The organism is Pseudomonas cavernae (assembly GCF_003595175.1).
GTDB classification, from domain to species: Bacteria; Pseudomonadota; Gammaproteobacteria; order Pseudomonadales; family Pseudomonadaceae; genus Aquipseudomonas; species Aquipseudomonas cavernae.
In genome coordinates, this window is the sequence record NZ_CP032419.1 from 3300528 (window position 1) to 4214452 (window position 913925).

Sequence of the window (913925 nt, forward strand, 5' to 3'; positions counted from 1 at the left end):
CCTCGGCCAACTCGACCAGCACCGCGGTCTGGGTGACATCGCGCCCCTCGACGTAGAACGCCCGCTGGATGCGCTTGACCAGCGGCCAGGCACTGGCCGGATCGAGGCTGCGGGCGGTAACCAGGGCACGACAGGCCGGCTCGGTGTCGTAGACGAAACCCTCGGGCAAGGCGCCGTCGAAACGGAACGGCTGGCCGCTGGTGCGCAGCACCTCATGCCAGTGCTCGAGGATGTAGTTGCGGGTGGTCGGGTCGAGCGCCGCTCCGCCGCCGGTGCGCAGCCCTCCGGCCACCAGATGCAGCGGCACGCCGGCCGTCTGCGCCTGCTCGGCGAGGGCTTCGACCACCGGGGCGAAACCCCAGCACCAGGAACACATCGGGTCCATCACATAGAGCAGGCGGGCGTGCATCGGTTCAGGACTCGGCTTTCAGTCGCGGGTTATAGCCCAAAGGATGGGGCTGATTGCGCGCTTTGGCCAATTCGATCTGCTTCTGCCGCTCGCGGGCGCCGGCACGGGTCTTCTCGCTCAGCGAATCCCAGCAATGCGGGCAGCTGATGCCGGCGACGTAGTGCAGCGACTGGCGATCCTCCAGCGAAATCGGCATGCGGCAGGCGTGGCACTGGTCGAACTCGCCCTCGCTGAGGTCGTGGCGCACGGTCACCCGGTTGTCGAACACGAAACAGTCGCCACGCCAACGGGTCTGCGCCTCGGGCACTTCTTCCAGATATTTGAGGATGCCGCCCTTGAGGTGGTAGACCTCCTCGAAGCCCGCACCGAGCATGTAGCTGGAGGCCTTCTCGCAGCGGATGCCGCCGGTGCAGAACATCGCCACCTTCTTGTGCTTGGCCGGATCGAAGTTGGCCTTGATGTACTCGGGGAACTCACGGAACGACTTGGTTTGCGGGTCGATCGCGCCTTTGAAGGTGCCGATTGCCACTTCATAGTCGTTGCGGGTGTCGATCAGCAACACCTCGGGGTCGCTGATCAGCGCGTTCCAGTCCTGCGGCTCGACATAGGTGCCGACCTGACTGTTGGGGTCGACCCCCTCCACACCGAGGGTGACGATTTCCTTCTTCAGCTTGACCTTGGTGCGGTAGAACGGCTGCTCGTCGCAGTACGACTCCTTGTGGTCGATATCGGCGAAGCGCGGATCGCGTTTGAACCAGGCAAGCAAGCCGTCGATGCCCGCGCGGCTGCCGGAGACTGTGCCGTTGATGCCCTCTTCGGCGAGCAGCAGGGTGCCCTTGATGCCGTTGTCGAGCAGGGTTTGCAGCAGGGGTTCGCGCAGCGCGATGTAGTCCGTCAGGGTGACGAACTTGTACAGCGCCGCCACGACAATGTTCTGAGTCATGCGGGGTACTTCCTTCCAGTGGTCGCCCGCGTAAAGGGCGGACCGGGTGATAAACAGCAGCGCCGGCTATTGGGCCGGCGCTGTCGGGAAGTTTACCAGAAAGAAGGCGCCGTCGACCTGCGGCCAAGCGGCGCAGAGCGGCTCAGGACTCGAGCTTGCTGCCGCCCCGGCAAGTCGGCGAGTCCGGCGCGCCACCTTGCACGGCCCACTCCTCGGGAGTGTAGGTATGCAAGGCCAGGGCATGGAACTGGCCCATCAGTTCGCCGAGGCTGGCATAGACCTTCTGGTGGCGCTTGACCGCATTCAGGCCGGCGAACACCGGGCTGACCACCACCGCCTTGAAGTGCGTTTCCAGGCCACGGCTGTGCATGTGGCTTTCGTCCAGCACCTCGAGATGCTGGGGTTCCAGCGCGGCCAGCGCCGCAAGGATGCGTTCACGCATGGACATGCAAGGCTCCACTTACGGCTTCTTGGCCGGCGCCGCCGCTTTCGGCTCCAGCTCGCTGGTCATGTCCTCCAGCAGCTTGTTCACTTGTGGAACCGCCGACTCCAGCTTGGCCTGGGTCAGTTGCGCGGACTGCGCAGTCAGTTCCGGCATCTTCTGCAGCATCTTCTTGCCCAGCGGCGATTCGTAGAAGGCCAGCAGATCCTTCAGCTCCTGTTCGGTAAAGTTACTGGTGTACAGCTTGACCATGTCCGGCTTGATCTTGTCCCAACCGACCGCCTTGTCCAGCGCGGTGTTGGCCTTGGCCTGGTAGCTCTCCAGCACAGCCTTCTTGGCCTCCGGCGCCTTGGTCTGGGCGAAGCGCTGGGCGAACATCCGTTGCACCTGGGAGTACACCGGCACCGTCAGTTTGTCGGCATGCGCCAGTTTGAGAAAGCGTTCGGCATTGGCGGCATGACTGGCCGCATCAGCGAACACCTGGCCGCTGACAGCAACGAGGAGAACGGCAGTGCAGAGCGCGCGAATCGGAGTCATCAGGGTTCCTTATCTTCTCAGGAGAGGCCATTCGCCAGGGCGAGCCTCGGGGAGGCCATTCTGCGCCCAGGCCGCGCGGCGCTCAAGCGGGCGAAGACGGGGCTGGCGCGGCAGCAGCGACGAGGCATTCAGCACGGAATGTAACATTGCCAAAGTGCCAGTACTTGCCCATCCTTTAGGGGGATAGGCATGCTCTACGCCCTTCGCCAGGCCGACCTGCCGTTGCGACAGTGGATGCGTCACCTGATTGCGCCAGTGCCTGGCCCGTCTTGAACCGCACACATGGACGTGCACGATGAACAGCCTCAGCTCCATGCCCCTGCAGCCGCTGTGCGATGCCCGCGGCCACTTGCTGCCTGCCGCCATCGGCTGGTCGCCGCGCCCGCAGGTGCATTGCGCCCTGCCCCGCAACCTGTTCCGACGCAAGCGCTGGAATCACTGGTGCATCACCACGCCGCGGTGGATGCTGTCGCTGACCCTCGCCGACCTCGACTACCTGAGCTACGGCGGCGCCTACTTTCTCGATCTCGACAGCGGCCACGCCGTCGCCCACCGTCAGCTGCGCGCCTTCGGCCGTGGCTGTGAGCTGCCGGATACCGTGCTGGAAAGCCACGAGTTCCACCACCCGCACCTGCATCTGAAGGCCGATGCCCAGCCCGGACGGCTGCGACTAACCGTGGCCGCGCCGGATATCGGTGGCCAGCCGCTGCATGTCGCCCTCGACATCCAGCGCCCGGCGCACCTGGACTCGGTCAACCTGGTGGTGCCCTTCGCCGGCAACGGCTTCCATGCCACCTCCCGCCACCTCGGCCTGCCCGCCAGCGGCAGCGTGCAACTGGGGCAGCGGCAGTACAGCTGTGAGCTTGGGCAGAGTTTCGCCTCGCTGGATTTCGGCCGCGGCGTCTGGCCCTTCCATACCCGCTGGAAACGCGCCGCCTTTGCCGCACCCGGCGGCATCGCCGGCAACTTCGGCTCGGGCTGGGCCGATGCCAGCGGCCTGTCGGAAAACGCCCTGTGGTTCGGTGGTGAGCTGATGCACCTGGATTGCCCGGTGAGCATCGAACAGGCGCCGCATAGCCCGCTGGCCCCCTGGCAGCTGTCAACCGCGGACGAGCGCGTCGCCCTGACCTTCACCCCCCGCCAGCTGCATCAGGCGCGCCCGCAGCTTGGCCCCTTCTACGCCGGCACCAGCCAATGGTTCGGCCACTTCGACGGCATACTGCGCGGCCCAGATGGCGAGCGCGTACCGGTGCGCAAAGCCCTCGGCTGGCTCGGCAGCACCAACGCGCGCTGGTAGCCCGGTTTTTTTAAACCGACGGGCGAGGAACCCCGGGGCAACGAAGCGGCCTAAACTGCCGGAAGAGCCTCCGGAGAACCATCATGAGCCGCACCGAAACCGACAGCCTCGGCCCCATCGAGGTCGCCGCAGACGCCTACTGGGGCGCCCAGACCCAACGTTCGCTTATCAATTTCGCCATCGGCCGGGAGCGCATGCCGCTGGCCGTACTGCATGCCCTGACGCTGATCAAGAAGGCCGCGGCGCGGGTCAACAGCCGCAATGGCGACCTGCCGCCGGATATCGCCCGCCTGATCGAGCAGGCCGCCGACGAAGTGCTCAGCGGCGAACATGACGCGCAATTCCCCCTGGTGGTGTGGCAGACCGGCAGCGGCACGCAAAGCAACATGAACGTCAACGAAGTGATCGCCGGCCGCGCCAACGAACTGGCCGGCAAGGGCCGCGGCGGCAAGAGCCCGGTTCACCCGAACGATCACGTCAATCGCGGACAAAGCTCCAACGACTGCTTCCCCACCGCCATGCATATCGCCGCCGTGCAGGCGGTGCAGCATGACCTGCTGCCGGCAATCGCCGAGCTCTCCGGCGGCCTGGCCGAACAGGCGGCGCGCCACATCCGCCTGGTGAAAACCGGCCGCACCCACATGATGGACGCCACCCCAGTGACCTTCGGCCAGGAATTGTCGGCCTTCGTCGCCCAGCTCAACTACGCCGAACGCGCCATCCGTGCCGCCCTGCCGGCCGTCTGCGAGCTGGCCCAGGGCGGCACGGCGGTGGGCACCGGACTGAATGCCCCGCACGGCTTCGCCGAAGCCATGGCCGCCGAGCTGGCGGCGCAGTCCGGCCTGCCGCTGGTCAGCGCACCGAACAAGTTCGCCGCCCTCGCCGGCCACGAACCGTTGGTGACTCTGGCCGGCGCACTGAAGACCCTCGCCGTGGCGCTGATGAAGATCGCCAACGACCTGCGCCTGCTCGGCTCCGGCCCGCGTGCCGGCTTCGCCGAGGTCAAACTGCCGGCCAACGAGCCCGGCAGCTCTATCATGCCCGGCAAGGTCAACCCGACCCAGTGTGAGGCACTGTCGATGATCGCCTGCCAGGTGCTTGGCAATGACGTCTGCATCAGCTTCGCCGCCAGCCAGGGTCATCTGCAGCTGAATGTGTTCAAGCCGGTGATCATCCACAACCTGCTGCAGTCGATCCAACTGCTCGCCGATGGCTGCCGCAACTTCCAACAGCACTGCATCGCCGGGCTGGAGCCGGATGCCGGGCAAATGGCCGCGCATCTGGAGCGCGGGCTGATGCTGGTCACCGCGCTGAACCCGCATATCGGCTACGACAAGGCCGCGGAGATCGCCAAGAAGGCCTACAGCGAAGGCACCACCCTGCGCCAGGCCGCTCTGGACCTCGGCTACCTGAGCGAGGAACAGTTCGACGCCTGGGTGCGGCCGGAAAACATGCTGGAGAGTGGTAACCATGGCTGAGGCAATGAAAAGCGGCGCCACTCCGCTGGAAGGTGACGGCAAACGCATCCTGATGATCTTCGGCACGCCCAAGGCCGGCAGCCTGTGCCATGCCCTCGGCGAGGCCTATGCCCAGGGCGCACGGAGCGAGGGGCATGTGGTGCGCCAGCTGCGGCTCGGCGAGATGGCCTTCGACCCGGTGCTGCGCGGCGGCTACGACCACAACCAGAACCTCGAACCCGACCTGCTGGAGGCGCAGCGGCAGATTCACTGGGCCGAGCATCTGGTGTTCGTCTATCCGGTCTGGTGGGGCGGCCTGCCGGCGCTGCTCAAGGGCTTCTTCGACCGCGTATTCCTGCCCGGTTTCGCCTTCAAGTACCATGGCCGCTCGCAGCTGTGGGACAAACTCCTGAGCGGGCGCACGGCCGATCTGCTGGTCACTCTGGACACCCCGCGCTGGTATTTCCGCTGGATCTACGGCGCCCCGGCGCATCGGCAAATGGTCCGCACCATCCTCGGCTTCTGCGGCATCAAGACCCGTCGCTTGGCCGAGTTCTCGCCGGTACGGCCCTCCTCCGAAGCCCAACGGCAGGACTGGCTACGCCGCGCGGAACAGCTCGGCGGGCGTGTTTGAGCCGGGGTTAGAGTTGTGCGGCGAGCCGCGCCCTCCGGGCGCGCAGGCCGGCCAGCAGCGACGGCCCCAGCGCGGTGAGCGCCGAACCGAGCACCACCAGCAAGGCACCGGCATAGGCGAGCCCGTTCACCTGCTCGGGCTGCACATGCTCCGGCCATAGGCTGGCGGCCAGGGCCACCGAGGCGAAGGTCACCAACGGCGTGATCGCCAGCGTGGCGCTGACGCGCGAGGCTTCCCAATGCGCCAGTGCTTCGGCGAAGGCGCCATAGGCGACCAGGGTATTCAGGCAGCAGGCCAGCAGCAGCCAGCCCTGCAACGGGCTGAGGACGAGCACCTGCTGTGGCTGAGCCCAGGGCGTCAGCACGGCGGCGCAGGCCAGGTAGATCACCATCATCACCTGCACGGAATTCCAAACCGTGAGCAACTGCTTCTGCGCCAGGCCATAGAAGGTCCAGACGAAGGCCGCCAGCAGCACGATCAGTACCCCGGTGGTGTAGGCCGTCAGCGACGACAACAGTTCATCAAGGCGCTGATTGAAGAACAGGCCGAAACCCAGCAAGAGCAGCAGCAGACCGGCGCCCTGGCCGAGGCTGAAGCGCTCGCGAAACACGAACAGGCTGCTGACCAGAAACAGCACCGGTGCCATCTGGATCACCAACTGCGTAGTACCCGCGCTGAGCAGCTCGAGGCCGAGCAGATAGAGCACGTAATTGCCGGTCAGACCGGCGATGGCCACCAGCAACAACCAGCGGCCCTTGCGCCCCAAGGCACGGAAGCTCGGCAGGCGTCTGCTCGCCGCCAGATAGCCGAGCAGGATCGAGCCCGCCACCAGCAGGCGATACCAGGTGACAGTGATCGGGTCCATCGCCGGCAGGACTTCTTTGAGCTGGATCGGCAGCATGCCCCACAGCACCGCGGTGATCAGGGCAAGGAGCAGGCCGTAGAGCCAACGGCCGGAAGAAATATGCATGGCAGCCTCGAAAGGACAGGGCTGCAACAGTCGAGATAGACCTGCGCCAGCCGCAAAGCGGCATTCTAGGCCTGGGCCTGCGACTGACACAGAGACAGTTGGATCCCCGTCTTCCCAGCAACTGTACCGCTGCAGCTGGCGGTTTTCGCCAAGCACTTGGCGTCAAAACCGCACAAGTCGACTCATTTGCGGCGATATGGCGACCAAAAGAAACCATTTGTCGCCAACACCGGCACCTCACAGTCGACCGATTAGACTTAATTCTGCAGTTTCATAATTGTGTAGGTTTGGGAGTGGTCGTCATGTACGGGCAACGGGCGTCAGATCTCAGCGCCAGCACGCATTACCGCAGCGAGCGGATCAGTGCGGTGAACGGCCAGTATTTTTTCTCGACGCGTGAAGGGACTCTGGAAGGCCCGTATTTCACCCGCTTCGATGCGGAGCGGGAGATTGGTCAGTACGTCCGCCGGCAGATCCAGGCCAGCCAGCTGCTCAAGCACCGCAGCCGCTAGCCGCAAACCCTTGCCCCCATAAAAAACCGCGCCTGAGCGCGGTTTTTTTGTTTCATCACACGGCTCAGTTATAGGCCTCGAACAAGCCGGAAGCGCCCATGCCACCGCCCACGCACATGGTGACGATGCCGTAGCGCAGCTTGCGCCGCTGCAATTCACGCACGATGTGGCCGACCTGACGCGAACCGGTCATGCCGAACGGGTGGCCGATGGAGATCGAGCCGCCGTTGACGTTGTACTTGTCGTTGTCGATGCCCAGACGGTCGCGGCTGTACAGGCACTGCGAAGCGAAGGCTTCGTTGAGCTCCCACAGGTCGATGTCGGCGATCTGCAGACCCTTGGCCTTGAGCAGCTTGGGCACCGAGAACACCGGGCCGATGCCCATCTCGTCCGGCTCGCAGCCGGCAACGGTGAAGCCGCGGAAGTACGCCTTGGGCTTGAGGCCCAGCTCCAGCGCCTTGTCCAGGCTCATCACCAGCGTCATCGAGGCGCCGTCGGACAGCTGCGAGGCGTTGCCGGCGGTGACCGAGCCATCCTCGGCGAACACCGGTTTCAGGCCGTTGAGGCTCTCGATGGTGGTGTCCGGACGGTTGCAGTCGTCGCGATCGACCACGCCTTCGACGATTTTCTGCTCGCCGCTGGCCTTGTCCTCGACCAGGTACTTGACCTGCATCGGCACGATTTCATCGTCGAACAGGCCTTCGGCCTGGGCCCGCGCGGTGCGCTGCTGGCTCTGCAGGGCGTAGAGGTCCTGTTGTTCACGGGTGACGTTGTAGCGGCGGGCGACGATTTCGGCGGTCTGCCCCATCGGGTAGTAGATCCCCGGATGTTCCAGCTGCAGGCGCGGGTTGACGAAGTTGTCGCGGTTGACGCTCTTCACCGTCAGGGTGATGGACTCGACGCCGCCGGCGACGATGACGTCGCTGCAACCGGAAGCGATCTGGTTGGCGGCGATGGCGATGGCCTGCAGGCCGGACGAGCAGTAGCGGTTGAGGGTCATGCCCGCCACACCGATGCCCAGACCGGACAGCACGGCGACGTTGCGGCCGATGTTGTGGCCCTGGGCACCCTCGTTGGAGCCGGCGCCGACCACGCAATCGTCGACCAGCAGCGGGTCGATACCGGTGCGTGCCAGCAGGGCGTTGACGCAGTGCGCCGCCATCTCGTCCGGACGAGTCTGGTTGAACTTGCCGCGGAAGGACTTGGCCAGGCCAGTCCGCACGCTGTCGACTATCACCACTTCACGCATGGCACACCTCGTTTTGTTAGCTGGTTGTTATTAACTGATTGTTGTGAGCTGAAGCTAATGGATGAAAACCGGCGTCGAGAATAAGACTTGCCCGCCGCCGGCCGCGACGATTATTCATCCCGCGTATGCGCGCCCATCCCACGCCCGGGTTCAAGCGCGTGCGAAGGCCGCTTCCAGCGCATCGTTGAGGGTGCGCAGCACCTTCACCCGGGCATAGCGCTTGTCGTTGGCCTCCACCAGGGTCCAGGGCGCGATGGCCGTGCTGGTGCGGTCGACCATGTCGCCGACGGCATCGACGTACTGGTCCCACTTGTCGCGGTTGCGCCAGTCTTCCTCGGTGATCTTGTAGCGCTTGAAGGCGATCTGTTCGCGCTCCTTGAAGCGCGCCATCTGCGTGTCCTGGTCGATCGACAGCCAGAACTTCACCACCACCACACCGTAGTTGTGCAGCTGCTCCTCGAAGTCGTTGATCTCGCTGTAGGCGCGCAGCCAGTCGGCCGGTGAGCAGAAGCCCTCGACCCGCTCGACCAGCACGCGGCCATACCAGGAACGGTCGAAGATGGTGAACTGGCGCTTGCCCGGCACGTGCCGCCAGAAGCGCCAGAGATAGGGCTGGGCGCGCTCCTCCTCGGTCGGCGCGGCGATCGGCACGGTACGGTATTGGCGCGGATCGAGCGCACCGGTGACGCGGCGGATCGCCCCGCCCTTGCCGGCCGCATCGTTGCCCTCGAACACCGCCATCAAGGCATGCCGGCGGAAGCGCTTGTCGCTGATCAGCTTGGCGAGGCGCGCTTGTTCGCCCGCCAGCTGCTTCTGGTAGGCGTCCTTACTCAGGGCCAGGCTGAGGTCGAGGCTATCCAGCAGCGCGCGGTTGTCCAGGCTGGCCACCAGCGGTGCGGCATGCGGCTGCAGCCGCTGCGGCTTGTCGGCCTGCAAGGCCGCCTGCAAGCCTTGCAGGAGAATGCGGCCGACACTCAGGCTGCGGTAATAGGGATCGGAACCCTCGATCACGTACCAGGGCGCATATTCGTGGCTGGTGCGGCGCAAGATGCGCTCGGCGCCGCGCACCATCTTGTCGTAGACCTTGGTCTGCTTCCAGTCCAGCACGCTGACCTGCCATTTGTGCCGCGGATCGTTTTCCAGCTCTTTCTGGCGCTCCTTGAGCTTCTTCTTCGAGAGGTGGAACCAGAACTTGAAGATCAGCGCGCCTTCGTCGCTGAACATCCGCTCGGTGCGCACGATCTCCTCGATGGCCTGCCCCATCTCGGCGTTCTTCAGCCGCCCCTCGACGCTGCCGATCAGCATCTGGCTGTACCAGTTGCCGAAGAAGATGCCGATCTTTCCCTTCGGCGGCATCTTGCGCCAGAAGCGCCACTGCGGCGGCCGCGACAGTTCCTCGTCGGTCGGCAGGAGAAAACTCTCGGCCTGGATCAGGCGCGGGTCCATCCACTCGTTGAGCAGTTTGACCGTCTCGCCCTTACCCGCGCCTTCGATGCCGTTGATCAGCACCAGCACGGGGAAGCTGGCGCGCTGCTTCAGCTCGAGCTGCGCCTCCAGCAGCGCTTCGCGCAATTCGATGACCGCGGCTTCGTAGGTTTCCTTGTCGATGGCATGGCCGATTTCCGCTGATTCGAACATAGAACACTCCCTGACTAGACCCGTTCAGCCTAGCGGATGAGGCTGCGCTCTGTGTAGTCCAGAGCGCCGCTGTGATCGGCTAGAATGCGCGTCCAGCCAGCGAGTGCCGTTATGTCCGAGCCCCCTTCCGCCACCTTCAGCCATGCCCAGATCGACTGGGACGACCGGGGTTTACCGCGCTCCAGGGTATTCGGCGACGTGTACTTCTCCAGCCTCGACGGCCTGGAGGAGACCCGCCAGGTGTTTCTCGCCAACAACGAGCTGGCGCCGCGCTTCGCCGCGCTGCCGGAAGGTGGTCAGCTGGTGATTGGCGAGACCGGTTTCGGCACCGGCCTGAATTTTCTCTGCGCCTGGCAGTTGTTCGAGCAAAGCGCCCCGGCCGGCGCCCGCCTGCACTTCGTCAGCGTCGAGAAGTACCCGCTGAGCCGCGCCGACCTGCAGCGTGCGCTGGCCCTGTGGCCGCAGTTGGCGGCCTATGCCGAGCCACTGCTGGCGCAGTACGTGGCCATCCACCCCGGCTTCCAGCGCCTGCTGTTCGCCGAGGGCCGCGTGGTGCTCACCCTGCTGATCGGCGATGCCCTGGAATGCCTGGCGCAACTGGATGCCCGGGTCGACGCCTGGTTCCTCGATGGCTTCGCCCCGGCCAAGAACCCGCAGATGTGGAACGCCGAGCTGTACGCCGAACTGGCACGCCTGTCCGCCCCCGGCGCGACGCTGGGCACCTTCACCAGCGCCGGCTTCGTGCGTCGCGGACTGAAGGAAGTCGGCTTCGAGATGAAGCGGATGCCCGGCATGGGCAAGAAATGGGAGGTGATGAAGGGCCGCTTTGCCGGTCAGTCGCAAAGCGGAGGCAAGCCCTGGTTCGCCCGCCCGACCTTTGTGCCAGCGAGGCGCGAGGCGCTGGTGATCGGCGCCGGCCTGGCCGGCTGCGCCACGGCCGCCAGCCTGGCCGCCCGTGGCTGGCAGGTGGGCCTGCTGGAGCGCCACGCCGAACTGGCGCAGGAGGCCTCGGGCAATCCGCAGGGGGTGCTCTATCTCAAGTTGTCGGCCCATGGCACGGCCCTGTCGCGGCTGATCCTCAGCGGCTTCGGCCACACCCGCCGGCTGCTCGAACGGCTCAAACGCGGCCAGGACTGGGACGCCTGCGGCGTGCTGCAACTGGCCTTCGACGCCCAGGAAGGCGCGCGCCAAGCCAAGCTGGCCGCGGCCTTCGCCCCCGAACTGCTGCGCCCAGTCGAGCAGGCCGAAGCCGAAAGCCTGGCCGGGGTCGCCTTGGCCAGCGGCGGCCTGTACTTCCCCGAAGGCGGCTGGGTGCACCCGCCGGCGCTGTGCCGGCGGTTCGCCGAGCACGCCAACATCCGCCTGCTGACGCACCGGGAAGCCCTGGAGCTGCGCCGCGACGGCGCGCTCTGGCAGGCCTGGGCCGGCGACCGCCTGCTCGCCGAGGCGCCGGTGGTGGTGCTGGCCGGCGCCGCCGAGGTGCGCCGCTTCGCGCAGACCGCCGAGCTGCCGCTCAAGCGCATCCGCGGACAAATCACCCGCCTGCAGCAAACCGCCGCCAGCGCGGCGCTGCACACCGTGGTCTGCGCCGAAGGCTATGTCGCCCCGGCACGCGACGGCGAGCACACCCTCGGCGCCAGCTTCGACTTCGCCAGCGACGACCTGACCCCGACCACCGCCGAGCACCTGGGCAACCTCGGCCTGCTGGCGGAGATCTCCACCGACCTGGCCGCGCGCCTGCAGGTCGCCCAACTCAGCCCCGAGCAGCTCGAAGGCCGCGCCGCGTTCCGCTGCACCAGCCCGGACTACCTGCCGATCGTCGGCCCGCTGGCCGACGCCAGCGCCTTCGCCGCGGCCTACGCCGTGCTCGGCAAGGATGCCCGGCAGACGCCGGACGCGCCCTGCCCCTGGCTCGACGGTCTGTACCTCAACAGCGGTCATGGCTCGCGCGGGCTGATCACCGCGCCGCTGGCCGGCGAGTTGCTCGCCGCCTGGCTGGACGACGAGCCGCTGCCGTTGCCGCGCGCAGTGGCCGAAGCCTGCCATCCCAACCGCTTCCTCCGGCGCCGGTTGATCCGCGGCCAGTGACGCGCCCAGCCCGCCGGCGCCGCCGGTGCTTGGCGAACGATTGGATTGCGCCCTATTGATCCAGGTCAGCACCACGCCGAGCGCAGTGGGTTTGAATGACCACGTTCAACATCAGGGCGAGAGTCCCGTCGTCTACGCCTTAGAACCTGTCTCGGATCTCGCGAGCTAGAGCGAGACAAGGCAAAAACAGCCGAAGAAGCGGAGTTTACGAGTTGTAAATGAGCATTCTGAGGCTGTTTTTAACGCCGTATCGCCGACGCGCAGCAGATCCGAGACAGGTTCTTACCCGAGGGCGTGATCAGCCGCGGAGTACGACTCTTCTGCCCCACCCGGAGGATGGAGGATCACCATGTTCCAACCCGGTCACCTGCACTGCGCGTCCCGCGGTCACGGACAGCGCTTCGATCTGCACCTGCGCTACAGCTTGCGCGACGAGGTCGAGAACGGCCGCTGGGTGGATTTCGACCTGCGCGGCAGCATCGCCGGCCGGCCCTTTCACGAACGCTTCGAGCTGCCGCGCGAACTGGCCTGCAACTTTGCCAGCGCGGCCATGCGCGTGGCCAGCAAGCACGGCCTGCGCCTGCCTGCCGGCACGATGCTGTTCTTGCGCGACGACTATGAGGCGATGTTTTGCGACCTGCGCCGCCGCCTCAAGATCAGGCCCGGCGAGCCGCTCGATCTGCAGCGCCTGGCCGATCTGACCCCGGCGCAGCCGCGCTGCGCGGTGGCCGAGTCGATCATCCGCCACTGACCCGGCGCGGCAGCGGTCATCGTCACCTGGTTGAATTCCACTCACCTCGCCAGCATACTCCCCCCTGTATACATACCCCCATGGGTATACGGGAGAAGCAGCATGACCAGCCCCAACCCCAGCCAGCAGGACGCCATGCTCAAGCGCCTGGCCCGCGTCGAGGGCCAGATCCGTGGCATCCAGGCGATGATCCGCCGCGGCGACGAGTGCGAAGCCATCGCCCAGCAGTTCTCGGCGGCGCGCAAGGCCTTGGACAAGGCCTATCAGGAGATGCTCGCCTGCTTGCTGGAAGAGACCATGCTCGATCCCGACCGCAACGACGCCGAGACCCTGGCGCGGGTCCGCGCGATCTTCACCAAATACACCTGATACTCCCCAGGAGTACCTGAAATGACCGACAGCGTATGCCTGATCGATGCCCAGCACTTTGCCGCCGTCCGCCAGCAAGGCCGGGTGCGCTTCCTGGTCGATGTGCGCAGCCCGGCGGAGTTCCGCGCCCAGCATGTGGCCGGGGCACGCAACGTGCCGCTCGACCGGCTCGACCCGGCGCAACTGGCCACCCAACTCAAGGGCGAAGGCCTGCAACGCGGCGACGAACTCTACCTGCTGTGCCAGAAAGGCCAGCGCGCGCGCCAGGCCGCCGAGCGCCTGCAGCACTTGCTGCCCGGCGTGCAGGTGATCGACGGCGGCACCGAGGCCTGCCTGGCCTGCGGCCTGCCCGGTGCAAGCGCGGCTAGCGGCGTGATCAGCCTGCAGCGCCAGGTGCAGATCGGCGCCGGCAGCCTGGTGCTGCTCGGGGTGACCCTCGGCACCTGGCTGCACCCGGGCTGGTACGGCCTGTCCGCTTTCGTCGGCGCCGGGCTGACCTTCGCCGGCCTCAGCGACACCTGCGGCATGGCCCTGCTGCTGGCGCGCATGCCCTGGAATCGCTGATGCCAGCCATGCTGCTGGAGGCCCTGGGCATCGGCACGGTGCTCGGCCTGCTGCTCGGCCTGACCGGTGCCGGCGGCTCGCTGGTCGCCCTGCCGCTGCTGCTCAGCCTGCACCTGCCGCTGCGCGATGCCATCGGCGTCAGCCTCGGGGCGGTGGCCCTCACCGCCCTGATCGGTGCGCTGCCACGGGCCCGCCAGGGTCAGGTGGCCTGGCGGCCGGTGCTGTTGCTCAGTCTCAGCGGCCTGCCGGGCAACGCCCTGGGTCAGTGGCTGGGCCGCTTCGTCCCCGAAACGCTGCTGCTGATCGGCTTCTGCCTGCTGGTGCTCTGGTCGGCCTGGCGGATGTGGCGCAGCGCCGGGCTGCCGCGCCCCGGCCAGGGACCGCTGCGCAGCCTGCCGCTGGTCGCCATCGGTCTGGGTGTCGGCCTGCTGTCCGGGTTGATGGGCGTCGGCGGCGGCTTTCTGGTCGTTCCCGCGCTACTCTGGTTTACCCCGCTGTCGATGCTGGCCGCCGCCGCCACCTCGATGGCGGTGATCGCCCTGGTCTCCGGCGGCGGCTTCCTGCTCTACCTGAGTGGCGCGCAGCCTTCACCGCTGCTGCTCGGCGGTCTGGCCGCCGGCGGCGCGCTCGGCGTAATGGTCGGCAACCAGCTCGCCCTGCGCCTCGGCGGGCAGTTGCTGCAGCGTTTGTTCGCCCTGCTGCTGGTGGCCACCAGCCTGTCGCTGGCCGGGCAAAAGCTACTGGGAGGTGCCTGACATGCTGTTTCGCCAACTGTTCGATGTCACCAGCTCGACCTACAGCTACCTGCTCGCCGATCGGGGCGAGGCGCTGCTGATCGACCCGGTCAAGGACAAGCTGGACGACTACCTGTGCCTGCTCGGCGAGCTCGAATTGCGCCTGGTGCTGGCCGTCGACACCCACACCCACGCCGACCACATCACCGCGCTCGGCGCTCTGCGCAACGCCACCGGCTGTCGCAGCGGCTTCGGCGCGCAGAGCGGCAGCACCTGCGCCAGCTTCACCTTCGCCGACGGCGAGCGCCTGGCGTTCGGCCGACGCGAGCTGCTCGCCTGGTACACGCCGGGGCACACCGACGACTCCTACTGCTTCCTCCTGCCGGTCACCGCGCATCAACCGGCCCAGCTGTTCAGCGGCGATACCCTGCTGATTCGCGGCACCGGCCGCACCGACTTCCAGAACGGCGACGCCCGCCAGCAATGGGCCAGTTTGCAGCGCCTGCTGAGCCTGCCGGGCGACACCGAGCTGTGGCCCGGCCACGACTACAGGGGCTGGACCCGCTCGAGCATCGGCGAAGAAGCGGCGCACAACCCGCGCCTGCAGGTCGCCGATGGCGAGGCCTATGCGGCGCTGATGGCCGGACTCAAGCTGCCCAACCCACGGCTGATGGACATCGCCGTGGCGGCCAATCGCGCCTGCGGCCAGAGCTGACGGGGCCTGCCAACTTACAACCAACCCGCAAATCCTCCGGTCGGACCCTGTGTGCCCTGGTTGGCACACATCCTCCCCAACGGCCCAACCGGTAAGGCCGGCGCCGCCGCCTTGCTGACGGCGCTCAAAGATCTAAGAGCCTGTTTACGATCTGCTGCGCGTCGGCCATACGGCATTGAAATCGGGCTCAGTAAGCCGCTTGCGGCTAACGCACTTCAGTGCGGCCCGGAGGGCGAGCGCAGCGAGTCATGCTCATTTACAACGCGTAAACTGCGCCACTTCGCCGATTTATTCGCTGGCGCTCACCCTACGGGCCAGCCTTCGGCTGTTACTCCCGCTGGTCGTTGCGCCTTGTCTGGCTCTAGCTCGCAAGATCGTAAACAGGCTCTAAGGAGGCTTGAAGGCCGGCGCGCATGAGAGCAAAGTGCCATAAAAAAGCCCCGGGGCAACATCCGGCGGCCCCAATGAGGTTCGCGGATGCCTCGTCTGTTCCTGGCCTTGCTGCTCTTGTGCTGTGCCATTCCGGCCTCGGCCTCAGCGTCGTTGCTCGCGCCGCTGGATCGGGATGAACTGCGCCTGTCGCTCGGCCCCTACCTGAGCTATCACGAAGATCCCAGTGGCCAGCTCAGCCTCGAGCAGGTGCGAGCCCTGCCCAACGCCGCCTTCATCCCGATCCGCAACCAACACGCCAACCTCGGCAAGAACACCTCGACCTGGTGGTTCAAGGTCCGCCTGAACAACCTGCGCGCGCATGACCTGGCCGGCTATGTGGAGGTCAACTATGCGCTGCTGGATGACTTGCAGCTGTATCTGATCGGCCCGGACGGCCAGATCAAGCGCCAGGCAAGCGGCGATCGGTTCGCCTTTAGCCAACGCCCGGTACAGGTGAACAACTTCTGGTTCCCGGTCGCGCTGCCCGCTGGCGAGACCACCCTGCTGCTGCGCGTGCAAAGCACCAGTACCATTTTCGTCCCGCTGCTGTTCAGCACCTACGCCGCCAGCGCAGCCGCCCAGGAATTCCTGACGGGCATGAACGGCGCCTTCTATGGCGTGCTGTTCGCGATGTTCTGCTACAACCTGTTCCTGTTCTTCTCGCTGCGCGAACCGAGCTATTTCTGGTACCTGGTCTACATCCTCAACATCGGTCTGCTGGCCGCCAGCTTCGACGGCCTGCTGTTTCAGTTGCTGCCCGACCAGATCGCCCTGCAGTCATTCGGCATCAATCTGTTCATGTACCTGCATTGCCTGGCCGCGCTGCAGTTCAGCCGGCACTTCCTGCATACCCAGCGCTTCATCCCGCGCCTGGATCGCCCCTTGCAACTGTTGATGCTGTTGGTGCTGGCCTGCGCGCTGACGGCGCCCCTGGTCGGCCTGCGGGTGTGGAACATCATGGCCAGCCTGGCCACCCTGCTGGTGTCCGTGTGCCTGCTGCTGGGCGGCAGCTACGCCTGGCGCCACGGCCTGCGCTACGGCTCCTACTACATTCTCGCCTGGGGCGTGCTGCTCGGCGCCGTTATCTTGGCCACCTTCGGTTCGCTGGGCCTCGACCTGAACGGCAGCTACGGCTCGATGGTGGCGAAGATCGGTGTCACCATCGAGCTGATTACCCTGTCCTTCGGCCTCGCCGACCGCATCAACCTGCTCAAGGAAGAAGGCTTTCTCTCACGCCAGGCCGCCGAACAGGCGGAGGTCGAGAGCCGGGCCAAGAGCCGCTTCCTGGCCAAGATGAGCCATGAGATCCGCACGCCACTGAACGGCGTGCTGGGCATGCTGCAACTGCTCAAGGAAACCCCGCTGGATCGCAGCCAGCGCTTCTACGTCGACACCATCGCCAGCTCCGGCAGCTCGCTGATGGCGGTGATAAACGACATCCTCGACTACGCCCGGATCGAGTCCGGCAAGCTCAGCCTCGAGCAGATCGAGTTCGACCTCGAAGAACTGCTGTCCGACACCCTCAGCCTGTTCACCGCCCAGGCGCTGGAGAAGAACCTGCGCCTCTACCTCAGCCTCGAGGGCGGCGTGCCGCGACGCATTCAGGGCGACCCGACGCGCCTCAAGCAGGTGCTGATGAACCTGCTGAGCAACGCCCTGAAATTCACCGCCGAAGGCCACGTGGCGATCAACGTCTGCCGCCGCCAGGGCGCCCATGGCGCCGAACGCCTGGTGTTCGCCGTCAGCGACAGCGGCATCGGCATTCCCGATCAGGTACAGACCCAGCTGTTCAAGTCCTTCGCCCAAGGCGACTCCAGCACCACCCGCCGCTATGGCGGCAGTGGCCTGGGCCTGGTGATCAGCAAGGAATTGGTGGAGATGATGGGCGGCCGTATCGAGGTGCAGAGCAGCAGCGGCCAAGGCACGCGCTTCAGCTTCGATATCCCCCTGGACGCCACCAGCCAGAACGACGAACTCGGCGAGTTGCTGCACGGCCGCACCGCCCTGCTCTGCTCGCTCGACGGCCTCGGCCTCGATGCCCTCAGCCGGGTGCTGGGGCGCTGGGGCATGCGCACCGAGCGCTGCCAGAACCCCGAGCGGCTGCTCGACTATTTCGATGACTTCGCCGTGCCGCCGCTGTTGGTGCTGATGTCGCCCTGGCCCGGCAGCGTGTCGCTGTGGCTCGACTCGCTGCGCCCGCGCCTGCAGCCCGGGCTGCGCGTGCTGGTGCTGTGCCCGCCGCAATTTTGTCAGGCGCTGGCTGGCGCCGAAACTCTGCGCCTGCTCAACCTGCCCTTGCCGCTGACGCTCATCCCGCTGCGGGAAACACTGCTGGAGCTGTACCAGGAGCGGCGTAAAGTACCGCGGCCAACCCCGCGTGCCAGCCAACCCGACGGCGATACCACCCCCTGCATCCTGGTCGCCGAAGACAACCCGGTGAACCAGCTGGTGGTCCAGGGCTTCCTGAAGAAGCGCGGCTATAACGTGCGCCTGGTCAACAATGGCCGCGTCGCGGTCAGTGAATACCAACGCGCGCCGCAAGCCATCCAACTGATCCTGATGGACTGCGAAATGCCGGAAGTGGACGGTTTCGAGGCGACCCGGCAGATCCGCGACCTGGAGTGCCAGCTGCACCTCGCCGCGGTGCCGATCGTCGCGCTGACCGCGCACATCCTCGACGAACACCGCCGGCAAGGCGCCGAAGCCGGGATGGACGACTTCCTCGGCAAGCCGCTGGACGGTGCCCTGCTGTACGCCACGCTGGACCGTTATCTGCTCGGCCAGCCGCTGGCCAACGGCTGAAAGCTGAGGGTGAGGCTCGGGGCTGTTAGGTTCTGTACGAAAAGTCGCCGAGCGAAGGTCAGGCAAGGCAAAAACAGGCGAGGACGCGGAGTTTACGAGTTGTAAATGAGCAGTCCGAGCCTGTTTTTAACGCAGCATCACCGAGCGCAGGCAGTTTTCGTACAGAACCTCTAGTATCGGCGCCCGTTTTGGAGAATAGCCATGCTGATCCCCCACCACTTGCTGGAAGCCGGCACCCTCACCCGCCTGATCGAGGACTTCGTCACCCGCGAGGGCACCGACAATGGCGACGACACCGAGCTGGAGACCCGCGTGCAACGGGTGCGCCGGGCGCTGGAGAAAGGCGAGGCGGTGATCGTCTTCGATCCGGAAAGCGAACAATGCCAGCTCGCCCTCAAGCGCGATGTGCCGCGCGAGTGGCTGGAGCAGGGATAGCCGGGTAGGTTGGGCTGAGCGCAGCGAAGCCCAACAGCGGGCGGCACGCTGCGTTGGGCTTCGTCGCTGCGCGCCTCAACCCACAACCTACGGCTGGGAAAAACGCGGACCGAGCAGCACGATGCTGGCGCCCAGCACGCACAGCGCTACGCCCAGCCAGTCGCTGGCCAGCGGCCGGGTGCGTTCGATCAGCATCAACCAGAGCAGCGAGGCCACGATATAAATGCCGCCATAGGCCGCATAGGCGCGCCCGGCATAGGCCGCCTCGACGCGGGTCAGCAGCAGGGCGAACAGCGTCAGGCTGAGCAGACCGGGCGCCAGCCACCAGGCGCTCTTGCCCAGGCGCAGCCATAGCCAGAATGTGTAGCAACCGGCGATTTCGAACAGCGCGGCGAGGAAGAACCACAGATAGTTGAGCATCGGCGAAACTCACGGTGAGGGGTCGAGCGGCATAGCCATCAGGCGAAGCGCGCTCAGCCGCGCAGATTGCCTTCCCGCTCCCAGGCGCAGCGCACCCGCAAGCTGTCCTCTTGCGGGCTGTGAAAGCCCTTCTCCGACTCCCAGCGGAAGGTATGGGTGCCGTTCAATTCGGTTTCCAGATGGACCACGGCGCTGGCCCAGTACAGGCGCTTGAGCAGCGCCTCGAACTGCTCGACCCAGAGCTTCCACTCGTACTCCACCGCGCGGTAGCTGGCGCCGAAGTGGATCACTTGGGTCTGGTACAGCCCTTCGCCCGGCTGCTGGCAGCAGGAGAACATCTCGCGACCGAGAAACGGCCAGGCATTGCCGGCCGGCAAAGCCGCCAGTTCACGCTGGTTGGTGGCTCGACGCACACGCCGCTGCTCCGGATCGGCGGACGGCCAATCGCGAATGCAGCCATAGACGATGGATTCGGACTCCACACGAACACTCCAGAAGCAGAAGGCAGCCTTCTAACACAGGCCAGGCCCTTGGGAAACCGCGGTGCCTGCAAAGCATGCGGCGGTTGGCGCAGACAGAAAAAAGGCGCCAACCGGCGCCTTTTTCTCACAACGGCGTTAGCCGACGAAGCGCGTCGCCAACCAGAACAGGCCGGCTGCCAGGCACACCGTGGTGGGCAGGGTCAGCACCCAGGCCAGCAGGATGGTACGCACGGTGCCACCCTGCAGGCCGCTCTTGTTCGCCACCATGGTGCCGGCCACGCCGGAAGACAGCACGTGGGTGGTCGACACCGGCAGGCTGAACACGTTGGCCATACCAATGGCGCAGGCGGCGGTGATCTGCGCAGCCATGCCCTGGGCATAGGTCATGCCCTGCTTGCCGATCTTCTCGCCAACCGTCAGCACCACGCGCTTCCAGCCGACCATGGTGCCGATACCGAGCGCCAGGGCGACGGCGAAGATGACCCAGAACGGCGCGTATTCGGTGGTCGCGGTGAGGTCTTTGCGCAGCTTGTTGAGGTCGGCCTTCTCCCGCGCGGAAAGGCCTTCGAGCTTGCCCACCTTCTTCGCGGTGTCATCCAGGCAGAGCAGGTAGCGGCGCACCTCGATGCGCTTCTCGGCATCCAGGGCGTTGTAGTCGGTGACGTTCTTGAGATCGGCGAGCAGGGCGGCGATGGTCATCTCGGTCTGCTTCGGCTCGCAGCGGAACAGCTCGGGCAGGTCGGTGTCATTGCTCTTGCCGAGCGCCAGGTAGTCGCCGAGGGTCGCCTGGTTGCGCTCGTAGAACTGGCTCAGGTGCAGGGTGGCGTCGCGGGTCCGCTCGATCTGGTAGGTGGTGCTGTTCAGGTCCAGCACGAACAGGCCGGGCACGATGCCGATCAGCACCAGCATGATCAGGCCGATGCCCTTCTGGCCGTCGTTGGAGCCGTGCACGAAGCTCACGGCCATGGCCGACAGCACCAAGACCAGACGATTCCAGAACGGTGGATGCTTCTTGCCCTTGATCTCCTTGCGGCTCTCCGGGGTGTTGTGCATCTTCGACACCGGCAACCACCACCTCAGCCCCAGCAGCAGCAACGCGGCGACGGCAAAACCAGCCATCGGCGAGAGCACCAGGGAAATGCCGATATCGATCGCCTTCTGCCAGTTGACCCCATCGGCCAGCGAAATTTCGCTGATCAGCGCGTTGGCCAGGCCGACGCCGAGGATCGAGCCGATCAGCGTGTGCGAACTGGACGCCGGAATGCCGAAATACCAGGTGCCCAGGTTCCAGGCGATGGCCGCCGTCAGCAGGGAGAACACCATGGCCAGGCCATGGCCGGTGTTGACGTTGATCAGCAACTCCACCGGCAGCAGATGGACGATGGCATAGGCCACCCCGACACCGCCGAGCAACACCCCTAAGAAGTTGAAGATACCCGAGAGGATCACCGCCAGATGGGCAGGCATGGCATTGGTGTAAATCACCGTGGCCACTGCGTTGGCGGTGTCGTGGAAGCCGTTGATGAACTCGAAGAAGAGCACGAAGGCCAAGGCCAGCACCAGGCTCACGAGCACCCAGGCATCAAGCCCGCTGAGAAGATCGAACATGAGGTTGTTTAGACCCGGTCAAAAGGGGGCGCGATTATGCCAGATAAAGGCGGTGAAAAAATCCACAAACTGCTGGCTGGTAACACTAGCAGGCCAAATGCCAGCCGCGAGGCCCGGCGCCCCTTGCAGGCCACAAGCCTGTGCGTTTAAGTGCAAGCAACAGAGTCAGAAGGATGCCTCTGCGAAAAAATTCGCAACACTCACAGGCCCCCTGTTTCAGCGTTCTGGCCGCGCGGTTGCAGGCGCCAGGCCAGAACACTCAGCAGCAGAGCGAGCACGGTCAGGACCATGAACGGCAGTTGGTAGTTACCGGCCAGGTCGCGCCCCAGACCGGACAACACCGGGGCAAGGCTGCCAATGCTGTAACCGGCGAACAGCATCATCGCCGTCCAGCGACTGACCGCCAGCGGCGTGTGCACCTCATATAAAGGCAACACCAGCGACAAGGCGAAAGAGCCACTGAGACCGAAACCCAGTAGCACCGCCCACAGCTCGGGCTGGAAGGTCGGTAGGAAGGTGATCATGCCCAGGCATAGGGTCGAGGCGAGGCCACAGATCACCAGCAACTGGTAACGATTGTCGAAGCGCTGCGCCAGCCAGGGCAGGACATAAGCGCTGACCAGGCCGACCAGCATAAAGGTGCTGAACAGCGCATTGCTGTGCAGCAGCGTCAGCCCGGCCTCGTGGTAACGCGCCACCAGCCAGGTGGTCAGGGCATAGAACAGCCCGGCCTGGATGGCGAAGAACGCGGTGATCAGCCAAGCCCGCGGCTCGCCCCAGGGCAAGCCGCCGCCACCCACCTCGTCAGCACTCTCGCGCTGGTTCGGCACGCGCAGCCACAACGCCAGCGCCAGCAGCGCCGGCAAGGCCCAGGCCGCCAAACCAAAGGCCCAGTTATCGCCCAGCAGCTGCGTCACCGGCGCCGTCAGCACCGCGCCGCCGGCTCCGCCGAGGGTCATGCCGAAGGAATACCAGATGACCACGCGGCCGACATGGCCGACGAAGTGACGCTTGATGAAGCCGGACAGCAACGGCCCGGCCACGGCGATACCTATGCCGACCAGCGCCGCACTGCCGATCAGGATCGGGCTGGAATGCCCGCCCAGGCGCAGCAGCAAGGCGCCGCCGATCAAGCCCAAGCAGCAGAGGATGGTGCGCTCCAGACCGAAACGCATGGCCAGTCGCGGCGCCAAGGGCGCGAGCAGGCCCATGCACAGCACCGGCAAGGCGGTGGTCAGGCTGATCAGCCCGCGGCTCAGGGCCAGTTCGCTGGCGATGCGTTCGATCAGTGGGGCAAGCGAGGTGATGCCGGGGCGCAGGTTGATCGCCGCCAGCATCAGCGCCAGCAGGAGCATGGCGCGCGATAGGGGTTGCACAGGAGCTCCAATGCCGTATTGGCCATCCAGGCCGATGACAGCCACCCTACCCCCCGACCCGCTGCCGGGCAAGCCCGGCAGGGAAAAAGTTGACCAACCAGACAGCAGAAATATCAGCCTTGCTTGGCCTTCGCGCGCATCTTCTCGGCCATGTTGGCCATCTCGTCGTAGAGCGCCTGCGGGTTCTTCTGCTTGAGCGCCCAGGCGGCGCGGCCCATCTCGTGCGGCAGGATCATGAACGCGCCCTTGGCGACTTCCTGGTAGATGTAGTCGGCGATATCCGCCGCGCTGATCGGCGAGCCCTCGAGCAGCTTGCCAATCTGTGATTTCATCGCCGGGGTCGGACCGCGGAAGGAGTCCAGCAAGTTGGTCTGGAAGAACGACGGGCAGACCACATGCACGCCGATCTCCTGTTGTTTGAGCTCCACCAGCAGGCTCTCGGACAGCGCCAACACCCCGGCCTTGGCGACGTTGTAGTTGCTCATCGCCGGGCCCTGCATCAGCGCCGCCATCGAGGCGATGTTGATGATCTTGCCCTTGCTGCGTTCGAGCAGCGGCAGGAAGGCCTTGCAGCCCTTGACCACGCCCATCAGGTTGATCGCGATCTGCCAGTCCCAGTCTTCCAGTGACAGCTCGTCGAAGAAGCCGCCCGAGGCCACCCCGGCGTTATTGACGATGATGTCGATGCCGCCGAATTTCTCCTCGCAGGCCTGGGCGAAGGCGGTGAGCTGGCTGTAGTCACGCACGTCGCAGCGCTGGGTGAAGCCATCGCCACCGGCCTCGCGCACCAGCTTGAGGGTTTCCGCCAGGCCCGACTCGTTGACGTCGCCCAGCGCCAGACGGCTGCCTTCGCGCGCCCAGCGCAGGGCGATTTCCCGACCGAGGCCGGAACCGGCGCCAGTGATCATGATGCGGTTTTGCATGGTGAGGTTGCCTTCTCGTTGTTCGGTTGATGAGTCTGGAGCTAGATGAACCGCAGTGTAGCGAAGGAAATAATCGGCCCCACTCACCATCAGATTGCTGAATGCCCCAGGCAAACCACGGCCTGGGAAGCATCTGAGCCGCGCGGGCAATGCCACTCAACGCCGCCCCTTACGCCAGCGCAGCCACAGCCAGCCATAGACCACCAGGTTGACCAAGATCACCGCACCGCCCAGCCAGAGCTGAACCTGTACGGTCAGCCCGGGAGGGTAGATCAGCGGAATCAGATAATGCTCGACGAAACCCGTGGCATAGCCGGCTTCGCCGGCGGCCTGGCGCAGACTGTTCTCCAGCGGCGTCAATGGGCAAACCAGATGCCGCAGCTCCACCAGCGCACCCCAGCCCGCCGCCGGCAGATGCAGCCAGGCCAGCCGGGGCCAGCGCAGCACCAGCAGGCCGCCGCACAGCACGAAGAGGATGAACAGCCCGTGCACCACGACCACCGCATCGGCCGCCAGGCGGTACCACCAACCGATATCCATCAGCCAATCCACGCCGTTTGCCCAGTGGAGGTTCAGTTATCGATCGGCGCGGGACAATGCACAAGCAAAAAGGGCAGCCCGAAGGCTGCCCAAGTGGCTCAGAGAGGTAGTGCTCAGTGGGCGACCGCACCAGTGGCGCCCAGGCCGGTTTGCGAACGGACGAACTGCGAGAAGAAGCGCGAACGCTCTTCGCTGGCAGCCTTGGAAGTGTCGGTGATCGAGAAGAACCAGATGCCGACGAAGGCCACAGCAATCGAGAACAGCGCCGGGTACTCATACGGGAAGATGGCTTTCTCGTGGCCGAGGATCTGCACCCAGATGGTTGGGCCAAGGATCATCAGCGCCACGGCGGTGATCAGGCCGAGCCAGCCGCCGATCATCGCCCCGCGGGTGGTGAGCTTCTTCCAGTACATGGAGAGGATCAGTACCGGGAAGTTGCAGCTGGCCGCGATGGAGAATGCCAGGCCGACCATGAAGGCGATGTTCTGCTTCTCGAACAGGATGCCCAGGCCGATGGCCAGCACACCGAGCACCACGGTGGTGATTTTCGAGACGCGCAGCTCATCCTTCTCGTTGGCTTTGCCTTCCTTGATCACGCTGGCGTACAGGTCGTGCGACACCGCCGAGGCGCCGGACAGGGTCAGACCGGCAACCACTGCGAGAATGGTGGCGAACGCCACGGCCGAGATGAAGCCGAGGAACAGACTGCCGCCTACCGCATCGGCCAGGTGCACCGCGGCCATGTTGTTGCCACCCAGCAGGGCGCCAGTCGCGTCCTTGAACGCCGGATTGGTGCTGACCAGCAGGATCGCGCCGAAGCCGATGATGAAGGTCAGGATGTAGAAGTAGCCGATGAAGCCAGTGGCCCAGAACACGCTCTTACGCGCTTCCTTGGCATCGCTGACGGTGAAGAAGCGCATCAGGATGTGCGGCAGGCCAGCAGTACCGAACATCAGCGCCAGGCCGAGGGAAATCGCCGAAATCGGGTCTTTCACCAGGCCGCCGGGGCTCATGATCGCCTCGCCTTTCGGGTGCACCTTGATGGCTTCGCTGAACAGGGTGCCGATGTCGAAGTTGACATACTTGAGCACCATGATCGCCATGAAGGAGGCGCCGGAGAGCAGCATCACGGCCTTGATGATCTGCACCCAAGTGGTCGCCAGCATGCCGCCGAACAGCACGTACATGACCATCAGGATGCCCACCAGGACCACGGCGACGTGGTAGTTCAGCCCGAACAGCAACTCGATCAGCTTGCCGGCGCCGACCATCTGCGCGATCAGGTAGAAGGCTACCACCACCAGCGAGCCGCTGGCGGACAGCACGCGAATCTGCTTCTGCCCGAGGCGGTAGGAGGCCACGTCGGCGAAGGTGTACTTGCCGAGGTTGCGCAGGCGTTCGGCGATCAGGAACAGAATGATCGGCCAGCCGACCAGGAAGCCGATCGAATAGATCAGGCCGTCATAGCCGGAGGCGTACACCAGGGCGGAAATCCCCAGGAAGGACGCCGCCGACATGTAGTCACCGGCGATCGCCAGACCATTCTGGAAGCCGGTGATGCTACCGCCGGCGGTGTAGAAGTCGGCGGCCGACTTGCTGCGCTGGGAAGCCCAGTAGGTGATGTACAGGGTGAAGCCGACGAAGACGACAAACATGACGATGGCCGAGACGTTGAGCGGCTGACGCTGCACCTCGCCTTCGATTGCGCCGGCGGCCCACAGAGCCGGGGCGATGACCATCAGGCCAAGGGCGGTGAGAATGCGCGCGATCATTGCTGCGCCTCCTTGAGAATTTCCTTGTTCATCTCGTCGAACTCGCCGTTGGCACGTTGGACGTAGATACCGGTCAGCACGAAGGCGGAAAGGATCAAGCCCACGCCGGCGGGGATACCCCAAGTGATCGGCGAGCCCTCGCTGATCTTGGTCCCGAGCACTTGCGGCTCGAAGGCGATGATCAGGATGAAGGCCACATACAGGCCGAGCATGATGGCTGAGAGTATCCAGGCGAACCGCTCACGCTTGGCTACCAGTTCGTGGAAACGCGGATTCTGGTGAATCCGCTTGTAGATGCTGTCGTTCATTTTGTTGTTGTCCTCCGCAGCACGGGTTGCTGGTGAGTCAACAATAGAACTCCGGACGGCGCATGACAGACGACCTTAGTAGTAGTCACGACCTTAGTCGTAGGGCACCCGGCGGGATGCCCAAGAGTCTGCTCACGGTCTCGGCAGTGAACGAGCCCCTTATGGGAGAGGGGGCAAAAGCGGCTTCTGTGGGCCCTATAACCCCGCCCTGAAATGGTTCAAAAGATCGTGAACAGCCTCTCAGGCTTGAAGGAGCCGTCTACCGTGGCGCGCACGAGCCTCCCTATCGCCATTAGGGCACTCTATAGAGCCCATGTATAACCGCCATTTCCGCTGAGCGGCGCGCCTGACTACTGTAGCCCTCAAGAAAGAACGATTCTCATCAAGGGGCCGCCAGCATGCTCAAGACCATTACCTTCACCCTGATGCACTTCTGCATCGCCTTCAGCGTCGCCTACGCGCTGACTGGCAGCATCACCGTCGGCGGCCTGGTGGCGGTGGTCGAACCGCTGTGCAACTCGGTGGGTTTCTACTTCCACGAGAAGTTGTGGAAACGCTTCGAGAAAGACCCGCAGGCCGGCGCGGCGATTCCCCAGCATGCCTGGCTGCATCACCACGCCTGATCCGCTGCGCAGCAGTCGACGAATCCGCTAAGATGCGCGGCTTTGCCACTTCAGCCGCGCAGCCCTATGACCGCCCAAGCCCGTTTCCCGGTTCTGCCCTACCTCGTCGCCTGCCTGTTCGCCCTGCTCGCCCTCGCCGGCCTCTGGTATGGCCTCGGCAAAGCCGAGATCCTGCCAGATGCGGCCACCCCGACGCATAAGCTGCAATGCGCCTCCTACACGCCGTTCGATAAGGACCAGTCGCCGTTCGACCAACCCTTCGCCCTGCGCCCTGAACGCATGGATGCCGACCTCGCCCTGCTCGCCACGCGCTTCCACTGCATTCGCACCTATTCGATGACCGGCCTCGAGGCCATTCCCGAACTGGCGCGCAAGCATGGCCTGAAGGTGATGCTCGGCGCCTGGGTCAACGCCAATCCGCTGGATAACCGCACGGAAATCGATGCCCTGATCGAGGCGGCCAACGCCTACCCGGATGTGGTCCAGGCGGTAATCGTCGGCAACGAAACCCTGCTGCGCAAGGAAGTGACCGGCGCGCAGCTGGCCAAGCTGATCGGCGAGGTGCAAAGCCAGGTCAAGCAGCCGGTGACCTACGCCGACGTCTGGGAGTTCTGGCTCAAGCACCCGGAAGTGGCGCCGGCGGTGGATTTCCTCACCATCCACCTGCTGCCGTACTGGGAAGATCAGCCGACCGGCATCGACGCCGCCCTGGCCCATGTCGCCGAGATCCGCCAGGTGTTTGGCAACAAGTTCGCGCCCAAGGACATCCTGATCGGCGAGACCGGCTGGCCGAGCGAAGGCCGCCAGCGTGAAACCGCGCGGCCCAGCCGGGTCAACGAGGCGCGCTTCATCCGCGGCTTCGTCGCCATGGCCGAACAGAATGGCTGGCACTACAACCTGATCGAAGCCTTCGACCAGCCCTGGAAGCGCGAAAGCGAAGGCGCCATGGGCGGCTACTGGGGCCTGTTCGATGCCGACCGCCAGGACAAGGGCGTACTCGCCGGCCCGGTCTCCAACCTGCCGTACTGGCCGCAGTGGCTGGGCGCCGGCGGCCTGATCTTCCTCGCCACCCTGCTCCTCGCCGGACGCCCGGCCTCGACCCGTGCCGCCCTGCTGCTGCCGCTGCTGGCCGCGCTGGGGGCGGGCTGCATCGGCCTGTGGGGGGAAATGGCGCGCGTTACCAGCCGCTACTTCGGCGAATGGCTGTGGGCGGTGCTGCTGGTGGGCCTCAACCTGATCGTGCTCGCCCATGGCGCCCTCGCCCTGGCCGCCAAGCAGGGCTGGCGCGCCCGCCTGTTCGCCTGGCTGGATGCCCGAGGCGGCTGGTGGCTGCTGGCGGCCGGCTTCGCCGCGGCGGTGATGATGCTCAGCCTGGTCTTCGACCCCCGTTATCGCTGCTTCCCCAGCGCCGCCCTGCTGCTGCCGGCGATGGTCTACCTGTGCCGCCCGGTCGCCGCGCCGCGCCGGGAAATTGCCGTACTGACCCTGATCGTCGGCGCCGGCATCGCGCCCCAGCTGTATCAGGAAACCCTGCTCAACCTCCAGGCCATCGGCTGGGCCCTGGTCAGCCTGCTGATGGTGGCCGCCCTGTGGCGCAGCCTGCGGGTACGCCACAACTGAGAACCTGTCTCGGATCTGCTGCGCGTCGGCGATACTGCGTTAAAAACAGCCTCGGAATGCTCATTTACAACTCGTAAACTCCGCTTCCTCGGCTGTTTTTGCCTTGTCTCGCTCTAGCTCGCGAGATCCGAGACAGGTTCTGAGCGCCTGATTTCCGTGTAGGAGCGAATTTATTCGCGATAGGGGGCAGCGCGGAGCTGCTCTTGTTCGCGAATAAATTCGCTCCTACGGTCGCCTGTACAGCCTCATACGGTATCGACCTTCAGGGAGCCGTCACCGAGCATGCCGGTGATGATGGTGGCGCTGTCCCCAGCCGAGATGATGCCCCCAGCGCCCGGCGTCACCCCATAGTGGGCGGCCAAATCCACCCCCTGCAGTTCGATGTCCTGCACCTTCGCTCCGTTGGCGACCGCGCTGGCGCTGATCAGCGAGTTACCGCCGGCGACGCTGAAACTGAGGAAGTCATCCAGCGAGTCGGCCGTGGCCTGCACGCCCTGCAGCAGATCGGCGAGGTTCAGCACATCCTTGTCGGCACCAGCCGCCAGAGTGAAGCCGCTGACCACATCCTGCCCGCTGTCGCCGGCCTGCCACTTGAACACGTCCTGGCCGGCCCCCCCGTCCAGCACATCGTCGCCAGTGCCGCCAAGGAGAATGTCATCGGAATCCCCGCCGATCAGGGTATCCGCGCCTGCCCCCCCGTCCAGATAGTTCGGATTGGCGATGTGACCGATCAGGGTGTCGTTACCACTCCCACCCAAGGCACCTTCAATAGAGATATAGATATCGTTAGCAGCAGAACCCTGGCTGCCAGTTCCATCTAATAGATTAACCAAGACACCCGATGTGTCGTCCCGATAGTCCACCAGGTCGAAAGACTCGGCGCCATTGATCAAGTCTGGATTAGAACTGGCAGCAATCACGTCATCGCCGGCAGTTCCCGTCAGACTGAAGGTATCTCCGGAGCTCTCTGCGACCACATGCACGCTGAGTGTCGAACTTCCAGACAAGTCACCATCGCCGTCCTGGCCAACAATGCTGAACGCATACTGGTGGTCATCCGGGAGAATGGTCTTCGAATAGGAAAACTCCTCGACCCGCACCCCGGCGCTAGGCGGCGCATCATCCACATCGATCCTGACCACTAGATAGGTGAAGGTGATCGTCGGGTCGATGGTCACATTCCCGGATGCAGTAATGGTTATCGCCGAAGAGCCGACCTGCAGCGGCACCGACGATGCGGTTGGCGGGGTCGCGCCCCCATAAGCAGCCCAGGTGATCTTCGCCGCACCGGCATTATTGGTCAGATTCGCCTTGAAGGTCAGGCTGTCGGCGCCACCCGCCTGGTAGTACAGGAAGCCGCGGTTATCTGGAACCGCAGCGGCACTGCCGAGACCGAAACCGTTTCCGGAGACATTCAGGTAATCCCCTCCCGAGCCGCCACCATCATTAGGGTTGGTAAATTGCTGAGGGGAATCACCGGTGAACTTGAGGCCGTCAAACGCCCAGCCCGCCGCGCCACCGTTTGCTGTCGCGATAGGCCCGCCGGAGTTTAGCCCCGCGAAACTAATGCTCGTGCTGGAGGAGGCATCGGGCTTGCTAAGCGTGAAACTATAAGTACCGTCAGCCCTAACCGTAAGATCAAACAGATCCTCACCGGTATTCGATTCAGCTAATAACGTCGTGCTGACAAAGTGTCCACTGCCGTCATTATTCTGGATCGTCGTATAACTCACCCCCGCAATACTTGGCCCGAGGATAGTGAAACTATTTAAGCCATCGGCCCCTGGAGCGACAAAGAAAGTTCCGTTCACTGTGCCGAGTTGATTGGGAAGAGTTGCATCGACGAACGAGCCTAATTGCGGCACGTCGTCGACTATGTCCACGCTGATCGTGCCGGTCGCCGTGTTGCCGTTGGCGTCGGTCACTTGGTAGGTGAAGGTTTCCGTGAACTGGATGTTCTCGCCGTTATTGCCTGTGGGTAGATTCACCGGCGAGGTCAGGGTGTAGGTGTAATTGCCGCTGCTGTCGATACTCAGAATGCCGTGAGCGCCACTGCCCCCCCCGGAGAAACTGTAACCTCCCGCCCCGCCATTGGCAGTCAAGATGCCGGTAGCGATTTCATCGGCGCTGGCCGGATCGCTGCCAATCCCATCCAACGCCGCCTCGCGCACGTTGGTGTCAGCGTTGCTGCCCAGCTCGGTGGTGACGGTGATGTTCGCCACGTCGATGGTCAGGGTGGTGGTGCTGAGATCGCCATCGGCGTCGACGATGGTGTAGGTGAAAATATCCGTCGCCCCCGGCGGCGCCACGCTGTTGGCGGTGCTCTGGTAACTGTAACTGCCGTCGGCATTGAGGATCAGCTTACCCCAGGTGCCCGCCACCCCGACGCCGCCCAAACCGCCACTGGCCGGCGTCACGGTGTCGCTGCCGGCCTTGACGCCCACCACCGCACTCGCCCCGACGCCGTCAGCGCCGAAGCCGTCGGCCACCGAGCCAGTACCGATCCCGGTGACCAGGTTGCCCTGGACTTCCCCGCCCTCGATGAGCTGCGCACTGTCGGCCTGGGCCGAGGGCACGTCGTCGACGATGCTGACCACCAGGCTGCCGGTGCCAATGTTGCCGTTGGCGTCGGTGACCGTGTAGGTGAAGCTTTCCGTGGTCTGGGTGTTCTCGCCGTTGTTGCCGGCAGGCAGACTCACCGGCGAGGCCAGGGTGTAGGTGTAATGGCCGCTGCTGTCGATGCTCAGGCTGCCGTAGAGGCCCTGGCCGTCGCCAGCGATGGCAAAGCTGTAACCGCCGACCCCGCCGGCGGCGGTCAAGGTGCCGCTGGCGATCTCATCGTTGCTGGCCGGATCGCTGCCGATCCCATCCAACGCCGCCTCGCGCACGCTGGTGTCAGCGCCGCTGCCCAGCGCGGTAGTGACGGTGATGTTCGCCACGTCGATGGTCAGGGTGGTGGTGCTGAGATCACCGTCGCCATCCTCGATCGTGTAGACGAACACATCCATCGTGGCCGCCGTGATCTGATTGGCGTGCGCCTGATAGCTGTAGCTGCCGTCGCCATGCAGGGTGAGGGTGCCGTAGAGGCCGTTGATCGCCTGGCCGACGTCGCCGTTCACCGCGGTATTGAGATCGCCAGCCGCCGCACGCACGCCGACCACCCCTGCGCCCGCGGCAAAGCCGTCGGCACCGGCCTTGTCGTTACCCAATACCCCGGCAGCGGCAGTGACCGTGAGCAGCCCTCCTTCGCTGGCGGCACCCTGGTCGGCAACGGCTGTCGGCGCATCGTCGAGGATGCGGATGTCCAGGCTGGCGCTGTCGGGCGAGCCGTTGCTGTCGGTGGCCAGCACGCTGAACTGCTTGAGAATGCCGGCGCCGCTGACCAGCGAGTTGTCGGTCAGGCTGTAGCTGTAGCTGAAGGTTTTGCTGTCCGGGTCGTAGCCGGTGATCGCCAGCGATCCCTGCGCATCGCTGATGCTCAGGGCCGTGAACACGCCGTTGCTGAATACCGTCTGGCCATTCAGCGTGACGCTGCCGAGGCCGTCAGGCGCAGTCACGCTGAACGTGCCGTGCTGGGTCAGCGCCGCTGGGCTCGGGCTGCTGCCGTCGGCCAGGTTGGCCTCATACAGGGTCAGTTCCGGCGCCTCGGCATCCAGGCCGCCGACCGTCACCGGATCGTCCGCCCCGGTGATGTTGATGGTCAGCTTGGCCGTGGAGATATCGCCGTCCTGGTCCCGCATGGTGTACAGCAGGCTGTGGCTGACCGTACTGGTCAGGGCCAGCACATCCGGGTCGTTGTTGGCGAGGGTGAAGCTGTAGTCACCGGTGTTCGGGTTCAGGGTCAGCGTGCCGTAGCGCTGCAACTCGGTGATCGCCGTGCCATTGGCCGAGTCGTTCCACTGGACGAACTGCTTGCCGTTGTCGGCGCCAGCCAGGTCGTTGGTTAGGACATTGCCGCTGACACTATTGCTCGGGGCGCCGGCCAGCAGATCGCGGATGTCGTCCACCGCGGTCGGCCCATCGTCCTTGAAGCTGAGCAGATGGCCGATGCCGATCGAGCTGGTGGCCGAGTCACCGTCGTTGTCGGCGACCTTGCCGGTCAGCTGGATCAGATCCGCCGCCAGCGTACCCGACGGTTCATCCGGGTCGCTGGTGGAATGCACGATGGCGCGTTGCTGATCGAGGCTGACCACACCCGTGCCGGCATCCACGCTGAGACGGAACACCAGCTGGCCGCCAAACTCGGTGCGCCCCTCGACCGCCGTACCGGCGGCGTTCAACACCAACACGACTTTCTCGCCGCTGGCGGTATCGACCAGGCCGGTATCCGCGCCCGGGTTAGCAATGCCCAGGCCGTAACTCAGGGACTTGAGCCCGTCGGCCCCGGGCTGAACGGTGAAGATGCCGCTGAAATCGCGTTGGGCATCCTCATGAAAGTTGCTCTCATCGACTTGCAGTGGCGCGCCCCAGGTCACGCTGACATTGACGTCGTTGTAGTCCCAGTCGGCATGCGCGGTCTGGTCTTCCCAGTTCTGGTTGCCGGGGTCGGCGGTGTCCTGCAGGTGCGCGCCGCCGGGGTTGAGGCTGGCATCGCTGAACAGCACATTGGCGCCATCTGCGCCGACCAGCGCCACGCCATTGAGGAAGGCCTGCCATTGGCCACCGACCAGTTGGAAGCTCAGCGCGTCGCCATCGTCCAGGCCGCCGTTCTGGGCGCCGTTGGGGATGATGAAGAAACCGACGTCTTCCGGGTGAACGCCGTTGAGACTGGCCCTAGCGTCCGGCGCCTGACCCTTGACGTCGGCCCACAGCACCTTGCCGCTCAAGGGTTCGCCGTTCTCGCCCTTGAGGTAGTAGCCGTAGCTGTTGTGATAGCCGGCAGCGCTGCCGTTAAAGGTCACGTAAGAGTCATCGCTGAGCGCGCCGGCCTGAATGGTCGGCACATCGTCGTCGATCGTCACCTGCAACTCCGCGCTGGCGCTGTCGCCATCGCCGTCAGTGAGGCTGTAGCCGATCTTCAGGGTGAAGTTGTTCTCGTCCTGAGCATCGGCGTGCAGGATCGGCTTCAGCAACTCGACCCTGTAGGCACCGGTCGCCAGGTCAGTGACTTGCACCCGTACCACCGCACCGCGCTCGGTGGACAGGGTCAGGGTGTTGGTCGCGGCATCCCAATCGGACGCGGTGACATCCTCAGTGCCCAACTTGGCCGGCCCGTTGAGTTCAATGGACTTCGCCCCATCGGCCCCGGCCGAGTAATCCAGTTGGCCATGGATGCTGGTCGCCTCGCCCGGCACATCACCGAGTCCGACGCCGGGAATCCCGCCGTTGAGCCCTTCATCGTCGAGCGGCTCGGCGGCCGTCACGTTGCGGGCCAGCGGCACGTCGTCCTGCACGTCGATGACGAAGTAACCGGCATCGAAGCTGTCCGCCAGTGGGTCGCCATCGCCGTCGGTAGCGGTGATCAGCCCGGAGAAGTCGATGCCCATGCCCGAAGCGCTGAGCAGTTCGCCGTCCTCTCCATCCTGGACCAAGTGATCCAGCGGCCCCAGCAGGGTGAAGACGTAGCTGCCGCCCGGATTGACCTGCAGGCTGAACACGTCATAGGCCCCGGTCGCACCCGATACGAAGGCGGTCAGCAAATTGCCGTCCAACCGGTAGTGCAGGTCCATCCCACCCGAGGTCAGGTGCTGATCGGTCATGGTTAGCCGCGAATCAGCGTCCAGCTTCAGCCCCATCGCGCCCGGGCCATCGGCGCCGAAGTCGACCATCGCCTGCAGAGCGCCCGGCCCGCCCGAGACCTGCAGTTCCTGCCCCTGATCGTCATTGCCTTCGTGGGGACTGTGTAGGGCATCCTCATTGGCAACCCCGCCGACCGGGTGATTGCCAAGCCCGGCCAGCACCGGCACATCGTCCTCGACATCGATGACGAAGCTGCCATTGCTGAACCCGGCATTCACCGGGTCGCCATCGCCGTCGGTGGCGGTGAGCAGACTGGAAAAGTCGATGGCCCGGTCGGAGCCGCCAAGCAGCTCGCCGTCTTCATCGCCATCGTGAACCGGGTGATCCAGCGGGCCCAGCAGGGTGAAGGTGTAACCGCCGTCGGCGCGCACCTCCAGGGTGAACACCGCATAGTTGCCGGCCGCGGTGCCTTGCACCGAGGCGGTCAGCAGGTTGCCGACCACCTGATAGTGCAGCGCCTGACCACCGGAGCTCAGGTGCGGATTCTGCTCGCTCAGGGCTTGCAGGGCCGTCGCATCGCCCTTGAGGCCGAACACCCCTGGGCCATCGGCGCCGAAATCCACCAGCGCATGCAGCGCGCCGCTGCCGCCGTGGACCGACAGGGCTTCTCCGGCATCGTTATTGCCATCGTGGGGCGTGCCCAGGGCATCCTCGTTGACCACGCCACCCACGGGGCTGAAGCCATAGCCGTGCTCGACCAGCACCGGCGTATCGTCATCGACGTTGATCACCAGGGAGCCCAGCGTCGGAGCGATGTCGCCGTCACCGTCGGTCACCTGATAGTTCAGGGTGAACAGCTGATTGTTCTCGTCCTGACCGGCCGCATGGGCAAGCGCAGCCAGTTGCTCGACGCTGTAGGCACCCGTGGCGCTGTCGAGCGTTACCCGGATCACCGTGGTGTCGCCCTGTTTGATCAGCAGGCTGCCCTGAGCATCCAGCTCATAGCTGAACCCCAGCGGCGCGCCGGAGTCCAGCCAGCGGATGGAGCCGGCGTTGTCGGCCCCGAAGTTGTGGCCCAGCGTGCCCTCGAGGTTGGCGGTATCCGGATCAACATCTTCGATGCCGCCCAGGTTGCCATGCGCCAAGGCATCGTCATCCAGTTGCACCAGCGCATTGCTGCCCACCTGCGGCACGTCGTCGACGATGTCCACCCAGATCGTGCCGGTCGCCGTATTGCCATTGGCGTCGGTCACCTGGTAGGTGAAATGGTCCCTGCCCTGTTCGACCTGAGCACCGTCGCTGGCAGCCGGATTGCTGTCATACGGTTTGGTCAGGCTGTAGGTGTAGCTGCCATCCTGAGCGATGTGGATCACGCCGTAACTGCCGACACCGTCGCCAACCAGCGCGTAGGTCAGCGGGCCTATACCTGTGGCGTTCAGCTGGTTGTTCGCATCGGTTTCCCCGGCATGCCCCGGCAGGCTGCCGGTCACCGTGCCCGCCGCCAGGTCCTGGCCATCCTGGCTCAGATCCAGAGCCTGCTCGTAGACCTTTACGTCATGGTCGTCCGGAGCTTCCAGGCCGCTGTCGCTGAGATTAATGGTCAGCGTGGTGGTCGACAGATCGCCGTCAGCGTCCCGGATGCTGTAGACGAACATGTCGCTGACCGCCGCGTTGATGGCGTTGGCATGGGCCTGGTAGCTGTAACTGCCGTCGGCATGCAGGGTCAGGGTACCGAACTGGCCGGCGATCGCTATACCCACCCCCGAAGTGACCGCCGTGGCGGTATCACCGCCAGCCGCGCGCACGCCCACCACCGCATTAGCTCCGGCGCCGTCAGCGCCGAAGCTATCGGCCACCGAGCCGATCCCATCCACGCTGAGCACGTTGCCCTGGACTTCTGCGCCCTCGATGACCTGCGCGCTGTCGGCCCTGGCCGAGGGCACGTCGTCGACGATGCTGACCACCAGGGTGCCGGTGCCGCTGTTGCCATTGGCGTCGGTGACCGTGTAGGTGAAGCTTTCCGTGGTCTGGATGTTCGCGCCGTTGTTGCCGGCTGGCAGGCTCACCGGCGTGGCCAGGGTGTAGGTGTAATTGCCGCTGCTGTCGATGCTCAGGCTGCCATAGAGGCCCTGGCCGTCGCCAGCGAGGACAAAGCTGTAACCGCCGACCCCGCCGGCGGCGGTCAAGGTGCCGCTGGCGATCTCATCGGCGCTGGCCGGATCGCTGCCGATCCCCAGCGCCGCCTCGCGCACGCTGGTGTCAGCGCCGCTGCCCAGCGCGGTGGTGACGGCGATGTTCGCCACGTCGATGGTCAGGGTGGTGGTGCTGAGATCACCATCGGCGTCGACGATGGTGTAGGTGAACGTATCCGTCGCCCCCGGCGGCGCCACGCTGTTGGCGGTGCTCTGGTAGCTGTAACTGCCGTCGGCATTGAGGATCAGCGTGCCCCAGGCGCCTGCCACCCCGGCACCGCCCAAACCGCCGCTGGCCGGCGTCGCGGTGTCGCTACCGGCCTTGACGCCCACCACCGCATTCGCCCCAGGACCGTCGGCGCCGAAGCCGTCGGCCACCGAGCCAGTACCGGTCCCAGTGACCAGGTTGCCCTGGACTTCCCCACCCTCGATCACTTGCGCACTGTCGGCCCTGGCCGAGGGCACGTCGTCGAGGATGCTGACCACCAGGGTGCCGGTGCCGCTGTTGCCGTTGGCGTCGGTTACCGTGTAGGTGAAGCTTTCCGTGGTCTGGATGTTCGCGCCGTTGTTGCCGGCTGGCAGGCTCACCGGCGTGGCCAGGGTGTAGGTGTAATTGCCGCTGCTGTCGATGCTCAGGCTGCCATAGAGGCCCTGGCCGTCGCCAGCGAGGACAAAGCTGTAATTGCCGACCCCGCCGGCGGCGGTCAGCGTGCCGGTGGCGATCTCATCGGCGCTGGCCGGATCGCTGCCGATCCCATTCAACGCCGCCTCGCGCACGCTGGTGTCAGCGCCGCTGCCCAGCTCGGTGGTGACGGTGATGTTCGCCACGTCGATGGTCAAGGTGGTGGTGCTGAGATCGCCATCGGCGTCGACGATGGTGTAGGTGAAAATATCCGTCGCCCCCGGCGGCGCCACGCTGTTGGCGCTGCTCTGGTAGCTGTAACTGCCGTCGGCACTGAGGGTCAGCGTGCCCCAGGCGCCCGCCACCCCGGCACCGCCCAAGCCGCCGCTGGCCGGCGTCGCGGTGTCGCTGCCGGCCTTGACGCCCACCACCGCATTCGCCCCGGGACCGTCGGCGCCGAAGCTGTCGGCGAGCGTGCCCGTAGCGACTCCAGTAACCACGTTGCCGCCTACGCTGCCGCCTTCGCTCACCGTGGCGGTGTCGGCCTGGGCGGCAGGCAGGTCGTCGAGGATCTCGATGGTCACCGTGGCTGAGGCCGTGGCCTGACCATCGTCGAGCGTGACGCTGAAACCATCGGTTTCCGCCTGGCCATCGGCGTCCGTGGTGCTGCTGGTGAGGGTGTAGCTGAAGCTGAAGGTGCCCGCGCCGTCATAGCCGGTCAGCTCGACCGTACCGTGAGCGGTGTCGAAGGTCTGGCCGACCAGACTGGCCAGGGCCGTGGTGGACAGATCCGCCGTCAGGCTGCCGATCTGGATGCTGGTCAGGCTGCCCAACCCCTCCGGATCGGCGAGGTGAAAACTGCCAGTGCTGACCTGGCTGCCATCGCCGGCGCTCGAACCCGCGGCCAGGCCGGCTTCGCTGACCAGCGCCCGGCCGCCTTCGACATCGACAGCGCGGACACTCACCTCGGGCGCGTCGTTACGCCCGGTGATGGTGATGGTCAGGGTCGCGCTGCTGGAATCGCCGTTGCCATCGGCAATGCTGTAATCGAAGGTCAGGGCGACCTGCTCGCCTTCCGCCAATGCCTCGACCGCCGGCGTGCCGTTGGCCAGCACGAAGTCATAACGGCCGTCCGCATGCAGGGTCACCAGGCCAAACGGGGTGTTCAGCTGCACATCCGCGCCGGGCTGGCCGCCTGTCCAACCGAGGAAACGGGTAGGCAGATCGGGACCGCTCAGGTCATTGACCAGCACATTGCCGCTGACGCCGGCCTCGCCTTCGGCCAGCTCGGCGGAATCGGGCAGGGCCACCGGTACGCCATTGGCAGGCGCTACCGGCGGGACAGGCGTCACCGGCGGCACAACCGGGGGAATGGCGACCAGTTCGGGGTCACCCGCCACCTCGAGGTCGGGAAACTCGGGGCCAGCATTGATCCCTGCGGTCGGGAAGCCGATCTGCGGGTCGACCGAGCCAGCCACCGCATCCAGCAGCACGAACGAGTGTCCGCCGCCGGCACCGCCCGCCCCCCCACTGCCGCCACCCGGGCCGGCCGCCGTGGCCTCGGCTTCCTGGGTCGGGTCGACACCCGCCGCGATGGCCGCCTGCAGCTGCTCGACGTCGGTCAGGTCCTGCTCGCTGGGGGTCACCGGCGCCGCATCCTGGGCCGGCGGAGCGGCGTCCTGTGGGCCGGCCAGCAACTGCTGGGTCAGCGCCATGCTGCTGTCGCGGCCGAGGGTCAGCTCCTGGCCATTGCTCAGGGCAATCGCAATGGCGCCGGCGGCGCCTGTGGTCAGCTGCTCGCCCACGAATACGCGGTCACCTTCAGTCAACAGCCGCCGCGTTCCATCGCCTGCTACCGCAAAGACTTCGCCGACAACCTGCCTGACGACCCCGATCGAAGTAGCCATGATCCCTTCCTCTATACAGCTGCCGACCCGTGCCGGCATCTATTCCAAAAGGTCGAGTCACCCTTCAAAACCGCTGTCAGAGGAAGAAAAAAATCCGGTGAAATGGCACGACTCAGATCAAAAAAAACAGCGCGACAAAAAAATGCCACTTCCGTTTTGAGCCGACAACCTCACCAGATCCGTCCCCTCCTGGACGCTCTAAAACGGTGTTCGACCACCTGTTTAACCGCTGAAACCCGCTAAAACAGCCGCATTCACGGCCTTCGAGAAGAAAGAGTGTGCTCGTTTTCACAGAGTTCATAAGACCAATTTCTCATAACGCTTGTAACAAACTCGTCTTAGCCAATTCGAATAGTTGTTCCTATCTTTGATGTTACACACACAGAGAAAACGCTTTCGGTAAAACGCCAAAAAAATGGCACAAAGGGAAGCAGTCTTACACGAGGAATAGCAAAATGCGCGTCATGCCCCCTATTTGCAGCAGCATGCTAATGGCGATGGCCTGCGCTCAAACCCAGGCGATGACGCTCGCCGACGCCATTCAGAGCACCGTGGACAATCACCCGGAAATCCAGGCCAGCGTGAACAGCCGGTTGTCTTCGGAGGAGGAAGTCAAAATCGCCAAGGGCGGCTATCTCCCTACCCTCGATGCCTTGGCCGGATACGGTCGCGAGCAGAGCGACAACCCCGATACGCGCGCCCAAGGCAACCACCACAAGGAAACCCTGAACGCCAGCAATTCCGAGCTGCGCCTGCGGCAGATGCTGTTCGACGGCTTCAACACCCCCAACGAAGTGGCGCGCACCAAGGCGGTGAGCAACTCGCGGGCGTACTTCATCCAGGGCACCGCCGAAAGCCTGGCGCTGCGCACCGTGGAGGTCTATCTGGACGTCCTCAAGCGCCGCGAGATGGTGGACCTGGCCAAGAACAATCTGCAGGCCCATACCCGCATCAGCGACCAGATCGGTCTGCGCAAGGAGCGCGGTGTCGGCAGCTCAGCCGACTTCGACCAGGCCGAAGCGCGCCTGGCCCTGGCGCAGAACAACCTCTACACCGAGCAGGTCAACCTGGCGGACGCCGAGGCCAATTTCTTCAGCTCCGTCGGGCGCATGCCGGACGAGCTGGTCAGCCCGGGCACGGTCAAGGGCGAGATCCCCGCGGATCAGCTCAGCGCCCGGCAGATGATGATGGACAACAACCCGCTGCTGAAATCCGCACAGTCCGATGTGGTCGCCGCCCAGAAGCAATACGAAGTGGCCAAGTCGCCTTACTACCCCCGTTTCGATGCCGAGTTGGCGACCAATGCCGACAACGACGTGGGTGGCGAGGATGGCCATGACAACGGTTGGCGCGCCGGCGTGGTGATGAATTACAACCTGTTCAACGGCATGCGCGACAAGGCCCGCCTGCAGTCCTCGGCGTACCAGATCAACCAGGCGATGGACATCCGCAACAACGCCCTGCGGCAGATCAACGAGAACGTCATGCTGGCCTGGAACGCCATGGAGAACGCCCGCCTGCAAACCCCCAAGGCCCGTGAGTACGCCGATTACACGGCGCGGGTTCGCGAGGCCTACCAACAGCAGTTCAGCCTCGGTCAGCGCACCCTGCTCGACCTGCTGGACAGCGAGAACGAACTGTTTACCGCCAACCGTCGCTATGTCGATGTGCGCTACACGGAGGAGTTCTCCATGTACCGCCTGCTCTCGGCCACCGGCGAACTGTTGCGCAAGCAAGGCACGGTGCTGCCGGCGGAAGCCACGGCGCTGTCTGCGGTGAAGAGCGAGGCCCAATTACCGGAACTGAAGTAGGTTCCCTGCGCCGGGCCCGGCGCACCCGTGGGAACCTGGGAGTAGTCCATGACTAGCATGGAATTGGCCGGCTCCGCCGATCTGCGGCTCAGCCATGACGACCCGTTACTCGATGGCCTGTTGATCCTCTGCAAGCTGCACGGCTGCCTGGCCAGCCGCAGCAGCCTGAGTGCCGGCCTGCCCTTGCCCATGCAGCGCCTGAGCGCCGACCTGCTGCCGCGCGCCGCCGCGCGCGCCGGTTTGCAGGGGCGACTGCTGCGCCGCGAACTCAAGTCCATCTCCCCGCTCAACCTGCCGGTGCTGCTACTGCTCAAGGGCGGCCGCAGCGCCGTACTGCGCCAGTGGGGCAGCCAGGAGCTGGCGCTGATCCTGCCCTGCGAGGCCGACGGTGGCGAGCAATGGGTAACCAACGAGCAACTGGCCGCCGAGTACAGCGGCCAGGCGCTGTTCGCCCGCCCGCGGCATGAGCTGGAAGAGCTGCGCACGCCGCTGCTGCCGCGGATCGAGGCCTGGTTCCGCGACACCCTCAAGCTGTCGCGCTGGCTGTACACCGACTCGATCCTGGCCAGCCTGCTGATCAACCTGCTGGGTATGCTGATGCCGCTGTTCGTCATGCAGACCTACGACCGCGTGGTGCCCAACCAGGCCACCGCGACGCTCTGGGTGTTGGCCATCGGCCTGTTGCTCGGCACCCTGTTCGAGTTGCTGCTGCGCGTGCTGCGCGCGCACCTGCTGGACCTTGCCGGCAAGAAGACCGACGTGGTGCTCTCCGCCACCCTGTTCGAGCGCATCACCGGCATGGCGCTGAAGGCCCGCCCGGCCAGCGTCGGCGGCTTCGCCCAGAGCATCCATGACTTCCAGGGCCTGCGCGAATTCCTCACCGCGGTAACCCTGACCAGCATCATCGACCTGCCCTTCGCCCTGCTGATGATCCTGGTGATCGGCCTGCTCGGCGGCTGGCTGGTGGTCATCCCGCTGCTCGCCTTCCCGCTCACCATCGGCTTCGCCGCGCTGATCCAGACCCGTCTGCGCGACACCGTGGAGAAGAGCCTGAGCCTCGGCGCCGCCCGCCAGGCGCTGCTGATCGAAACCCTCGGCGGCCTGGAAACCCTGAAGGCCTGCGGCGCCGAAAGCGAGCGCCAGCACCAATGGGAATCGACCCACGGCGCCCTCACCCGCCTGGACGCCCACGCGCGCTTCCTCTCCGCCCTGGCCACCAACGGCACGCTGTTCATCCAGCAGTTCTCCGGCATGGCCACCATCGTCGCCGGGGTCTACGCCATCATCGCCGGCGACCTCAGCGTCGGTGCCCTGGTCGCCACCTACATGCTCGGCAGCCGCGTGCTCGCCCCGCTCGGGCAGATCGCCGGGTTGATCACCCGCTACCAGCAGGCGCAGCTGACCATGCAGAGCACCGACGCGCTGATGGCCCTGCCGCAGGAGCGTCAGGCCAAACAGCGGCCGCTGGAGCGCACCGTGCTGCGCGGCGATCTGGCGGTCAGCCAGGTGACCTTCAGCTATCCGGGGCAGAACACGCCGGCGCTGGCCAATGTCAGCCTGCAGCTGCGCGCCGGCGAACGGATCGGCATCATCGGCCGCAGCGGCTCCGGCAAGAGCACCCTGGCACGCCTGCTGATGGGCTTCTACAGCCCGGACCAAGGCCAGCTGCTGCTCGACGGCCTCGACCTGCGCCAGCTCGACGTCGCCGACCTGCGCCAACAGATCGGCTATGTCGCCCACGACCTGCCGTTGCTGGCCGGCAGCCTGCGCGACAACCTGACCCTCGGCGCCCGCTACGTCAGCGACGCGCGCATGCTCGAAGTGGCGGATCTCACCGGCGTTAGCGAACTGGCCCGCCAGCATCCGCAAGGTTTCGACCGCCCGGTCGGCGAACGCGGCCAACTGCTCTCCGGCGGCCAGCGCCAGGCCGTGCTGTTGGCCCGCGCGCTGCTGCTCGACCCGCCGATCCTGCTGCTCGACGAACCCACCAGCGCCATGGACAACTCCAGCGAAGAGGTGCTGCGCGCGCGCCTGCAAACCTGGGTGCAAGGCAAAACCCTGCTGCTGATTACTCACCGCAGCTCGATGCTCAGCCTGGTCGATCGCCTGCTGGTGCTGGACAACGGCCACATCGTTGCCGATGGGCCGAAAGACTCGGTGATCGAAGCACTGCGCAAGGGCCGCATCGGCCCGGCGCCGGTATAGGAGCCAGGCATGGCGATGATCCAAGCCGTACGCGGCTACTTCGCTGGCCTGCGCCGGCACCGGCAGGACACCGAGTTCATGCCGGAAGTCGAGGGCGCGATGCTGGAAGACTCGCCCTGGCTGGCGCGCATCACCGTCTGGGTGGTGGCCGTGCTGCTCCTGGTGGCACTGGTGTGGGCCAAGTTCGCCGTGCTGGAGGAAGTCACCAGCGGCGAAGGCAAGGCGATTCCCTCCAGCAAGGTGCAGGTCATCCAGAACCTCGAGGGTGGCATCGTCACCGAGATCTTCGTGCGCGAAGGCCAGGTGGTGAATAAGGGCGACAAGCTGCTGCGTCTGGACGACACCCGCTACCAGTCCAACAAGGGCGAAAGCGAAGCCGACCGCCTGGCCCTGATCGCTCGCGTCGAGCGCCTGGCGGCGGAAACCGAAGGCCGCGCCCTCGCCCTGCCGGAAGAAATCGCCCGTGCAGCGCCGCAACTGGCCGCCGACGAACTCGGCCTGTACGACTCGCGGCAACGCCGCCTGAGCAGCGAGCAACGCACGCTCAACGAGCAACTGCGGCAGAAGAACCAGGAACTAGCGGAATTCCGCTCGAAGCAGCAGCAATACCGCTCCAGCCTCGGGCTGCTCCAGCAGGAACTGAACATGTCCGCCCCGCTGGTGGGCACCGGCGCCATTTCCGAAGTGGAAATCCTCCGTCTGCGCCGTAGTGCCGTGGAAGTGCGCGGCTCGCTGGATGCCACCACCCTGGCGATTCCGCGCGCAGAGGCGGCGATCAACGAGATCAAGAGCAAGATCGAGGAGTCCGAGCTGGCCTTCCGCTCCGATGCCGCCAAGGATCTCAACGCAGCGCGCACCGAACTGCAGAAGATCACCGCCACCAGCGTCGCCATCGAGGACCGGGTCAGCCGCTCGACCGTGGTCTCGCCGGTGCGCGGCATCGTCAAGCAACTGAAGATCAACACCATCGGCGGCGTGGTGCAGCCGGGCAGCGACATGCTGGAAATCGTGCCGCTGGAAGACAACCTGCTGATCGAGGCGCGCGTACGCCCGCAAGACGTCGCCTTCCTGCATCCTGGGCAGAGCGCCACGGTGAAATTCACCGCCTACGACTACACCATCTATGGCGGCCTCAAGGCCAAGCTCGAACTGATCAGCGCCGACACCGTCACCGACGACAAGGGAAACAGCTTCTACCTGATCCAGGTCCGCACCGATAAGAGTCACCTGGGCACCGACCAGCACCCGCTGCTGATCATCCCCGGCATGATCGCCAACGTCGGCATCATCACCGGCGAGAAGAGCGTGCTGGATTACCTGTTGAAGCCAGTCCTGAAGGCGCGCTGGGAAGCGCTGCGCGAGCGGTAGGATGGGTTGAGCGCAGCGATACCCATCAATCCGTACCCGCATGGGTATCGCTGCGCTCAACCCATCCTACGAGTGATTGCGCCGAAAGGTCTCCTCGCCCATCGCCGCGATCTGCCCGTCGATCAATGCCTCGAACGGCGCCAGCAGCGCCGAGCCCCATAGCCCGGATGCAATCCGGGAAGCGGAGTTGCCTGCATCCAGATTGCACCCGGGCTACTTGCTAACAGTCGTTCTTCTTCGAAACTGATCCGTATCCATCCGTGCTGGACTGGCTGTGGCCCAGAAATGCCCCCATAAAATAAATAACCATAAATAACTTCCGTACCGCGCAAAATAGCCAGACGACATTACCTATTCAAAACCGTAATACTTAATATCGCCAATTGATTTTATTACCCGCCTGACACATCAAACATCCCTACTAAGCTGCATGAACGCCTTGATCAGACCAAAGCCCCACGCAAACCCCGCCAAACCATTCCGCAAAATAGAAAACCACACTAACAGTAATATCAATTCAGAATACTTAATTGCAATGGCGAATTCATTTAACACCCCGAACAACCCGAAGGAGGAAATATAAAAAACAACATTACCATGCCACCAAATTAAATTGAGGAGCGCGCCATGAACAGAAAAAGCGTGAACTTAAAAAAACATCTATTAGTACTTTGTACCGCATTTTCCTTAATGGCAGCGTTTGGCGCCCAGCCAGCTTTTAGTGCGGACATTCTCTATATCGGCGACGGGGGCGCAGGTGGGGATAGCAGTATCAAAAGATTCGATGCCGACACGGGGCAATTTCTGGATGACGATATAAACCCGGCGAACGACCCGGACGCTTTCGTGCATTCAAGTCAGAGTGTTCCACTCGCCGGCCCACGGGGGCTCCTATCATCCGGCGGCAGTCTCCTGGTCGTTAATCAAAACGTTAACCTCAATATCCCCGGAGAAGTCCTGCGCTACAACATCCAGACCGGTGAGTTCCAAGGCAAACTGGTTGCCTCTTCCGCGAAAAATTCGCCCTTCGCACCGCGTGGCATCGTTCTGAATCTTGAGAACACCTTGTATGTGGCAGACCTGGTTTCTTCAAACGGGAAATCACCCGGCAAGGTGCGTACCTATAACGCAGCCGGAACATTCCTTCGTGAACTCAAACCTGAACGGTTCCCCGCCGTGGACTGGCATCCACGCTCGGTGGTATTCGGTCCCGATGGCTTGCTCTATGTCTCTTTACGCAATCTTCGCCAGAATGGACTCGGCGGCCATGTGGTGCGCTTCTCGCCCGACGGGAAATTTGCCGGCATCTTCATCGCCGACAAGGGTGGGGTCGGCAAGCTGAACAGGCCTGAGGGCTTGGTCTTCGGGCCTGACGGACGCCTGTACATCACGAGCTTTGCGGCCGATGGCACGGATACCGACGCCATCCGCATCTACGACGGAAAAGGTCTGTTCGTCGATAAGATCGATCTATACCAGGTGGGCGAGCCACGCGCCTTTGCCCAAGCGCTCCTCTTCGGCCCTGGCGGACAACTGTTCGTCCCCATAAACAACACCGGCGAAGTACGTCGCTACGATGTGGCGAATAAGTCCTTTGTGCCTTTCGTGGCTTCTTCCGCCAGCGGTGGACCGCTGAAAGAGCCGTGGTATCTGACCTTCGGCTTCACCACCCCAACGACTCTGCAATACCAAGGCGTATCAGGCACAGGCGCTAAGCTGTTGCGCTGCTTCTGCCAAGATGGTTCGCACATTGATGTATGCGCCAACCTGGATTGCGCCTCATCTCCGGAAATGGATGCCATTTGCGGACCGGCCTGTCAGCCAAATGGTGGTGAATTGGGGACAGCATGCTTTGAAAATGACCCCGTTTGTGCTTCGCAATCTAACTCAGCAAATCAAACACTTGATCTGACTAAAAAGCCGGCTGCCGATCTGATTAAAAGATGAGGCTGCGCGTGTTTTTTTGAAAATTAACGGAGCTAAATTAGCGACATATAAAAATATCCGTGGCCCGCGCCAGCATGCAGTCAATGCCAATTGGCCAAATCCGGAATGCCCATTCAGAACGGGCATTCCGGAGTATTAAACTTATTAGCTGCCAACTCCCACCCAGGCCAACACTAGGCGCCCACATTCATTCGCCGCGTTCGGCATGATTGCGCCTAAAGGTCTCCTCGCCCATCGCCGCGATCTGCCCGTCGATCAAGGCTTCGAACGGCTGCAGCAAGGCATCGAAACGCTGCGGCGCCTCGATGATGTCCAGCGCCACGACTATCGCCTCCAGGGTCGACAGCGCGCCGGCCATCGGCGCCTTGCGCAGCCGGTAGCGCGAACTCAAGCCCGCCGGCAGGCTGACCCGCGGCAGCGTCTCAAGCAGCGGATTGCAGTGCAGCAGCTTGCGCGCCTTGCGCCAGGTGCCGTCCGGCACCACCAGCAGCAGTGGCTGCGCCTGCTGCTGCCCGGCGAACTCGGCCAGCGGCACGGCCTGCGCATCGGGGAACAGCAGGCACGGCCGATAGCCCGGCTGCGCCAGGCGCGCGGCCAGATCATCGAAGCGCTCGCCCACCACCAGCTCGGCATTACGCAGGCCAAGAGCCGCCAGCCGCGCGGTATTCAGCGCGTGTTTGACTTCGCTCGGATGCTGCAGGATCAGCAGCCGCGTGCGACTGTCGACTTGCGCAATCAGCGCGCACAGGCAATGGTTGAGCGGACGGGTACAACGGGGGCAATGTGGGCGTGACATACAAATTCTCCCGGGCCTCGCAGTGTGCCATAGGCACAGCAGCGACACCGGGCAAACGAGGCACAGCATGAGCGAACCCTTGCCGGCGCAAACCATCAGCGTACATATCCGGCGCCATGTGCAGGCGGTCTACGACTTCGCCTCGCTGCCGGCCAACTTTCCGCTCTGGGCCTCCGGGCTCGGCGGCGGCCTGCAGCAGGTCGACGGCCAATGGTTCGCCGACACCGCCCTGGGCCGCGTGCGTATCCGCTTCAGCGAAGCCAATTCCTTCGGTGTGCTCGACCACTATGTCTACCCCGCGCCCGGCATCGAGATCTATGTGCCGCTGCGGGTGATCGCCAACGGCAGCGGCTGCGATGTGGTCTTTACCCTGTTTCGCCAGCCGGGCATGGACGATGCGCAGTTCGCCGCCGATGCCGAATGGGTCCGACGCGACCTGCAAAGCCTCAAACAGTTGCTGGAAAGCCGCTAACCAAGAGCTCGCCCTGCCCTATGAGATAACTGCAGCGCGATCAACCGCGCGGGTCGCCCCCGCCCCCCACGGCGAGAACAGGCGAGCCTGGGGTCACAAGACATAGAACCAGATCGCGACAAAGTGCAGCACGCTCCCGGCAACGACAAACAGGTGCCAGATGCCATGCCAATGGCGGAAGCGGTTGTCGAAGGCAAAGAAGACGATCCCGACGGTATAGAAAGCCCCGCCGGCGGCCAACCAGCTAAAGCCCACAGGACCTAGGGCGGCGATCAGCGGCTGGACCGCCACCAGGACGATCCAGCCCATCAGCGCATAGATCACGATGGACAAAACCCGCGCCTCGGAGCGCGGTTTGAGCTCTTGCAGCATGCCGATCAGCGCTAGCCCCCAGACGATGCCGAACAGCGACCAGCCCCACGGCCCACGCAAAGTCACCAGGCAAAACGGCGTGTAGCTGCCGGCAATCAAGAGATAAATCGACAGGTGATCGAGCTTGCGCATGATCGCCTTCGCCCGCCCCTGCACGCTGTGATAGACCGTCGAGATGCTGTAGAGCAGCAGTAAGGTGGCGCCGTAGATCGCGACGCTGACGATCTTCCACGGGGAGCCATCCAGGCTCGCCGACACCAGCAGCCAGACCACGCCGATCAGGGCCAGGACCGCCCCGACCAAGTGCGTCCAGGCGTTGAGTCGTTCCCCGTGATACATGCGTTCCTAGCCTCAAGCCGCTGCACTAACCGTCTTCTCAATGTAGAGCGTGACGGCAAGGAAATACCCGGCCGGGTGAAGGGCCGCTCCGCGACGAATAAGCACCGGGTTGGCGTAATCGGGCGCGGATCGGCGTCACCGGAACGCTAGGGTCTGTTGACGTTTCGATCCGAACCGCGTTGCCGCGCCAAATGGCGCCAGGCTAGGCGCGGGACGCAGGGAATGGTCGTTCCCTTGCCAAGTCCCGCAACGACGCATGGCGCCATTTGCCGCGCAACCCGAAGGGACGGGCCTGTTTTTGCGCGGTGCCGCGTTGCTCATCGTTCATTTGGAATACCAAACCACTCTCCTCGCGCCTTGCCCCGCGCAAAAACAGGCTCCGCCGCGGCCGGAGCGAAACGTCAACAGACCCTAGAGGCGCGGTTAGGACGCCGACACCGTCCAGGTGATGAAACCCGCGTTGACGGCGGTGAAGACCAGCGCAATCAGGAAGAGTGCATCGGCTACCCGTTCGATTCGATAGTTGCGCCGAGTCTTGCGCGTGCGCAGGCTCCAGTACGCGATCAACGCAGCGGCCAGGTAGATCATGGCGTTGGCGGCCAGGAGATCATCGCCGAGCAGGTTCACCTTGCGCAGGGTCAGCACCACCTGAAGGATACCGATGACGGTGATGCATACCCCCACCATGGCGGCCGAAGCCGAGAATATATGCACGCAGATGTCGTCATCGAGCGTGGTCGGTTGCTGTTGTGGCTTCATAGGGGCTGCACCTTCCAGTCGCGGACAGGATTGGGGAGACCGTGCGGAATCACCATAGCGGTGAACGCGCCTTTCGACGAGCGCCCACCCTGGGGCTCCCGGCTCGACGCGGCCCGAAGCAGGCAGGCGACTCGCAGAAAAAATCGTCAACGGCAGCGGCTGCGCTGTGGTCTTTACTCTGTTTCGTCAACCGGGCATGAACGACGCCCAGTTCACCGCCGATGCCGCATGGCTCCGGCACGACCCGCAAAGCCTCAAGCAACTCTTGAAACGCCGCTGAACACTCACCCAAGAGCCGCACCCCAAAGCCGCACCCAGGGGCCACACCAAGGAGCCGCACGATGATCGTCGTCCACCACCTCAACAATTCCCGCTCGCAGCGCGTGCTCTGGCTGCTGGAGGAACTGGGCCTGCCCTACGAGATCAAGCACTACCAGCGCGACCCGCGGACCATGCTGGCCCCGCCCGCACTGCGCGCCGTGCATCCGCTGGGCAAGTCGCCGGTGATCAGCGACGGCGAGCTGACCCTGGCCGAGTCCGGCGCCATCCTCGAATACCTGGTGGAACGCTACGGCAACGGCCAGCTGCAACCCGCCGCCGGCACGCCCGAGCGCCTGCGCTACCGCTACTGGCTGCACTATGCCGAGGGCTCGGCCATGCCGCCCTTGCTGCTCAAGCTGGTGTTCGACCGCATCGAGCAGGGGCCGCTACCGTTCTTCATCCGCCCGATCGCCAAGGCCATCGCCGGCAAAGCCAAGAGCAGCTTCATCCAGCCGCAGATCAACCAGCACTTGGACTATCTGGAAGGGGAACTGGGCAAGAGCCCGTGGTTCACCGGCGAGGCGTTCAGCGCCGCCGACATCCAGATGAGCTTCCCGTTGGAGGCCGCGCAGGCGCGCGGTGGGCTGAACGCCAGCCGGCCGAAGCTGAATGACTTCCTGCAGCGCATCCACGCTCGTCCGGCCTACCAGCGCGCGCTGGAAAAGGGTGGGCCATACCAGCTGCTCGGTTGAGGCAGGCAGAAACAAGGAGCATTGGCAATGCGCTGATTCGTAGATACCGTCTTGTCACTCAGTGGGCAAGGGCCAGGCGAGCATCAAAGGGTTGGCCCGACTTGAGTACGCCATAGGCGATGTGCAGCAGTTTGCGCATCGCCGCGCAGACGATCTGCTTGCCGGCTTTGCCGCGGGCTCGCAGGCGCTGTGCCAAGGCTTTGATCGCCGGCTTGTGGCTCAGCGAGACGACCGCCGGCATGTACAGGCCGGTGCGCAGACGAGCCGAGCCCACGCGGGAGATGCGCACGCGGCCCTGGTACTGGCCCGACTCCTGCAGCTTCGGGTTCAACCCGGCGAACGCGGTGATCGCCCGGACATTCTTGAACTGTAGCGGATCGCCCAGCTCCGCCAGGAGCAAGGCGGCCGTCTGCTCGCCGATGCCATCGATGCTGACCAGCAGATCGCGCTTACCGCGCAGGTCCGGATCGTCATCGATGTGTGCCCGGATGGCCTGCAGGGTCTCGGCAATCTGCTGCTCGACATGCTCCAACACCGAACGGATCGAATCCTGCACGCTGGCATCGGCGACATCCAGGCGATTGCGCTCCATCTGCTCAATCTCCTTGAGGTCCTGCAGACGCCGCACCAACGCGCGCAGGCGGCGTATCGCCGGTGGCTCGGGCTGCCAGGCGCGTAGCTCATCCACGTGCCGCTGGCCGTAGCTGGCCATCAGCTTGGCGTCGACCTGGTCCGTCTTGACCCGCTGCAGCTGGCTCCGGGCGTAGCTGGCAAGCTGCGCGGGATTCATCACACAGACCCGGTAGCTCAGGCCGTGCAGGTGTTCGGCCAGCGCCTCGTGATAGGTGCCGGTGGCCTCCATCACGATCCAGGCACCCGGCTCGGCGTACTGCTGCAGCCACTCCTGTAGTACCTGGAAACCCGCGGCGTTATTGGCCAGCTTGGCCTTGGTGCGGTACTTGCCATTCGCCTGCAGGGTGGCGATGTCGAAACTGTGCTTGGCGATGTCGATGCCGACGATGCTGAACATGAAGACTCCTCAGCTAATCCATTCAGGATGATCATCACTGCACCCGGCCCTACCTTGTGAATGCGAGCTCTCACCTGTGGTGGGCCCTAGATACCGTTCGGACTGTTCGAGTGAGTGTGGAGGGCTGGAGCACTATCTACAAAGCTGGCTCGAGGCCTTAGGGTGGGTACGACTTCCAGGCCCTCCCCCGATGATCAGTCGGGGACTATCCCCCTCACGGGACGATAGTCGAGATACAAGGGTGGGTTAGCCATAGGCCTAACCCACCAATCCTGCTGGACCCCGGAGTCCAGGGCAGCAGCGCTGGTGGGTTACGCCGCTACGCGGCTAACCCACCCTACGAAAGCGGCGTTCAACGCTTAACAAGCGCATAGCCCTGGAAAGGGGGCAGACCGAAGCCAGGAACTTTGGCACGGGGCCGCGGCATTCAGCCGAGGCCTTGCGGCCGCGCGCGCTTTTTCAGGAAACCGACCAAGAGCCGGGCGGAGGACGGCAGGCTCAAGTCATCGAACGCGACCGAGACCGGGCTCTCGTCTTCGATGGTGATTTCGTACTGCTGAACATCCCTGGCCTGCGCGGAGAAATAGACGCCCGAGCTGGCGATGCCGCTCGCCTTGACCAGACGTTGGAGTTCTTGCGCCTCATCCTGGTCAAGGACGGCGGTGTCGAGCACGCAGCCTTTGACTACCCCGACGAACCCACCTGATTGCACAAAGTGGACTTTCATTCATCTGTCCTCGACGGCCACTCATTACACCTGGATGCCAACCTGTTTCCACGCGGCCTTGACCGCCTTTTTCGCCACCGCGCCGTATTTCGGCATGCCGGCGATTTGCACGCTCACCCGGGCGCAATCGACAAACTGGCTGGACGAGGTGAGTTGCACCAGGGTCTCGTACCAGATCCGCCCGGCGACGTCCCAGGCATTGCCGCCGAGCGCCTTGGCCACCAGCACGAAAGCCCGGTTGGGAATCCCCGAGTTGATGTGCACGCCGCCGTTATCCCGCGGGCCAGTATAGAGCTTGGACATGTGCGCCGGCTGGGGGTCATTGCCCAGCTCGGGGTCGTTGACGAACGCCGTGCCGGGCTTCTCCATGTCGCGAATCCCGCGCCGGGTGGGCGCCGGCACCAGCACCTCGGCGCCGATCAGCCAACTGGCATCAGCGGCCGTCTCGCCGTGCCTCCACTGCCGCACCAGGATGCCGAACACATCGGCAAAGTGCTCATTGAGCGCGCCCGACTGACCGAAGTAACTCAGGTTGCTGGTGAACGACTGGACCCCGTGGCTCAGCTCGTGGCCGATGACCTCCAAGGAGCGGGTGAAGCGTTGGAAGATGCTGCCATCACCATCGCCGTAGGCCATTTGCTGGCCATTCCAGAAGGCGTTGTTCATCGGCGTGAACTCGCCACAGTAATCCACCTCGGCGACGTGCACGGTGGAAATCAGGCTCATGCCGTTGGCGTCGAGCGAGTTGCGCTGGAACAATTCATGGAAGAAATCGTAGGTATCCCCGGAGCCGTCGTAAGCCTCGTTCACCGCCGGATCGGCCACACCGTTCTGGCCTTCGGCGCGGACCAGCGCGCCGGGCAACTGGTCCGTGTGCCCGGCGTCATAGACCAGCCGGTGCTTGCTGCGCGCGGGCGACATGGTCGCCAGCAAGCCCGGCATGGCCTGGGCCGTGGTGCGCACGGCACGGAACGTCTTGCTCGCGGCGAGGTTGGCGATCGCCCGGCAGCGCACCTCCGGGTCGGCCGACTGGGCCAGGTGCTCGATGATGTACGGCGGGATGATGCAGTGGAGCGGATCACGTGCGCACATGGGCAACCCTCCTCGTGTGGAACGGGTGACAGCCGACCAACACACTGCGCCCGCGTGGCGCCCTGTCTGGGCCGGGCCCTGCCGAGGCTTAGTGAATATATAGGACGAGCGCGGCGGAAAACCCAATCGGCCGGCGATGGCGCCCACTCAGTTGCGCCCTGGCTGAACTAAGCGGCTTTAGCTCTGATTGAGCTGCGCCTTGAGCAAATCGCGAAAGGTCTGGATCAAGGGCTCGCGCGAGCGGCCGCGGCGCAGGATCAGGGAAAACGGCGCCTGGTAGCCGAAGGTCGCCGGCAGCAGCACACGTAAGCGTTCCTGTTCGACCCAGGGTTGCGCGTAATGCTCGGGCAGGTAGCCGATGTAGGCGCCGGACAGCACCAGAATCAGTTGCGCCTCCATCGATTCCACCGTCGCCGCGCTGTGCTTGAAGCCGTGGCGGGCCAGTTCGGCCTGGCTCCAGTAGCCGCGGCCGACCATGCGCTGCTGGGTGATGACTTCGGCGGGGATGCGCCGTTCGGCGAACAGCGGATGGCGTTCGCTGCAGTACAGCCAGTGCTGCTCGCGGTACAGCGGCTGGTAGACCAGGCCGTTCATGCGCGTGGAGAAGGCGCCGATGGCCAGATCCAGGCGGTTGTCGAGCACGCCCAGTTGCAGTTCGTAGGGGCTCATCACCGACAGGTGCAGGTGCACCGCCGCGTGCTCCTGGCTGTAAGCGCCGATCACCTCGGCCAGCGGCAGGGCCGGGTCGCTGACGGTGGAATCGAGCACGCCGAGGTTCAAGGTGCCGCGCAGCTCGCCCTTGAGCGCCGCCGAGTAGCGCTCGAAACCTTCCAGCTCGCCGAACAGGCGCAGGGTTTCCTGGAAGAACAGCTCGCCCTTGCTGGTCAGGCTGAAGCCGCCGCGGCCGCGATGGCAGAGGCTCAGGCCCAGCTGGCTTTCCAGTTGGCTCATGTAGGTGCTGATCGCCGAGGTGGACAGGTTCAGCTCCTGCTGCGCGGCGGCGAAACCCTGGTTGCGCACCACGCTGACGAAGATGCGCAGCAGCTTGAGATCGGGCAGAGCCTGGCTCATCGGGGTCATCCGTTTGCATACATGGAAAGTTTCAGGTGGGTTAGCCGCGTAGCGGCGTAACCCAGCATCGATGCAACCAGGCATCGCCATTGCCAGCCTGACGGCCGGTCGGTGGGTTACGCCTTCGGCTAACCCACCCTACGCGAGACCATGCAAGCCACTAACTGGGACAGAGCCTTTTCGTAGGATGGGTTGAGCGCAGCGATACCCATCGACCGGCACCGACTTGAGTCTGCCATTAGTTTAGAAATCTCTGAACTAAGTTTTTGCCGCCAGCGATTTTACCCCCGCGCATCCCGGCCAAGAATCCGCCTCACCACTATTACAACCACAACACCGTGAGGCCCCCCGTGGACAAGATCCTCCACCAGCCCCTGGGCGGCAATGAAATGCCCCGTTTCGGCGGCATCGCCACCATGATGCGCCTGCCGCATATCCAGACTCCCGAACAGCTCAACGCCCTCGACGCCGCCTTCGTCGGCGTGCCGCTGGACATCGGCACCTCGCTGCGTTCCGGCACCCGCTTCGGCCCGCGCGAAATCCGCGCCGAATCCGTGATGATCCGCCCCTACAACATGGCCACCGGCGCCGCGCCGTTCGACTCGCTGAACGTGGCCGACATCGGCGACGTGGCGATCAACACCTTCAACCTGCTGGACGCCGTGCGCATCATCGAGCAGGAATACGACCGCATCCTCGACCACGGCATCGTCCCGCTGACCCTCGGCGGCGACCACACCATCACCCTGCCGATCCTGCGGGCGATCAAGAAGAAGCACGGCAAGGTCGGCCTGGTGCACATCGACGCCCATGCCGACGTCAACGACCACATGTTCGGCGAGAAGATCGCCCACGGCACCACCTTCCGCCGCGCGGTGGAGGAAGACCTGCTCGACTGCGACCGCGTGGTGCAGATCGGCCTGCGCGCCCAGGGCTACACCGCCGAGGACTTCAACTGGAGCCGCAAGCAGGGCTTTCGCGTGGTGCAGGCCGAGGAGTGCTGGCACAAGTCGCTCGCCCCGCTGATGGAGGAAGTGCGCGCCAAGGTCGACGGCGGCCCGGTGTACCTGTCGTTCGACATCGACGGTATCGACCCGGCCTGGGCGCCCGGCACCGGCACCCCGGAGATCGGTGGCCTGACCACCATCCAGGCGATCGAGATCATCCGCGGCTGCCACGGCCTGGACCTCATCGGCTGCGACCTGGTCGAGGTCTCCCCGCCCTACGACACCACCGGCAACACCTCGCTGCTCGGCGCCAACCTGCTCTACGAAATGCTCTGCGTGCTGCCCGGAGTGCAGCGGCGCTAAGAACCTGTTCAGGATCTCGAAAACTCCCCTCTCCCACTTGTGGGAGAGGGGCCGGGGGAGAGGGCTGCCGGCAACAGGCCCTCTCCCCAACCCTCTCCCGTAAACGGGAGAGGGGGTACACGAACAAAACCCCCGAGTGGAATAACCCACAAGGTGCCGCTCGCAAGGGCATAAACAGGCGCTAAACGCCAGAACCATCTATTGCGTGTGCGATGACCCGCCCGGACCAGCCAGCCTTGGGTCCGGGCACCCAGCGCTCGCCCGACGAGCGACAACAATTACAAAAGTAAGAGGGTACCCATCATGGCTTTGGATCTATTCGTCGTCCTCCTCTATGTCGCCGCCATGCTGGCGCTCGGCTGGTACGGCATGCGCCGCGCCAAGACCCGCGAGGACTACCTGGTCGCCGGGCGTAATCTCGGCCCCGGCTTCTACCTCGGCACCATGGCCGCCACCGTGCTCGGCGGTGCCTCGACCATCGGCACCGTGCGTCTCGGCTACGTCCATGGGATTTCCGGCTTCTGGCTGTGCGCCGCGCTCGGCCTGGGCATCATCGGCATCAGCCTGTTCCTCGCCAAGCCGCTGCTGAAGCTGAAGATCTACACCGTCACCCAGGTGCTGGAACGCCGCTTCAACCCCACCGCCCGCCACGCCAGCGCGGCGATCATGCTGGTCTATGCGCTGATGATCGGCGCCACCTCGACCATCGCCATCGGCACGGTGATGCAGGTGCTGTTCGGCCTGCCGTTCTGGGTTTCGATCCTGCTCGGCGGCGGCATCGTGGTGCTCTACTCCACCATCGGCGGCATGTGGTCGCTGACCCTCACCGACATCGTGCAGTTCCTGATCATGACCGTCGGCCTGATGTTCATCCTCATGCCCATGTCGATCAGCGACGCCGGCGGCTGGGATGCGCTGGTGACCAAGCTGCCGGCCAGCTATTTCGATTTCACCGCGATCGGCTGGGACACCATCGTCACCTACTTCCTGATCTACTTCTTCGGCATCTTCATTGGCCAGGACATCTGGCAGCGGGTGTTCACCGCCCGTAGCGAGAAGATCGCCAAGGTCGCCGGCTCCGTCGCCGGCATCTACTGCGTGCTCTTCGGCCTGGCCTGCGCGTTGACCGGCATGGCCGCCAAGGTTCTGCTGCCGGATCTGGACAACGTCAACAACGCCTTCGCCACCATCGTCCAGGTCAGCCTGCCGGACGGCGTCCGTGGCCTGGTCGTCGCCGCCGCCCTGGCCGCGCTGATGTCCACCGCCAGCGCCGGCCTGCTCGCCGCCTCGACCACCGCCGCCCAGGACCTGTGGCCGCTGCTCAGCGGGCGCAAGGGCGAGGAAGGCAGCGTCCACGAGAACCGCATCTTCACCCTGCTGCTGGGCCTGGTAGTGCTGGGCACCGCGCTGGTGGTCAGCGACGTGCTCAGCGCCCTGACCCTGGCCTACAACCTGTTGGTCGGCGGCATGCTGATCCCGCTGCTCGGCGCCATCTACTGGAAGCGCGCCACCACCGGCGCGGCGATCACCAGCATGGTCCTCGGCAGCCTCACCGCCGCCCTGTTCATGGTCAAGGACGGCCTGGAGGCGAACACGCCGATCTACTACAGCCTGGCCATCGGCGCCGTCAGCTTCGTCGCCATCAGCCTACTGTCGCGCCGCCCGGCCCCGGCCGCCAGCCTGGCCTGACAGTCGAGGCGCGACCCTTGGCTCCCCTCGCCCTGCTCTCATTTATGAAGAGGGGGGAGAGGAGCTGGGGGAGAGGGTAAGCGGGCAGGCAAAGGCGCTTACCTGAGCGCTCAGCCCCTCTCCCTAACCCTCTCCCCAGAGGGAAGCAAAAAGCCCTATGAGTCCGTCCAACACTAACTTGGACATAGCCTAAGGAAGACCCTATGACCACCTGCGGCGAATTCCTCGTCAAACAACTGGAAGCCTGGGGCGTCGACACCGTGTTCGGCATCCCCGGCGTGCATACCGTCGAGCTGTATCGCGGCCTGCCGGGCAGCAAGATCCGCCACATCACCCCGCGCCACGAACAGGGCGCCGGTTTCATGGCCGACGGTTACGCCAGAGTGAGCGGCAAGCCTGGCGTGTGTTTCATCATCACCGGCCCGGGGATGACCAACATCCTCACCGCCATGGCCCAGGCCTATGCCGACTCGATCCCGATGCTGGTGATCTCCAGCGTCAACGAGCGCGAGCGCCTCGGCCTGGGCAAGGGCTACCTGCACGAGCTGCCCAACCAGCGCAACCTGACGGCCGGGGTGACGGCCTTCAGCCACACCCTGATGAGCGTCGAGGAACTGCCGGCGGTGCTGGCGCGCGCCTTCGCCGTGTTCGACAGCGAGCGGCCGCGCCCGGTGCACATCGAGCTGCCGCTGGACATCATCACCGCCCCGGCCGCGCACCTGCGCGTCGTGGCCAAGCCGCAGCTGCTGCGCCCGGCGCCCAATCGCAGCCTGCTGCGCGAGGCGGCGGCGCAGTTGCGCCAGGCCAAACGGCCGCTGCTGCTGATCGGCGGCGGCTGCGTCGAGGCCGCCGCCGAAGTACGCGCGCTGGCCCAGGCCCTGGACGCGCCGACCGCGCTGACCATCAACGCCAAGGGCCTGCTGCCGGCCGAGCACCCGCTGCTGCTCGGCAGCAACCAGTCGCTGCTGCCAGTGCGCCAACTGGCGCTGGACGCCGACGTGGTCCTGGCGATCGGCACCGAGCTGGGCGAGACCGACTACGACGTGGTGTTCGACGGCGGCTTCAAGATCGGCGGCGCGCTGATCCGCATCGACATCGACGCCCAGCAACTGCTGCGCAATGCCATTGCGCAACTGGCCATCCAGGGCGATGCGCGCCTGGCCATGCGCATGCTGCTGGCCGACCTGCCGGTCGGCGAACTCAGCGCGCACAGCCCCGGCGCCCGCCGCGCCGCCAATGCACGCGCCGAGCTGGCCGAAGGCTTCAGCGGCTGGGCGCACTACCGCCAGCTGTTCGACGGCATCCTCGCCACCCTGCCGGACGCGCGCTTCGTCGGCGACTCGACGCAGACCGTGTACAGCGGCAACCATCTGGTCGAGCTGGACGGCCCACGGCGCTGGTTCAACTCCTCCACCGGCTACGGCACCCTCGGCTACGGCCTGCCGGCGGCACTCGGCGCCAAGCTGGCGGAGCCGGCGCGGCCGGTGATCTGCCTGATCGGCGACGGCGGCCTGCAGTTCAGCCTGCCGGAACTGGCCAGCGCGGTGGAGGCCAAGGTCGGCATCGTCGTGCTGCTGTGGAACAACCACGGCTATGGCGAGATCAAGCGCTACATGCAGCGCCGCGCCATCACCCCGCTCGGCGTGGACATCTACACCCCGGACTTCCTCGCCATCGCCCGGGGCTTCGGCTGCGCCGCCGAACGCGCCCGCGACCACGCCCATCTGCACGAGTTGCTACGCAGCGCACCGGCCGACCGGCCGCTGCTGATCGAGGTGCTGGAGGCGCCGCCGTTCGTGTAGTGAGCTCTTGCAGGTTGGGTTGCGGGGCGAAGCGCCGAGATACCCAAGGTGCGACGGCCCCGGAGCTTCAGGCTAGCCAATAGCCCCGGCTGCGCTGGCTATCGCTGCGCTCAACCCAACCTAGGTACCTACAAGCCCCGCGCGCCGGCCATGGGTTGCGGCGCTTGTCTCTCGATTGAATCCGACGAAAGGGCTGGCTTTCTGCCATAAGGCAATTTACGCCCCCTGAGACTTGGGCTTTAGTCTTACCGTCATTGACGTTTTGAGCGGCAGCGAAGAACGCGCCGCAGGACTGTCAGCGTCAAGCTAGCGCTGGGGAGAACAACCTCCATGGACCAAGCATTCATGTGAGGTGGGAGCGCCCAATTGGCAGCCGGGGGGTAGGTATGCCCCATGAAAAGCAAGGCTTGGAAAGCTAGGTCGAAGCGTTTTAAGGATTCAGCCGAGGGCGAAGCCAGACGCTCATTTCTCAAATTGTCCGCCGCGGCCATGGCAGCGCCGCTGCTCCTGAGAGCGCGCAACAGCGCTGCCGTGGAGTGGGTCACCACACCCCAGCCGATCTTTCCCCCCAGCCCGACCACCACGCCCTGGCTGGAGGAACTGCCCAGGCAGATCGTGCCGATCGTGCCGCTCGACCCACTAATAACCCCGCTAACCCCGAGTCCCACTGTGGAGGCGAATATAGCCGGCGGCGAAGCCGGGCGAGACCCGCACCAGCGTTACGCCGAGCTCACCACAAGGTTCGGCGCGCCGCAGCTCTATGAGTTGGAGGCCGTGGAGAATCCCGCCTGGGTGACCCATCCGGACCTGCCCTTGCAGACCGTCTGGGCCTACCGCAGAGCCACGCCCGACGCGGGCGTGCCCGCTACACCGCCGGACGCCACCGTGCCCGCCACCATCTTCGCCCGCTACGGCACGCCTATCCTCTGCCGCATCCACAACAAACTGCCGCCGGATCACGTCGGCTTCGGCAGCCCCGAGATCTCCACCCACCTGCACAATCTGCATACGCCGTCGGAGAGCGACGGCTTCCCCGGCGACTTCTACAGCCCGACTCATGCCGGGCCGACCCTGACTGCGCCCGGGGGATTCAAGGACCACTTCTACCCCAACATCTATGCCGGCTACGACGAGCAGAAAACGCCCCTCGGCGATCCGAACGAGGCCCTGGGCACGCTGTTCTTCCATGACCACACCCTGGATTTCACCGCGCCAAACGTCTACCGCGGCCTGGTCGGCTTTTACCTGCTGTTCGACGAGCTCGACTCGGGCGACGAGCGCGATCCGAACCCGGGCGCGCTGCACCTGCCGAGCCATCCCTACGACTACCCGCTGGCCTTCGGCGACCGGCGCTTCACCCCGCAGCCGGGCGGCCAGCTGTTCTTCGACCAGCTGCATGCCGAGGGCGTGCTGGGCGACAAGGTGGTGGTCAACGGCAAGGTCGAGCCGGTGTTGCCAGTCGCCAGGCGCAAGTACCGCCTGCGCCTGCTCAACAGCGGCACCAGCCGCATGTATGAGTTCTATCTGGTCACGGGGAACAATGCGGTGCAGCGCTTCGACTACATCGCCAACGACGGCAACCTGTTGCCGGAAACGCTGCGCGATCAGACCAAGGTGCGGCTTGGCGTGGCCGAGCGCGGCGACATAGTGGTGGACTTTGCCAACTACCCGATCGGCACCGAGCTCTACCTGGTCAACCGGATCCGCCAGGACAGCACCCGTGGCCCCAAGGACGTCAAGGCGCCAGGCACCCGCGTGCTCAAGTTCATCGTCGATCGCGACCCGCCTGAGCCGGACATGAGCGAGGTGCCGGACAAGCTGCGGGACTTGCCGGATCTGCCCGCCGACATCGCGGCATTGCCGGTGCGGCGCTGGGAGTTCGATCGCAAGAATGGCCTGTGGGTGGTCAACGGGCAGCTGGTCGACGTGGACAACCCGCGGGCCAAGGTCAAGCAAGGCAGCGCCGAGGTCTGGGAGTTCGTGGATGACGGCGGCGGCTGGACTCATCCCATCCACAGCCACTTCGAGGAAGGTCGCATGCTCAGCAAGACCATCGATGAGATCGAGGTGCCGGTGCCGCTGCACGAGCGCGGCCGCAAGGACGTTTTCGTGCTGGAGCAGACCATGACCATGCGGGTGCTCTTTCGCTTCCGCGATTTCAAGGGCAAATACGTCATGCACTGCCACAACGTGATCCACGAGGACCACGCGATGATGGTGCGTTGGGACATCGTGGGCGAGGGCGAGGAGGACGTGGGCGAGGACGTGAACGATGACGTCGATGTGGACGTGGACGTGGACGTGGACGTGGACGTGGACGATGACGATGACGACGACTGAACGCTGCGCGACAACGACGCTCATGAGCTTGGAGGAATGCAGATGAACACTCGCAGAAATCTATTGGCCGGCATCGGCGCCCTCGGCGCCGCCGCGCTCGGCTGGGCCGCCTGGCACGAGGCCGGCGAAGCACCGCAACGCCTTCGCAGCGCCGCCGCTGGCGGTCGCCTGCCGAACACGCCGCTCTATACCCACGAAGGCCAGGCGGTGCGCTTCTACGACGACCTGGTCCGCGACAAGGTGGTCGCCATCAACATGATGTATGCCTCGTGCACCGGGATTTGCCCGACCGCGACGGCCAACCTGCGGCTGGTGCAGCAACTGTTGGGCGAACGCCTGGGGCGCGACGTCTTCATGTACTCGATCACCCTGCAGCCCGAGTTGGACACGCCGCAGAGCCTCAAGGAATACGTCGCGCTGCACCATATCGAGCCGGGCTGGTTGTTCTTGACCGGTGCGCCCGCCGACATCGAGCAATTGCGCTACAGCCTCGGCTTCTACGACCCCGACCCGCTGGTCGACGGCAACAAGGCCAGCCACTCCGGCATGCTGCGCATCGGCAACGACGCCTATGAGCGCTGGACCATGGCGCCCGCACTGGCCACGCCCAAGCAGATCCTCGCCACCATCAATCATGTGGACAGATCCAGGGTGCACAGGGCTTAGGGCGACGGGCGACGGGGGTAGCGCGGCAGGCGTGGCTGCAGAGCGGTACCCTGGCGCAAGCCAAGCGCGGCCACGAACTGGCCTAGGGCGGCGACCAGTGGGCCGCCCGCGCCGCCGGTTCGCCACCGGCGGTGCAGTGTTCTGCGCCTGCAACGGCACCGCCGCCAACGGTCATTCCAACCCACCGCCCGCTCACCGAGGCGGGGTCGAGCGCAGCGATAGCCAACGCCACCGCGGCTATTGGCGAGCCTGAAGCACCGCAGCCGCGGCACGTTGGGATCGGCGCTTCGCGCCTCAACCCAGCCTCCGTGTCAGCAGCGGCGTACCTGCCATAGCTCACAGGCTTAACAGTCGATATCAATGCGCCATAACGGTCTATAAAACCCCTTGCAGAACAGCTATTTGCATACTTATCAAGAACAATTCCGATTTAAACTAGCTATTGACACTCTTAGCAATACATCTCAATTCAACAGAGGAGTTTGACGTTTTGCGGGGCGTTGGGATGCACAGGCGAGGGTGCTGCACCCCATGCCAGAGCCAACACAAGGACGGAGAAAATCATGGACGGTGAGCAACGCACTCACATGATGGAGCCTCCACCAACCGGCGCTTTCCCGGCCCATCAGCGGGCCTCTTTCCGGCAACTCCATACCGACCGTTTGTCCGTTGTCGTCAACGCACAGCCCCTTTACGACTGAGCGCTGATACGCGAAAGCGATTCAGGGGAGTTCGGCTGCGGGCGTCATCCCAATGCCCGGTCGCCGAGTTCCTGGTTCGAACACGGAGCTGTGCCGCCATACCAGGTGCGGGACGGTAGTCAGCGAGGAGCAAACCGCCTGAGAGAAGAACCGCCATGAAAGCTACAGGCTTGAGGCACAGAAAAGGTCAACTGCCGAATCCGCCAGACTCAACCGATGTCGAGGCGCGCCGCACGTTCCTTAAGCTCGGCGCTGCCGCCATGCTGACGCCGCTACTCCTGAACGGGCGCCGCGCCGGCGCCGATGATGATCCAGAGCCCCCGGTATTCCCCCCGAGCCCGCCCACGACTCCGTGGCAGGAAGAGCTGCCCACCGCGATCACCCCGCTGCCAGCGCTCGCCGCCCTGACCCCCGCCCCCACCGTGGCGCCGAATATTGCAGGCGGTGAAGCGGGGCGCGCCCCGCACCAACGCTATGACGAGCTGATCAGTGCGCTCGGCGTAGCGCCGCTCTTGTACGAGCTGAAGGCCAAGGAACAGCCCGACTGGGTGTTCAACCCGGCCTATCCGCCGCAACCGATCTGGGGTTACGAAGGCACCACGCCGGGTGCGACCAGCCCGGGCCCGACGATCTTCGCCCGCTATGGCCGGCCGATCCTCTGCCGCATACGCAACCAGCTGCCGCAGAATCATGTCGGTTTCGGCACGCCCGAGATCTCCACCCACCTGCACAACTTGCATACGCCGTCGGAGAGCGATGGTTTCCCAGGCGACTTCTACAGCGCGAACAAGGCCGGCCCGACCCTGACTGCGCCTGGAGAATTCAAAGACCACTTCTACCCGAACATCTATGCCGGTTACGACCAGCTGCAAAACCACATCGGCGACCCGAACGAGGCCCTGGGCACGCTGTGGTATCACGACCACACCATGGACTTCACCGCGCCGAACCTGGTGCGCGGTTTGTTCGGCTTCTACTTTATTTTCGACCCGCTTGACCCGGGTAACGAGCGTGATCCAATCCCCGGCGCCCTGCGGCTGCCGAGCCACCCCTACGACTACCCGTTGAGCTTTGCGGATAAACGCTTCGATGCCAACGGCATCCTGTTCTATGACCAGTTCAACCCCGACGGGGTGCTCGGCGACAAGGTGGTGGTCAACGGCAAGATCGAGCCGGTACTCAAGGTGGCGGCGCGCAAGTACCGCTTCCGCCTGCTCAATGTCGGGCCCAGCCGTTTCTATGGCCTGTCCCTGGTGACGCCGAGCAATGTGCGGCAGACCTTCACCTACATCGCCAACGACGGCAACCTGTTGCCGGCGCCGCTGCTGAACCAGACCCTGGTCAGCTTTTCCGTGGCGGAGCGCGCCGACATAGTGGTGGACTTTTCCCGCTACCCGATCGGTACCGAACTCTATCTGATCAACCGGCTCCGTCAGGACAGCACCCGCGGACCCGATGGCACTGGCATCGGCAGTAATGGCCCGCGCATCCTCAAGTTCATCGTCGACCGCTTCCCGCCGGTGCAGGACCTGAGCCAGGTACCGGCTGCGCTGCGCCCGCTGCCGCCACTCAGTCTCGCCGAAATCGCCGCCGCGCGAGTGCGCCGCTGGGATTTCGACCACGACCGCGGGGTGTGGGTGATTAACGACAGGCTGTTCAACGTGCAATCCGCGCGCGCCCAGATCCCCCAAGGCGCCGCCGAGGTGTGGGTACTGATCAATGACGACGACGGCTGGCAACACCCGATCCATATCCACTTCGAGGAGGGGCGCATCCTCAGCAAGACCCGGGAGGGGAGAAACGTGGCGGTGCCGCTGCACGAGCGAGGCCGCAAGGACGTCTTCTTGCTCGGCGAGGATGAGACCCTGCGGGTGTTCATTCGCTTCCGCGACTTCCTCGGCAAGTACGTCATGCACTGCCACAACCTGATCCACGAGGATCACGCGATGATGGTGCGCTTTGACATCGTGGCGCAAAGCGGCAACCCAGGCCCCGGCGGCGGAGGTAGCAGCGGCAGCGGCTAAGTGAGGCGGCAGCAACGCTCACAGGTCAGGAGGATTGCAGATGAACACTCGCAGAAATCTCTTAGTCGGCATGGGCGCCGCCGCGCTCGGCGTGGCCGCTTGGTACGGGGCCGGCGAAGAACCGCAGCGCGCCCGTAGCGGCGCTGCGGACGGCGGCTACTTCCCGAACACGCCGCTGTATACCCACGAAGGCCAGGCGGTCAGGTTCTACGATGAGCTGATCCGCGGCAAGGTGGTCGCCATCAACATGATGTACACCTCGTGCACCGGGATTTGCCCGACCGCGACGGCCAACCTGCGGCTGGTGCAGCAACTGTTGGGCGAACGCGTGGGACGCGACGTGTTCATGTACTCGATCAGCCTGCAGCCCGAACTGGATACGCCGCAGATCCTCAAGGAGTACGTCGAGAGGCACCACATCGAGCCCGGCTGGTGGTTCTTGACCGGCGCGCCCGCCGACATCGAGCGACTGCGCTTTAGCCTCGGCTTCTACAGTCCCGACCCGCTGGTCGACGGCAATAAAGCGAACCATTCCGGCATTCTGCGCATCGGCAACGATGCCTACCAGCGCTGGACCATGGCGCCCGCGCTGGCTGAGCCGGAGCAGATCCTCGCTACCATCAATCATGTGGACAGGGCCGTCGTGCTTACGGCTTAGAACCTGTCTCGGATCTGCTGCGCGTCGGCCAACGCTGGTTCCAATCCACCGCCCGCTCACGTAGGTTGGGTTGAGCGCAGCGCTAGCCAACGCAACAGGCCAGTTGGAGCCGTTTGATGTTGGGTATCGGCGCTGCGCTTCTCAACCCAACCTACGCTCGTTTCAGCCGCCAGCACACGTAGGGTGGGTTAGCCGCGCAGCGGCGTAACCCGCCACAGTGGAGGACCAGATGAGAATCGTCAGCCGCGACCAGTGGTTCGCCGTCGAGCAGCGTCACGACGGCATCAGCCTGATCCACGAGCCCTACGTGCGACCCTTCTACCGCTGCAACATGTGGCACATCCAGGGCCGCGACCGCGACCTGCTGCTCGACTCCGGTTCCGGTCTGGTCAGCCTGCGCGAGCAGCTGCCGTGGCTGACCGCGCGGCCGCTGCTGGCGGTGGCCAGCCACACCCACTTCGATCATATCGGCGGCCATCATGAGTTCAGCGAGCGCCTGGTGCATCCGGCCGAGGCGGACATCCTCGCCGCACCGACCAACAGCAGCACCCTGGCCGCGCTGTGCATCGGCGAGCAGATGTTCGAGGCGCACCCGGATTGCCCGCTGTGCTACGCCGAATACCGCGTCAAGGCGGCGCCGGCGACGCGGTTGATCGAGGAAGGCGAGGTGCTGGACCTGGGTGATCGGGTACTGGAAGTGCTGCATACCCCCGGGCATTCGCCGGGCGGCATCAGTTTGTGGGAAAGCAAGACCGCCACCCTATTCAGCGGCGACATCATCTATGACGGCCCGCTGGTGGAGGATGCCTATCACTCGAATCTGGCGGATTACGCGAAAAGCCTGGCGCGGCTGCGCAAACTACCGGTGCACACCGTACATGGCGGGCATTTCCCGAGCTTTTCCGGAGCACGCCTGAACCAGCTGATCGACAGCTGGTTCAGAGCCCACGATTAGGCGCGTAGCTCAGTGGCGGCGACGCTGCTCGGCCAGGCGACGCTGTTCGTCACTGCGAATCGGAACGGGCTGAAGACGTGGCGTTTCGCTCAGGCCCAGCGCTACACCCAATTGCCTCAACCACTCGTTAAGTCGGTGTTTCATGCTGCACCCCCTTTCCGGGAAAGATGGTCGGGTGGCCCGTGCTTCTTGGACCACCCTAGTCAGGAGCTTAGTTGCTCCGGGCAGGTTCCAGAATATGCCGCCGCGAAAAATCCCTGTTGATCTGGATCAAGCCGCCGAACGGTTGCCCGCACCACCGATCCGGACCCTTCTGTGGACAATGCCTACCGCGCCTTTACCGCCCGCTGGTTGGACAGGTAGATATTGTCCGCTTGCAGCGTCTCGCCGGTCTGGACCGCGCTCAGCCACTCCTCGGTACTGACCACCGCGGCGAAGCCCGTGTGCATCACCAGGGTAAAGACCTTGTGGATCTCCTCGGCCGTGGCCGAACCCAGCTTGTTGGCGTAGGACACAGAGCCGGCGGCATCGTGCAGCAGCTCGACGTTCCAGCCCTCGTGCCGGGCCTGGCGCGCGGTGGAGTCGTCGCAGTTGTGGGTCATGTAGCCAACCACGCTGAGGGTGTCGATCTGCCGCTCCCGCAGCCACTGGCCGAGGCCGGTACCGGTCAGGGCGCTGGCCAGGTTCTTCTCCACCAGCAGATCGTGGGGCCGGCCGGCCACCAGCGGGTGCAGCTCGGCGCCCTGACTGCCGCGGGCGAAGATGGGCGAGGTCTCCGGCGCCAGGTGCTGCACCAGTACCACTGGGATGCCGGCGGCGGTGGCGGCGTCCATGGCCCTGGCGATATTGGCCAGGGACTGGTTCACGTCTGGGTATTCGATCAGCAGGTTGCCGGTGACGTACTCGTTCTGCACGTCGATCACGATCAGGGCGCGTTTGGGGGACTGGGACATGCTGGAACTCCTTGGCGGGTTGTCTGTGGAGCGCATTCTTCGCCACGGGTGCCGTTACCCGTGAGTGGCCCGGATGCCAGATTCCGCTAATATCGGGCCAACCCCGAAACCGGAGCCCAGCATGCCGGAGCATGTCGTCGCGGTGGTCGCCTTCGACCAGATCAGCCCCTTCCACCTCTCGGTACCCTGCCTGGTGTTCGGCGAGTTCCGCCCCAACACGTCGCCCTTCGAGTTGCGCGTGTGCGCCGCCGAAAGCGGGCCGCTGCGCACTACCGCGGGTTTCAGCATCGCCGTCAGCCATGGCCTGGAGGCCCTGGAAAGTGCCGCCACCATCATAGTGCCGAGCTGGCGTGACCCCGCCGAGCGACCGCCCCAGCCACTGCTGGATGCCCTGGTGGCCGCCCACCGCCGTGGCGCCCAGCTGGTAGGGCTGTGCCTGGGCTCCTATGTGCTGGCCGAGGCCGGGCTGCTGAATGGCCTCAGGGCCACCACCCACTGGGCCTGGGCACAGGATTTCGCCCAGCGCTATCCACAGATTGCGGTGGACCCCGATGTGCTCTACCTGGAGGACGGCGGCCTGCTGACCTCGGCCGGCACCGCCGCCGGCATCGACTGCTGCCTGCACCTGCTGCGCCGGCACTGTGGCGCCGAGATGGCCAACCGCGTGGCCCGACGTCTGGTGGTACCGCCCCATCGCCAGGGCGGCCAGGCGCAGTTCATCGAACAACCGCTGCCGGCCAACGCCCGCGACGACCGCCTGAGCGCCCTGCTCGACTGGGTGCGGGCCAACCTGGACCAGGAGCACAACCTCGATAGCCTGGCCCAGCGCGCACTGATGAGCCGGCGTACCTTCACCCGCCACTTCCGCCAACTCACCGGCAGCACGGTCGGCGACTGGCTGCTGGCCGAGCGCCTGGCCCTGAGCCAGCGCCTGCTGGAAACCACCGGCCAGAGCGTCGAACAGATCGCCGGGCTGGCCGGCTTCGGCTCCCCGGTGTCGCTGCGGCACCACTTCGGCAAAGCCTTCGGGGTGTCGCCCTCGGCCTGGCGGCAGAGCTTTCAGGGCGCCTGAAGGCGGCCCTGCTGCAACTCGATCCAGGCGCGCAGGTTGGCGCCGAGCATGCCCTTGCGCCACATCAGCCAGGTGGTGGTGCGATCAAACGGCGCCGCCAGCGCGTGGGCATCCACGCTTTCGCGGCCCGGCAGACTGGCCAGCATGGAACTCGGCACCAGCGCCACACCGCCGCCGGCAACCACGCAGGCAAGCATGCTGTGGTAGGACTCGATCTCCATGATCTGCCCCATCGCCACGCGCGAGGCGGCGAACCAGGCCTCCAGCCGGCGCCGGTAGGAGCAGCGCGGGCGGAAGGTGTACACCGACTCACCGGCCACGTCCGCAGCCGAGGCTACCGGCCCGTGCCCGGCCGCGGTGATCAGCACCAGCTCCTCCTCGAACAACGGCAGACCGTCCAGCTCGGCGTACTCCATCGGCCCGTCGATCAACGCGGCATCCAGGCGCCCGCCGATCAGGCCTTCCACCAGCTCGCCGCTGGGTTGGGTCTGCACCTGCAGGTTCACCGCCGGGTAAGCTCGGTGATAACACGCCAGCATGGCCGGCAAATGGATGGCCGCGGTGCTGTACATCGAGCCGATGGTGAAATCCCCGGCCGGCTCGCCGCCCTTCAGCGCCGCCTCGGCCTCGGCCTGCAGGGCGAACAGGCGCTCGGCATAGCTCTGCAGCACCTTGCCGGCGGCGGACAACTGCAGGCGTTGGCGCTCGCGCAGGAACAGCTCGACGCCGAGGCTCTCTTCCAGCTGGCGCAGGCGGGTGGACAGGTTCGACGGCACGCGGCTCATGCGCACCGCCGCCTTGGCGATGGAACCTTCCTCGGCGACCGCCTGGAAGATGCGCAGCTGGCTCAGCTCCATGGCTGTCTCCATTCTCAAATACTGAACAAGTTGTTCTTTATTATTCGTTTTTACAGAACAAAGCAAAGCCCTAACCTGCCTTTCCGATGATCGACTCCGGAGAGGCCGCATGTCCCCGCTCGTTAGGATTTTCGCCAGTGTGCTGGCGCTGTTCGTCGCCATGGGCGTAGGCCGTTTCGCCCTCACCCCGCAACTGCCGCACCTGATCGCCGAAGGCCAGGTCAGCCTCACCGGCGCCGGCCTGGTGGCCGCCGCTAACTACCTCGGCTACCTGCTCGGCGCGCTGGAGGCGCTGTATGCCAGCTCCGCCGCCCAGGCCCGGCGCCGGCTGTTCGGCGGTCTGTGGGCCTGCGTGCTGATCACTCTGGCGTCGGCCTGGGTGCAGGGTTTCTGGGCGCATGTCGGGCTGCGCTTCGGCGCCGGCGTGGCCAGCGCCTGGGTGTTGGTGGTGGTCACCGGCGTCAGCCAGCAGCTGGCGGTGCAGGCCGGCAAGCCGCGCCTCGGCGGGCTGATCTTCACCGGGCCGAGCCTCGGCGTGCTGGTCACCGGGCTGATGGCCCTGGGCATGAACCAGCACCAGCAGGACTCCGCCGCACTCTGGCTGCTCTACGGCCTCACCGCCCTGCTGCTCAGCCTGATCGCCCACCCGCTGCTGCCCCGCCCCGTCGAGCCGAGCGGCGCCCTGCCCGTCACCCCGAGCCGCCGCCCGCGCGCGCTGTATCCGCTGCTGGCGGCCTACAGCCTGGTGGGTTTGGGTTACATCATTCCCGCCACCTTCCTGGCGCAGATGGCCGCCGCGCGTTTCCACGGCCAGTGGCAGGCCGACCTGTTCTGGCCCTGCTACGGCCTGGCGGCGACGCTCGGCGTGGTGCTGGTCAGCCTGCGCCGGCAGACGCCCGGCGGCACCGGGCGCTGGCTGATCGGCGCGCTATGGCTACAGGCCCTGGGCATGCTGGCCTGCCTGCTGCCGGGGATGGCCGGTCTGGCACTGGGGGTGCTGCTGTGCGGCGGGCCCTTCCTCGCCGGCATGCAGTTGGTCATGCAGCATGCCCGCGAGATCGACCCGCACGGCCAGCAGCGCAATGTCGGCCTGCTCACCGCCGGCTTCGCCCTCGGGCAGTTGACCGGGCCGCTGCTCGCCGCGCTCAGCAGCCACTTCAGCGGCGGACTGCAGCCGGCGCTGTGGGTGGCCGGCGCAGCGATGCTGCTGGCCGGGCTGTTGATGCTGGCCCGGGGAAGCAGTACCTGTGGCGAATTCATTCGCGAAGCCAGCCCGAAGGCGGCGCAACGAGGGGCATTACACGGATGAAAACTCACCATAGCCGTGAATCTGCCGGGCCACGACAGGAGCCGATGCATGCACTCACCTTTCGAGCGCCGCGGTCAGCAGAATATCCGCCCAAAGCGATAGCAAAACGGTTGATCTAACCCGCTCTAGCCGAGGGCATGTCGAGATCAGGGAGAAAAGAGCTTAGGTTTCCGTGCGTAATACGGCCACAGCTAGTCATCTTTGGAAAGGTGGCGCAGATCCGCAATCACCGGGTCCATCGGATCGCCACCGTGGAACAGGAACCGCGCCTCGCCATTGCGATTGAACGCGTACACAGCACTGGAGTGCATCACGGCATAATTGCCTGCTTCGTCCTTGGCTCCGGATTCGTAGAGGCTGTAGTAGCGCCGGGTCAGCGCATCGAGTGCGGCCTTGTCACCGGTGAGCCCGATAAATTGCGGTCCGAAAGTGTCGGTGAAGTGGCGCAGCGTCTGCGGATCATCTCGTACCGGATCGACCGAGACGAACAAGACCTGCAGGTCCTCCCGCGCCTTGCCATCCAGCTGTTTGGAAACTGCCGCGAGATAGGCGAGCGTCGTTGGGCAAACATCAGGGCAGTGCGTGAACCCGAAGAACAGCAGGGTGGGCTTGCCGAGGTAGTCCTTGGCGCTCACCAGGCGCCCGTTCTCATCCGTCAAGTTGAACTCAAGCGCTGGCATGAAGCCCGTGATGTCCTTGGTCTGCCAGCCCTGCTCACCGCAACCGGCGAGTAGCAGCGCAGTGAGCACAGGAAGTAGCCACTGGCGCATTCTTCACCTCCTATTGCGACGCCCTCGAAGGTCTTTCCAGATGCCAACTCGAAGTCTTGAAAATAGGTTGGTGGTTCTCGCCCTTCCAGCCACAGATCGACGAGCACTGCGCCCCTGCGGCGTTTAGCGACGTGGGATATTGTACCGTGGCTGGGGTTATCGCCCTGCGGTTGGTTAATCTCCACGACCACAGTCTAGGCGATTACGCCGTCCGGTTTGCTCGTCACAGACGACGGGCGAGGCGCAACCATCCCGACGAAGACCCTGGGGCTGGTGGTTCCAGCCGGCACAACGGTCGCCCTTGAATGCCGTGGACTAGGATTACTACAGCAGACCCGAGGGGCCCGCTCCAGCGAGGGCCTCGGGTTTGACGGAGGTAACCCCAGTGAAGCCAATCGGCATCAGCCCACCCCGGTACCCAACGCCTAGAGGCGGCCCTGGGCGGATCGCCTTAGTCTGGACGTGGAGACTGGCGATCGCCGGGCTCCTGGTCCTCGCCCTGCTGTCCGCCGGCCAGGCTACCGAGACCAATACCCGTGCCGGCTTGACGATCTGGCCCGAGCCAAGGCCAGTGCCGGAAGTCCAGTTCGTCGATGGCGAAGGCAAGCCGCATACCTTGGCCGACTTCAAGGGCAAGGTGGTGCTGCTCAATCTCTGGGCCACCTGGTGCGTCCCTTGCCGTAAGGAAATGCCGACCCTGGATCGGCTGCAGGCGCAACTGGGTGGCCCCGATTTTCAGGTGCTGGCCCTGTCCATCGACCTGGATGGGCTACAGGTAGTACGCGACTTTTATAAGGAGGTCGGTATCCAGCACCTGGGAATCTATATCGACGAGAGTGCCAGCGCTATTTCGAGCCTCGGCGCATTCGGCCTGCCGGCCACCTTGCTGCTGGACCGCCAGGGCCGGGAACTGGGGCGCAAGCTCGGCGAGGCCACATGGGACAGCCCGGAGGTCGTCGCGTACCTGCGGGAAGTGATTGCGACGAGCAGGGGGCAATAGGCGGCCATGAGCCTGGGTGACATCGGTATTCTCAGCGCCTTCGCGGCGGGGATGATCTCCTTCCTGTCGCCCTGTGTGCTGCCGCTGGTACCCGGCTACCTGTCCTATGTCGCCGGCCGGTCGGTGGACGAACTGCAGGTGCTGGCAAGTCGGCGCGAACGGCTGGCCGTGCTCGCCATGAGCCTGAGCTTCGTGCTCGGCTTTGCCACGGTCTTCATCGCGCTGGGGGCCAGCGCCACCGCCATCAGCCGATTGCTGCTCGCTTATCGGCAGGAAACCAACCTGATCGGCGGAGTGATCGTGATCGCCTTCGGGCTGTTTATCACCGGTCTGATCCGCCCGCGCTGGCTGCAAATGGACGTACGCTTCGTCCACCGCCTCAAGTCCACCGGCGGGCCGCTGGCCGCCTATGTGCTCGGCGTCGCCTTCGCCTTCGGCTGGACACCCTGCATTGGCCCGATTCTCGGCAGCATCCTGACCTTGAGCGCCTCCCAGGGCTCCACCGGCGCCAACGGCATTACCCTGCTGTCCATTTACTCGCTGGGCCTGGGCCTGCCGTTCCTGCTGACCGCGCTCTTCACCAACCATTTCCTGGCCCACCTGAAGCGGCTCCGGCGATGGAGCCGAACGATCCATCTGGCGGCCGGCATCGTTCTGATCCTCATGGGAGTGGCGATGGTCACTGGCCAATTGACGGCCTTCGCCTACTGGCTGCTGGAGCTGTTCCCGGCCCTGGGCAGGATTGGCTGATCCCAGGCCGGCTGTCATCGTCCTCCTGACCCGCCGTTAATGGGGGAATCGCCAGGTTCCTGTCCTTCTGCAGCGCTTCACCCGCAAGATTCTCTGCGTTGCCGCAACGGCTGCCACATTCTCCGCTTGACCTTACCCTTACGGCAGGGTTCACCCTCATGGGAGAGAAAGGTAGTCGGAGGTCGGCCGTGACCAATACGCTCCCGAATATCACTGCTGTGCCGCCCGCCAGTCCCGTCCAGCAATGGAGGTTGGGTGTGGCGGGCATGACCTGCGCGTCCTGTGTGGCGCGTGTCGAAAAGGCCCTGATTCGCGTGCCGGGCGTTACTGCCGCCAACGTAAACCTCGCCAGCGAGGCCGCCACGGTCGAACTTGAGGCCAACGCTTCACTGGCGGCCCTGCTCCAGGCGGTGGTGGGTGCGGGCTATCGCGTAAAGGAAGACCAACTGGACTTGGCCATCGCCGGCATGACCTGTGCCTCGTGCGTCGGTCGTGTCGAGAAGACCCTCCTGAAGGTGCCAGGCGTATTGGCGGCCACGGTGAACCTGGCCAGTGAGGCGGCGCGGGTCCGGGTGGCGGCTGGGGCGGTGTCGACGGCAGCGCTGATCCAGGCGGTAGCGGCCGCTGGCTACGAGGCCCGCGCAGCGGCAGCGGCAGTGGCGGTAGCCGCGCCGCCGCGGCACGACTGGTGGCCGGTGGCACTGGCCGCCGTGCTGTCGCTGCCGCTGGTGGCGCAGATGCTCGCCGCGTTGCTGGGTGTGCAGTGGAGCCTGCCGGGCTGGGTCCAACTGCTGCTGGCCACGCCGGTCCAGTTCTGGCTGGGTGCACGCTTCTACCGCGCCGGCTGGCGGGCCTTGCGCGTCGGCAGCGGCAATATGGACCTCCTGGTGGCCCTCGGCACCAGTGCGGGCTACGGGCTGTCGGTCTACCAGTTAGCTGCACACAGCGGCCCAGGCATCCCGCACCTCTATTTCGAGGCGTCCGCGGTGGTGATCACCCTGGTCTTGCTCGGCAAGTGGCTGGAGGCACGCGCGAAGCGCCACACGGGCGACGCCATTCGCGCGCTACAGGCGTTGCGGCCGGACACCGCCCACGTGCGACGCGACGGCGTGGATTACGAGGTGCCGGCAAGTGCCCTGGTGGTCGGCGATCTGGTCGTGGTGCGGCCGGGCGAGCGGGTACCGGTCGATGGCGTGGTGCGCGCCGGGCGCAGCCATCTTGACGTGTCGCTGCTGACCGGCGAAAGCCTGCCGGTGGCAAAGGGGGATGGCGACCCGGTAACCGGCGGTTCCATTAACGCCGAAGGCCTGCTGCTGGTCGAAACCACGGCGGTCGGCGCGGAAAGCACGCTGTCGCGGATTATCCGCCTGGTCGAGAACGCCCAGGCGGCCAAGGCGCCGATCCAGCGCTTGGTGGATCGGGTCAGCGCCGCCTTTGTCCCGGTGGTGTTGGTGATCGCGGCCATGACGCTGCTGATTGGCTGGTGGGTGACCGGCGAGATTGCTGGCCCGTTGATCAACGCGGTGGCGGTGCTGGTAATCGCCTGCCCCTGCGCACTGGGCCTCGCCACGCCGACCGTGATCATGGCCGGCACCGGTGTCGGCGCGCGCCACGGCATTCTGATCAAAGATGCGGAAGCGCTGGAGATCGCGCACCGGGTGGGCGTCGTGGCCTTCGACAAGACCGGCACGCTGACCCAGGGCAAGCCCCAGGTGACGGCGCTGGAGGCGGCGGATGGCGACACCCCCGGTTTGCTGCGACTCGCCGCGTCGGCGCAGACCGGCAGCGAGCACCCGCTGGCACAGGCGCTGCTGGACAAGGCCCGGCAGGAAGGCGTGACCTTGCTGCCGGCGTCGTCAGTGACGGCGTTGCCCGGACGCGGCCTGGCCGCTGGGGTAGCAGGCCGCGAGCTGCGACTCGGCAGCTCACGGCTGATGCAGGAACTAGGCGTGGACCTGTCATCGCTAAGCGCGTCCGCGTCGGCGTTGACACAAGACGGGAATACCCTGTCCTGGCTTGCCGACGTGACGGCACGGCCGGCTCTGGTGGGCTTGATCGCCTTCGGTGACGTGCTGAAACCCTCCGCTCAACTGGCCGTGGCCCGCCTGCGCGAACTGGGCATCCGCACGGTGATGATCACCGGCGACAACCAGGGGGCGGCCGCCAGCGTGGCCGCAGCACTTGGCCTTGACGAGGTGCGCGCCGAGGTGCTGCCCGGCGACAAGGCGGCGACGGTGCAGGCGCTGAGGGCCGAGGGTGCAGTGGTGGCGATGGTCGGCGACGGCATCAACGACGCGCCGGCGCTGGCGGCGGCCGATGTCGGCATCGCCATGGCGACTGGCACCGATGTGGCCATGCACACCGCCGGCATCACCCTGATGCGCGGCGACCCCGCGCTGGTCGCGGACGCCGTGGCGCTGTCCCGCCGCACTTATCAGCGGATTCTGAAGAGTCTGTTCTGGGCCTTCGTCTACAACCTGGTCGGCATTCCACTGGCTGCGTTCGGTCTGTTGAATCCGGTGGTGGCCGGCGCGGCGATGGCGATGTCCAGCGTCTCGGTGGTGACTTACGCCTTGCTGCTCAGACGCTGGCAGCCAACACCGCGCGAGCTGGCCTGACTCGGCGACAGGCGAAGCGGGAGGGTTACATGCACATTGGCGAAGCGGCAATCGCAAGCGGTTTATCCGCCCGGATGATCCGCTACTACGAACGCATCGACCTGATCCCATCCTCACGGCGCACACCGGCTGGTTATCGGGTTTACCGCGACAACGACCTCCAGGTCTTGCGCCTTATCCACCATGCACGCGACCTGGGGTTCTCGGTGGGGCAGGTTCGTACCTTGCTGGCGTTGTGGCGGGATCGGACTCGGCCCAGGCCATCGCCCGGTGCTACCTCGCTGCCTTGCAGGCACGCATCGCTGCGCTGCAGGCCACCCGCGATGCCCTGGCGTTTCTGGCCGAGCATTGCGACGACCTTGAGCGCCCCCTTGGGCCGACTCTGGATGAACTGGCCGCTTATCCTCACCTGAAAGGAGCACATCATGACCTGCGATAAAGCCACACTGCTTCGGTTAGGCATCGGCGCTGCTGTCCTCTTGGGCGCAGCCTATGTTCTGTTCCCGGCTTTCCAGGCCTGGATCGTGGCGGCTGCGCCAGTCCTGCTCTTGCTGCTGTGTCCGCTGATGATGTTCTTTGGTATGCGCGGTATGCACAGCAACACGTCAGCTACTGACGACACCCAGAAGGTTAAGCCGATCAAGCGCAATCCAAGCGATGAGCCGTAGTGCCCGCGCCAGTCGCTCGCAGGGCGGAGCGACACCTTTTGTGATCCTGCTCGACACTGGCACGAACACCCTTAGCCAGCCGTTGTATCCGTATGAGGGTTCCTTAAGGAGATGTAATTGTTCAGCCTCCTTGAGGTGCTCCTTTGAATTGGAGGTTGGCCCTCGGCGCCTGAGTCAGGCGCCTCTTTTACCGCCCAGGTACGGAGCAGGCGTGCTTCAACGAATGATCTTGGAGGACTGACGATGCAACGGAAACAGATGCTACGCGGGGCAATTCCGCTCGGATTTCTGACGGCCTTCACGCTACTCACGGCCTGTGGTGACGCTGCGGTGACCCTCATCCATGTGCACGGGCTGGCGTTCAGTCCGGACGGTCAGCGACTGACTATCCCCAGCCACCAGGGACTGGCCATCTACAGCGCAGGGCGCTGGAGCAAGGCCGCCGGACCGGAACACGATTACATGGGCTATGCCGTGACTCGCCGGGCGATCTACAGCAGCGGTCACCCGGCTCAAGGCAGCGGCCTGACCAACCCCTTCGGCGTGATCAAGAGCAGCGATGACGGACGCACCTGGCAGCAACTGGGCCTGCAGGGCGAGGCGGACTTCCACCTGCTGGCCAGCGGTTTCGACAACGGCGCGCTCTACGTTTTCACTGGCCGTCCGAACTCGCGCATGAGCGCCCCCGGCTTGTACTTCAGCCTGAACGATGGCCTCGACTGGCAACGCGCAGCCGCGCAGGGGATCGCTGAGGTGCCCGTCGCACTGGCCGTGCATCCGACCGACAGTAAGACGGTCGCGCTGACGACCAGCACCGGCTTGTACCTGTCACGCGATGCCGGCCAGACCTTCCAGGCCCTCAGCCAAGGCGAACAGGCGGTTGGCCTCGCCTTCAGCCTGGACGGCAACAGCCTGTGGTTCGGCAGCTATGGCAACGCCGCGAAGCTCTCGAAAGTGGAGCTGGCAACCGGTCAGGTCACCCCGCTGAGTGTGCCCGAACTGCACGAAGATGCCGTGGCCTACCTCGCGCAGAGCCCCGTCCAGTCCCGGGAGTGGGCGATGGCTACATTCAAGCGCGATGTTTACCTGTCGACGGATGGCGGCAAGTCCTGGAGCGCGATCGCCAAGGCCGGTAAGACGCTGCAATGATCGGCAGCTGGCCTTGAGCGATTACGGACGCGAACAGGGCGAGATGAGTGAGTGGGCCTTGTCCCGTGCCAGGCAGGGGCAAGGCCAGTTACGGTTCGGACCCGATTAATGCGGCAGGGGGGAGAACAGCGCGCGGAGAAAACCACCCCACGCCTGCCAGGGCGGCAAGAACATCGGGAGACGCTGCCGATAGGCCAGGTATGCGTCCCCGAACTGCTCGCACAATCGCGATTCTTCGCGTTTGGCCAGGCGCACATAGGCGTAGATGATCAGGGGGAACAGCAGTACCGTAATCACGGTCGGCCAGTGAATGATCTGCCCGAACACGGCCAGCATGATCCCGGTGTATTGCGGATGGCGGACCAGTCCATAAACCCCTTGGGTGGCTAGCCGGCCCTCCAAGCTGGCGTGATAGACCTGGACCCAGCCGCGGATCACCAGCATCAGGCCGATGACGATGAAGACGCCGCCCAGCAGCATCTCCAGCATGGCCCCGGCACTGCCATAGCCCAGCAAGGTAGCCCACAAATGGCCGGTGAAGCCCGTTAGCGGTAGCTCGATGCCCAGGAAACCCGTTAGCAGATAAATCGTCAGCGGGAAGCCGTACATCTCGGCATACAACGCGATGATGAAGGCTTGCACCAAGCCGGCGCCGGTCCAGTCATGCCAGCTGCGCGGAGCCACGAAGTGATAGAGCAGCCAGGAGGCAATCAGCACCATCACCAGCACCCACCCCCAGTGCCCATAGTGCAGGGTGAAGTCGCTCATGGCCGGACGCCTCCTCGACAGCCGCAGTGAAGCGGGATGCCGCGCTTTAAGCCTGGGGAATCGCGGTAGCGACCCTGCGAACGGCGCCGCTACCCAGGGAGCAATAGCTCATGTCGCCCGAACTGAGGGACTGGGACGGTCGGCGTGAACCAGGCCACTATTGCGCCTTGGTGTCGCCCTTCGGGGCCTCCTTGTCCATGTGCTGGTTCATGTTCTCCATCATGGCATTGCAGGTTTTCATCATCGTGGACATCTCCTGCATCATGTCCATCATCGGCATCTGGTTGCCGTCCATCATGTGCATGTCCTCACCCTTCTTGGTCTCGGAACTGCCTTGGGCGGGGGTCTTGGCCTGTTCGGCAAATCCCGTGGAAACAGTTCCAAGGGTTAAGAAGGCAGCAAGGGCGGTGTAGGCAATAGCGTTACGCATGGCGGCTCTCCTGATCTAGGACCTTGGTTTCCGGCGGGCTCCGGGCAAGCGACTGCTGAACTTGCCAGGAGGTAGGGGCCAAAGCCTTCTCGGCCCACTCCCCCCCTTCTCCCACGCCCATTTCTGAGCGAAAGGTAAGGACGGTAGTGGTGTTGTAAAGGGGAGTGCGTTGGTTACGAACAACTTCTACCCGTCCCTTTTTCAAGGTTGGACCTTGCCATTGTGGCAAGGTCAAGTGCCGGTTTTGCTCACCCCTACCACTCACTAGCAATTAGCCCTTGAGCGGATATTCAAAACAGAGCTTTTTTCTTTCTCGGTTGCTACCCGTGAACCTGGAGGCCCGCTGGCACCCAGTCCGTAGGTCGGATGCAACCCGACGTCGCTGCCTACGGAGTTCTCGCGGGTTTCACCCGCCCTATAGACAGGGGCGCTGCGCGCCCCTTTTCGCGAATGAATTCGCTCACAGGATCACTTCCACGGGGGCTCCGCGTCCCCGCCCCTACTTGCCCGTCTTGATCCTGGTCCAGGTACGGGTGCGGATCCGCTCCAGCTTCGGCGGCAGCATTTCCACCGTATAGAGCCTGGCCTGCACCTCCGCCGACGGGTAGACGTGGGGGTTGTCGCGCAGCTCCGCCGAAATCAGCGCATCCGCCGCCTGGTTGGGGTTGGCGTAGGCGACGTAGTCGGAGATCGGCGCCACCACTTCCGGGCGCAGCAGGTAGTTGAGGAAGGCATGGGCCTGCTCGACGTTCTGCGCGTCCTTGGGAATGGCCAGCACGTCGAACCAGGCCGCGGTGCCCTCTTTCGGGATGCGGTATGCGACCTTCACGCCGTTGCCCGCCTCCTTCGCCCGGTTCGCCGCCTGCATGGCGCCGCCGGACCAGGCCAGCGCCACGCAGACCTCGCCGTTGGCCAGGTCGGTGACGAACTTCGAGGAGCTGAAATAGGTCACGTGCGGACGCAGGCGGGTGAGCAGTTCCTCGGCCTTCTTGTAGTCCTCGGGGTTGCGGCTGTTGGGGGACAGGCCGAGGTAGTGCAGCACCTCGGGGATCACCTCGGTGGGCGAGTCGAGGAAGGCCACGCCGCAGCTCTGCAGCTTGGCCAGGTTGTCGGGATTGAAGATCAGCTCCCAGGAATCCACCGGCGCGTTCTCGCCGAGCACGGCGCGCACCTTGTCGACGTTGTAGGCGATGCCGTTGGTGCCCCACATGTAGGGCATCACGTACTGGTTGCCGGGGTCCTTGGCGGCCAGCACTTGGAGCAGCGCCGGGTTGAGGTTCTTCCAGTTCGGCAGCTTGCTCTTGTCCAGCGGCTGGAACACCCCGGCCTTCATGTAGTTGGGCAGGAAGCTGTCGCTGGGCACCACCAGGTCATAGCCGGAGCGCCCGGACAGCAGCTTGGCTTCCAGCACCTCGTTGCTGTCGTAGACGTCGTACTTGGGCGTGATGCCGCTGTCCTGCTGGAAGTTCTTCAGGGTGTCCGGACCGATGTAGTCGAACCAGTTGTAGATGCGCACCACCGGCTCGGCGGCGGCCTGCAGCGAGACGCCCAGCAGGGCTCCCGCGACCAGCAGCTGGGCATTCATCGGGAAGCTCCTTCGAAGCCCTGCAACACGTTGACGGCGTTGACCCCGATAGCCTCCACTGCATAGCCGCCTTCCATGATGAACAGGGTCGGCAGGCCGAGGGCGGCGATGCGCCGGCCCATCGCCAGGTAGTCCGGCGAGTCCAGCTTGAACTGGGAGATCGGGTCGTCCTTGTAGGTGTCGACGCCGAGGGAGACCACCAGCGCGTCGGGGGCGTAGGCGGCGATCTGGCGGCAGGCGTCGTCCAGGGCGGCGGACCAGCCGTCCCAGCCGGTGCCGTGGGGCAACGGGTAGTTGTGGTTGAAGCCCGTGCCGGGACCTTCGCCGTGCTCGTCGGCATGGCCCAGGTAATAGGGGTATTCCACCAGCGGATCGCCGTGGATGGAGGCGAAGAGCACGTCGCTGCGCGAATAGAACAGCTCCTGGGTGCCGTTGCCGTGGTGGTAGTCGACGTCGAGGATGGCCACGCGCCGGGCGCCCTGGTCGAGGAAGGCCTGGCTGACGATGGCGGCGTTGTTGAAGAAGCAGTAGCCGCCCATGAAGTCGCTGCCGGCGTGGTGGCCCGGCGGGCGGCACAGGGCGAAGGCGGTATTGGCGCCCTGGCGCATGTGGTCCTGGGCGGTCAGCGCGACCTGAGCCGAGCTGTACACGGCCTGCCAGGTGCCGGCGGTGATCGGCGCCTCGGTATCGAAGCAGTAATGGCCGAGTTGGCCATGCAGGGCCGTGGGAATCGGGCCGTCGCGGCGCAGACGGCGGGCCGGGAAGGTCGAGGGCAGCATGTCGCAGCTGTGCCCTTCGGCGGCCCAGCGCGCCCAGGCGCCCTCGAGGAACTCGACGTAGGCGCCATCGTGGATGCGCAGGATGGGCTCGATGCCGAAGTCCTGCGGCGCGATCACCTCGCCGAGGTTCTGCTGGCGCACCCGAGCCAGCACCGTATCGGCACGGCTGGGCATCTCGAAACAGGGCTGGAGCTTGCCGTCGACCAGTTCGGATTGGCCGAAGTGGAGACGATGGTCATCGCTGTACACGGTCAGCATGGAGGCCTCGTGAGTCTTGTTGTTGGTGAGGCCATTCTGCACAGGGCCACGGCCGGGCAGAACAGCGGCAACGGCCAAAAGGGGATCGAAATGGCCAAAGCACTTGGCCGCATGATGCCGAGGCGGTCACGAATCCATGGCGGCGAAGGGGCGCGCGATGCGTTCCTTGGCGAATGAATCCGCCCCTGTAGGGCTGGTCGGCCTCGGTGCCCAGCGAGCAGCGGCCTCAGCCGCGGAAATGGCTGGGCGGCTGGCTGCTCCAGCGCTGGAAGGCGTGGCGCAGGCTGGCGGTCTCGCTGAAGCCGAGCGCCTCGGCGATGCGGTAGATGGGCAGGTCGCCCTGCTGCAGCATTTCCTTGGCACGGGCGAAGCGCAGCTCGTCGAGCAACTGCTGGTAGCTGGTCTGCTGCTGTTGCAGGTGGCGGCGCAGGCTGCGCGCGGAGCAGCTCATCAACCGCGCCAGCTCCTCCAGCCCCGGCGGGTCCTGCAGGCGCGCGGCGAGCAGCGCGCGCACGCGCTCCAGCCAGGCGCGACGGGCGGCGAACTCGGCGTTCTGCCGGCGGCACTGTTCGAGCATTTCCTTGTGGGTCACCGGGTCGGCCAGGGGCAGGCGGCGGGCCAGCCAGGCGGCGTCGAAGCCGATGGCGCTGCGTGGCGCGGCGAACTCCACCGGGCAGCTGAAGCCGCGCGCGTAGGGCCGGGCCATGCCGCCGCCGGCCGGGTAGTCCAACTGCACCGCACGCAGCGGCAGGGGCTGGCCCAGCAGGTCGGCGCAGATCACCTTGAGCGAGCCCAGGCACAGCTCGGTGTTGAAGGGCCGCAGCGCTTCGTCCTCGCTGTAGTCGGCGGCGGTCAGCCAGGCGGTTTCGCCGTCCGGCTCCAGGGTCAGGCGGAAGTAGGTGCCCAGCAGCACCGGGTAGCCGAGGCCGATGCGCAGGGCTTCGCCGAAGGTCGGCGCCGAGAGCATGGCGTAGCCCAGCAGGCCGTAGGCGGAGATGCGCGTGCGCAGGCCGAGGGCGAGGCCCAGGGCCGGGCGCGGGGCCAGGCGCACGGCATTGGCATAGACCTGCTGCTCCTGCTCGGGGTTGACCAGGCGTTGCAGCTCGGCCAGGTCCTGCTCGCTGATGCCACTGCCCGCCAGCACCTCGCAGGCGGGTATGCCCTGCTCGCCCAGCAGGGCGGCGGTCAGGGCCGACATGTGCAGCGAGTTCAGCCAGGTGGCGCGGGAGAATACATGCTCGACCATAGGCCCGCCTGTGGCGCCACCCTTATTGGATGGCTTCCGTGGGTTCGCGCTCCTTGCGCCGATAGGGGAACACGTCGATCACCTTGCCGGCGCGGATCGCCTCTTGCAGGCTCTTCCAGTAGTCGGCGTCGTAGAGGTCGCCGTGCAGCTTGCTGAACAGCCGGCGCTGGCCCATGTCGGCGAACAGGAACGGCGGGAACTCCTCGGGGAACACGTCGTTCGGCGCGATCGAGTACCAGGGTTCGGAGGCCATCTCATCCTCCGGGTAGCGCGGCGGCGGAATGCGGCGGAAGTTGACCTCGGTGAGGTAGCTGATCTCGTCGTAGTCGTAGAACACCACGCGGCCGTGGCGAGTGACGCCGAAGTTCTTCAGCAGCATGTCGCCGGGGAAGATATTCGCCGCCGCCAGCTGCTTGATCGCCAGGCCGTAGTCCTCCAGCGCCTCGTGCACCTGCGCCTCGTTGGCGTGTTCCAGATAGATGTTCAGCGGCGTCATGCGCCGCTCGGTCCAGCAGTGGCGGATCAGCACGGTGTCGCCGTGCTCGATTTCCACCGTGGACGGCGCCACTTCCAGCAGCTCGGCCAGGCAGTCGGGATCGAACTTGGCCTTGGGGAAGCGGAAGTCGGCGAACTCCTGGGTATCGGCCATGCGCCCGACCCGGTCGACGCTCTTCACCAGCCGGTACTTCTCGATCACCGTGTTGCGGTCGACGTTCTTCGACGGCGCAAAGCGGTCCTTGATGATCTTGAACACGGTGTTGAAGCCCGGCAGGGTGAACACGCTCATGACCATGCCGCGCACCCCGGGGGCCATGATGAACTTGTCGTCGGTGTTGGCCAGGTGGTTGATCAGCGCGCGGTAGAACTCCGACTTGCCGTGCTTGTAGAAGCCGATCGAGGTGTACAGCTCGGCGATGTGCTTGCCCGGCAGGATGCGCTTCAAGAAGCCGATGAACTCCGCCGGCACCGGCACGTCGACCATGAAGTACGAGCGGGTGAAGGAGAAGATGATCGACACCTCCGCCTCGTCGGTGATCAGCGCGTCGATCTGGATGCCGTGGCCTTCGCGGTGCAGCAGCGGGATCACCAGCGGCCACTGCTCGTCGCGGGTATAGACACGCCCGACCAGATAGGCGCCCTTGTTGCGGTAGAGCACCGAGGAAAACAGTTCGATGCACAGCTCCGGATCCCTGCACACCCAGTCCGGCAGACTGGCGCGCAGCTGGTTCTCCAGGCGTTGCAGGTCACGCGGCAGGTCCTCGAACGGCATGCTAAAGCGGTAGTCGGCGAAGACCTGCTCGAGCATGCCGCCGAGGTTGACCCGCGGCAGGTAGCTGCGGGTCTGCGCCGCCCGCTCGTGGCTGCGCAGCGACGGCCGGGTGGTGTGGATGAACATGCAGCCGTCGCTGATCTGGTCATGACTGAACAGGCCGCAGAAGATCGAGTTGTACCAGGTCTCGGCCAATTCATCGTCGAAGCGCAGGTCGATCAGGTTGATGTAGGCGCTCTTCACCAGCGGCCACAGCTGCACATCGAGCAGCACCGCGGGGTCGTTACTGCGGCGCAGCCGCATGCCGACTTCGCTGACCTTCTCTTCGTAGAGGTTGATCCGCGCCGCCGCGGCCCGCTGGGTTTCCGCCCACTGGGCCTGCTCGAAACGGGCACGGGCACCATCGGTGATCTGGCGGAAATGTTCGCGATAATCGTCGAAGCCATCGAGGATCGAACGGGCAATATCGGCGGCCGGCCATGGCTGTGGCATGAGAAAGTCTCGGCAGGTAAACGAAAGCCGAGCTTAGCCAGATGCCGCGCCAAGAGAAAGTCAGGCGAGGCCCTGCGCCCGCAGAAACTGCTCAAGATAGTCGATAAATGCCTGCACCTTGCGCGTCGCCCGGCGATGGCTGGGGTAAACGGCGAGGACCAGCGGGCCGAAAGCGTCCGGGTCGAAGTCGTACTCCGTCATCACCTGCAGCAACTGGCCGCTCTCCAGATAGGGCTGCACGCTCCACAACGGACAAGCGTGCAGACCCGTGCCCATCAGGGTATTGGCCAGCAGCAGGTCGTAGTTGTCGCTCTGCAAGCGGCCTTGCGGCTGCGGGACGCGTATGCGCACCCCAGCCAGGGACATCCACCAGTAGCTCTGGTCCAGCGCCGGATGGCGGTAGATCAGCCACTGATGACGGTCGAAGGTTTCCGGGCTCACCGCCAGCGGATTGGCCGCCAAGTACGCCGGGCTGGCGCACATGACGATGCGATTTTCCCCCAAGGGTTTGACGATCAGCCCAGGCAGGTCACTACGCCCTTCACGCAGGGCCAAGTCATAACTGCCATCGGCCAGATCGACGAAGGCATCGCTGAGGTCCACGCGCAACTTGATCTGCGGATGGGCGACGAGAAAGCCGGCACAGGCCTGATCGAGAAAGGCCCGACCGAAGGCCAGCGGCGCGGTCAACCTCAGGTTGCCATGCAAACCGTGCTGCAGCTGGCCAATCTCCTCGCCCGCCTCATGCAGGCGCTGCAACACCTGACGGGCGGTTTCCAGGTAGAGCCGGCCAGCCTCGGTCAGCGCCGTGCGCCGGGTGCTGCGCTCGAACAGTTGCGCGCCCAGGTCGGCCTCCAGGTGGCTGACGGCCTTGGTCAACGCCGAGGGGGTCTTGCCCAGCTGCTCGGCCGCACGGCTGAAACTGCCGTGCTCGGCGGTGGCGACAAACATGCTCAGGGCGCCGAGCTTGTCCATGCTGTCTTTCCTGTTTGGCAAAAAGGTTTTGCGCGCCAGCGGTGTTCTGCCGGCCCGCGCCATTCGTTAGTCTCGCGGCCAGACCAATAAAAACTAGAGGCTGTTTCGATGCAACGATTTATCCCGAACCTGTTGGTTGCCGCAATGGCTTTTTCCTCGATGGAAGCTATGGCCGCCGCCGATCTGCTGTTGTTCAACGGCAAGGTGTTCACTGCCGAGCCCGGCCAAGCGCTGGCGCAGGCAGTTGCCGTGGAAAACGGCAAAATCCTCAAAGTCGGTAGCGATGCAGAGATCAAGGCCCTCGCAGACGCCTCGACCGAGATTGTCGACCTGGCCGGCAAGGTGCTGATGCCCGGCATGATCGACGGCCACAGCCATCCGATCATGGCCGCCCTCGACGGCATGGGTTCGACCCTGCTGGATGAAGTCAAACCGCTGCCCGAACTTGAACAGTGGATCATTGCCGAGGACAAGGCCGGTCGTGCCCGTCGCGCCGACGTGATCAGCATTGCCGGGGTCAGCTCGGCGTACTGGGAGCAGAGCCATGAACTCGGGCAGCTCTTCAACCAGGGCCGCTGGGCCGAGCAGCCGCTGGTACTGAACGGTATCGACGGGCACACCGGCTGGGCCAACCAGGCCATGCTCAAACGCCTGAAAATCGACGCCGCACTGGTGAAAAGCCTGCCGGAGAAAGAGCGCAACTACATTGCCCACGGGGCCGATCTCACACCCACGGGTTACCTCGCCGAGAACGGCTGGGACCGCGTCCGCAGTCAGCTGCCCGAGCACGGCGAAGAAGTGATGCTGGAGGCCACCCGCCAGGCCGTGAAGATCAACAACCAATACGGCGTCACCGCCTGGATGGACGCCGCTACCAACGCCGGCGCCGGCGACTCAGTGTTCGAACTGCGCCCGACCGAGCAGAGCGTTGGCGTGCTGCCGCTCTACCGCAAGCTATCGGAGTTGGGCGAACTGAATGCCCACGTCGCCGCCCTGCTGATTGCCTACCCGAAAAGCAAGCCGGCTGAACTCGAGGCTTTGGCCAAGGTCATGCAGCAGTTTCAAGGCGTGCCGAACCTGACATTCCCCGGCCTCAAGATCTTTTCTGACGGCGTTCTGGAGTTCCCAGGCCAGAGCGCCGCAGTGCTCGAACCGTTCAAGAACAGCCAGAAGAAGGGCGAACTGCTGATCGACCCGGCAAACTTCGGCAAATTGGTCGCAGCCGCGGAAAAACACGACTGGATCGTGCATGTGCATGCGGTCGGCGACCGTGCCGTGCGTGAAGCGCTGAATGGTTTTGAATATGCCCGCAAGCTCAACCCAACCCCGCTGCCACACAGCATCGGCCATATCCAGCTGATCGACCCGCAGGACTTCCCGCGCTTCAAGCAGCTCGGGGTGATTGCCGACATGCAACTGCTCTGGGCCACCGCCGAGTCCTACACCGAGGAACTGGTGAAGCCTTATATCAGCGACTCCGCCTACCGCTACATGTACCCTGCGCAGTCCTTGCGCAAAGCCGGCGCGGTGATTGCCGGTGGCAGCGACTGGCCGGTCTCCAGCCCTAACCCGTGGAACGCCATCGCCCAGGCCGGCACCCGTAAAGGCCCGCTCGGCGTACTCAACAGCGCCGAAAGCATCGACCGCGAAAGCATGTTCTACGCCTACACCATCAACGCCGCCAAAGCCCTGCGTCTGGACCAGCAGATCGGTTCCCTGGCGCCCGGCAAGCAAGCTGACTTGATCGTCCTCGACCGCGATGTGTTCAAGGTCAGCGACGACGAGTTGTTCGAGACCCAGGTGCTGAAAACCTACTTCGCCGGTAAGCAGGTTTACGCCCCCGAGTCCTGACAATAACTCCCCTGCGGCCAACCTGGCCGCTGCCCTGAATAGCCAAGCTCCTCGCACTGCGAGGGGCTCGGCGAAGCCTTGTCCGAATCTGCCCAAATACTCACAACAACAGGGAAATTTGCATGAATGCTCTACCGATTCTCGCCCTTGCCGCTTTGGCTCTGGCACCGCTGTGCAGCGCCCAGGCGATCGAACTGAATGATCAGTTCCGCCTCATCGTCACCCCTACTATCGTCAGCGATTACCGCGCCAGCGGCCTCTCGCAAACCCTCGGCGACCCGGCCGCGCAGCTGAATGTCGTGCTCAGCCACGCCAGCGGCCTGTATGCCGGTGTGTGGACCTCGAATGTCGACTTTGGCCATGACTCCAGCACCCGCCAGGAAATCGAGTATTACGCCGGCTACTACTGGCAAATTACTGACGACATCAGCCTCGACACCTACTACACCAAGTACGACTTCCCCCGCGAAAGCGATTTCAACCAGAGCGATGTGCAGGCCCTGCTGGATGTCTACGGCGTGCTGCTCGGTGCCAAATTCGCCAACAACGTTATGGGCCCGGAGATCTGGGACGAAGAAGAAGAGAACCTCATTCACCCCGCCGGGAAAGACGAGGACCTGTCCTCATTTTTGATCGGCTATCGCACCCTGTTGCCGGCAGAGGTCGGTTTCGAAGCCCGCTACGAATACGTCGACTACAAGGACGACGTATTTTTCAGCAACGACGGCAGCAGCCGCCCCGACTACCGCAACTGGGAGATCAAGCTGAACCGCGACTTGATCGGCGTGACCTGGGGCCTGAGCTACATCGATACCGACCTGTCGAAAACCGAGTGCCAAAGTTTTACCGGTTTCGACGACCTGTGCGGCCCGACCGTAGTCGCCAGCGCCAGCAAGACCTTCTAAGCGCAGCGCAAACCACCACGAGCGGCGCCGGCGGGGTGAGGTCCAGCGACTTAACCCCACCTGAATCCACCGCGTCCGCATTCCGTTACTAGCTGTTTTGCCCAGCGCCCCACGTCAGCGACTGTTTTGGCCGTGCCATCCGCAACTGGAGCGGCGTGCGCAGACTCACCGAATAAAAGCAGCCCATCCGCCTGCACCCCAAGGAAACCACCCTCATGACCCAGGTCAACGATAGCCCGCAGCGCGCGCCCCTGATCGAGCAACGCTCGATCGATTACATCCCCGAGGATGAGCGCCATGGCAGCCTCTACAGCCAATTCAGCCTGTGGCTCGGCGCCAACCTGCAGATCACCGCGATAGTCACCGGCGCTTTGGCCGTGGTGCTGGGCGGCGACGTGTTCTGGTCGCTGATCGGCCTGCTGGTCGGCCAACTGTTCGGCGGCGCGGTAGTCGCCCTGCACGCCGCGCAAGGGCCCAAACTCGGGCTGCCGCAGATGATCTCCAGCCGCGTGCAGTTCGGCGTCTACGGTGCGGCCATCCCGATTGTGCTGGTGTGCCTGATGTACCTCGGCTTCAGCGCCACCGGCGCGGTGCTGTCGGGGCAGGCCATCGCCCAGTTGATCGAGGTCAGCGACAGCACCGGCATCCTGATTTTCGCCGCCTGCATCGCGCTCCTGACCCTGTTCGGTTATCGGGTCATCCACCTGGTCGGCAAGGTCACCAGCGTGCTCGGCATCATTGCCTTCGCCTACCTGTTCACCCGCCTGCTGACCCTCAACGACATCGGCCTGCTGCTGGTGAACCGCCACTTCGACTGGAGCTCCTTCCTGCTGGCGGTGTCCCTCTCGGCGTCCTGGCAGATCGCCTTCGGCCCCTATGTGGCCGACTATTCACGCTATCTGCCAAGCAAGACCTCGTCCTGGAAAACCTTCGCCGCCGTCGGCCTCGGCACCGTGCTAGGCGCCCAGGCCTCGATGGTGCTCGGGGTGTTCGCTGCAGCGTTGGCCGGCGCGAACTTCCGCGGCCATGAGGTGGCCACCATAGTCGGGCTCGGCAGCACCGGGGTGATGGCGGCCCTGCTGTATTTGAGCGTGGTGCTCGGCAAGGTCACGGTCTCCACCCTCAACGCCTACGGCAGCTTCATGTGCATCGCCACCATCATCAGCGGCTTCCGCGGGCGCCTGCAGATCGGCGCCGTGCAGCGCATGTTGTTCGTGCTGGCGATTGTCGGCGCGTCCACCGCACTCGCGCTGCTCGGCCAGGACTCGTTTCTGGGCACGTTCAAGTTCTTCATCCTGTTCCTGCTGACCTTCTTCACGCCCTGGAGCGCGATCAACCTGGTCGACTACTACTTCATCAACAAGGAGTGTTATGACATCCCGGCGCTGTCCGACCCCGAGGGCCGCTACGGCCGCTGGAATCTGCTGGGGATCGGCGTCTATGTCGTCGGCGTGTTGATTCAGCTGCCCTTCGTCGACACCCACTTCTACAGCGGGCCGCTGGTCGCACAACTCGGCGGTATCGATATTTCCTGGATAGTCGGTCTGGCGGTGCCGGGCCTGCTTTACTATCTGGCGGCCCGCCGCACCGTGCGCGCCATGCCCGAGCGCATGGTGCTGCCGACGGACCCGGCGCTGGCCGGGCAAGTGCGCGCCCAGGAAGGCTGAAGCAAACGCCGCCGACATGATTGTCGCGCCGCGCGCATGGCCGGCGGGCGTCGCTCGATCGGCGCGGCTGCGGCGCCGGCCACCCGCGGTGCGCGGATTGAATGGCTCGCTCCGCGCGCCGAACTGCCGGTGGTTGCGCTGGTAGGATTGGCATTTCTTTTTGAGCCGTTTCGCTCGGCTGGTCCAGGGGGACCTCAGCATGCAGATTCAAGCCCACAAGGCTTTGGATGTGGATCAGCAGCAGCGCGTCATCGCGGGCTGGGAACAGCATTACCAGCAGATGTCCCCCGGCGCCTTCCGCGGTCAGATCGTGCACCTGGAGCTGGGTGGGGTGGCGGTCTACGAGGAGCGGATGAACACCCGGGTCGAGCAATATTTTCATGCTCCGGCCAGCTCCCTGGTGTTCAGCTTCGATGCAGTCGATGGTTCGCTCTATCTGCTTAATGGCGAGAGCCAGAACACCTGGATCACCCCGGAGAACTACAAGGAAGTGGCGGTAGTGCTGGACCAGAACTACCTGAGTCGGCTCGCGGGCTTGGACCTAAGCGTTCTGGACGGGCTGTTCCTCACGCCCTTGCGATCCCAGCACAGCCGGCTGTTCGGCCGCTGGCTGAGCGGTACCCTCGGGCGCTTGCTGGCGACGCCCGATCAGCTCGCCGAGGAAAACCTGGCGAGACAGCTGGTCGATGACTGTCTGTTTGTTCTCGAGTGTTCGACCCGGACGCTCGACGATTCTGGCCTGAGGCGTTTGGCGCGCGATCGCCAGGTCGTCCGCAAGGTCTTCGAGTTGGCGACCGCCTTTCCCGATGAGCATTTCAATGTGCTGCAGCTGGCGAGTGTGGCCAGCGTATCCGTTCGCCAGCTGCAGAAGAGCTTTACCGCCTTCATCGGGGTCGCGCCGAACCACTGGCTGCGGCTGCGCCGGTTGAATGCGGCGCATCGCGACCTGCTGCGCGCCTCGCCGGGGGAAACCACGGTGGCCGAGATCGCGATGCGCTGGTCGTTCTGGCACCTGGGGCGTTTCTCCGAGGCCTATCGCCAGCTGTTCAACGAACTGCCTAGCTGCACGCTGCTGCGCCGTTCCTAAGCCGCAGGCGCTGGACTGAGGCGCCGGCGTTTCCTCGGCACTCCCCTGGCTGGTGATGCCCTCGGCCCGGCGGGCCGCGCGCGGTCACCCGCTCGACCGCTTGGATCTCAATTCTTCGGGCAACCCCGCTGGCCCATGGCAGCGCCTCGGCGACCGCGGAGCCAGGCTTGGCGCTGCCTGCGCAGCCGGCGCCGATCCGGCGTGCGCCAAAAAGGGGCGCTAAAACTGGCGCAAAGCGGATAGAGGCCGGCCTCGCCTCGGCGGCAGAATTTCTTCGACTTATTGAAGCCGGGCGGCACTAGGACGCCCCGGCAATCCACCTGCATGAGGCGTTATGAAAGGCAATCTGGATCGTCTGAGCCAATGGTTGAAGGACAACAAGATCACCGAGGTCGAGTGCCTTATCTCGGATCTGAGCGGCATTGCCAGGGGCAAGATCTCGCCGACCAACAAGTTCCTCAATGAGCGGGGCATGCGCCTGCCGGAGAGCGTCTTGTTGCAGACGGTCACCGGCGACTACGTCGAGGACGAGGTCTATTACGACCTGCTCGACCCGGCCGACATCGACATGCACTGCCACCCCGACGAGGGCGCCGTGTTTCTGGTGCCTTGGGCCCTGGAACCGACGGCCCAGGTCATCCATGACACCCATGACAAGCAGGGCCGCCCGGTCGAGCTATCGCCGCGCAACATCCTCAAGAAGGTGCTCAGACTCTACACGGAGCGGGGCTGGAAGCCGATCATCGCGCCGGAAATGGAGTTCTACCTGATTCAGCGCAGCGATGACCCTGACTATCCGCTGAAGCCGCCAGTCGGCCGCTCCGGGCGCCAGGAGACGGGGCGGCAGTCCTACTCGATCGAGGCGACCAACGAGTTCGATCCGCTCTTCGAGGACATGTACAACTGGAGCGAGGCCCAGGGGCTGGACTTGGACACTCTGATCCACGAGGAAGGCACCGCGCAGATGGAGATCAACTTCCGCCACGGCGATCCGCTGCACCTGGCGGATCAGATCTTCGTCTTCAAACGGACCCTGCGCGAGGCGGCCCTCAAGCACAACGTCAGCGCGACCTTCATGGCCAAGCCGATGACCGGCGAACCGGGCAGCGCCATGCACCTGCATCAGAGCGTGGTGGACCTGCAGACCGGTCAGAACATCTTCTCCAACCCCGACGGCAGCATGAGCGACCTGTTCCTGCACCACATCGGCGGTTTGCAGAAATACATTCCCGAGACGCTGCCGCTGTTCGCCCCCAACGTCAACTCGTTCCGCCGCTTCCTGCCGGATACCTCGGCGCCGGTGAATGTGGAGTGGGGCGAGGAGAACCGCACCGTGGGCCTGCGCGTACCGGACTCGGATCCGCAGAACCGCCGGGTGGAGAATCGCCTGCCGGGCGCCGACGCCAACCCCTACCTGGCCCTGGCGGCGAGCCTGCTGTGCGGTTTCGTCGGCATGATCGAAGCCGTCGAGCCCAGCCAGCCCGTGCAGGGACGCGGCTACGAGCGGCGTAATCTGGCCCTGCCGCTGACCCTGGAGGCCGCGCTGGAGCGCATGGAGCAGTCGGCGATGCTCAAGGAGTACCTGGGTAGCCGCTTCACCAAGGGCTTCGTCGCGGTCAAGCGGGTCGAGCACGAGAACTTCAAGCAAGTGATCAGCTCCTGGGAGCGGGAATTCCTTCTGCTCAGTGCGTGAAACCCACGGGCGTCCTCCAGGACGAAATCGGTCCTGCGTGAATCTATTCCCCAACCTACCTAGGACAAGGACAGGCGAATGAAACTTCCATGCCCAACGATTCTGTTCGCAGCCCTATGCGCCCTGAGCGGCCAGGCTTCGGCGCAGGATGTCGTGAATATCTACAACTGGACGGACTACATCGCCGAAACCACTTTGGCGGACTTCCAGCGGGACACCGGGATCAAGCCGGTTTACGACGTTTTCGATTCCAACGAGACACTCGAAGGCAAGCTCCTGGCGGGGCACACCGGCTACGACGTGGTGGTGCCCAGCAACCATTTCCTCGGCCGGCAGATCAAGGCCGGGGTCTTCCAGAAGCTGGATCTGGCCCGGCTGCCTAACTGGAGCAACCTCGATCCGAAGCTTCTGGAGCGCCTGCAGGTCAACGATCCAGGCAACCACTATGCCGTGCCCTATCTCTGGGGCACCAATGGCATCGGTTACAACGTCACCAAGATCAAGCAGCTGCTGGGTGTTGAGCAGATCGACTCCTGGGCCGTCCTGTTCGAACCGGAAAACCTGAAGAAACTTCAGGCCTGTGGCGTTTCCTTCATGGACTCCGCAGACGAGACCTTTCCCGCCATGCTCAACTATATGGGGCTGGACCCCAACAGCAGACGCCTGCAGGACTACAAGGCGGCCGAGAGCAAACTGAAGAGCTTGCGTCCTTACATCAGTTACTTCCATTCCTCCAAATACATCACTGACCTCGCCAATGGGGATATCTGCATCGCCTTCGGCTACTCCGGCGACGTATTCCAGGCCATGAGCCGCGCCGAGGAGGCCGGTAATGGGGTCCAGATCGCCTATATAGTGCCCCGCGAGGGCGGCAATCTCTGGTTCGACATGCTGAGCATCCCGGCCGATGCCAAGAATGTTGAACAAGCCCATGCCTTCATCAACTACCTGCTGCAGCCGGCGGTTATCGCCAAAGTCAGCGAGCATGTCGGCTACGCCAATGCCAATACCCAGGCGGATGCGCTGATGAACGAGCAGGTCAGGCATGACCCCTCCATTTATCCCCCGGCAGCGGTGCAGCAGAAGCTCTATGTCTCGTCGGAGCAGCCACCCGAAATCATGCGTTGGATTAATCGCTCGTGGAACAAGCTCAAGTCCGGCCGCTAATCCGCCCTGCCGGGTGGCTGCGCCAACCCGGTAAGTTGACAGGTACCCTCAAGATGTCTTCCACGCTTATTGCACCTCCAACCTATTATTTCGCCACCCGCAATCGCAGTCTCGACTGTCCGCCGCTCGAAGGCTCGGCCCAGGCCGATGTCTGCATTGTGGGCGGCGGTTTCACCGGCCTGAACACCGCCATCGAACTGGCCGAGCGGGGCCACTCGGTAATCCTGCTGGAGGCACGCCAGATCGCCTGGGGCGCCACCGGCCGCAATGGCGGGCAACTGATTCGCGGGCTCGGGCACGATCTCGGCCGATTCCACAAGTACATCGGCAGCGAGGGCTGCCAGACCCTTGAGCGGCTGGGGCTCGAGGCCGTCGATATCGTCCGCCAGCGTGTGCAGCGGCATGCCATCGACTGCGATCTGCGCTGGGGGCACTGCGAGCTGGCCAACACGCCTCGGCACTATGCGGGGCTGATCCGCGAGCGGGAGGCGCTCGAGCAGCAGGGCTATCCGCATGAGGTCAGCCTGGTCGAGCCGCACGAAATGGCCCGGGTGGTCGGCTCCGAGCGCTATGTCGGCGGCCTGATCGACAACGGCTCGGGCCACTTGCACCCGCTCAATCTGGCTCTGGGGGAGGCCGCCGTCGCTCAGGGGCTGGGCGTACGGCTCTGCGAGGACAGTGCGGTGACGCGCATCGAGTACGGCAGCCGCATCCGTGTGCATACCGCCAGAGGCCAGGTCCAGGCCAAGAGCCTGGTGCTCGCCGGCAATGCCCACCTAGGCAATCTCGAACCGGCGCTGAGCGGCAAGGTGTTACCCGCCGGCAGCTATATCATTGCCACGGAACCCTTGGACCCGGTCCTGGCCGAGACCCTGATCCCCGCTAACCGGGCGCTATGCGACCAGCGCGTCGGGCTGGATTACTATCGTCTGTCGGCAGACCGGCGCCTGTTGTTCGGCGGCGCATGCCGTTACTCCGGACGCGACCCCAGCGACATCGCTCGCTATATGCGCCCGAAAATGCTCAAGGTGTTTCCGCAGCTGGCCGATAAACGCATCGAGTTTCAGTGGAGCGGAATGATCGGTATCGGCGCTAACCGGCTGCCGCAGATAGGCCGCTTGGAGACGCAGCCGAACGTCTACTATGCCCAAGCCTATGCCGGACATGGGCTCAACACCACGCACCTGGCTGCCCGCCTGCTGGCCGAGGCGATCAGTCGGGAGCGCAGTCATGGGTTCGACCTGTTCGCCCGCGTGCCGCACATGACCTTCCCAGGCGGTCAGCGGCTGCGCTCTCCGCTGCTGGCACTGGGCATGCTCTGGTACCGACTCAAGGACGTGGTGGGGGGCTGAACAGTCCCCCTGGCGGGGAGAGTGCCGCGGTGGGGCAGGCAAAACGCTCGTCCTCGTCAGACCCCGCAGGGAAAGCGGGCGTCTGTTCAAGCCTCGCTAGGCGAACAGGCATGCATAAAAAACCGGCTCAATGGCCGGTTTCTCTCAACTGTCCCCGTGCGCCTGCTGGGCGCTGGAAAACCTGATGTAGCTGTAGGCTGTGGGCATGGCGGGAGGCTCCGGGGACACTGGAAAGCCTCGTTATACCTTTGCCTACTTCTTCCCGCTGATGGGCGTGCTGGTCGGCGCGCCGTTCTTCGCCGAAGGCTTGACCCTGAACAAAGCCGGCGGTGTGCTGCTGGGGCTGCTGGGCGTCGGCCTGCTGACCCGCACCGGTCCGGTGGCCTTCGATATGGATTTGCTCTGGGGCGCCGCCGCCTGCTTGATCGCCACCACCTGCTACGGTTTTGCCGGCTTTCTCACCCGCCGCTGGCCCGGTCTGGATGGCCTGGATAACCGTCTCGCCGCCTGCAGCAGCATGTTCGGGGCAACCTTGTGCCTGCTGCCGCTGTTCGCTTATTCCGTCATCAGCCAGCCACCGGCCAGTTGGGGCGGCAGCAGCGTCTGGCTGGCGCTGGCCGGTCTCGGCTTCGTCTGCACCGCCTTCGCCTACATCATTTACTTCCGCCTGATCGCCGATGTCGGCCCGCTGAAGACCCTGTCGGTGACCTTTCTGATCCCGCTGTTCGGGGTGCTCTGGGGCGTGCTATTGCTGGACGAACGACTGTCTTGAGCCTACCTCTACGGCGGCGTGTGGATCGGGCTGGTGCTATGGCTGGTAGTGAAGCCGGCGGCAGTGCCGGCGACGGCAGAAGAGTCGGCGTAGGGCGGATATGCCGCTTGCGGCTTGTCCGCCGCAGAAGCTGGACAGGACTTCGCTATGCCCACCCGCTCCGGCTCCTCAACCCCCGCACAGCAAAAGGCCGCCCGCTGGCGGCCTCGAGCAAAGGAGCCTGCCTAAGAACCTGTTCAAGATCGTCGCGAGCGCAGGTCAGACAAGGCGAAAACAGGCGAGGACGCGGAGTTTACGAGTTGTAAATGAGCAGTCCGGGCCTGTTTTCAACGCAGCATGGCCAAGCGCAGCAGATATTGAACAGGTTCTTACTGCACCAACTCCTGCTCGCTGAACATATCGCTGAACAGCATGCTGGAGAGGTAACGCTCGCCGGAGTCCGGCAGGATCACCACCATGGTCTTGCCCTGCATTTCCGGGCGCTCGGCCAGACGCACCGCCGCCGCCATCGCCGCGCCACCGGAGATGCCGCAGAGGATGCCCTCTTCGCGCATCAGGCGCAGCGCGACGGCCTTGGCGTCATCGTCGGTGACCTGCTCGACGCGGTCGACCATGCTCAGGTCGAGGTTCTTTGGCACGAAGCCGGCGCCAATGCCCTGGATCTTGTGCGGACTGGGCTTGACCTCATCGCCGGCCAGGGTCTGGCTGATCACCGGCGAGCCAATCGGCTCGACCGCTACCGACAGGATCGGCTTGCCCTGGGTCAGTTTGATATAGCGCGACACCCCGGTGATGGTGCCGCCGGTGCCGACGCCGGCGACCAGCGCGTCGATGGCGCCTTCGGTGTCGTTCCAGATTTCCGGGCCGGTGGTCTTCTCGTGGATCGCCGGGTTGGCCGGGTTATCGAACTGCTGCGGCATATAGTACTGCGCCGGGTCGCTGGCGATGATTTCCTCAGCCTTGGCGATCGCGCCCTTCATGCCCTTGGCCGGCTCGGTCAGCACGATCTCGGCGCCGAGGGCCTTGAGCACCTTGCGCCGCTCCAGGCTCATCGACGCCGGCATGGTCAGCAGCAGCTTGTAACCGCGGGCGGCGGCGACGAACGCCAGGCCGATGCCGGTATTGCCCGAAGTCGGCTCGACTATGGTCATCCCCGGCTTGAGCATGCCGCGCTCCTCGGCGTCCCAGATCATGCTCGCGCCGATCCGGCATTTGACCGAATAGCCCGGATTGCGGCCCTCGATCTTGGCCAGGATGGTCACGCCCTTGGGGCCCAGGCGGTTGATGGCGACCAACGGCGTATTGCCGATGGATTGGGCGTTGTCTGCGTAGATGCGGCTCATGCTTGCGTGTCCTTGGCTAAAAGCGAGAGCAAGAGCCTAAGCCCCTCCCCCCGAAGCGTCCAGTGCAGGGATTGGCCAGACCGCCGGTGCCATTCAGTGACTGAATACGCCGGCTGCGTTCACAGTCGACCGGCTCGCGCGGTATAGTCACCCTTTAATTACTGAACCGCCCGGTTTGCACCAGCGCGCTATCGTTTCGAGGATTTTCCGATGAAGTTCGAAGGCACCCAGTCGTACGTCGCCACCGACGATCTCAAACTCGCCGTCAATGCCTCCATCACCCTGCAGCGCCCGCTGCTGGTCAAGGGCGAGCCCGGCACCGGCAAGACCATGCTGGCCGAGCAACTGGCCGAAGCCTTCGGCGCCCGGTTGATCACCTGGCACATCAAGTCGACCACCAAGGCGCACCAGGGCCTCTACGAGTACGACGCGGTCAGCCGCCTGCGCGATTCCCAGCTGGATTCCGACAAGGTCCACGACGTTCGCAACTACATCAAGAAAGGCAAGCTGTGGGAGGCGTTCGAGTCCGAGGACCGCGTGATCCTCTTGATCGACGAGATCGACAAGGCCGACATCGAGTTCCCCAACGACCTGTTGCAGGAACTCGACAAGATGGAGTTCTACGTTTACGAGACCAACGAGACGATCAAGGCCAAGCAGCGCCCGATCATCATCATCACCTCGAACAACGAGAAGGAACTGCCGGACGCCTTCCTGCGCCGCTGCTTCTTCCACTACATCGCCTTCCCGGATCGCGACACCCTGAAGAAGATCGTCGACGTGCACTATCCGAAGATCAGCGGCGAGCTGGTCAGCGAAGCCCTCGACGTGTTCTTCGACGTGCGCAAGGTGCCGGGCCTGAAGAAGAAGCCCTCGACTTCCGAGCTGGTCGACTGGCTGAAGCTGCTGATGGCCGACGACATCGGCGAAGCCGTGCTGCGCGAACGCGATCCGACCAAGGCCATCCCGCCGCTGGCCGGCGCCCTGGTGAAGAATGAGCAGGACGTGCAACTGCTCGAGCGCCTGGCGTTCATGAGCCGCCGCGCCAGCCGTTGAGAATCGGCTGATGGTCTGCTGCGCGTCGGCCATGCTGCGTTGAAATCAGGCTCAGCAAGCCGCTTGCGGCTAACGCGCTTCAGCGCGGCCCGGAGGGCGAGTGAAACGAGTACTGCTCATTTACAGTCGTAAACTCCGCTTCTTCGCCTGATTTCGCCTTGCCTGACCTTAGCTCGCGAGACCATAAACCGATTCCGCCACCTAGGAGGAGCTGAACCATGCATAGCGGCAGTTGCCTGTGCGGTGAGGTGAAGTACCGGCTTGATGCCCCCATCAAGTCGGTCACCCATTGCCATTGCTCGATGTGCCGCAAGGCCCACGGCGCGGCGTTCGGCAGCTACGGCAACGTCCGGCGCCAGGACTTCCACTTCACCCAGGGCCAGGACTCGGTCGCCGAGTACCACTCCTCGCCCGGGGTGACGCGGACCTTCTGCAAGCACTGCGGCTCTACCCTGCAATGGTTCAGCGAGCTGCCCCATCCGGATTGGCTGTCGGTGGCGCTGGGCACACTGGATACGCCGCTGGGCACAATCCCGCAGAAGCACATTTTTTCCGAGTCGAAAGCAGACTGGTATGCCATCGCAGATGGCCTGCCACAAGAAACCCGCTCCTAGCCCGCGCTTTTGGCGCCGGCCCGAATACATGAGGGTGCAGCCATGCTGCTCAACCTATTCAACGAAATGCGTGCAGCCAAGGTGCCGGTGTCGGTGCGCGAGCTGCTCGACCTGATCAACGCGTTGAAACACAACGTGGTGTTTGCCGACATGGACGAGTTCTACTTCCTCGCCCGCACGGTGATGGTCAAGGACGAGCGCCATTTCGACAAATTCGACCGCGCCTTCAGTGCCTACTTCAAGGGCCTGGACAAGCTCGACGACCTGCTCCAGGCGATGATCCCCGACGAGTGGCTGCGCAAGGAATTCGAGAAGCACCTGACCGAAGAAGAGAAGGCGCAGATCAAGAGCCTCGGCGGCCTTGACAAGCTGATCGAGGAGTTCAAGAAGCGCCTCGAGGAGCAGAAGGAAAAGCACGCCGGCGGCAACAAGTGGATCGGCACCGGCGGCACCAGCCCGTTCGGCTCCGGCGGCTTCAACCCGGAAGGCATCCGCGTCGGCGACGCCGGCCAGCGCCAGGGCAAGGCGGTCAAGGTCTGGGACCAGCGCGAGTACAAGAACCTCGACGACCAGGTCGAGCTGGGTACGCGCAACATCAAGATCGCCCTGCGCCGCCTGCGCAAGTTCGCCCGTGAAGGCGCGGCGGAAGAGCTCGATCTCGACGGCACCATCGACCACACCGCCAAAGACGGCGGCCTGCTCAACATCCAGATGCGTCCGGAACGGCGCAACACGGTGAAGCTGTTGCTGCTGCTCGACATCGGCGGCTCGATGGACGCCCACGTCAAGGTCTGCGAGGAGCTGTTCTCGGCGTGCAAGACCGAGTTCAAGCATCTCGAATACTTCTACTTCCACAACTTCGTCTATGAGTCGGTGTGGAAGAACAACCTGCGCCGCACCAGCGAACGCACCTCGACCCTGGACCTGCTGCACAAGTACGGCGCCGATTACAAAGTGGTGTTCGTCGGTGACGCGGCCATGGCGCCCTACGAGATCACCCAGGCCGGCGGCAGCGTCGAGCACTGGAACGAGGAGCCGGGCTACGTGTGGATGCAGCGCTTCATGGACAAGTACAAGAAGCTCATCTGGATCAACCCCTATCCGAAGGACACCTGGAACTACACCTCCTCCACCGGCATCGTCCGCGACCTGCTCCACGATCAGATGTACCCCCTGACCCTGCGCGGGTTGGAAGACGGGATGAAATTCCTGACCAAATGAAGAAGGGCCCGCAAGGGCCCTTTTCCATTTACGAGGTCATGCCTGGAGGGGCTGAAGCGGCCAGAAGTGGACGCTTACACGGCTGCAACTAAGTTCGCGGCTGCGCCAACGCTTCTGGCCGACAGCAACTCAGCCCCCGAACTTCTGGCGGTATTCCAGGGGCGTCAGCCCGGTCAGTTCCTTGAACATGCGGCGCATATTGGAATCGCTGCTGAAGCCCAGTTCCGCACTGATGGTACTGACCGGCACAGACGTGAACATCAGACGTTCGCTGGCCTGGTTCAGTTTGATGCAGCGGGCGTGCGCCGCAATCGAAACCCCTGTTTCGCTGCTGACTTTGCGCGCCAGCGTACGTTCGGACATGCCGAGTTGTTCCGCCAATCGCTGAACGGTGACCTGCTCAGCCGGCAACTGCTCAACCAGCGCATGCAGTTGGCGGAGCAATTTGCTGGATTGCTCGATCAGGCTCATCGACCGAAAGGCGCTATGCGGCTGAACAGGCCGGGGCAGCACCATCAGCTTGTTCAAGTCACGTAAGACATCGGGGCTGACATGCCGCTCTATCAGCTCCTGGGCAATAGGCAAGTAGCCATTAACGCCGGAAGCCGTGGCGGATTGCGCAGTGACGACGCAGTTGCGCTCGCTTTGCCACCTAACCTTTTCATAGCGCTTGAGCATTGCCTCGGCTAGCCACCAGGTCACGGTCGCAGCCTTGCCGTTCAAGCGTCCGCTCGCCGCCAGCAGGCAAACCCCAGTGCAGTAACTCCATAGTTGCAGCTTCCTTGAGCAGGTTGCCAATGCGCAGACGAGGTCTGCATTCGCGGCGACAGTATCAACGACCTGCTGCGGTGATTCGGCCCAAAAACCTGGGACCAATATTGCGTCGAGGTTGGCGTGATCCAGCGATTCGGCAGCCTGCAAGGACACCCCTTGGGTGTACTCGAAAGTGCCTGGCTGTAGCGCGACGAATTGCGTAGCGAAGAGCGTACGCCCTGCACGGCGATTAGCGGCCTGGAGCAGGTCGGCGAATGCGAACAAACCTGCAGGCATGCAACGCGGGAAAAGCAGCAAGCCCACTCGAAGCGGTTTGGTCATGGCAGAAAGCGAATCGATAATGTCTTAACCTGCCATTCTGTGCTTTATCCATCGCCGACACAATGGAGCCTCTTAACGGAGGCTTCGCCATGAAAATCCATCAACTACGCAACGCCACCATCATCGTGGAATTCGGCCCTAACCGGATTCTCATCGATCCAATGCTGGCGCCACAGAACGCCCTTCCTCCGCTGCGAATATTCGGCACGAGGCAACGCAACCCCTTGGTCGAATTGCCTGCGTCTACAGCGCCAGCACTTGAGTCCATCACCCACTGCTTGATCACCCATTGCCAGAAAGGCCATTTCGATCATCTCGATCGAGCGGCCAAAAGGTGGTTGCGCGACACCCAAGTGCCGGTCATCTGTACGCCGCACGATGCCAGCCATCTGGCCAAGCGCGGGTTGAATGTTAAACCTCTACCAGAAAACCATGGGCAGCCCAGCCCGTTCCTCGGAGGTCAGATCCGTACGGTCCGCTGTACCCATGGCCGCGGGCTGGTCGGAAAGCTCATGGAGCACGGTGTTGGCTATTTGATCGAAGCGCCGGGTGAGCCAAGTCTCTATCTGAGTGGCGATACGGTCCTTACGCCCGTCATTCGGGCGTTCATAGCGAACCATCGTCCACAGATATCTGTGGTACCTGCCGGTGGTGCAAGGTTCGATTTGGGTGGCGACATCATCATGGGCATCGATGACGTAATCGAGTTCACTCGCTTGGCAGCTAGCAAGGTGGTTGCCAATCATCTCGAAGCGCTCAGCCACTGCCCTGTGACGCGCGCCGCTCTAGCTTGTGCCGCAAAGGAGGCGGGAGTCGATTCCCAATTGTGCATTCCAAAGGATGGCGAGGTACTGGATTTCCCGGCAGCCATGTCGGCCGGGTGAGGCCCTGGCCTTTCTGGAATGACCGCACGGGTTGCCCCGCCTCACTGAAACTTCTTTTGCGGATTCGGCGAGTGAGAGGCAGGCTCGCAACCGCCCCCAAGACGGGCCCCTTGGGCCCGCCTGCATTGCCGGCTGAGATTTCCTGACCACAATATTTTCCGGGCGTTCGGGTCTAACCAGCCTCTTTTAATGCAAAGCTTTCTCATTTATATTCTGCGGCCTTTTGTGTCCATTACGGCTGTGCCGTAAGGCCAAGTCGTAGGGTCCATCTTGCAACTCGATCCGCTCAAGCCATCCCTGCTCGCCGAACTGGTCCGTCACTACGACGAACTGGTCGATCAGCTGCGTCGGCGCTTTGGCGATCGCGGCTTCGCCCATGAGGTGGTGCACGATGTCTGCGTGCAACTGCTGGAGGGGCCTGAGAAGCAGGCGGTGCGCTCGCCGCTGGCGCTGCTGCGCAAGATCGCCCATGACGTCGCCATCAACCGCTACCGCAGCGACACCCGGCGCCAGGCCTGGATAGTCTCGTTGCCTGAGCTGCCTGACACGCTCTGCCCGGCGGCGGCGCATGACCGCCAGTACGCCGCTCAGCGTGATCTGGAACGCTTGGTTGAGGCTATCGCCGCGCTGCCGAAGCGCTGCCAGCAGGTGTTCGTGATGCACAAGATTCACGAACTGCCGCACGCCGAGGTCGCCGCACGCTTGGGCATTTCCCGCAAAACCGTGGAAAAGCATCTGCGCCTGGGCCTGGCGGCGTGCCGGGCCAAGCTCCATTTTGAGGAGGACCGGGAATGACTTCAGGGCCGCGTCACGACGAGCAATACGCCCGGGAAGAAGAGGCCCTGGCCCGGCATCGGGAGGAGCTGCGCAAACGCTTTCCCCTCCCCGACCTGCCCAAGCCCGCCCAGCGCGTCCGCCACAAGGCTGCGCAGGCCCTGGCGATCCTGGCCTTAGTGGTTGGCGGGCTACTCTGGCTCGACCCGGCTTATCGCCACGAACAACTGACCAGCGCGGTTGGCGAACGCCGCGAAGTAACCCTCGCGGACGGCAGCCGGGTCACCCTGGATACCGCGACCGATCTGCAGATCAGCTGGCACCTGCGCTCGCGGCAAGTCCGCCTACAGCGTGGTCAGGCGCTGTTCGAAGTCAGCCCCGCCCGTTATCGACCCTTTCTGGTTGAGGCCGGCGCAACCCGCGTCCGCGTGGTCGGCACCGTGTTCGCGGTCAAGAACCTGGGCAGCGACGTGCAGGTCAGCGTCACGCGAGGCAAAGTTTCGGTACGCGGCAGTCAGGACTTCGCCAACGAGATCTTCCTCACCGGCGGCCAGCAGGTCCTGGCGCATGCCGGCCAACTCGGCGCGCCGACCACGGTCGACGCCAAGACGCAATTGGCCTGGAAGGACGGCAAGCTGATTTTCGCCCGCACGCCGCTGAAGCAAGCCCTTGGCGAAATCCAGCGCTACCGCCAGGCGCCGCTGCGCTTGATGAATGAGCCATTGGCCGAGGGGCAGTTGGCCGACCTGGAGATTTCCGGCGTATTCAACACCGCGCAGACCGACGCGTTCCTCGATCTGTTGCCGAGCATTCTGCCGGTCAAGTTGATCCGCGAGGCGAATGGCGCGGCGACCATCCAGGCGCGATAAGTCGAAAAAGTAGGTTTTCCAAAAAAAGTGCAAATCCCGGGTAGGGTTTTGCGCTCGTCGCAATGGCTACCTCCTTGAAGACCCATTTTCCCCAAGGAGTAGTTGAAGTGAATCACCCTTCCCGTCATGCCCGGCTGCGACTGTCCCTGCTGGCAACCGGCATGCTGCTGGCCTTCTCGTCCCATGCGCAAACGGACCGGGTGAACCTCGACCTTGCCGCCGAACCACTGGACCAGGCGCTCAACAGCCTGGCGCAACAGTCCGGCGTGCAAATCCTCTTCGCCAGCCAGATCGCCGCCGGCAAGCAAGCGCCGGCGCTCAAGGGCAGCTTCACCCCGCGTGAGGCGCTGGAGCGCCTGCTGGCGGCCAGCGGCCTGAGCGTCCAGACGCAAGGCGATGACACGTTTATCGTGATGCAGAACCCACCCGCCACCGCTCAACCCGACTCGGCCGCCGCACCGGACGACGCCATTGAGCTCGAGGAAGCGCTGGTCAGCGGCGACCGCATCCATAGCGACCTGATGAGCCCGACCCGGCAGATCACCGTAATCGAGCGGGAAGAGCTGAAACAGCTGCGCCAAGGCTCGGACAATCTGGCCGGCGTGCTCAGCAAGATCGTGCCGGGGATGGCCGATTCCAGCCGCACCATCACCGATTTCGGCCAAACCCTGCGCGGGCGCAACATGCTGGTGTTGGTCGACGGCGTGCCGCTGAACACCAACCGCGATTCGTCGCGCAATCTGTCCAATATCAATCCGGCCAACATCGAGCGGGTTGAAGTGTTGCGTGGCAGCAGTGCCATCTATGGCAGCGGCGCGCCCGGTGGCATCGTCTCGATCACCACCCGCCCGGCTGGCGGTGAAACGCGCGTGGAAACCAGTGTCATCGGCACCACGCCATTGACCCGGCTCGGCGATGCCGGTCTCGGTGCCGAGCTCAATCAGGCCTTTTCCGGCAGCCAAGGCCAGGTCGATTACGAATTCAACCTCGGCGGGCGGCGCATCGGCGCGTCGTACGATGCCCATGGCAATCGCATCGCTCCGGAGCCCAGCCAGGGCGATCTGTTCGACTCGAACATCTACAGCGTCGGCGGCAAGTTGGGCTTCCGGATCGATGAATTGCAGCGTCTGCAGTTCTCCGCCAGCCGTTACGATGCCCAGCAGGACACCGATTTTGCCGCCGACCCGGCGGTGAAGAAGTTCCCCGCAGGCTCGGTTCCAGCCCATGCCCTGAAGGGCCTGCAGCTCGACGAGCAAACCCGCCTGACCAACAACCTCTATGGCGTGGAATATCGCCATGAGGATCTGTGGGGCAGCGAACTGTCCACCCAGGCCTACTACCGCGACTATTTCACCCGCTTCAGCCCGTTCGATGCGCGCGCGGTTTCCACCCGCGGCGGCAACGTCGATCAGGTCAGCCAGAACTCCGAGGTCAAAGGCGGCCGCCTGACCATCACCACCCCGTTCGACAGCGAGCGCAACACCCGCTTGGTCTGGGGCGCGGATTACAACGAGGAGCGCAGCAACATGCCGCTCGATGTGTTCAATCCGGCGATCTACGACGCTAGCGGCACCCTGGTATACGAGAAGACCGGCTCGCTGACCTACATGCCATGGGTCACCACCAAGACCAGCGGCGCCTTCGGCCAGTTGCAGCACAAGTTCAACGAACAGTGGTCGGTGGAAGGCGGCATGCGCTACGACTATGCCACCGCCGCGTTCGACGATTTCCAACCGCTATCGCAATCGAAACTAGCCCAGCCGAAAACCGTCCAGGGCGGCGACGTTGATTACGACGCCACGCTGTACAACATCGGCGTGGTCTACTCGCCGGTTACCGGGCAGGAGCTCTACGCCTCGTTCAGCCAGGGTTTCGAACTGCCGGATATCGGCTTGCAGCTGCGTAACGCGACGGCCAGCTTCAACATCGACTCCTCCGATCTCGAGCCGGTCAAGACCGATAACTACGAACTCGGCTGGCGCGGGACGTTCAGCAACCTGCAAACCTCGCTGGCGGTATTTCAGTCACGCTCCAAACTCGGCGCCGTGCAGAGCTTCAACAATGGTTTGATCCTGACGCGCACCGAAGAACGCATCCATGGCGTGGAAGGCCAACTGGATTACTTCAGCGATGATTCGGTCTGGGGCACCGGCGCTACCTTCACCTGGATCAAAGGCCGGGAGAAGCCGCAAACCAGCAATGACTTCCAGGACATGACCGGCTATCGCATTCCGCCGCTGAAACTGACCGCCTACGTTTCCTACAGCCCGATCGCGGAATGGAACAACCGCCTGCAAGCCACCTACTTCGGCAACGAGGACTATCGCCTGGACGGCAAGACCAGCTTCGGCCGTCGCGAGGTCAGCACCTACACCACCGTCGACCTGATCAGCCGCTACGAGCTGGACGGGCAGAACAGCGTCACCGTCGGCATCCAGAACCTGTTCAACCGCTACTACTACCCGCAGTACAGCCAGCTACTGCGCAGCAGCGACAACACCAGCCACCTGCCGGCAGCGGGCACGGTGCTCAGCGTGGGTTACAACCACGACTGGTAAACAGCGCAGCCATGCCAACGGGCCCCGCGGGGCCCGTTTTTATTTCGCTGTCTAGGTGCTGAGAAATAGAGCGTTACCGCCAGTGCCGCTGCTCGTGCTGGATGATCTTGTGCTTGCGGCCGACCCCGAACGTCCAGCCGATGCCGAGCGCCAGCAGCTCCACCAGCCAGGCCAGCAGCAACGCACAGCCGAGGCCCCAGGCGATCGCCTGCGGCTGCAGGAGGATCTGGTAGTTGTAGCCCTGCCAGGTCTCAGTCAGCAGCTGGCGATCCGCCGTCACTGCCACATGCCAGGCCCGCGCATACCAGGGGCCCTGCATGGCCGACCATTCGCCCTCGAGCTGGGCGAAGCGCTCGACCAATTGGGCAACGCTCTGCGCGTCGCTTTGCATCACCGGATCGTCGCTGGCGCGGTAATGCGCCACCAGCGCATGCAGGTCGCCCTGGAAGAAGCGCTGCGCGGTTTCGCGGAAGCCTTGCAGGCTCCGCTCCGACTCCAGTCGATGGGCCTCGACGCGCTGGCCATAGTCGTTGATGAACCCCGGCACCTGCACGCCGACCAGCAGGCCCAAGGCGAACAGCACCAGACGCAGATAACTTCGCAGCATCATTTCTCCCGTCGCCCGGCACCACTCCGGGCTTGTCCGTCCATTCAGGTCCGTCCCTGCGCCACGCACTCGCCGCGCCGCCACAGACTCCATTCGCCCGGCTGGTAGATCGTCCAGCTCTCGTTGGCGGTCAGCGGCTCGGTGGCGAGCACGGTCACCACATCGTTGGGCGTGGTTTCCGCCTGGAAATCGACGATCACCTCGACATCCTTCAGGCGCGCCGGGCCGAACGGCGCGCGACGGGTGATCTGCGCCAGCTTGCTCGAGCAGAAGGCGAACAACCAGTCGCCGTTGCTGAGCAGGCAATTGAATACACCTGCGCTGCGGTAGTCGGCGCTGGCCCCGACCAGGATCGGCAGCAGGCTTTCCACCGCCACCGGCTCGGGAAAAGCCGCGCGCACCCGGTTGAGCAGGTCGCAGAACGCCGCCTCGCTGTCGGTGTCACCCACCGGCCGATAGAACCCCGGCGCCGGCTGGAAATCCGCCAGCTGGCCGTTGTGCGCGAAACACCAGTTGCGCCCCCAGAGTTCGCGCACGAACGGATGGGTATTGGCCAGGCAGACGCGGCCGACATTGGCCTGGCGGATATGGCCGATCACCGTTTCGCTCTTGATCGGATAGCGCTGCACCAGCTTGGCCACCTCCGACTCGACGCTCGCCGCCGGCTCCTGGAACAGGCGCAGGCCACGCCCTTCGTAGAAGGCGATGCCCCAACCATCGCGGTGCGGCCCGGTGCCGCCGCCGCGCTGCATCAGGCCGGTGAAGCTGAAGACGATATCGGTCGGCACATTGGCGCTCATGCCCAACAATTCGCACATGGCTCAGAGTTCTCGCTGCAAAGCGTGGCGTAACAGCTCGGCTTCCCGCGTCAGGCGCGCCTGCAGGGCCTGACGACCGAACGGCAGGAAACGGCTCACGATGCGCCAGGCCAGCGCCGGCAAATCCCCCGGCCGGCGTGGGATCAGGTGCAGATGCAGGTGCGGCACATGCTGATTGGCCACCGGGCCGTCATTGATCAGCAGGTTGATGCCGCGGGCACCATAACCGCAAGCCCGCAGCGTGCGGCTCAGGCGCTCGGCCAGGGCCAGCAGGCGCTCGCGGGCGGCGGCGGACAGGTCACTGAGAAACGGCGCATGCTCACGGCTGATCACCAGCACATGGGCCGGGCGCAGCGGATAGATATCGAGGATGACCTGAAAATGCTCATCTTCGTACAACCGATGAGCCGGCAGCTGACCGCTGCCGATGGCGCAAAACACGCAGTTCATGGAGGGTTCCTTGAGCGGGATGGTCCATGCTGCAGGGCCGCCCCTCAGGGTGCAAGCCTACAACCGCGGTTCGATGCGCAAGCGCCGCTCGCCGTTGCTGTCCAGGCGGGTGTCGGCCTGCGGCGCCGCTTCGCGCGTCTGCACTTCGCGCAGAGTCGGTTCGTCTGCGGCCGGCGGCGCCGTCTTGGCGGCCTGGCGCTCCTTCCACCAACGCTCCACTGGCCAACGCAGGGCGACGAACAGCAGATAGACGGTGAAGGCGAGCATGCCGTACATGGCCAGGTCGGCCACCGCATGCCAGGCGTTGTTGCCGACCTTGAACAGCAGATCGAGGGCGGTCACCGCGATGGACGGGGCGAACAGCTCCTTGCCTGGGTCGACAATGGTCGGCGAGAACAGCAGCACCGCCACCAGCAGGCGCAGCGGCTCACGCAGATAGCGCCACATCCAGCCCGTCAGACGGCACCACACCAATAGACAGCCGAGCGCGGCGATGGCATAGCCGCCCCAGGCAAGCAGATAGTCGTTCTCGGTCATGGCTGTCCATGGCTGGGCTGGCAAAAGGGCGCTTATCATAACGGCTTTTCGCCGCCCCGGCGCCCCTGCCGTCCGCCGCAGCCAAGGAGCAACCCATGTCGCAAGCCCCCATCGCCCGTCTCGAGCCAGGTGCCGATCCCTACCGTTGGCTGGAAAACCGCGACGCGCCGGAAGTGCTCGACTACCTCAAGGCCGAGAACGCCTACCTCGATGCCGAACTGGCCGAGCAAGCCGAGCTGCGCGAGACGCTGTACCAGGAAATCAAGGCGCGCATCCGCGAGACCGACCTGTCGCTGCCGACGCCCTGGGGCCCGTGGCTGTACTACACGCGCACCGTCGCCGGCGACGAATACCCGCGGCACTACCGCTGCCCGCGCCCGGCGGACGACTCCCTGAGCGTGGATGAGAGCGCCGAACAGCTGCTGCTCGACCCCAATGCCCTGGCCAAGGGCGGCTATCTGGCCCTCGGCGCCTTCAGCATCAGCCAGGACCACGGCAAGCTGGCCTACAGCCTGGACACCAGCGGCGACGAGACCTACCAGCTGTTCGTCAAGGACCTGGCCAGCGGCGCCATCACCGCCCTGCCCTTCGCCGACTGCGACGGCAGCCTGACCTGGGCCAACGACAGCCAGACCCTGTTCTTCGGCGAACTGGACGACACCCACCGGCCGCACAAGCTGTATCGCCACCGCCTGGGCACGGCGACGGCCGAGCAAGTGTTCCACGAGGACGACGGCCGCTTCTTCCTCAACTGCTACCGCTCCAGCTCCGAGCGCCAGCTGATCCTGCTGCTCAACAGCAAGACCACCAGCGAGGTCTGGGTGCTGGATGCCGACCAGCCCGCGGGCGCCTTCCAGTGCCTGGCAACCCGCGAGGAAGGCCACGAGTACTACGCCGACCACGGCCAGCTGGACGGCGCCTGGGCCTGGCTGGTCCGCAGCAATCAGAGCGGCATCAACTTCGCCCTCTATCAGGCTGCCGACAGCGCGCCGCAGCGCCCGCACTGGCAGGAACTGATCGCCCACGACCCGGCGCTGATGCTCGAAGGCGTCAGCCTCAACCAGCAGGCCATTGTCCTCAGCTTGCGCGAAGGGGGCCTGCCGATCGTCGAAGTGCGCGCCCAGGGCCAGGCGCCGGCCCGCGTGCAACTGCCGGATGCGGCCTACAGCCTGTACGTGCAGGACAATCTGGAGTTCCACAGCCCGGTGATCCGCCTGCGCTACGAGGCGCTCAACCGCCCGGCGCAGATCCGCCAGCTGGACCTCGCCAGCGGCGCGCAGAAGGTATTGAAGGAAACCCCGGTGGAAGGCCCGTTCGACGCCGACGCCTACGAGAGCCGGCGCCTGTGGGCGACCGCCGTGGACGGTACGCAGGTGCCGATCAGCCTGGTCGGCCGCCGCGAGGTGCTCGCCGCCGGCCAGCCGGCGCCGCTCTATCTCTATGGCTACGGCGCCTATGGCGAGAGCCTCGACCCCTGGTTCTCGCACGCGCGCCTGAGCCTGTTGGAGCGCGGCTTCGTCTTCGCCATCGCCCATGTGCGCGGCGGCGGCGAGTTGGGCGAAGCCTGGTACCGTGCCGGCAAGCTGGCCTACAAGCAGAACAGCTTCAACGACTTCATCGCCTGCGCCGAGCACCTGATCGCCGACGGCTACACCACGGCCGGCCAATTAGCCATCAGCGGCGGCAGCGCCGGCGGCCTGCTGATCGGCGCGGTGCTCAACCAGCGCCCGGAGCTGTTCGCCGCGGCCATCGCCGAGGTGCCCTTCGTCGACGTGCTCAACACCATGCAGAATCCCGAGCTGCCGCTGACCGTCACCGAATACGACGAATGGGGTGACCCCAGCGATCCGGCGGTGCATGCCCGTATCCACAGCTACGCGCCCTACGAAAACGTCCGCGCCCAGTGCTACCCGGCGCTGCTCGCGGTGGCCGGCTACAACGACAGCCGCGTGCAGTACTGGGAAGCGGCGAAATGGGTGGCCAAGCTGCGCGCGACCAAGACCGACAGCAACCTGCTGCTGCTCAAGACCGACCTCGGTGCCGGCCACGGCGGCATGAGCGGGCGTTATCAGGCGCTCAAGGATGTGGCGCTGGAATACGCCTTCCTGCTCAAGGTGTTGGGCTGAGGCGGCACGAAACGGCACGCCCAGATGCGAGCCTGGAACTCCGTAGGATGGGTTGAGCTATGCGATACCCATCTTCCGGCGCCACCCAGCGGTTCATTCTCGACACAAAACTCTTCGCGGCCCGACCTACCGCGCGTTGGGTATCGCTACGCTCAACGCCAACCTACAGCTGCTACGAACTGAATCACTCCCACACGCGTCGCGCCTTGGCCTTTGGCGGGCGCTCGGGCTCGGCACCCTCGAGGTTGCGCTGGCGCTGCTCCTGCAACAGCGGCAAATCCTGATCCCTGGACGGCGGCGGCACCGCCGCCGGCGGGCGGATGTCGCCGTTGTTGAGCAGCGGCGGCTGGCGCGGCGACACGCTCGGCACGTCGTACGGCACGACCTGCTGATAGGGCGTCGGGGTTGGCGTGCCGGGCGAGCCCGGCGGCGTGGCACTGGGCATCGGCAACATCGGCCCGGCGGCCATGGCAGCGCTGGCCGCCAGAGCGCTCAGGCCCAGTAGTCTGGTGTAGAAGGCGTGCATGCTTGGCCTCCGTGGAAAGCCGGCATCCCTGCTATTGGGCAGCCCCTGTGCTTGCCCGGCAGGTAGCCGCATCGAGCGGCTGCTCTCGGGTTAGACTACGCCGCCTCATGCCAGCACCGCCAGCCGTCCTCGCCCTTTCGCCCCGCCACCACGAGATCACCATGAAGCAGCGCTTTGTCTTGCTCGACACCGCCCCGATTCCCAATGACGGTGGCGCCCTGTGCCTGTTCGAATACGGCCCGGATTTCGTCATCAAGATCCAGGGCGGCGACGGTGGTCAGTTGATGAACACCCGCATGCACGGCTCGGAAGACGCGCTGGCGGCTATCCCCTGCCAGCGCATCGCGCAACGCCCGCAGCCGCGCGTGTTGATCGGCGGCCTGGGCATGGGCTTCACCCTCGCCTCGGCGCTCAAGCATCTGGGCGGCGACGCCCGGGTGGTGGTCGCCGAACTGGTGCCCGGGGTGATCGAATGGAACCGCGGCGCCCTCGGCGCCAAGGCCGGACGACCGCTCGACGACCCGCGCGCCGAGGTGCGCTGCCTCGATGTGACCGAGGCGCTGCGCGCCGAGCCACAAGGTTTCGACGCGATCATGCTGGATGTCGACAACGGCCCCGAAGGGCTGACCCAGCACAGCAACGATTGGCTGTATTCGCCGGCGGGCCTGCAGGCCTGCCGGCAAGCGCTGCGCCCCCAGGGCGTGCTCGCGGTCTGGTCGGCCAGCGTCGAGCACGGCTTCTGCGCCAGGCTGCGCAAAGCGGGCTTCAAGGCCGAGGAGCACCAGGTCTACGCCCATGGCAATCGCGGCACCCGGCATACCATCTGGATCGCCGAGAAGCTCAAGGCCTAAACTGAAGGCAACATTAGTATTCCGGCAGGTGCCCGCATGAGCCTCGACAAAACCTCCAACCAGTCCCTAGCGGAAGCTCAGCGCCGGCGCGAAGAAGGCTATCGCGAGAAAGCGCTGAAGATGTACCCCTGGGTCTGCGGCCGCTGCGGCCGCGAGTTCTCCGGCAAGCGCCTGAGCGAGCTGACCGTGCATCACCGCGATCACAACCACGACAACAACCCGCCAGACGGCTCCAACTGGGAGCTGTTGTGCCTCTATTGCCACGACAACGAACACGCTCGCTACACCGACCAGCAGTACTTCGCCGAGGGCTCGACGGCCACACCGCAGGCGCCGAAGACCACGTTCAAGGCCTTCGGCGGCCTGGCCGAGCTGCTCAAGCAAAAGGACGAGGCCGATTGACCACGCATTCCGGCTGAACGCCCGCGCGGCGGCGCGGTCCCTGATAAGACAGGGACACTCCGGAGAATTCGTCATGATCGACAGCATCGACCTGACCCGCATGATCGAGTCGCAGAACGTACATGGCTTGGAGCGCGCCGCGTCATTGGCCGGCGGCTTGCTGCTGGTGGCCAAGGGGTTGCGCCGCGGCGGCGTAATCGGCCTGCTCGAACTCGTGGTCGGTGGGGCGGCGCTGGCCCGTGGGGTGACCGGACACTGCCCGGCCAAACACTACCTCGCGGAAACCCGCGCCGAACTGGAGCAGATCCGTGGCGGGCTGGATGCCGCCGGCAAACGCCTGGCCGAGCTAGGCAAAGCCGCCAAGGTCTGAGCGCAGCCCCTTCCCCAAACCTTTCTTGCCCATATGACGACGTAGCCCGGATGCAATCCGGGCTACGAAATGTCACGTTGTAGGATGGGTCGGGATACCCAGCACATCGGCTCGATGGGTATCGGCGCTGCGCGCCTCGCCCCATCCTACGGAGCGCTCAGCCCAGCCCTTCCCTTGCGGGGCAAGGGAATACATGCGCTACGTCCCGTTCCTCACAACCCCGCCTTCAGCCGGCTGAAGGCGCGGGTCAGCGCACGATTGAAGGCCCGTTCGTTGTCGTTCTTGGTGTACAGCCCGGCACGCACCGTCGCCGGCGGATAGGTACCGGGATCGGCGAGGATCGCCGGTTCCACGCTGGCATCCGCCGCCGGCACCGCGTTGGCGTAGTAGATGCTGTTGGTGATTGCGCCGATCACTTCCGGGCGCATCAGATAGTCCATCAGCGCCAATGCCGCCTGCGGGTGCGGCGCATCGCGCGGGATGACCATGGCATCGAACCAGATCAGGCTGCCCTCGCGCGGGATGCTGTAGTGCAGGTCGTACGGCTTGCGGGCTTGCTGCGCCTGGCCGGCGGCGATCGCCACGTTGCCGTTCCAGGACATCGCCAGGCAGGTGTTGCCGTTGGCCAGGTCGATGATGTTGCGGTCGTTGTCGAAGTAGCGGATGTACGGCCGCACCTTGGCCAAATGGGCCTCGGCCCGCTTGAGGTCGTCGAGGTTCTGCCGGTTGATGTCCAGGCCCAGGTAGCGCATGGCGGCGGCGAACACCTCGTTGGGATCGTTGAGGAAACTCACCCCGCAGTCGGCGAAGCGCGACACCACCGCCGGGTCGAGCAACATGGCCCAGCTGTCCAGTGGCGCGTCGGCCATGCGTGCCTTGATCGCCTGCGTCTGATAACCCAAGCCCGTGGTGCCCCAGACGTACAGGCCGGCGTAGCGGTTGCCCGGATCGAAGGCCGCCATATGCCCGGTGAATTCCGGGGCCAGGCCCTGAAAATGCGGCAACTGGCGCTTGTCCAGCGGTTGCAACGCACCGCTGGCGATGGCGCGGGTCAGGTGCTGGCCGGCGGTCAGCACCAGGTCGTAGCCGCTGCGCCCGGTGAGCAGCTTGGTCTCCACTGTTTCCAGCGAGTCGAAATGGTCGACCACCACCTTGATCCCGGTACGCGCCTCGAAGCTGGACAGGGTGTCCGGCGCCAGGTACTCGTTCCAGATATACAGGTTGACCTGTTTCCCCGGCTCGGCCGCCAGCGCATTCGCGCAGGCGGCCAGGCCTAGGGCCAGCAGGGTTGCGTGCAGTTTCATCGGGGCCTCCTAGGCGCGCTTGGGCGCGGCGTATTGCGGCATGGTGATGCAGGCGACGTTGCCGCCACCGAGGAGGATCTCCCGCGAATTCTCGATACCGATGATGCGCTGCTGCGGGAACAACTCGGCCAGGGTGGCCTGGGCCACGCGGTCGTTGGGGTCGTCGAACAGCGGCACGACGATCGCCGAGTTGCCGGCGTAGTAGTTGATATAGGACGCGCAGATCTGCGTGCCGGCCTGGCGCAGGTGGGTGCCGTCGTTCTGGTCCAACCCTTCGGCCTCCGCCGCCGTCCACTCCAGCACCCGCGGTTGCGGTAGCTTGTGCACCTGCAGCTCGCGGCCCTGGACGTCGCGGGTACTGCGCAGGATGTCGTAGGCCTCCTGGTAGATTTCCCACTGCGGGTCGCTGCGGTCGTCGGTCCACTGCTGCACCACCACGCCGGGGCGAACGAAACAAGCCAGGTCGTCGATATGGCCGTCGGTTTCGTCGAACTTGCAGCCGCGTGGCAGCCAGATCACCTGCTCGGCACCCAGGTAGTCGCCGAGCCGGCGGGTCATCTCGGCCTTGCCCAGGTGGGCGTTTCGGTTGCGGTTGAGCAGGCACTGCTCGGTGGTCAGCAGGGTACGCTGGCCGTCGGTCTGGATGCCGCCCATCTCGGCGATGAAGGACGCGCGGTAGCGGTCGAAGCCTTCGATCTCGAGGATCTTCTGGGCGATCTGGTCGTCCTTGTCCCAGGGGTAGTAGAGGCCGCCATCCAGGCCGCCGTAGGCGTTGAACTCGAAGTCCACGCCGCGCACTTCGCCGCTCTCGTCATTGACCAGGAAGGCCGGGCCGCTGTCGCGGAACCAGGTGTCGTTGCAGCTCATCTCCACCACCCGCACATGGGCCGGCAGCTGGCGACGGGCGTTGGCGTACTGGCTGGCCGAGGCGCACACGGTGGCCGGCTCGCTGCTGGCGATGGCGCTGACGATCTCGACCCAGACCTTCTGTGCCGGTTTGGCGCCATTGCGCCAGACGTCCGTGCGCTCCGGCCAGCCGAGCCAGCAACCGGCCTTGGGTTCGAATTCGCCGGGTAGGCGGAAGCCGTCGGCTTTGGGAAGAGAGGTCAGGGAACGGGCCATTGCGGGATACTCGTCTGTGGCTGAGGAATAGCCCGACAGTACCCGTGGCTGAGCGCCCGCGACCAATGACCATTATCGCGGGACTGGTGAATTCAACTCACAGGTCGACCAGCTGATCAGTGAACCACTCGATAAACTGCGCCACCGCCGGCTTGTCCAGGCGCAGCCGCTCGCAGACCAGCGCGTACTGCCCGAGCGACGCCACGCTGGCGGCGAACGGCCGTACCAGGCGACCGCTGGCGAGGTCCTCGGCACTGGTCAGGTTGTCACCGATGGCCACCCCCTGGCCTTGCGCCGCCGCTTCCAGGGTCAGCCCGGCATGGCCGAGATAGAGATGGCGCGTCGGCTGGATATCGCCGGCATGGGTGGTCAGCCAGGCGGTCCAGGTCTTGCCGTCCTGGTCGTCGTGCAGCAGGCAGTGGCGGGCCAGGTCGCGCGGATGCTTGAGCGGCGACTGGTTGAACAGCCCCGGACTGCACACCGGAAAGAACAGCAGGGTCGGCAACGGCCGCACGAAGTAGGCGCTGGCATCCGCCGGGCCGGTGCCATAGGTGATCGCCAGGTCGATCTCCTCGCCGGGCAGGGTCGCTTCCAGCGGCTGATCGTAGAGGTGCAGGGTGATCTGCGGATGGCGTTCGGTGAAATCAGCCAGACGGCCGACCAGCCATTTCTGCGCCAGCTCGGCGGTCACCGCGACGCGCAGCTGTGCCTGCGAGCCGGGGTCGCGCAGTTCGTCGCAGGCCTCACCGATCAGTTCGAAGGCCTGCTGCAGGCTGTGCAGCAGCCGCCGCGCCTGCGGGGTCGGGCGCACCTGACGGCCGACGCGGACGAACAGCGGCGTGCCGAGCTGCTCCTCGAGTTGGCGAATTTGATGGCTGACCGCGCTGTCGGTGACACACAGCTCGGCGGCGGCGCGGCCGAAATGGGCGTGGCGTGCGGCGCACTCGAAGGTGCGCAGGGCGGTGAGGGACGGCAGACGGCGCATGCGCTGCTACTTCAGCAGGGGCGTGTCGAGCACCTTGGATGGCCCGCCGATGAGGTTTTCGCTGATCTCGATAAAGTCCTTGGTGCTGGCCTTGTCCAGACGCATCAGGCCGCGGGCGACATCGTCCAGCGAATAACGCTTCTGGCTGCGCTGGCGAATCTCGCGATCCAACTCCTGCAGCAGCAGCACGGCGCGGGCGGTGACCGGACCGCTGGCCTGCTCGCCACGCAGGCTGTCGACCTTGCGGCTCCACTTGCTCAGCTTGTCGCGCACTTCCTGGTAGCGGCCCTCGGTCATGCCGCCGGCACGGCGCACCAGCTCGATCGCGTAGTACTCGGCCAGGCCTTCGCTGATCCAGTCGCTGCGGTCGGTATCGCGGATGCGGCTGAACACATGGACCAGTTCATGCACCAGTGAGCTGGTGCCGTTCTCGCTGACCAGCGGGCGGTCGGTGTGCATGAACAGCGAGTTGGGTGCGGACAGGCCGCCGCGCCACATCGGGTTGCCGGCGCCGACCACCAGCAATTTGTCCGGGTCGCGCGGGAACACCGCCTGGACCTGCGGCCAGACGAAGGTCAGCAGGGTCAGCACATCCATGCGCCGCATGCCTTCGCCGAGCGGCGCGGCGACAGTGACATCGGTCTCGCCGAGACGGGTGCGCCGGGAGCCGATCTTGCCGGCGAGAATCCAGCCGGTGGGGCGGTCGAGCAGACGCGCCGGGTTGTCGATGCGAAAACGGTTCTTGCCGATCCGCGGCCAGCCGGTTTCCACGCTCTTCCAGCCTTCGGGCAGCTCGAACTGCAGGCGCGCGACCAGCTGCACACCGTCCTGTTGCCGCAACTGGGCGCTGGGTACCAGATCATCACCGCGCAGCAGCGCCCAATCCTTGGTCATCCGCGCATCGAAGCTGCCGGACTGGCGCGGATGGCTGATTTTCACCCGATAGCTGAGGCTGCTCTCGCCTTTGCCCGGGCGCCAGGTGCCCTGCTGATCGGTCCCGGCCTGCCATTCGCCGTCGGCCTTGAAGTCGCTGTAATAACCCTTGTCACCGAGGTCGAAACGCAGGCTCTGCACCACCTGCCCTTCCTCCAGAGTCAGGCGCACCTCGGCCTGATCGCTCTCCGGCAGAAAACGCACGTGGTAATCCAGATCGACCTTCTTCGCCGCCCAGGCCGGCGAACTCAGCGCCAGCAGCACGACAGAGCACAGATTCAGACGCAGCGACACGATGACTACTCCTTGGCGGGACAGGTCCACAAAAACGGGCGGCACATGATGCCAGAGCCACGCCGGCGCATCTGCCGGCAGACTGCCAGCACGCCGGCCGGGAAGCGGGCTCGCAGGCTGGTGGAAAACGTAGCGAGCGAAGGCTAGACAAGGCGCAACGACCAACGGGAGTAACAGCCGCAGGCTGGCCCGAAGGGTGAGCGCAGCGAATAAATCAGCCGAAGAAGCGGAGTTTACGAGGTGTAAATGAGCATGACTCGCTGCGCTCGCCCCTTCGGGGCCGCACTGAAGTGCGTTAGCCGCAAGCGGCTTGCTGAGGCTGACTTCAACGCTGTATAGCCGAGCGCAGTAGTTTTCAACAGTCTGCTAGCCGGCGCGGAAGATCATGTAGTCCTCCCAATCATCCTCGGCGACCTTGGTTTCGCTGAGCATGTTGCCGGACTGGGAGATGCCGGCCTTGTGCACGGCCTCGGGATCACCGCAGATCAGCGGGTGCCAGGGCGGCAGGTCCTGGCCTTCGGCCACCAGACGGTAGCCGCAGGTCGGCGGCAGCCAGCGGAACTCGCTGGCCTGGCCGGGGCTGAGCTGGATGCAGTCGGGGACGAATTTGCGCCGATTGGCGTAGTCGGTGCAGCGGCAAGTGTTGAGGTCGAGCAGTTTGCAGGCGATGCGCGTGTAGTAGACGCTGCCGTCGTCCTCATCCTCGAGCTTCTGCAGGCAGCACAGGCCGCAACCGTCGCACAGCGACTCCCACTCGTCCTGATCGAGCTCGGCGAGGGTTTTGCGTTTCCAGAAGGGTTCGACTTTGGCGGCCATGGCGACTGACGAGGGGCAGGAGAACTTGAAGGGCCGGCAGTCTAGCGCCAGGCCAGGCGCAGGCCAAGGCTGGCGCGCCGAATGGCGGCGCTCCCGTGCGGGTGGAGGGTGCGCGACCTGACGGCTGGGCGTTGTAGGTTGGCGTTGAGCGTAGCGATACCCAACAAACGGCAGATCAGGCAACAGCGGGCGTCAGGCTGTGGATCGCGCCGGAAAGATGGGTATCGCTGCGCTCAACCCATCCTCGAAACTCAGGCTCTGCGGCTCACACGGTGCGGCTCAGTAACCGCGGGCGAAATCCACCTGGCCGCGCAGCGCGCCGCCGGCCCGATAACGCGCCAGGTTGTCGAGAAACAGCTGGGCCATCAGCCGCGGCTGGGTCGGCGCCGAGCTGTGGCCGGTCACCAGCAGGCCATAGGCGGTCCAGAACGGATGGCGCGGCGGCAACGGCTCCTGGCGGCAGACGTCGATGATCGCGCCGGTCAGGTAGCCCTCGCGCAGGGCCATCACCAGATCGGCATCGACCACCGCCGAACCGCGACCGACGTTGATAAACAGCGCACTGGGCTGGAAGCGGGCGAACAGCGCGGCGTCGAAGATATCCTGGGTGTCCGCGGTATCCGGCAGCAGGTTGATGACGTAATCGGCCAGCCCAACCAACCGCCCGAGCTCGGCCAGCCCGGCCACCTCGCGGAACGGCGCCAACGGCCGCGGCGTGCGGGCGACGCCGTACAGCTCGATGCCGAACGGCGCGAGGAACTGCGCGACGCTCAGGCCGATATCCCCGCAGCCGACGATCAGCACCCGGCGCCCGGCCAGACTGTGCGGCGGGCGGTTGTCCCAATGGCGTTCGACCTGGCTGGCCAGGCGCGCCAGCACCTCGCGCTCATGGTTGAGGATGTAGGTCAGCACGTACTCGGCCATCACCTGACCGAAGATGCCGACCGCGCGGGTCAGTTGGTAGGCGCGCGGCAGGTCCGCCGCCAGCAGCGGGGTGATCCCCGCCCAGGTCGACTGCAGCCAGCGCGGCGTCTGCCCGCGCCGCAGCACGGTGGCGAGCAGATCCGGCTGGCCCAGCCAGATCGAGCAGTCGCCGGCCCAGTGCGCCAGCTCGGCAGGGTCGGCGCTGGCGTGCAGCTGCAAAGCGGGCTCGGCCGCGCTCAGCAGTTCGGCATACAGGGCATGGTCGTGTTCGGCAATCAGGACGCGCATGGAAACCTTCGGAACGACGCCGGCATGGCCACCGATGAAGACGGTCACACCGGGCGGAAGCGGATAAATGAATAAACGGAGTGGCGCCGGTGGCTCAGAACCTGTTTAAAGTCCCGCAATCCGAGAGTCGGCCCTGGCCATCGGTGGAAAATGCTTCGCAGTTTTCCACCCTACGCGACTGGCAGTCTGGGTAGGGTGGATAACGCTTTGCTTATCCACCAGCACGCCGGCAGCACATGCTCACGGGCGAGACCTTGAACAAGTTCTCAGACCGGATCGTTGCGCCGTAACAGCTCTTCCGGCAGATGCTGTATGTAGTCCTCTTCCGGCGGCGGCATCTGCAGGTGGAAGCCCTGCTTGTCGAGATTGTCCAGCACCTGCTGGATATCTTCGCGGGCCAGTTGGCGCTCGGGCGTGAGGATCATGTCGAAGGCATGCTGGGGCGTACCGAACGCGCTCAGCAGTGCCTCCGGCACCTTGCTCATGGCATCGGCCCGGAGTACGTAGAGGTACATCTCGCGCTTGCGCGTGCTTCTGTAGATCGAGCAGATACGTTTCATGCCTGTTCTCCCGGCGGTTGGCCGGCCAGCGTGTCGAGCAATGCCTGGCCCATCAGCTCGCGGCGCCAGCCACGCAGGGACTCCGGCAACTGATAGGGGCCGTTGGGAAAGCCGCTTTTCAGCAGCGCTTCGAGGGTTTTCTTGCGCAGCATCAGCTCCGGCGCCATGTCCAGGCGCTCGGCCTCGCGCTGGCCGATGGCGCGCAGTTTCTTCAGCAGCGCCGAGGCTTCCAGCGGCAACGGCTCGGGCAGCGGCGCGGGCCAACTGTGCGGCGGCGTGGCAGCGGCGTCCTTGATCAGCTGCAGGAGGAATTCGCCATCCTGGCGCACGGTCTTCGGATGCATGTCGTCGATGCGCGCCAGGCTGACCAGGTTGTCCGGCTGGTAACGCGCCAGCGGCCACAGCGAATTCTCCCGCAGCACGCGGTTACGCGGCTGATTGCGCGTCCGCGCCTCGCGCTCACGCCAGGCACACAACTCACGCAACACGGCGAGCTGCGCCGGGGCCAGCTTCCAGGCCAGCTTGGCGTCGCGGTAGGCGTCTTCCGGGGCGGTGACCCGTAGCTGGTTGGCGACCAGCTCGGCGCCGTCCTCCAGTACCCAGGCGTTCTTGTCCTGCGGCAGCTTGGCCTGCAGGGCCTGGTACACCTCGGCCAGATGCAGCACGTCCTCGGCGGCGTAGCTGACCTGAGTCGCCGACAGCGGGCGCTGCAGCCAGTCGGAGCGGGTCTCGCCCTTGGGCAGTTCGATGCCCAGCAGCTCCTGCACCAGCCGCGAATAGCCCATGGAGAAGCCCAGATTGAGGTAGGCGGCGGCGATCTGGGTGTCGAACAAGGGTACCGGCAGCGCGCCGGCCAGGCGCTGGAACACCTCCAGATCCTCGCTGGTGGCATGCAGCACCTTGACCACCGCCGGGTTCTCCAGCAGGGCGGCGAAGCTGCTCCAATCGCCGATCAGCAGGGGATCGATCAGATGCGCCCGGCTGCCATCGCCGACCTGCACCAGGCCGGCCAGCGGATAGAAGGTGTCGACCCGCACGAACTCGGTGTCCAGCACCACATAAGGCAGGCGCTGCCACTCGGCGCAGTGCCGCGCCAGGCTGGCGTCGTCGCGAATCCAGTTAATTTCGATAGCCACGCGGCTCTCCCATGCAGAATGCCGCGCAGTATATATCGCCCCCACTAATCCGCGGACATTCGCGCCTGTTCGAGCCTTGCCGGGCCTGCGCCCGCTGCCTATGCTGCCGACGCCTGTCCGACAAGAATCAGAATAAGGGAATGCCATGAAAAAACTTCTGGGCCTGATCGCCCTGCTGCTCGCCGCCGCGGCGGTCTACCTCGCCCTCACCCCCAGCCCGATCGATCCGCTGGCCTGGGACGCCCCCAAGGCGCCGGCCATGACCGGTGTGCTGGAGCCCAACGACACCCTGATGAAGGCCGAGCTGCTCGCCCAGGGCCAGATCCATGGTCCGGAAGACAGCGCGGTGGACGGCCAGGGCCGCATCTACGCCGGCCTGCACGACGGCAAGATCGTCCGCCTGGGCAGCGACGGCAGCCCGCAGACCTTCGCCGACACCGGCGGCCGGCCGCTGGGCATGGACTTCGACGCCGCGGGCCAGCTGATCGTCGCCGACGCCTACAAGGGCCTGCTGCGCATCGACCCGCAAGGGCAGATCAAGGTGCTCGCTACCGAAGCCGACGGCGTACCGTTCCGCTTCACCGACGACCTGGACATCGCCAGCGACGGGCGCATCTACTTCACCGACGCCTCGGCCAAGTTCCAGCAGCCGGATTACCTGCTCGACCTGCTCGAAGCCCGCCCGCACGGGCGTCTGCTGCGCTACGACCCGGCGACCGGCAAGACCGAGGTGCTGCTCAAGGATCTGTACTTCGCCAACGGCGTGGCGCTGTCGGCCAAGGAAGACTTCGTGCTGGTCAACGAGACCTACCGCTACCGCATCACCCGCTACTGGCTGCAGGGCGCCAAGGCCGGCCAGCACGAGGTGTTCATCGACAACCTGCCGGGCCTGCCGGACAACCTGCAAGGCGACCGCGCCGGCACCTTCTGGGTCGCCCTGCCGTCGCCGCGCAAGGCCGACGCCGATTTCCTCCATCGACATCCGTGGCTGAAGGCGCAGATCGCCAAGCTGCCACGCGCGTTGTGGCCGAAGCCGACCCGCTATGGTCTGGCCATCGCCGTCGACGAACAGGGCCAGATCATTCGCAGCCTGCATGACACCAGCGGTGCGCACCTGCGCATGGTGACCTCGGCCAAGCCGGTCGGCGACTATCTGTATCTGGGCAGCCTGGACAACGACCGCCTCGGCAGGCTGAAGATTCATTGAGTCGCACAGCTTGTGTAGGGTGGGTTAGCCGCGTAGCGGCGTAACCCACCAGCAGTGCCGCCATGGACTCTGGCGTCAAGCAGGGTTGGTGGGTTACGCCTACGGCTAACCCACCCTACCAATCTGGTCAGCGACATTTCCGGCGTCAGCCTGATGTTCCCGGTCGAAGCCAACGGCGTGTTCCTGCAAACGTCTGAACCCGCGGTCGAGGCCCTGAACGCCCGCGGCTGGCGCTTCTACACCTTCATCGGTGCCGTCGGCGCGCGCTTTATGTGTTGGTGGGATACCGCAGAAGAGCGGGTACGGGAGTTGGCGCGGGATATCCGGGAAGTGATGGGAACCGCTTAAGGTGCACGGAGCTTATATAAGCCGGTTACAAGCCAGAGAGCCTAATCGCCATCGGATATAGCTTGTTGGGCCTTGCGCAAGCAATTAAGTCTAGACAGCCATGAGCGCCCACTATGCTTCATCGTGCCGCCGACCAAACTTGGCGAGGGCTTATCGCCCATGACACAAGGTTGAGAACGAGGAGGATAGCACCATGGTCAAAATCGAAAGCAGCTTAGTCATCAACCGCCCCGTCGAGGAGGTGTTCGCCTTTGTCTCCAATTACGAAAACCTCCCCCGTTGGAGATCGATTGCCTTAGAAGTCAAGAAGACTACAGAGGGCCCCAGCCGCGTGGGCACTAGCTACACAGGAAAATTCAGCTTTCTGGGCCTACCCTTCGAGGGAGTCTTTGAGGTCATCGAACACGAGCCGAGTCGCAAGTGCACGATCAAGACCACCACCCGACCCTTTCCACTCGAGACGCGCTACAGCTTCGAGCCGGTGGAGAATGCCACCCGCCTCACCTTCGTCTCCGAGGGCTCGCCGGGCGGTTTCTTCAAATTGGCCGAGCCTCTGGTGGCGAGCATGGGAAAAAGGCTGTTCGAGGCCGATCTGCATAATCTGAAAGAGCTGCTGGAAGCCCAGGCCCTATGAACGCCTGAGACGACTAATCAAAGAATCAAAGGGGACAGCTTTATTTTCTGAGGCCGCCAAGGTTTGGAAAAATAAATCCCCCTTACCCCTTATTACTGCTTTACCCCTTATGTGTTCGTGGGATACCGCAGAAGAGCGCGGGCGCATTGACTCGAATACGCTACAGGAGTTTGTCATGCCCCTCGCCCAACTGCTCACCCCCGCGCAACTGGCCAGCCGCCTGGGCCGGCCTGGCCTGGTGATTCTCGACTGCCGCTTCGCCCTGGAAGATATCGCCTATGGCCAGCGCAGCTATGCCGAAGGGCATATCGCCGGCGCCCAGTTCGCCGACCTCGAGCGCGACCTGTCCGGACCGATCGTCAAGGGCGTGACCGGCCGCCATCCGCTGCCGGAACCCGCGCCACTGCTCGAACGCCTGCGCGTCTGGGGCGTCGATAACGCCAGCGATATCGTCCTCTACGACGACGGCCCTGGCGCCTTTGCCGCCCGCGCCTGGTGGTTGCTGGCCTGGCTGGGTAAGCGCGAGGGCGTGTACCTGCTCGATGGCGGCCTCAACGCCTGGCGGGCGGCCGGCTTGCCATTGACCAGTGAGCCCCCGACCCGCGCATCCGGTAACTTCCAAGGCCAGCCCGACGCCAGCCTGGTGCTCAGCGCCGAGCAGCTCCAGCAGCGCCTGAGCGACCCGCAGTTGACCCTGCTGGATGCCCGCGGCCTGCCGCGTTTTCGCGGCGAAGTGGAGCCCATCGACCCGATTGCCGGACATATTCCCGGCGCCCGATGCGCCACGTTCACCGACAACCTCGGCGGCGACGGCCGTTTCCTGCCTGCCGCGCAACTGCAGCAGCGCTTCGCCGCCCTGCTTGCCGGCAAACCGCAGCAGGAGCTCGTGGCCTACTGCGGTTCCGGCGTCACCGCCTGCCATAACCTGTTCGCCCTGAGCCTCGCCGGTTACCCGTTGGCACGGCTGTATGCCGGCTCCTGGAGCGAATGGATCACCGACCCCGCACGCCCCATTGCCCAAGGCGACTAGCAAACGGCCCTGGGCCCCCGGCGAAGTTGTCGCGGTAGGATGGCGTTGAGCGCAGCGATACCCATGCTGCCGGTACTTGATGGGTATCGCTACGCTCAAGCACATCCTCCAAAGGTCCCGTGCCTTGGCACTTCGGTCAGCTAGCGAGTGCCGAATTCGAGTGTTTTTTCAACGCTCTGTTAAGCACAGCGGGCTATATGGTTCATAACCAAAATGTGGAAATGATTTAAAAACAGCCCTTTACAGCGGAAATATCCCACTAGACTTCAACGTGAGCGGCTAACCCCGCTTCCGGTGGGGCCTTTCTGAGAATGACTAAAAGAAGCTGCCATGCGCCCCGGCCTCACCGGCACCCTATTCGCAGAGGCTTATATGGGTATCGCCGCCAGTGAGCTACGCCAGCACGTCATCCGCCCTACCCTCCTCTACCTTGGCTGTCATTCGCCCAGCGCCGAAGCTCTGCTGCTGGGTGTAGCCGCCTGCCAGTCGGCACTCGGCAGCGCCCTCGACGACCAGCAGGGCCATGGCCTGTACCGCATCGCCGAACTGCGCCACCAGCAGCTCTGGGACCAACACCTGGCACTCGATCCGGATCTAGCCAGCCAGGTGCGCGGGCTGGCCAGTCAACACGCCTTCCTCACCGCTCCGCATCTCGAACTGACAGTCAACCTGCGCTATGCCACGGCCATTGCCTGGCTGCTGGTGCAGGCGGAAAAGACCCAGCTGCCGGCCGCCGACGATCTGCTCGGCTTCGCCCGGGTGTGGCGCCAGGTGTTCCAGCCCCAAGGCCGGGTGCGTGACTTCATCCACGCCTGGCGCCATTGCGTGGGCAACCTCAGCCACGTCGCCTGAGCGTCTTACCCCATACCGCAAAACAATCCCGAAGCCTGTCCGATTGCCCGACAAGATCGCGACAATTGACATCATATTGACTGCATTTGTCCGACAAAACCCCGAAAATAGGTCGCTAGCAAGCCTGGAGGATTCCTGCTAGTTTCCGCCCCGCTTTATGCCTCTAGGAGTCACCAATGAAACACCTCTGGTCCAAAACCACCCTCGCTCTGGCCCTTGGCGCCATCGCCAGCCACAGCCTTGCAGGTGGCTTTGCCATCAACGAACAAAGCGTCAGCGCCATGGGTACCTCCTTCGCGGGGCGCTCCTCTGCCGCCGATGATGCCACCACCGTATTCGGCAACCCGGCCGGCATGTCGCGCCTGAAGCGCGAGCAGGTCAGCGCCGGCGCCGCCCTGATCTACGCGAAAACCGATATCGATGACGCCCGCAGCTTCCCGGGCATCGGCAGCAACGACGGCGATATGGTGCCGCTGGTCGCCGCGCCCATGGGCTACTACGTCAAGCCGCTCGACGACAACTGGACCTTTGGCCTCGGCATGTACGTGCCGTTCGGCCTGATCACCGACTATGAGAGCGGCTTCCAGGGCCGTTATTTCGCCGACCGCAGCGAAGTGCGGGTGATCACCCTGCAGCCCACCCTCAGTTACCGCTTCAACGATCAGCTGTCGGTCGGTTTCGGCCCGACCATCAACCGCATCGATGGCGAGCTGACTTCCGCCGCCCTCAACCGCGCGACCCCAGGCAGCAATGACGGTAAGGTCAAGGTCAAGGGCGACGACACCGCGCTCGGTTACAACATCGGCGTGCTCTACCAGATCACCCCGCAGACCCGCGCCGGCCTGACCTATCACTCGATGGTCGACTACAAGCTCGAAGGCGACACCCAGATCAACGGCACCGGCTTCGGTCCGTTCAACGGTCGCGAGTTCGACGCCTCGCTGAAGCTGAAGACCCCGGAATCGGTGGACTTCTCGGTCACCCACGAGCTGAACGCCGACTGGACCCTGTATGCCGGCAGCACCTGGACCCGCTGGAGCCGCCTGGAAGCGATCGTGGTCGAAAACGAAGGCGTACCCGCCCCGCTAACGCAGACCCTGAGCCCGATCCGCGAAGAGCAAAACTGGCACGACACCTGGTCGCACGCCATCGGTGCCGCCTACAAGCTGAACCCGCAGTGGGTCCTGCGTGCCGGTCTGGCCATCGATCAGTCGCCAGCCAACAACCAGGACCGTTCGCCGCGCATTCCGACCAACGACCGCAAGGCCATCAGTTTCGGTGCCGCCTGGAGCCCCAGCGATGAGGTCACGGTCGATCTGGCCTATTCCTACCTGCAAGAGGACGACGCCAAGATCGATGAGGTCAGCCCGACCAAAGGCGCCTACAGCTCCACCTTCAAGAACAGCGCCCATGGCCTGGGCGCGCAGCTGACTTACCGCTTCTAAGCGGTTTGTGCGGCCCTCCCGCGATGCCCCTAAGCGTCGCGGGAGACAAGGCTGCCCGGCCTGCCTCTTAGCGGGCGGCCGGCGCAGCAGTCCCCGCCCCCGTCAAAGCCCGGCCTTGGCCGCGGCCTCCTTCCTCGCCGCCAGCGCATCGTTGGCTTGCACCCTGAACAGATCCGCGCTGGTGAACAGCCGTTCACGCAGGCGCTGGGTTTCTGCCTGCACGTCGCTATCGCTCATGCCGCTGCCAAGCAACGAGGCCAGTCCCTGGCGATACGCCTCGTAGCGCTGGCGCCAGGCTTGCTCAGTCTGCAGCTCAGCGAGCAGCCGCTCGACCGTGACGGCATCGTGGGTTTGGCTGAGCGTGCTGCGCATCTGCGCTTCGCTGGCGCCCTCGCGCAGCAGTTGTTCGCTTTCCTCCTGCTCGGCCAATGCCTGGGCCTGGCGGTCCGCACTGGCCCGCTCGGCGGCCGGCAGCCGCGCCCGCAAGGCCGCCTCCGCCTCGGTCCGGGCGCTGGCGGACAGATCGCTGCGTTGCGCCAGCGCCAGGCTGTCCAGGGTATAGCGGGACAGCGCCTCTTCCCGACCGAAGAACGCCGCCACGGCAGCCGGGGTCATATGCTCGCGACGCAGCGTGGCCCAGCGCTCGGCGTCGTCGCGGATGGCCTGCAACTGGGCTTCTGGATCGCTGTCAGGCTGCGGCAGCGGCGGCGGCAACTCCAGGCTGGCGCGCTTGAAGTCGAGATAATCGCCGAGCAGACGCGACATCTGCCCCAGCGCCGGCTCCTGCAGGCGTCCGTTGGCATCGGTAATCAGCCGCGCGACCGCCTGGTCCAGGCCAACCTCATCGGCGCTACCGAGGAAGCGGTCGAAGTAGTCGCGCAGCTCCAGATCCACCCGCAGGTTGCCGGCGGCATCGGTCTTCAGGACGCCAGTCTGCGCACGCGGCCTGCTGACCACCGGGCCCGAACTCTGCGGCCCAACGGCGGCCGCCGCCACAGCCACGGGATATGCTGGCTGGCTGGTGCTCACCGCGACGCCCGGGGCTGGCGCAGCCAGCGGCACAGGCGCGGCGCTCGGCCACGACAGGTACAGGGTCAGGCCCATGGCAGTAGACGCCAGAGCCAAGGCGCCGCCCAGCAACCCTAAGTGTCGAGACATATCCCCCTCCTCGCCCCTCGCCATGCAACCACCCGCAGGCATCCGGACGCCCAGTGGAGGCATGCCCTTAGAGCCTGTTTACGATCTCGCGAGCTAGAGTCAAACAAGGCGAAAACGGCTGAGGAAGCGGAGTTTACGCGTTGTAAATGAGCATTCCGAAGCCGTTTTCAACGCAGTTTGACCGACGCACAGCAGATCGTAGACAGGCTCTTAGCGGGCATACCGGCCGCCGAGACTGCCATAGCGACAACCCGGCCACTAACCCCGAACGGGTGATTGTCAGTACGGATACGGATGATTGCCACTCACCTGGCGGGGTGAACCAAGGCTCAGGGTTTGGAGGCGATCGCCTGCTCCAGGGCCGCGCGCAGGCTGTCGCTGTCCGGTTTGGTCAGGCTGGAGAAGCTGGCCACCACCTTGCCCTGGCGATCGACCACATATTTGTAGAAGTTCCAGCGTGGCGCGCTGCTCTGCTCGGCCAGGTCCTTGAAAAGCGGAATGGCCTCGTCGCCGGTGACCTTCTGCGGCTCGGTCATGGTGAAGGTCACGCCGTAATTGACGTAGCAGATCTTGGCCGTCTCGCTGCTGTCGGCGGCTTCCTGCTTGAAGTCGTTGGAGGGCACGCCGAGCACTTCCAGGCCCTGGGCTCGATAGCGCTTGTACAGCGCCTCCAGGCCCTTGAACTGCGGGGCGAAACCGCAATGGCTGGCGGTATTGACGATCAGCAGTGGCTTGCCGGCGAAGCGCTCGCACAGGTCGATGCTTTCCTTGGCGCGCAGTTTCGGCAGTTCACCCTGCAACAGCGCCGGGCAGTCGGTGGCGAGTGCCGGGCCGGCCAACGCGGCGAGCAGCAGCGCGGCGAATAACAGACGTCCGTTCATGGTGTGAATCCTGTCCTGGTGGCAATGAATCAACGCTACTCCCCCGCACCCATGGCGGCAATCGACCTGGGTTCGCCGCACCTGCCTGTAGGAGCGGATTCATCCGCGAACCAGGCCACTCGGCACTGTCCCCATCGCGAATAAATTCGCTCCTACGGTCAACGATTCATGCGCGGAGTAGACCTTAGCAAGCCCCCATGCCCAACTGCAGCAAGGCCAAGCCGCCCTGCTGCCAGCCCCACCAGATCAAGGTCAGGAGCGCCACGCCGAGCGCCAGCGCCAGCAGCCCGCCGCTTGGGCTGCTCATGCCGCGCCCCCTGCCGTCTGCAGGCGCGCTACCGGCTGCTCGCGTACCGGCCAGTTGAGGGCGGCGGCCAGCAGGCTGAGGAGGATGGAGATCTGCCAGACCAGCTCGTAACTGCCGGTGTGGTCATACAGATAACCGCCCAGCCAGCCGCCGAGGAAGGCGCCCAGTTGATGGAAGAGGAAGACGATACCGCCGAGCATCGACAGGTTGCGCACGCCGAACAGGGTCGCCACCGTACCGTTGGTCAAAGGCACCGTGGACAACCACAGCAGGCCCATGGCGATGCCGAAGGCATAGGCGCTCCAGACGCTCAGCGGCAGGCTGATGAAGGCCAGGATCACCACCGCGCGGATCAGGTACAGCGCGGTCAGCAGGCGCGGTTTTGACATCCGCCCGCCCAGCCAGCCGGCGATGTAGGTGCCGAAGATGTTGAACAGCCCGACCAGCGCCAGCACCGTGGTCCCGCTCTGCGCCGGCAAATGCTGATCGACCAGATAGGCCGGCAGATGCACGCCGATGAACACCACCTGGAAACCGCAGACGAAGAAGCCCAGCGCCAGCAGCCAGAACCCGGAGTGCCCCGCCGCCTCGTGCAGCGCCTCGCGCAGCGTCTGCTCATGGCCCTGCACCGGCAGTGGGCGATCCCTGAGCATGCCGGCCAGCGGCACGATCAGCGCCACCAGCAGCCCCAGCGCCAGCAGCGCCGCAGACCAGCCGAGCCAACTAATCAGCCCGAGGGTGCCGGGCAGCATGGCGAACTGGCCGAACGAGCCGGCCGCCGCGGCGATGCCCATGCCCAGGCTGCGCTGGTCGATGGGCAGGGCACGCCCGACCACGCCGAGCAGCACCGAGAACGAGGTGCCGGACAGGCCGATGCCGATCAACAGCCCGGCGCTCAGCGACAGCGACCAGGGCGAGTCGGCCAGGCCCATCAGCATCAGACCCAGGGCGTAGAGAATGCCGCCGACGACCACCGTTTTCGTCGCCCCGAAGCGATCCGCCAGCGCCCCGGCAAAGGGTTGCGCCAGCCCCCAGATCAGGTTCTGCAAGGCGATGGCGAAGGCGAACACCTCGCGCCCCCAGCCGAAATCCGCGCTCATCGGCGCCAGGAACAGGCCGAAGCCATGACGGATCCCCAGCGACAAGGCGAGGATCAGGGCGGCGCCGAGCAGAACCCAGCCGGTGGTGCGCCATGGGGAAGTCATGTTCTGTCCTTTGCTCACAGGGGGAATCGGCTGGCTCGTGGCTGGCCAGCGCACCTAGCGACAGCTTATATCCCTGCAGCCAGACCGCCATCAATCACAGTTGCCGACGGATCGGCCGACACAGTTGGCGCCGCCCTTCAGGTCAGTGCCAGCACCAGCAGCACCGCGCACTCGCTGAGCTCCACCAGCGCCCCGGCGGTATCGCCGGTGGTGCCGCCCAGGCGTAGCAACAACGCGCGACGCAACCAGGCAAATAGCGCCAGGCCGCCGGCCAGCGCCAGCCCACCGGCCCAGCCGCACAGCAGCATGGCCAGCGTATGCGCGCCCAGCAGCCAGGGCAGTGCACGGCGCGGCAGATGCTCGGCCAGCGCCTGGCCCAAGCCGCCGGCGCGCACATAGGGCGTGGTGAGAAACAGCAGCGGCAGCAGCGCCCGCGCCAGCCAGGGCGCCAGCAGCAGCGCCAGCCACTGGCCGCGTTCGAGCAGAGCGACCAGGACGGCGAACTTGAGCAACAGCAGCAAGACCAGGACGACCACGGCGATCGGCCCGCTGCGCGGGTCCTGCATGATCGCCAGGGTGCGCTCGCGGTCGCCGAGGCCGCCGACCCAGCCATCGGCCGTATCGGCCAGGCCGTCGAGGTGCAGGGCACCGCTCAGCAGCACCCAGGCGCTCAGCAACAGCGCGGCCTGGAGCAGCAACGGCGTGCCGGCGAGCAGCAGGTGCAGGCCGCACAGCGCCCCGCCGAGCAGCAGACCGACGAGCGGATACCACAGCAGCGAGCGGCCCAGTTGCTGCGGCTCCGGCATGCCGGGCAGGCGCACCGGTAGACGGGTGAGGAACTGCACGGCGATCAGCGCCGGAATCAGCCAGCCCATCAGACAGGCGTCTGCGCGGGAACGGCAGGCGTCAACGCGATCAACTCGCCATGGCCGACCGTCACCCTTAGCAGCTGTTCGCGCGGCAAGCCGCGGGCGCGCGCCAGCAGCAGGCGGATCACCCCGCCGTGGCTGACCAGCAGCACACGGCGGCCGGCGAATTGCGCGGCCAGGCGCTCGATGGCGGCGAACACCCGTGCGGCGAACTGCACCATGGGCTCGCCCTGCGGCGGCGTGCAGGCATAGGGCTCGGCCCAGAAACGGCCCAGCGCGTCGGCCTGATCCTCCATCAGACTGGCGGCGCTGCGGCCCTCCCAGGCGCCGAAATGCAGTTCGCGCAGATCGGCCTCCAGCAGCAGCGGCACGCCGTGCTGCTGCGCCAGCTCAGTGGCGAAGGCGGCGCAGCGCTGCAGCGGCGAGCTGACGATGGCATCCCAGGGTCCGGCATTGGCCACCGCCGTGCGCATCTGCGCCCAGCCGCTGGCGGTCAGCAGGTCGTCGAGGCTGCCGCGAAATACGCTGCCCAGCTCGGTCTCGCCATGGCGCAGTAGATCGAATTGAGCGGTCATTGGCCGCGATCGGCCACCGCCGCCTCGGCGAAGGTGGCCATCTCGTTGTGCAGGCTGCAAGCCAGTTGCAGCAGCGGCACCGCCAGCGCCGCGCCGCTGCCCTCGCCGAGGCGCAGGCCGAGTTCGAGCAGCGGCTCGGCTTCCAGCGCCGTCAGCAGCAGGCGGTGACCGGGCTCGGCGCCGCGGTGGGCGAACAGCAGCCAGGCGCGGCAGGCGGGGTTGAGGCGCACCGCGCACAGCGCCGCCACCGTGCAGATGAAGCCATCCACCAGCGCCAGCACCCCCTGCTGCGCGCAGGCCAAATAGGCGCCGGCCAGCGCGGCGATCTCGAAGCCGCCCAGGCAGCGCAGAGTCGCCAACGGGTCGCCGAGCTGTTCGGCGTGCAACGCCAGTGCCCGCTCGATCACCGCCGCCTTGTGCTGCACGCCGGCCGCATCCAGGCCGGTGCCCGGGCCGACCAGCGCGCGCGCCGGGCAGTTCAGCAAGGCGCAGGCCAGGGCGCTGGCGGCGCTGGTGTTGCCGATGCCCATCTCGCCGCCGATAAACAGTTCGGCACCGGCCTCACAGGCCCGGCTGACGCTGGCGCGACCGGCGGCCAGGGCTGCCTGCAGCTGCGCCGCGCTCAGCGCCGGCTCGCGGGCGAAATTGGCGGTGCCGGCGCCGAGGCGCAGATGGCGCACGCCGGGCAGCGCGAGTCCTGGGTCGGCGCTACCCAGGTCGATCACCTCCAGCGTGGCGCCGAGCCGGCGCGCCAGCACACTGATCGCCGCGCCGCCGCCGACGAAGTTGCGCAGCATCTGCCCGGTCACCGCCTGCGGATAGGCCGACACGCCCTCCTCGACCACCCCGTGGTCGCCGGCGAATACCGCGATCCACAGGCGTTCGACCTGCGGGCGCTCGCGGCCCTGCATGGCCGCCAGTTCGACCGCTACCCGCTCCAGTTGGCCTAGCGCACCGGCCGGCTTGGTCAGCTGCCGCTGGCGCGCCAGCGCGCGCTCCCGCACCGCGCCATCCAACGGGCGAACCGCTTGCTGCCACCAGCTCATAACGCCTCGCCCTTGAGCAGCAGCGGCAGGCCGGCGACGGTGAACAGCACCCGCTGGCAACGCTCGGCCAGGGCCTGGTGCAGCCAGCCGGCCGCGTCGACATAGCGGCGGCTCAACTCGCCGAGCGGCACCACGCCGAGGCCGGTCTCGTTGCTGACCAGAATGATCCGCCCCGGCAGTGCGCCGAGGGTTTCCAGCAGGGCCTCGCGCTCGGCCTGCAGGCGCGCTTCGTCTTCCAACATCAGCAGATTGGTCAGCCACAGGGTCAGGCAGTCGACCAGCAGGCACTTGTCTGCTGCCGCCTGCTCGCGCAGTACGCGGGCCAGTTCGACCGGCTCCTCGATCAGCCCCCAAATGGCCGGGCGGCGTGCGCGGTGCTGCTGGATACGCACGCTCATCTCGCCATCCAGCGCCTGGCTGGTGGCGATGTAGGTGACCGTCAGGCCGGACTCGCCGGCCAGCTTCTCCGCCAGTCGGCTCTTGCCGGAACGGGCGCCGCCGAGGATCAGTTCACGCATCTTTCATCTCGTTCCATATTCGTGCATTCGTAGGCTGGATCGCGCTTTATCGATCCACCAGCCGGGGTCACCCACTGCAAGGTGGATGTAAAAAGCGCCATCCAACCTACGTCAGGCCGCACAACTGCTTGAGCCTCTGGGTATCCAGATGCGCCTCCACCAGATCGGCCAGGCGCTCGATATCGCGCTCGCGCAGGGCGTGGTAATCCACCGTCTGCACCTCGCGCAAACCGGCCCAGCGCAGCAGCGCGGCGCAGGCCGGCGGCGACTCGAATAGGCCGTGCAGGTAGGTGGCGACGATCTGTCCGTCCGCGCTGATGGCGCCGTCCTGACGGCCATCGGCCAATTGCACAGCTGGACGCTCTAACGCCGCCCCACTGCTGACCCCGGCGTGGATCTCATAGCCGCTGACCGGCGCCTGTTCCAGGCACAGTTGACCGGCGACGTTGCGCAACTGCTTCTGCGCCTCCAGCACGGTCTCCAGCTCCAGCAGGCCGAGGCCGGGGCTGGAACCGGCGGCGCCTTCCAGGCCCAGCGGGTCGTGCAGTTGGCGGCCGAGCATCTGCAACCCGCCGCAGATACCCAGCAGCTTGCCGCCATAACGCAGATGGCGCTGGATCGCCGCCTCCCAACCCTGCGCACGCAGAAAGGCCAGGTCGGCGCGCACGCTCTTCGAGCCGGGCAGGATGATCAGGTCGGCCGGCGGCAGCGGCTGGCCGGGACCGACGAACTGCAGATCGACCTGCGGGTGCAGGCGCAGCGGGTCGAAGTCGGTGTGGTTGCTGATGCGCGGCAGTACCGGCACCAGCACCTTGAGCAACCGCTCGGCCTTGGCGCTCTGGCGCTGGTCGATAGCGTCCTCGGCTTCCAGGTGGAAATCCATCAGGTACGGCAACACGCCGAGCACCGGCTTGCCGGTGCGCGCCTCCAGCCAGTCGAGGCCCGGTTGCAGGAGGGCAAGGTCGCCGCGAAAGCGGTTGATGACGAAGCCCTTGACCCGTGCCTGCTCGCTGGCCGAGAGCAGTTCCAGGGTGCCGACCAGATGGGCGAACACGCCGCCGCGGTCGATGTCGGCGATCAGAATCACCGGGCAATCCACCGCCTCGGCGAAGCCCATGTTGGCGATATCCCCCGCCCGCAAGTTGATCTCCGCCGGCGAGCCCGCGCCCTCGACCATCACCACCCGATAGGCGCTGTCGAGGCGCCGATGCGAGGCCAGCACCGCCTGCATCGCCACTTGCTTGTAGTCGTGGTAGGCCGCCGCCTCCATGCTGCTGATGGCGCGGCCGTGGATGATCACCTGGGCGCCGGTGTCGCTGTTGGGCTTGAGCAGCACCGGGTTCATGTCGCTGTGCGGCGCCAGCCCGGCGGCCTGGGCCTGCACCGCCTGGGCGCGGCCGATCTCGCCGCCGTCGGCGGTCACCGCGGAATTCAGCGCCATGTTCTGCGGCTTGAACGGCGCCACCTTGACGCCCTGGCGCTTGAGCCAGCGGCACAGGGCCACCACCAGGGTGCTCTTGCCGGCGTCGGAGGTGGTGCCCTGCACCATTAAAGTCGTGCCCTGTACCATTAATGAGGTCATTGCGGGAATTCCTTGAGGGCCTGGTGCAGACGTTGCCAGCCCGGCTCATCCGCCGGCAGGCCGAAGCGCAGGCTGGCGGGCTGGTCGAACAAGCGCGCGAGAATGCCACGGCGAGCGAGAAATTTATGCAGCTCGGCCGCGCGCGGATCGGCCCGCCACTGGAACAGCGCACAGCCGCCCGTGGGTTGCAGGCCGTTGGCAGCCAGCAGGGACGCCAGGCGCTGGCCCGCGTGCCGCAGGCGCTCACGCTGCACGCCCTGCCCTTCGCCATCCTGCAGGAGCGCCATGGCCAGGGCCCGCGCCGGCCCGCTGACCGCCCAGGGGCCGAGCAGCTCGTCGAGCTCGGCGAGCAGGGGCTGGGCGGCGAGGACGAAGCCCAGGCGCACACCGGCCAGGCCGAAAAACTTGCCGAACGAACGCAACACGATCAGCCCCGGTAGGTGGCTGTGCGGCGCCAGGCTCTGCTCGGGGGTGACATCCATGAAGGCTTCGTCGACCACCAGCCAGCCGCCGCACGCGGCGAGGCGGGCGTGCCACTCCAGCAGCAGTTCGGGAGCCAGGCGCTGGCCGGTGGGATTGCTTGGGTTGACCACCACTAGCACGTCGAGGCGCTCGATGGCGCGCCGTGCGCCGGCCTCGCTGATTTCTTCCAGGCGATGTCCTGCGCGGCGCCAGGCCGCCGCGTGTTCGGCATAGCACGGTGAGATGATCCCCACTCGGCCACGCGGGCGGATGCGCGGCAGCGCCTGGATCGCCGCTTGCGAGCCGGCTACCGGCAGCAGTGCGGGCGCCTGGTAATACTGGCGGGCCGCCTGTTCCAGGCCATCGTTGGCCTCGGGCAGACGCGCCCAGGCGGCTGGCGGCAACGCCGGGATGGCGAACGGCCAGGGCGCGATGCCGGTGGACAGGTCGAGCCAGTCCGCCTCGGCGATGCGGTAACGTTGCGCCGCCGCTTTCAGGCGTCCACCGTGCTCAAGCATAAAGATGACTCCCCAAGGCCAGCACCAGCAGCCACAGCCACACACCGCGTTGCACCAGCGCCAGCGCCTGCTCGATATGCGCCGGGCCGGCCGGCTCGCCTTCGCCCAACACCGGCCGCGTGTGCAGTTCGCCGTGATAGATGGCTGGGCCGCCGAGGCTGACGCCCAAAGCGCCGGCGCCGGCAGCCATCACCGGCCCGGCGTTGGGGCTGTCCCACTGCGGCGCCTGAGTGCGCCAGCAACGCAGCGCCAGGCGCGTCTGGCCGAGCAGCGCATAGGTCAGCGCCACCAAGCGCGCCGGCAGGTAGTTGAGGCCGTCGTCGATGCGTGCGGCGGCCCAGCCAAAGCGCTCGAAACGGGCGTTGCGATAGCCCCACATGGCATCCAGGGTATTGCTCAGGCGATACAGCACGACGCCCGGCGCGCCGAGCAGGGCGAACCAGAACAGCGCGGCGAACACCGCGTCGCTGCCGTTCTCCAGCACCGACTCGGTGGTGGCGCGGGCGACGCCGACGTCGTCCAGTTCGCTGGTCTGCCGGCTGACCATCAAGCCGACCCGCTGACGGGCCAGGTCCAGATCACCGCCGCGCAGGGCCTGGGCCACCGGCAGCGCATGCTCGCCGAGGCTGCGCAGGCCGAGGGCGGCGTACAGCGCCAGCACCTCGACCAGCCAGCCGATCTGCGGCAAGCGGCTGAGCAGCCAGGCCAGCCCGGTCAGCGGCAGCACCGCCAGCAGCCAGGCCATCACCCCATGGCTGCGCCAGCCCATGGCACCCTCCTCGTAAGGACGATTCAGGCGCCGTTCCAGACCCTCGGCCAACCTGCCGAACGCCACCAGCGGATGCCCGCGCTTGGGTTCGCCGCACAGGGCATCCAGCGCCACGCCGGCCAGGCCGAGCACAGCCACGCTCATGGCGTTTCTCCCCAACGATTCTCGAACAACAGCTCCTGCAGCGGCCGCGGTGTGGCCCAGCCCTGCTGCGCCAGCATCGGCTCGGCATAGAACTCCGTCACCGGTCCCAGGCACAGCACCGCCTGGGCCTTGGCGCTGGGCGGCAGGCCGAGCAGTTCGCCCAAAGCCTGTGGCTCGAACAGCGACACCCAGCCCAGCCCCAGGCCTTCGGCGCGCGCCGCCAGCCAGAGATTCTGGATGGCGCAGGCCAGCGAGGCCAGGTCCATCTCCGGCAGGGTGCGGCGGCCGAAGATGTGTCGCTCTCGGCCATCCATCAGCGCCACCACCAGCAACTCAGCGCAGTCGCGGATGCCCTCGACCTTGAGACGCATGAACTCGTCCGCACGCTGGTTCAGTGCCTCGGCGGTGCGCCGCCGCTCGGCTTCCACCAGGCCATGGATGGCCACGCGCAGCGCGGGCGCGGTGATGCGGATGAAGCGCCAGGGCTGCATCAAACCGACGCTCGGCGCCTGGTGTGCGGCTTCCAGCAGGCGGGCCAGCAGTTCCGGCGCCACAGTGCCGCCGCTGAAATGGCGCATATCGCGGCGTTCGGCGATGGCGCGGTAGACCGCCGCGCGCTCGGCCGGGCTGAAGGCCTGTGCGCTCATGGGCGGAACAGCGCCGCGGCCGCCAGCGGATTGGATGGCAGGTAGAAGTGGATGTAGGACGCCGTCAGCCGCCCGAGGCGATAGACCGCCTCGGCGGTGCGCCGGTAGTTCGGGCACTCGCCGCGGGCGATGGGTTGCAGCCCGCAGTCCAGCGCCGAGTGGTGATAGGTGTGCCCGCGCAGCCGGCCCTCGGGGAACTCCACTTCCTGCAAGGCCAAGGCAGTCAGGCGCGGCTGCATGGTCGCCGCCCCCGGCAACAGGCCGAGCATGGCCCCGGACTGGCCGTCCCGGTCGGTCAGCGCCTCGAGCAGGTAGAGCATGCCGCCGCATTCGGCATGGATCGGCTTGCCGGCCGCCTGGTACGCCTGAATCGCCGCGCACATCGGCGTGTTGCCCGCCAGCTGCGCCAGGTGCAGTTCGGGATAGCCGCCGGGCAAGTAGAGGCTGTCCACTTCCGGCAACGCCTGGTCGCTGAGCGGCGAGAAGAACCGCAGCTCGGCGCCCAGCGCACGCAGCAGGTCGAGGTTGGCCTGGTAGACGAAGGCGAACGCCGCATCGCGCGCCACACCGATGCGCACCCCGGCCAGCAGCGGCTCCGGAGTTGCCGTCGCGGCTGCGGCGAACTCCACCGGCGCCGGCAGGCCGGCCTCGGCGCTGGCGGCCAGGGCATAGGCGGCGGCATCCAGGCGGGCGTCCAGATCGGCCAGTTCCTCGGCCTGCACCAGGCCCAGATGGCGGCTCGGCAGCTCGACGGCGGCGCTGCGCGGCAAGGCGCCATACCAGCGCAGGCGAGCCGGCAGGCAATCGCGGAGGATCTCGCCATGGCGCACGCTGCCGGTTTTGTTGGCCAGCACTCCGGCGAACGGCAGATCCTGCTGGTAGCTGGCCAGGCCGTGGGCCATGGCGCCGAAGGTCTGGGCCATGCCCGAGCCGTCGATCACCGCCAGCACCGGCACGCCGAAACGCCGCGCCAGGTCGGCGGCCGACGGCGAGCCGTCGAACAGGCCCATCACCCCCTCGATGAGAATCAGGTCGGCCGCGCCCGCCGCCTCCCAGAGCAGGCGCCGGCTCTCGTCCGCGCCGACCATCCACAGGTCGAGCTGATACACCGGCTGGCCGCTGGCGCGGGCGAGGATCATCGGGTCGAGGAAGTCCGGGCCGCACTTGAACACCCGCACCCGTCGCCCTTGGCGCGCATGCAGACGGGCCAGGGCGGCGGTGACGGTGGTCTTGCCCTGGCCGGAGGCCGGCGCGGCGATCAGCAGCGCGGGGCAGCTGCGCGGAGCACTCATCGCCGCAGTTCCTGTCGAACGCGCCTCTGTAGGAGCGAATTGATTCGCGACCGGGCTAGCTCGAACGGGCCTGTTATCGCGAATAAATTCGCTCCTACATTAATAGGCATAGCGTTGCCGATACGAAGGAAGCTCAAAACTCGATCCCCTTCTGCGCCTTCACTCCGGCCTTGAACGCATGCTTGACCAGCGTCATCTCGGTGACGGTATCCGCCGCCTCGAGCATGCCCGGCAAGGCGCCGCGGCCGGTGACCACCACGTGCTGCAGCGGCGGCCGCGCCTCGATATCGGCGAGCACTTCGTCGAGCTCCAAGTAGCCGTATTTCAGGGCGATGTTCAGCTCGTCGAGCACCACCAGGCCGATGTCGTCGTCATTGAGCAACTGCCGAGCCACCGCCCAGGCCTCGCGCGCCTTGGCGATGTCGCGCTGACGATCCTGGGTCTCCCAGGTGAAGCCTTCGCCCATCACGTGGTAGCTGACCTCATCCGGGAAGCGCCGGAAGAACGCCTCCTCGCCGGTGCTCGCCGCGCCCTTGATGAACTGCACCACGCCGACCTTGAGGCCGTGGCCCAAGGCCCGAGCGACCATGCCGAAGGCCGAACTGCTCTTGCCCTTGCCGTTGCCGCTGTGCACCAGCAGCAGGCCGTATTCGTCCTGGGCCTGGGCGATCTTGTCGTCGATCAGCGCCTTCTTGCGCTGCATGCGCGCCTGGTGGCGGGCGTCGCGCTGCGGGGATTCGCTCATGGTTTGGCCTCGACTCGTTGCTGCTGGAAGAAGGCACGCGCGCCGATATACAACGCCGTCGCCACGCCGACATAGAGCGCCAGGTTGGCGAGGAAGCGTGGGTAGTACCAGCCGATGCGCGGCAGGAAGGCGGCCAGGGTCGGCTCCGGATAACGCCCGGAGAGGAAGTAGAAGCCGCCGCTGGACAGCAGATGGCAGACCAAGGCGCTGACCAGCACGGTCAACGCCAGCACGGCCAGGCTGCGCAGTTCGTCGCGGTGCCAGCCGGCGTACAGGCGGCCGCCGCCCCACAGCGCGGCGTAGGCCGGCACGAGAATCCAATAGGCCGGCGAGGTGCACCAGTCGTCCACCGTGCCCAGCGCCACCATGCTGAAATCCAGCGCCGTGGCTTCGAGAAACAGCGCCGGGAACACCCAGCGCGGCTTGAGCAGCACGCCGGCGAGGAAGAACACCGCCCAGGACGCACTGGGCAGGTTGACCGTGGCGAAGTGCTGGCCGCGGGTCACGGCCAGCAGCAGCGCCAGGACGAGGCCGATCGCCAGTTGGCTGCGAGGTGATAAGTGCATTCTTCCGTTTTCCTTGTTGAAATCCATTTGCAGGCGACAGGCCGTTTAAAAAGGCGATGGGCCTGTTAAGGGTTGAACAACGTAGGGTGGGTTAGCCGCGTAGCGGCGTAACCCACCGCTTTTTCAACGACCGGTCACAGCGCCTGGTAACGCACGGTGAAATACACCGCCTGGCCCGGCTGGTTGAAACCGTCCGCGGTTTCATAGTCCGCATCCAGCAGGTTGGCGACGCGGGTCTGCAGACGCCATTGCGGGTTGATGCGATATTCGCCGCGCAGGTCGAGGGTGGCGAATCCGGCCAGTTCGTTCTGGTTTTCCAGATCGTCGAAAGTGGAGTTCTGCGCGCTCAGGCTGGCGCCGACGCTGAGGGCGCCGAAGGCGCGATCGACATCGAGGTTGAAGGTCTGGCCCGGACGCCGGTTGAGGTCCTTGCCGTAGAAGGCGATGCCGGTACGGCTGGAGCGCTTGGAGCGGTTTTCCGCGTCCATCAGGCTATAGTTGGCATTCCACGCCCAGCCGAGCAGCTCGCTGCCGAGCACCAATTCGATACCGCGAATCCGCGCCTCGTCCACGCCCTCGGCCTGGCTCCTGCCGTTGACCGTGATGGTGGCGATCAGGTTGTCGATCTTGGTCCGGTAAGCGTTCGCCGCCCAATGGCCCCAGGCGTGCTTGCCGGCCAGGCCGACTTCAACGCTGTGGGACTTCTCGGCGTCCAGATCGGGGTTGCCGAAACCCGGGTAGTACAGCTGGTTGAAGCTCGGTGCCTTGAACGCGGTGCCGTAGCTGGAGGTGAAGCGCAGCTCGTCGCTCAGCGCATAGCCCCAGCCGATATTGCCGGTGTCGTGCTCGCCGAACTGCTCATCGTCGTCGTGGCGCAGACTCAGCTGCCAGTCCTGGCGGCCGACCTGGCCGAGATACTGGACGAAGGCGCCCTTGTCGTCGCGCGAATCGACTGCATAGGCGGTGCTGCCGTTGACCTCGTCGCGCTGGTAGTCGGCGCCGAGGGTCAAGGTGTGGCCGGCGGCGAGGCTCAGGTCGTTCTGCCAGGACAGCGAGTCGCGGCGGCTGTCGAAGCGCGAGTAGAAGGCGCCGTCCTGGAAGGCGTCGGACTTGTCTTCGCTGCGCCCGGCTTGCAGGGTCACCCGCCAGGGCTCCAGCGCAGCGAAGCGCGCGCGGCCGCCGACCACCTTGGTCACGCCGTCGGCATTGGCGCCGAAGCCGGCTCTGCGCCTGCTGTTCACTGAGTCGTAATCGTTGTGCGACTTGGCCTGCAGGACGTTGCCATCCAGTTCCAGGCCGTTGGCGAAGCGGTAACCGGCATTCGCCGAGCCGGACAGGTTGCGGTAGCCGTCGCTGTCGTCCTCATAGCCGCTGACGCCGGCCGGTTTGACGTTGATGCCGTCGGTATCCAGGCCGCTGACACCGAGGCTGTACCAGCCCTGGCCATGGCCGCCGCTGACCCCGGCGCTGCCTTGATAGCTGTCGTGGGTGCCGTAACCGGCGGAGAAGAACGGCTTGGCGCCCTCGCCGCCACCCTTGCGGGTGAAGATCTGAATCACCCCGCCGATGGCCTCCGAGCCGTACAGGCTGGAGCGCGGGCCGCGCACCACCTCGATACGCTCGATCAGCTCCACCGGCAGATCCTGCAGAGCGGTGCCGCCGCTGGTCACCGAACCGGCCTTGATCCCGTCGATCAGTACCAGCACGTGGTTGGAGTTGGTGCCGCGCATGAACAGCGAGGTGGACTTGCCCGGGCCGCCGTTGTTGGCCAGCGACACGCCCGGCACCTTGCGCAGCAACTCCGGCACCGACTGCGCCTGGCTGCGCTCGATCTGCTCGCGATCGATCACCGTGACGGCGGCGAGGCTGTGTTGCTCAGCTTGCTCGGTGCGGGTGGCGGTCACCACCTGCTGGTCGAGTTCGAGGGTTTGCTCGGCCGCCAGGGCCGACAGGGAAAGGGAGGAAACCCCGCACAACAGCAGCGCTGTCGGCATCAGGGTGGACTTGCTCATTCTGGTTGTGTGCTCCGTCGCGCTCACCCGCGCGACTCAGGCCGGGAAAGGCATACGGAGAACACAGACGCACGGACGCGCAACGGCAGCCCACACGCCAGACAGCGCCCTCCGCGATGCCGTGGACTGCGACAGGCCGGTCTCCGGGCTCACGAGCGAATCCAGTCGGACTCCCAACCGCGCCTTCCCATGCCTGCGCACAGTGGCCTGATTGCGGTTGTTGACTCGTCTACCGTTGCGGGGGCAGCGCCGGAATTGTGCCGCGATCATCGCGAAACGCACCGGCTTCCCTGTTTCACCCTCTGGCCGATGGCCGGGGTACCTGAAGCAAGGCGCGCAGGGTAGTGGCAGGCGGCGCGGGCGTCAACGCGCGGCGTGGGGCTGGATGAGGGAAATTCATGACGCCGTGACGAAAAAGGCCAGCACCGGGTGGCGCTGGCCTTGGATTGGTGGACCGAAGGAGGATCGAACTCCCGACCTCCGCATTGCGAACGCGGCGCTCTCCCAGCTGAGCTATCGGCCCGAGGCAAGGCAAAAATTAGCGCGTCTTTTAGGGCTTAGGCAAGCCCGGTCAGCGCTTGCGGCAGAGGGTCAGGCCGTCGCCGAGCGGCAACAAGGACAGGTCGACCCGCTGATCCTGCTTGAGCCACCGATTCAGTGCCTGGATCGCCCGGGTGTCGGCGCTGTCGGGGCTGGTTTCCAGTACCCGTCCGCTCCACAGGGTGTTGTCGAACAGGATCAGGCCGCCACGCCGGGCCAGCACCAGGGAGTGCTCCAGGTACGCCGGGTAGTTGGCCTTGTCGGCGTCGATGAAGATCAGGTCGAAGCTCTCGCTCTGCCCGCCCCGCTCCAGCGCGCCGAGGGTTTCCAGGGCCGGCGCCAGGCGTAGGTCGATGCGTGTGCTGACCCCGGCCTCCTGCCAATAGCGCTGGGCGATGGCGTTGTAGTCGCCGGGCAGGTCGCAGCAGATCAGCCGGCCATCCGCGCCCATGGCCTCGGCCATGCACAGCGCGCTGTAACCGGTGAAGGTGCCGACTTCCAGCAACTTACGGGCGCCGGTCAGCTTGACCAGCAAGGCCATGAACTGCCCCTGCTCCGGGGCGATCTGCCAGCGCGCCATGGGCATCGCCTGGGTTTCTTCGCGCAGGCGAGCCAATAGCGGGGTTTCGCGCAGGGAGACATCGAGCAGGTAGCGGTAGAGCGCATCGTCGAGGCTCAGGGTCCGGGCGGTCATACGCGCACCTCGCGATCAGGGATGACGGGCCAGGCTGGGCGGCGCCAGCACGCGCTTGGCATCCACATAGCTGTTCTGCCAGTAAGCGCTGGCCAGGCTGTCCAGGCGCACCGTGCCACCACTCGAGGGTGCATGGACGAAGCGCCCCTCGCCGACATAGATGCCGGCATGGCTGACCTGGCCACCGCCATTGGTGGCGAAGAACAGCAGGTCGCCGCTCTGCAGCGCGTCGCGGCGTACGCTTGGGGCCCGCATGGCGATCAGCTCGCGGGTCGAACGCGGTAGCAGGATGCCGGCCGCATCGCGGTAGACATAACCGATCAGGCCGCTGCAGTCGAAACCGCCGTCCGGGGTATTGCCGCCATAGCGGTACGGCGTGCCGACCAGGCCGAGGGCGCGAAACAGCACATCGTCGGCGCTGGCATTGCTGGCTGGAGGGGTAAAAATCGGTGATTTTGACGGCGGGCTGCTGGCACAGGCGCTCAGCAGCGCAAAGAGGACAAGCAGGATGAGGCGGGCCTTGGCGGTCATGAGCGGGCGGTCCTGAGCCTGGATGCGCCCTACTCTGCCGGGAGGAATGCACGCACGCAAGCCTGGGGCTTGCATGCGCTGGATTTAACGATGATTGCCCGTGTGGCCGTTGGAGGCCAGGGCCAGCGCGCGCTTGGCTTCGATGAAGGTGCGGCTCCAGTACTTGTCGTCCAGGCTGTCGATCCGTACCCCGCCGCTGCGGCTGCTGGAGGAGTGGATGAACTGGTCATCGCCGAGGTAGATGCCGGCATGGCTGACACGCCCGCGGCCGCGGGTGCTGAAAAACAGCAGGTCGCCCGGCTTCAGCTCGGAGCGCGCCACCAGCGGCGCATCGAGGTCGATCATTTCCCGGGTCGAGCGCGGCAGTTGCAGGCCGGCCTCTTTCTTGAACAGGTAGCCGATGAAGCCGCTGCAATCGAAGCCGGAAGCCACCGAGGTGCCGCCATAGCGGTAGCGGGTACCGATCAGCGACAAGCCATGGGCCAGGATGCTGTCGGCGAAGGTCGGCAATTCGTAGGGTTTGGCCTGGCTGAAGTCCGGCAGCGGCTCGAGCGCCGGCTCTTGCTCGAGGGCAACCTGCGCGGCGAAGGGAGAATCGGATTCTTGTGTGGTTGGCGAGTGACCGGCACAAGCCCCCAGAAACAATGCAAGTGCAAAAGGCACGAGGGGTGCGAAGCGCTTTAGCATGGGCACGACCGTGTCGAGAATTCTTATGAAGGCGCGAATATGCCTTCTGGGAATTTCATTTGCAAATTTTATCGCCTTAGATGTGACCCAGCAGTTTTGGGAAAACATCTAAGGCCCGCCCTGGCAGACGGATATCGACGAATCCGCTGATTTCGGTCACGGAAGGGTTGATTTCCACGGTAACACCGCCGGCCGCACGGGTGCGCAGCACCGGCTCGATGATATAGGGGAAGCTCGCCGTGGTGCCCACGCTGAGCACCACCTCGAAGCCTTTGCGCAGTTCGGCGTAGAGCCGCTCGACGGCCTGCTCCGGAAGCATTTCTTCGAACAACACCACCGGTGGACGCAGGATCCCGCCGCAAACGCCGCACTTGGGCGGCAACGGCCGCTGCAGATGCTCGGCCAGCTCGGGACTTTCGGCGCCGCAGGACTGGCAGTACAGCGGCGCCAGCTCGCCATGGATCTCGATCAAGCGCTCGGGCGGACTGCCCGCCGCGCGGTGATAGCCGTCGATGTTCTGCGTCAGCACCCAGCAGCCGGGCTTGCGCCGCTGCAGTTCGGCGATGGCCTGGTGGCCGGCGTTGGGCTGCGCGCCCAGGCAGGCCTTGCCCAGCTCGGCAAGGTATTTCCAGCACAGCGCCGGGTCGCGCCGCAGCATCGGCCCGGACAGGGCCTCCTCGATCGGCAGGCCTTCGGCGGTCGTGCCGTTATACAGGCCGCCGAGACCGCGATAGGTCGGCAGGCCGGAGTCGGCGGACAGCCCGGCGCCGGTGATGATCAGAATGCGTTCGGCCTGGGCGATGGCCTTAGCGACGCGCGCGATTGCCTGGTCCATCTCGATCCCCTTTCGTAGGGTGGACGACGCTCTTTTCGTCCACCGAAACATCGATCTGGTGGATGGATAAAGCGTCATCCACCCTACAGGTTCAATGATTGACCGTATGCGCCAGCATCACCGACAGCTGGCACAGCGGCCGGCCGCTTTGCACATGCCACTGGTTGAAGGCGGCCTGCACCGCCGCCAGCTCCTTCTGGCTGGTCGGCGCCTTGTCGACGACTTCCTGGGCCTTGAGCGCCGCCACCATGTCGTCGGTGGGAATGAAGGTGTCCTTGCCGAGCATGCGCAGCAGGCGCGGTGCGGACAGGCCGCCGAGCTGGCTGCCGTGCTTGGCCAGGTATTTCCACAGGCCGACGATATCGGTCACCGGCCAGTCGGCGATCAGCGCGCCGAAGCTGCCCTGCTCGCGCGTCACGTCGAGGACGAACTGGGCGTTGCGCGGCACACTCTTGAGCTTGCCCAGGTGGCGAATCAGCCGCGCGTCCTGCATCAGCCGTTCGAGATGCTCGGCGCCCATCAGCACCACCTTGTGCGGATCGAAGCCGAAGAACACTTCCTCGAACGCCGGCCACTTGGCATCCACCAGGCTGTGCTTGAGGCCGGCGCGGAACACCCGCAGGGCGATCATCGACAGATAGCGGTCGTCGCTAAGCTGGCGCAGTTCGTCGGCGGACTTCGGCACCGGCAATCTGGCCTCCAGCGCCGCGGCCGAGCCGAAACGGTTCAAACAATATTCATGCAGCCATCGGTAGTCGCGCATGGGCAGTCCTTGCAGGATCGTAGGATGGGTTGAGGCGCGTAGTGCCGATACCCATCGCTGCGGGATCGATGGGTATCGCTGCGCTCAACCCATCCTACGCAATAAGCGGTATGGCAACTGGTCAGAGACTCATCACATCGAGAAAACGCGGCGTGGCATTGTCATCGATGCGCAGGCTAGTGAAATCGAACAAGTCGCGATCGGCCAGTTGCGAGGGCACCACGTTCTGCAGGGCACGGAACATGATCTCGGTGCGCCCCGGCGACTTGCGCTCCCAGTCCAGCAGCATCTCCTTGACCACCTGACGCTGCAGGTTCTCCTGCGAGCCGCACAGGTTGCACGGGATGATCGGGAATTCCTTGAGCTGGGAATAGGCTTCGATGTCCTTCTCGCTGCAATAGGCCAACGGACGGATCACCACGTTGCGGCCGTCGTCGGACAGCAGCTTGGGCGGCATGGCCTTCAGGGTGCCGCCGTAGAACATATTGAGGAAGAAGGTTTCCAGAATGTCGTCGCGGTGGTGGCCGAGAGCCATCTTGGTCGCGCCGATCTCGTCGGCGTAGGTATACAGCGTGCCGCGGCGCAGGCGCGAGCACAGCGAGCAGGTGGTCTTGCCTTCCGGGATCTTTTCCTTGACCACCGAGTAGGTGTCTTTCTCGATGATGTGGTAGGGCACGCCGATGGATTCCAGGTAGGCGGGCAGCACATGCTCGGGGAAGCCCGGCTGCTTCTGGTCCATGTTCACCGCAACGATCTCGAACTTGATCGGCGCTACCTTCTGCAGATAGAGCAGCACGTCGAGCATGGTGTAGCTGTCCTTGCCGCCGGACAGGCAGACCATCACCTTGTCGCCGTCCTCGATCATGTTGAAGTCGGCGATTGCCTCGCCAGCCTGGCGACGCAGGCGTTTTTGCAGTTTGTTCTGATTGACCGAAAGGGTGCCCATGGCGCACTAAAACCCGCGAGGTGTGACGAAAGCCGGCTATTTTACGCACAAAGCCGCTATCACCCCAGCCCCAGTGCTAGTGTCCTGAATCAGGCGTAGCGGCTTGGCCGCGCGCCATCATGGTGGTTCGTGGTGACGACTGGGCAGGCAACCAACGTCTCGGCTCAACTCTTCAACGCAGTTCCGGAACAGGACACCAGGCTCCGGCGATGAACAACGATCTCGATTACGGCCTCGATCTGGCCGACCAACTGCTGATCCTGCTGCGCGAGGCGGCCCAGGGCTGCAGCGAGTATCAACTGATCCAACAGCTCAAGGCGCGGCATTCCACGCATATCCCGCACCTGCCGCTGACCGACAAACTGGTGCTGTTTCGCACCCACTTCCTCCTGTTCAACGCCCTCTATCGTCTGCGCGAGCGGCTGTGGAGCGAACAGGCCGGCCATCTGCAGATCAGCGCGCTGCATATCCAACTGCTGCCCTACCAGACCGGCAGCGTCGGGCTGAGCGAGCACGACCCGCTACGCGACTACTACCTGGACCTGCACCACCTGCGCGATACCCGCGAAGAGGATGTGGAGAAACTCCTGACCAGCTTCTGGAAGCGCATGCAGGGGGGCGACGAGAAGCAGGCGGCGCTGGAACTGCTGGGCCTCGATACCTCGCCGGAAGCGCTCAATCTCGCCACCATCAAGCGCCGCTACCGCGAGCTGGTCAGCCTGCATCACCCCGATCGCGGTGGTAGCACGTCGCGGCTGCAATCTCTGAATCAGGCGATGGAAATTCTTGAGCGCTATTACTGACGGCATTTAGAGAGCTATTTGCTCTAAAGCCACGCCCCGCGCGGCCTCCAGCCCATGCCTATACTCGACATACGGTCGCGTAGGTTCGGCCCTGCACCTGGTGGCGCTGCTCACGCGCGCCGGGCGCAACGCTGGGGGGCGATCGCTATAACAAGAGGAGTGTTTGGCATGATCCATCACGTTCTGGGGCTTTTCACCCATCCCGACGAAGAGTGGCAGGAAATCCGTGGCGAGGAAGAAAGCATCAGCCACATGTACCTGACCCACATCCTGATTCTTGCTGCAATTCCTGCGGTTTCCGCCTATATCGGCACCACCCTGGTGGGCTGGACCGTGGGCGATGGCGCACCGGTGATGCTTACCCAAGCCAGCGCGCTGCAGATGACCACCCTCACTTACCTGGCCATGCTCGCCGGGGTAGCGGTGATGGGCGCCTTCATCCACTGGATGGCGCGCACCTACGATGCCAGTCCAACCATGGCTCAATGCGTGGTATTCGCCGCTTATACCGCTACCCCGCTGTTCATCGGCGGCCTTGCGGCGCTCTACCCGAACCTGTGGCTGGCGATGGCAGTCGGCACCGCGGCGATCTGCTACACGGTGTACCTGCTCTATGTGGGCATTCCGACCTTCATGGGCATCCACCAGGACGAAGGTTTCCTGTTCTCCAGCTCGGTGCTGGCGGTAGGCCTGGTGGTGCTGGTGGCGATGATCGCCCTGTCGGTGATCCTCTGGGGCTCGGGCGTCGGCCCGGTGTACACCAGCTGAAACCTGCTGCTGTGCTCGACGAAACCGCCACCTGGCGGTTTCGTCGTTTTTGGGCTGCCGTGGGCGAGGCGCTTGGGCATAATCCGCGCCATGCCCGAACACATCCAAGCCCGCGTCGAAGCCTGTTATCAGCAGGCGGAAACCTTCTTCAAACGCCCTTTCCCCCGCCCGCAAGTCTGCTTCAAGCTGCGCGGCCAGAAAGCCGGCGTCGCCCATCTGAGCGAAAACAAGCTGCGCTTCAATCCGCAGCTGTACCGGGAAAACCGCGAAGACTTCCTCAAACAGACCGTGGCCCATGAAGTGGCGCACCTGGTCGCCCACCAGCTGTTCGGGCCGAAAATCCAGGCGCATGGCGAGGAATGGCAACTGATCATGCGCGGCGTCTATGAGCTGCCGCCGCACCGCTGTCATAGCTATGCAGTCAAACGCCGCCCGGTCAGCCGCTTCATTTATTTGTGCAGTTGCCCGGACGGCGAATTCCCCTTTTCCGCCCAACGCCATGCGCTAGTGAGCAAGGGACGCAGCTATTACTGCCGGCGCTGCCGGAAGACCCTGGTCTTCAGTGGCCATCAGCGCACCGAGTAATCGGCCTGGCGAATGCGCCATATCGGCATTGCCACAGCCGGACCGTAGGATGGGTTGAGCGCAGCGATACCCATGCGGCGCGGATTGATGGGTATCGCAAGCTCAACCCATCCTACGCGTTACGCCGGCAACGTCCTCAGCCGATCACCTTCCCCGCCTTCAGTTCGGCGATCTGCTCGACGCTGTAGCCCAGGCCGCGCAGCACCTCTTCGGTGTGCGCACCCAGCGGCGCGCCGACATGCCGGGGCGCCGGCAGGCCGGTGGAGAACTTGATTGGACAGGCGATCTGCTTCTGCGCCGGCATTGCCCCACGCGGCACTTCGGTGACCAGACCACGCGCCTTGAGCTGCGGATGCTCGACCGCCTCGGCCAGGCTCAGCATCGGCTCCACGCAGGCATCCAGACCGGCGAACAGCTCGCACCACTCGGCGAAATCACGCAGCTCGAACTCGACCTGCAATTCGCGCTTGAGCGCCTGCTGCTCCTCCGGCCGGCGCGACAGGCCGCGCATCGCCAGTTCCGGACGGCCAAGCGCGGTGCACAGCTGCTGCATGAACTGCGGCTCCAGGCTGCCGACCGACAGCCAGCGGCCGTCGCGGGTGCGGTAGTAGTCGTAGAAGCTACCGCCGTTGAGCGCCTGGCTCTCCATCGTCGGCTCCTCGCCGCAGGCCAGGTAGCTCGCGCCGCCCATGGCATGCAGGGTGAAGGCGCAGTCGGTCATGCTGATATCGATGTACTGCCCTTCCCCGCTCTGCTGGCGTTGGATCACGGCGGCCAGCAGGCCCATCACCGCATGGAAGGAGCCGCCGGCGACATCGGCCACTTGCACGCCCAGCGGCAGCGGGCCGCTTCCCAGGCGCCCGGTCTGCGCGGCGAGGCCGGACAGCGCCAGGTAATTGATGTCATGGCCGGCGCGATCCTTGTACGGGCCGGTCTGGCCGTAACCGGTGATCGACACATAGATGAGCCGTGGGTTGATCGCCTTCAGCGCCTCATAGCCGACGCCGAGCTTGTCCATCACCCCCGGACGGAATTGCTCGAGGACGATGTCGTACTCGAGCACCAGCTGCTTGACCACCTCGACCGCCTCCGCACGCTTGAGGTCGAGAGCGATGCTGCGCTTGTTGCGGTTGAGATAGGCATGCCCGGCCGACACGCCACCGTCATGCGGCGGCATCACCCGCAGCAGGTCGGGGCGGCTCGGCGATTCCACACGCAGCACCTCGGCGCCCATGTCCGCCAACAACAACGAGGCAAACGGCCCCGGCAGCAGGGTAGAGAAATCGAGAATCTTCAGGGACGACAGTGGGCCTTGCATGGCAACTCCTTTGGCTCTCACTTCGCCGCGACTGCGCGGCGAAGCAGGGTTGATCGATATTCGCTATTCCCAGTGCAGCGGCTGCGCGCCGCTCAAGGCCGCGACCTTGGCAGCGAAGCGCTGCTCCAGCACGTTGCGGCGAATTTTCATGGTCGGCGTCATGCAGCCGTTGTCGATGGTCCAGGCCTCGCGCACCACCAGCAGGCTACTGATCCGCTCGTGCGGCAGCAGGCGCTGGTTCAATGCGTTCAGGGTGGCGAGCAGGTCGCCCTCGACTTGCGCGCGCGCCGCTTCACGGGCGGCCGGCGCCAGTTCGATCAGCGCCAGCGGCTGGTCCAGGCCGCTGCCCATCAGGCACACCTGCTCGACCCAGGTGCTCTTGGCGATCTCGCCCTCGATCGGTGCCGGCGCCACGTACTTGCCCTTACTGGTTTTGAAGATGTCCTTGAGCCGCCCGGTGATGGTCAGATAGCCGTCGGCATCGATCTCGCCCTTGTCGCCGGTGTGCAGCCAGCCATCGCGCAGGGTTTCGGCGGTTTTCTCCGGATCGAGGTAATAGCCGCTCATCAGCGCGCGGCTGCGGAACAGCACTTCGCCGCTGTCGTCGATGCGCATCTCCAGCCCCGGCATCGGCCGGCCAACCGTGCCGAAATGTACCTGGCCGGGACGGTTGAAGGTGCCGTAGGCGAAGTTCTCGGTCATGCCGTAACCCTCGCAGAGGGTCAGGCCGATGCGCTGGTACCAGTCGAGCAGCGCACGGGGAATCGGCGCCGCGCCGGACACCAGGATGCGCGCCCGATCCAGCCCCAGGCCGCGGCGCACCTTGCGCGCCACCAGGGCACCGAGCAGCGGAATGCGCAGCAGCCGCTCGAGCTTGGCGGCCGGCAGTTTCTCCAGCACGCCCTGCTGGAAGCGCGTCCACAGGCGCGGTACGGCGAAGAACACAGTCGGCCGCACGTGGCGCAGGTCCTCGGCGAAGGTCTCGAGAGACTCGGCGAAGTTGACCTGGGCGCCTGCGCACAGGCTTTCGAACTCGACCAGGAAGCGCTCGGCGGCATGCGACAGCGGCAGGTAGGAGAAGTACTGGTCGTCCGGGCCGATATTTTGCTCGCTCGCCGCCCCCTGCGCGGCGAACATCATCGCCCGCGCCGACAGCATCACCCCCTTGGGCTGGCCGGTGGTGCCGGAGGTGTAAAGGATGCTGAGGATTTCCTCGGGCTGCTGCTCGTGCGCCACGGCCAGCGGCTCGTGCTGACGCAGCAGCTCGTCCCAGCGATATTGCGCCGGCAGGGTCGGGTACGGCATGGCGATGCGCTTGACCTCGGCCGGGATCGCCGCGTCGAGCTTGTCCTGGCCGTCGAGCTTGCCGAGGAAGATCGCCTTGCACGCCGAATGGCGCAGCACGTAGTCGATGCCTTCGGCTGACTGGGTCGGGTACAGCGGCACGCTGACCAGCCCGGCGAACATCATCGCCAGATCGGCGATGAACCATTCGGCGCAGTTCTTCGAGAACAGCGCCACCCGATCACCCGGCTCGCAGCCCTGAGCGCGCAGCGCCGACGCCAGGCGCCGCGCTTGATCGTCGACCTGGCGCCAGGTCAATTCATGCCACACCCGCTCGCGCGGCTGGCGCAGCCAGACCGTGTCCGGCTTCTGCGCCACCCACTGCGCAAAACGCTGCAACGGCAATTGCTCAGTCATCGCTCAACCCTTCTTCTTGTTGTTGGGAGGGAACAGCATAGGGCGCGCGCGGCGCCCAGTACGTACTCTGCCTTCATGAACGAGGAAGACAAAGCGAGGCTGCGTAACGGAACGTTGCACTACAGCTTGAACACCCGCTGCGCATTGCCGCGCAGGAATTTCTCCTGCACTTCGGGCGTCAGGCCCAGTTCCGCCACCTGCGCCATGCAGCGACTCAGCGATAGCTGCGGGAAGTTGCTGCCGAACAGCACCTTGTCCTGGCCGTAGCTCTGCATGAACTGCAGCAACGGCGCCGGGTAGTAGCGCGGCAGGTAGGCCGAAGTGTCGATGTAGACGTTATCGTGCTTCCAGGCCACGCCGATCATCTCGTCGGTCCAGGGGTGGCCGATGTGCCCGGCGACGATGCGCAGCTCGGGGAAGTCCAGCGCCACCTCGTCCAGGTAGGGCACCGGGCGGCCGGTCTCGGACGGCATCAGCGGCCCGGTGTGGCCGACCTGGGTACAGAACGGGATGTCCAGCTCGATACATTTCACATACAGGGGGTAATACAAGCGGTGATTGGGCGGCAGCTGCCATAACCAGGGCACGATGCGCAGCGCCTTGCAGCCCAGCTCGCTGACCGCCCGCTCCAGCTCGCGCACCGCCGCCAGCGGCTTGCTCAGGTCGACCGTGGCGACGCCGACGAAGCGCTCGGGGAAGGCGCGGGTGAACTCGGCGATCTCGTCGTTGTTGTACACCCAGCACTGCGGCCGGCACCAGGCGGCCAGCATCAGCTTCTCTACCCCGGCCTTGTCCATCTCGGCGACGGTCTGCTCCGGACTCAGGCGCTGATCGAGCAGATGCCCGGAGCCGGACTTCTCGAACAGCCGAACGACTTCCGGCATCAGCTCGCGGGTGCGGCCGTTGGCCGGTTGGGCCCAGGCATCGATGGCAAGGTTCATGGGTGACTCCCTGGCAGGGTGAAAAACCAGCATGTGACCGGGCGGCGGCCCGGCCGCCAGCGGACTACAGCTTCATGCCGCGGCTGATGATCTCCTTCATGATTTCCGAAGTGCCGGCGAAGATGCGCTGGATGCGCGCGTTGGCGTACATCCGGCAGATCGGGTATTCCCACATATAGCCCCAGCCGCCATGCAGTTGCACGCCCTCATCGACCACCTTGCCGAGCAGCTCGGTGGTGAACAGCTTGGCCTCGGCGGCGACTTCCGGGGTGAGCTTCTTCTGATTGTGGTCCATCACGCAGCGGTCGACGAATACCTGGGCCACGTCGATCTGGGTGCGCATCTCGGCCAGCTTGAAGCGGGTGTTCTGGAACTGTGCCACCGTGCGGTCGAAGGCCTTGCGCTCCTTCACGTAGTCGATGGTGGTCTGCAGCGCCGCCTCGGCGCCGGCCACCGCGCCGCAGGCATTGGTCAGGCGTTCCTGGGCGAGCATGTTCATCAAGTAGAAGAAACCGGCCTTGGCGTCGCCCAGCACATTGGTCTTGGGCACCTTGACGTTGTTGAAGAACAGCTCGGCGGTGTCCTGGCTCTTCATCCCCAGTTTCTTCAGGTTGCGCCCGCGCTCGAAACCCGGCATGCCGCGCTCGACCAGGAACAGGCCCATGGCGTGCTTGTTGGCCGGGTCGGTCTTCGCCGCGACTATCACCACGTCGGCCAGCAGGCCGTTGGAGATGAACACCTTGGAGCCGTTGAGCAGGTAATGGTCGCCCTGGTCGACGGCGGTGGTGCGCATGCCGGCCAGGTCGGACCCAGCGGACGGTTCGGTCATCGCCACGGCGAGAATGGTTTCGCCACGGATGATGCCAGGCAGCAAGCGCGCCTTCTGCTCGGCGTTGCCGTACTCGGCGATGTAGGGACCGCAGAGCGCCGAGTGCAGCGGGATCATGAAGCCCGGCTCGTTAATCTTGGCCAGCTCCTCGCACATGATCTGCTCGTAACGGAAGTCCTTGAGCCCGGTGCCGCCGTACTCTTCATCGGCCCAGGGCAGCAGGAAGCCCATCTCGCCAGCCTTCTTCCACACCGCACGGTCGACCACCCCGGCCTCTTCCCAGGTCTCCTGGTGCGGTACCACCTCCTTGTGCAGGAAGGCACTGAAGGCGTCGCGGAACATGTCGTGCTCGGTTTCGAAATGGATGCGCTGCATGGGTTGGCCTCTGCGGTTTTTGTTCGTCCCGCAGGTTAGGCAGCCCTCCCCCTGCCCCTCAATGACCCAGCCGCTCAGGCTCGATTGACCCTTTCGCTCAGTGCCCGACGAGCGCGAACCTGTAGGAGCGAATTCATTCGCGATGAAGGCGGCGTCGATCGCGGATAAATCCGCTCCTACAAAAAGCGCGAAAAAAAGCCCGCATCGAGGCGGGCTGTGCGAGCTGTCCCCCTCGTGAGGCGACAGTAAAGGAAAGGTTGCCCTCGGCCGGGGCGGTCGTCAGGCCAGTTCGTGGGCCGCAGCTGGCGCCGGCGCGGCGAGACGCCCGCCGCTGGCCAGTTCGCGCTGCAGGGTGTCCTCGTCCAGCTCCTTGCACCACTTGGCGACCACCAGGGTGGCCACGCCATTGCCGATCAGGTTGGTCAGCGCACGCGCCTCGGACATGAAGCGGTCGATGCCGAGGATCAGCGCCAGGCCGGCCACCGGCAGATGCCCGACCGCGGACAGGGTCGCGGCCAGCACGATGAAGCCGCTGCCGGTCACCCCGGCGGCGCCCTTGGACGCCACCAGCAGCACCGCCAGCAGGGTCAGCTGATGGCTGATGTCCATCGGCGTGTCGGTGGCCTGGGCGATGAACACCGCGGCCATGGTCAGGTAGATCGAGGTGCCGTCGAGGTTGAACGAGTAGCCGGTGGGGATCACCAGACCAACCACCGACTTGTTCGCGCCGAGCTTCTCCATCTTGCTCAGCATGCGCGGCAGGGCCGACTCCGACGACGAGGTGCCGAGCACGATCAGCAACTCCTCGCGGATATAGCGGACGAAGCGCAGGATGCTGAAGCCGTGCGCCTTGGCGATGCCGCCGAGGACCACGAGGATGAAGAACACGCAGGTGATGTAGAAGCACAGCATCAGCTGACCGAGCTGCACCAGCGAGCCGACGCCGTACTGGCCGATGGTGAAGGCCATGGCGCCGAAGGCACCGAGCGGCGCGACCTTCATGATCATGTTGATGATGCCGAACATCACCTGGGCGATGCGCTCGATGAACTCCAGCACTGGACGGCCATAGTCGCCCATGCGCTGCAGGGCGAAGGCGAAGATCACCGAGAAGAACAGCACCTGGAGGATATCGCCGCTGGCGAAGGCGCCGACTATGGTGCTGGGGATCACGTTGAGCAGGAAGGCGATGGTGCTCTGCTGCTCGCCGGCCTTGGCGTAGGCGGCGATGCCGCTGATGTCGAGGCTGCTCGGATCGACATGCATACCGGCCCCCGGCTGCACCAGGTTGACAACCACCAGACCGATGACCAGGGCGATGGAGGAGACGATTTCGAAATACAGCAGCGCATAACCGCCGGTCTTGCCCACCGTCTTCATGTTCTGCATGCCGGCGATGCCGCTGACCACGGTGCAGAAGATGATCGGCGCGATGGCCATCTTGATCAGCTTGACGAAGCCATCACCGAGCGGCTTCAGCGCCACCCCGGTGTCCGGGTAGAAATGCCCGAGGGCAATACCGATGGCGATCGCCACCAGCACCTGAACATAGAGACTCTTGTACAAGGGTTTACGGGTCATGACAGGATCCTCAGGGGCATCGCCAGGCATCTATCCGCGATGCCCGCGCTACCGAAGCGCTAACCCTCCTGCACTGGAGGGATTTGTTGTTACCTGCCACCCGGGCAGGCCTGCTGTGCTTATTGCAAGCCCTGAGCCACCCCTGAAAAATCCAAGTAAATCCTTTAAAAACAAATAGTTGAGATAATAATCCGAAACAATCCCCCCGCCCTTTTGGCGGGTTCCCGCCAAGTACGCCAGCCGCATTGGCGGATTTCCCCCACCCACCGCAAGGCCGGCTTGTGGTCCACCGTTGTGCTGCTTACCATCGAGCCGCCTTGTCGACGAGCCCACTCCATGCGCGAACGCACCATCGCCAGCCATTTCGTCTGTGCCGCCCTGCGCGGTGCCGAGCAACAGGGGTTGGACATCGTCGCGCTGCTGGCCGGACTGAACATCCAGCCGGCGGTGCTCAACGAACCGCGCGCCCGCATCGCCCCGGAGCAGTTCACCCGGCTGATGCAGCGTGTGTGGGATGTCCTGGTAGACGAGTACATGGGCCTCGGCCGCCAGCGCAGCAAGCCCGGCACCTTCGCCATGGCCTGCTACACCCTGATCCATTGTCCGACCCTGGAAAAAGCCTGGACCCGCGGCATGCTGTTCTACGGGCTGTTCCCCGACGCGCCGACATTCTCGCTGCGCCGCGACGGCGACAGCGTCTGGCTGGAACTGGACGACAGCAACCTGCGCGATCCCGATCACTTCCTCGCCGAGAGCCTGCTGCTGATCTGGCACCGCCTCGGCAGCTGGCTGATCGGCCAGCGCATCCGCCTGCTGGAAGCCCGCTTCAGATATGCCGAACCGGCCCATAGCGCCGAATACGACCTGCTCTTCCCGGCGCCCCGCGGCTTCGCCGCCGAGCGCACCGGCTTGCGCTTCCAGGCCCGCTACCTGGACATGCCGCTGCTGCAGGACGAGCGCACGCTCAAGCAGTTCCTCAAGAACTCGCCGGCTGACCTGCTCGCCCGCCCGGACGGCGGCGACAGCCTGACCAGCCAGATCCGCCGCTTGCTCGGTCGCGACTGCAACCACTGGCCGGATCTGGAAAGCGTCGCCCGCCAACTGCACACCAGCCCGCAAACCCTGCGCCGCCATCTGCGCGAAGAAGGCAGCAGCTTTCAGGAACTCAAGGACCATCTGCGCCGCGACCTGGCGATCTACCACCTCGGCCGCGACAACCTGGCGATCCAGGACATCGCCGAACAGCTCGGCTTCTCCGAACCCTCGGCCTTCCACCGCGCGTTCAAGAAATGGACCGGGCTGACCCCCGGCGCCTATCGGGCGCATCAGGACGCTTGAGAGCCTGTTCACGATCTTGGCCGAAGTGTCAGGCGGCTAAAAATAACTAGCCATCTCGCGGACCAGTCCCCTCTCCCGTTTACGGGAGAGGGCTAGGGAGAGGGCATTAAAACCGCTTGCCCTCTCCCCCAGCCCCCCTCCCACGAGTGGGAGAGGGGAGTTTTCCGAGAGCCGAAACAGGCTCTGAGACGTCCCCAGGCCGCACAGTCGCCTTGCCCGGCCCACACGCGGGCGCACTCCGTCTGGCTTGAACGCATCCTCGGCCACCTCACCTATGCTTGCTCATTCCGCCCTACTCCCCCGCTGACGCGACAGGCGTTCGGCAATACCTAGAGGAGATGCACTGATGAAGCGGCAGATGAAGAGACTGACTTGGCCGAGCGGGCTGCTGGCCGGGCTGCTGGCGCTCGGCACGCAGACGGCTCTGGCCACCGACCAGGTGACGGCCGACCAGGTGGTGGGCGAAATGGAACGAGTCTTCGGGGTGACCAAAGGCGAGCGGCGCAATCACACCAAGGGCACCTGTGCGCTGGGCGAGTTCGTCGGCACGCCCGAAGCGGCGGGCTATTCACGCTCGGCGTTGTTTTCCGGAAAGGCGGTGCCAGTCATCGCGCGCTTCTCCCTGGCCGGCGGCAACCCGAAAGCGCCGGACAGCGCCAAGAGCCCGCGCGGCATGGCGCTGGAGTTCAAGCTGCCCGCCAATGGCCTGCAGCACATGACCATGCTCAACATCCCGATCTTCGGCGCCGCGCAGCCGCGCACCTTCCTCGACCAACTCGTGGCGATGCGGCCCGATCCGCAAACCGGCAAGCCCGACCCCGAGAAACTCAAGGCGTTCGTCGCCAGCCACCCGGACAGCCAGGCCCTGGCGCAGCTCATGGCCAGCTACAACCCGCCGCCGAGTTATGCCAACAGCGCCTACTTCGGCATCCACACGTTCAAGTTCATCGACCGCGATAACAAGACCACCCTGGTGCGCTGGCGCTTCGTACCCGAGGACGGCGAGAAGCAGCTGTCCGCGGCCGAGTTGCAGGCCCTGCCGGCGGACTTCCTCGAGCAGCGCCTGATCGAACGCAGCCAACAGGGGCCGATCCGCTGGGACATGTGGATCAGCGTCGGCGAACCCGGTGACCCGGAAGACAACCCGACCCTGGCCTGGCCGCAGAGCCGTAAGCAGGTGAAAGTCGGTACCCTGACACTGGCCTCGGCGATGCCGCAGCAAGGCACCGAGTGCGAGAAGATCAACTTCGATCCACTGGTCATGGCCGACGGCATCGCGCCGAGCAACGACCCGATTCTGCTGTTCCGCTCCCCGGCCTATGCCACCTCGTTCGGCAAACGCCTGAGTGGCCAGTGAGCGACTGGAGATAGCCAACCTGCGGACTACCACCAGTGCCGGCCCGGCGTCCCGGACTTTCCTGAAGGCAAAAAAAACGGGAGCCCACTGGGCTCCCGGACTCAAGCGTTGAGAAAACGTCCGCCACCGACATCAGCAAAGCTCTGGTGGCGGACTACAACCTCACCTGCGCTCAAAATGGAACGCAGGTGCTAGTTTGACAAAATGTTGCAGCGCCATCCGTTGCGCTTTGTTAAGGGTTTGCAAAGAAATGTAAATGCGGCCCCGGCTGGCCTCGCCGCGCGACGCCCGGCAGAATGCCGGGATGAATCCTCTGCCCGCCTGCTGCACGCCCCCGCTCGCTCACTGGCCGCTGCCCCAACCGCTGGCCGGCGCGCAGCTGGTCAGCACGCGCTTCGATGCGGCGTTGCTGGCCCCAACGGACTTCGACCTGAGCCAAATTCCGCCACCCAAGGGCGCCAGCAAGCGCCAGACGGAATTCCTCGCCGGTCGCCTGTGTGCCCGCGAGGCGTTGCGCCAGCTCACCGGCACCGGCTCGACGCCGGCCTGCGGCAAAGATCGCGCGCCACAGTGGCCAACCGGGATCAGCGGCTCGATCACCCACAGCCGCGGCTGGGCCGCCGCGGTGGTGGCGCGCAGCACGGACTGGCGCGGCCTCGGCCTGGACATGGAACAGCTGCTGAGCGCCGCGCGCGCCGCGCGCCTGGCCGGCGAAATCCTCACTCCGGCCGAGTTGCAGCGCCTGGCGCAGCAGCCCGCGGAACAGCAGGCGCAGTTGGTCACCCTGACCTTCTCGCTCAAGGAAAGCCTGTTCAAGGCGCTCTATCCGCTGGTGCTCAAGCGTTTCTACTTCGAGCACGCCGAACTGCTGGAATGGTCGGAGGACGGCCGCGCGCGCTTGCGCCTGCTCTGCGATCTGTCGGCGGAATGGCGCCATGGGCGGGAGCTGGAAGGCCAGTTCAGCCTGTTCGACGACCGCCTGCTGAGCCTGGTCGGCATCCCGGCGCGCTGACGCCGTGTGCGTAGCCCGGATGCAATCCGGGCTACGGACTGCGCCTGGTCGGCATCGCCACTGCTTAGCCGCTCTTATCCCACGCCCGCCACCGCGGCCAGAGCCACTTGTAGGATGGGTTGCGCAACGCGATACCCATCTTCCCCGGCGCACCGCTCGGTGGGTATCGCTGCGCTCAACGCCAACCTACAGTACATGGCCCGGAGGCAATCGCTACGCCCTACTCCTCCGCATCATCCGACCGCCGCTCCTGGCGCCGCGGCCACACCAGACTGAAGCGCGCGCCGCCCAGGCTGTCGCTCCGATCGATCAGCGCCCGCCCGCCATGCCAGTAGATGATCCGGCGGACGATGGACAGGCCCAGGCCATGCCCGCCGGACGCGCGAGTGCGGCTGTTGTCCAGGCGCAGGAAGGGCTGGAATAGTCGCTCCCGCTCGCTTTCCGGCACCCCCGGGCCATCGTCCTCGACCTCCAGCCGGCAGCGGCGCGAGCCGACCTTGTAGCTCAGGCGCACGCGCGTCTCGGCGTGACGCATGGCGTTGGTCACCAGATTCTGCAGGGCGCGGTGCAGGTAACGCGGCTCGGCCTCGACCAGCGTGCCGATATCCGCCGCCGGGCGCATGTAGCCGCGCTCGACCCGCACGTCGGTGCGCAACGGCGCCAGCTCCGCGATCACCTGGTCGATCAGCGCGTCGAGGTCCACCAACTGGAAGCTCAGCGCCGGCGAGCCCTGCTCCAGGCGGGCGTAGGTGAGCATCTCGTCGAGCAGCGTGTCGAGGTCCTGGATGTCGCTGTCCATGCCATCCATGTATTTGCGCCGCGCCTGCTCGGTTTCCGCCTCGCCAATCATCTCCAGACCGAAGCGCAGGCGCGCCACCGGCGTGCGCAACTCGTGGGACACCGCGCGCACCATCTCCCGTTGAATCATCAAGGAGCTCTGCAAATGCTCGGCCATAGCATTGAAGGCCGCCGCCAGACGCCCGACCGAGTCCGCCCCGCCGGCCGGCACCCGGGCCTCCAGACGGCCACTGGCGATGCGCGTGGCCGTGCTTTCCAGCACCTGCAGGCGCTGCTCCAGCTGGCGCACGAGGAAATACACGATCAGGCCGATCAGGCTCAAGGCCATAGCACCGATCAGCACCAGCAGTTCCGGCGGATAGGGGTTCATCTGGTACAGCGGGCCGATTTCCAGCACCCAGGGGGTGCCGACCACGCCGGCAAACACGTGGATCGAATCGCCGCCGCGGCCCAGCGCCATCACCGTGTCGCCCTCCTCCACCCGGCGGCGCTGATCGGCATCGAGCTGGGCATCTTGCAGACGCAGCAGATGCAGGTCGAAGCCGAACTGCTTGGCCTCCTTCAGCGAGGCCAGGCGCTGCGGCTGCTCGGCCACCGGGTAGCGCACCAGCTCGTCGGCCAGCAGGTAGACCGTGGCCCGCGCCAGCTGCTCGCTGATCTGCTGGATCTCGCCCACCAGCAACAACTGCTCCTTGGCGCTGATCAGGCTGTAGACCTTGGCCGCGTGTGGGCCGGTCTGCTGCACTAGGACCTGGCCGCTGAGCAGGCTATTGCGTGCGCCGCTGTCGAACGTCTGCGTCTGCAGCGGCTCCAGCGTCAGCGGAATGCCCAGCAAGCGGCCCCAGATCACCGTCGCACGGCGCCGCTCGACCACCGTCATGCTCGTCAGGTTGTCCGCCATCAGGCTGAAGGTGCCGCGCGCCAGGCGCTCGCGGTACTGGTCGGAGCGCACCTCGTTGACCAGGTGCACCGCCAGCACGCCGAGCAGCGCCACCAGCACCAGGGCGGCGAGCATGCCGCCGTAGATACGCAGGAAAATCGAATTCATGGCCTGGCCATCTGCTCAGGCGTCGGTCAGGGCGACGCCGATACCCTATTCAAGCCCTTCGGCCGCTTCGGCGACGAACAGGTAGCCCTTGCTGCGCACCGTCTTGATCAGCCGCGGATGCATCGGGTCGTCGCCGATCTTCGGGCGGATGCGCGAGATGCGCACGTCGATGGAACGGTCCTGGCCGTCGTATTCGATGCCACGCAGGGCGTTGAAGATTTCCTCGCGGGAGAGGATGCGCCCGGCGTTGGCCGCCAGCAGCCACAACAGGTCGAACTCGGCGCTGGTCAACTCGATGCTCTGCTCGCGCAGCCAGGCCTCGCGCATGGCGTTGTCGATCACCAGCGGGCCAAATTCCAGGCGCCGCTGGCTCTCGCCGCCGTTCTCGGCCGGCTCGCTGCGCCGCAGCAAGGCGCGGATTCGGGCCAGTAGCACACGCGGGCGCACCGGCTTGCACACATAGTCATCGGCGCCCATTTCCAGGCCGAGCACCTGGTCCATGTCGTCGCTGCGCGCGGTCAGCATCAGGATTGGCCCCTTGTACTGGCCGCGCACCTTGCGGCAAATGGTCAAGCCGTCTTCACCCGGCAGCATCAGGTCGAGCACCACCAGATCCGGCTGCTCCTTGAGTATCCGTGCCGCCGCCTGCGCCCCATCGGACTCGATGGCCACATGCAGGCCGTTGCTCTCGAGGTACTCCCGAGTCAGCTCGGCCAGCCGCTGGTCGTCCTCGACGATCAGAATTTGCCAGGCTACTTGCTCCACCACCGTCTCCACCTAATCAAAGCGTGGGCATTGTAGCAACGCTCAGCGCCATAGAGGGCGAGGCGACGCGCGAGGGCACAAATGGGCGGTGAAAGGCAACCGGCAGAACCCTATATATTGTGTCCGCTCGACAGACTGCCCAGTCTCGATTGGACGCGAAAAATGACCGCACACCCCACGACGAACGGCAGCCCACGAACAACCCCAGCAGCCATGGGGGCTGACGAAAGTTACCCCAAAGTAACCCACAGATTTATCCACAGGCGCAGGCGAATTGTCGACTTGCCATCCCCAGAACACCGCACTATCTTGTATCTCCATCGCGCCAAACACCTACATGTTGGGGTTTGGTCAAAAATGAAACACAAGAAAAAGTTGCACCAAAGGCCGCCGTCCAGCCCCGAAAAAGTGCATAGAACAGTTTCGACACACCGGCCAGGCGCCACCGCGCCGGCCAATGCCCCGCCGAACGCGAGCGACGCGCCGGGGCGGTGATTCAGGTGCTGCGCCGACTGCGTACGCACCACTAGATCTAGTAGTACCGGCCCTAGGCCGGTAGCAGTGACTTGAGAACCAGGGAAGTGCTTGAGTCGTGGCCCTCTCTGACCTCTTGGCGATTCCACACACCCGGCCGGTGCGCCGTGTGCATGGCGTTTTTGAGCGGAACGAAAGCCGGCACCTCAAGTGTCCAGACCAATTAGAGAACACGGAGACCTTCATGCAGACCGAAACCACTCGTGAGAACCCGCAGGCCGGCGTCCAGCCGGTCGCCGATGCGAACCAGGATCTGGCCGCGACCGCTCCCGGTCAGCTGCGCGTGATCAAGCGCAACGGCACCGTGGTGCCCTACACCGATGACAAGATCACCGTAGCCATCACCAAGGCGTTTCTCGCAGTGGAGGGCGGCACCGCCGCCGCTTCGTCGCGCATCCATGACACCGTCGCGCGCCTGACCGAACAAGTCAGCGCCACCTTCAAGCGCCGCATGCCATCCGGCGGCACCATCCACATCGAAGAGATCCAGGACCAGGTCGAACTGGCCCTGATGCGCGCCGGCGAGCAGAAAGTCGCCCGCGACTACGTGATCTACCGCGAATCGCGCAGCCAGGAGCGCAAGCGTGGTGCCGCCGGCAGCGACGTCGCCCAGCCGCACCCGTCGATCCGCGTGACCCACGCCGACGGCAGCGTTGCGCCGCTGGACCTCGGCCGCCTCAACACCATCATCCGCGAAGCCTGCGAAGGCCTGGCCGAGGTCGACGGCGAACTGATCCAGCGCGAAACCCTGAAGAACCTGTACGACGGCGTAGCCCAGAGCGATGTCAACACCGCCCTGGTGATGACCGCCCGTACCCTGGTCGAGCGCGAGCCGAACTACAGCTACGTCACCGCCCGCCTGCTGATGGACACCCTGCGTGCCGAAGGCCTGGGCTTCCTCGGCGTGGCCGAGAGCGCCACCCACCACGAGATGGCCGACCTCTACGCCCAGGCCCTGCCGGCCTACATCGAAAAAGGCATCGAGTTCGAACTGCTGGACGCCAAGCTGAAGACCTTCGACCTGGAAAAACTGGGCAAGGCGATCAACCACGAGCGTGACCAGCAGTTCACCTACCTCGGCCTGCAGACCCTGTACGACCGCTACTTCATCCACAAGGACGGCATCCGCTTCGAACTGCCGCAGGTGTTCTTCATGCGCGTGGCCATGGGCCTGGCCATCGAAGAGAAGCAGAAAGAAGAGCGCGCCATCGAGTTCTACAACCTGCTGTCGTCCTTCGACTACATGAGCTCGACGCCGACCCTGTTCAACGCCGGCACCCTACGTCCGCAGCTGTCGTCCTGCTACCTGACCACCGTGCCGGACGACCTGTCGGGCATCTACAGCGCCATCCACGACAACGCCATGCTGTCGAAATTCGCCGGTGGCCTGGGCAACGACTGGACCCCGGTGCGCGCGCTGGGCTCCTACATCAAGGGCACCAACGGCAAGTCCCAGGGCGTCGTGCCGTTCCTCAAAGTGGTCAACGACACCGCGGTGGCCGTGAACCAGGGTGGCAAGCGCAAGGGCGCCGTCTGCGCCTACCTGGAAACCTGGCACATGGACATCGAAGAGTTCATCGAGCTACGCAAGAACACCGGTGACGACCGCCGCCGCACCCACGACATGAACACCGCGAACTGGATTCCGGACCTGTTCATGAAGCGCGTGTTCGACGACGGCCAGTGGACCCTGTTCTCGCCGAGCGAAGTGCCGGACCTGCACGACCTGACCGGCAAGGCCTTCGAAGAGCGCTACGAGTACTACGAAGCCATGGCCGGCTACGGCAAGATCAAGCTGCACAAGACCATCGCCGCCAAGGACCTGTGGCGCAAGATGCTCTCCATGCTGTTCGAGACCGGCCACCCGTGGCTGACCTTCAAAGACCCGTGCAACCTGCGCAGCCCGCAGCAGCACGTCGGCGTGGTCCACAGCTCGAACCTGTGCACCGAGATCACCCTGAACACCAACAAGGACGAGATCGCCGTGTGCAACCTGGGTTCGGTGAACCTGGTCAACCACATCGTCGACGGCAAGCTGGACCTGGCCAAGCTGGAGAAGACCGTCAAGACCGCGGTGCGCATGCTCGATAACGTCATCGACATCAACTACTACTCGGTGCCGCAGGCGCAGAACTCCAACTTCAAGCACCGCCCAGTCGGCCTCGGCATCATGGGCTTCCAGGACGCGCTGTACCTGCAGCACATCGCCTACGGCTCCGATGCGGCCATCGAGTTCGCCGACAAGTCCATGGAAGCGGTCAGCTACTACGCCATCCAGGCTTCCTGCGACCTGGCCGACGAGCGCGGCAGCTACTCCACCTTCGACGGTTCGCTGTGGTCCAAAGGCATCCTGCCGCTGGATTCCCAGCAAATCCTCATCGAAGCGCGTGGCCAGAAGTACATCGACGTCGACCTGACCGAGTCCCTGGACTGGGCGCCGGTGCGGGCCCGGGTGCAGAAAGGCATCCGCAACTCGAACATCATGGCCATCGCGCCGACCGCGACCATCGCCAACATCACCGGCGTGTCGCAGTCGATCGAGCCGACTTACCAGAACCTCTACGTGAAATCGAACCTCTCCGGCGAATTCACCGTGATCAACCCCTACCTGGTTCGCGACCTCAAGGCGCGCGGCCTGTGGGACTCGGTCATGGTCAACGACCTGAAGTACTACGACGGCTCCGTGCAGCAGATCGAGCGCATCCCGCAGGACCTCAAGGACCTGTACGCCACCGCCTTCGAAGTCGAGACCAAGTGGATCGTCGACGCCGCCAGCCGCCGCCAGAAGTGGATCGACCAGGCGCAGTCGCTGAACCTGTACATCGCCGGCGCCTCGGGCAAGAAGCTCGACGTGACCTACCGCATGGCTTGGTACCGTGGTCTGAAAACCACCTACTACCTCCGCGCCCTGGCCGCCACCAGCACCGAGAAGTCGACCATCAACACCGGCAAGCTCAACGCCGTGTCTTCGGTGATCGACGAGGGCCTGCAAGCCGAGCCGAAGCCGGCCCCGGTGCCGCAAGCGTGCAGCATCGACAACCCGGACTGCGAAGCCTGCCAGTGATGTAGGTCGCGGCTCCCAGAGCGGACCGCGCGTTGTTGCCCGGCAGGTCGGCCCCCATCACGTACTTCAGTACGCTCAGGGGCTCCGACCTACCAGGCGCCTAGCGCTGCCTCGCTCTGGAAACCGCTGGTACTGAGTAGCACGCTTTTCCTCCCCTCTCCCGCCTGCGGGAGAGGGGCCGGGGGAGAGGGAAAGATCCAGCCCCGCGGACCACCCTCCCCTCACCAGACTTTTGCTTTTGCGTGCACCACCAAAAGCACCCGAACATTGCCGACCGGCGACGACCCGGTCCTCAAGCAGGAGAACCCGCCATGCTGAGTTGGGATGAATTCGATAAAGACGACGGCGCCGAAGGCGCCACCCAGAACGCCAAGCCGGCCGCCGCCGTGATCGACCTGAGCCTGGAAAAACTCGATAGCGAGGGCGGTGTCGCCGCCCAGGAAGCGCGCGCCGTCAGTGCCGACGACTCCGCCGCCGTGGCCCGCGCCAAGGCCGCGCTGGATCAGCTCGACATCGCCGAAGGCCTGGCCGAGCTGGAAGGCTCCTCGGCCCGCGTCGCGGTCGACGAGAAGCGCATGATCAACTGCCGCGCCGACCTCAACCAGCTCGTGCCCTTCAAGTACGACTGGGCCTGGCAGAAGTATCTGGATGGTTGCGCCAACCACTGGATGCCGCAGGAAGTGAACATGAACGCCGACATTGCCCTGTGGAAGAGCAAGGACGGCCTGACCGAGGACGAGCGCCGCATCGTCATGCGCAACCTCGGCTTCTTCTCCACCGCCGACTCGCTGGTGGCCAACAACCTGGCCCTGGCCGTGTACCGCCTGATCACCAACCCGGAGTGCCGCCAGTACATCCTGCGCCAGACCTTCGAAGAGGCGATCCACACCCACGCCTACCAGTACTGCATCGAGTCGCTGGGCATGGACGAAGGCGCGATCTTCAACATGTACCACGAGATCCCCTCGGTGGCGAAGAAGGCCTCCTGGGGCCTCAAGTACACCCGCTCGATCTCCGACCCGACCTTCACCACCGGCACCGTCGAGACCGACAAGGAACTGCTGCGCAACCTGATCGCCTACTACTGCGTGCTGGAAGGCATCTTCTTCTACTGCGGTTTCACCCAGATCCTCTCCATGGGCCGCCGCAACAAGATGACCGGCGTCGCCGAGCAGTTCCAATACATCCTGCGCGACGAATCCATGCACCTGAACTTCGGCATCGACGTGATCAACCAGATCAAGATCGAAAACCCACACCTGTGGGACGCCGCGATGAAGGACGAAGCGACCCAGATGATCCTCCAGGGCACCCAACTGGAAATCGAATACGCCCGCGACACCATGCCCCGCGGCGTGCTGGGCATGAACGCGGCGATGATGGAGGACTACCTCAAATTCATCGCCAACCGCCGCCTGTCGCAGATCGGCCTGAAAGAAGAATACCCGGGCACCACCAACCCCTTCCCGTGGATGAGCGAGATCATGGACTTGAAGAAGGAGAAGAACTTCTTCGAGACTCGCGTGATCGAGTATCAGACTGGTGGGGCGTTGAGCTGGGATTGATTGGAATCTGAGTAGCGCAAGGATGCGCTAGCGGTTGAGAGACAGTGATTCAGAAGGGCAGAAACAAGAAACCCCTGGAAACCAGTGAGATGACTTCCAGGGGTCTTGACCGGAACGGTGAAACCGTTTCGGGCCGCAACCGAAGGGACTTCAGTTACGTTGCTTTTTGGGTAAAAGCGCAGCGCAATTATGGGGACCTCTCGTGCGGTGTCAACGGTTTGATTAGAGCGTTTTGCTCTTATCCGACCAGAGCGTTCACGCTCGAAAAATCTGTACAGCACCCACACGCAAGAGGGCTACACCATGCCGCACAATCTGTTTATTTCGTACGATCTCATCGCCCCAGGCCAGAAGTATGACCGGGTAGCAGCAAAGATTAAGACCTTGGGAAACTGGGCCAAAGTCCAAAAATCTTTCTGGTACTTGAGCACTAATCTCAGCGCCAAAGACGCAGCCAGCGCCATCTGGTCCGTACTGGACTCTAACGACAGTCTCATTGTCGTAGATGCCAGCGCCAATGATGCCTACTGGTACAACCTCACACCCGAGTCCGCCCAGTTCATACAGCGCCACTGGGAATCAAAAAACTACGCCTAAGCTCTATGACCGAAAAGGGCGCTCAACGCAGCGCCGCATTAGGTCAGAAAAATAAAAAGCGGGGCTAATAGCCCTGCTTTTTTCCGTCAGCAAGTAGCCCGGATATCGCTCAACGGCGAATAACGCGAAGCGTTATCCGCCGATGGGGTGGGGTTAACTTTTGATCGCTCCCACGCTCCGCGTGGGAATGCAGCCCTCGACGCTCCAGCATCCACCCGTCAGCAACTACGCGCCGGGGGCCACGTGGCGACGCAGAGCGTCGCGGGCTAGGCTCCCACGCGGAGCGTGGGCGCCAGCAGAGATCGGAAGCCTGGAGCGACCACCTCCTCACCTACCAAGCCAACCGATTCAAGGACGAATCCGATGGGCCGCAGCCGCTACGTCATCACCGAACCAGAAAAACCGCACTTCCTCACCTGCACGGTGCTGGAGTGGCTACCGCTGTTCACCCGCCCCGCCCTGGTCGACATCCTGCTCGACTGCTGGCGCTACCAGCAGGCACACCAAGGCTTGCGCCTGTATGGCTATGTCGTACTGGAAAACCATCTGCACTTCGTCGCCCAGGCGCCTGACCTGAGTAAATGCGTCAGCGGGTTCAAATCCTTCACGGCCCGCCAGATCATCGACCATCTGGAGGATCGAGGCGCAGAGCGCTTGCTGGAGCGGCTGCGCTTCGCCAAGCGTGCGCACAAGGATGATCGTGTGTATCAGCTCTGGCAGGAGGGCTCGCATGCGGAGCTGGTCTACAGCCCAGCGGTGATGCGTGAGAAGCTCGACTACATCCATCACAACCCGCTGAAGCGGGGCTATGTGGATCGGGCGGAGCACTGGCGCTACTCCAGCGCCAGGAACTACGCAGGGCAGGCAGGGTTGATTGAGGTCGACCGCTGGGAGGCGTGACGCAGAGCGTCACGGGCTGCATTCCCACGCGGAGCGTGGGAGCGATCCTGATCACACCGTGCAGAGCGACGACGCAAACAACTGCGCCCCAAGCCACCCCGCCAGATAAACCCCCACGCCAAACGCCAGATGGGTCACCAGGCTTCTCAGCCGGACCTGCCGGGGACTCGGCATCCTCGAGGCCGCCAGGCCCATGCCGAACGCTGGCTGCATCAGCAGTAACGGCGCGGCGACGCTGACCAGCCCCAGGAGCAGCGCCGGCAACAGCGTCGGCCGACACAACCACTGCGGCCCCACCACTGCCACGAACAGGCTCACGAAGATCACCCCGATCAGGTAATGACAGACCCAGCCGAGCGGCCGCTCGCCAGGCATCGCCTGCGCCTTGGCGATCGACGCATGACGGAAGCGCCCCTGGCGAATATGCCCTAGCCAGCGCCCGACCAGGGCATAGTCCAGCGACGGGATGCCGAAGAAGCGCCGCCGCAGCAGCGCCCAGACGTCCATCACCAGGGTCGCGCCCACGCCCAGCAGAATTGCCCGCACGATCATCTCGACTGTCATGCCTACCTCCTTCTACCCTGTCTGAAAGGCCGTTTTCAGTAGCCTGCCAGTTCAAGTCGACTTGAGGTCAAGCATGAAAGAGATGGATATTGGCAAGGTCTCGCGCTGGTCCGGTCTGCCGGCGTCGACGCTGCGCTACTACGAGGAGAAGGGGCTGATCCGCTCCATCGGCCGCAACGGGCTCAAGCGGGTCTTCAACGAGTCGGTGATCCAGCGCCTGTCATTGATCGCGCTGGGCCGCGCGGCGGGTTTCTCCCTGGACGATATCGCCGGCATGCTGGCGGCCGACGGCCAGCTCGCCATCGACCGGGCCCAGCTGCAGGAGCGGGCCGAGCAGCTGGACCGCACCATCAAGCGGCTCAGCGCGGTCCGCGACGGCCTGCGTCACGCGGCAACCTGCCCCGCCGAGAGCCATCTCGAATGCCCCAAGTTCCAACAGCTGATGAGTCTGGCCGCCCGAACCGCCGCCAAGGAAAGATCGCATCCCCGATGACTGCCCAGAGCCGAGGCCACGCCGGCTAGCGCGCCCGCAGAACTCTTCGGTGTTGCTCCGCAGGCAAGACGCTACAGCGCCGCACGGGTTAATCTCCTTCGCTGGAACAGCAGGCCGGAGGTGCCGCATGCAGATCGAACACTTCACCATCGATGAACGCTTCTGCGGGCCGCCCAAGTCGGGCAATGGTGGTTACACTGCTGGCCGCATGGCCGCGCATTTGAAGGGCACGGTGGCCGCGCGGTTGAAGGCGCCGCCGCCGCTGGGCGTCGAGCTGCGCCTCGAGTCCAGCGACAGCGAGGCGCGGCTGTTCGACGGCACGACGCTGCTCGGCGAGGCGAAGCAGGTCACCCTGGAGCTGCAGCCGCCGCCCTCCCCGTCCCATGCCGAGGCGGAAGTCGCCGCGCAGGCGTTTCCCGGTTTTGAAACCCACAACTTCCCCGGCTGCTTCGTCTGTGGACCGGAGCGTCCGCCGCATGACGGCCTGCGGATCTTCCCCGGCCCGCTGCATAGCACCGCGACCCTCGCCGCACCGTGGTTACCGGACGACTCGCTGGCCGACGACGCGGGTAACGTGAAGCCAGAGTTCATCTGGGCCGCGCTGGATTGCGCCGGCGCCTTCGCGCTCTACCCCATTCCCGACGGGCTGGCCATCGTGCTCGGTGAGTTGGTGGTCTCCACCCTGGACCAGGTCAAGCCGGGGGAGCGCTGCGTGGTGCTTGGCTGGCCGCTGGGAAGCGACGGCCGCAAGCGTTTCGCCGGCACCGCCCTGTATGGCGCCGACCAACGCCTCGTGGCCATCGCCCGCGCGGTGTGGGTCGAAGTGTCGGCCAGCAGCTGGAGCTAGGTAGCCCGGATCTCGCCGGTGGAAAACGCTTCGCGGTTTTCCACCCAACGCGGGGTGGCGTGACGTAGGGTGGACAACGTTTTACTTGTCCACCATCGATGTTCCCGGCAACGCAACGCTCAAGGATGAGCCGCCATGTCCAACTACCGCCGCGCCCGGGTGCCGGGAGCGACTTCATTCATCGTTCCCACGCCCCCGCGTGGGAATGCAGCCCGGACGCTTCCGCGTCCACTCCACGGAAGGAGAAGCAAATGGGCAGGAGCCGCTACACCATCACCGAACCCAGCAAACCCCACTTCCTGACCTGCACCGTTCTCGAATGGCTGCCGGTGTTCACCCGCCCCGACGCCGTACAAATCGTGCTCGACTGCTGGCGCTACCAGCAGATGCATGAGGGGCTAAGGCTCTACGGCTATGTGGTGCTGGAAAACCATCTGCATTTCGTAGCGCAGGCGCCAGACCTGGGGAAATGCGTCAGTAGCTTCAAATCCTTCACGGCCAGGCAACTGCTGGCGCTTTTGGACAGCAGGAAGGCCACTCGCCTGCTGGATCGCCTGCGGTTTGCCAAACGGGCGCACAATACGGATCGCGAGTTCCAATTCTGGCAAGAGGGTAGCCATGCCGAACTGGTGTTCAGTGAGGCGGTACTCAAGGAGAAGCTGGACTACATCCATCGCAATCCGGTCAAGCGCGGCTACGTGGATGAACCGGAACACTGGCGGTATTCGAGTGCTCGGAATTATCTCGGGCAGGCTGGGCTGATCGAGGTTTTCCAGCGCTGGTGAGCCTGGGGATGACGCGGAGTGTCGAGGGATGCATTCCCACGCGGGAGCGTGGGAACGATGCCGACTGGCCGTGCGGGTCGTTGGCCGAGCGTCCAGAACGCCGACTGCCATTAACGTCTGGTAGCAAGCGGCGTATCGTAGGAATCTCATCCCCCGTGGAGGAGTCGCTATGTTCCAGGTAATGCGAAACGGCGAGAACCGCATCGACGTAGATTTTGCCGGGAAGCTCGACAGCGATGGCATGAGAGTCGCCCTCGATGAGCTGAGCCAAAAAGCCGAAGGCATCGAGCATGGCCGAATGCTTTATCGAGTCGGTGATTTCGCGCTGCCTACGCTGGGCGCAATAGCCGTCGAGCTGTCGCGCATTCCGCAACTGTTCAGGTTTGTTCGGCGCTTCGACCGCATGGCAGTCGTTGCCGACAAGGAATGGGTGCGGAAAGTCAGCGAGGTCGAGGGCGCGCTGATTCCGGGTCTGCAGATCAAGGCATTCGATCTGGGCCAGGAGGCGGAAGCCGAAGCCTGGTTGCAACGTTAGCGAGGCAGCCGGGGCCTCTCCGGTGGAAAACCCTTCGCGGTTTTCCACCGGCGTCGGTGAGGCCTCAAGGCACCCCAAACACCACCGTCCAGTAGATCCCCGCATCACTCTTCGGATCGACCGCATAGGCGGCGCCCAGCTCGCGGAACTGCGGATTCATCAGGTTGGCGCAATGGCCGGGGCTGGCCAGCCAGCCGTCCACCACCTTGCGCGGGGCGTCCAGCCCGGCGGCGAGGTTCTCGCCGATCTGCCGGCCGCTGTAGCCGGCGAGCTCCGCACGGTCGGCCGGGATGCGGCCGTCGCGGTCGCGGTGGTCGAAGAAGTTGCCGTTGGCCATCGCCCGGCTGTGCGCCTCGGCGGCCGCGCCAAGTTCGGTGCTCCAGCCCAGGGCCGGCGCCGCGGCGAAATCTTGGGCGCCGCAGTGGCGCCCTTGCGCCCGCGCCGCGTTGACCTGTTCCAGCAAGGCGCGCCCTTCCGCCTGCCAGTCGCCCAGGCGCCCGCCGAGCAGCGGCCGCGCCAGCACGATGCGCCAGTCGCGACCCGCGCGGCTGACGCCGATGTCGACGAACTGCGGGTCCAACACCACCTGGCAGAAGCTCTCCTGCAGCGCCGTCATGGCCGCCTGCGCATCGCGCGGCCCGGACAGGCTGATCGCCTGCACGTTGACCAGCGGATAGGCGGCGCGGGCCAGGGCCTGCTGTAAGTCCAGGTCACTGCCGGTCGACAGGATCAGACGCGGATCGGACGTCAGCGGCGTCAATGCCTCGGACGCAGACCCGGCGCAGCTCTGCGGCTGGGCACGGTAGGCGTTGATCGACTCGACCAGTTGCGTCTCTTCGCTCGCCGCGGCAACGGCGGCGAGAAGCGCGCCCACCAGCAGGGCGAGCGGACGCAGGACGGGCGGAACGGCAGGCATGGCAATCCTCCTTCGACGGGCTTCGCGCCATGATGCGCGCGGCGACCGTTGCGGCCAATGCCCCACGCGCACGACGGAGCCTTTACGCCAGCAAGGATGACGCCGCCAGCGACCAGGCCAGTGAGGTAGCCCGGGCCAGTGGAAAACGCTTCGCGGTTTTCCACCCTATGCGGCTTCGAGGCCGTTCGGCCGCTACACCGGCATGATCGCGGCCGACAGGTATACTCCCGCGCTTTCTCCCTCACTCGGCTCGCCGCGGACTGTCATGACTTCCAAACCATCGCCTGATCACTCACTCGAAGCCCAGGCTGCCGAAACGCCAGCGCTCGACACCAGCGCCGCCGTAGAATCCAGCGCCGCCACGACCGCCGAGCCGGCCCCAGCCACCAAGTCCACTATTCCGACCTTTGCCTTCCCCTTTTCACCCGCCACTTTCGCGCCGGGCAAGAACGACAATCAGCCCTGGCACCAGAAAGGCAATAAATCCGGCCACGAAAAGAAGATCGGCCCGGCGCCCAACGGCACCCGCCGCTCCATGGGCAAGCGCTAAAGCTGCGGCGCGGGAGTCGGGAGATATCCCCGGCGGAAAACGCGTCGCGGTTTTCCACCCTGCGCGTTAAGTCAGTTGGTCGATCAGAACCGCGTTGGTGTAAATCAGGCTGCCGTCACTCGCCCGATGCCCGACCAGATGGAACTGGCCGCGTTCGTCGCGCAGATAGACGCGGAATTTGCAATCGGAGAGGGGGCCGCATTCCTCCGGCGTGATCAATTCCAGCGTGGTCGTATCGACATCGACCATGGTTTCCCGCTCATGGGTCTTCTGCAGCTGTTCTTCGGCCTCTTCTAGACGCAAATGGTTGTCGCCAATGACCTGAAAATGGAATTCCCCCAGCGGGGTGGACTTTTGGTCGTCACTGGTTTTGCACCAACCTTCGATGGTCAAGGTAGCCATGGCGGGATCTCCTGCAATGAACGCCTGGGCACTGTCACACCCATTTGTTCAATCTTAGACAACCCGCAAGGGGGGCGTTGCTCCGTTGTCCTCGTGTTGGGCCAGGTTTGGGCGGCAGCGACATCGGCCTCGCCCAAACGCGGCGAAGAACGGTCGCCCCCGCGCCGGCCGCCTGGGCCGACAGATGGGCGGCGCACTCCCACGCTTCGCGCGGGAAGCTCTGACACAGAAGGCGACGCAGAGCCTCGCGGTCCTGTCGTCGAGTTGGAACGTGGGGGCCACCAGCACAGGCCATCCCTGGGCCAGCGTTTGAATCGCCCAATGATTGCGGTAGGCTCAGCAGCTTCTTTGAAAGGAGTTACCCCCATGGCCAAAGCCACTGCCCGTCACATCCTGGTTGCCAGCGAAGCCAAGTGCAACGAACTGAAAGCCGCTATCGAAGCCGGCGCCGACTTCGCCCAGGTCGCCAAAGAGCACTCCACCTGCCCGTCCAGCCGTGACGGTGGCAACCTCGGCTCGTTCGGCCCGGGGCAGATGGTCAAGGAATTCGACACCGTGGTGTTCAGCGCGCCGCTCAACGTCGTGCAAGGCCCGGTGAAGACCCAGTTCGGTTACCACCTGCTGGAAGTCACCAGCCGCCAGGACTGATTCGATCGCGCCCACGCAACACCGTGACGCAGAGCGTCACCGGGCTGGCTCCCGCGCTAGAACGTGGGAGCCAGTATCCCGAATCGCTCGGCTAGCTAAATCGGCTAGCTAAATTCGCATGGCCCATTGAGCGCGCCCACGCGCCTCCTGGGCATGATCCTGCAACACCTGGGCGCAGAGCCGCTCAGACTAGACCGCCCCGCCCTGCCAGCATCAGCCCCAGACCTACGAGAATCGAACCGCAGACCATCGGCACCAGCCGGCGGCCGTGCTTGGCCGAGGCGGGGTCGAAGAGCAACGAGGAAAAGAACACCGCGGCGAGGTCGGCCAGGGAGAACACCAGGTTGACGATGGTGCCGAGGATCAGGAACTGCATCCAGGTGGGCGCGTCGTTGGCCGGGTGGACGAACTGCGGCAGGAAGGTGAGGAAGAACAGCGCGGTCTTCGGATTGAGTATCTCCACAACGATACTGTCGCGCAGGACGCCCAGCCTGGCAGGCTCGGCGGTCGAGTCGCCACGCCTGCCGAAGATCATCGAGCCGCCGAGCCAGATCAGGTAACCCGCGCCGGCGAGCTTGATGGCGAGGTAGGCGAACGGCGCGTGCTGCAGCAGCGCAGCTAGACCAACGGTGGCGGCGGCGATATGGACGTAACAGCCGAGGTGGATGCCGAGCGCCGCCATGAGCCCCGCGCGCCGGCCGTGGGCGAGCGTCTGGGTGGTCATGTAGAGGATTGCGGGCCCAGGCATGCAGGCGAAGGCTAACGTTGCGAGCGCAAACGGAAGCCAGGTTTCCGGCAGGGTCATGGCAGTCACTCTTACCGATGGAGAAATTCGCTTGTGGCGTTGCCGGGGTCGCACCCTATCGGTGCTTTACCCGTGGTGCGGAAGGTTATGACTGGGCCGAGTGCGGCGATATACGGCAGCTGCCGTATTTTTGCGGAAGATAAAGACGGGCAAGCTGGAACCTCCCCCGCAGGCTGAGGGAGAACGATGGCTAGTCGGCGGGCGACCTCCCCAGCAAGCGCGAAGGCCTGGCCGGTGGCACTCAGCCGGTCGGCAGGCCCAGCCGCACGGCGTAGGTGGCCAGTTCGGCGGTGCTGTGCAGGTCGAGTTTGCGCATGAGGTTTTCGCGGTGTTTGCGCACGGTGAGCGGGCTGATGCAGAAGCGTTCGGCGATGTCGCGCGCCTTAGCACCCTGGGCGACGAGCGTGAGGATCTGGCGTTCACGGCGGGTCAGCGGCACCGGCGAGACGACGTCCGCCTCCGGCGCCATCGTGGCCTGTCGGCGGTCGTGGCCGTCCACCGCGAAGCGCACGGCGGCCGCCAGGTAGGTCCGATTCTGGCGGATGGCCTGGATGGCCTCGGCCAGTTCGCCGGTCTCGTCGTTCTTGGTAAGGTAGCCGTGGACGCCGGCCTCGAGCACGGACCGGATGGTGCCCAGTTCGACGTTGGCGGTGAGCACGAGGATCTTCAGGCGGGGGAACTGCGCACGCAGGTCGCGGATGAACTGCAGGCGGTTCACCCCGGGCATGCCGAGGTCGAGCAGCAGGAGGTCGACCGGCTGGGCACCGAGGGCGGCATGAATGCCGGTACTGTCGGCGGCTTCGCCGACGACGCTGATATCGTCCAGCGTGGAGAGGAGGAATCTCAAGCCTTCGCGCACGATACTATGGTCATCTGCGAGCAGCACGCTGAGCGGTCGACTCCCTTTCATTGTTGTTCTCCCTTGAGACGCCGGTATGCAGAGCACCCGTCAACGTACATATCTCGTCGACCTGCTGTTTCGCCAATCCTATGCGGTGCTGTTCGCCAACTTCGTCATCCCGATCCCGGTGGCCTACATCCTCAGGAACACCCTGCCCCTGAGCGGGCTGCTCATCTGGATCGCCGTCATGTTCGCCCTGACGCTGGGCCGCATCCTTGTGGCTCAGCGCTATTTCAAGCACGGCAACCGCTCGACGGCGCCGATGCGCTGGGCCTGGTGGGCCTGGTGGGCGACCGTGCTGTCCTGGTTGTCCAGTCTGCTCTGGGGCTGGCTCGGCTGGGTCGGCTTCGCCAATGGCGATCCGCAGTTGCTGGCCTTCACCTGCATCGTCCTGACCGGCCTGGTGTGCGGCGCGACGCCCTCGCTGTCGGCGTTCCCGCCGGCCTATATCGGCTCGCTGACGGCGATGTTGCTGCCGGTCACTCTACATTGCCTGTCTCGTCAGGGGGAGGTTTTCGCGACCTACACCTTCTTCCTCATCTGCCTCGCCGGGGTCAATCTGTACTACAGCCGGGTGACCTACCGCTCGATCTGCGAGACGGCGCGCCTGCGCCTGGAGAATGTCGAGCTGGTCGGCCGCCTGGAAGAGGAGCGCGACCGCGCGCGGGCCGCCGACCAGGCCAAATCGCGCTTCCTCGCCGCGGCCAGCCACGATCTGCGCCAGCCCATCCACGCCCTCGGTCTGTTCGTCGGTGCGCTGGCCGCGCTGGCCGGGCGCGGCGATGTGCCGACAGCAAAGGCGCGCGATATCGCCGCACGCCTGCGCGCGGTGATCGGCAATCTCGGCGGGTTGCTGAACGGTCTGCTGGATATCTCCCGCCTGGATGCGGGCGTGGTGGCGGTGTCCCGCGAGCCAGTCTCGCTCGACCGCCTGCTCACCGATCTGCACCACGAGTTCGCCGGTACCGCGCAGGAACGCAACCTGCGCTGGCGGGTACGGCAGACCGACCTCTGGGTCGACAGCGACCCGGTGCTGCTCAAGCGCACGCTGGACAACCTGCTCGCCAATGCCTTCCGCTATACGAGCCAGGGTGGCGTTCTTCTTGGCTGTCGGCGGCGAGGGCAGGCGGTGGAGATCCAGGTAATCGACAGCGGCCCCGGCATTCCCACCGACCAGCAGGCGGCGATCTTCGACGAGTTTGTCCAGCTGCATAACGCCGAGCGCGACCGCACCCAGGGCCTCGGTCTCGGCCTGGCGATCGTTCGGCATACCAGCCGCCTCCTTGGGCATGTTGTGCGACTGGTCTCCGTCGAGGGGCGTGGTTCGATGTTCTCCGTCTCCGCCCCGACTGTCGAGGCGCCGGACACTGAGCCGCAAATGGAACCCTGGCCCGCGGCTGACCAAGCACTCGGCATCATGATCGTCGACGACGAGCAGGACGTGCTGGACGCCCTGCGCGAGCTGCTGGAGGCCTGGGGGCACCGGATCTATGCCGGGCTCTCTGCGCAGCAGGCCTGCCAGCAGCATGCCGATGCCGCCCGCAACGGCCCGGCCTCGGTGCAGCTGATCCTCACCGACTATCGGCTGGGCAGTGACATGGCCGGCAGCGAGGCGATCCGCAGGATCCGCGCCTACCTGAAGCGCGCCATTCCGGCTGTCATCATCACCGGTGACACCTCGCCCGCGCGCATCAAGGAGGCCTCCGACAGCGGCCATCGCCTGCTGCATAAGCCAGTCGACGCGCAGGGCCTGCGCGAGGCGATCGAGGCCAGCCGGCAGTGAGCAGGAAACGCAGTACTGGAAAATCCTCGGTCAAGTCATTGCTTGGCTAGTGCCTGTAACTGCGAGAGCGACTAAAATCGGCGCCCTACTCCGTAGTTCTGGATTCCCGCCGGTCGCCCCCCGCCTGAGCGAGTAGCCGGCGAAGCCAGACGAGCGACAATTCCCCATCCGCACAGATCAAGAGAGCAACCATGGGCGCACAGTGGAAAGCCAAACCCAAAGAAGCCGCCGCCAATGCCAGAGGCAAGATCTTCGGCAAACTGGTGAAAGAGATCATGATCGCCGCGCGTAACGGCGCCGATCCGGACATGAACCCCAAGCTGCGCCTGGCCGTGCAGCAGGCCAAGAAGGCCTCGATGCCCAAGGACACCCTTGAGCGCGCCATCAAGAAAGGCGCCGGCCTGACCGGCGAGACGATCAACTACGAACGCACCCTCTATGAAGGCTTCGCGCCGCATCAGGTGCCGGTGATCGTCGAATGCCTGACCGATAACGTCAACCGCACGGTCGCCGAGATCCGCGTGCTGTTCCGTAAGGGCCAGTTGGGCGCCTCCGGCTCGGTGAGCTGGGACTTCGACCATGTCGGCATGATCGAGGCGGCGCCTGAAAACGGCGCCGATCCGGAACTGGCCGCCATCGAGGCCGGTGCCCAGGACTTCGAGCCGGCCGAGGACGGCGCCACCCTGTTCATCACCGAAATGACCGATCTAGACGCCGTGTGCAAGGCCCTGCCGGAGTTCGGTTTCATCGTGCAATCGGCGCAACTCGGTTACCGCCCGAAGAACCCGATGACGCTGAGCGCGGCCGAGCTGGAAGAAGTCGAGGCCTTCCTCGAGGCCCTCGACGCCCATGATGACGTGCAAAACGTCTATGTGGGCCTGGCCGGCTAAGCCTCGCCAGCACCGCTAACGCCCCTACCATGGGGGTACCCGCGACAGCCGCTGAGTCATGATCGTTTCCGCACGCTCAAGGCGCAGCGGCTGTTTCGCAATCGGCGTGCGCTGCGAGGCTTGGCTGGCCGCCCTGTCGCTGGAACAACTAATACCCACTATCGAGCCGAATGATTTCTGCTTGAACCGAGCCCTGCATAGCCTATGGGCATTCAGTCGAATGCCTATTAAGCAGGTGCTCAGATGCAACGCTCATTCACCCTTTTCTTGGCCGCCCTCATCCTGATGCTCAGCGGTTGTGCGGCGCAGCCCAGCCCTTCCGAGCGGCCCTATACCGAGGCGCAGGTCAAGCAATTCGCCCTGGAGATGCTCAGCCGCAGCAGCCTGTCGTACGAGGACTACGACAAACTCAGACGCGCCCTGATGAATCCGGCGCACCGGATGTCCAACTCGATCAAGGACATCGACGCGCAGCAGAAACAGATTGGCGGCCGAGGCTGATGGACGGTGCCCCACGCGAGCAGAGTCCGCGCACGACGCTCACTCCGCCTTGAGGCCCAGCTCCTGACGTAATTCGCGGGCGGTGAGCCTCTTCGCCGAGATGCCGGTGCCGTAGTCGAACTGCTTCGCGCTGCTGAGCGGGCCGACTATCACCGGGTCGAAACCGGCATCCCGGACCAGACCAGCCGCGATCCGCAGGGCTTCGGCGTCATCCGCGGCAAGGGGGATGGCGAGCTTCTCGCCGCGGCGATGCGCTTGGCTGCGCAGGTTGCCGGCGGAAATCGCGTTGAAGGCGCGCACCAAGCGCACACCGGGAAGAAAGCCCTTGGAGGCGAGCCCGGCCCCGAGCTCGCGCGCTTGCTCCGCCATTTGGCCATCGCGAATCGGAATGGGGTTGCCGGCGTCCAGCACGATTTTGCCGGCCAGTTCCTTGGCGTAGTCGCGACCGATCTGCGGCGTGGCGCCGTAGGGCACCGCGAGCATCACCACGTCACCGAAAACCGCAGCCTGGCGCGGCGTGCCGGCCCGCGCCTTGGGACCCAACTCAGCGGCCAAAAGCTGGAGCCGCTCAGGGTGCCGCGAGGCGATCAGCACTTCATGCCCGGCATCGACCCACAAGCGCGCCAGCGCGCTGCCGATATTGCCCGTGCCGATGATGCCAATCTTGAGCGGCTGGCTCGCCACCGTCGGCTGCTCGCCCTGGGCTTGAACCAGGCTGGCCGCCAGGATCAGGGTAAGCGCCAGAAAGCGGGCGGATATCGGCTTGAAGATGCTCGCTGCAGTGGTCATCGCGGTTTCCTCCCGTGCTGCTGCATCACGCACGCATCACGCCCGCAGCATGCAGATCGGTATAGCAAACGCCGCTCGGGTAACCCGGCTGGACACGCGTTGATCGTGTTCCAAGGACGAATGTCGGCAAGCCGCCCAGCCACCGACTTAGCGAGCTATTCTTGACTACAAGCATTCATGCAGGCTGGTGCAGCCTGGGAGGTGGTAATGGCCAAAGAGCGTTCAGCTTCTATCTAGAATCCAACCACGCCCTGGAGATCCCCTCATGAAAAGTCTGGACAGCAAAAAACAGGCAAAGAAAAAGCCGCTTAAATCCGCCCACGATAAGCGCATGGCCAAACGCGCGAAGAAAACCGGTACCACGCTGCTGGGCAGCCACGCGGCTACTCCGTAACCCCTCCTGCCACCCGGCACATCGCGCTTGCGCTGCGCCGGGTGCGCTCAGCTTCTACTCCCTATCAGTCTCTGCACGCATGGCCAGCGACGAACCTTGCGCGGGTCTGGTCGCGCGCCCTGCGCATGCCCGAGCAGACACGACTAGGCTGTTTAAGGCAGGCTCCGGGGCCGAGATCCGGCAAGGTGGATGGGATGCGGAAAATGGGCAAGTGGATGGCGATCGGCATGGCGCTTGCGCTGGCCGGATGCGCCTCGCACTCCTGCGATGAGCCGCTGAGCGGCAGCCCGTGCCGCGAGGAACGCCTGCTGCATCAGAACGATATGCTGCAGGCCAAGCTGCTGCTCGCTTCCGGCGATCCGGAGAACTACGAACTGGCCAAGGCGCTGCTCGACCGCGCCGCCACGCAGGACACGACCGGCGAAGCGGAGTTCTATCAGGCGGTACTGATGATCCGCCAGGGCCCGGAGGTGGACGAAGTACTGGCGCTACTGGAGCGCGCCGCCGGCAAGGGCCATCCACATGCCACCGCCCTGCTCTACAAGGTCTACGCCGAACCCTATCTGCTCAGCACGGCCGATCCGCGCAAGGCCAATGCATACCGCGCCGCCTACGCCAATCTGGACGTGGCGAAGAGCGGTTATCCATCATTCGAACAGGCCCTGAAGGTGGTCAATGCGCTGGTGACCGAGCCGCCGGCCACTGCCGCCGCACAGCCGGAGCCCGCGCAATAACACCCCATCTGGAACTGGCCGAAACCGGAAGTGCCGCTCCGGGCTGCGTGGCCGCGGGGCGCAAATGACATCTGTTCCGGCGGATGATCTGACCCCGCTGAAGATAGCCGCAGCCGCCGAGTGGCGACTCTTGCGGCAAGTCGGCGGTGTGCCTGATCCACTCGGCGGTGCACGAACCCGGGCCGACCACCGAGCAGAAAAAACATAAATGCCTAGGTAAACCGCCCTGAGGCGTGTAAGGTGATCTCACTGTGCTGCATGTGTCACCGTAAATCGACCTGCTTAGATCTCGATCCAATCATTCCCTCGGTTTCTTTACTCTTTGCACTCAGTCGCGGCTTGGGCTTTTCCAAGACTGCGTTCACTTTGTTCAAGGAGCATCAACATGTCCGATCGTCAAACTGGCACCGTCAAGTGGTTCAACGATGAAAAAGGCTTCGGCTTCATCACCCCGGAAAGCGGCGCTGACCTGTTCGTTCACTACCGCTCGATCCAGAGCGCTGGCTTCAAAAGCCTGCAAGAAGGCCAAAAGGTCTCCTTCACCGCAGTGAAAGGCCAGAAAGGCATGCAAGCGGATGACGTTCAGGTGATCTAATCACCCCGTCATACCGAGAAAACCGGCCTCGTGCCGGTTTTTTTATTCGGGTCGCAGCCTGCGGCCCACTTTCCTGAAAAGAGGACGAATACCATGCGCGTCAAGGGATCCAGCAGTAAACCCAAGCCAGCCCCGGCGGTGGAAACTCGCGAATCCATCGAAGCTCAGGTGGCCGCCTTTCTTAACTCTGGCGGCGAGATTCAGGAAATCGCTCGCGGCGTGAGCGGCCAGGTGTATACACCGACCCGTCATATCAGCCTCGGGAAAAAGTGATTCGCCCCGCAGCCTCGCGCCAGGCCTCCCGACGGAGCCTGTGCGCAGGGGCAAGCGGTTAGCCCCTATCTCAATTCGCCGCAGCCTGCTGCGGGAAGTCTTTCTGCCCCGAGTCCTTGCCCTCCGCCTGGTGAGTTCGACCACCGCGCTCAATTCGGCGTCCAGCAACAGAACGAAGATCGCCCCCGACACTACCGTACATGGCGCTGTAGTCGGCGAAGTTCTGCACGTCGTACCCAAGCCGAGCGAGGCGATGCCCCAGACGAGCACCGCCAGCACCGAGCCGGGAGCAATGAAGCAGAATTTCTGCTTCACGTCCGGGGTGAGGTAGTAGGTCAGCGCCACCGCCATCATCCCAAACGGACGACAGTGTCACCGGCAAGGCAGCGGGCAGGCGTCAGCTCAGCTCGATGCGGTCGGCGTGGATGACGATCAGACCCTGCTTGTACAGGCCGCCGATGGCCTTCTTGAAGCTGCCCTTGCTGACACCGAAACGGTGGCTGATCTCCGCCGGATCGCTCTTGTCGCTGACATAGAGCACGCCACTGTTGTCGCGCAGCTGTTTGAGGATGTTGTCACTCAGGGCGTCCGGCGCATCCTTGCCGACCGCCTGCAGACTCAGGCTGATCTTGCCGTCGGCGCGCACTTCCTTGATGAAGCCCTGGTCGCGGAAACCGATGCGCAGCGGCTTGAACAGTTCGTTCTTGTGCACCAGCGCCCAGTGCTGGTTATCGAGGATGACCTTGATGCCCATGGGCGAGGATTCCGCCGCCAGGAATTCCACCGGCTGGCCGACCCGGTAACTGGGCGGGGTCTTGTCCAGGTAGCGGTCCAGCCGGGCGGTGGCGGTGATGCGCCGGGTGTGCTTGTCCAGGTAGACGTGGACCACGCAGTAATCGCCGACCTTCAGCTGGCGCTTCTCCTCCGAGAAGGGCAGCAGCAGATCCTTGGGCAGGCCCCAGTCGAGGAAGATGCCGATGCTATTGATCTCCGCCACCTTGAGGCTGGCGAACTCGCCGACCTGCACCTTGGGCCGCTCGGTGGTCGCGATCAGACGGTCGTCGCTGTCGAGGTAGATGAACACGTTCAGCCAGTCATCGACCTCGCTGGGCACGTCCTTCGGCACATAACGGTTGGGCAGCAGGATTTCGCCATCGCTGCCGCCATCCAGATACAAGCCGAAGTCGGTCTGCTTGACCACCTGCAAACTGTTGTAACGCCCCACTAACGCCATATTCACCACCCCTGCTGCGAGGCCGATATTCTACCCGAGTTTCACTCGCGGCCACGGCGGGCATGACGCGTCCGTCGCCTTGGCCGATAATGGCCAGCCCTCCTTCCGAGCCCGACCGATGACCAGCCCACGGCCCCAAACCCCTCTGCACGGCGTTACCCTCGAAGCCGTGGTCACCGCCCTGGTCGACCATTACGGCTGGGCCCGGCTCGGCCAACTGATCGCGATTCGCTGCTTCCAGAGCGACCCGAGCATCAAATCCAGCCTGAAATTCCTGCGCAAAACCCCGTGGGCACGCGAGAAAGTCGAAGCGCTGTATATCCAACTCAAGACTCAGTAACCCTCCCGCCTGCGCCGAATACCTGGGCGCAAAACATCTCCTTACATTCTTTAACCGGCTTCTTTTGCACGGGCGTACTGGCGGCTAGCAGAGAGTTATTTCACACTCATGACACGTCGCTGAATTCTGGCAATTACTGTTGTCCAACGGATACTCGCTGCCCAATCTCAGGAGCTCCTGTGCGCCCTACTAGCCGTTGGTTGCAACTGCCCCAGGGTTCTTCATTACTGGCCCTCAGCGTCCTCTTTCTGCTCATCCCTCTGGCCAGCCGCTATTGGCTGGGCTGGTCGGGCGGCTTCGGTTATTTGTCCGACCTGGGTGTCGGCAGTTTGCTAATTCTCCTGCTGCACAACCGCTCGCTGCTGCTCGCCGTGCCGGTGATGCTGGTCTGGAGCCTGTTCACCCTGGGTACTGCGGAGTTGCTATCGGCCGTCGGGCGGATGCCCGAATGGGGTGACATCAAATACCTGACCGACCCGCAGTTCGTCAGCCATTCCACCGAGGGCGGCGGCATCACTCACCTGTGGCTGGCATGCAGCCTGGGCCTTGGCATAGTGGCCTGCGTGCTCACCGGCTGGCGCCGCCCCGCGGCCAAGCGCCTGCCGGCTTACTGGTATGCTCTGCCGGCCGTGCTGCTGGCCAGCCATGCGGGCGGTCAGTACGCCAACCCCAGCGAAGCCGACCAGTGGAAGCAGTTCAATCTGCCGCACAAGCTTCTGGCCGAGGGTTTCAATGCCGGCCAACTGGCGCTGGAAGATTGGCTGGACGGCGATACCCCCGAGCTGCCGCCGGACATCGCCGGCCTGACCCGGCTTGACCTCAGCGGCACCCGCCTGCTGCCGGCGCATGGCAAGGCGCGCAACGTCTTGATCGTCACCCTCGAAGGCATTCCCGGCGCCTACATCGCCCCCAACCGCGCGGCAATCAACAGCAGCTATCACGAAGACCTGATGCCCCGCCTCAGCCAGTGGGCCACGCGCAGCATGAGCACGCCGGACTATGTCCTGCATGCGCACCAGACCATTCGCGGCCTGTACTCCATGCTCTGCGGCGACTACGACAAGCTCGACAGCGGCACGCCGAAGGGCGTGGAGATGCTCAACAACGAGCTGCGCAACCAGCAGTGCCTGCCCGCGCAGCTGCGCGAACAGGGCTTCCGCACCCACTTCCTGCAGGGCGCCGGGCTGCGCTTCATGGCCAAAGACAAGATCATGCCGCACATCGGCTTCGACAAGACCCGCGGCCGCGACTGGTTCAAGAACAAGCCGTACCTGGAATTCCCCTGGGGCATGGACGACAAGGCCTACTTCGAAGGCGCGCTGACCTACGTCAAGCAGCTGCGTCAGCAGAAGAAGCCATGGATGCTCACCCTGCTGACCGTCGGCACCCACCAGCCCTACTCCGCGCCCGACGAGTACCTGGCGCGCTACCCCAGCGCCAAGCAGGCGGCCATCGGCTACCTCGACGATGCCGTCGCCGACTTCCTCGCCGGGCTGGAGAAACAGGGGGTATTGAAGGACACCCTGGTAATCGTCACCTCGGACGAATCCCACGGCGTCGAAGACGTGCGTCTGGCCTCGGCCTGGGGCTTCAACCTGGTATTGGCGCCCGAGCAAGCTCAACTGCCGGCATTCAAACGTGGCGTGTACGGGCATGTCGACCTGACCACCTCGGTGCTCGACTACTTCGGCTTCAGCGTGCCGTCCAACCTCTCCGGCCGCTCGCTGTTCCGCGACTATGCCAGCGGCCGCGAGATCATCTCCTACACCAACGGCCTGCTGCGCGAGCACGATGGCAAAGGCACCCTAGTCGAGTGCAACTTCCAGCAGGTGTGTCGGCGCTATGCCAGCGACGGCTTCATCGCCGACCAGGCCCGCTATCTCGGGCGCTTCCGCGGCAAACAGGCGCGCCTGGTAGCCCTGCGCGCCGCTCAGCTCGACCAGTCCCTGACCAGCGGGCAGATCGGCCAGCAGTACCAGTTCGCCAACCGCGAGCGCATCCGCCTGAGGGAAACCCTGGGCAACGACTGGAGCGACAACCTGATCGGCGCCCAATACCTGGAGCTGCCGAAAGGCACCCATACCCGGGTCAACCTGAAGATCCGCGCGGTACGCCTGGACAAGCAAGGCGCCAAGCTCTTGCTCAAGACCAAGGAGTTCGACCGCGATGTGGCCGCACTGGTCCCCGAACTGCCGCCACTCAAGCCCGGCAAGACTCTGGAGCTGAGCTTCGGTTTCGACAACCTGGTGACCCGCAAGGCGTTCTCCTTCCACCTGCTCGGCCAAGGCCGTGGCGCCATCGAGATCGCCGACTTCAGCGTGATTACCGAACCGCTGCTGGGCGACGAGTTGCTGGAGCTGGAGAAGACCGAGAAAAGCGCGCTGGCGCAATAATCCGCCGTACCGCGCAAATAAATGGAGTCCCTTTGTTGCGGTCTTGATCCCCCTATTTCCGCCCCAGCGCCGGCACATACATCGAACGCTTCGGCTCGGCGAACACGCGGCGCAGCATCGGCTCGAAGAATTCCAGCGGCTTGGTCGGGTAGTCCGGGTCGAAGGCTAGCGCGTCGTACCTGGCGCAGAACTCCACGGTGCGCTCGAAGCACGGGTGGTCGCGCAACTGGTCGCGCAGGTTGCGATCCTTGCCCAGCAGATGGAAGAAGTAATAGCTCTGCACGATGCCGTGCTTCTCCACCATCCACAGATTCTCCTCGCTGACGAAGGGTTTGAGGATGGCGGCGGCGATGTCCGGGTGGTTGTAGGAACCCAGGGTGTCGCCGATGTCGTGGAGCAAGGCGCAGACTACGTACTCCTCGTCCTGGCCGTCCTCCCAGGCGCGGGTGGCGGTCTGCAGGGAGTGGCTCAGGCGGTCGACGGCGAAGCCGCCACAGTCGCCTTCGAGCAGCTGCAGGTGGGCGAGGATGCGATCCGGCAGATAGGGGCCGTAGTGGGTGCGGAATTCGCGGCTGATGATTGCCCAGTCCTCGGCGGTACCGTCTTCCATGTGGGTAAATTGAGCGCGTTCGTGCTGCATCACAGAGTCTCTCTCTTGTTGTTATGGGGATGCCTCTCCCCGTGGCCGGGGAGAGAGAACGCCGGTACTCAGGTGTCGTAGCCGGGCATCTGCCGATCGAGCTTGCGCAGCAGCGCCGGCCAGGCCAGCTGGCCGTAGCGGCCGAACATGCCGGTCATGCACATGCTTTCGGTGGTGGCGCGCGCTTCGTCGGAAGCCTTGTTCAGCGGCCGGCCCATGCTCAGCGCCCGCACCTGCGCGGCGCAGGCACGTTCGAGCATGTGCATGCGCACGAAGGCCTCGGCGACGCTGGCGCCGACGGCCAGGGTGCCGTGGTTGCGCAGGATCATCAGGTGCTTGCCACCCAGGTCGCGCTGCAGGCGTTCGCGCTCCGCCAGGTTTAGCGCCGGGCCTTCGTAGTCGTGGTAGGCCACGTCGCCGGTGAGGAACATCGCGGTCTGCGACAGCGGCAGCAGCCCCTCGGCCAATGCCGACACGGCCACCCCGTCAGTGGTGTGCAGGTGGATGACGCAGGCCGCGTCGTGGCGCACCTGATGCACCGCGCTGTGGATGGTGAAGCCGGCCTTGTTGGCGCTGTACGGCGAGTTGCCGATCTGGTTGCCGTCGAGGTCGATCCTGATCAGGTCGGAGGCACGGATCTCGTCGAAGGTCATGCCGAACGGATTGATCAGGAACTCGTCAGTGGTACCCGGCACCCGTGCGGAGATGTGCGTGGCGATCAGGTCGCTCCAGCCGAACAGTTCGACCAGCCGATAGCAGGCGGCAAGGTCGACGCGGGCCTGCCACTCCAGGGCCTCCCGATCGCGGACGGGGCTGGCGATCTTGTGCAGGTCAGTCATTGCTGCAGCTCCCTATCAGTTGCACCTGCACGTCGCGCGTACCCTCGAACGGCGCGCGGCCGTGGCAAGTCAGCACGTTGTCCAGCAGCAGCACCTCGCCGGCCTGCCAGGGCTCGGAAACGGTGGCCTGCGCATAGGCCAGGCGCAGGACCTCGACCAACTCCCGTGGAATCCGCGTGCCATCGCCGTACTGCACGTCGTTCGGCCGCGGCTTGTCCTCGCCATAGTGCTCGATGAAGGCGTTCCAGGCCTGGCTGCCACTCGGCAAGGGGATCAGGGTGGCGATCTGGTTGAACCAGTGGCGACTGCCCAGCACCGGATGGGTGATGAAGCCGGAGTTGCGATAGCTGGTCTGCAGGCTGCCGTCTTCCAGCCACTGCCATTCCAGACCCATTTTCTCGCAGGCGCTCTGCGCCTCGGCCGGGTCGTCGGTGTAGAAGGCCTGCTGCCAGGGCCGGTGCAGGCTGGTCAGGTAGGAGTGCCAGCCATCGGTGGGGAGACGGCCGTCGCGGAAGTTGCGCTTGTACAGCACCCCGCGCTGGCGCACCTGCTCGAACAGCTGTTGCGGCACCAGCGCCTCCAGGCGACGGATATCGCCGATGTTGGTGGCGCCGCCGGAAGATGGCGCGACCCGGCAATAGAAGGCGACCTTCAGCGGCCAGTCGGGCAGGTAGGACATCTCCTGGTGCAGCGGCAGGGTCAGTTCCTTGTCGAAGCGCGTCGCCTCGAACACCTTGCCAGCCACCACCGCACGCGGCGTACCACCGCCGTTGTAGCCCATGTCGGCACTCGGATAGTGCGCCATCATGGTGGAGAAATCCGCGGTTTCGCGGATCGGAAAACCACGGAAGCGCAGCGCGCCATACACCTTGAGCAAGTCTTCGAACGCCTGCTCGTGGGCGACGAACCAGGCGTGGAAGGCGGCGAAGTCTTCCTTCAGCCGCGTCGACGCCGGGGTGACGAACAGCGGGATGCCTTGCGGGTGCAGCTGGACCCGCACCTCAGCGCCCAAGGCGGGATGCACGGCGGGAAGGGCGAAATCGGTTTCCAGCGCGGGTGAAACGGACAGCGGGGATGCCAGGGTATTCATCGAACGGGCCTCGACATTGTTGTTGTTCTCAGCGCGCCTGGAGCGCGACTGGGCCTGCCACAGCCGGCCAATCGATCACATAACGATCAATTGATAATCCAAACTATGTTTTGAGAAGCTAGCCACGCCGGGTAAGCTTGTCAACGCTCCGAAAGCAGGAAGATCCCCGTCGATGAAACCACCCCTGAGCGAGCTCGAAGGCCACCGCGGCTACGTCGCGCCCCGCTATTCACGCGGGCTGCGCACCACCCGCATGCTGTTGGAGTCCGGCCGGCGCCTGCTGCGTCAGCACCCACTGGACCAGGTCACGATCAACCAGCTGTGTGCCCACGCCAAAGTAACCACTGGGGCGTTCTACAGCCGCTTCGACAGCAAGGAGTCCTACTTCAAGGCCCTGCAGACCCTGGTGCTGGCCGAGTTGCGCAGCGCCATCGCAGCCCGCATTGAGCTGCTCGACTCCCGCCCCTGGGGGCTGCGCGAAGCCCTGGAGATGCTCACCCGCAACACCCGCCTGTGGGCCTACCGCCACGAGGGCGTGCTGCGCGCCTCGCTGATCCAGCGCGCGCACGATGGCGACGATCCATTCAAGCAGCTGAATCAGGACTACCTCGAACAGGCCGTCCCGCGCATTGCCCGTCTGCACCCGGCCGGCTCCTCCCCCGCGCTGGAGTTGCGCATCCGTTTCGCCTTCCAGATCATGATGGGCACCCTGGTGTTCGCCCTGGTCAACCACGGCGGCATCTACAACCTGAACGACCGGCGCCTGGAGCAGGAAATGGCTCGTTCGTTCTACCAGTACATCACCCAGGAACTGGAAACCGAACAGCCATAGCGCACGGCTATTCTGCGTCCAGCCCCACCCTCAGCAGCTCGCCATCGCGCTCGTCGGTAAGCAGGTAGAGATAGCCATCCGGCCCCTGGCGCACCTCACGGATGCGCACGTCGAGACCTTCCAGCAGGCGTTCCTCATGCACCACCCGGTCGCCGTCCAGCTGCAGGCGGATCAACTCCTGCTCGACCAGCGCACCGATGAACAGGCTATGCCGCCAGGCGGGAAAGCGATCGCCATCGTAGAAGGCCATGCCGCTGATCGCCGGCGACTTTTCCCAGACGTATAACGGCGGTTCGGTACCGGGCACAGTCTTGCCCTTGGCCTCTGGGATCGGCAGTAGCGAGTAGTTGATGCCGTGGGTCGCCAGCGGCCAGCCATAGTTCTTGCCGGCCTGCGGGATGTTGACTTCGTCGCCGCCGCGCGGCCCGTGCTCGTGGGTCCAGAGCAGGCCGGTCCAGGGATTGAGCGCCGCGCCCTGCTGGTTGCGATGACCGTAGGACCAAATCTCCGGGCGGGCGCCCGGGCGGCCGACGAAGGGGTTATCGTCCGGCACCCGGCCGTTGGGAAAAATCCGCACCACCTTGCCCTGCAGTTTGTCGAGGTCCTGCGCGGTCGGTCGCTGGTTGTTCTCGCCAAGGGCGATGAACAGGTGGCCGCTGCGGTCGAACACCAGGCGCGAACCGAAGTGGATGCCGCTGGAAAGTTTCGGTTGCTGGCGGAAGATCACCTGGAAGCCCTCCAGCCGGCTGGCGTCATCGGCCAGCCGGCCGCGCCCCACCGTGGTGCCCGCCAGGCCCTGGTCGCCACCACCCTCGGCGTAGGTCAGGTAGACCAGCCGATCCGTGGCGAAGCCCGGCGACAGCGCCACATCCAGCAGACCGCCCTGGCCCTTGGCGTAGACCTGCGGCACCCCGGCCAACGGCTTCGACAGCCCGCCGTCGGCACGGACGATGCGCAGGCGCCCCGGCCGCTCGCTGACCAGCATGTCCCCGCCACCGGGCAGAAAAGCCAGCGCCCAAGGGTGCTCCAAACCACTGGCGACCACCTCGCTGGTCACCCGGCCCAGTTCGCTCGGGTGCTCGCTCACCTCGGCCTGGGCCAGGCCGGCGCCCAGCAAAGTCGCCAGACTCAACAAGGTATGTCTCAACATGAGCTGCTCCTTGGTTATCACGCAAGGCCGGTAAGGCAAGAGCCGCCGGCGCCTGGCTGTTAGTCAAGCATGTCTAGAAGTGTCGGGCGGCGTGGACGGCTCGACGATCGCCTTCAATACTTGCCACCTGGTCAGCTGTTCTGAACCTTGCCGCGGCCCTCCGGTCATTTTCCAAGACGGTCTTGAAACCAGGCTCCACAACCCTACACAGGAGGAGCGCCATGAGTACCCGGGCACGCCCTGTATCTGCTTCAGCGCCGCTCGCTCCGCTACTCGCGCGGCTGCAGCAGGTGCGCGCCACCAGCGAGCGTATCTGCGCGCCGCTGGCGGTGGAGGACCAGGTGATCCAGAGCATGGCCGATGTCAGCCCGCCGAAATGGCATCTGGCGCATGTCAGCTGGTTCTTCGAGGCCTTCCTGCTCAAGCCCTATCTGCCGGGTTACCGGACGCCGAACCCGGCCTATGACCACCTGTTCAACTCCTACTACGAGACTCACGGCACACCCTTCCCACGCCCCCAGCGCGGGCTGCTGTCACGACCGACGGTCGCCGAGGTGCTGGCCTATCGGCACCACGTCGACCGGTGCCTGGGCGAATTGCTCGACGCGCCGCCAGCCGCGCATGCCGAGGAGATAAATCGGCGCATCGAACTGGGCCTGCAGCATGAGCAGCAGCATCAGGAACTGCTGCTCATGGACATCAAACACATCCTCGCGCAGAACCCGCTGTGCCCGGCCTATCGCGACGACCTGCCGGTGCCGCCGACCACCTCATCGAACAAGCTGACCTGGCACAGCTACCCGGCCGATCTACGCCAGATCGGTCACGCCGGCGACGCCTTCGCCTTCGATTGCGAGCGCCCGCGCCACCGCGTGTTCGTCGAGGCCTTTCGCCTGGCCAGCCGACCGGTCAGCAACGGCGAATACCTCGCCTTCATCATGGACGGCGGTTATGCCCGGCCGGAACTGTGGCTGGCCGATGGCTGGACGCTGATCAACCAGCTCGGCTGGCAGGCGCCCCTGTATTGGCGGCATGGCGACAGCGGCTGGGAGGAAATCACCCTCGGCGGCCGGCGCCCGCTGGATCACCATGCACCGGTCTGCCACCTCAGCTTCTACGAGGCCGATGCCTATGCCACTTGGGCCGGCATGCGCTTGCCCACGGAGGCCGAGTGGGAAGTGGCGGCGGTCGACGCTCCACGGCAAGGCAATTTTTACGAAAACGACTACCTGCAGCCGGTCGCCGCGACTGCTCAGGCCGGCGCGCTGCAGCAGCTGTTCGGCGATGTCTGGGAATGGACCGCCAGCGCCTACCGCCCCTACCCCGGCTTCCGCCCGCTGGCCGGCAGCCTCGGTGAGTACAACGGCAAGTTCATGAGCGGGCAGATGGTCCTGCGTGGCGGCTGTTGCGTCACGCCCGGCGAACACATCCGCGCCACCTACCGCAACTTCTTCTACCCACACATGCGCTGGCAGTTCGCCGGTCTGCGCCTGGCCACGGAGGCTTGAGCATGGCCAACAGCGTGCACTTTCATGATCAACGCCAGCAGGCCGCCGGCATTAGCCTGCGCGAGGAAGCCCTGGCCGGTTTCGCCGCCAAGCCGAAATGGATCTCGCCGAAACACTTCTACGATCGCCGCGGCTCGGAACTGTTCGAACAGATCTGCCAGCAACCCGAGTACTACCCGACCCGCACCGAGGAAGCGATCCTCGCCCAGGCCGCCGGCGCCATCGCCGAGATCGCCGGCCACCACGCCAGTCTGGTGGAGCTCGGCAGCGGCGCCAGCCGCAAGGTGCGCTTGCTGTTGGAGGCCATGCACCCAGCCAGCTACCTGGGCATCGACATCAGCCAGGACTTCCTGCTCGCCAGCACCACCTGCCTGGCCGGTGACTATCCCTGGCTGGAAGTGCATGCCGCCTGCGCCGATTTCTCCCAGCCGATGCAACTGCCCGACGGCTTCGACGGCGCCCACCCACTGGCGTTCTTTCCCGGCTCCAGCATCGGCAATTTCACCCCCGCGCAGGCCATCACGTTTCTCGGCAACCTGCACAACCTGCTGCCCAGGGGCGGCGGCCTGTTGATCGGCGTCGATCTGGTCAAGGACCGCCAAGTGCTGGAAGCGGCCTATAACGACAAGGCCGGGGTGACGGCGGCGTTCAATCGCAACCTGCTCGAACGCATCCGCCAGGAACTGGACAGCGACATCGACCCCCAGCGTTTCGTCCACCATGCGTTCTTCAACGAACGCGAGTCCCGCATCGAAATGCACCTGATCAGCCCGCAGGCGCAACGGGTGCGAATCGAAAGCGAGGCGTTCGGCTTCGCCGCTGGCGAAAGCCTGCACACCGAGAATTCCTACAAATACACCGCGGAAAGCTTCTGCGACCTGGCCGGTGCGGCCGGCTTCAAGGCCATCGCCCGCTGGAGCGACGCGCGCCAGCTGTTCAGCGTGCACTACCTGGAGCGCGAGTGACTCGACGCCAGCCTCGCCCATTTATCTGAACTTTTCCGCTGCTGCGCCCGTATCTCTGCCGACCTGGACCGGCCCCGGAAGAAGCCGAAGCCGCGGCTGCCCCGGAGCACCGAACAGAATCCGCAGTGGGCCAAAGAGCCTGTCTCGGATCTCGCGAGCTAGAGCGAGACAAGGCAAAAACAGCCGAGGAAGCGGAGTTTACGAATTGTAAATGAGCATTCCGAGGCTGTTTTTAACGCAGTATCGCCGACGCGCAGCAGATCCGAGACAGGCTCAAAGAGATCAACAGCGGATGAAACTGAAGAGAAAGATGCTGCAGGGCAGTCTTGAACTGCCCCGCACTGGTTCAACAACCCGCCTTGCGCGGCTTATTCAGAGGCGGAGCCGGCGCCAGCTGCCGGTTTGCGCCGCTTGAGCGGGGCCATGCCGTCCTGACTGACCAGCGCCGGCTGGTCGCTCTTCGGGCGAGCAGGTTTGCGCTTGGCTGGAGCCTTGCTCGGGGCCTTGGCGCCGGCTTTGCTCTCGACCTTTTTCTTCTTGGTACCGGCGGCCTTGCCGGAGGCCTTGACCTTCTTCGGCCCCTGATAGGTGCCTTTGAGTTCCTTGATGGTGCGGCGCTCGAAGTTCTGCTTGAGGTAGCGCTCGATGCTCGACATCAGGTTCCAGTCGCCATGGCCAATCAGCGACACCGCCAGCCCCTCGCCACCGGCACGTCCGGTACGGCCGATGCGATGCACGTATTCGTCGCCGCTGCACGGCATGTCGAAGTTGATCACCAGATCCAGGCCTTCCACATCCAGGCCGCGGGCGGCGACGTCGGTGGCGACCAGCACCTTGGTGCCGCCCTGCTTGAGGCGCTCGATGGCCAGCTTGCGGTCCTTCTGATCCTTGTCGCCATGCAGGACGAAGGCCTTGAATTCCTTGGCCACCAGCCGGCCGTACAGGCGATCGGCCTGGACCCGGGTGTTGGTGAAGATGATCGCCTTCTGGTACGTCTCGTGATTCAGCAGCCACTCCACCAGTTGCTCTTTATGGTAGGCGTGGTCGGCGGTGATGATCTGCTGACGGGTCCCCTCGTTGAGCTCGCCGACGCTGTTGAGCTTCAGGTGCAGCGGGTCCTTCAGCACGGACCCGATCATCTCGCGCAGCCCGGCGCCGCCGCTGGTGGCGGAGAACAGCAGGGTCTGGTGCGCGCGTTTGCATTCGCCGGCCAGGCGCTGGACATCCTCGGCGAAGCCCATGTCGAGCATGCGGTCGGCCTCGTCGAGCACCAACACCTCGACCTGCTCGAAATCCAGATGACCGGCGTTCAGGTGCTCGAGCAGACGTCCCGGTGTGGCGATCAGCACGTCCGGCACCTTGCGCAGCATGGCGGCCTGCACCTTGAAGTCCTCGCCGCCGGTGATCAGCCCGGACTTGATGAAGGTGAACTGCGAGAACAGTTCGACCTGCTTGAGCGTCTGCTGCGCCAGCTCGCGGGTCGGCAGCAGGATCAACGCACGGATATTGACCCGCGGCTTGGCATCGCCCATCAGGCGGTTGAGCATGGGCAAAACGAAGGCCGCGGTCTTGCCGCTGCCGGTCTGCGCGATCACCCGCAGGTCACGCCCCTCCAGCGCAGGAGGAATGGCCGCTGTCTGCACCGGCGTCGGCTCGGCGAAGTTCAGCTCGGCGACGGCTTTGAGCAGGCGTTCATGCAGGGCGAATTGGGAAAACACTGGGGTTACCTCGGCGGAATCGGAAAAAGCAGCTGTATAGGGTAACGGTTGTCGCTGCAATTGGCCGCTTTTCTTCACACGCCAAGCGATTGGCGAGAAGAGTAATTCTCACTCAAAAAAAACAGAATTCTGACGTTGACCGGTGCTACGCTGAGAAAACGGGCCAATATCCTGATCTACTTTAGGAAACCTTCTCGCTTGCATGGACTCCAACGCGGGTAGATTCAGCTGGCCATGGCCCCCGGAGAAGCAAGCATGAGCAAACCCGCCTTGATCTACTATGTCGCCGCCAGCCTCGATGGTTATATCGCGCGCCCCGACGGCCGAGTCGATTGGCTAAGACCCATGGAGGACTCCGCCGAAGACCATGGGTATAACGAGTTTTATGCAAGCGTCGACGCCCTGCTGATGGGCCGGGTGACCTACGAGACCATCCTCAAGTACGCCGACCAATGGCCCTATCCGGGCAAGACCTGCATCGTCCTCACCCGCGCGGCATTGCCGGCGGCGACGGCCGACGTGCATATCTGCCACTGGAAGCCTGCCGAAGCGCTGAACAAGCTTGGCGATCTTGGCTGCAAACGGGTCTGGCTGGTGGGTGGCGGCTCGCTAGCGGGTAGCTGCTACTCCGCCGGGCTGCTCGACGAATTGGTGGTCAGCGTAGTGCCACACATGCTCGGCGCCGGCATCAAGATGTTCGCCGCCGGCCTGGAACGCGGGCTCACCCTGCACACCCAGCGCAACTTCTCCACCGGCGTGGTGCAACTGCATTACCACGTGCAGAGTGAAGCCGCTTGATCACTCTGCACATCGCCGCAGCCTGTCTATTCGATGACCAGCAGCGCCTGCTGCTGGTGCGCAAGCGCGCCACGCGCATGTTCATGCTCCCGGGTGGCAAGTGCGAGGCGGGCGAAGCCCCGCTCTGCGCGCTCAAGCGCGAGTTGCGTGAAGAACTCGATCTGACTTTGCAGGATGCGGCCTTTCAAACGCTCGGCCATTTCCGTGCGCCGGCGGCCAACGAGTTGGACACCTGGGTTGCCGCCGATATCTTCGTCGTCCACCTGCCGCACACCGTGCGGGCCGCGGCGGAACTCGAGGAACTGGCCTGGCTCGAAGCCGGCGCCGAGCAGCCTGTCAATCTCGCCCCGCTGCTGCGCGATCACGTGCTGCCGGCCCTCACCTGGGGCTGAGAGCCTCAGAGCCCTTGCCGCGCCTGCTTGCGCAGCAGGCGCACGCTGTCCCAGCCGGTCAACAGGATCGCCAGCCAGATCGGCGCATAGGTCCACAGCTGGCGCGGATCGAAGACCTCACCCAACACCAGCACCGCGACGCCAAACAGCAACACCGGCTCGACGTAGCTGAGAATGCCAAACAAGCCCATGGGCAGCAGGCGGCTGGCCGCCATCATCGCGGCGAAGGCCAGGGTACCCAGCAGCCCCAGGCCCGGTAGCAGCCACCAGAGCTGTGGCGACTGGCCGAAGGCATCCGCTGGCGCATAAGTCAGGATCAGCCAGATCGCCACCGGCGCCAGCATCAACATCTCCAGAATGAAGCCAGACAAGGCATCCAGCCGCATCCAGCGGCGCAGCATGAAATACGGTGGATAACCCAGCGCGGTGACCAGGGTCAGCCAGGAAAACGCCTGGGTCAGCCACAGCTCGTGCAGCACCCCGAGCAGCGCCAGCAGTACCGCCAGGCGCTGCAGCGGGCGCAGGCGCTCGCCGTAGAACAGCCAGCCGGCCAGCACCATCACCAAGGGCAGGAGGAAGTAGCCCAGCGAGACCTCGAGCATGCGCCCCACCAACGGCGCCCAGAGGAACAATCCCCACTGCACACCGATCAGCAGCGCCGCCAACGGCAAGGCCGCGAGCAACAATGGTTCGCGCCGCAAGCGCTGCGCCACCGACGCCAGCACCGGCCACTGGCGCAGCAGCATCACCAACAACAGCACGGCCGGAATCGACCAGAGCACGCGCTGGGCGAAGATCTGCACGCCATCCAGTGGCGCCAACTCGCGCACATAGCCCGGCATCAGGGCGAACAGCACCGACGCGACCAGCGAAAAGCTCACGCCACGGCCGGACAATCTCATGAACGGCTCCGCTGGCGCACAGGGAAGAAAGGCAGGGGCATGGCGACTCTCACAAAACGGCCGATGACCTTACCCGAGCCCAGTGCTGAGCCCAACCCCGAAGGACCATTGAAGAGAAATAAAAAAGCCGACCAACCGGGGGAGCCGGTTGGCCGGACAAGCGCGCCCAGGAGCCTCGGGCGCGAAGAGGGAATCAGCGGGTCAGCGCAAGCGATCGCGGATCAGGCGACTTCGGCCAGGCGGGTTTTCGCCTGGGCCAGGCCCTTCTCGAAGAACTCGGCGCCCAGGTTCAGGCCTTCGGCATGGATGAAGCTGACATCGTGAATGCCGATGAAGCCCAGTGCCTGGCGCAGGTAGGGCTCCTGGTGATCCAGGCTGCTGCCGGCATAGATGCCACCACGGGCGGTCAGCACATAGGCGCGCTTGTCGCTGAGCAGGCCTTGCGGACCGGTTTCGGTGTATTTGAAAGTCACCCCGGCACGCAGCACGTGGTCCAGCCAGGCCTTCAAGGTGCTGGGAATGGCGAAGTTGTACATCGGCGCCGCCAGCACCAGCACGTCGGCGGCCAGCAGTTCGTCGGTCAGGGTGTTGGAGCGTGCCAGCGCGGCCTGCTCCGCTTCGCTCTGCTGGTCGGCCGGCTTCATCCAACCGCCGAGCAGGACCTCGTCCAGATGCGGAACCGGCTGCTGAGCCAGGTCGCGGACGCTGACCTCATCGTTGGGATGAGTCTTTTGCCACTGGGCGATGAATTCATCGGTCAGCTGGCGGGAAATCGAACCTTGCTGGCGGGCGCTGCTTTCAATCACGAGGACCTTGGACATGCTGGCGGACTCCATCGAATGAGTGGTGGGTGTCGATGGAGCGCAGATTATCCATGCCTATATCGATAAAAAAGCGCAATAAACCGCTAAGAACAATCAACTAATTTGATTTATCCAGGTGGCCGTTTTAGTCCCCGATCAACACTCGCCAAGGACTCGCGATGGGTGCTACTTCGGATTGCAGGTGACTTTGATCCGCAGCTTGATGACCTGGCTCTTGAAACTGCTGGTCAGCAGCGCACTCTGGCCTGGAGCGAGGGCGGCCTTGCGGGTGCGCGGCGACTCCGGGCCATTACGGAACACCACCTTGCACTCGGCCGCAGCCTTGCCGTAGTTGTACAGCTCAATGCCGGCCATGTTGACGTCGATGGCTTGCGAACTGGCCGACACCTCGGCGCCGTTCAGCTTTTTCTCCACTTCGATGGGATAGGTGGCGGCCAACGCACCCACGGGCAGTAGAGCGAACACCACACAACACAGCTTATTCATCGGACAGGTCTCCAACCGGGGGCAGCCAGCTTAGGGCAAGCGCCGGCGCAGATGAAGGCCTTTCAGCTTGCCGTCGGCATTGCTGGAACCTGTCGATGTCCGACCGCTAACTCGGCTTGCAGGTCAGCTCGATACGCATCCGGATGATCTCGCTCTTGAAATTACCCGTCAGCGTCGCCTGTTCCCCAGGCTCGAGGATGACCTTGCGCACCCGCGGATTTTCCGGACCGATGTTGAACACCGCCTTGCAGGCCGCCGCCATCTTGCCTTTGTTATGCAGTGACATGACGCCCATATTGAACTTGAGCGAGGTGGCCTGGTAAGCCACGTCGGCACCGTTCATGTGCGGCGTGACATCGATGGGAAAGAAGGTGGCCAGCGCGGTCGCCGGCACTAACAGCGCCACGGCACCAATAAGTCTGTTCATGATCGACCTCCGACACGGCATCTGGTCCAGCGTCCATCACGGCTGGAAGGCCTGTGACGATCCCATTTTACGCCGCTCGCACCAGCCCGGAAGATGTTGGGCATACGGCCGGCGCGAGGGCGTAAAGCCCAGAAATATCGAGATAAGTGCACTAAAACTGAAAAAAGCAAATCAATACATTTGTTTTATAGATATAAGCACCCTAGGATCTGAACCGGGCTGCAACGCGCCTACCCGCGGGACTCCGGGCCGAGGCGGGCCCTCTGCCGTTTGCGCCGCCGGAGTCGCCGCCCAAGGCATGAGCGGGGCTGCCAGCCGACGCCCATGGTTTGTTTGCTTCGACCACGCATCACTACAGGCCCCCGACATGAGGAACTGGCGATGAAAGCTCCCCGCGTGACCCTGGATCAATGGCGCACCCTGCAGGCCGTGGTCGACCACGGCGGTTTCGCCCAGGCCGCCGAGGCGCTGCACCGCTCGCAATCCTCGGTGAGCTATACGGTGGCGCGCATGCAGGATCAGCTCGGCGTGCCGCTGTTGCGCATCGATGGGCGCAAGGCGGTGCTGACCGAGGCCGGCGCTGTGCTGCTGCGCCGCTCGCGGCAACTGGTGAAGCAGGCCAGCCAGCTGGAAGACCTCGCCCACCACATGGAGCAAGGCTGGGAAGCCGAAGTGCGTCTGGTGGTCGATGCCGCCTACCCGATCGCCCGCCTGATGCGCGCGCTCAGCGCCTTCATGCCACAGAGCCGCGGCTGCCGCGTGCGCCTGCGCGAGGAGGTGCTGTCCGGGGTCGAGGAAGTGCTGCTCGAAGGGGTCGCCGACCTGGCCATCAGCAGCCTGAACATCTCCGGCTACCTCGGCCTGGAAATGAATACGGTGGAGTTTGTCGCCGTCGCCCATCCCGAGCATCCGCTGCATCTATTGCAACGGGAGCTCAGCTTCCAGGATCTGGAAAGCCACCTGCAGATGGTGATCCGCGACTCCGGTCGCCAGCAGCCGCGCGACGTTGGCTGGCTCGGCGCCGAGCAACGCTGGACAGTCGGCAGCCTGGCGACCGCAGCCACCTTTGTCAGCAACGGCCTGGGCTTCGCCTGGCTGCCGCGCCACCTGATCGAGCGCGAGCTGCGTGAGGGCCTGCTCAAGCCGCTGCCGCTGGATCGGGGTGGCAGCCGCCATCCGCATTTCTATCTTTACTCGAACAAGGACAAGCCGCTCGGGCCGGCGACGCAGATCCTCGTCGACCTGATCAAGGCCTTCGATGGCGCGCCCCTGGATGCGCCTTTCGCCTCCCCCCTGCCGCCAACCTGACCGCCTCGAGAGACTGCTCATGTCCTACTTCGACTACCAGGGTTGCCAGCTGCACTACGAGGATTACGGCCGCGGCGCCCCCGTGCTGCTGGTCCACGGCCTGGGCTCCAGCACCCATGACTGGGAATACCAAATCCCCGTGCTGAGCCGCCACTACCGGGTCATTGTCCTCGACGTCCGTGGCCATGGGCGCTCGGCCAAGCCGCGCGAGCGCTACAGCATCGCCGCCTTCGCCGAAGACGTGGCGGCGCTGGTCGAACACCTCAAGCTGGAGCGCGTGCACTTGGTCGGCATCTCCATGGGCGGGATGATCGGCTTTCAGGTCGGCGTCGACTTTCCGCAGTTGCTCAAGAGCCTGACCATCATCAACAGCGGCCCGGAAGTGAAGGCCAAGAAGCCCGGCGACTACCTGATGATCGCCCAGCGCTGGACGCTCTCACGCCTGCTCAGCCTGGAGCAGATCGGCCGCGGCCTCGGCCGTCTGCTGTTCCCCAAACCGGAACAGGCCGAGCTGCGCGAGAAGATCGAACGACGCTGGCCGCGCAACGACAAGCGCGCCTATCTCGCCAGCCTCGACGCCATCATCGGCTGGGGTGTGCGCGAACACCTGGCGCGCATCACCTGTCCCACTCTGGTGGTCACAGCCGACCACGACTACACCCCGGTCACGCAGAAGGAGGCCTACGTCCAGGAGCTGCCGAATGCACGCCTGGTGGTGATCACCGACTCGCGCCACGCCACGCCACTGGACCAGCCCGAACGCTTCAACACCACCCTGCTCGACTTCCTCGCCGAGGTCGAACATGCCTACCAACCCTAGAAAGAGCCCCACCCCATGCTGAAGAAACTCGCTCTCGCCGCCTGCACCTTGCTGTTCGCCGGCAACCTGCTGGCTGCCCCCACATCGAATGAAAAGCAACCACACGTGCTGCTGACCACCAGCCTCGGCGAAATCGAAGTCGAGCTGGACGCCGCCAAGGCGCCGATCACGGTGAACAACTTCCTCGCCTATGTGGACAGCGGTCACTACGACAACACCATCTTCCACCGGGTGATTCCCGGCTTCATGGTGCAAACCGGCGGCTACACCGCCGACATGAGCGAGAAGTCGACCCGCGCGCCGATCAAGAACGAAGCCGACAATGGCCTGCATAATGTACGCGGCAGCTTGGCGATGGCGCGTACCTCGGCGGTCGATTCGGCCACCAGCCAGTTCTTCATCAACCAGAAGGACAACGCCTTCCTCGATCACGGCGCGCGCGACTTCGGCTATGCGGTGTTCGGCCAGGTGGTACGCGGCATGGAGGTGGTCGACAAGATCGCCCAGACCCCGACCACCCTGCGCGCCGGCATGCGCGACGTGCCCGCCCAGCCGGTGCTGATTCTCTCGGCCAAACGGCTTTGATTCAGAAACTCACGGCATAAGAACCTGTTCACGATCCCTTCCGCAGGCGGCGGAGTTGCCACTTTTGCCCCCCTCTCCCCCTGCTTCATAAAAGAAAGGCGGGAGAGGGTTGGGGAGAGGGCCGAGTTGGCTGGCTGACACCCTCTCCCCCGGCCCCTCTCCCACAAGTGGGAGAGGGGAGTTTCCGAGATCGTAAACAGGTTCTAAGGCTGTGCCGATTGCCAGGCGCGCTCAGCGCGCCTGGCCCAAGCTAAAGGAAAGCCCTGCGGCGAGTACCTAGCGATGCTGTTCCGTCGTTTCGAACGTCTGATCGACTTCTTCCGTCCCGGCCCCGCCGGCGCCCCGCCGCGCAGCGTGTGGCGCTTCTACCTGCACTACCTGCGCCAGGTGTGGCCGAGCTTCGCCGCGCTGCTGGTGGTCGGGCTGATCGTCGCGCTGATCGAAGTGGCGCTGTTCAGCTTCCTCGGTCGCCTCATCGACTTGGCGCAGAGCAGCTCCAGCGGCGAGTTCTTCCAGGCCCATCGCGGCGAACTGCTGTGGATGGCGGTGGTCGCCCTGATCCTGCGCCCGCTGTTCAACGGCCTGCACGACCTGCTGGTGCACCAGGCGATCAACCCCGGGCTGACCACCCTGATCCGCTGGCAAAACCACAGCTATGTGCTCAAGCAGAGCCTGGCCTTCTTCCAGAACGACTTCGCCGGGCGCATCGCCCAGCGCATCATGCAGACCGGCAACGCCCTGCGCGACTCGGTGGTGCAGGCCATGGACGCGCTCTGGCACGTGCTGATCTACGTGCTCAGCAGCCTGGTGCTGTTCGCCGAGGCCGACTGGCGGCTGATGCTGCCGCTGCTGCTCTGGGTGTTCGGCTACGGCGCCGCCCTCGCCTACTTCGTGCCGCGGGTCAAACAACGCTCGGTGGTCGCCTCGGAGGCGCGCTCGAAACTGATGGGGCGCATCGTCGACGGCTACACCAACATCACCACCCTCAAGCTGTTCGCCCACACCCGCTACGAGCAGGGCTACGCCCGCGAGGCGCTGCAGGAGCAGACGGAAAAGACCCAGCTGGCCGGCCGCGTGGTCACCAGCATGGATGTCACCATCACCGCGATGAACGGCGTGCTGATCACCACCACCACCGGCATGGCCCTGTGGCTGTGGAGCCAGGGCCTGATCAGCGTCGGCGCCATCGCCCTGGCCACCAGCCTGGTGATCCGCATCAACAACATGTCCGGCTGGATCATGTGGGTGGTCAACGGCATCTTCGAGAACATCGGCACGGTGCAGGACGGCATGCAGACCATCGCCCAGCCGCGCACAGTGCTCGACCGCGAGCACGCCCCGGCGTTGCTCGTGCACGCCGGCGGCGTACGCTTCGAAGACGTGCACTTCCACTACGGCAAGCCCGGCGGGGTGATCGGTGGGCTCGACCTGGAGATCCGCGCGGGCGAGAAGATCGGCCTGATCGGCCCGTCCGGCGCCGGCAAGTCGACCCTGGTCAACCTGCTGCTGCGCCTCTACGACCTCGAGCGCGGGCGCATCCTCATCGACGGCCAGGACATCGCCGAGGTCGCCCAGGAAAGCCTGCGCGCACAGATCGGCATGGTCACCCAGGACACCTCGCTGCTGCACCGCTCGATCCGCGACAACCTGCGCTATGGCAAGCCCGACGCCAGCGACGCCGAGCTCTGGGAAGCGGCACGCAAGGCGCGCGCCGACGAATTCATCCCGCTGCTGGCCGACGCCCAGGACCGCCATGGTTTCGATGCCCACGTCGGCGAGCGCGGGGTCAAGCTGTCCGGCGGCCAGCGCCAGCGCATCGCCATCGCCCGTGTGCTGCTCAAGGACGCGCCGCTGCTGATCCTCGACGAAGCCACCTCGGCGCTGGACTCCGAGGTCGAAGCGGCGATTCAGGAAAGCCTGGAAACCCTGATGCAGGGCAAGACGGTGATCGCCATCGCCCACCGCCTGTCGACCATCGCGCGCATGGACCGCCTGGTGGTGCTGGATAAGGGGCACGTAGTCGAGAGCGGCAGCCATGGGGAATTGCTGGAGTTTGGCGGCCTCTACGCGCGTCTCTGGCAGCACCAGACCGGGGGATTCGTCGGGGTGGAGTGACAAGGTGCATCGCGTCGAGGTTCGCCTGCAATTTCATGACATGTGACGAACGGTCGCACCCCCTCAAGCGCGGGCGATTGCCGGCGCCTGCTGGGGCGTCGAATAGGACTAAAGTCCGGGGTCGAATGAACTTCCCGGCTCTCCCCGGTCAGATGAAGTCCATGTAAGCGAAACCCAACAGAGGAAAAAAGCCTTATGAAAATGGCCTCGGTTGTCAGCGCCGTGATCTCCAGTCTAGCGCCCAGCGTATTCGCCCAGGACGGCGTGCAAACTCCCGGCGCGGGCCTCCCCGTCGAGGAATACCACTACGGGATGGAAATCGATGTACAGAAGGTGCTGCACCGCACCGACACCTCCGACAAAACCGGCGCCGTGCCGGTGACCCTGGTCTACGAAGACAGTGAAGGCGAGGTGCACAAGATCCGTTTCCTCGAATGGGGCGGCACCACCAGCACCGAAATCCCCACAGGCATTGCCTGATCAACCCTGGCGATAGGGGAGCAGTTCGCCCGCCTCTTCGGCGTAGGCCTGCACCCCGACGCGCTCCTGCTGTAGAAAGTCTGCCACTGCCGCACGCAAGCCTGGATGAGTCAGGTAATGCCATGAGCGCGTCAGCACCGGCTCGAACCCACGGATCAGCTTGTGCTCACCCTGGGCGCCGGCATCGAAACGCTGCAACCCCTGGCTGATCGCGTAGTCCATGCCCTGATAGAAACAGGTCTCGAAATGCAGTCGGTCGAACTCGGCCAGGCAGCCCCAATAACGACCGTAAAAACTTTCACCATCGACCAGGCTGAACGCCATCGCTACCGGTCGCGAGCCTTGCTTGGCCAGGACCACACGAATCGCCTCGGGCATCCGCTCGGCCAACAAGCTGAAGAAGCTGCGAGTCAGATATGGCGCCTGACCGCGCACGTGGTAGGTGTTGGCATAACAGGCATAGACGAAATCCCACTCGGCTTCGCTTAGCTCGTGGCCTTGCCGCCAGTCGAAGTCGATGCCCTGCCCCGCCACCTGCTCACGTTCCTTGCGTATCTGCTTGCGCTTGCGCGAAGCCAGGGTGTCGAGGAAGTCCTGAAAGTCACGGTAACCCCGATTGTTCCAGTGGAACTGGCAGCCAAGTCGCTCCAGCCAGCCCTCACGCTCGGCGAGCAGGCTATCGGCCAAGGGATCGGTGAAGTTGATATGCACGCCGGACAAGCCCCGTTCGGCCAGATCCTCCACCAGTTCGTCGAGTAGCTCCCCCGCCGCCTGCGGAAAACCCAGCAAGCGTGGCCCGCGTACCGGACTGAACGGCACAGCGCCGAGCAGCTTCGGGTAATAGGCGATGCCGGCGCGCCGGCAGGCATCCGCCCAGCCGTGATCGAACACGTACTCGCCGTAAGAATGGCTCTTCACATAGGCCGGCATGGCCGCCTGCAGTTGGCCGGATGGCGCCACCAGCAGCCGATGGGCCGGCCGCCAGCCGCTACGCCCGCCGACGCTGCCGCTGTCCTCCAGCGCCGACAGGAAGGCATGCCGCAGGAACGGCTGCGGCTCGGCCAGCAGGGCATCCCAGGCCTGGGCCGGTACGGCGGAGAGCGAGTCGAGAATCTGCACGGGCATGGCCATCATCCAACGGGGCAACGACGGCGAGTCGCCGCAATGCATGCATGATAACGGCAATGCCGTCTGCGCCCAGCCTGCCCCTGGCGCTGTCCGTTCCCCGTAGCCCAAACCGGAGCACCTGCCTATCGTTCCCACGCTCCGCGTGGGCATGCAGCCCTGGACGCGCTGCGTCCACAGCACACCGGCGGGGACGCAGAGCGTCCTGAGAGGGGCTCCCACGCTGGAGCGTGGGAGTCATCAAAAAAAGCACAAAAAAAGCCCCGCACGAGGCGGGGCTAAGCAAAGGAGCACGACGGATGAAAATAGAACTTAGAACACGTATTGCATGCGCATCACGAAACCGTCGCCATCGTCGTCACCCGCGCGGTTGGTGATCTTGTCGGTCTTGGCCTTGGTGTACATGGCGCCAACCTTGACCGCTTCGTTGGCGTACCAGTTCACGCCCAGGTTATGCACCTTGGCTTCGGTGTCGTCAGCTTGGCGAATGAAGGTGGTGTTAACGGCTGCGACTTCGTTGTCGACCGAGAAGGTGTCATAGCGGTAGTAGACTTCCCAGGCGCCGAGTTGCTTGTTGGCCGGCTTGATCTTGTCGAACTTGCCCATCTTGTAGTCGCGCGCTTCGCCGGTCAGGGTGTAGGCCGCCTGGACGTAGAAGCCATCGCCTTCCACATCGGACTGTGGGCCAGCCGATTCAGTCTCGCGCTTGATCCACTCACCCTGCAGGGAGAACGGGCCGGTGGCCCAGGCCGCTTCCAGGCCCCAGGCGGTGTCGTTGTCCCAGAACTGGTTAGCGGCGTTGCTGCCACCGAACACGGCACGGTTACCGTTGGCGCCGGCGTCATTACCGCCAAGCGTTTGCACGCCGCGCATGCCCAGACGCGAACGGTAACGCGCATCCGCACCGACCACATCATCGAGCCCGCGCTGGGCGAAGCTGGCGCCGAAGTGCAGGACATTGCCGGCTTCAGCCATCGGCGCGAATACGCCACGGGCGTTGAATTGCTTGACGCTGTCGCCGTCGACGTCGTTGATATCTTTGGAGAAGACACCGGCGGACACATAGGCATAGTTGCTGATCAGGGCCATAGCCTGGGCACCCATGCCGTTCTCGTGACCATTAGTCCAGTCGATGATGTCGTACACCGCGTTACGCTCCAGGGCCGTTACCCACTTGGAGCTGGTGGCCTTCTCCAGACCGAAGTCCGGATCGAAACGACCAAATTTCAGGGTGATCGGGTTGAAGCCGGTGTAGGCGATGGACGCTTCGTCGAAGTAGCCATCATCCGCGCTACCGGCGTTGTGCGAGAAATCGTAGTTGATCTGGTAGGCCCAGTCGGTGAAAGCCACGCCACCCAGTTCGAGGAACGCGCGACGGAAGTAAGCGGCATCAGCGGTATTGCCGTTGGCCGTGTAGAAACCGTCGAAGCGGCCATAGTCGGCTTGCAGACGGCCACCCAGTTTGAAGCCGAAAGCCTTGTCCGTGGTCGCCACTTCCAGGCCACCCTTGGTCTTGACCACGATGTCGGCGCCGTCAGTGGTCACGGTTCCGGCGAAAGCCTGGGCGGAAACGGCCAGAGCCAGGACGCCGGCGGCGAAACCAGCCCCCATGCCACCTAAGGTGTGCTTGCGAATCATCAAAGAGTTCCCCTATTGGTCTTTAGCGTTGGAAAACACTCGGGCATCGAGGCCGTTGGTGTTGGAGGGGAATCTTGGCGGCGGGTTATTGCAGCTCGGTTGCCGATATATAAATGTTTTATGACAAAGGAACTTTCTTACTCCGAATTGAGATAAGAGAAGAACCGCTCTAGCCCGCGGGTTGGCGTCCAGCGCGCACGTTTCCGCGGCAGCACCGCGAGCTCAGGGCACTGTCACAAATACGCGCTTGGCTGTAATAAAAGGGCGACTACCAGTCCAGGCTCAGCCGGCTGGCGAAGCGCCGCGGCTCGCCGCTCAAGGGATCGATGAAGGCCAGCTCCTGAGCCAACAGCTTGAGCGGGCGCGCATAGTCGTCAGCAGCGCCCGCGACCTCGGTCAGCTCGGGGTAGAAGCTGTCGTTGCAGATCGGCGCCCCCAGCGCGGCCAGATGCACACGCAACTGATGCTTCTTGCCGGTCACCGGATAGAGCGCATAGCGCCACCAGTCGCCATGGCGCTCGCGCACCTCGATGCGGGTTTCCGTGTTCGGCGTGCCCGCTATTTCCTGCATGCGGAAGAAGGGTTCGCCGGCGTCCAGCCGCGTGCGGCGCAGGAGCGGGAAGTCCAACTGCGGCAAGGCCGGGGCGATGGCCTCGTAGCCCTTGTCGATCCGCCGCTCGCGGAACAGCGCCTGGTAGCGCGCGCGGCTCGCCGGGTTGGCCGAAAACAGCACCAGCCCGGCGGTATGCCGGTCGATCCGATGCAGCGGCACCAGTTGCGGATTGCCCAGGCGCTGGCAGAGGCGCGCCTGCAGGGTCTGCTCGACGTACTCGCCAGCCGGCATCACCGGCAGGAAATGCGGCTTGTCGGCCACCACCAGATGCTCGTCGACATGCAGCACGGTTTCGACGAAGGGGATCGGCGTCTCGTTCGCCACCTCGCGGAAATACTGCACGCGCAAGCCGACCCTATAAGCGTGGCGCGGCGTGATCAGCTGGCCCTCGCCATCCAGCACCCGCCCGCGCGCCATGCGGTCGAGCCAGATCTCGCGGCCGATCGCCGGGAAGTGCGCGCACAGGCAGTCCAGCACGGTCGACCATGCGCCCTGAGGCAAATGCAGGGTGCTGGCACGGACTGGGGAAGAGATGGACATGCGCGAACGAATCTGCAGGAGATGACAGGCCGGCCAGTATACGGCAGCCGGCGCCGGCCGGCGTGCCGCCCCGCTGGAATGCCGGTAGCTACGAGCGACGACGAACTGCCAGTGATTTTCACGAAATTTTCACCGCCAGCCGACTAATGATGATGACGGCTGAAGGACCAGCCCCCCATCGAGCCCACTCACGTGGGCTTTTTAATATCTGCACGACCGTGCAGAGTGGGCGGGAACGCGGATTGAAACTATCTTCAATTCGACAGTCCGTCAGGAATTGCCCGGATGACCAGCGATGTGAATATCGATCCCCATCAGCCCCTGTTCGACGTGTCGCCCGACCGAGGCCGAGCCTGGTGGCAAAGCGCGCTCGGACCGTTGCGACGGCTGAATCGCTCAACCTTGTTCGGCATCCTGGCCACCCTGGTTCTTGGCATGACCATGGCTTTCGTCGGCCAACTGGTCAGCACCCGCATCGAGCATGCCTCAGCCGAAAGCGCCGGCGAGGCCGCTGCTCTCTATATGGAGGCGTTTCTCGAGCCCTATGTGCAAGAACTAGGGGGCGAGAACGATCTCTCCGCCGCCAGCATCCAGGCCATCGACCGTCTGATGTCGAGCACTTCGCTCAACGAGCACATCGTTTCGGTGAAGATCTGGCGGCCGGATGCCACCATTCTCTACAGCACCGACAAGAGCGAGGAGCACAAGAACTACCCCAAGGAGGAGATCGCCCGGGCCGCGCGGGGTGAGATCGTCACCAGCCTCAGCCCGCTCGAGGCAGAGGAGAACCACTTCGAGCGCAGCCTGAACGAACCACTGTACGAAACCTATGCGCCCTTGCGCCAGTTCGGCACCGGCAAGATTCTCGCGGTGGGCGAGTTCTACGAGCAGAAGCACGAGATCGTCAGCCTCCAGCAGGAGGTCTGGGCGGTGATCATCGCCGCGACCCTGGCGATGATCCTGCTGCTGTTCTTCATCGTCCGGCGTGGCGACCAGATCATCGAGCAGCAGCAGCTGGCCCTACGCCAGCAGATGCAGGAGCAAGCGCAATTGCACCTGCAGAACGCCGCCCTGCAAGACCGGATCACCACCGCCAACCACGAATTCTCGCGCATCAGCGAATTGATCCTGCGCCGCCTCGGTGCCGATCTGCATGACGGCCCCGCCCAGCTGCTGAGCCTGATTCTGCTGCGCCTGGACGAGCTGGCCGAACTGCAGGAGCGCTATCGGCTGGACAGTGCCCACCAGGACAGCGACACCGTGGAAACCATCCGCAGTGCCGCCCAAGACGCCCTGCGCGAAGTGCGCAACCTCTCGCGCGGCCTGGCCCTGCCGGAAATCAATGAGCTGACCCTGAGCCAGGAGCTGGCGCTGGTCACCCACCGCCACGAGCAGCGCTCCGAAACCAAGGTCGAACTGCACCTCGACGGACTGCCCGAGCAGATCCCCCCGCTGCACAAGATCTGCCTCTATCGCTTCGCCGAGGAGGCGCTGAACAATGCCGTCCGGCATGCCGGCGGCAAGGGCCAGAGCCTCAGCGCAAGCTATCGGGACGGCATTCTGGAACTGGTGGTAGCGGACGCCGGCCCGGGGATCAACCAGTCCCCCCCCGCGCAGGCCAGCCACGAGCGTTCCCGCCTGGGCCTGGAAGGCATGCGTTACCGAGTCGAGTCGCTGGGTGGCCTGTTCAACATCGACTCCCCCCCTGGCCAGGGCACCCGCGTCAGCGCTCAGTTCACGCTCTGATCAGCGCTTCGAATCGTCGTCCGGTTCATCACGCGGCGGCAGGCGGCTGCTGATAGCCGCCGCGCGCTCGTTGGCCCAGTGCTGGCGGGCCGCGGTGACTGCCTCGACGCGATTACGCGCATGCAGCTTGTTCATCACATTGGTCATGTGGTGTTTGACGGTTTTCTCGCTGAGACCGAAGGTGTCCGCGACCTCCCGGTTAGTCCGCCCCAGTGCGACCTCACGGATGATGTCTTCCTCGCGCGGAGTCAGCTCCACCTTGCGGCCCCCCTGCTCCCTGGCATGACTGAGGTTGCTGAGCACGCGATTGGCGAACTGCGGGGTGATGAACACTTCGCCGGCGGCGACATTGCGCACCGCCTGCACCAGATCCGGGCCGCTGATGCCTTTCAGCACATAGCCATGGGCGCCGGCCTCGAGGGCGGCATAGACGTCATCCTCGGATTCCGACACGGTCAGCATCAGCACCTTGACCGTCGGCTGGGCAACGGAAATGGCGCGCACGGCGGCGAAGGTGTCGCCGGGCATGTTCACGTCCATCAGCAGCACATCGGGCTGCAAGCGCTCGGCGATGCTTTGCGCCTCATCGGCGGAGCCGCCCTGCTCCACCACTTCGAAATCCTTGACCCTAGCCAAGGTCGAGGCGACCCCCTGGCGCAACAAGGGGTGATCGTCAACGATGCCGATCCGTATCCTGGAAGTCATGGTGTCCCTCTGTATTTCTTGGATTGGCGAAAACCAAGCCTTGCTCACCCTCCCCGGCGATCCAGCTTGTTTTGAGCAGTATGCAGCAGATTACTCTACCGTCTACCGGCGCGCGCCCCTATCGTCAAGAGCAAGCCGTCAGGGGCCGGCACCGACGATTGCCTCGTCCGCCTCCAGCGAGGCCGGCAGGCTGTCGCGCAGGAACTCCACCCAGGTCTTGATCTTGGCGTCCAGATACTGCCGCGAGGGGTACAGGGCATAGACGTTCAGCCGTTGCAGCCGATAGTGCGGCAGCACCCGCACCAGGCTGCCGTCGCACAGGCCGTCGACGGCCGAATACACCGGGAGTACGCCGATGCCCATGCCGCAGCGGATCGCCTCGGTCATGCCGTCGCCGACGTTGACCTGGAACGGTGAATTGCCGAGGGTGATCATTTCCTGGCCGAAAGGGCCGTCGAACACCCACTTGTCCAATGCAATCACCGGACTGAGCAGCCGCAGGCAATCGTGCTCGGCCAGTTCCGCCAGCGCCTTCGGCTGGCCGCAGCGGGCGAGATAGTCCGGCGAGGCGCAGAGGATGCTGTAGGTCTTGCCGATGCGCTGCGACACCAGGCCGGAGTCGGGTAGCTCCGTGGCCACTACCACGGCCACGTCATACCCCTCGTCGAGCAGGTCGGGCATACGGTTGGCCATGGTCAATTCGACCGTCACCGCCGGGTAAAGCTGGCGGTATGCGGCGATGGCGCGGATCACATAATGCTGGCCGATGCCGGTCATCGAATGCATCTTCAGCTTACCCGCCGGCCTCGCGTGGGCATCGCCGGCCTCGGCCTCGGCTTCGTCGATATAGGCAAGAATCTGCTCGCAACGCAGCAGATAGCGCTGGCCGGCCTCGGTCAGGGCGATACGCCGGGTGGTGCGGTTGAGCAGCCGTGCGCGCAGGTGCGTCTCGAGGCTCGCCACCGCGCGGGAAACATAGGCGGTGGTGGTGTTCAGCTGCTGGGCAGCGCCGGTGAAGCTGCCGGTTTCCGCTACGCTGACGAAGGCGCGCATGGTTTGCAGAGTGTCCATAGACGGCCCGATTGGAGAAGGGAGGCGCGATTGTGGCATACCGGATACGGTCGATTATTACAGAATCGACAATAAATCATCGCAGTTTGCCCAGCTTATGCCGCTATCCCGGTCTTTCTACAATGCCGTCCCATCTGCCCGAGCATTTGCGGCATTTCTCTCCCCGCCCAGGACCAGCAAGCGTGTCGTCACGACTCCCACGCGGACTGACTTTCGTCAGCGCCTTTGTCATTTTCTCAATAATCGCCGGGTGCATGAGCACTGGCGGCATCGCCCCGCACGAGCAGCATCTTGACGCCGCGCAACTGGCCACCGATGCCGCCATCCAGGCCGCCAACCGCGATGCCGGCTGGCCGCAGGAGCGCTGGTGGACCCAGTACGGCGACCCGCAACTGGACGCCTGGATCGACAACGCGCTGCAAGGCAACCCGACCCTGGCCGAGGCGGCGGCGCGCATCCGCCAGGCACTGGCCATCGCCGGCGCGACCGAGGCCGCCGAAGCGCCACAGGTCAACGCCGAGGTCAAGCTGCAGCGCCATCACTGGCCGACCGACTTCTTCTACGGCCCCGGCGAGTTGGCCGACACCACCAGCTGGAACAACGAGGCCGCCCTCGGCCTCAGCTATGCCCTGGACCTCTGGGGCCGCGAGCGCAGCAATAGCGAGCGCGCACAGAACTTCGCCTACATGGCCGCCGCCGAGGCGCGGGCGGCGCAGCTGGAGCTGGAGAGCAACATCGTCCGCACCTACGTGATGCTCTCGCTGCGGTACGCCCAGCTGGACATCGGCCACGCCATGCTCAAGCAGCAGCAGGAGCTGCTCGAGCTCGCCCAACGCCGCCTGCGCGGCGGGCTCGGCACCGAATTCGAGGTCAGCCAGGCGCAGGTGCCGCTGCCGGAAACCCACCGCAGGATCGACGCCCTGGAAGAAGCCATCGCGCTCAACCGCAACCAACTCGCCGCCCTCGCCGGCCAGGGACCGGGCGCCGCGGCGGCGATCAAGCGTCCACAGCTGAAGCTGGATGCCGCTCCCGGTCTGCCTTCGCAACTGCCCGCCGAACTGCTCGGCCGCCGCCCGGACGTGGTCGCCAGCCGCTGGCAGGTCGCCGCCCAGGCCAAAGGCGTGGACGTGGCCCGCGCCGGCTTCTATCCCAATGTCGACCTAATCGCCAGCATCGGCTACAACGCGGTCCAGGGCAGCATGCTGGGGTTCTTCAAGGGCAGCAAATTCAACTACTCGGTCGGCCCGGCCGTCAGCCTGCCGATCTTCGACGGCGGCCGCCTGCGCGGCGAGCTCGGCGAGGCCGCGGCGGCCTACGACGCGGCTGTCGCGCAGTACAACCAGACACTGGTGAACGCCCTCAAGGACATCTCCGACCAGCTCATCCGCCTGCACTCGGCCGAGCAACAGGCGAAGTTCGCCGCGCAGTCGGTCAAAGCCGCGCGCACCGCCTACCAGCTGGCCCAGGAGGCCTACGAGGGCGGCCTGACCGACTACCTCAACGTGCTGCAGGCGCAGACCAGCCTGTTCCAGCAGCAGCTCACCCAGCAGAAGGTCGAGGCCACCCGCCTGGCGGTGCGCGCCGATCTGCTGGTGGCGCTCGGCGGCGGCCTGATGGCGAGCGGCGACAGCCCGCCGCCGGCCGGGCTGGTGCCGCAGACCGTCCCGGTCAAGGCACCTTGAGATGAGCCAGCCCATCGACCTGTCCCCCGCCCCGCCCGGCCTCGAGGCGCTGCGCCGCGCGCTCTACGAGTGGGCGCGCAGCGACGGCGTGACCTGGGTCTACATCGCCAAGGTGCTCAGCGCCGCCTTCCTCACCCTGTGGCTGGCCATGCGCCTGGAACTGCCGCAGCCGAGCACCGCCTGCGTCACCGTGTTCATCGTCATGCAGCCGCAGAGCGGGCAGGTGTTCGCCAAGAGCTTCTACCGGCTGATCGGCACTCTCATCGGCCTCAGCGTGATGATGGTGCTGGTCGCCCTGTTCGCCCAGGAGCGCGTGCTGTTCCTGCTCAGCGCGGCGATCTGGATCGGCCTGTGCACCGCCGGCGCCGCCCGCTACCGCGACTTCCGCGCCTATGCCTGCGTGCTGGCCGGCTACACCGCCACGCTGATCGGCATTCCCGCCACCACCCACCCGGAAGCCGCCTTCATGCAGGCGCTTTGGCGGGTGCTGGAGATCAGCCTGGCGATCGGCTGCACCGCCCTGGTCAGCGCCGTGCTGCTGCCGCAGACCACCACCGCCGCACTGCGCAACGCGCTCTACCTGCGCTTCGGCACCTTCGCCGGCTTCATGCTCGACGGCCTGCGCCAGCGGCTCGACCGCCCGGCGTTCAGCGCCGGCAACGTGCGCTTCGCCAGCGAGGCGGTCGGCCTGGAAGCGCTGCGCACGGCAAGCACCTTCGAAGACCCGCACATGCGCCTGCGCAGCCGCCGACTGGCGCGCCTGAACAGCGAGTTCATGACCCTGACCACGCGCTTCCACGCCCTCTATCGACTGCGGGAACGGCTACGCGGCCAGGGTCGCGAAGCCCTGCTGGAAACCCTGCAACCCTGCCTGGCGCCGCTTCTGGCGCTGTTCGAACAACTGCGCGAACGTCCGCCGACGGTCAATGACGCCGCCCGCCTCGCCGACCGTCTGATGGCCCTGGGCGCCGAGTTGCGTGCCGGCATCCGCACCGCCCGCGCGCAGCTCGGCGCCAGCTATGGCGATGGCGATGGCGATGGCGATGGCGAAGCCCTGCTCGACTTCGACAGCGCCGCCGAACTGCTCTTCCGACTGGTCGACGACCTGCACAACTACGCCCTGACCCATGCCTCGCTGGCCGCCCACCACCATGAACGCGAGCAGTGGGAGCAGGGCTTCACCACCAAGGCCAACCCGCTCGCCGCGCTGGTGGCCGGCGCCCGCACCGGGCTGACCGTCCTGCTGTTTGGCACCTTCTGGATCTACAGCGCCTGGCCCAGCGGCGGCACCTTCGCCCTCAACGCGGTGGCCATCCTGGCCCTGGTGTCGTCGTCGCCGAATCCACCGCGCATGGCCCTGCAGATGGCCGGCGGTACCGCCATCGCCGCGGTACTCGGCATCGCCGTCGGCCTGTTCGTGCTGCCGCGCATCGACGGCTTCGTGATGCTCTGCCTGGTGCTGGCGCCGGTGTTCGCCTTCGGCGCCTTCCTCAGCACCCGCCCACGCTGGGCCGGCCTCGGCGCCGGCCTGCTGATCTTCTTCAGCACCGGCACGGTGCCGGCCAACCACACGCTGTTCGACCCCGCCACGCTGATCAACACCTACCTCGCCCTGCTCCTGTCGATGCTGATCTCCGCCGCCCTGGTCGCCGTGGTCCTGCCGCCCAATGCCCCCTGGATGTGGCGCCACCTGGAGCGCGACCTGCGCCGGCGGATCGTTTACGCGGTCAGCGCTCCGGCGCAGAACCTGGTCACCGGTTTCGAGAGCGGCACCCGCGATCTGGTGGTGCAGGCCTACGGCCTGGCCGCGGCCAACCCGCAGGTGCAGCGCGACCTGCTGCGCTGGATGTTCCTGGTGCTGGAGGTCGGCCACGCGGTGATCGAGCTGCGCCGCGAGCAGGCCGTCCTGCCGGAACGGCCCGTCTACGCCGAACGCAAGCCCTGGCGCCGCGCCATCCGCGTGCTCGGCCGGGCGCTGATCCGCCTGTTCGTCCAGCCCAGCGCGGATAACCGCCAGCGTGCCCTGCTGGCCGTCGAGCGCGCCATCGCCAGCGCCCAGGCCGCCGCCGAACCCTACGAACTGCACTTCGAGCAGGCGCCGGTGCGGCGGGTGCTGAGCTACCTGCACTTCATCCGCACCTCGCTGCTCGACCCGCAGTCGCCGCTGCCACCGCTCCTCGAACCGGAAGCCGACCATGCCGCGTGAAATCGCCCTGCACGGTGTTTACCTGCCCACCGTGACCCTGTTGTTCGTCGTCGCCCTGGTGCTGAGCTGGGGCCTCGACCGCCTGCTCGCCTGGATCGGCCTGTACCGCTTCACCTGGCACCCGGCGCTGTTCCGCGTCAGCCTGTTCGCCTGTCTCTATGGCGGCATGGCCCTTTATGTCTATCGCTAACCCATGAGCCCGAGCATGACTCTCAAATCCGTCTTCAGCGTATTGGTAACCCTGATCATCCTGGTCGCGGCCGTGCTGATTGGCCGCAGCCTGTGGACCCACTATATGGACTCGCCGTGGACCCGCGACGGCCGCGTGCGCGCCGAGGTGATCAACGTCGCCGCCGACGTCTCCGGCCTGGTGGTGGAGGTACCGGTGCGCGACAACCAGGCGGTGAAGAAGGGCGACCTGCTGATGCAAATCGACCCGGCACACTACGAAATCGCCGTGCAACAGGCCGAAGCCCTGGTCGCCTCGCGCAAGGCCACCCTGGACATGCGCCGGCTCAACGCCAAGCGCCGCGCGGCGATGGACGGCCGCGTGGTCTCGCGCGAGAGCCTCGACGACGCCAGCAACACCGCCGCCGCCGCCGAGGCCGATTACCAGCAGGCGCAGGCCTCGCTGGCGGCGGCGCGCCTCAACCTGGAACGGACCCGCGTGCTGGCGCCGGTCGACGGTTACGTCACCAACCTCCAGGTGTATGCCGGCGACTATGCGCGCGCCGGCGAGGCCAAGCTGGCGGTGGTCGACCGCAACTCCTACTGGATCTACGGCTACTTCGAGGAAACCAAGCTGCCGCACCTGCGCGTGGGCGACCCGGTGGAGGTCCAGCTGATGAGCGGGCAGCAGATCAAGGGCCATGTGGACAGCATCGCCCGCGCCATCTACGACCGCGACAACCCGCAGAGCCGCGAACTGATCGCCGACGTCAACCCGACCTTCAACTGGGTGCGCCTGGCCCAGCGCATCCCGGTGCGCATCCATATCGACGAAGTGGCGGACGGCGTGCTGCTGTCCGCCGGCATGACCGGTACGGTGATCGTCCACCCGCGGCGCGAGGACAACGCCGAGACCGCGCAGTAGTCCTGCGCCCCTGCGAATCAAGCAGGACGCGCCGTACGCGCCGCTTACCCGGGTTATGCACGCTGCCCTGCCGGAAGCGATTGTGGCGCCCCCTACCCAAGCGCCCCGCGCCGGCTCATTGATCCGGATCAAGATCCGCCCCGGCGGTTGGCGTAGTTTGGAAACCCTAGAAGGTCGTTTCCCCTCCCTGAGCGACCTCCCTTCTGGCCTTCCCTTGGAGCGTGCGCGCTCGTTGTCGAGGGAAGGCCGTTTTATCGCAGCCGGTCCGAGAAGGCGCGAGGAGCGGGCCATGCGCCTCGATAATCCGTGAACTCCGCCCCTTTTCCGTGGCGCACGCGGCGCGATCCCGTCCGCCTGACCTGAACCCATCGCATCGAGGCTGCTGTCATGAGCGCAATGCGTCGTCCGCTTCTCTATTCCATCGTCCGCGGTAGCCTGGTCCTGCAGATCCTCATCGGGCTGTGCGCCGGCATCGCCCTGGCCCTGCTGTGGCCAGCCGCCGCGCTGAAGGTCGCGCTACTCGGCAAGGTGTTCGTCACCGCGCTGAAGTCGGTGGCGCCGATCCTGGTGTTCGTGCTGGTGATGGCCGCCATCGCCAACCATCGCCAGGGCCAACAGACCCACATCCGCCCGATCCTCGCCCTCTACGCCATCGGCACCCTGGCCGCAGCGCTGGTCGCGGTGGTCGGCAGCTTCCTGTTTCCCTCGCACCTGGTACTGGCCGCTCCGGACAGCGGCATCACCGCGCCCGGCGGCATCGCCGAAGTGCTGCAGGGCCTGCTGCTCAGCGCGGTGGCCAACCCGGTGCAGGCGCTGATCGACGCCAACTTCATCGGCATCCTGGCCTGGGCCATCGGCCTCGGCTTCGCCATGCGCCAGGCCGGCGAGAGCACCCGCACCCTGCTCGGCGACCTGGCCCACGGCGTCTCGCTGATCGTCAGACTGGTGATCCGCTGCGCGCCGCTGGGCATCTTCGGCCTGGTCGCCGCGACGCTCGCCGAGTCCGGCTTCCATGCGCTGTACGGCTACCTGCACCTGCTCGCCGTGCTGCTCTGCTGCATGCTGTTCGTCGCCCTGCTGGTCAACCCGCTGATCGTGTTCTGCAAGATTCGCCGCAACCCCTACCCGCTGGTGTTCACCTGCCTGCGCGAAAGCGGCATCACCGCCTTCTTCACCCGCAGCTCGGCGGCCAACATTCCGGTCAACCTGCAGTTGTGCGAGCGCCTGGGCCTGCACGAGGACACCTATTCGGTGTCGATTCCGCTCGGCGCGACCATCAACATGGCCGGCGCAGCGATCACCATCACTGTGCTGACCCTGGCCGCGGTGCACACCCTGGGCATCCAGGTCGACCTGGGCAGCGCCCTGCTGCTCAGCCTGATCGCCTCGATCAGCGCCGCCGGGGTGTCCGGCGTGGCCGGCGGCTCGCTGCTGCTGGTGCCGCTGGCCTGCGGGCTGTTCGGCATCTCCAGCGAGATCGCCATGCAGGTGGTGGCGGTCGGCTTCATCATCGGCATCCTCCAGGACTCGGCGGAAACCGCGCTGAACTCCTCGACCGACGTGCTGTTCACCGCGGCGGGCTGCATGGCCGCCGGGGAGAGCGAGGAGCTGTCGCAGCAGACTGTTACGGAGGAGTGACGGCGCGCCAATCCGCCGGCTAGCCGGGCAGATCCTTGCGACTCCCTGGCTGGCGCCGTTGCCGGCAGGGACTAGATGGGCTGACGCCCGTTGACTTCGACGGTGATGTGCACCAACTCCTCGTGCACGCGCAAGCGCTCCTTGAAATAGTCGGGACTGCTGGCGCCTGAGGTGACCAGGCTAACGATGCAGGCGTATTTGCCTTTGCCGACCCGCCAGACATGCAGGTCGCTGATCTGCACCGGTATCGGGCAGGCTTCGATGACTTCCCGGATCTCCGCCACCACCGGCGCATCCATTTCCGCATCGAGCAAGACGCGCCCGGTCTCGCGCAGCAATCCGTAAGCCCAGGACGCCACCAGACCGGCGCCGACTATCCCCATGACCGGGTCGAGCCAGCTGGCGCCCCAGTACTTGCCACCGATCAGCGCCAGAATGGCGAGCACCGATGTGGCCGCATCCGCCATCACGTGCAGATAGGCGGAGCGCAGGTTCAGATCATGGTGATGGTCATGATGGTGGTGATGCCCATGAGCGTCATGACTGTGGCTATGGCTATGGCCGCCCCTGAGCAACCAGGCGCAGGCCAGATTGACCAGCAGACCGCCGATGGCGATGGCGATGGCTTGGTCGTAATGGATCGGCGACGGCGCGATCAGCCGCTCGACGGATTGATAGAGCATCAAACCGGCGACCATGACCAAGGCGATGGCGCTGGTGTAGCCGCCCAGCACCTCGATTTTCCAAGTGCCGAAGTTAAAGCGCTGGTCATGGGCAAAGCGCCTGGCCGCGGCGTAGGCCGCAACCGACAAACCGAGCGCCAAGGCATGGGAACTCATGTGCCAACCGTCGGCGAGTAGCGCCATCGAGTTGAAGAACCAGCCCCCGGCAATCTCGGCGACCATCATTACGGCAGTGAGGACAACCGCCCAGAGGGTGTTCCTCTCGGCTAGCGGGTTCCCCTCATCAAACACATGAGAGTGGCTCCAGGCCTCGGTAGAAGCTGCAGGCGACATTTGATACCGTCCAGTGAGAAATCACGAAATATACTATACCCCAGTATATATTCATCACTGCCCAGGAAGACCAATGGCACATACCATTCACGAAAAAAAGCGCTTGCTGACGCGCATTCGCCGCATCAAAGGGCAAGCAGAGGCCCTGGAAAAGGCCCTGGAGCAAGAGGCTGAATGTATTGCGGTGCTTCAGCAGATTGCCGCGATCCGCGGGGCCGTGAACGGCTTGATGACCGAGGTGCTGGAAGGGCACATCCGCGAACACCTTGGACCGGAAGCCATCGCCCCGGAGCAACGCAAGGAAGATCTGGAGCAAGTGCTTTCGGCACTGCGCTCCTACCTCAAGTAACCACCGCAGCAAACCGCCTCGCAGTTACAGGCCGGTCGAACCGCAACCCCTCGCCCCGCGACCTTTTCCCCGCCCCCACTTACACTAAGCAGAGGCGGTGGGCAGGCTCGAGCCTTCCCGAAAAGCCCTACTGCCTCGAAGGAGCCTCGATGAACAAAGCCAGTTGGTTGGCGGTGCTATTGTTGGCCGGCCAGGCCCCTGCGGTTTGGGCGGCCACGGTGCTCAAGTGCGTGGACCGCAACGGCAATATCACCTTTACCCAGGCCACCTGCCCGCCCGAGCAGACCCTGGATGCGGTGATGCAGCCGCACAACGAGGCCCCGAGCGGCAGCGGCGAGCCCGTGCCGCTGGCCAAGCCGCGGCCGCCAGAACCTGAACCGCAAGAACCGCCGCCGCTACCGCCCGCCAGCACGCCGAGCGAACAACCGGTGGTGCAAGACGAGGACCGCTATCAAGACGACTACGACGAGGGTGCCGAGTATTACGACCCGGACTACGTCCACCGCCCAAGGCCCTATCGCAATCACCAGCGCCCGTACCCACCGCCTTATCCGCACCCGCTACCACCGCCCCACCCGGTCGAGCCGCCGCGACCGCAGCCCAAAGGCGTGGGTGCGCCACGCAATGCGCTAAAGCACACCGGGCCGCAACTCGAGGAAGAGCAGATGCGCTAAGAACCTGTTTCGGATCTCGCGAGCTAGAGTCAAACAAGGTAAAAACGGCTGAGGAAGCGGAGTTTACGAGTTGTAAATGAGCATTCCGAAGCCGTTTTTAACGCCGTTTGGCCGACGCGCAGCAGATCCGAGACAGGTTCTTAGGCGCGGCAGAACCGCTGACGCACTCGCCTCACGCGATCGCCAGCCACTTGCCGGTGTCATCGCCACGCAACTCGGGCTAGCCTAAGGCTCCTTTTCCCCCCGCAAACGGATGCCGCCATGCCCACCGACTCCCCCAGCCCGTTCAGCCAGGAACCCCTGAGTGCCGTCGAAGTGCGCATTCTCGGCTGCCTGATCGAGAAGCAGGCGACCACCCCGGAAAGCTACCCGCTGACCCTCAATGCCCTGCAACTGGCCTGCAACCAGAAGACCAGCCGCGAACCGGTGATGAACCTCGATGCCGGGCCGATCGGCCAGGCGCTGCGCCGCCTGGAGGGGCGCGAACTGGTGCGTTTGCAGATGGCCAGCCGCGCCGACCGTTGGGAACAGCGCGTCGACAAGACCCTGGAACTGGTGCAGCCGCAGTTGGCGCTGATCGGTCTGCTGCTGCTGCGCGGCCCGCAGACCATCGGCGAACTGCTCGCCCGCAGCAACCGGCTGTACCAGTTCGAGGACGGCGAGCAGGTCCAGCACCAGCTGGAGCGCCTGAGCAGTCGAGGCCTGGCCACCCTGCTGCCACGTCAGAGCGGCCAGCGCGAGGATCGTTACATGCACCTGCTGGGCGACCCGTCCGACCTCGATGCCCTGCTTGCCGCCCGGCAGAGTGAGGTGACATCCAGCGGTAGCAACAACGCCGATCACGAGGAGCGTATTCAAGCCCTGGAAGCGCGCGTGGCGGAGTTGGAGGAAAAGCTGACGCAGTTGCTTGGGGACTAACGGCCTTTGCGCCGCGCGCAACGCCGGTCCGAACCCCTGACACCGGGAATAACAACCCATCTGGGGCGGGCTCCAGGGCACAGCCCCCTCACCCTAACCCTCTCCCGACGGGAGGGGACTGGCCGGAGCTGCGTTCATGCACCGCGCCCATGTGGGCGCCACGGACAACTCTCTCTCCCTTCGGAAGAGCTTCGTAGGATGGGTTGAGCCTGCGATACCCATCGAACCGCCATGATGGGTATCGCTGCGCTCAACCCATCCTACAGGCTGCGGCTATCGTCACATGCCGCACCGGCTCAGGCCGATGAATCAGCCTCGCTGCGACATTTCGTCACCGGCTCGCGAGCGGCCATGCATTGCCCCTAGAATGCTCGGCTCTTCCCTGCCTACCGCCGCCATGAAAGATTCCGACGCCTCACTGCTGGACTGGCTGAAACGCTTCCGCCCGATCTCCCTCAACACACCGCCGCGCGAATGGCTGCGCGCGGCGCTGGGCGCCTTCTGCGGGGTGCTGCTGGCCGTGCTGGCCTGCACCGAGGTGTTCGGCCTGGAGGTCGCCCTGCGCGTGGCAGCGCCGCTGGGTGCTTCGGCCGTGCTGCTGTTCGGCGTGACCAGCAGCCCGCTGGCGCAGCCCTGGTCGATCTTCGGTGGCAATCTGGTAGCGGCACTGATCGGCGCCAGCGCCGCGCACTGGATCGACCACACACTGCTCACTGCCTGCGCCGCCATGGGCCTGACCATCATCGTCAGCTTCGCCCTGCGCTGCCTGCATCCGCCGAGCAGCGCGGTGGCGCTGATCATGGTGCTGTCCGGGCCGCCGCTCAGCGACCTCGGCCTCGGCGCGGTGCTGCCGGTGCTGCTCAGCTCGGCGGTGCTGCTGACGGTGGCGCTGCTGTACAACAACCTCAGCCGCATGCCCTACCCGCGCCAGCCGGTCAAAGTCAGCCAGCACCAGACCGCCGACCTGCCGCCGAGCCAGCGCCTGGGCTTCACCCCGGGCGATCTCGACCATGCGCTAGAAGACTTCGGCCAGTACCTCGACATCACCCGCGAGGATCTCGAGCAGCTGATCCACCACACCGAGCAGCACGCCCTGCGCCGCAGCATGGGCGAGATCTGCGCCGCCGACATCATGTCCCGCGATGTGCAGACGGCGCGCCCGGACACCTTCATCCAGCACGCCTGGCAGATGCTCAACGAGCACCACCTCAAGGCCCTGCCGGTGCTCGACAAGCAACGCCAACTGGTCGGCATCGTCACCCTGGTGGACCTGCTCGGCCACTTTCAGCTTGAGGGCAACAGCCTGTTCCAGCGCCTGAAATACCTGCGCGGCACCAAGTTGCGGGCAATCATGTCGCAGCCGGTGATCAGCGTGCGGCCGCACACCCACCTGGTCGAGCTGGTGGCCCTGCTGTCCGATCAGGGCCTGCACTACCTGCCGGTGGTGGATGACGGCAACCATCTGGTGGGCATCGTCAGCCAGACCGACCTGATCGCCGCGCTGTCCCAGCGCTGGCTTAAGCATCTGCTGCAGCAGCGGGTGGCAACGGCCTAAGAGTCTGTCTCGGATCTGCTGCGATCGGCGGGCTTCACCCGCCCTGCTCCTGCACCCGCACAGATGGCCGGCGGGGTCGCCGCTGCTAGCGTGCCAATGGCATCGGCACGCAGAGAATGTCGCGTTGCAGCTCGCTCAACAGGGTTTCCGCGACGCTGCCGAGCATCATCTTCTTCAGCCCGCTGCGCTCGTGAGTGCCGATCACCAGCAGGTCGGGGGCGAGTTCCTCGGCCAGTCGCTTGAGCACCACCACCGAAAAGCCTTCCTCGATCCGTACCTGAGCGGCCGGCAGTTCCAAGCGCTGCTCGCGCAGGAAGCGCTGCAGGCGCGCCTCGATTTCGGCCTCGGCCGCCTGCGTGCCGCGGGCGAGGGTTTCGCCGTCGCTGCCGGCAAACAGCTGTTCCCCTTTGACGAAAGCGTCGAACACGTGCACGACGTTCACCTCACTGCCTTCCAGCAGGCCCAGTTCACGACAGGTCTGCACGGCCAGGGCGGAACAGCGCGACAGATCGGTGGCCAGCAGCAGGCGCTGGTAGTCCGTCTCCGGCGTGGCGCCGACCCGTAGCACCGGCAGACGGCTGCTGCGGATGATCCGCTCGGTGCTGGTACCGGTGAAAATCTCGCGCAGCAGGCTCTTGCGGTGCATGCCCAGCACCAGCAGCTGGCAGCCGCTGCCCACCGCCGTCTCACTGACGGTCTGCTCGATGTCGCCGACCAGCACCAGTACCTGCGGGCGCCGCCCGGCGATCAGCGCCAGGCCCTCGACGCGGTTTTCCAGCAGTTCGCGGGCATCGCTGAGGCGCCGCTCGATCAGCGCCCGCGGACCGTCATCATCCACCACATGCAGCAGCGTCCAGTCGCAGGCGAAGCGCCGGGCCAGCAGGGCAGCGCGCTGCACCGCGCGATCCGAACGGGCAGAAAGGTCGGTTGCCACCAGTAGTCTGTTCATCTGCGTCACCTCGCTCGCGTCCGTTGGCTAGTGCTGGCGTTATTCCACCGCAGGCAAAGCCCGGAGCTGTTCATACAAGTCAAGCCGCAGTCCACTTAGAACCTGTCTACGATCTGCTGCGCGTCAGTCAAACTGCGTTGAAAACGGCTTCGGAAGCCGCTTGCGGCTAACGCACTTTAGTGCGGCCCCGAAGGGGCGAGCGAAGCGAGTCATGCTCATTTACAACACGTAAACTCCGCTTCCTCAGCTGTTTGATTCGCTACGCTCACCCTGCGGACCAGCCTGCGGCTGTTACTCCGCTTCGCTACGTTGCGCCTTGTTTGACTCTAGCTCGCGAAATCGTAAACAGGCTCTTAGGCCGCCTAGGCTGACTCTTGCAGCGCGGCAGCCAGGGCGATGCTCAGCAACATCCTGTCGAACGGCTACGAATGCGCTGTGCTCAATGGCCAGGTGGCGCCCGATGCTGGATGCCGGCAGGCTCGACCCGCCGCAGCTGATCATCCAGCGCTTCGCCTTCGCCGCGGCGCTCAAGGCCCATGAGCTGTTCGGCAAGGCCGCGGGCAGCCGGGCGCTAAGGTGATCCTCGACATGGCCTGAGCTGTAAACCGGATGGCTATCGGCGCCCGTTTCGTAGGGGGCTCTCGCCGCAGGCAGTGCACCATCGTAAGCCCAGCCGGTGCATTGCTCTAGCGGGCGAATGACAGCCTACGCAGGCACCCTCAGGAGTTCTGCTTGCGCAGCTCCGCCAACCGCGCCGTCAGCGCCTCCAGCTCCGGAATCGCGGCCTCCGGCAGGCGCCGCAGCACGCCCTGGGTCACCCGCATCTGCCGCAGGAAGCGCCGGCACCTCCAGCACAGCGCCAGATGCGCACGCACGCTGATACGCTCGCGCAGGCGCAACTGCGCGTCGAGATAGTCGCTGGAATGGGCCACCAGTTCCTTGCAGCTCAACATTGGCCGGTCTCCTCGAAGTGCTCCAGAGTGGCAAACACCTTCAGGCGCGCGCGGTGCAGCAACACCCGGACATTGGAGAGGGAAAGGTCCAGAAGATTACAGATCTGCTGCAACTCCAGACCCTGCCGCTCGCGCAACAGCAACACGCTGCCCTGCAACTCGGACAGGCTGCCCAGGGTCTTTTCCAGGCATTCGCGCAGCTCGTCCTCGGCCAGCAGCGCCTCGGGCGAATCCTCGTGCCAGGCCGACGGCGGGCTCTGCCAGTGGCCGTCGGCGGCGAAGCGCTCGGCGCCGATGTTGCCGTGCGGGCCTGGCAGGTCATCGAGCAGCACCTCGCGACGGTGGTGTTTGAGGCGGGATTTGGCGGAATTGGCGGTGATGGTCAGCAGCCAGGTTTTCAGGCTGGAACGGCCCTGGAAGCCGTCGAGATTGCGCACCACGGCGAGCCAGGCGTCCTGCACCACTTCGTCGGCATGGCGCGCACCGACGATGGCGTAGGCCACTGCGCGCATGGCGCCCTGGTAGGCGCCGACGAGCTCGACATAGGCCTGCTGCTCGCCGGCGAGCAGGCGGGGCAACAGGTCGGCGTCGGTCATGGGCATCCCCGGGTTTGCTTTCTATCTCCCCTCTCCCACTCGTGGGAGAGAGGCCGGGGGAGACAGACAACAGCGGCCCTCTCCCCAATCCTCTCCCGCCTTTCTTTTACGAAGCAGGGGGAGAGGGAGCAGACCGTAGGATGGGTTGAGCGCAGCGATCAGCCCGCAACTATGGGTTTCGCTCACTCACCCCATTCTAGTCAGCGCTTGCGCAGAATCACGCTACCAATCGAGTAACCGGCGCCAAACGAGCTGAGCACGCCCAGCGCGCCGCTCGGCAAGTCGTCCTGGTGTTTGTGGAAGGCGATCACCGAACCGGCCGAGCTGGTGTTGGCGTAGGTGTCGAGGATCACCGGTGCCTCGCCCGGCTCGGCGTCGCGGCCGAGCAGCTTGCGGGCGATCAACAGGTTCATGTTGAGGTTGGCCTGGTGCAGCCAGAAGCGCTTGACGTCGCCGACGTTCAGCCGGTTCTCGGCCAGATGGGCGGCGATCAGCTCGGCGACCATCGGGCAGACATCTTTGAACACCTTGCGGCCTTCCTGCACGAACAGCTTGTCGCGGGCGCCGATGCCCTCTTCCGCCGCACGATTGAGGAAGCCGAAGTTGTTGCGGATGTTGTTGGAGAACTGGGTCAGCAGCTTGGTGCCGACCACGTCCCACTGATGCTGCGAGGTGGCCAGGTCGGCGCGCTCGACGATCACCGCTGTGGCGGCATCGCCGAAGATGAAGTGGCTGTCGCGGTCGCGGAAGTTCAGGTGGCCGGTGCAGATCTCCGGGTTGACCATCAGCACCGCGCGGGCCTGGCCGAGCTGCACGGCGTTGGCCGCGGCCTGCAGGCCGAAGGTCGCCGAGGAGCAGGCGACGTTCATGTCGTAGCCGAAGCCCTGGATGCCCAATGCGGCCTGCACTTCGATGGCCACCGCCGGGTAGGCGCGCTGCAAATTCGAGCAGGCGACTATCACCCCGTCGATGTCGGCGACGGTCTTGCCGGCGCGCTCGAGCGCCTGCTTGGCGGCGCCCACGGCCATCTCGCAGAGGATGCCCCACTCGTCGTTGGAGCGATCGGGAATGCGCGGTGTCATGCGCTGCGGGTCGAGGATGCCGGCCTTGTCGATCACGAAGCGGCTCTTGATGCCCGAAGCCTTTTCGATGAAGGCGGCGCTGGATTCGGTCAGCGCTTCCAGCTCGCCGCGCTCGATGGCGGCGGCGTTGTCGGCGTTGAATTGACGGACATAGGCATTAAAGGACTCGACCAGCTCTTCATTGGAGATGCTATTTGCCGGGGTATAGAGGCCGGTACCACTGATGACGACGTTATGCACGGTCGTTCCTCTCGAGAGGTTATTGATCGGAATGGCGGCTATTGTGCCCCAAAAAGCAGGGAAATCCCCATACTTCCCGCTTGGTGTTCGTCAGTGCATCATCGTCGGCAGTTTTGCCCAAATCGCCCTATAGATGAGGAAAACAGCATGGGTAGCACAGTCCAGATCAGTGCCGCCGATGGCAGCGGCCAGTTCAGCGCCTACCTGGCTTTACCGGCCAGCGGTAAAGGCCCGGGGGTGGTCATCGGTCAGGAGATTTTCGGCGTCAACGCCAGCATGCGCGCGGTGGCGGATTTGTATGCCGAGGAAGGCTACGTCGCCATCGTTCCCGACCTGTTCTGGCGTCTGCAGCCGGGTATCGAGCTGGGCTCTACGGAGAGCGACTTCCAGCAGGCCTTCGACCTGTTCCAGCGCTTCGACCCGGACAAGGGCATCGACGACATCGCCGCCACCCTCACCGCCCTGCGCGCCCTGCCGCAGGTCGAGGCGCAGGTCGGAACCGGCTTCGTCGGCTTCTGCCTGGGCGGCAAGCTGGCCTACCTGACCGCCGCGCGCACCGACGTGGCCTGTTCGGTGGGCTACTACGGCGTCGGCATCGAGCACAGCCTGGCCGAAGCCGCCAACATCCGCGGCCGCCTGCTGCTGCATCTCGCCGAACTCGACCAGTTCTGCCCGGCCGCTGCACGTCAAGCCATTCAGGCCGGCCTCGGCGGCCAACCGCAGATCGAGCTGTACAGTTACCCTGGCGTCGATCACGCCTTCGCTCGGGTCGGCGGTCTGCATTACGATAAGACCGCCGCCCTGCTCGCCCACGAACGCAGCATCGCCGCACTGCGCCGCGCAATCGGCCCGCACTACGACCTGGCCGCGTTGTGGGAAGAACACACCCGCCAGGAATTCGCCAACCGCGACGTGCCGGCGACCATGACCACCATGGTCGATGAGCCCTACGTCAACCATATTCCGACCATGACCGGCGGCGTCGGCTACAAGAACCTGAGCCGCTTCTACCAGCACCATTTCGTCCACGGCAACCCACCGGACACCCGCCTCACCCCGCTCTCGCGTACGGTCGGCGCGACCCAACTGGTGGACGAATTCCTCTTCAGCTTCACCCACACCACCGAGATCGACTGGATGCTGCCGGGCATCGCCCCCACCGGCAAACGGGTGGAAATCCCCATGGTCGGCGTGATCAAGTTCCGCGGGCCGAAGCTATGCCACGAGCACATCTATTGGGACCAGGCCAGCGTGCTGGTGCAGATCGGCCTGCTCGACCCGCAGCTGCTGCCGGTCGCCGGGGTAGAGACCGCGCGCAAACTGGTCGACGAGACGCTGCCGTCGAACACCCTGATGGCGCGCTGGAAGGACAGCGAAGGCAAGTAGCTGGCGCACACGCAGGGCCGCTCGCTTGCGGGCGCCCCTTCGGCGCCAAGCCATCCACGAGCGCCCGTCTTCGGTATATCCTGCGCGCCTTTTTTCCCTCCCAGGACTCCGGCCATGAAAGAGCAACTCGTCGAACTGATCAGCAAAATAAGCTCGGGCTGTATGGGCGCCGAGGAGATCGAGCAGATTGCCAGCGACGCGGCGCAGGCCTATGCCGACCCGCAGGCCTTCCTGCAGGCCAACCCGGACATCAATTACGACGACAGCTTCCCGATCCCGCTCGGCGAGTGGGTAGTGGTCGGCAGCCTGCCGGATATCGTGCTGTTCCAGGCCGACAGCTACGACCAGCTGTTCGAACAGATCGTCGCCTCGTTCGGCAAGGACGTGGCGTTCGTCCTCAAGCCCAAGGATCTGCGCAAGGTCGAGCCGCTCAAGGCGCTCAACCGCATCCAGGTGCAGATGAGCAGCCTGTATCCGGAAAAGGGCGGCTACGTGCTGGTGGATTTCAGCGAGCCGCTGGATGACGAACTGCAAATCGCGCTGGTCTACACCTGCGACCTCGAGCGGGTCATGGCCCTGTGCGTGGAGATCGGCATCTACGCGGCGCCGGCCTATGAAAGCCTGCGCGCCGAATTGTCGGAGTAGTCCAGATCTGCAGGGCGAGCACGCTACGCCGCGGCCCTCGCCCTTTGACCGCCCGCCCGATCATCGCCCAGACTCGTCGGGCATCGCCTCGCCACGGAGTCCCGCCATGTTCGGCACCCACGATCTCGCCCTGTTCATCCTCTCCGCCCTGCTGCTGAACATGGCCCCGGGGCCGGACTCGCTGTTGATCATGACCCGCAGCGCCAGCCAGGGCTGGCGCGCCGGTTCGGCCGCGGCGCTGGGTATCGGCGCCGGCACCTGCGTGCACATCCTCGCCGCCGCCCTCGGCCTTTCCGCCCTGCTCGCCACCTCGGCCACCGCCTTCACCCTGGTCAAGCTGATCGGCGCCGCCTATCTGATCTACATCGGCCTGCGCATGCTGCTGGCGCAACGCCCGAACTCAGCGCCGAACAAAAACCCATCGGCGCTCGAGGCGCTGCCCTACCGGCGCATCTTCCTCCAGGGTTTTCTCACCAATGTGCTGAATCCCAAGGTGGCGCTGTTCTTCCTCGCCTTCGTGCCGCAGTTCATCGCTCCCGAGGCCGAGCACAAGGCCCTGGCCTTCGTCCTGCTGGGGCTGATCTTCAACCTCAGCAGCCTGCTCTGGTGTCATTTCCTGGCATTCTTCACCGCCTACGCCCGCAGCAAATTGCGTGTCAGCCGTTCCGCTAAGCTCTGGTTGACGCGCCTGATCGGTGGGCTGTTCGCCGCGCTCGGCGTCAAGCTGGCGCTGGCCGAACACGCCTGATACTTCGGAGAAAACCACACCCATGGCCCTGCACATCTGGCTGCTCTACCTCACCGCCGTCATCGGCCTGTCGCTGACGCCCGGCCCCAACGGTTTGCTCGCCCTCACCCATGGCGCGCTGTACGGCCACCGCCGGGCGCTGTGGACGGTGGCCGGCGGCGTGCTCGGCTTCGTCGTGTTGATGGCCTTGTCGATGTTCGGCATCGGCGCCCTGCTGCAGGCCTCGGCCGATGCCCTGACGCTGCTGAAATGGGCCGGAGGCGCCTACCTGATCTGGCTCGGCATCCAACTCTGGCGCGCCCCGGCGCTACATCTCAGCGCCCCGGCCCAGGCCGCGCGCAAGTCCGCCCCGGCGATGCTCCGGCAGGGCCTGCTGTCGGCCGTGTCCAACCCCAAGGTGATCCTCTTCTACGGCGCCTTCCTGCCGCAGTTCCTCGACCCGCAGCGCGACCTCTGGCTGCAGTTCGCGGTCATGGCGCTGACCTTCGCGGTGACCGAAGGCTGCACCGAATACCTGTTGGCGCGCCTCGCCCACCGCGTCCGCCCCTGGCTGCAACGCAGCGGCAAGGCCTTCAACCGCTGCTGCGGCGGGCTGTTCGGCCTGATGGGCGCGGCCTTGCCGCTGACCCGCTGAGCACGGTTCGACCGCCCCGCCGATGGGTATCACTGCGCTCAACCCATCCTATGAGTAGACAGCCAAACCTTCAGGGTGAGGTCGGCTGCGGCTTTACCAGCGGCGTCTGGCCGTCCGAGAACAGCCAGGCACCAGGCTCGCCGGTTGCGTCTGGCTGGCGTTGCGGGTGATGCGGTGCAACTGGCCGGGCGCCTCGTACCAGGCATCGCCCGCCTTGAAGCGCTGCACCGCGCCGCCGTCGAGCGCGGACTCGACTGCGCCGCTGGCCACCACCACGAACACCGGCCCCGGATGGCTGTGCGGCCGCGACTCGGCGCCGGGGGCGAAGTCGACGCGCAACGCCTTGGCCTGCGCACTCGCGATGGCCGGCAGCTTCGCCGCGGCCAGCGGCGTGACCTCCGCGTCGCCGGCGCCACCGCGGGCCAACGCGCGGCACTGGCCTGGGCCGAGGCGCTGACTCTGGTGGCCGAAAAGCACGCGCCGGAACCGCACGCACCGCGCCTGGCGCGGGCGCGGATGAAGGAGGACGGGGCGTTCGACACGATCCTGGCCACGTACCGCTGAGCGTCGCGCGCTCAAGCAGAGCGACAGCGCGAGCAGAGCGTTAACGGCGCCGCAGCGGCTCGAGCAACGCGTTGAGGCCGTTGTGGTCGATCTCATGCATCAGCGCCAGCAGCCGGCCGAGCTCGCCCTTGGGGAAGCCTTGGCGGGCGAACCAGCCGAGGTAATTGCCGGGCAGATCGGCGATAACGCGGCCCTGGTACTTGCCGAAGGGCATGGTGCGGGTGATCAGGAGTTGCAGGTCTTCGGGGTTCACGGAACGTCTCGCCGGAAGGGAATGGATGGCGGCCGCATGGTGCCATGCGGGTTAACGCAGCGCTGGGGAAAATACCCGCCACGCCGCGATACGCGGGCTCAGGGCTGGTCCGGGCGGATGGCGAAGCCTTCCTTGTTCTCGCTGACGATGCGGAAGCGGTAACTCTCCCCCGCCGCCACCTGCACCGCCCGCTCACGCCGCAGACGGCCCTTGCCGCACAGCGTTTCGTCCTGCTCGTCCGCGGCGATGCCCACCACCCGTGCGCCCGCCGGCACCTGAAAGGTCGCCACCTCACCCACGCCGATGCGTGCAGCCACCTGACGATCCACCAGCACCGCCACATAGCAACCGCCGCCGAGCATGCCGAGATCACGGTTCACCACGATCTGCCCGCTGCCATCCACGGGTTGCTGGTAGGCCAGCAGGCGGTCGCCGGGCACCGCCTTCACCTGCTCGAGATCGGCGCGGTAGGACGAACAGCCGGCCAGCAACAACAGCGGCAGAACAGCAAGAATCGAACGCATGGAGCCCTCCTTGGGCAGGTGACGGAGCCGCTTCAGTATTGGCCGTACTGGGTAGCCGCTCAAGCAAGTTCTTATCGACCGATCTGGCCGAAGCGGCGAAGCGATTCTGGTGAGGCGATGAACGCGACTGCCACTGAGGTTTGCCTGCTCGCGGCTTGATAGACAACAGCGGATTCGTAGGTTGGGTGGAGCGCAGCGATACCCAACGAGGTTTCGATAGCGCGGCGTTGGGTATCGTCGCTTCGCTCCTCACCCCAACCTACGGGGCCAAAGTTACAGGCAGATGCGGAGCGTCTGGGGCGGTATTCTCACGCGGCTCGTGGGAACGATCGAGCCAGCGGCCGGCCGAGTTCGTCCTCTGCACGGGCGAACCTGACCAGGCAAGGAATGCCTACACCTCAAACAGACCTATCTGAGCGCCCGCGGCCAACCTGTGCTATGGCAGTTGGACATTCCAACTCCAAGCACAGGAGGACCAGACCATGCCGCAGGCGGTGCTGCTCGATATCAGTGGCGTGCTCTACGAGGACGACCAGCCCCTGCCGGGGGCGGTCGAGGCGGTGCGGGCGTTGCAGGCCAAGGGTTGCCCCTTGCGTCTGGTCACCAACACCTCCCGCCTCGGCAAGGCGGCCATCCACCGGCAGCTGACCGGCATGGGCTTCGCCGTGCAACCTGAGCAGATCTTCAGCGCGCCGCAGGCCGTGCTTCGCCACGTGCGGGAACACGGCTTGCGGCCCTATTGCCTGATCCATCCGAACCTCGAAGAAGAGTTCGCCGACCTGCTCGATCCGCCGGCCCCCGATGCGGTAGTGCTCGGCGACGCCGAGATGCGTTTCGACTACGCCCACCTCGACCGCGCCTTCCAGTTGCTGATCGCGGGCGCGCCGCTGATCTGCATGGGCGACAACCGCTACTTCCGCAGCCACGGCGCCCTGCATCTGGACGCCGGCCCCTTCGTCCGGGCGTTGGAATACGCGGCGGGCAGCATCGCCTTAGTGCTCGGCAAACCGGCCGCGGGGTTCTTCGCCAGCGCGCTGGCCGACCTCGGAGTCAGCGCCGAGCAAGCGCTGATGATCGGCGACGACGTGGCGGCGGATATCCAGGGCGCGCTGGCGGCCGGCCTGCACGCCTGCCTGGTGCAGACCGGCAAGTACCGCCCCGGCGATGAACTGAAGGCGCCGACGGCCGGGCTGGCGAGCGATCTGGCCGAGGCGGTGGTGCGCTACTGCTGAGCAAGCTAGGGTGGACTCGCGCAGCAGTACGCCGACGGAGTCTGGATCAGGCTCAGCGGCGAACTGTTCGCTGGCGCTCCTGAGCCCGCCCTAGGTGCTTCATCCCAGCCCCACTACCAGGACACAGCCAACATACTGCAACCGCAGCAGCGCGTTGGCGCCCCTCTCCCATTTATGGGAGAGGGGCTGGGGGAGAGGGTAAAGGCCGGCCAAAACGCCAACCTGTGCGGTCACCTCAGCCGCGAATCCGCGCCACCAACCGCGCCTGCAACTTCTCCAACTCGGCCACGTCGGCCTTGTTGGCCGCATGCATGCCCAGCCCCTGCCCCGCATAGCGCGGCACGATGTGCATATGAATGTGGAACACCGTCTGCCCGGCCGGCGCACCGTTGAACTGCGCCACCTGCACGCCCTCCGGCTGCAACTCATCCACCAGCACGCGGGTGAGCTTCTGCACCGCCAGCATCATCTTGCACAGGTTGTCCGGGTCGATATCCAGCATGTTGCGCGCCGCCGCGCGCTTGGGGACCACCAGCGTGTGACCGTAGGACTGCGGAAACAAGTCGAGAAAGGCGAGCACATCGTCGTCCTCGTAAAGTTTGAAGCAAGGTGCGTCGCCTTTGATGATCAGGGCGAAGATGTTCTGCGGGTCGTAGGTGCCGTGCAGGCTCATGGTGGTCTTCCGCTGCTAGGGGTCAGAGGCCGCCAACCATACCGGCTTCGCGCCTGCGAGAAAACGCCCCTTTGCCTCGGCTTGCCCCTGAAATCGCGCTGGCTCATGCAGCTTCCCAGGACGTGCCGACGCCGCCCCTTCCCGTCCCGAGGTGCGGTCGGTATCTTCAGCCTCCGCGCCACCGGAATTCCGCACCATGTACCGACTGCTAACCCTTGCCCTGCTGATCTCGCTCTCGCTCGCCGCCCAGGCGCAAGTGGAGGTCACGGCCGTACAGCACGCGCGCATCGGCCAGGTGCTGGCGGTCAAGGTTTCCGAGGACATCGCCCCCGGCGACTACGAAGCGCTGATCAAGGGTCTGCGCACCCATCCCGGCAAGTTCGCCCGCAAGATCCTCCTGCTCGACAGCATCGGCGGCAGCGTTGCCGAAGCGGTGCGCATGGGCCGCGTGCTGCGTGAGTTCGGCTTCGACGCCCTAGTGCCGCGGGATGGCATCTGCCAGGGCAGCTGCATCTACCTGCTCGCCGCCGGCAACCAGAAGCTCGTGCGCGGCCCCGTGGGCCTGCACCGTCCCTACTATCCCGGCGGCGACTCGGCGCGCGATCTTTCGCCCAGCGCTGGCAATCCGCTCCACTATCTGCGCGACATGGGCGTGGCGCCGAGCCTCGCCCAGGACATGCAACAGATCGCCCCACAGCGCATGCGCGAACTCTCTAAGGACGACCTGACGCGCTACCGCCTCAACTGAGCGAGGCGCGGCGTTAGCTAGGCAGCCTGGACATCTATTGGTGGAAAACGCTGCGCGGTTTTCCACCCTACGAGGGTCTGAATTTCACGTAGTGTGGACAACGCTTTGCTTGTCCACCGCCGCGAAGGTTCAGGTAGCACCGAACGCTCCAACGACGATTATCGCTGCGTTGACCTACGCGGCCCCACCCTTCCTACGCAGCAAAAGCCCCTCTCCCCCGCCCCTCTCCCGTAAACGGGCGAGGGGAGAAAAGCGAAGCGTCACGTCTCGACGCCGCTCCACTGTTTGTTCATCAGAACCACTGATCGTTACGCTTGCGCCGCACCCGCAGCAGGGCGGGCAAGATCAGTCCGGCGAACAGCCCGGCACCGGCGATGCTGCCGCCGTAGATCATGTAGCGCATCAGCACCTGCTTATTCTCATCGCCCAACTGCGCCTGCACCTCGCGCAACTCGGCGCGGGCTTGGCTCAGTTCGCTGTCTAGCGCGGTGCGCGCCGCCTGCAATTCGTCAATCAGCACCTTGCGCGAATCCAGCGTCTCCTGCATGCCCTGCACGCGGGTCTTCCAGGTGTCGTCGATGCCTTTCAGCTCGGCCTGGAGCTCGGCCACCTTCTGGTCCAACTGGGGCAGGCGCTCGGCTTGGCCGGGCACTTCCTGCAGATCGCGGCTGGCAATCCACACGGTGTCGCCATTTTCGCCGCGCACCTGGCTGTAATCCTCCTGGGTGCGCAACAACTCGACCTTCTGCCCGGAGCTGAGCGTCCCGACAATGCGATAACCGTCGGTCGGGCCACTGCGCACATAGGTAGTCAGACTATCGCTCACCCAGCGCGCATTGTTGGCGGTCTCCTCGGCCTGCGCCGGGGCACCGGCCGCGAGCAGGCCGCCTAGCAGGTAGGCAGCGATGGCGCGGATCTGGAGCGGGGAAACACAGGCGGGGAAATGACGGGATCGGGGCATGGGGCAATCTTCACATGACAATAGAACGAATCCCGGCGAACGGGCGCGATAGAAGCCGGCCAGGCGAATTGTTGGAGTGATGGAAGACGGGAGGGTTGTGGCCAGGTAGCGAATGGCCATGCAATCCACCCGGTGGACCGACAGCAGACAGACACCTGGCGTCTGGGTGGAGTTCACCCGCGGCAATGCCAGTGGATAAGCGGTATGAAGTGGCCAATGGCTACACAGCCAGGCTGTGGACTGTCCATCAAAGCAGGCTCGAATCCACGTGCATGCCTGCCTAATATGTCGGGTGTTCAGCAGTTCTGGTTCAGCCTGAACAACGACAGGCTTGATTAATATTCTCCAAAATAAGCAAGGCAACGCCATGAACGACCTCCCCCTGCAAGACATCGCCGCGCCGGAAGGCGTCTGCTACGGCTGCGGCAGCCGCAATCCACACGGGCTGCACGTCAAGAGCTATTGGCATGAGGATGGTGTGCATGTCATGGCCGAGCATGTGCCTGAGGCCAAATATTGCGGCTGGCCGGATCTAGTGTACGGAGGGCTGATCGCGATGCTGGTGGATTGCCATTCGAACTGGGCAGCGATGGCCTACCACTACCGTGCGGAACACCGCGAGGCGGGAAGCCTGCCGCGCATCGACTGCGTCACTGGCAACCTCGGCATCAAGTTCATCAAGCCGACCCCGATGGGTCTCCCGCTCACCTTGCGGGCGAAGGTAGAAGGTGATGTGGGGCGCAAGACTCGGGTGATCTGCGAGGTTTATGCCGACGGCGTGCTCACCGCGGTGGGCGACTCCATTTTTGTTCGCGTGGATACCGAGCAATTGGCAGCCGCCGCCCATGGCCGCGAGGGTTCACGCTAACTGCTTGCTTGCCTCGATCCATAGTTCGTTGAGCGAAGTCGCCTGACATGCATTGGTGGACAACGCTTTGCTTGTCCACCGTCATGAAGGTTCAGGCGACACCGAACACACCTTTCAGAAGGCCGAGCGGAATCGTTGCGTGAGAGCCGCGATGGACCAGAGATGGCCCTTCGCGGCGGGCCCTGGAGCAGGATTGAGTGAGGGGAGTCGAGCGCAGCGAGACCCGGATGGAGGGGCACAGACCTTTTGGTCCCTTTTGGGGCAATGCCAAAAGGAACTCGCCCAGCAGGGCGAAACCTGGGTTAAGGGTCGAGGGAAGGCCAAGCCCGAACGCCGGGGTCATGCACGATGGGTATCGCTGCGCTCGACCCATCCTACGGTTGCGACGGCAGAGCGTGGGAGCGATCGAACGATCGATCGCAGTGCTCAACCCACCCACGCAGGCAAAAGCCCCTCTCCCCCGGCCTCTCTCCCGTAAACGGGCGAGGGGAGAAAAGCCTCAGGCTTCGACCTGACTCCACTGCTTGGACAGGCGCTTATCCGACACCGCCATCTTGGTGCCCAGTTGCTGGGCGAACAGCGACACCCGGTACTCCTCCAGCATCCAGCGATACAGCACCAGTTCCGGGTCGCGTTTGCCTTCCTGGGCGTGTTTGGCGACGCGGGCTTTGTATTGCTCCCAGTAGCCGGCCAGTTCGCCGCTCCACACGCGGTCGCGCTGGAGTTGGGCGCCGATCTTGTCCAGACGCTGATCGATGGCCTTGAGGTAGCGCGGCACTTCCTTCAGCCATTCGCCGGGGGTTGCGCGGACGAAGCCGGGGTAGACCAGGTTGGCCAGTTGCTGCTTGATGTCGTTGAGCGCCATGGCCTGGGCCAGGTCGATCTTGCCTTTGAAGCGCTTTTGCAGGCCGTGCCAGAGCTTGAGGATCTCCAGCGTCAGGCGAGCCAGGCGTTCGGCGTGTTCGGTCCAGTTGCCACGCTTTTTCTCGGCCAGGGCGGCCAGGGTGGCGCCGTCGCGGGGAAGCAGGCTCTCGCCTTCGAGGATGCAGCTGTCCAGGCTGGCCAGGAGGATGTCCTCGACCAGCGCGTCGACGCGACCCAGTTCGCGATACAGCAGGCCGAGTTCGGTGAGGCCCGGCAGTTTGCCGCGCAGGAACTTGGCGGGTTCGGCCAGTTGCTGCAAGAGCAGGCGCTGCAGGGCGCGGCGGTGCTGGAATTCGGCTTCGGCCTGGGTCGGGAAGCGCTCTTCCTTGACCACCCCGCCCTCCTCCACTAGCGCCGGGAACACGGTCATGGAGAGGCCGGCGATCTTCTGCTGGGTCTTTTCCGCGACCTGGGCGAAGGCCTTGGCTTCCACCGGTTTCTGCGCCTTGTCGCTCTGCGGGATGGCCAGCGCGGCCTGGCTGGCTTCGGCGAAGCGGGCGGTCAGCTCGGCCAGGTCGCGGCCTTCGCCGAGGAACTTGCCTTGGGCGTCGACCACTTCGAGGTTCATCTGCAGATGGTTTTCCAGCTGGGCTTCGGCTTCCTGCCAGGCCTCGTCGGACACCCGCGCGCCGGTCATGCGCAGCAGTTCGCGGCCGAGCGCCGTGGGCAGCGAGCCGTCGGCGAAGACGATCTTGCTCAGCGCGGCGCCGACGAAGTCCGGCACCGGCACGAAGTTCTTGCGCAGCGCCTTGGGCAGGTTGCGCACCAGGGCCACGCACTTGGCTTCCAGCAGCCCCGGCACCAGCCATTGCAGGCGCTCGGCCGGCAGTTGCGGCAGCAGCGGCGCCGGCACGCGCAGGGTCACGCCGTCGCGCGGGTGGTTGGGCTCGAAGTGGTAGCTCAGCGGCAGTTGCAGTTCGCCGAGGCGCAGGCTGTCCGGGTACTGCGCGGCGGTGACTTCCTTGGCCTCGCGGGCCAGTACGTCTTCCTCGCGCATGATCAGCAGCTGCGGGTTGCCGGCGCTCTCGCGCTTGTACCAGCTCTCGAAGCTGGCGGTCTGGTAGATGTCCGCCGGCAGGCGCGCGTCGTAGTAGGCGAACAGCGTTTCTTCATCGGCGAGGATGTCGCGGCGGCGCGCCTTGGCTTCCAGCTCGTCCATGCGTTCGAGCAGTAGGCGGTTGGCGGTCAGGCACTTGGCGCGGCTGTTGATTTCGCCACGCACCAGGCCCTCGCGGATAAACAGCTCGCGCGCCACGGTTGGGTCGATGGGACCGTAGTGCACCGGGCGGCGGCCGACCACGATCAGGCCGTACAGGGTGACTTGCTCGAAGGCCACCACTTGGCCGCGTTTCTTCTCCCAGTGCGGTTCGAGGTGGTTCTTCTTGACCAGATGCGGGGCCAGCGGTTCGATCCAGTCCGGCTCGATCTTCGCCACCATGCGCGCGAACAGCTTGGTGGTTTCCACCAGCTCGGCGGTCATCAGCCATTGCGGGCGCTTGCGGGCGATCACCGTCGAGGGGTGAATCCAGAAGCGCCGCTGCCGCGCGCCGAGGTAGTCACCGTCCTCGGTCTTCTGGCCGATCTGGCTGAGCAGGCCGGAGAGGATGGCCTTGTGCACCTTGGCGTAGTCGATGGAGCGTTGGGCCTGCTCATCCTTCGGTGGAAGAGCGCTGCGCGCATCTTCCACCCTACGCGGCGCCTCGGCGGGGCCGCTCTTCGTAGGATGGCGCTGAGCGGAGCGATGCCCATCACCCTGGGCGGCATGGGTATCGCTGCGCTCCCCCCCCCCTACGGCGCGTTCGTGGCCGACCGCGGTGGACAAGCCTGCGGCGTTGTCCACCCTACGGCCTGCGGGGCGTGAATCGGCCTTGTGGTTGCCTGACAACTGCAGTTCGCGGGCGATCAGCACCAGCTGGCGGTGGGCGTCGCGCCATTCGCGCAGGCGCATGTAGTTGAGGAAGTTCTTCCGGCACCAGCTGCGCAGCGGGTTAGAGCCCAGCGCCTGGCGCTGTACCTCGAAACCGCGCCAGAGGTTGACCAGCGCGGCGAAGTCGGAATCCACGTCCTTCCACTGCGCGTGCGCCTGGTCGGCGGCCTGCTGGCGGTCCATCGGCCGTTCGCGCGGGTCCTGCACCGACAGGGCGCTGGCGACGATCAATATCTCCTCGAGGCTGCCCTGCTTGGCGGCTTCCAGCACCATGCGGCCGAGCCGCGGATCGATGGGCAGGCGCGCCAGCTGGCGGCCGACCGGGGTCAGCTGGCCCTCGCGGTTGACCGCCGAGAGTTCCTGCAACAGGGTGAAGCCGTCGCTGATCGCCTTGCCTTCCGGCGGTTCGATGAAGGGGAAGGCCTCGATCTCGCCGAGGCGCAGATGCAGCATCTGCAGGATCACCGCGGCGAGGTTGGTGCGCAGGATTTCCGGATCGGTGAACTCCGGGCGGCCGAGGAAATCTTCCTCGCTGTACAGGCGGATGCAGATGCCCGGCTCGACCCGCCCGCAACGGCCCTTGCGCTGGTTGGCGCTGGCCTGCGACACGGCCTCGATGGGCAGGCGCTGGACCTTGGCGCGGTAGCTGTAGCGGCTGATGCGCGCGGTGCCGCTGTCGATCACGTAGCGGATGCCCGGCACGGTCAGCGAGGTCTCGGCGACGTTGGTGGCGAGGACGATCTTGCGCCCCGGCAGAGGCGCGAAGATCTTCTGCTGCTCGGCCGGGGTCAGCCGCGCGTACAGCGGCAGCACTTCGGTGAAGCGCAGGTTGGCCTTGCGCAGCGCCTCGGCGGCCTCGCGGATCTCGCGCTCGCCGGGCAGGAACACCAGCACGTCGCCGGGGCGCTTGCCTTCGCTGCGCTCGTGCACGGTGATCTCGTCCAGCGCGGCGAGGATGCCCTGGTCGATAGTGAGGTCGTCGAGCAGGCTTTCGCCCGCCTCGTCCACTTCGGCGGCCAGCGGCCGGTACCAGGTGTCGACCGGGTAGGTGCGGCCGGAGACCTCGACGATGGGCGCATCGTGGAAGTGCTTGCTGAAGCGCTCCAGGTCGATGGTCGCCGAGGTGATGATGACCTTGAGATCCGGGCGGCGCGGCAGCAGGGTCTTCAGGTAGCCGAGCAGGAAGTCGATGTTCAGCGAACGCTCGTGGGCCTCGTCGACGATGAGGGTGTCGTACTTCTCGAGGTAGCGGTCGTGCTGGGTTTCGGCCAGCAGGATGCCGTCGGTCATCAGCTTGATCAGCGTGCTGTCCTTGCTCTGGTCCTCGAAACGCACCTGGTAGCCGACCAGCTCGCCGAGCGGCGTGCCGATCTCCTCCGCCACCCGCGTGGCCACGCTGCGCGCCGCCAGCCGGCGGGGCTGGGTGTGGCCGATCAGGCCGTGCTGGCCGCGGCCGATCTCCAGGCAGATCTTCGGCAGCTGGGTGGTCTTGCCCGAACCGGTTTCGCCGGCGATCACCAGCACCTGATGCTGCTGCAGCGCGGCCTTGATCTCGTCGCGCTTGGCGGCGATCGGCAGGGCGTCGTCGTAGCGCATGGCCGGCACGCTGTGCCGGCGCGCCTCGACCTTGGCGCAGGAGGCCTGGAAGCGCTCCAGCCACTGCGCCAGCTTGGCCTCGTCCGGCTGCGCCTGCTTGCGCAGCTCGTGGAGCTGGCGGCGCAGGCGATGGCGGTCGGCGAGCATGGCCTGGTCGAGGTTTTTCAGCAGGTGGTCAAGGGCGGGAATCGAATCGGTCATCGGACACAGGCGCGCGGTTTTTCAGAGGGTCGCGATTGTCGCAGATTTTGCCGGGGGCGCGGTCGCGTGGGCGTAGGTTGGTGCTGAGCACAGCGAAGCCCAACGCCACGGGACCCGACTCCACACGTTGGGCTTCGACGCTGCGCGCCTCAACCCGACCTACGGCGGCTCAGGCTTGTAGGATGGGTTGAGCGCAGCGATACCCATCAATCCGGCAAGCGATGGGTATCGCAGGCTCAACCCATCCTACGATTGCCTCCCACGGCTCGTCCCGTTCAGCTTTCCTGAATGGCGACGTAGCGCGCGTGGGCGGTGAGCACGTCCTGGCCGGCGCAGCTCAGGCGCACCGGCAGATTGAGGCGGGCGCGGCCGCGTTTGCGGAGTTGCTCGAGGAAGCCTGGCCAGTCCTCGGGCAACACGGCTTCGGCGGCGAACTCGGCGGCGGCCGGCGCGAGGTAGTCGCATTCGAAGTGCTGGATCACCAGCGCGGCGGCAATGCTCTCGCGCCGCATGGCGTCGAACAGCAGGGTCCAGCCGGCGGCGATGGCCAGGGTCGCCAGGCTGCCGCCGAACACCGTGTCGTGCGGATTACGGTTCGGCGCGTGCGGCGCGCTCAGGCGCAGGCGGCCGGGCGCGCTCGGCTCGACGCGCAGGGCCATGGCCACGCTCAGGGGAATGTGCTCGTGCAGGTAGCGCGTCAGCGCTGCGGCGCGCGCGATGTCCACTTCGGTCAGGTCGGTCATGGCGTTCGGGCATGGCTAGGGATGCCCTCTATGGTATGCCCCGCCATACCGGCGGTCGACCACGGCGCGCCGGCCAGTCTCAGCTGCGCGCCCTGCCTGCGCCGGACGCGGAAACGACAAAGCCCCGCCGGAGCGGGGCTTTGTCGATCAAGCGAAGACTCAGGCCTTGGCGGCGATCTTCTTCAACTCTTCGTCGCGCAGTTCGCGGCGCAGGATCTTGCCGACGTTGGTGGTCGGCAGCGCGTCGCGGAACTCGACGGCCTTCGGCACCTTGTAGCCGGTAACGTTGGCGCGCATGTGTTCCATCACCTGCTCCTTGGTCACCGTGGCGCCCGGTTTGGCGACCACGAAGACCTTGATCACCTCGCCGGATTTCTCGTCCGGCACGCCGATGGCCGCGCACTGCAGCACCCCTGGCAGGGTGGCGAGCACGTCTTCCAGTTCGTTCGGGTAGACGTTGAAGCCGGACACCAGAATCATGTCCTTCTTGCGGTCGACGATGCGCATGTAGCCGTCGTCCTGAATCACGGCGATGTCGCCGGTCTTCAGCCAACCATTGGCGTCGAGGATCTCGTCGGTGGCTTCCTGGCGCTGCCAGTAGCCCTTCATCACCTGCGGGCCCTTGACGCACAGTTCGCCACGCTCACCCATGGGCAGGTCGTTGCCGGCATCGTCAATGACCTTGCACTCGGTCGACGGCACCGGAATGCCGATGGTGCCGACCTGGATGTGCTGGAACGGATTGACCGACACCACCGGGCTGGTCTCGGTCATGCCGTAACCCTCACAGATGCCGCAGCCGGTGACCGCCTTCCAGCGCTCGGCGGTGGCCAGTTGCAGGGCCATGCCGCCGGAGAAGGTGGCCTTCAGGGCGGAGAAATCCAGACGGCGGAAGTCCTCGTTGTTGCACAGGGCGACGAACAGGGTGTTGAGGCCGACGAAGCCGGTGAACTTCCACTGCGACAGCTCTTTCACCGTGCCCGGCAGGTCGCGCGGGTTGGTGATGAGGATGTTGTGGCCGCCGATCAGCATCATCGCCATGCAATGGAAGGTGAAGGCATAGATGTGGTACAGCGGCAGCGGGGTGATGAGGATTTCACAGCCTTCGTTGAGGTTGGAACCCATCAGCGCCTTGCTCTGCAGCATGTTGGCCACCAGGTTGCGGTGGGTCAGCATGGCGCCCTTGGCCACCCCGGTGGTGCCGCCGGTGTATTGCAGCACGGCGATGTCATTGGCCTGCGGGCTGGCTTCGCGCACGGCACGGCCGCGAGCCTTTGCCATGGCCTCGGTGAACTTCACCGCCTGCGGCAAGTGATAGGCCGGGACCATCTTCTTCACGTACTTGACCACGCTGTTGACCAGCAGGCGCTTGAACGACGGCAGCAGGTCGCCGACTTCGGTGACGATCACGTGCTTGATGCCGGTCTTCGGCAGGACCTGCTCGGCCAGGTGGGCCATGTTGGCCAGGCACACCAGCGCCTTGGCGCCGGAGTCGTTGAACTGGTGTTCCATTTCCCGCGCGGTATACAGCGGGTTGGTGTTGACCACGATGAGGCCGGCGCGCATGGCGCCGAACACTACCACCGGGTATTGCAGCAGGTTGGGCAGCTGCACGGCGATGCGGTCACCGGGTTGCAGGTCGGTGTGCTGTTGCAGGTAGGCGGCGAAGTTACCGGAGAGCTCGTACAGCTCGCCGTAGGTGATGGTCTTGCCCATGTTGCTGAATGCCGGCTTGTCGGCAAAACGCTCGCATGACTGTTTCAATACCGCCTGAACATTCGCGTACTGGTCGGGATTGATCTCGGCAGCAACCCCGACGGGGTACTTGTCCTTCCAGAAGTTCTCGGTCATGGAAGCCACTCCTAAGCAACAGCTAATCGTCACCGCGCAAGGCGGTTGGTTGTTGTGTTTTTCGATCGTTTCCGCCCGTGGGGGCAGGAAAAAAGCGCGCCGAGAGTAGCAGCTTTGCCCAGTAGCGAATAGCACCAAACCCGGCCCTCCCAGTCAAAAAAAAGACCGAAAGCCAGGCTTTCGGTCATTTCTTATGCAAAGCCCTGAACTAGCCGATGAATGGCCAATCGACCGGCCTTCTGGGTGCCGGTCCAGGGCAAGGTTCAGAGCCTGTTCACGATTTCGCGAGCTAAGGCCAGACAAGGCGACAATGGCTGAGGACGCGGAGTTTACGAGTTGTAAATGAGCAGTACTCGTTGCACTCGCCCTTCGGGCCGCGCTAAAGCGCGTTAGCCGCAAGCGGCTTTCCGAAGCCATTTTCAACGCCGGATGGCCGACGCGCAGCAGATCGTGGGCAGGTTCTCAGGCGATATCGCGCAGCTCGCGGCGCAGGATCTTGCCCACCGGCGTCATCGGCAACGCCTCCTTGAGGACGATCTGCTTGGGTACCTTGTAACCGGTGAAGTTCTCTTTGCAGTAGGCCTTCAGCTCTTCGACGGTGAGGCTGCGCTCGCGCGGCACGACGAACAGCTTGACCGCCTCGCCGGACTTCTCGTCGGGCACGCCGATGGCGGCGCAGCTGGCCACTTTCGGGTGGGCCATGACCACGTCTTCGATCTCGTTGGGATAGACGTTGAAGCCGGAGACGATGATCAGGTCCTTCTTGCGGTCGACGATGCGCACGAAGCCGTCCGGGTCGATCACCGCGATGTCGCCGGTCTTCAGCCAGCCGTCGGCATCCAGCACCTCCGCAGTGGCGTCGGGGCGCTGCCAGTAACCCTTCATCACCTGCGGGCCCTTGATGCACAGCTCGCCGCGCTCACCGAGCGGCTGTTCGTTACCGTCGTCGTCGATGACCTTGAACGCCGTACCCGGCACCGGAATGCCCACGGTACCCAGACGCCCCAGCTCGCCGCGCGGGTTGGAACTGGCCACCGGCGCGGTCTCGGTCAGGCCGTAACCCTCCACCACCGCGCAGCCGGTGGTCTGCTGCCAGCGCTCGGCGGTGGCCTTGACCAGCGCGGTGCCGCCGGAGTTGGTGAGCTTGAGGCCGGAGAAGTCGAGGTTCTTGAACTCCGGATGGCTCATCAGCGCGACGAACAGGGTGTTGAGGCCGAGCAGGCCGGTGAAGCGCCACTTGCTCAGCTCCTTGACGAAGCCGGCGATGTCGCGCGGATTGGTGATCAGCACGTTGTGGTTGCCGTTGACCATCATGCACATGCAGTTAAGGGTGAAGGCGTAGATGTGGTACAGCGGCAGCGGCGCGATGATGATTTCCTGACCCTGCTTCATCAGCGGGGTGCCATCCGGGCCGAGTTGGCCGAGGCAGGCGTCGACCTGCAGCATGTTCGCCACCAGGTTGCCGTGGGTCAGCATGGCGCCCTTGGCCACTCCGGTGGTGCCGCCGGTGTACTGCAGCACGGCGATGTCCTCGAGGCCGACCTTGATCGGCTTCAACCCGTGGCCCTGGCCCTGCTTGAGCACTTCTTTGAAGGCCAGCGCCTGCGGCAGATGGTAGTCGGGGACCATCTTCTTGACGTGCTTCACTACGCTGTTGATCAGCCAGCCCTTGAGCGCCGGCTGCAGGTCGCCCATGCGCGCCTCGATCAGGTATTCGATCTCGGTGTCCGGCAGCACGTCCTGGACCAGATGGCCGAACAGGTTGATGTACACCAGCGCACGCACGCCGGCGTCCTTGAACTGGTGGCGCATCTCGCGTGCGGTGTACAGCGGGTTGGTGTTGACCACGATGAGGCCGGCGCGCATGGCGCCGAACACGGCGATCGGGTACTGCAGGATATTGGGCATCTGCACGGCCAGGCGATCGCCAGGCTTGAGATCGGTGTGCTTCTGCAGATAGGCGGCGAAAGCCCCGGACAGCCGGTCCAGCTCGGCATAGGTCAGGGTAATGCCCATATTGCTGTAGGCCGGACGGTCGGCGAATTTCTTGCACGAACGCTCGAACACCTCGATGACCGACTTGTAGGCCCCCAGGTCCAGTTCGTTGGGTACGCCGGCCGGGCGTTTGTCGCTCCAGAACTCAGGTTGCATTGTTGTTATCCCCATTACCTGAAAGTGTGTCGGGCCCACGCATTAGCTTCTGTACGAAAGCCTCCGAGCGCAGGTAGTTTTCGTACAGAACCTAGGGCTGCCCGGACGTTAGCAGCTATAACCAGGGGCGCAAATAGTTGGCGGCGGGTAATAGACCGTGTGAATCTTGCGTCTAGCGGCCCGGAATGATTGCCCCCTGCGCGATATAAGAACAGGCTGCTTTATTAAGTACACCCTGCCTTCTGGCTAAGTGACCGTTGATGCCTCGACTCTCGGGCCTGCTGGCCCTGATCACCGCCCTGTTGTGGCTGCCGGCCGCCCATGCCGCGCCCCCGCTGCGCCTGGCGACCCTGGATTATCCGCCCTACAGCTCGCAAGCACTGCCGAACGGCGGCAGCATCGTCGAACTGGTTACCCGCGCGTTCGCCAGTCAGAACCAACCGGTGCAGATCGACTTCCTGCCCTGGGCGCGGGTGCGCGCCGACCTGCACGCCGGCCGCTATCAGGGAGCGCTGGCGCTGTGGCCGCGGGAAGTGATAGAGGAGAAGCTGATCGCCTCGCGGCCGCTGTTCTACAGCGAGCTGGGCTTCTTCGTGCGCCGTGACACGCCCGTCGAGTTCACCAGTCTGGATCAGCTCACGGGCCGCAAGGTCGGCATCGTGCGCGGCTACGGCTATCCGCGCGATGTGCTGCAGTCGGGCTTTCGCGGCGAGGAAGCGGTGGACGACCTGAGCAACCTGCGCAAACTGGCCGCCGGGCGCTTCGACCTGGTGTTGCTGGAGCGAGTGGTCGGCAATTTCCTGCTCGCCCGCCATGCCGAATTGCGCGGCCAACTGGTCTGGCAGGGCACGCCCCTGGCGCGCATCCCGCTGTTTGCCGGCTTCCTCCCGCCGCGCCCCGGCGAGCCGGATTGGGCGGCGATCTTCGAGCGCGGCCTGCGCGCCCTGCACGAGAGCGGCGATTACATGCAGATCATTCGCCGGCACAACAGCGTCACCCCCTGAGAGCCTGCCCACCATCTTTTGAGCAGAACTTGCGGGTAACGCCTCTCGGTAATTTTGTGCGTTTGCCCACCTCTCTCTGCCCCGGCCGCTCTTGCGCCAGTGGCAGCGGGGAATTTTCGAGATCGTGATCGGCCCCTGGGCAACCGCCGAACGGGCTTCACCTGATTCCGACCGCCATGCACAATGCGCCGACCTCCGGGCATAAGGAACCGCCATGCGCCACGATGACTTCTGGCTGACCGCCAGCGACGCCGCCCCCCTGTTCGTCAACCGCTGGCTCGGCGAACAGCCGCCGAAGGCGGTGCTGATGCTTGCCCACGGCATGGCCGAACACAGCGGCCGCTACGCCCGCCTCGGCGCGGCGCTGGTGCAAGCCGGCTACGCGCTCTACGCGCCGGACCAGCGCGGCCACGGCAAGACCGCGCAACGCGGCGTGCTCGGCCTGTACGCCGAAAACGGCGGCTGGCAGCGGGTGGTCAATGACCTGGCCAACCTCAACCAGCACATCCGCCACCACCACCCAAACACCCCGGTGATCCTGCTCGGTCACAGCATGGGCAGCTACATCGGTCAGGCCTACCTGCTGCAGCACAGCGCCGAGGTGCAGGCGGCGATCCTCTCCGGCTCCAACTACCAGCCGCTGGCGCTGTACCGCGCGGCGGCCGCCATCGCCCGTTTCGAGCGTTGGCGCCAAGGTCCGACCGGGCGCAGTGCGTTGCTCGAATTTCTCTCCTTCGGCTCGTTCAACAAGGCGTTCAAGCCCAACCGCACGCCGTTCGACTGGCTCAGCCGCGACCCGGCGGAAGTCGACAAGTACGTCAGCGACCCGCTGTGCGGCTTCCGCTGCACCAATCAGCTGTGGCTCGACCTGCTCGAAGGCCTGCAGCAGATCACCCCGGTCGCCAACCTGGGCAAGATCGCCCACGACCTGCCGCTGCTGGTGCTCGGCGGCGCGCGCGACCCGGTCAGCGCCGGCCAGCGCCTCGAAGACCTGGCCAACGCCCTGCGCCGCGCCGGCCTGCAGCGCGTCGAGCTGAAACTCTACCCCGAGGCGCGCCATGAGCTGTTCAATGAAAGCAACCGTGACGAGGTCAGCGCCTTCATCATCGCCTGGCTGGACACGGCCCTCGCCCCGCAGGCGCATGTGCCGAATCTGCAGAGCGCCTGAGGCGCAGCTTTAGTGCTCGCCCCCGGGTTGTGATAAAAGACCCGGGCCATTTCAGCGCGCCGCGCAGCCCTCAGTCCGCTACGCGGCGCAGCCCACCGATTGTTAGATAGAAGGTTCCCAAGCCATGCCGCAAGTCAGCAACATCCCTTACGCAGAGCTCGAAGTCGGGCAAACCGCCAGCTACAGCAAGACCGTCGAAGAGCGCGACATCCAACTGTTCGCCGCCATGTCCGGCGACCACAACCCGGTGCATCTGGATGCCGAATACGCCGCCGCCACGCCGTTCAAGGAGCGCATCGCCCACGGCATGTTCAGCGGTGCGCTGATCAGCGCCGCGGTGGCCTGCGAGATGCCCGGCCCAGGCACCATCTACATCGGCCAGACCATGAGCTTCACCCGTCCGGTGAAGTTCGGCGACACCCTCACCGTGCGCCTGGAAATCCTCGAGAAGCTGCCAAAGTTCCGCGTGAAGGTCGCCACCCGCGTGTTCAATCAGAACGACGAACTGGTGGTCGATGGCGTCGCCGAAATCCTCGCCCCGCGCAGCAAACAGACGGTCACCACGCCCGAACTGCCGCCGATCAGCATCGGCTGATGGCCTTGCGGGGCGAGCCAGCTCGCCCCGTTTCCTCTCTTCCCGCTCCCTCCCCCTGCCGTGCACAACCGTTCAGCGGTTATTGTTTGGCTATGTCCCTGTTACGTGTTGCGCAGTTTTTTGTAGGGAGGGTTAGTCGCGTAGCGGCGTAACCCACCAGCGCTGCCGCCCTGAACATCGGTGTCCAGCAGGGTTGGTGGGTTACGCCTGCGGCTAACCCACCCTACGAATCTGCGCACAACCGTTTAGCGGTTATTTTTTGATCAGCTTGCAATTAATTAAATGCTTATTTAAATAAAAGACATGCCAACTCGCCGAACCTGTTTCGGATCTCGCGAGCTAGAGTCAAACAAGGCAAAAACGGCTGAGGAAGCGGAGTTTACGAGTTGTAAATGAGCATTCTGAAGCCGTTTTTAACGCCGTTTGGCCGACGCGCAGCAGATCCGAGACAGGTTCTCAGAGGCCAGCCATGTCCATGCCCCGCGCACCCGGCCGCCCCAGCGGCGATCCCCAGCAGCGCGAAGCCCTGCTCGATGCCGCCCTCGCCGCCTTCGCCCACACCGGCATCCACGCCGCCAGCCTGCGCAACATCGCCCGCCAGGCCGGGGTGACGCCGGCGCTGGTCAACTACTACTTCGGCACCAAGCAGCGCCTGGTCGAGGTGGTGGTGGAAGAACGCCTGCTGCCGCTGATCCAGAGCCTGGGCGAGCGCCTGCAAGCGGCCGGTGACAGCCCGCTGGAACTGGTCGAGGTGTTCGTTCGCGGCCTCAGCGAGACGGTCAGCCAGCATGCCTGGCTGCCGCCCTTGTGGGTGCGCGAGATTCTCTGCGAAGGCGGCCTGTTGCGCGAACTGCTGCCGCAGCGCATCGCCCCGCTGGTGCCGCTGCTGCTGGCCCAGCGCTTCGCCGCGGCACAGGCGCGCGGGGCGCTGAACCCGCAGCTCGACCCGCGCCTGCTGGTGGTTTCGCTGATCGGCCTGACGCTCCTGCCCTATGCCGCCGCGCCGCTGTGGCGCGGCATCTTCGCCAACCCGCAACTGGGTGACGAAGCGCTGATCCAGCACACCCTCGCCCTGCTCGAACGCGGGCTGGAGGTTCCCCATGCGCCCTGAATCGCACCCAGTTCTCGCCCTGCTGCTGCTCGCCACCCTGACCGGCTGCGAGCCGCAGGCTCCGACCGCGCTGCTCGGCACCCTGGAATGGGACCGCATCGCCCTGCCAGCCGAGTCCTCGGAGCGCATCTTGCGCTGGGCCGTGGCCGAGGGCGAGCAGGTGCAGGCCGGGCAACTGCTGCTGGAACTCGACCCCAGCCGCCAGGACGCGCGCATCCGCCAGGCCGAAGGCGCGGTGGCCCAGGCCGCGGCCAGGCTGACCGAGCTGAGCAATGGCGCACGCCTGGAGAACATCGAGGCGGCGCAGGCCACCCTGGCCAGCAGTCGCGCCACGCTGATCGACGCCGAGCGCAACTTCCAGCGCATCGCCGCCCTCTATCAGCGTGGTCTGGTCGCCATCGCCGAGCAGGACAGGGCTCGCGCCAGCCGCGACCAGGCCCGCGCCGAGGTCAGCAACGCCGACGCGCGCCTGCGCGAATTGACCAACGGCACCCGCCCGGAACAACTCGAGCAGGCTGCCGCCGCGCTGGAAGCGGCGCGCGGCCAACTGGCGCAGCAGCAGGTCGATCGTGCGCACCTGAGCGTGCATGCGCCGCGCGCCGGGCGGGTCGATGCGCTGCCGTTCAAGCCCGGCGACCAGCCGCCGGCCGGCGCCGTGGTGGTCAGCCTGCTGGTCGGCGACGCGCCCTATGCGCGGGTGTTCGTCCCCGCCCCCCAACGCTCGCGGCTGGCCATCGGCGACCGCCTGCGCGTGCAGGTCGAAGGCGTCGAGCTGGTGTTCGACGCGCGGGTGCGCAGCATCCGCAGCGAAGCCAGCTTCACGCCGTTTTTCGCCCTCACCGGCGACGACGCCAGCCGCCTGGTGTACCGCGCCGAACTGCTGCTCGAAGGCGACGCCGCGCGGCAATTGCCCGCTGGCCTGCCGCTGAGCGCCGAGCCCAGCGAGGATGGAGAGTGACGATGAACGGCGCCGAGCTGGTGATCCGCGCCCGCGGGCTGAGCAAGCGCTTCGGCCAGCTGACCGCGGTCGACCACCTCGACCTCAGCGTGCGCCGCGCCGAAGTGTTCGGCTTCCTCGGCCCCAATGGCAGCGGCAAGTCCACCACCATCCGCATGCTCTGCGGCCTGCTGCTGCCCAGCGAGGGCGAGATCGAAGTGCTCGGCTGCCAGATCCCGCGCGATGCCGAGGAGCTGAAACGCCACATCGGCTACATGACCCAGAAGTTCTCCCTGTACGAGGACCTCAGCGTCGTCGAGAATCTGGAGTTCCTCGCCACAGTCCAGGGCCTGGACAAGCGCGCTGGGCGTCGGCGCATCGCCGAACTACTGGAACGCTACTGGCTGGCCGACCGCCGCGACCAGCTGGCCGGCACCCTCAGCGGCGGCCAGCGCCAGCGCCTGGCCCTGGCCGGCGCGGTGCTGCACCAGCCCGCCCTGCTGCTGCTCGACGAACCGACCAGCGCGGTCGACCCGCAGTCGCGTCGCGAATTCTGGGATTCGCTGTTCGAGCTGGCCGAGGCCGGCACCACCCTGCTGGTCTCCACCCACTACATGGACGAGGCCGAGCGCTGCACCCGCCTGGGCATCCTCGACACCGGCCGCCTGGTCGCCGACGGCAGCCCACGCGAACTGATGGACGCCCTGCCCGGCCACCCGCTGCTGCTCGAATGCGCCCAGCCGCGTCAGGCCCAGCGCGCGCTGCAGGGCATGCCGCAGGTGCTGGCGATGGCGCAGATCGGTGCCGCGCTGCGGGTGCTCGGTGCCACCGCCGACGCCCGCGAACAGATCGAACAGCGTCTGCGCGAGCAGGGCATCGGCGCGCAGGTGGAGGAAACCGAGGCGAACCTGGAGGACGTGTTCGTCAGCGTCACCCGCAAGCCGCTGGCGGAGGCGCAGACCCCATGAACCTGCGCCGTCTCGCCGCCATCGTGCGCAAGGAATTTCGCCAGATCCGCCGCGACCGCCTGACCCTCGCGATGATCGCCGGCATCCCGCTGATGCAACTGGTGCTGTTCGGCTACGCCATCAACCTCGACGTGCGCGGCCTCGACGCCGCCGTGCTGGACCAGGCTAACAGCGCCCGCTCGCGCGAAGTGGTGGCCGAGATCGGCGCCAGCCAGGTACTCAACCTGCGCTACCGCCTGAGCACGCCGCAGCAGATCGACGAATTGCTGCGCCAGGGCCGGATCAGCGCCGCGCTGGTGCTGCCGGAAGACTTCGAGGCGCGCCTTGAGCGCCCGGACCGCGCGCCGCTGCAACTGGTGGTGGATGGCTCCGACCAGACCGTACAGGCCGCCGCCCGCCAGCTGAGCGCCTACCCGCTGCCGGGCTGGCCGCAGCGCAGCGGCGTGGAGGTGGTGAACTTCTACAACCCCGAGCGCCTGGCGCCGATCAACACGGTGCCGGGGCTGGTGGGGGTGATCCTGACCATGACCATGGTGCTGTTCACCGCCATCGCCCTGGTCCGCGAGCGCGAGCGCGGCAACATGGAAATGCTCATCACCACGCCGCTGTCGCCCTGGGAGCTGACCCTCGGCAAGGTGCTGCCCTTCATCGGCATCGGCCTGATCCAGGTGACTGTGGTGCTGGTGGCCGGCTACCTGCTGTTCCAGGTGCCGGTGCGCGGCTCGCTGCTGCAGCTGTACCTGGCGGCGCTGCTGTTCATCATCGCCAGCCTGGCGCTCGGGGTGTTCATCTCGACCCTGGCGCACAGCCAGTTCCAGGCCATGCAGATGGCGTTCTTCACCTTCCTGCCGCAGATCCTGCTGTCCGGCTTCATGTTCCCCTTCGCCGGCATGCCCAAACCGGCGCAGTGGCTGGCCGAGCTGTTGCCGCTCACCCACTTCCTGCGCCTGGCGCGCGGCATCATGCTGCGCCAGGCCGGCCTGCTCGAGCTGTGGCCGGAGATCCTTGCCCTGCTGGTGTTCGCCGCGCTGATGCTGAGCATCGCCGTGACCCGCGTGCATAAACGCCTGGATTGAGCCGGCGGCACTCACGGTTGACGTACCCTGTAGGTTGGCGTTGAGCGCAGCGATACCCAACAAGGAGTGCGCAGCACTCCCCATGAGTTGCCAGCCACCCCGCTAGCCGGTTCTGCGAACCGGGTGTTGGGCATCGCAGGCTCAGCACCAACCTACGTCGAGGCTGTGCCAACCGAACCGGGGAATTTCAGGCGAAAAAAAGGCGACCGAAGTCGCCCAAATTGCCTTGCGTGCCCGTTACTGAACCGATTAGCCCTGCCTGCGCTTGTGCGAATCGCTCCAGATGAAATAACCGACGCCAACGAAGAAGGCGCCCATCAGTAGCACCGTGCCGATGCCGGCGATCACCACCGTATCCATGAACATGTGAGCCTCCCGCGCTGTGCTTCGTTTCGATGGGTTCAAGATACCGAGGCGGGAGCGCGGGAGAATTGACCTGGATCAATAGAGGCGAGGGTTGCGACGCCGCAGGCGGGACAGAATGCAGAACGCCCGGCGAGTGCCGGGCGCTTGCATCTCTACTGGGTTCAGGCGGCGAAGCCGCCATCGATGGTCAGGCTGGCGCCGGTGATGTAACCGGCTTCCGGGCCGGCGAGGTAGGCGACGAAGCTGGCGATTTCTTCGACCCGGCCGTAGCGCCCCACGGCCATCAGGCCTTTGAGGCTATCGGCGAACTCGGAATTTTCCGGGTTCATGTCGGTGTCGACCGGGCCCGGCTGCACGTTGTTCACGGTGATGCCGCGCGGGCCGAGATCGCGGGCCAGGCCGCGGGTCAGGCCGACGATGGCCGCCTTGCTCATGGCATAAGGGCCGCCACCGGCGAACGGCATGCGTTCGGCGTTGGTGCTGCCGATGCTGATGATCCGCCCGCCCTCGCCCATGTGCCGGGCCGCCGCCTGGCTGGCGACGAACACGCTGCGCACGTTGACCGCCAGGGTGCGGTCGAAATCTTCCAGGCTGAACTCGTCGAGCGGCGCAATCGCCAGCACCCCGGCGTTGTTGACCAGCACATCGAGACGCCCGAAAGCGTCCACCGTGGCCGCCACCGCGCCGCGCACGGCCTCGGCGTCGGCACTGTCGGCGCGCAGCGCCAGGGCCCGGCCACCCGCCGCTTCGATGCTCTGCACCAAGGCGTCGGCCTGTGCTGTGGAGCTGGCATAGGTGAAGGCGACGCTGGCGCCTTCGCGGGCCAGGCGCTTGACGATGGCCGCGCCGATGCCGCGCGAGCCACCTTGAACCAGGGCGACCTTGCCGGTGAGGGTGAGTGCGTTAGCGGTGGTATTCGACATGATCTGTTCTCCAAAAAGTCAGGCGAGTTGCCTGGTGTGGGCGCAGTATCCGGCGAGAATTACTTACCGATAAGCCATCAATCGCTCTATTCTTTCGATACTAAAAGTTTACGGTGCCCGCCATGGAAACCCTCAACAGCATAGAGTGCTTCGTCCGCAGCGCTGAGCTCGGCAGCTTCGCCGAGGCCTCGCGGCAGCTGGGTCTGACCCCGGCGGCGGTGGGCAAGAATGTCGCCAAGCTGGAAAGCAATCTCGGCGTGCGCCTGTTCCATCGCAGTACCCGCAGCCTGAGCCTGACCGAGGCTGGCGAGCGCTTCCGCCAGGAAGTCAGCGGCGGCTTGCAGAGCATCCAGAGCGCCATCGCCAATCTGGCCAACGTCGGCGGGCAACCCGCCGGCACCCTCAAGGTGAGCATGGGCAGCAGTTTCGGCCGCGACTACATCCTGCCGCTGCTCGGCGACTTCCTCGCCCGCTACCCGGCGATCACCCCGGACTGGCATTTCGACAACCGTCAGGTCGACCTGATCGGCCAGGGCTTCGATGCGGCCATCGGCGGCGCCATCGACCTGCCGCCCGGGGTGGTCGCCCGCCAGCTGGCGCCGGCGCACCGGATTCTGGTGGCCTCGTCCGCCTATCTCGCGGCACGTACGCCGATCCGCACGCCGGCCGACCTGGCCGAGCACGACGGCATCCGCCTGCGTTCGCCACAGACCGGACGCATCCGCTCCTGGCCGCTACGCAACCGGGGTCATGAACAAGCGGCATTGGAGATGCGCACGCGGATGATTCTGAGCGACCCGGAAGCCGCCTGCCAGGCCGCCCAGATGGGCCTGGGCGTGGCCCTGGTGAGCCTGCCGCACGCGCTGATTTACCTGGAGCGCGGGACTTTGCAGCGGGTGCTGCCGGACTGGTATGCCGATGGCGGTTCGCTGGCGTTGTATTTCGCCGCGCAGAAACTGCTGCCGGGCAAGACCCGCGCCTTCGTCGACTTCATCGTCGAGCAGTTCCGCGAACAGCGCCTGGCCGAGCGCTTCTCTGCGCTGTGAGAGGCTAGCGCTTCTTCGGCTTGCCCTTGGACTTCTTCTTGCCCTTGCTCAGCGGCATGGCCCGTTCGAAGGCCTGGCGCACCTCGTTCAGGCGCTTGTCGTTGAGATCGTGAATGCGCTTGTCGCGCTCGACGCTAAGGTCGATCAGCTTGTCATCGTTGCTCATGCGGGCGACCAGATCAGGCGGAAAGTCAGGTTCAGGCGCGGCGCGCAGGCTTTGCGCGTCTTCGCCACTTGATGTTGCCAATGATGCTGTGTCGCGCCGGCCATGACCAGCAGCGATCCGTGGCCGAGTTCCAGCGAATGCTCGATGCGCGTCTGACCCGTGCGGCGCAGGTCGAAACGCCGACTGCCGCCGAGACTCAGCGAGGCCACCAGTGGATTCGGTCCCAACTCGGCCTCGTCGTCGCTGTGCCAGCCCATCGAGTCCTGGCCGTCGCGGTAGTAGTTGAGCAACACGCCATTCAACGGCTGGCCGCATTCGCCCTCGACCCGTCGGCGGATCTCCGCCAGCAGCGGCGTCCAGGGCAACGGCCGATGCAGCAAGCCGGAATAGCGATAGCTGGCCTCGGCATCGCCGTACCAGGCGAGCAGCCGCGGCACCGGGTGGTTGCGCCCGTGGATAGTCACCTGCGGCTGCTGCCAGGGCGTCTGCGCCAGCAGTTCAGCCAACCAACGCTCGGCCGTGGCAGCTTCCAGCCAGTTCGGATGAAAGCGCAGCTCGGCGTTCGGCAGCAGCAGCGGACTATCGGCAAATAGGCTCACACCACCCCTCGCAGCTCAAACTTCGACATCCACCCACAGGCCTTGGCGCGGCAGGTTCTCCAGCAGCGCCTGGTCTTCCTCGGCCACCTCGCCGGCGGCCAGCTGCTCGGCGCTGTAGCCCTGGCGCTGACGCCGACGCTGTTCCTCGCGCAGGCGCTCGGCGACCTCCGACGGGTCGCGCTGCTGCAGGCCAACCCCGCCCTGCTGGGCACCGGCCTGCGCCGGCGTCACCGGCTGGATGTCCGGACGCGGTTTGACCGGGTCCTGCTGGGCAGTCACCGGCTGCAGGCTGTGGGGAATAGGTGGCAGCATCTTCGCGCCTCGCGGGCGTTCCTCCTTTGGTCAGACTGTCGGCCGCCTGGCCATCGCCTTGAGATTGCGCTCACTACACTTGTCTCTCAAGTCGTCCCGCGCGTCTTTGAGCCTGTTTACGATCTGCTGCACCGCGGCCATACCGCGTTAAAAATGGCCTCGGGTTGCTCATTTACCGCTCGTAAACTCCGCTCCCTCGGCCATTTTTGCCTTGTCTGGCTCTAGCTCGCGAGATCGTAAGTAGGCTCTTTGGCCTTGGCGGCGGCCTTCCGTTACCATAGCCGGCTTTTTCAGACGGGAGACAGGCATGGCGCAGTATGAACCGGGGCAACGCTGGATCAGTGACAGCGAAGCGGAGTTAGGCTTGGGCACCATCCTCATGCAGGATGACCGCATGCTCACCGTGCTCTACCCGGCGACTGGCGAAACGCGCCAGTATTCCCTGCGCAATGCCCCGCTGACCCGCGTGCGCTTCGCCCCCGGCGACGAGATCACCCACTTCGAAGGCTGGAAGATGGCCGTCCAGGAGGTCGAGGACATCGACGGCCTGCTGGTCTACCACGGGCTCAACGGCCACCACCAGGAAACCAGCCTGCCGGAAACCCAGCTGTCCAACTTCATCCAGTTCCGCCTGGCCAGCGACCGCCTGTTCGCCGGCCAGATCGATCCGCTGGCCTGGTTCTCCCTGCGCTACCAAACCCTGGAACACACCAGCCGCCAGCTGCAATCGACGCTGTGGGGGCTGGGCGGCACTCGCGCGCAACCCATCGCGCACCAGCTGCACATTGCCCGCGAAGTTGCCGACCGCATCGCCCCGCGCGTATTGCTCGCCGACGAAGTGGGCCTGGGCAAGACCATCGAGGCCGGCCTGGTGATCCACCGCCAGCTGCTCTCCGGGCGCGCCAGCCGGGTGCTGATCCTGGTACCGGAAAACCTCCAGCACCAGTGGCTGGTGGAAATGCGCCGGCGCTTCAATCTGCAGGTCGCGCTGTTCGACGCCGAGCGCTTCGCCGAAAGCGATGCCAGCAACCCCTTCGAGGACTGCCAATTGGCGCTGGTGGCGCTGGAGTGGCTGGTCGACGATGAGCGCGCCCAGGACGCCCTGTGCGCCGCCGGCTGGGACCTGCTGGTGGTCGACGAGGCACACCATCTGGTCTGGCACCCGGAACACGCCAGCCCGCAGTACAAGCTGGTCGAGCTACTGGCCGGGATCATCCCCGGCGTGCTGCTGCTCACCGCCACCCCGGAACAGCTCGGCCAGGACAGCCACTTCGCCCGCCTGCGCCTGCTCGACCCGAACCGCTTCCACGACCTCGAGGCGTTCCGCGCGGAAAGCGCCAACTACCGGCCGGTCGCCGAGGCGGTGCAGGAGCTGCTGGATCAGGGTCGCCTGTCCGAGGCCGCGCACAAGACCATCCATGACTTCCTCGGTGACGAAGGCGAAGCCCTGCTCGCCGCGGTCAGCGCTGGCGATAGCGGAGCCTCCGCCCGCCTGATCCGCGAACTGCTCGACCGCCACGGCACCGGCCGTCTGCTGTTTCGCAACACCCGCGCCGCGGTGCGTGGCTTCCCCGAGCGCCAGCTGCATCCCTACCCGCTGCCCAGCCCGGACCAGTACATGGAGCTGCCGATCGGCGAGCACGCCGAGCTGTACCCGGAAGTCAGCTATCAGGCCCAGGTGGAAGGCGGCGAGGAAGAGCGCTGGTGGCGCTTCGACCCGCGCGTCGACTGGTTGATCGACACCCTGAAGATGCTCAAGAAATTCAAGGTGCTGGTGATCTGCGCCCACGCCGAAACCGCCATGGATCTGGAAGACGCCCTGCGCGTGCGCTCCGGCATCCCGGCCACGGTGTTCCACGAGGGCATGAGCATTCTCGAGCGCGACCGCGCCGCCGCCTACTTCGCCGACGAGGAATTCGGCGCCCAGGTGCTGATCTGCTCGGAAATCGGCAGCGAAGGCCGCAACTTCCAGTTCAGCCACCACCTGGTGCTGTTCGACCTGCCGGCCCATCCGGACCTGCTCGAACAGCGCATCGGCCGCCTCGACCGCATCGGCCAGAAACACACCATCCAGCTGCACGTGCCGCATCTGGAGAACAGCCCGCAGGAGCGCCTGTTCCAGTGGTATCACCAGGCGCTGAATGCCTTCCAGGCCACCTGCCCGACCGGCAACGCTCTGCAGCACCAGTTCGGCCCGCTCCTGTTGCCGCTGCTGGAAGGCGGCGATGACGACGCCTGGCAAACCCTGGTGGACGAGGCCGCGGCCGAGCGTGAGCGCCTGGAAACGGAGCTGCACGCCGGTCGCGATCGGCTGCTGGAACTCAACTCCGGCGGTGCCGGGGAAGGCCAGGCGCTGGTCGAGGCCATCGCCGAGCAGGACGACGAATACGCCCTGCCGATCTATATGGAAGCGTTGTTCGACGCCTTCGGCATCGACAGCGAGGACCACTCGGAAAACGCCCTGATCCTGCGCCCCAGCGAGAAGATGCTCGATGCCAGCTTCCCGCTCGGCGACGACGAAGGGGTGACCATCACCTACGACCGCGAGCAGGCGCTGTCGCGCGAGGACATGCAGTTCCTCACCTGGGAACACCCGATGGTGCAAGGCGGCATGGACCTGGTGCTGTCCGGCTCGATGGGCAACACCGCGGTGGCGCTGATCAAGAACAAGGCGCTGAAACCCGGCACCGTGCTGCTCGAACTGCTGTTCGTCAGCGAGGTGGTGGCGCCGCGCAACCTGCAGCTCGGCCGTTATCTGCCGCCGGCGGCCTTGCGCTGCCTGTTGGACGTCAACGGCAATGACCTGGCCAGCAAGGTGTCGTTCGACAAGCTCAACGAGCAACTGGAAGCCGTGCCGCGCAGCAGTGCCAACAAGTTCGTCCAGGCCCAGCGCGAGCCGCTGAGCCAGCAGATCAACGCCGCCGAGGCCAAGATCGCGCCGCGCCACGCCGAGCGCGTCGCCGAAGCCAAGCGCCGCCTGGATGCCGATCTCGAGGAAGAACTGGCGCGCCTGACTGCCCTGCAGGCGGTCAACCCGAGCGTGCGCGACAGCGAACTGGACGCCCTGCGCAACCAGCGCGAACAGGGCCTGGCCATGCTCGACAAGGCCGCCCTGCGCCTGGAGGCGATTCGCGTGCTGGTGGCCGGCTGAGGCCTTGCTCCCCTCTCCCACTTGTGGGAGAGGGGCTGGGGGAGAGGGTCGCGTTAACAGCCCCTCTCCCCAACCCTCTCCCGTAAACGGGAGAGGGAGCACTCCCCATCAAACCCGCGTCCTACAGGTTGTAGGATGGGTTGAGCGCAGCGATACCCATCACTCCGTGGCGATGGGTATCGGCGCTGCGCGCCTCAACCCATCCTACGATCAGTCCATCAGGCCGCAGCCAATCCGGCGCGCATGGCCGCCGCATCGCGGCTGAAGCAACGCGCCGCCTGTACCAGCGCCAGCATGGTCAGGAACAGCGCCAGCGGAATCAGGTACATCGCCCCGTGCAGCCCCACCGCCTTGTGGGCCTCGCTCAGCACCGCCACCCCCTCGGCCGCCATCGCCGCGTGGGCGAAGTAGTCGGACAGCGAACCGACCACCAGCGGCCCCATGCCGCCGCCGAGCAGATACAGGCCGGCGAAGAACAGCGCCATCGCCGTGGCGCGCAGCCGCGGCTCGATCACGTCCTGAATCGCGGTGTACACGCAGGTATAGAAGTTGTAGGAAAACAGCCAACCGATGCTGAAGATCGCCACGAACACGGCGATGTCGATCTTGCCCTGCGCCAGCGCCGTACCGGTGGCGACGGCGGCGATCAGCATCGACAGCGCGCCGAACAGCAAACGGCCGCGCTCGGAGCGCTGGTGCAAACGGTCGGCGATCCAGCCGCCCGCAGTCAGGCCGAACAGGCCGGTGACCCCGACGATCACCCCGGCCGCCACCGCCGCCTGGCCCAGCGGCATGAGGAAATAACGCTGCAGCATCGGCACCATGAAGGAGTTGCAGGCATAGGTGGCGAAATTGAAGGTCAGGCCGGCGACCACCAGCCACCAGAAAGTGCGGATCGCCAGGACCTTGCGCAGCGGCCGCTCGACCGGCTGCGCCGCCACCTGCACGGTTTCCGCCGCGCCGCGCCGCGGTTCACGGATGAAGAACATGAACAGCGCCAGCAGCAGCCCCGGCCCGGCGGCGATGAAGAACGGCGCGCGCCAGCTGTCGAAGGCTTCGACCATGGCGCCGATGGTGAAGTAGGCCAGCAACAAACCGAGCGGCAGGCCGAGCATGAAGATGCCCATGGCCCGCGCACGCTGCCGGCTGGGAAACAGGTCGCCGATCAGCGAATTGGCCGCTGGCGCGTAGCTGGCCTCGCCGATGCCGACGCCCATGCGCACCAGCAGAAAGCTCCAGAAGTTCCAGGCCAGACCGTTGACCGCGGTCAGCCCGCTCCAGGCCAGCAGGCCCCAGCCCATGATCTTGCGCCGCGCGCCGGTATCCGCCATGCGCCCCAACGGAATGCCGGCGATGGCATAGATGACGGTGAAGGCGGTGCCGATCAGGCCGATCTGCAGGTCGCTGAGCTGCCACTCGATGCGGATCGGCTCGATGATGATGGCCGGAATGGTGCGGTCGAAGAAGTTGAACAGGTTGGCGAGGAACAGCAGGAACAGAATGCGCCAGGCATTCGACGCGAGGGGGGCTTGCGACATCGGCGGGCTCTCTTGATGTTGTCCTTAACCGCCCCAGGCTAACCCAAAAGCACGGGCCTGAGCGGTAGAACCGGCAAACTAGAGCCTAGGGCGGCGCCTGTCTGCAACCATTCACCTGGCTGATGGCAGAGGATGGCGCCCCCCGCCTCAGCCCAGCGCGGCCAAGGTTTGCCGCCAGTCCGCCAGCCACCCCAGGCCGGCGCGGGTATCGCGCTGATCCGGCTGGTACTCGGCACCGAGCCAGCCGCGGTAGCCGCTGCCCTGCAAGGCGCGCAACGCCGGCTCGAACGCCAATACGCCGCTGCCCGGCGCGCCGCGCCCGGGGCAATCGGCGAACTGCACGTGACCGATGCGCCCGCTCAGCTGGCGGATCGCCGCCGGCAGTTCGAGGCCCTGGCGGGCCATGTGGTAGAAATCCAGCTGCGCGGCGAAATTAGGGTGATCGACCGCGCGCAGCAGCTCGTCCAGCTGCGCCGGGGTATTGATCAGAAAACCCGGCATATCCAGCGGATTGATCGCCTCGGCCAGCAGGCGAATACCCAGCAGCTGGAACTCTTCGGCGGCCAGGCGCAGGTTGCTCACCAGGGTTTCGAGCGCCTGCTCGCGGCTGACGCCCTCGGCCAGGCGCCCCGGCAAGACATTCACAGCCAGTGGCCGCACCATCGCCGCATAGGTCAGCGCCTCGCGCAGCGCCGCGGCAAACTCCGCCCGGCGCGCCGGCACCGCCGCCAAGCCTGCACCGCCGCTCAGCAGATCGCCCGCCGGCACATTGATCAACACCAGCGGCAGGCCGGCGGCCGCCAGCGCTTCCTTCAGGCGCAGCGCCGGCAGCTCGTAGGGGAACTGGATCTCCACGCCGTCGAAGCCGGCGGCGGCCGCCGCGACGATGCGCTCGACCAGCGGCAGTTCGGTGAACAGCAGCGACAGGTTGGCGGCGATTTTCATGGGTGCTCCTCACGATAGAGCTGCACCAGGGTCGCCGGATCGCGCGCCAGGTTGCCCTGACTGGCGTGCAGGCGCATCAGTTGCGCGGCCAGCCCGCTCATGGGCGTGGCGCGGCCCTGCTCGCGCGACAGCTTGACCGCGGTATCCAGATCCTTGAGCAGCGTGCGCACGTGCCACTTGACCGGTTCGAAGCGGCTTTCGGCCATCTGCGGCGCGAGGATCTGCAGCGGCTTGGAATCGGCGAAGCCGCCGGCCAGCGCCTCGGCGATCAGGCTGGCATCGACCCCGGCCTGCTCGGCCAGGGCCACCACTTCGGCGATCACCAGGGCATTGCAGGCGACGATCATCTGGTTGCACACCTTGGTCACCTGGCCGGCGCCGACCGCGCCCATGTGGGTCACCCGCTGCCCCAGGTGAGCCAGCACCGGGCGCACGCGCTGCAGATCCTCGGCCCGGCCGCCGGCCATGATCGCCAGGGTGCCGGCTTCCGCCCCCGGGGTGCCACCAGACACCGGCGTATCCAGCCAGCGCATGCCCGTGCGCGCCTCCAGTTCGGCGGCCATCGCGCGGGTGGCGGCCGGCTCCAGGCTGGAGAAATCGACCAGCAGCTGCCCGCCCCGGGCGCCCTCGACTATGCCAGCGGCGCCGAACACCACCTCGCGAACCACCGCCGTGTCGGCCAGGCAGAGCAGGACCAGATCCGCCGCCTGGCACAGCTCGGCCGGAGTCGCCACTTGCTGCGCGCCGGCGGCCACCAACGGCGCGCATTTGTCCGGCGAGCGGTTCCACACCGTCAGCGGATAACCAGCGGCGAGTAACCGGCGGCACATCGACAGGCCCATCAGGCCGATGCCGGCAAAGGCGAGGGAAGGTAAAGCGACAGTCATGCGCGGGACTCCAATCCATAACGGTGCGACGGGCTAAATGTAAAGGGCCCGCTCGCGGCGGGCCCTACAGCGCAAACGTGCGAGTGGCAAAAAGGCCTAGTCGCCCCTGAGCAAGCGGTCGAGGTCCACCGGTTCGCCGGGGTGGGCATTCAGCTTCTCGCGAATATCCTCGAACATCGCGTCGAAATCTTTGTGGCTACGCACCACCGGGCCGAACTGCGGATGCAGGCCATGCTTGGCAGCAACCCGGGTGGCGACGCTGGCGAAGTTGTACGCCGTATCGCGGCGCAGCTCGAACTCCTCCTCGAACGGCTTCGCGTCGATCTCGCCGACCATGCGAAAGTGCATGAGCGCACCCTCTTTCGGATCTTGGCGCACCTCATAGAACAGATCGATGGCAAATTCCTGCTGGCCCAAACCCGGCAAGTTGGTGAGATGCAGATGACCCGGTGCAAACATGACAACGCTCCTTAGCGTGGGGAAACTCCGTGCATTGTGGCAGCCGTGGCCGCCATGCAGGGAAAACATCCTCCCAGTCTAGACCAACCCTTTCAGTGGCGCGTCGGCGCCTCGGCGCGCTCCTGAATCAGCACCCAAGGCGCCACCACCACGGCCCACAGCCGCGGATCGCGCGTCAGCAGGTCTTCGGCACGCGCCGCCTCGACCTTGCCCACCTGCCCGCTCGCCAGCCAGGCGGCGACGCTGGCCGGGTCGTTTTCTGCCACCGCCAGCGCGACGGCGATCAGGTCCAGGGCCGGATCGACCCACAGCAAGGCGCCGCGGGCAAAAAAGGGTTGCAGTTCTTGCCAGCTGATCGGGGCGGTTTCGCCAAGCAGCTTGGCATAGAGAGTGCTACGTTCTTCTGTCATGACTTGCTCTGTTATAGCGGTTGCGGGTTAGCAAAAAAGGCCGCCATGATAGCGCCGGTCACCAAGCCTGATCGCCGTTTTTCTATACGTTTGTTGCGATTTGGCGACACCGACCCGGCCAGTTCGCCCGCCTCGGCTTCCAAGCCATTCGGCGGGGCCCTACACTGTACCGGTACAGTTACCGGGGGTCTGACCGGGACGTTTCCATAGGAGCCTGACGGGTAGCTCGCCAGGACAAAAACTAGAAGGGTATGAGTGGAGCACATATGAATAACACCATCCGCCACACGCTGCTTTGCACCGCTATCGCCGTCATCGGCCTGAGCGGTTGCTCGAAAGAAACCGACACCATCAAGATCGCCCTGGCAGGGCCGTCCACCGGCGCGGTTGCGCAGTACGGAGAGATGCAGTTCATCGGCGCGAAAATGGCCATCGAGCAGATCAACAAGGCCGGCGGTGTGATGGGCAAGCAACTCGAAGGCGTGGTCTACGACGATGCCTGCGATCCCAAGCAAGCCGTGGCCGTGGCCAACAAGATCGTCAACGACAACATCAAGTTCGTGGTCGGCCACCTGTGCTCCAGCTCCACCCAGCCGGCTTCCGACATCTATGAAGATGACGGCATCCTGATGGTCACCGCCGCGTCCACCAGCCCGGACATCACCAGCCGTGGCTACAAACTGGTGTTCCGCACCATCGGCCTGGACAGCATGCAGGGCCCGACCGCCGGCAACTTCATCGCCGACGTGATCAAGCCGACCAACGTCGCCGTGATCCACGACAAGCAGCAGTACGGTGAAGGCATCGCCACCGCCGTGAAGCAGACCCTGGAAGGCAAAGGCGTCAAGGTCTCCCTATTCGAAGGCCTGAACGCCGGCGACAAGGACTTCTCCGCCATGATCGCCAAGGTCAAACAGTCCGGTGCCGACTTCGTCTACTACGGCGGCTATCACCCGGAACTCGGCCTGCTGCTGCGTCAATCCAAGGAGAAGGGTCTGAACGTCCGCTTCATGGGTCCGGAAGGCGTGGGTAACAAGGAGCTCTCGGCGATTGCCGGCGAGGCCTCCGAAGGTCTGCTGGTCACCCTGCCGAAGTCCTTCGACCAAGATCCTAAGAACCAGGCGCTGGTCGAAGCCTTCAAGGCCAAGAACGAAGACCCGACTGGCCCGTTCGTGTTCCCGGCCTACGCCGCCGTTCAGGTCATCGCCGAAGGCATCACCAAGGCCGGCGACACCGACACCAGCAAGGTAGCCGCCGCCCTGCGTGCCAACAGCTTCGAGACGCCGACCGGCACCCTTGCCTTCGATGACAAGGGCGACCTCAAGGACTTCACCTTCGTGGTCTACCAGTGGCACCAGGACGCGACCAAAACCGTCGCGCAGTAAGCCGTCTGCATGAACCCGAAACCCACTGGCCAGTATGGCAGTGGGTTTTGTCTATCCGCGTGTTACGGACTTCCGCTGCGTCACAAGCGCCGCTGTGCGTGAGGTCCGAGGAGTTAGGCAATGCCTGAACTTAATCACTACCTGCAGCTGTTAATCGACGGTCTGTCGGTGGGCAGTACCTATGCCCTGATCGCCATTGGCTACACCATGGTCTACGGCATCATCGGCATGATCAACTTCGCCCACGGCGAGGTTTACATGATCGGCTCGTACATAGCCTTCATCGCCATCGCCGGCTTGGCCATGCTCGGCTTCGACAACCTGCCGCTGATCATGGGCGCAGCCTTTCTCGCCAGCATCATCGTCACCAGCGCCTATGGCTACAGCATCGAGCGGGTGGCCTATCGTCCGCTGCGCGGCGGCAACCGCCTGATTCCGCTGATTTCGGCGATCGGCATGTCGATCGTCCTGCAGAACACCGTGCTACTCGCCCAGGATTCGCGCGGCAAGGCGATTCCCGACCCGATGCCCGGCGGTTTCGACCTGGTCGCCGGCGGCGCCGTGTCGGTGTCCTACATGCAGGTGTTCATCTTCGTCATCACCTTCGTCGCCATGTACGGCCTGACCCTGTTCATCTCCCGCTCGCGTCTGGGCCGCGCCTGCCGCGCCTGCGCCGAAGACATCAAGATGGCCAACCTGCTGGGCATCAACACCAACAACATCATCGCCCTGACCTTCGTCATCGGCGCCGCGCTGGCGGCGGTGGCGGCGGTGCTGATCAGCATGCGCTACGGCTTCATCAACCCCAACCTGGGCTTCCTCGCCGGCATCAAGGCCTTCACCGCCGCCGTGCTCGGCGGCATCGGCAGCATCCCCGGCGCCATGCTCGGCGGCCTGGTGCTCGGCGTGGCCGAGGCCTTCGGCGCCGACCTATTCGGCGACCAGTACAAGGACGTGGTGGCCTTTGTCCTGCTGGTCCTGCTGCTGCTGTTCATGCCCACCGGTATCCTCGGCCGTCCGGAGGTTGAAAAGGTATGACCCCGACCATGCACAAACCGCTCAAGACCGCGTTTTTCAGCGCCCTGCTGGTACTCGCGGTAGCCTACCCGGTACTCGGCCTGAAACTGACCACGGTCGGCATCCGCCTGCAAGTCCATGGCGCCAGCGCCGCCACCCTGTGGACCATCGCCGCCTGCGCGGTGGCGATGTTCATCTGGCAGCTGCTGCGCGAGCGCCTGGCGGCCAGTTGGAAGGCCGCACCCAACCTGCCAGGCATCCCGGCCGGGGTCAGCCACAAGCTGACGCTGCCGTCGACCCAGCGCTGGATCATCTTCGGTTTGATCGTCGTCGCCCTGGCCTGGCCGTTCTTCGGCTCGCGCGGCGCGGTGGACATCGCCACCCTGGTGCTGATCTACGTGCTGCTCGGCATCGGCCTGAATATCGTGGTCGGCCTCGCCGGTCTGCTCGACCTCGGCTATGTCGGCTTCTACGCCGTCGGCGCCTATACCTATGGCCTGCTCTCGCACTACTACGGCCTGGGCTTCTGGATCTGCCTGCCGATCGCCGGGCTGATGGCCGCGTTCTTCGGCTTCATCCTCGGCTTCCCGGTGCTGCGCCTGCGTGGCGACTACCTGGCCATCGTCACCCTCGGCTTCGGCGAGATCATCCGCATCCTGCTGCGCAACATGACCGAGCTGACCGGCGGCCCCAACGGCATCAGCAACATCGACAAGCCGTCGCTGTTCGGCCTCAGCTTCGAGCGCGTCGCCACCGACGGCATGCAGACCTTCCACGAGTTCTTCGGCCTGCCATACAACTCGATCAACAAGGTGATCTACCTCTACCTGATCGCCCTGCTGCTGTCGCTGCTGGCGCTGTTCGTGATCAACCGCCTGATGCGCATGCCGATCGGCCGCGCCTGGGAAGCGCTGCGCGAAGATGAAATCGCCTGCCGCGCCCTCGGCCTCAACCCCACCGTGATCAAGCTCACCGCCTTCACCCTGGGTGCCAGCTTCGCCGGTTTCGCCGGCAGCTTCTTCGCCGCGCGCCAGGGCCTGATCACCCCGGAGTCGTTCACCTTTATCGAGTCGGCGATCATCCTCGCCATCGTCGTCGCCGGGGGCATGGGCTCGCAGTTGGGGGTGATCCTCGCCGCCATTGTGCTGACCCTGCTGCCGGAGCTGACCCGCGAGTTCAGCGAGTACCGCATGCTGATCTTCGGCGCCCTGATGGTGCTGATGATGATCTGGCGTCCGCAGGGCCTGCTGCCCATGCAACGCCCGCACCTGGAGTTGAAACCATGAGCCGCCCGATTCTTGAGGTGAGCGGCCTGACCATGCGCTTCGGCGGCCTGCTGGCCGTCAATGGCGTGAGTCTGTCCGTGCAGGAAAAACAAGTGGTGTCGATGATCGGCCCGAACGGCGCCGGCAAGACCACCGTATTCAACTGCCTGACCGGCTTCTACCAGCCGACCGCGGGCAACATCCTGCTCGATGGCGAGGCGATCCAGGGCCTGCCCGGCCACAAGATCGCCCACAAGGGCGTGGTACGGACCTTCCAGAACGTGCGCCTGTTCAAGGACATGACCGCGGTGGAAAACCTGCTGGTGGCTCAGCATCGCCACCTGAACACCAACTTCCTCGCCGGCCTGTTCAAGACCCCGGGCTTTCGCAAGAGCGAGCGCGCGGCCATGGAGTACGCCGCGCACTGGCTGGAACAGGTCAACCTCACCGAGGTCGCCAACCGCCCCGCCGGCACCCTCGCCTACGGCCAGCAACGCCGTCTGGAAATCGCCCGCTGCATGATGACCCGGCCGCGCCTGCTGATGCTCGACGAGCCGGCCGCCGGCCTCAACCCGCGCGAGACCGAGAACCTCAAGCAGCTGATCGCCCTGCTGCGCGACCAGTACAACGTCACCGTGCTGCTGATCGAGCACGACATGAAGCTGGTGATGAGCATTTCCGACCACATCGTGGTGATCAACCAGGGCGCGCCCCTGGCCGCCGGCACCCCGGAGCAGATCCGCGGCAACCCGGACGTGATCAAAGCCTACCTGGGAGAAGCCTGATGCTGACGTTCGACAAGGTTTCCACCTTCTACGGCAAGATCCAGGCGCTGCATGACGTCAGCCTGGAAGTCCGCCAGGGCGAGATCGTCACCCTGATCGGTGCCAACGGTGCCGGCAAGTCGACCCTGCTGATGACCCTGTGCGGTTCGCCGCGCGCGGCCAGCGGCAGCATCCGCTATGAAGGTGATGAATTGGTCGGTCTGGACACCTGCGACATCATGCGCAAGAGCATCGCGGTGGTGCCGGAAGGCCGCCGCGTGTTCGCCCGCCTGACCGTCGAGGAAAACCTGGCCATGGGCGGCTTCTTCACCGACAAGACCGGCTACCAGGAGCAGCTGGACAAGGTGCTGCAGCTGTTCCCGCGCCTCAAGGAACGTTTCGAGCAGCGCGCCGGCACCATGTCCGGTGGCGAACAGCAGATGCTCGCCATCGGCCGCGCGCTGATGAGCAAGCCGAAGATGTTGCTGCTCGACGAGCCGTCGCTGGGCCTGGCGCCGATCATCATCCAGCAGATCTTCGACATCATCGAACAGCTGCGCCGCGACGGGGTGACGGTGTTCCTGGTCGAACAGAACGCCAACCAGGCACTCAAGCTGGCCGACCGTGCCTACGTGCTGGAAAACGGCCGGGTGGTCATGCAGGGCAGTGGCGAAGCCTTACTCAGCGATCCCAAGGTGCGCGACGCCTACCTCGGCGGCTAAGTCGCCAACCTCGGCCAACAAAAAGCCCCACTCGGTTCGCCAAGCGGGGCTTTTTGTTGGGTGCCTGGCCATATCGCACCGCGGGCGGCCCAGGGCTGTCTCAGCAAACCTGCACGGCATGGGGCGGCAAGCGATTCGAGCATGCTCCATAATCTTCACGCGCCCGTGTAACAAAGCTGACCGGGCCCTCTCCAATCGATAGGTGCGTTACATGACGTCGGCTCCGGTCGGCGCAGCAGTGCATCCACCCGGGTCCAGGTTGTGGCGAAGTAGCCACCCCGTGCGCCATCAGCCTGCCCCCTCCCTCTTCGCAAGCAGGAGAACACCAGATGAACACCACCACCGCGCTCCACGCCGCAGCCCTGGCCCTGGCCCTCGGCAGCGCCCTGAGCATCGCCGCTGCCCCACTCACCGCCCAGGCGGCCGCCGATGACGAGAAGTGTTTCGGCGTGGCGCTCAAGGGCAAAAACGACTGCGCCGCCGGCGCCGGCACTACCTGCGCCGGCACCGCGAAAAAGGACTATCAGGGTAACTCCTGGAAGCTGGTGCCCAAGGGCACTTGCGAAAAGACCGCCTCGCCGACGTCGCCGACCGGTTACGGCCAGCTCCAGGCCTACAAGGAAAAGGCCTGACCAGCCCGCGCCCAGGTGCTGACGATGAAGCTGGATCGGCCGTCCTCCCCCCTGCATCGCGGCGCCCCCGCGTGCGCGGCACAACTGCCCGCACGCGCCGGGCTGGGGCTCAAGTCCCAGCATTTCAGCGACATCCTCGCAACCGCGGCCGACATCGGCTTCTTTGAAATCCATGCGGAGAACTACATGGTGGAAGGCGGCCCCTTCCACCACTTCCTCGGCCTGATCCGCGAGCGCTATCCGCTGTCCGTGCACGGTGTCGGCCTGTCCATTGGTGCCGAAGGTCCGCTGGATGAAGGCCATCTGGAGCGTCTCGCCCAGCTGCTCGAGCGCTATGAACCGCAGACGTTTTCCGAGCATCTGGCCTGGTCCAGCCATGGCGATCTGTTTCTCAATGACCTGCTGCCCGTCGCTTACGATGAGGCCACGCTGACCCGCGTCTGCGAGCATATCGACCAGATCCAGACCCGCCTGCAACGCCCCATGCTGCTGGAGAACCCCGCCACCTATGTCGAGTTCGCCGGCTCGAGCATGGATGAGGCGAGCTTTATCAGCGAGACCGTCCGGCGCACCGGCTGCGGCCTGCTGCTCGACGTCAGTAACGCCTATGTGTCCAGCATCAACCACCACCGCGATGCTTACGCCTACATCCGCGCCCTGCCCCTGAGCGCCGTGGGTGAGATACATTTGGCCGGCTTCGCCGAAGATGTCGACGGCGCCGGCGACCGTCTGCTGATCGACAGCCATGGCGCCGCGGTCGATGACGCGGTGTGGACACTCTACGCCCAGGTATTGCAACTGCTCGGGCCGACTCCCACGCTGCTCGAACGCGACAACCAGGTGCCCGCCTTGGCTGTTCTGCTCGCCGAGGCGCGCCAAGCCGAGCGTCTGCTGCACGCATCAAAGGTGCCGCTATGAACAGCCAGTCCGCCTTCGCCGCCGCGCTGCTCGACCCCGCGCGCCCTTGCCCGAGTGACCTGAAGACCTGGAACGGCTCGGACCCGGCCAGCCGCTTCGCGGTGTATCGCAACAACGTCTTCAACTCGCTGATCGACGCCCTGGCGGACAGCTATCCGGTGGTCCACGAACTGGTCGGCGAGGCGTTCTTTCGCGCCATGGCCCATGCCTATGTGCACAGCCATCCGCCGCGCTCGCGCCTGCTGGTCGGCTATGGCGAACACTTTGCGCCCTTCATCGAAGGCTTCGCGCCCGCCTGCAGCCTGCCCTATCTCGCCGACGTGGCGCGCCTCGAAGCGCTGCGGGTGCAGGCCTACCATGCCGCCGACCAGATGCCGTTGGCGACCCAGGCGATTGCCGCCGCGTTGACCAGGCCGGAAGGCCTGGGTGAGCTGGTGCTGCGCTTGCACCCCTCGCTTGGCCTGCTCGATTCGCCCTTTGCGGTGGTCTCACTCTGGGCCGCCCATCAGGGCGAGTTGGCGCTCGAGACAGTCGATCCCCTGCAGGCGGAAAACGCCCTGGTGCTGCGCCATGATCTGCAGGTCGAGGTCAGCCGCGTATCGAATGGCAGCGCGCAATTCATCCGCGGCCTGCAACAGGGCCTGCCGCTTGGGCTCGCCGCCGGCCAGGGACAAAGCGCCGAGACTAGCTTCGACCTGAGCGCCTGCCTGGCCCTGCTGATCCGCGCGGGTGCCATCACCGGGTTGCACCCATCACCCCCAAGCACCCCAAAGGCACCGCTATGAACGCTCCTGCACGGCTAGCACATGCTGGCTTTCCCGTCCGCCTGATCGGCGCCTGCATCGACCTGTGCCAGCGTATCCCGCACAGCCTTATCGCGGTCCTTGGGCGCTTCGCCATTGCCGCGGTGTTCTGGAAGTCCGGGCAAACCAAGATCGAAGGCCTGGCCATCGACCTGGTGTCCGGAACCTTCGAGCTGGGGGTACCGCGGCTGGCCGATTCCACCATTCCCTTGTTTGCCAGCGAGTACCAGGTCCCCCTGCTGTCGCCCGAGCTGGCGGCGCATCTCGCGGCGTTCAGCGAGCACTTCTTTCCCGTGCTGATCCTGTTCGGCTTGGCCACGCGCTTCTCGGCGCTGGCCCTGCTCGGTATGACGCTGACGATCCAGCTCTTCGTCTATCCGGACGCCTACCCGACCCATGGCACCTGGGCTGCCGTGCTGCTCTATCTGGTCGCCCGCGGGCCGGGAGTCATGTCTATCGATCAGCTGATCGCCAGGCACTACCGCTGACGCGCTGTCCATGTTGGAGCAAGCGCTGCTCGCGATGCTCCTCTGCCTGCCGCTCGCGCCTACAAGCCATCCAGCGCCCGTTGGCCCTGTTCGAACCAGACCAGCAGGTAATCCGCCAACACCTGCGTGCGCCTGGGCAGCCCACCCTGATAAGGATGCACCAGAAACATCGGGGTGCTGCGCGCCTGATATCCGCGTAGCAACCAGACCAGACTGCCGTCGGCCAGTTCGCGGTGCAGCATGTAAGACGGCAGCCGGGCGATCCCAGCGCCAGCCAGCGCCGCCTTCTTCAGCAGGCTGTAGTGATTGCTCGCCAGGGACCCCGTCACCCGCACCCGAAACAGTTCGTGCTGGCGGTGGTACAGCCACTCCTCAGGGCCGCTGTAGTGGCTGTTCAACAAACAGACGTGCGTGCTCAGCTCCTCTGGCTGCAGCGGCTCACCGTGTTGCTGCAAATAGCCGGGGCTAGCGCAGGTCAGCTCCTGCATGGAGAACAACGGCCGCGCCACCAACCGATCATCCGTCTGCATACCAGTGCGAATCGCCAGATCGAAGCCATCGGCCAGCAGATCGCGATAACCATTGTTCAGCTCCAGCTCGATCCGCACCTGGGGATAACGCTGGGAAAAATCCCGCTGCAACGCATCGAAGAAGGTCTCGCCTAGGGATACCGGCACCGTGATCCGCACCGTACCAGCCGCCTCATCCTTGAGCCGCGCCAGGGTCTGCCGTGCGCGCGTGGCTTGGGCGGCCAGCGCCTGGGCCTCCGGCAGCAGCGCGGCGCCGGCGGCGGTCAAGGAAAGCCGGCGCGTGGTGCGGTGCAGCAGGGTCATGCCCAGCCCTTGCTCCAACAGGCGGATACGCTTGGACAACTGCCCCTTGCTGCAACCCAGACGCTCGGCGGCACGAGTAAAGCTGCCGGCCTCGAGCAGCGTGGCAAAGGCCGCCAGATCATCCATCTCGCTCAAGACTGTTTCCTATTGAGAACCAAAGGTTTCCGATTAGCCTAATTATCGGCCACAGATCGCACTCTACACTGAACCCGTCGTAATCACTTTTTTCAGGAGCATTTCCATGAAAGTCCTTTTGATCGGCGCCAGTGGCACCATCGGCAGAGCTATCGACTACGAGCTGAAAGACCGCCACGAAATCATTCGGGTCGGCCACTCCAGCGGCGACTACCAGGTGAATATCACCGACAGCCAGTCCATCCGCGCCCTCTTCGAGAAAGTCGGAAGCTTCGATGCACTGGTCAGCGCCGTCGGCAAGCTGCACTTCGGCGCACTGGCAGAAATGACCGAAAAAGAATATGCCCTCGGCCTCAAAGACAAACTGATGGGCCAGGTCAACCTGCTGCTGATCGGCCGCGAGTTCATCAGTGATGGCGGCTCCTTCACCCTGACCTCCGGCATCCTCAGCGACGACCCGATCCGCGCCGGCAGTTCGGCGAGCATGGTCAACGCCGCCGTCAACGGCTTCGTCCGTGGCGCCGCGATCGAGCTGCCACGGGGTCTGCGGGTCAACGCGGTGAGCCCGACTGTACTGGTCGAATCGATGGGCAGCTATGCGCCATTCTTCCGCGGCTTCAAACCGGTGCCTGCAGCGGAGGTGGCGCTGGCTTACGCGAAAAGCGTGGAAGGCGCCCAGACCGGACAGGTCTACCGCGTCGGCTGATCAGCTCTTGCGCTCGCCGGCATAACAGACCGGCGAGCTCGCAGGCTGCTGACGATCCAGCTCCTCCTCGAGAAACTCCTCCAGTACCCGGGCATTGTTGAGCTGCTCCTCGCGGGCGGCGAACAGCAGGGTCAGGGTGCCGCTGCGCGCCTTGTCCAGCAGCGCCCACCAGTGCTCGGGATGCGCCGCCAGCTCGCCGCGGTAGAGCAGGCGGAATTCCTCGAAACGCTCGGCCGCGTGGTGGAAGGCCTTGCGCAGCTCGGCCGAAGGCGCCAACTCGCGCAGCCAGGCATCCAGCCGCAGGCTTTCCTTCTTGCAGCCGCGTGGCCACAGGCGATCGACCAGCACGCGATAGCCGTCGTCGCCTGCCACCGCTGCATAGACACGCTTGCACCGAATCATCCGCACCTCCGCCCTTGAGATCGACCCACGCCGTGGGTAACGTGGCCGCACTTGTCAGGAGACTCTCCATGCGTGCCGCCCGTCCTTTAGTGTTTGCCCTGTTGCCGCTTCTCGCCAGCTGCCAGGTGTTCCACCAACAATCCGACTCGGCGACCAGCATTCCCATCCGCCTGCAGGGCGAGCTGAGCGTCAAGGCCGGTCAGTTGCTGTTCAGCCCGTGCCAGGAACAGCGCCAGCTGAGCATCAGCAACGACGGCAGCACCAGCCTCGCCCGTGACGCCGCCGAACTGCTGAAAGATGGCCCTGACCCATTGTTCGCCGACCTGCAGGGCCGACCAGCCGCCAGCCCGACGGCCGGCAGCGACGGCCAGTTGAGCCTGACCCAGGTCTACCGGGTACAACGCGAGGGGCACGACTGCGACGATCCCAATTTCAAGCGCCTGACCCTGCGCGCCGGCGGCCATGAGCCGGACTGGAGCGTCAGCGTCAGCGCCAAGGGTCTGCTGCTCGAACGTTCGGGCCAGGAGTCCCTGGCGCTACCCTATGTCGAGGAGCAATTGCCGGAAGGCCGCTTCAACCTCACCAGCGAAGCCAACGGCGAGCGTTTGGAGCTCTGGGTGGCACCGCAGCGCTGCGTGGACGGAATGAGCGGCGCGGTGCAGCACCTGGCCGCCGAGTTGCGCCTGAACGGCAAGGTGCAACGCGGCTGCGCCTATTTCGGTGGCCTGCGCAGCAACTGATCCAGGTTCGCCTCCCCCTGCGACAGATTCGTAGATACCGTATTGTCACTCAGTGGGCAAGGGCCAGGCGAGCATCAAAGGGTTGGCCCGACTTGAGTACGCCATAGGCGATGTGCAGCAGTTTGCGCATCGCCGCACAGACGATCTGCTTGCCAGCTTTGCCGCGGGCTCGCAGGCGCTGTGCCAAGGCTTTGATCGCCGGCTTGTGGCTCAGCGAGACGACCGCCGGCATGTACAGGCCGGTGCGCAGACGAGCCGAGCCCACGCGGGAGATGCGCACGTGGCCCTTGTGCTGGCCCGACTCCTGCAGCTTCGGGTTCAACCCGGCGAACGTGGTGATCGCCCGGGCATTCTTGAACTGTAGCGGATCGCCCAGCTCCGCCAGGAGCAAGGCGGCCGTCTGCTCGCCGATGCCATCGATGCTGACCAGCAGATCGCGCTTACCGCGCAGGTCCGGATCGTCATCGATGTGTGCCCGGATGGCCTGCAGGGTCTCGGCAATCTGCTGCTCGACATGCTCCAGCACCGAACGGATCGAATCCTGCACGCTGGCATCGGCGACATCCAGGCGATTGCGCTCCATCTGCTCGATCTCCTTGAGGTCCTGCAGACGCCGCACCAACGCGCGCAGGCGGCGTATCGCCGGTGGCTCGGGCTGCCAGGCGCGTAGCTCATCCACGTGCCGCTGGCCGTAGCTGGCCATCAGCTTGGCGTCGACCTGGTCCGTCTTGACCCGCTGCAGCTGGCTCCGGGCGTAGCTGGCAAGCTGCGCGGGATTCATCACACAGACCCGGTAGCTCAGGCCGTGCAGGTGCTCGGCCAGCGCTTCGTGATAGGTGCCGGTGGCCTCCATCACGATCCAGGCCCCGGGCTCGGCGTACTGCTGCAGCCACTCCTGTAGTACCTGGAAACCCGCGGCGCTGTTGGCCAGCTTGGCCTTGGTGCGGTACTTGCCATTCGCCTGCAGGGTGGCAATGTCGAAACTGTGCTTGGCGATGTCGATGCCGACGATGCTGGACATGAAGACTCCTCAGCTAATCCATTCAGGATGATCATCACTGCACCCGGCCCTACCTTGTGAATGCGAGCTCTCACCTGTCGTGGGCCCTAGATACCGTTCGGACTGTTCGAGTGAGCGTGGAGGGCTGGAGCACTATCTACAAAGCTGGCTCGAGGCCTTAGGGTGGGTACGACTTCCAGGCCCTCCCCCGATGATCAGTCGGGGACTACCCCCCTCACGGGACGATAGTCGAGATACAAGGGTGGGTTAGCCGTAGGCGTAACCCACCAGCCCAGGCTGCCCCTGGTGTCCAGGGCGGCGCCGCTGGTGGGTTACGCCGCTACGCGGCTAACCCACCCTTGTATCTACAAAAGCGGTGCGCAACTAGGACGCCCCTCCCCGCGGAGAATCCTCCGCCCCTGCGGCAGCCCGGCCTAAGCTGAGGGTATGACTACCGCAGGAGGCTCCTCATGTTACGTGTTGCCCTGAACGGCTATGGAAGGATCGGTCGGACCTTGGTTCGCGCCCTGTTCGAGCGCGGTCTGGAACATAAAATTCGCCTGGAAGCCATCAACGATCTCGGCGAGCCGCAGACCCTCGCCCATCTCACCCGTTTCGACTCGACCTTCGGCCGCTTCGCCGGCCAGGTCGAACTGCACGACGACCGGCTGCTGATCAACGGCCACTCGATTCAGCTGCTCCGCGAGCACGACCCAATCAATCTGCCCTGGCAGCATCTCGGCGTCGATCTGGTGCTGGAATGCACCGGCAAACTGAAGAAGCGCGCGCAAATCGAGCACCACCTCACCGCCGGCGCCAGCCGCGTGCTGCTTTCCCATCCGCTGGACAGTGCCGATCTCACCGTGGTCTACGGCGTCAACCATGAGCTTCTGGGCAGCCAGCAGATCGTCTCCAACGCCTCCTGCACCACCAACTGCCTGGCGCCGCTGGCCATGCTGCTGCACCAGGCCGTCGGCATCCGCCAGGGCCTGGTCAACACCGTGCACGCCTACACCAACGATCAGAGTCTGCTCGACAAGCCCCATCACGATCTCTACCGCTCGCGCGCCGCGGCGCTGTCGATGATCCCCACCAGCACCGGCGCGGCCAAGGCCATCGGCCTGGTCCTGCCGGAGCTGGCTGGCCGCCTCGACGGCCTGTCGATACGGGTGCCGACGCCGACCGTGTCGCTGCTCGACCTGACCTTCAGCGCCGAACGCCCGGCCAGCCGCGAGGCGATCAACGAGGTGCTGCGCCAGGGTGCGACACGCCTGCCGGCGGGGGTGATGGAATGCAACGAGCTGCCACTGGTGTCCAGCGACTTCAAGGGCCTGCCGGTGTCCTGCGTGGTCGACCTCAACCACACGCGGGTGCAGGGCGAGTTGGTCAAGGTGCTGGCCTGGTACGACAACGAATGGGCCTTCGCCCATCGCATGCTGGATGTGCTGCTGGCCTGGCTTAAGCCTCAGTGAACCGCAGGGCTTAGCCCAAGCCCGCCTGCGCCAGGGTTCCCGGCAGCGGTGCACCATGCTCGGCACAGGCTTCCACCGCGGCGATCAACGGCTCCAGGTCGAAGCCCTGGGCACGCAACCAAGCGGCGTCGTAGTAGCTGGTCGCATAGCGCTCGCCGCTGTCACAGAGGAGCGCCACCATCGACCCGCGCTCGCCGCATTTGAGCATGTAGCGCCCGGCCATGATCGCGCCAATCAGGTTGGTGCCACTGGAGGCGCCGACCCGGCGGCCGAGGCGGCGCGCCAGGTAATGCATGGCCGCCAGCGACAGGGCGTCGGGCACCTTGACCATGGCGTCGATCACCTCCGGCAGGAAGGACGCCTCCACCCGCGGCCGACCGATGCCCTCGATGCCCGAGCCGCAATCCAGGGTCAGGCTGCGGTCGCCACTGACATAGCTGTCGAAGAACACCGAACGCTCGGCGTCGGCGCACAGCACCCGCGTCTCGTGCTGGCGGTAGCGCACATAGCGGCCGAGGGTCGCCAGGGTGCCGCCGGTGCCAGGGCTGGACACCAGCCAGCTCGGCACCGGATAACGCTCGAAACGCAGCTGCTGGAAGATCGACTCGGCGATGTTGTTGTTCGCCCGCCAGTCGGTGGCGCGCTCGGCGTAGGTGAACTGGTCGAGGTAGTGGCCGCCGCTCTCGCGCGCCAGGCGCTCGGATTCGGCATAGATCTGCGTCGGGTCGTCGACCAGATGGCTCTGGCCACCGTAGAAGGCGATCTGCGCGAGCTTCTCCTTGGCGGTGCTGGCCGGCACCACGGCGATGAAGGGCAAGCCGAGCAGGCGGGCGAAATAGGCCTCGGAGATCGCCGTCGAGCCGCTGGACGCCTCGATCACCGGCGCCCCCGGCTTGAGCCAGCCGTTGCACAGGGCATAGAGAAACAGCGAACGCGCCAGGCGGTGCTTGAGGCTGCCGGTGGGGTGGCTGGACTCGTCCTTGAAGTACAGCTCGACACCCGGCAAGCCGGGTAGTTCGAGGGGAATCAGATGGGTATCGGCACTGCGCTGGAAATCCGCCTCGATGATGCGGATCGACTCGCGCACCCATTGGCGCAAGCTATTCATCACTGTCACTCCTTAATCGAGAATGCCGGCAGGCGGCGCCGGCCGGCTGCGCCACTGGCTGAGCCCGACACCGACGAACACCAGGCCGGCCGCCAGCATCTGCACGCCATTCAGGCTCTCGCCAAGAAACAGCGCGGCGAGCACCAGGGTGAATACGGGAATCAGGTTGATGAAGCCGGAGGCCTGACTCGCCGGCAGGCGGCTGACCCCGAAGTTGTACAGGCCATAGGCGCCGACCGTCACCACGACGCCCAGGTAAATCACCGACGCCCCGCCCAGCAGGCTCAGCTCGCTCGGCAGCGGCGCGCTCAGGGCCGCCACCGGCAGGAAGAACAGACTGCCGATAAAAGCCTGCATGGCGGTGAGAAAAAACGCCGAGTAGCGTGCCGACAGGTGCTTGAGCAGCAGGGTATAGCCGGTGGCGCAGAGCATGGCGAGAAATTCGTAGAAATTGCCCAGCAGCGGCGCCGCGGCATGCTCGTCTGGCGCGCCGGCGAGACTCAGCCAGACCGCCCCGAGCACCGCCAGGAGGAAACCGGCCAGGGTGGTGCGGGTGATCCGCTCATGCAAGAACATAAAGGCGCCGACCGCCACCAGCAGCGGCAGCAAGGCGGTGATCATCCCAGCCTGCGAGGCGCTGGTGTGCTGCAGGGCCATGGCCTCGAAGATGAAATACAGACAGGGCTCGCACACCGTCAGGCCGAGCAGGTATTTCCAGTCGCCGGCGCGGTAGGCGAGCGGCCCGCGCCAGCGCCAGGCGAGCAGGAACACCAGGCTGCCGAGAGCCATCCGGCCGAATATCACCCACAGCGGCGGCAGCTCCTGGAAGGCCAGCTTCAAGGCAATGAACGAGCTGCCCCACAAGGCCATGGCCAACACCAGACACCCCAAGGCCAACGCTCGCCCTTGCTGCTGCACGATCCACCTCCCGACACAAACAGCCAGTATAGAGAGGCGGCCCCAAGCCCACACAGAGACAGTGGCGCAGCGATCGGCGCGGCAACTGTAATGCTGCAAAGCCCCTGTGAGCCGCAGCCGAATCGCGAGCAGAAAAAAGCCGGCGCTACGGCCGGCTATTGGGCTGACATGAAAACTCAGTGGGCGACGCGGCTGGTGCCGTTCACGCTCATGATGCGTACGCGGTCGCCAACGCGGAAGATTTCATTTTCCTGCACTTCCTGTACATAGGCGCGCATCGAACCGTCGTCTTCACGCACGGTGATTTCCACACCCTGAGTACGGGTGAAACCTTCTTCGGTCGCCGCGCCCAGCAGGCCGCCGGCCACCGCGCCGATCACCGCCGCCACCGCGCTGCCTCTGCCATGGCCGACGGTGCTGCCGCCGATCCCGCCGACCACGGCGCCGGCGCCGGCGCCGATGGGGGTCTTCGTGCCTTCGATCTTCACCGGGCGCAGGGACTGGATGGTGCCCATGCGCACGGTCTGCACCTGCCGGGCCTCGTCACGCGAATAGGTGTCACCGGTCAGGCTGGACTGACAACCGCCCAGGGCCAATGCCAAGGCAGCGAACGAGGCGGTCAGCAGAATGGACTTGCGCATAGCATTTCTCCCGATAGGACAGATATTCATTAGACTCCCTGCCGCCTGCCACTGTCACCTCGGTTAACACCGGGTACTTGGCCTACCGATAAGCTTAGGCAACGGCTCGGAGCAACGCTACATGCGCTTGGAGCGGGCCGCGGGATCGGCTAGGGTGTGCGCCCGCAACGGGGAGTGTCATGGACTACTTCATCATCGTCATCACCAGCGCCGCCGGGCTGTATTTCCACTGGTGGCTGTACGTACGCATCAAGCGCTGGATGGATCGCGATCTGGCGCTGTCGCTGGCCGGCGCCGATGCAGACAAGCGCGCGCTCATGCTGCAGCGCCTCGGCGAAGCGCAGGCCAGCGGCATCAAGCGGGGCGACCTGCCCGCCTGGCTGGCGCGTGCCGCCGGTGAGTACGCTCCACCCCGCGATTGACGCCGCAGAGCCTGTTTGCGATCTCGCGAGCTAAGGCCAGACAAGGCGCGATTGGGCGAAGACGCACAGTTTACGAGTTGTAAATGAGCAGTCTGAGCCCGATTTCAACGCCGTATGGCCGACGCGCAGCAGATCGTAAACAGGCTCTCAGGGCGCTAGACGCTCACGCTGCCACAGGCCATCCGCCTGCAGACGATAGTTCAAGCGGTCATGCAGACGACTCGCCCGCCCTTGCCAGAACTCGATGCGCTCTGGCAGCAAGCGATAGCCACCCCAGTGCGGCGGGCAATGCGGGGCCTGATCGAGGAAGCGTTGCTCGGTCTCGGTCAGTAGTGCCTCCAGCTCAGTGCGGTCACGGATCACCCGGCTTTGCGGCGAAGCCCAGGCGCCCAGGCGACTCCCTAGCGGGCGCACCTGGAAATAGGCATCCGACTCATCCGCCGTCACCCGCTCCACACGGCCTTCGATGCGCACCTGACGCTCCAGGGCCGGCCAGAAGAAGGTCATGGCCGCGTAGGGTCGCGCCACCAGCTGCTCGCCCTTGGCACTGTCGTAGTTGCTGAAGAAGGTGAAACCGAGCTGGTCCAAGCCCTTGAGCAGCAGCACTCGGCAATGCGGCCGGCCTTCGGCGTCGACCGTCGCCAGGGTCATGGCATTCGGCTCTACCGGCAGCTGTTCGGTGTGCAAGGCATCGTCGAACCATTGGCGAAACAGGGTAAAAGGCTCGGTCGGCGCCTGCGCTTCGCTGAGGCCGTCGCGGGTATAGTCGCGGCGCATATCGGCCAGGGACTGGGTCATGGCAGTAATCCTGTCAAACACGGTCCCTTTAGCTTACCCAAGCACAGCTCACTTGGTTTGACTTACGGCAAGTGCGGCTTGAGCCTTGGGCGGATTGTTGTATTGCGCCAACAGCGCCATCAGGGTTGCCTGCGGGGTCAGGACGACTTCCACGCGGCGGTTCAAGGCCCGGCCTTCCTTGCTGTCGTTGGCCGCGCGCGGCATGTCCGAGCCCATGCCCTTGAGCAACAGGCGATCACGCTGCAGGCCGCTCAGACGGAAGATCGCCGACACGGCCTGAGCCCGCTCCTGGCTGAGCTTGCGATTGAGCGAGTCCTGGCCGGAGCTGTCGGCATGCCCAAGCACCAATACGCCAGTCTTGGCATCGCCCTCCACCAGCTTGGCCACTCGACTGAACGGCCCCAGGGTCACCGGCAGCAGCATGCTCGGCCGATCCGGATTGAACGAGGCATCCACCGGCGCGATGACGATCAGCACATTGTCACGCCGTTCCAGCTGGAACTTGCTGCCTTTCAGCGCCTCGCGCAGCCGCGGCTCGTAGCTGTCGAGCCAGGCGCTGGTGGCTTTATGGTCGATCTTCGTGGCGACTGGCTTGGCCGGCTTGTCTTGGATGAGGCTGCAACCGCTAGCGGTCAGGCAGAGGATCACGGCGGCGGTCTTGAGCAGCTTCATGGGCAGGGCTCCGTCGGCAGATAAATATGACTTGAGTGGCCAGAAGATAGTGGCGCAATAATTTCACTCAGCGCGTTAAATTCTGGACGCAAGTGACTCATCCGCAAAGACTTAACCGAGTCGGCTGACGAATGGCTCAGCCCAGGCAGGCCTTCACCGTCGCCGCCAGTTGCTGGGCCCGCGGGTCCATCAGCACATAGGGGCCGAGGGTGTTGGTGACGAAGCCGAAGGCCAGCTCGCGCTCCGGATCGGCAAAGCCGATCGAGCCACCGGCGCCCGGATGGCCGAAGGCCTTGGGCCCGACCGCATAGGTGGCATTCGCCAGTTCGGGCTGGTCGAGCATGCAGCCGAGGCCGAAGCGGGTGCGGGTCAGCAGGGTCTTGTCCTCACCGACGCTGTGCTCGCGGGTCAGCTCATTGAGCAGCTCGGCCTCGAGCAGCCGGCCATCGAGCAGGGCGGCGTAGAAGCCGGCCAGGGCGCGGGCATTGCCGTGGCCATTCGCCGCCGGCTGCTGCATGCGCCGCCACTCCGGCTTGTTGGTGCTGGTCATGATCGACGGCGGATTGGCGAAGGCGCGCGTGGTCATCGCCGTCGGCTCGCTCATCATCACCTTGAGCAGGCGCTGCGCCGCCGCATCGCCGAGATTGCCCTTGCCGCGGCTGACATGGGCGACCCGTGGAAACTCGCTATCGGCGAGGCCGACATGCAGGTCCAGGCCCAGCGGTTGGGCGATCCGCGCGGCGATCGATTCCCCCGGACCACGACCATCGGCGCGGCGCAGCACCTCGCCGATCAGCCAGCCATAGGTCATAGGCGCGTAACCGTGGCCCTCACCGGGCGTCCACCAGGGCTGTTCGGCGGCCAGCGCCCGGGTCATGGCCTGCCAGTCGTACAGTGCTTCGGCCGGCAGCAGTTCGCGCAGGGCCGGCAGGCCGGCACGATGACTGAGCAGTTGGCGCAGAGTGATGCGTTCCTTGCCGGCCGCGGCGAACTCCGGCCACAGCAGGGCGACCGGGGCATCCAGGTCCAGCTTGCCCTCGCCCACCAGTTGCAGGGCAGCCACCGCGGCGAAGGTCTTGGTGCAGGAGAACAGGTTGACCAGGGTGTCGCTCTGCCAGGCCTCGGCGCCATCCTTATCGGCACTGCCGGCCCAGAGGTCGACCAGGGTTTCGCCGCCGACCTGTACACACAGGGCCGCGCCGCGCTCCTGGGAGTTGTCGAACAGACTGGCGAAGACCTCCTTCACCGCTTCGAATCGGAGGTCGAAATAACCCTGGATCTGCACAAATAACTCCTTGGGCGAGGCACGTCGCTCGCAGTTGGCTAGCACTAGCGAGGGATTGTTCCAGCCGGCGGCGCCCTTGTGAACCTAGCCGAGGTCGGGAACGGCGACGTTGCGCCGCTTATGGCTTGCTGGGTTCGTCAGCCTGGGCAGGCGGCGCCTGCCCTTCACTTGGGGAAGCAGGCGCGGGCGACGGTGCCACGGGCTTGGCCGGTTCGGCAGGCTCCGGCGCCCTGCCCGGCTCGACCGCTTTGGCGGGCGCCGGCGGTTGCTGGGCAGCCGGCTTGGCTGCTTCGGCGGGCTTGCTGGACTCAGCGGCCGGCGCCTTGGCGGCCGTCAGCAGGGTTTTGCCGACGCCGAGGTTGGCCTTGCGTGCCGCCTCGACGAAGCCCTGGAACGGCCGGTCGGTGATGCCGACCAGGCCGAAGTGGCCGTTCTCGCCATCCAGCAAGCGACCGGTCACCGGCTGGTCGAGGTATTGGAACCAGTGCACGCCGACGATGCTCGGCTCGCTCAGCGCCTGCTTGAGGAAATGCGCATAGGCGGGACCACGCTCCTCCTCCTTGTATACCTCCTGCACACCGCCCCAGAACGGCCCGCGATCGCGCGAGCCGAAGTGGAATTCGCCGACCAGCACCGGCTTGTCCAACTCGCGCAGGGCGGCGAAGTCGTAGCCCTGCTGCGGCTCGCGGGTGTAGAAGTTGAAGCTCAGCACATCGCAATACTGGGCGCAGGAAGCCACCGCCTCCGGCGTCGAACTGGCGAAACGGCCGCCGAGCAGCAGGTGATTGGGGGCGTTCCACTGCAGCGAGTCGGCGATGGTCTTGAAGTAGGTATCGGCGAACAGGCGCTGGAAGCGCTGCAGGTCTTTTTCGATGGCCGGATGCTCGGGATTCGGCAGCGGCGCCTGGAAGCCCGGGTCCTCCATCAGCTCCCAAGCCTTCAGCTCGATGCCCCAGGCCTTCGATAGGCCCTCCTCGTTGCGGTACTTGTCGCGCAACTGCTTGAGGAAGGCACGCTTGGCCGGCACATCGGTGGTCAGTCGCAGGGTGCCGTAGGCCAGCGCATAGCGCGCCTGCGGACCTTCGCCGGGGCCGGCCCAGGCCAGCTCATTATCGGCGAAGTAGCCGAGCAGCCAGGGATCGTCGCGATGGTCGCGGGTGGCGATGGCGATATTACGTTCGGCGGCCATGGCGAAGCGCGGATCGAACGGATCGGGCATGCCGCCCCACCAGTCCAGGCCGGTGCTGATGGTCGCGTAGTCGCCGCTGATCGACAGCGGAATGGTGTAAGGCACGCGCTTGGCGGCGCCCAGAGCCGGTTCGCTCCAGTTGCCGATGGTGTTGAAGCCCCAGGCCTGTAGGCGGTCCAGGGCATGGCCGGCCCAGCGCTCGACATCGAAGCCCTTGCAGTCCGGCGCGGCCTTCGGCGCTTGCGCCGCGCTCGGCGCCGCAGTCGCGGTGGCAGCCGATGTAGCCGTCGGCGCTGGGATGGCCGGCTTGGCCGGGGCATTGCAGGCCGGATCGGCGTAACCGCGCTGCAGGTTGGCACGGTAGAAGTCGAACCAACGGCCCTGGGCGAAGCCCCGGCCCTTGTTGGCGCCGGTTTCGCGCCGGCTATCGCTAGTGCCGTAATAGGCGGCCAGCGGTTCCTCGGTCTTGGGCAAGGCGCTGAACATGCTTTCGCGACCCTCGATGTAGGTAGCGCTGTGCTCCGTGCTCACCGCATTGACGCCGATGGAATAGAACGGGTGACCCTCGGGTGTGACCAGATACCAGCGACCGTCACGCTTCTCGGTGCGGAAAAAATGTTTAGCCTCGAACTGCGGACCGCTCAGCCAGCCGCCGAATTGGTCTAGCTGCGAACGCTGCTGCAGCCAGCCTTGCAACTGACCCCGCTCCTTGCTCGCGGCGGCACGCAACTGCGCGTCGCTGCTGACCTTCTCCGGCCACTGGCCGCGGCTGAACTGGCCATAGCCATCGACGATGCCGGCATAGACGGACTGCTCGGCGTCGTTGCCCGCGGTGACGCCAAAGCGGCCGACCAGGATGCTCTGGGCCACGTCCGGATGTTCCAGTGCCAAGGTCACCGCCACCACCTTGGCACGATCCAGTTCGCCCGCCACGCTGGTGGCCAGCAGGGTGCGCTTGCCTTGATAGTTCCACGGCATCGGCGGAGCCGCGCGCATGCCGCGGGCCAACGGCGAGGTGGCCTGCAGGGGCACCAGGAGGTTCTGCGCCGGCCCCGCTGGCAGGGCGATGCGACTGGTCAGTTGCTTGCCGTCGGCACTTTCGATGGTGACCAGGAGGGTCAAGGCCCAGTCCATAGCGCTCTGGATGCGCAGATTCATGACCCCGGCCTGCGACCAGTCCCACTGGCCGTTTTGCGGGGTCAGACGCAGGCTTGGATGGTCGCCGGGGTTGAAGGTCACGCGGCGGAGAATCTCGCCTTCCGGGGTGGTTTCCGCGGTCAGCTGCGGCAGGCTGGCATTTTTCGTGTTCACCTGCACCACATCGGTGGGGCTGACGAAGTTGAACAGCGTCTGCTGTTCGGGCGCCGCGGCAAACAGTGGCGTGGCGAAGGCCAGGGCAAAAACCGCAGGCAGTGAACGGCGAATCATCGGACAAGCTCTCCTAAATACCGCCAGAAGCGCCGCATATAGCGCTCCCAGAAAATCTGACCCGCCAGTAGACCACGGGGCGGGGAAATGATGCCAAGCCGATTAGCCGCGGGCTAGGCGATCTCGCGGCGAAATGGCGGCAACGCATTGAGAATCGCCTTGCCATAGCGCTGCGTGACCACCCGCCGATCCAACAAGGTGATGGTGCCGCGATCGGCCTCGGTGCGCAGCAGGCGGCCGCAGGCCTGGACCAGACGCAGCGAGGCATCCGGCACGGCGATCTCCATGAACGGGTTGCCGCCGCGCGCTTCGATCCATTCGGACAACGCGGCTTCCACCGGGTCGTCCGGCACGGCGAAGGGGATCTTGGCGATCACCACATGCTCGCAGTAGGCGCCCGGCAGGTCGACGCCCTCGGCGAAGCTGGCCAGGCCGAACAATACGCTGGCCTCGCCGTCGTCGACCCGCGCCTTGTGCTTGTTCAGCGTCTCCTGCTTGGACAGGTTGCCCTGGATCAGCACACGCTTGCGCCAGTCGCGTTCGAGGCCGTCGAAGACGTCCTGCATCTGCTTGCGCGAGGAAAACAGCACCAGGGTGCCGCGCGAGCCCTCCACCAGCTGCGGCAATTCGCGGACGATGGCCGCCGTGTGAGCGCTGGCGTCGCGCGGGTCGGCCTTGAGGTCGGGCACCCGCAGCACACCGGCATCGGCATGCTGGAACGGGCTGGGCGCCACCACCGCCACCGCCACTTTCGGCAGGCCGGCACGCATGCGGAAGCGGTCGAAGCTGCCGAGCGCGGTGAGGGTCGCCGAGGTCACCACCGCGCCATAGGCGACGTTCCACAGGTTGCGCCGCAGGGTTTCGGCAGCGAGGATCGGGCTGGCATTGACCTCGATATCGAACAGCGCCCCGCTCTCGGCCAGGGTCAGCCAGCGCGCCATCGGCGGGCTGTCCTGCGGATCCTCGACGGTGAACGCGGTCCACAGCTCCCAATTGCCCTGCGCGCGTGACAGCAGGCTGCCGAACAGCGGATACCACTCCTCGGCCTGGTGGCTGGCGACCCCGACGCTGGCGTCGCCGTCCATGGCTTCCTTGAGCAGTTCGGCGAGACGGGTGAAGACATCGGTGAGTTTGGCGAAACCCTTCTTCAGCTCGATGCCGAGTTCGCGCAGATGCTCAGGTACCAGGCCGCCGACGAAGCGATGCCGCGGCCGTTCGCGCCCCTCCATGTCCTCGCCGGCGCGGAAGTCGGCCAACTGCTCGCAGGCGCTGAACATGAACTGCTGCTGGGTGCGCACCTCGCGGGCCAATTCCGGCACATTCTCGATCAGGCGACCGAGGTCGCCCGGCAGCGGATGCTGGGCCAGCAGCTTGGTCAGGTTCTTGGCCACCTGTTCGAGCCAGTCGGCAGTCGAACGCAAACGGGTGAAGTGGGCGAAGTGGCCGATGGCCTTGTCCGGCAGGTGGTGGCCTTCGTCGAACACGTAGAGGGTCTCGCGCGGATCCGGCAGCACCGCGCCGCCGCCGAGGGCCAGGTCGGCGAGGACCATGTCGTGGTTGGTGACTATCACGTCGACCTTGCCCATGCCCTCGCGCGCCTTATAGAAGGCGCACTGCTGGAAGTTCGGGCAATGGCGATTGGTGCATTGGCTGTGGTCGGTGGTCAGGCGCGCCCAGTCGGCGTCCTCCAGGGCTTGCGGCCAGCTGTCGCGGTCGCCGTCCCATTTGTTGCCGGCGAGCTTTTCGATCATCTCGGTGAAGAGTTTCTGGCTGCTCTCATCGACGTCAATGCGAAAGCCCTCGTCGGCGAACAGTTGCGCGGTGGCGCTCTGCGCCTGGCCTTCTTGCAGCAACCCATCGAGCTTGGATAGGCACAGGTAACGGCCACGACCCTTGGCCAGACCGAAGCTGAAATTCAAGCCGCTGTTGCGGATCAGGTCGGGCAGATCCTTGTGCACGATCTGCTCCTGCAACGCCACGGTGGCGGTGGCGATCACCAGGCGCTTGCCCGCCGCCTTCGCGGTGGGAATCATCGCCAGGCTATAGGCCACGGTCTTGCCGGTGCCGGTGCCGGCCTCCACGGCCACCACCGCCGGCTCGCCATCACGCTGACCTTCGTCGTTGGCCTTGATCGCCCCCAGTACCTTGGCGATTTCCGCGATCATCAAGCGTTGGCCATAGCGCGGCTTGAGGCCCTTGGCTTCGAGAAAGCGCGAATAGGCGCCCTGGATCTGCGACTTGAGTTCGGTGCTGAGCATGGGGGTCTGCAGGCGGGAAACTGGATAAATTTTCAGTAGTTTAACTGGGCCGCTATGATAACGCGCCTTTCGATTAGCGCCGACCGGAGATTGCCGATGACACCCTTCGCCTTTGTCTATGCCCTACACCTGTTGGCCGCCCTGGTCTGGGTCGGCGGTATGTTCTTCGCCTGGATGATCCTGCGCCCCGCCGCCGTTGGCGTGCTCGAGGCTCCGCCACGCCTGAAGCTGTGGCTCGAGGTGTTCCGTCGCTTCTTCGTCTGGGTGTGGATCGCGGTGCTGGCACTGCCGATCAGCGGCGTCGGCCTGCTGCACTTGCGCTTCGCCGGCTTCGAAGCGGCGCCGCGCTACGTGCAGATCATGATGGGCCTGTACATCGCCATGCTCGCGCTGTTCCTGCGCGTGCAGGCCCTGCAACTGCCGGAACTGCGCCGTGCCGTGGCGGCCGAGGACTGGCCGGCGGGTGGCGCGGCGCTGGGCAAGATCCGCCGACTGGTGGGTTTCAACCTGCTGCTCGGCTTGACCCTGGTGGCCATTGCCGCGGCGCGCCCATCCTTCTGAGTCGAGCTCAAGGGGCGTTATTCGCTCTGCTCGGCGAAACGCACCAGATTGACACTGCCCTCGCGACCCGCCGGCCCCGGCTGGCCCGCTTGACCGCGCCGCCCGCCATCGGCACCTTCGCTGCTATACAGCCAGCAGCCCTTGGCCGCACCGCCGGCACCGCCATGCCCGGCCTCGCCGGCTTGGCCGCCCACGCCGCCGTCCAGCCGGACATGCAGCGCCCCGACTGGAAAGCTCTCCGGCACATCCAGGCGTACCTGACCACCGGCCGCCCCGGGTTGTCCGTCGCCCCCGCTCTGCCCGTCAGCCCCTCGACTGGCCTGCCCCCAGAGGCACCCGGCGGTCTTGCCAGCGGCGCCATCCAGACCGCGATGGCCCGGCGCACCGGCCCCACCACGGACGTCCAGAGTCAAATCATCGAGACTGAGCCGCTCCAGTCGCAGGCTCAGGTTGCGCCCCGCCGTCGCCGGTTTCTCTGCCTGGCCAAGCGCCCCGCGCGCACTGATTTGGCTGCCGCTGCCCAACTCGGCGTGCCTGGCCTCCAGGCGAAATTCCTGCGCGCCAGGGGCGATACCAATGCGCGCATCGCGGCCAAGCGACAAGCTGCCGACCCGCACTTCGTTGACCGTCGAGGGAATCAACAGGGTGCCGGCGTCGGCGATTTCGAGACGATCGAGCACCAGCAGGCTGGTGGTGGTCGGCAAGCGCAGCAGGGTATTGGACGCCACCTGGATCTCGGCATCGGCCAAGACCAGCGGACTGCAGGATGCTGCCAGCAGAGCTGCGAGCAGGCACAGACTACGCATACCCAGCCTCCTGGCGCGGCAGGCCGAGCACATGCATCACGCCGAACACCAGCACCTGTAGGCGCTCCAGCCCCGGGCGCGGACAATCGCGCAGATGCCTGTCGAACAAGACCAGCTCAAGCAAATGCAGGAGCAGAATCAGGCCGCCACAAAGCTCTACCAGGAGATCCAAAGGGTGCGCGAAGGACATGACCAGATTGATCAGCACCGCCAACCAGAACAGCAAAGCCAGAGCCTTGCCTAGCCGCAGAATGATATGCATCGCCCCCGTCCCTTTTAGTTATTTGCCCAAACCTTATCCCCAAGGAGCAGCTGAAACCAGCGTCCCAGATAAAATGACCGAAACGCGGCGCAGGGCCTACAGGCGAACCAAGGTTGGGAGAATGTGGAGCGCAAACAGCGGGAGGAACCCGCCGCCGCGGCGCACCTGGCGCACATGGCGGCGGGATGAAGCGGGATTAACGCTGGATCAGGATCTCGACACGCCGGTTCATGGCCCGGCCGTCTGCGGTGCTATTGTCAGCAACCGGCTGGCTTTCACCCGCGCCCTGCACGCCGATGATATTGGCTTGCGAAACACCCGAGCTCACCAGGTAGTCGGTCACCGATTGTGCACGCCGCTCCGACAGTTTCTGGTTGTAAGCATCCGAGCCGACGCTGTCGGTATGACCGGTAACGGTCAGCTTGGCAGTCGGCGCCTCGTTTTTCAGGCGCGTAGCCACGGTGTCCAGCTTGGCCTTATCCGCCTCGGTGAGCTTGGCGGAGTCAAAAGCGAACAGCAGATCACGCACGACAATGGTCTCTTCCTGGACCACCACCACTTCCTCGACCACTTCCTCGACTACCGGCGGGCAGCCATTGGCATCGACCGGCGTATTGGGCGGCGTGCCCGGGCACTTGTCGCGGCTGTCCGGCACACCATCGCCATCCTCGTCACCATCGCCATGCACCCAGCAATAGGCGGCCGCGGTACCGGCGCCGACCAAGACACCCCAGCCGGCCCAGGAACTGCTCTCGATTGCCCCTAGGCCGGCACCCACCACGCCACCCACCGCCGCGCATGTCGGCCAGTCGGTTTTCTGCAGGCCTGCACAACCGGTCAAGAGGGTGCTGACTAAAATCAGGGGTAATGCTGTCCTTGTAATACTCATCTGCGAAGTCTCCTCATGGAATCGGCCGATAACCGACGGTTACGTCAGTAAAGACGGCGGTATTAAAATTCGCCAGGACTAGGCCATATCGTTCTGTCCAGTTAGGCTTTGTTGACCAGATCGAGGATTTTCGATGACCGAGAGCCTTTCCCCCCGCACCCCCCAACAGGCCCTGGCCGCCTTGCTGGATCGCTATGCACCGAGCCGTCTACTGCTGGTAGGCGCCAGCGAGCTGCCGGCTCTGCAGGCCTTCCGTGCCGCGCACCCCGATTGCCTGCTCGCTCAGGCCCCGGCCGGACCCTTGCCCGCCGAACTGGCAGCCCAGCGCTTCGACCTGGCGCTGATCGCCGACTGCCTCGAGCACCTGCCCAAGCGTATGGGGCTGGAACTGCTCGGCGGCATCCGCAACCTGAACGCCAGTCGCCTCGCGGTACTGGTCGATCTCAAGGCCTGCGCCTGGCAGGAAACCGACTTCTTCGCCCTCGCCCTACAGGCCAGCGAACGCTTCCAGCGTGGCGAGCAGACCCTGACCCTGTTCACCTACGACTTGCGTGAATACAAGCAGGTGCCCGACTGGCTCAATGCCAAGTTCTGGGCCAATCCGGAAAACTTCGGGAAATATTGGTGGTAATCATGGAGCCTACCTGCCCCTGCGGTAGCAGCAGTCACCTGGATGAATGCTGCGGCCGTTATCACGTGGGAACACCGGCACCGAGCGCCGAACATCTGATGCGTTCGCGCTACAGCGCCTATGTATTAGGCCTGAGCGATTACCTGCTGGCGACCACGCTGCCCGCCCAGCAGTCCAGCCTCGACCGCACCGCGATCAGCGCCTGGAGCGCCCAGAGCACCTGGTTGGGGCTGGAGGTGGAAAGTTCGGAGGTCCTCGGCGGCCAGCCCGAGCACGCCTTCGTCACCTTCACCGCGCGCTGGCACGATGCCCAGGGCGAGCATGCCCATCACGAGCGCTCCGCCTTCGTGCAGCACAACGGCCGCTGGTACTACATCGACTCGACTGTGCCGCTCAAGGCCGGCCGCAACGATCCCTGCCCCTGCAACAGCGGCCTGAAGTTCAAGAAATGCTGCGCTGGTTTCGTGTGATTTTGCAGCTGCGCCACAAAAAACCATGAGGCCCGCGACTGCGGGCCTCATGGTTTAGTCCTGCAGTTTCAGATGCGAGGTATCGGGCGCTGGCGCTGCCGGAGCGGGCTTGGCCTGGCCCATGTCGCTGCCGGCCGGCGCCAAGCTGAACTGGGAAAGATCGACCGCCGGCGCCACCGGTTCAGGGCGAGCATCCTGCAGATCGGCACCTGCCGGAGCGATGCCGAAGTCCGGCGCGTCGACGTCGACGAACGCCGCCATATATTCATCGCGAGGCTTCACCTGCAAACGCCCGGCAGAGGCGGCCGGGGCAGGCGGCGGCGCCAGTTCGACTTCCTCGATTTCGATCTCCATGGCCACCACCTCGACCCGCGCTCCGGCGCGTTCCAGAGTCGAGCGGTATTTCTCCGCTGCCGCGCCATCGAGGTTGTTCTTGATCACGATGCGCCGCCCGGAGAACAACAGGTCGATGCGCTGAGCGTCGGCCTGAAACAGCTTGGCCAGGTTGGCCTTGACCAGCTCCAACTGGGCGCCTGGCACCAACTGGCCGGAAAACGCGATTTCATAAGGGCCCATCGTCACACTCCTGTCCAATTCGCCGTTCAGTATGGCGCAGGTTTTTTTCCGCAAACAACACGTTGCGGCCAAGCAGTTGCTTGTTACACACTGAGGCCCCTAGCGGAGCATTGAAATGTTTTACCAGGCGAAAATGATAAAAATTATCAGCCTATTGATGTTTTTTGGCCTCGTGTCAGGCCTTGCAGGATGCTCCACCTGGATTCCAGGTGATTTCAAGGACCCGGATGTCCGCCTCATCAAAGTTGATGTGGTCAGAGCCAAACTAATGGAGCAGAAGTTTGTCCTGCGCTTTCGCATCGACAATCCGAACGCCTGCAGCCTTTCCGTGCGTGGTCTGGACTACAGCCTGTACCTAAACGACATGAAGCTCGCCGACGGCGAATCCAACGTCAGCTTCACCGTGCCGGCGAACGGGCACTATGTCTTCAAGGTGCCGCTGCGCACCAATCTCTGGCGCCACATGAAACCCATCGTCAAGCTGCTCGAAAGCCCCGACCAACCGATCCGCTATCGCCTGCAGGGCGAGGTGAAAACCGGTTTCCTGTTCGGTCGCAGCGTGCACCTGAGCCGAAATGGCGAGATAATTCCCGGCGATTTCATCCCGGAGTAGCTCCCCATGAGCCAGCAACCCCACGTCCACGGTCCTGATTGCGATCACGACCATGATCACGACCACCACCATGAGCACGGCCACGTGCACGGCCCGCATTGCAACCATGGCCCGCAGGAGCCGGTGCGCAACGCCCTGAAAGACGTTGGCCGCAACGATCCGTGTCCCTGTGGCAGCCAGAAAAAATTCAAGAAGTGCCACGGCGCCTGACCGACTCCACAACCCTGCCAACAGGCCCGCTTCGTGCGGGCCTGTTGCTTTCCGCCAGCCGATCAGACGGGCATCCGCTCGCCTTAGGCGGCGCGATATCCATCGGCGCCTGCTCGTTGGCTATCGCTGCGCGCAACCCAACGGCTCTGCGTAGTCAGGCAGTGATCGCCAGCAAGCTGACTACAAAGCGTTGCGCCGCCCAACAGCCAACTGCGAGATAGCCTAAATAAAGCCGCACAACCCGTCCGCCGTGGCTTGCGCGGTGGAGGGCGGCTCACTAACGTAGCGCCTGCCCAACGCCATCCGCAGGAGCTTCACCCCATGGCCTCGCCAGCCCTTCAGCGCTTCCTCCCCCGCTTCGCCGCCGCGGCCATATTCACCGGCATGCTCGCCCTGACCGGCTGCCAGGGCTGGCTGAACAGCCAATATGCCGACAGCCTGCCGCCGACCTCCGGCATCCAGCCGGTCAAGGGCCTGGCGCAGAGTGTGTCGATCCGCCGCAACGCGCTGGGCATGCCGCTGATCGAAACCAGCACCTTCCATGACGCGCTGTTCGCCCTCGGCTATGTGCACGCCAGCGACCGCCTCAGCCAAATGGTCGGCATGCGCCTGATGGCCGAGGGCCGCCTGGCGGAAATGGCCGGCCCTGGGGTGTTGGAGATCGACCGTTTCATGCGCGCGGCCAACCTCAGGCAAAGCGCCGAGGTGCTGTACAAGAACGCCTCGCCGCGGCTGAAGAGGTTCTTCGAGGTCTACGCCCGCGGCGTCAACGCCTACCTGTTCCGCTACCGCGACAAGCTGCCGATGAACCTGGCCGAATCCGACTATCGCCCGGCTTATTGGAAACCGGAAGACTCGGTGCTGGTGTTCTGCCTGATGAACTTCGGCCTGGCGGTGAACCTGCAGGAGGAGATCGCCTCGCTGGTGCTGGCGCAGAAGGTCGGCGCCGACAAGCTGGCCTGGCTGACGCCGACCTACCCGGACGAGCAGTTGCCATTCGCCGAGGCGGAGAAACTCAAGGGCCTGGTGCTCGGCGGGCAGATCCAGGGGCTCGCCGCGGTCAACGCCGCCGCCAGCCAGATCGCGGCGCTGGACAAGCTCGGCGTCGCCGCCTCCAACAACTGGGCCATTGCCCCGCAGCGCAGCCGCAGCGGCAAGAGCCTGCTGGCCAACGACACCCACCTGCCGATCGCCATGCCCTCGGCGTGGAACTTCGTGCAGATCCGTGCGCCGAAATTCCAGGCCGCCGGCGTCACAGTCGCTGGGGTGCCGGCGGTGGTGGCCGGCTTCAACGGCAAGCTGGCCTGGGGCATGACCATGGTCATGGGCGACAACCAGGACCTGTTCCTGGAGAAGCTCAAACGCCAGGGCAATCGCCTCTATTACCAGGCCGACGGCAAATGGCAACCGGCCCGCGAGCGCCAGGAAACCTTCTTCATCAAGGGTCAGCGGCCCATACGTGAAACCCTCTACGAGACCCGCCACGGTCCGCTGCTGAACAGCCTGCTCGGCGAGCGCAAGCACATGCTGCAACCGCTGCAACTGGCCAGTGGCTACGGCCTGGCCCTGCAAACCACGCAGCTCGAAGCGGACAAGAGTCTCGACGCCTTCTTCGATCTATCCCGCTCGCAATCGGTGGAGCAGGCCTTCGAGGCGACCCGCGAGGTGCGCGCGATCGCCCTCAACCTGGTGTTCGCCGATGCCCAGCACATCGGCTGGCAGGTCACCGGCCGCTACCCCAACCGCCGCGACGGCATCGGCCTGCTGCCCTCGCCCGGCTGGGATGGCCGCTATGACTGGGACGGCTATGCCGACCCGATGCTCCACCCCTACGACCAGGACCCGCAGCAAGGCTGGCTGGGCACCGCCAACCAGCGCACCGTGCCGCATGGCTACGGCATGCAGCTGTCCAATTCCTGGTACTACCCCGAGCGCGGCGAGCGCATCGCCCAGCTGGCTGGCAGCGGCAAGCACGACGGTCGCAGCATGATCGCCATGCAACTGGACCAGACCTCACCCTTCGCCGCCAAGCTGCAGGCCATGTTCGAGGCCCCGGGCATGGCCCAGCCGCTGCAGAAGGCCATCGATGCCCTGCCCGCCGCCGACCGCGCCAAGGCCCGCGAAGCCTATAGCCGCCTGATGGCCTTCGACGGTCGCCTGGCCGCCACCTCGGCGGACGCGGCGCTGTACGCCGCCTTCCTGCACGAAAGTGCACGACAGACCTTCCTCGACGAGCTCGGCCCGGACACCAGCCCGGCCTGGCAGGCCCTGGTGGAAACCGCCAACCTGTCCTACTCGGCGCAGGCCGACCACCTGCTCGGCCGCGAGGACAGCCCGTTCTGGGACGACCTCAACACCGCGCAGCAGGAAGACAAGCCGGCCATCCTCGCCCGCAGCCTGGCCGCCGCCGTCGGATTCGCCGAGAGCAAGCTCGACGGCGACCGCCAAGCTTGGCAATGGGGCAAGCTGCACAGCTACAGCTGGGCCACGGAAACCACGCAGATGGCCAAGTACATGAGCGCCAGCCAGCGCACCGGGATCAACGCGATCAAGGACTACCTGGATCGCGGCCCCTACCCGGCCGGCGGCGACCACAGCACCTTGAACGTCTCCGCCTACCACTGGGGCCAGGACTTCGACACCTGGCTGATCCCGGCCATGCGCATCGTCGTCGACTTTGGCCAGGCCGAGCCGATGCTCGGCGTCAACAGTTCGGGTCAGTCCGGCAACCCGGCCAGCCCGCACTACGCCGACGGCATCGACAGCTGGCGCAAGGGCCAGTACCTGAGCTTCCCGTTCCAGTCACAGAACATCGACAAGACCTACGGCAGCAAACGCCTGATGCTGGTGCCGGGAAAATGACGACCATTCATCGGAGTCGCTGAACTAACCAGGAGCCGAGTGGCTCAGAGTTAACGGACTTACTCCTAGATCATCTTCTTCGGGCGCCTACTGGCGCCCTTTCTTTTGCCCGCGACTTTTGCCCGCGAGAATGGTTGAAGCGTGCCGGTTGTGAACTTTACCGGCACAGACCACGCAGAACCTTCGCATCGTTTTAACTCCGGCCGCCGACTAGGCGCCTATTTTCTGTCCGGGCAAAGGCTGGGCGATTCACAGCAAAGGCGCCGGCGGCGGTTGGTCCGGCACTGTGGGCTCTTCGGGCTCATGGGGCTGATGCGGCTTGACGGGCTCCTCGGGGCCATCCGGATCCGGCTGCCCCGGGATACCGCCGACAAGTGGTTTACCACTGACCATCTCGTACCTCCTGAGCGCGTGGGTTGCGCGCAGTTGTCAGGCTGAATCACCCAATAGAAGCGTGGCATAGGCTGGCGAGATTGCTGCGCGCAGAAAAAAGCCGGGCAGATGCCCGGCTTTTGGCCACGCCAGAACGATCAGGTCTTCGGCAGGGTCACGCCGGTCTGGCCCTGGTACTTGCCGCCACGATCCTTGTAGGACACCTCGCAGCTCTCGTCGGATTCGAGGAACAGCATCTGCGCAATGCCCTCGTTGGCGTAGATCTTCGCCGGCAGGGTGGTGGTGTTGGAGAACTCCAGGGTCACATGGCCCTCCCACTCCGGCTCGAGCGGGGTGACGTTGACGATGATGCCGCAGCGCGCATAGGTGCTCTTGCCCAGGCAGATGGTCAGCACGTTGCGCGGGATGCGGAAGTACTCGACGGTGCGCGCCAGGGCGAAGGAGTTCGGCGGAATGATGCACACCGGACCTTTGACGTCGACGAAGCTCTTCTCATCGAAGTTCTTCGGGTCGACGGTGGCCGAGTGGATGTTGGTGAACACCTTGAACTCGTCGGCGCAGCGCACGTCGTAGCCGTAGCTGGAGACCCCGTAGGAGATCAGCCGTTCGGCGCCTTCGGCGCGCACCTGGCGCTCGACGAAGGGCTCGATCATGCCGTGTTCCTGGGCCATGCGGCGAATCCATTTATCCGATTTGATGCTCATGGCGGGCGTCGTCCTGAATGGCGATTGGTGAAAAAGTGAGCGCGCATCTTACCGGGAGGCAAAGCGCGGTTCAAAGGCCGTCGTCGGCAGGACTCGCGCCTTGGCGATTTTGCAGGAGCCGGCAGGCCGGCTCCTGCACAACCGACCTCAATCGTCGGAGATGACGATATTCGGCATCGCCGCCGCAGTCTGTTCGCTCAGGGCGATGCGCGCGCCGACGCAGCGAGCGGCCTGCTGGTAGAGCATGGCGATCTGGCTTTGCGGGTCGGCCACGGTGGTCGGCGTGCCGCCGTCGGACTGGATGCGGATGGCCATCGACAACGGCAGCGAGGCCAGCAACTCGACGCCGTACTGCGCCGCCAGCTTCTCGCCGCCGCCCTCGCCGAACAGATGTTCGGCATGCCCGCAATTCGAGCAGATGTGCACGGCCATGTTCTCCACCACGCCGAGCACCGGGATATTGACCTTGCGGAACATCTCCACGCCCTTCTTGGCGTCCAGCAGGGCCAGATCCTGCGGCGTGGTGACGATCACCGCGCCGGCCACCGGCACCTTCTGCGCCAGGGTCAGCTGGATATCACCGGTGCCCGGCGGCATATCGACGACGAGATAGTCGAGGTCGCCCCAGGCGGTCTGGGTGATCAGCTGCAGCAGCGCGCCGGACACCATCGGCCCGCGCCAGACCATCGGCGTGTTGTCGTCGGTGAGAAAGGCCATGGACATGACTTCCACTCCATGCGCCTTGAGCGGCACGAACCACTTCTGATCCTTGACCAGCGGCCGGGTACCCTCGGGGATACCGAACATGATGCCCTGGCTGGGGCCGTAGATATCGGCATCGAGGATGCCGACCTTGGCGCCCTCGCGCGCCAGGGCCAGGGCCAGGTTGGCGGCGGTGGTGGACTTGCCCACGCCGCCCTTGCCGGAGGCCACGGCGATCACGTTCTTGACGTTGGCCAGCGCCGGCACCTGGGCTTGGGCCTTGTGCGCGGCGATCTCGCAGTCGATCTCGACCTTGGCCTGGCTGACACCGTCGAGGTTCTCCAGGGCCATCTGCAGCATCTGCGCCCAGCCACTCTTGAACAGGCCGGCGGCGTAGCCCAGCTGCAGGCGCACGCTGACGCGCTCGCCCTGGATGTCGATCTCACGCACGCAGCCGGCGCTGACTGGGTCTTGATTGAGATGGGGGTCGGTGAACTGGCGCAGGCAGGATTCAACCGCTTCGCGGGTGATAGAGCTCATGGGGCAACTCCGAAAGGCTGAGCAAAACAGCCGGGAATGATAACAGCAGCCGCAAGCCGGCTTTTCGTAGGAGCGAATTTATTCGCGATGTGCTCCCTATCGCGAATGAATTCGCTCCTACAGGGTTCTGACACGGCGTCACGGGTGAAAAAAAACGACTGCGCCTATATAGTTGCCGACTTCCCTCGAAATACCAGTGCAGCCGATCACCATGTCCGAAGCCCGCAAGATTCTCGTCACCAGCGCCCTGCCCTATGCCAACGGTTCGATCCACCTCGGCCACATGCTCGAGTACATCCAGACCGACATGTGGGTGCGTTTCCAGAAGCTGCGCGGCAACCAGTGCGTGTATGTGTGCGCCGACGACGCCCACGGTTCGGCGATCATGCTGCGGGCCGAGAAGGAAGGCATCAGCGCCGAACAGTTGATCGCCAACGTCAAAGCCGAGCACACCGCCGACTTCGCCGACTTCCTGGTCGACTTCGACAACTACCACTCCACCCACGCGGAAGAGAACCGCGAGCTGTCGAGCGCCATCTACCTGAAGCTGCGCGACGCCGGGCACATTGCCACCCGCGCGGTGACCCAGTACTTCGACCCGGAAAAGGGCATGTTCCTCGCCGACCGTTTCATCAAGGGCACCTGCCCGAAATGCGCGGCCGAGGACCAGTACGGCGACAACTGCGAGAAATGCGGCGCCACCTACGAGCCGACCGAGTTGAAGAACCCGCGCTCGGCCATCTCCGGCGCCGTGCCGGTGCTCAAGGAGTCCAAGCATTTCTTCTTCAAGCTGCCGGACTTCGAGGCCATGCTGAAAAGCTGGACGCGCAGCGGCACCCTGCAAGACGCGGTAGCCAACAAGATCGCCGAATGGCTGGATGGCGGCCTGCAAGAGTGGGACATCAGCCGCGATGCGCCGTACTTCGGCTTCGAGATTCCCGACGAACCGGGCAAGTACTTCTACGTCTGGCTGGACGCGCCAATCGGCTACATGGCCAGTTTCAAGAACCTCTGCGCCAAGCGCCCGGAGCTGGACTTCGATGCCTTCTGGGCCAAGGACTCGACGGCCGAGCTGTACCACTTCATCGGCAAGGACATCGTCAACTTCCACGCCCTGTTCTGGCCGGCGATGCTCGAAGGCGCCGGTTTCCGCAAGCCGAGCGGCGTCAACGTGCACGGCTACCTCACGGTCAACGGCCAGAAGATGTCCAAATCACGCGGCACCTTCATCAAGGCACGCACCTATCTGGATCACCTGAATCCGGAATACCTGCGCTACTACTACGCCGCCAAGCTCGGCCGTGGCGTCGACGACCTCGACCTCAACCTCGAAGACTTCGTGCAGAAGGTCAACTCCGACCTGGTCGGCAAGGTGGTCAACATCGCCAGCCGCTGCGCCGGCTTCATCCACAAGGGCAACGCCGGCGTGCTGGTCGCCGGCAACGCCGCGCCGGAACTGACCGAGGCCTTCCAGGCCGCCGCGCCGAGCATCGCCGAGGCCTACGAGGCCCGCGATTTCTCCCGCGCCATGCGCGAGGTCATGGCGCTGGCCGACCGCGCCAATGCCTGGATCGCCGACAAGGCGCCCTGGGTCCTGGCCAAGCAGGACGGCAAGCAGGCTGAAGTGCAGGCCGTGTGCGCCCTGGGCGTGAACCTGTTCCGCCAACTGGTGATCCTCCTCAAGCCGGTGCTGCCGAATCTGGCCAGCGCCGCCGAGGCCTTCCTGAATGTCGCGCCGCTGACTTGGGACGACCACCAGAGCCTGCTGGCCAACCACCAGCTGAATCCGTTCAATCCGCTGCTGACCCGTATCGAGCCCGCGAAAATCGAAGCCATGATCGAAGCCTCCAAGGAAGACCTCGCCGCCACCGAAGCCAGCAACCCGCCGCAAGGCAACGGAGAACTGAGCAAGGAGCCGCTGGCCGCGGAAATCGCCTTTGACACCTTCGCCGCGGTCGACCTGCGCATCGCCCTGATCGAGAAAGCCGAGTTCGTCGAAGGCGCCGACAAGCTGCTGCGCCTGACCCTGGATATCGGCGACGCCAAACGCAACGTGTTCTCCGGGATCAAGAGCGCCTACCCGGACCCGAGCAAACTGGAAGGCCGCTTGACCCTGTACGTGGCCAACCTGGCCGCGCGCAAGATGAAGTTCGGCGTCTCCGAAGGCATGGTCCTGGCCGCCGGCCCCGGCGGCGAAGACATCTACCTGCTCAGCCCGGACAACGGCGCCAAGCCCGGCCAGCGGGTCAAGTAAGCGCGGCGGGCATGGCCCCCGCCGTGCCTGCGCTAACCTTGAAGCAGAGCGCCGGATAATACCGCGCAAGCCCGCAAAGGCTTCGCGGCGCCTGGCGCCCGACTTGTTTGCCCTGGCGGCCTTTTCGATAATGGGCCGCCTGTTCCCTTGCTCTTTACTGCCGGCCCACGACGGATGCGCAACCCATGACTGAATTCGCCCTGATCCTGGTCAGCGCCATCCTGGTCAACAACTTCGTGTTGGTGCAGTTCCTCGGCCTCTGTCCGTTCATGGGCGTGTCACGCAAGATCGAGACCGCCATCGGCCTGGCGCTGGCCACCACCTTCGTCCTCACCCTCGCGGCGATGTGCAGCTATCTGCTGCAGCAGTACGTGTTGAAGCCGCTGGACCTGGAGTTCCTGCGCACCATCGGCTTCATCCTGGTGATCGCCGTGGTGGTGCAGTTCACCGAGATGGTGGTGAACAAGACCAGCCCGCTGCTCTACCGCGTGCTTGGCATCTTCCTGCCGCTGATCACCACCAACTGCATCGTGCTCGGCGTCGCCCTGCTGAATGCCAACCAGAGCGAACTCGGCTTTCTCGGCGCCACGACCCGCGGCTTCGCCGCTGGCCTGGGCTTCTCCCTGGTGCTGGTGCTGTTCGCCGCCCTGCGCGAGCGCATCGCCATCGCCGACGTGCCGAAACCCTTCCAGGGCGCGGCGATCGGCATGATCACCGCCGGCCTGATGTCGCTGGCGTTCATGGGCTTCACCGGTCTGGTCAAGCCATGAGCCTGATCCTCAGCGCCATCCTCGCGCTGCTGGTGCTGTGCCTGGTGTGCGGCGCGATCCTCGGCTACGCCGCGGTACGCTTCAAGGTCGAAGGCAACCCGATCGCCGAACAGGTCAACGCCCTGCTGCCGCAGACTCAGTGTGGCCAGTGCGGCTACCCCGGCTGCAAGCCCTATTCCGAGGCGATCGCCGCCGGCGACAAGATCAACAAGTGCCCGCCCGGTGGCGAAGCGACCATCGCCGCCCTGGCCGCGCTGCTGGATGTCGAGCCCGAACCGCTGGATGCGGCCGAAGGCGCGTTGCCGCAACGGGTCGCCTATATCCGCGAGGCCGAATGCATCGGCTGCACCAAGTGCCTCCAGGCCTGCCCGGTGGATGCCATAGTCGGCGCCGCGCGGCAGATGCATACGGTGATCGTCAGCGAATGCACCGGCTGCGACCTGTGCGTCGAGCCCTGTCCGGTGGACTGCATCGACATGCTGGTGGTCGGCAGCAACCTGCACAACTGGAAGTGGGAACTGCCGCTGCCGTCCGCACGCCTGATCGCCACAGACCGGGAGCAAGCGGCATGACGGCCCAGCAGTTGTGGGAGATGCCCGGCGGCATCCATCCGCCGGACAACAAGCGCCAGTCCACCGCCTTGCCGATCCAGCCGGCGCCGCTGCCCAAGCGCCTGATCCTGCCGCTCAATCAGCACATCGGCGCGCCGGCCGAGCCACTCGTGCGGGTCGGCGAACGGGTGCTCAAGGGCCAGCTGATCGCCGTCGCCAGCGGCCTCGTCAGCGCGCCGCTGCATGCGCCGACCTCCGGCACCGTCAGCTTTATCGGCCTACAGCCCTACCCGCACGTCTCCGGCCTGCCGGCGCCGGCCATCGTCATCGACAGCGATGGCCAGGATGAGTGGTGCGAACTGGCCCCCTGCGCCGATTATCGCCAGCTGCAGCCGGCGACGCTGCTGGAGAAGATCCGCCAGGCCGGCATCAGCGGTCTCGGCGGCGCCGGCTTCCCCACCGAGGCCAAACTGCGCGCGCGGCCGGCGGAGAAGATCAGCACCCTGGTGATCAACGGCGCCGAGTGTGAGCCCTACATCAGCGCCGACGACATGCTGATGCGCGAGTTCGCCGCCGAGTTGGTCAGCGGCATCGACATCCTCTCCCACCTGCTGCAACCCGAACAGGTGCTGATCGGCATCGAGGACAACAAGCCCGAGGCCAGCGCCGCTATACGCGCCGCGCTGGGCGAGCGGCCCTACCAACTGCGCGAGTTCCCGACCCGCTACCCATCCGGCGGCGAAAAGCAGCTGATCCAGATCCTCACCGGCGCCGAGGTGCCGAGCGGCGGCCTGCCGGCGGACATCGGCATGCTCTGCCTGAACGTCGGCACCTGTGTCGCCATCCACAACGCTGTGGTGCTCGACCAGCCGCTGATTTCGCGCATCGTCACCCTCACCGGCGCGGCGCTGGGCCGGCCGATGAACGTCAACGCCCTGCTCGGTACCCCGGTCGGCGAGCTGCTGGCCTTTGCCGGTCTGCAACCGGACAAGCTCGAACGCCTGCTGATGGGCGGGCCGATGATGGGCTTCACCCTGCCGTCCATGGACGTGCCGCTGATCAAGACCAGCAACTGCCTGCTGGCCGGTAGCCGCGAAGAACTGCCCGCGCCATCGCCGTCCATGGCCTGCATCCGTTGCGGCGACTGCGCCGAGGTCTGCCCGGCCAGCCTGCTGCCGCAGCAGTTGCACTTCTTCGCCCTCGGCCAGGAGCACGAGCAGCTCAAGGCCCACCACCTGTTCGACTGCATCGAGTGCGGCGCCTGCGCCTATGTCTGCCCATCGAGCATTCCGCTGGTGCAGTACTACCGCGCCGCCAAGGCGGACATCCGCGAGCAGGAGCACAAGCAGCTGAAGGCCGAGCAAGCGCGCCAGCGCTTCGAACAGCGCCAGGAGCGCCTGCGCCGCGACGAGCAGCGCCGCGACGCCGAACGCCAGGCGCGCCTGGAAAAGGCCGAGCGGGCTCGCGCCCATGCCGAGCAGAACGCCGCCGCGCCGCCAGCCGACAACGCCATCGCCCGCGTGCAGGCGCAAAAGGCCGGCACGCTCAGCGACGAGCAAAAGCGCCTGAAGATCGCCGCCAGCATGGCCCAGGTCACCCTGAAGAAGGCCGAGAAGCAGCTGGCCGCCCACGCCACGGCGGAATTGCAGGCCCAGGTCGACGAACTGCGCCAGGCCGCCGCCGCCGCGCAACAGGCCCTCGACGCGGCCCTAGCCGCCGGCACGACCGCAGCCGACGTCGCGCCGGCCGTGGATGAGGCCGCGCGAAAAAGAGCCCAGATCCAGGCCGCCATGCTCCGCGCCCAGCTGAAGAAAACCGAAGCCGCCGCTGGCGATACTCCCAGCGCCGAACAACAGGCCGAACTGGAGCGTCTGCGCGCGGAACTGGCCAGCGCCGAACAGCGGCTGGCAGCCAGCGAAACCGCTCCAACCCCGGTACCAGCCGACGATGGGGCCTTGAAACGGGCGAAGATCGACCTGGCAATGAAGCGCGCCGAACTGAAGAAAGCCGAGCAAGCCGGCGCGACGGGTGATGAGTTGCAAGCCCTACAAGCCTCGCTGAGCGCCGCCGAACAGGCGCTGCACGCCGCCGAGGATGCCTCCGGCAAGCCCGTGCCGCAGTTGGTGCGCACCGATAAACGCCCGGTGGACGAAGCCAGCCGTGCGCTGAAAACCGAACTGGCCTTCGCCCGCGCCGACCTGCGCAAGCTCGAGCACGAACAGGCCGGCGCCGAGGTGCTGCAAGCCGCCCGCGCGCGGCTGGCGGAGGCCGAACGCAAGTTGCAGGAACACGACGGATAACTCCCCTCTCCCATGAATGGGAGAGGGAGTACAACAACCCAGCTGGCCGGGCGACATAGATCGCCCCCAGCAGACGAACCGGAGCCCCCATGGCCCTGCCCCGCATCACCTCGCCCCATGCCAAGGGCGGCAACCGCACCCAGGGCGTCATGCTCCAGGTGCTGCTCGCCACCCTGCCGGGTGTGCTGGCGCTGACCTGGCTGTACGGCTTCGGCACGCTGATCAACCTGCTGTGGGCCAGCGCGGTGGCGCTCGGCTGCGAGGCTGCGGTCCTGGCCGCGCGCAGGCGCCCGATACAGTTCTTCCTCAAGGACGGCAGCGCCCTGGTCACCGCCGTGCTGCTGGCCCTGGCCCTGCCGCCCTATGCGCCCTGGTGGCTGACGCTGATCGCCACCGGCTTCGCCATCCTGTTCGGCAAGCAGCTGTACGGCGGCCTCGGACAGAACCCGTTCAACCCGGCGATGATCGGCTATGCGGTGGTGCTGATTTCCTTCCCGCTGGTCATGACCAGTTGGCCGGCGCCGCACAGCGTCGGCCTGCTGGAAGCGCTGCAACGCATCCTCGGCCTCGCCAGCCTGCCCGACGGCTGGAGCCAGGCCACCGCCCTGGACGTACTGAAGACCAACCAGAGCCTGACCCTCGAGGAACTACGCGCCCGCTATCCCGGCTTCGGCGGTGCCGGCGGCCAGGCGGTGGGCTGGGTCAACCTGGCCTTCCTGGCTGGCGGCCTGTACCTGCTGTACAAGCGCCTGTTCAGCTGGCACGCACCGGTCGGCATGCTCGCCGCCCTGGCGCTGATGAGCCTGGTGTTCTGGAACGGCAGCGGCTCGGACTCCAATGGCTCGCCGCTGTTCCACCTGTTCAGCGGCGCGACCATGCTCGGCGCCTTCTTCATCGTCACCGACCCGGTCAGCGGCGCCACCAGCAACCGCGGCCGGCTGATCTTCGGCGCCGGGGTCGGCATCATCGTCTACATCATCCGCACCTGGGGCGGCTACCCGGATGGCATGGCCTTCGGCGTGCTGCTGATGAACCTGGCGGCACCGACCATCGACTACTACAGCCGCCCGCGCACCTACGGCCACCGCAAGGCCGAGCGCGGCTTCAAGATCGGAGAGTGAACCGTGGCACTGCCGGAAATCAGTCGCTCGATGCTGAAGAACAGCCTGCTGCTCGGGCTGTTCGCCATCGTCACCGTGGGGCTGGTGGCGCTCACCCAGCAAGCCACCGCCAGCCGCATCCAAGCCGCCGAGCGCGAGGCCCAGGCACGCACCCTCGGCGAGATCCTCCCCGCCGGCAGCTACGACAACCAGCTGCTCGACAGCACGGTGGAAGTCTTCGCCCCGAAACTGCTGGGCAAGGCCAAACCGCTGCCGGCCTATGTCGCCCGCCTGAACGGCCGGCCCAGCGCGGTGATCCTCCAGGTCAGCGCGCCGGACGGCTACGGCGGTGCCATCCACCTGCTGGTGGGCATCCAGGCCGATGGTCGGCTGGCCGGCGTGCGCGCGGTCAAACACAATGAAACCCCGGGCCTAGGCGATAAGATCGAGTTGAGCAAGAGCCCCTGGGTCCGCGAGTTCGAGGGCCGCTCGCTGCGCAATCCCGGCGACAGTGGCTGGGCGGTGAAGAAAGATCAGGGCCTATTCGACCAGTTCGCCGGCGCCACCATCACCCCGCGTGCGGTGGTCAAGGCCGTGCATCTGGCCCTGCAATATTTCGATGCGCACAAGGCCGAGCTGCTCGGCGCCGAGGAGAAGCCCAATGGTTAGGGTGCGTTCTCAATTATTTCCCCGATTGCGTTGCTGCCTGCAAGCGGGCCAGGCAAGGCGCAGCCCGCAGGCAATGGTCGTTCCCTTGCCAAGGGCTGCAACACCGCATGGCCCGTTTGCAGGCGCAACCCGAAGGGCCGGGCCTGCTTTTGCGCAGCGCGGCGTTATTCGTCGTTCATTTGGAATAACCAAACCTCACTCCTCATGCCTTGCTCTGCGCAAAAGCAGACTCCGGCGCAACGGAGGCAATAATTGAGAACGCACCCTACCTACCGCGAGATCACCATCAACGGCCTGTGGAAGAACAACCCCGGCCTGGTGCAGCTGCTCGGCCTCTGCCCGCTGCTCGGCACCAGCAATTCGATGGTCAACGCCCTCGGCCTGGGCCTGGCCACCACCCTGGTGCTGGCCTGTTCCAACGCCGCCGTGGCGCTGATCCGCAACGCCGTCAGCGACGCCGTGCGCCTGCCGATCTTCGTGATGATCATCGCCGCGCTGACCACCTGCATCGAGCTCTTGATGCGCGCCTACACCTACGAGCTGTACCAGATCCTCGGCATCTTCATCCCGCTGATCACCACCAACTGCATCATCCTCGGCCGCGCCGAAGCCTTCGCGGCGAAGCACAATGTGCTGCAGGCCGGCTTCGACGGCCTGATGATGGGGGTGGGCTTCGGCCTGGTGCTGCTCGCCCTCGGTACCCTGCGCGAACTGTTCGGCACCGGCATGCTGCTCGGCAACATGCAGCTGCTGTTCGGCTCCATGGCCGCCGACTGGCAGATCAGCGTGTTCCCGCATTACCAGGGTTTTCTCCTGGCCATCCTGCCGCCCGGCGCCTTCCTGGTGTTGGGTCTGCTGATCGCCCTGAAGAACCGAATCGATGAAATGGTCGCCGCCCGCGCACCAGTGCCGCAGGACGACCAGACACCGGCACCGAGCCGCCGCGTGCGGGTAACCGGAGTGATTGAGTGAACGCCGCCAAACGCCAGGAAATCTTTCGCCGCCTGCATGAGGACAATCCCGACCCGCGCACCGAGCTGGCCTACTCCACGCCCTTCGAGCTGCTGATCGCGGTGATCCTCTCCGCCCAGGCCACCGACGTCGGCGTCAACAAGGCCACCGCCAAGCTGTTCCCGGTGGCCAACACGCCGGAGGCGATCTATGCCCTGGGTGTCGAGGGTTTGAGCGAGTACATCAAGACCATCGGCCTGTTCAACAGCAAGGCCAGGAACGTCATCGAGACCTGCCGCATCCTGGTCGAACAGCACGGCGGCCAGGTGCCGCAGACCCGCGAAGAGCTCGAGGCGTTGCCCGGGGTCGGCCGCAAGACCGCCAACGTGGTGCTCAACACCGCCTTCCGCCAACTGACCATGGCGGTGGACACACACATCTTCCGGGTCAGCAACCGCACCGGCATCGCCCCGGGCAAAAACGTGCTGGAGGTGGAGCAAAAACTGCTGAAAGTCGTGCCCAAGGAATTCCTCCTCGACGCCCACCACTGGCTGATCCTGCACGGTCGCTACGTCTGCCAGGCGCGCAAACCCCGCTGCGGCAGTTGCCGGATCGAGGACCTGTGCGAATACAAACACAAGACCTCTGACGATTGACTGGACCGTGGTTTAGCTAACAACCCGATTGAAAAAAACTTTTTTACCGACCCCGATTTTGCCGATATAAGGTGCGCAAATGGCTTAGGTAGCCTGGAGCACGATCATGAGCACTGGCAAAGAAGATATCGAACTCGATGACGACCTCGCCGCGGAAGACTCTGAAGGTAATCTGGAGGCTCCGGTTGAAGTGGCGAAAACCAACCTGACCAAGCGCCGCTTGATCGACAACCTGCTGGAAGAGCGTCGCCTGAACAAGCAACTGGCCGAATACGACTTCGATCTGTAACCCGCTCAATAAAAAGCCCCGCAGCTGCGGGGCTTTTTTATGTCTGCGGCTTTCACTCAATCGCGACGATGCGGCGACAGCAGTTCGATCTTGTAACCGTCCGGGTCCTCGACGAAGGCCAGGATGCTGCGGCCGTGCTTCATCGGCCCCGCTTCGCGGGTGATCTTGCCGCCACGGGCACGGATGTCTTCGCAGGCCTTGTAGACATCTTCCACTTCCAGGGCGATATGGCCATAGCCGCTGCCCAGCTCGTACTCGCTCACGCCCCAGTTATGGGTCAGCTCGATCACGCTGTTGTGCGCCTCGTCGCCATAACCGACGAACGCCAGGGTGAACTGGCCGTCCGGGTAATCGTTGCGGCGCAGCAGGGTCATGCCCAGCACTTCGGTGTAGAAGGCGATGGATTTGTCCAGGTCGCCGACCCGCAGCATGGTATGCAGCAGTCTCATCGATGGTCTCCTCATGGCTGGCCACTGGTGGTGGCTCATAAAAGCATAACCCCGGCGCTTGGCCGGGGTTATGGGTGTGGCTAGAACCGCGGAGTCTATCAGAACAGCTTGCGCCCCTTGTTCGCGGCGATGCGCATGCGCAGCGCGTTGAGTTTGATGAAGCCCGCGGCGTCGGCCTGGTTGTACGCGCCGGCATCGTCCTCGAAGGTGGCGATATTGGCGTCGAACAGCGAGTCGTCGGACTTGCGGCCGACGATGATGACGTTGCCCTTGTACAGCTTCAGGCGCACTACACCGTTCACGTTGGTCTGCGAGGCGTCGATCATCTGCTGCAGCATCAGACGCTCCGGGCTCCACCAGTAGCCGGTGTAGATCAGGCTGGCGTACTTCGGCATCAGCTCGTCTTTCAGGTGCGCGACTTCGCGGTCGAGGGTGATCGACTCGATGGCGCGGTGGGCGCGCAGCATGATGGTGCCGCCAGGGGTCTCGTAGCAGCCGCGCGACTTCATGCCGACGTAGCGGTTCTCGACGATGTCGAGACGGCCGATGCCGTTCGCGCCGCCGACGCGGTTCAGTTCGGTGAGCACCTGCGCCGGGGTCATCTCGACGCCGTCGATGGCGACGATGTCACCCTTGCGGTAGGTCAGCTCGATGTAGGTCGGCGCATCGGGAGCCTTCTCCGGGGAGACGGTCCATTTCCACATGTCTTCTTCGTGCTCGGTCCAGGTGTCTTCCAGCACGCCGCCTTCATAGGAGATGTGCAGCAGGTTGGCATCCATGGAGTACGGCGACTTCTTCTTGCCGTGACGCTCGATCGGAATGGCATGCTTCTCGGCGTAGTCCATCAGCTTCTCACGCGACAGCAGGTCCCACTCGCGCCACGGGGCGATGACTTTCACGCCCGGCTTCAACGCATAGGCGCCCAGCTCGAAACGCACCTGGTCGTTGCCCTTGCCGGTGGCGCCGTGGGAAATGGCATCGGCGCCGGTTTCGTTGGCGATCTCGATCAGACGCTTGGCGATCAGCGGGCGGGCGATGGAAGTACCCAGCAGGTACTCGCCTTCATAGACGGTGTTGGCGCGGAACATCGGGTAAACGAAGTCGCGCACGAACTCTTCGCGCAGGTCGTCGATGTAGATTTCCTTGACACCCATGGCCTGCGCCTTGGCACGGGCCGGCTCGACCTCTTCACCCTGACCGAGGTCGGCAGTGAAGGTCACCACTTCGCAGTTATAGGTATCTTGCAGCCACTTCAGAATCACCGAGGTGTCCAAGCCACCGGAATAAGCCAGGACAACCTTCTTCACGTCCGCCATGCCATCAACTCCACGGGGTATTACGGAAAACCCGTGATTCTACTGACCCCGGCGGCCAAATTACAGGGGTGCGACAGCTTGTGACGACGAGGCGACGGCTTCTTTCGCCGACGCGACACCCACGCGATCTCAGGATGCGGCAGGCGCTTTGCCGGCAGCCACGGGGCCTGACGCTGCAGGGGTGGGGGCCGCCGCTGGCGCCTGCGCGGCGGCCGGCGACGGCGCCTCACGCGACAGGTGGACGGTCACCCGTCGGTTCTTCGCCCGACTGGACTCGTTGCGGTTCGCCACCAGCGGGTATTGCTCGCCATAAAAGCGCATGACGATCTGCTCTGCCGCCACACCGTTGGCCTTGAGGTAGTCCTGCACCGCCAGCGCCCGCCGCCGCGACAGGTCGCGGTTGGTCAGCCGGTTGCCGCTGTTGTCGGAATGGCCATCCAGCTCGATATGGTTGACGCTGGGGTCGGCGCGCAGATATTGCAGGATGATTTCCAGCTTGCTGCGCGCCAGCTCGTCCAGCGCCGTACCGCCGCCGGAAAACCCCACCTGGGCCTGTTTGATCTGCTCGAAATTGACCGGCAGCAGCTTGCTGGTACAGGCCAGATAATCGTCGTAGGCCTTGGTGAACTTGACCGGCAACAAGCGCACCTCCAGCTGCTCGCCACTCTGCCGGCTGCGGTGGCGCACCAGCGGACTGCGCCCGTCCAGCAGGCCGCTGAGCAGGCGCCCGGCCTGCAACTGGGTGCTATTGAACGGCACCTCGCCAGTACCGACGCTGACCACGCCGAGGTTGATATCGCCGCGCCCCGGCTGCCAGGGCGCGGCCGCCGCCAGCAGCGTCGCCGAACCGGCACCCAGCCAGCGCTCGCGCGCCTGCAGGCGGAAGGTCGCCTGCTCGCCGGCGCGACGGACGAATTCGCCGCTGCCGAAGTCGGTGATCGCCTGCGACAGCCGGCACTCGAACTGATCGCCCTCGACCTTCCACTCGACCTTCTCCAGCCGGGTCTGGAAGGTCAGTGCCAGCGCCGGCAGGCTGGCGAACAGGCTGAGCAGAACAATGATTGGCTGGCGCACAGCAGGCTCCACGGGGAATAACGGCATTCCCGAGAGGTATCGGTCAGCCAGGACGAAACTTGATAGCGAGTGCCTGAAAGTGGCTTTTCCGGTAGCATTCCAGGCCTGTTTTACCCGCCTGGAACTCCCCATGTCTGACCGCCTGACCCTGCTGCGTCCCGACGACTGGCATATTCACCTGCGCGACGGTGCCGCACTGACGCAAACCGTCGCCGACGTGGCGCGCACCTTCGGCCGCGCCATCATCATGCCCAACCTGGTGCCGCCGGTGCGCAATGCCGAAGAGGCAGACGCCTATCGCCAGCGCATTCTCGCCGCCCGTCCGACCGGCAGCCGTTTCGAACCGCTGATGGTGCTGTACCTGACCGACAGCACCACGTCGGCCGACATCCGCGCCGCCAAAGCCTGCGGTTTCGTCCATGCGGCCAAGCTCTATCCGGCCGGCGCCACCACCAACTCGGACTCCGGCGTGACCAGCATCGACAAGATCTTCCCAGTGCTGGAAGCCATGGCCGAGGTCGGCCTGCCGCTGCTGGTGCACGGCGAGGTCACCCGCGACGAAATCGACGTGTTCGACCGCGAGCAGTTCTTCATCGAGGAACAGCTGAGCCGCGTGGTCGAGCGCTTCCCGACCCTGAAGGTGGTGTTCGAGCACATCACCACCCGCGAGGCGGTGCAGTTCGTCCTGGCGGCACCGGCCAACGTCGGCGCCACCATTACCGCCCATCACCTGCTGTACAACCGCAACCACATGCTGGTCGGCGGCATTCGCCCGCACTTCTATTGCCTGCCGATCCTCAAGCGCAACGTGCATCAGGAAGCGCTACTTGCGGCCGCCACCAGCGGCAACCGCAAGTTCTTCCTCGGCACCGACTCGGCGCCGCACGCCCAGCACGCCAAGGAAGCCGCCTGCGGCTGCGCCGGCTGCTACACCGCCTATGCGGCCATCGAGCTGTACGCCGAGGCCTTCGAGCAGCGCAATGCGCTGGACAAGCTGGAAGCCTTCGCCAGCCATTACGGTGCGGACTTCTATGGCCTGCCGCGCAACCGCGACACCATCACCCTGGTGCGCGAGGAGTGGACTGCCCCGGCCAGCCTGCCCTTCGGCGAGCTGTCGGTGATCCCCCTGCGCGCCGGTGAAAAACTGCGCTGGCGTCTGTTGGAGGATCGCGCGTGAGCGAAAACCTGTACGACGACGAACTCGACGTCAGCCTGCCGTCCGGCCCGCGTCACCCGATGGCCGCGCGCTTTCGCGGCTACCTGCCGGTGGTGGTGGATGTCGAGACCGGCGGCTTCAACTGCGCCACCGACGCCCTGCTGGAAATCGCCGCCACCACCATCGGCATGGACGAACAAGGCTTGCTGTTCCCCGAGCACACCCTGTTTTTCCGTGTCGAGCCGTTCGAAGGCGCCAATATCGAGCAGGCCGCCCTGGAGTTCACCGGAATCAAGCTCGATCACCCGCTGCGCATGGCCGTCAGCGAAGAGCATGCGCTGACGGAGATTTTCCGCAGCCTACGCAAGTCGCTGAAGGCCAACGGCTGCAAGCGCGCCGTCCTGGTTGGCCACAATAGCAGCTTCGATCTGGGCTTCCTGAATGCCGCCGTGGCGCGTACCGGGATCAAGCGCAATCCGTTCCACCCCTTCTCCAGCTTCGATACCGCCACCCTCGCGGGCCTGGCCTACGGTCAGACCGTGCTGGCGAAAGCCTGCCAGAGCGCGGGGATCGAATTCGACGGCCGCGAGGCGCATTCGGCCCGCTATGACACGGAAAAGACCGCCGAGCTGTTCTGCGGCATCGTCAACCGCTGGAAGGAAATGGGCGGCTGGATGGACTTCGACGACTGAGTGAACAGCTCAATCGGCGACCTGGCTGCAACGCCCAATAAAAAGCCCCGCAACTGCGGGGCTTTATTTATTGCTGGCGGCAAATCTCAGAGCCTGTTTACGATCTCGCGAGCCAAGGTCAGGCAAGGCGAAATCGGGCGAAGAAGCACAGTTTACGCGTTGTAAATGAGCATGACTCGCTGCGCTCGCCCTGCGGGCCAGCCTTCGGCTGTTACTCCGCTTCGCTACGTTTTAACGCAACATGGCCGACGCGCAGCAGATCGTGAACAGGCTCTCAGAGCTTGCTGGCGTTCTCGGCCAGGTACTTGGCTACACCTTCCGGCGAAGCGGTCATACCCTTGTCGCCCTTCTTCCAGTTCGCCGGGCAGACTTCGCCGTGCTCCTCGGTGAATTGCAGGGCATCGACTAGGCGCAGCAGCTCATCCATGTTGCGGCCAAGCGGCAGGTCGTTGACGATCTGCGAACGCACCACACCGCTCTTGTCGATGAGGAAGGCGCCACGGTAGGCCACACCGTCATCCGACTCGACGTCATAAGCCTTGGCGATTTCGTGTTTGACGTCGGCTGCCAGGGTATAGCGCACCGGGCCGATGCCGCCCTTGTCCACCGGCGTGTTGCGCCAGGCGTTGTGGCTGAAATGCGAGTCGATGGACACCCCAATCACCTCGACATTGCGCGCCTGAAAGTCGGGAATGCGGTGGTCCAGGGCGATCAGCTCGGACGGGCAGACGAAGGTGAAGTCCAGCGGGTAGAAGAACACTAGGCCGTATTTGCCTTTGAGGGCCGCGGACAGGGTGAAGCTTTCGACGATCTCGCCATTGCCCAGCACGGCGGCAACCGTGAAATCCGGGGCTTGCTTGCCTACGAGTACGCTCATACGTTTTTCTCCCAAAGAGTTGAGCAAGAAGCGGTACTACTCATACCCGAGCGCTCACGACCGCCCGATGACACGACCCGCTCCATAGGGCCAATCTTCATACACCCCGGTTTTCCGCATTGCCCAGCGCTTCAATGCGCCCGAATACTCACCTAAGCCTATGTTTTATAAGGGCTCTTACCACTAATCGGGGAGATGGGAATCCAGCTAGATCAGTTTTGACAAGCATTCTCATTAAGATTAATATCCTGCCCATCAAGCCACTTCGAGTTTTGGGCGATCCCATGTACGTCTGTCTCTGCCAAGGTGTCACCGACGGTCAAATCCGCGAGGCGATTTTTGAAGGCTGCTGCAGTTACCGCGACGTGCGCCAGACCCTAGGTGTCGCCAGCCAATGCGGCAAATGCGCATGCCTGGCCAAGCAAGTGGTACGCGAAACCCTGAGCGAAATGCAGAGCAGCCAAGCCGCCCTCGCCTACCCGGCAAGTTTCGTCGCCGCCTGATAACCCCGCACTCGCAAAGCCGGATCTAGAATCCGGTTTTTTTATGCCTGGAATTCAAGCAGTTAACGGCAAAATGCGGAACAAAAACGTTCGTATTCAGATTAGTTTTTACTTAAATTTCAATAGCTTATGTTTGACAGCCCGACCTTGCAGGTCGAAACTTTGGGGATAACCACTCCCTAGTGCGGCAGGAGCAGACATGAAAGGCGACAAGAAAGTCATCCAGCATCTCAACAAGATCCTCGCCAACGAGCTGGTCGCGATCAACCAGTACTTCCTGCACGCTCGCATGTACGAAGACTGGGGTCTGAAGAAGCTCGGCGAGCACGAATACCACGAATCCATCGACGAGATGAAGCATGCGGACACGCTGATCAAGCGCATCCTCTTCCTCGAAGGCCTGCCCAACTTGCAGGACCTCGGCAAGCTGATGATCGGCGAGAACACCAAGGAAATGCTGGCCAGCGACCTCAAGCTGGAACAGCACGCAGTGCCCGACCTGAAAGCCGCCATCGCCTATTGCGAGAGCATCGGCGACTACGGCAGCCGTGAACTGCTGGAAGAGATTCTCACGTCCGAGGAAGAGCACATCGACTGGCTGGAAACCCAGCTCGGCCTGATCGACAAGGTTGGTTTGGAAAACTACCTGCAATCGCAGATGGACGAGTAAAACCGCAGGCACAAAAAAGCCCCGCATCGCGGGGCTTTTTTCATACTGCGCTGAAATCAGGCGCTGGCCTTGCTGGCCGCGTCCTTGATCAGGGTTTGCAGTTCACCCTTCTCGAACATCTCGACCATGATGTCGCTGCCGCCGACCAGTTCACCACCGACCCACAGCTGCGGGAAGGTCGGCCAGTTGGCGTACTTCGGCAGGTTGGCGCGGATTTCCGGGTTCTGCAGGATGTCGACGTAGGCGAACTTCTCGCCACAGGCCATCACCACCTGCGCCGCCTTGGCGGAAAAGCCGCACTGCGGAGCATTCGGCGAGCCTTTCATGTACAGCAGAATGGTGTTGTTGGCGATCTGCTCTTTGATGGTTTCGATGATATCCATGGGGCACCTCGGCACTGAACTTCCCGACTCACCGGTCGGCACGATGGCGGCATTGTAACGGAAAGCCGGGCGCCATGCTCGGCCTCCGCTCTACCCCGCTTAGAACCTGTTTCGGTTCTCGCGAGCTAGAGCGAGACAAGGCAAAAACAGCCGAAGAAGCGCAGTTTACGAGTTGTAAATGAGCATTCTGAGGCTGTTTTTAACGCCGTATCGCCGACGCGCAGCAGATCCGAGACAGGTTCTTAGGCGGCTTCGACCTCCACTGGCACGCCATTGAGGGCAGCATTGCCGGACAAGGCGTCGAGTTGGCGCTCATCGGTGAGGTCGTTGGCGCTGGCCCCGGGCTGGGCCATGGCGATCTCCATCTGCACGCCCGGGCGGCGGTGGCCCCAGCCATGCGGCAGGCTGACCACCCCGGGCATCATCTCGTCACTCGCCGCCACTTCCACTTCGACGATCCCGACCCGCGAACGCACGCGCACCAACTGGCCATCGCTCAGGCCGCGCCGGTCGAGGTCCTCGGGGTGCATCAGCAACTGATGCCGCGGCTTGCCTTTCACCAGCCGGTGATAGTTGTGCATCCAGGAGTTGTTGCTGCGCACGTGGCGGCGGCCGATCAGCAGCAATTCGCCGGACTTCGGCGTCTTGACCGCGGCAAAGCGCTGCAGATCGGCGAGCAGCAGTGCCGGCGCCGCCTGCACGGTTTTATCGGCGGTTTTCAGACGCCCCGCCAGGTTCGGCTGCAGGGCACCGAGGTCCAGGCCGTGGGGATAATCGCGCAGGCCGGCCAGCGACAGCTTGTGCTCGCCGCGCTCGCCATAGGGACCGGCGCGCAGACCCATGTCGATCATCTGTTCGGGCGCCAGGGTCGGCTTCAGCTCGCCCCCAGTCTTGGCGGCGAAGGCCCGGGCCAGGCCGACGAAGATTTCCCAGTCATGCAGAGCACCCTGCGGTTTATCCAGCACCGCCTCGTTGAAGCGGGTGACGTTGCGCACGGCGAACAGGTTGAAGGTGGTGTCGTAGTGGTCGTGCTCCAGCGGCGCCGTTGGTGGCAGAATCAGATCGGCGTAGCGCGTGGTTTCATTGATGTAGAAGTCGATGCTGAGCATGAACTCCAGTCCGTCCAGCGCCTGCTCCAACTGCCGGCCATTGGGCGTCGACAGCACTGGGTTGCCGGCCACGGTCACCAGCGCGCGGATCTGTCCCTCGCCCGGGGTCAGCATCTCCTCGGCCAGCGCCGCGACCGGCAGTTCGCCGCCGAATTCCGGCAGCGCCGACACGCGGCTCTGCCAGCGGTTGAAATGCCCCCCGGCGGTGGTCGCCACCAGATCCACGGCGGGCAAGGTGCACAGCGCCCCGCCCGCCCGATCGAGGTTGCCGGTCACCAAATTGATCAGTTGCACCAGCCACTGACAGAGGGTGCCGAACGCCTGGGTCGACACGCCCATGCGCCCGTAGCACACGGCCTTGTCGGCGGCGGCGAAGTCGCGCGCCAGTTGGCGGATCTGCTCGGCCGGCACCCCGCAACGGGTGCTCATGGCCTCGGGGTCGAAGGCCGCGATGGCCTCGCGCACCGCGTCGACACCGTCAGTGTCCAAGTGGCTGGCGCGGGTCAGGTTTTCCTCGAACAGGGTGTTGAGCACGCCCAGCAACAGCGCAGCATCCTGGCCGGGCCGCACGAATAGATGCTGGTCGGCGATGGCCGCCGTCTCGGTGCGCCGCGGGTCGACCACCACCAGCTTGCCGCCGCGCGCCTTGAGCGCCTTCAGGCGCTTCTCCACATCCGGCACGGTCATGATGCTGCCGTTGGAAGCCAGCGGGTTGCCGCCGAGGATCAGCATGAAGTCGGTGTGGTCGATGTCGGGAATCGGGATCAGCAGGCCGTGGCCGTACATCAGGTGGCTGACCAGATGATGCGGCAGCTGATCCACCGAGGTCGCCGAATAACGGTTACGGGTCTTCAGCTGGCCGAGAAAATAGTTGCTGTGGGTCATCAGCCCATAGTTGTGCACGCTGGGGTTGCCCTGGTAGACGGCCACCGCGTTCTGTCCGTGACGGGCCTGGATCTCGCTCAGGCGCTCGGCGACCAGAGCGAAGGCCTCATCCCAGTCGATCGCCTGCCATTCATTGCCGACCCGGCGCATGGGGCGGCGCAGGCGGTCGGGGTCGTTCTGGATGTCCTGCAGGGCCACGGCCTTGGGGCAAATGTGGCCGCGGCTGAAGCTGTCCTGGGCATCGCCCTTGATCGACAGGATGTGCTGTGCGCCATCGTCCTGACGCTGGGTCTCGATGCTCAGACCGCAGATGGCTTCGCACAGATGGCACGCACGGTGATGGAGGGTCTTGGTCATGGCCACGCCTCATTATTGGATTCGAGACGACCGGTCGGGTCGGCGGAAAATGACTATGGCGCCAGACCGACTGCTACGCCACAAGCGTTCGTCTTATGAATCAAGCCCCATCAGGCGTGCCGATTTATCCCGGTCAACGCCGGGCTTGCGGCGCAAACCGGTGAATAATGCCCGCCGAGACGATCAAGCCATCGCATTAATCATTCAAAGTGCGTATCTTTGCCCCACTGTGCTGCATGTGTAACCGCGACTCGCTACTTGGTGTTTAGATTTCGATCCAACCCTGTGCACGAATGCGCTAACTCTCATTGCACTCAGTACTGGCGGGGCACAGGCCTGCGCTGCAACTCACTTCGTTTCAAGGAACAACACCATGGCAAATCGCGAAAACGGCACCGTTAAATGGTTCAACGATGAGAAAGGCTTCGGCTTCATCACCCCGAGCAACGGCGGCGCTGACCTGTTCGTGCACTACAAAGCTATCCAGACCCAAGGCTTCAAGAGCCTGAAAGAAGGCCAAGCTGTTTCTTTCGTAGCCGTTAAAGGCCAGAAAGGCATGCAAGCTGAGGAAGTTCAGGTGGTCTAATCCCCCCCTGATCGAAAAAGCCCTGCCAACTGGCGGGGCTTTTTTATGTCCGTTCGTTCGCCCAAGGCCGGCTGGAAACAAGTCTAAATCGCACCGGGTTTGCCAAGCCGTTGAGCCGCAGTGTACAAATGCTCCCCTTCCGCGGAGCCGACAGCCGTGCCGGTATGGCTTGTGGTAGCGGAATCGAGCATTGCATCATTCCAGGCCATCCGCCTGCAGGCCGCATAGCGACTGAAGCTCGATAGCGTGGCGCGACATTTTTTTATAAGATCGCGCCTTCCCCAGTTCGTCGCCCGGTGCGGCCCCAAGCCGTCGGTCCCGCCTGTTTTCCCCGCAAAACCTGGCTTCTGGACCGGCGCAAGCGTTGTACAAAGGTAGTGAATAATGAGCGCCAGACACTTTCTCTCGCTAATGGACTGCACGCCCCAGGAACTCAACGGCCTGATTCGGCGTGGCATCGAGTTGAAGGACTTGCGCAACCGCGGTGCGCTCTATGAGCCGCTGAAGAACCGCGTGCTAGGGATGATCTTCGAGAAAGCCTCGACCCGCACCCGCCTGTCCTTCGAGGCCGGAATGATTCAACTGGGCGGCCAGGCGATCTTCCTCTCGCCGCGTGATACCCAACTCGGCCGTGGCGAGCCGATCAGCGACAGCGCGATCGTCATGTCGCGCATGCTCGACGCGGTGATGATCCGCACCTTCGCCCACAGCACCCTCACCGAATTCGCCGCGCATTCGCAGGTGCCGGTGATCAATGGCTTGTCGGACGACCTGCACCCCTGCCAGCTGCTGGCGGACATGCAGACCTTCCTCGAACAGCGCGGCAGCATCCAAGGCAAGACCGTGGCCTGGATCGGCGACGGCAACAACATGTGCAACACCTATATAGAGGCCGCCATCCAGTTCGACTTCCAGCTGCGCGTGGCCTGCCCGCAAGGCTATGAACCGAAAGCCGAATTCCTCGCCCAGGCCGGCGAGCGCGTGACCATTGTCCGCGACCCGCGTGAGGCGGTGGCCGGCGCCCATCTGGTGAGCACCGACGTGTGGACCTCGATGGGCCAGGAAGAGGAAGCCGGCGCGCGCCTGCAGCTGTTCCGCCCTTATCAGGTCAATCGTGCCCTGCTCGACCAGGCCGCCGCCGAGGTGATCTTCCTGCACTGCCTGCCGGCCCATCGCGGCGAGGAAATCAGCCAGGACCTGCTCGACGACCCGCGCTCGCTGGCCTGGGATCAGGCGGAGAACCGGCTGCACGCACAGAAGGCGCTGCTGGAAATGCTCGTCGAGCCGGCCTACCACCACGCATGAAACCGCTGCTGCTGAGCCTGCGCAATCTGGCTTGCGGTTACCGCGAGCAGAAGATCGTGCAGAACCTCAATCTGCACCTCAACGCCGGCGATATCGGCTGCCTGCTCGGCCCCTCCGGCTGCGGCAAGACCACCACGCTGCGCGCCATCGCCGGTTTCGAGCCGGTGCTCGAGGGTGAAATCACCCTGGCCGGCGAGGCGATCTCCCGCGCCGGCTTCACCCTGGCCCCGGAGAAGCGCCGGATCGGCATGGTGTTCCAGGATTACGCGCTGTTCCCGCACCTGTGCGTGGCCGACAACGTCGCCTTCGGCATCCGCCAGCACCCCGAACGCAAACGCATCACCGCCGAGCTGCTGGAGCTGGTCAAGCTCGGCAACCTGGGCAAACGCTATCCCCACGAACTCTCCGGCGGCCAGCAGCAACGCGTGGCCCTGGCCCGCGCGCTGGCGCCGGAACCGCAGCTGCTGCTGCTCGACGAGCCGTTCTCCAACCTCGATGGCGAACTGCGCCGGCGCCTCAGCCATGAGGTGCGCGACATCCTCAAAGCGCGCGGCACCAGTGCCATCCTGGTCACCCACGACCAGGAGGAGGCCTTCGCCGTCAGCGATCACGTCGGCGTGTTCAAGGAAGGCCATCTGGAGCAGTGGGACACGCCCTACAACCTCTACCACGAGCCGCTGACGCCCTTTGTCGCCAGCTTCATCGGTCAGGGCTATTTCATTCGTGGCCAGCTGCTGAGCCCGGAAGCGGTACAGACCGAAATGGGCGTGATCCGCGGCAATCGTGCCTACACTTGGCCGACCGGCAGTGCGGTGGACGTGTTGCTGCGTCCGGACGACGTCGTCTATGCCCCGGAAAGCGAACTGCAGGCACTAATCGTCGGCAAGACCTTCCTCGGCGCCGCCACCCTCTACCGCCTGCAACTGCCCACCGGCACCCTGCTGGAATCGATCTTCCCCAGCCATGCCGACCACCTGCCCGGGGCCCAAGTCGGCATCCGCATCGCAGCCGACCATCTGGTGGTATTCCCTGCGCAAGGCAGCGTCGCCACCCATATCAACCTGGGCGACTCCGGGGTACGCCGCTACACCACCACGACCTGATCGCGACCGGCGTTTTTAGCCTGGTACAGGGCGCTGTCGGCACGCAGCAGGGTGTCTTCCCAGGCTTCCACCGGGCGGTAAGCGCTGATGCCGATCGACAGGCTCAGTTGCAGGTCGGGACAGTCCTGCCACTGGGTGGCACGCACGGCCTGGCGCAGGCGTTCAACCATCAGCTCGGCGCCCGTCACGTCGGTGCGCGACACCAGTAAAAGAAACTCCTCGCCCCCCAGCCGGGCGACAAAGTCGACATCGCGCACGACCCGGCGCAACAGCTGCGCCAATTGCTTGAGCACCGCGTCGCCATTCGCATGGCCGAAGCGGTCATTGACCGTCTTGAACAGATCCAGATCCAGCAGGCAGAGGACGAAGCCGTAGCTGCCGCGATCGGCCAGCGCCTTCTGCTGGGCCAGCAGGTCGTTGGCGAAGCGGCGGTTGTACAGCCCGGTCAGCTCATCGGTGATCGCCAGCAGCTGAATGCGCTCGAGGGCCTGCTGCAGATCGCGGTTACGCTGTTGCAGCGAGCTGCGCAGACTGCTCATTTCCAGGCCGAGAATCGACACCCCGAGCAGTAGCACCAGGAACTCCACGGCCTGGATCAACTCGACCCGCAACTCGATGGCGGCGCCCCGCAGCCACAGGCTGGCGAGCAGCACCGCATAGCAGGCCACGGTGAACAGGCCGATGCGCACGAAGCCGCCGAGGCGCAGGCGGAAGGCGCCGAACATCATCACCACCAGCGCCATCATCAGGAACAGAGAACGCAGGTGGTCGACGAAATAGGCGCTGAAGAACACCACGCCGATCCCCCAACACATTTGCACCATGGTCAGGCTGGGATCGCGCAAGCGCAGGTTGAGGTTGAGCCAGATCGCCAGCAGGAACAGCACGCAACTGCTCAGCACCACGAAGCTGAGCACCAGCATGCCGCCCAGGCTCAGGGACATGAACCCGGCAGCGAATGCCAGCCAGCACAGCAGCAGCTGCAGGATTAAAGCGGTGCTGGCCAGCAGGGTACGCCGCAAGCGCAGCAGTTGATCACGGGGAGGCGCCGTCATCGAGAATCCTTATCGACCTGCGGTAACTGCCCGGCAGTATAGCCAGAGCGTCCCGCCGGCCAAGCCTCACGATAGACGGGTTCAGAACCTGTTTACGACCTCGCGAGCTAGAGCCAGAGGCGCAACGCAGCGAAGCGGAGTAACAGCCGAAGGCTGGCCCGCAGGGCGAGCGCAGCGAGTAAATCGGGCGAAGAAGCGGAGTTTACGAGCTGTAAATGAGCATGACTCGCTGCACTCGCCCCTTCGGGGCCGCACTGAAGTGCGTTAGCCGTAAGCGGCTTCTGAGCCCGATTTCAACGCCGGATGGCCGACGCTCAGCAGAGCGTAAACAGGTCTTCAGTCGAGCCAGAGCTGGCCGCTGGCAACCCGTAGCGCCTGGCCGGCGATCTTCACCCGCTCGCCGGCCAGGCCACAGAACAGCTCGCCGCCGCGTGCCGAGCACTGGAAGGCGTGCAGTTGCGCCTTGCCCAGGCGCGCGGCCCAGTAGGGAATCAGGCTGCAATGGATGGAGCCGGTCACCGGGTCCTCATCGATGCCGATCGCCGGGGCGAAATAGCGCGAGACGAAGTCATGCCGCTCGCCCGGTGCGGTGACCATCACCCCCAGCCAGGGCAGCCGCGCCAGCGCCGGCAGATCCGGCTGGCAGGCGCGCACGCGCTGCTCGCAGTCGAGGACCACCATCAGTTCCTTGCCGGTGTCCAGCACCTCCACCAGCGGCATGCCCAGCGCCTGCTGCAGCTCGGCCGGGGCGTCGATGCGCCGGGGCGGCAGGCACGGGAAGTCGAGCACCAGGCGCCCGTCTTCGCGGCTGACGCTGAGCGGGCCGGACTGGCAGCTGAAGTCGAGGCGCTGACCCGGCTCGCCATACAGCTCGAACAGCACATAGGCGCTGGCCAGGGTGGCGTGTCCGCAGAGCGGTACCTCGGTGGTCGGGGTGAACCAGCGGATGTGCCAGACCGCCCCTTCTTTCACCAGAAAAGCGGTTTCCGCCAGGTTGTGCTCGGCGGCGATGCGCTGCATCAGCGCTTCATCCAACCAGGCGTCGAGGCGATAGACCATCGCCGGATTGCCGCTGAACGGACGCTGGGTGAAGGCATCGATCTGGTGGAAGTCGAGGTGCATGGTGGTACTCATAAGGGCAGGACGGTCACCCAGCATGCCGTAACCAGGCCGGCCTCGCCCGCTACAGTCCGCGAGTATTGCGCCGCAACAGCTGGCTACCAGTCTTCGCGTACGCCGTAGCGGGCCAACAGCGCCTGCAAGCGGCCGTTTTGGCGATAGCGTTGCAGCCCGGCCTCGAACAGCGCCACATAGCGCGGGCTGGACGCCAGCGTCGGCGAGAAGGCCAGGTAGATTGGTAAATCCGGGCTGCGGCAGCCGGCCTGCCACAGCTGCGCCGGCGGCTGCCGCCGGGCCAGGTGGCTCGCCATCACCCGGCTGTTTTCCAGGGTGACATCGACACGCCCGCGCAGCAGCTTGGCGACATTGGTCGCCAGGGCCCGATCGCCGGCGGCGGTCTGCACCTTGGCCGGCTCATGCTGATGGTGGCGGATGTAGTCATCCAGATCGGGGCCGTAGCTGTAGCCGTTGATCACGCTGAGACGAACATCGGCCAGGGAGTCCACTCCCTGATAACGCCAGGCGCTGTCCGGCTTGACGTAAAAGCAGGTGCGCGAGATGGCTGGCGCGCTGGCGCTGAAGAGAAAGTCAGGGGCATCCTCGCGACCGGCGCCGATCAGCGCATTCGCCCGGCCCTGACGCACCGCGTGGATGGCGCGCGCCCAGTTGACCGTCTGGTATTCCACCGTGATCCCGGCTTCGGCGAAGATCTGCTGGGCCAGTTCGACCAAGATGCCCGGCTTGTCGGCAGCCGCCGCGCAATTGATTGGACACCAGACATCCGCGGTAATGACCAGGGTTTCGGCCCGGGCCGCCACCATCGACAGGCCGGCGAGCAACAGCGCCGACACGCGACCGAAGCCTGGGAATCGCTGCCTCTCTGCCACCACCCTCTCCCTGGATTCAATCGTCCCCAGATTACCGGCTCAAGCGCCGCTGCGCACCCGCTGCACGGCATCCAACCAGCCGGCGTAGAGCGTGTCGCGATGGGCGGCAGCCATCCGCGGGGTGAAGCGTTGCTGGCGGTGCCAGTGGCTGGCGATCTGGTTCAGGTCGGCATACAGCCCGGCTTGCAGACCGGCCAGATAGGCGACACCGAGCGCCGTGGTTTCGGTGACCTCCGGGCGCTCCACCGGCACGCCGAGGATGTCGGCGAGGAACTGCATGACCCAGTTGTTCTCCACCATGCCGCCGTCCACCCGCAGCGCGCTGGGTGCGGCGGCGCCGTCCTGGCGCATGGCCTCGAGCAGGTCGCAGGTCTGGTAGCAGACCGACTGCAGGCCGGCGGTGACGATCTCCTTGATCCCGGTATCGCGAGTCAGACCGAAGATCGCCCCGCGCGCCTTCGGGTCCCAATACGGCGCGCCCAGGCCGGTGAAGGCCGGCACCAGGTAGACGCCGCAGGCATCGCCGGTCTGCTCGGCCAGCGCCTCGCTGTCACGTGCGTGACTGATCAGCTTGATGCCGTCGCGCAGCCATTGCACCGCCGCCCCGGCGACGAAGATGCTGCCCTCCACCGCATAGGTGACCTGACCACCGAGGCGGTAGCCGACGGTGGTCAGCAGGCGGTTCTTCGAGGTCACCGGCTGGCTGCCGGTGTTCTGGATCATGAAGCAGCCGGTGCCGTAGGTGCTCTTGACCATGCCGGCTTCGAAGCAGGCCTGGCCGATCAGCGCGGCCTGCTGGTCGCCGGCCATGCCCAGCACTGGGATGCTGGCACCGAGCAGGCTGGCGTCGGTGCGGCCGAAATCGGCGGCGCAGTCGAGCACCTCGGGCAGCAGGCCGCGCGGGATGTCGAACAGCGCGAGCAGCTCGTCGTCCCACTGCTGGCTGTGGATGTTGAACAGCAGGGTGCGCGAGGCGTTGGTGGCATCGGTGCGATGGGCCTGGCCGCCAGTCAGACGCCAGAGCAGGAAGCTGTCCACCGTGCCGAAGCGCAGCTCGCCGCGCTCGGCCCGTTCGCGGGCGCCAGGCACGTTGTGCAAGATCCAGCGCAGCTTGGTGGCGGAGAAGTAGGGATCGATCAGCAGCCCGGTCTTGGCCGCCACCGTCGCCTCATGCCCGGCGGCCTTGAGTTCGGCGCAGTAGTCGGCGGTGCGGCGGTCCTGCCAGACGATCGCCGGGTGGATCGGCGTGCCGGTTTGCGCGTCCCACACCAGGGTGGTCTCGCGCTGGTTGGTGATGCCGATGGCGGCGATCTCGGCGGCGTTCAGGCCGCTCTGTTGCACGGCTTCGCGGCAGACCTTGAGGGTCGTCAGCCAGATTTCCTCGCCGTCGTGTTCGACCCAGCCGTCCTTGGGGAAATACTGCTTGAACTCCTGCTGGGCACGCGCCACGGGCAGGCCCTGGGCGCTGAAGACGATGGCGCGGCTGCTGGTGGTGCCCTGGTCGATGGCAAGCAGGTATTGGGGCATGGCAGTTCCTTGTTGTTATCTGCTGGAGCGCTGTAACGGGATGGATCGCTGTTGGGTATCGCTGCGCTCAACCCAACCTACAAAAACACACTACGCAGGATGGGCTGAGCAACGCGATACCCATCGCCGACGCTTGGCTCCTGGCACCATCCGTTGGGCTTCGCTGCGCTCTGCCCAACCTACTCCTCACTCCCGGCCGATCGCGGCGAAGGTCGCCTGGGTGTGCTGCGCCAACGTGGCCGCCGCCAGCTCCACCTCCAGGCCCCGTCGGCCGGCGCTGACGTAGATGCTCGGATGGCTCTGCGCCGATTCGTCGATAAAGGTGCGCAGACGCTTCTTCTGCCCCAGCGGGCTGATGCCGCCGAGCAGGTAGCCCGTCGCTCTTTGCGCGGCGGCCGGATCGGCCATGTCGGCCTTCTTCACGCCGGCGGCGTGGGCCAGGGCCTTGAGGTCGAGGCTGCCGGCCACCGGCACCACCGCCACCAGCAACTCGCCCTTCTCGCTCGCCGCCAGCAGCGTCTTGAACACCCGCGCCGGTTCCAGGCCGAGCTTTTCCGCCGCTTCCAGGCCATAGGACGGCGCCTTGGGGTCGTGGCTATAGCTGTGCACCCGGTGCTCAGCCTTGGCTTTCTTCAACAGATCGATGGCAGGCGTCATGTTCGATAGTGAAAATTATTTGATCGGATCGGCCTACCTTAGCCGCAAATCTTCCTAGGCGACAGCCTATAATCCGGCAAAAAACAGGAAGCCCGCATGAACCTGGCGCCCCGACAGCAGAGCATCCTCGACCGCGCCCGCGAGCGCGGCTACGTCAGCATCGACGAGCTGGCCCAGGCCTTCGCCGTCACCCCGCAGACCATCCGCCGCGACATCAACCAGCTGGCCGAGCGCGGCCTGCTGCGGCGCACCCACGGTGGCGCCGCCAGCGAGGCCTCGAGCATCCACAACACCGCCTACGCCATGCGCGCCGGGCAGATGCGCGAGGAGAAACAGCGCATCGCCGAGGCCATCGCCACGCAGATTCCCGACCACGCCTCGCTGTTCATCAGCATCGGTACCACCACCGAGGCGATCGCCCGCGCCCTGCTCAACCATCGCGGCCTGAAGGTGATCACCAACAACCTGCACGTCGCTGCCCAGCTCAGCGCCCAGGCCGATTTCGAGGTGCTGGTGGCCGGCGGCACGGTGCGCAGCGATGGCGGCGTGGTCGGCCAGGCGGCGGTGGATTTCATCCAGCAATTCAAGGTCGACTTCGCCCTGGTGGGCATCAGCGGCATCGACGAAGACGGCAGCCTGCTCGACTTCGACTACCAGGAAGTGCGCGTGTCCCAGGCGATCATCCACAACGCACGGCAGGTGCTGCTGGCCGCCGACTCGAGCAAATTCGGCCGCAACGCCGTGGTGCGCCTGGGCTCCATCGCCCTGGTCCACCAGTTGTTCACCGACAGTCCACCACCCACCGCCATCGCCCGTCTGCTGGCCGAGCAGAAGATCCAGCTGCATCTGGTCTGAGCGCTCCGCCCATGTAGCAGTTGTACGAATTGCACCGCACCGCACCGAACCGCTCGACGAATAGCCGCTCAGCCTACTCGCCAGCGCAGCTTTGCCGGGCTACTATTTTCGGAAACGAACATCATAAAGTTCACTTCCAATAGTCGAGGCCTGCGATGGGCGCACATCACCACCACACCGCTCCCGTTGCCGAGGTCTACGACCTCGTGGTGATTGGCGGCGGCATCAACGGCACGGGGATCGCCGCCGATGCGGCCGGGCGCGGTCTATCGGTGTTCCTTTGCGAACAGCACGATCTGGCCCAGCACACCTCTTCGGCCAGCAGCAAGCTGATCCACGGCGGCCTGCGCTACCTCGAACATCATGAATTCCGCCTGGTCCGCGAGTCGCTGGCCGAGCGCGAAGTGCTGCTGGCCAAGGCACCGCATATCATCCGGCCGCTGCGTTTCATCCTCCCCCATCGCCCGCACCTGCGCCCGGCCTGGATGATCCGTGCCGGCCTGTTCCTCTACGACCATCTGGGCAAGCGCGAGAAGCTGCCGGCCTCGCGCGCCCTGCGCTTCGGCGCCGGCAGCCCGCTGAAGGCGGAGATCACCCGCGGCTTCGAGTATTCCGACTGCGCAGTGGACGACGCCCGCCTGGTGGTGCTCAACGCCATGGCCGCGCGCGAACAGGGCGCGCATGTGCACACCCGCACCCGCTGCGTCAGCGCGCGGCGGCGCAAGGGCCTGTGGCATCTGCATCTGGAGCGCGAGGACGGCAGCCGCTATTCGATCCGCGCCCGCGTGCTGGTCAACGCCGCCGGGCCCTGGGTGGCGAGCCTCCTCGAAGACGGCCTGAAGCAGCCGTCGCCCTACGCCATCCGCCTGATCCAGGGCAGCCACATCATCGTGCCGCGCCTGCATGATGACGAGCAGGCCTACATCCTGCAGAACGAGGACCGCCGCATCGTCTTCGTCATTCCCTACCTCGAGCGCTTCAGCCTGATCGGCACCACCGACCGCGAGTACCACGGCGATCCGGCCACGGTGCAGATCAGCGACGCGGAGATCGACTACCTGCTGCAGGTGGTCAATACCCACTTCAAGCGCCCGCTGGCGCGCGCCGATATCCTGCACAGCTTCGCCGGCGTGCGCTCGCTCTGCGATGACGAGTCGGTCGATCCGGCGGCGGTGACCCGCGACTACACCCTGGCGCTGAACGGCCAGCCCGCCGAGGCGCCGCTGCTGTCGGTGTTCGGCGGCAAACTGACCACCTACCGCAAGCTAGCCGAAACGGCACTGGCGCAGCTGGCACCGTACTTCCCGCAGATGCGCCCGGCCTGGACCGCCAGCGCCCCGCTGCCCGGCGGCGAACAACTCGGCGACCCTGCGGCGCTGGCGGAAACCCTGTGTCAGCGGCATGGCTGGCTGGATGGCGCGCTGGCCCGGCGCTGGGCGCACAGCTATGGCAGCCGCTGCTGGAAGCTGCTGGACGGCGTAAGCACGCTGGACGACCTCGGCGAACACCTGGGCGGCGGCCTCTATGCCCGCGAAGTGGACTACCTGTGCCGCGAGGAGTGGGCGCTGCAGGCCGAGGACATCCTCTGGCGGCGGACCAAGCTCGGGCTGTTCCTCAGCCCGATGCAGCAGACACGCCTGCGCCACTACCTACACGCCGAACATCCGCCACGGCCGCAGGGAATGCGAGCGGCTTAGATCAGGCGCTTAGCGCCGGTTCACGAGCTGGGTCCCCCGCCCCCCACCTGGGAAAAGGGATGGGGGCTTCTACGCGCTCTATAGCCCCGTTCTGGATGTTGCTCAAAAGACCGTGAACACGGGCTCTTAAGCCAAGGTCTGCAGCCGCACCTCCAACTCGGCGATACGCTCCTGCAGCGCCTGCAGTTGGGCGCGGCTGGCGCTGATGTCGTCGATCACGCTGATCAGGTGCTCGGGCGTGCCGTCCTGCGGGTTGCGCTGCAGCGAGGTCTTGACGTTGGCCCAGATGTAGCGGCCGTCCTGGCGGCGGAAGCGCTTCTCCATGGCGTACATGGCGATCTCGCCGGCCAGCAGGCGTTGCAGCTGCTGCAGGTTGGCGTCGAGATCGTCGGGGTGGGTGAGGTCCTGGAAGGTCAGGCCGGCCAGTTCCTCGGCGCCGTAGCCGAGCAGGTCGCACAGCGAGTCGTTGACCCGCAGCCAGCGGCCGTCGAGGCCGATATAGGCCATGGCGCCGCAGGCCAGCTCGAAGATCGCGCGGAAGCGCTCCTCGCTCTTGCGCAAGGCGTCCTCGGCGGTCTTGCGCGCGGTGTTGTCCATGCTGATGCCGACCATCTTCACCGAGCGCCCGGCGCTGTCCTTGACCACCGTGGCGCGCGAGGAAATCCAGCGCAGCTCGCCGTCCGGGCGGAAGATGCGGAAGTCGAACTCGCAGCTCTCGCCGGCGGCGATGACCTCGCGGTACATCGCCTCCATGGCGGCCACGTCCTCGGCCGGCAGGTGCGGCCAGAAGTCCTCGTTGCGCGTCACCGCCCAGCCGTACACGTCCTCGACATTGGCCGAGTAGGTGACCTCGTCGGTGATCAGGTTCCATTCCCAGGTGACGATCCGCGCGTTCTCCTGGGCCAGCTTCATGCGCGCTTCGCTTTCCATGATCTCGGCGGTGTACTTGCGCCGCACGTCGGTCATCGGCAGCTCGACCACTTCGGTGGTCTGCACATCGCGCAGGGCTTCCTCGCCGTAGCGCAGCCAGATCCAGTTGACCTTGAGGAAGCGCGCCAGCTTGCGCAGGTTGTCGTAGTCGATCTCGCCGCCGCGCGTCCATTTGTGCACGGCGGTGCGCGAGATGCCCAGCGCGGTGCCCACCGCCTGCAAGGTCAGCTTGTGGTGTTCGAGCAGTTCCTTGAGGCGGAAGGCGAAGCTGTTTTCCATCATGACGGTTCGATCCACTGACACGCTGAACTGGCCGGTTAGTATACCCGCGCGCCGGAACCGCGGCCCGCATCCGGGCTACGACCTGATTCGTAGGATGGGTTGAGCCTGCGATACCCATCGAACCGCCATGATGGGTATCGCTGCGCTCAACCCATCCTACCGACCTTCACCCCTCTCCCGTTTACGGGAGAGGGGCCGGGGAGAGGGTGAATCGGCCGGCGCCGACCTGAACGCCCGCCCCTCTCCCTAGACAGGGGCGAGGGAACAGAAGCACAGGCCGTAGGGTGGATGTCGCTGTTCACATCCACCGGCTTTTGCTGGAAAACGCTGCGCGGTTTTCCAGCCTAGAGATCGAGCACCAGGCGCTCGCTGCGCGCGCGCGACACGCACAGCATCATGGTCTGCTGGGCGGCCTTCTCCTCATCGCTGAGGTACTGGTCGAAGTGCTCGGCCTCGCCTTCGAGGATGCGCGTCTCGCAGGTGCCGCAGACGCCCTCGCGGCACAGGCATTCGACCTGGGCGGCGTTGGTCTTCTCGATGGCCTGGAGAATGCTCATGCCCTCCTCCACCCGCAGTTCGCGCCCGGACTTGGCCAGCACCACGGTGAAGGCGCCGCCGCTTGCCGGGGTGGCGGCGAACTGCTCCCAGTGCACGCGGCGGTCGGCAATGCCCAGTAGCTTGGCCGTGGCGATCACCGCGTCGATCAGCGGCTTGGGCCCGCAGACATAGACATGCGCGTCGGCCGCCAGATTGCCGAGCAGGCCGGCCAGGTCGAGCTTGCGCTCGAGGCTGTCGATGTAGAACTGCGTGCGCGCGGCATGCGGGCCGGCGTTCAGTTCGTCCTGGAAGGCGCCGTGCTCGGGGGCGCGGAAGGCGTAGTGCAGCTCGTAATCGGTGCCCTGTGCGCGCAGCTCGTGGAGCTGGGCGAGGAACGGGGTGATGCCGATGCCGCCGGCGATCAGCACGTGTTTGCCGGCCGCCGGGTCGAGGGCGAACAGGTTATTCGGGGTGGAGATGGTCAGCTCGCTGCCGACCTGCACCTCGCCATGCATGAACGCCGAGCCGCCCTTGGACTGTTCCTCCAGGCGCACGCCGATCTGGTACTCGCGGGTGTCGGCGGGGTCGCTCATCAGTGAATAGGCGTTGCTGAAGCGGCGCCCATCGGCGCCCTGCATCTGCACGATGATGTGGCTGCCGCCGGTGAAGCCCGGCAGCGCCTGACCGTCCTGACGCACGAGGGTGAAGCGCTTGATCAGGGGGGTTATCTGCTCGACCCCGGTCACCCGGGCGGCGATCATTTCATAGGAATTGGCCATCGCTAACCTCGTCTTCAGCAAGGAGCGGCAGCGACTGCCGCTCGGTAGATGCCCTGTTGCCCGTCGTTATACGGCGAGGCACAGGTATTTCATTTCCAGGTAATCCTCGATGCCGTACTTGGAGCCCTCGCGGCCGAGGCCGGATTGCTTGACCCCGCCGAACGGCGCGACTTCGTTGGAGATCAGCCCGGTGTTGACGCCGACCATGCCGTACTCCAGCGCCTCGGCGACCTTCCACACGCGGCCGATATCGCGGCTGTAGAAGTAGGCGGCGAGACCGTAGAGGGTGTCGTTGGCCAGGCGAATCACCTCGTCGTCGGAGGAGAAGCGCACCAGCGGCGCGACCGGGCCGAAGATTTCCTCGTCGAGCAGCTGCATGCCCGGCGCGATGCCGGCCAGCACGGTGGGCTCGAAGAAGTTTTCGCCTTCGGCGTGGCCGTTGCCGCCGACCAATACCTCGGCGCCCTTGGCCACCGCGTCGGCGATCAGGCTGCGCACCTTGGCCACCGCCTTGGCGCTGATCAACGGGCCGATCTCGCTGCCGCTGACGTTGCCGTGGCCGACCCGCAGCTCCTTGACCCGTGCGCTAAAGCGCTCGGCGAAGCGCTCATAGACCTTGTCGTGGACGTAGAAGCGGTTGACGCACACACAGGTCTGCCCGGCGTTGCGGTACTTGGCGACCAGTGCGCCTTCCACCGCGGCGTCGATGTCGGCGTCGTCGAAGACGATGAACGGCGCGTTGCCGCCCAGTTCCAGCGACACCTTCTTGATGGTCTCGGCGCACTGGCCCATCAGCAGACGGCCGACCGGGGTCGAGCCGGTGAAGCTGAGCTTGCGCACCTGCGGGTGGCCGGTCAGTTGCGCGCCGATCGCCACGGCGTCGCCGGTGACGATGTTGAGCACCCCGGCCGGCACCCCGGCGCGCTGCGCCAGTTCGGCCAGGGCCAGGGCCGACAGCGGCGTCTCGTTGGCCGGCTTGACCACGATGCTGCAACCGGCGGCCAGGGCCGGGGCGACCTTGCGGGTGATCATCGCCGCCGGGAAATTCCACGGGGTGATCGCCGCGCACACGCCGATGCCCTGCTTGATCACCAGCAGGCGCTTGTCCGCCGCCGGGCTGGGGATGACGTCGCCGTACAGGCGCTTGCCTTCCTCGGCGAACCACTCGATGAAGGAGGCGGCATAGCGGATTTCGCCGACGGCCTCGTGCAACGGCTTGCCCTGCTCGCGGGTCATCAGCAGGGCCAGGTCGTTCTCGTGTTCGAGCATCAGCTCGTACCAGCGGCGCAGGATCTGCGCGCGTTCCTTGGCGGTGCGCGCGCGCCAGGCCGGCAGCGCGGCGTCGGCGGCCTCGATGGCACGCGCCGCCTCGGCGCCGCCCATCAGCGGCACGCGGGCGAGCAGTTCGCCGCTGGCCGGGTCGGTCACGTCCACCGTGCGGCCGTTGTCGGCATCGCACCAGGTGCCGGCGATGTAGGCCTGTTGGCGCAGCAGTTGGGGATCTTTCAGATTCACGCAAGAATTCCTCTTGTTATCCGGGCCGCCGACGCGAAGGTGTCGGCGGCCGATGCACTCAGCGGTCCAGGTGGGCCACGGCGATCAGGTTGTGGAAGTGGGCGATGCCGTGCTCGCTCATGCCGCTGCGCTGCCGGTCGGCCATGATCCGGCCCTGGCCGCGGTAGCCGCGGGACTTCAGGCCCTTCTGCACGCTCTCCACCAGGCGCAGGTCTTCCGGGCGGAACACGTCGCGGTACCACTCGATCAGCGCCTGCTGCTCGGGGGTGATGTCCTTGTTGAGGAAGTAGATGTCGTAGTGCTGCAGGGTGGTTTCCGCATCGACCGGGAACTCGTAGATCACGGTCATGAAGTTGCCGCCTGGCGGCACGTTGAACATGGTGCACGGCCAGGCCCAGAAACCGCTGAACGAGGCGTCCTTGATCGACTCGTCGAACTTGAAGGACTTCTCCGAAGGCTTGGCCAGGCCGTACTGCAGCGACCAGTTGCCGTGCAGGGTGTGGCTGTACTGGCCGACGTCCACCGAATCGGCGAAGCCCGGGTGCGCCGGGGCGCAGTGGTAGCACTCCATGTAGTTGTCGACGATCGACTTCCAGTTGGCCGGGGTCTCGGTGACGAAACGCGCCGCCAGGTGCAGGTCGTCGATCACCGCGCAGGCCTGGCGCATGCGCGCCTGCAGGCCGGGCAGCTGCTCCTCGACCGGGCCAGCGTCCGGGTTCATGTTGATGAAGATGAAGCCGGCGTACTCCTCAACCTTGAGCTGCACCAGGCTGGAGTTGTCCTTGTCGAAGTTGGCCACGTTGTCGCAGTTGCGCGCGTGGGCCAGCTCGCCGTCGAGCTTGAAGGTCCAGGCGTGGTACGGGCAGGTGATCACGTTCTTGGCCTTGCCGCTGCCCTGCAGCAGCTGGTGGCCGCGGTGCGGGCAGACGTTGTAGAAGGCCCGCAGCACGCCGTCGCGGCCGCGCACGACGATGATGCTTTCGCCTATCACTTCGCGGGTGATGTAGTCGTTGCTCTCCGCCACTTCGCTGCGGTGGCCGAGGCAGATCCAGCTGTTGGCGAAGATCTTGTCCTGCTCGTATTCGAACACTTCCGGCCGGGTGTAGAAGTTGGCCGGAATGGTGTAGGCCTCGTCGGCGCTGGCGCAGAAGTCGGCTGGGAGGCGTTGGATGTCGTTCATCTGGTTTTCTCCAGGCAAGGGGATGGCCGGCGACCTGGGCTTGGCCATCTCACGGGTTGATCTGTGATTACTGGTTTACACGTATCTATCAGTTAACAAATCGGGCAAAAAAAATCCCGCGGCACGCCCCTCCTGCCGCTCGGCAGTCGGGGCTTTTCCGGGTTTACTCCACCGCGGCGACCGCACCTTGGCGCTCAGCGGTCGGGCGGACCAACTTTTCCTGGTAGGACGGCACCTCGAGTTCCTCATCCAAGGCACGCAAGGCCGCCTCTTCCTCGATCAGGTGCGCGGGCATGCTGGCGTAGTCCTCGAGCATCCATTTGAGGAAGCCGTAGATCTTCACCAGCAGGATCGCCATGAAGGGGATCGCGGTGAGCACCACGGCGGTCTTCATGGTCGGCAGCGAGGCGTCGGCGAACAGCATGGCCAGCGGCACCAGGGTCAGGGTCACGCACCAGAACAGGCGCAGGTTCGGAGTCGGGTCCTGGCCTTCCTGCAGGTTGCGGGTGCTGGTGGCGGCCACCGCGTAGGCCGCGGCGTCCATGTGCGAGGCGCAGAACACCGCCATGATGAACAGGTACACGGCGAGGAACACCTTGCCCAGCGGCAGCGAACTGAGGATCAGCTCCACCGCGGTTTCACCGCCCTGTTCGGCGAGGATCTTCGGCACGTCGATGGCGCCGGTGATGAACTGGTGCATGCCGTAGCTCTCCAGCGCGCCGAAGAAGAACCAGCAGCCGACGCTACCGCCGAGCAGCAGCGCGGCGACCACTTCCTTGATCTTGCGACCCTTGGACACGCGGGTGACGAACATCGCCACGCCCGGCGCGTAGGACACCCACCACAGCCAGTAGAACACCGTCCAGTTGCGGGTGAAGGCACCATCGCCGGCCGGATCGGTGAACAGGCTCATGTGCACATAGTTCTGGATCATCAGGCCGATGGCGTTGGCGGTGTTGTTGAGGGTGAACTGGGTCGGCCCGACCACGAACACCACCCCGGCGAAGATCAGCGCGCCGACGCAGACCATCTTGCTCAGACGCTGCAGGCCGCCGTCGATGCCGATGTAGGAACTCAGCGAGAACAGCACCGCGACCGCGCCGATCACGATCAACTCGGTGGTGAAGGTATCCGGCATGCCGGTGAGACTGGCCAGGCCGCGGGTCAGGGTCGAGGCGGTCAGCGCCAGGGACACGGTCAGCGCGCCCATCATGGTCAGCAGGAAGATCAGGTCGACCGTGCGGCCGACCGGGCCGGTGGCCTTGAAGCCGGTCACCGCCTCGACGATCGAGGCCAGGTTGAGGCCGCTCTTCTTGCGCACGTGGAAGTGGTAGGCCATCGCCAGCGACGCCAGGGCGTAGATCGACCAGGCGCTGATGCCCCAGTGGAAGAACGAGTAGCTGATGCTGTATTCCAGCGCCTCGCGCGAGCCGACGGCGATGTTCAGGCCAGGGGTCTGGTAGTAGTAGGCCCACTCCATCACCCCCCAGTAGAGGGTCGAGGAGCCCATGCCGGCGCAGATGAACATGAACACCCAGGTCATGTTCGAGTATTCCGGCTTGCCGCTACCGAGGCGGATGTTGCCGTACTTGCTGAAGGCCAGGTACAGCACGGTCAGCGCGCAGCCGAACACGAACAACTGGATGGTGGTGCCGAAGGTGCGGGTAGCCAGTTCGAACAGCTGGTTGGCGGTGTGTTCGGCCTGTGCGGGGAAGACCGCCAGGCCGATAACGGTGAGCAGCACGGCAATCAGGCTCAGCGATATCAAGAACACATCTTTTTTATTGTTGTTGAGCATCATCGTCTCCTGAGGAGAGTGGGATTTTCCCGGCCGGGCCAAGACCCGAAGCCGGAGCACGCAAAGCTCCTGGGGTTTTGCAGTTTCAATCTGTTAACTTATGGTTTACCAAAACCCATTGGTTAACAGTGTGCTCGCAAAAAAACCGCTGCGCAATAGATTGTCCGACAATCGGTCCATTGCGCTCCTGCCTCCTTGCCTGTAGATGGCTCAGCGGAAAAAAGGCCACTCCGGTGGGGTACCGAGAGTGGCGAAATCCCGCATTGCACAACACCATTTCCCTGGTGCCGCCGCCCTCCCTGGCTGCGGCGATACTCTCCCTCTCCCACTTGCGGGAGAGGTAACGCTTACAACGCCGCGGCGATGGCCTTGCCAACTTCCTGGGTCGAAGCAGTGCCGCCCAGGTCGCGGGTTTTCGGCCCTGTGGCGATGACCGCCTCCATGGCGCGCAGGATGCCGTCGTGGGCGGCGCGGTAGCGCTCGTCGCCCTGGCCGAGGAAGTCCAGCATCAGCGCGCCGGACCAGATCATGGCGATCGGGTTGGCGATGTTCTGCCCGTAGATGTCCGGCGCCGAACCGTGCACCGGCTCGAACAACGAGGGGAAGGTGCGCTCCGGGTTGAGGTTGGCCGACGGCGCGATGCCGATGGTGCCGGCGCAGGCCGGACCGAGGTCGGAGAGGATGTCGCCGAACAGGTTGGAGGCCACCACCACGTCGAAACGATTCGGCTGCAGCACGAAGCGCGCGCAGAGGATGTCGATGTGCTGCTTGTCCCACTTGATCTCGGGATAGTTGGCCGCCATCGCCGCGACCCGCTCGTCCCAGTAGGGCATGCTCACCGCCATGCCGTTGGACTTGGTCGCCGCGGTCAGCTGCTTGCGCTCGCGGGTCTGCGCCAGGTCGAAGGCGTACTTGAGGATGCGGTCGACGCCACGGCGGGTGAACACCGATTCCTGCAGCACGAATTCGTGCTCGGTGCCTTCGAACATGCGCCCGCCGAGCGAGGAATATTCGCCCTCGGTGTTCTCGCGGATCACCACGAAGTCGATGTCGCCCGGCTCGCGCCCGGCCAGCGGACAGGGCACGCCGGGGAACAGGCGTACCGGACGGATGTTCACGTACTGGTCGAAGTCGCGGCGGAACTTCAGCAGCGAGCCCCACAGGGAAATATGGTCGGGCACCTTGTCCGGCCAGCCGACGGCGCCGAAGTAGATGGCGTCGAAGCCTTGCAGCTGGGCGAACCAGTCGTCCGGCATCATCTGCCCGTGCTGGGCGTAATAATCGCAGCTGGCCCACTCGAAGGTTTCGATGGCCAGGTCCAGCTGCCATTTCTGCGCCGCGGCCTGGACCACGCGCAGGCCCTCGGGGAGTACTTCGTTACCGATGCCGTCGCCGGGGATCGCGGCGATCTTGAATGTCTTGCTCATAGGGGTCGCGCTCTTGCGGGTGAAGAATCAGAGTGCGAGCCATGCTATAACCAGTCAGATAAAAGATAATTCCATGATTTATTGATTGATAAGACACGAATCGTGAACAGTATGCCGAACCTTGAAGACCTCCGCGTCTTCGTCCTCGTCGCCCGCCGCTCCAGCTTCGCCGCCGCCGCCGCCGAGCTGGGCACCTCGCCCGCCTTCGTCAGCAAGCGCATCCGCCTGCTCGAGGACAACCTCGGCGTGCGCCTGCTGCACCGCACCACCCGGCGGGTGGCGGTGACCGAGGACGGCGAGCGGGTCTACCACTGGGCCCAGCACATCTTCGATGCGGTGGAACGGATGAGCGACGAGGTCTCGGCGCTGCACCAGGAGCCGCGCGGGCAGTTGCGCATCGTCAGCAGCTTCGGCCTCGGCCGTCAGCATGTGGCGCCGGCGCTGTCGGAGCTGTCGGCGCGCTACCCGCAACTGGATATCCGCTTCGACGTCTACGACCGCCTGGTCGACCTGATCGACGAGGGCTTCGACCTCGACATCCGCATCGGCGACAACATCGCCCCCAACCTGATCGCCAAGCCGCTGGCGGAGAACCGCCGCATCCTCTGCGCCGCGCCCGACTACCTGGCGCGCCGCGGCGAGCCGCGCAGCCTCGCCGAGTTGGCCGGCCACGACTGCCTGGTGATCAAGGAGCGCGACCACCCCTTCGGCCTCTGGCGCCTGCAGGGCCCGGCCGGCGAGGAAAGCGTCAAGGTCACCGGGCCGCTGTCGGCCAACCACGGCGAGGTGGTGCACCAGTGGTGCGTGGACGGCCGCGGCGTCCTGCTGCGCTCGCACTGGGACGTGCGCGACAGCCTGGCCAGCGGCAAGCTGGTGCAGATCCTCCCCGACTACCAGCAGCCGGCCAACATCTGGGCGGTGTACGCCGCGCCGCTGGCCAGCTCGGCGAAGATCCGCGTCACCGTGGAGTTCTTCCGCCAGTACTTCGCCGAGCGCTATGGCGCGCTGAACGGCGACGCTTCATAGCCCGGGTGCAATCCGGGGTAGTCGCAGCGCAATTTCCCGGATTGCATCCGGGCTACAGGCTGAACGGCGACGCCCCGTAGGATGGGTTGAGCTTGCGATACCCATCTTCCGCTACCCGATTGAGCGTTCGTTGGGTATCGCCGCGCTCAACGCCAACCTACAGGCTGAACAGCGCCACCCTACAACTGCGCCAACCCCACCGGCCGCCGGTGCGCCCTCAGGTAGGGCAGCACCGCGGCCAACAGCGGCTCCTTGAACGCCTCCTGGAAGCGATGGGCCAGGCCGGGGATCAGCTTCAGCTCGCTGCCCTGGATATGGGCGGCGACATGCACGCCGTGCATCACCGGCAACAGCGGGTCGGCGGTGCCGTGCACCACCAGGGTCGGCACGCGCAGACGGTTGAGCAGGTCGACGCGACTCGGCTCGGCGAGGATGGCGAGGATCTGCCGCTGGGCGCCTTGCGGGTTGAAGGCACGGTCGTAGGCCACTTGCGCCTGCTGCAGCAACTGCGCGCGGTCGTCGTGGACCGCCGGGCTGCCAAGCGCGGCGAGCAGGTCGGCCTGCTGTTCGATGGCCACCTGGCGATTGGGCGCCTCGCGCTGGGCCAGCAAATCCAACAGCGCCGGGCTGGGCGCCGGCAGGCCCTGGGCGCCGGAGCTGGTCATCAGCAGGGTCAGGCTCAGCACCCGCGCGGGCGCGAGATCGGCCATGTGCTGAGCGATCATCCCGCCCATGCTGGCGCCGAGCACGTGGAAACGCCGGACGCCGAGGCGGTCCATCAGGCCCAGGGCATCACCGGCCATGTCGCGCAGGCGGTAAGGCGCCGTCACGCTCAGACCGAATTTGTAGCGCAGCGCCGCGTAGCTCAGGTTGGACACGGGGGGTTGCTGCGCCCAGGTCGACAGGCCGACGTCGCGGTTGTCGAAGCGGATCACCCGGAAGCCCTGCTGACACAGGCGGGCGACCACCTCGTCGGGCCAGTGGATCAACTGCCCGCCTAGGCCCATCACCAGCAGCAGCGCCGGGTCGCTGGCGCGACCGATGCTCTGGTAGGCCAGGCGCACCTCGCCAACCTCGGCCAATTCGGTCGGCACCGCGACATCGCAGCGATTTGCCGCCCAAGACGGCCAGCCGCACAGAAGTGCGAGCCCGAACAATAACGCACGCATAAAACACCAAAACGCAGAACCCCATCAGAGCGCGATTGTGCGGATGTTTGTTCGAGCGCACTGCCACAGAACCATGACAATTTGATGAAGAATGCCAAGCGGTCGATCTTGGCTTGAAGGCTTTGATTGTTCCCACGCTCCAGCGTGGGAACGATCATGAATCGCCCTCTCCCCCGTCCCCTCTCCCGTAAACAGGAGAGGGGAGCATTTGCCGGCAGCTCATAAGTCCTGGTGGGGCTTGGAGCCGCTGGTAACTCCCTCTCCCATTCATGGGAGAGGGCTGGGGAGAGGGGCTTCCTTCAGTCTCGTAGGATGGGTTGAGCCTGCGATACCCATCACCTCGCTCGATGGGTATCGCTGCGCTCAACCCATCCTACGCCAGCTGCCTGCGCAGCTGCCGCGCCGCCGCCACCATGTTGACTAGCGCCGCCTCGGTCTCCGGCCAGCCACGGGTCTTCAGGCCGCAGTCGGGGTTGACCCACAGGCGCTCGGCGGGGATGCGCCGCGCCGCCTTGTTCAGCAGCTTGATCATCTCGGCGCTGTCCGGCACCCGCGGCGAGTGGATGTCGTAGACGCCCGGGCCGATCTCGTTGGGGTACTCAAAGGCCTCGAAGGCGTCCAGCAGCTCCATGTCCGAGCGCGAGGTCTCGATGGTGATGACGTCGGCATCCATGGCGGCGATCGCCTCGATCACGTCGTTGAACTCGCTGTAGCACATGTGCGTGTGGATCTGCGTCTCGTCACGCACGCCAGAGGCGCACAGGCGGAACGCCTCGGTGGCCCAGTCCAGATAGTGCTGCCAGTTCGCCCGGCGCAGCGGCAGGCCTTCGCGGAAGGCCGCCTCGTCGATCTGCACGATCCTGATCCCGCCCGCTTCCAGGTCCACCACCTCGTCGCGGATCGCCAGCGCCAGCTGGCGCGCCTGCACCTCGCGGCTGACGTCCTCGCGCGGGAAGGACCACATCAGCATGGTCACCGGGCCGGTGAGCATGCCCTTCATCACCTTGCCGGTGAGGCTCTGGGCGTAGCGGATCCAGTCCACCGTCATCGCCTTGGGCCGGCTCAGATCGCCGTAGATCACCGCCGGCTTGACGCAGCGCGAACCGTAGCTCTGCACCCAGCCGAAACGGGTGAACAGGTAGCCGTCCAGCTGCTCGGCGAAATACTCGACCATGTCGTTGCGTTCGGCCTCGCCGTGCACCAGCACGTCCAGGCCGAGGCGCTCCTGCACTTCCACGGCGTGGCGGATCTCCGCGTGCATCGCCTCGGTGTACTCGGCCGCCGACAGCTTGCCCTGCTTGAAGGATTGCCGCGCCAGACGGATCGCCGCGGTCTGCGGGAAGGAGCCGATGGTGGTGGTGGGGAACGCCGGCAGATGCAGGCGCGCACGCTGTTGTTCGATGCGCTGGGCGAAGGGCGACTGGCGCTGGCTGTCCTGCGCCTTGACCGCCGCCAGGCGCGCCTGCACCGCGGGCTTGTGGATGCGCGGCGAGGCGGCACGGCCGGCCTGCACCGCGCGGCTCGCGGCCAGGGCGGCCTGCACCGCGGCGCTGTGCGGGTCGTTGAGCGCGGCACCGAGCACGGCGACTTCGCCGCACTTCTGCACGGCGAACGCCAGCCAGCTCTTCAGCTCGGTATCCAATTGGTCTTCGCGGGCCAGGTCGACCGGGCTGTGCAGCAGCGAGCAGGACGGCGCCACCCACAGGTTGGCGCCGAAGCGTGCCTGCGCCTCGCGCAGTTGCGCCAGGGCCTGGTCGAGATCGCAGCGCCACACGTTGCGGCCGTTGACCACGCCGAGCGACAGCACCTTGTAGCTGGGCAGACGGTCGAGCAGCAGCGGCAACTGCTCCGGTGCGCGCACCAGATCCACATGCAGGCCATCCACCGGCAGGCCGACGGCCAGGCCGAGGTTGTCCTCCAGACCGCCGAAATAGGTGGCCACCAGCTTCTTCAGCGGCGCGTACTGCAACAGGTGGTAGGCCCGCTCGAAGGCGTTCTTCCAGGCCTGCGGCAAGTCGAGGGCGAGGATCGGCTCGTCGATCTGCACCCACTCGACGCCCTGGGCGGCCAGGCGGCCGAGGATTTCGCCGTAGATCGGCAGCAGGCGTTCGAGCAGGTCGAGCTTGTCGAAGGCATCGCCCTTGGCCTTGCCCAGCCACAGGTAGGTCAGCGGGCCGATCAGCACCGGCTTGACCTTATGGCCCAGCTCGCGCGCCTCGGCGACTTCCTCGAACAGCTGCTCCCAGCTCAGCTGGAAGCGCTGGTCGGCGCTGAACTCGGGGACCAGGTAGTGGTAGTTGGTGTCGAACCACTTGGTCATCTCTTGCGCATGCGCACCACCGCAGCAGCTGCTGGTGACGCCACGCGCCATCCCGAACAGGGTGTCGAGGGTCGGCTTGCCGCTGTGCGGGCGAAAGCGTTCGGGGATCACGCCGAAGGTCAGCGAGTGGGTCAGCACCTGGTCGTACCAGGCGAAGTCGCCGACCGGCAGCAGCTCGATGCCGGCGTCCTTCTGCACCTGCCAGTGCGCGGCCCGCAGCTGGCGACCGACGGCGCGCAGGCCGGCCTCGTCGAGGGTGCCTTTCCAATAGGCTTCCAGGGCCTTCTTCAGCTCGCGGTCGCGACCGATACGGGGGAAACCAAGGTTATGGGCCAAGGCCATGACAGAACACCTCCATGCGATTGATGGGGTGCATTGTCGACAGCCAGGCCTGCATGAGACAAACTCAACATACTCTTGTTGATCGCAAGATTTTCTCATGATCAACCGTAGGGTGGATGACGCTCCGCTCATCCACCGACAACCACGCACAGCCCCATTGGTGGATGGATAAAGCGTCATCCACCCTACAAAAGCCGAGGCCCCCATGCTGGAAATCCGCCACCTGAAAACCCTGCATGCCCTGCGCGAGGCCGACAGCCTGGTGGAAGCCGCCGAGCGTCTGCACCTGACCCAGTCGGCGCTCTCGCACCAGTTCAAGGAACTGGAAGAACGCCTGGGCATGCCGCTGTTCGTGCGCAAGACCAAGCCGGTGCGTTTCAGCAGCGCCGGCCTGCGCCTGCTGCAGCTGGCCGACAGCCTGCTGCCACAGTTGCGCGCCGCCGAGCGCGACATGGCGCGCCTGGCCGGCGGCACGGCAGGTAGGCTGCACATGGCCATCGAATGCCACAGCTGCTTCCAGTGGCTGATGCCGACCATCGACCAGTTTCGCGACTCCTGGCCGGAAGTCGAGCTGGATCTCGCCTCGGGCTTCTCCTTCGCCCCGCTGCCGGCCCTGGCGCGCGGCGACCTCGACCTGGTGGTGACCTCCGACCCCGTCGAGCTGCCCGGCATCACCTACGTGCCGCTGTTCACCTACGAGGCGCTGCTCGCCGTGGCCAACCAGCACCCGCTGGCGAGCAAGCCGTATATCCAGCCGGAGGACCTGGCCGGCGAGACGCTGATCACCTACCCGGTGGAGCGCGACCGCCTGGACATCTTCACCCGCTTCCTCGAACCGGCCGACGTCGAACCGGCGCAGGTGCGCACCGCTGAGCTGACGGTGATGATGATGCAGCTGGTGGCCAGCGGCCGCGGCGTCTGCGGCCTGCCTAACTGGGCCATGCACGAGTACAGCGCGCGCGGCTACGTGACGGCCAAGAAACTCGGCAGCAAGGGCCTGTACGCCACCCTCTACGCGGCGATCCGCGCCGACATGCTGGATGCGCCGTTCATGCGCGACTTCCTGCTGACTGCCAAGGACACTTCGTTCGCCACCCTGGAAGGGGTCAGTGCGGCGCGAGGCTGACCCCCCCCGGCCGTGCAACATGCGGCTCAACGCGCAGGAAAATACTTCGGATGGCCGCCGGTTACCCTTGGCGGCTATTTCGATTTAAATTTTCACACAGACAAATATGCCGTTCCCCGACACTTTGTCCCAAGGCACTATCTTTTCGTAGTCATGTTCAAAAACATGCACTTCGAAATAGGGCTGCAACAACTCTTGCAACTCAGCAAAGTCGACAGCCACCATGGGATGCTCATCCTCCCATGACTGTTTAACATCCAGAGTGGTTTTCTCGATGCTCAGCCTCAGTGACTGCTTATCGCCATGACCGCAGTAGTTCCATCCAGAGCTGAATGTAAATTGGCTGCCGTCATGCTCCACGATATGTCGCGCGAATGAATTGTTATCTATCTTATGTTTATCCACCGCATTGAAGCAGAACACACCATCGACTTTTAGCGCCTTATGGACGCTGGCGATGCACGCTTTCAACCTGTCAATTGCGCCACTGTAATGAATCGAGTACAGGAAACAGGTGATCAGATCGACGGGTTCATCCACTTTAAAAGCACACATATCCTGAAGGGTAAATTGTGCTTCAGGGCAACGCAGTCTAGCCATGTCCAGCATGGGCTGATTAATGTCCAGCCCGCTACTGTTGTAGCCAAAATCGATGAAGTGCCGAACATGCGGACCGGTGCCACAGGCCAAATCGAGATGATCCTTTCCTGTACTACCGAAAATCTGATGAAGCCTACGCACACTATTGCTTTGCGCCTGGTAGTCGATGTCAGCACACATTAAATCGTAATAGCCGGACAAATCGGTATATAAAGCATTGGTGGACATAATAACCTAGCAATCTAAACGAAAATTTCGATAAATTTTAATATAGCAGGCAACTGTGCTTACGAAGTATATAAGACAAACATAAAGAACATGTGTGCGCTACATGACCCTACTAGAAAGCAATGAGCAATAGTGTACAGAGACAGTCTTCACCTGACACCGCCCCAAGAGTTCACGCATCCCCGAAGTCTGTCCAGAGCAATGTTGTTGATGATGCGATGCGGCGAGCTGCCCGCCGGGATTAGCGCCGATATGCTCGACGCGCCGTTCATGCGCGACTTCCTGCTGACCGCCAAGGACACCTCGTTTGCCACGCTGGAGGGGACGGCGCGGCGCGCGGGTGAACAGTATCTGGATATGGACAACCTGGTAGCAAAACGCTAGCGTCGGTGACAAGTCGCCGAGCCAAATCCGGCGGCTTGGGCTTGCCGTCCTCCCCGTCGCCTTTATCCCCCCGCCTGTCGCGTTCGCTGCGACCGCCGGCAGGCCAGACAAGGATTTACCAGACGACAAGGAGGGTTATACGACATGATTGTTGCGTTTGAACGCGACAGTCATGTCGCCTAATAGTAGCTAGGCACCCGACCAACACCTCGCCATACATAGGAGACTCGCAATGAAAGTAAGTCTCTCTTGCCCAGAGTGCATGAGGCTCAAGGAGGAGCTATTGACCTTCATGGCGGAACTACGCTTCAAGAACGACTGCACCTACGAGCTTAAATGCCCAAATGGGCACGAGTTCAAGGCGAACATCCTGTACCACGAGTTCCAGAAGCTGTTTGAGATCGGAGTGACTTCGCTCGCTGATGAGTACTACCGGGAGGCGGTATGCGCATTTGCGGCGAGCTATGAGCGCTTTATGGAGCTATTCGTTCGCGTCGCCCTGCGGTCGCACTCGGTAGATGCTTCTCTAGAAGTACTCATTTGGAAAAAGGTGGCGCGTCAATCAGAGCGACAGCTCGGGGCGTTTCTGCTTTTGTACTCACTTGAGTTCAAGGCAGAGCCCCAGACGCTGCCCGACGATCTAGTCAACCTGCGGAACAAAACCATTCATCAGGGGTACTTTCCAACCAAGGAAGAAAGCATCAAGTACGGCAAAGAAGTACTTGGACGAATCCGAGAGGCTATTTCTCGCCTCTATGCTTCTGACAGACACCGCGACGCCTTCATCCGATCCATCAACGATCAAGGGGACTTTTCGGACAGCGGCTTATGGATGACTTTCTACGCATACTCGCTGATCGGAACCAACAGACCGCCAGAACAAGACACAAAAAGCTTCAAGGAGATGCTTGAGGACGCTTCTAAGGCTAGAGCCACTGCGCAAGGCTAAGAATCGTGCGCGGACGCCTAGCAAGTGGTTCAAGACGCTCGCTTCGCTCACTCGGGACTGCGTTCCGCGGCCCCTTAACCTAAACGTTACCCACAAACATAATCCGCCTCACCAATCGGCTGCTTTACTGCGCCTACAAAGTACCCCACCGCAACTGATCCCGCCCCCCTTCGCTGGCCGCCCTGCCCCACACGGTTTAGGCTCTAACCGGCCGATGTCCGGCAAGGAGCCGCCATGTCCCTGCTCAGCCGCTACGCCTTCTTCGCCTGCTGCCTGTTGTTCACGCTGCTCAGCCTGCCGTTTCTCGGCGCCCACGAGTGGCTGTGGCCGCTGACGCTGCTGAGCGGCGTGCTCAGCCTGGTCGGCGTCAACGATCTGTTGCAGACGCGCCAGGCGGTGCGGCGCAACTATCCGATCCTCGGCAACATCCGTTACCTGGTGGAGGGCATTCGCCCGGAGATCCGCCAGTACCTGCTGGAGGCGGACGGCGACATGCTGCCGTTCTCCCGCGCGCAGCGGTCGCTGGTGTATGCGCGGGCGAAGAACGAAAGCGCCGACAAGCCGTTCGGAACCCTCACCGACGTGTACCAGAACGGTTTCGAGTTCATCGGCCACTCGCTGCTGCCGGCCGATCACGCCGACCCGAGCAGCTTTCGCGTGACCATCGGCGGGCCGCAGTGCAAGCAGCCCTACTCAGCCTCGGTGTTCAACATCTCGGCGATGAGTTTCGGCTCGCTCAGCGCCAACGCGATCCGCGCGCTGAACCAGGGCGCCCAGCTCGGCGGCTTCTACCACGACACCGGTGAGGGCAGCATCAGCCCCTACCACCGCGAGCACGGCGGCGATCTGGTCTGGGAGCTGGGCAGCGGCTACTTCGGCTGCCGCACGGAGGACGGCCGCTTCGACCCGGCGCGCTTCAGCGAGCAGGCCAGCAACCCTCAGGTACGGATGATCGAGATCAAGCTGAGCCAGGGCGCCAAACCCGGCCACGGCGGCATCCTGCCCAAGCACAAGGTCACTGCGGAAATCTCCCTGACCCGCGGCGTGCCAATGGGCCAGGACTGCATCTCGCCGGCACGGCACAGCGAGTTCTCCACGCCGCTCGAGATGCTGCAGTTCATCGCCCGTCTACGCGAGCTGTCCGGCGGCAAGCCGGTCGGCTTCAAGCTGTGCCTGGGCCATCCGTGGGAGTTCATGGGCATCGCCAAGGCCATGCTGGAGACCGGCATCCTGCCCGACTTCATCGTCGTCGACGGCAAGGAAGGCGGCACCGGCGCGGCGCCGCTGGAGTTCACCGATCACATCGGCGTGCCGCTGCGCGAAGGCCTACTGTTCGTGCACAACACCCTGGTCGGCATCAACCTGCGCGAGCGGATCAGGCTCGGCGCCAGCGGCAAGATCGTCAGCGCCTTCGACATCGCCAGCGTCATGGCCCTCGGCGCCGACTGGGCCAACTCGGCGCGCGGCTTCATGTTCGCCATCGGCTGCATCCAGTCGCAGAGCTGCCACACCAACAAGTGCCCGACCGGCGTGGCCACCCAGGACCCGCTGCGCCAGCGCGCCCTGGTGGTGCCGGACAAGGCCGAGCGGGTGCACAACTTCCACCGCAACACGCTCAAGGCCCTGGCCGAGATGATCGCCGCCGCCGGCCTCAGTCATCCCGAGCAGATCGAGGCCAAGCACCTGGTGCGGCGCCTGTCGGCCAGCGAGATCAAGCTGTACTCGCAGCTGCACGTGTTCCTCAAGCCGGGCGAGCTGCTCGGCGGCGAGATCGCCGGCGAGTTCTACCGGCGCATGTGGCACATGGCGCGGGCCGACAGCTTCGAGCCGGCGCCGGTCTGAGGACGGAGTGACAATCAAGTACCGGTGCGCACCTTGTTCCACACCCGGGTGCGTACGCGCTCGACCTTCAGCGGCAGCGGCTCCAGGGTGAACAGGCTGTCCATCGCCGCGGCCGGCGGATAGACGCCCGGGTTGCTGCGGATCTGCGGCTCGATCAGCGCCAGCGCGTCCTTGTTGGCGTTGGGATAGCCGACGAAGTTGCTGGTGTCGGCGATGGCCTGCGGACGCATCAGGTAATCGATGAAGGCCAGGCCCTGCTGCGGGTGCGGGGCATCCTTGAGCAGCACCAGGTTCTCCACCCACACCGGCGCCCCTTCGCGCGGGATGCTGTAGCGGATGTTGCGGCCGTTCTTCGCCTGGGCGGCGTTCTGCTGCGCCTCGAACACCCCGCCGGCCCAGCCGACCACCACGCAGATGTCGCCATTGGACAGGTCGGTGATGAACTTGGACGAGTCGAAGTAGCGGATGTGCGGGCGCACCTTGGTCAGCAGCTCCTGGGCCTGCTGGTAGTCGGCCGGGTTCTTGCTGTTGGGCGGCAGGCCGAGGTAATGCAGGGCGATGGGCACGATCTCGCCCGGGGCGTCGAGCATGGCCACGCCGCAACCGGCGAGTTTGCTCACGTTCTCTTCCTTGAACACCAGATCCCAGGAGCCCACCGGCGCGGCCTTGCCCAGCGCGGCCTCGACCTTGTCCTGGTCGTAGCCGATGCCGGTGGTGCCCCACAGGTAGGGCACCGCGTGGCGGTTATCCGGGTCGTTGTTCTGCACCTTGCCGAGAATGGTCGGGTCCAGACGCGGCCAGTTGGGCAGCTGGCTGCGATCCAGCTCGGTCAGCACGCCGGCCTTGATCAGGTTCGGCAGCAGGCTGTCGGTGACCACCACCACGTCGTAGCCGCTGCGCCCAGTGAGCAGCTTGCTGGTCATCACCTCGCCGCTGTCGAAGGTGTCGGCAACCACCTCGATCTTGGTATCGCGGCTGAAGTCCTTGGCGACATTCGGGCCGATGAAGTCATACCAGTTGTAGAAATGCACGGTCGCCGGCTCGGCCTGGGCGCAAGCGCCGTACAGGCAGGCCATGGCCAGCAGCAAGGGACGGAACGGACGCATGGGCGTTACTCCTCTGGGAGCCGGGGCAGCCAGCCTGCCCCGACGATGACGATGAATGGGGCTCAGGGCAGCAGCAGCTCGCGGCGGCCATCGGCGTGCACGACGCGTTCGCCAGCCAGTGGCAAACGGCGGTCCGCCAGGTAATCGTAGACTTGCCGCGCCGCCTGACGCTGCTGCAAGTCCAGGCTGGCCAGCAGCCGGCACTCGCTGCGTCCGGCCTCGCAGAGCACCTGGCCGAACGGGTCGACCACGGCGCTGCCGCCGGCGAAGACCAGGCCGTCGTCGCCCGGGCCGACGCGGTTGACCATCAGGGCGAACAGCTGGTTCTCCTGGGCGCGGGCCAGCAGCGCATTGCGGTGCACCGGGCCGTAGGGGTCCATGTTGCCGTTGCACACCACGATCAGCTCGGCGCCCAGCTCGGCCAAGGCGCGGGCGTTCTCGGGGAACTCGATGTCGTAGCAGATCAGCAGGCCGATGCGCACGCCGCGCCACTCCACGGTGGCGAAGCGATCGCCGGGCCGCACCAGGCCGCGCTCGTCGGGCCACAGGTGGGTCTTGCGATAGCGCAGGGCGACGCCTTCGGGGCTGATCAGCAGGCTGCTGTTGTAGACCTCGCCGCCGTCCGCCTCGAGCATGCCGACCACCACCGCCACGTCGCGCTCGCGGGCGGCCGCCCGTACGGCCTGCACGCTCGGCCCGTCCAGCGGTTCGGCCAGCTGGCGGACGTTGCCGGCGTGGGGAAAGCCGCACAGCTGGGTTTCCGGGAACACCAGCAGGTCGCTATCCGCGGCGCAGCTGGCGATAGCCTGCAGGGTGCGTTCGAGGTTGTAAGCGCTATCGCCGTCACGGCCGGCGAGTTGAACGAGTTCGACCTTCATGGGTACTCCCAGTTATTGTCAGCGGGCACGCCAGCGCCAGCATGAGCGCCACCCGATATGGCTGGGCTTGGAGTATGGGGCGCCCGGCAGCGGCGGGTAATTACGCAGATGGGGTAACCCAGCGGGGGTAGAAGCATGAGTCTGGAGTTGCAGGATATCGCCTGGCATCAGTCGGTCGGCCGGCTGATCGAGACGCTGGACAAGCCTAACTTCTGGATCGCCCTGGTGCGCCTGCTGCAACAGTACGTGCCCTCCGACAGCTGGGTGATCCTGCTGTTCAGCCGCGACCGCCCCGCGGTGTTCGCCGAGTGCCCCGGCACCGATGGCGGCCCCGACCCGCTGTTTCAGGATTACCTGAAAGGCCTCTACCTGCTCGACCCCTTCTACATCGCCAGCCGCGAGAACAATGGCGCCGGCCTGTTCCGCCTGGCCGACGTGGCCCCGGAATGCTTCGAGCAGACCGACTACTACCAGCGCTATTTCCGCCTCAACGTGGTGGCCGACGAAATCCAGATCAACGTGCCGCTGGAGGGCGAGCGCACCCTCTGCCTGTCACTCGGCTCGCGCCGACCGTTCAGCCCCGAGCAGATCGCCCTGCTCGGCCTGATCCAGCCCTGGGTCATGGCCCTGATGCGCCAGCGCCTGGGCTTCGAGCAGGAGCTGCTGGCCAGGCCCACAGCGCCGGCACCGGCTTGGCAGAGCCGACTGGAGACCGCCGGCCAGAAGGTGGAGAACGCCCTCACCGCCCGCGAACTGGAGATCGCCCGACTGATGCTCAGCGGCTGCTCGAGCAAGGAAGTCGCGCGCAAGCTGGCGATTTCCGCGGAGACCGTGAAGGTCCACCGCAAACATATCTACAGCAAGCTCGGCATCAAGTCGCAGTCCGAACTGTTCGCCCTGTTTCTCCAGGCCCAGGACAGCTGAACGCCTCAGCCAACCCTGGATTGCCGCAGGGCGCGGGTCGGCAGCGTCGCGGCCGTCACCGACTGAGGAGCCGCCCGTTGGGCCGCTTGGGCTAGAGTGATCAGGCTCACCCCTGTACAAGGAGCCCGCCATGCAACCGCTCATCAGCCTGACCGCCCTACTCCTGCTCAGCACCAGCCTGACCAGCCTGACCAGCCTGGCCGCCGACCGCAGCCTGGTCACCGAACGCATGAAGGAGCGCATGCAGCAGCATATCCAGATGATGGATAGCAACGGCGACGGCCAGATTTCCCATGACGAGTACCTGGCCAACGCCGAGAAGCAGTTCAAGCGCATGGACCGCGATGGCGACGGCCAGATCAGCCCGGAAGAAAGGGCTCAACTGCACGAACAGATGATGCAGCACCGCGGCGAACACACGCCCTGAGCGATCCCGCCCGCACCCGCCGCGCCTGGCTCGGGAAAACGCCCAGGCCGCCGCAGCCACGACCGGCGCCAACCAGCGCCTGAATGCGCTGGCCGAGCAGCTGAGCCGGTTGAGCCGGTTGAGCCGGTTGAGCGGCCAGTTCCGGGGGTAAGCGCAAAGGGCGGCGACGGGTAACCCGCTGTAGGTTGGCGTTGAGCGTAGCGATACCCAACAAGCGCCAGGTCGGGCAGTGCAGCGCTATGTGCAGGGTGCCGGAAAGATGGGTATCGCTTCGCTCAACCCATCCTACGGGCTACACCATCTCCAGCGCCTGCTTAGCGTCCGGCGGCGGGTAGGCCGCATCGATCAGCGCCAGGTCCTCGGCAGTCAGGATCAGCCGCGCCGCCGCCGCGTTCAGGCGCAGATGCATCGGCTCGGCCGCCTTGGGGATCGCCAGCACGCCGCCCTCGCGCAAGGCCCAGGCCAGCGCCACCTGCGCCGGCGTGACCCGATGGCGCAGGGCGACCTCGATCAGCGCCGGATGGTGCAGCAGCCGCCCGCCCTGGCCGACCGGGCAGTAGGCCATTAGCGGCATGCCCCGGTCACGCTGCCAGGGCAACAGGTCGTACTCGATGCCACGCGCCTCCGGGTTGTACAGCACCTGGTTGGTGGCACAGGCTGGCTCGCCCAGTTCGTGCAGGTCATCGAGATCGAAATTGGACACGCCCCAGCGGCGGATCTTGCCCTGCTCGCGCAGGCGCTCGAAGGCCTCCACGGTTTCCGCCAGCGGGTAGGCGCCGCGCCAGTGCAATAAATAGAGGTCGATCTGCTCGGTGCCCAGGCGCCGCAGGCTGCGCTCGCAGGCCTGCGGCACACCCGCGCGGCTGGCGTTGTACGGGTAGACCTTGCTGACCAGAAACACCTGGTCGCGGCGACCGCGGATGGCCTCGCCGACCAGCGCCTCCGCGCCGCCCTCACCGTACATCTCGGCGCAGTCGATCAGGCTCAGGCCCAGTTCGATGCCCAGTTGCAGCGCCGCCACTTCGCGTTTGCGCGCGCCCGGGTCCTCGCCCATCCGCCAGGTGCCCTGGCCGATCACCGGCACCTGGGTGCCGGCCAATTCCATCGTGCGCATAACCTTACCTCGTCGGTCACGCCCCTGAATCAACATCATCCCAGGGGTCGTAACTACCGAAACTCCACAGATGTCCCTCCGGATCGCGGCAGCTGAAGCCGCGGCCGCCGTAGTCCTCGTCCTGGATGTCGATGACGATTTCCGCACCGCCGGCCTTGACCCGGGCACACAGCTCATCGACCCGCTCGACCACCACATAGAGGCTCTGGGTATTGCCGCCGACCTGCTGCGGCTGACGCATCAGCCGGCCACATTCCGACTGTTCGTCGACCGAACCGAGCATCAGCATGCCGTTGCCGCAGCAGAGCTGCGCATGGGCGATACCGCCTTGGCCGTCGGGCACCACCAGATGCTCGGTGAACCCGAAGGTACGGCCCAGCCAGGCGATGGCGGCCGGCGCATCGCGGTAACGCAGGCAGGGGATCAGGTTGGTACGGGTATTTTTGGCGAAATTGGACATGTTCAAGCACCTCTCTCGGCCGTATCCGACACTTCAGCGTAGCCAAGGCCCTGCCACTGCAGCAGGCAGAAGCCATGGCCAAAGGGATCGGCGAATACCGCGATGCGGCCCCAGGCCTCGCTGCGGATGCCCTGCTCACGGCGCGCCCCGGCCGCTTCGGCGCGGGTGCAGGCGACCTCCAGGTCGTCGACCACGAAATCCAGATGCAACGGCGTCCAGTGCCGTCGGTAATCGCGCTGCGCACCGGCGCAGGCTTGGCTGCCGGCCGCCTGCTGGAGCAGATAGAGCGGCGCCGGACCGCCGAGCAGCTCGGCCACGCTGCCGGCGAATAGCCGGCGGCTCAGGCGCAGGCCGAGGGCACGGGTGTAGAAGTCGATCGCCGCGTCGAGATCCGGCACGTCGAGGTTGAGGAGAAATTGCATAGACGCCCCTCTCTGGCCTGGAGCCCGGCGGCTAGCTCGCGAGTTCGTAGGAGCGAATTTATTCGCGAAGGGACGCAGCGTGGAGCTGCTCTTGTTCGCGGATAAATCCGCTCCTACAAAGGTGAACGCCGGGCACCCTTCACGTCCGGCCAAGCCGCCCTAGATCCGTAGGGTGGGTTAGCCGTAGGCGTAACCCACCAACCCTGCAGGACACCGGAGTCCTGGGCGGCAGAGCCGGTGGGTTACGCCGCTGCGCGGCTAGCCCAGCCTACAACAGCGGGGAGCCGGGAGCGTGAGGGGTTTCCCCTCACCCCAACCCTCTCCCAAGGGAGAGGGGGAACAGAACCGACTCAGCGCCGCGCGGAATCCAGCAGCATCAGCAGCGACACCGGCTGCTCGCTCTCCGGGTGCAGCGGCTCCTGCAGCCATTGCAGGCGCCAGCCGGTCTCGCTCAGCAGCACCAGCCAGGACTCCAGGGTGCGGAAGAACCAGGGCATCGGCTCGCGGAAGTTGTCGCCGAAGCCGGCGAAGGTCTCGACCCGCCAGCCGTCCTGGTAACCCGCCGCGCCGCGGGCGCTCCACGGATGCAGGGTCTGGATCAGCAGCGAACCGCCGGGCGCCAGCAGCCCGTGCAGGGCATCGAGGATCGGCGCCAGCGGCTCCTCCAGCAGGGCGAAGTTGCACACCAGCAACTCGAACTGGCCGAGCAGATCGGCCTGGCTTTCCAGCTCGGCATAACCGCAGACCCGGTATTGTGCCGCCCCGGCCGCGCGAGCGACCTCGATCAGCGGCGCCGAAGCATCGACGCCGACCGACTCGATGCCGTGCGCCGCCAGCCCGCGGCACAACCAGCCCTCGCCGCAACCGATGTCGAGCACGCGCTTCGGTGCACAGGCCAGCACCGCTTGCAGAATCGCCGCATCGGTGACCAGGCGGCGGCTCTCGATGCGCCGTTCGCGCACCGCGGCGGTCCAGGCATCGGCATTGGCCTGCCAGCTGCGCTTGAGCTGTTCGCGATGATCGTGCTGCATAGGCTACTCGTTGCTGAGCTCGGGAGACGGCGCATTCCAGCGTCCGCCGCGGCGGACCACAATACGACCTTCTACCGAGTCTAGGCCAGCTTGCGGCCTGAATGCCCGTATTCGCCGGGCGGGCGGTGATGGCAAAAGGCTGCACTTTTGCCCCGTCACGCCCGCGAAGGCTGAGGCCCAGCGCGCGCCCTGAGAACCTGTTTCGGATCTCGCGAGCTAGAGTCAAACAAGGCAAAAACGGCTGAGGAAGCGGAGTTTACGAGTTGTAAATGAGCATTCCGAAGCCGTTTTTAACGCCGTTTGGCCGACGCGCAGCAGATCCGAGACAGGTTCTGAGGGGCTGTGCAGGTCCCAAGGGGGGGATTCCAACGCGCCGCTTAAGAATCTCGTGGTCGACTTCGCGGAGACTCTTAAGAAGCTCTAAGCTCTAAGCAAAAGCCAGCAACGCATAGCCAGGGCCACTGACAAATGGGCGCACTATGGCAATCCGATGCACAAGAGACGGCTCAGGCGACGAGCAGTCTTCCAGAGCTTTCTGCCCCCAAAACCAAGCGCCACTCGGCCCTACGTCGCTATGTCTGGCTCGCGCTGCTGGTGACCCTCATCGGCGTGGCCCTGGCGCTGACCGATGAACTACGCACCGCCGAGCTGCAATCGCGCGAGATCAGTGGCTATGCAGCCCGCCTCGACTACCGCCTGGGCGACGGCCCCAGCCCGTCCATCGACTTTCCCGCCGCCGGGCCGTTCGACCGCCGCCTCGGCTACGCCGGCCTGCCGGAGATGCTCAAGCGCCTGGAACAGCGCGATTATCTGATTCTCCAGCAGGCGCGCTTCTCGCCGGCGCTGCTGGATTACAGCCAGCGCGGCTTCTTCGTCCCTTACCACGAGAAAACCCAGACCGGCCTGAGCATCACCGAGTGCCGTGGCCTGCCCCTGTACGGCTTTCACTATCCGCAGCAGTTCTACCCGAGCTTCGCCAGCATCCCGCCGCTGGTAGTGAGCAGCCTGTTGTTCATCGAAAACCGCGAGCTGCTGGACGAGCAGCAACCGCTGGCCAACCCGGCGGTGGACTGGCCGCGCTTCGCCCTGGCGGCCTGGACCCAAGTCGGCAAGCACATCGGCATCGGCGGCCAGTCCGCCGGCGGTAGCACCCTGGCCACCCAGCTGGAGAAATTCCGCCACTCGCCCGAGGGGCGCACCGGCTCGGCCGCCGAGAAGCTGCGGCAGATGGCCTCCGCCAGCGTGCGCGCTTACCGGAATGGGCCGCAGACCCTGGCGGCGCGCCAGGAGGTCATCCGCGACTACCTCAACAGCGTGCCGTTGTCCGCCGCCGCCGGGCACGGCGAGATCCACGGCATGGCCGACGGCCTGCGCATCTGGTACGGCACCGACTTCGCGCGGGTGAACAGCATCCTCGCCGACGACCAATTGCCCGGCGCCAACCTGGCCGCCCGCGGTCTGGCGCTGCGCCAGGTGCTGTCACTGATAATCGCCCAGCGTCGCCCCTCCTATTACCTGGCCCGCGGTCGCGACGAACTGAACCAGTTGACCGACAGCCACCTACGGGTGCTGACCAACGGTGGGGTGATCGACCCGGAACTGCGCGACGCCGCACTAGCCAGCAAACTGCAGTTCCGCGACCTGCAGCAGAACCCGGCGTTGCAGGCCAATGAAACCAACAAAGGCATCAGCGTCGCCCGCAGCCGCCTGTCCGCCATGCTCAACCAGCCATTCTACGACCTCGACCGCCTCGATCTGGCCGCCACCACCCCGCTCAATGGCGAACTGCAGCAGCAGGTCAGCATCTATCTGCGCAGACTCGCCGACCCGGCCTTCGCCGAGCAGATCGGCCTGTATGGCGAGCGCCTGCTATCGCCAGAGAAGACCGCCGAGGTGAACTACAGCTTCACCCTGTTCGAGCGCACCGCCGACGGCTCACGCGTGCGCGTGCAGACCGACAACACCGACCAGCCCTTCGACATCAACGAGGGCAGCAAGCTGGAACTCGGTTCCACCGCCAAGCTGCGGGTGCTCACCACCTATCTGCAGATGGTCACCGAGCTGCACCAACGCTTCGCCGGACAAACCCCGGAAGAGTTGCGCAAGGTCGAGGTTCCCGTACCGGATAACCTGACCCGCTGGGCCGTCGACTACCTGATCGACGCCAAGGATCGCAGCCTGACGGTGATGCTCGAGGCCGCCCTGGAACGCAAATACTCGGCCAGCCCCTACGAGGGCTTCTTCACCGGCGGCGGCATGCACACCTTCGCCAACTTCCGCAGAGAGGACAACGGCCGCCGGCCGACCCTGCGCGAAGCCCTGCAGGAATCGATCAACCTGCCGTTCATCCGCCTGCTGCGCGACCTGGTGCGCTACAGCACCTACCAGGGGCCGAACAACAGCGCCGAACTGCTCAAAAACGACCGCAACCCGCGGCGCCTGGAATACCTCGCGCGCTTCGCCGACCGCGAAGGCACGACGTTCCTCCTGCGTTTCTGGCGCAAATACCAGGGCAAGAGCGCCGCCGAGCGCCTCGACACCTTCCTCGATGGCCTGCGCCCGACCGCCACGCGCCTGGCCGCGGTACACCGCTACCTGATGCCGAGCGTCGACGAGCAGACCTTCGGCGCCTTCATCAACGCCCATCTGCAGAAAGATAAGATCGACGCCGAACGCATCCACGAGCTGTATGTGAAATACGGCCCCGGCGCCTTCGACCTGCCGGACCAGGGCTACATCGCCCGCGTCCACCCGTTGGAACTGTGGCTGCTCGGCTACCTGCTGGAGAACCCGCAGGCCAGTTTCAAGGATGCCGTCACCGCCAGCGAGTACGAGCGTCAGGAGGTCTACGGCTGGCTGTTCAAGAGCCGCCACAAGAGTGCCCGCGACAGCCGCATCCGCACCATGCTCGAAGTCGAGGCGTTCCTCGACATCCATAGCCGCTGGCAGCAGGTCGGCTATCCCTTCGAGCACCTAGTGCCGTCGCTGGCCACCGCCATCGGTAGCTCCGGCGACCGCCCGGCGGCGCTGGCCGAGCTGATGGGCATCATCCAGAACGACGGCGTGCGCCTGCCCACCGTGCGCATCGACAGCCTGCACTTCGCCGCCAGCACACCCTACGAGACCCGTCTGGGCATCGACCCGGACCGCGGTGAGCGGGTCCTGCCGGTGGAAGTCGCCGCCGCCCTGCGCAACGCCGTCACCAGCGTGGTGGAAGGCGGCACCGCGCGGCGTCTGGCCGGCAGCTTCCAGCTCGCCGACGGCACGCCGCTGACGGTCGGCGGCAAGACCGGCACCGGCGACAACCGCATCGAATCCGTCACCCGCAGCGGCTGGGTGAAGAGTTCAAAGGCCATGAACCGCACCGCCACCTTCGTCTTCTATCTCGGCGAGAACCACTTCGGCACCCTCACCGCCTTCGTCCCCGGCCAGGCGGCAGAAGGCTTCCGCTTCACCTCGGCGCTGCCGGTGCAAGTGCTCAAGGGCATGGCGCCGATTCTCCAGCCCTATCTGCAGCCGGGTAGCAACACCCAGTGTCTGGCGCCGAATCCGGGCATGCAGGTCAGCCATAGGTGAATGCGCTGGGTCAAGGGCACCAGGCAGTGCGCCCTCGCGGCAGGCTGCTGCTGGCGCGCCGAGGCCATCCGGTGTCCACCGACGCGCAGCAGTTCGTGACTGCCTGCTAAGGCATGTTGCCGATGATTCGCCGGATCTCCTGCTCGGAGAACCCGCGCAGCGTCTGCGTCCGCACATTGCCGAGCGAGCCGGCTTTCAGTAACAGGGTGGTTGCGGCCTCATCGGCCCCTTCGACAACCAGCACCAAGTCGTAATTGCCGACGGTCCAGTAGGCGGCCTTGACCGTGATGCCGAGTCCCTCTGCCATTGCCTTGAAGGCTTGGAAACGCTCCGGTGAGTCTTTGACCGTGCGAATGCCCTGGTCGGTGAAGTTCGCTAGCGTGATGAAGGTTGCCATGGTGGCACTCCTGTTCAGGTTGCGTGATGGCGGTCACCGAGTCGGCAGCTAGTGCATGGGAGAAGGCCGCCATTCTTCCAAAGTCGCAAGTCCGCCCCCTCCATTTGCCTGTTTCTACCACCTAACACTCGAGTCGCTGCAACGCCTTATTGGCCGCCCTAGGCGCCCCCGCCGAACTCAGCGCCGCCCGGCTTGGTGGCCGTGACTATGAGGACCGGCATCGCGAAAGCGACCCTGCCGTCGGCCGGCGCGAACGCTCGGAGCGCCTGCCCGGCCTCCTGCTGCAGCCGCTCGAACTGCGCCTCGTCGAGCAGGCCGCCGAGGGTCCAGACGCACGCCCGCTCGGTGGAGATCAAGGCCTCGATCGAGGCGAAACGAACCGTCCCCTCATGCCGCATGACCTGCGCCTCGGCGATGCCCGCCGCGCTGCACAGCGCCAGCAACAGCTGCGCATCACCGAGCAGGAATGGCGCGCGGAACGCGCCCGCCACGCGTTCGCCGAACAGCCGTTGCAGTAGCTCGGCGAGCGCGGCGTAGCCGGGCGAATGCTCGAGCGCGTCGCACACGGCGACAGCCAGTCGTCCGCCCGGCCGCAGCACGCGCAGCATTTCCCGTAGGGCGGCAGACCGGTCCTCGAAGAACATGAGGCCAAACTGGCTGACCACCGCATCGAAGCTTTCGTCCGGGAAAGGCAGCGACTCGGCCCGGCCGACCCGCCACTCGACCCGCGCGCTCTTGCTGCGAGCTACGGCGAGCATCTCCTCGTTGGGGTCGAGGCCCACCACCGCCCCTCCGGGGCCGACGCTCTCGGCCGCGGCACAGGCCAGCACCCCCGTGCCGCAAGCCACATCGAGCACGCGCTCGCCCGTTCCTATGCCGGCCTCGGCTGCGACCCGCCGCCCCCACTGCTGAAACAGCGCCGGGACGAAGAACTCCTCATACACCTCGGCGGGGGAACGGTTGGTTCGCCCGCTTGCACTCTTGCTCATTCGGAACCTCCTTCGCCGCCCGACCGCCCGCTGCAGCGGCGCCAGATCGTCACCCGCCAGGTTGACTGCGTTGCGCAGCAGCAAGTCGTGCATTGCTCGACCAGCGCCGGCGCAGCCGCCAGAACCATGCCGGGTAACCGGGGACGAAGGTCTCCGGGAAGACGATCAGTTGCTCACCCGCAGCGGCCGCCTCGGCAACTGCGGCGACGACGTTGGCGAGCGTTTGCCCGCAGTCCATGAAGGCCGGCGGCTGTTGAATCACGGCCACGCGTCCCATTCCTCACCTCCGCGCTGGCAGGTTTGGAGACATTCATCCGTCCGACAATCTCCTCTGGGAAGGCATAGCAGCCCCCTGCGCCTGCCGCATGACCGCTGATCCACTGAGGCAAAAAAACCGGCCCGGCAGCCGCGGGTGGAGACCGGCGCCGCCCTATCGGGCCTATACTTTTTCGCGCCGATAGGCTCGAGGCAGAGGCTCAGGCCTTATCGAAACGGCTGGCGCGGCAGCGACAGCCACTCCCCCGTCACCAGCAAGGAGACCGAACATGGCAATCCGCATTGGCGACGAAGCGCCGGATTTCACCGCCGAAAGCACCGAAGGCACCATCCGCTTTCACGACTGGATCGGCGATAAATGGGCGATTCTGTTCTCCCATCCGAAGGATTTCACCCCGGTCTGCACCACCGAACTCGGCTACATGGCCAAACTCAAGCCGGAATTCGACAAGCGCAACACCAAAATCATCGGCCTCAGCATCGACCCGGTCAGCGACCACCGGGCCTGGGTCGGTGACATTCAGGAAACCCAGGGCCACGCGATCAACTATCCGCTGATCGGCGATGCCGACCTGCTGGTGGCGAAGCTCTACGACATGATTCACCCGAACGCCAGCGGCGGGCCGCGCACCGCCGTGGACAACGCCACGGTGCGCTCGGTGTTCCTCATCGGCCCGGACAAAAAGATCAAGGCGATGCTGGTCTATCCGATGAGCGCCGGGCGCAACTTCGACGAGGTCTTGCGCCTGCTCGACTCCCTGCAGTTGAACGCCAAGCACACCGTCGCCACCCCGGTGAACTGGAAGCCGGGCGAGGACGTGATCATCCCCACCTCGGTGTCCGACGAGGAGGCCAAGAAGAAATATCCGCAAGGCTTCAAGACGTTGAAACCCTATCTGCGCGTGGTGGCGCAGCCGAAGTAACCCGCGCCAGGGACGGTGGGTTACGCCTACGGCTAACCCACCCTTGCGGCTGTAGGAGCGAATTCATTCGCGATGCGGACAGCACGGAGCCGCCGGCTTTCGCGGATGAATCCGCTCCTACAAAAAACCGGGGCAAAAAAAACCAGGGGGCCGGTCGAAGCCCATCGGCTCGCGGGACAGAGCCCCCGGCGGGAAGCGTCTGACACACCTCCTCCCAGGCCGTTGGCGGCGGCGCGACCACACCGCAGCTACGGTTGACCGTCCAGGTCGCGTGAAAGCGCCGCTACTTCAACCCCGCCACTCCCGCCACGATCAGGGCGACTGAGAGCAACTTGGTCGCGGTCAGCGCCTCGCCGAGCAACAGCACACCCAGCAGCACGGTGCCCAGGGTGCCGATGGCGGTCCAGATCGGGTAGGCGACGCTCACCGGCAGTTCGCGCATGGCCAGAGTCAGGAAGTAGATGCCGACGACTGCCGCCACCACCACCAGCAGGCTGGGCAGCGGGCGGCTGAAGCCGTCGGCGTATTTCATGCTCATGGCGAACAGCACCTCGAAAACGGCCGCCAGCAGCAGGAATAGCCAGGCCATGGCGCACCTCCTCAGAAGCTCGCGGCCAATTCGCCCAGGGCCCGTTCAGCCGTCGCGTAGGACGCCTCGAAGGCTTGCCCGCCGTACTCGTCGCTCTCCACGGCAACCACCGTCACATCCTCGATGCCGAGGAAGCCCAGCACCGTACGCAGATAGGGGTCGGCGTGGTTGCGCGCGGCATTGATCGCACCCGGCCCGTAGCCGTGATCGCCGCGGGTAGTGACGATCAACGCTTTTTTGCCGAGCAGGCGCGGCGTATAGGGGCTGCGGGGGTTTTCCGGATCGAAGTCGAAGGTGCGACCGATGCGCACGATCTGATCGACCCAGGCCTTCACTCCGCTGGGCACGCTGAAGTTGTACATGGGCGTGGCGATCACCAGACGGTCGGCGGCGAACAGTTCGTCCACCAGCGTTTCGCTGAGAGCCAGGTCGGCCAGCATCACCTCGTCGCGCTGTTCCTGGGGCTGGAAGGCCGCGGCGATCCAACTCTCGTTGATTGGTGCAATGGCCACCCGGCCGACCTCGCGGCGCAGCACCGCGCGCTCACGGTCCTGGGTCTGCCAGGCCAGCAGGAAGGACTCCAGCAGACGCCGGGAATGGGATCGTTCGCCTCGCGGACTGCCTTGTATGGCAAGAATCTGGCTCATCTCAAGCTCCTCTTTCCACGTGATTCGACAAGCGTTTCGTTTGGATGAAACTCAGGAGCTAAGCTATTGCCAGCCACAACAGCGGACAAATGAGGATTAGTTCACCAAGGTGAATTCAACTCATCCATGGAGTTAGGGTGCGCTCTCAATTATTTCCCCGTTGCGCCGGAGCCTGCTTTTGCGCAGAGCCAGGCATGAGGAGTGAGGTTTGGTTATTCCAAATGAACGACGAATAACGCAGCGCTGCGCAAAAACAGGCCCGGCCCTTCGGGTTGCGCCTGCAAGCGGGAAAATAATTGAGAGCGCACCCTAGATGTTCGCCAACCTACCGCTCAACGCCCTGCGCACCTTCGAGTCCGCCGCGCGCCTGTCCAGCTTCAAGGCGGCGGCGGCGGAACTGGCGGTCACCCCTACCGCCGTCTCGCACCAGATCCGCAGCCTGGAAAGCTGGCTCGGCGTACCGCTGTTCGAACGCCTGCCACGCAGCGTGCGCCTGACCGCCTGCGGCCAGCGGTTGTTCGACAGCCTGCACGGCGCCTTGCTGGACGTGACCCAGACCCTCGACCAGTTGCGCCCGCAACGCAGCGCCGGCAGCCTGACGCTGTCCACCACCCCGGCCTTCGCCGCGCTGTGGCTGATCCCGCGGCTCGGCCGCTTCTACGCCGAATACCCGGACATCAACCTGCGCCTGGATGCCAGCACGGTGCTGGTCGACCTGCAGCAGGACGCCAGCGTCGATCTGGCGATCCGCTACGGCGTCGGCCAGTACCCGACCCTGCACAGCCAGTGCCTGCTCAACGAGCGCTTCGCGGTCTATGGCGCGCCGACGCTGGTGGCCGGCCTCGGCGACGAACTGCCGACCCTGATCACCCTGCGCTGGCGCAGTTCGGGCCTGTATGCCTTGGGCTGGCAGGCCTGGTGCGCGGCGGCCGGCGCCGAGCATTGGTTGGTCGAGGCGCCGCAGCGCGAGTACGACGAGGAGCACTATGCGCTGCAGGCGGCGATCGCCGGCCAGGGCCTGGTGCTGGCCAGTTCGATCCTGGTGTCGGAGAGCATCGCCAGTGGCCTGCTGGTGCAATATCGGCCGGAGATCAACGTGCTCGGCGCCGGTTATTCGACCCTCTGCGTGCCGGGGCGGGAACGCCATCCGCCGGTGAAGGCCTTCCTCGCCTGGCTCGGTCGCGAGGTGGGATGAATCTGTGGCGGGCGACCTATTCGTAGGATGGGTTGAGCCTGCGATACCCATCGATCCGCAACGGCGGGTATCGCTGCGCTCAACCCACCCTACGCGAGCCTCCGACCAAAAACCGGGGCAAAAAAAACCGGCCCAGGGGGCCGGTTGAAGCACATCGGGTCGCGGGGGGAGAGTCCCGGAACCAGGCATGAAGGACCTCGTTCCAGGCCGTCAGCCGCGGTGCGACCACGCCGCGGCGACGGTTGAAGCACAGGAGCTCAGATATGGGCGTCCTGGTATTCCTTTTCCGCCTCATCGAAGCGCTTGAGCATGGTCGCCGACGGGCCCTGGCCGATCAGGCTGAACACCAGGATGGCGATGCTGGAGAAGATGAAGCCGGGGATGATCTCGTACAGGCCGAGCCAGCCGAACTGCTTCCACACGATCACGGTGACCGCACCGGTGATCAGGCCGGCCAGGGCGCCATTGCGGGTCATGCCCTTCCACACCAGCGAGATCAGCACGATCGGGCCGAAAGCGGCGCCGAAGCCGGCCCAGGCGTAGGACACCAGGCCGAGCACGCGGTTTTCCGGGTTGGCGGCGATGCCGATGGCCACCAGTGCGACCAGCAGGACCATGGCCCGGCCGATCCACACCAGCTCGGTCTGGCCGGCGTCCTTGCGCAGGAAGGATTTGTAGAAGTCCTCAGTCAGCGCACTGGAACACACCAGCAGCTGGCAGCTCAGGGTGCTCATGATCGCGGCAAGGATGGCGGACAGCAGGATGCCGGCGATCCACGGGTTGAACAGGATCTTGGCCAGTTCGATGAACACCCGCTCGGGGTTCTCGCCCACCGCGCCAGCCTGATCCGGATGCGCGGAGAAGTAGGCGATGCCGAAGAAGCCCACGGCCACGGCGCCGGCCAGGCAGAGGATCATCCAGGTCATGGAGATGCGCCGCGCGGCCGGGATGGCCTTCACCGACTCGGCGGCCATGAAGCGCGCGAGGATGTGCGGCTGGCCGAAGTAGCCCAGGCCCCAGGCCATCAGCGAGATCACGCCGACGAAGCTGGCACCCTTGAGCATGTCGAGGTTGGCGGCGTCCTTCAGCTCGATGGCGGCGAGGGTCGGATCGACGCCGCCGGTGGCGAGCAGCACGATGACCGGGGTGAGGATCAGGGCGAAGATCATCAGCGTGGCCTGCACGGTGTCGGTCCAGCTCACCGCCAGGAAGCCGCCGATGAAGGTGTAGGCGATGGTCGCCGCGGCGCCGGCCCACAGCGCGGTCCCGTAGGACAGGCCGAAGGTGCTCTCGAACAGGCGCGCGCCGGCGACGATGCCGGAGGCGCAGTAGATGGTGAAGAACACCAGGATCACCACGGCGGCGAGGATGCGCAGGATCTTGCTGTTGTCCTCGAAGCGATTGGTGAAGTAGTCCGGCAGGGTCAGGGCGTTGCCGTTGTGCTCGGTCTGCACGCGCAGGCGGCCGGCGACGAACAGCCAGTTGAGGTAGGCGCCGACGATCAGGCCGATGGCGATCCAGCTTTCGGAAATACCGGCGAGGAAGATCGCGCCGGGCAAGCCCATCAGCAGCCAGCCGCTCATGTCGGAGGCGCCGGCGGACAGCGCGGTGACGAAGGCACCGAGGCTGCGGCCACCGAGGATGTAGTCGGAAAGGTTCTTGGTCCGCAGGTAGGCGTACAGGCCGATTAGAACCATCGCGGCGATGTACACCACGAAGGTGATCAGCATGGGGGTGCTGGCTGTCATGGGGGGATTACCCTCTCGAGTTGTTGTTATTGCGCCGCGACGGATAGTCCGCGGCATGTGTTGGCGTAAATGCCCGCTTGTGGCGGACCGACTTCCTTCCCCGCTCGCAGGGGAAGTTTCAGGAAGGGCGAAACCGCCACCCTCTCCCTAGCCCTCTCCCATAAATGGGAGAGGGGACAAAAAGCGTCGATCTGGCCGCTTTTGTAGGGTGGGTTAGCCGCGTAGCGGCGTAACCCACCGGCGTCCAGCAAAGCTGGTGGGTTACGCCTACGGCTAACCCACCCTACGAATCGGATACCAATCAGTCAGACCCCGATGCAATCCGGGCTACAGACTACCAACCGACACCCAGCAGTCAGGCCATGTACGCCCCTCTCCCACTTGTGGGAGAGGGGCCGGGGGGAACGGGAAAACCGGCAGCACCGCCCTCTCCCGCCAGGTCCTTCCAACTTTGCAGCGCTCACTTGCGTAGCTCGGATGCAACCCGGGCTACTACTTACGACTCCGCGTCGCCCAGGGACAGCAACGAGGCGTTGCCACCGACCGCGGTGGTGTTCACCGAGGTGCTGCGTTCGTTGACAAAACGCAACAGGTAGCTCGGCCCGCCGGCCTTCGGCCCGGTGCCGGACAGGCCGCAGCCGCCGAACGGCTGGACGCCGACCACCGCGCCGATCTGGTTGCGGTTGACATAGAGGTTGCCGACCCGCGCCAGCGCCTCGATGCGCCGCGCGGTTTCCTCGTTGCGGCTGTGCACGCCGAGGGTCAGGCCGTAACCGGTGGCGTTGATCGCCGCGACCACCTGCTCCAGCTCGCTGGCCTGGAAGCGCACAAGGTGCAGCACCGGGCCGAAGTTTTCCTTCTTCAACTCGTGAATGCCGGCGATCTCGAACGCCACCGGGGCGACGAAGTGGCCGTCCAGACCGGCCGGCAGCTCGGCTTCGGCAATCAGCTTGCCCGCGCCTTTCAGCTGCTGGATATGCGCCAGCAGGCCAGCGCGGGCTTCGGCGTCGATCACCGGGCCGACGTCGCTTTCACGCAGGTGGGTCGGGCCGATCTTCAACTCGGCCATGGCGCCCTTGATCAGGTCGATGACCCGCTCGGCGATGTCCGCCTGCACGTACAGCACGCGCAGCGCCGAGCAGCGCTGGCCGGCGCTGGTGAAGGCCGACTGCACGGCGTCCTTGACCACCTGCTCGGGCAGCGCGGTGGAGTCGACGATCATGGCGTTCTGGCCACCGGTCTCGGCGATCAGCGCGGCGATCGGGCCGTCTTTCTCGGCCAGCTGACGGTTGATGACCCGCGCGGTGTCGGTGGAGCCGGTGAAGCACACCCCGGCCAGGCGCGCGTCGCGGCAGAACACGCCGCCGAGGGTGGCGCCGTCGCCGGGCAGAAAGGCGATCACGTCCTGCGGCAGGCCGGCTTCGAACAGCAGTTCCAGGGCGCGCGCGGCGATCAGGCTGGTCTGCTCGGCCGGCTTGGCCAATACGCAGTTGCCGGCCACCAGCGCGGCGCTGATCTGCCCGAGGTAGATGGCCAGCGGGAAGTTCCACGGGCTGACGCAGGCGAAGATGCCGCGGCCTTCGTGGAACAGCTCGTTGCGCTCGCCGGTCGGCCCCTGCAGCTCCTCGCGGCCGAGGCGCAGGCGCGCCTGCTGGGCGTAGTAGCGGCAGAAGTCGACCGCCTCGCGCACTTCGTCGATGCCATCCTGCAGGCTCTTGCCGGCTTCCAGGGTGCACAGCGCCATCAGCTCGGCACGGTGGCTTTCCAGCAGGTCGGCCAGACGGTCGAGGATCGCCGCGCGCGCATCCACCGGGGTGGCATTCCAGCGCGGCCAGGCGGCGCTCAGCGCCTCCATGGCCTGTTTGGCCTGGGCGGCACTGGCGAACTGCGCGGTGCCGACCAACCGGCTCAGCTCATAAGGGCAGCGTACTTCTTGCGCGGTGCCAGGCAGGGTCTGCCCATTGATCACCGGCGCGGCTTGCCATTGACGATTGAGGTGCGGCTGGTAGGCGCGCTCCAGTTCGGTCCACTGGGTCTGGATGTTCATGTTGAGGCCTTGGGAGTTTTGCCGCGCCGCGCCGAACAGCTCTGCCGGGAGCACGATCTTGTCATTAGCGAGGGTTGTGAACTTGCGCAGTTGCGTCGCCGGATGATCGATCAGGGACGCCACCGGCACGCTGGGGTCGACCAGCTGGTGGACGAACGACGAGTTGGCGCCGTTCTCCAGCAGGCGGCGGACCAGATAGGGCAGCAGGTCCTTGTGCGCGCCGACCGGGGCGTAGATGCGCACGTTCTTGCGGTGTTGCTCGAGGATGGTGTCGTACAACGCATCGCCCATGCCGTGCAGGCGCTGGAACTCGAAATTGCGCTCCTCACCGGTGCGGCCCTTGGCCTCGGCGGCCATGGCCAGGATGCAGCTGACGGTGTGGGCGTTGTGGCTGGCGAACTGCGGGTAGATCACCCCGCGGGTGAACTCCGAGAGCAGGTAGCGCGCGCAGGCCAGGTAGGAGGTGTCGGTGCCTTCCTTGCGGGTGAACACCGGGTAGCCGTCCAGGCCCCACTGCTGGCACTGCTTGATCTCGCTGTCCCAGTAGGCGCCCTTGACCAGGCGCAGCGGCATCTTGGCGCCGAGCTCCTTGCCCAGCAGGGTCAGCCACACCAGCACCGGCAGGCAGCGCTTGGAATAGGCCTGCACCACCAGGCCGAACTCGCCCCAGCCGGCGATGGCCGGGTCGCGCATGAGCTTCTCGTACAGCTCCAGCGACAGCTCCAGGCGGTCGGCTTCCTCGGCGTCGACGGAGATGCCGACATCCAGCTTGCGCGCGCGGATCGCCAGCTCGCGGACGTTGGCGAACAGCTCGGTGAGCACGCGCTCGCGCTGCGCCACTTCGTAGCGCGGGTGCAGGGCGGACAGCTTGATCGAGATCGACGGGCGCGGGCCGGGGCCGACCTGCGGCTCGGCGCCGACGGTGTCGATGGCCTTGCGGTAGTCGGCCATGTACTTCTCGGCGTCAGCGGCGGTCAGCGCCGCCTCGCCGAGCATGTCGAAGGAATAGGTGTAGCCCTGCTCGCGCTGCGGGCGGCCATTCTTCAGCGCTTCGCTGATGGTGCGGCCGAGCACGAACTGCTTGCCCATCAGCTTCATCGCCTGGTTCATGGCGGCGCGGATCACCGGCTCGCCGGAACGCTGGAGCAGCTTGCCGAGCACGTTCTTCGGCCGGCCGTCGGCGGTTTCCGGATCGACCACCTTGCCAGTCATCACCAGGCCCCAGGCGGCGAAGTTGACCAGCACGTTGTCGCTCTTGCCGAGGTGGCGCTCCCACTCGGCGGCGGAGAGCTTGTCGCGGATCAGCGCGTCGGCGGTGGCGGCGTCCGGCACGCGCAGCAAAGCCTCGGCCAGGCACATGAGCATCAGCCCTTCCTGGGTGTCGAGGCTGTACTGACGAAGAAGGGCGTCGAGGGTATCGACGGCGTTGTCCCGGCTACGGACGTCTTCGATCAGGGTCCGGGCCTCTTGGCGGATAGCCTCGATGCCAGTATTACCAGGGTCGGCGAGCTGCAGGAGCTCTTGGAGATAGGCGGCCTCGTCAACGTTGTAGTTGGCGCTGATCTGGGGGAAGAAATCGGCTGCCTTTTGGGACGAGATCCGGGTAAGGAAATCGGCCTGCAAGACGTGACTGGCTTTGAACATCACGCCCATCCTCTTGTGGAGTCTGCTGTTATGGGTCTAGCGCAGTAAATCAGGCCAGACCAATAACACTTCGGCCTAAGCAGACTCACCGCGAGAGTGAATGGCGGAATTTAGTGGCAGAGTGGTGACAGCTTCTTGCGAAAGGCTCTGGAGTTTTTGCCAAATCCTCCGATGCACGGAACTTTCGCCCATGGCTGTACCGGCTGGCTTGTGCAGCGGCAGAGTGGAGCAAGGGCCCGCCTAGGGTCTGTTGACGTTTCGTCGCGAACCGCGTTGCCGCGCCAAATGGCGCCAGGCTAGGCGCGGGACGCAGGGACGCAGGGACGCAGGGACGCAGGGACGCAGGGACGCAGGGACGCAGGGAATGGTCGTTCCCTTGCCAAGTCCCGCAACGACGCATGGCGCCATTTGCCGCGCAACCCGCAGGGACGGGCCTGTTTTTGCGCGGCGCGTCGTTGCTCGACACTCATTTGGAACGACCAAACTTCGCGTCTCGCGCCTAGCCCGCGCAAAAACAGGCTCCGTCGCGGCCGTGACGAAACGTCAACAGACCCTAGCGGCTCAGCACCTTGTCCTCATGCAGCACCAGGGGCTGCGCGAGCCAGGCCTCCAGCGCCTCGGGCGCCAGCGGCCGACTGATCAGCTCGCCCTGCACCGTGTCGCATTGCCAACGCTCGAGCAGGCGCAGGCTGCGCTCAAGCTCGACACCCTCGGCCACCACCTTGAGGCCGAGGCTGTGGCTCATCTCGATGGTCGAGCGGACGATCACCGCATCCTCGCTGGTCGCGTCGAGATTGCGCACGAACGACTGATCGATTTTCAGCTCCTGCACCGGCATGCGCTTGAGCTGAGCCAGGGAGGAGTAACCGGTGCCGAAGTCGTCCACCGACAGACAGATGCCCAGACTGCGCAGGCTGCCCAGCACTTTCAGCGCCTGCTCCGGGCTCTGCATCACCGCGCTCTCGGTGACCTCGAAGAGCAGCTGGTCGGCCGGGATGGCGTACTGCACCAGCAGGTCGCGCACCCTGTCGGCCAGGTCGTGGCTGCGCAGATCGTCGCTGGAGATGTTCAGCGACACCTGCAGGAACAAGCCGCGCGCGGCCCAGTCCCTGAGCTGACGCAGCGTTTCCTCGATGACCCAGGCGGTCAGCAGTTGGATGCTGCCGGTGCGCTCGGCCAGCGGAATGAACTCGCCGGGCGCGACCATGCCCAGCTGGGCATGCCGCCAGCGCAGCAGCGCCTCGACGCGCTGCACCCGACCGCTGCGCAGGTCCAGCTTCGGCTGGTAATGCAGCAGCAACTCGCCGCGCCGCGGCGCATGCAGCAGGTCGCGGATCAGGGTGATCTGCCGCTGCTGGTCAGCCTCGCGACCCTGCTGGTAGATCTGCAGGCGGCCGGGCAACTGACCGGCATCGCGCATGGCGATGCCGGCGCGACGCAGCAGGTTTTCCGCGGTGTCACCGTCGGCCGGGTAGCCGGCGATGCCGAAACGGCAGTCGATCGGAACCTCCTGGCTGCCGATGCGCAACGGCTTGAGCAGCAGTTGTTGCAGCTGATCTGCCACCGCCACCGCGCCTTCGTTATTGCAGCTTTCCAGCAGGATGAGGAACTCGGCGGCCACCAGCCGGGCCAGGCTGTCGCCGGGGCGCAGGGTCGCCTGCAGGCGCCGGCCGATCTGTTGCAGGGCTTGATCGCCGCCGCCCGGGCCCAGGGTTTCGTTCACCGTGCGGAAATTGTCGACGCCCACGTAGAGCAGCGCCATCGGCCGGGCCGCGGTGATCGAGCTGCCCAGCCGCTCGAGCGCCAGGGTGCGGTTGGGCAGCCCGGTGAGCGGATCGTGCAGGGCATTGTGGGCGAGTTGGCGTTCGCGCTCGGCAATGTCGCCGCGCATCAGGTTGAAGGCCTTGGCCAGGCTGCCGAGCTCGTCGCCGCGGTGCAGCTCCAGCGCCGTCTGGTAATCCCCCTCGCCGATGCGCGCCGCCGCCGTGGCCAGCTGGCGCACCGGTTGCGACACGCTGCGCGCCAACAGCAGCGCACCGGCCAGCGACCCCAGCAAGGCGCACACGGCAATGAACAGGATGTCCTTGTCCAGCGACTTGAAGGCCGCCTGGGCCTGATCCAGCGACTTGTGCAAGAGCACCCGCACCTGATAGTCGGGGCCGCTGGCCAGCAGCAACTGGCGTCCCAGATAGTGCTGCCCGGCCACCGTGAGCCGTTGCTCCTCGGCCGCGGGCAGCTTGTGGAACCCGCCCTGCAACTGCCGCGCCGCCGCATCCGGCAGCGTGCTCAGCCAGATATCCGCCTGGCCTTTCTGCGCCGCCACCAGGCTCATTTCCAGGTGGGTCAGCGCCCGCATCTCCTTGGCGAAGGCATCGTTCAGGCGAAAGCCCATGACTACCCGCGCAACAGGCAGCGGTGTTCTGACCGGGGCCTCCACCAGCAGGTAGATCGCCTCGTCCATGGGCAGCAGGAGGCTCTGCGCGCCGCTGTGCCGACGCCGCTGCAGCAGCTCGGCTAGCCGTTCAGCGTTGGCATGCTCGGTGGTGGCGACCTGCAGGCGGCCATCCAACCCCAGCAGCATCACCGTTTCGGCCTTGATCCGCGCCCCGGAGTTGGCCAGCGCGGAACGGATGGTCGGTTTATCGCCGCTGGCCACCGCGTCCTTGAAGCCGAAGTCCGCCGCCAATACCTGCACCGCATCGTGCAGCTGGCGGCCACGCAGCTCCAGCAAGCGCTCGAACACCCGCACGCCGACGCCCAGCTCTTCGCTGGCCTGCCCGTGCACGGCAGCGACAGTGGCGCCCTTGACCGCCACATACAGCGCGCCGAACACCACCAGCAGCAGCAAGATGAGGACGCTGGCGATGCGCGCTTCGAAACTATTTCTCAGTTTCATGCGCCGACTCCCCATGCTCCTCGTCATGGTCCTCGCCATGCTCGTACTCGTATTCCTCGGGCTCATGGGGTTGCTTGGCCGCCGGCGCTTGCAGGCTGAGGGCCAAGCGCTGCTGCAGGCCGGCGGCCGGAACCTGCAAGTCCCCCACCGTCACCGGCAGCAGATTGGCCACCTGCGGATGCCAGAGGCTGACCCGATAGCGGCCGGGCGGCAGATTGAGCCTGAGCCGGCCACCCGCGTCGCTGACTGCGTACCAGGGATCGTCGGTGACATAGACATAACCCAGCATCCAGTCGTGGATATTGCAGCCCAGCACCACCACGCCGGGCTTGTCGAACACCACCGGCTGGCTGGGAGTGCCTTTATAGAGCCGCAGCTCGAAATGCTTGGCCGGCGAGAAGGAGTACACCTGATGGCGGATGTTGTCGCTGTTGGGAAAGCTCACCGGTGTGCCGGTGCGGACCGCCAGCACATAGGGGGCGAACTGCTTGTCGCGCTGGTCCATCACGTCTTGGTCGGCAGGCGGTCCGGCGACTGTTTCGCTCTGCAGGGTCAGCACGGCATTGGCCAGCGGCTGGCCCTGGCCATCCACCAGTTCGGCCTGCAGGCTGGCGGCCTGCAGGCTGCCCGAGGCCAGGAACAGGACGCCCAACAGGCGCCGCAGAAGCTTCACGATACCGAGCATACCGACTCCCTGCGCGCTGCACGGGACGGCCGTCCGCCGAACACCGCCCTAGTTGAAAATCCCGATTTTCAACAGCTTAGACGAGCTGGCCGGAAGAGCATGGGCAATCGTCGGAATACCGTCAGCGCCTGGGCAAGCGCCTCACTCGGCGCGCCGCATCCGCTTCGGCGTCAAGCCGAGGTAGCGACGCATCGCCGTGGTCAGCGCGCTCTGACTGGAGAAGCCGCACTCTTCGGCGATGCGCACCAGCGGCAGATTGCTCTCGCGCAGCAGGCGGGCGGCGCGGTCGAGGCGGGTTTTCAGCAGGTACTGGTGCGGGGTGAGGCCTAGACTGTCCTTGAACTGGGCATGGAAGTGACTCGGGCTGAGGCAGGCCACCTGGGCCAGTTCGGCGACGCTGATGCGCCGCGCCAGGTGTTCGTCGATGTAGCTGTCCAGCCGTTCAACATCCAGCGGCCCGGCCTTGCGCACGGACTGCTCGCCGAACAGGCGCAGGTGCAGGGCCCGCAGCAAGACCCCACCGACGGCCCGCGCCAGCAACGGGTCGCTGCCATAACGCCCCAGTTCGGCGCCGGCGTAACTCAACAGGTGTTGGAAATCGGCATCCAGTTCCGGATAACGCGGGGTATCGAACAGATGGCCAAGCAGTTGCAGATCCTCGGCGCTGTCCTGCTCATCCAGATCGAGAATCAGCATGCGGTTGTCGCCGATGCCGGCGAACTGGTGCTCGGCATCGCCCGGCACCAGGCAAGCGCGCATCCGGCACACCTCGCCGCCGCGGCCATTGACCTCGAATTCGGCGCGCCCGGCCAACGACATCACCAGCTGGTGGTGGTCGTGGGTGTGTTCATGAGCTTGGGCGTCCAGGTGGACGAGACGGGCTTTGAGCATGGCGACGACTGATCAAATTTCGCGCACTTTACTGGAGGTACGGCACTTTTCCCAGCCGTAATCGACCAAGCGATAAGCCCCTAAGAGCCTGTTCACGATCTCGCGAGCTAGAGCCAAACAAGGCAAAAACAGCCGAGGAAGCGCAGTTTACGAGCTGTAAATGAGCATTCCGAGGCTGTTTTTAACGCCGGATGGCCGACGCGCAGCAGATCGTGAACAGGCTCTAACGTCGAGCCATTGAAATCAACCGACAGTCGACCCATCTAGCTTAAATACCCTTGAGCCCCAGGTGCCGAATGAGCGATCAGGAAAACGCCCCCGAAGTCATCGAAGAGGATGCCATCCGCTACCCCAAAGGCCTGACCCTGCATGCGCAAACGCTGCCGGAGCGGCTGTACGTCATCCCCATCCATAACCGCCCGTTCTTCCCTGCGCAGGTGCTGCCGGTGATCGTCAACGAACAGCCCTGGGCGCAAACCCTGGAGCGGGTATCCAACACCGAACACAAGTGCCTGGCGCTGTTCTATGTGGACAGCCCGCATACCGACGCCAGCTTCGACCCCGACACCCTGCCCACCCACGGCACCCTGGTGCGCATCCACCACGCCTCGCGCGAAGGCGGCAAGCTGCAGTTCGTCGCCCAGGGCCTGTCGCGGGTGCGCATCCGCGGCTGGCTGAGTCGCAAGCCGCCGTACTTGGCGGAGGTCGACTACCCACACGCCAAGCCCGAATCGGGCGACGAGGTGAAGGCCTACGGCATGGCGCTGATCAACGCGATCAAGGAACTGCTGCCGCTCAACCCGCTGTACAGCGAGGAACTGAAGAACTACCTGAACCGCTTCAGCCCCAACGATCCGTCGCCGCTGACCGACTTCGCCGCCGCCCTGACCACCGCGCCCGGCCAGGAGCTGCAGGAAGTGCTGGACACCGTGCCGATGCTCAAGCGCATGGAGAAGGTGCTGCCGCTGCTGCGCAAGGAAGTCGAGGTGGCGCGCCTGCAGAACGAGCTGTCCGCCGAGGTCAACCGCAAGATCGGCGAACATCAGCGCGAGTTCTTCCTCAAGGAACAGCTGAAGATCATCCAGCACGAGCTCGGCATCACCAAGGACGACAAGAGCGCCGACGCCGACGAGTTCCGCGCCCGCCTGGCGGGCAAGAGCCTGCCGGCGCAGGCGCAGAAGCGCCTCGACGAGGAACTCAACAAGCTGTCGATCCTGGAAACCGGCTCGCCGGAATACGCCGTCACCCGCAACTACCTGGACTGGGCCACCGCCCTGCCCTGGGGCCTGTACGGCAAGGACAAGCTCGACCTCAAACACGCGCGCAAGGTGCTCGACAAGCACCACGCCGGGCTCGACGACATCAAAGAGCGCATCCTCGAATTCCTCGCCGTCGGCGCCTTCAAGGGCGAGATCGCCGGCTCCATCGTCCTCCTGGTCGGCCCGCCCGGGGTGGGCAAGACCAGCATCGGCAAATCCATCGCCGAATCGCTGGGGCGGCCGTTCTATCGCTTCAGCGTCGGCGGCATGCGCGACGAGGCGGAGATCAAGGGCCACCGCCGCACCTATATCGGCGCCTTGCCGGGCAAGCTGGTGCAGGCGCTGAAGGAAGTCGAGGTGATGAACCCGGTGATCATGCTCGACGAGATCGACAAGCTCGGCGCCAGCTACCAGGGCGACCCGGCCTCGGCGCTGCTGGAAACCCTCGACCCGGAACAGAACGTCGAATTCCTCGACCACTATCTGGACCTGCGCCTGGACCTGTCCAAGGTGCTGTTCGTCTGCACCGCCAATACCCTCGACTCGATCCCCGGGCCGCTGCTCGACCGCATGGAAGTGATCCGCCTGTCCGGCTACATCGCCGAGGAGAAGCTGGCCATCGCCAAGCGCCACCTGTGGCCCAAACAGCTGGCCAAGGCCGGGGTGCCGAAGGAGCGCCTCGCCATCAGCGATGCCGCGCTGAAAGCGGTGATCGAGGGCTACGCCCGCGAGGCCGGCGTGCGCCAGCTGGAGAAGCAGCTCGGCAAGCTGGTCCGCAAGTCGGTGGTGCAGCTGCTGGAAAACCCCGAGGTGAAGGTGAAGATCGCCGCCAAGGACCTGGAGGACTACCTCGGCATGCCGGTGTTCCGTACCGAGCAGGTGCTCTCCGGCGTCGGCGTGATCACCGGCCTGGCCTGGACCAGCATGGGCGGCGCCACCCTGCCGATCGAAGCAACGCGCATCCACACCCTCAACCGCGGCTTCAAGCTCACCGGCCAGCTCGGCGACGTGATGAAGGAGTCGGCGGAGATCGCCTACAGCTACATCAGCTCGCACCTGAAGAAATACGGCGGCGACCCGGGCTTCTTCGACCAGGCCTTCGTCCACCTGCACGTGCCGGAGGGCGCCACACCCAAGGACGGCCCCAGCGCCGGCGTGACCATGGCCAGCGCCCTGCTCTCGCTGGCACGCAACCAGCTGCCGAAGAAAGGCGTGGCGATGACCGGCGAACTGACCCTGACCGGCCTGGTGCTGCCGATCGGCGGCGTGCGCGAGAAGGTGATCGCCGCGCGGCGGCAGAAAATCTTCGAACTGATCCTGCCGGAAGCCAACCGCGGCGACTTCGCGGAACTCCCCGAGTACCTCAAGGAGGGCCTGAGCGTGCACTTCGCCAAGCGCTACGCCGATGTGGCCAAGGTGTTGTTCTGACCTGAGGCCCGCCGGTGTGGGAACCTGAATAGCACGCCCCGTGGCCGGGGCGCCGAGCAGACGCAGAGCGTCTTCGGCTGTATTCCCACGCCGGAGCCTGGGAACGCTCAATCCCTACACGGCTTGAGCCCAGGGCATTCGCCCGTACAATCGGGTTATCCTCGCCCGCATAGAATCCGCAAAGGCCGATCCCATGCTTGCCGCCCGCCCGCTGTCACTCCTCGCTTGCGCCCTGCTCGCCGCCTGTGCGCAACAACCCACCGCCACCGTGACGCTGCAGGAAGGCCAGCAAAGCCGCTGCCCGCTGCAGCTGCACAATGGCCAAACCCTGGTGCTGAGCCTGCCGAGCAACCCGACCACCGGTTTTCGCTGGGAGGTGAAGGATGCCGCGCCGCAGGTGCTGCGCAGCCTCGGCCCGGAGGTCTACAGCAATCCGGAAGATGCCGGCCTGGTCGGCGGCGCGGGCCAGTCGACCTGGCGCTTCCTCGCCAATATCCCCGGCGATGGCCACCTGCTGCTGGTCTACCACCGCCCGTGGGAAGCCGATGTGGCGCCGGCCAAGACCTTCGACTGCCAGATCAGCGTGAAGTAAGCGCCTAGTGGCCTGTGTGGCTAGTTCAATTAGTCAATTTCGGCGTCTGAGGTCCCGATACGGCGTTGCTGCTCCTCGCCATAGCCCTGCTATGACTCGTCGCAGCGCCTGGTCTCAGAACCCCAGCCATCCGAACTTGAGTTAACCAACTAGCCGTACAGGCCACTAGCCGGCAATGCCGGAACACTCTTCGCACCGGTATCACGGCGCAAATTGAGCCTCAGCCTGGCGGCCGCCGCCTGGGCCGCAACCCCGTGCACGGGCATAGTGCCAGCCCATCGAGCCATTCCTAGGGGGAATTCTGATGCGCTGGTTAATCCTGGCTTTACTGGGCGCGGGCCTGTTTCTCTACGGGCGCGCCAGCGACTGGGCGGAGCTCTGCCTGCTGAGCAAACCGATCCCGGTGATCGCCCTGCTGCTGTGGCTGCACAGCGCGGCACCCAGCGGCGCCTACCGGCGCTGGATCGGCGTCGGCCTGCTGTTGTCCCTGGCCGGTGACATGCTCCTGGAATGGCCGGCCGACCTGTTCGTCTTCGGCCTCGGCGCCTTCCTCCTCGCCCACCTGGCCTATCTGCTCGCCTACCTCGGCGACAGCCGGCGCCTCGCGCCCGGCGCCCTGCTGCTGGCGGCACTAAGCGGCGCGTCGCTCTTCGCCCTGCTCGCCAGCCGCGGGCTCGGCGCTTTGCTGATCCCGGTCGCGCTCTACGCCCTGACCATCAGCGCCATGCTCTGGCGAGCCCTGGCGCGCCTCGGTAGCCCCGCCATCGGTCGCCGTTCGGCCTGGCTGGCAGCCGGCGGCGCGGCGTTGTTCGTGCTGTCCGACAGCTTGATCGGCATAAACCGTTTCGTCACCCCGTTCGCGGCGGCGCCCTACGCCATCATCCTCACTTACTGGCTCGGCCAATGGGGAATTGCCGCCTCGGCGCTCCGGCGTCAAGCAGACTAAACAGGCGTCGCAAATTTGCAACGGCAAACCTCCGGCAAATCGTCTATAGGAGAATAGGAGCTTACGGAGAGAACATGATGAGCGGCGGACTACGCGGCGGAGCGGCGGTTTTCGTATCCCTTTTCCTGTCCGCCTGCGGCAGTTTACTGCCCAGTGAACACACCGAGGTGCTGTCGCCCTTCGGTGATTACCTCGACACCCAGTCGCGTTTCGAACAGGCCGCCATCGACAAGACCAGCCGCTCGGAACTGTTCAGCCTGGGCTTCGATCCGCTCGCCCATGGCAATGGCCGCATGCTGTCGTTCGTCGACGTGCGGCTGCTGTTCATCCAGCCGAACATTCCCATCGACTACCTGCCCGACGGCCTGGTCAAGTGCCTGGAAGCCAAGGACCGTTGCATCGGCTATGCCTTCGAGTTCTCCAAGACCGATACCCAGCGGGTCGGCAGCTTCTGGGCCGACGTGCTCAACTTCAACAAGAAGCGCGAGCTACAGGGCTGGTCGTTCAAAACCGTGTTCGTGCTGGTCGACGACGTGGTGGTGCACAAGGTCAGCAGCGGCGAGCCGAACATCCGTCGGGTCGAGGTGAAGAACAACCCGCTGGGGCCGCTGCAGGGCGCCGGCGAGTTCTTCTCCGACCAACTGAAGTGATCGCGGTTGGGGTCGGGCCCAGGGCCGGTTAAAATAACCGGCTTTCCCTTTCGTATTGCTGAACCGCCGTGACTCAAGAAACCGACCGCCTCTTCGCCCAACCGTTGCCCCAGATCCCCGACTTCGTCTTCAACGAGGCGGTGGTGCGGGTGTTTCCGGACATGATCAAGCGCTCGGTGCCGGGCTACCCGACCATCGTCGAGAACATCGGCGTGCTCGCCGCCCAGTTCGCCCAGCCGCACAGCGTGCTCTACGACCTCGGCTGTTCGCTCGGCGCCGTCACCCAGGCGCTGCGCCGGCATGTGCAGACGCCGGACTGTCGGGTGATCGCGGTAGACAACTCCAGCGCCATGGTCGAGCGCTGCACCGAATACCTGCATGCCCAGGACTCGATGTTCCAGGAACTGCTGCCGGTCGAGGTGCTCGAGGCCGATATTCTCGACCTGGTGCTGCAACCCGCCTCGCTGGTGGCGCTGAACTTCACCCTGCAGTTCATCCAGCCCGAGCAGCGCCTGGGTCTGCTCGCGCGCATCCGCCAGAGCCTGCTGCCCGGCGGCGCGTTGATCCTCTCGGAGAAGCTGCGTTTCGCCGACGACGAGGAACAGGCACTGCTCACCGACCTGCATATCGCCTTCAAGCGCGCCAACGGCTACAGCGAGCTGGAGATCGCCCAGAAACGCAACGCCATCGAGAACGTGATGAAGCCGGACAGCCTCGGACAGCACCGCGAACGCCTGCTGGCGGCCGGCTTCAGCAAGGTCGTGCCCTGGTTCCAGTGCCTGAATTTCGCCTCGCTGATCGCCCTGCCATGATTGATCTCGCGCCCCTCGCTCGCCGCCTGGCAGGTACTCCCTTGGCCGCTTGGGCAGCCGGCCTGCAAGCGCAACTGGACGCCAAGCTGGAGGTCGGCCACGGTGATCTGCAGCGCTGGCAAGGCGCGCTGGACGCCCTGCCGCCGCTGAACGCCAGCCGCATCGAGCTGGCCGACGACTTCCGCCTCGACGGCGCCTGCGACGACGCCCAGCGCGCCCAGCTGCGCCAGGCGCTGTTCGGTCTGTCGCCGTGGCGCAAGGGACCGTTCCAGCTGTTCGACGTGCATGTCGACACCGAATGGCGCTCGGACTGGAAGTGGGCACGGGTCGCGCCGCACCTCGATCTCAAGGGCAAACGCGTACTCGATGTCGGCTGCGGCAACGGCTACTACATGTGGCGCATGCTCGGCGCCGGCGCCGACAGCGTGATCGGCGTCGATCCCAACTGGTTGTTCTTCTGCCAATTCCAGGCGCTGCAGCGCTACTTGCCGGAACTGCCGGCCTGGCACCTGCCCTTCGCCCTGGAAGAGCTGCCGGAAAAGCTCGAAGGCTTCGACAGCGTGTTTTCCATGGGCGTGCTCTATCACCGCCGCTCGCCGATCGACCACCTGCTGGCGCTCAAGGATTGCCTGCGCAAAGGGGGTGAGCTGGTGCTGGAAACCCTGGTGGTGGACGGCGACGAGCGGCAGGTGCTGGTGCCGGAAGATCGCTACGCCCAGATGCGCAACGTCTGGTTCCTGCCCTCGGCGCCGGCACTGGCGCTGTGGTTGCGCCGCGCCGGGTTTGTCGAGGTGCGCTGCGTGGATGTGTCGGTGACCAGCGTCGAGGAACAGCGGGCCACCGACTGGATGCGCTACCAGTCCTTGCCGGACTTTCTCGATCCCAGCGATCGCTCACGCACCATTGAAGGTCTGCCGGCGCCCAAGCGTGCCGTGCTGGTGGCGCGCAAGCCCTGAGGCCTTGACGCCGCGCGGCGGGCTCGACAAAGCTGTCGTCTCCGCCGCGCTAGGAGAACTAACCCATGGCCCGCTGGCTGATGCTGATCGGCGCCACACTCTTCCTCATCGGCGTCGCCGCCCACTATGCGCCCTGGCTGCTCAACTGGTTCGGCAAGCTGCCCGGCGACTTGCGCATCGAGTCCGGACGCGGCAAGGTCTTCATTCCCTTCACCTCCATGCTGATCATCAGCCTGCTGCTGACGCTGCTGATCAACCTGCTGCGCCGCTGAGCCTCAGCCGCGCGCCGCTGCGGCGACGATCAGCGCCTTCATCTCCGCCACCGCCGCCTTGAAGCCGACGAACAGCGCATGGGCGACTATGGCGTGGCCGATGTTCAGCTCGTTGATCCCGGCGATCGCCGCCACCGGCTCGGTGTTGTGGTAATGCAGGCCGTGGCCGGCATTGACGATCAGCCCATGGGCCAGGCCGCAGGCCACGCCGTCGCGGATGCGCGCCAGTTCGCGGGCGGCTTCCGCCGGCGAGTGGGCCTCGGCATAGCGACCGGTGTGCAGCTCGATGGCCGGCGCGCCGACGCGCTTGGCAGCCTCGATCTGCCGTTCATCGGCGTCGATAAACAGCGACACCTCGCTGCCGACCCGGCTCAGGCGCTCGACCGCGGCGCGGATGCGCGCCTCCTGACCGAGCACATCGAGGCCGCCCTCGGTGGTCAGTTCGGCGCGGTTCTCCGGCACCAGGCAGACGTGCTCGGCGCGAATGCTCTCGGCCAAGGCGAGCATTTCCTCGGTGACGCCCATCTCGAAGTTCATCCGCGTCTGCAGCGCCTCTTTGAACAGTCGCACATCACGATCCTGGATGTGCCGGCGATCCTCGCGCAGGTGCAGGGTAATGCCGTCGGCACCGGCCTCCTCGGCATCCAGCGCCGCCTTCAGCGGATCGGGATAGCGGGTGCCGCGGGCCTGACGCAGGGTGGCGACGTGATCGATATTCACGCCGAGAAGAATGCGGTTGGCATCAGTCACGGGGGGACTCCTTGAGGTTCATGAACAGTTCGCGGCTGACCAGCGGTCGGCCGCCCAAATGAGGGGCGAGGGCCTGGCGCATCAAGCGCTTGGCTGCAGCCAAGGCACCGGGTGCCGCCCAGTCGGCTGCGGCCAGGGCCAGCAGATCGGCACCGTGGAACAGTCCTGGCTGCAGCTGGCCGACCGGTTCCAGACCGGCATCCGGCTGCAGGCGATAGAGCCCATCGACCGCCACCGCCTGGCCGTGCAGGTCGGTATCCAGGGCGAAACCATAGCCCAGCTCGCCCAGCAAACGCCATTCGAACGCGCGCAGCAGCGGCTCCAACGGGCGGCCGATGGCCAGGGCCTGCAAGGTCAGCGCGTAGTGTTCGAACAGGCCGGGATGGGGATCTTCCGCCGGCAGCAGGCGGATCAGCAATTCATTCAGATAGAGGCCGCTGAACAGCATCTCGCCGGCCAGCAGGTTGGGAATGCCGGCGCTCTCCAGGTGGCCGACCGTCTTCAGCTCGCCGCGCCCGCGCAATTCGATGTCCAGCGGTATAAAAGGCCGCGCCAGACTGCCGCTCTTGCCGCGCGCATTGCGCAGCACGGCGCGCAGCCGGCCCTGCGGGGTGAGGAAGTCGACCAGCGCGCTGCTTTCCTTGTAGGCCCGGCTGTGCAGGACGAAAGCCGCTGAGGCGCTGGCGTGCATGAATCAGATGTCGGTATAGCCCAGCGAGCGCAGCGCCCGCTCGTCGTCGGACCAACCGTCTTTGACCTTGACCCAGAGGTTGAGCATGACCTTGCTGTCGAACAGCACTTCCATGTCCTTGCGCGCCTCGGTGCCGATACGTTTGATCCGCTCGCCCTTGTCGCCAATGATGATTTTCTTCTGCCCGTCACGCTCGACCAGGATCAGCGCATGGATGTGCAGGGTGCGACCTTGCTGCTTGAACTCCTCGATTTCCACGGTGATCTGGTAGGGCAACTCGGCACCGAGCTGGCGCATGATCTTCTCGCGCACCAGTTCGGCGGCCAGGAAGCGGCTAGAGCGATCGGTGATCTGGTCTTCCGGGAAGAAGTGCTCGCCTTCCGGCAGGCGCTCGGCTACCAGCTTCTCCAGCGCCTCGAGGTTGTGGCCTTGCTGGGCGGAGATCGGCACGATTTCGGCATTCGGCAGCTGCTCTTGCAGCCACGTCAGATGCGGCATCAGCTCGGCCTTGTCGTCGATGCGATCGGTCTTGTTGATCGCCAGCAGCACCGGCCCCTGCACATACTGGATGCGCTCGAGGACCATCTGATCCTCCTCGGTCCAGCGCGTACGGTCGACCACGAAGATCACCACGTCGACGTCCTTCAACGCCGCCGAGGCGGTCTTGTTCATGTAGCGATTGAGCGCCTTGTCGCCATGCTTGTGCAGGCCGGGAGTGTCGACGTAGATCGCCTGCACGTCACCTTCGGTCTTGATTCCGAGCATGTTGTGACGGGTGGTCTGCGGCTTGCGCGAGGTGATCGCCAGCTTCTGCCCGAGGATATGGTTGAGCAAGGTGGACTTGCCGACGTTGGGACGGCCGACGATGGCGACATAGCCACAGCGGGTTACGGATGAATCAGTCATTGCCATTCTCCACGCCGAGGGCGATCAGGGCAGCGGTAGCGGCGACCTGTTCGGCAATCCGCCGACTGGCGCCCTGCCCCAAGGTCTTGTCGTTCAGCAGGGCGATTTCGCACTCGACCACGAAGGTCCGGCAGTGCGGCTCGCCCTGGATATCCAGCACGTGGTAACGCGGCAAGTCACAGGCACGCGACTGGAGGAATTCCTGCAACCGGGTTTTCGGATCCTTGTTGGTATCGACCAGGGTCAGACCATCCAGCTCGGCGGTCAACCAGGCCAGCACGCGCTGGCGTGCGACATCCATGCCGGCGTCCAGATAGATGGCGCCGATCAGCGCCTCGAGGGCATCGGCGAGGATGGACTCACGGCGGAAGCCGCCGCTCTTCAACTCACCGGAGCCGAGGCGCAGGTACTCGCCCAGCTCGAAGCCGCGCGCCAGGCGCGCCAGGGTCTCGCCCTTGACCAGACGCGCGCGCAGACGCGACAACTGACCTTCGCGGGCCTGGGGAAAGCGCTCGAACAGCGCCTCACCGGCGACGAAGTTGAGAATGGCATCGCCGAGGAATTCCAGGCGTTCGTTGTTGCGCCCGGCGAAACTGCGGTGGGTCAGCGCCAGGACCATCAGGTCCTGGTTCTGGAAGAGATGGCCGAGCTGGCGCTCGAGACGGCTTAGGGATGAGCTCACGGCATACGCACACGGAATTCTTTGTCGAATCGCGCCACCAGGTCGAGGTTCTGGATCAGCGATTCGCGCTTTTCATATTTGAGGTGAGCGCGGAACTCGTTGTTCTCGAGCTTCACTACCAGGATTTTGTCCAGCTCCAAATCACGGATGCCATTGATCTGCATGGCCTTGCCGACGCGACTGTAGAACTCGGGCACGGTGCGGATATCTGCGGCCTTGTCGGTCTCGACCGAGGTGATCGCCTTTTCCATCGACATGAAGTCGAGGTAATGCGGCAACATCTTAAATACTGCGCTAGCCAGGAAGGCCACCACGGCCAACGCCATCAACCAACCCAGCAACGACAAACCCTTTTGCGAACGTGCAAATGCCATGATCGACCTCAATGTCTGTTTATTGGAAAGTCTCGCCAACCCGCAGCAAGACTATATATGGCGCGCGGCGCTGCAGTGAACAGCCCCGCGTTTCGCGCAAGAAGCGCGACAGATCAGCGGATCAGACCAACACGGGTGAAATCCGGCAGGTTATGCAGCTTGGGTTCGGCCCAACTCAGCCAGACGGCGAAGGCTTTGCCGACGATGTTCTTGTCCGGAACCATGCCGAGCAGACTCTTGGGGATCTTCGCATCGTTCCAGTAACGGCTGTCGTTGGAGTTGTCGCGGTTGTCACCCATCATGAAATAGTGCCCGGCCGGCACCTTCCATTCGCGGCCCGGCTCGATGCGATAGCGGCTCATTTCCTTGCGGATCAGATGCTCCACCGCGCCAAGCTTTTCCTTATACAGCACGGCGGTGCCCAGAGAGCCCGCCTCTTCGCCCAGGAGCGCCTCGGCGATCGACTGGCCATTGATGAACAGGCGCTTGTCGCTGCTGTAACGAATCACGTCACCCGGCAGGCCAACCACGCGCTTGATGTAATTGATGTTCGGATCGCTCGGGTAGCGGAACACCATCACATCGCCGCGCTGCGGATCACCGACTTCGATGACCTTGGTGTCCAGCACCGGCAGGCGGATGCCATAAGCAAACTTGTTGACCAGGATGAAGTCGCCCACTTCGAGGGTCGGCTTCATCGAACCGGAGGGGATCTGGAATGGCTCGACCAGGAACGAACGCAGCACCAGGACGATGGCCAGCACCGGGAAGAACGACTTGCCGTACTCGACCAGCAGCGGCTCCCGGTTCAACTGTTCGAGCACAGTCTCATCGGGCTCGCCGACCTGCCCCTCGTATGTCGCGATCGCCGCGCGGCGGCGGGGCGCCAGGACGAGCAGATCGAGCAACGCCAACAAACCGCAAACCGCTACCGCGATGACTAACAACAACGGGAAATTGATCGACATAGCCCCTACTTTTCCAAGTCCTTAACTATCCAGCCTGAGTACGGCGAGGAAGGCATCCTGCGGGATCTCCACGTTGCCGACCTGCTTCATCCGCTTCTTACCGGCCTTCTGCTTCTCCAGCAGCTTGCGCTTACGGCTGACGTCACCACCGTAGCACTTGGCCAGTACGTTCTTGCGCAGCGCCTTAACGGTGGTCCGCGCAACAATCTGCCCGCCGATAGCGGCCTGGATGGCCACATCGAACATTTGCCGCGGGATCAACTCCTTCATCTTCTCGGTCAGCGCGCGGCCTTTGTAGTGGGCGTTGTCGCGGTGCACGATCAGCGCCAGGGCATCGACCTTGTCGCCGTTGATCAGCACGTCCAGCTTGACCAGATTGGCCGACTGGTAGCGGTCGAAGTGGTAATCCAGCGAGGCATAGCCGCGGCTGACCGACTTCAGGCGGTCGAAGAAGTCCAGCACCACTTCGTTCATCGGCAGGTCGTAGCGCACCTGCACCTGGGTGCCGAGGAACTGCATGTCGCGCTGTACGCCGCGCTTCTCGATGCACAGGGTGATGACGTTGCCCAAGTGTTCCTGCGGCACGAGGATGTTGGCCTGCACGATCGGCTCGCGCATATCCTCGATCGACGATAGATCCGGCAGTTTCGACGGGTTATCAACGTAGATCGTCTCACCGTTCTTCATTTGCACTTCGAAGATTACGGTCGGAGCGGTGGTGATCAGGTCCAGGTCGTATTCGCGCTCCAGGCGCTCCTGAATGATCTCCATGTGCAGCATGCCAAGGAAGCCGCAACGGAAGCCGAAGCCCAGCGCGTCCGAGCTTTCCGGCAAGTACTGCAGCGAGGAGTCGTTCAGCGTCAGCTTCTGCAGCGCCTCACGGAAATCCTCAAAATCGTCGGAGCTGACCGGGAACAGGCCGGCATAGACCTGCGGTTGAATGCGCTTGAAGCCGGGCAGCACTTCGACGTCGGGGGTGCTGCTGAGGGTCAGGGTATCGCCCACCGGTGCGCCGTGGATGTCCTTGATACCGGCGATGATGAAGCCCACTTCACCCGCCTTGAGATCGACGGTTTCGGTGTGTTTCGGAGTGAACACGCCGACGCTATCGACCAGGTGGATCTTACCGGTGGACTTGACCAGTACCTTGTCGCCCTTCTTGATGCGGCCGTGGCGCACGCGCACCAACGAGACCACACCGAGGTAGTTGTCGAACCAGGAGTCGATGATCAAGGCCTGCAAAGGCGCATCGATATCGCCGGTCGGAGCGGGAATGGTCTCTACCAGACGCTCGAGCACCTCGTCGACCCCCATGCCGCTCTTGGCGCTGCAGGCCACGGCATCGGTGGCATCGATGCCGATGATGTGTTCGATTTCCTCTTTGACCCGGTCCGGATCGGCCTGCGGCAGGTCCATCTTGTTCAGCACCGGCATGACCTCGAGGCCCTGCTCGATGGCGGTGTAGCAGTTGGCCACCGATTGCGCCTCTACGCCCTGACCGGCATCGACCACCAGCAAGGCGCCCTCGCAAGCGGCCAGGGAGCGGCTGACCTCATAGGTGAAGTCGACGTGTCCGGGGGTGTCGATGAAGTTCAGCTGGTAGGTTTTACCGTCTTTGGCCTTGTAGTGCAGGGTCACACTGTGGGCCTTGATGGTGATCCCGCGCTCGCGCTCGAGGTCCATGGAGTCCAGCACCTGGGCTTCCATTTCGCGATCACTCAAGCCACCGCACATCTGGATGAAGCGGTCTGCCAGGGTCGACTTGCCATGGTCGATGTGGGCAATGATGGAAAAATTGCGGATATGACTCAGATCACTCACGGATCAACACTCAAAAAGGCCGAGGGCAGGCTGCCCGGCGAAAATAGCCGGGAAGTTTACCCGATCGACGCCCTAGGCGTCACGCGCGGGGCGCCGACCGGCAGGCATGAAAAAGGGCGGTGAAAACCGCCCTTTTTCCCTAGCCAGCCGCTTTACTCGGCCAATTTGAAGGTGATGAAGCTGGCCCGCCCTTCGCGCAATACGCGCATGGAGACCGAGCGGTTCTTCGGCAGCGCCTGGGCGACCTTGGCGAACACCGCGACCGAGTCGATGGCCTGGTTGTTCAGGTGGGTGATCACATCGCCCGGGCGCAGGCCGATCAGCGCCGCCGGCCCCTCGAGCACTTCTTTGATCACCACGCCGCCCTTGATGTCCAGCGCCTTCTTATCCTCGGCACTCAGCTCAGTGACCGTGACGCCCAGCCGGTTACTGCTGCGCTCCGCCCCCGAATCGCCACTGGCGGTCAGCTCCTCGCCCTCGGCCGGCAAGGCACCGACGGTCACCTGCAGGGTTTTGCGCGAGCCCTCGCGAACGATATCCATACTGGCTTTGGCGCCCGGCTTCATGCCACCGACCAAGTGTGGCAGATCGGCGGACATGACAATCGGCTGGCCATTCAGGCTGAGGATCACATCGCCCACCTGCAGACCGCTCTTGGCCGCCGGACCACCCTCCATAATCTGCGCGACCAACGCCCCGGCCGGCTTATCCAGACCAAACGACTCGGCCAGATCTTTGTTCACTTCCTGAATTACCACACCCAGCCAGCCGCGGTTGACCTTGCCATCGCTCTTCAGCTGATTGGCGACATCCATCGCCACATCGATCGGAATCGCGAAGGACAGCCCCATGAAGCCACCGGAGCGGGTGAAAATCTGCGAGTTGATACCGATTACCTCGCCATCCAAGTTGAACAGCGGCCCACCGGAGTTACCTGGATTGATCGCCACATCGGTCTGAATGAACGGCACATAGCTCTCATTAGGCAGGCTACGACCCTTGGCGCTGACGATACCGGCGGTCACCGAATGGTCAAAACCGAAAGGCGAACCGATGGCCAGCACCCAAGCACCGACTTTCAGATCCTCTGACTTGCCCAATTTAACGGTCGGTAGGCTCTTGCCCTCGACCTTGAGCAGGGCGACATCGGTGCGCGGGTCGGCGCCGATCAGCTTGGCCTGCAACTCGCTGCGGTCGGACAGGCGCACGATGATTTCATCGGCGTCGGCGACCACATGGTTGTTGGTCAGCACATAGCCGTCCGCGGAAATAATGAAGCCCGAACCCAGCGACTGCGCCTCACGCTGGCGCCCCCCCGGACTGCGTGGCGCTTGCGGCATGTTGCGCTCGAAGAACTCCCGGAACATCGGTGGCAACCCTTCCAGATCCGGCATCGTCGCCGGGCCGCCCGCCAGACGCTCAGGCATTTTCTGCCGGGTACTGATGTTCACCACAGCCGGCGCCGCCTGCTCGACCAGCGGGGTGAAGTCCGGCAACTCGGCACGCGCGACCAAGGTCTGGCTAAGCAACAACATCCCAGCTACTACAGACAAACAGGATTTCAGGCTAGCTATCGACATACCACTCCCCGTTAAATCAAGCGAAGAAAACTCACAACGGACCCGCAGGCCCGGCAAGCATCGCGCGGAGCACCACAGGCTGCAGCGCGGGATCGTCCGCCTTGCGCCGACCGCGCCAGCGCACAATGAACCAGGCCAGGGCGAGTCCGCCCAGACCGGAAACAATAATCAAAGGTTCGTGCAGAGCCAAGCGTTCGGCGAACATAGCCAGAGCGAAGAACATCAGCAGCGGCAGCAGATAGACCAGCAACGAAGCACGTACCAGCAAGTCCTCGCGCACGCCGATCACCACCGGATCACCGACCCGCAGCTGCAGATCGCAAAGCGCGCGCACATAGCCCCGCTGACCACCGACTCCCAGCTTGTCCATCAAGCCCTGACCGCAACCAGCATTGGCTGAACAGCTGGAACAAGTGCTTTTGCGTAGCGTTTCAACCCAGACCGCTCCGGACTCCACTGCAACCACTCGCCCAGCTTCTTCGATCATGGCGTAGCTTGCGCTTCGCCAGCGCGCATCGACAGCGCCACGCGCTCCGCCGTGCCCAGAGGGATTTCGCCCACCACGGTAACCATCACATCGCCATCACTGGTCGACATCCGCTTCGACACCGCCACGGTCGGCCCCAGCTGACTGCGCGCATCCTCAACCGCCACGCCGTGCAGCGGCTCGAGAAAGACCGAGAAACGCGCCAAGCCGTCGTCATACATCAGGTAGGCAACCACTTCGCTAGACACTGGGCTTTTCCGCTCCAGCACGCTGCTGAGACTGAAACCGGGCGGCAGCCACTCCGAACGCCAGGCGCCGGGCTGCACTTTGGCCGCTTCGATAACCCGCACCGGCCGGCAGGCCGAACCGGCCTTCAGATCTTCATCGGTGGGTGGCGTGATTTCCAGGCGGGAGAATTGAAAACGCTCAAGCAGCTGCCCCTTCTCATTCAGCAGCAGGGACTTCAGCACCAGACCGGTATCACGATCCAGATGCAGCTCGAAGCCATAACGGTGCTGATCGCGCGGCGTCACCGCCAACACCACGGCAGGGCGACCGGCCACTCGCGACTGACCGATCACACGTAAGTCATACCAGGCTTCCAGTTGTTTGGGATCGAGGCTTCGCGCCGGCCATGCCTGACCATCGGTCAATTGATCAGCTAGCGCGCCACTGGTGCATTCGGTCTGCTCATTGACGCGAACGACTTCCTGAGCTGGGCCATCCAACTGCAACAGCCGCTCGCGCACCTTGCCCCCCTCGTCAACCCGGTGCCAGATGCTATGGGTTGAGAAGCTGCCGCTGCGCTCGTAGACGAACGTGCCTTGAAAGCTTTGCACGCGCTCCGCTTCGCTCATACGGAGCAGCCAATCTTGGGCATCTGCGGCCTGCGCCGGCACAGCCAGCCAGCCGCCCAGCAGGAAAAAGAAGGGGATGGCGCGCATGATCCTCCTTAGCGACCTTCCAGGCTGGCAGCACGGGCGTAAGGCAGCGCTGCATCGGAAGAACCACCCATCGCCGCCTGCTGCGCATGCTGGCGCAGATAGGCGGGTAGCCGTTGTTCATGCCAGCTCGGCTGTCCCTCCCCACCACTCACCACCACTTGAGCAGGAGCCTGCTGCACCCCTTCGGTATAACCAGCCAATACCGCCGTATTCTGCACCTGCGGAATATTCACCGAAGGTTGCGGCGCCTGCTGCGCAAGCTGAGTGCCATTGATGGCATCCTGATTATAGAAGCGCACCCCTGCCAGCACCGCCAGGGTTACGGAGGCCGCCACCGCCAGGCGCCCGAGCATGCGCCAGCGCTTGACCGGGCTCGGTTGTACGGCGATGGAGAGCGGGGCTTCATTGGCCATTGCGGCCGAGACGGCGGCGGCGATGTCCAGGCGCGGCTCGAGCAGCTCCTTGTGCATCACCGCCCGGGCGATCTGATAACGCGACCAGGTGGCGCGCAAGTCGGCATCGTCACAAGCATTCAGCACGCGGCGCAATTCTAATTCGTCCGCTTGGTTATCCATGACCGCAGACAGCGATTCATGCAGGGCTTCACGACTCATGGCGTTTCCTCTCTTGGCTTTCGCCGCTGTCTCAGGCTTCCTGCAACAGGGGCTGCAGGGTTTTATCTATGGCTTCCCGCGCCCGAAATATTCGCGAACGCACCGTGCCTACCGGACACTGCATGACGCTGGCAATGTCCTCGTAACTCAATCCTTCGAACTCACGCAGGGTCAAGGCCGTACGCAAATCCTCAGGCAGCTGCTGGATGGTGCGATGGACAGCGTCCTCGATTTCATCCCGCAGGGCCAACCGCTCCGGAGACTCGATATCTTTGAGAGAATTGTCACCCTCATAGAACTCGGCATCCTCGGCACTGACATCGCTATCTGGCGGTCGCCGTCCGCGCGACACCAGATGGTTTTTCGCCGTATTGATGGCGATCCGGTACAGCCAGGTGTAAAACGCGCTGTCACCGCGAAAGTTAGCTAGCGCGCGATACGCCTTGATAAAGGCTTCCTGAGCAACATCCTGGGCCTCATGGGCATCGTGCACGAAGCGCACTATCAATCCGAGAATCTTGTGCTGATACTTCAGCACCAGCAGATCAAAAGCCCGCTTATCGCCACGCTGCACCCGCTCGACCAGTTGCTGATCATCTTCCTGGGTTAGCATGAACTCTCCTCAATAAGCCCGGAGGGTTCTTGCGCCAGCAAACTAATCTTCCTGCCAAAATAGACTCGAGACTTGTGCAAAAGTTCTCCCCTCCAAGCAAGCTTCCTGCAGAACATTTTTGATCCTGCACGAAACAGCGCAACAGAGCCCGCGGCCATGCTGCGCAAATAAATCTTATCGCCTGACACTGTTGATAGACGGAAGCTCCGCGCGAACCTCCTTGGCACACCGACAAGCAGACGCCGCCTCCTAATCCAGGCGACCCCGGTATGGAACCTCAAAGCCTGGGAAAGTTCCGAACCCGCGGCCCGTCATAAGCATAGCTATTGTGCCGCTGCCCCCCTCTATATACTAGGGCCGCCTTTTCGCGGGATCCCGACATGAGTCAACACTATCAGCACGACGTCTTGGTCATTGGCAGTGGCGCAGCCGGCCTGACCCTTGCCCTCACATTGCCGGAGCATTTGCGTATCGCGGTGCTCAGCAAGGGCGACCTGGCCAATGGTTCAACCTATTGGGCGCAAGGCGGCGTCGCGGCCGTGCTGGACGATTCCGACACCGTCGAGTCGCACGTCGAGGACACCCTCAACGCCGGCGCCGGCCTGTGTCGCGAAGAGGCCGTGCGCTTCACCGTGGAGCACAGCCGCGAAGCGATCCAGTGGCTGATCGATCAGGGCGTGCCCTTCACCCGCGACGAGAAAACCTCGCCCGAGGATGGCGGCTTCGAATACCACCTGACCCGCGAGGGCGGCCATAGCCATCGGCGCATCATCCATGCCGCCGACGCCACCGGCGCGGCCATCTTCAACACTCTGCTGGCGCAGGCGAAACAGCGCCCGAACATCGAATTGCTCGAGCAACGGGTTGCCGTCGATCTGATCACCGAGCAAAAACTTGGCCTGCCCGGCCAGCGCTGCCTGGGTGCCTATGTACTGAACCGCGTCAGCGGTGAAGTCGACACCTACAGTGCGCGCTTCACTGTGCTGGCCTGCGGCGGTGCGGCCAAGGTCTACCTCTATACCAGCAACCCAGACGGTGCCTGCGGCGACGGCATCGCCATGGCTTGGCGCGCCGGCTGCCGGGTCGGCAACCTGGAGTTCAATCAGTTCCATCCGACCTGCCTGTACCACCCGCAAGCCAAGAGTTTCCTGATCACCGAGGCACTACGCGGCGAAGGCGCCCTGCTCAAGCTGCCCAATGGCGAACGCTTCATGCCGCGCTTCGACTCGCGCGCCGAGCTGGCGCCGCGCGACATCGTCGCCCGCGCCATCGACCACGAAATGAAGCGCCTGGGGATCGACTGCGTCTATCTGGATATCAGCCACAAGCCGGCGGAGTTCGTGAAAACGCACTTCCCCACCGTCTACGAGCGCTGCCTGGATTTCGGCATCGACATCACCCGCGAGGCGATTCCGGTGGTCCCGGCAGCCCACTACACCTGCGGCGGCGTGGTCGTCGACCAACATGGCCGTACCGATGTACCGAGTCTCTACGCGATTGGCGAAACCAGCTTCACCGGCCTGCATGGCGCCAACCGGATGGCCAGCAACTCGCTGCTAGAATGCTTCGTCTACGGCCGCTCGGCGGCGGCCGACATGCTCGAACAACTGTCGCAGGTAGCCATGCCCGGGCCTCTGCCGGGCTGGGATGCCAGCCAGGTGACCGACTCCGACGAGGACGTGATCATCGCCCACAACTGGGATGAACTGCGGCGTTTCATGTGGGACTACGTGGGCATCGTGCGCACCAACAAACGCCTGCAACGCGCCCGCCACCGGGTGCGCCTGCTGCTGCACGAGATCGACGAGTTCTACAGTAACTACAAGGTCAGTCGCGACCTGATCGAACTGCGCAACCTGGCACTGGTCGCCCTGCTGATGATCCGCTCGGCCATGCGCCGCCATGAGAGCCGTGGCCTGCACTACACCCTGGACTACCCGGAACAGCTACCGGAAGCCCAGGACACCATCCTCACGCCGCGCTGAACCGGCCTAAGAACCTGTCTACGATCTGCTGCGCGTCGGTCAAACTACGTTGAAAACGGCTTCGGAATGCTCATTTACAACACGTAAACTCCGTTTCCTCAGCCGTTTTCGCCTTGTTTGACTCTAGCTCGCGAGATCGTAAACAAGTTCTAAGCCCAGGGCTTGGCCCAGCGCCGGCGGCTGAATTTGAGGCGTACCCGCAAGCGCCGGTGCTGCTCCGGCGCCAGCGCATCGCGCGGGATGCACAGTGCACGCACCCACCACTCGTCCGGCAAACGAAAGCGCAGCACCACTGCCAGTGGCAAAGCCAGGCTATCCGGGCGCAGCTGCACCGCCTGCCAGCCGGCTTGCGCACTCCACAGCTGCCAGCCGGCGGCGTCGTGACGCACGCCACGGAACGCCCGCCGGCTCTTCAGCAGCACCTGCCGCGGCAGCGCCCATAGACCGTGGGCCAGGCACAAGGCCACGCCCAGCAGCCTGGCCCAGAACGGAAGATGCGCCAACAGCAGAGCGCTCAAGGCCAGTGCCTGAGCCAGCAGATAAGCCACCAGCAGCCAGCGCGAGGCCTGCCAGTGGCACTCGAAGACCTTACTTGGGCTGGACACGATCCAGAATCATGCGAACTATGCGCCGCAGGTCGGCGTCTTCCGGTTCATCGCGCTGCATGAACCAGCCGAACATGTCCTGATCCTCGCACTCCAACAGCTTGCGATAGCGCGCCTGATCTTCGGCATCGAGGGTGGAATAGACCTCCTTGACGAACGGCACCAGCAGCACGTCCAGTTCGAGCATGCCGCGGCGGCTGTGCCAAAAGAGTCGATTGAGTTCGGTTGCGTCGGCCATCGAAAGGCTCCTTGAGTCAGGCCGGCAGTATAGCGGCGTCGGCCGCTCGCCGGCACCCGCTGACAAGCCCCGGGCGGGGCTCTATGATGACGCCCCTAACTTTTATACAGCGACTCCCAATGGCCGACTCCGTTTTTTTCTGCACGCTGTCCCATGAGGGCATCCTCGCCGTCCGCGGCCCAGACGCTGGCAAGTTTCTCCAGGGCCAGCTGACCTGCAATCTCAATTACCTGAACGACAGCACCGCCAGCCTCGGCGCCCGCTGCAACGTCAAGGGCCGCATGCTGTCGAGCTTTCGCATCCTCAGCGAGAGCGACGGTTATCTGCTGGCGATGGCCAGCGAGCTGCTCGAACCCCAGCTGAACGAGCTGAAAAAATACGCGGTGTTCTCCAAGGCCAGCCTCGCCGATGAAAGCCAGGCCTGGGTGCGTTTCGGCCTCGCCGGTGGCGATGGTGCCCTGCTCAGCCTGGGCCTTGACCTGCCGCATCAGTCCGACCAAGTAGCGCGCCATAACGAGCTGCTCGCCATTCGCTTGAGCGATGGCCGCGTCGAACTCTGGGCCCCGGCCGGCGCCGCCGACACTGTCAAGGCGCGCCTGGCGGCCCAGCTGCCCGAAGCGCCACTGAACGACTGGCTGCTAGCGCAGATCCGCGCCGGTATCGGCCAAGTGCTCGGCACCACCCGCGAGCTGTTCATCCCGCAGATGATCAACCTACAGGCCGTCGGTGGAGTCAGCTTCAAGAAGGGCTGCTACACCGGCCAGGAAATCGTCGCGCGCATGCAGTACCTGGGCAAACTCAAGCGCCGCCTGTATCGCCTGAGCCTGACGGCCGACGAGCTGCCACAGCCGGCCGCCGAGCTGTTCTCCCCGGTGCACCGCTCGAGCGTCGGCGAAGTGGTTGTCGCCGCCCGCAGCGCAAGCGCCATCGAGCTGCTCGCCGTGCTACAGGAAGATGCCGCCGAGGACGGCCGCATCCACCTTGGCGCAGAAGATGGCCCGGCGCTCGGCCTGCTGGAGCTGCCCTACATGCTGGACCGCGATCGCGAGATCCAGCGCTGATAACCAAACGCTTATAACCACAACAAAATCCGCCTGCCGCCACCAACAGAGAAGTGTCCATGAGCAAACTCGCCGAGAAAGTCCAAGAGGAGCTGATCCAGGCCATCGACAACGATGAACTGGTGCTCCCTACCCTGCCGGAGGTGGCCCTCAAGGTCCGCGAAGCGGCGGAAGACCCGGACATCAGCATCCCGGCGCTGAGCAAGGTGATCGGCAACGATGCGGCGCTGACCGCACGGATCATCAAGGTGGTGAACAGCCCGCTGCTGCGCACCAACCGCGAAATCACCGATTTGCAGATGGCCATCAGCCGGCTCGGCATCAATTACACCAGCAACCTGGCCACCGGCTTGGCCATGGAACAGATGTTCCAGGCCACCTCCGACGTGGTCGACCGCAAAATGCGCGAAGTGTGGAACAAGAGCACGGAAATCGCCGGCATCTGCCATGTGCTCTGCCGGCAGTTCACCCGTCTGATGCCCGACCAGGCGACCCTCGCCGGCCTGGTGCACCAGATCGGCGTGCTGCCGATCCTCACCTATGCCGAAGACAGCAACGCCCTGCTGTCCGACTCCATCAGCCTCAACCATGTGATCGAGCGGATTCACCCGATCATCGGCGACAAGATCCTCAGGGCCTGGGACTTCCCCGAGCAGATCGCCCGCATCCCCAGCCAGTTCCTCGACTTCAAGCGCAACTCGGACAAGATCGACTATGTCGATATCGTTCAGGTCGCCACGCTGCAGAGCTACCTCGGCAGCGAACATCCCTACACCCAGATGGACTGGAGCGGCATCCCGGCCTTCGCCAAACTCGGCCTCGAGCCGAACCTGGACATGCATGCCGACGAAGACCTCTCGGCTGCCATGGAAGCGGCGATGAGCATGCTGCAGTAAAGCGCGCCAGACCGTTGCTGACTCGCGCTGGAAAGCCCGCTTCGGCGGGCTTGTTTTGCCCGGACCAACATCGATAACGCCAACCGCAGTGCCATCATCAACAGCGCAGACCGCGCTCGACAGCACAGCGGGCTTAGCCCAAGCTCAACCGAATTCGGGCACTCGCCCGGCGACCTCCCCCACAGGACTGGAGCACTGCAATGATTGCTTATGTGACCCTCGGCACGCAGGACATGGACAAAGCCAAGGCCTTCTACGGCGAACTGCTCGCCCCGCTCGGCGCCAAGCTGGTGGTGGACATGGGCCGTCTCGCCCTGTTCGGCGTGGCCCCGGGCCAGCCGATGTTCGGCGTGTGTCTGCCCTACGACGGCCAGCCGGCCAGCACCGGTAACGGCACCATGGTCGCCCTGCCGACGGCCAGCCGCGAGCAGGTCGACGCGCTGTACGCCAAGGCCCTGGCCCTCGGCGCAAGCGACGAAGGCGCACCGGGCGCGCGCATGCCGACCTTCTATGGCGCCTATGTCCGCGATCCGGACGGCAACAAGCTGGCCTTCTGCAAGATGGGCTGACGCCCGCACCTTCGCCAGCGGGCGCCCCGGCGACCGCTGGCGCCATGACCAGGGGGCGCCAGCGCCGGACTGCCCTCGGCTATGCTGATGAGCAGGTCGAGTGTCACCGGAACCGTCATGCCCCTTCCCCGTTCCGCGTTCACCCTGTTGCTGACTCTGCTGCTGGCGGCCTGCAGTCGCTTGGATCTGGTCTACCAAAATCTCGACCGCCTGATGCTCTGGTGGATCGACGATTACCTCAACCTCGACAGCGTGCAAAAGAGCTGGCTACAGCCGCGCCTGCAAGCAGAGCTGCAATGGCATTGCCGTAGTCAGCTACCCAGCTATGTGGCCTGGCAGGCCGAACTGCAGCGCCTGCTCGCCCAGCAACCCTTGCAGGCTGCGCAGATCGAGGCGCAGTTCGCCGCAATCAACAGCGCCCAGCAGACCATCGCCGCGCACACCGCCCCCGTCGCGACTGAATTGCTGCGCGGGCTCAGCCCGCGCCAGATCGCGGCATTGCGCAGCCGTCTCACCGAAGAGCAGGAGAAGCTCGCCGAGGAATACCTGGCGCTACCGCCAGACAAACAGATCGCCACACGTGCCGAACGCATGGAGAAGCGTCTGCGACCCTGGCTCGGGCGCCTGAACCCGGCACAACAGGCGCGGGTGCAGGGCTGGGCCAAGCAGATGCACGGGTATGACCGTCTGTGGCTGGATAATCGCCAACACTGGCAGCAGGAGCTGCTAGCCACCCTCGAGGTGCGCCACAGCGCCGACTTCCAGCCGCGCTTGACTCGCCTGCTGCAGCAGCGCAAAAGCCTGTGGAGTCCCACCTATCGCCAGGCCTTCCGCACCGGCCAACAGGCCTTCGCCGAGCTGCTCGCCGACCTGCTCAACGGCGCCAGCGCCCAGCAGCGCGAGCACCTGCTCTCACGCCTGGACGAACTACGCGAGAACCTCGCAGAGCTGGACTGTCAGGGCTGAGCGGGCAGACGCCAGTCGATCGGCTGCAAGCCGTATTGGGCGAGGAACTTATTGGTCCGGCCGAAGTGGCCGTTGCCAATAAAGCCGCGGTGCGCGGACAGCGGCGACGGATGCGGCGAGCGCAGAATCAGGTGCTTGGTCGGGTCGATCAGGCGCTCCTTGCTCTGCGCATGGGCACCCCAGAGCAGGAAGACCAGGCGCGGCTGGTGGCTGCTGACCACCTCGATCACCCGGTCGGTGAAAAACTGCCAGCCGGCTTTGGCATGCGAGCCCGCGCACGCCTGCTCGACGGTCAACGAGGTGTTGAGCAGCAACACGCCCTGCTCGGCCCAGTGCTGCAGGCAGCCATGCGTAGGCGGGTCGATATTCAGGTCGCGCTTGAGCTCCTTGTAGATGTTCTGCAAGGACGGCGGCACCGGCACGCCGGGCTGCACCGAGAAGCACAGGCCATGCGCCTGACCCGGGCCGTGATAGGGGTCCTGGCCGATGATGACCACCTTGACCTGGCCCAGCGGCGTCGAATTCAGCGCATTGAAGATCAGCGGCCCCGGCGGGAAGACTGTTTTGCCGGCCTGCCTCTCGTTCAGCAGGAACGCCCGCAGCTCGTGCATGTAGGGCTTGTCGAATTCCTCGCGCAGGGCTTCTTTCCAGCCCGCTTCGAGCTTGATGCGTTCGTCGGCGCTCATGCCTGGTTCCTACTGCAAAAAACGGAAACGGCACGCTAAGGAAGCCCCACCGGCAAGTCAAGGCAAGTGCGGGCGGCCCGGATACTTTGCGAGTCCCGACTAAACCCGGGACGATTCAGCTGTCTTCGCCTGCCGCGCCGCCTCAAGGCGCCCCTCTGAATGGCCAAGCTCCGCACCCGAGCCGGACAGCCGCGCGCCGATCCAGGCCGATACCGCCACGGCCAGGCTCAGGTGGAAGATGTCGACCCGCGGGATGGCGAGCCAGCTACCCTGGGTGCCCACCACCAACCCCGCCCCCAAAAACAGCAACGCACCGCTGATCGCCAGCGCCCAGTGGGCCGAACGGCCGCGGTAGGCGATCGCCAACAATGCCAGGGCATTGCTCGCCAAAGCCACGGGTTCCGGAACCACGAGCAGCACGGCGGCTAGGCCGACGACCAGCAGGTGGCGCCCAAGGCCAGCCAGCGGCCCGATGGCGATGAGCAACAAACTCAGCCGCGCAGAGAGCTGGGCCACGGCCGCGTGCGCGGAGCTGGCGTCGTCGACACCTGCGTATTCGATCGCCCCCAGCAAGGCCGCCACGCCCATGAGGGCGAAGCCGGCCGCCCGCCAGCCATGTCCGGCACGCAGACTGCAGTACAGGGCCACGGCGCAGGCGGTGAACAGCAGCATTTCCGCGCCCACATGCAGGAACAGGCTCATGACTGAAGGCGCAGCGGCTGCCGGCGGGGCGGCCGCACGGCGAAGAACACCGGCACGGCGCACACGATAGGGGTTGGCATGCTGCCTCCTGTGATGGTTTTCAGCAGATTATCGCCGTGCCGCCACCGATGCATGTCCGGGCACGCCAACGCGCAGGCCCAGTCGCGCCGAACCCCTCCGCACTAGCCCCATGCTCAAGGAGTCGCCACCTTAGCGCCACACATGGGGGGCAGGTCGTAATGGGGCATGGCAGCGCCTGATGCGCGTCCATCACCCCTGTGGATGCTGCTTGCCCGCCCGTCCAGTGCGGCCAAGACTGCAAGCTCCGCTCACCAAGTTGCAGAGGCCTTGCCATGGACAGTCCCCGCCCGATCAGCCGTGAATATCTGGAACAGGCCCTGGAGCATTCCCCTTTCGCCCAGCTGATCGGCTTCCAGCTGATCGACTTCGCCCCCGGACGGATCAGCATGGAAGTGCTGCCGCGCCGCGAGCTGACCCAGCACCACGGCTACGTGCATGGCGCGGTGGTCGGCTTCATGATCGACAGCGCCTGTGCCTGGGCCGCCGCCTCGCTGGTCGGCGATGTGGTGACCTCGGAGTACAAGGTCAACCTGCTGGCCCCGGCCATCGGCGACAAGCTGATCTGCCGCAGCGAGGTGATCAAGGCCGGCCAGCGCCAGGTAGTGACCCGCGCCGATGTGTTCGCCGTGCGCGACGGCGAGGAAAAGATCGTCGCCACCGGGCTGGCGACCATCGCCCGGGTCTAAGAACCTGTCTCGGATCTGCTGCGCGTCGGCCAAACGGCGTTAAAAACGGCTTCGGAAGCCGCTTGCGGCTAACGCACTTTAGTGCGGCCCCGAAGGGGCGAGCGAAGCGAGTCATGCTCATTTACAACTCGCAAACTCCGCGTCCTCAGCTGTTTGGTTCGCTACGCTCACCCTGCGGGCCAGCCTGCGGCTGTTACTCCGCTTCGCTACGTTGCGCCTTGTTTGACTCTAGCTCGCAAGATCCGAGACAGGTTCTAACCGGCCAACGCGGCACAGCCGATTATCCGCCACGGCAAGGACATCCGCGTCCAACTGTTGTAAACCTAAGGTAGGCTGTTGCCCTGTAACAGCGCACGCACCTGAGCTACGACGAGGAGCCGTCCATGAGCAACGCCGTAGAGACCTACCAGCCCGGTCTGTTCGACCTGACCCACAAGCTGACGGTGGAAAAGCACGGCCACACCGCCCTGCTGACCATCAACCATCCGCCGGCCAACACCTGGGACCGCGACTCGCTGATCGGCCTCAAGCTGCTGATCCAGCACCTCAACCGCGACGACGACATCTACGCCCTGGTGATCACCGGCCAGGGCAGCAAATTCTTCAGCGCCGGCGCCGACCTCAAGCTGTTCGCCGACGGCGACAAGGCCCGCGCCCGCGAAATGGCCCGCCGCTTCGGCGAAGCCTTCGAGGCGCTGCGTGATTTCCGCGGCGTGTCGATTGCCGCGATCAATGGTTACGCCATGGGCGGCGGCCTCGAATGCGCGCTGGCCTGCGACATCCGCATCGCCGAACGGCAGGCGCAGCTGGCCCTGCCGGAAGCCACCGTCGGCCTACTACCCTGCGCCGGCGGCACCCAGGCGCTGCCCTGGCTGATCGGCGAAGGCTGGGCCAAACGGATGATCCTCTGCGGCGAGCGGGTGGATGCCGACACTGCGCTGCGCATCGGCCTGGTCGAACAAGTGGTCGACAATGGCGAGGCGCGCGGCCATGCCCTGCTGCTCGCCGCCAAAGTAGCGCGCCAGAGCCCGGTGGCGGTGCGTACCATCAAGCCGCTAATCCAGGGTGCCCGCGAGCGCGGGCCCAACAGCTGGCTGGCGGAGGAGCGCGAGTGCTTCGTCGATCTGTTCGACGCCGACGACACCCGCGAAGGCGTCAATGCCTTCCTCGAGAAGCGCGACGCTCAGTGGCGCAATAAATAAGCCTGGATGGCACCTTTTTCATCCACCATCTCCGTGGTGGGTGGGGGCAAACGGCATCCCCCCTTAACGCCTGACGAGCACCACAATGAATGTGATTTTTGAAGAACTTTCGGGCCAGCATGGCGCCCGTATCGGCATCGCCAGCCTGGATGCCGAGCCCAGCCTGAACGCCCTGTCGCTGCCGATGATCGAGGCGCTCGACGCCCAGCTGCGCAGCTGGGCCGCCGACCCTGAGATCGTTTGCGTGCTGTTGCGTGGCGAGGGGCCGAAGGCCTTCTGCGCCGGCGGCGACGTGGTCCAGCTGGTGCAGGCCTGCCGCGCCCATCCCGGCGAAGTGCCACCGCTGGCCACGCGCTTCTTCGCCGATGAATACCGCCTCGATCACCTCATCCACACCTACCCGAAACCGCTGCTCTGCTGGGCTCATGGCCACGTGCTGGGCGGTGGCATGGGCCTGATGCAGGGTGCCAGCATCCGCATCGTCACGCCCAGCAGCCGCCTGGCGATGCCGGAAATCAGCATCGGCCTGTATCCGGATGTCGGCGGCAGCTGGTTCCTCAGCCGTCTGCCGGGCAAGCTCGGTCTGTTCCTCGGCCTCACCGCCACCCAGATCAACGCCCGCGACGCCCTCGACCTTGGCCTGGCCGACCGCTTCCTCGCCGACGATCAGCAGCCCGACTTGCTCAAGGGTCTGCAACAGCTGAACTGGCAGGAGCAGTCGGCGCTGCAGCTCAACAGCCTGCTGCAGGCCCTGGCCCATGAGGCCGAGGTGGAGCTGCCCGACGCGCAGCTCCTGCCGCGCCGCGACTATCTCGACCACTTGCTGGATGTCGCCGACCTGCCCAGCGCCTGGCGGGCCATCACCGCCCTGCACGGCGACCACGACCCGCTGCTGGCGCGCGCAGCCAAGACCCTGGCCGCCGGCTGCCCGCTCAGCGCCCACCTGGTCTGGGAGCAACTGCAGCGTGCGCGGCACCTGTCGCTGGCCCAGGTGTTCCAGCAGGAATACAGCATGAGCCTGAACTGCTGCCGCCACCCGGAGTTCCCCGAAGGCGTGCGCGCGCGGCTGCTCGATAAGGACAACGCGCCACGCTGGCACTGGGCGGATGTGGCGGCGATTCCGCCGGCGGTGATCGAGGCGCACTTCCAGTCGACCTGGAACGGCAGCCACCCACTCGCGGACTTGTAGGTCTACCCTCACCCAGAGGGCAGCGCTAGCACAGGAGGACGACCATGACCAAAATCGCCTTTATCGGCCTCGGCCACATGGGCCTGCCGATGGCCCGCAATCTGCTCAAGGCCGGTTTCGAGCTGAGCGTCTACGACCTGCTGCAAACCGCCGTGCAGCAGTTGGTCGCCGAGGGCGCCCGCGCCGCCAATGACGCCCACGACGCCGTGCACCAGGCCAGCGTGGTGATCAGCATGCTGCCCGCCAGCCGCCATGTGGAAGGCTTGTATCTGGGCGACGACGGCCTGCTCGCCTACATCACCCCCGGCAGCCTGGTGCTGGAATGCTCGACCATCGCCCCGGAATCGGCGAAGAAGGTGCACCAGGCCGCCGTCAAACTGGGCATCGAACTGCTCGACGCGCCAGTATCCGGCGGCACTGCGGGCGCCGCGGCCGCCACCCTGACCTTCATGGTCGGCGGCGAGGCCCAGGCATTGGACCAGGCGCGACCGATTTTCCAGGCCATGGGCAAGAACATCTTCCACGCCGGCTCGGCGGGCGCCGGGCAGCTGGCCAAGGTGTGCAACAACCTGGTGCTGGCGGTGCAGATGATCGGCACCGCCGAAGCCATGGCCCTCGGCGTGGCTAACGGCCTGGACGCCAAGACCCTGGCCGAGATCATGCGCCAGAGCTCGGGCGGCAACTGGGTGCTGGAGCGCTACAACCCCTGGCCCGGGGTGATGGAAACTGCGCCGGCCTCGCACGACTATGATGGCGGCTTCATGGCCGAACTGATGGCCAAGGACCTCGGCCTGGCCCAGGAAACCGCACAAGCCAGCGGCAACAGCACGCCGATGGGCGCCCTGGCGCTGCAGCTGTATCGCCTGCTGCTGCGTCAGGGCCACGGCCAGCGGGACTTCTCCGTGATCCAGCAGTTGTTTGGCGGGCCGCGCCATAGCACGGACGATACGGCTTAGCGCTCGCGCAACGCCTCGGCCCGCGCGCGGATGATCGGCTTGAGCAGGTAGCTGAGGATGCTCTTCTTGCCGGTGATGATGTCCACCGAGGCGACCATGCCCGGTATGATCAGCAGCGGATGCTCGGGCGTACCCAGGTGGCTCTTGTCGGTGCGCAGCTTGATCAGGTAGAAGCTGTTGCCTTCTTCGTCGGTGACGGTGTCGGCGCCGATCTGTTCGAGCTTGGCTTTCAGCCCGCCGTAGATGGTGTAGTCATAGGCGGTGAACTTCACCATCGCTTCCTGGCCCGGATGCAGGAAGGCAATGTCCTGCGGGCGGATGCGTGCCTCGACCAGCAGGGTGTCGTCCAGCGGCACGATCTCCACCAGATCGCTGCCCGGCTGAATCACGCCACCAATGGTGTTGACCAACAATTGCTTGACGATGCCGCGCACCGGCGAGGTGACCAGCGTCCGGCTGACCCGATCCTCCAGCGCCTTGCCGGTCGCCTCAGTCTTGCTCAGCTCGGTACGCACTTCGTTCAGCTGGGTCAGCGCCTCGCTGCGAAAACGCCCACGGGTCTCGTCAATCTTGCGCTCGACCTCCTTGATTGCCGACCCGGCCCGTGGGATCGCCAGACTGGTAGCCTCCAGCTGGCCGCGATTTTCCACCTCGGCCCGCTTCAAGCGCAGCACCTCGACCTGAGAGATCGCGCCTTGCGCCACCAGCGGCTCGGACATGCGAATTTCTTGCTGCAGCAGGTTCAGGCTGTTGCGGTACTGCGCCTGCTTGGAAGCGAACTCGCGCAGTTCCTGCTGACGCTGCACCAACTGCTCTTGTAAGCCGGCAACCTCGTCGTGCAACTGCTGGCGTCGACTCTCGTACAGTGACTGCTCGCTGGCCGCCAGACCTGGGGCTCGACTGCGCACATCCTCGGGCACCTGCAACGGGCGATTCTCGACTTCGGCGCTCAGGCGCTCGACACGCAACAGCAGAGACAGACGATCCGCCTCGGTTTCACCGACATTCGAGGCAAAGCGCGTGTCATCCAAGCGCAACAGGGGGGCACCCACTTCGACGACCTGCCCTTCGCGGACAAACAACTCGGCGACGATGCCGCCCTCGAGGTTCTGGATTTTCTGCAGTTTGGATGAAGGAATAGCCTTACCATCGCCGCGGGTCACTTCGTCGATGACCGCGAAATGCGCCCACAGCAGCAGGAACGCAAAGAAGCCGATTAGCGCCCAGATAGTCAGGCGCACCAGGCGCGGCGCATCCTCCACCAGCGCCTTGCTGACTTCCGGCAACGGTGGCCCACTGAGCGCCTCGCCACCTTGGAAGTAGCCGCGCAGGGTTTGCCGGAACACGTGCATCGAGGACTTAAGCAACACTGATCTGCCCCTTCTTCAATGCTTCCATGACCGCCGCTTTCGGCCCGTCGGCAATAATCTGCCCTCTATCGATAATCACCAGCCGGTCGACCAGCGATAGCATCGACGCCCGGTGCGTCACCAGAATCAGGGTCTTGTCAGCAATCACATTATGCAGACGCTGCTTCAAACGCTCCTCACCGGTGTTATCCATGGCACTGGTAGGTTCGTCGAGCAGGAGGATCGGCGGATTCAGCAACAGCGCGCGGGCCAGAGCGATGTTCTGCCGTTGTCCACCGGAGAGGTTCTGACCGCGTTCGCCCACCTGCTGCTCATAGCCCTGCGGATGCAGGCGCACGAAATCGTGCACTCCCGCCAGTTCGGCTGCCTGCTGCACCAGCTCGTCCTCGACATAGCGCGCGCCGGACACCAGGTTGTCGCGCAGCGTGCCGCTCAGCAACTGGATATCCTGCGGGACATAGCCGATGTTGTGGCGCAACTCGCTGATGTCGATCTGGCGCACATCCATGCCATCCACCAGCAGACTACCGGCATCCGCCTGATACAGCCCTACCAGCAACTTGGCTAGCGAGCTCTTGCCCGAACCGCTACGCCCGATGATGCCGACCTTTTCGCCGGGGCGAATGGCCAAAGTGACCCCCTGGAGCGCCGGGGTCTGCTGATTGGGGTATTGGAAGTCCAACTGCCGACACTCGATGGCCCCTTGCAGAACCTGCCTGGTCAACGGCCGCTCCTCCTCGTGGCGCTCTTGCGGCAACGCCATCATCTGGTCCACCGAAATCATGGTCAGGCGCGCCTGCTGGTAGCGCGTGAGCAGGCCGGATAGCTGACTTAACGGGCTGAGCGCGCGGCCGCTGAGCATGTAGCAGGCGATCAGTCCGCCCATGCTGAGTTGGCCGTCGATGATCAAGTAGACGCCGCAGATGATCATCACCACGCCAGCCAGTTGCTGGATCAATTGCGTGATATTGAGCGCCAGACTGGAGAGCATACGCACGCGCAGTTCGAGCCGGCCAAGGGTGCCGATGGTCTGCTCCCACTGGTACTGGCGCTCGCTCTCGGCATTGTTGACCTTGACCGCATCGAGCCCGGCCAGCGTTTCGATCAGGCTCGACTGGCGCTCGGCCGCCAGCGCCATGGTGCGATCCATGGTGGCGACCAGAGGCTTCTGCAACACCCAGCCAATCGTCAGCGCCAGCGGAAAGGCCAGCATCGGAATCCATACGAGATGACCGCCGAGCAAGGCGATCACCAGCAACACCAACAGGGTAAAGGGCAGATCGATCAGACTGGTCAGCGTCAGCGAGGCGAGGAAATCCCGCAGGCTCTGAAACTCATGGATGTTCTGCGCAAAGCTGCCGACCCTGGCCGGGCGGAATTTCATGGCCATGCCGACGATGCGCTCGAACAGCGTCGCGGAGATGATCAGGTCGGTCTTCTTGCCGGCCAGGTCCAGGCATAGACCACGCATGGTTTTCAGCAGCAAATCGAACAGATAAGCGCCGGAAATTCCGATCGCCAAGACCCACAGGGTCGCCGCCGCCTGATTGGGCACCACGCGGTCGTAGACATTCATGACGAACAACGGCGCCGCCAGGGCGATGATATTGATCAGCAGACTGGCAGCAATGGCGTCGGTATATAGCCAGCGCGAACGCTTGAGGGTGTCGCGGAACCACGAGCGGGTCCGCGGAATCAGCGCGCCGTGGTTGATATCGAACTTATGCTGCGGCTGCGCGAAAAACACCTGGCCACTATAGTCCTCAGCCAGCAGTCGAGCCTCGACCAGCACCTCGCCGCCATCACTTTCGCTGAGCAACAGTCGCGCCCTGCCATCGGCCTCCCAGCCAACCAGCACGGCACAACGCCCCTCCTGCAACAGCAGCAGCGCCGGCAATGCAATTGCCGGAATCTGCTCCAGGCGGCGCTGCAACAAGCGCCCCTGCAAACCCGCTCGGGCCGCCGCACGCGGCAGCAATTCAGCGCTCAAGCGCTGGGCCGGAAGCGGCAGCCCCGTGCTCAGCATGGCCCGGCTGGCGGGTTTCTGATGCAGGGCACAAAGCGTCAACAGGCTATCCAACAGTGGATCGTCGTGCCGACTGCGTGGATCCTGACTGAGCTGAACCCGACTGACTTCTGATTCCACGCCTGAGCACCCTTGTAGGAGTTAACGCTTAATTCAAGCCCGGCAGATTCACCTGGGTTTTCACTTCGGAATGCGCAACAGCCGCCATCGGCGCAACTACGCCCTGACTCTTGAGCAGTTCACCCATGGTCGCCTTGATCCGGTACTGGCTGAACAGCTCGCTATAGCTGACATCCGCCAAACGACGCTGAGAGGTGAACAGCTCATTTTCGCTATCCAGCAGATCCAGCAAAGTGCGGTCGCCCAGGCTGAACTGCTTCTGATACGCCTCGCGGACTCGGGTGTTGTAATCGACGTACTGGCGGGCGATCGGAAGTTGCTCGCGCGCATTCTGCCAGGCATTCCAGGCCAGCCCGAGCTCTTCATTGAGCACGCGCAGGGCGTTGTTGCGGATATCCAGCGCTTCGTTGATCTGATAGGACTTGGATTCCAAATCGGCCTTGTTGCTACCGCCGGCGAAGAGGTTGTAGCGCATGCGCAGCATGGCCTGCCAATCGTTGTTATGGCCTTCCTCACCACCCAGGTTGTTATCCGCATTGCGCGACAGCTCGGCATCGAAGCGCGGATAAAAGAACGACTTCGCCGCCTCGTATTGCTTTTCGGTCGCCACCACGTCTGCCTCGGCGGAGCGCAATACCGGGCTGTTATCCAGCAGCACCTGGCGTGCCCGACCCAGGTCTTCCGGCAACTGGCCAAGCAGACCCGACGGCTCATTAAGCTCCTGCGCCTCGACGCCCACGACACTCAGATAGTTGGTGCGTGCATCGGCCAGGTTGGTCTGTTCGGTAATCAGGTTGTTGCGCGCCTGCGCCAGACGCGCCTCAGCCTGATCGCGGTCCGCCGTGCTGCCCACCCCACGCTCACTGCGCAAGCTGATCTGATCGAAGATCCGTTCATGGTTGCGCAGGTTGGCACTGGCCAAGCGCACCATTTCCTCGCGACGCAATACGTCCAGATACACCTGGGCGACATCCAGCCCGGTACGTTCGGAAGTGCCGAGCAGCGAATAGGCACGCGAGTTGACTATCGCCTCCTGACGGCCGACCTCGCTGGAGGTGGCAAAACCGTCAAACACCATCTGCTGCAAGCGCAAGCTCGACTCACCGCGGGTCAGCGTCTGCCAATGGTTGTCAGCGCCACGGGTCGTGGGGTTATCGGCACCTTCGCGGCCGATCCCGCCCAACAGATCGACATTCGGCAGATAACCACCTTTAGCAGCCTTGAGTTGGTAATCGGCCGACAGCCGACTGTTCACCCCGGCCTGGACCTCCGGATGCACATCGAGCGCCTGTTGCATGGCTTCGCCCAGAGTCTGCGAATGAACCGGGAGGCTGATCGCCAGAGCGAGGGGCAGAACTGCAAAGAAACGCACGAACATGGTTTCGCATCCTTCTGAAAAGAGACATCCATGGGGGTATTGGAAACTGCTAGAGGCCAGATAAATCGGCACCTGCAGCGCAACAAGCGGCAAAACAATATCAAAGTGACATGGGCGGTGAGATTGTTTAGGATGGAAACCGATTGGTCAATAGATTGGCATAAAGTTAATAGCCAAAAAGTATATGCCAACAATTTGACGTCAATTTTCCAGCCAGCCTGCGCCCTACCTGTCCGACTGCAGTAAGCAAGGCAATCCACAGGGAAGCCAGTCGAAACCAGACCACGGAGAGTCGCCATGAGCAGTGTCGTTGCCATCGTCAAGAACGTAGTTGGCCAAGTTATCGCTCTTTCCCAGGAGGGTGCGCAGCGACTCCTGATCGAAGGCGACCGCCTATTCAAGGGTGAGCAATTGATGACCGGCGCCGAGGGGCGCGTGAGCCTGGAACTGGCGAACGGCCAGACCGTGGATCTCGGCCGCGACTCGCAATGGAGCGCCGCAAACGCCTCCGCGCCGGCGCCGGCGCCGACAGCAGCTTCCGCCGATAGCGATATCACTCAACTGCAGCAAGCCATTGCCGCGGGCGTCGACCCGACCACTGAACTCGAAGCCACCGCCGCCGGCCCTAGTGCAGCTGGCACGGGCGGCGCTGCCGGAAGCGGGCACAGCTTTGTCGTCCTGGACGCCACGGCGCAAAGCGTTGAAGCCACCATCGGCTTTGCCACACAAGAATTGGGCAATGCGGGCGACGCCTTGGCCCCGAACGACAATGGCAACAATTTCGCACCCGTCTTCGTTGACGCTAACGGTGCGCCGCTGGGCGCCGACCTGCAGATCAGCACCAACGAAGACACACGAGTGGCCGGCAGCCTCATCGCGCGCGATCCGAATGGCGATCAGCTGACCTACAGCGCCATCAATGCCCCGAGCCACGGCAGCCTGACCCTGACCGTCACGGGCGAATGGGCTTACACGCCGAATCCCAACTTCAACGGCCAGGACAGCTTCCAGGTACAGGTCAGCGACAACCGCGGCGGTAGCGATACCCTGACCGTGAATGTCGGCGTGGCGCCGGTCAACGATGCCCCGCTGGCGGCGAACGACAGCGCCAGCACCGCCGAGGACACCCCGGTGACCATCGATGTGCTGGGCAACGACAGCGATGTGGACGGCAACCCGCTGAGCGTCAGCGGCGCCTCGGCCAGCCACGGCACGGTCACCATCAACGCCAACGGCAGCCTGGTCTACACGCCGAACGCCAATTACGTCGGCAGCGACACCATCACTTACAGCATCGACGACGGTCAGGGCGGCTCCGCCAGCGCCACCGTGGCGGTCACCGTCACCCCGCTCAACGATGCCCCGGGAACAGCCGATGTCACTGCCGGTGGCGCCGAAGACAGCGTCATCAGCGTCGCCCTGGGCGGCACCGACAGCGACGGGACGGTCGCCAACTTCCAACTGGTCGGTGTGCCGGCGCAGGGCAACTTCTACAGCGATGCGGCGGCCACCCAACTGCTCACTACCGCCTCGCTGATCAGCGCTTCCGGCAATGGCGCGACCATCTACTTCAAGCCGGATGCCGACTGGAACGGCAGCACCACCTTCACCTACACCGCGGTCGACAACGCGGGCCTGGCCGATGCCACGCCCGCGACCGGCACCATCACCGTCGCGTCGGTCAACGATGCGCCGGGAACAAACGATGTCACTGCCGGTGGCGCCGAAGACAACGTCATCAGCGTCGCCCTGAGCGGCACCGACAGCGACGGGACGGTCGCCAACTTCCAACTGGTCGGTGTGCCGGCGCAGGGCAACTTCTACAGCGATGCGGCGGCCACCCAACTGCTCACTACCGCCTCGCTGATCAGCGCTTCCGGCAATGGCGCGACCATCTACTTCAAGCCGGATGCCGACTGGAACGGCAGCACCACCTTCACCTACACCGCGGTCGACAACGCGGGCCTGGCCGATGCCACGCCCGCGACCGGCACCATCACCGTCGCGTCGGTCAACGATGCGCCGGGAACAAACGATGTCACTGCCGGTGGCGCCGAAGACAACGTCATCAGCGTCGCCCTGAGCGGCACCGACAGCGACGGGACGGTCGCCAACTTCCAACTGGTCGGTGTGCCGGCGCAGGGCAACTTCTACAGCGATGCGGCGGCCACCCAACTGCTCACTACCGCCTCGCTGATCAGCGCTTCCGGCAATGGCGCGACCATCTACTTCAAGCCGGATGCCGACTGGAACGGCAGCACCACCTTCACCTACACCGCGGTCGACAACGCGGGCCTGGCCGATGCCACGCCCGCGACCGGCACCATCACCGTCGCGTCGGTCAACGATGCGCCGGGAACAAACGATGTCACTGCCGGTGGCGCCGAAGACAACGTCATCAGCGTCGCCCTGAGCGGCACCGACAGCGACGGGACGGTCGCCAACTTCCAACTGGTCGGTGTGCCGGCGCAGGGCAACTTCTACAGCGATGCGGCGGCCACCCAACTGCTCACTACCGCCTCGCTGATCAGCGCTTCCGGCAATGGCGCGACCATCTACTTCAAGCCGGATGCCGACTGGAACGGCAGCACCACCTTCACCTACACCGCGGTCGACAACGCGGGCCTGGCCGATGCCACGCCCGCGACCGGCACCATCACCGTCGCGTCGGTCAACGATGCGCCGGGAACAAACGATGTCACTGCCGGTGGCGCCGAAGACAACGTCATCAGCGTCGCCCTGAGCGGCACCGACAGCGACGGGACGGTCGCCAACTTCCAACTGGTCGGTGTGCCGGCGCAGGGCAACTTCTACAGCGATGCGGCGGCCACCCAACTGCTCACTACCGCCTCGCTGATCAGCGCTTCCGGCAATGGCGCGACCATCTACTTCAAGCCGGATGCCGACTGGAACGGCAGCACCACCTTCACCTACACCGCGGTCGACAACGCGGGCCTGGCCGATGCCACGCCCGCGACCGGCACCATCACCGTCGCGTCGGTCAACGATGCGCCGGGAACAAACGATGTCACTGCCGGTGGCGCCGAAGACAACGTCATCAGCGTCGCCCTGAGCGGCACCGACAGCGACGGGACGGTCGCCAACTTCCAACTGGTCGGTGTGCCGGCGCAGGGCAACTTCTACAGCGATGCGGCGGCCACCCAACTGCTCACTACCGCCTCGCTGATCAGCGCTTCCGGCAATGGCGCGACCATCTACTTCAAGCCGGATGCCGACTGGAACGGCAGCACCACCTTCACCTACACCGCGGTCGACAACGCGGGCCTGGCCGATGCCACGCCCGCGACCGGCACCATCACCGTCGCGTCGGTCAACGATGCGCCGGGAACAAACGATGTCACTGCCGGTGGCGCCGAAGACAACGTCATCAGCGTCGCCCTGAGCGGCACCGACAGCGACGGGACGGTCGCCAACTTCCAACTGGTCGGTGTGCCGGCGCAGGGCAACTTCTACAGCGATGCGGCGGCCACCCAACTGCTCACTACCGCCTCGCTGATCAGCGCTTCCGGCAATGGCGCGACCATCTACTTCAAGCCGGATGCCGACTGGAACGGCAGCACCACCTTCACCTACACCGCGGTCGACAACGCGGGCCTGGCCGATGCCACGCCCGCGACCGGCACCATCACCGTCGCGTCGGTCAACGATGCGCCGGGAACAAACGATGTCACTGCCGGTGGCGCCGAAGACAACGTCATCAGCGTCGCCCTGAGCGGCACCGACAGCGACGGGACGGTCGCCAACTTCCAACTGGTCGGTGTGCCGGCGCAGGGCAACTTCTACAGCGATGCGGCGGCCACCCAACTGCTCACTACCGCCTCGCTGATCAGCGCTTCCGGCAATGGCGCGACCATCTACTTCAAGCCGGATGCCGACTGGAACGGCAGCACCACCTTCACCTACACCGCGGTCGACAACGCGGGCCTGGCCGATGCCACGCCCGCGACCGGCACCATCACCGTCGCGTCGGTCAACGATGCGCCGGGAACAAACGATGTCACTGCCGGTGGCGCCGAAGACAACGTCATCAGCGTCGCCCTGAGCGGCACCGACAGCGACGGGACGGTCGCCAACTTCCAACTGGTCGGTGTGCCGGCGCAGGGCAACTTCTACAGCGATGCGGCGGCCACCCAACTGCTCACTACCGCCTCGCTGATCAGCGCTTCCGGCAATGGCGCGACCATCTACTTCAAGCCGGATGCCGACTGGAACGGCAGCACCACCTTCACCTACACCGCGGTCGACAACGCGGGCCTGGCCGATGCCACGCCCGCGACCGGCACCATCACCGTCGCGTCGGTCAACGATGCGCCGGGAACAAACGATGTCACTGCCGGTGGCGCCGAAGACAACGTCATCAGCGTCGCCCTGAGCGGCACCGACAGCGACGGGACGGTCGCCAACTTCCAACTGGTCGGTGTGCCGGCGCAGGGCAACTTCTACAGCGATGCGGCGGCCACCCAACTGCTCACTACCGCCTCGCTGATCAGCGCTTCCGGCAATGGCGCGACCATCTACTTCAAGCCGGATGCCGACTGGAACGGCAGCACCACCTTCACCTACACCGCGGTCGACAACGCGGGCCTGGCCGATGCCACGCCCGCGACCGGCACCATCACCGTCGCGTCGGTCAACGATGCGCCGGGAACAAACGATGTCACTGCCGGTGGCGCCGAAGACAACGTCATCAGCGTCGCCCTGAGCGGCACCGACAGCGACGGGACGGTCGCCAACTTCCAACTGGTCGGTGTGCCGGCGCAGGGCAACTTCTACAGCGATGCGGCGGCCACCCAACTGCTCACTACCGCCTCGCTGATCAGCGCTTCCGGCAATGGCGCGACCATCTACTTCAAGCCGGATGCCGACTGGAACGGCAGCACCACCTTCACCTACACCGCGGTCGACAACGCGGGCCTGGCCGATGCCACGCCCGCGACCGGCACCATCACCGTCGCGTCGGTCAACGATGCGCCGGGAACAAACGATGTCACTGCCGGTGGCGCCGAAGACAACGTCATCAGCGTCGCCCTGAGCGGCACCGACAGCGACGGGACGGTCGCCAACTTCCAACTGGTCGGTGTGCCGGCGCAGGGCAACTTCTACAGCGATGCGGCGGCCACCCAACTGCTCACTACCGCCTCGCTGATCAGCGCTTCCGGCAATGGCGCGACCATCTACTTCAAGCCGGATGCCGACTGGAACGGCAGCACCACCTTCACCTACACCGCGGTCGACAACGCGGGCCTGGCCGATGCCACGCCCGCGACCGGCACCATCACCGTCGCGTCGGTCAACGATGCGCCGGGAACAAACGATGTCACTGCCGGTGGCGCCGAAGACAACGTCATCAGCGTCGCCCTGAGCGGCACCGACAGCGACGGGACGGTCGCCAACTTCCAACTGGTCGGTGTGCCGGCGCAGGGCAACTTCTACAGCGATGCGGCGGCCACCCAACTGCTCACTACCGCCTCGCTGATCAGCGCTTCCGGCAATGGCGCGACCATCTACTTCAAGCCGGATGCCGACTGGAACGGCAGCACCACCTTCACCTACACCGCGGTCGACAACGCGGGCCTGGCCGATGCCACGCCCGCGACCGGCACCATCACCGTCGCGTCGGTCAACGATGCGCCGGGAACAAACGATGTCACTGCCGGTGGCGCCGAAGACAACGTCATCAGCGTCGCCCTGAGCGGCACCGACAGCGACGGGACGGTCGCCAACTTCCAACTGGTCGGTGTGCCGGCGCAGGGCAACTTCTACAGCGATGCGGCGGCCACCCAACTGCTCACTACCGCCTCGCTGATCAGCGCTTCCGGCAATGGCGCGACCATCTACTTCAAGCCGGATGCCGACTGGAACGGCAGCACCACCTTCACCTACACCGCGGTCGACAACGCGGGCCTGGCCGATGCCACGCCCGCGACCGGCACCATCACCGTCGCGTCGGTCAACGATGCGCCGGGAACAAACGATGTCACTGCCGGTGGCGCCGAAGACAACGTCATCAGCGTCGCCCTGAGCGGCACCGACAGCGACGGGACGGTCGCCAACTTCCAACTGGTCGGTGTGCCGGCGCAGGGCAACTTCTACAGCGATGCGGCGGCCACCCAACTGCTCACTACCGCCTCGCTGATCAGCGCTTCCGGCAATGGCGCGACCATCTACTTCAAGCCGGATGCCGACTGGAACGGCAGCACCACCTTCACCTACACCGCGGTCGACAACGCGGGCCTGGCCGATGCCACGCCCGCGACCGGCACCATCACCGTCGCGTCGGTCAACGATGCGCCGGGAACAGCCGATGTCACTGCCGGTGGCGCCGAAGACAACGTCATCAGCGTCGCCCTGAGCGGCACCGACAGCGACGGGACGGTCGCCAACTTCCAACTGGTCGGTGTGCCGGCGCAGGGCAACTTCTACAGCGATGCGGCGGCCACCCAACTGCTCACTACCGCCTCGCTGATCAGCGCTTCCGGCAATGGCGCGACCATCTACTTCAAGCCGGATGCCGACTGGAACGGCAGCACCACCTTCACCTACACCGCGGTCGACAACGCGGGCCTGGCCGATGCCACGCCCGCGACCGGCACCATCACCGTCGCGTCGGTCAACGATGCGCCGGGAACAAACGATGTCACTGCCGGTGGCGCCGAAGACAGCGTCATCAGCGTCGCCCTGGGCGGCACCGACAGCGACGGGACGGTCGCCAACTTCCAACTGGTCGGTGTGCCGGCGCAGGGCAACTTCTACAGCGATGCGGCGGCCACCCAACTGCTCACTACCGCCTCGCTGATCAGCACTTCCGGCAATGGCGCGACCATCTACTTCAAGCCGGATGCCGACTGGAACGGCAGCACCACCTTCACCTACACCGCGGTCGACAACGCGGGCCTGGCCGATGCCACGCCCGCGACCGGCACCATCACCGTCGCGTCGGTCAACGATGCGCCGGGAACAAACGATGTCACTGCCGGTGGCGCCGAAGACAGCGTCATCAGCGTCGCCCTGGGCGGCACCGACAGCGACGGGACGGTCGCCAACTTCCAACTGGTCGGTGTGCCGGCGCAGGGCAACTTCTACAGCGATGCGGCGGCCACCCAACTGCTCACTACCGCCTCGCTGATCAGCGCTTCCGGCAATGGCGCGACCATCTACTTCAAGCCGGATGCCGACTGGAACGGCAGCACCACCTTCACCTACACCGCGGTCGACAACGCGGGCCTGGCCGATGCCACGCCCGCGACCGGCACCATCACCGTCGCGTCGGTCAACGATGCGCCGGTGAATACCCTGCCGGCGAGTTACACCGTCAACGAAGACACCCCGCTCAAGTTGAGCGGTATGTCAGTCACTGACGTCGATGCCGCCTCAGGCGCTATTTCGGTAACCCTCGCCGTTGTTAGCGGCACGATCACCGCGGCAGCCGCCGCCGGTATCACCGTGACCGGCTCGGGTACTGGCAGTGTGGTGCTGAGCGGCACGCTCACCGAGATCAACGCCTATCTGGCTGCGCCGGCCACCCAGCCGACTTACACACCGGTTTTGAATGCCAGCGGCACGGTCACGCTGACCATGACCACCAACGATGGCGGCAACACCGGAGCCGGCGGCGCGCTGACCGATAGCGACACGGCCACCATCACCGTCAACCCGGTGGCTGATGCAGTACCGGGCAGCGATGTGTCGGTGGTGATCGGCACTCCATTGACGAACACTATTACCTCCTCGGACAGCGGCAACGTGGACGGCAAGACTAGCTATACCTTCGGAAACGGAGTCACCATATCCACTGGAGGTAACGGCGCTTTCAGCTGGGGGAATGGCAATGACCTGGGCGTAAACGGGCCTCTCGACAATGGCAATACTGGGCAGCGGATCGAGGGTAACGAAACCATAGGGTTCACCTTCCCCTACGGCATGCAGTACATGGCCATGGGTCTTAAGAATGCGAACGATGACTCTGTCCTGGTCCGCAGCGGACTCGAAGTGGGCGACCTTACCAGTGGAAACCTTTCCGGAAAGATCACCTCGACGGGGGGTGTCTTCTCGAAAGACACTCTCAAGGTCAGCTTGGTGCTGGATGTGCTTAACGACGGCGTCACGAGTACCGTTACGCTAAGCGAACCAGTCAATCCGGACGGTACCTGGTCGGTCTCCTACAGCGGCGTTACCGGGACCATCACCAAGGCAACCGTCGAGTCATATATCGACGGCAGCCAGTTCAACCAGGGCGGCAATGGCTCGGCGAACTTTACCTATTCGATCAGCTCAGACATGCAAAGCCTGTCGATTGCCCAAGACACCAGCAACACCTTCAAGCAAAAAAACAACGGCTTCCAGATCGACTACATCGCAGTAGATGCAAGCCCCTCCGGTCTGACCAGCTATAGCTACCCGGTGGACCTCTATGCCGTGATTCAGGACACGGTGGGAACGGCAGAGACCTTCACCAGCCTGACGCTAAGTGCACTTCCCGCTGGTTCGATCATCAGCGTGGTTCGTGACGGTACCTATCAGGAAATTGCTCCCAACGCTCTGGGTGAGTATGACTTGAGCGCCTACACCTCCCTGTTGAGCACTCCAACGACCACAGCGGGAACTGACAAGATCTATCTGACCAGCAACTCGGCGCTTCCCAGCGGTTTCGCCCCGACCCTCACTCTTGAGGTAAGCGACGGCAGTTCGAGCACCGCCAAAACGATTATCGGCGGGTCTGGCGATTCGACTTTCGCCGGCGGATCCGGAAATGACTACATCAGTGGCGGTGCGGGAAGCGATAGCATCAGTGGCGCAGCGGGCAATGACACTCTTGCAGGCGGTACCGGCAATGACATTCTGATCGGCGGCGACGGCAACGACTTGCTGATCGGTGGCACAGGCAACGATGAGCTGCAGGGTGGCGCAGGCGCCGACACCTTCGTCTGGAAGGCCGGCGATACCGGCAATGACGTGATCAAGAACTTTAATGCCGCGCAAGGTGATCGCATCGACCTCAGCGACCTGCTGCCGGATACGGCCAGCAACGACCTCCTCAGCTACCTCAAGGTCGATACCGCCGCGTCTACACTGCAGGTCAGCGCCAGTGGCAATGTCGATACCAGTGCCGATGTCACCATCCAGCTGGAAGGGGTCAATCTCGGCGATTACGGTGCGAACCCGTCGGCGATCATCAACTCACTGGTTGCCGGGGCCGACCCCTTGGTGAAGACTGAGCACAGCTAAGAGCCTAAAAGCCTGAATCCAGCCCCGGATGCATAGTCCGGGGCCGGCCAGCCCAATAAGGATTGCCCATGCTTTTTGTTCAACGTGATGCGCAAGGCCAGCTGCTCCGCGTGGAAGCCCGGCCCTTCGCCGAAATGAGCGAAACCCTGCCTGCCGACCACGAGGACGTGCAGGCCTGGCACGCCAACCAGACGGCAGAAAGTAGCTTGCTGCAACTTAAGCAGAGTGACCTGGAAATGATCCGCGTGCTCGACGACCTGATCACCGTGCTGATGACCAAGGGCGTCATCCGCATTACCGACCTGCCCCCCGCCGCCCAATCGAAACTGCTCAGCCGTACCCAGGCGCGCGAGGCACTGGGCGGGCTGACGCAACTGATCAACGATGAAGAAGCCGGCCTGATCTGACGCACGCTGGTAACGCCCGCCCTTTCTGCCCCACGGCATGGTGCGCGGGTAACGACAAAAGCCGCTTCGCTTTCGCCCCCTCTCCCGTTACGGGAAAGGGGCGCTGCGGCGTCACGCACGACCGATCCACGTAGCCCGGATGCAACCCGGGAATCGGACCTCGCGAGCCGGCGTCAGGCAAACAACGTGCTGATGGCGCCTACAGGTCATCAACTTCACGCCCAGGGCTTGGGCTCGCCCAACAACTGCCCCTGCGCTCCCTGGATACCCATCTCCCGCAACACCCGCAGCTCGCCCGCAGTTTCCACCCGCTCGGCAATCAACGGTAGGTCGATGCTGTGCGCCGCGCGCTGGATGGCTTCGATGAACAGGCGCTTGTCGTCTTCCAGGTCGATGGCGCGGATGTAACTGCCGTCGATTTTCAGGTAGGCCAGCCCCAGCCGCGCTAGGTTGCCGATCATGCTGAAGCGCCCGCCAAAATTCTGCACGCTGAGTGCAAAGCCGAGTTCGCGTAGGCTCCTGGCCAGGAGCTCCAGCACGCCGTGCTCAGGCAATTGCGCTTCGGCCACCTCCAGCGTCAGGCGCCCGGCTAAATGGGCATGCTCGCGCAGCTTGTCGAGCAGCCGGCTCAAGGTCCGTGGATCGTTCAGGCTCGCCGCCGAAAGGTTCATGGCCAGGGCCTGATCGTGCCCGGCCATCTGCCCCAACACCTGATCGAGCATCAGCAGGTCGAGGCGCGCCGACCAGCCGAAGCGCTCCAGCCAGGGCAGGAAGCGGCCGGCGGCAAGAGTCTCGCCCTGCTCGTCCAGCAAGCGCGCCAGCACCTTGTGATGCAACACCCGCTCGGGTTGGCGGCTGTCCACCACCGGTTGGAAGAACAGCCTGAAGCGTCCCTGATCCAGCGCCTGATCGAGCAGTCGATGCCAGGCATGACGTTCGTCAGCAATGCTCGGCGCAACACTCTTCTCCAGGCAGGCCCAGGTACGGCCCGGTAAGCCTTGCGCCTGGTTCAGCGCCTCGTCGGCCAGCCCGAGCAGCGCCTGCGGTGCATCGCCGGGACTAAAGGACGCCAGGCCGATATGCGCCACCGGGCTCACATCGCTGGCCCCCGTCGCCAGCAAGCTGGACAGTTCCAACTCGAGGTTATGGGCCAGTTGCTCAGCCTCTTCACGCACCAGTCCGGGTGCCAACACGGCGAACTCGCCACCCCGACTGCGGCTGATCAGGTTATTGATGCCGGCATAGTGGCCGCACTGGCGCCGCAACTGCTCGGCCACTTCACGCAACAGCTGATCGGTACGTTGGCCCCCCAGGCGCTGGTTCAAGCCAGCCAAATCGTTGACCCGCAGCAGCAGCAGATAGCCGGAGCTGGCCTGCTCCTCGCCGCTCACCCGCGCCTGCAGCTGCATCTCGAAATAGCGGCGGTTGGCCAGCCCGGTCAGGCCATCCTGGTACGCCTCGGCACGCAGTTTCTCACTGCGTTCGGCCTGCTCCTGAAACAGGGCCTTGAGCTTCTCCACCATCTGGTTCATGGCCTGCACCACACGGCGCAGCTCGGGGGTACGCGGCAGCTCGGGCAGGCTGAGAAACTCACGGCGGGCAATCGCATGGGACTGCTCGACCATATAGTCCAGCGGCTGCAGCTGCCGGCGCAGCAGCAGCGCGCCCAGCACCCCACTGAGCAGGCCGCAGAGCAGCAACCAGCCGAGACTGCCGAGGGCGCTCTGCCAAAGCTTGGCGATGGCAAACATCGGATGGCTGAGCACCTCGACCCGCGCCGCCTGCTGCCAGCCACGGCTGACGATGGCGTCCCCACCAGCCGGTTCCAGACCGATCAGGTCGACGAACCAGGCCGGCACCCGCACCTCGCTGGGGATGCCGCTGCGCTCGACCATCACCTTGCCGCTGGCCAGGTCGATGACCCGGATGCTGGCGAAGTAACCACTGTCGAAAATCGAGCTGACCATCAACTCGACCATCGCCGGGTCGTCGATCTGCGGAGTCAGGGACAGCCCCAGGGCCGTGGCGGCGTCCTGCGCGTGTGAGCGCAGCTGGTTGACGTATTGCGCGCGCGAGCTTTCCAGGCTGACCACGAAGCTGCCAGTGAAGGCGAGCGCAAGAAACAGGCAGATGGCAATCAACAGCTGCTTGAACAGGGACATCTCGGCTCCTAATACGCAGACTCTGGCGGAAATCCTTCCGCCCGCATTTTTTTCAGCAGGTCCTGCCAGCGCGAAAGCCGCTTGCTGTCCCCGACTTTTTTCTTTCCCGCCGCCCCCGGAAGCCACAAGCCCTCGCCATTGAAGGCGTAGACCGGCAGCAGGTCCTGACGCTGCCCGGCCGGCTGGATGCGCTCGGTCAGACTGTCGAGAATCAACGGCTCCGCCGTCGGGCTGGGGTAATAGGTCAGCACCATATGCGCGCGGTTCTGGCGCAAGGCTTTGACGTAGGTAATCAGCAGTTTTTCCTTGGCCACCCCGAGCCGGCGCAGGCTGATGTACTTGCCGATGGCATAGTCCTCGCAATCGCCGGCGCCGCGGCGCAGGGACTCCACCGGGGTGGCCCAATAATCGACCTGCTGCCAGAGATCGATATCCTCGCGGTAGCGCAGCTGGCGATTGAAGAAGCGATTGACCACCTGCAGTTGCTCCGCCTCGCCGGCCTGCGCCTGATCCAGCATCAAGCGCTGCCAGTCATTCAGGCGCTGGCGTCCCTCGCCCAGCGGCCCGTAGAGCGCTTCGGCACGGCGGCCGATCCAATCGAAATCCCAATCGGCCTGCAGACTGCCGATCAGCAGGCAGACCGCCAACGCCAAGCCGGCATTGAGCAGCGAGCCCCGATGAGTGTGCCGAAGCGAAGCGAAACGTACCGCCAATGCGTGGATTCCATGCGGTCAAGAGCAAGCGTGCGGATGGTGCGGGCTGGCCGAAGAAAAGACAATGGCACAATGAGATCATCGCCCACCCAAACGCGACGCCGTTGGGCGATGCACCGGCATAGACGCAAGGGGGTGGCGCGAAAAGGGGGAAGAAGATTGCCTGTCCGAGAGGGGCACGACAGCCGCCGATCCGGCGGTCGAAGCGGGTCTGACACCAGCGGCAGCAATCCCTACCTCGCGCGGCCAACGCGACGACGCCAGGATTGCCTAGCCCGGCCTTGCTCGACGAGCAAGGCCGGCTTTCAACGCAGCGATTTCAGATGCAGCACGCCGAACAACAGCACCTGGATACGCTCCAGCCAGGGTCGCGGACGAGCGCTCAGGCGACGGTTGAACAACAGCACCTCGACGACATGCACCAGCAGCATGACCCCGGAGATCGCCAGCAGCCAGCCGTGCAGCGGCGCGCCGAATGGATAGACCACATTGAGCAGCGCCACCAGCCAGAACATGGCCAGCACGCCTTTGGCAAAAGACGAACGATTCATACAGGGTTCTCCAACTGAACAAAGCGGACAGTCTGCCGGTTTCACCGGCCTGACTGTCCGCACTTTCGACTGGCGCCGCCCTTCCGGTTAATCCGCGATGGCAGCACCGCTTCAAGCACTCAGCGTACCGTCAGGGCGATCCCGGTGTCCTCGAAATCGAAGCAGCCGAGGAAGCGCTTGATCTCGAACAGGTTGCCGTCGACCTTCACATCGCCCAGCACCGCGCCCTTGAGCAGGCTGTTCTGGCCGCCGATCACGGTGTCCAGATAGGTCTTGTCGAGGGTCAGCTTGAGCGGGGTGCCGTCCGGGATGCCCCGATGCAACTGCACCACCCCGCGGCGCACTTCCAACGCCCAGTCTTCCTGGATATCGGGGAAGCTGAAGCCGAGGGTCAGGTTGACGTCGTTGGCCTTGTCCGGATCGACGCGGGTCACCCAGTTCTGCAGGAACTCGCGCACCGGCAGGTTCTTCAGCATGTCCGGGGAGAGGAACATGGCGCGCATGGCCTGGCCCGCCTTGAGCGCCTTGTCACCGTCGAGCTTGCCTTCCAGCTCCGTGGCGCTGGTCAGGTACCAGTTACGCCAGTTGATGTTCATGTTGGCGTAGCCGAGCTTGCGGAAGCTGCGGGCCTTGATGTCGCGGGCCAGCTTGTCCTCGTGGTCGATGCGGATGACGTAGCTGGCCAGCTCCGCGGCCCACTGGTAGTCGCCCTTCAGGTAGGCATCGCCGGCGGCCAACAGCACCTTGTCGCGGCCGCCCATCATTTCGATCAGGCGCTTGGACTTCTCCATCGGCGGGGTCGGATCGAGGTCCACCGGGTCGCCCTGGAACCAGCCCAGGTAGCCGTTATAGACCTGCCGCACGCTGTGCTTGACGGTACCGTAGTACTCGCGCAGGTAGGGGGTGTAGCCGGCCAGGTGCGGCGGCAGCTTGACCTTCTCGACCAGCTCGTCCGGGGTCAGGCCCTTGTTCATCCAGCGCACGCTCTGGTCATGCACATAGGCGATGCCGTCGCGGGTCATGCGCAGCACTTCCTCGACCTTGTCCTGGCCGCTGACCGGCTGACCGTGGGACGGCACCATGTACTCGGCCTTGAACGCGCGCAGCAGATCGAGGCTGTTGACCCACAGCACCGGGTCGCGGAACTTGGTGCCGCGCAGGGTGTGGATGTTCGGCAGGGTCGGCCCCTGGTCGACTTCGGCGCTGAGCAACACGCGGTTGTTCGGCAGATACATGACGATCTCGTCCGGCGCCTCGCTGGGCGCCCAGCGGAACTGCACCGGCAGGCCGGCGATGGTGGTGTCGAGCTTGTCGTGGAAGGTCACGGTCGGCGCGATGAAGGTCGCCGCCTCGCCGCGACCCAGCGGACCGATGCCGCCGTTCATGCCCTTCTTGTCCTCCGCCGGCAGCAGGCCGCCGAGGCTGTAGCCGGTGCGCATGGAGAGGATCGGGCCGACTAGCGCGCCCTGGGTCACGACGTTCTGCAGCAGAGTGTCGTGGGCGTAGATTTGCACTTCGCCGCTCTTCACCTGTTCTTCGCTGACGTACGCCTTGACCCCGTTGATGTGGTCCGGGTGGAAGTGCGAATAGACGATGGCCTTGATCGGTTTGTCGCTGATCTTGCGGAACTCGGCGAGCATTTCCTTGGAAGCGGTCAGCGATTCGCCGGTATCGAAGATGATCAGGCCTTCCGGGGCCTCGATCATGATGCTGTTGCCCAAGGCCCAGCCGACCGCCGAATAGACGTTGCCGGCGACCTGGTAGACCTTCTTGTTGAACAGCTTGGTGTGTTCGGCCAGTTCGGGGTTGATGCTCGGCTCGATGAGCTCGGGCGGCAAGTCGGCCATCGCGGCAAGTGGTAAGGCGGCGGCCAGCAGCAGGCCACTGAAACGGGATATGTACGTCATGGCTCGATCATTTTGTTGCTTTCGGTACTGGCAGAGTGGCAAAGGGGCGCTGATAATTCCAATGCGAACTTTTCAAAAAATTAATGCGAGAAGCGCATGAATGACCTGCGTCAACTCCGCTATTTCGTCGCCGTTGCCGAACACGGCCACTTCGCCCGCGCCGCGGCGGCGATCAACCTCAGTCAGCCGGCGCTGAGCCGCAGCATCCAGAGCCTGGAAACCAGCCTGGGCTGCCAACTGTTCGATCGCGGCCCCCGCAACGCCACGCTCACCGCCTATGGCCAACTGGTGCTGGAGCACGCGCGGCGCCTACTCGCCGGCAGTCGCTCCCTGCAGAACGCGGTCAATCAGCTGGGCAACCTGGAGGCCGGCGAATTGCGCCTGGGCGCCGGACCGCTGGTGGCGGCGCGTCTGGTGCCGCGCGCGCTGGCCCAGCTGATCCAGCGCTATCCGAAGATCCGCGTGCAACTGGTCATCGAGGACTGGCGCAGCCTGCGTCAGCGCCTGCTCGACGAGAGCCTCGAACTGTTCGTCGCCGACAGCCGCGAACTGCTCGGCGACCCGCTGATCGCCGTCGAACCCTTGCACCAGCATCAGGGTGTGTACTTCTGCCGGCCCGGCCATCCGCTGCTCGGCAGCCGCATCCTGCACTTCCGCGACCTGATCGCCTATCCGCTGGCCTGCCCGCAGATTCCCGAACCGGTGGCCAGCCAGTTGGCCCAGCTTAGCGGACGCGAGTTGCCGGACATCCAGTGCGACAACCTGATGGTGATCCGCGAACTGGTGATGCACAGCGATGTGATCGGCCTGGCCGCCGCCGACGTGATCGTCGAGGACATCGCCGCCGGCCGGCTGGCGGCCCTCAGACCGATCGACCAGGCGACCGGCAAGTCCGCCTACGGCCTGGTCAGCCGTGCCGGGCACAGTCTGTCGCCGGCGGCGCAGGCGATGCGCGACGCGCTGTTGCGAGAAGATGCGAGGCACGCGAGCTGATCGGCAGCGCGGCGGAAGTCACTCCGCCGCGGCGCATGATTTCAGCGAGTGGGGAGTGGCGCTAGGCCGCCTGACTCAATAGCGGCGGCCGTCCGGGGTGTAGCCGTGCATCGGCTGGATGGGTTGGATGCGCTGCATGGACGGTCGGTCATTCCGGTAGTTGGGGCCGTCGTGGCGGTAGTAGCGGATATTCGACTTGTCCCGGTAGTTCTTCGGCGGCGCGACGTAACGGCGGTTGTCGTAGTTGCGGTTATCGTAATAACGCTTGTCGTAATAACGCTTGTCGTAATAGCGCTTGTCGTAATAGCGACCATCGTCCAGACGTTGATAGGGGTAGAGCCGCCCATCGTTGCCCCGGTAGTAACGCGGCGGGACGTAGCGCGGTGGGGCGTAACGGCGATCATAGCGATGGTCGTTGTCATAACGCTGGTAGCGGCCATCGTTGCCGCTGTAATAGATGGGGCCGCGATACACCTCGCCGCGGTACACCTCATAGTGCGACGGGCCATAAGCAGAGCCGTAATAACGCGGATGGCTGGGATAATCGTCGTAGTCGTACACGGCACAGCCGCTCAGGGACAAACCAAGCAGGGCTAATAGCAAGGATCGGCAGGACATAGCGGCCTCCTTCGACCGCGAGGACAGGGCCGACGAATGTCGGCGCCCCGGGATTACTCCCACATAATTCGACAGCAGTTTCCCCGCCTGGTGCCACGGTGGATGCGGATATCCATTACCAGGTATTTCATCCCCCAGCACCAAAATGGCGCGAGCCGCTTCATTTGCGGGCATGGACCGCACAGCCTTTCCCTCCATATTGCGCGCCCACGGCCAGTTTGCGGGCTTTGCGCAAGTTGGCACGCCCTTCGCTTTGTCCCCGGTGTGCAGGATCACCCGGACGACCGGGTCGCGGCACCACAAATTGCTAACGGCTGGCTAGGGTTCCGACTCGCTTGTGCGTGTGACTGGTCCGAGAGCTGGCGACCTCCAGTGAGGTTACACGGCGGGACAAAAGCCCGGGAGAACCAGACGGAGCGGGGACAGCAGTTCTCACTCCGCCTGGGAAGCAACCTGATTCGTCAGGTGCTGCCGCTCCTGCTGCCTTTTTCTCGAACTGGAGGTTCCTCATGCGTAAGCCCCGTCTGTTCGCTGTTGCCGCCGCCGCGCTCGCCGCCGCCCTTAGCCTCTCCGCCCAGGCCGAGCAGAAAGACAAATTCAACGTCTGCTGGACCATCTACGCCGGCTGGATGCCTTGGGAATACGGCGCCAGCCAAGGCATCGTCGACAAGTGGGCGAAGAAGTACGGCATCGAGATCGAAGTCACCCAGCTCAACGACTACGTCGAGTCGATCAACCAGTACAGCGCCGGCCAGTTCGACGGCTGCACCATGACCAACATGGACGCACTGACCATCCCGGCGGCCGGCGGCGTCGATTCCACCGCACTGATCGTCGGCGACTTCTCCAACGGCAACGACGGCCTGGTGCTCAAGGGCGAGGGCAAGCAGCTCGCCGACCTCAAGGGCATGCCGATCAACCTGGTCGAGCTGTCGGTCTCCCACTACTTCCTCGCCCGCGCCCTGGAAAAGGCCGGCATGAGCGAGAAGGACATCAAGGTGGTCAACACCTCCGATGCCGACATCGCCGCCGCCTTCAACACCGATGAAGTGCAGGCCGCCGCCACCTGGAACCCGATGCTCGCCGAGATCACCGCCAAGCCCGGCGTCAGCCAGGTGTTCGACTCGAGCCAGATCCCCGGCGAGATCATGGACATGATGGTGGTCAACAGCGAGACCCTGAAGGACAACCCGGCCCTGGGCAAAGCCCTGACCGGCGCCTGGTTCGAAATCCTCGCCCTGATGAACAGCGGCAGCGCCGAAGGCCAGGCCGCCCTCGAGCACATGGCCAAGGCTTCCGGCACCGACCTCGCCGGCTTCCAGGCGCAGCTAGCCACCACCAAGCTGTTCTACACGCCGCAGGAAACCCTGGCGTTCGCCACCAGCCCGAAACTGCCGGCCACCATGACCAAGGTCGCCGAGTTCTCCTTCAGCCACGGCCTGCTCGGCGAAGGCGCCAAGGATGCCACCGCCGTGGGCATGAGCTTCGCCCGCAACGTGGTCACCGGCGACAAGAGCAACGTCAAGCTGCGCTTCGACCCGAGCTATGTGCAGCTGGCCGCCGAAGGAAAACTCTAGGCCCCGATCGTTCCCACGCTCGGCGTGGGAACGCAGCTACAGACGCTCCGCGTCTGCCGGGACGCAGAGCGTCCCTGGAGGGATTCCCACGCCGAGCGTGGGAACCATCGAACACACGAGATAACCCCATGCGCCTGATCAACCGCCACCCGGATCGCCCCAGCCGCCTGCTGCTGATGATCCTGCCGTTCGCCCTGCTGTTGTTCGTCTACTTCACCGGCTCGGCGTCCCGGTTGACGGAAAACCCCAACGACAAGCTGCTGCCCAGCGCGGCGCAGATGGCCGATGCGGTCGAACGCCTGGCCTTCAGCGAGGACAAGCGCAGCGGCCAGTACCTGTTCTGGCAGGACAGCGCGTCGAGCCTAACCCGCCTCGGCATCGGCCTCAGCATCGCCGCGCTCGCCGGCCTGTGCCTGGGCCTGGCCAGCGGCACCCTGCCACTGTTCGGCGCACCGCTGTCGCCGCTGCTCACCGTGCTGTCGATGATTCCGCCGCTGGCGGTGCTGCCGATCCTGTTCATCGCCTTCGGTCTCGGCGAGCTGTCCAAGGTGATGCTGATCGTCTTCGGCATCACCCCCTGCATCGCCCGCGACATCGAGCAGCGCGCCCGCGAAATCCCCAAGGAAATCCTCATCAAGGCGCAGACCCTCGGCGCCAGCACCTGGACCCTGATCCTCCGCGTGGTCCTGCCGCAGCTGCTGCCGCGCCTGCTGATCTCGCTGCGCCTGATGCTCGGTTCGGCCTGGCTGTACCTGATCGCCGCCGAAGCCATCGCCTCCACCGACGGCCTCGGCTACCGGATCTTCCTGGTCCGCCGCTACATGGCGATGGACGTGATCCTGCCCTACGTGGTGTGGATCACCCTGCTCGCCTGGCTGATGGACCTCGGCCTGCGGCGCGTCACCCAGCTGGCCTTCCCCTGGTACGAAGGAGCCAAGGCATGACGATCGACAAAAGTGGAGCCGTCGCGAGCGAGTCCATGGCAAGGCGCCCGGAGCACAGCGACCGGAGTGGACAAGTCGTCCATGAGGATCGCGCGCATCCCGCACAGACGCTTGCGTCTGAACTGCCGAAGGCAGGCCCGCAGGGCGAGCAAAAGCGAGTCACGCAGCCAGGGGCTCGCGCAGCAGGCAACTCCAGCGCGTTCATCCAGGTGAAGAACGTCTGGCAGGAGTACGGCGACCAGACGGTCTTGGAGAACCTCAACCTGAACATCGCCGAAGGCGAGTTCTGCACCCTGGTCGGCGCCTCCGGCTGCGGCAAGTCGACCTTCCTGCGCCTGCTGCTCGGCCAGGAACGCGCCAGCCGCGGGCAGATCCTCCTCGACGGCCAGCCGCTGGCCGGCGAACCGGATGCCAGCCGTGGCGTGGTGTTCCAGCGCTACTCGGTGTTTCCGCACCTGAGCGTGCTGGACAACGTCGCCATCGGCCTGGAACTGCCGCGCTCGCCGCTGTTCGGCCGGCTGTTCGGCCAGGCCAAACGCGAGGCCCGCGAACAGGCCGCCGTGCTGCTGAAGAAGGTCGGCCTCGGCCACGCCTTGGACAAGTACCCAAGCGCGCTGTCCGGCGGCATGCAGCAACGCCTGGCAATCGCCCAGGCGCTGATCACCAAGCCGCGTGTGCTGCTCCTCGACGAGCCGTTCGGCGCGCTCGATCCGGGCATCCGCAAGGACATGCACGAGCTGCTGCTCGGCCTCTGGCACGAGACCCGGCTGACCGTGTTTATGGTCACCCATGACCTGAGTGAAGGCTTCAGCCTCGGCACGCGGATTCTGGTGTTCGACAAGCGGCGCGTCGATCCGCATGCACCGAACGCCTACGGCGCACGAATCACCTACGACATTCCCCTGAACACCGACCGCCGCGCCGCGCGCGCCGCCGTCGACGCCCTGCCGGCGCACGTCACCTGTCACCTGCAACCTGCCCTCCAAGGAGCCTGAGCATGACGGCCTCTCTCGCCCTGCGCCCGACCCTCTACGAAGAAACCGTCCCCAGCGGCGGCCACACCTCGTTCGTCCTCAAACGCGGCCAAGTGCTGCGCGTCACCGACCTGGAAGGCGGCGCCAACGTCAGCGTGCTGCTGCTCAACGCCGAGGAAAAGAGCGAACGCCTGAACCTGCCGGACACCCTCAAGTGCCAGCACACCGCCAAGCTCACCGAAGGCCACTGCCTGTACTCGGACATGGGCCGCGTGCTCGCCGCCATCACCGCCGACACCTGCGGCTGGCACGACAGCTTCGGCGGCGTACTGAGCGCCGAAGAAGTCGCCGAGAAGTACGGCGCCGGCCGCTACCAGGAACTGCGCGACGGCTACTTCCGCAACGGCGTGGACAACCTGCTGGTGGAAATGGGCAAGTGGAACCTCAACCTGCAGGACCTGCTGATGGCCCTCAACCTGTTCAGCAAGGTCACGGTGGACCGCGACGGCTGCTTCCACTTCCAGCCGGGCAACTCGAAGGCCGGCGACTACGTCGAGCTGTACGCGCCGATGGACTGCCTGGTGGTGCTCACCGCTCTGCAACATCCGCTGGACCCCAATCCGCAGTACGCGCCGAAGCCGGTGCAGCTGACCTGGAGCCGCGTCGAGAGCGACGGCATCAGCATCCTCTGCCGCACCTCGCGCCCGGAAAACAGCCGCGGCTTTCACAACACCGAACGCCTGTATATCTGAGGGCTGCGCCATGTCTCTGATCGAAAGCCAGCTGCACCCCGAAGCCGCCGTGTACCGCCACGTGATCCCCGCCGGCGAACCTTTTCTCTGCGAAGTGAAAGCCGGGCAGACCGTGCGCCTGCTCGACCTGGAAGGCAACCAGGCGGTCGACACCCTGTTCTACAGCGCCCGCAACCCGCGTGAGCGCTACGACCCGCAGCGCACCCTGCGCAAGCAGAACAACGTCTACCTGACCACCGGCACCGTCCTCTACTCCAACCTGGGCAACCCGCTGCTGACCATCAGCGCCGACACCTGCGGCCGCCACGACACCCTCGGCGGCGCCTGCGCGCAGGAGAGCAACACCGTGCGCTATGCCCTGGACAAGCGCTACATGCACAGCTGCCGCGACAACTTCCTGCGCGCCAGCCTGCACGACGGCCGCCTGGAGAAGCGCGACATCGGCGCCAACATCAACTTTTTCATGAACGTGCCGGTCACCCCGGAAGGCGGCCTGACCTTCGCCGACGGCATCTCCGCGCCGGGCAAGTACGTCGAGCTGAAGGCGCACATGGACGTCATCGTGCTGATCTCCAACTGCCCGCAGCTGAACAACCCGTGCAATGCCTACAACCCGAGCCCGGCCGAGGTGCTGGTATGGAACTGATGGCTGCCCGCCTACGCTGCTGGCTGTTCGCCCTGTGCCAGAGCCGCGCCGGGCAGTGCTTAGAACAAGCTCCCAGGCAGCACGACCGTAGGATGGGTTGAGCCTGCGATACCCATCGCCCCACTCGACGCCGCTCGATGGGTATCGCTTCGCTCAACCCATCCTACGAAGCCGCACAAAGAAGATTTCAGCCACGGACGACCGTGGTGCAGACGAATAAGACGGGACGGCCCGTCATCCCTTTCGAGGGTTCTGCAATGTTCGACAAACTCCTGATCGCCAACCGCGGTGCCATTGCCTGCCGCATCCTGCGCACCCTGCACGCCCTCGACGTCAAGGGCGTGGCGGTGTACTCCGAAGCCGACGCCGCCAGCCTGCACATCCAGCAGGCCGACGAAGCCTTCAGCCTCGGCGAAGGCCCGGCCGCCAACACCTACCTGGTGGTCGACAAGATCCTCGCCGTCGCCAAACAAACGGGTGCGACCGCCATCCACCCCGGCTACGGCTTCCTCTCCGAGAACGCCGCCTTCGCCGAAGCCTGCGAAGCCGCCGGCATCGCCTTCGTCGGCCCGACCCCGGAGCAGCTGCGCGTCTTCGGCCTCAAGCACACCGCCCGCGCGCTGGCCAAGCAGCACGGCGTGCCGATGCTGGAAGGCACCGAACTGCTGGAAAACCTCGACGCTGCACTGGTCGCCGGAGAGCAGGTTGGCTACCCGGTGATGCTGAAGAGCACCGCCGGCGGCGGCGGCATCGGCATGCGCGTGTGCCGCAGTGCGGACGAACTGAGCGACGCCTTCGAGGCGGTCAAGCGCCTGGGGCAGAACAACTTCAGCGATTCCGGGGTGTTCATCGAGAAGTACATCCAGCGCGCCCGTCACCTCGAAGTGCAGGTGTTCGGCGACGGCCAGGGCGAGGCGCTGGCCCTCGGTGTGCGCGACTGCTCGGTGCAGCGGCGCAACCAGAAGGTCCTGGAGGAAACCCCGGCGCCGAACCTGCCGGCCGGCATGGCCGAGGAGCTATGCGCGGCGGCAATCAAGCTGGCCAAGGCGGTCAGCTACCGCAGCGCCGGCACCGTCGAGTTCGTCTACGACAGCGAGGCCGAACGCTTCTACTTCCTCGAAGTGAACACCCGCCTGCAGGTCGAGCACGGCGTCACCGAACAGGTGTGGGGCGTCGACCTGGTGCGCTGGATGATCGAGCTGGCGGCCGGCGACCTGGCGCCGCTGAGTGAGCTGGCCAAGGGCCTGAAGCCCAGCGGCCACGCCATTCAGGCGCGGCTGTACGCCGAAGACCCGGGCCGCGACTTCCAGCCCAGCCCCGGCCTGCTCACCACCGTCGACTTCCCCAAGGCCGACGGCCAGTTGCTGCGCATCGACACCTGGGTAGAAGCCGGTTGCGAGATTCCGCCCTACTTCGACCCGATGATCGCCAAGCTGATCACCTGGGCGCCGAGCCGTGCCGAAGCCAGCGCCGCGCTGAGCCAGGCGCTCGCCGATTCGGTCCTCTATGGCGTGGAATCCAACCGCGACTACCTGCGGCAGATCCTGGTCGACGCGCCGTTCGCCAGCGGCTCGCCGTGGACCCGCTGCCTGGAAGGTCTGGTGTATCAGGCCGACACCTTCGAAGTACTGTCCGCCGGCACCCAGACCACCGTGCAGGACTACCCCGGCCGGCTCGGCTACTGGGCGGTCGGCGTACCTCCGTCGGGGCCGATGGACGATCGCGCGCTGCGCCTCGGCAACCGCCTGCTCGGCAACGACGAAGGCGCCGCCGGCCTGGAAATCACCATGAGCGGGCCGACCCTGCGCTTCAACACCGATGCGGTGGTGGCAGTCACCGGTGCAGCGATTCCGCTGAGCGTGGACGGCGTCGCCCAGCCGCTGAACCGCACGCTGTCGATCAAGGCCGGCAGCACCCTCAGCCTCGGCACCATCGCCGGCAGCGGCGCGCGCGCCTACCTGACCCTGCGCGGCGGTCTGCAGGTGCCGGATTATCTGGGCTCGAAGAGCACCTTCACCCTCGGTCAGTTCGGCGGCCACGGCGGCCGCGCGCTGCGTGCCGGCGACGTACTGCATATCCCGGCCCTGACTGATGCCAGCAGCGGCGCCACTCTGCCCGCCGCGCTGTGCGACGTGCTGCCGGCGGTCCGCGAGATCCGCGTGATCTACGGCCCGCACGGCGCGCCGGAGTACTTCACCCCGGCTTACATCGAGACCTTCTTCGCCACCGCCTGGGAAGTGCACTTCAACTCCAGCCGCACCGGCGTGCGGCTGATCGGGCCGAAGCCGGAGTGGGTGCGCGAGAGCGGCGGCGAGGCCGGCCTGCACCCGTCGAACATCCACGACAACCCCTACGCCATCGGCGCGGTGGACTTCACCGGCGACATGCCGGTGATCCTCGGCCCGGACGGCCCGAGCCTCGGCGGCTTCGTCTGCCCGGTGACCATCATCGAGGCCGATCTGTGGCAGCTTGGCCAGCTCAAGGCCGGCGACAAGGTGCGCTTCGTGCCGGTGGATATCGCCACGGCGCGCGAGCTGGCGAAGGCACGCAAGACCGAGTGCTCTGCTTTCTCCCCTCTCCCGCTTGCGGGAGAGGGGCCGGGGGAGAGGGCCGCGTCAGCCGGCTCGCACCTCCCCTCTCCCCAACCCTCTCCCATAAATGGGAGAGGGAGTTCGTCCGTGCACTCTCTTGCCTCACCGATCGTCCTCGACCTCGGCGAAGCCGACACCCGCCTGGTCGCCCGCCTCTCCGGCGACACCCACCTGCTGCTGGAGATCGGCCAGCCGGAACTCGATCTGGTCCTGCGCTTCCGCGGCCACGCGCTGATGCAGGCGCTGGAAGCCAAGCAGATCGCCGGGGTGATCGACCTGACCCCGGGCATCCGCTCGCTGCAGGTCCACTACCAGCCGGAAACCCTGTCGCTGGCCAACCTGCTGGCGCTGGTGATCGGCGAGTGGGACGCGGTGTGCAACGCCCGGGACCTCAGGGTGCCGTCGCGCATCGTCTACCTGCCGCTGTCCTGGGATGACCCGGCCTGCCAGCTGGCCATCGAGAAGTACATGACCACGGTGCGCAAGGACGCGCCTTGGTGCCCGAGCAACCTGGAGTTTATCCGCCGGATAAATGATCTGGAAAACCTCGACGAGGTCTATCGCACGGTATTCGACGCCAGCTACCTGGTGATGGGCCTCGGCGACGTCTACCTCGGCGCGCCGGTGGCCACGCCGCTGGACCCGCGCCATCGCCTGGTGACCACCAAGTACAACCCGGCGCGCACCTGGACCGCGGAGAACTCGGTCGGCATCGGCGGCGCGTACATGTGCGTGTATGGCATGGAAGGCCCCGGCGGCTACCAGTTCGTCGGCCGCACCCTGCAGATGTGGAACCGCTACCGCGCGGTCGAAGCCTTCGACGGCAAGCCCTGGCTGCTGCGCTTCTTCGACCAGATCCGCTTCTACCCGGTGGGCGCCGACGAGCTGCTGCAGATCCGCCGCGACTTCCCGCTCGGCCGCTATGACCTGCGCATCGAGCACAGCGAACTGGCGCTGGCCGACTACCAGCAGTTCCTCGCCGACGAAGCCGAGGGCATCGCCGCCTTTCGCGGCCAACAGCAGGCGGCCTTCAACGCCGAACGCGAACGCTGGATCGCCTCCGGCCAGGCACATTTCGACAGCGAGGAAGCGGTCGTCGAACTCGGCGAGGACGCCCCGCTCGGCGCCGGCCAGCACGCCATCGAGAGCCACATCGCCGGCAACCTCTGGCAGGTGCAGGTCGAGGCCGGCTGCGAAGTGAAGGCCGGCGACGTGCTGGTGATCCTCGAGTCGATGAAGATGGAAATCCCCCTCACCGCCCCGCGCGACGGCGTTGTCCGCGAGGTCCGCGTGCAACCGGGTTCGCCGGTACGTGCCGGACAACGGGTGGTGGTGCTGGAAGAGGCGTGAGCCGCTTTGCTCCTCGCTCCCGTTTGCGGGGGACGCCTAGTCGAGAGGGACCGGGGGAGAGAGAAATGGCGTTCGGCACATCGCATCGTTTGCCTGAAAGCCCGTCCCTCTCCCTAACCCTCTCCCCCCTTCTTTTATGAAGCGCGGGAGAGGGAATTTATTGAGCAAGCCTGAAATTCCGAGAAGGAAACTGAGCATGACCCACGAATTCGATCTGCGCCTGGATGCCCTGAAAGCCGCCTACCGTGACGGCCAGACCACCCCGCGCCAGCTGATCACTGCGCTGCGTGAACAGGCCGCCGCGCTCAACCCCAACTACCACCTGTTCATCCACCTGCTCAGCGCCGCGGAGCTGGAGCCCTACCTCGCCACCCTCGACGGCCAGAGCCCGGACAGCCTGCCGCTGTACGGCGTGCCGTTCGCCATCAAGGACAATATCGACCTGGCCGGCGTGCCGACCACGGCCGCCTGCCCGGCCTTCGCCTACACCCCGAACAGCAGCGCCACCCTGGTCGCCCAGTTGATCGCCCTCGGCGCCGTGCCGCTGGGCAAGACCAACCTCGACCAGTTCGCCACCGGCCTCAACGGCACCCGCTCGCCCTATGGCGCCTGCCCGAACTCGGTGCACGCGGATTACCCGTCCGGCGGCTCCAGCTCCGGCTCGTCGCTGGCGGTGGCGCTCGGCGTCGCCAGTTTCGCCCTCGGCACCGACACCGCCGGTTCCGGCCGGGTGCCGGCGGCGCTGAACAACCTGGTCGGTCTGAAAGCCACCAAGGGGCTGATCTCCACCGCCGGGCTGGTGCCGGCCTGCCGCACCCTGGACTGCGTCACCTACTTCACCGCCACCGCGCGCGAGGCCAGCCAGCTGCTGGCGCTGACCGCCAAGCGCGACCCGCGCGACGAATACAGCCGCACCAACCCGCTGTGGAACGACGCCAGCGCCTTCGGCGCACCGCGCCCCGGTTTCCGTTTCGGCGTGCCCAAGCAGCTGGAGTTCCTCGGCTGCGCGCAAAGCCCGGCGCTGTTCGCCGCGAGCATCGGGCAGCTCAAGGCGCTCGGCGGCGAGGCGGTGGAAATCGATTTCGCGCCCTTCCTCGAAGCCGCGCGCCTGCTCTACGAAGGGCCCTGGGTGGCCGAACGCTACAGCCTCGCCGGGGAACTGATCGAACAGCAGCCCGACGCCGTGCTGCCGGTGATCCGCGCTGTGCTGGAGAAGGCGCCGCGCGTCAGTGGCGTCGACACCTTCCGCGCCCAGTACCGCCTGCAGGCGCTCAAGGCGAGCTGCGACGACATCCTCGCCGACCTCGACTGCGTGCTCACCCCGGCCTATCCACGACCGGTGACCCTGGCCGAGCTGGAGGCCGAACCGGTCAAGCGCAACTCGGACCTCGGCTACTACACCAACTTCATGAACATGCTCGACTACGCCGCAGTGGCTGTTCCTGCGGGCTTTATGGCCAACGGCCTGCCCTGGGGCGTGACCCTGTTCGGCCGCGCCTTCACCGACCAGTACCTGCTCGGCCTGGCCGATGCGCTGCAGCGCCACACCGGCCTGCCGCTCAGCGGCGGCCGCGCCCTGCAGCTCGCCGCCCCGGCGACTGCCGCGCGTAACGACATGGCCCGGCTGGTGGTCTGTGGTGCGCACCTCGACGGCCTGCCGCTCAACTGGCAGCTCAAGCAGCGCGGCAGTCGCCTGCTGCAGGTCACTCACAGCTCGCCGGACTACCAGCTCTACGCCCTGGCCGGCGGCCCGCCCTTGCGTCCCGGCATGGTCCGCGTGGCGGACGGCGGCGCGGCCATCGAGGTGGAAGTCTGGGAGCTGCCGAGCGCCGAACTCGGCTCCTTCCTCACTGGCATCCCAGCGCCGCTGGGGCTGGGCAAGGTGCAGCTGGCCGACGGCCGCTGGGAAACCGGTTTCATCTGCGAGCCGTATGGGCTTGCGGGTGCGCGCGAGATCACCGGCTTCGGCGGCTGGCGCGCCTATCTGCGCAGCCTGGCCTGAGTAGCGCGCCGGCCGGCGGGTCAGCACGGCCCGTCAGTGACGCCGGGTTGGCACCGCGATAGCATGGCGCCATCACGCCAGAATCAATGGATGGCTCCATGCCGCAGCGCGCCCTGAAAAAATCCCAGCTGTCCCTGCTCTTGCTATTGTTCCTCCTGCTCGCCTGCGGCTTCCTCGCCACTTCGCTGGTCAGCTACTACGCCTCCCGCGACTCGATCCGCAGCAGCATCATCAACACCGAACTGCCGCTGACCTCGGACACCGTCTACTCGGAAATCCAGAAGGACCTGGTCCGCCCGGTGCTGATCGCCTCGATGATGAGCCGTGACACCTTCGTCCGCGACTGGGTAATGGGCGGCGAACAGGACATCGAGCAGATGACCCGCTACCTGCGCGAAGTGCAGGAACACTACGGCGCCTTCACCAGCTTCTTCATCTCCGAGAAAACCCACACCTATTACCAGGCCAAGGGCATCCTCAAGACGGTGCGCGAGGAAGAGCCGCGCGATGTCTGGTACTTCCGCCTGCGCGATATGCGGCAGCCCTACGAGATCAATGTCGACCTCGACATGGCCAACCAGGATCGCCTGACCTTCTTCATCAACTACAAGGTGTTCGACTACGACGGCCGCTTCATCGGCGCCACCGGCGTCGGCCTGACCGTCGACGCGGTGGTCAAGCTGATCGACCAATACCAGCGCAAGTACGAGCGAAACGTGTACTTCGTCGACACCGACGGCAAGCTCACCCTGACTGGTGCCGAAGGCGGCCCGCGTGGCGCCCGCAGCGGCCAGGCGCTACAGGACATCGCCGGCCTCGAGGGCTTGCTGGCCAAGCTGCCGCAGCCGCAGAGCGGCACCTTCGAATACCAGGAACAGGATGGCGGCCACTACCTCAATGTGCGCTACATTCCCGAGCTGAACTGGTACCTGTTCGTCGACAAGCACGACGGCAGTGCGCTGGCCGAGATTCGCCAGAGCCTCTATCTGAATCTGCTGATCTGTTTGTTGATCACCGCCGTGGTGCTGACCCTGGTCGGTCTCGCGCTGCGCCGTTACCGGAGCCAGATCGAAGCCCTGGCCACCACCGACATGCTCACCGAACTGCCCAATCGGCGCGGTTTCGACCTGCTCGCCAGCCAGGCCCTGCGCGAAGCGCAGCGCAACCAGAGCCCGCTCAGCGCGCTGCTGATCGACCTCGACCACTTCAAGAAACTCAACGACAGCCACGGCCACCTGGCCGGCGATCAGGTGCTCCGCGGCTTCGCTGGCAAGCTGCGCACGTGCCTGCGCAAGTCCGACATCCTCTGCCGCTGGGGTGGCGAGGAATTCATCGTGCTGCTCAAGGACACCGACAGCCACGCCGCCTACCCGCTCGCGGAAAAGCTGCGCCAGCAGATCGAGGCCTGCCAGTTCCCCTTCGCCGGGGTGGACCTGCAGATCAAGGTCAGCCTCGGCCTCACCGAACTGCGCGCCGACGACAGCCTGCACAGCCTGATCGCGCGCGCCGACCATGCGCTGTACCGGGCCAAGCAAGGCGGACGCAACCGCGTCTGCGTCGAGCCCGTGGGGTCCTGAGAGCCTGTTCATGATCTTTCCGCAGGCTGTGGAGTCGCGCTTTTGCCCTTATCCCCGACCCCGCTTTTGGGTGGGCTAGCCGCGTAGCGGCGTAACCCACCGGCGCGGTCGCCCTGGACTCCGGCGTCCCGCAGGACCGGTGGGTTACGCCTACGGCTAACCCACCCCATGAACCTAGCCTTCGCTCGCTACGCTTCTTTAACGACCTACCCAATGCCGAGTGGCCCTTGCATCGGTGCCACCGGCGCTGCACCCTGAGCGCCCCTGCCGTTGCCGTCCCATCGCCATGACCGCTGTCGATCCGTCCCGCTGCCCGCTGTGCGGTCAGTCCAACACCTGCACCCTGGCCGATCCGGCCAGCGCCACGCAGCCCTGCTGGTGCTTCACCGCGAAAGTCGACCCGGCCGCCCTGGAACGCGTGCCCGCCGCGCAGCGCCAGCGTGCCTGCCTGTGCCCGCGCTGCGCGCAGAACCTGCCGCCGGAACAGGCGAGCTGATGCGTCTCGACCGCCTGCTCGGCAACCTGCCCCACGGCAATCGCCGCGACGCACGCCTGGCGCTGGCCGCCGGGCGGGTGCGGGTGGATGGCCTGGCGGTGCGCGATGGCCGCCTGGAAGTGCGCGAATTCAACCGCGTGGAGCTGGACGAGCAAGTGCTGCAGGCCGGCAAGCCGGCGCGCTACTTCATGCTGCACAAGCCGGCCGGGGTGGTCAGCGCCACCGAACATCCCGAACACCGCACCGTGCTCGACCTGCTGGATGAGCCAGACAAGCACGAACTGCACCTGGCCGGGCGCCTCGACCTGAATACCACCGGGCTGTTGCTGCTCACCAACGACGGCCACTGGTCGCGGCGCCTGACCCTGCCGCAGAGCAAGCGGCCGAAGGTCTATTACGTCGAGACCGAACAGCCGATCGGCAGCGAATACGTCGAAACCTTCGCCCGCGGCCTGTACTTCGCCTACGAAGACCTCACCACCCTACCCGCCGAGCTGGAGATTCTCGCCAGCCATAGCGCCCGCCTGACTCTCTTCGAGGGCCGCTATCACCAGGTCAAGCGCATGTTCGGGCATTTCCACAACAAGGTCCTGCGCCTGCATCGCGAGCGCATCGGCACGCTGCAGCTCGACCCCGAGTTGGCCGAGGGCCAGTATCGAGCCCTCACCCCGGACGAAGTCGCCGCGCTGTAAGAGCCTGTTTACGATCTGCTGCGCGTCGGCCATACCGCGTTAAAAATGGCCTCGGGATGCTCATTTACAGTTCGTAAACTCCGCTCCCTCGGCCATTTTTGCCTTGTCTGGCTCTAGCTCGCGAGATCGTAAACTGGCTCTAAACCTCGTCCTTGAGGCCCTGCACATTTGCCGCCCGGCGAATGGCACGGCTAAGCTGGCTGCATTGCCCGACTCAGGAAGGACACGATGAAACACCTGCCACTCGCGCTGAGCCTGCTCCTCGCCACCGCCCTGGCCGAGGCCGTGCCGATTCAAGCGCCCACCCCGGCCCAGCTCAAGGCGCAGCTGGACAGCCTCAAGCCTGGCCAGTTTCTCTGGTATCCGCAGGTCTCGCCGCAGGGGCCAGTGACTGTGGTGGTCAGCCTCACCGAGCAGCGCGCCTACGTCTACCGCAACGGCATCGCCATCGGCGTCAGCACGGTGAGCAGCGGCAAGAAAGGCAGGGATACCCCCACCGGGGTGTTCAGCATTCTGCAGAAGAGCGTCGAGCATAAATCCAGCCTCTACAACAGCGCGCCGATGCCCTACATGCAGCGCCTGACCTGGGACGGCATCGCCCTGCACGCCGGCAAGCTGCCCGGCTACCCCGCCTCCCATGGCTGCGTGCGCCTGCCTATGGCGTTCGCCAAGAAGCTGTTCGAAACCACCGGTTTCAGCTCCACCACGGTGATCATTTCCGATGCCCACAGCGCGCCGGTGGAGGTCTACCACCCGGGCGTGCTGGCGCCCACGGTCAGCGCGGGCAATGCCCAGGGGCCGCTGGTGCTGAGCAACCAGATGTTCTGGAGCGATCCGGGCTCGGATGCCGGGCCGCTGTCGATCCTGATCAGCCGCGCCGACCTGCGCGCCTACGTGTTCCGCGGCGGCCAGTTGGTCGGCTCGGCGCCGGCGCTGTCGCTCGACAGCAGCCAGCAACGCAGCGGCATGGCGGTGTTTTCCCTGCTGCAAAAACCAATCGCCAGCGAGCTCGACCCCGCGCCGCCACTACACTGGTCGGCGGTCCAGGTCAGCAACCCGGAGTACGGCAACACACCTTACGAGCAACTGGGCCAACTGAGCATGAGCCCGGAATTCCGCCGTCATCTGCGCGCGGCGATGGACATCGGCACCACGTTGGTGATCACCGATTGGTCCTCCACCCGGGATACCCGCAGCAGCGGCGACTTCACGGTGATCAGCACCGAGGAGAGCGAGGCACAGAAGCCATTGGTCAATAAGTGATCGGCAGCCATATAAAAATCGAGCACAATGCCGACGTTTGGGCATAAACAAGCTGATTTTTCTCTAACAAGCTTTGCCATAACAACTCAAACCAAAACGACCGACCATTACGACTTAGCACCTGTTTACGATCTCGCGAGCTAGAGCCGCACAAGGCAAAAAGCGGGCGAAGAGCGGAGTTTACGAGCTGTAAATGAGCATCTGAGCCCGGTTTTTAACGCCGTACGGCCGACGCGCAGCAGATCGTAGACAGGTTCTTAGCAGGACAGCCAATGTCGATGCTTGACCAATTGGGGGGGGCCGTGCGGCTCTCTGCGGCCAGTCTTGGCCTGTTTTTCCTGAGCGCCTGGCACCACACTGCCCAGGCGCAAGCCCTGCCCACCGCCGCCGAACTGCAGCGTCTGGCGCCGGCCGCCAGCCTCTCGACCCTGAGCCTGGCACTCACCGCCTATCAGTGCGCCAGCCAGAATGAGGCGGACAAGTTGCTGACGGTGATCGACTACTCCAAGGCCTCGCGCGACAAACGCCTGTGGGTGTTCGACCTGAAAGCCAAGAAGCTGCTGTTCGAGGAATGGGTCGCCCACGGCAAGAACAGCGGCGCCGATGTGCCGACCTCGTTCTCCAACACCCCGAACAGCTACCAGTCCTCCATCGGCCTGTACCAGACCGGCCAGACCTACAGTGGCAAGCATGGCCGCTCGCTGCGCCTGCAGGGACTGGAACCGGGGTTCAACGACAACAGCATGTCGCGCGCCATCGTCATGCATGCCGCCGGCTACGCCGATCCCAAGGTCGTCCCCGGCCTCGGTCGCCTCGGTCGCAGCCAGGGCTGCCCGGCCGTGCGTCCGGCAATTGCCGGCAAGCTGATCAATGCCCTGCAGCGCGGCAGCTATGTGTTCGCCTACTACCCGCAGCAAGACTGGCTGAAAAAATCGCGCTTCCTCCAGGCACAGAGCTGCCCGCTGGCCAATCGGACCCTCGCCAGCAAGTAGGTTGGGTTGAGGAGCCCAGCGACGAAGCCCAACGAGCGGCGCTGAACACAACGCGGTAATCATCCCCGCGTCAGTGTTGGGCTTCGCTGCGCTCAGCGCCAACCTACAACCACGCCCCCTCACCCCATGCCGCCCGCGACCTTGCATCGCGGGCGCCTAGGCGCCATCCAATGCCGCCAGATAGGGCCGGATATCCACCTCGTCGAGCTGTTCGCGGCGGAGGAATTTCTCGCCGTACTCGCGATACACCCCACTGGTGAGAAACAGGCGGAACAGCTCCGCGTCGATGTGCTGGTCGCGGGCCATGAAACCGAGGATCTTCACCGACTCGGACAGCGTCTTCGGCGCCTTGTAGGGGCGGTCGGCGGCGGTCAGCGCCTCGAAGATGTCGGCGATCGCCATCACCCGCTCGGCGATGCTCATGTCGTCCCTGCTCAGCCGCCGCGGATAGCCGGTGCCGTCCATCTTCTCGTGATGGTTGCCGGCGATGGTCGGCACACGCTTGAGGTGCCGCGGCAACGGCAAGGTGTTGAGCATGATGATGGTCTGCACGATGTGCTCGTTGATCTTGAAGCGCTCCTCCTCGCTCAAGGTGCCGCGGCGAATGCCGAGGTTGTACAGCTCGCCGTAGTTGTAGGCCTGCGCCGGCAAGCGCATGTCGAAGCCCCAGACGTTGCGCGGATCGTGCTTGTCCACCGGCGGCTTGCGTTCGCCCCAGGGCACGATGTGCTCGGGGCGATCGGCCAGCAACGGCTCTGCCACCGGCAGTATCTGCAACGGCACCGCCGCCAGGCGCTCGGCCTCGTCGTGGGACAAGCCCAGGCGGTTGTCGAAATGCCGCAGCCAGCGACGCGCACCGATCTGCTGCAGGCGCTCGACGTCCTCGTCGCGCATGAACTCGCCGCCGATGTTGGCATTGGCGACGAAGGCGAATTCGTCCTGCAACTCGGCCCGGCGCCGTTCGCGGGTCAGTTGCAGCGCCTGCTGATCGCCACCGCCGGCCAAGCCCTGCCAGTAGTCCACCTCGGCGTCGCGCCAGAGCACCTCGAAGCGCGTGCGGATCTCGTGGATGCGGTTGTACAGGGTCTCCAGTTTGGTGGCCTTGTCGACCACGTATTCCGGGCTGGTAATCTTGCCGCAGTCGTGCAGCCAGGCGGCGATCTGGAACTCGTAGCGCTCGATCTCGCTCATGCGGAAGTCGGCGTAGGGGCCGCTGCGGGCGGTGATCGCCTGGTCCAGCAGCATCTCGGCGAGCTGTGGCACCCGCTCGCAGTGCCCGCCGGTGTAGGGGCTCTTGGCATCGATGGCATCGGCCAGCAGCTTGATGATGGCGTCCAGCAGGCGTTGCTGGGCTTCGATCAACTGGCGCGTCTCGATGGCCACCGCGGCGGCCCCGGACAACTCCTCGACGAAGCGGCGGAAAGGTTGCTGCACGCCGCCCGGCTGCTGGTGGGCGGACGCCAGTTGCAGCACCAGAATGCCGAGCAGTTGCTCGCTGCGGTCGTTCAAGGCGACCGCCAGATAGTGCGCCTGACTCTCCAGCGCCTGCGCCACGGCGGCGGCCAGATCCTCATGGCTGCGCGCCACCAGGCACAGCTCGGCGGGATACTGTTCGCCCCGGCAATGCGCCGCCAGGCGTAGCGCGTCGGAGTCGTCCGCATGCAGATAGACCGCCCCGCCGCTGACGGCGGTGGCTTCGACCAGGCGACTGAGCACCCCGCCGAGCATGCTGTCCAGGCGGGTTTCCCGGCTGAGGGTGAGGGTGATGGCCTGGAAGTTGTGGATGGTGCGCGACATGCTGCCGAGCACCTGGCTGAGCTCACGCACCTCGGTGACCCGCGACTCGACCCCCACCGCCTGGCCGAAATCGAAACCGGCCAGCGCCCGCACCTGATCGGCCAGTGCCCGCAACGGCTGACCGATGCGCTGGGCCAGCGCCCAGCCCACCAGCAGCAGCAGGGCGATCAAGGCGGCCGCCCACAGCGCCTGCTCGAGCAGCACCCGCCGCGCCCCGGCCAGCAGTTCGGCGGCAGGCACGGCGATCAGCACGCGGATATCCTGCTGGGTAAAGGACGACAGCGGCGCCCGCATGCCATACCAGTCCTGGCCGCCCACCTGGTAGAGCACCGGCTCGTGGCCCTGGTGATCGCTGGCGAACAGCCAGTTGAGGCTGTCCACCCCCAGTTCATCGAGGCGCGACAGACGCAGCCCCTCGCCCTCCTTGACCACCACCCGCTGCAGATCCGGATAGGCGACCACGCTGCCCGAGTCATCCACCACGGCCATCTCGGTGCCGGGGGTCATGCGCAGGTCCGCGACTTCGCCGCCGAGGTCGTTGACCGAGGCATCCATGCCCAGCACCGCCGCACCGTCGATGCTGCGCTGCGCCAGGGTCAGGCCGATCTCGCGGGTGGTGAAGAACACATAGGGCTTGGTCAGCACCGTGCTCGCCGAGCCCATGCCCGCGACAAACCAGGGCCGCTCGCGCGGATCGAAGCGGTAATCCGGCTTGCCCTCGGTCTTCAGCAGGGCCAGCTCGCGATCATAGAAGCGCCACTCGCCGACGGGCTGACCAGCCTCGCCGAGGCTGATGCTCTGCACCAGGAACGCCGCGCCCTGGGGCGCCTGCAGGCGCTGCTTCACGGCCGGATCGCGCAGCACCCGCACCAGCAGGAACTCGCCGTTCGGATAGCCGACATACACCGCACTGAGCATCTTGTTGGCGTCCAGGCTGGCCACCAGCAAGGGCAAGCGGTCGAGCCGCTCCGGCAGGTTGTCGGCTTGGGCAATCGGGTCATAGGCCAACAGGCGGATCGAGCTCTGCGCCGGATCGATCAAGCGCCGGGCCCGCTCGTTGATGGTGCTGCTCAGCTGGTGCGCAGAATCTCCGGCAGCCGCCACCAGCGCCCGCTCGATGCCGTGATAGCCCTGGTAGGCCAGCCCCCCACCGAGCACCAAAGTGCTGAGCATGATCGCCAGGGCGATCAGCGCTTGCAGGGAGATTCCGCGACCGGGGTTGTTCATGGCTGCCGTCCTTGCTTGGCCAACTCGTAGTGATAACCGCTGTTCAACAACTCATCCGCCAACGCCGGCGGCGCATGCGCGTGCATGATGCCGGCCAAGCTGCCGTCCAGGCGCATGGCCTCGACCAGACGCAACCATGCGGCGGCCTGCGCCGGGCTGAAATGCTTGCGCGCCAGAATCAACCCATGCGGCACCGCCGGGCCCGGCACCACGTCGACGACACGATAGTCCAGCTGCTGCTCGGCCGGTAGCGAGCCGCTGAGGTTGAGATCGTGACCGATCAGGGCACTGACCTCGCCCTCGCGCAGCGCGGCGAAGCGCGCCGTATCGTCGCTGAACTCCAGCACCCGCCCTTCGCCGCGTAACACGCGCACGCCGTTGTCCAGATAGGGGCCATGGCGATAGCCGCGGATCACGCCGAGACGGGCGCCGGTCAGCCGCTCGAACGCATCGAGACTCTCCACCTGCAATGCCAGGCTGGCCGGCAGGATCAGCTTGTTGCGCAGATATAGATAAGGCACGAAAAAGGCGAAACGGCGCCGCTCCGAGGTGGCGATGCCACTGGTCGACATATCCAGCGAGCCCGCCTGCAGACGCGCCCAGATTTCACTGCGCGGCAACAGGCTGATGTCAAAGCGGCAGCCGCTGCGCCGTTGCAGCTCGACGACCATGTCCGGGTCGATGCCCTGCCCTTCGCGGTAGAACACCAGATTCTGATACAGCGCCAACCGGATCGGCTGCTCACAGCCATAACGCTGCGCCGCCTCATCGGCTTGTGCGACAGCCAGCTGCCCACCCAGCAGCAGGCCCATGAGCCAATGCCGGGGGCGATGGAGGGGCAACACGGGGAAATCCACTGTCATCTTGCAATCCATGTGCTGGGGGAAGGTCAGACCGTAGTCAGCCTTGTGCGTTGGCGATTCTTGCCAAAGTGTAATCGGCACCCGGAAAAGCGCAGGGCTTATGCCTTATTGATCGATAAAAGACGCTCAGCATGGTTGCACACAAAAAATGCACCTGCTTAAATCAGGTCGCAAGGTCAGAGTGTGACCAAAGAGTCATACCGACCATCTAAGCGTTTCTTCGGTTATCTGCGCGCTGCGCAAATTGGATTCCTGCCTGGCAAAGACCTTCCACCGAATGCCCTCGCGGCGTCGGCTGGCAAGCCCCTTTGCGATCCTGACCGCTTGAACCAAGTCCAATAAAAAACCTCCAGCCTGACATTCGCTTGTCATGTCCAGGCGCTTTGCTAACTGCCATTAAGCCCGGTGAACGGATACCCCGCTCGCCTTGCCCAAAACTGCGCCAGGAGGAAAACGACATGAGGCCAGAAACCGCCGTCGTTCAGGTACACAAGCACTACCACGTGCACACCGAGTTCTACTCCAGCCCGGCAGCCCGCAAGACCATCATCCTGGTCAACGGCTCCCTGGCGACTACGGCCTCATTCGCGCAGACCATCAAATACCTGCAATCGCAGTTCAATGTGGTGCTCTACGATCAGCCCTATGCCGGACAGTCGAAAGCGCACAACAGCAATCACCAGCCGATCAGCAAAGAGGACGAAGCGCAGATCCTCCTCGACCTGATCGAGCACTTCCGGGTCGATTACCTACAGTCGTTCTCCTGGGGCGGCGTCGCGGCCCTGCTGGCCCTCGCCCAGCAGCCCGCGCGCATCGAGAGGGCGGTGATCAGCTCCTTCTCGCCGCTGCTCAACGAACCCATGCTGGACTACCTGGGCAAAGGCGTCGGCTACCTGCAGGCGGTGGATCGCGAGAGCGTCGGCAAGCTGGTCAATGACACCATCGGCAAGCACCTGCCCTCGCTGTTCAAGCGCTACAACCAGCGTCATATCAGCAGCCTCGCCGAGCACGAGTACCGGCAGATGCACGCGCACATCCACAAGGTGGTCAACCTCGACAGCCACTGCCAGCTGGAATGCCTGGCCGGCATCGAGATTCCCATGCTGTTCGTCAACGGTGAGCGGGACGAATACACCACCGCCGAGGACGCGCGGCTGTTCGCCCGCTACCTCAACGACTGCCAGTTCGCCACCATCGACAACGCCGGACACTTTCTCGACATGGAGCACAAGAACGCCTGGTTGCAGATGCAGCACAGCCTCCTGGGCTTCCTGCAGGCCTCGCCCCGCAGCAACTACCAGCAGCGGCTGACACTCGGCGAAACCCAGGCGATGGCAGTTTGAATCGGAATATGGGCCCGGCAGTACCGAGTCGCTGCATCAAGCGCTCGGTGCGGGCTTCATTTCCAGGCCGACTTCTGGTACAAAGTCACCCGCGAAAAGCGGGCGTCGTATAATGGCATTACCTGAGCTTCCCAAGCTCATGACGAGGGTTCGATTCCCTTCGCCCGCTCCAGATTCTTGTTCCCGCATGTACCTGCATGCAGCGGAAACCCAGAAAAACCGGCCACCGAGCCGGTTTTCTTGTTTCTGAACGCCCCAATTATCTCCACTTATGCGCATGTATTGCGTATGGCAGCCTGTTTGGTTTCATAAAGGCCTAACTTTGCCGTACACGAACCATGAAAAGATCAGACATCAAGCGCCGCCCCCTCGCTGATACGGTCCTAGCTTCACTAGAGCCAGAAACCAAAGAGTATCGAGTGGTCTGTCCCGGAGCTGGTGGACAGGTAGTTAAGAGGTCTGCACATGGATACCCAAGCCTTCCAACACTGGCTGGCACAAGTTCGACGCTCGGCATGTGCAGGACGCACTCAGGCCGTTGATTGATCGAAAATCGGTGCTGTATGGATGGCGCAGCGGTGTACTCCGCCTTTGCCCGAACTCACGGAATCACTCATCAGATGGTGCATGCCACGCTTGGGCAGCGGGTACGCGAGGGAGTTTTCCACATCCAGAACGTCAATACCTATCACAGTCGACTCAAAAGCTGGATGGCCCGTTTCACGCGGTTGCAACCAAGTACCTGATCAACTACCTGGGCTGGCGACGCATACTGGAGCGCTATCGGAAGGCCATTAAGCCCACGCATTGCTTACAAGAGGCAGTTGGCCGTCCCATACAACACGTAACTGGGACATAGCTTTTTAATTATGGTTATGAAGCCAATACAAGGTTGGCCGACTCGTTACCCGCCAGGCGCCCGGCCAATAGGCCAAAAAACGCCAGTACCGGAAGAGTGGCGCAAGCCAAGGCCAGCCACAGCAACGGGGCAAAGCCATGCCCTAGCAAGCTGCCCGCCAGCGCCGGCCCGGCCATGGGACTGAGAGCGAACGCTGCCGGAATCAGCATGATCGAGCGCCGCTGGGGTCCAGGCGGGCAATCGCCGCCGACTGGAAGATGCACCCCCAGGTGAAGCCGACTTCCCAGATCCAGGCGCCAAAGGCGTACATCAGGAAACCCTCGGCATTCCCCAGCAGGAACAGCCCTAGGCAGATCACCGCCAGCACCAGCACATGCGGGGCGCGCAAGCCGAAACGGTCGCCGACCGCCGCCAGGACCAAGGCCGCGCCCCCGCCGAGCAGTTTGAGCACGGCGAAGACGATGCCCAACTCGGTCGGCTGCAATGCCAAACCATGCCCCAGGCGCTCGAGAAAGGCCCAGAGGCCGATCTGCCCGGCACCGAACAGGAAGAAAAAAGCCAGCGCTGCATAAGCCGCTGGCGGAAAACGGAACCGCGCAAACAGGGAACGCTCCTGAACTGGCTCGACCGGTTTGGCAAAATCCTGCCGGCGCGGCAAGGCCAGCGCACTGAGGCTCAACAACAGGATGATCGCGGCCAATAGCAGCGCCGCGCCGGCGTAGTGAAAACGCGCGATGACCAGCGACGGCAAGGCGAACAGCACCGCCGCGACCAGCCCCAGCTCGACGCCCTGGCGCATGCCCAAGGCCCGCTCCTTGTCGGCCATCTCACTCATGATGCGCAGCCCCAGGCAGGTCATCAACGCCGCGAAAAACCGATCACCGCCCACAGCTACAACTGGGCCGCAGCGGGCAGCCATGAGGACGTCAGCTGCGCCAGCGCCGCCCCGAGCGCACAGCCCAAGGTCAGCCAGCGCTAGTTCAGGTGGTCCATAACCACCACGGCCACCCAGGTGCCGAGCAGATAGCCGGTAAAGCACCGGAGCCGAGCATGCCGACTTACCCGGTATCGAAACCGAAGCGGTCGGCCAAGGCGCCGAGCAGAAAGGGCAGGCATTGAACGGCAAACCACCCATGGCGAGGCGAAACTGCTCGCCAAGATGCTGGTCAGCCTTTGCGGCCGCTCATAGCCATTGCCCTCTCCGGCTCGCGATCAGCTTCAGCGCCGATCGACGGTGACGATTTCGCGGCGTTCGGCCATGCTCGCCGGTACTTTGTCCTCGTCCATGAAGAACTGCTGATACCACTCGCGCAGCTGATAGACCGGGCCGTCGGTTTCAGCCAGCACTGGGTTGTCGATGCGGATTTTGTTCTTCCAAATCGCCACGTCCTGGTAGAACGATTCGCGGTTGCCGGTCACATAGCCCTTGGCGATCTCGTTGTTCTGCTCCTCGGTAAAGCCCTCCACGCGCTTGACCATGCAACCGAAGCGCAGCACGAAGCTATTCGGCGTCACCGGCACATGGCTGTTGAGGAGGATGGCGTGAATCTCCACGCCACCAAAGTTCGAGCTGATGCGCGTGAAGTGAGTGGCCGGACCGTAGTAGGCCGACGGGGCAACTAGACCACCGCCCAGACGCTCGGAATCGCCATGGAAGATCTGCTGGCCGATATGGCCTTCGAAGATATTGGCGAAGTAGGTCGTCGGCGTACCATGCACCGGACCGAAGTGATGGGCATCAACCAGATTGTCGACCAACTCGCGCGGGTTGGTGTCGATTTCCATGATGTCGATGTTCCAGTTGTGGATCCACGAGTCATCGTCCATTTCCGGCAGATGCGGGATGACCACGCCTTCGCGCGGCGGCTTACCCTCGGGGTTGTTCCACACGAACAACAGGTTGTTCTCTTCGCAGGTCAGCCAGCTCTTGGTCTTGGCTTTCGGCGGGATGCGCTTGCAATAGGGGATTTCCGCGCACTTGCCAGCGGCATCGAATTTCCAATGGTGGAAGGCACACACCAGACGGTCGTTCTCGATAGTGCCCTGGGACAGGTCGGCACCCATGTGTGGGCAGTAGGCATCAAGAACGTTGATCTTGCCATCGCTGGTGGCGAAAGCGACCAGACGCGTACCGAAGACATTGAGGGTATGTGGCTTGCCATCACGATACTGGGCCGCATCGCCCAGGCAGTGCCAGCCACGGGCATAGCGATAGGGTTCTAGCACGTTCTCAACTTTGATCTCGGCGAGTTTCGTCATCATTATTGTCCTCTATAGAAACGCCACGATTTAACTCACCTGCCCTGATTAACCTTACGGAGTACAAGTGATTCAACTTTGGGCATCTTCGACCACTGGCGCGTGCAACTCATCCTCCGCTTGGACTAGAGAAAACCGGACTGACTCTCAAGAACCGCCCGCCGCACCCTCCAGCGCCGGCCCGACGTAGCGCGCAGCCAACTGCTCGGGCGGGCTTTCATGGCTGCTCACCCGCATGCTGACCTCAGCCGGCCAATCGCTTTCGGGTGCTCGCGCACCCTCCTCCAGCCATAACGACAGCATGGCGTCATAGCCGAACGCGACGCCGGGATAGGCCTGGAACAGATCCAAGGTCACGCGCCGCACGCCTGGGCCGGCAGCACCCAGTGCCGTGCCGTGGGCCGCGAGACGCCGGGCGAAGCTTGGCGCCGCTTCGTCGCCGCGCTTGAACAGCAGAAGCTGGCGGCTACAGACGAAGTGCTCGGCGTCCCGCGGCGGGCCAAACAGCAGGCTTTCCACCGCGGCGGCTGGGCGCATGAGTTCGCGCGGCATCATGAAGCGCTGCTCGTCCTCCCGCAGGAGGACACCGGCCGGCGAGTCGAGGACGTCCTGACTGCGGAAACCGACCGCGACCTCGAACTCGCTGAGGCAATCGAAATCGACCTCGGGCTCCGAGCCGAGCAAGTGATTGCGCACATAGCGCTGAAACGGGAGGTAGCGCATGGCCAACAGGCAGTGCTGGCGCTCGTAATAGTCGCGAAAGGCCTCGCGTGGCAGATCGGCACGTCGACTGATCAGGCAAACCGACTTCATGTTTGGCATGGCACCTCCGGGTCAGTTGCGGCACGCCTGGCATGCCGCAGGGGTTCAGGCGTGCCGCCAGTCGGGCACGATGCCGTGCTCCAGGGCGAACGGCTGCGCCGCGATGGTCCGTCGCTGGTAGTCGACCGCTTGCTCAGCCGTGGCCAACCAGAGCATCACCGCCGCCGGCACCTCGGGCGGCGCCGAACCGGCGCGCAGGGCGATCAAGCCACGGTCGCCGATGGTGGCCTTGAGTGCGTCGGTGGTCACCACGCCGGGGTTGACCGTGTAGGCACGAATGCCGCGCTCACCCAACTCGATCGCGAGCACCCCGGACAACCGCGAAACCGCTGCCTTGCCCGCACCGTAGGCATAGCCCCAGCCACCCTTGCTGGCGGCAATCGGTGGGTCGCTCTCGCCGGCACCGGAGGTGACGTTGATCACCACCCCGCCGCCCTGCTCGAGCATGCCCGCCACCACCGCGCGGGTGAGCAGGAAAGGCGTCATCACATAGCCCTGGAGAACCCGTTCCAGGGTCTCCGCCTGCAATTCCATGAAGGGCAGGTTGAGATCGCTGCCCTGGTAGACGGCATTGTTGACCAGCACGTCGATGCGGCCGAACTCGGCGAACACCGCCGCGCTGGCACCGAGCACCGAAGCACTGTCGAGCAGGTCCATGCGCACCACCAACGCCTTGCGACCGAGGGCGCGGATCGCCGCAGCGGTGCCGTTGAGGCTGCCCGACAACGGCTTGCCGTCGGCATTGCGCAGCGCATGGGCATGGCTTTCGCCTTCCTCCAGCGTGCGCGCACTGATTGCCACATCGAAACCGGCACGGGCGAAGGCCAGCGCCGCCTCCCGCCCGATCCCCCGGCTAGCGCCGGTAATGAATGCCACCTTGGCCATTATTTTTCTCGCTCGATTGGGTCTCAGAAGCGTGTTGGACGAGCCATCGCATCCATGCCGCCATCGACGAACACCACGCTGCCATGGATGAAACCGGCCTGGGGCGATTGCAGGAAGGCCACCAGCGTGGCGATCTCTTCGGGATGGCCGGCGCGACCCAGCGGCGCGACGAATTGGCGGGTCGCCTGACCGAACCGCGCATCTTCCAGGGACGCCTGGTGCAGCGGCGTTTCCACGGCGCCCGGCGCCACCACGTTCAGGCGAATGCCCAGCTTGGCCCAGGCCACGGCCTTCTGCCGGGCATTGCAGGTGACCGCGTATTTCGAGCCGGCATAGGCCGCCTGCGGCTGACCGAGGGCGTTGGCCAGTTCCAGCGCCTGACCCTCGTCGCCGGCCAGCATTGCCGCCACCATTGGCTGGTCGGCACTCGCATAGGTCGAAGCGACCGAACCGATGACCAGCGCCGCCGGCTGCTCGCCTTTGGCCAAGGCATCGGCCAAACCGTCGAGCAACTCGCTGACGCCGAAATAATTGACCGCCAGGATGATGCCGCACGAAGGCGCGGTCACACCGACCCCGGCGCAGCAGATCAGGCCATCCAGCACGCCGCCACTCTGCTCGAGCACGCTGGCGATGGCCGCCTGCCGGCCAGCGTGGCTGGACAGGTCGGCGATGACTTCGGCGTTGGCCCGGTCGATCCCAATGATCCGGTGCCCGGCGGCGCGTAGTGCCGCGCAGACCGCGGCGCCAATTCCGGAAGCGGAACCGGTGACTGCTGTAACAGGCATAAAGTCTCTCCTCGTTCAGTAAGCATCAGGTGCACAACGACGCCTCAGGCGCTCGCCACACCTACAGAGTTCTCGGGCCCGCAATCGATCGGCGCTGAGCGCCTGAACCGTTCGCGCGCCCAGCGCAGGGCGGGGCTCCGCGCGCTGATGCGATGGAGGCTAAGTATCTGCAGGGCATGAGGCGGGCAACATCGTCCGCACGGACTACAACCGGCCGGCCCATTTCCCGGCGCAACGCAAAAGCCCCAGGCGCTTGGAAACGACCGGGGCTTGGGGGGTTATAAGCTTTAAACAGAGCTGCGCAGGGCAGGCTCAGGCGCTACGGCGTTCCGAGTGGGCGAGGTGCAGTTCCGGAGCTTCGACCTTGTCGGCCGCCGCCAGCAACGCCAGTTTCGGCTTTCCCAAGGCGACCACGCTGTTGAGGAGGATACGCACCAGTTCCGTCTGTCGGCGTACGCCGGTCTTCGAGAAAATCGAGCGCAGGTGCGCACGGGCCGTATTGCGGCGGACGTTCAGCACCTCGGCCGCCTCTTCCAGCGACAGGCCGTTGGCCAGCTCCATGGCCAGAGCGGTTTCCGCCCGGGTCAAGTTGAATAGTTGCTTGGTCACCACTTCGCTGGCTATCGACTTGCCCACCGCATCGCGGATGTACACCACCGCGGCCGGTTTGCCTTTGCCCTCGGCCCAGTCCAGCGAAGGAATCGCCTCGACCACCAGGCCAAAGCTGACCTGCCCGGACGGCCGCGCCACCGACATCGCCTCGGCCACAGCCCGGCCCTCTTCGCCCTCGCGCGCGAACGCATTGCGGACCAGCCGCTGCAACTCGCGGTTATCGCTCGGATAGGTGGCTTCCAGACGACCACCGACCAACTTCAGGCCATCGGATAGATCGAGGATTTCCTTGGCCACCGGATTGACCTTCAAGACACTGCCGCTCTCGTCGAGCACGATGGTTGCCACCGACAGGCGGCTGATCGCCTGGGCGTACAACTCGCCCAGCGACTCGCTGCGATCCAGCAAGTTGTGCATGTGCAGCGCACGGCGCAAATGCGGCAAGAACATCTCGCAGAGGGCACATTCTGCGGCGGAGAATTTCGGCGCCGACTTGGGCCGGGTGATGCGGAAGCGAAAATTGCCGCCCTCCGGCGTGGAGATGTTCGCGCCCATCACGTGGAACACGCCTTGCTGGGAGCAAACCTGCTTGAAGTAGGCCGAGTGCTCCCATTCCGATTCGCTCATCACATCATCGACCGTGAAGACCCGGTCCATCGGCTGGTTGATGAAGGGGTTCATGGTCTGCGGGTAGACCTGGTAGCTCACCTCGCCCTCATCTTTGAAGTCGCCGGCCGCGATCATCAGCCCCATGTCCGGCTGCTCGGGCACCCGCAGGATCAGGGTGACGTAGTTCGCCTGGAACAGCTCGCGCACATGGCGCAAGGGGTGCGCCATGTGCTTGGGGTCGAGCGCGCCGTCATAGAACTCGCCAATGACGCGATCATACTCGGCCAGATCCAAACCCATCGCCGCCAGGGCCTGAACGCTCAAGGTGAGTTTTTCCACAGCCTGTCTCCTCGCTTGGGCTAAGCACATTGGCCTGCCCTTTTTATTTTTATGATTTCGACCCGCTCGCCGGGCCCAATCAAGATGCCAGTCGGTCCTCTGGATAGTGCCACAGCTCCAGCCCGGCACAAGACTACTTAGACAGAAGGTTAACCATCGATACGCCAGCCAGCATCACAGCTTATCTGCTGCGGCGAACAGCACGTTCCTCTCAGGCATCCTCCGCCACTACAGATTGTTTTAGCGAGTAGTCGCGACCAGTGACTTGTGGCTGCTCAGCCGCTGCGACCTTCACCGCGACCAGGCGCCGGCTCTGATTGAACCAGGCGGCCAGGGCTGGCAGGAGGAAGATCGCGCCGAGCACGTTGACCAGGAACATGAAGGACAGCAACACGCCCATGTCGGCCTGGAACTTCAGTGGCGCGAAGGCCCAGGTGCAGACACCGATGGACATGGTCAGCGCGGTGAACACCGCCGCGGTGCCGCGCTGGCACATGGCCTCGTAGAACGCATGGCGCAGGTCTGCCCCTTCGGCCATTTCGTGCTGGATACGCTCGTACAGGTAGATGCCGTAGTCGACCCCGACCCCGACGCCCAGCGCCATCACCGGCAGCGTTGCGACTTTCAGGCCGATGCCGAGCATAGCCATCAGGGCGTTGCAGAGGACCGCGACGATCGCCAGCGGCGCCAGAATGCACAGCACCGCGCGCAGGGAGCCGAACGTCAGCCAGCAGAACAGCCCTACCGAGCCGAACAACGCCGCCAACATCACCACCTCGGCGCGCTTCACCGCCTCGTTGGAGGCCGCCATCACCCCGACGTTGCCGCCGGCAAGCAGGAACTTGGTCTCGGGAACCTCCACCTCGGCGATGATCCGCTTGGCCTCCTTGACCACATGGGCCACGGTGGCACCGTCGTGATCGGTGAGGAACACCAAAATCTGCATCTGCTGGCAACCATCGGTCACCAGGCCATCATCCGGCATGTAGGCGCGCGAGCCCTGGCTCAAGCCCCGGCTCGACCCCGGAATCGCCGCCCAGCGCGGGTTGCCTTCGTTGTTGCCGGCAATCATCACCTTGCCCATGCCCGCCACGCTTTGCACCGATTGCACGCCGGTCACGGTGCGAATCTGGAAGTCGAAGGCTTCCACCGCACGCATGACCTGCGGCGTCAGACAGGCTTCCTCGGTGCCCTGCGCCTGCACGAACACCGCCAGGACATCGAGGCCGATGGAGTAGCTGCTGATGATTTTTTCGTTGTCCTGGTTATAGCGCGAGTCGGCGCGCAACTCCGGTGCGCCGGCGCCGATATCACCGACCTCGAGTTGACGCGCCTTGACCACCCCGAACCCCAGCAGCAGCAGGCTGAGAGCGAACACCGCCAGCGCCGGGCGTGGCTCGGCCAGGGCCGACAGCCGCCACCACAGCGGGTGCTTGTCCTGTTGCGCGACGCGCTCGCGGTTAAGCACGCTGCGCTCCAGATGCAGGTGCGAAATGATGATCGGCAGCATCATTTTGTTGGTGATGATCATCAGCATGACGCCAATGCAAGCCGTCACCCCCAGTTCGTGGACGATGGGGATATCGATCATCATGATCACCGCAAATCCCAGGGCGTTCATCAACAGCGCCAGGGAGCCGGGAATGAAAATCTTGCAGAACGCCGCCCGCGCCGCCTGCACCGAATCGCTGCCGGCGAGCACTTCCTGCTTCCAGGCGTTGGTCATCTGTACCGCATGGGAGACGCCGATGGAGAAGATCAGGAACGGTACCAAAATCGACATCGGATCGATGCCCAAGCCCAGCAACGGCAAGAGGCCGAGCAACCAGACCACCGGCAGCAGCGCCACCACCAAGGCGACCACGGTCAACTTCAGCGAGCGAGAATACAACCACAGCAACAGGCCGGTAATCAGGAAGGCGACGACAAAGAAACCGATGACGGTGATCAGGCCATCGACCACGTCGCCGACCAGCTTGGCGAAGCCGACAATATTGATTTCGATCTTGTCGTTGCTGTATTTGGCGCGAATATCCTCCAGGCGCTTGGACACCTCGACATAGCTCACCGCTTTGCCGGTCTTCGGATCGATATCCTGCAGGTCGGCGCGGACCAGCGCCGACTTCAGGTCGTTGGCGACCAGCCGCCCGACTTGCCCGGATCTGGCGGCATTGCTGCGCACCTGGGCCAGGTCCTCGGCGGAGCCGGCAAAGCGCGGCGGCACCACGACGTCGCCAAAGAAACCCTCTTCGGTGATTTCGACGTAACGCACATTGGCGGTGAACAGCGAGGTTACGCTGGCGCGGCTGACGCCAGAGATAAAGAACACATCGTCGGTGACCTTTTGCAGCGTATCGAGGAACTCGGCGTTGTAGATATCACCCTCGCCCTTCCACTTCACGCTGACCAGAAAGCGGTTCGCGCCGGTGAAGTACTGGCTGAACTTCAGGAAGTTGAGCATGTACTCGTGGCGCACCGGGATCTGCTTGTTAAATCCTGGGTCCAGTTTGGTGTGGGTGGCGCTATAGCCCAAGCCCAGCGTCAGCAACAGAAACACGGTCATAAACAGCTTGCGGTGCGCCATGAGCAAATCGGCGCAGCCCTCGACCTTGCGCTCTATCCAGGATTTACCTTGCTTCATCACTAGCCTCTCACTTGCCAAGTGCAGCAACGCTGACACCGGGACCTTGGGACACACCGCGTTCACCGCCCACCAACACCTGCTGGGCGCCAATCACTATTGCTGAAGTCAACGTACCCAGCCCTGGCTGGCGGCTGGCCTCGAGCAGACGCCCGCGGCCATCCAGGCGCACCAGCGAGCTGCCCGCCCCGACGATCAGCACACCGGCGTTGTTCGGCAGCAGCACATGACCGTAGAGCGGCAACTTGTTGCCGACCTTGACCTCCTCCCAGCTGTCGCCGAAGTTGTCGCTGACGAACACATGCCCGCGCATGCCATAGGTCACCCAGCGCTGCGCACTGAGGCGGACCACACCGAACAGCGAACCGTTATAGAAAGAGGGCAGGGTCTGCCAATGCTGGCCGGCATCGGAGCTGCGCAACACCAGGCCCTGCTCGCCGACCAGCATGCGGCGACCATCGGCGCCACCGTCCATGCCGTTGAGGTGCGCACTGTCGACCTCCAGCGGCAAGGCGTTCCAGGTCAGGCCGGCGTCGTCGGACTGGTAGAACTTGCCGAAGCTGCCGAATGCCAGCACTCGATTGCCGCCGGCCGCCCAGATACCCAGCAGCGGCTCACCCTGCTCGGCCTCGAAACGAACCTCCTGCCACGTGGAACCGGCGTCCTGCGAGCGCAGGATCAAGCCATCATGTCCGACCGCAAGCAGCTGCTCGGCGGACACGGCCACCAGGCCGGTCAAGGACACATGGCGCTGCGGCTTGACCAGCGCTTGCTGCCAGGAGCGGCCCTGGTCGTCGCTCAGCATAATGGTCCCGCGCTCGCCCACCGCCACCTGGCGCTTGTCCAGATTGAGCAGGGCATTGATATGCACCCGATCCGCGCGCAGCTGGGTATCAGACGGCGTTTGCGGATCACGCGGGGCAAAGGCGAACGCAATGCCCCCCGCGACAATGGCGCAAACCAGATAGGCGATCAGTGAACGCATGATCGCCTCCATGCTGCAACGTTTAGGCGCTCGACGAAGTTCATGCGGCTACCCTCTTGTTCTTGTTAGTAGTCATTAACCTCGCCGATCAAGCACAGCGAGTACAGCGAAGATTGACTGGCCCCGATAGTCCGCCCGCTCTGTTCCGGGCACATCGTCCAAATGGCCTATCCGTGGAGTGAGCGACGGACGGGTCGGTCAGCAGATCTCGAACAGGCCGGCGGCGCCCATGCCACCACCAATGCACATGGCCACTACCGCGTAGCGCACGCGGCGGCGGCGCACTTCGAGCAGGGCGAAGCCATTGACGTTCAGATGGTCGAGGGGGATGCCGAGCACGGCAGTGCAGTGGCTGCCAGTCCGGGGCGCTGCCGACCACAGCGCTGCGCTTCGGCGCGGGGAGAATATCCAGTGGTCACAGACCTGACGCCGCGGCAGGGTCAGCAGGGCTCTGCGCAGCCGACTAGTCCGGGCAGCAGACACTGCCCGGACTGGTTCTTAGAACCTGTTTACGATCTCGCGAGCTAGGGCCAGACAAGGCGAAATCGGGCGAAGAAGCGCAGTTTACGTGTTGTAAATGAGCATGACTCGCTACGCTCGCCCCTTCGGGGCCGCACTGAAGTGCGTTAGCCGCAAGCGGCTTCTGAGCCCGATTTCAACGCCGTATGGCCGACGAGCAGCAGATCGTAAACAGGTTCTTAGAGCGAGTACTTGAGCGACAGCGTCGCATAGTCCCGGTCGGCCAGTTGGCGCTTGATCGGGTCAGCCTCGCCGAGGAAGGCGTTGTAGGCCAGCTCGACCTGCAGGTTTCCCAGGTACTTGAAGGTGGTGCCGACGGTCAGGCGGCGGTCACCCTGGGCACCCGAGATGGCGCCAGACATGGGGGTCGAACCTTCCAGGACCTGGGAAAAACGAACCGGCACGTCGAGATCCCAGGCCGTGGCCACACCTGGATAGGAGAAAATCGCAACGGCCGAATAGGCCGTGGAGGTCTGGCTCTGCCATTCGCTTTCATTCTTGAAGGTGAAGTCATCGAAGCCGTTGACGTCCTCCACGCTGTCGGCACGAACATGAACGATCTCGCCGAGCAGGGTGGTCTGGCTGGACCACGGGCGGTCGCCCAGGATGCGCATGAAGGACAGCTGCATCTGCTGGCCCTTGCCCTTGGCCGCAGTCGGGCCACCAGGCGTAGTCACCTGGATCGGAGCGCCATCGCGATACGACCACTCGCCGCTCACCTGGGTGTCGCCGAGCCTGGTGGTGAAGCTCGCGCCGGTGAGGTGGATATCCTCGAAGTAGTTGACCCGGTAGCCCAGCGGACCGGTCGGCGGGAAGATGATATCGACACCGGACGGGTTGCGGTCATGGTAGTTGATGCGGAACAGCGACAGCTCCAGATCCCCGATTGGCCGGTAACGCATCTGGAGGCCCCACTGTCCGCTCGAGCGCGGTTCATCGGTCCCCGCGTAGGGAATGTCGAAGAATCCCGCCTTCAGAACCTCCCGCCCCGGCCCGATGACATCGACAGTGGAGAGATAGCTGCCTACCGGCGGCAGTTCGTTGCCAGTCCACTCGTACTGGGCATAGCCGCCCAAGGTGAACGTCTCATTGATGGTCCACTGGGCGGATACCTGGCCCACGGGCAGCAGCACGTCCTTGGTTTCCACGCCCGGCAGCGAGGCCTTGACCACGTCGACCGGCGACTGGGCACCGGACACGCCCGGGAAGAGCAGGCTATCACCCCAGACGACCATGTGCTCACCGGCCTTGGCGTCGATGCGCTGCCCACCCTCGGTGGTCCAGCCTTTGAAGACATAGGCGTCCAGGATGCGGCTACGACCGCCGGCATAGTGTTTCGTATCGCTGGTGAACTCGTTGAAATCACCGGACTTGTTCACGGTATCAGGCGCATCGTTATCGTTGCTGCCGTGGTAGACCGCGTCATAGAAGGTGGAGCCGCGCAGCACTGCACCATAGTCGTCCTTGCGCAGGATCAGCTCGCCGAGGGCCCCCACGCTGTTGTTGACCAGCGAGCCTTTGTCGAAGTTGCGGTCACCGTCATCGCTGTTGATCTGATCAGGAGCGATCAGGGCACTGGCCTGGCCCTCCGTGCGCACGCCCATGCCGTAGCTGCCGGTGATCGCCCAGTCGAGAGTGGCTCCATTGTCGAACTCGATGGTTTCTCCCGCCTGCGCCTGGCCATTGGCCAAGGCAATGGCAGCCACCAGCCCCATGAGCGGGAAGCGTTGGGCAAACAGAGCCCTGCGAAGCAGATTGTTCTTATTGTTCATGCTGCTTGTCTCCTAATGTTGGCCATCTGGCCGCGTCGAATTTCCAAACGTCATCTGCCCTCTGCGTCCTCACCCCGGAACGCAGCCGGGCGGCGTCACCTCAGGCATGCAGGTGGCGCTTGACCTGGTTTTCGGTGCTGATGAAGGTGGCGCCGCTCTCGCAGGCGAAGGCGTGTACGTAGGCTTCGGCATCCAGGCAGACCTCGGGAGCCAGCAGGCCCTGGCCGGAAACCTTGCCAGCCAGCCATGCCTCGATGACCAGTCGCGCACAGGTCGGCGTCGGGTCGGCGGTGCTGTCCTCGCTCGCTGTCACCGGCAGATTGATGTGGTACTCGAGCACGTTGCGGATTTCGGCGCCGTTGCGCTCACCCACCACCTCCACGCGGGTGGCGACGGCCCAGGGTTCATCCGAGAGGTCCACGGCCAGGCTCTTGCGACCGGCTTCGCTGGCCAGGTGATGGGTCAGGAACTTGAGCGGCGAGATGCCAAGGCCATCGATCACCTCGGAACTGCCCAGCCCCAGGTCGAGCAGGGAGCGCCACACTTGCGAGCCGGCTTCGGGGAAGAAGGCGATCCGATTGGTCACCTGATCCAGACCCTTGATGAAGTGCGGCAGGGTGACCGTTTCGCCATGGCCGATGAAGAACGACGGATAGGCCTTGAAGGGCGCGGCATAGGGCACTTCGAGCCGACCGCCCCAGCCCGGCATCTGGCGGTACTCGCCGTCGATGAACTGCATCACCTCGCCAGCGGTGATATGCACCATGTGGTCGACGACCGCCGGCGAGAGGGCCTCCGGCATGAAGGGCACGGCGGTCGCCAGATGGATTTCACGCACCTTGTCGAGGCGGTCGGCGAGCAGTTTGGCCATGACGTTGGTCAGCCCTGGCGTCGAGCCGCAACCGATGATCAGCTTGATCCCCGCCGCCAGCGCACGCTGATGCCAGGACGGATCGAGGAACAGCTTCTCGGCCACATCGTGGTCGTCGTTGATGTCGATGTAGTCGACCCGCGCCCGCAGCGCAGCTTCGATGACCGGAACGGCACAGCGGTAGAACGGTCCCACGGCGTTGAACACCAGATCGACGCCGTCGAGCAACTCGTCCAGGCAGGCGGCGTCCAGCACGTCGGCGCGCACGCCGCGGACTCGCGGGCCCAGCTCGGCAGCGAGCTTCTCGGCGTTACCCTGATCAAGGTCGCCAACCACGCATTCCAGCTCGGGGTGGCGCGGTACCAGCTGCCGCGCCACGTTGGCGCCCACGTTGCCGCATCCCAATAGCAAGACTCTCATTCTTTCTTCCTTATCCGGTTGTTCTTCTATAAAGCGTTTACCCTGCGGGCCCCGCCCGCTCGGGCATCAGATGCGATTGAACTTGTCGGCCAGCCTCGCCAGTGGAATCAGCACACGGCGGATCTTGGTTTCGTACAGACCGGGGCATTGCACGGCCTTGGGGGTTTCCAGCGGGAGCAGACAGTCGTCCGGGCGGTCGCGGACCAGCGAATCGGCCAGGTTGATGCCCATCATCGGCCCCATGACATTGCCCCAGGAGCCGAAATTGTTCAGGGCCAGCACGCCATCGGCGAGCTGGTACAACTTCGGGTAGGAGTCCTCGTAAACCGAGGACGAATTGGCGGTCATGCCCGTCCAGTAGGACTCCAGCTCGATGGGCATGTCGCGCAGTTGCGGGAAGGTGCGGCGCAGGTAGCGCAGCAGGTAGGCGAAATAATCCGTCGCCCGCTGCGCGCGGCCCACCCCCGGAATGGTCGCCGTGATGAGTCGATTGCGACCGTCGATGACCAGCGGATACAAACCCCCCGGATGCTGCGTGATGGCGACCCGGGCCGGATTGACGATATCCAGGACCGCCTGCGGCAACGGCCGCGTCGCCAGACCGCAGGACACCAGTGGGTACTGCGTGCGGTTCAGCTCCGGGAAGAAGGCATTACCGGCATGCCCATTGGTACACATCACCACCCGCTGCGTACGCACACTGCCGATGGCCGTGCGCACGTGCCAGGACGACCCGCTCCGCTCGCAACCCACGACGCTGGAGTTGCCGTACACCCTGGCGCCCAGGCGGGCGGCGGTGGCGATCATGCCGTTGGTAAAGAGAAAGGGATTGACTCGTCCGCCTTCGCGCCAGTGGACGCCGTAGCTGTAGGTGCTGGTGCCGAGCAGTTCCTTGAGGCGCTCCGCGCCGACCAGATCCACGTCGTAACCGAAGGCCTTCCACTTCTTCACCTTGTCGTCGAGCGCGGCGTGCCTCTGGAAAGCTGCAGCGACCATGCCGGACTTGACCGCATCGGCCTCAATCCCATGCTTGCGCGACAGATCGAAGACCACGTCGCGGTTCTCGATGAAGTAGTCGGTAAAACGCCGCCCGCCATCGGCATGGGCACGCAGAGGGTCGAGCGAACCCAGGTAAGGCTGCACATGCCCGGCGTTGCGGCCAGAGGCGCCGCTGCCCGGCTGGTCGGCTTCCAGCACCACGACCCGTACACCCCTTTCGGCCAGACGCAAGGCCAGCGAAGACCCGGCCAGCCCGGCGCCGACGACCACCACATCCGCCTCGATGTCTTCATCCAGCGCCGGGTAGGCCGGGATTTCCCGCGGCAGCGGCCAACCGCTGAAGCGAATAGGCACCAGCCCCGACTCGTATGCATCCGCTACTGGAAAGACTGGAACCTGTCCCGCCTCTGCACCCCGATACTCTCGCCCACTCACCGCTGCCTCCTCAAACTCACTGCAAAACTCCTCGCATCGAACTGCTGGAGGCTGAGCGGGATCTCACCGCCACTGCCTGCCACAGCGATTTCGATCCTATCGGGGGGGCAAATCGATGCTCCAGTACCAAATGGCACTGCTGAAGGGGATCGGCCGCTGGTTAGACTCCGGGCCAGGCATCCCGCCCCATCGCACATCGGAGACCAAGAACAATGAAGAGAAAAGGTGTTGCGCTTGCCGCAGTACTGGCGATCAATGCAGGCCTGATCGCCAGCGCCCACGCCAAGGTAAGCCCCGAGGAAGCCGCCAAGCTCGGCAAGGAACTCACCTGCGTCGGTGCCGAGCGTGCCGGCAACGCGGATGGCAGCATTCCCGAATTCACCGGCAAGTACCTGGGAGAGGTGCCGGGCTGGCCGCACAAGCTGTACGCCGGTGACCAGCCGATTGACCCCTACGCCAACGAGAAGCCGATCCTGGTGATTACCGCGCAGAACGTGGATCAATATGCCGAACGCTTGAGCGATGGCCAGAAGGCCATGTTCAAACGCTATCCGGAAACCTACAAGATCACCGTTTACCCCGGGCACCGCGACTTCCGTTATCCGGACTACGTCTGCGATCGCGCCAAGAACAATGCCTTGAATGCTGAGCTCGAGAACGATGGGATGGGTATCAAGGGCCTGGGCCAGGTTCCTTTCCCGATCCCCAAGAGCGCCCTGGAAGTGTTGTGGAACCACCTGCTGCCGGTGCGTGCCTGGACCGAAGACAGCATCCGCGACATTGCCAGCGTGCAGGCCAACGGCCAGATCGCCTGGGGCAGCACCTGGATACGCAGCCTGGCCCTCTCCAACGATCCGAAACACGAGCCGAAGAGCGCCGATGGCTGGTCGGCTTTGGTGTGGAACACCACACTGAAACCGGAGCGCGACAAGGGTGCGATGACCATCGCCCACGAGCCTTACAACTACGCGACCAGCAGCCGTCGGGCCTGGGGCTACAACCCCGGAACTCGCCGCGTGCGCCTGTCGCCTGGCTTTGGCTTCGACCAGCCGATGCCCGGCACCAACGGCACCATGATTCTCGACGAGGACACGCTGTTCAACGGTTCACCTGAACGCTACGACTGGAAGCTGCTGGGCAAACGCGAGATGTACGTTCCCGCTAACACCTTCAAGGCCAACAGTGGCGAGCTCAAGTACGCCGACATTCTCACGCCGAACCATCCCAACCCTGACGTGATTCGCTATGAACTGCGTCGTGTGTGGGTCGTGGAAGCGGATCTGCGCGAGGGCTATCGCCACCTGTACAGCAAGCGGACCCTGTTCATCGACGAAGACACCTGGAGCGGTGTCATGGCGGATAACTACGATGCTCAGGGTGAGCTGTGGAAATTTGCCATCGTCGGCTACTACTACCACCCCGACATGAGCGCCTGGCAATCCGGCAGCGCCTTCTATCACGATCTCAGCTCCGGTCAGTATGTGGGTTACAACATGTCCAACGAAGCGAAGCGTGGGCCTGTTCTGGATGAGGGCAAGTTCGATCGCAGCATGTACACGGCTGACGCCATTCGCGGTCTAGGTCGTTGATTGTTGCAGGGGCAGGCAGCATCCGCTGACTGCCCCTGAGCTCCGTCGCACAAAACGAAGCCGCTCTCCCTCGGGAGAGCGGCTTTTTTGTGGGCCACTCGATGCCGGGGGCATTCCTGATAGCACCAGCTCAATGCCTCGCGAGACCAGAGCAGGCTCTTAGTCTCATCGGACGATGCCAGCCCCCTGTCGAATCGGTTCAATCCTGAATTCATGGGGCCTTGCGGCTTCCCGGCCGACAGATCAAGTGCCGGGTGGCGGCCAGGCCAGCGCGACATCATCGAGCAGCACCAGGCGGACGGCTAGTCAGTGAGCAGCTTGCGGAAAGCTTCCTGAGTCGTCGGAGAACGGCAATGCCAATCTGCAAAGACCGCACAGTCAGCGTTGCCGGCATCGGGCAAGGCAAGACTCATACCCCTGCCTTCGCCGCTGCGAACGCCAAGGTGCAGGTCAACGACCTCGCCACGGCCGTAGCTGCGCCAGCGCAGAATACGTACGGCAGCCTGGCAGTTTTGAAGCGCCCGGTGACGCCGTCTGCGGGCGCTGGCGGTGCTGTTCTGTCCGAGTTGATCGGACTGGTTTATGAGGGGCTGAACGAAGCCACGCCCTGGGCCGGCCTGGCCGAGCGCCTGCGGCATGTACTGGCGGCGAGCAATGTCACGGTCACCCTGCATCACTTCAATGATCGGCCATACGATATCCAGGTGATGTCCGTCGCGCAGGACGACGATACGGACTGGCAGCTGGCGGAAAGGGTCTACCGCGAGCGCTTCTCGCATATCGAGCTGGTCAATCCCAAGTCGCTGATGCCGGGCGATACCATCGTCTTCGGTCCGCGAGATGTGGAACCGGAGTGCGCCGCGCGCATGGAGTTTATAAATCTCGCCAGCTGTCTCAGGACCTGCTTTGCCGAGCCCGGAGGCATGCGGTGCTGGGTCGACGTGATCCGAGGGCGGACTGTCCCGGAGCATCCTTTTTCGGCCGGCGATCTAGAGCTGATCAGGGCGCTGCTGCCCCACCTCTCCCGCGCCCTCGAGCTCTATGCCAGGCTCAAGCGGCAGGAAGCGGAGAAGCTGATCTACGAAGGCTGCCTGGACCATCAGGTCCTGGGCTGCCTGCTGCTCGATGGCGATGCCCGGCTGCTCTGCGCGAACCAGGCTGCCAGAACCATCATCGACAAGCATCAGGGCATCGAGCTGAGCCATGGTCGCGTGCAGCTGCAGGATCGCGCGGGCCAACGTGCGCTGGACAAGGCGATCGCCAATGCCATCGCGGCCAGGGAGCCGGACGGCGGGCACTACCATGGCAAGCTGGTGCGCTTGCATGCGCAGGATGGCGTGCTGCTGGGCATGCTGGCGATGCCGGCACCACTGTTCGATTACTACCAAGGCCGGCATGTGCCGAGCGTGATCATCCACCTCTCGGAGCTGACCGAAAACCTGGCCATGCAGCAGGTCTCGGGGGGCTCTCCGGCGGAACTGATAGCCCAGCTGCTGGACCTGACGCGTCAGGAAGCCCGGCTGGCCGAGTTACTGGCCTGCGGCCAGAGCATCAGCGAAGCCGCCGGGCAGATGGGTATTGCGGTGACCGCCGCGCGCAATTACTCGAAGAACATCTACGCAAAGCTGGGCATCAAGGGGCAGACCGATCTCGTGCGGATCCTCTTCAAGAGCTTCGCCCTTCTGCGCTGAGTCGCGCCCCCCTGTCAGTTAGTAGGCCGTTGAAAAACGGCCTACTTTGCCGATCCGGCCTGCTAGGCGGCGGCGCGGGGCCGTTGCTGCATGGCAATCGGCAGGGTTGCCACGGCCGCAATGCCCGCACAGAGCAGCAGGGCAAGGGTATAGGTGCTGGTCGTGTCGACCAGATAGCCGACAGCTGCCGGGCCGAACGCTGCACCGAGCCCGCCGATCAGGTTGCCGATACCGAGCAGACTGCCGAAGTTGCGCTGCCCCACGGCTTCCTCCAGGAACAGCGGTGCGAACTGGTTGACCAGGTTGAAGGTGGTGCCCCAGCACAGGGTAAACACCATGACCGCGGCGAGACCCAACGCCGGGTGTTTCGCGCCGAGCAGACAGAGGATGCCAGCGATGCTGGCAGCGTTGCCGAGCAGCAGGATGGTCTTGGCGCTCCAGCGCTGACTCGCCGCGCCGAAGATGAAGTTACCCGCCAGCCCCGCGACGCCTACACCGGCATACCAGATGGCGGCGGTCTGCGCCGAATAGCCGGCCGATACCAGATAAGAAACGAGCGCGATGTAGATGCCGAGACCGCTCATGGTCAGGAGTAACTGCATGGCGATCCACACCCAGTAGCGGGGCATGCGCAGGGCCTGGCCGATATCCTGACCATGAATCGCCTCCGTCCCGCCATGGCTCACGGCCACCGGCGTCTCGGGCAGGCGCGCCAGCCACAGCAGTAAGGGCACGCAGACCAGCAGGATCAGGACGGCGATAGCTTGCATGACGCTGCGCCAGCCGAACAGGCCGATAAGGTGGGTGAGCAAGGTGGGAAAGATCACGCCCCCCATCGAGGCACCAGCGAGCAGGATGCCGAAGGCCAGGCCTCGCCGGCTGGGTACTATCCAGTGCGAGGCCAGGGTAATGGCCGGGACATAGGTCGAGGCGCCGACACCGATGCCCGCCAGCACCATGGCAAGGATGAGCTGATCGATGCCAGGACTGCTGGCGGCGAGCAGGTAGCCCAGCGCCGCGAGGGCGCTGCCGGCGACCATCACCAGGCGCGGCGCGATGCGGTCGAGCAGCCAGCCAGCCAAGGGCATAGCCAGAGTCATGCTGAGCATGAAGGCGGTGGCGAGGTGTGCGGCCTGTTCATTGGTGCAGTGCAGGTCCGCGATGATCGGCAGGCTAAACAGACCGAGGGCGCAGATGGTGGTGCCGAGAGAAACGCACAGCACCACTGCCAGACCCATCACCAAGGTCCATCCCTGGCGCTGGTCGGGCTGGGCCAGAGCGGTTGCATCAGGTGACGCCGATACCACTGCGCTGTCCAGCGCCACTGCAGTCTGTTGCATACGCTCCATGCTGAATCTCTCTGAGTGATCCGGCGTCTGTGCCGACGCCCATACTCCCCATGGAGAAGCCCCGCAACATCGTCCATCAGGACTACAGCAAACCGCTTCCAACCGGGCGGCCGGGCGCATTCTCTAGGCATCGGGATACACCCGCGTCTTCCGCACAAAACCGGATGCGGACGCGCCTTGAGATGCAGTGGGCTGCGGCGGTGAGGTCGTCGCTAGTGAGAATGATTCTGTGCGAGTCGTAGGGTGGGTTAGCCGCGTAGCGGCGTAACCCACCATGGATGTCGGCAGGCATCCCGTGGCCGGCCCTGCGGGCCGGTCGGTGGGTTACGGCCTGCGGCCTAACCCACCCTACGAGAAGGGCTGGATCAATAAGAGCACCGCTACGCCGGCACTGGGGATGAGCAAGGCTCAGCAGAGCTCGAACAGGCCAGCGGCGCCCATGCCACCACCGATGCACATGGTCACGACGACGTAACGCACACCCCGACGGCGACCTTCCAGCAAGCTATGGCCGACCATCCGCGCACCGGACATACCGAACGGGTGACCGATGGAGATGGCGCCGCCGTTGACGTTCAGACGGTCGTGGGGGATGCCCAGCACGTCACGGCAGTGCAGCACCTGACAGGCGAAGGCCTCGTTGATTTCCCACAGGCCGATATCGGCCACGCTCAGACCGAAACGCTTGAGCAATTTGGGCACCGCCAGCACCGGGCCGATGCCCATTTCTTCCGGGGTGCAACCGGCCACGGCGATGCCGCGATAGGTGCCCAGCGGCTGCAGGCCACGACGCTGCGCTTCACCACGGCTCATCAGCAAACAGGCAGCGGCGCCGTCGGAGAACTGCGAGGCGTTGCCGGCGGTGATGAACTCGCCCTGCTCGATCCACTTGCCGTTTTTCCACACCGGTTTCAGCGCAGCCAAGTCTTCAAGCTTTGTCGACGGCCGGTTGCATTCGTCACGCGCGGCCAACACGTCCTCATGACCGGTGGGCTGGCCTTCCTTGTCGAAGCACAGCTTGCGCGCGGCCAGCGGCACGATTTCCTCATCGAACAAGCCATCGCGCTGCGCGGCGGCGGTGCGCTGCTGGCTTTGCAGCGAGTATTCGTCCTGGGCGGCGCGGCTGATGCCATAACGGCGCGAGACGATCTCGGCGGTTTCGAGCATCGGGATGTAGGCGCTCGGCATGCACTCGAGCACCGCCTCGGACTGCGACCGGTAGCTGTTCTTGTGCTTGGTCTGGGTCAGCGACAGCGACTCGACGCCGCCGGCAATGGCGATGTTCATCTCCCCGGCGAGGATGCCAGTGGCCGCCACGCCGATACTCATCAGGCCGGAGGCGCACATGCGGTCCAGGGCCATGCCCGGCACCGTGTCCGGCAGACCGCCGGTGTAGGCGCACAGGCGGCCGATGTTGTAGCCCTGGGTGCCCTGCTGCACGGCGGCGCCCATGATCACGTCTTCCACCGAGCCCGGCTCGATGCCGGCACGCTCGACCACCGCGCGCACCACATGGCCGCCGAGCACCGGGGCTTCGGTGTCGTTGAAAGAACCACGGAACGACTTGGTCAGCGCGGTCCGCGCGGTGGCAACGATCACAACTTCATTCATGCTCATGGACAGGCTCACTCGGCAATAGGGTTGAAGGTGTAGCGACTGATGGTGTCGACCACGCAGCCCGGACGCTCGGCGCCCTCGATTTCGACGCTGATACGCACCACGAACTGCACCGCCGCGCCGACCATTTCCGCGCTCAGTACTTCGCCGCGGCCGCGCACCCGCGCACCGACCTTGACCGCCGCCGGGAAACGCACGCGGTCGCTGCCGTAATTGACGCCCATGGCCATGTTCTCGATGCTCATCAGCTGCGGCATGAACAGGTTGGCCAGGGACAGGGTCAGGTAGCCGTGGGCAATGCAACCGCCGAACGGGCCGCTGGCGGCGCGCTCGGGATCGACATGGATCCACTGCTGATCGCCCGTCGCTTCGGCGAACAGGTTGACCCGCTCCTGGGTGACCGGCAGCCACTCGGTGACGCCCAGGTCCAGGCCTGGGGCATTGAGCATCTGCTCGGCACTGCTGAATACGGTGCTCATGTTTGCCTCCTCAGGCCTGCTGCGAACTGACCGACAACACTTCGCCAACCATGTAGGAGGCGTAGTCGCTGGCCAGGAAGATCATCACGTTGGCCACTTCCCAGACTTCGGCAGCGCGACCAAAGGCTTCACGGCCGGCCAGTTGCTCCAGCAGCTCGCTGCTGGATGCCTTCTTGAGAAACTCATGCAGAGCGATGGACGGCGACACGGCGTTGATCCGCACCCCGCTCTCGGCGGCTTCCAGGGCGCTGCAGCGGGTCAGCGCCATCACTCCGGCCTTGGCCGCGGCGTAGTGCGCTTGTTCTTTCTGCGCGCGCCAGCCGAGCACCGAGGCGTTGTTGACGATGGCACCGGCGCCACGGCGCTCCATATGCGGCAGCATCGCGCGGGTCATGCGGAAGGTGCCGGTGAGGGTCACGTCGATCACCCGCAGCCATTCCTCGTCGCTCATCTCGGTGACGCGCTTCTGCCCGCCGAGCCCGGCGTTGTTGATCAGCACGTCGACGCCGCCCAGTGCCTCTTCGGCGGCGGCGACCAGGGCTTGCACCTCGGCTTCCACCGTGACGTTGCACAGCTGGCCGTAAATCGCCTGCAGCCCGGTCTCCGCCTTGAGGCGCTCGACCGCCTCTTCCAGACGGCGCGGATGGACATCGGAAATCATCAGCGCGCGGCAGCCTTCTTCGGCGCAGCGCTTGGCCGCGGCATAGCCGATACCGGCGCCCGCAGCGGCGGTGATGAGTACGGACTTACCGGCCAGCAACTGATGACCAGGGACATAAGGAGGGGCTTGTCTCACGATGGGAACCTCTGACAAAAACGGACGCGAACAGATATAAGCGGCGCGCCAGCGCGGCACATCGTCAAAACGGACGGGGCAGGAAAAACGCCAGAGTGTTGCCATTGGGATGAGCAGGACAGTCGGCCACGAACAGCGTCAGGCAGGCAGGTCTGCGAACGACCGCCCTGCCGTGCCCCGCTGCACGTCAGGCACGCTTCGCGTGCGCAGGCCCTGGAGCCTGCATCATCTAGAATTCGCCAGGGGGACTTCTGCAACGCGTCCTTTACATCGGGAGACCTGTAATGAACGGCATACCTTGGCTGGCGCTGGTGGTAGCACTTGGGTGGATCTCAGGGTGCGCCACCAGACCCGAACAGAGCGTCGACATCCCCCTGCTCGCTACGATGAACAACGCCGGGACTATTGCCCAGGCGTCATTGACCTCGGCCGGCAACGAGACAACCATCTCGTTCGTCGTCGGTGGCGTGCCGAGCGGCACCACCCTGCCGGTCCATCTGTACACCTACGTCTACCCCGGCTCCTGCCAGCAGCTTGGCCCGAAACCGGCGTATGCCATGAACCAGACGGTGGGCGCGGACACCCTCTCGAGGCGTCCACCCTGGCAATTCTGGAGGCGCGTCCCCGTGGCGTTGAGCGAACTACGCGCGGGCGATTATGCCCTGGTGATCCGCTCGGGGCCGATGGACGGGAACCTGGACCTGTTCTGCGGCGATCTCAGATAAGTGCAGCCGGCTGGGCATTGAGCTGTGCATCGCCGGGCTGGCCGAGTACGCAGGAGGTGCCGCCCGGGGTGTACATCATCGCCACACAGCGGTTGCACGAAGTACAGATCGAGTCGCGGCTGGTGCCGGCCTCCAGCTTGTTGACATAGTCCGGCTCGGCGATCAGGACGCGCCCCATGGTCACGGCGTCGAAGCCTTCGCCCAGCACCTGCTCAATGCTTTGCAGGCTTTTCGCCCCGCCCAGATAAGCCAGCGGCATCTTCACCGCAGCGCGCACCTTACGGGCGTGTTCGAGCAGGTACAGCTCGCGGAAATCCACCTTGGGCGCGGTAAGACTCTGGATAAACATCGCCGCGGCCATGATCGGGTTGTTGCTGCTGACGCGGTTTTCCTTGGGAAAGGAGGAGCCGAACATGGTGGTGATCGACTCGACGTTCATCCCCGCACTCAACACCAGCAGATGCGCACCCTCACGCTCGAGGATTTGGGCGATGGCGGCTCCGTCCTCGGCGGTGTGGCCGCCCCGCGCGCCTTCGGTGATGCTGTATTTGCACACTACCGCCAGATCCTTGCCGACGGCATCCAACACCCGGCGCAGCACCAGGCTGGGGAAGCGCAGGCGATTCTCCAGGTTGCCGCCGTACTGATCGCGGCGCTTGTTGTACAGCGGCGAGACGAACTGGCTGAGCAGGTAGCCATGACCCATGTGCAGCTCCACCGCATCGAAACCGGCCTCGCGAGCCAGGCGCGCGCCGCGCACAAAATCGTCGGCGATCTGCTGTATGTCGGCCTCGCTCATCGCCTGCTTGCGCAACATGCCGCTCATCAGGCCGACCTTGTTGAAGCCGCTACTGGACGACAACGGTCGTGGCGCCTGCTGCGGCTTCAGGAAAGTGAAGCAGCCGCCGTGGGTGATCTGCGCCGAAGCGGCGGCACCCTGGCGATGCACGGCATCGGTCAACACCCGCAAGTGCGGCTGCGTGTCGCGGTCGAGCACAATCTGGTTCGGCAGCGTGCGGCCATCCGGGCTCACCGCGCAGTAGGCCAAGGTGGTCATGCCGGTACCGCCGGCGGCCATCGACTCGTGGAACTGGACCAATCGCTTGGAGGGCACGCCCCCTGGGGCCGAGCCCTCGTTGGTGGCCGATTTGATAAAGCGGTTTCTCAACGTCAGCGGGCCGATGGTCAGCGGGCTGAAAGGCGAAACGGGCAGGTCTTTATTGTTAGGCATGACGATCCCTGGTTTCTTGTTCAAATTGTCGGTGAGGCGTAAGGCGAGGGGCCTGGGACGACACCCAGACCGGCAGCAGGCCGCATCCGCAAGGTGCCTGGATTGTTGTACTCCCCTCCCAGCCGCAACATCGTCCGATAGGACTATTCATGTGCCTTCGCTAATTCAGCGCCGCCACGCTGCTCAGCAGCAACTGCACCAAGGCCGTCTGCCGGGTCACGCCAGTCTTGGCGAAAATCACGCGCAGGTGCGCGCGGGCAGTGTTGCGGCTGATATTCAAGCCTAGGGCCGCCTGCTCTAGGGTCAGGCCATGGCCCAGTTGCACGGCCAGCGCGGCTTCCGCCGGGGTCAGCTGAAACAATTGGCGCAACAGGCTTTCCGAGGGCTCGGCCTGCCGTTCGGGGGCTCGAATGATCACTTCCAGCGCCGCCGGCGGACCGGCTTCATAGCGCTCTGCTCGGGCGATGCTACGCAACAGGACACCAAGGCTGCCCGGGCGTTTGCGGCGACCCAGGGAAATGGCTTCCACCACACTGCCGCCCGGCTCCGCCCGCGCCTCGGTCAGTTTGCGGATCAGTCGCCACAGACGGCGGTCATCCAGGCCAGAACTGGCCTGCAGGCGGCCGTTATGCAGTTGCAGGCCATCGGATTCGGCAAGAATCTGCTCCGCCGTGCGGTTGCATAGCAGGATCTCGCCTTGGGCTCCGAGAATCAGCGTGCCGATGCTCAGACGCTCTAGGGTGGCGGCGTACAAGCGCCGCTCGGTTCGCTCGCCGCCAAGACGCGCATGCAGGCGCAGGGCACGCTTGAGGTGCGGCAGCAGTAGCGTACAGAGCGCACGATCGCGCTCTTCGAAAGGCGCACCGTCCGGACCACGACTGACACGCAAGCGGCTCTCGAAGTTCTCTTCGGTATGCAGATCGGCGCCCATCATGTAGCGCACCTGCAGCGGCTGGAGGAAGTCACGGTAGATCACACTGTCCAGCCACTCGCGCTCGTCAATCAGCTCCTGCAGCATCACCACTCGATCACGCGGCAGTTTGACGAAGGGGTCGAGGGCATAGAGCGAACGCTCATACACCACGGCAATAGTCGGCCGCGCCTGACCGGCGAAGATCACCAGGCCGGGATCGCCCGGGGCCGGCGAACGAATCGCCAGGGATACGTAGTTGGCCTGCAAGCGCAGGCGCAACTGGTCGAACAGCTGAGTCCAGGGTACGGGTTCAAGCACACCCTCGTAGACCAACCCGAGCAACTCGAGCAGGTCAACGGGGTGATCCTGGCATTCAGATCCAGACATGCCTGTGCCCCCGGACTATTGGCCACGTCCCGCAAGCGTGCACAGCGGTTGCAGGATCGACACCCGCAACCGCCTCAGCCCACGTAGCCAAGACATCAGAAGGTGTACTTGGCGTTGAACGACAGGTAGTCGCGGTCCGCCAGAGTACGGCCCTGGGCGATGTCCGGCGAGCTCAGGTAACCGACATAGGTCAGCCCGACCTGGAAGTTGCCCAGGTACTTGAAGTCGGCGCCCACGGTCAGACGCTTCTCGTCACGCCCCAGCCCCTGATAGGCGCTACCATCGACGTTCTGGTTCCAGATCACCTTGGTACTCAGGTCCCAGCCATCGGTTATCGATGGGTAGTCGAATATGGCGCCGACCCCCAGCAGGGTCGAACCGCGGGTCTGGGTTTCAAACTCGAAGTTATCGAAGGTGCCGTCTACCCCAACCCCGCCACCGGTGATGGTCAGGTCGTCCACACCCTCGATGCGCTGGTGCACCACCTCACCCATCAGAGTGGTCTGCTGGGCGATGGCGGTTGGGCCGATGATGTACAGGGCGTTCAGGTTGCCCTGAAACAACTGGCCGCGGGCTGGCGCGCCGTTGTCGAGGTAGACCGCCGCGCCATCGCGGTAACTCAGATCGCCGGCAAACTGCACCGCGTCGCCGATCTTCGAGCTGAAGCTGGCGCCAGTCAGTTCGACGTCATCGAAATAACCGAGCCTGTACGAGGGCGCTTCAGCCGTACTGGCATGCTTGCCGATGCTCTTCAGCGAGGAGAACTGGGTCTGTCCGGTGAAATCGAAGAACAGCGCGCCTACGCGTTCGTGGTAGCGGTAGTGGAACAGGCCGACTTCGGTGCTCTCGGTCAGGCGGTAGCGAGCGCCCAGGCCCCACTGGCCACTGTCGCCCGGCTCGACGTCACTGGCGGAGTTGACCACCCTGAAGCTCTGGTCCGGCAGCGTGTCGATTACCCCCGGGGCGAGGCGGAAGAACTCCGCACCAGGGCCGAAGAAGTCGCTACCGAAGTAGTCTCCCACCGGGTTGAGCTGGGTCTCTTCCCACTTGTACTGGTAGTAGGCCAGCAGCGTCAGCTCATCGTTCAGCGACCAGGAGCCGGAGACCTGACCGACCGGCAGGTAGGCATCCTTGGCTTCGGTGCCCGGCACGTTGAACTTGGTGGCATCTACCGGCGCCTGGCCCTGACTGATGTTCGGCCAGAACAGGCTCTCGCCCCAGGCAACCAGATGGCGGCCGGCCTTGAGCGACAGGTACTGGTCGTCGAAGACGTCGAAATTGCCGTAGACATAGGCGTCCAGCAGGCGCGCCTTGCTGCCGCTAAGCTCGCGGGTGTCGCTGGTGAACGCATCGTGACGGCCGATCTTGTTCACCGTATCCGGCGAATCGTTGGCGTTGCGGTTGTGGTAGACATCGTCATAGAAAGTGCTGCCACGCAGCACCCCGCCGAGATTGTCATGCTTGAGCAGCAGCTCGCCAAACAGGCTGACTCGGTTGTTGATCAGCGAGCCGCGCTTGAAGTTGCGCGTGCCGTCGTCGAAATTCAGGTGGTTTAGGTACTCGTGCGCCTGCTTGGCGGTACGCATCGACGCGGTGTAGTTGACCGTCAGTGACGAGTCCAGCGTGGTGTTCTCGCCCAACTCGAAGCTCGGCCCGGCCATTGCCGAGCCACTGGCCATGGCCACCGCGAGACTCAAAAGGCAAGGCGCGCGATGCTTGCCCGCTCCCCGATAAGCATTATTTTCCAGCCTAAACATGCCCCTCTCCTTATTGTTGTTTTGCTGCTGTCGAGCCGTTGCCACAGCGCACAGCGTCCTGGCGGGCCGAGGCGATGTTCTCCGGCTCGACCCGCATGATTCTTACTGGCCTAAGCGGCGCGCGGCCTCAGGGCCGAAGTCGCGGGCTGACATGCCAGCCTGGTTCAGGAAATAAGCGTTGCGCTGCTCGTTCACCAGGTTGAAAGCCAGGTAGCTCGAAGCGTTCAGGTCATGGTAGAGGCCAACACCGGCCTGCCAGGTCTGGGTTTCAGGCGCGTAGAAGAAGTTGAGCATCGAGGTGCGCCACAACTCACCACGGTTGTCGTAGTTGTCGCCCATGATTGGGAACCAGGTGTCCTCGTCGATATACATCTTGCGCTTGCCATACAGATGGCGATAACCCGGTTTCAGGGTGCCTTCCAGCTCCCAGACACGGTGCAGCTCGTAGCGCATGTTGTCCGGGTTCATGTGTCCCGGGGTCAGCATGTCTGCGTACTTGAGCTTCTCGGAGTGCAGGCGAGCGGTGTTGTACGGAATGTACATTTCGCGCTTACCGACGATCTTCCAGTCATAGCGCTGGCCAGAGCCGTTGAAGATACGCACCTCGTCGACAGTGATCGAACCACCGGTTCCCGGGAACGCCATGTCGAAGCCATAGCCGGGCGACTGCCGAACCCGCCGGGTACCCGGGTCATAGCGCCAGCTCTGGCGCGGCTCGGTCTTGTCGTTCCAGAACTCGGTGCCCGTATTGATCTCGCCCTTGTCGCGTTGCGGCAACAGGGTTTCGTTCAGATAGAAGGCTGAATTGCCAACGGTGTCGCCGATCCGTCCCGGCTCCAGCCCAGGTGCGATGTTGCGCGAGTGCACACGGCCCCAGTTGATATTGCCGTCGTTGAGCACGTAGGCGTTATCGGAGACATACTCTTCAGTCCACGCTCGCACAGTAAACAACGACGCATTTTTCAGCAGTTCACCGCCCGTTTGAGGAATCGGGAAAGCGACGCCGCCAGTGCGTGCCACTACGCCCTCACCATCGTCAACCAGCTTGGCCACCGAAGCGTTCTCTAGAGCCGCTTGGCAAACCGTGTCGGAGAAACGGAAGTCACGGTGCGAGGGATAGACTGGAACACGGAAAGTCTGCGGGTACAGCTTGAACAGGGCTTTCTGCCCGTCGGACAGACGCTCGGCGTACTGATCCATGTTCTGCGCGGTAATTACGAACAGAGGTTTCTCATCGGGGTAAGGATCGACCGGATGCTTACCCGTTCCGTCGAACTTCATCCCCGGCGGTACGCCCAGCCATTTCCCGCTGTATTCAGGAATGCTGCCGTCGGCATTGCCAGCCTTTTCCGCCCCGACACAAGTCAGGTCCTTGCCGAGTCGTGCAATTTGATCGGCCGGTGCTTGCCCGAAGGACAGCACGCTATAGCTTTGCAGTGCTAATGCTGCGCTCAAGCACAACCCAATTTGATAATTACGTCGCATGCTTTTCTCCTTGTTACAAATCGACGGCCAGCGCCCGCCCACAGATGACGTGTGGCGCCTGACAGGTGAATGAAATAGGCGAGGTTTCGGAGCGCACAGCGCTGGCGTGGCCATGGCTGCGACGGGGGCCTGACGGCGGGTAAAAATAGGCTTGCGTCATTCTTGTTATGCCCCCTGCTTGGCTCCGCCAGTGGATGGCGGTAGCGCAGTATCGATTGGGCCCATGGCTGGCAACATCGTCCGCGCGGACTACGCGACATCCCGTGTGCACCCAAAAAGCGCACGAGGGCGGCGAGCTTAGGCGCGGAGCTGAGTACGCCCGGTAGGTGATGCCTGAGACGATGGTTCGTAGGGTGGGTTAGCCGTAGGCGTAACCCACCGAGCAGGCTGGACGCATGTGCCCAGGGCGGCGGCGCTGGTGGGTTACGCCGCTGCGCGGCTAACCCATCCTACAAAAGCGCTGCGCAACACTTAACCGGTACAGGCCGAGCGCGCCCACTCGACCTCGGTCATGAGGTCCTCGATGGTGAATGCGCGGTATCGTGGGATGCGATACGCAGGCGCGTCATTTCATACCTCGAGCAACGGCTCGGGCTGTTTGCTCGCGACCTGCTGCGCCAGCTGGGCAACCCCCTGCTCAGCCACTGCCGACTTAACCAAGGGACGCCCCTGGTTGAACCAGGCCGCCAACGCCGGCAACAGGAAGATCGCACCGAACATATTGACCAGGAACATGAAGGCCAGCAGCACACCCATGTCAGCCTGGAATTTCAGCGGCGCGAAGGCCCAGGTGCAGACACCGATCGACATGGTCACGGCGGTGAACACGGCAGCGGTGCCGCGCTGACACATGGCCAAATAGAAGGCATGGCGCAGGTCCTGGCCCTCGGCCATTTCATGCTGGATACGCTCGTACAGATAGATGCCGTAGTCGACCCCGACCCCGACGCCCAACGCCATCACCGGCAGGGTCGCGACCTTCAGGCCGATCCCCAGCGTCGCCATCAGGGCATTGCACAGGATGGCCACGATGCCCAGCGGCACCAGGATGCACAGCACCGCGCGCAGCGAGCGGAACGTCAGCAGGCAGAACAACGCCACCGAGCAGAACAGCGCAGCCAACATCACCACCTCGGCGCGCTTGACCGCGTCGTTGGAGGCCGCCATCACGCCGACGTTGCCGCCGGCCAGCTTGAACTCGACGCCGGGCGCCTTGATGTCTCCGATGATGCGCTTGGCCTCATTGACCACATGGGACACCGTGGCGCCTTCATGGTCATTGAGGAACACCAGGATCTGCATGCGCTGGCAGCCATCGATGACCAGTCCGGAGTCCGGTGAATAGGCCAGCGAACCCTGCTGCAATCCACGCGACGAGCCAGGAATGGCGGCCAAACGCGGGTTGCCCTCGTTGTTGCTGGCAATCATTTCCTTGCTCATCCGCGCCACGTTCTGCACCGACTGCACCCCGGCAACGTTGCGCATCTGGAAGTCGAAGGACTCCACCGCACGCATGACCGCAGGGTTCAGACACGCCTCAGTGATGCCGGGCACCTCGAGGAATACCGCCAGCACATCCAAGCCAATGGAGTAGCTGTTGATGATCTTTTCGTTGTCCTGGTTATAGCGCGAATCGGCGCGCAGCTCCGGTGCGCCGGTACCGATATCACCGACCTCGAGCTGACGCGCCTTGACCACCCCGAAGCCCAGCAGTAACAGGCTAATAGCGAACACCGCCAGCGCCGGGCGTGGCTCGGCCAGGGCTGACAAGCGCCACCACAGCGGATGCTTGGTCTGCGCGCTGGAGTTGTTGTTGCTGTGCGCCGCAGGCTCCAGATGCAGGTGCGAGATGATGATCGGCAACATCATTTTGTTGGTGATGATCATCAGGATCACGCCGATGCAGGCAGTCACTCCCAGCTCATGCACGATCGGAATGTCGATCAGCATGATCACCGCAAAGCCCAACGCGTTCATCAGCAGCGCCAGGGAACCCGGGATGAAAATCTTGCAGAAGGCCGCGCGAGCAGCCGCCACCGAGTCGCTGCCGGCCAGCACATCCTGCTTCCAGGCGTTGGTCATCTGCACCGCATGGGAAACGCCAATGGAGAAGATCAGGAATGGCACCAGGATCGACATCGGATCGATGCCCAAGCCCAGCAGCGGCAACAGGCCAAGCAACCACACCACCGGCAACAAGGCCACGGCGAGCGCGACCACGGTCAGCTTCAGCGAACGTGAATACAGCCACAGCAACAGTGCGGTGATCAGGAACGCAACCACGAAGAAACCAATCACCGTGTTCAGCCCTTCGACCACATCGCCGACCAGCTTGGCGAAGCCGACGATATTGATCTCGATGTTCTCGCTGTTGTACTTGGCGCGGATCTCTTCCAGGCTCTTGGCAATTTCGACATAGGACACCGGCTTGCCGGTTTTCGGGTCGCGATCCTGCAGATCGGCGCGGACCATGGCCGATTTCAGATCGTTCGCCAGCAACCGCCCCGTCTGCCCGGCGCGGGCGGCATTGCTGCGCACCTGATCCAGGTCGGCCGGGGAGCCGGAATATTGCGGCGGCACCACCAAGTCGCCGACATAGCCCTCTTCGGTGATCTCGATGTAGCGCACGTTGGGCGTGAACAGCGAAGTTACGCTGGGGCGGCTGACGCCGGAGATGAAGAACACATCATCCGTGACCTGCTGCAGGACCTTGAGGAACTCCGGGTTGTAGATATCGCCCTCGCCCTTCCAGTGCACATTGACCAGCAGGCGGTTGGCACCGGTGAAGACTCGACTGAAATCGAGGAAGTTCAGCATGTACTCATGGCGCACCGGGATCTGTTTGTTGAAGCCCGGATCGAGACGCACCTGGGTGGCGCTGTAGCCCAGCCCCAGCGTCACGATTACGAACAGGCCCAGCAGCACGCTGCGCTTGGCCATCAGTTGGTCCGCGCACCATTCCACGCAGCGCTCCACCCACGTCCTGTTCTGCTTCATCTCCAGCCTCTCAATGTCCAACCGCTGCAAGGCTGCCACTGGCACCCTGGAATACACCGTGTTCGCCAGCCACCAACACATCCTGGCCATCCAGGACTACGGCGGAGGTCAACGTGCCAAGTCCGGCGCGGTGCGTGATGTCGCGCAATGCGCCGCTGACGTCGAGACGGACCAAGGTACTTTCGGCCCCGACGATCACCAGGCCAGCGTTACCGGGCAACCGTACATGGCCATAGAGCGGCAGGTTGTTGCCCACCTCGACCTGCTTCCAGCTGAGGCCGAAGTCCTGGGTCACGAATATGTGCCCACGCATGCCATAGGCCACCCAGCGCTCGGGCGACAGGCGCACGACGCCGAACAACGAGCCGTTGTAGAAGGCCGGCAGACTTTCCCAATTGGCCCCGTGATCAACCGAGCGCAGCACCATGCCTTGCTCGCCGACAATCATCTGGCGGCCATCGTGACCACCATCCATGCCATTCAGGTGGTAACCGTCGACCGATACTTCGCGCTGCAACCAGCTAAGCCCGCCATCAGTCGATTCGAGGTACTTGCCGTTGCTGCCGAAAGCCGCCACATGCCGCTCGTCATCCGCCCACACACCCAGCAGCGGCTCGGCCCGCTCGACGTCGTAACGAACCTCTTGCCAGGTCTTGCCCGCATCTTGCGAACGCAGGATCCAGCCGTCGTTACCGACCACCACCAGCACCGACGGGGTCAACGCGACCACACCGGTAAGCGTGGCATCGCGCTGCTTGGACAGTTGCGCTTGCTGCCAGGATTTGCCCTGATCGGCGCTGAGCAGAATGGTGCCGCGCTCGCCAACCGCGACCAGCTGCTGGTCGTTGGCGAGCATGTCGTTGATTTGCACGCGGTCGGTATGCAGCACGGTCGCCGCCATGGGCGCAGGGCTGCGAGGAGCAAAGGCGTATACGACAGTCACCATGACAATGGCGCTCATGGCATATCCGATCAGCTGGCGCATGACGGACTCCATGGCGCGGCAGGTAAGCGCACGACTGGCTTCATGCTCGCGATCCTCTGATTTTGTTTTTGTTCTCATGTCGGGATGTTTCAGGGTTTGGCACACCCGAAGACACAGACTGGCAACGATCATCCGACCGTCCCGCCCCTCCAACATCGTCCATATGGGTTATTCCAGAGCGGTCGCTGCCGGCGCAGCAGCATGGCCCGCGTCACCCAGAGCAGATTGACGGCGTACAGGCGGTCGATGCGTCGACGCTATACGGCCGACGACTGCACTGAAAGGGAGGCAAGTTTCAGCTAGTCCAACTGGACGATGCCGAGCCTTTTTCCGTGACTACATAGTCACGCGCACTCGACTCCCCAAGCCTGAGTTGCAGGTCGGGCTGACCCCGACCTTGGCAAAGGACGCTATGACAATAACAACCATCAGGCTCGGCGCTTTGCAGTTCTTGCGCGCGAGTAGCCGGGCTGCCCGGCAGAAGTCGATGTCCCTCGCCCACCCTGCAAGACCGTAACAGGCGTTCGACATCCGAATGCCGTCCATCCCGGTGGGCGGCGCCCTTTGGCATAACGGAGACAACAACAATGAAACAGCTGTTAGCCGCCTCACTGGCCGTGGCCGGTTTTGCTCTGACCCAGCCGGCCCAGGCCCTGAATATCATGCTGACCAACGACGACGGCTGCCGTGCGCCGGGGATCAACGCCGTGTATCAGGCGCTGGTCGGCGCCGGCCACCAGGTCACCCTGGTCGGCCCGCTGTACGACAGCAGCGGCATAAGCGCCGCCAGCGCGGTCACTCCCGGACAGGCCTTGTCCGTGACCGAACTGGCGCCCGGCAAGTTCTGCGTCGGCCCGCCGGCAGGCTACACCCCGCCAGCCGGCAAGACCTCGGCGATCGGCACCCCGGTGGATGCGGTCAACGTCGGTCTCGGCCTGCTGCTCAAGGACAACCCACCGGACCTGGTGGTCTCCGGGACCAACTTCGGCGAGAACGTCGGCCCGACGTCGCAAATGTCCGGCACGGTGAACGCTGCGGTGCGCGCCATGTTCAAGGGCGTGCCGGCGGTGGCGGTATCCACTGAGTTCGACATGGAGCTGTATCTGCAGGACCGGCAGGCCGGCTTCCTGAAGACCCAGAATGCGCTGGACGATACGGCCAACTTTGCGGTCAAGGTGATCGAGAAGGCCAGCGCTGCCGGAGCCCATGCCAAGAAAATCTGCGAGAAGAGCAAGGGCAAAGCCGAGCCCTTCTGCGAGCTGAACGTACTCGGCTTGCCAGGCACTACCGGGTTGAGCATCAACTACCCGGCCCGCGAAGCCGCCGAGGTGACAGGCGTCAGCTATGCGCCGATCGGCGACTGGGGCATGTGGAACTTCACCCCGCAACGCGGCGCGGACGGCGTGGTGCGGCTCAACCTGACGGCACCAACGACTCCGACCGCGGCCCAACAGCAATCCGATGCCTATCAGCTCTCGTTGGGCAAGGCGGTGATCACCGTAATCGACGGCAATATGACCGCAGCACCCGCGCAGCAGGCGCAGGCCGAGCAGATCCTCAAAGGCCTGGAACCCTGATTTAGTCGATATGAAAAACGCCCCCTTCCCTGTTGAAGCGGGGCGTTTTTATTGTCATCAAGGATTGGACACGCCCAACTGCATTCTGGTCTCCAGCAGAAAACCCGATTCCGGTTAAGAACCAGTTTTAAACGCGGCAGGGCTGACCCGCAGCAGGTCGTAGGCAGGCTCTACGCAATGACCGGGGCTGGCGCCTGATGCTGACCACAGACTTCGGAAATAATCCGCGACTGCGTGGCCACGATCTTCCACTGCCCCTCGATGCGGCGGTAACGGTCCTGGTAGATGACACCCAACTGCCGCGTGCTGCCGGTCTCTGCATCCAGGTTGAAGTAACTGAGCGCCCAGCGCGCCTGCGCCTCGTCTTCGCTCAACAAGTCGATTTCCGGGTTGGCGCCGTGGTGGCTGTCTATTACGCGCGGCTGGCAGGCCAGGCGGCTGTACAACTCGATGAAATCATCGCGGTTATCGAAACAGCCTAAAGGCCCGTAATCGATCACCACCGGTCCTTCGGCAAAACACTCCCGAATACGCTCGACCTCCTTGAGGTCGCAGGCGTTCAGATAGCGATGTTTCAGTTGGCGAATGGCTTCCAATGCTTCAAGCCGGGCGATGCGCTGTTCCAGGTCCATAACTCCCCCTTGTGCTACTGCCTTAACTGACCCGCGCCGGATGCACCGTTCTCGGCGCGCCCAACATCTCGCGCCAGGACGGTGGCTGGCGATCACCTGCGTCACGGATGCCGTAACGCAGCGCCAACTCGGCACTGATCAAGGTTTGCCCGGACACACTGGCCAGCTCGGGATCACGCCACAGGGCGTGGATGATCCGCCCAGTGAATTGCGGGGTTTCCGCCATCGCCAGAAATTGCTCGTAGTCGTCATCGCGACCTGCGCTGGCCAGTTCGGTACGCTGGGTCAACTGCGGTCCCAGCCACAAGGACACCGCAGCGACGCCCTGCCCCTCGAAGTCCACCGCCATGTCCGCGGCCATCTTGTCGCAACCGGCCTTTTGCGCCCCGTACGCCGGGCCGTGCATATAGCAGCCGCCGCCGAAGGAGGAGGTAAAGGCGATCAGGCCCTGTTGAGCCTTGAGCAGCAAGGGTGCGGCGTAATAGCTCGCCACATAGGCCGAGCGCAGCCCCACCTGCAGAATGTCGGACTGCGCCAACGGCTTGGCCCAGAACGGGCCAGGCTCGATCAGCGAGTCATCGATGTAGACCGCGTTGTTGACCAGTACATCGAGATGCCCTTGTTCGCGCTCGATACGCGCCAAGAGCGCCTGCACCTGGGCATCATCGCCATGGTCACAGAGCACCGCGATCCCCTGCCCACCGGCATCGGTCACCGCTTGCGCGCTGTCGAATACCGTTCCATGCAGAATCTCGCCGCGAAACCGACTGGCGCCCTCGCGCGCACTGCGTCCGGTGACGTACACCGTCATCCCGGCAGCGCCCAATGCCTGCGCAATGCCCTGCCCGACACCACGACTGGCGCCTGTAACCAGGGCCACGCCCTGCGTTTTGCCTGCGTGCATCAGTATTTCCTTTTCTGCCTGGAGTCGGGACATCTGTCGGTGCCAGAACGCAGCAGCGCCGGTCTTGGCCCAGCGGTGGAAAATGCTTCGCAGTTTTCCACCCTACGCCAGCGTTCAGGCAGGGTGGATAACGCTGTGCTTATCCACCATTACACCGGAGAGACTTGGAGCAGACGCTTAGGAACCCCAGACCTTCTGCGCCTTGGGCGCTTCGGCGAGGATGGCGTCGACGGCCGCGCCGACTTCGCCGACTTGCCACTGCGCGCCCTTATCGCGGGTCACGCCGGTGCGCCAGCCGTCGCCCAGGGAGATCCGCCCGCCCTGGCTCTCGAACACCTGACCGGTGACGTGCTTGGACTGGCTGCTGCCCAGCCACACCACCAGCGGTGCGACGTTCTCCGCCGCCCAGGCGTCGAAGCTGTCGTCCTCGGGCTTCTTCACCACGTCCGGCATCGCACTCTCGGTCATCGAGGTACGCGCCGCCGGGGCCAGGGCGTTGGCGGTGACGCCATAGCGCGCCAGTTCGGCGGCCTGCACCAGGGTCAGCGAGGCGATGCCGCCCTTGGCTGCGGAATAGTTGGACTGCCCCACCGAACCTTGCAGGCCGGCGCCGGAGCTGGTGTTGATGATCCGCGCGTCCACCGGCGTGCCGGCCTTGGCCTGGTCGCGCCAGCGGCGGCCGAGGATATTGGCCAGGCAATAGTGGCCCTTGAGGTGCACGCGCATCACCAGGTCCCAGTCCTCTTCGGACAGGCTGATGAACATGCGGTCACGCAGGATGCCGGCGTTGTTGACCAGCACATGCACTTCACCGAAGGCCGCCAGGGCGGCATCGACGATGCGTTGCGCGGACTCCAGGGTGGTGATGTCGTCGTCGTTGGCGATGGCCTGGCCACCGGCCGCGCGGATCTCGCCGGCGACGTCTTCGGCGGCATCGCGACGGATGTCGTTGACCAGCACATTGCCACCCTCGGCGGCGAACGCCAGGGCATAGGCGCGGCCCAAGCCGCCGCCGGCGCCGGTGATGATCACGGTGCGACCGTTACAAATTCCCATGCTGCGTACTCCTATTCGGTATTGGAGGCTGATGGGTATCGCTGCGCTCAACCCATCCTACAAAGCCACACCGCGGTGGCTGTCCTAAAGTCGTTCAATAATGCTGACGTTGGCCTGTCCACCGCCTTCGCACATGGTCTGCAAGCCATAACGGCCGCCGGTGCGCTCCAGCTCGTGCAGCAGCGTGGTCATCAGCCGCGCGCCGGTGGCGCCCAGTGGGTGGCCGAGGGCGATGGCGCCGCCGTTGACGTTGGTCTTGGCCGGGTCGTAATCCAGTTCCTTGGCCCAGGCCATGACCACCGAAGCGAAGGCCTCGTTGATCTCCACCAGGTCGATGTCGTTCATGTGCATGCCGGCTTTCTTCAGCGCCGCGCGGGTGGCCGCGATCGGGGCGGTGAGGTGCCAGATCGGGTCGTCACCGAGCACCGAGAGGTGGTGGATGCGTGCCCGCGGGGTCAGGTTGTAGCGCTTGAGCGCCGCTTCCGAGACCACCAGCAAGGCCGCCGAGGCATCGCAGGTCTGGCTCGACACCGCTGCGGTGATCGACGGGTACTCGCTGCCCACCGGCTCCAGGCTGGCCATTTTCTCCAGGCTGCTGACCCGCGGGGTTTCGTCGAAGTCGAGGCCTTCGCAGGCGACGATCTCACGGGCGAAGCGCCCGCCCTCGGCAGCTGCCAGCGCGCGGCGATGGCTTTCCAGAGAGAACACTTCCATCTGCTCGCGGCTGAGCTGCCAGTGATCGGCGATGCGCTGGGCCGCGTAGAACTGGTTGACCGGCTGGTTGCCAAAGCGCGCCTGCCAGCCCTTGCTGCCGGAGAACGGATCGGCGAAACCCAGTGGCTGGCCGGCGAGCATCGCCGAGGAAATCGGGATCTGCGTCATGGTCTGCACGCCGCCGACCGCCACCACGTCCTGCATGCCGCTCATCACCGCCTGCGCGGCGAAATGCACGGCCTGCTGCGAAGAACCGCACTGGCGGTCCACCGTGGTGCCCGGCACATTCAGCGGCAGGCCGGCGGCCAGCCAGCTGGTGCGGGCGATGTCGCCGGCTTGCGAACCAATGGTGTCGACGCAACCGAAGATCACGTCGTCATAGTCTTCGCCCGGAATCCCGTTGCGTTCGACCAGTGCCTTCAATACATGGGCGCCGAGGTCGATGGCGTGGACATGGGCCAGGCTGCCCTTGCGCTTGCCGGTGGGGCTGCGCAGGGCGTCGACGATATAGGCTTGGGGCATGACTCAGTCCTCGAAGGTATGACCCGGCCCGAGCCGGGCGCCGTCGCCGAGCACGTAGGCGGCGACACGGGATTTGTGCAAGGCGCGATCGCCCCAGGACGAATCCAGGGACCAGGCGCGTTTCATGAACATTTGCAGGTCGACTTCCCAGGTGTAACCCATGGCGCCATGCACCTGGATGCCGTGGCGGGCGGCCAGCCAGCTGGCTTCGCAGCAGGCCAGCCTGGCTTGCGAGACGTACACGTCGACGCCCCGCTCGCCCTTGGCCAGGGCATGGGCGGCGCGATAGAGCACCGGCTTGGCGAATTCGATCTTGGTCGCGACATCGGCCAGGTGGTGCTTGACCGCCTGGAAGCTGCCGATCGGCTTGCCGAACTGCTTGCGCTGGGCGACGTAGTCCACCGACAGGTCGAGCATGCGCTGGGCCAGGCCCAGCAGTTGCCCGGCCACCGACAAGGCGCCACGGTTCAGCGTTTCGGCCCACAGCGCGCGGCCTGCTTCGCCGCTGGCCAGGAGCGTCTCGGCGCCGGGCGTCCAGCTCACGCGGTAGAGGCGGCGCGAGGAATCGATGCTCGGGTTGGCTTCGACGTCGACCTGCGCGCGCGACAGCGCATGCACCTCGTCGCCGTGGGCGAGAATCAGCAGATCGGCGAGCTGGGCATCGGACACCAGCGGATTGACCGGGTGGCCGATGGCCAGGCGCACGCTGCCGGCGGCGATGCGCGGCAGCCAGGTTTCCCGTAGCGGGTTCCCAGCGGGCAAGCCGTTGAGCAGGCCGGCCGCGACATAGGCGGTGTCGGCCAGGGAGTCGGGGATGCCGTAGTAGCCGAGTTCCTGGGTCATCAGCGCCCAGGCCACGTCGTCCATGCCCAGGCCGCCGAACTCCTCGGGCACCGACAAGGCGGTCAGGCCCTGTTCGGCGATCTTGTTGCGCAGGTCGGGCGAGCGCCCGGCGTCGGTTTCCCAAATCTCGCGGAGCATTTCCGGCGCTGCCTCAGTCATCAGAAAACGACTGATGGCCTCGCGGAACGTGAGCTGGTCATCGGTAAAGGTAAAGTCCATGGCCCGCTCCTTACTTCGGCAGGCCGAGCATCCGCTCGGCGATGATGTTGCGCTGGATCTCGTTGGTGCCGGCGTAGATCGGCCCGGCCTGGGCGAACAGGAAGCCCTCCAGCCAACCGTCGCGGTCCGCCTCGGGGGCACTGGCCAGCAGCTCGCCGCGGGCCGCGAGGATACGCATGGCGGTTTCGTGCATCTTCAGGTCGAGCTCCGACCAGATGATCTTGTTGGTGCTCGACTCGGCGCCGATCTGCGCGCCGCGGCTCAGCCGGCCCACCGTGTGGTAGGCGGACAGCGCGTAGGCTTCGGTGCCCATCCAGGCCTCGAGCACCGCATCGCGGATGCTCGGGTCGCGGTCAGCGCTCTCGCGGTTGGCCTTGTACAGCTCCACCAGCTTGCGCGCGGTGGCCTGGAAACGCGCCGGCGAGCGCAGCAGCAGGCCGCGCTCGAAGCCGGCGGTGGCCATCGCCACATGCCAGCCCTGGCCTTCGTCGCCGATACGGTTGGCGACCGGCACGCGTACATCGTCGAAGAACACTTCGGCGAAGGCGTCCTGGCCGTTCAGCGCCTTGATCGGGCGAATGGTCACGCCCGGCGCATCCAGCGGCACCATCAGGAACGACAGGCCGTGGTGACGAGTCGAGCCTGGATCGCTGCGGAACAGGCCGAAGGCCATGTCGGCGAAGCTAGCGCGGGTCGACCAGGTCTTCTGCCCGTTGAGCACGTAATGCTCGCCGTCGCGGATCGCCTTGGAGCTGATGGCAGCCATGTCGGAACCGGCATTGGGCTCGGACCAGCCCTGCGCCCACATGATCTCGCTGGATGAGGTGCGCGGCAGGAAGTGGCGTTTCTGCGCCTCGGTGCCGAACTCCATCAGGGTCGGACCGAGTAGGTACTGGCCGTTCTGGTTGACGCGCATGGGCGCGCCGGCACCGTAGTACTCCTCCTCGAAGATCAGCCACTCGATCAGGTCGCAGCCGCGCCCGCCGAGGTGCTCCGGCCACATGACCATGGAGTAGCGAGCCTCGAACAGCTTCGCCTCCCAGGCGCGGTGTTGCTCGAAGCCTTCACGGGTGTCGCAGTGGGCCAGCGGCTCGCGCGGCACGTTGGCCGCCAGCCAGGCACGTACTTCCTGGCGGAAGGCTTGCTGTTTCGGGGTGTAGGCTAGGTCCATGGCGTTCTCTCAGAACTTCGCGTCGCGTTTTTCGACGAAGGCACGGCGGGTTTCCGCGGAATCCGGACTGGTGTAGGCCTGCAGGGTGAAGCCCTGCTCCCAGCGGTATTTGTCTTCCAGGTTGCCGTCTTCGATACCGTTCAGCGCTTCCTTGGCGATGCGGATCATCGACGGGCTCTTGGCGGCGATCTTGGCGGCGATTTCCAGCGCGGTTTCGCGCAGCTGTTCTTTCGGCACCACGCGCTCGATAAAACCGTATTGCGCCGCCTCGGGCGCGCCGATCTTGTCGCCGGTGAAGAACAGGTAACGGACCTTCTGTACCGGGAACAGGCGCTGCAGGTGCGCGCCGCCGCCCATGGCGCCACGGTCGACTTCCGGCAGGGCGAAGGTCGCGCACTCCGACGCGACGACGATGTCGGCGGCGCCGGTGATGCCGATGCCACCGCCGAGGACGAAGCCGTGCACGGCGACGATCACCGGCACCGGGTTGCGGTGCACGGCCTTGAAAGTCTCGTAGTTGCCGGCGTTGACCGCGACGATGCGCTCCGGATGGGCGTCCAGTTCCTTGATGTCGACGCCGGCGCAGAAGCCGCGGCCCTCGGCGCGGATGACGATGACCCGCACCTCGGGGTCGGCGCCCAGGGCGTCGATGTGCCGCGCCAGAGCCAGCCACTCATGGCTGTCCAGGGCGTTGACCGGTGGCTTGGCGAGCACCAGTTCAGCAATGCCCGCGTCGATCTGTGTAGTGAATGCTTGGCTCATGATTGCTCTCTCCAATACTCGGCAGGGGCGGCTCAGTTCAGTTGCTCGGCGCCCGCCTGGGACGCCGTACGGTTGCGCCGGGCGAGCAGCGCATCGAGGCAGTGCTCGGCCTCCTCGGCGATGTCCTCGATCACTTGCCGGCAGCTCTTCAGCTCGCCGATGGCCGCCGCCACCTGGCCGCTGGGCAAGATGCCCTCGTCGGGGAAGCCATCGACCATCGAGCGCTGCAGCAGCACCGGCTGGTTAGCGGCCATCACGGTTTGCGACACGGCGCCGGGGTCTTCCTTCAGCGCCTGGCGGAACACGCCGAGCATGTGCCCGAGGCTCATGCCGGTCTGCTGCTTCCACTGCCAGGCGCTGCGCAGGGCGATGCGCAGACGACCAAACGGCCCGGCCTGCTCCAGACGGTTGATAAAGGGGTTTTCGATCATGCGGTGGCGCATGCCGTCGACCGCGAGGGTGACCCGCACCTGCTGCGGATCGGCGACTTTCAGGTAGCGCTCCAGGGTCGCCGCCGGGGTCGGCGATTCGCGGGTCATCAGAAACCGCGTGCCCATGGCGATCCCCGCCGCACCGGCGGCCAGCGCACTGGCCAGGCCACGGCCGGTGGAGTAACCGCCGGCGGCGATCACCGGCACCGACACCGCCGCCAGCACCTGGGGCAGCAGGATCGAGCTGGGCACGCCGCCGGTGTGGCCGCCGCCCTCGCCGCCCTGGATGGTGATCAGGTCGGCGCCCAGTTCCACCGCCTTGAGGGCATGCTTGAGCGCGCCGACCGTGGGAATGCACAGCACCCCGGCGGCCTTGAAGCGGGCGATGGTCTGCTTGTCCGGGCCACGGCCGTAGCTGACGGCGCGCAGGCGGTACTGGATCGCCAGGTCGACGCACTGCGCGGCGTTTTCCTGGAACATGTGGAAATTCAGACCGAAGTTGCTACCACCGGTGGCGGCGATGACCTTCTTGATCTCGCCTTCGATGGCGTCGGCGGCGATGGTCGCCCCGGCGAGGAAGCCGAAGCCCCCCGCCTGGGTGGTGGCGATCACCATATTGGCATCGGCGACCCAGCCCATGGCCGTCTGCACGATCGGGTAGCGGCAACCCAGCGCTTCGGTCAGCGGTGTGTTCAGCCAGCTGCTCATGCCGGTTTCCCGTCGCCCGCAGCCTGCTTGTTGGCCTGGGCCATGCCCTTGGCATCGAAGCCGCCGAGCTTGTCGCCGGAGAGCAATTCGTTGTGGGCGTGGGCGAAGTGGTGCCAGGCGAATACCGCATCCATCGCGGTACGTTTGCCGGCCAGATCCTCGACGTGATTGATCGCCTGCTTGGTCAGCGCCAGGCCCATGCGCGGCTGCTTGGCGACTTTCTCCGCGAGTGCGTAGGTGGTCGCCTCAAGCTCCTCGCGCGACACCACGCGGTTGACCATGCCGACCTCGTAGGCACGGGCCGCCGGCATACGGTCGCCGGTGAAGAGGAATTCCTTGGCGATGCGCGGATCCATCTCGTAGGGATGGGCGAAGTACTCCACCCCCGGGATGCCCATGCGCACCACCGGGTCCTGGAAGAAGGCGTCGTCGCTGGCGACGATCAAGTCGCAGACCCAGGCCAGCATCAGCCCGCCGGCGATGCAGGCGCCCTGCACCATGGCGATGGTCGGCTTGGGCAGTTCGCGCCAGCGCCGGCACATGCCCAGGTACACCTCCTGCTCGCGGGCATACAGCTGCTCGCCGCCGGGCTTGTTGGTGTGGTCCCACCAGAGATGGGCGCGCTCGAACTCCTTGTTGATGTCGCGCCCCGGCGTGCCGATGTCATGGCCCGCCGAGAAATGCTTGCCCGCCCCGCGCAGCACGATGACCTTGACCGCATCATCGTTGACCGCCTGACGCAGCGCCGCATCCAGCGCATAGGTCATCTGCGAGTTCTGCGCGTTGTTGAAGCCTGGCCGGTTCATGGTCACCGTGGCGATACCGTCTGCCACGCTGTACAGCACCGGTTCTTCGGTCTCGTAGACCGAGTTGTCCTCGCGGAGGACGAATTCGCTGTCGCTCATCATCGATTTCCTCGTCTCAAGCCGCGCGGATGCCGGCAGGGTTGCCCTTGATCGCCGCGCCGCGGTAATCGTGGGGGTCGAGCCGGCGGATCAGCGCCAGCTGCTCGGCGGTCGGGTGTGCGGTTTCTTTCAGTTGCGGCGACTTGAGCAGCGGGAAGCCGGTTTTTTCCTGCACTTCCTCGAAGCTCACGCCCGGGTGCAGGGAACGCACCTGCACGGCGCGCTCGGGGCCGTCGAAATCCATCACGCAGAGGTCGGTGACGATCAGGCGGATGTCCATCAGGTCGCGGCGCACGCCCTCCGGCCAGCGCTCGGCCTTGAAGCCGACGCCGGAGACCATGTCCACCTCGCCGCTGACGAACACGCGGGTGTTGTGGTTCGGCACGAAGAACGAGTTGAGGTGGTTGATGCTGTTGCCCGGCAGGCCGCGCACGCCGAGGATCGCGGTCTTCGGCTTGTGGTAGTCGCCGACGCAGGACAGGTTGGTCTGGCCCCAGCGGTCGACCTGGGTCGGGCCGATCATGGCGTGGCGGCGACCGCCCCAGACGCACTCGAAGACCCGCTCGAAACTCAGGTAGCCGGAGTACTTGGGCACGTAATCGCCACGTGGGCCGAGCGGAATCGGCTCTTCGACCAGGAACGCCTCGCTGTCGGTCATCAGCAGTTCCGGGCTGTGGCTGAGCTTGGCCAGGCTGGCGCCCAGGCGCGGGATCACGCCCAGGCCCGAGGCGACCACTTCGCCGTTGCCGCGCCAGGCTTCGCTGGCGGCGACGATCATCAGTTCCGCGAGGGTGAAATCACAGGTAGCAGACATTTCCATCCTCCTCAGAACACCGGCATGGGCAGTTTGCCCAGGCGCTCGGCACCGCCGTTTTTGTCTTGGTAAGCCAGCTCGCCGGGGGCGACGAATTCGTCGACATAGGCCTGCCAGCCGCCCTCTTCGCCGGCACTGGCGACATACCGCTTGAAGTGGCTCATGTCCCAGCCGTAGTCGGACGGGCACGAAGTCGGGTGCGCACCGAACGGCGCATGCACCACACCGCTCACCAGGTAACGCTCGAAGGTGTTGCCGCGGGCCTGCTCGGCGGTCAGCTCGAGGCGTTCCTCAAGTTTTTCGCAGGACACGAAGCACTGCTGCGCGGCGCGGGCGAACAGGTGATCGAAATACGGGTCCGGGCCGGTCACCAGGGTGTTGCCCAGGCGGTCGGCGACGTTGACGTGGAGGAAGGCCACGTCCAGGTTCAGCGCCGGCATGGCCAGCAGCACTTCGCCGTCGTCGTAGGGCGACTGAATGGTCTTCAGCTCGGGATTGAGGCGGGTCACGTCGGTGGCCAGGCCACAGCGGGTCGGCAGGAACGGCAGGCGCATGCCGGCGGCGCGCAGGCCCCACTGGAACATGCCCTCGTCGACCTCCAGCAGCTCCAGCTCACCGGCCTCGCGGGCCTTGCGGTAATAGGGTTCGAGCGGGATGGCGTCGAGCGTGGCGAAGCCGAACACCAGTTTCTTGACCTTGCCGGCGGCACACAGCATGCCGACTTCCGGGCCGCCATAGGCGACCACGGTCAGGTCCTTGACGCTGGAACGCAGGATCTCGCGGACAATGGCCATCGGCTTGCGCCGCGGGCCCCAGCCGCCGAAGCCGATGGTCATGCCATCGCGCAGTTGGGCGACGGCATCGGCCGCCGTCAGTTGCTTATTCATGGCGTTACTCCTTACTGCTGGCCGACCGAGAAGTCGTGCCCCCAAATGCTCACGCGGGTGAATTCGAATGCCGAATGCTCGGCCCAGTCGACTTGCAAACCGCCAAAGCCGTACTCCAGGTCGAAGCCCGACGGGGTCTTCATGTAGAACGAGGTCATCTGGTCATTCAGGTGCTGACCGAGCGTCGCCGACAGCTGGACGTTGTGCGCCAGCAGGCGATCGTGGGCGCGACCCACTTCGGTCATCGAGTCCACTTCCACCATCACATGCACGCAGCCGGATGGCGTCGGGTATTCAGCCAGCGCCAGGGAGTGATGACGGGCGTTGCGGCAATGCAGGAAGTGGATGCGGATCGGCGGCGCCGACGGGTCGGGACGGAAGTTGAAGATGTCCGACAGCTCGAAACCCAGCACATCCTTGGCGAACGCCAGGGTCGCGTCGAAGTTCGGTGCCGGCAGCACGGCGTGGCCGAGGCCCATGTCGCCGGTGAGGAAGCGCGGCACGCCCTGCGGCGAAACGAACGGCAGGCAGTCGGAACGATGGCCCCAGCTCAGCTCGTGGCGGTTGCCGGACGGATCGACCACCACCGCCAGCGCCTGCACGCCGCGCTGCTCGACTTGCGCCGCGGAGCCCGGCTCCCAGCTCACACCGGCCTGATCCAGCGCCTTGACGGCGGCCTGGAACGCGGTGTCGTTGGCCAGCTCCCAGCCGGACGCCAGGTAACGCTGCTCCGGGCCTTCGACGATCAGCATGCGGAACGGCCGCTCGTCCATCTTCACATACAGGCCACCACCCGGCGCCGGCGTCACCATCATGCCGAGCACGTCCTCGGCGTAGCGCTGCCATTCACTGAGGTTCTCGATTTGAGCGACGAAATAGCTCAACCCGCGGATATCGATCATGTCCTGCTCCCGAATGACTGGACCCTTGATGGCACCATTGTGCGAAGTGCGGGCCAGCCCCTCATCGTCCGTTGAGACTAAGCAAATGGGGTGTCACGCCCCGCCCGATGGGCCGCAGCAGTCGTAGGGCGGGTGCAACCCGCGTGGCGCCCCTACCGGCGGGTTGCACCCGCCCTACCATGCCGATGTTCGGGTCGGCACCGCTGGTGGGTTACGCCGCTACGCGGCTAACCCACCCTACAAAAGCGGTGCGCAACACTTAACGGGTACATAGCCTTTTTCAACAGCCTGCTAGTCCGTTTCAATGATTCGACCCGGTTGCAGGTATTCCAAACTGCACGCACAACCAGACCGAGCCAAAGACGGGTGCCCCATGGAGTTTGCTTTCAACGACGAACAACGGCTGATCCAGGAGACGGCCGCACGCTTTCTCGCCGAAGTTTCCGACTCCGCCGCCGTGCGCGCGGCCATGGTCAGCGCACCGGGTTACGAACCTGCCGTGTGGGCGCGGATCGCCGAGGAGATGTATTGGCCGGCCCTGCACATCCCCGAGCAGTACGGCGGAATGGGGCTGGGCCTCGTCGAGCTGAGCATCCTGCTGGAGCAAATGGGCCGCTACCTGCTCTGCGCGCCCTTCTATGCCACCGCCTGCCTGGCCACCCCGGCGCTGCTGCTCAGCGACAACCAACAACTGAAAGAACAGTGGCTGCCCGCCATCGCCGCCGGCACCAGCACCGCCACCCTGGCCTTCGCTGGCAATAACAGCTGGGATGCCGACAGCGTGCAGGCCGAGGTGCAGCCATGCGCCAATGGCTACCGCCTGAACGGCGAGTACCTGCAGGTGGTCGACGGCGCCCAGGCCGAGCTGCTGATCGTCGCCGCCCGCAGCCCAGGCACGAGTGGCGAGGCCGGCATCAGCCTGTTCGCCCTGCCCGCCAGCACCCCTGGCGTGGCCCGCCACGCCCTGCCGACCCTGGACCAGACCCGGCGCCTCGCGCGCATCGAATTGCACAACGTCGAGCTGAGCGCCGCCGACCTGCTCGGCGCGTTCGGCGCAAGCGGGCCACTGCTGCGCGAGGTGCTGCAGATCGCCTGCATCGGCCTGGCCGCCGAGCAGGTCGGCGGCGCCCAGCAGGCGCTGGACCTGACCCTCGCCTACACCCGCGAGCGCCAGCAGTTCGGCCGCGCCATCGCCAGCTTCCAGGCGGTCAAACACCGCTGCGCCGACCTGATGCTGGAGCTCGAATGCGCCCGTTCGGCGGCCTATTACGCCGCCTGCGTGGCCCAGGAACGCCTCGACCCGCAGGGCGATGCGGCCGTGCGCAGCGAACTGGCGGTCGCCGCGGCGACGGCGAAGATCCATGCCTCGGAAGCCTTCTTCCACGGCGCCGCAGACGCCATCCAGCTGCATGGCGGCGTTGGCTTCACCTGGGAATACGACCCGCACCTGTATTTCAAACGCGCCCGCGCCAGCGAACAGTTCCTCGGCGCCCCGGCCGTGCACCGCGAGCGCCTGGCCGTCCAGATCCTAGGAGAACAGCTATGAAAATCGGCTTCAGCGCGCAAGACGAGCAGTTCCGCAAGGAAATCGCCGACTGGATGAGCACCCATCTGCGCGGCGCCTTCGAGCCCCTGCGCTTTCGCGGCGGGCCCGGCGACGAACACATGTTCCCCAGCGAACGCAAAGCCTGGGAGCGCGAACTGGCCGCCGGCGGCTGGACCGGCGTCGGCTTGGCGCCCGAGCACGGCGGCCGTGGCCTGAGCATCAGCCAACAGGTGATCTTCAACGAGGAATACGCCCGCGCCGGCGGCCCCGGACGCATGGGCCACATCGGCGAAGGCCTGGTCGCCCCGACCCTGGCCGCGTTCGGCACCCCCGCCCAGCAGCAACGCTTCCTGCCCGGCATCCTCGCCGGCACGCAGTTCTGGTGCCAGGGCTACTCAGAACCCGGCGCCGGCTCCGACCTGGCCAACGTCAAGACCCGCGCGGCACTCAACGAGGCGGGCGATAGCTGGCTGATCAGCGGCCAGAAAGTCTGGACCTCCATGGCCCACGAGTCGGACTGGTGCTTCGTCCTCGCCCGTACCGAGCCCGGCAGCGTCGGCCATCACGGCCTGTCGTTTCTGCTGGTGCCGATGGCGCAGGCCAACATCAGCGTGCAGCCGATCCAGCAACTGACCGGCACCGCGGAATTCAACGAGGTGTTCTTCGACCAGGCGCAAACCGCGGCGGACAACATGATCGGCCAGCCCGGCGACGGCTGGAAAATCGCCATGGCCCTGCTCGGCTTCGAGCGCGGCGTATCGACCCTCGGCCAGCAGATGCAGTTCCAGAACGAGCTGGAAGAGATCATCCGCATCGCCAAAAGCAACGGCGCCGCCCAGGACCCGATCCTGCGCCAGCGCCTGGCCCAGGCCTGGGCCGGCCTCAAAGTGCTGCGCTACAACTCGTTGCGCATGCTCTCCGGCAGCCAGGACGGCAGCCTGCGCCGCGAAGCGATGATCTACAAACTGGCCTGGTCCACCTGGCACGCCGAGCTCGGCAAACTGGCCATGGACGTGCTCGGCGCCGCCGGCGAAATCCTCGAAGGCGCACACTACGAGCTGTCCCGCCTGCAGTCGCTGTTTCTCTTCACCCGCGCCGACACCATTTACGGCGGCAGCAACGAGATCCAGCGCAACATCATCGCCGAGCGCGCCCTCGGCATGCCCCGCGAACCCAGGGCACGGGCCTGAACGCCCTTTGCCCGCTCCTCTTGACCGGCCTCTGGCCGGTCTTTTTTTTCTTGGAGATTCACCATGACCACTACGTTAGATGACCGCCTGGCGATCCAGGACCTGCTCTACCGCTATGCCCGCGCCGCCGACGACAAGGACACGGCCGCCTACCGCGCCTGCTTCTCCAGCAACGGTGTCGCCGTTAACTGGGCGGATTTCGAGGTAAACGACGGCGCGACCATCATCGACTCGCTCAGCCAGTACCAGTGGACCATGCACAAGGTGTTCAACCATGCCTTCGAGGTCGAGGGCGATCGTGCCCGGGGCTACACCTACTGCCTGGCGACCCACGTAGCTGACGAGCAAGGGCAGCGCCGCAAGGAGGACTGGCACGTTCGCTACGACGACGAACTGCTGCGCGAAAACGGCCAATGGCGCTTCCTGCGGCGCGAAGTGCAGGTCGGCCTGATCGAAAAAGTCGACCTGCCGGACTGACAGACCGGCAACCACGCCCCCGAGGTTTCGCAAGAACGAAGACAGCCCGCATCACGAAGCGAAACCCCACAAGGGCGGATAGCGCGGCGCGTTATCCGCCCTACCGCTCGCCATCCAGCGAAACTTCCGCACACTCCGCAACGCCCCTGTCAGCAGGCCGAACGGAGTCGTTACGGAAGGGGCCAGGCGCGCAGCCACGAGCGTGCGTAATTGCATCGCATTTGACCGCCCAATTGCATTGCCACTGACCAGTCAACTTCATTCGTGTTGACCATCCTCTTGCATTCGGCTTGACCAATACACGCCGCAGTGACGACCGGCAGCACGCGGCCCATAACGGACACTAACGCCCAAGGTAAGCGGCGGCGGAGGGAGCGCAACGAGTGGAGGGCACCAACCAGGGCCATGAAAATGGCGAAGCCATGGCCCTGGCTGGTGTCCGCTTGACCGATAAGTTAGACGCTGAATTTTGAGCCGGGTGCTGCATTTGCCGTGTGTGACCGCGCCCTGGTTTTTGACTTGGCGTTGTTTCTGTATGTGATTCCGCACGTTGCGTACACTTAATCAGCCTCTGGTTCTGAGACGATTGGTGTGCTGGCCGCTCATCTGTAAAAGTCTGCTAAATGGTTATTGCAAGATAGCGATGCATCTATTTAGCAATTCTTCATTGTCTATGATCACTAGATTCAATTTCTTTCTGGATCTTGTGATGTTTTGGAATAGCATCTTTGGCGGATCGTAGTACGCCCCACCTTTATAAATTAAATCGCCATTGCCAGCATAGGAGAAGAACTTATCAATCGTTATCGCTACGCCGTCAAATTCTTGTCCGATTACTTGGTGCGAAGTTCTGCTGGATGCTTCTGAGTATTTCTCATGATGCTCTTTATTGTATTGTGATGGTGTGAATCTCAAAATTTCCCATTTGCTATCATCAAGCGCATCGAGGTAACTTTTTGCGTCTTCGGTGATGTTGAAATAATTTATTTCAATATTGCCATTGCTTGATATGGGCAGAGATCTTTTATTGTTGAATAGCATTTTTATGAATGCGGCGATTTCTTTGTTTGTTCTTATCTTCTCCGATAGTTTGTATCGGGTGATTGGGCTAATTGAGCCAATCTTCGCGCTAACATCTCTCTTTTCTTCCCAGTTTGCTAGCGTTTGAAGTTTGTCGTGTGAGAAGATGCAGCAGCATTTTGCTAGCCTTGCTTTCTCAATGATGGTGTCTAGTTGGCTTGGGTAGATTCGTTGAGCCTCATCGATGATAACTAAATCATAATTTGCAAGATCGTGGTTACTGTAGTTTTTTATTGGGGTAATCGCCCAGCCATTTTTTATCAACTCTGCGTGACCGTCATTTAGTTGTCCGCAGTGAATGATGAGCGGCTTTCTTTTACTTTCTATAAGATGCTTTGCGATGTCGTATGTTAATAGGGTCTTTCCTGTTCCCGCGCTACCTATGATTGAAATGAATTTCGCTGCTTTGGGTGGTTTCAGGGAATCAATGATTTGATTCTTCACATCTTCTTGCTGGTGCGTTAAAAAATATTCACCAGCCAAGAATTTTTTCGTAGAGTTGAAAGGTGAAACTAGATAATCCGATGGGCTGAATAGTGCATCCGGAACCTCCGTATCCTCTATATCCTGGTTGGTGAGTAATTCCGATAAATGGTCAAATTTGGTTTTTTCTAGTTGATCATCATCTCGCAGGAAGTGCAGCTCTTGGGATTCGGACACAAAGGTGAAGGCGTAAACTTTCCTCCCAATGAAACTCAAGTAGTATTTGTTTCGTATTAGTTGTTTCTTAATTTTTTCTTCCGAGCAGCTATTCTTGAGCTCTATGTTTATGATGCATTTTCGGCCAAAGCGAAGCAAATCAAACTCTTTGCCTATCTGTGGAATTTTGTAACCCACATAAAACCTGTCGAAGGTTCCTATGCTGCACCCAATGTCGCTCAGGGCCTTGGTTAGACTTCTTAGATCTTCAATTTCCGCGCCTTTGATTCCTATGCCATAGTGCCTCAAGAACCCCTTGAATCCTTCTTCTTTCAATGAGTCTTTTGCTTGCAGTAGCGATTGGATGTTTACTCGTTTCAACATTTCTGTTTGTTTGTTCTTTTGAAGGTGGATCGATTAATCCGAGTGGATGGGCAAGTGGATCAATTAACATTGGCCTAACGATTAGGCTAACGGGCAGGCTTTTGCTTTCCAGCGAACGAAGTGAGCGAAAGTTGAGCGCATTGTTAGATGGAACCTCCACGCTGGATGTATTGGCCAAGAGCGATACTAGCGACGAAAGCGATAAAGCACATTACGCCGCCGCGTTGAATGCGACACTGGCTTGCGGGTAGAAGCTTTGGCGACAGGAACCACCATGGGCTTAATGATGCTGGCAGCCTGCGAGATGGAGTGTTTTCGCGCTCAACCATAGCAGCAAGGTAGCCTGGATAGGAATTGGTGGAAAACGCTGCGCGGTTTTCCACCCTACTCGAGCTCGAGGGCGGTGTAGGGTGGACAACGTTGACTTGTCCACCAGCTTTGCGATCGGCCGCTCTTGGCCGCTTTCTGCCGCTCACCCCTCCGGCGCGCACTGGTTAAACCTCATGCAAGAGGATGGTCAGTAGGAATGCAATTGGGTGGTCGAGTCAGTGCAATTACGCCACGAGCGACATGAATGTCACGACGACTGCATGGATGCAGGGAAGCCAAAACCGAGAGCGTCGGTCAGGCCATGGGTGGCCTGATCGACAGAGGACGCCGGGCTCGTGCCCCGGCCCCGGCGCACTCAGGGCCTACAAGCCGCTGGCATAGAAATGCGGGTTGTCCAGACCGTCCTTGCCATAGCGCAGCGCATCGCCGGCCAGGGTGCGGATCTGTCCACCGGCCGCGGCCAGCACCGCATGCCCGGCGGCGATATCCCACTCCATGGTGCGCCCCAGGCGCGGATAGAGATCCGCCTCGCCGGCGGCGACCAGACAGATCTTCAGCGATGAGCCGGCGCTTTTCAGCGAGCGTACCTTGCGCCCGTCGAGGAATTTATCCAGCGCTTCGGCATCGCCATGGGAGCGGCTGGCGACCACGTCCAGGCCCTCTTCCGACACCGCCCGGCAGTGGATGGCCTGGCGCTGCCCGGCCTGTTCGATAAAGGCTCCGCAACCACGGGCACCGGCGAACAGACGCTCCAGCGCGGGGGCCAGAACCACGCCGAGCACCGGTTCGCCGTTATCGATCAGGGCGATATTGACGGTGAACTCGCCATTGCGATTGATGAATTCCTTGGTGCCGTCCAGCGGGTCCACCAGCCAGAAGCGCTGACCCACCTCGGGTACCTGACCGGCGGCGGCGGCCTCTTCGGAGATCACCGGGATCTCCGGCGTGCGCGCCGCCAAGGCTTGCAGAATCAAGGCCTCGGCACGTTCGTCGGCCTCGGTCACCGGGGACGCATCCTCCTTGCCGCGCACCTCGAAATCCGAACGGTACACCGCCAACACCAGCTCGCCCGCTGCGCGAGTAATGCCGATGACGTCTTCGAGCAGAACAGCCATTGGCTCGTTCATGGGTCTCTCCTGTTTTTTTGTTCGAGTAATCCATACGGCCTATGCGCCGTTTTCCGGATAGGAGAACAGTACCGACATCCACGGCATCGCCAATCAGCAAATGGATGTTTAACAGGAGCTCCTGTGTCCCACGGCAAGCAGTTATCCATTCCACAGATCAACACGCTACGCCTGCGCGCCGTGCAATTGCGCATCGCCGGCAATACGCTCAAGGCGATCACCCAGGACACCGGCCTCTCACCGCCGACCATCATCGCGGCCTACAAGGCCTGGCAAAGTGGCGGCTGGAATGCCGTCCCGGTGCGCGAGCGCGGGCGCAAACAAGGCGAAGGCCGCAGCCTCTCGGCGCAGCAAGAGCAGCACATTTACCAGTTGCTGGTCAGCTCGCCGCCGGAGCGGCACCAGTTGCCCTTCCTGCTCTGGCAGCTGGAGGCCATGCAAGCGCTGGTCAAGCGCCTGCACGATATCGACCTGCCGGAGCGCACCGCCGCCCATTACCTGCAACGCTGGCAGCTGAATGCCGAGCGCCCGGCCAAGCGCGTCGCCAATGCCGCGCCGGCGGTGCAGCGCTGGTACCGCGGCACCTACCAACAGATCCTCGCTCAGGCCCGCACGGAGAACGGCGAGATCCACTGGATCGACGACTTCGGCGCGCGCAACGCGCAGGGCAAGCTCAGTTACGGAGTGCTACGCGCGGTCAGCAACCGCGGCAAGGTGCTCTGGCTCCCTTACGAAGGCGGATTGCGCGCCCCCCACCTGGAAGAGTTCTTCGAGCGCCTGCAACGTTCGGCCGAACGCAAGGTGTTCGCCCTGCTCTCGGGCATGCACTGGCAGCGCGCCGCCACGTTCAGCACCTGGGCCGGGGAACGCGCGGAGCGCCTGCAGCTGTTCCACCTGCCCGAAGCCAACGAGATGCTCAGCGGTGCCCGCGAGCTGGCGACGCACATCCGTCAACAGGCCGTCCGCGCCAGCAATGACGATGCGCTCGACAGCGCGCCCGATGCCGCCCCCAGCCTTCCCAGCAACCCCATGCTGCACATGTTGCGCCTGATGTTAAAACATCAACTCGCGCATAAATCCGAGCGACAGGGGTTGTACGTTGAGAAACGACAACAACAAAGAGCGGAGAAAAAATCTATGACGCTTACTCATCTACAACGCCTGGAAGCCGAGAGCATCCAGGCGATGCGCGAAGTGGTCGCCGAAGCCGACAACCCGGTCATGCTCTACTCCATCGGCAAGGACAGCGCAGTCATGCTGCACCTGGCGATGAAGGCCTTCTATCCGGCCAAGCCACCCTTTCCCTTGCTGCATGTCGACACCACCTGGAAGTTCCAGGACATGTATCGCTTCCGCGATCAGATGGTGTCCAAACTGGGCCTGGAGCTGCTGACCCACACCAACCCGGAAGGCCTTGAGATGGGCATCAGCCCGTTCAAGCACGGCTCGCAGATCCACACCGAGATCATGAAGACCGAGGGTCTGAAACAGGCGTTGGATCACTACGGCTTCGACGCGGCCTTCGGCGGCGCACGCCGTGACGAGGAGAAATCGCGGGCCAAGGAACGAATTTTCTCCTTCCGCTCCGACCAGCACCGCTGGGACCCGAAGAATCAGCGCCCGGAACTCTGGCACCTGTACAACACGCGCAAACACAAGGGTGAGTCGATCCGCGTGTTCCCCCTGTCCAACTGGACCGAGCTGGACATCTGGCAATACATCCATCTGGAGAACATCCCGATCGTCCCGCTGTACTTCTCCGCGCCGCGCCCGGTGGTCGAGCGCGACGGCATGCTGATCATGGTCGATGACGAGCGCATGCCGCTCAACCCTGGCGAAGTGCCGATGATCCGCAACGTGCGCTTCCGCACCCTGGGTTGCTACCCACTCACCGGCGCCGTCGAATCCGATGCCGACACCCTGCCCAAGATCATTCAGGAAATGCTGCTGACCCGCACTTCCGAGCGCCAGGGCCGCATGATCGACCACGACTCGGCGGCATCGATGGAGAAGAAAAAACAAGAGGGGTACTTCTAATGGCACACGTATCTGACCTGATTGCCGAGGACATCGAGCAATACCTCAAAGCCCACGAGCACAAGAGCCTGCTGCGCTTCATCACCTGCGGCAGCGTGGACGACGGCAAGAGCACCCTGATCGGACGCCTGCTGTACGACTCGAAAATGCTCTTCGAAGACCAGATGGAAGCACTGGAAGCCGACTCCAAGAAAGTCGGCACCCAGGGCGGCGAGCTGGACTTCGCCCTGCTGGTGGACGGCCTGGCCGCCGAGCGCGAGCAAGGCATCACCATCGACGTGGCCTACCGTTTCTTCTCCACCGATCAGCGCAAGTTCATCGTCGCCGACACCCCCGGCCACGAGCAGTACACCCGCAACATGGTCACCGGCGCCTCCACCGCGGACGTGGCGGTGGTGATGATCGATGCCCGCCGTGGCGTGCTGACCCAATCCAGGCGTCACAGCTTCCTGGCCTCGCTGATCGGCATTCGCAAGGTGGTGCTGGCCGTCAACAAGATGGACTTGATGGACTACTCGGAGAAGGTCTTCAACGACATCGTTGACGACTACCGCGCCTTCGCCAAGCAGATCAATCTGCAAGATGTCACCGCCATCCCCATGTCGGCGCTACGCGGTGAAAACATCACCGAGCAGAGCGCGCACATGCCCTGGTACCGCGGCACCACGCTGATGGGCTACCTGGAAACCGTCGAGATCGACGAAGCGCACCAGCAGAAGCTGTCGTTCCGCATGCCGGTGCAGTGGGTCAACCGTCCCAACCTGGATTTCCGGGGTTTCACCGGCACCATCGCCAGCGGCGTGGTCCGCCCCGGTGACCGCGTACGGGTGTTGCCGGCCGGGCAAGAGAGCCATATCGCCCGCATCGTCACCCTCGACGGTGACCTGCAGCAGGCCGTGGCCGGACAGTCCATCACCCTGACCCTGACCGACGAAGTCGATTGCAGTCGCGGCGACGTGCTGGCCACCGCAGAAGACCCGGCCAGCGTGGCCGACCAGTTCCAGGTCAGCCTGATCTGGATGCACGAGCAGCCCATGCTCGGCGGTCGCCCCTACCTGATGAAGATCGGTGGCAAGACCCTGCCGGTGACCCTGGCGGCGCCCAAGTACAAGATCAACGTCAACACCATGGAGCACCTGGCGACCAAGGAACTGGCGCTGAACGAAATCGGCGTGTGCAACCTCTCCAGCAGCCAGCCGATCGCCTTCGACCCCTACAAGGACAACCGCGAAACCGGCAGTTTCATCCTCATCGACCGCCTGACCAACGCCACCGTTGGTGCGGGCCTGATCGAGTTCTCCCTGCGCCGCTCGCAGAACATCCATATGCAGCACGTCGACGTGAGCAAGAAGGCGCGCGCCGAGCAGATGGGTCAGAAGCCGGCGCTGCTGTGGTTCACCGGCCTGTCCGGGGCCGGCAAGTCGGCCATCGCCAACCTGCTGGAAACCCGCCTGTACGCCCGCGGCCGGCATACCTATCTGCTCGACGGCGACAACGTGCGCCACGGCCTGAACCGCGACCTGGGCTTCACCGACGCCGACCGCGTGGAGAACATCCGCCGGGTGGCCGAGGTCGGCAAGCTGTTCGTCGACGCCGGCCTGATCGCCATCACCGCCTTCATCTCGCCCTTCCAGTCCGAGCGTGAAATGGCCCGCAAGCTGCTGGGTGAGAATGAGTTCCTCGAGATCTTCATTGACACGCCGCTGGCCGTGGCCGAAGAGCGCGATCCGAAGGGGCTGTACAAGAAGGTTCGCCGTGGTGAGTTGAAAAACTTCACCGGCATCGACTCGCCTTACGAGGCCCCGGCCGCCCCCGACATCCACATCCAGACCACGCGGATGACGCCGGAGCAGGCGGTGGAGCGGATCATCGCCACGCTGATTGAGCGCGAAATCATCAGCCCGGATTACTGACAGACGCGCTCTGCCCCGCAATGGCGTCACGCCCTTGCGGGGCAAGCCGCGCGGCTAGTCCGTCTGGATGAGGAAAACTTTTCTCGCTCGCCCTTACATTGACCGACGCGCCATTCGCGCCGCCGCCCTGCGGCGGCCCCGAATGCCCGCTCGTTCAGGAGAGTCACAACAATGACAACAAGCTCCATTGACGAAAAGCTGCTCAGCGGCCAGACCTGGTCCGAGTTCTGCGATCACCTGAAGCGCTGTGGCGAGCAGATTCTGCGCCCGGAAACGCCAGCCGATCCGGCCACCCGTGCCGAAGGTTTCCGCTACCTGACGCGCCTGCTGCGCATCGGCCTGGAGATGCACATCGAGTTCGCCGATCCGGCCTTCCCGAGCTTCTTCAAGACCTCCCACGAGACCGCGAAGATCGGTGCCGACAACCCGGACAACCTCTACGAATACGCGCGCCTGGACGGCACCCTGGAATACCGCATCACAGGTCAGCGCGGCAGCGTCGCCTACCTGAGCTTCGGCACCCAGAAAGGCGGCTACGAAACCGGTGGCACCATGACCCAAACCGGTTTCATCGATGCCAGCCAGTTACAGGTCGATGCCCAGGGCAACTTCGAAATCATCCTCAGCCGCGAGCCGCAACCGGGCAACTGGCTGAAAATGGAAGACGCCAGCAACGCCCTGATCGTGCGCCAGACGTTTCTTGACCGTCGCAGCGAAGTGCCGGCCAAGCTGAGCATCGAGCGCATCGGCACCGACTCCAAGCCCAAGGCCCTCGACCCGGCGACCTTCCAGCAAGGCCTGGCGCGCGTATCCAGCTTCGTGGAAAACACCGCCAAGCTGTTTGCCGACTGGGCGCAAAGCTATCAGCCCCACAGCAACCAGCTGCCGCCGGCCGACCAGGCCGTGTGCCAGGCCGTGGGCGGCGACCCGAACATCTTCTACTACCACTCGCACTGGGCGCTGGCCGAGGACGAGGCGCTGGTCATCCACATCGACAAGGTGCCGGACTGCGACTTCTGGAACCTGCAGATCAACAACTACTGGATGGAGTCGCTGGACTACCGCTACCACCGCATCTGCTTCAACAAGCACCAGGCCCAGTACGACGACAAGGGCGGCGTGACCCTGGTACTCAGCGAGCGTGATCCGGGCGTGGCCAACTGGCTGCAAACCGCCGGCGTACGCCAGGGCACCCTGTGCCTGCGCTGGGTCGGTGCCCAGGAGCAATGCCACCCCACCACCCAGGTCGTAAAAGTATCTGCAGTCGCGGAGGCCCTATGAACGCGCACACCCGAATTCAAGATTTGACCGTCGACAACCTGCTGGCTACCGCCATCGAGCGCGCCAAGGGCCTGAGCAATTTTGGCGATGACAACTATCGCCAGGCTCTGCAGGCGCTACTCGATGCCCTGGCTGGCGAAGCCGAGCTGTCGCAGACCGGCCTGTATCTGATGCAGGAAAGGCTGGTCGGGCAACTGGTCAACCGCCTGGTGATGGAGGATTACCTGAGCCGCTATCCGGAAATCACCCAGATAGAGCTCGACGATCCGCTAGTCATCGTCGGTCTGCCACGCACCGGCACCACCATGTTGCAGCGCACCCTGGCCGTTGACCCACGGTTCTACTCGGCCGCCTGGTGGGAGACCCGCTATCCGGCACCGCTGGAAGACGAAACCCTGGCCGTGCCGGCCAAGCGCATCGCCCAGGCCAAGGCCGAGGTCGAGCTGATGGCCGAGGCCATCCCGCAGATCCTCGCCATCCACCCGCTGGATGCCGTGCTCTGCGACGAAGAGTTCATGCTCATGGAACACTCCTTCCTGTGCGCCATGGATGCCTACGCCAACGTGCCCAGCTATACCCGCTGGCTGGATCAGCAAGATCAGCGCCCGGTCTACACCCAGTTGAAAAGAATGCTGCAGTTCCTGCAGTGGCAGAAGAACCAGCGTGGCGAGCCTGCTGGCCAACGCTGGCTGCTGAAAGCCCCCCAGCACCTGCACACCTTGCACCTGTTGCTGGATGTTTTCCCCAAGGCGCAGGTCATTTTGACCCACCGCGAACCTGCCCAGACCATCCCCTCGATGGCCAGCATGGCCCACACCCTGTGGCAGATGTACAGCGACAACCCGGACCCGAAAGCCGCCGGCACCCAGTGGAACAGCCGCATGGCGCGAGGCATCCGGCACACCATGCAGGTCCGCGACCAGCACGCTGCCGAGCGCTTCCTCGACATCAACTTCGCCGACACCGTGGCCAAGCCGATGGAGGTGCTGGAAACGGTTTACGCCTTCGCCAATCTGCCGTTCACCGACAAGGCCCGCGCCGACGCACAGGTCTGGCTATCGCAAAACAGCCGGGAAAAACGCGCCAGCCACGACTACAGCCTGGAGCGCTTCGGTCTGAACGAAGCACAGATGACCCAGGACTACATGGAATATCGCGCCCGTCATCTGAGCGCCAATCACTAAACGCAGGCTGGAGGAATCATGGAAAAACTCATGTTGAGCTTGTGGAAACAACCACAACACAGCGCCGAGCAATGGCGCCAAGCCTTGCTCGGCCTGCACGACGAGCTGACGGCCGTCGGTGCACAAAACATCCGCGTAATGGTGGTCGATGAGGCGGTGGCCGCCGCGGCCGAGCAGCGCATCACCAATAGCGCCGTCCCCCTGGACGGGATGCTCTCGCTGTGGCTGGACAGTGCCTTGCAACTGCCCTCCATCCAGAAGCTTCTGACACCTTTGACCAGCCGCCTGGATGCGTATCTGGTTTCGGAATCCGAGCCCTACCCCGAGGAGCGCGAGGCGCGCGCAGCCAAATACCGGGTGCCGCTTGGCCAGCGCACCCCCGGCATGAATCAGGTGGTGCTGCTGCGCAAGCCGGATCGGATGAGCTACGAGCAGTGGTACGACGCCTGGCGCAATGAACACGGGCCTCAGGCCTACCCGCTGCAGTCGATCTTCGGCTACCGCCAGAACACCGTGGTACGCGCGCTCACCTCCGGGGCGCCGGAGTTGCACGCCATCGTCGAAGAACTCTTCCCGCCCGAGGCGATTGGCAATCAGCAAGGCTTCTTCGACGCCCTGGGCGATCCGGACAAATGCGCGCAGCGGCGGCAGGCCATGTACGAATCGACCAGCCACTTTATCGACTTCAAGCAGATCGACTGCATCCTCACCAGCGAATACCAGCTCAGTGTCTAAGAGCACAGGAGGCTTCCCATGTTGGATCTAGAAGCAATCGAGCTGATCAAGCAGCTCAAGGCGCGCTATTTCCGCGCCATCGACACCTGCAACATTGAGCTGCTGCAGGGCATGCTCACCGAAGACATCGCCCTGTCGTTCAAGAGCCCTGCCTACCAGTTCCACGTCAACGGCCTGGGCGATGCGCTGGACTTCTACCGCACCTCGTTCACCAAGACCCGCCTGGCCACCCACAACGGTCACACCCCGGAAATCGAAGTCGATGGCGACCAAGCCAAGGCCCTTTGGTACCTGAGCTACGTGTTCATCAACCTCGAGGAAAACACCCACATGCACGGCAGCGCGATCTACCAGGATCGCTACGTCAAGCGCGAGGGCCGCTGGATGATCGCCGAGACGGGCTACGAAACCCTGCTGGAGACCATCCAGCCGTTGAGCGCACAGCTGCAGATCACCTCCAAGCCCATCAACTGAAACAGGAGCGAGTCATGGCCAAGGCTGAAAACATCGTTACGTCGATCAAGGTTGAAATCAACGCACCCGCCAGCCTGGTCTGGGAAGTGCTCACCGATCTGGACAACTATGCGCAGTGGAACAGCTTCTGCCCCAGCATCCGCTGCGGCATGCAGCTCGGCGACGAGGTACATATGCAGGTACTTACCCCCGATACCGGCGAAACCGTTCCAGTCTTCGAATACCTGGTGGCCTGCGATCCCGAGCAGCTGTTGTCCTGGGAGCAGCGCCCCGTCCCGGAAAACATGGACGCCGCTCGCCGCGATCAGTACATCAAGGCCATCGATGCCAATCGCTGCAGCTACTTCACCACCGACATTTTCCTGGGCCTGAACCAGGACACCATCATGAGTGAACACGGTGCCTGGGTGAAAAAAGGCTTCGACCAGGTCGCCCTGGATCTGAAACGGCGCGCCGAAGAACTGCACGCCAGCCGCGCCTGAGCGGCCCATTCGCCATCACAAGAACAAGAAGGTAATTGCCATGTTGCTGAAAGATAAAGTTGTCATCATTTCCGGTATCGGTCCTGGCCTGGGCATCAAGTTGGCCGTACGCGCCGCCGAATACCAGGCCAAGGCCGTGGTGTTGGCCACTCGCACCCCGGCCAAGCTGGACCAGGCCGAACAGGCCATCCGCGACGCCGGCTACAGCACTCCGGTGCTGAAGGTTCCCACCGACATTGCCCAGGTCGAGCAGTGCCAGAAGCTCGCCGAACTCACCGTCGAGCACTTCGGCCAGATCGACGCCCTGATCAACTCCGCCTATGCCCATGGCGCTTGGGGCAGCTCCGGCGAGTCGTCAATGGACGACTGGCGCAAGGCCATGGACGTCAACCTGTTCGGCACCATGCAGATGACCCACGCCGTACTGCCGCAGATGAAGAAGCAGAAGTCGGGCAGCATCGTGATGATCAACACCATGGCCACCCGCGTCCCCAACCAACTGGAATCCGGCTATGCCGTCTCCAAGGGCGCGTTGAAAACCGCCGTGCAGTACCTGGCCCAGGATCTCGGCCCGTTCGGCATCCGCGTCAACTCCACCTTCATGGGCTGGATGTGGGGTGCACCGGTGGCTGGCTACTTCAAGAGCGAAGCCAAGCGCCTGGGCGTGCCGATGGAGTCGCTGGTCGACCAGGTCGCCCAGCAGATTGCCCTGCGCAAGATCCCCGAAGACAGCGACTGCGCCATGGCCGCCCTGTACCTGGCCAGCGACTTCGCCAAGGTCGTTACCGGCGCGCAACTGGACGTCAACGGCGGCCACTTCCTGCCCTACTAAGCACTTAAGGCGACAGGGACGTCGCCCTTGCCCGCGGCCGCGCCAACCTGGCCCCGCTACGCCCGCATCTGGAGACGTCGACCATGTTGGATCTAGTTGCCATCGAGCAGATCAAACAGCTCAAGGCCCGTTATTTCCGCGGCATCGATACCTGCAACCTCGAACTGCTGCGTAGCATCCTCGCACCCGACGTGAAGATCAGCTTCGACAGCCCGACCTACCAGTTCGAGCTCAACGGACTGGATCAGGCCATCGAGTTCTACCGCAGCAGCTTCACCAACCGCCGTTTCGGCATGCACAACGGCCACACCCCGGAAATCACCGTCAACGGCGATGAAGCCACTGGCCTCTGGTACCTCAACGACCTGTTCATCAACCTCGACGAGCAGACCCTGCTCAACGGCAGCGCCATCTACGAGGATCACTACGTCAAACTGCAGGGCGAGTGGCGCATCCTTCGGACCGGCTACAAGCGGCTGCTGGAGATGATCGGACCGCTGGACGCGCAGTGGCGGATCACCTCCCGGCCGATCGACTGACCGGCCGTTGCCGCCGGTGCAGCGCAAAAGGCCCGCATCACGCGGTTTTTTTTTGCGCTCTGGCCAGGGCCTAGCGGTAGACCTTGACCAGCTCGTTGAGCGCATTGCGCACCTCGCCGCAGCGGTTGCCGGCGGCGTCGAAGAACAACTGGAAGTACTGGAACGTCTGCCAGCGTGATCGCCTGTCAGTCGGACGCCGGCGGACGCAGGCAACCGACAGCCATGGCGACCAGGCTGTCGAGCAAGGCCGAGGATTCCAGCTGCGTCGGAATGTCTTCCAGTACCGAGCGGATCACGCTGCGTAATCCCTGCCCGAGCAAATACGCCGCCAAGGCGGGGTGTTGCGTGGTGATCTCATGCTCGTACATGCGCAGGAGCGGCAGCCAGGTCGCTTCGATGAATTCACCTGCCGTGCGGTAAGGGCCGCGCCACATCCCCAGGTGAAGGGCGGAGTGGTAACGCAAGTGAAAGGCCTTGTTCAATTTGAACAGCCGTGTTTCGACACGAATGATGTTGGCCAGAATGTCCCGCAGCGCCGGTTTCAACGGCACGCCAACCAGCCTTTCGCGCACCCTCAGTAGCTGTTCGGATTCCTCGTCGAGAACACGCTCATACAGCAAGGAAACGATGGCGTCCTTGTTGGGGAAATATTGATAGATCGAGCCGACCGCAACCCCGGATACCTCCGCAATGCGGGCGACGGTCAGCGCCTCCTCGCCTGCTTCATCCAGTATCCGCAGGCACGCTTGTTCCACGGCGTCGACCAGTGCACGAGAGCGTGATTGCATCGGGCGTTTGCGTAACGCGGGAAGCTGCTCCGAGGTTGGCCAAGAGCCCATTGTGGGTTCACTGCCTTTCTTGTTCATGGGAATCCGAGTGTCGTTATTGGCGGCGCGCCAACAATTCTATTTTTATTATATAAATCAATTATTTATGAAGATATTGAGCGGCATTGAAATGCGAATATCTCGGCACTTGCGACGTCAGTATGATCGTTTCCGTCGATCAGACAACCTCAAACCGTGCGTAGTGAATGCGCCAAAAAAGATCGGAAGTTCCAAGCCCACCGGGAGATTGTCCATGTCGTCATCTTTCACTGTCCGCCCCCTCGGCATCAGCATCGGCGCCGAAGTGCTTGACCTGGATCCTGCCTCAGTATTTTTGCCAGAAACGTTGGCCGCGCTCGAGGCGGCACTCGTCAAGCATGAAGCCATCGTGCTGCACGTTCCTGACTTACGACCCGAGCAACAGCTGGCGATTGCCCGGTATTTCGGCGAACCGGAAGTTCACACCTTCTATCCCAACCTGGGCGAGGGTTTTGAGCAGATCACCGTGATCGACTCCAAGCTGGGCGATCGGGCCGATATGTGGCACCACGACGAGAGCTTTCTGCCCAGCCCGCCGATTGTCACCATGACTCATGCGCAGATCCTGCCGCCGTGTGGCGGCGACACCTGCTGGATCAGCATGACCACGGCCTACGACGCATTGTCCGAGCGCATGAAGCACTACCTCGAAGGTCTCAGCGCCTGGCACGACATGAACGGGCCGATGACGGCCGCCCTGCGCCAGAACGTGGTGACGCACGAGCGCTATCTCGAGGTCATCAGCATGAACCGACGGCACTTGCATCCGCTGGTCATTCAGCACCCGGTGACAGGCCGCAAGGCGCTGTATCTGAGCCCGACCTACACCACCCATATCGACGGCCTGGCCATCCCCGAAAGCGATGCGATCCTCGCCTACCTGCACACCCATTGCCAACACGTTCACTTCGGGTTCCGCCATCGCTGGCGCGTCGGTGACATGGTGCTCTGGGACAACCGTAGCGTGCTCCACAACGCCATCCTGGACTATCAACCGCACCAACGGCGCATGCAGCGCACCTCGGTATTCGCTCGCGGCCCTTTCCACGCGTGATTCGTTGATGGACTGATCACCGTTTACAACAGTTGCTCAAGAGGAAACAGCCATGTTGAAGGATGAGCTGAACTACGATTTGCTGGCCCGTTACATTCCCAGGCCAGGTCGCCATGCGCTGCTGCCCGAACTGACACCGCGCCAGAGCGTGGCGTTGCTGTGCCGGGTGTTGTCCCGCGAAGGCTATAACGACCACATCGCCGGCCACATCACCGTTCGCCAGGACGACGGCACTTACCTGGCCAACCCGTGGGAACTCACCTGGGGTGAAGTGACCGCCTCGGATATCGTGCGCCTAGATCAGCAAGGCAAGGTGATCGAGGGTGAATGGAACATCACCCCGGCCATCAACCTGCACATTGACGTACACGCCGCCCGGCATGATGTCGGCGTGGTGATCCACAATCATCCGCAATGGGGATCGGTATGGTCGGCGGTCGGGCGCATTCCGCCGATCTACGACCAGACCTCCGCCCTGGTCGACACCGACCCGGTGCTCTATGACGAGTACCGCGGCACGGTCGAAGACACCGAACTGGGCCGCGCCGTCGTGGACGCACTGGGTACGCAGAAATGGGCATTGCTGGCCAATCACGGTGTGCTGGTGGTGGCCAACGGCATCCGCCAGGCGCACTTGCGCGCCATCACCCTGGAGTGGCGTAGCCGCCTGGCCTGGCGTGTCGAAGCGCTTGGCGGCGGCTCACCCCTGCCCGCCAGCGTCGCCCGTGCGACCGGTGAGCGCACCGACGCCAATGGGTTCCCATTCCTGTGGGAAGCCATGGCTCGGGAGGAAATCCGGCGCGATCCAACCGTTCTGGAATAAGTCTTTTGCACCGCTGGACGGCGGCAGGGCAGACGCCCATGCCGCCGGCACTTGGCGAGTGCGATTGAAGAGCAAGAGCTCAATTTACATGACAGGCTCAAAGCCTTGGCAGCGGCTACAGAGACGAAGGGGCACTCAAGCCACCAGGCTGCCGCCGTTGACCGGCAATACTTGGCCGTTCACCCATTCGGCTTCGATCGAAGCAAGATAAGCGACTGCGGCACCGACGTCTTGCGGACTGCCTGCGCGTTTTACCGAAGCACTTTTCCTGGCGATGGCATCGGAGCCTTCCCAGTTGTTCATGGTGCCGAGCGAAAGGCCATTGACGGTGACGCCGTGCGGGCCGACTTCACCGGAGAGGTTGCGCAGAAAGCCGAGTGCACCGGCTTTGGCAGCACCGTAGGCGCACAGGCCCATGCCGGTCGCCGTGCGCGCCGCATCGGAGTTGATGGCGATAATCCGCCCCCAGCCGCGCTCCATCATCGATGGCAGGATCGCCTGGCAGCTGTGCATCAAGCCATGCAGGTTCAACTGCAGCCAGCTATCCCACTGCTCCGGGGTCGACTGCATGAACTGCACGTAATCCCAGCCCAGGGCGGGCACCCCGGCGTTATGGACAAAGATATCTATCGCGCCAATCTCGCCCTGCACCTTCTCTACCATGGCAAAAATAGCCTGGCGATCAGTCATGTCCGTCGCCACCGGGTGCGCCTGCAGCCCTTCTGCACGCAAGGCTTCTGCAGCCTCTTGGGCGCGCTCGAGAAAGAAGTCGTTGATCACCACGGTAGCGCCCTGACGTGCCAGCGTCTGGGCAATACCAAAGCCCATGCCGCGGCCGGCACCGGTTACCAGTGCAACTTTTCCTGTTAGTTGAAACATGTCCAAGGGACTCCTCATCATCTACAGGGGTTGTGCCTATCCGTTGCGGGCAGGCACAAATGGCTTAGAACCTGCCTCGGATCTGCTGCGCGTCGGAAAAACTGCGTTGAAAACGGCTTCGGAATGCTCATTTACAACTCGTAAACTCCGCTTCCTCAGCCGTTTTCGCCTTGTTTTTCTCTAGCTCGCGAGATCCGAAACAGGTTCTTACATGTACAGAATCACCAGTTCGTTGATCACCGATGGCCGTTCGTTGCCGACCACATGGATATTCAACTCCAGGGTCAGCTGCGTGCCGCTTTTGACCCGCTCCACGCTTTTGACCCGTGCCCGCGAATGGATGCGCGAGCCGGCGGATACCGGCGCCGGGAAGCGCAGGCGGTCGGAGCCGTAGTTGACCATGTTGGTGAAACCGGTGATCTCGAAGCCCAGCGGCACTTTCAGGCGCGACTGCAGCACTTGCACCAGGGCGCCATGGGCGATGGTGCCGCCGAACGGGCTTTCCTTGCGCGCGCGCTCCGGATCGGTGTGGATCCAGTAGTCGTCGCCGGACAACTCGGCGAAGGCATTGATCAATGCCTGATCGACTACGATCTGATTACTCCAGGCCGAGAACTCCTCGCTCACCAGCGACTGCAGCGCGGCCTCGTCGTCCAGCGCGATCCGGCGTGCCGGCGGCGTCGACTCGGTACTTTCGGCCTCTGGCTCGGCCAGGGTTGGCAGCCGCTTCAGGCTGTCGACATCGCTGTCCATGCCGGTGAAGCGCAGCAGGCGCGAGCCTTTGTCATCGACCTCGGCGAACACCGGCTGCAAACGCATGCCGATGCGGATTTCATCTTCCTCAAGACCGACCAGGTTGGTGTTGATCCGCACCCCTTCGTCGAGTTCGACGACCGCCAGTTTCTGCGGCATTTCATCGGCGAAATCCGGCAGCGTGGCGATCCGCGTCACCGTGAAGCTGTACAGCTTGGCGTTACCGCTGACCTCACGCCAGGACAGGTCATGGGCCAGGCAGCTCGGGCAGTGCCGGCGCGGGTAAAACACCCAGTGCTGGCAGGCATTGCACTGCTGGATCAACAGGCGCTCGGCCTTGAGGCCTTCCCAGAACGGCGCGGAAATCTCGGTCGGCGCCGGCATTGGTTTGTTGTTCGACATGTTCGTCATGCTCCCTGGAGAATCAACGCGCCCTGCTCACTCATCACGCCGCCGGTACCGGAGACGTAGACGCTATCGCAGCGCTTGAGCTGACGTTCACCGGCTTCACCGGCAATTTGGGTCACTGCTTCGATGATCTGCGACATGCCACCGGCCGCGCCGGCCTGACCGAAGCTGAGCTGGCCGCCGTGGGTGTTCATGGGGAAATCGCCGCGCCAGGTCAGGTCGTGCTCGCGGACAAAACTCATGCCCTCGCCCTTGGCGCAGAAACCGGCATCTTCCAGAGTCAGCAAGGCGGTGATGGTGTAGCAATCGTAGATCTGTGCGGCATCCACATCGGTCGGCTTCAACCCGGCCATCGCGAAGGCGCGCTGCGAGGCTGGACCAATCGGGGTGTGGATCATGTCATCGGCGTAAGACGGAGACTTGAACGCCAGGTGCTCGCCGAAGCCGGTGATGAACGCCGGACGTTTGCGCGCACGGGCGGCCACTTCCTTGGAGGCGATGATCAGCGCCGCGCCACCCGCCACCGGCATGACGATTTCGAGGACATGCAGCGGGTCGGCGACCATTTTGCTCGCCAGCACCTGCTCGACGGTCAGCGGCTGGCCGTAGAACATCGCCTGCGGGTTGGCCAGGGCATTGGTGCGCTGGTCCACGGCAATCTTGGCCATGGCCACCGGGTCGTAGTCGTACTGTGCCGCATAACGCTGGGCGATCATGGCATAGCCGGTGTTCTGGCCCATGTGCCCGTAAGGCAGGTCGAACTCCGCTTCCGGAGCGCCGAAGGCCGTGCTGTGGCCACCATAACGCATGCCACGGGCCATCGCGCCGACGTCCTCGTCGCGCCCCATGGGCGCCATCCGCGCGGGCATCACGCACAGCACCGCCTGGCAAAGGCCCAGCTCGATGGCCGCAGCCGCCCGCCAGACCATACCGACGCCGGTACAACCGCCGAGATCGACCACTTCGGCGAAATTGACTTTGAGACCCAGATACTCGGCGGCCATGGCCGGCACGAACACCGAAGCCTCGTGGAAATGCGGGCCGTTAATCACCAGACCATCGAGGTCCTCGGCGCGCAGCCCGGCATCCTGCAGCGCCTGCGCCGCCAGATCGGCGACCTGCTCCAGGTGGAACATCCGCGGCGCCGTGGCGTATTTTTCCGGCTTGTATTGAGCGGCGCCTATGATCGCCGCGTTACCTTTCAGACCCATGGGTTCCCCACTCGAAGTCAGGTTTTTGTCGTACACCAACCTTTCCACATCCAGGTCGGCAGATAATCGTCCAAACTGACTAGACAACTAAATCGAGTCGCCCGCCAGGGTTTAATTCGATGCCGGCGCAAGTACCCGGATCGGAAAAAAGAAGGGAGCCCGCAGGCTCCCTTCTTCATTGCCGAACGAGTCGGTTAGAAGGTGTATTTCATCGCCAGGGTGGCGTAGTCACGATCCGCCAACTGCCGCTTGACCGGATCCGCCTCACCCAGGTAACCGATGACTCGCAGCGCGACTTCAAAGTTACCGAGGTACTTGAAGGTGGTGCCGGCGCTGAAGCGACGGTCACCCTCCGCCCCGGAAATGGTCCCCGACATCGGCGAAGCGCCGCTGAACACGTTGGAGAAGTTGAGCGGCACCTCCAGGTCCCAGCCTTCGAATACCCCCGGATAGCTGAACGAGGCGCCCACGGTGAAGGCACTGGCATCCTGGCTGCGCCAGCTGTTGGCGGTCTTGAAGGTGTAGTTATCGGACTCCTGCACCAGCGGCCTAAACTGTGGAATCAGGCGATTGCCCAATGCCAGCAGGTTCGGTGCCGCCGAGGTGTCTTCGACGCTGTCGACGCGCTGATGGACGATCTCGGCGGTTAGCGTGGTCTGGCTGGCCCATGGCCGGTCACCGAGGATGCGGATGGCCGAGATTTGCATCTGCTGACCCTTGCCACGCGCCGGCGTCGGACCGAGTCCGGTATTGACCAACACCGGTACGCCGTCACGGTAGGACCACTCGGCACCGACCTGGACATCGCCAAACTTGGTCGAGGCACTGAGCCCGGTCAGCTTGATGTCTTCGAAGTAGGTCACCCGATAGCCGGTCGGGACGCCGGCGAATGCACCGCCACCGACGGGTTGGGCCCGGAATTGGGTAACAGCGGAGGCCGGGTTCTTGTCGTGGTAGTTGACGTGGAACAGCGCGAGTTCCCATGCCGGCACAGGCCGATAACGCACCTGAACCCCCCACTGACCGTCGTCACGTGGCTCGTCGGTGCCAGCCTTGTTGATCCGGGTGCCGTTGGCGTTGAGGATAAACTCATTGCCTGGACCCGTCACATCACTGGTGGACAGGTAACTGCCCACCGGCGGCAATTCGGTGCCCTTCCACTCGTACTGGTAATAGGCGCTGAAACCGATTTGCGGGTTGAAACGGTAGGACGCGGAAAACTGCCCGACCGGCAACAGCACTTCCTTGACCTCGACCCCAGGCTGCGCCGCCTTGACCGCGTCGGACGGGCTCTGCACGCCACTGACGCCCGGGTAGAACAGGCTCTCGCCCCAGGACTCGACGTGCCGCCCGGCCTTAGCGTCAAGCATGGAGCCGTTGTCGAAACGCCAGCCGCCGAAGACATAGGCATCCAGGAACTTGCTGCGCCCACCGCTGAAATACTTGGTGGAACTGGTGAACTCATCATGGGCGCCGGTCTTGTTCACCGTCAGGGGCGAGTCGTTGTCGTTGGACTGGTGATAGACATCGTCGTAGAAGGTACTGGCCCGCACCACGGCACCGTAGTTGTCCTTGCGCACGATCATCTCGGCCAGGGCGCCAACGCGGTTGGTGGTGAGGCTGCCCTTGTCGAAGTTTTGATTACCGTCGTCGCCGTTGAACGCCCCCACCAGCTGCCCATTGCTGTTGACCGCCCCCAACAGCGCATCGTCCTGATCGCTCAGGCGCACCCCCAGGCCGTAGCTGGTGGTCACGTTCCAGTCGATGGTGGTGCCATTGTCAAACTCGATGGTTTCGCCCGACCAGGCCGGGGTAGAAACCAGTGCGATGGCGACCGCCAGACTCGCGACCTGAAAACTCTGCAGGCCAGAACCAGTACCATATTTGTTGTTTTTATTGATCACACTGCCTCTCCTGATTAACGGCCACCTGGCCGCATGAAATGCTCGAACAGTGCTCATCACCAATCAGCTCGGAGTTGCCCGAGCGGGTTGCCCCCCGACGCACCCGCAGGGGTACGCCGATAGCGATGCACTGCAGCTTCTTCCTCACGCACGAGCGCCCCCTCGGCAATGAGGTAGTTGGCATGCGCCAACGTTTCGCCGACGGCCATCAGTACGTCGAAACGACTTTTGGCCCTCGGAAACAGCGCGGCCATCAGCTCAAGCGCGCTACGCGGCTCTTCACAGACGGCCAGCAATTGCTCCAGATGCACCTGGTGATGGGCCCGCAATTGGTCCAGTCGGTGGTGCAAATTGAAAAACGGACGCTCGTGCGCCGGCAGCACCAACAGGCTGTCAGGCAACTCGCGCAGCCGCTCGATCGATTCTAGCCAGTCGCGCAACGGATCGGCATCGGGCTCGGTAACCTGAACGTTGACCGTGGAGGTGATCCGCGGCAGCACCTGATCGCCGGAAATCAGCAGGCCGTCTTGCTCGGCATACAGACAGGCATGCTCGGGGGAATGGCCGCGACCGATAACCACCTGCCAACGGCGACCGCCGATGTCCAGCACGCTGCCTTCACTGAGGCGATGGAAGCTGGTCGGCAGGATCGGGCGGAAGTGCTCGACCTGCAGCATCGGTAGAAAGGTCTCGGCCTGCCCGCTGGCGAACCCGGCCTTCTGGTAGAAGTCGAGGAACGCCCAGCTCGGCTTGGGATCTGCTGGCGCCCCCAGGTGCAGCCACTGAAACTCACCGGCAGTCATATACACCGGGCAGCGGAAGCGCTCGGCCAGCCAGCCGAGCACCCCGCCATGGTCGGAATGAAAGTGCGTGCAGATCACCCCGCGCAGCGGCAGGCCGGCCATCGCCTCGACGAACACCTCCTCCCACACTTCGCGGGTTTGTTCGCTGTTCAGGCCGGTATCGACCGCCACCCAGCCGTCGCCATGGCGCAGCAGGTAGAGGTTGATGTGGTCCAACCCGAACGGCAGCGGCATGCGCAGCCAGAGCACGCCCGGCGCGACCTCCTGCACCTGCCCGTTGGCCGGCGGCTGCGGCCAGGGGAAGCGCAGGCCGTCACGCCATTCGTGGCCCTGGGCGTCGAGCTCAGCCACGGGAGTCACCGGCGAAGGCCGGCAGACCGACGCGGGCCAGCAACTCGGCCGAGTACGGCTGATAGCTGCGGCTGCTTTCATCGCGGATGTACAGTGGATCGTCGAAGGCCGTCGGGGCATAGCCCTGGCGCTGCAAGTCGACCTTGCGCAGCTTGAAGGTACTGGTCAGATCGGCCGCCGCCGACACGCGCACGAACACCGGCGCGGCATAGCGCGGCAAGCGTTCCTCGGTCAGTGCGTAGAACGCCTCGGGGTCGAAGCTGTGGCCCTCCTGCATCAACACCGCCGCCATGCCGGCGCGGCCCTCATGCCCAGGCACCTGCACACCGTAGATATTGATCAGCTCCAGCCCTGGGAAATCACTCAGGCCATCGGCGACTTCCTGGGTCGAAACGTTCTCGCTCTTCCAGCGGAAGGTATCGCCGATGCGATCGACGAAGTACAAGTAGCCGTCCTCGTCGTAGCGCAGCAGGTCACCCGAGCTCCAGAACGAATCGTCCTGGCTGAAGACATTGCGGCGAATCTTGCTTTCGGTGGCCTCGGCCGAGGTGTAGCCCTCGAAGCGACCGCCGCCGATTTGCGGATGATTGACGATAAAGCCCATGGCTTCGCCGATCTCGCCGACCTCGCACAGGCGGTAGAAGCCCTGCTCGTCGCGCGGATGGCTTTCGCTATCGACGTCGTAACGCACCAGGCGCAGGTTGGTCTTTTCCCAGAACGGCACGCGACCGCAGGAGCCTGGGTAGTTGTCCACGTTGATCGCTGTGGTGTTGGCCTCGGTGGCGCCCCAGCCCTCGAAAATCTGGATCGGACCGAAACGCTCCACCCAGCGCTGCCAGGTCTCCGGGCTCAGGCCGGCGCCGAGCATGCAGCGCAGGCTGTGCTCGCGCTCACCCGCCACCACCGGCTGGTTGAGCAGGTAGCGGCAGATTTCACCGATGTACTGGAACACGCTGATGTCGTGGCGATTCACGTCTTTCCAGAACTCGCGCACGCTGAACTTGCGGCGCACCACGATGCTCGCCCCAGCGCGCAGCGCAGTGGAGGTCACCGAGGTGGCCGCCGCGCCGTGGTACAGCGGCAGGCAGCAGTAAAAGACATCCTCGGGCGTGACTTGCAGGGTTTCTTCCATCACATCGCCGGAAGACATCCAGCGCATATGGCTGTAGCGCGCAGCTTTCGGCAGACCGGTGGTACCGGAGGTGAAAATCAGCAGGCCCGCTGTCTCGGCCGGCAGGTCCGCGCGCAAGTCGCGCGGGAACGCCGTGCGCGGTGCGCTGGCAACGGTTTCGCAGAAACCGGCATCGACCCTGGCGCGCAACTCCTCGCTGGCGGGGTTCTCGGCGTCCGGCACCAGCCACCAGGGCAGATCCGGCAGGCCTTCGGTCGCCAGCAGATTGGCCAGGCATTCCTCGCCCACCACCACGGCCTTGGCTCCCGTGGATTCCAGCGCATGCACCAGTGGCCGGCCGTTGACCTGGGTATTGATGAAGGCCGCCACCACACCCAGCTTGGCCAGGCCGAACCAGCTGCAGAAAAATTCCGGACGGTTCTCCATGGCGATGGCGCAGACATCGCCCGGGCGCAAGCCACGGGCCTGGAAGGCATGGGCCAGCTGGTTGGCGCGCGCGTCCACCTCGGCATAGCTCAGGCACTGCTCGCCATAGATGAGGAACGGACGCTCGGGAAAACGCCGCGCCTGCTCTTCCACTCGGTCGGCGATGGTGTAGCGATCCGCCGGTTTGATCTGCCCGCTGGCCACTGAGCGGCGATCCAGGAGGGCCTGGGTCTGCTCGCGGGGCACAGGCTTGCTGCCGACACTCGACAGTTGACTCAGTTCGTTCAAATTGTTCATCCCTACCTCCGCAGAAAACTCGCCATTCATGCCAACGCCCTCGCCCCGTTCGGGTAATCCGAATAACCGTGGGCACCTGGGGAGTACAGGGTCTTGCGATCGAAACCGGACAGCGGCAGCCCCGCACGCAGGCGCTCGACCAAATCCGGATTGCCGATGAAATGCCGGGCGAACGACACCGCTTCACCCTGCCCGGCCTCCAGCGCCGCCGTTGCCGACGGGCCATCGAAGCCGTCATTGAGGATCAGCCCACTGCTGCTGTACTGATGCGCCAGGGCAAAGGCATCCAACTCGGCCAGCGGCGAACGCATGATATGCAGGTAGGCCAGGCCCAGCGGCTCGACCACCGTGCACAACGCTGCCGCCGTGGCGGCCGGGTTGGCGTCGCTGATGTCGTTGTACGAGTTGCCCGGGCACAGGCGGAACCCCACGCGCCCGGCACCGATGGCCGTGGCCATGGCGCCCAGCACTTCGGCCGGGAAGCGCACGCGGTTCTCGGTGTTGCCGCCATAGCGGTCATCGCGCAGGTTGCTACCCGAGGCCATGAACTGCATCGGCAGATAACCGCTGGTGCAATGCAGCTCGACGCCGTCGAAGCCAGCTTCGCGGGCATTCAGCGCGGCGCGGCGATATTCCTCGATCACCGTATCGATCTCGTCCAGAGCCAGTGCTTGCGGCTCGTCGGTATCGACCAGGCCGGCGACATCGCTGAACACCTGGGTGTTCGCGCGCAGCGCGGAGGGCGCCACGCTCAGCGCACCGGCCGGCTTGTTGTAATGGCTGGCCGCCCGGCCGACGTGCATCAGTTGCAGGACGATCCGCCCGCCGGCGTCATGCACCGCGCGAGTCACCTTGCGCCAGGCAGCGATCTGCTCGGTGCTGTAGATCGCCGGGGTGCGGCAGTAGCCCAGGCCATTGGCCGAGGGCGCGGTGCCCTCGGCGACAATCAGCCCGGCGCTCGCGCGCTGGCGGTAGTAGTCGACCATTTCCGCGGTCGGCACCGCACGGGCATCGGCACGGCTACGGGTCATCGGCGCCATGACGATGCGGTTGGCCAATTCCAGCTCGCCCAAGCGTACCGGCTCAAACAAGATGCTCATATCGGCTCCTCAGCGCACACGAATCTTAGGCGCCTGGGTGGAACGGCGCAGCGTGGTAAGGAATTGTTCCAGGGGCGCCGCCGGGGCGACTTGCGGCAAGCAGTCCTTGTCCGGGCGATTGGCCCAGAACTCGGCCCAGGACGGGAACAGATCGTGGAACGTGCCGAAATACGGTTCACGTCCCGGCCAGCGCATTTTCCGCTCGCCAATCGGTGGCTTGTTCAGGTCGCTGGCGTACCAGTAGCAAGGCAGGCGCCGGCGGAAGTACCAGCGCCCGTCGATGCGCTCGTAGTCGTCCCAATAGAGCATCTGCATGGTCACCCACTCCGGGCCGGTCTCATGCTCGTTCTTCGAGTACACGACACCCACCGCGTGGTCGGCGTCGACAAACTCGATGATGTGCTGACCCAGGTGGTGCGAGGTGCCGCTGAACTGGTCGCGCAGGGTCGAGTCGACCCAGGCTTTCAGATGAGCGCGACCGGTCTTCTCACGGCCGACGCGGATGTCCGCGGCGAACAGGTTGACGTGCGCATCGAGGTCACGCATGTCCAGCGACAATGAATACTTGCCGGCCAGTTGGCGAATTTCCTCGATCGACTCGAGGCGATCGATACGCGCCAGCAATGCGCTCTGCTCCATGCTCATCACTCCAGCACCGTATAGAGCTCCGAGCTGCGCCCGCCATCCACCGGCAGGCAAGCACCGGTGATGTAGGAAGCTTCGTCGGAGGCCAGGAAGAGGATCGCGTTAGCCAGCTCCTGCGGCTGTCCGACACGGCGCAGCGGGATCAGCTTTTCGGTGTTGGCGCGGGCCTTGTCGTCGGCCAGCATGCCGGCGGTGGCCGGGGTATCGACGACGCCAGGGATCACCACGTTGCAGCGGATCTTGCTGCTCGCGCCTTCCGAGGCGGCGGCGCGGCTGAAGTTCATCACCGCCGCCTTGGCGGCCGAGTAACCGGCCATCCACGGTGTGCCGAACAAGCCGCAGATCGAGGCGATGTTGACGATGGCGCCACCGCCGCCCTGGGCTTTCATCAGGGTCATGGCCGTGCGCGTGCCCCAGAAGGTACCGTCAACGGTGGTGGCGAAATTCGAGTGCCAGTCGGCGGTTGAGGTGCTGTCGATGGCGCCCCAGCTGTAGGCCATGGCGTTGTTGACCAGAATATCCAGGCGCCCGTGCTGCTTGGCAGCCGCCTCGATGGCGGCGACGAATACCTGCTCGTTGCTGACATCGGCCACGGTCCATTCGGCCTTGCCACCGGCATCGCGGATGGCCGAGGCCACCGCTTGCAGCGGCTCTTTAGTGCGACCACACAGCACCACGGTCGCGCCCTCTTCGGCGAAACGTTTGGCCGTGGCGGCACCGATGCCCGAACCGGCACCGGTGATAAACGCGATTTTTCCCTGCAGACGTGCGCTCATGGCGTGCTCCCGGCTTAGATGAAGGCCATGCCGCCGTTGACGGCGAGGTTCTGACCGGTGATGAAGCCGGCGTCTTCGCTGGCGAGGAATACCGCTACCTTGGCGATCTCGTCGGTTTCGCCCATGCGGCCGAGGGGAATGCCCTTGAGCATGCTTTGCATCCAGTCATCCGGGATGCCGGCCATCATTGGCGTGTTGGTCGGACCAGGAACGATGGTGTTGACGCGGATGCCGCCGGCGGCCAGTTCGCGCGCCATGCTGCGGGTCAGCCCCATCACCCCGGCCTTGGCCGCGCAGTAATGGCTCGGGCCTTCGCCAGTCACGGCCGAGGTGCTGGAGATATTGATCACCGTGCCCTTGGTGCCGGTCTTGTGCATCAGGCGCACAGCTTCACGGCTGCACAGGAAGACCCCGGTGAGGTTGACGCCGATGACCCGCTGCCAGTTCTCGTCGGGGGTCTCGACGAAGGCATCGACCGAACCGACACCGGCATTGTTGACCAGGATGTCGACACGACCGAAACGCGCCTCGACCGCGGCCATGGCGGCAGCCACCGACGCGCTGTCGGCGACATTGCACACCAGCGCCAGAGTGTCTTCGCCCAGGCCGGCGATGGTCTGCTGCGCAGCCTCCAGATTGATATCGGCGGCCACCACCAGCGCGCCGGCTTCGGCAAAGCCCTTGACGATAGCCCGACCCATGCCTTGGCCGGCACCGGTAACGAACGCCACCTTGTTCGATAACTTCATTCTTGTTGTTCTCCGCAGCTCGTATCCATTCCGACCCACCAGTGCTGGACGCCTGACGGTCGGGTACGGAACGAATAATTAACCCTGCCCGGAAGAACAACATCGTCCGATAAGACTAAGAAATGCAGGACGAGCCCATGGGCATCGGGCGAATGTCCGCACTTGAGCGTATGTGGTCTGAATGGACGATGCCGAAGCCTTCAACCAGAGGGACGATCCCGCTGACTAGAACAAGACAAGATCGGGAGCACTCGCTGTGAACTCACCCATCCGCACCACCTGGCGCACGCACTACGCATTATTCGTGCTGGCCATCATTTACGTTTTCAACTACATCGACCGGCAGTTGATGGCGATTCTGATCGAGCCGGTAAAAGCCGAGTTCGGCATTTCCGACACCGGCATCGGCTTGCTCTCGGGGGTGACGTTCGCGATCTTCTATACCTTCTTCGGCTTCCCGCTTGGGCGCCTGTCCGACCGCATCGGCCGCAAGCCGGTAATCGCCGTGTGCTGCATCGCCTGGAGCGTGATGACCATGGCCTGCGGCCTGGCCACCAGCTTCCTGATGCTGGTGCTGGCGCGGATCGGCGTGGCCGTCGGCGAAGCCGGCGGCACCGCGCCGTCGGTGGCAATGGTCTCCGAGCTGTACCCGCCAGAGCGCCGATCCACGGCCCTGTCGATCCTGATGCTCGGCTCCAGCCTCGGTGCGATCGTGGGCCTGGGTTTCGGTGGCTGGGTCGCCCAGCATTACGGCTGGCGCTTCGCCTTCCTGATCATCGGTGCCCCGGGCATCTTCCTCGGCCTGTTGTTGTGGCTCACCGTGCGCACCCCGGCTGCGGCACCGGCGCCCAAACAACTGATGCAGACGCCGCAGGAAGGCTGGGCCAAGACCCTGCGCCTGCTGTTCCAGACCCCGTCCTTTGTATGGATCGCGCTTACCGGCGGCGCCTGGGCTATCGCCGGTTATGCCATTGGCACCTGGAGCCCGAGCTTCCTGATCCGCTCCCACGGCCTGAGCCTGCAGGAAGCCGGCTTCCTCGTCGGCGTAGTCGGCGGAATCAGCGCCACCATCGGCACCCTGGTCTGCGGCATGCTCACCGACCGCATGGCCCGCCGCGACGCTGGCTGGCAGATGGGCGTGCCCTTGCTCGGCACGCTGATCAGCATCCCGTGCGCCCTGGCGTACTTCCTCTGGCCAGCCGGCATTGCCTTCCATATCGGCAGCATTCAGGTGCCGACAGCGTTCATTTTCTACAGCGTGTTCGGCTTCTTCGGCACCTGGTGGGCAACACCCTGCCTGGGCGCGATCACTCACCTGTTCCCCGCCACCCGCATGGCCCAGGCCACCGCCATTTTCGTCATGTCCATGACCATGTTCGGCGTCGGTCTCGGCCCGCTGCTCACCGGCATGCTCAGCGACTACCTCACGCCGAGCCTGGGGGGTGAAGCGCTGCGCTATGCGCTGGCGGCGTCGACCTTGATGCTGGTGCTCGCCGCCGTGTTCCTCGCGATGGCCCTGCCACGCTATCGCGCTCAACTGGCCCAACCGACCGTGACCCTCGCCGAGCCGGCGAACGCGGTCATTGCCTGATTCCTGGAGATTCGTTTATGTCTGAACAAGACCTGCCACTGCCCATCGGTCACTTCGTCACCCTGAACGACGGCCTGCGCCTGCACTATCTCGATGAAGGCAACGGCCCCGTGGTTCTCTGGCTGCATGGCAGCGGTCCGGGCGCCAGCGGCTTCAGCAACTTCAAGGGCAACTACCCGGAGTTCGTCGCCGCCGGCTACCGCAACCTGATCCTCGACCTGCCGGGCTTCGGCCGCTCGGACAAACCCGAGGACGCCCAGTACAACCTGGAGTTTTTCGTCAAGGCAGTGTCCGCTTTCCTCAAGGCCATCGACGTGCAGCGCTGCACCCTGCTCGGCAATTCCTTGGGCGGCGCCATCGCCCTGGGCCTGGCCCTGGCCGAGCCGAAGACTGTCGAGACGCTGATCCTGATGGCTCCGGGCGGAGTCGAAGAACGCGAGACCTACTTCCAGATGCCCGGCATCCAGCGCATGGTCGGGCTGTACAACCAAGGCCCGCTGGACATCGAACAAATGCGCCAGATCATGAGCCTGCAACTGTTCGACGCCTCGCAACTGCCGGACAGCCTGCTGGCCGAACGCGTGGCCGTGGCAGTGCATCAGCCGCGCAACCTGTTCACCACCATGCTGGTGCCGAACATGACCGAACGCCTGGGTGAACTGCGTATGCCGATCCTCGGCTTCTGGGGCACCAACGACAACTTCAACCCGGTCAGCGGCACGATGAAAGTGCTCGATAACGCTCCACATGCGCGCTTTATCCTGCTCAACCGCTGCGGGCACTGGGTCCAGGTCGAACATCGCGAGCTGTTCAACCGTTCCTGCATCGATTTCCTGCGCGAACAATAAGCCACCTGCGCCAGCGGCAACCTCGCCGCTGGCGCATACAGATCCGTAGGGTGGGTTAGCCGTAGGCGTAACCCACCGACCAGGCTGGACGCCAGTGTTCCGGGCGCTGCCGCTGGTGGGTTACGCCGCTACGCGGCTAACCCACCCTACAAAAGCGCTGCGCAAGACTTAACGGGCACATAGCCAACAATAAGCACCTGCCGCTGGCGCAGCGACAGGCCACCAGCAAGGGCTGAGATAACAATGACAACCTTCTCCCATTTGCTTGCCCCGGGCCGCATCGGGTCGCTCGAACTGCGTAACCGCATCGTCCTGGCGCCCATGGGCGACAGCTTTGCCGAAACCGACGGGCACTGCAGCGAACGCATCCAGGCTTACTACGAGGCTCGCGCCGCTGGCGGTGCCGGCCTGTTGATCATGGGGGTGTGCGCCGTCGCCTTCCCCGCGGGCACCAACGAACCGCATCAAGTCGGGGTGTCGTCCGATGAGTTCATTCCCGGCCTGAGCCGCGTGGCCGAACGCGTGCACAAGCACGGCGCCAAGATCGCCATGCAGTTGCAGCACGCCGGCAAAACCGCCGTGCGCGACATGGCCGAAGGCCGTCCACTGTGGGTGCCGTCGATTCCGCCAGCGATGCAAACCGACATGATGGCCGCCCTCACCCCCGAGGAGCTTGCCAGCTTTGTCAGCTCCTCGCGCCGCCGCGAAGGCGGGGTGCAACTCAAGGTGATGGACCAGGACGATATCGCCCAGATGGTCGAGTGGTTCGCCGCGGGGGCCGATCGCGCCAAGCGGGCGGGCTTCGATGGCGTGGAAATCCATGCCGGCCACAGCTACATCATCGCCGGCTTCCTCTCGGCGTATTACAACAAGCGCGAGGACAACTACGGCGGCTCGCTGGAGAACCGCGCGCGTCTGCTGCTCGAAATACTGGCCGCCGTGCGCGCGCGCGTGGGCAATGAGTTTGCCGTCTGGCTGCGCCTGGACGCAGAGGAGATGTTCACCCCTGGCGGCATCACCCTGGCCGACGCCCAGGCCGTGGCGCGCATGGCCGAGGCGGCCGGCGCCGATGCGGTCAGCGTTTCGGCCTATGCCGCCATCACCCGTGGCGTGAACTTCACCGAAGCACCGCTGGTGCAGAAGCCGGCCGCCTTTCTCGACTGGGCCACGGCGATCAAGCAGCAGCTGTCGATCCCGGTGATCGCCGTCGGCCGCCTGGAACCGGAGGTCGGCGATAGCGCCATCGCCCGCAACCAGTGCGACTTCATCGCCATGGGCCGCAAGCTGCTGGCCGACCCCGAGCTGCCGAACAAGCTGATCAGCGGCCAGCCGCAGGCGATCCGCCCGTGCATCTACTGCTACGTGTGCGTCAGCCAGATTTTCGTCAACCAACATGTCAAGTGCGCAGTCAACCCGCAGACCGGACACGAAGCCGAGTACGTCATCAGCCCGGCCGCTGCCGCGCAGCATGTGGTGGTGGTCGGCGGCGGCCCGGCCGGTCTCGAAGCGGCCCGTGTCGCGGCTTTGCGCGGCCACCGGGTCACCCTGCTGGAGCGCAGCGACCGCTTGGGCGGCACGCTGTTCTTCGCCGCCCTCGCCTACCCGGAGAACGGCAAGCTGCTCGACAACCTGCTGTATCAGGTGCGCAACCTGCCCATCGAGGTGCGCCTGAACACCGAGGTCAACGCTGCCCTGCTGCGCGACATGGGTGCCGAGCGGGTGATAGTCGCCACCGGCGCCCAGCGTGCCGCACCGGACATTCCCGGCGCCAACCAGAATCACGTCTGGAGCGGTGACGAACTGCGCCGCTTGATGACCGGCGACCGCGCCGATGAAATCGCCAAGCGCAAGCTGTCGCTGACCCAGCGCACGCTGATGAAAGCCGGCAGCCTGATCGGCGTCACCGACAGCACCGAGGCCATGCAGAAGCTGTCCCACGTGTGGATGCCCCTGGGCAAACGCGTCACCATCATTGGCGGCGGTCTGGTCGGCCTGGAACTGGCGGAGTTCCTCATCGAGCGCGGGCGTCAAGTCTGCGTGCTGGAGAGCGGCAGCCACCTGGGCCGCGAGCTAGCCATCGTGCGCCGTTGGCGGGTGCTGCACGGCATCCAGGAGCATGGCGGGCAGCTGTTGACCGGGGTAACGGTCAGCGCCATCGAAGGCGACCGCGTGCGCTATCAAACGGCAGACGGCCAGGCCGCTGAGATCCGTGGCGACTCGGTGGTGCTGGCCAGCGGCGCAATGCCCGACACGCGCCTAGGCGATGCCCTGACCAGCGCCGGGCTGAATGTCACCAGCATCGGTGACTGCCAGAGCCTCGGCTACATCGAAGGCGCCATCGCCGCCGGCCACCGCGCCGGACGCGAAGCCTGAGCCTGCGCTGGGGCGGCTCACGCCGCCCCAGCCTCCCCTCCCGCACCCCCGCACCCCCGCACCCCCGCACATTTTTGTCGGCGGCGAACGCTGCCCCCGATAGCAGCGACTCGAATGCAAACTCCGCCGGTCCATTCCGATTGGGCGCTGCAGCAAGCCGGTATTCTGGTCGGTGTCGGCGGAGGACTCATGTCAACCATTGGCACACTCATGTGCGGCACTCTTACCGACCGCTAATCCCTGAAACTTTCAGGGAGCAATCCCCACCCCGCCTAGCTTGTTTGAAGCGCCCGCTGCACTGCATCGGGCGTTTTGCATTGCAACGACTGACCGCATCCATCAGACCCTCCTGAAAATAAGGCCAAACCCGCCAGCCTTGTTCAGGCCGAATCAACCGGCAAAAAAGGGGGATGTCCCAATAACGTGTTGAGGCGTGCAGGCCCGGTAGGTGATGCCTGAGGCGATGATTCGTAGGGTGGGGCCGTAGGCGTAACCCACCGAGCAGGCTGGACGCATGTGTCCAGGGCGGCGCCGGTGGGTTACGCCCCACCCTGCAAAAGCGCTGCGCAACACTTAACCGGTACGTAGCAAAAAAAGGCGATGCCCCAATTACGTGCTGAGGCGTGCAGGTCCGGTAGGTGATGCCTGAGGCGATGATTCGTAGGGTGGGTTAGCCGTAGGCGTAACCCACCGATCAGGCTGGACGCCGGTGTCCATGGCGGCGCTGGTGGGTTACGCCGCTTCGCGGCTAACCCACAAAAGCGCTGCGCAACACTTAACCGGTACATAGCCCAAAAAAAAGCCTCGCCGTTATCCGGCGAGGCCTTGCTTGTAGCTCGTATTGCCTAAGGGGTTAACGCCCGTTCGCCCGCGCCGCATCGGCGGTGTACATATCCGGGGTGAACTTGCCTTCGTTGAGAATCGGGCCTTTCTTCGATTCGTTGCTCATGCCGTAGCCGGTGTACTGGCCCGAGTTGAGGTCCATGAAGAACTGCGAACCGGCCTGCCAGGCGCTCATGTCCGGGTGGTAGTAGTAGTTGATCATGGCGTGTTTCCACAGTTCGCCACGGGTGTCGTAGTTGTCCGACATGACCGCATGCCAGGTGTCCTCGTCGAGAAACAGCACGCGTTTGCCATAGACGTGGCGATAGCTTTCTTTCAGATCGGCCTCCACGACCCAGACACGACGCAGCTCATAACGCATGAACTCGGGGTTGGGGTGGTTTGGCGTGAGCATGTCGGCATACTTGATATCAGCCGAGTTAGGCTTGAAGGCATTGGCCGGGATATAGATTTCACGCTTGCCGATCAGTTTCCAGTTGTAGCGCTCCGGCGCGCCGTTGAACAAACGGTCCTCATCGATGGTCATGGTGCCGTTGGTGCCGATCATCGGCTGGTCGTAACCGTAACCGGGCAACTGGCGCACACGACGGGTCGAGGGGTTGTAGCTCCAGGCCTGACGAGCGCTGGCCTGGTAGTTGTAGGGTTCGTGCGCGATGCTCATGGTGCCGTTGTCGCGAGCGGGCTTCAAGGTGGTGTTCCAGCTCATGGCGCTGATGCCGCCTTCGGTCTTCGGCTCGACAGTCGGCGAGTTGGCCTGGGCCAAGTTACGCGCAAAGGCGCGCCCCCAACCGATGCTGCCGGTGGGCAATACCGATGCCAGATCGGTGACCTTTTCTTCGGTCCAGGCACGCGCCGGCAGTAGGTTGTTCCACAGCGCTTCGATGCCGCTTTTCGGGATCGGGAACGCAATCTGGCCGATCCCCTCAAAACCCATGCCATCATCGACCAGCTTGGCACTCTGCGCATTTTTCAGCACCCGGTCACAGACATAGTCCGGGTAGCGGAAATCGCGGTGGCCTGGGTAGACGTTCATCTTGTAGGTGGTCGGGTAACGCTTGAACAGCGCCTTCTGGCCTTCGGTCAGCTGAGCTTCGTACTGGCTCATGTTCTGCGCGGTGATCACCAGGATCGGCTTCTCGGCGGCGTATGGGTCAACCGGATGACTACCGGAAAACTTCACGTGGTTCCAGCCCGGCACCTCGCCCAGATACTTGCCGGTGTATTCGGGGATGGTGCCCTCGGCATTACCGGCTTTCTCGGCGCCGACACAGGTCAGCTCCTTGCCGAGCTTTGCCGCTTCGTCAGGCGACACTTGCGCCAATGCACTGCCTGCCAAGCCAACATTGACAACCATTGCAGTTACTAGCATTACGCCTGTTGTTCTTGTTTTCATGTACTGCCTCCTTCGCTGGTAAGCGATTTCTGGGGTGTGACTCCATTCTTCCCGTTCTGGCGGGAAGAACATCGTCCGGAAAGACTACTTAGTCAGCGATTGACCAAGAATTCCTTTAGCTCGCCCTTGAGCACCTTGCCCGAAGCATTGCGCGGCAAGGGCTCACGCTGGATATGAACCTGCGCAGGCACCTTGTAGGCCGCCAGGCGCTGGCCGATGAACGCGCAGATCTGTTCGCCCGACGGAGCCGGATCAGCCTCACTGCGGACGATCAACACCAGGCGCTCGCCCAGGGTTTCATCGGCGATGGCAATGGCGGCCGCCTCGATCACCCCCGGCATTTCGCAGGCACAGGACTCGACTTCGCCGGCGGATATTTTTTCGCCGCCGCGGTTGATCAGATCCTTGGCCCGGTCGGTGATGTAGAGGAAACCCTCGCCGTCCAGATGGCCGATATCGCCGGTGTCCAGCCAGCCATCCTGCAGGGTCTCGGCACTCGCCTGAGGCAAGTTCCAGTACGCGCTCATCAGGGTCGGCGAACGCAGCCAGATCAAGCCCTCCTGCCCTTGTGGCAGTGGCTCATGCGGGCTATCGCCGATGCGCACCTCGACAATCGGCAACGGCCAACCAACCGAGCCAGGCTTGTAGACAAACTGGTCGCCACCGATGGCAGCGCCGATGCCATTGCTTTCGGTCAGGCCGAAACCGGCGCCAGCGATGGCCTCTGGCTTGCGCTCACGCAGGTGCGCCAGCAGGCTGCTGGTGGCCGCCGCGCCGCCCAGGCCGAGGGCGAACAGGCTGGCGGTGTCGGCGCCGCCGAAGCGCGGCGAGGTCAGCAACTGCTGCATCATCACCGGCGCGCCGTTGAACTGGGTGCAACGCTCATCGCGGATCAGGTCGAAGGCCTTGTCCACATCCCACTTGTACATCATCACCACCCGGCGCCCGCCGCGCAGGGCCAGCAGGAATTGGGCATGCAGCCCGCTGACATGGAACAGCGGGACCGCCATCAGGCTGGTCGGAGCAAAGCCGCTTTTCATCATCGCACCGATGCGCTCGGGCGAACTCATGGCGCCGAACATGCCCTGGAACTCCAGGGCGGTCAGCGCCTGGCACACCGCGCGATGGCTGGACAACACGCCCTTGGCGCGACTGGTGGTACCCGAGGTGTAGAGAATCAGCGCCGGGTCATCGGCCTCGATGCGCACCGCCGGAACGTCCAGCGGCGGCTCCTGCAGCAGGGTTTCGTAGCGCTGGCACAACGGCGGCACTGCCTGCCCGTCACTCAGGCCGACCACGATGCTCGGCAGCTCCAGGGTGCGCAGGTCATCGGCGAGCAGTTGCAGACGCGGTTCATCGCACAGCAGCACCGTCGCGCCACTGTCCTGCAGGCCATGGAACAACTCGTCGCGCAGGCCCCAGCTGTTGAGCGGTACGCCAACGGCGGCACAGCGCTGGATGGCGACGAAGGCCACCAGCCAGGCCGGCTGATTGCGCATGGCAATCGCCACCCGATCGCCCTGGCGCACGCCAAAACGCTGGACCAGTTGCCCGGCCAGCCGATCGACCTGGGCGAAAAACTCGGTGAAGGTCAGGCGTTGCTGCTCCCACACCAGAAACTCGCGATCGCCGTGCTGGCGAGCGACGTCGATCGCCTCGAGCAGGTTGGCTGCGGCATTGCGAAAGTACGCCGGCCCACCCTCGGCCGGGGTCACCACTTCAAAAGGTGCGCCCGGGGCAATCAATTGCTGCCAGGCACTCTGCCACTGTTCAAGCTTCATTTTCTTATTCTCCAAAGCATAGTCCGGGCTTTACACCGTCTGACGGGCCGGCGGCTGCCAGGCCACGCCGTTGATATGCGAACCACCATCGACAAACAAGGTATCGCCGGTCATGTAGCGTGACGCCTCGCTTGCCAGGAAACAGGCCACGCTGCCGATATCCAGTTCCGGGTCGCCCATACGCCCCATAGGGTTTTGTTGCAGCATCAGCGCGGCGTTTTCTGGCGCCAACGCGGCATAGCGCTCATAAGCTGGCGTGCGCGCCCCCGGGCAGATGGCGTTGACGGTGATGCCATGCACGGCCCATTCGCGCGCGGCGCTACGCGTCAGGCAGCGCAAGGCTTCCTTGCTGACGTTGTAGTCGGCCGAATGCTGGTGGGCGTTGACCCCGTTCAGCGAGCAAAGGTTGATAATCCGCCCCCATTGTTGACGGCGCATATGCGGGAAAGCGCGCTGCATTGCCGCCAACGGCGCGTACAAGCTGCCTCGCAAGGCACGCTCGAAGTCGGCCACGGATTTGTCTTCGAGAGCCGCCGGCTTATTGCCGAGGTAGGCGTTGTTGACCAGGATATGCAGCGCCCCGAATTGCTCTATCACCTGATCCACCAGCGCTTGCACGCTCTGCTCTTCGGCGATGTCGCAAGGGATCACCACGGCCTTGCCGCTGCGGGCGTGGATCAATGCCTGGGTCTCGACGCTGGTTTCCGGGTTGATATCGGCGACCACCACCGTGGCGCCACTGGCCGCGTAGGCCAGGGCAATGCCGCGGCCAATCCCCTGGCCGGCGCCGGTGACAATGGCGATTTTTCCTTCGAGTGAGTGCATCTAGCTGCTCCTTGAGAGGCTGGCAGAACCCTGCGCAGGCATGACCCGTGGTCAGGCGTGCGCCTCGTCGAGTGCCGCGTAGCGCTCACAGTGAAAATCACTGTCTCCCAGGCACGCCTGGGCCACCCGTATCCGCTTGAGATACAGGCCGACATCCAGCTCGTCGGTGACACCAATCCCGCCGTGCATCTGCACCGCTTCGTTGCTGACACGGGTGGCGGTCTCGCCGGTTTTCCACTTGGCCAGGCTGACCAGCCGTCCGCGCTCGGCAGCGCTCAGGCTGCTGTCGTCCAGCGCTGCCAGCGCCGCCATCAGCGTGCTACGGGCCAACACCAGCTCGACATGCAAACGCGCCGCGCGGTGCTGCAAGGCCTGGAACGAACCGATCGGCGCATCGAACTGCACCCGGGTCTTGAGGTAATCGAGGGTGCTGGCGAACAGTTGCTCGGAGGCGCCAAGCAGCTCGGCGGCCAGGCACACCCGGCCGCGATCCAGCACCATATCCAGTGCCGGCCAGGCGGCTCCGGCAGCACCGAGCAGGGCATCGCCACCCAGCTGCACGCCGTCGAACTGCAGACGTGCGCAGTTGCGCGAGTCAATCAACGACAGCGCGCTGACCTTCAGCCCCGGCGCTGTCGCCGGCACCAGAAACACGCTGATGCCCTGCTCGTCCCCGGCCTGCCCGGAGGTGCGGGCAGCCACCAGGTAGGCATCCGCGCCCAGGCCATCGATGACGAAGCCCTTCTCGCCGTCGAGGCGAAAGCCCGCGCCGTCGGCCGTCGCGGTCAGGGCCGTGTGCAGCGGTGCATGCCGCGGCTGCTCCTCCAGCGCCAGGGCCAGACGTCGCTCGCCGCCGATCAGCGCCGTCAGCCACTGGTCCTGCTGCGCAGGCGTGCCGGCCAGGTGCAGCAACGAACCGCTGAGCACCACATTGGAGAGCAGCGGCGACGCCGAGAGGTTCTTGCCGATCTCCTCGAAAATCGGCCCCAGGCCCATGCAACCAAAATCCAGCCCGCCGAAGGCTTCCGGAAACGGAATCGCGCTCCAGCCCAGCTCCACCGCGTCCTGCCACAGCTGCGGGTCGTAACCCAGCTCGCTGGCCTCGTCGCGCAAACGACGCTGGGCAGCCACCGGGCTGCGCGCGGCGAGAAAGTCGCGGGCGCTGTCGGCCAGCAGGCTCTGTTCTTCGCTATATACCAGACTCATCGTCAAACTCCCCTTAAACGCTTGGCAGGCCAAGGACCCGCTTGGCGATGACATTCAACTGCACTTCCGACGAGCCGCCGGCAATGGTCTGGGCGTAGCTGCTCAGCCAGCCACGGGTGAGCGCCAGCTCCTGCTCGCTGAAGCTCTCGTCCTCCCAGCCCAGCGCACGGTAGCCGAGGGCATCGAGGAGGATTTCGAACTTGTCGTGTTCCTGTTCGGAATGCACCAGTTTCATGATCGCCATGATCGCGCTGACGTCCTTGCGCGCCCGTGCTTCCTCGCCCAGGCGCTGCACCGTCAGGCTGTAGGCATGCTCGTCCATGGCGCAGGTCTGCGCCCGTGCCCGCAACGCCTGGTCGGCGGCCGACGCGCCTTTCGGCAGGTACTGGCGGATCAGCGGCAGCAGATGGAAATTGTTCGGCAGGCTGAACTCGCCGAACGTGGACATGGCCTTGCGCTCGTGCTGCAGCAGGCTCTTGCCCAGGTTCCAGCCACCATTGATGGGGCCGATCAGCTGGCTTTTCGGCACGCGCACGTTGTCGAAGAACACCTGGCAGAACGCCGACTTGCCGCTGATCAGGTCGATTGGCGAGACAGTCACGCCCGGGCTCTTCATGTCCAGCACGATCAGGCTGATGCCCAGGTGCTTCGGCGCCTTGGGATCGGTGCGCACCAGGGCGTACATCCAGTCGGACTTGTCGCCGTAGGAGGTCCAGATCTTGGTGCCGTTGACCACGAAGTCGTCGCCATCCTCCACCGCCGCCGTTTTCAGGCTGGCCAGGTCGGAACCGGCATTCGGCTCGGAGAAACCCTGGCACCAGCGCACTTCGCCACGGCACATCGGCGGCAGCAGGGCCAGCTTCTGCGCCTCGCTGGCGAACTCCAGCAACACCGGGCCGAGCATCCAGATGCCCAGGTTGATTTGCGGCGGCCGGCACTTGAGGCGGCGCATCTCGCGCTCCAGCACCGCATTTTCTTCGGCACTCAGGCCGCCGCCGCCGTACGCGGTCGGCCACTGCGGGCAAAACCAGCCCTTGTCGCGCATACGCTCGAACCACAGGCGGGCGTCTTCGCTGGGGAACTCGGGCTTGCTGGAGCCCCAGACAAGCTCACCCTCCGGGATAGCGGTGCGTTGCGACGGCGGGCAGTTGGCTTCCAGCCAGGTGCGCGTCGCTTGTCTGAATTGTTCGATTGCGCTCATTCGTTCACCTAAAAGGGACGTCATTGTTGTTTTGGCTGAGTGGTTCAGACCACTCAGCGCTGCGTACGTGGCATTCCCAGGCCGAACTGGGCGATCAGCTCGCGCTGGATTTCATTGGTGCCACCGCCGAACGTCAACGTCACCGAGGCCCGCACTTCGTATTCCAGCTCGCCGAGCAGCGAGGCCGCTGCCGATCCGGCACGCACCAGGCCGCCGGCACCGACAATTGCCGAGAGCTTGCGCAGGATCTCGATGGCCGATTCCGAACCGTAGACCTTGGTAGTCGAGGCCAGTGCCACATCCATGCGGCCCTGTTCGAGGTCAGCGGCGATGCGGAAGTTGATCATCCGCATGGCCTCCAGGCGTGCATAGCACTCGGCCAGTTCGCGGCGCACCCAGGCCTTGTCGGTGGCACGGTGGCCCTGTTCATCGGCACTGCGTGCCCACATATAAACCCGGCGGAACAACCCGACCACTTTGTCCGACCAGGCACCCAGGCCCAGGCGTTCGTGGTTGAGCTGGGCGGTGATCAGTTTCCAGCCGCCATGCAGCTCACCGACCAGCATCTCACGCGGCACCCGTACGTTGTCGTAGTAGGTGGCGGCGGTGGGGTTGCTGGTGGTCGGGATCACGGTGCTGGAGAAACCCTCGGCCGTGGTGTCGAGGATCATGATCGACACGCCTTTGTGCCGTGGCCGCTCAGGATCGGTGCGCGCCGCCAGCCAGATGTAGTCGGCCGCTTCGGCTCCCGAGGTCCAGAGTTTGCTGCCATTGACCACGAAGCCGTCAGCGTCCTCGCGGGCCGTGGTTTTCAGCACTGCCAGGTCGCTGCCGGCGCCAGCTTCGGAGTAACCGATGGCGAAAATGACTTCACCGGCGGCGATCCCTGGCAGGAACTTTTCCTTCTGCAGCGCCGAGCCATGGGCCATCAAGGCCGGGCCCACGGTGCTGATGGTCACGAACGGCAGCGGTGCACCGGCGATGTTGGCTTCTTCGAAGAAGATCAACTGCTCGGTAGCGGCATAGCCCTGACCGCCGTGCTCCTTGGGCCAGCCAACGGCCAGCCAGCCGTCACGGCCCATCTTGGCGATGGTGTTGCGGTACAGCTCGCCGCCTTCCTTGCCGCGCAATTGCTGGCGCAGCTCGGGGGTCATCAGGTTCTGGAAATAGTCTCGAACCTTGAGGCGCAGAGCATGCTGTTCGGGGGTGAGATCGACGAACATGAGCCGCTCCTTATGCCGAGCCGAGAATCAGGCCGCTGGTAGGCACGCCGGTCCCGGCGGTTACCAGCACGTTTTCGACATCCGCGACCTGGTTCACCGCCGCGCCACGTACCTGGCGCACCGCTTCGGCAATGCCGTTCATGCCGTGGATATAGGCCTCGCCCAACTGCCCGCCGTGGGTGTTGATCGGCAGCTTGCCGCCGCGTGCATGGTGGCCGGCGCGGATGAACTCCTTGGCCTCGCCGCGTTTGACGAAACCGAACTCTTCCAGTTGCGGCAACACGAACGGGGTGAAGTGGTCGTAGATCACCGCGGTCTGGAACGCATCAGGGCCCAGGCCCGACTGGCCGTACAGCTCCTTGGCGACCACGCCCATCTCCGGCAGGCCGGTGATGTCGTCACGGTAGAACGAGGTCATGCTCTGCTGGCCATCGCTGATGCCCTGGGCGCCAGCCTTGATCACCACCGGCTTCTGGCGCAGGTCCTTGGCGCGCTCGGCCGAGGTAATGACCATGGCCACCGCGCCATCGGATTCCTGGCAGCAATCGAGCAGGTGCAGCGGCTCGCAGATCCAGCGCGAAGCCTGGTGCTCTTCGAGGGTGATCGGCTTGCCATAGAAGAACGCCGCCGGGTTGGTCGCGGCGAAGTCGCGCACGGCCACGGCCACTCGGCCGAAGTCCTCGGAGGTGGCGCCGTAGCGGTGCATGTAGCGCTGGGCGAACATCCCGACCCAGGAGGCCGGGGTGTGCAAGCCGTGGGGCATGTACCAGCCGTAGTTGACGTTGTCGAAGAACGGCGTCGCGCCGAAGCCGTAGCTGCCAGTGCCGAAGCGATACCAGGAACGCTCGTTCATCGCCCGGTAGACCACCACCACCTTGGCCACGCCGGTGGCCACGGCCATCGCCGCGTGCATCACCGGGGCGCAGGCCGCGCCGCCGCCGTGGGGCACCTGGGAGAAGAACTTGACGTCCTTGCAGCCCAGCAGGCGGGCGATCTCGTACTCCGGCACCTTGTCCACCGAGTAGGAGCTGAAGCCCTCAACCTCGGACGGATCGATGCCGGCATCCTTCAGTGCCGCCAGCGTCGCTTCCATGGCCAGGCGCAGTTCGGTGCGCCCGGAGTTCTTGGAAAACTCGGTCGCGCCCAGCCCAACAATGGCGGCGCGCCCGGAAATCGACGAATTCGTCATCTGTTCTGTCTCCCGCGACTTAGGGCAGAACCAGCGCGACCGTACCGGTCACGTGGTTGCCCATGGAATTTTTGCCCTTGAGGGTCACTTCCAGGCTGCGCGTGGCGGCATCCTGATGGGTCACTTCGCCACTGAAGGTCATGCAGTCACCCGGGTAGTTCGGTGCTCCGAGCTTGATTTTCAGCGACAGGAAACGCGCCTCCGGGCCTGCCCACTCTTCGACGAAGCGCTGGACCAGGCCGTTGGTGGTGAGGATGTTCATGAAAATATGCGGTGAGCCGAGCTCGCGCGCCGCCTCCAGGTCATGGTGACCGGGGAAGTAATCGCGGGTGGCGATCGCGCCCCCGGTGATCAGGCTGACAGTGATCGGGATCGCCAGCTCCGGCAGCACTTCGCCGGGGCGCACGTCTTCAAAGCGCTTGGTGTTCTTCGAGGTCATATTTCCATCCCAACGTGTCGTTATCGCTCAGCCAATCGCCGAGACGTTCCAAGCTCGCCGCCGAGCCACCCAAGGCACTGCTCAGGGCGCGGCTCCAGTAGAGAAAGCGGTGTATCGGGTAGGTCAGGTCGACGCCGATGCCGCCGTGCACATGCTGTGCGACGTGGCCGATCCGGTGCCCGGCCTCGCAGGCCAGCCAAGCCGTGGCCAAGGCCTCGGAAGGTGCCGCCAAGCCGGCGTCCAGGCGGTAGCACAATTGCCACAGCGCACCGCGCAGGGCTTCGAGGGCCACATGCGCGTCGGCCATGCTCATCTGCACGGCCTGAAAACTGCCGATGCGGCGATCGAACTGCTCGCGCTCGCTGACGTACGCGACGGTGCGCTGGATCTGTTCGGCGCTGACGCCCAACTGCAAGGCCGCCAGGGCGGCGATGGCGCGGGCTTCGAGCCAGGCCAGCGCGGCTTGCGGCAACACCTGGCAGGCGCCGAGCGTGACGCCCTGCACCTGCAGGTCGGCCAGCGCTTCGCCGTGGGTCATCACCCCCGGCACGGTGGTGATGCCGGCGTGGCTCAGATCCAGCAAGACCAGCCGGGGCTGGCCCTCGAGCTGCGCCACCACCAATGCCGCGGCCGATTGCTCGGCCAGGGCCACGGCCGCGACCCGTCCGTCCAGACGCCAGCCGTCGGCGTCGGGCTGCGCCTGCAGTTCGATGCCATGGGCGCTGCTCAGGCCATCGAGCGACAGGCTCAACAGCGCGCTGGCGCTGGCCGCTTGCTCGGCCCAGGGCGCCAGCTCAGCGCCGCCGAACTGTGCCAGGGTCGCCGCCGCCAGTTGGTGGCGCCACAACGGCACCTGGCCGAGGGCACGACCCTGGGCTTCGAGCAGCAACATCAATTCGGTCATGCCCAGCCCGCTGCCGCCGGCCGCTTCCGGGATGGCCAAGGCTTGCAGGCCGGTTTCCACGCACGCCGTCCACAGGCCCTGCATGTACGGCTGGCCCGCCACGTCCCACTCGCGCAGACGGTCGTCGGTGCAGTAGTCGCTCATCAGGCTGCCGGCCATTTCGGCAATGGCGCGCTGGTCTTCGCTGAATTCGAAATTCATGCCGCCCCCTACTCTGCCAACGGCCGGAACATCGGCAGCGCCAGATCACCGTCGAAGGTCTGGAACTCGACCTGCAGGCGTTGGCCGATGCTGATGTCTTCGCGTTTGACGCCAACCAGGCCGGCGACCAGGCGCACGCCTTCGTCCAGCTCGATCAAGCCGATCGGGTTGGGATGATCGAAGGGCGCCACTTCCGGGTAGTGCATCACCACGAAGGAATACAGGCTGGCCTTGCCGCTGGCCTGCAGGGTGTCCCAGTCGAAGCTGTGGCACTCGATGCACACCGGTGCCGGCGGATGCCGCAGGGTCGCGCACTGGGTGCAACGCTGGATCAGCAGCTTGCCTTCGGTGCAGCCGTCCCAGAAGAAACGGGAGTCATCGCTCACACCCGGCTTCGGCCGCTTGGCCGCTGCCGGGACTTCCGGCGCTGCGGCCGCCGGCTTCTGCACATGAGCCGGACGGAACTTGAAGACGCGGAACAGCAGTTCGCCGACCTTCTCGTCGCCAGCGGCCTGCTCGCTGAAGTAGCTCATGATCAGGGTGACGAAGAAGCCGGTGCCCAGGCCCGTGGTCTTCTCGTCGCCGACCGCGTCCAGGCGCGTGGTGTAGTAGAGCTTCTCGCCGGGGCGCACGTTGCGCTCGAAGGTCAGCTCGGAGTTCACCGCCACCACCGCCGGGTAGCCGTAACTCTCGATGAGCTTGAGCACCTCGTAGGGGTTCTCGGTGGTCGAGCCGGGCGGATAGTTGTTCGCGTGAAGGCCTTCCATGCACCAGACCTGGAGCATCGATGCCGGGGCCACCAACCCGTCGTTGCTGCTCTTGGCAGCCAACTGCGGGTTGCTGTAGAGCGGGTTGTCCAGGCCCATGACTTCGCACCACTGGCGAATCATCGGCGCATTGACTTCGTCCCAGGCATTCACGCGACCGTACTCGCGCCCCACTAGGGCGCGCACTTTGGATTGCAATTCTGGATCAGCCAAGTTCGTCTCCTGCGTGTTGAGAACGGCGCCCGAATCCGGCACGCCGCCATGGGTCGATCAGTTGGGCGCAACCTGCGCGGCGGCGAGGAACGTCGGACGTTCGCCACCGCCATTCAGCAGCAGGTTGCAGCCGCTGGCGTAACCGGCCAGCGGTGAAGCGATGTACAGGCAGGCATTGCCGATGTCTTCCGGCACGGCCATGCGCCCAGCCGGAATACCCGCGCTGACCGCCGCGATGCCGGCCTCGTCGCCGTAGTGCAGATGGGACAGCTCGGTGCGAACCAGGCCGGGGCTGACTGCCACCACCCGCACCTTGGGCGCCCACTCCACCGCCAGCGACTGCACCAGGGCCAAGACCCCGGCCTTGGCCGCGCCATAGGCGGCGGTACCCGGGGATGCGCGCAGGGCACTGATGCTGCCGATAAAGACGATGCAACCGCCATCCGCCTGCTCCTGCATCAGCAGGTTGGCCTGCTGCGCGACATTCAGCGGCGCGATCAAGTTGAGGCGGATGATCCCTTCGTGAAAGCGCGGCGATGCCGTGGCGGCTTCCGCCGCCGGGCTGCCGCCGGCATTGTTGATCAGCACGTCGAGGCGGCCGTAGTCGGCGCGCACCGTGTCGAACAAGGCCCGCAGCGAATCCTGGTCGCGCACGTCGGCCGCGATGAACGCCGCACGGGCCTCGCCCACGCTCGGCAACTCCTCGGGAGCCGTGCGCCCGCAGACGATGACCCGGGCATTGGCCGCCAGAAAGCTGCGGGCGATACCCGCGCCTATGCCTTTGGTGCCGCCGGTGATCAGCACCACCTTACCGTTGTAATCCAGCCCCGAGTGACCACTCATGGCGCGCTCCTTATTTCTGTAATGACTGGCACTCTAAGGACAAAGCCGCGCGCCAACTTCGTCTAAATGGACGATGAAGGGCAAACGCCTGGCCGCAACAATCCAGAACATAGCCGCCGTCCCTGCGACGGAGCCCGATGGAGCGGCCATCCGGCGCTGACAGAATGAGGAAGCCCATGCCTGATCCACTGGTTCCACCGGTATTGCTGGAATTCCCGGCCCCCGGCGTCGCCCTGCTGCGGCTCAACCGCCCGCAGGCGACCAATGCCCTGAGCCTGGAACTGCAGGCGCTGCTCTCGCAGCACTTCAGCGCGCTGGGCGCCGACCCCGAGGTGCGCTGCATCCTGCTGACCGGCGGCGACAAGGTGTTCGCCGCCGGCGGCGACATCAACAGCATGGCCGGGGTCGGCCCGATCGATATCTACCAGCGCCACACCGAGCGGGTCTGGGCACCGATCCAGCATTGCCCGAAACCGGTGATCGCCGCCGTCTGCGGTTACGCCTATGGCGGCGGCTGCGAGCTGGCCATGCTCGCCGACATCATCGTCGCCGGGCACGGCGCGCGCTTCTGCCAGCCGGAAATCCGCATCGGCATCATGCCCGGCATCGGCGGCACCCAGCGCCTGGTGCGCGCGGTGGGCAAGGCCAAGGCCATGCGCATGGCGTTGACCGGCCAGCCGATCACCGCCGAGGAAGCCTGGATCTCCGGGCTGGTCAGCGAAGTGGTGGCCGACGATCAGGTGCAGGCCCATGCCCTGCAGATGGCGCAACTGATTGCGGCGATGCCGCCGCTGGCCGCCGAGCAGATCAAGGAAGTCATCCTCGCCGGCATGGACGCGCCGCTGGAAGCCGGCCTGGCCCTGGAGCGCAAGGCCAATGCCCTACTGTTCGCCTCGCGCGACCAGAAGGAAGGCATGCAGGCCTTTATCGACAAGCGCCCGCCGCAGTTCGAAGGTCGCTGATGACCCTGACTTCGGCGTTGCAACGCCCAGCCACCCGCCACGGACACTCGGCCCATGGCGGGATGGCTGCTAGCCGGCCAGCGCCGCCCGCAGCTCGTTCTTGACCACCTTGTTCGAAGCATTCACCGGCAGCGCCTGGAAGAAGCGCACCTGGCGCGGCACCTTGTAGTTGGCCATGCGCTCGCGGGCCCAGGCGATCAGGGCCGGCTCATCCAGTTGCTGGCCGTGACGCAGCACCACGCAGGCGCACCCGACTTCGCCCATGCGCTCGTCCGGAATGCCGATCACCGCCACCTGGGCGATGGCCGGGTGCTCGAGCAAGCCGGCTTCGATCTCCGCCGGGTAGCAGTTGAAGCCGCCGACGATGAACATGTCCTTGAGCCGGTCGGTGATTCTCAGGTTGCCGCGCGCATCGAGGTTGCCGACGTCGCCGGTGTGCAGCCAGCCCTCGGCGTCGATGGTCTCGGCGGTGGCGGCCGGGTCGTTGAAATAGCCCTGCATCACATGGAAGCCGCGCAGACAGATTTCCCCCGACTCGCCCGCGCCCAGCGGCTGGTTGTCCGCCGAGCGAATGCTCACCTCGGTCCCGACAATCGCCTGGCCGCTGGTGCCGGCGATGATGTCCGCCGGGTCATCCGGGTTGCAGATGGTCGCCAGGCCGCCGCACTCGGTCAGGCCATAGGCCGTGGTGACCACCGCAAAACCCAGCTCGTTGCGCATCCGCTCGATCAGCACCGGCGGAATGGTCGCCGCGCCGGTCACGGCGATGCGCAGGCTCGACAGATCGGTCTCGGCCAGGCGCGGGTGAGCCAGCATCGACAGGTACAGGGTCGGCGGCCCCGGCAGCACGCTGATGCGCTCGGCGGCAATGCGCTGGAACACCGCCTCGGCGTCGAACACCGGCTGCGGCAGGATGGTCGCCCCGGCCAGCAGGCAAGTCAGCCACCCGGCCTTGTAGCCGAAGGAATGGAAGAACGGATTGACGATCAGGTAACGGTCGCCGGGCTGCAGGCCGATGACCTTGACGTACTCGTTGAAGGCCCGCAGGTTTTGCCCGTGGGCGCTCATCACGCCCTTGGGTTTGCCGGTGGTGCCGGAGGTGAACAACAAATCGGACAAATCCTCCGGGCCCACCGCCGCCGCCCGTTCGCGGGCGTCCGCGGCACTGACCTGCGCGCCTTTGCCGAGGAACCCGGACCAGCCCAGATCGCCGGCCTGCTGCGGTTCTGCCGTGCCGAACAGCACCAGGTGTTCGAGGCTGGCCGGGCGTTGCGGCGCCAGCTGTGCCTGGTAGTCGACGCCGAGAAACTCGCCCTGGACGAACAGCACCCGTGCCTGGCTGCGCAGCAGGATATCCGCCGCCTCGCCGCCCTTCATGCGGGTGTTGAGCGGCACCAACACCGCTCCGGCGCAATGCACGCCCAGCGCGGCGACAATCCAGTCGCGGCAGTTCGGCGCCCAGATCGCCACCCGGTCGCCAGGCGCAATGCCCAACGCCATCAGACTGCGACTGACCCCCAGGGCCAGCTCCGGCAAGTCACGGTAATCGGTGGCGACCCCGTCTTCCTCGATGGCCGCCCGCCCGGCATAGCGCTCGGCGGCAGCGGACAACAGGGCGGGAATCGACAGGGGCAGCGGATTCCAGGCAGCGCAGGTGTCTGGTGATGCGGAAAATGCAGTCATGGTGACGGACTCGGCAAACGGATCATTCAGGGAAGCGCACCCGCAGGTGCTCACTACGGGCCAGCGACTGGCAGGCCAGGGTCCAGCCTTCGTTAATTTCCTGCTGGTCGAGGGCTTCGTTGCGCAGCATTTCCACCGTGCCGCTTTCGACCGTGCACATGCAGGTCGCGCAAGAGCCGACCAGACACGAACTCGGCGGTTTCAGGCCGGCCCGCTGCATGGCTTCGAGCAGGGTTTCACCTTCGGCGCAGGGCATCTCGAACTCTTCACCGTCCAGGCGCACCGACAGCTGGCTGCACACCTGGGCGGTATCGACCGGCGCATGCGGCGTCACCGAGCCCTCTTCCGGCAGGGACACGAAGCGCTCGACATGCACCCGCGCAGACGGCATGCCGAGGCTGTGCAAGGCGCTGACCGCCGCATCCATAAACGGCCCGGGGCCGCAGATGAAGGCCTCGGCCGCCGCGAATGGGCGGGCCAGTTCGGCCAGTTGGCTGACCGCCGGGATGCCTTGCACCGAATCCAGCCAGTGGATCACCTGCAGGCGCTGCGGGTGCTCGCTGGCCAGGGCCTTGAGCTCATCACGGAAGATCACCGAGGCTTCGTCGCGGTTGGCGTAGATCAGCAGGATGCGCCCGCTGCCGGCCAGCAAGGCCGAGCGCAGGATCGACAGCACCGGCGTGACCCCGCTGCCGCCACCGAACAGCAGCAGGTCGGTGTCCAGATTACGCGGCACGAATATCCCGGCCGGCACCAGCACTTGCAGGCTGTCACCGGCCTGCACCGCGTCGCACAGCCAGTTCGAGGCCCGCCCGTCACGCACCCGCTTGACGGTGACCCGCAGCGGCTCATCGAGCAACGGCGTGCTCGACAGCGAATAGCAGCGCGGCAACCAGCCGCCTTCGAACGGCACGCGCAGGGTCAGGAACTGTCCCGGCCGGTAGCTAAAACGTTCGGCCAGCCCAGCCGGCAGCTCGAACTCCAGCGAACGGCTGTCGAAGGTTTCTTCGATCACCCGCGCAACGCTTAGGGTGAGATAGTCCTGAATGCTCATATCAGATACTCATCACAAACTGGCCACTGTCGACACGCAGCTCGACCCCGTTGATCGCCCGCGAGTCGTCGCAGGCGAGGAACAGCACGCTGGCAGCCACGTCTTCCGGCAAGCACATGCGGTTCATCGGGTCGCTGTCGATGGTGAACTTGCGCGGGTCGACGCCCGCCGGATACTGGGCATTGGTCATGGGCGTCAGCACGCCGTCCGGGTGCAGCGAGTTGCAGCGGATGCGGTACTTGCTGCGTCGGCAATGGGCCGCGACCGCACGGGTCAAGGCCGCCACCGAACCCTTGGAGGCGCTGTAGGCGGCATAGTCATCACGCCCGGCGAGGGCCGCCAGGGACGAGATGTTGATAATCGAGCCGCCCGCGCCTTCCTTCATCAGCGCGATACCGGCACGGCAGCCGAGAAACACGCTGTCGGAGTTGATCCGCTGCAGGCGATGCCAATCATCCAGGCTGGTCTCCTCGATGGAGCCCTTGAGCAGGATGCCGGCGTTGTTGACCAGGATATCGAGGCGCCCGTGACGCGCGCGCAGTGCCTCGATGACCGCGTTCCAATCCGACTCGCTGGCCGCATCATGGCGAATGAAACTCGCCGCGGCACCGATCTCGGCGACCAGCGCCTGGCCGGCTTCGACATTGATGTCGCTGATCAGCACCTGCGCACCTTCACGCGCCAGCAGCAGAGCAGTCTCACGCCCGACGCCACTGGCGCCACCGGTGACCAGCGCCACCTTGCCTTGAACTCGTCCCGCCATGTTGGTTGTCTCCTTTGACAGAAATTAATACGCCTGCGCCAGCGCTTCGGCCGCGGCCGGCGTCGCGGAGGCGGCCACGGCCTGCCCGGCACGCCGCCCGGAAAACACGCAGTCGGCCAACGACAGGCCACTGATGTACAGATGTGAAGGAATGCCGATGGCTGTGCGCCCGGCGGCGAACAGGCCGGGAATCGGCCGGCCATTGCCGTCCAGCAGCGCGCCGCTGTCTTCATCGACCTTGAGCCCGCCGAGGGTCAGCGCCCCCAGCGGAAACGCCTTGTTGTCGACCGAAATGTCGCAGGCGTAGAACGGCCCCTGATCGAGCACCTGGCGGCTCTTGGGCGATTTGCCGAAGGCGTCCGCCGCCTCGCCACGCGCCGCGGCGTTATAGGCCTGCAACGAACTGCGCAGCACATCGGCGCGCATCCCGGTGGCGCCGGCCAGTTGTTCGATGCTTTGGCCCTTGCGCACCCCCAGCAGCATCAAGGCCAGCGCGGGCACGCTCTGGAACCACCAGTAACCACCGAACAGCGCCTGCTTGATCGCCTGCTTGCGCAGCCGCGCATCCAGTACCAGCCAGGCCTTGCCGCCCTGCTCTTCGCACAGCGGCTGGCCCAGCGTCGCGCCGTAGACCTCTTCGTTGACGAAGCGCTGGCCACGGGTGTTGACCACAATGCCTTTCGGCCAGCACAGCGGCGGGTTGAGAAAGCGCCAGGCCGAGACGCGCTCCAGGCGATCACTCACCGCCCCGGCGGTCAGCCCCAGGCGCACGCCGCTGCCATCGCAACCGGTGGCGCCGACCTTGAAATTGCGGCGGAATTTCGGCGCATGCTCGGCGAGCATCTCGCGATTGAAGATAAAGCCGCCGGTGCTGAGGATCACCCCACGCTGGGCACGGACCAGCCGTGGCCTGGCGAAGTCGCGCTCGAGCTGGCTGACCCGGCGCCGCAGGCTGTCGCAATAACCCGGGGCGAAGTTCTGCAGGCGCTCGGCGCGCGCCGCCAGCTTGGCGTGCAGCTGCGCCTGCTGACTACCGGCCGGCAGGCACCAGAGTTCGACGCCAAGCACCCGCCCAGCGGCGTCGAGCACCAGCCGCCGGGCCGCCGCTTGCAACTGGGCACGCACGCCGTTACGCAGGCAGGCGGCCTTGAGGTGCGCATACAGCACCGCGCCGCCCTGGCCCTTGCCGACCGTGCGGTGACCGCGCGGGGCGGGCGGCAGGCTGTCGGTGTGCGAGGGCACCAACTCATTGCCCGAGTAGTAGAGGAAGTAGCCATCCGATGGATAGGAGGTCTTGCCGCCGCCCGGCGGCATGCTGTGGGCGTAAGGTGCGCCGTGGCTTTCCAGCCAGGCCAGGTTGGCCACGCTGTCGGCGCAAAAACGCTGCAGGGTCTCGTCGCGGATCACGCCCTCAGTTTCGTGCTTGAGGTAATCGAACATCGCCTCGGGCGTGTCCGTGAAGCCGGCCGCCTGCTGGTGCCGAGTGCCGCCTCCGGCGTAGACCACGCCACCACTCTTGGCGCTGGCGCCGCCGCCGGTGAACCGATCGGCCACCAGCACGTCGGCGCCATTGGCGCGGGCTTCGAGGGCGGCGCAGGCACCCGCCGCGCCCCAGCCGATCACCAGGACATCACAACGGTCATCCCATTGCAGCGCATCGGCGTCGGCAACCCGCAGCGCGGGCTGGATATCGGTGCAGGTCGTGCTGACTGGAGCTGGCATGGCGACTCCTTATGGGTTGCCGGCAATGTGGTTGGCGGCGATGTAGCCGAAGGTCATGGCCGGACCGAGGGTGCCACCGGCGCCCGGATAGCTGGTGCCCATCACCGACGCCGAGCAGTTGCCGATGGCATACAGACCGGGAATCGGTTGACCGTCTTCACTCACCACCTGGGCGTGCTCGTTGGTCAACAGGCCACCCTTGGTGCCGATATCGCCGGCGTCCAGGCGCATGGCGTAATACGGGCCCTTCTTCAAAGGCGCCAGGCACGGGTTGGGTTTGACATTGCTGTCGCCGTAGTAGCGGTCGAACACGTTGCCACCGCGGCCGAATTCCACATCGACCCCCGTGCGGGCGTATTCATTGACGGTCTGCACGGTGCTCTCCAGGCCGTCGGCATCGACGCCGATCTGCCCGGCCAGTTCCGCCAGGCTGTCGGCCTTCCAGTACACGCTGTTGAGCCAGGCCTTGCGCAGGCGGCTGTCGGGCGCCACCTGCGCCGGCATCAACGGGCCCATGGCGTAGTGGAAACGGAAATGCCCATCGAAGATCACCCAGGCCGGGGTCGACTTGCCGCCGCTGCTCTGGTTGTCGCGGTACATGGCGTCGACGAACTCCAGGTACGGCGCGGCTTCGTTGACGAAGCGCCGACCCAGACCGTTGACCACGATGGCCCCAGGGAAGGCGCGCTCGGCGAAGACTCCGCGCGGCTTATCCTCGCCCGGCACGGCGATGGTTGGTGCCCACCAGGCCCAGTCCAGCAGCGACGTCGCGGCGCCCAGTGCCATGCCGGCTTCCAGCGCCGCGCCAGTGTTGTTGCCCGGCGGCGTGGCGCTCCACTCGCGACGGGTCGGCTGCGGCAGGTACTTCTCGCGCAGCTCTTGATTCTGTTCGAAGCCGCCGGAGCCGAAAATCACCCCGCGGCGGGCGTGGAGCTCCAGCTCCTTGCCGCCCTGCTGCACCCGCACGCCAGTGACCCGGCCCTGCTCGGTGAGCAGCTCACGAAAATCGGTGTTCAGCCACAGCGGCACATTGCGGTCCATCAGGGAGCGGCGCAGCGAGGCCACCAGCGAACTGCCCAAGGAGGCACGGCGGTCGATCTTGCTCTTGCGCCGCCACTTGAAGTCCAGCTTGTAGCGCACCATCAACCCGAGAATCAGCAGGCGCCAGCCGAACTCGCGGGACATGACCTTGTGCGCATGCCGTGCGGTCCAGGCGATACAGCCCATCAACAGGGTCGAAGGCGAAGGTTTGCGCAGGTTGTCCAGTTCATCGCCGAGCAGGCTGGTGTCGAACAGCTCGGGGTCCAGCGAGCGCCCGCCCGGCAGAGAGCCCGGCAGCTGCTGGTAATAGTCCGGGTACTTTTCCGCCACGGCATAACGCACCCGGCTGTTGGTCTCGAGCGCGTGGATCATCTGCGGGGCGTTGTTCAGGTAGGCCCGCAGGCGCACTTCGTCGCCGTGCTCGCCGGTGGCGGCCTTGAGGTACTGCAGGGCCAGTTCGAAACTGTCCTTGCCGCCCTTTTCGGCGAAATAGTGGTTATTGGGAATCCAGATACCACCGCCGGAAATCGCCGATGTACCGCCGTACTTGTCGCTTTTCTCGACAATCAGCACGGAAAGACCCTGGTCGGCGGCGAATAGCGCCGAAGTCATCGCACCTGCGCCGGAGCCGACGACGATCACGTCGTAGCTGGTCTGAGACTGAACTTGAGCCGTCATTGTGGTTATGCCATTAGCTGTGATCAGAGGGTTCCCGGCCCGCAGGCCGGGGATTCGGGTGCCAGGCCGACCGCAGTTGCAGGTCGGCCCGGGCCACCATCACACGTAAGGATCCGGGTTGGGCAGGCCCAGTTGCACCGCGCCGAGGCTGCGGCTGTAGGCCATGTAGTTGTTGGCGATGTGCCCGCGCGCCTGGTGCAGGTCGCGGAACAGTCGCGCTACCGGATTGGTGTTGTACAGACCGGATGCCGCCATGCAGCGCAGCAGCTCGTTGACCTTCTCGGCACAGACGTTGGTCACATAGGACGACTGGTAGCGATACAGCAGACGGGTTTCCACATCCGGATATTCCCCGGCCTTGGCCAGGGCGAGCAGGTGCGCGTAGTTGCGGTCGAGCACCAGACGCAGGCTGTCGACGATGATCGACGCCTCCGCCACCGTGGTTTGCGCCACCGGATCGTCGGCGGTCTTGATGCCGTGCTTGCCGATGTGCGCCGCCGCGTTGGCGCAGAACTCGTTGATCGCCCCCTGCAGCGCACCGATGGCCGACGTGGACACCGCGCGGGAGAACACCTGGGCGAACGGAATGGCGTAGATCGGGTTGGTGTTGACCAAGCGTCCCGGCGTCGCCTCGAGGGTGCAGTTGTTGGTGCGTTGCACGCGGTGCGCCGGGACGAACACATCCTCGACCACGATGTCGTGGCTGCCGGTGCCGCGCAGGCCCAGCACGTCCCAGTTGTGCTCGATGCGGTAGTCGCTGCGTGGCAGCAGGAAAGTACCGTGCTCGGCAGCCAGCTCGCCTTCTGGCGGAATGATGCCGCCCAGGAAGCACCACTGGCAGTGTTCGCTGCCGCTGGAGAAGCCCCAGCGCCCGCTGACGCGGTAGCCACCTTCCACCGGCGTGACCTTGGCCACCGGCATGTAGGTGGAGGAGATCAGCGTCCCGTGATCCGTCCCCCACACATCGCGCTGCGCCTCGATCGGGTAGCGCGCCAGCTGCCACGGGTGTACGCCCATCACGCCGTAGATCCAGGCGGTGGACATGCAACCCTCGGCGAGAGTCATCTGGATTTCGAAGAAGGTCCGCGGATCGACTTCGTAGCCGCCAAACGCCTTCGGCTGCAGGGCACGCAGCAGGCCCGCCTCTTGCAACTCGGCAATCGTTTCGTTGGGCACCTTGAAGTCACGGTCGGCTTGCGCCGTGCGGCTCTTGAGTGCCGGCACCATGCGCCGCGCTCGTTCAATCAGTTCGATTTCTTCCCGAGTCTTTTCTCGCATGCTATCCATCCGTCAGTTCTCCCAATCTCGTGCGCGGTTGCGCGGGCCATGATTGATGATCGGACTCGGCGACTTATCGTTCATCGTCAAAGCGGACTAGGCCCTGTTCCCGTTTCGTTCGCGGCTGCAACGAAACAGGAACAGGGCCTAGAAAACCCGGAGAACAGCGGCGCGCCGACCCTGGCGCCTCGGCCTTAGAACCGGGTCACGATCTTTTGGACTAGAGCCAGACAAGGCAAAAACAGGCGAGGAAGCGGAATTTACGAGTTGTAAATGAGCATTCCGAACCTGTTTTTAACGCGGTATGGCCGACGGACAAGAGATCGTGAACCGGTTCTTACAGCACGGCGCGTTTGGCCGCCCATGGCCGCGCCTGCTCCAGCTGCCCGGCCAGACGCAGCAGCAAGTCTTCGGCACCGATCCGCGCGGTAAACATCATGCCGACCGGCAGACCGTTGTCGCTCCAGCCGAGCGGTAGCGAAATCGCCGGCTGGCCGCTGACGTTGGCCAATACGGTGAAGCCAGCGCTGCCCATGGCCTTCTGTGCGTAACTCTCGTAGGGCTGATTGAGGGCCAGCTGGCCCAGCGCCGGGGTCAGGCTGGCGGTGACGGGCGAGAGGATCACGTCGTAGCGCTCGAACTGTTGTTCCATGGTCGCGCTGATCGCTTCGAACGATTGCCGGGCACGGTACAAGCTCTCGCCGGTGACGCTCGCCGCCCGGCTCAGTACCGTCTGGGTGACGATTTCCAGCTCATCGGGTCGCAGCGACCGACCGACCGCCTGCTCGCGATCGTGCACCATGGTCAGCACCGCGGCACCAAGGGCCGTGCCGTGGGCGCCAAACAACTGCCGCGGATCGATCGACAAACGCAGTTCCTCGACCTCGTGACCGAGGCTGAGCAGCTGCTTCACGGTCTCCTCCAGCACCTTGGCGATAGCCGGATCCAGCGGCGCGCCGGTCAGCGACTCGCGGACCAGGGCCACGCGCAGGCGTCCCGGCTCGCGCCCCAACTCTTCGACATAGGGACGCGCCAACGGCTGAGCCCAATATGGGCTGCCCTGCTCATGGCCCTGGCCGACATCGAGAAACAGCGCCGTGTCGCGCACGCTGCGCGACACCACGTTACCGACGCTGGCGCCGAACGACCCCTCGAAGCGCCCGGGGCCGCTGGGGATGCGGTAACGGCTCGGCTTCAGCCCAACCAGCCCGCAATAGGACGCCGGAATCCGGATCGAGCCGCCGCCGTCGGTGGCATGGCCCACCGGCACGATGCCCGCCGCCACGGCCGAGGCCGCGCCACCGGAGGAACCGCCGGCACTCATCGCCAGGTTCCAGGGGTTACGGGTCTGCCCCCAGAGCTGCGACTCGGTGGTGGTGGTCAGGCCGAACTCGGGGCTGGCCGTCTTGCCGAAGACGACTGCGCCGGCCGCCTCGTAACGGGCGACCAGGGTGCTGGTGAACTTCGCCGGTGGCGCATCCTTGAACAGCCGGCTGCCATTGCTGGTGACGGTGCCGGTCAAATAGGTACTGAGGTCTTTGAGCAGAATCGGCACACCGGCCAATGCGCCCTTGGCCGAAGTGCCCGCGCTGCGGCGCGCCAGCAACAAGGCCCGGGCATAGTCGTCGTGACGCATATTCACCGCGCCGATCTGCGGATTGACCGCATCGCAGCGCGCCATGGCCGCTGCCAGCAGACCCTCGGCACTGAACTGGCCGGCCTGCAGCCCCTTGGCCATGGCCCAGGCGTCGAGGCCCAGATAGTCGCTGGCCGAGAGCCCGGCCGCCCTGGCATCGGCAAAGCGCCCGAGCAAGCCAACCCCGAGCGCCACGGCGCCGGCCTTGAGCACCTGGCGGCGCGGCCAGTCCGTCGGCGTGGCAGATTCAGACGAGGCTGCAGCGATCTCGTCGACTGCTGGCAAAACACTCTTATCCATGCTTGGAACTCCGTTTCTTGTGTGATTGTTGGAGGAACAAACTGACTCGGCTCGCGCCGAAAGCCATCAAATCAATTGATCACTAAGAGATTGCGGCGCTGTCTCCAGCGCCGATATTGAAGCGTTCGGAAAGCTGTTTCAGGCTCTCGGCCAAGTGTTCCAGGTCAACCGCCGCCGCCGCGCTACGGCCGGCATTGGCCGACAATTCGCCGGTGCCCGTCGACACCCCTTCGACCCGCTGGGCGATCTCACGGGTCGCCTCCACCTGGGCCTTGAGCACCGCGCCGATATCGTCCACCACGCGGATCACCTGTGCGGTGCCGGTGCGGATTTGCGCGACCGAAGCGCCGGCCTTCTGCGCCAGGCTGGCACCGCCCTGCACGCGCGTGACCGCCCGTTCCATACCGACCACCACCTCACGGGTGCCTTCCTGGATCCGCGTCACGGTCGAACTGATCTCGGCAATCGAACTGGCGGTACGCTGCGCCAGCAGGCGCACCTCGTCGGCCACCACGGCGAACCCACGGCCCTGCTCGCCGGCGCGTGCCGCCTCGATGGCGGCGTTCAAGGCCAACAAGTTCGTCTGCTCGGCCACCGCCTTGATGACATTCAGCACGCCGCTGATGTCCCCGGAAAACGCCTCCAGCTCGCGCACATGCTGCGCCGTGTCGGTGACCGCCGCGGCGATACCGTGCATCTCCTCGGCCATGTCGCTGATGAAACCCTCGCTCTCGCCGGAGCGGCCGGCGGATTCCTGGGTGATCCGCCGCGAGGCACCGGCATGGTCCTCCACCTCATTGATGGACACCGACAACTGCTCCACCGCGCTGGAGATGCCGCCCACCGCCGCGGCCTGCTCCTGCGCCGCCGCCGAGGCGTGCGCGGCCGTCCCCGCCAGCTGCCGCGCCTCGACGCTCAGGCGCTGCACCTGCTGGCGCATCTCGGCGATCAACCCATGCAGGTTGTCACGCATCAGGGCGACATCCGCCAGCATGCGCCCGAACTCATCGTTCCCGGTCTTCGCGACCTTGCTCGACAGGTCGCCACGGGCGATCGCCCGCAAGCTGTCGGAGGCGATGGCGAAGGCCATCTTCAGGCGCCGCAAGGTGGAATACGCGGTCACGCTGCCGGCCAGCGCGCCGAGCACCGCCAGCATCAGGTACACCGTCACTGTCAGGCGGTAACGCTGCTGCGCGGCCTGGTAGGCACGCGCGATACCGTCTTCCTGGAATGCCCGCAGCTTGGCCAGGGCCTCGCTGGCCGCCTCGCCCTCGGGCTCGCCCAGGCGCAGGAAGGACACCACATAGCGGGTGCTAAAGTCGGCGACGCGCAAGCTCTCCACCGCCATCTCCAGCTCGCTTAGCCAGGTGGCATAGTGGGCGCTGAAGGCGTCCGCCGCCTGCTTCTCCTCATCGCCCAGCGGGCGCTGCAGGTACAGCCCCCAGAGACGGGCGATTTCGCCATTATTGGCTTCGATGATGTCCAGGGTGGCACCCACCGGACGGTCGTGAGCCACGGCCAGGGGGCCTTCCGGGTCGTACTGAAAGGCCAGCAACGCCAGGCGCCGGTTATCGTCCAGGCGCTTCTGAATGTCGCCGAAGCCGAGCAACGCAGCCAGGTGCTCGTCGTGCACCGTGCGCAGACTGTCGCGGGCCAGTTGCAGGCCGTACCAGCCGAAACCGACGGCGGCGAAGAACAGCAGGCTGGCAAGCAGTGCCCAGAACCACAGGCGCTGGGCAATGGTGATCGTCTTGAACATGGGTGTCGCTCCGTCGCACAGGCAAGCAAGCGAAGGCCCTGGCGCAGGGGCACGCCAGAGCCGCTAAGAACCTGTTTCGGATCTCGCGAGCTAGAGAAAAACAAGGCGAAAACGGCTGAGGAAGCGGAGTTTACGAGTTGTAAATGAGCATTCCGAAGCCGTTTTCAACGCAGTTTTTCCGACGCGCAGCAGATCCGAGACAGGTTCTAAAGCCTGAACCCTGTTAGTCGCGGGTGACCTGGGCCGCCATCGCCGCCAGGTAATGCTCACCATAGGGCGGCAGCATGCCCCATTCGCGGCGCGGATCATAAGCCGGAGACTTGAACACGGTGCGCATGTGGCTGAACTCGATGAAGCCTTCGCGGCCGTGGTAATGACCCATGCCGGAAGCGCCGACACCGCCGAACGGTGCGTCGTGCAGGGCCGGGTGCATCATCACGTCGTTGAGGGTGACACCGCCCGAGAGGGTGTGTTCCAGCACGTGGCGCTGCTCCTCGGCATCCTCGCCGAAGTAATACAGGGCCAGCGGACGCGGCCGGGCATTGATATCGGCGATGGCCTGGTCGACCTCGTCATAGGACAGCAGTACCAGTGCCGGACCGAAGATCTCCTCCTGCATGATCTGGCTGTCACGCGGCGGATCGATCACCACCTGCAGCGGCCGACGACGATTCTCGGGGTCGGCGGCCAGGGTTTCCGGCAGGCTCAGGATGCGTGCGCCGGCGGCCTGCGCCTGTTGCAGATAGCCTTCGACCCGCGCCAGATGGCGGGCGTTGACCACCGCGACCACGTCGGGGTTGCCGGCCACTGTGGGGTTGAGTTCGCCGTAGGTGCTGGCCAGGGCCGCGAGGAAATCTTCCAGCCGCTCGCGTGGCACATAGACCACATCCGGACTGATGCAGATCTGCCCGCCATTGGTGGCCTTGCCGATGGCAATGCGCGAGGCCGCGTTGGCCAGGTCGGCGCTGCGCCCGATGATCACCGGCGACTTGCCACCCAGTTCCAGGGTCACCGGCACCAGGTTTTCCGCCGCGTTGCGCATCACCGACTTGCCCACCGCGGTGCTGCCGGTGAAGACCAGGTGGTCGAACGGCTGCGCGGTAAAGACCTGAGCCAGGTCCGCCCCGCCCGTGACCACGCCGACCTCGAGAGGGTCGAAGGCCTCGGCAAATATCTCGGCTACCAGTTGGGCGGTACGTGGCACCACCTCGGACGGCTTGAGAATCGCCCGGTTGCCGGCCGCCAGGGCACAGGCCAGGGGGCTGAACAGGGTAAACAGGGGGGCATTCCAGGTGCCGATGATGCCGACCGTGCCTTTCGGCTGGTACATCACCCAGGCTTCGGCGCCCATCTGATCGTAGGGGAAGAAGGCCGGACGCGACTCGTCCCCCATCCAGCCTTCCAGGCGGTCACGCGCATGCTTGAGCGAGCCCAGCGAGCCCAGCACGTCGTTCATCAGCGAGTAGCCTTGCGGGCGCCCGCCAAAGTCGGCGTCCATCGCTTCGGCCAGGGCCATATGGTGCTGCACGAGCAAGTCGATCACCCGCTGGATGCGCGCCTTGCGCTCGGCGGCACTGACCGCGCCTGCAGCGATGAACGCTGCCTTTTGTGCGGACAACAGGGCCGACAGCCCCTCGACGGATGAAATTGCGCCACTCATTCGTGCCTCCTGAAATATGCATGGGCCAGCAACACAGTCTTTGCCCACCATGGCCAACGACCGAGGGCACCCTGGATGAAACTAGTCCGATATGCCCGGTCGGCGCCTCGTCCAATCGGACGAGTGGCGCTCGGGAGTTCCCCGAAGCCTGCTGCCTGAAGACTCGCAGGCTGGGTTGGCCGCAGGCGCCAGCGGCCAGGCCGAAGGCCCGCGCCCAGAGCGGCGCCGCCGGGTTACGCCGCTACCCGGCTAACCCAGCCTGCACGGGGACATGGCTATTTTTTTAACGGAGCCTGGCCGCCACCCAGCAAATCGCAAACAGGCTTAGTCCACTAAGACGATGCCACGCGCCCTGGGGCTGGGAATACTGCCATCACGTAAATCCAATCCATGAGGTCCATCATGGCAGTGCAGACCAGTTTCGACCCCCAGGCGTTCCGTGCCGCGCTCGGTACCTTCACCACGGGTGTGACCATCATCACCACCCAGGCCGAGGACGGTTCTCCCGTCGGCATCACCGCCAACAGCTTCAACTCGGTGTCGCTTAACCCGCCGATGGTGCTCTGGAGCCTGGCCAAGAACGCCCGTAGCCTGCCCGTGTTCAGCAATGGCCGGCACTGGAACGTGCACGTCTTGTCGACCGAGCAGGAAACCCTGTCCGGGCGCTTCGCCAAGCAGGGCGAGGACAAGTTCGCCGAAGTCGAACTCGACACGGGGATCAGCGAAGCGCCTTTATTGCAGGACTGCACGGCGCGCTTCCAGTGCCGCACGGCCTTCCAGTACGAGGGCGGCGACCATGTGATCTTCGTCGGCGAAGTGCTCGCGTTCGATCATAGCGATCGTGCGCCGCTGGCCTTCCAGAGCGGCCAATACGCCCTGGCCACGCGCAAGCCGAGAAGTGAACTGCGTCTGGCCACCACCCCGCCACCGCCCGAATGCAGCTACACCGAGGACTTGCTCGGCTACCTGCTCGGTCGCGGCCACTACCAGATGCTCCATGCCCTGCGCCGCCTGCTGAAGAACCAGCAGCTGGACGAGCATGCCTTCTTCATCCTCTCGGTGCTGTGCATCCGCGACAACCTGACCATCGAGGAACTCAACACCTTCGTCGAGTACACCGGTCATGTCGTCAGCCTGGCGAGCATGCGCTTCCTCGAACGGCAAAAGCTGGTGGCCCGTGAGGTCAATGGCGAGCAGGTGCGTTACGTGCTGACCGCCGATGGCCGTGAGGCTTCGTTGCAGGAGCTGGCCCTGGCCAAAGCGGTGGAGGAAGACATCTCCGCCAAGCTCGGTGCCGGCGACGCACAGGCGCTCAAGGTCTTGCTCAAACGCCTGATCGCCGCCTCCGATCCAGGTTTGCCGGATCTCTGGGCGGCGCGCTAAGCAACGCTTAACCACTCGAACAACAAGGACAGCCATGAGCATTCTGCAACGCTTCAACCTGGCCGGTAGTGTGGCCATCGTCACCGGCAGCGGCCGCGGCATTGGCCGCGCCATTGCCCTCGCCTATGCCGATGCCGGCGCCGATGTGGTCTGCACTGCCCGTTCCCTGGCGGATGTCGAAGCGGTCGCCGAAGAAGTCCGCAGCCGTGGCCGGCGCGCCCTGGCCCTGAGCTGCGACGTGACCGACAGCGCACAGCGCCAGGCCCTGGTCAGCAACGCCCGCGAACAACTCGGCCGAGTCACCCACCTGGTCAACAACGCCGGCGGCGGTGGCCCGAACGACCCGCTGAAGATGAGCCCGGAAGAATTCGAGCGGGTCATGAGCTTCAACGTCTCCTCGGCCTACGCCCTGTGCCAGCTGTGCGTGCCGCTGATGCGCGAGGCCGGCAGCGGCAACATCATCAACATCACCTCGGTGGCCGCGCGCTACGCCCAGCGCCACTTCACCTCCTACGGCACGGCCAAGGCAGCGCTGACCCACCTGACGCGCCTGCTGGCGCAGGAATTCGCCCCGCACATCCGCGTCAACGCGGTGTCGCCCGGGCCGATCCTGACCGACGCCCTGGCCAAGGTGATGCCCGACGCCATGCGCACCACCATGGAATCCAACACCCCGCTCAAACGACTCGGCGAGCCCGATGACATCGCCGCCGCCGCGCTGTACCTGGCCGCACCCGCCTCGGGCTGGGTCACCGGCAAGATCATCGAAGTCGATGGCGGCGCCGACTTCAGCGTCTGGCCCAGCTGACCGCTTTTGCCGGGTTCGCCTGCGGGCGGCTCGGCTTTTTTTCACTCCCCACAGAGCGACCCCTCTATGGATGCACACCTGATTGAAGCCCTCGGCGATGAACTGTTCCGCGCCCTGAGCGAACGCCACAGCCTGGCCCCGCTGACCAGCCGTTACCCGGCCATCAGCCTGGACGATGCCTACCGCATTTCCCTGCGCTTCCTGCAACGCCGCGAAGCCCTGGGCGAGCGCGTGATCGGCAAGAAAATCGGCGTCACCAGCCGCGCGGTGCAGGAGATGCTCGACGTGCATCAGCCGGACTTCGGCTTCCTCACCGACCGCATGCAGGTCGCCGACGCCAGCGACGTCAGCTTTGCCGCCTACAACCTGGTGCAGCCCCGCGCCGAAGGCGAGATCGCCTTCATTCTCGGCGAAGATCTGCACGGCCCGGGCATCACCGCCGACGACGTGCTAGCCGCCAGCGAATGGGTGCTGCCGTGCTTCGAGATCGTCGACTCGCGCATCGAGAACTGGCAGATCCGCATCCAGGACACCGTCGCCGATAACGCCTCCTGTGGCGTCTTCGCCCTCGGTCAGCAGCGGGTCAACCCGCGTGAGGTGGATCTGGCCAAGGTCGAGTTGCAGGTGCTGAAGAACGGCCAACCGGCCGGCAGCGGCCTGGGTTCGGCGGTACAGGGCCATCCCTGCGCCGCGGTGGCCTGGCTGGCCAATACCCTCGGCGAATTCGGCATTCCGTTCCGCAAGGGCGAAATCATCCTGTCCGGCGCCCTGGCGCCCCTGGTGCCGGTCGTCCCCGGCGACGAAATCAGCCTGACCCTGAGCGGCCTGGGCGACTCCCGCCTGCGCTTCGTGCCCTGAGCCACCGGCCTACCTTCCTCTGATCGAGAGCAATGTCATGAGCAAAAAGATCAAATGCGCCCTGATCGGGCCCGGCAATATCGGCACCGATCTGCTCTACAAACTCAAGCGCAGCGAGGTGCTGGAGCCGGTCTGGATGGTGGGCATCGACGCCACCTCCGAAGGCCTGGCCCGCGCCCGTGAACTGGGCCTGAAGACCACCAGCGACGGCGTCGACGGCCTGCTGCCACACGTGCTCGAAGACGGCATCCAGATCGCCTTCGACGCCACCTCGGCCTATGTCCACGCCGAGAACAGCCGCAAGCTCAATGAGCTGGGCGTGCTGATGATCGACCTCACCCCGGCCGCCATCGGCCCGTACTGCGTGCCGCCGGTCAACCTCAAGCAGAACCTCAGCCTCGGCGCGATGAACGTCAACATGGTCACCTGCGGCGGCCAGGCCACCATTCCGCTGGTGGCGGCCGTCTCCAGCGTGCAGCCGGTGGCCTATGCCGAGATCATCGCCACCGCCGCCTCCAAGTCGGTCGGCCCGGGCACGCGCAAGAACATCGACGAGTTCACCCGCACCACCTCGGCGGCAGTCGAGAAGGTCGGCGGGGCGAAACAAGGCAAGGCGATCATCATCATCAACCCGGCCGAGCCGCCGTTGATCATGCGTGACACCGTGCATTGCCTGACCGAGTCCGAGCCGGACCAGGCCGCCATCAGCGCCGCCATCCTGGCGATGATCGAGCAGGTGCAGAAGTACGTGCCCGGCTACAAGCTGGTCAACGGCCCGGTGTTCGACGGCAACCGCGTGTCGATCTTCATGGAGGTCGAAGGCCTCGGTGACTACCTGCCGAAATACGCCGGCAACCTCGACATCATGACCGCCGCCGCCGCGCGCACCGCCGAGATGTTCGCCGAGGAAATCCTCAAGGGCGAACTGACGCTCAGCGCCAGCGCCCCACAACCCGCCATCGCCTAAGGAGCACCCCATGGATCTTCACGGTAAGAAAATCACCGTCCACGACATGTGCCTGCGCGACGGCATGCACCCCAAACGCCACCAGATCAGCCTGCAGCAGATGAAAGACATCGCCTGCGGCCTGGACGCCGCCGGCGTACCGCTGATCGAAGTGACCCACGGCGACGGCCTGGGCGGCAGCTCGGTGAACTACGGTTTCCCCGCGCACACCGACGAGCAATACCTGTCGGCGGTGATCCCGCTGATGAAACAGGCCAAGGTCTCGGCCCTGCTGTTGCCGGGCATCGGCACCGTCGATCACCTGCAGATGGCGCATGAACTGGGGGTCAACACCATCCGTGTCGCCACCCACTGCACCGAGGCAGATGTCTCCGAGCAGCACATCTCCTACGCCCGCAAGCTGGGCATGGACACCGTCGGCTTCCTGATGATGGCCCACATGAACAGCCCGCAAGGCCTGGTCACCCAGGGCAAGCTGATGGAGAGCTACGGCGCCAACTGCATCTACATCACCGATTCGGCCGGCTACCTGCTGCCCCATGACGTCACCGCACGGGTCGCCGCCCTGCGTGAGGTGCTCAAGCCGGAGACCGAGATCGGCTTCCACGGTCACCACAACCTGTCGATGGGCGTCTCCAACTCCATCGCCGCCATCGCCGCCGGGGCCACGCGCATCGACGCCGCCTGCGCGGGCCTGGGTGCCGGCGCCGGCAACACGCCGATGGAAGTCCTGGTGGCGGTCTGCGACCGCATGGGCATCGAAACCGGCGTCAGCGTATTCGGCATTCAGGATGTCGCCGAAGACCTGGTGGTACCGATCATGGACTTCCCGATCCGCAGCGACCGCGACGCCCTGACCATGGGCTATGCCGGGGTCTACGGCTCGTTCCTGCTGTTCGCCAAACGCGCGGAGAAGAAGTACGGCGTGTCGGCGCGGGAAATCCTCGTCGAGATGGGCCGCCGCGGCATGGTCGGCGGTCAGGAAGACATGATCGAAGACACCGCCATGACGTTGGCCAAACAACGCGCCAGCGCTTAAAAGTCGTGCCCGGCTCGAGTCACCTCGAACCGGGCACCAAGGAATTCCCTATGTCCAGCGCGCAATCCGCGACCGCCGGCTGGCGCAGCCACGGTTTGCTGTGCCTGATTGCCATGGTCTTTGCCGACAACTTTGTCGGGCGGCAGATTCTTGCGGTCATGATCGAGCCGATCAAGCTCGAGTTCGGCGTCGGCGACACGGCAATGGGCTTGATTTCCGGGCTGGCCTTCGCGGCGGTATACGCCGTGCTCGCCCTGCCGGCCGGCCGCCTGGCCGATCGCATGCCGCGCACTCGCTTGCTGGCCATGTCCTGCCTGCTGTGGGCCCTGGCTACCATGGCCTGCGGCCTGGCCGGCAGCTTCCTGGTGCTGGCCATCGCGCGGATGGTCGTGGCAGTAAGCGAGTCGCCGACCACCTCGGCGTCGATGTCGATCATCGCCGACCTCTATCCCCCCCATCGACGCTCGTTCGCCATCAGTTGCTTCACCGCTGCGCCGACCTTCTCCGCCATCATCGGCCTGAGTGTCGGCGCCTGGGTGGTCGACAACTATGGGTGGCGCACGGCCTTTATTGCCATCGGCCTGCCCGCGCTGCTGTTTTCCAGCCTGCTGGCGTTCATGGTCCGCGACCCCGCGCGTGGCCGCTGGGATTTGGCCCACGCCCATGCGGCGCAACCGCTGCAAGGCATGGCCAGTGAAGCGGGCAAACTCTGGGCCCTGCCCGCCTACCGCTGCCTGATTCTCGCCTGCGGCCTGACCACCCTCAGCTCCTATGCCATCGGCATGTGGAACACCAGCTTTCTGGTGCGCTCCCACGATCTGTCGCTACAACATGCGGGATTGCTGGCCGGGGTGGTTTGCGGCACCGCCGCCGGTATCGGTGGGCTGTTCAGTGGCTGGCTGAGCGATCATCTGACACAACGCAATCGCCACTGGCAGATCGGCATTCCAGTGCTCGGCCACCTGATCGGCACCGCAGCGCTCGTCGCTTACCTGTTGTGGCCGAGCGCGCTGCTGATGCAGATCGGTAGCGTTCCGGTGCCCAGCGCCATGCTCTGGTGCGCGCTCTACAGCTTCTTCGCCGTATGGTGGGTGGCACCTTCGTACAACCTGGTGACCCAGCTGGTGCCAGCGAATCGGCGCGGCACCGCCATGGCCCTGCAGACCATCGTCTCCACCCTGCTTGGCATCGGCGTAGGCCCACTGCTCACCGGCTTGTTCAGCGATGCCTTGCTGCCACTGTTCGGTATCGAGTCGCTGCGCTATGCATTGCTGCTGGTTAGCCTGCCGGTTGTCGTCACGCTGTACTTGCTATATCGCACCTACGAGCTGACGCGTGGTGAGTCACGCAGCCTTTCTGCATTAGGCTCTGTTGACGTATCAGCGTAACCACAGCAGAACAGCAGCGAAGGCCAGCATGGACTTGAAATGACTGGCTTTCTTCTCAAAACGCGTAGCGATCCGTCGGTAGTACTTCAGTTTGCTGAACAGGCACTCAACGACGTGGCGCTCTTTATAGAGATACCAGTCGCTAGAACGTTGCTCGACACGGTTGGTCTTGGGAGGAATCACCGCTTGAATCTTGCGTGCCTCTAACCAAGCCAGGAGCAGATTGGCGTCATAGATGACTACCGCGGCTCGGTGTTTGCGTAGGGTGGGTTAGCCGCGTAGCGGCGTAACCCACCATCGATGCCGCCAGGCATTGCCATCGCCGGTCTGACGGGTTACGCCTTCGGCTAACCCACCCTACGCCAGACCATACAGCACGTAACTGGGACAGTGCTTTGTTAATGGCCACCATCGCGGCGACCGAACACACTGCGCACGTCGAGACCGCCGCCAACTGTCGCGGCAGGAGCCGAGCGGCGCCCTGCCCCAAGGAGGAAACCGCCCCATGCAGCCAATCGCCTATATCGTCCGCCACCCTTCAGCCGGCTTGCTGGGCATCCAGCTGCTCGGGGTGCTGCTCTACCCCTGGATGGAAGACACCCCGGTGGGGCGCGGGCTACTCGGCACCTTTGGCCTGATCGTCCTCGGCTTTGCCCTGCACATGGTGCGCCGCAGCCCGGCGCTGACCTGGGTGGCCGGGCTGCTGGCGACCCTGGTGCTGGGGCTGACCCTGGTCAATGTGCTGGTGCCCAGCCCGCTGCTGGCCATGGTCATCGCCGCGCTGGAAGCCGCGTTCTACTTTTACGCCGCCGGCAGCCTGATCGCCTATATGAACGAGGATCACCGCGCCACCACCGATGAACTGTTCGCCGTCGGCGCCACCTTCACCCTGCTGGCCTGGGCCTTCGCCCATCTCTACAGCCTCTGCGCACTGCTACTGCCCGGCAGCTTCAGCGCCGCAGTCGCGCCGGAAGCGACGCGCAGCTGGATGGAGCTGCTGTTCCTCAGCTTCACCACCCTCTCCGGGGTCGGCCTCGGCGACATCATGCCGCTGACCCCCGTGGCCCGATCGTTGGTGATGCTCGAGGAGTTCGCCGGCGTCATGTACCTGGCCCTGGTGGTGTCGCGGCTGGTTGCGCTGACCACCATCCGCCACTGAGCGGAGTCGCCAGCCGCTCGCCCAGGCCCCGAGCAACAGCAGACGCGGCTGTCACGGCAGGTGTTCGTCCTCACTCGGCTGTTTTTCGCGGACCGCCGCCGGCGCGCTCGGCGCCGGGTGCCGGCGCTCGGCCAACACCCAGGAGCCGTCGTACATCTGCAACGGGAAGCCCTCAGCCGCGTTGCGCCGCCGCTCGGCAAACAGCTCCGGCGGCGCTGCCGAGGCGCTTTCGCCAGTACCGCTGCTCAGCACGCTCTGCACCACGCGCCACAGCTCGCCCAGCGGAAACGGCTTGAACAGGATATGGCCGATGCCATGTCGGGCCGCACCATCGCGGACCGCACCGCTCGGGTGGCCGGTGATCAGCACGCACTGGCAGGTCACGCGGCGGCGAAACGCCTCGACCACCTGAAACCCCTCCATATCGGGCAAGCGGAAATCCACCACCATGAGGTCCGCAGCAAAGCCCTGGGCCAGGCCGATGGCGCTGGCGCCATCATGGGCGATGCGCACCTCGCAGCGCCGCGTCTCGAGGTAGGCCTTGAGGTTCTGCGCGAGGATCGGCTCGTCCTCGACAATCAGGATTTTGTGCGTCAAGGAGCCCCCGTTTCGTCCGACTGCCTGAATGCCCTTCGCTGGGAGTGCGCCTCCCTGAGTTCTACACAGGCATACTTTATGCCAGTGGCCAGATGCCTGGCAGGACAATTCAACGCATTGAGTACAAAGAGAAAAGCTAAACGCACCGAGCTTTGCCCGCCCCCAAAACAGGGGAAAAACTGCCGGCTCGCGGCACAGCCCCCCACTTCTGGGGACAGCCCATCGCGCCGGCCTGCCCGCGTCGTGAAACAACGCCCGCGCTAAGAGCCTGTTCAATGTCTCGTGGGACCAGCAGCTGTCATTGCCCAGCGGTGGAAAATGCTTCGCAGTTTTCCACCCTACGCGAACGTTCAGACTTTGTAGGGTGGATAACGCTTTGCTTATCCACCATGACGCCGATGCGCAGCAGATCCGAGACCGGTTCTACGACTACTGCCAGGCCCGCCGCGGCCCCTGGACGAAGGCCGTCGCCATGGGCTGGCGGATCAGCGCGGCCTGCCATTCGCCGGCGGTGAAAACATCCGCCGCCGCCAGCAGCGTAGTCTTGCCAGCGACCAGGCTGGCCACCGGCACGCCGTCGCGGTACAGCAGGCGATTGCCGGCCAGCGCCGGCACCTTGGCGCCGCTCAGCAGCGTGCCCACCAAGTTCAACGGATCACTGGCGGACAAGCCGATCAGGCTGCCGTCCAACGGCCGTTTGCGCACCTCGCGCAGCAGGCCGACCGCTTCCGGCAGGGCGAACTGCTCGCCGGTGACGCCGGCGATGAAGCGCCCGCCGCGAATCTCGCCGCGCGCTTCCAGGCGGTGATAGACGCGCAGCAGCTCGCGCCAGGACGGCAGCCAGTCGGCCTCGCGCTCGAGCAGGCGCCAGCAGACCACGCCGTAGCGGCGCAGCAGGGTGCGCGCCACATGCTCCAGCGCCGCGGCTTGGCCCTCGCCCGCCTCTTCGCCGCGCGGGCGCAGCAAGGCCCAGCGCCCGGCATCCTGCATGTTGGCCAGGGCCAGGCGCGCGCGACGGTCGTGGCGGCTGCGCTTGGCCGCCGGCAGCAGCAGCGAGCGCAGGCCGGCGAAGCTGTCGGCGTTGGCTAGGCCGAGCGCCACCAGTTCGCCGAGGCTGTCTTCCAGTTCGCTGCGCAGCAGGTGCGCCTCGTCCTGCAGCTCGTCGAAGAACAGCGCGCCCTGGCTGGCCAGTACCTGGCGCAGGCGCTCGGCGCGGGCCGACAGCTCGGGCGCCGGCGCCTCGGCCAGACCGGCGCGCCACAGGCCGAGGCTCTTGCGTGGCAAGAGGACGATCGGCGTGCTGCGCAGCGGCCCGCCGCCGGCGCGGCTGCGCCCGGCCAGCCGGCACCAGACCAGGCGGCCGGCGCGGCACAGGTCGTCCAGCCAGTTGATGCCGTAGTCGCTGACCCGGCTCGGCAGGATTTCGCTTTCCCAGGCGCCGGCCGCGGCCTGGAAGCCTTCCAGCTGGCCGAGCACGCCGGCCAGCGCCTCGGCGCCGCGCACCCGCGTGGCCGGGGCGACGCGCTGCCAGTCGAACAGGAAACGCATGAAGTCGGCGCGCTCGACCGGCTCGATCTCGCGGCGCAGGCGCCTGACCGTGTAGCGATGGATGCGCGCCAGCAGATGGCGCTCGCACCACTCCTCCGCACTTGTCCCCGGCGTGAAGCGTCCACGCAGCACATAGCCTTCGCGCTCCAGGGCCAGCAGGGCGAGGTTCAGCGCCGCTTCCGGCTGCTGCAGGTCGGCGGCGATCCGCGCCAACGGCAGCGGGCCGAAGCCACTCAGGCGCGCACGCACTGCTTCCACCAGCGCCGCGTCCGCTTCCCAGGCTTCGTCGTAGCCGGCCGGCGCAACGATCGGTGGCTTGAGCTCGGCGCCGGGATACAGCGCCTGCCATTGACTCAGGCGCTCGGCCGGCAGCCACAAAGCCGGCTGGCCATGGAGGTGCAGACAGGTGGCGCGTTTGCCCTTGGCCAGTTGCGCCAACCAGGCCGGCCAGCCGGCATGGGCCTGCGCCTCGGCCTGGGTGATACCGGCCAAGGCCATCAGCGCCTCGTGCATCTCGTCGGCATCGCGCACCTCGGGCCAGGCTTCCTCGCGCACCGCGTCGATGGCCTCAAGATCCAGCGCGCCGAGCTCGTCGGTCGATTCCGGGTCGCGCCAGCGGCGGTTCTGCACCGCCTGGGTGCGGCGCTCCTCCAGCGGTGCGTCGTCGAGGAAGGCATAGGGCCGGGCGCTGAGGATTTCCGCCGCCAGCGCCGAGGGCGCCGGCAGGTCGCGGGCCAGCAGCTCGACTTCGCCGGCCTCCATGCGCCGCAGCAGAGCCAGCCAGGCGTCGCAGTCCATGGCCTCGTGCAGGCAGTCGTCGAGGGTCTGCGCCACCAGCGGGTGCTCGGGAATCTCGCGTTCGCCGACCAGGTTCTCCTGGCACGCCACCTGGTCGGGGAACACCGTGGCCAGCAGGTCCTCGCTGCGCATGCGCTGCAGCTGCGGCGCCACCTTGCGGCCACCGGCGAAGCGCGGCAGGGCCAGCGCGGTGGTGGCGGCCCAGCGCCAGCGCACGCCGAACAGCGGCGCATCCAGTAGCGCTTGGATGAGAATGTGCTCGGCCGTGTTGGAGTGCAGGTAACGCCACACCTCATCGAGCGGGAAGCTGTGGCTGGTGGACAGCGAGAGGATCAGCGCGTCCTCGGTGGCGGCGGCCTGCAGTTCGAAGTTGAAGCTGCGGCAGAAGCGCTTGCGCAGGGCCAGGCCCCAGGCGCGGTTGAGCCGGCTGCCGAACGGCGAGTGGATGATCAGCTGCATGCCACCGGATTCGTCGAAGAAGCGCTCCAGCACCAGGCGCTTCTGGGTGGGCAGGCCACCGAGAGCGCTGCGCGCCCGGGCCAGGTACTCGACTATCTGCTGCGCCGCCGAGTCGTTCAGGCCGATGGTCTCCACCAGCCACTCAACAGCAGCCTCGGTCTGCCCCCCTCTCCCGTTTACGGGAGAGGGGCTGGGGGAGAGGGTAAAACCACCGTCACCGGAGTCCGTAGGGTGGACAACGCTGTGCTTGTCCACCGCCTCGGTGGAAAACGCTTCGCGGTTTTCCACCCTACCCAGCCGTTGCTCGATCTCCTCACGCAGCCGCGCCACGGCGGCCGACAGCTCGTCGCTGCGCCCCGGCGCCTCGCCGAGCCAGAACGGGATGCTCGGCGGCAGGCCGTGGGCGTCCTCGACCCGCACCTTGCCCGGCTCGATGCGCAGGATGCGGTAGGACTGGTTGCCGAGCTGGAACACGTCGCCGGCCAGGCTCTCGACGGCGAAATCCTCGTTGACCGTGCCGATCAGCAGCCCCTGCGGCTCCAGCGACACGCTGTAATCGCCGGCGTCGGGGATGGTGCCGCCGGAGGTGATGGCAGTCAGGCGGGCGCCGCGACGGCCACGCAGGCGGCGGTTCACCGCATCGCGATGCAGGTAGGCGGCGCGCACCCCGCGGCGACCGCTGAAGCCCTCGGCGAGCATCTTCAGCAGCGCGTCGAAACTCGCGCGCGGCAGGTCGACATAGGGCGCCGCGCGGGTCAGCAGCCGGTACAGGCCGTCCTCGCTCCACTCGCGGCAGGCCACCTCGGCGACTATCTGCTGGGCCAGCACATCCAGCGGCGCCTGGGGAATGACCAGCGCATCCAGCTCGTTGCGGCGCACGCAGTCGAGCAGCGCCGCGCATTCGATCAGCTCGTCGCGCGACTGCGGGAACAGGCGGCCCTTGGGCGTGCCGCCGACGCTGTGGCCGGAGCGCCCGACCCGCTGCAGGAAGGCGGCGATGCTGCGCGGCGAGCCGAGCTGGCAGACCAGCTCGACCTCGCCGATGTCGATGCCCAGCTCCAGCGAGGCGGTGGCCACCAGCACCCGCAGTTCGCCGCGCTTGAGCCGCTGCTCGGCGTCCAGGCGCAGCTCCTTGGCCAGGCTGCCGTGGTGGGCGGCGACCGCCGCCGGGCCCAGGCGCTCGGACAGATGGCGGCAGGCGCGCTCGGCCAACCGGCGGGTGTTGACGAACACCAGGGTGGTGCGGTGCTGGCCGGCCAGCTCGGCCAGGCGGTCGTAGACCTTCTCCCACACCTCGTTGCTCATCACCGCTTCCAGAGGCACTGGCGGCACCTCCAGGGCCAGGTCGCGGGCACGGCTGTAGCCGATGTCGACGATCACGCAGTCGCCCGGCACCGGCTCGGCCAGCGCCAGGGCCGGGCCCGGCCATTCCAGCTCGGCCTGCGCGCTGGCCGGTTCATCCTCCAGCGGCAACGGCGCCTGGCTGCCGAGCAGGAAGCGCGCCACCGCCGCGATCGGTTTCTGCGTGGCGGACAGGCCGATGCGCACCAGCCGCCGCCGGCACAGCGCCTCCAGGCGTTCGAGGCTGAGCATCAGATGGCTGCCGCGCTTGCTGCCGGCGATGGCGTGGATCTCGTCGACGATCAGACTGCGACAGCCGCCGAGCATCGCCCGCCCGGACTCGGAGCCGAGCAGCACATAGAGGGATTCCGGGGTGGTCACCAGGATGTGCGGCGGACGCTTGCGCAGCGCCCCGCGCTCGGCCTGGCTGGTGTCGCCGGTGCGCACCGCGGTGCGGATATCGACGTCCGCCAGGCCCTGGCGCTGCAGCTCGGCGCGGATGCCGACCAGCGGCTCCTCGAGGTTGATGTGGATATCGTTGGACAGCGCCTTGAGCGGCGAGACATAGACCACAGTGCAGCGGTCCGGCAGCTGGCCGCCCTGGGCCAGGCCTTCGCGCACCAGTTCGTCGATGGCGGCGAGGAAGGCGGTGAGGGTCTTACCCGAGCCGGTGGGCGCGGCCACCAGGGTGCAGCGGCCGCTGCGGATCGCCGGCCAGGCCGCGACCTGTGCCGCGGTCGGCGCAGCAAAGGTGGCGCGGAACCAGGCCGCGACCGCGGGATGAAAGCCGTCCAGCACCGCGGCGCTGGAGGCAGGCGAAGCGGGGATAAGCGTCATCGGCCCACTATGCTAGCCCGCGGCTCAGGGCTCAAGGCCCGTCGATCATGGCTCGGCTCGGCGCGATCGTCGGCGGGCAATCGTCACAGCGAGGCCGGCGTCTAGGCTACACATAGCGCCAGGCCGCAGGTGAGACGACGAGCGGTCCGCCCAGTTGGATTACACGCGACATATATTAGTTACATGAAGATCATCATCCCAAGCTGATCTTGGCTTCCGGCCACTGCGCCGGCCATTCCCCTGGAGAAACGCAATGAGCACGCAAAGCGATAAAGGCACTGCCCTGATTACCGGCGCCTCCTCCGGCATCGGCGCCACCTATGCCGAACGCCTGGCCCGGCGCGGCTATGACCTGTTGCTGGTGGCCCGTGATCGCCAGCGCCTCGAAGGCATTGCCGAGCGCCTGCGCCAGGATCATGGCGTGGCGGTCGAAGTGCTGAGGGCCGATCTGACCACCAAGATGGACCTGTCGAGCGTCGAGCAGCGCCTGCGCGGCGATGCCGCCATCCGCCTGCTGGTCAACAATGCCGGGATGGCGATGGAGGGCACGCTGGCCGAGGCCAACCTGGACAAGGTCGACACCATGATCCGCCTCAACATCGTGGCCCTGACCCACCTCAGCGCCGCCGCGGCGGCGCGCTTCGGTGCGGCCGGCCAGGGCGCGATCATCAATATCGGCTCGGTGGTGGCGCTGGCGCCGGAAATGTTCAACGCCGCCTACAGCGCGACCAAGGCCTATGTGCTGAGCCTCAGCCAGTCGCTGCAGGCGGAACTCGGCAAGCTCGACGTGCGGGTGCAGGCGGTATTGCCGGGCGTGACCCGTACCGAGATCTGGGAGCGCAGCGGCATGGATGCCAGCGCGCTGCCGGCCGAAATGGTCATGGAGGTCGGCGAGCTGGTGGATGCCGCGCTGGCCGGCTTCGATCAGGGCGAGTTGGTGACCATTCCTTCGCTGCCCGATGCCGGCGACTGGGCGGCGGCGATGGACGCGCGCGCCAAGCTGGGGCCGAACCTGTCCCACAATCACCCGGCGGCGCGTTACCAGTAGTAGGTGTGGCGGGCGGAGAGTGCTGGCACTCACCGCTGAGCTACGCAGAACCGTAGGTTGGGTCGAGCGGAGCGATACCCAACACCTGGCCGCGATGGGTATCGCTTCGCTCAAACCATCCTACCGATGCGGTATGGGCCTTGGGGTATCTATCCCCGGTCCCTCGCCCTTCGGGGCGAGAGGAGCCGGAACGGCTTAGCCCTCGACCGCTTCCAGCAGGGTGGCGACGCCCTGGCCGCCGGCGATGCACTGGGTGGCGATGGCGTAGCGCCCGCCGCTGCGTTGCAACAAGGCCGCGGCCTTGCCGGTGAGGCGCGCGCCGGTGGCGCCGAGCGGATGGCCGAGGGCCATGGCCCCGCCATCCAGGTTGACCTTGGCCATGTCCATGCCGAGCTCGCGCACGCAGGCCAGCGCCTGGCTGGCGAAGGCTTCGTTGAGCTCCATCAGGTCGATGTCATGAATGCTCAGGCCGGCACGCTGCAGCACCTTGCGCGTGGCGTGCAGCGGGCCCATGCCCATGATCTCCGGGGCACAGCCGGCGACGGCGACGGCCTTGATCCGCGCCAGGATGTCGAGGTTGCGGCTGCGGGCGAAGGCTTCCGTGCACACCAGCACCGCGGCGCTGCCATCGGTGAGCGGCGAGGCGGTGCCGGCGGTGACCGTGCCGTCGAACGCCGGCTTGAGCTGGGCCAGGGCCTCGGCATGGGTGCCGGGACGGATGCAGCCATCGGCGCTGACCCACCCGGCCGCGGTGGCAATCGGCACTATCTCGTCGACGAACAGCCCGCGCTCGCGGGCGCTGGCGGCCTTGGCATGGGATTCGACGGCCATGGCCTCCTGCTCGCCGCGGCCGATCGCATAACGCTTGGCCACCTCTTCGGCGGTGTGCCCCATGGCCATGTACACCTCGGGGAAGTCGCGCAGCAGCGTCGGGTTGGGCGAGCTGTTGAAGCCGCCCATGGGCACCCGAGTCATCGACTCGACGCCGGCGCAGATGAACGCCTCGCCGGCGCCGAGGAGGATCTGCCCGGCGGCGAAGTGCACCGCGGTCATCGACGAGCCGCAGAAGCGGTTGACCGTGGCGCCGCCCAGAGTGTCGGGAAAGCCGGCGCGGAAGCTGGCGATGCGCGCGATGTTCATGCCCTGCTCGGCTTCCGGGTAGGCACAGCCCATGATCACGTCCTCGATCTCGCCGGGGTCGAGGTCGAGCTTGCCGACCAGGCCCTTGAGCACTTGGGCGGCCAGGTCATCGGGGCGCAGGTCGATCAGCGCGCCCTTGTTGGCGAAGTGGAACGGCGAACGGGCAAAACCGGCGATAACGATCGAGTGCATGGTGGGGTTCCTGTGGTCAGTTGGACATGTCGAGGATCAGGCAAGTGCAGGAGCCGACGGCGTACAGACGGTCGTCGACGTCGTAGATGCGCCCTTCGGCCAGTGCCGTGGAGCGGCCCAGGTGGACGATGCGGCCTTCGGCGCGGACCGGGCCGCTGTCGCCGCGCAGGGCGCGTACATAGCTGATGCGCAGATCGGTGGTGGTGTAGCCCTGGCCCGGCTGCAGCTGGGTATGGATAGCGCAGCCCATGCAGGAATCGAGCAGGCTCGCGGCATAGCCGCCATGCACGCTGCCGAGCGGGTTGTAGTGGCGCGCATCGGGGCGGCCCTGGAAGACGAAGCGGCCCGGCGACCATTCCAGCGGGACGAAGTCGACCAGCTCGCCGAACGGCGGACTGGGCAGCTCGCCGTTGCCGATGCGGGTGAAGAATTCCAGCGGCGGCAGCGCACTGACCTCGGCCAGGCTCAGGGTGCCGGGCGCGGCGAGACGACCGCGGATGGCCTGCTCCGCGGCCCGCCAGGCCGCCAGTTTTTCTTCGCGTGATGACTGCATGGATTGGCTCTCCTCGATTGCTGTTGGGGCTGCGGCGCGGACGCCGCGAGTTAGATTACGACCATCATTAAATTATTTATATGCTGAGCGCAATACAAACAAGCAGCAGAGCGACCGACAGCCGCCTGACCCCGGCAACCTGGACGCGGGCATGCTGTGACGCTGAGTGAGCATGAGCCCCAGGCGCTGTGCCCGCCTGCCGGAGGATTAACCAGCTGAGGCGCGAGGCGGCGCCATCGCCCCCCGGCTACGTCCAGACTGAGATGAACGAGGCGGTCTTCAACAGCGAGAAGGGCCAGGCCTATCTCCGCAGCAACGTGCCGATGCGCCGCCTGGGCAACCTGCACGAGCTGGAAGGCCCGTTCCTGCTGCTGGCCAGCGCAGCCGGTGCGTTCATGACCGGCAGCGTGCTGGCGGTGGACGGCGGCCATCTGGTCAGCCCGCTCTAAGACGGACGACCCGCCACAGCCGGCGGATGCGGTTTTTTATGCCGGCGACAGGCTCACGGTCAGGTCCAGCAGCCGCCCTCGGGAAGAGCCAAATCAGCCGCCGGGTAAGCCAGTCACTATTTGCGCAGCCACGCTGATCAGGGGAGGTCTGCCTGGCTTACCGATGAGCGCAGGTATTTAGGGCTTCACTTTCGGCCTGCCCAGGAATAACGTAGAGACTATTACTGTACTGGTATCGATCTCTACATGAAAAACTGGCTTTCCCTCATCATCACCCTGCCGACCGCCAATGCCACGGAGCGCATGCGAGCCTGGCGTGCGCTCAAAAGCTGCGGCGCAGCGGTGCTGCGTGACGGGGTATATCTGCTGCCAGACGAGCCGACCTGCCGCGAGGCGCTCGAAGCTGTCGAGCGCGACATCCTGACCAGCAATGGCTCCGCCCACCTGCTGCCGGTCTGCGATCCCCGAGGGGCGCGCTTCATCGAACTGTTCGACCGCGCCGAGGACTACGCCAAGCTGCGCGACGAGATCGAGGCGTGCCAGGCGCAGCTGACCCCGGACAATGCACTGGCGAGCACCAAGCAGGTGCGCAAGCTGCGTAAGGCCTTCGCCCAATTGGCCGGCATCGACTTCTTCCCCGGTGCCGCGCGGCAACAGGTCGACATTGCCCTGCAATCGCTAGAGACGGCCATCAGCCAGGCCCTATCGAAGGACGAGCCGAGCAGCCACGACCAGCCCATCCCACGGCTCGAGCGGCGCGACCACCGGGGGCGTGTCTGGGCAACCCGCAAACGCCCCTGGGTCGACCGCCTCGCCAGCGCCTGGCTGATCCGGCGTTTCATCGATCCGACTGCGACCATCCTCTGGCTGGATGCGCCGGCGGACTGCCCGGCCGAGGCGCTGGGGTTCGACTTCGATGGCGCAACCTTCAGCCATGTCGGCAAGCGCGTCACCTTCGAGACCCTGCAAGCCAGCTTCGAGCTGGATGAGCCCGGCCTCGGCCGTATCGCGGCCCTGGTGCATTACCTCGATGTCGGTGGCCCCCAGCCCAGCGAAGCGCCGGGGATCGAAAAGGTGCTGGCCGGCCTGCGCGAAACCATCCCCAACGACGATCAGCTACTGACGGCTGCCTGCGCCATCTTCGATGGGCTGCTGGCGGCGTTCGAGCAAGAAGAGCAGCCCCATGAATGAATCCGCCATGCCGCCGGTAGCGCAGGATCGCCCCCAAGCCGGGTCCATCAGTTTTCTCCAGGCCTTACTGTTCTGGCTCAAGCTCGGCTTCATCAGTTTCGGCGGCCCGGCCGGGCAGATTTCGATCATGCACCAGGAGTTGGTGGAGCGCCGGCGCTGGATTTCTGAACGCCGATTTCTGCATGCCCTGAATTACTGCATGCTGCTGCCCGGCCCCGAGGCCCAGCAACTGGCCACCTACATTGGCTGGCTGATGCACCGCACCTGGGGCGGCGTGATTGCCGGTGTGCTGTTCGTGCTGCCTTCGCTGTTTATTCTGATCGCGCTGTCCTGGCTCTATATCGCCTTCGGCGAGGTGCCGGTGGTGGCCGGGCTGTTCTATGGCATCAAGCCGGCGGTGACCGCCATCGTGGTGCAGGCGGCCCAGCGCATCGGCTCGCGGGCGCTGAAGAACAACTGGCTGTGGGCGATTGCCGCGGCCTCCTTCGTGGCCATCTTCGCCCTCAACCTGCCCTTCCCCTTGATAGTGCTGGGCGCCGCCTTGCTCGGCTATCTGGGCGGGCGTTTCGCACCGGCGAAGTTCAGCCTCGGCGGCGCTCATGGTGCGGCCCAGCAGTCCTTCGGCCCAGCGCTGATCGATGACGACACGCCGACACCGAAGCATGCGCGTTTCCGCTGGTCGCGCCTGGTGCTGCTGCTGGTGATCGGTGCTGTGCTGTGGGCGTTGCCCATGGGCCTGCTGACCGCCCTGTTCGGCTGGCACGGCACCCTGACCCAGATGGGCTGGTTCTTCACCAAGGCGGCGCTGCTGACCTTCGGCGGCGCCTATGCGGTGCTGCCGTATGTCTACCAGGGCGCGGTCGGCCACTACGGCTGGCTGACGCCGACACAGATGATCGACGGCCTGGCCTTGGGCGAGACCACACCGGGGCCGCTGATCATGGTGGTGGCCTTCGTCGGCTTCGTCGGAGGCTATGTGCAGCAGGTGTTCGGCGCCGATCAGGCATTCCTCGCCGGGGCGGTCGCCGCCAGCCTGGTCACCTGGTTCACCTTCCTGCCATCGTTCCTGTTCATCCTCGCCGGCGGCCCGCTGGTGGAGTCGACCCACAACGAACTGAAATTCACCGCGCCCTTGACCGCCATCACCGCCGCGGTGGTCGGGGTGATCCTCAACCTGGCGCTGTTCTTCGGCTACCACGTGCTCTGGCCGCAAGGCTTCGACGGTCATTTCGACTGGCCGTCGGCAATCATCGCCCTGCTGGCGGCCGTTGCCTTGTTCCGCTTCAAGCGCGGCGTGATCCAGGTGCTGGTGGCCTGTGCGCTGGCCGGGCTGGCGGTGCACCTATTACCGAACTGAGAGGTGGACGGTGAACCGTATCTCGCTGTGCGAACTGGCGGAATGGCAGGCCGCCGACCGGACCTTCACCCTGCTGGACGTGCGCCGCGCGAGCGTGCGACAGGCCGATGCGGCCGAGATTCCCGGCGCGCAGTGGCTCGATCCGCAAGCGGTGTTCAGTTGGAAGGATCAGATCCCGCGCGACAGGCCGGTCATCCTCTATTGCGCCCAAGGACACGAGATCAGTCAGGGCATCGCCGCCACGCTGGAGGCCATGGGCCTGGATGCGCGCTACCTGATCGACGGCTTTGCCGGCTGGCACGACGCCGGCCGGCCCACCCAGAGCCTATCTAACTAGGCAGGAGGTGCTGCATGAAATGGATAACCCGTGAACGTCCGAAGATCGATCGGATTGCCTGCCCCTGGCTGATCACGCGCTTCATCGATGCCGAGGCGGAGTTTCTCTATGTCCCCAGCGGGGAGGTGCTGCGCCTGGCCCGCGAGAAAAACGCCACGCCCTACGACATTCCCGGCGTCGAACTCTCCCACGAAGGCGAGCGGTGCAGCTTCGATGCGTTCTTGCAGAAGTACCAGCTGGATGAGCCCGCCTTGCAGCAGCTGGCCAAGATCGTGCGCGGCGCCGATACCTCGCGACTCGATCTCACCCCGCAATCGGCAGGCTTGTATGCCATCTCATTGGGGCTGTCGCATAACTGCGCCGATGACCACGAAATGCTGCGGCATGGTTTGCTCATGTATGACGCGCTGTATGCCTGGTGCAAGCACTGCCAGGGCGAGTCGCATAACTGGCCGCCGCAGATGTGAGGCGGCCAGCCCAATAGGTATAAAAAAGCCTTGGCCCAGTTATGTGTTGCAGGGATTAGTGCTTTTGGTAGGAGCGGATTTATCCGCGAACCCGGGATAAAGGCGGTGCCAAGCCTTTCGCGAATGAATTCGCTACAGGTTCGGCATGTGCTGACTGCCCACAGGGCAGGGGATGCTGCACCGCGGATTGCATCCGGGTTACGACTCTGCGCGCATTCGGCGAGCGAAAACCGCGCGTTGCAGCAGGCGATCCAGGCGCTCCTGCACCAGCACCTGTGCGGCTCCAACAGCGGCGTCGAGGTCATCGCCTTGTCGCGCCCGACCGGGGAGATGCCGCTGAATCTGCTGCTGCGGCCGATCCCCTCAACTACCAGGCCCATGACGGCGCCCGGCGGTGGCGGTGTTCATCCGTGATCCGGCGGACTCGCCGCAGGCCTCGCGCCGCTTGCTGCGCAAGCTGTTCCAGCTGACCGCGACCGAAACCGAGGTGGCCTTGCTGATGATGGACGGCCTGACCCTCGATGAGGCGGCCGACAAGCTCGGGGTGATGAAAAATACCGTGCGCGCCCATTTGCGCGGCTTGTTCGCCAAGACCGGCGCCACGCGCCAGGCCTTGCTGGTGAAGACCCTGCTCAACAGCGTCGCCTCCCTGGCCTGAAGGGATTGCTCGGCGGCGCTAGCCGGCCGAAGCAGGGGAAAACCCCATGCCATCGTCCCGCTCCAGGCGACCGTCGGCGGGTGGCGGCAGCACCCAGGCGGCAGGTCTGCCAAAATGGCGGTGAAATGGCAATAAACAAGGGAAAATCCCATGCCAATCATAGGCTTATAGATGGCCGCTCATCCACAATCGCGCCACCGGTCAGGCCGCGAAATTTCCGCGTTGCAAAATCTCCGGGCGAACATTCAATTCTATAGAGGGAGTGGGAAAGCAGAGGATGACGCCATGCACAAGAGGTTTGGCACGGCGGCCTCCTTGGCCCCCCGCCCAGCACCTGGCCTGGCAGTTTTCCGCAGGCCAGGGAAGGCGGAAGTACGGAGAAATCCGTGCCATCCAGCGGCATGTCGACGCCGGACCGTCTGAAGGCGCGCCATCCGTCAGGCCGCGGACCCTAGCCGTAACAATGTCCGCGGATGTTCATCCATTCCAAGGGGGAAGTGGGGAACAAGAGGACAACGTCATGAAATCGACATTCACCACCGCGGCCCTTAGCGGCCTGTTGTTGTCACTGGCAACCGTCACATCTGTCCAGGCAATCGATGCAGGGCAACCACCAGGCTTGCTGCTGGCGGAAAACGGCAGCGAGCACCTGGGCGAGTTCCACATGTTGCGTGAGCAACGTATCCAGGCGCGGGAAAACGCTGACCAGCAATTCATCCAGATGATCGAGGAGGAACCCAGCGCCGCAGGCCAGCAATACCCATCCGAAGAGTCACAACCGCTGAAACAGCAGGCTCCCCAGTACCGGTTACCGATCCATCAGCAACGGATCGAATACGGACATTGACCGGCGGGCTCCGTCCCTCCCGGCGTGCTCGCCTTGCCGGCACGCCGGGGCAAGCAGGAGCCGATCCTCAGCGCTTTCCGACAACCGGTAACCCCCACAAATGCCCGGCCTAGAGCCTGCTCGCCGGGCAGCGCCGCACTCCCTCGGCGTACCCTGCCGCGCACGCTCGCGGGGCGCTTGATCCAGTGCTGGCAATGACGTTACTGTGCGGCCGTCTCTGACCCGGCGAAGCCCCGCCTTCGCCCGTCGCTCGCTCAACGGATTGATCCACCCGCTTGAACCCGGCCCAGGCCGCTTTCTTGGAGATCCATCCCGTTGCTGCAGCGTGCCTCCCAACGCTACCTCTCGAATGCCCTCGTGCGCCTGCTCGCCATTACCACGCTGAGCGGCGGCCTGCTGTTTGGCGCCACGGACGCCAAGGCCTCCTGGAGCTTCGACCAGGTGCTGCGCAAGGCGGAAAAGCGCTATGGGCGCACCAGCCCGGCCAAGGATCGCCTGCAGGCTTGGAACGACCTGCTGGAGAACAGCCGGCAGCAGTCGGAGCTGGACAAGTTGCAGGCGGTGAACCGCTACATCAACCAGCAGGTGCGCTTCAACGACGACATTGCCCTGTGGAAGCGCAAGGACTACTGGGCCACCCCGGTGGAAACCCTGACCAAGGGCGCGGGTGACTGCGAAGACTTTTCCCTGGCCAAGTACTTCAGCCTGCTCCAGCTCGGCATTCCGCAAGAAAAGCTGCGGATCACCTACGTCCGGGCCCTGGAACTGAACCAGGCGCACATGGTGGTGACCTACTACCCGAGCCCGGACGCCGAGCCGCTGGTGCTGGACAACCTGGTCGAGCGCATTCTTCCCGCCTCGCAACGCAAGGACCTGGCCCTGCTCTACGCCTTCGATGCCAGGGGGCTTTACGCCATCGACTCCGGCAGCCTGCAGCGCGTCGGCGACACCGAGCGCCTGCCGTTCTGGCAGGCACTGCTGGAGCGGATGCGGCGCGAGGGTTTCAGAATGGCGCAGCTGCCGGGGTTGGCGAGCGAGAGCTGATCTATTTTGCGGTATGGGTGATGGATGGGGGCCGCTGTGCGCCCCTTGGCGCATGAATTCGCACCCACAAGGAACCTGCCCCCCCATACAGCACCTGTCCCTACAAGGCGCGCTCCGCCAACTCGCGCAGGACGTTCTTGGTCACCTTGCCCGCCGCGTTCAGCGGCATGGCCTGCAGCAGCTGCACCCGGCGCGGGCGATCCGAGGGCGATAAAAAACCGGGCCAGCTATGGCCCGACTACTAAAACGCTTAGGCCACCGGCATCAGCTTGCTGTAGGCCTTGAGGTGATGGTCATCGTCGCCGAACTGGTGGCCGAGCATGACCAGGCGCTTGGCGTGATGGGACAGGTGGTATTCCCAGGTCATGCCGATGCCGCCGTGCAGCAGGATGGCTTGCTCGGCGATGAAACGACCGGCACGGGTGACGATGAATTTGGCCGCCGCCAGGGTGCGGCTGCGCTCGTCGCTGTCTGCCTGGTCGGCGACGCAGGCGGCCAGGATCGCCATCGACACGGCCTGGTCCAGCTCGGTGCCCGCTACCTGATCGACGGTTTTGCTGGCTGGCACAGCGCCGGCCAGCTCACCCAGGGCCTAACTCATTAGGCAGGAGGTGCTGCATGAAGTGGATAACCCGCGAACGTCCGAAGATCGATCGGATTGCCTGCCCCTGGCTGATCACGCGCTTCATCGACGCAGAGGCGGAGTTTCTCTATGTCCCCAGCGGGGACGTGCTATGCCTGGCACGCGAGAAAAACGCCGCGCCCTACGGCATTCCCGGCGTCGAACTCTCCCACGAAGGCGAGCGGTGCAGCTTCGATGCGTTCTTGCAGAAGTACCAGCTGAATGAGCCCGCCTTGCAGCAGTTGACCAAGATCGTGCGCGGCGCCGATACCTCGCGACTCGATCTCACCCCGCAATCGGCAGGCCTGTATGCCATCTCATTGGGACTGTCGCATATCTGCGCCGATGACCACGAGATGCTGCGGCATGGCTTGCTCATGTACGACGCGCTGTATGCCTGGTGCAAGCACTGCCAGGGCGAGTCGCATAACTGGCCGCCGCAGATGTGAGGCGGCCAGCCGATAAGCGCGCAACAAAAAACCCGCTCAATGAGCGGGTTTTTTGTGGGGCGGAGAAACTGATCAGATCAGCTTTTCCAGCTCCGGAACGATCTCGAACAGATCGCCTACCAGGCCGTAATCGGCGACCTGGAAGATCGGCGCCTCTTCGTCCTTGTTGATCGCGACGATCACCTTGGAGTCCTTCATGCCCGCCAGGTGCTGGATCGCGCCGGAGATGCCGACGGCGATGTACAGCTGCGGCGCGACGATCTTGCCAGTCTGGCCGACCTGCATGTCGTTCGGCACGAAGCCGGCGTCGACCGCGGCGCGCGAGGCACCGACGGCAGCGCCGAGCTTGTCGGCGAGGGCGTACAGGTACTTGAAGTTGTCACCGTTCTGCATGCCACGGCCGCCGGAAACGACGATCTTGGCGGCGGTCAGTTCCGGACGGTCGGACTTGGCCAGCTCTTCACCGACGAAGCTCGACTTGCCGGCATCGCCGCCGACGCTGACGCTTTCGATGGCGGCCGAACCGCCTTCGGCGGCCACGGCATCGAAGCCGGTGCCGCGCACGGTGATCACTTTCACCGCCGCCGAGGACTGCACGGTGGCGATGGCGTTACCTGCATAGATCGGCCGCTGGAAGGTGTCGGCGCCGAGCACCGCGGTGATCTCGGAGATCTGGTCGACGTCCAGCTGCGCGGCGACGCGCGGCAGGATGTTCTTGCCGTTGGCGGTGGCGCACGCCAGCACGTGGCTGTAACCCTTGCCCAGCTCGGCCACCAGCGGCGCGACGTTTTCCGGCAACTGGTGGGCGAACGCGGCCTGGTCGGCGACCAGCACCTTGCTGACGCCGGCGACTTTGGCCGCCGCTGCGGCCACGGCGCCAACGCCTTGACCGGCAACCAGCACGTGGATCTCGCCACCGATTTTCTGCGCGGCCGCCACGGTGTTCAGCGTGGCCGGCGCCAGGGCGGCATTCGTGTGTTCTGCAACAACCAAGATAGCCATTTAGATTACCTTCGCCTCGTTCTTCAGTTTGTCGACCAGTTCGGCCACCGACTTGACCTTGACGCCGGCGCTGCGCGCGGCCGGGGCTTCGACCTTGAGGGTCTTGACCGTCGAGGCGGTGGACACGCCCAGGGCGTCCGGGGTGACCACGTCCAGCGGCTTCTTCTTGGCCTTCATGATGTTCGGCAGCGAGGCGTAGCGCGGCTCGTTCAGGCGCAGGTCGGTGGTGACGATGGCCGGCAGGGCCAGGCTCACGGTTTGCAGGCCGCCGTCGATCTCACGGGTGACGTTGACCTTGTCGCCGGCGACTTCGACCTTGGAGGCGAAGGTGCCCTGGGCGTAACCGCTCAGCGCGGCGAGCATCTGCCCGGTCTGGTTGTTGTCGCTGTCGATGGCCTGCTTGCCGAGGATCACCAGCTGCGGCTGCTCCTTGTCGACCACGGCCTTGAGCAGCTTGGCCACGGCCAGGGAGTTCAGCTCGTCGTTCGACTCGACCAGGATGGCACGATCGGCGCCCAGCGCCAGGGCGGTGCGCAGTTGTTCCTGGGCGGCGTTCGGGCCGACCGAAACCACCACGATCTCGCTGGCGACACCCTTCTCTTTCAGACGCACCGCTTCTTCCACGGCGATTTCGCAGAAGGGGTTCATCGACATTTTGACGTTGGCCAGGTCAACGCCGGAGTGGTCCGCCTTGACGCGGACCTTGACGTTGTAATCGACCACTCGCTTGACCGCGACTAGGACTTTCATGGGCTTACTCCGAGAAAAAACCGGGCCGCGGCCCGGCTACAAGAAAACGGGAAGAGCACTCAGTTGGCGGCCGGAGCCGACAGCTTCTGCAGCTTCATCATCGCCTGCTTCACCGCCAGGCTCTGGTAGCTGATATTGGCCGGGTTCAGGCTCACCCCTTCCTGGAATGGGTACTGCGGGATGGTCATCATGAACTTCTGCACTTCAGCCTGCACCGGCACGAACAGCCACAATTGATCGCCGGCCCAGCGCGTCGACATCGTTGAATCCTTGCGTGCCGTCTCGAACGGATCGGCCTTCAGGTTGGTGATGGTCGGGAAGTTGGTGACCTTGCGGGTCGCCGAAGCGATCGAACCCTCGACGCTGGCGAAGGAGATCTTCCAGTCCTTCCAGCGCATGGCGTTCAGCTCGCCACCCATGCCGAAGTAGAAGTACTCCTCGCGTGGGCTGTCTTTGGCCTCGCCTTTGAAGAACGGCAGGAAGTTGTAGCCGTCCAGGTGCACCTTGTACGGCTTGCCCTCAAGGCTGGTGCCCTTGGCCAGGTCCTCGCGCAGAGTCGGCAAGCCCGCAGCGGCGGCCAGGGTCGGCATCCAGTCGTTGTGGGCGATCATGTTGTTGAACTGGCTGCCCGGCTTGATCACCTTTGGCCACTTCACCAGCAGCGGCACGCGATGGCCGCCTTCATAGCTGCCGCCTTTCTCGCCATAGAACGGCGAGGTGCCGGCATCCGGCCAACTGGCTTTCTGCGCGCCGTTGTCGGTGGTGTAGATGACGATGGTGTTGTCGGCGATGCCGAGCTCGTCGAGCTTGTTCAGCAGCTGACCGATCTGACCGTCGTGCTCGACCATGCCGTCCGGGTACAGGCCGATGCCGGTCTTGCCGTCGGACTCCTTCTTCAGGTGCGTCCAGACGTGCATGCGCGTGCTGTTGAACCAGACGAAGAACGGCTTGTCAGCCTTGTGCGCCTTGTCGATGAAGTTTTCGGTGGCCTGCACGAATTCTTCGTCGATGGTTTCCATGCGCTTGCGGGTCAGCGGACCGGTGTCCTCGATCTTGCCGTCGGCGTAGGAGTGAATCACCCCGCGTGGGCCGTATTTTTTGCGGAATTCCGGGTCTTTCGGGTAGTAGTAGGTCTCCGGCTCTTCCTCGGCGTTCATGTGGTAGAGGTTACCGAAGAACTCATCGAAACCGTGCTTGGTCGGCAGGTGCTGGTCGCGGTCGCCGAGGTGGTTCTTGCCAAACTGACCGGTGGTGTAGCCCTGTTGCTTCATTGCGTTGCCGATGGTCGGCGCCCACTCCGGGATACCGTGCGCGGAGCCAGGCATGCCGATGGTCAGCAGACCGGTGCGGAACGGGTGCTCGCCGAGGATGAACGCCGAGCGGCCGGCGGTGCAGGATTGCTCGCCGTAGGCGTGGGTAAACAGCGCCCCTTCCTTGGCGATGCGGTCGATGTTTGGCGTCTGGTAACCCATCATGCCCTGGTTGTAGGCGCTGAGGTTGTAGTAGCCAACGTCGTCACCGAAGATCACCAGGATGTTCGGCTTGTCGGCCGCGCTGGCGCCCAGCGACGCTCCCAGCAGTGAGGCGGCCAGGGCGAGGCCGGGCAGCAGTTTCCGAAGCGGGGTCATAATACTCTCCGTTCTTGTCGTCTTGTGGGTCGAGCGGTACCAACCAGGAACCGGGCCTTGCGGCCCGTTTGAAAGGGCGTTACTGGCGCCTGGCTTAGGCGGCCTGCAGCGGCCGGCTGAACGCCTGCCGATGATGGCGCGGTCGGCGCAATGCTTCAATCGGCGCCGAGTATCGGTGCAGCAGCGGGGGCAAGGCTCTAGTCCGTTGGAACCAATTTGTGGAGGGATTTGCCGCGGAGGGAAGCTAGCCCGCCCCCAAGCTCCGCCTCGCGCCAGGCCCCCGGGCTACGCCCGTACCAGCGCGTGAAGGCGCGCGAGAAGCTGGGCAGATCGCGGTAGCCGAGTTGCTCGGCGGTATCCACCAGCGCCTGCGCCGGGTCGCGCAGCAGATCGGCCGCACGGTAGCTGCGAAACGCGTCGAGCAATTCGCTGTAGCGCCAGCCCTGGGCCAGCAGACGCCGGGTCACGGTGCGCTTGGTCATGTGATGCTGCAGGCAGAACGACTCCAGACTGGAATCGCCGCTCAGGTGCGTGCTGATGTGGTCGCATACCTGCACCAGCAGCGTCGGATGATTGTTCTGGCGTATCTGCCCGGTCAAGGCCAGCAAGGTCGCGATCATGCCCTCGTTGCCGGGACTGAGTGGGCGCAGGAACAGCGCTCGGTCGAAATGCAAGGCATGAAAGGCTTGCCCCCAGCTCACCGGCAGCTGCCAGGCCGCCGCGTGACGCGCGGGCCCGGCGGGCGCCGCATGCGCCAGCGAGACCCGCCGCAATGGTGAGTCGCGCAGTCCCAAGGCCACCACCTTGCGGCGCACCAGGCTGCAGATTCCGGAAAGCAGGTAATCGAGCACCGCCGGGCTGGCCTTCAGGCTGCCGCGATCATGCAGGCGAACCTGCACCTCGTCCTCCCCCAGCAGCACTTCGGCTTCGAAATGGCCGTAGAAACCCGGCAGGAAGTCGACGAAATAGCCAAAGCCCTCGGCCAGCGAAGGCGCGACGTCGAACAAATAGGTCAGGTTGTTGGGCAAGCGTGAGAGCAGCCCTCGACCGAGTTCCAGACCGATGCCCGGATCGCCGCTGGCGGCGACGGCCAGCTCCCAGAAGCGCCGCGACATGAGCAGCGGCACGTAGACCAAGGGCTGGCGCAGCTCGCTCAGGCTGCGCTTGAACACCGCCTCGACGCGCTCGACCGCCACGCCGAGCGTGAGCAGGTCCTCCAGCGCCGGCACCAGCAGCGGCATGTACAGGCTGTTGCGCAAAGCGCGCCCCTCCACTAACGATGCCGCGGAGAGAGGCGCAGGAGCGGTTTTGCCGGATTGCCAGCGATAGGCGTCAGCGCTGCTCACCATCCCCCGCCCCCTTGCCACGTGTGACTCTCGGTCTGGAATTTATCGTGCGGCCGAACCCGATCAAAGCGCCGCTGCGCTGCCGAGGAAGGCGGTGACCTGGCTCGACAGGGTGCCGCCGTTGCCGTGCAGCAGGGCGATGTCGCACTGCTTGAGCTGGCGCTCACCGGCCTCGCCACGGATCTGCCGCACCGACTCGACGATCAGGAACATGCCGTACATGCCCGGATGCACGCAGGACAGGCCGCCGCCGTTGGTGTTCACCGCCAGTTTGCCGCCGGGGGCGATGGCGCCGCCTTCGACGAAACGCCCGCCCTCGCCCTTCGGACAGAAACCGAGGTCTTCGAGGAACAGGATGGTGTTGATGGTGAAGGCGTCGTAGAGCATCACCAGGTCGACGTCGGCGTGGCTGACGCCGGCCATTTCCATTGCCCGCGGGCAGCTTTCCGAGGCGGCGGTGACGGTCAGGTCGGGCATCGCCTGGATCGAACGATGCCACTGCGCCCCGGCGGCACCGAGGAAGTACACCGGCTTGTTCGGCAGGTCGCGGGCGCGCTCGGCGCGCACCAGCACGCAGGCGCCGCCGCCGTCGGTGACCAGGCAGCAGTCGGCCGAGCTCAGCGGGTCGCTGACCATACGGCTGGCCATCACGTCGGCGATGCTCAACGGGCCGCGGGCGAAGGCCTCGGGGTTGAGGTTGGCCCAACCGCGCGCGGCCACCGCCACTTCGGCGAGCTGCTCACGGGTGGTGCCGAACTGGTGCATGTGGCGGCTGGCCGCCAGCGAGTAGGAGGTGATCGGGTGGCGCGGCTTGTAGAACGTCTCGTGCCACTGCGGTTCGCTCATCGACACCAGGCGGCCGCCGGCGGTGCGCTGGTTGGAGCCGTAGCAGATCAGCGCGGCGTTGCATAGGCCGGCTTCCAGGGCCAGGGTCGCCTGCAGCAGGTGCATCTCGAAGCTGGAGCCGCCGACGTTGGTGCCGTCGACGTACTTCGGCTTGATCCCCAGGTATTCGCACACCGAGAGGGTCGGGAAGGCGTGCGAGCTGGTGGCGGCGAACACGCCGTCGATGTCGGAGAGCTTGAGGCCGGCGTCGGCGATGGCCTTCAGCGAGGCCTGGCCGAGCAGTTCGATGGGGCTGAAGCCATGGGCCTCGCCACAGCCGGCCGTGCCGACACCGACGATGGCGGTCTTGCCGCGGATTGCCTGGTTCATGCCTTGTCTCCCATCAGATCGAACACCACACCGGCCACGCCGTCCACCTCGATGATCCGTGCCTTGACCCGGCTGCCGATCGGAGCCGTTTCCACGCCCTCGATGCGCGACATCATGCGCACGCCCTCGTCCAGATCGATCAGCGCCACGTTATGGCTGCCGGTGCGCGCCCGGTTGACGGTGATCGCGTAGATGGTGCCGGAGCCCTTGGCGTCGACCCATTCCAGATCGGTTTCACCGGTCCCCGGGATCAGTACGCGCGGGTAGAACACGTAGCGACCGGTGGACTGGCTGCGCTGCAGCATGAAACGGCCCTGTTGCAGGAAGTTCTGGTACTGCGCCTCGGGCCCAGGGGCTGCGGCGCTGGTCTGTTCATTCGCGGCCATGGGCTGCTCCTGGTCGAATCAAGATTGCTGGGACGCAGAGACCGGCGCATGCAGGCTCTGCGTGTTGGCGATGAAGGTGCCCTTGGCGCGCGCCACCAGGCGCTCGCCGTCCATCAGGCTGAGGCTGGCATTGCACAGCGTGCGGCCGATCTTGTGGATGTCCACCCGCGCCGCGATCCACTGCCCGGGCCGCGCCGGACTGAGATAGTCCATGCTCAGCTCGACGGTGGCCGGCGGCAGCTCGAAGCCGGCCTGCACGCGGATGAACGCGCCAAACGCGGTATCCGCCAGAGTGGCGAGGAAGCCGCCGTGGGCGATGTTCAGCGGATTGAGATGCTCGCCCAGGATGCGCGCGGCAATCTCGCCGGTGGCGTGGTTGATGTACATCCCGCAGCAGTTCTGCACGAAACCGGCTCGGCCGTCCGCGCGGAGCATCGGCACGAAGCCCGCCGGGACGGCAGGGCTGGAAAGATCCATGGCGCTCATATCGGGTACTCCTTGAGCCTAGGTGCCGGCCTACAGGCCGAGCACCTGCTTGGCGATGATGTTGCGCTGGATTTCGCTGGTGCCGCCGTAGATCGAGGTCTTGCGGTAGTTGAAATAGCGCGGCAGCACCGAGCCGGCGTAGGACGGCCCGGGGCGCGGCGCCTCGGCACGGCCGTAGACCTCCGCCCAGCTGTCGCGGATGAACGGCCAGCCCTGCGGACCCACCGCCTCGACCGCCAGCTCGGTGATCGCCTGCAGCGTCTCGGTACCGGCCAGCTTGATCATGCTCGACGCCGCACCGATCGACGAGCCGGAGCTGACCCCGGAGAACACCCGCAGCTCGGCGGCGTCCACCGCGGCGATCTGGATTTCCAGTTCCAGCAGCTTGCGGCGGAAGTCCGGGTCGTCAAGCAGACAGCCGCCATCGTCGGCGGGCTGCTCGGCGGCCATCTTGCGCACCTTGGCCAACTGCTGGCGCAGAGTCGGGCCGTAGGCGCCACCACGCTCGAACTCCAGCAGGTACTTGGCGCAGGTCCAGCCCTGGCCCTCCTCGCCGATCAGGTTCTCGACCGGGACGCGCACGTCCTCGAAGAACACCTGGTTGACCTCCTGCTCGCCGGGCATCGGCCCGTCCAGCAGCGGGATCGAATCGACCTTGATGCCGGGCGTGGTCATGTCCAGCAGCAGGAAGGAGATGCCGGCCTGCTTGCTGGCGTCGCGGCTGGTGCGCACCAGGCAGAACATCCAGTCGGCCCATTGCGCCTGGGTGGTCCAGATCTTCGAGCCGTTGAGCACGTAGTGGTCGCCGTCACGCACCGCCTTCATCTGCAGCGACGACAGGTCGGAACCCGAGCCGGGTTCCGAGTAGCCCTGGCACCAGAAGATCTCCGAAGCCAGGGTGGCCGGCAGGAAACGCGCCTTCTGCGCCTCGGTGCCGAAGCGCATGATCACCGGGGCGACCATCTTCAGGCCCATGGGCGAGACCTTCGGGCAGCCGGCGGCGGCGATCTCGGCCTGGAACAGGAAACGCTGGGTCGGCGTCCAGCCCGGCCCGCCATGCTCGGCCGGCCAGTCCGGCGCGGCCCAGCCACGCGCGTGCAGCAGCTTCTGCCAGCGGCGCTGACCTTCCTTGTCCAGGTAGCCGTTCTTCGACTGGGCGACCATCTCGCGCAACTGCTCGTCGAACGACTCGGCGATCCAGGTGCGGACTTCCTCGCGGAAGGCCTGCTCGGCGGCGGAATACTCAAGATTCATGGACAGCCTCCCCGGCCAGCACGCCATAACGGCGCAGGTGATGATCGACCGAGCCGAACTGCTGTTCGATCACGGTGGCACGCTTGAAGTAATGACCGACCGCCAGTTCCTCGGTGATCCCCATGCCGCCGTGGATCTGCACGGCGCCCTGGCCGACGGCCCTGAGCGCCTGGCCGACGCGCACCTTGGCGGCGCTGGCGGCCATCGCCCGCTCGCGCGCGGAGCCGTCCAGCTGCATGGTCGCCAGGTAGGTCAGCGCCGAGGCCTGCTGGATATGGATGTGCATGTCGACCATGCGGTGCTGCAGGGCCTGGAACGTGCCGATCGCCACGCCGAACTGCTTGCGCTCCCGGGCGTAGGAAACGGTGTCATCGAGCATTTTCTGCATGATGCCGACCGCCTCGGCGCATAGCGCCACCACGGCCTCGTCGAACACCGCCTCGAGCAGCACCAGGCCCTGATCCTGCTCGCCGATCAGGGCGGTTGCGGGCACCCGCACAGCGTCGAACCAGATCTCCGAAGCACGTCCGCCATCGACGGTCGGGTAGTCCTGGCTGCGAATGCCGGCACTGGCCTTGTCCACCAGCAGCAGGCTGATGCCGTCACGCTCCAGGCGCTGGCCGGCGCTGCGCGCACTGACCAGCAGATGGGTGGCACTCGGCGCGCCGAGCACCACGGTCTTGTGACCGTTGAGCACGAAGGCATCGCCATCGCGGTGCGCCGTCAGTTGCACGTCATGCAGGCAATGACGGCTCTGCACCTCACCCTGCGCCCAGGCAATGCGCACCTCGCCGGCCATGATCTGCGGAATGACCGCCTCGGCCAGCGCGCCGCCGGCCCGCTTGAGCAGGCCACCACCGAGCACCACGGTAGCCAGGTAAGGCTCGAGCGCCAGGGCGCGGCCGAAGGCTTCCATGACGATGAGGTTTTCCACCGCGCCACCGCCCAGCCCTCCCAGGGCCTCGGGGAACGCAGCGGAGAGGATGCCCAGCTCGCTGGCCATGGCCTGCCAGCACGCCGGGCGCCAGCCTTCGGCCGAACTCACCGCCTTCATACGCTGTTCGAAATCGTATTGCTCGTCCAGATAGCGCGCGAGCATGTCGCGCAGCATCTGTTGTTCGTCACTGAATTGGAAATCCACGCTCGCTCTCCGCGTTGGGGCCCGGCGGCCCCGCCTGAGCGGCGGAGCCGGGATGCTGGATCAGTTGGCCCAGGCCACGGCCGCTTTCAGGCTGGCCCGGCATTCGGCAACCATGCGCTCGAGCAGCTCGGCGCAGGTCGGTACATCGTTGATCAGGCCGACACACTGGCCGGCGGTGACAATCCCGTCGTCCGGCTGGCCGGTCTCCAGCGCCGCGCGCCCACGGGCACCGGCCACCAGGTGGCGGATGTCCTCGAACTGCGCGCCGCCCTTGCGCTCGATGCTCACCACCTCTTCGGAGATGGCGTTGCGCAGCACTCGCGCGGTGTTGTGCAGGGTGCGGAAGATCAGCCGGGTGTCGCGCTCGCTGGCGGCGACCAGGGCCTGCTTGATGTTGTCGTGGATCGGCGCTTCCTGGGTGGCGCAGAAGCGCGTACCCATGTTCACCCCTTCGGCGCCGAGCGCCATGGCCGCGGCCATGCCGCGCCCGTCGGCGATACCGCCGGAGGCGATCACCGGGATGCTGAGCTTGCTCACCGCCTGCGGGATCAGCACCAGGCCAGACACATCGTCCTCGCCGGGATGGCCCGCACACTCGAAGCCGTCGATGGAGATGGCGTCGACGCCGAGGCTCTGTGCCTTCAGCGCATGGCGCACGGCCACGCACTTGTGGATCACCTTGAGGCCGGCGGCCTTGGCCCGGGCGATGTGCTCACCGGGGTTGTTGCCGGCGGTCTCCAGCACCTTGACGCCACTTTCGATGATCACGTCCAGGTACTTGGCGTAGGGTGGCGGGTTGATCGATGGCAGCAGGGTCAGGTTGACGCCAAACGGCTTGTCGGTCATCGAACGGCAACGCTCGATCTCGCGGGCCAGGTCCTCGGGGGTCGGCTGGGTCAGCGCGGTGAGAACCCCCAGACCGCCGGCGTTGGACACCGCAGCGGCCATTTCCGCGCGACCCACCCACATCATGCCGCCCTGGATGATCGGGTACTGGATGCCGAGCATTTCCGTGATGCGCGTTTTCATCTGCTTACTGCCTCGTGATTCGGGAGAAGGCGCGGCCACCCGTGTGGCCGCGCGAATGGCTTACTGGTCGAAGACGATCACCGAGCGCGCCAGTTCGCCGCGGCGCAGTTCGTCGAAGGCCTCGTTGATCTGCTCAAGCTTGATGCGCTGGGAGATCATCTCGTCGAGCTTCAGGCGGCCCTGCATGTAGAAGTCGGTGAGGCGCGGCAGGTCCACCGGGAAGCGGTTGGAGCCCATGAAGGAACCCTGGATCTTGCGCTCGCCGAGCAGGTCAAAACCGTGCAATTCGACCTTCACGCCCGGCTTGATCATGCCGATCACTGTGGCCGTGCCGCCGCGCGCCAGCATGGCGAACGCCTGCTCGAAGGTCTGTTTGAGGCCGATGCACTCGAAGGAGTGGTGCACACCGCCACGGGTCAGCTCCAGCACCTGCTTGACCGCATCGCCGCTTTTGGCGCTGATCACGTCGGTAGCGCCGAACTGCTTGGCCAGCTCCAGCTTGGAGTCGAGCATGTCGATGGCGATGATCCGCCCGGCACCGGCCAGCGCCGCGCCGTTGATGGTGGCCAGGCCGATGCCGCCGCAACCGATCACCGCCACGGTCTCGCCCGGGCGCACCTTGGCGGTGTTGAACACCGCGCCGGTGCCGGTGGTCACCGCGCAGCCGAGCAGCGCCGCGCGGTCCAGCGGCATGTCGCGGCGGATGGCAACCAGCGCGTTCTCGTGCACCAGCATCTGCTCGGCATAGGCCGACAGGTTGAGGAACTGCGGGATCGGCTTCTGCACGTAGCTCAGGCGCGGCTCCTCGTCCTTGCCGCGCTTGGTGTCCGGCGACACGCACAGCGACAGGTGGCCGGTGACGCAATGCTCGCAATGCCCGCAGTAAGCGGACAGGCAGGTGACCACGTGATCGCCCGGCTTGACCGTGCGCACTTCCGATCCGACTGCCTCGACGATGCCGGCGGCTTCGTGGCCGAGCACCACCGGCGTCGGATGTGGGTAGGCTCCATCGACAAAATGCAGGTCGGAATGGCAGACGCCGACCGCCGCGGTGCGCACCAGCACCTCGCGCGGACCTGGCTTGCTGATGGCGACGTCTTCGATGGTCAGCGGCGCGCCGACCTGATGAAACACAGCTGCTTTCATGACAAACCTCTCGAACTGGAAGGGCGGCGGGCGTGGCCCGCCGCGGAAGCGACTCAGCGCTTGATCAGCGAGCCGACGATCTGCCGAACCTGCTCGACATAGGGCGGGCGCATCAGGTCCGGGCCTTCGGCCGGACGGAACACCGCCCGGGCATGGCTGAAGGCGCGGAAGCCATCGTGGCCGTGATAAGCCCCCATGCCGCTGGGGCCGACGCCGCCGAACGGCAGACTCTCGACGCCGACATGCTTGATCACATCGTTGAGGGTCACCCCGCCCGAGGTGGTGCGGCTGAGCACGTAGGCTTCCTCATCGGCGTCGCTGCCGAAGTAGTAAAGGCCCAGCGGGCGCGGGTGCGCATTGATGTAGGACACCACTTCGGTGATGGTCTGGTACGGCTTGATCGGCAGCAGCGGGCCGAAGATCTCGTCCTGCATCACCTTGAGCTGGTCGCCGGGGTTGTTCAGCAGGGTCGGGGCGATCTTGTGGTGCGCCTGGTCGGCGAAGTCCTCGCCGGCCGGGTTCAGCTCGATCAGCTCGACACCGGCCTCACGCGCTTCGGCCAGGTAGCCCTGCAGACGCGCGAAGTGACGGGCGTTGATCACCGAGGTGTAGTCCGGGTTGTCCTTCAGGCTCGGGAAGAAGCCGGCCAGCACTGCCTTGGCGGTGGCGACGAACTCGGCGACCTTTTCTTCCGGCACGAACACGTAGTCCGGCGCCAGGCAGATCTGCCCAGCGTTGTGCATCTTGCCGGTGATGACCTTGGTCACCGCCGTCTTGAAATCGGCGCTGCGCGAGATGATGGTCGGCGACTTGCCGCCCAGCTCCAAGGTCACCGGCACCAGGTTCTCGGCGGCGGCGCGCATCACGTGCCGGCCGATGCTGGTGGCGCCGGTGAACAGCAGGTGATCGAAAGGCTGGCTGGCGAACGCCTGACCGACTTCCGGGCCGCCGGTGATCACCGCGACCTCTTCCTCGGCGAACACCGAACGGATCATCCGCGCCATCAGCTCGGAGGTCTGCGGGGTGAACTCGGAGGGCTTGATCATCACCCGGTTGCCAGCCGCCAGGGCGCCGGCCAGGCCGCCGAAGGCCAGGTTGACCGGGAAGTTCCACGGGCTGACGATGCCGATCACGCCGAGCGGCTGGTACTGCACCCAGGCTTCGCCACGGTCGGTATGGCGCGACTCGGGTTTCATCCACTCGGCCAGCTGTGCCTTGGTCTGCTTGAGGGTCATCAGCGGCGACAGCACTTCGGTGACCCGGGTGAAGTCCTTGCTGCGATGGCCGAAGTCGGCGGCGACCGCGTCGATGATTTCCTGTTCGTGATCGACCAGCAAGCCAATCGCGCGGTCGATCAGTTCGATGCGCTGCGCAGCCGAAGAAGGGCCGGCCTCAAGGAAGGCACTGCGCTGCTTGTCGAGGATCGCACGGATGTCCGTGCCGTTCGGGTTGTTATTCGCGCTCATTGCAAACCTCCAGTCAGATGATGGATAGATCGTCGCTCAGACGTCCTTGCGCTTGGGCCACTGGTACAGCGGCGGCTCCTTGCGGGCGAAGCGCGCGGCAGCGTCCTTGAGGTAATTCGAGGCCATGCACACCGCCTGGTTGCTGGCTTCGGCATCGAGCATGCCGACCAGGTCGCTTTCCAGCGAGGCACCGAGCAGGCGTTTGGTCATGCTGAAGCCGGTCGGTGACAGGTTGGCCATGGCGCGGGCCAGCTCCTCGGCGCGGGCGCGGAAGGTTTCCGCCGGATGCACCTCGAGGGCGATGCCCAGTTGCAGGGCTTCCTGCGCCGGGACCTCGCGGGCGGAGAAGATGATTTCCTTGGCCTTCTGCAGACCGACCACGCGCGGCAGCGTGTAGGAAGCGCCCAGATCCGGGCCGAGGCCGAGACGGGCGAAGGCCATGCAGAAGCGCGCGCGCTCGGAAGCGATCAGGAAGTCGGCGGCCAGGGCCAGGCTGAAGCCGGCACCGAAGGCCACGCCATCGACCGCGGCGATCAGCGGCTTGTCGAAGTCGGCCATGGCCAGCAACAGGCGGTTGTTTTCCTCCATGCGCCGGCGCACCACAGCGGCCTCGACCTGCTCGCCCTGCATGTTGCCGACGTCGCCGCCGGAGCAGAAATCGCTGCCGGCGCCGGTCAGCAGCACCGCCTTGACCTCGGGGTTGCGGCGCAGGCCGTTCAGCGCATCGAGCAGCTCGGCGAACATCTGCGGAGTCAGCGCGTTCTTGCGCTCGGGGCGGGCCATGACCAGGATGGCCAGGCCGTTGTCGATGGAGAGTTCGATGGTCGACGGGTTCATTGCAGTCCTCGTCCCGGCATTCGGGGCGTCCGCCGTTGATCGGCGGACGGATAATCGGGGTCGCCGGCGGCCCGTCTGGGGCCGACCGGCGAGCGGCGCGCTTACAGGGTACGCGCGATGATTTCCTTCATGATCTCGTTGGAGCCACCGAAGATCTTGCTGACCCGCGAGTTCACGAACTGGCGGGCGATCGGGTACTCGACCATGTAGCCGTAGCCGCCGTGCAGTTGCAGGCACTCGTCGATGATCTCGCAGTTACGCTGGGTGGACCACCATTTGGCCATCGCCGCGGTTTCCGGGTCCAGCTCGTTGTTCAGGACCTTGACCATACAGTCGTCGATGAAGGTACGCGCGATGATGTAGGTGGTCTGCATCTCCGCCAGCTTGAAGCGGGTGTTCTGCAGGTCCAGCAGCGACTGGCCGAACACTTTGCGCGAACGGGTGTACTCGATGGTGTCGGCGAGCGCGCGCTCCATGCTGCCCAGCGCGCCGAGGGCGATGATCATGCGCTCCTGCGGCAGTTGCTGCATGAGCTGGATGAAACCCTTGCCCTCTTCCGGGCCGAGCAGGTTGGCTTGCGGCACGCGCACGTCGTCGAAGAACAGCTCGGCGGTGTCCTGGGCCTTCTGGCCGATCTTCTCGAGGATGCGGCCACGGCGGAAGCCCGCCAGGTCCTTGGTCTCGACCACGACGATCGAGGTGCCCTTGGCGCCCTTCTCCGGATCGGTCTTGACCACCACCAGGATCAGGTCGGCATGGTAGCCGTTGGTGATGAAGGTCTTCGAGCCGTTGATGACATAGTCACTGCCGTCCTTGACGGCACGGGCCTTGATGCTCTTCAGGTCGGAACCGGCGCCCGGCTCGGACATGGCGATGGCGCCGACCATCTCGCCGCTGGCCATCTTCGGCAGCCACTTGAGCTTCTGCTCCTCGCTGGCGTAGCGCAGGATGTAGTGGGCGACGATGCCGCTGTGCACGTTGGTGCCCAGGCTGGCGGTCACTTGGCGGCTCTGTTCCAGGGTCAGGATGGCGTCGTGGGCGAAGCTGCCGCCCATGCCACCGTACTCCTCAGGAATACTCAGCAGCAGCATGCCGCACTGCCCGGCGCGCAGCCAGGTTTCGCGGTCGACGTGCTGTTGCTTGGCCCAACGCTCTTCGTGGGGCACTTGCTCTTCGGCGACGAAACGACGCACGGATTCTTGGAAGATCGCCAAGTCTTCAGTGATCCACGGGGATTTGTAGGCACTCATGGGTATTCCTCAGGGGTACGCAGGCATCAGGTAAAAAGTTCGGTAGTCCGTGCGGCGCCGACTTGGCGCCGCACGGTAATGCATCAACAGCCGTGGCTTAGAAGTTGCCGCCAGGGCCGCCACCGCAGTAGATGGTCTGACCGGAGCAGTAGTTGGACTCAGGCAGACAGAACAGCACCACGGCACCGGCGGCTTCTACCGCCGTACCCGGACGACCCAGCGGGATGGTGACGCTGGCGGCGTCGAGGCGAGCCTTTTGCACGCCGACCTTGATCTCGCGGCCTTCGATGTTGACGGTCTTGCTGTCTTCACCGGCCAGCGCCTGGGTCAGGCGGGTATCGATGATGCCGAAAGCGACGGCGTTGACGTTGACCTTGTAGCGGCCCCACTCCTTGGCCAGGGCCTTGGTCATGCCGAGGATGCCGGCCTTGGCCGAGGAGTAGTTGGCCTGACCGGCGTTACCGCCAGCAGCGCCGGAAGAAATGTTGACCACCTTGCGCAGCACTTCGCGGCCTTCGGCGGCGTCTTGCTTGGCCAGCGCGCTGAGGATCGGCTGAGCGGCGCGCAGGATGCGGAACGGCGCGGTCAGGTGGCAGCCGATGATCGCGTCCCACTGCTCGTCGGACATCTTCTGGATCACGTTGTCCCAGGTGAAGCCGGCGTTGTTGACGATGATGTCGACGCTACCGAAGCTGTCCATCGCGGTCTTCAGCAGGCGATCGGCAAAGTCAGCGGCAGTTACGCTGCCGACACAGGCCACGGCTTCGCCACCGGCCGCACGGATGTCGGCGACGGTCTGCTCGGCCGGCTCCTGGTCGAGGTCGTTGATGACGATCTTGGCGCCCAGCGCAGCCAGCTGCAGGGCGACTTCACGGCCGATGCCACGGCCGGAGCCGGTAATCAGGGCGACTTTGCCTTCGAGTTTCTTGGTCATAGGGGTTCTCCTCTAGATTCAGTTCAGTGCGACGAGGGCTTCGCCGCTGAGTTTGATTTCGCCCGCCTGGTTGCGGGTGGTGATTTCCAGGCGCACGGTGCCGTTCGCCTCGTCCTTCTCGACGACCTTGCCGGAGCAGGTGATCTGATCGCCGAGCTGGGTGATGGCGACGAAGCGCACCGAGTAACTGCGCAGGTTTTCCTGCGGCACCCAGTTGGTGAGCAGGCGCGCGAGGTAACCCATCGACAGCATGCCGTGGGCGAACACGTCGGGCATGCCGGCCTTCTTGGCGAAGTCGATGTCGACGTGGATCGGGTTGTGGTCGCCCGAGGCGCCGCAGTACAGCGCCAGGGTGGTGCGATTGATCGGTTCGGTGGTGAACGACGGCAGCTCGTAGCCGATTTCGATGTTTGCAAGATTCACAGTCGGCTCCTCAATTACGTACGACGAGACTGTTGCGCAGCTCCGCCACCAGATCGCCTTCGGCATTGGTCACGCGGGTCTCGCGAACCACGAACTCGAGGGCGCCGCCCTTCTTATCGTAGATGTCGACGATCTTCGTCTCGAAGCTCAGGCGATCGCCGGCATAGGCCAGCTTGTGGTAGGTGAAGGCCTGTTCGGCGTGCAGGATCTTGCCGAGGTCGATGTTCAGGCGCTTGAGCACCGAACCCGAACCGCCGGCTTCCATATCCAGACAGAACAGGAAGGTCGGCGGCACCGGCAGGCTCTTGTAGCCGGCGGCGCGGGCCGCCTCTACGTCGCTGTAACGCGGATCCTGCTGGCCGGTGGCCTTGGCGAAGAAGCGCAGACGGCCGGCTTCGACGTCCTGGGTGTGGCTGGAAACCACCGCACCAATATGGCTCTTATCGATCATTCGATTTCTCCCGTGGGATTACTGACGCTGGTACAGGGTGACGACGCAGGCGCCGCCCAGGCCCAGGTTGTGTTGCAGGGCGAAGCGCGCGCCCTCGACCTGGGTGGCGGCGGCGGTGCCGCGCAGTTGGCGGGTCAGCTCGAAGCACTGCGCCAGGCCGGTGGCGCCCAGCGGGTGGCCCTTGGACAGCAGGCCGCCGGACGGGTTGGTGACTACGCGACCGCCGTAGGTGTTGTCGCCGTCGAGGATGAACTTCTCGGCGGTGCCTTCCGGGGTCAGCATCAGGCCTTCGTAAGTGATCAGCTCGTTGGCGGTGAAGCAGTCGTGCAGCTCGACCACCTGGATGTCCTGCGGGCCGACCCCGGCCTGCTCGAACACGCTGACGGCGGCGTTGCGGGTCATGTCGTAGCCGACCACCTTGCGCATGTCGCCTTCGTCGAAGGTGCTGTTGCGGTCGGTGGTCATCGATTGACCGGCGATCACCACGTCGGTATTCAGGCCGTGTTTCTTGGCGAAAGCCTCGGAGCAGACGATCGCGGCGGCCGCGCCGCAGGTCGGCGGGCAGCACTGCAGGCGGGTCAGCGGGTCGAAGATCATCGGCGAGGCCATGACTTCCTCGACACTGACGACGTTGCGGAACACCGCCAGCGGGTTGCGCGCGGCGTGCTGGCTGGCCTTGGCGCGAATCTTCGCGAAGATTTCACGGCTGATGCCGTATTCCTGCATGTAGGCACGACCAGCACCACCGAAGAACTGCGCGGCACGCGGGGCCTGCTCGTCGAAGCCCTGGACCTGGACCATGGTCTTGGCGAAGCGGTCCATCGGGCCGGTGCGGTCGGTCCAGGCGCCTTTCAGCGCGCCCGGCTGCATCTGCTCGAAGCCCAGCGCGATGGCGCAGTCGATGGCGCCGCTTTCTACCGCCTGGCGGGCGAGGAACAGCGCGGTGGAGCCGGTGGAGCAGTTGTTGTTGACGTTGATCACCGGGATGCCGGTGAGGCCGACGCCGTAGACCGCCGCCTGGCCGCAGGTGGAGTCGCCGTAGACGTAGCCGACGTAAGCCTGCTGCACCAGCGCATAGTCGATACCGGCATCGGCCAGTGCGGCCTTGGCGGCATTGGCACCCATGACGTGGTATTCGTCACTCTGGCCTGGTTTGGTGAACTGGATCATGCCGACGCCGGCGACCACAACTTTATTGCTCATAATTTTCTCCGAGTGATGGATGGTCACCGCACTGTCAGTTGACGGCCCGGGCCTTGTCTTTCCAATAAGGTTCGCGCAGGTCGCGCTTGAGCACCTTGCCGGCGCCGGACAGCGGCAGCGCGGTGGTGAAGGTCACCGATTTCGGGCATTTGTAGCCGGCGATGTGCTGCCGGCAGTGCTCGATGATGCCCGCCTCGGCGGCTTCGCAGCCGGGTTTGAGGACTACCACAGCATGCACCGCCTCGCCCCACTTGTCGCTGGGGATGCCGATCACCGCGCAGGCGGCCACCGCCGGATGGCCGGCCACCGCGCTCTCGACTTCCGCCGAATACACGTTCTCGCCGCCGGTGACGATCATGTCCTTGATCCGGTCGACGATGAACAGATAACCGTCCTCGTCCATGTAGGCGCCATCGCCGGTGTGCATCCAGCCACCGCGCAGGGCCTCGGCGGTCTCCTCCGGGCGGTTCCAGTAGCCGAGCATGACGTTGGAGCCACGCACGACGACCTCACCGACCGTGCCGCGCGGCACCTCATTGTCGTTCTCGTCGACCACCCGCACGGCAATGCCCTGCAACGGCCGACCGGCCGAGCGCAGGAGACCGTTGGCGATGCCTTCGCGACTGTGGTTGCCCGGACCGTTGCGGGAGATAGCCGGGGAGGTTTCGGTCATCCCGTAGCCATGCATGAACTCGACCCCCGGCAGCAGCTCCAAGGCACGCTCCAGCACCGGCGCGGCGATTGGCGAGGCGCCATAGGTCAGGCGCTTGAAGCTGCTGAGGTCGTACTTGGCGAAATCCGGATGCTGGATCATCGCCTGCAGCATGGTCGGCACCAGCAGAGTGTCCGTCACCCGCTCGCGCTCGATGGTCTGCAGCACATCGATCACGTCGAACATCGGCACGAATACATGCGGATTACCGGCCACCACCTGGGCGACCAGGCTCGACATGCAGGCGGTGTGAAACATCGGCGCGACATGCAGTGCGATGCAGTTCTTCTGCAGCGGATGGTCCGCCAGGCTCATGATCGCCGAGGACCACAGGTTCAGGTGCGACTGCATTACGCCCTTGGGTCGTCCGGTGGTACCGCCGGTGTACATGATGCCGGCCAGGTCCTGGCCGCCACGGAAGGCGTCGTCGACCGGCGCGTGCTCGCGGATCAGGTGCTCGTAGGAGAGCATGCCCGCCGGCGCCACGCCGTCACCGACATGCACCAGCAGCGGACGCACCTTGGCGGTGGAGGCGATGCCTTCGGCCATGGGCAGGAAGTTGTCGTCGACCAGCAGGATGCGGGTGTCGCAGTCGTCCAGCGAATAGACGATCTCCGGCACGCTCCAACGAATGTTGACCGGGTTGATCACCCCGCCGCCCCACCAGGTGCCGAGCATGTACTCGAGGAAGCGGTCGGAGTTCAGGCCGAGCATGCCGACCCGATCACCCGGCTGCATGCCGAGCCCCTGCAGGGCGCCGGCCAGACGCGACACGCGCTCACCCAGCTCCCGATAAGTGTGCCGGCGCCCACGGAACACGGTCGCCAGCGCATCGGGGTTCTGCTGCTGCATGCGATGCAGCCCTTGAGTCAGGTACATGGTCGGCCTCTGGGGATGGAGTGTTGTTATGCCGACAGATTAGAAAGGCCGCTCCGGACTGGCGTCGGTCGAAGGGATGAACCTGACTGCGATCCAGCCGTGGTCCAAACGGACTACTGCCGAGCAGCACTTGCCTGGGGCCGAGCGCCGGCCGCAGCCTGGCCTCGCCCGCCGCGGATTGCAGGCAAAAAAAGAGGCCACCAGATGACTGGTGGCCTCGATAGAGGTAATCGTTGCTACTGACTCGTCCCAGGCGTTTTGGGGACCACAGACGAGTCGAGATGATCCATTACCTGAGCGGTATTATGGAAAATGGGGAATCGTTCGCCATCGGCCGTTCGAACCATTTTCGCCGCCAATCCCCCCATTTGACCGCCAGGGCCGGCCAGCGGCGCGGCCTGCACCTCCTATTGCGCCGCCCCGCATGATTCGAAAGAACTACTCCCTCGCACGCCGGGGCATGGCAAGATAGGTGCACGCAAATAAAGTTGCGCCACGGCGCAGCAGATACCGGTCGACTCTAGGAGCGCCCATGCCTGCACCCAGCGCGCGGATAGTCGCCTTCACCCACGCCCCATACGCCCGCCGGAAGAGCGCCATGCCCAGACTTCCGGCGTTCAATGCCCCTCCAATGCCGCAACCCCTGCCATGAAAGAACCGATCATGCACAGTTCGCCGAGCCCGTCGGGTTTCTCCTCCGCTGAATCGATCTCGCGCATCCTGCCGGCCAAGCTGGCTCCGCCGATGTCCGCGCCCAGCCATCTGCAGCGGCAGAAGCTGCTCGACCTGATGATCGAGACCGGTCCGGCGCGGCTGGTGCTGATCCGCGCCGCCGCCGGCTTCGGCAAGAGCACCCTGATGCAGCAGTACTACGCCCACTGCCTGGCCACGGGGCGCGCCGCCATCTGGTTCAACCTGGATGTCGCCGACAACGACCTGCAGCGCTTCGTCAAGCACCTCAACGCCGGCTTCGACCGTCTGAGCGAAGGCCAGCAGGCGCCCCAGCCGGTGCACCCAGAACAGCACAGCCTGTCCGAGCTGAGCCTCGACCTGCTGGATCGCATCGCCGCCACGGAAACCCCGTTCTCGCTGCTGCTCGACGAGTTCGAGGTGATCCAGAATCCGCAACTGCTCGACTTCGTCCGGCAGCTGGTGGAAAACCTGCCACCCAATGGGCGCCTGGTAATCACCTCGCGTAGCGCCCCGGACATCGGCCTGGGCCGCATCCGTGCCCGCGGCCAACTGGTGGAAATCGGCCCCAGCGCGCTGCGCTTCTCGCTCGACGAGGCCACCCGCTTCATCCGTGAAAAGCATGCGCTGCAGCTGCGCGACAACGAGATCGCCACCCTGCACCGCTGCACCGAGGGCTGGGCGGCGGCGATCTTCCTCGCCACCCTGTCGCTGCACGACCGCAGCGACCACGCCGCCTTCGTGTCCTCGTTCTCCGGCTCCAACCTGGAGCTGGCCGAGTACCTGGCCGAGGACATCCTCGCCCGGCAGAGCGAGGAATGCCGCTTGTTCCTGATGGAAACCAGCGTACTCAGCCAGTTCTGCGCGCCGCTGTGCGACGCCGTCACCGGTCGCCAGGACAGTCAGGCGATGATCGAGTACCTGGAGAAGGCCAACCTGTTCCTCTTCCCCCTGGACAACGACCGCAGCTGGTTCCGCTATCACAGCCTGTTCGCCAGCTTCCTCAGCGACGCGCTGAACCGCCAGCACCCCGGTCGCGCCCAGCACCTGCACCGCGCCGCCGCGAGCTGGTACCTGTCGGTCGACCGCCCGGTGCCGGCCATCGAAGCCCTGCTGCGCGCCGGGGCCAGCGCCGAAGCGGCGGTGCAGATCGCCGCCCATGTCGACGAACTGAAGGATGCCGGACGCGCGCGCCTGCTGCTGCGCTGGCTGGACCAAATCCCCTCGGCGGAGCTCGACGCGCATCCCAAACTGCTGGTCGCCTACGCCTGGACCCTGGTCCTGAGCCGCCGCTTCCAGGACGCTGTGCCGATCCTGCATCGCCTGGAGGCCTACGAAACCGACGGCGAACGTCAGGGCTATGCGCTGGAAGCGGAAACCGTGCGCTGCCTGTTGCTGGTGATGACCGAGCGGGTCGAGGAATGCTGCGCGGCCGGCCTCAAGCAGCTCGATCGCCTGCCACCGGACGAGCTGTTCCAGTACGGCGTGGTCACCAACTCGCTGGCCTTCTCGATGATTTCCACCAGCCGCTACGACGAGGCCCGCAGCCTGCTGTCGCGCGCCCTGCAGCGCCCGGCCTACCGGCGCTCGGCGTATATGCGCGGGCTGGCCGGCAGCATGGAGGGCATCATCGACCTGGTCCAAGGCCGCCTGGGCAATGCCCTGGCTCGCCTGCAGACCGCCGCCGAGCGCCACTGGAACGACACCGCCGGCGAGACCCTGGGCGGCCGACCGACCATAGTGGTGATCCTCTCCCAGGCGCTGTACGAAGCCGACGAGCTGGGCGAAACCGAGCAGGCGCTGCTCGACATCCTGCCCTATGCCCGGGACAACAGTACCCCCGATCAGTTGATCGTCAGCCATGTGCTGCTGGCGCGCCTGGCCCTCCTGCGCGGCGACCGGGACCAGTGGCTGCGTTACCTCGCCGAACTGGAGCAACTCGGCCAGCAGGTCGGCTCGTCACGGGTGGTCTGCACCTCCTGGCTGGAGCGCGCCCGCGTTGCCACCCTGGAGGGCCGCCTGGACGCCGCCGAGCAGGCCCTGCGCTCGGCCGAGCTGATGAGCGACTGGGCACGCCCCGGCCTGACCCTGTATGCCAGCGACGTCGACCTGCCCTCGATCGTGCGCTGGCGTCTGCGCATCGCCCAGGGCGACTGCGCCGAACCGGCCGCGGCCCTGGCGGAGGCGATAGTCGCCGCGCAAGGCAGCCAGCACCATCGCCGGGCGCTGAAGCTGCGCCTGCTGCGGGCCATGGCCCTGGCCGGCCTACACCAGGACGGCGCCGCCTTCGAGGAACTGACCCTGGCCTTGCGCTTTGCCAGCCACGAAGGCTTCCTGCGCACCTTCCTCGACGAAGGCGCGCCGATGGCCGCACTACTCAAGCGCTGGGCCGCCGCCCATCAGGGCAAGCACCAGCCGAGCGGTATCGACGCGCAGTTCCTCGCCACCCTGCTCGAACGCATTGGCAGCGACCGCGCGGCGGCCAGCACCGCGGCACCCGGCCCCGGTAGCCATGGCGAGCCGCTGGAAGCGCTGACCGCGCGGGAGATCCAGGTGATCAGGTTGCTGGCCGAAGGGCACCGCAACCGGGTGATTGCCGAGAAAATGTTCCTCTCCGAGTTCACGGTGAAGTCGCACCTGCGCAACATCAACGCCAAACTCGGCGCCCAGGGCCGCACCGAGGCGGTGGCGATCGCACGCAGCCGTGGGTTGATCGATTGAGGTTGAGACAGTGACCGGCGTTAGGATTGCGCGCCGCCCTTCAGCGAACCGCCAGACAACTGGAGCTCAAAAAAATCCGGCCATGCCCTTGCAAGCATGGCCGGATTTTTTATGCCGGCAATCTAGAACCAGTTCACGATCTTTTCCACAGACGGCGGAGTTGCTGCTCTTGCCCCCCTCCCTGGCTTCATAAAAGAAAGCCGGGAGAGGGCTGGGGAGAGGGCTGAGTTGGCTGACTGACCCCCTCTCCCCCGCCCCCTAGAGGGGCTCTTCCGAGATCGTAGACCGGTTCTTAGGCGATCGCGCCGGCCTCGCGCAGGGTGGCGATTTCCGCCTCGCCCAGGCCCAGTTGCTGCAGCACTTCCACCGTATGTTCGCCGGTCTTCGGCACCGCGCCGGCCTCGGCCGGGGTGCGGCTCAGCCGCGGCGCCGGCGCCGGATGCACCACGCCGCCGGTCTCGATGAAAATGTTGCGCGCCTGCATGTGCGGGTGCTGCAGCGCCTCGCTGAAGTCCAGTACCGGCGCGATGCAGGCGTCGCTGCCTTCCAGCAACTCACTCCATTCGTCGCGGGTGCGGGTGAGGAACAGCGCCTCCAGCTTCTCGTGCATCGCCGGCCAATCCTGGCGGTTCCACTGCGCGGCGAAGAGCGGGTCGTCGATCTCGCACAGCTCGAGGAACAGCTTGTAGAACTGCGGCTCGATCGGCCCCATGGAGATGAACTTGCCATCGGCGCAGGTATAGCAGCGGTAGAACGGCGCGCCGCCGTCGAGCATGTTGTCGGCGCGCTGTGGCGACCACTTGCCACGCGCCAGGCTGTCGAAATAGGTGCTGGCCAGTAGCGCGGCGCCGTCACAGATCGCCGCGTCGACCACCTGACCCTTGCCGGACTTCTGCGCCTCGAGCACCGCGCAGACGATGCCGAAGGCCAGCATCATCGCGCCGCCGCCGAGGTCGCCGACCAGGTGCAGCGGCGGAGTCGGCGCACGGTCGCGGGAGCCCATGGCGTTCAGCGCGCCGGTCAGGCCGATGTAGTTGAGGTCGTGGCCGGCGGCCGGCGCCAACGGGCCGCTCTGTCCCCAGCCGGTCATGCGCCCGTAGACCAGGCGCGGGTTGCGCGCCTGGCAGACATCCGGACCGAGGCCGAGACGCTCCATGACGCCGGGACGGTTGCCCTCGATCAGCACGTCGGCATCGTCGATCAGGCGCAGCAGCAGTTCGGTGACGCCCGGCTTCTTCATGTCGATGGCGATGGTGCGCCGGCCGCGGTCGACCACCGTGCCGCCACCACCGAGCGCGCCCGGCACCAGGCGATCGACCCGCGTCACCTCGGCGCCCATGTCCGCCAGCATCATGGCGCAGAACGGTCCCGGCCCGATGCCGGCGATCTCCACAACCTTAAGTCCCTGCAAGGGTCCGGCCATCACTCACTCTCCTACCTAATGGATTGGAAACGTTGCGGCCGCGCGCAGCCTTGGGGGCAGCTCGCGGCCGGACAGATTGAGGGAAATTATGAAAAGCGGATGCGCAGGCGCCATCGGTCGTTCGAACCATTCCGCCGGCGGGGTCGCGACGCCTCAAGCGGTCATGGCGACGCCGCGGCGCATGGCGCTCCACGGCGACAGCGGCTTATTCGCCGGCCGCCGCCAGCAGACGGCGGGCGCGCCCGAGTACCGGGGCATCGACCATCTGGCCGTCGATCTTGAAGGCCGCCGCCCCAGTGGCTGCGCCTGCGACCACACGGCGCGCCCAGGCCAGTTCCTCGGCGCTCGGCGCCAGCGCGGCATGCACCACCGCGACCTGCTTGGGATGGATGCACAGCGCCCCGACCAGGCCCATGTCGCGGCCGCGGCGGATGGTGGCGGCCAACCCCGGCTCGTCGTCGAAGGCGGGGTAGACGGTGTCCAGCGGCGGCTGCAGGTCGTTGACCCGCGAATGCAGCAGCAGGGCGAAACGGGTCTGGTCGTAGATGACGCTCGCCGCTTCGCTGCCACTGCTCAAGCCGAGGTCGAGGCCGAGATCGAGGCCTCCATAGGTGAGGCGCTGCACGCCTTCGCAGGCGGCGATCTCGCCCAGCGCCAGCAGGCCGGCGGCGCTTTCGATCAGCGGCCAGACCGGCTTGCCAGTCGCCGCCGCATCGCGCACCTCGACCGCACTCTCGGCCTTGGGCAACAGCAAACCGACCACGCCGGCCTGCTCGCGGCAGAACGCCAGATCAGCGGCATGCTCGCCATGCTCGGCGGCGTTGACCCGCACCCAGACGCGCACGTCCGGGTTGGCGGCGAGAAAGGCGGCCAGGTTGAGGCGCGCCTGGGCCTTGAGGTCGGCCTCGACGGCGTCCTCGAAATCGACGATGACCGCGTCGGCACCGACCGCCAGGGCCTTGGCGAAACGCTCAGGACGGCTACCAGGGACGAACAGCGCCGAGCGGATGTAGAGAGTCATGGGGCTTCCTTAGTAGTTCGACGGACCGATAGAACCTGTTCAATGTCTCGTGAGCCCAGCACCTGTCATTGCCCAGAGGTGGAAAATGCTTCGCAGTTTTCCACCCTACGCGAACGTTCAGACTTTGTAGGGTGAATAACGCTTTGCTTATCCACCATTACGCCGACACAGAGCGGTCGTGACCTTGAACAGGCTCTTAGGGCCTGCTCATTAGCGGTCCAAGGACAAGAGGTGGAATCGCCTTCTCCCTTTTGGGGAGAGGGCTAGCAAGGGAAGGATGATCGACCCTCTCCCCTACCCCTCTCCGCTAAATGGGAGAAGGGAGATTCCGAAACCAGGAACAGGCGCTCAGACCGCACCATTATCATGCAAGCGTTGGATATCCGCCGAGCTGTAGCCAAGTTCGCTGAGCAGGCTGTCGGTATGTTCGCCGAGGCTGGGCACCGCGTCCATGCGCGGGCTGAACGCCGCGTTGCGCCCCGGCGGCAGCATGGCTGGCAGCTTGCCGACCGGGCTGTCGATCTCGCGCCAGCTGTCGCGTGCCTTGAGCTGCGGATGCCGCCACAGGTCGTGCATGTCGTTGACCTGGGCGTTGCCGATCTGCGCCGTTTCCAGGCGCTCGATCACCTGGGCGGCGCCGAGCCCGGCGAAGGCCGCAACGATCGCCGCGCGCAGCGCCTCGCGGTTGGCGACGCGCAACGTGGTGGTGGTGAAGCGCGGATCGCTGCGCAGGTCCGGCTGCTGCAGCACGATCTCGCAGAACGCCGCCCATTCGCGCTCGTTCTGCACGGCGAGCATCACCGTGCCGCCGTCGCCGGCCGGGAACGGCCCGTAGGGATAGATGGTGGCGTGGGCGGCGCCGGCGCGCGGCGGCGGGGTGGCGCCCTCGAAGGCGTAATACATCGGGAAGCTCATCCACTCGGCCATGCTCTCCAGCATCGACACGTCGATGCGGCTGCCGACCCCGGTCTTGCCGCGCAGCAGCAGCGCCGAGAGGATGCCGGTGTAGGCGTACATGCCGGCGGAGATGTCGGCGATCGAGCAGCCGGCCTTGGCCATCTGCTCATCACCCGGACCACCGGTGACCGAGAGGAAGCCGCTCTCGCTCTGGATCAGCAGGTCGTAGGCCTTCTTGTCCTGATAGGGGCCGCCCTCGCCGTAGCCGGAGATGTCGCAGACGATCAGGCGCGGGAAGCGCTCGTGCAGCACCTCGAACGACAGGCCCATGCGCGCGGCGGCGCCCGGCGCGAGGTTCTGCACCAGCACGTCGGCCTGGCCGAGCAGTTGCTCCAGCACGGCCTGCGCCTCGTCCTGCTTGAGATCCAGGCTCAGGCTTTCCTTGGAACGGTTGGTCCAGACGAAGTGCGAGGCCATGCCACGCACGCGTTCGTCGTAGCCACGGGCGAAGTCGCCGACGCCAGGGCGCTCGACCTTGATCACGCGGGCACCCATGTCGGCCAATTGGCGGGTACAGAACGGCGCGGCGATGGCGTGTTCGAGACTGATGACGGTGATGCCGTCGAGGGGGCGCAGTTGTGTCATCTCTTGTTCCAATCCTGTGTAGAAAGCCCCCTCACCCCAGCCATCTCCCGACGGGAGAGGGGCGGTGAGGAGCAAGCCGATGGGCCGGGGGTCAGGCAATCGCCTGAACGTCAGCCAGCTTGTGCAACTGCCAGACCTTGCCGATCAGCTCGCTTGCCTGTGCGGCGGTACGGGCGCCGGAGAAGGCCACCAGACGCTGGAACTTGTCTTCCAGCTCCGGCCGGCTCAGGGTGTTGCCCGGATCGCCCTTGGGCTCGTCGATGGCCGACGTCAGTTGGCGGCCATCGGTGGTCTGCACGTTGATACGACCCAGCCAGCGCTGCGGGTAGGCGCCATCCACTTCTGGGTCCAGCACCATCGAGACTTTCTCGCGGAACGCCGACACGCGCGGGTCGCTCAGGGAGAACTGCTCGAACTCGGTCAGCCCGGCCTTGCCATACACGGCGATCAGGCCAAGCACGGTGCCCATGGAGAACTTCGCCTGGTGTACCGACTGCGGCACGACCACGCGGCCGAGCACGTCGATCGCGCCCTGGTGTACGCGAGTGGTGACGCTTTCGATCTGCTCGAAGCCCAGCTTCTCGCGCTGCATCAGCGCCAGCAGCGCATCGCCGGCCGGGTGGGTGTGACGGCAGGAGGCGTGGAACTTGAAGGAAGTTTCGGCCAGCGCCCAGCGGGTGCCCAGACGGTCGACCAGCCACTTGGCGTCGGCATCCTTCGACATCCCGGCGGCCATGCCCTGCTCGCCTTCGAGAATGTTCTTCGCGCCCGTCAGTCCATCGGCAGTCAGGTAGGCGGCCAGCAGACCATCGGCGGCGGCCTTGGCGGTGTGCAACTGCTTGGAGTCGGCCGCGTCCCGCAGGAACTCCCACAGACCGGCAGCCTGGGTGCCGGCACTGCCCAGGCAGTTGACGAACTGCTCGGTGTCGAAGTCCAGCAGCTTGGCCACGCTCACCGCAGCGGCCAGGGTGCCGACCGTCGCGGTGGTGTGGAAGATGCGGTAATGCGAACGGCCGAGGAACTCACCGATACGGATACCCGCTTCGTAGCCGGCGACGCAGGCAACGACCAGTTCGCGACCGGACTTGCCGAGATCCTGCGCCGCCGCCAGAGCGGCCGGGAAGACCACGGTGGCCGGGTGCAGCACCGAGCTGTTGTGCAGGTCGTCCTGCTCGACCAGGTGCGAGCTGGCGGCGTTCACCAGGGCGGCGAAATACGCCGAGCTGCGCTGGCCGTTGACGATGATCTGGCAGCGGCCATCGGCCGGCCCCATCTTCTGCGCATAGCGCTCGAACAGCGGGATCGGGTGTGCGCCCTGGCTGGCCAGGGCAGAGCCCAGCCAGTCGAGGAACAGGTCTTCGGTGCGCTCGACCACCGCCTGCGGCAGGTCTTCGTAACGCAGGCCGGCGAGGAATTCGGCCAGGGCGCGGGTGTTGTTGCTCATGGCGGACTCCTCAGAACGAACGCGGCAGGTCGAGGATGTGCTCGGCCACGTAGGACAGGATCAGGTTGGTGGAAATCGGCGCCACCTGGTACAGGCGGGTCTCGCGGAACTTGCGCTCGACGTCGTATTCGCAGGCGAAGCCGAAGCCGCCGTGGGTCTGCAGGGCTGCGTTGGCCGCCTCCCAGGACGCCTTGGCCGCCAGGTACTTGGCCATGTTGGCGCTAGCCCCGGCGTTCAGTCCGGCGTCGTATTCCTGGCAGGCTTTCCAGCGCATCAGATCGGCGGCTTCGACTTCGATATGCGCCTCGGCGATGGGGAACTGCACGCCCTGGTTCTGGCCGATCGGCCGGCCGAACACCACGCGATCGCGGGCATAGGCACTGGCCTTCTCGATGAACCAGCGGCCGTCGCCGATGCACTCGGCGGCGATCAGCGTGCGCTCGGCGTTGAGGCCGTCGAGGATGTACTTGAAGCCCTTGCCTTCCTCGCCGATCAGGCTGTCGGCGGGAATTTCCAGGTTGTCGAAGAACAGCTCGTTGGTCTCGTGGTTGACCATGTTGGCGATCGGCTGCACGGTCAGGCCGTTGCCGATGGCCTGGCGCAGGTCGACCAGGAAGATCGACATGCCCTCGGATTTCTTCTTCACCTCCGCCAGCGGCGTGGTGCGTGCCAGGAGGATCATCAGGTCGGAATGCTGGATGCGCGAGATCCACACCTTCTGGCCGTTGATCACGTACTTGTCGCCCTGGCGCACGGCCGTGGTCTTGATCTTGGTGGTGTCGGTGCCGGTAGTTGGCTCGGTCACACCCATCGACTGCAGGCGCAGCTCGCCGCTGGCCAGCTTCGGCAGGTAATAGCTCTTCTGCGCCTCACTGCCGTTCCGCAGCAGGGTAAACATGTTGTACATCTGCCCGTGCACGGTGCCGGAGTTACCGCCGCAGCGGTTAACTTCCTCGAGGATCACCGAGGCCTCGGCCAGGCCCAGGCCAGAGCCGCCGTACTCCTCCGGGATCATCGCCGACAGCCAGCCGGCCTGGGTCATGGCGTCGACAAAGGCTTCCGGGAAGCCCTTCTCCTCGTCGATCTTGCGCCAGTAGGCGGAGTCGAACTCGGCGCACAGGGCGCGGACGCCTTCGCGGATGTGTTGGTATTGGTCGGTAGTGGCGATCATCTCTTGATCCTCGCTCACGACGGGTGCGGCCCGCCGTCTTGATATGAAAAAAGAAGGGTTAGTCGAAGTGCACTTCGCCGATCTGGGCGATACCGCTGTCGTTGCCAGCCCACAGCTCGACGACGCCCGCCCGCACGATGCGCCCGCTGACCTGGAACGGCTGCGGGGCGATCAGCGGGCGCTGGCCGCGGTGGCTGAAGCGGCGCACGCGCGCGTCCGGGTTGGCGCGGCAGAACGCGCGCAGCATCAGGGTGGCGATCAGCGGGCCGTGCACCACCAGCCCGGTGTAGCCCTCGGCTTCGGTGACATAGGGCCAGTCGTAGTGGATACGGTGGCCGTTGAAGGTCACCGCCGAATAGCGAAACAGCAGGGTCGGCGTCGGCACCACCGTTTCGTTCCAGTCGCCCGCCGCGGCTGGTTCGCCACCACCGAGCTTGGGTGGAGTCGGCTCGCGGTAGACGATGTCCTGGCGCTCGCGCAGGGTCAGACGGCCGTCCTGGACATACTCGTGACGCAAGCTGACGAACAGCAGCGCGCCGGTGCGCCCGCTCTTCTCCTCGATCTTCTCGATGCGCGTCTGGCGCACAGTCCGGCCACCCACGCGCAGCGGCTCGAGGAATTCCACCTCGCTGCCGGCCCACATGCGATTGCGATTGTCCGCCGCCGGCAGGAAGCCGCCGCGTGCCGGATGGCCGTCGGCGCCGAGGCCGGATTCGGGCACCGGCTCCTGGAAGAACGCCCAGTGCCACAGCGGCGGCAACGCCTGACCGACCGCCGGGGACGCTTCGTCGAAGGTGGTGGCGATGCGCCGGACCAGGGTGGCGCACAGCTCGTCGTGGGTTTCTTCGGTGCGCCCCAGCCAGGCGGAATAGTCGGCTTCGCTCATGGACTCAACTCTTCTCGCAAAATTGCCTAAACAGAGGATGGAGAAGCTCTTGTGTTTTGTGAATCTGCATTTTAATAATTCAGCGTTCATCAAAATCGAACGCCATTCCGGCCAGCACGGAGAATATTTCAGCATGCATTTCGATCTCGCCGACCTGCGCCTGTTCATCCATATCGCCGAGTCACCGAGCCTCACCCAAGGCGCCAAACGCGCCTTTCTCTCCCCGGCCGCCGCCAGCGCCAGGATCAAAGCACTGGAAAGCCAACTGGGTTCTCGCCTGCTCTATCGCGACAACCGCGGCGTTGACCTGACCCCCGCCGGTCAGCGCCTGCTGCAACACGCCCGACTGATCATGCGTCAGGTGGAGTATTTGAAGAACGAGTTCACCGCATACGGCGCCGACGCCGCCGGACACATCCGTATTTTTGCCAACACCACGGCGGTGACCGAGTTTCTCCCCGAGGTCCTGGCCGGCTTTCTGGCGCAACGTCCGGGCGTGACCGTCGACCTGCAGGAACGCCTGAGCCGCGACATCGTCCGCGGCGTATTGGATGGTTCATCGGACCTGGGCATCATCGCCGGCCCGGTGAACGCCAGCGGCTTGCAGGTGCTGCACTTCAGCACTGACCGCCTGGTTCTCGCGGTCCCCCGCAACCACCCATTGAGCACACTGAAACACGTCAAGCTGAAAGACACGCTGCGCTATCAGCATGTCGGCCTGCACGAAGGCAGCACGCTGCTGAGCTTTCTGCGCGAACAGGTTGAGCACCTTGGCGAAACGCTGTCCCTGCGGATTCAGGTATCCAGTTTCGAGGCCGTGTGCCGGATGGTCGAGACCGGGGTCGGCATCGGCGTAATCCCCGAGTCGGCCGCCAAGCGGCATAGCCGTACCATGGATCTCACCATCATCGAACTGGACGAGGAGTGGGCCATCCGGGAACGCAGCATGCTGGTACGGGATCTGGATGCCCTGCCCGGCTGCGTCCGAGCCTTGATCGACACCCTGCTGCCAGCCTCGGGGGCAGAGCCCCCGTCGAATACCCCGACCTAGGGTCTGTTGACGTTTCGTCGCGAACCGCGTTGCCGCGGCAAATGGCGCCAGGCTAGGCGCGGGACGCAGGGAATGGTCGTTCCCTTGCCAAGTCCCGCAACGACGCATGGCGCCATTTGCCGCGCAACCCGCAGGGACGGGCCTGTTTCTGCGCGGCGCGTCGTTGCTCGACGCTCATTTGGAACGACCGAACTTCGCGTCTCGCGCCTAGCCCCGCGCAAAAACAGGCTCCGTCGCGGCCGTGACGAAACGTCAACAGACCCTAGAGCAATATGCCCAGCGCCTTGGCGCGATTGATGGCCTGGGTGCGGCGCTTGACCCCGAGCTTGGCGTTGATCTTCTTGGTGTGGGTCTTCACGGTATTAACCGAGATGAACAAGGTGTTGCCGATTTCCTGGTTGGACAGGCCCTCGGCCAGCAGCTTGAGCACCGATAGCTCACGCAGGGTCAGATCCGCTTGGCCGCCTGCAATCAGCGGAGCGCCCGCGGAAAAGCTGGCCGACAGCTTCGGCTGCGGCGCAGCCTCTGCACCGCCGTCCGTCCAACCTTGCAGCAGGCTATAACAGCCGATATTGATCACCTGCTGACGCGCCTGCAACTCAAGCCCATGCGACTCGCTGCGACCACTGCCAAACCCGATCTTGGCCAAGGCCAGCTGGACCTCACTCATCAGCACCCCGAACTGCCGGCGCTTGCACTGCTCATGCAGCGCCCTAAGGCGCTGCTCGGCCTGCTCGTGGCTGCCCGTTTCATATTCCGCCAACGCCAACAGCAGTTGGTTACGTTGCGGCAACGACGGCATGTGTAAAGGCGGCAGGCAGGGTTCCGGGCCCTGCAGATAGGCTTCGAGCGACTGAGCAATCGGCGGCAATTGTTCCCAGCATCCCTGCCGAGCGAGGATGCGCATGCTCTGCAAGTCGATCGCACTCTTGTAGCACGAGCTCTCGGCCTTGCCGCAATGCATACGTCGCTCCGCCTCATGCAGATGCACCAGTGCTTGATCGTACTCACCGCGGCATGAGTCAAGTTCGGACTGGACCAGATAACCGTGCAGAATCAGCGGATCGAAAGAGTCCAACGCATGGGGAAAACCTGCCTGCAGCGCGCTTTCGCACTCATCCAGACCACCGCGTAACAAATGCAACTCTCCCTGCAGGAACAACAAACGCCCCAACAACAGGCTGTGCCGGCGATTGCCATCCTCGACCAGCGCCACGTTTTCTTGCAACAGGGCTTCCGCCTGGCTGAGATCGCCACGAAGGATTAGCAGGCGGATACGATCGGTATTGACCAGCACCTCACTGACCAGACAGCCTTGACGCCGCGCCAGCTCCACCGCCTCGAGCAATAGTTGGTGCGCCTGTACCGACTGCCCAGTAGCCATCGCGATCCGCGCCAAGGTCGAATAGCAGAGTAGCGAAGCGTGCCAGTCTCGTGCCGGCAAATGGCTGAGTGCCGCCTGGCAATGCTCGCGGGCCACCTCGGCATTCCCGCGCATCCCCTCCAACGTACCCTGCAGCGCCTGCCAGTTAGCCAGCAGACGCGTGTTGCGCAGCGACTCAGCCTGGGGCAAGAAGCCCCCCAACCGCGCAATGCAAGCCTCCGACTCCTCCAGGCGCCAGCTGAACAGCAAGGCTCTGGCACAGAGGCAGATCAAACGCGGAGTGCTTTCCAGCAGTTGCGGCGGCAGTTGCTCGCGCCAGCTCAACAGCTGGCGCAAATGCTGATCAGTAAATAACCAATCCAGCCCCAGACTCTCCATGTAGTTGGCCGCCACTTCCGGCTGTTCAGCGCACAGGGCCTGCTCGATCGCCTCGTCGAAGTACCCCGCGGCACTGAGCACCCGACAGGAGCGCAAACGCAGACGGCTCAACTCGGGGGCGCTCAAACGGTCCTGCAGCGCATGCGCTACCGCCGGCAACATCCGATACCAAACACCCTGCCGGTCAACCGGAAGGAGGAACGACTGGCATTGCAGCAGGCGCTTGAACAACAGCCCGCCACCCTGCTCTTCCCAGAGCTGGTCACACAGCTCGGCGGATATCTTCGGAAAATGCGCCAGACGATAAAGAATCTCGCGCTCGCCCTCCCCCAAACGAGACAACAGCTCGTGCTCCAGATAATCCCGCAGCCAAGGCAAGCCGCTACCGTCCGCCTTGCCACCCTTCATCTGGCCCGATAGCAACAAACGAACGCCGGCACACCAGCCTGCGGTTTGCTGCCACAGCTCCTCGCGCGCGCTGGCGGATGTCTGTGGAGCCAACAAACAAACCAGTAGCTCGAACTCATCACGCGATAGCGCCAGCTGGCTGGCATCCAACTCGAGCAGCTCGCCCCTCAGCAAAAGACGCGACAGGTTCCAATCAGGCCGCTGCCGGCAGCTGACCAACAGCTGCACCTTCGACGACTGCAGGGCCAGCAACTGCATTATCCAACTGCTCAGCTCGGCCGGTGCCTCGTTAGGGTAATCATCCAGAACCAACCAGATGGGCTCGCCGCAGGTTTCGAAAAACTGCAACAACGCCTGCCCATCGGCAACGCGCCCGCGGGCCAAGCCTAATTCCGTAGTCACCCTGGAGATCAGCTGAGGGAGCGCAAGGGGCTGCCCCGCGAGGCTAAGCCAAACGACGTGCTCAGAGGGCGGCACTTGCTGCAGGAACTCGCTGAGCAGCACCGTTTTGCCGAAGCCGGCGGGGGCACAGAGCACGCGCAAGCGCTGTTTTTTTCCGAGTAAGGCGTCGATCAGCCGCTGCCGCGACAACAGCGCGGAGGGTAGATCCGGAATATACGAAGCTTTGCCGCGAATGACGGAAAGACTGGAGCCAAGACCCTGCATGACGGAACCCGTGTAGTTGTTCTTATCGCAAAGTGGACGGACCCAGCCGGACCAAGCGCCTAACTGGGCCGGAAGCCGGGCAGTACTACTTAGGGAGTAGCCAAGAAGAGTGATAGCTGATTACGGGAGGAATTGCCTAGAGCAATTGGAGACATTTTCTGATCAGCACAACGCCCTGCATGCAGGGCGTTGGCTTGGTTACAGCGGTTTAATCAGCGGACGCCTGCGTTGCGCAGGGCCGCCGGGGTGAAGTCCGCCGAGTTCGGCGTAGTCCCAAACTGAACCCCACGCTTGGACTCATTGACCATACCGAGAACGATATAGCGACCGGCGATCAGGTCATAGAGCCCCTGAGCGGCATAGCTGGCGACGCCCTGCTGGTAGTCGTTGGCCACATAGCCCTCACCCACACGCCAGAGCTGACCACGACCGTCGTAGTGATCGACCTCCACGGCCGCCCAGGTGTCCTCGTCGAAGTACATGTGGCGCTTGGCGTAGATGTGGCGCTCGCCCGGCTTCACCGTGGCCTCCACTTCCCACACGCGGTGCAACTCATAGCGGGTCAGATCCTGATTGATATGCCCGGCCTTGAGGATCTCCGAATACTTCAGCTTGGGCGACTGCAGCTTGTAGTTGTTGTAGGGGACGTACATCTCCTTCTTGCCGATCAACTTCCAGTCGTAGCGGTCCGGCGAGCCGTTGTACATGTCGGAGTTATCCGCGGTACGCATGCCGTCGGCCGCGGTACCCGGGCCGTCGTAGGCCACCTGCGGGGCGCGACGCACGCGCCGCTGGCCGGCGTTGTAGATCCACGCCAGGCGCGGCTCCTTGACCTGATCGATAGTCTCGTGAACCAGCAACACGTTACCCGCCAGACGCGACGGGGCCGTCACGCGCTGTTTGTAGTAGAACAGGACGTTAGCGGCCTTGTCCTTGTCCACCCCCTGCATGTACTGCGGGAACGCCACTTCGTCCTCGAACTCGACAATCGTGAAAGAACCATTGACCTGCGGCGCCGCCTGGGCGACCTGGCGCTTCTGGTTCTCGCCGCGATAGCGGGTCATGTGGTTCCACACCACTTCGACGCCGTTCTTCGGAATCGGGAAGGCGTAATAGTGGGAGTCGCCGAAATTGCTCAGACCGTTACCGCCGTCGACCGGCTGGGTGTTCAGCGCACTCTTTTTCGCGGCATCGTAGATCACCTGCGGGGCGGCGGCCGTACGCTGGGTCTTGTACACCGGAATCTTGTAGGTGCTGGCATAGCGCTTGAACATGGCCAGCTGACCCGGGGTCAGCTTGTCCTTGTACTGCTCGGCGTTGGCCGCGGTGATGGTGAACAGCGGCTGCTCGCCCTCGAACGGGTCGCCGATGAAGTCATTGACCACCGGCGCCGCGCCGGGCTTCAAGCCGCCAGTCCAGGCCGGAATGCTGCCATCGGCATTGCCTTCCTTCTGCCCACCCAGCGGCGTCAGGCTGGTACCCAGCTTGGCCGCCTCTTCCTGGGAAACGGCCGCCATCACGCTGCTGGCCAGCAGGGTCAGCGCCAGGGCGCCGCAAGTCAAAACATTGATTTTTCTCATGTTCTAAATCCTTTGCCGATCTGCCGTCAGAAGTTCACGCCGAAGCTGAGTGCCACGAAGTCACGGTCACCGTTGGTGTTGAATTCACCGCCGAAGAAGTCGGTGTAGCTGAGGCTGGTGGTATAGGTGTTGGCGTAGTCGGCATCCAGGCCGAGGCTGACCGCCTTGAGACCTTCCTCGAAGTTCGGCCCGTTGCCGTCGACGTCGTGCGACCAGGCCAGGCTCGGCGACAGGTTGATGCCGGCGAACACGTTGCTGTAGTTGAGGATGGCGCGCGCGCGGTAGCCCCAGGAGGAGCTGGTGTAGAAGCCCTTGTCGTTGCACTCCTGCTGCGGGTTGCTGGCCTGCGGAGTACCGGGGTTGGTACCAACGCAAACGCTGGTTCCATTATTTACCAGCGCACCAGCACCGAAGATCGGGCTGCGACCGAAGCGCACATCGGTGCCGTCGGCACTACCCAGGCCGTTGATGTGGTTGTAGCCCACCTCGCCGACCAGGGTCAGGCGGCTAGCGCCCCAGATCTGGTCGATGAACTGGGTGGCGGTCATCTGCGCCTGCACCACCGGCATACGCTTGTAGCCCGGCAGATCGCCACCCGCCACGCTCTGCGTTTCACCGCTGACGAACACCGGCGAAACCTGCTGTGCGAAGTTGACGGTGTTGGTCTGGCGGATCGCCGCCAGGTTGAGGTCGGCGGTGTTGATCTGCAACGGCATGTTGGGGCGATAGCTGACTTCCCCGCCCAGCGCGGTACCTTCCAGGTTGGTGGCGAAGCTCAAACCGTAGAGACGGATATCCTCGGGATAGTCGATGAAGTAGCGTGCATTGCGAACCCGCTCGATCTGGTTTTGGCCAACAACCGCCGCACGGATTGCCGCCGGCGTCCCCCCGACCTGAGCTGGCGTGATCGGAGCGACGGTGGTCTGCTTGAAGCTGAGGTACGGGCTGCGGCTGTGATAGTTCAGCGCGTAGGCGCCAAACTCGGTGTCGTTCAGCTCCGGCACGAACCAGCGCAGGGCCACGCCGAACTGACCGCCATCACGCGCATCGTTGTCCTCGATGCGCGGGATATAGGCGTTAGTACGCCCCGCAGCAAGAGCGGCGGCGTCCCCGATATTGCGCCCGGCAACCACGACCGGAGTCGCGATGGAGTTGGCGCGCGGATCGCCCGGGGCGAAGTCGGGGCCGGCCACGACCAGACGATCAAGGCAGCCAGCCGGCAGCGCATCGTTACCGAAGAAAGTGCCGCAGTTATCGATGACCGTGTGATCCCACTCGATCTGATAGAAGGCCTCGGCACTGAGGTTTTCGGTCAAGTTCTGCGACAGGTAGAACATGTTGACCGGAATCAAGCCTTCCTTGATCTCGGCGCCTGGGCGGCGCAGCGCGGCGACGTCGATCGGGTTGATGCTGTTGATCGAGTTACCGATGAAGGTGCTCTCGCCCCAGCTGACTACTTGCTTACCCAGGCGCACGTTGCCCGGCAGCTCGCCGATCTGGTAGTTGTGGTAGACGAAGGCATCGAGCAGTTGGGTGCCGGAAGACTTGGCCATCCGATCACGACCACTGTCGTCGATATCGTAGAACAGGCGGTCCTCGTCCTTCAGCTCGAAGTCGTACCAGTACTTGCCGCGCACGAACACGCCGCTGTCGCCGTATTTCAGCTCCAGGTCATGCAGGCCCTTGAAGATCTTCGAGAAGGTCTCGCCCTTCTTGAAGTTTTCGCGGTTGTCGTCCGCAGTACGAGTGGCGGACTCACCACGCATACCCAGCACGTTGCCGCTGGAAATAAAATCTGGATCCGGCCCGCGGACCGCCCAGCTGGCACCCACGGACAGCGATGAATCGAAGCTCCCCTCAATCTCCCCGATGTTGAAGCTAACAGCGTAAGCCTGGGCACTCACACCCAGGGCGACAGCGGCGGCCAGCAGATGCGGCCGGAAGACTCCGCGCATAGTTCTTCTTGTCATGCGGCTCTCCAGTTACGGATGAAATGGAGTCGCCATGCTAATCAGGGGTGCCGAACCCTCATAAGCGCCTGAACGGGCGATTTGGGCATCACCCACTTGGGTGATGTCTGGCACCCCAAAAACCCGGGCCAGGGCCTTTCTTGACAGCGCGGATGACGCGCCCAGCGGTGCTCGGTTAGCGACCTGATACCTAGGGTGACACCGTCGGCAGCCCCCGCCACTCCACCCGGCCAGCTGCAGCCCGCGCCATTCACGGCCCGTAGCGCCGGCGCCGGCGTCACCGATGACGAAGTTGTTTCCCGCAGCAAGCCAATCAGCCGTTTTGCCGAGCGAGGTAACAGACGACCGGCGTTAACCAAGCCCGAACGCAGGATCAAGAAAAACGGTACTTCCCCCACCCGCCCCGCCATTGCATCTTTGCCCCAGGACTAGCTTCTCAAGGGGTTGTAGTCGCGCGCCAGCAAGCCAGCGTTACTGCTCGCCCAACTCCTAACCGGACTGGGCGATGCGACCAGGCCCACCGCCCAGCCCGTCTAATAAGAACGTTTGCTTTCGTAGCACAGGAGAAGTTTCATGAGTTATGCAGTCGAGCAATATCTGCCGGTGACAGCGGAACATTCCGCCCAGGAGGTGAAGGCGGTCTACCGCAAGGTGATCTGGCGGCTGCTGCCGTTCCTGTTCATCGCCTATGCGATAAACGCCATCGATCGCCTGAACATCTCCTTCGCCAAGCTGCGCATGGCCGAAGACATCGCCCTCAGCGATGCGGCCTACGGCATCGGCGCGGGGATTTTCTATCTCGGTTACATCCTCTTCGAGATCCCCAGCAACATCTACATGCAGCGGACCGGTGCCCGCCGTACCCTGACCCGCATCATGGTGCTGTGGGGCATGGTCACGGTGGCGACCGCCTTCGTCACCACGCCCAACCAGTTGATCGTCGCCCGCTTCCTGCTGGGCATCGCCGAAGCCGGTTTCTTCCCCGGGGTGATCCTGTACCTCACCTACTGGTTCCCCGCCGCCCTGCGCGGGCGCATCACCGCGGTGTTCGTGATGGCGGCGATCATCGCCGGGATCGTCAGCGGCCCGCTGGCCGGCTGGATCATGACCCACGCCCACGGCTGGCTGGGGCTCAAGGACTGGCAGGTGCTGTTCGTGCTGGAAGGCATCCCGGCCGCGCTGCTCGGCGTGTTCGGCTGGTTCTGGCTGGCCGACAAGCCGGCCCAGGCCCGCTGGCTAAGCGAGCAGGAGAAGCAAATCATCGCCACGGCCCTGACGGTCGAGCACGCCAAGAGCGGAGCGCAGGCCCGTCTCATCGAGATTTTGCGTAATCCCAGCGTCTATATCGCCGGCCTGGTGTTCTTCTGCATCTACAGCGGCTCGAACACCGTGTCCTACTGGATGCCGACGCTGATCCGCGGTTTCGGCCTGGAGGACCTGAAGGCCATCGGCATGATCGCCAGCCTGCCCTACCTCGGCGCCGTGGTCGGCATGTACCTGCTCGGTCGCAGCTCCGACAAGCGTCTGGAGCGCCGCTGGCACGTCAGCCTGACCATGCTGGTGAGTGCCGGCTGCTTCGTCTCGCTCGGCTTCGTGCAGGGCAGCCTGATCCTGTCGGTGATCCTGATGAGCGTCGGTGCTGCCGCGGCGATGTCCGCCGTATCGCTGTTCTGGACCATTCCGCCGGCCCTGCTGAACCCGGCTGCGGCGGCCGGCGGCATCGCGGTGATCAGCGCCATTGGCGGCCTGGCCGGAGTGATCAGCCAGATCTTGGTGGGCGCGATCAAATCGGCGACCGGCAGCCTGTATCTGGCGTTTGACGTGATCGCCGTGGTGCTGATGATCGGCGCACTGATCCTGCTGATCGGCATCCCCGCGCGACACCTGAACGAGCGTTCGCACAGCTGAGCGGAGCGACGCTGGAACCAAAACGCCGGGCATTGCCCGGCGTTTTGGTTTGCACCGCCGCCCTTAGAACCTGTTTACGATCTCGTGAGCTAGAGCCAGACAAGGCGAAATCGGGCGAAGAAGCGCAGTTTACGCGTTGTAAATGAGCATTCTGAGCCCGGTTTCAACGCCGTATGGCCGACGCGCAGCAGATCGTAGACAGGTTCTTACCCCTTCAGGTACTCCTTGCGCAGCTTGGCGCGGCTCAGCTTGCCGGCATCGGTGCGCGGCAGATCGCGGAAGTCGTAGGAACGCGGGCACTTGAAGCCTGCCAGGCGCTCACGACAGAAGACTTCCAGGCGCTGCACGCAGTCCTCGCCGGCCGCGATGTCCGGTTTCAGTTCGACCAGCGCCTTGACCTCCTGCCCCCATTCCGGGTGAGGCACGCCGATCACCCCGGCATCGGCGACGTCCGGATGGGCAAGCAGCACCGCCTCGATTTCCGCCGGGTAGATGTTCACCCCGCCGGAAAGGATGAGGTCCGAGCGTCGATCGCAGAGAAACAGCCAGCCCTCCTCGTCCAGATAACCGATATCGCCGAGGGTCATCAGGCCATCGGCCGAGCGCGCCGCACGGGTCTTCTGCGGGTCCTTGAAATATTCGAAGTCACCGCCGACGCCCTGCAGGTAGACCAGCCCCTCCTCGCCAGCCGGCAGCTCGCGGCCGCTTTCGTCGAGAATCTTCACGCTGGCCAGCCCGGGGATCGCCCGGCCGACGGTGCCCGGACGGCGACGCCAGTCCTCGGCCAGGACCACGGTCACCGCACCGGTCTCCGAACCGCCGTAGTACTCGTGGACCACCGGCCCCCACCAGTCAAGCATGGCCGCCTTGACCACCGGCGGGCAGGGCGCTCCGGCGTGCAGCACGGTATGCAGCGAGGACAGGTCGTAGCGGCGGCGCACCGACTCGGGCAACTGCAGCAGGCGGTGGAACTGGGTCGGCACCATCTGCGTGTAGCTGATGCGATGCGCCTCGATCAGCTGCAGGCAGCGCTCCGGCTCCCACTTATCCATCAACACCAGGCTGTAACCGAGTTGCAGGCCCAGGAAGGCATGCATCAGCGGCGCGGCATGGTAGAGCGGCGAGCAAACCAGATGGGCGCCATCCCCGGCGCGCTGGCCGTACAGCGCCGGGCTACGCAGCAAGGCGTTACCCACCGCGAGCTCGGGGCTGACCGCCGCGGCAGAACGCTTGACACCCTTGGGAAAACCGCTGGTCCCCGAGGTGTAGAGCAACCGCCCGCCGTTCAGCCGCTCCGTTGGCCAGTCGGCACTGGCGCCGGCGAGGAACGCCTGCATGTCGATGAAGCTGCCGAACCCCTGGCTACCGACCCGGCGATCGACCGGGATGCCGGCCTGATCGGCGGCCTGCTCGGCGGCCTCGGCGAGGCGCGGGCTGGCGACCAGCAGTTGGGCCTCGCTGTCGGTGAGGATGTAGGCAATCTCGCCCGCCGTCAGATGCCAGTTGACCGGTACCACGAACAGGCCCGCCTGCCCCGTGGCCAGTTGCACGGCCATCATCGCCGGCTCGTTGGGCAGCGCCACCGCCACGCTGTCGCCGGGACTCAGGCCCAGTTCGCGGAAGCGGTGGGTCAGGCGGTTGACCCAGGCCAGCAGTTCGCCGCAGCTGTAGCGGCGGCCATCGCTATCGACCAGGGCCAGGCGGTCCGGCTGGCGCCGGGCGATTTCCCAGAAGCCGAGGACACCGTCGACCATGAACGGTGCCAGGGAAGGATCGGTCATGAAGGCTCTCTCTTATTCTTGTCAGGGATAGAAACGGTAACGCCGGACGGTGCTTGCAGCACACGTCCGGCGCGGTCATTCACCAGCGGTATCAGGACTTGGCCGGAATTTCTCCGGAGGTCAGCGCGTTCGGCGCGGCCTGGGCTACCAGGCCCGGCACGATGGCGCCCAGCTCGGCCGGATCCCAGCGGCCGGCCTTCTCGGCGATCGGCCCGGCGTGCCAGCCTTCGGCGACGGTGATGCGCCCGCCGGCGACGCCGAACACCCGCCCGGTGATCCCGGAAGACTGCTCGCTGCCCAGCCAGACCACCAGCGGCGCACAGTTTTCCGGGGCCAGCGGATCGAAGTCGGCACTCGCATTGTCGGCCTGGGCGGCCATGCTGGCCGGCATCTTCTGCTTGAAGATTTCCTCGGTCAGGCGGCTCATGGCGGTCGGGTAGATGCAGTTGACGGTCACCCCGTAACGGCCCAGCTCCATCGCCGCGATGATCGAGAACGAGGCGATACCGGCCTTGGCCGCGCCGTAGTTGGCCTGGCCGGGGTTGCAGTACAGGCCGCTGGAGGAAGCGGTGTTGATCACCCGGGCCTGACGCGGGGTGCCATTCTTGGACTGCTCGCGCCAGTAGGTCACCGCATGGCGGGTGGTGCAGAAGGTGCCGCGCAGGTGCACGCGGATCACCGAATCCCAGTCGTCCAGGGTCATATTGACCAGCATGCGGTCACGCAGGTTGCCGGCGTTGTTGACCAGCACATCGAGGCCGCCGAAGGTGTCGATGGCGGTATTGATCAGGCGCTGGGCACCCTCCCAGTCACTGATGTCATCGGTGTTGGCCACCGCCTGGCCGCCCATGGCGAGAATCTCGTTGACCACTTCCTGGGCCGGGCCGATCGAAGCACCGCTGCCGTCGGACTTGGCGCCCAGATCGTTGACCACCACCTTGGCGCCCTGGCGGGCGAACTCCAGCGCATGCCCACGACCGACGCCACGGCCAGCGCCCGTCACGATGACGACCCGACCCTCGCAAATACCTGCCATTTCTTTCCCCTTCATAATGATGGGCGCAGTGCGCCGCGTTAATACTCAGTCAGTCGGCCTGCCTGGCCGCGCCGCTGGCCAGCAGGCCGGCGATTTCCTGTTCGTTGAAGCCCGCCGCATTCAGCACATCGCAGGTGTGCTCAGCCAGCCGCGGCGGTGCGCTGAACGGTCGACTCTGGCCATCGAAACGCACCCCGGTACCGGGCAAGCGCACCGCTCCCCGGCCATCGCCATTCGGCAACTCCTGAAAGAAGCCCACCGCTTGCAGATGCGGATCGGCCAGCAGGTCGTCGAGGCTGTTCACCCGCGCCGCCGGGATATCGATCCGGGCGCACGCAGCCACCCAGTCCGCCGTGCTGCGTTGGGCAAGAAATTCGGCGAGTAGTCCATAGAGTTCGTCGATATGCCGGGTACGCGCGTCCATGCCGGCGAAGCGTGGATCGGCAGCCAACTCGGGACGGCCGACCTCGGCGAAGAAGCGCGCCCAGTGCTCATCGGTGTAGGGCATCACGCACAGGTGGCCGTCGCGGGTGCGGTAGGGCCGCCGATCGGCGCTGAGTACCCGCGCGTAGCCCGTGCCTCCGGTCGGCGGCTGGAAGGTCTGGCCAGCCAGGTGTTCGACCAGGCTGAAGCTGCTCAATACCTCGAACATGGGGACTTCCACCTGGCAGCCCTGGCCGCTCTGCGCCCGACCGAGCAGCGCGGCGAGAATCGCCTGGGCAGCCACCAGCCCGGCGATTTTGTCCGCCGCCGCGGTCGGCAGGTAACGGCTCTCGCCGGTCTGCCGCTGCACCAGGTCGACCAGCCCGCTCATGCCCTGGATGATGTCGTCATAGGCGGGCTGGCCGGCGTACGGACCGCTCTCGCCGAAGCCGTTGAGGCTGGCGCAGACCAGGCGCGGATAGCGTTCACGCAGGGTCGCTGCATCCAGGCCGAGGGCGCCAAGCTTCTGCGGGCGAATGTTGTGCATCAGCACGTCGGCGCCTTCCAGCAGGCGCTGCAACGCGTCACGGCCAGCAGCCTGCTTGAGGTCGAGCACCACACTGCGCTTGTTGCGGTTGAGGCCGAGGAACACCGAGGCCATGCCCGGCGCACGGCTCGGCCCGGTGCGCCGGGTGGAGTCGCCCAGCGGGGTCTCCACCTTGATCACCTCGGCGCCGAAATCGCCGAGGTACTGGCTGGCGTAGGGGCCGAACATCACGCTGCTGAGGTCTATGACGCGGACGCCGTGCAACGGGCTGCCGGGCTTGGTGGATGGGTTCATGCTGCTCCTTGGGCTCCGGGCACCAGCGCGCTGTCGAGAAAGCCCAGCAATTGCTGCTGGAACACCGAAAGGTCGACGGCCGGCGGGTCGAGCAGGTACTGCAGCATCATCCCGCGCATCGCGCCGAGAATCAGCGCGGCGGTGGCCAATGGATCGACGCCGGGACGAATCTCGCCGTTGGCGATGCCGGTCCGCACCTGTCGGGCCAGGTAGTCCTGCACCGAACGGTTGTACTCGGCGAGCACCTGCACGGTTTCCGAGTCCTCGGTGACCGCTTCGGCCATCAGCGCCAGCAGCGCGCGGGTGTTGGTCCAGTCGCTGTCGCTGCGCCCCAGATAGACGCTGATGAAACCCTTGAGCACGTCCATGCCCGGTCGCCGCTGCGGCACCTCGGCATCGACCATGGCCACGAAGCTGGTGTTGACAAACCCGGCCAGCGCACGCAGCAGGCCGGCCTTGCTGCCGAAATGGTGGGCGGCCAGGCCACGGCTGTAGCCAGCCTCCTCCCCCACTTCGGCGAGGGTCATGCCGACCCAGCCCTTGCGTGCAACGATCTTGCGCGCGGCGAGCAGCAGCCGTTGCTCGGCTTCGGCACGGCGCTCGGTCTGCGTGCGACGCGGAGCGGCCTGGAGGTTCGGGTCGGCGCTGTCCATGCAGTGGTCCTTACTTGCCGGTGAATACGGGATTGCGGCGCTCGGCCATGGCCTTGTTGCCCTCGGCGAAATCTTCCATGACGATCTGCCATTCCTGCTCCGAGGCCTCGCGGTCAATGATCGCGTCCACCGCATCGGCCAGGCCCATGCGCAGGGTTTCGCGGCTGGACATCACCGCATGCGGCGCGGACAGGGCGATCTCCTCCGCCAGCGCGCGGGCGGCCTGGCGCTCTTCGCCCGGCTCGGCGAGCACGTCAGCGAGGCCGATGCGCACCGCTTCGGCGCCATCGATGCGGCGGCCGGTGGCGATCAGCAGCGAAGCCGTCTGCACCCCCACCAGGCGCGGCAGGGTCACCGACAAGCCGAAGCCCTGGTGGATGCCCAGGCGGTTGAAGTTGGCCGAGAAGCGCGCCTTGCTGCTGGTCACCCGGTAGTCGCTGAACAGCGCCAGGCCCAGCCCGCCACCGATCGCAGCACCCTCGACCACGGTGATCACCGGCTTGCGGGTGCGGAACAGGCGTACCGCGAACTTGTACAGGCGGCGCGGGAACTGCGGGTCGTTGGCCTCTTCCGAACCGGAGAAGTCGGCGCCGGCGCAGAACACCTTGCCGGCAGCTTGCAGCACGATCACCCGGCATTCCGACAGCTGGTCGAGGTGCTCGAGGGCGGCGACCAGGTCACGGATCAGGTCGTTGTCAAAGAAATTCAGCGGCGGCCGGCTGAACTCCAGGGTGGCGACGTGACCTTGCAACTCGAGGGTGAGGCCGCGGCCAGGAACGAAAGTGGTGGAAGTGGACATGCGATCTCCAGGACGAAAGGAAACGAGCCGAGACTTGCTCTGGGTCGGCGCTTGCTGCTAGGTTAGATACTTGCTGACTGACAAGCAAGTTAGAAAATTCATTCCCCGTTACGAGTTCACGCCCATGCAGGCTCTCGATATTCGCCCCTGTCGCCTCGACGCCCAGACCGACGTGCTGCGCGCCGAAGTACGGCAATTCCTCGCTGAAAACCTCAAGGACCTCCCCGCCGCCGAGCGCGCCAAGAACTGGAACGGCGCCGACGAAGCGTTCAGCCGCAAGCTCGGTGAGCGCGGCTGGCTGGGCATGACCTGGGCCAAGCGCTTCGGCGGCCACGAGCGCAGCGCCCTGGAGCGCTACGTGGTACTGGAGGAGCTGCTGGCCGCCGGCGCGCCGGTGAACGCCCACTGGATCGCCGAACGGCAGAGCGGCCCGCTGCTGATGAAGTTTTCCCCCGACGTGCTGGCGCCGCAGATCTGCCCCGGTATTGCTCGCGGCGAGATCTACTGCGGCATCGGCATGAGCGAGCCGGACGTCGGCTCGGACCTGGCCGCGGTGCGCACCCGCGCGCTGAAGACCGAGGGCGGCTGGATCGTCAACGGCAGCAAGGTGTGGACCACCGGCGCCCAGCGCTGCCACTACATGGTCACCCTGCTGCGCACCGCGCCGAAGGACGAGGCCAACCGCCACGCCGGCCTGTCGCAATTCCTGGTCGACATGCAGGCGCCGGGCGTCACCGTGCGACCGATCTACAACATGCTCGGCGAGCATGACTTCAACGAAGTGTTCCTCGAAGACGTGTTCGTCCCCGACGATTTCGTCATCGGCCAACCGGGCGACGGCTGGAAGCAGGTCGGCGCCGAACTGGCCCTGGAACGCAGCGGCCCGGAGCGCTACCTGTCCAGCACCCAGCTGTACCTGGAAATGCTCGACGCCGCCGATCCGCAGGATTCGCACCAGGTGGTCAGCCTCGGCCGCGTGGCCGCGCGCTACGCGGTGATGCGCCAGATGTCCCTCGGCGTCGCTGGCATGCTGGCTCGCGGCGACAACCCGGCGACCCCAGCGGCACTGGTCAAGGACCAGGGCGCGCTGCTCGAACAGTCGCTGCCGGACATCGCCCACGACCTGTTCGGCGGCCTGCGCGAGCCCGGCTCGAACCTCGACCAGGTGATGCGCTACGTAACCCAGACCGCCCCCTCCTTCTCCCTGCGTGGCGGCACCCGCGAAATTCTCCGCGGCATCATTGCCAGAGGACTCGGACTGCGATGAGCGAAGCAATCAACACTCAAGGCGTGGACGACAGTGCCCCGTCGGAACTGCAAACCATGATCGCCGACAGCGTCGAGCGCCTGTTCGCCGAACAGGTCAGCGCCGAACTGCTGGAACGCTTCGATGCCGGCCAGCCGGTCGATGAACTCTGGCAACTGGTCGCCGACAACGGCCTGCCTGGCGCCCTGGTGCCGGAAGCCGCCGGCGGCAGCGGCGCGACCTGGCTGGAGGCCAGCCCGGTGCTGCGCGCCATCGGCTACTGGCAGGCGCCGCTGGCGCTCGGCGAAACCATGCTCGCCGGCCTGCTGCTGGCGAAGGCCGGGCTGACGGTACCGGAAGGCCCGATCAGCCTGATCCAGGCCGGCCGCCTCGGCGATCTGCGCCTGGACGGCGACGGCCAGCTGCATGGCCGGGCCGTCAATGTGCCCTGGGCGCGCGGCTGCCGCTGGGCGGTGGTCGCCGACGGCGAACGCCTGGCGCTGGTCGATCTGCGCCAGGACGGCATCGTGCTCGCTGCACACAGCAACTTCGCCGGCGAACCGCGCGACAGCCTGACATTCACGGCGGCGCGCAGCGAAGCGGTCGGCAGCCTGCAACTGACCGGCGTGGCCGAGCCGGTCTGGCTGCTCGGCGCGCTGATCCGTTCCTGCATGCTGGTCGGTGCCCTCGAGGCGAGCCTCGACAAGGCCGTGGCCTACGCCAACGAGCGCGTGCAGTTCGGCAAGCCGATCGGCAAGCAGCAGGTGCTGCAGCAGTACCTGGCACAGATGGCCGGCGCCACCGGCGCGGCACGGATGGCCTGCCAGGTCGCCCTGCGCAGCGCCAGCGAAGTGTTCGCCGATGGCGACAACCGTTCGCTGGCCTTCGACGTCGCCGTGGCCAAGGTCTGCGCCAGTGAAGCGGCCAGCCTGGCCTGCTCGGTGGCGCACCAGGTATTCGGCGCCATCGGCTTCACCCACGAACACACCCTGCACTTCGCTACCCGCCGCCTGTGGTCCTGGCGCGACGAGTTCGGCAGTGATGCGCAGTGGGCCAAAGTACTCGGCCAGGCGGTGATTGCCGCCGGCTCGACAGGCTTCTGGGCGGGTCTGACCGCGCGCAGCCTGTGATCTACTCCAACTGACAACCCGAGGAAGCACTCCATGAGCGATAAAGTCATCGTTGCCGGCGTAGGCATGATCCCCTTCACCAAGCCGGGCGCCAGCCCGAGCTACACCGACATGGGCGCCGAAGCCCTGCGCCAGGCCCTGAAAGACGCCGGGATCGGCTATGACAAGGTGCAGATGGCCTTCGCCGGCTACGTCTACGGCGACTCCACCTGCGGTCAGACCGCGATCTATGAAGTCGGCCAGACCGGCATTCCGATCGTCAACGTCAACAACAACTGCTCCACTGGCTCCACCGCCCTGTACCTCGCCCGCGCCGCCGTGGCCAGCGGCCAGGCCGACTGCGTGCTGGCCCTGGGCTTCGAGCAGATGCGCCCCGGTTCGCTGAAGTCCAACTGGGACGACCGCCCGGTGACCCGCGCGCGTTTCCTGCCAGTCGTCGAGCAGCTGACCGCCGACGCGGCCAACGTTCCTGGCCCGCTGCGCACCTTTGGTGGCGCCGGCCGTGAGCACATGCAGAAGTACGGCACCAAGATGGAAACCTTCGCAGCGATCCGCGCCAAGGCCAGCCGTCACGCCGCCAACAACCCGCTGGCGCTGTTCAAAAAAGTCGTCACCACCGAAGACGTGATGAATGACGTGGTTATGTGGCCGGGCGTGATGACCCGCCTGATGGCCTGCCCGCCGACCTGTGGTGCCGCCGCGGCGATCGTCTGCAGCGAGAAGTTCGCCAAGCAGCATGGCCTGCGCACTGACGTGCAGATCCTCGCCCAGTCGCTGACCACCGACCCGGCCGTCTCCTTCGATCCGCCTTCGATGATCAGCTACGTCGGCTTCCAGATGGCCCAGAACGCCGCGCAGAAAGTCTACGAGCAATCCGGCTTCGGTCCGGAAGACGTGCGCGCCGTGGAGCTGCACGACTGCTTCGCCCACAACGAGCTGCTGACCTATGAAGCCCTCGGCCTGTGCCCGATCGGCGGCGCCGAGAAGTTCATCCTCGACGGCGACAACACCTACGGCGGCAAGGTCATCACCAACCCGTCCGGCGGCCTGCTGTCCAAGGGTCACCCACTGGGCGCCACCGGCCTGGCCCAGTGCTACGAGCTGACCCATCAGTTGCGCGGTACCGCCGGTGCCCGTCAGGTTGAAGGCCTGAACATCGCCATGGCGCACAACCTCGGCCTGGGCGGCGCTTGCGTGGTGACCATGTTCGGCAAAAACTGAGGAGTGCCGAAGCTCCACGGCCAACCGTGGAGCCTGCGCCGCGGCCCTGACCAGAGCGGAGCCGCACGCGGAGCGTTGTCGTGCAATTACGCTGAACGAACGATTCCACATCTGTGACCTTGCGTTTAAATAGGGCGACCAAACGCTATGTCGCTCCGCCGGGCCCCTTCCGGCTCTCGCAGCCCGGCGGCCAATAAATAAAGAGGAAGCTACCGTGTCAGATCGTGAGTTCATGGAATTCGACGTCGTCATCGTCGGCGCCGGCCCTGCTGGCCTGTCCGCCGCCTGCCGACTCAAGCAGAAGGCCGCTGAAGCCGGTCAGGAGATCAGCGTCTGCGTGGTCGAAAAAGGTTCCGAAGTCGGCGCCCACATCCTCTCCGGTGCGGTATTCGAGCCGCGCGCGCTCAACGAGCTGTTCCCTGACTGGAAAGAGCTCGGTGCGCCGCTGAACACCCCGGTGGTGCGCGACGACATCTACATGCTGAAAAACGCCGACAGCGCGATCAAGGTGCCGAATCTGTTCGTGCCCAAGACCATGCACAACGAAGGCAACTACATCATCTCCCTCGGCAACCTGTGCCGCTGGCTGGCCCAGCAGGCCGAGAACCTCGGCGTCGAGATCTACCCAGGCTTCGCCGCCCAGGAAGCGCTGATCGACGAGCACGGCGTGGTGCGCGGCATCCTCACCGGCGACCTCGGCGTCGACCGTGAAGGCCAGCCGAAAGAGGGTTACTACACCCCGGGCATGGAGCTGCGCGGCAAGTACACGCTGTTCGCCGAAGGCTGCCGTGGCCATATCGGCAAGCAGTTGATCAAGCAGTTCAGCCTCGATTCCGAGGCCGACGCCCAGCACTACGGCATCGGCATCAAGGAAATCTGGGACATCGACCCGAGCAAGCACCAGCCGGGCCTGGTGGTGCACACCGCCGGCTGGCCGCTGGACGACCAGAACCCGGGCGGCTCGTTCCTCTATCACCTGGAAAACAACCAGGTGGTGGTCGGTCTGATCGTCGACCTGTCCTACTCCAACCCGTTCCTCTCGCCGTTCGACGAGTTCCAGCGCTACAAGCATCACCCGGTGATCGCCCAGCACCTGGAAGGCGGCAAGCGCGTGGCCTACGGCGCGCGGGCGATCTGCAAGGGCGGCCTGAATTCGCTGCCGAAGATGGTGTTCAAGGGCGGCGCGCTGATCGGCTGCGACCTCGGCACCCTCAACTTCGCCAAGATCAAGGGCAGCCACACGGCGATGAAGTCTGGCATGCTCGCCGCCGAGGCGGTGGCCGACGCGCTGCTGGCCGAGGGTCAGGGTGGCGACGAGCTGAGCGCCTATGTCGACGGCTTCAAGGCCAGCTGGCTGTACGACGAGCTGTTCCGCAGCCGCAACTTCGGCGCGGCGATGCACAAGTTCGGCGCCCTGCTCGGCGGTGCGTTCAACTACGTCGACCAGAACCTGTTCGGCGGCAAGATCCCGCTCACCCTGCACGACAACAAGCCGGACTACGCCTGCCTGAAGACCGCTGCCGAATCCCAGCGCATCGACTATCCGAAGCCGGACGGCAAGCTCAGCTTCGACAAGCTGAGCTCGGTATTCCTCTCCAACACCAACCATGAAGAGGAACAACCCTGCCACCTGAAGCTGACCGACCCGAACATCCCGATCGCCCAGAACCTGCCGCTGTACGACGAACCGGCGCAGCGCTACTGCCCGGCCGGCGTCTATGAAGTGGTCAGCAACGACGACGGCAGCAAGCGCTTCCAGATCAACGCGCAGAATTGCGTGCACTGCAAGACCTGCGACATCAAGGACCCGGCGCAGAACATCACCTGGGTCGCCCCGGAAGGCACCGGCGGGCCGAACTACCCCAACATGTAACAGGGCCCAACATGTAAGTCGGCCAAAGCCCCTCTCCCCATGAGAGGGGCTTTTGTTTACAGCAGGACGGGAAGCCTCCACACCGCCTGAATCGCTAGTACGTTCTCGTTTGGGAAGCACGCATGAGCATCAATGCCGCAGAACTCCAGCTGTATACCGAACACCGGGGCATAGACGTCCCGCTGCTCGACCACCTGCAATTCCGTTTCAAGCCCATCGACAGCGACGATCCACGTGCCGGCAATCTGGTGATCCAGATCGAGCCCTATCACCTGAACGGCTGGCAGAACGCCCATGGCGGCGTGATCATGACGCTGCTCGATGTGGCGATGGCCTTGAACGCCAGTCGCCTCGATGAAGAAAAGCGCGGCTGCGTAACCGTGGAAATGAAGAGCAACTTCCTCAAACCCGGCGGCAATATTGGGGAAATACTCGAAGCCATTGGCTCGGTACGTCACAGCACTTATTCGCTGGCGTTTTGCGAAGCGGAATTGCGCAACGGCAAGGGCGAACTGATCGCCACCGCCTCCGGAACTTTCAAATACATCAATAAGGCTCGCCCCAAAGGCCGCACCTGAACCACGTCGAGTTAATTTCGGGCAGAGAATCATTCTTCTGTCCGGCCCCTGAGCAATCCACTCTTGGGTAAATACCCCGACTCGCAGCAGCCCCGCCCCGCTCCAGCGCCACCTAACTCCGCGGCCCCGCCATCCGCAGTGGGAACCTGCCCCAGCCCCTCTGGCTGGGCTTTTCCAGGAAACTGGTTATACTTTGGGAAGTTGCCAACAGCAGCTGTACTAATTAGCGATTTATCGCTACAGCTTGGTCACTCAGCCCATCGAGCAACTAAGCCATCCAATGTAGTGCCCATCCGCACCATCAAGAAAGATAACAACAGGGCACTCCAACAGTCCTGCTCTTGGTAGCTAAGACAGTGAGACTTCGGACCTCACGCGTTACCAGCACTTAAAGACCAACAACGGAAAACTACGTGACGAAAGACGAACTGCGCGCCGAACTCGAGCGCCAGGCGCAGCGTTACAAGGAAGTTTATGGCGGGGAAGTCATTACCTACGCCGCCCAACCGGATCCGGAGCGCAAAGCCTGGCGCAAGAAATCTAGCCTTCTCGACCAAGCCTTCGAGAAAGAACTGGAAAAAATCAAAAAGGATCAGCAAGCCCGCATGGACGAGCAGAGCAGCCAGTAATCCGCGCGGGCTCCAGCCGGGGAAGCTGGAGCCCGCCCGAGCGGCGCCACCTTAGCGCCGCTTGCCACCCAGCAGCGAGCCCATCAGGCCACGCACCAGTTGCCGGCCCAGTTGATTGGCCGCCTGCCGCACCGCCGTCTTCATGGCCTGACTGGCCAGGCTGCCGAGCAGCTCACCGGCCATGCCGCCCAGCCCGCTGTCCACCCCCTTCTCCGCCGGTTTGACCGGCACGTCCAGTTCCCGACTCGCCACGGTGCGGTTGGTCAAGCGTTCGTAGGCCGACTCGCGGTCGATAGGCTTGTCGTAACGCCCAGCCAACGGCGACTGGCGGATCAGCGCCTCACGCTCGCCCGCCGAGAGCGCGCCGATGCGCGACTGCGGCGGCGCGATGGCCACCCGCTGCACCATGGCCGGCGTGCCCTTCTCCTCCAGGGTACCGACCAACGCCTCGCCTATGCCCAGCTCGGTGAGCACATCGAGAGCATTGAAGGCCGGGTTGGGGCGGAAACCATCGGCCACCGCGCGCAGGGACTTCTGCTCCTTGGCGGTGAACGCACGCAAGCCATGCTGGATGCGCAGGCCGAGCTGGGCCAACACGTCATCGGGCAGGTCGCCCGGCGACTGGGTGATGAAATACACCCCCACGCCTTTCGAGCGAATCAGCCGCACCACCTGCTCCAGACGCTCCTGCAGCGCTTTCGGGGTGCCGCTGAAGAGCAGATGGGCCTCGTCGAAGAACAGCGCCAGCACCGGCTTGTCGGCATCGCCGCGCTCCGGCAACTGCTCGAACAACTCGGCCAGCAGCCACAGCAGGAAGGTCGCGTAGACCTTCGGCGCCTCGTGCACCAGGCGGCTGGCGTCGAGCAGATGGATACGCCCGCGGCCATCGGCCGCCGGCTGCAGGATGTCCTCCAACTGCAGCGCCGGCTCGCCGAACAGCGCCTCGGCGCCTTGTTGCTCGAGGGTGGCCAGGCGGCGCAACAGCGCCTGGCTGGAACCGCCGGTGAACAGCGCGCGGTCTTCGCCGAGCACTTCGGGATGATCCTTGAGGTGATTGAGCAGCGCCTTGAGGTCCTTCAGGTCGAGCAACAACAGGCCCTCGCGATCGGCGACCTGGAACGCGGCGTAGAGCGCGGCCTGCTGGCTGTCGGTGAGTTCCAGCAGGTTGCTCAGCAGCAGCGGCCCCATCTCGCTGAGCGTGGTGCGCAGCGGATGGCCGCTTTGTCCCTGGATGTCCCACAGGGTCACCGGATAAGCCTTGGCCTGATAATTCAGCCAGGGCATGGCCGCCACCCGCTCGGCCACCTTGCCCTGCGGATTGCCGGCCGCGCCGAGGCCGCAGAGATCGCCCTTGATATCGGCGGCGAATACCGCCACCCCGGCGTCGCTAAAGGTTTCCGCCAGACGCTGCAGAGTCACGGTCTTGCCCGTGCCGGTGGCGCCGGCCACCAGGCCGTGGCGGTTGGCCAGGCGCAGCGACTGCGCAACCGGCTGACCCGCAGGATCGGCACCGAGAATGAAGGAATTAGACGCAGACATATTGCCACTCCCTGATTTAAAGCTTGGCCGGATTAGGTCGATACACAGGACCTCTCCCATGCTCGGGCATGGGGCGCCAGGACTGCCCTAAGACTGGTGCCGGAATTCAATGGACGCAAGCCATGACCAACAACCTCAAGTTCAGCCACAAGATTCTGCTGGCCGCCGCCCTGGTGGTCACCGCCGCCATTGCCCTGTTCACCCTGTACAACGACTACCTGCAACGCAACGCCATCCGCGCCAATCTGGAAAACTACCTGCATGAGATGGGCGACGTGACCGCCAGCAACATCCAGAACTGGCTCTCCGGGCGCATTCTGCTGGTCGAAAGCATGCAGCAGAACATCGAGCAGGATCCCAGCCCCGAGCACACCCAGAGCTCGCTGTCGCACAAGGCCCTGAGCCAGTCGTTCGGCCTGACCTACATCGGCGGCGCCGACGGCTCCTTTCTGGTGAGCCCGCCGACCCAGATGCCGGCCGACTACGACCCGCGCACGCGCCCCTGGTACAAGGATGCCCTGGCCGCCGGCCAGACCGTGCTCACCGAACCCTATCTGGACATGGTGTCCCATGAACTGGTGGTGTCCATCACCACGCCGCTCAGACAAGCCGGGCAGATCACCGGGGTGGCCGGCGTCGACCTGAGCCTGCAGACCCTGACCCAGATCATCAATTCGCTGGACTTCGGCGGCATGGGTTACGCCTTCCTGATCAGCAGCGATGGCAAGATCCTGGTGCATCCGAACAAGGATCTGGTGATGAAAAACCTCAAGGATCTCTACCCGCAGAACACGCCGACGATCGGGGCGGCGATCAGCGAGGGCGAACTGGACGGCCAGGTGCGCATCCTCACCTTTGCCCAGGTCAAAGGCCTGCCGTCGGTGAACTGGTATGTCGGCCTGTCGGTCGACAAGGCCAAGGCCTACGCCATGCTCAGCGAGTTCCGCACCTCGGCGATCATCGCCACGCTGATCGCCGTGGTCAGCATCATCCTCCTGCTGAGCATGCTGCTTCGCGTGCTGATGCAGCCCCTGCACATCATGGGCCGCGCCATGCAGGACATCGCCCAGGGCGAAGGCGACCTGACCAAGCGCCTGAGCATCCACAACCGCGACGAGTTCGGCGAGCTGGCCAGCGCCTTCAACCGCTTCGTCGAGCGCATTCACGGCTCGATCCGCGAAGTCTCCTCCGCCACCCACCAGGTCAACGAGGTGGCCACCTTGGTAGTCAATGCCTCCAATGCCTCGATGCTCAACTCCGACGAGCAGGCCAGCCGCACCAACAGCGTCGCCGCGGCCATCAACGAACTGGGCGCCGCCGCCCAGGAAATCGCCCGCAACGCCGCCGACGCCTCGCACCAAGCCTCGGATGCCCGCCATCAGGCCGAAGATGGGCGGCAGGTGGTGGAGAAAACCATCCAGGCCATGAACGAGTTGTCCGCCAAGATCAGCGCCTCCTGCGCCAATATCGAGACGCTCAACAGCAAGACGGTGAACATCGGCCAGATCCTCGACGTGATCAAAGGCATCTCCGAACAGACCAACCTGCTCGCCCTCAACGCCGCCATCGAGGCCGCGCGCGCCGGCGAAGCCGGCCGCGGTTTCGCCGTGGTCGCCGACGAGGTGCGCAACCTCGCTCACCGCACCCAAGAGTCGGCGCAGGAAATCCACAAGATGATCGAGGAGCTGCAGGTCGGCGCCCGTGAGGCGGTCAACACCATGACCGAGAGCCAGCGCTACAGCGAGGAAAGCGTGCAGATCGCTAACCGCGCCGGCGAGCGCCTGGGCAGCGTGACTCAGCGCATCGGCGAGATCGACGGCATGAACCAATCGGTCGCCACCGCCACCGAAGAACAGACCTCGGTGGTCGAATCGCTGAACATGGACATCACCGAGATTAACGTGCTCAACCAGGATGGCGTGCAGAATCTGCAATCTACCCTGCGCGCCTGCGGCGATCTGGGCCAGCAGGCCACGCGCCTGAAGCAACTGGTGGACAGCTTCCGCATCTGAACAATCCCGGTCTGTAGGGTGGAAAACCGCGCAGCGTTTTCCACCGTTGGTGGATGTGCAAGGCGACATCCACCCTACGACCGAGCCCGACCTACTGTTCTACTTCTCCGGACCGCGTTTCGCGGTCCTTGCGCTGCAACTCCTCCCACAACTGCGCGGCACCGGGGAACTCGGTGCCGTGTTCGTCGCCCAGGGCCTCTGGGTCGTAACGTCGGACACAACCCTCGCCCAGGGTCGGCGGCGGGCTGGCTGTGGCACGGTCGAATGGATCAGACATGGCGGTTACCTCCTGCGGCGGAGTATGCGCGCACCGCCGGAAACGGAAGCATCCGTAAAACCGATTGAATTAAGCGCAAATTTATACTTTTTATTGATCGTTTTGCTTTCCAGAATGGCGCCATCCCCTGACATTCTGGAGGCACAGCATGATCATCCGTCCTTCCGCCGAACGCGGCCGCTCCCAGCTGTCCTGGCTGAATAGCCAACACAGTTTTTCCTTCGGCCATTATTACGACCCGCACCATCAGGGTTTCTCGCACCTGCTGGTGATCAACGACGACCAGGTCGCGCCCGGCGGCGGCTTCGCCCAGCACGGCCACCGCGACATGGAAATCATCAGCTACGTGCGTAGCGGCACCCTGGCCCACCGCGACTCGCTCGGCACCGAGGAGCACATCCGTGCCGGCGAGTTCCAACTGATGCGCGCCGGCAGCGGCATCCAGCACAGCGAATTCAACGCCTCGCAAAGCGAGCCGGTGCATTTCCTGCAGATCTGGATCAAGCCGGCCCAGCGCGGCCTGCCGCCGAGCTACCAGCAGCGCGCCTTCCCGCGTCAGGATGGGCTGCAGGCCATCGCCACGCCCGACGGCGCCGACGGCACCCTGCAGATCGCCCAGGATGCGACGCTGTACCGCTGGCAGGGCGAACGCCTCGACTACCAGCCGCAGGGGGGCCGCTGGCTGTACCTGCATCTGCTGGAAGGCAAGCTCGCCGGAGAAGCTGTGGCCTTGCGCGCAGGCGACGGCCTGCTGATCTGCGAGTGCGAAGCCTTGCATCTGCAGGGCCAGGGCGAGGCGCTGCTGTTCGACCTGCCGGCCGAGTAAGCGCCCGCTCAGGGTCTAAGCAGAGCGGCGGGCCAGGCCGGCCCGCCCGCTCAGGACGGTCAGTCGAACAGCACCGTCTTGTTGTCGTGGACCATCACCCGATCCTCCAGGTGCGAGCGCAAGCCGCGCGCCAGCACGCGCTTTTCCACATCCTTGCCGAGCCGCACCATGTCCTCGATGCTGTCGCGATGGGTCACGCGGGCCACGTCCTGCTCGATGATCGGACCGGCATCCAGCTCTTCGGTGACATAGTGGCAGGTGGCACCGATCAGCTTCACCCCGCGCAGCGCCGCCTGGTGATAAGGCTTGGCGCCGACGAACGAGGGCAGGAAGCTGTGGTGGATGTTGATCACCTGGCCGGCATACTCACGACAGATCTGCGGCGGCAGGATCTGCATGTAGCGCGCCAGCACCACCACATCGGCCTGATGCTCGCGCACCAGACGCGCCACCTCGGCAAAGGCCGGCTCCTTGTCCTGCGGATTGACCGGCACATGGCAAAACGGAATGCCATGCCACTCAACCATGCTGCGCAGGTCGTTATGGTTGGAGATCACGCAGGGGATCTCGCAATCCAGTTCGTCGCTGTGCCATCGGTGTAGCAGGTCGGCCAGGCAGTGCGACTCGCGGCTAGCCATCAGCACCACGCGCTTCTTCTGCGCTGAATCGGTTACCCGCCACTCCATGGAAAACTCGCGGGCGATGGGGGCGAAGGCCTGGCGAAAGCCATCGAGATCGAAAGGCAGGGAGTCCGCACGAATCTCGTGACGCATGAAGAACCAGCCGCTCTGATTATCCGAATGATGGCTCGCCTCGGTAATCCAGCCGTTATAGGTGGCCAGGAAGCTGCTGACCTTGGCGACGATGCCGACGCCATCCGGGCAAGCGATAACCAGCCGAAAAGTGCGCATGAACAAACTCCAGAACTCGTGCAAAGGCGGCCATTCTAGCCACAGCCCGGGAAAACTGCAGTAACACCGGCAGCCCACCCCATCTGACCGTCAGCGCAACTAGCAGCGCGTCGCGTCATGCAGGTGGGTATCGATGGTTAATGCCAGCAATTAGTCCATGCCCAGCGCAAGGGTTTGTCCATATATGTCGACTTGATGAAAGACCGATCTAATTCAATTCGAGCAATCATCTGAAGGAGTCTAGAGCCCCACTAGCAGTGTTCTTGAACAGCAAAATCGTTAATTAGTGCAAAACTTTTCAAAGTTATTTACTTGCGGAAATTGCCTGACTATTATTGATTCACTTACCACTGCCACCACTACTCGAGTTAAGGTAAACCCAATGTCGCTGATCAGTGAATACCGCGCCGCCGAAGCGTCCATCAAAGAACTCCAAGAGCGCCTGAAAAGCCTCTCGCAAGATGAAAAACTGAAGAAAGAACTGGAATTCGAAGGCAAACTCCGCACCCTGATGGGTGAGTACTCCAAGTCCCTGCGTGACGTCATCGCCATCGTGGACCCGGACGCTGGCATCGCCAAGGCACCGCGCGCCGCCAAGGCGGCTGGCAGCAAGCGGGCCCGCAAGGTCAAGCAATACAAGAACCCGCACACCGGTGAAGTGATCGAAACCAAAGGCGGCAACCACAAGACGCTAAAAGAGTGGAAAGCCAAGTGGGGCGGCGATGTCGTCGAAGGCTGGGCCACTCTGCTGGGTTAAGCGGCGCACCCACTCGGCGCCCTCAGCGAGCAATAAAAAACGCCAGCACTGCTGGCGTTTTTTATTGCTCGACAGTTACCTCACCCCACCCGTGTAACACCAGTACTCTCTATTTATAAGCCGTAGCTCTGACGTAATTGCTGGGCATATTCACGCCACTCACCCAGCAGCTGCCGCTGGCCGCTCGAGGCATTTTCCAGGGCAGCTGCCAGCGCCATCTCAAAACTCGCGAGGGTATTAGGTGCGCCCCACTCCTGTGCACTCAGTCGGTTTTGGCAGAATTCCCGCCAGCGTGACTGTTCGGTCGCCGCCAAAGTTTCCGGAAAGTTGCGCGCCCGATAACGAAACAGTAATTCCGCTAAGCGTGGGTCATCGAACAGCCAGTCTTCACGTCCAAGGCTTTGCGGTTCGGCACGCCGCACCCGTTCGCACAGACGGCGATCACGCTCGCCGAGGAAGCCGTCATATAACTGCTGTTCGGGATCCTCGCTGGGGGTGAACTCATCCTCGCCATACAGGGCCTGCAACTTGCCCTGCCACAGCGTCTGCGTCTCGCGCAGCCGTTCGACGCGTGCCAGGCACTCCTGCAGATCCAATTGCAGGCGCTGGCAATCGACGTCACGCAGCACATTCAGCGGCGCCACCACCGGACAACGGTTGATGTGCAGCAACTTCAGCGGCACCGGCAGTTCACCGGCGGCCAGTTCGTCGCGGCGGGTATAGAGCAGACGCCGCAGGCTGTCGGCATCCTGTTCCAGCAACGGCGCCGGGTTGGCCTGCAGATCGCAGACGATCAGGGCGTTGCGATTGCGCGGATGCCAGGCCAGCGGCAGGACCACGGCGAGATAATGCCGCGCCGCAGAAAACCGCCCGGAGATATGCACCAGCGGTTGCAACAGGCGAACCTGGTCGAGCACCCGCTGTTTGCTGCGCAGTTGGTAGAGGTAGTCGTACAACTTGGGTTGGCGCTCGCGGACCAACCGCGCCAGGGCGATGGTGGCGCGCACGTCCGACAAGGCGTCGTGAGCCTGACCATGTTCCAGACCGTTGGCCGCGGTGAGGCGCTCCAGCTTGAGGGTGACGCGGCCGTCCTCCTCGGGCCAGTGGATGCCTTCCGGGCGCAGGGCATAGGCGGTGCGCACCACATCGATCAGGTCCCAGCGACTGTTGCCGCCCTGCCATTCGCGGGCGTAGGGGTCGAAGAAGTTGCGGTACAGACTGTTGCGCGTCACTTCATCGTCGAAGCGCAAACTGTTGTAGCCCGCCCCACAGGTGCCCGGAGTCGCCAACTCGCGGTGCACGTGGGTCATGAACTCGGCCTCGCCGAGGCCCTGTTCGGCCAGACGCCCGGGACTGATGCCGGTGATCAGGCAGGCGGCCGGATGCGGCAGGATGTCGTCGCTCGGCCGGCAATACAGATTGAGCGGCTCGCCGATCTCATTCAACGCCTCATCGGTACGGATGCCGGCGACTTGCAAGGGCCGGTCGCGGCGCGGGTCGATGCCAGTGGTTTCGTAGTCGTACCAGAAGATGCTGGCGCTCACGGAAAGCTCCTGAAGGGGTGGGCCGCGGCAGTTTAGAAGCTATCCCCGACAGAGGCGAGGCCGCGGCAGCGCACCGAGAGCAGCGTCGCCTGCGCCGACCTTGTCGCTGGCCCGGCTGTGCCGCTAGCATGCGCCCAGATAACCGCACACGGATCGTCAGCATGCGCGCCAAGCTTGCCCCCCATTGCCCTGCGGTGATCGCCGCCCCTGCCCAGGCTTAGCCGATGGCCGTCAACGCTGTCTCTGCCGCGCCCGAGCGCCCGCTGGATACCCGCTTGCGGGTGGAAACCCCGGAAGGCATCGACCTGCTGCTGCGCCCCGCCGGCCTGGTGCCGCGCGCGCTGGCCTTTGCCATCGACTTGGCGATCCGCGGCGTGGTGCTGGTGGCGCTGTTCTACGTCCTGGCCCTGCTCGGCCAGTTCGGCATGGGGCTCGGCGCGATCCTGCTGTTCCTCATCACTTGGTGGTACATGGTGTTGTTCGAGGTGCTCAACCAGGGCCGCACGCCGGGCAAGCAGCTGCTGGGCCTGCGCGTGGTCCACGATGACGGCACCCCGGTCGGCTGGGCCGCCGCGCTAACCCGCAACCTGCTGCGCGTCGTCGACCTGCTGCCATTCGCCTACACCCTGGGGATTCTCAGCTGCCTCGCCCATCCGGCGTTCAAGCGCCTCGGCGATCTCGCCGCCGGCACCCTGGTGGTCTACCGCGATGTAGCACCGAGTCGCCCACAGCTGGCGGACGCCGAGCCGCTGCACCCGCCCTTCCCGCTCAGCCTCGGCGAGCAGCGCGCACTGCTCGGCTTCGCCGAGCGCAGGGGCCAGCTGTCCGCACCGCGCCGCGCCGAACTGGCGGCGATCCTCGCCGAGCCCCTGGCGGTGCCGGCCGAACAGGCCGAGTCGCAGATCAACCGCATCGCCCGCGGCTTGCTGGGGCCGAGATGAAACAGAGCCTGTTCGAAAGCCGCCATCAGGCCAGCTGGCAGCGCTTCAGCGAGCAACTGGACGCCCTCGAACGCGGCAAGGCCGAACGCGCCGCCTGCGTCAACTTCGCCGCCGACTACCGCCAGCTCTGCCAGCAGTTGGCGCTGGCCCGCGAGCGCGGTTACAGCAGTCATCTGGTCGACCAGTTGCAGCAACTGGCGATGCGTGGCCATCAGCAGTTCTACCGGCACCGCAGCCCGCTCGGCGCCCAGCTGCTCGGTTTTTTCCTCGCCGGTTTCCCGCGTCTGGTACGCCGAGAATGGCGCTGCGTGCTGAGCGCCAGCCTGCTGTTCTTCGGCAGCCTGGGCGGCATGGGCGTGCTGGTTTACCTATTCCCCGATCTGGTTTACAGCCTGATCGGCCCCGAGCAGGTCGCCGCCATGGAGGCCATGTACGACCCCGACGCCAGCCGCCTCGGGCGTTTCGGCGAGCGCGACTCCGGCGACGACTGGATGATGTTCGGCTTCTACATCATGAACAACATCGGCATCGCCTTTCAGACCTTCGCCAGCGGCCTGCTGTTCGGCCTCGGCAGCCTGTTCTTCCTGCTCTTCAACGGCCTGATGATCGGCGCCGTCGCCGGCCACCTGACGGAGATCGGCTACACCCAGACCTTCTGGTCGTTCGTCATCGGCCATGGTGCCTTCGAGCTGACCGCCATCGCCCTGGCCGGCGCCGCCGGTCTCAAGCTCGGCTGGGCGCTGCTGGCACCCGGCCGCCTGCCGCGCGGCGAAGCCCTGCGCCTGGCCGCCAAGCCCGCCGTGCAACTGGTTGGCGGCGCCACCCTGTTCCTGTTGATCGCCGCCTTCATCGAGGCCTACTGGTCATCGATGACCTTCACCACGGCAGGGGTCAAGTACGCGGTCGGCGCCGGCCTGTGGCTGCTGGTGCTGGTCTACCTGCTGTTCGCCGGACGAGGCTCGCATGCGCCTGACTGACGCCAGCCTCGCCATCCGCCCGCGCAGCGCCTGGGAAGCCCTCGACCTCGGTGTGCTGCTGGCGCGCCGGCATGCCGGTCTGCTGATGGCCAGCTGGGCGCTGCTCAGCCTGCCGATCTTCGCCCTGCTCAGCCTGCTGCTGTGGGATTACCCGAGCGTCGCGCTGCTGCTGTTCTGGCTGCTCAAACCGGCCTTCGAACGTCTGCCGCTGCATGTCCTTTCCCACGCGCTGTTCGGCGACGTGCCGACGCTCCGCGAAGCGCTGCGCGCCTGGCCGCGCCTGCTCAAGCCGCAGCTGCTGGCCAGCCTGCTCTGGCGGCGCCTGAGTCTGACCCGCAGCTTCGACCTGCCGGTGCTGCAGCTCGAAGGCCTGCATGGTGCCGCACGCAGCCGGCGCCTGGCGGTGCTCGGCCAGGGCGACGGCGGCGCGCGCTGGCTGACCCTGGTCGGCATGCATATCGAGGGCGCGCTGTGGCTGGGCCTGGTCACCCTGCTGTATCTGCTGCTGCCGCAACAGATCGAGCTCGACTGGGACTGGCAGCGTTTGCTGGAGCAAGGCTCGGACGACTGGTTGTGGCTGGAACACCTGTCCAACCTGCTCTACGCCCTGGTGCTGATCGTCTGGGAACCGGTCTATGTCGCCTGCGGCTTCACTCTTTATCTCAATCGCCGCACCGTCCTCGAGGCCTGGGACATCGAGTTGGTGTTCCGCCGCCTGCGCCAGCGCCTGACCGGCATCGCCTATGCCCTGCTGCTCGGCGCCGGCCTGCTGTTGCTGCAACCGCCGAGCGATGCCTGGGCCGCCGGCGCCAGCAGCTGCCCGCTGCCGCTCGACGATCCGCAAGGCCCGCAGACTGCGCGCCTGCTGCACCAGCCGCTCACCAGCCAGGCGGCGCATGAGGCCATCGGCCAACTGCTCGACCAGCCGCCGTTCGAGAACCGCGAAACCGTCACCCGCTGGCGCTTCGGCGAGGAGCCGCAAACGCAGAAACCCGACCCGGAAGACCCCAGCAACCTGGCGCGGCTGCTCGAGCGCTGGCTCGAACATCTGGCGCAGGTCTTCGAGGTGCTGCTCTGGGCGCTGCTGCTCAGCCTGCTGGTGCTGCTGGGCTGGCGCTACCGCGACTGGCTGCAGACCTTCGCCGGCCGCCTGCACCTGCCGCAACGCCGGCAGCGGGCGGCGCCGGCGCAGCTGTTCGGCCTGGAAGTGACGCCGGAAAGCCTGCCCGCGGATGTCGCCGGCGCGGTCGAACGGCTGTGGGCCGAACAGCCGCGCGAGGCCCTCGGCCTGCTCTACCGCGCGTTGCTCAGCCGCCTGCTGCACGACTTCCGCCTGCCGCTGAACAGCGCGCACACCGAAGGCGAGGTGCTGGAGCTGGTGCAACAGCTGCAACAGGCCGAACTCAACCGCTTCAGCCAGGTGCTGACCCGCCACTGGCAGAACCTCGCCTACGGCCATCAACTGCCGCCGGCCAGCCTCAAGCGCGGCCTCTGCGAAGGCTGGCGCCGCTTGTTCCCACCGGGAGCCCTGGCATGAATCGGCGCGCCCGCTTGCTCCTCGCCGGCGCCCTGCTGCTGGCCCTCGGCCTGCTCGCCAGCCAGCTGCTCGAGCACCTGACGCCCTACCAGGAAACCCTCAAGCACGGCCCGACGCCCGAGGCGCGGGCCAACCCCTTCCTGGCCGCCGAACATTTCCTGCGCCAGCGCGGCATCCAGGTGCGGCGTGCCGACGGTTTGCAGGAACTGGCCAGCCTGCCGAGCAAGGGCCAGACCCTGCTGCTGCTCGGCGATCGCCGCAACATGACGCCGCGGCAGACCGCGCGGCTACTCGACTGGGCAGCCAAGGGCGGCCATCTGTTGTTCGTCGCCGAGCGCCTGTGGGACGAGGAGGACGGCAAGAGCGGCGACCTGCTGCTGGATCGGCTGGGCATCCAGCAGTCCCTCAGCGAAGACCTCGCCGAGCCGGCCGCGGACAGCCCCTCCACGCCGCCGGCCGATGCGGCAGACAGCGCCAGCGCCGCAGACGAGCACGGCGCAGAACAGGACCCGGATGAGCGCTACCCGCAGCTGACCAAGCTCTATCTGGAAAACGAAGGGGCCCCGGCCTATGTCGGCTTCGATACCGACTTCCACCTCTACGACGCCAACAACCGCGCCCACGCCTGGGCCAACAGCGGCCAAAGCACGCACATGCTGCAGCTCTACCACGGCGATGGCCTGATCACCGTGCTCAGCGATCCGTGGATCTGGCAGAACCGCGCCATCGGCGACTACGACAACGCCTGGCTGCTCTGGTACCTGACCCAGGACAGTGCGGTCACCCTGCTCTACCGCGCCGACCGCGACAGCCTGTTCAGCCTGCTGCTGCGCTATTTCCCGCAGGCGCTGGTAGCCCTGGCGCTGCTGCTCGCCCTCGCCCTGTGGGCCGCCGGCCAGCGCCAGGGGCCGCTGCTTGCGCCGGCCAGCCGCGCGCGCCGGCAACTGGAAGAACACCTGCGCAGCGGCGCCGACTTCCTCCTCCGCCGCAGCGGCCAGCACAGCCTGCTGCAGGCGCTGCAACGCGATATCCAGCGCCGCGCACGCCAGCGCCATCCCGGTTTCGAACGGCTCGACGTCGCCAGCCAGTGGCAGGTACTCGGCCGCCTCACGCGCCTGCCGTCCAGCGCCATCAGCCAAGCCATGCGGCCATTGCCGGCGCAGCGCCTTTCCGCCCACGATTTCACCCGCCAGGTCGCCCACCTGCAACATCTCAGGAATGCCCTATGAGCGAACACACGCCCGAATACCCGAGCAGCGACACCATCGGCAGCGTGCCGGCCAGCCCCGCCAGCAACCCGGCCGTGCAGCGCCAGCGTGCCAGCCAGCTGGCCCAGGCCCTGCGCCAGGAGCTGCAGAAGGCCGTGATCGGCCAGACCGCGGTGATCGACGATCTGCTCACCGCCCTACTCGCCGGCGGCCACGTGCTGGTCGAAGGCGTGCCCGGACTGGGCAAGACCCTGCTGGTGCGCGCCCTGGCGCGCTGCTTCGGCGGCGAGTTCGCGCGCATCCAGTTCACCCCCGACCTGATGCCCAGCGACGTCACCGGCCACGCCGTCTACGACCTGCAGTCCGAGCAATTCAAGCTGCGCAAGGGCCCGGTGTTCACCAACCTGCTGCTCGCCGACGAGATCAACCGTGCGCCGGCCAAGACCCAGGCAGCGCTGCTGGAGGTCATGCAGGAACGCCAGGTGACCCTCGAAGGCCGCCCACTGCCGGTGCCGCAGCCGTTCCTGGTGCTGGCGACGCAAAACCCGATCGAGCAGGAAGGCACCTACCCGCTGCCGGAAGCCGAGCTCGACCGCTTCATGCTCAAGCTGCGCATGGACTACCCGCAGGCCGACGAGGAGCTGGAGATGGTCCGCCAGGTGACCCGCTCGGCGCGCGCCGACATGCTCGAAGTGACACCGCTGCGTACGCTGCTGCAGGCCAAGGATGTGCTGGCGTTGCAGAAGATCGCCAGCGATCTGCCGCTCGACGAGCAGGTGCTCGACTACGCCGTGCGCCTGGCCCGCGCCACCCGCAGCTGGCCGGGACTGCTGATGGGCGCCGGGCCGCGCGCCTCGATCGCCCTGGTGCGCGGCGCCCGCGCCCGCGCGCTGCTGCGCGGCGGCGACTTCGTGGTGCCGGACGACATCAAGCGCTGCGCCCTGGCGGTGCTGCGTCACCGCGTGCACCTGTCGCCGGAGCTGGACATCGAAGGCCTGTCGGTCGATCAGGTGCTGCAACAATTGCTCGATCAGGTCCCCGCGCCGCGCCTATGAAACCCGCCCGCCCGCTGCTGGCGCTGCTCGCCGGCCTGCTCGTCCTCGCCCTGCTGCTCGGCAGCCTGGCGGCCCTGCATATTGCAGTGCCGCTGGTGCTGACCACCCTGTGGTGGGGCTTGCTGTTGGCCCTCGGCCTGCTCGCCGGGGTCGATGCCCTGTGGCTGCGCCGCCAGCCGTCGCCACGCCTCGAGCGCCAGCTGCCGGGCAATCTGTCGCTCGGGCGCTGGAGCGAGGTGCAGCTCAGCGTCCATCACCCCTACCCGCGCACCCAGTGGCTGGAGCTGTTCGATCACGTGCCGGAGGGCATGGCGATCGACCACCTGCCGCAGCGCCTCGTCCTGCACCCCGGCGAGGTCACCCACAGCCGCTACCGGGTCCGCCCGCTGATGCGCGGGCATTTCCATTTCCCCCGCTGCGAAATACAGCTGCCCAGCCCGCTGCGGCTGTGGCTGCAGCGCCGCGATCTGCCGCTGGCCGGCGAAACCCGCGTCTACCCTGACTTCGCCCGCCTGTATGGCGCCCAGCTGATGGCAGTCGAGCACTGGCTCAACCAGCTCGGCGTGCGCCAGCGCCAGCGCCGCGGCCTGGGCCAGGAATTCCATCAGCTGCGCGAGTTCCGTGACGGCGACACCCTGCGGCAGATCGACTGGAAGGCCACCGCGCGCAAGCGCACGCCGATCGCCCGCGAATACCAGGACGAACGCGACCAGCAGATCGTCTTCCTGCTCGACTGCGGGCGGCGCATGCGCAGCCAGGACGGCGACCTCGCGCACTTCGACCATGCCCTCAACGCCTGCCTACTGCTCAGCTACGTGGCCCTGCGCCAGGGCGACGCGGTGGGCCTGGCGACCTTCGCCGGCGAACAGCCGCGCTACCTGCCGCCGGCCAAGGGCCAGGCGCAGCTCAGCGTGCTGCTCAATGCGGTCTACGACCTGCGCTGCAGCCAGCGCCCGGCTGACTTCGCCGCAGCCGCCAACCAGCTGCTCAGCCGCCAGCGCCGCCGTGCCCTGGTGGTAGTGGTGACCAACCTGCGCGACGAAGACGACGAGGAGCTGCTCGGCGCGGTGCAGCGCCTGAGCCGCCAGCACCGGGTACTGATCGCCAGCCTGCGCGAGGAAGTGCTCGACCGCCTGCGTCATGCGCCGGTGCAGAACTTCGAGGATGCGCTCGCCTACTGCGGCACGCTGGACTACCTCAACGCCCGCGCCGGCCTGCACGAACGCCTGGCCGCCCACGGCCTGCCGGTGCTCGACGCGCGCCCGAGCGAGCTCGGGCCGCAGCTGGTCGGCCGCTATCTGGCGTGGAAAAAGGCTGGGGTGCTGTAGCGGCGCAGTGGCGTAGGATGGGTTAGCGGCGCTAGGCACGATCCGCACAGCCAGTAAAAACTGGCCGCGCCGCGTAACCCATCATGGAGGCCCCGCAGCGTCGATTCGATGGGTATCGCTGCGCTCAACCCATCCTACGATTCCGCATCGCGGATTGGTGCGCCCGTCCGTACGCACCAAGGACATCCCGTCGCGCTTATGCGGAAGCGGCGTAGCTGTGGAAGCTGAAGTAATAACGCAGCGCCTCGACCATTTCGATGTAATCGGCCGGCGGCGCCACCAGGGCGAAGCCGGAATCGAAGCCGCCGGGGGTGACATCCTCGCGGCACCACTGGCAGGTGGCGCTGAAGTCGATGAAACGCAGGCCATCCTGACCGGGAATCTTCAGGCGCAGATCGAAACGCGCGCCCACCAGCATCGGCAACTGGCTGATCAGCATCAACCCATCCAGCGAGACATTGCCGATGTAGCCCATTGGCTTGTCGGTGATGCGGTTGAAGACTTTCAGGTAATACGGCAACTGGTGGCGTTCGATTCGACGTTCAATTCGCATGATGGCAAACCGTGTAATGGCAAATCGCTACTTAGCTTTCGAGTATGCCCGCTCGAATGACGGGAAACCAGCCCCTATCCACAGCGCTGGACAACTCGCTCGCGCAATTGACGCTGAACGGCGCTGATCTCGGCGTCGCTGTAATACACCCGCTGGCCGGCGGCATCCTCGTGGTAATAACGCCCGCCCTGGGAAACCTGCTCCAGCTGGTCACGCAGCTTGCTGCACTCCTGCTCGCGCTTGGCCTGGCGCTCGCTGCTCTGGCTTGTCGCCTGCTCCTGTTCCTGCCGCCGTGCGTCATAGAAACGCTCGGTGCGCGCCTCGCGCTCGCGGGTGGCGGCATCGCGCTCGACCACCTGCGGTTTGACCTCGACCTGCTCGGCCCCCGCCTGCGGACGCTGGTCGAAATGCACCTGACCCTGGGCATCGGTCCAGCGATAGATCTCCGCCGACGCCAGACCCGGCAGCACGGTGACGGACAGCAGCACAGTGCACAACAATTGACGCATGATCATCCTCCCTGAAACCACCCCCTGAGCTTAGCGCCGCGCCAAGGCCGCTCAAGCCAGCCGCGACCGGCGGTTGGCCGGACCTGTCAGAGGGTTGCCGGCGATGTCCTGGCCGCTTCCGCACGGTCGATCCGGCCGAGCTGCCGCAAGGTATCCAGCCGCGCGCGGGCGCGATAGGCGTACTCGCTGCTGGGGTAGCGGGCAATGATGAATTGATAGGTCTGCGCCGCATCGACGAACAGGTTCTGCCGCTCCAGGCACTGGCCGCGCAGCAGCGAGACCTCCGGCTGGATATAGCCGCGCGAGCGACTCTTGCGCTCGACCTGGGACAGCTCGAGCATCACCCGCTCGCAATTGCCGCGGCCGTACTCGCGGTAGGCGTTGTTCAGGTGGTAATCCATCGACCAGCGGGCACACCCCACGGCGCTCAGGGCCAGGGTCAAGAGCAGCAAGATTCGCATGACAAGTCCTCCAATGCGCAGGTTATCGGCCAGCCGCGGTAAAACTGCAGCCCGCGCTCGCGGCGCCCCTGCAACACGAGCATATCCTCCGATTGGAACTGCACCGCCGTCCTTGGCTGCGGTGCGGCGGCCTGACTAGACTGGCCCGGCAGCCCATCCGCCCTGGAGATGTCATGCCGTTCACCCGCTCGCTGCTGTTGTCTGGCTGCCTGTTGACCGGCGCTCTCATGCTGAGCGCCTGTTCGCCGACCACCCCGCTGTTCGTCGCCCAGCTCACCACCCAGGAGGTGGCCGAGTACAAGACCCTGAAAAGCCAGCGCATGACCGCCGCCATCGAGGAAGAAGGCGACCTGCTGACCTACAGCGCCCAAGCCATCCGCGACGCCAAGAGCGCCCAGGCCGAACAGCTGTACCTGGACGGCTATCGCGACCGCAAACTGAGCGACGAGGTGCGCGCCATCGCCCTCTACCAGATCGGCCTGATCTACATGAGCCGCTACAACGATCAGCGCGACGACCCCAAGGCGCTCAACTATCTCAATCGGGTGCGCAACGAGTTTCCCCAGACCCAGGCCGCCGGCCGCAGCGCCGAACGCATCGTGCTGATCAGCCGGCGCGCCCAGGAGCCAGTGCAGCAGAGCGCCCGCGAGCGGCTGGCGCACTGGCAGCCGAGCCAGAACCTCGACCTGTACAAACCCAGCCTCGACCCGGACATGACCCTGCTGTCGCGCCGCGCGGTGCTGAAGAACCGTACCGCCGAGGCCGAGGAACTGTACCTGCTGGCGGTCAACGACAGCGGCGTGCCGGCGGACATCAAGACCAAGGCGCTGTACCAACTCGGGCTTATGTACCTGGTCGCGGACAACCCGCAGGCCAACCGCGACAAGGCCATCGGCTACCTGCGCCGCCTGCTGGCGCAGTACCCGGACAGCGAGCTGGCCGACAAGGCCGCCCGCCATCTCGACCAGGCGCTCAACCAGGGCGACTGAACACCAGATGGCGCAGGGTCGGCTTCAGCGCCGCAGGGGGATGTCGCTTTGTACATCCACCGCTGCGGTGGTGGAAAACGCTTCGCGGTTTTCCACCCTACGCCCGTAGGTTGGCGTTGAGCGCAGCGATACCCAACAAGCGGAGTTTCCGGTTGCCGAAGATGGGTAGTGCGCCGCGCGCATGACTACAGGAAAAGGGAGGTGTAGCCTCGGCTTCTGCTCTAAACCTGGAGTCCCGCGCATGACCTTCCGCCGCACCAAAATCGTCGCCACCCTCGGCCCCGCCAGCAACTCTCCCGAAGTCCTCGAACAACTGATCCTCGCCGGCCTCGACGTCGCCCGCCTGAACTTCTCCCACGGCACCCCGGACGAGCACAAGGCGCGTGCCCGCCTGGTGCGCGAGATCGCCGCCAAGCACGGGCGTTTCGTCGCCCTGCTCGGCGACCTGCAGGGCCCGAAGATCCGCATCGCCAAGTTCGCCAACAAGCGCATCGAACTGGCCGAGGGCGACCGTTTCCGCTTCTCCGTCAGCCACCCGCGCGACGCCGGCAACCAGGAGGTGGTAGGCATCGACTACCCGGATCTGGTCAAGGATTGCCGCGTCGGCGACGAACTGCTGCTCGACGACGGCCGCGTGGTGATGCGCGTCGAGTCCACCACTGCCGATGAACTGCACTGCGTGGTGCTGATCGGCGGCCCGCTGTCCGATCACAAGGGCATCAACCGCCGCGGCGGCGGCCTCACCGCGCCGGCGCTGACCGCCAAGGACAAGGCCGACATCAAGCTGGCCGCCGAGATGGAACTGGACTACCTGGCGGTGTCCTTCCCCCGTGACGCGGCGGACATGCAGCTGGCCCGCCGCCTGCGCGACGAGGCCGGTGGTAGCGCCTGGCTGGTGGCGAAGATCGAACGCGCCGAAGCGGTGGCCGACGACGAGACGCTGAACGGCCTGATCCGCGCCAGCGATGCGGTGATGGTGGCGCGCGGCGACCTCGGCGTGGAAATCGGCGACGCCGAGCTGGTCGGCATCCAGAAGAAGATCATTCTGCATGCGCGGCGCCACAACAAGGCGGTGATCACCGCCACGCAGATGATGGAGTCGATGATCCACAGCCCGATGCCGACCCGCGCGGAAGTCTCGGATGTGGCCAACGCCGTGCTCGATTATACCGACGCGGTGATGCTCTCGGCCGAGAGCGCCGCCGGCGAATACCCGGTGGAAGCGGTCACGGCCATGGCGCGCATCTGCCTCGGCGCGGAGAAACACCCGACCAGCCAGAAATCCAGCCACCGCCTCGGCCAGGCCTTCGAGCGCTGCGACCAGAGCGTGGCGCTGGCGACCATGTACACCGCCAACCACTTCCCCGGGGTGAAGGCGATCATCAGCCTCACCGAGAGCGGCTACAGCCCGCTGGTGATGTCGCGCATCCGTTCCTCGGTGCCGATCTTCGCCTTCTCCCCGCACCGCGCGACCCAGGCCCGCGCGGCGCTGTTCCGTGGCGTCTACACCGTGCCCTTCGACCCGGCCGCCTTGCCGCCGGAGAAGGTCAGCCAGGCGGCGGTGGACGAGCTGCTCAAGCGCGGCGTGGTCGAGCCCGGCGACTGGGTGATCCTGACCAAGGGCGACAGCTACCACACCATCGGCGGCACCAACACCATGAAGATCCTGCATGTCGGTGATCCGCTGGTGTGAGCCATCGGCAAGCCTCGTAGGGTGGAAAACCGCGAAGCGTTTTCCACCGCAAACCGGTGGATGTAGAAAGCGACATCCACCCTACGTCCCCGCCATGCAAAAGGCCGCTCGATGAGCGGCCTTTTTATGCACGAACAGATCAGGCGAACTTGGAAAAATCCGGCGCGCGGCGTTGCATGAAGGCGCTCATCGCCTCGATGGCTTCCGGCGAACGCAGACGCTGGTTGAACAACTCGCCCTCTGCGACTATCACCTGGCGCAGTTCTTCGCGGCCCGGGGCCTTCATCAGACGCTTGCTGTCTTCCACCGCCGAGGGCGCCAGGCCGAGGAAACGCCGAGCCATCTCACGGGCCTTGGCCAGGGTCGCCGCGCCATCCTCCAGCGCCGCGTTGGCGATGCCCCAGGCGGCAGCCTGTTCACCGCTGAACTCTTCGCCGAGCAGCAGCAACTGCGCCGCCTTGGCCTGGCCGAGCAGACGCGGCAGGATCAGGCTGGAGCCATATTCCGGGCACAGGCCGAGGTTGACGAACGGCATCTTCAAGCGCGCGTCACGGCTGACATAGACCAGGTCACAGTGCAGCAGCAGCGTGGTGCCGATGCCCACCGCCGGGCCGGCAACGGCGGCCACCACCGGATTCTTGAACTCGAACAGCGCACGCATGAAGCGGAATACCGGGCTATCCAGCCCGGTCGGCGGCGCCTGGAGGAAATCGCCCAGGTCATTGCCGCTGGTGAAGCACTGCGCGCTGCCTTCGATCAGCACCACCCGCACGCCGCGGTCGTCCTGGGCGGCTTCCAGCACTTCCGCCATGCGGCTGTACATGGCCCGGGTCAGGGCGTTTTTCTTGTCCAGACGGTCTAGGCGCAGGGTCAGGATGCCCTCGTCGCGTTCGACAACCACATGCTCGCTCATGATGCTCCTCGGCGCCGGCTTAATAGGCGCGGGTCAGAAAGACGTCAGCCAGCAGCTGATTGCGCGGCAGACCGGCCAAATAAAGCCGGCGCGCGAAGGCTTCGACGCTGCTGGGGGAGCCGCAGAGTAAAGCGAGGGTTTGCCTGGAAACAAGCCGTAGTTGCGCCAAAGCGGCCGGCAACTCGGCCGCAGTGAGCAGTTCCAACTCGAGGTTCGGGTGCGCCGCCGCCAGCGCCGCGAGCGGAGCGGCGAGATAGTGCTCGTCGGCATCCGCCGCCACATGCAGCACGCGGATGGGGCCCCGATGCTCCTGGCGCAAGGCCTCGCGCAGGATGCCCCAGAGCGGCGCCAGGCCGGTGCCGGCGGCCAGCAGCCAGAGCGGGCGCTGCTGCCAGTCCGGATCGTAATGCAGGGCGCCGCCGCGCAGTTCGCCGAGCCGCAGCGGATCGCCAGCCTGCAGCTGCCGGGCGGCATCGCTGAAGGCGCCGGGATGCCGGCAATCGAGATGGAACTCCAGCCAGGGGTCCTCGCCGGGCAGGCTGGCCAGCGAATAGGGACGCGCCACGCGCTCGGCGCTCCACAGCACCAGATGCTGGCCGGCGCGGTAGCGCAGCGGACGCTCGGGCGTCAGGCGCAGACGCAACACGCTCGGGCTCAGCCAGTCGCAGCCGGCGACCCACGCCGGCAGGCCATCGCGCAGGGGGTCGAAGACCTCGACGCTCAAGTCCTCGACCACCCGGCACTGACAGGCCAGCCGCCAACCTTCGGCGCGGCGCTCGGCGGCCAAGGCCTCGGGCTTGGCATCCTGCGGTTCGCCCTGCTGGCAGCGCACCAGACAGGCATGACAGCTGCCGGCCCGGCAGCTGTAGGGCACCGCCACGCCAGCGCTGTTGAGGGCATCCAGCAGATTGCTACCCGCGGCTACGCTCCAGCTGCGGTCGCCGGCGTGGAGCTCAGGCACCACTGCTCTCCCAGGCCGCATCGCAGCGATTACGGCCGCTGCGCTTGGCGCGGTAGAGCGCCTGGTCGGCACGGTGCAGCGCCTCGTCGAGGTCGGCGCCGCTGGCCAACAGGGTCATGCCCACCGACAGACTGATCTGATCCACCACCACGCCGACCGGTTCGGCATGGGCATAAGCCTCGCGCAGGCGCTCGCAGCAGGCGCTGAACTGGTCGGCGTTGGTATCCGGAAGGAGCAGGACGAACTCCTCACCACCGTAACGGGCGAGGATGTCGCTGTCGCGCAGACAGGTGCGCGCCACCGCGGCGAAGGTCTGCAGCACACGATCGCCGGCGGCATGGCCATACACGTCATTGATGCGCTTGAAGTGGTCGAGGTCGATCAGCGCCAGGCCGTACTGGCGACCGGGCTGGAGACTCTCCAGCGCGCGCTCGGCGAGGCGGAGGAAATGCCGGCGGTTGAACAGCCCGGTCAGCTCGTCGGTGGCGACCAGGTCCTCGAGCTGGAGCATCATGCCACGCAGGGTGTCCTGGTGCGCCTGCAGGGCGAAGCGGCGCTGGCGCATGCGCTGGCGCAGGCCCTGCACGTAACCGGCGAACAGGCTCAACCAGACCAGCACGAGAAACAGCACGCTGACCTGCAGCAGGGCCAGAGCCGGGCGCACTAACGGCGTGTGGGAGGCCTCCCACAGATTGACGCCGACGAAGCCGAAGAAGGCGAACGCCGCGCAGCGCACGAATACCCGCGGCTGCAACTGGAAGATCCCGAACAGCAGGATCACCACGTACATCACCAGCAAGGTCCCGCGCCCGTTGCCAAGCTGCGACAGCACATAGGTATTCCACCCCAGCCCCACCAGCACTTGCGCCGCGGTCAGACTGGGATCGGTGAAGCGCCGGTTATAGCCGCTGACGAACAGGCCACAAAACACCAGCTGGCTGACCACCGCCAGGCCGCTGGCAAGCAGCGCAGCGGACAGACTGCCGCGGTACAGTTCACCGAACACGCAGATCCAGAACAGCAGCAACGCCAGGCCATAGGTCGCCACCGCCATGCCGAAGCGCTTCAGCAGCAGAGGTTGCAACTCTTGGCTTTTGACCTGTGGATTGCCTTTGTTCATGGGCTCCGTCCCGTAGTGGCAAGTGGCTGCCACTGTAGCGCTGTGATCACAAATTGCCTAGCTCGGCGAATGGCCGATCAGCGACCAAGGTCGACCGTCGGCGACTGTGCCCGTCGGCACCGGCGCGTTATACTGCCGCGCCTTTTTCCCTGAGAGCCCGTCTCGGATCTGCTGCGCGTCGGCCATACGGCGTTAAAAATGGCTTCGGAATGCTCATTTACAGCTCGTAAACTCCGCTTCCTCAGCCATTTTTGCCTGTTCTGGCTCTAGCTCGCGAGATCCGAGACAGGCTCTGAAAGCGCGCCGGGTCGTGGTCCGGCGTTTCCTGATGTTCCCGAATTCATAGAGGAGCGCGCCCCGTGACCGTGATCAAGCAAGATGATCTGATTCAGAGCGTCGCCGACGCCCTGCAGTTCATATCCTATTACCATCCGCTCGACTTCATTCAGGCCATGCATGAGGCGTACCTGCGCGAAGAGTCGCCGGCCGCGCGCGACTCGATGGCGCAGATCCTGATCAACTCGCGCATGTGCGCCACCGGCCATCGGCCGATCTGCCAGGACACCGGCATCGTCACCGTATTCGTGCGCGTCGGCATGGACGTGCGCTGGGATGGCGCGACCATGAGCGTCGACGACATGATCAACGAAGGCGTGCGCCGCGCCTACAACCTGCCGGAAAACGTCCTGCGCGCCTCCATCCTGGCCGAGCCGGCCGGTGCACGCCGCAACACCAAGGACAACACCCCGGCGGTGATCCATTACTCCGTGGTCCCTGGCGACAAGCTCGAAGTCGACGTCGCGGCCAAGGGCGGCGGCTCCGAGAACAAATCGAAGATGGCCATGCTTAACCCGTCCGACTCGATCGTCGACTGGGTGCTCAAGACCGTGCCGGAAATGGGTGCCGGCTGGTGCCCGCCGGGCATGCTCGGCATCGGCATCGGCGGCACCGCCGAGAAGGCCGCGGTGATGGCCAAGGAAGTGCTGATGGAGTCCATCGACATCCATGAGCTGAAAGCCCGCGGCCCGCAGAACAAGATCGAAGAAATGCGCCTGGAGCTGTTCGACAAGGTCAACCAGCTGGGCATCGGCGCCCAGGGCCTGGGCGGCCTGACCACAGTGCTCGACGTCAAGATCATGGACTACCCGACCCACGCCGCCTCGCTGCCGGTGTGCATGATCCCCAACTGCGCCGCCACCCGCCACGCCCACTTCGTGCTCGACGGTTCCGGCCCGGCCGAACTGGAAGCGCCGCCCCTGGACGCCTACCCGGAAATCGTCTGGGAAGCCGGCCCGAGCGCGCGCCGCGTCGACCTCGACACCATTACCCCGGAAGACGTGCAGAGCTGGAAGCCGGGCGAGACCGTGCTGCTCAACGGCAAGATGCTCACCGGCCGCGACGCCGCGCACAAGCGCATGGTCGACATGCTGAACAAGGGCGAACAGCTGCCGGTGGACCTCAAGGGCCGCTTCATCTACTACGTCGGCCCGGTCGATCCGGTCGGTGACGAAGTGGTGGGCCCGGCCGGTCCGACCACCGCCACGCGGATGGACAAGTTCACCCGGCAGATCCTCGAAACCACTGGCCTGCTGGGCATGATCGGCAAGTCCGAGCGTGGCCCGATCGCCATCGACGCGATCAAGGACAACAAGGCCGTGTACCTGATGGCCGTCGGCGGCGCCGCCTACCTGGTCGCCCAGGCGATCAAGAAGTCCAAGGTGCTGGCCTTCGCCGAACTGGGCATGGAAGCCATCTACGAGTTCGAGGTGAAGGACATGCCGGTCACCGTAGCGGTCGACACCAAGGGCGAATCGGTGCACATCACCGGCCCGGCGATCTGGAACAAGAAGATCACCGAAAGCCTGGCGGTGGAAGTGAAGTAAGCGCGCCGCGCGTACGACACAAAGCCCGGCCTAGCGCCGGGCTTTTTTATGGGCGTCTGAATCGTAGGATGGGTTGAGCGCAGCGATACCCATCGCAGCCAAGCCAGGGGAAACACCGCCGATGGGTTACGCGGCGCGCCGACTCAGTGGTGATTGGGTCATCTAGCGGCCAGCGCCGCTAACCCATCCTACGAAGCTTACCCGCCGCTCAGCTCGCCCCCAGGCGCACCGCCAGTTCGTCCACCTCTTCCGCCCAGTCCGAGTCATCCTGCAGGGACTCACGCAGAAAGCTGGCCTGGGCCGGGGTCCAGAACTCGCCGTGGATGATGGACTGGCCGGGTTTGAGGCGATGGCTGTCGATGAAGGCGTCGATGCTGGCGGGGTCGGAAGCCAGGCCGAGCTGCTCGAACAGATTGGCCAGGCTGTGGGGGATCGAAGTGTCCATGGAGTGTCTCCCGTTGTGGGTTGAAAGGACTCTCCAAAGCCTAGACCAGGCTCAGAGCCTGTTTACGATCTGCTGCGCATCGGCCATCCAGCGTTAAAAATGCCCTCGGAAGCCGCTTGCGGCTAACGCGCTTCAGCGCGGCCCGAAGGGCGAGTGCGACGAGTCATGCTCATTTACAGCCCGTAAACTCCGCTCCCTCGGCCATTTGACTCGCTACGCTCGCCCTGCGGCTGTTACTCCGCTGCGCTACGTTGCGCCTTGTCTGGCTCTAGCTCGCGAGATCGTAAACAGGCTCTCAGGCGCCGCCCGTCCGCAAGGGCAAACGGCTGACTTCGGCCGGCCGTTCGCGGCGCTGGGCGAGGAAGCGCGTGCAGCTGACGCGCAGGAAGGAGGCGAAGTTCACCACTTCGCCGCGGTAGTCCATCACCTCTTCATAGAGCTTGGTGATCAGCTGGTTGGTGCTCATGCCGTCGACCTCGGCGATCTCGCGGAGGATGTCCCAGAACTGGTTCTCCAAACGCAGGGTGGTCACCACTCCGCGGATGCGCAGCGAGCGCGAGCGTGATTCGTAGAGGATCGGATCGGCTTTGACGTACAGCTCGCACATGGTGCTCTCCAATGGCCGGGGCGCCGCGCTGCGCCCCGGCGCCAGGCGTTACAGGCGGATCTGGGTCCCCAGCAGGGTGAGGAAAGCGGCCAACCAGGCCGGATGTGCCGGCCAGGCCGGAGCGCTGACCAGATTACCCTGAATGTGCGCCTGGCTGACCTCGAGCTCGACGTACTCACCGCCGGCCAGACGCACTTCCGGTCCGCAGGCCGGATAGGCGCTGCACTCGCGGCCCTTGAGCACGCCGGCGGCGGCCAGTAGCTGAGCGCCATGGCAGACCGCGGCGATCGGTTTATTGGCCCGGTCGAAGGCCTGCACCAGCGCCAGCACCTGCGGGTTCAGACGCAGGTACTCCGGCGAGCGGCCGCCCGGCACCAGCAGGGCATCGTAATCATCGGCCTTGACCTGGGCGAAGTCGAAGTTGAGGGCGAAGTTGTGCCCCGGCTTCTCGCTGTAGGTCTGATCGCCTTCGAAATCGTGGATCGCCGTACGCACGCTTTGCCCGGCGCGCTTGTCCGGACACACGGCATGCACGGTATGGCCGACCATCTGCAGGGCCTGGAACGGCACCATGACTTCGTAGTCTTCGACGTAGTCGCCGACCAGCATGAGAATTTTTTTCGCGGCCATCGGAAATCTCCTGGCTAGGGGTGGGTAACAGCCGGATTATTCGGCCCCCGCGCCCAGGCCGGGTAATAACTGGGTACTACCGCGGCGCGGATACTCCAACAGAGCCTAGATCAGCTGGTCTGCTGCGCCGCCCAGGCGGTCGGATTCTCAGATGCCGACCTTGTCCAGCGCCTGCCCCACGCCCCGCCAGAAGCCGCGCTGCGGGCGTTCCTGCTCGCCGCTGGCGTTGATCCGCGCGAACGGTTGCACTTCGCGGGTGCTGGCGATTTCGCGCTGGCCCAGCGTGGCCGAAACCAACTGCAGCGGGCCGTCGCTGGCGTTGACCGCCGCGGCGCTCTGCGGCGGCGGGTTGAGTTCGTCGTAGCGTAGGTAGTAGATGCCGCCGGCTTCGGCCTCCAGGGTGAAGCTGGCGATCTGGGTGAAATCCAGCGGGCCGTCGGCCAGCAGGGTCCAATAGCTGCCCAGCAGCGGCCGGCGCATTTCCAGCTGGTAGCGGGCGCTGTCGAATTCCAGCACCAGATAGCCGTTGCTCGGCAGGCTGCCGATCAGCTCATGGTTGAGAAACAGCGCCGGCGCTTCCAGCTCCTGGTCGGCCCACTGGCTCTGCGGGCGGTAGAGATAGACCAGCGCGTGGTTGCCGTCGCCCAAGGTGTGCGGCGTGAAGACCGGGCCGTCGACCGCACCGAAGAAGGCGCCCGGCGTCGAACAACCGGCGAGGACGACGAGCAGGAGCGCAGCGAGCGAGCGGTAACGACGCATGGACAGGTCCTTTCCTATGCTTATCCGCCGAGCTTAGCCAGCCATGCCCTGGCCGGCCCCCGACAAAAGTGCGGTTCCGGTTCCAGGTTGTCTGAAAAACGTAGCGCGCGAAGGTTGCACAAGGCGGGAACAGACGAGGCCGCGGAGTTTACGAGTGGTACATGAGCAGGCCGAGTCTGTTACCAACGCGGTATAACCGAGCTCAGTAGTTTCTCAGGCAGCCTGGCTCAGCGGCGGCGACCCAGCAGGTTGACCACTACCCGGTCGAGCCAGCCCCACAGGCGCTGCTTGAGGCGCTTGAGCAACGGCCGCGAACGCCAGTCCTCGAGGGTGATCTCGCGGCTGCCGGCAATATTCGCCTGCAGAAATTCGGCCACGGCGGCGGTGAAATCGGTGTCGAGCGCTTCCAGATTGGCTTCCAGGTTGAAGCGCAGGTTCCAGTGATCGAAGTTGCACGAGCCGACACTGACCCAGTCGTCCACCAGCACCATCTTCAGGTGCAGGAAGCGCGGCCCGTACTCGTGGATGTGCACCCCGGCGCGCAGCAGCCGCGGGTAATAGCGCTGGCCGGCGTAGCGCACCGGCGGATGGTCGGTGCTGCGGCTGGTCAGCAACAGGCGCACGTCGACGCCGCGCCGCGCCGCATGCAGCAACGCCCGCCGCACCTTCCAGCTGGGCAGGAAATACGGGGTCGCCAGCCACACCCGGCGCTCGGCCCTACGCACGCTACGCACCAGGGACTGGACGATGTCCCGGTGCTGGCGGGAGTCGGCATAGGCCAGCCGGCCCATGCCCTGCCCCAGCGGCGGCGGCGGCGGCAAGCGAGTCAGGCCCGGGGCTTCCTCGGGCTTCCACGGGCGCTTGCTGACATTGGCCAGCCACTGGTAATCGAACAGCAGTTGCCAGTGCGCCACCAGCGGCCCCTCGATGCTGACCATCACCTCGTGCCAGCGGCTCGGCACCTCATCCGGCTGCCAGAACTCGTCGGTGGCGCCGGTGCCGCCGACGAAGGCGATGCGCCGGTCGACCACCAGCAGCTTGCGGTGATCGCGGTACAGGTTGAGCAGGCCGCGCCGCCACTGCAGCGGGTTGTACAGGCGCAGCGGAATGCCGGCCCCGTTCAGGCGCTGGCGCAGCGCACTGCCGAGGTTGAGACAGCCGAAGCCGTCGAGCAGGCAGCGCACCTCCACGCCGCGCGCCGCAGCCTCGACCAGCGCGGCGACCAGCGCCTCGCTGCAGCGGCCGTCCTCGACCAGGTACAGCTCCAGCACCACCTCGCGCTCGGCGGCGGCGATGGCCGCGAGCATGGCGGGGAAAAAGCGGTGCCCGTCGATCAGCAGGGCGAACCGGTTGCCGGGGCGCCAGGGGAAGATGGGGCCCATCAGCGGCCGGTGAAGATCAGCACGGCGCTCACCGGCACCGAGAAACCGATGGAGTCGAGCCCGACGGACTGACGCAGCGCCTCGACCCCGCCGCCCAGGCCGAAATCGTCGATATGCAGCACCAGTGGCGCCAGGCTGACCACCTGGAAGCGCCGCTCGTCCAGGCGCGTGGCCAGCAGCTCGGCGTTGTATTGATGTTCGCGGCCGTGCAGCTTGAGCGTCAGCGGCAGGCGCAGCTCCAGTTGCGCGCCGGGGGCGAGGTCGGTGATCGGGCCGAGATCGAGCCGGGCGCTGACCTGCGCGTCGGCGAACTTGGCGGTCTCGAACAGCAGCTGGCGCAGACGTTCGTCGCGCAGCGGGATGCCGGTACTCACCGAATCCAGCTCGATGCGCAGGGCCACCTGGCCGTTGTCGACGATCTTGCCATGCAGGGTGAGGAAGCGATGCACCTCGGAGAAGTTGCCGGACTGGGTGGAGATGAAGGAGATCCGCGAGGACTCGCTGTCCAGATACCAGGCGGCCTGGGCCGACAGCGCCAGGCAGGTGGCAAGCAGAAACGTCAGCAGTTTGGACATGGGCACTCTTGAGTCTACGCCTTCAGGCGCAACGATAGCCGCCCCGCGGCACCTTGCAACCCTGCCGCGCCGGAGCACTGGTTCGCGAACCGCCCACGCTGCCCCTGCGCTTCTCTGCTGCGCGTCAGCCATACGGCGCTACAAATGGTTATGCATCTGTTAAGTGTCGAGCGCCACTTTTGTAGATACCGTCTTGTCACTCAGTGGGCAAGGGCCAGGCGAGCATCAAAGGGTTGGCCCGACTTGAGTACGCCATAGGCGATGTGCAGCAGTTTGCGCATCGCCGCGCAGACGATCTGCTTGCCGGCCTTGCCGCGGGCTCGCAGGCGCTGTGCCAGGGCTTTGATGGCCGGATTGTGGCTCAGCGAGACGACCGCCGGCATGTACAGGCCGGTGCGCAGACGAGCCGAGCCCACGCGGGAGATGCGCACGCGGCCCTTGTGCTGGCCCGACTCCTGCAGCTTCGGGTTCAGCCCGGCGAACGCGGTAATTGCCCGGGCATTCTTGAACTGCAGCGGATCGCCCAGCTCCGCCAGGAGCAAGGCGGCCGTCTGCTCGCCGATGCCATCGATGCTGACCAGCAGATCGCGCTTACTGCACAGGTCCGGGTCGTCGTCGAGGTGGTCCCGAATCGCCTTCAGGGTCTCGGCAATCTGCTGCTCGACATGCTCCAGCACCGAACGGATCGAATCCTGCACGCTGGCATCGGCGACATCCAGGCGATTGCGCTCCATCTGCTCGATCTCCTTGAGGTCCTGCAGACGCCGCACCAACGCGCGCAGGCGGCGTATCGCCGGTGGCTCGGGCTGCCAGGCGCGTAACTCATCCACGTGCCGCTGGCCGTAGCTGGCCATCAGCTTGGCGTCGACCTGGTCCGTCTTGACCCGCTGCAGCTGGCTCCGGGCGTAGCTGGCAAGCTGCGCGGGATTCATCACACAGACCCGGTAGCCCAGGCCGTGCAGGTGCTCGGCCAGCGCCTCGTGATAGGTGCCGGTGGCCTCCATCACGAGCCAGGCACCCGGCTCGGCGTACTGCTGCAGCCACTCCTGGAGTACCTGGAAACCGGCGGCGCTGTTGGCCAACTTGGCCTTAGTGCGGTACTTACCGTTGGTTTGCAGGGTGGCGATGTCGAAACTGTGCTTGGCGATGTCGATGCCGACGATGCTGGACATGAAGACTCCTCAGCTAATCCATTCAGGATGATCATCACTGCACCCGGCCCTACCTTGTGAATGCGAGCTCTCACCTGTCGTGGGCCCTAGATACCGTTCGGACTGTTCGAGTGAGTGTGGAGGGCTGGAGCACTATCTACAAAGCTGGCTCGAGGCCTTAGGGTGGGTACGACTTCCAGGCCCTCCCCCGATGATCAGTCGGGGACTATCCCCCTCACGGGACGATAGTCGAGATACAAGGGTGGGTTAGCTGCACAGCGGCGTAACCCACCGACGGTGCCAGCATGGGCACCGGGGTCCAGCAGGGTTGGTGGGTTACGCCTACGGCTAACCCACCCTACGCATCATCGCGCCCCGGCACCACTTACCGGCCGGCACGCCCCAACTCGCAAGATCCGAGACAGGCGCTCAGGACTCCGGCAGCGCCGCCGCTTGCGGCAGCAGCCGGCAGCCCTCGTGCGGGCCGATCCAGGCCGCGCTCTGGGTGCTGCCCAGGCCGCGGGCGGTCACCCGCTTGTTCGCCGCGTCGTCGAAGAACGCGCTGGTGGGCAGGTACTGTTTGACGTAGCCGACGCAGTAGTCGGCCGGGTTAGCCATCACATAGCGGCAGGAGCAGTACTCCTTGGCCGAGTAGGCGCCGATGATGGCGGGAAAGGCGGCCAGGTCGGCGCGATACTGCCAGGCCAGGCCGGCCAAAGCGGCGAGCAGCAACAGCAGCGCGGCGCTGAACGGCCGGCGCTGGATGAAGGGACGGTAGCTCATCGGGTTGCCTCCACGGCGAACGCCGCCTGTACGCGCTTGAGAAGTTCGTTGTGCGAGTAGCTGTGGTCGCGGTCATCGCCGTAGCGCACCACCACCAAGTGCTCACTGGGGATCACATAGAGCCCCTGGCCCCAGTGGCCGAGCGCGGCGAAGGCATCCTCGGGCACATCCGCCCACGGCTTGGCCGCGCCATTGATCGGCACGTTCAGCCACCACATGCCGCCGGGCACCGCCTCGCCGGGTTTCTGCGGGTCGGCCTGGTAGTTGGCGAACGGCGTGCGGTTGAAGGCGACCCAGGCCGCTGGCAGCACCTGGCGCTGGTCCCAGCGCCCGTCGCGCTGCATTAGCAGGCCGACGCGCGCCAGATCGCGCGCAGTCATGTAGGCGTAGGACGAGGCGACGAAGGTGCCCTGGGCGTCGCTTTCCCATACCACGCTGGTGATCCCCAGCGGCTCGAACAGCGCGGTCCAGGGGTAATCCTTGTAGGCCTGCTCGCCGACCATGCCGCGCAAGGCGGCGGACAGCAGGTTGGTGTCGCCGCTGGAGTAGCGGAAGCGCGTGCCCGGCGCCACTTCCTGGGCGAGGCTCGCGGCGTAGGCGGCCATGTCATCGCGGCCGCGGGTGTAGAGCATGGCCACCACGGTGGAGGTCAGCGGCGCATATTCGTAGCCCTCCTGCCACGCCAGGCCCGAAGCCCAGTTGAGCAGGTGGCCGAGCTTCAGCTGCGGATGACTGGCCAGCGGCGGGTAGTACTTGGCGGCGGCATCGTCGAGCTTGAACAAGCCGGCGCCGTACGCGGTGCCGAGGGTCGCGGACAGCAGGCTCTTGCTGATCGACCAGGTCAGGTGCGGGGTTTGCGCCTTGGTCGGTCCGGCATAGCGCTCGTAGATGATCTCGCCGTCGCGGATCACCAGCAGCGCGTCGGTGCGGATGCCCTGGCGAGTGGTGTCGTCGCGGGTCGGGAAGGCATAGGTTTCCAGGGCATCGACGGCGGCGCTGCGCGGTGCCGGAGCACTGGCCCAGTCGGCAGCGGGCCAGGTTTCTGCGGATGCAAGGGGGATGGCGGCGCACAGCGCGAGCGACAGGCTCAGGCGGCGCAAGGCGGGAACGGGCATCGAAAGGCCTCTTGTTGGCGACGAAGCGCGCACCCTAGCACGCCGCCGATCACCGCCAGAAGGGCCGAACGTGCCGCGTGAAGCGGCAAATGGCGCGAGACATCCGCAGTGGCGTCACCGCCATAGGAGGGCTTGCGCAGCGACACCCGGCGCAGATCGTAGGGTGGAGGTCGCTTTTCACATCCACCGGCTGTTGGTGGAAAACGCTTCGCGGTTTTCCACCCTACGACTAACCCAGCCTAAGCAAGCCCTCGTCCATCGATGGGCTATGCGAACGCCGCCAACGCCTTCTCCAGGCGCTTGGCGCGCGGACCGCTGGCCACATCGAGCAGGCGCTGGTCGCGCTGCCAGACCGCCGCCAGCTCTGCCGGGCCAGCGGCGAAGGCCGCGTCGATCTGCGCCCGCAAGGCCGCCTGCTGGGCGAACAGACCGCCGAGCAGCACATGGGTGGCGGCCGAGCCGGCCGGCTGCCGGGCCACCTCGGCGCAACCGGCGAGCAGGCCGAGCAAGCTCAGGCACAGCGCCTGCGGCCAGCCGTGCGCGCTGGCGATGCCGTACTGCCAGGCGCTGACCGCGGCCATCACATGCAGATCCTCGAGGCTGCGGAACGGCTTGGTGTAATCGTCCCAGCCGTCGCCGGCCAGGCGCTCGCAGTGGGCGCCGTCCAGATGCAGGCGGCCGTGGCTGATGTCCGGCATCAACGGCAGGGCCGGCAGGGTTTCGATGCGCACCCCCGGCGCGCCGCGATAGACCACGCACAAGGCCACCCGCGGCGCGCTGCCGGGCGCCTCGTCGCGGGCGGCGACCAGCAGCCAGTCGGCGGCGTCGGCGGCGGTGACGAAGTCCTTGCGCCCATTCAGGGTCAGGCCGTCCAGGCGGCAGCGCAGATCCGCCGGGCGCACGCTCTTGTTCTCGGTCACGCACAGCGCGCCGAGGGTCGCCGGCGCCGACGGCCACAGCGCGCGCAGGGCCGCCTGGTAACCGGCGAGAAACGCCAGCCCCGGCGAAGCCTCCAGCTGCCCGCCGAGCAGCGCCAGCTCGAACGGGCTGGGCGCTTCGCCGAGGCGATCCAGCAGCGCGGCGTACCACTCCTCCAGCGCCGGGCTGGCGGGCAGGCGGTCACGGGTTTCCAGCAGGCGCTGCCAGGGCATGGGCGTTCTCCATCAGTTGGGGCTGTCATCGAGGTATCACCAAAGCGTCACTGAGGTGACACCGGGGCTACCTAACTTGAGCTTGCACAACAAAGTCGACTGGCCGCAACCCATAAAGGCTGGCTTACGGAGGCTCAAGATGACCCGGATTGCCCGTTCTACCGACAGCAATGCCCCGCAACGCCGCCTGCAGGCCGAACGCCTGAGCGGGCCGCAGGCCCTGCGCGAGGCCCAGGCCCTGCGCTTCCAGGTGTTCAGCGCCGAGTTCGGCGCCAAGCTCAAGGGCGCCGAACTGGGCCTCGACATGGACGACTACGACGGCCACTGCGCGCATATCGGCGTGCGCGACCTCGGCAGCGGTCGGCTGGTCGCCACCACCCGCCTGCTCGACCATCGCGCCGCCGCCAGCCTCGGTCGCTACTACAGCGAGGAGGAGTTCAGCCTGCACGGCCTGGCCGGGCTGCAGGGCCCGCTGCTGGAAATTGGCCGCACCTGCGTCGACCCGGCCTATCGCAACGGCGGCACCATCGCCGTGCTGTGGAGCGAGCTGGCCGAAGTGCTCAACGAGGGCGGCTACCGCTACCTGATGGGCTGCGCCAGCATTCCCATGCAGGACGGCGGCGTGCAGGCCGAGGCGATCATGCAGCGCCTGCGCGAACGCTACCTGTGCACCGAGCACCTGCGCGCCGAACCCAGGCTGCCGCTGCCGACCCTGGAGCTGCCGGGCAACGTCATCGCCGAGCTGCCGCCGCTGCTCAAGGCCTACATGCGCCTGGGCGCCAAGGTCTGCGGCGAGCCCTGCTGGGATCCGGACTTCCAGGTCGCCGACGTGTTCATCCTGCTCAAGCGCGACGAGCTGTGTCCGCGCTACGCCCGCCACTTCAAGGCCGCGGTGTGATGCGCCTGTACCTGCGCCTGGCGCGCCTGCTCGCCGTGCTCGGCCTCGGCCTGTTGATGGCCGCTGCCATGGCGGTGCTGCAGCGCGCCAGCCGAGGCGAGCCGGCGGCGCTGCGCCAGCGCCTGAGCCGCTGGTATCTGCTGCGCCTGAGCGGCGCCCTGCCGTTTCGCGTCGAAGTCCAGGGCCAGCTGCCCACCGCACCGATGCTGTGGGTCAGCAACCATGTGTCGTGGACCGACATCCCACTGCTCGGCATGCTCGCGCCGCTGGCCTTCCTGTCCAAGGCCGAGGTGCGCGACTGGCCGCTGGCCGGCTGGCTGGCGCAGCAGGCCGGCACCCTGTTCATCCGCCGCGGCGCCGGCGACAGCGTCCGGCTCAATCGCCAGCTGGCCACGCAGTTGCGGCAAGGCCGTAACCTGTTGATCTTCCCCGAAGGCACCAGCACCGACGGCCGCGTCCTGCGCACCTTCCACGGCCGCCTGCTGAGCAGCGCGATCGAAGCCGGGGTGCCGGTGCAGCCGGTGGCGATCCGCTACCTGCGCGATGGGGCATTGGATAGCGAGATCGCCCCCTTTATTGGCGACGCCGACCTGCTCAACCACCTGCTGCGCCTGTTCGCCGCCGACACCGGCAGCGTGCAGATCCAGCTGCTGGCGCCGCTGGCCAGCCAGGGCGTGGCCCGCAACGAACTGGCCCGCCGCGCCCAGGCGGCCATCGCAGCGGCGTTGTATGGCGAGCCCGAAGAGCAGCGCGACGCCGCTTAGATTCGTAGGGTGGTTAAACAGCGCGATACCCATCTCTTTGTGCGGTGCGCTCGAAGCACGATGGGCATCGCTGCGCTCAACCCATCCTACGAGCTTTCTGTGCCGTGCACGGCCAATGGCGCAGTGCTCACCGCGGGCCAGCCTCCAGCGTCGTGCCGCGCGGGTGCGGCTGCCCGAGGGGCTCGCCCTACAGCTGCGAGTTTCAACGCTAGAGGAAGCGCCATGACCAGTGCCACGGCTATCGCGTTGATCGGCTTTATTGCGTGGGCATTGTTTCTGCTCGTTCTCATGGAGCTTCTGCGCGGCCGGCTGGTAGTCCTGAAGCGAATCCCCGCCAACGAGTTCAGGCCGGACAATTCCAATCTTTCACCCTTCATGCAGCGACTGGCACGGGCGCATGCCAATTGCGTGGAAGGTTTGCCCATATTTGGTGGCCTGCTTCTCGTGGCGCTGGTCACGGGGCAGAGCGCACTCACCGACCCACTGGCCTATCCGCTGCTTGCTGCCCGCCTGCTGCAGTCGGCCGTGCATCTGGCGTCGCAGAGCATCCTGGCCGTCAACCTGCGCTTCGCGTTCTTTGCCATCCAGCTGGCCATCGCCGCGTATTGGGCCATTCGGCTGCTGTCAGGACCGGTCGCCTGAGGTCTCGGCGGAGGGGGATGATGTGGAGCAGCTGCTCCTCGGCTGACGCCAGGCATCCTGAAAGTTGGGGATATGATCATCCCTTTCCAATCTGAAGGACGCTCAGAATGGAACCGATAGTCGCTTCAGTGGTGTACGTGATAGCTCAATCAGTCAGCCGCTGGTTTACTGATTTTGGCACCCTCCTATCTGCCATCACCGCCCTTGCATCGGTCATCGCCGCTTGCATAGCCGTGCGGTTCAGTCAGCAGCAGATGAAGATGCACAAGCAACACAACAGGCGGATGGCTACCCCGCACCTTTCAGGGTGGGCCCACACCGACCCAAGCCGTAAGACCTTTTTCTTTACGCTCGAAAACAACGGGCGTGGGCCCGCGATTGCGCGAGAGATTAAGCTCTGGGTAGACGGTGAGCTTCAATAGGGCGAGGGGCCTGATGTCCTTGAGGCCGCCGCAAAAAAACACCCCGGAGAGATAGCTTCCAACCAAAGCGCCGAGATGTTCATCGTGGGGGAGTTCATTCCTGAAGGGAGGAAATTCAATACCTTCACGCTAGTACTTAAGGACCACGAGCCAGGCGCGATCATGGCCGAGCTTAAAGCCAGAACGAGGCTGCTGATTCGATACGACAGCATTCTCGGCGACTCGTATGTTTACGACTCGGATTCGTGGCGGGATCGGCGGCCATGATCGATGTGCCAGTCATTGTGCGCTGCATAGGAGTCCCCGATGACCATCGAACTCGACCACGCCATAGTTCCCGCCCGCGACAGCAAGGCGGCGGCGGAGCTGCTGGCCACCATTCTCGGCGTGCCCTGGGCGGAGTCTGGCATGGGGCCGTTCTGCCCGGTCTACGTGAACCCCGGGCTGACCCTCGACTTCGACCAAGTCGAGGGTGCCTTTCCCATCCAGCACTACTGCTTTCGCGTCAGCGAGGCCGAGTTCGACGGCATACTCGCCCGGCTCAGGGTCAGGGGCATCGCCTACCGCAGCACCCCGCACGGCCCGGTCGACAGCCAGGTCAACACCCAGCACGGTGGTCGCATCCTCTACTGGAGCGAGCCTGATGGGCACGTCTGGGAAGTCCTGACGATCAGCTATGCCAGGCAGCCGCAGAATGCGCCGCCAGGTGACGGCTAATTATTCCTGCAACAAGCGGAATGCCGCTGGGCCATTTGACTGAACCGGCAGTGAAACGCGAGGGTCCACAGGTTGAGGCTCTTACTTTCCGGAGCCGGTTCAATGTGAAACCCACCGGCACTCCTGCCAGGAGGTGTCACCATGAAACGCACCGCACTGCTAATTGCCACGGCCTTACTGGCCAGCCCGGTCTTCGCCGCCGACCTTTGCGATAGCAATATCCAGAAGATCGACGATGCGGTGAAAACCAACGTGACCACCAGCGACACCACCCCGCGTCAGGATCAAGTGATGCGGCTACAAGAGAAGGCCATACAGGCGAAAGCCGCCGGCGATATCCAAACCTGCATCGCCACCAGCGGCGAGGCGCTGAAGCTGCTGATGAAATCAGGCGACTTGGGCGGCTAGATATGAGGTCTGCCTGAACCGCATCGGCGCCCTTAAGCAATAGGGGTGAGCAATAGGGGGGGCAGCGCACGATTAATAGCTCGCTTGAAATAACCGTGGTCTGTCCCCCACCCAATACCCTAAGTGTTATGCCCGTTGGTGCCTCAGTTCTTCTCTGGCATTGCGGAAGAGTGGTGACTAGTAATCAACCACTGCTTTCCGTCCCACTTATAGGTGTATGTGTAGCGAGCTTTGACTTGAGCACCCGTAGCGCCAAAGGTGAACGTATAGAGTCCGGCGTCAACCGCAGTGTTACAACCAATCTCTATTGTTCTTGAGTCGATCACGCCTACGGGCTTGTTTTCCAGAAAGTGATGGAAGTAGTCCTCCTTCTCGGACGCGGTCAGTCGCGGTTTGTTCGACACGGTCGGAAGAAGGACGGAGCGCTCGGCATAGTTGGCGACAACTTTATGGGGGTCACCGGTTTGCAGCGAGCGATTCCATCGGTCAAACAAGGCCGAAATTTCTTGCGCATTGGTTGCCTTGCAAACTTCCGTGCGTGCTGTACCGGACTCGGTCCCCGATGGGGCTGAGGCACAGCCTGCAAGAACGACGGCAAGGGCAGCTGACAGAACAGATAGGTTTCTCATTGGCGGGCGATCCTCAAGGTGCTGCCGAAAAACGGTAAGGGCATAAACCCAGTGAGTCCTAGGGGGCAAGACGGGGCAGGCCACGATTAATCAGATAGCTCGCTTGAAATAACCGTGGTCTGTCCTCCATTACCATCAAGGGAGTTTAGATATTTGCCCGACACTACTTTTCCCCACAAAACCATCAGTTGAAATTGGGAGGGCGAGGCTAGTTACCCCGTCAGATATGGATCCTGATGCCTGCGCAGCACAAGAAACGTCAGTAAAATTAGAGTTAATAATAACGGGCGCTCCCCCAGAGCCTCCCCCGGATATTGAATGATTAGTTCCATGAGTGCGCTGATGGGGAGAAACGCACGACCAGGCCAGATTTATTTGAAAATTGTAATCGGCGTTAGTCGTAAAATCATGAAAAAAGGCATTGGTATTTAACAATGCCGACTTAGGTCCGACTGATAAATCCCTGGCTGGTATTGGCTGAACAGCGTTGATGTTTTTCAAAACCACAGAGCTGCACGTATCAAATTGGGTAAAAACCAGAAAAAGCAATGTAGACAATTCAGTTTCCCCAGGGTGATTTCGCGCCACACCATTCACGACTTGAATCACGACGGCCGTGGATACACAAGGATCAGAAGGCACATCTAAAAAGCGGGCTACCACATTTTCACCTTTAAATCGGAAAACATCGGCCGCTGCTGCAGTAGCAGACAAAACCAGAATCAAGGAGAGTGCTGAGCAAAGAGTATTCAAGAGTCTCCTTATAATACGTTTTTTAGGTGTTTTAATGATTCTGCCGAATGATACTTTTCTCTTATCCATCGCTCACCCCGCCGGGAAAGAAATTCTGATTAATGCCTCGCGCTCGTTTCTTGAGAAGTCTGGCATATAGTCAGGCACACGGATACATCTCCTCGAGAAGGAGATGTAGTATCACCAAATAAATAAGAACTTGAAGGTGAATTTTAGACTGAGGGGAATTTATTGGAACTTTTTAATAGACTTTTTTATACTAATAATTAGTGCAAAAAATTAGCCGAGACGCCAATCCAAAGTTGCAGAGAAAACTTGAGTAATAGGGAACAGACCACGATTAATCAGAAAGTAGGGTGGAAAACCGCGCAGCGTTTCCCACCGTCGAAGCGGTGGATGTGCAAAGCGACATCCCCTACCAATTGACCGACTCCCGCCGCTTAAGGCTTGATCCCGCGCAGCATCAGTTTGGCCGGCTCCTGCAGCCGTAGGTTGGGTTGAGTGCAGCGATACCGATGGGTATCGCGTTACTCAACCCATCCTACAAAAGCTGTGCTCAATATTTACCGGGCACGCAGCTACTTTCAGCGCCGTTAGGCCGGACGCTCCCGCTCCTGCCGGGCGAAAGCCTGCAACTCGGGGTAGAACAGCAGGAAGTCGTCGCTGAGCGGCTGATACAGGCGGTCCAGCTCATCCATCACGCCATCCAGGGCCTGCGGCCGCGACAGCCGACGGCCGATGTTGGCGACGATCCGCTCGATCACGGCGAAATCCTGATAGCTGCCCAGCCAGTCCTGGGCGGCCATGCGCGGGGCGAGCAGCGCCAGGCGCTCGGGCAGCGTCGGTTCGCCGTCCAGCACCCGGTAGACGCGAGTGGTGAAGACCAGCAGCGGTTCGTCGGCGAACTGCTGCCAATGCCGCGCCAGGCAGTGGTCGAAAAACACATCGAGGACGATGCCGGCCACCCGCCGGCGCTCCGCCGGGAAGCGCGCCTTGGCCTGGGCCACCAGCGGATGCTGGTCGGTGAAGGCGTCGATGCGCCGATGCAGGCGGATGGCCGCCTCGATATCCGCCGGATAGTGCCCGGCCAAGCTGCCTTTGACGAAATCGCCATACAGGCTGCCGAGCAGTTGCGCCGGCTGCGAGCCGCCGAGATGCAGGTGCGCGAGATAGTTCATGCTGTCAGCTTAACCGCTCTGCAAGCGGTGCAGGAGCCGCGTTATCACCCCAGTCGATAGTCACTATCGGCGCAAACGATCTTATATCGTCAGCTACCGATATATAGTTCGCTCCAAGACGATATACAGCTGAGCGTTTGCCAGACCGACCATGACCATCGATCTCGACGAAATCATCAAAGCCCTCGCCCATCCGGTGCGCCGCGACATGCTGCACTGGCTGAAAGACCCGGAGCAGTACTTCGTCGAACAGGATCACCCGTTCGAGATCGGCGTCTGCGCCGGCAAGTTCGACCAGCGCACCGGGCTCTCGCAGTCCACCGTCTCGGCGCATCTGGCGACCCTGCAGCGCGCCGGCCTGGTGACCAGCAAGAAGATCGGGCAATGGCACTTCTTCAAACGCAATGACGCGGTAATCGCCGAATTTCTTCGCCAGATGAGCGAAGAGCTGTAACCCAACCCGGCCGCTGTAGTTTCGACGGTCTGGTCATTCGCAGCCACCTGCCATAGCCAACCATTTCAAGGAGCGGGCCCATGCCTCCTGCGCTTCTCGTCCTCGCTTTGTCCGCGTTTGCCATCGGCACCACGGAGTTCGTCATCATGGGCCTGCTGCCGCAGGTCGCCGCCGATCTTGGCGTGTCGATCCCCGGCGCCGGTTGGCTGGTCACCGGTTACGCCCTGGGCGTGGCCATCGGCGCGCCGTTCATGGCCCTGGTCACCTCCAGCTGGCCGCGCAAGGCCGCGCTGCTGGTGCTGATGAGCATCTTCATCGCCGGCAACCTGTTCTGCGCCCTGGCCAGCGACTATCAGATGCTGATGCTCGCCCGCGTCATCACTGCGCTGTGCCACGGCGCCTTCTTCGGCATCGGCTCGGTGGTCGCCGCCAGCCTGGTGCCGGAGAACCGCCGCGCCTCCGCGGTGGCCTTGATGTTCACCGGCCTGACCCTGGCCAACGTGCTCGGCGTGCCGCTAGGCACCGCCCTCGGCCAGGCCGCCGGCTGGCGCTCGACCTTCTGGGCGGTGACCCTGATCGGCGTGCTCGCGCTGATCGGCCTGTGGCGCGTGCTGCCGAAAAAACAGGACGAGGAGAAAGCCGACCTGCGCAGCGAGCTCCGCGCCCTGCGCAACGGCGGCCTGTGGCTGGCGCTCTCCACCACCGTGCTATTTTCCGCCGCGGTGTTCGCCCTGTTCACCTACATCACGCCCTTGCTCGGCGAGGTCACCGGCGTGTCGCCATCCGGGGTGACCTGGAGCCTGCTGCTGATCGGCCTCGGCCTGACCCTCGGCAACGTGCTCGGCGGCCGCCTGGCCGACTGGCGCCTGCTGACCACCCTGCTCGGCGTGTTCGCCAGCCTGGCCCTGCTCTCCACCCTATTCGCCTGGACCAGTCGGGCCCTGGTGCCGGCCGAGCTGACGCTGTTCCTCTGGGCCGCGGCCGCCTTCGCCGCCGTGCCGGCCCTGCAGATCAACGTGGTGGCCTTCGGCGCCGGCGCGCCGAACCTGGTTTCGACCCTGAATATCGGCGCCTTCAACCTGGGCAATGCCCTCGGCGCCTGGATCGGCGGCGTGGTCATCGCCGAAGGTTTCGGCCTCAGCCGCGTGCCACTGGCCGCCGCGGTGCTCGCCGTGCTGGCGCTGATCGCCACCCTGCTCAGCTTCACCACCCGCAAGGCCGAGCCGCAACTGGCCCTGACTGAATAACCCCCGATGGAGGATCTCCCCATGCCGACGCTTTTCGACCCGATCCAGATCGGCGAGCTGCAACTCGCCAACCGCATCATCATGGCGCCGCTGACCCGCTGCCGCGCCGACGCAGGCCGCGTGCCCAACGCCCTGATGGCCGAGTACTACGCCCAGCGCGCCTCGGCCGGACTGATCCTCAGCGAAGCCACCTCGGTGACGCCGATGGGCGTCGGCTATCCCAACACCCCGGGCATCTGGTCCGACGCCCAGGTGCGCGGCTGGAGCAACGTCACCAAGGCCGTGCACGCCAATGGCGGCAAGATCATGCTGCAGCTGTGGCACGTCGGCCGCATTTCCGACCCCAGCTATCTGGACGGCGAACTGCCGGTCGCACCCAGCGCCATCGCCGCCAAGGGCCATGTCAGCCTGGTGCGCCCACTGCGCGACTACGTGACGCCGCGCGCGCTGCACACCGAGGAGCTCGCCGACATAGTCGAGGCCTACCGCGCGGGTGCCGAGAACGCCAAGGCCGCCGGCTTCGACGGGGTGGAGATCCACGGCGCCAACGGCTACCTGCTCGACCAGTTCCTGCAGGACAGCACCAACCAGCGCGACGACCAGTACGGCGGCTCGATCGAGAACCGCGCACGGCTGCTGCTGGAAGTCACCGATGCGGTGGTTTCGGTGTGGGGCGCCGGCCGCGTCGGCGTGCACCTGGCACCGCGCGCCGACTCCCATGACATGGGCGACTCCGACCGCGCCGCGACCTTCGGCTATGTCGCTCGCGAGCTGGGCAAGCGTGGCATCGCCTTCATCTGCGCGCGGGAGAAACTCGACCACGACAGCCTCGGCGCCGAGCTGAAGGCGGCCTTTGGCGGCATCTATATCGCCAACGAGCGCTTCACCAAGGAGGCCGCCAACGACCTGCTGGCCGACGGCCAGGCCGACGCCGTGGCATTCGGCGTGCCCTTTATCGCCAACCCCGATCTGCCGGCCCGCTTCGCCCAGGATGCCGCGCTTAACCCAGCACAGCCGGAGACCTTCTACGCCTCAGGCCCGGTCGGCTATATCGACTACCCGCGCCTGTGATCCACCCTGGAATGAAAAAAGCCCCGCAATTGCGGGGCTTCTGCTTTCGTAGGATGGGTTGAGCACAGCGATACCCATCAACAAGGCCACGATGGGTATCGACGCTGCGCGCCTCAACCCATCCTACGGCCGCGCGCTGAGCTGTTGCTGGAGGTTCTGCATCTGCGCCTGCAGCGCGCTGATGTTGCGCGTGGTCTGGGCACGGAAGGCGTCAAACTCGGCGGTGTTGGTGCTCGGCGCCGGGCGGTTGTCCTGCTCGCTCCTGAGCACCAGCAGGTCCTGTTCCAGACGGTCAATGGCGGCGTTGGGATTGCCCTGCTTCTGCAGCGCCGCGATCTCGCCGTCGAGCGCCTTCAGCTGGGCGGCCAGTTTACCCTGCTCGCCCTGCGCGCTCTTCAGCGCACTCTGCTCGTTGGCCAGGCTCTGCAGCTTGGCGTCCAGCTTGCCGGCGACCTCCTGCTGGGCCTTGAGATCGCCGCTCAGCTGCTCGAAACGCTTGCCGCTGCCACCTTGCTGGCTGGTCAGGCTCTGCATCTGGCGGTTCAGCTCGGCCAGTTTGCCGCCCAGTTGTTTGACCTGCAGGCGCAGGGCTTCGCTGCCGGTGGTGACATTCGACTCGGTGGCCACCACCTTGCCGGAAATGTCCTGGATGCGCCCGGCCGCTTCTTCGCTGATGCGCGCGAAGCTCTCCTGGGTGGCGACCAGTTGCTGGCTCATCAACTCGATCTGCTGATGACTCCACCAGCCCAGCCCGCCGAGGGCGATCACCAAGGCGCCGACCAGCGCCCACAGCGGCCCGGTGCTGGCGCTTTTGACCACTGCGGGCGCGGCCCGGCCGCTGTGGCGGGCATCGGCGGCGTAGTCATGCTCATGCAGCCCGGCCTTGCCGGCGAAACTGTGGTCGCGCGCGTCGGTGGTCAGGCTGGGCAAGCTATCCAGTTCGTCGAGGGTATCGTTACGCATGGGTAAACCTTCAGGAAAAATGCAAGAAGCGCGAGATGCCGTGCAGTATACCGCGTCGCGCCAGCCCCTTCAGCGCCGCGCCACGCCAGTGCGCCACGCACCGCCACGCACCGCCACAGAGCGCTACAAGGCAGTCGACCGCCGCCAGGCCGCGAAGTTTCGCGTCAGGTGAACTGGTACAGCATTTGCTAATTCCACTCCAGGGCGTCTAGGGAACGCCTTGCCAGGGAGGCCAGTCATGCGCATCGCACCGCACGACGGGTCGGCTTCACCGGGTCATGGGGGCTGTGGGCCTGGTGACCTTCGAGCGCTTCGGGACGAAGCACTCGAAGCCTTCTTTCATGCCTGTGGGGGGATTGCGCGAATGGAACTGACCAAGGCTGTACTCGACTGTATGCAGGTCCTGCGCCGCCGCTTGCGCGCGGAGCAGGCCGTGGATATCCGCCTGAGCCAACCCGGCGCGGTGCTGAGCATGCTGAGCGCCTGCGCCGACTCGCCGGTCGAGGAGACCCGCGAGCTGGGCGAGCGCCTTAGCGAACTCAGCGGCATCCGTCTGGCGCCACCGGCATTGAGCGAAGCCGAACTGATCGAGAAGTACAGCCGCTACGCCGGCCCGCTGCGCGGCTGAGCGTCGTAGGGGGGATGGCGCTTTTTCCAGCCACCGGCTTGGTGGAAAACGCTGCGCGGTTTTCCACCCTACGCATACCCAGGCATCAGCCGTGCTGCGCGCGCCACCAGGTGCAGAACTCGTCCAGCGCGGTCCACAGGCTGGCCTGCGGGTCGTAGTCCAGATACTGGCGGGCGCGGCTGATGTCGAGGGAAAAGTCCTTGGCCATCACCGCCACGCCGAGGCGAAACAGCGCCGGCTCCGGCTGCCCCGGCAACAGCTTGCACAGCGTCTCGTTGAGCGTCGCCGCGCCATAGGCCAGGCCAAAGGGCAGATGGCGGGTGACCGGCGGCAGCTCGAGCTGGCGCAGCACGTAATTGACCACGTCCCAGAACGGCACCGGCGCACCGTTGCTGATGTTGTAGACCTTGCCGAGCGCCGGCCCGGCCGCCAGCAGGCTGCTGAACAGCGCATCGTTGAGGTTGTGGATGCTGGTGAAATCGACCTTGTTCAGGCCGTTGCCGATGATCGACAGGCGGCCCTTGCGGTGCATGCCGATCAGCCGCGGGAAGATGCTGGTGTCGCCGGCGCCGGTGACGAAGCGCGGGCGCAGGGCGATGACCTCGAGGCCGAACTCCGCGGCGCCGAACACCTTCTGCTCGGCCAGGTACTTGGTCGCCCCGTAGTGATCGACGAACTTCTTCGGCACCTGCTCCTCGGTGAGACCGACATGCGCCTGACCGTCGAAATACACCGACGGCGACGACAGGTGCACCAGGCGCCGCACGCCCTGCTTGAGGCAGGCCTCGACGACGTTCTCGGTGACCGCCACGTTGGCCTGGTAGAAGTGCTGGTACTTGCCCCACACGCCGACCGCCCCGGCGCAATGCACCACCGCCTCGACGTCCTGGCACAGGCGCTGGACCAGCGCCGGATCGGACAAGTCGCCCTGGACGAACTCGGCGCCGCGCTTGAGCAGATGTTCGACGCCTTCCGCGCGGCGACCGTTGACCCGCACCGTCAGCCCCTGTTCCAGGGCGAAACGGGCGAAGCGCCCTCCGATGAAGCCACTCGCGCCGGTTACCAGAATCTTCATGCAGGGTTCCTTGCCGTTGTTGTGCCTGCGACTCTAGCAGCGTGCCCCGATCGGCGCCCTGACGTCACGAGCCAAGCCGCTGTCCCGCGGCGCCAGGCTATGGTTGTGCAGCGGCACCGGCGATTCGACTTCGCCCACCTCCTGCCGTTGACTAATGGCCTGTACGGTTAGTTGGTTACCTCAAGTCCGGATGGCTGAGGTTCTGAGGCAAGGCGCTGCGAGCCATAGCAGGGCTATGGCGAGGAGCAGCAACGCAGTATCAGGGCCTCAGACGCCGAAATTGACTAATTGAACTAACCACACAGGCCACTAGCCCCACCTTCCAGCCAGGGATTCGCCATGCGCACACAGTGGATGATTTACGGCGCCAACGGCTACACCGGCAGCCTGATCGCCCGTGAAGCCGCCCGCCAAGGGCTCCGGCCGATTCTCGCCGGGCGCAACGTCGACGCCGTGGAAGCCATCGCCAGCGAGTTGCAGCTGCACGCGCGGGTCTTCGATCTGCGCGATGCCGGCGCCAGCCGTAGCGCGCTCGAGGATGTCGCTCTGGTCGTCCACTGCGCCGGGCCCTTCTCCGCCACCAGCGCGCCGATGATCGCCGCCTGCCTGGCCAGCGGCAGCCACTACGTCGACATCACCGGCGAGATCGCCGTGTTCGAGCAGGCCCAGGCCCAACATGCCGCGGCGCAGGCCGCCGGCGTGGTGCTGTGCTCGGGGGTCGGCTTCGACGTGATCCCCACCGACTGCCTGGCCGCCTGTCTCAAGCAGGCGCTGCCGGACGCCAGCCATCTGGCCCTCGGTTTCGACACCGCCAGCGGCCTGTCGCCGGGCACCGCCAAGACCTCGGTGGAAGGCCTCAAGTTCGGCGGTCAGGTGCGCGAGGCCGGGCGCCTGCGCGGCGTGCCGCTGGGCTTCAAGCGCCGCGCCATCGACTTCGGTCATGGGGTGAAAAGCGCGGTGACCATCCCCTGGGGCGATGTCGCCACCGCCTACTACTCCACCGCCATCCCGAATATCGAGGTCTACCTGCCGGCGCCCGCCGCGCTGGCGATCGGCATGCGCCTGATTGATCCGCTGCGCGGCCTGCTCGGCCGGCCCGGGGTGCAGGACTGGCTGAAGGCCCAGGTCGACCGGCGCATCGCCGGGCCGGATGCCACCGCCCGCGCGCGGCAGCCGAGCTGGGTGTGGGGCGAGGCGCGCAACGCCGCCGGCCAGGTCAGGACCGCGCGGGTGAAAACCGCCAACGGCTACCAGGTCACCGTGCACGGCGCACTGCTGGCGGCGCGGCAGCTGCTCGAATACGGCGGGCCGGGCGGCTATTTCACCCCGTCGCAGCTGTTCGGCGCCCGCTGCGTGGAGCAGCTGCCCGGCTCCGGGCGCATCGAGCTCAGCTGAACGGCACCAGCCAGCGCCCGGCGGCGCGCGTCAGCTGGCGGGTGAGCTCGGTCAGCAGCTCGCCGCCGTTGCGCCAGTGGTGCCAATACAGCGGCACGTCGATGGGCCGCCCCGGCAGCAGTTCGACCAGTTCGCCACGGGCCAGCTCGCCCTGCACCTGCTGCTCCGGCACCAGGCCCCAGCCGAGGCCGCCGGCGGTCAGGCGCACGAAACCTTCTGAGGACGGGCACAGGTGGTGAAGGAAACCACCCTCGACGCCCAGCGCCACCAGGTAGCGGTGCTGCAGCAGGTCGTCCGGGCCGAAGACAATCGCCGGCACCTGGGCCAAGGCCGCGGCGCTCACCCCGGTGGGGAAGTGCCGGGCGATAAAGGCCGGGCTGGCCAGCGCGCGGTAGCGCATGGCACCCAGCGCCACACTGCGCGCGCCGGCCACCGGCTTGGCGCTGGCGCACACGCAGCCGGCCACCTCGCCGGCGCGCATGCGCTTGAGGCCGACATCCTGATCCTCCACCACCAGGTCCAGCAGCACCCGATGACTGGCGCAGAAGTCGCCGACCGCCGCCGCCCACCAGGTCGCCAGGCTGTCGGCGTTGAGGGCGATGCGCAGGCGCTCCGGCAGGCCGCCCTCGTCCAGCGCCGGCACCTGGCCCTGCAGGTCGCGCTCGAGCAGGCGCACCTGCTGCACGTGGTTGAGCAGGCGGCGGCCGATCTCGGTCGGCGCCGGCGGCGTCACCCGCATCAGCACCGGCTGACCGACCCGCGCCTCGAGCAGCTTGATCCGCTGCGACACCGCCGACTGCGACAGGCCCAGCACTTGGGCGGCCCGCTCGAAGCCGGCCTGTTCGATCACCGCGGCGAGGGCGGCGAGCAGCTTGTAGTCGAACATCAGTTCTCCTAATGATCCATCAGCATGATTGGTTTTCCTTATACAGCCGAGCGCCGCAGACTGACCAGCACTCCCTCCCCGAACACAACGGAATCCCCGCCATGTGGCAGAGCTATCTCAACGGTTTGCTGGTCGCCATCGGCCTGATCATGGCCATCGGCGCCCAGAACGCCTTCGTCCTCGCCCAGAGCCTGCGCCGCGAGCATCACCTGCCGGTGGCGGCGCTGTGCGTGCTGTGCGATGCCGTGCTGGTGGCCGCCGGGGTGTTCGGCCTGGCCACGCTGCTGACCCAGAGCCCGCTGCTGCTCGGCATCGCCCGCTGGGGCGGCGCGGCCTTCCTGCTCTGGTACGGGGTCAAGGCGCTGCGCCGCGCGCTGAATCCACAGGCGCTGCAGGAAGCCGCCGATGCCGGCCCGCGCTCGCGGCGCGCGGTGCTGCTGACCGCCCTGGCGGTGACCCTGCTGAATCCGCATGTGTACCTCGACACCGTGCTGCTGATCGGCTCGCTCGGCGCCCAGCAAACGGTGCCCGGCGCCTATGTGATGGGCGCCGCCAGTGCCTCGCTGCTGTGGTTCTTCAGCCTCGCCCTCGGCGCCGCCTGGCTGGCGCCGCTGCTGGCGCGACCGACGACCTGGCGCCTGCTGGACTTCGGCGTGGCGCTGATGATGTTCGTGGTCGCCGCCCAACTACTCAGCGGCCTGTAACTCGGCCGAGCCGGCGCCGAAGCTCTGGAACCGGCTTTTCCACACAGTTGCTGCGTGGTTATGCCCCCGGTCGGGTGCTATGATCCAAGGCCCACGGCGCAAAGAGTACAAACTCCCGCCGTTCCTCTGGCCGCCCGTGAACGGCCTTGCTGCATGCCGGTCGAGATGCTTCAACCCCGACCGACAGCATCGCACCCTGACCTGAGTAGGAGATTGATCATGGCTTTTGAATTGCCGCCGCTGCCGTACGAAAAGAACGCCCTCGAGCCGCACATTTCTGCCGAAACCCTGGAATACCACCACGGCAAACACCACAACGCCTATGTGGTGAACCTGAACAACCTGGTGCCGGGCACCGAGTTCGAAGGCAAGAGCCTGGAAGACATCATCAAGACTTCCTCCGGCGGCATCTTCAACAACGCCGCGCAGATCTGGAACCACACCTTCTACTGGCACTGCATGAAGCCGAACGGCGGCGGCCAGCCGACCGGCGCCCTGGCTGACGCGATCAACGCGGCCTTCGGTTCCTTCGACAAGTTCAAGGAAGAGTTCAGCAAGACTTCCATCGGCACCTTCGGCTCCGGCTGGGGCTGGCTGGTGAAGAAGGCCGACGGCTCCCTGGCCCTGGCCAGCACCATCGGCGCCGGCTGCCCGCTGACCAGCGGCGACACCCCGCTGCTGACCTGCGACGTGTGGGAACACGCCTACTACATCGACTACCGCAACCTGCGTCCGAAGTACGTCGAGGCGTTCTGGAACCTGGTCAACTGGGATTTCGTGGCGAAAAACTTCGCCGCCTGATCCCCGGCCCCAGGCCAAGAAAAAACCCGCATTCCGCGGGTTTTTTCGTTTCTACAGCAGCTGTTCCGGCGGCATCGGCAGATGCAACTGCGTCGCCTGCTGCACCGCGCGGCTGAGCAACTGATCGGCCGCCACCGGCCCGAGGTATTCGCACAGGCCGATATACAGCAGGTTGAGCAGCACCCGCAGGTGCTCGAGGGTCAGCGCCGTGAGGTCGAGCGAGCCGCCCTGCTCCAGCCAGCCGCGCAGGCGCAGTTCGGCATCCAGCTGCATGCCACTCAGATTGCCGGCGGCGAAGCGGCGCAGACGCGGCACCAGGTCCGCCTCGAGCAGCTCTAAGAGAATTCGGCTCAAGGCATCGAAGGTCTGCCGCGCCCGCGCATCCGGCCCGGATACCTCGACCGCCGTCCGCCCGGCACTCTGGCGCCAGGCCTCCAGGCGCGGCGCAGGGTCCGGCAGCAGTTGCGCCGGCGAGCTGGTCAAGGCGCCGACCAACTCGCGGTAAAGTTTGGCGCGCTCGAGCTTGCGGCCGCTACGACTGGCCACTTCGGCGAGGAACTCGTTGAGGGCGAAGGGCGGCTTGTCGGCGTACTTGGCCTCCAATAGCGACAATAGCGGCCACAGCTCGTCTTCGGAGAAATGCCCGACCAGACCGGTATAGATCGCGCGCCGCCTTGTGCTCAGACTCATCTCAAGCCCTCCGTGTCAGTTCGTGGCGATCGTAGGTGAGCGCCTGGTTGAACTCCGGATAGCCGACTTCGGCATGCTCGGCATAATCCAGGCCGCGCTGCTCGTCCTGGGTGGAGGTGCGCAGGCCGACGGTCTTGGCCAGCAGCAGATACAGCATCAGCGCCATCGGGAAGGCCCAGGCGAAGGCCGCCGCCGAGCCGAGCGCCTGGACGCCGATGCGATCCCAGTTGAACGGGTCGGCGGCGAAGAACAGTCCGGCCGCCAGGGTGCCCCACACGCCACAGAAGCCGTGCACCGGCACCGCGCCGACCACGTCGTCGAGGGCCAGCGATCGAGCAAGCGCGAACCGAGCACCACGATGAAGCCGGCGATCAGCCCGGTGAACAGGGCGAAACCGGCCTGCATGAAGAACACCAGGGCGCTGGCGAGTACCACCCAGGCGGTATTCAGCGCCTCGTCGGTGGCCGCCTCCGCCAGGGGTGCCAGCACCGACGCCGCGAGAAACAACCAGAGTCTGTTAATCCTCGTCCCCTCCCAAGGTCGGGGCCAGGGCCTTCGCCACGCTTATGCCAACGAAAATCCCGCGCGTGGTGCTCAAGAGCGGGCCATTCGCACCGATACAGTGCATAAGGCGAGGGGCGAGCGGGTGCGCCGCGTTCGCGGTTCACGCAGGCGTAGGAAGCTCCTGGCCCTTTGACGGCAACCGGCAGTTTGCCAATACTCACCGCGGTCGGACGCCGACGGTATCGAACAAGGAATAGGCATTTGAAGCTGGAACACCGACACAGCTTGTCACTGAAGTTGCTCCGGGTAGTGCTGCTGTCTGCATTGGTCGTCGGCGTGGTGCTGAGCTGCGGGCAGATCATGTTCGACGCCTACAAGACCCGGCAGGCGGTCGCCAATGATGCCCAGCGCATCCTCGACATGTTCCGCGATCCCTCGACCCAGGCGGTCTACAGCCTCGATCGGGAAATGGGCATGCAGGTGATCGAAGGGCTGTTCCAGAACCAGGCGGTGCGTTTCGCCGCCATCGGCCACCCCAACGAACCGATGCTGGCGGAAAAGTCCCGCGACCTGACCCCGCTGTCGACCCGCTGGCTGACCGACCCGATCCTCGGCCAGGAACAGAGCTTCACCACCCAACTGGTTGGCCGCGGCCCCTACAGCGAGTATTACGGCGACCTGACCATCACCCTCGACACCGCGCCCTACGGCGAGAACTTCGTCACCAGCTCGGTGGTCATCTTCATTTCCGGGGTGCTGCGCGCCCTGGCCATGGGCCTGGTGCTCTATCTGGTCTACCACTGGCTGCTGACCCGGCCGCTGTCGAAGATCATCGAGCACCTCAGCAGCATCAACCCGGACCGCCCCAGCGAGCACAAGCTGCCGATGCTCAAGGGCCACGAACGCAACGAACTGGGGCTGTGGATCAACACCGCCAATCAGTTGCTCGCCTCCATCGAACGCAACACCCACCTGCGCCGCGAGGCCGAGAACAGCCTGCTGCGCATGTCGCAGTACGACTTCCTCACCGGCCTGCCGAACCGCCAGCAGCTGCAGCAGCAGCTCGACCAGATCCTCGCCGACGCCGGCCGCCTGCAACGCCGGGTCGCGGTGCTGTGCGTCGGCCTCGACGACTTCAAAGGCATCAACGAACAGTTCAGCTACCAGACCGGCGACCAGCTGCTGCTCGCCCTTTCCGACCGCCTGCGCGGTCACAGCGGCCGCCTCGGCGCCCTGGCGCGCCTGGGCGGCGACCAGTTCGCCCTGGTCCAGGCCGACATCGAACAACCCTACGAAGCCGCCGAATTGGCCCAGAGCGTGCTCGACAACCTGGAAGCGGCCTTCAGTCTCGACCAGCAGGAAGTGCGCCTGCGCGCCACCATCGGCATCACCCTGTTCCCCGAGGACGGCGACAGCACCGAGAAGCTGCTGCAGAAAGCCGAGCAGACCATGACCCTGGCCAAGAGCCGCTCGCGCAACCGCTACCAGTTCTACATCGCCAGCGTCGACAGCGAGATGCGCCGCCGCCGCGAGCTGGAAAAAGACCTGCGCGACGCCCTGGCGCTGGGCCAGCTGCACCTGGTCTACCAGCCGCAGGTGGACTACCGCGACCACCGCGTGGTCGGCGTCGAGGCGCTGCTGCGCTGGCAGCACCCGCAGCACGGCTTCGTGCCGCCGGACCTGTTCATCCCGCTGGCCGAACAGAACGGCAGCATCATCCCGATCGGCGAATGGATTCTCGACCAGAGCTGCCGGCAGCTGCGCGAATGGCATGACCAGGGTTTCAGCGAGCTGCGCATGGCGGTCAACCTGTCCACCGTGCAGCTGCACCACGCCGAGCTGCCACGGGTGGTCAACAACCTGATGCAGGTCTACCGCCTGCCGCCGCGCAGCCTGGAGCTGGAAGTCACCGAAACCGGCCTGATGGACGACATCACCACCGCCGCTCAGCACCTGCTCAGCCTACGCCGCTCCGGCGCGCTGATCGCCATCGACGACTTCGGCACCGGCTATTCCTCGCTGAGCTACCTGAAGAGCCTGCCGCTGGACAAGATCAAGATCGACAAGAGCTTCGTCCAGGACCTGCTCGACGACGAAGACGACGCCACCATCGTTCGCGCCATCATCCAGCTGGGCAAGAGCCTGGGCATGCAGGTGATCGCCGAAGGGGTGGAAACCGCCGAGCAGGAGGCCTATATCATCGCCCAGGGCTGCAACGAGGGTCAGGGCTACCTGTATAGCAAACCGCTGCCGGCGCGCGACCTGACCCTGTTCCTCAAGCAGGCCCGGCGCCTGAGCCACGCCGGCAATCCCCTTCCGCTCTAAGAACCTGTTCACGATCTGCTGCGCGTCGGCCATACGGCGTTGAAATCGGGCTCAGAATGCTCATTTACAGCTTGTAAACTGCGCTTCTTCGTCCAATTTCGCCTTGTCTGGCTCTAGCTCGCGAGATCGTGAACAGGTTCTAACGGCTTACCAGGCCAGACCGAGCAACCAGGCGCTGCCGGCCGCCCCCGCCAGGCACAGCACGGCCGCCCCGGCCGCCTGCCAATGGAACTGGCGGGCCAGATCGTCCTCGCCGTAACTCGACAGGATGAACGGCTGCGCCTCGCGCGGCCGCGCCAGATGGTCCTGCTGCGGCTGCAGGCTGACCTGGCGGTGGCGCTCCTCGGCCTCCAGGCGTGCGGCCAGGCGCACGCGGTTCCATTCCGGGTCGTCCAGGCGGCCATTCCGGTCGCTGTCGAAGCGCTGCAGCAAGCCGTCGAAGTCGCCCTTCCACTCGCGGATCACCTGGCCCTGGGCCGTCGCCAGATCCAGGCCCTGGCGCCCACCACCGGACGTACGGAACTCGCCGATGGCGTACAGCGGCTCGCCGGCATGCAGGCGTTCCTCGGTATAACGGTACTCCGCGCCACTGGCCAACCAGCCAAACAGACCGCGCGGCGCCACACCCCGGGGGTGGCGCAGGCTGCCCCGCCACCGCTCGCGAGTGGCCGGCCGCACCTCGGCACCCTGCGGATCGATCAGACAGCTGCCGGAGGCGTCGCGCAGGCGCAGCCAGCCCTCGCTGCAGCCACGCTCCACCACGCGCCAGCTTCTGCGCTTGCCGTCGCTGCTGTACTCCTCGATCTTGAAGCGCCACCACAGGCACGGCTTGCCGGTCAGCGGCGCGACGATGAGCGCCTCGGGAAGCGCCTCGAGCAGGCCGTAGAACTCGGCATAGCCCTGGGCGGCCGAGCGGATCTTCGAGGTCGGAGTATCCAGCAGATGACGCGCCTGGGCCAGGCGCCGCAGGCACCACCAGGCGCCAGCCAGGGTCGCACCGCCACTGCATGCCAGGCCGACGACCAGGCCCTGAATATCCACGGGCTCAGCCGAACAGTTGCTTGAGGTCGACGTCGGCCTTTTCCGCCGCGCTGAACTCCAGCAGCTCGGCGGACCGGAAGCCGAACCCGCGGGCGATCAGCACGTCGGGGAACTGCTCGATGCGCACGTTGTTGAGGTTAACCGCCTCGTTGTACAGCTCGCGGCGATCGGCGATGCCGTTCTCCAGGCCGCTGATGCGCTGCTGGAGGAACTGGAAGCTCTCGTTGGCCTTCAGCTCCGGATAGTTTTCCGCCAGCGCGAACAGCTGCCCGAGGCCGGCGCGCAGGCCGCTTTCCGCCTGGCCGAGGGCCCCCAGATCGTGCTTCTCGCGGGCACTGGCCACGGCGTTGCGGGCGGCGATCACCTGCTCCAGGGTGGTGCGCTCGTGCTGCATGTACTGCTTGCAGGTTTCCACCAGTTTGGGCAGCTCGTCATGGCGCTGCTTGAGCAACACCTCGATGTTCGCCCACGCCTTGCCGACCCCGTGCTTCAGACGCACCAGGGCGTTGTAGAGGATCACTGCGTACGCGGCGACCAGGACGACCAACACCACAACCACCACACCGCTCACGCTCATGCTTGCTGCTCCATAACGACTGCTCCATCGGCTTGCGACTCATTGACTAAGCGGAGTCTAAAGGCATTGTGGCCGTTCGGCGCAGGTCCTCGCCCGCCTCATCTGCGCCGAGAGAACGCTGGCCCTTTGCACAAAATGAAAATCTTTCGCATTATGTCGCGGTTTTGCATGTGCACCGCGCAGCCTCCTCATCACACGACGCAAAGGACCTCGCCATGATTCGTATGCCCCTGGCTTCCGCCAGCCTGTTGGCCATTGCCATTTCGCTCGCCGGTTGTGGCGATGACAAAGCCCCGGCCACCCAGGCCGCCGCACCAGCCGCCCCGGCTGCCAGCGCGCCTGCCGCCAGCACCGGCAAAGTCGACGAAGCGGCCGCCAAGGCCGTGGTCGCCCATTACGCCGAGCTCGGCTACGCGGTGTTCAACGATGCCGCCAGCACCGGCAAGGCCCTGCAGGCTGCGGTCGATGCCCTGCTCGCCAGCCCCAGCGCCGACACCCTGAAAGCCGCCCGCGATGCCTGGCTGGCCGCCCGCGTACCCTACATGCAGACCGAGGTGTTCCGCTTCGGCAACGGCGTGGTCGACGACTGGGAAGGCCAGCTCAACGCCTGGCCGCTGGACGAAGGCCTGATCGACTACGTCGCCGACGGCAGCGCCGAAGCCCAGGGCAACCCGGCCGCCAAGGCCAACATCATCGCCAACAGCGAGATCCAGGTCGGCGAAGACAAGATCGACGTCAAGGACCTCAGCGGCGAGAAACTCGCCGAGCTGAACGAACTGGGCGGCTCCGAAGCCAACGTCGCCACCGGCTACCACGCCATCGAATTCCTCCTCTGGGGCCAGGACCTGCATGGCACCGGCGCTGGCGCCGGCGAGCGCCCGGCCAGCGACTACCTGGTCGGCGAAGGCGCCACCGGCGGCCATAACGACCGCCGCCGCGCCTACCTGAAGGCCGCCACCGACCTGCTGGTCAAGGACCTGGAGTGGATGGTCGGCCAATGGAAGCCGGGCGTTGCCGACAACTACCGCGCCAAGCTGGAAGCCGAATCGGCGGACAGCGGCCTGCGCAAGATGCTGTTCGGCATGGGCAGCCTGTCCCTCGGCGAGCTGGCCGGCGAGCGCATGAAAGTCGCCCTGGAAGCCAACTCCACCGAAGACGAGCACGACTGCTTCAGCGACAACACCCACAACTCGCACTTCTTCGATGGCAAGGGCATCCGCAACGTCTACCTCGGCGAATACAAGCGCGTCGACGGCAGCACCCTGAGCGGCCCGAGCCTGTCCTCGCTGGTGGCCAAAGCCGCGCCGGCCACCGACGACACCCTCAAGGCCGACTTCGCCGACACCGAGAAGAAGCTGCAGGCCCTGGTCGACAGCGCCAACAACGGTCAGCACTTCGACCAGCTGATCGCCGCCGACAACAGCGCCGGCCAGCCGCTGATCCGCGACGCCATCGCCGCCCTGGTCAAGCAGACCACTGGCATCGAGCAGGCCGCCGGCGCCCTCGGCATCAGCGACCTGAAGCCGGACACCGCCGATCACCAGTTCTGATCGCCTAGCAGTACCGAAACGGATGCGGCGCCTGCCGCATCCGTTTTTTTATGCCCACCACCCAGGCCAAACGCTAATTCCTCTTATTTGAGCGAACGCGGCCTGTTAAGCTAGCCCGCCGCCCGCCCCTGCCAGGACTGCTGTCGATGCCCGCCCTGCTCCGCCGTCTTTCGCCGCTGCTGCTGACCTTGAGTCTGGCGGCCTGCGACCAGGCGCCGCGCTTTAGCCAGGCCGAGCCCGGCGAAGCGCTGTCGGCCGGCAGCGTCAGCGTCAGACCAGCCGGCCAGCACAGCTTTTCCCAACCCTCGGCGAATCTCTCCGCCGAGCGCCGGCTGGACTTCAGCGTCGGCGACAGTTTCTTCCAAAACCCCTGGGTGATCGCCCCCTCCACAACCACCGCGCGTGACGGTCTCGGTCCGCTGTTCAACAGCAACGCCTGCGAGAACTGCCACATCAATGACGGCCGCGGCCATCCGCCGGCCGCCGGCGCCCGCAATGCGGTGTCGATGCTGGTGCGTCTATCGATCCCCGCCGCCGGCGCCGAACAGGCGCAACTGCTCGAACGCCTCGGCGTGGTGCCCGAGCCGGTGTACGGCGGCCAGTTGCAGGACATGGCCAATCCCGGCATCACCCCCGAAGGCAAGGTGCGCGTGGAGTACCGCTCGCAACTGGTCAACTTCAGCGACGGCGCCATGGTCAAGCTGCGCCGGCCGCTCCTGCGCATCAGCCGACTCGGCTATGGCCCGCTGCATCCGCAGACGCAGTTCTCCGCCCGCGTCGCCCCGCCGATGATCGGCCTCGGCCTGCTCGAAGCCATTCCCGAGGCCGCGATCCTGGCCAACGCCGAGGCGCAACGCCGGCAGAACAACGGCATCGCCGGCCAGCCCAACTGGGTCTGGGACGATGCCCAGCAAAAGACCGTGCTCGGGCGCTTCGGCTGGAAGGCCGGACAGCCGAGCCTCAATCAGCAGAACGCCCACGCCTTTGCCGGCGACCTCGGCCTGACCAGCAGCCTGCAACCACAGGACAACTGCACGGCGGCGCAGACCGCTTGCCGCCAGGCGGCCCATGGCGGCACCCCGGAAGTCAGCGACAACATCCAGCGCCTGGTGCTGTTCTACACCCGCAACCTCGGCGTGCCGGCCCGCCGCGATGTCGGCTCGGCCCAGGTGCTGCAGGGCAAGGGCCTGTTCCATCAGGCCGGCTGCCAGCAATGCCATACCCCGCAATTCACCACCGGCGCCGATGCCGCCGAACCGGAACTGGCCAACCAGGTGATTCGCCCCTACAGCGACCTGCTGCTGCATGACATGGGCGAGGGCCTGGCCGACGGCCGCCCCGAGTTCCAGGCCAGTGGTCGCCAGTGGCGCACTCCGCCGCTGTGGGGCATCGGCCTGACCGAAACGGTCAGCGGCCACAGCCAGTTCCTGCATGACGGCCGCGCCCGCAACCTGTTGGAGGCCATCCTCTGGCACGGCGGCGAGGCCGAGGCGGCCAAGCAACAGGTGCTCACCTTCGATGCCGGCCAGCGTGACGCGCTGCTGGCTTTCCTGAATTCGCTTTAAAGGAGCCGTGCATGTTCCGCCCGAAACTCTTGTTCACCAGCCTCGCCGCCCTCGCCCTCGGCGCCTGCTCGCCGCAGGACCAGCACGCGCAGACTTCCGCCGCCCTGGCCCAGCAGGTGATCCTGCCGACCTACAGCCGCTGGGTCGAGGCCGACCGCCAACTGGCCAAGAGCGCCCTGGCGTTCTGCTCCGGCCAGACAGACCTGGAAAAAGCCCGCGCCGATTTCTACAGCGCACAGAAAGCCTGGGCCGAGCTGCAGCCGCTGCTGGTCGGCCCGTTGGCCGAAGGCAACCGCGCCTGGCAGGTGCAGTTCTGGCCGGACAAGAAGAACCTGGTCGGCCGCCAAGTCGAGCAACTGGTCAAGGCCCAGCCGCAGATCGATGCCGCCGCCCTGGCCAAGGCCAGCGTCGTGGTGCAGGGCTTGTCCGCCTACGAATACATCCTCTTCGACAGCCAGATCGACCTCGCCGACAGCGCACAGAAGGCCCGCTACTGCCCGCTGCTGGAGGCCATCGGCGCCCGCCAGCAGTCGCTGGCCGAAGAAATCCTCGCGCGCTGGAACAACAAGGACGGCATGCTCGAACAGCTGAGCAAGTTCCCCAACCCGCGCTACGCCGATTCCCACGAGGCCATCGCCGAACTGCTGCGGGTGCAGGTCACCGCCCTCGACACCCTGAAGAAGAAGCTCGGCACCCCGCTCGGCCGCCTGAGCAAGGGCATCCCCCAGCCGCTGCAGGCCGAGGCCTGGCGCAGTCAGGCCTCGCTGGCCAACCTCGGTGCCAGCCTGGCCAGCGCCGAAGCGCTGTGGCGCGGGGTCGACGATCACGGCCTGCGCGGCCTGCTCGGCAGCGAGCAGCAGGCCCTGGCCGAGCGCATCGACGCCGCCTACGCCGTGGCCCGGCAGAAGCTCGAGGCGCTGCAGCCGCCGCTCGACCAACTGCTCGCCAGCGAACAGGGGCGCCAGCAGCTGAACGACTTCTACGACAGCCTCAACAGCGTGCATCGCCTGCAGGAAAGCGACCTCGCCAAGGCGCTGGGCGTGCAGCTGGGCTTCAACGCCAACGATGGCGACTGAGGAGGCCCGAACATGCTGCGCCGTCATGTCCTGAGCCTCGGCAGCGCCCTGCTGGGCGCCCTCAGCCTCGGTGGCTGGACCCTCAGCCGCCGCAGCCAGAGCCCGCTGCTGCTGTCCGCCCGCGACGATGCCGATGGCCGCCACTATGCGGTCGGCTACCGCCTGGACGGCAGCCAGGTGTTCGCCACGCCGGTGGCGCAGCGTTGCCATGACATAGTCGAGCACCCGCAGCAGCCGCTCGCCCTGTTCGTCGCCCGCCGCCCGGGCACCGCGAGCTACCTGATCGACCTGCGCGACGGCCGTCTGCTGCAGACCCTGGAATCCCAGCCAGACCGGCACTTCTATGGCCATGCGGTGTTCCATCGCGGTGGCGAATGGCTGTACGCCACCGAGAACGACACCCGCGACCCGGGCCGCGGCCTGCTCGGCGTCTACCGCTTCGAAGGCGGCCAGCTGCAACACAGCGGCGAACTCCCCACCCACGGCCTCGGCCCGCATCAGGTCAGCTGGCTGCCAGACGGTGAGACCCTGGTGGTGGCCAACGGCGGCATCCGCACCGAGGCGGAGAGCCGGGTGGAGATGAACCTCGACGCCATGCAGCCGAGCCTGGTGCTGATGCACCGCGATGGCCGCCTGCTGTCCAAGGAAACCCTAGCGCAGCCGATGAACAGCATCCGCCACCTGGCGGTCGCTGCCGACGGCACCCTGGTCGCCGGCCAGCAGTTCATGGGCGAGGCCCACGAGCACGCCGACCTGCTGGCGATCAAGCGCCCCGGCCAAGCGCTGCAGCCCTTCCCGCTGGCCGAGCCCCAGCGCCTGGCGATGCACCAGTACACCGCCAGCGTGGCGATCCACGACCAGCTGCGCCTGGTCGCCCTGACCGCGCCGCGCGGCAACCGCTTCTTCATCTGGGACCTGGACAGCGGCGCCGTGCGTCTGGACGCACCGCTGCCCGACTGCGCCGGGGTCGGCGCCGTGGCGGACGGTTTCGTGGTCACCTCCGGCCAAGGCCGCTGCCGCCTGTACGACTGCCGCGGCGAGCGCATCGCCATGCAGCCGCTGGAGCTGCCGGCCGGGCTATGGGACAACCACCTGCACCTCGCCTGAAGCTCTGAAAGCCCTGCGCTACGGAGCTTTCAGGCGCGCCCGCGCCGTAAACAATCCGACCGCCGGCGCTCAAGCGGCGACGCCCCCGGCCGATCCATGGGGACTCGAATCCGCTTGCCCCCGAGGTGCATGACCATGTCCCTGAAAAACTCCCTGCGCGCCCAGATTCTCGCGCTCCTTGGCGGCAGCCTGCTGCTGATCCTGCTCACCGCGCTGGCCTGTTTCTCCTTCCTGTCCGGCGGCATCCAGTCCTATCGCGGCCTGCTGGAAGGACCGATACAGGCCTCCGGCCTGGTGGACGCAGCCAACCTCGAATTCAAGGGCCAGGTGCAAGAATGGAAGAACCTGCTGCTGCGCGGCTCCGACCCCAGCGCCCAAGACAAATACTGGGCGCAGTTCGAGGCCCAGGAACGCAAAGTGCAGGACATCCTCGGCAAGCTGGTCGCCGAAGCCGGCGAACACAACGATCCGGCGCTGAAAGGCCAGGTCGAACGCCTGCGCACTGAGCACCAGCGTCTGGGCGCCGCCTACCGCCAGGGCCGCCAGGCCTTCATCGCCGCGGATGCCGATCCGGCCGCCGGTGATGCGGCGGTCAAGGGCATCGACCGCGCCGCCAGCGAGCAGATGAGCACGCTGGTCGCCGAGCTGCACCAGCGCAGCGCCGAGCAGTCTGCCGCCATCAGTGCCAGCGCCGACCGCACCCTCACCTGGGGCTTGATTGTGATATTGGCCGCCAGCCTATTGATCGGCCTGTTCAGCCTGTGGCTGGTCAACCGGCAGTTGATCACGCCGATCCGCGACCTGATCGAGCATATCGCCCGTCTCAGCCAGGGCAATTTCGGCCAGCACGTCGACAGCCACCGCCGCGACGAACTGGGGCGCCTGGCCGTGGCCGCCAATACCCTGCGCGACTTCCTCGCCGACACCTTCAGCCGCCTGCAACACAGCACCGGCGAGCTGGACAGCGCCAGCGGCGAGCTCAATGCCATCGCCACCCTGATGGCCCAGGGCACCCGCGAGCAATTTTCGCGCACCGACCAAGTCGCCACGGCGATGCACGAGATGTCCGCCACCGCCCAGGAAGTCGCGCGGCATGCCGCCGAGGCGGCACGCGCCGCCGACGACGCCGACCACTCGGCACAACAGGGCGAGCAGGTCATGCAGGCTACGATCCACACCATCACCGGCATGCGCAGCGAGATCGCCAACACCGCCGAGGTGATCCGCCGCCTGGAAAGCGACAGCGGGCGCATCGGCAAGGTTCTGGAAGTGATCCGCGGCATCGCCGAGCAGACCAACCTGCTGGCCCTCAACGCCGCCATCGAGGCCGCCCGTGCCGGCGAGCAGGGGCGCGGCTTCGCCGTGGTCGCCGACGAGGTGCGCACCCTGGCCCAACGCACCGCCGAATCCACCGCCGAGATCCACCAGATCATCGACACCGTGCAAACCGGCGCGCTCAATGCCGTGCGCGCCATCGAGAACGGCCAGAGCCGCAGTGAACAGGGCGTGACCCAGGTGACCGAGGCCGGCGCCATGCTCCAGCGCATCACCGCCGCGGTGGAGGCCATTCGCGACATGAACCGGCAGATCGCCACCGCCGCCGAGGAACAGACCTCGGTGGCCGAGGACATCTCGCGCAACCTCACCGAGATCACCGCTATCGCCACCAGCAATGAAGAACAGGTGCGGCGCACCCAGCACTCCAGCCAGGAACTGCACGGTCTCTCCGGCCAACTGACCAGCGTGACCCAGTGCCTCAGCGCCTGACTCCGCTAGCCGGAACGGCACAGGAGGCGCCATTAATGCCGGCACTCCGCTATCAATCGCGGATTTAAAAGCGCAGCATCTGCGGTGAAGTTCGCCGAATCACAGGTGTATCCCGGCGCCAGACCGGCGGGCAACTTTTTGCCATGCCTCGCCTTTGACTTGCCAGGCCTCTGGGACTAAGGTGCATGCCCGCCTATTCCCAGGCCCTCATTACCCGCCAAGGAACCGGAATATGTTGCTCCGCCGCATGCTCACCATGCTGGGGGTTGTGCTCGTCGTGGTGCTGCTCCTGGCCAGCTACAAAGCCTTCTCGATCCGCGAACAGATCAAGCAATTCTCCGCGCCCCAGCCACCGATCAGCGTCTCGGCGGCGATTGCCGAGCAGCGCCAGTGGCAGGAACGCCTGCCGGCCATCGGTACGCTCAAGGCCTCGCAGGGCGTCGACCTCACCGTCGAAGTCACCGGCACCGTGCGTGATGTGCTGTTCCGCTCCGGCGAGCATGTCGCCGCTCACCAGCCGCTGATCCAGATGGACGGCGCGGTCGAGCAGGCCTCGCTGGAATCCGCCGAAGCCGAGCTGAACCTCGCCCGCGTCGAATTCGAGCGTGGCCGCAGCCTGATCAGCCGGCAGATGATCTCCAAGAGCGATTTCGACCGCCTCGCCTCGCAGCTGCAGCAAAACAGCGGCCGGGTCGCACAGCTCAAGGCGCTGCTCGGCAAGAAGCGCATCCTCGCGCCGTTCGCCGGCACCATCGGTATCCGCCAGATCGACGTGGGCGACTACCTCGCCTCGGGCACCACCATCGCCACCCTGCAGGATCTCTCGACCCTGTACGTCGACTTCTTCCTGCCCGAGCAGGCGGTGCCCAAGTTGCAGGTCGGCCAGCGCGTACAGCTCGGCGTCGCGGCCTTCCCGGGCGAGGCGTTCATGGGCGAGCTCGCCGCGATCAACCCGAAGGTCGACGAGAACACCCGCAACGTGCAGGTCCGCGCGACCCTGCCCAACCCGGGCGAGAAGCTGTTGCCGGGCATGTTCGCCAACCTCACCGTGCTGCTGCCGAACAGCGCAGCACGCGTGGTGGTGCCGGAAACCGCGGTGACCTTCTCGCTGTACGGCAACTCGATCTACGTCGTCGAGGCGGAGAAGAACGACGACGGCAGCGCCAAGCACGACGACCAGGGCCAGCCGCGCCTGGTGGCCAAGCGCGTGTTCGTCGAGACCGGTGAGCGCCGCGACGGTGAGGTGGTGGTGCTCAAGGGCCTGACCGCCGGCCAACAGGTGGTCACCACCGGCCAGCTCAAGCTGGATAACGGCGCGCACGTCAGCATCGTCGCCGAGCCCGCCGCCCGCACCACCAGCCAGGCCAGCGGCCGCTAACAGGCCGTTGAAAAATGTAGGCGAGGCAGCCGAGACAAGGCAAAAACGGCCGAAAAAGCGCAGTTTACGTGTTGTAAATGAGCATTTTGAGGCTGTTTTTAACGCCGGATCGGCAACGTAGGTAATTTTTCAACGGCCTGCTAACCCGGGTGCTGGAAAAGGAATCATCCATGGCTTTTACCGATCCGTTCATCCGTCGCCCGGTGCTGGCGACGGTGGTCAGCCTGCTGATCGTCCTACTCGGCATCCAGGCCTTCAACAGCCTGGTGATCCGCCAGTACCCGCAGATGGAAAACGCCCTGATCACGGTGACCACCGCCTACCCCGGGGCCAACGCCGAGACCATCCAGGGCTACATCACCCAGCCGCTGCAGCAGAGCCTGGCGAGCGCCGAAGGCGTCGACTACATGACCTCAGTCAGTCGGCAGAACTTCTCGGTGATCTCGCTCTATGCGCGCGTCGGCGCCGACTCCGATCGCCTGTTCACCGAGCTGCTGGCCAAGACCAACGAGGTCAAGAGCCAGCTGCCGCAGGAAGCCGAAGACCCAGTGCTGGAGAAGCAGGCCGCCGACGCCTCGGCGCTGATGTACATCAGCTTCCACAGCAAGGAGCTGAACTACCAGCAGATCACCGACTACCTGACCCGCGTGGTGCAGCCCAAACTGGCGACCCTGCCAGGCATCGCTGAGGCAGAGGTCCAGGGGGCGCGGAAGTTCGCCATGCGCCTGTGGCTCGACCCGGTGCGCATGGCCGCCCACAGCATCACCGCCGGCGACGTGCGCGAGGCGGTGCAGAAGTACAACTTCCTCTCCGCCGCCGGTGAAGTGAAGGGCGAACTGGTGGTCAGCAGCGTCAACGCCAGCACCGATCTGAAGAGCCCCGAGGCCTTCGCCGCGATCCCGCTGAAGACCGAGGGCGACCGTCGCGTGCGCATCGGCGACGTGGCGCGGGTAGAGATGGGCGCGGAGAACTACGACGCGGTCAGCTCGTTCAACAGCATCCCGTCGGTGTACATCGCCATCAAGGGCACGCCGACCTCCAACCCGCTGGACGTGATCAAGGAAGTGCGCGCCAAGCTGCCGTCGGTCGAGCGCGAGCTGCCGCCGGCGCTGAAGATGTCGATCGCTTACGACGGCACGCTGTTCATTCAGGAATCGATCAACGAGGTGATCAAGACCCTCGCCGAAGCGGTGCTGATCGTCATCGTCGTGGTGTTCCTGTTCCTCGGCGCGTTCCGCTCGGTGCTGATCCCGGTGGTGACCATCCCGCTGTCGATGATCGGCGTGCTGTTCTTCATGCAGCTGATGGGCTACTCGATCAACCTGCTGACCCTGCTGGCCATGGTCCTGGCCATCGGCCTGGTTGTGGACGACGCGATCGTCGTGGTGGAGAACATCCACCGCCACATCGAGGAGGGCAAGAAGCCATTCGACGCCGCCCTGCTCGGCGCCCGCGAGATCGCCACGCCGGTGATCGCGATGACCATCACCCTGGCCGCGGTGTACGCACCGATCGGCTTCCTCGAAGGCCTGACCGGCGCGCTGTTCCGCGAGTTCGCCCTCACCCTGGCCGGCGCGGTGATCATCTCCGGCATCGTCGCCCTGACCCTGTCGCCGATGATGTGCTCGCAGTTGCTGCGCCACGAAGAAAACCCCAGCGGCCTGGCGTACCGCCTCGACCTGCTGTTCGAGCGCCTCAAGCAGCGCTACCGTAGCGCCCTGCACCGCACCCTGGACACCCGCCCGGTGGTCTACGTGTTCGCCCTGATCATCCTGGCACTGATCCCGGTGTTGCTGATGTTCACCCAGCGCGAGCTGGCGCCGGACGAGGACCAGGCCTTCCTGTTCATCATGTCCAACGCACCGCAGACCGCCAACCTGGATTACCTGAACCGCTACACCGACCAGTACCAGAAGGTCTTCAGCGAGTTTCCCGAGTACGACTCGGCGTTCCAGATCAACGGATTCAACGGTGTGCAGTCGGGCATCGGCGGACTGATGCTCAAGCCCTGGGGTGAGCGCGAGCGCAGCCAGAAGGAGCTGATGCACGCCTTCCAGCAGCGCGCCAACCAGATCCCCGGCCTGCAGGTGTTCGTCTTCAGCCTGCCGTCGCTGCCAGGCACCGGCGAAGGCCTGCCGTTCCAGTTCGTGGTCACCAGCTCCGGCGACTACGCCTCGCTGCTGCAGGTCGCCGAGCGGATCAAACAGCGCGCCCAGGCGACCAACAAGTTCGCCGTGCTCGACCTCGACCTGGCCTTCGACAAGCCGGAAATCGTCGTCGACATCGACCGCGACAAGGCCGCGCAGATCGGCGTGTCGATGGACGAGCTGGGCACCACCCTGGCCACCCTGCTCGGCGAAGGCGAGATCAACCGCTTCACCGTGGACGGCCGCAGCTACAAGGTGATCGCCCAGGTCGATCGCGCCTACCGCAACAGCCCGACCCGTCTGGACAACTACTTCGTGCGCAGCGAAAGCGGCGCGATGTTGCCGCTGTCGACGCTGATCACCGTGCGCGAACAGGCGCGGCCGCGCCAGCTCAACCAGTTCCAGCAGCTCAACTCGGCGATCATCTCCGGCTTCCCGATGGTCAGTCAGGGCGAGGCGCTAGCCACCGTGCAGCAGATCGCCCGCGAGGAAGCACCGAGCGGCTACACCTTCGACTACGCCGGCGCCTCGCGGCAGTTCGTCAACGAAGGCAACGCGCTGTACGTGACCTTCGCCCTGGCCCTGGCGGTAATCTTCCTGGTCCTTGCCGCACAGTTCGAGAGCTTCCGCGACCCGCTGGTGATCCTGGTCACCGTGCCGCTGTCGATCTGCGGGGCGTTGATTCCGCTGTTCCTCGGCTGGTCGAGCATGAACATCTACACCCAGGTCGGCCTGGTCACGCTGATCGGCCTGATCAGCAAGCACGGTATTCTCATCGTCGAGTTCGCCAACCAGCTGCGTCGCCAGGGCCGCGGCATGCGCGAGGCGATCGAGGAAGCCGCGGCGATCCGCCTACGCCCGGTGCTGATGACGACCGCGGCGATGGTCTTCGGCATGGTGCCGCTGATCTTCGCCACCGGTGCCGGCGCGGTGAGTCGCTTCGACATCGGCCTGGTGATCGCCACCGGCATGTCGGTGGGCACCCTGTTCACCCTGTTCGTGCTGCCCTGCGTGTACGTGCTGCTGGCCCACCCGGACCGCGCGCCAGCCACCGCGGCGCCGCCCGCCGCGCTAGCGAGCGATCAGCTCTGAACGAAAAAGCCCCGCATCTGCGGGGCTTTTTTGTACTGGCGCCAGCGGCTTCAGCCCTGGGAACGCAGTCCTTGCGAGAGGCCGAACATCAGCAGCAACAGATCGCCATCGGGCCGTGCCGATTTCAGACCCTGATGCTGCACGGGCAACGGACAGTGGTCTTGCGCGGCCGGCGTGCCCAGCACCTGCGGACCCGGCTCATGCCAGGCGGCCGCCGCCAGAGAGGCCACACCGAGCGCACCGATCAGGAATAAACCTCGTGCGATTTCTAACTTCATGATTGCAACCCCTTGATAGCGCTGCCAAACGCTGTCTGGTAACCGTAGATCAGTTGTTGCCAGTCCGCCGCGTTCCACGACGAGTGGCGGCGCAGCTGCCGCAAGTCGTGCCGGGCCGCACGCCCGCGACTCAGGCGCCGCCGGCTTTTTTCCAGATCCAGCAGGGCGACCTCCACCTGCGGCTGCCCGCCCTCGCTTTCGCGTACCCGCACGAAGACATGCTTGGCGTACAGGCAACCGTGCTGCCAGCGCGCCCGGTGCAGGCGCGCCAGCAGCTCGCTCAGACGCTGCAGCAGGCGTTGATGCACGGCTTCGCCATGGCGCTCGCGGCCACCCGCGGCGTACCAGGCGTCGATGTCGACAAAGCCCTCCAGCGCCTCGGTCACCAGCAGGGCCCGCCAGTCGTGATCCGGCTCTTGCTGGGCGCCGCAATACACTAGATTCGGTACCGTCACCCCGAGCCGGCGGAAGGCCTTGAGGGCATCGCGCTCGCGCAGCACCGTCGGGCGGCCGAAGGGGTAGCGCAGGCTGCGGTAGAGGTGGCCGACCTGGCGCTTGGCATACAGCAAGCGGCCGTCGTCGGCGCGCAGCCGCATCACACCGCTTTCGCCGCCGCGGCGTTGATTGGGCGCCTCGACCCACTCGCCGCGTTGCTGCCACCAGAAGTCAAAATGCCCAGATTGGATCCGCACCCGAGCCGACTGCAATGCCATACCCATCAATCAGCCCTTGCGCAAGACGTACACACGCCACATGGCGTACAACGGCAGGAAGTCGAAATGCTCCTGGACGCGGAAGCCGGCCTGACGAAACTCGGCCTCGACCGTGGCCGCCGGGATCACGAAACGGTTCTGGTAATCCGTCGACCCGCTTCTGGCCGCGCGCCGGCGCTCCAGGCGCGTCCGCCGCCAGGCCTTGAAGTTGCCGTCGACCCACAACGACAGGATCAGGCTGTCACGCGACACCCGCGCGCACTCACGCAGCAGCTTCTGCCGGTGCTCGGCGTCGCCGATGTGGTGCAGCAGGCGCATGCAGAAGATGCTGTCCACCGAGTTGTCTGGCAGCTCGATGGCGAAGGCCGAGGTCTGCAGCGGTTTGACGCGGCTCACCACTTCCGCCGGCTGGGCGGCACAGGCCACCCGCAACATGTCGGCCGAGTTGTCCGCGCCGATGATCACGCGGTTGGGCTTTTCCGCCAGCAGCGGCCAGAACCGCCCGGCGCCGCAGGGTAGATCGAGCACCAGCCCCGGCTCGCCGGCCAGAGCCAGGGCACGCCGGGCCAGCTGTTCGTCACGCCGATGGGACATCCGCCGCCAGAAACCATCCTGATGCTTGCGCAGATATTCCTGGGCATGCTCCTGATCGTACTTGTCGGAGAATTCGAGCTTGATTGGCTGGGACATGAGGCCCTCCTGAGGACTATTCGCACCACCCTAGCCCTCGGCCTATCAACAACCGGTCAACCCAAGGTGAAAATTTCGTCAAAGCCCGCGTTTCCGATAACGGCACGCGGAACAGCTACGGGGCTCTGACCCTGCAGGCGCCGAGTGGTTCGCCTGGCGCGCTCACCGAAGGTTGCAGTTATCCCACCAGCTCGACCCGGAAGCGGCAGCCGCTCGGCTCCACTGCCGCCAGCTGCACCGTCCAGCCCTGGCTCTCGCAGATCCTCTGCACCAGCGACAGGCCCAGCCCCAGGCCATCGCCGCGCTGCTCGCCGCCACGCACGAACGGCTGGAACACCGCCTCGCGCTGGCTCTCGGGGATGCCGACGCCGGTATCCTCGATGACGAAGCCGTTGCTCAGCAGGCCCAGGCTGATCCGCCCGTGATCGGTGTAGTGCCAGGCATTACGCAACAGGTTGCCCATCACCGTGCGCAGCAGGGTCGGGTTGAATTTGCCCTGCAGCGCTTCGCCGTGCTGGTAGTCCAGCTGCAGGCCTTTGCTCTCGATCGGCTCGCGCCACTGTTCGACCAGTTCGTCGGCGATGCTGCCGAGGCTGATTTCCGGCAGCGAGTCGGCATCGTCCTGCTGCGCGCGTGCCAGGGTGAGGAAGGTCTGCACCAGTTCGCGCATTTCCTGGGTAGCCCGGGCGATGCGCTCCACCTGGGCACGGGCACGCGGGTCGAGGGTCGAGTTTTCCAGCAACAGTTCGCAGGAGCTGGCCAGCACCATCAAGGGTGTGCGCAGTTCATGGCTGACATCGCTGGTGAACAGCCGCTCGCGCGTCAGGGCGTGGCGCAACAGGCCGAGGGTGGTATCGAAGGCGGCCGCCAGTTGGCCGACCTCGTCCTCGGCATAGTCCGGCTCCAAGGGCGGCGCCAAGGCCAGCAGCTGATCGCGATGCCGCACCTGGCGCGACAGCCGCACCACCGGCTCGATCACCTTGCGCGCCAGCAGCCAGCCGAGCACCAACGCCAGCGCGATGCTGAGCAGGAAGCCGACGAGCACCACGGCGAACAGCACCCGCTCGCGCTTCTCAAACTCGCTCTGATCCTGCAGCAGCACATAGCGGCGCCCGTCGACCACACGCACGAAGCCGTGATACGACAGCTCGCCGCGGAACACCTCGTGGAAGCCCGGGCCAAGGCCCTTGAGGTCGTCGGGCAGGCCGAAGCCGTACTGGCCGCCGGTGAAATAGAACAACTGCTCCGGCTCCGGACGCTGACGCCAGTCGTCCATGGTCTCCATCCGCAGCAGGCGGTCGAGATCACCGCCCAACTCGCGGGAAATCAGGCGCTCCTCGACCACGTGCACCGCCTCGACGATGCCCAGAGCGAAGGTGCCCGCCACCAGCGTGCTCATCAGCACGAAGGCGATGACGATGCGCCGCGACAGGCTGTGCTTAAACTCCATCGTCGACCTCGGCCAAGCGGTAACCGACGCCGTGCACGGTATGCAGCAGCGGGCTGGCGAACGGCTTGTCGATCACCTGGCGCAGCTGGTGAATATGGCTGCGCAGGCTGTCGCTGTCCGGGCAGTCGTCGCCCCACAGCGCCTCCTCCAGCACTTCCCGACGCAGCACGTGCGGGCTTTTCTGCATCAGCACGGCGAGCAGCTTGAGGCCCACCGGATTGAGCTTGAGCGTGCGCCCGCCGCGGCTGACCTGCAGGGTATCCAAGTCGTAGCTGAGATCGCCCACCTGCAGGCTGCGCCGCCCGCCGCCCTGGCTGCGGCGCAGCACCGCCTCGATGCGCGCCGCCAGCTCGGACAGCGCGAAGGGCTTGAGCAGATAATCGTCGGCGCCGGCACGGAAGCCCTGCAGGCGGTCGTCCAGTTGGTCGCGGGCGGTCAGCATGATCACCGGGGTGTCGCGCCGGGCATCCTCGCGCAGGCGCCTGCACAGGGTGTAGCCGTCCAGGCCGGGGAGCATGATGTCGAGGACGATCAGGTCGTAATGCTCGCTGGCCGCCAGGTGCAGGCCCGTCAGGCCGTCCTGAGCGCAATCCACGCCGTAGCCCTTGATTCCCAGGTAATCGGCCATGTTGGCCAGGATGTCGCGATTGTCTTCGACCAGCAGAATGCGCATTGCCTATTCCTCATCGGCGCGTGTCGGCGCCGTCTGCAGCAAACGATAACCCGAAGACTCCCGCTTGCCGCGCCTTTGACGGATTTTTCACCCGCGATTCACGCCGCCATTACGGCGTCCTGCCCAGACTGCCGGCCATCGTTCCCCCTGCTGGATGGTCCCCATGCCGCTGCTGCGCACCGCTCCCCTCCGCTATCTGCTTGTGCTGTTATCGACCTGGCTGGCCGTATTCCTGCTGACCCGTGGCGTACTGCTGGGCAGTCACCTGCACGAGGCGGCGGGCGGCTTCCTGCACGTGTTCGCCATCGGCCTGCTGTATGACCTCGGTTTCCTCGCCTACGCCGCCCTGCCGCTCGGCCTGTATCTGCTGCTGTGCCCTCCGGCGCTGTGGTGCCGCCCTGGGCACCGGTTGTTCCTGCACATCGTGCTGGCCGTCAGCCTGTTCCTGATGCTGTTCACCGCCGTGGCGGAATGGCTGTTCTGGGGCGAGTTCGGCGTGCGCTTCAACTTCATCGCCGTCGATTACCTGGTGTACTCCGACGAGGTGCTGCACAACCTGCTGGAGTCCTACCCCATCGGCCGCCTGCTGGCCAGTCTGGCGCTGGTCACCGCTGCGCTGCTGCTGGTCCTGCACAAGCCGCTCAAGGCTGCGCTGGCCGCGCCCCTGCCGGCGTTGCGCGGACGGCTGGCAGGTGGCCTGGCCCTGGCCGTGTTGGCCGGCCTCAGCGGCCTGCTGCTCGATCAGGACCAGCCGCGCGGCCTGGGCGGCAATGCCTACCAGCACGAACTGGCGAGCAATGGCCCGTACCAGTTCTTCGCCGCCTTTCGCAACAACGAGCTGGACTACCCGCAGTTCTACCGCAGCCTGCCGCCCGCCGTGGTGGCCCAGCAGTTGCGCCACGAACTGAGCGAGCCGAACGCACGCTTCGTCGCGGCCGACCCGCTGGACATCCGCCGGCAGATCGACAACCCCGGCACCCCGCGCCGGCCCAACATCGTCCTGGTGACCATCGAAAGCCTCAGCGCCAAGTACCTGGGCAGCAACGGCGACCCGCGCCAGCTGACCCCGAACCTCGACGCGCTGCGCCAGCACAGCCTCTACTTCAACAACTTCTATGCCACCGGCACGCGCACCGACCGCGGCCTGGAAGCCATCACCCTGTCGGTACCGCCCACCCCCGGCCGCTCCATCGTCAAGCGCATCGGTCGCGAGAGCGGCTTCGCCAGCCTCGGCCAGCAGCTCGACGCGCAGGGCTACGACAGCGTGTTCGTCTATGGCGGGCGCGGCTACTTCGACAACATGAACGCCTTCTTCAGCGGCAACGGCTACCGGGTGGTCGACCAGAGCAGCGTCGCCGAGGCCGACATCCACTTCAAGAACGCCTGGGGCATGGCCGACGAGGATCTGTACAACCAGACCCTCAAGCTCGCCGATGCCGACTACGCCCGCGGCAAGCCGTTCCTGCTGCAGCTGATGACCACCTCCAATCACCGCCCCTACAGCTACCCAGATGGACGCATCGATATCGCCTCCGGCGCCGGCCGCGAAGGCGCGGTGAAGTACACCGACTGGGCCATCGGCCAGTTCCTCGCCGCCGCGCGGCACAAGCCCTGGTTCGACAACACCCTGTTCGTCTTCGTCGCCGACCACTGCGCCGGCAGCGCCGGCATGGAAGACCTGCCGGTGGCCAACTACCAGATTCCGCTGTTCGTCTACGCGCCGAAACTGGTGCAGGCCGGTGAGAACGACCGCCTGGCCAGCCAGATCGACCTCGCCCCGACCCTGCTCGGCCTGCTCAACCTGGACTACCAGTCGACCTTCTTCGGCCGCAACCTGCTGCAGGCGAGCAGCGCGCCGCCGCGCGTACTGCTCGGCAACTACCAGCACCTGGGCCTGTTCGACGGCCACGACCTGGCCATCCTCAGCCCGCGCCGGGCCATCCGCCGGCATGACGACGCCCTCGGCGCCAGCCGCGAAGCGCCGGCCGCCAGCGACGACCCGCTGGTGGTGCGTGACATCGCCTACTACCAGGCCGCCAGTTACGCCCTCCACCATCACCTGCTGGCCTGGCAAGCCCCGACACCCGCCGCCACCGCGCTGAGCCAGCGCTGACCCGTCCAGCCCCGGCTCCGTGCCGGGGCTGGCGTTTTTCCCAACCGGACTCCGCCATGCCATCGACCGCTGCTTCGCGCCCCCTCAACCTCTGGCTGAGCCTCTGCCTGCCGCTGGCGTTGATCGCCCTGCTGCTGCTCGTCGAGCCGACACGCCTGGACTTCGCCCTCGCCCAGTTGTTCTACAGCCCCGGGCAAGGTTTCATCGGCCGCCACAGTGCCTTTCTCGAAGACGTGCTGCATGACCGCGCCAAGCAGGCGGTGATCCTCTTCGGCGTGCTGGCCATCGTCGGGCTGCTGATCAGCTGCGCCTATAAACCCTGGACCCACCTGCGCCGGCCACTGGCTTACCTGGTGCTGGCGATGGCGCTGTCCACCGCCATAGTCACCCCGCTGAAGGCCCTGACCGCGGTGCACTGCCCCTGGAGCCTGAGCGACTTCGGCGGCACGGAAACCTACACCCCACTGCTGGCCGAGCGCGCACCGACCCTGCATCCGGGCCGCTGCTGGCCGGGCGGGCATGCCAGCAGTGGCTTCACCTTCTTCGCCCTGTTCTTCCTGCTGCGCGACCGCCGCCCGCGCCTGGCCCGCGTGGCGCTGCTCGGCACCCTGGCGTTGGGCAGCCTGTTTTCCCTGGCGCGCATGATGCAGGGCGCGCACTTCCTCTCGCACAATGTCTGGACGGCCTTGCTCGACTGGCTGATCTGCCTGGGCGCCTATCGGATGCTGCTGTATCGGCCGGCTGCAGAGGAGCGCAGTACCGCAGAGCTGTCGGCGAGCGCCTAGGGCCTACTCGCGCCGCAGTACGCCGGCGCGGTTTCGCGCGGGCACCCACGGCGGGCTGCTGGCTGCGCTCCTGAGGCCGCCCTAGCAGGCCAATCCCCATCCGCAACTCCACGCCCATAAAAAAGCCCCGCACAAGGCGGGGCTTCCAGGTACAGCTCGGGTGCCGGTAGGCTTACATCATGCCGCCCATACCACCCATGCCGCCCATGTCCGGCATGGCCGGGGCCTTGTCGTCAGCCACTTCGGCAACCATCGCCTCGGTGGTGATCATCAGACCACCGATCGACGCGGCGGCTTGCAGGGCCGAACGGGTGACTTTGGCCGGATCGAGAATACCCATCTCGATCATGTCGCCGTACACGCCGGTGGCGGCGTTGTAGCCGTAGTTGCCGGAACCTTGCTTGACCTTGTCGACCACCACGCTCGGCTCGTCGCCGGAGTTGGCCACAATCTGGCGCAGCGGCGATTCAACGGCACGACGCAGCAGGGCAATGCCGACGTCCTGGTCGTCGTTGTCGCCTTTCAGCTCGGAGATGGCCTGCAGGGCACGCACCAGGGCCACGCCACCGCCAGGCACCACGCCTTCTTCGACGGCTGCACGGGTCGCGTGCAGGGCGTCTTCAACGCGGGTTTTCTTCTCTTTCATCTCGACTTCGGTGGCCGCGCCAACCTTGATCACGGCAACACCGCCAGCCAGTTTGGCCAGACGCTCTTGCAGTTTTTCCCGGTCGTAGTCGGAGGTGGTCTCTTCGACTTGCGCGCGAATCTGCTTAACGCGGGCTTCGATGTCGGCTTGTACGCCAGCACCGTCGATGATGGTGGTGTTCTCTTTGCTCAGCACCACGCGCTTGGCGTTACCCAGGTGCTCCAGGGTGGCGCCTTCCAGGCTCAGGCCGACTTCTTCGGAAATCACGGTACCGCCAGTCAGAATGGCGATGTCCTGCAGCATGGCCTTGCGACGGTCGCCGAAACCCGGAGCCTTGACGGCCGCGACCTTGACGATGCCACGCATGTTGTTCACCACCAGGGTGGCCAGGGCTTCGCCTTCGACGTCTTCGGCCACGATCAGCAGCGGACGACCGGCTTTGGCCACGGACTCCAGCACCGGCAGCATTTCGCGGATGTTGGAGATCTTCTTGTCGACCAGCAGGATCAGCGGGCCTTCCAGCTCGGCGACCATGGTGTCCGGCTTGTTGATGAAGTACGGCGACAGGTAGCCACGGTCGAACTGCATGCCTTCTACCACGGACAGTTCGTTTTCCAGGCCCGAGCCTTCTTCAACGGTGATCACGCCTTCCTTGCCGACTTTTTCCATGGCTTCGGCGATGATTTCACCGATGGATTCGTCCGAGTTGGCGGAGATGGTGCCGACCTGGGCGATCGCCTTGGTGTCGGTGCACGGCTTGGCCAGCTCTTTCAGCTGGGCGACGATGGCGATGGTCGCCTTGTCGATGCCGCGCTTCAGGTCCATCGGGTTCATGCCGGCAGCGACGGCCTTCAGGCCTTCGTTGACGATGGCCTGAGCCAGAACGGTGGCGGTGGTGGTGCCGTCACCGGCAGCGTCGTTGGCCTTGGAAGCCACGTCTTTCACCAGCTGGGCGCCCATGTTTTCGAACTTGTCTTTCAGTTCGATTTCTTTGGCAACGGAAACGCCGTCCTTGGTGATGGTCGGGGCGCCGAAGCTCTTTTCCAGGATCACGTTACGGCCTTTCGGGCCGAGGGTCGCTTTTACCGCATCCGCCAGCACGTTAACGCCAGCGAGCATTTTCTTGCGGCCGGCGTCGCCGAATTTCACTTCTTTAGCAGCCATGATCGTTATTCCTCAATTCTTGTCTGGGTAACAGAAACTTGTTCGACTCTCAGCCTTCGATGACGGCGAGGATTTCGCTCTCGCTCATCACCAGCAGGTCTTCGCCATCGACCTTGACGGTGTTGCTGCCCGAATACGGACCAAACACCACTTTGTCGCCCACTTTCACTGCCAGCGCGCGGACTTCACCGCTGTCCAGCAGCTTGCCGGTACCCACGGCGACGATTTCGCCACGGTTCGGCTTCTCGGCAGCCGAGCCCGGCAGCACGATACCGCCAGCGGTTTTCGATTCTTCTTCGCTGCGACGAATGACGACACGGTCATGCAGAGGACGAAGCTTCATTGTCGATCTCTCCTAATTGAGTGGTTTCCATCGCCGATGCGCGCACCGGCTGGTTGGCAAATTCCGGCGTTGCCGGGTGCGACCCGCAGAGCGGGCCGCAGAAGACTGACTGTCGTAGCCGACAGTGACCTTGCGGTGACAGCTAGATAGGGGCGCCCGCCGGCATTTCAAGGGGGCTGCGGAAAAAACTTTGCATCAGCGGTCGCGATGCTCGTATTCGCCCTCGATGACGTTCGCCTGGCTGCGCCCGGAACGGGCCTGCAGGTCATCGGCGAAGGCCCGCCGACGCAGGGCCTGTTCCTGGACACGCCGGCGCAACTTGGCCACCAGCAGGCGGCGCACCGGCGGCAGCAGGCAGACCAGGCCGACGACGTCGCTGATAAAGCCCGGCAGCAACAGCAAGCCACCACCGACGGCGATCAGCAGCCCTTCGAGCATTTCTTCCTCGGGCAGCTCGCCACGCGCCAAGCGCTCGCGGGCGCGCCAGGCCGTGGCTAGCCCAGCCACCCGCAACAGCACGCCGCCGAGCACGGCCGTGCCGATGAGCAGCAGCAGGGTCGGCAACACGCCGATGGCACTGCCAACCTTGATCAACACCGCCAACTCGATCAGCGGAAACAACAGCAATAACCAAACAAACGCGCGCATGAACATGTCCTTTGCGGTCAATGACAACCGATAAAGGCTAGATGGCGGTCAGCGCCGGCAAATTCAAGCTTCGCTCGCTTCCCGCTGTGGCCACACCTCGGCGCGAGCCAGCTGGACCAAGGCCTGGCGCACCGCGCCGGGGTTGTTACAGGATGTTGGGAACGCCAGCCAATGCAGCGCCTGGCCGATGCGCAGGTGGAAACCTTCGCTGTCGATCCCGGCCAATTCCGCTGCCGGCGCGGCGGGCAGCCCGGCCAGTTCGACATAATGGGCGATGGCCGCGACATGGTCCTGGTTCATGTGCTCGACCATGCCCAGCTCCGCCGCACCGGCGAAGGGATTGGCCAAGGTCATCTCGTTGAGCCAGTGAATCGCGCCGAATCCACCGATATAGCGCGCCCGCACCGGCTGCAGGCACCAGAAGTCGAAATCATGGGTGCGGTGATAGTCACGGGCCTGAGGGAAATAGCGGTAGTAGCGCTCGGCCGCCGCCGCGATCGCCACCTCCCCGGTCAGTTGCCGGGCCTCGGCCAGCAGGGTCAGGCGTCCGACCGCCTGCACGTCCTCGGCGCCGCGTTCACCGACCAGTAGCGAGCACTTGGGATCTTTTTGCAAATTATGCGTGTGCTGGGCGATGCGGCTGATCAGGATCAACGGCCAGCCCTGTGCATCCAGGCAATAGGGCACCACCGATCCGAACGGGAATCCGGGCATGGCCTTGGACTGGGTGGAGAGCACCCCGCGGTATTCCTTGAGTAGCAATTCTCGGGCATGCTTGCCGGCTTTCACGCTCACCTAGTGACTCCTCGCAGAGAATTCGTCAGAAACGGACAGGCACCGGGCATTGCTGCCCAGAGCGCCCGCGGGGTTAACCATAGCTACATCCTTGAGGGGATTCTCGCATGCAACTGCAAGACAAAGTGATCGTCATCACCGGCGGCGGCCAGGGCCTGGGTCGCGCCATGGCCGAATACCTGGCGGCCAAAGGCGCCAAGCTGGCGCTGGTCGACCTCAACCAAGAGCGCCTCGACGAGGCCGTCGCCGCCTGCAAGGCTGCCGGTGCTGACGCCCGCGCCTATATCTGCAACGTCGCCAATGAAGAGCAGGTGATCCACACCGTCAGCCAGATCGCCGAGCACTTCGGCGCCATCAATGGCCTGGTGAACAACGCCGGGATCATCCGCGACGGTCTGACCATCAAGGTCAAGGACGGCGAGCTGAGCAAGATGTCGCTGGCCCAGTGGCAATCGGTGATCGACGTCAACCTGACCGGCGTGTTCCTCTGCACCCGCGAAGTGGCGGCGAAGATGATCGAACTGAAGAACCAAGGCGCGATCATCAACATCTCCTCGATCTCCCGCGCCGGCAACATGGGCCAGGCCAACTACTCCGCGGCCAAGGCCGGCGTCGCCGCCGACACCGTGGTGTGGGCCAAGGAGCTGGCGCGCTACGGCATCCGCGTGGCGGGCGTGGCTCCGGGCTTCATCGAGACCGAAATCCTCGCTGCCATGAAGCCGGAAGCACTGGACAAGATGACCGCCGGCATCCCGCTGCGCCGCCTGGGCAAGCCGCAGGAAATCGCCCACTCGGTGGCCTACATCCTCGAGAACGACTACTACACCGGTCGTGTTCTCGAGCTTGACGGCGGCCTGCGCCTGTAAACGCGCCCCACCCCAACCAAAAAGCCCTGCCTGCGCAGGGCTTTTTGGTTTTACCAGCCGACGCCGAAACCGACGCTGTAGCGGGTCTCGTCGAGGTCGCTCTCGGCGCCGCTGACCATTTCCTTCTCCGCCTTGATGTTCAGCGAGGCCCAGTCGGTGACCTTGTAGCGCAGCCCGGCCTCGGCATCCAGGGCATAGTCGGCGACGCCGCTGAGCGGCTTGCCCACCTCGCCGTTGCTGAACAGCTCCACCGACTTACCGATCAGGTAGCGGTTGTAGTCCCACTTCGCCCCCAGGGCGTAGAAATTTTCCTCGCGGCCGTCGGCGAATTCGTAATCACTGCGGTTGACCAGCGCGGCCACGGAGAAGGCGCCCAGCTCATCGTCCCAGAACTGGTAACCCGGACCGGTACCGACCGAACGCTGGCGCACCAGGTCTTCCACCTGATCGCGCTTGTAGGCCAGCCGTCCCTGCCAGAACCAGTGCTCATCGAGGAAGCGGTCGAGGGCGTATTCGGCCGACCAGTTGTCGGTGGTCACCTCGTCGTCCTGGACCTCGCGGTTGTATTCGCCCTCGGCGTTGTGCCGCCAACGGCCGTGGCGCGCCTTAGTCTTGAAGTCGACGTCGTAGTCGTCGGTGTCGGTATCGGCCCGTTTGTAGTCCATGGCCAGGTCGATATTGCCCTTCCAGTTGAAGTCCTCGACCAGCGGTTTGGGCTTCATGATCTGTTCGATGCTGGCCAGCTCGACGGTTTTCGGCGTCTCGCCGTTGGCCAGGATGACCTTGCCCGGCTCGGCCTTGTGCAGGGCTTTGGCCCGCTCGCCGTGGTATTCGTCCTGCTTGACCAGCAATTGCTGATCGCTTTCCAGGGTCGCGACCTTTTTCCAGTCGAGGATGATGTTGCCGCCGTAATCGGTTGCCAACACCAGCTTGCCGCCGTCGAAGACCTTGATCTTGCCGGTCAGACGGTCACCGTTCTTCAGCCACACGGTATCCGCCAGCAGCGGTGCCGAGGCGCCGGCCAGGGCCAGACACAGCAGGGCTTGCGGTAACAGCGTTCGGGGAAAAGACGATGGTTTTTTGCACAACATAGGCGGACCGGAACTGCTCTGCTTCGAGAAAGCCGGGCATTATCCGCAAGCCCGGCGTATGGGCAAGAACTGACCGGCACATCTCCCATGAGTTCAACCCATGCGACCAGCGTGCCCCGATGCAACTTGGCACAGCGACGGCTGTCGATGGTTCTAGTTAGGGCTGGCATACTGCTTGTGCAGGAGCTGCGAGCCGCCACTCGACAGTAGGACCGCCCCCGCTGCCATGAGGGTCGGAACAGCGCAGATACCAGCAAACGAGGTCGCCCCATGGCAGCACGCACAGCGGACACCCCGCCCGCGGACAGCGCCGCAGCCCGCCGCGCGGCGCTGTATCTAACTCTGCAGCAGGTACCGAGCGGCAAGGTCGTCAGCTACGGCGAACTGGCCGCGATGGCGGGCTTCGGCCGCGCCGCGCGCTGGGTGGGCCGCACCCTCAGTCAGCTGCCCGCCGACACCCGCCTGCCCTGGCACCGGGTGATCGCCGCCGGCGGTCGCTTGAGTTTGCCCCTGGGCAGCCCCTCAGGCGACGAGCAGCGCGCCCGTCTGCGTGAAGAAGGGGTGACAATCCATAACGAACGGGTGGACATGCGTCGGCATGGGTGGCGCCCAATGGAGGTCAACGGTTAGAGTGCGCCCTTTGTTTCGCGAACCCCAGGCAGATACACCCTCAATGCCCAGCAAAACCTGGCGCGCCGCTCTCGCCGCCTACGCCAGCCCCGCCACTTTGGCCCTGTTACTCCTGGGGTTTGCCGCGGGCCTACCCTACATGTTGGTGTTCTCCACCCTCTCGGTGTGGCTGCGCGAAGCCGGTGTGGCCCGCGAAACCATCGGTTTCGCCAGCCTGATCGGCCTGGCCTACGCCTTCAAATGGGTCTGGTCGCCGCTCCTCGACCAATGGCGCCTGCCGCTGCTCGGCAAGCTCGGGCGTCGCCGCTCCTGGCTGGTATTGGCGCAGGCGCTGGTGGCCATCGGCTTGACCGGCATGGCCCTGTGCGATCCGCAACAGCATCTGTCCTGGTTGATCGCCCTAGCCGTGCTGGTGGCTTTCGCCTCGGCCACCCAGGACATCGCGGTGGACGCCTACCGTCTGGAAATCGCCGACGACACCCGCCAGGCCGCGCTGGCCGCCAGCTATATGGCCGGCTATCGGGTCGCCGCCCTCCTGGCCACTGCCGGCGCGCTGTATTTCGCCGAGTGGTTCGGCTCCACCGGCCACAGCTACAACGCCTCGGCCTGGAGCGGCACCTACCTGGTGTTTGCCCTGCTGATGGTGCCGGCGCTGATCACCAGTCTGTGGATGCGCGAACCGCCGGTGGCCCTGCGCACCCAACTGGCCGCGGCACGCTACGGCCTGGCCCATCAACTGGCGTCGGTGCTGGTCCTGATCGTGCTGCTGATCTCGGTGCCGGCGCTGTTCACCCAGTTGTACAACACCGACTTCCATAGCGTGCTGTTCGAGGGTGTCAGCCTGCTCGAGCTGCTCAAGGAAGACCGCGCCTTCCTGCGCGCCCTGCTGTACCTGATCCTCACCAGCCTGTGCCTGTCGTCCATGGGCCGCCGCGGCTTGGCGCCGGTGCTCACCCCGGTCAACGACTTCGTCCTGCGCTATCGCTGGCAGGCGCTGCTGCTGCTCGGCCTGATTGCCACCTACCGGCTGTCCGACACGGTGATGGGGGTGATGGCCAACGTCTTCTATATTGACCAGGGCTTCACCAAGGAGCAGATCGCCAGCGTCAGCAAGCTGTTCGGGCTGGTCATGACCCTGCTCGGCGCCGGCCTCGGCGGCCTGCTGATCGTGCGTTTCGGCATCATGCCGATCCTGTTCATCGGCGGCGTCGCCTCGGCGGCGACCAACCTGCTGTTCCTCATGCTGGCCGACATGGGGCCGCATCTGCAGATGCTGGTGCTGACCATTTCCTGCGACAACTTCAGCGCCGGCCTGGCCACCGCTGCCTTCGTCGCCTACCTGTCGAGCCTGACCAACCTGAAGTTCTCCGCCACCCAGTACGCCCTGCTCAGCTCGATCATGCTGCTGCTGCCGCGCCTGATTGGCGGTTACTCCGGGGTGATGGTGGAAAAGTTCGGTTATGCCGAGTTCTTCCTGATCACCGCGCTGCTCGGAGTGCCGACACTGATCATGATCCTCTGGCAGTGGCGCCAACCGTCGGCGCCACAGGCCAACCATGTGGCAGCCAGTCCGCAGAGCGAGCAGTCATAAAAAAGCCGGACTCGAAGTCCGGCTTTTCTTGAGCGCCTGACACTTACTGCGCCGGCTCCTGAATCATCCGCACCATGCGCTGCGGAAAGGGGATCGCGATCCCCGCCGCGCTCAAGCGGTCGCGCGCCTGCTCGTTGAACATGAACATCACGTTCCAATAGTCGGCGGTCTTCACCCAGACCCGCAACGACATGGTGATCGCGCTCTCGCCCAAGGTGGCCACTACCGCCTCGGGGACCGGGTCGCGCAGCACGCGCGGATCCTCGGCCAGCTCCAGCAGCACTTCGCGGGCACGCTGCAAGTTGGCGTCATAGTTCACGCCGATGTCGAACACCACCTTGCGCGTGGCCTGGCGGTTGTAGTTGGTGATGATGCCGTTGGACAGGTTGCCGTTGGGCACGATCACCGTCTTGTTGTCGCCGGTGCGCAACACGGTGTGGAAGATCTGGATGCTGTCGACGGTGCCGCTCACGCCCTGCGCCTCGATCCAGTCGCCGAGGCGAAACGGCCGGAACAGCAGGATCAGCACGCCGCCGGCGAAGTTCGCCAGGCTGCCCTGCAGGGCCAGGCCGATGGCCAGGCCGGCGGCGCCGATGGCGGCGATGAAGGACGTGGTCTCGATGCCGATCATCGACGCCACGCTGACCAGCAACAGCACCTTGAGCGCGACATTGGCCAGCGAGGAGACGAAGCCCTGCAGGGCCTGATCGGCACTGCGCAGAAGCAGCAGCTTGCCGAGCCTGGCGGTGAGCTTGTTGACCAGCCACCAGCCGATCAGCAGGGTGAGCAGCGCCAGGGTGACCCGGCTGCCATATTCGAGAACCAGTGGCCACCAGGTCTCCGAGACCTTGACCAGCCGATCGACTTCCGCACTTACATCCATAACGTCCTCCTCGATACCGATTGGCCGCGAATCAGGCCATAAAAACCGGTATTGCGGAAGCTGCGACGTCGGCAAGCGGCGAAGGTTCCCGAAAACGCTGGCGTAATGCGATCAGTCGCGGAAGTTGTTGTACTGCAGCGGCATGCCGAAATCCTTGGCCCGCAGGCTGGCGATGGCCTCTTGCAAGTCGTCGCGCTTCTTGCCGGTGATCCGCACCTGCTCGCCCTGGATGGCGGCCTGGACCTTGAGCTTGCTGTCCTTGATATGGGCGACGATCTTCTTCGCCAGCTCCTTATCGATGCCTTCGCGCAGCGCCACTTCCTGCTTGACCACCTTGCCGGACGGGTAGGCGTCCTTGAACTCCAGGCACTGCACGTCGATCTTGCGCTTTACCAGGCTGAGCTTGAGAATCTCGACCATCTGCTCCAGCTGGAAGTCCGCGTCGGCGGTCAGGTTGACGGTCAGATCCTTGAGTTCGAAGCTGCCTTTGCCGCGCAGGTCGTAACGACGCTCCAGTTCCTTGATGGCGTTGTCCACGGCGTTGGTGACTTCGTGTTTGTCCAGTTCGGACACCACGTCGAACGAGGGCATGGTAGTTCTCCAGATAGACGGCGCGACCGGCATCACGGCCGGAGCGCACCAGGCTTGACGGTAAAAATGCGCGCTCATTATAAAGCTGTAAGCAGCAAATAACGGCCAGAACTCCGGCATCCCCACCCTTTTTCTTGCGAGCCTGCCAATGCCCAACCCCCATCTCAGCATTCTGGTGGTGGACGATGCCAAGTTTTCCAGCGCCATGATCGGTCGCGCCCTGAGCCAAGCCGGCTACCAGGATGTGCGCTTTGCCAGCAGCGCCGGCGAAGCGCTCGCCCTGTTGGAGCAGCGCCCCGCCAGTGTGCTGCTGGCCGACTGGCTGATGCCGGAGATCGACGGCCTGGAGCTGACCGCCCGGGTGCGCCAGCTCGACGAGACGGCCGACCACTACACCTATGTGATCCTGCTCACCGGCAAGGAAGGCGACAACGTGCTGAGCGAGGCGTTCGACCGCGGCGTCGACGACTTCATCAGCAAGGCGGCGATGAACGAGCAACTGCTACCGCGGGTGTTCGCCGCCGATCGCCTGTGCAACACCCTGCAGCGCCTGTTGCAAGAAAACCGCCTGCTGACCCAGAACATCGCCTGCCTGGAAGAGCGCAACCTGGTCGACCCGCTGACCGGCCTGGGCAACCCGCGCTATCTGCAGCAGAAACTGACCGACAGCCTGCGCCAGGTCGAGTCGCGCGGCGGCGCCGTGTGCTACCTGCTGATCGGCCTGCAGAACGCCCCGCAACTGCTGCAGCAATACGGCAGCGGTTTCTTCGCCGAGCTGCTGCATGGCGTCGCCCGTCGCCTGCAGCAGCTGGTGCGCCCGCTGGACGTGCTGACGCGCGTGGATGACAACCACTTCGCCTTGATCACCCTGCTCGACGACCTGCAGGAATGCTCGCCGAGCAGCTTCAAACGCCTGCACGAGGGCCTCAACCTCAAGGCCTTCAAGACCAGCGAAGGCTTCATCAGCCTGAAGGCCGGCATCAGCCTGGTCGGCCTGGATGCCAAGGCCCTGCCATACGAGCCGGCCAGCCTGATTAGCCAGGCCGCCGAACTGCTGCCGGAAGCCTACGCCAGCGGCCGGGTGGCGGCCATGCGCCTGCCGCGCCGCAGCTGAACCCATGACCTGGCACGTACTCGGCGCCGGTAGCCTCGGCGGTCTGTGGGCCGCCCGCCTGGCGCGCGCCGGGCTGCCGGTGCGGCTGGTCCTGCGCGACCGCAGCCGCCTTACCAGCTACCGGCGCCTTGGCGGCCTAACCCTGGTGGAGGGGCAACAGGCCAACCTCTATCCGATCCCGGCGCAGACCGCGGACGATGCCACACCGATCAGCCGCCTGCTGCTGGCCTGCAAGGCCTATGACGCCGAGGACGCGGTAGCCAGCCTGGCCCCACGCCTGACCGCGGACGCCGAGCTGATCCTGCTGCAGAACGGCCTCGGCAGCCAGGATCAGGTCGCCGCGCGGGTGCCGCGAGCCCGCTGCATCCTCGCTTCGAGCACCGAGGGCGCGTTCCGCGACGGCGACTTCCGCGTGGTCTTCGCCGGCCAGGGCTGCACTTGGCTCGGCTGCCCGCCGCAGCCGGCCGCACCACACTGGCTCGACGAGCTGCAGGCCAGCGGCATTCCCCACCAGTGGAGCGCGGACATCCTCGGCCGCCTGTGGCGCAAGCTGGCGCTGAACTGCGCGATCAACCCACTGACCGTGCTGCACGACTGCCGCAACGGTGGCCTCGCCGCCTATCCGGGCGAAGTCGCCACGCTCTGCGACGAGCTGGCCGAGCTGCTGCGCCACTGCGCTCCAGCGGCCGCCGCGGAAAATCTGCAGGAAGAGGTCGAGCGGGTGATCCAGGCCACCGCGGCCAACTATTCGTCGATGTACCAGGACGTCGCCCAGGGCCGGCGCACCGAAATCGCCTACCTGCTCGATCATGCCTGCGCCGCGGCCCAGCGCCACAAGCTGCCACTGGCGCATCTGCACAACCTGCAGCAGCGCCTGCGCGCCCATCTCGCCGAGCGCGGATTGCCCACCCGCTAGTGGCGCGCTACCCTGCCGACTCCGTCTGCCGTGATCTTTTCCGCCATGTCCCTGCGCCAGCGCCTCGAAGACCTGCCGGTTGGCCAGAAACTGCTGTCCGCCGTACTGGTACTGCTCGCCACCGTGTTGCTGGTGGCCAACCTCAGTTTCATCAGCGCCGCCTACTGGATCTCCCAGGAGAACATGGCCCCGCAGGCGCTGCACACCCTCGGCCGCCTGATCGCCAACCCGGCGCTGAGCCGGGTGGCGCTGAGCTCGCCGGCCGCCGCCGAAGAGCTGCTGCACCGCCTCGACGGCTACGCGCCGTTGCGCGCGGCGGCGCTCTACGACGGCCAGGGCAACGTGCTCGGTCAGCTGCAGCAAGGCGGTGAGCCGCTGTACTTGCCGCTGCACCTGGAGAAGATTGCCAGCTGGCGCATCGGCGAGTTCCGCGCCACCCAACTGATCGAGCTGCCGCAGGAAGGGCAAAGCCCCGGCCATCTGCTGCTGGTCGCCTCCAGCGAACTGCCTAGCGCCTTCTACACCGGCACCCTCACCGCCAGCCTGGTGATCCTCGCCCTCAGCGTTCTGCTCTGGCTGCTGGTGGCGCAGCAGATCCGCCGCCTGGTGACCCGGCCGATCCTCGAACTCGAAGCGCTGTCGCGCCAGGTCACCCGCGAGGAGAACTACGCCCTGCGCGCCCGCCGCGGCAACCGCGACGAGATCGGTCACCTGGCCGACTCCTTCAACACCATGCTGACCCGCATCGAGGCCCGCGAACAGCAGCTCAAGCGTGCCCGCGATGAGGCCCAGGCGGCCTTCGACCAGGCCCAGAGCCTGGCCGAGGAAACCCGCCACTCCAACCGCAAGCTGGAACTGGAAGTGCAGGTGCGCAGCAAGATCGAGAAGAAGCTCACCGGCTTCCAGAACTATCTGAACGGCATCATCGACTCCATGCCCTCGGCGCTGATCGCTCTCGACGAGGAGCTCTACGTCACCCAGTGGAACCAGGAAGCCAGCGCCCTCTCCGGCACCCAGCTGGACGAGGCGCTGAACCAGCCGGTGTTCCTCGCCTTCCCGTCGCTGAAGTTCTACCTCAACCAGCTTAAGCGCACGGCGGAGCAGCATAAGGTCGAGAAGATCGAGCGGGTGACCTGGAGCAAGGACGGCGAGCCGCGCCACTATGCGCTGACCTTCTACCCGCTGATGGGCGGCAGCCTGCGCGGCGTGGTGATCCGCATCGACGACATCACCCAGCGCCTGTCCATGGAGGAAATGATGGTGCAGTCGGAGAAGATGCTCTCGGTCGGTGGCCTGGCGGCTGGCATGGCGCACGAGATCAACAACCCCCTCGGCGCCATTCTGCATAACGTGCAGAACATTCGCCGGCGCCTGTCGCCGGAGCTGGAGAAGAACCTCGAGCAGGCCGCCAACGCCGGCGTCGACCTGGCCCAGGTCAACTGCTACCTGAAGAGCCGCGAGGTACCGCAACTGCTCGATGGCATCCAGCAGGCCGGGTCGCGGGCGGCGAAAATCGTCACCCACATGCTCAGCTTCAGCCGCCGCAGCGACCGTCAGCTGGCGCCTTGCGAACTGCCGGCGCTACTCGATCAGGCGGTGGACATCGCCGGCAACGATTTCGACCTCACCGAAGGCTTCGACTTCAAGGGCCTGAGCATCGTCCGCGACTTCGACCCGCGGCTCGGCGCGGTGCCGGCCACCGCCAACGAGCTGGAACAGGTGCTGCTCAACCTGCTGAAAAACGCCGCCCAGGCCATCCACCTGCGCGAGAACGACAGCGAGCCGGGGCGCATCAGCCTGCGCACCCGCCTGAACCCGCCGTGGGCAGAAATCCAGGTGGAAGACAACGGCATCGGCATGTCGGAGCGGGTGCGCAAGCGCATCTTCGAGCCGTTCTTCACCACCAAGGAAGTCGGCCAGGGCACCGGCCTCGGCCTGTCCGTGTCCTACTTCATCATCACCAACAACCACAAAGGGCAGATGGAGGTGCAGTCGCAACTCGGCCAGGGCACCTGCTTCACCCTGCGCCTGCCACTGGCGGCCAGCACGCCCGGAACCTGAGAAGGTGTTTTCAACTTGGCTGTGGGCTTCGCGCGTGATGCTGCGTTAAAAATGGCTTCGGGAAGCAGCTTTGCTGCTGACGCGCTTTAGCGCGGCCCGAAGGGCGAGTGAAACGAGCAATGCTCATTTACACCTCGTAAACTCCGCTTCCTCAGCCATTTTGACTCGCTATGCTCGCCCTAAGGGCCAGCCTCCGGCTGTTACTTCGCTTCGCAGCGTTTTACCTTGCCTGACCTTCGCTCGCCTAATTTGAAAACACCTTCTGAGAACACAGCCATGGGTTACCGACTGACGAAGATCTACACCCGCACCGGCGATGCCGGCGAAACCGGCCTTGGCGACGGGCGCCGGGTGCCCAAGGACCACCCGCGGGTGGAAGCGATCGGCGAGGTGGACATGCTCAACAGCCAACTCGGCCTGCTGCTCGCCGCGCTGGCCGAGCAGGAGGTCATGTGGCCAGGGCTGAGCGAGCTGAGCGAGGTGCTGGCGCCCTGTCAGCACCGCCTGTTCGACCTCGGCGGCGAGCTGGCGATGCCGGTCTATCAGGTCCTCGACCAGGCCGAGGTGCAGCGCCTGGAAATCGCCATCGATGGCTGGAATGCGGAAGTCGGGCCGCTGGAGAACTTCATCCTGCCCGGCGGTTCGCTGCTGGTGGCGCAGGCGCATGTCTGCCGCAGCCAGGCACGCACGACCGAGCGCCGCTGCCAGCAGCTCAATGCGCTGGAGCCGCTGGGCGGCGTCGGCCTCGCCTATCTCAACCGCCTGTCCGACCTGCTGTTCGTCGCCGCACGGCTGATCGCCAAGCGCATGCAGATCCACGAAGTGCTCTGGCAGGCGGCGCCGAAGCCGTAGGTTGGGTTAGGCGCACGGCGCAGCCGCATCGGTCGGCACTGGGTCGATTGCGCCGTAGACTCGATGGGTATCGCCTCGCTCAGTCCATCCTACGCCGGCCAGAACGCGCGGACGCCCGCCACCCCTTGCGCGCCGGCCTGCCAGGCGCGCGCGCTGTCGGCCGCGCCGACCCCGCCGAGGAGGAACACCGGCTGGTTGAAGCCGGCGATCAGCTCGCCTGCCGCCTCCCAACCCAGCGGCGTCGCCTCGGGGTGGGTCTGCGTGGCCTGCACCGGCGACAGGGTGACGAAATCCACCCCCATGCGCGCCGCCAGCTGCAGTTCCTCGGCGTTGTGGCAGGAGGCGGCCAGCCAGCGCTCCTGGGGGAATGGCCGGCCATGCGGCGCATACTTGCGCAACTGCTCGGCGGTCAGATGCCAGCCGGCGGCGGGGAAATCCCCCAACCACTCCAGCGGCCCCTTGAGCATCAGCTGCGCCTTGCCGGCACAGAGGCCCACGGCGTCCACCGCCAGATCGCGGTACTCCGGGCTGTACATGTTCGGCGCGCGCAGCTGGACCAGCTTGATACCGCCGGCCAGCGCGCGCTGCAGGCCCTGCAGCAGCGCCTTAGGCTCGAGGTCGTCGGGAGTGATCAGATACTGCGCCGGCAAGCGGGCGGCGCAAACGATCGGTCGGTTGGCCGCCGGGAACTGGTAATTACCCAACTGCCGCGGACTGACCCAGGCCAGCGGCTGGCCCTCGGCGCCATGCGCTTCGCCGTTGAAGGCGGAAACCTCCCAGACATCCAGCAGCACGTGTTTATCCGGATAGTCGTGCTGCACTTGGATCAGCGGCCGCGCCACCGTGACCTGGATACCCAGCTCTTCGGCCAGCTCGCGACCGAGCGCCGCCGCCACCGTTTCGCTGTCCTCGACCTTGCCGCCCGGGAACTCCCACAAGCCCCCCTGGTGCTTGCCGTCCGGGCGTCGGGCCAGCAGGATACGACCCGCGGCATCGCGGATCACCGCGGCCGCCACATGGATGCGTTTCACCTTTCAGCGTTCCTCTTGTGCGGCCTTGAGCCAGCGCTGAAAGGCCGGCCACTGGTAAATAGTCTCGACATAGGCCGCCGCCTCCGCCGGCAGGGCGACCCGGTAACAACGCAGGCGGCAGGCCACCGGCGCGTAGAAGGCATCGGCCAGGCTGACGTGGCCGAACAGGTAGGGACCGTCCTGGCCGAAGGCGCGGCGGCACTCGGCCCACAACGCGCAGATGCGCTGGATATCCACCTGCACCTCGGCTGGCAATGGTTCCAATGCCTGGTCACGCTTGAGGTCCATCGGCAGATGGCTGCGCAGGGCGACGAAACCACTGTGCATCTCCGCGCATACCGCGCGGGCGATGGCACGGGCGTACTGCCCCCGCGGCCACAGATGGGCCTCGGGGAAACGCTCGGCGAGGTATTCGCCGATCGCCAGGGAATCCCAGATCGGCCCTTCCTCGGTCTTCAGCAGCGGCACCTTGCCATTCGGCGAATGCTGGAGAATCTGCGCGCGGGTATCGGCGCGGTTGAGGTGAATCAATCGCTCGCTATAGGGCACGCCGGCCAGCTCCAACGCCAGGGCGCCGCGCAGCGACCAGGATGAATAGGTTTTATCGCCAATCACCAGTTCGAGGCTCATCTGCTAACTCCTGTAGTGCACGAGGTATGGGCTCGGGGTTAAAAAAGGGCGCCGTAGCGCCCTCGATTATTAACCTAAACGACGCCGCGCGTCCGGCGCGCCGATCAGGTGCGGTACTCGGCGTTGATCTTCACGTATTCGTGGGACAGGTCGGTGGTCCAAATCGTCTCGCTGCAGGTGCCGCGGCCCAATTCGATGCGGATGCCAATCTCTGCCTCGGCCATCACCTTGGCGCCCTGCTCCTCGGTGTAGCTGGTCGCGCGGCAGCCCTGGCTGGCGATGCAGACGTCGCTGAGGAACACGTCGATCTTGCTCACGTCCAACTGCGCCACGCCGGCGCGGCCAACTGCGGCGAGGATGCGCCCCCAGTTCGGGTCGGAGGCGAACAGCGCGGTCTTGATCAGCGGCGAGTGGGCCACCGCATAGCCGACGTCCAGGCACTCCTGATGGGTGGCGCCGCCGTTGACCTGCACGGTGACGAACTTGGTGGCGCCCTCGCCGTCGCGGACGATGGCCTGGGCCACTTCCATGCACACCTCGAACACCGCCTGCTTCAGCGCGGCGAACAGCGCGCCGCTGGCCTGGGTGATTTCCGGCAACGGCGCCTGGCCGGTGGCGATCAGCATGCAGCAGTCGTTGGTCGAGGTATCGCCGTCGATGGTGATGCGGTTGAACGACTTGTTCGCCGCGTCGCGCAGCAGATCCTGCAGCACGCCCTGGGCCACTTTGGCATCGGTAGCGATATAGCCGAGCATGGTCGCCATGTTCGGCTTGATCATCCCGGCGCCCTTGCTGATGCCGGTGACAGTGACAGTCACGCCCTCATGGACGAACTGGCGACTGGCCCCCTTGGGCAGGGTATCGGTGGTCATGATGCCGACGGCGGCGGCGGCCCAGTTGTCGACGGCCAGATCATCCAGCGCGGCCTGCAGGGCACTCTCGATCTTCTCCACCGGCAGCGGCTCGCCGATCACGCCGGTGGAGAACGGCAGCACGGCGCTCGCGTCCACCCCGGCCATCGCGGCCAAGCTGGCGCAAGTGCGGCTGGCCGCGGCCAGGCCCGGCTCGCCAGTGCCGGCGTTGGCGTTACCGGTGTTGGTCAGCAGGTAGCGCACCGGCCCCAGCACGCGCTTCTTGGCCAGAATCACCGGCGCCGCGCAGAACGCATTGAGGGTGAATACGCCCGCCACGCTGGAGCCCTCGGCGCAGCGCATCACCACCACATCCTTGCGCCCAGGGCGCTTGATGCCGGCCGAGGCGATGCCGAGTTCAAAACCGGGAACCGGGTACAGGGTAGGCAGGGGACCGAGACCAACAGCCATGGAGTGCGCTCCTTGTTGTACGCAGTGGGCAACCGTGCAATACGGTCGCAGTCGAGGCAAAAACGCCGCGAACGGCTGGGCCGGTCGCGGCGCGATTACAGGCGAGTAGGGGTTAGCCGACTTGCCCGTGGCAGTGCTTGTATTTCTTGCCGGAACCGCAGGGGCACAGCTCGTTGCGGCCGATCTTCGGCTCGGTGCGCACCGGCATGGCGGCGACGGCGACATCGCCTTCTTCGGCCATGGCTTCCGGTTGGTCCAGCGCCGAGACCTCGGCATGCTGGAACTGCATGCGCTGGGCCAGCTGCTCGGCCTCGCGGCGCAGACGCGCCTCTTCCTCGACCGGGTCCTCGCGACGCACCTGAACGTGGGAGAGCACGCGGATGGTGTCGCGCTTGATCGACTCGAGCAGATCCTGGAACAGGGTGAAGGACTCGCGCTTGTATTCCTGCTTGGGGTTCTTCTGCGCATAACCGCGCAGGTGGATGCCGTGACGCAGATGATCCATGGTCGACAGATGGTCTTTCCACAGATCGTCGAGCACGCGCAGCAGAATCTGCTTCTCGAACGTGCGCAGAGCCTCGGCGCTGGCCAGGTCTTCCTTCTCGTGGTAGGCATCCAGCAGCGTCTGCAGGATGCGCTCGCGCAGCGGCTCCTCGTACAGGTGGTCGTCCTCGTCGAGCCATTGCTGAACCCCCAACTTGAGGGAGAAGTCGCTGTACAGCGCGGCTTCCAGACCGGCCACGTCCCACTGCTCAGGCAGCGACTGCGGCGGAATGTGCTGATGGAAGGTCGCATCCAGCACTTCCTGGCGGAAATCGGCGATGGTCTCGCCGATGTCGTCGGCGGCCAACAGGGTGTTGCGCATGTGGTAGATCACCTTGCGCTGCTCGTTGGCCACGTCGTCGAATTCGAGCAATTGCTTACGAATGTCGAAGTTGCGTCCTTCGACCTTGCGCTGGGCCTTCTCAATCGCGTTGCTGACCATGCGATGCTCGATCGCCTCGCCCTGCTGCATGCCCAGCGCCTTCATGAAGCTCTTCACCCGGTCGGAGGCGAAGATGCGCATCAGGTTGTCTTCCAGCGACAGGTAGAAGCGGCTGGAGCCCGGGTCGCCCTGACGACCGGAGCGACCGCGCAGCTGGTTGTCGATGCGCCGCGATTCGTGACGCTCGCTGGCGATCACATGCAAGCCACCGGACTCGATCACCTGCTGGTGACGCTTCTGCCAGTCGGCCTTGATCTGCGCGATCTGCTCGGCGCTCGGGCTGTCCAGGGCCGCCACCTCGGCTTCCCAGTTGCCGCCGAGGAGGATGTCGGTACCGCGACCGGCCATGTTGGTGGCAATGGTCAGCGCCCCCGGACGGCCCGCCTGGGCGATGATCTCGGCTTCCTTCTCGTGATACTTGGCGTTGAGCACTTTGTGCTCGATGCCGACCTTCTGCAGCAGCTGGGACACGTACTCGGAGGTCTCGATCGAGGCGGTGCCTACTAACACCGGACGACCATTGGCCTGGCAATCCTTGATGTCGGCGATGATCGCCTGGTGCTTCTCGTCCTGAGTCAGGTACACCAGATCGTTGAAGTCCTTGCGCGCGACCGGGCGGTGGGTCGGGATGACCATCACGTCGAGGCCGTAGATCTGCCGGAACTCGAAGGCTTCGGTGTCGGCGGTGCCGGTCATGCCGGACAGCTTGGCGTAGAGACGGAAGTAGTTCTGGAAGGTGGTCGAGGCCAGCGTCTGGCTCTCGGCCTGGATCGGCAGCCCTTCCTTGGCCTCGATGGCCTGGTGCAGGCCTTCGGACAGGCGCCGGCCGGGCATGGTGCGCCCGGTGTGCTCGTCAATCAGCAGCACCTGGTCGCCCTGGACGATGTACTCGACGTTGCGGTGGAACAGGGTATGGGCACGCAGGCCGGCATACACATGGGTCAGCAGGCCAAGGTTGTGTGCCGAGTAGAGGCTCTCGCCCTCGCCGAGCAGACCGGCCTTGCCGAGCATGTCCTCGATGAACTGGTGGCCCTGCTCGTTGAGCTCGACCTGGCGGGTCTTCTCATCGACCGAATAGTGGCCTTCCTGAGTGACCACGCCTTCCTCTTCCTCGATGTGCTGCTTGAGGCGCGGAATCAGCTGGTTGACCTGGATATACAGCTTGGAACTGTCCTCGGCCTGACCGGAGATGATCAGCGGGGTACGGGCTTCGTCGATGAGGATGGAGTCGACTTCGTCGATCACGGCGAAGTTCAGCTCACGTTGGAATTTCTCGTCCAGGCTGAAGGCCATGTTGTCGCGCAGGTAATCGAAGCCGAATTCGTTGTTGGTGCCGTAGGTGATGTCGGCGGCGTAGGCGGTGCGCTTCTCTTCCGGCGGCATGAACGGGGTGACCACGCCAACGGACAGGCCGAGAAACTCGTACAGCGGGCGCATCCAGTTGGCGTCGCGGCGGGCCAGGTAGTCGTTGACCGTGACCACGTGCACGCCCTTGCCGGAGAGTGCATTCAAATACACCGCCAGGGTCGCCACCAGGGTCTTGCCCTCGCCGGTGCGCATCTCGGCGATCGTGCCTTCGTGCAGGGCCGTGCCGCCGATCAGCTGGACGTCGAAGTGGCGCATGCCCAACACCCGCTTGCCGGCCTCGCGGGCCACGGCGAAGGCCTCCGGCAGGAGCTGATCGAGGGCTTCGCCTTTGTCCAGCCGCGCCTTGAACTCCTCGGTCTTGGCACGCAGTTGCTCATCGGACAGAGCCAGCATTTGCTCTTCGAACGAGTTTACGGCTTGCACCGTCTTGAGCATGCGTTTGACTTCACGCTCGTTCCGGCTCCCAAAGAGTTTCTTCAACAAAGGCGCAAACATATCGACAGGATCTTCCACACTATGGATGGAGGGCGGCCCCGTGAGTCGCCCGCGCAGCCTCATGGCTGCATGCGAAGCGGGCATTCTACCCGGAAACGTTGGCGAGGAAAGTAGCGTTATTTCAAGGGGCCAGCAGCCGCTCTAGCCCCAACAATCCGACCCGGCAGTCAATCCGCCCAGGGCCGCAGTGCACACTTTACGCCCCAAGAGCGCCCAGCGGCCGACCGAGCAACGATACTGCAGCAACCAGCGCGGAACCTGAGGGCCTCGCTGATTCTGCTACCATCAGCTCCTTGCCCCCAGAGCACTTCGCCATGGCCTTTCGCCCCCTGCCAGCCCGGCCACCTGCCTCCTTGCTGCGCGAGGCGAAGCCATTACAGGCACTGTTCAACCAAGCCGAACGCCTGACGCATCTGCAGCATTTGCTCGACAGCCAGTTACAGCCAGCGGCCCGCGAACATTGCCACATCGCCTCCTGGCGCGAAGGCTGCCTGCTATTGATCGTCACCGATGGCCACTGGGCCACGCGCCTGCGCTACCAGCAGCGCCGCCTGCAACGCCAGCTGCAGGGCTTCGATGAGTTCGCCAACCTGACGAAGATCCTCATCAAGGTTCAACCGCCAAGCGGTAATTCGCGCGGCAACGGGCGCAGCATCAACCTTTCGGTCAATGCCGCGGAAGCCATTCAGGCGACCGCCGACGGCATCAGCGACCCCAAACTGCGCGCCGCCCTTGAACGACTGGCCAGTCGCGGCAAATCAGACGACTGAGCGCAATGCAATCTCCGCCATAAAAAAGGCCACCCTAGGGTGGCCTCGTAAATACAGCTAAGAGAGAGGGTCTTGCTTAACCTGCAGCAACCGGGCGCATGTAGGAGATCGGCGCGCTCTTGATGTCGTCGAAGGTCACCACTTCCCAGGCGTCTTTCTGCTCAATCAAGGTGCGCAGCAGACGGTTGTTCAGCGCATGACCCGACTTGAAGCCACGGAACTCGCCAATCAGGCTGTTGCCCAGCAAGTAGAGATCGCCGATGGCATCGAGAATCTTGTGCTTGACGAATTCGTCCTCGTAACGCAGGCCGTCCTCGTTGAGCACGCGGTTTTCATCGACCACGATGGCGTTTTCCACACTGCCGCCGAGCGCCAGGTTCTGCGAACGCAGGAACTCGATGTCGCTCATGAAGCCGAAGGTACGCGCCCGGCTAACTTCCTTGACGAACGATGTGCTGGAGAAGTCGACCGACGCACTCTGGGTACGATTGCGAAACACCGGGTGATCGAAATCGATCTCGAAACTCACCTTGAAACCGTCGAAGGGTACGAAAGTGGCGCGCTTGTCGCCCTCTTCCACGGTCACTTCGCGTTTGATGCGGATGAACTGCTTGGCCGCTTCCTGCTCCTGCAGGCCAGCGGATTGAATCAGGAATACAAAGGGTCCAGCACTACCGTCCATGATCGGCACTTCGGACGCGGAGAGTTCGACGTAGGCGTTATCGATGCCCAGGCCTGCCATGGCCGAAAGCAGATGCTCCACGGTGTCCACCTTGACATCACCATTGACCAGGGTGGTCGACATGGTGGTTTCCCCGACATTTTCAGCCCGTGCGCGGATTTCCACGACAGGATCCAGGTCGGTACGACGGAACACGATACCCGTATCCACAGGTGCCGGCTTCAGGGTCAGGTAAACCTTTTCCCCGGAATGCAGGCCGACGCCCGTGGCGCGGATGATGTTCTTCAGGGTGCGTTGTCTGATCATGGCTTTGGCCGCTATAGCACTAGTTGCGAATTGTTTTCAACAATGGCCGGCGATGATAGCAGAACCGGCCTTTGCTGAACACTAATCACCCCAATACTCCTGATACATTCCATCAATCAGCCTGACGACGCAGGAAGGCCGGGATATCCAGGTAATCGAGATCGTCCTGGGTATTCAGCTTGGCTGCGGTCGCGGCACCGGCATGGCTCTGGCGCTGCACGGTCGGACGCTCATAGTCCTTGTAATTGACCGATGGCTGCTCCGGACGAGCGGCAACAGGCGCACTGATGGCCGCCGACTGCACGGTGTTGTCGACGACTTTCACCGGTTTCTCGATCTTCGCGCCCAGACCAGTGGCAACCACGGTGACGTGCAGTTCATCGCGCATATCCGGGTCGATCACAGTGCCCACCTTGACGGTGGCCTGCTCGGAAGCGAACTGCTCGATGATGTTACCGACATCGGAGTACTCGCCCAGGGACAGGTCCGGACCGGCGGTGATGTTGACCAGGATGCCACGCGCGCCCTGCAGGTTGACGTCTTCCAGCAGTGGGTTGCGGATGGCCGCCTCGGTCGCTTCACGGGCGCGGTTAGGGCCACTGGCGCAGCCGGTGCCCATCATCGCCATACCCATTTCGCTCATCACAGTCTTCACGTCGGCGAAGTCGACGTTGATCATGCCGGGACGCTTGATGATGTCGGAAATACCACGCACGGCACCGGCCAGCACATCATCAGCCTTGGCGAATGCAGCCAGCAGGCTGGCATCCTTCCCGAGAATGGTCAGCAGTTTTTCGTTGGGAATGGTGATCAGCGAGTCGACGCTGTTGGTCAGCGCGCGGATGCCTTCCTCGGCGATCAGCATGCGCTTGCGGCCTTCGAACGGGAACGGCCGAGTCACCACCGCCACGGTGAGGATACCCATTTCCTTGGCCACTTCGGCGATGATCGGCGCCGCACCGGTACCGGTGCCGCCACCCATGCCTGTGGTGATGAAGACCATGTCGGTGCCCTGCAGCACTTCGGCGATGCGCTCGCGATCTTCCATCGCGGCTTGGCGACCGACTTCCGGGTTGGCGCCGGCACCCAAGCCCTTGGTCACGCCAGTGCCGAGTTGCAGCACGGTGCGCGCGCCGACGTTCTTCAAGGCCTGAGCATCGGTGTTGGCGCAGATAAACTCGACGCCTTCGATGTTGCTTTTAGTCATGTGGTTGACGGCATTACCGCCGCCGCCGCCCACGCCGATTACTTTGATAACTGCACTTTGCGGGATGTTGTCTACGAGCTCGAACATTTTCCCCTCTCCTTTGCTTTCTAGTTGTAACGCCTACTGCTTACCGCCGTGGAACATCAGAAATTGCCCTGGACCCAGCGCTTGAGCCGCTCCAGTACAGGTGTCTTGGGTTCGTCGTTGTAACTGCCGATGCTGGACATGGCGATGCCGTCGGACTGCTTCTGCAGCCCGTAGAGCAATAGGCCCACGCCCGTGGAATAGATGGGATTGCGTACCACGTCGGTCAATCCTTTGACTCCGTGCGGTACGCCCAGGCGTACCGGCATATGAAAGATTTCTTCGGCCAGTTCGACAGCGCCTTCCATCTTGGCGGTGCCACCGGTGAGGACGATCCCGGCCGGAATCAGATCCTCGTAACCGCTGCGGCGCAGTTCGGCCTGGATCAAGGTGAACAGCTCGTCGTAGCGCGGCTCGACCACCTCGGCCAAGGCCTGGCGCGACAGCTCGCGCGGCGGCCGGTCGCCGACGCTGGGGACCTTGATGGTCTCGCCGGGGCCGGCCAGTTTGGCTAGCGCGCAAGCATATCGAATCTTGATCTCCTCGGCATACTGGGTCGGCGTACGCAGGGCCATGGCGATGTCGTTGGTCACCTGATCGCCGGCGATCGGGATCACCGCGGTGTGACGGATCGCCCCCTCGGTGAAGATCGCCATGTCGGTGGTGCCGCCGCCGATGTCGACCAGGCACACGCCCAGTTCCTTCTCGTCCTCGGTCAATACTGAGTAGGCCGAGGCCAATTGCTCGAGAATGATGTCGTCGACTTCCAGGCCGCAGCGGCGCACGCATTTCTCGATGTTCTGCGAGGCATTCACCGCACAGGTGACCACATGCACCTTGGCCTCCAGGCGCACGCCGGACATGCCCATGGGCTCGCGCACGCCTTCCTGGTTGTCGATCACATAGTCCTGCGGCAGGGTGTGCAGCACTCGCTGATCGGCCGGGATGGCCACGGCCTGGGCGGCGTCGAGGACCCGTTCGATATCCGCCGGGCTGACTTCGCGGTCGCGGATGGCGACGATGCCGTGGGAGTTGAGGCTGCGAATGTGGTTGCCGGCGACGCCGACGAACGCCGAGTGGATACGGCAGCCAGCCATCATCTGCGCTTCTTCTACCGCACGCTGGATCGACTGCACGGTCGACTCGATGTTGACCACCACGCCTTTTTTCAAGCCACGCGACGGATGCGTACCGATGCCGACGATTTCCAGCTGACCGTCTGTCGCAACCTCCCCCACCAGCGCCACCACCTTGGAGGTGCCGATATCGAGGCCGACGATCATCTTGCCGCTCTGCACGTTTGCCATGTTTGCTGCTTCTCCTAATTCACTTCAGGGCGACGGTCTTGTCCGCCGCCGGCACGCTCGGCTCACGCCACGTCACGGCGAGGCCGTTGGCGTAACGCAGGTCGACGCGCGCGATATTCGCGATCTGTTCTTTCAGGGTTTTGCCGTAGATGGCGATGAAACGGCGCATCTTCTCCAGCTGATGGTCGCGTCCGAGCAGCAGCTCGAGGCCTTGCCCGCTGCTGTTGACATTGGCGGTGAGGAACCAGCTGCCACGGTCGCGCAACTCCAGGCGGACGATCGAGAAGCCCAGCGGCCGCAGCATCTGGCTGAGCACCTGGTACTGCTGCATCACCTGCTCCTGGGCGCGCTGCGGGCCGACCAGCTGTGGCAGGTTTTCGTAATGGCTCAGCTCGCGCGGGGTGAACGCCTGCCCCTGGTTGTTGAGCAGCGCCTCGTCGCCCCAGCGCGCCACCGGCAGCTGCTCTTCCAGGCGGATCGACACCTGGTCCGGCCATACCCGCCGCACTTCGGCGTGGGCGATCCAGGGCATCTGCTCCAGTTCGGCGCGCATGCCGGCCAGGTCGACGCTGAAGAAGCTCGCCGTGACGAACGGCGCGATGCGTTGCTGCACGGCCTGCTGATTGATGTAGCTGAGCCCGCCCTTGACGCTGATCTTGCTGATCGGCCGGTCGGCATAGGGCAGCAGACGCTGGGCCAATTGATAGGTGGCGAAGCCCAGGGCCAGCAACAGCAGCGGCCAGAACAGGGCCTTGAGGAAGCCTAAATTCGGCTTGGGCATGCGCGTGGCCAGCGGCTCCTTGGCCACCATCCGGCTGGCACCCCGCTGCGCCGGCTTGCGCGACGGAACGCGGCCGGAGAGCGGTTGCGGCTGGCGGAGAGTGGCGCCGTACATGGTCTTAACCTCGGCTCGCGACGCTGTCGGCGAGAATCGCCAACGTCAGCTGTTGGAAGTCCAGCCCGGCAGCCCGCGCCGCCATCGGCACCAGGCTGTGGTCGGTCATGCCCGGCACGGTGTTGACCTCCAGCAGCCAGAACCGGCCGGCGGCGTCCTGCATCACGTCGGCACGGGCCCAGCCCTGGATGCCGACGGCCTCGCAGGCGCGTGCGGTCAGGCTCTTCAGCTCCTGCTCCTTGGCGCTGTCGAGACCGCAGGGGATCTGGTACTGGGTGTCATCGGCCAGGTACTTGGCGTCGTAGTCGTAGAAGGTGTGCGGGGTGCCCAGACGGATTGGCGGCAGCACTGCACCGCGCAGCACCGCGACGGTGAACTCCGGGCCGTGAATCCATTGCTCGACCAACACTTGCGAGTCGTACTGGCAGGCGTCCTGCCAGGCGCTGATCAATTCGTCGATGTCATGCACCTTGGCCATGCCGATACTGGAACCTTCATGGGCCGGTTTGACGATCAACGGGAAGCCCAGTTCCGCGGCGGCCGCACGACAATCGTCGGCGCTGGCCAATACCGCATGGCGCGGGGTCGACAGGCCGAGGCTCTGCCACACCTGCTTGGTACGCAGCTTGTCCATGGCCAGGGCCGAGGCCAGCACGCCGCTGCCGGTGTAGGGAATGCCCAGGCACTCGAGCAGACCCTGCATGCTGCCGTCTTCGCCACCGCGCCCGTGCAGGACGATGAAGGCACGGTCGATCTTCTCGCTGGCCAGGCGCTGCAGCAGATCGTCACCGACATCGATACCGAAGGCATCGACGCCGCCGCTTTGCAGGGCCGCGAGCACGGCCTGACCGGATTTCAACGAGACCGCGCGTTCGGCGCTCTTGCCACCGAACAGCACGGCGACGCGGCCGAAAGCCTGGGGATCGAGGGTGGACTTCAGGGCACTCATTTCGACTTCCTCGCGGCGGCCGCAGGCACGGCGCCGGAAAACAGCGGACTTTGCAACAGTTGCGGGGCCAGGGCGCCAATATCGCCGGCACCCTGACAGAGCAGGATGTCGCCGGCGCGCAGCAGCGGCTTGACCAGCGGCGCCAGCTCGACGCCGCGTTCGACGTAGATAGGGTCCAACTGGCCGCGCTGACGGATGCTGTGGCACAGCTGCCGGCTGTCGGCGCCGGGGATCGGCTCCTCGCCGGCCGGATAGACCTCCATCAACAACAGCACGTTGGCGTCGGTCAGCACCTGGACGAAATCGTCATACAGGTCGCGGGTGCGGCTAAAGCGGTGCGGCTGATAAACCATCACCAGGCGGCGCTCCGGCCAGCCGCCGCGCACCGCCTTGATCACCGCCGCCACTTCGCGCGGGTGGTGGCCATAGTCGTCGACCAGCATCACGCTGCCACCATCGACCGGCAGATCGCCGTACACCTGGAAGCGTCGACCGACACCCTGGAAGCCGGACAGGCCCTGGACGATGGCCGCGTCGCTGATGCCCTCGTCGGTGGCGATGGCGATGGTCGCCAGGGCGTTGAGGACGTTGTGGTTACCCGGCATGTTGACCGACACCTCGAGCGGCTCGCGACCGCTGCGCAGCACGGTGAAATGGGTCTGCATGCCGGCCTGGCGCACGTTGATGGCGCGGATGTCGGCATCCTCGGCGAAACCGTAGGTGACGGTCGGCCGTCCCACTTGCGGGAGGATCTCGCGCACCACCGGGTCGTCCACGCAGAGCACCGCCAACCCATAGAACGGCAGGTTGTGGAGGAACTCGACGAAGGTCTTCTTCAACTTGTTGAAGTCGCCCTCGTAGGTGCTCATGTGGTCCATGTCGATGTTAGTGACCACCGCGACCATCGGTTGCAGATGCAGGAAGCTGGCGTCGCTCTCGTCGGCCTCGGCCACCAGGTAGCGACTGGTACCGAGCTGGGCATTGGTGCCGGCGGCGTTCAGACGGCCGCCGATGACGAAGGTCGGGTCCAGGCCGCCGGCGGCGAACACCGAGGCGATCAGACTGGTGGTGGTGGTCTTGCCATGGGTGCCGGCGACGGCGATGCCGTGGCGGTAGCGCATCAACTCGGCGAGCATTTCGGCCCGCGGCACCACCGGAATGCGCCGCTCCAGCGCGGTGGCGACTTCCGGGTTGGCGGTGTTGATGGCGCTGGACACCACCAGCACATTGGCGCTCTCGGCGTTCTCGGCACGGTGGCCGATGAAGATCTGCGCGCCAAAGCTCTCCAGGCGCTCGGTCACCGCCGAAGCCTTGAGGTCCGAGCCGGAGACTTGATAACCGAGGTTCAGCAGCACCTCGGCGATGCCGCACATACCGGCGCCGCCGATACCCACGAAGTGAATGCGACGGATGCGGCGCATTTCCGGTTGCGGCATGCCTTTCTGTTGCTCAACCACGGGCCACCTCCAGGCAGATATCGACCACCGTGTGGGTGGCATCGGGCTTGGACAGGCGCCGCGCGGTGCGCGCCATGCTCATGAGTCGTTCGGGTTGCATCAAAACCTCAGTCAGGTACGCGGCCAGATCGTCGGCATCGGTGGTCGCTTGCGGCAACAGGAGGGCGGCGCCCTCCTCGGCCAGGTATTGGGCGTTACGGGTCTGGTGATCGTCGATCGCATGCGGCAGCGGCACCAGGAAGGACGGCAGACCGGCGGCCGCCAGCTCGCTGACTGTCAGCGCGCCGGCACGGCACACCACCAGGTCGGCCCAGGCGTAGGCGCCGGCCATGTCCTGGATGAAGGGCACCACGTGGGCTTTGACGCCGGCATCGGCGTAGCGTTCGGTGGTGATCGCCTCGTGCTGCTTACCGGTCTGATGCACCACTTCCGGGCGCAACTCGAGGGTCACTTGCGCCAGCGCGGCCGGCAGCAACTTGTTCAGCGGTTCGGCGCCGAGGCTACCGCCGAGCACCAGCAGGCGCGGACGCCGACCATCGAGGGCTTCGCGCGGGGTCTCGAGGAACAGTTCTTCACGCACCGGGTTGCCGGTGGTGCGGCGCTTCTTCGAATGTTTGAAGGTGTTCGGGAAGGCTTCGCAAATGCGGCTGGCGAACAGCGCCAGACTGCGGTTGGCGGTGCCGGCCACGGCATTCTGCTCGTGGATGATCAGCGGCACGCCGGCCAACTTGGCCGCCAGTCCGCCCGGGCCGGTGACATAGCCGCCCAGGCCAAGCACACAGACCGGCTGCAACTGGCGGACGATCTTGCGCGCCTGCAGCAGCGCCTTGAGCAGCTGGAACGGGGCCTTGAACAGCGACAGCAGACTCTTGCCACGCAGGCCGCTGACATTGATCAGGTGCAGTGGCAAGCCGGCCTGTGGCACCAGTTCATTTTCGATGCCGCGCGGGGTGCCCAGCCAGTGCACCTGGTAGCCGCGGGCTTGGAATTCGCGGGCGCAGGCCAGCGCCGGGAACACGTGGCCACCGGTGCCGCCGGCCATGATCAGAACGTTAGCGGCCATGTTTCGGCTCCTCCAGGACAAACGGCGGCGGAGCCTGCTCCTCGGCAAAATCCTCTTCGCGGAATTCGACTTCCTCGCTACCCAACAGGGTGCGGCGCTCCCACTCGATACGCAGCAGCAGGCCGAGGCAGACGCAGCAGATCACCAGCGAACTGCCGCCGTAGCTCAGGAATGGCAGGGTCAGGCCCTTGGTCGGCAGCAGGCCGACGTTCACCCCGATGTTGATCAGGAACTGGCCGATCCACAGGAACGCCAGACCGTAGGCTACATAGGCGGCGAAGAACTGCCCGGCCTTCTCCGCCCACAAGCCGATGTACAGGGCACGCACGGTGACGAACACGAACAGCGCGACGGTCAGCAGCGAACCGATCAGGCCGAGCTCCTCGGCGAGCACCGAGAAGACGAAATCGGTGTGCGCCTCCGGCAGGTAGAACTGCTTCTGCACGCTGTTGCCGAGACCGACGCCGAGCCACTCGCCGCGGCCGAAGGCGATCAGCGCCTGGGACAGCTGGTAGCCGGAACCGAACTGATCGGCCCAGGGATCGGTGAAACTGGTCAGGCGCGCCATCCGGTACGGCTGCGCCTGCACCAGCACGAATACCGCACCGGCCGCCAGCGCCACCATCAGGCCGAAGCGGAACAGGCCGACGCCGCCGAGGAACAGCATGGCCGCCGCCGCGCCCATCATCACCACGGTGGCACCGAAGTCCGGCTCCATCAGCAGCAGGCCGGCCATCGGCAACAGTACGATGAACGGCTTGAAGAAACCCATCCAGCTCTCGCGCACCTCTTCCTGACGACGGACCAGGTAGCCGGCGAGGAAGATCACCACGAACATCTTGGCCAGCTCGGACGGCTGGACGTTGAACATGCCGAAGCCGATCCAGCGCATCGAGCCGTTCACCTCACGGCCGATGCCCGGCACCAGCACCAGCACCAGCAGGGCGAAGGCACCGAGCAACAGCTTCCAGCTCATGTTCTGCCAGAACGCCATCGGGATCAGTATGGTCAGGCCGCCGGCCACCACGCCGATGGCGATATAGATGAGGTGGCGAATCATGTGGTACAGCGGATTACCGGCCTGCGCCGCCGCCACTTCAGAGGACGCCGAGGTGATCATCACCAACCCGAGGCCGAGCAGCGCCAGGCAACCGGCCAGCAGTGGGAAGTCGACGTCGATGCCGCGCCGACTGAACAGCGGCGACGGGTAGGGACGGAACATGCCGGGCAGCGTGGGCAGCATCAGTCGAGCGCCTCCACCGCATGGGCGAACAGGCGTCCGCGCTCTTCGAAGTTCTTGAACATGTCCAGGCTGGCGCAGGCCGGCGACAACAGCACGGCGTCGCCCGCCTCGGCCAGTTCGGCGCAGCGCGCCACCGCCTCGTCGAGGCTGGACACTCGCACCAGCGGTGCGGCGTCGCCCAGCGCGGCGGCGATCAGTTCGGCATCGCGGCCGAGCAGCACCACGGCGCGGCAGAATTTCTGCACCGGCGCGCGCAGGGCGGAGAAATCCGCACCCTTGCCGTCGCCACCGGCGATCAGCACCAGCTTGCCGGCGATATCCGCACCCAGACCGTCGATGGCGGCCAGGGCGGCGCCGACGTTGGTGGCCTTGGAGTCGTCGTAGTAATTCACGCCATCACGCTCGCGCACCCACTGGCAACGGTGCGCCAGACCGGCGAAGTCCTTCAGCGCCTGCAACATTGGCGCGAACGGCAGGCCGGCAGCATGGCCGAGCGCCAGCGCGGCCAGGGCGTTGGACTGGTTGTGCGCACCGCGGATTTTCAGCTCGCTCACCGGCAGCAGCTTGTCGAACTGGAAGGCCAGGTACTTCACGCCCCCTTCTTCGAGCAAGCCAAAGCGCTTGAAGTCGGGCTTGCCAAGGCCGAAGGTCCAGCACGGCACGCCGTCGCCGATCAACGGCCGCGATAGGGCGTCGTCACGGTTCACCACCACTTGGCGGGCGCCACGGAAGATCCGGTGTTTGGCCAGGTGATAGGCCGGTAGGCCGCTGTAACGGTCCATGTGGTCTTCGCTGATGTTCAGGCAGGTAGCCACTTCGGCGTTGAGTTGATCGGTGGTTTCCAGCTGGAAGCTGGACAGCTCGAGGACATACAGCTCGACGTCGTCGGCCAGCAGATCGAGCGCCGGGGTGCCGAGGTTGCCGCCGACCGCCACGCGCTTTCCGGCCGCCGCGGCCATCTCGCCGACCAGGGTGGTGACGGTGCTCTTGGCATTGGAGCCGGTGATCGCCACGATCGGCGCGCGGGCATGGCGAGCGAACAGCTCGATGTCGCCGGACAGCCTGACCCCGCGCGCCGCGGCCTGCTGCAGCGCCGGGGTGGCCAGGGCCAGGCCAGGGCTGACGTACAGCTCGTCGGCACGGCACAGGAAGTCAACATCGAGCTCGCCGCAACGCACTTCGACCTGCGGGTAGTCGCGCTGCAGGCTGACCAGCTCCGGCGGATTCGCGCGTGTATCGGCCACGGCAAAGCGCACGCCCTGACGCGCCAAGAAGCGCACCAGGGACATGCCGCTCTTGCCGAGGCCGACAACGATGCGGAATTGGTCGGAAGCGATCAGGGTCACGTCTATTACCTCAGTTTCAGGGTGGCCAGGCCGATCAGCACCAGAATCACGGTGATGATCCAGAAGCGCACGATCACGCGCGGCTCCGGCCAGCCTTTCAGTTCAAAGTGGTGATGGATCGGCGCCATGCGGAACACGCGCTTGCCGGTCAGCTTGAAGGAGGCGACCTGGATCACCACCGACAGGGTTTCCATGACGAACACGCCGCCCATGATGAACAGCACGATCTCCTGGCGGACGATCACGGCGATGGTGCCGAGCGCGGCGCCGAGCGCCAGGGCACCGACGTCGCCCATGAACACCTGGGCCGGGTAGGTGTTGAACCACAGGAAGCCGAGGCCGGCACCGACCAGCGCGGCGCAGAAAATGATCAGCTCGCCGGCGCCCGGCACGTAGGGAATCAGCAGGTACTCGGCAAATTTGATGTTGCCGGAGAGGTAGCAGAAGATCCCCAGCGCGCCGCCGACCATCACCGTCGGCATGATCGCCAGACCGTCGAGGCCGTCGGTGAGGTTCACCGCGTTGCTCGAACCGACGATGACGAAGTAGCTCAGCACCACGAAGCCGATGCCCAGCGGGATGCTCACATCCTTGAGCATCGGCACGATCAGGGTGGTTTCCACCGGGGTCTGCGCGGTCACGAACAAGAAGATCGCCGCCCCCAGGCCGAACACCGACTGCCAGAAATATTTCCAGCGGCTCGGCAGGCCGCGCGAGTTCTTCTCGATCACCTTGCGGTAGTCGTCGACCCAGCCGATACCGCCGAACAGCAGGGTGACCAGCAGCACCACCCAGACATAGCGGTTGGACAGGTCGGCCCACAGCAGGGTGCTGATGGCGATGGCGGAGAGGATCAGCGCGCCGCCCATGGTCGGCGTGCCAGACTTCGACAGATGCGATTGCGGGCCGTCGTTACGCACCGCTTGGCCGATCTGGCGGATCTGCAGGGTGCGGATCATCCACGGCCCGAGCCACAGCGACAGCGCCAGGGCGGTCAGCACGCCGAGGATGCCGCGCAGGGTCAGGTACTGGAAGACCCCGAAGCCCTTGTAGAACTGTTGCAGATACTCCGCCAGCAGCAGCAGCATTTAGTGACTCTCCTCGGCGGTTGCGCGCCCATCATCGGCAAGCAGTGCAGCGACGACTTTGTCCATCGCCGCGCTGCGCGAACCCTTAATTAGAATGGTGGTGTCGCCTTGTTCGGCGCGAAGCGCTGCGATCAGGCTGGCTTGATCGGGGAAATGACGGCCATTGGCGCCGAACGCCTTGACCGCATGGGCCATCAACGGACCCACGGCATACAGTGCTGCGACCTTGCCGAGGGCATAGGCACCGACATCGCGGTGGCCTTGTTCGGCCCACTCGCCCAGCTCACCGATATCACCCAGAACCAGAACGGTGCGCCCGGAAAACGCGGCGAGTATATCAATGGCCGCACACACGGAAGTGGGGTTGGCGTTGTAGCTGTCGTCGATCACCCGCGCGCCGTTCGTCGCCAGCTGCGCTACGGCGCGGCCTTTGACCGGCTTGACGGTTTCCAGCCCAGTGACGATACCGACCAGCGGCACGCCCAGGGCGAAAGCCGCCGCGGCAGCCGCCAGCGCATTGCTGACGTTGTGTGTGCCGAGCAGGTTGAGCTGGATGCGCGCTTCGCCCGCCGGGCTGTGCAGGGTGAATGCCTGGCAACCCCGGGCATCGCGGGCCAGATCGCTGGCATGGAAGTCGGCGGCGGCGTTGTCCAGGGCGAAGCTCAGCACACGGCGCCCGGCGGCGCGCTGCCGCCAGGTGGAAAATGCCTTGTCGTCCAGATTCAGTACCGCCACGCCATCGGCCGGCAGCCCTTCGAGGATCTCGCCCTTGGCCTGCACGATCTTCTCCGGCCCGCCGAACTCGCCCACATGCGCGGTGCCGGCGTTGGTGATGATCGCTACCTGCGGCTTGGCCAACCCGACGGTGTAGGCGATCTCGCCGATCCGCGAAGCGCCCAGCTCAATCACCGCGCCGGCGTGCTCCGGCGCCAGCTCCAGCAGGGTCAGCGGCGCGCCAAGGTCGTTGTTGAGGTTGCCGCGGGTGGCCAATACCGGACCACCCTGCCCGCCAACACCGGCGCGCAGGACGCTGGCGAGCATTTCCTTGACCGTGGTCTTGCCGCTGGAGCCGGTGACCGCCGCCAGCGGACCCTGATAGGCCTGGCGGTTGAGGGCGCCGAGCTGGCCCAGGGCGTGGCGAGTGTCGCGCACCAGCAATTGCGGCAGTGGCGCATCGGCCACCTCGCGTTCGACCAGCGCGGCCACCGCGCCCTTGCCGGCGACCTCCTGCAGATAGGCGTGGCCATCGAAACGCGGACCGACCAACGCGACGAACAGCTGGCCGGGCTGGATCGCTCGGCTGTCGATGCTCACCGCGGTGAACTCGGCATCGGCGCCGAGCAGGCGACCATTCAGCGGCGCGCAGATTTCGCTCAACTGCAGCGGCTTAAGCATGCGCCACCTCCCATGCAGCCAGCGCCTTGGCCGCTTCCTCCAGATCGGAGAACGGCTGACGCTGGCCCTTGATTTCCTGATAATCCTCGTGCCCCTTGCCGGCCAGCACCAGCACATCGGCGGCCTGCGCCGAGGCGAGCAACTGGGCGATGGCCTGGCCGCGACCGGCGACGAAACTGACCTGTCCCGGCGCACGAAAACCAGCACGGATGTCGGCGAAGATCTGCTGCGGGTCTTCACTGCGCGGATTGTCGTCGGTCACCAGCACGCCATCGGCCAGACGTTCGACCACCTCGGCCATCAGCGGGCGCTTGCCGCGATCGCGATCGCCACCGCAGCCGAACAGGCACAGCAGACGGCCGCGGGCATGCGGACGCAGGGCCGTCAGTACTTTCTCCAGCGCGTCTGGGGTGTGGGCATAGTCGACCACCACCAGCGGTTGCTGGCCGCCGCCGAGACGCTGCATGCGCCCGACTGGGCCTTCCAGGTCCGGCAGGACCTTGAGAATTTCGTCCAGCGGGTAATCCAGCCCGAGCAAGGCGCCCACTACCGCCAGCAGGTTGCTCAGGTTGAAACGGCCGAGCAGCGGGCTGCGCAAGCTGCCCTCGCCGCGCGGCGTGATCAGCCGGGCGCGCACGCCGTCATCGCTGAACTGCACGTCGCGGCAAAACAGGTAGGCACTGCTGTCTTCCAGGCTGTAGCTGATCAGCCGCGACGGCTGAGCCTCCCCTGCCAATTGCCGGCCAAACGCGTCATCGAGGTTGAGTACCCGGCAGCGCAGGCTCGGCCAGGCGAGCAGCTTGGCCTTGGCGGCGGCGTAGGCCTCCATCGAGCCGTGATAATCCAGGTGATCGCGCGACAGATTGGTGAACACCGCGACATCGAAGTCGAGGGCCGCGACGCGACTCTGATCGAGGCCGTGGGACGACACCTCCATGGCCACCGCGCGGGCACCGGCCTGCTTCAGATTGGCCAGGGTCGCCTGCACGCCAACCGGGTCCGGCGTGGTGTGCCGGCCTTGTTCCAAAGCATTGTGGAAACCACTGCCGAGCGTACCGACGACGCCGCAGCGCTCACCGAAGCGGTCCAAGGCTTGGGCGATCAGCTGACTGACGCTGGTCTTGCCATTGGTACCGGTCACCCCGACCAGACGCAGCGCGCGGCTCGGCTCGCCGTAGAAGCGTCCGGCGATGGCCGACAGCTGCCCGGCCAGACCTTTTAGTGGCACCAGGGCCACACCCTCGGCAGCGGCCACCGCGGCACCTTCGGCCTCATAAGCGACGGCGGCGGCGCCGCGGGCGACGGCATCGGCGATATGCGTGCGGCCGTCCTGCTGGACACCGGGCACAGCCAGGAACAGATCGCCCGGACGCACCTTACGGCTATCCAGACTCAGCTCGCGGATCAGCACTGCGCTTTCCGCCTGCGGTAACAGTTGATTGAGTGGCATCGGCATCAGAGACGCCCTCCGTTGCCAGCGCTGGTGGCAACTGTCTGCTGAGGTGGTTGTTCGATCGGCAGGTTGTCCGGCTGGATGTTCATCAGGCGCAGTGTGCTGGACATCACCTTGCTGAACACCGGCGCCGAGACCAGTCCGCCGAAGTAACCGGCCTTGCTCGGCTCGTCGATCACCACGACGATGGCAAAACGCGGGTTGCTCATCGGGCCGAAGCCAGCGAACAGCGAGCGGTAGGCATTGGCCGTATAGCCCTTGCTGCCTACTGTCGCCTTGCGTGCGGTACCGCTCTTACCGGCGACGTGGTAGCCCGGCACCAGCGCCCGGTGCGCGCCGCGCGGCGCCTCGATCACCTGCTGCAGCATACCCTGCATGGTCTTGGCCACCGCTTCCGAAATCACCTGGGCGGCCACCGCCTCGCGATCGACGCGAACCATGCTCAGCGGCACCAGACGACCGTTGTTGGCCAGCGCCGAATAGGCATGCACCAACTGGAGAGCGGTCACCGACAGCCCGTAGCCATAGGACAGAGTGGCGGTTTCGGCCTTCGGCCACTTGCGGTGGTTGGGCAGGTTGCCGACCCGCTCGCCGGGGAAGCCGAGGCCGGTGTCCTGGCCCAGGCCCACTTGCTGCATCAGGTTGTAGATGGACTCACCACCGATATCGAACGCGACCTTGCTCATGCCGACGTTGCTGGAGTTGATCAGGATGCCGGTCAGGTCGAGCACCGGCCCGCCCCCGGTGGACACGTCCTTGATGGTGTAGCGGCCGATCTGCAGGCGGCCCGGGTAGACTTCAACCACGTCGCTGGGTTTCCAGCGCCCGCTCTGCAGGGCGGCGACCATGGACAGCGGCTTCACGGTCGAGCCCGGCTCGAACACGTCGATCATCGCCCGGTTGCGCATCATCGCCGGCTGCATGTTGCGGCGGTTGTTCGGGTTGTAGCTGGGCTGGTTGACCATGGCCAGGATCTCGCCGGTCTGGACGTCCATGATCACCAGGCTGCCGGCCTTGGCGCCGTTTTCCACCAGTGCGTTACGCAGCTCGCGATTGGCCAGGTACTGCAGGCGCAGGTCGATGGACAGCGCCAGGGTCTTGCCGGGCTTGGCGTTCTCCACCACCTGCACGTCCTTGATCAGCCGACCACGGCGATCCTTGAGCACCTGACGCTTGCCCGGCACACCGGCCAGCCAGTTATCGAAGGACAGCTCGGCACCCTCGCGACCGCGATCATCCACGTCGGTGAAACCGATCAAATGCGCGGCGACCTCACCGGCCGGGTAGAAGCGGCGGAACTCCTCGATGCCATACACGCCCGGCACTTTCATATCGAGAATCGCCTGGCCACGCTCCGGGGTCAGGCCACGCACCAGGTACATGAACTCACGCCCGCTGCTCTGTTCCAGGCGCACGCTGAAGGCCTTGGGCTCCTGCCCCAGGGCCACCGCCAGCTCCGGCCAGCGATTGCGCGCCGCCTGCAGCTCCTTGCCGTTGGCCCACAAAGTGGTGACTGGCGTGCTGACCGCCAGCGGCTCGCCATTGCGATCAGTGATCAGGCCGCGGTGCGCCGGGATCGGCACATGCCGCACACTGCGGGCATCGCCCTGGCCCTGCAGGAAGTCATGATCGATCACCTGCAGGTCGAGAATACGCCAGGCGATAGCCCCAACCATCGCCGCGAGCAGTGCCAGCACCAGGCGAAAACGCCAGGGATAGAGTGCGCCTTCGAGCTTCATCATGGCGACACCATCCGCACTTCGCCCGGCTCGGGAGTGCGCATTTTCAACTGATAGGTAGCCAGCCCCTCGATGCGGCTGTGCGCGGTCCAAGTGCTCTGCTCGAGAATTAACCGCCCCCATTCGGCCTGCGCCTTATCGCGCACACTGAGCTCGTTATACAGGCCATTGAGCAGCTGGCGGTTCCAGTGCGCGCTGCAGGACACGCCGATCGCCGACAACAAGACGGCGATGAATAGCACCAGCAGCATCAGGCTGCCGGTAGGCAAAGGCTTGGCGAATACCCGGCTCACCGTAACTTCTCCGCGATGCGCATGACTGCGCTGCGCGAACGTGGATTGGCCTTGAGCTCGGCCTCGGAAGCGTATTGCGGCTTGCCCTGCACCTTCAGCCGCGGCTCGAAGGTCTGAGCGCGCACCGGCAGGTTGCGCGGCAAGTTGTCCGCCTCGCCCTTGGCGTGTTTGCGCATGAACAGCTTGACGATGCGATCTTCCAGCGAATGGAAGCTGATTACCACCAGGCGGCCGCCCACCTCCAGGGCCTCCAGCGCGGCATCGAGGCCACGCTCGAGATCGCCCAACTCGTTGTTGATATGGATACGCAAGCCCTGGAAAGCCCGAGTCGCCGGATGCTTGTTCTTTTCCCAGGCTGGGTTGGCCTCCTTGAGCACCTCAGCCAGGTCGGCGGTGCGCGCAAATGGCCGCTCGGCTCGGCGCTGCACCACGGCACGGGCCATGCGCTTGGCGAAGCGTTCCTCGCCGTACTCCTTGAACACCCGAGCAATCTCGTCTTCCGCAGCGCTGGCCAGCCACTCGGCAGCACTGACGCCACGGCTCGGGTCCATGCGCATGTCCAGCGGGCCGTCATTGAGGAAGCTGAAGCCGCGCTCGGCATCATCCAGCTGCGGCGACGACACCCCCAGATCCAGCAGCACGCCCGCCACCTTGCCGACCAGGCCGCGGACAGCAGCCTCTTCACCAAGTTCCGCAAAGCTGCGCTGCACAACGACAAAGCGGCCGTCTTCGGCCGCCAGTTCCTGTCCTGTCGCGATCGCCAGGGGATCTTTGTCAAATCCGAGCAAGCGCCCATCAGGGCCGAGCTTGTCGAGGATCAGCCGACTGTGCCCTCCGCGCCCGAAAGTGCCATCCAGATAGCAGCCATCGACACGCACGGCGAGGGCCTCGACGGCCTCATCGAGCAGCACGGTGATATGGCGAAAGCTATTGGTCTTGGTCACAGGATCAAATCACGCAGTTCGTCCGGCAAACCGCCGGGTTCTTTAATGGCCGCCAGGTCCGCCTCGGCAAGGGCGTTCCAGGCATCCTCATCCCACAGTTGAAACTTGTTCAGTTGGCCCACCAGCATCGCGCGCTTATCCAACTTGGCGTACTCACGCAAACGTGGAGGCACGAGAAAACGCCCGCTGCCATCCAGCTCCAGATCGACGGCATTGCCGATCAGCAAACGCTGCAGGCGACGGGTTTCTTCACGCAGGGAGGGCAGCTCGCGAAGCTTGGCTTCGATCAGCTCCCACTCAGGCAACGGGTAGACACACAGACAGGGATCTACGGCATCGATAGTGACGATGAGCTGGCCGCTCGAACGCGAAACGAGCTCGTCCCGATACCGACTTGGCATCGCGAGTCGCCCTTTGGCGTCGAGTGATATGGCGTTAGCTCCGCGAAACAAGGCTGCGCCTCCCCACTTTGATTAGCTATTCGTGCCCGAAATACCCACTTCATCCCACTTCATGCCACTAGCGCACACTATAGGAATGCGCCCACCCTAGCGTCAAGGCGCGCTAAGCGGGAAAAATCCTTATGGGACGGCGATTTAGCGAACTTAAAAGAGGATTTATAGGTGCCCAACGAAGCTTTTTGAGGGGCGAAATTCAGCTAATTCAGGGGGCTGAATTTCAAACTTAAAGTAATTTATTAAGAGCAAGACTTTTTCGGTATTAGAACCGCGAAGAAAAGACAGAAGCGGATAGATGAGAGAAAGGAGGAGAGCCGATCTATAAGCCGGGTTTTGTCGAGGACAGTCATTCCTCTACGACGGCCATCACTGGACGCCTCTAGCAACCTACCCGGTTCCAGCGCGGGCCACGCCAATGGAACCCTATTTGGTCTTGCTCCGAGTGGGGTTTGCCTAGCCACGGACTGTTGCCAGCCGTGCGGTGCGCTCTTACCGCACCTTTTCACCCTTACCGGCGCCGAAGCGCTTAGGCGGTTATTTTCTGTGGCACTTTCCGTAGGCTCGCGCCTCCCAGGCGTTACCTGGCACTCCGCCCTATGGAGCCCGGACTTTCCTCCCTTCCATTTCGCGGTGCGAAATGAAACAGCGACTGTCCGATCGACTCTCCGCCGCCAAGGGTAGCGACAGGCCCACGCAAGAACAAGCCTTACGCGTTTTTTTGCCGCTCCAGCGCCACCTGGTAGAGCAGATTCTTGCGCACCCCCGTGATCTCCGCCGCCAGCGCCGCCGCCCGCTTCAACGGCATTTCCGCGAGCAACAGGTCCAGCACACGCAGCGCCTCAGCGCTCACCGCCGCCTCACCATCCGGCGCCTGCCAACCCGCCACCAGCACCACGCATTCGCCGCGCTGCTGGTTGCTATCTGCGGCTACCCAGGCACGCAACTCAGCCAGCGGCAGTCCCTTGAGGGTCTCGAAGGTCTTGGTCAGCTCACGCGCCAGCACGGCTTGACGGTCGCCACCAAATACCGCTTCCAGGTCTTCCAGGCACTCCAGAATGCGATGCGGCGCCTCGTAGAAGATCAGGGTCCGCGCCTCCTCCTTGACGAGTTCCAGGCGGGTGCGACGCGCCACGGCCTTGGCCGGCAGAAAACCTTCGAAGATGAAGCGGTCCGACGGCAGGCCCGCGGCTGACAGCGCGGCGATCAAAGCGCAAGGGCCCGGCACGGGCACGACGGCAACTCCGGCCGCCCGCGCCTGGCGCACCAGGTGGTAACCCGGATCGGAGATCAGCGGCGTGCCCGCATCGGAGATCAACGCCACATCATCGCCGGACTGCAGCCGACTGAGAAAACGCCCACCTTCGTCACGCTCGTTATGCTCGTGACAGGCCGCCAGCGGTGTACTGATACCGAAATGTTGCAGTAACCGCATGGAGTGCCGGGTGTCCTCGGCCGCAATCAACGCCACCTCGCGCAGCACCTTGAGCGCCCGCGCACCGATGTCATCGAGATTGCCAATCGGCGTCGCCACCACATAAAGCGTGCCGACAGCGGAATTCAACGCAGCTGGAACGGTCACAACGCCACCTCAAATCACCAAAACGCGCATTGTAGCCCCTGACCTCGACGCACAGCATTCGCCCCGGCAATAACACCTTACCGCGGCCGAAAGGACCCGCTCGCATCAAGATCGCGCCAGTGCCGGGGCTTGGGTACAATTCGCCCTTATTTGATCAAGTATCAGGAACGCTTACATGATCGCTTGCCTGCGCCAGCTCTCCCTTCTCTGCCTCGTCGCTATCCTGGCAGCCTGCAGCAGCTCTCCTTCGTCCTCCCTGGGCGAGCTGCCTCGCACGCCGCAAGCCAGCATCGAGCAGCTGCTTCAACAAGCCGACGCCAGCGAACCCGAGGAAGCCGCTCTGCTGCGCCTATCGGCGGCCGACCTGGCGCTTGGCCAAAATGACCAGGGCCGCGCCGCCCGCATCCTTGAGCAGGTGCCGCTGGAAGGTCTAAAGCCCGCTCAGCAGATCTTCGCCAGCACCTTGAGCGCCGAACTGGCCCTGGCGCGCAACAAACCTAAAGCCGCCCTGCAGGCCCTCAGCCATCCCAGCCTGGAGCGTCTCGGCGAGCTACCCGTCGAACAACAGGTACGCACCCAGCTGGTTCGCGCCCGTGCCCTGCAAGCCGACGGTCAAACCCTAGCCGCCGCTCGCGAGCGGGTATTCATTGCCCCGCTGCTCAGCGGCGAAGCCGCCACTGCCAATCACGAAGCCATTTGGGCACTGCTCTCCAGCCTGCCGAGCGAGCAATTGCAAAACGGCGGCGATACCGACCTGGATGGCTGGCTGGCATTGGCCAGTGCGGTCAAAGGCGCCGGCACCATCCAGCAACAGCAAGCCGCCATCGACAGCTGGCGCCAGCAGCACCCGCAACACCCGGCCGCGTTGCAGCTACCTCAGCCCCTGCGCCAGCTGCAGGCGCTCAGCAGCCAGCCGCTGAGCAAGATCGCCCTGCTGCTACCCCAAGAAGGCCAGCTGGCTTCGGTTGCCCGCGCCCTGCGCGATGGCTTTCTCGCCGCCCACTACCAAGCCCAGCAAGCCGGCCAGAATCCGCCGGCGATCGAGCTGTACGACAGTTCGCGCTTGAGTTCGCTGGATGACTTCTACCGGCAGGCCCAAGCGGCCGGCGCTCAGCTAGTGGTCGGCCCACTGGAGAAACCGCTGGTCAAGCAGCTCAGCGAACGCGAACAGCTGCCCCTCACCACCCTTGCCCTCAACTACGGCGATGCCGGCCGAGAAGGCCCGCCGCAATTGTTCCAATTCGGCCTCGCCGCCGAAGACGAAGCCCGTGAAGTGGCTCGCCGCGCCTGGGCCGACGGCATGCGTCGCGCCGTGGCCCTGGTGCCGCGCGGCGACTGGGGCGACCGCGTGCTCGCCGCCTTCAGCCAGAGCTGGCAGGCCGCCGGCGGCAGCCTGATCGCCGCCGAACATGTCGACCAACCCGTCGAATTGGCCCAGCAAATCGCCGATCTGTTCCAACTGCGCCAGAGCGAGGCACGCGCCAAGCGCCTGCAGAGCACCCTCGGCGGACAGATCGCCGCACAACCGGCGCGCCGCCAGGACATCGACTTCATCTTCCTCGCCGCCACGCCACAGCAGGCCCAGCAGATCAAACCGACCCTGGCCTTCCAGTACGCCGGCGACGTGCCGGTGTATGCCACCTCCCACCTCTATAGCGGTGGCGCCGATCAGGCGCAGAATCTCGACCTGGAAGGCATTCGCTTCTGCGAAACGCCCTGGCTGCTGGAGACCAATGACCCGCTGCATCAGCAGATCAGCAGCCAGTGGCCGCAGGCCGCCGGCAGCCTCGGCCGCCTGTATGCCATGGGGGTCGACGCCTATCGGCTGGCGCCACGCCTCAGCCAGCTCAAGGCCATGCCGGACAACCAGGTCGACGGCCTGACTGGCAGTCTGAGCCTGAACCCGAACCAGCGTATCCAGCGCCAGCTGCCTTGGGCCGAATTCCGCAACGGTCAGGTTCAACGCCTGCCCGACAGCCTCAATTGACTACCCATAGCCCCCAAATCCGCGGGCGTGCCGCCGAAGAGCACGCCCGCCAGCACCTCGAGCGCCAAGGTCTGCGCCTGCTGGCGCAGAATTGGCTGTGCCGGCGGGGCGAGCTCGATCTGGTCATGCTCGACGGCGATACAGTAGTATTCGTCGAAGTGCGTTACCGGCGGCATGCCGCATGGGGCGGCGCTTTGGAGAGCGTGGACGGGCGCAAGCGAGAAAAAATCGCCCGCGCCGCGGAATACTTTCTCCAACAAGAGTCGCGCTGGAGCAAACACCCTTGCCGCTTCGATGTCATAGCCATCGACGCTGGCAATCACACCGCAGCACGTCTGGACTGGATCAAAAATGCTTTCGACACCTGAGCACACCGAGAATTTTTTCCGCCTGACGCCATAGAGAATACCAACTCGCTCCGCCTGGATACTCCGGCACCATCCACGCCGAGCTTAACTCGAACGCAACCCTGGCAGCGCTTCTCACCCCGGTCAGCGCCCAACCAGCCAACGCGTCATGCTGCGGTCACCGCCGAGGCGATTTTCAGACCGCCTGCGCAGCCGCCACACTGAAAGGTCATACCGATGGACATGCAATCCCGTATCCGCCAGCTGTTCCAGGCCAGCATCGACACCAAGCAGCAAGCCATGGAAGTGCTTACGCCGTTCATCGAGCAAGGTAGCCTGGTGATGGTCAATGCGCTGCTCAATGAAGGCAAGATTCTCAGCTGCGGCAATGGCGGCTCGGCCGGCGACGCCCAGCACTTCTCTTCGGAGCTGCTCAACCGCTTCGAGCGCGAGCGCCCCAGCCTGCCGGCCATCGCCCTGACCACCGACAGCTCGACCATCACCTCGATCGCCAACGACTACAGCTATAACGAGGTGTTTTCCAAGCAAATCCGCGCGCTCGGTCAGCCGGGCGACATCCTGCTGGCCATTTCCACCAGCGGCAACTCGGCCAACGTGATCCAGGCCATCCAGGCCGCTCACGACCGCGAGATGACCATCGTCGCCCTCACCGGCCGCGACGGCGGCGGCATGGCCTCGCTGCTGCTGCCGGAAGATGTCGAGATCCGCGTGCCATCCAAAGTAACCGCTCGCATCCAGGAAGTGCATCTGTTGGCGATTCACTGCCTGTGCGACCTCATCGATAGCCAACTGTTTGGGAGTGAAGAATGACCCGCAGCCTACCGATCCTCGCCGCCCTGACCCTCAGCCTGCTGTTGGGCGGCTGTGGCAATCGCAGCATTGGCAACAAGATCGACGACCAGTTCCTCGGCCCTGACGTCAGCTCGAGCATTGCCCGCGCCGACAAGAACCTCACCGATCCGACCTCGCACATTACCGTGACCAGCTATAACGGCGTGATCCTGCTGGCCGGCCAAACCCCGCGCGGCGAGCTGAAAGCCAAGGCCGAGCAGGCCGCTCGCACGGTTCAGGGGGTGAAGAAGGTCCACAACGAGTTGCAAGTGCTGCAGCCGACCACGGCTCTGGCCCGCAGCAATGACGCCCTGATGACGACCAAGATCAAGACCCAGATGCTTGCCAATAGCACCGTACCCAGCACGCGCATCAAGGTGGTCACGGAAAATGGGATCGTCTACCTGCTGGGCCTGGTAACCCAGCAGGAGGCCGCCAATGCCGCCAGCGTGGTACAGGGCGTTTCCGGCGTACAGAAGATCGTCAAATTGTTTCAGTACACCAACTGAGCTCCTCGCAGAACAAAAAAGGCGATCCATCGGATCGCCTTTTTTGTTTTCACTTGACCACTTTCAGACTCGGCCGCCCGCTCGGTCGCGGCGGCTCGCCACCTGACGGCCCTTCATCGTCCGGCCCAGAATCCTCATCTTCGTCGATCACCGGCGGCTCCAGATCGAAGACCATACCTTGACCGTTCTCCCGCGCATAAATTGCCAGCACCGCCGCCGCGGGGATGTACAGCGTGTGCGCAACCCCGCCAAAGCGCCCCTCGAAGCTTACCGCCTCATTATCCATGTGCAGATGGCGCACGGCGCTGGGCGAGACGTTCAACACGATCTGACCATCATTGACAAAGCCTTGCGGCACCTGGGCCTGTGGATACTCAGCATTCACCAACAGATGCGGGGTGCAATTATTTTCAACAATCCACTCGTAGAGTGCACGAATGAGATAGGGACGGCTGGAAGTCATCGAAAGCTCCTTCGGCGTTAGCGCATGTCGCGCTCGGCGGCAGAAAGACTGGCCTGGAAGGCCGCGCGGGAAAACTGGCGATCCATGTAATCAAGCAGTGGCTTGGCTTGTCTCGGCAACTCGATACCCAACTGCGGCAAACGCCAGAGAATCGGCAACAGGCAGCAATCCACCAAACTCAACTCCTCGCTGAGGAAAAACGGCTTGTCGGCAAACAGCGGTGACACGCCGGTGAGACTCTCTCGCAGTTCCTTGCGCGCCTGCACGCGTGCCGCCTCCTTGCTGCGCGGATCGAGAATCAGATCGACCAAACCGCACCAGTCGCGCTGAATGCGATGAATCAACAGCCGACTATTGGCCCGCGCCACCGGATAGACCGGCATCAGCGGCGGATGCGGATAGCGCTCATCCAGATATTCCATCACCACGGTTGACTCATACAAGGCCAAATCGCGATCAACCAGGGTTGGCAAGCTGCCATAGGGATTGACCTCGACCAGCTTGGCCGGGCATTGCCCCGGCTCGACATAAATGATCTCGGCGCCTACACCCTTCTCGGCGAGCACGATACGTACGCGGTGCGAATAGTGATTGGCGGGGTCGGAGTAACAGGCCAACCGATTGGTCACGCCCATGGTGATCCTCCTCGCGTTTACAGTTATCGGAAGCAGAAAAACGCGCGCGCCCAGAGCGGGCGCGCGCGTCGACAGCGGAACAGCGGCTGATTAATGCACGTCTTTCCAGTATTCACGCTTGAGCAGATAGGCGAATACGAAGAAGAAGGCCAGGTACAGCAGCACGTAGGTACCAACGCGCTGGCTCTCCAACTTCACCGGATTAGCGGAGTACGCCAGGAAAGTCACCAGATTTTTGATCTTGTCGTCGAACTCCGCCTCGCTCAGCGAGCCGGTCTTCGGCAGGACGGTGAGCTGATCGCAAGCCTCGTGGGTGATCGGTGTGCCAGTCAGCGGATCGAACTGCTTCTTGCCACCCTCGACTACCTGCACCTGCTTGCAGCCAATGACCTGGCGCCCCTGCAGACCGACCAGCACGTTCGGCATGCCGACGTTAGGGAACACCTTGTTGTTCACACCCCAAGGACGCGTCGGGTCTTCGTAGAAATTACGCAGATAGCTGTACAGCCAATCCGTACCGCGCACCCGAGCAACCAAGGTCAGATCGGGCGGCGCCGCACCGAACCAGGACTTAGCGTCCGCCGGCTGCATGCCGATCTTCATCTGATCACCGATCTTGGCCCCGGTGAACACCAGATTTTCCAACATCAGCTCGTGAGGGATGCCCAGGTCATTCGCCACACGCTCATAGCGCTGAAACTTGGCACTGTGACAGCCCATGCAGTAGTTGGCGAAAGTACGCGCGCCATCCTGCAGGGCAGCCTTGTCGCTCAGGTCGATATCGACCTGATCCAGATGAACATCTTGACCGCCGGCAGCGAAGGAAAAGGCTGGCAGGACGGTGAAAATCATTGCAGCAAATAGCTTTTTCATCAGCCAGTCACCCTTTCCGGAACCGGTTTGGTCTTTTCAAGCTTGGTGTAGAACGGCATCAGGATGAAGTACGCGAAGTACAGGAAGGTACATACCTGCGACAACAACGTCCGCCCTGGGGTCGGCGCCAATACACCCAACACGCCGAGGATCACGAAGGAGACGCAGAAGACCACCAGCCAGATCTTGCTCAGCCAGCCCTTATAGCGCATCGACTTGACCGGACTGCGATCCAGCCAAGGCAGCACGAACAGCACGGCAATGGCAGCGCCCATGGCGATAACGCCGAGCAGCTTGTCCGGCACCGCACGCAGGATCGCGTAGTACGGCGTGAAGTACCACACCGGGGCGATGTGCTCAGGGGTCTTGAACGGGTTGGCCTGTTCGAAGTTCGGTTTCTCGAGGAAGTAACCACCCATTTCCGGGAAGAAGAACACGATGGCGCAGAAGACGAACAGGAACACCACCACGCCGACGATATCTTTCACGGTGTAGTACGGGTGGAAGGCGATGCCGTCGAGCGGAATGCCGTTCTCGTCCTTCTTCTTCTTGATGTCGACGCCGTCCGGGTTGTTCGAGCCGACTTCATGCAGCGCCAGGATGTGCAGCACCACCAGGCCGAGCAGGACGATCGGCAGAGCGATCACGTGCAGGGCGAAGAAGCGGTTCAGCGTGATACCAGAGATCAGGTAGTCGCCGCGGATCCACTGCGTCAGGTCATCACCGATCACTGGGATGGCACCGAACAGGGAGATGATCACCTGAGCCCCCCAGTAGGACATCTGCCCCCAAGGCAGCAGGTAGCCCATGAAAGCCTCAGCCATCAGGCACAGGTAGATCAGCATGCCGAAGATCCACACCAGCTCACGCGGCTTCTGGTAGGAACCGTAGAGCAGACCGCGGAACATGTGCAGATAGACCACGATGAAGAACGCCGAAGCGCCAGTGGAGTGCAGATAGCGGATGATCCAGCCGAATTCCACATCGCGCATGATGTATTCGACGGAAGCGAAGGCTTCTTCGGCGGACGGGGTGAAGCTCATGGTCAGCCAGATACCGGTGAGAATCTGGTTAACCAGGACCAGCAGCGCCAGGGAGCCAAAAAAGTAGAAAAAGTTGAAGTTCTTCGGCGCGTAATACTTGCTGAGATGATCTTCCCACATCTTGGTCGCCGGGAAGCGCGCATCGATCCAAGCCATGAACTTTTCCATCAGGCTTTCTCCTGGTCCAGACCGATGATAATCACGTCATCCGACTCGTACGAGTGCGGCGGCACCTGCAAATTCAAGGGCGCCGGCTGAGCCTTGTAGACGCGGCCGGCGAGGTCATAACGGGAGCCGTGGCAGGGGCAGAAGTAGCCGCCCACCCACTCGGGACCGAGATCCGCCGGCGCGACTTCCGGACGGAAGGATGGCGAACAGCCCAGGTGAGTGCAGATGCCGACCAGCACCAGAATCTCCGGCTTGATCGACCGACTAATGGGATCCACGTAGGCCGGCTGAACCGAAGCCTTGGACTCGGGGTCGGCCATTTTTTCGGTGATTTTCCCGAGGTTACCCAAAATCTCCTCGGTACGACGCATAATGAACACCGGCTGCCCGCGCCACTCAGCAATCATCTGCTGACCAGCCTCAATCTTGCCGATATTCACTTTCACCGCAGCACCCGCGGCCTTGGCCTTGGCACTAGGGAACCATGACCCCACGAACGGGACCGCAGCACCCACCGCTCCCGCGGCACCCACTACCGAAGTGGCCGCCACCAGGAAGCGACGTCGGCCTGCATTCACGCCGTCATTGCTCATTCAGTCGTCTCCCATCAGCTTTGTGGCCTGTTATTCAGGCATCTACTAAGTAAATCAAACCGCGCAAAAAATTTGCCAGATGGTAAAGAAAAGCCCCTTTTCTGACAAGGCAATTACTGGATACAAATTTGCTGAAAGCCTTGCATGGCGCGGCACTCACGGGTGCGGCAAGTTGTCGCAATACAATTTAATGCGCATAAAAAAACGCCCGATTTCTGCAAGAAATCGGGCGTTTTAGAATACAGAAGCGAATTAACGCTTCGAGTATTGCGGACGCTTACGCGCTTTACGCAGACCAACTTTCTTACGCTCAACTTCGCGAGCATCGCGAGTCACGAAGCCGGCCTTACGCAGAGCACTGCGCAGAGTCTCGTCATAATCCATCAGGGCACGAGTGATGCCGTGACGAATAGCGCCAGCCTGACCGCTAACACCACCACCGATAACGGTGACATAGATGTCGAACTTGCCAGTGGTCTCGGTCAACTCCAGCGGCTGACGAACCACCATGCGGGCGGTTTCGCGGCCAAAGAAGGTATCCAGGCTGCGATTATTGATGGAAATGTTGCCAGTACCCGGACGCAGGAAAACGCGAGCGGTTGCAGTCTTGCGACGGCCAGTGCCGTAATTTTGAGTCGCCGACATAATGAACTATTCCGTTAAATCTTCAGTTCTTGGGGCTGCTGAGCAGTGTGCGGGTGCACAGCACCCTTGTACACTTTCAGCTTACGGTACATGTCGCGACCCAGCGGGTTCTTCGGCAGCATGCCTTTGACCGCGGTCTCGATCACACGCTCAGGCGCCTTGGCGATCAACTTCTCGAAGCTGATTTCCTTGATGCCACCCGGGAAACCGGAGTGAGAGTAGTACATTTTGTCGGTGGTCTTGGCACCAGTCACGCGCACTTGCTCGGCATTGATCACGACGATGTAGTCGCCGGTATCAACGTGAGGAGTGTACTCAGGCTTGTGCTTGCCACGCAGACGGGAAGCGATTTCTGTGGCCAGACGACCCAGAGTCTGACCTGCAGCGTCGACGACGAACCAGTCGCGCTTAACAGTTTCCGGTTTAGCAGTAAAAGTTTTCATTCTTTATAGCCTCAGGGGCCGCCCTGAAAATAAGACGGCGGATCTTACTGAATAGTGCTTGCTTTGACAAGTCAAAGGCAGCCGAAACGGGCGCTATCGGGGGCTCGGGTCATCACGCTCGTACGGCCAGGTTCGGCAGGCTAGGCATCCCCCGCCGAAAACAGCTGCCGAATTATGCCGATTGCGCGAAAAATTTCAACCTGCTTTGATGGGCTTTTGCACGAGGAAGAGCGCATGGATTTCCGTCAACTCGGCCGCACCGATCTCAAGGTCAGCACCCTGTGCCTGGGCAGCATGACCTGGGGCGAGCAGAACAGCGAGGCCGAAGCCTTTGCGCAGATCGATCTAGCCCGCGCCGCCGGGATCAACTTCATCGATACCGCCGAAATGTATCCGGTACCGCCCCGCGCGGAGACCTATAGCAAGACCGAGCAGATCATCGGCAATTATTTCAACAGCCGGAGCAATCGCGCCGACTGGATTCTGGCCAGCAAGGTCGCCGGCCCCGGCAACGGCATCAGCCATATTCGCGACGGCCAGCTCAAGCACAACCGCCGCCATATAGTCGCCGCGCTGGATGCCAGCCTTAAGCGCTTACAGACCGACTGGATCGACCTCTATCAACTGCACTGGCCCGAACGCAGCACCAATTTCTTCGGCCAACTCGGCTATTGCCACAAGGAAGATAATTCCACTCCCCTGGCCGAAACCCTGGAAGTGCTCAGCGAGCAGATCAAAGCTGGCAAGATCCGCCACATCGGCCTGTCCAACGAAACCGCCTGGGGCGCCATGAAGTTTCTGCAATTGGCGGAGAGTCTCGGGCTAGCGCGGGTGGTTTCGATCCAAAACCCCTACAACCTGCTTAACCGCAGCTTCGAAGTCGGCCTGGCCGAAGTCGCTCTCCGCGAACAGTGCGGCCTTCTGGCCTACTCGCCAATGGCCTTTGGCATGCTCTCAGGCAAATATGAGGACGGTGCGCGCCCAGCGAATGCGCGCATCACACTGTTCAGTCGCTTCACTCGCTATACCAACCCACAGGCCCAAAGCGCCTGCTCGCGCTACGTCGCGCTGGCGCGCGAACACGGTCTGGATCCGGCGCAGATGGCGCTGGCCTTCGTCAGCACCCAACCCTTCGTGACCAGCAACATCATCGGGGCGACCACCCTGGAGCAGCTGCGCAGTAATCTGGCCAGCACAGATCTCAAGCTAAGCGAAGAAGTGCTGGCCGGCATCGAGGCGATCCACAAAAGCCAACCCAACCCCGCGCCCTGAACGAAAAAAAGCCCGGCACAAGCCGGGCTTTTTCTTGCAGCGCCCCTCACAGGGAACGCGAGATGATTTCCTTCATGATCTCGTTGGTGCCGGCGTAAATGCGCTGCACGCGGGCATCGGCCCAGGCGCGGGCAATCGGATACTCCCACATGTAGCCGTAGCCGCCATGCAGCTGCACGCACTCATCGAGCACCTTGCACTGCAGATCGGTGGTCCAGTACTTGAGCATGGCTGCGGTCGGCACATCCAACTTGCCCTGCAGATGCAACTCCAGGCAACGGTCGACGAACAGACGACCGACCTGAATCTCGGTAGCCAGCTCGGCCAGCTTGTGGCGAGTGGTCTGAAATTCGGCGATCGCCTTGCCGAAAGCCTTGCGATCACGGGTGTAGTCCAGGGTCCATTGCAAGGCGGCCTCGGCCGACGCCAGCGCACCGACGGCAACGCCCAGACGCTCCTGCGGCAGCTCCTGCATCAGATAGGCGAAGCCCATGCCGGCCTGGCCCAACAGGTTCTCTTTGGGTACGCGGACATTCTGGAAGAACAGCTCGGAGGTGTCCTGCGCCTTCATGCCAACCTTTTTCAGACGCTTGCCTTTATCGAAGCCCGGCGTACCGGCTTCAACCAGGAACAGGCTGGTGCCCTTGGCGCCGGCCTTGGGATCGGTCTTGGCGACGACTATCACCAGATCGGCGAGGAAACCGTTGGTAATGAAGGTCTTCGAGCCATTGATCACATATTCATCGCCATCCAGCACTGCAGTGGTCTTCACCCCTTGCAGGTCGGAGCCGGCGCCCGGCTCGGTCATGGCAATGGCGGTAACGATTTCGCCGCTGACCATCTTCGGCAGGTATTTGTGCTTCAGCGCCTCGCTGCCGTAATGCAGGATGTACGGGGCGACGATGTCGGAATGCAGGGAAAAACCGATCCCGGACAAGCCCAAGCGGCTGATTTCCTCGACCACGATGCTGCTGTAGAGGAAGTCCGCGGCCATGCCGCCGTACTCCTCCGGCAGGTGCGAGCAGAGCATCCCGGCTTCGCCGGCCTTGTTCCACAGTTTGCGGTCGATGTAGCCCTCTTCCTCCCACTGCGCGTGGAACGGCACGGCTTCCTGCTCGAGGAACTTGCGCACGCTGTCGCGGAAGAGTTCGTGGTCAGAGCTGAATATTGTTCTTGGAATCATGATGACACCTGAGTACCGCGATGGAGTTGAAGAGCTGAGACTCTAGGGGAGCACCGACAGCCTCGCACTGGACACAAGCGCCAAAAAATAAGACGCTTCAGCCAGTGCTTGACCACTTTCCCCTTATATAAGAATAGTCGCATGTTCACGCCAGCCTCCAAGCCCCTGCAAAGGGTCAGCATTCTCGCCATCGAAGGGGTGTTCGCTTTCACCCTGATGCAGGCCAAGGACTTCTTCCACATGGCCAGCCTGCGCTACAGCCGTCAACAGGGGCTGGGCCTCACCCCGTCGTTCGAGATCCGCCTGGTCAGCCCTGACGGCCAGCCGGTGCGCAGCTTCAGCGATGTGATTCTGCCGGTGGACAGCGGTCTGGAGAACGCCGACATCATCATCCTGCCGCCTTACTGGGGAGACTTCGACGAACTCTGCCAGCGCTATCCGCAAATTCTCGACTGGCTGAAAACCCAGCACGCTACCGGCAGCATGCTCTGCGGAGAAGCCATGGGGGTGTTCTGGATGGCCCAGGCCGGCCTGCTCGACGGCAAGGAAGCCACCACCTACTGGCGCTTCTATCGCGAGTTCAGCGAACGCTTTCCCAACGTCCTGCTCAACCAGGAAAGACATCTGTCGGATGCCGACAACCTGTATTGCGCCAGCGGCAGCACCTCGGCCTGCGACCTGTACATCTATCTGATCGAACGCTTCTGCGGCGCCAGCGTCGCCCAGGCGGTGGCCCGCGACATCCTCTACGAAGTGAAGCGCAGCTACACCCCCGGACGCATCGGCTTCGGCGGTCAGAAACTGCATCAGGACGTGACCATCCTGCAGATTCAGGAGTGGCTGGAAGAGCATTTCGCCGATAAATTCCGCTTCGAGGACGTCGCCCGCGACCACGGCATGAGCATTCGCAACTTCATGCGCCGCTTCCAGGCCGCCACCGGCGACAAACCGCTGCACTACCTGCAACGGTTACGCATCGAAACCGCCAAGGGCCTGCTCAGCGCCAGCCGCAAGAGCATCAAGACCATCAGCTATGAAGTCGGCTACGACGACGCCAGCTTCTTTGCCCGCCTGTTCCGTCAGCACACTAGCCTGTCACCGAACCAGTACCGCCGGCAGTTCCAGCACAAGAGCGAGTGACACCGCCAGCCCAAGGATAGGTTGGCCGCCGGGCTGGACGGCCTATGATCGGCGCATCGCTATAACAAGAAAGGCCCCACCCATGCGTCGTTATCTGCTTGCCCTGCTGGCCGCCTGCAGCCTTAGCGCTGCCGCCGCCGACAATTGGACACCCTTCCCCTACGACCAGCGCGCCTACGACTATTCCGGCGACAAGCTGCGCCAGGCCTGGCCGCAGCTGACGCGCGGCTTCGGCACCGACTATCCATTCCCGGATGCCGACTGGGTCGTCCACATGGCGGCGCAGTATCCGCAAGCCGTGGAAATGACCGTCACCGGCAACACCGGCTTCACGGGCAAACCCGAGGAAGCTGCGGCCTATGCTGCCAAGCTGCAGGAGGTCTGGCGCCTGGTGTTCCGCGGCGACTTCGCCAAAGCCAAGCAACAAGGCTTGGCCCTGGGCGTCGGCGGCCAGGTGCCGGCGATGTTCGCCCAGGTGGTCTATGCCATGTTCCTCGCCCCCGACCAGGAGGAGAAGCATCGCCTGCTGGAAGAGGTGATCGACTACACCGACAAGGCCGGCGAGCTGGTCCAGGCCGACAGCGCCGCCCAGTTCGGCCGCGTCTATGCCAAGGCCCGCCTGGGCGAGGAGCTACCGGTGCCGGTGGTGCTCAAACGCGGCTACACCAGCCAGATTCCCGAGGAACTGGATGCCCTGCTGAGCAAGCAACCGCGCCAGCCGTTCGCCCTGGCGCTATACGGCGGCTATGAGGCGGGCGTGATCCGCAAGGTCGGCAAACTGGTGGGCAAGATGACCTATGGGGTCAGTGCCGAGCAGATGGAGCAATACTTCAGCCGCTCCTTCAAGGCCGCCGACAACCTGCCGATCGGCCACTACGAATACGCCAACGCCCTGCTCTACGTCTATGGTGACGACGAGCAGAAGAAGGCCCTCGAGCACCTCAGACGCGCCGCAGCGATCACCCCGATCAACGCCATGGAGGCGCTGGAAGTGGCCCACGCCAAACAGCTGCTGACGCAGCTCGAGCACCAGCTCGCGCAGAACTAGCCCCCCGCCAGAACGCAAAAGGCTGCCCGTGGGCAGCCTTTTTTGTGTGCTTCGCGCTTACGGTCGGTGCGGGCGCGAGAGGAATTCGTGCGACTGCATCTCCAGCAGCCGGCTGAGGGTACGCTGGAACTCGAAACTCAAGCGGCCACCGGTATACAGATCCTTGAGCTCTACCTCGGCGGAGATGATCAGCTTGACGTTGCGGTCGTAGAACTCATCCACCAGGTTGATGAAGCGCCGCGCCATGTCGTCCTTGGCCACGCCCATCTGCTCGACATTAGCCAGCAGCACGGCGTGGAAGATCTTGCCCAGTTCGATGTAGTCGTTCTGGCTACGCGGGCCGTCGCACAGCTCGCGGAACTCGAACCAGGCGACATCTTCGCAGACGCGCACGGCGCGGATCTCGCGGTTCTCGATCAGCAGCGCCTCGTTTTCCACCGCCTGGGTGCAGTCCGGCAGCAGACTGGTGAAACTTCGCCTCAGGCTGGCCTCGGCTTCGGCATCCAGCGGCCAGTGGAACAATTCGGCTTGCTCCAGCGCACGCAGGCGGTAATCGACGCCACTGTCGACGTTGACCACGTCGGTGTGCTGCTTGACCAGGGCGATCGCCGGCAGGAAGCGCGCGCGCTGCAGGCCGTCCTTGTACAGGCCGTCAGGGACGATGTTGGAGGTGGCCACCAGGCTGACCCCGTTCTTGAACAGCTCGTCGAGCAGGGTGGCGAGAATCATCGCGTCGGTGATGTCGGAGACGAAGAACTCGTCGAAGCAGATCACCCGGGCTTCGTCGGCGAAGCGCTTGCCGATGATGGTCAGCGGGTTCTTCTCGCCCTTGAGGGTTTTCATCTCCTCGTGCACGCGCTTCATGAAGCGGTGGAAGTGGGTGCGCATCTTGCGCTTGAACGGCAGCGCATCGAAGAAGGTATCGACCAGATAGGTCTTGCCGCGCCCGACCCCACCCCAGAAGTACAGGCCCTTGACCGGCTCCTGCGCCTTCTTACCGAGCAGCTTGCCGAACAGCCCCGGCTTGCTCTTCTCGCTCGCCAGCAGCTCGTCGTACAGCCGCTGCAGATGACGCACGGCGTTTTCCTGCGCGGCGTCATGGAAGAAGTCGGGGCGTTTCAGATCGGCCTGGTATCGCTGGAGGGGGGTCATAATCGCTAACTGGGCATGAAAAACGGGGCCGTCACTTTAGCGACGGCCCCGTGGCTTGGCAATTGGAGGTTGGGTTGAGGAGCGCAGCGACCAAGCCCAACATGACAAGGCTCCGTGCAATTTCAATGTTGGACCTCGCCGCGCTCAGCCCAACCTACCCTCACTCCTGCGGTGCCAGCGCCTCGCGCAGACGCAGAATCGCCGCCGCTCGCGCCGTGGCATCGGCAAAGGCCGGGCTTTCGCCGACCAGTTCGCCATCCAGCCACAGGCCGAAGCCGTCAGCCTGCTCGCGGATATCCAGCGCGTCGCCGGCCTGCAGGCGCTTGCTGACCTGGCCGGCGCTCTTGCCGTCGGCGAAGGCCGTGGACAGCAGCAGTTGCTCACCGGCGGCATCCAGCAGGCGGAAGCGGAAGCTGCCGTCGTCGTCACGGAAGCTGACGAAACGCGCCGCCTTGGCCGCCTTCTTCTTGCCCGCCCCGGCCACCTGCACCTGTTCGCGGAACGAACGCAGGCCCACCGCCTCGCGCAGTTCGCCGAGGAACGGGGTGGCGATCTTACGCGCCTTGGCCGCACCGGCGAGGAGGACATCCTCAAGATCGGCCGGCCGCTCGATCAGCGCCTGGTAGCGCTCACGCGCCTCGCCCAGCTCGCTGTCGAGCAACTGGAACAGGCGCTGCTTGGCTTCGCCCCAGGCCAGGCCGGCGCGCAGCTCGGCACGGAATTCGGCCTGCTGCGCGGGTGTGGCGAAGGCCTGATAGAGGGTGAACAGGTGCGAATTGTCCGGATCCTTCGGCTCGCCCGGCAGCCTGGAGTCGGTGACGATGTGGGCGATGGCGTCCTTCAGCTGCTTGGCGCTGCCGAACAGCGGGATGGTGTTGTCGTAGCTCTTCGACATCTTGCGCCCGTCGAGGCCGGGCAGGGTCGCCACGCCTTCCTCGATCACCGCTTCCGGCAGGGTGAACAGCTCCTTGCCCTGACCGAACAGATGGTTGAAGCGCTGGCCGATGTCGCGCGCCATCTCCACGTGCTGGATCTGGTCGCGGCCGACCGGCACCTTGTGGGCGTTGAACATCAGGATGTCCGCCGCCATCAGCACCGGATAGCTGAACAGGCCCATGGTCACGCCGGCATCCGGGTCTTCGCCGAGTTCGACGTTCTTGTCCACCGAGGCCTTGTAGGCATGCGCGCGGTTGAGCAAGCCCTTGGCCGCCACGCAGGTCAGCAGCCAGGTCAGCTCGGGGATCTCGGGAATGTCGGACTGGCGGTAGAAGGTCGCCTTGTTCACATCCAGGCCACAAGCCAGCCAGGTGGCGGCGATCTCCAGGCGCGAACGCTGGATGCGCAGCGGCTCGTCGCACTTGATCAGCGCGTGGTAGTCGGCGAGGAAATAGAAGGAATCGGCATTGGCTTCGCGGCTGGCGACGATGGCCGGGCGGATGGCGCCGGCGTAGTTGCCGAGGTGCGGCGTCCCTGTGGTGGTGATACCGGTAAGGATACGAGTGGTCATGGCTTATCGCTTGTCAGACTGCAATCAGGATCAGAGGCGCGGCAGCACCAGCTCTTTCAGATCGGTGAGCTTGCCGTGAAAAAAGTGCCCGCATTCTGCCACTTTCAGCAACTCATGGGGACGTTCGAGGGCGGCGGACCAGGCATAGACCTGCTGCGGATCGATCACCTCGTCCTGCTCCGGCTGGATCAGCGTCAGCGGGCAGCGCTGCGGCGGCTGGTTGTCCTCGCACAGCCGCGCCACCGCCGGCGCCACCATGAACAGGCCGGCCAGCTCCTGGCCCTGCGCCTCCAGGCGGCCACCCAGGCTGGCGGCAACGAAGCCGCCGAAGGAGAAGCCGAACAGCGTCAGGGGCAACTGCGGATACTGAGCCCGTAGCCAGGTTGCCGCGGCCCCGGCGTCGTCGACCTCGCCACTGTGCATGTCATGGCTGCCGGCGCTGGCGCCGACGCCACGGTAGTTGAAGCGCAGGGTCGCCAGGCCGGCGTCGCGCGCGCTACGCTGCAGGGTAGACACCACCTTGTTGAGCATAGTGCCGCCTTGCACCGGGTTGGGGTGACAGATCAGTGCCACGCCACGGGCGTCGGGCAGGTCGAGATAGAGCGCCTCGAGCTGGCCCACCGGGCCGTCGAGCAGCAGAGAGGTTTCACGCATTAGCAACAGGAACTCCGTGACCCCGGAGGGGGTCGACACGTCTTGGTTAGGCACATCACGGCTTGCGTTGCGGTATACAGCGCAGGTTCGAGCCGTTAACGTAAAGCAAAGCCGTTTATAGAGGAAGGACTCGTGGAACAGACGCTCACAGCCTGGTTGCTGCCGACCCTCACCCTGCTGGCTGGCATCGCCATCGGCTTCGTGGTGGCCCGCTTGCTGCCCAATGCCGCGCCCAATCGCACCCAGCGCCAGTTGGACGAGCTGCAGGAACGCTTCGACAGCTATCAAAGCGAAGTGGTCACCCATTTCAACACCACCGCCAGCCTGGTGAAGAAGCTCACCCAGAGCTACCAGGAAGTGCAGGAGCACCTGTCCGAAGGCGCCAACCGCCTGGCCCTCGACGAACTGACTCGCCAGCGCCTGCTGGCCGCCCTGCACGCCGACGAGCAGGCCAGCCCGCGCGAGCGCCTGACCCCGCCGAAAAGCAACGAGGCACCGAAGGACTATGCGCCCAAGGCCCCCGATACCCCCGGCACCCTGGATGTGACCTTCGGCCTGAAAAAGTGATTTAGCTGGCCGCAATAAAAAGCCCCGCCTAGGCGGGGCTTTTTATTGGGTGACGCGGCAGGCTGTTGAAAAACGTAGCGAGCGAAGGCTAGGCAAGGCGAAGTCAGCCGAAGAAGCGCAGTTTACGAGTTGTAAATAAGCATTCTGAGGCTGACTTCAACGCGGCATAGCCGAGTGCAGTAGTTTTGCAACTGCCTGCTAGAGCGCGCCGCGCGCGCGCAGCAGATCGATCACCTGCTTGACGCCCTCTTCCACCGACAGGCTCTGCGTGTCGATCAGCAGATCGGCATTCAGCGGCACGTCGTAGGGGAAGGCCTCGCCGGGGATATTGTCGCCAGCGGCGGCATACAGCCCTTGCGGGTCACGTTCACGGCACGCCTGCGGCGAAGCCTGGACGTAAACGGTGATCAGCCGCTCGGTGCCGATCAACGCCTTGGCCTGCTCGCGGCCCTCGGCATCCGGGGCGACGAAGGCGGCCAGGGTCAGCAGGCCGGCCTCGTTGAACTGGCGCGCCACATGGGCGGCACGCCGCCAGTTTTCGGTGCGTCCGGCGCGGTCCTGCGGCAGCCCCTTGTTGAGGTCATGCCGCAGGTTCTGGCCATCCAGCACATAGACCGCGCGGCCCATGTCGAACAGCTTGCGCTCCACGGCATAGGCCAGGGTGCTCTTGCCGGCGCCGGACAGCCCGGTGAACAGCACGGTGGCCGGCTGCTGACCGAAGCGCGCGGCGCGCTCCTCGGTGGCGACGTGGGCCAGCTTGCCGTGGTGGCCGTCGACATTTTGGGCACCGACGGGGGCGGCGATGATCATGCCGGCGCCGACGGTGCCGTTGGTCAAGCGGTCCACGACGATGAAGGCGCCGGTGGTGCGGTTGTGCGCATAGCCGTCGAGGGCGATCGGCGCATCCAGGCTGATCTTGACCTTGGCGATCTCGTTCAGCTTGAGTTCGCTGGCCGCACCCTCTTCCAGGCTATTCACGTCGACCTTGTGGGCGATGCTCGGGATCGAGCCCGGCACATAGCTGGTGGCGCGCTTGAAGTCGTATTTCTTGCCCGGCAGCATCGGCTCTTCGGCCATCCACACCAGCATGGCGTCGAAGCTGTCGGTGACCAACGGCCGGTTGTCGCCATGCACCAGCATGTCGCCACGGGACACGTCGACTTCGTCTTCCAGGGTCAGGGTGATGGCCTGGCCCGGACCGGCCGCTTCCAGTTCGCCCTCGAAGGTGACGATAGACTTGACCTTGCTGCTCTTGCCGGACGGCAACACCACCACTTCGTCGCCCTTGTGCACGACGCCGCTGGCCAGGGTGCCGGCGAAGCCGCGGAAGTTCAGGTTCGGGCGGTTGACGTACTGCACCGGGAAACGCATGTCGTTGAAATTGCGGTCGCCAGCGATCTCCACGGTTTCGAGGATTTCCATCAGCGACTGACCGCTGTACCAGGGCGAGCGCTCGCTCTTGTTGACCACGTTGTCGCCCTTCAGCGCCGACATCGGCACGAAGTGGATCGAGGTCGGGGTGAGCTTGATCTGCTCGGCAAACACCAGGTAGTCGGCCTTGATCCGCTCGAACACGGCCTGGTCGAAGTCCATCAGGTCCATCTTGTTGATGGCCACGACTATGTGCTTGATGCCCAGCAGCGAGGCGATATAGCTGTGCCGGCGGGTCTGGGTCTGCACGCCGTAGCGGGCATCGACGAGGATGATCGCCAGGTCGCAGGTCGAGGCACCGGTGGCCATGTTGCGGGTGTACTGCTCATGGCCGGGGGTGTCGGCGATGATGAATTTGCGCTTGGCGGTGCTGAAGTAGCGGTACGCCACATCGATGGTGATGCCCTGCTCGCGCTCGGCCTGCAGGCCGTCGACCAGCAACGCCAGATCGATATCGTCGCCGGTGGTGCCGACTTTCTTCGAGTCGCGAGTGATGGCTTCCAGATGGTCTTCGTAGATCATCTTCGAGTCGTGCAGCAGGCGGCCGATCAGAGTGCTCTTGCCGTCGTCGACGTTGCCGCAGGTGAGGAAACGCAGCAGTTCCTTGCGCTCGTGCTGGGCCAGGTAGGCGAGGATGTCCTCGCTGATCAGATCGGATTGGTGCGACATCTTAAAAGTACCCCTGACGTTTCTTGTCTTCCATCGAGCCGGCCTGGTCGTGGTCGATCACCCGACCTTGGCGCTCGGAGGTCCGGGTCAGGAGCATTTCCTGGATGATGTCGGTCAGGGTGGTGGCCGTGGACTCCACCGCACCGGTCAACGGATAGCAGCCGAGGGTGCGGAAACGCACCATCTTCTTCTGGATACGGGCCTTTTCTTCGTCCGACAGGTGCTCGAGGATGCGCTCGTCGTCGATCATGATCAGCGTGCCGTTCTTCTCGATCACTTCGCGCTCGGCGGCGAAGTACAGCGGCACGATCGGGATGCCTTCCAGGTAGATGTATTGCCAGATGTCCAGCTCGGTCCAGTTGGACAGCGGGAACACGCGAATCGACTCGCCCTTGTTGACCTTGCCGTTGTAGACGTTCCACAGCTCGGGGCGCTGGTTCTTCGGATCCCAGCGGTGCTTGCTGTCGCGGAAGGAATACACGCGCTCCTTGGCCCGCGATTTCTCCTCGTCGCGGCGCGCGCCACCGAAGGCGGCGTCGAAGCCGTACTTGTCCAGCGCTTGCTTCAAACCCTCGGTCTTCATGATGTCGGTGTGCTTAGCACTGCCGTGGGTGAAGGGGTTGATGCCCTGCGCCACACCGTCCGGGTTGACGTGGGTGATCAGGTCGAGGCCCAGTTCGGCGACCATCTTGTCGCGAAACTTGTACATCTCCTGGAACTTCCACTGAGTGTCGACGTGCATCACCGGGAACGGCAGCTTGCCGGGAAAGAACGCCTTGCGTGCGAGGTGCAGCATGACGGCGGAATCTTTGCCGATGGAGTACAGCATCACCGGGTTATCGAACTCGGCGGCGACCTCGCGGATGATGTGGATGCTTTCCGCCTCCAACTGTTTCAGATGCGTCAATTTATCGAGCATGGCAACTCACGGCTTTCTCTCGGGAGAGCTTGGGGGACGGCCTACGGGCCGTGGACGAAGGGCGCACTTTAGCACAGCACCCCATTCTATTCAGGCGGCGGGTTAGATCTAAACGATCTAGTTATATGCCGATCGGCGCGCCCAGTCCGGCGCCTCAGAGCCTGTTTACGATCTCGCGAGCTAGAGTCAAACAAGGCGCAACGACCAACGGGAGTAACAGCCGAAGGCTGGCCCAAAGGGCGAGCGTAGCGAGTCAAACGGCTGAGGAAGCGGAGTTTACGCGTTGTAAATGAGCATGACTCGCTTCACTCGCCCTTCGGGTCGCGCTGAAGCGCGTTAGCCGCAAGCGGCTTGCCGAAGCCGTTTTCAACGCAGTTTGACCGACGCGCAGCAGATCGTAGGCAGGTTCTCAGACGGGGTTGGCGCAGTCGATAAACAGGTGCTCGATGGCGAAGCGCCGCGCCAGGTAGTCGCCCAGCGCCTGCACGCCATAGCGCTCGGTGGCATGGTGGCCGGCGGCGATGAAGCTGATGCCGTTTTCCCGGGCACTGTGGAAGGTCTGCTCGGAGGCTTCGCCGGTCAGATAGAGGTCGACCCCGGCGGCGATCGCCTGATCGATGTAGCCCTGGCCGCCGCCGGTGCACCAGCCGATGCGGCGGACCATCCCGGCGCCCTCCACCAGCAGCGGTTCGCGGCCCAGCACCTCTTGCACCCGACGGGCGAAATCACGCGGACTCATGGGTTCGGCCAGCGAGCCGACCAAGCCGACGGTGCGCGGATTGCCCGGCTCCAGCGGGCCCTCGACGACGATGTCCAGCTGCCGCGCCAGTTGCACGTTGTTGCCCACCTCGGCGTGCAGATCCAGCGGCAGGTGATAGGCCAGCAGGCTGATGTCATGGCTGAGCAGGGTCTTCAGGCGGCGCTGCTTCATGCCGGTGATGCAGGGGTTCTCGCCCTTCCAGAAATAGCCATGGTGCACCAGCACCACATCGGCATCGGCCGCCACCGCCGCATCCAGCAGCGCCTGGCTGGCGGTGACGCCGCTGACGATGCGCCGCACCTGCGGCCGGCCTTCGACTTGCAGGCCGTTGGGGCAGTAGTCACTGATGCGCGCGGCATCCAGGTAACGTTCGGCTTCTTCCACCAGCGTGGTCAGGGCAATGGCCATGGGAATTCCTCTTTGCTGCAGCCCGGCCGCTCCATTATTGACGATCGGGCCTCTATAATGGCTCCACCTTAAGGGCCGCTCTGCGCCCTCGCAACCCTCAGGATTTTTCGATGCTCAAGGCCCTGCGTTTTCTCGGCTGGCCCCTGCTGGCCGGTGTGCTGCTCGCTCTGCTGATTATCCAGCGCTACCCGCACTGGGTCGGCCTGCCCACTCAGGAAGTGCACATGCAGCAAGCGCCACGTCTGAGCCTCCCGCTGCAGGGGCCGGTGTCCTATGCGCAGGCGGTGAGCAGCGCCGCGCCGGCGGTGGCCAACCTCTATACCACCAAGTACGTCAGCCGCCCGGCCCTGCCGCTGTTCGAGGACCCGCAGTTCCGCCGCTTCTTCGGCGACAACCTGCCGAAACAGCGGCGCATGGAATCCAGCCTCGGTTCGGCGGTGATCATGAGCCCCGAGGGCTATCTGCTGACTAACAACCACGTGACTGCCGGTGCCGACCAGATAGTCGTAGCCCTGAAAGACGGCCGCGAAACTCTCGCGCGGGTAATCGGCAGCGACCCGGAAACCGACCTGGCAGTGCTCAAGATCGACCTCAAGGACCTGCCGGCGATCACCCTCGGGCGCTCCGACAGCATCAGCATCGGCGACGTCGCCCTGGCCATCGGCAACCCCTTCGGCGTCGGCCAGACCGTGACCATGGGCATCATCAGCGCCACCGGGCGCAATCAGCTGGGCCTCAATACCTACGAGGACTTCATCCAGACCGACGCGGCGATCAACCCTGGTAACTCCGGCGGCGCGCTGGTCGACGCCCGCGGCAACCTGATTGGCATCAACACCGCGATCCTGTCGAAATCCAGCGGCTCGCAGGGCATCGGCTTCGCCATCCCGACCAAGCTGGCCCTGGAAGTGATGAAGGCTATCATCGAGCACGGCCAGGTGATTCGTGGCTGGCTGGGTATCGAAGTGCAGCCGCTGACCCCCGAACTGGCGGAGTCCTTCGGTCTCGAAGGGCGCCCCGGCATCGTCGTCGCCGGCATTTATCGCGACGGCCCGGCACAGAAGGCCGGCCTGCAGCCGGGTGACCTGATCCTCAGCATCGATAGCGAGCCAGCCAGCGACGGCCGCCGCTCGATGAACCAGGTGGCGCGCACCAAGCCGGGCCAGAAGACCATCATCGAGGTGCTGCGCAACGGCCAGAACCTCAAACTGACTGCCGAAGTGGGGCTGCGCGCGCCGCAGGCAATCAACAACGGCAACGACAAACAACCCTGACCCGCGCCGCCCCTGAAACCACAGAGCCGGACCCACTTGCACGGGTCCGGCTCTTTTTTTCACGCGACCGGCTAGAGCGTCTGCAACGCCGCCAATAAGGCCTGATTCTGCTCCGGCGCGCCGATGCTGATGCGCAGGAACTGGGCGATGCGCGCCTGCTTGAAGTGACGCACTATCACCCCCTGCTCGCGCAGCGCCGCGGCCAGTTGCGCGGCATCCTTGTGCGGATGGCGGGCGAAGACGAAGTTGGCGGCCGATGGCAGCACCTCGAAGCCGAGCGCTTGCAGGCCAGCGACCACTTGCTCGCGGCTGGCGATCACCTTGGCGCAGGTTGCCTCGAAATAGGCGCGATCCTCGAACGCCGCCGCCGCGCCGGCGATGGCCATGCGGTCCAACGGATAGGAGTTGAAGCTGTTCTTGATCCGCTCCAGCGCCTCGATCAGCTCGGGATGGCCGACCGCCAGACCGACGCGCAGGCCGGCCAGCGAGCGCGACTTCGACAGGGTCTGGGTCACCAGCAGGTTCGGGTACTTGTCCACCAGGCTGATCGCGGTCTCGCCGCCGAAGTCGATATAGGCCTCGTCGACCAGCACCACCGAATCCGGATTGGCCTGCAGCAGGCGCTCGATGGCCTCCAACGCCAGCAGGCAACCGGTCGGCGCATTGGGGTTGGGGAAGACGATGCCACCGTTCGGCCGGGCGTAGTCCTCGATGCGGATCTGGAACTGTTCGTCCAGCGCCAGCGCCTCAAAGGGGATGCCGTACAGGCCGCAGTAGACCGGGTAGAAGCTGTAGGTCACATCCGGGAACAGCAGCGGCTTGCCGTGCTGGAACAAGCCGTGGAAAGCATGCGCCAGCACCTCGTCGGAGCCGTTGCCGACGAACACCTGACTCGCCTGCACACCGTAGTAGTCGGCCACCGCCTGCTTGAGGCGCTCGCCGTTGGGATCGGGGTACAGGCGCAGGTTGTCGTTCAGCTCGGCCTGCATGGCGGACAGCGCCTGGGGCGACGGGCCGTAGGGGTTCTCGTTGGTGTTGAGCTTGACCAGCTTGGCCAGCTTCGGTTGCTCACCCGGTACATAGGGAACCAGGTCCTTGACGAAGGGGCTCCAGAATTTGCTCATGCCCTTCTCTCCTCGAATGCGTTGACATCATGGGGCCGCGCATCGATGGGTAGCGCTGCGCGCAACCCATCCTACGGCGGCCGCTGTTTCAATTTTTGATGCGGTACTCGGCGCTGCGCGCGTGGGCGGTCAGCGATTCGCCGCGGGCCAGCACCGAGGCGATCTTGCCCAGTTCCGAGGCACCGTCCGCCGAACAGTGAATGATCGACGAGCGCTTCTGGAAGTCGTACACCCCCAGCGGCGAGGAGTAGCGCGCAGTACCGGAAGTCGGCAGCACGTGATTGGGCCCGGCACAGTAGTCGCCCAGCGCCTCGGCGGTATACCTGCCCATAAATATCGCGCCGGCGTGGCGGATCTGCGGCAGCCACTTCGCGGGATCGGCGACCGACAGCTCCAAGTGCTCCGGGGCGATACGGTTAGCCACCTCGATGGCCTGAGCCATATCGGCGACCTGGATCAGCGCGCCGCGCCCCTCCATGGAAGTACGGGCAATCGCCTCGCGCTCCAGGGTCGGCAGCAGCTTGGCGATGCTCGCCGCGACCTGGTCGAGGAACGCCGCATCCGGGCTGACCAGGATCGCCTGGGCATCCTCGTCGTGCTCGGCCTGGGAGAACAGGTCCATGGCGATCCAGTCCGGATCGGTCTGACCGTCGCACACCACCAGAATCTCCGACGGCCCGGCGATCATGTCGATGCCAACCTTGCCGAACACGTGACGCTTGGCGGTGGCCACATAGATGTTGCCGGGACCGACTATCTTGTCCACCGGCGGCACGCTCTCGGTGCCATAGGCCAGCGCCGCCACGGCCTGGGCGCCGCCGATGGTGAACACCCGATCGACGCCGGCGATGGCGGCGGCGGCGAGGACGATCTCGTTGATATCCCCGCGCGGGGTCGGCACCACCATCACCACTTCCGGCACTCCGGCGACCTTGGCCGGAATCGCGTTCATCAGCACCGAGGACGGGTAAGAGGCCTTGCCGCCCGGCACATACAGGCCGGCGCGATCCAGCGGGGTGACCTGCTGGCCGAGCACGGTGCCGTCGGCCTCGGTGTAGCTCCAGGAATCCTGCTTCTGCTTCTCGTGGTAGCGGCGCACCCGCTCGGCGGCGGTTTCCAGGGCAGCACGCTGGGCCGGGGTGATACGGGTCAGGGCCAGTTCCAGGCGCTCGCGCGGCAGGATCAGGTCGGCCATGCCGGCCACCTCGAGACCGTCGAAGCGCCGGGTGTATTCGACCAGCGCCGCATCGCCACGCTCACGCACGGCGGCGATGATCTCCAGCACGCGCTGGTTGACCGCATCGTCCGACACGCTTTCCCAGCTCAGCAGATGATCCAGATGACGGGCGAAGTCCGAATCGGCGGCGTTGAGTCGGCGGATGGCGATGGGAGCGGTCATAGCGAAGCCTCGTGGTGATGGCAGGATCTCGGGCGCCGCTAGACTAGCAAGCCCACCGTGCGGGCACCCGAGAAAATTGGCTATGACACGGATAGGCGGGCGCGACGCGATGTCGCGCGGGGTGTCAGCTAGGGTGTCGCGACTCGACCGCTTGGCGCAGGGTATCGATCAGCGCCTGGATGCGCGCGTGCTGCATCTTCATCGACGCCTTGTTGACGATCAGCCGCGAACTGATCGGGGCGATCAACTCCTGCGGCTCCAGACCGTTGGCGCGCAGGGTGTTGCCGGTGTCGACCACGTCGATGATCTTGTCGGCCAGGCCGACCAGCGGCGCCAGTTCCATCGAGCCATACAGCTTGATCACATCGACCTGACGGCCCTGCTCGGCGTAGTAGCGCTTGGCGACGTTGACGAACTTGGTGGCCACGCGCAGGCGGCCCCTGGGCTCCGGCGCGCCGACTCGCCCGGCGGTCATCAGCTTGCAATTGGCGATGCGCAGATCCAGCGGCTCGTACAGGCCCTGACCACCGTATTCCAGCAGCACGTCCTTGCCGGCCACGCCGAGGTCGGCGGCACCGTGCTCGACATAGGTCGGCACGTCGGTGGCGCGCACGATCAGCAGGCGCACATCCTCCTGGGTGGTGGGGATGATCAGCTTGCGGCTCTTGTCCGGATTCTCGGTCGGCACGATGCCGGCCTCGGCCAGCAGCGGCAGGGTGTCATCGAGGATACGGCCTTTGGATAGCGCGATGGTCAGCATGAAACGAGATGTCCTTAGCGGCGTGCCCGCCCCGGCCAACCCATGGTCGGCCGGGGTCTGGCGCGCCGCCGGTTACGCCGGCACGCGGCGGATCTTGGCGCCCAACAACTGCAGTTTTTCTTCGATGCACTCGTAACCACGGTCGATGTGGTAGATGCGATCGATCAGGGTATCGCCATCGGCCACCAGCGCGGCGATCACCAGGCTGGCGGAGGCGCGCAGGTCGGTGGCCATGACTGGCGCACCCTTAAGGCTCGGCGCCCCGCTGACGATCGCGGTGTTGCCTTCGACCATGATCTGCGCACCCATGCGGGTCATTTCGTAGACGTGCATGAAGCGGTTCTCGAACACCGTCTCGATCACCGTGCCGGTACCTTCGGCGATGGTGTTGAGGGCAATGAACTGCGCCTGCATGTCGGTGGGAAACGCCGGATAGGGCGCGGTGCGCAGGTTGACCGCCTTCGGCCGCTTGCCATGCATGTCCAGCTCGATCCAGTCGGAACCACTGGTGATTTCGGCGCCGGCCTCCTGCAGCTTGGACAGCACCGCCTCGAGGATGGTCGGATCGGTGTCCTTGAGCTTGACGCGGCCGCCCGTAGCCGCAGCGGCCACCAGGTAAGTGCCGGTCTCGATACGGTCGGGCATCACGCTGTAGCGCGCACCATGCAGGCGCTCGACGCCATCGATGATGATGGTATCGGTGCCGGCGCCCTGGATCTGCGCCCCCATGGCGATCAGGCAGTTGGCCAGGTCGACCACTTCCGGCTCGCGGGCGGCGTTTTCCAGCACCGAACGGCCCTTGGCCAGGGTAGCGGCCATCATGATGTTCTCGGTACCGGTCACGCTGACGGTATCGAAGAAGAAGTGCGCACCGCGCAGGCCGCCCTCCGGCGCCTTGGCCTTGATGTAGCCACCCTCGACCTCGATCTGCGCGCCCATGGCTTCCAGGCCGCGGATGTGCAGGTCGACCGGCCGCGAACCGATGGCGCAGCCACCGGGCAGCGCCACCTCGGCCTCGCCGAAGTGGGCGACCATCGGGCCGAGCACCAGGATCGAGGCACGCATGGTCTTCACCAGCTCGTAGGGCGCCACCAGAGTCTTGATGGTGCTGGCGTCGACTTCGACGCTGAGCTTCTCGTCGACCACCGGTTCGACGCCCATGCGCCCGAACAGCTCGATCATGGTGGTGATGTCGTGCAGGTGCGGCAGGTTGCACACCGTCACCGGCTCATCGGCCAGCAGGGTGGCGGCCAGGATCGGCAACGCGGAGTTTTTCGCCCCGGAGATGCGGATTTCGCCATTCAGGCGCTCGCCACCGGTAATAATCAATTTATCCATAGGAATCTCGTCGCCCGTAGGCTCAGGAACGCTCGGCCCAGGCAGCGCGGCTGAAGAATTTCATGGTCACCGCGTGGATGCTGCCATCGGCGATCCAGGGGTTCAGGTGGGCATAGACCTGCTGTTGACGCTTGACCGGGCTCAGACCCGCCAGTTCGTCGCCGATCAGGTTCAGCTGGAAGTTACAGCCCTCGCCTTCCACTTCCACCTGGGTGTCCGCCAGCTTTGCCTCGAGAAGGTTTTTTACTTCTACGGCTTGCATGTTCAACCTCAATCAGCGCACTTGTTAACTACAGCAGAGCCTAGGCTCGCGGGTCGGCCATGATACAAAAAAGCCCCCCGCCTGCGAACCCCATGCTATGCGGGCACTGACGGAGGGCTGGGTGTCTCGCTTCAATCCTGCAGCGGCAGCAGTTCGGTCAAGCCGGAAACCTGGGCGATCCTGCCCATGTCTTTGGGCAGAGCCCGCACCACCAGACGCTTGCCGGCCACCTGGGCATCGCGCAGGAAAGCCAGCAACAAGGACAGACCGACGCTGCTCGAGTGCTCGACCGCCGCGCAGTCCAGTACCAGCTCGGATGCCTCGGCGGAGCGAATCAGGCGCCCGCCTTCGCTGCGCAGTTCAGGGCCGGAGCGATAATCGAGCACGCCCTCGAGCCGCAGCACGCCACCCGCCTCCTGGCGAATGCTGGCTTCACTCATGGCCGGCAGCCTGCTGGCCAGCCTCGGTGTTTTTCGCGTTGGCCACCACCTGCGCCCAACCATCGATGGTCTTGTTCAGGTCGTTGCCATTTCTTTGCATGGCATCGGCGAACTGATCGCGGAACAGCTTGCCGATGTTGATGCCGTTGATGGTGACGTTACGCAGCATCCACTGGTCGTTGATCTTCACCATGGTGTAGGTCACCGGATAGATCGTGCCGTTGCTGCCGCGCACCTCCATATTGACGCTGGTACGGTCTGGGTCCGACTGCTTGGCGCTGCTCGGCAGCACGCGGATGTCCTGATTGTCGTACTCCAGCAGGGCATTGCCGTAGAACTGCATCAGGCTGCGCTTGAAGTTCTCCTGGAAGCGCGTCATCTGCTCGGGGCTAGCGCCGCGCGAATACTTGACGGTCATGATGCTGCGGGAAATACCGTCCGTGTCCACCACCGGGCCGATGATGCGGTTCAGCGCGTCGTAAAAGGCGCTCGGATTGCTGCGATACTGCTCCTTGTTGGCCTTCAGGTTCTGGAGCATTTCACTGGTGGTCCGCTGCACCACCTGCTGCGCCGCAGGCGCGGCAAGGACGAACAGCGGGAATACGGCCAGCAGCACCAGCAGGCCGCGACGCAGAACATTAATCATGGGCAAAGTCCTCACTTGGCTTCTTTGTTCACCGAGTTGATCAGGAATTTCCCGATCAAGTCCTCCAACACTAACGACGACTGAGTGTCATGAATGGTTCCGCCATCCTTGAGCACGGCGTCGTCTCCGCCGACGCTGAGGCCAACATATTTCTCGCCCAGCAGACCGGCGGTGAGAATCGAAGCCGTGGAGTCGGCGGGCAGATTGTCCACGCGCTTTTCCAGCTCCATGGTCACCCGCCCGGTATAGCTGTCGCGATCCAGATCGATGGCCGTGACCTTGCCAATGGTGACCCCGGCCATGGTGACCTTGGCCCTGACAGTCAGGCCGGCGATGTTGTCGAAATTGGCGTACAACTTATAAGTGTCCTGCCCGGCGCCCACCGACAGGCCGCTGACCCGCAGCGCCAGCAGCAGCAAGGCCAACAAGCCAGCCAGGAGGAACAGGCCGACACCAATTTCCAGGGTGCGGATTTGCATCAGAAATCTCCAAACATCAAAGCGGTCAGGATGAAGTCCAGGCCTAGCACGGCCAGCGAGGCATAGACCACAGTTTTTGTCGTTGCACGGCTGATCCCTTCCGAGGTCGGCTCGCAGTCATAACCCTGGAATACGGCGATCCAGGTCACCACCCAGGCGAAAACAATGCTCTTGATCACGCCATTGAGCACGTCGTCATAGAAGGACACGCTGTTTTGCATGTTCGCCCAGAACGAGCCCTCGTAGACGCCGAGCCAGTCGATGGCCACCATCGCCCCACCCCAGATACCGACCACGCAGAAGATCAGGGTCAGCAGCGGCAGGGAGATGAAGCCGGCCAACAGACGCGGAGCGATGATGTACTTGAGCGGGTCGACACCGATCATCGCCAGACTCGAGAGCTGCTCGGTGGATTTCATATTGCCGATTTCCGCCGTCAGCGCCGAACCGGCACGCCCGGCGAACAACAGCGCGGTCACCACCGGGCCGAGCTCACGCAGCAAGGTCAGGGCCACCATCTGCCCGACCGCCTGCTCGGAGCCGTAATCACTGAGGATGCTGAAACCCTGCAGCGCCAGCACCATGCCGATGAAGACGCCGGACACCACGATGATCACCAGCGACAGCACGCCGACCGCGTACAGCTGCTTGATCAGCAACTGCAGCCAATGGCCCTGACCGTTGTGCCCGAACATGGCGCGCACGAGAAAGATGGTCGACTTGCCCAGCGCAGCGACCACGTCGATGCCTGCCCGCCCGAGCAGACGAATGCGCTCGATAATGGATTTCTTGCGCATCAGCGCGCCCCCAGAAGATCGTCGCGGTAATCCGGCGCCGGATAATGGAAAGGCACCGGCCCATCCTCCGTGCCTTTCATAAACTGATGGATACGCGGGTTGTCGGAATTCATCAGCTCGGCTGGCGTGCCCTGCCCCAGGACCTGGCCATCACCCACCACATAGAGGTAATCGGCGATGCTCGCGGTTTCCGCCAGATCGTGGGACACGACGATACTGGTGATCCCCAGCGCATCGGTGAGCAGACGGATCAGCCGCACCAGCACGCCCATGGCGATCGGGTCCTGGCCAACGAAGGGTTCGTCATACATGAGAATCTGCGGGTCCAGGGCAATCGCCCGCGCCAGCGCCACGCGGCGCTTCATGCCGCCCGACAGCTCATCCGGCATCAGCTCGATCGCACCGCGCAGGCCGACCGCCTCGAGCTTCATCAGGACGATGTCGCGGATCATCTCTTCCGGCAACTGGGTGTGCACGCGCAACGGAAAGGCGACGTTCTCGAACACATCGAGATCGGTGAACAACGCGCCGCTCTGGAACAGCACACCCATCTGCTTGCGCATATCGAACAGTTCACGGCGCGAAAGATCGGGAAGATTCTGGCCATTGACCCGGATCTCGCCGCTGGCGGGGCGCAACTGCGCGCCGATCAAGCGAAGAAGGGTGGTCTTGCCGCAACCGGAAGGCCCCATGATCCCGGTGACCTTGCCGCGCGGAAAACGGATATCCACATTGTCGAAAATACTGCGGGAGCCACGCTTGAAGGAGACGCCCTTCAGCTCGACCGCATAGGCATTATCGGCGCTCATCTAGACTCCTTGCGATGCAGCCTTCCCGTTCAGATGCCAGCGCCCCGAAAGAAAATCGCGCTGACTGGACGGGCCGAATAGGCCGCGCACTATAGCATTGCGCCTGCTGGCACCCAAGCGCGAAACCGCTCGCGCCGGCATTGTGAGCGCGCTGCCAACCGCAGATGCAAAGCTCAGGTGAGTGATTTGCCCTTTGCCGCTATAATCGCCACCCTTTCACCCGGCCAGCGCAACGATTCCCATGACGCACCCCAGTGACCTGATCCAGTCCGCACAGCGCACCATCCGCCTGGAACTCGAGGCGGTAGAGGGCCTGCTGCCACGTATCGACGCCAATTTCGTGCGCGCCTGCGAGTTGATTCTCGCCTGCAAGGGCCGCGTGGTCGTGGTCGGCATGGGCAAGTCCGGGCACATCGGCAACAAGATCGCCGCCACCCTGGCCAGCACCGGCACCACCGCCTTCTTCGTCCACCCGGCCGAAGCTAGCCATGGCGACATGGGCATGATCACCCGTGACGATTTGGTGCTGGCCCTGTCCAACTCCGGCTCGACGGCGGAAATCGTCACCCTGCTGCCACTGATCAAGCGCCTCGGCATCACTCTGATCAGCATGACCGGCAACCCCGACTCGCCGCTGGCCAAGGCCGCCGAGGCCAACCTCGACGCCCGCGTCCCGCAGGAAGCCTGCCCGCTGAACCTAGCGCCGACGTCGTCGACCACCGCCGCCCTGGTGCTCGGCGACGCTCTGGCCATCGCCCTGCTGGAGGCGCGCGGCTTTACCGCCGAGGACTTCGCCTTCTCGCACCCGGGCGGCGCGCTGGGCCGACGCCTGCTGCTGAAGGTGGAAAACGTCATGCATGCCGGCAGCGACTTGCCGCAGGTGCAACGCGGCACGGCACTGAAGGTCGCCCTCCTGGAGATGACCGAGAAAGGCCTGGGCATGACCGCCATAGTCGAGAGCGACGGTCATCTCGCTGGAATCTTCACCGATGGCGACCTGCGCCGCGCCCTCGACCGCGGCATCGACATCCGCCAGGCAACCATCGACAGTGTCATGACCCCGCACGGCAAGACCGCACGCGCGGAAATGCTCGCCGCCGAGGCGCTGAAAATCATGGAAGACCACAAGATCAGTGCACTGGTGGTGGTCGACGCGCAGGATCGACCGATTGGCGCCCTGAATATGCATGACCTGCTGCGCGCCGGAGTGATGTGATGAGCGACGAACTGCTGCAACGCGCCCGCGCGATCAAGTTGGCGATCTTCGATGTCGACGGCGTACTGACCGACGGCCGTCTGTACTTCCTCACCGACGGCAGCGAATTCAAGACCTTCAACACCCTCGACGGCCATGGCATCAAGATGCTGATCAACTCCGGGGTGCGCACCGCCATCATCAGCGGACGCAAAACCCCGGTGGTCGAACGCCGCGCACAGAACCTGGGGATTCAACACCTCTACCAAGGCCGCGAAGACAAACTGGTGGTACTCGACGAACTGCTCGGTGAACTCGGCCTAAAGTATGAGCAAGTGGCCTACCTGGGCGACGACTTGCCGGACCTGCCGGTGATTCGCCGCGTCGGCCTAGGTATGGCGGTAGCCAGCGCCGACCGCTTCGTCCGCGAACACGCCCACGGCGTCACCCAGGCACGCGGCGGCGAAGGCGCGGCCCGTGAGTTTTGCGAACTGATCATGTGCGCCCAAGGCAGCCTGGATGCTGCCCAAGCCGCCTACCTGTAGAGCCGAGCATGCTGCGCAAACTGCTTCTCACCCTGTTCTTTGGCCTCGCCGCCGCACTGCTGGTGGCGCTTGGCTACTGGAACATCGCCCCGGAAAACGACAAGGTGGCCAACACCGGCGCCGACACCGCCATCGACTTCTATGCGGTCAACGCCCGCACCGTGCAGTATCAGGCCGACGGCAAACTGCATTACGAGATGACCGGGACCAAGATCGAGCACCTCAAGGCTAGCGATGTCAGCCTAGTGTCCCAGCCGGACCTGCAACTCTACCGTGGCACGCCATTGCCCTGGCACGTGCGCAGCGAGCGCGCCGAAGTGTCACCCAACGGTCAGGAGGTCGAACTGATCGATGCCGTACGCGTCGAACGCACCGACGCTAAGGGTCGCCCGACCATCATTACCACCAGCCGCATGACCGTGTTCCCCGACAAGGAATATGCGCAGACCCAGCAAGCCGTTAGAATCGAGGCCGCCAACGGGGTGACCACGGCTAATGGAATGAAAGCGTATTTGAAAGACAGCCGGGTGCTCCTGCTGTCCAACGTAAGAGGCCAGCATGAGGTTCGTTAACCAGTTCTCCCTCCGCACCCTGCCCCTGCTCTTCAGCCTGGGTGCCACCATTGCGAGCACCAGCGCCTGGGCACTACCGACCGACCGCGAACAGCCGATCCGCGTGCAGGCCGACAGCGCCGAGTTGGACGACAAGCAAGGCGTCGCGGTGTACCGTGGCGGCGTGATCATCACTCAGGGCAGCATGAAGATCACCGGCGACACGGTGACCATCACCCAGACCGCCGAAGGCGACATCGACGTGTTCACCTCGGTGGGCAAACCGGCCTACTACGAGCAGAAACCGGAGGTCGACAAGGAAATCGTCAAGGCCTATGGCCTGACCATCCAGTACTTCGCCAGCAAGGACCGCATCGTCCTGATCGACCAGGCCAAGGTGATTCAGGAAGGCAACACCTTCGAGGGCGAGAAGATCGTCTATGACACCCAGCGCCAGATCGTCAACGCCGGCCGCGCCACGGGCACCAACGTGACCACCCCGCGCCCGCGCATCGACATGGTCATCCAACCGAAGAAAAAACCCGCCGACCAGCAGGCGCCGCAGTAATGGCCACCCTGAAAGCCCAGCACCTGGCAAAAAGCTACAAAGGCCGCCAGGTTGTCCGCGACGTCAGCCTGTCGATCGAAAGTGGGCAGATCGTCGGCCTGCTCGGCCCCAACGGCGCCGGCAAGACCACCTGCTTCTACATGATCGTCGGCCTGGTCGGCGCCGATCAGGGCCGTGTGCGCATCGATCAACAGGACGTCACCCACCTGCCCATGCATGGCCGCGCACGCGCCGGGATTGGCTACCTGCCGCAGGAAGCCTCGATTTTTCGCAAGCTGTCAGTCGCCGACAACATCATGGCGATCCTAGAAACCCGCCAGGACCTCGACCGCGCCGGACGACGCAAGGAGTTGGAAAACCTGCTGCAGGAATTCCACATCAGCCATATCCGCGACAACCTCGGCATGAGCCTGTCTGGCGGCGAGCGCCGGCGCGTAGAAATTGCCCGCGCCCTGGCCACCGCCCCGAAGTTCATCCTCCTCGACGAACCCTTTGCCGGCGTCGACCCCATTTCGGTTGGCGACATCAAGCAGATCATCCACCACCTCAAGGCCAAAGGCATTGGCGTCCTGATCACCGATCACAACGTACGGGAAACCCTGGATATCTGTGAGACGGCCTACATCGTCAACGATGGCCAATTGATCGCCGAGGGCGATGCCGAGACGATCCTGGCCAACCAATTGGTGAAAGAAGTCTACCTGGGTCACGAATTCCGCCTGTAGTACGGCCGGTGCGCGACAAGGCGGCAGTAGACTAGGAAAACGCCTAAGGATCAGGCATATAATTTGCTTCCTGACGGCACCCCGGCGCCCCGTAGTGGATGGCGCCTCGGCGCCGGCGAATAAGGTACTAAGCCCTCTGCCATGAAACCATCGCTAGTCCTTAAGATGGGCCAGCAGCTGACGATGACACCGCAGCTGCAACAAGCCATCCGCCTCCTCCAGCTGTCGACCCTGGATCTGCAACAAGAGATTCAGGAAGCCCTGGAATCGAACCCGATGCTCGAACGCCAGGAAGATGGCGACGACTTCGACAATGCCGATCCACTGGCCGATGGCGCCGACACTCCGAGTGCTCCCGCCGAGCAGAGCGAGTCCTTCGCGGAAAGCAGCTACCAGGAAGTCAACTCATCGGTCGACAACTTGGAGGAAGGCGAATGGAACGAACGCATCCCCAGCGAACTGCCCGTCGACACCGCCTGGGAAGACATCTACCAGACCAGCGCCAGCAGCCTGCCCAGCAACGATGATGACGAGTGGGACTTCACCACCCGCACCTCGTCCGGCGAAAGCCTGCAAACCCACTTATTGTGGCAGCTCAACCTGGCGCCGATGTCCGACAAGGACCGCCTGATCGCCGTCACCCTGATCGACTGCATCAACGACCAGGGCTATCTGGAGGAAAGCCTGCAGGAAGTGCTCGAAGCCTTCGACCCGGAGCTGGACATCGAACTGGACGAAGTGGAAGCGGTGCTGCATCGCATCCAGCAATTCGAGCCGGCCGGCATCGGCGCGCGCGACCTGCGCGAATGCCTGCTCCTGCAACTACGCCAGCTGTCGGCCAAGACCCCCTGGCTGAGCGAGGCCCAGCGCCTGGCCGGCGACTACCTCGACCTGCTCGGCGGCCGCGACTACAGCCAGTTGATGCGCCGCATGCGCCTCAAGGAAGACGAGCTGCGTCAGGTCATCGAGCTGATCCAGAGCCTCAACCCGCGCCCCGGCTCGCAGATCGAGTCGAGCGAGGCGGAATACGTGGTGCCCGACGTCATTGTGCGCAAACATAACGACCGCTGGCTGGTGGAGCTGAACCAGGAAGCCATGCCGCGCCTGCGGGTCAACCCGCAATACGCCAGTTTCGTGCGCCGCGCCGATGCCAGCGCCGACAACACCTTCATGCGCAATCAGCTGCAGGAAGCACGCTGGTTCATCAAGAGCCTGCAAAGTCGCAACGAGACGCTGATGAAGGTCGCCACCCAGATCGTCGAACATCAGCGTGGCTTCCTCGACTATGGCGACGAGGCGATGAAGCCGCTGGTGCTGCACGACATCGCCGAAGCCGTGGGCATGCACGAATCGACCATTTCCCGGGTCACCACGCAGAAATTCATGCACACGCCGCGTGGCATTTACGAGTTGAAATACTTCTTCTCCAGCCACGTCAGCACCGCCGAAGGCGGCGAATGCTCCTCCACCGCAATCCGCGCGATCATCAAAAAACTGGTCGCTGCGGAAAATGCGAAAAAGCCGTTGAGCGACAGCAAGATCGCTGGTTTACTGGAAGCACAGGGCATTCAAGTAGCCCGTCGCACCGTCGCCAAATACCGTGAATCCCTCGGAATAGCGCCTTCCAGCGAACGCAAGCGACTGATGTGACGGCAACATTGATCCAGGCCAAAGTGTTCCGGTGACAGGCCCGTTAGCCTGTTTTTACACACGGCAATAAGGAGAACGCGGTATGCAAGTCAACATCAGTGGACATCAACTGGATGTGACCGACACCCTACGCGACTATGTCGGCGAAAAACTCGGACGACTGGAGCGCCACTTCGACAAAATCACCAACGTGCAGGTCACCATGACGGTCGAGAAGCTCAGACAGAAAATCGAAGCGACCCTGCACATCGCCGGCGGCGAAGTCGTCGCCAATGCCGAACACGAAGACATGTACGCAGCAATCGATCTACTCACCGACAAGCTCGACCGCCAACTCATCAAGCACAAGGAAAAGCAGCAGGGTCGCCTGCAAGGCGCCCCGGCGCGCTGACACCATTCCCTACCCATGATTCGACTCGAGCACATCCTGACCCCCGGCCGTTCCCTGGTGAACGTGCCGGGCGGCAGTAAAAAACGTGTACTGGAACAAATCGCCAACTTGGTCGCCCGCGAATTGCCCGACCTCGATGGCCAAGATATTTTCGAAAGCCTGGTGGCCCGCGAAAAACTCGGCTCGACCGGTTTCGGCAACGGCATCGCCATCCCCCACTGCCGCCTGCCGGGCTGTGCCGCGCCAATCAGCGCGCTGCTGCGCCTGGAAGCCCCGGTCGACTTCGATGCCATCGACGGCGCACCGGTGGACCTGCTGTTCGTCCTGCTGGTACCGGAAGCGGCCACCGACGAACACCTGGAATTGCTGCGGCAGATCGCCAGCATGCTGGACCGCAGCGACGTACGTGAGCGCCTGCGCCATGCCCAGAGCAGCGACAGCCTGTATCAGGTCGTTGTGGACGTTCAGAACGGTTCCTAAGGAAGTCTCCTCATGCGCTTGATCATCGTCAGCGGCCGCTCCGGCTCAGGCAAGAGCACCGCCCTCGATGTCCTTGAGGACAACGGCTTCTACTGCATCGACAACCTGCCGGCCACCTTGCTGCCGGAACTCGCCGAACGCGCCCTGCTGCACACCGAGCTGCTCGAACCGCTGGTGGCCGTGTCGATCGATGCGCGCAACCTGCCCAGCCAGCTCAAGCGCTTCCCCGAACTGCTCGCCGAGGTGCGCGCCCGCCATATCAACTGCGACGTGTTGTACCTCGACGCCGACGACGCCACCCTGCTCAAGCGCTTCTCCGAGACCCGCCGGCGCCACCCGCTGACCAACGAGAATCGGCCGCTGGCCGAGGCGATCGCGGATGAGGCCAACCTGCTGGGGCCGATCGCCGACCTCGCCGATCTGAAGATCGACACCACCCATCTCAACCTCTATCAGCTACGCGACACCCTCAAGCTGCGCCTGCTGAACAAACCCGAACCGGGTACGGCCTTCCTGGTCGAATCCTTCGGTTTCAAGCGCGGCATGCCGGTGGACGCCGACCTGGTGTTCGACGTGCGCTGCCTGCCCAATCCCTACTGGAAGCCCGAACTGCGCGACCATTCAGGATTGGAGCAACCGGTGGTCGACTACCTGACGGCGCAGCCGGACGTCGAAGAGATGTACCAAGACATCCTCGCCTACCTGAACAAATGGTTGCCGCGCTTCGCCGCCAGCAATCGTGCCTATGTGACGATCGCCATTGGTTGCACCGGCGGCCATCATCGCTCGGTGTACCTGGCCGAGCGCCTCGGCCAAGCCCTCAAACAGCCTCTGAAGAATGTCCAGGTTCGCCACCGCGACCTCAGCTAAGGATTCTTACCGCGATGCCTGCCTGCGAAATCACCATCATCAACAAGCTCGGCCTGCACGCCCGCGCCGCCGCCAAGTTCGTCGGCGTCGCGGGCCGCTTCCCGTGTCGGGTGCGCATCGGCCGCAGCCCGGAAAGCTGCGTCGATGGCAAAAGCATCATGTCGGTGATGATGTTGGCCGCCGGCAAGGGCACCGGCATTCACCTGCACACCGAGGGCGAGCAGGAAAACGAGGCGCTGAATGCGTTGATCGAGCTGATCAACAACAGGTTTGACGAAGGCGAGTAAGCGCAGCCAATGAAAAAGGGGCTGCCAGCCTAGCTGTGCAGCCCCTTTTTCATGGCGCCGGCTTAGCTGCCGGCCACCGTCATCCGCTCGATCAGCACCGAGCCGCTGCGGATATTGCCGCGCAGCTCGAGATCGCCGCCCACCGCCACGATCTGCTGGAACATCTCGCGTAGGTTGCCGGCGATGGTCACCTCCTGCACCGGGAACTGGATTTCGCCGTTCTCCACCCAATAGCCGCCGGCGCCGCGCGAGTAGTCGCCGGTCACCAGATTCAGCCCCTGACCCATCAGTTCGGTGACCAGCAAGCCGCGGCCCATGCGCTTGAGCAGCGCGGCCTGGTCCTCGTCGCCATGGCTGACGAACAGGTTGTGCACGCCACCGGCGTTGGCCGTGCTGGGCAGGCCGAGCTTGCGCCCGGAATAGGTGCCGAGGATGTAGGAACGCAGCACGCCCTGCTCGACGAAGTGCTTGTCATAGGTCGCCAGGCCATCGCCATCGAAGCTGGCACTGCCCAGTGCGCGCGGGATGTGCGGGCGCTCGTCGAGGGACAGCCAGCTAGGGAACAGCTGCTGGCCCAGGCTGCCTTCGAGGAAGGACGACTGGCGATAGAGGTTGCCGCCGGAGATCGCCGCGAGAAAATGGCCGAACAGCCCGCCGGCCAGCTCGGCACTGAACAGCACCGGCACCTCGCAGGTCGGCACCGGTCGTGCACCGAGGCGCCGCACCGTGCGTTCGGCGGCGCGGCGGCCGATGCTGCTGGCATCGGCCAGCTGAGTGCCGATGCGGTTGACGTCGTACCAGTAGTCGCGCTGCATCTGCGCCTCGCTGCCGGCGATCATCACGCAGCTCAAGCTGTGCCGGGTGCTGGCGTAACCGCCGATGAAGCCGTGGCTGTTGCCGTACACCCGGCAACCCTGATGGGTACTCAGCGAAGTACCGTCGGCCTTGCTGATCCGCGCATCGGTGGCGAAGGCCTCGGCCTCGCAGTTCAGGGCCAGTTCGATGGCCTGCTCGGGGCTGATGGCCCAGGGATGGTAGAGATCCAGCTCGGGCAACTCGCGCGCCATCAGCTCAGGCGCGGCCAGGCCGGCGCACTCGTCTTCCGAGGTGTGCTTGGCGATGGCCAGGGCGGCGGCCACGGTATCCCGAATCGCCTCGGCGCCGGTCGCCGAAGTGCTCGCCGAGCCCTTGCGCTGGCCGACATAGAGGGTGATGCCGAAGCCCTGGTCGCGGTTGAACTCGACCGTTTCCACTTCACCTTCGCGCACCGAAGTGGACAGCCCCTGATCCACCGAGACTGCCACCTCGCAAGCGCTGGCACCCTGACGCTTGGCTTCGGCGATGATCTGCTCGACCTGCTCCTGCAGCTGCGGCAGCGCCTGTGGGCCGACACCTTCAATTGCACTCATACTGCACTCCACTCGATTCGGTACTTTCATTCAGCCAAGACCGCCGGCCCTGGACTGGTTATCATGGCGGCGTTTTCCACTGGACTACCCCCATGTCTGACTATCTCGACGACGACTTTTCTGGCGAGAAAAGCAAATCCCAGGTCAAGCGCGAACTGCATGCTCTGCAGGACCTCGGCGAGCGCCTGATCACGCTCAAGCCCGACCTGCTCGCCAAACTGCCACTGACCGACGCCCTGCGTCGCGCCCTGGCCGAAGCGCCGAAGCACACCGCCAATGTCGCGCGCAAACGGCATATCCAGTTCATCGGCAAGCTGATGCGCGAACAGGATATCGAGGCGATTCTCGCCCTGATCGACCAGCTCGACGCCTCCACCCGCCAGTACAACGAACGTTTCCACGCCCTCGAGCGCTGGCGTGACCGGCTGATCGCGGAAGGCGACGAGGCGCTGGAGCGCTTCGTCGCCGATTATCCCGAGACCGACCGCCAACACCTGCGCGGGCTGATCCGCCATGCCCAGCACGAGGCAGCGCGCAACAAGCCGCCAGCCGCCTTGCGCAAGATCTTCAAATACATCCGTGAGCTGGATGAGGCTCAGCGCGGCTTGCGCTGAATCTCATCCGTAGGGTGGGTTAGCCGCGACGCGGCGTAACCCACGCGATGGGTATCGCTGCGCCCAACCCATCCTACAAGCTCAGCCCTCTCTACGACCCGGTTCCGCCGACGGTGATCGCATCGATCTTCAGGGTCGGCTGGCCAACGCCCACCGGCACCGACTGGCCGTCCTTGCCGCAGGTGCCGACGCCGCTGTCCAGGGCCAGGTCGTTGCCGACCATCGACACCCGGCTCATCGCCTCCGGACCATTGCCGATCAGGGTCGCGCCCTTGACCGGCGCGGTGATCCTGCCGTCCTCGATCAAATAGGCCTCGCTGGTGGAAAACACGAACTTGCCGCTGGTGATGTCCACCTGGCCACCGCCGAGGTTGGCGCAGTACAGACCACGCTTCACCGAACGGATGATCTCTTCTGGCTCGCTCTGCCCGGCCAGCATGTAGGTATTGGTCATGCGCGGCATCGGCAGATGCGCATAGGATTCGCGGCGGCCGTTGCCGGTGCGCGCCACGCCCATCAGGCGGGCGTTCAGCTTGTCCTGCATATAGCCCTTGAGCACGCCGTTCTCGATCAGCGTGGTGCACTGGGTCGGCGTGCCCTCGTCGTCCATGCTCAGCGAACCGCGGCGTTCGGCCAGGGTGCCGTCATCGACTATGGTGCACAGGCTCGATGCCACCTGCTCGCCGATCCGTCCGCTGTAGGCGGAACTGCCTTTGCGGTTGAAGTCGCCTTCCAGACCATGGCCGACCGCCTCGTGCAACAGCACCCCGGACCAGCCGGCGCCCATCACCACCGGCAGGGTACCGGCCGGCGCGGGAACCGCCTCGAGATTGACCAATGCCTGACGCAGCGCCTCACGGGCATAGCCCATGGCGCGGTCTTCGTTGAGGCCGTTTTTCTGCAAAAAGTACCGGTAATCGGTACGCCCGCCGCCGCCCTGGCCACCGCGCTCACGACGGCCGTTCTGCTCGACGATGACGCTGACGTTGAAGCGCACCAGCGGGCGGATATCGGCGCCCAGACTACCGTCCGTGGCGGCCACCAGGATGTGTTCCCAGACCCCGGCCAGGCTCACCGTGACCTGCTTGATGCGCGGATCGAGGGCGCGGGTGGCGGCATCCACGCGCTTGAGCAGCTCGACCTTCTCCGCCCGGCTGAGCACCTCCAGCGGGTTGTCGGCGGCATACAGCGGCGCGGCCGCGGCGCCGGCGAAGGCCTGCACCCTGCCCTGCTGGCCGGCGCGGGCGATCGAGCGCGCGGCCTGCGCTGCCTGGCCCAGGGCCTCGCGGTGAATCGCATTGCTGTAGGCGAAGCCGGTCTTCTCGCCGGACTGGGCACGCACGCCGACGCCCTGGTCGAGGTTGAAGCTGCCTTCCTTGACGATGCCATCCTCCAGCACCCAGGTCTCCGAGACCTGACGCTGGAAATACAGGTCGGCGGCGTCGATGCCGGGGCCGGCCAGCTCACCGAGCAGCGCCGGCAGCGCCTCGATGCTCAGCTCACCCGGGGCCAGCAGCTGGTCGCTGACGGATAACAACAGATCGCTCATAACTACTCCAAACCTGGCAGCCGGGGCTCGGCCGCTGGAAAAAATCGTCGGTGTCGGGCCACCGGCATGCGCTGGCGGATCGCCGCCTGCTCGCCGGCATCGCGTTCGGCCAACAGCAGCGCCTCGCCCTGCGCCTGCTCGGCGAGGATCCGCCCCCAGGGGTCGACGATCGCCGAATGCCCATGGGTTTCGCGCGGACCGGGGTGCACGCCACCCTGGCCGGCCGCCAGCACATAGCACTGGGTCTCGATCGCCCGCGCGCGCACCAGCACTTCCCAATGCGCCGCACCGGTCACCGCGGTGAACGCCGAGGGTACGCTGATCAGCTCGGCGCCCGCCTCGCGCAAGGCGGTGTACAGCTCCGGAAAGCGCAGGTCGTAGCAGACGCTCAGGCCCAACCGGCCGACCGGGGTGTCCGCCACCACGACGCGGGCGCCTAGGGCATAGTCGTCCGACTCGCGATAGCGGCCGCGATGGTCGGCGACGTCCACATCGAACAGGTGCAGTTTGTCATAGCGCGCCACCCGCTCGCCGTGTTCGTCGACCAACAGCGAGCAGGCATGCGCCCGCGCCTGCGGCTGGTCATCCGGCGGCAACGGCAGGGTGCCGGCGACTATCCATAACTTGAGGTCGCGCGCCGCCTGCTGCAACCAGGGCAGGATCGGCCCTTGCCCCTCCGCTTCGGCGCGACCGATGGCGGCCAGGTCGCGGCGGCCCATGGCGGCGAAGTTCTCCGGCAGCACCGCCAGCCGTGCGCCGGCGGCGGCGGCCCGCTCGAGCAGACGGCGGGCACTGGCGAGATTGGCGAGGATATCGTCCTGGCTGACCAGTTGGATCACCGCGACGGACATAACGCACTCCCGAAAAGGCCTGCCTGCATGCTAACCCATCGCGTACGGCGTGGGGCTAACGGGGTTTTTCGAACGGTTTCTGGAAACTGATCTTGGGATTCTGCCAGGAACCGGTGACGCCGTACTGCACGCTGGCGAAGCGCGCGACCCGGTTGCCCAGCAGCTTGTCGACCACGAACAGCGCACCGCCGATGGCCGGGGCGCCGACGATCAAGGCGGCCAGCGGCAGGTTGTTGGTGAGCGGCAGGGTCACCAGCAGCTTGGCGTTGACCCGGTCATTGGCCATGTCCAGCGTGCCATCCAGCTCCAGATTGCTCGACGGGCCGGTGAGTTTCACCGGCTCGCGGGTCACATAGACGCCCTCGCTGCCCACCAGCAGGCCTTCCACCCGGTCATAGCTCAGGCCCTTGCCGAGGATATCGGAGAAGTCCAGGCGCAGCCGGCGGCCGATCGAGTTGAAGTTGAGCAGCCCGAACACCCGCAGTGCCTGGGCGCCGCCTTCCACTTCGACGAACTGGCCCTTGCGCAGGTTGGGATCGAGGCTGCCGGAAAAGCGCTTGAGGCTGATCCAAGCCGGCGAGCCGGGCCAGCGACCGTCTGCATCCAGGCGGAAACTCTGGCTGGTGACGTTGGGGGCGAAGTTCCACGCCTGCAGCACATCGGCAAGGTTGCCCCCCTTGACCCGGCCCTTGTACCAGCTGCTGGTCGCCCCCGGCTCGCCCTCCCAGCCGGCACTGCCGCTGACCTGCAGACCCTTGAGGTTGAGATTCAGCTCATTGAAGGCGACCCCCTTGGGCGTCGGGCGGGCCTTCAGCGCCCAGGCGCCCAGCGGGCTGTCGCCCTGCAGGACCTGGGCGATCTGGATATCCAGCGCCGGAATCTGCCGCGGGTCAACTGCCGCCAGCGGATCCGGAGCGTCTTTCTCGACTTGCGCCTTCGGCTCGGCGGCAGGCAGACGCAGGCGCTCGAGGTTGACCGCAATCGGCGCCACGCCGGAGTCCGGCAGCACCAGGCGTCCGGTGACCTGGCTGCTGGCGAGGTTCACCGCCCAGCTGGCATTGCCGCGCGCCAGTTGCACCTTGAGGCCGTCGAGGCTGCTGCCGAACCCCTGGAACTTGTCGATCTGCAGGTCGGCGCTGCTCAACAGCTGCTTGGCCGCGTCGCTCTGCCCGCTGGCGTAGCGCTTGGCCAGCACCTGCCAGGCACCCCAATCCAGCTCGCTGAGCCGGCCCTTGACGCGCAGGCCCTGAGTGGCCGGCAAGCTGGCGGAACCACCGCCGAGCAGCAGCTCGCCGCGCCCGGCGCTCAGTTCTCCGACCGGAGCGGCCACGGCCAGGCTGGCCAGGTCGGCATAGTCCAGCCAGTAGCGCCGCTCCGCGCCTTGCAAGGTCATGCGCCATTGCGCGGTGCGCTCCTGCTCGGCGGCTTTGCCGAACGGCGGCGGCAGGTCGATGGCCAGCCCCTTGAGCGTGGAACCTATGCGCAGCTGACTGTCGGCACCACTCAAAGTCAGCTCGAGCCGATATGGCAAGCTGCCGGACAGCGGCAGCGGCTGGCTCACCGCCAGCCAGTCGGTCAGGCTCTGCAGTGCCACCTGACCGGTGGCCTCGATGCGTGTCAGGTTACGCCCCCGGCCGCCCGCCACCACCGCCTTAGCCCGCACCGGCCGACCGAATACCTGGGCGCGGATATCCGGCGCACTGAGGCCACTGGCGCTATTGAAGTTGAACGCGCCTTGCAACTGGCTTAGCTCCAAGGCTGGACTGGCCAGCTTCAAACGGGCGCCCTGGGTGGCGAAATCCACCCCCACGTCCGGGGCCTGGCCCTTGTACAGCGGAATATCCAGTTTGAGCTTGCCCGTCAGCGGCCCCTCGCCCTGCCAGCCGGCAAAGATCGCGGCGGTACCGATCGGCGCCTCCTGAAGAATCTTCAGGCCATCCTGCACGCTGCTCTCCAGCTCGCCGTTCAGCAGCAGGTGCGGCACCTGGCCCGACTCGACATGCGGGACGGCGACGGCGACGTCGTGGACCCGGCTGTCGAGCAGGCGTCCTTCGGCCAGCTGCACGCGCACCCCAGCGTCCTCGATGAACACCTCGCCGCGCGCCTGGCGCAACCGCGGCCAGCCCGGCTGGAAGGCCAGCTCAGCGTCATGGGTCTTGAAGAACAGGCTGATGCTGCGTGCGGTGTCTTCGGCGCCCTTGTTCAGCGAGCCCTGATACTGGAAATAGCCCTGATCGACGACGCCGGCGCGGATCGCGCTCTTCAGCCAGTCGGCCAACTGTGGGCTGAAGCCCGGCGACAGGGTCGGCAGGTACTTCTCGGTATAGCGGGCATCGCCGTCACGCATGCCGACCCGCAGGTCCATGTAGTCCTCGGCAGCCGGATCGCGCATCAGACGTATGAGCATGTCGCCAGCCAGCTTGCCTTCTTCACCCAGCAGTTGCAGGTAGGGACTGCGCAGGGTGAAGGCCTGGTCGTCGAGGCGCCAGAACAGCTGGGCATTGGCCTGGCGGTACTGCCAGGACTGGGGAAATAGATGATGCAGGTGCAGGCTGAAGTTGTCCGTAGCCAGACGCAGTTCGCCCTGACCAAGATCGCCGGCGAGGCTGCCGCTGACATTCTTGGCGGCCGGAATCTCCTTATAGGCCTCGATGCCCAGGTGATCGAGATTGCTGGCGAACTGCAGGCGCTGCGCCAGCTCCGCCTGCGGCCGGTAGTCGAGCTGCAGGTTGCGCAGGGTGCCCTGCGGCTGCAGCCCGGCGAGATAGGCCGCGGCGCTTTCCGGCAACGGCGCCAGCGCCTGCACCAACGGCAGCAGCGGGCCGAGCTCGAGGCGATCGGCGCTCAGCTGCCAGTGCTCACCTTCCTCGCCGCGGGCGGCACGCTGGGTCAAACCCAACTGCGCCTCGCCCCAGCGATTTTCGCCGAGGCTCATGGCCAGCGAATCGAACAGCAGCTGGAAGCCCTGTTGGTCGCGGGTGAAATAGGCGTTCAGCGCCAGGTCCTGCACCGTCACTGGCTTACGCTCGGCATAGGCGCCGGTCAACTCCGGCGCATGCAGGCGCAGCACGCCGCGTTGCAGCTGGCCTCCGGCGGCGCTCAGCCAGAGTTCGCCGCCGGCCTGTAGATGCTTGAGCCGCCAGCCGCGCATGAGGCTCTCCGGCAACCAGCGCGCCCAGTCGCTCTGCGGCAGGCTGACATACAACTCGGCGCTGGATTGGCGCCAGGCCTTGGCGTTCAGCCGGGCGCGCAGATTCAGTGCCAGCGGCTGGCCATCCGGCAGGGTCAGGCGGCCATCCAGGCGCTGACGCAGGCCGCTACGCAAGCTGAGGTTGACGTAGGTGAAGCTGACTGGCGCCGCATCCAGCGGCTCGAGGGTGAACTGGCTATCGTGCAGCGACAGGCGGGCGATCTTCTTCAGCTGACCGAGCACCTGGCCGAGGTCGAGCGGCGCCGACCCTGGCTGGCGGGCCGGCAAGCCTTCCAGGGCCCAGCTGCCATCGTCGTGCTGCCTGAGGCTGAGCTGCAGCCCCTCGACTTCCAGTGCACTGAGTCGTGGCTCGCGCTCCAGCAGGCTGGCCAGCACATCCGGCACCACCCGCACTTGGTCCAGACGCACCAGGCTGTCGCCTTCGCCGATCTGCACGTCATGGGCATACAACACCGGCGCGAAGTCGTGCCAACGTCCCTCCAGGCTGCCGATGGTCAGCGGCAGGCCAAGCGCCTGCTGTGCCTTGCTCTCCACCTCGGCGCGGTAATCCGCAACCCAAGGCATCAGCTCGCGGCCGAGGCTGACATACAGCGCCGCCAGCACCAGCAGCAGGGCGCACAGGCCAAGCCCCCAGCGCAGTGCGGCACCCAGCCAACCCGCCAGACGGGCCATGTCAGCAAGCGCCCGGCGCGGGCTCAGAGCAGCACGACATCGTATTGCTCCTGGGAATACATGCTCTCGACCTGGAACTTGATGGTGCGGCCGATGAAGGCCTCGAGATCGGCGACGTTGCCCGACTCCTCATCGAGCAGGCGGTCGACCACCTTCTGGTTGGCCAGCACCCTGTAGCCCTCGGCCTGATAGGCGCGTGCCTCGCGGAGGATCTCGCGGAAGATCTCGTAGCAGATGGTTTCCGCGGTCTTCAGCTTGCCGCGCCCCTGGCAGCAGCTGCACGGCTCGCAGAGGATCTGCTCGAGGCTCTCGCGGGTGCGCTTGCGGGTCATCTGCACCAGGCCCAGTTCGGTGATGCCGATGATGTTGGTCTTGGCATGGTCGCGCTCGAGCTGCTTCTCCAGGGTGCGCAGGACCTGGCGCTGGTGCTCCTCGTCCTCCATGTCGATGAAGTCGATGATGATGATCCCGCCGAGATTGCGCAGGCGCAGCTGGCGGGCGATGGCGGTGGCCGCCTCGAGGTTGGTCTTGAAGATGGTCTCTTCGAGGGTGCGATGACCGACGAAGGCGCCGGTATTGACGTCGATGGTGGTCATCGCCTCGGCCGGGTCGATGATCAGGTAGCCGCCGGACTTCAGCGGCACCTTGCGCTCAAGGGCGCGCTGGATCTCGTCCTCGACGCCATAAAGGTCGAAGATCGGCCGCTCGCCCGGATAATGCTCGAGGCGGTCGGCAACCTCGGGCATCAGCTCGCTGACGAACTGGACGACCTTCTGGAAGGTCTCGCGCGAGTCGATGCGCAGCTTCTCGGTGCGCAGGCTGACCAGATCACGAAGCGCGCGCAGGGCCAGGCTGAGATCCTCGTAGATCACCGAAGGGGTCGGCGCGGTCTTGATCTGGGTGGCGATCTGCTCCCACAGCCGGCGCAGGTAGCGGATGTCGGCGAGGATCTCGTCGGCCCCCACGCCATCGGCGGCGGTGCGCAGGATGAAGCCACCGCCGTCCTGGATGCCTTCGACTGCCACGCAATCGGCGACCACTTGTTTGAGGCGTTCGCGCTCGGCCTCATCCTCGATACGCAGGGAGATACCGACATGGCTGGTGCGCGGCATGTACACCAGATAGCGCGAGGGAATCGACAGCTGGGTGGTCAGGCGCGCGCCCTTGCTGCCGATGGGGTCCTTGGTGACCTGCACCACCAGGCTTTGGCCCTCATGGACCAGGGCGCTGATGGTTTCCACCGCGCTGCCCTCGCGGCTGGAAATTTCCGAGGCGTGGATGAACGCGGCGCGGTCCAAACCGATGTCGACGAACGCCGCCTGCATGCCCGGCAGCACCCGCGCCACCTTGCCCTTGTAGATATTGCCGACGATGCCGCGGCGCTGGGTGCGCTCGACATGCACCTCCTGCAGCACACCGTTCTCCACCACCGCTACCCGCGACTCCATCGGCGTGATGTTGATCAGAATCTCTTCACTCATGCGCAATTCCTTTCTGCCAACATGGAATACCGAACCCGGCCAATAACTCCGCAGTCTCGCACAGCGGCAGACCGACCACCGCCGAATAGCTGCCGTGCAGAGCGCTGACGAACACCGCCGCCAGCCCTTGAATACCATAGCTACCAGCCTTGTCCTGCGGCTCGCCGGTGGCCCAGTAGGCCTCAAGCTCGCCGGTGCCGAGCGGGCGGAACTCTACCCGACTGCTGACCACGCGGGCGACGCAACGCTGCGGGCTGGCCAGCGCCACCGCCGTCAGTACCTGGTGCTCGCGTCCGGACAAGGACTGCAAGGTGGCCAGGGCCTCGGCACGATCGCCCGGCTTGCCGAGAATCCGCCCATCGAGCACCACCGCCGTGTCGGCGCCAAGCACCACCGCCGCGCCGCTGGCCGGTAAGCGAGCCAGACCGGCAGCCGCCTTGGCCCGAGCCAAACGCTCGACATAGGCAGTTGGCGACTCATCGGCAAGGAGGCTTTCATCGACGTCGACGCCGAGGGTGACGAAGGGCACGCCGATCTGCGCCAGCAGTTCGCGCCGGCGCGGCGACCCCGAGGCCAGATAAAGCGTGGCCATGCGGACTTCTCCCTGTCGAACGGTACGGGCCGCCAGAACGGCGGCCCACTCAATTGACGTTTAGGCGCTGATGGATACCGCGCAAAATTGCACCGATCCATGGCCAGAGTAGCGCACTGACCAAGGCCGGTAATACGAAAGCGAGGGTCGGCGGACGATTGCCGGTGAGGGCGTTGAGCCATAGCTGCACCAGCTGGGCGATGCCGAATACCACCAACAGCACCAGGCTCTGCTGCCACATGGGAAACATGCGCAGACGCTGATGGAGGTTCAGGACCAGGAAGGTGATCAGGGTCAGAATCAGCGCATTCTGGCCGAACAGGCTGCCGTACAGCACGTCCTCGGCCAGCCCCAGCAACCAGGCGGTGGTCATCCCCACGCGGTGCGGCAGATACAGCACCCAGTAGGTGAGAAACAGCGCAACCCACAGGGGCCGGCCGATTTCCATGAAATTCGGCAGCGGCGAAACGCTGAGCAGCAAGGCCACCGCCAGACTCAGCCAGATCACCCAACCATTGCGCAGACGCTGGGTGGCCATCAGTGCGCCCCTCCACGGTTGGCGGGACTAGTCGGCGTGGCTGGACTGGCCGGCAGCGGAGTAGCGGCTGCCGGCGCGGTTGGCGTGGCAGGCGCCGGAGCAGCGTCCGGCGCGCCGGCCGCCGGTACGGTGGACTGCTGTTCGCCCGCTTGCTGCCCGCTCTGCTGATCGGCCTTTTCCTGCGCCTCGCCGGAGTCGATGGCGCGCTGTTCGGGGCTGCGGGTATCGCTGAACACCAGCAGCATGTAGCGGCTGCGGTTCAGCGCGGCGGTCGGCACCGCGCGGACGATGGCGAACGGCTGGCCGGAATCGTGGATCACTTCCTTCACCGTGGCCACCGGATAGCCGGCGGGGAAGCGCTGGCCCAGGCCCGAGCTGACCAGCAGATCGCCTTCCTTGATATCCGCAGTGTCGGCGACATGGCGCAGCTCCAGACGCTCGGGGTTACCGGTGCCGCTGGCGATGGCGCGCAGGCCATTGCGATTGACCTGCACCGGGATGCTGTGGGTGGTGTCGGTGAGCAGCAGGACCCGCGCGGTATAGGGCATGACTTCCACCACCTGACCCATCAGGCCGCGCGCATCGAGCACCGGCTGGCCGAGGAACACGCCATCCTTGCTGCCCTTGTCGATCAGGATGCGGTGGGTGAAGGGGTTGGGGTCGACACCGATCAGTTCGCCGACCAGCACCTTCTCGTCGACCAGCGCGGCGGAATTGAGCAACTCGCGCAGGCGCACGTTCTGCTCGGTCAGTGCCGCCAGCTTCTGCAAGCGGCGCTGCATCAGCAGGGACTCGGCCTTGAGCTTCTCGTTTTCGGCCAGCAGGCTGCTGCGGCTGGTGAACTGCTCGGCGACGCCATCCCCGACCCGCACGGGCAAGTTGGCCATCCAGTAGAACGGGGTCAACACCAACCCCATCTGGCTGCGCATGGGCTTGAGCAGCTCGAGACGCGCATCGACCACCATCAGCGCAGCCGACAGCACAGCCAGCACCAGCAGGCGCACACCCAGCGAAGGGCCCTTGGCGAACAGCGGTTTAATGGCCCGCTCCTCCCTCGCCGATAGTGGAATGCTTGCGCTTGTTCATACGGTGATGGCAACCGGATCAGGGTCTGATGGACGGAGTGTAAACACGACTGCACCCCTGACACACGACGGGCCCGCCGAGGCGGGCCCGAGAGGCTGCAGCATGCGTGGGGCGCGGCGAAACACGCCAGCCTTATTCGCTGGAGAGCAGGTCCATGGTGTGACGGTCCATCATTTCCAGCGCCTTGCCGCCGCCACGGGCTACGCAGGTCAGCGGATCTTCGGCGACGATCACCGGCAGCCCGGTTTCCTGGGCCAGCAGCTTGTCCAGGTCGCGCAGCAGAGCGCCACCACCGGTCAACACCAGGCCGCGCTCGGCGATGTCCGAGGCCAGCTCCGGCGGCGACTGCTCGAGCGCACTCTTGACCGCCTGGACTATGGTCGCCAGGGATTCCTGCAGGGCTTCCAGCACTTCGTTGGAGTTGAGGGTGAAGCTGCGCGGTACGCCTTCGGCCAGGTTGCGGCCACGCACGTCGACTTCACGGAGCTCGCCGCCCGGGTAGGCAGTGCCGATTTCCTGCTTGATGCGTTCGGCGGTGGATTCGCCGATCAGGCTGCCGTAGTTGCGACGCACGTAGGTGACGATGGCCTCGTCGAAGCGGTCGCCACCGACCCGGACGGACTCGGCGTAGACCACACCATTGAGGGAGATCAGCGCGATCTCCGTGGTGCCGCCGCCGATATCGACGACCATCGAGCCACGCGCCTCTTCCACCGGCAGGCCGGCACCGATGGCGGCGGCCATCGGCTCTTCGATCAGAAATACTTCGCGGGCACCGGCACCGAGGGCCGATTCACGGATGGCGCGGCGCTCGACCTGGGTCGACTTGCACGGCACGCAGATCAGCACGCGCGGGCTGGGTTGCAGGAAGCTGTTCTCGTGCACCTTATTGATGAAGTACTGGAGCATCTTCTCGCAGACGCTGAAGTCGGCGATCACACCGTCTTTCATCGGACGAATGGCGGCGATGTTGCCCGGAGTACGGCCGAGCATGCGTTTGGCCTCGGTACCGACGGCGACCACGCTCTTCTGGTTACCGTGGGTACGGATGGCGACGACCGACGGCTCGTTGAGGACGATGCCGCGTTCGCGCACGTAAATCAGGGTATTGGCTGTGCCCAGGTCGATGGAGAGATCACTGGAAAACATGCCACGCAGTTTCTTTAACATGGAAAAACCCTAGGGAATGCGTGGATGAAAATACGCAGGAAAAAAGTGCGGCAAACTCTAACAACCATGGGCCTTTTGGGCAACCCGCGCGTTGTGCTAAATTGCCGGTTTTTCCGGGCTTTACCGCCCACAATCGCGGCCTATGACCGCCCCCACGGGGTTCCGTTCCCCGCCTGCTTTTCGCAAGGTCAGCCGCTCGCCTTCCTCTGGAGAATCCCGATGGCGCTTGAACGCTCCGAGGTGGAAAAAATCGCTCATCTGGCCCGATTGGGTCTGAACGAGGCGGAAATTCCACGCACCACCGAGACCCTCAACAACATCCTCGGTCTGATTGACCAGATGCAGGCGGTCGATACCGACGGCATCGACCCCCTGGCCCACCCGCTGGAGGCCACCCAACGCCTACGCGCCGACCTGGTCACCGAAAGCGACCAGCGCGACGCCTACCAGGCCATCGCCCCGGCCGTGGAAAACGGCCTGTACCTCGTGCCGAAAGTCATCGATTAAAGGAAAGGGTTCCCCATGCATCAATTGACCCTGGCCGAGATCGCCCGCGGCCTCGCCGCCAAAAGCTTCTCCGCCGAAGAGCTGAGCCGCACCCTGCTGGCCCGTATCCAGCAGCTCGATCCGCAGCTGAACAGCTTTATCAGCATCACCGCAGAACTGGCCCTGCAGCAGGCCAAGGCCGCCGACGCCCGTCGCGCCGCCGGCGAGAACGGCGCGCTGCTCGGCGCGCCGATCGCCCACAAGGACCTGTTCTGCACTCAAGGCATCCGCACCAGCTGCGGCTCGAAGATCCTCGACAACTTCCAGGCGCCCTATAACGCCACCGTGGTCGACAAGCTCGCCGCCGCCGGTACCGTGACCCTCGGCAAGCTGAACATGGACGAGTTCGCCATGGGCTCGTCGAATGAGTCGAGCTACTACGGCGCGGTGAAGAACCCCTGGGACCTCGAGCGCGTGCCCGGCGGCTCCTCCGGCGGTTCCGCCGCGGCGGTGGCCGCGCGTCTGCTGCCGGCCGCCACCGGCACCGACACCGGTGGCTCGATCCGCCAGCCGGCGGCGCTGACCAACCTCACCGGGATCAAGCCGACCTACGGCCGGGTGTCGCGCTGGGGCATGATCGCCTACGCCTCCAGCCTCGACCAGGGCGGCCCGCTGGCGCGCACCGCCGAGGACTGCGCGCTGCTGCTCGGCGGCATGGCCGGCTTCGATCCGAAGGACTCCACCAGCGTCGACCAGCCGGTGGACGACTACCTGGCCGCCCTCGCCCAGCCGTTGGCTGGCCTGCGCATCGGCCTGCCGAAGGAATACTTCGGCGCCGGCCTCGACAGCCGCATCGCCAGCGCGGTGCTGGCGGTGGTCGAGGAGCTGAAGAAGCTCGGCGCCACGGTCAAGGACATCAGCCTGCCGAACATGCAGCACGCCATCCCGGCCTACTATGTCATCGCCCCGGCCGAAGCCAGCTCCAACCTGTCGCGCTTCGACGGCGTGCGCTTCGGCTACCGCTGCGCCAACCCACAGAACCTCGAAGACCTGTACAAGCGCTCGCGCGCCGAAGGCTTCGGCGAAGAGGTCAAGCGGCGCATCATGGTCGGCACCTACGCGCTGTCCGCCGGCTACTACGACGCCTACTACCTGAAGGCGCAGAAGATCCGCCGACTGATCAAGAACGACTTCGTCAGCGCCTTCAGCGAGGTCGACGTGATCCTCGGCCCGACCACGCCGAACCCGGCCTGGAAGCTCGGCGAGAAGAACAACGACCCGGTCGCCCAGTACCTCGAAGACATCTACACCATCACCGCCAACCTCGCCGGCATCCCCGGCCTGTCGATGCCCGCCGGCTTCGTCGATGGCCTGCCAGTCGGTGTGCAGCTGCTCGCGCCATACTTCCAGGAAGGCCGCCTGCTCAACGTCGCCCATCAGTACCAGCAGGTCACCGACTGGCACAAACAAGCTCCGGCCGGCTTTTAAGCCATGGCGCAGCCATGCAGCCCTTGCCCCTCGCCCTTGCACAGGGAGAGGGTGGCCCGCAGGGTCGGGAGAGGGTTTGCCAAGGCAACACAGGATTGAGGAATACCACCATGCAATGGGAAACCGTGATCGGGCTGGAAATCCACGCCCAGCTCAGCACCCGCTCGAAGATCTTCTCCGCCAGCGCCACCACTTTCGGCGCCGAGCCGAACACCCAGGCCAGCCTGGTCGACCTCGGCATGCCCGGCAGCCTGCCGGTGCTGAATGAGGAAGCGGTGCGCATGGCCTGCAAGTTCGGCCTGGCCATCGATGCCGAAATCGCCGGCAAGAACGTCTTCGCGCGCAAGAACTACTTCTACCCGGACCTGCCCAAGGGCTACCAGATCAGCCAGATGGACCTGCCGATCGTCGGCAAGGGCCACCTCGACATCACCCTCGAGGACGGCAGCAGCCGGCGCATCGGCATCACCCGCGCGCACCTGGAAGAAGACGCCGGCAAGAGCCTGCACGAAGACTTCCACGGCATGAGCGGCATCGACCTTAACCGCGCGGGGACCCCTCTCCTGGAGATCGTCTCCGAGCCGGACATCCGCTCCGCCAAGGAAGCCGTGGCCTACGTCAAGGCGATCCATGCCCTGGTGCGCTACCTGGGCATCTGCGACGGCAACATGGCCGAAGGTTCGCTGCGTTGCGACTGCAACGTCTCCGTGCGGCCGAAAGGCCAGGCCGAGTTCGGCACCCGCGCCGAGATCAAGAACGTCAACTCCTTCCGTTTCATCGAGAAGGCGATCAACTTTGAGGTGCAGCGGCAGATCGAGCTGATCGAGGACGGCGGCAAGGTGGTGCAGGAAACCCGCCTGTACGACCCGAACAAGGACGAAACGCGCTCCATGCGCAGCAAGGAAGAAGCCAACGACTACCGCTACTTCCCCTGCCCCGATTTGCTGCCGGTGGTGATCGAGCAGAGCTTCCTCGACAGCCTGCGCGCCGGCCTGCCGGAGCTGCCACCGCAGAAGCGCGAGCGTTTCGAGCAGCAGTTCGGCCTGTCCACCTATGACGCCAGCGTGCTGGCCGCCAGCCGCGAGCTGGCCGACTACTTCGAGGCGGTGCAGCAGACCTGCGGCGACGCCAAGCTGGCGGCCAACTGGGTAATGGGCGAACTGTCCAGCCTGCTCAACACCGGAAACCTTGCGATCGAGCAGTCGCCGGTCAGCGCCGCGCAACTGGGCGGCATGATCCTGCGTATCAAGGACAACACCATCTCCGGCAAGATCGCCAAGATGGTGTTCGAGGCCATGGCCGCCGGCGAAGGCAGCGCGGACCAGATCATCGAGGCCAAGGGGCTCAAGCAGGTCACCGACAGCGGCGCCATCGAAAGCATGCTCGACGAAGTGCTGGCGGCCAACGCCGAACAGGTCGAACAGTACCGCGCCAGCGACGAGGCCAAACGCGGCAAGATGTTCGGCTTCTTCGTCGGCCAGGCGATGAAGGCCTCGAAAGGCAAGGCCAACCCCGGCCAAGTGAACGAATTGCTGAAGAAGAAGCTCGAAGGCTGAGTTGCTCACCCTAAACAACGCCGGGCTAGCCCGGCGTTGTTCTATCCGGAGACCTTCCGCAATGCCACGCCTGCTCTGCCTCGTTGCCTGTGCCGTACTGCTGGCCGGCTGCTCCACCAACCCCTTCGGTACGGGCTCTTCCTCACTCGGTGACTACAGCGCCGAAGGCAAGGCCTCCTATTACGGCAAGCGCCATCACGGCAAGAAGACCGCCAGCGGCGAACGCTTCAACCAGAACGCGCTGACCGCCGCCCATCGCAGCCTGCCATTCGGCACGCGGGTGCAGGTGACCAACCTGAACAACGACAAGACGGTGGTGGTGCGCATCAACGACCGCGGCCCCTATGCGCGCGGACGCATCATCGACGTCTCGCGCCAGGCCGCCGAACAACTCGGCATGCTGCGCGCCGGCGTAGTGCCGGTGCGCGTGCAAAGCCTCGATTAAGTCAGGACCACGGAGAGCAAGATGAGCGAACAAGCGAAAGCCGGCGAACAAGTGCGCCGCCAAGTCATGGGCGACGCCTTCGTCGACCGCGCCCTGGACAACGCCACAGAGTTCAGCCAGCCGCTGCAGGATTTCGTCAATGATCACGCCTGGGGTGGCGTGTGGACCCGTGCCGGCCTGGATCGCAAGACCCGCAGCCTGATCACCCTGGCCGCCCTGACCGCACTGAAATGCCCGCAGGAACTCAAGGGCCACGTGCGCGGCGCGCTGAACAACGGCTGCACGGTGGCGGAAATCCGCGAGGCGCTGCTGCACTGCGCGGTGTACGCCGGCGTGCCGGCCGCCATCGACGCCTTCCGCGCGGCGCAGGAAGTGATCGACAGCCAAGCGTAGGTTGGCGCTGAGCACAGCGATGCCCAGCACGCGGCGTCAAGCCCAGCCGCGAGGTTGTGACAAGCGCCGTCCGTTGGGCTTCGGTGCTACGCGCCTCAACCCAACCTAAAGCTCAAATCCAGCCGCCCCACTGCAGCACGAACAGGCCGATATTGGTGGTGATCGCCGCCGCCAGGGTGGTGATGACGATGATCGCCGCCGCCAGCTGGTGATTACCGCCCGCGGCCTTGGCCATGACGAAGCTGGCCGCCGCCGTCGGGCTGGCGAAAAACAGGAACAGGATGCCCAGCTCGGCGCCGCGGAAGCCGCAGAGGAAGGCGCCGAGACTGGCCAGCAGCGGCAGCCAGACCATCTTCATCAGGCTGGCGCTGAGCGCCAGCGCGCCGCTCTCGCGCAGCGCGGCCAGCGACAGGGTGGCGCCGATGCAGATCAGCGCCAGCGGCAGGGTCAGTTGCGCCAGGTACTCGCCGGAGGTGGTCAGCCAGGCCGGCAGATGCACCTGCCAGTAGGCGAACGGCAGCGCCGCCAGCACGCCGAGGATCAACGGGTTGCGCAGGATGCTCTTGCCGATGCTCCAGGCACTGGCCTTGGCGTTCGGGTTGTAGACCGCCAGCACCAGCGCCGCCAGGCTGTTGTAGCTGAGAATCACCACCCCGCCGAGCACGCCGCCGACTGACAGGCCGTAGTCGCCGTACAGGCTGGTGGCCAGGGCCAGGCCGATGATGCCGTTGTTGCCGCGAAACGCCCCTTGCACGTAGACCCCGCGCTCGGCCCGCGGGCAGCGCCACAGCGCCCAGCCCCAGGCGAGCAGGAAGCCGGTCACGGTCGCCAGCACGAAATAGCCGAGCAGCGCCGGTTGCAGCGCGGTGCGCAGGTCGGCATGCAGGATGGCGAGAAACAGCATGACCGGCATGCTGACGTTGAACACCAGCGCGGTGGCGGTGTTGATGAAGGCGGCGTCGATCTGCCCCAGGCGCTTGAGCAGCACGCCGAGAAACAGCATGGCGAACACCGGCGCGGTGATGCCGAGGACCTGCGAGAAGATGGCGAACATGACGGCAACAGGGCAGGCCAAGAAGGCCGGCGATGATAACAGGCCGGCGCCGGGCCAGGCTTTCAGCCCGCTTTCAAGCGGTAAAAAATGGCCATGCACCGGCCAAGTGTCGAGCACAGCTTTTGTACAAGGGTGGGTTAGTCGCGTAGCGGCGTAACCCACCAGCGCTGCCGCCCTTGGACCCCGGCGTCCAGCGGGTCGGCGGGTTACGCCTATGGCTAACCCACCCTACGAATCTGCGTCGCTCTCTCCCCCGGCCCCTCGGCTTTGGCTTCCCGCGTCGCCCTACCTCCTGCATCCGTGCAGTCGTCTCCCATAAATGGGCGAGAGGAGCAAAACATCGCCCGCCCAAACTAGCGGCTCGAACTAGGCCGGCAGCACTGCCGGCGCTTCGGCCAGATGACGGTTCTCCAGACGCAGCTGGCGCGAATGGAAGCGCTTGAGGCTGGAGCGGTGGCCGATGCTGATCAGGCTGGTGTGCGGCAACTGCTCCTGCAGCAGTTGGTAGAGCGCCGCCTCGTCGGCCTCGTCGAGCGCCGAGGTGGCCTCGTCGAGGAACAGCCAGCGCGGCGCCGCCAGCAGCGCGCGGGCGATGGCCAGGCGCTGCATCTCGCCCGGCGACAGCACGCGCTCCCAGTGGTCGGCCTGCTCCAGGCGCGCGATCAGCGGCTCCAGCCGGCAACTGCGCAGCGCCTGCTCGATCCGCTCCTGCGGGTAGCGCTCGGCGTCATGCGGGTAGCTCAGCGCGGCGCGCAGGGTGCCGATCGGCAGATAGGGTTTCTGCGGCAGGAACAGGCTGTCCGCCGGCAGGCTCAGATGGCCGCTGCCGAACGGCCACAAGCCGCTCAGCGCACGCAGCAGGGTGCTCTTGCCGCTGCCCGAGGCGCCGCTGAGCAGCACGTGTTCGCCCGGCGCGATGCGCAGCGAGGTCGGCTCCAGCAGGCTGCGGCCATCGGCCAGGCCCAGGCTGAGGCCGTCGAGACTGAGCGCCTCGCCGCTGGCGCGCTGGATCGCCGGGTGCTCCGCCTGCTCCGCGCCATCGACCAGCGCCTGACGGAAGCTCAGCAGCCGGTCGCAGGTGGCGCGCCAGGCCGCCAGGCTGGCGTAGGCGTCGATGAACCAGCTCATGCTCTCCTGCACGTTGCCAAACGCCGAGTTGATCTGCATCAGGTCGCCGAGCTGGATCTTGCCGGCGAAGTAGCGCGGCGCGGCGACCACCAGCGGGAAGATGATGGCGATCTGCGAATAGCCGGCGCTGAAGAAGGTCAGGCGCTTCTGCACCTTCATCAGCTCCCAGAAGTTGCTCCACACGTTGTGGAAACGGCCCATCAGGCGCTGCTGTTCGTTGGCCTCGCCATCGGACAGGGCGATGCTCTCGGCGTGCTCGCGGATGCGCACCAGACCGAAACGCAGGTCGGCCTCGTAGCGTTGCTGGCGGTTGTTCAGGCCGATCAGACGACGCGCCACCAGGTGCACCAGCCAGCTGCCGACCAAGGCGTAGAGCAGCGCGGCCCAGAACATGTAGCCGGGGATGTTGACGCCGAACACCTCGATGCTGCCGGACACGCCCCAGAGGATCACCGAGAACGACACCAGGCTGACCAGGTTGCGGATCAGCCCGAGGCCGAGGCTGAGGGTGCTGTCGGTGAAGCTGTTGAGGTCCTCGGCCAGGCGCTGGTCGGGGTTGTCGGTATGGCCGCGCTGCTCCAGGCGGTAGAAGTTCTTGTGCGCCAGCCAGGCACCGAAGTGCTGCTCGGTCAGCCAGCGACGCCAGCGGATGGTCAGCATCTGGGTCAGGTACAGGCGGTACACCGCGACCAGGATGGCCACCGCGGCGATCCCGCAGAAATACAGAATGAGATGGGTGAAGGCCGCCAGGTCCTTGTTCTGCAGGGCGTTGTAGAACTCGCGGTACCAGCTGTTGACCGCCACCGAGATGGCCACGCCGACCAGCGACAGGGCGATCACCACCAGCAGCAGCAACCAGGCCATGCCCTTCTCCTCGCTGCGCCAGTACAGCGTGGTCAGCCGCCAGACGCGGGCAAAGAACTGGCCCTGCAAGGCATCGTTGGCCGCGGAATATTCGGCGTTGGTCTTCATCGATAGCGGACTCGGCTGGGAAGTGGGTAGGCCTGGCGCCCCGGCGGGCAGCTGCTGTGATCCTGGTCGCGGCCGACAGTTCACTGCCTGATGCCACAACAGGACCGGCGGGATTGCCGGAGCATACCCGCAGCGCGCGCGCCGGCGGAAGGCCGACCGGCTGCAGGGCGACGAAAGCTGGCTGAAAGCTTGCCTTCGTAGCATCGCCCCACTGCCGACTCGATTCGGCTACCCCGGTTGACCATCAACCGGGCTACTGACAAAAACAACAACGGTGATTGCTATGTCCATTCAGTCCCTGCTCGACCGCTACGCCCCACCCCACCTCCGGCCACGCCGAACGCCCGCGCCGCGCTGACCCCCAGCGTCGCTCACTCGCCGTCCGTCCCTGCCCCTGTCCGGAGATTCGCCATGCTGACTTTCCTTGGCTTCGCCATGGTCATCACCTTCATGTACCTGATCATGAGCAAGCGCCTGTCCGCGCTGATCGCCCTGATCATCGTGCCCATTCTGTTCGCCCTGCTCGGCGGCTTCGCCGCCGGCATCGGCCCGATGATGCTGGAGGGCATCGGCAAGCTGGCGCCGACCGGGGTGATGCTGATGTTCGCCATCCTCTACTTCGCCCTGATGATCGACTCCGGGCTGTTCGACCCGGCGGTGCGGCAGATCCTCAGGCTGGTCAAGGGCGACCCGCTGAAGGTGTCCATGGGCACCGTCGCGCTGGCGCTGATCGTCTCCCTCGACGGCGATGGTTCCACCACCTACATGATCTGCGTCGCCGCCCTGCTGCCGTTGTACAGTCGGCTGGGCATGAGCCCGCTGATCATGGCCGGGCTGATCATCCTCGCCGGCGGGATCATGAACATGACCCCCTGGGGCGGGCCCACCGCCCGCGCCGCAAGTGCCCTGCACGTCGATGCATCGGATATCTTCGTGCCGATGATCCCGACGATGATCGTCGGCGCCATCGCCCTGTTCGGCATCGCCTACCTCTACGGCAAGCGCGAGCGGGCGCGCCTGGGCGTGCTGCACCTGCCGGACGACCAGCTCGAGCATGCCGAACTCAGCGTCTCGCAATTCCCCGAGGCGCGCCGGCCCAAACTGCTGTGGATCAACGGCGCCCTGACCGCGGTGTTGATGACCACCCTGATCGCCGGCCTGCTGCCACTGCCGGTGCTGTTCATGATCGCCTTCAGCATCGCCATGGTCATCAACTACCCCTGCCTGCAACAGCAGAAGGAGCGCGTCGCCGCGCATGCCGGCAACGTGCTGGCGGTGGTCGGGCTGATCTTCGCCGCCGGCATCTTCACCGGCATCCTCAGCGGCACCGGGATGGTCGAGGCCATGTCGAAGAGCCTGCTGGCGGTGATCCCCGAGGCACTCGGCCCGTACCTGGCGGTGATCACCGCGCTGGTGAGCATGCCGTTCACCTTCTTCATGTCCAACGATGCCTTCTACTACGGCGTGCTGCCGGTGCTGGCCGAGGCCGCCAGCCACTACGGCATCAGCCCGGTGGAAATGGCCCGCGCCTCCATCGTCGGCCAGCCGGTGCACCTGCTCAGCCCGCTGGTGCCCTCCACCTACCTGCTGGTGGGCCTGGCCAAGGTCGAGTTCGGCGACCACCAGCGCTTCACCCTCAAGTGGGCGGTGCTGATCTGCCTGCTGATCCTGCTGGCCGCGCTGCTGCTCGGCACCTTCCCGTTGTTCGGCAGCCACTGAGTCCTGCCGCCCGGGCGCGCGCAGGCGCGGCCGGGCTTCCGCTTCCTTCCCCCACACGAGCACCGCTACCGCATGGAATGGCTGAGCAGCCCCGAACTCTGGGTCGCCCTGGCGACCCTGACCGCCCTTGAAATCGTCCTCGGCATCGACAACATCATCATGATTTCGATCCTGGTCGGGCGCATGCCCAAGCATCTGCAGGCGCGCACCCGGCTGTTCGGCCTGGGCCTGGCGATGGGTACGCGCATCGCCCTGCTGCTGTCGATCACCTGGATCATGGGCCTGACCCGCGACCTGTTCGTGCTGTTCGGCCAGGGCGTGTCCGGCCGCGACCTGATCCTGTTCTTCGGCGGCCTGTTCCTGCTGTGGAAGAGCAGCAGCGAGATCTTCCAGGGCCTGGAAGGCGCCGAGGAGCCCGGCGACGGGCCGCGCGGCGCCGCTGGCCACTTCCTCGTCACCATCGTGCAGATCGCCCTGATCGACATCGTCTTCTCCCTCGACTCGGTGATCACCGCGGTGGGCATGGTCAGCCATGTGCCGGTGATGGTCGCCGCGATCGTCATCGCCGTACTGGTGATGATGGCGGCGGCCGGGCGCATCAGCGCCTTCATCGACCAGCATCCGTCGCTGAAGATGCTCGCCCTGGCGTTCCTCATGGTGGTCGGCACCGTGCTGATCGCCGAGGCCTGCGACGTGCACGTGCCCAAGGGCTACGTCTACTTCGCCATGGCCTTCTCGCTGGCGGTGGAAGCGCTGAACATCCGCCGGCGCGGCGCGCGCGAGCGCCAGCAGGCGGCCCGCGCAGACGAGGAACTGGCCGGCGAATGACGCGGCCAGATCGGGACGCGGGAGTTACTCGAGCACACCGAACTCGCGGCTCAAGCGCCGGTACTCGGCGACCCGTTCGCGCACATAGGCCTGCAGTTCGGCGCCGGTGAGGGCGAAGGGCAACAGCTGACGCTCGTCGCGCAGGCGGGCGAACTGCGCGGAGGCGAGCAACTGCTCGAAGCGCTGCTGCCACCAGCGGTAGTCCTCGGCGCTGACCTGGCCGCCGAGGTACAGGCCGCGCACCACCGGGCGGACGATGTCATAGCCCTGCTCGCGCGCGGTGGGAATCGCCGCCATCGCCGGCTCGGCCAGGCGCTGCTCGGCGAACACCGCGAGCAGGCGCATCTCGCCGCGCTGCACCCTCGGCATGGAATCGGCGATATCGGTGCTGGCGACCTGCACGTAGCCACCCTGCAGCGCGGTGGCGATCGCCCCGCCGCCTTCCAGCGCCACGTAGTGCAGGCGCCGCGGCTCGATGCCGGCGGCCCTGGCCAGCAGCGCGATCTGCATCCAGTCGTTGCTGCCGAGGGTGCCGCTGATGCCGAACACCAGTTGCTCGGGGTTGCGCTTGAGTGCCACCAGCAGTTCGCCGAGGTCGCGGTAGGGCGAATCGCTGCGCACGGCGATGGCGCCGTAGCTGGTGCCGATGGCCGCCAGCCACTGCACCGCGTGCTCGTCGAAACGACCGAACTTGCCCTGCGCCAGGTTGAGCAGCGAGCCGCTGGACCAGGCCGTCAGCGTGCCGGCCTCGGCGGCGCGGCTGCCGGCCATGGCGTTGTAGGCCAGCGCGCCGACGCCGCCGGGCAGATAGCGGATGTGCATCGGCGCCGGCAGCAGGCCGGCCTGCTCCAGGGCACTGCGGGTCAGCTGGCAAGTCAGGTCGAAACCGCCGCCCGGCGCCGCCGGGGCGATGCACTCGAACTGCTGCGGCGCGGCCGCTGCCGGGCCGGTGAGCAGGCAGAGTCCGGCGAGCAGCAGGCGGAAAAAGATCAGGTGCATCGGGTTCTCCGGTCGATAGGACAGGCCTGCAGGCGAGTCTAGCGCGGCAGGGCGTTGGGCTGCCCGCGCATCGGCCTTCCTCGTAGGGTGGAAAACCGCGCAGCGTTTTCCACGGGATAGCCATCCCCCCAAAAAGCGGTGGATGAAAAAAGCATCATCCACCCTACGACTAACGCGCGATGGTACCCACGCTCCCGCGTGGGCACCAATCCAGGGACGCTCCGCGTTCCGTGGCCTGGACGCAGGAGCGTCCACGGCGGCGTTCCCACGCAGAGCGTGGGAACGATCAACGCGCGCAGGGATTTGGCGGGGCAGCGGACTGGCTCCCCTCGCCCATTTATGGGAGAGGGGCTGGGGGAGAGGGCAATAGGCGGAGGCGTAACCTGAACGCTTCGCCAGTCGTAGGGTGGAAAACCACGCAGCGTTTTCCACCAAAAGTCGGTGGATGAAAAAAGCGTCATCCACCCTACGACCAGCCCTCCCCCTACAAGAGGGATGCCGCCTTCCCCGGCGCCTTCGTGGCGACTACAGCGCCAGGCTGTAACCGACGATCACCCGCGTCTCGTCGGCGTCGCGGGCGAAGTCGCTGCGGAAGGTGGCGTTGCGCAGCCGCACGAAGAGGTTCTTCAGCGGCCCGCTCTGCACCACGTACTTCACCTCGCTGTTGCGCTCCCACTCGCCGCCGCGCGCGCTGCTGCCGCTGATGCGCGCATCGTCGCCCTGCACATAGCGGCTCATGAACGTCAGCCCGGGCAGGCCCACGGCCTTGAAGTCGTAGTCGTAGCGCGCCTGCCAGGAACGCTCGTCGGCGTTGGCGAAGTCGTTGATCTGCACGAAGTTGACCAGGTAGGGGTCGCTGCCGTCGACGTAGGCGAAGCCGCTATCGCCGCTCATCTTCTGCGCCGCCAGGCTCAGCTTGTGGCCGCCCAGGGTGTAGCTGAGCAGGCCGTTGAGGGCGCGGTTGTCGACCTCGCCGCCGAGCGCCGCGCCGTCCTCGTCGCTGAGCGACAGACGCAGGTCGGCGCCGAACACGCCGGGGCCGAGCGGCTGGCTAATGAGCAGGCCGAGGAACTGCTGGCGGTACACCTCGTCCAGCCGGGCGAAGTGGTAGCGCGCGGTGAGCCCTTCGGCGAACTGGTAATCGCCGCCGGCGAAGTCGAAGTGCTCGCCGGCGGCGGCGCTGGCGAAGCGGCCGTTCTTGTTGTTCAGGGCGATGTCTTCGCGGTTGCTGGAGTCGCGATCGGTGAACTGGTTCAGGCGACCGCCGCTGAACTGCAGGCCGGCCAGCTCGGCCGAGTCGAGCTGGGTGCCGAAGAAGGTCTGCGGCAGGATGCGCCCGTCGTTGGGCTGCAGGGTCGGCAGGTCGGGGATCAGCGTGCCATAGCGCAACAGGCTCTGCGACAGGCGCAGCTTGGCGGTCAGGCCGAGCTTGGAATATTCGTCCGCCGCGCGGCCGTCGTCATGGGTCGGCAACAGGCCGCTGCCGGTGCGGTCGGGGCTGGAGTCGAGCTTGAGGCCGAGTTGGCCGAGGGCATCCAGGCCGACGCCGACGCTGCCCTCGGTGAAACCCGACTGCAGGTCGAGGATCAGGCCCTGGGCCCACTCCTCGCGCCTGGACTGGCCGGTGCCCTCGCGGAAGTCGCGGTTGAAGTAGATGTTGCGCGCTTCCAGGCGCGCGCTGGCGTCGTCGACAAAGGCCGCCTGACTGAACGGGGCGAAGGCGGAAACACTGCAAGCGAGGCTGATACAGGCGCGCGCGGGGAGCTGCCGGGAGGCAGAAGACATGGGGCGTTCTCCGATCTTGTTGTTATGGTGCGGGGCGCCACCCTGGGCGGCGGCCCATCGTCAGCGGTCGCACGGACCACCGCGGGCACGAGCCTAAGACCGCCAGCTTTCAGCCGGCTTTCAGCGTGAAAGAAACTCCGCCGGCGGCTCCGGCACCGCGGCGAGCCGTTACACTGCCTGGAAACGGGTTGGGGAGGAGTCGCGATGCGCATCCTGCTGGTCGAGGATCATCCGCCGCTGGCCGACAGCGTGGCCGCGGCACTCAAGAGCGGCGGCTGGACGGTGGACGTGCTGGGCGACGGGGTGGCCGCAGACCTGGCGCTGCAGAGCGAGGAGTATGCCCTGGCGATCCTCGACATCGGCCTGCCGCGGCTGGACGGCTTCGAGGTGCTGGCGCGCCTGCGCGGTCGCGGCCAGACCCTGCCGGTGCTGCTGCTGACCGCCCGTGGCGAGGTCAAGGACCGCGTGCACGGCCTCAACCTCGGCGCCGACGACTACCTGGCCAAGCCCTTCGAGCTGGCCGAGCTGGAGGCGCGGGTCAAGGCCCTGCTGCGGCGCAGCCTGCTCGGCGGCGAGCAGAAACAGCAGTGCGGCGCGCTGGTCTACGACCTCGGCACGCGGCGCTTCAGCCTCGCCGGCGAATTCCTCAGCCTCACCGCGCGCGAGCAGGCGGTGCTGGAAGTGCTGATCGCCCGCCCCGGCCGGGTGCTGAGCAAGGAACAGCTGGCCGCCCAGGTGTTCGGCCTGGATCAGGACGCCAGCCCGGACGCCATCGAGATCTACGTGCACCGCCTGCGCAAGAAGCTGGAAGGCAGCGAGGTCGCGATCGTCACCTTCCGCGGCCTCGGCTACCTGCTGGAAGCCCGCAATGCCTGAGCCGGATGAAACGCTCGCGGCGCCGCCTACGCGGGCTGGCAGCCTGCGCGGCGGCCTGCTGCGGCGTCTGGCCCTGCTGCTGGTGCTGCTGGTCCTGGCCAGCGGCCTGAGCGCCTACTGGAACGGCCGCAGCGCCGCCGACACCGCCTACGACCGCACCCTGCTGGCCACCGCGCGGGCGATCGCCGCCGGCCTGCAGGTGCGCGCCGGCAAGCTGCAGGCCGAGGTGCCCTACGCGGCGCTCGACACCTTCGCCTTCGACAGCGCCGGGCGTCTCTACTACCAGGTCAGCGACCCGCAGCAGCACTGGGTGTCCGGCTACGAGAACCTGCCGGCGCCGCCCGCCAAGACCCCGCTGACCCGCGACTACCCGGCGCTGGCGCGCTTCTACGATGCTGACTACCAGGGCCAGAAGGTGCGCGTGGTCAGCCTGCTGCAACCGATCAGCGAGCCACAGCTCAATGGCATGGCCGAGGTGCGCGTGGCCGAGACCGCCCAGGCGCGCGAGCGCATGGCCCGCGAACTGGCGCTGGATACCCTGTGGCGCCTCGGTGCGCTCGGTGGCGCCGCGCTGCTGCTGGTGTGGCTGGCGGTGAGCGCCGCACTGCGGCCGCTGCAGCACCTGCGCCGGGCGGTCGAGGCGCGCCAGCCGGACGACCTGCGGCCGCTGCCGGCGGTCGCGGTGCAGCGCGAACTGCAGCCGCTGGTGGCGGCGCTCAACCATTTCACCGAACGCCTGCGCGAGCAATTCGAGCGCCAGGCGCGCTTCATCGCCGATGCCGCCCATGAACTGCGCACGCCGCTGGCGGCGCTCAAGGCGCGCCTCGAGCTGGGCCTGCGCGGCAGCGAACCGCAAGCCTGGCGCAGCACCCTGGAGGAAGCCGGCCGGCACACCGAACGCCTGACCCAGCTGGCCAATCAGCTGCTGTCGCTGGCACGCATCGAACACGGCGCCCGTGCCATCGCCGAAGGCGGCGCCGCGCGTCTCGACCTCAGCCAGCTGGCCCGTGAGCTGGGCCTGGCGCTGGCGCCGCTGGCCCATCAGCGCGGCGTCGCCCTGGCCCTGGAAGCCGAGCGGCCGGTGTGGATCCACGGCGAGCCGACGCTGCTCAACGAACTGCTCAGCAACCTGCTGGACAACGCCCTGGCGCACACCCCGGCGGGCGGCAACGTGGTACTGCGGGTGTTGCCGCCGGCGCGCCTGGAAGTGGAAGACGACGGTCCGGGGATTCCGCCGGAGGAACGCGACAAGGTGTTCCAGCGTTTCTACCGGCGCCAGCCGCAGAGCGGCGGGGCGGGCCTCGGCCTGGCCATAGTCGGCGAGATCTGCCGCGCCCACCAGGCCAGCATCAGCCTGGATCAGGGCGCGGCGGGCGGGCTACTGATCCGCATCGAGTTCCCGCCGCTGTTGTAGGTTGGCGTTGAGCGCAGCGATAGCCAACGCGCGGCGGGTCGGGCGGCAGATGATGGGTATCGCTGCGCTCAACCCATCCTACGTCTACCGCTCCGTAGCCCGGATGCAATCCGGGAAACCGGCAGCTCCGCTCCCGAATCTCAGCGGCGTACCGGGCGCTTCTGCAATTTGCGCTGCAGGGTGCGCCGGTGCATGCCCAGGGCGCGGGCGGTGGCGGAGATGTTGCCGTCGTGCTCGGCGAGCACGCGCTGGATGTGCTCCCACTGCAGGCGATCGACCGACATGGGGTTTTCCGGCACCAGGCTGTCGAGGTCGGCGTGTTCGGAGACCAGGGCGGTGAGCACGTCGTCGGCGTCGGCCGGCTTGCACAGGTAGTTGGCCGCGCCGCGCTTGATCGCCTCCACCGCGGTGGCGATGCTCGAATAGCCGGTGAGGATCACCACGCGCATCTCGGCGTCCAGTGCCAGCAGTTGCGGCAGCAGCACTAGGCCGGAGTCGCCTTCCATCTTCAGGTCGAGCACCGCGTAGTCGGGCAGGTCGGCCTTGGCCACGGCCAGCCCCTCTTCGGCCGAATTGGCGACGCTGACGCGCAGGCCGCGGCTGGTCATGGCCCGCGCCATGACGCGGGTGAAGGTGGCGTCATCGTCGACCAGCAGCAGATGCGGCTGCTCTTCGCCCTCGGGCAGATTGCTCTCGTCGCTCATGCAGGTGTCCTCAAGGCAAACGGGGCAGGCGCAGCTCGGTGAGCGTGCCGCCCTCTTCATGGTTATACAACTTCACCGAACCGCCGGCACGGGTCACGCTGGCCTGACTGAGGAACAGGCCGAGACCGAAGCCCTTGCCGCCCTTGGTGGTGATAAACGGCTTGCCGATCTGCTCGGCAATCGCCAGCGGCACCCCGACGCCATGGTCGCGGATGCTCAGCACCAGCGTCTCGGCATCCCAGTCGAGGCGGATGTCGAGCTTATCCGGGCAGGCATCGGCGGCGTTGTTGAGCAGGTTGAGCAGCGACTGGGTCAGATCGGCCGGCGGCTGCAGGCGCGGCACCGTGCCCTGGCCGAGGCACTGGTAGCGGTAGGTGGCTTCCGGGCGCATCAGGTGCCAACGGTTCAGCGTGCTCTCCAGCCACTGCACCACGGGCTGCTCGACCACCGCCTGGCGGCGGTCGGCCTCGGCGGCGCGCACCAGATGCTGCAGGCTGTCCTTACACAGGCGCACCTGCTCCTGCAGCACACCGAGGTCTTCCTGCAGCAGCGGGTCGGCGTGTTCACGGCGCAGCTCCTTGATCAGCACGCTCATGGTCGCCAGCGGCGTGCCCAACTCGTGGGCGGCGCCGGCGGCCTGGGTGGCGACGGCAAGCAGCTGCTGGTCGCGCAGGTCTTCCTCGCGGCGCTGCGCGCGCACCTGCTCCTGGCGGCGCAGCTCCTCGGCCATCTTCGCGGCGAAGAAGGTGATCAGCGCCGCGGCCATGGCGAAGCTCAGCCACATGCCATAGATCAGCAGCTTCTCGCGCTCGATCAGCTGCATCTCCAGCGGGTGGTAGAACACCAGCAGCAGGGTGTAGCTGGCCAGGGCCAGGCCGGAAAGCAGCACCGAGTAGAACCACGGCAGGGTCGCCGCGGCAATGGTCAGCGGCACCAGGTAATAGGAGACGAAGGGGTTGGTCGAGCCGCCCGAGTAGTACAGCAGCACGCTGTGGATGATCAGGTCGCAGGCCAGCTGCACCGCGTATTCCAGCTCGGTGACCGGCCATGGCCCGCGCAGCCGTAGAGCGGTCAACCCGCAGAGCACCGCCGAGACGCCGAGGGTGACGCTCAATGCCAGCCACGGCAGGTCGAGGAAACCGGAGCGGTAGGCGAAACCCACCGAGCCGGCCTGGGCGGCCAGCACCAGAATGCGGATCAGGGTCAGGCGCCAGAGGTTCTGGTGGCTGGCGGACAGCAGTTGCGCGGGTTCGAGCATAGGGTCTCCGAGTCTCGAACGAGTATACCCAAGCCCCCGGAGCTGCCGCCCGTCTGCGGCAAAGCGCCGCAGACGATTGGGCCAAACAGCCCCTCTCCCTAACCCTCTCCCGTAAACGGGAGAGGGGGCTGGTAAGGAGGTGACTGCGAGCAACCCGACCATATAGGCCCATGCGCCGCTCGGGCTGTCCTATCGATACCCCCCTGAACCACTCGCCCCCTCGACTATTGATGGGAGACGACTGCATGGATGCAGTAGATAGGGCGACGCAGGAAGCCAAAGCCGAGGGACCGGGGGAGCGGGCAAGCCGGCAGCACCACGCCAGCCCTGCGAAAAAACCCAAAAGAATTGAACCCGCGTTAACCCGGACAGTCCCAACGCCCCGTCTAAGCTCGGGTAGTCCCAATTACAGGAGTTCGTTATGCCCACTCTCACCCGCCTGACCGCCGCCCTGGCGCTCTGCGCCGCCACCCTCGCCAGCCTGCCGCTGCACGCCGAAGAGCTGCGCTACAACCAGATCGCCCTGCGTGCCGAGGTCAGCCAGGACGTCGCCCACGACCTGATGCACGTCACCCTCTACAGCGAGGCGCAGGACAGCGATCCGGGCAAGCTCGCGGCGACCGTCACCGCCAACCTCAACCGCGCCGTGGAGCGGGCCCGCAAGGAGCAGAAGGTCAGCGTCAGCCTCGGCAGCCGCAACAGCTACCCGATCTACGACAAGGACGGGCAGAAGATCACCGGCTGGCGCGAACGCGCCGAGCTGCGCCTGGAAAGCGCCGACTTCGCCGCGCTGTCGCAGCTCACCGGCGAACTGCTCGGCGAGCTGAAGATGGCCAGCATGGACTTCGCCATTTCCAAACCGAGCCGCAAGAAGAGCGAGGACGCCTTGCTCAAGCAGGCCGTGACTGCCTTCCAGGAACGCGCCCAGCTGGCCACCGCGGCGCTCGGCGGCAAGGGCTACAAGCTGGTCAGCCTCAACCTCAACAGCGCCGGCTTCCGCCCGTTGATGGTGCAGCGCATGGATGCGGCGCCGGCGGCCATGTCGATGGGCAAGATGGAGGCCCAGCAGATCGAGGCCGGCACCAGCGAGGTGACGGTCAACGCCGATGGTGTCATCGAGGTGCAGATGCCCTGAGCGAATCCGGGCGCCGCCACGGCTGGCGGCGCCCCGGTCGGCAGCGTTGCCGCACGGCGACAGTCATTTACAGCTTCTACACTCATTCCCTACAGCGCCTGCAGGCGGCATAGCCCTGCATGGCTTCTCGCAAGACCGCCCTCAAGCTCACCGCCACAAGATGAGGTGAACATGCGCAAGAATGCCGTCATCCAAGCGTTGATTGCCGCCGGGCTGCTCGCCAGCGCGCCGCTCGTCAACGCCGCCAGCACCCTGGTGTTCTGCTCCGAAGGCAGCCCCGCCGGCTTCGACCCCGGCCAGTACACCACCGGCACCGACTTCGACGCCTCCGCCGAAACCGTGTTCAATCGCCTGACCCAGTTCGAGCGCGGCGGCACCGCGGTGATTCCCGGCCTGGCCGAGAAGTGGGAAGTTTCCACCGACGGCAAGCGCTACACCTTCCACCTGCGCCCGGGCGTGAAGTTCCACACCACCGAGTACTTCAAGCCGACGCGCACGTTCAACGCCGACGACGTGCTGTTCACCTTCCAGCGCATGCTCGACAAGAACCACCCGTTCCGTAAGGCCTACCCCACCGAATTCCCCTACTTCACCGACATGGGCATGGACGCCAACATCGCCAAGGTCGAGAAAGTCGATGACCTGAGAGTGCAGTTCAGCCTCAACCAGGTGGATGCCGCCTTCATCCAGAACCTGGCGATGAGCTTCGCCTCGATCCAGTCCGCCGAGTACGCCGAGCAGTTGCTGAAAGCCGGCAAGGCCGCCGACATCAACCAGAAGCCGGTCGGCACCGGCCCCTTCGTGTTCAAGCGCTACCAGAAGGACGCGCAGATCCGCTTCAGCGCCAACAAGGACTACTGGATCCCCGACGAGGTGAAAGTCGACAACCTGATCTTCGCCATCAACACCGACGCCTCGGTGCGCATGCAGAAGCTCAAGGCCGGCGAATGCCAGGTCACCCTGTTCCCCCGCCCGGCCGACCTGGAAGCGCTGAAGAAAGATCCGAAGCTGAACATGCCGTCACAGCCCGGCTTCAACCTCGGCTATATCGCCTACAACGTCACCCACAAGCCGTTCGACCAGCTCGAAGTGCGCCAGGCGCTGGACATGGCGGTGAACAAGCAAGCCATCATCGGCGCCGTCTACCAGGGCGCCGGCCAGCTGGCGGTGAACGGCATGCCGCCGACCCAGTGGTCCTACGACGAGACCATCAAGGATCCCGCCTACAACCCGGCCAAGGCCAAGGTGCTGCTGCAGCAGGCCGGCCTGGCCGAAGGCACCGAGATCACCCTGTGGGCCATGCCGGTGCAGCGCCCGTACAACCCCAACGCCAAGCTGATGGCCGAGATGCTGCAGGCCGACTGGGCCAAGATCGGCATCAAGGCGAAGATCGTCAGCTACGAATGGGGCGAGTACATCAAGCGCGCCAAGGGCGGCGAGCATGACGCCATGCTGATCGGCTGGAGCGGCGACAACGGCGACCCGGACAACTGGCTGGGCACCCTCTACGGCTGCGACGCGGTGGCCGGCAACAACTTCTCCAAGTGGTGCGACCCCCTCTACGACAAGCTGATCAAGGAAGCCAAGGCCACCTCCGAGCAGGCCAAACGCATCGAGCTGTACAAGCAGGCCCAGCACATCCTCAAGGAACGGGTGCCGATCACCCCGATCGCCCACTCCACGGTGTACCAGCCGATGCGCAAGAACGTGCAGGACTTCAAGATCAGCCCGTTCGCGCTGAACGCCTTCTACGGCGTCAGTCTCGGCAAATAAGCCTGGACGGAGACAAGTACCGGGGGTTAGCCGCGCAGCGTCGTAACCCACCATCGATGGCACGAGGGGTTGCCGACCTGACGGCCTGGTTGGTGGGTTACGCCTTCGGCTAACCCACCCTACGCGTTGCAGGCGACGACCCACCCTTAGCGCCCTGCGCCAACACCCGCAAGGATTGCCCATGCCCCGAAGTTTGCTGTGCCTGGCGCTGTGTCTGCCCCTGCAGCTGTGGGCCGGGCAGTCCCTGGTGGTGTGCACGGAAGCGGCGCCGGAAGGCTTCGACATCGTCCAGTACACCGCCGCCACCACTGCCGATGCCGCCGCGGAGACGCTGTTCGACCGCCTGGTGCAGTTCGCCCCCGGCACCACGCGGATCGTGCCGGCGCTGGCGCAAAGCTGGGAAATCTCCGCCGATGGTTTGAGCTACACCTTCCGCCTGCGCGCTGGCGTGCAGTTCCATCACACGCCCTGGTTCACCCCGAGTCGGCCGTTCGACGCCGACGACGTGCTGTGGAGTTTCCAGCGCCAACTCGACCCGCAGCACCCCTGGCACACGCTGTCGCCGCGCGGTTTTCCCTATGTCGAGTCGATGGCCCTCGGGCAGCTGATCGCGCGCATCGACAAGCTCGACGCCCAGCACGTGCGCTTCGTCCTCAAGCACCCCGAGGCGCCATTCCTCGCCGACCTGGCGATGGGCTTCGCCTCGATCTACTCGGCCGAATACGCCGCACAGCTGCTGCAGGCCGGCACGCCCGAACGGCTCAACAGCCAGCCGGTCGGCACCGGTCCGTTCGTCTTCGAGCGCTACGCCAAGGACGCGCAGATCCGCTATCGCGCCAACCCGGACTACTGGGCCGGCAAGCCGCCGCTCGACAAGCTGCTGTTCGCCATCACCCCCGATCCCAACGTGCGCGTGCAGCAGGTCAAGGCCGGCGCCTGCCAGGTGGCGCTGTACCCCAAGCCCACCGATGTGCCGGCGCTGCGCCAGGAGCCCAAGCTGCGCCTGGGCGAGCAGGAGGCGCTGATGATCGCCTACGTCGCCCTCAACACCCGTCATCCGCCGCTGGATGACGTGCGCGTGCGCCAGGCCATCAACCTCGCCTTCGACAAGCAGGCCTATATCCGCGCCCAGTACGGCGAGGGCGCCGCCAGCCCGGCGGTGAACCCCTACCCGCCGAGCCTGCTCGGCTACAACGGCGCGATCGCGCCCTGGCCGCACGACCCCGCACGCGCCAAGCGCCTGCTGGCCGAAGCCGGGCACGCGAGCGGCTTGAAGCTGTCGATCTGGACCCGCCCCGGCGGCGGGCCGACCAACCCCAACCCCGGCATCGGCGCGCAGATGCTGCAGGCCGACCTCGCCGCCATCGGCATCCAGGCCCAGATCCGCGTCTACGAGTGGGGCGAGCTGATCAAGCGCGCCAAGCACGGCGAGCACGATCTGGTGTTCATGGGCTGGGTCGGCGACAACGGCGATCCGGACAACTTCCTCACCCCCAACCTGTCCTGCGCCGCGGCCAAGAGCGGAGAGAATCAGGCCGGCTGGTGCAACCCGCAATTCGACGCGCTGATCCGCCAGGCCCGGCAAAGCCGCGAACAGGGCGAACGCGCCGCGCTGTATCGTCAGGCCCTGGAAATCTTCCACGAGCAGGCACCGTGGATTCCCCTCGCCCATCCGAAGCTGTTCATCCTGTTCAGCCCGGAGGTCGAGGGCTTGCGCATGAGCCCGCTCGGCTCGAACAATTTCGCCAGAGTTAGGCGACAATCGCCGCCGCCCGCGGTCGACCATAACCCCTAGGGTGGATTAGCCGCGCAGCGGCGTAATCCACCGCCGCGCCAGGAGAGTCGCCAGCCAACCATTGACGGATTAGGCTGCGCTAATCCGCCCCACATGACTGGAGTAGCCGTCACCATGCTGTCCTTTATCGCCCGCCGGCTGGGACTGCTGATTCCGACCTTCTTCGGCGTCACCCTGCTGACCTTCGCGCTGATTCGCCTGATCCCCGGCGACCCGGTGGAAGTGATGATGGGCGAACGCCGGGTCGACCCGCAGATGCACGCCGAAGCCATGCACCGCCTCGGCCTCGACAAGCCACTGGCCGCGCAGTACCTCGATTACATCGGCCAGCTCGCCCAGGGCGACCTCGGTGAATCGCTGCGCACCCGCGAAGGCGTATGGAGCGAATTCCTCGCCCTGTTCCCGGCCACCCTGGAACTGGCCATCGCCGCCCTGCTGTTCGCCGGCACCCTAGGCCTGCTGGCCGGGGTGATCGCCGCGCTGAAGCGCGGCTCACTGTTCGATCACGGGGTGATGGGCATCTCCCTGGCCGGCTATTCGATGCCGATTTTCTGGTGGGGTCTGCTGCTGATCATGTTCTTCTCCGTGTGGCTGGGCTGGACGCCGGTGTCCGGGCGCATCGACCTGCTCTACGACATCGAGCCGCGGACCGGCTTCATGCTCATCGATACGCTGCTCTCGGAAGAACCAGGCGCCTTCGTCGACGCCCTCAGACACCTGATCCTGCCGGCCATCGTGCTCGGCACCATCCCGCTGGCGGTGATCGCACGGATGACCCGCTCGGCGATGCTCGAAGTGCTGCGCGAGGACTACATCCGCACCGCCCGCGCCAAGGGCCTGTCGCCGGCGCGGGTGGTGTTCGTGCATGGCCTGCGCAACGCGCTGATCCCGGTCATCACGGTGTTCGGCCTGCAGGTCGGCGCGCTGCTCTCCGGCGCGGTGCTGACCGAGACCATCTTCTCCTGGCCGGGCATCGGCAAATGGCTGATCGAGGCGATCGGCGCGCGCGACTACCCAGTGGTGCAGAACGGCATCCTGCTGATCGCCTGCCTGGTGATCCTGGTCAACTTCGTCGTGGATATCCTCTACGGCCTGGTCAACCCGCGCATTCGCCATCAGCGCTGAGGAGCGTCGCATGCCCATCCAGCCACGCCAAACCGCTCTATGTAGGAGCGAATTCATTCGCGATCAGGCCGCCACCGCGTGGCCTAGCTTCGCGGATAAATCCGCGCCTACAAGGGCCCGCAGCGCCGCGCAAACACGGGTTGCACCGGGCTGTTTCAGCTTCGATCGGGAGACCCTGCGATGACTTCTGCGGTGACCGATCAGGCCCTGCTCTACCCCTCGCCGTTGAAGGAGTTCTGGCAGGCCTTCGCGCATAACAAGGGCGCCGTCGGCGGGCTGGCCTTCATGCTCTTGATCCTGATCTGCGCGCTGTTCGCGCCGTGGCTCGCCCCGCACGATCCCAGCGAGCAGTTCCGCGACTTCCTCCTCACCCCGCCGGCCTGGCTGGAGGGCGGCCAGGCGCAGTTCCTGCTCGGCACCGACGAGCTCGGCCGCGACCTGCTCTCCAGGCTGATCCACGGCGCGCGCCTGTCGCTGCTGATCGGCCTGAGCTCGGTAGTGCTGTCGCTGCTGCCCGGCGTGCTGCTCGGCCTGGTCGCCGGTTTCTTCCCGCGCCTGCTCGGCCCGGCGATCATGCGCCTGATGGACATCATGCTGGCCCTGCCGGCGCTGCTGCTGGCGGTGGCCATCGTCGCCATCCTCGGCCCCGGGCTGATCAACACGGTGATCGCCATCGCCGTGGTGTCGCTGCCGTCCTACGTGCGCCTGACCCGCGCCGCGGTGCTGAGCGAACTGACCCGCGACTACGTCACCGCCGCGCAGTTGGCGGGAGCGGGCCCAATGCGCCTGATGTTCGTCAGCGTGCTGCCCAACTGCATGGCGCCGCTGATCGTGCAGGCCACCCTGAGCTTCTCCTCGGCCATTCTCGATGCCGCCGCGCTGGGCTTCCTCGGCCTCGGTGTGCAGCCGCCGACGCCCGAGTGGGGCACCATGCTGGCCTCGGCGCGCGACTACATCGAGCGCGCCTGGTGGGTGGTGTCGCTGCCCGGCCTGACCATCCTGCTCAGCGTGCTGGCGATCAACCTGATGGGCGACGGCCTGCGCGACGCGCTCGACCCGCGCCTGAAGAATGTCCAGTGAGGTGCCAGGGATGAACAGTCGAGTAGCCCGGATGCAATCCGGGGGAACCAGGCCCCAAAGTCCCGGATTGCATCCGGGCTACCCCCCCTCTCCCGTTTACGGGAGAGGGGCCGGGGGAGAGGGCAAACCGGCGCCTGAGTCGCCAGCCGCCCTCTCCCCAGCCCTCTCCCATGAATGGGCGAGGGGGCAGTCCGTGCATAAGAGAACGCCCTGATGAGCCTCCTCGATATCCAAAACCTCAGCGTGCGCTTCGGCGACGCCAGCGCCGTGCCGGTGGTCGACGGCCTCGACCTCAGCGTCGACCAGGGCGAGGTGCTGGCCATAGTCGGCGAGTCCGGCTCCGGCAAGTCGGTGACCATGCTCGCCCTGCTCGGCCTGATCGACCCGCCCGGCCGGGTGACGGCGGACGCCCTGCGGTTCGACGGCACCGACATGCTGCGCCTCAAGGGCAGGCAGCGCCGGCACATAGTCGGCAAGGACCTGGCGATGATCTTCCAGGACCCGATGAGCGCGCTCAACCCCAGCTATACCGTGGGTTTCCAGATCGAGGAAGTGCTGCGCCAGCACCTCGGCCTCAAGGGCCAGGCCGCCCGCCAGCGCGCCCTGGAACTGCTCGAGCGGGTGGAGATCCCGGCCGCCGCCAGCCGCCTGCGGGCCTACCCGCACCAGCTCTCCGGCGGCATGAGCCAGCGCGTGGCGATTGCCATGGCGATCGCCGCCGAACCCAAGCTGCTGATCGCCGACGAACCGACCACCGCGCTGGACGTGACCATCCAGGCGCAGATCATGGATCTGCTGCTCGACCTGCAGCGCGACCGGGGCATGGCCCTGGTGCTGATCACCCACGACCTCGCCGTGGTCGCGGAAACCGCCCAGCGCGTGTGCGTGATGTACGCCGGCCAGGCGGTGGAAATCGGCGAGGTGCCGCGCCTGTTCGACGCGCCGACCCACCCCTATACCGAGGCGCTGCTCAAGTCGATTCCCGAGCACTGCCTGGGCGACCGCCGGCTGTCGACCCTGCCCGGCATAGTCCCCGGCCGCTACGACCGCCCGCACGGCTGCCTGCTGGCACCGCGCTGCCCCTATGCGCAGGCCCACTGCCACGCCCAGCGTCCGACTCTGGACGCCCACGCCCATGGCGCGGTGCGCTGCTTCTATCCGCTCAACCTCAGCGAGGAGGCCCGATGACCGGTGTACCGACCCCCGAAGTGGTGCTCACCGCCCGCGAGCTGACCCGCCACTACGAAATCTCCCGCGGCCTGTTCAAGCCGCACGCCACGGTGCGCGCGCTGAATGGCGTGTCCTTCGAATTGACGGCGGGCAAGACCCTGGCGGTGGTCGGCGAATCCGGCTGCGGCAAATCCACCCTGGCGCGCGCCCTGACCCTGATCGAGCAACCGACTTCCGGCTCGCTGCAGATCGCCGGCCAGGAGGTCACCGGCGCCAGCAAGGCCGAGCGCAAGCAGCTGCGCCGCGACGTGCAGATGGTGTTCCAGAACCCCTACGCCTCGCTCAACCCGCGGCAGAAGATCGGCGACCAGCTGGCCGAGCCGCTGCTGATCAACACCCCGCTGTCGCGCGCCGAGCGCCGCGAGCGGGTGCAGGCGATGATGCAGCAGGTCGGCCTGCGCCCCGAGCATTACCAGCGCTACCCGCACATGTTCTCCGGCGGCCAGCGCCAGCGCATCGCCCTGGCGCGGGCGATGATGCTCAATCCCAAGGTGCTGGTGGCCGACGAACCGACCTCGGCGCTGGACGTGTCGATCCAGGCCCAGGTGCTCAACCTGTTTATGGACTTACAAGAGCAGTACGGCACCGCCTACGTGTTCATCTCCCACAACCTGGCGGTGGTCCGCCACGTGGCCAACGAGGTGCTGGTGATGTACCTCGGCCGCCCGGTGGAGATCGGCTCCAGCGCGCGCATCTATGCCCGCCCGCTGCACCCCTACACCCAGGCGCTGCTGTCGGCGACCCCGACGATCCATCCCGATCAGCTGAAGCCGAAGATCAAGATTGTCGGCGAACTGCCCAACCCCCTCGACCCGCCGCCCGGCTGCGCCTTCCACAAGCGCTGCCCCTATGCGACCGAGCGCTGCCGGGTCGAAGTGCCGGAACTGCGCCTGCTGGATGCGCGGCAGGTGGCCTGCCACCATGCCGAGACGATCAACGCCTGACGGACAACGCCCTCTTCCTCCGGGAGAGGGCTGGGGTGAGGGGTGAAAAGCGGTGCTGCCTACGGGCGGCCGAAGAACCGATAGAACTCGCGCAGTTCCGCCTGGGCGTCGGCGATGCTCACCTGGGTGAAGCGCAGCCTCTGCTGTGCCGGGCATTGCGCCAGGCGGTTGAGATCGAGCGGGTGCAGCCAGCCGAGCACGGGATAACCGCCCATGGTCTGGTGGTCGGCCAGGAGGATGATCGGCTGGCCGTCCGGCGGCACCTGGATGGCGCCGCGGCTCATGCCCAGGGACCACTGCCGCTGCGGCGCCTGTAGCGGCTCGCCCTGCAGGCGCGCGCCCATGCGATCGGACTGTGGGCTGAGCCGCCAACCCTGGCTAAAGAAGGCCCGCAGCTGCTCGGCGGCGAACTCCAGCGCATCGCCACCGGTGATCACCCGCAGCAATGGCGCCACGCGATAGTCCGGCTGGTAGGGCCAGGGTACGCTGGCCGTGCACTCGAAACTGGCCGCCGCACAGGGCAGCAGATCGCCGGTGGCCAGCTTGGCGCCCTGCCCTGCCAAACCGCCCAGGCCTTCACGCACCTGGGTGCTGACACTGTCGAGCACCAGGCTGACGCGAAAGCCACCCGCCACCGCCAGGTAGGCACGCTGGCCGCTGCGGGCAAAACCCAGCTTGAGGCGCTGGCCGGCGCGCAGCGGAAAGCGCGACCAAGCCGGCAGCGGCACGCCATCGACAGTGGCCGGCAACTCGGCTCCGGTCAGTGCCAGCCAGGTATCGACCCGGCTCTGCAACTCCACATCGCCCAGGGCGATCTCCAGCAACGGCGTGCCCCAGGGGTTGTCCAACAGGCGATTGGCCCAGGCCGCGGCATGCCAATCCAGCGCTCCGCTCGGCGACACGCCGAGATGCTGCCAGCCGTGCCGGCCGCCGTCTTGCAACAGGCTCAGCGGCCCCGGCCTGAGCACCAGCAGGCCACTCACGACTGGCCGCCTGCGGCGCGGTAAGTGGCCTCGTCGATGGGCAGGAAACGCACTCGATCACCCACGGCCAGCGGACAGGGCGGCGTCGCGTGCACATCGAACAGCGTCCAGGGGCACAGACCGAGCAGATGCCAGCCACCGGGCGAGGCCTGCGGATAGATCGCCGTCTGCCGTTCGGCGATGGCCAGGCTGCCGGCCGGCACCCGCGTGCGTGGCGTGGCGTGGCGCGGCAAAACCAGGCGCGGGTGCAGTTCGCCGAGATAGGCAAAGCCCGGGGCGAAGCCGATGGCGCCGACGCGGTACTCGGTGGCACTGTGCAGCTCGATCACCTGGCCGATGCTCAGACCACAGGCGCTGGCCACTTCGGCCAGGTCCGCGCCGGCGTACCACACCGGTATCTCGTGCAGCCGCGCCGGTGTGGCGGCCGGCGGTTCGGCCATCCAGCGTTCCAGCAGCGGGGTCAGGCGCTCGGCCAGTTGCACATGGTCGGTACGCAACAGGTCGTAGTGCAGCAGCAAGGTGGTCCAGCCGGGCACCAGGTCGGTGAGCAGCGGCCCCAGCTCACGGCGGACATGTTCGGCCAGCGCGGCGATGCGTTGCGGCAGATGCACGTCCGGCGCCTCGGCCAGCACCAGCAACAGGGCCTCGGCCCCGGCCGGCTCCAGGCGGATCATGCGGCGTCCAGTTGCGCGCGCAGGCGGCGCAGCACGGCCAGTGACTCGGGGTTGTCGCCATGCACGCAGAGGCTGTCGGCCTGGAGCTGCAAGGGCTTACCGTCGAGATCGGCGAACGGCTGACCACGGGCGATGCTCAGGGCCTGGCTGAGAGTCCGCTCGGGGTCCTGGTGCACCGCCCCGGCCAGGCGCCGCGGCGCCAGCTGGCCGTCAGCCAGGTAGGCGCGGTCGGCGAAGGCTTCGAACAACAGCGGCACGCCGACCGCCGCGGCCAGGCGCCGCTCGCGGCTGTTGTCGGCCAGGGCCAGGACCATCAGCGGCAAGTCCCGGCGGAAACTGGCGCAGGCGCGCAACACCGCGTCGAGCAACTCGTCGTCGCGCACCAGGTCGTTGTACAGCGCGCCATGCGGCTTGACGTAGGCAAGCTGGGTGCCGGCGGCCTGGCAGAAGGCGTCCAGCGCGCCGAGTTGGTAGAGCACCAGGGCCTCCACTTCCTCCGCCGAGCAGGCCAGGTGGCGGCGACCGAAGCCGGCCAGGTCGGGGTAGGACGGGTGGGCGCCGATGCTCACCCCGTGCTGCACCGCCAGGGCGACGGTGCGCTGGATGGTCAGCGGGTCGCCGGCGTGAAAGCCGCAAGCCAGGTTGGCCTGATCGATCAGCGGCATGGCATGGGCGTCGTCGCCCATGCGCCAGGCGCCGAAACTTTCGCCCATGTCGCAGTTGAGAAGAATGCGGGTAGTCATGGGGAGAATTATGGCGGAATTCACCGCAGCGCGGTTGTAGGAGCTGGCTGGCGATCAGCGACCACACAAGCGCATCGCCAGCGAGCGGGCGGGCTCCTACAGTTTCGTAGGGTGGATGGCGCTTTGCACATCCACCGGCTTTTGGTGGAAAACGCTGCGCGGTTTTCCACCCTACGGCGTACGGAAACCACAGCCCGTAGGATGGGTTGAGCGTAGCGATACCCATCATGGCGTTTCGATGGGTATCGCAGGCTCAACCCATCCTACGACTCAATAGACGTCGCGGCGGTAACGGCCTTCCTCGGTCAATTGCTGGACGGCGACATCGCCCAGCACTTTGCGCAGCACTTGGTCGACGCCAGCGGCCATGCCTTCGAGGCTGCCGCAGACATAGATCGCCGCGCCGTCAGCCACCCAGTTGCACAGCTCAGCAGCGGCTTGGCGCAGATCGTCCTGCACGTAGCGCTTCTGCGCCTGATCGCGGGAGAAGGCCAGATCCAGGCGCGCCAAGGATCCATCCGCCAGCCAGCCCTGCAGCTCATCGCGGCAGTAGAAATCGTGGGCGGCGTTGCGCTCGCCGAACAGCAGCCAGTTGCGCGACTGTCCGGCGGCGATGCGCGCCTTGAGCAGGGCGCGCAGACCCGCCAGGCCGCTGCCGTTGCCGATCAGCAGCAGCGGACGGTCGTCTTCCGGGGCATGGAAGGCGCTGTTGCGCCGCACCCGGGCTAGCAACTCGTCGCCCAGCCCTGCCTCGCGGGTTAGCCAGCCGGAGCCGAGGCCGAGGCGGCCGTCGGCATGCCGCTCCTGACGCACGATCAGCTCCAGCGCGCCGTCCGCAGGCAACGAGGCGATCGAGTAGTCGCGCGCGCCCAGTTCGGCCCGGTTGCGCGGCAGTACTTCGAGCAGGTCGCCGGCCTGCCAGTCGGCGCCGGCCGGCGCCTGCAGACGCAGCAGATAGGTCGGCGCGCCGGCGCTGCCAGGGTTCAGGCAGGCGCGACCGAGCAGGCGCCAGGCAGCGAAGGGCCGTTCGGCCGGCACCTGCAGGGCCACGCCGCTGAGCTGGCCAAGCTGGCGCTGCCAGGCGTCGAGCGCCGCGGCATCGCCGCTGTCCACCTCCACCGGGGCGAACAGGCTGCTGGCGCCCTGACGACCGAGCCAGTCGTGCAGGCGGCGGGCGAAGCCGCAGAAGTCCTGGTACTGGCGATCACCGAGGGCGAGCACGGCGTAACTGAGGTGGCCCAGGCCGAGCTCGCGGCCGAGCAACTGGCGCTCGAAGCCGCGGGCGCTGTCCGGCGACTCGCCATCGCCGAAGGTGCTGACCACGAACAGCGCCTTGTGCGCCTGGCGCAGGCCCTGCGCGTCCAGCTTGGCCAGCGGCCGCACCTGCACCGGTTGACCGGCGGCCTGCAGCTGGCCGGCGGCCTGCCAGGCCAGCTGCTCGGCCAGGCCACTCTGGCTGGCGAAACCGATCAGCCAACCCTCACCGTCGCTGCGGACATCGCCACGCGCCGCGCGGATCGCGCGCTTCTTGCGCCGGCGGTCGAGATACAGCAGCCAGCCGGTGATGGCGAACAGCGGCATCGCCGCGCTGGCGAGCAGCATCAGGATGCGCCCGGGCAGGCCGAAGTATTCGCCGACGTGCAAGGCATAGACGCTGGTCAGCAGCTGCGCCTTGAAGCTCTTGTCGGCGTAGCGCTCGTGGCGGGCGACCTGGCCGCTGGCCGGGTCGAGCTGGATCTGGTTGAGCGCGCGCGGGTGCTCGGCATCGGCGAGCAGGTAGAACACCGTCGCCGGTTGCCCGCCGACCGGCGGCAGGCGCAGGTTGTAGGCGGTCATCTGCGGCCCGGCGGCAGTCTGGATGCTCTGCCACACTGCCGCATAGTCGACCACCAGCGGCGGCCCGGACGGCGCCGGCATGCCGCGCCCGCCCTGGCGGCCCTCGCCGCGACGCTCGCCGGGCTTGCCGCGCTGTTCGCCGGCCGGCGCATCGGCGAGCAGCTTGTTCAGCCCCTCGCGATACCAGTCGTAGGACCAATACAGGCCGGTCACGGCGGCCAGCAGGTAGAACAGCAGGCACCAGGTGCCGGCCACCGCGTGTAGGTCCCAGTTGAAGCTGCGGCCCTTGCGCGCCCAGTCCAGGGTCAGCCAGGCGCGCCAGTTGCCGGCCTGGCGCGGCCAGCGCAGGTACAGCCCGGACAGGCAGAAGAACAGCAGCGCCAGGGTGCTGGCGGCGGTGATCTGCTTGCCGGTCTCGCCCATGGCGAGGAAGCGGTGCAGCTGCAGCATCAGCTCGAAGAACTGCTGGCCCGTGGGCTCACCGAGCAGTTCACCGCTGTAGGGATCGAAATAACGCATCGGCCCGCGCCGCTCGCCCGCGGGCGGGGTGAAGAACACTCGCGCGGCGCTGTCGCCGCGGGGGTCGACCCACAGCCCGGACACCGTCTTGCCGGCCGCCGCCTCGAGCTTGGGCACCAGCTCGGCCGGCGGCAGCACGCCGGACTCACGGACCTGGACGCGCAGGGTGTCCGGGTTGAGCGCGCGCATGATCTCGCCCTCGAAGCTGTAGAGGGCGCCGGTCACGCCCATCAGGGCGAGGACCAGACCGGCGGTGATGCCGAAGAACCAGTGCAGTTGGAAGAGGATTTTCTTGAACACGACGCCTTCACCTTGATCTGTCCTGCCGACATAACAGGACGGTGCAAATTCTATTTGAGAACTTCTTGCACTTGGGAGCCTTTACCGAATGCTTACTCAACGCCACAAAAATGAAAAAACCCGCCAGACATGCTGCCTGGCGGGGCTTGTGTATCAACTCGCGTTAGAAGTGCACGTTGGTGCTGAACAACGCGGTACGCCCGGCCGCCTGGTTGGCGAAGTGGCTGGTGAAGGCCTTGTCGTAGTAGACCTCGTCGGTGAGGTTCTGCACGTTCAGCTGCAGGTCGACGTTCTTGGTCAGCTGGTAGCTGGCCATTGCGTCGTAGCGCCAGTAGGACTCGACGTACAGGGTGTTGGCGACGTTGCCCCACACATCGTCGACGTAGAACGCACCGCCGCCGACGGTCAGCTTCGGCATGAGCTCGTAGGTGGTCCACAGGCTGAAGCTGTTCTTCGGCACGTTGGGGATTTCGTTGCCGTTGCTGGTGTTGGTCACGAAGATCGGCGCGGCGGTGGTGCCGATATTCAGGTTGCCGCCATCGACCAGTTCGCTGTCGAGGTAGCTGTAGCCAGCGAACACTTGCCACTTGTCGGTCAGCTTGCCGGTGGCGCTCAGCTCGATGCCGTCAACCCGCGTCGTGCCAGCGTTCTGGAAGGTGTTGGCGTCAATCTGGATGCGCGCGTTGTCCTTCTCGGTACGGAAGATCGCTGCAGTCAGCGACAGGCGATTGTCGAGCACGTCCCACTTGGTCCCCAGCTCGTAGTTCTTGGTGTCTTCCGGCTCCAGTTCGTTGTTCACCGTGGACGCAGTCAGCGGGTTGCCGTCGGTGCCTTCGCCGATCATCGCGCCGGGCGGCGTCGACGAGGTGGCGTAGGACACGTAGACGCTGCCGTTCTCGCGCGGTTTCCAGACCAGGCCGATCTGGCCGTTCCAGAAATTGCTGTCGTTGGAGAGCTTGGTCACGCCGGTCGCCGCGGTGGTCTTGGCGTCCGTATCGAAACTGTCGTAGCGCAGGCCGAGGTTGAGCAGCCACTGCGGATCCAGCTCAATGGTGTCGAAGCCATAGATGGAGCGGGTATCGGCAGTGGTGTCGGTGCCCAGATAGTTGCGCGCGACACTGCCGTTCCACGGATCGTCCGGGTTGGGATTGCTCAGCGAGGTGCAGTTGTAGCCGCTGGGCGCGCCGATTGTGGCCAGGGTGCAGTTGGTGCTGGAAGGCACTGCGGCGGTGATCGGAGTCCGCGGCGTGGTATCGGTGTTCACCGTGTAACTGGAACGGTCCGATTCTTCGCGGCTGAACTCGATGCCGGTCGAGAAGCTGTTATTGAAGCCGGCCAGCTGGAATTCGCCGAACAGATCGGTCTGGTTGGTGGTGGTCGCGGTATTGCCGACGCGGCTGTTGGCGCGGCGCCACAGCGAGCCGTTGCGCACGTTGCCCTTGCTATCGTCCGGCTGGGTCAGGATGTAGTCCTGCATGCTGTTGCCGTGGCGCAGGGTGTTCTTGATGGTCAGCGAATCGTTGAGGTCGTGCTCGATGGCGAAGGTGGCGATGTCCGCGCGGGTCTTGCGGAAGTCGCGGTTGGTCAGGCCATAGAAATTGCTGCTGTCGCCGCCGTCGGTGGGTTTGTCCGGGCTCGCCGCGGTATGCGTGGTACCCACGGAGTAACCATAGGGGATCCCCGAATCGGGCAGGTCGTTGCTTTCCATGTGGTAGAAGTCGAGGTTCACCCGGGTCGGTGTACCCAGCCCGAAGGCCAGCGACGGTGCGATGCCCCAGCGGTCGTAGTTGACCTTGTCACGCCCCGCCACGTTGCTCTCGTGGCTCATCAGGTTGAGACGGCCCGCGGCGGTATCGGTGAACTGGTAATTGCCATCCAGGGTGTAGCGCTGAGTCTGGTCGGATCCCCAGGTAAAACCGCCATCGAAGGAATTGCCGAGGTGGGCCTTCTTGCTCACCAGGTTGATGCTGCCACCGGCCGAGCCGCGACCGCCCATGGAGGAGTTCGGGCCCTTGCTGACCTCGATCGACTCCACGGCAAAGATCTCGCGGGTCTGCGCACCGGCGTCGCGCACGCCATCCAGGTAGGTATCGCCCTGCGCGTCGAAGCCACGAATGAACGGCCGGTCGCCCTGCGGGTTACCACCCTCACCGGCGCCCATGGTGATGCCTGGCACGGTGCGCAGCGCGTCTTGCAGGGAAACTGCAGCGGTGTCTTTCAGCACTTGCTGCGGCACCACGGTGACCGAGCGCGGGGTATCCACCAATGGCGCGGTGTATTTCGACGACTGCGCCTTCTCGACCTGATAGCTGGTCCCTTCCGCCTGCTCGCCAACCACGCTGGTGGCATCCAGCGACACGCTCTGCTTCTTCGCGGCAGCGGCATCGGCGGCCTGCGCCAGCGGCGCGGCGGACAGGGTGGAAATGGCGACGCCGATTGCCGTGGCAAGCAGACGCGGCGAGGAGACTGTGGTTTCCGTGGACGTGCAAAACATGACGCTTCCCTCCCCTTGGGATTGCAAAGGCGGCGGAAGTTATTTCAATAAGGACACATTTGCAATTGATACAAATTCGCATTCGCCGAATTTACCAAGTCCTTACATTCCTGTTGGCGCGAATGGCGGCCGCCGCTGCGGAGCCGGACGGACACGCGTTTTACAGATCCAATGAGAATCTCTAACATTGGCGGCCGAATTTCATTCGCGCCCGGTAACGCCATGCTTTTGCACATCCCCGGCATCTTCAATCGCGAAGAAGTCCACCGTATCCGCCAGGCCCTGGAACAGGCACAGTGGGTCGACGGCAAGTCCACCGCCGGCTACCAGTCGGCCAAGGCCAAACGCAACCTGCAGTTGACCGACGACAACCCGCTGGCTCGCGAGATCAGCGAAGTGATGCTGCAGCGCCTGTGGCAGAACCCCTTGTTCATGTCCGCGGCGCTGCCGCACAAGGTGTTTCCCCCGCTGTTCAATTGCTACACCGGTGGCGGCGCGTTCGACTTTCATATCGACAACGCCATCCGCCAGGTGAAGAACAGTCCGGAGCGCGTGCGCACCGATCTGTCCTCCACGCTGTTCTTCAGCGACCCGGACGACTACGCCGGTGGCGAGTTGGTGATCCAGGACACCTACGGCAGTCAGCGGGTCAAGCTGCCGGCCGGCGACCTGCTGCTGTATCCGGCCAGCAGCCTGCACAAGGTCGAAGCCGTCACCCGTGGCGCCCGCTACGCCTCGTTCTTCTGGACGCAGAGCCTGGTACGCGAGGACAGCCAGCGCACCCTGCTGTTCGAGATGGACCAGGCCATCCAGCGCCTGACCGTGGATGTGCCCGACCACCCGGCGTTGATCCAGTTGACCGGCAATTATCACAACCTGCTACGCCGCTGGGCGGACGTGTGAGCCATGTCCTGCGCCGCCGTGAGTCGGTCGACGGCGCGCAACTCGCCGAGCAGCTGGACAGCGATCCGCAGCGTGCCGCGCGGGCGATTCTCAGCGCCGCCGCCGCGGGTATGCTCGACGCGCAGACCCTGCTCGGGCAGATCCTCCTGCAAGGCCGTGGCATAGCGCGCGACGAGCCGCTGGCGCGGCAATGGTTTCGCATCGCCGCCCAGGCCGGCGACGCCATGGCGCACAACATGCTCGGCCGCTGCCTGGAGCATGGCTGGGGCGGCCACGCCGACCTGGCGGCGGCGGCCCAGCACTATCGGCAGGCGGCGGAGGGCGGACTCGACTGGGGCCTGTACAACCTCGCCAACCTGCTGGCCACCGGACGCGGCGTCGCTCAGGATCACACCCAAGCCCTGCAGCTGTACCTGCGCGCCGCCGAACAAGGGCATGCCAAGTCGATGAACCTGGTCGGCCGTTACCATGAGGAAGGCCTCGGCGTCGCAGCCGACCCGGCCTTGGCCTTGCACTGGTATCAACGCTCCGCGGCGGGTGGCGATTTCCGCGGCCAGTTCAGCCTGGCGGCGGTCCTGGCCGCGCAGGGCCAGGTTGTGGAAGCCGAACACTGGCTGCGCCAGGCACTCGCCGGCGGCAATCTGAATTTCTTCCGCGCGACCCGCGCCGCCCTGCTCGCGGCCGCTCAACCGCCGCTGCGTGCCCTGGCCCTGGACTACCACCGCCGCGCCGCCGAACTCGGCGACGAAAACGACCGCGAAGCCCTCGCCGCACTGCTCGAAAGCGCCTGACCACAAAAAAACCCCGCAGATGCGGGGCTTGTTCGTTGCAGCTCGGCTTACAGGTAGAAGGCCTTCAACGGCGGGAAGCGGTTGAACTCCACCATGCTGTAGCTGGTGGTGTAGGCGCCGGTGGACAGCCAGTACAGGCGGTCGCCGATGGCCAGGTTGAGCGGCAGGCCGTACTTGTACTGCTCGTACATGATGTCGGCGCTGTCGCAGGTCGGGCCGGCGATCACCACTTCTTCCATCTCGCCCTTCTTCTCGGTCCAGATCGGGAACTTGATCGACTCGTCCATGGTTTCGATCAGGCCGGAGAACTTGCCGACATCGGTGTACACCCAGCGCTCAACGGCAGTACGCGACTTACGCGCGACCAGCACCACTTCGCTGCCCCGTCGGCTCGGCCAGCAACTCGCCGCTGTAGGGGTCGAAATAACGCATCGGCCCGCGCCGCTCGCCCGGCGCTGGGCTGAAGAACACCCGTGCAGCGCTGTCGGCGCGGGTATCGACCCACAGGCCGTTGACCGTCTTGCCGGCCGCCGCCTCGAGCTTGGGCACCAGCTGCGCCGGCGGCAGCACGCCGGACTCGCGCACCTGAACCCGCAAGGTATCCGGGTTGAGGGCGCGCATGATCTCGCCTTCAAAGGAATACAGCGCGCCGATGACGCCCATCAACGCCAGCACCAAGCCGGCGCTGATGCCGAAGAACCAGTGCAACTGGAACAGAATTTTTTTCAACACGTGGATCACCTTGGTGTCGCCCAGACAGGCGGCTTTGGCTTTTACCCTACACTTCGGCCCAGCGCCGCAGCAGGTTGTGATACACGCCGGTCAACTGCACGCTGCTGGCGTGCCCGGCGCCCAGCTCCCGATTGAGTTGCTGGATGCTCGAATCCAGATCGAACAGAAGGCTGCGCTGACCGTCATCGCGGACCATGCTTTGCAGCCAGAAGAACGAGCAGACGCGCGCCCCGCGAGTGACCGGATTGACCCGGTGCAGGCTGGTGGACGGATAGAGGATCAAATCGCCGGCCGCCAGCTTGACGCTGTGGGTGCCGTAGGTGTCCTCCACCAGCAGCTCGCCGCCGTTGTACTCGTCCGGATGGGTGAAGAACAGGGTGGCGGACAGGTCGGTGCGGATGCGCTCGCCCGTGCTACGCACTTCGCGCACGGCGTTATCCACATGCAGGCCGAACGACTGGCCGCCCTGGTAGCAGTTGAACAGCGGCGGGAACACCTTGCTCGGCAGGGCTGCGGAGATAAACAGCGGATTGCGCCCGAGCGCCTGCAGAATCAGTTCGCCCATCTGCCGGCCCTCGGGGCTGTCCTCGGGCAGCTGCAGGTTGTCCTTGGCCAAGGCCGACTGGAAACCGGCGGTGGCCTTGCCATCGATCCACTGCGCCTGTTGCAGCAGGCGCCGGCAGTCGGTGACCTGTTCGGGGGTCAACACCTTGGGGATATGCACCATCATCGCGACTATCTCCTGATACGCCAAAGCCCCGCCGAATGGGCGGGGCTTTGATTGCAACGGTTTAAGGCTTTAGAACTCGTAGCTAGCGGACAGCACCGCGCTGCGACCGTCGCCCGGTACCAGCGAGGAGGAGCGACCCGTCGTACCCGCGGTGGTGCGGATGCGGTCGTAGTACTCCTTGTCGAACAGGTTGTAGAGGTTCAACTGCAGGTTGAGCTCATTGTTGACCTCGTAACCCACCAGCGCGCTGTGCAGCCAGTAGGCCGGCACCTTGGCGCTGCCGGTGTTGGCGACGTTACGCTGGTCGACGAACTGCGCGCCATAGCCGACTTCCCAGCCCTGCGGCAGGTCATAGCTGGTCCACAGGCTGAAGGAGCGCGGCGGCGTGTTGGCCAGCGCCTGCCCTTCCTCGGCCAGATCGCTCGCGGAAGCGCCGGTCTTGCGAATCTCGCTGCGCAGCTGGGTGTAGTTGGCGAAGGCCTCCCAGTTGTCGGTGAGCTTGCCGGACAGCCCCAGCTCGAAACCCTCCACGCGCTGCTCGCCGTCCAGCTGGTAGCTCACCCCGGCACCGCTATCCACATCGACCCGACCATTGGTCTTGTCGACCCGGAACAGCGCGGCATTGACCGCCAGCCGCTGATCCAGCAGATCCCACTTGGTACCCAGCTCCCAGGTTTCGTTCTTCTCCGGATCCAGATTCTGCGTCTTGTCGTTCAGGCCGGTTCCGCTGGTGCCGCCCAGATTGCCGCTGCCGGTCAGGCTCTCCGCCGAAGGGTTGTAGGAGTTACCCCAGGCGACATAGATGGCGCCGTTCGTCGCTGGCTTGAACACCAGGCCGGCGCGGCCGCTGAACATGTCATCCGAGGAGTCCTGCTTGCCGCTCCAGGCGTACTGGCTGCCGTAACCCGGTACCACTGCTACGGTGGCGGTCTTGCCCTCACCCTCGTAGTGCTCGTAACGCAGGCCCAGGTTCAGCTCCCACTGCTCGCTCAACTCTAGGGTGTCGAAGGCGTAGAGCGCCCGGCTATCCAGCTCGGACTCGGCGCGGCCGGTATCCTGCTTGTTGGTCGGCCCGCTGTAATAACCCTCGGGATTGTGCAGGTCGAACAACTGGTTGGCGGCCAGGGTGTTGTAGCTGAAAGTGGTGCGCTCGTATTTCTCCTGAAAAATCTCGGCCCCAGTGACCAGGGTGTGGGCGATGAAGCCCGTATTGAAGTTCCAGGTCAGGTTGGTCTGATTGATCGCCAGCTTGGTGCTGTAATCGCGACCGAAGCCCGCCGCGCCGCCATAGGTGTATTTGCCGGCCGGCACGGGTCGAACCCCACCGGGCAACGAGCCGTTGGAGTCATAGGTGCCGGTGTTGAGCTGCGCGGCGGTGACCACGGTGGTGCGATCGGTTTCCGAGTAACGGGCGCTGTTGGACAGGCTGACCAGGTCGTTGAAGTCGTGCTCCAGCTTGACGGTGAAGCTGTCGATATCGGTTTCCTCGGTGTCCAGGTTGCGGAAACCGTAGTAGTTGTCGCGATCGACACCCGCCAACACCTTGCCGTTGAGGGCTGGCAGGCCGTAGTCCGGCAGATTGTCGTCGGACTGATGGAGATAGCTCAGAGTCAGGCGGGTCGGCGTGCCCAATCCGAAGCTGAGGGACGGCGCGATGCCCCAGCGGTCGTAATCGATCTGGTCGCGACCGGCCACATCGTTCTGATGGGCCATCAGGTTGAGCCGGAAGGCCGCCCCTTCGATGCCGTCCAGCTGCTGATTGGTGTCGGCGGTCAGGCGCTTGTAGTCATCGGTGCCGAGGCCGGCGCCGAGGGTGGTTAAGGTGCCGAAGTGCGGAGTCTTGCTGACCAAGTTGATCGAGCCACCCGTGGTGCCGGCGCCGGAGTAGACCGAGCTCGGGCCCTTGACCACTTCCACCGACTCTAGGTTGAAGGTATCGGAACGGCTGGTCTGGGCGCTGTCGCGCAGGCCATCGATCATGATGTTGTTGTTGGCGCTGAAACCGCGAATATTGATGCTGTCGCCCAGGCCGCCACCGCCCTCGCCGGCGGCGAAGGTGATGCCGGAAACGTTCGACAGCACCTGGCGCAGGCTCAGGGCGCCCTGCTCCTGAATGACCTCCTGCGGCACCACGGTGATGGTCTGGGGAGTGTCCAGCAGCGGCGCGGTGTACTTCGGCGAAGAGGCTTGCTCGACCTTGTAGCTTTTCGCCTTCTCCTGCTTGCCTTGCACATTCACCGCGCCCAGCTCCACCACTTGGCTCTTGCTGCTCTCTGCCGCCAGGCCAGTACAGGCGAAGGACGCAATGGCAAGACCGATAGCGGAAGCCAGCAGACGAGGCTGTGGCAAATTGGAGGACATCGCTTTCTTGTTCATAAGAATCACTCCCCAAGCAAAATGAGGCGCGATTCTATTTGAGAAACAATCTCAATCAACGATGGATCGTAACCTTTACAAACTCTTTACATATCTCCACGGAACTGCGCGAACCCAGCGGTTTCCCTAGGCCATAACGACGAAACCCCGGCAAGCCGGGGTTTCGTTAGCTGACACAAGGCTTACAAATAGAACGCCTTCAGCGGCGGGAAGCCGTTGAACTCCACCGCGCTGTAGCTGGTGGTGTAGGCACCGGTGGACAGCCAGTACAGGCGGTCACCGATCGACAGGTTCAGTGGCAGGCCGTACTTGTAGTTCTCGTACATGATGTCGGCGCTATCGCAGGTCGGCCCGGCGATGATGACTTCCTCCATCTCGCCCTTCTTCTCGGTCCAGATCGGGAACTTGATGGCTTCGTCCATGGTTTCGATCAGGCCACTGAACTTGCCCACGTCGGTGTACACCCAGCGCTCCACCGCGGTACGCGACTTACGCGCGATCAGCACCACTTCACTGACCAGGATGCCGGCGTTGGCGATCAGCGAACGCCCCGGCTCGAGGATGATTTCCGGCAACTCGTCGCCGAAGTCCTCCTTGAGGAAGCGGATGATTTCCTCGGCGTAGGTTTCCAGGCTGTTGGTGCGCTGGATGTAGTTGGCCGGGAAGCCGCCCCCCATGTTGATCATCTGCAGGGTGATGCCGTCTTCTTCCTTGAGGCGCTCGAAGATCACCTTGACCTTGGCGATGGCCGCGTCCCACACGTCGATGTCACGCTGCTGCGAGCCGACGTGGAACGACACGCCGTAGGGCACCAGGCCCAGCTGCTTGGCCAGGATCAGCAGATCGAGGGCCATGTCCGGGTTGCAACCGAACTTGCGCGACAGCGGCCAGTCGGCCGAAGTGGAGCCTTCGGTGAGAATGCGCACATAGATCTTGGCGCCCGGCGCGGCCTTGGCGATATTGCGCAGGTCGGCTTCCGAGTCGGTGGCGAACAGGCGCACGCCTTTGTCGAAGAAATAACGGATGTCGCGGGCTTTCTTGATGGTGTTGCCGTAGCTGATGCGCTCCGGGCCGACACCGGTGGCCATCACCTTGTCCAGCTCGTAGATCGAGGCGATGTCGAAGTTCGAGCCCTTGTCGCGCAGCAGTTCGATGATTTCCACGGCCGGGTTGGCCTTGACCGCGTAATACACCTTGGCGAACTCGAACCCGGCGCGCAGGTCGTCATAGGCCTGGCTGATGATCTGCGTGTCGATCACCACGAACGGGGTTTCTTGCTTGTCGGCGAAGGCCTTCATCTTCTGGAAGGTTTCGCGCGGGTAGTAGTCTTCGACCTCAATCGACATGCGTGGGACTCCAAATGGCAAAACAAACGAAAGTGCTTAGGGGTGGCGTGCGAAAGAAATCGCGATGCCTGAACGCCTGATCAGTTTCCCCACTTTGGTTCGCCTACTTCCCAAGGCATGTCGCCGAGAACGGGCCTGTGGCTCGCCTCTCGTCGTCAGTACTTGAGCCGGATGGATCGTTGCCAGCATGGACGTTCGGGCGCGAACTTTAGGACCATGGGGGCCTGAGATCAATCAAAAATTGCCGCAGTTTTGCCCCCTTTTGTCGCCAGTACGATTGACCGTTTCGGATTCAAAACAAAACGTCCGGAATGCTGCACAAATCCGTATTTTCCGCGGCCAAAACCGTTGCGCCGACCGGGCGCCGCGCGAGGGCGGTTTACCGATATAATCGCCGCCATTTTTGACAGACCGACTATTCGTCGACGGGTTCCCCTTGCCATGACCATTCAGGCCGCCGAAGTCGCCAAAAGGCGCACATTCGCCATCATTTCCCACCCGGACGCCGGTAAGACCACCATCACCGAGAAGCTCTTGCTGATGGGCAAGGCCATCGAGGTCGCCGGTACGGTGAAGTCGCGCAAGTCCGACCGCCACGCCACCTCCGACTGGATGGAGATGGAGAAGCAGCGCGGCATCTCCATCACCACCTCGGTGATGCAGTTCCCCTACCGCGAGCACATGGTCAACCTGCTCGACACCCCCGGCCACGAGGACTTCTCCGAAGACACCTACCGCACCCTCACCGCGGTGGACTCGGCGCTGATGGTGCTCGACGGCGGCAAGGGCGTGGAGCCGCGCACCATTGCCCTGATGGACGTCTGCCGGCTGCGCGACACGCCGATCGTCAGCTTCATCAACAAGCTCGACCGCGATATCCGCGATCCGATCGAACTGCTCGACGAAATCGAGGCGGTGCTGAAGATCAAGGCCGCGCCGATCACCTGGCCGATCGGCTGCTACAAGGACTTCAAGGGCGTCTACCACCTGGCCGCCGACAAGATCGTCGTCTACACACCCGGCCACGGCCACGAGCGCACCGAGGCGAAAATCATCGACAAGCTGGACTCCGATGAGGCCCGTGCGCACCTCGGCGATCTCTACGACCACTTCGTCGGCGAGCTGGAACTGGTCCAGGGCGCCTGCCATGCGTTCGACGAGACCGCCTTCCTCGAAGGCCGCATGACCCCGGTGTTCTTCGGCACCGCGCTGGGCAACTTCGGCGTCGACCAGGTGCTCGACTGCATCGTCGACTGGGCGCCGCCACCGCTGGCGCGCGCCAGCCACGAGCGCGTGGTGGAGCCTAGCGAGGAGAAGTTCACCGGCTTCGTGTTCAAGATCCAGGCGAACATGGACCCGAAACATAGGGATCGCATCGCCTTTATGCGCATCTGCTCGGGCAAGTACGAGAAGGGCATGAAGATGCGCCACGTGCGGATCAAGAAGGACCTGAAGATCGCCGACGCCCTGACCTTCTTCTCCTCCGAGCGCGAGCAGCTGGAGGAAGCCTGGGCCGGCGACATCATCGGCCTGCACAACCACGGCACCATCCAGATCGGCGACACCTTCAGCGAAGGCGAGGTGCTGGGCTTCACCGGCATCCCGCACTTCGCCCCGGAACTGTTTCGCCGCGTGCGCCTGAAGGACCCGCTGAAGTCCAAGCAGCTGCGCCAGGGCCTGCAGGAGCTGGCCGAGGAAGGCGCGACCCAGGTGTTCTTCCCCGAGCGCAACAACGACATCATCCTCGGCGCGGTCGGCGTGCTGCAGTTCGATGTGGTCGCCAGCCGCCTGAAGGAGGAATACAAGGTCGAGTGCGCCTACGAGGCGATCAATGTCTGGTCGGCACGCTGGATCGAGTGCGCCGACAAGAAGAAGCTCGAGGACTTCAAGGTCAAGGCCTTCGAGAACATCGCCATCGACGGCGGCGGCCACCTCACCTACCTGGCGCCGACCCGGGTCAACCTCAGCCTGATGGAAGAGCGCTGGCCGGACGTGAAATTCCGCGCCACCCGCGAGCATCATTAAGTCGCACTGCGGGCTGCTGCTTGCAGCCCGCCGCCCGGCGGTCGACACTGGCCGCATGCAGCTGATCGACACTCATACCCACCTCGACTTCCCCGATTTTGACGCCGACCGCGCCGAACTGCTGGCACGCAGCCGCGCCTTGGGCGTCGAGCGGCTGGTGGTGCTCGGCGTCTACCAGAACAACTGGCAGCGCCTGTGGCAGCTGGTACAGCAGGACGACAGCCTGTACGCCGCCTTCGGCCTGCACCCGGTCTACCTCGACCAGCACCGCCCCGAACATAGGGATGAGCTGCGCGACTGGCTGCAACGCCTGGCCGGCCATCCCAAGCTCTGCGCGGTGGGCGAGTTCGGCCTCGACTACTACCTCGACAGCCTCGACCGCGACGCCCAGCAGGCGCTGTTCGAAGCCCAGCTGGCACTGGCCGCCGAGTTCGAACTACCGGTGCTGCTGCACGTGCGCCGCGCCCATGCGCCGACCATCGCCACGCTCAAGCGCGTTCGCCTCAAACGCGCCGGCATCATCCACGCCTTCGCCGGCAGCGCCGAGGAAGCCAAGGAGTACCTCAAGCTCGGCTTCAAGCTCGGCCTCGGCGGCGCCGCCACCTGGCCGCAGGCCAACCGCCTGCGCAAGACAGTCGCCGGCTTGCCGCTGGACGCCGTGGTGCTGGAGACCGACGCCCCCGACATGGCCCCGGCGATGCACCCACAGCAGCGCAACAGCCCCGAGTACCTGCCGGAGATCTGCGCCGCGATGGCCGAGCTGATGGGGGTCAGCGCGGACGAATTGGCCAGGAGCAGCAGCGAGAACGCGCGAGCACTGTTCGGCTGGACGGGTATCGGTCGTAGGGTGGGTTGAGCGCAGCGATACCCATCGATGATTCGCACCGCGTGGGTATCGCTGCGCTCAACCCACCCTACGAAAACGGCAAGGCCCGCCATTGGGCCGGCCTTGTCACTACAGCTCCAGGGGCTCAGACGCGGAAGGCGCTGATCAGCTGCTTGAGCTGCGCCACCTGGCCGCTCAGCTCACGACTGGACTGCTCGGTCTGGCTGGCACCCTCGGCGGTGCGCTCGCCGGCGCGGTTGATCTCGACGATGTTCTGGTCGATGTCATGCGCCACCGCGGTCTGCTGCTCGGCGGCGGCGGCGATCTGCTGGTTCTGGTCGACGATCATGCCCACCGCGCCGAGGATGTTCTCCAGCGCCTGCTGCACCTTGCCCGACTCGCTGACCGTGCCGTCGGCCATCTGATGGCTGACGCTCATGGTCTTCACCGCCGCGCCGACGCCGCCCTGCAGCTTGGCGATCATCTTCTCGATTTCTTCGGTCGACTGCTGGGTACGCTTGGCCAGGTTGCGCACCTCGTCGGCCACCACGGCAAAGCCGCGGCCCTGCTCACCGGCGCGCGCGGCCTCGATGGCGGCGTTGAGGGCCAGCAGGTTGGTCTGCTCGGCAATGCCCTTGATCACGTCGAGCACCTGGCTGATCGAGGCGCTGTCGCTGGCCAGTTGGTTGATCACCGCCACCGACTGGTCGATTTCGCTGGCCAGCCGCTGGATGCTGCCGACTTGCGACTCCACCAGGGCCCGGCCGCTGACGGTCTCCTGATTGACGCTCTGCGCGCTGCCGACCGCGGCTGCCGCGCTGCGGGCGACCTCCTGGGCGGTGGCGGACATCTCGTTCATCGCCGTCGCCACCTGCTCGATCTGGCTGCGCTGACCGGCGACCGCCTGGTTGCTCTCGCCGGACACCGACTCGACGCGGCCGGCCTGGCGCTCGACTTCGACCACGGTGCGGCCGACCCGCTCGATCAGGTGGCGGATCTTCGCCACGGTGCCGTTGAACAGCTCGCCCAGTTCGCCCAACTCGTCGCGGCTCTGCGCCTGGAAGCTGACGGTCATGTCGCCGGCGGCAACCTTGTCCATCACCAGGCCGAGACTCTTCAGGGTGGTGCGGGTGGAAACATAGAAGGCGGCGTACAGGTAGCCGATCAGCACGAACACCAGCACCAGTGCCGCAATCAACGCGAACATCTGCACACGCTTCTGCGCCAGGCGCTGCTGCAATTGCTGATCGAGGAACACCAGTACCGCATCGTTGAGCTGGTAGGTCTTGTCCATCGCCACGCTGAGCTGGTCGTAGAATGACTGCCAAGGCATGTCGAGGGTGTCGGCCACCACCACCTTGTCCTCGATCAGCGTGGCGCTGTCCTTCAACGTCGCCTGGCTGGCGGCGGCCAACGCCTGCAGGGCATCGCGCGCGGCCGGGCTGCCGGCGAAAGCGTTCTGCAAGTCCAGGCCGTACTCGGCGTGCCGCTTCTCAAGGGTCTGCAGCAATTCATCGAGCTTGCCGCTGGAAGAGGAGTTGAGGAAGCCCTGCCCAAGGGCGGAGGCACCGACCGAGCGGCCGGTGCTCAACGCCGCCGTGATCTGCGGCGTCACCGCGATGACCAGCTCGCTGACCTGGCGCACTTCAATCTGGCTGTCCTGGGTGAAACCCGCCTGGGTCGCCACCAGCTGGATGAACACCTGGGCGTTGCCGAGCAACTTCTCGACCTGGGCGCTCTTGCTCTGCAGCGAGGTTTCCGCCTGCACGGCCTTCAACGCCGCCAACAGCTCGTCGCGCTTGGCATTGAAGGTTTCCACCTGCTCGGCGTCACTGACCACCGGCGCCAAGCCCTGTAGCAGGCCGACCAGTTGCTGCTGCAGCTGGCTGATGCGCGACTCGAGATCGCCGGCCTTACCGGACTGGCCGATCTGGGCGTTGATCTCCACCTGGTCATTGAGGCTTTCCAGGTCGCGGCGCAGCTTGAGGCTGGCACCCAGCAAGTCAATGCTCTCGAGCTCGGCGCGGGTGGCGACGTTCTGGCGATAGGAGTCGCGGACCAGGTAGAAGTTGGTGACCAGCATCGGCAGGAAGAACAGCACACTGATCAGGCTGAATTTCATACCGAAACTAAGACGATTCATCAGCGCGATGGCCGGATACAGCACGGTCTTCACAAGACGTCTCCTGTTCGCATTATTGTTATGTGTCCGCGACGGGTGGCGAAAACCTTCTTAAGGCAAGCCCACTCCGTCCAGGCGAGTCGAACTGTGCCCGTCGATCAGGCAGATCGGCGTGACAGATGGCACGGGGCCAGTTCGGGTGTTCTGTATACCTAATATCGACCAGCCGCTCTGTAACTTAAGGTTAAAGATGCCCCCATCCCTGCGCCTCGGTGTCGACCTCGGCGGCACCAAGATTGAAATCATCGCCCTGGAAAACGGCCGCGAGCGTCTACGCCGGCGCCTACCCACCCCGCAAGGAGACTACGCGGCGACCCTGGCCGGCATCGTCCGCTTGGTCCAAGAGGCCGAAGCCCAGCTGGGGCGCCAGGGCAGCCTGGGCGTGGGCATTCCCGGCACCCGTTCGCCCGATCACGGGCGGATCAAGAATGCCAATTCGGTGTGCCTGATCGGCCAGGACCTGCAGGGTGATCTCGAACAGCGGCTGCAACGCCCGGTGCGCCTGGCCAACGATGCCGACTGCTTCGCCCTGTCGGAAGCCGCCGATGGCGCCGGTGCCGGGGCGGGCACGGTGTTCGCCGCCATCCTCGGCACCGGCGTGGGCGCCGGAGTGGTCATCAACGGCCGGTTACTCGGCGGGCCGAACGGCATCGCCGGCGAATGGGGGCACAACCCACTGCCCTGGCGCAGCCCCGCGGACGGCCCGCCACGGCGCTGCTACTGTGGCCTCGACGACTGCCTGGAAACCTTCCTCAGCGGTCCCGGCTGGGCCGCACGCAGCGGTCTGGAGCTGGACGCCGACGCCATCGCCCGCGCCGCCGGGCGAGGCCAGCCGGCTGCCGAAGCGGCACTGGTGCGTTACTGCGAGCAACTGGCCCGCGGTCTGGCGGCGGTGATCAACCTGCTCGATCCGCACGTGATCGTGCTCGGCGGCGGCCTGTCGAACATCGCCGCGCTGTACCAGCGCGTGCCATTGCTGCTGCCACACCATGTGTTTTCCGACCGGGTCAACACCCGCCTGCTGCCCGCCCGCCACGGCGACTCCAGCGGCGTGCGCGGCGCCGCCTGGCTATGGAATTGAACGCCCGAGGCAGCCTGCAGGATGGGGTTGAGCGAAGCGATACCCATCGCTCGACCCCATAAGGATTTCGCCGCCGGCTAAACAGATACCTTTAGAGGAACAGCGTCCACAAGGCCAAGGCGGCGTACCAAAGCACCGCGGCACGCACCAGTAACTGCCAGAGCTCGTCCAGGCTGGCGACGCCGGCCTCACCGAGCACCAATTCCGGCAGATCGCCGGCCGCGCGGCCCACTTTGACCATCAGCTGCGCGGCGGAAACCTCCCAGCTGAGCAACTCATGCAGCAATACCCGACTGACCGCGACGAAGTTGCCCACCAGCGCGAAGCTGGCCGCCAGCACCCGCACCGGCACCCAGTCGAAAGCATGGCGCAGCTGCAGCGCCCGCTCGCGCAGGGCCGGCAGCTGCGCATGCTCGCCCGTCAGCGCCAGCAACCGATAAGCCAGCGCCGCCACCGGCCCGAGTAGCGCGTACCAGAAGATCACCGCGAAAAAGCTCTGATAGGCCTGCCATACCAGATAGCCCTGCACGCGCAGCAGCAGCGCGCTGCTCTCCTCGGCCTCCAGCGCCAGATCGCGCTCGGCGACGTGATAGGCCGCCTGGCTGTCACCCCGACGCCAGGCATCGCGGAACGGCCCGAGCGCGGCCAACAGATCGCCACGGCCGAGGCTGTAGATCAGCACCAGCAGGTGCACCGGCAACGCCAGCCAGCCATGTGCCAGCGGCTGCAGAGTCAGCAGCAGCGCAGTCAACAGCGCCAACGGCAGCAGCACCAGCAAAGCCAGGCTCAGCCAGGGCAAGGCGGCCAGCCCCGGGTTGGCTTCGACCCTGGCCAGCTCGCGCAGCCAGGGCCCGTCATGCTGCACACGCCGGCGCCAGGCGGAAAACTTCTCCACCCACAGCACCAGCAGAAGCACCAGAAAACTCATCGTTACCCCCTCAATCTGTCAGCGCGGCACGCAGCCGCGCCCAATCGAAACACGGCCCCGGATCGGTCTTGCGCCCCGGCGCGATATCGCTGTGACCGCAAATGCGCGCCACGGTGATCGCCGGATAAGCCTGCTGCAGCTGCCGCGCCAGGTCGATCAGCGCCGCATACTGGGCCTCGCTGAACGGCTGGTCATCGGTGCCTTCCAGCTCGATGCCGAGGGAAAAGTCATTGCAGTTCTCGCGCCCGTCGAACCGCGAAACCCCGGCATGCCAGGCCCGCTCCCGACAGGAGACAAACTGGGTGACCCCGCCGTCACGCTCGATGAGAAAATGCGCCGACACTGTCAGCGCCGCGATGCCGGCGAAATACGGATGCTCATCCGCCCGCAGGCGGTTCTGGAAAAACTCCTGCACCTTGCCCGTGCCGAACTGCCCGGGCGGCAGACTGATGTTGTGAATCACCAGCAGAGACACCTCGTCCTGCGGGCGCGCATTGCAATTGACCGAGGGGCAGTGGCGAATGCCCTGACACCAGCCCGTATGAGGATCCAGCTGCATAAGAACTCCTTGCGTTGCCCCCACTCTAGAGCAGCGCCCCCGCCCGGCCAAGCGCTGACCGGCAATCCCCTGCCCCGGCAGCGTCTGGACGGTGGATACCTAGCCCGGATGCAATCCGGGCGCAGACGCCGCCGCTTCCCGGATTGCATCCGGGCTAGGTAGCTAATTCGTAGGATGGGTTGAGCCTGTGATACCCACCGAGCTGCTAATGATGGGTATCGCTACGCTCAACCCATCCTACGGGCCTAAGTGTTGAGCAGCGTTTTCGTAGGGTGGGTTAGCCGCGTAGCGGCGTAACCCACCAGCGCTGTCGCCACGAACATCGGCGTCCGGCAGGGTCGGTGGGTTATGCCTACGGCTAACCCACCCTACGAAAACTGCCCCCAAAAACGACAACGCCCGGCGGGTTGGCCGGGCGCTGCATGGGCGGGCTGGGACTCAGGCGCCCTTGAGCCGGCGCAGGTTACCGATCACCGACTCCAGCGCCCGATCGAACAGCAGCGCATCGTCGAGCAAGCGGATGGCGCCGTGACGGAATTCCACCGCCAGGCCCATGCGGGTCTTCTCCAGCACCTTCATGCCGGTGCGATTGACGAACACATACTTGCCGGTCGGCTTGATCAGCGCCGCCAACTTGCAGCGCAGCTTGTGCTCCTCGTCTTCCTGGAACTCGACCCAGCTGCCCACCCGCAGGTTGTCCACCTGCAACAAGGCCTCGTCGTCATCCGCCAGGCAGACTTCCGGTTCCGCCAGCCGGCTCTCGCCGGGCGCCAGCAGGACGATTTCTTCGACCACCGCGATCATCGCCGGCAGCTCGACCGCAACCGCGACCTCTTCAACCGGCGGCAACTCCAGCAACGGCGCCTCCGGCGCGGCACCAGCGGCCTCTGCCACAATCTCGACGGCGGCCTCAGGCTGCTCGGCCTCTGACAGCTGCCGCTTGAAACGCTGGAACGCCTGCACGTGCAGGGCTTCCAGGCGGCTGAAGAACTCGCTGGTGGAGAATGGGTCGAACGCCGCGCTGGCCATGCCCTCACGCAGCGCCTTGAGCAATCCCGGCACCAGTTCGAGCAGGCGCAGACGGGCTTCCGGGTCCTCGTGCGGTTCGACGCTCCACACCAGGTCATCCATGGTCGCCAACGCCGCCTGCCACTCCGCCGAGTCCGTCCCATGCTTGAGGCAGGTCAGCATCAGCACCTTGCTCCAGGCCTCCTGCAGCAAACGCACCACCACCTCGGGCAGGGTCTTGCCCAGCAGGCGCTCGTTCAGCGCCTGCTCGACTTGTCGGCGGGCCAGTTCGGCGCGGGCCCTGCCCTCTTCGGCATCGCGGGTGCGCTGCTCGAGCAACTCGCTGCGCCGCCGCTCGGCGCCGGTGAAGGCGAGGAAGTCGGCGAGCAGCTCGGAGAAAATGCCCGGGTCATCGACAAAATCGTTGAGCAAACGCTGCACCACCTGCTCGATCTTCTGATACAGGCTGTCGCGCTGAGTGTCGTCCTGCTCGCCCCAACCCAGGGCCGCCGAGGCGATTTCATTGAGCAAGCGTCGCGCCGGATGGCTGCCGCGGCCGAAGAAGGTCTTGTCCAGCACCGCGACCTTGAGCATGGGGATCTGCAGCCGGCCGATCAGGGCCTTCAGCGAATCCGGCAAGCTGCGGTCATCGAGAATGAACTCGAACAGCATGGACACCAGGTTGATGACATCCTCGTCCACCTCGCCCACCACCCGCGCCCGACCGCTCTTGGCGCTGGCGCGCCCGAGCAGCTGCTCCAGTTGGTGATGCAGATCGAAGTCGGCCGCCGCCTGCGTCGGCAGGCGTTGCTGCAGGTGCGACAGCAGGCGCATCAGGTCGTTGCTGGAAATCGGCACGGCATCGGCCGGCAGCTCACGGCGCGGCATACCGGCGCCACGGACCTCGGACAGCAGCGCCTGCAGCGCCCCGAACACCTCCTGCATGCCCTCGTCGGCATAGCCAGCCACGCCGGCAAGCACCGCCGCGCCGCCCTGGCCTGCACGGCCGCCTGCATGCTGCGCACCTGGGCGGCGCGGCGCCGGCGCGGACTTCAGCTCCGGCAGCACTCCGGCCGCGACCAGCGCTTGGTTGGCCTCGCCATACAGCTGGTCGAGATCGCTGAGCACGTACTTCTCGAACAGCTTGAGAATGATCAGCTTGACCCGGATTTCCACCCCGAGGCCGCCGCAGGCCTCGAGGAACAACCCGCAGAGCGACATGGGCCCGAGCGGGTTGCTCTTGTCGTCGAGCTTCTTGCTGACCAGCGCGTTCAGGCGCGTGGTCAGGTGGCTGACGGCGACGCCGTCGCGGCTCATCACCTTGGCGACCATCGAGTCCAGCGCCACCCGTTCCTCCAGCTCGTCGTTCTGGATCAGCGCCAAGCTGTCAAACGACAGCGTACCCAGCTGCGGCACCCGGCCGATTTCGTACTGATTGAGGGTGGAGAACGACTCGAAGATTTTCTGCAGGAAGCCACGCTCGATATTTTTGCGCTTCAGGCGCAGATCGCGCATGGCCTCGAAGAAGCCGCTCTGCTCGGCATTGCTGGTCGCCCGGTCGGCCATCTCGAACAGCGTGTCGTCGGCGTTATCGAACAACGCCTGCAGCGCCTGCTTGAGTTGCTGCGCAGCCCTGTCACGCAGATTAATCAACGCCACGGGCAGTCGTCCTACCGGCGAGTTCGGCGAGTGCTCAGGGGCGACCTTGTTGAGGTGCACCACTTTCGCGTCGGTCATTGCGAGTCTCCTGCAGGCCACCCCAGCTAGGGATCAGCAGCCTGCACAACAATCAATTGAGCGTCATCCTAACGTCAAAGGGCCGGCGTCAAAAAACAGAAGTCATTATAGAGAGCAAAACCCGGGCTCCAAGCAGACTTTCCCTCCGGACATGACTCGCGTCACAGATGGCTCTTGACCTGCCGATTACCGCCACTGCGGCCAAAACCCGAGTTGGCAGCAGAAATACCATGGCGCCTAGCAATCACGCTGCACCAGCCGTCGGCTATCCCTATAATCGCCACGCCCGGGAAGCCATGAGTCGCGAGCGCTGCCATCATTAGGCGGAGTGCGGGCATTCTCGCCATCGCCACCCGAAGACTCATCGCCCCGAACCCAAGCACGATTCACTCGCGCAGATGCCACAGCGGAGCCCAGCATGCCCAACCTGACCCTTGCCAACCTGAGCGCCGAGATCGAGGCCAACGTCCGCCGCGCGCTGGCCGAAGACCTTGGCAGCGGCGACATCACCGCCCAGCTGATTCCCGCCGAACGCCTGGCCCACGCCACCATCATCACCCGCGAAGCGGCGGTGATCTGCGGCACCGCCTGGGTCGATACGGTATTCCGCCAGCTCGACCCGCGCGTGGCGGTGCACTGGCAGGTGCGGGACGGCGAGCGGGCGGCGGCGAACCAGCCGCTGTTCCACCTCGAAGGCCCGGCCCGCGCCCTGCTCAGCGGCGAACGCAGCGCCCTGAACTTCTTGCAGACCCTCTCCGCCGTCGCCACCCGCTGCCGCCACTACGCCGACCTGGTTATCGACACCCAGGTCAAGCTGCTCGACACCCGCAAGACCTTGCCCGGCCTGCGCCTGGCGCAGAAATACGCGGTCACCTGCGGCGGCTGCCACAATCACCGCATCGGCCTCTACGACGCCTTCCTGATCAAGGAAAACCACATCGCCGCCTGCGGCGGCATCGCCCAGGCTATCGCCGCCGCGCACAAGATCGCCCCCGGCAAACCGGTGGAAGTGGAAGTGGAAAGTCTGGAGGAACTAAAAGAGGCGCTGGAGGCCGGCGCCGACATCGTCATGCTCGACGAACTGAGCCTGGACGACATGCGTACCGCGGTTCAGCTCACCGCCGGGCGCGCCAAGCTGGAGGCCTCGGGCGGAATCAACGAAAGCACCCTGCACACCATCGCCAAGACCGGGGTGGATTACATCTCGATCGGCGCGCTGACCAAGGACGTGAAGGCGGTGGATCTGTCGATGCGCTTGAGCTTGTAAGAGGGCTGGCGCCGATAGCATCCCGTGCGCGCAACTGCTGTTTTTGTAGGATGGTTAGCCGCAGGCGTAACCCATCGATGCAAGGTCGTTATGGGTATTGCTGCGCTCAACCCATCCTACGGCTTAACGCGATAGCCCCGGCGATACATCGCGATAACGAAGCTTACTTGATAACCAGCCAGGCCGTTATTGAACCGCCAGCAAGATCAATGCATTCACCCTCAGACAGTCTTACCAGCAGACCCTTCAAGGATTTTGAAAAATACGGTCTCCAGCGAGACCGCTGGCTTGATAGTCAGCAGATGGCCGCCCAGCTGATTGAGCTGGGCGATAAAAGCCGGCAGCTCGGCCTGGGCCACCTCGCACTCGTACTCACCCACGCGCAACGCCTTGGCGTCAACCGCTATGGGCTGGTCGGCGCTGTAGCGCACGCTCATCTGGTCGGCACGCTCCGCGACCAACTCCCGCGGCGAGCGCACGGTGAGCAGTTCACCCTTGTTGATGAAACCGAACCGGTCGGCGATGCGCTCGACATCATGCAGTACGTGGGAGGTGAAGAAGATCGCGCCGCCCTGATGCTTGTATTCGTTGAGGATATCGACCACATCCTTGCGCCCGACCGGATCGAGGCCGGATAGCGGCTCGTCGAGCACCAGCAGCTTGGGCTGCACCACCATGGCATGAGCCAGCGCCACGCGCTGCACCGTGCCCTTAGACAGCTCGCGAATACGCCGCTTGGCCGAAGCCGCCACCGAGAAACGCTCCAGCCACTGCAAGCACCAAGCGTCGGCATCCTTGCGTTTGATGCCGTACATGGACAGACCCATGCGCAGGATTTCCAGCGGCGTGAACTGCTCGTAGAGTGCCGGCGCCTCCGGCACGTAGGCCAGATCTCGACGCGCCTCGGCGCGATGGGCGTCGATGCCGTACAGGCGCACCTCGCCCTGGTAATCGTTGATGATGTCGAGCATCACCTTGATGGTGGTGGACTTGCCGGCACCGTTGGGCCCGACGAAGCCGAACACCTCGCCCTCCACCAGGTTGAAACTGACGTCGCGCAGGGCGCGCACGTGCTTACCCTTGACGTGATACGTCTGGCTGACCCCTTTGAATTCCAGCGCCGCAGTCAAGGCTGATTCTCCATCCCGGCAATCTTCAATTTCTTCAATTCGATACGCCCCTTGCTCAGCTCGTAGCCGAGGCGCAACGGGTCTTCCGGCAACGCCGACAATTCATGAGCGGCCACCAGCTGCTGCAGATCGGTCAGCGCACCATGGACCCGCTCGTAACGGCGCTGCGCATCGCGCAGGGCGACCAAGCCTTGCAGGCGAACGACGCGCTTGTCGAGCATACCGCGCAGCTTGGAGTCACTAGCGGCATCGCGCTGTTGAATCAAGTAATCCAGGGCCAACTTTTCATCCCTGAAGGTTTCCGCCTGCAGCATCACCGCCAGCTTGCGAAAACCTGCCGCATTGTTGGTCGCGCGCTGAGCCGCCAGTTCCAGCGCACGGCTGGCCTCGGCAATATCCTTATTGAAAAACGCCTGGTTGAAGCCATAAAAAAACGCCGGCAGCTCATCCCAGAAACGGCACTGCATGGCCCGGCGCAGCACCTCAGTGCCCTCACGATCCGCCCCGCCCCAGGTGAGCAGACCGTTGGCCAGATAGTAGTTGTCTTCATGGCAGGGATTGAGCTCGGCCACCTCCTGCTGGGCACGGACCAGGTAGCCGGTATCCGCCTGCCCCCAGTCCACCCCGGTGGCGGCCAGGCGCATGGTTTCCAGGTTGGCCGCCAGGAAGCGGTCACCACCGAACAGCGCCAGCAACACAGGCGCGGCGATCACCACCCGCCCCTCGATGACCGGCGCCGCCTGCTCGGGCACTTGGGCGCGCCACTGCGAGGCCACGGAAAACACACCAAACCCGAGCAGGGCCAGCAACAGGGGCAAGAGAGGTCGGCAGCGCATGATCAGCTGAATCGCTTGCGTTGCAGCGCCCACATCGACAGCGCCAGCAGGGCGATTGCATAGCCCAGGCTGGAGAGCAGCAACCAGGGCCAGTCGGCGGGGAGAAACTCCAGCTTGCCGTAGAGCGCGACCATGCGCACATCCAGCGCACCGAGATCCGGCAGCAGATAGCCCAGCACGCCCAGGCTGGCGCGATAGCCCCCGGCGTTGCTCACCAGCCCGGCATCGCGGCCGAGCAACTCGACGATGGCGCCGTAGGAGCGCGCCACCAGCATAAAACCGAAGGTGCCGATCAAGACGAAGCTCGACGTCGAGGCCACCACCGCCAGCAGGGTCGCCAGCGCGGTTAGCACCAGCAGGTCGAGCGCGATGAAGACGCTGACGATCAGGTAGGGCTGGCCCAGCGCCACCGGCGTGGCCTGCGGGTAGATGCCAGCGATAAATTGCACCAGGCCGACCTGCAACACGCCCAATGCCAGCAACAGGCCCAGCACCAGTGCCAGCACCGCGGCGAAACGGCCGAGCAACAGGTTGCGGCGTGCTCGCGGGTAGGTCAGCGAGCAGAGGTAATAGCGCTTGTCAAACTCGCGCGACAGCAGCTCCTGCACCAGCAGCACGATCAGCAGCGGCACCAGCAGGCGGATGGTGGAAAAGCCCACATCCAGCGCCACAGTGACCGACTGGCGACCGCCGAAATAGGCGGACAACAGCGTGGCCAGCGTTACAACAATCAGGACGCCAGCAGCCATCCAGGCGAACTTCGCCTTAAGTGCCAGACGCAGTGCATTGAGGAAATCGCGAAAGATCGGCATATTTGACAGGGCAGAGTCTGGATAAAATAAAAATCGACGTAAGCGTGGGGCTTTGCGCCGAATGCATTAAAAGAAAAAATAACAGCCTGATTTATGCAAACGGAGAATATCGGGATTGGTGCCGGCGCGCGGTAAACGACGGAAGCGCCTTCGACGCCCCACCCTACAAGCCTCCAATCTGATTTTTACAAAACCAATAAAAAGGGAGAGTTACCTCTCCCATCAGCAAGAAGATCAAAGATCAAGGTATTGCAGGCAAGTTCGCAGTTGCACGACCTTCCGCAAGAGCAGCAGTGCAAGCTGCGCCACCCGGATACTGCGACGTAACAGTGCCCGCCAAAGTGGTTGCAGAGGCATAAGCTGGCCCTGTCGTCACAGTTGGGGCAGTAGTTGTGCAGTCTTCATTGCCGTTAAGACCAGTAGCAGCATTACCATCAGTATTAACGCACACAGGAACAGAGCGCTGAGTCGTTCGACCGGCCGTATGGCATGCAGATATTGCAACTGCACGAGCATTACAGGAAACACCCGCCGCGACCCCGCTGCTCACACTTATAGACACGTCCTCGTTCAAAAGAGCGCAATCAGCAATACGAACAACCCCAGTAGCTGGAAGCTGTACAGCAGACGCTGCTCCAGACGCCATCAGACCTGCAAGCAACAAAGTAATTTTTTTCATTTCTATGTCTCCAGAGTACTGATTAGCGCAGCGATGAAATAATTGCGGTAATACCATTCTTAGCATCAGCTACCGCGGACGTATCGTTAGCCTTGGCGCGATATTCATTGAACTGCGGAATGGCGATAGCGGCCAGAATGCCGATGATCGCGATCACGATCATCAGCTCGATCAGGGTAAAGCCTTTTTGCTTCTTGAGGGACTTCATGGAAATGCTCCTATGTAGTTAAGGTCGGCGACCCGCGATCTGCGATGCAGGTGCCATGCCAACACCCAACAACCCAGCCAACAGACACTTCGGCATTTCGCCCCTCACCGCTAGCCACTCAACGAAGTCATCAACTGACACTTTTGGTCACCTCAAATTGCAGCGCTTGGGCTTTACTGCCTCATTGGGCTATAACAGCGCCATCCTCCTCCTTGCGTATACACAAATGAACGACAGCGTCTCTCTCTCAGGCCTGGCCCGGCAGATGGTGCTGGCCGAATTGCTGGATGAAAAAAGCGCACAGCAAGCCCAGCAGCAGGCCCAGCGCAACAAGCTGCCGCTGGTCACCTACCTGGTGCAGAACAAGCTGGTGAAGAGCCGTGCCCTGGCCGAACTGGCCGCCGAGCAGTTCGGCGTGGCCTTCGTCGACCTCAACTGCATTGATAAAGAGGGGCAGCCCAGGGAACTTGTCAGTGAGAAGCTGATCCGCCAACACCGCGCGCTGCCACTCTGGCGGCGCGGCAACAAGCTGTTCGTCGCCCTGTCCGACCCCAGCAATCACCAAGCGGTCACCGATATCCAGTTCAGCACCGGGCTGACCACCGAAGCCATCCTGGTGGAGGACGACAAGCTGGGCGACGCCATCGAGAAATTTTTCGAGACCGCCAACAGCGGCCTGGAGGAACTCGCCGATGTCGATCTGGACGGCCTGGATATCGAAGCGGTCGATGATGACAAGCAAGACAGTGTCGCCGGTCAGGACGCAGACGACGCTCCGGTGGTGCGCTTCGTCAACAAGATGCTGCTGGACGCCATCAAGGGCGGCTCGTCCGACCTGCACTTCGAGCCCTACGAGAAGGCCTATCGTGTCCGCTTTCGCACCGACGGAATCCTCCACGAAGTGGCCCGCCCGCCAATCCAGCTGGCACCGCGCATCTCCGCCCGCCTCAAGGTGATGGCGGCGCTGGACATCTCCGAGCGGCGCAGGCCGCAGGACGGCCGGATCAAGATGAAGGTGTCGAAGACCAAGGCCATCGACTTCCGCGTCAACACCCTGCCGACCCTGTGGGGCGAGAAGATCGTGATGCGGATCCTCGACCCCACCAGCGCGCAGATGGGTATCGATGCACTGGGTTACGAGGAAAACCAGAAAGACCTGTACATGGCCGCTCTCAAGCAACCGCAGGGCATGATCCTGGTCACCGGCCCCACCGGCTCGGGCAAGACCGTGTCGCTTTATACCGGCCTGAATATTCTCAACACGATCGACGTGAACATCTCCACCGCCGAAGACCCGGTGGAAATCAACCTGGAGGGGATCAATCAGGTCAACGTCAACCCCAAGCAGGGCATGGACTTCTCCCAGGCCCTGCGCGCCTTCCTGCGCCAAGACCCGGACATCATCATGGTCGGCGAGATCCGCGACCTGGAAACCGCGGAAATCGCCATCAAGGCCGCGCAGACCGGCCACATGGTGATGTCGACCCTGCACACCAACAGCGCCGCGGAGACCCTGACCCGCCTGCGCAATATGGGGGTGCCGTCATTCAACATCGCCACCTCGGTCAACCTGATCATCGCCCAGCGTCTGGCGCGCAAGCTGTGCAGCCACTGCAAGAAGGCCGTCCAGATCCCTCACGAAGCACTGCTTCACGAGGGCTTCCCGGAAGACAAGATCGGCAGCTTCAAGCTCTATGGCCCGGTCGGCTGCGAGAATTGCAAGGGTGGCTACAAGGGCCGAGTCGGGATTTATGAAGTGGTTAAAAACACCCCGGCGCTGCAGCGGATTATCATGGAAGAAGGCAACTCCATCGATATTGCCGCGCAGATGCGCCAGGATGGCTTCAACGACTTGCGCGCATCCGGTTTGCTGAAAGCCATGCAAGGCATCACCAGCCTCGAAGAGGTCAACCGCGTGACCAAGGACTAACGACCCTGATTGCTGCATGAACGCATCCCGACGGGGCTGAGGATGCGGTAACCAAGCCGATAACAACTAAACACTGAGAACTACCTGCTCAGGACACCCAGAGACAGGTTCTCCAGCTAGGGCGCAGAGATGGCTGAAAAAGCATTAAAAACCAGTGTGTTTACCTGGGAAGGTACAGACAAGAAGGGCGCCCGCATCAAGGGTGAACTGAGAGGTCAAAATCCCGCCCTGATCAAGGCACAGTTGCGCAAACAGGGCATCAACCCGACCAAGGTGCGCAAGAGGTCCGTCTCGCTGTTCGGCGCCGGCAAGAAGATCAAGCCCATGGATATCGCCCTGTTCACCCGGCAGATGGCGACCATGATGAAGGCCGGTGTACCGCTGCTGCAGAGTTTCGACATCATCGGCGAAGGTTTCGACAACCCCAACATGCGCAAGCTGGTGGACGAGCTCAAGCAGGAAGTGGCCGCAGGCAACAGCTTCGCCAGTTCCTTGCGCAAGAAGCCCGAATACTTCGACGATCTCTACTGCAACCTGGTGGACGCAGGCGAGCAGTCTGGCTCCCTGGAAGCGCTGCTCGATCGCGTCGCCACCTACAAGGAGAAGACCGAGGCGCTCAAGGCCAAGATCAAGAAGGCGATGAACTATCCGATTGCGGTGATCGTGGTGGCCGTCATCGTTACTGCCATTCTGTTGATCAAAGTGGTGCCACAGTTCAAGGCGGTATTCGAGGGCTTCGGGGCCGAACTGCCAGCATTTACCCTTATGGTGGTGGGCGCTTCCGAATTCCTTCAGGAATGGTGGTTTCTTTTCTTGGCCGCCATCATTGGCGCGGTGTTTGTGTTCAAGGAGGCACACAAACGCTCGGAGAAATTCCGCAACTGGGTAGACCGCACCCTGCTCAAACTGCCCATCGTCGGCGACATCCTCTATAAATCGGCGATAGCCCGTTTCGCACGAACGCTCTCCACCACCTTCGCCGCCGGCGTACCGCTGGTCGATGCACTCGATTCGGTGGCCGGTGCCACCGGCAACGTGGTTTTCCGCACCGCCACCAACAAAGTCAAAAGCGACGTGTCGACCGGCATGCAGCTCAACTTCTCCATGCGCACCACCGGCGTCTTTCCCTCCATGGCAATACAAATGACCGCCATCGGCGAAGAATCCGGTGCGCTGGATGAGATGCTCAGCAAGGTAGCGACATTCTACGAGGACGAAGTGGATAACATGGTCGACGGCCTGACCGCGCTGATGGAGCCCATAATCATGTCCGTGCTCGGCGTGCTGGTCGGCGGCCTGGTGATTGCCATGTACCTGCCCATCTTCCAACTCGGCAACGTTATCTAAAAATGCCTGTTCTCGACCTTCTGGCCAGCCATGTGCTGGCCTTTGTTTTGTGCGCCCTGGTGCTCGGCCTGCTGGTCGGTAGCTTCCTCAACGTGGTGATCCACCGCCTTCCGAAGATGATGCTCAGCGACTGGAAGGCTCAGGCCCGGGAAGTGCTCGACCTGCCTGCCGAATCGAGCGGCGCCCGCTTCAACCTGATCCTGCCGAACTCGCACTGCCCGGCCTGCGGCCACGAGATCAAGCCGTGGGAAAACATCCCGCTGTTGAGCTATCTGGCCCTGCGCGGCAAATGCTCGGCCTGCAAGGCGCCCATCAGCCCGCGCTACCCCCTGGTGGAGCTGGCGTGCGGCCTGCTGTCGGCCTATGTCGCCTGGCACTTCGGTTTCAGCTGGCAGGGCGGCACCATGCTGCTGCTGACCTGGGGGCTGTTGGCGATGAGCCTGATCGATGCCGACCACCAATTGCTGCCCGATGCCCTGGTGCTGCCGCTGCTGTGGCTGGGCCTGATCCTCAACCAGTTCGGCCTGTTCGCCAGCCTGGCGGATGCTTTGTGGGGGGCGATCGCCGGCTATCTCAGCCTGTGGTCGGTGTACTGGCTGTTCAAGCTGGTCACCGGCAAGGAAGGCATGGGCTATGGCGACTTCAAGTTGCTGGCCATGCTCGGCGCCTGGGGCGGCTGGCAGATCCTGCCGCTGACCATCCTACTGTCCTCGCTGGTCGGTGCGGTGCTGGGGGTGATCATGCTGCGCCTGCGCAATGCCGAAACCAGCACGCCCATCCCGTTCGGCCCCTACCTGGCAATTGCCGGCTGGATCGCTTTGCTCTGGGGTGATCAAATAACCGGAACCTATCTCCAGTTCGCCGGTTTCAAATAATTGATGACACAGCCAACCCCCTGGATTCTCGGCCTCACGGGCGGCATCGGCAGCGGCAAAAGCGCGGTCGCCCAGCACTTCATCGACCTCGGCGTGCATGCCGTGGATGCCGACCACGCCGCGCGCTGGGTGGTCGAGCCCGGCCGGCCGGCGCTGGCGCAGATTGCCGAGCATTTTGGCGAGGCGGTATTACTGGCGGACGGCCAACTGGATCGCGCCGCATTGCGCACGCGGATTTTCCAGAATCCGGAGGAGCGCCGCTGGCTGGAAGCCTTGCTGCATCCATTGATTCGCCAGGAGATCAGCGAACATCTGGCCCGCGCCGATTCGCCCTACGCCATTCTGGTGTCGCCACTGCTGATCGAATCCGGCCAACATCAAATCACCCAGCGCATACTGGTGGTAGACACCTCCGAGGAGCTGCAGGTGCAACGCACCATGCTGCGCGACCGCACCTCAGCCGAACAGGTGCAGGCCATCCTCGCCGCCCAGGCCAAACGCGAGGAGCGCTTGCGCCATGCCGATGACGTGCTGGTCAACGACCGCGACTTGGGCTGGCTGCACACCGAGGTCGAACGCCTGCACCGTTTCTATCTGACCTTGCGCGGAGGCCAAGCATGAGCCAGTCCCCCATCATCAAATGCCCGACCTGCGGCGCACCCGTCGAATTTGGCCCGCAGAGCCCACACCGGCCCTTCTGCTCGGAGCGCTGCAAGCTGATCGATCTCGGCGCCTGGGCCGCCGAGGAGCACGCGATTCCCGGCGACCCGCTGGAAGACGAACTGTTTTCCGGCCAGCTGCCGCCGCGCGAGCACTGAGAGCCCACGGCGGAGCCGTTCAGATTCGTAGGGTGGGTTAGCCGAAGGCGTAACCCACCAACCCTGCCGAACACCGGAGTCCAGGGCGGCAGCGCTGGTGGGTTACGCCGCTACGCGGCTAACCCACAAAAGCCGTGCCCTAAAGCCAACCAGGGCCACTCAGCGCGGCGGCTCGTCGTCCTTCCAGGGCGCTTGCAGATAGCGCGTGCGATTGAAGGTTTCCAGCCATTCCGGCTGGAACACCACCAAGGCGCTGATCACCATGCCGTTGATAAAGGCCTCGGGAAACATCACCAGCCACAGATAGCCGGCAAAGTCCTCCAGCCAGGGCGGCAGCGGAAAGCGTCCGTCGACCACCAGCACCGCCAGCCCAGCCAGCAGGCAGGCCAACGCCGTCAGCGCCGCCGGAAAGAACCCGCAGCAGAAGATGTAGACGAACAGGTTGCGTGGCTGCCGGCGCTCGACCCACTGCGCACAGGTTTCGGCGATCAGCACCGGGATGCCCACCAGCAGTAGGCCGTTCAAGCCCACGGCGAGGAAGTCCTGGCGCCCGATCGCCACCAGCCCCAACTGCGCCACCAGCCCGCCGAGCAGCGCCAGCGGCCAGTCGAGCAGCAAGGTCACCGCCGTCATGCCGATGAAATGAAAGGACAGGCCCGAGGCGAAGTCCCGGCGCACCAACCACAGCATAAACAGCAGGAATACGGCGCCGAGCAGCAGATGCTGCCGACGGGTATCGCTGAACAACTCCAGCCACGGCGCCCGCCAGATCGCCCAGAGCAGCGCCGGCAGATAGAGCCCCCAGCCGATCGTCATGCTCGCGGCAGACAACAGTTCGGCAGCAATCATGGCGATTCCTCGCTGTGCGAGTAGACCTGAATGTCGCCGCGCGCCTCCCAGGCCGCCTGCGCCGACCAGAAGGCCAGCGACTCCGGGGTGTCACGCAGAACGAAGACGTGGGATTTCTGCACCCCCAGCCCGGCCAACTGCTCCAGCGCCCGCCGCAACAGGGCGCGCGCAACGCCCTGGGCCCGATAGGGCTGATCCACCACCAGGTGCTGGAGATAGCCACGCCGTCCGTCATGCCCCACCAGCACACAGCCCAGCAACCGCCCCTGCCGCTCGCAGAGCAGGCTCAGCCCCGGGGTACGCTGCAGATAGGCGCAAAACGGCACGAACTCATCCTCGGGACGCAGACGCAACCCCGGCGTCCGCCGCCACAGTGCGAGCAGAGCCGCGTGGTCATCGGGCTCGATGGGACGGATCGACATCGCAGTATTCCAAAACCTCTTTGCCGCCAGTCTACACCGCGCAAAGAGCGGACATAGAGCGCTCGCCTGACGATCGCCACCTGCACCGGCGAAAGCTGCGGGCTAAGCTGGAGGCATGGAAGAATCGGACTACCTGCGCCTGCTCACCTACCAGGCCGAACAAGCCAATCTGCTGCTCTCCAATGGCCGCAAGTGGGAGCGCGAGCGCTGGGTTTGTCAGCGCCTGCTGCAGGCGCTGAACGTCAGCCATCGCAGCGAAGAGTTCAACAGCGGCCAGGAGCCGCCCGACGTGCTGTTCCGCGACGCCTGCTTCGAGGTGTTCTTCGTCCTCGATGCCGGCCGCCGCCTGAACGAAGAGTGGCGCGAAGAACTGCAGCGCCGCCGCCGGGCCTTCTCGCTGAGCCAACTGATCCGCCGCGAGGCACGCCCGAAACGGATTTCCGCCGCCGAACTGCAGGCGCTGCTGGCCCCGACACTGCGCAAGAAGGCCCACAACTACCGCGAACGGGGCCTGGATCTGAGCGAGCTGGACATGCTCGCCTACGTCAACCTGAAACTCGCGATTCCCGATTTCAACACCGGCTTTCCACCGCCCAGCGAGTATCTGCGCCAAGGTTGGCGCTCGCTGTCGCTGGTCGGCCCGACCTTCGCCCGCGTGCTGTTCGCCCACACCGATGCCCCCGATTTCCTGCGCAGCAACCTGGGCCGTAGCGTGCTGTTCGATCTCGGCATCAGCCTATGAGTTCGCTGCAGGAGCTGCTGGCCGATGTGCCGCAGCGCGGCCGGGTGCGCTGGCTCGGCGTGCGTCCGCAGGCACGCGCGCCGATGCTCGAACTGCAGGCAGTCGAAGCCCGCCGCGACGCCGGCCTGACCGGCGATCACAGTCGCCCCGGCCCGCGCAACACGCGACAAGTAACGCTGATCCAGTGGGAACACCTGGCGGTGATTGCCGCCCTGCTCGGCCGCGCGGCGGAACAACCGCTGCGGCCCCAGGAGCTGCGCCGCAATATCGCCATCAGCGGTATCAACCTGTTCAGCCTCAAGGGCCGGCGCTTTCGCATCGGTCAGGCGGTGCTGGAAACCACCGGCTGGTGCCAGCCTTGCGCACGCCTGGAACAGCATCTGGGCCATGGCGCGTTCCAGGCCGTGCGCGGGCACGGCGGCATCACCGCCCGGGTCCTGTGCAGCGGCATTATTCGCCTGGATGACGAAGTCTACGTTGAGGCGCCGTGAAACGGCCGGCTAGAATGCCGACAGCCCTTAGCGAGGTTTCCATGACCAGCCGCCTCAGCCCCGAAGACCAAGCCCGAGTCGACCACTACCTGAGCGCGCCGCAGCATCAGGTCGAACGCAAGCCGTTCCGCCCCTGGTTGCTCCTGGCGATCGTCCTCGCCAGCGTCATCGGATTAGGCCTGCTAAGCCGTCTTTTGAGCCGTTTAGTGCTATGAGCTGCCTCGCGCTCGCCTTCTCGGCCGTCCACAGCATTCCCCAAAGCCTTGTGAGACTGTGCCATGTCCCATCGTATTGTGATTGTCGGCGGCGGCGCCGGCGGCCTGGAGCTTGCCACCCGCCTGGGTAGAGCCCTGGGTAAACGCGGCCTAGCCAAGATCGTGCTGGTCGACGCCAACCTGACCCATATCTGGAAACCACTGCTGCACGAAGTGGCGGCCGGGTCGCTGAACTCCTCGGAAGACGAACTCAACTACGTCGCCCAGGCCAAGTGGAATCATTTCGAATTTCAGCTCGGGCGCATGGCTGGGCTGGATCGCCAGCACAAGCGCATCCGCCTGGCCGCCACCCGCGACGAGGATGGTGGCGAACTGCTGCCCGAACGCAATCTGGACTACGACAGCCTGGTGCTGGCAGTCGGCAGCACCACCAACGACTTCGGCACCCCCGGTGCCGCCGAGCATTGCCTATTTCTCGACACCCGCGCCCAGGCCGAGCGCTTCCACCGCCAGCTGCTCAACCATTACCTGCGCGCCCATGCCGAGCCGGGCCGGACCAGCGAACAGATCAGCGTCGCCATCGTCGGCGCCGGCGCCACCGGCGTGGAACTGGCCGCCGAGCTGCATCATGCCGCGCGCGAGCTGGCCGCTTATGGACTGGATCGCATCCAGCCGGAGAACATGCGCATCACCCTGATCGAGGCCGGCCCACGGGTACTGCCGGCGCTGCCGGAGCGCATCAGTCAGCCGGTGCATCGGCGCCTGGAACAGCTCGGCGTGACCGTGCTGACCAATGCGGCAGTCAGCACGGTCACTGCCGAACAGCTGCATACCAGTCAGGGCCAGGTGATTCCGGCCAGCCTCAAGGTCTGGGCCGCCGGTATTCGCGCCCCGTCCTTCCTGCAGGACCTGGATGGTCTGGAAAGCAACCGCATCAACCAGCTAGTGGTACGCCCGACCCTGCAAACCACTCGCGACGACGACATCTTCGCCCTGGGCGACTGCGCCGCCTGCCCGCAACCCGGCAACGAGGGACGCAACGTGCCGCCGCGCGCCCAGGCCGCGCACCAGCAGGCATCGCTGCTGGTGAAGAGCTTCAAGCAGCGGCTGGCCGGGCAAGCGCTGCCGGAATACCACTATAAGGATTACGGCTCGCTGATCTCCCTGTCGCACTTCAGCGCCGTCGGCAATCTCATGGGCAGCCTGATGGGCAGCGTCAAACTCGAAGGCTGGCTGGCGCGGATGTTCTACATCTCGCTGTACCGCATGCACCAGATGGCCTTGTATGGCGTATCCCGCACCCTGCTGCTGATGCTCAGCGACCGCATCGGCCGCAGCACCGAACCACGCCTGAAGCTGCACTGAGGCGCAGGCCCGCCGCGCATGGGCTCAGCCATGCGCGGTGAACAGCGCAAATCCTGAAATGCAGACATAGCAAAACCCCCTCGAGGCTTGCGCCTGGAGGGGGTTGCTGAATGGTGGGTCGTGTAGGATTCGAACCTACGACCAATTGGTTAAAAGCCAACTGCTCTACCAACTGAGCTAACGACCCAAAAATGGTCGGGGTAGGGGGATTCGAACTCCCGACATCCTGCTCCCAAAGCAGGCGCGCTACCGGACTGCGCTATACCCCGGCTGGAATTTGGCTCCGCGACCTGGACTCGAACCAGGGACCCAATGATTAACAGTCATTTGCTCTACCGACTGAGCTATCGCGGAACTACGTATTCCAAGCTCTGCTGCGTGGATTCGCGCTTCAGAGGCGCGCCATTTTACGTTTCGCGGCGAGCCTGTCAACCCTCTAAACGTCTTTTAAGACAAGGATTTGCTGCAATGCGCTGGGCGACTATATTCTGCTTGGTGTCATCACAGCGGACGTGCAGCCGTCAGGCTCCTGCTCAGGATCGTCAATGAACAACAATCAGGGCAACCCGCCGAATATTCCCAAGCCGCCACCGACCTTGGCCAGCCGGGCGATTCAGCCGCGCTTCGGCGAACTGGTGCAGAGCTGCCGCAAACTGGCGATGAATCGGTTGGCCGAGCATCTCACCGGAGTCTTCGGCCAGGTTGACGACACCCTGTTCGAGTGTGCGGAAAAGGCCGAGAACAATCAGATCCAGACGCTGTTCTTCGACAACATGCGCGAGATCCGTCGCCAGCGCCCGCAGATCGAACGGCGCTACCACCAACAGATCGCCCAGAACTTCGCCGATTTCCTCGAAGGCAAGCTCAAGGAGCAGGAGCAGCCCGACGAAGTGGATGCCGAACACCTGGCTCTGGTGCAGAACGAGGACTACGAGGAAAGCCTGCAGGTGACCAACATGGTCAGCCGGGTCAAGGCCCGCTGTGCCCAGCAGCTGTTTGCCCTCGAGCAGCGCCTGGCCGTGCTGAACAATGGCCAGAAGCTCGGCGAAGACAGAAACCCCTTCGGCCCCCAGGCCATTGCCCAGGCCTTCCGCGAAGCCCTGGCCCCCTGCCCGTTCCCGCTGCGGATCAAAACCGTCCTTTACATGCTGTTCGACCGCCATGTCATGCAGAGCCTCGACAGCCTCTACGAAGCGATGAACCAGCGCCTGATCGAGGCCGATGTGCTACCCAATCTCAAGTACAGCGCGCAACGCAAGCCCAGCGCCGTGCGACCGACACCGACACTAACACCGACACCGACACCGACACCGACACCGACAACAGATTCTATTGCCCCGACGGCGCCAGTACAGACGACAGCCGCGCCGGCAGGCGGCGCTCAGCCCACCACGAGTCCGCCGCCAGCGACAGGCCCGACAGCCGGGCCGCCACCCGCGCCGAGCGCGGCCCCAAGCGCCCCGGCGGCCTTTGATTTGAGCGCTCCACCGCCCAGCGACCCCAGCGCCCTGTTCAGCGGCCTCGCCGCCCTGCTCAGCGAATACCGCCAGCATGAGGGCGACGCGCCTTTGCTGGGTGGCACACGCAGCATCGCCAGTTTCGGCCCCCGCGGGGCGACGCGCACCTATAGCGCCAACGAACTCCTGGAAGCGCTCAACCGCTTACAGGAAAAGTCCGCCCACGAGCTGGCGCAACGCCTGCAACACCCGCAACCCGTGGAAGAACTCAAGGCCGACCTGCAAGCCCAACTGGAAACGCACAGCAGCCTGCCAGGCCAGCAGAAACTGTCCGATCAGGAAGCCGACGTCATCGACCTGGTGGGCATGCTCTTCGACTTCATCCTCGACGACGAAAACCTGCCGGACATCTGCAAGACTGCGCTGTCGCACCTGCATACGCCTTACCTGAAGGTGGCCCTGCAGGACAAGGCGCTGTTTACCCAGCATCATCACCCGGCCCGCCGCCTGCTCAATGCCATGGCCCAGGCCGGTGTGCTGTACGGCAGCGAAGGCGATGAACGGGGCCTGTTGGCGAAGATGCACTGGGTGATCGAACGGGTGATTCAGGGTTATAGCGGCGATCTGGCGCTGTTCGACAGCCTTCTCGAGGAGTTCAACGAATACGTCGGCACCCTCAAACACAAAGTCGACCTACGCGAACGGCGCGCGGTGGAGGCGGCCAAGGGTCGCGACAAACTGCTCGACGCCCGCCAGCAAGCCGTCAAGGTCATCGGTAAGGCCCTGCAAGGCCGCGAGTTGCCGGCCATCATCCGCCACTTCCTGGAGTTGACCTGGACCGATGTACTGGTGTTCATCCATCTGCGCCTTGGCCCGCACAGTGCGGAATGGCGGCGTGCCTGCGAAGCAGCCGAACAACTGGCCTGGAGTGCGACCCCGCTGGATGAGCAGGACCGCGAGCACCTGCAACGCCTACGCGTGACGTTGCTCGACAACCTGCGCAAAGGCCTGGAACTGCTCGGCGGCTACCATGACGACGGCATCCGCCGCCTGCTGCAGGACATCGTGGCCTGCCAGCACGCCGTGCAGGCCAAACAACCCGAAGTCGCCGCCAGACTCGAAGCGCAGCTGCCGGAAAGCCCACTGGGCGCCATGCTCGGCGAGGATGCCGCGCTGCTCGACAGCCCGCCGCACTCCGGCCTGTCACTGCATGCGCAACTGCTGGCCAAGGAGCTAACGCGCATCGAGTTCGGCACCTGGTTCGAATTCGCCAATGGTGATCAGCCCCGTATGCTCAAGCTGTCCTGGTTCAGCCCGACCACCCACAATTACATGTTCGTCGACCACAGCGGCCAGCGTGTGGCGATCAAGCCCCTCACCCTGCTGGCCAACGAAATGGAACAAGGCTTGGCCCGGATCGTTCCGCCAGAACGCAGCGCCCCGCTGGTGGATCGCGCCCTCACCGCCATCTACCGCGTCCTACAGCGTTTCACCGGCCGCGTAGCCGAGCCCAGCTAAGGAGCCGCAATGGATGATCGTCGTCAGCACAGCCGCCGCAGTACCGAGCTGCAGCTGGAAGTTTTCGATCTGCACTCGCAGCAACATCTGGGGCGCGTGGTGGACCTCTCCGCCGACGGCTTCATGCTGTTCAGTAACCACCGGCAGAATGTCGATAGCCTGCTCGAATGCCGCCTGGTCACCGAGCAGCCCATCGACGGTATCGGCGAGATCAAACTCGGGGCCGACTGCCTCTGGAGCCGCCCCAGCGCCGATGGCAAGCATGCCTGGTCCGGTTTCCATATCATCGACCTCGCGGAAGACCAGGCCGCCGCGCTGGAGATACTGCTCAAACACCTGTGAGCAGGCAGAAAAAAGCCCCGCCATGCGGGGCTTTTTTCTGCCTGCAAAGCTCAGACGAAGACGATCTCCCCGCCCTCTACCTTGGCCGTGATGCTGGCGCCCGGAGCGAACTCGCCGGCCAGGATCTGCTGCGCCAGCGGGTTCTCGATCCAGCGCTGGATCGCCCGCTTCAGCGGCCGCGCGCCGTAGACCGGGTCGTAACCGACGGCGACCAGCTTGTCCAGGGCCTCGCCACTCAGCGCCAGGCTCAGCTCGCGCTCGCTCAGGCGCTGACGCAGACGCTGCAGCTGGATCTCGGCGATGCCGGCGATCTGCTCGCGGCCCAGCGGCTCGAACACCACCACCTCGTCGATGCGGTTGATGAACTCCGGCCGGAAGTGCGCGCTCACCGCATCCATCACCGCGGCGCGCTGCGCCTCGCGGTCGCCGACCAGCTCCTGGATCTGCACCGAGCCGAGGTTCGAGGTCATCACCACCACGGTGTTGCGGAAGTCCACGGTGCGCCCGTGGCTGTCGGTCAGACGACCGTCCTCGAGCACTTGCAGGAGGATGTTGAACACATCCGGATGGGCCTTTTCGACCTCGTCCAGCAGCACCACCGAGTAAGGCTTACGGCGCACCGCCTCGGTCAGGTAGCCGCCCTCCTCATAGCCGACATAGCCCGGCGGCGCACCGATCAGCCGCGCCACGGAATGCTTCTCCATGAATTCGGACATATCGATGCGCACCAGCGCCTCTTCGGTGTCGAAGAGGAATTCCGCCAGCGCCTTGCACAGCTCGGTCTTGCCCACCCCGGTAGGACCGAGGAACAGGAACGAACCGCTCGGCCGATTGGGGTCGGACAAGCCGGCGCGCGAGCGGCGCACGGCGTTGGCCACCGCCACTACCGCCTCGTCCTGGCCGATGACCCGCTGATGCAGCAGGCTTTCCATCTTCAGCAGTTTCTCGCGCTCGCCCTCGAGCATCTTGGCCACCGGGATGCCGGTCCACTTCGACACCACCTCGGCGATCTCCTCGTCGGTGACCTTGTTGCGCAGCAACTGCTTCTCGGTCTTGCCGTGCTGATCGACCATCTGCAGGCTGCGCTCGAGGTCGGGAATGATGCCGTACTGCAGTTCGGCCATGCGCTGCAAATCTGACTTGCGCCGGGCGTTTTCCAGCTCCTGCTTGGCCTGCTCGATCTTCTGCTGGATCTGCGCCGAACCTTGCACTTCGGCCTTCTCCGACTTCCAGACCTCCTCGAGGTCGGCGTATTCCTTCTCCAGCTTGGCGATGTCGTCTTGCAGCTTGGCCAGGCGCTTCTTGGTGGCCTCGTCGTCTTCCTTCTTCAGCGCCTCACGCTCGATCTTCAGCTGGATCAGGCGGCGCTCCAGGCGATCCAGCGCTTCCGGCTTGGAGTCGATTTCCATGCGGATGCGGCTACCGGCCTCGTCAACCAGATCGATGGCCTTGTCCGGCAGCTGGCGGTCGGTGATATAGCGGTGGCTGAGCTTGGCCGCGGCGATGATCGCGCCGTCGGTGATGGTGACGCCGTGATGCACCTCGTAGCGCTCCTTGAGGCCACGGAGGATGGCGATGGTGTCTTCTTCGCTCGGCTCATCGACCAGCACCTTCTGGAAGCGCCGCTCCAGCGCCGCATCCTTCTCGATGTACTGGCGATATTCGTCCAGCGTGGTGGCGCCGACGCAGTGCAGCTCGCCACGCGCCAGCGCCGGCTTGAGCATGTTGCCGGCATCCATGGCGCCCTCGGCCTTGCCGGCGCCGACCATGGTATGCAGTTCGTCGATGAACAGGATGATCCGCCCTTCCTGCTTGGACAGGTCGTTGAGCACCGCCTTCAGACGCTCCTCGAACTCGCCGCGGAATTTGGCGCCGGCGATCAGCGCGCCCATATCCAAAGACAACAGGCGCTTGTCCTTGAGGCCGTCCGGCACTTCGCCGTTGACGATGCGCTGGGCCAGGCCCTCGACGATGGCGGTCTTGCCGACGCCGGGCTCGCCGATCAGCACCGGGTTGTTCTTGGTCCGCCGCTGCAGGACCTGGATGGTGCGCCGGATTTCGTCGTCACGGCCGATCACCGGGTCGAGCTTGCCGTCTTCGGCACGCTTGGTCAGGTCGACGGTGTATTTGTCCAGCGCCTGGCGCGCCTCCTCGGCATTCGGGTCGTTCACGGCATCGCCGCCGCGCAGGTTGGCCACCGCGTTTTCCAGGGCCTTCTTGCTCACGCCCTGGGCGAGCAGCAGCTTGCCCAGGCGGGTGTTCTCGTCCAGGGCGGCGAGCAGCACCAGTTCGCTGGAGATGAACTGGTCGCCCTTCTGCTGCGACAGGCGATCGGCCTGGTTGAGCAGACGGGCCAGATCCTGCGAAAGATTGACGTCGCCGGTGGGGTTCTGGATTTTTGGCAGGTGATCGAGCTCTTTGTTCAGCGCCTGGCGCAGGCCGGGAATATCGAAGCCCACCTGCATCAGCAGCGGCTTGATCGAGCCGCCCTGCTGTTCCAGCAGGGCCTGCATCAGGTGCAAGGGTTCGATCGCCGGATGATCGAGGCCGACGGCGATGGATTGGGCGTCGGACAGGGCCAGTTGCAGCTTGCTGGTCAAACGGTCTATTCGCATGGGTTCATCCTTCCTTTAAGAAGCAGGCTGGCGCGCTCAATCCGCCGGTACCGAAAGCCTGCCGAGATACCAGTCTAGATAGGGATGATTGTGCAGAGTTCAAGCCGGCGGACTTTGACCGGGGTCGGCGCGGCGGCCGGGAGGCGTCAGTCCAGCCAGATCAGACTGGCGAAGCGCCCGGTGCGCGCCGCCCGGCGATAGGAATAGAAGCGTGGATCATGGACGGTGCAAAAGCCGCCGCCATAGACCGCGGTGACGCCACGGGCGGCCAGACGGATGCGCGCCAGCTGGTAGATATCGGCCATGTGCCGCCCCGGATTGGCGCTCGGGCGGAACGCGGCGGTCGCCTGCGGATGGCTGGCGACGAAGGCGTCGCGCACCTCGGCGCCAACCTCGAAGGCCGCCGGACCGATGGCCGGGCCGAGCCACACCAGCACCTCGTCGGCCGGCAGCGCCAAGGCCTCGAGGGTGGTCTCCAGCACGCCGCCGGCCAGCCCGCGCCAACCGGCATGGGCGGCGGCCACCCGGGTGCCGGCGCGGTCGCAGAACAGCACCGGCAGGCAATCGGCGGTCAGGACGGTGCAGGCGATGCCGGGCGTGGCGGTCCAGCTGGCGTCGGCTGCGGCGACCTGCGCGGGGTCGGCGTGCGCTACCTGCACGCCATGTACCTGGCGCAGCCAGGCCGGACGGCAGCCCAGCTGGACGGTCAGGCGGCGACGATTCTCGCCGACGGCGGCGGCTTGGTCCTCGACATGGTCGCCGAGGTTGAAGCTGTCGAATGGCGCCTGGCTGACGCCACCGGCACGGGTGGTGACGCAGGCGCGCACCTTGGCCGGGGCCGGCCAGTCGGGGATGAGCCAGTCGCGCAGCGGCGCCGACTCAGCCGACAAAGGCTTCGCGATCCTGACGCAGCAGGGTCAGCAGCCAGACGAAGTCATCCGGCAGCGGCGACTCCCACTTCATCCGCTCACCGGTCACCGGGTGGTCCAGTTCGAGGAAGCGCGCATGCAGGGCCTGCCGCGGGAAGCTCTTGAGCTCCTGCACCAGGGTCGGGCTGGCCGCTGGCGGAATGCGGAAACGCCCAGAGTAAAGCGGGTCGCCCACTAGCGGAAAGCCTACATGGGTCATGTGCACCCGAATCTGGTGGGTACGCCCGGTTTCCAGTTTGACCCGCGTGTGGGTGTGCGAGCGGAAGCGTTCGAGCACCCGGTAATGGCTGACCGCCGGCTTGCCGCCGTCAGTCACCGCCATGCGCTGGCGCTGGGTGCCATGGCGGCCAATCGGCGCATTGATCTTGCCGCCGGCGGTGATCACGCCGATGACGATGGCCTCATAAATGCGGCTGACCGTGCGCTTTTGCAGCTGATCGACCAGCTTGGTCTGCGCCTGCAGATTCTTGGCCACCACCATCAGGCCTGTGGTGTCCTTGTCCAGGCGGTGGACGATGCCGGCGCGCGGCACGTTGACCAGGTCCGGCACGTGATGCAACAGTGCGTTCAGCAGGGTGCCGTCCTGGTGCCCCGCCGCCGGATGCACGACCAGCCCGGCGGGCTTGTCGAGCACCAAAATGTGCTCATCCTCGTAAACGATATTGAGCTCGATGTCCTGCGCCAGCCACTCGCCCTGGGCCTCCTGCTCGGCCTCCAGGACCAGCACGCTGCCGCCATACACGGTGTCGCGCGGGCGCAGCACGGCGCCATCCACCAGCAGGTGGCCGTCCTTGATCCAGGCGGACAGACGGGAACGGGAATATTCACCGAAGAGCTGCGCGGCGACCTGGTCGAGGCGTTGCCCGCCCAGGTCGGAGGGCACTTCGGCGCGAAGTTGAATAAGCGACTTATTGATTGCGGACATGCTCGCCAACAGCGGGGGCGTAGCCTTTGGTTTCGGCTACGCGCTTGTGGTTAAATACGGCGTCTTTTTGTCCCGGGGCTACCGGGGCCCCATCATAACAGGACGGCCCTGGCCAAGACAGCCAACCGTCACAGGGACGCAAGCCGCTATGCAAGTGAAACACCTGCTGCTGATCGCCATCCTCGCCCTCAACGTTGCCTGTTCGTCCAAGGATGTGGTCGACGAGAACCTCAGCGAGGCCGAGTTGTACCAGCAGGCACAGGCCGATCTGGACAACAAGAGCTACACCAGCGCCGTCAACAAGCTGAAAGCCCTGGAATCGCGCTACCCGTTCGGCCGCTATGCCGAACAGGCGCAACTCGAACTGATCTTCGCCTACTACAAGAACATGGAGCCGGAGGCCGCCAAGTCCGCCGCCGAGCGTTTCATCCGCTTGCATCCGCAACATGCCAACGTCGACTACGCCTATTACCTCAAGGGCCTGGCCGCCTTCGACCAGGACCGCGGCCTACTCGCGCGCTTCCTGCCGCTGGACATGACCAAGCGTGACCCGGGCGCGGCGCGCGACTCCTTCAACGAATTCGCCCAGCTCACCAGCCGCTACCCGAACAGCCGCTACTCGCCGGACGCCAAGCAGCGCATGGTCTACCTGCGCAACCTGCTGGCCGCCTACGAAGTGCATGTCGGCCACTACTATCTGAAGCGCCAGGCCTACGTCGCCGCCGCCAACCGCGGCCGCTACGTGGTGGAAAACTTCCAGGAAACCCCGGCCGTCGGCGATGGCCTGGCGATCATGACCGAAGCCTACCAGCACCTGCACCTCGATGACCTGGCCGCCAGCAGCCTGGAAACCCTGAAGCTGAACTACCCGGACCACCCGAGCCTGGTCGACGGCCAGTTCGTGCCACTGGAAGAGGAAGCGGACAACCGCTCCTGGTTGAGCAAGGCCACCCTTGGCCTGATCGAGACTGACACGCCGCTGCCGCCGGGCGAAACTCGCGCCAGCCAGGATGTGATCAAGCAGTACGAAGAGGCCCAGGAGCAAATTCCGGACAGCCTGCAACCGGAAAGCCAGGAGGCCGTCGAGGAAGAGCAACACGAGGCGGAAGGCAACAACGCCGAGCGTTCCTGGTGGAGCTACATGACCTTCGGCCTCTTCGACTGACGCTGCCGAACGCATAAAAAAGGGAGGCCCACGGCCTCCCTTTTCATTTGTGGATGACTCGCCGCCCTCAGTCGCCGATACGCCAGCCCGAAGTAATCGGATAACGCCGGTCACGGCCGAAGCCACGCTGGGTCACCCGCACACCCACAGCCGCCTGCCGGCGCTTGTACTCGTTGAGATCGACCAGACGCAGCACGCGGCGCACGGTGTCCTCGTCGAAGCCCTCGGCGATGATGGCATTGGCCGACAGGTCGTACTCGATATACAGCTTGAGGATCTCGTCGAGCACCGGATAGGGCGGCAGCGAATCCTCGTCCTTCTGATCCGGCGCCAGCTCGGCGGACGGCGGACGGTCGATGACCCGCTGCGGAATCACCGCGCCGAGGCTGTTGCGATAGTCGCAGAGGCGGAACACCAGGGTCTTGGGCACGTCCTTGAGCACATCGAAGCCGCCGGCCATGTCACCGTAGAGGGTGGCGTACCCCACCGCCATCTCGCTCTTGTTGCCAGTGGTCAGCACCAGGTAGCCCTTCTTGTTGGAGATGGCCATCAACAGGGTGCCGCGACAGCGGGCCTGCAGGTTTTCCTCGGTGGCGTCGCGGCCGAGGCCCTCGAACACCGGCGCCAGGGTGCCCATGAAGGCCTCGACCATCGGCGCGATCGGCAGCACCCGGTAGTGCACGCCGAGCAGGCGCGCCTCGGCTTCGGCGTCCTCCAGGCTGATCTGCGCGGTGTAGCGGTAGGGCATCATCACCGCCTCGACGCGCTCGGCGCCCAGCGCATCGACCGCCACCGCCAGGGTCAGGGCCGAGTCGATGCCGCCGGACAGGCCGAGCACCACCCCTTTGAAACCATTTTTCTGCACGTAATCGCGCACGCCGACCACCAGCGCCTGGTAGACGCTGGCCTCCAACTCCGGCAACGGCGCACAGCTGGCCGGACGCGGTCGCACCTGACGCTCCGCATAGCTGAAGTCGACCGGATAGAGGCCCTCGGTGAAGGCCGGCGCACGCTGGCTGACCTGGCCATCGACGCCCATCACGCAGCTGCCACCGTCGAACACCAGCTCATCCTGGCCGCCGACCTGATTGACGTAGAGGATCGGTATGCCGCCCTCACCAACCCGCTCGGCCAGCACTTCCTCGCGCTCGCGCTGCTTGTCGAGGTGGAACGGCGAGGCGTTGAGGCTGAGCATCAGCTGGGCGCCGGCGGCCCGCGCCTGGCGCATCGGCTCGGCGAACCAGATGTCCTCGCAGATGGTCAGCGCCACCGGGATGCCCTTGATATCCACCACGCAGGCTTCGTGGCCCGGTTCGAAATAGCGCTTCTCGTCGAACACCCGGTAATTGGGCAGCTTCTGTTTGTAATAGCTGGCCAGCACCTCGCCATCGGCGATCGCGGCACAGGCGTTGTAGCGCAGCTCGCCGTCCAGCCAGGGATAGCCGACCACCAGGTAGATGCCGCGCACTTCGTCCTTCAGGCGCTGCAGACCATGCTCGATGCGTCGCTGCATGCTCGAGCGCAGCAGCAGATCCTCGGGCGGATAGCCGCACAGGGCCAGCTCGGGGAACACGATGACATCCGCCTGCCATTGGTCGCGGGCAATCCCGGCCGCCTCGATGATGCGCTCGACGTTGCCGTGCACATCGCCAACTCGCAGGTTCAGCTGGGCCATCACGACCCGCAGGGTTTGGCTCATCACCGCCTCCATCGATAAGGTTGCGCGCCCGACCCACAGCCGGGCACTACACAGTGTGGCATTGTCCCGCATCGACCCCGGCAGAAACAACGCGCAGGGCGAGGAATAGCGTCTGTGCTGGCTCGGCGTCCTTGGCTAAACTGCGAGCCTCCATAAAAAAAGAGACCACTATGGGCCGCTTGCTGTTCTGGATCGTCCTGATCGCCGTCGCCGTCTGGCTCTGGCGCCACTTCAATCGCCCCTCCCGCCGGCGCAGCAAGACCGAATCGGGGACCACGCCGATGGTGCGTTGCGCGCATTGCGGCGTGCATGTGCCACAAGATCGCGCCCTGCAGCAGGACGCGCACTGGTACTGCTCCCAGGACCATCTACTCCAAGGCCCGCAGCGCAGTGATCGCTGAACCCCTGCTGCTGAGCAGCGCGCAGGGACAGCGAATTCTGCGGCTGTACAACCTCTACCGGCTGATCATCGGCCTAGCCCTGGTGCTGTTGATCTCCAGCGAGCTGGACGACCAACTGCTGGAACTGGTCAACGCGCCGCTGTTTCGCTACGGCAGCTGGCTGTACCTAATCATCAATGTGCTGGTCGCCGCCCTGCTGCAGCGCCCACAACACCTGCTCCCGGTGTTCAGTCTGGCGCTAGTCGACGTCTTGCTGCTGGCCTGCCTGTTCTATGCCGGCGGCGGCACCCCCAGCGGTATCGGCAACCTGCTGATCGTCGCGGTGGCCATCGCCAACATCCTCCTGCGCGGGCGCATTGGCCTGCTGATCGCCGCGGTGGCGGCCATCGGCCTGATCTACCTGACCTTCTACCTCAGCCTCAGCCGCCCGGCCGCCGCCACCCAATACGTCCAGGCCGGCGCGCTCGGCGCGCTGTGCTTCGCCGCCGCGCTGTTCGTCCAGGGCCTGTCGCGACGCCTGCAACACAGCGAAAGCCTGGCCGAACAGCGCGCCGCCGATGTCGCCAATCTCGAGGCGCTGAACGAGCAGATCCTGCAGCGCATGCGCACCGGCATCCTGGTGCTGGACAGCCAGCATCGCGTGCTGCTGGCCAACCAGGGCGCGCAAACCCTGCTCGGCCGCGACGCGTTGGCCGGCAAGATTCTCGACCCGCATTGCCCGGAGCTGGTCAAGCGTCTGCAACAGTGGTGCCACAACCCCACCCTGCGCCCGTCCAGCCTGCAGACGCAGCCTCACGGCCCGGCCCTGCAACCCAGCTTCGTGCCGCTGCAGCGTGGCACGCAGCAACACACCCTGGTGTTTCTCGATGACATCTCGCAGATCGCCCAGCAGGCCCAGCAACTGAAACTGGTCGCCCTCGGCCGCCTCACCGCCGGCATCGCCCATGAGATCCGCAACCCGCTGGGTGCCATCAGCCATGCCGCGCAGCTCTTGCAGGAGTCGGAAGACCTGCAGGGCCCGGACCAGCGCCTAGCGCAGATCATCCAGGACCAGTCGCGGCGCATGAACCTGGTGATCGAGAACGTCCTGCAACTGTCGCGCCGGCGCCAGGCGGAGCCGCAATTGCTCGACCTGAAGTACTGGCTGCACCGCTTCGCCGGCGAGTTCCGCAACACCCTGCCGCACACCCAGCAGCTGCATGTGGAAACCGGCGGCGGTACCCTGCAGACACGCATGGACCCCAACCAGCTGACCCAGGTGCTGACCAACCTGGTGCAGAACGGCCTGCGCTACAGCGCCCAGCGCAACCCCTATGGCCAGGTCTGGCTCAAACTGTTCCGTGACGCCGACAGCGACCTGCCGGTGCTGGAGGTGCTGGACGACGGCCCCGGGGTGCCGGCCGAGCAGGTGCAGCATATCTTCGAGCCGTTCTACACCACGGAAAACAAAGGCACCGGCCTCGGCCTGTATATTTCCCGGGAGCTGTGCGAGAGCAACCAGGCCCGCCTCGATTACAAACCGCGCGAGGGTGGCGGCAGCTGCTTGCGCATCACCTTCGCCCACCCACGCAAGCTGAGCTGAACCATGGCCAACCGACAACGCGCCCTGATCGTCGATGACGAGCCCGATATCCGCGAATTGCTGGAAATCACCCTCGGCCGCATGCGCCTCGACACGCGCAGCGCGCGCAACGTCAAGGAAGCCCGCGAGTGGCTGACGCGCGAACCCTTCGACCTGTGCCTGACCGACATGCGCCTGCCCGACGGCAGCGGCCTGGAGCTGGTGCAGCACATCCAGCAGCGCCATCCCCAGGTGCCGGTGGCGATGATCACCGCCTATGGCAACCTCGACACCGCGATCAACGCGCTCAAGGCCGGCGCCTTCGACTTCCTGACCAAGCCGGTCGACCTCACCCGCCTGCGCGAACTGGTGGCTACCGCCCTGCGCCTGCGCACCCCGCAAGAAGAGGAGCTGCCGGTGGACAGCCGCCTGCTCGGCGACTCGCCGCCCATGCGCGCGCTGCGCAAGCAGATCCTCAAGCTCGCCCGCAGCCAGGCGCCGGTGTATATCAGCGGCGAATCGGGCAGTGGCAAGGAACTGGTGGCGCGCCTGATCCACGAGCAAGGTCCGCGCAGCGAGCTGCCATTCGTCCCGGTGAACTGTGGCGCCATCCCGTCCGAGCTGATGGAAAGCGAGTTCTTCGGCCACAAGAAAGGCAGCTTCACCGGCGCCATCGAGGACAAGCAGGGGCTGTTCCAGGTCGCCAACGGCGGCACCCTGTTCCTCGACGAAGTCGCCGACCTGCCGCTGCCGATGCAGGTCAAACTGCTGCGCGCCATCCAGGAAAAGGCCGTGCGCACGGTCGGCGGCCAGCAGGAGCAGGTGGTGGACGTGCGCATCCTCTGCGCCACCCACAAGGATCTGGCCGCCGAGGTCGCCGCCGGCCGCTTCCGCCAGGACCTCTACTACCGCCTCAACGTCATCGAGCTGCGGGTGCCGCCGCTGCGCGAACGCCGCGAAGACATCGGCCTGCTCGCCGACGTGATGCTCAAGCGCCTGGCCGAAAGCAGCGGCCTGCCCGCCGCCCAACTCAACCCCGATGCGCTGGAGAAACTGAAGAGCTATCGCTTCCCCGGCAACGTGCGCGAGCTGGAAAACATGCTCGAACGCGCCTACACCCTGTGCGACGATGAGCAGATCCAGACCCACGACCTGCGCCTGGCCGAGTCATCCGGATTAGCGGAAGCTGGCGAGGCCAGCCTGGCACAGATAGACAACCTCGAGGACTACCTGGAAAACCTCGAACGCAAATTGATCATGCAGGCGCTGGAGGAAACCCGCTGGAACCGCACCGCCGCAGCCCAGCGCCTGGGCCTGACCTTCCGCTCGATGCGTTATCGGCTGAAGAAGCTGGGGATCGATTGAAGACTGCAAGCCTGCAAGCTAACAGCCCGTAGGATGGGTTGAGCGCAGCGATACCCATCACCTCCGGACTAGTTACCCCGCTGCACGGCAACGCCCCCCTCGGATCTGCGCCCTACCCCAAGCGCCCCGCCGGCGCATAGGGCGCCGGATCGATGATCGGCTCACGCCCCAGCAACAAGTCCGCCAGTAACCGGCAGGACGCCGGCGCCAAGACCAAACCGTTGCGGTAATGCCCGCAGTTCAGCCACAAGCCGTCATGACCGGGCACCGGGCCAATGAAGGGAATGCCATCCGGCGAGCCCGGACGCAGCCCAGCCCAGTGTTTCACCACTTCGGCCTTGGCCAACGCCGGCAGCAGCTCGACGGCCGAAGCCTTCAAACTGGCCAACGCCTCCTCGGTGGGGGTCTTGTCGAAGCCGGCATGTTCCAGGGTGCTGCCGATGAGGATATGGCCATCCTTGCGCGGAATCGCATAACGCCCCTTGGCCAGCACCATGCTCGGCAGGAAATCCTCTGCGCACTTATAGAGGATCATCTGCCCCTTCACCGGCTCCACCGGCAGCTCGATGCCCAGAGTCTTCAGCAACTCCCCGCTCCAGGCGCCGGCAGCCACCACCGTCCGGTCGGCGCGCAGCTCACCCTGCGCCGTGCGCACGCCGCAGACCTCGCCGTCCTCGCGGATGAAGCCGGTCACCGCACAGTGCTCGTACAGCGTCACGTTCGGCATGCGCAACAGGGCCTCGCGCAGCGCCCGGGTCAGCCGCGGGTTGCGCACATTGGCGACTCCGGCCATGTACAAGGCGCGTGAAAAACCACCACCGAGCATCGGCAGGTCGCGATAGACCTCCTCGATCGCCACCGCCGCCAGAGGCCGCCCCTCGCGCCGCGCCCACTCCAGCGCCGCGGCTTCGTCATCCAGATCCAGCCAGTACAGGCCGGTGACATGCACCTCCGGGTCGACCCCAGTCTCGGCCAGCAACTGCGCGCCCAACTGCGGATAGAAATCCTGCGACCAATGCGCCAGCGCCGTCACCGCCGGGCTGTAACGCCAGGGATAGAGCGGCGACACGATCCCACCGCCGGCCCAGGACGATTCGCCGCCCAGCGCCCCCTGATCGAGGACCTCGACCTCATGCCCGGCCTCGGCCAAGTGGTGAGCCGACAACAAACCTATGACACCACCCCCAACCAGCAAAACGCGCATGTACCCTCCAAATGCAACGGGCCGCTAAGCGGCCCGTGATACGTCGTCGGCTTGACTGCCGTCTACCAACATTGAGCCACAGTACGGGTGGCATTGACCATCGTGCGGGCGCCGGTATGGCTGATCCCGAAGTCGCCGCAAGGGTCGCCGGCCATGACACCGCCGCGGGTTGCCCGCAACTGATAGGTGGTCGCGGTCGACGCACCTTCGGCGGCGATGGCGTAGTTGGCCGCCCCCGAGGCGGGAGATTGGGCGGCGAAGACCGCGGCCAGGTTGCCACCGGCATCCAGGTAGGAGCCGTGGGTCGAGTAGTAACGCTCCAGCGCCTGCGCGCCCTCCATCAGGGCGGCCTTGGCCTCGGCCCGCCGCCCCTTGCGCACGTGTTCGGTGTAGTTGGGGTAGGCGATGGCGGCGAGGATGCCGATCACCGCCACCACGATCATCAGTTCGATCAGGGTGAACCCTTTGCTATTGCTCATCGCATCTGGTTCCAGGACTGGCGGCCCTCGAGAATGTTCAGGGTATTGACCGCGGGGATGCAGTCACCCACCCCGGTGCCACGGCACAGCCAGTATTTCTGCGGGTCGATCAGGTCGAACGAGCCGGTCGGGATGCCATTGTCCGAGCCGATGCCGGACGGCGGGAACTTCTGGTCGCCCACGCTGACCATGTCCGCCTCGTTGAACTTGCCATCCTTGTTCAGGTCCAGCAGCACGTAGTTGAGCCGCCCGCCGGTGGCCAGGTCAACCACCATGGTCCAGCCCGAGCCACCCGCCCGGCAGGGGTCGGCGGACGGGACGGCGGTTTCGAAGACCAGCCGGTTGAGCAGGATGCGCGGCGCGAAGATCACCCGCTCGCCCTGCGCGCCTTTGACCGGCGAGGTGAGGTCCAGGTACCAGCCGCGCTTGGTGCTCCAGTCCGGACCATTGGCCGGGGCGTCGAGCACCCGCACATCGCGCCCGAACGCCGGGCCCTCGAAGAGCATCGAGCGCTGCTCCAGGGCGGAACGGCCGGTGAAGGCGATGGAAGCCCCGTTGCTGGTCCGCTTGTCCCAGATGCCGTAGAAGGTCTGCGTGCTCTGGTCGCTGGTATCGCCCGAGCTGTACATGCGCCCGGTGCCGAAGTAGATCATCGTGCCCTGGGTATGGCCGTCCGGGTGATAGGCGATCTCCGGCTTGACCGCGATCGGCTGGCGCTTGCCCTGGGCGTCGGTCGCCACGTACAGCGGCTGCGGGTTATTGCCGTTCTTCAGGCTAACCTCGAAGTCGTCATAGCCGGCGCCATTGCTCTTCAGGCTGAATTTCCACAGGTTGCCGCTGAGGTCGCCGGCGTACACGTCCTGCACGTAGATGTTGCCGGAGCCGTCCACGGCATAGACGAAGGACGGGCTGGACAAGCCACCCGTGGCGGTGCCGGCGCGCACCTTGTGCACCGCGCCGGTGGCCAGCTCGACGATGAACAGCACGGCGTCGTCGCTGGCGCTGCCGTGGCCGTTGCCGAAGATCGCCGCCCAGGTGCCGTCCTTCAGGCGACCGACCAGCGGCTCGCCGAAGTTGTAGCCCAGGTCGTCGTCCTTGATCTCCCACAGCACCTTGTCGGCGCTGAAGCCGGTGGTGCCAGCGGCGTCCGTGACGTCGAGGGCGAAGACGCTGCGACCACCGGCGCCCAGGCTGCCGAGCAGCACCGTCCGCCACTGGTCATTCAGCCGGGCGTCGCGGATGTGCAGCTTGCCGTCCACGAAGTAGCGATGCTTGTAATCGCTGTTGGCCAGCAGCTTGACGTTGTCCTGCACGCCGCTGGGCATATAGCCGAACAGTTCGTCGCCGGTGTTGGCGTTGAAGGCGTGCAGGAAGCCATCGTTGGCACCGACGAACAGGGTCGGCGTCTTGCGCGCCTTGGCGGCGACGAACTCGGCGTAGGTCTGTGCGCCGCTCGACAGCGGCACGCGGCCATGGAAGCCCCAGTCCTGCTTGTTGGCGAGCACCAGGGTGGAGTTGACGATATCGCCGAGCAGGGTGGAACGCTGACGGAACAGCCGCCCGGCCGGCGCTTCGTTCTCGCGTGCGCCCATCAGGTAGTCGAACAGCGCTTCGTCGTCGTTGAAGTGCGCCTTGACGTTGTCCGGCAGAGTGCTCCAGCGCAGCGCCAGGCCATGGTCCGCGCCCGCTCCGCCGTCATGGGTGAACAGGCGGCGCGCGCCACTGCTGAGCTGCTGCCCGGCCTCCCAGACCTCCTTGAAGACCAGGCCGGCGCTGGTCTGGTGTGGCTGCTTGGCCAGCAGTTTGCCGGACCAGTCGGCGCTGCTGTAGAAGGCCTCGTACACCAGGGAGTTGCTGTCCAGCCGGCGCGCATTAGGCACCGCGGCGGTGTTCGAACCGGTGCGGTCGGAGATCGAGGCCAGGGTGCTGCTCAGCGCCACGGCGAATTGCTGCGGGTCCTGGGCGCTGAAGAAGCCGCCGCGCCCGTTCACCGCGGCGTGCAGCAGGTCGTCCAGCTTGGCCGGGTCGCTTTTGCTCGGATCGGGCCAGGTCAGCGCGCCGCCCTTCTTGACGGCATCGAAGGCCGCCTTCGGGTCGATGGTCCCGCTCATCCCCAGGCCGACACCGAAGGTCACCATGTGCTGCCAGAACGCGGGGTCGGCCGGATCGGTCGGCACGCGGTTGTCCAGATCGGGATGCAGATCGCGATTCCAGTAGTACATGGCCACGTCGGCCAGGGTATTGCTCTGGTTATCGCTGAACGGCGCCTTGGGCACGTACTGGTAGGTCTTCCCATCCGGCCCTTCGATCGTCGGACCGTTCTTGTTGTCCACGTTCTCGCGCACGGCACTTTTCGACGCAGCATCGCCGTTCCAGTAACCATCGGTGGTCAGGATGGTGTAGCTCTGCCGGCAGCTGTACTCCTTCCCGCCCGTCTGGCCCGGCGTCGAACTCCAGGGCCCGGACGAGTCGGTACGGGAGAAATAGTCGCCGGCATCGCCCAGCGCCCGGCGCAGCGGGGTACCACCGGAAGCCGAGACGGCGAACAGCCAGTCATAGAACTCCGAGCGGCCAGTGCCCTCGAAACGCCGCACCCCACGCACCACCGTATTGGTATCCTGCGTGTCGACGCGTTGCCCCTTCCGATTGATCGCCCCATAGCCGACCCGGACATCGCCGGGCAGCCCGGAGAACGCCTGGCTCACCCCGGCCTTGGCCGACATCAGGCGGTTGCGGTAGTAGGAGAACCAGTTGGCGAAGTTCTGCTGCTCATCGGCGCCCACGCTGCGCTCGGCATAGCAGGCATCCTGGCGCGGCTTAGTGGCGCAGGTGCCGCCGCCGATGTAGTCGTAATAGAAGGCAGCCACGCCGCCCTTCTGCGAGCCCACGGCAAAGTCGCCCATGATCGCGAGATAGCCGCTGCTCAGGTTGACCTTCTCCCCGCTGCCCGCATAACCGTTCACCCAGGCCGCGGTGAAGCTGGCATTGGCGTAACGCTGCCCGTCGCTCTTGATCGGCGGCAGGTACTGCACCTTCGGGTTGTAGTAGGACTTGTTCAAGTGGCTGGAGGCCAGGTACTTAAGCCCCGTTTTCGGGCAGCGATACAAACGTTCGCCAGCGTAATTGCCTTCATCGCAATCATCCTCATCGTAGGACGAATCCAGGTCATCGGGCAGGAAGCCCCAGTTCATCGAACCCGAGTCATCCAGGATGAACATGAGGTTGGGTTCGACCTGGCCACCCAGGCTCAGCGGAACCTGTGCAGGCGCGAAGGCCGCCAGGACGCCCTGGCTGAACGCCGCGGTCAGCACACAGGCCAGCAGCGCCCGCGCCGCGAACATGAATTTCGAGCCGATCATATCTGTCTCCCTTCGATCAGTTCTGGCTGCGGATGGCAATGGCCACGGTGGAGCGCAGATGCACTTCGGCATCCCCGCTGCCATAGCCGGTGGCATCGACGTTGAACAGGTAGGTGCGGCTCAGGCAGTCGAAGGCGCGGTTCTCGGCGATCGAGCCATCGGTTTCGCACACAAAGAAGGTCGTCCCGCTCGAGTCGCCGTAGTAGTTGCTCACCTGGCAGGCCGGCTGCTTCGGCTTGTCGTGCAGTTCGGCAGGCGGCGACCACTGGGCCGCCGTCACGGCCGGGCAGTCGGTCGGCGCCTTGAACAACTGGGTCGGATCGACGCTGGCCTCCACCTGCTGGCGCACATGGGCCTCGCCCACCCGCAGCGCGGCCTCGGCAGCCTGGAATGCCACGTTATAGTCCCGCGCCCCACCCGCCATGCGTTCCTGCAGGGTGCTCCCCGACATTGACGTCACCCCCAGCACCGTCAACACCAGGAGCATGATGAGGCAGACCAGCAGCACCGCCCCTCTTTGCTTTTGAATGTTCATCCTTCGCCTCGTTAATCGATCCGGTTACGCAGGGCCACCACGGTGCTGAACACCTGGCGCAAGCGACCATCCGCCGCCACCGCAGCGCCATCAAACTGAATGGCCTGACCCTGTGCACCGGGTGCTCGCTCAGCAGTCACCAGCAGCAGATCGATCTTCACCGTACGCACATCGCCCCAGCGATTGGCCGCCTCCACCTGGGCCGGGCTCAGGTAGGCCTGCACGCCCACGCTGCTGGCCTGCGCCACACCGAAACTGGTGTGCATGGACTCCACGCCTTCGACGATCTCCGTGCTTTGCGCCGGAATTTGCGCTACATCCCGCACAAACAGCGCGCGGATCGGTTGCCCCGTTTCCGCAAGGCGGCCGGTATCGGCCACGTAGAAGGTCTTGTGGCTGAAGCCCACCACCCGCGCCGGGCTGCTAAAGGCGATATCGGAAAACTTGAAGCCGCCACATTTCGCATCCTTGTTGTTATTCCCCGCGGCATGGGTCAGCGTCACTTGACCGGAGCCGGAGGAGTTCGGCTTGTTGCTGACACGGATAATCACCGCCTTCTCCATATCCAGCACCATCACGGCACGGTCCTGCTGCATGCTCGGGCAATACGCGGTGACCTTGATATTCGCGTTAGCACCAGGCTTGAGCAGCTCGCCTGCCGTGAGGAACGACTCGCAGCCATCATTCACGAACATCGATAGCTGATCGGTTCCCACTGCTCCGAGAGCACCGTTCGCAGTGATCCGCTGCCCCCAGATCGGCCGATTCATCACACTCCACCCGGCCGCACCACCACCGGTGGCGACCACACAAATGCTCTCCTCGTCCAAACGGGCCCCAAGCCCAACACCGGCTGGGCGGAGTTCCGCCGCCAGGTACTGCAGAGCGAAACGGCCGTTTTCCTGCAGATGGCTAGCCGCCCCCTGCATCACAAAGGTGTTTTTGTTGCTGATGAAAACCTGCATCACAGCCAGGCTGATCAGCAGGCCAATCGCCATAGCCACCATCAGCTCGACCAAACTCAAGCCCTGTTGCTTACGCATAGGTACCCCGTCAAATCTGCGTCACGAATGAGAACTGCTGGGTGGCACTGCCCCCCACCCGCGCTTCGTTCCATTGGACGATGATGGTGAACAGATTGCCGTTCTGAACAACGCCACCGCTGCCGCCAGGCAATTGCCTGGCTAAGTTGTTGCGCCATTCGGCCAGGTCACGCTGAAAAGGCAGACAGGTTTCCGCTGAGGGATTGCAGGGCAATGCAGTAGCGATGCTGAGGTTGTAAAACCCCGCCTGCGCATCCCCCCGCGCCGCTCGCATGCGGTCAGCCATTTCATAAGCCAGGAAAGTCGCATGGGAACGAATGGTGGCCGTCTGGTTGGCCTTCAGCGCCGTCAGCTGCATGGCGGCTAGGCCAAGCAGCCCGATGGAGAAAATCAGCACCGAGACCATGACCTCCACCAAGGAAAAACCCTGCTGGAATTTCCTGTTCATCAGCAGCCCGCCTTCTTAAGAGAAATCGCACCAGACAACTCAATGGATATCGAGCGATTGAAGACGGTGCAGGCGATGGAGGAGTCCTTTACTACCAGGTCAAAAGTGACCTTGGCCGCACTCACCAGACGACCCTGGACATCGAACAGAATGCTTTGCTGGCCGGCAGGATCGACTACGAAGGATGACAAGGGGGCAAATCGACGCAACTCCAGGCTGTCTCTATCCCTGAGCACCTGCCAACTGCCATCGGCCACCAGCGGTCCCTCAAGCCTGACTGTCTGCGCGCCTTGCACTGCCTCGCGGCGTGCATAGTTGAGCATGCCGGCAAACGTATTCAGCTCAGCCGTTGCTCGGTTATCACGCAGCAACTGGGAAAGATTCGGCGCTGCCAAGCCAATCAACACCGCGAGCACAACGAGCGTGATCATCAACTCGATCAGCGTGAAGCCTTTCTGCGACATACATCCACTCCATAGACGGCTCTAGACAGCGAACAAGGACTACGGAGCTCCCTCCCTGCTAACGCCCATCCATGGACAAACGGTCGAAAAAAACCGACCAGCGGCCTTTATTGCGCTGCGGCATAGTAACCGAGGCGAACGTACGTTTTAAATTTAGTGGAGAAAATTGTGGCATTGACCGCACTAAAAGCGCGGTGATCAAACCACTGGGAGGGAGACAAAGGCCCAGGACGGGCCTAAGAGGGAGGGAGCCCGCTATTTAACTGGCGAATCCAAGAAGGGAAAGCTTCGCGCACCAACTTGAGCCGCTACAGCGATGCGCGAAACGTTCAGTCACGAACAGCTTGTAGCTGTCGTCTTGGTGACCGAGGTGTGCCCAGTAAGACTGATGCTGACCACTCGCTCCTGGCTGCCCACGCTAGGCGTTGCGCGACACACCGTCAGCGCGGTTTGTGTAGCGCAGACTCCAGTCGGCTGGAAGGTAATGCTGTTTACACTTCCAGTTATCAGGAAGCCACTTGCTGCTGCCGGATGAGCCTGAATCACCATGCCACCAGAGCTTCGCACAATCCACCCCTCATGCCAGCCACCCGACGAGGTACAGAAGGTTACCGGCTGATTGCGCTTGATTGCCTCACTGCGCGCCAGCAATGCGCCAGCGCCGTCACCGCCGAGCTGTAACGCCAGGATAGAGCGGGGAAACGATGCCGCCACAGGCCCAGGACGACTCTGCGCCCACCGCCCCCTGATCCAGCAGGCAGACCTCGACACCGGCCGCGGCCAACAAGCGCGCCGACAACAACCCGATAGCGCCCCCCCACCATCAAGACACGCATAGCTTCTCCAAAAAACGGGCCGCAAAGGCGGCCCGTTATACGTCATTAACCCGGTTTATTCCCACCAGCACGCCAGCACGCTGCGAGGCACGCCGTTGATCGTTGGCGCACCAGCGTGGGCCAACCCTGTGGCAAGGCCAGATCGGCCGCGCGAACGCACACACAACACACGCCAGCCGCTCTTTGCGCCGCATCGCTAATGTTTAAGCGTTGGCGTGAAGGCTGCCTGCAGGGGCAGCCTGTTACGCCGACTGAGCTACGGGAAATGGGTCAGGAACAGGTCGAGGTATTGGTCTTGGTCACAGATGCACGCCCTGCCGCAGTGATATTGACCACACGCTCTTGAGCGCCAACGCTGGGGGTGGCGCGGCAGGCTGTCAATGTGGTCTGAGTAGCCCCTACACCTGTTCCCTGAAAACGTACACTGGCGACCGTCCCGGTAATTTTAAAACCGGAAGCTGCCGCCTGATGCTGCAGCAGTACCGTCTCTCCAGCATCCCGTGTCCCGTCATCGTCGGCATCGTGGAATACCACCCAGCCTTGCTCCCAGCCCCCAGCGATGCAGCTTGCGCCATCGGCAGAAACACACATCCGGACAACGGAATTACGCTTGATCGCCTCGCTGCGTGCCAGCACCGCACCCGCGACCAGATCGCTGGCCTGGGAGCGCAGCTTGCTGCCCAAGGTCATGTCAGAGTACGACGGCACCATAATTGCCAGCAGCACCGCGAATACAGCAAGAGTGATCATCAACTCGACCAGCGTGAAGCCGTGCTGACGGGATGATCGCAGTGCAGTCCGACGAGATAGCTGCCAAGAGGGTATCTTGCGCGCGCTCCGGGTCATTGTTCGATATTCCAGAAAACTCGGTTTTTGGGTTGCGCCACAGAGGAAAACTCAGGATCCGGCTCGAAACAGTCGAGCATGCAGATAAAGGGTACTTCCGTACCATCATCGAGCTGGACTGTACCTGCCACAGGAGACGGCGACAGCCCACCACCGGCCAGCGTGATAAAGCGCTCACCTGTTGGGTTTGACGCATCCGTATAGGCAATGCTGTACGCGCGATTTGTTCCCAGGCTGGTGCACCTCCCGGCTACTGGGGCTGTAGGCTGATGGGTATTGAATGCTACTTGACCGAACACAGTAACAGCGGAGGTCACCACTTGCTCGGTTGCTGCCAAACCGAGATACCAGCCCTTTGGCTTCGCATTCAGCTCGGCCTGGGTGGGAGTGGCACTGGTCGTAATGGGTAACAGCGAATTCAAGCAGATCACGCTAGTAGAGCAAGTGGTACTTTCTGAACTCAACCAAGTCGTATCGGTCGGCTGATCCTTCAAGTTAAAGAAATAGTTCGTAACACCGGCGGCGGCAGTAAAGCTGGTCAAGGGTTTTTCGCGATCACCTGATCCTACTTGCAGAAAATACGCACCTCCAGAAAGAACTACCTCCGGACCGAACATGAACTTACGATTGGTCGCACAGCTTGCTGTAGTGTCGCAACCCAACGAGGCAATCGTGGTGATTCCCCAGTCTTCCGGGGCATCCGCGCCAATGGTTATTCGGTAGATGTTACCCCCCATGTCGGCCGCGTAGGCATAGACAGCAAGACCAGAACTATCTGGCACAACGGTGACGTCTCCAACCACACTACGAACGGTATCCAAGGTTTTCAGCAAGGCACCAGAATCGGCATCCAGCACATAGATCTTGTTGCCCTTGGATGACGACGTACAACTGTGATTTACCGTGCCGTTATCTGTGTCCTCGCAACTGTCGTAGCCCCCCCCAATGATCAACATGGGCGAAGCCCCGGAACCATAACCTGCCGACTTAAGCACTTGTGCCGAAGACCACGTCTGGCCGATTGCCTCCAAGTCCGCAGTACAGCCAGTGTCGTTACCAAGATTAGGGCAACCTTTCTTCCACTTCAAAGACGGGCTGGCAGGGTCGGTCACGTCAAAGGCATAGAGAGCCCGACCACCACGACGCATTCCGGCGTAAATAAAGGTTTTATCCGTTCCGCCAATGTCGCCCTTGAAGGCAGAGATCGGCCCATCGATACCATAGGCCTTGGGCTGCGGCGTTGGCGTTCCTGTTGTGTGGCCGGGATAGCTAATGGTCGTGGTGTTGTCGCGTATACGTTTGATGTTGCCGTAGAACTCCGGCGGGATAAACGACCAAAACTCTTTACCCGCTGTAACCGACCCAATGCTGGAACTACGATTGCCATTGATGGCACGAAGTACACCGTCATTGCCGCCGTAAAACACCACCACCTGGGGCGAGGCTTCCGTACCATAGTTGATGGCCACCGGGCGCGAGTGCACTACGTCGCCATGGGCGGAGGGACGCATTTCGGTAACGGTAAGCGCATCGGTATCCTCATCGTTCACATCCAGTCCACGCGCCCAATTGATCACCGCATCACGCTCGGTTGAATCCGCAGCACCAAGCAAGGTCGAGGTAATCGCAGCATTGGCCGTATCGAAGTTGGTCAAGCTGGTGCAGGCGGCAAAGGCCGGATCACAGGTCTTGACCGTGCGCGTAGTGGTGCTACGCAGCAAATAACCCTGTCCGCCTTTTTCGACCACATTACCGTCCGGGTAATTGGACACATCCGAATTGGCAACCTCCAGACAGGCGCCCTGTGGCTTGAAGGCCCAGTAGTTGTCCACAGTGGTCGGTGTCCAGAAACTCCGTGCGCATTCCGTAATGAAGTTGGTCGAGCTATTGATTGCCGCTTTACTGCTTGCATCCTGCAGTTTGAGCACACCGTCAGTACGCCCCAGCTTGTACTGTTTCAGGTTACCCGCCCAACGCGGAAACGAGTCCTGATCCGGACGAAACATGCCGATAAACACCTGATTGAGGTAGGTGCCCTGGGTATTGACGCTGACTGGCAAGCTGACCGAAGCGAATACACTGTTGACCGATTGAATTTCGGAAAATATGGTCTTCAGGGCATCGGCAATTTGAGTTCCACTACTGGTCACGTCGAAATATTTGCCATCGCTTACGTTGGCTGCACTTTTCAACAGCGCTGTCCAGCCGGGTCCCTGACCAGTAGTGACTTTGTTGATATCGACCGTATAGGTGGTAATGCCCAGATTGCTTTTTTTCATAAAGCGCACCCATTCATCCAGCGCATTACCTTGCGAACCGGACGGAGAGATCGGAATTACGGCCTTGCTTCCGCCAGCCGCGACCAGAAGATCTTCTGCTTGCTCAGTATCGCTATTACTGTCCTGGTTGGCGCCATTACTAATAAAAATGATGAAATTCTTCGCACACCCGGAAATGATGGGATTGGCATAAGGTGTTCCGTCCTTCGAGCTTAGTGCATTGCCCGGCAGCGCCCAGACATTCCTCGAAGGAGCCAGCGCCGCACCAACAGCTGCCGGATTGGGATTATAGACATTCTCCATATAGTCTGTTTTGTTTTTGTTATTCCCGGCATAAGGTGCTCCGGCGGAAAAATATCGATAAGCCTCCGCCATGGCTTTGGCGCTCTTACCGGCGTTGCCTTTGTCATTGTTCGAGTCGAAGCTATTCACCAGCGCTTGGTATTTCAGTTTTGTGGCACTATCCAGTAAACGTATTGCAGCACGGACATAGCCACCGTCACTACCAGAGTTGCCACCTCCGCTTTCGGTGTACATCATCAGTCCAACTCGAAACTTGTCTGCCGGTAACGCCGAAACAACCGAACTCAGAGCAGCCATTTCATTGGAGAATGGAGTGCTCCAGTTCCCCGTATTGTCCAACACAATCAACACATTTGGCACATCGGTCGAGCTCGGCGGAGTACCAACGAACAGATCAATATCTTCTGCATGACTGGTAAAGCTCGCAGCCAGCAGCGTCGCGGCAAGCAAATTCTTTAAAAAAGTAGCGCTCATAGTGGTCTCCTAACAACGCGTCCGGCTAGGGACACACACTGTTCTTTTGTGTTTGCGTGAGCAATACGCGTACACCTGAACGCACGCTGGCCATTGCACCGCTGGCGGGATCGTTTACTTGGGCGTTGAGCGCCCACACGGTGCTCCACTGCGAGTCTGGCGTCACCACACCAGCCCGGATCCCACTTTCCTTGCCTACCACAACAGCCGGAATTTCCGACTCACTGATACACTCAGGAGTGGCGATTGCGACCACATAATCCGCAACACCGTCATTATTAATGTCTACGTTAATTGACTCCGCACTTGGCGCGTTGGTGAAAGGCGAACTCAACACCTGTTCGGTAGCGATATTGGCTGCGGCTATTGCCTCGTCACGCATCTGCATATTGCCCACTGACTTGAGGTTAGTGCCGCTTAGCGTAAACGCACCGCCAATCGTCAGGGTTAAAAGCAAGAGCATGATCAGACCAACAATGAGCGTTGCTCCGCACTGAGCCTTCGGAAATAAGAAATTCCTCATGGCGTCTCCCTTCTTCCAGAGATATTGACCAAGCGCACCGTAGTGGAAAAAACGTGTCGCTTGAAATTGTCACCGAAGGGGCCAAGCGTAGTCGTGCCTAGATTATAGGTTTTGCTATCGGTATAACCCGGAGTGGCTACAAGGCTGCGCACCAAGAAATAAACTTTGACCACTGTGACATTGGCCAGATCGCCCTCATCACAGGGGCTAGCGGTGGTGCAGCGGGTAAAGTCGCCATCTGGGCTTCCATCCCCCCGATTGGTTGGTATTTTTCTAGCGCCCGGATCATTCCAGTTGATCGCGGCAGCGTAATTTACCGCCGCGCCGGTCTCGCTAAGATTATCGACCCCCAGCTCGACGCGAAAACCTTCGATGCCCTCAATCAAAGCCTCGGCAGGCTGATGTTCCAGCACTCCACTCTTCAGATCAAACTGGGAGCGCATGAGGGTGGGAGTGCCGTCGCCTGGGGTGGAGGAGAAATCGCGAATGTAATAAATACTGGAGGCAAACTTTCGCTTGGGCGCAGAAAGCGTCGACAACGGATCAGCACAACTTGCCAAACCCGAGGGGTTAGTTGTTCTCGGATGAAGAATAAAACCACTGGTATCGAGGACATAGGTACTCAAATCGTCCTCACAGAGCGAAGCTTGGAAATACAGCTTGCCGAGAGTGTCCGCCTCACATCCCGCGACTCCAGGCACACAGGTACCGACGTGACGTACTATCAGAACGTCAGTCTCGGATTTTGGGCTGGATACCAGCCCCTCACACTCAGTAGGAATTCCATCCTGCTCATAAGCCTGAACCGGAATCCCCAAGAGATTGGTTCTGTGGGCCGGATTCCAAGAGCCGTAAGCCAAACATGGATTGGGAACTGCAGTCGGGGCATCGTCTGGGATCCCGTTCTCCGCAAGGTCATCGAACTTAGGGATATAGCCATTCCAGAAGCCTGCATGGGCAAGATCGCTCTGTAGCAACTGAATAGCGAAGCGACCATTCTCGATCTGGATATTGGTCTTGGCCATTTCGTCGTTGGTGCGGGTGACATCCAGAAAGAGCGTGAGTATCGCGCCCATGATCAGCAAGCTGATGACCATGGCCACCATCAATTCTATGAGGCTAAACCCGGATTGCGGGCTCTGCCTAAAGGGGCTAGTCACCTTGTTCTGTACCTTGAGTAATGAGGTTTTCATAGTGTGGCCACCCGCACGATGGTAGTGACGACACGACGACAAACATCATTGGCACAGGTCGACCCGGCGGAACCATAACTGTTCGCACCACAGGCAGCGCCAGCAGGCGGCGCAGATATCGGGGTCAAGCCCTGCCACGCCACAGTAACTAGATACTGATTACTTACAAGGGACTCCACACAGCCACGACCTCCGACCATGGCGCCCACACTGCTTCCACCGGAAGTTTCAGCAGCCCCCTGCAGGGCAGCGCACCACTCACTGGCATCTCTTTGCGCGCGACTACCCGTGTTATCGGGGCAGGTCATGCCGGCACCAAGTGGACTGGTCGCGCCTGTAACGTAGACGGCGGCATTGCTACGGTTGCTGGCAATGCGATTGGCCATGTCATTCAGCAGAATCAACGCCTGAGACCGCTGGTACGCCTCCATTTCAGACTGCTGCAACCGAGACTGCAGCCCCGCCATGCCCAGCAGACCGATGGAAAGAATAATCACGGTGACCAGCACCTCGATCAGGGTGACGCCGCGCTGGCTGGCGGTAATAGGAGACATGGACATAATCACCACTTCGCAGTAGGGGTCTTGACCCCTTGACTGTTGAGCGTCAGAGGGCCATCGCTGAGCTGCGTCCCCGCCGCCGTGAACGTGATAGTGAAGGTAGGTGGCGCAGCAGCGTTGTTCGCGGCAACGGTCACCGTGTATTTTCCCGTCAGGTCGCTAGGCAGCGCATAATTGAGTTGCCCCTCAGTAGTGGCATAGGTGCGGTTTACTAGTAAGAACTGCTGCTGACGGTTGGCAATATCCATCATCTGTGCCTGCGCCGCGGCGCGGTTGCTCTTGATGATGTATTCCTGATAGTTCGGGTAGGCAATCGCCGCCAGAATACCGATGATCCCGATCACGATCATCAACTCGATCAGGCTAAACCCCCGCTGCTCAGTTCGCTTCACCATGTTCCCTCTCGCGCTCGGTTTTATTCACACGCCCTACCCATGCCCCGGTAAGGTACGAATCATTGCACTGGAATACCGCTAACCAGTGCGGAGTTTCGACAGTTGGCGCTTTTCACTCACGGACGGCCATATCCATCGACGCCGGCGAATCTAGCAGCTTTTCTTGCCCTCTTCTTGCGCTCTTGCCTTGCAAAAAGCGGTTTCCCGGCTAGAGCTTATAGGCCAGCCGAAGAAATACCCCAGGCGGCGCGACCACCGGAGCCGGGACGGAGACGACCGGCACACGCCCTACCAGGATGGCAGGGTAACCCGACCAAGAGGCACGGACGCCATGTACCGTCACGCTTACGGTTTCACCCTTGTCGAACTGCTCACCTCGCTCGGCATCCTCACGCTGCTGGTGACTGTCGGCGTGCCGGGCGCTCAGCAGTTCATGGGCAACCAGCAACTGGTCAGCGCCAGCAATACGCTGGCGACGAACCTGACCCTGGCCCGCAGCGAATCGATCAAACGGCGGCAGCCGGTGCTGGTCGACAACGCCGATGGCGATTGGGCCAGTGGCTGGCGGGTATTCGTCGACTTGAACAACAACGGTCAACTGGATGAAGGCGAACCTTTGCTCAGGCAGGAACAGCCCCTACCCAAGGGTGTGATCGCCAAGGGCAATTCGCCGGTCAGGCGCTATATCCGCTACACCCCGCTCGGCAATGCCAAGCTGCTGGGTGGTGCCTTTCAGGCGGGTACGCTGACGCTTTGTCACACGTCGGGCAAACAGGCCGTGAGGCGGCTGGTACTGAGCCCCAGCGGCAGACTGAGACGGGCCAGGGATGAACCGGATTATTGTTGAAGGAGCATGCGAGCGCAGGCGGCGCGCATCAGCGTCGAAGGCATCAATGGTTCCCACGCTGCGTGACAACCCCTGCCAGGACGCTCTGCCTGGACGCGGAGCGTCTCAGGCTGCATGCAGATCAACCTCTGAGCGGTGATCCGCGAGGCCGCCGATGGGTATCGCTGCGCTCAACCTCATCCTACAAAGCCGCTGCGGCCACCACTCCGTAGGATGGTGCGGGCCGCGTAGGCTGAGCATAGCGATACCCATCACGACGATCTGCGACAAACCAATAAACCCGGAGGCTGCGGAACTGGCTGATGGGTATCGCTGCGCTCAACCATCCTACAAAGCGGCGACCGCGCTGATTGAGCAGTGATCCGTAGGATGGTGCGGGCCGCGTAGGCTGAGCGCAGCGATACCCATCACAGCGACCTGGATGCTGGCGGGTTGTCGCTGCGCTCCGAACGGATCCGCCGCCCGGGCCGACCGACTCCTGGGGCGTTCTGCATGCTCAGAGCTGCTGGACGCGCAATTCCTTGGGCATGGAGAAGGTGACGTTCTCCGGGCGGCCGGCCAGTTCGCTCTCGCCTGTCGCGCCCCAGGCTTGCAATTGGCTGACGACGCCGCGCACCAGCACCTCGGGCGCCGAGGCACCGGCGGTGATGCCGATGCCGCTAACGCCGTCGAACCACTCGCGCTTGAGATCTTCGGCGCCGTCGATCAGGTAGGCCGGGGTGCCCATGCGCTCGGCCAGTTCACGCAGGCGGTTGGAGTTGGAGCTGTTGGGGCTGCCGACCACCAGCAGCACGTCGCACTCGGCGGCGAGTTGCTTGACCGCGTCCTGGCGGTTCTGGGTGGCGTAGCAGATGTCGTCCTTGCGCGGCCCACCGATGCTGGGGAACTTGGCGCGCAGGGCGTCGATCACCCGGCTGGTGTCGTCCATCGACAGGGTGGTCTGGGTGACGAAGGCCAGCGCCTCCGGGTTGCTCACCTCGAGACGGGCGACATCTTCTTCATCCTCGACCAGGTAGATCGCCCCACCATTGCGGGCGTCGTACTGGCCCATGGTGCCTTCGACTTCCGGATGACCCTGGTGGCCGATGAGGATGCACTCGCGGCCATCACGGCTGTAGCGCGCGACTTCCATGTGCACCTTGGTCACCAGCGGGCAGGTCGCGTCGAACACCTTGAGCCCGCGGCGCTCGGCCTCCTGACGCACGGCCTGAGAAACGCCGTGGGCACTGAAGATGACGATGACGTTGTCCGGCACCTGATCCAGCTCTTCGACGAAGATCGCCCCGCGGGCACGCAGGTCCTCGACCACGAACTTGTTGTGCACCACTTCATGACGCACGTAGATCGGCGGGCCGAAGACCTCGAGGGCGCGGTTGACGATCTCGATGGCGCGGTCGACGCCGGCGCAGAAGCCGCGGGGGTTGGCGAGTTTGATTTGCATGCTGTGGATCTCGGCGCGCGAGGTGCGGATGGAAAGAGTTTACGCTGAATCACGGAAGCGGAGCCCTAGCCCCCTCCCGGAGGGAGAGGGGATATCAGGATCAGGCCGCTTTGACCTCGATGATCTCCACCTCGAAACTCAGCGTCTTGCCGGCCAGCGGGTGGTTGAAGTCGATGGTGACCCGGGCGTCGTCGAACGCCTTGACCACCCCCGGCAGCTCGGCATTCGCCGCATCGTTGAAGATCACCAGCAAGCCTTCCGCCAGCTCCATATCCTGGAACTGCGCGCGCGGCATGACTTGGACGTTCTGCGGGTTGGGCTGGCCGAACGCATTCTCCGGTTCGACCCGCAGGGTGCGCTTGTCGCCGGCCTTGAGGCCAAACAGGGCAACCTCAAAACCCGGCAACAAGTTGCCGTCGCCGACCTTGAAGGTGGCGGGCTGCTTGTCAAAGGTACTGTCCACCACGTCGCCCGATTCCAGGCAGAGGGCGAAATGCAGGGTGACTTCCTTGTCCGGGCCGATGCGCAACTCAGTCATGGGCGGGTTCTCCGGACTTCTTGGTTTTGAACATGTCCAGCGCCAGCATCACGGCGCCGACGGTGATGGCGCTGTCGGCCAGGTTGAAGGCCGGGAAGCGGTATTGGTTGTGCCAGTGCACCAGGATGAAATCGATCACATGGCCATAGGCGATGCGGTCGAACAGGTTGCCCAAGGCGCCGCCGAGCACCAACGCCAGGGCGATGGCCAGCCAGGTTTCGTCCGCCTTCAGACGCTTGAGCCAGACCACCAGCACACCGCTGACCACTATGGCGATCAGGGCGAACAGCCAGCGCTGCCAGCCCGAGCTGTCGGCCAGGAAGCTGAAGGCCGCGCCGGTGTTATAGGCCAGGGTCCAGCTGAAGTAGTCGGGAATCACCACGATCTGCTGGTACAGGCTCAGCGCCCCTTCAAAGTACAGTTTGCTGGCCTGATCCAGGGCGAACACCAGGACGCTCAGCCACAGCCAGGCCAGTCGGCCGAAGCGACTCGTCTCAAGCATAGTGACGCACCTCGCCGGCACCGCCGATGTTGTCGACGCAACGACCGCAGATCTCCGGATGCTCCGGGTTCACCCCCACATCCGCACGGTGATGCCAGCAACGCCCACACTTGGTGTGGCCGGACTTGACCACCTTGAGCTTGAGCCCGCTCACCTCGGTCTCCACCGCCTCGGCCGGCGCCGCGCTCAGAGGCGCGAGGGTGGCCGTAGAGGTGATCAGCACGAAGCGCAGTTCGTCACCCAGCTTGCTCAGCTGGCCGGCCAGTTGCTCCTCGGCGAACAGGGTGACTTCCGCCTGCAGATTGCCGCCGATGAGTTTGGCGGCGCGCTGGTTTTCCAGCTCCTTGTTGACCGCAGTCTTGACCGCCATCACTTGCTCCCAGAACGGACGGTCCAGCTGGATGCCTTGCGGCAGCTCGCTGAGCCCCTCGTACCAGGTGTTCAGCAGCACCGATTCGTTGCGCTCGCCCGGCAGGTACTGCCACAGCTCGTCGGCGGTGAACGCCAGGATCGGCGCCACCCAGCGCACCAGCGCCTCGGCGATGTGGAACAGCGCGGTCTGGCAGGAACGCCGCGCGACGCTGTCGGCCGCGGTGGTGTATTGGCGATCCTTGATGATGTCGAGGTAGAAGCCGCCGAGTTCCTGCACGCAGAAATTGTGCACCTTGGAGTAGACGTTCCAGAAACGGTACTCGCGATAAGCCTCTTCAACTTCGCGCTGCAACAACAGGGTGCGGTCGACCGCCCAGCGATCCAGCGCCAGCATGTCCTCGGCGGCCAGCAGATCCTTGGCCGGATCGAAACCGTTGAGGTTGGCGAGCAGGAAGCGCGCGGTGTTGCGGATGCGCCGATAGGCGTCGGCACTGCGCTGCAGGATGGTCTGGGAAACGGCCATCTCGCCGGAGTAGTCGGTGGCGGAGACCCACAGGCGCAGGATGTCGGCGCCCAGGCTGTCGGTCACCTGCTGCGGGGCGATGACGTTGCCCAGCGACTTGGACATCTTGCGGCCGTTCTCGTCGACGGTGAAGCCGTGGGTCAGCAACTCGCGGTACGGCGCGTGATCGTCGATCGCGCAGCCGGTCAGCAGCGAGGAGTGGAACCAGCCGCGGTGCTGGTCGGAGCCTTCCAGATACAGGTCGGCGCGCGGGCCGCTGGCGTGCCCCAGATTGTGCGAACCGCGCAGCACGTGCCAGTGGGTGGTGCCGGAGTCGAACCAGACATCCAGGGTGTCGCTGATCTTGTCGTATTGCGCCGCTTCCTCACCCAGCATTTCGGCGGTGTCGAGCTTGAACCAGGCCTCGATGCCCTCACGCTCGACCCGTTGGGCCACTTCCTCCATCAGCTCAAGGGTGCGCGGGTGCAGTTCGCCGCTTTCCTTGTGCAGGAAGAACGGGATCGGCACGCCCCAGTTGCGCTGCCGCGAGATGCACCAGTCCGGGCGGCCGGCGATCATGCCGTGCAGCCGTGCCTGGCCCCAAGCCGGGACGAACTGGGTCTGCTCGATTGCGGCCAGGGCGCGCTCGCGCAGCGTGCCGCCGGCAGCCGGCTGCTTGTCCATGCCGACGAACCACTGCGCGGTGGCGCGGTAGATCAGCGGCGTCTTGTGCCGCCAGCAGTGCATGTAGCTGTGGCTGATGCTGGCGTGCTTGAGCAGCGCGCCAACTTCATCGAGCTTGGCGACGATGGCCGGATTGGCCTTCCAGATGAACTGACCGCCGAAGAACGGCAGCGACTCGACGTACACGCCATTGCTCTGCACCGGGCTGAGGATGTCGTCGTTGCTCATGCCGTACTGCTTGCAGGTACGGAAGTCGTCCTCGCCGTAGGCCGGCGCCGAGTGGACGATGCCGGTGCCGGCGCCCAGCTCGACGTAGTCGGCCAGGTACACCGGCGACAGGCGCTCGTAAAGCGGGTGGCGGAAATTGATGTGCTCCAGCGCCGCGCCAGCCGCAGTGGCGACCACGTCGCCTTGCAGGCCGTAGCGTTGCAGGCAGCTTTCCACCAGTTCCTCGGCGAGCAGCAGCAGCTTGTCGCCGACATCCACCAGCGCGTAGGTGAACTCAGGATGGACGTTGAGCGCCTGGTTGGCCGGGATGGTCCAGGGCGTGGTGGTCCAGATCACGATCTGCGCCGGCTTGGCCAGGCTCGCCAAGCCGAAGGCGGCGGCCAGCTTGGCATCGTCGGCGACGGTGAAGCCGACGTCGACGGCATCTGATTTCTTGTCGGCGTACTCGACCTCGGCCTCGGCCAGCGCCGAACCGCAATCGAAGCACCAGTTCACCGGCTTCAGGCCCTTGAACACGAAGCCCTGCTTGACCATCTCGGCCAGGGCGCGGATTTCCCCGGCCTCGTTGGCAAACGCCATGGTTTGGTACGGGCTGTCCCACTCGCCGAGCACGCCGAGGCGGATGAAGTCGGCCTTCTGCCCTTCGATCTGCTCGCTGGCGTAGGCGCGGCACAGTTCGCGGGTCTTGTCCGCCGGCAGGTTCTTGCCATGGGTGACCTCGACCTTGTGCTCGATCGGCAGACCGTGGCAGTCCCAACCCGGCACATAGGGCGCATCGTAGCCGGCCAGGGTTTTCGAGCGGACGATGATGTCCTTGAGGATCTTGTTGACCGCATGACCGATGTGAATGCTGCCGTTGGCATACGGCGGGCCATCGTGCAGCACGAACTTCGGCCGCCCGGCGCCAATCTCCCGGAGCTTCTGGTACAGGCCAATGCTGTCCCAGCGCTGCAGAGTTTGCGGTTCGCGCTGCGGCAGGCCGGCCTTCATCGGGAAGGCGGTATCCGGGAGGTTTAGCGTGGCTTTGTAATCGGTCATCTCAGGCTCTTCACTTAAGCGGTTGGCCCTGCCAGAAGGCACGGGCGGCGGCGACATCCGCATCGATCGCCGACTTCAGCGCCTCCAGGGAGGCGAAACGCTGCTCATCACGCAGCTTGTGGTGGAAGGCCACCGTCAAACGCCGGCCATAGATATCGCCGGCAAAATCCAGGAGGTGCACCTCCAGATGGGCGCGGCCATCGCCGGCCACGGTCGGGCGCACGCCGATATTGGCGACCCCCGGCCAGCGTCGACCATCGATCTCGGCACTGACCACGAACACCCCGCTCAGCGGCACGCGGCGGCGCTTGAGCTGCACATTGGCGGTCGGCGTGCCCAGCTGACGGGCCAGTTTCTGGCCATGCAGGATGCGTCCGCCGATCTGAAACGGCCGCCCCAACAACAGTTCGGCCAAGGCAAAATCCGCTGCGGCCAGGGCTTCGCGCACCCGCGTACTGCTGACCCGCTCGCCCGCCACTTCGATGGTCGCCGCCGCTTCGACGGTGAAGCCCTCGGCGGGCCCGACCCGGCGCAGGAATTCGAAGTCGCCGGCGCGATCGCAACCGAAACGGAAATCGTCGCCCACTTCCAGATGGCGCACACCCAGCCCTTCGACCAGCACGGCGTGGACGAACTCGGCGGCGCTCAGCTCGCGCAGGCGACGGTTGAAGCTCAGGCACAACACGCGATCGATGCCCTCGCCCGCCAGCAGCTCGAGCTTGTCGCGCAAGCGCGTGACCCGCGCCGGCGCGCTGCCCGGGGCAAAGAACTCGCGCGGCTGCGGCTCGAAAATCACCACGCAACTCGGCACCCCGAGCTCAGCCGCACGCTCGCGCAGGCGCGCCAGAATGGCCTGATGGCCACGGTGCACCCCGTCGAAATTGCCGATAGTGGCGACACAGCCCCGATGCTGGGGCCGCAGGTTGTGAAGGCCTCGAACCAGCTGCATAACGCGCTTCTTGCTCACAAAGTGGCCGATTATACCCGCACCCGACGCTCGACAACAGGCGCCAGCGTCCGCCGCGCCGGGCAACACCATGCCGTTATCGGACTGTGGCCGCCCGTCCGCTCAGGAGATCGCCTTGCGCGAAAAGTCCCGCAGGCGAAAGCCGAGCAACGCCAGTACGCCGAAATAGGCCACGACACCGGCGGCGACCAGCACAGCCAGGCGCAGCAAGCGCTCCGCCATGCCGCCCAATGCCCAAGCCGGCATCACCTGCATGAGGCCATATAGCACGGCGCACATCACCAGCACCGCAGCAACCAGCTTGAGCAAGAAGCGCAGCCAACCGGGCTGCGGCTCGAACAGCTTCTGCTTGCGCAACTGCCAATACAGCAGGCCGGCATTCAGGCAGGCGCCCAGACTGATCGCCAGCGCCAGCCCCGCGTGCTTGAGCGGAACAACAAAGGCCAGGTTCATCAACTGAGTAAGGATGAGGACGAAAATCGCGATCCGCACCGGGGTGCGAATGTTCTGCTGGGCATAGAAACCCGGCGCCAGGACCTTGACCAGAATGATCCCGAGCAAGCCCACCGCGTAGGCGATCAGCGCCCGCTGGGTCATCAGCGCATCCACGGCGGTGAATTTACCGTACTGAAACAACGCCACGGTCAGCGGCTCGGCCAGCAACGCCAAGGCCAGCATGCAGGGCAGCACCAGCAAGAAGCACAAGCGCAGCCCCCAATCCAGCAGGCGCGAATACTCGTGACGATCGGCATTGGCATAGGTCTTCGCCAATGACGGCAGCAGAATCGTCCCCAGCGCCACACCCAACACCCCGGAAGGCAGCTCCATCAGGCGGTCGGCGTAATACATCCACGACACCGAGCCGGCGGCGAGGAAGGAAGCGAAGATTGTGTTGATGATCAGCGAAATTTGGCTGACGGAAACCCCCAGGATCGCCGGCCCCATCTGCTTCAGCACGCGCCAGACCCCCGTATCGCGCAGATTCAGGCGCGGCAGCACCAGCATGCCGATCTTGCGCAGATGCGGCAGCTGATACAGCAGCTGCAACAAACCCCCGACCAGCACCGCCCAACCCAGCGCCATCACTGGCGGCTCGAAATACGGCGTGAGGAACAAGGCAAAGGCGATCATGCTGACGTTCAACAGGGTCGGCACGAAAGCCGGCACCGTGAAGCGGTTCCAGGTGTTGAGAATCGCCCCCGCCAGCGAAGCCAGGGAGATCAGCAGGATGTAGGGAAAGGTCACACGCAGTAGCGAGGTGGTCAGCGCGAACTTTTCCGGCGACTCGGCAAAACCTGGCGCCGTCACCCAGATCACCCAGGGCGCAGCGAGGATGCCCAGTAGCGTCACCAGCGCCAGCACCAGGGTCAGCAGCCCGGAGACATAGGCGATGAAGGTCCGCGTCGCCTCCTCGCCCTGCTGACTCTTGTATTCCGCCAGAATCGGCACGAACGCCTGAGAAAAAGCCCCCTCGGCGAAAATCCGGCGCAGCAGATTGGGCAACTTGAAGGCGACAAAGAAGGCGTCAGTCGCCAAGCCAGCACCGAAGATGCGCGCGACGATGGTGTCGCGCACGAAACCCAGCACACGGGAAAGCATCGTCATGGAGCTGACTGCCGCCAGCGACTTGAGCAAATTCATAGGGCTAGATTCGGGTATCGAAAGGATGGGCGCAGCACCGCAGGCTTGCAGCACGGCCGCCGAGTGTAGAGCGCGAACACAAATAAAGCACGCCATCGACCGCTCATCAGACCAGCCCAACTCCCTTGACAAGAACCGAACACCTCGGCATCATTCGCGGCCTTAATTTGTTCGGCAATCCCATAAGTTTTTCGAGGAGCTCGACGGTGGCCAATACACCTTCTGCCAAAAAACGCGCCAAACAGGCTGAGAAGCGTCGTAGCCACAACGCCAGCCTGCGCTCCATGGTCCGCACCTACATCAAGAACGTAGTCAAGGCGCTCGACGCCAAAGACTTCGATCTGGCCAAGAGTGCTTACACCCTGGCTGTGCCTGTAATCGACCGCATGGCCGACAAAGGCATCATCCACAAGAACAAAGCCGCTCGTCACAAGAGCCGTCTGAATGCCCATATCAAGGCACTCGGCGAAGCTGCTGCCGCCTAAGCGACGAGCTTGCATAAAAAACCGGCCTTTGGCCGGTTTTTTATTGCCTGCGATAAGTTAGAAGAACTCAAGGCCTAGCCGGCCAGGGCAGAATCGGGATCGCAGTCACCGCATTCTGCGGACTGCCCTCGATGACCCGGTCGCTGTAAACCAGATAGACCAGCGTATTGCGCTTGCGATCGAAGAAACGCACCACTTGCATGGTCTTGAACACCAGCGAGGTGCGCTCCTTAAATACCTCTTCGCCATCCTTCAGTTCGGCGGCAAAGCGGATCGGCCCAACCTGGCGACAGGCAATCGACGCCTCAGCCCGATCCTCGGCCAGCCCCAGGCCACCCTTGACCCCACCCGTTTTGGCTCGCGACAGATAGCAGGTGACGCCGTCAACCTTGGGATCATCGAAAGCCTCGACAACGATCCTGTCGTTCGGCCCCACCCATTTGAACACCGTGGAAACCTGACCGATCTCTTCAGCTCCCACCCACAGGGGCAGCGCCAGCAATAACCCGCCCAATCCCTTAGCCGCGCGCATCATTTCTCCCTGGCAATCAGCCAGTCAGACCAGAATCAAATTATCGCGATGCACCAATTCCGGCTCATCGACGTAACCCAGCAGCTTCTCGATGACATCCGAGGACTGACCGAGGATTTTCTGCGCCTCGGCCGCACTGTAGTTGGCCAAGCCGCGCGCCACCTCGCGCCCATCCGGCGCGACGCACAACACCATCTCGCCGCGACGAAAACTACCCTGCACCGCCTTGACCCCGACCGGCAGCAAGCTCTTGCCACCACCCACCAGTGCACTCACGGCACCCGCATCCAGCGTCAGCACCCCGCGCGTCTGCAGATGCCCAGCCAACCACTGCTTACGCGCCGCCAGCAGACCCCGCTCGGGCGCTAACAGAGTCCCCAGGCGCTCACCAGACTTGAGACGCGCCAACACCCGCTCAATACCCCCACCGACAATGATGGTGTGCGCCCCCGACCGGGCCGCCAGACGCGCCGCACGCAACTTGGTCTGCATACCACCGCGACCCAACGCGCCGCCGGTACCGCCGGCCACCGCATCGAGCGCCGGATCATCGGCACGCGCCTCGGAAATCAGCTGGGCCCCGGGATTGTGGCGCGGGTCGGCATCGAACATGCCGTCGCGATCGGTGAGGATGACCAAGAGATCGGCCTCCACCAAGTTGGCCACCAGCGCCGCCAGGGTGTCGTTATCACCGAAGCGGATCTCATCGGTGACCACCGTATCGTTCTCGTTGATGACCGGAATGACCCCCAGATCCACCAACGTGCGCAAGGTACTGCGCGCATTCAAATAGCGCTTGCGGTCGGACAGATCGTCATGGGTCAGAAGAACCTGCGCAGTGTGCCGGCCATGCTGGGCGAAACTGGACTCCCAGGCCTGCACCAAGCCCATCTGCCCCACCGCCGCCGCCGCCTGCAACTCATGGATGGCACTGGGCCGCGCCGGCCAGCCCAAGCGACTCATGCCTGCCGCCACGGCCCCGGAAGACACCAGCACCAATTCAACGCCCGCCTCGCGCAGGGCGACCATCTGCTCGACCCACACCGCCATCGCCGCGCGATCCAGCCCACGCCCATCGGCCGTCAGCAGTGCGCTACCGATCTTCACCACCCAGCGCTGCGCGCCAGTCACCTTGTCCCGCATCTCCAGCCAACCTTAACGGCGCTCGTCAGCACCGCCTTGCGATCTTTGAGAAACAGCGCCCCGGCTCAACGCACGTAGAAGATTTCAGCGCCTTCGCCGTCGTCATCATCGTCATCGTCGAAGTCGTCATCGCTGAGGTCATCAACACTCTTCACACCCGCACGCCGCAGCGCACGCTGATCGTCCAGCGCCTGCAGACGCGCACGCGCTTCGTCTTCGATGCGCTGGTTCAGCTCAAGCTGCTCCTCCGCATACTGCAGATCCTCAGCCAGGCGCTCGGCGCGTTCATCCAGGTAACGCATGATGTCCTGACACAGACGCTCGGTACCCTCGCGCTCCAGAGCAGAAACCACGTAGACCGGCCCCTGCCAGTCGAGACGCTCGACCACCGCCTGCATGCGCTGATTGCGCTCATCCTCGTCCAGCACCTGGTCGACCTTGTTCAGTACCAGCCAGCGATCACGCTCCACCAGCGCCGGGCTGAACTTGGCCAGCTCATTGACGATGGTTTCCGCCGCCTCGGCCGGATCACTCAGATCCAGCGGCGCCATGTCCACCAGGTGCAGCAACAAACGCGTACGCGCCAGGTGCTTGAGGAAACGAATGCCCAGGCCGGCGCCTTCCGCCGCCCCCTCGATCAAGCCAGGAATATCGGCAATCACGAAGCTCTTATGGCGCTCGGTACTGACCACCCCGAGGTTCGGCACCAGCGTGGTGAAGGGGTAATCCGCAACCTTCGGCTTGGCCGCCGACACCGCACGAATCAAGGTGCTCTTGCCGGCATTGGGCAGACCGAGCAGACCGACGTCCGCCAGCACCTTCAGCTCCAACTTGAGATCGCGCGACTCACCCGGTTTACCCAGCGTGGTTTGGCGCGGCGCACGGTTGGTGCTGGACTTGAAGCGGGTATTACCCAGACCATGCCAGCCCCCCTGCGCCACCAGCAGGCGCTGGCCTGCCTTGGTCAGGTCACCGATGATTTCCTGGGTCCCGGCGTCGATGACCGTGGTCCCCACCGGCACCCGCAGCACCAGCTCCTCACCCTTGCGCCCGGTGCAGTCGGTACTGCCGCCATTGGAACCACGCTGCGCATCGAAGCGACGGGTATAGCGGTAGTCCACCAGGGTGTTGAGGTTTTCGTCGGCCTCCATGTACACGGAACCGCCGTCGCCGCCGTCGCCGCCGTTCGGCCCACCTTTTTCGATGAACTTCTCCCGACGGAAACTCATGCAGCCATTGCCACCGTCACCGGCTTTTACAAAAATCGATACTTCATCGACGAATTTCATCGCTTTGCCTCCCGCCGCATCAGCGGGCTAGATGACTCAAGAAACATAAGGCCTTTGCAAAATTAAGCGAAGTCATTTTGCAAAAGCCTCACCACTCAGAAACAAAAAAGCCCCGTCGCGAGACAGGGCTTTTCCAGCAACATCGCGATTAGGCCGCGACGACGCTCACGTAACGGCGACCGAAGGCGCCCTTCACTTCAAACTTGATCACGCCTTCGATTTTCGCGAATAGGGTGTGATCTTTACCCATGCCAACACCGTAACCGGCGTGGAACTGGGTGCCGCGCTGACGCACGATGATGTTGCCTGCCTTGATAACCTGGCCGCCGTACATCTTCACGCCAAGGCGTTTAGATTCTGAGTCGCGACCGTTGCGGGTAGAACCGCCAGCTTTCTTGTGTGCCATGAGTCAATACTCCAAATAAGGAACGAGGCCGAATCGAATCAGGCCTGGATACCGGTAATTTTGATCTCAGTGAACCACTGACGGTGGCCCTGACGCTTCATGTGGTGCTTGCGACGGCGGAACTTGATGATGGTCACTTTGTCGTGACGGCCTTGGGAGACCACTTCAGCCACGACTTTAGCGCCTTCAACGACCGGGGCACCGATGTTCACGCTGTCGCCATTGGCAACCAGCAGAACGCGGTCAAAAGTCACGCTTTCGCCGGTAGCGACTTCGAGCTTTTCGACCTTGAGGAATTCGCCTTCGGTGACTTTGTACTGTTTGCCACCGGTAACAATTACTGCGTACATGTGTATATCTCCGTTAATCCTGCTCACCCAGCACTTTATAAGTAGAGGTAGCGGCTGGCATGGCTGCTCGGGGCCGGAAGGACGCCCGTGCATTTGCGTAAGGCAGGTGCTGCCCAGGGAAGTTCAGGGGCCGCGATTGTACGCAAGCCGCGCCTGCTCCGCAAGCACCGCCGGCGCTTGCCTTGACAGCCCCTACCCCGGCACCTAGCATGCCGCGCAATCTTCGAGGAGCACTTGTCACTGATGCAACCACAGGCTTTCTATCGGGTGGTGGCGGACGATTTTACCGCTGTCGATGGCATCATCAGAAAGCAGCTGGTTTCCCGCGTGCCTCTGGTGGAAAAGATCGGTGACTACATCATCTCCGCTGGCGGCAAGCGCCTGCGCCCGCTCTTGGTGCTGCTCTGCGGCAAGGCCCTGGACCAGCAAGGCGACGATCTGCGCCTGCTCGCCGCCACCATCGAGTTCCTCCACACCGCGACCCTGCTGCATGACGACGTGGTCGACATGTCCGGCATGCGCCGTGGCCGCTCGACCGCCAACGCCCTGTGGGGCAACGCGCCGAGCGTGCTGGTCGGTGACTTCCTGTACTCCCGCTCCTTCGAGATGATGGTCGAGCTGGGTTCGCTGCCGGTGATGCAGATTCTCTCCCGGGCCACCCGCGTGATCGCCGAAGGCGAAGTACTGCAGCTGTCCAAGATCCGCGATGCCAGCACCACGGAAGAGATCTACATGGAGGTCATCCGCGCCAAGACCGCCATGCTCTTCGAGGCTTCGACCCACAGCGCTGCCGTTCTCGCCGGCGCACCGAGCGCGCAGATCGAGTCGCTGCGCCAGTTTGGCGATCACCTGGGCATCGCCTTCCAGCTGGTCGACGACCTGCTCGACTATCGCGGCGATGCCGAGACCCTGGGCAAGAACGTCGGTGACGACCTGGCCGAAGGCAAACCGACCCTGCCGCTGATCTATACCATGCGCGAAGGCACCGCAGAGCAGGCGGCCCTGGTGCGCAAGGCCATCCAGCAGGGCGGCATCGAGGATCTGGAAAGCATCCGCGCCGCCGTCGAAGCCTCGGGCGCCCTCGATTACACCGCGCGCCTGGCTCGCGACTTCGCTGCGCGCGCGATCACCTGCCTGGATGGGCTGCCCGCCAGCGAATACCGCGACGCCCTGATCGAACTGAGCCAGTTCGCCGTCGCCCGCACCCACTGAGCCGCACAGTTACGAACAAGCCCGCCCTTCCGGCGGGCTTTTCATTTTACCCGAACAGCAATTGAGCCTTGCTATTATTTGAATAGGAATTATTCTCACCTGAACCACTAACCAGGAGATGAGCCGTGACCTATTTGATCGATGCCTGGCTGGACCGCCCGCAACCCTACCTGCGCATTCTCCATCGCGAGACCGGCGCGGTCTGCGCCGTGCTGGAGGCGGACGCCCTCGATGAGCTACGCGACCAAGGCGAACTGGATCTCGCCGGTCTGACCTCCAACGAACCGCTGGTGCTCAAGGAACTGGTGCGCAGCCTGTTCCTCTTCTGCTACGCCAGGGCGCTGCGCCCGGCGCACGAAACCCACTGAGCCGCTCAAGAAAAAGGCCGAAAACCCGTGCAGGTTTTCGGCCTTGTCATCCAGCCGACGGGAAGCCTTAGAGGATTTCCAACAGCTCGACGTCGAAGATCAGCACGCTGTGCGGCGGAATGCTGCCGGCGGCCTGGCCACCATAGGCCAGCTCGCTGGGCACATACAGGCGCCATTTGCTGCCGGTGTTCATCAGCTGCAGGGCCTCGACCCAGCCGGCGATCACGCCGCCCACCGGAAACTCGGCCGGCTGGCCGCGCTCGTAGGAGCTGTCGAACACCGTGCCGTCGATCAAAGTGCCGTGGTAATGGGTGCGCACGCTGTCCTCGCGGGACGGCTTGGCGCCTTCGCCGGCGGTCAGCACTTCGTATTGCAGACCGGAAGGCAGCTGGGTGATGCCCGCACGCTGCGCGTTTTCCACCAGGAAGGCGCGACCGGCTGCGGCGGCGGCATCGGCCTTGGCCTGAGCTTCGGCCTGCATCACTTCACGGATCACGCGGAAGCTGGCGGTCAGCGCGTCCTGACTGACACGGCTGGCCTGGCCATTGAAGGCATCGCTCAGACCGGCCAGCACGGCATCCAGACTCACGCCCGGCGGCGGGTTGTCGCGCAGTTGATCACCGAGCTGACGGCCGATGCCGTAGCTGACGCGGGTTTCGTCAGTGGAGAGATTGAGTTCGGACATGACAGGCTTCCGCTGAGGGTAAAAAAGGGCGGCCAGCCTAGCACAGATGGCGCGCCGGCCTGAAACGCCAACGCCCGGAGCCGTTGCCGGTCCGGGCGTTGGCGATGCAGCCGCGACACTCAGGGGCCGTGCTTGGTCAGCTTGTCCAGATAGCCCATGGCGAAGGCCGAAACCACGAAGACCATGTGGATGACCACGTACCACAGCAGCTTGTCATTGGCGATGTGCTCCGCGTTCATGAACATGCGCAGCAGGTGGATCGAGGAAATCGCCACGATGGAGGCAGCCACCTTCATCTTCAGCGAGCCGGAGTCCATCTTGCCGAGCCAGTCGAGCTTTTCCTTGCCCTCTTCGATGTCCAGTTGCGAGACGAAGTTCTCGTAGCCGGAGATCATCACCATCACCAGCAGGCCACCGACCAGGGCCATGTCGATCATCGACAGCAGCACCAGGATCAGTTCCGCCTCGGTCTTCTCGAAAACGTGCGGCAGAAGGTGGTAGGCCTCCTGAAAGAATTTCATCGCCAACGCCAGCACCGCCAGCGACAAGCCGAAGTAGATTGGCGCCAGAAGCCAGCGCGACGCGTACATCGCATTTTCAATTAAGCGTTCCATGGAATCTCGCTGCTTGTTGCAAACCGCGGCGAGTATACCCAGCACCAAGCAGCAGACAAAGACCAACCCCGGCAGTCGCAACACCAGTTAACGATTGCCCAGTCGCGCTGTGGATAACCGTATGGAAAGACTTGCGCCAGAGCGTTGCGATCCATTCCGCCGGGTCAAGCGACAGACCCCGTGCTCAGGTCTCGGGGTTGAACTGGTAATCGCCCAGATGGCGGCCGCGCTCGGCGTTCTGCCGGCGCAATTCGCTCTGCATGTGCAGACACCAGATTGAGGGGTCGGGGGATTGCTCGTAACCCATGATGGCGAGGTTCTCGGCGATGGCCGTGAGCACCGACTCGGCCACCAGAGGCCCGTGGAATGGGCCCTGCGCCTTGATCGCGGTAGGCTGACTGTCGGCCATGCCGGCAGCACAGATCAGCGTCCAGAGCCCGGATTCGCCCGCCAGCGGCCGGATCACGCACTCGATGCGCGTGACCAGGCCGAGACACTGACGACTAAGACAGAGGCTGCGCGGCATGGCGGCGACCCTCGTGAAGTCCGGCCTCCAGACTACACCGCAGCTAGCCGCTTCGGAAGGCCCGTGGTTATCCCCACAAGCTGTGGATAATTCTGTGGACGACGCGTGGGCAAGCCAGCATGGACGCCGACCACCACGGCCCGCAGCGATCTGCTCAGTGACTGAGCAGTCACTGAAGCGGTCACCGTGGTTTCCGCGGCCGCCGATCACGGCTGCTTCGGCTGCTCCGCCGCGCGCGCGGCCTTGACCGGCAACTCCTTGGTCGACTCGTGGTCATCCTCTTCCAGGTCCATTTCGGCAATCTCGCGCAGGCGTTCGACGACCCGGGCGTTGACGCTGCCCTCCGGGAACAGCCCCTGCTCGTCCGCCGTGCCGACGGCCTGGCCGACCAGCAGGCTCAGCGCCTCGTCGACCTGGCGCACCGCGTAGACATTGAACAGGCCGCCACGCACCGCCTGCAGCACACGCTCGTCGAGCATCAGGGTGGCGACGTTGGCATGCGGGATGATCACCCCCTGCTCGCCGGTCAGGCCACGCGCCTCGCACAGGCGGAAGAAGCCCTCGATCTTCTCGTTGACGCCACCAACCGCCTGCACTTCGCCGAACTGGTTGATCGAGCCGGTGATCGCGTAGCACTGCTTGAGCGGCGTGCGCGACAACGCGGAGATCAGGGTGCAGACCTCGCCGAGCGAGGCGCTGTCGCCGTCGACGTAGCCATAGGACTGCTCGAGGGCGATGCTGGCGGAGATCGCCAGGGGGAACTCCTGGGCGTAGCGGCTACCGAGGTAGCCGGTGAGGATCATCACGCCCTTGGAGTGGATCGGCTGACCGAGGTTGACCTCGCGCTCGATGTCGACGATGCCCGAGGTGCCCGGGTAGACGGTGGCGGAAATCCGCGCCGGCACGCCGAAGGCCGAGTCGCCGACCTCCAGCACGGTCAGGCCGTTGCACTTGCCGACTGCGGCGCCGGCGGTATCGATGAGGATGATGCCGGCCAGCATGTCGTCGAGAATCCGCGCCGAGACGCGGCCGGTGCGGGTCGCCTTGGCCTTCAGCGCGCGCTCGATATGGCCGGCGTCGGTGACCTGGTCGCCGGCCAGCTGGCGAATGAAGTCGGCCTCGCTGACCAGCTGGAACAGGTCGCCGATGCGTGCCGACAGGCGCTGCTGGTGTTCGGCCAGGCGCGCGCTGTAGGTCGCCAGGCGCGCCACCGCGGCGGCATTCAGCGGCGCCATGCCCTCTTCCGAGGTGCGCGTCTTCAACAGCTGGGCGAACTGCTCGAGGCTGTCGTCGGACAGGGGAATTTCCTCGTCGAAATCCACCAGCACGCGGAACATCTCCTGGAAGTCCGAATCATGGTCCTGCAACGCGTAGTAGAGCTGACGCGAGCCGATGATGATGACCTTGACCTGCAGCGGGATGACTTGCGGGGTGAGGGTCACGGTGGCCAGGCGACCGAGCTCGCCGAGCGGCGATTCCATCTTCAGCTTGCTGCCGTGCAGGGCACGTTTCAGCGCTTCCCAGACGAACGGCTCGCCGAGCATCTTCTCCGCTTCCAGCACCAGGAAGCCGCCGTTGGCGCGGTGCAGCGCGCCCGGGCGCAGTTGCCGGTAGCTGGTGTAGAGCGCGCCCTGGTCGTTGCCATACTCGATGCGGCCGAACAGGTTGTCGTAGGTCGGGTGCGACTCGAACACCACCGGCGCGCCGCCGCTGGCATGGTGGCCGACCACCAGGCTGGGACTGTACTGTTCCTCGAGCAGCTTGCGGGTCTGCGCGTCGACCTTCTCGGCTTCGACCAGCTGCTCGACCACGGTCTTCAGCAGATTGACCTGCATGGCCTGCAAATAGCCGCAGACCCCGGCGTTTTCCGCGTATTTCTCCGACAACGGCGCCAGCAGCGGCTGCAACGCCAGGGTGATGGTTTCCTCGTTGAGCTGGCGCAGCTGGTTGCTCGACTCGCGCTTCCATTGCGGCAGGCTGGCCAGCTCCTCGTTGAGACGGTCCTCCAGGGCGGCGATGTCGGCGTGGAAGCGCTCGCGCTCGGCCTCCGGCAGCAGGGCGAACTCGGCCTCGTCCAGGGCCTTGCCGTCCTTCATCGGGGTGAAGGCGATGTTGTTGCTGTCACGGTAGAGCGCCACGCTCTTTTCCAGCGAGAGCTTTTCGATCACATCCAGCGCCTTGTCGTAGCGCTGGTTGAAGCCGCGGTCGATGGCGCTCTTCTTCTGCTGGTAGGCCGGATGCTCGAAGGCCGCTGGGAAGGTCGCCAGCAGGTTGTCGATCAGCACGCCGATATCGGCGATGAACTCGCTGGCGGTGCCCGGCGGCAGCTCCAGCGCACGCGGCTCACGCGGCTCGTCGAAGTGGTTGACGTAGACCCAGTCCGCCGGGGTGCGCAGGCGCTTGGCTTCGGCCTTGAGGTAGCGCTTGACGAAGGAGAAGCGGCCGGTGCCGGGCTCGCCCATGACGAAGACGTTATAACCGAGGCGCGGCATCGCCACGCCGAATTGCAGGGCCTCGACCGCGCGCTCCTGACCGAGCACGCCGCGGAAGGGCTCCAGCTCTTCGGTCAGATTGAAATTGAACTGATCGGGCGCGAACGGATGAGTCAACGCTTCAGGTGCCAGACGCAGACCAGCAGCTAGGGAATCGGGCATCGGGAGTCCTTACATCGGGCAGGCAGATGGCCGCATTCTGGCGCCCGGAAAGCGCCGCTGGCAAGGCATCCGCACGGTGAAGAAGGAACCTCGAAGCGGACGGCGGAATAACCAGCGCAGGCCTCAGCGCCAGGCGCTATTTCATCAGATCCGCGCAGGCCAGACAGTATTCCGCCGCCGGCAGGATCTGCAGGCGGCGCGCTTCGATCGGCTCGCCGCAGCGCAGGCACTCGCCATAGCTGCCATCGGCGAGGCGCAGCTTGGCCTTGCCGACTTTCAGCAAAGCGGCTTCCGCCTCGGCCAAGAGCGCCTCCAGCACCTCGTCGTTCTGCCGCTGCAGCGCCTGCTCGGCGAAGTCCGGCGAATGGCTGCGCGCCAGATCGCTGCGGATGGCGTTGGCCCGTGCGCTGTACTCTGCCATCAAGGCATCGAGGGCGGCACGAGGGTCGAAGGCGGTCATGGCAGATACTCCTGAGGCGGGACTTACCATTAGTGTGGACAGTACCGCACAGACTGCATTGAGCCGGGACAAAAACTTGCGCGATCGCCCGTTCGCAGCATTCTTGACACCCGCCCGCGCCATCCTCAAAGCTCGGGTCCCGGCCATAAGAAAAGAACGGCGACCTTGAAACGGATTTTCTCCGCGTTGGCTCTGTGCATCTGCAGCGGCCTGCATGCCGCCCCCGCCCTGCCCCCGGCGCAACTCGAGGCGCTGGCCCGGCAGCCCTACTGGATCGCTCTCGGCCATTACGAAACCGGCAAACTCGGCGGCTGGCGCAGCTACGTCGACGATGACGACTTCTTCCTCGCCGCAGGCGGCGCCAACGACCCGACTGCCGAACTCCAGGCTACGGTCGATGCGCTCTATGCCCCGGCCGGCCTCGGCGACCAGCACGCCCAGTGCGTCTACCCGGCGCGTACGCGCTGGCTGCGCGAACAACTTCGCCTGCAGGATTTGCCGCAACCGCAGTGCGCGGAGTTCCAGGCCTGGTTTCACGACATCGCCCCGCACAGCGCGGTGCTGGTGTTTCCCGCCGCCTATCTGAACAGCCCGTCGTCGATGTTCGGCCACACCCTGCTGCGCATCGACCAGGCCGACATCGACGCCAACAACACCGCGCTGCTCAGCTACGCGCTGAACTTCGGCGCCTTCATCGAAGGCATGGACAACAGCATCCTCTACGCCTGGAGGGGCCTGATGGGCGGCTATCCCGGGCTGTTCGCCCTGGTCCCCTACCGCGAGAAGCTGTCCGAATACCGCAGCCTGGAAAACCGCGACCTGTGGGAATACCGCCTGAACCTCACGCCCGCGGAAACCGGGCGCATGGTCGAGCACGTCTGGGAGCTCAAGCAGATCCGTTTCGACTACTTCTTCTTCGACGAGAACTGCTCCTACCGCCTGCTCGAACTGCTGGAGGTCGCCCGTCCCGGCATCGAGCTGACCGAACAGTTCCCCATCACCGCTATCCCCACCGACACCGTGCGCGCGATAAAGGGCGCCGAGCTGGTGGAGCGCATCGACTTCCGCCCGTCGCGCGAGCGCGAACTGCTGGCCCGCGCCGATCCGCTGAGCACCGCCGAGCAGGACTGGGCCCTGCGCCTGGCCGATGACCCCGGCCAGCTCGCCAGCTCCGAGCTGCGCGCCCTGCCACGCCAGAGCCAGGCGCTGATCCAGGACACCGCCTTCCGCCTGACCCGCTACCGCGCCAACGGCGAGGCCCGCGACAGCGCCAGTGCGCAGCGTAGCTACGCGCTGCTGCAGGCGATCAACCGCAACCCGCCGCCGCCGCTGCAGGTGGCGCGCCCCGAGTCTCCGGAGGACGGTCATCAGTCGCGCACCTGGCAGCTCGGCGCCGGCAGCCGCGACGACCGCGCCTTCGCCGAATACGGCCTGCGCATGGCCTATCACGACCTCAACGACAACGCCTACGGCTTCCCGCTCGGCGCGCAGATCGAGATTCTCCAGCTCAAGCTGCGTCAGTACGAAGGCAATCACTGGCAGCTGCAACGCCTCGACCTGGCCAACATCCGCTCGCTGACACCGCGCAACCAACTGCTGCAACCCTGGTCCTGGCAGGTCGGCGGCGGCCTCGAACGGGTACTCGGCGCAGACGGCGACGAGCGCCTGGTCAGCCATCTGCACGGCGGCGTCGGCGGCAGCTGGCAACTGCGCGACGAGCTGCTCGGCTTTGCCCTCGGTACCCTGCGCATCGAACACAATGAGGACTTCGCCGCCACCATCGCCCCGGCGCTGGGCTTCAACAGCGGCCTGCTGTGGCGCAACCGGCTGGGCAACCTGAGCCTCGAGGCCAGCGGCGACTACTTCCACAACGGCGAAGTGCGCCGCAGCCTGGCCCTCAACCAACAGTGGGAACTGACGCGCAGCCTCGGCCTGCGCCTGTCCGCCCAGCGCCAGTTCAGCCAACTGAGCAGCCCGGAAAACGAGCTGTCGCTGGAGCTGAAGTGGTACCACTACTGACCTTTCGCTCACCAGGCTTTGACGCTTTACCCACAAAGCCGTGGCCAAACTCCGCGCCCAGCGCCCGCACCCGGCCGGGCGCAGGAGTCACCCATGCGGCGCCACGCGCTCTTCATCCTGTTCAGCCTGCTGGCGGGCTGTCAGACCACCCACGATTACCTGCTCGCCCAGGGCTACCCGCCGGCCTTCGCCGACGGCTATCAGGCCGGCTGCAACAGTGGGCACCAGGCCGCCGGCGCGATCAGCGGCGCATTCCAGAAGGACGTGCCGCGCTACCTCGCCGAAACCCAGTACGCCAGCGGCTGGGATGACGGCTTCCGTCAGTGCCAGGCCATGGCCGAGAGCGCCGAACGCAGGGACTACGAGCGGCAGCGCGGCGACCCGCGCGACGAGGATGGGCAGCGCGACCAGGATCGCGCCCTGAGCAAGGCTCTGCGTGGCAGCTGAAGCGACCGGCAAACGCGCTCAATGGGCCCCAAGCCCGTGGCCGAGCGTCACTTCGGAACGCAAACGGGGCCCGCAGGCCCCGTAGCGTAAAGCGGCCCCTGGCCGCGAAGTGACCGCTCAGACCACGCCCTGGGCCAACATGGCATCGGCGACCTTGACGAAGCCGGCGATGTTGGCGCCCTTGACGTAGTTGATCCGGCCGTTTTCCTCGCCATAGTGCAGGCAGGCATGATGGATCGACTGCATGATTGCGTGCAGCTTGCTATCCACCTCACCGGCACTCCAATGCAGGCGCATGGCGTTCTGCGACATTTCCAGACCGCTGACGGCCACGCCACCGGCGTTCGAGGCCTTGCCCGGGGCGTAGAGAATGCCCGCCGCGATGAACAGTTCGACGGCCTCCAGGGTCGAGGGCATGTTCGCGCCCTCGGCGACACAGAGGCAGCCGTTGCGCAGCAGTTGGCGGGCATCCTCGCCGGTCAGTTCGTTTTGCGTCGCGCACGGCAGGGCGATATCGCACACCAGCCCCCACGGCCGCTGCCCTGGGAAGAACCGCACGCCGGCAGTGTTGGCCATTGCGCTCAGGCGGCCACGGCGCACGTTCTTCAGCTCCAGCAGCTCCAGCCACTGCTCTTCGCTCAACCCCGCCTCGCAGAACAGCGTGCCCTCGGAGTCGGACAGCGAGATCACCTTGCCACCCAGATCCATGACCTTGCGCGCGGCGTATTGGGCGACGTTGCCGGAGCCGGAAATCGCCACGCGCTTGCCGTCGATGCTCTGCTCGCGGCGCTTGAGCATTTCCTCGGCGAAATACACACAACCGAAACCGGTGGCTTCCGGACGGATCAGGCTGCCGCCATAGGTAATGCCCTTGCCGGTCAGCACCGAGGTGAACTGGTTGGACAGGCGTTTGTACTGCCCGAACAGGAAACCAATCTCGCGGGCGCCAACACCGATATCGCCGGCCGGCACGTCGAGGTCGGCACCGATGTGGCGATACAACTCGCTCATGAACGCCTGGCAGAAGCGCATCACTTCCGCGTCGCTCTTGCCCTTCGGGTCGAAGTCCGAGCCGCCCTTGCCGCCGCCCATCGGCAGCGAGGTCAGCGAGTTCTTGAACACCTGTTCGAAGGCCAGGAACTTGAGCACGCCCAGGTTCACCGAGGGATGGAAGCGCAGCCCCCCCTTGTACGGGCCGATGGCGCTGTTCATCTGTATCCGGTAGCCGCGGTTGACCTGCACCCGGCCGGCGTCATCGACCCAGGACACGCGAAACAGCACGGCCCGCTCCGGCTCGACCATGCGCTCGAGAATGCCGGCCTCAAGATAGTGCGGGTTGGCCCCGAGGAAAGGCCACAAGGTACCCAGCACCTCTTCCACCGCCTGGTGGAATTCGGGTTGCTGGGGATCGCGCTGCTTGAGGCGGGCAAGGAAGGTGTCAACTGAGGGGATCATGGCAGGTCTCGACAAGCTTTATTTGTTCGTTAGGTCAGGAATTGCCGCGCGACTCTACCAAGGCGAACAGCACCACAACAGTGCAAAGCGTCGCCTTTATGTATTTTTATGGTGCATTTATGTAATTCGACACGGGCGCCAGCCAAAAAAACGGAGCCCGCAGGCTCCGTTTTTGATTCCACTGACGCTTACTGCGCCAGCTTCTTGTAGCGCACCCGGTGAGGCTGGGAGGCGGCGTCGCCGAGGCGTTTCCTGCGGTCGGCTTCGTACTCGCTGTAGTTGCCTTCGAAGAACTCGATATGCGAATCGTCTTCGTAGGCGAGGATGTGCGTAGCCACCCGATCGAGGAACCAGCGATCGTGGGAGATCACGATGGCGGCGCCGGGGAAGTCCAACAGCGCCTCTTCCAGCGAACGCAGGGTTTCCACGTCGAGGTCGTTGGACGGTTCGTCGAGCAGCAGCACGTTGGCGCCTTCCTTCAGGGTCAGGGCCAGGTGCAGGCGGCCACGCTCACCACCGGAGAGGTCCTTGACGAACTTCTGCTGGTCGCCGCCCTTGAAGTTGAAGCGGCCGACGTAGGTGCGCGACGGCACCTCGTAGTTGCCGATACGGATCATGTCGGAGCCGCCGGAAACGGCTTCCCACACGCTCTTGCTGCCATCGAGGTCGTCGCGGCTCTGGTCGACGCAGGCCAGCTGCACGGTTTCGCCGATTTCGATGCTGCCGGAGTCCGGCTGCTCCTTGCCCATCAGCATGCGGAACAGCGTCGACTTACCGGCGCCGTTACCACCGATCACGCCGACTATGGCGCCCTTGGGCATGCTGAACGACAGGTTGTCGATCAGCTCGCGGTCGCCGTAGCCCTTGCTGACGTTGACGAAGTCGATGACCTTGTCGCCCAGGCGCGGGCCGACCGGGATGTAGATCTCGTTGGTTTCGCTGCGCTTCTGGAATTCCTGCGACTGCATTTCCTCGAAACGCTGCAGACGCGCCTTGGATTTCGACTGCCGCGCCTTGGCGCCCTTGCGCACCCACTCCAGCTCGTCCTTCATGGCCTTTTCATGGGCCGACTGCTGCTTGGACTCCTGCGCCAGTCGCGCGGACTTGGCCTCCAGCCAACCGGAGTAGTTGCCCTCGTAAGGAATACCGGCGCCGCGGTCGAGTTCGAGAATCCAGCCGGCGACGTTGTCGAGGAAGTAACGGTCGTGGGTGATCGCCACCACGGTGCCGGGGAAGTCGTGGAGGAAGTGCTCCAGCCAGGCCACCGAGTCGGCGTCCAGGTGGTTGGTCGGTTCGTCCAGCAGCAGCATGTCGGGCGCCGACAGCAGCAGGCGGCACAGGGCGACGCGGCGCTTCTCACCGCCGGACAGGTGCACCACCTTGGCATCCCAGGCCGGCAGGCGCAGGGCATCGGCGGCGACTTCCAGCTGGCGCTCGAGGTTATGACCATCGGCGGCCTGGAGGATGGCCTCCAGCTTGCCTTGCTCGGCGGCCAGCGCATCGAAGTCGGCATCCGGTTCGGCGTAGGCGGCATAGACCTCGTCCAGGCGGGCCTGGGCGTTCTTGATCACGCTGACGGCCTCTTCGACCACTTCACGCACGGTCTTACTCGGATCGAGCTGCGGCTCCTGCGGCAGGTAACCGACGTTGAGATCCGGCATCGGCCGCGCCTCACCGTTAAATTCGGTATCGACGCCCGCCATGATTTTCAGCAGGGTGGACTTGCCCGAGCCGTTCAAGCCGAGCACGCCGATCTTGGCGCCCGGGAAGAACGACAGGGAGATGTTCTTGAGAATTTCCCGCTTCGGCGGCACGACCTTGCCGAGCCGATGCATGGTGTAGACGTATTGAGCCATGAGAAACCTAGCTGCTGAGATGAAAGGAAAATGACGGAGCGCGACTGAGCGAAAATGGCGCGCCACCCGATGCCCCTGGTCGCTACCCTGTCGGGTCGCCAGGCCAGGCATCCTGGCGCGCTGCTTGCCTTGCAACAGCAGTGCCCCGCGCGTGCGGCAAAGCTACCGGATTGTACCGGAGTGGGCAAACCGGCGCTCGTCGGCCAGGCTGGCACTTGGCCATTTTTCTAGGCATGCTAACCGGTCCGCGCGCGCCCCTGGCTGCGCCATGCCTGCCCTATTCAGCTGTTATCGCAGGAACTCCGCTCGTGCCCAAGCCGCTGTCAGCCACCACCCCGCACGCACCCGCCGGCACCTCCGCCGCGCGCCTACCTGGGCCGGTGAAAGGCGCACTGTGGCTGCTGGTGGTGCTGACCCTGGGCGTGCTCAGCTGGCAGTTGCAGCAGGAGTTCAGCCAGCGCCTGGATAACCAGCGCCAGCGCACGCAGGAATACGGCCAGCAGCTGGCCGATCATCTGGCGCTAAGTATGGAGCTCAAGGCCCTGGCCGGCCTCGCCCTGCTGCGCCAGCATGGCCTGCAGCCGGCACTGGACACCGGCCTACGGGGCCACCTGCGGGAAATTTTTCCCGCCCTGCACAGCCTGGTCTGGCTGACTGCCGATGGTGCGATCCGCGCCGACAGCGCCGCACAACCGCTCAACGATCAAGCCTTCCTCGCCGCGCTGCTGCGCCGACACGCCGACCAGCCCTACCACTTCGCCTTCAGCCCCGCGGCGAATGGGCAGATCTATCTGCTGCTGCGCCAGAATTCTGGTGCTCAAGCGCAGGGTTACTGGGTCATCCGCGCCGGCACTCAGGCCCTGCGCAAAACCCTCAGCAACTTCGCGCACGGCGACCACCACTGGCTGCTCGAGGACCGCCAAGCACAGCGGGCGATCCTGCGCTGGGGCGGCAGCAGCCAGCCCCCCGGCAACACCCCAGTCACCGCCGAGGAGCAGGCGCAGAGCCTGTGGCAAACCGCATTGGCCGGCAGCGACTGGCAGTTGCGCGTGCTGTTCGATGCCCAGCAGGCCACCGCCGAGCTGTTGCCGCGACTGAGTGGCCGGCTGTTGTTGTTCGTGCTGTGCGCCGCCCTCGCGCTGCTCGCCCTGTACCGCCTGCACCGCGCGCAGCACGGCCTGCACGCCCTGAATGCCGCCTCGCAACGCGAACTGCAGCAAGCCGGCAGCGTGCTGCGGGCCATCGAAGAACGGGTCCTGGTGACCGACGCCGACGGCCGGATCCGCTACCTCAACCCGCAGGCCGAGCAGCTGTTCGGCCTGACCCGTGCCCAGATGCTGGGACGGCCCATGTTGGAGCTGCTGCCCGGTCTCACCGCCCTGCATGAAGGCGCGCAGGAAAGCCTGGAACCGCAGAGGCTGGAGCAGGACGGCGAGCAGCGCCTGTTCGCCGTCAGCCGCAGCACGCTCGACGACGACAGCCTCGTTTGGGTGCTGCGCGATGTCACCGACAAGCAATGCTCGCTACGCGTGCAGCAGCAAGCCCGGCGCCGCTATCAGGACATCTTCGAAGGCTGTGGCATCGCCCTCTGCGTCCTCGACCTGACGCAATTGCGTGACTACCTCCAGCAACAGGGCCTGCGCGACGGTACGGGGTTGCGGCAATGGCTGCTCGAGCACCCCGAGCGCCATCAGCTGCTACTACAGGCCATACGCTTCAGCGAAACCAATCAGGTGGCCCTGCGCCTGCTCGGCGTGGACTCGCCCGACCAAGCCTGGCAGCAGCTGATCGGTCACAGCCCGCTGCGCCTTGACGGCATCCGTTTCCAGCTGCTGGCCGCGGTGCTCGAGGGCCGCCCGCAGTTCGAGACGGAGAGCCGCATCCGCACCGCGCAGGGCCATGAACGGCATCTGTGGCTGCTCTTGCGCCTACCGCAAGAACGGCAGGACTACCAGGCGGTGACCCTGAGCATCAATGACATCACCAGCCGCAAACGCGTCGAGCTGTCGCTGCTCGAACGCGAACGCTTCTGGTCCGAGGTGGTGCGCAGCATTCCCGATACGCTCTACGTGCACGACCTCAGTGCCGGGCGCGTGCTGTTCCACAACCATCGCCTGGGCACCGACCTCGGCTACAGCAAGGCCGAGCTGCAGGCAATCGGCGCACCGCTGTGGGAGAAGATCCTCCACCCCGACGACTACGAACTGTACCGGCGGACGCGCAGCCTGCAGCGGGTGGTCGCCGACGGCCAACTGCTGACCTGCCAGTTGCGCTGGCGCCACCGCGACGGCAGCTGGCACTGGTTCGACATCCGCGAGCAAGCCCTGAGCCGCGACGCCCAGGGTCGCGTCAGCCGCCTGATCGGCGTGGCCAAGGACATCACCGAGCAGATCGAAGCCAGCCAGTCGCTGCTGGCCAGCGAGCAACGCTACCGGCTGCTGGCGGAAAGCATCAGCGACGTGATCTTCTCCACCAACAATCAGCTCGAGCTCAACTACATCAGCCCCTCGGCGCAGGGCATGTTCGGCTACAGCAGCGACTGGCTAGTGGCCAACGGCTTGTTCCCGCTCATCTCCAACCCGAACCAACTCGATCTCATCTACACCCTGCTGGAGCGGGTACGCCAGGCTCTCGGCAATCCGCAGCGGCTGACCGAGCTGCGCCGGCAACTGCCGACCCAACTGCTGGCACTCGACTGCCTGCGCGCCGATGGCCGCAAGATCGCGGTGGAGCTGCGTCTGAGCTTGATGTGGGACGCCCACGGCGTGTTCGAGGGGCTACTCGGCGTGGTCCGCGATATCAGCCAGCAGCGCCGCAGTGAGAGAGATCTGCGCATGGCAGCGACGGTATTCGAGCACTCGACCTCGGCGATCCTGGTCACCGATCCGGCCGGCTATATCGTCCAGGTCAACGAAGCGTTCAGCCGGGTCAGCGGTTACGCCGCCACCGAGGTGCTCGACCAACTGCCCGGCATCCTCACCGCCGACCGTCAGCAGGCCCAACAGCTGCACTATGTGCTCGCCCAGCTCAACCTGCAGGGCAGCTGGGAAGGCGAGCTGTGGCTCAAGCGCCGCAGCGGCGAGCCGTTCCCGGCCTGGGTCGGCATCACCGCGGTGCAGGACGAGGAAGGCGATCTGGTCAGCTACGTGTGCTTCTTCAGCGACATCAGCGAGCGCAAGGCCAGCGAGCAACGCATCCACCGCCTGGCCTACTACGACGCCCTCACCCACCTGCCCAACCGCACGCTGTTCCAGGATCGCCTGCACACCGCCCTGCAGCACGCCGAACGGCACCGCGAGTGGGTGGTGCTGATGTTCCTCGACCTCGACCGCTTCAAGCCGATCAACGACTCCCTCGGCCATGCCGCCGGCGACCGCATGCTCAAGGACGTGGCGGTGCGCCTGGCCGCCTGCGTCGCCGAGGACGACACCGTGGCGCGCATGGGCGGCGACGAATTCACCCTGCTGCTGCAACCGCACAGCACCCGCGAGGGCGCGCTGAACCGCGCCGTGCATGTCGCCGAACAGATTCTCGCCAGCCTGGCGCGGCCGTTCATCCTCGAAGGCCGCGAATTCTTCGTCACCGCCAGCATCGGCATCGCCCTCAGCCCGCAGGACGGCCAGGAGCTGAGCCAGTTGATGAAGAATGCCGATACCGCCATGTACCACGCCAAGGAACGCGGCAAGAACAACTTCCAGTTCTACCAGGCGGACATGAACGCCAGCGCCCTCGAGCGTCTGGAGCTGGAAAGCGACCTGCGCCACGCCCTCGAGCAGAACGAATTCGTCCTCCACTACCAGCCGCAATTCAGCGGCAACGGCCAGCGCCTGACCGGTGCCGAAGCCCTGCTGCGCTGGCGTCATCCACGCCGCGGACTGGTGCCGCCGGGCGAGTTCATTCCGGTGCTGGAAGAGCTCGGCCTAGTGGTGCAGGTCGGCGACTGGGTGCTGGCCGAGGCCTGCCGCCAGCTCAAGGCCTGGCAAAAGGCCGGGGTGCGGGTGGCGAAGATCGCCGTCAACCTGTCCGCCCGCCAGTTCTGCGAAGGCCAGCTGGTCGAGCGCATCGCCGCCATCCTCGCGGACAGCGGCGCCGCCCCGGCCTGCCTGGAGCTGGAACTCACCGAAAGCATCCTGATGCGCGACGTCGACAGCGCCATGCAGACCCTCGCCGAGCTCAAGCGCCTGGGCGTCTCCGTCGCGGTGGACGACTTCGGCACCGGCTATTCCTCGCTCAACTACCTCAAGCAGTTCCCCATCGACGTGCTGAAGATCGACCGCAGCTTCGTCGACGGCCTGCCCAGCGGCGAGCAGGACGCGCAGATCGCCCGCGCCATCATCGCCATGGCCCACAGCCTGAACCTGCAGGTGATCGCCGAGGGCGTGGAAAGCCAGGCGCAGCTGGACTTCCTCCGCGAGCACGGCTGCGACGAGGTGCAGGGCTTTCTGCTGAGCAAACCGATGCCGGCCAAGCAGTTCGCCGCCCAATTCAGTGGCGCGGCGCTGTTCATCCTCGACTGAAACTGCCGCCAAGCCCCGGGCTGTCTTGAGGCCCGCTTGTCCGCGACGTGACTGCCTTTCATATCCCAGCAGCGGGCGGATGGGGTAGAATTCGCCCCCTCTTTCATCCGCCCAGCTGATTATTCTCAGGGGATTGCCATGTTCAGCCGTGATTTGACTCTCGCCAACTACGATGCCGACTTGTTCGCCGCGATGGAGCAAGAAGCCCAGCGCCAGGAAGAGCACATCGAGCTGATCGCCTCGGAG

The 913925-nt window shown here is 64.9% G+C and carries 813 protein-coding genes, 5 tRNA genes, 1 other RNA gene, 19 pseudogenes and 2 riboswitches (2 of these 840 cut by a window edge); of the genes and pseudogenes, 363 read left to right on the top strand and 475 right to left on the bottom strand.

Features of this window, described 5'->3' with window-relative positions; translation table 11 throughout:
* The 4 genes from D3880_RS15010 to D3880_RS15025 all read right to left on the bottom strand — a co-directional run.
* A protein-coding gene (locus D3880_RS15010) for a DsbA family protein (protein WP_162935054.1) crosses the window boundary here: on the bottom strand, positions 1 to 376 show its 5' portion. The gene continues 227 nt to the left of window position 1, outside the view; only the first 376 of its 603 coding nucleotides appear in the window; the start codon lies at positions 374 to 376; its stop codon lies beyond the left edge, outside the window.
* Between the two features lie 37 nt (positions 377 to 413).
* On the bottom strand, positions 414 to 1352 hold the full coding sequence (trhO, locus tag D3880_RS15015; protein ID WP_119894242.1) for an oxygen-dependent tRNA uridine(34) hydroxylase TrhO: 939 nt from the start codon (positions 1350 to 1352) through the stop codon (positions 414 to 416).
* A gap of 142 nt (positions 1353 to 1494) precedes the next feature.
* Complete coding sequence (locus D3880_RS15020) at positions 1495 to 1800, bottom strand: BolA family protein (RefSeq protein WP_119894243.1); 306 nt, start codon at positions 1798 to 1800, stop codon at positions 1495 to 1497.
* A gap of 12 nt (positions 1801 to 1812) precedes the next feature.
* The gene (locus D3880_RS15025) at positions 1813 to 2331 is read right to left on the bottom strand and encodes a DUF2059 domain-containing protein (protein WP_119894244.1); all 519 of its coding nucleotides are present in this window, start codon (positions 2329 to 2331) and stop codon (positions 1813 to 1815) included.
* A 295-nt stretch (positions 2332 to 2626) separates the two neighbouring features.
* Here D3880_RS15025 and D3880_RS15030 point away from each other — a divergent pair, with 295 nt between their 5' ends.
* The 3 genes from D3880_RS15030 to D3880_RS15040 all read left to right on the top strand — a co-directional run bounded on the left by D3880_RS15030 (position 2627) and on the right by D3880_RS15040 (position 5719).
* On the top strand, positions 2627 to 3628 hold the full coding sequence (locus D3880_RS15030) for a DUF2804 domain-containing protein (protein ID WP_119894245.1): 1002 nt from the start codon (positions 2627 to 2629) through the stop codon (positions 3626 to 3628).
* A gap of 83 nt (positions 3629 to 3711) precedes the next feature.
* On the top strand, positions 3712 to 5106 hold the full coding sequence (locus D3880_RS15035; protein ID WP_119894246.1) for a class II fumarate hydratase: 1395 nt from the start codon (positions 3712 to 3714) through the stop codon (positions 5104 to 5106).
* Complete coding sequence (locus D3880_RS15040) at positions 5099 to 5719, top strand: NAD(P)H-dependent oxidoreductase (protein ID WP_119894247.1); 621 nt, start codon at positions 5099 to 5101, stop codon at positions 5717 to 5719. The genes D3880_RS15035 and D3880_RS15040 overlap by 8 nt, the downstream gene beginning before the upstream one ends.
* Before the next feature lie 7 nt (positions 5720 to 5726).
* Here D3880_RS15040 and D3880_RS15045 read toward each other — a convergent pair whose 3' ends face one another.
* Positions 5727 to 6689 (bottom strand): DMT family transporter, encoded by a 963-nt coding sequence (locus D3880_RS15045; RefSeq protein WP_119894248.1) that lies wholly within the window; start codon positions 6687 to 6689, stop codon positions 5727 to 5729.
* Between the two features lie 302 nt (positions 6690 to 6991).
* Between D3880_RS15045 and D3880_RS15050 the strand changes: the two genes are divergently transcribed.
* Positions 6992 to 7201, top strand: coding sequence for a DUF6316 family protein (locus D3880_RS15050; protein ID WP_119894249.1), 210 nt, complete (start codon positions 6992 to 6994; stop codon positions 7199 to 7201).
* A gap of 64 nt (positions 7202 to 7265) precedes the next feature.
* On the opposite strand, the gene D3880_RS15055 is transcribed toward D3880_RS15050, so the two are convergent.
* Both D3880_RS15055 and pap read right to left on the bottom strand, forming a co-directional pair.
* The gene (locus D3880_RS15055; RefSeq protein WP_119894250.1) at positions 7266 to 8450 is read right to left on the bottom strand and encodes a thiolase family protein; all 1185 of its coding nucleotides are present in this window, start codon (positions 8448 to 8450) and stop codon (positions 7266 to 7268) included.
* Positions 8451 to 8600: 150 nt separating this feature from the next.
* Positions 8601 to 10088: a polyphosphate:AMP phosphotransferase gene (gene pap / locus D3880_RS15060; RefSeq protein WP_119894251.1), complete on the bottom strand. Its 1488-nt coding sequence runs from the start codon at positions 10086 to 10088 to the stop codon at positions 8601 to 8603.
* A gap of 111 nt (positions 10089 to 10199) precedes the next feature.
* Between pap and mnmC the strand changes: the two genes are divergently transcribed.
* The 8 genes from mnmC (at position 10200) to D3880_RS15100 (ending at position 18978) form a co-directional block, all read left to right on the top strand.
* On the top strand, positions 10200 to 12176 hold the full coding sequence (gene mnmC / locus D3880_RS15065) for a bifunctional tRNA (5-methylaminomethyl-2-thiouridine)(34)-methyltransferase MnmC2/FAD-dependent 5-carboxymethylaminomethyl-2-thiouridine(34) oxidoreductase MnmC1 (RefSeq protein ID WP_119894252.1): 1977 nt from the start codon (positions 10200 to 10202) through the stop codon (positions 12174 to 12176).
* 349 nt (positions 12177 to 12525) lie between these two features.
* Positions 12526 to 12927 (top strand): DUF5064 family protein, encoded by a 402-nt coding sequence (locus D3880_RS15070; protein WP_119894253.1) that lies wholly within the window; start codon positions 12526 to 12528, stop codon positions 12925 to 12927.
* Positions 12928 to 13029: 102 nt separating this feature from the next.
* Positions 13030 to 13296, top strand: a complete 267-nt coding sequence (locus tag D3880_RS15075) for a metal-sensing transcriptional repressor (protein ID WP_119894254.1) — start codon at positions 13030 to 13032, stop codon at positions 13294 to 13296.
* 21 nt (positions 13297 to 13317) lie between these two features.
* Entirely contained in the window at positions 13318 to 13860 is a 543-nt protein-coding gene (locus D3880_RS15080) for a rhodanese-like domain-containing protein (RefSeq protein WP_119894255.1), read from the top strand.
* A complete protein-coding gene (locus D3880_RS15085) occupies positions 13860 to 14615 on the top strand; it encodes a sulfite exporter TauE/SafE family protein (protein WP_119894256.1) in 756 nt (251 codons plus the stop codon). The genes D3880_RS15080 and D3880_RS15085 overlap by 1 nt, the downstream gene beginning before the upstream one ends.
* Before the next feature lies 1 nt (position 14616).
* On the top strand, positions 14617 to 15309 hold the full coding sequence (locus D3880_RS15090) for an MBL fold metallo-hydrolase (RefSeq protein WP_119894257.1): 693 nt from the start codon (positions 14617 to 14619) through the stop codon (positions 15307 to 15309).
* A gap of 477 nt (positions 15310 to 15786) precedes the next feature.
* The gene (locus tag D3880_RS15095; protein ID WP_119894258.1) at positions 15787 to 18543 is read left to right on the top strand and encodes a hybrid sensor histidine kinase/response regulator; all 2757 of its coding nucleotides are present in this window, start codon (positions 15787 to 15789) and stop codon (positions 18541 to 18543) included.
* A gap of 201 nt (positions 18544 to 18744) precedes the next feature.
* A complete protein-coding gene (locus tag D3880_RS15100) occupies positions 18745 to 18978 on the top strand; it encodes a YheU family protein (protein ID WP_119894259.1) in 234 nt (77 codons plus the stop codon).
* Positions 18979 to 19065: 87 nt separating this feature from the next.
* Here D3880_RS15100 and D3880_RS15105 read toward each other — a convergent pair whose 3' ends face one another.
* From D3880_RS15105 to D3880_RS15140, 8 genes are all read right to left on the bottom strand, one after another.
* The gene (locus D3880_RS15105) at positions 19066 to 19398 is read right to left on the bottom strand and encodes a YnfA family protein (RefSeq protein ID WP_119894260.1); all 333 of its coding nucleotides are present in this window, start codon (positions 19396 to 19398) and stop codon (positions 19066 to 19068) included.
* Positions 19399 to 19451: 53 nt separating this feature from the next.
* Positions 19452 to 19880 (bottom strand): hypothetical protein, encoded by a 429-nt coding sequence (locus D3880_RS15110; protein ID WP_119894261.1) that lies wholly within the window; start codon positions 19878 to 19880, stop codon positions 19452 to 19454.
* 135 nt (positions 19881 to 20015) lie between these two features.
* Positions 20016 to 21488: an inorganic phosphate transporter gene (locus D3880_RS15115; RefSeq protein ID WP_119894262.1), complete on the bottom strand. Its 1473-nt coding sequence runs from the start codon at positions 21486 to 21488 to the stop codon at positions 20016 to 20018.
* 200 nt (positions 21489 to 21688) lie between these two features.
* On the bottom strand, positions 21689 to 22864 hold the full coding sequence (locus D3880_RS15120; RefSeq protein WP_119894263.1) for an MFS transporter: 1176 nt from the start codon (positions 22862 to 22864) through the stop codon (positions 21689 to 21691).
* 113 nt (positions 22865 to 22977) lie between these two features.
* Positions 22978 to 23787 carry an SDR family oxidoreductase gene (locus tag D3880_RS15125; protein WP_119894264.1) on the bottom strand — a complete coding sequence of 270 codons (810 nt, stop codon included), beginning with the start codon at positions 23785 to 23787 and terminating at the stop codon, positions 22978 to 22980.
* Between the two features lie 156 nt (positions 23788 to 23943).
* Positions 23944 to 24327 carry a DUF2784 domain-containing protein gene (locus D3880_RS15130; protein ID WP_119894265.1) on the bottom strand — a complete coding sequence of 128 codons (384 nt, stop codon included), beginning with the start codon at positions 24325 to 24327 and terminating at the stop codon, positions 23944 to 23946.
* A 113-nt stretch (positions 24328 to 24440) separates the two neighbouring features.
* Positions 24441 to 26099, bottom strand: a complete 1659-nt coding sequence (locus D3880_RS15135) for a cation acetate symporter (RefSeq protein ID WP_119894266.1) — start codon at positions 26097 to 26099, stop codon at positions 24441 to 24443.
* Positions 26096 to 26407 carry a DUF485 domain-containing protein gene (locus D3880_RS15140; RefSeq protein ID WP_119894267.1) on the bottom strand — a complete coding sequence of 104 codons (312 nt, stop codon included), beginning with the start codon at positions 26405 to 26407 and terminating at the stop codon, positions 26096 to 26098. Before D3880_RS15140 ends, D3880_RS15135 begins: the two co-directional genes overlap by 4 nt.
* Before the next feature lie 398 nt (positions 26408 to 26805).
* On the opposite strand from D3880_RS15140, the gene D3880_RS15145 reads away from it, so the two are divergent.
* Entirely contained in the window at positions 26806 to 27030 is a 225-nt protein-coding gene (locus D3880_RS15145; RefSeq protein WP_119894268.1) for a DUF2061 domain-containing protein, read from the top strand.
* Between the two features lie 66 nt (positions 27031 to 27096).
* The gene (locus D3880_RS15150; RefSeq protein WP_119894269.1) at positions 27097 to 28650 is read left to right on the top strand and encodes a glycoside hydrolase family 17 protein; all 1554 of its coding nucleotides are present in this window, start codon (positions 27097 to 27099) and stop codon (positions 28648 to 28650) included.
* 245 nt (positions 28651 to 28895) lie between these two features.
* Here the strand turns inward: D3880_RS15150 and D3880_RS15155 are convergent, their stop codons facing one another.
* The gene (locus D3880_RS15155) at positions 28896 to 39050 is read right to left on the bottom strand and encodes a retention module-containing protein (protein WP_162935007.1); all 10155 of its coding nucleotides are present in this window, start codon (positions 39048 to 39050) and stop codon (positions 28896 to 28898) included.
* 455 nt (positions 39051 to 39505) lie between these two features.
* Here D3880_RS15155 and D3880_RS15160 point away from each other — a divergent pair, with 455 nt between their 5' ends.
* Genes D3880_RS15160 through D3880_RS15170 form a run of 3 tightly spaced genes read left to right on the top strand, consistent with a single transcriptional unit; the run spans position 39506 to position 44434 of the window.
* Complete coding sequence (locus tag D3880_RS15160) at positions 39506 to 40861, top strand: TolC family outer membrane protein (RefSeq protein ID WP_119894271.1); 1356 nt, start codon at positions 39506 to 39508, stop codon at positions 40859 to 40861.
* 48 nt (positions 40862 to 40909) lie between these two features.
* Complete coding sequence (locus D3880_RS15165; RefSeq protein WP_119894272.1) at positions 40910 to 43066, top strand: type I secretion system permease/ATPase; 2157 nt, start codon at positions 40910 to 40912, stop codon at positions 43064 to 43066.
* A 9-nt stretch (positions 43067 to 43075) separates the two neighbouring features.
* On the top strand, positions 43076 to 44434 hold the full coding sequence (locus D3880_RS15170; protein ID WP_119894273.1) for an HlyD family type I secretion periplasmic adaptor subunit: 1359 nt from the start codon (positions 43076 to 43078) through the stop codon (positions 44432 to 44434).
* Positions 44435 to 44500: 66 nt separating this feature from the next.
* Here the strand turns inward: D3880_RS15170 and D3880_RS15175 are convergent.
* Positions 44501 to 44584, bottom strand: a pseudogene (locus D3880_RS15175) (DTW domain-containing protein); the annotation flags it as partial.
* 477 nt (positions 44585 to 45061) lie between these two features.
* Here D3880_RS15175 and D3880_RS15180 point away from each other — a divergent pair.
* A complete protein-coding gene (locus D3880_RS15180) occupies positions 45062 to 46381 on the top strand; it encodes an NHL repeat-containing protein (protein ID WP_177412177.1) in 1320 nt (439 codons plus the stop codon).
* Positions 46382 to 46568: 187 nt separating this feature from the next.
* Here the strand turns inward: D3880_RS15180 and D3880_RS15185 are convergent, their stop codons facing one another.
* Positions 46569 to 47177, bottom strand: a complete 609-nt coding sequence (locus D3880_RS15185; protein ID WP_119894274.1) for a tRNA-uridine aminocarboxypropyltransferase — start codon at positions 47175 to 47177, stop codon at positions 46569 to 46571.
* A 67-nt stretch (positions 47178 to 47244) separates the two neighbouring features.
* Between D3880_RS15185 and D3880_RS15190 the strand changes: the two genes are divergently transcribed.
* Positions 47245 to 47649, top strand: coding sequence for an SRPBCC family protein (locus tag D3880_RS15190; protein WP_119894275.1), 405 nt, complete (start codon positions 47245 to 47247; stop codon positions 47647 to 47649).
* A 93-nt stretch (positions 47650 to 47742) separates the two neighbouring features.
* Here D3880_RS15190 and trhA read toward each other — a convergent pair whose 3' ends face one another.
* Positions 47743 to 48360, bottom strand: coding sequence for a PAQR family membrane homeostasis protein TrhA (gene trhA / locus D3880_RS15195; protein ID WP_119894276.1), 618 nt, complete (start codon positions 48358 to 48360; stop codon positions 47743 to 47745).
* 423 nt (positions 48361 to 48783) lie between these two features.
* On the bottom strand, positions 48784 to 49119 hold the full coding sequence (locus D3880_RS15200) for a hypothetical protein (protein ID WP_119894277.1): 336 nt from the start codon (positions 49117 to 49119) through the stop codon (positions 48784 to 48786).
* Between the two features lie 341 nt (positions 49120 to 49460).
* Here D3880_RS15200 and D3880_RS15205 point away from each other — a divergent pair, with 341 nt between their 5' ends.
* A complete protein-coding gene (locus D3880_RS15205) occupies positions 49461 to 50132 on the top strand; it encodes a glutathione S-transferase family protein (RefSeq protein WP_119894278.1) in 672 nt (223 codons plus the stop codon).
* A gap of 58 nt (positions 50133 to 50190) precedes the next feature.
* Here D3880_RS15205 and D3880_RS15210 read toward each other — a convergent pair whose 3' ends face one another.
* The 4 genes from D3880_RS15210 to D3880_RS15225 all read right to left on the bottom strand — a co-directional run bounded on the left by D3880_RS15210 (position 50191) and on the right by D3880_RS15225 (position 54052).
* Positions 50191 to 51162 carry an IS110 family RNA-guided transposase gene (locus D3880_RS15210; protein WP_119894279.1) on the bottom strand — a complete coding sequence of 324 codons (972 nt, stop codon included), beginning with the start codon at positions 51160 to 51162 and terminating at the stop codon, positions 50191 to 50193.
* A gap of 427 nt (positions 51163 to 51589) precedes the next feature.
* Positions 51590 to 51889: a protealysin inhibitor emfourin gene (locus tag D3880_RS15215; RefSeq protein WP_119894280.1), complete on the bottom strand. Its 300-nt coding sequence runs from the start codon at positions 51887 to 51889 to the stop codon at positions 51590 to 51592.
* Between the two features lie 24 nt (positions 51890 to 51913).
* Positions 51914 to 52981: a M4 family metallopeptidase gene (locus D3880_RS15220; protein ID WP_119894281.1), complete on the bottom strand. Its 1068-nt coding sequence runs from the start codon at positions 52979 to 52981 to the stop codon at positions 51914 to 51916.
* Between the two features lie 177 nt (positions 52982 to 53158).
* Entirely contained in the window at positions 53159 to 54052 is an 894-nt protein-coding gene (locus tag D3880_RS15225) for a LysR family transcriptional regulator (RefSeq protein WP_119894282.1), read from the bottom strand.
* 350 nt (positions 54053 to 54402) lie between these two features.
* Between D3880_RS15225 and speB the strand changes: the two genes are divergently transcribed.
* The 8 genes from speB to D3880_RS15265 all read left to right on the top strand — a co-directional run bounded on the left by speB (position 54403) and on the right by D3880_RS15265 (position 66197).
* Positions 54403 to 55362 (top strand): agmatinase, encoded by a 960-nt coding sequence (gene speB, locus D3880_RS15230; RefSeq protein ID WP_119894283.1) that lies wholly within the window; start codon positions 54403 to 54405, stop codon positions 55360 to 55362.
* A gap of 303 nt (positions 55363 to 55665) precedes the next feature.
* A complete protein-coding gene (locus tag D3880_RS15235) occupies positions 55666 to 57051 on the top strand; it encodes a sodium:solute symporter family protein (protein ID WP_119894284.1) in 1386 nt (461 codons plus the stop codon).
* A 203-nt stretch (positions 57052 to 57254) separates the two neighbouring features.
* A complete protein-coding gene (locus D3880_RS15240) occupies positions 57255 to 58853 on the top strand; it encodes a 5-guanidino-2-oxopentanoate decarboxylase (protein WP_119894285.1) in 1599 nt (532 codons plus the stop codon).
* Between the two features lie 531 nt (positions 58854 to 59384).
* Complete coding sequence (locus D3880_RS15245; protein WP_338014425.1) at positions 59385 to 61193, top strand: multicopper oxidase family protein; 1809 nt, start codon at positions 59385 to 59387, stop codon at positions 61191 to 61193.
* A gap of 42 nt (positions 61194 to 61235) precedes the next feature.
* Positions 61236 to 61859, top strand: coding sequence for an SCO family protein (locus D3880_RS15250; protein ID WP_119895750.1), 624 nt, complete (start codon positions 61236 to 61238; stop codon positions 61857 to 61859).
* 961 nt (positions 61860 to 62820) lie between these two features.
* Positions 62821 to 64584 (top strand): multicopper oxidase family protein, encoded by a 1764-nt coding sequence (locus D3880_RS15255; protein ID WP_238474358.1) that lies wholly within the window; start codon positions 62821 to 62823, stop codon positions 64582 to 64584.
* Between the two features lie 40 nt (positions 64585 to 64624).
* Positions 64625 to 65242, top strand: coding sequence for an SCO family protein (locus tag D3880_RS15260; RefSeq protein ID WP_119894288.1), 618 nt, complete (start codon positions 64625 to 64627; stop codon positions 65240 to 65242).
* Between the two features lie 229 nt (positions 65243 to 65471).
* Positions 65472 to 66197 (top strand): MBL fold metallo-hydrolase, encoded by a 726-nt coding sequence (locus tag D3880_RS15265; RefSeq protein WP_119894289.1) that lies wholly within the window; start codon positions 65472 to 65474, stop codon positions 66195 to 66197.
* Between the two features lie 9 nt (positions 66198 to 66206).
* On the opposite strand, the gene D3880_RS23260 is transcribed toward D3880_RS15265, so the two are convergent.
* Together D3880_RS23260 and D3880_RS15270 are read right to left on the bottom strand one after the other, a co-directional pair.
* Positions 66207 to 66341 carry a PA1414 family protein gene (locus D3880_RS23260; protein WP_338014426.1) on the bottom strand — a complete coding sequence of 45 codons (135 nt, stop codon included), beginning with the start codon at positions 66339 to 66341 and terminating at the stop codon, positions 66207 to 66209.
* Between the two features lie 182 nt (positions 66342 to 66523).
* Positions 66524 to 67150 (bottom strand): cysteine hydrolase family protein, encoded by a 627-nt coding sequence (locus tag D3880_RS15270; protein WP_119894290.1) that lies wholly within the window; start codon positions 67148 to 67150, stop codon positions 66524 to 66526.
* Between the two features lie 121 nt (positions 67151 to 67271).
* Here D3880_RS15270 and D3880_RS15275 point away from each other — a divergent pair, with 121 nt between their 5' ends.
* The gene (locus D3880_RS15275; protein WP_119894291.1) at positions 67272 to 68222 is read left to right on the top strand and encodes a helix-turn-helix domain-containing protein; all 951 of its coding nucleotides are present in this window, start codon (positions 67272 to 67274) and stop codon (positions 68220 to 68222) included.
* On the opposite strand, the gene ptrR is transcribed toward D3880_RS15275, so the two are convergent.
* Complete coding sequence (gene ptrR, locus D3880_RS15280) at positions 68210 to 69079, bottom strand: putrescine utilization regulator PtrR (protein WP_119894292.1); 870 nt, start codon at positions 69077 to 69079, stop codon at positions 68210 to 68212. The two genes, D3880_RS15275 and ptrR, sit on opposite strands and share 13 nt — an antisense overlap.
* A 109-nt stretch (positions 69080 to 69188) precedes the next feature.
* Between ptrR and D3880_RS15285 the strand changes: the two genes are divergently transcribed.
* A complete protein-coding gene (locus D3880_RS15285) occupies positions 69189 to 70388 on the top strand; it encodes an MFS transporter (protein WP_119894293.1) in 1200 nt (399 codons plus the stop codon).
* A gap of 191 nt (positions 70389 to 70579) precedes the next feature.
* Here the strand turns inward: D3880_RS15285 and D3880_RS15290 are convergent, their stop codons facing one another.
* Positions 70580 to 71158, bottom strand: a complete 579-nt coding sequence (locus tag D3880_RS15290) for an SCO family protein (protein WP_119894294.1) — start codon at positions 71156 to 71158, stop codon at positions 70580 to 70582.
* Between the two features lie 571 nt (positions 71159 to 71729).
* Here D3880_RS15290 and D3880_RS15295 point away from each other — a divergent pair.
* The 6 genes and pseudogenes from D3880_RS15295 to D3880_RS15325 all read left to right on the top strand — a co-directional run bounded on the left by D3880_RS15295 (position 71730) and on the right by D3880_RS15325 (position 77343).
* Complete coding sequence (locus D3880_RS15295) at positions 71730 to 72158, top strand: TlpA family protein disulfide reductase (protein WP_218567578.1); 429 nt, start codon at positions 71730 to 71732, stop codon at positions 72156 to 72158.
* 6 nt (positions 72159 to 72164) lie between these two features.
* On the top strand, positions 72165 to 72908 hold the full coding sequence (locus D3880_RS15300; RefSeq protein ID WP_119894295.1) for a cytochrome c biogenesis CcdA family protein: 744 nt from the start codon (positions 72165 to 72167) through the stop codon (positions 72906 to 72908).
* Between the two features lie 266 nt (positions 72909 to 73174).
* On the top strand, positions 73175 to 75526 hold the full coding sequence (locus tag D3880_RS15310) for a heavy metal translocating P-type ATPase (protein ID WP_238474456.1): 2352 nt from the start codon (positions 73175 to 73177) through the stop codon (positions 75524 to 75526).
* 29 nt (positions 75527 to 75555) lie between these two features.
* Positions 75556 to 75965 (top strand): annotated as a pseudogene (locus D3880_RS15315) (MerR family transcriptional regulator).
* Entirely contained in the window at positions 75952 to 76194 is a 243-nt protein-coding gene (locus D3880_RS15320) for a DUF2933 domain-containing protein (RefSeq protein ID WP_119894298.1), read from the top strand. The pseudogene D3880_RS15315 and the gene D3880_RS15320 overlap by 14 nt, the downstream one beginning before the upstream one ends.
* 330 nt (positions 76195 to 76524) lie before the next feature.
* Positions 76525 to 77343, top strand: a complete 819-nt coding sequence (locus D3880_RS15325; RefSeq protein ID WP_238474360.1) for a F510_1955 family glycosylhydrolase — start codon at positions 76525 to 76527, stop codon at positions 77341 to 77343.
* A gap of 105 nt (positions 77344 to 77448) precedes the next feature.
* Here D3880_RS15325 and D3880_RS15330 read toward each other — a convergent pair whose 3' ends face one another.
* From D3880_RS15330 to D3880_RS15345, 4 genes are all read right to left on the bottom strand, one after another.
* Positions 77449 to 78111, bottom strand: a complete 663-nt coding sequence (locus tag D3880_RS15330; protein WP_119894299.1) for a methyltransferase family protein — start codon at positions 78109 to 78111, stop codon at positions 77449 to 77451.
* Positions 78112 to 78268: 157 nt separating this feature from the next.
* On the bottom strand, positions 78269 to 78541 hold the full coding sequence (locus D3880_RS15335; protein ID WP_119894300.1) for a hypothetical protein: 273 nt from the start codon (positions 78539 to 78541) through the stop codon (positions 78269 to 78271).
* 499 nt (positions 78542 to 79040) lie between these two features.
* Complete coding sequence (locus D3880_RS15340) at positions 79041 to 80126, bottom strand: extracellular solute-binding protein (RefSeq protein WP_119894301.1); 1086 nt, start codon at positions 80124 to 80126, stop codon at positions 79041 to 79043.
* Entirely contained in the window at positions 80123 to 81163 is a 1041-nt protein-coding gene (locus tag D3880_RS15345) for a histone deacetylase family protein (protein WP_119894302.1), read from the bottom strand. Before D3880_RS15345 ends, D3880_RS15340 begins: the two co-directional genes overlap by 4 nt.
* Before the next feature lie 9 nt (positions 81164 to 81172).
* Here D3880_RS15345 and D3880_RS22790 point away from each other — a divergent pair, with 9 nt between their 5' ends.
* Positions 81173 to 81340, top strand: coding sequence for a hypothetical protein (locus D3880_RS22790; protein ID WP_162935009.1), 168 nt, complete (start codon positions 81173 to 81175; stop codon positions 81338 to 81340).
* 49 nt (positions 81341 to 81389) lie between these two features.
* On the opposite strand, the gene D3880_RS15350 is transcribed toward D3880_RS22790, so the two are convergent.
* Genes D3880_RS15350 through D3880_RS15360 form a run of 3 tightly spaced genes read right to left on the bottom strand, consistent with a single transcriptional unit; the run spans position 81390 to position 85146 of the window.
* Positions 81390 to 82409, bottom strand: a complete 1020-nt coding sequence (locus D3880_RS15350; protein ID WP_119894303.1) for an AraC family transcriptional regulator — start codon at positions 82407 to 82409, stop codon at positions 81390 to 81392.
* A gap of 22 nt (positions 82410 to 82431) precedes the next feature.
* Entirely contained in the window at positions 82432 to 84171 is a 1740-nt protein-coding gene (gene aceK, locus D3880_RS15355; protein WP_119894304.1) for a bifunctional isocitrate dehydrogenase kinase/phosphatase, read from the bottom strand.
* A 60-nt stretch (positions 84172 to 84231) separates the two neighbouring features.
* The gene (locus tag D3880_RS15360; protein ID WP_119894305.1) at positions 84232 to 85146 is read right to left on the bottom strand and encodes a LysR family transcriptional regulator; all 915 of its coding nucleotides are present in this window, start codon (positions 85144 to 85146) and stop codon (positions 84232 to 84234) included.
* Positions 85147 to 85254: 108 nt separating this feature from the next.
* Here D3880_RS15360 and D3880_RS15365 point away from each other — a divergent pair, with 108 nt between their 5' ends.
* The 8 genes and pseudogenes from D3880_RS15365 to D3880_RS15400 all read left to right on the top strand — a co-directional run.
* On the top strand, positions 85255 to 86997 hold the full coding sequence (locus tag D3880_RS15365; RefSeq protein WP_119894306.1) for an amidohydrolase: 1743 nt from the start codon (positions 85255 to 85257) through the stop codon (positions 86995 to 86997).
* A gap of 122 nt (positions 86998 to 87119) precedes the next feature.
* Positions 87120 to 87902: a TorF family putative porin gene (locus D3880_RS15370; RefSeq protein ID WP_119894307.1), complete on the top strand. Its 783-nt coding sequence runs from the start codon at positions 87120 to 87122 to the stop codon at positions 87900 to 87902.
* Positions 87903 to 88117: 215 nt separating this feature from the next.
* On the top strand, positions 88118 to 89569 hold the full coding sequence (locus D3880_RS15375) for a purine-cytosine permease family protein (RefSeq protein WP_119894308.1): 1452 nt from the start codon (positions 88118 to 88120) through the stop codon (positions 89567 to 89569).
* Between the two features lie 199 nt (positions 89570 to 89768).
* Positions 89769 to 90656, top strand: a complete 888-nt coding sequence (locus D3880_RS15380; protein WP_119895753.1) for a helix-turn-helix domain-containing protein — start codon at positions 89769 to 89771, stop codon at positions 90654 to 90656.
* A gap of 334 nt (positions 90657 to 90990) precedes the next feature.
* Positions 90991 to 92349 (top strand): glutamine synthetase family protein, encoded by a 1359-nt coding sequence (locus tag D3880_RS15385; protein WP_119894309.1) that lies wholly within the window; start codon positions 90991 to 90993, stop codon positions 92347 to 92349.
* A gap of 78 nt (positions 92350 to 92427) precedes the next feature.
* Complete coding sequence (locus tag D3880_RS15390) at positions 92428 to 93516, top strand: polyamine ABC transporter substrate-binding protein (protein WP_119894310.1); 1089 nt, start codon at positions 92428 to 92430, stop codon at positions 93514 to 93516.
* A 53-nt stretch (positions 93517 to 93569) separates the two neighbouring features.
* Positions 93570 to 94868 carry an NAD(P)/FAD-dependent oxidoreductase gene (locus D3880_RS15395; RefSeq protein ID WP_119894311.1) on the top strand — a complete coding sequence of 433 codons (1299 nt, stop codon included), beginning with the start codon at positions 93570 to 93572 and terminating at the stop codon, positions 94866 to 94868.
* 262 nt (positions 94869 to 95130) lie between these two features.
* Positions 95131 to 95733 (top strand): annotated as a pseudogene (locus tag D3880_RS15400) (DMT family transporter); the annotation flags it as partial.
* Between the two features lie 275 nt (positions 95734 to 96008).
* On the opposite strand, the gene cysK reads toward D3880_RS15400, so the two are convergent.
* The gene (gene cysK, locus D3880_RS15405) at positions 96009 to 96983 is read right to left on the bottom strand and encodes a cysteine synthase A (protein ID WP_119894312.1); all 975 of its coding nucleotides are present in this window, start codon (positions 96981 to 96983) and stop codon (positions 96009 to 96011) included.
* A 210-nt stretch (positions 96984 to 97193) separates the two neighbouring features.
* Here cysK and D3880_RS15410 point away from each other — a divergent pair, with 210 nt between their 5' ends.
* The 3 genes from D3880_RS15410 to D3880_RS15420 all read left to right on the top strand — a co-directional run bounded on the left by D3880_RS15410 (position 97194) and on the right by D3880_RS15420 (position 99874).
* Positions 97194 to 98039 carry an AAA family ATPase gene (locus D3880_RS15410; protein WP_119894313.1) on the top strand — a complete coding sequence of 282 codons (846 nt, stop codon included), beginning with the start codon at positions 97194 to 97196 and terminating at the stop codon, positions 98037 to 98039.
* A 218-nt stretch (positions 98040 to 98257) separates the two neighbouring features.
* Positions 98258 to 98653 carry a GFA family protein gene (locus tag D3880_RS15415; RefSeq protein ID WP_119894314.1) on the top strand — a complete coding sequence of 132 codons (396 nt, stop codon included), beginning with the start codon at positions 98258 to 98260 and terminating at the stop codon, positions 98651 to 98653.
* A 42-nt stretch (positions 98654 to 98695) separates the two neighbouring features.
* Positions 98696 to 99874, top strand: a complete 1179-nt coding sequence (locus D3880_RS15420; protein ID WP_119894315.1) for a vWA domain-containing protein — start codon at positions 98696 to 98698, stop codon at positions 99872 to 99874.
* Between the two features lie 129 nt (positions 99875 to 100003).
* On the opposite strand, the gene D3880_RS15425 is transcribed toward D3880_RS15420, so the two are convergent.
* Entirely contained in the window at positions 100004 to 100969 is a 966-nt protein-coding gene (locus D3880_RS15425; RefSeq protein WP_119894316.1) for a GlxA family transcriptional regulator, read from the bottom strand.
* Positions 100970 to 101058: 89 nt separating this feature from the next.
* On the opposite strand from D3880_RS15425, the gene D3880_RS15430 reads away from it, so the two are divergent.
* From D3880_RS15430 to D3880_RS15445, 4 genes are all read left to right on the top strand, one after another.
* The gene (locus tag D3880_RS15430) at positions 101059 to 101853 is read left to right on the top strand and encodes an MBL fold metallo-hydrolase (RefSeq protein ID WP_119894317.1); all 795 of its coding nucleotides are present in this window, start codon (positions 101059 to 101061) and stop codon (positions 101851 to 101853) included.
* Positions 101854 to 102123: 270 nt separating this feature from the next.
* Positions 102124 to 102648: an RNA polymerase sigma factor gene (locus D3880_RS15435; RefSeq protein WP_119894318.1), complete on the top strand. Its 525-nt coding sequence runs from the start codon at positions 102124 to 102126 to the stop codon at positions 102646 to 102648.
* Positions 102645 to 103496 (top strand): FecR family protein, encoded by an 852-nt coding sequence (locus D3880_RS15440; RefSeq protein ID WP_119894319.1) that lies wholly within the window; start codon positions 102645 to 102647, stop codon positions 103494 to 103496. The genes D3880_RS15435 and D3880_RS15440 overlap by 4 nt, the downstream gene beginning before the upstream one ends.
* A gap of 107 nt (positions 103497 to 103603) precedes the next feature.
* Positions 103604 to 106054 (top strand): TonB-dependent receptor, encoded by a 2451-nt coding sequence (locus tag D3880_RS15445; RefSeq protein WP_420800833.1) that lies wholly within the window; start codon positions 103604 to 103606, stop codon positions 106052 to 106054.
* A gap of 73 nt (positions 106055 to 106127) precedes the next feature.
* Here the strand turns inward: D3880_RS15445 and D3880_RS15450 are convergent, their stop codons facing one another.
* The 4 genes from D3880_RS15450 to D3880_RS15465 are packed head-to-tail and all read right to left on the bottom strand — an operon-like array spanning position 106128 to position 108466.
* Positions 106128 to 106661, bottom strand: coding sequence for a DUF2937 family protein (locus D3880_RS15450; RefSeq protein WP_119894321.1), 534 nt, complete (start codon positions 106659 to 106661; stop codon positions 106128 to 106130).
* Positions 106662 to 106705: 44 nt separating this feature from the next.
* Positions 106706 to 107479 (bottom strand): class II glutamine amidotransferase, encoded by a 774-nt coding sequence (locus tag D3880_RS15455; protein WP_119894322.1) that lies wholly within the window; start codon positions 107477 to 107479, stop codon positions 106706 to 106708.
* Positions 107480 to 107482: 3 nt separating this feature from the next.
* Positions 107483 to 107929 carry an HIT family protein gene (locus D3880_RS15460; protein ID WP_119894323.1) on the bottom strand — a complete coding sequence of 149 codons (447 nt, stop codon included), beginning with the start codon at positions 107927 to 107929 and terminating at the stop codon, positions 107483 to 107485.
* Between the two features lie 57 nt (positions 107930 to 107986).
* Positions 107987 to 108466: an MFS transporter gene (locus tag D3880_RS15465; RefSeq protein WP_119894324.1), complete on the bottom strand. Its 480-nt coding sequence runs from the start codon at positions 108464 to 108466 to the stop codon at positions 107987 to 107989.
* 95 nt (positions 108467 to 108561) lie between these two features.
* Here D3880_RS15465 and D3880_RS15470 point away from each other — a divergent pair, with 95 nt between their 5' ends.
* Positions 108562 to 110592 (top strand): S9 family peptidase, encoded by a 2031-nt coding sequence (locus tag D3880_RS15470; protein WP_119894325.1) that lies wholly within the window; start codon positions 108562 to 108564, stop codon positions 110590 to 110592.
* Positions 110593 to 110776: 184 nt separating this feature from the next.
* Here the strand turns inward: D3880_RS15470 and D3880_RS15475 are convergent, their stop codons facing one another.
* The gene (locus D3880_RS15475) at positions 110777 to 111118 is read right to left on the bottom strand and encodes a hypothetical protein (RefSeq protein ID WP_119894326.1); all 342 of its coding nucleotides are present in this window, start codon (positions 111116 to 111118) and stop codon (positions 110777 to 110779) included.
* A 161-nt stretch (positions 111119 to 111279) separates the two neighbouring features.
* Between D3880_RS15475 and D3880_RS15480 the strand changes: the two genes are divergently transcribed.
* From D3880_RS15480 to D3880_RS15490, 3 genes are all read left to right on the top strand, one after another.
* On the top strand, positions 111280 to 111969 hold the full coding sequence (locus D3880_RS15480; protein ID WP_119894327.1) for a spermidine synthase: 690 nt from the start codon (positions 111280 to 111282) through the stop codon (positions 111967 to 111969).
* Positions 111970 to 112005: 36 nt separating this feature from the next.
* Complete coding sequence (locus tag D3880_RS15485; protein ID WP_119894328.1) at positions 112006 to 112371, top strand: YajD family HNH nuclease; 366 nt, start codon at positions 112006 to 112008, stop codon at positions 112369 to 112371.
* A gap of 73 nt (positions 112372 to 112444) precedes the next feature.
* Positions 112445 to 112741, top strand: a complete 297-nt coding sequence (locus D3880_RS15490; RefSeq protein ID WP_162935010.1) for a YgaP family membrane protein — start codon at positions 112445 to 112447, stop codon at positions 112739 to 112741.
* 212 nt (positions 112742 to 112953) lie between these two features.
* Here D3880_RS15490 and D3880_RS15495 read toward each other — a convergent pair whose 3' ends face one another.
* The 8 genes from D3880_RS15495 to rnd all read right to left on the bottom strand — a co-directional run bounded on the left by D3880_RS15495 (position 112954) and on the right by rnd (position 121103).
* Positions 112954 to 114045 carry an extracellular solute-binding protein gene (locus tag D3880_RS15495; protein WP_119894329.1) on the bottom strand — a complete coding sequence of 364 codons (1092 nt, stop codon included), beginning with the start codon at positions 114043 to 114045 and terminating at the stop codon, positions 112954 to 112956.
* A gap of 9 nt (positions 114046 to 114054) precedes the next feature.
* Positions 114055 to 115167, bottom strand: coding sequence for an agmatine deiminase (gene aguA / locus D3880_RS15500; RefSeq protein ID WP_119894330.1), 1113 nt, complete (start codon positions 115165 to 115167; stop codon positions 114055 to 114057).
* 97 nt (positions 115168 to 115264) lie between these two features.
* On the bottom strand, positions 115265 to 116152 hold the full coding sequence (locus tag D3880_RS15505; protein ID WP_119894331.1) for a LysR substrate-binding domain-containing protein: 888 nt from the start codon (positions 116150 to 116152) through the stop codon (positions 115265 to 115267).
* 6 nt (positions 116153 to 116158) lie between these two features.
* Positions 116159 to 117379, bottom strand: coding sequence for a M61 metallopeptidase family protein (locus D3880_RS15510; protein ID WP_420800834.1), 1221 nt, complete (start codon positions 117377 to 117379; stop codon positions 116159 to 116161).
* A gap of 366 nt (positions 117380 to 117745) precedes the next feature.
* On the bottom strand, positions 117746 to 118195 hold the full coding sequence (locus D3880_RS15515; RefSeq protein WP_119894332.1) for a YcgN family cysteine cluster protein: 450 nt from the start codon (positions 118193 to 118195) through the stop codon (positions 117746 to 117748).
* Positions 118196 to 118474: 279 nt separating this feature from the next.
* Complete coding sequence (locus tag D3880_RS15520) at positions 118475 to 119407, bottom strand: D-2-hydroxyacid dehydrogenase (RefSeq protein WP_119894333.1); 933 nt, start codon at positions 119405 to 119407, stop codon at positions 118475 to 118477.
* 266 nt (positions 119408 to 119673) lie between these two features.
* A complete protein-coding gene (locus tag D3880_RS15525; protein ID WP_119894334.1) occupies positions 119674 to 119967 on the bottom strand; it encodes a YcgL domain-containing protein in 294 nt (97 codons plus the stop codon).
* Entirely contained in the window at positions 119964 to 121103 is a 1140-nt protein-coding gene (gene rnd / locus D3880_RS15530) for a ribonuclease D (protein ID WP_119894335.1), read from the bottom strand. The genes D3880_RS15525 and rnd overlap by 4 nt, the downstream gene beginning before the upstream one ends.
* Before the next feature lie 145 nt (positions 121104 to 121248).
* On the opposite strand from rnd, the gene D3880_RS15535 reads away from it, so the two are divergent.
* The 6 genes and pseudogenes from D3880_RS15535 to D3880_RS15560 all read left to right on the top strand — a co-directional run bounded on the left by D3880_RS15535 (position 121249) and on the right by D3880_RS15560 (position 126619).
* Complete coding sequence (locus D3880_RS15535) at positions 121249 to 122310, top strand: SMP-30/gluconolactonase/LRE family protein (RefSeq protein ID WP_119894336.1); 1062 nt, start codon at positions 121249 to 121251, stop codon at positions 122308 to 122310.
* Between the two features lie 123 nt (positions 122311 to 122433).
* Positions 122434 to 122658 (top strand): annotated as a pseudogene (locus D3880_RS15540) (threonine aldolase); the annotation flags it as partial.
* Positions 122659 to 122851: 193 nt separating this feature from the next.
* On the top strand, positions 122852 to 123292 hold the full coding sequence (locus D3880_RS15545; RefSeq protein WP_119894337.1) for an SRPBCC family protein: 441 nt from the start codon (positions 122852 to 122854) through the stop codon (positions 123290 to 123292).
* Positions 123293 to 123467: 175 nt separating this feature from the next.
* The gene (locus D3880_RS15550) at positions 123468 to 124322 is read left to right on the top strand and encodes a sulfurtransferase (protein WP_119894338.1); all 855 of its coding nucleotides are present in this window, start codon (positions 123468 to 123470) and stop codon (positions 124320 to 124322) included.
* Between the two features lie 372 nt (positions 124323 to 124694).
* Positions 124695 to 125174 (top strand): hypothetical protein, encoded by a 480-nt coding sequence (locus D3880_RS15555; RefSeq protein WP_119895756.1) that lies wholly within the window; start codon positions 124695 to 124697, stop codon positions 125172 to 125174.
* 176 nt (positions 125175 to 125350) lie between these two features.
* On the top strand, positions 125351 to 126619 hold the full coding sequence (locus D3880_RS15560) for an OmpP1/FadL family transporter (protein WP_119894339.1): 1269 nt from the start codon (positions 125351 to 125353) through the stop codon (positions 126617 to 126619).
* Positions 126620 to 126721: 102 nt separating this feature from the next.
* Here the strand turns inward: D3880_RS15560 and D3880_RS15565 are convergent, their stop codons facing one another.
* The 23 genes from D3880_RS15565 to ttcA form a co-directional block, all read right to left on the bottom strand.
* Positions 126722 to 127777, bottom strand: a complete 1056-nt coding sequence (locus D3880_RS15565) for a lipase secretion chaperone (RefSeq protein ID WP_162935011.1) — start codon at positions 127775 to 127777, stop codon at positions 126722 to 126724.
* 329 nt (positions 127778 to 128106) lie between these two features.
* Positions 128107 to 128658: a glutathione peroxidase gene (locus D3880_RS15570; RefSeq protein WP_119894341.1), complete on the bottom strand. Its 552-nt coding sequence runs from the start codon at positions 128656 to 128658 to the stop codon at positions 128107 to 128109.
* A gap of 184 nt (positions 128659 to 128842) precedes the next feature.
* Positions 128843 to 128965 (bottom strand): hypothetical protein, encoded by a 123-nt coding sequence (locus D3880_RS23210; RefSeq protein ID WP_274381169.1) that lies wholly within the window; start codon positions 128963 to 128965, stop codon positions 128843 to 128845.
* On the bottom strand, positions 128962 to 130170 hold the full coding sequence (locus D3880_RS15575; protein ID WP_119894342.1) for an MFS transporter: 1209 nt from the start codon (positions 130168 to 130170) through the stop codon (positions 128962 to 128964). Before D3880_RS15575 ends, D3880_RS23210 begins: the two co-directional genes overlap by 4 nt.
* A gap of 137 nt (positions 130171 to 130307) precedes the next feature.
* Positions 130308 to 131036 carry an adenosylcobinamide-GDP ribazoletransferase gene (locus tag D3880_RS15580; RefSeq protein ID WP_119895757.1) on the bottom strand — a complete coding sequence of 243 codons (729 nt, stop codon included), beginning with the start codon at positions 131034 to 131036 and terminating at the stop codon, positions 130308 to 130310.
* Between the two features lie 8 nt (positions 131037 to 131044).
* The gene (cobC, locus tag D3880_RS15585) at positions 131045 to 131614 is read right to left on the bottom strand and encodes an alpha-ribazole phosphatase family protein (RefSeq protein ID WP_119894343.1); all 570 of its coding nucleotides are present in this window, start codon (positions 131612 to 131614) and stop codon (positions 131045 to 131047) included.
* Entirely contained in the window at positions 131611 to 132660 is a 1050-nt protein-coding gene (gene cobT, locus D3880_RS15590) for a nicotinate-nucleotide--dimethylbenzimidazole phosphoribosyltransferase (protein WP_119894344.1), read from the bottom strand. The genes cobC and cobT overlap by 4 nt, the downstream gene beginning before the upstream one ends.
* The gene (gene cobU, locus D3880_RS15595; protein WP_119894345.1) at positions 132657 to 133178 is read right to left on the bottom strand and encodes a bifunctional adenosylcobinamide kinase/adenosylcobinamide-phosphate guanylyltransferase; all 522 of its coding nucleotides are present in this window, start codon (positions 133176 to 133178) and stop codon (positions 132657 to 132659) included. The genes cobT and cobU overlap by 4 nt, the downstream gene beginning before the upstream one ends.
* Positions 133179 to 133284: 106 nt before the next feature.
* Positions 133285 to 134748: a cobyric acid synthase gene (locus D3880_RS15600; protein WP_119894346.1), complete on the bottom strand. Its 1464-nt coding sequence runs from the start codon at positions 134746 to 134748 to the stop codon at positions 133285 to 133287.
* A gap of 8 nt (positions 134749 to 134756) precedes the next feature.
* Positions 134757 to 135740 (bottom strand): threonine-phosphate decarboxylase CobD, encoded by a 984-nt coding sequence (gene cobD / locus D3880_RS15605; protein ID WP_119894347.1) that lies wholly within the window; start codon positions 135738 to 135740, stop codon positions 134757 to 134759.
* Entirely contained in the window at positions 135733 to 136653 is a 921-nt protein-coding gene (gene cbiB / locus D3880_RS15610; protein WP_119894348.1) for an adenosylcobinamide-phosphate synthase CbiB, read from the bottom strand. The genes cobD and cbiB overlap by 8 nt, the downstream gene beginning before the upstream one ends.
* Positions 136650 to 137300, bottom strand: coding sequence for a 5,6-dimethylbenzimidazole synthase (gene bluB / locus D3880_RS15615; RefSeq protein ID WP_119894349.1), 651 nt, complete (start codon positions 137298 to 137300; stop codon positions 136650 to 136652). Before bluB ends, cbiB begins: the two co-directional genes overlap by 4 nt.
* Positions 137297 to 138592 carry a cobyrinic acid a,c-diamide synthase CobB gene (locus D3880_RS15620; protein WP_119894350.1) on the bottom strand — a complete coding sequence of 432 codons (1296 nt, stop codon included), beginning with the start codon at positions 138590 to 138592 and terminating at the stop codon, positions 137297 to 137299. Before D3880_RS15620 ends, bluB begins: the two co-directional genes overlap by 4 nt.
* A 133-nt stretch (positions 138593 to 138725) precedes the next feature.
* Entirely contained in the window at positions 138726 to 139337 is a 612-nt protein-coding gene (cobO, locus tag D3880_RS15625) for a cob(I)yrinic acid a,c-diamide adenosyltransferase (protein WP_119894351.1), read from the bottom strand.
* Entirely contained in the window at positions 139334 to 139903 is a 570-nt protein-coding gene (locus D3880_RS15630) for a hypothetical protein (protein ID WP_119894352.1), read from the bottom strand. Before D3880_RS15630 ends, cobO begins: the two co-directional genes overlap by 4 nt.
* A 134-nt stretch (positions 139904 to 140037) precedes the next feature.
* A complete protein-coding gene (btuB, locus tag D3880_RS15635; protein WP_119894353.1) occupies positions 140038 to 141915 on the bottom strand; it encodes a TonB-dependent vitamin B12 receptor in 1878 nt (625 codons plus the stop codon).
* Between the two features lie 117 nt (positions 141916 to 142032).
* Positions 142033 to 142256: riboswitch (cobalamin riboswitch) on the bottom strand.
* Positions 142257 to 142362: 106 nt separating this feature from the next.
* Positions 142363 to 142438: transfer RNA gene (locus D3880_RS15640), tRNA-Ala, on the bottom strand.
* A gap of 48 nt (positions 142439 to 142486) precedes the next feature.
* Positions 142487 to 143149 carry an O-methyltransferase gene (locus D3880_RS15645; protein WP_119894354.1) on the bottom strand — a complete coding sequence of 221 codons (663 nt, stop codon included), beginning with the start codon at positions 143147 to 143149 and terminating at the stop codon, positions 142487 to 142489.
* Positions 143150 to 143164: 15 nt separating this feature from the next.
* Complete coding sequence (locus tag D3880_RS15650) at positions 143165 to 143680, bottom strand: C40 family peptidase (RefSeq protein WP_119894355.1); 516 nt, start codon at positions 143678 to 143680, stop codon at positions 143165 to 143167.
* A gap of 84 nt (positions 143681 to 143764) precedes the next feature.
* Entirely contained in the window at positions 143765 to 144367 is a 603-nt protein-coding gene (locus D3880_RS15655) for a C40 family peptidase (RefSeq protein WP_119894356.1), read from the bottom strand.
* Positions 144368 to 144443: 76 nt separating this feature from the next.
* Positions 144444 to 145202: an NAD-dependent deacylase gene (locus tag D3880_RS15660; RefSeq protein ID WP_119894357.1), complete on the bottom strand. Its 759-nt coding sequence runs from the start codon at positions 145200 to 145202 to the stop codon at positions 144444 to 144446.
* 91 nt (positions 145203 to 145293) lie between these two features.
* Positions 145294 to 145965 (bottom strand): DNA-3-methyladenine glycosylase I, encoded by a 672-nt coding sequence (locus D3880_RS15665; RefSeq protein ID WP_119894358.1) that lies wholly within the window; start codon positions 145963 to 145965, stop codon positions 145294 to 145296.
* A gap of 121 nt (positions 145966 to 146086) precedes the next feature.
* A complete protein-coding gene (gene ttcA / locus D3880_RS15670; protein WP_119894359.1) occupies positions 146087 to 146911 on the bottom strand; it encodes a tRNA 2-thiocytidine(32) synthetase TtcA in 825 nt (274 codons plus the stop codon).
* A gap of 209 nt (positions 146912 to 147120) precedes the next feature.
* Here ttcA and D3880_RS15675 point away from each other — a divergent pair, with 209 nt between their 5' ends.
* The 3 genes from D3880_RS15675 (at position 147121) to D3880_RS15685 (ending at position 149067) form a co-directional block, all read left to right on the top strand.
* The gene (locus D3880_RS15675) at positions 147121 to 147714 is read left to right on the top strand and encodes a DNA-J related domain-containing protein (RefSeq protein WP_119894360.1); all 594 of its coding nucleotides are present in this window, start codon (positions 147121 to 147123) and stop codon (positions 147712 to 147714) included.
* A 168-nt stretch (positions 147715 to 147882) separates the two neighbouring features.
* Positions 147883 to 148482 carry a Yip1 family protein gene (locus D3880_RS15680; protein ID WP_119894361.1) on the top strand — a complete coding sequence of 200 codons (600 nt, stop codon included), beginning with the start codon at positions 147883 to 147885 and terminating at the stop codon, positions 148480 to 148482.
* A 90-nt stretch (positions 148483 to 148572) separates the two neighbouring features.
* Positions 148573 to 149067 carry a SprT family zinc-dependent metalloprotease gene (locus D3880_RS15685; RefSeq protein WP_119894362.1) on the top strand — a complete coding sequence of 165 codons (495 nt, stop codon included), beginning with the start codon at positions 148573 to 148575 and terminating at the stop codon, positions 149065 to 149067.
* Between the two features lie 136 nt (positions 149068 to 149203).
* On the opposite strand, the gene D3880_RS15690 is transcribed toward D3880_RS15685, so the two are convergent.
* The 5 genes from D3880_RS15690 to D3880_RS15710 form a co-directional block, all read right to left on the bottom strand.
* Positions 149204 to 150385, bottom strand: coding sequence for a CaiB/BaiF CoA transferase family protein (locus D3880_RS15690; protein ID WP_119894363.1), 1182 nt, complete (start codon positions 150383 to 150385; stop codon positions 149204 to 149206).
* Between the two features lie 63 nt (positions 150386 to 150448).
* Positions 150449 to 152086, bottom strand: a complete 1638-nt coding sequence (locus D3880_RS15695) for an AMP-binding protein (RefSeq protein ID WP_119894364.1) — start codon at positions 152084 to 152086, stop codon at positions 150449 to 150451.
* Positions 152087 to 152205: 119 nt separating this feature from the next.
* Positions 152206 to 153027 carry an amidohydrolase family protein gene (locus D3880_RS15700; RefSeq protein WP_119894365.1) on the bottom strand — a complete coding sequence of 274 codons (822 nt, stop codon included), beginning with the start codon at positions 153025 to 153027 and terminating at the stop codon, positions 152206 to 152208.
* Between the two features lie 64 nt (positions 153028 to 153091).
* Positions 153092 to 154231 carry an acyl-CoA dehydrogenase family protein gene (locus tag D3880_RS15705; RefSeq protein ID WP_119894366.1) on the bottom strand — a complete coding sequence of 380 codons (1140 nt, stop codon included), beginning with the start codon at positions 154229 to 154231 and terminating at the stop codon, positions 153092 to 153094.
* 279 nt (positions 154232 to 154510) lie between these two features.
* Positions 154511 to 155812, bottom strand: coding sequence for a dicarboxylate/amino acid:cation symporter (locus D3880_RS15710; protein WP_119894367.1), 1302 nt, complete (start codon positions 155810 to 155812; stop codon positions 154511 to 154513).
* Between the two features lie 336 nt (positions 155813 to 156148).
* Between D3880_RS15710 and D3880_RS15715 the strand changes: the two genes are divergently transcribed.
* The 3 genes from D3880_RS15715 (at position 156149) to D3880_RS15730 (ending at position 159519) form a co-directional block, all read left to right on the top strand.
* On the top strand, positions 156149 to 157150 hold the full coding sequence (locus tag D3880_RS15715) for an AraC family transcriptional regulator (RefSeq protein ID WP_119894368.1): 1002 nt from the start codon (positions 156149 to 156151) through the stop codon (positions 157148 to 157150).
* A 358-nt stretch (positions 157151 to 157508) separates the two neighbouring features.
* Positions 157509 to 158507, top strand: coding sequence for a catalase family peroxidase (locus D3880_RS15725; protein ID WP_238474361.1), 999 nt, complete (start codon positions 157509 to 157511; stop codon positions 158505 to 158507).
* A gap of 304 nt (positions 158508 to 158811) precedes the next feature.
* Positions 158812 to 159519 carry a 4'-phosphopantetheinyl transferase family protein gene (locus tag D3880_RS15730; RefSeq protein ID WP_119895758.1) on the top strand — a complete coding sequence of 236 codons (708 nt, stop codon included), beginning with the start codon at positions 158812 to 158814 and terminating at the stop codon, positions 159517 to 159519.
* Positions 159520 to 159739: 220 nt separating this feature from the next.
* Here the strand turns inward: D3880_RS15730 and D3880_RS15735 are convergent, their stop codons facing one another.
* Positions 159740 to 161365: an ATP-binding protein gene (locus D3880_RS15735; protein WP_119894370.1), complete on the bottom strand. Its 1626-nt coding sequence runs from the start codon at positions 161363 to 161365 to the stop codon at positions 159740 to 159742.
* A 45-nt stretch (positions 161366 to 161410) separates the two neighbouring features.
* A complete protein-coding gene (locus tag D3880_RS15740) occupies positions 161411 to 162130 on the bottom strand; it encodes a response regulator (protein ID WP_119894371.1) in 720 nt (239 codons plus the stop codon).
* Between the two features lie 718 nt (positions 162131 to 162848).
* Between D3880_RS15740 and D3880_RS15745 the strand changes: the two genes are divergently transcribed.
* The 4 genes from D3880_RS15745 to D3880_RS15760 all read left to right on the top strand — a co-directional run bounded on the left by D3880_RS15745 (position 162849) and on the right by D3880_RS15760 (position 168790).
* Entirely contained in the window at positions 162849 to 165728 is a 2880-nt protein-coding gene (locus D3880_RS15745) for a ribonucleoside-diphosphate reductase subunit alpha (protein WP_119894372.1), read from the top strand.
* 311 nt (positions 165729 to 166039) lie between these two features.
* Positions 166040 to 167293, top strand: a complete 1254-nt coding sequence (locus tag D3880_RS15750; RefSeq protein WP_119894373.1) for a ribonucleotide-diphosphate reductase subunit beta — start codon at positions 166040 to 166042, stop codon at positions 167291 to 167293.
* Between the two features lie 303 nt (positions 167294 to 167596).
* A complete protein-coding gene (locus D3880_RS15755) occupies positions 167597 to 167890 on the top strand; it encodes a hypothetical protein (protein ID WP_119894374.1) in 294 nt (97 codons plus the stop codon).
* A gap of 363 nt (positions 167891 to 168253) precedes the next feature.
* Entirely contained in the window at positions 168254 to 168790 is a 537-nt protein-coding gene (locus D3880_RS15760) for an REP-associated tyrosine transposase (protein WP_119894375.1), read from the top strand.
* Positions 168791 to 168841: 51 nt separating this feature from the next.
* Here D3880_RS15760 and D3880_RS15765 read toward each other — a convergent pair whose 3' ends face one another.
* On the bottom strand, positions 168842 to 169354 hold the full coding sequence (locus D3880_RS15765) for a DUF2938 domain-containing protein (RefSeq protein WP_119894376.1): 513 nt from the start codon (positions 169352 to 169354) through the stop codon (positions 168842 to 168844).
* 73 nt (positions 169355 to 169427) lie between these two features.
* On the opposite strand from D3880_RS15765, the gene D3880_RS15770 reads away from it, so the two are divergent.
* The 4 genes from D3880_RS15770 to D3880_RS15785 all read left to right on the top strand — a co-directional run bounded on the left by D3880_RS15770 (position 169428) and on the right by D3880_RS15785 (position 172014).
* Entirely contained in the window at positions 169428 to 169847 is a 420-nt protein-coding gene (locus D3880_RS15770; RefSeq protein ID WP_119894377.1) for a helix-turn-helix domain-containing protein, read from the top strand.
* A 127-nt stretch (positions 169848 to 169974) separates the two neighbouring features.
* Positions 169975 to 170694: a hotdog fold domain-containing protein gene (locus D3880_RS15775; protein WP_119894378.1), complete on the top strand. Its 720-nt coding sequence runs from the start codon at positions 169975 to 169977 to the stop codon at positions 170692 to 170694.
* Positions 170695 to 170945: 251 nt separating this feature from the next.
* A complete protein-coding gene (locus D3880_RS15780) occupies positions 170946 to 171479 on the top strand; it encodes an REP-associated tyrosine transposase (RefSeq protein WP_119894379.1) in 534 nt (177 codons plus the stop codon).
* 169 nt (positions 171480 to 171648) lie between these two features.
* Positions 171649 to 172014 carry a SpoIIAA family protein gene (locus D3880_RS15785; protein ID WP_119894380.1) on the top strand — a complete coding sequence of 122 codons (366 nt, stop codon included), beginning with the start codon at positions 171649 to 171651 and terminating at the stop codon, positions 172012 to 172014.
* Between the two features lie 64 nt (positions 172015 to 172078).
* Here the strand turns inward: D3880_RS15785 and D3880_RS15790 are convergent, their stop codons facing one another.
* Complete coding sequence (locus D3880_RS15790; protein WP_119894381.1) at positions 172079 to 172930, bottom strand: CAP domain-containing protein; 852 nt, start codon at positions 172928 to 172930, stop codon at positions 172079 to 172081.
* A gap of 202 nt (positions 172931 to 173132) precedes the next feature.
* On the opposite strand from D3880_RS15790, the gene D3880_RS15795 reads away from it, so the two are divergent.
* Positions 173133 to 173480 (top strand): hypothetical protein, encoded by a 348-nt coding sequence (locus tag D3880_RS15795; protein WP_420800835.1) that lies wholly within the window; start codon positions 173133 to 173135, stop codon positions 173478 to 173480.
* A 66-nt stretch (positions 173481 to 173546) separates the two neighbouring features.
* Here D3880_RS15795 and D3880_RS15800 read toward each other — a convergent pair whose 3' ends face one another.
* Positions 173547 to 173882 carry a hypothetical protein gene (locus D3880_RS15800; protein WP_119894383.1) on the bottom strand — a complete coding sequence of 112 codons (336 nt, stop codon included), beginning with the start codon at positions 173880 to 173882 and terminating at the stop codon, positions 173547 to 173549.
* A gap of 366 nt (positions 173883 to 174248) precedes the next feature.
* Between D3880_RS15800 and D3880_RS15805 the strand changes: the two genes are divergently transcribed.
* On the top strand, positions 174249 to 174530 hold the full coding sequence (locus D3880_RS15805) for a peptidylprolyl isomerase (protein ID WP_119894384.1): 282 nt from the start codon (positions 174249 to 174251) through the stop codon (positions 174528 to 174530).
* Between the two features lie 184 nt (positions 174531 to 174714).
* Here D3880_RS15805 and D3880_RS15810 read toward each other — a convergent pair whose 3' ends face one another.
* Together D3880_RS15810 and D3880_RS15815 are read right to left on the bottom strand one after the other, a co-directional pair.
* Positions 174715 to 175335 (bottom strand): LysE family translocator, encoded by a 621-nt coding sequence (locus tag D3880_RS15810; protein WP_119894385.1) that lies wholly within the window; start codon positions 175333 to 175335, stop codon positions 174715 to 174717.
* A gap of 241 nt (positions 175336 to 175576) precedes the next feature.
* Positions 175577 to 176245: a response regulator gene (locus D3880_RS15815; protein ID WP_119894386.1), complete on the bottom strand. Its 669-nt coding sequence runs from the start codon at positions 176243 to 176245 to the stop codon at positions 175577 to 175579.
* Between the two features lie 25 nt (positions 176246 to 176270).
* Between D3880_RS15815 and D3880_RS15820 the strand changes: the two genes are divergently transcribed.
* The 3 genes from D3880_RS15820 to D3880_RS15830 all read left to right on the top strand — a co-directional run bounded on the left by D3880_RS15820 (position 176271) and on the right by D3880_RS15830 (position 179410).
* Positions 176271 to 178019 carry a hybrid sensor histidine kinase/response regulator gene (locus D3880_RS15820; protein WP_119894387.1) on the top strand — a complete coding sequence of 583 codons (1749 nt, stop codon included), beginning with the start codon at positions 176271 to 176273 and terminating at the stop codon, positions 178017 to 178019.
* A 191-nt stretch (positions 178020 to 178210) separates the two neighbouring features.
* A complete protein-coding gene (locus D3880_RS15825; RefSeq protein ID WP_119894388.1) occupies positions 178211 to 178909 on the top strand; it encodes a YebC/PmpR family DNA-binding transcriptional regulator in 699 nt (232 codons plus the stop codon).
* A 243-nt stretch (positions 178910 to 179152) separates the two neighbouring features.
* Positions 179153 to 179410 (top strand): hypothetical protein, encoded by a 258-nt coding sequence (locus D3880_RS15830; RefSeq protein ID WP_119894389.1) that lies wholly within the window; start codon positions 179153 to 179155, stop codon positions 179408 to 179410.
* 39 nt (positions 179411 to 179449) lie between these two features.
* Here the strand turns inward: D3880_RS15830 and D3880_RS15835 are convergent, their stop codons facing one another.
* The gene (locus D3880_RS15835; RefSeq protein ID WP_119894390.1) at positions 179450 to 180199 is read right to left on the bottom strand and encodes an NADPH-dependent F420 reductase; all 750 of its coding nucleotides are present in this window, start codon (positions 180197 to 180199) and stop codon (positions 179450 to 179452) included.
* 265 nt (positions 180200 to 180464) lie between these two features.
* Between D3880_RS15835 and D3880_RS23215 the strand changes: the two genes are divergently transcribed.
* From D3880_RS23215 to D3880_RS15850, 4 genes are all read left to right on the top strand, one after another.
* Entirely contained in the window at positions 180465 to 180593 is a 129-nt protein-coding gene (locus D3880_RS23215; protein ID WP_274381170.1) for a hypothetical protein, read from the top strand.
* Positions 180594 to 180796: 203 nt separating this feature from the next.
* The gene (locus D3880_RS15840) at positions 180797 to 181327 is read left to right on the top strand and encodes a hypothetical protein (protein WP_119894391.1); all 531 of its coding nucleotides are present in this window, start codon (positions 180797 to 180799) and stop codon (positions 181325 to 181327) included.
* A gap of 385 nt (positions 181328 to 181712) precedes the next feature.
* On the top strand, positions 181713 to 181922 hold the full coding sequence (locus D3880_RS15845) for a cold-shock protein (protein ID WP_119894392.1): 210 nt from the start codon (positions 181713 to 181715) through the stop codon (positions 181920 to 181922).
* Between the two features lie 93 nt (positions 181923 to 182015).
* Positions 182016 to 182195 carry a hypothetical protein gene (locus D3880_RS15850; RefSeq protein ID WP_119894393.1) on the top strand — a complete coding sequence of 60 codons (180 nt, stop codon included), beginning with the start codon at positions 182016 to 182018 and terminating at the stop codon, positions 182193 to 182195.
* A gap of 70 nt (positions 182196 to 182265) precedes the next feature.
* Here D3880_RS15850 and D3880_RS23100 read toward each other — a convergent pair.
* A pseudogene (locus D3880_RS23100) lies at positions 182266 to 182549 on the bottom strand (YhjD/YihY/BrkB family envelope integrity protein); the annotation flags it as partial.
* Positions 182550 to 182592: 43 nt separating this feature from the next.
* Entirely contained in the window at positions 182593 to 183429 is an 837-nt protein-coding gene (locus D3880_RS15860; RefSeq protein ID WP_119894394.1) for a CvfB family protein, read from the bottom strand.
* Positions 183430 to 183547: 118 nt separating this feature from the next.
* Here D3880_RS15860 and D3880_RS15865 point away from each other — a divergent pair, with 118 nt between their 5' ends.
* Both D3880_RS15865 and D3880_RS15870 read left to right on the top strand, forming a co-directional pair.
* The gene (locus D3880_RS15865) at positions 183548 to 183769 is read left to right on the top strand and encodes a VF530 family protein (protein ID WP_119894395.1); all 222 of its coding nucleotides are present in this window, start codon (positions 183548 to 183550) and stop codon (positions 183767 to 183769) included.
* A gap of 179 nt (positions 183770 to 183948) precedes the next feature.
* Positions 183949 to 186162 (top strand): LTA synthase family protein, encoded by a 2214-nt coding sequence (locus tag D3880_RS15870; RefSeq protein ID WP_119894396.1) that lies wholly within the window; start codon positions 183949 to 183951, stop codon positions 186160 to 186162.
* Between the two features lie 52 nt (positions 186163 to 186214).
* Here the strand turns inward: D3880_RS15870 and D3880_RS15875 are convergent, their stop codons facing one another.
* The 3 genes from D3880_RS15875 to D3880_RS15885 all read right to left on the bottom strand — a co-directional run bounded on the left by D3880_RS15875 (position 186215) and on the right by D3880_RS15885 (position 188731).
* Positions 186215 to 186802, bottom strand: coding sequence for an HD domain-containing protein (locus D3880_RS15875; protein WP_119894397.1), 588 nt, complete (start codon positions 186800 to 186802; stop codon positions 186215 to 186217).
* A gap of 68 nt (positions 186803 to 186870) precedes the next feature.
* Entirely contained in the window at positions 186871 to 187641 is a 771-nt protein-coding gene (locus D3880_RS15880) for a class II aldolase/adducin family protein (RefSeq protein WP_119894398.1), read from the bottom strand.
* Positions 187634 to 188731 (bottom strand): TauD/TfdA family dioxygenase, encoded by a 1098-nt coding sequence (locus tag D3880_RS15885; protein WP_119894399.1) that lies wholly within the window; start codon positions 188729 to 188731, stop codon positions 187634 to 187636. Before D3880_RS15885 ends, D3880_RS15880 begins: the two co-directional genes overlap by 8 nt.
* 172 nt (positions 188732 to 188903) lie before the next feature.
* Here D3880_RS15885 and D3880_RS15890 point away from each other — a divergent pair, with 172 nt between their 5' ends.
* Complete coding sequence (locus D3880_RS15890) at positions 188904 to 189563, top strand: TetR/AcrR family transcriptional regulator (protein ID WP_119894400.1); 660 nt, start codon at positions 188904 to 188906, stop codon at positions 189561 to 189563.
* Positions 189564 to 189570: 7 nt separating this feature from the next.
* On the opposite strand, the gene D3880_RS15895 is transcribed toward D3880_RS15890, so the two are convergent.
* Positions 189571 to 190713: a PQQ-dependent sugar dehydrogenase gene (locus D3880_RS15895; protein WP_119894401.1), complete on the bottom strand. Its 1143-nt coding sequence runs from the start codon at positions 190711 to 190713 to the stop codon at positions 189571 to 189573.
* Positions 190714 to 190934: 221 nt separating this feature from the next.
* Between D3880_RS15895 and egtB the strand changes: the two genes are divergently transcribed.
* Together egtB and egtD are read left to right on the top strand one after the other, a co-directional pair.
* Complete coding sequence (gene egtB / locus D3880_RS15900) at positions 190935 to 192221, top strand: ergothioneine biosynthesis protein EgtB (RefSeq protein ID WP_119894402.1); 1287 nt, start codon at positions 190935 to 190937, stop codon at positions 192219 to 192221.
* A 2-nt stretch (positions 192222 to 192223) separates the two neighbouring features.
* On the top strand, positions 192224 to 193186 hold the full coding sequence (egtD, locus tag D3880_RS15905; protein ID WP_119894403.1) for an L-histidine N(alpha)-methyltransferase: 963 nt from the start codon (positions 192224 to 192226) through the stop codon (positions 193184 to 193186).
* A gap of 368 nt (positions 193187 to 193554) precedes the next feature.
* Here the strand turns inward: egtD and D3880_RS15910 are convergent, their stop codons facing one another.
* A complete protein-coding gene (locus D3880_RS15910) occupies positions 193555 to 194904 on the bottom strand; it encodes a DEAD/DEAH box helicase (protein WP_119894404.1) in 1350 nt (449 codons plus the stop codon).
* A 255-nt stretch (positions 194905 to 195159) separates the two neighbouring features.
* On the opposite strand from D3880_RS15910, the gene D3880_RS15915 reads away from it, so the two are divergent.
* Positions 195160 to 195702: a dihydrofolate reductase family protein gene (locus D3880_RS15915; protein WP_119894405.1), complete on the top strand. Its 543-nt coding sequence runs from the start codon at positions 195160 to 195162 to the stop codon at positions 195700 to 195702.
* A complete protein-coding gene (locus tag D3880_RS15920; protein ID WP_119894406.1) occupies positions 195699 to 196094 on the top strand; it encodes an NUDIX hydrolase in 396 nt (131 codons plus the stop codon). The genes D3880_RS15915 and D3880_RS15920 overlap by 4 nt, the downstream gene beginning before the upstream one ends.
* Positions 196095 to 196099: 5 nt before the next feature.
* Here the strand turns inward: D3880_RS15920 and rarD are convergent, their stop codons facing one another.
* The 4 genes from rarD to D3880_RS15940 all read right to left on the bottom strand — a co-directional run bounded on the left by rarD (position 196100) and on the right by D3880_RS15940 (position 198733).
* On the bottom strand, positions 196100 to 196996 hold the full coding sequence (gene rarD / locus D3880_RS15925; RefSeq protein WP_119894407.1) for an EamA family transporter RarD: 897 nt from the start codon (positions 196994 to 196996) through the stop codon (positions 196100 to 196102).
* A 221-nt stretch (positions 196997 to 197217) separates the two neighbouring features.
* Positions 197218 to 197817: an FMN-dependent NADH-azoreductase gene (locus D3880_RS15930; protein ID WP_119895759.1), complete on the bottom strand. Its 600-nt coding sequence runs from the start codon at positions 197815 to 197817 to the stop codon at positions 197218 to 197220.
* 168 nt (positions 197818 to 197985) lie between these two features.
* A complete protein-coding gene (locus D3880_RS15935) occupies positions 197986 to 198306 on the bottom strand; it encodes a 3-phosphoglycerate kinase (RefSeq protein WP_119894408.1) in 321 nt (106 codons plus the stop codon).
* 106 nt (positions 198307 to 198412) lie between these two features.
* A complete protein-coding gene (locus D3880_RS15940) occupies positions 198413 to 198733 on the bottom strand; it encodes a 3-phosphoglycerate kinase (RefSeq protein WP_119894409.1) in 321 nt (106 codons plus the stop codon).
* Between the two features lie 381 nt (positions 198734 to 199114).
* Between D3880_RS15940 and D3880_RS15945 the strand changes: the two genes are divergently transcribed.
* The 5 genes from D3880_RS15945 to D3880_RS15965 all read left to right on the top strand — a co-directional run bounded on the left by D3880_RS15945 (position 199115) and on the right by D3880_RS15965 (position 204041).
* Positions 199115 to 200041, top strand: a complete 927-nt coding sequence (locus tag D3880_RS15945; RefSeq protein ID WP_119894410.1) for a LysR family transcriptional regulator — start codon at positions 199115 to 199117, stop codon at positions 200039 to 200041.
* A 19-nt stretch (positions 200042 to 200060) separates the two neighbouring features.
* Entirely contained in the window at positions 200061 to 200861 is an 801-nt protein-coding gene (locus D3880_RS15950) for an alpha/beta fold hydrolase (RefSeq protein ID WP_119894411.1), read from the top strand.
* 15 nt (positions 200862 to 200876) lie between these two features.
* The gene (locus tag D3880_RS15955) at positions 200877 to 201446 is read left to right on the top strand and encodes a peptidylprolyl isomerase (RefSeq protein WP_119894412.1); all 570 of its coding nucleotides are present in this window, start codon (positions 200877 to 200879) and stop codon (positions 201444 to 201446) included.
* 282 nt (positions 201447 to 201728) lie between these two features.
* On the top strand, positions 201729 to 203561 hold the full coding sequence (locus D3880_RS15960; protein WP_119894413.1) for an ABC transporter ATP-binding protein: 1833 nt from the start codon (positions 201729 to 201731) through the stop codon (positions 203559 to 203561).
* 195 nt (positions 203562 to 203756) lie between these two features.
* Positions 203757 to 204041, top strand: coding sequence for a DUF2790 domain-containing protein (locus D3880_RS15965; protein WP_119894414.1), 285 nt, complete (start codon positions 203757 to 203759; stop codon positions 204039 to 204041).
* Here D3880_RS15965 and D3880_RS15970 read toward each other — a convergent pair whose 3' ends face one another.
* The 3 genes from D3880_RS15970 to D3880_RS15980 all read right to left on the bottom strand — a co-directional run bounded on the left by D3880_RS15970 (position 204042) and on the right by D3880_RS15980 (position 207951).
* On the bottom strand, positions 204042 to 205166 hold the full coding sequence (locus D3880_RS15970) for a GNAT family N-acetyltransferase (protein ID WP_119894415.1): 1125 nt from the start codon (positions 205164 to 205166) through the stop codon (positions 204042 to 204044). It lies immediately after the preceding gene.
* A gap of 312 nt (positions 205167 to 205478) precedes the next feature.
* The gene (locus D3880_RS15975; protein WP_119894416.1) at positions 205479 to 206804 is read right to left on the bottom strand and encodes an OprO/OprP family phosphate-selective porin; all 1326 of its coding nucleotides are present in this window, start codon (positions 206802 to 206804) and stop codon (positions 205479 to 205481) included.
* A 268-nt stretch (positions 206805 to 207072) separates the two neighbouring features.
* Complete coding sequence (locus D3880_RS15980; RefSeq protein WP_420800875.1) at positions 207073 to 207951, bottom strand: pseudouridine synthase; 879 nt, start codon at positions 207949 to 207951, stop codon at positions 207073 to 207075.
* Positions 207952 to 208242: 291 nt separating this feature from the next.
* On the opposite strand from D3880_RS15980, the gene D3880_RS15985 reads away from it, so the two are divergent.
* Complete coding sequence (locus D3880_RS15985; RefSeq protein WP_119894418.1) at positions 208243 to 209703, top strand: sensor histidine kinase; 1461 nt, start codon at positions 208243 to 208245, stop codon at positions 209701 to 209703.
* Here D3880_RS15985 and D3880_RS15990 read toward each other — a convergent pair whose 3' ends face one another.
* Positions 209704 to 210408 carry a response regulator gene (locus tag D3880_RS15990; RefSeq protein ID WP_119894419.1) on the bottom strand — a complete coding sequence of 235 codons (705 nt, stop codon included), beginning with the start codon at positions 210406 to 210408 and terminating at the stop codon, positions 209704 to 209706.
* A 138-nt stretch (positions 210409 to 210546) separates the two neighbouring features.
* Positions 210547 to 211479: a LysR family transcriptional regulator gene (locus D3880_RS15995; protein WP_119894420.1), complete on the bottom strand. Its 933-nt coding sequence runs from the start codon at positions 211477 to 211479 to the stop codon at positions 210547 to 210549.
* Positions 211480 to 211733: 254 nt separating this feature from the next.
* On the opposite strand from D3880_RS15995, the gene D3880_RS16000 reads away from it, so the two are divergent.
* The 5 genes from D3880_RS16000 (at position 211734) to sstT (ending at position 218098) form a co-directional block, all read left to right on the top strand.
* Positions 211734 to 213161, top strand: a complete 1428-nt coding sequence (locus D3880_RS16000; protein ID WP_238474362.1) for an efflux transporter outer membrane subunit — start codon at positions 211734 to 211736, stop codon at positions 213159 to 213161.
* 1 nt (position 213162) lies between these two features.
* Positions 213163 to 215367, top strand: a complete 2205-nt coding sequence (locus tag D3880_RS16005; protein WP_119894422.1) for an FUSC family protein — start codon at positions 213163 to 213165, stop codon at positions 215365 to 215367.
* Positions 215357 to 215557, top strand: coding sequence for a DUF1656 domain-containing protein (locus D3880_RS16010; RefSeq protein ID WP_119894423.1), 201 nt, complete (start codon positions 215357 to 215359; stop codon positions 215555 to 215557). The genes D3880_RS16005 and D3880_RS16010 overlap by 11 nt, the downstream gene beginning before the upstream one ends.
* 15 nt (positions 215558 to 215572) lie before the next feature.
* A complete protein-coding gene (locus tag D3880_RS16015) occupies positions 215573 to 216460 on the top strand; it encodes an efflux RND transporter periplasmic adaptor subunit (RefSeq protein ID WP_119894424.1) in 888 nt (295 codons plus the stop codon).
* A 387-nt stretch (positions 216461 to 216847) separates the two neighbouring features.
* Entirely contained in the window at positions 216848 to 218098 is a 1251-nt protein-coding gene (gene sstT, locus D3880_RS16020; RefSeq protein ID WP_119894425.1) for a serine/threonine transporter SstT, read from the top strand.
* A 71-nt stretch (positions 218099 to 218169) separates the two neighbouring features.
* Here the strand turns inward: sstT and dmeF are convergent, their stop codons facing one another.
* Positions 218170 to 219114, bottom strand: a complete 945-nt coding sequence (gene dmeF, locus D3880_RS16025; protein WP_119894426.1) for a CDF family Co(II)/Ni(II) efflux transporter DmeF — start codon at positions 219112 to 219114, stop codon at positions 218170 to 218172.
* 73 nt (positions 219115 to 219187) lie between these two features.
* Between dmeF and D3880_RS16030 the strand changes: the two genes are divergently transcribed.
* The 4 genes from D3880_RS16030 (at position 219188) to D3880_RS16045 (ending at position 222610) form a co-directional block, all read left to right on the top strand.
* Positions 219188 to 219463: a metal/formaldehyde-sensitive transcriptional repressor gene (locus tag D3880_RS16030; RefSeq protein ID WP_119894427.1), complete on the top strand. Its 276-nt coding sequence runs from the start codon at positions 219188 to 219190 to the stop codon at positions 219461 to 219463.
* A 149-nt stretch (positions 219464 to 219612) separates the two neighbouring features.
* Entirely contained in the window at positions 219613 to 220137 is a 525-nt protein-coding gene (locus D3880_RS16035; RefSeq protein WP_119894428.1) for a DUF4124 domain-containing protein, read from the top strand.
* A gap of 261 nt (positions 220138 to 220398) precedes the next feature.
* Positions 220399 to 221055, top strand: coding sequence for a YceH family protein (locus D3880_RS16040; RefSeq protein WP_119894429.1), 657 nt, complete (start codon positions 220399 to 220401; stop codon positions 221053 to 221055).
* Positions 221056 to 221452: 397 nt separating this feature from the next.
* Complete coding sequence (locus D3880_RS16045; RefSeq protein ID WP_119894430.1) at positions 221453 to 222610, top strand: HPP family protein; 1158 nt, start codon at positions 221453 to 221455, stop codon at positions 222608 to 222610.
* 85 nt (positions 222611 to 222695) lie between these two features.
* Here D3880_RS16045 and D3880_RS16050 read toward each other — a convergent pair whose 3' ends face one another.
* The 4 genes from D3880_RS16050 to D3880_RS16065 all read right to left on the bottom strand — a co-directional run bounded on the left by D3880_RS16050 (position 222696) and on the right by D3880_RS16065 (position 226430).
* The gene (locus D3880_RS16050) at positions 222696 to 223559 is read right to left on the bottom strand and encodes a universal stress protein (RefSeq protein ID WP_119894431.1); all 864 of its coding nucleotides are present in this window, start codon (positions 223557 to 223559) and stop codon (positions 222696 to 222698) included.
* 719 nt (positions 223560 to 224278) lie between these two features.
* Positions 224279 to 224512 carry an anti-sigma factor family protein gene (locus D3880_RS16055; protein WP_119894432.1) on the bottom strand — a complete coding sequence of 78 codons (234 nt, stop codon included), beginning with the start codon at positions 224510 to 224512 and terminating at the stop codon, positions 224279 to 224281.
* Complete coding sequence (locus D3880_RS16060) at positions 224506 to 225108, bottom strand: RNA polymerase sigma factor (RefSeq protein WP_119895760.1); 603 nt, start codon at positions 225106 to 225108, stop codon at positions 224506 to 224508. Before D3880_RS16060 ends, D3880_RS16055 begins: the two co-directional genes overlap by 7 nt.
* A gap of 200 nt (positions 225109 to 225308) precedes the next feature.
* Positions 225309 to 226430, bottom strand: coding sequence for a beta-ketoacyl-ACP synthase III (locus tag D3880_RS16065; protein ID WP_119894433.1), 1122 nt, complete (start codon positions 226428 to 226430; stop codon positions 225309 to 225311).
* Positions 226431 to 226577: 147 nt separating this feature from the next.
* On the opposite strand from D3880_RS16065, the gene D3880_RS16070 reads away from it, so the two are divergent.
* The 4 genes from D3880_RS16070 (at position 226578) to D3880_RS16085 (ending at position 229843) form a co-directional block, all read left to right on the top strand.
* On the top strand, positions 226578 to 227816 hold the full coding sequence (locus tag D3880_RS16070; protein ID WP_119894434.1) for a dienelactone hydrolase family protein: 1239 nt from the start codon (positions 226578 to 226580) through the stop codon (positions 227814 to 227816).
* Between the two features lie 114 nt (positions 227817 to 227930).
* Positions 227931 to 228461: a hypothetical protein gene (locus tag D3880_RS16075; RefSeq protein ID WP_119894435.1), complete on the top strand. Its 531-nt coding sequence runs from the start codon at positions 227931 to 227933 to the stop codon at positions 228459 to 228461.
* A 106-nt stretch (positions 228462 to 228567) separates the two neighbouring features.
* The gene (locus tag D3880_RS16080) at positions 228568 to 229209 is read left to right on the top strand and encodes a LysE family translocator (protein WP_119894436.1); all 642 of its coding nucleotides are present in this window, start codon (positions 228568 to 228570) and stop codon (positions 229207 to 229209) included.
* A 22-nt stretch (positions 229210 to 229231) separates the two neighbouring features.
* On the top strand, positions 229232 to 229843 hold the full coding sequence (locus D3880_RS16085; RefSeq protein ID WP_119894437.1) for a LysE family translocator: 612 nt from the start codon (positions 229232 to 229234) through the stop codon (positions 229841 to 229843).
* A 93-nt stretch (positions 229844 to 229936) separates the two neighbouring features.
* Here D3880_RS16085 and D3880_RS16090 read toward each other — a convergent pair whose 3' ends face one another.
* From D3880_RS16090 to D3880_RS16100, 3 genes are all read right to left on the bottom strand, one after another.
* Positions 229937 to 230320: a cupin domain-containing protein gene (locus tag D3880_RS16090; RefSeq protein WP_238474363.1), complete on the bottom strand. Its 384-nt coding sequence runs from the start codon at positions 230318 to 230320 to the stop codon at positions 229937 to 229939.
* A gap of 127 nt (positions 230321 to 230447) precedes the next feature.
* Positions 230448 to 230660: a DUF3820 family protein gene (locus D3880_RS16095; RefSeq protein WP_119894438.1), complete on the bottom strand. Its 213-nt coding sequence runs from the start codon at positions 230658 to 230660 to the stop codon at positions 230448 to 230450.
* A 98-nt stretch (positions 230661 to 230758) separates the two neighbouring features.
* Positions 230759 to 231184, bottom strand: coding sequence for a 3-isopropylmalate dehydratase (locus D3880_RS16100; protein WP_119894439.1), 426 nt, complete (start codon positions 231182 to 231184; stop codon positions 230759 to 230761).
* A gap of 482 nt (positions 231185 to 231666) precedes the next feature.
* On the opposite strand from D3880_RS16100, the gene D3880_RS16105 reads away from it, so the two are divergent.
* On the top strand, positions 231667 to 232416 hold the full coding sequence (locus D3880_RS16105) for a TIGR01458 family HAD-type hydrolase (protein ID WP_119894440.1): 750 nt from the start codon (positions 231667 to 231669) through the stop codon (positions 232414 to 232416).
* 235 nt (positions 232417 to 232651) lie between these two features.
* Here the strand turns inward: D3880_RS16105 and D3880_RS16110 are convergent, their stop codons facing one another.
* A complete protein-coding gene (locus tag D3880_RS16110; protein WP_119894441.1) occupies positions 232652 to 233089 on the bottom strand; it encodes an HIT family protein in 438 nt (145 codons plus the stop codon).
* Between the two features lie 196 nt (positions 233090 to 233285).
* Between D3880_RS16110 and D3880_RS16115 the strand changes: the two genes are divergently transcribed.
* Entirely contained in the window at positions 233286 to 233837 is a 552-nt protein-coding gene (locus D3880_RS16115) for a COG3904 family protein (protein ID WP_119894442.1), read from the top strand.
* Positions 233838 to 234129: 292 nt separating this feature from the next.
* Here D3880_RS16115 and D3880_RS16120 read toward each other — a convergent pair whose 3' ends face one another.
* Positions 234130 to 234798, bottom strand: coding sequence for a TIGR04211 family SH3 domain-containing protein (locus D3880_RS16120; protein ID WP_119894443.1), 669 nt, complete (start codon positions 234796 to 234798; stop codon positions 234130 to 234132).
* 367 nt (positions 234799 to 235165) lie between these two features.
* Here D3880_RS16120 and D3880_RS16125 point away from each other — a divergent pair, with 367 nt between their 5' ends.
* Complete coding sequence (locus D3880_RS16125; protein ID WP_119894444.1) at positions 235166 to 235666, top strand: PaaI family thioesterase; 501 nt, start codon at positions 235166 to 235168, stop codon at positions 235664 to 235666.
* 499 nt (positions 235667 to 236165) lie between these two features.
* Here D3880_RS16125 and hrpA read toward each other — a convergent pair whose 3' ends face one another.
* The 4 genes from hrpA to fadD2 all read right to left on the bottom strand — a co-directional run bounded on the left by hrpA (position 236166) and on the right by fadD2 (position 245059).
* Entirely contained in the window at positions 236166 to 240314 is a 4149-nt protein-coding gene (gene hrpA, locus D3880_RS16130) for an ATP-dependent RNA helicase HrpA (RefSeq protein ID WP_119894445.1), read from the bottom strand.
* A gap of 275 nt (positions 240315 to 240589) precedes the next feature.
* Positions 240590 to 241057: a YiiD C-terminal domain-containing protein gene (locus D3880_RS16135; protein ID WP_238474364.1), complete on the bottom strand. Its 468-nt coding sequence runs from the start codon at positions 241055 to 241057 to the stop codon at positions 240590 to 240592.
* 159 nt (positions 241058 to 241216) lie between these two features.
* Positions 241217 to 242908, bottom strand: coding sequence for a long-chain-fatty-acid--CoA ligase FadD1 (fadD1, locus tag D3880_RS16140; protein WP_119894446.1), 1692 nt, complete (start codon positions 242906 to 242908; stop codon positions 241217 to 241219).
* Between the two features lie 462 nt (positions 242909 to 243370).
* Positions 243371 to 245059 (bottom strand): long-chain-fatty-acid--CoA ligase FadD2, encoded by a 1689-nt coding sequence (gene fadD2 / locus D3880_RS16145; protein ID WP_119894447.1) that lies wholly within the window; start codon positions 245057 to 245059, stop codon positions 243371 to 243373.
* A gap of 260 nt (positions 245060 to 245319) precedes the next feature.
* Here fadD2 and D3880_RS16150 point away from each other — a divergent pair, with 260 nt between their 5' ends.
* The 7 genes from D3880_RS16150 to D3880_RS16180 all read left to right on the top strand — a co-directional run bounded on the left by D3880_RS16150 (position 245320) and on the right by D3880_RS16180 (position 251918).
* Positions 245320 to 246063: a substrate-binding periplasmic protein gene (locus D3880_RS16150; protein WP_119894448.1), complete on the top strand. Its 744-nt coding sequence runs from the start codon at positions 245320 to 245322 to the stop codon at positions 246061 to 246063.
* 214 nt (positions 246064 to 246277) lie between these two features.
* Positions 246278 to 247231 carry an alpha/beta hydrolase gene (locus tag D3880_RS16155; RefSeq protein ID WP_119894449.1) on the top strand — a complete coding sequence of 318 codons (954 nt, stop codon included), beginning with the start codon at positions 246278 to 246280 and terminating at the stop codon, positions 247229 to 247231.
* Between the two features lie 124 nt (positions 247232 to 247355).
* Positions 247356 to 247826, top strand: a complete 471-nt coding sequence (locus D3880_RS16160; RefSeq protein ID WP_119894450.1) for a MaoC family dehydratase — start codon at positions 247356 to 247358, stop codon at positions 247824 to 247826.
* 469 nt (positions 247827 to 248295) lie between these two features.
* Positions 248296 to 248937: a TetR/AcrR family transcriptional regulator gene (locus D3880_RS16165; RefSeq protein ID WP_119894451.1), complete on the top strand. Its 642-nt coding sequence runs from the start codon at positions 248296 to 248298 to the stop codon at positions 248935 to 248937.
* Positions 248927 to 249895 carry an HlyD family secretion protein gene (locus tag D3880_RS16170; protein WP_119894452.1) on the top strand — a complete coding sequence of 323 codons (969 nt, stop codon included), beginning with the start codon at positions 248927 to 248929 and terminating at the stop codon, positions 249893 to 249895. The genes D3880_RS16165 and D3880_RS16170 overlap by 11 nt, the downstream gene beginning before the upstream one ends.
* Positions 249896 to 249897: 2 nt before the next feature.
* Positions 249898 to 250842, top strand: coding sequence for an ABC transporter ATP-binding protein (locus tag D3880_RS16175; RefSeq protein ID WP_119894453.1), 945 nt, complete (start codon positions 249898 to 249900; stop codon positions 250840 to 250842).
* A complete protein-coding gene (locus D3880_RS16180; RefSeq protein ID WP_119894454.1) occupies positions 250839 to 251918 on the top strand; it encodes an ABC transporter permease in 1080 nt (359 codons plus the stop codon). Before D3880_RS16175 ends, D3880_RS16180 begins: the two co-directional genes overlap by 4 nt.
* 249 nt (positions 251919 to 252167) lie before the next feature.
* On the opposite strand, the gene ccoM is transcribed toward D3880_RS16180, so the two are convergent.
* Both ccoM and D3880_RS16185 read right to left on the bottom strand, forming a co-directional pair.
* Positions 252168 to 252284: a cytochrome c oxidase subunit CcoM gene (gene ccoM, locus D3880_RS23265; protein ID WP_338014431.1), complete on the bottom strand. Its 117-nt coding sequence runs from the start codon at positions 252282 to 252284 to the stop codon at positions 252168 to 252170.
* 161 nt (positions 252285 to 252445) lie between these two features.
* Positions 252446 to 253207: a 3-oxoacyl-ACP reductase family protein gene (locus D3880_RS16185; RefSeq protein WP_119894455.1), complete on the bottom strand. Its 762-nt coding sequence runs from the start codon at positions 253205 to 253207 to the stop codon at positions 252446 to 252448.
* A gap of 122 nt (positions 253208 to 253329) precedes the next feature.
* Here D3880_RS16185 and D3880_RS16190 point away from each other — a divergent pair, with 122 nt between their 5' ends.
* The gene (locus D3880_RS16190) at positions 253330 to 254253 is read left to right on the top strand and encodes a LysR family transcriptional regulator (protein ID WP_119894456.1); all 924 of its coding nucleotides are present in this window, start codon (positions 253330 to 253332) and stop codon (positions 254251 to 254253) included.
* A 4-nt stretch (positions 254254 to 254257) separates the two neighbouring features.
* On the opposite strand, the gene D3880_RS22795 is transcribed toward D3880_RS16190, so the two are convergent.
* Genes D3880_RS22795 through D3880_RS16200 form a run of 3 tightly spaced genes read right to left on the bottom strand, consistent with a single transcriptional unit; the run spans position 254258 to position 255330 of the window.
* A complete protein-coding gene (locus tag D3880_RS22795; protein WP_162935013.1) occupies positions 254258 to 254419 on the bottom strand; it encodes a hypothetical protein in 162 nt (53 codons plus the stop codon).
* Entirely contained in the window at positions 254416 to 255018 is a 603-nt protein-coding gene (locus tag D3880_RS16195) for an alpha-ketoglutarate-dependent dioxygenase AlkB family protein (protein ID WP_119894457.1), read from the bottom strand. The genes D3880_RS22795 and D3880_RS16195 overlap by 4 nt, the downstream gene beginning before the upstream one ends.
* A gap of 15 nt (positions 255019 to 255033) precedes the next feature.
* Positions 255034 to 255330, bottom strand: coding sequence for an aspartate-semialdehyde dehydrogenase (locus D3880_RS16200; RefSeq protein ID WP_119894458.1), 297 nt, complete (start codon positions 255328 to 255330; stop codon positions 255034 to 255036).
* A gap of 307 nt (positions 255331 to 255637) precedes the next feature.
* Between D3880_RS16200 and rapA the strand changes: the two genes are divergently transcribed.
* Positions 255638 to 258481: an RNA polymerase-associated protein RapA gene (gene rapA, locus D3880_RS16205; RefSeq protein ID WP_119894459.1), complete on the top strand. Its 2844-nt coding sequence runs from the start codon at positions 255638 to 255640 to the stop codon at positions 258479 to 258481.
* Between the two features lie 218 nt (positions 258482 to 258699).
* On the opposite strand, the gene D3880_RS16210 is transcribed toward rapA, so the two are convergent.
* From D3880_RS16210 to D3880_RS16230, 5 genes are all read right to left on the bottom strand, one after another.
* On the bottom strand, positions 258700 to 260019 hold the full coding sequence (locus tag D3880_RS16210) for a spinster family MFS transporter (RefSeq protein WP_119894460.1): 1320 nt from the start codon (positions 260017 to 260019) through the stop codon (positions 258700 to 258702).
* A 147-nt stretch (positions 260020 to 260166) separates the two neighbouring features.
* Complete coding sequence (locus D3880_RS16215) at positions 260167 to 260964, bottom strand: hydroxypyruvate isomerase family protein (protein ID WP_119894461.1); 798 nt, start codon at positions 260962 to 260964, stop codon at positions 260167 to 260169.
* Complete coding sequence (locus tag D3880_RS16220) at positions 260961 to 261851, bottom strand: NAD(P)-dependent oxidoreductase (RefSeq protein WP_119894462.1); 891 nt, start codon at positions 261849 to 261851, stop codon at positions 260961 to 260963. Before D3880_RS16220 ends, D3880_RS16215 begins: the two co-directional genes overlap by 4 nt.
* Before the next feature lie 96 nt (positions 261852 to 261947).
* Entirely contained in the window at positions 261948 to 262310 is a 363-nt protein-coding gene (locus D3880_RS16225; protein WP_119894463.1) for a DUF5064 family protein, read from the bottom strand.
* A 92-nt stretch (positions 262311 to 262402) separates the two neighbouring features.
* A complete protein-coding gene (locus D3880_RS16230; protein ID WP_119894464.1) occupies positions 262403 to 262720 on the bottom strand; it encodes a DUF2288 domain-containing protein in 318 nt (105 codons plus the stop codon).
* Positions 262721 to 262986: 266 nt separating this feature from the next.
* Here D3880_RS16230 and D3880_RS16235 point away from each other — a divergent pair, with 266 nt between their 5' ends.
* From D3880_RS16235 to D3880_RS16275, 9 genes are all read left to right on the top strand, one after another.
* Positions 262987 to 264105, top strand: coding sequence for a branched-chain amino acid ABC transporter substrate-binding protein (locus D3880_RS16235; protein ID WP_119894465.1), 1119 nt, complete (start codon positions 262987 to 262989; stop codon positions 264103 to 264105).
* A 120-nt stretch (positions 264106 to 264225) separates the two neighbouring features.
* A complete protein-coding gene (gene livH / locus D3880_RS16240; RefSeq protein ID WP_119894466.1) occupies positions 264226 to 265143 on the top strand; it encodes a high-affinity branched-chain amino acid ABC transporter permease LivH in 918 nt (305 codons plus the stop codon).
* An 8-nt stretch (positions 265144 to 265151) separates the two neighbouring features.
* Positions 265152 to 266408: a high-affinity branched-chain amino acid ABC transporter permease LivM gene (locus D3880_RS16245; RefSeq protein WP_119895762.1), complete on the top strand. Its 1257-nt coding sequence runs from the start codon at positions 265152 to 265154 to the stop codon at positions 266406 to 266408.
* Positions 266405 to 267172: a high-affinity branched-chain amino acid ABC transporter ATP-binding protein LivG gene (gene livG / locus D3880_RS16250; RefSeq protein ID WP_119894467.1), complete on the top strand. Its 768-nt coding sequence runs from the start codon at positions 266405 to 266407 to the stop codon at positions 267170 to 267172. The genes D3880_RS16245 and livG overlap by 4 nt, the downstream gene beginning before the upstream one ends.
* Positions 267172 to 267873, top strand: a complete 702-nt coding sequence (locus tag D3880_RS16255; protein ID WP_119894468.1) for an ABC transporter ATP-binding protein — start codon at positions 267172 to 267174, stop codon at positions 267871 to 267873. Before livG ends, D3880_RS16255 begins: the two co-directional genes overlap by 1 nt.
* A 329-nt stretch (positions 267874 to 268202) precedes the next feature.
* Positions 268203 to 268505: a BufA1 family periplasmic bufferin-type metallophore gene (locus D3880_RS16260; RefSeq protein WP_119894469.1), complete on the top strand. Its 303-nt coding sequence runs from the start codon at positions 268203 to 268205 to the stop codon at positions 268503 to 268505.
* Positions 268506 to 268529: 24 nt separating this feature from the next.
* A complete protein-coding gene (gene bufB, locus D3880_RS16265) occupies positions 268530 to 269423 on the top strand; it encodes an MNIO family bufferin maturase (protein WP_119894470.1) in 894 nt (297 codons plus the stop codon).
* Positions 269420 to 270208: an HvfC/BufC N-terminal domain-containing protein gene (locus D3880_RS16270; protein ID WP_119894471.1), complete on the top strand. Its 789-nt coding sequence runs from the start codon at positions 269420 to 269422 to the stop codon at positions 270206 to 270208. The genes bufB and D3880_RS16270 overlap by 4 nt, the downstream gene beginning before the upstream one ends.
* On the top strand, positions 270205 to 270714 hold the full coding sequence (locus tag D3880_RS16275) for a DoxX family protein (RefSeq protein WP_119894472.1): 510 nt from the start codon (positions 270205 to 270207) through the stop codon (positions 270712 to 270714). The genes D3880_RS16270 and D3880_RS16275 overlap by 4 nt, the downstream gene beginning before the upstream one ends.
* Positions 270715 to 270773: 59 nt before the next feature.
* Here D3880_RS16275 and D3880_RS16280 read toward each other — a convergent pair whose 3' ends face one another.
* Entirely contained in the window at positions 270774 to 271682 is a 909-nt protein-coding gene (locus D3880_RS16280) for a LysR family transcriptional regulator (protein WP_119894473.1), read from the bottom strand.
* A 106-nt stretch (positions 271683 to 271788) separates the two neighbouring features.
* On the opposite strand from D3880_RS16280, the gene D3880_RS16285 reads away from it, so the two are divergent.
* A complete protein-coding gene (locus tag D3880_RS16285; RefSeq protein ID WP_119894474.1) occupies positions 271789 to 272388 on the top strand; it encodes a short chain dehydrogenase in 600 nt (199 codons plus the stop codon).
* Here the strand turns inward: D3880_RS16285 and D3880_RS16290 are convergent, their stop codons facing one another.
* Entirely contained in the window at positions 272389 to 272790 is a 402-nt protein-coding gene (locus D3880_RS16290; protein WP_119894475.1) for a DUF488 domain-containing protein, read from the bottom strand. It abuts the gene before it with no gap.
* Between the two features lie 68 nt (positions 272791 to 272858).
* Between D3880_RS16290 and D3880_RS16295 the strand changes: the two genes are divergently transcribed.
* Positions 272859 to 273530, top strand: coding sequence for a COG3650 family protein (locus tag D3880_RS16295; RefSeq protein WP_119894476.1), 672 nt, complete (start codon positions 272859 to 272861; stop codon positions 273528 to 273530).
* A 49-nt stretch (positions 273531 to 273579) separates the two neighbouring features.
* Here the strand turns inward: D3880_RS16295 and D3880_RS16300 are convergent, their stop codons facing one another.
* The gene (locus D3880_RS16300) at positions 273580 to 274551 is read right to left on the bottom strand and encodes an IS110 family RNA-guided transposase (protein WP_119894477.1); all 972 of its coding nucleotides are present in this window, start codon (positions 274549 to 274551) and stop codon (positions 273580 to 273582) included.
* 449 nt (positions 274552 to 275000) lie between these two features.
* On the opposite strand from D3880_RS16300, the gene gap reads away from it, so the two are divergent.
* Positions 275001 to 276002 carry a type I glyceraldehyde-3-phosphate dehydrogenase gene (gene gap, locus D3880_RS16305; protein WP_119894478.1) on the top strand — a complete coding sequence of 334 codons (1002 nt, stop codon included), beginning with the start codon at positions 275001 to 275003 and terminating at the stop codon, positions 276000 to 276002.
* A 10-nt stretch (positions 276003 to 276012) separates the two neighbouring features.
* On the opposite strand, the gene D3880_RS16310 is transcribed toward gap, so the two are convergent.
* From D3880_RS16310 to D3880_RS16320, 3 genes are all read right to left on the bottom strand, one after another.
* Complete coding sequence (locus tag D3880_RS16310) at positions 276013 to 277110, bottom strand: PLP-dependent cysteine synthase family protein (protein WP_420800836.1); 1098 nt, start codon at positions 277108 to 277110, stop codon at positions 276013 to 276015.
* A gap of 12 nt (positions 277111 to 277122) precedes the next feature.
* Entirely contained in the window at positions 277123 to 277980 is an 858-nt protein-coding gene (locus tag D3880_RS16315; RefSeq protein ID WP_119894480.1) for a DMT family transporter, read from the bottom strand.
* A gap of 224 nt (positions 277981 to 278204) precedes the next feature.
* A complete protein-coding gene (locus D3880_RS16320) occupies positions 278205 to 278669 on the bottom strand; it encodes an outer membrane lipoprotein (RefSeq protein ID WP_119894481.1) in 465 nt (154 codons plus the stop codon).
* A gap of 179 nt (positions 278670 to 278848) precedes the next feature.
* On the opposite strand from D3880_RS16320, the gene D3880_RS16325 reads away from it, so the two are divergent.
* Complete coding sequence (locus D3880_RS16325) at positions 278849 to 279091, top strand: hypothetical protein (RefSeq protein WP_119894482.1); 243 nt, start codon at positions 278849 to 278851, stop codon at positions 279089 to 279091.
* A 147-nt stretch (positions 279092 to 279238) separates the two neighbouring features.
* On the opposite strand, the gene pdxH is transcribed toward D3880_RS16325, so the two are convergent.
* The 5 genes from pdxH to dinG all read right to left on the bottom strand — a co-directional run bounded on the left by pdxH (position 279239) and on the right by dinG (position 286721).
* Positions 279239 to 279889 (bottom strand): pyridoxamine 5'-phosphate oxidase, encoded by a 651-nt coding sequence (gene pdxH / locus D3880_RS16330; protein ID WP_119894483.1) that lies wholly within the window; start codon positions 279887 to 279889, stop codon positions 279239 to 279241.
* A gap of 48 nt (positions 279890 to 279937) precedes the next feature.
* A complete protein-coding gene (locus D3880_RS16335) occupies positions 279938 to 280561 on the bottom strand; it encodes an OmpA family protein (protein ID WP_119894484.1) in 624 nt (207 codons plus the stop codon).
* Positions 280562 to 280697: 136 nt separating this feature from the next.
* On the bottom strand, positions 280698 to 281846 hold the full coding sequence (locus tag D3880_RS16340; protein WP_119894485.1) for a serine hydrolase domain-containing protein: 1149 nt from the start codon (positions 281844 to 281846) through the stop codon (positions 280698 to 280700).
* A gap of 118 nt (positions 281847 to 281964) precedes the next feature.
* A complete protein-coding gene (locus D3880_RS16345; protein ID WP_119894486.1) occupies positions 281965 to 284463 on the bottom strand; it encodes an alpha-amylase family protein in 2499 nt (832 codons plus the stop codon).
* Positions 284464 to 284576: 113 nt separating this feature from the next.
* Positions 284577 to 286721: an ATP-dependent DNA helicase DinG gene (dinG, locus tag D3880_RS16350; protein WP_119894487.1), complete on the bottom strand. Its 2145-nt coding sequence runs from the start codon at positions 286719 to 286721 to the stop codon at positions 284577 to 284579.
* Between the two features lie 96 nt (positions 286722 to 286817).
* Between dinG and D3880_RS16355 the strand changes: the two genes are divergently transcribed.
* Positions 286818 to 287282 carry a CopD family protein gene (locus D3880_RS16355; RefSeq protein WP_119894488.1) on the top strand — a complete coding sequence of 155 codons (465 nt, stop codon included), beginning with the start codon at positions 286818 to 286820 and terminating at the stop codon, positions 287280 to 287282.
* A gap of 17 nt (positions 287283 to 287299) precedes the next feature.
* Here D3880_RS16355 and D3880_RS16360 read toward each other — a convergent pair whose 3' ends face one another.
* From D3880_RS16360 to D3880_RS16370, 3 genes are all read right to left on the bottom strand, one after another.
* The gene (locus tag D3880_RS16360) at positions 287300 to 288088 is read right to left on the bottom strand and encodes a collagen-like protein (RefSeq protein ID WP_119894489.1); all 789 of its coding nucleotides are present in this window, start codon (positions 288086 to 288088) and stop codon (positions 287300 to 287302) included.
* Positions 288081 to 288350, bottom strand: coding sequence for a DUF1145 domain-containing protein (locus D3880_RS16365; protein WP_119894490.1), 270 nt, complete (start codon positions 288348 to 288350; stop codon positions 288081 to 288083). Before D3880_RS16365 ends, D3880_RS16360 begins: the two co-directional genes overlap by 8 nt.
* 196 nt (positions 288351 to 288546) lie before the next feature.
* Positions 288547 to 289239: a PA1041 family peptidoglycan-binding anchor lipoprotein gene (locus D3880_RS16370; protein ID WP_119894491.1), complete on the bottom strand. Its 693-nt coding sequence runs from the start codon at positions 289237 to 289239 to the stop codon at positions 288547 to 288549.
* A 133-nt stretch (positions 289240 to 289372) separates the two neighbouring features.
* On the opposite strand from D3880_RS16370, the gene D3880_RS16375 reads away from it, so the two are divergent.
* The gene (locus D3880_RS16375) at positions 289373 to 289870 is read left to right on the top strand and encodes a DUF6231 family protein (protein WP_119894492.1); all 498 of its coding nucleotides are present in this window, start codon (positions 289373 to 289375) and stop codon (positions 289868 to 289870) included.
* A gap of 2 nt (positions 289871 to 289872) precedes the next feature.
* Positions 289873 to 290340, top strand: coding sequence for a YchJ family protein (locus D3880_RS16380; protein WP_119894493.1), 468 nt, complete (start codon positions 289873 to 289875; stop codon positions 290338 to 290340).
* A 54-nt stretch (positions 290341 to 290394) separates the two neighbouring features.
* On the opposite strand, the gene D3880_RS16385 is transcribed toward D3880_RS16380, so the two are convergent.
* Entirely contained in the window at positions 290395 to 290916 is a 522-nt protein-coding gene (locus D3880_RS16385; protein ID WP_119894494.1) for a hypothetical protein, read from the bottom strand.
* Positions 290917 to 291031: 115 nt separating this feature from the next.
* Here D3880_RS16385 and D3880_RS16390 point away from each other — a divergent pair, with 115 nt between their 5' ends.
* From D3880_RS16390 to D3880_RS16400, 3 genes are all read left to right on the top strand, one after another.
* A complete protein-coding gene (locus D3880_RS16390) occupies positions 291032 to 291529 on the top strand; it encodes an LEA/WHy family protein (RefSeq protein WP_119894495.1) in 498 nt (165 codons plus the stop codon).
* Between the two features lie 6 nt (positions 291530 to 291535).
* Positions 291536 to 291739: an SEC-C metal-binding domain-containing protein gene (locus D3880_RS16395; RefSeq protein ID WP_119894496.1), complete on the top strand. Its 204-nt coding sequence runs from the start codon at positions 291536 to 291538 to the stop codon at positions 291737 to 291739.
* Between the two features lie 321 nt (positions 291740 to 292060).
* A complete protein-coding gene (locus tag D3880_RS16400) occupies positions 292061 to 294601 on the top strand; it encodes a penicillin acylase family protein (RefSeq protein ID WP_119894497.1) in 2541 nt (846 codons plus the stop codon).
* A gap of 530 nt (positions 294602 to 295131) precedes the next feature.
* Here the strand turns inward: D3880_RS16400 and dcd are convergent.
* Positions 295132 to 295698, bottom strand: a complete 567-nt coding sequence (gene dcd, locus D3880_RS16405; protein WP_119894498.1) for a dCTP deaminase — start codon at positions 295696 to 295698, stop codon at positions 295132 to 295134.
* 147 nt (positions 295699 to 295845) lie between these two features.
* Complete coding sequence (gene apbC / locus D3880_RS16410; RefSeq protein WP_119894499.1) at positions 295846 to 296940, bottom strand: iron-sulfur cluster carrier protein ApbC; 1095 nt, start codon at positions 296938 to 296940, stop codon at positions 295846 to 295848.
* A 211-nt stretch (positions 296941 to 297151) separates the two neighbouring features.
* Between apbC and metG the strand changes: the two genes are divergently transcribed.
* From metG to D3880_RS16460, 9 genes are all read left to right on the top strand, one after another.
* The gene (gene metG / locus D3880_RS16415; RefSeq protein ID WP_119895763.1) at positions 297152 to 299194 is read left to right on the top strand and encodes a methionine--tRNA ligase; all 2043 of its coding nucleotides are present in this window, start codon (positions 297152 to 297154) and stop codon (positions 299192 to 299194) included.
* A gap of 185 nt (positions 299195 to 299379) precedes the next feature.
* Complete coding sequence (rsxA, locus tag D3880_RS16420) at positions 299380 to 299964, top strand: electron transport complex subunit RsxA (protein WP_119894500.1); 585 nt, start codon at positions 299380 to 299382, stop codon at positions 299962 to 299964.
* Positions 299961 to 300536: an electron transport complex subunit RsxB gene (rsxB, locus tag D3880_RS16425; protein ID WP_119894501.1), complete on the top strand. Its 576-nt coding sequence runs from the start codon at positions 299961 to 299963 to the stop codon at positions 300534 to 300536. The genes rsxA and rsxB overlap by 4 nt, the downstream gene beginning before the upstream one ends.
* On the top strand, positions 300533 to 302815 hold the full coding sequence (gene rsxC / locus D3880_RS16430; protein ID WP_119894502.1) for an electron transport complex subunit RsxC: 2283 nt from the start codon (positions 300533 to 300535) through the stop codon (positions 302813 to 302815). Before rsxB ends, rsxC begins: the two co-directional genes overlap by 4 nt.
* Before the next feature lie 89 nt (positions 302816 to 302904).
* On the top strand, positions 302905 to 303936 hold the full coding sequence (locus tag D3880_RS16435) for an RnfABCDGE type electron transport complex subunit D (RefSeq protein ID WP_119894503.1): 1032 nt from the start codon (positions 302905 to 302907) through the stop codon (positions 303934 to 303936).
* 3 nt (positions 303937 to 303939) lie between these two features.
* Positions 303940 to 304584 carry an electron transport complex subunit RsxG gene (gene rsxG, locus D3880_RS16440; RefSeq protein ID WP_119894504.1) on the top strand — a complete coding sequence of 215 codons (645 nt, stop codon included), beginning with the start codon at positions 303940 to 303942 and terminating at the stop codon, positions 304582 to 304584.
* 252 nt (positions 304585 to 304836) lie between these two features.
* On the top strand, positions 304837 to 305556 hold the full coding sequence (locus D3880_RS16450) for an electron transport complex subunit E (RefSeq protein ID WP_119894505.1): 720 nt from the start codon (positions 304837 to 304839) through the stop codon (positions 305554 to 305556).
* Complete coding sequence (nth, locus tag D3880_RS16455) at positions 305553 to 306191, top strand: endonuclease III (protein ID WP_119894506.1); 639 nt, start codon at positions 305553 to 305555, stop codon at positions 306189 to 306191. The genes D3880_RS16450 and nth overlap by 4 nt, the downstream gene beginning before the upstream one ends.
* Before the next feature lie 106 nt (positions 306192 to 306297).
* Complete coding sequence (locus D3880_RS16460; protein WP_119894507.1) at positions 306298 to 306480, top strand: PA3496 family putative envelope integrity protein; 183 nt, start codon at positions 306298 to 306300, stop codon at positions 306478 to 306480.
* A 56-nt stretch (positions 306481 to 306536) separates the two neighbouring features.
* Here D3880_RS16460 and gloA read toward each other — a convergent pair whose 3' ends face one another.
* The 3 genes from gloA to D3880_RS16475 form a co-directional block, all read right to left on the bottom strand.
* Complete coding sequence (gloA, locus tag D3880_RS16465) at positions 306537 to 306929, bottom strand: lactoylglutathione lyase (protein ID WP_119894508.1); 393 nt, start codon at positions 306927 to 306929, stop codon at positions 306537 to 306539.
* A gap of 98 nt (positions 306930 to 307027) precedes the next feature.
* The gene (locus D3880_RS16470) at positions 307028 to 308245 is read right to left on the bottom strand and encodes an argininosuccinate synthase (RefSeq protein ID WP_119894509.1); all 1218 of its coding nucleotides are present in this window, start codon (positions 308243 to 308245) and stop codon (positions 307028 to 307030) included.
* A gap of 129 nt (positions 308246 to 308374) precedes the next feature.
* Positions 308375 to 309346, bottom strand: a complete 972-nt coding sequence (locus D3880_RS16475; protein WP_218567579.1) for a flagellar protein MotY — start codon at positions 309344 to 309346, stop codon at positions 308375 to 308377.
* A 103-nt stretch (positions 309347 to 309449) separates the two neighbouring features.
* Here D3880_RS16475 and pyrC point away from each other — a divergent pair, with 103 nt between their 5' ends.
* Positions 309450 to 310496, top strand: coding sequence for a dihydroorotase (pyrC, locus tag D3880_RS16480; RefSeq protein WP_119894511.1), 1047 nt, complete (start codon positions 309450 to 309452; stop codon positions 310494 to 310496).
* Positions 310493 to 311167: a ribonuclease T gene (rnt, locus tag D3880_RS16485; protein WP_119894512.1), complete on the top strand. Its 675-nt coding sequence runs from the start codon at positions 310493 to 310495 to the stop codon at positions 311165 to 311167. Before pyrC ends, rnt begins: the two co-directional genes overlap by 4 nt.
* 274 nt (positions 311168 to 311441) lie before the next feature.
* Here the strand turns inward: rnt and D3880_RS16490 are convergent, their stop codons facing one another.
* A complete protein-coding gene (locus tag D3880_RS16490; protein WP_119894513.1) occupies positions 311442 to 312044 on the bottom strand; it encodes a peroxiredoxin in 603 nt (200 codons plus the stop codon).
* 284 nt (positions 312045 to 312328) lie between these two features.
* Here D3880_RS16490 and D3880_RS16495 point away from each other — a divergent pair, with 284 nt between their 5' ends.
* Entirely contained in the window at positions 312329 to 312547 is a 219-nt protein-coding gene (locus tag D3880_RS16495) for a bacterioferritin-associated ferredoxin (protein WP_119894514.1), read from the top strand.
* A 199-nt stretch (positions 312548 to 312746) separates the two neighbouring features.
* Positions 312747 to 313217 (top strand): bacterioferritin, encoded by a 471-nt coding sequence (gene bfr / locus D3880_RS16500; RefSeq protein ID WP_119894515.1) that lies wholly within the window; start codon positions 312747 to 312749, stop codon positions 313215 to 313217.
* A gap of 56 nt (positions 313218 to 313273) precedes the next feature.
* Here the strand turns inward: bfr and grxD are convergent, their stop codons facing one another.
* Positions 313274 to 313600: a Grx4 family monothiol glutaredoxin gene (gene grxD, locus D3880_RS16505; RefSeq protein WP_119894516.1), complete on the bottom strand. Its 327-nt coding sequence runs from the start codon at positions 313598 to 313600 to the stop codon at positions 313274 to 313276.
* A gap of 242 nt (positions 313601 to 313842) precedes the next feature.
* Positions 313843 to 315951, bottom strand: a complete 2109-nt coding sequence (locus D3880_RS16510) for a molybdopterin oxidoreductase family protein (RefSeq protein WP_119894517.1) — start codon at positions 315949 to 315951, stop codon at positions 313843 to 313845.
* Between the two features lie 373 nt (positions 315952 to 316324).
* On the opposite strand from D3880_RS16510, the gene D3880_RS16515 reads away from it, so the two are divergent.
* The 3 genes from D3880_RS16515 to D3880_RS16525 all read left to right on the top strand — a co-directional run bounded on the left by D3880_RS16515 (position 316325) and on the right by D3880_RS16525 (position 318945).
* Positions 316325 to 316537 carry a cold-shock protein gene (locus tag D3880_RS16515; RefSeq protein WP_119894518.1) on the top strand — a complete coding sequence of 71 codons (213 nt, stop codon included), beginning with the start codon at positions 316325 to 316327 and terminating at the stop codon, positions 316535 to 316537.
* Positions 316538 to 316921: 384 nt separating this feature from the next.
* Positions 316922 to 317842, top strand: a complete 921-nt coding sequence (gene argF, locus D3880_RS16520) for an ornithine carbamoyltransferase (protein WP_119894519.1) — start codon at positions 316922 to 316924, stop codon at positions 317840 to 317842.
* On the top strand, positions 317839 to 318945 hold the full coding sequence (locus tag D3880_RS16525) for an ABC transporter ATP-binding protein (protein ID WP_119894520.1): 1107 nt from the start codon (positions 317839 to 317841) through the stop codon (positions 318943 to 318945). Before argF ends, D3880_RS16525 begins: the two co-directional genes overlap by 4 nt.
* On the opposite strand, the gene D3880_RS16530 is transcribed toward D3880_RS16525, so the two are convergent.
* The 5 genes from D3880_RS16530 to ybaK all read right to left on the bottom strand — a co-directional run bounded on the left by D3880_RS16530 (position 318927) and on the right by ybaK (position 324190).
* The gene (locus D3880_RS16530) at positions 318927 to 320000 is read right to left on the bottom strand and encodes a GGDEF domain-containing protein (RefSeq protein ID WP_119894521.1); all 1074 of its coding nucleotides are present in this window, start codon (positions 319998 to 320000) and stop codon (positions 318927 to 318929) included. The two genes, D3880_RS16525 and D3880_RS16530, sit on opposite strands and share 19 nt — an antisense overlap.
* A 336-nt stretch (positions 320001 to 320336) precedes the next feature.
* Positions 320337 to 321122, bottom strand: a complete 786-nt coding sequence (locus D3880_RS16535; RefSeq protein WP_119894522.1) for a PhzF family phenazine biosynthesis protein — start codon at positions 321120 to 321122, stop codon at positions 320337 to 320339.
* 95 nt (positions 321123 to 321217) lie between these two features.
* Positions 321218 to 322006, bottom strand: a complete 789-nt coding sequence (locus D3880_RS16540; RefSeq protein ID WP_238474365.1) for a substrate-binding periplasmic protein — start codon at positions 322004 to 322006, stop codon at positions 321218 to 321220.
* A 39-nt stretch (positions 322007 to 322045) separates the two neighbouring features.
* Positions 322046 to 323533 (bottom strand): glycerol kinase GlpK, encoded by a 1488-nt coding sequence (gene glpK / locus D3880_RS16545; protein WP_119894523.1) that lies wholly within the window; start codon positions 323531 to 323533, stop codon positions 322046 to 322048.
* 186 nt (positions 323534 to 323719) lie between these two features.
* Entirely contained in the window at positions 323720 to 324190 is a 471-nt protein-coding gene (gene ybaK, locus D3880_RS16550; RefSeq protein ID WP_119894524.1) for a Cys-tRNA(Pro) deacylase, read from the bottom strand.
* A gap of 96 nt (positions 324191 to 324286) precedes the next feature.
* Here ybaK and D3880_RS16555 point away from each other — a divergent pair, with 96 nt between their 5' ends.
* Both D3880_RS16555 and glpD read left to right on the top strand, forming a co-directional pair.
* Positions 324287 to 325045, top strand: coding sequence for a DeoR/GlpR family DNA-binding transcription regulator (locus D3880_RS16555; protein ID WP_119894525.1), 759 nt, complete (start codon positions 324287 to 324289; stop codon positions 325043 to 325045).
* Positions 325046 to 325200: 155 nt separating this feature from the next.
* On the top strand, positions 325201 to 326742 hold the full coding sequence (gene glpD / locus D3880_RS16560) for a glycerol-3-phosphate dehydrogenase (protein WP_119894526.1): 1542 nt from the start codon (positions 325201 to 325203) through the stop codon (positions 326740 to 326742).
* A gap of 126 nt (positions 326743 to 326868) precedes the next feature.
* On the opposite strand, the gene D3880_RS16565 is transcribed toward glpD, so the two are convergent.
* The 6 genes from D3880_RS16565 to D3880_RS16590 form a co-directional block, all read right to left on the bottom strand.
* On the bottom strand, positions 326869 to 327954 hold the full coding sequence (locus tag D3880_RS16565) for a helix-turn-helix domain-containing protein (RefSeq protein WP_119894527.1): 1086 nt from the start codon (positions 327952 to 327954) through the stop codon (positions 326869 to 326871).
* A gap of 344 nt (positions 327955 to 328298) precedes the next feature.
* The gene (locus D3880_RS16570) at positions 328299 to 329270 is read right to left on the bottom strand and encodes a PDR/VanB family oxidoreductase (RefSeq protein WP_119894528.1); all 972 of its coding nucleotides are present in this window, start codon (positions 329268 to 329270) and stop codon (positions 328299 to 328301) included.
* 66 nt (positions 329271 to 329336) lie between these two features.
* Positions 329337 to 330785: an NAD-dependent succinate-semialdehyde dehydrogenase gene (locus D3880_RS16575; RefSeq protein ID WP_119894529.1), complete on the bottom strand. Its 1449-nt coding sequence runs from the start codon at positions 330783 to 330785 to the stop codon at positions 329337 to 329339.
* Positions 330786 to 330843: 58 nt separating this feature from the next.
* On the bottom strand, positions 330844 to 331965 hold the full coding sequence (locus D3880_RS16580; protein WP_119894530.1) for an aromatic ring-hydroxylating oxygenase subunit alpha: 1122 nt from the start codon (positions 331963 to 331965) through the stop codon (positions 330844 to 330846).
* Between the two features lie 163 nt (positions 331966 to 332128).
* Positions 332129 to 333763, bottom strand: coding sequence for a BCCT family transporter (locus D3880_RS16585; protein WP_119894531.1), 1635 nt, complete (start codon positions 333761 to 333763; stop codon positions 332129 to 332131).
* 347 nt (positions 333764 to 334110) lie between these two features.
* On the bottom strand, positions 334111 to 335190 hold the full coding sequence (locus tag D3880_RS16590) for a tartrate dehydrogenase (protein ID WP_119894532.1): 1080 nt from the start codon (positions 335188 to 335190) through the stop codon (positions 334111 to 334113).
* Between the two features lie 111 nt (positions 335191 to 335301).
* Here D3880_RS16590 and D3880_RS16595 point away from each other — a divergent pair, with 111 nt between their 5' ends.
* Positions 335302 to 336216: a LysR substrate-binding domain-containing protein gene (locus tag D3880_RS16595; RefSeq protein WP_274381182.1), complete on the top strand. Its 915-nt coding sequence runs from the start codon at positions 335302 to 335304 to the stop codon at positions 336214 to 336216.
* 179 nt (positions 336217 to 336395) lie between these two features.
* Here the strand turns inward: D3880_RS16595 and D3880_RS16600 are convergent, their stop codons facing one another.
* Positions 336396 to 337385: an alpha/beta fold hydrolase gene (locus tag D3880_RS16600; protein WP_119894534.1), complete on the bottom strand. Its 990-nt coding sequence runs from the start codon at positions 337383 to 337385 to the stop codon at positions 336396 to 336398.
* Between the two features lie 373 nt (positions 337386 to 337758).
* The gene (metE, locus tag D3880_RS16605; RefSeq protein ID WP_119894535.1) at positions 337759 to 340047 is read right to left on the bottom strand and encodes a 5-methyltetrahydropteroyltriglutamate--homocysteine S-methyltransferase; all 2289 of its coding nucleotides are present in this window, start codon (positions 340045 to 340047) and stop codon (positions 337759 to 337761) included.
* 205 nt (positions 340048 to 340252) lie between these two features.
* Between metE and metR the strand changes: the two genes are divergently transcribed.
* Complete coding sequence (gene metR, locus D3880_RS16610) at positions 340253 to 341173, top strand: transcriptional regulator MetR (RefSeq protein ID WP_119894536.1); 921 nt, start codon at positions 340253 to 340255, stop codon at positions 341171 to 341173.
* An 84-nt stretch (positions 341174 to 341257) separates the two neighbouring features.
* Here metR and D3880_RS16615 read toward each other — a convergent pair whose 3' ends face one another.
* Complete coding sequence (locus D3880_RS16615; RefSeq protein WP_119894537.1) at positions 341258 to 342001, bottom strand: class I SAM-dependent DNA methyltransferase; 744 nt, start codon at positions 341999 to 342001, stop codon at positions 341258 to 341260.
* 192 nt (positions 342002 to 342193) lie between these two features.
* On the opposite strand from D3880_RS16615, the pseudogene D3880_RS16620 reads away from it, so the two are divergent.
* The 3 genes and pseudogenes from D3880_RS16620 to D3880_RS16630 form a co-directional block, all read left to right on the top strand.
* A pseudogene (locus D3880_RS16620) lies at positions 342194 to 342385 on the top strand (hypothetical protein); the annotation flags it as partial.
* A 232-nt stretch (positions 342386 to 342617) separates the two neighbouring features.
* The gene (locus D3880_RS16625; RefSeq protein ID WP_119894539.1) at positions 342618 to 343334 is read left to right on the top strand and encodes a hypothetical protein; all 717 of its coding nucleotides are present in this window, start codon (positions 342618 to 342620) and stop codon (positions 343332 to 343334) included.
* 234 nt (positions 343335 to 343568) lie between these two features.
* Positions 343569 to 345176 (top strand): FMN-binding glutamate synthase family protein, encoded by a 1608-nt coding sequence (locus D3880_RS16630; RefSeq protein ID WP_119894540.1) that lies wholly within the window; start codon positions 343569 to 343571, stop codon positions 345174 to 345176.
* 14 nt (positions 345177 to 345190) lie between these two features.
* Here D3880_RS16630 and D3880_RS16635 read toward each other — a convergent pair whose 3' ends face one another.
* Together D3880_RS16635 and D3880_RS16640 are read right to left on the bottom strand one after the other, a co-directional pair.
* Positions 345191 to 346282, bottom strand: a complete 1092-nt coding sequence (locus D3880_RS16635) for a polyamine ABC transporter substrate-binding protein (RefSeq protein WP_119894541.1) — start codon at positions 346280 to 346282, stop codon at positions 345191 to 345193.
* A 62-nt stretch (positions 346283 to 346344) separates the two neighbouring features.
* A complete protein-coding gene (locus tag D3880_RS16640; protein WP_119894542.1) occupies positions 346345 to 347160 on the bottom strand; it encodes a carbon-nitrogen hydrolase family protein in 816 nt (271 codons plus the stop codon).
* Between the two features lie 135 nt (positions 347161 to 347295).
* Between D3880_RS16640 and D3880_RS16645 the strand changes: the two genes are divergently transcribed.
* Positions 347296 to 348084: a helix-turn-helix transcriptional regulator gene (locus D3880_RS16645; RefSeq protein ID WP_119894543.1), complete on the top strand. Its 789-nt coding sequence runs from the start codon at positions 347296 to 347298 to the stop codon at positions 348082 to 348084.
* A 130-nt stretch (positions 348085 to 348214) separates the two neighbouring features.
* Positions 348215 to 348511 (top strand): EF-hand domain-containing protein, encoded by a 297-nt coding sequence (locus D3880_RS16650; RefSeq protein WP_119894544.1) that lies wholly within the window; start codon positions 348215 to 348217, stop codon positions 348509 to 348511.
* A gap of 292 nt (positions 348512 to 348803) precedes the next feature.
* On the opposite strand, the gene D3880_RS16655 is transcribed toward D3880_RS16650, so the two are convergent.
* The 4 genes from D3880_RS16655 to D3880_RS16670 all read right to left on the bottom strand — a co-directional run bounded on the left by D3880_RS16655 (position 348804) and on the right by D3880_RS16670 (position 351538).
* Positions 348804 to 349625, bottom strand: coding sequence for an aldo/keto reductase (locus D3880_RS16655; RefSeq protein WP_119894545.1), 822 nt, complete (start codon positions 349623 to 349625; stop codon positions 348804 to 348806).
* A gap of 16 nt (positions 349626 to 349641) precedes the next feature.
* Complete coding sequence (locus D3880_RS16660) at positions 349642 to 350085, bottom strand: VOC family protein (protein WP_119894546.1); 444 nt, start codon at positions 350083 to 350085, stop codon at positions 349642 to 349644.
* 2 nt (positions 350086 to 350087) lie between these two features.
* Positions 350088 to 350507, bottom strand: a complete 420-nt coding sequence (locus tag D3880_RS16665) for a VOC family protein (RefSeq protein ID WP_119894547.1) — start codon at positions 350505 to 350507, stop codon at positions 350088 to 350090.
* 350 nt (positions 350508 to 350857) lie between these two features.
* Positions 350858 to 351538, bottom strand: coding sequence for a class I SAM-dependent methyltransferase (locus D3880_RS16670; protein ID WP_119894548.1), 681 nt, complete (start codon positions 351536 to 351538; stop codon positions 350858 to 350860).
* Positions 351539 to 352006: 468 nt separating this feature from the next.
* On the opposite strand from D3880_RS16670, the gene D3880_RS16675 reads away from it, so the two are divergent.
* On the top strand, positions 352007 to 355114 hold the full coding sequence (locus D3880_RS16675; protein WP_119894549.1) for a transglycosylase domain-containing protein: 3108 nt from the start codon (positions 352007 to 352009) through the stop codon (positions 355112 to 355114).
* 106 nt (positions 355115 to 355220) lie between these two features.
* Here D3880_RS16675 and D3880_RS16680 read toward each other — a convergent pair whose 3' ends face one another.
* From D3880_RS16680 to D3880_RS16690, 3 genes are all read right to left on the bottom strand, one after another.
* Positions 355221 to 355511: a GYD domain-containing protein gene (locus D3880_RS16680; RefSeq protein ID WP_119894550.1), complete on the bottom strand. Its 291-nt coding sequence runs from the start codon at positions 355509 to 355511 to the stop codon at positions 355221 to 355223.
* A 158-nt stretch (positions 355512 to 355669) separates the two neighbouring features.
* On the bottom strand, positions 355670 to 356500 hold the full coding sequence (locus D3880_RS16685; RefSeq protein ID WP_119894551.1) for a methyltransferase domain-containing protein: 831 nt from the start codon (positions 356498 to 356500) through the stop codon (positions 355670 to 355672).
* A gap of 49 nt (positions 356501 to 356549) precedes the next feature.
* Entirely contained in the window at positions 356550 to 356768 is a 219-nt protein-coding gene (locus D3880_RS16690) for a nitrilase-related carbon-nitrogen hydrolase (RefSeq protein WP_162935014.1), read from the bottom strand.
* A 277-nt stretch (positions 356769 to 357045) separates the two neighbouring features.
* Here D3880_RS16690 and D3880_RS16695 point away from each other — a divergent pair, with 277 nt between their 5' ends.
* Positions 357046 to 357699 carry a peroxiredoxin gene (locus D3880_RS16695; protein WP_119894553.1) on the top strand — a complete coding sequence of 218 codons (654 nt, stop codon included), beginning with the start codon at positions 357046 to 357048 and terminating at the stop codon, positions 357697 to 357699.
* 283 nt (positions 357700 to 357982) lie between these two features.
* Here D3880_RS16695 and D3880_RS16700 read toward each other — a convergent pair whose 3' ends face one another.
* Together D3880_RS16700 and D3880_RS16705 are read right to left on the bottom strand one after the other, a co-directional pair.
* Positions 357983 to 358288 (bottom strand): DMT family transporter, encoded by a 306-nt coding sequence (locus tag D3880_RS16700; RefSeq protein WP_119894554.1) that lies wholly within the window; start codon positions 358286 to 358288, stop codon positions 357983 to 357985.
* Positions 358289 to 358299: 11 nt separating this feature from the next.
* Positions 358300 to 358935, bottom strand: a complete 636-nt coding sequence (locus D3880_RS16705; protein WP_119894555.1) for an FMN-dependent NADH-azoreductase — start codon at positions 358933 to 358935, stop codon at positions 358300 to 358302.
* Positions 358936 to 359248: 313 nt separating this feature from the next.
* Here D3880_RS16705 and D3880_RS16710 point away from each other — a divergent pair, with 313 nt between their 5' ends.
* A complete protein-coding gene (locus D3880_RS16710; RefSeq protein WP_119894556.1) occupies positions 359249 to 360130 on the top strand; it encodes a LysR substrate-binding domain-containing protein in 882 nt (293 codons plus the stop codon).
* Between the two features lie 257 nt (positions 360131 to 360387).
* Here the strand turns inward: D3880_RS16710 and putP are convergent, their stop codons facing one another.
* The 5 genes from putP to D3880_RS16735 form a co-directional block, all read right to left on the bottom strand.
* The gene (putP, locus tag D3880_RS16715) at positions 360388 to 361878 is read right to left on the bottom strand and encodes a sodium/proline symporter PutP (protein ID WP_119894557.1); all 1491 of its coding nucleotides are present in this window, start codon (positions 361876 to 361878) and stop codon (positions 360388 to 360390) included.
* Positions 361879 to 362374: 496 nt separating this feature from the next.
* A complete protein-coding gene (gene putA / locus D3880_RS16720) occupies positions 362375 to 365569 on the bottom strand; it encodes a bifunctional proline dehydrogenase/L-glutamate gamma-semialdehyde dehydrogenase PutA (protein WP_119894558.1) in 3195 nt (1064 codons plus the stop codon).
* 553 nt (positions 365570 to 366122) lie between these two features.
* The gene (locus D3880_RS16725; RefSeq protein ID WP_119894559.1) at positions 366123 to 368465 is read right to left on the bottom strand and encodes a putative bifunctional diguanylate cyclase/phosphodiesterase; all 2343 of its coding nucleotides are present in this window, start codon (positions 368463 to 368465) and stop codon (positions 366123 to 366125) included.
* Positions 368449 to 369150: a methylamine utilization protein gene (locus D3880_RS16730; protein WP_238474366.1), complete on the bottom strand. Its 702-nt coding sequence runs from the start codon at positions 369148 to 369150 to the stop codon at positions 368449 to 368451. The genes D3880_RS16725 and D3880_RS16730 overlap by 17 nt, the downstream gene beginning before the upstream one ends.
* A gap of 141 nt (positions 369151 to 369291) precedes the next feature.
* The gene (locus tag D3880_RS16735) at positions 369292 to 370041 is read right to left on the bottom strand and encodes a helix-turn-helix domain-containing protein (RefSeq protein WP_119894560.1); all 750 of its coding nucleotides are present in this window, start codon (positions 370039 to 370041) and stop codon (positions 369292 to 369294) included.
* A 296-nt stretch (positions 370042 to 370337) separates the two neighbouring features.
* On the opposite strand from D3880_RS16735, the gene lon reads away from it, so the two are divergent.
* The 7 genes from lon (at position 370338) to D3880_RS16770 (ending at position 376956) form a co-directional block, all read left to right on the top strand.
* Positions 370338 to 372728 (top strand): endopeptidase La, encoded by a 2391-nt coding sequence (lon, locus tag D3880_RS16740; protein WP_119894561.1) that lies wholly within the window; start codon positions 370338 to 370340, stop codon positions 372726 to 372728.
* Between the two features lie 193 nt (positions 372729 to 372921).
* Entirely contained in the window at positions 372922 to 373320 is a 399-nt protein-coding gene (locus D3880_RS16745; RefSeq protein WP_119894562.1) for a protease inhibitor I42 family protein, read from the top strand.
* A 304-nt stretch (positions 373321 to 373624) separates the two neighbouring features.
* A complete protein-coding gene (locus tag D3880_RS16750) occupies positions 373625 to 374266 on the top strand; it encodes a lysoplasmalogenase (RefSeq protein ID WP_119894563.1) in 642 nt (213 codons plus the stop codon).
* A 77-nt stretch (positions 374267 to 374343) separates the two neighbouring features.
* A complete protein-coding gene (locus D3880_RS16755; protein ID WP_119894564.1) occupies positions 374344 to 374916 on the top strand; it encodes a hypothetical protein in 573 nt (190 codons plus the stop codon).
* 68 nt (positions 374917 to 374984) lie between these two features.
* Positions 374985 to 375728, top strand: coding sequence for a carboxy-S-adenosyl-L-methionine synthase CmoA (gene cmoA / locus D3880_RS16760; protein WP_119894565.1), 744 nt, complete (start codon positions 374985 to 374987; stop codon positions 375726 to 375728).
* Positions 375725 to 376684 carry a tRNA 5-methoxyuridine(34)/uridine 5-oxyacetic acid(34) synthase CmoB gene (gene cmoB / locus D3880_RS16765; RefSeq protein WP_119894566.1) on the top strand — a complete coding sequence of 320 codons (960 nt, stop codon included), beginning with the start codon at positions 375725 to 375727 and terminating at the stop codon, positions 376682 to 376684. The genes cmoA and cmoB overlap by 4 nt, the downstream gene beginning before the upstream one ends.
* Before the next feature lie 65 nt (positions 376685 to 376749).
* On the top strand, positions 376750 to 376956 hold the full coding sequence (locus tag D3880_RS16770; RefSeq protein WP_119894567.1) for a DUF2905 domain-containing protein: 207 nt from the start codon (positions 376750 to 376752) through the stop codon (positions 376954 to 376956).
* A 3-nt stretch (positions 376957 to 376959) separates the two neighbouring features.
* On the opposite strand, the gene pdxJ is transcribed toward D3880_RS16770, so the two are convergent.
* From pdxJ to rpoE, 12 genes are all read right to left on the bottom strand, one after another.
* Positions 376960 to 377706 carry a pyridoxine 5'-phosphate synthase gene (gene pdxJ, locus D3880_RS16775; RefSeq protein WP_119894568.1) on the bottom strand — a complete coding sequence of 249 codons (747 nt, stop codon included), beginning with the start codon at positions 377704 to 377706 and terminating at the stop codon, positions 376960 to 376962.
* Positions 377699 to 378397, bottom strand: a complete 699-nt coding sequence (recO, locus tag D3880_RS16780; protein WP_119894569.1) for a DNA repair protein RecO — start codon at positions 378395 to 378397, stop codon at positions 377699 to 377701. The genes pdxJ and recO overlap by 8 nt, the downstream gene beginning before the upstream one ends.
* 3 nt (positions 378398 to 378400) lie before the next feature.
* A complete protein-coding gene (era, locus tag D3880_RS16785) occupies positions 378401 to 379303 on the bottom strand; it encodes a GTPase Era (RefSeq protein WP_119894570.1) in 903 nt (300 codons plus the stop codon).
* Positions 379296 to 379985 (bottom strand): ribonuclease III, encoded by a 690-nt coding sequence (rnc, locus tag D3880_RS16790; RefSeq protein WP_119894571.1) that lies wholly within the window; start codon positions 379983 to 379985, stop codon positions 379296 to 379298. Before rnc ends, era begins: the two co-directional genes overlap by 8 nt.
* Positions 379982 to 380359: a DUF4845 domain-containing protein gene (locus D3880_RS16795; RefSeq protein WP_119894572.1), complete on the bottom strand. Its 378-nt coding sequence runs from the start codon at positions 380357 to 380359 to the stop codon at positions 379982 to 379984. Before D3880_RS16795 ends, rnc begins: the two co-directional genes overlap by 4 nt.
* A 113-nt stretch (positions 380360 to 380472) precedes the next feature.
* A complete protein-coding gene (gene lepB / locus D3880_RS16800) occupies positions 380473 to 381327 on the bottom strand; it encodes a signal peptidase I (RefSeq protein WP_119894573.1) in 855 nt (284 codons plus the stop codon).
* 21 nt (positions 381328 to 381348) lie between these two features.
* Positions 381349 to 383148 carry a translation elongation factor 4 gene (gene lepA, locus D3880_RS16805; RefSeq protein ID WP_119894574.1) on the bottom strand — a complete coding sequence of 600 codons (1800 nt, stop codon included), beginning with the start codon at positions 383146 to 383148 and terminating at the stop codon, positions 381349 to 381351.
* Positions 383149 to 383300: 152 nt separating this feature from the next.
* A complete protein-coding gene (locus D3880_RS16810) occupies positions 383301 to 384722 on the bottom strand; it encodes a DegQ family serine endoprotease (protein ID WP_119895765.1) in 1422 nt (473 codons plus the stop codon).
* A gap of 37 nt (positions 384723 to 384759) precedes the next feature.
* A complete protein-coding gene (locus tag D3880_RS16815; RefSeq protein ID WP_119894575.1) occupies positions 384760 to 385215 on the bottom strand; it encodes a SoxR reducing system RseC family protein in 456 nt (151 codons plus the stop codon).
* A complete protein-coding gene (locus tag D3880_RS16820) occupies positions 385212 to 386159 on the bottom strand; it encodes a MucB/RseB C-terminal domain-containing protein (RefSeq protein ID WP_119894576.1) in 948 nt (315 codons plus the stop codon). The genes D3880_RS16815 and D3880_RS16820 overlap by 4 nt, the downstream gene beginning before the upstream one ends.
* 8 nt (positions 386160 to 386167) lie before the next feature.
* Positions 386168 to 386773: a sigma-E factor negative regulatory protein gene (locus tag D3880_RS16825; RefSeq protein WP_119894577.1), complete on the bottom strand. Its 606-nt coding sequence runs from the start codon at positions 386771 to 386773 to the stop codon at positions 386168 to 386170.
* A 31-nt stretch (positions 386774 to 386804) separates the two neighbouring features.
* A complete protein-coding gene (gene rpoE, locus D3880_RS16830) occupies positions 386805 to 387386 on the bottom strand; it encodes an RNA polymerase sigma factor RpoE/AlgU (RefSeq protein WP_119894578.1) in 582 nt (193 codons plus the stop codon).
* A 380-nt stretch (positions 387387 to 387766) separates the two neighbouring features.
* Between rpoE and nadB the strand changes: the two genes are divergently transcribed.
* Entirely contained in the window at positions 387767 to 389371 is a 1605-nt protein-coding gene (gene nadB / locus D3880_RS16835; RefSeq protein ID WP_119894579.1) for an L-aspartate oxidase, read from the top strand.
* Between the two features lie 149 nt (positions 389372 to 389520).
* Here nadB and D3880_RS16840 read toward each other — a convergent pair whose 3' ends face one another.
* Both D3880_RS16840 and D3880_RS16845 read right to left on the bottom strand, forming a co-directional pair.
* Positions 389521 to 389976: a protein YgfX gene (locus D3880_RS16840; RefSeq protein ID WP_119894580.1), complete on the bottom strand. Its 456-nt coding sequence runs from the start codon at positions 389974 to 389976 to the stop codon at positions 389521 to 389523.
* Positions 389960 to 390214, bottom strand: a complete 255-nt coding sequence (locus D3880_RS16845) for an FAD assembly factor SdhE (RefSeq protein WP_119894581.1) — start codon at positions 390212 to 390214, stop codon at positions 389960 to 389962. Before D3880_RS16845 ends, D3880_RS16840 begins: the two co-directional genes overlap by 17 nt.
* 119 nt (positions 390215 to 390333) lie before the next feature.
* Between D3880_RS16845 and ygfZ the strand changes: the two genes are divergently transcribed.
* From ygfZ to D3880_RS16865, 4 genes are all read left to right on the top strand, one after another.
* Positions 390334 to 391275, top strand: a complete 942-nt coding sequence (gene ygfZ / locus D3880_RS16850) for a CAF17-like 4Fe-4S cluster assembly/insertion protein YgfZ (protein WP_119894582.1) — start codon at positions 390334 to 390336, stop codon at positions 391273 to 391275.
* Between the two features lie 59 nt (positions 391276 to 391334).
* Positions 391335 to 392171, top strand: a complete 837-nt coding sequence (locus D3880_RS16855) for an HDOD domain-containing protein (RefSeq protein ID WP_119894583.1) — start codon at positions 391335 to 391337, stop codon at positions 392169 to 392171.
* A gap of 200 nt (positions 392172 to 392371) precedes the next feature.
* Positions 392372 to 392740, top strand: coding sequence for a VOC family protein (locus D3880_RS16860; protein ID WP_119894584.1), 369 nt, complete (start codon positions 392372 to 392374; stop codon positions 392738 to 392740).
* Between the two features lie 117 nt (positions 392741 to 392857).
* A complete protein-coding gene (locus tag D3880_RS16865) occupies positions 392858 to 393706 on the top strand; it encodes a DUF6279 family lipoprotein (protein WP_119894585.1) in 849 nt (282 codons plus the stop codon).
* On the opposite strand, the gene ung is transcribed toward D3880_RS16865, so the two are convergent.
* Positions 393697 to 394392: a uracil-DNA glycosylase gene (gene ung, locus D3880_RS16870; protein ID WP_119894586.1), complete on the bottom strand. Its 696-nt coding sequence runs from the start codon at positions 394390 to 394392 to the stop codon at positions 393697 to 393699. The genes D3880_RS16865 and ung overlap by 10 nt on opposite strands.
* Before the next feature lie 99 nt (positions 394393 to 394491).
* Positions 394492 to 395094 (bottom strand): hypothetical protein, encoded by a 603-nt coding sequence (locus tag D3880_RS16875; protein ID WP_177412179.1) that lies wholly within the window; start codon positions 395092 to 395094, stop codon positions 394492 to 394494.
* A 353-nt stretch (positions 395095 to 395447) separates the two neighbouring features.
* On the opposite strand from D3880_RS16875, the gene D3880_RS16880 reads away from it, so the two are divergent.
* The 4 genes from D3880_RS16880 to mmsB all read left to right on the top strand — a co-directional run bounded on the left by D3880_RS16880 (position 395448) and on the right by mmsB (position 399208).
* The gene (locus tag D3880_RS16880) at positions 395448 to 395861 is read left to right on the top strand and encodes a PaaI family thioesterase (RefSeq protein ID WP_119894587.1); all 414 of its coding nucleotides are present in this window, start codon (positions 395448 to 395450) and stop codon (positions 395859 to 395861) included.
* 383 nt (positions 395862 to 396244) lie between these two features.
* Entirely contained in the window at positions 396245 to 397063 is an 819-nt protein-coding gene (locus tag D3880_RS16885) for an enoyl-CoA hydratase (RefSeq protein ID WP_119894588.1), read from the top strand.
* Positions 397064 to 397148: 85 nt separating this feature from the next.
* A complete protein-coding gene (locus D3880_RS16890; protein WP_119894589.1) occupies positions 397149 to 398252 on the top strand; it encodes an enoyl-CoA hydratase/isomerase family protein in 1104 nt (367 codons plus the stop codon).
* Between the two features lie 44 nt (positions 398253 to 398296).
* Positions 398297 to 399208, top strand: coding sequence for a 3-hydroxyisobutyrate dehydrogenase (mmsB, locus tag D3880_RS16895; protein ID WP_119894590.1), 912 nt, complete (start codon positions 398297 to 398299; stop codon positions 399206 to 399208).
* Here the strand turns inward: mmsB and D3880_RS16900 are convergent.
* Genes D3880_RS16900 through D3880_RS16910 form a run of 3 tightly spaced genes read right to left on the bottom strand, consistent with a single transcriptional unit; the run spans position 399205 to position 404102 of the window.
* Complete coding sequence (locus tag D3880_RS16900; protein WP_119894591.1) at positions 399205 to 400578, bottom strand: HlyD family type I secretion periplasmic adaptor subunit; 1374 nt, start codon at positions 400576 to 400578, stop codon at positions 399205 to 399207. The genes mmsB and D3880_RS16900 overlap by 4 nt on opposite strands.
* Entirely contained in the window at positions 400568 to 402724 is a 2157-nt protein-coding gene (locus tag D3880_RS16905; protein WP_119894592.1) for a type I secretion system permease/ATPase, read from the bottom strand. The genes D3880_RS16900 and D3880_RS16905 overlap by 11 nt, the downstream gene beginning before the upstream one ends.
* Before the next feature lie 28 nt (positions 402725 to 402752).
* Entirely contained in the window at positions 402753 to 404102 is a 1350-nt protein-coding gene (locus tag D3880_RS16910) for a TolC family outer membrane protein (protein ID WP_119894593.1), read from the bottom strand.
* Positions 404103 to 404399: 297 nt separating this feature from the next.
* Between D3880_RS16910 and D3880_RS16915 the strand changes: the two genes are divergently transcribed.
* Both D3880_RS16915 and D3880_RS16920 read left to right on the top strand, forming a co-directional pair.
* Complete coding sequence (locus D3880_RS16915) at positions 404400 to 413348, top strand: retention module-containing protein (protein WP_119894594.1); 8949 nt, start codon at positions 404400 to 404402, stop codon at positions 413346 to 413348.
* A gap of 68 nt (positions 413349 to 413416) precedes the next feature.
* Positions 413417 to 413755: a tryptophan synthase subunit beta gene (locus D3880_RS16920; protein ID WP_119894595.1), complete on the top strand. Its 339-nt coding sequence runs from the start codon at positions 413417 to 413419 to the stop codon at positions 413753 to 413755.
* 215 nt (positions 413756 to 413970) lie between these two features.
* Here D3880_RS16920 and lapD read toward each other — a convergent pair whose 3' ends face one another.
* The 4 genes from lapD to D3880_RS16940 form a co-directional block, all read right to left on the bottom strand.
* Positions 413971 to 415917 carry a cyclic di-GMP receptor LapD gene (gene lapD / locus D3880_RS16925; protein ID WP_119894596.1) on the bottom strand — a complete coding sequence of 649 codons (1947 nt, stop codon included), beginning with the start codon at positions 415915 to 415917 and terminating at the stop codon, positions 413971 to 413973.
* 8 nt (positions 415918 to 415925) lie between these two features.
* Positions 415926 to 416585, bottom strand: a complete 660-nt coding sequence (lapG, locus tag D3880_RS16930; protein WP_238474458.1) for a cysteine protease LapG — start codon at positions 416583 to 416585, stop codon at positions 415926 to 415928.
* A 350-nt stretch (positions 416586 to 416935) separates the two neighbouring features.
* Positions 416936 to 417181 carry a DUF1145 domain-containing protein gene (locus D3880_RS16935; RefSeq protein WP_119894598.1) on the bottom strand — a complete coding sequence of 82 codons (246 nt, stop codon included), beginning with the start codon at positions 417179 to 417181 and terminating at the stop codon, positions 416936 to 416938.
* A 119-nt stretch (positions 417182 to 417300) separates the two neighbouring features.
* Entirely contained in the window at positions 417301 to 419088 is a 1788-nt protein-coding gene (locus D3880_RS16940) for an alkyl/aryl-sulfatase (protein WP_119894599.1), read from the bottom strand.
* 96 nt (positions 419089 to 419184) lie between these two features.
* On the opposite strand from D3880_RS16940, the gene D3880_RS16945 reads away from it, so the two are divergent.
* Entirely contained in the window at positions 419185 to 420081 is an 897-nt protein-coding gene (locus tag D3880_RS16945; RefSeq protein ID WP_119894600.1) for a LysR family transcriptional regulator, read from the top strand.
* A gap of 75 nt (positions 420082 to 420156) precedes the next feature.
* Here the strand turns inward: D3880_RS16945 and D3880_RS16950 are convergent, their stop codons facing one another.
* Positions 420157 to 420699, bottom strand: a complete 543-nt coding sequence (locus tag D3880_RS16950; RefSeq protein WP_162935015.1) for a hypothetical protein — start codon at positions 420697 to 420699, stop codon at positions 420157 to 420159.
* Positions 420700 to 421006: 307 nt separating this feature from the next.
* Positions 421007 to 421106, top strand: a riboswitch (guanidine-I (ykkC/yxkD leader).
* Between the two features lie 102 nt (positions 421107 to 421208).
* On the opposite strand from D3880_RS16950, the gene D3880_RS16955 reads away from it, so the two are divergent.
* From D3880_RS16955 to D3880_RS17010, 12 genes are all read left to right on the top strand, one after another.
* A complete protein-coding gene (locus D3880_RS16955; RefSeq protein ID WP_119894602.1) occupies positions 421209 to 422276 on the top strand; it encodes a putative urea ABC transporter substrate-binding protein in 1068 nt (355 codons plus the stop codon).
* Positions 422277 to 422404: 128 nt separating this feature from the next.
* Positions 422405 to 423220 carry an ABC transporter permease gene (locus D3880_RS16960; protein ID WP_119894603.1) on the top strand — a complete coding sequence of 272 codons (816 nt, stop codon included), beginning with the start codon at positions 422405 to 422407 and terminating at the stop codon, positions 423218 to 423220.
* Between the two features lie 203 nt (positions 423221 to 423423).
* Positions 423424 to 424215 (top strand): ABC transporter ATP-binding protein, encoded by a 792-nt coding sequence (locus D3880_RS16965; protein WP_238474459.1) that lies wholly within the window; start codon positions 423424 to 423426, stop codon positions 424213 to 424215.
* A 2-nt stretch (positions 424216 to 424217) separates the two neighbouring features.
* Positions 424218 to 424946 (top strand): urea amidolyase associated protein UAAP1, encoded by a 729-nt coding sequence (locus tag D3880_RS16970; RefSeq protein WP_119894604.1) that lies wholly within the window; start codon positions 424218 to 424220, stop codon positions 424944 to 424946.
* Between the two features lie 10 nt (positions 424947 to 424956).
* Complete coding sequence (locus tag D3880_RS16975) at positions 424957 to 425592, top strand: urea amidolyase associated protein UAAP2 (RefSeq protein ID WP_119894605.1); 636 nt, start codon at positions 424957 to 424959, stop codon at positions 425590 to 425592.
* 257 nt (positions 425593 to 425849) lie between these two features.
* Positions 425850 to 429533, top strand: coding sequence for an urea carboxylase (uca, locus tag D3880_RS16980; RefSeq protein ID WP_119894606.1), 3684 nt, complete (start codon positions 425850 to 425852; stop codon positions 429531 to 429533).
* Positions 429534 to 429729: 196 nt separating this feature from the next.
* On the top strand, positions 429730 to 431535 hold the full coding sequence (gene atzF / locus D3880_RS16985; RefSeq protein ID WP_119894607.1) for an allophanate hydrolase: 1806 nt from the start codon (positions 429730 to 429732) through the stop codon (positions 431533 to 431535).
* Positions 431536 to 431633: 98 nt separating this feature from the next.
* Positions 431634 to 433112 (top strand): sensor domain-containing diguanylate cyclase, encoded by a 1479-nt coding sequence (locus D3880_RS16990; protein ID WP_119894608.1) that lies wholly within the window; start codon positions 431634 to 431636, stop codon positions 433110 to 433112.
* A 286-nt stretch (positions 433113 to 433398) separates the two neighbouring features.
* Positions 433399 to 433608 carry a cysteine-rich CWC family protein gene (locus D3880_RS16995; RefSeq protein WP_119894609.1) on the top strand — a complete coding sequence of 70 codons (210 nt, stop codon included), beginning with the start codon at positions 433399 to 433401 and terminating at the stop codon, positions 433606 to 433608.
* Entirely contained in the window at positions 433608 to 434300 is a 693-nt protein-coding gene (locus D3880_RS17000) for a pseudouridine synthase (protein WP_119894610.1), read from the top strand. Before D3880_RS16995 ends, D3880_RS17000 begins: the two co-directional genes overlap by 1 nt.
* 228 nt (positions 434301 to 434528) lie before the next feature.
* The gene (locus tag D3880_RS17005; RefSeq protein WP_119894611.1) at positions 434529 to 435563 is read left to right on the top strand and encodes a L,D-transpeptidase; all 1035 of its coding nucleotides are present in this window, start codon (positions 434529 to 434531) and stop codon (positions 435561 to 435563) included.
* A gap of 272 nt (positions 435564 to 435835) precedes the next feature.
* Positions 435836 to 436555 (top strand): murein L,D-transpeptidase catalytic domain family protein, encoded by a 720-nt coding sequence (locus D3880_RS17010; RefSeq protein WP_119894612.1) that lies wholly within the window; start codon positions 435836 to 435838, stop codon positions 436553 to 436555.
* A 156-nt stretch (positions 436556 to 436711) separates the two neighbouring features.
* On the opposite strand, the gene D3880_RS17015 is transcribed toward D3880_RS17010, so the two are convergent.
* Positions 436712 to 439579 carry an HD domain-containing phosphohydrolase gene (locus D3880_RS17015; RefSeq protein WP_119894613.1) on the bottom strand — a complete coding sequence of 956 codons (2868 nt, stop codon included), beginning with the start codon at positions 439577 to 439579 and terminating at the stop codon, positions 436712 to 436714.
* On the bottom strand, positions 439576 to 440391 hold the full coding sequence (locus D3880_RS17020; protein ID WP_238474367.1) for a substrate-binding periplasmic protein: 816 nt from the start codon (positions 440389 to 440391) through the stop codon (positions 439576 to 439578). Before D3880_RS17020 ends, D3880_RS17015 begins: the two co-directional genes overlap by 4 nt.
* A 509-nt stretch (positions 440392 to 440900) precedes the next feature.
* On the opposite strand from D3880_RS17020, the gene D3880_RS17025 reads away from it, so the two are divergent.
* From D3880_RS17025 to D3880_RS23105, 3 genes and pseudogenes are all read left to right on the top strand, one after another.
* Positions 440901 to 441785 (top strand): alpha/beta fold hydrolase, encoded by an 885-nt coding sequence (locus D3880_RS17025; protein ID WP_119894614.1) that lies wholly within the window; start codon positions 440901 to 440903, stop codon positions 441783 to 441785.
* A gap of 98 nt (positions 441786 to 441883) precedes the next feature.
* Positions 441884 to 441957, top strand: a tRNA-Gly gene (locus tag D3880_RS17030).
* A 327-nt stretch (positions 441958 to 442284) separates the two neighbouring features.
* Positions 442285 to 442644, top strand: a pseudogene (locus tag D3880_RS23105) (IS1595 family transposase); the annotation flags it as partial.
* Positions 442645 to 442846: 202 nt separating this feature from the next.
* Here D3880_RS23105 and D3880_RS23110 read toward each other — a convergent pair.
* From D3880_RS23110 to D3880_RS17090, 12 genes and pseudogenes are all read right to left on the bottom strand, one after another.
* Positions 442847 to 443479 carry an MFS transporter gene (locus tag D3880_RS23110; protein WP_238474368.1) on the bottom strand — a complete coding sequence of 211 codons (633 nt, stop codon included), beginning with the start codon at positions 443477 to 443479 and terminating at the stop codon, positions 442847 to 442849.
* Positions 443480 to 443862: 383 nt separating this feature from the next.
* Positions 443863 to 444903 carry a 3-ketosteroid-9-alpha-monooxygenase, oxygenase component gene (locus tag D3880_RS17045; RefSeq protein WP_119895768.1) on the bottom strand — a complete coding sequence of 347 codons (1041 nt, stop codon included), beginning with the start codon at positions 444901 to 444903 and terminating at the stop codon, positions 443863 to 443865.
* Positions 444904 to 445050: 147 nt separating this feature from the next.
* Positions 445051 to 445725, bottom strand: coding sequence for an EthD domain-containing protein (locus tag D3880_RS17050; protein WP_119894616.1), 675 nt, complete (start codon positions 445723 to 445725; stop codon positions 445051 to 445053).
* Between the two features lie 45 nt (positions 445726 to 445770).
* On the bottom strand, positions 445771 to 446610 hold the full coding sequence (locus D3880_RS17055) for an SDR family NAD(P)-dependent oxidoreductase (RefSeq protein WP_119894617.1): 840 nt from the start codon (positions 446608 to 446610) through the stop codon (positions 445771 to 445773).
* A gap of 23 nt (positions 446611 to 446633) precedes the next feature.
* The gene (locus D3880_RS17060; RefSeq protein WP_119894618.1) at positions 446634 to 447398 is read right to left on the bottom strand and encodes an SDR family oxidoreductase; all 765 of its coding nucleotides are present in this window, start codon (positions 447396 to 447398) and stop codon (positions 446634 to 446636) included.
* Between the two features lie 312 nt (positions 447399 to 447710).
* On the bottom strand, positions 447711 to 448958 hold the full coding sequence (locus tag D3880_RS17065) for a helix-turn-helix transcriptional regulator (protein WP_177412180.1): 1248 nt from the start codon (positions 448956 to 448958) through the stop codon (positions 447711 to 447713).
* Between the two features lie 211 nt (positions 448959 to 449169).
* On the bottom strand, positions 449170 to 451599 hold the full coding sequence (locus D3880_RS17070) for an efflux RND transporter permease subunit (protein ID WP_119894620.1): 2430 nt from the start codon (positions 451597 to 451599) through the stop codon (positions 449170 to 449172).
* A 10-nt stretch (positions 451600 to 451609) separates the two neighbouring features.
* The gene (locus D3880_RS17075) at positions 451610 to 452584 is read right to left on the bottom strand and encodes a WD40/YVTN/BNR-like repeat-containing protein (protein ID WP_119895769.1); all 975 of its coding nucleotides are present in this window, start codon (positions 452582 to 452584) and stop codon (positions 451610 to 451612) included.
* 198 nt (positions 452585 to 452782) lie between these two features.
* A pseudogene (locus D3880_RS22800) lies at positions 452783 to 452935 on the bottom strand (acetyl-CoA C-acyltransferase); the annotation flags it as partial.
* A 347-nt stretch (positions 452936 to 453282) separates the two neighbouring features.
* A complete protein-coding gene (locus D3880_RS17080) occupies positions 453283 to 454875 on the bottom strand; it encodes a DUF1302 domain-containing protein (RefSeq protein WP_119894621.1) in 1593 nt (530 codons plus the stop codon).
* Between the two features lie 100 nt (positions 454876 to 454975).
* Entirely contained in the window at positions 454976 to 456166 is a 1191-nt protein-coding gene (locus tag D3880_RS17085) for a saccharopine dehydrogenase family protein (protein ID WP_119894622.1), read from the bottom strand.
* 66 nt (positions 456167 to 456232) lie between these two features.
* Positions 456233 to 457519 carry an NAD(P)/FAD-dependent oxidoreductase gene (locus D3880_RS17090; RefSeq protein ID WP_218567580.1) on the bottom strand — a complete coding sequence of 429 codons (1287 nt, stop codon included), beginning with the start codon at positions 457517 to 457519 and terminating at the stop codon, positions 456233 to 456235.
* Between the two features lie 293 nt (positions 457520 to 457812).
* Here D3880_RS17090 and D3880_RS17095 point away from each other — a divergent pair, with 293 nt between their 5' ends.
* Together D3880_RS17095 and D3880_RS17100 are read left to right on the top strand one after the other, a co-directional pair.
* The gene (locus tag D3880_RS17095; protein ID WP_119894624.1) at positions 457813 to 459189 is read left to right on the top strand and encodes a DUF1329 domain-containing protein; all 1377 of its coding nucleotides are present in this window, start codon (positions 457813 to 457815) and stop codon (positions 459187 to 459189) included.
* Positions 459190 to 459542: 353 nt separating this feature from the next.
* Positions 459543 to 460880: a helix-turn-helix transcriptional regulator gene (locus D3880_RS17100; protein ID WP_119894625.1), complete on the top strand. Its 1338-nt coding sequence runs from the start codon at positions 459543 to 459545 to the stop codon at positions 460878 to 460880.
* Positions 460881 to 460942: 62 nt separating this feature from the next.
* Here the strand turns inward: D3880_RS17100 and D3880_RS17105 are convergent, their stop codons facing one another.
* The 4 genes from D3880_RS17105 to D3880_RS17120 form a co-directional block, all read right to left on the bottom strand.
* The gene (locus tag D3880_RS17105) at positions 460943 to 462229 is read right to left on the bottom strand and encodes an MFS transporter (protein ID WP_218567581.1); all 1287 of its coding nucleotides are present in this window, start codon (positions 462227 to 462229) and stop codon (positions 460943 to 460945) included.
* A 408-nt stretch (positions 462230 to 462637) separates the two neighbouring features.
* Positions 462638 to 463846 (bottom strand): acetyl-CoA C-acyltransferase, encoded by a 1209-nt coding sequence (locus D3880_RS17110; RefSeq protein ID WP_177412181.1) that lies wholly within the window; start codon positions 463844 to 463846, stop codon positions 462638 to 462640.
* Positions 463847 to 463854: 8 nt separating this feature from the next.
* Entirely contained in the window at positions 463855 to 464325 is a 471-nt protein-coding gene (locus D3880_RS17115) for a MaoC family dehydratase (RefSeq protein ID WP_119894626.1), read from the bottom strand.
* A gap of 10 nt (positions 464326 to 464335) precedes the next feature.
* Positions 464336 to 465121 carry an SDR family oxidoreductase gene (locus D3880_RS17120; RefSeq protein WP_119894627.1) on the bottom strand — a complete coding sequence of 262 codons (786 nt, stop codon included), beginning with the start codon at positions 465119 to 465121 and terminating at the stop codon, positions 464336 to 464338.
* Positions 465122 to 465405: 284 nt separating this feature from the next.
* Here D3880_RS17120 and D3880_RS17125 point away from each other — a divergent pair, with 284 nt between their 5' ends.
* Positions 465406 to 465846 carry a hypothetical protein gene (locus tag D3880_RS17125; protein ID WP_119894628.1) on the top strand — a complete coding sequence of 147 codons (441 nt, stop codon included), beginning with the start codon at positions 465406 to 465408 and terminating at the stop codon, positions 465844 to 465846.
* On the opposite strand, the gene D3880_RS17130 is transcribed toward D3880_RS17125, so the two are convergent.
* The 6 genes from D3880_RS17130 to D3880_RS17155 form a co-directional block, all read right to left on the bottom strand.
* Positions 465839 to 467077: an NADH:flavin oxidoreductase gene (locus D3880_RS17130; RefSeq protein WP_119894629.1), complete on the bottom strand. Its 1239-nt coding sequence runs from the start codon at positions 467075 to 467077 to the stop codon at positions 465839 to 465841. The two genes, D3880_RS17125 and D3880_RS17130, sit on opposite strands and share 8 nt — an antisense overlap.
* Positions 467078 to 467237: 160 nt before the next feature.
* On the bottom strand, positions 467238 to 468377 hold the full coding sequence (locus D3880_RS17135) for a helix-turn-helix transcriptional regulator (protein WP_162935016.1): 1140 nt from the start codon (positions 468375 to 468377) through the stop codon (positions 467238 to 467240).
* 95 nt (positions 468378 to 468472) lie between these two features.
* A complete protein-coding gene (locus D3880_RS17140) occupies positions 468473 to 470056 on the bottom strand; it encodes a DUF1302 domain-containing protein (protein ID WP_238474461.1) in 1584 nt (527 codons plus the stop codon).
* Positions 470057 to 470236: 180 nt separating this feature from the next.
* Positions 470237 to 471619 carry a DUF1329 domain-containing protein gene (locus D3880_RS17145; RefSeq protein WP_119894632.1) on the bottom strand — a complete coding sequence of 461 codons (1383 nt, stop codon included), beginning with the start codon at positions 471617 to 471619 and terminating at the stop codon, positions 470237 to 470239.
* A gap of 570 nt (positions 471620 to 472189) precedes the next feature.
* Complete coding sequence (locus D3880_RS17150; RefSeq protein ID WP_177412182.1) at positions 472190 to 474616, bottom strand: efflux RND transporter permease subunit; 2427 nt, start codon at positions 474614 to 474616, stop codon at positions 472190 to 472192.
* Between the two features lie 10 nt (positions 474617 to 474626).
* Positions 474627 to 475601, bottom strand: coding sequence for a WD40/YVTN/BNR-like repeat-containing protein (locus D3880_RS17155; RefSeq protein ID WP_119894633.1), 975 nt, complete (start codon positions 475599 to 475601; stop codon positions 474627 to 474629).
* 587 nt (positions 475602 to 476188) lie between these two features.
* On the opposite strand from D3880_RS17155, the gene surE reads away from it, so the two are divergent.
* On the top strand, positions 476189 to 477178 hold the full coding sequence (gene surE / locus D3880_RS17160) for a 5'/3'-nucleotidase SurE (protein ID WP_119894634.1): 990 nt from the start codon (positions 476189 to 476191) through the stop codon (positions 477176 to 477178).
* Between the two features lie 170 nt (positions 477179 to 477348).
* On the opposite strand, the gene D3880_RS17165 is transcribed toward surE, so the two are convergent.
* The 12 genes from D3880_RS17165 to D3880_RS17220 form a co-directional block, all read right to left on the bottom strand.
* A complete protein-coding gene (locus D3880_RS17165; protein ID WP_119894635.1) occupies positions 477349 to 477810 on the bottom strand; it encodes a nuclear transport factor 2 family protein in 462 nt (153 codons plus the stop codon).
* A gap of 22 nt (positions 477811 to 477832) precedes the next feature.
* Complete coding sequence (locus tag D3880_RS17170) at positions 477833 to 478714, bottom strand: SDR family NAD(P)-dependent oxidoreductase (RefSeq protein WP_119894636.1); 882 nt, start codon at positions 478712 to 478714, stop codon at positions 477833 to 477835.
* A gap of 177 nt (positions 478715 to 478891) precedes the next feature.
* Positions 478892 to 479770: an SDR family oxidoreductase gene (locus D3880_RS17175; protein ID WP_119894637.1), complete on the bottom strand. Its 879-nt coding sequence runs from the start codon at positions 479768 to 479770 to the stop codon at positions 478892 to 478894.
* 84 nt (positions 479771 to 479854) lie between these two features.
* Complete coding sequence (locus D3880_RS17180) at positions 479855 to 481006, bottom strand: acetyl-CoA C-acetyltransferase (protein WP_119894638.1); 1152 nt, start codon at positions 481004 to 481006, stop codon at positions 479855 to 479857.
* Positions 481007 to 481009: 3 nt separating this feature from the next.
* Positions 481010 to 482068, bottom strand: coding sequence for an acyl-CoA dehydrogenase family protein (locus D3880_RS17185; protein ID WP_119894639.1), 1059 nt, complete (start codon positions 482066 to 482068; stop codon positions 481010 to 481012).
* Positions 482069 to 482078: 10 nt separating this feature from the next.
* Complete coding sequence (locus tag D3880_RS17190) at positions 482079 to 483239, bottom strand: acyl-CoA dehydrogenase family protein (RefSeq protein ID WP_119894640.1); 1161 nt, start codon at positions 483237 to 483239, stop codon at positions 482079 to 482081.
* A 9-nt stretch (positions 483240 to 483248) separates the two neighbouring features.
* Positions 483249 to 484001 (bottom strand): enoyl-CoA hydratase family protein, encoded by a 753-nt coding sequence (locus D3880_RS17195; RefSeq protein ID WP_119894641.1) that lies wholly within the window; start codon positions 483999 to 484001, stop codon positions 483249 to 483251.
* Between the two features lie 32 nt (positions 484002 to 484033).
* Positions 484034 to 485140, bottom strand: a complete 1107-nt coding sequence (locus tag D3880_RS17200) for an NAD(P)H-dependent flavin oxidoreductase (RefSeq protein ID WP_119894642.1) — start codon at positions 485138 to 485140, stop codon at positions 484034 to 484036.
* Positions 485137 to 486048: an enoyl-CoA hydratase gene (locus D3880_RS17205; RefSeq protein ID WP_177412183.1), complete on the bottom strand. Its 912-nt coding sequence runs from the start codon at positions 486046 to 486048 to the stop codon at positions 485137 to 485139. Before D3880_RS17205 ends, D3880_RS17200 begins: the two co-directional genes overlap by 4 nt.
* 13 nt (positions 486049 to 486061) lie before the next feature.
* Positions 486062 to 486859 carry a CoA-transferase subunit beta gene (locus tag D3880_RS17210; protein WP_119894644.1) on the bottom strand — a complete coding sequence of 266 codons (798 nt, stop codon included), beginning with the start codon at positions 486857 to 486859 and terminating at the stop codon, positions 486062 to 486064.
* 11 nt (positions 486860 to 486870) lie between these two features.
* Complete coding sequence (locus tag D3880_RS17215; protein ID WP_119894645.1) at positions 486871 to 487746, bottom strand: CoA transferase subunit A; 876 nt, start codon at positions 487744 to 487746, stop codon at positions 486871 to 486873.
* Between the two features lie 11 nt (positions 487747 to 487757).
* Positions 487758 to 488648: a VOC family protein gene (locus D3880_RS17220; protein WP_119894646.1), complete on the bottom strand. Its 891-nt coding sequence runs from the start codon at positions 488646 to 488648 to the stop codon at positions 487758 to 487760.
* 373 nt (positions 488649 to 489021) lie between these two features.
* Between D3880_RS17220 and D3880_RS17225 the strand changes: the two genes are divergently transcribed.
* The 3 genes from D3880_RS17225 (at position 489022) to D3880_RS17235 (ending at position 491861) form a co-directional block, all read left to right on the top strand.
* Positions 489022 to 490194, top strand: a complete 1173-nt coding sequence (locus D3880_RS17225) for an acyl-CoA dehydrogenase family protein (RefSeq protein WP_119894647.1) — start codon at positions 489022 to 489024, stop codon at positions 490192 to 490194.
* On the top strand, positions 490191 to 491384 hold the full coding sequence (locus D3880_RS17230) for an acyl-CoA dehydrogenase family protein (RefSeq protein WP_119894648.1): 1194 nt from the start codon (positions 490191 to 490193) through the stop codon (positions 491382 to 491384). The genes D3880_RS17225 and D3880_RS17230 overlap by 4 nt, the downstream gene beginning before the upstream one ends.
* 63 nt (positions 491385 to 491447) lie before the next feature.
* Positions 491448 to 491861, top strand: coding sequence for a nuclear transport factor 2 family protein (locus D3880_RS17235; protein WP_119894649.1), 414 nt, complete (start codon positions 491448 to 491450; stop codon positions 491859 to 491861).
* A gap of 627 nt (positions 491862 to 492488) precedes the next feature.
* Here the strand turns inward: D3880_RS17235 and D3880_RS17240 are convergent.
* Both D3880_RS17240 and cysQ read right to left on the bottom strand, forming a co-directional pair.
* Complete coding sequence (locus D3880_RS17240; protein ID WP_119894650.1) at positions 492489 to 493964, bottom strand: ATP-binding protein; 1476 nt, start codon at positions 493962 to 493964, stop codon at positions 492489 to 492491.
* A 692-nt stretch (positions 493965 to 494656) separates the two neighbouring features.
* Positions 494657 to 495421 (bottom strand): 3'(2'),5'-bisphosphate nucleotidase CysQ, encoded by a 765-nt coding sequence (cysQ, locus tag D3880_RS17245; RefSeq protein ID WP_119894651.1) that lies wholly within the window; start codon positions 495419 to 495421, stop codon positions 494657 to 494659.
* Positions 495422 to 496558: 1137 nt separating this feature from the next.
* Here cysQ and cysD (D3880_RS22955) point away from each other — a divergent pair.
* The 9 genes from cysD (D3880_RS22955) (at position 496559) to D3880_RS17290 (ending at position 504898) form a co-directional block, all read left to right on the top strand.
* On the top strand, positions 496559 to 497458 hold the full coding sequence (gene cysD, locus D3880_RS22955) for a sulfate adenylyltransferase subunit CysD (RefSeq protein ID WP_238474462.1): 900 nt from the start codon (positions 496559 to 496561) through the stop codon (positions 497456 to 497458).
* A complete protein-coding gene (gene cysN, locus D3880_RS17255; protein ID WP_119894653.1) occupies positions 497458 to 499371 on the top strand; it encodes a sulfate adenylyltransferase subunit CysN in 1914 nt (637 codons plus the stop codon). The genes cysD (D3880_RS22955) and cysN (D3880_RS17255) overlap by 1 nt, the downstream gene beginning before the upstream one ends.
* Before the next feature lie 171 nt (positions 499372 to 499542).
* On the top strand, positions 499543 to 500652 hold the full coding sequence (locus D3880_RS17260) for a DUF1214 domain-containing protein (protein ID WP_119894654.1): 1110 nt from the start codon (positions 499543 to 499545) through the stop codon (positions 500650 to 500652).
* A complete protein-coding gene (locus D3880_RS17265; protein ID WP_119894655.1) occupies positions 500649 to 501836 on the top strand; it encodes a sulfotransferase family protein in 1188 nt (395 codons plus the stop codon). The genes D3880_RS17260 and D3880_RS17265 overlap by 4 nt, the downstream gene beginning before the upstream one ends.
* An 18-nt stretch (positions 501837 to 501854) precedes the next feature.
* Positions 501855 to 502571 carry an EthD domain-containing protein gene (locus D3880_RS17270; RefSeq protein ID WP_119894656.1) on the top strand — a complete coding sequence of 239 codons (717 nt, stop codon included), beginning with the start codon at positions 501855 to 501857 and terminating at the stop codon, positions 502569 to 502571.
* 18 nt (positions 502572 to 502589) lie between these two features.
* Complete coding sequence (locus D3880_RS17275) at positions 502590 to 503045, top strand: nuclear transport factor 2 family protein (RefSeq protein WP_119894657.1); 456 nt, start codon at positions 502590 to 502592, stop codon at positions 503043 to 503045.
* Positions 503046 to 503059: 14 nt separating this feature from the next.
* Positions 503060 to 503527: an SRPBCC domain-containing protein gene (locus D3880_RS17280; protein ID WP_119894658.1), complete on the top strand. Its 468-nt coding sequence runs from the start codon at positions 503060 to 503062 to the stop codon at positions 503525 to 503527.
* Positions 503528 to 503567: 40 nt separating this feature from the next.
* Entirely contained in the window at positions 503568 to 504359 is a 792-nt protein-coding gene (locus tag D3880_RS17285; protein ID WP_119894659.1) for an SDR family oxidoreductase, read from the top strand.
* A gap of 83 nt (positions 504360 to 504442) precedes the next feature.
* Positions 504443 to 504898 (top strand): nuclear transport factor 2 family protein, encoded by a 456-nt coding sequence (locus tag D3880_RS17290; protein WP_119894660.1) that lies wholly within the window; start codon positions 504443 to 504445, stop codon positions 504896 to 504898.
* Positions 504899 to 505083: 185 nt separating this feature from the next.
* Here D3880_RS17290 and D3880_RS17295 read toward each other — a convergent pair whose 3' ends face one another.
* Positions 505084 to 505764, bottom strand: coding sequence for a TetR/AcrR family transcriptional regulator (locus D3880_RS17295; RefSeq protein ID WP_119894661.1), 681 nt, complete (start codon positions 505762 to 505764; stop codon positions 505084 to 505086).
* Between the two features lie 214 nt (positions 505765 to 505978).
* Here D3880_RS17295 and D3880_RS17300 point away from each other — a divergent pair, with 214 nt between their 5' ends.
* Positions 505979 to 506818 (top strand): TauD/TfdA dioxygenase family protein, encoded by an 840-nt coding sequence (locus D3880_RS17300; protein ID WP_119894662.1) that lies wholly within the window; start codon positions 505979 to 505981, stop codon positions 506816 to 506818.
* A 52-nt stretch (positions 506819 to 506870) separates the two neighbouring features.
* The gene (locus D3880_RS17305) at positions 506871 to 507641 is read left to right on the top strand and encodes a class II aldolase/adducin family protein (RefSeq protein ID WP_119894663.1); all 771 of its coding nucleotides are present in this window, start codon (positions 506871 to 506873) and stop codon (positions 507639 to 507641) included.
* A 135-nt stretch (positions 507642 to 507776) separates the two neighbouring features.
* On the opposite strand, the gene D3880_RS17310 is transcribed toward D3880_RS17305, so the two are convergent.
* From D3880_RS17310 to D3880_RS17360, 10 genes are all read right to left on the bottom strand, one after another.
* Positions 507777 to 508520, bottom strand: coding sequence for an SDR family NAD(P)-dependent oxidoreductase (locus tag D3880_RS17310; RefSeq protein ID WP_119894664.1), 744 nt, complete (start codon positions 508518 to 508520; stop codon positions 507777 to 507779).
* Between the two features lie 207 nt (positions 508521 to 508727).
* Positions 508728 to 509675, bottom strand: a complete 948-nt coding sequence (locus tag D3880_RS17320) for a bifunctional OB-fold nucleic acid binding domain-containing protein/MaoC family dehydratase (protein WP_119895773.1) — start codon at positions 509673 to 509675, stop codon at positions 508728 to 508730.
* Positions 509676 to 509680: 5 nt separating this feature from the next.
* On the bottom strand, positions 509681 to 510892 hold the full coding sequence (locus D3880_RS17325; RefSeq protein ID WP_119894666.1) for a thiolase family protein: 1212 nt from the start codon (positions 510890 to 510892) through the stop codon (positions 509681 to 509683).
* Between the two features lie 194 nt (positions 510893 to 511086).
* On the bottom strand, positions 511087 to 512796 hold the full coding sequence (locus D3880_RS17330) for a DUF1302 domain-containing protein (protein ID WP_177412184.1): 1710 nt from the start codon (positions 512794 to 512796) through the stop codon (positions 511087 to 511089).
* 56 nt (positions 512797 to 512852) lie between these two features.
* Positions 512853 to 513950, bottom strand: a complete 1098-nt coding sequence (locus D3880_RS17335; RefSeq protein ID WP_119894668.1) for an MBL fold metallo-hydrolase — start codon at positions 513948 to 513950, stop codon at positions 512853 to 512855.
* Complete coding sequence (locus D3880_RS17340; protein WP_119894669.1) at positions 513943 to 515805, bottom strand: long-chain-acyl-CoA synthetase; 1863 nt, start codon at positions 515803 to 515805, stop codon at positions 513943 to 513945. Before D3880_RS17340 ends, D3880_RS17335 begins: the two co-directional genes overlap by 8 nt.
* Positions 515806 to 515831: 26 nt before the next feature.
* Positions 515832 to 516905 carry an alkene reductase gene (locus D3880_RS17345; RefSeq protein WP_119894670.1) on the bottom strand — a complete coding sequence of 358 codons (1074 nt, stop codon included), beginning with the start codon at positions 516903 to 516905 and terminating at the stop codon, positions 515832 to 515834.
* A 9-nt stretch (positions 516906 to 516914) separates the two neighbouring features.
* On the bottom strand, positions 516915 to 517544 hold the full coding sequence (locus D3880_RS17350) for a nuclear transport factor 2 family protein (RefSeq protein ID WP_119894671.1): 630 nt from the start codon (positions 517542 to 517544) through the stop codon (positions 516915 to 516917).
* Between the two features lie 5 nt (positions 517545 to 517549).
* Positions 517550 to 518326 (bottom strand): SDR family NAD(P)-dependent oxidoreductase, encoded by a 777-nt coding sequence (locus D3880_RS17355; RefSeq protein WP_119894672.1) that lies wholly within the window; start codon positions 518324 to 518326, stop codon positions 517550 to 517552.
* 14 nt (positions 518327 to 518340) lie between these two features.
* Positions 518341 to 519075 carry an SDR family NAD(P)-dependent oxidoreductase gene (locus D3880_RS17360; protein WP_119894673.1) on the bottom strand — a complete coding sequence of 245 codons (735 nt, stop codon included), beginning with the start codon at positions 519073 to 519075 and terminating at the stop codon, positions 518341 to 518343.
* Positions 519076 to 519331: 256 nt separating this feature from the next.
* On the opposite strand from D3880_RS17360, the gene D3880_RS17365 reads away from it, so the two are divergent.
* The 3 genes from D3880_RS17365 to D3880_RS17375 all read left to right on the top strand — a co-directional run bounded on the left by D3880_RS17365 (position 519332) and on the right by D3880_RS17375 (position 523887).
* On the top strand, positions 519332 to 520666 hold the full coding sequence (locus D3880_RS17365) for a spinster family MFS transporter (protein WP_119894674.1): 1335 nt from the start codon (positions 519332 to 519334) through the stop codon (positions 520664 to 520666).
* Between the two features lie 17 nt (positions 520667 to 520683).
* On the top strand, positions 520684 to 521514 hold the full coding sequence (locus D3880_RS17370) for an alpha/beta fold hydrolase (protein WP_119894675.1): 831 nt from the start codon (positions 520684 to 520686) through the stop codon (positions 521512 to 521514).
* Between the two features lie 243 nt (positions 521515 to 521757).
* Positions 521758 to 523887, top strand: coding sequence for an oxidoreductase (locus tag D3880_RS17375; protein WP_119894676.1), 2130 nt, complete (start codon positions 521758 to 521760; stop codon positions 523885 to 523887).
* Positions 523888 to 524740: 853 nt separating this feature from the next.
* On the opposite strand, the gene D3880_RS17380 is transcribed toward D3880_RS17375, so the two are convergent.
* From D3880_RS17380 to D3880_RS17430, 11 genes are all read right to left on the bottom strand, one after another.
* Positions 524741 to 526123 (bottom strand): DUF1329 domain-containing protein, encoded by a 1383-nt coding sequence (locus D3880_RS17380; protein WP_420800837.1) that lies wholly within the window; start codon positions 526121 to 526123, stop codon positions 524741 to 524743.
* A 92-nt stretch (positions 526124 to 526215) separates the two neighbouring features.
* Entirely contained in the window at positions 526216 to 527904 is a 1689-nt protein-coding gene (locus tag D3880_RS17385) for a class I adenylate-forming enzyme family protein (protein ID WP_119894678.1), read from the bottom strand.
* Between the two features lie 30 nt (positions 527905 to 527934).
* Positions 527935 to 528729 carry an SDR family NAD(P)-dependent oxidoreductase gene (locus tag D3880_RS17390; RefSeq protein ID WP_119894679.1) on the bottom strand — a complete coding sequence of 265 codons (795 nt, stop codon included), beginning with the start codon at positions 528727 to 528729 and terminating at the stop codon, positions 527935 to 527937.
* A 51-nt stretch (positions 528730 to 528780) separates the two neighbouring features.
* Positions 528781 to 529935: an acyl-CoA dehydrogenase family protein gene (locus D3880_RS17395; protein WP_119894680.1), complete on the bottom strand. Its 1155-nt coding sequence runs from the start codon at positions 529933 to 529935 to the stop codon at positions 528781 to 528783.
* A gap of 13 nt (positions 529936 to 529948) precedes the next feature.
* Entirely contained in the window at positions 529949 to 531136 is a 1188-nt protein-coding gene (locus tag D3880_RS17400; protein WP_119894681.1) for an acyl-CoA dehydrogenase family protein, read from the bottom strand.
* 53 nt (positions 531137 to 531189) lie between these two features.
* Positions 531190 to 532359, bottom strand: coding sequence for an acyl-CoA dehydrogenase family protein (locus D3880_RS17405; protein WP_119894682.1), 1170 nt, complete (start codon positions 532357 to 532359; stop codon positions 531190 to 531192).
* 10 nt (positions 532360 to 532369) lie between these two features.
* Entirely contained in the window at positions 532370 to 533548 is a 1179-nt protein-coding gene (locus D3880_RS17410) for a lipid-transfer protein (RefSeq protein ID WP_119894683.1), read from the bottom strand.
* Between the two features lie 19 nt (positions 533549 to 533567).
* Positions 533568 to 533987 carry a MaoC family dehydratase gene (locus D3880_RS17415; RefSeq protein WP_119894684.1) on the bottom strand — a complete coding sequence of 140 codons (420 nt, stop codon included), beginning with the start codon at positions 533985 to 533987 and terminating at the stop codon, positions 533568 to 533570.
* A complete protein-coding gene (locus D3880_RS17420) occupies positions 533959 to 535092 on the bottom strand; it encodes an acyl-CoA dehydrogenase family protein (protein WP_119894685.1) in 1134 nt (377 codons plus the stop codon). The genes D3880_RS17415 and D3880_RS17420 overlap by 29 nt, the downstream gene beginning before the upstream one ends.
* 8 nt (positions 535093 to 535100) lie before the next feature.
* Positions 535101 to 536072, bottom strand: a complete 972-nt coding sequence (locus D3880_RS17425) for a bifunctional MaoC family dehydratase N-terminal/OB-fold nucleic acid binding domain-containing protein (protein ID WP_119894686.1) — start codon at positions 536070 to 536072, stop codon at positions 535101 to 535103.
* Positions 536073 to 536129: 57 nt separating this feature from the next.
* A complete protein-coding gene (locus D3880_RS17430; protein ID WP_119894687.1) occupies positions 536130 to 536915 on the bottom strand; it encodes an SDR family oxidoreductase in 786 nt (261 codons plus the stop codon).
* Positions 536916 to 537091: 176 nt separating this feature from the next.
* Between D3880_RS17430 and D3880_RS17435 the strand changes: the two genes are divergently transcribed.
* Positions 537092 to 537877: an enoyl-CoA hydratase gene (locus D3880_RS17435; protein WP_119894688.1), complete on the top strand. Its 786-nt coding sequence runs from the start codon at positions 537092 to 537094 to the stop codon at positions 537875 to 537877.
* A gap of 69 nt (positions 537878 to 537946) precedes the next feature.
* Here the strand turns inward: D3880_RS17435 and D3880_RS17440 are convergent, their stop codons facing one another.
* The 9 genes from D3880_RS17440 to D3880_RS17485 form a co-directional block, all read right to left on the bottom strand.
* Positions 537947 to 539560 carry a FadD3 family acyl-CoA ligase gene (locus tag D3880_RS17440; protein WP_119894689.1) on the bottom strand — a complete coding sequence of 538 codons (1614 nt, stop codon included), beginning with the start codon at positions 539558 to 539560 and terminating at the stop codon, positions 537947 to 537949.
* Between the two features lie 22 nt (positions 539561 to 539582).
* Entirely contained in the window at positions 539583 to 540614 is a 1032-nt protein-coding gene (locus D3880_RS17445; RefSeq protein ID WP_119894690.1) for a ferredoxin--NADP reductase, read from the bottom strand.
* A gap of 1 nt (position 540615) precedes the next feature.
* Positions 540616 to 541377: an SDR family oxidoreductase gene (locus D3880_RS17450; RefSeq protein ID WP_119894691.1), complete on the bottom strand. Its 762-nt coding sequence runs from the start codon at positions 541375 to 541377 to the stop codon at positions 540616 to 540618.
* 24 nt (positions 541378 to 541401) lie between these two features.
* Positions 541402 to 543099, bottom strand: a complete 1698-nt coding sequence (locus tag D3880_RS17455) for an FAD-binding protein (RefSeq protein WP_119894692.1) — start codon at positions 543097 to 543099, stop codon at positions 541402 to 541404.
* A gap of 9 nt (positions 543100 to 543108) precedes the next feature.
* A complete protein-coding gene (locus D3880_RS17460; RefSeq protein WP_119894693.1) occupies positions 543109 to 544818 on the bottom strand; it encodes an FAD-dependent oxidoreductase in 1710 nt (569 codons plus the stop codon).
* Positions 544819 to 544917: 99 nt separating this feature from the next.
* Positions 544918 to 546105, bottom strand: a complete 1188-nt coding sequence (locus tag D3880_RS17465; protein ID WP_119894694.1) for an acyl-CoA dehydrogenase family protein — start codon at positions 546103 to 546105, stop codon at positions 544918 to 544920.
* 328 nt (positions 546106 to 546433) lie between these two features.
* The gene (locus tag D3880_RS17470; RefSeq protein ID WP_119894695.1) at positions 546434 to 548032 is read right to left on the bottom strand and encodes an amidase; all 1599 of its coding nucleotides are present in this window, start codon (positions 548030 to 548032) and stop codon (positions 546434 to 546436) included.
* Between the two features lie 82 nt (positions 548033 to 548114).
* On the bottom strand, positions 548115 to 549791 hold the full coding sequence (locus tag D3880_RS17475; protein ID WP_119894696.1) for a methyl-accepting chemotaxis protein: 1677 nt from the start codon (positions 549789 to 549791) through the stop codon (positions 548115 to 548117).
* A gap of 223 nt (positions 549792 to 550014) precedes the next feature.
* The gene (locus tag D3880_RS17485) at positions 550015 to 551451 is read right to left on the bottom strand and encodes a coniferyl aldehyde dehydrogenase (protein ID WP_119894698.1); all 1437 of its coding nucleotides are present in this window, start codon (positions 551449 to 551451) and stop codon (positions 550015 to 550017) included.
* 402 nt (positions 551452 to 551853) lie between these two features.
* On the opposite strand from D3880_RS17485, the gene D3880_RS17490 reads away from it, so the two are divergent.
* From D3880_RS17490 to D3880_RS17515, 6 genes are all read left to right on the top strand, one after another.
* The gene (locus tag D3880_RS17490; protein WP_119894699.1) at positions 551854 to 552834 is read left to right on the top strand and encodes a flavin reductase; all 981 of its coding nucleotides are present in this window, start codon (positions 551854 to 551856) and stop codon (positions 552832 to 552834) included.
* Between the two features lie 34 nt (positions 552835 to 552868).
* Positions 552869 to 553642 (top strand): glucose 1-dehydrogenase, encoded by a 774-nt coding sequence (locus tag D3880_RS17495; protein WP_119894700.1) that lies wholly within the window; start codon positions 552869 to 552871, stop codon positions 553640 to 553642.
* Between the two features lie 66 nt (positions 553643 to 553708).
* Positions 553709 to 554500, top strand: a complete 792-nt coding sequence (locus D3880_RS17500) for a fumarylacetoacetate hydrolase family protein (protein WP_119894701.1) — start codon at positions 553709 to 553711, stop codon at positions 554498 to 554500.
* Positions 554501 to 554537: 37 nt separating this feature from the next.
* Positions 554538 to 555467: an acetaldehyde dehydrogenase (acetylating) gene (locus tag D3880_RS17505; RefSeq protein ID WP_119894702.1), complete on the top strand. Its 930-nt coding sequence runs from the start codon at positions 554538 to 554540 to the stop codon at positions 555465 to 555467.
* A gap of 10 nt (positions 555468 to 555477) precedes the next feature.
* A complete protein-coding gene (gene dmpG / locus D3880_RS17510) occupies positions 555478 to 556506 on the top strand; it encodes a 4-hydroxy-2-oxovalerate aldolase (protein WP_119894703.1) in 1029 nt (342 codons plus the stop codon).
* Positions 556507 to 556556: 50 nt separating this feature from the next.
* Positions 556557 to 557894: a spinster family MFS transporter gene (locus D3880_RS17515; protein ID WP_119894704.1), complete on the top strand. Its 1338-nt coding sequence runs from the start codon at positions 556557 to 556559 to the stop codon at positions 557892 to 557894.
* Here the strand turns inward: D3880_RS17515 and D3880_RS17520 are convergent.
* Complete coding sequence (locus D3880_RS17520) at positions 557886 to 558077, bottom strand: transposase (RefSeq protein ID WP_238474369.1); 192 nt, start codon at positions 558075 to 558077, stop codon at positions 557886 to 557888. The genes D3880_RS17515 and D3880_RS17520 overlap by 9 nt on opposite strands.
* A 322-nt stretch (positions 558078 to 558399) precedes the next feature.
* Here D3880_RS17520 and D3880_RS17525 point away from each other — a divergent pair, with 322 nt between their 5' ends.
* Entirely contained in the window at positions 558400 to 559053 is a 654-nt protein-coding gene (locus D3880_RS17525) for an ion channel (RefSeq protein WP_119894706.1), read from the top strand.
* Between the two features lie 51 nt (positions 559054 to 559104).
* On the opposite strand, the gene D3880_RS17530 is transcribed toward D3880_RS17525, so the two are convergent.
* Positions 559105 to 559650: a response regulator gene (locus D3880_RS17530; RefSeq protein WP_119894707.1), complete on the bottom strand. Its 546-nt coding sequence runs from the start codon at positions 559648 to 559650 to the stop codon at positions 559105 to 559107.
* A 429-nt stretch (positions 559651 to 560079) separates the two neighbouring features.
* Positions 560080 to 564633: a DEAD/DEAH box helicase gene (locus D3880_RS17535; RefSeq protein WP_119894708.1), complete on the bottom strand. Its 4554-nt coding sequence runs from the start codon at positions 564631 to 564633 to the stop codon at positions 560080 to 560082.
* A gap of 253 nt (positions 564634 to 564886) precedes the next feature.
* Between D3880_RS17535 and D3880_RS17540 the strand changes: the two genes are divergently transcribed.
* Positions 564887 to 565681: an SDR family NAD(P)-dependent oxidoreductase gene (locus D3880_RS17540; RefSeq protein ID WP_119894709.1), complete on the top strand. Its 795-nt coding sequence runs from the start codon at positions 564887 to 564889 to the stop codon at positions 565679 to 565681.
* Between the two features lie 195 nt (positions 565682 to 565876).
* Here the strand turns inward: D3880_RS17540 and D3880_RS17545 are convergent, their stop codons facing one another.
* Both D3880_RS17545 and D3880_RS17550 read right to left on the bottom strand, forming a co-directional pair.
* Positions 565877 to 567013 carry a thiolase family protein gene (locus tag D3880_RS17545; protein ID WP_119894710.1) on the bottom strand — a complete coding sequence of 379 codons (1137 nt, stop codon included), beginning with the start codon at positions 567011 to 567013 and terminating at the stop codon, positions 565877 to 565879.
* Positions 567014 to 567029: 16 nt separating this feature from the next.
* Positions 567030 to 567566 carry a PaaI family thioesterase gene (locus D3880_RS17550; RefSeq protein ID WP_119894711.1) on the bottom strand — a complete coding sequence of 179 codons (537 nt, stop codon included), beginning with the start codon at positions 567564 to 567566 and terminating at the stop codon, positions 567030 to 567032.
* 242 nt (positions 567567 to 567808) lie between these two features.
* Here D3880_RS17550 and D3880_RS17555 point away from each other — a divergent pair.
* The 9 genes and pseudogenes from D3880_RS17555 to D3880_RS17590 form a co-directional block, all read left to right on the top strand.
* A pseudogene (locus tag D3880_RS17555) lies at positions 567809 to 568015 on the top strand (SDR family oxidoreductase); the annotation flags it as partial.
* Positions 568016 to 568261: 246 nt separating this feature from the next.
* Positions 568262 to 569206: a chromate resistance protein ChrB domain-containing protein gene (locus tag D3880_RS17560; RefSeq protein WP_119894713.1), complete on the top strand. Its 945-nt coding sequence runs from the start codon at positions 568262 to 568264 to the stop codon at positions 569204 to 569206.
* 7 nt (positions 569207 to 569213) lie between these two features.
* Positions 569214 to 570563 (top strand): chromate efflux transporter, encoded by a 1350-nt coding sequence (chrA, locus tag D3880_RS17565; protein ID WP_420800876.1) that lies wholly within the window; start codon positions 569214 to 569216, stop codon positions 570561 to 570563.
* A gap of 10 nt (positions 570564 to 570573) precedes the next feature.
* Entirely contained in the window at positions 570574 to 570900 is a 327-nt protein-coding gene (locus D3880_RS17570) for a rhodanese-like domain-containing protein (RefSeq protein ID WP_119894715.1), read from the top strand.
* 14 nt (positions 570901 to 570914) lie between these two features.
* A complete protein-coding gene (locus D3880_RS17575; RefSeq protein ID WP_119894716.1) occupies positions 570915 to 571367 on the top strand; it encodes a chromate resistance protein ChrB domain-containing protein in 453 nt (150 codons plus the stop codon).
* Positions 571368 to 571514: 147 nt separating this feature from the next.
* Entirely contained in the window at positions 571515 to 571781 is a 267-nt protein-coding gene (locus D3880_RS23115) for a hypothetical protein (protein ID WP_238474370.1), read from the top strand.
* Positions 571768 to 572025 (top strand): helix-turn-helix transcriptional regulator, encoded by a 258-nt coding sequence (locus D3880_RS23120; RefSeq protein WP_238474371.1) that lies wholly within the window; start codon positions 571768 to 571770, stop codon positions 572023 to 572025. Before D3880_RS23115 ends, D3880_RS23120 begins: the two co-directional genes overlap by 14 nt.
* Positions 572026 to 572545: 520 nt before the next feature.
* Complete coding sequence (locus D3880_RS17585) at positions 572546 to 572872, top strand: hypothetical protein (protein ID WP_119894717.1); 327 nt, start codon at positions 572546 to 572548, stop codon at positions 572870 to 572872.
* Between the two features lie 318 nt (positions 572873 to 573190).
* Positions 573191 to 573916: a transglutaminase-like cysteine peptidase gene (locus tag D3880_RS17590; RefSeq protein ID WP_420800877.1), complete on the top strand. Its 726-nt coding sequence runs from the start codon at positions 573191 to 573193 to the stop codon at positions 573914 to 573916.
* 250 nt (positions 573917 to 574166) lie between these two features.
* Here the strand turns inward: D3880_RS17590 and D3880_RS17595 are convergent.
* Positions 574167 to 574448, bottom strand: a pseudogene (locus D3880_RS17595) (acyl-CoA dehydrogenase family protein); the annotation flags it as partial.
* Between the two features lie 86 nt (positions 574449 to 574534).
* Between D3880_RS17595 and D3880_RS17600 the strand changes: the two are divergent.
* On the top strand, positions 574535 to 574987 hold the full coding sequence (locus D3880_RS17600) for a chromate resistance protein ChrB domain-containing protein (RefSeq protein WP_119894718.1): 453 nt from the start codon (positions 574535 to 574537) through the stop codon (positions 574985 to 574987).
* A gap of 72 nt (positions 574988 to 575059) precedes the next feature.
* Here the strand turns inward: D3880_RS17600 and D3880_RS17605 are convergent, their stop codons facing one another.
* From D3880_RS17605 to D3880_RS17695, 19 genes are all read right to left on the bottom strand, one after another.
* Positions 575060 to 575989: an electron transfer flavoprotein subunit alpha/FixB family protein gene (locus D3880_RS17605; RefSeq protein WP_119894719.1), complete on the bottom strand. Its 930-nt coding sequence runs from the start codon at positions 575987 to 575989 to the stop codon at positions 575060 to 575062.
* On the bottom strand, positions 575990 to 576739 hold the full coding sequence (locus D3880_RS17610; protein WP_119893384.1) for an electron transfer flavoprotein subunit beta/FixA family protein: 750 nt from the start codon (positions 576737 to 576739) through the stop codon (positions 575990 to 575992).
* A gap of 59 nt (positions 576740 to 576798) precedes the next feature.
* Positions 576799 to 578367 (bottom strand): arylsulfatase, encoded by a 1569-nt coding sequence (locus tag D3880_RS17615; RefSeq protein ID WP_119894720.1) that lies wholly within the window; start codon positions 578365 to 578367, stop codon positions 576799 to 576801.
* A gap of 197 nt (positions 578368 to 578564) precedes the next feature.
* Complete coding sequence (locus D3880_RS17620; RefSeq protein WP_162935017.1) at positions 578565 to 579626, bottom strand: AraC family transcriptional regulator; 1062 nt, start codon at positions 579624 to 579626, stop codon at positions 578565 to 578567.
* Between the two features lie 150 nt (positions 579627 to 579776).
* Positions 579777 to 580928: a thiolase gene (locus D3880_RS17625; RefSeq protein WP_119894722.1), complete on the bottom strand. Its 1152-nt coding sequence runs from the start codon at positions 580926 to 580928 to the stop codon at positions 579777 to 579779.
* A complete protein-coding gene (locus D3880_RS17630; protein WP_119894723.1) occupies positions 580925 to 581314 on the bottom strand; it encodes a Zn-ribbon domain-containing OB-fold protein in 390 nt (129 codons plus the stop codon). The genes D3880_RS17625 and D3880_RS17630 overlap by 4 nt, the downstream gene beginning before the upstream one ends.
* A gap of 18 nt (positions 581315 to 581332) precedes the next feature.
* The gene (locus D3880_RS17635) at positions 581333 to 581800 is read right to left on the bottom strand and encodes a PaaI family thioesterase (RefSeq protein WP_119894724.1); all 468 of its coding nucleotides are present in this window, start codon (positions 581798 to 581800) and stop codon (positions 581333 to 581335) included.
* Between the two features lie 30 nt (positions 581801 to 581830).
* Positions 581831 to 583054 (bottom strand): acyl-CoA dehydrogenase family protein, encoded by a 1224-nt coding sequence (locus D3880_RS17640; RefSeq protein ID WP_119894725.1) that lies wholly within the window; start codon positions 583052 to 583054, stop codon positions 581831 to 581833.
* Positions 583044 to 584195 carry an acyl-CoA dehydrogenase family protein gene (locus tag D3880_RS17645; RefSeq protein ID WP_119894726.1) on the bottom strand — a complete coding sequence of 384 codons (1152 nt, stop codon included), beginning with the start codon at positions 584193 to 584195 and terminating at the stop codon, positions 583044 to 583046. Before D3880_RS17645 ends, D3880_RS17640 begins: the two co-directional genes overlap by 11 nt.
* A gap of 60 nt (positions 584196 to 584255) precedes the next feature.
* The gene (locus D3880_RS17650) at positions 584256 to 585224 is read right to left on the bottom strand and encodes an NAD(P)H-dependent flavin oxidoreductase (protein ID WP_119894727.1); all 969 of its coding nucleotides are present in this window, start codon (positions 585222 to 585224) and stop codon (positions 584256 to 584258) included.
* A 60-nt stretch (positions 585225 to 585284) separates the two neighbouring features.
* On the bottom strand, positions 585285 to 586370 hold the full coding sequence (locus D3880_RS17655) for a Zn-dependent alcohol dehydrogenase (RefSeq protein ID WP_119894728.1): 1086 nt from the start codon (positions 586368 to 586370) through the stop codon (positions 585285 to 585287).
* Positions 586371 to 586423: 53 nt separating this feature from the next.
* Positions 586424 to 587836: a coniferyl aldehyde dehydrogenase gene (locus tag D3880_RS17660; protein WP_119894729.1), complete on the bottom strand. Its 1413-nt coding sequence runs from the start codon at positions 587834 to 587836 to the stop codon at positions 586424 to 586426.
* Positions 587837 to 587872: 36 nt separating this feature from the next.
* Positions 587873 to 588673 carry an enoyl-CoA hydratase/isomerase family protein gene (locus D3880_RS17665; RefSeq protein WP_119894730.1) on the bottom strand — a complete coding sequence of 267 codons (801 nt, stop codon included), beginning with the start codon at positions 588671 to 588673 and terminating at the stop codon, positions 587873 to 587875.
* A 101-nt stretch (positions 588674 to 588774) separates the two neighbouring features.
* Entirely contained in the window at positions 588775 to 589923 is a 1149-nt protein-coding gene (locus D3880_RS17670) for an acyl-CoA dehydrogenase family protein (RefSeq protein ID WP_119894731.1), read from the bottom strand.
* A gap of 97 nt (positions 589924 to 590020) precedes the next feature.
* Entirely contained in the window at positions 590021 to 590857 is an 837-nt protein-coding gene (locus D3880_RS17675) for an SDR family NAD(P)-dependent oxidoreductase (RefSeq protein WP_119894732.1), read from the bottom strand.
* 18 nt (positions 590858 to 590875) lie between these two features.
* On the bottom strand, positions 590876 to 591280 hold the full coding sequence (locus D3880_RS17680; RefSeq protein WP_238474373.1) for a MaoC family dehydratase: 405 nt from the start codon (positions 591278 to 591280) through the stop codon (positions 590876 to 590878).
* A 10-nt stretch (positions 591281 to 591290) separates the two neighbouring features.
* Positions 591291 to 591731: a MaoC family dehydratase N-terminal domain-containing protein gene (locus D3880_RS17685; RefSeq protein ID WP_119894734.1), complete on the bottom strand. Its 441-nt coding sequence runs from the start codon at positions 591729 to 591731 to the stop codon at positions 591291 to 591293.
* 18 nt (positions 591732 to 591749) lie between these two features.
* Positions 591750 to 592934 carry a lipid-transfer protein gene (locus D3880_RS17690; RefSeq protein WP_119894735.1) on the bottom strand — a complete coding sequence of 395 codons (1185 nt, stop codon included), beginning with the start codon at positions 592932 to 592934 and terminating at the stop codon, positions 591750 to 591752.
* A gap of 34 nt (positions 592935 to 592968) precedes the next feature.
* Positions 592969 to 594525: an acyl-CoA synthetase gene (locus D3880_RS17695; RefSeq protein ID WP_119894736.1), complete on the bottom strand. Its 1557-nt coding sequence runs from the start codon at positions 594523 to 594525 to the stop codon at positions 592969 to 592971.
* 648 nt (positions 594526 to 595173) lie between these two features.
* Between D3880_RS17695 and D3880_RS17700 the strand changes: the two genes are divergently transcribed.
* Positions 595174 to 597936 carry a winged helix-turn-helix domain-containing protein gene (locus D3880_RS17700; protein ID WP_238474374.1) on the top strand — a complete coding sequence of 921 codons (2763 nt, stop codon included), beginning with the start codon at positions 595174 to 595176 and terminating at the stop codon, positions 597934 to 597936.
* Positions 597937 to 598228: 292 nt separating this feature from the next.
* On the opposite strand, the gene D3880_RS17705 is transcribed toward D3880_RS17700, so the two are convergent.
* The 6 genes from D3880_RS17705 to D3880_RS17730 all read right to left on the bottom strand — a co-directional run bounded on the left by D3880_RS17705 (position 598229) and on the right by D3880_RS17730 (position 605423).
* The gene (locus tag D3880_RS17705; RefSeq protein WP_119894737.1) at positions 598229 to 599359 is read right to left on the bottom strand and encodes a CaiB/BaiF CoA transferase family protein; all 1131 of its coding nucleotides are present in this window, start codon (positions 599357 to 599359) and stop codon (positions 598229 to 598231) included.
* A gap of 205 nt (positions 599360 to 599564) precedes the next feature.
* Positions 599565 to 600380, bottom strand: coding sequence for an HpcH/HpaI aldolase/citrate lyase family protein (locus D3880_RS17710; protein WP_119894738.1), 816 nt, complete (start codon positions 600378 to 600380; stop codon positions 599565 to 599567).
* Between the two features lie 348 nt (positions 600381 to 600728).
* Entirely contained in the window at positions 600729 to 601922 is a 1194-nt protein-coding gene (locus tag D3880_RS17715) for a CaiB/BaiF CoA transferase family protein (RefSeq protein WP_119894739.1), read from the bottom strand.
* Positions 601923 to 602013: 91 nt separating this feature from the next.
* Positions 602014 to 603366, bottom strand: a complete 1353-nt coding sequence (locus tag D3880_RS17720; RefSeq protein WP_119894740.1) for an MmgE/PrpD family protein — start codon at positions 603364 to 603366, stop codon at positions 602014 to 602016.
* A 10-nt stretch (positions 603367 to 603376) separates the two neighbouring features.
* Positions 603377 to 604537, bottom strand: coding sequence for an acyl-CoA dehydrogenase family protein (locus D3880_RS17725; RefSeq protein WP_119894741.1), 1161 nt, complete (start codon positions 604535 to 604537; stop codon positions 603377 to 603379).
* 58 nt (positions 604538 to 604595) lie between these two features.
* Positions 604596 to 605423 carry an HTD2 family dehydratase gene (locus D3880_RS17730; protein ID WP_119894742.1) on the bottom strand — a complete coding sequence of 276 codons (828 nt, stop codon included), beginning with the start codon at positions 605421 to 605423 and terminating at the stop codon, positions 604596 to 604598.
* A gap of 133 nt (positions 605424 to 605556) precedes the next feature.
* On the opposite strand from D3880_RS17730, the gene D3880_RS17735 reads away from it, so the two are divergent.
* Complete coding sequence (locus D3880_RS17735) at positions 605557 to 606474, top strand: LysR family transcriptional regulator (RefSeq protein ID WP_119895776.1); 918 nt, start codon at positions 605557 to 605559, stop codon at positions 606472 to 606474.
* A 262-nt stretch (positions 606475 to 606736) separates the two neighbouring features.
* Here D3880_RS17735 and D3880_RS17740 read toward each other — a convergent pair whose 3' ends face one another.
* The 3 genes from D3880_RS17740 to D3880_RS17750 all read right to left on the bottom strand — a co-directional run bounded on the left by D3880_RS17740 (position 606737) and on the right by D3880_RS17750 (position 612860).
* A complete protein-coding gene (locus tag D3880_RS17740; RefSeq protein WP_119894743.1) occupies positions 606737 to 609310 on the bottom strand; it encodes a LuxR C-terminal-related transcriptional regulator in 2574 nt (857 codons plus the stop codon).
* Positions 609311 to 609522: 212 nt separating this feature from the next.
* The gene (locus tag D3880_RS17745) at positions 609523 to 610890 is read right to left on the bottom strand and encodes a DUF1329 domain-containing protein (protein ID WP_119894744.1); all 1368 of its coding nucleotides are present in this window, start codon (positions 610888 to 610890) and stop codon (positions 609523 to 609525) included.
* A gap of 26 nt (positions 610891 to 610916) precedes the next feature.
* Complete coding sequence (locus D3880_RS17750) at positions 610917 to 612860, bottom strand: DUF1302 domain-containing protein (RefSeq protein WP_119894745.1); 1944 nt, start codon at positions 612858 to 612860, stop codon at positions 610917 to 610919.
* Between the two features lie 573 nt (positions 612861 to 613433).
* On the opposite strand from D3880_RS17750, the gene D3880_RS17755 reads away from it, so the two are divergent.
* A complete protein-coding gene (locus D3880_RS17755; RefSeq protein ID WP_119894746.1) occupies positions 613434 to 614768 on the top strand; it encodes an MFS transporter in 1335 nt (444 codons plus the stop codon).
* 206 nt (positions 614769 to 614974) lie between these two features.
* Here D3880_RS17755 and D3880_RS17760 read toward each other — a convergent pair whose 3' ends face one another.
* The 5 genes from D3880_RS17760 to D3880_RS17780 all read right to left on the bottom strand — a co-directional run bounded on the left by D3880_RS17760 (position 614975) and on the right by D3880_RS17780 (position 620301).
* Complete coding sequence (locus D3880_RS17760) at positions 614975 to 616549, bottom strand: AMP-binding protein (RefSeq protein ID WP_218567582.1); 1575 nt, start codon at positions 616547 to 616549, stop codon at positions 614975 to 614977.
* A 91-nt stretch (positions 616550 to 616640) separates the two neighbouring features.
* Positions 616641 to 617585, bottom strand: a complete 945-nt coding sequence (locus D3880_RS17765; RefSeq protein WP_119894747.1) for an SDR family oxidoreductase — start codon at positions 617583 to 617585, stop codon at positions 616641 to 616643.
* A 49-nt stretch (positions 617586 to 617634) separates the two neighbouring features.
* The gene (locus D3880_RS17770) at positions 617635 to 618849 is read right to left on the bottom strand and encodes a CaiB/BaiF CoA transferase family protein (RefSeq protein WP_119894748.1); all 1215 of its coding nucleotides are present in this window, start codon (positions 618847 to 618849) and stop codon (positions 617635 to 617637) included.
* Positions 618846 to 619502 (bottom strand): TetR/AcrR family transcriptional regulator, encoded by a 657-nt coding sequence (locus tag D3880_RS17775; RefSeq protein ID WP_119894749.1) that lies wholly within the window; start codon positions 619500 to 619502, stop codon positions 618846 to 618848. The genes D3880_RS17770 and D3880_RS17775 overlap by 4 nt, the downstream gene beginning before the upstream one ends.
* Before the next feature lie 10 nt (positions 619503 to 619512).
* The gene (locus D3880_RS17780; RefSeq protein WP_119894750.1) at positions 619513 to 620301 is read right to left on the bottom strand and encodes an enoyl-CoA hydratase/isomerase family protein; all 789 of its coding nucleotides are present in this window, start codon (positions 620299 to 620301) and stop codon (positions 619513 to 619515) included.
* 124 nt (positions 620302 to 620425) lie between these two features.
* Here D3880_RS17780 and D3880_RS17785 point away from each other — a divergent pair, with 124 nt between their 5' ends.
* The 6 genes from D3880_RS17785 (at position 620426) to D3880_RS17810 (ending at position 626978) form a co-directional block, all read left to right on the top strand.
* Entirely contained in the window at positions 620426 to 621568 is a 1143-nt protein-coding gene (locus D3880_RS17785) for an acyl-CoA dehydrogenase family protein (RefSeq protein WP_119894751.1), read from the top strand.
* On the top strand, positions 621565 to 622677 hold the full coding sequence (locus D3880_RS17790) for an acyl-CoA dehydrogenase family protein (RefSeq protein ID WP_119894752.1): 1113 nt from the start codon (positions 621565 to 621567) through the stop codon (positions 622675 to 622677). The genes D3880_RS17785 and D3880_RS17790 overlap by 4 nt, the downstream gene beginning before the upstream one ends.
* 33 nt (positions 622678 to 622710) lie before the next feature.
* Entirely contained in the window at positions 622711 to 623898 is a 1188-nt protein-coding gene (locus tag D3880_RS17795) for a lipid-transfer protein (RefSeq protein ID WP_119894753.1), read from the top strand.
* Between the two features lie 232 nt (positions 623899 to 624130).
* The gene (locus D3880_RS17800) at positions 624131 to 625771 is read left to right on the top strand and encodes an electron transfer flavoprotein-ubiquinone oxidoreductase (protein ID WP_119894754.1); all 1641 of its coding nucleotides are present in this window, start codon (positions 624131 to 624133) and stop codon (positions 625769 to 625771) included.
* A 122-nt stretch (positions 625772 to 625893) separates the two neighbouring features.
* Entirely contained in the window at positions 625894 to 626349 is a 456-nt protein-coding gene (locus D3880_RS17805) for a PaaI family thioesterase (RefSeq protein ID WP_119894755.1), read from the top strand.
* A 413-nt stretch (positions 626350 to 626762) separates the two neighbouring features.
* Positions 626763 to 626978 carry a hypothetical protein gene (locus tag D3880_RS17810; protein WP_119894756.1) on the top strand — a complete coding sequence of 72 codons (216 nt, stop codon included), beginning with the start codon at positions 626763 to 626765 and terminating at the stop codon, positions 626976 to 626978.
* A 51-nt stretch (positions 626979 to 627029) separates the two neighbouring features.
* On the opposite strand, the gene D3880_RS17815 is transcribed toward D3880_RS17810, so the two are convergent.
* The gene (locus D3880_RS17815) at positions 627030 to 628517 is read right to left on the bottom strand and encodes a helicase HerA-like domain-containing protein (protein WP_119894757.1); all 1488 of its coding nucleotides are present in this window, start codon (positions 628515 to 628517) and stop codon (positions 627030 to 627032) included.
* A gap of 266 nt (positions 628518 to 628783) precedes the next feature.
* Here D3880_RS17815 and D3880_RS23420 point away from each other — a divergent pair.
* Positions 628784 to 629623 (top strand): annotated as a pseudogene (locus D3880_RS23420) (cache domain-containing protein); the annotation flags it as partial.
* Positions 629624 to 629929: 306 nt separating this feature from the next.
* A pseudogene (locus D3880_RS23425) lies at positions 629930 to 630529 on the top strand (methyl-accepting chemotaxis protein); the annotation flags it as partial.
* Positions 630530 to 630620: 91 nt separating this feature from the next.
* On the opposite strand, the gene D3880_RS17825 reads toward D3880_RS23425, so the two are convergent.
* Positions 630621 to 630806, bottom strand: a complete 186-nt coding sequence (locus D3880_RS17825) for a hypothetical protein (RefSeq protein ID WP_119894759.1) — start codon at positions 630804 to 630806, stop codon at positions 630621 to 630623.
* A 148-nt stretch (positions 630807 to 630954) separates the two neighbouring features.
* Here D3880_RS17825 and D3880_RS17830 point away from each other — a divergent pair, with 148 nt between their 5' ends.
* On the top strand, positions 630955 to 631632 hold the full coding sequence (locus D3880_RS17830; protein ID WP_119894760.1) for a pirin family protein: 678 nt from the start codon (positions 630955 to 630957) through the stop codon (positions 631630 to 631632).
* Positions 631633 to 631691: 59 nt separating this feature from the next.
* Here the strand turns inward: D3880_RS17830 and purU are convergent, their stop codons facing one another.
* Positions 631692 to 632543 carry a formyltetrahydrofolate deformylase gene (purU, locus tag D3880_RS17835; RefSeq protein WP_119894761.1) on the bottom strand — a complete coding sequence of 284 codons (852 nt, stop codon included), beginning with the start codon at positions 632541 to 632543 and terminating at the stop codon, positions 631692 to 631694.
* Positions 632544 to 632925: 382 nt separating this feature from the next.
* On the opposite strand from purU, the gene mvaT reads away from it, so the two are divergent.
* On the top strand, positions 632926 to 633300 hold the full coding sequence (gene mvaT, locus D3880_RS17840; protein ID WP_119894762.1) for a histone-like nucleoid-structuring protein MvaT: 375 nt from the start codon (positions 632926 to 632928) through the stop codon (positions 633298 to 633300).
* 113 nt (positions 633301 to 633413) lie between these two features.
* Here the strand turns inward: mvaT and sbcB are convergent, their stop codons facing one another.
* Positions 633414 to 634844, bottom strand: a complete 1431-nt coding sequence (gene sbcB / locus D3880_RS17845) for an exodeoxyribonuclease I (RefSeq protein WP_119894763.1) — start codon at positions 634842 to 634844, stop codon at positions 633414 to 633416.
* Positions 634845 to 635068: 224 nt separating this feature from the next.
* On the opposite strand from sbcB, the gene D3880_RS17850 reads away from it, so the two are divergent.
* From D3880_RS17850 to D3880_RS17875, 6 genes are read left to right on the top strand one after another with little or no spacing between them, the layout of a single operon-like run.
* The gene (locus tag D3880_RS17850) at positions 635069 to 635785 is read left to right on the top strand and encodes an RDD family protein (RefSeq protein ID WP_119894764.1); all 717 of its coding nucleotides are present in this window, start codon (positions 635069 to 635071) and stop codon (positions 635783 to 635785) included.
* Positions 635782 to 636762 (top strand): stage II sporulation protein M, encoded by a 981-nt coding sequence (locus D3880_RS17855; protein ID WP_119895778.1) that lies wholly within the window; start codon positions 635782 to 635784, stop codon positions 636760 to 636762. The genes D3880_RS17850 and D3880_RS17855 overlap by 4 nt, the downstream gene beginning before the upstream one ends.
* Positions 636749 to 638299: a DUF4129 domain-containing protein gene (locus tag D3880_RS17860; protein WP_119894765.1), complete on the top strand. Its 1551-nt coding sequence runs from the start codon at positions 636749 to 636751 to the stop codon at positions 638297 to 638299. The genes D3880_RS17855 and D3880_RS17860 overlap by 14 nt, the downstream gene beginning before the upstream one ends.
* The gene (locus tag D3880_RS17865; RefSeq protein ID WP_119894766.1) at positions 638296 to 639528 is read left to right on the top strand and encodes a DUF4350 domain-containing protein; all 1233 of its coding nucleotides are present in this window, start codon (positions 638296 to 638298) and stop codon (positions 639526 to 639528) included. Before D3880_RS17860 ends, D3880_RS17865 begins: the two co-directional genes overlap by 4 nt.
* A complete protein-coding gene (locus D3880_RS17870; protein WP_119894767.1) occupies positions 639525 to 640562 on the top strand; it encodes an AAA family ATPase in 1038 nt (345 codons plus the stop codon). Before D3880_RS17865 ends, D3880_RS17870 begins: the two co-directional genes overlap by 4 nt.
* Entirely contained in the window at positions 640559 to 641890 is a 1332-nt protein-coding gene (locus D3880_RS17875) for a DUF58 domain-containing protein (protein WP_119894768.1), read from the top strand. Before D3880_RS17870 ends, D3880_RS17875 begins: the two co-directional genes overlap by 4 nt.
* 196 nt (positions 641891 to 642086) lie before the next feature.
* Here D3880_RS17875 and D3880_RS17880 read toward each other — a convergent pair whose 3' ends face one another.
* From D3880_RS17880 to D3880_RS17890, 3 genes are all read right to left on the bottom strand, one after another.
* Positions 642087 to 642443 carry a PilZ domain-containing protein gene (locus tag D3880_RS17880; protein ID WP_119894769.1) on the bottom strand — a complete coding sequence of 119 codons (357 nt, stop codon included), beginning with the start codon at positions 642441 to 642443 and terminating at the stop codon, positions 642087 to 642089.
* Positions 642444 to 642517: 74 nt separating this feature from the next.
* Complete coding sequence (locus D3880_RS17885; protein ID WP_119894770.1) at positions 642518 to 642952, bottom strand: DUF4124 domain-containing protein; 435 nt, start codon at positions 642950 to 642952, stop codon at positions 642518 to 642520.
* 86 nt (positions 642953 to 643038) lie between these two features.
* Entirely contained in the window at positions 643039 to 643413 is a 375-nt protein-coding gene (locus D3880_RS17890; protein WP_119894771.1) for a tetratricopeptide repeat protein, read from the bottom strand.
* A gap of 173 nt (positions 643414 to 643586) precedes the next feature.
* Between D3880_RS17890 and D3880_RS17895 the strand changes: the two genes are divergently transcribed.
* Both D3880_RS17895 and pyk read left to right on the top strand, forming a co-directional pair.
* Positions 643587 to 644402, top strand: a complete 816-nt coding sequence (locus tag D3880_RS17895) for a tetratricopeptide repeat protein (RefSeq protein WP_119894772.1) — start codon at positions 643587 to 643589, stop codon at positions 644400 to 644402.
* Positions 644403 to 644643: 241 nt separating this feature from the next.
* The gene (gene pyk / locus D3880_RS17900; protein WP_119894773.1) at positions 644644 to 646095 is read left to right on the top strand and encodes a pyruvate kinase; all 1452 of its coding nucleotides are present in this window, start codon (positions 644644 to 644646) and stop codon (positions 646093 to 646095) included.
* A gap of 139 nt (positions 646096 to 646234) precedes the next feature.
* Here pyk and D3880_RS17905 read toward each other — a convergent pair whose 3' ends face one another.
* Genes D3880_RS17905 through D3880_RS17915 form a run of 3 tightly spaced genes read right to left on the bottom strand, consistent with a single transcriptional unit; the run spans position 646235 to position 649089 of the window.
* Positions 646235 to 647008, bottom strand: a complete 774-nt coding sequence (locus tag D3880_RS17905; protein WP_119894774.1) for an enoyl-CoA hydratase-related protein — start codon at positions 647006 to 647008, stop codon at positions 646235 to 646237.
* Positions 647009 to 647027: 19 nt separating this feature from the next.
* Positions 647028 to 647969 carry an iron-sulfur-binding ferredoxin reductase gene (locus D3880_RS17910; protein WP_119894775.1) on the bottom strand — a complete coding sequence of 314 codons (942 nt, stop codon included), beginning with the start codon at positions 647967 to 647969 and terminating at the stop codon, positions 647028 to 647030.
* Complete coding sequence (locus D3880_RS17915; RefSeq protein WP_119894776.1) at positions 647962 to 649089, bottom strand: GGDEF domain-containing protein; 1128 nt, start codon at positions 649087 to 649089, stop codon at positions 647962 to 647964. Before D3880_RS17915 ends, D3880_RS17910 begins: the two co-directional genes overlap by 8 nt.
* 359 nt (positions 649090 to 649448) lie before the next feature.
* Between D3880_RS17915 and D3880_RS17920 the strand changes: the two genes are divergently transcribed.
* Positions 649449 to 650972, top strand: coding sequence for a fumarate hydratase (locus tag D3880_RS17920; RefSeq protein ID WP_119894777.1), 1524 nt, complete (start codon positions 649449 to 649451; stop codon positions 650970 to 650972).
* 208 nt (positions 650973 to 651180) lie between these two features.
* Here D3880_RS17920 and D3880_RS17925 read toward each other — a convergent pair whose 3' ends face one another.
* The 10 genes from D3880_RS17925 to D3880_RS17970 all read right to left on the bottom strand — a co-directional run bounded on the left by D3880_RS17925 (position 651181) and on the right by D3880_RS17970 (position 659570).
* Complete coding sequence (locus D3880_RS17925) at positions 651181 to 651417, bottom strand: DUF2789 domain-containing protein (protein WP_119894778.1); 237 nt, start codon at positions 651415 to 651417, stop codon at positions 651181 to 651183.
* A gap of 295 nt (positions 651418 to 651712) precedes the next feature.
* Complete coding sequence (locus D3880_RS17930) at positions 651713 to 652024, bottom strand: ribbon-helix-helix domain-containing protein (RefSeq protein WP_119894779.1); 312 nt, start codon at positions 652022 to 652024, stop codon at positions 651713 to 651715.
* A gap of 48 nt (positions 652025 to 652072) precedes the next feature.
* A complete protein-coding gene (locus D3880_RS17935; protein ID WP_119894780.1) occupies positions 652073 to 652654 on the bottom strand; it encodes a DJ-1/PfpI family protein in 582 nt (193 codons plus the stop codon).
* A 147-nt stretch (positions 652655 to 652801) separates the two neighbouring features.
* Positions 652802 to 653413 carry a DUF2846 domain-containing protein gene (locus D3880_RS17940; RefSeq protein WP_119894781.1) on the bottom strand — a complete coding sequence of 204 codons (612 nt, stop codon included), beginning with the start codon at positions 653411 to 653413 and terminating at the stop codon, positions 652802 to 652804.
* A 227-nt stretch (positions 653414 to 653640) separates the two neighbouring features.
* Positions 653641 to 654798 carry a phospholipase D-like domain-containing protein gene (locus tag D3880_RS17945; protein WP_119894782.1) on the bottom strand — a complete coding sequence of 386 codons (1158 nt, stop codon included), beginning with the start codon at positions 654796 to 654798 and terminating at the stop codon, positions 653641 to 653643.
* Positions 654795 to 655370, bottom strand: a complete 576-nt coding sequence (locus D3880_RS17950; protein WP_119894783.1) for a YceI family protein — start codon at positions 655368 to 655370, stop codon at positions 654795 to 654797. Before D3880_RS17950 ends, D3880_RS17945 begins: the two co-directional genes overlap by 4 nt.
* Before the next feature lie 200 nt (positions 655371 to 655570).
* The gene (locus D3880_RS17955; protein WP_119892103.1) at positions 655571 to 656542 is read right to left on the bottom strand and encodes an IS110 family RNA-guided transposase; all 972 of its coding nucleotides are present in this window, start codon (positions 656540 to 656542) and stop codon (positions 655571 to 655573) included.
* A 408-nt stretch (positions 656543 to 656950) separates the two neighbouring features.
* Positions 656951 to 657304, bottom strand: coding sequence for an amidase (locus tag D3880_RS17960; protein WP_119894784.1), 354 nt, complete (start codon positions 657302 to 657304; stop codon positions 656951 to 656953).
* The gene (locus D3880_RS17965; protein WP_119894785.1) at positions 657301 to 658419 is read right to left on the bottom strand and encodes a serine hydrolase domain-containing protein; all 1119 of its coding nucleotides are present in this window, start codon (positions 658417 to 658419) and stop codon (positions 657301 to 657303) included. The genes D3880_RS17960 and D3880_RS17965 overlap by 4 nt, the downstream gene beginning before the upstream one ends.
* 266 nt (positions 658420 to 658685) lie before the next feature.
* Positions 658686 to 659570: an acyl-CoA dehydrogenase family protein gene (locus D3880_RS17970; protein WP_119894786.1), complete on the bottom strand. Its 885-nt coding sequence runs from the start codon at positions 659568 to 659570 to the stop codon at positions 658686 to 658688.
* A gap of 139 nt (positions 659571 to 659709) precedes the next feature.
* Here D3880_RS17970 and olsB point away from each other — a divergent pair, with 139 nt between their 5' ends.
* The 6 genes from olsB (at position 659710) to D3880_RS18005 (ending at position 663421) form a co-directional block, all read left to right on the top strand.
* The gene (gene olsB / locus D3880_RS17975) at positions 659710 to 660468 is read left to right on the top strand and encodes an L-ornithine N(alpha)-acyltransferase (RefSeq protein WP_119894787.1); all 759 of its coding nucleotides are present in this window, start codon (positions 659710 to 659712) and stop codon (positions 660466 to 660468) included.
* On the top strand, positions 660468 to 661232 hold the full coding sequence (locus D3880_RS17980; RefSeq protein ID WP_119894788.1) for a lysophospholipid acyltransferase family protein: 765 nt from the start codon (positions 660468 to 660470) through the stop codon (positions 661230 to 661232). The genes olsB and D3880_RS17980 overlap by 1 nt, the downstream gene beginning before the upstream one ends.
* Before the next feature lie 222 nt (positions 661233 to 661454).
* A complete protein-coding gene (locus D3880_RS17985) occupies positions 661455 to 661874 on the top strand; it encodes an MAPEG family protein (RefSeq protein WP_119894789.1) in 420 nt (139 codons plus the stop codon).
* A gap of 107 nt (positions 661875 to 661981) precedes the next feature.
* Positions 661982 to 662296, top strand: coding sequence for a hypothetical protein (locus D3880_RS17990; protein ID WP_119894790.1), 315 nt, complete (start codon positions 661982 to 661984; stop codon positions 662294 to 662296).
* A 306-nt stretch (positions 662297 to 662602) separates the two neighbouring features.
* The gene (locus D3880_RS18000) at positions 662603 to 663013 is read left to right on the top strand and encodes a VOC family protein (RefSeq protein WP_119894792.1); all 411 of its coding nucleotides are present in this window, start codon (positions 662603 to 662605) and stop codon (positions 663011 to 663013) included.
* Between the two features lie 141 nt (positions 663014 to 663154).
* The gene (locus D3880_RS18005) at positions 663155 to 663421 is read left to right on the top strand and encodes a hypothetical protein (protein ID WP_119894793.1); all 267 of its coding nucleotides are present in this window, start codon (positions 663155 to 663157) and stop codon (positions 663419 to 663421) included.
* A 143-nt stretch (positions 663422 to 663564) separates the two neighbouring features.
* On the opposite strand, the gene D3880_RS18010 is transcribed toward D3880_RS18005, so the two are convergent.
* The 3 genes from D3880_RS18010 to D3880_RS18015 form a co-directional block, all read right to left on the bottom strand.
* The gene (locus tag D3880_RS18010; RefSeq protein WP_119894794.1) at positions 663565 to 664050 is read right to left on the bottom strand and encodes an SgcJ/EcaC family oxidoreductase; all 486 of its coding nucleotides are present in this window, start codon (positions 664048 to 664050) and stop codon (positions 663565 to 663567) included.
* Between the two features lie 135 nt (positions 664051 to 664185).
* Positions 664186 to 664872 carry a hypothetical protein gene (locus tag D3880_RS22805; protein ID WP_162935018.1) on the bottom strand — a complete coding sequence of 229 codons (687 nt, stop codon included), beginning with the start codon at positions 664870 to 664872 and terminating at the stop codon, positions 664186 to 664188.
* A 524-nt stretch (positions 664873 to 665396) separates the two neighbouring features.
* Positions 665397 to 665981, bottom strand: coding sequence for an acyl carrier protein phosphodiesterase (locus D3880_RS18015; protein ID WP_119894795.1), 585 nt, complete (start codon positions 665979 to 665981; stop codon positions 665397 to 665399).
* 151 nt (positions 665982 to 666132) lie between these two features.
* On the opposite strand from D3880_RS18015, the gene D3880_RS18020 reads away from it, so the two are divergent.
* The 3 genes from D3880_RS18020 (at position 666133) to D3880_RS18030 (ending at position 668753) form a co-directional block, all read left to right on the top strand.
* Positions 666133 to 666435, top strand: coding sequence for an ArsR/SmtB family transcription factor (locus tag D3880_RS18020; RefSeq protein ID WP_119894796.1), 303 nt, complete (start codon positions 666133 to 666135; stop codon positions 666433 to 666435).
* 80 nt (positions 666436 to 666515) lie between these two features.
* On the top strand, positions 666516 to 667682 hold the full coding sequence (locus tag D3880_RS18025; protein ID WP_119894797.1) for an MFS transporter: 1167 nt from the start codon (positions 666516 to 666518) through the stop codon (positions 667680 to 667682).
* A gap of 21 nt (positions 667683 to 667703) precedes the next feature.
* Entirely contained in the window at positions 667704 to 668753 is a 1050-nt protein-coding gene (locus D3880_RS18030; RefSeq protein ID WP_119894798.1) for an alkene reductase, read from the top strand.
* Positions 668754 to 668876: 123 nt separating this feature from the next.
* On the opposite strand, the gene D3880_RS18035 is transcribed toward D3880_RS18030, so the two are convergent.
* Positions 668877 to 669716 carry an ATPase gene (locus D3880_RS18035; RefSeq protein WP_119894799.1) on the bottom strand — a complete coding sequence of 280 codons (840 nt, stop codon included), beginning with the start codon at positions 669714 to 669716 and terminating at the stop codon, positions 668877 to 668879.
* 364 nt (positions 669717 to 670080) lie between these two features.
* Between D3880_RS18035 and D3880_RS18040 the strand changes: the two genes are divergently transcribed.
* A complete protein-coding gene (locus D3880_RS18040; RefSeq protein WP_119894800.1) occupies positions 670081 to 670344 on the top strand; it encodes a hypothetical protein in 264 nt (87 codons plus the stop codon).
* An 85-nt stretch (positions 670345 to 670429) separates the two neighbouring features.
* On the opposite strand, the gene D3880_RS18045 is transcribed toward D3880_RS18040, so the two are convergent.
* Positions 670430 to 671419 carry an NAD-dependent epimerase/dehydratase family protein gene (locus tag D3880_RS18045; protein WP_119894801.1) on the bottom strand — a complete coding sequence of 330 codons (990 nt, stop codon included), beginning with the start codon at positions 671417 to 671419 and terminating at the stop codon, positions 670430 to 670432.
* 339 nt (positions 671420 to 671758) lie between these two features.
* Between D3880_RS18045 and D3880_RS18050 the strand changes: the two genes are divergently transcribed.
* On the top strand, positions 671759 to 672814 hold the full coding sequence (locus D3880_RS18050; RefSeq protein WP_119894802.1) for a saccharopine dehydrogenase family protein: 1056 nt from the start codon (positions 671759 to 671761) through the stop codon (positions 672812 to 672814).
* Here D3880_RS18050 and D3880_RS18055 read toward each other — a convergent pair.
* Positions 672807 to 673700 (bottom strand): LysR family transcriptional regulator ArgP, encoded by an 894-nt coding sequence (locus D3880_RS18055; protein WP_119894803.1) that lies wholly within the window; start codon positions 673698 to 673700, stop codon positions 672807 to 672809. The genes D3880_RS18050 and D3880_RS18055 overlap by 8 nt on opposite strands.
* A 101-nt stretch (positions 673701 to 673801) precedes the next feature.
* Here D3880_RS18055 and D3880_RS18060 point away from each other — a divergent pair, with 101 nt between their 5' ends.
* Complete coding sequence (locus D3880_RS18060) at positions 673802 to 674404, top strand: LysE/ArgO family amino acid transporter (protein WP_119894804.1); 603 nt, start codon at positions 673802 to 673804, stop codon at positions 674402 to 674404.
* 219 nt (positions 674405 to 674623) lie between these two features.
* Complete coding sequence (gene sodB / locus D3880_RS18065; RefSeq protein WP_119894805.1) at positions 674624 to 675205, top strand: superoxide dismutase [Fe]; 582 nt, start codon at positions 674624 to 674626, stop codon at positions 675203 to 675205.
* A gap of 51 nt (positions 675206 to 675256) precedes the next feature.
* On the opposite strand, the gene D3880_RS18070 is transcribed toward sodB, so the two are convergent.
* The gene (locus D3880_RS18070) at positions 675257 to 675895 is read right to left on the bottom strand and encodes a hypothetical protein (RefSeq protein WP_119894806.1); all 639 of its coding nucleotides are present in this window, start codon (positions 675893 to 675895) and stop codon (positions 675257 to 675259) included.
* 1 nt (position 675896) lies between these two features.
* Positions 675897 to 676190: a hypothetical protein gene (locus D3880_RS18075; protein WP_238474375.1), complete on the bottom strand. Its 294-nt coding sequence runs from the start codon at positions 676188 to 676190 to the stop codon at positions 675897 to 675899.
* 470 nt (positions 676191 to 676660) lie between these two features.
* On the opposite strand from D3880_RS18075, the gene D3880_RS18080 reads away from it, so the two are divergent.
* The gene (locus tag D3880_RS18080) at positions 676661 to 678724 is read left to right on the top strand and encodes a putative bifunctional diguanylate cyclase/phosphodiesterase (RefSeq protein WP_119894807.1); all 2064 of its coding nucleotides are present in this window, start codon (positions 676661 to 676663) and stop codon (positions 678722 to 678724) included.
* Between the two features lie 147 nt (positions 678725 to 678871).
* Here D3880_RS18080 and D3880_RS18085 read toward each other — a convergent pair whose 3' ends face one another.
* Positions 678872 to 679765: a GIDE domain-containing protein gene (locus D3880_RS18085; RefSeq protein ID WP_420800838.1), complete on the bottom strand. Its 894-nt coding sequence runs from the start codon at positions 679763 to 679765 to the stop codon at positions 678872 to 678874.
* A 4-nt stretch (positions 679766 to 679769) separates the two neighbouring features.
* Positions 679770 to 680342 (bottom strand): LemA family protein, encoded by a 573-nt coding sequence (locus D3880_RS18090; RefSeq protein ID WP_119894808.1) that lies wholly within the window; start codon positions 680340 to 680342, stop codon positions 679770 to 679772.
* Between the two features lie 215 nt (positions 680343 to 680557).
* On the opposite strand from D3880_RS18090, the gene D3880_RS18095 reads away from it, so the two are divergent.
* From D3880_RS18095 to D3880_RS18130, 8 genes and pseudogenes are all read left to right on the top strand, one after another.
* Entirely contained in the window at positions 680558 to 681892 is a 1335-nt protein-coding gene (locus D3880_RS18095; protein ID WP_119894809.1) for an imelysin family protein, read from the top strand.
* A 146-nt stretch (positions 681893 to 682038) separates the two neighbouring features.
* Positions 682039 to 683457, top strand: a complete 1419-nt coding sequence (locus tag D3880_RS18100) for a di-heme oxidoreductase family protein (RefSeq protein WP_119894810.1) — start codon at positions 682039 to 682041, stop codon at positions 683455 to 683457.
* A gap of 11 nt (positions 683458 to 683468) precedes the next feature.
* Positions 683469 to 684533 carry an imelysin family protein gene (locus D3880_RS18105; protein WP_119894811.1) on the top strand — a complete coding sequence of 355 codons (1065 nt, stop codon included), beginning with the start codon at positions 683469 to 683471 and terminating at the stop codon, positions 684531 to 684533.
* Between the two features lie 12 nt (positions 684534 to 684545).
* Positions 684546 to 685640: a DUF1513 domain-containing protein gene (locus D3880_RS18110; RefSeq protein WP_119894812.1), complete on the top strand. Its 1095-nt coding sequence runs from the start codon at positions 684546 to 684548 to the stop codon at positions 685638 to 685640.
* Positions 685641 to 686264: 624 nt separating this feature from the next.
* A pseudogene (locus D3880_RS23430) lies at positions 686265 to 686474 on the top strand (methyl-accepting chemotaxis protein); the annotation flags it as partial.
* Positions 686475 to 686702: 228 nt separating this feature from the next.
* The gene (locus D3880_RS23435) at positions 686703 to 687407 is read left to right on the top strand and encodes a methyl-accepting chemotaxis protein (protein ID WP_420800879.1); all 705 of its coding nucleotides are present in this window, start codon (positions 686703 to 686705) and stop codon (positions 687405 to 687407) included.
* A 232-nt stretch (positions 687408 to 687639) separates the two neighbouring features.
* Positions 687640 to 688785: an efflux RND transporter periplasmic adaptor subunit gene (locus D3880_RS18120; protein WP_119894814.1), complete on the top strand. Its 1146-nt coding sequence runs from the start codon at positions 687640 to 687642 to the stop codon at positions 688783 to 688785.
* Positions 688786 to 688955: 170 nt separating this feature from the next.
* Positions 688956 to 692024, top strand: a complete 3069-nt coding sequence (locus tag D3880_RS18130) for a multidrug efflux RND transporter permease subunit (protein ID WP_119894815.1) — start codon at positions 688956 to 688958, stop codon at positions 692022 to 692024.
* 50 nt (positions 692025 to 692074) lie between these two features.
* Here the strand turns inward: D3880_RS18130 and D3880_RS18135 are convergent, their stop codons facing one another.
* The 5 genes from D3880_RS18135 to D3880_RS18155 all read right to left on the bottom strand — a co-directional run bounded on the left by D3880_RS18135 (position 692075) and on the right by D3880_RS18155 (position 695828).
* On the bottom strand, positions 692075 to 692302 hold the full coding sequence (locus D3880_RS18135) for a hypothetical protein (RefSeq protein ID WP_119894816.1): 228 nt from the start codon (positions 692300 to 692302) through the stop codon (positions 692075 to 692077).
* The gene (locus D3880_RS18140; RefSeq protein ID WP_119894817.1) at positions 692299 to 693015 is read right to left on the bottom strand and encodes a lipopolysaccharide kinase InaA family protein; all 717 of its coding nucleotides are present in this window, start codon (positions 693013 to 693015) and stop codon (positions 692299 to 692301) included. The genes D3880_RS18135 and D3880_RS18140 overlap by 4 nt, the downstream gene beginning before the upstream one ends.
* A 9-nt stretch (positions 693016 to 693024) precedes the next feature.
* Positions 693025 to 693705 carry a class I SAM-dependent methyltransferase gene (locus D3880_RS18145; protein WP_119894818.1) on the bottom strand — a complete coding sequence of 227 codons (681 nt, stop codon included), beginning with the start codon at positions 693703 to 693705 and terminating at the stop codon, positions 693025 to 693027.
* A 178-nt stretch (positions 693706 to 693883) separates the two neighbouring features.
* Positions 693884 to 695155 (bottom strand): sensor histidine kinase, encoded by a 1272-nt coding sequence (locus tag D3880_RS18150; RefSeq protein WP_119894819.1) that lies wholly within the window; start codon positions 695153 to 695155, stop codon positions 693884 to 693886.
* Positions 695145 to 695828, bottom strand: coding sequence for a response regulator transcription factor (locus D3880_RS18155; protein WP_119894820.1), 684 nt, complete (start codon positions 695826 to 695828; stop codon positions 695145 to 695147). The genes D3880_RS18150 and D3880_RS18155 overlap by 11 nt, the downstream gene beginning before the upstream one ends.
* Positions 695829 to 695991: 163 nt before the next feature.
* On the opposite strand from D3880_RS18155, the gene D3880_RS18160 reads away from it, so the two are divergent.
* Positions 695992 to 697941 carry an LTA synthase family protein gene (locus D3880_RS18160; protein WP_119894821.1) on the top strand — a complete coding sequence of 650 codons (1950 nt, stop codon included), beginning with the start codon at positions 695992 to 695994 and terminating at the stop codon, positions 697939 to 697941.
* Positions 697942 to 697997: 56 nt separating this feature from the next.
* Positions 697998 to 698726: a phosphatase PAP2 family protein gene (locus D3880_RS18165; protein WP_119894822.1), complete on the top strand. Its 729-nt coding sequence runs from the start codon at positions 697998 to 698000 to the stop codon at positions 698724 to 698726.
* 172 nt (positions 698727 to 698898) lie between these two features.
* Here D3880_RS18165 and groL read toward each other — a convergent pair whose 3' ends face one another.
* The 4 genes from groL to D3880_RS18185 all read right to left on the bottom strand — a co-directional run bounded on the left by groL (position 698899) and on the right by D3880_RS18185 (position 702322).
* On the bottom strand, positions 698899 to 700536 hold the full coding sequence (gene groL / locus D3880_RS18170; RefSeq protein ID WP_119894823.1) for a chaperonin GroEL: 1638 nt from the start codon (positions 700534 to 700536) through the stop codon (positions 698899 to 698901).
* A 49-nt stretch (positions 700537 to 700585) separates the two neighbouring features.
* Positions 700586 to 700879: a co-chaperone GroES gene (locus D3880_RS18175; protein WP_119894824.1), complete on the bottom strand. Its 294-nt coding sequence runs from the start codon at positions 700877 to 700879 to the stop codon at positions 700586 to 700588.
* Between the two features lie 195 nt (positions 700880 to 701074).
* A complete protein-coding gene (locus D3880_RS18180) occupies positions 701075 to 701527 on the bottom strand; it encodes an FxsA family protein (protein ID WP_119895780.1) in 453 nt (150 codons plus the stop codon).
* Positions 701528 to 701590: 63 nt separating this feature from the next.
* On the bottom strand, positions 701591 to 702322 hold the full coding sequence (locus D3880_RS18185; RefSeq protein ID WP_119894825.1) for a HugZ family pyridoxamine 5'-phosphate oxidase: 732 nt from the start codon (positions 702320 to 702322) through the stop codon (positions 701591 to 701593).
* A 107-nt stretch (positions 702323 to 702429) separates the two neighbouring features.
* On the opposite strand from D3880_RS18185, the gene D3880_RS18190 reads away from it, so the two are divergent.
* On the top strand, positions 702430 to 703188 hold the full coding sequence (locus D3880_RS18190; protein ID WP_119894826.1) for an SDR family oxidoreductase: 759 nt from the start codon (positions 702430 to 702432) through the stop codon (positions 703186 to 703188).
* 50 nt (positions 703189 to 703238) lie between these two features.
* Here D3880_RS18190 and D3880_RS18195 read toward each other — a convergent pair whose 3' ends face one another.
* Positions 703239 to 704243, bottom strand: coding sequence for a DUF481 domain-containing protein (locus D3880_RS18195; RefSeq protein ID WP_119895781.1), 1005 nt, complete (start codon positions 704241 to 704243; stop codon positions 703239 to 703241).
* 306 nt (positions 704244 to 704549) lie between these two features.
* On the opposite strand from D3880_RS18195, the gene D3880_RS18200 reads away from it, so the two are divergent.
* Together D3880_RS18200 and D3880_RS18205 are read left to right on the top strand one after the other, a co-directional pair.
* A complete protein-coding gene (locus D3880_RS18200; protein WP_119894827.1) occupies positions 704550 to 704909 on the top strand; it encodes an MGMT family protein in 360 nt (119 codons plus the stop codon).
* A 43-nt stretch (positions 704910 to 704952) separates the two neighbouring features.
* The gene (locus D3880_RS18205) at positions 704953 to 706500 is read left to right on the top strand and encodes an AmpG family muropeptide MFS transporter (RefSeq protein WP_119894828.1); all 1548 of its coding nucleotides are present in this window, start codon (positions 704953 to 704955) and stop codon (positions 706498 to 706500) included.
* A gap of 43 nt (positions 706501 to 706543) precedes the next feature.
* Here D3880_RS18205 and D3880_RS18210 read toward each other — a convergent pair whose 3' ends face one another.
* Both D3880_RS18210 and D3880_RS18215 read right to left on the bottom strand, forming a co-directional pair.
* Positions 706544 to 707383: a mechanosensitive ion channel family protein gene (locus tag D3880_RS18210; protein WP_119894829.1), complete on the bottom strand. Its 840-nt coding sequence runs from the start codon at positions 707381 to 707383 to the stop codon at positions 706544 to 706546.
* A gap of 111 nt (positions 707384 to 707494) precedes the next feature.
* Complete coding sequence (locus D3880_RS18215) at positions 707495 to 707974, bottom strand: YajQ family cyclic di-GMP-binding protein (RefSeq protein ID WP_119894830.1); 480 nt, start codon at positions 707972 to 707974, stop codon at positions 707495 to 707497.
* A gap of 133 nt (positions 707975 to 708107) precedes the next feature.
* Here D3880_RS18215 and D3880_RS18220 point away from each other — a divergent pair.
* The 4 genes and pseudogenes from D3880_RS18220 to D3880_RS18235 form a co-directional block, all read left to right on the top strand.
* Positions 708108 to 709088: pseudogene (locus D3880_RS18220) on the top strand (response regulator); the annotation flags it as partial.
* Between the two features lie 4 nt (positions 709089 to 709092).
* On the top strand, positions 709093 to 710004 hold the full coding sequence (locus tag D3880_RS18225; protein ID WP_119894832.1) for a putative 2-dehydropantoate 2-reductase: 912 nt from the start codon (positions 709093 to 709095) through the stop codon (positions 710002 to 710004).
* A gap of 45 nt (positions 710005 to 710049) precedes the next feature.
* The gene (locus tag D3880_RS18230; protein WP_119894833.1) at positions 710050 to 712065 is read left to right on the top strand and encodes an ATP-binding protein; all 2016 of its coding nucleotides are present in this window, start codon (positions 710050 to 710052) and stop codon (positions 712063 to 712065) included.
* Positions 712066 to 712341: 276 nt separating this feature from the next.
* Entirely contained in the window at positions 712342 to 712917 is a 576-nt protein-coding gene (locus D3880_RS18235) for a cob(I)yrinic acid a,c-diamide adenosyltransferase (RefSeq protein WP_119894834.1), read from the top strand.
* An 89-nt stretch (positions 712918 to 713006) separates the two neighbouring features.
* Here D3880_RS18235 and D3880_RS18240 read toward each other — a convergent pair whose 3' ends face one another.
* From D3880_RS18240 to secA, 4 genes are all read right to left on the bottom strand, one after another.
* A complete protein-coding gene (locus D3880_RS18240; RefSeq protein WP_119894835.1) occupies positions 713007 to 713948 on the bottom strand; it encodes a Nudix family hydrolase in 942 nt (313 codons plus the stop codon).
* 3 nt (positions 713949 to 713951) lie between these two features.
* Positions 713952 to 714578, bottom strand: coding sequence for a glutathione S-transferase family protein (locus tag D3880_RS18245; protein ID WP_119894836.1), 627 nt, complete (start codon positions 714576 to 714578; stop codon positions 713952 to 713954).
* A gap of 104 nt (positions 714579 to 714682) precedes the next feature.
* On the bottom strand, positions 714683 to 715900 hold the full coding sequence (gene argJ / locus D3880_RS18250) for a bifunctional glutamate N-acetyltransferase/amino-acid acetyltransferase ArgJ (protein WP_119894837.1): 1218 nt from the start codon (positions 715898 to 715900) through the stop codon (positions 714683 to 714685).
* A 112-nt stretch (positions 715901 to 716012) separates the two neighbouring features.
* Entirely contained in the window at positions 716013 to 718748 is a 2736-nt protein-coding gene (gene secA / locus D3880_RS18255) for a preprotein translocase subunit SecA (RefSeq protein WP_119894838.1), read from the bottom strand.
* A gap of 314 nt (positions 718749 to 719062) precedes the next feature.
* Between secA and D3880_RS18260 the strand changes: the two genes are divergently transcribed.
* Positions 719063 to 719518 (top strand): DUF721 domain-containing protein, encoded by a 456-nt coding sequence (locus D3880_RS18260; RefSeq protein ID WP_119894839.1) that lies wholly within the window; start codon positions 719063 to 719065, stop codon positions 719516 to 719518.
* Between the two features lie 76 nt (positions 719519 to 719594).
* Here the strand turns inward: D3880_RS18260 and lpxC are convergent, their stop codons facing one another.
* The 18 genes from lpxC to rsmI all read right to left on the bottom strand — a co-directional run bounded on the left by lpxC (position 719595) and on the right by rsmI (position 738988).
* On the bottom strand, positions 719595 to 720506 hold the full coding sequence (lpxC, locus tag D3880_RS18265) for a UDP-3-O-acyl-N-acetylglucosamine deacetylase (RefSeq protein WP_119894840.1): 912 nt from the start codon (positions 720504 to 720506) through the stop codon (positions 719595 to 719597).
* A gap of 112 nt (positions 720507 to 720618) precedes the next feature.
* The gene (ftsZ, locus tag D3880_RS18270) at positions 720619 to 721800 is read right to left on the bottom strand and encodes a cell division protein FtsZ (RefSeq protein WP_119894841.1); all 1182 of its coding nucleotides are present in this window, start codon (positions 721798 to 721800) and stop codon (positions 720619 to 720621) included.
* Positions 721801 to 721856: 56 nt separating this feature from the next.
* Positions 721857 to 723104 carry a cell division protein FtsA gene (ftsA, locus tag D3880_RS18275; RefSeq protein WP_119894842.1) on the bottom strand — a complete coding sequence of 416 codons (1248 nt, stop codon included), beginning with the start codon at positions 723102 to 723104 and terminating at the stop codon, positions 721857 to 721859.
* A gap of 19 nt (positions 723105 to 723123) precedes the next feature.
* The gene (locus D3880_RS18280; protein WP_119894843.1) at positions 723124 to 723999 is read right to left on the bottom strand and encodes a cell division protein FtsQ/DivIB; all 876 of its coding nucleotides are present in this window, start codon (positions 723997 to 723999) and stop codon (positions 723124 to 723126) included.
* Positions 724000 to 724003: 4 nt separating this feature from the next.
* Positions 724004 to 724948, bottom strand: a complete 945-nt coding sequence (locus D3880_RS18285) for a D-alanine--D-alanine ligase (RefSeq protein WP_119894844.1) — start codon at positions 724946 to 724948, stop codon at positions 724004 to 724006.
* Entirely contained in the window at positions 724945 to 726384 is a 1440-nt protein-coding gene (murC, locus tag D3880_RS18290) for a UDP-N-acetylmuramate--L-alanine ligase (protein ID WP_420800880.1), read from the bottom strand. Before murC ends, D3880_RS18285 begins: the two co-directional genes overlap by 4 nt.
* A gap of 13 nt (positions 726385 to 726397) precedes the next feature.
* Positions 726398 to 727468 carry an undecaprenyldiphospho-muramoylpentapeptide beta-N-acetylglucosaminyltransferase gene (murG, locus tag D3880_RS18295; RefSeq protein WP_119894846.1) on the bottom strand — a complete coding sequence of 357 codons (1071 nt, stop codon included), beginning with the start codon at positions 727466 to 727468 and terminating at the stop codon, positions 726398 to 726400.
* Entirely contained in the window at positions 727458 to 728711 is a 1254-nt protein-coding gene (gene ftsW / locus D3880_RS18300) for a putative lipid II flippase FtsW (RefSeq protein ID WP_420800839.1), read from the bottom strand. The genes murG and ftsW overlap by 11 nt, the downstream gene beginning before the upstream one ends.
* Complete coding sequence (gene murD / locus D3880_RS18305) at positions 728711 to 730057, bottom strand: UDP-N-acetylmuramoyl-L-alanine--D-glutamate ligase (protein ID WP_119894847.1); 1347 nt, start codon at positions 730055 to 730057, stop codon at positions 728711 to 728713. Before murD ends, ftsW begins: the two co-directional genes overlap by 1 nt.
* Before the next feature lie 5 nt (positions 730058 to 730062).
* A complete protein-coding gene (gene mraY / locus D3880_RS18310; RefSeq protein ID WP_119894848.1) occupies positions 730063 to 731145 on the bottom strand; it encodes a phospho-N-acetylmuramoyl-pentapeptide-transferase in 1083 nt (360 codons plus the stop codon).
* Complete coding sequence (locus D3880_RS18315) at positions 731146 to 732540, bottom strand: UDP-N-acetylmuramoyl-tripeptide--D-alanyl-D-alanine ligase (protein ID WP_119894849.1); 1395 nt, start codon at positions 732538 to 732540, stop codon at positions 731146 to 731148.
* The gene (locus D3880_RS18320; RefSeq protein ID WP_119894850.1) at positions 732533 to 733996 is read right to left on the bottom strand and encodes a UDP-N-acetylmuramoyl-L-alanyl-D-glutamate--2,6-diaminopimelate ligase; all 1464 of its coding nucleotides are present in this window, start codon (positions 733994 to 733996) and stop codon (positions 732533 to 732535) included. The genes D3880_RS18315 and D3880_RS18320 overlap by 8 nt, the downstream gene beginning before the upstream one ends.
* Positions 733996 to 735732, bottom strand: coding sequence for a peptidoglycan D,D-transpeptidase FtsI family protein (locus D3880_RS18325; RefSeq protein ID WP_162935055.1), 1737 nt, complete (start codon positions 735730 to 735732; stop codon positions 733996 to 733998). Before D3880_RS18325 ends, D3880_RS18320 begins: the two co-directional genes overlap by 1 nt.
* On the bottom strand, positions 735732 to 736025 hold the full coding sequence (gene ftsL / locus D3880_RS18330; RefSeq protein WP_119894852.1) for a cell division protein FtsL: 294 nt from the start codon (positions 736023 to 736025) through the stop codon (positions 735732 to 735734). Before ftsL ends, D3880_RS18325 begins: the two co-directional genes overlap by 1 nt.
* Positions 736022 to 736969 carry a 16S rRNA (cytosine(1402)-N(4))-methyltransferase RsmH gene (gene rsmH / locus D3880_RS18335; protein WP_119894853.1) on the bottom strand — a complete coding sequence of 316 codons (948 nt, stop codon included), beginning with the start codon at positions 736967 to 736969 and terminating at the stop codon, positions 736022 to 736024. Before rsmH ends, ftsL begins: the two co-directional genes overlap by 4 nt.
* Entirely contained in the window at positions 736966 to 737421 is a 456-nt protein-coding gene (gene mraZ / locus D3880_RS18340; RefSeq protein ID WP_119894854.1) for a division/cell wall cluster transcriptional repressor MraZ, read from the bottom strand. The genes rsmH and mraZ overlap by 4 nt, the downstream gene beginning before the upstream one ends.
* 312 nt (positions 737422 to 737733) lie before the next feature.
* An RNA gene (rnpB, locus tag D3880_RS18345) (RNase P RNA component class A) lies at positions 737734 to 738092 on the bottom strand.
* A gap of 41 nt (positions 738093 to 738133) precedes the next feature.
* Positions 738134 to 738988, bottom strand: coding sequence for a 16S rRNA (cytidine(1402)-2'-O)-methyltransferase (gene rsmI / locus D3880_RS18350; protein ID WP_238474463.1), 855 nt, complete (start codon positions 738986 to 738988; stop codon positions 738134 to 738136).
* Positions 738989 to 739181: 193 nt separating this feature from the next.
* Here rsmI and D3880_RS18355 point away from each other — a divergent pair, with 193 nt between their 5' ends.
* The 4 genes from D3880_RS18355 to D3880_RS18370 all read left to right on the top strand — a co-directional run bounded on the left by D3880_RS18355 (position 739182) and on the right by D3880_RS18370 (position 742701).
* Positions 739182 to 740993 carry a penicillin-binding protein activator gene (locus tag D3880_RS18355; protein ID WP_119894856.1) on the top strand — a complete coding sequence of 604 codons (1812 nt, stop codon included), beginning with the start codon at positions 739182 to 739184 and terminating at the stop codon, positions 740991 to 740993.
* The gene (locus D3880_RS18360) at positions 740990 to 741361 is read left to right on the top strand and encodes a YraN family protein (protein ID WP_119894857.1); all 372 of its coding nucleotides are present in this window, start codon (positions 740990 to 740992) and stop codon (positions 741359 to 741361) included. Before D3880_RS18355 ends, D3880_RS18360 begins: the two co-directional genes overlap by 4 nt.
* Before the next feature lie 216 nt (positions 741362 to 741577).
* A complete protein-coding gene (locus D3880_RS18365) occupies positions 741578 to 742171 on the top strand; it encodes a phosphoheptose isomerase (RefSeq protein WP_119894858.1) in 594 nt (197 codons plus the stop codon).
* Complete coding sequence (locus D3880_RS18370; protein WP_119894859.1) at positions 742168 to 742701, top strand: BON domain-containing protein; 534 nt, start codon at positions 742168 to 742170, stop codon at positions 742699 to 742701. The genes D3880_RS18365 and D3880_RS18370 overlap by 4 nt, the downstream gene beginning before the upstream one ends.
* 49 nt (positions 742702 to 742750) lie before the next feature.
* Here the strand turns inward: D3880_RS18370 and D3880_RS18375 are convergent, their stop codons facing one another.
* From D3880_RS18375 to rplM, 7 genes are all read right to left on the bottom strand, one after another.
* The gene (locus tag D3880_RS18375; RefSeq protein WP_119894860.1) at positions 742751 to 743164 is read right to left on the bottom strand and encodes a ClpXP protease specificity-enhancing factor; all 414 of its coding nucleotides are present in this window, start codon (positions 743162 to 743164) and stop codon (positions 742751 to 742753) included.
* A 17-nt stretch (positions 743165 to 743181) separates the two neighbouring features.
* Positions 743182 to 743799, bottom strand: coding sequence for a glutathione S-transferase N-terminal domain-containing protein (locus D3880_RS18380; protein WP_119894861.1), 618 nt, complete (start codon positions 743797 to 743799; stop codon positions 743182 to 743184).
* A gap of 90 nt (positions 743800 to 743889) precedes the next feature.
* Positions 743890 to 744672: a cytochrome c1 gene (locus tag D3880_RS18385; protein ID WP_119894862.1), complete on the bottom strand. Its 783-nt coding sequence runs from the start codon at positions 744670 to 744672 to the stop codon at positions 743890 to 743892.
* Complete coding sequence (locus D3880_RS18390) at positions 744672 to 745883, bottom strand: cytochrome b (RefSeq protein WP_119894863.1); 1212 nt, start codon at positions 745881 to 745883, stop codon at positions 744672 to 744674. Before D3880_RS18390 ends, D3880_RS18385 begins: the two co-directional genes overlap by 1 nt.
* Positions 745883 to 746476, bottom strand: a complete 594-nt coding sequence (petA, locus tag D3880_RS18395; RefSeq protein ID WP_119894864.1) for a ubiquinol-cytochrome c reductase iron-sulfur subunit — start codon at positions 746474 to 746476, stop codon at positions 745883 to 745885. Before petA ends, D3880_RS18390 begins: the two co-directional genes overlap by 1 nt.
* A gap of 252 nt (positions 746477 to 746728) precedes the next feature.
* Positions 746729 to 747121: a 30S ribosomal protein S9 gene (gene rpsI, locus D3880_RS18400; RefSeq protein ID WP_119894865.1), complete on the bottom strand. Its 393-nt coding sequence runs from the start codon at positions 747119 to 747121 to the stop codon at positions 746729 to 746731.
* Positions 747122 to 747135: 14 nt separating this feature from the next.
* Entirely contained in the window at positions 747136 to 747564 is a 429-nt protein-coding gene (gene rplM, locus D3880_RS18405) for a 50S ribosomal protein L13 (protein WP_119894866.1), read from the bottom strand.
* 234 nt (positions 747565 to 747798) lie between these two features.
* Here rplM and D3880_RS18410 point away from each other — a divergent pair, with 234 nt between their 5' ends.
* Positions 747799 to 748836, top strand: a complete 1038-nt coding sequence (locus D3880_RS18410; RefSeq protein ID WP_119894867.1) for an NADP(H)-dependent aldo-keto reductase — start codon at positions 747799 to 747801, stop codon at positions 748834 to 748836.
* Positions 748837 to 748882: 46 nt separating this feature from the next.
* Here D3880_RS18410 and D3880_RS18415 read toward each other — a convergent pair whose 3' ends face one another.
* Positions 748883 to 750019 carry an acyl-CoA dehydrogenase family protein gene (locus D3880_RS18415; RefSeq protein WP_119894868.1) on the bottom strand — a complete coding sequence of 379 codons (1137 nt, stop codon included), beginning with the start codon at positions 750017 to 750019 and terminating at the stop codon, positions 748883 to 748885.
* 240 nt (positions 750020 to 750259) lie between these two features.
* Here D3880_RS18415 and D3880_RS18420 point away from each other — a divergent pair, with 240 nt between their 5' ends.
* Together D3880_RS18420 and D3880_RS18425 are read left to right on the top strand one after the other, a co-directional pair.
* Positions 750260 to 751159 carry a GlxA family transcriptional regulator gene (locus tag D3880_RS18420; protein WP_162935056.1) on the top strand — a complete coding sequence of 300 codons (900 nt, stop codon included), beginning with the start codon at positions 750260 to 750262 and terminating at the stop codon, positions 751157 to 751159.
* Positions 751160 to 751241: 82 nt separating this feature from the next.
* The gene (locus D3880_RS18425; protein WP_119894870.1) at positions 751242 to 752207 is read left to right on the top strand and encodes a hypothetical protein; all 966 of its coding nucleotides are present in this window, start codon (positions 751242 to 751244) and stop codon (positions 752205 to 752207) included.
* 57 nt (positions 752208 to 752264) lie between these two features.
* On the opposite strand, the gene zapE is transcribed toward D3880_RS18425, so the two are convergent.
* From zapE to D3880_RS18440, 3 genes are all read right to left on the bottom strand, one after another.
* Positions 752265 to 753359, bottom strand: coding sequence for a cell division protein ZapE (gene zapE / locus D3880_RS18430; protein WP_119894871.1), 1095 nt, complete (start codon positions 753357 to 753359; stop codon positions 752265 to 752267).
* Positions 753360 to 753519: 160 nt separating this feature from the next.
* Positions 753520 to 754866 (bottom strand): tryptophan--tRNA ligase, encoded by a 1347-nt coding sequence (locus D3880_RS18435; RefSeq protein WP_119894872.1) that lies wholly within the window; start codon positions 754864 to 754866, stop codon positions 753520 to 753522.
* 30 nt (positions 754867 to 754896) lie between these two features.
* Positions 754897 to 755520 (bottom strand): alpha/beta hydrolase, encoded by a 624-nt coding sequence (locus D3880_RS18440; protein ID WP_162935019.1) that lies wholly within the window; start codon positions 755518 to 755520, stop codon positions 754897 to 754899.
* Positions 755521 to 755652: 132 nt separating this feature from the next.
* Here D3880_RS18440 and D3880_RS18445 point away from each other — a divergent pair, with 132 nt between their 5' ends.
* Entirely contained in the window at positions 755653 to 756087 is a 435-nt protein-coding gene (locus D3880_RS18445) for a Z-ring associated ZapG family protein (RefSeq protein ID WP_119894874.1), read from the top strand.
* A gap of 198 nt (positions 756088 to 756285) precedes the next feature.
* Here D3880_RS18445 and cysN (D3880_RS18450) read toward each other — a convergent pair whose 3' ends face one another.
* The 3 genes from cysN (D3880_RS18450) to D3880_RS18460 form a co-directional block, all read right to left on the bottom strand.
* Positions 756286 to 758187: a sulfate adenylyltransferase subunit CysN gene (gene cysN, locus D3880_RS18450; protein WP_119894875.1), complete on the bottom strand. Its 1902-nt coding sequence runs from the start codon at positions 758185 to 758187 to the stop codon at positions 756286 to 756288.
* Between the two features lies 1 nt (position 758188).
* Positions 758189 to 759106 carry a sulfate adenylyltransferase subunit CysD gene (gene cysD, locus D3880_RS18455; RefSeq protein ID WP_119894876.1) on the bottom strand — a complete coding sequence of 306 codons (918 nt, stop codon included), beginning with the start codon at positions 759104 to 759106 and terminating at the stop codon, positions 758189 to 758191.
* 409 nt (positions 759107 to 759515) lie between these two features.
* Positions 759516 to 760274, bottom strand: a complete 759-nt coding sequence (locus tag D3880_RS18460) for a Nif3-like dinuclear metal center hexameric protein (protein ID WP_119894877.1) — start codon at positions 760272 to 760274, stop codon at positions 759516 to 759518.
* A 110-nt stretch (positions 760275 to 760384) separates the two neighbouring features.
* Here D3880_RS18460 and algW point away from each other — a divergent pair, with 110 nt between their 5' ends.
* Positions 760385 to 761548, top strand: a complete 1164-nt coding sequence (algW, locus tag D3880_RS18465; RefSeq protein ID WP_119894878.1) for a Do family serine endopeptidase AlgW — start codon at positions 760385 to 760387, stop codon at positions 761546 to 761548.
* 71 nt (positions 761549 to 761619) lie between these two features.
* Here algW and hisC read toward each other — a convergent pair whose 3' ends face one another.
* From hisC to D3880_RS18515, 10 genes are all read right to left on the bottom strand, one after another.
* Positions 761620 to 762672 carry a histidinol-phosphate transaminase gene (hisC, locus tag D3880_RS18470; RefSeq protein ID WP_119894879.1) on the bottom strand — a complete coding sequence of 351 codons (1053 nt, stop codon included), beginning with the start codon at positions 762670 to 762672 and terminating at the stop codon, positions 761620 to 761622.
* Between the two features lie 88 nt (positions 762673 to 762760).
* Positions 762761 to 764071, bottom strand: a complete 1311-nt coding sequence (gene hisD / locus D3880_RS18475) for a histidinol dehydrogenase (RefSeq protein ID WP_119894880.1) — start codon at positions 764069 to 764071, stop codon at positions 762761 to 762763.
* 124 nt (positions 764072 to 764195) lie between these two features.
* Positions 764196 to 764831: an ATP phosphoribosyltransferase gene (gene hisG, locus D3880_RS18480; RefSeq protein ID WP_119894881.1), complete on the bottom strand. Its 636-nt coding sequence runs from the start codon at positions 764829 to 764831 to the stop codon at positions 764196 to 764198.
* Between the two features lie 72 nt (positions 764832 to 764903).
* Positions 764904 to 766169, bottom strand: coding sequence for a UDP-N-acetylglucosamine 1-carboxyvinyltransferase (gene murA, locus D3880_RS18485; RefSeq protein WP_119894882.1), 1266 nt, complete (start codon positions 766167 to 766169; stop codon positions 764904 to 764906).
* A 22-nt stretch (positions 766170 to 766191) separates the two neighbouring features.
* Positions 766192 to 766431, bottom strand: coding sequence for a BolA family protein (locus tag D3880_RS18490; RefSeq protein ID WP_119894883.1), 240 nt, complete (start codon positions 766429 to 766431; stop codon positions 766192 to 766194).
* A 131-nt stretch (positions 766432 to 766562) separates the two neighbouring features.
* Positions 766563 to 766871 carry an STAS domain-containing protein gene (locus D3880_RS18495; RefSeq protein WP_119894884.1) on the bottom strand — a complete coding sequence of 103 codons (309 nt, stop codon included), beginning with the start codon at positions 766869 to 766871 and terminating at the stop codon, positions 766563 to 766565.
* On the bottom strand, positions 766864 to 767517 hold the full coding sequence (locus D3880_RS18500) for an MlaC/ttg2D family ABC transporter substrate-binding protein (RefSeq protein ID WP_119894885.1): 654 nt from the start codon (positions 767515 to 767517) through the stop codon (positions 766864 to 766866). The genes D3880_RS18495 and D3880_RS18500 overlap by 8 nt, the downstream gene beginning before the upstream one ends.
* A gap of 11 nt (positions 767518 to 767528) precedes the next feature.
* Positions 767529 to 767996 (bottom strand): outer membrane lipid asymmetry maintenance protein MlaD, encoded by a 468-nt coding sequence (gene mlaD / locus D3880_RS18505; protein ID WP_119894886.1) that lies wholly within the window; start codon positions 767994 to 767996, stop codon positions 767529 to 767531.
* Positions 767996 to 768793, bottom strand: a complete 798-nt coding sequence (gene mlaE / locus D3880_RS18510; protein ID WP_119894887.1) for a lipid asymmetry maintenance ABC transporter permease subunit MlaE — start codon at positions 768791 to 768793, stop codon at positions 767996 to 767998. The genes mlaD and mlaE overlap by 1 nt, the downstream gene beginning before the upstream one ends.
* Positions 768793 to 769602: an ATP-binding cassette domain-containing protein gene (locus tag D3880_RS18515; RefSeq protein WP_119894888.1), complete on the bottom strand. Its 810-nt coding sequence runs from the start codon at positions 769600 to 769602 to the stop codon at positions 768793 to 768795. The genes mlaE and D3880_RS18515 overlap by 1 nt, the downstream gene beginning before the upstream one ends.
* A gap of 241 nt (positions 769603 to 769843) precedes the next feature.
* Here D3880_RS18515 and D3880_RS18520 point away from each other — a divergent pair, with 241 nt between their 5' ends.
* The 10 genes from D3880_RS18520 to D3880_RS18565 all read left to right on the top strand — a co-directional run bounded on the left by D3880_RS18520 (position 769844) and on the right by D3880_RS18565 (position 776864).
* Complete coding sequence (locus tag D3880_RS18520) at positions 769844 to 770818, top strand: KpsF/GutQ family sugar-phosphate isomerase (protein ID WP_119894889.1); 975 nt, start codon at positions 769844 to 769846, stop codon at positions 770816 to 770818.
* Positions 770818 to 771342, top strand: coding sequence for a KdsC family phosphatase (locus D3880_RS18525; RefSeq protein ID WP_119894890.1), 525 nt, complete (start codon positions 770818 to 770820; stop codon positions 771340 to 771342). The genes D3880_RS18520 and D3880_RS18525 overlap by 1 nt, the downstream gene beginning before the upstream one ends.
* Before the next feature lie 8 nt (positions 771343 to 771350).
* On the top strand, positions 771351 to 771914 hold the full coding sequence (gene lptC, locus D3880_RS18530) for an LPS export ABC transporter periplasmic protein LptC (RefSeq protein ID WP_119894891.1): 564 nt from the start codon (positions 771351 to 771353) through the stop codon (positions 771912 to 771914).
* Positions 771901 to 772461: a lipopolysaccharide transport periplasmic protein LptA gene (lptA, locus tag D3880_RS18535; protein ID WP_119894892.1), complete on the top strand. Its 561-nt coding sequence runs from the start codon at positions 771901 to 771903 to the stop codon at positions 772459 to 772461. The genes lptC and lptA overlap by 14 nt, the downstream gene beginning before the upstream one ends.
* Positions 772461 to 773186 carry an LPS export ABC transporter ATP-binding protein gene (gene lptB, locus D3880_RS18540; protein WP_119894893.1) on the top strand — a complete coding sequence of 242 codons (726 nt, stop codon included), beginning with the start codon at positions 772461 to 772463 and terminating at the stop codon, positions 773184 to 773186. The genes lptA and lptB overlap by 1 nt, the downstream gene beginning before the upstream one ends.
* 141 nt (positions 773187 to 773327) lie before the next feature.
* Entirely contained in the window at positions 773328 to 774836 is a 1509-nt protein-coding gene (locus tag D3880_RS18545; protein ID WP_119894894.1) for an RNA polymerase factor sigma-54, read from the top strand.
* Positions 774837 to 774918: 82 nt separating this feature from the next.
* Positions 774919 to 775227, top strand: coding sequence for a ribosome hibernation-promoting factor, HPF/YfiA family (gene hpf / locus D3880_RS18550; RefSeq protein WP_119894895.1), 309 nt, complete (start codon positions 774919 to 774921; stop codon positions 775225 to 775227).
* A 15-nt stretch (positions 775228 to 775242) separates the two neighbouring features.
* Positions 775243 to 775707, top strand: a complete 465-nt coding sequence (gene ptsN / locus D3880_RS18555) for a PTS IIA-like nitrogen regulatory protein PtsN (RefSeq protein WP_119894896.1) — start codon at positions 775243 to 775245, stop codon at positions 775705 to 775707.
* A 12-nt stretch (positions 775708 to 775719) separates the two neighbouring features.
* Positions 775720 to 776577 carry an RNase adapter RapZ gene (gene rapZ / locus D3880_RS18560; RefSeq protein ID WP_119894897.1) on the top strand — a complete coding sequence of 286 codons (858 nt, stop codon included), beginning with the start codon at positions 775720 to 775722 and terminating at the stop codon, positions 776575 to 776577.
* A 14-nt stretch (positions 776578 to 776591) separates the two neighbouring features.
* The gene (locus D3880_RS18565) at positions 776592 to 776864 is read left to right on the top strand and encodes an HPr family phosphocarrier protein (RefSeq protein ID WP_119894898.1); all 273 of its coding nucleotides are present in this window, start codon (positions 776592 to 776594) and stop codon (positions 776862 to 776864) included.
* Positions 776865 to 776926: 62 nt separating this feature from the next.
* On the opposite strand, the gene pmbA is transcribed toward D3880_RS18565, so the two are convergent.
* The gene (gene pmbA / locus D3880_RS18570; RefSeq protein WP_119894899.1) at positions 776927 to 778273 is read right to left on the bottom strand and encodes a metalloprotease PmbA; all 1347 of its coding nucleotides are present in this window, start codon (positions 778271 to 778273) and stop codon (positions 776927 to 776929) included.
* 92 nt (positions 778274 to 778365) lie between these two features.
* Between pmbA and yjgA the strand changes: the two genes are divergently transcribed.
* Complete coding sequence (gene yjgA, locus D3880_RS18575) at positions 778366 to 778887, top strand: ribosome biogenesis factor YjgA (RefSeq protein ID WP_119894900.1); 522 nt, start codon at positions 778366 to 778368, stop codon at positions 778885 to 778887.
* Positions 778888 to 778978: 91 nt separating this feature from the next.
* Here the strand turns inward: yjgA and tldD are convergent, their stop codons facing one another.
* The 8 genes from tldD to mreB form a co-directional block, all read right to left on the bottom strand.
* Positions 778979 to 780436: a metalloprotease TldD gene (gene tldD / locus D3880_RS18580; protein ID WP_119894901.1), complete on the bottom strand. Its 1458-nt coding sequence runs from the start codon at positions 780434 to 780436 to the stop codon at positions 778979 to 778981.
* A 2-nt stretch (positions 780437 to 780438) separates the two neighbouring features.
* Positions 780439 to 781287 carry a carbon-nitrogen hydrolase family protein gene (locus tag D3880_RS18585; protein ID WP_119894902.1) on the bottom strand — a complete coding sequence of 283 codons (849 nt, stop codon included), beginning with the start codon at positions 781285 to 781287 and terminating at the stop codon, positions 780439 to 780441.
* A gap of 55 nt (positions 781288 to 781342) precedes the next feature.
* Positions 781343 to 785170 (bottom strand): YhdP family protein, encoded by a 3828-nt coding sequence (locus D3880_RS18590; protein ID WP_119894903.1) that lies wholly within the window; start codon positions 785168 to 785170, stop codon positions 781343 to 781345.
* A 23-nt stretch (positions 785171 to 785193) separates the two neighbouring features.
* On the bottom strand, positions 785194 to 786651 hold the full coding sequence (rng, locus tag D3880_RS18595) for a ribonuclease G (RefSeq protein ID WP_119894904.1): 1458 nt from the start codon (positions 786649 to 786651) through the stop codon (positions 785194 to 785196).
* Positions 786644 to 787243 (bottom strand): Maf family protein, encoded by a 600-nt coding sequence (locus tag D3880_RS18600; RefSeq protein ID WP_119894905.1) that lies wholly within the window; start codon positions 787241 to 787243, stop codon positions 786644 to 786646. Before D3880_RS18600 ends, rng begins: the two co-directional genes overlap by 8 nt.
* Positions 787244 to 787292: 49 nt before the next feature.
* Positions 787293 to 787781, bottom strand: coding sequence for a rod shape-determining protein MreD (gene mreD / locus D3880_RS18605; RefSeq protein WP_119894906.1), 489 nt, complete (start codon positions 787779 to 787781; stop codon positions 787293 to 787295).
* Entirely contained in the window at positions 787781 to 788773 is a 993-nt protein-coding gene (mreC, locus tag D3880_RS18610) for a rod shape-determining protein MreC (RefSeq protein ID WP_238474464.1), read from the bottom strand. Before mreC ends, mreD begins: the two co-directional genes overlap by 1 nt.
* Before the next feature lie 226 nt (positions 788774 to 788999).
* Entirely contained in the window at positions 789000 to 790037 is a 1038-nt protein-coding gene (gene mreB / locus D3880_RS18615) for a rod shape-determining protein MreB (RefSeq protein ID WP_119894908.1), read from the bottom strand.
* Positions 790038 to 790256: 219 nt separating this feature from the next.
* Between mreB and gatC the strand changes: the two genes are divergently transcribed.
* The 5 genes from gatC to D3880_RS18640 all read left to right on the top strand — a co-directional run bounded on the left by gatC (position 790257) and on the right by D3880_RS18640 (position 794405).
* A complete protein-coding gene (gene gatC / locus D3880_RS18620; protein WP_119894909.1) occupies positions 790257 to 790544 on the top strand; it encodes an Asp-tRNA(Asn)/Glu-tRNA(Gln) amidotransferase subunit GatC in 288 nt (95 codons plus the stop codon).
* A 15-nt stretch (positions 790545 to 790559) separates the two neighbouring features.
* Positions 790560 to 792011: an Asp-tRNA(Asn)/Glu-tRNA(Gln) amidotransferase subunit GatA gene (gatA, locus tag D3880_RS18625; protein ID WP_119894910.1), complete on the top strand. Its 1452-nt coding sequence runs from the start codon at positions 790560 to 790562 to the stop codon at positions 792009 to 792011.
* Positions 792012 to 792121: 110 nt separating this feature from the next.
* On the top strand, positions 792122 to 793567 hold the full coding sequence (gatB, locus tag D3880_RS18630; protein ID WP_119894911.1) for an Asp-tRNA(Asn)/Glu-tRNA(Gln) amidotransferase subunit GatB: 1446 nt from the start codon (positions 792122 to 792124) through the stop codon (positions 793565 to 793567).
* Between the two features lie 61 nt (positions 793568 to 793628).
* On the top strand, positions 793629 to 794012 hold the full coding sequence (locus D3880_RS18635; RefSeq protein WP_119894912.1) for a septal ring lytic transglycosylase RlpA family protein: 384 nt from the start codon (positions 793629 to 793631) through the stop codon (positions 794010 to 794012).
* A 21-nt stretch (positions 794013 to 794033) separates the two neighbouring features.
* The gene (locus D3880_RS18640) at positions 794034 to 794405 is read left to right on the top strand and encodes a carboxymuconolactone decarboxylase family protein (protein WP_119894913.1); all 372 of its coding nucleotides are present in this window, start codon (positions 794034 to 794036) and stop codon (positions 794403 to 794405) included.
* A 112-nt stretch (positions 794406 to 794517) separates the two neighbouring features.
* Here D3880_RS18640 and D3880_RS18645 read toward each other — a convergent pair whose 3' ends face one another.
* Both D3880_RS18645 and D3880_RS18650 read right to left on the bottom strand, forming a co-directional pair.
* Positions 794518 to 795459: an AEC family transporter gene (locus D3880_RS18645; protein WP_119894914.1), complete on the bottom strand. Its 942-nt coding sequence runs from the start codon at positions 795457 to 795459 to the stop codon at positions 794518 to 794520.
* Between the two features lie 366 nt (positions 795460 to 795825).
* Positions 795826 to 797559 carry an ABC transporter ATP-binding protein/permease gene (locus D3880_RS18650; protein ID WP_119894915.1) on the bottom strand — a complete coding sequence of 578 codons (1734 nt, stop codon included), beginning with the start codon at positions 797557 to 797559 and terminating at the stop codon, positions 795826 to 795828.
* Positions 797560 to 797970: 411 nt separating this feature from the next.
* Here D3880_RS18650 and D3880_RS18655 point away from each other — a divergent pair, with 411 nt between their 5' ends.
* Together D3880_RS18655 and D3880_RS18660 are read left to right on the top strand one after the other, a co-directional pair.
* A complete protein-coding gene (locus tag D3880_RS18655; protein WP_119894916.1) occupies positions 797971 to 799278 on the top strand; it encodes a CitMHS family transporter in 1308 nt (435 codons plus the stop codon).
* A gap of 72 nt (positions 799279 to 799350) precedes the next feature.
* The gene (locus tag D3880_RS18660) at positions 799351 to 800106 is read left to right on the top strand and encodes a TerC family protein (RefSeq protein WP_119894917.1); all 756 of its coding nucleotides are present in this window, start codon (positions 799351 to 799353) and stop codon (positions 800104 to 800106) included.
* A 24-nt stretch (positions 800107 to 800130) separates the two neighbouring features.
* Here D3880_RS18660 and D3880_RS18665 read toward each other — a convergent pair whose 3' ends face one another.
* Together D3880_RS18665 and D3880_RS18670 are read right to left on the bottom strand one after the other, a co-directional pair.
* Positions 800131 to 801105, bottom strand: a complete 975-nt coding sequence (locus D3880_RS18665) for a tripartite tricarboxylate transporter substrate binding protein (RefSeq protein ID WP_119894918.1) — start codon at positions 801103 to 801105, stop codon at positions 800131 to 800133.
* Positions 801106 to 801630: 525 nt separating this feature from the next.
* Positions 801631 to 802890: an OprD family porin gene (locus D3880_RS18670; protein ID WP_119894919.1), complete on the bottom strand. Its 1260-nt coding sequence runs from the start codon at positions 802888 to 802890 to the stop codon at positions 801631 to 801633.
* Between the two features lie 204 nt (positions 802891 to 803094).
* Between D3880_RS18670 and D3880_RS18675 the strand changes: the two genes are divergently transcribed.
* Both D3880_RS18675 and D3880_RS18680 read left to right on the top strand, forming a co-directional pair.
* Complete coding sequence (locus D3880_RS18675; RefSeq protein ID WP_119894920.1) at positions 803095 to 803766, top strand: response regulator; 672 nt, start codon at positions 803095 to 803097, stop codon at positions 803764 to 803766.
* Positions 803759 to 805180, top strand: a complete 1422-nt coding sequence (locus tag D3880_RS18680; RefSeq protein ID WP_119894921.1) for a sensor histidine kinase — start codon at positions 803759 to 803761, stop codon at positions 805178 to 805180. The genes D3880_RS18675 and D3880_RS18680 overlap by 8 nt, the downstream gene beginning before the upstream one ends.
* Positions 805181 to 805320: 140 nt before the next feature.
* Here D3880_RS18680 and D3880_RS18685 read toward each other — a convergent pair whose 3' ends face one another.
* Positions 805321 to 805884 (bottom strand): response regulator transcription factor, encoded by a 564-nt coding sequence (locus D3880_RS18685; protein ID WP_119894922.1) that lies wholly within the window; start codon positions 805882 to 805884, stop codon positions 805321 to 805323.
* A gap of 10 nt (positions 805885 to 805894) precedes the next feature.
* A complete protein-coding gene (locus tag D3880_RS18690; protein WP_119894923.1) occupies positions 805895 to 807142 on the bottom strand; it encodes an ATP-binding protein in 1248 nt (415 codons plus the stop codon).
* Between the two features lie 421 nt (positions 807143 to 807563).
* Here D3880_RS18690 and D3880_RS18695 point away from each other — a divergent pair, with 421 nt between their 5' ends.
* From D3880_RS18695 to D3880_RS18725, 7 genes are all read left to right on the top strand, one after another.
* A complete protein-coding gene (locus D3880_RS18695; protein WP_119894924.1) occupies positions 807564 to 808277 on the top strand; it encodes an SIMPL domain-containing protein in 714 nt (237 codons plus the stop codon).
* 171 nt (positions 808278 to 808448) lie between these two features.
* Positions 808449 to 810050 carry an ABC transporter substrate-binding protein gene (locus D3880_RS18700; RefSeq protein ID WP_119894925.1) on the top strand — a complete coding sequence of 534 codons (1602 nt, stop codon included), beginning with the start codon at positions 808449 to 808451 and terminating at the stop codon, positions 810048 to 810050.
* Between the two features lie 181 nt (positions 810051 to 810231).
* Entirely contained in the window at positions 810232 to 811845 is a 1614-nt protein-coding gene (locus tag D3880_RS18705; RefSeq protein ID WP_119894926.1) for an ABC transporter substrate-binding protein, read from the top strand.
* Positions 811846 to 811959: 114 nt separating this feature from the next.
* Positions 811960 to 812970 (top strand): ABC transporter permease subunit, encoded by a 1011-nt coding sequence (locus tag D3880_RS18710; RefSeq protein WP_119894927.1) that lies wholly within the window; start codon positions 811960 to 811962, stop codon positions 812968 to 812970.
* 180 nt (positions 812971 to 813150) lie between these two features.
* Positions 813151 to 814050 (top strand): ABC transporter permease subunit, encoded by a 900-nt coding sequence (locus tag D3880_RS18715; protein WP_119894928.1) that lies wholly within the window; start codon positions 813151 to 813153, stop codon positions 814048 to 814050.
* Positions 814051 to 814263: 213 nt separating this feature from the next.
* Positions 814264 to 815238: an ABC transporter ATP-binding protein gene (locus D3880_RS18720; protein ID WP_119894929.1), complete on the top strand. Its 975-nt coding sequence runs from the start codon at positions 814264 to 814266 to the stop codon at positions 815236 to 815238.
* Entirely contained in the window at positions 815235 to 816224 is a 990-nt protein-coding gene (locus tag D3880_RS18725) for a peptide ABC transporter ATP-binding protein (RefSeq protein WP_119894930.1), read from the top strand. The genes D3880_RS18720 and D3880_RS18725 overlap by 4 nt, the downstream gene beginning before the upstream one ends.
* Positions 816225 to 816283: 59 nt before the next feature.
* Here the strand turns inward: D3880_RS18725 and D3880_RS18730 are convergent, their stop codons facing one another.
* The 5 genes from D3880_RS18730 to D3880_RS18750 all read right to left on the bottom strand — a co-directional run bounded on the left by D3880_RS18730 (position 816284) and on the right by D3880_RS18750 (position 823773).
* Entirely contained in the window at positions 816284 to 817207 is a 924-nt protein-coding gene (locus tag D3880_RS18730; protein ID WP_119894931.1) for a 5-oxoprolinase subunit C family protein, read from the bottom strand.
* On the bottom strand, positions 817204 to 817881 hold the full coding sequence (gene pxpB / locus D3880_RS18735; RefSeq protein ID WP_119894932.1) for a 5-oxoprolinase subunit PxpB: 678 nt from the start codon (positions 817879 to 817881) through the stop codon (positions 817204 to 817206). The genes D3880_RS18730 and pxpB overlap by 4 nt, the downstream gene beginning before the upstream one ends.
* Positions 817878 to 818624: a 5-oxoprolinase subunit PxpA gene (locus tag D3880_RS18740; protein ID WP_119894933.1), complete on the bottom strand. Its 747-nt coding sequence runs from the start codon at positions 818622 to 818624 to the stop codon at positions 817878 to 817880. Before D3880_RS18740 ends, pxpB begins: the two co-directional genes overlap by 4 nt.
* 270 nt (positions 818625 to 818894) lie before the next feature.
* The gene (locus tag D3880_RS18745; protein WP_119894934.1) at positions 818895 to 821279 is read right to left on the bottom strand and encodes a PepSY domain-containing protein; all 2385 of its coding nucleotides are present in this window, start codon (positions 821277 to 821279) and stop codon (positions 818895 to 818897) included.
* Positions 821280 to 821442: 163 nt separating this feature from the next.
* The gene (locus tag D3880_RS18750; RefSeq protein WP_119894935.1) at positions 821443 to 823773 is read right to left on the bottom strand and encodes a TonB-dependent receptor; all 2331 of its coding nucleotides are present in this window, start codon (positions 823771 to 823773) and stop codon (positions 821443 to 821445) included.
* Between the two features lie 222 nt (positions 823774 to 823995).
* On the opposite strand from D3880_RS18750, the gene D3880_RS18755 reads away from it, so the two are divergent.
* Both D3880_RS18755 and D3880_RS18760 read left to right on the top strand, forming a co-directional pair.
* On the top strand, positions 823996 to 824676 hold the full coding sequence (locus D3880_RS18755; RefSeq protein ID WP_119894936.1) for a Fe2+-dependent dioxygenase: 681 nt from the start codon (positions 823996 to 823998) through the stop codon (positions 824674 to 824676).
* Positions 824673 to 825467 carry a tetratricopeptide repeat protein gene (locus tag D3880_RS18760; RefSeq protein WP_119894937.1) on the top strand — a complete coding sequence of 265 codons (795 nt, stop codon included), beginning with the start codon at positions 824673 to 824675 and terminating at the stop codon, positions 825465 to 825467. Before D3880_RS18755 ends, D3880_RS18760 begins: the two co-directional genes overlap by 4 nt.
* A 47-nt stretch (positions 825468 to 825514) precedes the next feature.
* Here the strand turns inward: D3880_RS18760 and D3880_RS18765 are convergent.
* The 5 genes and pseudogenes from D3880_RS18765 to D3880_RS18785 all read right to left on the bottom strand — a co-directional run.
* Positions 825515 to 825847, bottom strand: a pseudogene (locus D3880_RS18765) (type III PLP-dependent enzyme); the annotation flags it as partial.
* A pseudogene (locus D3880_RS18770) lies at positions 825846 to 826199 on the bottom strand (PepSY domain-containing protein); the annotation flags it as partial. The pseudogenes D3880_RS18765 and D3880_RS18770, both read right to left, overlap by 2 nt.
* A gap of 46 nt (positions 826200 to 826245) precedes the next feature.
* Positions 826246 to 826929, bottom strand: a complete 684-nt coding sequence (locus D3880_RS18775) for a Fe2+-dependent dioxygenase (RefSeq protein WP_119894939.1) — start codon at positions 826927 to 826929, stop codon at positions 826246 to 826248.
* Between the two features lie 69 nt (positions 826930 to 826998).
* Positions 826999 to 829305 (bottom strand): TonB-dependent receptor, encoded by a 2307-nt coding sequence (locus tag D3880_RS18780; protein WP_119894940.1) that lies wholly within the window; start codon positions 829303 to 829305, stop codon positions 826999 to 827001.
* A gap of 182 nt (positions 829306 to 829487) precedes the next feature.
* The gene (locus D3880_RS18785; protein WP_119894941.1) at positions 829488 to 830651 is read right to left on the bottom strand and encodes a type III PLP-dependent enzyme; all 1164 of its coding nucleotides are present in this window, start codon (positions 830649 to 830651) and stop codon (positions 829488 to 829490) included.
* A gap of 441 nt (positions 830652 to 831092) precedes the next feature.
* Between D3880_RS18785 and D3880_RS18790 the strand changes: the two genes are divergently transcribed.
* Together D3880_RS18790 and D3880_RS18795 are read left to right on the top strand one after the other, a co-directional pair.
* On the top strand, positions 831093 to 832676 hold the full coding sequence (locus D3880_RS18790) for a peptide chain release factor 3 (RefSeq protein ID WP_119894942.1): 1584 nt from the start codon (positions 831093 to 831095) through the stop codon (positions 832674 to 832676).
* Positions 832677 to 832731: 55 nt separating this feature from the next.
* A complete protein-coding gene (locus D3880_RS18795; protein ID WP_119894943.1) occupies positions 832732 to 833532 on the top strand; it encodes a TatD family hydrolase in 801 nt (266 codons plus the stop codon).
* Positions 833533 to 833647: 115 nt separating this feature from the next.
* Here D3880_RS18795 and D3880_RS23510 read toward each other — a convergent pair.
* Positions 833648 to 834163, bottom strand: a pseudogene (locus D3880_RS23510) (methyl-accepting chemotaxis protein); the annotation flags it as partial.
* Between the two features lie 390 nt (positions 834164 to 834553).
* Positions 834554 to 835645, bottom strand: a pseudogene (locus tag D3880_RS23445) (methyl-accepting chemotaxis protein); the annotation flags it as partial.
* Between the two features lie 229 nt (positions 835646 to 835874).
* On the opposite strand from D3880_RS23445, the gene D3880_RS18805 reads away from it, so the two are divergent.
* A complete protein-coding gene (locus D3880_RS18805) occupies positions 835875 to 836765 on the top strand; it encodes an ROK family protein (protein WP_119894945.1) in 891 nt (296 codons plus the stop codon).
* A 91-nt stretch (positions 836766 to 836856) separates the two neighbouring features.
* On the opposite strand, the gene ampE is transcribed toward D3880_RS18805, so the two are convergent.
* From ampE to D3880_RS18820, 3 genes are all read right to left on the bottom strand, one after another.
* A complete protein-coding gene (gene ampE / locus D3880_RS18810; protein WP_119894946.1) occupies positions 836857 to 837693 on the bottom strand; it encodes a regulatory signaling modulator protein AmpE in 837 nt (278 codons plus the stop codon).
* A gap of 10 nt (positions 837694 to 837703) precedes the next feature.
* Complete coding sequence (gene ampD, locus D3880_RS18815) at positions 837704 to 838252, bottom strand: 1,6-anhydro-N-acetylmuramyl-L-alanine amidase AmpD (protein WP_119894947.1); 549 nt, start codon at positions 838250 to 838252, stop codon at positions 837704 to 837706.
* 438 nt (positions 838253 to 838690) lie between these two features.
* Positions 838691 to 840997 carry a DUF1631 domain-containing protein gene (locus D3880_RS18820; protein WP_119894948.1) on the bottom strand — a complete coding sequence of 769 codons (2307 nt, stop codon included), beginning with the start codon at positions 840995 to 840997 and terminating at the stop codon, positions 838691 to 838693.
* A 418-nt stretch (positions 840998 to 841415) separates the two neighbouring features.
* Here D3880_RS18820 and nadC point away from each other — a divergent pair, with 418 nt between their 5' ends.
* Positions 841416 to 842264: a carboxylating nicotinate-nucleotide diphosphorylase gene (gene nadC / locus D3880_RS18825; protein ID WP_119894949.1), complete on the top strand. Its 849-nt coding sequence runs from the start codon at positions 841416 to 841418 to the stop codon at positions 842262 to 842264.
* Positions 842265 to 842485: 221 nt separating this feature from the next.
* On the opposite strand, the gene D3880_RS18830 is transcribed toward nadC, so the two are convergent.
* From D3880_RS18830 to D3880_RS23220, 4 genes are all read right to left on the bottom strand, one after another.
* A complete protein-coding gene (locus tag D3880_RS18830) occupies positions 842486 to 843394 on the bottom strand; it encodes an ABC transporter ATP-binding protein (RefSeq protein ID WP_119894950.1) in 909 nt (302 codons plus the stop codon).
* Positions 843391 to 844212, bottom strand: a complete 822-nt coding sequence (locus D3880_RS18835) for a hypothetical protein (protein WP_238474376.1) — start codon at positions 844210 to 844212, stop codon at positions 843391 to 843393. Before D3880_RS18835 ends, D3880_RS18830 begins: the two co-directional genes overlap by 4 nt.
* 20 nt (positions 844213 to 844232) lie before the next feature.
* Positions 844233 to 845042 (bottom strand): hypothetical protein, encoded by an 810-nt coding sequence (locus D3880_RS18840; protein WP_238474377.1) that lies wholly within the window; start codon positions 845040 to 845042, stop codon positions 844233 to 844235.
* 701 nt (positions 845043 to 845743) lie between these two features.
* Positions 845744 to 845929 carry a prepilin-type N-terminal cleavage/methylation domain-containing protein gene (locus D3880_RS23220; RefSeq protein WP_119894952.1) on the bottom strand — a complete coding sequence of 62 codons (186 nt, stop codon included), beginning with the start codon at positions 845927 to 845929 and terminating at the stop codon, positions 845744 to 845746.
* A 226-nt stretch (positions 845930 to 846155) separates the two neighbouring features.
* Here D3880_RS23220 and pilB point away from each other — a divergent pair, with 226 nt between their 5' ends.
* From pilB to yacG, 5 genes are all read left to right on the top strand, one after another.
* Positions 846156 to 847859: a type IV-A pilus assembly ATPase PilB gene (pilB, locus tag D3880_RS18850; protein ID WP_119894953.1), complete on the top strand. Its 1704-nt coding sequence runs from the start codon at positions 846156 to 846158 to the stop codon at positions 847857 to 847859.
* A 129-nt stretch (positions 847860 to 847988) separates the two neighbouring features.
* Entirely contained in the window at positions 847989 to 849206 is a 1218-nt protein-coding gene (locus tag D3880_RS18855; RefSeq protein ID WP_119894954.1) for a type II secretion system F family protein, read from the top strand.
* A gap of 2 nt (positions 849207 to 849208) precedes the next feature.
* Positions 849209 to 850081, top strand: a complete 873-nt coding sequence (locus tag D3880_RS18860; protein WP_119894955.1) for a prepilin peptidase — start codon at positions 849209 to 849211, stop codon at positions 850079 to 850081.
* Between the two features lie 3 nt (positions 850082 to 850084).
* The gene (coaE, locus tag D3880_RS18865; RefSeq protein ID WP_119894956.1) at positions 850085 to 850702 is read left to right on the top strand and encodes a dephospho-CoA kinase; all 618 of its coding nucleotides are present in this window, start codon (positions 850085 to 850087) and stop codon (positions 850700 to 850702) included.
* Positions 850699 to 850899: a DNA gyrase inhibitor YacG gene (gene yacG, locus D3880_RS18870; RefSeq protein ID WP_119894957.1), complete on the top strand. Its 201-nt coding sequence runs from the start codon at positions 850699 to 850701 to the stop codon at positions 850897 to 850899. The genes coaE and yacG overlap by 4 nt, the downstream gene beginning before the upstream one ends.
* Before the next feature lie 159 nt (positions 850900 to 851058).
* Here yacG and D3880_RS18875 read toward each other — a convergent pair whose 3' ends face one another.
* Both D3880_RS18875 and D3880_RS18880 read right to left on the bottom strand, forming a co-directional pair.
* Positions 851059 to 851748, bottom strand: a complete 690-nt coding sequence (locus D3880_RS18875) for an energy-coupling factor ABC transporter permease (RefSeq protein ID WP_119894958.1) — start codon at positions 851746 to 851748, stop codon at positions 851059 to 851061.
* Positions 851745 to 852170, bottom strand: coding sequence for a GNAT family N-acetyltransferase (locus D3880_RS18880; RefSeq protein ID WP_119894959.1), 426 nt, complete (start codon positions 852168 to 852170; stop codon positions 851745 to 851747). Before D3880_RS18880 ends, D3880_RS18875 begins: the two co-directional genes overlap by 4 nt.
* A 115-nt stretch (positions 852171 to 852285) precedes the next feature.
* Here D3880_RS18880 and D3880_RS18885 point away from each other — a divergent pair, with 115 nt between their 5' ends.
* The 4 genes from D3880_RS18885 to D3880_RS18900 all read left to right on the top strand — a co-directional run bounded on the left by D3880_RS18885 (position 852286) and on the right by D3880_RS18900 (position 854983).
* Positions 852286 to 852912 carry a DUF1780 domain-containing protein gene (locus D3880_RS18885; RefSeq protein ID WP_119894960.1) on the top strand — a complete coding sequence of 209 codons (627 nt, stop codon included), beginning with the start codon at positions 852286 to 852288 and terminating at the stop codon, positions 852910 to 852912.
* Complete coding sequence (locus D3880_RS18890) at positions 852909 to 853403, top strand: MOSC domain-containing protein (RefSeq protein WP_119894961.1); 495 nt, start codon at positions 852909 to 852911, stop codon at positions 853401 to 853403. Before D3880_RS18885 ends, D3880_RS18890 begins: the two co-directional genes overlap by 4 nt.
* Before the next feature lie 41 nt (positions 853404 to 853444).
* Positions 853445 to 853618 (top strand): DUF3094 family protein, encoded by a 174-nt coding sequence (locus tag D3880_RS18895; protein WP_119895784.1) that lies wholly within the window; start codon positions 853445 to 853447, stop codon positions 853616 to 853618.
* Between the two features lie 63 nt (positions 853619 to 853681).
* Positions 853682 to 854983 carry an NAD(P)/FAD-dependent oxidoreductase gene (locus D3880_RS18900; protein ID WP_119894962.1) on the top strand — a complete coding sequence of 434 codons (1302 nt, stop codon included), beginning with the start codon at positions 853682 to 853684 and terminating at the stop codon, positions 854981 to 854983.
* A gap of 111 nt (positions 854984 to 855094) precedes the next feature.
* Here the strand turns inward: D3880_RS18900 and D3880_RS18905 are convergent.
* From D3880_RS18905 to D3880_RS18915, 3 genes are all read right to left on the bottom strand, one after another.
* Positions 855095 to 855170: transfer RNA gene (locus D3880_RS18905), tRNA-Lys, on the bottom strand.
* A gap of 5 nt (positions 855171 to 855175) precedes the next feature.
* Positions 855176 to 855252: transfer RNA gene (locus tag D3880_RS18910), tRNA-Pro, on the bottom strand.
* Positions 855253 to 855261: 9 nt separating this feature from the next.
* Positions 855262 to 855337 (bottom strand) — tRNA-Asn (locus D3880_RS18915).
* Positions 855338 to 855528: 191 nt separating this feature from the next.
* Between D3880_RS18915 and D3880_RS18920 the strand changes: the two genes are divergently transcribed.
* Both D3880_RS18920 and D3880_RS18925 read left to right on the top strand, forming a co-directional pair.
* Entirely contained in the window at positions 855529 to 857958 is a 2430-nt protein-coding gene (locus D3880_RS18920; protein WP_119894963.1) for a DUF1631 domain-containing protein, read from the top strand.
* Positions 857959 to 857967: 9 nt separating this feature from the next.
* Positions 857968 to 858300: a PilZ domain-containing protein gene (locus D3880_RS18925; protein WP_119894964.1), complete on the top strand. Its 333-nt coding sequence runs from the start codon at positions 857968 to 857970 to the stop codon at positions 858298 to 858300.
* A 50-nt stretch (positions 858301 to 858350) separates the two neighbouring features.
* Here the strand turns inward: D3880_RS18925 and clpB are convergent, their stop codons facing one another.
* The 3 genes from clpB to rluD all read right to left on the bottom strand — a co-directional run bounded on the left by clpB (position 858351) and on the right by rluD (position 862769).
* Complete coding sequence (gene clpB / locus D3880_RS18930) at positions 858351 to 860915, bottom strand: ATP-dependent chaperone ClpB (RefSeq protein WP_119894965.1); 2565 nt, start codon at positions 860913 to 860915, stop codon at positions 858351 to 858353.
* Positions 860916 to 861061: 146 nt separating this feature from the next.
* A complete protein-coding gene (pgeF, locus tag D3880_RS18935) occupies positions 861062 to 861784 on the bottom strand; it encodes a peptidoglycan editing factor PgeF (protein ID WP_119895785.1) in 723 nt (240 codons plus the stop codon).
* Positions 861785 to 861794: 10 nt separating this feature from the next.
* Positions 861795 to 862769 (bottom strand): 23S rRNA pseudouridine(1911/1915/1917) synthase RluD, encoded by a 975-nt coding sequence (rluD, locus tag D3880_RS18940; RefSeq protein ID WP_119894966.1) that lies wholly within the window; start codon positions 862767 to 862769, stop codon positions 861795 to 861797.
* A 148-nt stretch (positions 862770 to 862917) separates the two neighbouring features.
* On the opposite strand from rluD, the gene D3880_RS18945 reads away from it, so the two are divergent.
* On the top strand, positions 862918 to 863934 hold the full coding sequence (locus D3880_RS18945) for an outer membrane protein assembly factor BamD (RefSeq protein ID WP_119894967.1): 1017 nt from the start codon (positions 862918 to 862920) through the stop codon (positions 863932 to 863934).
* A 67-nt stretch (positions 863935 to 864001) separates the two neighbouring features.
* On the opposite strand, the gene D3880_RS18950 is transcribed toward D3880_RS18945, so the two are convergent.
* Complete coding sequence (locus D3880_RS18950) at positions 864002 to 865633, bottom strand: NAD+ synthase (RefSeq protein ID WP_119894968.1); 1632 nt, start codon at positions 865631 to 865633, stop codon at positions 864002 to 864004.
* Positions 865634 to 865803: 170 nt separating this feature from the next.
* On the opposite strand from D3880_RS18950, the gene D3880_RS18960 reads away from it, so the two are divergent.
* From D3880_RS18960 to D3880_RS18970, 3 genes are read left to right on the top strand one after another with little or no spacing between them, the layout of a single operon-like run.
* Positions 865804 to 866034 carry a PP0621 family protein gene (locus D3880_RS18960; protein ID WP_119895786.1) on the top strand — a complete coding sequence of 77 codons (231 nt, stop codon included), beginning with the start codon at positions 865804 to 865806 and terminating at the stop codon, positions 866032 to 866034.
* On the top strand, positions 866024 to 867616 hold the full coding sequence (locus tag D3880_RS18965; RefSeq protein ID WP_218567583.1) for a sensor histidine kinase: 1593 nt from the start codon (positions 866024 to 866026) through the stop codon (positions 867614 to 867616). The genes D3880_RS18960 and D3880_RS18965 overlap by 11 nt, the downstream gene beginning before the upstream one ends.
* A gap of 3 nt (positions 867617 to 867619) precedes the next feature.
* Positions 867620 to 868960 (top strand): sigma-54-dependent transcriptional regulator, encoded by a 1341-nt coding sequence (locus D3880_RS18970; RefSeq protein WP_119894971.1) that lies wholly within the window; start codon positions 867620 to 867622, stop codon positions 868958 to 868960.
* Between the two features lie 112 nt (positions 868961 to 869072).
* Here the strand turns inward: D3880_RS18970 and thiO are convergent, their stop codons facing one another.
* The 15 genes and pseudogenes from thiO to D3880_RS19040 form a co-directional block, all read right to left on the bottom strand.
* Positions 869073 to 870164, bottom strand: a complete 1092-nt coding sequence (gene thiO / locus D3880_RS18975; RefSeq protein WP_119894972.1) for a glycine oxidase ThiO — start codon at positions 870162 to 870164, stop codon at positions 869073 to 869075.
* Between the two features lie 62 nt (positions 870165 to 870226).
* On the bottom strand, positions 870227 to 870643 hold the full coding sequence (locus D3880_RS18980; RefSeq protein ID WP_119894973.1) for a type IV pilin protein: 417 nt from the start codon (positions 870641 to 870643) through the stop codon (positions 870227 to 870229).
* Positions 870640 to 874002 carry a pilus assembly protein gene (locus D3880_RS18985; protein WP_162935020.1) on the bottom strand — a complete coding sequence of 1121 codons (3363 nt, stop codon included), beginning with the start codon at positions 874000 to 874002 and terminating at the stop codon, positions 870640 to 870642. Before D3880_RS18985 ends, D3880_RS18980 begins: the two co-directional genes overlap by 4 nt.
* 16 nt (positions 874003 to 874018) lie before the next feature.
* On the bottom strand, positions 874019 to 874537 hold the full coding sequence (locus D3880_RS18990; RefSeq protein ID WP_119894975.1) for a pilus assembly PilX family protein: 519 nt from the start codon (positions 874535 to 874537) through the stop codon (positions 874019 to 874021).
* 11 nt (positions 874538 to 874548) lie between these two features.
* Positions 874549 to 875580, bottom strand: coding sequence for a PilW family protein (locus D3880_RS18995; RefSeq protein WP_119894976.1), 1032 nt, complete (start codon positions 875578 to 875580; stop codon positions 874549 to 874551).
* 10 nt (positions 875581 to 875590) lie between these two features.
* On the bottom strand, positions 875591 to 876028 hold the full coding sequence (gene pilV, locus D3880_RS19000) for a type IV pilus modification protein PilV (protein ID WP_119894977.1): 438 nt from the start codon (positions 876026 to 876028) through the stop codon (positions 875591 to 875593).
* The gene (locus D3880_RS19005) at positions 876028 to 876492 is read right to left on the bottom strand and encodes a GspH/FimT family pseudopilin (RefSeq protein ID WP_119894978.1); all 465 of its coding nucleotides are present in this window, start codon (positions 876490 to 876492) and stop codon (positions 876028 to 876030) included. Before D3880_RS19005 ends, pilV (D3880_RS19000) begins: the two co-directional genes overlap by 1 nt.
* 333 nt (positions 876493 to 876825) lie before the next feature.
* On the bottom strand, positions 876826 to 877143 hold the full coding sequence (locus D3880_RS23450) for a GspH/FimT family protein (RefSeq protein ID WP_218567584.1): 318 nt from the start codon (positions 877141 to 877143) through the stop codon (positions 876826 to 876828).
* A pseudogene (locus tag D3880_RS23130) lies at positions 877143 to 877300 on the bottom strand (FAD-dependent oxidoreductase); the annotation flags it as partial. The gene D3880_RS23450 and the pseudogene D3880_RS23130, both read right to left, overlap by 1 nt.
* Before the next feature lie 298 nt (positions 877301 to 877598).
* On the bottom strand, positions 877599 to 878174 hold the full coding sequence (locus D3880_RS19015) for a GspH/FimT family pseudopilin (RefSeq protein WP_119894980.1): 576 nt from the start codon (positions 878172 to 878174) through the stop codon (positions 877599 to 877601).
* The gene (locus D3880_RS19020) at positions 878171 to 881230 is read right to left on the bottom strand and encodes a pilus assembly protein (protein WP_119894981.1); all 3060 of its coding nucleotides are present in this window, start codon (positions 881228 to 881230) and stop codon (positions 878171 to 878173) included. Before D3880_RS19020 ends, D3880_RS19015 begins: the two co-directional genes overlap by 4 nt.
* Before the next feature lie 25 nt (positions 881231 to 881255).
* Positions 881256 to 881753, bottom strand: a complete 498-nt coding sequence (locus tag D3880_RS19025; RefSeq protein WP_119894982.1) for a hypothetical protein — start codon at positions 881751 to 881753, stop codon at positions 881256 to 881258.
* On the bottom strand, positions 881750 to 882946 hold the full coding sequence (locus D3880_RS19030; RefSeq protein ID WP_119894983.1) for a PilW family protein: 1197 nt from the start codon (positions 882944 to 882946) through the stop codon (positions 881750 to 881752). The genes D3880_RS19025 and D3880_RS19030 overlap by 4 nt, the downstream gene beginning before the upstream one ends.
* Positions 882943 to 883500, bottom strand: coding sequence for a type IV pilus modification protein PilV (pilV, locus tag D3880_RS19035; RefSeq protein ID WP_119895787.1), 558 nt, complete (start codon positions 883498 to 883500; stop codon positions 882943 to 882945). The genes D3880_RS19030 and pilV (D3880_RS19035) overlap by 4 nt, the downstream gene beginning before the upstream one ends.
* 8 nt (positions 883501 to 883508) lie before the next feature.
* Positions 883509 to 883901 (bottom strand): type IV pilin protein, encoded by a 393-nt coding sequence (locus D3880_RS19040; RefSeq protein ID WP_119894984.1) that lies wholly within the window; start codon positions 883899 to 883901, stop codon positions 883509 to 883511.
* Between the two features lie 331 nt (positions 883902 to 884232).
* Between D3880_RS19040 and D3880_RS19045 the strand changes: the two genes are divergently transcribed.
* Positions 884233 to 884748 (top strand): GspH/FimT family pseudopilin, encoded by a 516-nt coding sequence (locus tag D3880_RS19045; protein ID WP_119895788.1) that lies wholly within the window; start codon positions 884233 to 884235, stop codon positions 884746 to 884748.
* Between the two features lie 496 nt (positions 884749 to 885244).
* On the opposite strand, the gene ispH is transcribed toward D3880_RS19045, so the two are convergent.
* The 6 genes from ispH to murJ all read right to left on the bottom strand — a co-directional run bounded on the left by ispH (position 885245) and on the right by murJ (position 892661).
* On the bottom strand, positions 885245 to 886189 hold the full coding sequence (gene ispH, locus D3880_RS19050) for a 4-hydroxy-3-methylbut-2-enyl diphosphate reductase (protein WP_119894985.1): 945 nt from the start codon (positions 886187 to 886189) through the stop codon (positions 885245 to 885247).
* A gap of 100 nt (positions 886190 to 886289) precedes the next feature.
* Positions 886290 to 886727 (bottom strand): FKBP-type peptidyl-prolyl cis-trans isomerase, encoded by a 438-nt coding sequence (locus tag D3880_RS19055; protein ID WP_119894986.1) that lies wholly within the window; start codon positions 886725 to 886727, stop codon positions 886290 to 886292.
* Entirely contained in the window at positions 886720 to 887229 is a 510-nt protein-coding gene (gene lspA, locus D3880_RS19060) for a signal peptidase II (RefSeq protein WP_119894987.1), read from the bottom strand. Before lspA ends, D3880_RS19055 begins: the two co-directional genes overlap by 8 nt.
* Positions 887222 to 890053 carry an isoleucine--tRNA ligase gene (gene ileS, locus D3880_RS19065; RefSeq protein ID WP_119894988.1) on the bottom strand — a complete coding sequence of 944 codons (2832 nt, stop codon included), beginning with the start codon at positions 890051 to 890053 and terminating at the stop codon, positions 887222 to 887224. The genes lspA and ileS overlap by 8 nt, the downstream gene beginning before the upstream one ends.
* Before the next feature lie 10 nt (positions 890054 to 890063).
* Positions 890064 to 891002, bottom strand: coding sequence for a bifunctional riboflavin kinase/FAD synthetase (gene ribF / locus D3880_RS19070; RefSeq protein ID WP_119894989.1), 939 nt, complete (start codon positions 891000 to 891002; stop codon positions 890064 to 890066).
* Between the two features lie 120 nt (positions 891003 to 891122).
* Positions 891123 to 892661 (bottom strand): murein biosynthesis integral membrane protein MurJ, encoded by a 1539-nt coding sequence (gene murJ, locus D3880_RS19075; protein ID WP_119894990.1) that lies wholly within the window; start codon positions 892659 to 892661, stop codon positions 891123 to 891125.
* 206 nt (positions 892662 to 892867) lie between these two features.
* On the opposite strand from murJ, the gene rpsT reads away from it, so the two are divergent.
* The gene (gene rpsT / locus D3880_RS19080; protein ID WP_119894991.1) at positions 892868 to 893146 is read left to right on the top strand and encodes a 30S ribosomal protein S20; all 279 of its coding nucleotides are present in this window, start codon (positions 892868 to 892870) and stop codon (positions 893144 to 893146) included.
* 67 nt (positions 893147 to 893213) lie between these two features.
* Here the strand turns inward: rpsT and D3880_RS19085 are convergent, their stop codons facing one another.
* The 5 genes from D3880_RS19085 to rplU all read right to left on the bottom strand — a co-directional run bounded on the left by D3880_RS19085 (position 893214) and on the right by rplU (position 896866).
* Complete coding sequence (locus D3880_RS19085; protein ID WP_119894992.1) at positions 893214 to 893678, bottom strand: CreA family protein; 465 nt, start codon at positions 893676 to 893678, stop codon at positions 893214 to 893216.
* A gap of 24 nt (positions 893679 to 893702) precedes the next feature.
* Positions 893703 to 894821 (bottom strand): glutamate 5-kinase, encoded by a 1119-nt coding sequence (gene proB / locus D3880_RS19090; protein WP_119894993.1) that lies wholly within the window; start codon positions 894819 to 894821, stop codon positions 893703 to 893705.
* Between the two features lie 65 nt (positions 894822 to 894886).
* On the bottom strand, positions 894887 to 896110 hold the full coding sequence (cgtA, locus tag D3880_RS19095) for an Obg family GTPase CgtA (protein ID WP_119894994.1): 1224 nt from the start codon (positions 896108 to 896110) through the stop codon (positions 894887 to 894889).
* 148 nt (positions 896111 to 896258) lie between these two features.
* The gene (gene rpmA / locus D3880_RS19100) at positions 896259 to 896516 is read right to left on the bottom strand and encodes a 50S ribosomal protein L27 (RefSeq protein ID WP_119894995.1); all 258 of its coding nucleotides are present in this window, start codon (positions 896514 to 896516) and stop codon (positions 896259 to 896261) included.
* Between the two features lie 38 nt (positions 896517 to 896554).
* Positions 896555 to 896866 carry a 50S ribosomal protein L21 gene (gene rplU / locus D3880_RS19105; RefSeq protein WP_119894996.1) on the bottom strand — a complete coding sequence of 104 codons (312 nt, stop codon included), beginning with the start codon at positions 896864 to 896866 and terminating at the stop codon, positions 896555 to 896557.
* 243 nt (positions 896867 to 897109) lie between these two features.
* Between rplU and D3880_RS19110 the strand changes: the two genes are divergently transcribed.
* Both D3880_RS19110 and D3880_RS19115 read left to right on the top strand, forming a co-directional pair.
* Positions 897110 to 898078, top strand: coding sequence for a polyprenyl synthetase family protein (locus D3880_RS19110; RefSeq protein WP_119894997.1), 969 nt, complete (start codon positions 897110 to 897112; stop codon positions 898076 to 898078).
* 125 nt (positions 898079 to 898203) lie between these two features.
* Positions 898204 to 898446, top strand: a complete 243-nt coding sequence (locus D3880_RS19115) for a PA4570 family protein (RefSeq protein WP_119894998.1) — start codon at positions 898204 to 898206, stop codon at positions 898444 to 898446.
* A gap of 67 nt (positions 898447 to 898513) precedes the next feature.
* Here the strand turns inward: D3880_RS19115 and D3880_RS19120 are convergent, their stop codons facing one another.
* From D3880_RS19120 to D3880_RS19140, 5 genes are all read right to left on the bottom strand, one after another.
* Positions 898514 to 899131, bottom strand: a complete 618-nt coding sequence (locus D3880_RS19120) for a BamJ family beta-barrel-assembly machinery protein (protein ID WP_119894999.1) — start codon at positions 899129 to 899131, stop codon at positions 898514 to 898516.
* Between the two features lie 119 nt (positions 899132 to 899250).
* Complete coding sequence (locus D3880_RS19125; RefSeq protein WP_119895000.1) at positions 899251 to 899745, bottom strand: TIGR00645 family protein; 495 nt, start codon at positions 899743 to 899745, stop codon at positions 899251 to 899253.
* 184 nt (positions 899746 to 899929) lie between these two features.
* Entirely contained in the window at positions 899930 to 900271 is a 342-nt protein-coding gene (locus D3880_RS19130; RefSeq protein WP_119895001.1) for a PA4575 family protein, read from the bottom strand.
* 206 nt (positions 900272 to 900477) lie between these two features.
* On the bottom strand, positions 900478 to 902925 hold the full coding sequence (locus tag D3880_RS19135) for a Lon protease family protein (RefSeq protein ID WP_119895002.1): 2448 nt from the start codon (positions 902923 to 902925) through the stop codon (positions 900478 to 900480).
* A 136-nt stretch (positions 902926 to 903061) separates the two neighbouring features.
* Positions 903062 to 903385, bottom strand: a complete 324-nt coding sequence (locus D3880_RS19140; RefSeq protein ID WP_119895003.1) for a TraR/DksA family transcriptional regulator — start codon at positions 903383 to 903385, stop codon at positions 903062 to 903064.
* A gap of 165 nt (positions 903386 to 903550) precedes the next feature.
* Between D3880_RS19140 and D3880_RS19145 the strand changes: the two genes are divergently transcribed.
* A complete protein-coding gene (locus tag D3880_RS19145) occupies positions 903551 to 905404 on the top strand; it encodes an Lnb N-terminal periplasmic domain-containing protein (RefSeq protein ID WP_119895004.1) in 1854 nt (617 codons plus the stop codon).
* A 93-nt stretch (positions 905405 to 905497) separates the two neighbouring features.
* Positions 905498 to 905851, top strand: coding sequence for a hypothetical protein (locus D3880_RS19150; protein ID WP_119895005.1), 354 nt, complete (start codon positions 905498 to 905500; stop codon positions 905849 to 905851).
* 117 nt (positions 905852 to 905968) lie between these two features.
* Here the strand turns inward: D3880_RS19150 and gdhA are convergent, their stop codons facing one another.
* Both gdhA and ettA read right to left on the bottom strand, forming a co-directional pair.
* Positions 905969 to 907306, bottom strand: coding sequence for an NADP-specific glutamate dehydrogenase (gene gdhA, locus D3880_RS19155; protein WP_119895006.1), 1338 nt, complete (start codon positions 907304 to 907306; stop codon positions 905969 to 905971).
* A gap of 188 nt (positions 907307 to 907494) precedes the next feature.
* A complete protein-coding gene (ettA, locus tag D3880_RS19160) occupies positions 907495 to 909162 on the bottom strand; it encodes an energy-dependent translational throttle protein EttA (protein WP_119895007.1) in 1668 nt (555 codons plus the stop codon).
* 233 nt (positions 909163 to 909395) lie between these two features.
* On the opposite strand from ettA, the gene D3880_RS19165 reads away from it, so the two are divergent.
* Together D3880_RS19165 and glyA are read left to right on the top strand one after the other, a co-directional pair.
* A complete protein-coding gene (locus D3880_RS19165) occupies positions 909396 to 913679 on the top strand; it encodes a sensor domain-containing protein (protein ID WP_119895789.1) in 4284 nt (1427 codons plus the stop codon).
* 138 nt (positions 913680 to 913817) lie between these two features.
* Positions 913818 to 913925, top strand: partial view of a serine hydroxymethyltransferase gene (gene glyA, locus D3880_RS19170; RefSeq protein ID WP_119895008.1) — the start only. The gene runs 1146 nt beyond the window's last position; the window shows 108 of its 1254 coding nt (coding positions 1-108); the start codon lies at positions 913818 to 913820; its stop codon lies beyond the right edge, outside the window.

What these genes read in the sequence shown, in the direction of transcription:
- trhO (WP_119894242.1), bottom strand. Translation starts at nt 1,352, where the DNA reads ATGACTCAGAACATTGTCGTGGCGGCGCTGTACAAGTTCGTCACCCTG.
- D3880_RS15020 (WP_119894243.1), bottom strand. Translation starts at nt 1,800, where the DNA reads ATGTCCATGCGTGAACGCATCCTTGCGGCGCTGGCCGCGCTGGAACCC.
- D3880_RS15025 (WP_119894244.1), bottom strand. Translation starts at nt 2,331, where the DNA reads ATGACTCCGATTCGCGCGCTCTGCACTGCCGTTCTCCTCGTTGCTGTC.
- D3880_RS15030 (WP_119894245.1), top strand. Translation starts at nt 2,627, where the DNA reads ATGAACAGCCTCAGCTCCATGCCCCTGCAGCCGCTGTGCGATGCCCGC.
- D3880_RS15035 (WP_119894246.1), top strand. Translation starts at nt 3,712, where the DNA reads ATGAGCCGCACCGAAACCGACAGCCTCGGCCCCATCGAGGTCGCCGCA.
- D3880_RS15040 (WP_119894247.1), top strand. Translation starts at nt 5,099, where the DNA reads ATGGCTGAGGCAATGAAAAGCGGCGCCACTCCGCTGGAAGGTGACGGC.
- D3880_RS15045 (WP_119894248.1), bottom strand. Translation starts at nt 6,689, where the DNA reads ATGCATATTTCTTCCGGCCGTTGGCTCTACGGCCTGCTCCTTGCCCTG.
- D3880_RS15050 (WP_119894249.1), top strand. Translation starts at nt 6,992, where the DNA reads ATGTACGGGCAACGGGCGTCAGATCTCAGCGCCAGCACGCATTACCGC.
- D3880_RS15055 (WP_119894250.1), bottom strand. Translation starts at nt 8,450, where the DNA reads ATGCGTGAAGTGGTGATAGTCGACAGCGTGCGGACTGGCCTGGCCAAG.
- pap (WP_119894251.1), bottom strand. Translation starts at nt 10,088, where the DNA reads ATGTTCGAATCAGCGGAAATCGGCCATGCCATCGACAAGGAAACCTAC.
- mnmC (WP_119894252.1), top strand. Translation starts at nt 10,200, where the DNA reads ATGTCCGAGCCCCCTTCCGCCACCTTCAGCCATGCCCAGATCGACTGG.
- D3880_RS15070 (WP_119894253.1), top strand. Translation starts at nt 12,526, where the DNA reads ATGTTCCAACCCGGTCACCTGCACTGCGCGTCCCGCGGTCACGGACAG.
- D3880_RS15075 (WP_119894254.1), top strand. Translation starts at nt 13,030, where the DNA reads ATGACCAGCCCCAACCCCAGCCAGCAGGACGCCATGCTCAAGCGCCTG.
- D3880_RS15080 (WP_119894255.1), top strand. Translation starts at nt 13,318, where the DNA reads ATGACCGACAGCGTATGCCTGATCGATGCCCAGCACTTTGCCGCCGTC.
- D3880_RS15085 (WP_119894256.1), top strand. Translation starts at nt 13,860, where the DNA reads ATGCCAGCCATGCTGCTGGAGGCCCTGGGCATCGGCACGGTGCTCGGC.
- D3880_RS15090 (WP_119894257.1), top strand. Translation starts at nt 14,617, where the DNA reads ATGCTGTTTCGCCAACTGTTCGATGTCACCAGCTCGACCTACAGCTAC.
- D3880_RS15095 (WP_119894258.1), top strand. Translation starts at nt 15,787, where the DNA reads ATGCCTCGTCTGTTCCTGGCCTTGCTGCTCTTGTGCTGTGCCATTCCG.
- D3880_RS15100 (WP_119894259.1), top strand. Translation starts at nt 18,745, where the DNA reads ATGCTGATCCCCCACCACTTGCTGGAAGCCGGCACCCTCACCCGCCTG.
- D3880_RS15105 (WP_119894260.1), bottom strand. Translation starts at nt 19,398, where the DNA reads ATGCTCAACTATCTGTGGTTCTTCCTCGCCGCGCTGTTCGAAATCGCC.
- D3880_RS15115 (WP_119894262.1), bottom strand. Translation starts at nt 21,488, where the DNA reads ATGTTCGATCTTCTCAGCGGGCTTGATGCCTGGGTGCTCGTGAGCCTG.
- D3880_RS15125 (WP_119894264.1), bottom strand. Translation starts at nt 23,787, where the DNA reads ATGCAAAACCGCATCATGATCACTGGCGCCGGTTCCGGCCTCGGTCGG.
- D3880_RS15130 (WP_119894265.1), bottom strand. Translation starts at nt 24,327, where the DNA reads ATGGATATCGGTTGGTGGTACCGCCTGGCGGCCGATGCGGTGGTCGTG.
- D3880_RS15135 (WP_119894266.1), bottom strand. Translation starts at nt 26,099, where the DNA reads ATGATCGCGCGCATTCTCACCGCCCTTGGCCTGATGGTCATCGCCCCG.
- D3880_RS15140 (WP_119894267.1), bottom strand. Translation starts at nt 26,407, where the DNA reads ATGAACGACAGCATCTACAAGCGGATTCACCAGAATCCGCGTTTCCAC.
- D3880_RS15145 (WP_119894268.1), top strand. Translation starts at nt 26,806, where the DNA reads ATGCTCAAGACCATTACCTTCACCCTGATGCACTTCTGCATCGCCTTC.
- D3880_RS15150 (WP_119894269.1), top strand. Translation starts at nt 27,097, where the DNA reads ATGACCGCCCAAGCCCGTTTCCCGGTTCTGCCCTACCTCGTCGCCTGC.
- D3880_RS15155 (WP_162935007.1), bottom strand. Translation starts at nt 39,050, where the DNA reads ATGGCTACTTCGATCGGGGTCGTCAGGCAGGTTGTCGGCGAAGTCTTT.
- D3880_RS15160 (WP_119894271.1), top strand. Translation starts at nt 39,506, where the DNA reads ATGCGCGTCATGCCCCCTATTTGCAGCAGCATGCTAATGGCGATGGCC.
- D3880_RS15165 (WP_119894272.1), top strand. Translation starts at nt 40,910, where the DNA reads ATGACTAGCATGGAATTGGCCGGCTCCGCCGATCTGCGGCTCAGCCAT.
- D3880_RS15170 (WP_119894273.1), top strand. Translation starts at nt 43,076, where the DNA reads ATGGCGATGATCCAAGCCGTACGCGGCTACTTCGCTGGCCTGCGCCGG.
- D3880_RS15180 (WP_177412177.1), top strand. Translation starts at nt 45,062, where the DNA reads ATGAACAGAAAAAGCGTGAACTTAAAAAAACATCTATTAGTACTTTGT.
- D3880_RS15185 (WP_119894274.1), bottom strand. Translation starts at nt 47,177, where the DNA reads ATGTCACGCCCACATTGCCCCCGTTGTACCCGTCCGCTCAACCATTGC.
- D3880_RS15190 (WP_119894275.1), top strand. Translation starts at nt 47,245, where the DNA reads ATGAGCGAACCCTTGCCGGCGCAAACCATCAGCGTACATATCCGGCGC.
- trhA (WP_119894276.1), bottom strand. Translation starts at nt 48,360, where the DNA reads ATGTATCACGGGGAACGACTCAACGCCTGGACGCACTTGGTCGGGGCG.
- D3880_RS15200 (WP_119894277.1), bottom strand. Translation starts at nt 49,119, where the DNA reads ATGAAGCCACAACAGCAACCGACCACGCTCGATGACGACATCTGCGTG.
- D3880_RS15205 (WP_119894278.1), top strand. Translation starts at nt 49,461, where the DNA reads ATGATCGTCGTCCACCACCTCAACAATTCCCGCTCGCAGCGCGTGCTC.
- D3880_RS15210 (WP_119894279.1), bottom strand. Translation starts at nt 51,162, where the DNA reads ATGTTCAGCATCGTCGGCATCGACATCGCCAAGCACAGTTTCGACATC.
- D3880_RS15215 (WP_119894280.1), bottom strand. Translation starts at nt 51,889, where the DNA reads ATGAAAGTCCACTTTGTGCAATCAGGTGGGTTCGTCGGGGTAGTCAAA.
- D3880_RS15220 (WP_119894281.1), bottom strand. Translation starts at nt 52,981, where the DNA reads ATGTGCGCACGTGATCCGCTCCACTGCATCATCCCGCCGTACATCATC.
- D3880_RS15225 (WP_119894282.1), bottom strand. Translation starts at nt 54,052, where the DNA reads ATGAGCCAGGCTCTGCCCGATCTCAAGCTGCTGCGCATCTTCGTCAGC.
- D3880_RS15235 (WP_119894284.1), top strand. Translation starts at nt 55,666, where the DNA reads ATGGCTTTGGATCTATTCGTCGTCCTCCTCTATGTCGCCGCCATGCTG.
- D3880_RS15240 (WP_119894285.1), top strand. Translation starts at nt 57,255, where the DNA reads ATGACCACCTGCGGCGAATTCCTCGTCAAACAACTGGAAGCCTGGGGC.
- D3880_RS15250 (WP_119895750.1), top strand. Translation starts at nt 61,236, where the DNA reads ATGAACACTCGCAGAAATCTATTGGCCGGCATCGGCGCCCTCGGCGCC.
- D3880_RS15255 (WP_238474358.1), top strand. Translation starts at nt 62,821, where the DNA reads ATGCTGACGCCGCTACTCCTGAACGGGCGCCGCGCCGGCGCCGATGAT.
- D3880_RS15260 (WP_119894288.1), top strand. Translation starts at nt 64,625, where the DNA reads ATGAACACTCGCAGAAATCTCTTAGTCGGCATGGGCGCCGCCGCGCTC.
- D3880_RS15265 (WP_119894289.1), top strand. Translation starts at nt 65,472, where the DNA reads ATGAGAATCGTCAGCCGCGACCAGTGGTTCGCCGTCGAGCAGCGTCAC.
- D3880_RS23260 (WP_338014426.1), bottom strand. Translation starts at nt 66,341, where the DNA reads ATGAAACACCGACTTAACGAGTGGTTGAGGCAATTGGGTGTAGCGCTG.
- D3880_RS15270 (WP_119894290.1), bottom strand. Translation starts at nt 67,150, where the DNA reads ATGTCCCAGTCCCCCAAACGCGCCCTGATCGTGATCGACGTGCAGAAC.
- D3880_RS15275 (WP_119894291.1), top strand. Translation starts at nt 67,272, where the DNA reads ATGCCGGAGCATGTCGTCGCGGTGGTCGCCTTCGACCAGATCAGCCCC.
- ptrR (WP_119894292.1), bottom strand. Translation starts at nt 69,079, where the DNA reads ATGGAGCTGAGCCAGCTGCGCATCTTCCAGGCGGTCGCCGAGGAAGGT.
- D3880_RS15285 (WP_119894293.1), top strand. Translation starts at nt 69,189, where the DNA reads ATGTCCCCGCTCGTTAGGATTTTCGCCAGTGTGCTGGCGCTGTTCGTC.
- D3880_RS15290 (WP_119894294.1), bottom strand. Translation starts at nt 71,158, where the DNA reads ATGCGCCAGTGGCTACTTCCTGTGCTCACTGCGCTGCTACTCGCCGGT.
- D3880_RS15300 (WP_119894295.1), top strand. Translation starts at nt 72,165, where the DNA reads ATGAGCCTGGGTGACATCGGTATTCTCAGCGCCTTCGCGGCGGGGATG.
- D3880_RS15310 (WP_238474456.1), top strand. Translation starts at nt 73,175, where the DNA reads ATGACCTGCGCGTCCTGTGTGGCGCGTGTCGAAAAGGCCCTGATTCGC.
- D3880_RS15320 (WP_119894298.1), top strand. Translation starts at nt 75,952, where the DNA reads ATGACCTGCGATAAAGCCACACTGCTTCGGTTAGGCATCGGCGCTGCT.
- D3880_RS15330 (WP_119894299.1), bottom strand. Translation starts at nt 78,111, where the DNA reads ATGAGCGACTTCACCCTGCACTATGGGCACTGGGGGTGGGTGCTGGTG.
- D3880_RS15335 (WP_119894300.1), bottom strand. Translation starts at nt 78,541, where the DNA reads ATGCGTAACGCTATTGCCTACACCGCCCTTGCTGCCTTCTTAACCCTT.
- D3880_RS15340 (WP_119894301.1), bottom strand. Translation starts at nt 80,126, where the DNA reads ATGAATGCCCAGCTGCTGGTCGCGGGAGCCCTGCTGGGCGTCTCGCTG.
- D3880_RS15345 (WP_119894302.1), bottom strand. Translation starts at nt 81,163, where the DNA reads ATGCTGACCGTGTACAGCGATGACCATCGTCTCCACTTCGGCCAATCC.
- D3880_RS15350 (WP_119894303.1), bottom strand. Translation starts at nt 82,409, where the DNA reads ATGGTCGAGCATGTATTCTCCCGCGCCACCTGGCTGAACTCGCTGCAC.
- aceK (WP_119894304.1), bottom strand. Translation starts at nt 84,171, where the DNA reads ATGCCACAGCCATGGCCGGCCGCCGATATTGCCCGTTCGATCCTCGAT.
- D3880_RS15360 (WP_119894305.1), bottom strand. Translation starts at nt 85,146, where the DNA reads ATGGACAAGCTCGGCGCCCTGAGCATGTTTGTCGCCACCGCCGAGCAC.
- D3880_RS15365 (WP_119894306.1), top strand. Translation starts at nt 85,255, where the DNA reads ATGCAACGATTTATCCCGAACCTGTTGGTTGCCGCAATGGCTTTTTCC.
- D3880_RS15370 (WP_119894307.1), top strand. Translation starts at nt 87,120, where the DNA reads ATGAATGCTCTACCGATTCTCGCCCTTGCCGCTTTGGCTCTGGCACCG.
- D3880_RS15375 (WP_119894308.1), top strand. Translation starts at nt 88,118, where the DNA reads ATGACCCAGGTCAACGATAGCCCGCAGCGCGCGCCCCTGATCGAGCAA.
- D3880_RS15380 (WP_119895753.1), top strand. Translation starts at nt 89,769, where the DNA reads ATGCAGATTCAAGCCCACAAGGCTTTGGATGTGGATCAGCAGCAGCGC.
- D3880_RS15385 (WP_119894309.1), top strand. Translation starts at nt 90,991, where the DNA reads ATGAAAGGCAATCTGGATCGTCTGAGCCAATGGTTGAAGGACAACAAG.
- D3880_RS15390 (WP_119894310.1), top strand. Translation starts at nt 92,428, where the DNA reads ATGAAACTTCCATGCCCAACGATTCTGTTCGCAGCCCTATGCGCCCTG.
- D3880_RS15395 (WP_119894311.1), top strand. Translation starts at nt 93,570, where the DNA reads ATGTCTTCCACGCTTATTGCACCTCCAACCTATTATTTCGCCACCCGC.
- cysK (WP_119894312.1), bottom strand. Translation starts at nt 96,983, where the DNA reads ATGAGCCGCATCTACGCAGACAACGCCCAATCCATCGGCAATACGCCG.
- D3880_RS15410 (WP_119894313.1), top strand. Translation starts at nt 97,194, where the DNA reads ATGAAGTTCGAAGGCACCCAGTCGTACGTCGCCACCGACGATCTCAAA.
- D3880_RS15415 (WP_119894314.1), top strand. Translation starts at nt 98,258, where the DNA reads ATGCATAGCGGCAGTTGCCTGTGCGGTGAGGTGAAGTACCGGCTTGAT.
- D3880_RS15420 (WP_119894315.1), top strand. Translation starts at nt 98,696, where the DNA reads ATGCTGCTCAACCTATTCAACGAAATGCGTGCAGCCAAGGTGCCGGTG.
- D3880_RS15425 (WP_119894316.1), bottom strand. Translation starts at nt 100,969, where the DNA reads ATGACCAAACCGCTTCGAGTGGGCTTGCTGCTTTTCCCGCGTTGCATG.
- D3880_RS15430 (WP_119894317.1), top strand. Translation starts at nt 101,059, where the DNA reads ATGAAAATCCATCAACTACGCAACGCCACCATCATCGTGGAATTCGGC.
- D3880_RS15440 (WP_119894319.1), top strand. Translation starts at nt 102,645, where the DNA reads ATGACTTCAGGGCCGCGTCACGACGAGCAATACGCCCGGGAAGAAGAG.
- D3880_RS15450 (WP_119894321.1), bottom strand. Translation starts at nt 106,661, where the DNA reads ATGCTGCGAAGTTATCTGCGTCTGGTGCTGTTCGCCTTGGGCCTGCTG.
- D3880_RS15455 (WP_119894322.1), bottom strand. Translation starts at nt 107,479, where the DNA reads ATGTGCGAATTGTTGGGCATGAGCGCCAATGTGCCGACCGATATCGTC.
- D3880_RS15460 (WP_119894323.1), bottom strand. Translation starts at nt 107,929, where the DNA reads ATGAACTGCGTGTTTTGCGCCATCGGCAGCGGTCAGCTGCCGGCTCAT.
- D3880_RS15465 (WP_119894324.1), bottom strand. Translation starts at nt 108,466, where the DNA reads ATGACCGAGAACGACTATCTGCTTGCCTGGGGCGGCTATGCCATCGCC.
- D3880_RS15470 (WP_119894325.1), top strand. Translation starts at nt 108,562, where the DNA reads ATGTCGCAAGCCCCCATCGCCCGTCTCGAGCCAGGTGCCGATCCCTAC.
- D3880_RS15475 (WP_119894326.1), bottom strand. Translation starts at nt 111,118, where the DNA reads ATGCACGCCTTCTACACCAGACTACTGGGCCTGAGCGCTCTGGCGGCC.
- D3880_RS15480 (WP_119894327.1), top strand. Translation starts at nt 111,280, where the DNA reads ATGAAGCAGCGCTTTGTCTTGCTCGACACCGCCCCGATTCCCAATGAC.
- D3880_RS15485 (WP_119894328.1), top strand. Translation starts at nt 112,006, where the DNA reads ATGAGCCTCGACAAAACCTCCAACCAGTCCCTAGCGGAAGCTCAGCGC.
- D3880_RS15490 (WP_162935010.1), top strand. Translation starts at nt 112,445, where the DNA reads ATGATCGACAGCATCGACCTGACCCGCATGATCGAGTCGCAGAACGTA.
- D3880_RS15495 (WP_119894329.1), bottom strand. Translation starts at nt 114,045, where the DNA reads ATGAAACTGCACGCAACCCTGCTGGCCCTAGGCCTGGCCGCCTGCGCG.
- aguA (WP_119894330.1), bottom strand. Translation starts at nt 115,167, where the DNA reads ATGGCCCGTTCCCTGACCTCTCTTCCCAAAGCCGACGGCTTCCGCCTA.
- D3880_RS15505 (WP_119894331.1), bottom strand. Translation starts at nt 116,152, where the DNA reads ATGCGCCGTCTGCCGTCCCTCACCGCCCTGCGCACCTTCGAGTGCGCC.
- D3880_RS15515 (WP_119894332.1), bottom strand. Translation starts at nt 118,195, where the DNA reads ATGGCCGCCAAAGTCGAACCCTTCTGGAAACGCAAAACCCTCGCCGAG.
- D3880_RS15520 (WP_119894333.1), bottom strand. Translation starts at nt 119,407, where the DNA reads ATGCGCGTCCTGATTGCCGAACACGACCATGCCCTGTATGCCGAACTG.
- D3880_RS15525 (WP_119894334.1), bottom strand. Translation starts at nt 119,967, where the DNA reads ATGAAACGTATCTGCTCGATCTACAGAAGCACGCGCAAGCGCGAGATG.
- D3880_RS15535 (WP_119894336.1), top strand. Translation starts at nt 121,249, where the DNA reads ATGAAAAAACTTCTGGGCCTGATCGCCCTGCTGCTCGCCGCCGCGGCG.
- D3880_RS15545 (WP_119894337.1), top strand. Translation starts at nt 122,852, where the DNA reads ATGGTCAAAATCGAAAGCAGCTTAGTCATCAACCGCCCCGTCGAGGAG.
- D3880_RS15550 (WP_119894338.1), top strand. Translation starts at nt 123,468, where the DNA reads ATGCCCCTCGCCCAACTGCTCACCCCCGCGCAACTGGCCAGCCGCCTG.
- D3880_RS15555 (WP_119895756.1), top strand. Translation starts at nt 124,695, where the DNA reads ATGGGTATCGCCGCCAGTGAGCTACGCCAGCACGTCATCCGCCCTACC.
- D3880_RS15560 (WP_119894339.1), top strand. Translation starts at nt 125,351, where the DNA reads ATGAAACACCTCTGGTCCAAAACCACCCTCGCTCTGGCCCTTGGCGCC.
- D3880_RS15565 (WP_162935011.1), bottom strand. Translation starts at nt 127,777, where the DNA reads ATGTCTCGACACTTAGGGTTGCTGGGCGGCGCCTTGGCTCTGGCGTCT.
- D3880_RS15570 (WP_119894341.1), bottom strand. Translation starts at nt 128,658, where the DNA reads ATGAACGGACGTCTGTTATTCGCCGCGCTGCTGCTCGCCGCGTTGGCC.
- D3880_RS23210 (WP_274381169.1), bottom strand. Translation starts at nt 128,965, where the DNA reads ATGAGCAGCCCAAGCGGCGGGCTGCTGGCGCTGGCGCTCGGCGTGGCG.
- D3880_RS15575 (WP_119894342.1), bottom strand. Translation starts at nt 130,170, where the DNA reads ATGACTTCCCCATGGCGCACCACCGGCTGGGTTCTGCTCGGCGCCGCC.
- cobC (WP_119894343.1), bottom strand. Translation starts at nt 131,614, where the DNA reads ATGACCGCTCAATTCGATCTACTGCGCCATGGCGAGACCGAGCTGGGC.
- cobT (WP_119894344.1), bottom strand. Translation starts at nt 132,660, where the DNA reads ATGAGCTGGTGGCAGCAAGCGGTTCGCCCGTTGGATGGCGCGGTGCGG.
- cobU (WP_119894345.1), bottom strand. Translation starts at nt 133,178, where the DNA reads ATGCGTGAACTGATCCTCGGCGGCGCCCGTTCCGGCAAGAGCCGACTG.
- D3880_RS15600 (WP_119894346.1), bottom strand. Translation starts at nt 134,748, where the DNA reads ATGGTACAGGGCACGACTTTAATGGTGCAGGGCACCACCTCCGACGCC.
- cobD (WP_119894347.1), bottom strand. Translation starts at nt 135,740, where the DNA reads ATGCTTGAGCACGGTGGACGCCTGAAAGCGGCGGCGCAACGTTACCGC.
- cbiB (WP_119894348.1), bottom strand. Translation starts at nt 136,653, where the DNA reads ATGAGCGTGGCTGTGCTCGGCCTGGCCGGCGTGGCGCTGGATGCCCTG.
- bluB (WP_119894349.1), bottom strand. Translation starts at nt 137,300, where the DNA reads ATGAGCGCACAGGCCTTCAGCCCGGCCGAGCGCGCGGCGGTCTACCGC.
- D3880_RS15620 (WP_119894350.1), bottom strand. Translation starts at nt 138,592, where the DNA reads ATGAGTGCTCCGCGCAGCTGCCCCGCGCTGCTGATCGCCGCGCCGGCC.
- cobO (WP_119894351.1), bottom strand. Translation starts at nt 139,337, where the DNA reads ATGAGCGAATCCCCGCAGCGCGACGCCCGCCACCAGGCGCGCATGCAG.
- D3880_RS15630 (WP_119894352.1), bottom strand. Translation starts at nt 139,903, where the DNA reads ATGCACTTATCACCTCGCAGCCAACTGGCGATCGGCCTCGTCCTGGCG.
- btuB (WP_119894353.1), bottom strand. Translation starts at nt 141,915, where the DNA reads ATGAGCAAGTCCACCCTGATGCCGACAGCGCTGCTGTTGTGCGGGGTT.
- D3880_RS15645 (WP_119894354.1), bottom strand. Translation starts at nt 143,149, where the DNA reads ATGACCGCCCGGACCCTGAGCCTCGACGATGCGCTCTACCGCTACCTG.
- D3880_RS15650 (WP_119894355.1), bottom strand. Translation starts at nt 143,680, where the DNA reads ATGACCGCCAAGGCCCGCCTCATCCTGCTTGTCCTCTTTGCGCTGCTG.
- D3880_RS15655 (WP_119894356.1), bottom strand. Translation starts at nt 144,367, where the DNA reads ATGCTAAAGCGCTTCGCACCCCTCGTGCCTTTTGCACTTGCATTGTTT.
- D3880_RS15660 (WP_119894357.1), bottom strand. Translation starts at nt 145,202, where the DNA reads ATGGACCAGGCAATCGCGCGCGTCGCTAAGGCCATCGCCCAGGCCGAA.
- D3880_RS15665 (WP_119894358.1), bottom strand. Translation starts at nt 145,965, where the DNA reads ATGCGCGACTACCGATGGCTGCATGAATATTGTTTGAACCGTTTCGGC.
- ttcA (WP_119894359.1), bottom strand. Translation starts at nt 146,911, where the DNA reads ATGGGCACCCTTTCGGTCAATCAGAACAAACTGCAAAAACGCCTGCGT.
- D3880_RS15675 (WP_119894360.1), top strand. Translation starts at nt 147,121, where the DNA reads ATGAACAACGATCTCGATTACGGCCTCGATCTGGCCGACCAACTGCTG.
- D3880_RS15680 (WP_119894361.1), top strand. Translation starts at nt 147,883, where the DNA reads ATGATCCATCACGTTCTGGGGCTTTTCACCCATCCCGACGAAGAGTGG.
- D3880_RS15685 (WP_119894362.1), top strand. Translation starts at nt 148,573, where the DNA reads ATGCCCGAACACATCCAAGCCCGCGTCGAAGCCTGTTATCAGCAGGCG.
- D3880_RS15690 (WP_119894363.1), bottom strand. Translation starts at nt 150,385, where the DNA reads ATGCAAGGCCCACTGTCGTCCCTGAAGATTCTCGATTTCTCTACCCTG.
- D3880_RS15695 (WP_119894364.1), bottom strand. Translation starts at nt 152,086, where the DNA reads ATGACTGAGCAATTGCCGTTGCAGCGTTTTGCGCAGTGGGTGGCGCAG.
- D3880_RS15700 (WP_119894365.1), bottom strand. Translation starts at nt 153,027, where the DNA reads ATGAACCTTGCCATCGATGCCTGGGCCCAACCGGCCAACGGCCGCACC.
- D3880_RS15705 (WP_119894366.1), bottom strand. Translation starts at nt 154,231, where the DNA reads ATGCAGCGCATCCATTTCGAAACCGAGCACGACATGTTCCGCGACGCC.
- D3880_RS15710 (WP_119894367.1), bottom strand. Translation starts at nt 155,812, where the DNA reads ATGACCCGTAAACCCTTGTACAAGAGTCTCTATGTTCAGGTGCTGGTG.
- D3880_RS15715 (WP_119894368.1), top strand. Translation starts at nt 156,149, where the DNA reads ATGCGCGAACGCACCATCGCCAGCCATTTCGTCTGTGCCGCCCTGCGC.
- D3880_RS15725 (WP_238474361.1), top strand. Translation starts at nt 157,509, where the DNA reads ATGAAGAGACTGACTTGGCCGAGCGGGCTGCTGGCCGGGCTGCTGGCG.
- D3880_RS15730 (WP_119895758.1), top strand. Translation starts at nt 158,812, where the DNA reads ATGAATCCTCTGCCCGCCTGCTGCACGCCCCCGCTCGCTCACTGGCCG.
- D3880_RS15735 (WP_119894370.1), bottom strand. Translation starts at nt 161,365, where the DNA reads ATGAATTCGATTTTCCTGCGTATCTACGGCGGCATGCTCGCCGCCCTG.
- D3880_RS15745 (WP_119894372.1), top strand. Translation starts at nt 162,849, where the DNA reads ATGCAGACCGAAACCACTCGTGAGAACCCGCAGGCCGGCGTCCAGCCG.
- D3880_RS15750 (WP_119894373.1), top strand. Translation starts at nt 166,040, where the DNA reads ATGCTGAGTTGGGATGAATTCGATAAAGACGACGGCGCCGAAGGCGCC.
- D3880_RS15755 (WP_119894374.1), top strand. Translation starts at nt 167,597, where the DNA reads ATGCCGCACAATCTGTTTATTTCGTACGATCTCATCGCCCCAGGCCAG.
- D3880_RS15760 (WP_119894375.1), top strand. Translation starts at nt 168,254, where the DNA reads ATGGGCCGCAGCCGCTACGTCATCACCGAACCAGAAAAACCGCACTTC.
- D3880_RS15765 (WP_119894376.1), bottom strand. Translation starts at nt 169,354, where the DNA reads ATGACAGTCGAGATGATCGTGCGGGCAATTCTGCTGGGCGTGGGCGCG.
- D3880_RS15770 (WP_119894377.1), top strand. Translation starts at nt 169,428, where the DNA reads ATGAAAGAGATGGATATTGGCAAGGTCTCGCGCTGGTCCGGTCTGCCG.
- D3880_RS15775 (WP_119894378.1), top strand. Translation starts at nt 169,975, where the DNA reads ATGCAGATCGAACACTTCACCATCGATGAACGCTTCTGCGGGCCGCCC.
- D3880_RS15780 (WP_119894379.1), top strand. Translation starts at nt 170,946, where the DNA reads ATGGGCAGGAGCCGCTACACCATCACCGAACCCAGCAAACCCCACTTC.
- D3880_RS15785 (WP_119894380.1), top strand. Translation starts at nt 171,649, where the DNA reads ATGTTCCAGGTAATGCGAAACGGCGAGAACCGCATCGACGTAGATTTT.
- D3880_RS15790 (WP_119894381.1), bottom strand. Translation starts at nt 172,930, where the DNA reads ATGCCTGCCGTTCCGCCCGTCCTGCGTCCGCTCGCCCTGCTGGTGGGC.
- D3880_RS15795 (WP_420800835.1), top strand. Translation starts at nt 173,133, where the DNA reads ATGATCGCGGCCGACAGGTATACTCCCGCGCTTTCTCCCTCACTCGGC.
- D3880_RS15800 (WP_119894383.1), bottom strand. Translation starts at nt 173,882, where the DNA reads ATGGCTACCTTGACCATCGAAGGTTGGTGCAAAACCAGTGACGACCAA.
- D3880_RS15805 (WP_119894384.1), top strand. Translation starts at nt 174,249, where the DNA reads ATGGCCAAAGCCACTGCCCGTCACATCCTGGTTGCCAGCGAAGCCAAG.
- D3880_RS15810 (WP_119894385.1), bottom strand. Translation starts at nt 175,335, where the DNA reads ATGACCCTGCCGGAAACCTGGCTTCCGTTTGCGCTCGCAACGTTAGCC.
- D3880_RS15815 (WP_119894386.1), bottom strand. Translation starts at nt 176,245, where the DNA reads ATGAAAGGGAGTCGACCGCTCAGCGTGCTGCTCGCAGATGACCATAGT.
- D3880_RS15820 (WP_119894387.1), top strand. Translation starts at nt 176,271, where the DNA reads ATGCAGAGCACCCGTCAACGTACATATCTCGTCGACCTGCTGTTTCGC.
- D3880_RS15825 (WP_119894388.1), top strand. Translation starts at nt 178,211, where the DNA reads ATGGGCGCACAGTGGAAAGCCAAACCCAAAGAAGCCGCCGCCAATGCC.
- D3880_RS15830 (WP_119894389.1), top strand. Translation starts at nt 179,153, where the DNA reads ATGCAACGCTCATTCACCCTTTTCTTGGCCGCCCTCATCCTGATGCTC.
- D3880_RS15835 (WP_119894390.1), bottom strand. Translation starts at nt 180,199, where the DNA reads ATGACCACTGCAGCGAGCATCTTCAAGCCGATATCCGCCCGCTTTCTG.
- D3880_RS23215 (WP_274381170.1), top strand. Translation starts at nt 180,465, where the DNA reads ATGAAAAGTCTGGACAGCAAAAAACAGGCAAAGAAAAAGCCGCTTAAA.
- D3880_RS15840 (WP_119894391.1), top strand. Translation starts at nt 180,797, where the DNA reads ATGGGCAAGTGGATGGCGATCGGCATGGCGCTTGCGCTGGCCGGATGC.
- D3880_RS15845 (WP_119894392.1), top strand. Translation starts at nt 181,713, where the DNA reads ATGTCCGATCGTCAAACTGGCACCGTCAAGTGGTTCAACGATGAAAAA.
- D3880_RS15850 (WP_119894393.1), top strand. Translation starts at nt 182,016, where the DNA reads ATGCGCGTCAAGGGATCCAGCAGTAAACCCAAGCCAGCCCCGGCGGTG.
- D3880_RS15860 (WP_119894394.1), bottom strand. Translation starts at nt 183,429, where the DNA reads ATGGCGTTAGTGGGGCGTTACAACAGTTTGCAGGTGGTCAAGCAGACC.
- D3880_RS15865 (WP_119894395.1), top strand. Translation starts at nt 183,548, where the DNA reads ATGACCAGCCCACGGCCCCAAACCCCTCTGCACGGCGTTACCCTCGAA.
- D3880_RS15875 (WP_119894397.1), bottom strand. Translation starts at nt 186,802, where the DNA reads ATGCAGCACGAACGCGCTCAATTTACCCACATGGAAGACGGTACCGCC.
- D3880_RS15880 (WP_119894398.1), bottom strand. Translation starts at nt 187,641, where the DNA reads ATGACTGACCTGCACAAGATCGCCAGCCCCGTCCGCGATCGGGAGGCC.
- D3880_RS15885 (WP_119894399.1), bottom strand. Translation starts at nt 188,731, where the DNA reads ATGAATACCCTGGCATCCCCGCTGTCCGTTTCACCCGCGCTGGAAACC.
- D3880_RS15890 (WP_119894400.1), top strand. Translation starts at nt 188,904, where the DNA reads ATGAAACCACCCCTGAGCGAGCTCGAAGGCCACCGCGGCTACGTCGCG.
- D3880_RS15895 (WP_119894401.1), bottom strand. Translation starts at nt 190,713, where the DNA reads ATGTTGAGACATACCTTGTTGAGTCTGGCGACTTTGCTGGGCGCCGGC.
- egtB (WP_119894402.1), top strand. Translation starts at nt 190,935, where the DNA reads ATGAGTACCCGGGCACGCCCTGTATCTGCTTCAGCGCCGCTCGCTCCG.
- egtD (WP_119894403.1), top strand. Translation starts at nt 192,224, where the DNA reads ATGGCCAACAGCGTGCACTTTCATGATCAACGCCAGCAGGCCGCCGGC.
- D3880_RS15915 (WP_119894405.1), top strand. Translation starts at nt 195,160, where the DNA reads ATGAGCAAACCCGCCTTGATCTACTATGTCGCCGCCAGCCTCGATGGT.
- rarD (WP_119894407.1), bottom strand. Translation starts at nt 196,996, where the DNA reads ATGAGATTGTCCGGCCGTGGCGTGAGCTTTTCGCTGGTCGCGTCGGTG.
- D3880_RS15930 (WP_119895759.1), bottom strand. Translation starts at nt 197,817, where the DNA reads ATGTCCAAGGTCCTCGTGATTGAAAGCAGCGCCCGCCAGCAAGGTTCG.
- D3880_RS15935 (WP_119894408.1), bottom strand. Translation starts at nt 198,306, where the DNA reads ATGAATAAGCTGTGTTGTGTGGTGTTCGCTCTACTGCCCGTGGGTGCG.
- D3880_RS15940 (WP_119894409.1), bottom strand. Translation starts at nt 198,733, where the DNA reads ATGAACAGACTTATTGGTGCCGTGGCGCTGTTAGTGCCGGCGACCGCG.
- D3880_RS15945 (WP_119894410.1), top strand. Translation starts at nt 199,115, where the DNA reads ATGAAAGCTCCCCGCGTGACCCTGGATCAATGGCGCACCCTGCAGGCC.
- D3880_RS15950 (WP_119894411.1), top strand. Translation starts at nt 200,061, where the DNA reads ATGTCCTACTTCGACTACCAGGGTTGCCAGCTGCACTACGAGGATTAC.
- D3880_RS15955 (WP_119894412.1), top strand. Translation starts at nt 200,877, where the DNA reads ATGCTGAAGAAACTCGCTCTCGCCGCCTGCACCTTGCTGTTCGCCGGC.
- D3880_RS15960 (WP_119894413.1), top strand. Translation starts at nt 201,729, where the DNA reads ATGCTGTTCCGTCGTTTCGAACGTCTGATCGACTTCTTCCGTCCCGGC.
- D3880_RS15965 (WP_119894414.1), top strand. Translation starts at nt 203,757, where the DNA reads ATGAAAATGGCCTCGGTTGTCAGCGCCGTGATCTCCAGTCTAGCGCCC.
- D3880_RS15970 (WP_119894415.1), bottom strand. Translation starts at nt 205,166, where the DNA reads ATGCCCGTGCAGATTCTCGACTCGCTCTCCGCCGTACCGGCCCAGGCC.
- D3880_RS15975 (WP_119894416.1), bottom strand. Translation starts at nt 206,804, where the DNA reads ATGATTCGCAAGCACACCTTAGGTGGCATGGGGGCTGGTTTCGCCGCC.
- D3880_RS15985 (WP_119894418.1), top strand. Translation starts at nt 208,243, where the DNA reads ATGACCAGCGATGTGAATATCGATCCCCATCAGCCCCTGTTCGACGTG.
- D3880_RS15990 (WP_119894419.1), bottom strand. Translation starts at nt 210,408, where the DNA reads ATGACTTCCAGGATACGGATCGGCATCGTTGACGATCACCCCTTGTTG.
- D3880_RS15995 (WP_119894420.1), bottom strand. Translation starts at nt 211,479, where the DNA reads ATGGACACTCTGCAAACCATGCGCGCCTTCGTCAGCGTAGCGGAAACC.
- D3880_RS16000 (WP_238474362.1), top strand. Translation starts at nt 211,734, where the DNA reads ATGAGCACTGGCGGCATCGCCCCGCACGAGCAGCATCTTGACGCCGCG.
- D3880_RS16005 (WP_119894422.1), top strand. Translation starts at nt 213,163, where the DNA reads ATGAGCCAGCCCATCGACCTGTCCCCCGCCCCGCCCGGCCTCGAGGCG.
- D3880_RS16010 (WP_119894423.1), top strand. Translation starts at nt 215,357, where the DNA reads ATGCCGCGTGAAATCGCCCTGCACGGTGTTTACCTGCCCACCGTGACC.
- D3880_RS16015 (WP_119894424.1), top strand. Translation starts at nt 215,573, where the DNA reads ATGACTCTCAAATCCGTCTTCAGCGTATTGGTAACCCTGATCATCCTG.
- sstT (WP_119894425.1), top strand. Translation starts at nt 216,848, where the DNA reads ATGAGCGCAATGCGTCGTCCGCTTCTCTATTCCATCGTCCGCGGTAGC.
- dmeF (WP_119894426.1), bottom strand. Translation starts at nt 219,114, where the DNA reads ATGTCGCCTGCAGCTTCTACCGAGGCCTGGAGCCACTCTCATGTGTTT.
- D3880_RS16030 (WP_119894427.1), top strand. Translation starts at nt 219,188, where the DNA reads ATGGCACATACCATTCACGAAAAAAAGCGCTTGCTGACGCGCATTCGC.
- D3880_RS16035 (WP_119894428.1), top strand. Translation starts at nt 219,613, where the DNA reads ATGAACAAAGCCAGTTGGTTGGCGGTGCTATTGTTGGCCGGCCAGGCC.
- D3880_RS16040 (WP_119894429.1), top strand. Translation starts at nt 220,399, where the DNA reads ATGCCCACCGACTCCCCCAGCCCGTTCAGCCAGGAACCCCTGAGTGCC.
- D3880_RS16045 (WP_119894430.1), top strand. Translation starts at nt 221,453, where the DNA reads ATGAAAGATTCCGACGCCTCACTGCTGGACTGGCTGAAACGCTTCCGC.
- D3880_RS16050 (WP_119894431.1), bottom strand. Translation starts at nt 223,559, where the DNA reads ATGAACAGACTACTGGTGGCAACCGACCTTTCTGCCCGTTCGGATCGC.
- D3880_RS16055 (WP_119894432.1), bottom strand. Translation starts at nt 224,512, where the DNA reads ATGTTGAGCTGCAAGGAACTGGTGGCCCATTCCAGCGACTATCTCGAC.
- D3880_RS16060 (WP_119895760.1), bottom strand. Translation starts at nt 225,108, where the DNA reads ATGACCGACGCCGACCTGTTGCCCCGCCTGCTCGCCGGCGAGCAGCAG.
- D3880_RS16070 (WP_119894434.1), top strand. Translation starts at nt 226,578, where the DNA reads ATGGGTAGCACAGTCCAGATCAGTGCCGCCGATGGCAGCGGCCAGTTC.
- D3880_RS16075 (WP_119894435.1), top strand. Translation starts at nt 227,931, where the DNA reads ATGAAAGAGCAACTCGTCGAACTGATCAGCAAAATAAGCTCGGGCTGT.
- D3880_RS16080 (WP_119894436.1), top strand. Translation starts at nt 228,568, where the DNA reads ATGTTCGGCACCCACGATCTCGCCCTGTTCATCCTCTCCGCCCTGCTG.
- D3880_RS16085 (WP_119894437.1), top strand. Translation starts at nt 229,232, where the DNA reads ATGGCCCTGCACATCTGGCTGCTCTACCTCACCGCCGTCATCGGCCTG.
- D3880_RS16100 (WP_119894439.1), bottom strand. Translation starts at nt 231,184, where the DNA reads ATGCGTTCGATTCTTGCTGTTCTGCCGCTGTTGTTGCTGGCCGGCTGT.
- D3880_RS16105 (WP_119894440.1), top strand. Translation starts at nt 231,667, where the DNA reads ATGCCGCAGGCGGTGCTGCTCGATATCAGTGGCGTGCTCTACGAGGAC.
- D3880_RS16110 (WP_119894441.1), bottom strand. Translation starts at nt 233,089, where the DNA reads ATGAGCCTGCACGGCACCTACGACCCGCAGAACATCTTCGCCCTGATC.
- D3880_RS16115 (WP_119894442.1), top strand. Translation starts at nt 233,286, where the DNA reads ATGTACCGACTGCTAACCCTTGCCCTGCTGATCTCGCTCTCGCTCGCC.
- D3880_RS16120 (WP_119894443.1), bottom strand. Translation starts at nt 234,798, where the DNA reads ATGCCCCGATCCCGTCATTTCCCCGCCTGTGTTTCCCCGCTCCAGATC.
- D3880_RS16125 (WP_119894444.1), top strand. Translation starts at nt 235,166, where the DNA reads ATGAACGACCTCCCCCTGCAAGACATCGCCGCGCCGGAAGGCGTCTGC.
- hrpA (WP_119894445.1), bottom strand. Translation starts at nt 240,314, where the DNA reads ATGACCGATTCGATTCCCGCCCTTGACCACCTGCTGAAAAACCTCGAC.
- D3880_RS16135 (WP_238474364.1), bottom strand. Translation starts at nt 241,057, where the DNA reads ATGACCGACCTGACCGAAGTGGACATCGCGCGCGCCGCAGCGCTGACG.
- fadD1 (WP_119894446.1), bottom strand. Translation starts at nt 242,908, where the DNA reads ATGACCGAGAACTTCTGGAAGGACAAGTACCCCGTCGGGGTTGCTGCC.
- fadD2 (WP_119894447.1), bottom strand. Translation starts at nt 245,059, where the DNA reads ATGCAACCTGAGTTCTGGAGCGACAAACGCCCGGCCGGCGTACCCAAC.
- D3880_RS16150 (WP_119894448.1), top strand. Translation starts at nt 245,320, where the DNA reads ATGCCTCGACTCTCGGGCCTGCTGGCCCTGATCACCGCCCTGTTGTGG.
- D3880_RS16155 (WP_119894449.1), top strand. Translation starts at nt 246,278, where the DNA reads ATGCGCCACGATGACTTCTGGCTGACCGCCAGCGACGCCGCCCCCCTG.
- D3880_RS16160 (WP_119894450.1), top strand. Translation starts at nt 247,356, where the DNA reads ATGCCGCAAGTCAGCAACATCCCTTACGCAGAGCTCGAAGTCGGGCAA.
- D3880_RS16165 (WP_119894451.1), top strand. Translation starts at nt 248,296, where the DNA reads ATGTCCATGCCCCGCGCACCCGGCCGCCCCAGCGGCGATCCCCAGCAG.
- D3880_RS16170 (WP_119894452.1), top strand. Translation starts at nt 248,927, where the DNA reads ATGCGCCCTGAATCGCACCCAGTTCTCGCCCTGCTGCTGCTCGCCACC.
- D3880_RS16175 (WP_119894453.1), top strand. Translation starts at nt 249,898, where the DNA reads ATGAACGGCGCCGAGCTGGTGATCCGCGCCCGCGGGCTGAGCAAGCGC.
- D3880_RS16180 (WP_119894454.1), top strand. Translation starts at nt 250,839, where the DNA reads ATGAACCTGCGCCGTCTCGCCGCCATCGTGCGCAAGGAATTTCGCCAG.
- ccoM (WP_338014431.1), bottom strand. Translation starts at nt 252,284, where the DNA reads ATGTTCATGGATACGGTGGTGATCGCCGGCATCGGCACGGTGCTACTG.
- D3880_RS16185 (WP_119894455.1), bottom strand. Translation starts at nt 253,207, where the DNA reads ATGTCGAATACCACCGCTAACGCACTCACCCTCACCGGCAAGGTCGCC.
- D3880_RS16190 (WP_119894456.1), top strand. Translation starts at nt 253,330, where the DNA reads ATGGAAACCCTCAACAGCATAGAGTGCTTCGTCCGCAGCGCTGAGCTC.
- D3880_RS22795 (WP_162935013.1), bottom strand. Translation starts at nt 254,419, where the DNA reads ATGAGCAACGATGACAAGCTGATCGACCTTAGCGTCGAGCGCGACAAG.
- D3880_RS16200 (WP_119894458.1), bottom strand. Translation starts at nt 255,330, where the DNA reads ATGCTGCCACCTATTCCCCACAGCCTGCAGCCGGTGACTGCCCAGCAG.
- rapA (WP_119894459.1), top strand. Translation starts at nt 255,638, where the DNA reads ATGGCGCAGTATGAACCGGGGCAACGCTGGATCAGTGACAGCGAAGCG.
- D3880_RS16210 (WP_119894460.1), bottom strand. Translation starts at nt 260,019, where the DNA reads ATGTCGCAAGCCCCCCTCGCGTCGAATGCCTGGCGCATTCTGTTCCTG.
- D3880_RS16215 (WP_119894461.1), bottom strand. Translation starts at nt 260,964, where the DNA reads ATGAAAATCGCCGCCAACCTGTCGCTGCTGTTCACCGAACTGCCGCTG.
- D3880_RS16220 (WP_119894462.1), bottom strand. Translation starts at nt 261,851, where the DNA reads ATGACTGTCGCTTTACCTTCCCTCGCCTTTGCCGGCATCGGCCTGATG.
- D3880_RS16225 (WP_119894463.1), bottom strand. Translation starts at nt 262,310, where the DNA reads ATGTTTGCACCGGGTCATCTGCATCTCACCAACTTGCCGGGTTTGGGC.
- D3880_RS16230 (WP_119894464.1), bottom strand. Translation starts at nt 262,720, where the DNA reads ATGACAGAAGAACGTAGCACTCTCTATGCCAAGCTGCTTGGCGAAACC.
- D3880_RS16235 (WP_119894465.1), top strand. Translation starts at nt 262,987, where the DNA reads ATGAATAACACCATCCGCCACACGCTGCTTTGCACCGCTATCGCCGTC.
- livH (WP_119894466.1), top strand. Translation starts at nt 264,226, where the DNA reads ATGCCTGAACTTAATCACTACCTGCAGCTGTTAATCGACGGTCTGTCG.
- D3880_RS16245 (WP_119895762.1), top strand. Translation starts at nt 265,152, where the DNA reads ATGCACAAACCGCTCAAGACCGCGTTTTTCAGCGCCCTGCTGGTACTC.
- livG (WP_119894467.1), top strand. Translation starts at nt 266,405, where the DNA reads ATGAGCCGCCCGATTCTTGAGGTGAGCGGCCTGACCATGCGCTTCGGC.
- D3880_RS16255 (WP_119894468.1), top strand. Translation starts at nt 267,172, where the DNA reads ATGCTGACGTTCGACAAGGTTTCCACCTTCTACGGCAAGATCCAGGCG.
- D3880_RS16260 (WP_119894469.1), top strand. Translation starts at nt 268,203, where the DNA reads ATGAACACCACCACCGCGCTCCACGCCGCAGCCCTGGCCCTGGCCCTC.
- bufB (WP_119894470.1), top strand. Translation starts at nt 268,530, where the DNA reads ATGAAGCTGGATCGGCCGTCCTCCCCCCTGCATCGCGGCGCCCCCGCG.
- D3880_RS16270 (WP_119894471.1), top strand. Translation starts at nt 269,420, where the DNA reads ATGAACAGCCAGTCCGCCTTCGCCGCCGCGCTGCTCGACCCCGCGCGC.
- D3880_RS16275 (WP_119894472.1), top strand. Translation starts at nt 270,205, where the DNA reads ATGAACGCTCCTGCACGGCTAGCACATGCTGGCTTTCCCGTCCGCCTG.
- D3880_RS16285 (WP_119894474.1), top strand. Translation starts at nt 271,789, where the DNA reads ATGAAAGTCCTTTTGATCGGCGCCAGTGGCACCATCGGCAGAGCTATC.
- D3880_RS16290 (WP_119894475.1), bottom strand. Translation starts at nt 272,790, where the DNA reads ATGATTCGGTGCAAGCGTGTCTATGCAGCGGTGGCAGGCGACGACGGC.
- D3880_RS16295 (WP_119894476.1), top strand. Translation starts at nt 272,859, where the DNA reads ATGCGTGCCGCCCGTCCTTTAGTGTTTGCCCTGTTGCCGCTTCTCGCC.
- D3880_RS16300 (WP_119894477.1), bottom strand. Translation starts at nt 274,551, where the DNA reads ATGTCCAGCATCGTCGGCATCGACATCGCCAAGCACAGTTTCGACATT.
- gap (WP_119894478.1), top strand. Translation starts at nt 275,001, where the DNA reads ATGTTACGTGTTGCCCTGAACGGCTATGGAAGGATCGGTCGGACCTTG.
- D3880_RS16310 (WP_420800836.1), bottom strand. Translation starts at nt 277,110, where the DNA reads ATGAATAGCTTGCGCCAATGGGTGCGCGAGTCGATCCGCATCATCGAG.
- D3880_RS16315 (WP_119894480.1), bottom strand. Translation starts at nt 277,980, where the DNA reads ATGGCCTTGTGGGGCAGCTCGTTCATTGCCTTGAAGCTGGCCTTCCAG.
- D3880_RS16320 (WP_119894481.1), bottom strand. Translation starts at nt 278,669, where the DNA reads ATGCGCAAGTCCATTCTGCTGACCGCCTCGTTCGCTGCCTTGGCATTG.
- D3880_RS16325 (WP_119894482.1), top strand. Translation starts at nt 278,849, where the DNA reads ATGGACTACTTCATCATCGTCATCACCAGCGCCGCCGGGCTGTATTTC.
- pdxH (WP_119894483.1), bottom strand. Translation starts at nt 279,889, where the DNA reads ATGACCCAGTCCCTGGCCGATATGCGCCGCGACTATACCCGCGACGGC.
- D3880_RS16335 (WP_119894484.1), bottom strand. Translation starts at nt 280,561, where the DNA reads ATGAAGCTGCTCAAGACCGCCGCCGTGATCCTCTGCCTGACCGCTAGC.
- D3880_RS16345 (WP_119894486.1), bottom strand. Translation starts at nt 284,463, where the DNA reads ATGATTCGCCGTTCACTGCCTGCGGTTTTTGCCCTGGCCTTCGCCACG.
- dinG (WP_119894487.1), bottom strand. Translation starts at nt 286,721, where the DNA reads ATGCTCAGCACCGAACTCAAGTCGCAGATCCAGGGCGCCTATTCGCGC.
- D3880_RS16355 (WP_119894488.1), top strand. Translation starts at nt 286,818, where the DNA reads ATGACACCCTTCGCCTTTGTCTATGCCCTACACCTGTTGGCCGCCCTG.
- D3880_RS16360 (WP_119894489.1), bottom strand. Translation starts at nt 288,088, where the DNA reads ATGCGTAGTCTGTGCCTGCTCGCAGCTCTGCTGGCAGCATCCTGCAGT.
- D3880_RS16365 (WP_119894490.1), bottom strand. Translation starts at nt 288,350, where the DNA reads ATGCATATCATTCTGCGGCTAGGCAAGGCTCTGGCTTTGCTGTTCTGG.
- D3880_RS16370 (WP_119894491.1), bottom strand. Translation starts at nt 289,239, where the DNA reads ATGAGTATTACAAGGACAGCATTACCCCTGATTTTAGTCAGCACCCTC.
- D3880_RS16375 (WP_119894492.1), top strand. Translation starts at nt 289,373, where the DNA reads ATGACCGAGAGCCTTTCCCCCCGCACCCCCCAACAGGCCCTGGCCGCC.
- D3880_RS16380 (WP_119894493.1), top strand. Translation starts at nt 289,873, where the DNA reads ATGGAGCCTACCTGCCCCTGCGGTAGCAGCAGTCACCTGGATGAATGC.
- D3880_RS16385 (WP_119894494.1), bottom strand. Translation starts at nt 290,916, where the DNA reads ATGGGCCCTTATGAAATCGCGTTTTCCGGCCAGTTGGTGCCAGGCGCC.
- D3880_RS16390 (WP_119894495.1), top strand. Translation starts at nt 291,032, where the DNA reads ATGTTTTACCAGGCGAAAATGATAAAAATTATCAGCCTATTGATGTTT.
- D3880_RS16395 (WP_119894496.1), top strand. Translation starts at nt 291,536, where the DNA reads ATGAGCCAGCAACCCCACGTCCACGGTCCTGATTGCGATCACGACCAT.
- D3880_RS16400 (WP_119894497.1), top strand. Translation starts at nt 292,061, where the DNA reads ATGGCCTCGCCAGCCCTTCAGCGCTTCCTCCCCCGCTTCGCCGCCGCG.
- dcd (WP_119894498.1), bottom strand. Translation starts at nt 295,698, where the DNA reads ATGAGCATCAAATCGGATAAATGGATTCGCCGCATGGCCCAGGAACAC.
- apbC (WP_119894499.1), bottom strand. Translation starts at nt 296,940, where the DNA reads ATGAGCTCTATCACCCGCGAAGCGGTTGAATCCTGCCTGCGCCAGTTC.
- metG (WP_119895763.1), top strand. Translation starts at nt 297,152, where the DNA reads ATGTCCGAAGCCCGCAAGATTCTCGTCACCAGCGCCCTGCCCTATGCC.
- rsxA (WP_119894500.1), top strand. Translation starts at nt 299,380, where the DNA reads ATGACTGAATTCGCCCTGATCCTGGTCAGCGCCATCCTGGTCAACAAC.
- rsxB (WP_119894501.1), top strand. Translation starts at nt 299,961, where the DNA reads ATGAGCCTGATCCTCAGCGCCATCCTCGCGCTGCTGGTGCTGTGCCTG.
- rsxC (WP_119894502.1), top strand. Translation starts at nt 300,533, where the DNA reads ATGACGGCCCAGCAGTTGTGGGAGATGCCCGGCGGCATCCATCCGCCG.
- D3880_RS16435 (WP_119894503.1), top strand. Translation starts at nt 302,905, where the DNA reads ATGGCCCTGCCCCGCATCACCTCGCCCCATGCCAAGGGCGGCAACCGC.
- D3880_RS16460 (WP_119894507.1), top strand. Translation starts at nt 306,298, where the DNA reads ATGAGCACTGGCAAAGAAGATATCGAACTCGATGACGACCTCGCCGCG.
- gloA (WP_119894508.1), bottom strand. Translation starts at nt 306,929, where the DNA reads ATGAGACTGCTGCATACCATGCTGCGGGTCGGCGACCTGGACAAATCC.
- D3880_RS16470 (WP_119894509.1), bottom strand. Translation starts at nt 308,245, where the DNA reads ATGGCGGACGTGAAGAAGGTTGTCCTGGCTTATTCCGGTGGCTTGGAC.
- D3880_RS16475 (WP_218567579.1), bottom strand. Translation starts at nt 309,346, where the DNA reads ATGCCGTTATTCCCCGTGGAGCCTGCTGTGCGCCAGCCAATCATTGTT.
- pyrC (WP_119894511.1), top strand. Translation starts at nt 309,450, where the DNA reads ATGTCTGACCGCCTGACCCTGCTGCGTCCCGACGACTGGCATATTCAC.
- D3880_RS16490 (WP_119894513.1), bottom strand. Translation starts at nt 312,044, where the DNA reads ATGAGCGTACTCGTAGGCAAGCAAGCCCCGGATTTCACGGTTGCCGCC.
- D3880_RS16495 (WP_119894514.1), top strand. Translation starts at nt 312,329, where the DNA reads ATGTACGTCTGTCTCTGCCAAGGTGTCACCGACGGTCAAATCCGCGAG.
- bfr (WP_119894515.1), top strand. Translation starts at nt 312,747, where the DNA reads ATGAAAGGCGACAAGAAAGTCATCCAGCATCTCAACAAGATCCTCGCC.
- grxD (WP_119894516.1), bottom strand. Translation starts at nt 313,600, where the DNA reads ATGGATATCATCGAAACCATCAAAGAGCAGATCGCCAACAACACCATT.
- D3880_RS16510 (WP_119894517.1), bottom strand. Translation starts at nt 315,951, where the DNA reads ATGACCAAGACCCTCCATCACCGTGCGTGCCATCTGTGCGAAGCCATC.
- D3880_RS16515 (WP_119894518.1), top strand. Translation starts at nt 316,325, where the DNA reads ATGGCAAATCGCGAAAACGGCACCGTTAAATGGTTCAACGATGAGAAA.
- argF (WP_119894519.1), top strand. Translation starts at nt 316,922, where the DNA reads ATGAGCGCCAGACACTTTCTCTCGCTAATGGACTGCACGCCCCAGGAA.
- D3880_RS16525 (WP_119894520.1), top strand. Translation starts at nt 317,839, where the DNA reads ATGAAACCGCTGCTGCTGAGCCTGCGCAATCTGGCTTGCGGTTACCGC.
- D3880_RS16530 (WP_119894521.1), bottom strand. Translation starts at nt 320,000, where the DNA reads ATGACGGCGCCTCCCCGTGATCAACTGCTGCGCTTGCGGCGTACCCTG.
- D3880_RS16535 (WP_119894522.1), bottom strand. Translation starts at nt 321,122, where the DNA reads ATGCACCTCGACTTCCACCAGATCGATGCCTTCACCCAGCGTCCGTTC.
- glpK (WP_119894523.1), bottom strand. Translation starts at nt 323,533, where the DNA reads ATGCCCCAATACCTGCTTGCCATCGACCAGGGCACCACCAGCAGCCGC.
- ybaK (WP_119894524.1), bottom strand. Translation starts at nt 324,190, where the DNA reads ATGACGCCTGCCATCGATCTGTTGAAGAAAGCCAAGGCTGAGCACCGG.
- D3880_RS16555 (WP_119894525.1), top strand. Translation starts at nt 324,287, where the DNA reads ATGAACCTGGCGCCCCGACAGCAGAGCATCCTCGACCGCGCCCGCGAG.
- glpD (WP_119894526.1), top strand. Translation starts at nt 325,201, where the DNA reads ATGGGCGCACATCACCACCACACCGCTCCCGTTGCCGAGGTCTACGAC.
- D3880_RS16565 (WP_119894527.1), bottom strand. Translation starts at nt 327,954, where the DNA reads ATGATGGAAAACAGCTTCGCCTTCCGCCTCAAGGAACTGCTCGAACAC.
- D3880_RS16570 (WP_119894528.1), bottom strand. Translation starts at nt 329,270, where the DNA reads ATGGCCAATTCCTATGAAATGATCGCCGCCCGGGTGACCGGGGTCGAG.
- D3880_RS16580 (WP_119894530.1), bottom strand. Translation starts at nt 331,965, where the DNA reads ATGAACGACATCCAACGCCTCCCAGCCGACTTCTGCGCCAGCGCCGAC.
- D3880_RS16585 (WP_119894531.1), bottom strand. Translation starts at nt 333,763, where the DNA reads ATGCTCAACAACAATAAAAAAGATGTGTTCTTGATATCGCTGAGCCTG.
- D3880_RS16590 (WP_119894532.1), bottom strand. Translation starts at nt 335,190, where the DNA reads ATGAGCAAGACATTCAAGATCGCCGCGATCCCCGGCGACGGCATCGGT.
- D3880_RS16595 (WP_274381182.1), top strand. Translation starts at nt 335,302, where the DNA reads ATGCCGAACCTTGAAGACCTCCGCGTCTTCGTCCTCGTCGCCCGCCGC.
- D3880_RS16600 (WP_119894534.1), bottom strand. Translation starts at nt 337,385, where the DNA reads ATGCGTGCGTTATTGTTCGGGCTCGCACTTCTGTGCGGCTGGCCGTCT.
- metE (WP_119894535.1), bottom strand. Translation starts at nt 340,047, where the DNA reads ATGGCCTTGGCCCATAACCTTGGTTTCCCCCGTATCGGTCGCGACCGC.
- metR (WP_119894536.1), top strand. Translation starts at nt 340,253, where the DNA reads ATGCTGGAAATCCGCCACCTGAAAACCCTGCATGCCCTGCGCGAGGCC.
- D3880_RS16615 (WP_119894537.1), bottom strand. Translation starts at nt 342,001, where the DNA reads ATGTCCACCAATGCTTTATATACCGATTTGTCCGGCTATTACGATTTA.
- D3880_RS16625 (WP_119894539.1), top strand. Translation starts at nt 342,618, where the DNA reads ATGAAAGTAAGTCTCTCTTGCCCAGAGTGCATGAGGCTCAAGGAGGAG.
- D3880_RS16630 (WP_119894540.1), top strand. Translation starts at nt 343,569, where the DNA reads ATGTCCCTGCTCAGCCGCTACGCCTTCTTCGCCTGCTGCCTGTTGTTC.
- D3880_RS16635 (WP_119894541.1), bottom strand. Translation starts at nt 346,282, where the DNA reads ATGCGTCCGTTCCGTCCCTTGCTGCTGGCCATGGCCTGCCTGTACGGC.
- D3880_RS16640 (WP_119894542.1), bottom strand. Translation starts at nt 347,160, where the DNA reads ATGAAGGTCGAACTCGTTCAACTCGCCGGCCGTGACGGCGATAGCGCT.
- D3880_RS16645 (WP_119894543.1), top strand. Translation starts at nt 347,296, where the DNA reads ATGAGTCTGGAGTTGCAGGATATCGCCTGGCATCAGTCGGTCGGCCGG.
- D3880_RS16650 (WP_119894544.1), top strand. Translation starts at nt 348,215, where the DNA reads ATGCAACCGCTCATCAGCCTGACCGCCCTACTCCTGCTCAGCACCAGC.
- D3880_RS16655 (WP_119894545.1), bottom strand. Translation starts at nt 349,625, where the DNA reads ATGCGCACGATGGAATTGGCCGGCACCCAGGTGCCGGTGATCGGCCAG.
- D3880_RS16660 (WP_119894546.1), bottom strand. Translation starts at nt 350,085, where the DNA reads ATGTCCAATTTCGCCAAAAATACCCGTACCAACCTGATCCCCTGCCTG.
- D3880_RS16665 (WP_119894547.1), bottom strand. Translation starts at nt 350,507, where the DNA reads ATGCAATTTCTCCTCAACCTCGACGTGCCGGATCTCGACGCGGCGATC.
- D3880_RS16670 (WP_119894548.1), bottom strand. Translation starts at nt 351,538, where the DNA reads ATGCAGCACGATCATCGCGAACAGCTCAAGCGCAGCTGGCAGGCCAAT.
- D3880_RS16675 (WP_119894549.1), top strand. Translation starts at nt 352,007, where the DNA reads ATGGGCGCACTATGGCAATCCGATGCACAAGAGACGGCTCAGGCGACG.
- D3880_RS16680 (WP_119894550.1), bottom strand. Translation starts at nt 355,511, where the DNA reads ATGGCAACCTTCATCACGCTAGCGAACTTCACCGACCAGGGCATTCGC.
- D3880_RS16685 (WP_119894551.1), bottom strand. Translation starts at nt 356,500, where the DNA reads ATGAGCAAGAGTGCAAGCGGGCGAACCAACCGTTCCCCCGCCGAGGTG.
- D3880_RS16695 (WP_119894553.1), top strand. Translation starts at nt 357,046, where the DNA reads ATGGCAATCCGCATTGGCGACGAAGCGCCGGATTTCACCGCCGAAAGC.
- D3880_RS16700 (WP_119894554.1), bottom strand. Translation starts at nt 358,288, where the DNA reads ATGGCCTGGCTATTCCTGCTGCTGGCGGCCGTTTTCGAGGTGCTGTTC.
- D3880_RS16705 (WP_119894555.1), bottom strand. Translation starts at nt 358,935, where the DNA reads ATGAGCCAGATTCTTGCCATACAAGGCAGTCCGCGAGGCGAACGATCC.
- D3880_RS16710 (WP_119894556.1), top strand. Translation starts at nt 359,249, where the DNA reads ATGTTCGCCAACCTACCGCTCAACGCCCTGCGCACCTTCGAGTCCGCC.
- putP (WP_119894557.1), bottom strand. Translation starts at nt 361,878, where the DNA reads ATGACAGCCAGCACCCCCATGCTGATCACCTTCGTGGTGTACATCGCC.
- putA (WP_119894558.1), bottom strand. Translation starts at nt 365,569, where the DNA reads ATGTTCAAAGCCAGTCACGTCTTGCAGGCCGATTTCCTTACCCGGATC.
- D3880_RS16725 (WP_119894559.1), bottom strand. Translation starts at nt 368,465, where the DNA reads ATGAAACTGAGAAATAGTTTCGAAGCGCGCATCGCCAGCGTCCTCATC.
- D3880_RS16730 (WP_238474366.1), bottom strand. Translation starts at nt 369,150, where the DNA reads ATGCTCGGTATCGTGAAGCTTCTGCGGCGCCTGTTGGGCGTCCTGTTC.
- D3880_RS16735 (WP_119894560.1), bottom strand. Translation starts at nt 370,041, where the DNA reads ATGCTCAAAGCCCGTCTCGTCCACCTGGACGCCCAAGCTCATGAACAC.
- lon (WP_119894561.1), top strand. Translation starts at nt 370,338, where the DNA reads ATGAGCGATCAGGAAAACGCCCCCGAAGTCATCGAAGAGGATGCCATC.
- D3880_RS16745 (WP_119894562.1), top strand. Translation starts at nt 372,922, where the DNA reads ATGCTTGCCGCCCGCCCGCTGTCACTCCTCGCTTGCGCCCTGCTCGCC.
- D3880_RS16750 (WP_119894563.1), top strand. Translation starts at nt 373,625, where the DNA reads ATGCGCTGGTTAATCCTGGCTTTACTGGGCGCGGGCCTGTTTCTCTAC.
- D3880_RS16755 (WP_119894564.1), top strand. Translation starts at nt 374,344, where the DNA reads ATGAGCGGCGGACTACGCGGCGGAGCGGCGGTTTTCGTATCCCTTTTC.
- cmoB (WP_119894566.1), top strand. Translation starts at nt 375,725, where the DNA reads ATGATTGATCTCGCGCCCCTCGCTCGCCGCCTGGCAGGTACTCCCTTG.
- D3880_RS16770 (WP_119894567.1), top strand. Translation starts at nt 376,750, where the DNA reads ATGGCCCGCTGGCTGATGCTGATCGGCGCCACACTCTTCCTCATCGGC.
- recO (WP_119894569.1), bottom strand. Translation starts at nt 378,397, where the DNA reads ATGCACGCCAGCGCCTCAGCGGCTTTCGTCCTGCACAGCCGGGCCTAC.
- era (WP_119894570.1), bottom strand. Translation starts at nt 379,303, where the DNA reads ATGACTGATTCATCCGTAACCCGCTGTGGCTATGTCGCCATCGTCGGC.
- D3880_RS16795 (WP_119894572.1), bottom strand. Translation starts at nt 380,359, where the DNA reads ATGGCATTTGCACGTTCGCAAAAGGGTTTGTCGTTGCTGGGTTGGTTG.
- lepB (WP_119894573.1), bottom strand. Translation starts at nt 381,327, where the DNA reads ATGTCGATCAATTTCCCGTTGTTGTTAGTCATCGCGGTAGCGGTTTGC.
- D3880_RS16815 (WP_119894575.1), bottom strand. Translation starts at nt 385,215, where the DNA reads ATGATCGAAGAAGCTGGGCGAGTGGTTGCAGTGGAGTCCGGAGCGGTC.
- D3880_RS16820 (WP_119894576.1), bottom strand. Translation starts at nt 386,159, where the DNA reads ATGCGCGCCATCCCCTTCTTTTTCCTGCTGGGCGGCTGGCTGGCTGTG.
- D3880_RS16825 (WP_119894577.1), bottom strand. Translation starts at nt 386,773, where the DNA reads ATGAGTCGTGAAGCCCTGCATGAATCGCTGTCTGCGGTCATGGATAAC.
- rpoE (WP_119894578.1), bottom strand. Translation starts at nt 387,386, where the DNA reads ATGCTAACCCAGGAAGATGATCAGCAACTGGTCGAGCGGGTGCAGCGT.
- nadB (WP_119894579.1), top strand. Translation starts at nt 387,767, where the DNA reads ATGAGTCAACACTATCAGCACGACGTCTTGGTCATTGGCAGTGGCGCA.
- D3880_RS16845 (WP_119894581.1), bottom strand. Translation starts at nt 390,214, where the DNA reads ATGGCCGACGCAACCGAACTCAATCGACTCTTTTGGCACAGCCGCCGC.
- ygfZ (WP_119894582.1), top strand. Translation starts at nt 390,334, where the DNA reads ATGGCCGACTCCGTTTTTTTCTGCACGCTGTCCCATGAGGGCATCCTC.
- D3880_RS16855 (WP_119894583.1), top strand. Translation starts at nt 391,335, where the DNA reads ATGAGCAAACTCGCCGAGAAAGTCCAAGAGGAGCTGATCCAGGCCATC.
- D3880_RS16860 (WP_119894584.1), top strand. Translation starts at nt 392,372, where the DNA reads ATGATTGCTTATGTGACCCTCGGCACGCAGGACATGGACAAAGCCAAG.
- D3880_RS16865 (WP_119894585.1), top strand. Translation starts at nt 392,858, where the DNA reads ATGCCCCTTCCCCGTTCCGCGTTCACCCTGTTGCTGACTCTGCTGCTG.
- ung (WP_119894586.1), bottom strand. Translation starts at nt 394,392, where the DNA reads ATGAGCGCCGACGAACGCATCAAGCTCGAAGCGGGCTGGAAAGAAGCC.
- D3880_RS16875 (WP_177412179.1), bottom strand. Translation starts at nt 395,094, where the DNA reads ATGAGCCTGTTCCTGCATGTGGGCGCGGAAATGCTGCTGTTCACCGCC.
- D3880_RS16880 (WP_119894587.1), top strand. Translation starts at nt 395,448, where the DNA reads ATGGACAGTCCCCGCCCGATCAGCCGTGAATATCTGGAACAGGCCCTG.
- D3880_RS16885 (WP_119894588.1), top strand. Translation starts at nt 396,245, where the DNA reads ATGAGCAACGCCGTAGAGACCTACCAGCCCGGTCTGTTCGACCTGACC.
- D3880_RS16890 (WP_119894589.1), top strand. Translation starts at nt 397,149, where the DNA reads ATGAATGTGATTTTTGAAGAACTTTCGGGCCAGCATGGCGCCCGTATC.
- mmsB (WP_119894590.1), top strand. Translation starts at nt 398,297, where the DNA reads ATGACCAAAATCGCCTTTATCGGCCTCGGCCACATGGGCCTGCCGATG.
- D3880_RS16910 (WP_119894593.1), bottom strand. Translation starts at nt 404,102, where the DNA reads ATGTTCGTGCGTTTCTTTGCAGTTCTGCCCCTCGCTCTGGCGATCAGC.
- D3880_RS16915 (WP_119894594.1), top strand. Translation starts at nt 404,400, where the DNA reads ATGAGCAGTGTCGTTGCCATCGTCAAGAACGTAGTTGGCCAAGTTATC.
- D3880_RS16920 (WP_119894595.1), top strand. Translation starts at nt 413,417, where the DNA reads ATGCTTTTTGTTCAACGTGATGCGCAAGGCCAGCTGCTCCGCGTGGAA.
- lapD (WP_119894596.1), bottom strand. Translation starts at nt 415,917, where the DNA reads ATGTCCCTGTTCAAGCAGCTGTTGATTGCCATCTGCCTGTTTCTTGCG.
- D3880_RS16935 (WP_119894598.1), bottom strand. Translation starts at nt 417,181, where the DNA reads ATGAATCGTTCGTCTTTTGCCAAAGGCGTGCTGGCCATGTTCTGGCTG.
- D3880_RS16940 (WP_119894599.1), bottom strand. Translation starts at nt 419,088, where the DNA reads ATGACGTACATATCCCGTTTCAGTGGCCTGCTGCTGGCCGCCGCCTTA.
- D3880_RS16945 (WP_119894600.1), top strand. Translation starts at nt 419,185, where the DNA reads ATGAATGACCTGCGTCAACTCCGCTATTTCGTCGCCGTTGCCGAACAC.
- D3880_RS16950 (WP_162935015.1), bottom strand. Translation starts at nt 420,699, where the DNA reads ATGTCCTGCCGATCCTTGCTATTAGCCCTGCTTGGTTTGTCCCTGAGC.
- D3880_RS16955 (WP_119894602.1), top strand. Translation starts at nt 421,209, where the DNA reads ATGCGTAAGCCCCGTCTGTTCGCTGTTGCCGCCGCCGCGCTCGCCGCC.
- D3880_RS16960 (WP_119894603.1), top strand. Translation starts at nt 422,405, where the DNA reads ATGCGCCTGATCAACCGCCACCCGGATCGCCCCAGCCGCCTGCTGCTG.
- D3880_RS16970 (WP_119894604.1), top strand. Translation starts at nt 424,218, where the DNA reads ATGACGGCCTCTCTCGCCCTGCGCCCGACCCTCTACGAAGAAACCGTC.
- D3880_RS16975 (WP_119894605.1), top strand. Translation starts at nt 424,957, where the DNA reads ATGTCTCTGATCGAAAGCCAGCTGCACCCCGAAGCCGCCGTGTACCGC.
- uca (WP_119894606.1), top strand. Translation starts at nt 425,850, where the DNA reads ATGTTCGACAAACTCCTGATCGCCAACCGCGGTGCCATTGCCTGCCGC.
- atzF (WP_119894607.1), top strand. Translation starts at nt 429,730, where the DNA reads ATGACCCACGAATTCGATCTGCGCCTGGATGCCCTGAAAGCCGCCTAC.
- D3880_RS16990 (WP_119894608.1), top strand. Translation starts at nt 431,634, where the DNA reads ATGCCGCAGCGCGCCCTGAAAAAATCCCAGCTGTCCCTGCTCTTGCTA.
- D3880_RS16995 (WP_119894609.1), top strand. Translation starts at nt 433,399, where the DNA reads ATGACCGCTGTCGATCCGTCCCGCTGCCCGCTGTGCGGTCAGTCCAAC.
- D3880_RS17000 (WP_119894610.1), top strand. Translation starts at nt 433,608, where the DNA reads ATGCGTCTCGACCGCCTGCTCGGCAACCTGCCCCACGGCAATCGCCGC.
- D3880_RS17005 (WP_119894611.1), top strand. Translation starts at nt 434,529, where the DNA reads ATGAAACACCTGCCACTCGCGCTGAGCCTGCTCCTCGCCACCGCCCTG.
- D3880_RS17010 (WP_119894612.1), top strand. Translation starts at nt 435,836, where the DNA reads ATGTCGATGCTTGACCAATTGGGGGGGGCCGTGCGGCTCTCTGCGGCC.
- D3880_RS17015 (WP_119894613.1), bottom strand. Translation starts at nt 439,579, where the DNA reads ATGAACAACCCCGGTCGCGGAATCTCCCTGCAAGCGCTGATCGCCCTG.
- D3880_RS17020 (WP_238474367.1), bottom strand. Translation starts at nt 440,391, where the DNA reads ATGGGCCTGCTGCTGGGTGGGCAGCTGGCTGTCGCACAAGCCGATGAG.
- D3880_RS17025 (WP_119894614.1), top strand. Translation starts at nt 440,901, where the DNA reads ATGAGGCCAGAAACCGCCGTCGTTCAGGTACACAAGCACTACCACGTG.
- D3880_RS23110 (WP_238474368.1), bottom strand. Translation starts at nt 443,479, where the DNA reads ATGAGTGAGATGGCCGACAAGGAGCGGGCCTTGGGCATGCGCCAGGGC.
- D3880_RS17045 (WP_119895768.1), bottom strand. Translation starts at nt 444,903, where the DNA reads ATGACGAAACTCGCCGAGATCAAAGTTGAGAACGTGCTAGAACCCTAT.
- D3880_RS17050 (WP_119894616.1), bottom strand. Translation starts at nt 445,725, where the DNA reads ATGCCAAACATGAAGTCGGTTTGCCTGATCAGTCGACGTGCCGATCTG.
- D3880_RS17055 (WP_119894617.1), bottom strand. Translation starts at nt 446,610, where the DNA reads ATGGCCAAGGTGGCATTCATTACCGGCGCTAGCCGGGGGATCGGGCGG.
- D3880_RS17060 (WP_119894618.1), bottom strand. Translation starts at nt 447,398, where the DNA reads ATGCCTGTTACAGCAGTCACCGGTTCCGCTTCCGGAATTGGCGCCGCG.
- D3880_RS17070 (WP_119894620.1), bottom strand. Translation starts at nt 451,599, where the DNA reads ATGAAGCAAGGTAAATCCTGGATAGAGCGCAAGGTCGAGGGCTGCGCC.
- D3880_RS17075 (WP_119895769.1), bottom strand. Translation starts at nt 452,584, where the DNA reads ATGCGTTCACTGATCGCCTATCTGGTTTGCGCCATTGTCGCGGGGGGC.
- D3880_RS17080 (WP_119894621.1), bottom strand. Translation starts at nt 454,875, where the DNA reads ATGAACAATAAGAACAATCTGCTTCGCAGGGCTCTGTTTGCCCAACGC.
- D3880_RS17085 (WP_119894622.1), bottom strand. Translation starts at nt 456,166, where the DNA reads ATGAGAGTCTTGCTATTGGGATGCGGCAACGTGGGCGCCAACGTGGCG.
- D3880_RS17095 (WP_119894624.1), top strand. Translation starts at nt 457,813, where the DNA reads ATGAAGAGAAAAGGTGTTGCGCTTGCCGCAGTACTGGCGATCAATGCA.
- D3880_RS17100 (WP_119894625.1), top strand. Translation starts at nt 459,543, where the DNA reads ATGCCAATCTGCAAAGACCGCACAGTCAGCGTTGCCGGCATCGGGCAA.
- D3880_RS17105 (WP_218567581.1), bottom strand. Translation starts at nt 462,229, where the DNA reads ATGGAGCGTATGCAACAGACTGCAGTGGCGCTGGACAGCGCAGTGGTA.
- D3880_RS17110 (WP_177412181.1), bottom strand. Translation starts at nt 463,846, where the DNA reads ATGAGCATGAATGAAGTTGTGATCGTTGCCACCGCGCGGACCGCGCTG.
- D3880_RS17115 (WP_119894626.1), bottom strand. Translation starts at nt 464,325, where the DNA reads ATGAGCACCGTATTCAGCAGTGCCGAGCAGATGCTCAATGCCCCAGGC.
- D3880_RS17125 (WP_119894628.1), top strand. Translation starts at nt 465,406, where the DNA reads ATGAACGGCATACCTTGGCTGGCGCTGGTGGTAGCACTTGGGTGGATC.
- D3880_RS17130 (WP_119894629.1), bottom strand. Translation starts at nt 467,077, where the DNA reads ATGCCTAACAATAAAGACCTGCCCGTTTCGCCTTTCAGCCCGCTGACC.
- D3880_RS17135 (WP_162935016.1), bottom strand. Translation starts at nt 468,377, where the DNA reads ATGTCTGGATCTGAATGCCAGGATCACCCCGTTGACCTGCTCGAGTTG.
- D3880_RS17140 (WP_238474461.1), bottom strand. Translation starts at nt 470,056, where the DNA reads ATGGCCAGTGGCTCGGCAATGGCCGGGCCGAGCTTCGAGTTGGGCGAG.
- D3880_RS17145 (WP_119894632.1), bottom strand. Translation starts at nt 471,619, where the DNA reads ATGCGACGTAATTATCAAATTGGGTTGTGCTTGAGCGCAGCATTAGCA.
- D3880_RS17150 (WP_177412182.1), bottom strand. Translation starts at nt 474,616, where the DNA reads ATGAAGCAGAACAGGACGTGGGTGGAGCGCTGCGTGGAATGGTGCGCG.
- D3880_RS17155 (WP_119894633.1), bottom strand. Translation starts at nt 475,601, where the DNA reads ATGCGCCAGCTGATCGGATATGCCATGAGCGCCATTGTCATGGTGACT.
- surE (WP_119894634.1), top strand. Translation starts at nt 476,189, where the DNA reads ATGAAACAGCTGTTAGCCGCCTCACTGGCCGTGGCCGGTTTTGCTCTG.
- D3880_RS17165 (WP_119894635.1), bottom strand. Translation starts at nt 477,810, where the DNA reads ATGGACCTGGAACAGCGCATCGCCCGGCTTGAAGCATTGGAAGCCATT.
- D3880_RS17170 (WP_119894636.1), bottom strand. Translation starts at nt 478,714, where the DNA reads ATGCACGCAGGCAAAACGCAGGGCGTGGCCCTGGTTACAGGCGCCAGT.
- D3880_RS17175 (WP_119894637.1), bottom strand. Translation starts at nt 479,770, where the DNA reads ATGGGAATTTGTAACGGTCGCACCGTGATCATCACCGGCGCCGGCGGC.
- D3880_RS17180 (WP_119894638.1), bottom strand. Translation starts at nt 481,006, where the DNA reads ATGCCCCAAGCCTATATCGTCGACGCCCTGCGCAGCCCCACCGGCAAG.
- D3880_RS17185 (WP_119894639.1), bottom strand. Translation starts at nt 482,068, where the DNA reads ATGGACTTTACCTTTACCGATGACCAGCTCACGTTCCGCGAGGCCATC.
- D3880_RS17190 (WP_119894640.1), bottom strand. Translation starts at nt 483,239, where the DNA reads ATGGACCTAGCCTACACCCCGAAACAGCAAGCCTTCCGCCAGGAAGTA.
- D3880_RS17195 (WP_119894641.1), bottom strand. Translation starts at nt 484,001, where the DNA reads ATGAGCCAAGCATTCACTACACAGATCGACGCGGGCATTGCTGAACTG.
- D3880_RS17200 (WP_119894642.1), bottom strand. Translation starts at nt 485,140, where the DNA reads ATGAGCAGCTGGCTGAACACACCGCTGACCGAAGCGCTGGGTTGCCGC.
- D3880_RS17205 (WP_177412183.1), bottom strand. Translation starts at nt 486,048, where the DNA reads ATGATGAGCGACAGCGAATTCGTCCTCCGCGAGGACAACTCGGTCTAC.
- D3880_RS17210 (WP_119894644.1), bottom strand. Translation starts at nt 486,859, where the DNA reads ATGTCTGCTACCTGTGATTTCACCCTCGCGGAACTGATGATCGTCGCC.
- D3880_RS17215 (WP_119894645.1), bottom strand. Translation starts at nt 487,746, where the DNA reads ATGAATAAGCAACTGACGGCGGCCGATGCCGTCGCCCAACTGCGCGAT.
- D3880_RS17220 (WP_119894646.1), bottom strand. Translation starts at nt 488,648, where the DNA reads ATGATCGATATCCGCGGGTTGAGCTATTTCGTCGCTCAAATCGAGAAC.
- D3880_RS17225 (WP_119894647.1), top strand. Translation starts at nt 489,022, where the DNA reads ATGGAGTTTGCTTTCAACGACGAACAACGGCTGATCCAGGAGACGGCC.
- D3880_RS17230 (WP_119894648.1), top strand. Translation starts at nt 490,191, where the DNA reads ATGAAAATCGGCTTCAGCGCGCAAGACGAGCAGTTCCGCAAGGAAATC.
- D3880_RS17235 (WP_119894649.1), top strand. Translation starts at nt 491,448, where the DNA reads ATGACCACTACGTTAGATGACCGCCTGGCGATCCAGGACCTGCTCTAC.
- D3880_RS17240 (WP_119894650.1), bottom strand. Translation starts at nt 493,964, where the DNA reads ATGTTGAAACGAGTAAACATCCAATCGCTACTGCAAGCAAAAGACTCA.
- cysQ (WP_119894651.1), bottom strand. Translation starts at nt 495,421, where the DNA reads ATGAACGAGCCAATGGCTGTTCTGCTCGAAGACGTCATCGGCATTACT.
- cysD (WP_238474462.1), top strand. Translation starts at nt 496,559, where the DNA reads ATGACGCTTACTCATCTACAACGCCTGGAAGCCGAGAGCATCCAGGCG.
- cysN (WP_119894653.1), top strand. Translation starts at nt 497,458, where the DNA reads ATGGCACACGTATCTGACCTGATTGCCGAGGACATCGAGCAATACCTC.
- D3880_RS17260 (WP_119894654.1), top strand. Translation starts at nt 499,543, where the DNA reads ATGACAACAAGCTCCATTGACGAAAAGCTGCTCAGCGGCCAGACCTGG.
- D3880_RS17265 (WP_119894655.1), top strand. Translation starts at nt 500,649, where the DNA reads ATGAACGCGCACACCCGAATTCAAGATTTGACCGTCGACAACCTGCTG.
- D3880_RS17270 (WP_119894656.1), top strand. Translation starts at nt 501,855, where the DNA reads ATGGAAAAACTCATGTTGAGCTTGTGGAAACAACCACAACACAGCGCC.
- D3880_RS17275 (WP_119894657.1), top strand. Translation starts at nt 502,590, where the DNA reads ATGTTGGATCTAGAAGCAATCGAGCTGATCAAGCAGCTCAAGGCGCGC.
- D3880_RS17280 (WP_119894658.1), top strand. Translation starts at nt 503,060, where the DNA reads ATGGCCAAGGCTGAAAACATCGTTACGTCGATCAAGGTTGAAATCAAC.
- D3880_RS17285 (WP_119894659.1), top strand. Translation starts at nt 503,568, where the DNA reads ATGTTGCTGAAAGATAAAGTTGTCATCATTTCCGGTATCGGTCCTGGC.
- D3880_RS17290 (WP_119894660.1), top strand. Translation starts at nt 504,443, where the DNA reads ATGTTGGATCTAGTTGCCATCGAGCAGATCAAACAGCTCAAGGCCCGT.
- D3880_RS17295 (WP_119894661.1), bottom strand. Translation starts at nt 505,764, where the DNA reads ATGAACAAGAAAGGCAGTGAACCCACAATGGGCTCTTGGCCAACCTCG.
- D3880_RS17300 (WP_119894662.1), top strand. Translation starts at nt 505,979, where the DNA reads ATGTCGTCATCTTTCACTGTCCGCCCCCTCGGCATCAGCATCGGCGCC.
- D3880_RS17305 (WP_119894663.1), top strand. Translation starts at nt 506,871, where the DNA reads ATGTTGAAGGATGAGCTGAACTACGATTTGCTGGCCCGTTACATTCCC.
- D3880_RS17310 (WP_119894664.1), bottom strand. Translation starts at nt 508,520, where the DNA reads ATGTTTCAACTAACAGGAAAAGTTGCACTGGTAACCGGTGCCGGCCGC.
- D3880_RS17320 (WP_119895773.1), bottom strand. Translation starts at nt 509,675, where the DNA reads ATGTCGAACAACAAACCAATGCCGGCGCCGACCGAGATTTCCGCGCCG.
- D3880_RS17325 (WP_119894666.1), bottom strand. Translation starts at nt 510,892, where the DNA reads ATGGGTCTGAAAGGTAACGCGGCGATCATAGGCGCCGCTCAATACAAG.
- D3880_RS17340 (WP_119894669.1), bottom strand. Translation starts at nt 515,805, where the DNA reads ATGAACAATTTGAACGAACTGAGTCAACTGTCGAGTGTCGGCAGCAAG.
- D3880_RS17345 (WP_119894670.1), bottom strand. Translation starts at nt 516,905, where the DNA reads ATGAGCATCTTGTTTGAGCCGGTACGCTTGGGCGAGCTGGAATTGGCC.
- D3880_RS17350 (WP_119894671.1), bottom strand. Translation starts at nt 517,544, where the DNA reads ATGGAGCAGAGCGCATTGCTGGCGCGTATCGATCGCCTCGAGTCGATC.
- D3880_RS17355 (WP_119894672.1), bottom strand. Translation starts at nt 518,326, where the DNA reads ATGAGCGCACGTCTGCAGGGAAAAATCGCGTTTATCACCGGTGCCGGT.
- D3880_RS17360 (WP_119894673.1), bottom strand. Translation starts at nt 519,075, where the DNA reads ATGAAGTTATCGAACAAGGTGGCGTTCGTTACCGGTGCCGGCCAAGGC.
- D3880_RS17370 (WP_119894675.1), top strand. Translation starts at nt 520,684, where the DNA reads ATGTCTGAACAAGACCTGCCACTGCCCATCGGTCACTTCGTCACCCTG.
- D3880_RS17375 (WP_119894676.1), top strand. Translation starts at nt 521,758, where the DNA reads ATGACAACCTTCTCCCATTTGCTTGCCCCGGGCCGCATCGGGTCGCTC.
- D3880_RS17380 (WP_420800837.1), bottom strand. Translation starts at nt 526,123, where the DNA reads ATGAAAACAAGAACAACAGGCGTAATGCTAGTAACTGCAATGGTTGTC.
- D3880_RS17385 (WP_119894678.1), bottom strand. Translation starts at nt 527,904, where the DNA reads ATGAAGCTTGAACAGTGGCAGAGTGCCTGGCAGCAATTGATTGCCCCG.
- D3880_RS17390 (WP_119894679.1), bottom strand. Translation starts at nt 528,729, where the DNA reads ATGCACTCACTCGAAGGAAAAATCGCCATTGTCACCGGCGCCGGCCAG.
- D3880_RS17395 (WP_119894680.1), bottom strand. Translation starts at nt 529,935, where the DNA reads ATGAGTCTGGTATATAGCGAAGAACAGAGCCTGCTGGCCGACAGCGCC.
- D3880_RS17400 (WP_119894681.1), bottom strand. Translation starts at nt 531,136, where the DNA reads ATGAGCGCAATCGAACAATTCAGACAAGCGACGCGCACCTGGCTGGAA.
- D3880_RS17405 (WP_119894682.1), bottom strand. Translation starts at nt 532,359, where the DNA reads ATGTTCGTCGATCTCACCCCCGAACAGCATGCTCTGCGCCTCAAGGTT.
- D3880_RS17410 (WP_119894683.1), bottom strand. Translation starts at nt 533,548, where the DNA reads ATGACGAATTCGTCGATTTCCGGGCGCGCCGCCATTGTTGGGCTGGGC.
- D3880_RS17415 (WP_119894684.1), bottom strand. Translation starts at nt 533,987, where the DNA reads ATGACCTCGAAGAACACCAAGCGCTTTGAAGACGTGCGCCCCGGCGAA.
- D3880_RS17420 (WP_119894685.1), bottom strand. Translation starts at nt 535,092, where the DNA reads ATGAATTTCGAATTCAGCGAAGACCAGCGCGCCATTGCCGAAATGGCC.
- D3880_RS17430 (WP_119894687.1), bottom strand. Translation starts at nt 536,915, where the DNA reads ATGAGTGGTCACTCGGGGCTGGATTACAACGGTAAGGTGGTGCTGATC.
- D3880_RS17435 (WP_119894688.1), top strand. Translation starts at nt 537,092, where the DNA reads ATGCCTGATCCACTGGTTCCACCGGTATTGCTGGAATTCCCGGCCCCC.
- D3880_RS17440 (WP_119894689.1), bottom strand. Translation starts at nt 539,560, where the DNA reads ATGACTGCATTTTCCGCATCACCAGACACCTGCGCTGCCTGGAATCCG.
- D3880_RS17445 (WP_119894690.1), bottom strand. Translation starts at nt 540,614, where the DNA reads ATGAGCATTCAGGACTATCTCACCCTAAGCGTTGCGCGGGTGATCGAA.
- D3880_RS17450 (WP_119894691.1), bottom strand. Translation starts at nt 541,377, where the DNA reads ATGGCGGGACGAGTTCAAGGCAAGGTGGCGCTGGTCACCGGTGGCGCC.
- D3880_RS17455 (WP_119894692.1), bottom strand. Translation starts at nt 543,099, where the DNA reads ATGCCAGCTCCAGTCAGCACGACCTGCACCGATATCCAGCCCGCGCTG.
- D3880_RS17460 (WP_119894693.1), bottom strand. Translation starts at nt 544,818, where the DNA reads ATGACGGCTCAAGTTCAGTCTCAGACCAGCTACGACGTGATCGTCGTC.
- D3880_RS17465 (WP_119894694.1), bottom strand. Translation starts at nt 546,105, where the DNA reads ATGGATAGCATGCGAGAAAAGACTCGGGAAGAAATCGAACTGATTGAA.
- D3880_RS17470 (WP_119894695.1), bottom strand. Translation starts at nt 548,032, where the DNA reads ATGGATAAGAGTGTTTTGCCAGCAGTCGACGAGATCGCTGCAGCCTCG.
- D3880_RS17475 (WP_119894696.1), bottom strand. Translation starts at nt 549,791, where the DNA reads ATGTTCAAGACGATCACCATTGCCCAGCGCCTGTGGTTCTGGGCACTG.
- D3880_RS17485 (WP_119894698.1), bottom strand. Translation starts at nt 551,451, where the DNA reads ATGAGTGGCGCAATTTCATCCGTCGAGGGGCTGTCGGCCCTGTTGTCC.
- D3880_RS17490 (WP_119894699.1), top strand. Translation starts at nt 551,854, where the DNA reads ATGGCAGTGCAGACCAGTTTCGACCCCCAGGCGTTCCGTGCCGCGCTC.
- D3880_RS17495 (WP_119894700.1), top strand. Translation starts at nt 552,869, where the DNA reads ATGAGCATTCTGCAACGCTTCAACCTGGCCGGTAGTGTGGCCATCGTC.
- D3880_RS17500 (WP_119894701.1), top strand. Translation starts at nt 553,709, where the DNA reads ATGGATGCACACCTGATTGAAGCCCTCGGCGATGAACTGTTCCGCGCC.
- D3880_RS17505 (WP_119894702.1), top strand. Translation starts at nt 554,538, where the DNA reads ATGAGCAAAAAGATCAAATGCGCCCTGATCGGGCCCGGCAATATCGGC.
- dmpG (WP_119894703.1), top strand. Translation starts at nt 555,478, where the DNA reads ATGGATCTTCACGGTAAGAAAATCACCGTCCACGACATGTGCCTGCGC.
- D3880_RS17515 (WP_119894704.1), top strand. Translation starts at nt 556,557, where the DNA reads ATGTCCAGCGCGCAATCCGCGACCGCCGGCTGGCGCAGCCACGGTTTG.
- D3880_RS17525 (WP_119894706.1), top strand. Translation starts at nt 558,400, where the DNA reads ATGCAGCCAATCGCCTATATCGTCCGCCACCCTTCAGCCGGCTTGCTG.
- D3880_RS17535 (WP_119894708.1), bottom strand. Translation starts at nt 564,633, where the DNA reads ATGACGCTTATCCCCGCTTCGCCTGCCTCCAGCGCCGCGGTGCTGGAC.
- D3880_RS17540 (WP_119894709.1), top strand. Translation starts at nt 564,887, where the DNA reads ATGAGCACGCAAAGCGATAAAGGCACTGCCCTGATTACCGGCGCCTCC.
- D3880_RS17545 (WP_119894710.1), bottom strand. Translation starts at nt 567,013, where the DNA reads ATGCACTCGATCGTTATCGCCGGTTTTGCCCGTTCGCCGTTCCACTTC.
- D3880_RS17550 (WP_119894711.1), bottom strand. Translation starts at nt 567,566, where the DNA reads ATGCAGTCATCACGCGAAGAAAAACTGGCGGCCTGGCGGGCCGCGGAG.
- D3880_RS17560 (WP_119894713.1), top strand. Translation starts at nt 568,262, where the DNA reads ATGAAAAACTGGCTTTCCCTCATCATCACCCTGCCGACCGCCAATGCC.
- chrA (WP_420800876.1), top strand. Translation starts at nt 569,214, where the DNA reads ATGCCGCCGGTAGCGCAGGATCGCCCCCAAGCCGGGTCCATCAGTTTT.
- D3880_RS17575 (WP_119894716.1), top strand. Translation starts at nt 570,915, where the DNA reads ATGAAATGGATAACCCGTGAACGTCCGAAGATCGATCGGATTGCCTGC.
- D3880_RS17585 (WP_119894717.1), top strand. Translation starts at nt 572,546, where the DNA reads ATGAAATCGACATTCACCACCGCGGCCCTTAGCGGCCTGTTGTTGTCA.
- D3880_RS17600 (WP_119894718.1), top strand. Translation starts at nt 574,535, where the DNA reads ATGAAGTGGATAACCCGCGAACGTCCGAAGATCGATCGGATTGCCTGC.
- D3880_RS17605 (WP_119894719.1), bottom strand. Translation starts at nt 575,989, where the DNA reads ATGGCTATCTTGGTTGTTGCAGAACACACGAATGCCGCCCTGGCGCCG.
- D3880_RS17610 (WP_119893384.1), bottom strand. Translation starts at nt 576,739, where the DNA reads ATGAAAGTCCTAGTCGCGGTCAAGCGAGTGGTCGATTACAACGTCAAG.
- D3880_RS17615 (WP_119894720.1), bottom strand. Translation starts at nt 578,367, where the DNA reads ATGACCCCGCTTCGGAAACTGCTGCCCGGCCTCGCCCTGGCCGCCTCA.
- D3880_RS17625 (WP_119894722.1), bottom strand. Translation starts at nt 580,928, where the DNA reads ATGAACCAGGCAATCCGCGGCAAGACCGCCATCGTCGGTGTCGGCACG.
- D3880_RS17630 (WP_119894723.1), bottom strand. Translation starts at nt 581,314, where the DNA reads ATGGCCGCGAATGAACAGACCAGCGCCGCAGCCCCTGGGCCCGAGGCG.
- D3880_RS17635 (WP_119894724.1), bottom strand. Translation starts at nt 581,800, where the DNA reads ATGAGCGCCATGGATCTTTCCAGCCCTGCCGTCCCGGCGGGCTTCGTG.
- D3880_RS17640 (WP_119894725.1), bottom strand. Translation starts at nt 583,054, where the DNA reads ATGAATCTTGAGTATTCCGCCGCCGAGCAGGCCTTCCGCGAGGAAGTC.
- D3880_RS17650 (WP_119894727.1), bottom strand. Translation starts at nt 585,224, where the DNA reads ATGAAAACGCGCATCACGGAAATGCTCGGCATCCAGTACCCGATCATC.
- D3880_RS17655 (WP_119894728.1), bottom strand. Translation starts at nt 586,370, where the DNA reads ATGAAAGCAGCTGTGTTTCATCAGGTCGGCGCGCCGCTGACCATCGAA.
- D3880_RS17660 (WP_119894729.1), bottom strand. Translation starts at nt 587,836, where the DNA reads ATGAGCGCGAATAACAACCCGAACGGCACGGACATCCGTGCGATCCTC.
- D3880_RS17665 (WP_119894730.1), bottom strand. Translation starts at nt 588,673, where the DNA reads ATGAACCCGTCGACCATCGAACTCTCCATCGACAACGGCCTGGCCATC.
- D3880_RS17670 (WP_119894731.1), bottom strand. Translation starts at nt 589,923, where the DNA reads ATGAGTGCCTACAAATCCCCGTGGATCACTGAAGACTTGGCGATCTTC.
- D3880_RS17675 (WP_119894732.1), bottom strand. Translation starts at nt 590,857, where the DNA reads ATGACCAAGAAACTCGAAGGCAAAGTCGCCCTGATTACCGGCTCCGGC.
- D3880_RS17685 (WP_119894734.1), bottom strand. Translation starts at nt 591,731, where the DNA reads ATGATCGATAAGAGCCATATTGGTGCGGTGGTTTCCAGCCACACCCAG.
- D3880_RS17690 (WP_119894735.1), bottom strand. Translation starts at nt 592,934, where the DNA reads ATGAGCAATAAAGTTGTGGTCGCCGGCGTCGGCATGATCCAGTTCACC.
- D3880_RS17695 (WP_119894736.1), bottom strand. Translation starts at nt 594,525, where the DNA reads ATGTACCTGACTCAAGGGCTGCATCGCATGCAGCAGCAGAACCCCGAT.
- D3880_RS17700 (WP_238474374.1), top strand. Translation starts at nt 595,174, where the DNA reads ATGAAAGAACCGATCATGCACAGTTCGCCGAGCCCGTCGGGTTTCTCC.
- D3880_RS17705 (WP_119894737.1), bottom strand. Translation starts at nt 599,359, where the DNA reads ATGGCCGGACCCTTGCAGGGACTTAAGGTTGTGGAGATCGCCGGCATC.
- D3880_RS17710 (WP_119894738.1), bottom strand. Translation starts at nt 600,380, where the DNA reads ATGACTCTCTACATCCGCTCGGCGCTGTTCGTCCCTGGTAGCCGTCCT.
- D3880_RS17715 (WP_119894739.1), bottom strand. Translation starts at nt 601,922, where the DNA reads ATGACACAACTGCGCCCCCTCGACGGCATCACCGTCATCAGTCTCGAA.
- D3880_RS17720 (WP_119894740.1), bottom strand. Translation starts at nt 603,366, where the DNA reads ATGAGCAACAACACCCGCGCCCTGGCCGAATTCCTCGCCGGCCTGCGT.
- D3880_RS17725 (WP_119894741.1), bottom strand. Translation starts at nt 604,537, where the DNA reads ATGATCGCCACTACCGACCAATACCAACACATCCGCGAAGGCGTCCGC.
- D3880_RS17730 (WP_119894742.1), bottom strand. Translation starts at nt 605,423, where the DNA reads ATGAGCGAAGCCGACTATTCCGCCTGGCTGGGGCGCACCGAAGAAACC.
- D3880_RS17735 (WP_119895776.1), top strand. Translation starts at nt 605,557, where the DNA reads ATGCATTTCGATCTCGCCGACCTGCGCCTGTTCATCCATATCGCCGAG.
- D3880_RS17740 (WP_119894743.1), bottom strand. Translation starts at nt 609,310, where the DNA reads ATGCAGGGTCTTGGCTCCAGTCTTTCCGTCATTCGCGGCAAAGCTTCG.
- D3880_RS17745 (WP_119894744.1), bottom strand. Translation starts at nt 610,890, where the DNA reads ATGAGAAAAATCAATGTTTTGACTTGCGGCGCCCTGGCGCTGACCCTG.
- D3880_RS17750 (WP_119894745.1), bottom strand. Translation starts at nt 612,860, where the DNA reads ATGACAAGAAGAACTATGCGCGGAGTCTTCCGGCCGCATCTGCTGGCC.
- D3880_RS17755 (WP_119894746.1), top strand. Translation starts at nt 613,434, where the DNA reads ATGAGTTATGCAGTCGAGCAATATCTGCCGGTGACAGCGGAACATTCC.
- D3880_RS17760 (WP_218567582.1), bottom strand. Translation starts at nt 616,549, where the DNA reads ATGACCGATCCTTCCCTGGCACCGTTCATGGTCGACGGTGTCCTCGGC.
- D3880_RS17765 (WP_119894747.1), bottom strand. Translation starts at nt 617,585, where the DNA reads ATGGCAGGTATTTGCGAGGGTCGGGTCGTCATCGTGACGGGCGCTGGC.
- D3880_RS17770 (WP_119894748.1), bottom strand. Translation starts at nt 618,849, where the DNA reads ATGAACCCATCCACCAAGCCCGGCAGCCCGTTGCACGGCGTCCGCGTC.
- D3880_RS17775 (WP_119894749.1), bottom strand. Translation starts at nt 619,502, where the DNA reads ATGGACAGCGCCGACCCGAACCTCCAGGCCGCTCCGCGTCGCACGCAG.
- D3880_RS17780 (WP_119894750.1), bottom strand. Translation starts at nt 620,301, where the DNA reads ATGTCCACTTCCACCACTTTCGTTCCTGGCCGCGGCCTCACCCTCGAG.
- D3880_RS17785 (WP_119894751.1), top strand. Translation starts at nt 620,426, where the DNA reads ATGCAGGCTCTCGATATTCGCCCCTGTCGCCTCGACGCCCAGACCGAC.
- D3880_RS17790 (WP_119894752.1), top strand. Translation starts at nt 621,565, where the DNA reads ATGAGCGAAGCAATCAACACTCAAGGCGTGGACGACAGTGCCCCGTCG.
- D3880_RS17795 (WP_119894753.1), top strand. Translation starts at nt 622,711, where the DNA reads ATGAGCGATAAAGTCATCGTTGCCGGCGTAGGCATGATCCCCTTCACC.
- D3880_RS17800 (WP_119894754.1), top strand. Translation starts at nt 624,131, where the DNA reads ATGGAATTCGACGTCGTCATCGTCGGCGCCGGCCCTGCTGGCCTGTCC.
- D3880_RS17805 (WP_119894755.1), top strand. Translation starts at nt 625,894, where the DNA reads ATGAGCATCAATGCCGCAGAACTCCAGCTGTATACCGAACACCGGGGC.
- D3880_RS17815 (WP_119894757.1), bottom strand. Translation starts at nt 628,517, where the DNA reads ATGTCTGCGTCTAATTCCTTCATTCTCGGTGCCGATCCTGCGGGTCAG.
- D3880_RS17825 (WP_119894759.1), bottom strand. Translation starts at nt 630,806, where the DNA reads ATGTCTGATCCATTCGACCGTGCCACAGCCAGCCCGCCGCCGACCCTG.
- D3880_RS17830 (WP_119894760.1), top strand. Translation starts at nt 630,955, where the DNA reads ATGATCATCCGTCCTTCCGCCGAACGCGGCCGCTCCCAGCTGTCCTGG.
- purU (WP_119894761.1), bottom strand. Translation starts at nt 632,543, where the DNA reads ATGCGCACTTTTCGGCTGGTTATCGCTTGCCCGGATGGCGTCGGCATC.
- mvaT (WP_119894762.1), top strand. Translation starts at nt 632,926, where the DNA reads ATGTCGCTGATCAGTGAATACCGCGCCGCCGAAGCGTCCATCAAAGAA.
- D3880_RS17850 (WP_119894764.1), top strand. Translation starts at nt 635,069, where the DNA reads ATGGCCGTCAACGCTGTCTCTGCCGCGCCCGAGCGCCCGCTGGATACC.
- D3880_RS17855 (WP_119895778.1), top strand. Translation starts at nt 635,782, where the DNA reads ATGAAACAGAGCCTGTTCGAAAGCCGCCATCAGGCCAGCTGGCAGCGC.
- D3880_RS17860 (WP_119894765.1), top strand. Translation starts at nt 636,749, where the DNA reads ATGCGCCTGACTGACGCCAGCCTCGCCATCCGCCCGCGCAGCGCCTGG.
- D3880_RS17865 (WP_119894766.1), top strand. Translation starts at nt 638,296, where the DNA reads ATGAATCGGCGCGCCCGCTTGCTCCTCGCCGGCGCCCTGCTGCTGGCC.
- D3880_RS17870 (WP_119894767.1), top strand. Translation starts at nt 639,525, where the DNA reads ATGAGCGAACACACGCCCGAATACCCGAGCAGCGACACCATCGGCAGC.
- D3880_RS17875 (WP_119894768.1), top strand. Translation starts at nt 640,559, where the DNA reads ATGAAACCCGCCCGCCCGCTGCTGGCGCTGCTCGCCGGCCTGCTCGTC.
- D3880_RS17880 (WP_119894769.1), bottom strand. Translation starts at nt 642,443, where the DNA reads ATGCGAATTGAACGTCGAATCGAACGCCACCAGTTGCCGTATTACCTG.
- D3880_RS17885 (WP_119894770.1), bottom strand. Translation starts at nt 642,952, where the DNA reads ATGCGTCAATTGTTGTGCACTGTGCTGCTGTCCGTCACCGTGCTGCCG.
- D3880_RS17890 (WP_119894771.1), bottom strand. Translation starts at nt 643,413, where the DNA reads ATGCGAATCTTGCTGCTCTTGACCCTGGCCCTGAGCGCCGTGGGGTGT.
- D3880_RS17895 (WP_119894772.1), top strand. Translation starts at nt 643,587, where the DNA reads ATGCCGTTCACCCGCTCGCTGCTGTTGTCTGGCTGCCTGTTGACCGGC.
- pyk (WP_119894773.1), top strand. Translation starts at nt 644,644, where the DNA reads ATGACCTTCCGCCGCACCAAAATCGTCGCCACCCTCGGCCCCGCCAGC.
- D3880_RS17905 (WP_119894774.1), bottom strand. Translation starts at nt 647,008, where the DNA reads ATGAGCGAGCATGTGGTTGTCGAACGCGACGAGGGCATCCTGACCCTG.
- D3880_RS17915 (WP_119894776.1), bottom strand. Translation starts at nt 649,089, where the DNA reads ATGAACAAAGGCAATCCACAGGTCAAAAGCCAAGAGTTGCAACCTCTG.
- D3880_RS17925 (WP_119894778.1), bottom strand. Translation starts at nt 651,417, where the DNA reads ATGGACACTTCGATCCCCCACAGCCTGGCCAATCTGTTCGAGCAGCTC.
- D3880_RS17930 (WP_119894779.1), bottom strand. Translation starts at nt 652,024, where the DNA reads ATGTGCGAGCTGTACGTCAAAGCCGATCCGATCCTCTACGAATCACGC.
- D3880_RS17935 (WP_119894780.1), bottom strand. Translation starts at nt 652,654, where the DNA reads ATGGCCGCGAAAAAAATTCTCATGCTGGTCGGCGACTACGTCGAAGAC.
- D3880_RS17940 (WP_119894781.1), bottom strand. Translation starts at nt 653,413, where the DNA reads ATGCGTCGTTACCGCTCGCTCGCTGCGCTCCTGCTCGTCGTCCTCGCC.
- D3880_RS17950 (WP_119894783.1), bottom strand. Translation starts at nt 655,370, where the DNA reads ATGTCCAAACTGCTGACGTTTCTGCTTGCCACCTGCCTGGCGCTGTCG.
- D3880_RS17955 (WP_119892103.1), bottom strand. Translation starts at nt 656,542, where the DNA reads ATGTCCAGCATCGTCGGCATCGACATCGCCAAGCACAGTTTCGACATC.
- D3880_RS17960 (WP_119894784.1), bottom strand. Translation starts at nt 657,304, where the DNA reads ATGAGCTACCGTCCCTTCATCCAGCGCCGGCCGTTCAGCGCCGCGCTG.
- D3880_RS17965 (WP_119894785.1), bottom strand. Translation starts at nt 658,419, where the DNA reads ATGCCCGTTCCCGCCTTGCGCCGCCTGAGCCTGTCGCTCGCGCTGTGC.
- D3880_RS17970 (WP_119894786.1), bottom strand. Translation starts at nt 659,570, where the DNA reads ATGCCCTGGCAGCGCCTGCTGGAAACCCGTGACCGCCTGCCCGCCAGC.
- olsB (WP_119894787.1), top strand. Translation starts at nt 659,710, where the DNA reads ATGACCCGGATTGCCCGTTCTACCGACAGCAATGCCCCGCAACGCCGC.
- D3880_RS17980 (WP_119894788.1), top strand. Translation starts at nt 660,468, where the DNA reads ATGCGCCTGTACCTGCGCCTGGCGCGCCTGCTCGCCGTGCTCGGCCTC.
- D3880_RS17985 (WP_119894789.1), top strand. Translation starts at nt 661,455, where the DNA reads ATGACCAGTGCCACGGCTATCGCGTTGATCGGCTTTATTGCGTGGGCA.
- D3880_RS17990 (WP_119894790.1), top strand. Translation starts at nt 661,982, where the DNA reads ATGGAACCGATAGTCGCTTCAGTGGTGTACGTGATAGCTCAATCAGTC.
- D3880_RS18000 (WP_119894792.1), top strand. Translation starts at nt 662,603, where the DNA reads ATGACCATCGAACTCGACCACGCCATAGTTCCCGCCCGCGACAGCAAG.
- D3880_RS18005 (WP_119894793.1), top strand. Translation starts at nt 663,155, where the DNA reads ATGAAACGCACCGCACTGCTAATTGCCACGGCCTTACTGGCCAGCCCG.
- D3880_RS18010 (WP_119894794.1), bottom strand. Translation starts at nt 664,050, where the DNA reads ATGAGAAACCTATCTGTTCTGTCAGCTGCCCTTGCCGTCGTTCTTGCA.
- D3880_RS22805 (WP_162935018.1), bottom strand. Translation starts at nt 664,872, where the DNA reads ATGGATAAGAGAAAAGTATCATTCGGCAGAATCATTAAAACACCTAAA.
- D3880_RS18015 (WP_119894795.1), bottom strand. Translation starts at nt 665,981, where the DNA reads ATGAACTATCTCGCGCACCTGCATCTCGGCGGCTCGCAGCCGGCGCAA.
- D3880_RS18020 (WP_119894796.1), top strand. Translation starts at nt 666,133, where the DNA reads ATGACCATCGATCTCGACGAAATCATCAAAGCCCTCGCCCATCCGGTG.
- D3880_RS18025 (WP_119894797.1), top strand. Translation starts at nt 666,516, where the DNA reads ATGCCTCCTGCGCTTCTCGTCCTCGCTTTGTCCGCGTTTGCCATCGGC.
- D3880_RS18030 (WP_119894798.1), top strand. Translation starts at nt 667,704, where the DNA reads ATGCCGACGCTTTTCGACCCGATCCAGATCGGCGAGCTGCAACTCGCC.
- D3880_RS18035 (WP_119894799.1), bottom strand. Translation starts at nt 669,716, where the DNA reads ATGCGTAACGATACCCTCGACGAACTGGATAGCTTGCCCAGCCTGACC.
- D3880_RS18040 (WP_119894800.1), top strand. Translation starts at nt 670,081, where the DNA reads ATGGAACTGACCAAGGCTGTACTCGACTGTATGCAGGTCCTGCGCCGC.
- D3880_RS18045 (WP_119894801.1), bottom strand. Translation starts at nt 671,419, where the DNA reads ATGAAGATTCTGGTAACCGGCGCGAGTGGCTTCATCGGAGGGCGCTTC.
- D3880_RS18050 (WP_119894802.1), top strand. Translation starts at nt 671,759, where the DNA reads ATGCGCACACAGTGGATGATTTACGGCGCCAACGGCTACACCGGCAGC.
- D3880_RS18055 (WP_119894803.1), bottom strand. Translation starts at nt 673,700, where the DNA reads ATGTTCGACTACAAGCTGCTCGCCGCCCTCGCCGCGGTGATCGAACAG.
- D3880_RS18060 (WP_119894804.1), top strand. Translation starts at nt 673,802, where the DNA reads ATGTGGCAGAGCTATCTCAACGGTTTGCTGGTCGCCATCGGCCTGATC.
- sodB (WP_119894805.1), top strand. Translation starts at nt 674,624, where the DNA reads ATGGCTTTTGAATTGCCGCCGCTGCCGTACGAAAAGAACGCCCTCGAG.
- D3880_RS18070 (WP_119894806.1), bottom strand. Translation starts at nt 675,895, where the DNA reads ATGAGTCTGAGCACAAGGCGGCGCGCGATCTATACCGGTCTGGTCGGG.
- D3880_RS18090 (WP_119894808.1), bottom strand. Translation starts at nt 680,342, where the DNA reads ATGAGCGTGAGCGGTGTGGTGGTTGTGGTGTTGGTCGTCCTGGTCGCC.
- D3880_RS18095 (WP_119894809.1), top strand. Translation starts at nt 680,558, where the DNA reads ATGATTCGTATGCCCCTGGCTTCCGCCAGCCTGTTGGCCATTGCCATT.
- D3880_RS18100 (WP_119894810.1), top strand. Translation starts at nt 682,039, where the DNA reads ATGCCCGCCCTGCTCCGCCGTCTTTCGCCGCTGCTGCTGACCTTGAGT.
- D3880_RS18105 (WP_119894811.1), top strand. Translation starts at nt 683,469, where the DNA reads ATGTTCCGCCCGAAACTCTTGTTCACCAGCCTCGCCGCCCTCGCCCTC.
- D3880_RS18110 (WP_119894812.1), top strand. Translation starts at nt 684,546, where the DNA reads ATGCTGCGCCGTCATGTCCTGAGCCTCGGCAGCGCCCTGCTGGGCGCC.
- D3880_RS23435 (WP_420800879.1), top strand. Translation starts at nt 686,703, where the DNA reads ATGTCCGCCACCGCCCAGGAAGTCGCGCGGCATGCCGCCGAGGCGGCA.
- D3880_RS18120 (WP_119894814.1), top strand. Translation starts at nt 687,640, where the DNA reads ATGTTGCTCCGCCGCATGCTCACCATGCTGGGGGTTGTGCTCGTCGTG.
- D3880_RS18130 (WP_119894815.1), top strand. Translation starts at nt 688,956, where the DNA reads ATGGCTTTTACCGATCCGTTCATCCGTCGCCCGGTGCTGGCGACGGTG.
- D3880_RS18135 (WP_119894816.1), bottom strand. Translation starts at nt 692,302, where the DNA reads ATGAAGTTAGAAATCGCACGAGGTTTATTCCTGATCGGTGCGCTCGGT.
- D3880_RS18140 (WP_119894817.1), bottom strand. Translation starts at nt 693,015, where the DNA reads ATGGCATTGCAGTCGGCTCGGGTGCGGATCCAATCTGGGCATTTTGAC.
- D3880_RS18145 (WP_119894818.1), bottom strand. Translation starts at nt 693,705, where the DNA reads ATGTCCCAGCCAATCAAGCTCGAATTCTCCGACAAGTACGATCAGGAG.
- D3880_RS18150 (WP_119894819.1), bottom strand. Translation starts at nt 695,155, where the DNA reads ATGGAGTTTAAGCACAGCCTGTCGCGGCGCATCGTCATCGCCTTCGTG.
- D3880_RS18155 (WP_119894820.1), bottom strand. Translation starts at nt 695,828, where the DNA reads ATGCGCATTCTGCTGGTCGAAGACAATCGCGACATCCTGGCCAACATG.
- D3880_RS18160 (WP_119894821.1), top strand. Translation starts at nt 695,992, where the DNA reads ATGCCGCTGCTGCGCACCGCTCCCCTCCGCTATCTGCTTGTGCTGTTA.
- D3880_RS18165 (WP_119894822.1), top strand. Translation starts at nt 697,998, where the DNA reads ATGCCATCGACCGCTGCTTCGCGCCCCCTCAACCTCTGGCTGAGCCTC.
- groL (WP_119894823.1), bottom strand. Translation starts at nt 700,536, where the DNA reads ATGGCTGCTAAAGAAGTGAAATTCGGCGACGCCGGCCGCAAGAAAATG.
- D3880_RS18175 (WP_119894824.1), bottom strand. Translation starts at nt 700,879, where the DNA reads ATGAAGCTTCGTCCTCTGCATGACCGTGTCGTCATTCGTCGCAGCGAA.
- D3880_RS18180 (WP_119895780.1), bottom strand. Translation starts at nt 701,527, where the DNA reads ATGCGCGCGTTTGTTTGGTTATTGCTGTTGTTTCCGCTGATCGAGTTG.
- D3880_RS18190 (WP_119894826.1), top strand. Translation starts at nt 702,430, where the DNA reads ATGCAACTGCAAGACAAAGTGATCGTCATCACCGGCGGCGGCCAGGGC.
- D3880_RS18200 (WP_119894827.1), top strand. Translation starts at nt 704,550, where the DNA reads ATGGCAGCACGCACAGCGGACACCCCGCCCGCGGACAGCGCCGCAGCC.
- D3880_RS18205 (WP_119894828.1), top strand. Translation starts at nt 704,953, where the DNA reads ATGCCCAGCAAAACCTGGCGCGCCGCTCTCGCCGCCTACGCCAGCCCC.
- D3880_RS18210 (WP_119894829.1), bottom strand. Translation starts at nt 707,383, where the DNA reads ATGGATGTAAGTGCGGAAGTCGATCGGCTGGTCAAGGTCTCGGAGACC.
- D3880_RS18215 (WP_119894830.1), bottom strand. Translation starts at nt 707,974, where the DNA reads ATGCCCTCGTTCGACGTGGTGTCCGAACTGGACAAACACGAAGTCACC.
- D3880_RS18225 (WP_119894832.1), top strand. Translation starts at nt 709,093, where the DNA reads ATGACCTGGCACGTACTCGGCGCCGGTAGCCTCGGCGGTCTGTGGGCC.
- D3880_RS18230 (WP_119894833.1), top strand. Translation starts at nt 710,050, where the DNA reads ATGTCCCTGCGCCAGCGCCTCGAAGACCTGCCGGTTGGCCAGAAACTG.
- D3880_RS18235 (WP_119894834.1), top strand. Translation starts at nt 712,342, where the DNA reads ATGGGTTACCGACTGACGAAGATCTACACCCGCACCGGCGATGCCGGC.
- D3880_RS18245 (WP_119894836.1), bottom strand. Translation starts at nt 714,578, where the DNA reads ATGAGCCTCGAACTGGTGATTGGCGATAAAACCTATTCATCCTGGTCG.
- argJ (WP_119894837.1), bottom strand. Translation starts at nt 715,900, where the DNA reads ATGGCTGTTGGTCTCGGTCCCCTGCCTACCCTGTACCCGGTTCCCGGT.
- secA (WP_119894838.1), bottom strand. Translation starts at nt 718,748, where the DNA reads ATGTTTGCGCCTTTGTTGAAGAAACTCTTTGGGAGCCGGAACGAGCGT.
- D3880_RS18260 (WP_119894839.1), top strand. Translation starts at nt 719,063, where the DNA reads ATGGCCTTTCGCCCCCTGCCAGCCCGGCCACCTGCCTCCTTGCTGCGC.
- lpxC (WP_119894840.1), bottom strand. Translation starts at nt 720,506, where the DNA reads ATGATCAGACAACGCACCCTGAAGAACATCATCCGCGCCACGGGCGTC.
- ftsZ (WP_119894841.1), bottom strand. Translation starts at nt 721,800, where the DNA reads ATGTTCGAGCTCGTAGACAACATCCCGCAAAGTGCAGTTATCAAAGTA.
- ftsA (WP_119894842.1), bottom strand. Translation starts at nt 723,104, where the DNA reads ATGGCAAACGTGCAGAGCGGCAAGATGATCGTCGGCCTCGATATCGGC.
- D3880_RS18280 (WP_119894843.1), bottom strand. Translation starts at nt 723,999, where the DNA reads ATGTACGGCGCCACTCTCCGCCAGCCGCAACCGCTCTCCGGCCGCGTT.
- D3880_RS18285 (WP_119894844.1), bottom strand. Translation starts at nt 724,948, where the DNA reads ATGAGTGCCCTGAAGTCCACCCTCGATCCCCAGGCTTTCGGCCGCGTC.
- murC (WP_420800880.1), bottom strand. Translation starts at nt 726,384, where the DNA reads ATGCCGCAACCGGAAATGCGCCGCATCCGTCGCATTCACTTCGTGGGT.
- murG (WP_119894846.1), bottom strand. Translation starts at nt 727,468, where the DNA reads ATGGCCGCTAACGTTCTGATCATGGCCGGCGGCACCGGTGGCCACGTG.
- ftsW (WP_420800839.1), bottom strand. Translation starts at nt 728,711, where the DNA reads ATGCTGCCCACGCTGCCCGGCATGTTCCGTCCCTACCCGTCGCCGCTG.
- mraY (WP_119894848.1), bottom strand. Translation starts at nt 731,145, where the DNA reads ATGCTGCTGCTGCTGGCGGAGTATCTGCAACAGTTCTACAAGGGCTTC.
- D3880_RS18315 (WP_119894849.1), bottom strand. Translation starts at nt 732,540, where the DNA reads ATGCTTAAGCCGCTGCAGTTGAGCGAAATCTGCGCGCCGCTGAATGGT.
- D3880_RS18320 (WP_119894850.1), bottom strand. Translation starts at nt 733,996, where the DNA reads ATGCCGATGCCACTCAATCAACTGTTACCGCAGGCGGAAAGCGCAGTG.
- D3880_RS18325 (WP_162935055.1), bottom strand. Translation starts at nt 735,732, where the DNA reads ATGAAGCTCGAAGGCGCACTCTATCCCTGGCGTTTTCGCCTGGTGCTG.
- D3880_RS18355 (WP_119894856.1), top strand. Translation starts at nt 739,182, where the DNA reads ATGATCGCTTGCCTGCGCCAGCTCTCCCTTCTCTGCCTCGTCGCTATC.
- D3880_RS18365 (WP_119894858.1), top strand. Translation starts at nt 741,578, where the DNA reads ATGGACATGCAATCCCGTATCCGCCAGCTGTTCCAGGCCAGCATCGAC.
- D3880_RS18370 (WP_119894859.1), top strand. Translation starts at nt 742,168, where the DNA reads ATGACCCGCAGCCTACCGATCCTCGCCGCCCTGACCCTCAGCCTGCTG.
- D3880_RS18375 (WP_119894860.1), bottom strand. Translation starts at nt 743,164, where the DNA reads ATGACTTCCAGCCGTCCCTATCTCATTCGTGCACTCTACGAGTGGATT.
- D3880_RS18380 (WP_119894861.1), bottom strand. Translation starts at nt 743,799, where the DNA reads ATGGGCGTGACCAATCGGTTGGCCTGTTACTCCGACCCCGCCAATCAC.
- D3880_RS18385 (WP_119894862.1), bottom strand. Translation starts at nt 744,672, where the DNA reads ATGAAAAAGCTATTTGCTGCAATGATTTTCACCGTCCTGCCAGCCTTT.
- D3880_RS18390 (WP_119894863.1), bottom strand. Translation starts at nt 745,883, where the DNA reads ATGGAAAAGTTCATGGCTTGGATCGATGCGCGCTTCCCGGCGACCAAG.
- petA (WP_119894864.1), bottom strand. Translation starts at nt 746,476, where the DNA reads ATGAGCAATGACGGCGTGAATGCAGGCCGACGTCGCTTCCTGGTGGCG.
- rpsI (WP_119894865.1), bottom strand. Translation starts at nt 747,121, where the DNA reads ATGTCGGCGACTCAAAATTACGGCACTGGCCGTCGCAAGACTGCAACC.
- rplM (WP_119894866.1), bottom strand. Translation starts at nt 747,564, where the DNA reads ATGAAAACTTTTACTGCTAAACCGGAAACTGTTAAGCGCGACTGGTTC.
- D3880_RS18410 (WP_119894867.1), top strand. Translation starts at nt 747,799, where the DNA reads ATGGATTTCCGTCAACTCGGCCGCACCGATCTCAAGGTCAGCACCCTG.
- D3880_RS18415 (WP_119894868.1), bottom strand. Translation starts at nt 750,019, where the DNA reads ATGATTCCAAGAACAATATTCAGCTCTGACCACGAACTCTTCCGCGAC.
- D3880_RS18420 (WP_162935056.1), top strand. Translation starts at nt 750,260, where the DNA reads ATGGCCAGCCTGCGCTACAGCCGTCAACAGGGGCTGGGCCTCACCCCG.
- D3880_RS18425 (WP_119894870.1), top strand. Translation starts at nt 751,242, where the DNA reads ATGCGTCGTTATCTGCTTGCCCTGCTGGCCGCCTGCAGCCTTAGCGCT.
- zapE (WP_119894871.1), bottom strand. Translation starts at nt 753,359, where the DNA reads ATGACCCCCCTCCAGCGATACCAGGCCGATCTGAAACGCCCCGACTTC.
- D3880_RS18435 (WP_119894872.1), bottom strand. Translation starts at nt 754,866, where the DNA reads ATGACCACTCGTATCCTTACCGGTATCACCACCACAGGGACGCCGCAC.
- D3880_RS18440 (WP_162935019.1), bottom strand. Translation starts at nt 755,520, where the DNA reads ATGCGTGAAACCTCTCTGCTGCTCGACGGCCCGGTGGGCCAGCTCGAG.
- cysN (WP_119894875.1), bottom strand. Translation starts at nt 758,187, where the DNA reads ATGTCGCACCAATCCGATCTGATCAGCGAGGACATCCTCGCCTACCTG.
- cysD (WP_119894876.1), bottom strand. Translation starts at nt 759,106, where the DNA reads ATGCTCGATAAATTGACGCATCTGAAACAGTTGGAGGCGGAAAGCATC.
- D3880_RS18460 (WP_119894877.1), bottom strand. Translation starts at nt 760,274, where the DNA reads ATGGCCATTGCCCTGACCACGCTGGTGGAAGAAGCCGAACGTTACCTG.
- algW (WP_119894878.1), top strand. Translation starts at nt 760,385, where the DNA reads ATGCTCAAGGCCCTGCGTTTTCTCGGCTGGCCCCTGCTGGCCGGTGTG.
- hisC (WP_119894879.1), bottom strand. Translation starts at nt 762,672, where the DNA reads ATGAGCAAATTCTGGAGCCCCTTCGTCAAGGACCTGGTTCCCTATGTA.
- hisD (WP_119894880.1), bottom strand. Translation starts at nt 764,071, where the DNA reads ATGACCGCTCCCATCGCCATCCGCCGACTCAACGCCGCCGATTCGGAC.
- hisG (WP_119894881.1), bottom strand. Translation starts at nt 764,831, where the DNA reads ATGCTGACCATCGCGCTATCCAAAGGCCGTATCCTCGATGACACCCTG.
- murA (WP_119894882.1), bottom strand. Translation starts at nt 766,169, where the DNA reads ATGGATAAATTGATTATTACCGGTGGCGAGCGCCTGAATGGCGAAATC.
- D3880_RS18490 (WP_119894883.1), bottom strand. Translation starts at nt 766,431, where the DNA reads ATGCAAGCCGTAGAAGTAAAAAACCTTCTCGAGGCAAAGCTGGCGGAC.
- D3880_RS18495 (WP_119894884.1), bottom strand. Translation starts at nt 766,871, where the DNA reads ATGAGTGAAGCCAGCATTCGCCAGGAGGCGGGTGGCGTGCTGCGGCTC.
- D3880_RS18500 (WP_119894885.1), bottom strand. Translation starts at nt 767,517, where the DNA reads ATGATTAATGTTCTGCGTCGCGGCCTGCTGGTGCTGCTGGCCGTATTC.
- mlaD (WP_119894886.1), bottom strand. Translation starts at nt 767,996, where the DNA reads ATGCAAATCCGCACCCTGGAAATTGGTGTCGGCCTGTTCCTCCTGGCT.
- mlaE (WP_119894887.1), bottom strand. Translation starts at nt 768,793, where the DNA reads ATGCGCAAGAAATCCATTATCGAGCGCATTCGTCTGCTCGGGCGGGCA.
- D3880_RS18515 (WP_119894888.1), bottom strand. Translation starts at nt 769,602, where the DNA reads ATGAGCGCCGATAATGCCTATGCGGTCGAGCTGAAGGGCGTCTCCTTC.
- D3880_RS18520 (WP_119894889.1), top strand. Translation starts at nt 769,844, where the DNA reads ATGACGCACCCCAGTGACCTGATCCAGTCCGCACAGCGCACCATCCGC.
- D3880_RS18525 (WP_119894890.1), top strand. Translation starts at nt 770,818, where the DNA reads ATGAGCGACGAACTGCTGCAACGCGCCCGCGCGATCAAGTTGGCGATC.
- lptC (WP_119894891.1), top strand. Translation starts at nt 771,351, where the DNA reads ATGCTGCGCAAACTGCTTCTCACCCTGTTCTTTGGCCTCGCCGCCGCA.
- lptA (WP_119894892.1), top strand. Translation starts at nt 771,901, where the DNA reads ATGAGGTTCGTTAACCAGTTCTCCCTCCGCACCCTGCCCCTGCTCTTC.
- lptB (WP_119894893.1), top strand. Translation starts at nt 772,461, where the DNA reads ATGGCCACCCTGAAAGCCCAGCACCTGGCAAAAAGCTACAAAGGCCGC.
- D3880_RS18545 (WP_119894894.1), top strand. Translation starts at nt 773,328, where the DNA reads ATGAAACCATCGCTAGTCCTTAAGATGGGCCAGCAGCTGACGATGACA.
- hpf (WP_119894895.1), top strand. Translation starts at nt 774,919, where the DNA reads ATGCAAGTCAACATCAGTGGACATCAACTGGATGTGACCGACACCCTA.
- ptsN (WP_119894896.1), top strand. Translation starts at nt 775,243, where the DNA reads ATGATTCGACTCGAGCACATCCTGACCCCCGGCCGTTCCCTGGTGAAC.
- rapZ (WP_119894897.1), top strand. Translation starts at nt 775,720, where the DNA reads ATGCGCTTGATCATCGTCAGCGGCCGCTCCGGCTCAGGCAAGAGCACC.
- D3880_RS18565 (WP_119894898.1), top strand. Translation starts at nt 776,592, where the DNA reads ATGCCTGCCTGCGAAATCACCATCATCAACAAGCTCGGCCTGCACGCC.
- pmbA (WP_119894899.1), bottom strand. Translation starts at nt 778,273, where the DNA reads ATGAGTGCAATTGAAGGTGTCGGCCCACAGGCGCTGCCGCAGCTGCAG.
- yjgA (WP_119894900.1), top strand. Translation starts at nt 778,366, where the DNA reads ATGTCTGACTATCTCGACGACGACTTTTCTGGCGAGAAAAGCAAATCC.
- tldD (WP_119894901.1), bottom strand. Translation starts at nt 780,436, where the DNA reads ATGAGCGATCTGTTGTTATCCGTCAGCGACCAGCTGCTGGCCCCGGGT.
- D3880_RS18585 (WP_119894902.1), bottom strand. Translation starts at nt 781,287, where the DNA reads ATGTCCGTCGCGGTGATCCAACTGGTCAGCCAGGACGATATCCTCGCC.
- D3880_RS18590 (WP_119894903.1), bottom strand. Translation starts at nt 785,170, where the DNA reads ATGGCCCGTCTGGCGGGTTGGCTGGGTGCCGCACTGCGCTGGGGGCTT.
- rng (WP_119894904.1), bottom strand. Translation starts at nt 786,651, where the DNA reads ATGAGTGAAGAGATTCTGATCAACATCACGCCGATGGAGTCGCGGGTA.
- D3880_RS18600 (WP_119894905.1), bottom strand. Translation starts at nt 787,243, where the DNA reads ATGGCCACGCTTTATCTGGCCTCGGGGTCGCCGCGCCGGCGCGAACTG.
- mreD (WP_119894906.1), bottom strand. Translation starts at nt 787,781, where the DNA reads ATGGCCACCCAGCGTCTGCGCAATGGTTGGGTGATCTGGCTGAGTCTG.
- mreB (WP_119894908.1), bottom strand. Translation starts at nt 790,037, where the DNA reads ATGTTAAAGAAACTGCGTGGCATGTTTTCCAGTGATCTCTCCATCGAC.
- gatC (WP_119894909.1), top strand. Translation starts at nt 790,257, where the DNA reads ATGGCGCTTGAACGCTCCGAGGTGGAAAAAATCGCTCATCTGGCCCGA.
- gatA (WP_119894910.1), top strand. Translation starts at nt 790,560, where the DNA reads ATGCATCAATTGACCCTGGCCGAGATCGCCCGCGGCCTCGCCGCCAAA.
- gatB (WP_119894911.1), top strand. Translation starts at nt 792,122, where the DNA reads ATGCAATGGGAAACCGTGATCGGGCTGGAAATCCACGCCCAGCTCAGC.
- D3880_RS18635 (WP_119894912.1), top strand. Translation starts at nt 793,629, where the DNA reads ATGCCACGCCTGCTCTGCCTCGTTGCCTGTGCCGTACTGCTGGCCGGC.
- D3880_RS18640 (WP_119894913.1), top strand. Translation starts at nt 794,034, where the DNA reads ATGAGCGAACAAGCGAAAGCCGGCGAACAAGTGCGCCGCCAAGTCATG.
- D3880_RS18645 (WP_119894914.1), bottom strand. Translation starts at nt 795,459, where the DNA reads ATGTTCGCCATCTTCTCGCAGGTCCTCGGCATCACCGCGCCGGTGTTC.
- D3880_RS18650 (WP_119894915.1), bottom strand. Translation starts at nt 797,559, where the DNA reads ATGAAGACCAACGCCGAATATTCCGCGGCCAACGATGCCTTGCAGGGC.
- D3880_RS18655 (WP_119894916.1), top strand. Translation starts at nt 797,971, where the DNA reads ATGCTGACTTTCCTTGGCTTCGCCATGGTCATCACCTTCATGTACCTG.
- D3880_RS18660 (WP_119894917.1), top strand. Translation starts at nt 799,351, where the DNA reads ATGGAATGGCTGAGCAGCCCCGAACTCTGGGTCGCCCTGGCGACCCTG.
- D3880_RS18665 (WP_119894918.1), bottom strand. Translation starts at nt 801,105, where the DNA reads ATGCACCTGATCTTTTTCCGCCTGCTGCTCGCCGGACTCTGCCTGCTC.
- D3880_RS18670 (WP_119894919.1), bottom strand. Translation starts at nt 802,890, where the DNA reads ATGTCTTCTGCCTCCCGGCAGCTCCCCGCGCGCGCCTGTATCAGCCTC.
- D3880_RS18675 (WP_119894920.1), top strand. Translation starts at nt 803,095, where the DNA reads ATGCGCATCCTGCTGGTCGAGGATCATCCGCCGCTGGCCGACAGCGTG.
- D3880_RS18680 (WP_119894921.1), top strand. Translation starts at nt 803,759, where the DNA reads ATGCCTGAGCCGGATGAAACGCTCGCGGCGCCGCCTACGCGGGCTGGC.
- D3880_RS18685 (WP_119894922.1), bottom strand. Translation starts at nt 805,884, where the DNA reads ATGAGCGACGAGAGCAATCTGCCCGAGGGCGAAGAGCAGCCGCATCTG.
- D3880_RS18690 (WP_119894923.1), bottom strand. Translation starts at nt 807,142, where the DNA reads ATGCTCGAACCCGCGCAACTGCTGTCCGCCAGCCACCAGAACCTCTGG.
- D3880_RS18695 (WP_119894924.1), top strand. Translation starts at nt 807,564, where the DNA reads ATGCCCACTCTCACCCGCCTGACCGCCGCCCTGGCGCTCTGCGCCGCC.
- D3880_RS18700 (WP_119894925.1), top strand. Translation starts at nt 808,449, where the DNA reads ATGCGCAAGAATGCCGTCATCCAAGCGTTGATTGCCGCCGGGCTGCTC.
- D3880_RS18705 (WP_119894926.1), top strand. Translation starts at nt 810,232, where the DNA reads ATGCCCCGAAGTTTGCTGTGCCTGGCGCTGTGTCTGCCCCTGCAGCTG.
- D3880_RS18710 (WP_119894927.1), top strand. Translation starts at nt 811,960, where the DNA reads ATGCTGTCCTTTATCGCCCGCCGGCTGGGACTGCTGATTCCGACCTTC.
- D3880_RS18715 (WP_119894928.1), top strand. Translation starts at nt 813,151, where the DNA reads ATGACTTCTGCGGTGACCGATCAGGCCCTGCTCTACCCCTCGCCGTTG.
- D3880_RS18720 (WP_119894929.1), top strand. Translation starts at nt 814,264, where the DNA reads ATGAGCCTCCTCGATATCCAAAACCTCAGCGTGCGCTTCGGCGACGCC.
- D3880_RS18725 (WP_119894930.1), top strand. Translation starts at nt 815,235, where the DNA reads ATGACCGGTGTACCGACCCCCGAAGTGGTGCTCACCGCCCGCGAGCTG.
- pxpB (WP_119894932.1), bottom strand. Translation starts at nt 817,881, where the DNA reads ATGATCCGCCTGGAGCCGGCCGGGGCCGAGGCCCTGTTGCTGGTGCTG.
- D3880_RS18740 (WP_119894933.1), bottom strand. Translation starts at nt 818,624, where the DNA reads ATGACTACCCGCATTCTTCTCAACTGCGACATGGGCGAAAGTTTCGGC.
- D3880_RS18750 (WP_119894935.1), bottom strand. Translation starts at nt 823,773, where the DNA reads ATGTTTTGCACGTCCACGGAAACCACAGTCTCCTCGCCGCGTCTGCTT.
- D3880_RS18755 (WP_119894936.1), top strand. Translation starts at nt 823,996, where the DNA reads ATGCTTTTGCACATCCCCGGCATCTTCAATCGCGAAGAAGTCCACCGT.
- D3880_RS18775 (WP_119894939.1), bottom strand. Translation starts at nt 826,929, where the DNA reads ATGATGGTGCATATCCCCAAGGTGTTGACCCCCGAACAGGTCACCGAC.
- D3880_RS18780 (WP_119894940.1), bottom strand. Translation starts at nt 829,305, where the DNA reads ATGAACAAGAAAGCGATGTCCTCCAATTTGCCACAGCCTCGTCTGCTG.
- D3880_RS18785 (WP_119894941.1), bottom strand. Translation starts at nt 830,651, where the DNA reads ATGTCGATTGAGGTCGAAGACTACTACCCGCGCGAAACCTTCCAGAAG.
- D3880_RS18790 (WP_119894942.1), top strand. Translation starts at nt 831,093, where the DNA reads ATGACCATTCAGGCCGCCGAAGTCGCCAAAAGGCGCACATTCGCCATC.
- D3880_RS18795 (WP_119894943.1), top strand. Translation starts at nt 832,732, where the DNA reads ATGCAGCTGATCGACACTCATACCCACCTCGACTTCCCCGATTTTGAC.
- D3880_RS18805 (WP_119894945.1), top strand. Translation starts at nt 835,875, where the DNA reads ATGCCCCCATCCCTGCGCCTCGGTGTCGACCTCGGCGGCACCAAGATT.
- ampE (WP_119894946.1), bottom strand. Translation starts at nt 837,693, where the DNA reads ATGAGTTTTCTGGTGCTTCTGCTGGTGCTGTGGGTGGAGAAGTTTTCC.
- ampD (WP_119894947.1), bottom strand. Translation starts at nt 838,252, where the DNA reads ATGCAGCTGGATCCTCATACGGGCTGGTGTCAGGGCATTCGCCACTGC.
- D3880_RS18820 (WP_119894948.1), bottom strand. Translation starts at nt 840,997, where the DNA reads ATGACCGACGCGAAAGTGGTGCACCTCAACAAGGTCGCCCCTGAGCAC.
- nadC (WP_119894949.1), top strand. Translation starts at nt 841,416, where the DNA reads ATGCCCAACCTGACCCTTGCCAACCTGAGCGCCGAGATCGAGGCCAAC.
- D3880_RS18840 (WP_238474377.1), bottom strand. Translation starts at nt 845,042, where the DNA reads ATGCCGATCTTTCGCGATTTCCTCAATGCACTGCGTCTGGCACTTAAG.
- D3880_RS23220 (WP_119894952.1), bottom strand. Translation starts at nt 845,929, where the DNA reads ATGAAGTCCCTCAAGAAGCAAAAAGGCTTTACCCTGATCGAGCTGATG.
- pilB (WP_119894953.1), top strand. Translation starts at nt 846,156, where the DNA reads ATGAACGACAGCGTCTCTCTCTCAGGCCTGGCCCGGCAGATGGTGCTG.
- D3880_RS18855 (WP_119894954.1), top strand. Translation starts at nt 847,989, where the DNA reads ATGGCTGAAAAAGCATTAAAAACCAGTGTGTTTACCTGGGAAGGTACA.
- D3880_RS18860 (WP_119894955.1), top strand. Translation starts at nt 849,209, where the DNA reads ATGCCTGTTCTCGACCTTCTGGCCAGCCATGTGCTGGCCTTTGTTTTG.
- coaE (WP_119894956.1), top strand. Translation starts at nt 850,085, where the DNA reads ATGACACAGCCAACCCCCTGGATTCTCGGCCTCACGGGCGGCATCGGC.
- yacG (WP_119894957.1), top strand. Translation starts at nt 850,699, where the DNA reads ATGAGCCAGTCCCCCATCATCAAATGCCCGACCTGCGGCGCACCCGTC.
- D3880_RS18875 (WP_119894958.1), bottom strand. Translation starts at nt 851,748, where the DNA reads ATGATTGCTGCCGAACTGTTGTCTGCCGCGAGCATGACGATCGGCTGG.
- D3880_RS18880 (WP_119894959.1), bottom strand. Translation starts at nt 852,170, where the DNA reads ATGTCGATCCGTCCCATCGAGCCCGATGACCACGCGGCTCTGCTCGCA.
- D3880_RS18885 (WP_119894960.1), top strand. Translation starts at nt 852,286, where the DNA reads ATGGAAGAATCGGACTACCTGCGCCTGCTCACCTACCAGGCCGAACAA.
- D3880_RS18890 (WP_119894961.1), top strand. Translation starts at nt 852,909, where the DNA reads ATGAGTTCGCTGCAGGAGCTGCTGGCCGATGTGCCGCAGCGCGGCCGG.
- D3880_RS18895 (WP_119895784.1), top strand. Translation starts at nt 853,445, where the DNA reads ATGACCAGCCGCCTCAGCCCCGAAGACCAAGCCCGAGTCGACCACTAC.
- D3880_RS18900 (WP_119894962.1), top strand. Translation starts at nt 853,682, where the DNA reads ATGTCCCATCGTATTGTGATTGTCGGCGGCGGCGCCGGCGGCCTGGAG.
- D3880_RS18920 (WP_119894963.1), top strand. Translation starts at nt 855,529, where the DNA reads ATGAACAACAATCAGGGCAACCCGCCGAATATTCCCAAGCCGCCACCG.
- D3880_RS18925 (WP_119894964.1), top strand. Translation starts at nt 857,968, where the DNA reads ATGGATGATCGTCGTCAGCACAGCCGCCGCAGTACCGAGCTGCAGCTG.
- clpB (WP_119894965.1), bottom strand. Translation starts at nt 860,915, where the DNA reads ATGCGAATAGACCGTTTGACCAGCAAGCTGCAACTGGCCCTGTCCGAC.
- rluD (WP_119894966.1), bottom strand. Translation starts at nt 862,769, where the DNA reads ATGTCCGCAATCAATAAGTCGCTTATTCAACTTCGCGCCGAAGTGCCC.
- D3880_RS18945 (WP_119894967.1), top strand. Translation starts at nt 862,918, where the DNA reads ATGCAAGTGAAACACCTGCTGCTGATCGCCATCCTCGCCCTCAACGTT.
- D3880_RS18950 (WP_119894968.1), bottom strand. Translation starts at nt 865,633, where the DNA reads ATGAGCCAAACCCTGCGGGTCGTGATGGCCCAGCTGAACCTGCGAGTT.
- D3880_RS18960 (WP_119895786.1), top strand. Translation starts at nt 865,804, where the DNA reads ATGGGCCGCTTGCTGTTCTGGATCGTCCTGATCGCCGTCGCCGTCTGG.
- D3880_RS18970 (WP_119894971.1), top strand. Translation starts at nt 867,620, where the DNA reads ATGGCCAACCGACAACGCGCCCTGATCGTCGATGACGAGCCCGATATC.
- thiO (WP_119894972.1), bottom strand. Translation starts at nt 870,164, where the DNA reads ATGCGCGTTTTGCTGGTTGGGGGTGGTGTCATAGGTTTGTTGTCGGCT.
- D3880_RS18980 (WP_119894973.1), bottom strand. Translation starts at nt 870,643, where the DNA reads ATGAGCAATAGCAAAGGGTTCACCCTGATCGAACTGATGATCGTGGTG.
- D3880_RS18985 (WP_162935020.1), bottom strand. Translation starts at nt 874,002, where the DNA reads ATGATCGGCTCGAAATTCATGTTCGCGGCGCGGGCGCTGCTGGCCTGT.
- D3880_RS18990 (WP_119894975.1), bottom strand. Translation starts at nt 874,537, where the DNA reads ATGAACATTCAAAAGCAAAGAGGGGCGGTGCTGCTGGTCTGCCTCATC.
- D3880_RS18995 (WP_119894976.1), bottom strand. Translation starts at nt 875,580, where the DNA reads ATGCGTAAGCAACAGGGCTTGAGTTTGGTCGAGCTGATGGTGGCTATG.
- pilV (WP_119894977.1), bottom strand. Translation starts at nt 876,028, where the DNA reads ATGAACAGGAAATTCCAGCAGGGTTTTTCCTTGGTGGAGGTCATGGTC.
- D3880_RS19005 (WP_119894978.1), bottom strand. Translation starts at nt 876,492, where the DNA reads ATGTCGCAGAAAGGCTTCACGCTGATCGAGTTGATGATCACGCTCGTT.
- D3880_RS19015 (WP_119894980.1), bottom strand. Translation starts at nt 878,174, where the DNA reads ATGACCCGGAGCGCGCGCAAGATACCCTCTTGGCAGCTATCTCGTCGG.
- D3880_RS19020 (WP_119894981.1), bottom strand. Translation starts at nt 881,230, where the DNA reads ATGAGCGCTACTTTTTTAAAGAATTTGCTTGCCGCGACGCTGCTGGCT.
- D3880_RS19025 (WP_119894982.1), bottom strand. Translation starts at nt 881,753, where the DNA reads ATGAGGAATTTCTTATTTCCGAAGGCTCAGTGCGGAGCAACGCTCATT.
- D3880_RS19030 (WP_119894983.1), bottom strand. Translation starts at nt 882,946, where the DNA reads ATGAAAACCTCATTACTCAAGGTACAGAACAAGGTGACTAGCCCCTTT.
- pilV (WP_119895787.1), bottom strand. Translation starts at nt 883,500, where the DNA reads ATGTCTCCTATTACCGCCAGCCAGCGCGGCGTCACCCTGATCGAGGTG.
- D3880_RS19040 (WP_119894984.1), bottom strand. Translation starts at nt 883,901, where the DNA reads ATGGTGAAGCGAACTGAGCAGCGGGGGTTTAGCCTGATCGAGTTGATG.
- D3880_RS19045 (WP_119895788.1), top strand. Translation starts at nt 884,233, where the DNA reads ATGTACCGTCACGCTTACGGTTTCACCCTTGTCGAACTGCTCACCTCG.
- ispH (WP_119894985.1), bottom strand. Translation starts at nt 886,189, where the DNA reads ATGCAAATCAAACTCGCCAACCCCCGCGGCTTCTGCGCCGGCGTCGAC.
- D3880_RS19055 (WP_119894986.1), bottom strand. Translation starts at nt 886,727, where the DNA reads ATGACTGAGTTGCGCATCGGCCCGGACAAGGAAGTCACCCTGCATTTC.
- lspA (WP_119894987.1), bottom strand. Translation starts at nt 887,229, where the DNA reads ATGCTTGAGACGAGTCGCTTCGGCCGACTGGCCTGGCTGTGGCTGAGC.
- ileS (WP_119894988.1), bottom strand. Translation starts at nt 890,053, where the DNA reads ATGACCGATTACAAAGCCACGCTAAACCTCCCGGATACCGCCTTCCCG.
- ribF (WP_119894989.1), bottom strand. Translation starts at nt 891,002, where the DNA reads ATGCAGCTGGTTCGAGGCCTTCACAACCTGCGGCCCCAGCATCGGGGC.
- murJ (WP_119894990.1), bottom strand. Translation starts at nt 892,661, where the DNA reads ATGAATTTGCTCAAGTCGCTGGCGGCAGTCAGCTCCATGACGATGCTT.
- D3880_RS19085 (WP_119894992.1), bottom strand. Translation starts at nt 893,678, where the DNA reads ATGCGCGCGGCTAAGGGATTGGGCGGGTTATTGCTGGCGCTGCCCCTG.
- proB (WP_119894993.1), bottom strand. Translation starts at nt 894,821, where the DNA reads ATGCGGGACAAGGTGACTGGCGCGCAGCGCTGGGTGGTGAAGATCGGT.
- cgtA (WP_119894994.1), bottom strand. Translation starts at nt 896,110, where the DNA reads ATGAAATTCGTCGATGAAGTATCGATTTTTGTAAAAGCCGGTGACGGT.
- rpmA (WP_119894995.1), bottom strand. Translation starts at nt 896,516, where the DNA reads ATGGCACACAAGAAAGCTGGCGGTTCTACCCGCAACGGTCGCGACTCA.
- rplU (WP_119894996.1), bottom strand. Translation starts at nt 896,866, where the DNA reads ATGTACGCAGTAATTGTTACCGGTGGCAAACAGTACAAAGTCACCGAA.
- D3880_RS19110 (WP_119894997.1), top strand. Translation starts at nt 897,110, where the DNA reads ATGCAACCACAGGCTTTCTATCGGGTGGTGGCGGACGATTTTACCGCT.
- D3880_RS19120 (WP_119894999.1), bottom strand. Translation starts at nt 899,131, where the DNA reads ATGTCCGAACTCAATCTCTCCACTGACGAAACCCGCGTCAGCTACGGC.
- D3880_RS19125 (WP_119895000.1), bottom strand. Translation starts at nt 899,745, where the DNA reads ATGGAACGCTTAATTGAAAATGCGATGTACGCGTCGCGCTGGCTTCTG.
- D3880_RS19130 (WP_119895001.1), bottom strand. Translation starts at nt 900,271, where the DNA reads ATGCCGCGCAGCCTCTGTCTTAGTCGTCAGTGTCTCGGCCTGGTCACG.
- D3880_RS19135 (WP_119895002.1), bottom strand. Translation starts at nt 902,925, where the DNA reads ATGCCCGATTCCCTAGCTGCTGGTCTGCGTCTGGCACCTGAAGCGTTG.
- D3880_RS19140 (WP_119895003.1), bottom strand. Translation starts at nt 903,385, where the DNA reads ATGACCGCCTTCGACCCTCGTGCCGCCCTCGATGCCTTGATGGCAGAG.
- D3880_RS19150 (WP_119895005.1), top strand. Translation starts at nt 905,498, where the DNA reads ATGCGGCGCCACGCGCTCTTCATCCTGTTCAGCCTGCTGGCGGGCTGT.
- gdhA (WP_119895006.1), bottom strand. Translation starts at nt 907,306, where the DNA reads ATGATCCCCTCAGTTGACACCTTCCTTGCCCGCCTCAAGCAGCGCGAT.
- ettA (WP_119895007.1), bottom strand. Translation starts at nt 909,162, where the DNA reads ATGGCTCAATACGTCTACACCATGCATCGGCTCGGCAAGGTCGTGCCG.
- D3880_RS19165 (WP_119895789.1), top strand. Translation starts at nt 909,396, where the DNA reads ATGCTAACCGGTCCGCGCGCGCCCCTGGCTGCGCCATGCCTGCCCTAT.